The sequence below is a fragment of the Bdellovibrio sp. HAGR004 genome (assembly GCF_055397015.1).
This window is the reverse complement of the sequence record NZ_AP029176.1, coordinates 1,018,862-1,930,263: the sequence shown is the minus strand read 5'-3', so window position 1 is coordinate 1,930,263 and position 911,402 is coordinate 1,018,862. Positions and strand designations below refer to the sequence as shown.

Sequence of the window (911,402 nt, the reverse complement as noted above, 5' to 3'; positions counted from 1 at the left end):
AACTCAGATTGTGGAATCTATATCCGCCGAATCTGCGGATTTGATAATTCATGTTGGCGACTATCACTACCGTGAGACCTGCAAAAATCCGCAAAAGTGTGCGCCGCTGGCAGATACTGTCGGCTATACCTGGAATGCCTGGAAAGCCGACTGGTTTGATCCCGCCAAGGCCTTGCTGGGAACTCCTGCCATCTATGTCCGCGGGAACCACGAAAACTGCAACCGAGCCTGGGAGCACTGGCAAAAATACTTAAGTTCTGACTCGCAATTAGAGGCTTGTCGCATTCAAGACAAAACGCAGTTTGTGGAGTTGCCGGGCCTGTTGATTGTCAATGGAGACTTGAGTTGGCTTAGTGATGACCCCAGTAAACCCGATTCAAAACAGCCAGCGCAAATCAAAGCCTATCTGGAAAAGCTAAAGCAGGAGATTCAGAGTCGCAATAAGCCAAACACCGAAGTCTGGGTCCTGTTCCATCCGCCCACCTATGGTGTTGTTCCCTACAAAGAAAAAGTCGAAAACACCGAGGCCGCTGAAAGCACCAGCGAAAAAATCGTGTGGGCCACAGGAACTCCCCGGCTTTTGGAAGCGGTTCAGGCCACGGGCTTTGATGATGTGGTGGATGTCTATCTGTCAGGTCATATCCATAACGCCCAACTAGCCCAAGGGAATCATCCTCTGCAAGTTGTGGTAGGACAGTCAGGAACGCTGCTGGAGCCTGTTGGCGACTATGCGAAAAGCCCTCTTGAGTCCATTCATGGTTCCAAGGTTTTTATTCCTACTTCGCACAAGCGTCAGTTTGGATACATGACCCTTGAATTCAAATCAGGAGAAAAAGCAAAGACTCTGCTTTTCAAGGATCCCCTCGGAAAGCCAGAGTCTCGCTGCCTTATTGAAGATAAAAAGGCGATTTGTGAAAACCTAAAAGATCTTTGAGCAACTCATTGCCTGCGGTTTGGTGTTCATCATCTGTTTCATGAACGCAAAACCTTCGTTGCTGTAGCGTTTTTCTAAGCTCTGATTGTTCGTATCTTTAGCATCTCTCCATGAGGCAAAATCAATGCCGGTTTTGTCTTTAATCTCATTGAGAAATTTAAAGTACTCTTCACCTGATTTAAAGGCGCCTTCACGATACTCAATGACTTCATCAGGAAAAATGATCAAAGGTGCCAGTAGTTCGATTTCAGTGCCATACATCGATGCGATATTTGGGATCATACGCCGTGTGTCCATCTTGACGACCAGCATTCCGCCGTAAGGCACGCTGACAGTTCTACCTTTCACTTCCTTGGTTATATCCTGACCCATAAAGTTCATCGCTACGCCGGGATCATAGGTGAAGGAGATAAAACTCGAAGCTTTTGGATCACGGGCATGAGCCGTCATTTGATCCACAATTTTCACACTGTGAAAGACCTCTCCATTACCCTTAAAGCCAATGTCGCCATTTTTTTCGCGATTGGTTGTCAAAGAGCGCAGGCGACGTGAGTAGTTACCCTGGTTTTTAGTCAGGACTGTTGACATAAAGCCATAGATCTCACCTTTGCCGGTCTGGCGTCTTTGAATCTTATCTGTGTCATATTTCAGTCCACGGAAAGCAACGGTGGTTTTGCTGTGATCTGGATTTTCAATGGCCTCCAGCCAAAGCTTCCAAGCATTGACTTCCACGGGCTCCATTACGGCCCAAGGGAGATAAGCTTCAAGCATCTGACGCACGCCTTTTCGATCGTTCTTCATGATCAGATCATCAAGCTTCTCTTGCATGCTTTCCAGCTGATCCAGAGCTTTGGTTTCTGTTTTCCATTGATCCAGAGTTTTTTGCTGTTTTCGCGCAAATTTAATTGCTTCCTTGTTCAGCTCTTCAATTTGCTGCAGAAGCTCTCCCCGCACCTCATTAACAACCTCATAGCTCAGATTCATATCAGCAGCCAAAGCGTTGGTCAGTCTCACATTCTCCAGCATCCGGGCCTGCAAGGACACCCAACGAGCCTTCGCTGTGGGACTACCTTGACGAACATTATTCAGGAGCTCAGCAATAGCGTGCGGAGACTCAATTTCCGCCATGACTTTAGCACTTACGTCTCCATAAAATACATTGTGCTGAAGACTGCCCATATAGCCTGACGTAGACTTCATCGCTGCAAGGATAGCAAGATCCTTGACCAGCAATTTGGGATTATTCAGAGCAGTTTCGTCGTAGCGTAAACGCAAGATTAGACCTTTTTCTGTGTACTCCGGAACAATCTCGGTGTGCGTAGGAGTATTTACCAAGGCAACTTTTTCTTTTTCCATCTGAAATCCGCGACGCAAACCCTGATAGCTGAATAAATCTGAATGGGCATTGCTGTTCAGTGAGGCCTCAATAAAGTTCTTCTCTACGGCGAAAGCCTCCGAGCCCGCAGTCGCTGCGGAGCCAAAGTTATAGGCCGCAAAGGATGCTGGCGCGGCCAAGTTGAGAGACAGAATCGTCAGAATACAGGGAACAGATTTTCTTACAAAAGAACTGCTTCGCATCTCATACCTCCGGCAGACTCAACAATTTCGCGGAATCGAACGCCGCCATTTTTATCGATTTCCTTCTTCAAACCCAAATTCTTCAAAACAGTTTTCTCATAGTGAGATGCCAGCACCCGACTGGTTTTCGAGTTGAAGAAGACCGCGTGGCGGGTCTTTTCCGCATCAAAATTAACCATCTCAATCTGAACCTCTTTGCCCAGGCTATTGTGAATTTTTGCAAGCTCGGCAGCATAAATCTTATTAGCCTCAACTGAGGTCGTGTTTCCGACCATCAATTGCAATTTCAATGCCTTCTTCGGATTCCAGGTTCCATTAAGAAATTCCTCGCCGCCGACCACCGCAAAACTCACGCGACCGATCTTTTTTGAGATGAGTTCCAGAGCTCCGGAGAATTTCTCTAGCTTATCCATCAAGAGCTGTCGATCAAATGCTGGCTCAGCCTTGATCAAAGCCTCCAGCTCCGCTGTGCTGTTGAGACCCATACGAATGGCAAGTTGTGTAAGCTGCAGCTTGGAGGTGACATCTCTTGAAGGGCGAAGGCTGTCAATTTTATGATACATAGTCTGGACTGCGCGTTCGGAAGAGATCATGCTCAAGTTTGAAACTGGAGCTTTGATGCCGTTATTAATAAACAGGCTTTCCAAGAGCTTCAACTGTCCATTTTTGCGTTTTCCAGAGTCAGCAGCAGCCACTGCCAAGGTCTCATGCACAGACCCGACGATATCGGACACCAACAAGTAAGGCTGGAAGCTCACTTTGGGGCCCAGGTTTTCTTTCAGATAACCTGTTTCCAGCTCCACAACATCAATCTTGCCGCTCCACTTTTTGAACCATTTTTGCGTCTCATCAAAGGGGGATGTTACCTGCCCCAGAGTCTGACCAGTTTTAACAAAGTCAGTTCCATAAGAGGGCTTTTCCAGCTCAAGCAATTTACCATCCTGCGTATAGGTATGTGACGGAGCCACAACATCCCCGACCTTAAGACCTTTATCGATAATTCCACCGGCAGTTCCAATATAGACAACTTTGTCATGGCCGGAATTTTTGATAGCGCGAGCGACAGGGACGACCTCGTCTCCCCACATATTGGAAATAAATCTCCAGCGCACAATACGTCCGTCTTTGGTCTCCAAAAGGACGTCGGAGATATCATGGCTCGGCTGTTCTGAGTTGTAGATTTCATAGTTCGCAGCAAGAGGGTTTGCGATCTTTTCAAACTCTGTTTTTACCACGGCAGCTTTTGAGGTCACAGAGAAGTAGGAGCCGCTTTCCACCACTTTTTGTGACAGCTTTTGAATCTGACTCTTGTCAGGACCAGCAGCTTGCTTGATATCAGGCTGGATTTGCGCCATAGAACCCGCCATGGCAATAACGTTGGCAATGGCAGACTTCTGTCCAATCACCACCATGTCGGCCTTAGGAAGCGTTTTAAACAACTCCAGAAGGCTTTGCTCCTGCTTTCTATGAACAGCATTGGCATTGCCGTAGACTCGAACAAAATCGCTCTTCAAAGCCACCTTGTCCTCATATTTCAGGATTCTTAACTGCGCGATGAGATGCTTGACCCGGTCATCGCCTGAAATACGGGTGAAAGCATAAGAATACTCCTGCGTGCGAGCATCAAAAACCAGATAGATTTTATTATAGTTGGCAGAGCGTGTTTTCACTTCCGCGACAACTTCACGCTGTTCCTGAGAAACGCGCTGACGGAAGTCGCGCTCTGTCCCCAAATGAAATTCCACATTTTTACCAGTCACAGCCGCATCCCAGAACAGGGCGCGGGTGGTTTTTTCTGAAATATAGCGTTCTGCATCCAGTAGAATCGTTTTGCCATCCACATTCGGAATGGAGCGCTTGTTGTATTGAACAGGTTCAGACTTAAGGTCCGAAACAGAAGCTTCACGCTTTAAAGTGATGGGATCGACCTTAAAGCCTTCCATCAACTTTTTGCGGAAGAAGTTATAATTCCACTCAATATCCTTGAGAGTCAGGTTGGAGAATTCAGGGAATTTCTTTTTCAGAGTTGTCAAAATCAACTCATTCCATTTATCTGGATTATTGAGGTCCTGATTTTGGAACTTCTCACGAGCATAGTCTTCAGGCTCAATACGGCGAATGGCTTCAGCGGCCGCCTTTTGTTCGTGATCCATGAGGTAGTCTGCAAGGCCATCTGAATAGAAGTCCAGACGGTCCACTGCCAACAGATAGTCCAGTTGATTCAACTGAGCCCTGTGTTGCGCTGTCATTTCTGCACGAACGGGAATTCCCATTCCGCCGGTAGAAATTAAGAATGCCAGAACCAGAGTATATATTTTACGCATAGAAGACTCCTCACAGAACCATCATGCAAACTCTATGTGCCGGCCTAAGTATTTAATTAAATTGATTTTCTCAGAATGAGATCAAGGAGTACCACCAGAATTGTCACTCAGCTGTCAAGCGGGGAGACGTCTCAAATTGAAACATCCCCTCCCCGTCTTGCGTGGGAACTATTCAAAGGTCCATTCTTTAAAGCCTGCAGCCAGCGCTGCAGGCAGATCCTTGCGATCTATTTCATAAACATTGGCATTGCCTGTAGGGCTGCCGCAAAGTTGGATTCTCATCATGCCATCATTTTGGTTGGTGGCGGAATAAACCTTAATCTCTTTGAGATCTTTTTGCATGTCAGCCACGGCAACAGCTTTACCCTGACCACACTGTAAAGATCCGTCGTACTTGTAGACTTTCACCCGGTCGGTTGTGCTGTGTTTCTCCACGATCACCTCGTTCTGCGAAGGGGCTGTAGCTTTTTTTTGCACGCGACAATTGCCATGAGTACAGGCAGTTACAAGAGCCAGAAATGGGAGTAGAAGCAGGAACTTTTTCATATCTTATCCCTAAAAGTAAGGGGTTTTAATCCAACCAGCATCCACTGCATAAAGATTGGCTTCTCCAGAAATAAAATAAATCCGGCCCGCTTTTTCATCCACTTGAGGAGCCGAAAGTATTCCGCGACCAGGCTCAAAGGACCCGAGTTGCTTTCCAGAATTCAGATCCAGAAAACGCAGAGACCCCTGAGACTCTCCAAAAACTGCGGCCCCTTTATAGGTCTTGATCTGGGTAGCAATGCCCTCTTTCAGCTTGTAGGACCAAATCTTCTCACCATTGCTCTTATTCAGTGCCCAGACTTCGCCCTGAGTGGTTGGATACAACATCTTGTCGCCAATGATAGTCACGGCGCTGTAGCCGCCGCCATCCACACGCCACAGGGTTTCCCCTTTGTCCGTAGAAATGCAATATAGCTTGTCGTCATAACCTGCGACATAGATCTGGTTTCCATCCACGACAGGCGTTGCATCGATATCACGGAAGCGTTTATTGCGATTGAGTTGAGTCTCCCACAAGGTTGATCCTGTTTTTGCATTCAATGCCACCAGGGAACCATCAGAGAAACCTACATAGAGGTGACCGTTATGAAGAGCTGCCTGACTGCCACCACGAATGGAAAATACGGAGGTGTCCTGCCTAGAGTGCAACCACAACTGTCTTCCTGTCACCGCATCCAGGGCGTAAAAAACACTATTACCCGCTAGGAAATAGACAATCCCTTCATCCAAAAGCGGAGCGGCCAGGTTTTCGGATTTCGTCTCAAAGGTCCATTGCACTTTGCCGGTGCTAGCCTCAATAGAATAAAAATTCCCGTCACTGGCACCAACAAAAAGACGATCACGAATCAAAGTGGCACTGGGTTCAGCGCCATTTGCAATCGGGAGTCTCCAGCGTTCCTGACCATTTTTCCGATCATAGGCAACCAGACCATCCAAACCATTTCCCTGAATCACCAAATCTCCAGCCAAAACTGGAGTCATACGGTTGATTTTCCGAAAACCCAGATTGTCCTTCTCCGTCGTACGGCGAACCCAAGCGGCTTTCACTTGATACTCGCGCTGATTGCTATTCAAAGAACTCCACTTATCCAAACCAGAATTCAGTGTGGAGCAACCAAGAGTCGACAAAAACAGGGACAAAAGCAGGATGATCTTCATGGATTCCCCGAATTAAAGATTCTTTTTAGCCTTCAAAAGACGCAGATACTTTTCAGCCTCTTTAGAAGCTGCAAAATCAGTGTTATTTACATCTTCTTTTTTGCTGACCTCAGTGTAGAGCTCTTCCGCCTTTGCCACATCATTCAAGGATTCAAAGCAAAGACCCATACGAAGCTTGGCTTCATCATGAGCAAATGCCAGAGACTTGGAGCTGGCCAGTGCCTGCCATTTTTCAATCGCAGCTTTGCAGTCACCCTTATTTGCCAAAACATTTCCAAACTGCATCAGAACCAAAGCAGTCAGAACATCGTCTTTAGCAAGGCCCGCTTCAATCTTAGTCAAAGCGGCCGCCGCCTCTTCGTTTTTCTTATAGGTCAAGTAAATGTCACTCAAATGCAAAGCCGCCATTTGGGCTGCTTTGGTCTTTGGCGCATCAACAATCAGAGCCTCAAAAGAGCTTACGATTGTACCGTAGTCTTTATCCATGTCGCCCGTGGCTTTTTTAGAGGCATCCACAGCGGGAGCTGCTTTATCTTTGGTTTGCGCTTTCATTTGTTCAGCACGGGAGGCTTCATCAAAAGCACGTTTCTTTTCAGTGTAGGCCTTCTCAAGAAGGAAATACTTTTCCTGCTGAGTCAGTTCTTTCTTTTCTGAAAAATAGCTCATCAAAGAAGCGCCTGCGCCGATCACTACAAAAGCGGCAATCGCCGTGATCACCATTTTTGAATGTGCTGTGGTCCATACGAACCCCTGTCTCAAGGTTTGAGTAACCTGATCCGGGGACTTCAAATCGTCTTTAGAAATCTTTGTGCTCAAGATAATTCCTCGCTGTTAACCAGAAGACCGTCGGGGGCTTCTAAAAGTAATTCTAAGTACTTACGAGAAAAGATTGTTCTTTGGTCCAGGGGTGATGTCAAGTAATTCACTCGGCGCATAAAAAAAGCCCGCCGCAGTGTCGAGGACAGATTGTCCCCGATTTTGCGGTGGGCTTAGCTTCACTCGGGAGAATTTAAAATCTCCGAAGATTGAAAATCTTAGCGGTTGTTCACTTCACGAAGAGTTGTGAACGCACGAGAAGATTTGCCAGGGTGACGCTGCTTCAGGCGACCAATGGTATTGATACGCTCTTCAGCCAAACGATCAGCCGCAGTGTGGGTGCCGATATTGTCGCGCTTGGCGATCTCATAAACCTTAAGCATATTGTCATAAACACGCTTGGTCTTCTCGAAGGCTCGCTCTGGAGAGTAACCCTCAAGCTCAACAAACACGTTCATTAGGCCACCAGCGTTGATCACATAGTCCGGAGCATACAAAATGCCCAGCTCTTTCAACTGATCTCCATGACGTGCTTCTGCCAGAACATTGTTTGCTCCGCCGGCGATCACCTTGGTTTTCAACTTAGTGATGGATTGATCATTAACAATAGCACCCAAAGCGCAAGGAGCCAGGATGTCGCACTCTGTAAAGAGGATTTCGTCTGGACTGACGGACTTGGCCTTGTATTTTTCAGCCACGTTTTTAGTGCGAACAGTATCAATATCAGCAACTGTAATGACAGCGCCTTCATCAGAAAGATACTTCACAAGATTAGAGCCCACATTTCCAAGACCCTGAACCGCAACATGAAGCCCCTTCAAAGAGTCTGTGCCGAATCTTTCTTTTGCTGAAGCCTTGATGCCCATCAAAACACCGTGTGCAGTGTAAGGAGATGGATCACCAGAACCACCGAAGTCCTTAGGGATACCGGTCACCCAAGGAGTTTCCATGTAGATGTGTTCCATGTCCTGAACAGAAGTTCCCACGTCCTCAGCAGTGATATATTTGCCATTCAATGAGTTTACGAACTGACCGAAAGCTCTGAATAAGCCCTCAGATTTCTGCGTTTTTGGGTCGCCAATGATAACAGCTTTACCGCCACCCAGGTTCAAGCCCGCTGCTGCGGCCTTATAAGTCATACCTTTGGACAAACGAAGAACGTCAACCAGAGCCTCGTCTTCATTTTTATAATTCCACATACGGGTGCCGCCCAGTGCAGGCCCCAAAGCTGTGTTGTGAATAGCGATAATCGCCTTCAAACCAACATGAGGGTCGTTACAGAACACAACCTGCTCATGATCACCATGCTTAGAGATAATCTCAAAAGTTCCCAATGTAGGCTCCTTCATTTATTTTGATTGCCGGGAGATCATGGGTCCAATTGAGTAAAAAGACTAGCTTTAATGCGGGGTATAAGGTGAGGCCTCCGCATTTTCAATCAGAGGCCTATATGCTCAATAAAACTACATTTTTTCAGGAGCTGGCATTCCCAGAACATTCAAACCGTTCTTCAGCACCAGACCTACGGCTTCACTCAAAGCCAGACGCGCTTCGCGAACCGCCTCGTCTTTTTCCGTCCCAATCGGACACTCGTGATAAAAGACGTTAAAGCTCTTGGCCAACTCATACAGATAAGTGCAAATAGCCGCGGGCTTGAAATTCTCGGCCGCCTGGGCCACCGCACTGTTGAAACCTGCCACAGACTGCATCAACTGACGTTCTGAAGCGTGAGACAGGCGACTCCAATCCACTTTAGCTCCAGCCGTACGCGGGAACTTTCGGCCCAAGCTGGAAATACGAGCATAGGAGTACTGCACAAATGGACCGGACTCACCATCCAGCTTCAGCCATTCGTTCATATCAAAGACGATCTTTTTGTTGGTATCAATGCGAAGCATTCCATAGAAGATCGCCCCTTTGGCCACCTGACCTGCGATTTTCTCGATGTCCTCTTCGCTCCATTCACCTTTGTAACGACTTAAGTACGTGGTCTTTACATGGTTTTCCATATTATGAACAAGCGCGGTCAAAGGCACGATATTGCCTTTGCGGGAACTCATTGCGCCGTCTGGAAGCTCGACATAGTTGTACTGAAGGTGGAAGCAGTTTTTTGCTTGCTCAAAGCCCAGCAATTCCAAAACACGGAAGACCTGCTTGAAGTGCAAAGCCTGGCGCATATCCACGATATAAACGCTCTTTTCGATATGCACATCTTCAAACTTGTGCTTCGCCAAAAGCAAGTCCTTGGTGGCGTAAAGCCCCGTGCCATCCGACTTCAAAAGCATGCAGAAACCCAGGTTTTCTTCCTCTAGGTTTTTACCTATGGCCCCTTGGGACATCTCAAGTTTGCCTTGGGCGTAGAGCTCTTTCACCCATTGCGCAGAAGGTGTGTCCATCTCAGACTCAAAATACCATTCATCAAATTTTACATCGGCCCAGTCATAGACCTTCTTCATCAGGGCAATGGACCATTCGCGTGTCTCCAGCCACAGGTCATAATAAGGACCGGATTTGCCTTCCAATTGGTGCAGGATCGCCGTTAGCTCCTGACGATTGATTTCCTCCTGCGGAGTTCCGTTTTGATCTTCCAAAAGCAGATTGGCCTTGGAATACATACTGCCCAACCATTCACCTTTTCCTGTTTCCGGAACCGGCTCTTGATTGTGCTTTTTCATGTACCAAAGACATTTGGCCACGTGCGTACCCATGTCGCCCGGGAAAGTCGAAGACACGATTTCACGGCCGCTATAACGAAGCATTCGGACAATGGCATCCCCCAGACACAGATTTCTCATGTGACCCACGTGAAGCTCCTTGTGGGTGTTGGGTTGGGAATACTCGATCATGGTTTTCGGGGCTTTTTCAACCAGTTGCTTCTTAAAGAACGCCCCATTCAGGATCGTTGCTAAAACCTGCTCCCCGTGTGTTTGTTCATTGAAGCGAATATTAATATAAGGACCGGCCGCCACGGCCGTCAGGGCCCCTTGTGATTCCTGTACACCGGCTGCTCCCATCAATTCAGCCGCCACGGCCGCTGCCACCTGCGGGGGAGCCGCTTTAAGATTTTTAGCCAGGATAAAACAGCCAAAGGCCAGGTCGCCAAGCTCTGATTTTGGAGGATTCACCAAAGACTTATAAATGTCGTCTTCAAGAGCGGAAACATCTGTATTTGGATAAGCGCGACCAATCGCGGATTTTAATAGATTTGTCGCAAGCAATCGAATGGAGTCGTGTTTAATCATAGACCTTTCCAGAAGAAAAAGACGCCCGCCCAGGCGAGTGAAACAAGAAGGACAACTATACTGGTATTTCTGTGAAATTTCAGGTCTTTTTTCAAGACTTGAAGCTCCGTTTGTAGGCGATCGCGCTCCAGAAACACACCTTGAAGATCTGCTGACAGCTTTTCGATCTCTTCTTTGCGGGTTTGGCGCTCCAAATCCAACTGCTGAAGTGCCTGCTGATGCAGCACTTGGGGGCTCGATCCTAAGAAGTAATTCGGCGTCAGTCCCGGGATCTTTTCCCGCAGGGTCAAATACCATTGCAAAGCCCGCCAAATATGTGGGGGAGCTTCATCCCCCTGCTTCACCCAGCGAGTCCAGCTGGATGGATCGACCAAAAGAAGTTGCGCCATCTTGCGCTGAGAAAGTCCCAAATCAGCGCGAATTTTCTCCAAATCCCCGATCTGATTCTGGATGACTTGAACCTGGGCCTCGTAATGCATGCGCAAAGACGTCTTTGAACGAGGGCCTATTTCATCCTCGATAAAGCTCTCGTTTAAAGTGGCTTTTTGCAGCGGGTCCTCGACCAGACCCTGGAGATCCTTTTCCATTTAAACCCCTCTGGACTGTTGCATTTCACAATATTTATATTGCTTTACACAATAAAAGACGTTGTATAATACAGATATAATTCCAGATTTGATTTTGGATGGTCAAGCTAAGTTATTGAAACCACGAAAGAATCCTTAAAGGCATAGCCCAGCATACCCTTTTTCAAAACAGACTAAAGCTTATAGCCATAATCTTTAGTGCTATGTTATTGTTTTTACTAATGTTTATTTGGGTGAATATTCGGGCGATTCGTTATGTTGCGTGGCGTTATGCGAAACCCAGACTGGACTAAACAAAATATTTATACATATCATCATCTTGAATGCGCAGCGTTATGAATACCCCTTGTCAAAGGCCCTCATCATTTTGAATGATGAATCATGGCTTCGGCACCTCGGTATCAACTCAACAAAAACAAATATCTTCTCGCACCCGAATCAGAACGTTTGCGAAAGATTCTCACAGATTTTCAAGACAAGGATCCCCGCAACTGTTTGATGATCTGGACGGCTTTGCGAACCGGAGCCCGGGCTCAGGAAGTCTTAAACATTCAAAGGTCGGATCTAAACCCCTACGATGAAAGCATCTTTATCCGGGGTTTAAAGAACTCCAATGACCGGGAAATTCCAGTTCATTCAGCCTTTTTCGAAAGACTTCATCGCTTCGCCGAACAGCAAGGCGGAACCTCGGTTTTTCCGATTTCATACAATCGATTGTTTCAGATCTGGGAATTATATCGCCCTGTCCCAAAGAAGTTTCATTCTTTAAGACATACTTTTGCGATCGAACTTTATCAGAAGACGAAAGATTTAAGACTAGTCCAGGTGGCGTTGGGACATCGAAACATCGCCAACACCATGGTTTATGCGGACTACGTTTATTCTCAGCAGGAGCTGCGGAAACTTATTCTATAGTTACTCTTCGATGCTGCGAATTTCGTTCGCCAAACGATCGAATTGCTTTTCTTCCGATGCGCGGTGATTGGATTTTTCTTTTTTAAAGGCCAGCAAGTCTTTTCTGGTGGGCGCATTATAAGAAGTGCCGGAATTTTCCACAACAACAATGCGCTCACGCATTTTCTCCTGAGCTGCCACCTTGTCGCGAGTCGCTTCCAGATTGCTCTGAACATTATGATGAAGCTCACTTTGCGCTTTGGTGTTTTCACTGATCAAAGCGTTAAAGTCCGAGATCTTTGCAAAACTGATTGCTGGGATCAGGGTCATAACTGCGATAAGTGCTTGCTTCTTCATACTAACTCCTTGCTGGATGCTTCTAGTTAAAGCAAAGCTGATGCCATCCGGTGCACGCTTAAATTGCTTTAGACGACAAACTCCCGACAAAGTCGCTTACAACTGTCTAAGAAGTAGTTATCAATTCTTGTAATGAAACAGAATTAGCCCTATGGTGAAAAGTATATTTATAGGTGTCTCAGAATGATAAAAGCCCTTTTTCCCACCTTCGTTTACTATGCCCCCGTGGCCGGAACATCCGCCAAGGGAGTCACTAAATTAAATAAAGAACTAAAAGCGGAGTCCTTAAAGATTGCTGAAATCGACAAGGAAGGTCAGCTCTGGTCTCAAAAGAACTATAAAGGCGGCTACACTTCTTACGGATCCATGAGCCAGCTTCATCAGTTTTCCTCCACATTTGGTGATTTGCAAAAAATGCTGGATAAGCATGTTCGCAAGTTCGCAAAGCATCTTGAAATGGACATCAACCCTCGTGAATTGCAGATGACCTCTTGTTGGGTGAATATCATGCCAACCCATGTGATTCACACCATGCACATTCATCCACTTTCCGTGATCAGCGGGACATATTACGTGCAAACCCCCAAGAATTGCTCTGCGCTGAAGTTTGAAGATCCTCGTATGGAATCCTTCATGGCTTCACCGCCGCGCAAACACGACGCTAAAGTTCACAATCAGCGCTATTACTCCTTGGCCCCACAAGAAGGCCATGTCGTGCTGTTTGAATCCTGGACCCGACACGAAGTTCCTCAGAACGCGGCCGACAAAGAGCGCATCAGCATCAGTTTTAATTACGACTGGGTGTAGCGATGCCAGAAGCTGCCGGAATCCAGATAGAAAACCTGCATAAGGAATTCGCCGGAAAAAAGGTGATTGAGAATCTAAACCTCAACATCGAAGCGGGTTCATTTGTTTCTATCGTGGGCCCTTCGGGTTGTGGAAAATCAACTCTATTAAGATTGATTGCGGGGCTTGAAACACCTTCTGCCGGAACGCTCAAAAAGGCTTCTGAAAAAGAACTCCATTTCAGCTTTGTTTTTCAGGATCCCAATCTGCTGAGCTGGAGAACTGTATACGAAAATGTGCGCCTGCCTTTTGAACTGAACGTTCATCTTAAAAATGTTCCCGGCAGCGAACAGCACAGACGCATCATGGAGTCCCTTAAAAAGGTGCATCTGGACGAGTCCCAAAATCTCTTCCCGCACCAGCTCTCGGGCGGGATGAAGATGCGTGTCTCACTGGCGCGGGCCCTGGTGAACTCTCCACGCCTGCTTTTAATGGACGAACCTTTTGCCGCTCTGGACGAAAGCACGCGCTTTGAAATGCAGCGTGAACTGCATTCCCTTTGGATGAAGGAGCGAATGACGGTGATCTTCGTGACACACTCTTTATTTGAATCCACCTTCTTATCCGAAAGAATCATCATGCTTAAAGGGGCCGGGGCCCCTGTGGTTTTGGATCAAAAGCTGACTCTGCCAACCAACAGAGAAGAGAACCTGCGCACCACAGAAGCCTTCAATAAGATTGTCGAAGGTCTTTCAGAAAGGCTGCGTGCATGAAGCGCTCTTTGCCTGCATTGATCAGTTTTATCATCCTCACCCTTGGTCTTGAGTTGATTGTGCGTGGCGGGTGGGTGAGTGAGACCCTGCTTCCCTCCCCTTCCATGGTTTTGCAAAGTCTGGCTGAAATGCGCAGTGATTTTATCGTGGCCTTTAAGGAAACGCTTTTGAATGTTCTGGCCGGATTGTTTTTAAGTATCTTCATCGGAAGCCTGGTGGCTTTTGTTTTCTCTTTGTCGGACCTTTTAAAACGGGCAATATTACCTTTTGCCATCTTCTTTCAGACCGTACCGATCATCGCCATTGCGCCTTTGCTGGTCATCTACTTTGGCTTTGGTTCGCCGACAGTGATTGCCTCTAGTTTTATTGTCTCCATCTTTCCCATCATCGCCAACACCCTGATGGGACTTGAAAGCGCCAGTCAATCCCAACGCGACCTTTTTCGCATCTATAAAGCAACTCCACTGCAAACGCTGTGGAAGTTAAAGTTGCCCCATGCTTACAGCTATATCTATTCGGGCTTTAAAATTTCTGCGGGACTCTCGATCATTGGGGCCATCGCCGGGGAATTTGTCGCGGGCGGCGGCCTGGGCGCCATGATTGATTCCGCCCGCACACAGCAGCGGGTGGATATCGTTTTTGGCGCACTGTTGCTGCTCTCACTTATGGGGTTGCTCTTTGTGGGCACCATGGCTTTAATCAACCGGATCATCTTAAACAAACGCCCCTTGGCCACTCGGTCTCAGGAATAGGAGATGCTAATGAAATCTTGGATCGCTCTTGGAGCTCTTTTATTTTCTTTTGCAGTTCAGGCTGCCGACACTCCGGTGGAAATTGCTTTAAACTGGAAGGCCGAACCTGAATTTGGAGGCTTCTATGCGGCTTCGCTGCAGGGTTTATACAAAGCCCAAGGTCTGGATGTGAAGATTTTAGAAGGAGGCTCTGGCACGCCGACAGTGCAAATGCTGGCGAATGGTAAAGTGGATTTTGCCATTGTCAGTGCGGATGAGCTGATCATTTCTCAAGATCGCAATAAGCTGAACAAAGTCAAAGCCCTGTTTGCGGTCTATCAAGTTTCTCCTTACATCGTGATGACTCATGCAGATAGAAACTTTAAGACCCTCAAGGATGTCTTTATCAGCGAGGGCTTTTTATCCATGCAGTCCGGCCTTCCCTACTTTCAGTATCTGGTGCAAAAGTTTGGCAAACCTAAAGTTCGTGTGGTCCCGTACACGGGGGGCGTTGCTAATTTCCTCAACGACAAGACCTTCTCTCAGCAGGGTTTCATCACCACCGAACCACTGACGGCAGAAAAAGCGGGCGCGAAAGTGAAGTCCTTCCTGATTGCGGATGAAGGATTTAACCCTTATTTGGTTGTGCTTGCCACAACCGAGCAGGTCTTGAAAAACAAACCCGACCTGGTCAAGAAAGTGGTCGAGGGAACGCGCGCCGGGTGGATGGCTTATCAAAAAGATCCTAAATCAACCAACGAGCACATGGCGAAACTGAATAAGGCCTTTGATCTGGAGACCTTCAACAAGGCCGCCGAGATTCAAAAGCCTCTGATTGAACCTGCAGGAATCCCCCTGGGGAGTATGAGCGATGAGCGCTGGGAGACCCTGACTCAGCAACTTAAAAAACTCAAACTGATCAAGACCACGCCCAAGGCTGCGGATCTTTATATTAAATAAACATAGGGGGCATGGATAAAATGCTCATGCAGCATTTCCTTGAGATCCTCCACCTTCCAATATTCAGGATTGGCGCTGGATAAAAACATCGCAATGGCATCGGCATTTTCATACCACAGACGATTGTTCTCGGTGATTGCATCAGAGTCGTTGTTTTTTACGGCCGTTAAGAGATTTGAGGCGATCAGAATGTGATCAGTTAAAAGACGGGTCAACTCGGTTCCAGCCGCCTCACCATAATAAGGTTTTATCGCATTACCAATATCCACTTGATTTTGTAAAAGCCTTTGGGTGGTCACACTCAAGTTTGGCAGCTCATGCACCGCTGAAATAATAAACAACCGGGTCCAGGTCGCATGATCTTCCCAGAGCTTGCGCAGATCTTCGCGCAGCTTCACCGGATCGCTCTTCACTTCATGCCCATCCACAGAGATCGCAGGCCCGACCGGCGTTTTCGTCAAAGTGTATGAAGGACCAAGAGCCCACCCCGTTGTGGATGTGAACATCGCGGATATAACCATGCCTTTTACCAGAGTTTTCATTCTATCAAATACCACAAATGCCTCCTTGCTTATGGGTATTCAAACTCTAATTCTTTGAGGCTGGTTATCAATTCGAAGGTTCCCTTTGTGGTGAGTTACAGTTTCCGTTCCACCAAAGGCGTTATTTGCCATTCTGATGTTGACGTGCCCACTGGGCAAACACGACGTTGGCCCCCACCACAGCCAACAAAGAAAGATACACTAAATATTTAAAATCCTCTGTGTTTGGCAGAAGGCTTCCCATTGCAAAAAGGATCAGCGTCGCCAACGTCGTCGTCAGGGAACTCAAAGAATTCAACTCTCCCCGCTGATCCTCTGGTATCAACCTTTGCCTCAACTCAAACTCACCATTGGAGAATCCATAAAGCCCCACACGCGAAAGCAAAATACATCCTAGGAAAACATAGACCGACGCTGGCGTGTTCAGAACAAAAGCCCCCAACCCGACAGCCAAGGTCACCCCTTGAAAGGCCAGATGGCATCTGGAACTGAAAATCAACCCGGTCCTTGCCGCCAAATACGGGAAGGTCAGCGTTGAGATCAGCCCAAACACGGCTCCCAGACCGCGAAACAGGCCAATTTCCACCTCCGGCAAACCCATCTGGTCTTTCAGATATCCCGCCAACAAAACTCCGTGCGGACTCAGTACCGAAAGCCACAGCAGAGCATAGCTCAGAATCAGCCAAAATATCGGATTTCCCAGGGACTCTTTGAGGTTAAAGTGAAATTGTTCCTTCCAGCTCTGAAGGTCTCGGACTTTTCTATTTTGAAGACCGGATTTTTGAATCACATTCCTAAGAAGAAAATATTCCGGGGCAAACGACAAAAGGTTCCAAATTGCGATCAAAACCAGTCCCGCCAAATGCAGATAAGAAGACTGAACTGCAAACAGGATCCCAGCAAGAATGGGCGCCCCGACTTCAGTTCCCAGATCAATTCGGCGCAACCAGCTATTGAAGTGGGTCAGCCTGTCGTGCGGAATCAGAGACGGAGCCAGATCATTTCCCACAGAGATATCCGTAATCAGAGACCCCAGCGAAGCCAGTATTCCGAAGAACGCCAGGGCCGCGAATAATAATGCCACCCCCAAGGGCTCTGGGCCGTATGCATGAACCGCGTTATCTAAGACAAAGAAACAGATCACGCCGCCCAGAACTGCAAAAAACTGAATCCACACCCCGGCTTTAACAACATGTCCGCGCTGCTGGGAATCCATCCACTTTCCCGACCAGGGGGTCAGAAGAAAAGTCCCAACCTTTATGATCAGATAATACAGAGCCGCAATCTGAAGTTTTCCTGGAAACACATGCAGCAATGCAAACGGCACCACAAAATCCCAGGCCTGATCTCCAGAGCGGGTCAACAATCTTCCCAGCAACAGCTGAGTTTCAATTTTCAACAGTCTATCCATGCCTCTTGACATCCTATCCCCCGGGAGGGGATACTAGTGACATGTCACATAAAAAGCAACACGCAAGTCATGAGGATGTTTCAAAAAGACTGAAGCGCGCCAAAGGGCATCTTGAGACCGTCATCAAGATGATCCAAGACGAACGCGAATGCGTGGATGTGGCCCGTCAGCTGCACGCCGTGGCCAAAGCCATCTCGGCCGCCAAGAGCGTTTATATTCACGATCACATCGAGCACTGCCTGGATGGAAACCATAAGGATCTGGATTTGGATGAGATCAAAGAGATCACCAAATATATTTAAGCATCAACCTCTCACCTAAGAGAGGTTGATGCCGAATTCAGCTACAAGGATCTTTCTGCGCCCAAATCTCGCGGAGCTTGTTTGCGTTGGCGTGCCCACTGACGTTCAACCTTGCCAACAAAGTTACGAACTGCTTCTGCAACCTCCTCAGGCTGCTCGATGACCAGCGCATATCCCGCATGATGAATAACTCGGTATTCCGCACCCGTAATGCCTTTAGCCAAGCGACGATAGGCTTCCAGGCTGGCTGGCGCATCTTCATCTCCGGCCAATATCAATGTGGCACAACGAATCTTACCGAGATCTTTGGTAAGATCATTTCCATGGAAGATCTGTGTTGCGGCATCTATTTCCTCGGGCTTCATATGTCGGACATGACTGATCCACTTTTCCCGGCGACTGACCTGCACGGGATCTTTGGTGGCTTTAAAGGTGGCACCAAACCACATGTCTGCAAAATCCTTCACATTGGCTTTCATACCTTCTTTCTTTGCTTTCGCGACGAAGCCGTCCATCTGTCGGATGGTTTCATCACTGTCGGCTTCAGCAGTGGCCCCCATCAAGGTGCAGCTTTTCAAAAGATCTGAACGATGGATAGCCAGTTGCAGCCCCACATAAGCCCCAAGACAATTTCCTACAAAGTGACAGGGTCCCACATTGAGCTGCTCTATAAAGGCAGCCACATCTTTGGCGCTGTTTTCCAGATTGTTCATGGTTGGACCGGCGCTTCGCCCCAGACCCCGATGGTCATAACAGATGACTCTATAGTCATCCTCCAGAATTCGGGTCAGGGGTTCAAAAACTGTGGTGTCCGTGTAAAGCAGCGGACTCAGCACGATGCAGGGGGCATTTTTGGGGCCATGTTCTTCATAGTAATACTCATGACCGTTGACTCTTAAGGTTGCCATAAGACCCCCTTTCAGGTTGCAGCCTAAGACTACTCCCATTTATGACCACCACAAGGTCTGCTGGACGAAAACAGTCCTTGACCAAGCGCCCCAAATTAACTAAAACCTCCTGTTCCCTGCCCCTTACTTTCCCGTGGCAGAACCGAGGAGTTTCTATGAAAATCAAATTAACTGAGGTGCCTGAAGAAGGCCGATCCTACGTCTGGACAAGCAAAACAGGCGAAGCCAATGCGGTTCTGGCGGACATCGTGGGCAAGAATCCCTATGAAGCTGAGTTTTTCATTAAACCGCTCAACTCCAAGGATTACGAGCTGACGGGTCGTATTGTGACAAAATCTCCGGAAATCTGCTCTCGCTGCGGAATTGACATTGATTATCCGGTCAATGAGAAGTTCCACGAGATCCTGATCCCCAAACAAGGCCAACCCCGCAATGGAAAGTATTCCAAGGTCAACCACGTCAGCGACCTGCCTGATGGTGGCCCCGAGTTTTCTGAGTACGAAAACATGGTGTTTGATATGGGTGAATTCCTGCACGAAGTGGTCGCTCTTGCTGCGCCTTTTAATCCAGCATGTCCGGAAACCATCGATGGAAAGCCCTCAGATTGCAGAATTCCTGAGGAAGGTCAGCTCTTTAGCTACGACGAGGAAATGCCTGTCGAAAAGCCCCAGAGCCCTTTTGCTGCCTTAAAGAACTTAAAACTTAATTAAATTGTTGATTTTTATCATTCTTTGGTTAAATTAACGTGCTTCAATTAGAACTGATTCAATAACGAGGTTTGAAATGCCAACTCCTAAGAAAAAAACATCCCGCTCTAAGCGTGACATGCGCCGCTCTCACGATGGTCTTACTGCTCCAGCAGTAGCTGTTGAAAAAAAGACTGGTGAGCTAGTTCGTCCTCACCGTGCATCCAAAGGTGCTGATGGCGCTTTGTACTACAAAGGCAAACAAATCAGCGCAGCGAAGTAATTTCGCTCTATAACAGAATAGGTTGACTCCATGGCAGGAATGTATCGATCTCGAGTTTCAGGGATAGGCTCCTATCTACCAGAAAAGATCCTTTCAAATACGGATCTGGAAAAGATGGTAGAAACCAACGACCAGTGGATCGTTGAAAGAACCGGGATCGAACGCCGCCATATTGCTTCCGAAGATCAGGCAACCTCTGATCTTTGTGTCATCGCCGCGAAACGCGCGCTTGAAGATGCTAATCTGAAAATCGAAGACATCGATATGATTTTGGTGGGCACCGTCACTGGTGACCACCAGATGCCGTCGACGGCGTGCTTTGTTCAGGCTAAGCTGGGGGCAAAAAATATCATGGCGGTGGATCTTAACGCTGCTTGCTCTGGCTTCCTTTACGGCGTCAGCATTGCCGATCAATTTATCCGCACAGGAATGTATAAAAATATTCTGGTGATCGGAGCCGAAGTCCTTTCCCGCTACATGAACTATAAAGACCGTGAAACTTGCATTCTTTTCGGAGATGGTGCGGGAGCATGGGTTCTGTCTCGTGCCGCTGAAGGGGACAAAAATGTCATCGAAAGCACTCACCTGCATGCCGATGGCAACCTGGCGGATCTTTTGATTCTTCCTGCGGGCGGAAGCAAGATCCCTCAATCTCACGAAGCGATCGACAAAGGTCTTCACTTCATGACCATGAAGGGCCGCGAAATCTTTAAGAACGCGGTTCGCACCATGGCATTGTGCTGCCAGGAAGCCCTGGAGCACAACAAGGTGAGTCCGGACCAAGTGGACTGGATTATTCCTCACCAAGCCAACAAGCGCATTATTGAAGCTGTGGCTGATCAATTTAAATTCCCAATGGAACGCGTGATTGTTTATCTTCAGGAAACTGGAAACACATCTGCCGCATCCATCCCTCTTGCATTTGACTGGGCCGTTAAAAACGGAAAAGTCAAAAGAGGCCAGACGATTCTGCTGACCGCATTCGGTGCAGGTCTCACATCCGGCAGTATTCTTTTGAGGTACTAAAACATGTTTACATTTGTATTCCCTGGACAAGGAAGCCAGCAACCTGGCATGGGCCGTTTTTTGTTTGAAAACTTCAAGATCGCTCAGGAAACCTTCGAAGAAGGCTCTGAGGCTCTGAAAATCGACATGAAAAAACTGTGCTTTGAAGGCTCTGAAGCAGACCTGGCACTGACTGAAAACACTCAACCCGCATTACTCTTGGTTTCCACAGCAACTCAAAGAGTCTTAACGAAAGAGTTCGGCATCAAAGCCGTGGCGGCTGCGGGCCATTCTATCGGTGAATACGCTGCTTTGGTGGCGGCGGGTGTGACTCGTTTTGATGAATCCATGCGTGCGGTAAAAACCCGTGGGCAGGCAATGCAGTCCGCTGTTCCGGTGGGTAAAGGCGGCATGGTCGCTGTTCTGGGTCTTGAGCCGGATCAGGTGGAAACTCTTTGCAACTACGTTGTGAAAAACTCTGGCACGGGCCCATTGTCTGCGGCGAATTTCAATTCCCCAGGGCAAATTGTTATTTCTGGTTCTCAGAATGCGATCAACTGGCTTAAAGACAACTTCAAGCCGGAAGTGATTTTTGCGGAAGCTCCAAAAAGAGCGAAGTTGATTCCTTTGTCTGTGTCAGCTCCATTCCACTGCGAAATGATGAAACCCGCCGAAGACAAAATGCGTGAGGTTCTGACCGCGATGGAATTCAAAACAGCCGCATTCCCTATCATTCAAAACTTCCACGCCAAAGCTGAAGTGGAAGGCCCTGTGCTTCGTGAAAATCTGATTCGTCAGGTTTCTGCACCCGTGCGCTGGACTCAAAGCATGGAAGTTCTAAAAGGCATGGGACACGCACAAATTATCGAGTGCGGTGCCGGCAAAGTATTGCAGGGACTGCTTAAGAAGATTGATGCGGATTTCTTCAAAGTCATGACAACAACTTCAATGGAAGATGTGAAAATTATTGAAGATTCGCTGAAAGCTACGAGTCATTAAATTTTCTTGAGATTTACTCAGAGTTCGGCCAAAGTGTGCTGAAAACAACACAGGGTACTGCTTAAAAGGATTTTGCACATGAGCGGAAAATCGCTTCAAGGAAAGAAAATTGTTGTGACTGGCGGCAGCCGTGGAATCGGCGCTGCGATTGTAAAACTTCTGGCGGAAGAAGGCGCACAAGTTGCCTTCACCTATTCCTCTCGCGAAGAGTCCGCACAACAGGTGGCTCACTCCCTTCCTGGAGAAGGTCACTTCTACATCAAAATGGATATTGCCAACGAAGAGTCCGTGAACTCCGCGGTTGAACATATTCTGGAAAAATGGACCGATGTCGACGGCGTTGTGAACAATGCCGGCATCACAAAAGATCAGCTCTTGCTGCGCATGAAGGCTGAAGACTTCGACTCTGTTATCAACACGAACCTTCGCGGAACGTTCCTGGTGACAAAGGCTTTCACCAAACCCATGATGAAAGCGCGCAAAGGTTCCATCGTAAACATCACATCCATCATCGGTGAAACCGGAAACGCCGGCCAAGCCAACTATGCCGCTTCCAAAGCAGGAACGATTGCTTTTGCGAAGTCCGTGGCATTGGAACTGGCATCCCGCAACGTGCGCGTGAACAACGTCGCACCAGGCTTTATCGGCACAGAAATGACAGAAGTTCTTTCTGAAGACGTGAAAGCGAAAATGATGGAAAAGATTCCTCTGGCAAAAATTGGCGAAGGCAGTGACGTGGCTCAGGCCGTTCGCTTCTTGCTCAGCGATGAATCCAAATACATCACCGGTCACACCCTGGATGTGAACGGTGGTATGCATATGAACTAAATTCGCGAGATTATTCGCGAACAAAATCATCTCGCCTACAAGCGACATGATAGAGTTAATGCACTAGACTAGACTTGTAATATAAGTAATATTGAACGCACTATTAGGAGGCACAAATGGCTATTCATCCAAAGGTTAAAGATATCATCGTAGAACAACTTGGCGTAGATCCAGATAAAGTTAAAGCGGAAGCTTCTTTCATCGACGATCTGGGCGCTGACAGCTTGGATATCGTTGAACTTGTGATGGCAATGGAAGAAGAATTCGATCTTGAGATCCCTGACGAAGACGCTGAAAAGCTTAAGACAGTTCAAGACGTAGCTTCTTACCTTGAGAAAAAAGGAAAAGCTTAATTCATTATGAACTCCCGATTTGAACGTCCATCCAAACCACAAAGAAGAGTTGTCGTCACCGGAGTGGGCGCAGTCACTCCCCTTGGTAACACCATTGAGGAGAGCTGGTCAGCCGCGAAACGTGGGCAATCTGGTATCGCTAAGATCACCAAATTCGACACGACAGGCTTCGATGTGACTTTTGCCGGCGAAGTAAAGGGTTTTAATACAGACCAATACATCGAGAAAAAAGAGCAAAAGAAAATGGACGAGTTCATTCACTACTCGATCGCAGCTTCCAAAATGGCCGTGGAGATGGCCAAGCTGGAGTTGACGGAAGAAGTGAAAAATCAAACGGGAGTGATTATTGGTGTCGGTATCGGTGGTCTTGCGAACATCGAAGAAACCGCCATCAAAATGAAGGAAAGAGGACCGGGCCGTATCAGTCCGTTCTTCATCCCTTCTGTGATCACGAACCTGGCCGCTGGTCAGGTGACGATCGCAATGGGCCTAAAAGGTCCTAACTACTCTGTGACTTCTGCCTGCGCTTCAGGCGTTCACTCTATCGGAGATGCTGTTCGCTATATTCGCGACGGCGTGACGGATGTGATGCTTGCGGGCGGCGCAGAAAGCACAATCTGTGGACTGGCTGTCGGAGGCTTTGCCTCCATGAGAGCCCTTTCCACACGCAACGACGCTCCTGAAAAAGCCAGCCGTCCTTGGGATAAAGACCGCGACGGATTTGTTTTGGCTGAAGGTGCAGCGGTACTTTGCATTGAATCCCTTGAGCACGCCGTAAAACGTGGCGCCAATATTCTTTGCGAAATCACAGGCTACGGGGTTTCCTCCGATGCTTACCACATGACGTCTCCAGCTCCGGAAGGCGCTGGCGGTTATGCGGCGATGTCGATGGCTTTGAAAGACTCTGATCTGAAAGCTGAAGAAATCAGCTACATCAATGCTCACGGGACAAGCACACCAGTAGGTGACGGCCTTGAAACAGCGGCGATCAAACGCCTGCTGGGTGATCATGCGAAGAAGGTCTGGGTTTCCAGCACCAAATCCATGATGGGCCACGCGTTGGGTGCAGCCGGTGCGATTGAATCTGCCTTCTGCGTAATGGCAATTCGTGATCAGATGGCTCCGCCAACAATCAACTTGGAAAATCCAAGTGAAGACTGTGATTTGGATTATGTTCCTCACGAAGCACGTAAGGGCAAAATCAATCACGTCATCAACAACAGTTTTGGTTTCGGTGGAACCAATGCTTCCATGATCTTCTCGAAATACGAAGGGTAAAAACATGCTTGTCTATGTTGGCTGCGATCACGCTGGGTTGGATTTAAAACTTAAAGTGATGGCAGCTCTTCCGGACATTCAATGGAAAGATGTTGGCACGCACAGTGCTGACTCTGTGGATTACCCCGACTATGCCGATCAAGTCAGTCGTGAAATTGTTAAAGTAGATCTTGAGAATAAGAAGAATAACATCGTGGATTCACAAAAAGGTCCTGCTTTGGGTCTTTTGATCTGCGGATCTGGCCAAGGCATGGCTATTCGTGCGAATAAGTATTCCAACATTCGCGCGGCTCTGTGCTGGAACGACGACATTGCTCGACTTTCCAGGGAACATAATAACGCCAACATTCTGTGCCTGAGCGCCCGATTTTCTTCCCCGGATGATGCTGTGAAAATGATCAAAACGTTCCTTTCCACTTCCTTTGCAGGGGGACGTCACCAACAGCGTGTGGACAAGCTTGCAACCGACACTGGTTGTTGAGACTTTTAAAATTCATCTATTCGAGTCATAATTTTAGAGATTGATTTACCCTTCTTTCAGTTCTTGAAGGATATCCGTTACGTGAGCCTATGAGCTCAAGGAGTCTTTATGCATTCTACATCCCTGTCTTTGGCCCAAGTCGATCCGGAAGTTTTGGCCGCAATCAACAAAGAATCTGAACGCCAGCAATTTGGTTTGGAAATGATTGCTTCTGAAAACTACACCTCCAAGGCCGTGATGGAAACTCAAGGCTCCATTCTGACTAACAAGTACGCTGAAGGTTATCCGGGCAAGCGTTATTACGGTGGCTGCGTGAACGTGGACACGGTGGAAACTCTGGCTATTGAAAGAGCCAAAAAACTTTTCGGCGTTCAATATGCCAACGTTCAACCGCACTCAGGCTCTCAAGCTAATATGGGTGTTTATCTGGCGGCTTGTAAATCCGGCGACACCATTCTGGGCATGGATCTTTCCCATGGCGGGCATTTGACCCATGGATCTCCAGTGAACTTCAGTGGTTTATTGTTTAAAGCAGCCTCTTACAAGCTGGACCCAGAAACAGGTCGTATCAACTATGACACCATCCGTGCCACAGCAAAAGAAGTTCAGCCCAAATTGATCATCGCGGGGTACAGCGCTTATCCGCGCACTTTGGATTTTGCTAAATTTAAAGAAATTGCCGATGAAGTCGGCGCCCAACTGCTGGTGGACATGGCCCACTTCGCAGGCTTGGTGGCTACAGGCCACCACCCATCCCCGGTTCCTTATGCAGACTACATCACAACGACAACACACAAAACTTTGCGCGGACCTCGTGGGGGCATGATCCTGACGAATTCTGAAGAAAAAGCCAAGCTCATGAACTCTCGCATATTCCCAGGGATCCAAGGCGGTCCATTAGAGCACGTGATTGCCGGCAAAGCCGTGGCATTCGGAGAGGCTCTAAAACCGGAATTCAAAAAATATTCTGAGCAGGTTATCAACAATGCTCAAGTGCTGGCTGAAGCTTTGCTTTCAGAAGGTTTCCAATTGGTCACCGGCGGAACAGACAATCATCTGATTTTGATTGATCTGAGTGATCGTGAAATCACTGGCAAGATTGCAGAAAATTCTTTGGATGAAGCGGGCATCACTGTGAACAAAAACACGGTGCCAAACGAAAAGAGATCTCCATTTGTCACAAGTGGTGTTCGTATCGGGACTCCGGCCCTGACCACAAGAGGTATGGGCACTTCCGAGATGAAGCAGATCGCGAAGTGGATTTCTCAAGTACTGAATAACGCTGACAATGCGGATCTAAAAAACCGCATCCATGAAGAAGTAAAACAGCTTTGTAAGCAGTTCCCTATCTACTAGAAATCCCTCTGCAGATCCGGAACATATATGTGTCACCACTGCTCCCTGCCACATATATGTTCCAGACCATCGTCTTCGCTTAATAAGTCAGCATCTTCCTGAAAAAACAGCCCTTTTCAGCGCGCCAAAACTAGTCATTGGTCAAAAAAATCTTTGGAACCAAGGACTTATCAAGTATACTCAAAGAATGACACCAGGATGGAAGCAACTAGTTAAATATGCAGGATGCATGGTTACGGCGGGAGCATTAGGCTCTTGCTCGACCTTTCACACACCCCTATCGCGCGAGTACTTTGCACCAAACAGCACCAACCATCGCGCCACAGCCTCTGACCACAGTCCTATGATTGAACCGCAGTCCCTGACCTTTGATTGGCCCGTGGACCGCGCGCGCATGACCCGTGGATTTTTACCTAATAAACGTCGTCCGCATTTGGGAATCGATCTCGCGGCTCCGAAAGGCACTCCTATCTTGGCGGCGCAAGCAGGAACAGTGATCTATGCCGGTCGTGAATTCCGTGGATACGGCAAAATGGTTCTGATCGAGTCAGGCAATGGTTGGGCGACGCTTTATGCTCACTTTGACAAGATTCTGGTGGCTGAAGGCCAAAAGGTCCGCCAAGGTGAAGTTGTTGGCGCCATGGGCCGCACAGGGCGTGCTACAGGTGTTCATTTGCACTTTGAAATCCGCAAAGAGCGTGGTCCGATTGATCCACTTCCTTTGTTGCCACAAGTTGCCACAGCAAAACTGTAAAAGCCGATTAACAATAAGCTCTTAAGACCGCGACAGGCGGTCTTTTTTTGCGTTCGGAAATAAAAAAGGCAACCCAGAGGCTGCCTTTTTCTTCGTTCGTAATTTCTAACTATTAATTAGAATACGTTCAAAGTCGTAGAAAGACCTACGTTTGTCAATTCTGGCTTCAGGTTCTCTGGAGCGAACTGCATGTTTGGATACAAGTAGATGTCACGAGTAACCGCAATACCCAAACCAACAGACTGAGTGTACATGCTAGTCTCGAAAGTACCGGCATCATCAGATCTCATGTGGCTGTAAGTGAAAGGACGGAATACTGTACGGAAAGAGAATGTGTCGTTGAACGCATACTCTACGAATGGATAGAAACCGATACCATAGTCAGAACGTCTGTCATCGTTACCGATAACGTCGAAGCTCTGAGCAGAGTCACTGTACAAGCTGTAGTAAGCAGATGTAGAGAAACCTGGCTGCCAGTTAGAACCCGCGATATCGAAGATAACAACGTGGCTCAAGCTCAAGTCACCAACGGATTTGATAACGTCAGTGTAGAATTCTTTCGTCGCGTGGCTGTAACCAACAGAGAAAGAGTTCTGAGTGCCACCGATACGCTGAGTGTTACCCCAAGTGATGGATGGAGTGGAGATGTCAGAAGCACCACCGTCTTTAGCCATTTTCAACATGTCTTCGCCACGGCTCTGGAATGGAGTCAAGATAGACACACCAGTAGACAAGCTCACACGGTTGTTTGGATTTACACGGTAAGAAACACCGATATCACCAGAAATGTTTGTTCTGCCGTCAAGAGCTGCTTCACCAGAATAGTTCGGGCGAACTTTTCCGAAAGGCTCTACCAAGTTACCACCGTTAAAAGTCAGGTCAGCGCTCATGGACCATTTGGATTTAGAACCGGATTCAGCACGCATTTTCGCGTTTGTGATCTCCTGGTCCAAGTCTTTTACTTGTTCGTCTTTAGCCTGAACATCAGACACTTTTACTGTGCTTGTGTTTGAGCTTTGTTCTTCTGCTTGTGCCACAGAAGTCATGGAAGCTGCCAAAATCAGTGACATCAAAATTTGTGTTTTCACTGTTTTTATCCCTTTCGATAATGGTTAATTATGTTTCTTAATTTATTTCCGTCTTTCGACTCAAAATCTTCTTCAACTAATTCGGCCCCCGGGATATCACCTGGTGCCGAAAAGGGCCAAAATGGTCCCAAATTGGAGCCACGTAGCCTATAGAGCAAGTAAGGTGCCACGACTTTGGTCATGCTGCAATAGCATTTCTTGACGGATATCTAAAAAAACTGTCTACCAAACTCGATTTAATTCGATTTGAGCTAAAAATACCCATAATTGGGTGGTGTCAGCGTGATTCATTAAACTTTCACCCTATTCTAATGACACATAGCCCTGAAGTTTCTCCAGGGGCAGATTGCCCCTGCAAACCTACAAGTTGCCGAAAACATCTCGCATTTCAATAATCTTCTAAGGGGGTTTTATGGCTGAACCTGCGGAGCTGGATCGCGAAAGAGCTTTTCTTCATGAGATCGGAGTTTCGCTCAACGGAGCTCTCTTTATAATAGATCGCCTGATTGAAGAACTCAAAGAAGAGGAAGGACGACTGGAAACAGATTCTGAAATTGAACGGTTGTTCAGCAACCTTGCCAGCTCCCTGGTAAAAATCGATTATCAAATCAAGGCCCGACACACTCTGCTTTCCGAACTTTTGAACGAACAGATACAAATAGAAAAAAGGAAGAGATCCATGCAAACCCCTTCCTCTCGTGTTCCATAATTTAATTCAAACAATGTACTTACTGAATGACACCCGATCCGCTGTTGGCGCCGTACTGATTCAAATAACCAACCATACCACGCGCATCTTGTGCATCTGAGCCCATGAAGGGAAGCTCCTGCCCCGGAGCCAACCACTGGTAAAGATCGGTGTGAGCTGCACTGCTGCGCTCAAAGTAAATCCGGACACCTTCCTGAATCACTAGGCGACCATTGCTGTAAACTTTCATCGAAGCATAATAGGGATTGCAATTCGTATCACCACACATCGCCTCGTAACTGATGTTATATCCATCCACCGTCACGCTTCCGTTAACGGTTTCAGTGCCATAGTGATGACTGGTTACCGGGAACTCCGTGTTATTGATCAGGATCGTCGCCATCACGACGCGCGGGCCGGGTTGACCTTCCGGAGTCCAATAGCGTTTTACACCCACGATGTCGGCTTCAAGTCCCTGCGCGGCGGCTTGCTCCGCCGCTTGCTGAGTTTTCACGCCATCCACAACTGTGGCTCCCATACGGTTCTTTGCATAGCGAGCTGCAAACTCGGAATCTTTCTTCGCACACGCCGTCAGCGCCAAAGATCCCATCAACAAAATGGCAAAAAAGAAGTTGGATTTTTGCATAGTCAGCTCCTTGCTTGTCTTTTTAAAATGCAAGGAGCTGACCACTTCAGGTCTTTGCTAAGCCATTGTTACCTGTGACGAATCTCATCCTGAAACGCGTCTCACTTCAAAACACATCCCGGGCGGGTAACAGTTTTAGCCAGGCTTTGCGCACTCATTAGACAAATAAAAAAGGCACCCTCTCTGCGAGGATGCCTTCATTTTTTTCTTCTGATTCTTCGGTCTTATTTCTTCGCCACAAGCTTCAAAGTAAGTTCGAATTCGTCGTTGATGATTTTGTCACCAGCAAGTTCTTTGAAGAAGTTGCCAGAGCCGTATTTCAAACCCCATTTGGTGCGGTCGATTTTCACAACGGCTTCACCGGTTGCAACACCCTTATCAACTGTCACTTTTGCCGGGAACTCGATAGGATGAGTCGCGCCGATCATCGTGAGATCACCTTTTACAATCACTTCACCTTTAGTTTTGGATGGCGCTACAGAAGTGATTTTGAAAGTGGATGTTGGGAACTTTCCTGCATTGAAGAAATCTTCCGTGGACAAGTGACCCACAAGTTTTTTGTTGTAACCTGGATCCTTCACGTCGGAATTTGTGATCGTCGTCATATCAACAACCACGCTCCCCGCAGTCAGTTGACCTTTATCAACAGTCACTTCACCTTCTTTAACAGAGATGCCACCCACGTGCGCATCGCCCATTTTCTTTGTACCCTTCCAAGCCACTGTGCTTGCTTTGGTATCAATTTTGTAAACTTCTGCTGCTTGCACTTGAACCGCGGCCACCATCATCAGAGCCGCAAAAACAGTCTTAAACATTGCAATTTTCTCCTTCGCAATTCCCGTTGTTTAACATCACTGTCAACCATCAAAACTTTCCCGCAAAATGTAACAGAGATCAACACAGAAAAGAAGATTAACACCAAGATCCGGAACTCAAGACTCTGATCGACGAAGTTGAAAATGAATTGAAAATATAAAACCCGCAGAATATTTAGACGTGCTAGGTATTAAGCTCTGCACAAATAAAGAAGGGAGTCGATCGGACTCCCTTTTACGAGGCAGGTTTCCCTTCAGTGGGATCAGTAATCTGAGAAAGACTACTGTGACCTCGTTCATTCTTAGTATCTCGCTTCTGTATTTTTCTACAAGTCCAGAAAAAGTCTTGTAAACGCCCGGCGTCCGGCTTATTCTTCCCTTAAAAGAGGAAAAGACTCATGACATCTCTGGGGCTGGTTCTTTCTGGTGGCGGAGCGCGCGGCGCCTTTCAAGTGGGCGTATTAAATGCCATCGCCGATATCTGTCGACAAGAGGGCATTACCAACCCTTTTCAGCTCTACACCGGCATCAGTGCCGGCGCGATCAATGCGGCCTTCCTGACAACCCAATCGAATGATCAATTTGATGAAAGCACCCGGCAACTGACTGAACTCTGGCGCCAAATATCCTCTGAGCAGATCTTTATCACGGACCCAGTGTCCCTCTCTAAGGGCGGGCTCAACTGGCTTTTGGCATTGTCTCTGGGGGGCCTGAGAAATTCCTCTCCTCATCGTTCGCTGCTGGAAACCACACCATTGCGAAAACTCATTTCTGATAACTGTAATTTTGAGAATATTCAAAAAAACATCGAAAGAAAGAAATTTCGGGCTGTCAGCGTGTCGGCTCTGGACTACTTCACGACCTCGACGGTCAGCTTCGTTCAAAGCCAGGAACAAGTGCCCCTTTGGCGACGTGTTCGCAAAGTGGGAATCAACAGCTCGCTCACCACCGAGCATATTCTAGCTTCGGCCGCCATTCCGCTGCTGTTTCCCCCGGTCACCGTCAATGGACGTTTTTTTGGGGACGGTAGCATACGCAATCATTCCCCTTGTGCACCTGCGATTTACCTGGGGGCTGATAAGCTACTGGCCATTGGTGTTCGCAAGAAACAGGATGTCTGTTATGCCTCACAGAAGGTCAACACGTCAGAGCCCCCCTCTGTTGCGCGGGTTTTAAGTGTTATGCTTAATGCCGTGATGATGGATGGTCTGGAAGTGGACATCGAACGACTGGAGCGTATCAACACCAATCTGGCTAAACTGACAGAAAAAGAGCTGGGATTGATCTCTGTGCGAAAGATTGAACATCTGTGGATCTCACCTTCACGTGATCTATCAGAAGTGGCTTCAGACAAAACCCAGTCCTTGCCTCCGATGATTCGCTATCTTTTGCGTGGTCTGGGAACTTTGCAGGAAGCCAGTGAAATTGCCAGCTTTCTTCTGTTTGAAAAATCCTATTCAGAACGACTTCTGGAAATTGGCTATGAGGACGGGCTGAGGGAAAAAGAGCAGATTCTTCGTCTGCTCTTAGAGTCTTAAATTTCGACCTGAATACCCACTTCGATCACCTGATTTGGCGGAATACGGAAGAAGGCTGTCGGCCGTTGAGCATTTTTGGACATAATCGCAAACAAGCGCTCACGCCAATGTGCCATACCACCTTCTCCCGGACGGTTTGGACCTTTTTCCGCGATGATAGTTTCACGTCCCAAAACAAAAGTTGTTTCGTTGACGTTGAAGTTGATATCCCGCTGACGACAGGCTTCCAGGATGTGCTTCATCTTCGGAATTTCCATAAATCCATAATTTGCGATGATGCGATAGATATTTGGAATCACCTCTTGAATCGAGATCCGATCCCGCTTGGAAACAAAAGGAACCTCTTTTGTCTGAATCGTCAGAATTGCCACACGCTGGTGCAAGACTTTGTTGTGCTTTAGATTATGTAACAACGGCGCAGGCACCCCCCAAGGGTCCCCCGCCATATAAATTGCCGTCCCCGGTGCTCGCAAAGGAGGTTCACGCAACAACTTCTGACAGAAGTCCTCGATCGGCATGGAGCGCTCTTTCAAACGACGGAACAGGATCTGACGTCCCTTCTGCCAGGTCGTCATCAAAAGATAGATCACAGCACCAATCAACAGTGGCACCCAGCCCCCATGCGGAATCTTATGCAGATTCGCACCAAAGAAAGCCAAGTCCATCACCAGGAAAGTTCCAAAGATTGCAGAGGCTTTCAGAAGACTCCACTTCCATTTTTGACGAGCCACTTCGAAGGCCAAAATAGTAGTGATAGTGGTCGCGCCGGTGACAGCAATACCGTAAGCCGCCGCCAGATTGCTGGAGGTTTTAAACGTCAGGACCAGCCAGATCACACCGATGAACAAAGACCAGTTCACAATCGGAACATAGATCTGACCGATCTCCTGACTGGAGGTGTGAATGATGTTCACACGCGGACAGAAGCCCAATTGAATGGCCTGACGAGTGATTGAGAACACCCCTGTAATCAACGCCTGAGACGCGATCACTGTCGCCATTGTGGAAAGCATGACCATCGGAAGCAGCGCCCACTTCGGAGCCAGCATATAGAAGGGATTAGAAACAGCCTCCGGATTATTCAGCAGCAACGCCCCTTGTCCGAAGTAGTTCAATACCAGCGCAGGCAAAGCCACAAAGAACCATGCCAGACGAATGGGTCTTTTCCCAAAGTGCCCCATATCCGCGTACAAAGCTTCGCCTCCAGTCACAACCAGGAAGACTGAGCCCAGCACCAGGAAGCCGGCGGTGCCGTTATTGATCATGAATTCAATTCCGTGATGCGGAAGAAGCGCCTCGAAGATGTGCAGATTTTCTGCCATACCACGAATGCCCAGCAATCCCAGGACTGTAAACCACACCAAAAGGATGGGACCAAAGATGACACCAATTCGCGCAGTGCCATACTTCTGCATCAGGAACAGGGCATTCATCACAAAAACTGTCAGAGGAATAATGTAGGGGCTAAACTGTGGCGCCACCAAAGTGAGACCTTCCATGGCCGACAGAACCGAGATTGCAGGGGTGATCATGCCATCACCATAAAGAAGAGCCGCCCCAAACAAACCAATAATCGTCATCACCCATCGGCGGCGGGAGATGTCTTTGGCGTGCTGACTGCGCACGGCCAGTGCCATCAGGGAAAGAATTCCTCCTTCCCCTTTGTTGTCTGCTCTCATGACGAAAGCCATGTATTTGATACAGATCGCAAGAACCAGCGTCCAGAAGATCAAAGACAAAATACCGATGACGTTTTCCGGAGTCGGCGAAAGGCCGTATTCTCCGAAGCACTCTCGCATGGCATAAAGTGGACTTGTTCCAATGTCTCCAAAGACCACCCCAAGGGCTCCTAAAGAGAGCATTAAAATATTGGCATTTTTATTTTGATGACCTGGATTTTCGATAGAAAAGACCCCGTCTAAAATTGAAGAACTGGCGCTTAGTCTAGAGAAGAAGACCCCAGTTGTCAGCACCCCCCATGAAAATATGACGCGGGCACGCTCAATTACAGGTTCTTCAGTTGCCTTTAAATTAAGCTATTTGTCATCATTAAGGGATATGGTACGGAATGCTCTTTTTCGATCGAAATGGTTTCTGGCAGCCCTCTTAATCCTTGGATTGATCTATTTTGAGGGCCGCGTGCAGAATCGCTTGGTGGACAACCGTCAACCTACGTCGACTTCTTTTTCTCAATAACCGAGTTCGCATCCAGCCCGTACGCTTTCAAGGCTTGAGCGAATTTCTGGAATCCTTGCGCTTGCTTGACCAGCAATGACTTCATAAATTCATCCGTCAGCTGCCCTTCGGCATTGATGATCTTAAAGACATTCATCATGAAGACACGCTCAGGGAAAACGAAGGCATTGCGATATCCGAAAACCCCTTGCAAATGCTCGACCGGGCGAAGAGCTCCGAACAGCCCCCCTAGACCCACGAAGCAAACTGGACGATATTCAAAAGACTCCGGAAACTTCAAGTGATCAATGAAGTATTTCAAGATGCCCGGCATAGAGCCGTTGTACTCAGGACACACAACAATCAGACCATCAGAAGCCAGGACTTTTTCCAGATAAGGATTCAGCGCTTCGGTCGGTTTGCCATACTGAACATCATCATGCAGATGCTGCTTAATTTCGTGCAAGTCGATAATCTCAACATCCTCATTCAAATCCTTATAGATAGACTGGATGATCTTAGACACTTTCAGTGTATTTGAATCCGGACGGTCTGTTCCGGCGATGATATATTTCATGAGTAATTCTCCTAGACAAAGTCATATACCTTTCGCTGTAATAAAACACAAGACTGAAGCTGAGGAGCACCACCATGAATCCGAAAATCTGGTTTATTCTGACTGAAGGACAGGTCACCGGCCCCTTCGATCACGCAGAGATCGAGTCCCACCTGAGCACTGCACCAGAAGCCCAGATTTGGGGACGAGGGCAGTCAGAATGGATGACACCTTCGAAGTGGCGCCAATCACTTAAAGAACAAAGCCAGATCACCACGGCTTCGAATGAACCCCCAGGTCTTTGGAAAATCCGCATCGAAGGCAAAGAACAGCCGCCCATGAAGTATCCGGATCTGATCGCGACTCTTAAAAAACTTCGCGATTATTCTGCGGTGGACATCTGCACAGACAACTCCAAAGTCTGGAAAGAGATCTATTCCATCCCACGTATTGTTGACGATCTGGGAATCAGTCGGCGCTCTCATCCGCGGGTTCCTATGATTGGCACCCTGGCGTGTGAAAGCCCTAAGGGGGAATTCAGTTGTCGGGTTATCTCCATCAGTGAAGGGGGGCTGGGGGTCAACGACGCCCAGAACCTGCAAATCGGCGAACGCTTTAAGGGCACTCTGACCAGCCCCAATCTTTTTGTGACAATCAACACCACCTGTGAAGTTGTCTATGTTGGCAATGACGGATACGCCGGCCTGCGCTTTGTGGGACTACCGGAAGAATTTAAAAGTTCCATCATCGAATATGTTCGAAAGTTTGCCACCGTCTAAGTCCCCTGCAATCTAACATCAGTCCTGACGTGGCGATTTAAGGTCAAATGTGATGTGCTATGAAGAATGCCATCTCTTGCCTTTTATCTTTCCTTAATACTTCTGCTGTCAGCGACCACCTCCTTTGCGGCTCGCAAGACCGAGTGGAGCCTGCATCTGGACAGCAGGATCGAGGCCGTCTATTTCCCGCAATCCTACGGAGAAGACACCAACGATGATCTTTACCGACTGGAACTGAACCCGATCTATCGCTGGAAATATCTGGACTCGGTCCGCTTCACATTCAAACCTCTTTTTATCGCCAACCCCAACAACAAATCCACCGAGGAACAGACCTTCTTTGATCCCGGCGAAACCTTCGTTCGTTATCAGCGCGAAAACTTATCCCTGCAAGCCGGCTACAATATCTTTTCCTGGGGCGTGACGGATGGTTACAACCCTCTGGACATTCTTAATCCCAGACAGTACTTCGACCCCCTGCACAGTCGCAAGCTGGGGCTTTTGTCGCTGGTTTATTCTCAGACCCTGGGAAGCTGGGACTATGAAGTGGTTTTCATTCCGCTGAATCAAGGCTCTCTTTTACCGGGCGATAACAGCCGCTGGCTGCCACGTCAGATCTTCCTGCCACAAACCGCAGACAATGACCTGATCCTTTTGCTGCCGGAAAATCTTCGCTATCACTCGCGCGCACGCAAGAACCTGGGAACCTCAGCTGAAAACAACTATGCGTTTCGCCTGCAACGTCGGGGCGAGTTCATTGATTTTTCACTCAGCGCCTATGAAGGCGCCGCAGGCTTCCCACTGATTGTCCCGGAAGTCACAGGCGCTATCGTGCAGGTGTCACCAAAAACAGTCATCCGTGTGGACCCGGACGTGACTTTGAACAGCTATAACTATCGCATTCGCCAGGGCGGAATCTCTTTTGTCAGCAATCAGATGAATTTTTTGTTTAAAGCAGTCGGCAGCTATACTGAAACTCTGGAAGACAACCCCAACCTGCAAAAATGGACCAATGAAAATATCCTGGGTCTGGAAAGAACTTTTACTTTCGGTGACAGCGGCATGCTGATTGCGATCCTCCAGTATTCCTTTTTGAACACCGAAAAAAAGAACGATTCAAATCTGTCTGTCTCTGAAATCTTCCGCAGTGCCTATATGGCGGGCGGGCGCCTGAGCTGGAAAGAAGTCTGGAGCGCCAACTTCCTGGGACTTTACGACAGCATTCACGGAAGCACTTATCAGGAATACAGCCTGAGTCGCCGTTTCCTGGACGCGTGGGTTCTTAGCGGCACAGCAAGCTTTATCCAAGGCTCTGACGATACACCTTTGGGAGTGTATGGCAAGAACAGCTCGTATTCAATTTCACTGAGCCGCTCTTTTTAAGGCGTCAGCTGCAACACCAGATCTGAAGAATCTGTCGTCAGCAGTTTTTTTACGTTTAACCCCAGGCCTTCAGCGACAGGAATTTTTGGGATCGTCATACGAACCGTCTGTCCCCACAAACCACCGACGATCCGATCTCGGATTGTTGAAGTCGAAAATCTGGTTGAAGGACGGTATCTTGCCACATAAGAATCATCAAACGACGCCACCATCCCCAGACTCGGATTCACAAACTTCGCCTGGGCTACACCCTCACTCACCTTCACATCTATCAAAGACGTAAAGGGCAAAGAGAAATTCATGAACGGAACATACTTTCCGGATTTAGGAGCCTGCATGCGGGCATACAGTTGATTCTTCACCTGATATTGCAGACGCTGCCCCGAGATGCTCACATCTTTATTTGAATAAACATCAAACTGAAACTTCGCAGACTTGGAAAAATTCATCAAGGCCGGCCACACGAAGAACTGCACAAAGCGCGAATTCATCACCGTGGAAAAACCGGGCAACTGACTGGAGTTCACCTGATGCAGCCAGGTGTTGGCACGGTAGGCCTGAGCCAGGACTGTTTTAATAAAATCTTTCGGAAGACGCAAAGACGCCATTTCCGAAGCTGTCTTTTCTGACGGTCCACTAAGTTTCAAAACTGTGCGTGGAGTCTCTGCCGCCCGGGCAAAGGTGATTTCAAGAACACCTTTGGCGCGCAAACCGTCTTCCCCCAGATCCGTGAATTCCTGAACCTTCATTGTCACATCAATATCAGGTCGGGCCACAACCAGCTTGCGGGGCGACGAGAAATCCAGCACGACATTCTGCAAATAGTCCTGCACATATTTCTTCAGCAGATCCCTCTGAGGCTCAACAAAACGGACTGAATCATTAGCTATCTTATCGACTTCGACTCTTAAGATGGAATCAAATCCCTGAGCGCCCTGACACAGGAATTCACTACTGTACTCCCAACTTCCGGGGCTCCAGGACAGATCCACTGCGTTCACCGAAGCACCTGCCTGCGTTCCGGACACCTGAGGTGAAAGATTAATTTCAAACTTACCCTGATTCTTTCTTAAATTCAGCACAATGTCTTTGCAGGAAGCCTGAACCCGGAACCGGCCAATGACACCACCCACATTTCTTTCGATGACATGATCCACTGAGATCTCAGCAATATATAACTGCGCAGAAAGATCCCTGGAGGTCAGAGTCAGTGTACTCTGTCCCGAGCCCAGGGCGGGCTTTTGCAACTGGGTTTTCATTTGTAATGAAAGACCTTTTATATCCACTGGAATATCCTGACTGAAAATATGCTGATCAGGAAATTGCCATTTCGCCTGAAACTTTTCAGTCATGAGGCTTTTCCACTTTTCTTCAATCAAACTTTGTTGAAACTGTCTAGGTAGTTTCAACTCAAACTCTGATTCCACAACTGCAGCGGAAAATGCGGGTATAGTAGTAAAGAATGTGAGTAGCGCGACCGATAGTTTTCTTGTCATCATAGAACTTCGTTTCCTCATCTCGACTGACATCATGTTCTTAAGTTACGGCTACAACAGAAAAATCTAAAGGAACTTTTACCAGCAGAATCGAAAGAAGACAGTCCAATGAAGAATATGAAAATCGCCAAACTATTTTCCAAATTTTCCGTCAAAACTCTCTGCATTTCCACTCTTCTTTTTGTTTTTCTGGTCACCATCCTTGGTCTGTTCGCACTTCCCCGTTTACAAACGCAGTACAGTTTAAAACAATTTCTTCCCAAGGATAATCCCCTGCTGGAAAGAGATGATCACACCAAACAACTCTTCCAACTGTCTGATTCACAGCCTTTCATTATCACAGCTCGAATCACGGCCGATTCCGAAACATGGTTTAATAAGGAAAAGATCCGCAGTCTGGAGGCTCTGACCAATCTTCTGGTCAATTTTCCTGGCGTGAAAAACACGCTCAGCCTGGCAACAGTACAAGGGGCTATCAGCAACAACGACGGTCTTAGTGTCGGCCCCCTGCTGAAGAATCTACCTGAAAATCAGTGGCGCCAGGAAACTCTTAAAAATCCCCTGATCTCACCCACCTTGATTTCACAGGACGCCAGAACAGCCTCGGTGATAGTCAACATCAAACCTCTGCACACGCAGGAACTGCTGGCTCTGCGCCAGAATCTGGAGGTCACCGCCGCGGCGGCAGTCCCCTTTGCCCATGTTGAGATCGGCGGCACACCCGCCGTGCAGACTGATGTCGGGGTTTTACTCCAGACAGAACTTCGTAACTTTGTGGTTCTGGGCTTTCTGTCCTGCTTTCTGGTTTTGGGCCTGATCTTTGCCAACTGGTCACCGCTGATTATATCTTTCATCGTCATAGTTTGCGCCAATATCATTGTCCTTGCGGTGATGGCGCTGGCCGGCTATCCATTTTCGGTTCTATCCACCACGATACCGATTCTGACCACTGTGGATGTGGTCTCTTTGATCATTCACACCCTGCTTAGGTACTCAGAAGAACAAAAAAATCAGCCGCAACTCAGTCATCAGGAACGCGTCGTCTATACCTTCAGGGTATTGCTCGAGCCTAACTTTTTCGCCTCCACCACCACTATGATCGGCTTCCTCAGTCTGCTAGCCACAAAAGTTCCCCTGATCCGGGATTACGGACTGACCGCTGCGGGTGCGATTGCGATCGGATGGATCGTCACAACACTGACCTTGTTCCCCTTGCTTTATTTCCTTCCCGGACCGCAGGCCCGCGACTGGGCCTGGGCCAAAGCGCGTTGGGGCCTGTATCTTTTCCGCCGCTCCGGTATCTGGGCATTTTTAATTATTCTGGTGTGCTCCGCACTGGCAATCAAAGGACAAAGCCTGTCCTGGTCCGCCCGTCTGTTTGATGATCTTCCCAAGAATCATCAGGTGCGACTTTCCACCGAAACGATTGATCGTGAACTGGGGGGCATGATTCCCTTGGATATTGAAATCAAGGGTCCTGCAGATTCGTGGAACGACCCCGCTCTGCTGGCCAAGATGGACCAGCTTCTAGAGGACATCCGTCAAACACAAGGTGTGGGCAGTGCCGTCGGCTTGCCTGATCTGGTGGCTGCAGCCAACATTCACCACACACGTCTGCCAGCAAGCAGATCGCAAACGGCGGAGATCTTCTTCCTGTACTCGCTGTCCAGCGACAGTCCATTAAAAAACTTCCTGAATACGGACTCATCCAACACCCGAATCTCGGTAAGAACCTTTGACTTGCCTTCAAATCAACTTCAATCGCTTGTGCAGACAATCAAGGAAAAGGCCACCACCACCTTCCCCCAGATGCAGGTTGAGGTCACAGGCATGGGATCCACAATTCACCACTTGAACAACGATCTTTCCAGACAACTGATCTTTGGCTTCTGGCATTCGATGCTGGCGATTGCTGTCGTTCTTATTTTTGTCTTTCGCTCGGTGCGCTGGGCCTTGGTGGCCTGCATTCCGAATCTGGTTCCTCCAGCCGCCCTCTTGGGCTTTTTGGCGATCTCTGAAACGCCTATCAAACCCAGCATCGCGATCATCTTTTCAATCGCTCTGGGGCTGGCATTTAACAACACTGTTTATTTGCTGGAACGTCTGCGCGCCCTTCAGAAGAACTCCAAAAGCAAAGAGCTGGAAATTGAAAAGACCCTGTGGCGCGAGGGCAACCCTTGTCTGATTTCAACACTGGTCCTTCTGGCTGGTTTTTCAGTCTTCCTGGCATCTTATTTTGCCATGAACCGAATCTTTGGCTTCTACATGCTATTGTCAATGCTCGCAGGACTTGTGGGCGATTTGATTCTTCTTCCGACAATGCTGAAAAGTTGCCCTTGGCTCTTGACCCCGGTACCTTGGAAAAAGGAGAAAACCATGGCAACAGTCGCAATGATCTTCTTTGCCCTCATGATCACACTGACTCCGACGCGCACACAGGCCCAGATGCCCACCATAGAAAAAGTCGGCGAATCCATGAGCCAACGCCTGCGTTCGCGTGATGAACAGTTTTTGGTGAAAATGAAAATCATCGAAGCAGATGGGTCCAGCAAAGATCGTGAAATGAAGATCTGGCGCTTGAGTCCGGCAAAAAAAGAACACTACCTGCTGGTGCGCATGCAAAAGCCCCAGGACCTGAAAGGCACCGCCCTGCTGGCGACCCTGAAAGGTGAACAAGAGGATAAGTGGATCTATTTGCCTTCAACCAAACAAACACGCCGACTGACAGGTGAATCCGGTCAGGGTGGCATCCTGGGGTCCGAACTCAGCACCGAGGATTTTGATTTCAATCGCGACCAAAGCGCCCAAAGTGCTGTAAAAAAGGAACTCGACATCAAAGGAAAGAAATATCTTTTGATCGAGTCTGACGTCGCCAGCACATCCAGCAACTATTCAAAAATTGTCAGCTATGTTTCCGCCACGGACTTTGTCCCGGTGAAAGTGGAATGTTTCGACAAACAGGGAAAATTATTAAAGGTCCTGGATTTTACAGGATACAAAAATGTCGGCGGAACAAAAATGCGGGCTTCCAAAATCAGCATCAAGAACGTGCAAAACAAACGCGGCACCGTCATCATGCTTTCTCAAGTAAAGCTGGATCAGGGACTGACTGCCGCTCGTTTTACCCCCAAAGCCTTGTCCGAAGACTAAGTCGGCTTTTTGATGTAGTCCTCAAACAAGTTATCCACCTGCTCGGGCGGAAGCTGAAAGGCCACCGCACCGAGTTCTTTCAAATAGACCTCCAAAAGCTGCCTTTCCTGCAGATCCGGAAACTCATTTTTCATGGCTTTCAATAAGAGCGCCTCCGCCTCATGAATCATTTTTCCGAAGCGGGTCCCGGCATTTTTCTCCAGATAATAAAGAACAAACAGATAAGGCATGTTCTTGACGTCTCTTAATATCGCACGCAAGCGGTCGCGAATGCCGACCGACTTTGTACGTTCGATATTAAAGACGTGGGAAATAACGAACTTGTAGGCCTCTTCCAGCACCACTTCCTTTTCTTTACCAAAATAGTAGTAAATCAAGGACCGGGTGACATTGGATTCTCGGGAAATGTCCGACAGAGTCCATGCCAGATGCCCCTTGGCGACCTCCATTTTCAGGATCGCATTACAAACAGCGAAATAGATTTCTTCCTTCGATTGAGTTGCCATTTGGTAATTTTGACAAAAAAGACCAAAACCTGTCAATGGAAGCCCTCACATTCGACAGATTTAGCCCATTCCTGTCAACGCGAGGAAGCGACAAGCGCCTTAAACCGAAATAAATTGCCCCCATTCCAAAGAAGGAGTTTTTTATGTTCGCAGTAAATCATGTTGTTCAGTCTCTGGGCCAAAAGTATCTGAAGACCTACGGTCAAAGAATGACCGTCACACATCAAGACCTTCTCACCAAGCAAGAGAAGAATTTCGCCAGCCTGAAACGGGGACTTGTCGGCACCCGCCTTTATAAAGATCTGCGCCTATCCCACATCCAATCCTATGAAGAGTTCGTAAACCATGTCCCTGTATATAATTATGACGAATACGCCCCTTATGTTGACATGATCGCGGCGGGCCACAATGACATTCTTTTCAAAGACAAGGTTGAATACTTTGGCCTGTCCTCTGGGACGTCCGGTAAAGACTCCAAACGCGTTCCTTATAATGAACGCATGATCCGCATGTTTGTAAAATCCCAGAAGCGTGTGGCCAGCAAACTGAGCACGCTGGAACCTGAAATCAACTTCTTGAAAGTCGGCCGTTTGACTTTCGGTTCTGATCCTTATCTGTATTCTCAAAACGGCTTCAAATTTGGTTACATTTCCGGGATGCTGAGCACCCGCGTTCCAAAGGCTTTGGCCAAGAACACCTTCCCTTGCCGGGAGGTTCTGGCTATTTCCAACTGGGACAAAAAGATTGAAATGCTGGTTTCCGAATCCATCCAGCAGGACATTCAGGTGGTGAGCGGAATCCCAACTTATATTATCAGCATCTTCGAGGCGGTTTTACAGAAGACCGGTAAAAAGACAATCCGTGAGATCTGGCCGAATTTGAAGGTCTTTGTCTATGCTGCGACTCCGATCAAACAATACAAGGAACGTATCGACCGCCTGGTGGGACACGAACTGAACTACTACGGTCTTTATGCCGCGACCGAAGCGGCCATCGGTCTGCCTTATGAAAAATATCAAAATGGCCGCCAACGATATTTCCTGAATCCGGATCTGCTTTATTCCTTCACTCCGGTGGAAGGCGCAAAAAAGAATCTGGGTTTGCATGAAATTGAAATGGGTGTTCCTTATTACATCAATATCGGGACTCCCAACGGCATGATCCACTATTCCATGAAAGACGTGATCAGTTTTGAACGTCACAATGACGATCTGGTGTTTGAATTTGTCGGCCGCAAAAGCACTGGAATGAATCTGGCAGCTGAAAAAGTCAGCGATGACGAGATCCTGGACTGTTATCTAAACACAAAAAATGCCACTAACGTGGATCTCAGACACTTCTTCCTGTCCCCGCAGATGAAAGATGGCAAGGCCTCTTACCTTTGGACTTTGTTTGTTCCTGCCAAAACCGAGGTGAATCCGGAAGTTCTGGCACAGGCTTTGGACGAGGAAATGAAAAAACAAAACGGCGATTATCATGATTGCCGCGAAGTGGGGGTTTTGGGTCCGGCCCAAGTTCACCTGATGAGTGCGGATTACCTGCAGAAATATTTCGAAAAGAACCGTGGCCGTGGCCAGTTCAAAATGAAAACCACGTTTGAAACGGCCGAAGAATACCTGAACTTTATGAGCCTTCATTTGGAACAAGCCGGGGCTGTTCAATGATTCTTTGGATGATCATCGTCGGATTCCTTTCTGCCTTCGCCCTGGGACCTGCCAGCTTCAGCATTATTCGCAGTCTGGTGTCCCGTCGCCAGTGGCCGTGGTCCTCGATCGCGGGATTTCTGGTGGGCGATCTGATCTATATCGTTCTGGCGATGGCTTTGTTGCAAAGCCCGTTGCTGCATGAAATCTGGCTGAAGAATCTGCTGACAGCTCTGACGGCAGGGGTTTTGCTGCTGTACTCAGTAAAAGTACTGACAAGCAAAACACCCCCCCAAAATCTGGAAGTTCCAGCTCAGGGGTTCAGTAAAAGTCTGTTACTGACTTTAAGCAATTTTCATCTGGTCTTAATCTATGCCGGTCTGTTCGTGCAACTGGCGGAACAAAAGACAGCGGCACTGTGGATGGGTGTCGGCGTCTATGTTCTGACCTTTGTTTTCAGCTTCCTGGGACTTTTGTGGGGACTGAAACAGCTTCACGGTCCCTTAAAGAAACTCCTGCGTAAAATTGAAATTGTCGCAGCCTGCGGTTTCCTGGGATTTTCAATTTATCTTTCGTTGGAGATTTTATGAAAAAGATCGCTCTTCTTCTGGCCTTTTCCCTGCCGACGGGTGCCTTTGCTGATTGTGTTTTAAAGAATCAACTTAAAGGTCAAAAGCATTTTATCTGTCAGGCTCCGGGAACAAGCAAGTCTGTGCATGTTCTGGATTTACAGGGTGGCTTTGCAGAAACCGCTTACTATCACGGGTATTTCCTGAGAAAAGAAATCGAATCCGGAGTCCTTAAGGGCGTCCAGGTCCGAACCGAACGGGCTTTTTCGGATCTGGATAACTCCAGCCGAGAAAAGATCGAATTGATCCGAAAGTGTGTCATCAACAATTACCGCGCCAGCGTTTCTAATGAATTTAAAGACGGCTTAAAGAATCTGCACCGTGGTCTTCAGGCTGCCGGAAGCCCCGTGGACTGGAAACATTTTGAAGAAAGCAATTACATGGTGGAGTTTTCCATCTTTGCTGATTCCATGCAACGCCAGCTCGACACAAACCCGCGCAAAGGCTCCTTAAAAGTCTTTGCCTCCTGCGCGCCCTATTTTATTGGCAACACCCTGGCTAAGCCGTTCAAAAAGCTGGCGCAGGGTCTTCGTGCCCTCAAAATGGGTTGCACAGGGATCAGTGCATCTGCGAACAGCTCCAGGGATGGAGCTCTTATTCATGGTCGCAACTTCGACACCGGACTGTTGGGTTTCTATGAGCCCGAACAGGTCATTGTGATCAATCGCCAGAAAAACGGAATGACATCCGTGGGCATTGGTTCTGCCGGACTTCATTACGCTGGCGGTATCAGTGGCTTTAATAACTATGGTCTTTCAGTCAGTCTGCACGAACTGCAGACTGAAGGCACTCGCATCAGTTATGAAAGTGGCTCTTCCGATATTGCACCTTACCTTCTGCACTCAGTCCTCATGAAAGCCCGCACTTTGAATGAAGCTATTGCGATGATTCAAACACGCAAAGGCTTCGGCGCCTGGACTTTCTTCATTTCGGATTCCAAGACTGATGAGTCTGCCTCTATTGAGCTGAGCGGTGACACGGTTGTGGTGGCTCGCCGGACTCAAAAGAAATTCCTGGGGCAAAGCAACCACTTCCTGGGAGGCAAAACCAGCGAAGAGGGCTATGAATACAGCCTGAATAAAACCCTGGAAACCCGTGCCCGCCTGTCTCATGTGGAGCGCACGATGACGGAAGATTTCGGTCACATTGATGCCCAGTGGGTTATCAACCGTCTCAGTGGTCACACCGACGAACTGGTGGGTCCGCGCAGCTTCGGACGCACCACCACCAAACTCTACACCGCGGCCACCCACGTGATGCTTCCCGGTCGTCAGGAATGGTGGATGAGTGTCGCTGAAACTTATCCCACCAATCGGTCCCATTTTGTTGGCTTCCGACTTCTGGGTCCGGATCAAAAAGATCCCGTGCAGATTCTGGGAACCACGAAGGCTTGGGAAGATGCGAAAAAAACTGCCTGGTATGACTCTATGAAATATTATGTTCAAGCTTACTTAAGCAACGAACAGGATCACAAAACCATTGTAGGGCTTGATCGCACGCTGGGACTTTTAGAAGCAGCTTCTTTGACGGCGGCCCAGGATGATGTCTATGAATTCCCGTATGAGTTCATGTGGGCAAGGATTAAAGTCTTGCGCGCAGCTAAAAATATTATGGCCGGACAACGCGAACTCGCCTTCCAGGATCTCTCTGACGCGCAGGAAAAGCTTTCTGAGATCGCAGAGCGCTTAGGGAACGGCCTGCATCCTTACGAGTCCTTCCAGTTGGATCTGTGGAGATTCCGAGCTGAAACTCTAAAACCTCAAGTTCGTCAGTCACGCGCAGCACAGCAGCTTTATCGCAGTCAGGCACGCACGCTGCTGAATTCCTTAATACAAAAATATCCGCGCCAAAGTGAACTCTACGATTTGCAGTGGAGCTTGGGTGAAGAGATGCAGCTTTATGTTGTTCTTGACGCCGAGATCCGCTTGGGAACTGTTGAGTAACCTAGGGCTGGGCGAGGGCGGCTTCGGTCAGGACCCGATCGAGGCTGCCGTCTTTTTTCATGACCTCGATGGTTTTGGAAAAGATCTCTGCCAACTTCCGACCTTCGCCATTGTCATGAAACGCATAATAAACATTCTGCTCTGACAAGGGCTGCGTTTTATCAAAATCAATACCGCGCTCACCACTGAGCTGCAGAGCCCTGAGGCCGGATCTTTCCTCGACCACAAAAGCATCAATCTGCCCCTGCCCCAGTTTGCGCATATTCTGGATATCATCCGCCGCATATTCAAATTTGATTTTCTTATTGGCGATCAATTCTTTTCCATAGGGATAGCGGAACGTCAGACCGACCTTTTTCCCCTCTAAATCCTTCATGCTGCGCAGAGGGGACACCTTGCGAAAGAAGGCATAGTCCACCTTGCGATAAAACGGCGTGGATTTAGCCGAAGCTTTGGGCACATACACATCCAAAGCCGGAAAAAATCCATCCACTTTCGCATTACTGAACGCCAACAGGGTTTTTCCGGTGGGAAGAACCAGGATGTCGACGGTCCGGTTGTTGCGTTTGGCGATTTCGCGAGTGAGAGAAATGAACAACCCTTTGTCAGGATTTTCCACCATCAAAGGAATTGCAAAAGTGGCCAAGACGATGGGTTTTGCCAAAGCCACGACAGGACAAAAAATAAAAAGTGTCGTCACGTTCCGAAGTAAGGACATAATTAAGTAAAGATTTATTGATGACTTTTAGCAAGGGGTTTCCCCGTTCCTATCGTTACAAATTTTAGAGGTTTCTCAAGCCCAACGTGGAATTGCGTTTACCTTGGAAACCTTCCCGCAGAATCACTTCAAAATTCTGCTGTTTAAGGGCTCTTTTTAAAGTCCCCTTGCAGGCATAGGTTGAAACCACACATCGCTCAAAAGTCCCTGTTTTCAGGATGTAATTCAAAAACTCTTCTTCCCACAAATGCGGAGACGTCTTCGAACTAAAAGCATCATAAAGAATGCAGTGGTATTTTGATGGCAGAATAACATCGGCATTCAAGGAGGTCTGGATGTCCGAAAGGTTTTTAAAATGTTTCTTCAAGAAAAACTTAAGCTTTCCGGGCGATAGTTCAGTTTCGCGAATCACATGTTCCAGCACCCGATCGTAGGTTGCCCTGACTTCTGGATGAAGACTCTGGTCCTGATCATGAAGCCACTGATAAAAAAACTCGCGCAGCTCCGGCACGCTTTCATAACTGGTGATCAACCCGATATCCTCGGGTTCTTTTCCCGCCAAAAGAGCTTCCCGGGCGATGACCAATTCAATGTATCCCAAACCCAAACCGACAATCAAAAAGTGAGGATTTGAAATCTTTCGCACGACCTGTGCGATGGGCTCGCCATAGATCATCAGAGTTTCTGCACAAGCGCCGCCAGAGTGGTGCATGGATTCACCCCGGTCCTTACTGGCATCCACAGACTGAAGCAGACGCAAACTCGGGCTTGCGTCACCCGTTATTTCAATTTCAAACCCAATATCGACCCATGACTTCATTTGATTGACTTCCCGCAGAAGAAAACTGTACAAGTGCCTATGGAAAAAGGCTGGTTAGGGCTTCCCTATCATACTATCAGTGAGCACTACAATAAACTCTTTGGAGAAAAGGTTTATAAGGTGCCGGTGTCCGTCGTGGACGACTGTCCGAACCGACGGGGCTTAAAGGGCATGCAAACCTGCGTCTTTTGTGACGTCTGGGGCTCTGCCGCGAATGCCGAAAGCCTTTCAATGGAGCTTCGTGAGCAAATCGAAAAATACCATGGCCATATCAGCAGAAAATATAACGCCAAAGCGTTCCTGATCTATTTCCAGGCTTACACAAACACTTTCACCAAAGTCTCGGCCCTTCGTCATAATTTTGATGTGGCACTGTCATACCCTTGGGTGAAGGGTTTCACTGTGGGCACCCGCCCGGACTGTCTTTCCAAATCAGTTTTGGATTTATGGCAGGAGTATCACGAAAAATCCTTTGTGGCGGTGGAACTGGGTGTACAGAGCTTCTTCAACGACCAACTGGAATTCATGCGCCGCGGGCATTCTGCGGAAGATTCTATTGCCGCCATTCATAAGATTGCAGAAAGCACGAAAGTGGATCTGGGAATTCACTTGATCTTCGGAAGCCCGACAGAGACCGACGAAAAGATTATTGAGACTGCAAAGATCTGCAACGATCTGCCGATCACAAACGTGAAGCTGCACAACCTGCACGTTCTAAAAAACACTCCCCTGGAGGAGATGTACCGCAAGGGCGAGTTCAGTCCGATCGACAAGGACACCTACACTCGCCGTGTGGAACTGTTCCTGCAGCACCTTTCCCCACGTTTGGCATTGCACCGTCTGGCGGCTTATTCTTCTCGTTGGGATGAACTGGTCGCGCCTGATTGGACGAAGAACAAGATGGGCACTCATCAGCACATCATTGACGTCCTTCGCGCTCACGGTGCTTATCAGTCTCAGAATTTCCAGCCGGCGAACGAATCCGAAATCCTTTTGCAAAAGCGTTTGTTCGAAAAATCGCAAAGATCAGACGCAGTCCATGCTTAGTTTCCGCGCAATTTAAGATTCTGTAAGATCAGTACAGGTAAATTTCAGCTTTATTGGCCCAAAACATGGGTTTTAAACCTCGACCAAAGTTTTACGACGTAGAATTACATCCTCTTGCTAGTTTTGAGTGCAGACAGATCGAGTCAAGGGGAAGTGTTTTTCTGCTTATTTGATGGGCAACGTCACAGAAAAATCGGCGTTATTTTTAAAAATGTGCTTGAAACCTTCCCGAAAGAATTACAAGATCGGAATTGAGATGGATACCCGGCATATGGATATGTCACCAATTAGAGACCACTAGATCTAGTGGCAAGCCGAAAGGCAGCTAAGGGGGATTTAAGGGAAACAGCTAAGGATTAGCAACTTCGTTCTCACTAAATTACCACACAACTTTATATATGCACTAACCAGACCTAAGTCTTTACGAGGGGTGAAGATTTTGGGGCGGGATTTTTTTGCCCAAACGGAACTGGGCAGAGGGGATACAGCCATGTTGGAAACAACAGCTCACATCATGAGAGTTAAAAAGCGCGATGGCACACTGGAGCCAGTGGACGTAACGAAAATCGTTGAGCGCGTAACCAAGAACTGCCAGGGGTTGACTCAGGTAGATCCTTTGCGTGTTGCCACTAAGGCCATCAGCGGTCTTTATGACGGCGCCTCTACAAAAGAGCTTGATAATCTTTGTATCCAGACAGCTTCTTTGCTGATCGGTGAAGATCCAGAGTATTCCCGTCTGGCAGCTCGCCTTCTTTCCACTTATATTGACGAAGAAGTTCGTTCTCAGAAGATTCAATCTTTCGCAGACTCTGTAAGCTTTGGCTTCCAGGCAGGTCTTCTGGCTGAGAGCACTTTCAAATTCGTTGAAGCCAACAAAGCAGCTCTTTGCGCGGCGATTGAACCTTACAGAACAGACCGTTTCGAATACTTTGGTCTAAGAACTGTTTACGATCGTTATCTATTGAAAAACCCAACAACTCGTCAGGTGTTTGAGACTCCTCAATACTTCTTCATGCGTGTTGCCTGCGGTCTGGCTCAATCTGTGGAAGAAGCCATCGAATTCTATCGTTTGATTTCCTCTCACGATTACATGCCGTCCACCCCGACTTTGTTCAACTCCGGAACTATGCGTCCACAGATGTCTTCTTGTTATCTTTTGGATTCTCCAAGCGATGACTTGTCTGCCATCTACCAAAAATACACGGACATCGCCCTTCTGTCCAAATTCGCCGGCGGTATCGGTGTGGCTTACTCCCGCGTTCGTTCCCGTGGTTCTTTGATCAAAGGAACAAACGGTCACTCTAACGGTATCATCCCTTGGCTGAAAACAATGGATTCCTCCGTTGCGGCGGTCAATCAGGGTGGTAAACGTAAAGGGGCAGCCTGCGTTTATCTTGAAACTTGGCACGGTGACATCGAGGAGTTCCTTGAACTTCGCGACAACACGGGTGACGAAGCAAAACGTGCGCACAACCTGAACTTGGCAAACTGGGTTCCAGACTTGTTCATGAAGCGCGTTGAAGCTGATGCGATGTGGTCTTTGTTCGACCCGAAAGTGGTTCCTCATTTCGTGGACACTTACGGTGAAGAGTTTGAAAAGGCTTACGCAGAAGCGGAAGAAAAGAAACTTTACATCAAACAAATCAAAGCTCGCGACCTTTACAGCCGTATGATGAAAACATTGGCTCAGACTGGTAACGGCTGGATGACTTTCAAAGACCACGCGAATCTGAAAGCCAACCAGACTGGCGAAGCTGGAAATGTGATCCACCTTTCCAACCTGTGCACAGAGATCCTTGAAGTGACCTCTGACAAAGAAACTGCGGTGTGCAACCTGGGTTCTGTGAACCTGGCTCGCCACGTGGAAAACGGTCAGTTCAACTTCGAAAAACTGGCTCGTTCTGTTCGCACGGCTGTGAAATACCTGGACCGCGTAGTTGACATCAACTTCTACCCTATTCAGACGGCTCAGGACTCCAACCACAAATGGCGTCCTGTGGGCTTGGGCGTGATGGGTCTTCAGGATGCATTCTTCCTGATGAAACTTCCGTTCGATTCTGCTGCCGCCCGTGATCTTTCTGCAAAAATTCAGGAAGAGATCTACTACAATGCGCTGGTCACTTCCTGCGAATTGTCTGAAAAACATGGTCCTCACGGTGCTTTTGAGCAGACCAAAGCCGCTAAAGGCTTGTTGCAATACGACCTTTGGGGTGTGACACCTTCTCAACCAGAACGTTTTGAGAAGTTGAAAGAGAAAATCAAGAAGCACGGCTTGAGAAACTCTTTGATGATTGCGATTGCGCCAACTGCAACAATCGCGTCTATCGTGGGTTGCTACGAAGCGATCGAACCACAGGTTTCCAACTTGTTCAAACGTGAGACTCTTTCCGGAGAGTTCATGCAGATCAACAAGTACCTTGTGAGTGACTTGAAAGCGATGGGCATCTGGAACGAAGACGTTCGCAACGAAATCAAGTTGCAAGACGGCTCCATTCAGGACGTGGCGATGATTCCTCCACAAATCAAGGAATTGTACCGCACTGTTTGGGAAATCCCGATGAAGTCTTTGGTTGATATGGCTGCCGATCGTGGCGCTTACATCGACCAGGCTCAATCCTTGAACTTGTTCCAGGAAAGCCCGACCATCGGAAAACTTTCCTCCATGTACATGTATGCATGGAAAAAAGGTGTGAAGACGACTTATTACCTTCGCTCTCGTCCTGCGACCAAAATCGCAAAAACGACAGTGAAAGCTTCCAGCAACTCTGCAAATCCAAATGCTTCTGAAAGCATGATGGATGCAGCTCCTGCTCAAGAAACTAAGAAGTCTTACTCTGACGCAGAAGTGATCGCATGCTCCCTGGAAAATCCAGAAGCCTGCGAAGCTTGTCAGTAGTCGCGGCTCACCCGCGGAGAGAGGTCCGCACCCGCGGACCTCTGAACCAGCAGCATTAGCTGCGGAGTGCTGACTGGGGTAAAACCCCAGCAGCTGAACTGGCGGCGGTAGCCGCGGAGTGCTGACTGAGGCAAAGCCCCAGCAGCTGAACCAGCGCTTTAAGCGTGTAGTACTTTTTGGAGATTTTTATGATTCTAGATCCTGGCTTTAATCTGACTTTGCGCCCAATGAAATACCCTGTTTTCTACGAAATGTACAAAAACGGGATCAAAAACACCTGGACTGTAGATGAAGTTGATTTCTCTACAGACCTTGTGGACTTGCACTCTAAAATGACCGAATCAGAAAAACATCTGATCCGTCGTTTGGTGGCTTTCTTCGCAACGGGTGACTCTATCGTGGGGAACAACCTGGTATTGAACCTTTACAAGCACGTGAACTCTCCAGAGGGTCGCATGTACTTGTCCCGTCAGCTTTATGAAGAAGCCTTGCACGTTCAGTTCTATCTGACACTTTTGGACAACTACATTCCAAATCCAGATGAACGCGCTGAGGCTTTCGCCGCTGTTGAAAACATCCCGTCCATCAAAAAGAAAGCGGACTTCTGCTACAAATGGATTGATTCCATCAACGAGCTGAATGAGCTAAACACGATCGAAGATCGTCGCCGCTTCCTGATGAACCTGATCTGCTTCGCAACTTGCGTGGAAGGTTTGTTCTTCTATGCAGCGTTTGCTTACGTTTACTTCCTGCGCTCCAAAGGTCTTTTGGCCGGTTTGGCGTCTGGTACCAACTGGGTCTTCCGTGATGAGTCCATGCACATGGCTTTTGCGATCGAAGTTGTTAAAACAGCTCGCAAAGAAGAACCAGAATTGTTCAACCAGCAAATGGAAGACATGGTTGTGCAAATGCTTGAAGACGCCATCGAGTGCGAGATGGAATTTGCTCACGACGTACTAAACCTGGGTGTTGCAGGATTGTCTGCGAAAGACATGAGACAATATCTTGAGTACTGCGCTGATCAACGCCTTGAAAGCTTGAACATTGCTCCACGCTACAACGTGAAAAATCCGTTCATCTTCATGGAACTTCAGGACATGCAAGAACTAGCCAACTTCTTCGAAAGACGCGTTTCCGCCTACCAAACAGGCGTATCCGGCGCCGTTGCCTTCGACGAAGCGTTCTAAGCGGCTCTGTCGTGACCGACTCCGCCGAGGAAGCTGGACTCCGGCTCCGCCGAGGAGGCTGGACTTCGGCTCCGCCGAGGAGGCTGGAGCACCGGCAGGTGCGCAAGCTGGACTGCTTTAAGGAACATTTTTGAAAAGCAACATTCTTTGGATCTTATTTTTTCTAATCTGCATGGGGGTGGGATTTCTACACGGAGTCCTGCCCCAAGGCATTTCTAGATCCTATTTTGTCAGTCCAATTAAAGTTCAGGTTTTGACCACTGATGAAATTCTTTTTCCCGAAAGTCTGCGCCAGGAATTGGAAGAGGAACTGCATGTTCGCTTCTCAGTGACTGTCACTCGCGACTGGGAATCCATGCTGGCGAATGTGGTGGCCAGCCCTTCTGCTGATTTGATTTTCCTGCCTTCTTACTGGGCCAACACCCTGGCACATCAGAACCTTCTGGCCAATACGGCAGGAAATCGTGGTGAGCTTTTACAGCGAGTGGCTTCGGATTTTGTGAAAAGTAAAAAGCCTGAAGATTTTTACTTTTTGCCTTTTTACTGGATCAAAACCGGCATCGATACGCCGCTGGACGAAACATTCCTGGACTTCCTGAAAAACAAAAAGGAAAGTTTTCTTTTCTTGCTGGCGGACGAGGATTTGTTGTTAAAACATTTCCAGGTCTGGAAGGAGCAGGGACTCTGGGATCAGGTTTCACAAAAAAGAATCCTGACTTTACAGCTCGATCAACTTTCAAAAACCAGTGATGAAGGAGCTGTCGAAACTCCTTTGAATCGTGAGTTCAAAGAAAGCTCCCATCCCTACTTGAGTGCGCTTTTGATCTGGGGAGCCGCCATTCCGGTCAACTCCACACAAAAAGAACTGGCTTTGGAAATTCTCGAAACCTTGACCTCCACAGAGCATCAGGAAAAAAGTCTGTTGAAGACTCCGTTTAATTCGACTTTCTCCAATGTGACAGCCACAGAGATACCGTTACACCGTCGCGCCGATTTTATCCGCGACCTGCAGTTAAAAGACACTCTGATTCTTGAATCCAAGGATCAGGAAGCCCCTCTTAAACTAAAAAACGACTTTAACTTCACCCTTTAGGGTTTCATTAAAGTCGTTGTCTGTTCTTTCACTGATAAGATTCTATTACTTGCTAAGATTGAATTGTGGGGCTCCACGGGCCTCATTAATAACCACGTTCCCGTCCGCATCGCGGGCCTGCAAATAAAGTCGCAAAGCGTGAACGGCCGGAGAGGCCAGTGACGTGATATTGACCAGAATGTTGAATCTTCCATTGCGACAGGTCCCGTAGCCAGAATTCAGTGGCGTGTTCGAATTCAGATCTGTCACCGGCAATGGCGTACTGCCATTTAGAACTATGATGGAGTGTGAGGGATAGGTGGACACGTAACATTCACCTGTGACTTCGGCCTTGGTGTCCGTGCTGGTCATGTTAATATTGGGATTATACATCTGCAGCATCAGTTCTTCAGACTTGGGTTCTTTATTGACGGTGTGAGCGCTGGAGTCGTCTTTTCGGTCTGTTAATAGAGAATCCCCCTGGATCGGCTGACAAGCCGTCACGAGCAGACAAAGACCCGAAAGTCCTGCTAAATACCGCACTGAAGATCTCATAAATCCCCCACTCAAAAAGGATACCTATCTTCATCGGCAAACTAAACCATTGGCATAACCCCTATCTCACATAGAGACAGTCTCCAGCAATTTTTTCTAATTTACCCGTCCTAAAATGAGACTAAAAGGTACCTGCTCACTTTTGCAGAAGCGACAAGTCATGCATTTTCCTTTTAGCATTTAATTCGAAAACACGATTCTAGGTGCCCGGCGTTCGGCTTTTAATGCGCAGCTTCTGCAAAAGTGAGCAGGTACCTTTTTCCAGCAGTTGTGGATCCAGAAACAGGAAGTAGGTTGAAACCATGACTGTCGCAAATGGCATCAGCCCCATAAAGATCCCAATGCCCGCATGGAAGGACAAACCCACCAACAGACACAAGTAACGGGTGCGGTGCCAGACCACCATCGCCGGGAAATAGATTTCAAACAAGATGGTCACATAACCAATGACAGGAATAACCCAAGGGAAGTGCCGCAGGAATGAGAAATCCATCGTGGTCATTTGCGGATTGGCGAGCACACTCCATAAAGCGGTGCCGTCCCACCAACTGCCACCTTTGAGTTTTTCCCAGCCCGTGTAAGCATAAATTACGCTGATCTGAACCTGCATCATGCGGATCATCGCAGAACTCAGCACATCCGACTGCCGGAATTGGGTTTTCTGCAAAATCACGTTCTTAATACTCAACCGTTCGCAGGACTGCGTGAAAGACATATAGAACAGGAACAGCGCCCCGATGATATCCGCACCAAAATTCACCGCGTAGTTTCTTTGCAGGAAGCCTGCATTGATGATCCAGGTGATCCACATCAACCAACGGCCACCGATGCCCAAGGTCAACAAAGCCAGGCAAATCACCAGCACCAAGTTCATGGCAAAGTTCATGGAGTCTGGCCAGAACATCCACATGAACAGCGGACGCCCTAACTCTGGCATCACTTCCAAAGCGCGAACGCGGGGAATCCAACTGGAGTCCGTGTAAAACTCCAGATTGTAGAACCGCGTGATATTCATATAAAGCAGGGTTCCGCACAGCATGACCCGCATATAGGCCAATCCCAGCAGATTTTGCGGGGCAAACCAGAACTGATCCCACTGAGCCCAGAGTTTTTTGATCATAAGCTCTCCTCGTCCATCCCGCCCTGGCAGGACACGGACTCACGCACGGACTGCACTTCTTTGGAGAGATCCTTCACACTTTCATCCTGAAAACGAACGGCCTGATCCAAGAACGGAATGGTCTCGATCACATGTTCCATATCAATAGAAGCTGCGCCCGGGTACTGACGGCACAGCCAAGGCCCCATCAAAAGGCGCAGTCTTTTCGCATCCAAAACCATATAGCGCATCAAAGCCCACTCACGCTTGTGGGTGATATTGGGAATATTGCGTTTGTCGTTTTGAATAGGGAAAAAACCCTCGACAGGTTCACGCTCTTCCTGAGAAGTCTCGCCTTCCAGGTTTTCAGATTCAGGGTAATAAACGGTGTATTTGAGATACATCGGGTGCGCGGGTTCCGGAGAAAAGAAGTTCCAGCCCGCGTTCAAACCGACGGTGTTGGCATAAGGGGTCACCACATTCGCGGTGACCCGCCCAAAGTAGGCTCCTACATTGGGCATGACCAACATCACAAAGATATTATAGACAATCCACAAGCTCAAAAGAGCTTTAAACAGAAGCTTCACCTTCTTCATCAATATCGTCCGCCTCACCTAAGAAAGGCAACTCCTCGTCTTCGTCAGAAGATTCGTCATCAGAGTCAGCGAACAATTGGTCGTCTGAAGCCTCATCCTGATCTTCATCATTATCAAATGCTACGACAGCCTCTTCCAGGTCGGAATCATCCTCACCGGTGGATTCCATACCTTCTTCAAGAGCCTCCATAGCTGTCTCTTCAGATCCTTCTGCAGAGACCTCTTCGCCACCTTCACCGTCTTCCATCGAAGCTTTCGGTTTCTTGGTGAATGCCGCGGCCTTCTTTTCGGCAGCCAAAGCTACCAGAGTCGTACCTGCTGCCAAAGCCTCGTCGTACTTCGTCAGCCAGTTTTGATCACGAGTGGACACAGGTTCTCCGAATGCCAAAGCATCACGGATGTTTTGCGCACGTTCCTGATCACGTTTTTCCGCCTGACGGCGTTTTTCTTCCTCGAAGAAGTTGCTGGTTGTCGCAATATCTTCAAGTTGTTCTTGAATCTTCATCAATTCTTCTTCCCCTTGAGAATAAGAACCGACAAAGGTCTCGGACATGGAATCCGTGATCATTGCCAAAGTTGGTTTTTCTTCAGCCTGCTGTTCGTCGATACCTTCAGGCAGCAACTCGTCGATCTGAGACAAAGTCGGAAGCTCTTTCAAGCTTCTTAGGCCGAAGATTTCAAGGAACTTCTTAGTAGTTCCGTATTGCATAGGACGACCCGGCAATTCGGATTTACCTTCAAAGCAAACCAGATTTTTTTCCATCAAAGCGCGCAGCAAGTGTCCGGACTCAACGCCACGGATTTCATCAACTTCTGCTTTAACTGTTGGCTGCTTGTAAGCCACGATAGAAAGAACTTCCAAAGCCGGCCCCGAAAGCTTGAATTGACGAGCTTTCAAAGTGCGCTTCAGGAATTCCATATTGTCGATTTTAGTGCGCAGCTGGTAACCACCCGGAACTTCTTCCAAAGTCACCCCACGACGGCCGCCGGCGTATTCCACCGCCAGTTGATCCAGGGCGCGGCGGATTTTGTCTCCGCGGATGTTGGTACCCTTGAAAAGCAATTTTAAGGACGCCAGACTGACCGGACGATCAGACGCAAACAGAACGCTTTCCACGATGCTTTCCAGGCGCTCTTCTTCAACGAACTCGACTTCTTCAATTTCAGCGGAATCAAAGCCGTCAAGCTCAGTGCCATCCACGGAAACTTCGTCATCAGAAGCCGCTTCCATTTCAGCGACTTCGTCTTCACTGACTTCAGGAAGGAAACCTTCAGTTTCTTCTTCCTCTTGCAGGAACAAAGAGGCTTCGGTATCCACGTCTCCGGCAGAAAGTTCATCAGAGGAGTCCTCAGCGTCGGACATTTCCTCGGCTTCAGCATCCACCATTTCAGAATCTTCGGAGTGATTTACTTCATCATTCAACAATTCGTCTTTTTCTTCAGACATGGTCCCCTCTTACACTTCCGTCACGTCATCTTTAAATAATTCATTTTCTGCAGCCAAGATTTCGTCGTCCGTGGCGATATCGTCAGCACCAGCGCCTTCAACCAGCTCTGTGCCTTCTGCAAGACCAGCACCCAATTCCATTTGGATCTGACTGTTTTCTTCCAGCAGATCTTCGGCATCTGTCAGGATAAACTCTTCGTCAGCTTCGATTTTCTTTGAATCTTCCATCATTTTGGCCGCCACCTGATCAGCACCCATGGAGTCGTATTCTTCCACACGGCTCAGGACGTCTGTTTCAATCGGCTTTTTCGTATCCACCCAGATGTCAGAATAGGCCTCGGACTGATAAAGACCGACAAAGCCCATTTTACCCAACTCCAACAAAGACAGGAACGTGATCAAAGCCTGACGAGCGCGATCTTCTGTCGCCGTCACAAGCTCCATCAATGTGGTCTTCTGACCCACGATCAGACGGTCTTTGATTTCCAGAACACGGCTGGAGATGGACTGAGCTTTCGCCGCCACCTGGTGCACTTTCTTTTTCACGGAACGAAGCATTTTGCGGTAGCTGGCGATCAAAGAGAACAAGGCGTTGTCCTCCAGGACAATTTCTTCTTCCTTTTCATCCAGGGATTCACGCATACCGCGCAGCCACACGTCACGACCCACCAACGGGCGCTCATAAAGAAGCTTCGCGGCCTCCTGGTACTTTTGATACTCAAGAAGCTTTTGCACCAGCTCTTTACGTGGGTCTTCGGTTTCAACAATTTCGCCGTTTTCATCATACTGAGGCAAAAGCATGCGGGACTTGATCTGAATCAGGGTCGCAGCCATCGCCACGAACTCGCCTGCCACTTCCAAATCCAGTTCTTTCATCAATTTGATGTAATCAAGGTATTGCTTGGTGATCTCATGGACTTTGATGTCCATGATGTCCATTTCCTCTTTACGGATAAGGTAAAGAAGCAGCCCTAGAGGTCCCTCGAATTTAGGCAACTGTACTGTAATACTCATGAAAGATGGTCCCCTCTACCAATTTCATTTTGAGAACGTTCTGCATTCGTTCCACAAGCCAAGCGGCGACAATTCAATCAAGCCGCTTGTGTTAATTCAACAACTTTTTAGATACCCACTCCGCCCATCGCAAGACCGATCAGGCGCTCAGAGCTCCAAATAACCGGGCCCACCAAAAAGCGCAGGACACCCGTTAAAACCAGCACCATCAGCACCATGCTGGTGATGTGCTCGTTTTGCTCCAGCTTATAATTCAAACTGGCTGGCAGGAAACGCGCCAGCACCTTGCCACCATCCAAAGGATGCACCGGCAACAGGTTGAAGAAAGCCAGGAACATATTAGTCACAATAAACGTCTGCAGGATGGTCACCGCCCCTTTGGCATACATGCCGAACGAGTAGTACTTCGCGACCAATGCGATGACAAAAGCCCCCACACACGCCAACAGGATGTTAGACAGTGGTCCCGCCAAAGCGATCCAGAACATATCCACCCGGGGGTTCTTCAGATTGCGGGAATTCACCGGCACCGGCTTTGCCCACCCAAAGAAGATCGGCGAAGAGAAGATGATCGCCGCCAAAGGCAGGATAAAGGTTCCGATCATGTCCATATGCGCCAAAGGATTCATCGTCAGACGACCCATTTGTTCAGCCGTGTTATCACCACGCAGACGCGCCACCCATCCGTGTGCAAACTCGTGGAAGCACAACGCAAAGAGGAAAGGAATAAAGTAAACGCCGATCTTGGCACCAATTTCCATCAAATCCATAGACCCTCACGCTAAAACACACCTAGACCCTTGTCTAGTGTAGCGAAACAGTTGCACATTTAAAGTGCAATCAGTCTAACACAGCTCGTTAAAATTATCCCTCTTGTCCTCTCAAAATCTTGAAATCATCCCCCAAAACAGATACGGTCATCCCCGCTTTTCATACACGTTTTAACAAGAACTAAAGCCACTGCCTTGGGGCCCTACCTCAGTCTGACTGACCCAAGTTCCACAGCAGTAGGTCCCAACGGGACCACGTCCGCGAGGACTGTCCGAAGGGGCAGCCTGAGGTAGGGCCCCAAGGCAGTGGCTTTCGATCGAAGGGAAATTCAATGTCTGATGTTCTAAATGCTCGCCCCGCTCTTACGACACTTTCTGAAGACGAAGTGGCTTTCCGTGATGCGGTAAGATCTTTCGCGGAATCTGAAATCAAACCTCACGTCACTCACATGGACGAAAAAGCGGCCATGAACCCAGAAATCCTGACGAAACTTTTCGAAATGGGTTTGATGGGTATCGAGACTCCTGAAAAATGGGGCGGCGCTGGTTCCACCTTCTTCATGGCCTGCCTGGCGGTTGAAGAAATCGGTCGCGTCGACGGTTCTGTTTCCGTTCTTGTGGACGTACAAAACACTCTGACAACCAATGCCTTCCTGAAATGGGGCACTGAGGCTCAGAAAGAAAAATACCTTAGCCAAATGGCGACCAAATCCGTGGGCGCTTATGCCCTGTCTGAATCCTCTTCCGGCTCTGACGCCTTCGCCTTGAAATTGAAAGCCGAAGACAAAGGTGACAAATGGGTCCTGAATGGTTCCAAATTGTGGATCACCAACGGTAACGAGGCCAATATCTTTATCGTGTTCGCGAACATGGCTCCAGAAAAGGGCTACAAAGGCATCACGGCGTTCATCGTTGAGCGCGGCTTCAAAGGCTTCACCGTAGGCAAAAAAGAAGACAAGTTGGGTATCCGCGCTTCTTCCACTTGCGAATTGTTGTTCGAAAACTGCGAAGTTCCAAAAGAAAACGTTTTGGGCGAAGTCGGCAAAGGCTACAAGATCGCGATTGAAACACTGAACGAAGGCCGTATCGGTATCGGTGCGCAAATGATCGGTATCGCTCAAGGTGCCTACGAAGCGGCTTTGGGTTACGTTAAGGGCCGCGAGCAGTTCGGTAAGCCGATTGCTCACTTCCAAGGTGTTCAGTTCCAGTTGGCAGAAATGCGCACGGAGCTGGAAGCAGCTCGTTTGATGGTTTACAATGCCGCTCGTTTGAAAGACGCGGGCCAGGACTTCATCGAGGCAGCAGCAATGGCGAAGCTTTACTCTTCCCGCGCGGCAGAGAAAATCACTTCCAAAGCCATCGACTTGTTCGGCGGTAACGGCTTCACAAAAGAATATCCGGTTGAGAAATTCTGGCGTGACGCTAAGATCGGTCAGATCTACGAAGGAACAACAAACATGCAATTGCAAACGATTGCAAAAATGGAATTGGATAAATAGTTTTTATCTCTATCAGGTTCCGAAAAAAGCTGGCGAGGCAAAACCTCCCAGCTTTTTTTTATTTTTTGTTGCAAGGCTGCAACCTTAAAAACATCTCTGATTGTCTTACCAAATTCAAATTTGCAAAAGCTTAAACCACCAGCCTAGAATCGCACAAAAATTATGTTCCAGGAGATGGTTTATGAAGTTTCTGATTTTCGCTCCCGCCTTGTTAATGATCGCCCTTTCATCGCAAGCCGCCAGCGTTTCCGGTCACGCCAACAACCGGCCGATTTCACTCAGTCTGCAAGAGGATCAGACCATCACCAAACTTTCCGGTCACGCAGACGGACAACCGCTGTCGTTGGAAATTCTTAAATCCGAAAACGGAAGTGTGATTTCGGGATACGCCTATGGGCAGCGGATGTCTCTGAGCCTCTCTGTCACCCCTGAAGGGCAGACAATCAAGGGATTCGCCCGAGGCACCCCGGTCAAACTGGTCATCACCAAAGAAAGCGACATCATTCGGGTCGTCGGGCATGCCAACAACAGCCCCGTCTCACTGACCGTTGAAGGCTCTGCCTCTTTGGCAACAGCGCAAATCAACACTTTGTTGCGCCTGCCACTGCCATGGGTTCCCTAGGTTATTGACAAACCATTTGCGCCTGAATCTGGGTCACAATTTCGCTTTTTCCGCGCAAAAGTTTTAAAGGCACTTTCTTTAAGTCTTTGTAGGCTGCTTTATTAAATTCAGGTTTTTTTGAAAACTCACCGTAAGAGTGCGAGTCCACTTCCAGCACGAAGTCCCCAACTCGCATTCCCGCCCTCTGCGCCGGCGATTTCTTATCAACAGTGGTGACCTGGTACTTCAACTGCCCATTTATCGAAACCGGTTCGACGGCAAAGCCCAGCCTGGGAAGGCACCCGGGGGGACCGGCTTGTTTATGCTCCTGCACGCGGCTCTTGAGGGTCTCCAGACCTGTGATCCATGCCTTGGTGGACTCTTCAATAGCCTTGCGAAGAGCCTCTGATCCGACCAATCCACGCTGGCGCATCCAATAAATATCCTGTGGCCGCTCACCATAATTCTGCGCATAAACTGTCAGGTAGTAATCGCCAACTTTTTCATTCTGCTCTGAGCGTAGTGAATAAAACTTTCCATCCATGAGAACCTGCACACTTCTTTGCGAGGAGGTCGGGATTTGCTCCGCGGGAGCATCCCCTTTTTCTGTTTCTGGCGGGAGTGGGCCGACGTTTTCAAACGGAAATGCAGTCGCAAAACTGACCTCGGAATAGCTCATGCGAATGAAAACATGGGCGTCAACTTTGCCGGGAACCAGTTTAAATCCCAACGCCTGCAACTGGCTTTCGGTCTCTTTTTTAAGTTCTAACAGAAGATTCTTTTGCGTCAGTTCTTGGGACTTGTTTTCCAGCTCCACAAAGACATTCCAACCCGAAACACCTCTGCCCTCCGCCCAGCGGCCCCCACTGGGAATGGAACCTTCCATACGGGGAGCTTCCTGATTTTCAGGCTTTACCGAGGCAGAACGACAGGACGTCAATGACAATAACAACGTCAGCACTAGAATAAGCTTTAACATAACCCCTCTTAAGAACTTTATTCTGAGCAGAGGGACTTTTCTGCGGCAAGAAGTTTGCAACAAAAAGCCCCTTATCAGGACGTTTTCCCGCTTCAATTCACAGCCCCGCTACGCTAAGATCAAAAACATGAAAATCATCCTTGCACTTCTTCTGGCATTCCCTTCGATGACCTTTGCCTCTGACAAAGTCTTCCGCCTGCACTTGGCGACAGAGCCCGGCAGCCTGGACCCGAACAAACAAAAAACTTCAGCGTCCAGCTACTTATTGGGAAATCTTTATCGCAATGTTTTCACTTTTGATGACAAGGCCGGACTGGTTCCAGACCTTGGCAGTTCATGCTCCCGCGACAAAAAACAGGTTCTGACCTGTAAACTGAAGAAGGATCTGCGATGGAGCGACAACTCGACTTTGACTGCCGAGGACTTCCTGCGCACTTACAAAAAGATTCTGGATTCAAAAACGGCGGCTCCCCGTGCGGATTTACTTTTTAAAATTAAAAATGCCCGGGACATTTACCTCGGTAAAGCCAAAATGACTTCTTTGGGGATCACGACCCCTGACGCCCTCACTTTGCGCTTTGAATTCCAGGAAGCCGATCCGGATTTCGAGTACAATCTGGCAAGCTTCCTTCTGGCACCGACCAAGAGCGATCTTTCCGCATACTCCGGTCCCTACAAACTGGCAGAATGGAAAAAAGGACAAAAGATCATTCTTCTCCCCAACAACAGCTATCACGGAGGTCATGCTTCACGCCCTCAGGTAGAGTTTCTGTTCATTGAGGAAGACACCGTGGCCCTGCAGCTTTATGAAAAGAATGAACTGCAGTTCCTGCGCCGCTTACCAACTCTGTTTATCCCCAGCCATAAGAAGCGCCCGGATTTTCATTGGATTCCGGTCACACGCCTGGATTATGTAGGGTTTGGGCCTGAGCTGAAAGATCGAGAGGATCTGCGCAGAGCCTTTATTTATTCTTTAAACTACGTGGAACTGCAGAAGATCTTTTCGTCTGAAGGGCGTCCCGGCTGTGTGGGCGTTCCGGATTCCTGGTTCCCGGAAAAAGCCCCCTGTTATGATTTTGACCTGAAGAAAGTGACAAAGGGTCTTTCCAACAGCACTTATACTTTCATGTTTTCCAGCCTTGGCGGCGAAGATCACAAGCGGGCCACGGAATGGATGCAGAATCAGTGGATAAAGAATGCGGGGCTTAAAACCCATCTTGAAGCCAAAGAGAACAAAGTTTATCTGCAGATCCTGCAGAAATCTCCACCAGCTTTGTTCCGCAAAGGAGTCTCTCCAGACCGCCCGACCTGCCTGGCCGCACTGGAAACATTTGCCCCGGAAAGCCCGGAAAATTACTTCCGCCTCAAGGACCCTGAATACGATCGCATTTTGTCCTCACTTGCACAGGCACGAAAAAGTGCTGAGCAGAAAAAATGGTGCCAAGCCGGAATGGACTTCCTGATGCAGCGGCACCTGTGGATCCCTTTGGGTGGAATTCATTTCTCGATGCTGGCAAAGCCGGAATTTACCGGCTGGAAAATCAATCAAATGAATCAGCTGGACTTGTCGAACCTGCACTAAAGACCCTATGATAAACATCTATGAATGAAGCAACTCAGTCCGTCGATATCCACAAAGACCAGATTATATTCAGCGAAGGTGATGAGGGTGACTGTGCCTATATTATCGAAAAAGGTCGGGTTCTTATTTATCTGACCAAGGACAAAGAGGAAATCCCTCTGACGATCCTGGGTGAAGGCGAAATCTTTGGTGAAATGGCTTTGATCGACAACCAGAATCGCTCTGCTTCCGTGAGGGCGCTGGAGGACGTGCGCCTGGCGATCGTCACCAAACAGCAGGTTTTAGAGCGCGTTTCCACAGCAGACAAAGTTGTCCAATTGCTGATGCGAGTCCTGCTAAAGCGTCTGCGCCGCAAAAACATGGGCGGTCCGGCACGACTGTCCGAAGTTGAAATCGACAATTCCGGAGCTGGCACCGATGGCACCCAAAGTGCCTTGGATCAGATCAAACTTGAAAATCAGATTTTCCAGGCCTTTCAGAACAGGGAGTTTGAACTGTTCTATCAGCCCATCGTAAACCTAAAGACCAAAACCATCACAGGCTGTGAAGCTCTTTTGCGCTGGAATTCCCCGCAGCACGGTTTGGTGTCGCCTAATTTGTTCATTGATATCATCGAAAATTCGTCCATGGTGATCCCGATTGGCCACTGGATCATCAATCAGGCCCTGAAGGATCTGCGCACCATTCAGGATCAGTTGCGCTTAAATAAAAAAGAGAAGATGTCTGACGATTTCATGATGAGTATTAATATCTCCGGTCGCCAGTTCACACATTCTGACTTTGTGAACAATCTGGAAGATTTACGAGAAAAGCATGATCTGCAAACTCAGAATATCAAACTTGAGATGACTGAAAGAATCATGATGGATGGAGCCATTGCCCTGGACGCCCTGAACCAGTGCCGCAGCCTGGGATATGCCATTTCCATTGATGACTTCGGGACCGGATTCTCGGGTCTGCAATACCTGACTCAGATGCCGATCAGCTTCCTGAAAATCGACCGATCGTTTGTGATGAAAATTTTAAGCGATCCAAAATCCAAAGCCGTGGTGAGTTCCATCATCCACTTGGCACACGCCATGGATATCGAGGTCATCGCTGAAGGTATCGAGCACCACGAAGAAGCTCTGGTTCTGGAAACTTTGGGGGCTCGCTATGGTCAGGGATATTTGTTCTCTAAACCTGTGGATCTGGGCCGCTTCCTGAAATTGATCTAATTCCTCTGACTTTACCAATCCAATTCCATAGATAGCCAAGCTTTGCTTGGCTATCTTTTTATTGTCTCAAACTGAGATCTTCCAGATCTGAGAATATTTCCTAAAGTCCATTAGACCTTCGCCGATAAGTCTTATGTCTTAAGACAATTAACCAGCTTAAGATTACATCTGGAGGTCACTCGATGGCTGACAAAAATTTTTCAAAACAGATTCCAAACAATGTTGTTTCTCTTGAATCCGCTCGCTGCTGCGGTGAAGGCTGCAAAAAGAAATCCGAAAAAGCAGGTTTCTGCGCTGAGCACTTTGACTGGTTTAAAGCCGGTCTGATCACCAAAGAGGGCGCCAAGGCGCCGGACTTCGACAAGAAGTACTATCACTACACGGCGGCCAAAAAAGTGGCTTAAAGCCGTTCCTATTTCGAATTCTTCCGTGAAGCCGGGTTTCCCACCCGGCTTTTTTTTATTCGACGACAGGCAACAAAACAGCCTCAGAGCTTAAAACAAGATTTAAGGGATTTGAATAAGAAAGGCGCCGAAGATCATCAGGCCGACAAAGAAGAACTTTATTCCAATAGAAAACGCTTCGCGCAAGGACATAACTTCTCATCGGCCCTCTCCTTTGCTACCATAAGTCCAGTTCAAAAAACGGGAGTCAGCACATTGAAAAAAGCCGCCCTTATCACCGGAGCCAGCAGTGGCATCGGAGCCGCCACCGCCATCGAATTTTCCAAAAACGGATACTTTGTCTATCTGATGGGACGCAATAAGGAACGCCTTCAGGACGTGGCCTTGAAATGCCGTAGCGGGGCTTCGATTGTGTCCTGCGATCTTGCCGACGAGGCCGCTTTGAACAAACGCCTGGGCGAGGTTCTGGGGGCAAAAATCCACCGCGTTGAATGCATCGTGAACAGCGCGGGAGTTTATGAGGCTCACTCCACTGAAGAAGGCAGTGATGAAATCTGGCGACGACAGTTTGAAGTGAACATGCTGGGACCTTTGCGCATTGTGCGCGCCTTCTTCCCCTACTTCAAAGAACAAGGTGGTGGCAGCATCGTGAATATTTCCTCAACGCTGGGCCTGCGCCCGCAAGGACCGACCTCCTCTTACTCGGCCGTGAAAGCGGCTTTGATCAACTGGACACAAAGTCTGGCGGCGGAGGGGGGACCGCACAAGATCCGCGCCAACTGCGTCTGCCCCGGGATCGTGGACACACCCATTCACAGCTTCCACGGCCTGCCGGTAGAAAAGAAAAACGAAGTCGTGGAAAAGATGAAATCCCTGCAGCCACTGGGCCGCATTGGCCAACCCGAAGATGTCGCCAAAGCCGCCTACTTCCTGGGATCTGATCAGTCCGCCTGGACCACCGGAGCGGTCCTTGCCGTGGATGGCGGAATCAATCTGTGATTTTAACTTTAAAAAGCCCCTTCAGCTCGGCGCACTTTTATTATCAGCCCCAATGGGATGACAAAACCAATCGTGCGGAATTTGGTCGCTGCTTCACACAATATGGGCATGGACACAATTACACTCTGGAAGTGGGCTTTAAAGTGGCGGAAACCCAGTGGGAACAGGAAAAAAGCCATTTACAGGATATTTTATCCCAACTCACCGGCCAACTGGATCATGAGCACTTGAACTTTGTGATCCCAGAGTTTAAAAACACCATCCCAACCACCGAAAATATTGCTTTGTATTTTCTGAATAAACTTAAAGAGCAGGTCAAAGTCGAAAGCCTTTCTTACCTTCGCCTTTATGAAATGGATACGATCTGGACGGAGATCCGCTTATGAGTGACGACAATAAAGTGCGCCTTTCCAAACTGATGGCTGAACGCGGGATTTGCTCACGTCGAGAGGCGGATGACTATATCTCTCGCGGTCTGGTGCGCGTGAATGGCGAAATCATCAGCCAGTTGGGAACCAAGGTGGATCCTGATGTCAGTATCACTCTGGAAGCTCAGGCTTTAAAGCAGCAAAAGCGACTGGCGACGATTCTTTTAAACAAACCTGTCGGCTATGTCTCGGCCCAGCCCGAGCCGCCTTATCAACCGGCCATCAAGCTGATCACGCCACAAAATCAGTTTGGCAATTCGAAGATGCGTTTAAAAGAAGAACATTTCAAGGGTCTGGCTGTGGCCGGGCGCCTGGATATTGATTCACAAGGGCTGCTGCTTTTCACGCAGGATGGTCGTATCGCCAAACGCATTATTGGTGAAGAGTCCAAACTGGAAAAAGAATACATCGTGCGTGTGGAAGGAAAGCTTCCACCGGATAAATTAAAACTTTTAAATTACGGCCTTTCCCTGGATGGAAAAAAACTAAAGCCCGCCAAGGTGGAATGGCTGAACGAAGATCAGCTGCGCTTTGTTCTGCAAGAGGGTAAAAAACGTCAGATTCGCCGCATGTGTGAACTGGTGGGCCTGAAAGTCACGGGCCTGAAGCGAGTGCGCATCGGCAACATCCGTTTGGGGAAACTGCCCGAGGGTCAGTGGCGCTTCCTGGAGGACGATGAAAGCCTGGATTAAATTCTTAGGGCTGCTTCTGCCGCTGTCTTTAGCCCCCTCTGCCCAACTTCAAGCCAATCAAGGAGAGGCCTTTACCGTCTCTATCGAAAACGATACGCGCCGCCTGGGAGGACCGAACTCGGACAATGGCTACACCAATGGCTTTCGTTTCTCCTACCTTTATGCGGAAGACACCGTGCCTTCCTGGGTGCCTTTTTTAACCAACTGGACACCAGAGCTTCAGGAGGAGTTTAAAAACTCCACCACCAACTTTGGTATTTCGCTTAATCAGAAAATCTACACACCAGAAGACATCAAGGAAACAAAACTGATCACAGATGACCGTCCCTATGCGGGTTGGCTTTATGTCGGCTTGACTGCGAACTATAAAACTGAAATCCGCAGTCACACCCTGGAACTGGATCTGGGGGTTGTTGGTCCGGACTCTCTGGGCGAAGAATTTCAGAATAACTTTCACGACCTTATTGACGTGGACCGCGCCTATGGCTGGAAGAACCAATTAAACACAGAACCCACGGTGCAACTTTCGTACTTTCAAAAAACCCGCTTCGTCGATTATCTGGATAAAGATGCCGGACGCATGTTTGATATCATCCCGTACATGGGGGCGTCCCTGGGAAATGTGCTGATCGCCGGCCACGTGGGTGTGATTGGCCGCCTGGGTATCAACCTGCCAAATGACTTCGGCCCCACCCGTCCCTCCGCTTCAGACGGCGACATGATTAAAGATCCCCGCGAAAGCAAAACCCAGCTCCCCTGGAGAGTTTATGGCTTTGCTGCGGCCCGAGGAAATGTCGTCGGCAGGGATATCTTTCTGGATGGAAACACCTTGGGTGGCAGCCACAGTGTCACCCGCAAAACGCTGACAGCCACAACAGAGGTCGGCTATGGTGTGCAGTATTACAACCTGAGTTTTATCTGGCGCTTTGTCACCACTTCGCCCGAGTTTGAAGAACGTGAAAACTTCCACAGCTTCGCGTCCCTCACTCTTTCCTATTATCAAGATTTAGACTGACAAGCTCTTAGGCTTTGCGAGCCAGGAAATCCAGACGTAGATCCTCGAAGTATTTGATTTCCTCTTCAGAAAACCCCGCCTTGGTGCGCAGAACACGATTGATCGGTTCGACCCGCTTCGGTAAACGCACACGCAGTGAAGCCATGCGCTCTTTGAAGTCCACCGCCGCGTCGATCTTGTTTTCCCGGCAGATTTCGCGATACCAGACGGAACCGAAATTCACATGCCCGATTTCCTCAAAGTTGATCTGCTTCACAATCTTTTGGATGGTATCTTTTCCGGCAGTTCCTTCCAGGCGGCGGATCAAAGTATCCCCCGCGTCCAGTCCGCTGCCTTCCAGATAACGATGTACAATCAGAATTCGATCCAACAAAGTGTCTTCAGAACTGACCGCCCGCCACAAAGCAGAATGCACAGGCCAATCCCCCCACTTGTACCCCAGAGCCTCAATCCCCTCCAGACACATGCGTAAATGCTGGGCTTCGCTGACCGTGACGGCGACAAGCTCCTCTTTAAAGCCTTGGGGCGCTTCCGGAAACTCCACCAGGGTACGAACCCCCAGCTCCATAGCCTGAAGTTCAATGCTGGCCAGATCGTGTAGCATACGGGCCTGTCCCTCGGGGGTCGCAAAACCCTTTTTGGGAGGGTGCTCTTTGGGGTGCAGCAACAAAACGTCGCGGGCCGGGTCCTCGGGCATATCCGTCCACGGCTGCTTCAATTTAAAAGCCGCCTCACATGCTTGTTCGATCGTATCTATTTTTTCCCAGACATCGGGGATGGAAAAACTGAACATAACCCCTTTTACATCCCGCTCCCATTCTTGCCAAATATATACTGATTTGCTGCAATATATTTCCCAAGGCGAAGAAGGAGACATATGGGTAAATCATGGAAAAACGCCGGTAAGGTTGAGAAAGCTCAACAAAAAGGCCAAATATTCACCAAACTTGCGCGCGAGATCGCAGTTGCTGCAAAAGCTGGTGGCCCTGATCCCAATGCCAATGCCCGCCTTCGCATGGCGATTGATGCCGCTAAAAAAGTTTCCTGCCCGAACGACACGATTGAACGCGCGATCAAAAAAGGTGCGGGTCTTTTGGACGATGGCAAGGTGATCGAAGAGCTGACTTATGAAGGCTACGGCCCTCATGGTGTGGGTGTTATCGTGGAATGCCAAACCGACAACAAACACAGAACAGCTCCGGACATGCGCCATGCTTTTAAATCTCACGAAGGCAACATGGGTGAAACAGGTTCCGTGGCATGGATGTTTGACCGCGTGGGTCTGATTGAAGGCACCAAAGACGGGTCCTTCGATCCAGATGAAGAGGCGATCGAAGCTGGCGCCAATGAGGTTTATGCGGACGAAGGAACTTATGAGTTCTTCACTTCCGCGGACGACCTGGACGCTGTTCGTGAAGCATTGATGAAGCGCGGTTGGAAGATCACCAAAGGTGAATTGTCCTACAAAGCCAAGAACATCACCGAACTGACGGACGAACAAAGAAAAGACGTTGAGGAGTTCCTGAACTACCTTGACGACATGGACGACACTCACCGCGTTCACGCGACAATCTAAAAAATATTTTAATTTAATACGCCTTAAGAAAGAGGAGACCATGGGTCTCCTCTTTTGCTTTAAGCCCAGTGCCAGGACACATCGTCTGGGATTTCTGCATATGTGCTATAATAAACAAAAGCTCCCGTTTCAAAAAGAGGTCCTTCAACACAAAGGAGGCCATTATGAGACACAAAGCTTTATGGCTTCTGGCCGCTTTGCTAATAATCCCGCATCTCACTGAGGGTGCGCCTTTTCAGGCCGAAACCAAAGACACGACAGGCAGCAGCTCCATCACCTTAGAAGAGCTTCAGCGAAAGCCAGCCACTTCGCAGAAAGATTCTCCTTTACTTCCCTGCGCCGGTGAGGCTGCAAGGGATAAACTGTCAGACATGGCCAGATTGCAAAGCACCGATAAAAGTTGTCCGGAAGAAGGCGCAATCAAACGTCATCCTTTGGCTCCCTCCAATGTCCCGGATCCCGGAAGACCTTTGCGCTTCCAGTAGGTGCCCAGAAAAACAAAAACCCACAGTTGGAGCTGTGGGTTTTTGTTTATTTCAGATTCTTTTTAAATTACTGCTGCAAAGCTTTTACGATGTACGAGATGTTGGTCACATCCTCACCACGGCAGCCCTCATCAGAGCAACGGTTGCTGACCGTGCATTTGTTTTCGCGGTCATAGACAAAGTCCTGCGCCCCACGAACCAGGATTCCGACAACTTCATTGGTTCTGGCATTAAAAACGGCAGAACCCGAGTTGCCACCGTAGGTGTCCAGATTGGCCTGGAAGTAAGCCCCATTCTGAGAACGCACTTTGGCGCCATCAGCAATCTTCGTTGGCAATCCGGACGGATGACCCACAACGTAGATATCATCACCGGCTTCAACAGGTGTTGTTTGTAAAGTCAAAACACGGTGACCACGCACCGGCCGATCCAAACGAACCAAAGCATAATCCTGTTCACGAGTGTATTCGCGCGCCACGATCTCTTTGCAGGAATAAACATCTTCCTCAGCCACAGACAAAGGGGCTCTTCTTTCATCAATCATGCGATAACCAAACACGAAAGCATATTTCGCACAATCCGAGCTGCTGATGCAGTGACCGGCCGTCGCGATCAGATCTTCCCCCACAAGGGAACCCGAACAGTTGGCCGCCGCCGGCTGATCAAAGAAGGGCTCTGAAGAACACAGATTCATCTGTTTTCCGTAAATTTTTGCGTGAATTTTAATTTTGCCTTCAGCGCCTGGGACCAAAGAACTTTTAGGAATCAAAGCCACCGTCGAATCCGCGATTTCACGGATGTCAGAACGTTGAACCTGGTAAACATCGACTCGATTATCTTCACCGTAAATGACTTTGGGAGTGATATTGACAAATCCAACTGAAAACGTTGCTGCAACAGCGACAGAAAGCGCCGCGACGAATGAATTCCTTTTCACGATTTCCCCTCTGAACGACCCTCATGGTCATCCACCTCTTTTAGTCTGTGTAAAAATACAGGGAAAAACAAACTATTTTTTTGTTTTTAACAAATAATCGAAGGCCGTCGCATAGAGTTTGATTTGCTTTAGCATCGAATGAAGACCGTTGGCGCGACTCGGGGATAGGTTTCCTTCAAACCCCAAAGCTTTTAAAAATTCCGGCGGCGTCGCTAAAACTTCTGCCGGCGTCACTCCGGAATAAACACTCAGAACCAGTCCGACCAAACCCTTCACGATCAAAGCGTCACTGTCCCCTTGCAGAACCATCTGCCCCTGATCGTTCAAGCTGGCAGACAGCCAGACCTGAGACTGGCACCCCTTCACCATGTTCTGCTCGATCTTCAAAGACTCGGGCATTTCCGGCAGGCTTTTTCCCAACTCGATGATTTTCTTATAACGATCCTCCCACTGAGAAAGAGCGGAGAAATCGGCAATCACTTTGTTTTGTTTTTCTTGAATGGTCATCTTTATTTATTCACTTTTCAGTTTCGGCAAAATGGTGAAAAGCTCTTCTTCCAAAGACTGCCCTTGTTCACCGATCAATTCGTGGAAAGCCTTTTTATCCAAGTTCGCCACGATCTCAAAGCTCTTTTTATAAAAGCCCTCTTGATCATCATAATACCCGTTCCAAAGCTCGCGAGACGTTTTTTCTGGCAGGACCCAGGACTTTTTTTCGGCCGCTGTGCCGTCAAAACGGTTGTGATAATCAAGTAAAGTCATAACTTGTCTTGGGGAGAAATCCAGCATCGCCAGGGCCTCTTCCAGCAGGGCCAGCTCGACATACCAGAGATAATTGCTGAACTTTTCCCAGAATTTCAAACCCATCTTACCATAAGAGCTTTTGCAGAAGAAGGTCGTGCAGACCACCCCGCGATTGCGCCAGACGTTGCAGTTTTGTGTTTGTTTATTGTAGTACGGGCACAGCCAGTCTTCGCGCTGACCGAAGTCACCCTCTTCACGGTTGTTGAACTCGACCTGGTACTTGACCGGCGCCACCATCCCGATGGGCAGGGCATATTCGCGACGGGCGATCTTATCCCGCAGAATGCGATGAGCCTCGGTCGCCGATTCATCCAAAAAGGTCGCTCCGACCAGATAGTTGGCCAAAAAAGGATGGAAGGTGCAGCACTTCAGATCCTCGCGATAGTGAATCTTGGCCTTGTTGCGCGGGCGAGCCATGGCACAGGTGTCACAGGTGGCTTTCTTCTCTTCCGGAGAAAACTGCAGGATCTCTCGCGGAAGTATGTTTTCATATATGCGGGGAAGCTGATATTTCAATAACATGTTTTATGCCTTAAGGACGGATCTTGCAGCGCTCAACCACACGCTTTTTTAGATCTTTCAAGGGCGCAAAACGAACAACATCCGCATCCCATCTCCAGACAAAGTCACGGCAGTTCACAAAGTAAGGGAATGCCACCACGCCTTCGGCTGTGTAGTTTTTTTGAATCATAATTTCCGGCATCAAAGCGTCCATCAGAAGATCCACAGACGATGTCTTCAGAATACCGGCCTTTTCCAGCTCGACAGCCACCTCAATCGGTGTCACAAAGCCGACCTGACCTGACTGCAGGCGTGTGTTCAGAATCATAAAGCTTGTGTTGGAATAAACCACGCGGATGAACTGGTGAAAGCGGATTCCTTTGTTGGCATACTCCTGGGAAATCTGCTGATAGACCTCAGCATCCTGCTCGCCGTTGTCACCCAGGAAGATGACGGTGTCAGGACGAACCCGGTTCATGATGTCTCTTAAGGAATAAAGCTTATGAACGTCGGAATCGTAATTGGTGCGATTGATGTACTGACCTTCAGGGAATCCGCCATTGACCAGGAATTTGCGGTGGGTGCGGCCCATCAGCCAGTTCGGCGCACGGGATAGATACACGATATCCAGATCGGGCTGATCCTGATCGATCAACTGATAAAGTTCACTCATGCCCAGAAAGCGGCTCTGGGAATCAAAGGCAAAACGTGCGGCCTCAGACAGATCCTTCACATGCGCAAGTTTGATGGTGTCGTCGATATCACTGACTAAAAGAGTTTTGGCCTCAGCCGAAATGCCAAGAAGAAGCAGGACAAAAGCGATCCATGTTTTCATTGTTTCAACCTCCCTCAAAGCAGGAGGTTTTATAACATATTAGGCCCTTGGCATAGGGCCTTTTCAGGAAACCCTGTATTAAACACCCTGAGCGTCGAATTTCATGACAAATCGCTCGGGCGTAGCGTCGATCTGGAAGACGCCATCGCCATCTTTGTAGGACAGGCGGCCATTTTGCGTGTGGAACTGGTCAAACAGGGCGCGGGCCTGATCACCGCGGGCATCAAAGTACGCCTTCCCAGGAGCAATGCGAGCCAGGGCGGATTGATGGATGTAGATCGAGCACTGATAATTGTTTTCACCTTTGCGGGCACAGATGAAGTTCAAAACCTTCTGTGGAGCTTCCAGCACCTTTCCCCGGCCAATCATGGAGTCTTGCTCAGGACGATTCATGGTTTCAAAAAGAATCTGCGGCGAGCTGTCATTGGAGCCATCGTACATGACCGAGGCGATATTCACGATAAACTGCATCCCGACAAACTGGCCTCGAGTCCCTGCAAAGGAGGTGGAAACCGAAAGCATCATCAAAGCAAAAAGAAGAATTCTCACAGACACGTCCTTGTTGTTGTTTTTTGAGTTCTTCTCAAAGCTTAAGCAGTGTCTAAAAGTTTATCAACCGCATTCCCCTTCATGTCACCTGTCGAAATCCTGCATACCCCTTTGAGACGCCCCATCTTGAGACTTATTTCACGTGTATTTTCAATATCTTACAGTACCAAAAACCACCCTCGCCCCGGCACCCCCTGGCCTGCTGCTTGCTCTATGTAAAAGTAACGAAACAAACCTGATTACAGGGGGACTTATGAAGACAATCATCACTATCGCAATCCTGGCTTTCTCTTGCTCTTCCTTTGCTTGGAGCAGCCGTGATGCCGCTTCTAAAGAGTACACCTTCAAATACAAGCTGGCGGGGCAAAGCCTGGAGCTTAAAAAATCCGCAGGCAGCTACGAGGAAGCCTATGAACAGGCCGCCCAACAGTGTTTCAGCTTCTACAAAGGCGCTGGCAAAGTTTCCGAAGACCGCGGCTTGGATATCATCGACGTCTGCGCGAACCCACGTTCTTAGTTACGACCAAAGACGCAGCGCTTCTGCAAAAGGCAGCTGGCGTCTTGCCGTGGCCCCGGAGGTCGCTTATATTAAACGAGCAATCTAAGGAGCGGTTTTATAATGGGAATTCTTAAATCCATCGGTCAATTTCTAGTTGGTAAAGATCCAGACATCTTTGATGAAAAGGGTCAGGTCTCTCACAAACTTCCAAAGAAAACTTGGGAGATGTGGCACAACCGCACGAAGACTCACCCTGAATACAATTGGCGTAACCACACCGGCATTACCGGTGCGGCAAAAAAGAAGAGCAACTAAACCTCTTTGCCATAAAAACAAAAAAACCCAGCCTGCGAAGCTGGGTTTTTTGTTTTTATCCCGCCATTCTTTTTGATTCTTCTCCGCGCACCAACAAATTCAACATCTCCACCAGTCGGCGCAACTCTTTGCTTTGCGCATTGAGATCCTCTGCCGCGGCTGATGTTTCTTCGGCGGCAGCTGCATTGGCCTGCGTGGCTGAATCCAATGGGTGGTGGCGGTGGATATCTGCGCCAAACCTTGTGCCTGCTCGCGCGAGGTCACCGCGATTTCTGAATTCACGGCAGCCAGCTTTTCAATCGCATCAAAGACCTGCCCCATCACTTTATGACTGCTGCTGGCCAGTCGCGCCCCCTGTCCGGTCTTTACCGCACTTTGTGAAATCAACTGGGCAATTTCGCGCGCCGAGGTGGCACTGCGCTGGGAAAGACCCCGAACCGCCTCAGCGACCACGGCAAATCCACGCCCTTGCTATCCGGCCCGAGCCGCTTCCACGGCGGCATTTAAAGCCAGAAGATTTGTCTGAAAGGCGATATCGTCGATGATTCCCACGATCTCCTGAATCTGCCGGGAGCTGACTTCGATGTCCGCGATAGATTTCAAAAGTTCCTGAAGCTGAGACGCTCCTTCCTTAGAGAATCGCATGGCCATGGCACTGAGATCCCGCGCCATTTCGGCGCGATCAGAGGTCAGCGTGACCTGACTGTTGATCTCCTCCAAAGAGGCCACTGTTTCTTCCAAGGACGCGGCTTCCTCAACTGTGGCACTGGATAGCGCCTGACTGGACTTTGACATCTCTGCAGCAGCTGCCTCGACATGCGATCCGGACTCATCCAATGTCGCCGAGAGTTCGGCAAAGTTTTTATTTAATTTGCGACTCAACAGACCCCCGAAAATCAAACTGCCCGCGGCAAAAAGACCCGCAAACAGCCACATCGTGAACAGTACTTTTTCACGCATGATTTCGGCCTCTGCGATGGATTTCATATTAGCCTCTTTGAGCACCGTCCCCATACGCAAGAGGATCTCGGTCAGCTCGTTGGCTTTTTCAACGGTCCCGGCCATTTCCTTTATCAGCACACTGTCTTCGACAGAGCCCACGCGGGACAGGATCGAACGGTAGTCCTTCTGCAAGACTCCCCACACCCGCACAAAGTCTTTCAGATTCTTTTGATTCTCAGCCACAAGACCGATGGCCTGCAGTCCCTGTATAGTCTGATCCATCTCAAGAAATCTTTTTTCCAGGGCCTGGGTTGTGACCTTTTGTTGATCTCCGGCATGAGCTGAGATTTCCTGCCACAGGAGTCTGGCAATGGCGTTGGAGTGAATCCGCGCATCCCCGATCATCTGCGTGATGGGAATTCTTTTTGCGCTCAATCCTGTGATGACCTCATCCAAATTTTGAATTCCCCTTAAGGCCACCACCGAGGTCAGAATCAAACCCGCTACGGGAACTGCTGATAACAACAACAGTCTGCCATTGAGACTTTTCAGAAACTTCATAACTCACCTCTTGTAATGTCCCATCTATCGGTGAGTCTGATTTATTACTTTTTAGAAATACACAAGGTTCATGACGGCGATCAGGCTGAGCGGAATCTATCCTGAAGAGCGCTCACGATTTGCTCAGGACTCCCTTGCGCTTTGACGACAAAGATATCATCCACCTGCCGTCCCCACGTATGCACCCGGGCTGACTTGATACTGATCCCCAGATCACTCAAGGCCCGGGCCGCAGAAGCCAACAGTCCCGACTGATCGGCCGCTTTGAAACTCACGACCCATTCTTTTTCATCCGCACTGACCAGTTGAATGGAATCAAATTTTACCATTGGAGCAGGCTTGCTTTGCATCGAACTGTTTTCAAGTATCTTGATCAAAGAGGCCACGGGCCGCGAACTGCTGACCTGGAACCAGTCATAAACCCCCACCTTCGGCAAAGTTTGAATGGACGCATGACGAATCCCCAATCCCAGGGAATAAAGCTGCCCGACATAGTCACTGAGCAGTCCCTGACGATCTTCTTTGTTGTGGAAGCGAATCCACAGATCCCCTTTTCGTGTCTTGAGCACCAGGGGTTTTAATGAAGTGTCGCTGCTTTCGGCTTTTTTCAGATCTGTGACCAGCTCTTTTAAAGAAACACTTTCAAGCAACTGCACACCCAGCTCTTCCACCACCTGAGCATCCACCTGCAACTTCTTGCTTTTCTTTAAAGCCGCAAAGTCGAAATAATTTTGCGCACGCTTTGATTGAAGACTTAACACTAAGTCCTTTAAAAGTTTGGCTTTCCATTCATTCCAAGCCTCGGGATTGGTGGCGCGAATATCAATGGCTGTAAATAAAGCCAGACGCAAAAGACGGGAACCCCCGACTCCCTTTTCACGCAGTTCTTGCCAGACCTTGGGGTCCTTTGGATCTTTACGGAAGGCCGCCTGAGAAAGCTCCAGGTGATTTTGCACCATCCACTTCACCTCAGCAGTGAAGGCTTTGCCAAATCCGTAGGTTTTAAAGTCGCGCTCCGTGAGCGTCACCCCCAGATCGGAATGATGCTCCGGGCTTTCCATGCCCTTGGCTAAATCGTGATACAAACAGGACCAACTCAAGATACGCCAGTCTTCGATCGTAAGATCTTTTGCAATAAACTTTAACGGCCCCAGACCTGAGGGCTTTTTATACACGCGCTTGACCTCGCGACAGGCCTGCATGATGTGGGAATCCGCGGTGAAGCGATGGTACTGATCGTGTTGAACATAGCCCACCAACCGTCTGATTTCAGGCACCAGTTTATCGATCAACCGCGAACGAAACACACTGACCAACAGCTCATCCGACGCTTTCACATTCAGAATCTTATCAAGCACCTGCCCCCGGGGTTTCGCCGCTGATTTGACGACGGAATCCGGCAGCAATAAATCCAGATTCTCGCGGACCTTTTTCTGAACCAAAACGCGGGAACTCTTATGTAACGCAGTTAAAAAATCCTCGAACTTTCTAAAGGTCTGACTTTCAATTTTTTTCAGATCTTTTTCCGAGGCCTCAGCAACCTCCACAATCCAGTCCGAATAGAAATGCACGCGGGACAATCCACGCTGCAAATCCCGCATAAAATCCTTATGCGACTTAAAGCCCATCCACTGAGCCATATCAAACTGTGCCGCTCCGGAAAGAACATCCCCATATCCATCCAGATGAAGCTTCTGGCGCAAACTTAGGAAATAACTTCGATAATACTGAAGCACATTCAGGGCATGACCGGGGTTGGTGAACTTTTCCGCGAACAATTCATAGATTTGCAGACCCTGCTCCAGATCGCGCAGGCCTCCTGGACCAAACTTGATATTCGGCTCCAGATAGTTGGTGATGGAATCATAGCGCTTTTCGCGGTTCTGACGCTCTTCTTTTACGGCCCGCAAAAGTCCCCGGCGGTATTGGTTTTTCTTGCTCCAAATGCGCTTTTGCTGTTCGAAAAGTTTTTGAGCCGCTTCGGGCGTCCAGGGGCGTGCTTTCAGCAGAGCCAGAATATCAAAGGCCTCGACATTCTCAGTCCAGTCCGCAGGATTGTGTGGCATGCGATAGCGCAGTTTGAGTCCTTGTTCCTGCAAGGCATCCACCAAAGAGCGCACCTTGCCCTCATCACCGCAGAACAAAACATCGATGTCAGATTTGGGGCAGAGTTCACCCCGCGCCCAGGAGCCGATAATAATAGGATGGCAGTCTTTCCACTCAGGCCGGGTTTTGAAAAGCTCTTCCAGCCGATCCCCCAACCACGAAGACAGGTTCTCGGACGAAAAACAAAACACCTGACGAACATCTCCGTCAGGTGTCATCAGCGGAGGCACCAAAACCTCCTGAGCTTGATTCCATTGTTCTGAATTCAAAAAAGACTTCTGCGCCATAAAAATATGGTAAACGAAGCCCCACCGAAAACAAACCTTAAGTTACCAATCTGATCAATGCGCCCGATCCATCTGCAGTATTCAATCGGGCTATAAAGGCTTCAGACAAGGCGGGAGGAAGGTAAGCGCGGAGGCCTACTCAATGTAGGCCGCACAAGCGTCCGCCCGACCAACGCAGGATCAAGCCTTTATAGACTGATTGGAGACTAGTTCTTTCCATTTGGCGATTTGGTTCATGGCCTCTAGCGGACTCATCTGCATCAGAGGATACTTTTCCACCTCATCCAAAAGGTTTTTCAGACTTTCAGAGATCTGAGAAGCCCCGGCAAGATCCATATCCATGGCTGGCACTTCGACTTCCGCAGACAAAGAGTCCAACAATGAAAGCTGGCTGGAGGCCTGCACCCGCTTGGACTCAATGTCTCTCAACAAACTTTTTGCGCGACGAGTGACCGTTGCTGGCAAGCCCGCCAACTCGGCCACCTGAACCCCGTAGGACTTCAGAGCCGGGCCTTTCACCAAAGTGTGCAGGAAGCGGATTTCACCGTTTCGCTCGGCCACCGTCATGTGGGCATTGGTGATCTGACCAAAACTTTGATCCAAAGAGGTCAGCTCATGATAGTGAGTGGCAAAGAACGTCAGAGCTTTCACCTCACTCAGCAAATGCTCCAATATCGATTGCGCCAGACACATTCCATCAAACGTACTGGTTCCGCGCCCCACTTCATCCAGAATCACCAAGGAATCCTTGGTGGCATTCTTTAGCATCGCGGATGTTTCAGTCATCTCGACCATGAACGTGGATAGCCCCTCGGACAACTGATCACTCGCCCCGATACGGGTGAAGATCGCATCAAAGATTGGCAATTGAGCCTCATCACAAGGAACGAAAGAACCCATTTGAGCCAAGATGGCAATCAAAGCCACCTGACGCATCAACGTGGATTTACCGGCCATATTCGGGCCCGTCAGCAGCAAGCAAGAGTGCTGGCGAAGCTCAATGTCGTTGGCCACAAAGTTTTTCTTCACAGTTTGTTCAACCACCGGATGGCGGCTGGCCTTCATTTTCAAAGACCCATCGGCAGAGAAACTTGGACGAACATACTTTTCTTCAAGACTTAACCAGGCCAGACTTGAAACCACATCCACTTCGCTGCACTCATGCGCCAATCCCAGCAAAGCCGGACACTGGGACAAGATCTCTTTGCGAAGAGCTTCGAAGAATTCAAATTCTAGGTCCGCTCGTTTCGTGTTGGCGCTGAGAACTTTTCTTTCAAGTTCAATCAGCTCTTCCGTGCAATACCGCTCGGCATTGGTCAGGGTCTGCTTGCGCTGATAGTTCGCCGGAACTTTGTCTTTGTGAGAGTTGGTGATCTCGATGTAATAACCAAAGACGTTGTTGTAGCGAATCTTCAGGCTGGAGATTCCGGTTTTTTCTTTTTCTTCCGCTTCCATGCGCGAAACCATGGCCTGCGCATTGGTGGATAGTTCAATCAACTCATCCAGCTCTGTGGATACACCATTACGGATCAAATAACCTTGTTTGGTTGTCAGTGGCGGATCTTCAACCAAAGTGCGCTCAATTTTATAAGCCAGTTCGCGCAAGGCCTCAAAATTCGCAGTCCCGCCCGTGGCGTGAACCAAAACCTCCAAAGAACTGATACCGGCATGCACGCTTCCCGCCAAAGCCAATAGATCACGGCCGTTGCACTGAGGTTGAGAGATTTTACCCAAACGGCGCTCGATATCGCCCATCTGTCCCAGAATCTGGCGCACCCGCTTTAATTCCAGAACATGACTTCGCCAGAATTCAACGTTTGTCAGACGCTGCTCGATCGCATTTTGATCGCGCAACGGGAAGCTCAACCACTGACGAAGCAAGCGGCTGCCCGCAGATGTCTGAGTGCGGTTGATGGCATGGAACAAACTGCCCAGGCCTTCGCCCTTATAAGTAGAGAAGATTTCCAAATGACGTTGTGTTGTGGCGGTCAATTCCAGACGGTGCTCAAGATCACGCAATTCAAACGGCGACAAGGTCGCCAGCGAATCGTCGCCGGACATGTTGCTGACATAAGAAACCAGACGCGCGGCAGACATGGGCGCTTCATTTTTCAGAAGCGGATGAAGAACATCAGCAATGTCTTCATGATGACTGATCAGAATTCCATCCAGACCCGTCAGCAGGGACTCATCTTCTTTGCTGATAACAATCTCCGCCACAGGAAGAATCTGCAAAAAGCGCAAAAGCTCTGCCGTTTTTTTGGAACGGAAGAAGAAAGCCTCGCCCGTCGTTGTGTCCAGGAAACTCAAAGACTCAGCATCAAGACTGGCCAGATAGTGCGGCTTGGTTCCGTCCAAGGTGTCTGAATCGTAAACCATTCCCGGCGTCAGAACGCGGGTTACACCGCGCTTAACAATTCCTTTGGCTGTTTTCGGATCTTCCAGCTGATCACAGATGGCAACTTTAAAACCGTGCGCCAAAAGCTTGTTGATGGGCCCCGCGATAGAGTGGTGCGGGACTCCGCACATCGGAGTTTCATCCTGGGATTTTTTATTTCTTTGAGTCAGCGCGATTCCCAAAACCGGTGCGGCTTTGACAGCGTCGTCAAAGAACATTTCAAAGAAATCCCCCATGCGGAAAAGAAGGATTTTATCTTGGTGGACAGACTTGATGTCCCAGAACTGTTTCATGAGCGGAGTAAGATTCGACATAGGCCAAAAAAATTAACGAAACCTCGGCCCTATTTCACCCTAAAACCTCCATTGACGCACTCCCCCAAAAAGTACCTGCTCACTTTTGCAGAAGCGCTGCTCCAAAATTCGATTTTAACCCTCTCTGAGTCAGGGATTTATTGACGTTTCTGTGCTGCCTAAGAGTTGCACAACACCGGGATATGCCTAGAAAAGGGGGACTTTCCCTTGGAAAAGGGCACCTGCATTTTCCTCTGTACCCGGACGAAATTCTTTTTGAGTCACCCGATCAAACTTTGAGATGGGTCAACGAGGCTCCCAACTCTTATGATACAGAGGTTATAGCGCAAAGCTTACGCAAGGGAGTCTTCGATGTTGCGACTGATCGGCGGACAGGACGTCCGAGAGAGTTACTCCTAAATCCATATTAAAAAAGCGCCGCGAGAAGTGTCGCGACGCTTCTGCAAAAGTGAGCAGGTACCTTTTATTCCAAGGCTTTCATTAGCTTGGTGTAGATTCCGTCGAAGCCGCCGTTGCTCATGATCAGAATCACGTCGCCCTTGTGGGCTTTGGACTTCAAGGCGGCCACAATATCATCGGCCGTATCAAAGTCAGCGGCTGTCACCTGGGACTTCTTTAAATCATCCACCAGCTCGTGACTGGAGAAACGATTTTCCTCGTCGATCTTGCTTTGATCAAAGGCTTTGGCCAGCAACACTTCATGCGACCCCTTAAAGGCTTCGACATAGTCTTTCTGGAAGACCTTACGACGAGACGTCGCACTTCTGGGTTCAAACACCGAGAACACCTTGCGCCCCGGATACTTCTTCTGAATACCCTTCACCGTCTCACGCACCGCTGTTGGATGGTGGGCGAAGTCTTCGATCACTAAAATTCCGTTCGGTTCGCCCAGAATTTCCTGACGGCGCTTGACGCCCTCGAAAGATTCCAGCGCAATTTGAATGCGGTTTTCCGAGAACCCCAGCATCTTGGACATCGCCACCACCGCCGTCGCATTCAGAACGTTGTAATCGCCCGTGATCTGCATGGCATAAGGGCCCAGGATTTCACCTTTGTGATGAACTTCAAAGCCCAGACCATTGGCATTCTGGAACATGATCTTCGCACGGAAGTCCGCCTCGGCGCCAAAACCGTAAGTGAAAGAATTTTTGCATTTCGCCAGCTTACGAAGCTCCATCACGTTGGCATCTTCAGAACAAGCCAGCAACGTGCCTTCGGCAGGAATCAGATTCATCAAGCGAGCAAAGGATTTCTTCACATCATCCAGGTCTTTATAGATATCCGCATGATCGAATTCCACCGAAGTCAGAATCACATGCTTTGGACGATAGTGAATGAATTTGGGAACCTTATCGAAGAAGGCCGTGTCGTATTCGTCCCCCTCAATAATGAAATAATTGCCTTCCGGATTTTTAAAGGACTGAGAGAAGTTTTTCGGAATTCCACCAATCAAAAAGCCCGGTTTCACTCCGGCATTTTCCGCCACCCAGGCCATCATCGAAGTCGTCGTGGTTTTCCCGTGAGTCCCCGAGATCACGACACTTTCGCGATTTTCAATGATAAATTCGCCCATGGCCTTAGGGAGTGACGTGTACGGAATACCGAGCTTCATCAGCTCCTGGGCCTCTTCATTGCTGGCGGAAATCACGTTACCCACGATCACAAAATCCGGCTTCGGGTGTAGGTTTTCGGCCTTATAACCCTTCATGATGTTGATCCCCAGATTTTCCAGTTGTGTGGACATCGGAGGATACGGATTGGAATCACTGCCGGTGATTTTAAAACCGCGGTCTTTCAAAAGACCGGCCATCGATGCCATCGCGGTTCCGCAAATGCCCATCAAGTGAATGTGACTGCCTGGTTTAATATTCATTTTAAAGTCCACTTCTTCTGTAGTTTTCAACAATCCAATTATGGATATCCGGACGAAGTTTGCCAAAGGCTTTGTTGTCGGCCCCATAAAGAACGCGATTTGAAAGGATACACACACTCAAATCCATCTTCGGATCATACCAGACCGAGGTCCCGGTAAAGCCCGTATGACCAATCGAATCCAGCGAAAAATACGTCCCGCAGCTGGCCGAACCTGGTGTCGGCATCATATACCCCATCGCCCAGTCGCCTTGTCCTTCCGGAAGCGCGCGTTTGGCAAAAAGCTGAGCCGTCTTCTGACGGATGGAATAACGGGCAATCCCCAACAAGTGTGATCGCAGGTGCAACGAGAACCAACCCACATCATCGATGCTTCCGAACAAGCCCGCATGGGTAGAAACACCCCCCAGGGCCCAGGCATTCAAATCATGGACTTCACCCTGCACCAGTTTACGCCGCACCGGACATTCCTCAGTCGGAGCATACAAGGAAAGTTTGTTGGTCACTTGATTGTCCGGATGGAACTCCAGCGTCGTTCCAAGATAGAATTTATTTTTAATGTCCGTCCAGACATCATCCAGGGACTTATCATAGATTTTTTCAATGATATAACCCAGCACCAGGAAACCTACATCCGAATAAATGGCCGTTTCCTGTTTTTCAATTTTCAAACCCTGCAGGATCGACTGCAGTTGTTCGCGGCGCTTTTCCCGCGAAAGCGACGTGTTGATTTCCTGATACAGCGGAAGCCACCATGGCAAACCTGAACTGTGAGTCAGAAGCTCGGTGATTTTCGTATCTTTATGTTGAAACCACGGCAAGAGATCGCTGACTTTGGTTTCAAAATTCCATTTGCCGCTTTCAAATGCCTGCAACATCGCCTGCGTGGTAAAAATCACCTTGGTCAGGCTGGCCAGATCGTAATAGGCATAGGTGTTACCCACGGCCACATCACAGATAATACGTCCTCCCTGATAGGCTCTTACCATCACTCCCGGAGTCGTATCACGGATGCGCTCTTCCAACTGCGAGATCAGATTTCTTTCCAAAACAGAATATTTCATTACGGACGTCCTCCGGTTTCAATCTGTAACAAGACCCGACCACTATTGACGGTCAATTCACAGGATGTGTTAAAAGGAACGGGTCGCTGCACTGGGGCATGTCCCGCCTCAAGGCCCTTGAAAAGAGGAATCTCCAGATCCTCGGCCCAACGTTTAAAGACTTTATTCGTTTTATCCTCGCCAGTTCCCCCGGGTTCTTCGCCACCGAAGAAGTCCCCCAGAATCAGCCCCTGGCATTTTTTAAAGATTCCCGCCTGACGGAACTGCTCAAACATACGATCCACGCGGTAACCACGCTCGCCGATGTCCTCGACAAAAAGAAGCTTCTTGTCGGCATTAATCTGCCATGGTGTTCCCAAAGTGGACTGCAACACCGTCAGATTCCCCCCGGTGATACGGGATTTGATCGTTTTAGCTTCGCGTGCCGCCTGATTCAGGGGCTTAAGTTTCTTAAACTCAATTTTTTTGGTTTTTCCAAAAAGCACATCATGAATTTCTTTTTCATGTTTGGCAGACACCAGGTTGCGCCCCAAACGATCCAAAAGTGGCGCATGCAACGTGGACCAGCCCCATTCCTGAGTCACAAATGTGTGTAAAGAGGAAATATCACTGATCCCAATTAACAACTTGGGAGTCTTTGGTTTTTTGAGCTTCGCCAGATAGGGTAACAAACGATTGCTGCCATAACCGCCCCGCAAACACCAGATCACCTGGGAATCCCTGGACTCAATCGCAGCCTTCAGAAAACTCCAGCGCACCTCATCTTCATGCGCATGCAGAAAATGCGGCTTGATGATGCCTTTGGGAATTCGCGGCTGAAGCTTCCACTTTAACAAAAAATCCCGGGCACCTTCGACCTCATGAGGCTTTGACGGATAGCCCGGAGCGACCACATCAATGACATCATTTTCATTTAAAAACTTCCAACTGCCTGTCATCCGCTACACCCGTTTGATAATATCTTTGATGGCTTTTTTATGTTTTTTTCCTGTGAAAATCTCGTCGATTTCTTTCGGCTTCAGCAGCTTACTGATCTGATCATCCACCAAAAGTTTGTCTTTTAAGTGCTCTCCATAAGCCAGGGAGTGACACAGACGCTGCACCAACGCATAGGCCTCTTCACGGATCATCCCCTTTTGAATCAGGGCCAGCAAAACATGAGAACTGAAAATCTGACCTTGAGAACTTTCAATATTGTCCATCATGCGCTTCTTATTCACATCCAGACCATCCAAAAGAATTGTCATACGATGACACGCATAATCCGCGACGATGAAAGCATCCGGGAAGACAACACGCTCAACTGAAGAATGGCTGATATCGCGTTCATGCCACAGGGCCACGTTTTCCAGGCCAGCGATCGCGTATCCACGAAGCAGGCGGGAAAGACCCGTGATATTTTCCGCACTGATAGGATTCTTCTTGTGCGGCATTGCGGAAGATCCCTTTTGCCCCTTGGTGAAACCTTCCGTCACCTCTCCCACATCACTGCGCTGCAAGTGGCGAAGCTCCACGGCTAGGCGCTCCAGTCCCGTGCCAAAGATCGCCAAAGCTGAAAGCATCTCGGCGTGCCGGTCGCGGGGAATCACCTGCGTGGCAATGGTTTCTGTTTTTAACTTCAACTTTTTTGCCACCAGATTTTCAATTTTCGGCGCCTGACTGGAGTACGTACCCACAGCTCCACTGAGCTTGCAGATCATCATATTATCCAAAGCCGCTTTCACTCGCTTTTTATTGCGCTGAGTTTCCGCCAGGAAGCCGGCCATCTTAAATCCGAAAGTGGTGGGCTCTGCGAACATGCCATGCGTGCGCCCTGCACACAAAGTTTCAGCATGACGGTTCACCAGGGTCTTCAGGGATTTTTCCAAAGCCTCTATGGATTTCATCAGCACCACACCGGCTTCACGAACCTGCAGACTGAAGGCTGTATCCAACACATCCGAAGAGGTCAGGCCATAATGGATGAACTTCCCCTGAGGACCGACATTTTCAGCCAGATTGGAAACAAAAGCGATCACGTCGTGTTTGGTTTCACGTTCGATTTCAGAAATTCTTTTAACATTGAAGCGGGCCTTTTGTGCAATCGTCTTAGCCGCCCCTTTGGGAATAATACCCAATTGCGCCTGCACTTGCGCCACAGCGATTTCGACTTCCATCATCTTGCCGAATTTGTGATCAGAATCCCAAAGAAGGCCCATCTCAGGGCGAGTGTATCTTTCAATCACGAGTTCTGTTCCTTTCGCTTCTTTTCCTTTTGTTCCTTGAGCAGCTTTTCTTTCCACCAGCTCACGATACGGCCTTGGATGGCCTCATGATTGTCAAAATAAGAGCCCCAGTGATAGTTCGGCCACACTTCCGGTCCATCCAAATGCAAATTCCCATAAGAACTGCGACCCCGTCGTGCTTTCTGCTTTTCGCCGAAAACCGGGAACCGAGAAGCCCCCAACTGGGCATAGGTGTAATAGTATTCCTGCGGGAAGCTCAGGATCTGAGGATCAGTCAAAGTCATACGCTCTTTAAGATGGCTCTTCATGCGTTCACTGCGAACGGTCAGATAGTCTTTGTTGAACCTTTGCACAGTGGGGATTCGCATCCAGACATCAAATTGTTCTGGCAGCGTGGTTCTTTGCAACACCATCATATTTTCATGAGTCCACGGAGAGTCCACATCACCAATCATCACAGTATGCAAAGGCAGACGATCCCGCTCAAAGCACGCCTGCAGACCCACTCGGTAACGCACCCAGCACCATTCAGGCTCCAAGGCTCCTTCCGGGAAGAAGTATTTGCCCAGGCGTTCATTCAAAAAATAACTTTCTTCGCTGGTCAGCATCCACACAATTTGCTCTAAACGGAACAAACCTTGTTTTTCGCCGGAAAGCTCCAGACCCGTGATGGACTTACCACCACCGAATGAAACGTCCATGATCTGGTGCGGGCGGATGACATCCACCCCTTTGCTGGTCAGCCAGCTTAAGGATTTTTCCAAACCGTTGCGAGTCGCATGACGAACCAGGAAAGAGGAGGTCAACGGTGTCAGTACCCCCAGACGGGCCCCCTTGGCGTTAGAGGTGTAAGTTGTCCCCGACCACTGATGCGCCAGATGCAGAATCCAGCTTGAATCAAAGTCAAGAGCATCAATGTTCTTGTAAAGATACTTTGCCGCCTTTTCGCCCGCGCCCCCGATCAGATGCTCCTTCACAGCCGGCGCCAAAGTGGACTGGTCAATTTTATACTTTGTAACCGGCCCCTTAAACTCAAAAGGGCCGTCCTTCAGCCACAGAGTAAATCCATTTGGAACTTCATCAAACGGATCGTCGGAATACATTCTTTCGGACTGGGATTCTGAAATGCGCTCGTTGCGGAAGAAACCAAAAGGCCCTTCCACATCTTCTGAAGGCCACACACCCAGTTTGCTGGATACATCAACAAGAGTTGTTTTAATTCCCTCTTTCGCCAGAGCCGCAGCCAACCAATGACCCCGACCAAAAGCTGAAATAAGGATAACGGGACTGCCAAGTTCCATCGCCGCAAATGTCTCCTGTTTTTGAAGTGAAATTGAATCCTAAAGGCTCTTAATGATTAGAAAATCACGAATTGATAAAGTCAAAGGTGCGCACCGCATCCAAAGTACCTCCGGGGCTTTTTCTTGTGATTTCCCGATGGCGGACCTACAATACGCTCATCAGGAGGAACTCATGCGTCTTTTAACTCTCCTTGGCCTCATTTTCTGCTCTCACCTTTCATGGGCAAACGAGTCCGCCGTTGCGACAAACTTCTTCGATCTTTCTGCTAATTCTTTAAGCGGAAAGAAAATCAACTTTTCCACTTACCGAGGCAAAGTCGTCCTCGTTGTGAATACGGCATCTCAATGCGGCTTTACGCCGCAGCTTAGAGAACTGGAAGAAATGTACAAAAAATACGCAAGCCGCGGTTTTATTGTTCTGGCCTTCCCCTCCAATGACTTCAAACAAGAAAAAGGCACCAACGAAGAAGTGCAAAGCTTTGCTGAAAAAGAGTTTGGCGTGACCTTCCCTTTCTTTGATAAAGCCCCCGTCACCGGCAAAGACAAGCAGCCCGTGTACCAGTTCCTGACCACGCAGAAGCCGGGACTTCTATTCAAGGACGTCGCCTGGAACTTTGAAAAGTTTCTGATCAACCGCAAAGGACAGGTCATTGAAAGATGGAGTTCCATCACTAAGCCTTCCTCTGAAAGTATCACCAAGGCGGTTGAAAAAGCGCTGAATGAGCCCTTATAGATGTCTCACCCTGAGACAAACTGCGATATCTGGACTTCGTTTTGATACTTTACTTTGAAGTTTTCCCCGTTTTGATTCGATAATATCAAGAGGGGGAACTTGTGAAAACCACAGCTCGATTACGTACATACAGCCTTCTTGCAATTCTTTTTTCCATGGCCGTGGCCATGCCCCAAAAGTCCCTGGCTCAGTCTGATCAAAAAACATACTTGCTTTCTCAGGTTGATGTGGATGAAGCCTATGATCCGTTTACCGATTACAGTGAATTTGAAGAAGAGTCTGACGAAGAGGCGGACATCAACTTCTTCCGCAACGGACGATTCTTTACTATCGGTCTTGCTGGCGGTATGCGTGGTTTTACCGGCAACTTCGCTGATGCCTATTCAGCGGCGCCCACTTTCGGTATCTTTCTGACTTATTTCTTTGATCTTCGTCTGGCGATGTCCCTGGGATTCCAAACTGGCGATCATGCCGTGAAATTCAAGGTCCTGGGCAAGACCGACCCTTACGAAGGCAATGTTTCCATCACAGCGGTTAATTTTGACTTGAAGTACTACATGAACACCCAGAATGTGACGCGTGGTCTGGCCGATCTAAATCCCTACATCCTGGGCGGTCTGGGTCAGTTTTATCGCACCTATACCATCGCGGGTCTTGATGGCTTCAGCCGAGACTCCACCATGGGTTTTGATATCGGCGCGGGATTGGAGATCCCCTTGATGCGCAAGAAAGCCTATCTGGGTCTGCAAGGAGCTTATCACTACGTGAACTTCAGTGATGAAAATAAAAACTATGTCGATGGCACCGAAAAACTGGAAAAGAATCTGGCCGGGGACTTCTATAACTTCCTGGTTATTCTAGGGATGAATTTCTAGATTCCAGCGTGCTACAAATAAAAAAGGGACCTTCAAGGTCCCTTTTTTAGTTCCGGATTCACAAAGCAAAGACACCGACAACCTGAAGCAACAACCCCAGCACAATCACGATAGGCCCCGCCCACTGCAAAATAAACAACCAGTGAGGATACATGGAGTAGCTGACAAACTTGTCCTTATCGACAAAGCCCAGCTCTTTTTCCTTGTCTGAAATACCCTTATTAAAGGCAATCAGGATTCCCAAGGCAACCACCGGCAACAGCCAGTTGATCAACAGTGAATCCAGATTTTCAATTAACGAGCGCCCGCCTACACGAACGTCTTTAAAGACTGAACTCGACAAAGCCGGAAGCACCGTCAACAGCAAGGCGATCGCCCCGGAATACCAGGTCGCTTTACCGCGCTCCATCTTCTTCTGCGCATCCACCCAGTTTGAAACTACAACCTCCAAAAGGCCGATACTTGCATTCAAGGCCGCCATATACAGACACACGAAGAAGGCCAGTCCGAATAAGACCCCTCCAGGAATACCCAAAAGATACTTCGGCAGAACCTCAAACATCAAAGCCGGATCTGTCAGCGGAACATTGGATGCCTGGAACGCCACCGGGAAAATCATCACCACCGCAATCATAGAGATGATCGTATCCACGATCGTCACCCGAAAGCCTGCGGTCGGAACGTGATCTTCCTCACGCATATAAGAACCGAAAGTCACCATGGTCCCAAAGCCCACAGACAAGGTGAAGAACACATGTCCCAAAGCATGATTCAAAGAGGACCAGGTCAACTTGGAAAAATCAGGATAAAAAAGGAAGCGCAAAACTTCCGGAGTCGACGGCAGCGAAAAAGACCGCATTACCAGAATCACAACCAAAGCCACAAAGAGGGGCATCGTATAGCCGATCCATCGCTCCAGCCCCTGCTGAACCCCTTTAACGACCACCACAACCGTAATCAGAATGTGGGCACTGGCCAGCATCAACTGCAACCAGCCATTGGACATCAGGGCTGCCAGATTGGTTTTATCGACGACCTGATCCGAAGTGGAAAACAATGAAATCAAAAACTGAGTCAGAAAATGCAAAACCCAGCCGCTGATCACGGAATAATAAGACAGAACGACGATACTGACTAACACGGCCAGACGCCCGACCCAACGTAAAGAGCGCACGCCGGATTTCTGTCCCATCTGCTGGGTCGCCACGATCACAGAACGACGTGTGCCTTTTCCCAGCATCAGCTCGGCAATCAGAAGCGGAGCTCCAATTGCCAGGGCCATAAAACCATAAAGCAAAATAAAAGCACCGCCCCCGTTTTCCCCCACGACGTAAGGGAAACGCCAAAGATTCCCCAGACCGCAGGCAGAACCCACGGCCAGAAGGTAAAATCCATAGCGTGTTTTCCAGGAGCCGCGTTTACTGGCCATTATTCCCCGCCACCACTGCCGCCACGGCGTGATTTCATACAGAAGATACGAATCGGCATACCATGCAGATCCCAGCGTTCCTTGATGTTTTTAATCAAGAAGCGACGATAAGAATTTGTCACCCCGTCAGGATGATTGGCAAAGGCAATAAAGGCCGGCGGTCTTTGATACGTCTGAGTCAGATAATAGAACTTCACGTTCGTGGTGCCCCAAACCGGAGCCGGCGCCTTACGAATCGTTTCAAAGAAGAAGTCATTCAGCTCAGCCGTTGGAATACGCATGGTCATCTGATCAGCCACACGCTCGATCATCTCGAACATTTCCTCCAGACCATACTGGGTCTTGGCGCTGGTGAAGACAACATTCACATCGGTAAAGAAGTGGAACACACGCTCGACTTGTTCGCGGAAGGTCTTGCGATACTCCGGAATCTCTTTACCACCCAAGTCAGACTTATTTGCCACCAGGATCACACCTTTGTGATCTTCCAAAATAGACTGCATGATGCGCGCATCCTGATCCGTCGGTCCAATTGTTCCATCGACAACCAGCAGGATCAAATCCGCTCGGCGAATGGCTTCCTGGGATTTAAAGGCAGAAATGATCTCCAGATCCTCTTCACGCTTGGCAGATCGGCGCAAACCGGCCGTATCCACCAAAGTGTACTTTTTGCCGTTGTAGATGAACGGAGAATCCACAGAATCAATTGTTGTACCCGCAACATCGGACACGATCATGCGATTCACACCCAGGATCGCGTTGCACAAAGAGCTCTTACCCACGTTGGGCTTACCAACGATGGCGATATTGATGCCCTCTTTCACCGTCCCCGGATTTTCAGGGATCTGCTTGGTGATCCATTCCAGAACATCTGCGACACCGCGACGCTGTTCGAAAGATGCAGAAATGATATCCACGCCAAACTCATAGAAGTCAGCTTTTGCCATATCCGCTTCGGCATCGCGATCCACCTTATTGATCACCAACAAGAAGGGCTTCCCAGTCTGCTTGGCCACACGGATGATGTCACGATCCTCCGGCACCAGGCCCGCACGACCATCCATCACCGCCACAATCAGATCCACGGAATGCAGGAATTCGGTCACTTGTTCTTTGATCAGTTTAGAGAAAATATCACCAGCTTCGGTGATACCTCCCGTATCGATCAGGTCAAACTGCTTGCCCCAGATATCCACCGGTTCAATGATGATATCGCGGGTCACACCCGCCTGGTTCTTCACCACGGCTTTGCGCGTGTCAGTGATAATGTTAAACAGTGTGGATTTACCCACATTCGGGCGACCGATGATCGCCACTTTGGGTGCAAACTCAGTCCTTTGATTCAACGACATAGCCCAGCTCCTTCATCATGCGTTTATTGGAGAACCATTCAGGCTTACTCGCCACATTCAGGTCCAGGAAGATTTTCTCTCCCATCAGTTTTTCAATTTCTTTGCGTGCTTCCATGCCGATTTGTTTGATCATGGCAGCGCCCTTGCCGATCACCATTGCTTTGTGGCTTTCTTTTCCGACAACGATCTCTGCAAAGATCTTCGGCACTGGCTTGGCATCTTCCTCGAACTTCACAATACGAACTGCGATCGAGTAAGGAACCTCATGGTGAAGAGCATCGAAACATCTTTCACGGATGATTTCTGACGCCATTTCACGCACATTTTCATTGGTGTAAAGTTCGGTATCATAAAGTGGTGCCGGAGATTCCGGCAACAACTCCATGAACTCAATCAGAAGTGCTTCCCGCTCTTCCTGATCATCCTTGGAATCTTTCACAGATACAGAGAAGGCTTTACCTCCGGCATCCTCGACCATCTTGCGAAGAATCATCACGCGGTGAGCTTTTTCCTCAATATCTGTTTTTGTGATGACGGCAACCCAGGGTTTACCGCTTTTGGAAACCATTTCGATCACTTTTTCTGCGTCCTCGGGGCGCTCTTCATCCACAGACAAAACCGCCAGCAAGGCATCAGAGCTTCCAATAACGTCTTTGGCTTCCTGAGCCAGGAATCCATTGAGTCCCTCGTCCGCACGGATCAATCCCGGCGCATCGACGAAGATGATCTGACCTTTGTCAGTACTCCAGATACCCAGAATACGACGGCGTGTGGTTTGGGGCTTTGCAGAGACGATGGAAACTTTCTCGTCCACCAGGAAGTTCATCAGCGTGCTCTTCCCTGCGTTCGGTTGTCCAATCAGACCTAAAAATCCGGCTTTGTAACTCATTCTAATTCGTCTCCTTGTATTTCATCTCAAGAGCGTTCTTTGCCGCCATTTGCTCGGCGTTTTTCTTACTGCGACCCCGCCCTTGAGCCCAGATATCTTCTTTAACTTTCACACACACCAGGAACTCGCGGTCATGCGGAGGTCCTTCCTCAGCCAAAACCTCGTACCTTGGCGTTTCTTTCGAGGACTTCTGCACCAGTTCCTGCAAGCGGGTTTTATAATCCCGCTCGAAGTCCTCATGTCGACACACCCGATCCGCCAACGGAACAAACTCCTGGCGGATGAAAGTGCGCGCCACCGTGAAACCACCGTCCAGGTACAACGCCCCGACAATGGCTTCAAAGGAGGAAGCAATCAGACGCGGCTTTTGTGCACCACCCGTCTGCGCTTCACCTTTTCCAAGCTGCATCAGCTTGTTGAGCCCGAGCTCCAATGCCAACTCAGAAAGAACTTCTTCATTGACGATGCTGGCTCTTTTCTTCGACAGCCCCCCTTCGGTGTCTGTCGGGAACTTTTCATAAAGAAATTCACCCACAACTAGATCCAAAACCGCGTCACCCAAAAACTCGAGTTTTTCATTGTGCTCAACACAGTTACGCAGTTCATTGGCAAAACTCTTGTGCGTCAGGGCGCGCTCCAGCAGTGCCTGGTTCTGAAACTGATATCCCAGACGCTCTTCCAAAGACTTTCGGAATTGATCGTTCATGTCAGAACCTCGCCCACCAGATGACCTTCCATGTGTTGTTTGTTGGAATGATCATACCCTGTGATCTTAACCTCAATTTCCTGTCCCGCCCAGTGATCCAGGAAACTCTCGGCTCCCGTGATATCCACCGGCCAATAGTCATGGCTCAGACCCTGGCCGCCTTTGGCAGCATTCTTCAGAACCAGAACTTTTTTGGTTGTGCCCACCTGAAGCTGAGCCTGCTCGGAATAACGAGCAATACTCAAGTCACGCAGACGCGCAGCCCGCTCGGCACGAACATGCGGATACACTGACACATCCATCGCCGCAGCCCGCGTGCCCTGACGTTCACTGTAAGGGAAAACATGCAGCTTGGTCCATGGCAGATCCTTCAGGCAGTCATAAGTGTCTTGAAACTGCTCATCTGTTTCAGTCGGGAACCCGGTGATCACGTCCATCCCGACAAAACTGCCGGGAACACGGTCTGCAATCGCGCGCAGAGATTTTTGCACGTCGGCTTGGGTGTACTTGCGCTTCATATGGAACAAAACATCCGTATTGGCACTTTGAATGCTCATATGGAAGTGCGGACACAATCGGGAATCCTGATACAGATCCAAAAGACGCTCGGAAACCTCCACCGGCTCAAGACTTGCCAAACGGAACCGAGGCACCTTTGTCTTTGCCAGAAGATTTTCGATCAGGTCTTCCATCACGTAGGTCTTGCCACCGACCTTGTCTTCGTAATCACCAATGTGAACACCGGTCAAAACGACCTCGCGGGAACCCTGCGCATAGAGATCATTAATACGATTCACCAGATCCGCCACCGGGATCGAGCGACTCTTGCCACGAGCATACGGAATTATACAATAAGTGCAGAAACTGTTGCAGCCGTCCTGAATCTTCAGGAACGTGCGCGTGTGTTCTTTTTCAATACCACCGCCGGCTTCCAGGTCCTCTTTTTTGAAGATGTTGGATTTAAACACCCTCTCAGTCAGCTCCCCACGGAAGTGTTTGCTCAGAAGATCCGGCAAAGACCCTTTGTGAGAGTTCGCTACAATCAGATCCGCCCCCGGCAAGCTGGAGAAAGACCCGGTGTCGACCTGGGCCGCACATCCCGTGACCACCACTGTGCAAAATGGATCTTTTACCTTCAAACGACGGATATAGCGGACAGCCTCTTTCGTGGCCTCTGCGGTCACAGCACAGGTGTTCAAAACATGAATACGGGCGTTTTTTTCACCGGACACCACCGGGGCAAAACCACTGGCATTCAGATTCTTCTGAATCAGTCCCGCATCATATGTATTCACCTTACAGCCGAAGGTATGGACCTGATACTTCATAGAGTGATCCATCCGCCCCCCACCAACTGCTTGTCACGATAAAACACCGCCGCCTGGCCGGGAGTCACCGCTCTTTGTGGTTCAGAGAATTTTAACTTAAAGCCCGTGGCGGTCTTATGAATTTTCGCTTCAGACCCTTTGTGCTGATAGCGGATTTTCACATTCATGACTTCGCCATCCTGAATTTCATCCAGAAGCTTCGGATCCACAACATCCACTTCGTCGGCGAAAAGATATTTTTCATCGCCCACCCAGACCGTGTTGTCTGTAGCATCAATTTTAATAACAAAAAGCTTTTCATGGTGATCCATGCCCAAGCCTTTGCTTTGACCGTAGGTAAAGTTATGAATTCCGTTGTGAGGCGCCATCACCTCACCCGTCGGGTAACGCTTCAAAAGGCCTTTTTTGGAAGCCAGAATTTCCGGTTTCACCTGACCTTTGATAAAGTTCTGATAGCCTTGTCCACCCACAAAGCAGATCCCCTGAGAATCTTTTTTACGTGCCGTCACCAGACCACGGCTTTCAGAATAAGCGCGCACTTCCGGCTTCTTCATATCGCCAACAGGGAACAACAGTTTCGGCACCAGCTCCGGATCAATCGTGAACAGGAAGTAGGTCTGATCTTTCCAGTCATCCGTCGAAGTGTGAATGGATGACTTCCCATTTTCATCAGTCACAATCTTGGCGTAGTGACCTGTGGCGATGTAATCGCACTCCAGCTCTTTCATCTTTTTAACAAGATGGTCGAATTTCAAATAGGTGTTGCAGTTCACACACGGAAGCGGTGTCTGACCTTCCAGATAGGCTTTCAAGAAAGGATCAATCACAGCGGCGCGGAATTTCGCTTCGCAGTTGATCACATAAAACGGAATCCCCAGGCGGTCTGCCACAGAGCGGGCGTCGTCCACATCAATACTGGAGCAGCACGTGCCATTGCCTTCTTCGATATCGCAAGTGGAATAGTCCCAGACTTGCATTGTTGCCCCAATAACCTCATACCCCTGTTCGACCAAGAGCGCAGCCGCGGCGGAACTGTCCACGCCTCCGCTCATAGCAACAAGGACTCTCCCTTTAGACATGACAAGAATCTCCTTCGTCGTCGTTCAGTGATCGCAAGCGATCCACCACTGTTTTCAATGTATCTACAAATAAATCCACTTCGCTCAAAGTGCTTTCCCAACCTAGGCTGACACGCAAACTGTTCTGCGCTTCACCACGACTCAGCCCCATGGCCAACAAGACCGGGCTGGGTTCAGGGTTTCCAGATGAACAAGCCGCCCCTGTGGATACGGCAAAGCCTTTGATATCCAAAGACATCAGCATCGTTTCGCCATCAGCCCCTTTCAAAATCAGGGAGCTGGTGTTCGGCAGACGTGGACTTTCCACGGCGGTGATTGTCACATCAGAGATCTCAGCCAGAATACGAGTCTCCATATGATCGCGCAGAGCTGCGATGGCGCGGGCTTTTTCCTCAATCAGGGAAACGCGTTTGGCAACAACACCCAGGCATCCAATCCCCAGAGTGTTTTCTGTACCGCCACGACGGTGTCTTTCCTGACCGCCCCCGTGAATCAGAGAACTCACGTTAGAGCCTTTTTTAGAATACAGAACCCCGGTGCCTTTTACGGAATAAAACTTATGACCCGAGAAAGAGGCAAAATCCACATTCAGCTCATGCAGATTCACAGGAACTTTGCCGAAAGCCTGCACTGCATCCGTATGGAAGAGAGCGCCTTTTTTGTGCGCCATCTCGGCCATCTGCTTGATCGGGAACAAGGTGCCTGTTTCGTTGTTGGCAAACATGACCGACACCAATGCGGTTTCTTCGCTGAGGTGCTCTTCATAGAATTTCAAATCAATCTGCCCCTGACGGTTCACGGGAATAAAATCCACGCGCGCACCAAGAGCTTTCAGATGCTCCATGGTCTTCATCACACTGGGATGTTCCACGGCGGAGCACATGAAGTGTGTGCGACCACGCTGTTCAGGCGTCAGAAACTGAGCTGTCTGGTGGTAGTCAAACAGACCTTTTAAAACGGTGTTGTTGGCTTCACTGCCGCCAGAGGTAAAAATGATCTCCAAAGGATGAGCCCCGACGGCATCAGCCATGGCTTTGCGCGCGTCACGCAGAATATTTTTCGGCTGACGACCGCTCCAGTGGATAGAGCTTGGATTCCCCCAGGCCTGCGCAAGTTCTGGCAAAGCAGCCAGAACTTCTGCACACACGGGGGTCGTGGCATTGTGATCGAAATAGTGAAGGACTTTGGTTGATATCATAAGCGCACGGAACCTATCATAGTTCTTAAGTATTGAAAACTTCTAAGATAATTTGCCAATTCCGGGTGTCCAGCGCGTTAACATTTCAGGAAAATTCTACACCCCAAAATACCCCTTCCCCGGGGGTCAACTGGACTAGACCTCAGTTTTTACTCAGGTTTTCGTAAAGAATTCCGATAAACACAGTGATGAGTCATCACCTATGGTTTGAACATTTTAAAGAGCAACTTCAAGGACTTACCGAAGCCTTTGAACAAAGCGGAACGCATTTGAGCCTTCTGGCCTACGCCATTAAGGAACAACGCCTCAGCTCAGAAGCCTATCTTCAATGGGCCATGACTCACCATAGACTTCCTTTGCTTCAGTCACGATTTTTTACAGAAACTCCCGTGTCCCAGGAAATGTTCGCGAAGTGGGCGACCCATTATCCGTGGTCTGCGGAGTGTCTGCCTGTGGCGGAGTGGGATGGATCCCTCATCGTAGCATGTCTTCAGCCGCCGCAGGATTTTCCTTCTTTCCCGTCCAGCATCCTGGTGCTGGCAACTTATGAAAATCTGGAACAGGTCTGGACACAACTGCATCCGGAAAGACAAGCGACCCCTGCTGCCGACGCAGCCCCGGAAGGCATTGATCTTTCCTTAAGCACACCGAAAAAACAAAGCTCTGACAGTTTCTCGTTTGATGATCTGGGCGTGGCCTCTGAAGGATCTTCTCCGAATTTTGAACCTTTGTCCTCTGATGAACTTTCTGTCGAAGGTGCTCCGGAAGAAAAACTTGACGGTCTTTTCGATGGCCCGACCGTGATTCGTCTGGAGGCTCTCAGCCCAGCCCCGGCAGGGACACCTGCAGCGGAGGCTTCAACTTCTGCCAAAATCGAATTGACACCGGAAATCCCCGAAACCGAGCAAAAAACAACAATCATGCCTTTGCCAGCAGCCTCCACGACTCCTGTCGTTGAGGAGGTTCCGGCTGTAGTGTCGCAGCCCGTTGTCGCGCAAGCACCGGAAAGCTCTGCTCCTAAAAAAGCAACACCTCCACCGCCGCCAAAATCCGAACTGCCTCCTCCATTTGAGGACAGCTTCAGTAATCGCCCTGTTGCCATCACACCTCGTCCGGCGGGAGTGGCTAAACCCACGATCAATCCCGTGGCCACAGGTCACTTTGCCCTGGATAAAATCAAAAAGAAAAATGCTGCGGCTTTGAATGAAAAAGTCAAACTGGTCTTAAGCGAGATGAAGGCTCATTTTGAAAAATCCATGATTCTGACTTTGGATGAGCAGGAAACGCAGATGATTGCCTTTGCCTGGGATGAAAACTTCAAAGGCATGAAAGACACTTCCATGCGCTTCCCGCTGCAGGTGCCCAGCATCTTCAGCATTGTGGCTTCCACGCAAAAGCCTTACCACGGATACATCTCCCTGAATGAAACCAACGAAAAGTTCTTTGAAGGCTGGAATCAGGGCCGTATCCCCGATCATGTCACCATCACACCGATCATTATCAATGAAAAACTGGTGGGCATGCTGATGGGATTTGCGGAAAAATCAGCCTACAACAAGGTCTCTCTGAATTTAGCGGAAAAACTTTCAACCGACTTCACCAAGGGTCTTCAGGCGGCATAATTTATGATGCTTCTTTTGCATCTTCTCTTGAACGTCACACTTGCAAACTCCAACTCCTGCAGCCAACACAATCCCATGAGCCCCGATGTTCCAGCCTGCCCAACCACTGGCAGCAAGTTGTTATCGGAAAATTATCCCATCATGGCCGCCACGGTTTCTGACGACGCTGGCGGTTCCCGCTATGTGAAAGAATACGTCACCAAGGTTTTAAAAGCCCAGCCCTCCAAATCCCCGCAGTTCTTTCTGCACGTCACAGATCAAACCTGGCATGAGGTGGTGCGCGAAATAAAAAAGCAGGCCCCTGACGAAGCCACAGCCCAGCGTTGGATTGCTGGCTTAAGCCGGGTGCAAACCCGCCACCGCTGGAACTGGCAACAGGACTACTTTGAAAGCTTCTTCGACAGCAACACCGGAAAGCCTGTGCTGCGCGAAGTACAGGGATATGGCCGCCACGGCAATGCCTTTAAGGATCTGGTCAAACAATCCAGTGCGGATTGCTCCATCAACGCTGGCAAACAACTGAGCAACGACCAATACAAATCAGGACACAGCGGCGGCAATATTGAAGCCGTCAACGGCCTGTGCCTTGTTGGATCCGACCACTTTGAAGGTGATGAATGGGACAAGTACGCAAAAGTCACCTGCGAAAATCCGGCGACTGCTGTAAAAACACCTTCTGATTTCCTCAATGTCGGCCACACTGATGAGTTCTTTAAAACACTCAAAGACCCCACCCAGAAGGCCCCTTGTGATTTCAGTCTGGCCTTTGCCAGTCCGAAAAAAGCTCTTGAGATTTTGAAGAAAAATCCTCAGGGACGCGCCTTTGATTTTTCACATCTAAGCCCGGATGAAATCATGGTGCGCCTGAGACAAGCGCCTTACAACCGCATCTGCAGTGAGTTTTCCTACATCAAAGAAATGAAAAGTCGTGGCAACAGACCCGGCAACGGCAAAGAAAAACGTGTTCGCGGAGTTTCCCAGTTCCTGTTTAACATCATCCTTCCCCCTGTCTCCGCAGGAAACTTCGTGGCGTCCCTGAAAGACCCGGAGTCTTTACGCATGGAAGAGTATCTGGAGCAGATAAACGAAGACGGCATTTCAGACCCCCCACTGGATCGCGGTCGCGACCGACGACAAGAACGCATCGATCGCCTGAACCGGCAGCGTGCCCTGCTTCGCCAAGCCGGAATTCTGAAGTCTCAGAGCGATTCTTCCATCCTGAAAGACTGTTACAACATGACGAACAAAGACTTGGCGGACATGTTTGAAGACGACTATGAGATGAAAGAATTTAACGAATCTGTGGAAGAGGCGACTCAAAAATTCAAAAAGGAACTGCTGGCAAAAGTAAAAAAATCCTATCCACAATGCAATCCCAAGACGGTGGAATTGCCGGACCTGTTCCTAGGTGACATGAACTACGACTCGGAGAAACCCACCTATGCCATAGGGACCGCGGACTCGGTTTTCCCGAATCCCACCAATGGCGAGATCGTGGAAAGTACTTTCATTTTGCCAGAGCCCGTCAATCCCGCTTTTAAAGCGGAAATTGATAAGTCCATAAAAGATCTGGGTCTGAAAACTGACTACATCGACACGCATTTTGCCCACACACTCAACGGAAATCTGCACTGTTCAAGCCATGCCATGCGCTATTGCCGACCTCAAGGAGGCCAGAAATGATTCGTCTTATCCTCATGATCAGCCTGGCCCTTGTGGGAGTTTCAGGAGCCCAGGCTCAATCCAAAAAACTGATGTACTCCTGCGAGCTTCAGGACATGTGGCTGCAAGGGCAAAAGCTTTCCGCCGGCATTGACATTCAGGATCTGGATCATGCCAGTCTGAAAATTCAGTCTTCGACCGAAACGGTGACCTGTCCCCTTGAAATTGAAAGCGTTCAGGATGCCTCTCGCGGACGCATTGCCAAGGTCATCTTCCTGATGACTCCGGAATCCTGCTCTCCTCCCGAAAAGTCCTTTAATCGCAATCTGCGCCGTCGCATCGAGCTTCATATTGATGCCCAGCCCGGCGGCAAAGGTGATGCCCAGCTTTCCTGGCGTCATCGTGGAAATCGTTCCCAATGCAAAGAGGTTGTGAACAATCTGAAATCCCATGGCATCGGTAATAAATTTCATCCCGCCTCAGCAGGCACCAATAAAACCACCGCCGGAACACGATAAACGCTTTTAAATCCAGTACGGCGGGAAATTAATACGCTCTCTCAGCCCCCGCCTTGAAATCCTCTGAAAAACCGGTTACTTCCTTGGGTCATGAAATACCTGTCCTATGTTTTCATAGTCCTTCTGTTTCCTTCCCTTCTTTTTGCCCAAGGCACACGCATTAAAGTGATCAGCGTCCATGATGGAGACACTCTGACGGCTGTGGGCGCAGAGGACCCAACCCTGCGCTACAAGGTTCGCCTGATGGGCGTGGATACTCCGGAAGTTGATTTCATGAAAGAGACTCAAGGCGAAGTGGCTTTGGCCGCCCGGGACTTTCTGAGGTCTTTGATTCCTGCTGACGGCATCATCACTTTAAGCGACGACAGCCAGGTCGATAAGCACGGCCGGATCCTGGGGCGACTTCTTGTTGGCAATCAAGATCTGAATATGGAAATGCTAAAAAACGGCTGGGGTATGATTTATTTTATTTACCCCTTTGAAAAGCGCATCGTCAGCGACTACAGCCGCGCCTCTAAAGAGGCCTATGACAACCGCCGCGGCGTTTTCTCAAACGACTATCGCCAGACGCAAGAGCCCTACCAGTTCCGCATGAAGGTGCAAAAACAAGTTGGCAGAAACCCCGTGGGCGATTTGGAATTAAAAAAGATCCTGCCACCTGAAGACATCAACAAAATTCCCGTCTGGAAAAGAGTCTTCTTCCCTAACTACGAAATGGCCTATCAGAACGGTTACAACTAAACCAGGCGAGTGGTGATTTTTCTTTCGGTGTCAGATAATTTTTCGAAGACGACTTCGATCCTTTGCCAGTTCAAAGGCAAATAATCGAAGTCCAGTCGATTGGCCCACTCAATGACAATGAGTGAATTCTTTTGCGCAAATAAATCCCAAAAACCCGAACTTTCCAGATCATCATCGTCTTTCAGTCGATAAAGATCCAGATGATCCATGGCTTTGCCCTCGGCATTCTCATAGCGCAGATGAATGGCAAAGGACGGTGACTGAACATCTCGCATTCCCAAAACAGAAGCCATCATCTGCACGGAGGTGGTTTTGCCAGCCCCCACATCACCACTCATCAGCAAAATGCAGCGATCATTTAAATGAGGCAGGAACTCTTGCCAAAAGGCTTTAAGTTCCTCCAGATTCTTCACAATTCTTTGGGAATTCAAAATAGTGGACATGTTACTTTAAGATTTTCCTCATCTTACGAACAGATTCTTCCATGCCATACTCCAACGCATAACACACCAAAGAATGTCCAATATTTACTTCCTGAAGATGCGGCAACTTATTGATAAGCTTGGAGTGTTCGTAATCCAAACCATGCCCCGCATGAACATTCATCCCCAGATAATGAGCCCACTCGGCCGCCTCGCACAAACGCTTCCATTCCGCGTTCTTTTTGGCTCCTTTGAGTGCCACCCATTTACCCGTGTGGAACTCAACAGCATCCGCACCAGCCTCATAGGAAGCCTCAACCTGCTCGATGGAAGGCTCAATAAACATGGAAATTTCAATACCGATACGCTGAAGCTTTTCAACCATCGGAAGCATTTTTTTAAGGCCTCTTTTCACATCCAGACCACCTTCCGTGGTCAGTTCCGCCCTTTTTTCAGGAACAAAGCACACCCAGTCCGGACGATACTTTTTTGCAAAGGAGACCATCTGTGAAGTCGCTGCCATTTCCAGATTCAATGGCACCGGGCACTGCTTTGACAGGAGCTTTAAATCCTCTAACTGGATATGGCGACGGTCTTCGCGCAGATGAATGGTGATCTGCTCTGCACCGCCCTTCACGGACTTTTTAACCATATCCAAAAGGTTTGGATACGCTGTTGTTCCACCACGCACCTGACGAAGGGTTGCCACGTGATCCACATTCACACCAAGACGAATTTTATTTTTCATATTTTCTTCAGGGTGATCCGGCAGGATCACCCCCCTTTTAATTAAGACAGTTCTTTTTCCAGGAACGAGGCAATTTCTTCTGCAAACTGAGTGATCTGGGTCTTATCAGAGCCTTCCACCAGAACGCGAATCACCGGCTCTGTCCCGGAGAATCGCACAAACACACGACCTGTCCCCGCCAGCTTCTTTTCAATGGCGTGAATCATGTCATTGTATCCGGCAAGTTCATTCAGCTCCGCACGGCGTTTTACGCGGCAATTGATCAGTATTTGCGGCACATCTTCAAAGACGTGATTCAAGTCACTCATCTTTTTCCCTGTTTGCTTCATCACTGCCAGCACACTCAAAGCCGCGATACAGCCATCCCCTGTGGTCGTATGATCCAGGAAAATAATGTGCCCGGATTGCTCGCCTCCCAGGTTGTAACCGTTCTTGCGCATCTCTTCGACAACGTACTTGTCACCCACGCCTGTTTTCACAAGCTTGATACCGGCCTCATTCATACGCTTCTCAAGACCGAAGTTGGACATTTGTGTCGCCACCAGAGTGTCCCCCTTAAGAAGCCCGCGCTCTTTCATATGAAGCGCACAGATTGCCAAAATACGGTCTCCGTTAACGATCTCACCCTTTTCATCCACCATGATCACGCGATCCGCGTCACCATCAAGGCTGATACCAACATCCGCACGGTACTGCAAAACAGCTTCCGCCAACTTTTGCGGGTACAAGGCACCGACCTTGTCGTTGATATTCACGCCATTAGGATCATCACCTAGCTGAATCACTTCAGCTCCCAATTCCTGGAACACGGAGGGAGCCACTTTATAAGAAGCTCCGTTAGCCGTATCCAGAACAATACGCATCCCATCCAGAGTGTACTCCAGAGGGAAAGTGCCCTTCACATAAACAATATAGCGTCCCTGAGAGTCTTCGATGCGACGTGTACGACCGATCTCTTTGCTTGGAGGCAGATGCGGCGTCAGATCCTCTTCCAACACCAGACGTTCGATCTCGCGCTCCATGTCTTCAGAGATTTTAAAGCCGTCAGAACCAAACACCTTAATCCCATTGTCGTGGAACGGATTGTGAGAAGCCGAAATCACAATACCTGCCGCCGCACGCATGGTGCGAGTCAGATACCCAATCCCCGGTGTTGGCAGAGGTCCCACCAACTGAACGAAAATACCCATGGAATTCAACCCAGAAGCCAAGGCTTGTTCAATCATGTAACCGGACAGGCGCGTGTCTTTTCCGATAACAACTTTACGAACGGCGCCGGGAGTGTGCTCCACTTCCTTGCGCAGCAGATAGCCGATCGCCTGACCGATCTTTACAACCATATCCGGCGTCATGGGCCACTGATTTGCAGTGCCACGAATACCGTCTGTTCCAAACAATCTTGATTTTTTTTCCACTTTATTGGCCTTTTTGTTCGTCACGAGGCTTTTCCTTTATAGACAATACTTCAGCTTGAATTTGATTGGGTCGGACTCCCAAGATGCGAACCCCCAGAGGAACTTCGATCTTACTTAGCGGAATATCCACATTCACCACCCCTTCGCCACGCTGGGAAATATCCAGAGTGATATTTTGCGAAAGAGAGCTTTCCAAAAATTTCTTTAACGAAGATCTCGGTCCAGAAACCTTCACCTTGATATGATCCGTCGTCTGAGCCACTACATGAGTGCCCGGCGCGGTCACCAGATCCACATCAATATTTTTACTTAAAACAAAATCCCGGCGCCCCAAAATAGTCAGCCACAAAATCAGGGAAATGAAGAGCGCGACGACTTTATAACTGAAATTTTCAGTAATCACATTCGACCAGCGGCGTCTCATGAAACCTCCCCCTGCTGAGAGAAAGCTTTGTACTTTAGTCCGAAGGTTTCATACAGGGCTTTACGGATATCACCGAGTTCGACGTTAGGACTTAAATGGCCCCCTTGAACAATACCGATGGATTTATTTTCTTCAGAAACAACAAAGACCAGAGCATCCGTTTCCTCGGTCAAACCGATGGCGGCTCGGTGTCGAGTTCCCAGATTTTTATCCAAAGCCGGATTTTTACTGAGCGGAAGGAAACAACCGGCGGAATGAATTTTACCATTACGAATTAACACAGCCCCATCATGCATCGGACTTTCCGGATGGAAGATGGAGGCCAACAACTCGGCCGAGACTTTGGATTCCATCTCAGTTCCGAATTCAATATGGTAATCGATCACGATCTCACGTTCGACCACCACCAGCGCTCCGAAACCTTTTTGCGCCGTCAGAATGATGCCTTTGGCAATTTCTTCGATCACTTGCGTTTCCTGAATCGTGGAAGCGTCACTGAAGAACGGATTACTGCCGATATGAGCCAGGGCACGACGAATCTCGCCCTGGAACAGAACCACCACGATCACAAACAAATTAGAGAAGAACTTTTCCAGAATCCAGTTGAAGGTGAAAAGTTCCAGCCAAATACTGAGGATATAGCCGATGGCCAAAACCCCCAGACCCGAAAGCATCTGGATGGTACCAGTCCGTTTGATCAGGACCAGGATACGATAAACCACCATCCACACCAAAAGCATGTCAATAGCATCCTGCACCCGCAGGTGCTGGACGATAAAGACAAGATTGTCGATGAATTGCTGCAACATCAAGATGCCTTTATAACTGGTTGTCGTTAAAAACACCTGCCGACTAAAAACGTCGGCAGGTTCAATGTTCAGATATTTTTTAGATCGTTACCGGTCCGGTATTGCCTACCGGGTCGCCGGAAGATCCTTTCTTTTCCGCGGCACTCATGATCGCGGCATTGGTGTCTTTTTTGGTGTTGCGGTATTTTTCGATTTCCGCAACTGCCGCACCGTTCACCAGCATGTCCACCTCGTGGCCGTCGATGGTTTCGTACTCAAGCAAGGCCTGAGTCAAACGCTCCAGCGCGTCCTGATGGTCACGCAGAATCTGGATAGAGATGTCGTAGCCAGTCTTGATGATCTTTTCAACTTCCGCATCGATCTGCTCGGCCTTCGCTTCAGAATATTCTTTCTGCTTGTTGCCGTAGTTCATGCCCATGAAGACCGGGTTGTCGCGAGTTTCGTAAGCCAAAGGCCCCAATTTGCTCATACCCCATTCGCACACCATGCGGCGAGCGATCTCTGTGGCACGCTCGATGTCGTTACCAGCACCTGTCGTAATATCTTTAAAGATCAACTCTTCCGCCGCACGACCGCCAAACAAGAAGGCAATCATGTTTTCAGCTTTGGACTTGGACAAAGACACACTTTCTTTTTCAGGCAAGGTCTGGGTCACACCCAACGCCATACCGCGAGGGATGATCGTCACCTTGTGGATCGGATCCAAACCGCTGAGTTTTTTACCAACCAGCGTGTGTCCCGCCTCATGGTATGCCGTGACCTTTTTATCTTCATCAGAGATCACCATCGAGCGTCTTTCCGCACCCATAGTGACCTTGTCTTTGGCTTTTTCAAAGTCTTCCATGTCCAGATACTTTTTGTCAGAACGAGCCGCCACAAGGGCTGCTTCATTCACAAGGTTCTCCAGATCCGCACCCGAGAAGCCTGGCGTCCCACGTGCAATTTTAGACGCATCCACATCAGGACCCAATGGAGTCTTACGCATGTGTACGGCAAGAATTTGCTCACGACCTTTCAGGTCTGGCTTATTGACGATCACACGGCGGTCGAAACGACCTGGACGAAGAAGTGCAGGATCCAGAACGTCCGGACGATTGGTCGCAGCGATCATGATCACACCTTCAGAGGATTCAAAACCATCCATCTCAACCAGCAACTGATTCAGAGTTTGCTCACGCTCATCGTGACCACCACCCATACCAGCACCACGATGACGTCCAACCGCATCGATCTCATCAATAAAGATCAAACATGGAGCATTCTTTTTACCCTGTTCGAACAAATCACGAACACGGCTGGCACCGACACCGACGAACATTTCAACGAAGTCAGAACCGGAAATTGTGAAGAATGGAACGCCCGCTTCACCCGCAACGGCGCGAGCCAGCAAGGTTTTACCAGTTCCCGGAGAACCTACCAGCAAAACCCCTTTCGGGATACGGCCGCCCAGTTTGGTGTATTTTTTTGGATCTTTCAGGAAGCTTACGATCTCTTGCAGATCCTCTTTGGCTTCATCCACACCTGCAACCTCTTTGAAGGTCACGCGGTTTTTATGCTCCGTCAGAAGGCGCGCGCGAGACTTGCCAAATGACATAGCCTTACCGCCCCCGACTTGGATCTGGCGCATGATGAACAAGAACATCGCCACAATCAGAATCAATGGCAACCAGTTCACAATCAAAGACTGGAAGAAGCCGCCACTGTCTGCACGCTCGTAGTTCGGAGTGATCCCGTGCTGTTGCAGGAATTTGTATCCTTCATCTTGCGTGTTACCGATGATGGCAAAGTGGGTTCCGTTATACTTCTTTTCAAAGTCAGGCTTCATCTCGCCGATAATTTCACTGGTATCCTGACGGAAAGTGACAGTCGCCACTTCACCGGCTTTTACGGCCTCAGTAAATTTGGAGAAATTGAAGTCAGCAATCGCTTTTTGATGCTTGCTCTCATAGGCTTGGAATAAAAACACAGCCATGATGATCAGGAAGAACCATAGAGCCAGCGTTTTCTGGGTTGATCGCATTTCAGTTCCTTTCAGTCGAAGGTCTAATTACCCCTCAAGGGTAGCATGATTACCATCTCAAAAAAAGAAACTTTAGAGTGAGAATTCAGTCCTCTCAAATCAGGACTGGACCTTGATTTGCTCTGCGTTAACTTCCCATTGGCAACCTGCGACTTTAAATGTGATCACTTTTTGCGACTTGTCCAGGCGCTTTTGAATTTCTTCGAGGTGAGACTGGGAAAAATCTTTTTTCCCCAGCGAGTACAGGTACTGAGCCAGCAGCCTTTTTTGCTCAAAAAGACTCAATGTGAGGTAAAACGCCCTCTGCAACCCCTGTGACTTATAAGCCTCATTTTGGCTCAAAAGATCTCCCCACGGGCGGTTTTCAATCTCCTGCGCAATGGTCTCTAAAGACCTCGCCAAAGCCGCAGTCGAGCCTCTGGAGCGTTTTTCAAGCGCTTTCAGCCAATCCTCCCGCACCCAGTTACGCAAGGGGTCCAGGGACTCATTACTTGGGTCTTCAAAGCTTCGCAGCTTCTCTTCGCGCAGGTACTTTTTCAGTTCTCGCTTTGAAATCTCCAAAAAAGGCCGGAACAATCCATCACGCAAAACATGCATCGCGGTAAACCCCTGTGCCCCTGTCCCACGAATCAGTCGCATCAGTCGGGTTTCCAAAAGATCGTCCCGATGATGTCCAGCCGCAACAATCTCAAATCCCTGCTCTTTCTTCAGGCGCTCCAAAGCCTCATAACGCAGGTCACGATACTCGGCTTCCGATTTAGCCAGCTGTGAAGCCTTTAAAGGATAAAAGTCCACTGCCAGTTTTTTGCACAACTTTTCACAGAAAACCTGGGCCTCTTTGCGATACTCCTGATTGGAATCCTCGCCATGATGGAAATAACAAACCCCCAGAAGTTCCTTTTTATGAACCTTGGTCAGAGTTCGCAACAGCGCCACCGAATCCGTGCCGCCGGACACTGCCACCAGAATCTTTTTGTCCTTCAGACCGTGCAGCTTGATCAACTTCCAAACATGATGATCCAGATCCTGTTTTGCTCTTGTCAGCTTCACCTAAACTCCCGCGACAGCGACTGTCTTGATATTCACAAACTCCAAGATTCCGAAATGCCCCAGCTCCCGACCATAGCCGGATTCTTTCACTCCGCCAAAGGGAATGCGCGCATCGGATTTCACATAATCATTCACCACGACAAATCCGGCCTGCAACTCTTTTTCAATGAGCTCTTTTCCTTTTTGAATGTTTCTGGTGAAGACTCCCCCACCCAAACCAAACGGAGACGAATTGGCAATTTCCAAGGCTGTCTTTTCGTCTTTGGCTATAAAGACTGAAGCCACGGGGCCAAAGACTTCCTCTTGGTGAACGTCCGGGTTGTCCTTTTCAAAAACCACCACTGTTGCAGGATAGAATGCCCCCGGCCCCTGCGGAGCAGACCCACCAAGCACCACCTTCCCGCCCCAGGCTTTTAATTTTTCCACCTGATTCACAATGGTTTTTTGAAACTTCACCGAAGCCAAAGGAGCAAGCTCTGCCGCCTTCATTTCATTTGTAAAGTGATGTAGAAAATCTTTGGCCACCTTTTCATGCACAATAAAGCGTTTGCCGGCCACACAGCTTTGTCCACAGTTCACCAGGCGCGCCTTTGCACAGGTCTTAGCCGCCATCTCGACATCGGCATCCTCCAAAACCAGATAGGCATCACTGCCACCAAGCTCCAAGACAATCTTTTTCAGATTCTTGGCCGCCTCCATCGCCACAGCCTTTCCTCCCTGACTGCTTCCCGTAAAGGTCACACCGTGCACAGCGGGATGTGCAATCACCTGAGCTGCAACCTCATGATTCACCTGCAAGTTGCGCAAAAGTTTATAGTCCGCCGTCAGGTCGTTAAAGATCTTACCAATCAGCTCGGCCGTTCCCGCGGTTAAATCCGCATGTTTAAGAAGAATCACATTGCCTGCCATCAAAGCCGGCGCCGCAAATCTTAACACCTGCCACAGTGGAAAATTCCAGGGCATCACACTAAAGACCACCCCCAAGGGCTGAAAGCTGACCTCTGCATGAGCGTAGGGCGAAGACACCGCCACTTGATTCTTAAGCATGCCTTGAGCTTCTTTGGCATAGTACTCACAAGTCACAGCGCATTTTTCAACTTCTGCTTTCCCCTCAGAGATTAATTTACCCATCTCTTGGTTCATGACTTGAGCCAAATCTGTCTTATGGGTACGCAAAGCCGTCGCCAGTTTGTGCAAAACTTCCGCGCGGTCCTTAAAAGAGACCTTACGCCAAATTTGAAAGTCTTTGGCCGTCTGCTCGATTTGCTTTTCTGCCTCGGCCCACGAAAGATGCTGATAGGATTTAAGGATATCCCCAGTTGCAGGGTTCACGGTTTGAAAACTGCTCATGACAACCTCCGAAAGATTTAAGGTTGCCACATTTGCAGGACTCACGCCTCTCTCGGCGCGTCGGATGAGATTTTACAAGGTGAAAAAGACTTCCTGGAAGGACATGATAAGGCCTCCGAGGAAAGCCATGGTCATCGTTCCCCATGCCAAGGACTTATAGAATTTGCCAAGCTGCATGGCGCCTCGAGCATAGGCTCTTTCCGTGGCCAGAGCGGGAATAGGCATTAGCACCGTTCTGATAAACTGGTGACAGCAAGCGCAGAATAAAGTCACAGAGATAAGGCTGAGAAGAAGTTGTTCCATACCAAACTCTTCGGCAGGACAGTGTCTCAACTTGAGATCTACTTAGGTCCAGCTTTAAGTGCTAGGCTTTTTCCTCTGAAGAGTCAGCATTGTCTTTTTTGATAATATCAATTTCAGCTGTGATCTTGAACTTGTGCGTTTCTGCAAACTTAGAAGCTTCTTTTACGAAATCAATTTTCTGAATGATTCCAAGAATTTCTTTTGTCACTCTTTGAGTAACTTCTTCCTTGGATTTGTTGGCTCCCTGAATCAGTAAATTCAAGGCCTCTTTGGGAAGTTTTAACTCGGACACATACGCGCGCAAGCTTTCTTCGGTCATAAAAGCCGCACTGACGCCTGCGGTGAAGACCTTCTTCACCGTATCACCCAGAAGACCTTTGAGGTCCCCGGACTGATCTTTGTCGTCTTTTTTGCTTCCATCAGTTGCCATAAAGTTGTTTCACCCGCTTGTGATAGCTGCTGATCATGTTCGGCAAATTCACGCTGACCAAGGCATTGGCGATCGGACCGGGAACAAACATGCTGAACGTGGCTTCCACAGAATAAGTCGCTCTTGTTTTACCAGCTTCATCTTCCAGCTTCCAGGAACCCACAGAGGTTTTAAACACATCACCTGAAGCAAATTCCCACGTGATGCCTTTGGGAGCTGTTTCTGTCATCCATAGAGAATACTTGAAACTTTTAATAACAGCCACATTGTATTCCACCAGCTTGCGATTGCCCTCCGTCTTAAGCACGGTGCATTTTTTAACTTCTGGCAGGAACTCGTGATACTTTTCGTAGTCAGAGATAATTTTAAAGAATTGTTCGACTGTACAATTAAAAACTTCTGTTGTGGATGCTTTTGCCATAGGCCTTTAGTGTGACTATTTGTTTACAGCGAGTCAACGCAGGCCTAGACCATAGAATGATTATGTTACATATGCTTAGAAGTTATCAAAGTACTGCCGAGTCATCTACTTTTTCTTAAAAAGAGCTTCTGCAGCAGCTCGCAGCGCGGCTTTTTTATCTTCAGCCGAATTGGCCCCTTTGCGAGGCGTGAAGTAGTCACAGAAGTTGGCACGGTCTTTTTCACGCACCACGTCCGCCTGAGTCTCACGGCATTCGTTGTAAACCTTGGGATCGTAGTGCTCACAGTTTTTACAAACATGCACATCCGAACGACATTGCGGGCACTCATCACGGCGGCCGACGTTCCCTTGGAACGTCAGCTCTTTGTTGCAATTAAAACAATGCAATGTTGTTGCCATATCTACTTGCTCGGCTTGCGATGCAGATCATGGAACGCTTCAATGGTTCGAATGGTCCCTGTCTGAGAACGCATCACCACAGAGTGGCTTTTCGCCTTTCCGTCAGGAAGGAAGCGAACACCCTTCAAGAACGGTCCGTCCGTCACGCCAGTAGCGACAAACATCACAGAGCCCGAGGCCAATTCATCCACTGTGAACTTCTTATCCAGATCCTTGATACCCATGCGAGTCGCGCGCGCACGCTCCTCGTCGTTTCTGAATTTCAGACGACCCTGGAAGTCGCCCCCCAGACACTGCATTGCGGCCGCGGAAATAACACCTTCTGGCGCTCCACCAATGCCCATCAAAAGATCAATGCCAGAATCCGGCCATGCAGCACCGACAGCGGCTGACACATCCCCATCCCCGATCAAGTGAATGCGTGCGCCGGTTCGGCGAACTTCCGCAATCAAAGCCTCATGACGTGGGCGGTTCAAAATCACGACAGTCAGATCATTCACCGCTTTATCCAAAGCCTTGGCCACAGCATGAATATTTTCCGTCGCGGATTTATCGATGTCGATGGAACCTTTGGCCGCCGGACCGCAGGCGATTTTGTCCATGTAGGTGTCCGGAGCATGCAGGAACTTACCTCTTTCCGCCACGGCGATCACGGAGATGGAGCCCACTCCACCTGTTGCACAAATAGTCGTACCTTCCAGTGGATCCAAAGCGATATCCAATGCCGGAGCATCGCCACCCGAGGTGTCACCGACTTTTTCACCGATATAAAGCATCGGCGCTTCGTCACGCTCACCTTCCCCGATCACCACAGTGCCATCCATGCGGATGATGTCGAAAGCTTTTCTCATCGCATCCACGGCGGCGGCATCAGCGGGTTTTTCTTCACCGCGGCCCACCCAGCGAGCGGAAGCCAGAGCGGCTGCTTCGGTTACACGTACGAATTCTAAAGCCAGGTTTCTGTCCATGGTTCTTTCTCCAGTTCGTTATTCACAATGGCTTTCATATCTGCCGGAAGTCTTAATAGTTTTAAATCCAACCCCAGTGGGACGTGGATGGTTTTTGCGACCGAACACACCTCGCCACCACGTCCACGCAAACGATACTGGAACACCAGTCGATTGCCTTCGGTGCGGGCCTGAACCTCAATCTCCAGATCATCGCCGAAGAATGTGGGTTTCACATGTTTTACCTGCGTCTCATAAACTGCAAAATGACTGGCGGACCCGGGCTTTTGATAATCCAGCAAACCTTTGGAATGTGCCCAGGCAACCCGGGCTTCTTCATAAAATCTCAGGTAATTGCTGTGGTGAACAATCCCCATCAGGTCTGTTTCGTAAAACTGCACTTTGTGACGATGAATAAACATTGATTATTTCTAGTCTAAATTGCTACCTTAAGTCTAGCAATTCTACGGAATGGAGAGCTTGTGGCCGTTACAGAGTTTCAGAAGAATCTTGCAACCAGAATCACTCTGAGCCGAGTGTTTTTTGTGCCTGTTATTGTGGCACTGATGTGGCCGAACACGCTGCCCTGGAATATTGCCGCTGCCTGCTGCTTCATTCTAGCCTCCATCACGGACTACTATGACGGCTACTATGCCCGCAAGTACAATGCCGTCAGCAATTTCGGGAAGTTCATGGACCCGATCGCTGACAAAATCCTGGTCACTAGCGTTTTGGCCATGCTTTTGGCCCAAGGCAAAATCGACGCCTGGATGGTCATCATAATCCTAGCCCGGGACAACTTTATCGGGGGGATCCGCTCCGTTGCCGCGGCAGATCAAATTATCATTGCCGCCAAACCGGCTGGCAAGTGGAAGACCGCCATGCAGATGGTCGCCATTCCTATTGTAATTATTGGAAATATGGACCCGATCGTGCCCTATTTGGACAAAATCGGCTACGGAGTCTTGTGGGTCAGCGTCATTTTGAGTATAACCAGCGGTATTGAATACTATTTAGGTTATCTTAAGAGTCGCAAGACCGACTGAGCGAAAACACGTATGTTAATGCAATACACCCCCAGCAACTGGTTCTTTATCTTCCTGGCGCTGCTATTATGCAGCTTCGTGAAGCTTTCGTCTGGGAAACCGCAAAGTCCAATCCAATACGCCAGCGCCTCTATCATCTCTGCTCTTCGTTAAAACTGAACCAATTGCTGACCAGTATTTAGCTCCAGACTCACAATAGCCTCTAAAGCCCCCAACTGCGCATTGATGACCCCCGCACGGGACCTAAATAACTCGGCCTCCGCATCCAGAACATCTGTATTCGTCCGCACACCAACGCGCTGTCCTTGACGGGCCAGACGGACACTTTCTTCAGACCTTTGCACGTCACTGATTCGCGCCTCATAAACAGCACAATGGTAAAGATATCTTTTGCGCCAGAAATCAAAATCACGTTGAGCTTTCAATTCAGCCAGGCGCACGGATTTGCCTGCCTGATATCTCTGTTCAACACTTTGTTTGGATCTTGAAATCGATGCTCCATCAAAGATGTTCCAACTCAGCGTCACCCCAACCTGATACGCCTCCCTGAAGCTCTCATAGTCATCAAATCGATCGTTGCGATTGTTGTAGTACTGATACTGCCCCACCAGGGCAACACGTGGCACCCAGTACCGTTCTGTCGCCGCCTCCTGGTAGGCAAAGCTTTCCGCCTTACGACGAAGTGAGCGCAGATCCTTGCGCTCGGTCAGATCGGCCTTTTTGAGTTTTGCCACCAGTTCTGGTGTCAGTATCGGCAGCGTCCCCTCCACGTCTGTTAAATCCTGCTCTCTCCCCAAGGCCTCACTCAAACGCCCCCGACTTAGCTCGACATTGTCCAGAGCATTTAAGAGCTCCGATTGCACCTCACTCACCTGCACTTCAACCCGCAGCACATCGTAGTTGGTGGATGAACCGACCTTCGCAAAAAGACGGACATTTTTTAAGTGATCCTGCAAAGCCCGCACACTTTTCTCTGCCACGTTTTTCAATTCTTTCGCGGCCACCGCCTTAAAGAAAAGCAGCGTAACTTCTCGTTGCAACTGAAACCGGACCCATTCAAGCTCGTCTTTGGCAGCTTCCATGAAGGCATTGGCCCCGAGATACCTGTTCGTGCTTGAAAAGCCATCAAAGATGGACCACTGAGCCGTTAAAGAGGCACTTGTCGTGGGGACGATTTGAGGAATGGAAAAAGAGGAGTTTGCGATGTCCACATCAATCAATGCATATTTTTTATCAAACAAATAACTGGCCTGAGCAGACAAGGTGGGAAAAAAGCCGGAAAAGGATTCATTCTTTCTCCAACCGGCTTCATGATATTGCGATTCAGATCTTTGCAGTTTGGGTGATTGCGCAAGAGCCTCATTCAACGCCTCTGACAGACGAAGACTTTCAGCCTGCACGCGACCGGATAAAATCAAAGACAAGCTGAAAACAAGCACACTTTGGAAGTGGATTAGATTCATAGAACATCCCATTTTTAATCAGCTCAGAACCCGTAATATCCTTCAAACATTGGATAATCGCTGCCGTGCAAACTTCGCTCTCTTTTAATTGCGGCTTCAACAATCGGAATGAGGTTTTTATGCTTCTTGTTTAATCTAAAATAAAGTGGCACCGTGACTGAAAAATCCTTCACTTGCTCCAAACTTATAAATCTTTTGTTTGTTTTTTTAAAATCCGAAAAAACGGCATCGCTCATAATGACGTAATCGCATCGTTTATGAAGAAGCATATCCAATGCCGCATCTAAAGTATTTACACCGATAGTCCTGAGCTTGTTTTGTGCAATAAAATCTTCAATGCCTTTGACGTTCAAAGGAAGCACACCTTGAAGAGAAGATATATTCTTCTTATCTATGACCTCATTCTGTCTATGCACCAAGATGTAACGAACTAAAATGAACGGAAATGAAGTCTCCACAAGATTACTGTAACCGTCCGAAGAAAGTTTGATTCGAGCCAACTCCCCATCCATATCCCCCTTATCTGCTAGAAAGCTGCCTCTTTCGATCGGAAGAGACGTATAGATGACCTCGATATTGTCCCGGGCTAATGCATTTTTGATAAAGCGCATGATTTCTTTATAAGGTGTAGAATCGAGATGTGTATCCGAGGCAGAAATTTTCAAGACGGTACGAGAGTCCGCCTTGACACTAAGGCTTAAACCTAAAATGACTGCTGCCAGGATATTAAGTGTGGATTGGAGAAACCCAGGAATCATCATGCTTAAACCTACACAACAGTGCAAAGTCCTTCAATCGATTCTCAGCAATCATGTCAATGTTTTCAGATTACAAAACAGGTGGGTTGCGTTCGCATCCAAAAGCGCAGACGAACGCGAATGTGATCTGTCAAGAACTCGAACAATTTACTTGAGTTTCTCTTCTATCGCCGCCAGTCGACGCTTCAGCTCCTCGTTCTCTTTCTGCAGGACCAAGACTTTACTTTCAAGAGTGTGGATCTGATCCTTGTTCATCTCGCACTTGCCATTCACCTCGCGGACCGCCTCGATCAACGGCGCCACAAGCTTTGAGTACGCCACCGACTTAAAGCCTTTGGAATCTGTTTTAACCGCCTCCGGGAAGACTTTTTCAATATCCTGCGCAATCACACCGACATCATGTCCCTGCTCGAAGTTCCAGTCAGGATATTCATCCTGACGCCAGTCAAAAGACACACCTTTTAGGTTCAGAATTTTTTCAAGGGCCCGTTCAATGGGGACTATGTTCCTTTTTAGACGCTCATCTGAAGCGTTCACGTAAGCCCCAACCCCGGCCACTGTTCCATTGGCGTGAAACTTATAGCTTGGGTTGATGCCGACCCCCACATTGCCTCCAAGGATCGTATGACTGACGTTGGGACTGCCAGCAACCCGATATGAGTGCAGAATCGTTGCTCCGGCGGAATAAGCGTCGTTCATGTTACGAAGAGCGACATTGCCGTTTTCGTCAGAATAGAATTCGGTCCAACGCATGTTTGCTGGCGCGTTGGGGTTGTACAACTCAAATGCCGACATCTGTCCCGTGGCTGAAGTGGCGCGAATTCTTCCCACCGAATCAAGTTGCGCATTAGGGGTCTTGGTTCCAACTCCAAAACCACCGCAGACAACCCAAGAAGCTCCAAAACTGGAAAGATGCGAACAGTCATTATAGTTGCCAGAGGCATCCGAGTTCTGCACCGTGATCGTGGCAAGTCGATTCCCCGCACTGCCCCAACCCGGTCTGAAGACGTAGCTTGCATGTGTGCCTGCTGTCGGCACACCACTGAAGTACATTCCGCCACTGTTGAAAATAGTGGCACTGCTGCCATTGTCAACGCGGATATTCCCGCTGACATGAAGGGACTGTGCTGGGGAGGCTGTTCCCACTCCCACATTCCCCGCGGCGGTCACAGTCATTCGTGCGACACCGGCAGTTTCCAATGACAAATTGTGAGAGCTGTTTGTGCCAAGCACCGCTGTTCCTGCCACCGTGTTACCACCAATAACAAAGGCATCGGTGATTCCATAACCAGCCACAGTGGTCGGATTGGTTCCAGCGGTCACCCGCCCTTTTGCATCCACCGTCACTGACTTATAGGTTCCTGCCGTCACTCCACTCCCCGCCAAAGTCATCGCGGTGGAACCCGCTGCGGAAGTCACATCCCCAGTGAAGGCCGGCATCCGCGCCGCCGCAAGAGTGCCGCTAGTGATTTTTGAGGCATCCAGCGCAGGAATATCCGCAGCCAATAAAGCAGCTCCACCCGTCACCCGCCCCTTGGTATCCACTGTGACCTTGGGATAAGTTCCCGCCGCCACTCCCGTGGTTGTCAAAGAGGGATTGGGATAGGTTCCGGCAAGATCCCCTCCGGCACTTCCACCTGGTACAACCCCTGAGATGGTAATATTCGAGGCTGCCGTCAGGCGCCCCTGCGCATCCACGGTGAAGCCGGGAACCTGAGTCGATGATCCATAACTACCAGCCACAACCGTCGTGTTCGCCAGTTGAATCGTTCCCGAACCTGTGATCGTCCCGCCGGACAACCCCGTGCCGGTGGCCACACTTGTCACGGTCCCACCGGATCCCGCTGCTGAAGCCAGCACTTCCCAAACACTGCCCGTGTCGCGATAAATACGTTTGCTGTCACTGGCAACATACAACCGACCCGCAACGGCCGCCGCAGGCTTTGCCGCATCAGTGCCTGATTGCAAGCTGGGTGTCCCTCCCAGGTTTGTCACCGCATTGGTAATTCCATATCCAGCCAGACTCGTTGGCAAACCCGATGTGATCTGACTCCAGGACAATCCCAGATTCTGACATTGAAAACTTCCCGCCACTGAATTCCAGTACGGAGCCTGGTTCACCGAACAATTAGCCGAGCCCACTGCGCTGTTAAACGCCGACTGTGTCAAATAGGAACTCAATGTCGTCGCAAGACCACTCACATCACTTGTGGCGATGGCCGAAGGGGTCCACTGCGCCCCATTGTATTTTAAGAAATTCCCCGCCACCGGGGCACTGTTTGAAACCGCAACCCCTTGTAAAGCGCTGACCGCTGGAGCCGGATAGGTTCCCGACAGATCCCCGCCAGCAGAACCCTTCGGCACACGAGAATCCGACAAACGAGCATCATCACCGGCAGCCACGGTTCCGGCCACGGTCCCAACTTTTAAAGTCAGCGCGGGAGTTGAAGTTCCATTTGAGATCGTCAGATACGTGTTCGTGGAACTGACTTGCGTGACCGTTCCACCATTGGCCCCACTAATTCCTTCGCAAATAAAATCGGATCCATCCCAAGAAAGAAAAGTCCCCGATGAACAAATCGGAAGGATATTTTTAAGCACAAATTCTGATGCACTATGAGCCCCCAGCTTCGCCGCACTGCTAGCATATGCCGCATAGGGAATAGAGCGAATCAACGAATCCGGTGAAATCGTCTTCCAACCTTCACCGTCGTGAAACTTTACACGCAAGCGCCGCCCTTCATTAAAGGCCGGACTGTAGCTGGCACCACCATCACACACAAAGGTCGCAGAATTATTAAAGCTGTCCAGAATATTGAATCCGGCATCTGCAGGATACTGCTTCGCCCCCGACCCAATGGCCACATCAAAAACCCCTCCGGAGTTCACCATATTGATGCCGTTAACTTGCTCACGATAGAGCACACAAAGTCCATCGGGGCTTGTGACTTCAAAGTTAAAGCTGACGTTGAAAAATTCAAGGGGCTGGCCAGAACTTTTTAAAATGCGCCCCTGGTAAGTCAAAAACTGAGGAGCCCCGTGTGCCAGAGATGACACAAGCAAACCCAACCCGACAATGACCCGACACGTTCCAAAAAAGTTCATATCTATAAGATCGGGAGGCCTATGAACTCACTAAAACCATGAAATATGAAAAACGAGTCGCATTCACGAATGAAATTACCTAGCCGCAATGGTTTCTTAATGAAGCCAATTCGTTTTGAGATCACAAGGTGCCTAAGCGTCACCCGAGAGCAGAGATATGACAAAATGCCCCCGACAGCTGGAAAAATAACAAAATAAGACCGAAGATGAAAAGTATCTTCAACGACTCTCTTGAGAGGATTCAACATGCCCCCCGCACACATTCGTTTCTTGGAAATGGCCGTCAACCTTGCTGCCGAGAATTTGCAAGAACACCACGGCCGCCCTTTTGGTGCAGTTCTAGTCAAGGACGGTGAAGTGATCGCCACCGGAGTTAACGAAATTCTAAGCACTCAAGATCCCACGGCCCACGCGGAACTTTCTGCGATTCGCGCGGCCAGTCAGGTGCTTCAATCACCGCGTCTTGATGGTTGCGTGATTTATGCCAGCGGCCAGCCCTGCCCTATGTGTCTAAGCGCAATGCATTTGACAGGCATCAAAGAAGTGTACTTCGTACTTTCAAATGCAGATGCCGAACCTTATGGACTGTCCACGGCAAAGATCTATGAAGAAATGCAAAAACCTCTGGGTTTGCAGAACATCAACGTACAACAACATTCAATCACTGGCGCTCGCGAACGCCTTTATGAAGGCTGGAAGCGACAGACTAAGAAATAGGAATCTCTTTAACCTTATCCTTGCGGCGAACATACAGAACTTTATCCACTTCTGCCACGACCTCATTTTGTTCATCAAAGAGCTGCACCACAAATACAGGTTCGACCTTATAGGATGCGGCTGCCTGCTCTACAATCGACTTCAGTTCGTCCTCCGTCACGGAGAAGCGCGCGCGAATGCGTCCTTTGCCGGGCTTTTTAAAACGAATCGTCGCAGACTTGTCCCACACAATGTAGTCACGTCCCAGCTTCTGAATAAGAATCAGCATGATAAAGGGATCGGTCATCGAATACATGGATCCGCCAAAATGAGTCCCCACGTAATTGGCATTCCAAAAACGCAACTTCATTTCAACATCGATATAGTCAAAATTGGGCGCCACCTTTTTCACACGAACACCAGCCCCTATAAACGGAGGCCAGAAACTCATAAATCTGATTACCCAAGGACGCATCATTTTAAAATTCTCCCACCAGAGAATTTTATTGAAAGCCTGCAAATATTGTCAGCCATTTTATTGAAAATTAGGACCGGCTTAAAAAGCTCTTAACTGCAGCAGTCGATAACTTAGCAACACAAACATTATAATACCAGAACCCACCAGATAGACCTGCCGATCAAAATTACCCAGAAGGAACAACGACGCTGCCAGCGCCATCACTGGCAGCACAGGGTAACCATACCAGGACCACGGAATATAAAAGGCCCTTTTTCGTTGCGGCTCTTTGCGCCGAAAATAGATCACAGCACTATTGACGATAACAAAAACCACAATCGTCACAAACGAGGACACGCTTGCAAGGACCTCGATCTTTTCCAAAAGAAGAAATACCAGCGACACAAAAAAGATGAAAACAGAAGACAACCAGGGACTTTGCCTGCGGGGCAGAATCATCGAAAATACCCGGGGAAGATCTCGTTCACGCGCCATTCCCAATGCAATTCTGCTGGCCGCCAGTAAAGAAATCATCACCGTATTGGCCGTCGCAAATAAGGCCACACCCCCCAGAGTTCCGGCGGCTTTGACTGAATATGGACGCAAAGCCTCACTGAAGACAGCATCAGAAAAACTCAACGCCGACACATCCATCAATGCCAAAGCAGACAGACTGACCAGAACATAAAGAACCGTGGTCAGGGCCAAACTTCCCAATATGGCCTGTGGGATAATCTTTTCTGGATTCTTGGTTTCTTCAGCCAGATTCACAATACTTTCAAACCCCAGATAGGCAAAGAATATCAGCGAGGCCCCCGAAGCCACCCCCCAGGACAGCGGTGCCTTCAGCGCCTCACCAAAATCCGGCTGATGGGTTCCATAATATATAAAAACCAAAAGTCCTGAGATCTCAACCAGGGTGAAGGCAATATTCAGCCAGCCCGACAGACGGACCCCCCAGATATTAATCAGCGTAAAAACCGCAAGCACCCCTATGGCACAGATGATTTTAGGAACACCCCAAAACACCCCCATATAGGCGGAAAAGGAAAGCGCCACCGTGCTGGCCGAAGAAATAGCGGCAAACACCATCAGACAGCCGCACAGAAATGACAACACTTTATGTTGAGGCAGGATCTCCCGAAGATACACATACTCAGCCCCCGCTTTCGGAAACAAAGTGGATAATTCAGCGTACGATAAAGCCGTTAAGAGCGCAGCCACGGCTGCCAGCACCACGCTGAACCACAACCCCTGCTGTGCAACTCCCGCGGCCTTGCCAATAAGTGAATAAACCCCCGCCCCCAGTATCATCCCGGTGGAATAAAACGTCAGCATCAGAAGTCCCAATGACTTCCGCACCTAGTACCCCTCCTCGATTTCCTGCTTTACACTCATAACGATTCGATCTTTGGCATAGATATATTCTGCAGGATATGCAACCCCACCGTCAGTCCGCAGAGAGGCCAGAATCCGCGCATAAAGCTCTGCCGCATGCAACCCCTGATCCGCGACGTTTTTGAATTTCGCCCTCACACTGGAACTTCGTCGGCTTATATTGTAATAAATAAGATCCATCCGCCGCTCGACCTCTATAGCCACGCAAGACAGATCCACGGGAACACCACACTTGCGATCCGCGGGAACGAAGTCTGTGACCTCTTCGGTTAGATCTTCAATCCGCCCCAAATGATGAGCCGCCAAATTTTCCAGACGAGTCGACACATATAAAATCTTGTTGGCGTAGTGCTCTTCACGCTGTTTTTTGTTTTTAAGATAAGTGTGCGTCTGCGCCGCCGCATTGGCATAGGCTTTATAGGCCACCTTGTGACCCGTAAGATCCGAAACAAGCAAAACCTTATCCGCCTCGGTGATTTGACCTGTGTTCAATAGCCGATCCACCAAAGCCAACACCTTTTGTTGTGCCTGATCCATTGCAAGATCAGCCTCCCGAGGAGTCGCGGCAATTAATTGAAGGGACATAAACAGGACACCGACGGCAATGGTAAAGCGAACCATAGTCACCTCCTGGACACAGTACAATTCATAGCGAGGCTTGGGCCAAACGAAGAATCCCGATCGTGCTATCTTTCATGGTCCAGTTCGGGCTTGTTAAATACCTGCATTTTGTTTCACAATAAAAGTTATGAAAAGACTACTGATGATTTCCGCCCTGACTTTATTTGCCGGCTGCTCCAGTCAGCCCAAGATCACGACAGAAGAAGCCGAAGCCCGTCTTCCCAAGGCGTCTCCACCACCTGGAGGCGGAACCAAGACCTATGGAGGAACTCCGGCTCCCAATGCCATTGAGCTGACACCCGCGAAAGACGCCCCGACCGTGGTCGAAGGAAAGAGCTGCGACACTCCGCTGGGTACGATTCCCGATGGTGGCAAAGCCACTGGATACCTTCAGGCCGTCGTCCCCGCCGATGATATCTGCATCTCGGATACGATCACTTGTAAAGATGGAGTTTGGTCAGGACAGGCTGTTCACCCCACCTGCAAAAAAGAAAAGTCCAAATAAAAAAGGCGCCCATGAGGCGCCTTTTTTACTTTAAAGACTCAATTCAGAAAATGCGTGGGTGGTTTCGTCGTAATACCAAAGTTGTCCACTTTCCAAATCAAAGTAAACTCCCAGAAGCTGCAGACCACGATTCTGCACAGCCTCTTCAACAAAGGGGAACGTGCGAAGATTCTGCAAAGATGTCACGATGGATTCCTTTTCACACTCTTTACACAAAGTATCCACATCGGCGTGAGGAGCACGACTTAGAACCTTTTCGCGTGCATCACTGGCAATGGTCATCCATTGCGCCACAAAGCCGTCTTTTTTCACATTTTCAGTTTGGAACAGGGATCGGATGCCCCCGCACTGACGATGCCCCAGAACCACAATGTTTTCGACTTTCAGGTTCACCACGGCAAACTCGATTGCCGAACTCACCCCGTGAAAACCAACCGAGGATTCAAAAGGCGGCACCAGATTGGCGACGTTACGAATGCAGAAAATTTCCCCAGGCGAGGATGAAAATAAAATAGCAGGGTCAACACGGGAGTCACTGCAGGCGATCATCAATGTCTTGGGACTTTGCCCCGTGGCCAAACGACTAAAGACGGAGGACTCTTCGTTAAAAAAGCGGTCGTGAAATCGGCGGAAGCCGGCATACATCTTGAGGATTTCTTTTTTCACTGGCGATCCTAGCGTTGAAGGTAGTTTTTTATTTCTGTACCACCGGAGGAGGATCATGAAAAGGACAAATAAACGTCAGAGAAAGGAAAAATGAAAAAAAGGGGGCATTAGCCCCTGCTTAGCGTCACCTATTCGAGATGAGCCAAACAGGACAGCAGAGTGGAGTTTTGCGCCTCAATATCTGCAGAATCACCGAACAATTTAACCTTTAGGGATGAAAGAAATTCCATCATAGAAGCCTCCTTTTTCTGTTATTGCTTCATGAACACACAATAACAGAATCCCCCCGCCGGGAGTGAGGCCATTTATGGAAAACAGATATGCACCAAATGCATACTTAAGGTCTTAATATGTCTAAAATATAGACACCCTCAGAACCTAAAAATCCTGCAACCCCAGAATCTCCTTGCAAGATTCCATATGCCGCTCAATCTCAGCCAAGGATTTTTCCAACTTCAACATTTCACGCTCGTCCACTTCAGCTTCCATCGCGGCCAGGACAATGGGATGTTTTTTCAACCACTGCCCCTGCTTGGAAGCATAGTTTTCCGGCACCCCAGAGCGAAGAGCGGCCATGCGCGCATTGCTGTCCTTGAGATACTCAACAATGAACTTCAGAGTCTCCAAAGTCAGAAGCTTGCGGTGTGCTTTAAGTCTTGATGAAAAGCCAACTTGCCTGATTCTCATGATCAGCTTTCACGCGGGCGAACTTCGATCATCTCAACATCAAAGATCAAATTGGAATGAGGCCCGATGTGCGGTCCCTTCTGGCGATCACCATACGCCAGGTGCGCGGGCACAAACAAAGTGCGCTTACCGCCTTCTCTCATCCCCATCAAACCAATATCCCAGCCTTTGATGACCCGCCCCGAGCCGATGACAAATTGAAAAGGCCTGCCATGATCATAAGAGGAATCAAACTTGGTTCCGTCCTCAAGCCGACCTTCATAGTTACAAATCACCAGCGCGCCTTTAACAACCTCAACGCCGGTTCCAACAACAGTGTCCGTAATTATCAGTTCATTCTTGTCCATGAACGGAAGCCTACAGTGCAGACACGATCCAGTCAAAAGAAGTCAGAGTTTGGGCGCCGGAACTTCATAATGAAGCTCCACAAAGGGGCTGCGATCCAAGACAGCTTTCAGTTTCATTGGAGGATGCATGGTCCGAGGAAGAAGCGGGGCTCCGCCGGATAGGGTCACCGGTGCAATATTAACAACAATCTCGTTCAAATATCCCTGATCGTAGAACTGCCCCACCAACTCCCCACCTCCCACAAGCCAGATGTTTTTCCCGTTGGCCACCGCTTTCATCTCTTCATAGACGGGCCTTACATCACCTTTTACAAAACGCACGTCGGCCTCAGGAAATAGAGGCAAATGACGGGTTGTAAAAACCCAGGAGGGGATTTTATACGGCCAGGCTTCGGGTTTTTCTTTCTTCAACAGATGATCGTACAACCACATATAAGTGGTGGAACCCATGGCGATGGCACCGACATCACGAATAAAGGATTCAAAATCCGGAGCCCCGGCGCCCCCGTCAAATTGAAAAAGCCACTCCAAAGAGTTGTTCTGATCAGCAATAAATCCGTTTAAACTGGAGGCACCATAGTAGACAGTTTTCATACACTAACTCCCCCCGTAGGCTTGCAGTTCTTTTTCCACAACATTCACCAGAAGTTCATCGTAAAAACGCATCACATTTCGATCCGAGCCACAACCATTGTACATAAAGCTGAAGTTAAAAATCCGCCCGTCAGAGCCCTTCACTCGCCCCACCATGGTGATGACATTTTTCATGTATCCGGTTTTGGCCTTCACCCACTCGATACTTTTGGAGGCAAGCCCCCGCTTCTTCAGCGTTCCATCAACCCCGGATATTGGCAACGAATCCATAAACACGGGTCTGAGTTTTTCATCCGAAACCACACTGGACAGGATTTTTAACATATTCCGCGAAGAAGTACGATTGCCATGATTTAATCCCGCCGGGTTCAGGAAGGTGAAACTGCCTTTGGGGAAATTCATCGCTTGCAGCTGTTGATTGATGATCTCGACACCTTCCGAAACAGAGGCCCTGCGACGATGCTTGATTGCTATCTGTGTGGCGAGCATCTCTGCCACCACGTTGTTGGATTCCTTATTCAAGTCGGCCAACAACTCCGCAATGGTTCTGCCTGAATGAGATGCCACCGTGACAGCGTCCGCTGGGGCCTGCCCCAGCTTTACCTGACCAGTGATCTGAATACCTTTTTGCTTCAAATAATATTTCAACGCATGCCCGGACCACTTTGCAGGACTGGAAACATTCTTTTCAAACTCATACTCAGTGTATCCACGTCCCAGCGTTCCTTTGACGAACAGAACCTCCTGCCCCGAAGACAGTTTTCTTCTTTCTGCAATCACGCCATTGGCAGACCCTTTGACTGTTTTGATATGCCCCACAATTTTAATGTAGTCGTTGGCAGGAATCATTTGCAGCTTTGCATTCTTGCCAAGCGCTCCCGGCCGCACGACGATTTTAAATGAATTCCAATGAAAACTCATCGCCCCGATGCGTGCATCGTGAAGGGCATCGACCCGGTCATAGTCGCGACTGTCATAGCGAACCTGATCAAACAAGGATTCATCCACAACCAGATCGCCTTGGATTTTTCTGATTTTCTTCTGTTGGATTTTAGCTGCCAGATCCATCATCCCGGCGACTCCAAAGGAAGGATCGCCTCCCCCCACCAGGTAAAGATCCCCTTTATACAGAGCCCCCCGAACCGCCCCCGCCAGCTTCACCGTGGTTTCAAAACGCTCTTTTGCGCCAAAGTTGCCTAAGACGCCCACTGAGGTGATGAGTTTTGAAACGGAGGCCAGACTCATGCGCTGATCTGAATTTATATCGACCAAGGTCTTGGGCGCTTTATCAGCGGTGACAATCAATGCTGACAAATCAGAAAGAGAGATCTGGTACTTCTGGGCGGAGCGAGCGACTTCGGCGCTGTAGTCCGACGCCCAAGCAAGTGAACCCAGTTGCAACGCACAGAAAAAAGAAACAATGCTTTGCCGGAACATACTTTAAGGATACGCACACTTGTGATTTCGCACAACCCTCGTTTGCCGGTTTTTTCGTGAGTATCTTTCGTTTCATCCACAGTCAGCTTGTGAACTCTTTATCGAAGGATTCCTGACGAGGTCATCGCATCAACTCTATCGATATACATCAGTTTTAACGTGAATAAATCTCCGGCACTAAGTCCGCGATCATCCGAGTGGCGAGAAACGCAGTAGCTCATCACTGAGTTCGGGTCGTACTCGGTATAGCCAAAGCCCCATTTCAAGCCCTCTTGCTTTTCACCACCGATGCTGCATGTGGAGTGGGGATGGTCATGTTCGTGATACAATCCGGCGATATGACCGAATTCATGGATCACAGTGGATTTCCGCAGGCCTCCGACAAAGAAGTGAATGTTGCCCGCTACATTTGGAAAATCCTTAGAAACACGGAAGAGCTGATATCCAATCGTAGCACTGCCCCGAGTGCCCTCCAGCCATCTCAAAACATTTTTGGGGCGGAAGTTAATGATGACGTTATCTTTCTCGCCGGGCACACAATCTTGAAAACCCACAAAGTAAATACCCGTGCGCGCTGGGGTGAACTCATCCTCAACCCAACGGCGCACTTGGGCTTTATCCTCGGCTTTCCATCTACTTCTGCTGTAACTGTCCCTGGAGTTTTCAACAGGGTTCGCGAAACAGACTTTCACGGCATCAGGAGTCCAACGACGCCACGTAACCATGCCAGCCGAGGCCTCATGCCCTACAGAGAATAGAATTAGAAATAGGAGCAATACTTTTGTTTTCAATCACACCTGCCCGATCTAGTCCATTGGTGTGATGCAAGCGATTCGCCAGACTCAAATGAAATATATTTGCCAATAAAGCGAGCTCCGACTCACTCCTTAGACTATGGGTTACAAATATCGTCAGGGATGGGTTTTAACGTCGCATGTTCGCAAGATGTTCGGAAACATTTACCACCCCCAACACTGGAAATCCCGTCGGGGACGGGGCTTAATCACCCACACTGAAATTCATATTCATTTGCGGGCCCGGCGTGGTGGACTTTGAATTGCCCGTCTTTTCGAGATTGGTATTTTTAAACTTCACATCACTGAGGCAGGTCTCATACCCGGCTTCACCCTGTTTGATTGTGCGACCGGTGACATCGGTGCAGCTGGATGAAAAAGTGACTTTAGAATTTGATTTCTGAGAAACCTCTGCAGGCATTCCTTCCATTTCCATAGCTTGGAAACCCTCAGGAACAGGAACTTTCACGGCGGCCTCTTCAGCCAAACTGAAAAAAGGCAAACCCAACACTGCTGCTAATAGCAAAAATTTCTTCATGCCATGACCTCCACACCTATGAAGCAATCATAACCTGAAGAGGACCTCAGCGCCCGTAAAATTTTCGACGCATATCCTTGGTGATCTCTGAGATCTTCTGATTCAGGGCCGTTTCGAACAACTCTTCGGCCGAGATTCCATAAAGATGGCCAATCTTTTTAAAAGACTCCACCGGAGGCATGGATACATTTCGCTCCCAATTTGAAATAAACTGAGGCGTTGAGTACCCGAAATGTTCTGCAACCGCAGCCTGGGAAAGATTCGCAGCGAGGCGCTTGGCTTTTAGAATTCGTCCAAATGTCTTTTTCTCACGCATGCCTTATTCAAACTAGATTTCTTGACACGATCAAGAAATCTTAACGTGCAGGTCCAGGATTCCCCGCACAAAAGCAGTGCGAAAAATCTATCCAATGTTCATTCAGATTCGTTCTCCCCCAGAAGAGAAAGCTGCTGCGGATTGTAGGATTTTAGTGCTTCTCTCTCCTCAAACTCAAACTCCACCACTTCCCTGCTATTACGTAAAAACTCCACAGTCTGCTTCGGCGACAACTGCGCTTCCATCCAAGGATCCCAAGCATCTTCACGCAAAAACAAAGGACATCGATCATGCCCCGCCTCCAGAATGTCGGCCGGCGGTTCTGCAGTGAGAATCGCGAAGGATTCGAAAGTTTTTCCTGTGGCCTCATCTGTCCAGGAATCCCAGATGCCAGCGGCCGTCAAAGGCTGGCGGCTCTTTGCAAAAATACCGATGTTGTGTCCAGCAAATCGCCCGGTTTGAACGGATTCAATAAAGAACGACATCGGCACCAGACAATGATGGGATCGAAAAGGCTCCCGCCAAGAAGGTTTGTTAAGGACCTCTTCAAGGCGAGCGTTGTAAGTTGCAAACTTTGGCCTTCGCGTTTTCGACCAGGAAGGTATAAGGGAGTAGTTCATCAGCCGAGCCTCACGCCCGGATGGCGTTAAGACCACGACCGGAGCCGGCCGATGGGGGTAGATGATTTCTTTTGGGAGCACAAAAATCTCAGGCAACGCAATTCGATAAGTCCGTTCAAATAAATTGAACTCCTCCAAAGCACCATATCTTGCGCACATTCTCTGCGTTCCTTTCATACTTGTGATTTAAGAAATATTTGACACCTCACGAGACCAGATTCCCAGGGGCAAATAAGCGATCAACGCCACCTCAAATAGGTTGGATCTGGGCATCCCAAAAAATCCTTTTATGACCGCCCGCGAAAACAGTTCTAAGTTGTGAAAAAATAGTTCAAGATTGATCTTCCATTCGATGCGCGGGTGGTGGAATTGGTAGACACGCAGGTCTCAGAAGCCTGTGGGAGCAATCCTGTGGGGGTTCAAGTCCCCCCTCGCGCACCAAATGTCAAGTTCTGCGAACCAAGATTCCTTTTAAAATTAAGTACTGCCCCCAAGGGGGAATCCGAACGGCTGAAGCCAACCCCTTTCAGGGCCAGCTCACGCTCAAAATGTTCATCGTCCACGATCCAATGGATCTTTACCGTTTCTGTTCCGACTTCCACTTTGTGGATGAACTTCTTAATCATCTGCCGCAGTTCATTCGGCTCGATTTCCTTCGTCACGAGTTTTCGGTAGTGGGTTGAGAACTCCTCAAACTTACTCAAATCCACCACACGATCTAAGCTTGTTCTGCCTGTTGACCTCAATGTTTGAAGCTCGCTTTCGTGATTTGCTTTGATGTCTTCAAGGCGTTCCATTTGCTTGTAGATCGGAGCTGCCGACACGGACTTCGGAAGTTCCGATAATCTTTCTGCAAGCCCATCAAGCTGACTACTCAATCCATAAATTTTAGCCTTAAGCCGTTCTTCATCCTTGCGATGGGGATTCTCGGCGTGTTTCTCACGAACACGATTCAAGATGTCCTTCATAAAATCAGGTCTTAAGATCAAGTCTTTGAACTTTTCCATCACAAGAGGCTCAAGCTTCTTTGCAGGTACTCGGTGCGGTTCACACTTAAATAGCTTCTTCGATAAGGTTGAATCTCTTTTTGTTGCCCAAGCGTGTTCGTAATAGGCCACCTTGCCATTTCTGCCTGTTGCAGATTTCCCAGGCATAAAGCTTGAGCAGGTCTGGCAATGGGTGATTCCCGATAAAAGATACGGTCTACGGTTTTCTTTTGTCGGCTTAAAGCGTCCCTTGTTCTTTTCTAGGACTTTTCCAACCCGGTGAAACATTCCTTCGTCAACAATGCCAGGCCAGACGGCTTTTGCTTCTTTCGTTTCTCCTCGATGTGTATAGACCTTTATGCCGATATAGACTTTGTTCCGCAGTAGAGCTTGCAGATTATCAACCGTGAAATGCCCAACACGTTTAAAACTGCCGCCGCCTTCACGCTGCTTCTTGATTCGGTAGCCGTTGTCATTAAGCCAAATCGCAGCACGCGAGAGTGAACCTTCCCTAAGAAACGTCGCAAAAGCGACTCGCACGATCTCGGCCATTGCCTCATCAATTTCAAGATATCCTGGCCTCTCTGGAATCGTTTTATACCCAAGCGGTACACAGCCACCGTTATAAAGACCTCGAGCCGCACGAGCTGCAATGTTGGCCTCAACTCGCTCGCTGGTTTGCCTTCGTTCAAACTGAGCAAGATTCATCAGTTGCAAGATCACCATCTCACCTGCGGCCGTTGTGGTGTCGAAGTCTTCTCTAAGACTCGTGAACCCGCAGTCATGAAGCTTCATCAAATCCCACATTTCAATAAAGTCTCTGGTGTTGCGCGAGAGTCTTGAAAGCTCAGTCACCATCACAAGGTCAATTTCTTGTGCCCTGACTGCGCGAAGTAATTCTTGAAGCTTTGGGCGTCTCATATCCTTGGCTGAAATCCCGGCGTCAACAAAAACACCCTTAATTTCGCCAAAGTTTCCAAGACTGTTCTTGTATGTAACAGCCTGACGCAAGCGATCTTCCTGGTTACGAATAGAGCCCTCAGGGTTCTCGGCCTGTTCTTCCGTTGAAACCCTGATATAGAGCGCGATTTTGAAATTCTGATTTTTCGTTCCGTAACTAGCCATCGGTTCCTGTCCTTTGCTTGCGGCCATTATCCGCAGGTTTGGTTTCAGGAGCTTCAGACTGATTCTCTAAGAGCTGGCAGAAGTAACGATAAACCAACTCTGCCACCTCATCAAGCCTTTGACTGTATTCCTCAACTGACACTCGCATGGGGACGATCTCGACATCTTTAACATCCCATGTCTTTTTCATTTACTGACCTTCGTTTTGACCTCTGGTTCCTTTTCCCCTCAATTCCTAAATTCAATAATAATCATCAATAAACCTTAAGAACTTCCAGCCCTCCACCTAACTCACTTTTGCCGCCGTAAGCACTGGCCACCCTTCATCGTTGAGGGAGGGTGGCCAGTGGTGGAGGCGGCACTTCCACTTAACCCACTTTGGCGGGAAGTTCCCTCTGGCTCTCAGCACTTAGCTTTGTTTGGATTTCTTCTTTTTTATCTTGAAGGCTGCTCACCCCAAAACCAACTGGGTGAGCAGGTTCAAATAGCTTTTCTAACTCAATCGTTTGATCAAAATATCTCACCGTGGATGCCTTGGTGTTTTCCAAAACATCGTCCACCAAGGACCATAAAAACCATGGGCCATATTTGCCATTGTACTTGGTCCAAAGAGTTTCTAGGTGTTTGCCTAGAGACTCTGAAGAAACAAGATACCAAACTGCCTTGAGATTTCGTTTCTCAGCGTAGGATCTAAAAATATCACGGTAGCGATCTTTATTTTTATGATGCAGCTCAAGTTCGATTGCGATGGACTCCATAATGCCTTGATAGCTCACGCCCATGATGCCATCTGGTACGGACTGACTTTTGATTCTCTGAAGACCATATTTTTTCGCCATAGCAGATCTGATCTCGTGTTCTGGAATCCACGAGCGCGCTATTCCAGCATCCTCAAGCAAAAGTCTTAGCTCAGTGAGTTTGACGTCGTGACCAAGCGACAATCTGTGAAAGTGTCTTTTGGGATTCAAATAGCCAATGGCCTCAGCTCCTTTTGCTGTGAGAGCCCAGGCGTTCTCGTAGTTCGTAAGCCCCTCAATGCGTTCGATGAATTTTGCCTTCTCAAGTTTTCGGAGTCTCCGAAGTACCGTTGTCTTAGCGATGCCTTTAAAAACGGTTTTACTCAGTTGTGAAGTCGTTAAAATCGCGCACCTAGAGATGGTGGCAAAAATCTCTAGGTCTCTTTTGGTGAGAAGCATAGACCTCCCATCACCTTACAAAAAGTCATCTAAGGCAGCGTTTGCGGCAGCACTTGCAGACCGCTCACGCTTTTCTTTGATGACTTCTAACTTTCGTATTTCCTCAAATCGGAGTTTTTCAGCGTTCTCAAACTCAATTTGTTTTTGGCTTTGCAGCTTTGTCTCGAGCTCTTCTTGGATCTGTGGCTCTTGTTCTGCGACATCAAACGGAAGTGTCTTGCTCTCACGGGTTCTTGATTCAGGCCGAAGAAATGAAAGCGCCAGGCTCCCTAAGAGAAAAACAGCCACGCAAATCACAGACGCTAGAAATCCATAGACAATCAAGTTATGAATCCCACTCACAAGACGCCAAATCGGTGCTTGAAGCCTATTGCTACCGTTAAACAGCATGCCGTAATAGATGAGCTGGCTTCCGACCAAGAAAACCAAACAGCCGCCCACCATGCGACTTCCGAAGGTCATCATGCCTCCGCTTTATGAAATTGAATTTCCTCAAAAGAAAAGTCTGAAAAAGCCAATGCGCCCGAAAAACTGGCCTCTCATAATACGGTAAAACGACACGAGTTCCTTAAATTGCGCACGTCATCTCAAAATTAACGGCAAGACACAGGCATTTTTAGGTTCCATTACGGCCGAAATTAACGAGCGAAAATATTTTTATTTGTCTGAAATCCTTAAGAAAACTCTGATGCGAATGAGCATGACAAACTAATTTGTGTTGCATATATGTAACATCGCATGAAAACAAAAACTCGCAGGACATTGCAGCAAATCATTAAGCCCGATGAAATCGCACACGAAGCCTACGCTGTCCTGGTGCAAAAGCATGTTGCTTCGCGAAGGCTCTCAAAAGAGTTTCTATTAGATCGATTGCAAGAGCGGGCCGTTTACACGGAGTTTCTAAAGCTTTGTATGGAGTACGACTATAAGGGCGATCTCCAAAGTCTCAGAGAGGGCCTCGCCGTCGTCATCAAAGCCATAGGCCCCGGCAAAGTCGCAAAGGCGACAGGTCTTAACCGCGTGACTCTCTATCGAATGCTAGGAGAAGACGGGAACCCGAGTCTCAATAACCTAACGGCTCTCTTACGAGCGTTGAACTTAAGCCTCTGGATCGTAGATAAAGAGTTTTACGGTTTGCGGGAGCAAGTGCGGCGTCGGTCGGGACGCCCGTTCAAAGGCAAATAAGAGGCTCCTGAGTCTTTTGAAGCGCTCAATGGTATCCAGAATACGCGCCAAATGTTCCGCAGCTGATGCATCAGGGGCATTTCCTTATTGACCGCCGATCTAGAGCTGGGATATGTAGTTAGGAATTTTATTTGCATCCCCTTCTGCGAGACACTATGACTTCCGAGATCCCCGCATCCATCCAAAAACAAGTCGATGAAGCTGCTTCAATTATTCGGAAGCATCTCGGACGACACCTGATAGCTACTTATCTATATGGATCTGCTCTTGATGGAGGCCTGAAACCTGAGAGCGATATCGACCTATTCGTTGTCGTCAATAACTCGCTGTCAGAATCTAATCGCAAGCAGCTCATGACTGAAATGCTGTCAGTTTCTTCATATCCTGCTGCACATGGCATTCGACCTATTGAAGTCACGGTCGTCGATGCTCGAACTCTTAAACCTTGGGTTTACCCACCAAAACGGGAGCTTCAACTCGGAGAATGGCTCCGTAAGGACATCGAATCTGGCTCATTCGAATCTCCAAAAGCTGATCCGGACCTGGCGATCCTGATCACCAAGATTAGAAAGTCCAGCATCGCTCTTCACGGCCCATCTGCGATGGAAATCTTCGACGAGGTTCCGGAGGCGGACCTCAAAAAGGCTTTGCTAAGTACCCTCCAGCAATGGCAGTCAGTAAACGAGCTCCGGGGGGATGAGCGAACCATCGCCTTGGCGATCGCTCGCATTTGGTTTACGGCCTTGACCGGGACCATTACTTCGAAGGACAAGGCCGCAGAATGGCTCATTCCGCAGGTGCCGATACATCATGCCAAGCTCCTCACTGAAGCCCGCAATGGATATCTAGGAATAGCGCCTGATCGTCTCGCCGAGAAGCACCAGGAATTACTCAACTTTGTCACGTATGCTCAAAGCAAACTCGAAAAAACTCTAAGCGGCGATACGGCGAAGCGGCTCTAATTTATATTGCCGATCAGTACGAGAGCATGAGCCTTAAAACTTCAAACGTCGATATTCTCAAACTTTTCCCATCAAAATCATCCGAATAATGACACTTGTCAGTGAAGCAAAGGCCGCTCGGATGAGCGGCCTTTTGCATTTGCAGTTTGCGTCTTTTGAAGCGCTTTTCAGATTTTAGGCTGCGGTTGATGTTGTGTCGGACACTGCCACGTTTGGTGTCTGCTGCAGGGCTGACTCCTCGTGGAAAACTGCCGTCATCGTCGGCTTCTGTGCCTCCTTCTTTTTTAGCCATTCCTTCTTTTGTGCATGAACGCTGCCGTGGCTGCATTTCGCAATCCGGCCAATTTCTCGGTAAGAAAGACCCGCGTCCAGCAGTGATTCGATCAACGTTGAGTTGCGTTTGCGCTCCCTGCCGATCCGCTTGCCCTTAGCTTTCGCATTGGCAAGACCATTTCGCACCCTCTCGGCGATAAGATCCCGTTCGAGCTGGGCGATAGCGCTCAAAATCACAAATACGACATGGCCTAGGCTGGTGTTAAGATCAATTTTCTCCGTCAACGAAATGAAGTTCGCACTGTGTTTCTTAAAGACTTCCAGTGCTTTCAACATATGTGAAACTGACCTAGCGAATCTGGAAAATGCAAAGACAACCACAGTTTCAATTTCACCGTTTTCGACAGCTTTCATAAGGCGGTCTAAACCTGGTCGAGATGCCTTGGTTCCGCTTTGATTCTCATCGGCAAAGAGTTCGTAGTTCTCGATCTTGTTTTGCTCACAAAAGACTCTCAAAGCGCGGATTTGTGACTCTAAGCCAGTTTTTTGATCTGCCGTCGAAACTCGGGCGTAGAGGGCCGTTCGGCGTTTAATAGGGTTATCCGTTGTTTTCATGAGTGCTCCTTAAAAGCCCACCAAGGGCAGGCTTAGCTTTAGAAAGTGCAACTCAACTGGACAATTCAGTATGACGTAACCAAGCTGAAACTATCGTCTAGAACAAAAACGAACTCGACGTCGTTCAGCCGTTGAAAGACCGGCTATACGAAAATCACATCGTCGCAGCTCCTGAAAGTAATTCTGGATTGCCACGGTCGTTTTTCCGTATTTCTCGGCCAGTTGTTTTCGGGAATATCCTTCGATCCATCGCAGTCGCGCCAGCTCTGCGAGATCAAGTCTTGGCTCCCGCCACTGGATTGGGTAAGTTTCTACCCTAACCAGTGGTTCTCCTATCCTCGGATGGCGGGCACCACTAAAAAAGCCGCCAACAGCGGCTTTTTTTGTTTTGACTGACGGGTCCTTTCTAAGGCCCCCAAAGACCACCCCACACGAGAAAACTTTACCAAAGCCCCCTAGGACAAGTTTTTACTACGGACCCACGGTGCTCTGCACTTCAAGGAACTTCGCCGATTCTTAGGAACTCCCCCAAAAACCCGTCATCTCGCATTTAATGGCCCCTCGACAGACTTCTGAGCCCTGCTTGTATATCTTTCTTAAGTGCCTAGATTCATGGAAGGTTCCAAAATCGGAATATCGCGGAAGGACCCGGAACAAAATGCAAACTGATCCGGCCTCCCCTAGATGACTTCGTGAAAATCAGATATATAAAAGCCACTCATTAGGGAGCATCGATATGACCAAGAAGCACCACTATAGAGACTATATCCTGAAGGAACTTGAACGCCGTCAGCGCAAGAATCCGTCCTATTCCCTTCGCGCCTTTTCCAGAGACCTGGAAGTGCCCTGTTCGCGCTTGTCAGAGATTCTAAATGGAAAGGTCGGCCTGTCTGAAAGCCGCGCCGTAAATTTGGCATCAAAGCTGAACCTGTCCCCTTCGGAGCAGGAATTTTTCGTGGATCTGGCTTTATCAGAACATGCGCGCAGTGCTGTTCTGCGCGACCTAGCGGCCCAGCGAGTGAAAGCCCGCGAGGAAGCTTTCGGAAAAATTGGGGAAGAGCAATTTGCGGTAATTTCTGACTGGTATCACACTGCGATCACTCAAATTCTTCTGCTTAAAGACTTTGATCCATCCATCGAAAATATCGCTCGCCGCCTGGGACTGACACAGGATACAGTCGAAAAAGCACTGGAACGCCTGGATACACTGAAGCTTGTCATGAAAACTCCTGAAGGCCGATGGGTAGCAGACGACAGCAAATACTCTTCCAGCTATGGCGGATCCTCAGAAGCTGCTCGCAATTACTTCCTGCAGATGCAAAACAAAGCGGTCGAAGCCATGAGTGCTGAAAACAAACGCCGCTGGGACATGGGTTGCACCATGGTGCCCACCAATCGTGACAAAGCCAAAGAAGTAGCACAAAAAATCCGCCAGTTCCGACTGGAGCTGATGCAGGATCTGCAAAGCTGCGAAGACAAAGATTCCTTGTTCGCACTTTCAACGAGCTTCTTTGAAATGACCGACCTGCCTGCGCATTAACCCCCAGGGCGAGGGCTTTGCCCCGCGCCCTCGAGTTAACTTTTCTGATCCGCAGGAAAAATCACCGTCACCTTGCCTCCCCAGGCCTTGCGTGAAGAAAACTCCAGACGGCCCTGATGAAGGCGCACAAACTGATTCACCAAAAACAGGCCCAGACCATAACCTTCCGCCGAAGTGGTTTGACCTGATGGCTTGCTGCCGGCATGACTTAGAATCTTCTGCATTCTTTCCGCATCAAAGCCGGGCCCCTGATCGATAACACTCAGATGAACCTCGCCGTTTTGAACCTCTGAATTGACTTCAATCACCGAGGACCTGGGGGAATGTTTGATGGAATTACTAATGATATTTCTTAAAATCGCCTCGAACATTTTTAAATCCACATGAACCACGGTTTCATCGCGCAGAGAATTGCCGGCGACCGTAAGATCTTTTTCGTTCAGGGCTGGCTTCACCTGCCCTATGGCGGACTTTACCAAATCCGAAATCTTTGTCGGTTCTTTGCAGATTTCATAAAAGTCCCCCTTTGTGGCGGTCCAAAGAAGAATATTACGCACCAAATCCATTGAGGATCTGGCAGTTTCAGCCAGCAAATCCCAATCCTGTTCGCGACGGTGGGCCACCAACAAAGACATACCCGACAAATTTCCCAACAGGTCATGGGACAACAGGGACATCAGGCGCTGATTAACCTGGGTTGTGACTTTTAAATCTGTGACCTCATTAAAGACGATCAGATGCCCGGGCCCCGCAGGAAGAACCTCCCCTAAGGGCTGACAGGTCACTTCAAAATATCTGCCCTTAGCTGTGGCGGCACTTTCATCCGTTCGCAGCTCCAGCGAAACATCCACGGGCTTCTGGTTCAAGGGAGGAATGCCCTTCATCAAAGACGCGGGCAAAACCTCTTCCAGCAGAGCCCCGACACTGGCTATGGACAGATCAAAAAGTTCGGCAGCACGGGTGTTGAACAATGCCACCCGCTGTTCGGAGTCCACCAGCAACACTGGGATTGGCAAAGCCTCAAACAGACGATGACTGCGCTGAGACAAACGTTTTACAACCTGTTGCCGTCGCAGAATATAGTAAAAGGCAAAAGCAGACACAATCTGAGTCAAGATGGGCATCCCCAAGAATCTAAAACGCGGCAAAAACAAAAGACCCGACACTGTCCAATCCCACGTAGTTTGACCGGTTTCAAGGGGGGCAAATCCCACGTAAGTGGACCGGCTTTGGGGGAAGTAAATCCCACCTAATTTGACCGGGCAATTGCTTACGTTTTCAGCACATTTTCTCCATCTGATCCCATGCGCTAAGCTGCTGGTTTAACAACCAGACTACAGCAAGGAATACGCATGCGGAAACTCAGAAAAAAGGACTTGGAGAAAATCACAGTGGACCGAAAAATCGTCGAAGGCCTTCGCGAAGGACACTCACTCACCGCACTGACTAAATCAACTGGTAAAGGCAAAGGTTACGTCATAAAAATCCGCGACCAGGCGATAGAGCATGGCTATGTAGCCGTCGCAAACCCAGAGAAGAAAATCTACTGCAAAACCTCAAAAGAAATCCCACCTTACCCAGAGGCGCTGTTTCCGCTGCGCGATGGTCGCAGCGAGAAGGCCATTGAAACGGATGCCATCTTAGATCCCAAGCGCGAATGGATCAAGGAGCGCATTGAACTTGGCTGGAGTCCGCAAAGTATTTTTGAAGAGCTTCCGCTCTCTGTCCCGCGATCTAACTTCTACCGCTACATTCACCGCCACAAACTTATGCGATCCGCACCTGCGCGCAATGTGATGGAGCTTGTTCACTCACCGGGGGAATGTCTGCAGGTGGACTGGGGAAAGCTCTTTGACGTCGTCGATCCTGTCACAAAAAAGAAAAAAACAATTTGGATTTTCGTTGGCGTTCTTGGGCATTCTCGTTACGAGATGGCCCGAGTTGTAGAGAAACTCGACTTTGAAACAACTGCCGAAGTTTTAATAAGCATGTTTGAGGAACTTGGCGGAGTCCCTCGTAAAGTGACTTCTGATAATCCCAAAGTCTTTGTTCATGAGGCATCAAAGCACGAGCCGACGTTGAACCCGGCCTTTGAAAGACTGGCCTCGCACTACGGGTTCGTTGTCGAGGCATTGCCGCCTTATTCTCCAGAGAAAAAAGGCAAAGTGGAGCGAATGGTTCCAATGAAGCGTCGCCTTTTTGAATCCTACGATAAGTCCCAATATTCACTGAGCGGCGCACAGTCACACATGAATAAAAAGATGAGTATCGCCAATGAGAGAAAGCACGGGACTCACCTACAAAAACCTTTGGATGTGTTTCTTAACGATGAAGCCTCGTTGTTAAAGCCTCTTCCTTTATTACGCTACGAAGTGGAAACCATCACTCGCTCAACAGTGAGGTCTGATGGTTATGTTCGCTTTGCAAACAAGTACTACCGAGTAGACACAAGACTCAAAGGCGAAATAGCTTTGGTGATTGGTAATTCAGTTCAAGTAAGTATCTACTGCAACGGTCGACTGTTAGAAGTTTACGAGCGCATCCAAGATAAATTCACAAGTAAAGCCTGTAAAGATCATTACAAGGAGTCTTGGGAGAAGACTCTTCAAGATCATGGTCACTATCTGAAGCAAGCAAAAATTATCGGCGTCAATGTTGAGCGCTTTGTAGGAATTATTTTGGCTCGAGGCGAAGGTTTTGTTGATACACGCAGCGTATGGGGTCTTCTGACGCTGAACAAGAAGTACAGCAATGCCGACATCGACAAGGCCTGCCTTTCAGCGCTGGAGTTATCACAGGTAAATTTAAAAACAGTTCATCAACTATTGAATATTATGGCAAAGCCAAAACCCAAAGCTCCTCGTCATGAGGAGGTTTTATCCGCGCAGACGGTGGGAGGTAAGTTTGCGCGCGACATGAGTGAGTATAAAAACCATTTACGTCTGGTTCATAGCAACCAGGCCCACTGAAAGGAAAGACAGTTATGACAATAGATGTGATACGCGATCAGTTAAAGCAGTTACGAATGCCCGCGGCATCCGCAGAGATCGAGGGTTTAGTTCAAAAAGGAAAACGCAGCCAGGATCTTAAGTGGCTCAGTGAGCTTCTATCCACGGAATTAGATGCAAGGGCAGATAACGCCGTAGAAAAAAGGATTAAGAAAGCGGAGTTCCCAGAGCGAAGAAGCTTTGAGCAGTTCAATTGGGATTTCAATAAAAAACTCCCGCGCGAAAAAATCGAGGATCTGAAAGATTTAAAGTTTATCGAGAACAACGAAATTGCATTGTTTTTGGGAAGTCCCGGCACGGGCAAGAGTCATCTTGCGATTGCTCTTGGGATGAGCGCTGCGCAGGCTGGTCACAGTGTTTTTTGTACGAGTGTAAAAAGACTTGGGACAAAGATCCGTAAAGCGCGCGAGAACAATAAGCTCGATGTTTTATTCAAACAAATTCTAACATCAAAGCTATGGATCTTGGATGACTGGGGCGTCGTAACAATGCCACGAGACGTGAGTGAGGAGATCTTCGATTTATTTGATCGACGCAAGCACAATTCGGCTATGATCTTAACCAGCAACCGCGACGTTGAAGAATGGCCACAAGTTTTTACCGATCCGATCCTGGCAAGTGCTGCCATCGACAGGATGTTCGAGAATGCCCATATTTGCATTTTTGAAGGCCCCAGTCACCGCATGAAGGGACGAATAACTTTCAACGATATTGACAGCGAGTAGAAAGACCAATAAACCCTCAAAAATCAGGTGGTCAAAGTATCTGAAACGAACCCGGTCAAACTAAGTGAAACGGAACACCGACACATCAGCCACAATATACAAAGACAGCGAAAACAACATCAGACGAGAATAGAGAGCTTTATTTCTTCCAGCCTGACGGACCCCGCGACTGCAGATAGAAATCACAAAGCCCAAGAGAACATAGGAATACAACACATGAAGCTGCCCCAGCCATCCCAGCCTCCAGCGAATTGCCGCAATACCAAAGGATTCAAACGGCTGCACATCGGTCATGACCAACCGATGACCTTGTGGAATCAAACACGCAGCGATGATCAGCAAAGGAATAACAAAGAACCAGCCAATGCCTCTTGTTGAGGGAGCCTTCTGAGGCTCGCGGAAAAGTTCTTTGGCAAACCAAAGCCACAGCGCTGGCAACGGAGTGATAAAGACAAACCGCAGGCGGGCAAAAACTTCTTTGGTTTCAACAGTGACACTGAAGACCATCAGAAGGTTCATGATCAACCAGCCGATGTACATAGCCATGATGGCCATATAGATCTTCACCGCAATATTCTGACGATACTCCAAGCAGGCCCCGGCAAAGAACACACACAGCATGGCCCCAAAAAAATAAGCCATCATCAGAATCTGGGCATTAAAAGCAGAATTTTCCAAATTAACTCCAAAGAAGCTAATTTTCCGAACCCTAATCACGATAGTCAATCAACGGAGATTTGTAGAGTTTTGAAAAGAAAAAACCCCTATGATTTCTCACAGGGGTTTTGATTTTTTGCTTCAATATTTTCTTGGTAGAAAATTTGGAGCGGGAGACGGGGCTCAAACCCGCGACCTTCGCCTTGGCAAGGCGACGCTCTATCAACTGAGCTACTCCCGCAGTATCGTTTCGAGAGAACCAAAATTACAGTTGCCTCACCCTATTGTCAACGGGTAAAAATCAAAAAAATGAAGACTTTATTGTACGGACGCATCAAAAAATGGGTGATTTTTGCTCTTATAGGCTGTTCTGCTTATTTTGCAGGCTATATTTGGGGGCAAAGCCAAAAACAAAAGCCTCCGACTCCAATTCCGGTTCTGACAAACCCTCAATAATGCCTACCCAATCGTCATCTAGGTTAACTGATTAAAACATGACTCGCCCCCGAAAAGGCCCCATGAACTAACTTTAGTTTAAGGAGACCGCATGAAAGCGTTTTGGGAAATCATCTTTTGCCTGTTTGCCACAAACTCGGCTCATGCCGCCTTGTTTTCACAACTCCAGGGAGCCTACCAGGTTCTGGGTTGCGAGAATCTGGGGGCCACACCGCACACTTCGGTTTGCCAATTTGCTCAAGTCACCCTCCGCAGTGAAGCCTTCTTCACCACGATCACCTTTATGGACGACGGATCGCAAGAGCACAACACCCTAACCCTGACCCTTCCCGGCAGCTTGAAAGATCAACCAACGGCCCGCTATTGCGAAAAAGGCGACTTCTTTGGGTTCTATAGCAACGAGGGCCGACTGGGGGGCCAGGTGGTGATCCTGCGACGACTTAAAAATGGTCTTTACCACCTCTCTGTCCATCTGCGCTCGGATCTTACGAAAACTCTGGACGTGATTGAGGTCGACCTGGACAAGCTCCCCTAAGACAGCGTGGTCTTAAAGCGATTCCAACTGACTGTGATCGCTAACAGAGCCATGGCAGACAAAATCAGAATATTAAAAACGATCAGACGCCCATCTCCCCCTTTAAGCATTATGTTGCGCAAAAGTTCGATAAAATAAGTCAGCGGATTGATGTAAGAAAACACCCGCAAGACCCACGGCATATTTTCAACAGGAAACACCATCCCCGACAGTAGCACTGAAGGAAACAGATATAAAAATCCCCCCATCATTGACTGCTGCTGAGTTCGGGCAATGGTTGATATAAACAATCCAATCCCCACTGTGCAGCAAACAAAGACAAAGGCCGACAAAAGCAACAACCACAAACTGCCGCGCAAAGGCATTCCAAACAGCACCATCGCCACACCGACAATCAAGGGCAAATTGCTCATCCCCAGCAGAACAAAAGGAACTGTTTTTCCCAGAATTACTTCCTCGGGCTTTACCGGAGCCGAGATCAAAGTCTCAAAGGTTCCCAATTCTTTTTCACGAGTGATCGACATACTGGTTAATAAAATCGTGATCAGACACACCAGCATACTCATCACCCCAGGAACCAAAAATAACGATGTACGCATGGCGGGATTGTATAAAACCCGCACATCAAAACGCAAAGGTGGGTTGAATTCATAAAGGGATCTGACGATGCCGGAAAAGTATCTTTCAATCCCCTGCGCCCGTGTGACATTGGTCGCATTGATAAGAAGTTGAAGCTCCCCCTGACCCCGTCCGACAGGGGCATCCAATCCCCCTGCGGGCGCCACCATGACGGCATCCGCTTCATCGTTTTGAATCTGCAAAAAAGGATCGATCGATGTCGTTGTTGCCGGAACAAACCAGCCCGATGCCAGAGCTTTACGATGAATCTGATGCAGGCTTGTATCACCCGGAGCCCCCACCACACTTAAGCGGATATTCTTGGCCTCGGTGGAAAGCGCCACACCGAAGATCGTCAGCTGCACACAGGGAGCCAGAAAAAGTAATATCCGCATCCGCGGATCGCGCAAAGTCTGGCGAAATTCCTTACGCACAAAACCCCACAGTGTTCTCATGGTTCCACGTCCTTTTTAAACTTCCGGGTCGCCAGGCCAATCATCAGGAAGAACAAAAAACACATCGCCAGAAAACTGGGCAGGACACTTTGCAGACTGGCCCCTTTTAAAAACAGATCCCGGCTTAAAGAAATAAACCAGCGCGCCGGCAATAACATGGTCAGATAATAAAAAAACCGCGGCATGTGCTCGACCGGAAAAATAAATCCCGACAGAAGGATCGTCGGCAGAAGACCAGAAAGCATCGCCATCTGCATACTGAGCTGCTGCTTGCGCGTCACAACAGAAATCAACAACCCCTGCGCCAGATAGGTCGAAAGAAAGATCAAACACGAAACTAGATACACCACAAAATTCCCTCGAAAGGGCACCGCAAAAACAATCTGCGACATCAGAAACACAAAAAACACCGCCACAAGCCCCATCACCGAGTACGGCAATAGTTTACCCAGAATGATTTCCACGGGCCGCACCGGGGTTGACAGCAAAAGCTCCATCGAGCCGTTTTCCCATTCCCGGGCCACCGTCAGCGCCGTTAGTAGAATCGACAGGATAGCAATGATGGCCGCGGCAAGTCCGGGAACCACGAACCACCGGCTGTTGAGTTCGGAGTTAAAAAGAAAGCGCGAGCGAATCACAATAGGCTCACGAAAAGGCCCCAACTTATCCGTCAGAACTTTTTGCTGTATCCCCCCAAGATAGCCCAAAATTGAACCCGCAGAAGAATTGTCGGTACCATCAATCAGGATTTGCACAGAACTTTCCGATCCAGGCCTCAAATCTTCGACATATCGCGGGGGGATCAACAAGGCGGCATGCGCCCTCCCCTCATCCAAAGCCTGCAGCGCTTCGGCGGGACTGTGCACGGGAAGTAACTGAAAATACGACGAACTGGCAAAGCTCCTCTGCAGTTGCCGTGAGCCCTGTGATTTACTGCTATCAAAGACAGCCAACGAGATGTGGTTCATATTAAATTCAATCGCATAGCCAAAAAAGATCACCATAATCACCGGCATACCCAGGGCCAGCGCCAAAGTGAACGGATCGCGGATAATATGGAACACCTCTTTTTTTGCAATCGCCTGCACGGAACGAAGTCTCATCTTCCCTCCACCTGCTCAATAAAGACGTCCTCCAAACTGATCTGATCCGGATCTTTGTCAGGAAAGCTGTTTCTTTTTAGCGCTGCCGGAGAATCCAGAGCAATCAACTCTCCAGAGCGCATCAGGGCAATACGCCCACACTGTTCAGCTTCATCCATGTAGTGAGTTGTCACAAAAACCGTTTTACCTTCACTGGCCAGACTGTCGATCAACTTCCAAAACCGCTGACGAAAAGCCGGACTGACTCCCGCCGTGGGTTCATCCAGAAAAACGATCTCAGGATCGTGCAGCACTGCCGCCACCAGACTGACCTGCTGTTTAATACCCCCCGGCAGATCCCGCACCAACGTGCCTTCCGAAGATCTAAAACGAATCATGTCCAGAAGTTTTTCTTTTTGCCGTTGAAACAAGTTGGGGTCCATCTTGCGCAAGGACGATGTGAAATCCAGATTCTCCTTCACGGTCAAGTCATCATACAAAGTGAATTTTTGCGACATATAGCCGACCTTTTTCTTCACTTCAAAGGACTCGGTGAGCACATCCAACCCACACACAAAAGCCTGCCCCGCACTGGGCAGAAGAAGACCGCACAACACCCGGATTGTGGTTGTCTTCCCCGCCCCATTGGCCCCTAAAAAGCCAAAGACCTCCCCTTTTTTCACAGAGAAAGAAAGCCCACTGACGGCATAGAAGTCACCAAACTGAACCGACAGATCGCGAACCTCAACGGCCTTCATGGAATGTCCTCCAAAGCATCGTACTGCAGAAAGATCTGATCAAAACTTTTGCAACTTTCTTGCTTCAACAACGAATGAGGCTCGCCCTCCAGCAAAGTTTTACCATTAAACAGCAGATGCACCTTTTGACACTTGAGGGCCTCATCCATGTAAGAGGTTGTTACTAAAATCAGCAACCCCTCGGACCTCTGCAATTCATACAAAAGCTGCCAGAAATCCCGACGACTGAGTGGATCCACGCCATTGGTCGGCTCATCCAAAAGCAGGACCTTGGGTGATGCCAGTAAAGAGCAGATCAATCCCAGCTTTTTATACATGCCTCCGGAAAGCTGCGAAGCCAGGCGATCTGTGAATTCTTCCAGACGCGCCATTTGCAACAAGGCCTTGCGGCGCTGATCATAGGCGCGGTCTGAAATCTGATACAAAGTGCGAAAGAATTCCAGATGCTCATGAATACTCAGCTCCGGGTACAGGCTTTGTGTCTGAGGCATGTAAGCGATGCTCTGGCGAAGCTCTGCCAGGGGAATCTCTGTCCCCTGAAGCAAATACTGAAGGCGGCCCCTGTCTGCGCGCAACAACCCAATCAGATGTCGAAGCAAGGTGGTTTTGCCAGCACCCTCCGGACCAATAATACCGTGAATCAGCCCTGGCTCGAAAGACATATCCACCCCGTGCAAAGCTTGGGTCCGTCGAAGTTTTTTGTACAGCCCTGAGACCTGCAGGGAAACGCCTGAGGCTGTCATCGGTCTTTTTGCCATTCCAAAGTCATTCCAGGCTTCAGAATGCCGTCTGGATTATTGAAGCGAACTTTAACAGCATAGACCAGACGTGTTCGCTCCCGGCGGGTTTGTACGTTCTTAGGCGTGAATTCGGCTTCGGGATTAACGTAGGTGACTGTGCCGGGGAATTTTTTGTTATTCATTTCCGGAAGTGTTGCTTCAATTTTTTGCTCCAGCTTCAAAGAGGCGATTTCATCGTGAGGAAGATAGAAGTAAGAATAGACTTCCTCCAGATCACCGATGGTCAAAAGCTTTGATCCAGGCCCCACCATTTCACCGGGCTCAAAGTAAGTGGTTAGCACCGTTCCTTTTAACGGTGTCACCACCGCGCACCAACCCTTGCGGGTTTCAATATCGTCTTTCTTGTTCTTTATTTGGTCGTAACTTTCCTGCGCGATACTGCCGCTGCGATAAAGTTGTACTGCCCGATCAAAGTTTCGCTTCGCCAGGTCGTACCCCAGCTTGATCTCCTCGCAAGTCAGCCGAACCAGCATCTGATCCTTTTGTACGGTCTGACCTTCTTTCACCAAAAAGGCCTCGATCACAGATGAAACCCTAGCTGGAATGTCCACCTTGGTGACTTCCACCGTTCCGGCATAAGAAAAAGAACTTTTAAAAAGAAAGACTTTAGCCAGATAGGCCAGAAGCAAAACCACCAGAATAACAATCAGAGGCAGAATCTTCTTTTTGGACATCCCTCAAGCCTAGCCCCAAGGATGATAAAGGCAAATTTGATACGATGAGGCTTGAAGAAAAACAAAAAGCCGGGATCTCCCGGCTTTTTGCAGAATTGCTTATGATATTTCCCGGCAATTAATTGCCCGGAGCAAACCAGCAGCGTGGACGCGCACCCACAGCATCACGTGGAGTGTAGCAAGAACCTGCTTTGTAGTCAGAGTTGCTCAGCTTTTCACTTTCTTTAGCAACACACAAGCTGCCCGCGAAGTAAGTGTCCAAACGGCACTGAGTCGCAGGATGTCTGTCATCTGTGCGAGTCACTTCTTTTTTATCTGGAGTGCCAAATGTTGGTGGGGTTGTTTCTTTACGCAAAGCCTGGAAAAGGTTTGCGACAGACTGACCCGCCAAGGAAGTTCTCAAGCAGATCAGACGATCTTGCTCTTCCGGGAACTGAGCCGTACATGCCGCCTCAGCCACTGGATCCAACTCAAGGTCCTTCAGGATCGCGGCATTGTCGTCTTCAGCAAAGAAGCGACGAAGACATTTCAAGCCTGCGAAATAGTCAGAGCCACCTTCATTTGTCGCCCATGCGCCACCGAACCAGCTTTGCATTTTTGGTGCACCACCATTGTGATGACCGTACTCATGACAAATAACCAAGGCGAAACCTTCAATCGTTGTCGCCGGGTGACGAGCCAAACCACCGTACATGTTCACAACTTGCGTATTGCCTGATCTTTGGGCAGACGCATTCACAGTTCCGTCATTCCAAAGACGGTTGATTTTCAAACGATCACCCATTGCTTCCACGTCTTTAGCGTAAAGCCTTTCCATACGATCGATGACCTGGTTAAATTGTTGTTCTGTGATACCGCCCACAGTGAATAGACCCACTGGGATGTTCAGATTGTTTTCTGGTACAAAGCCAGAGCACAGTTCACTTACTTCCTTGGTAGCTGTTTGGTTCGTGAAGCCTACAGTTGCAACCAATGCAACAACGGCTAACGCACGACGTAGTGTCGTATTTGTCATGACTTTCCCCTCCTTGAGTCTAGACGTATGAAAAATCGTATCAACATGATGCGGACAAACTCAAATATTTTAAATATGTTATGATGCACCACACCTTGGTCGAGATTTAACATTACAACCCTCATCTTTGATTAAAGATCCGCAATTCATGTGTCGAAAAGAAAGAATCAATAGTTCTTCCATGATTGAAGGAGCCGATTCATGAATTCCATTACGACCTGGTTCCGCGGCTTACGCGGACGTCTGCTATTCTCTGCCACTCTTCCGGTTGTCGCCTTTGCGATTCTTACGGGGATTGCATGGAAGTCGATGAACAATCTTGGCGGTATGTTGACTGACGCTTACACCAATGTCATCCCAAACATGGATGCGCTTGGACAGATCGGGATGCAACGCGCACGCATTGGATACTTTATCTGGGCAGCCTTGGCCAACGATGAAGATCCCAAGTCACGCGAGAACTTCATCAAAAGAGCGCGCGGCGCTTTCGATGAATTCAAAAAGTTTGAAGCTGTATACTCCAGCAACAGCTTCACTCCAGAAGCCGAAAAGAACTACGCCAAGACAAAAGAGATCCAGAGCAAGTTCTATGCATTGACAGATCAGATGATCTATCTGCTGGAGGCAAACACTACTGGAGCCAACAAACAAGTTCATAAGGCTATGAATGGTGGCGAATGGCATATCATGGCCATCACCTATCAGGACATGATTGCTGCCAACATGAAAATTTACCGCGAGGTTTCGGCGGCCAATGATAAGCTTCAACAAGAATCTCGTGCGCACGAAGTCCAGCTTTTGTGGCTGATTTCTGCATTCTGTTCTTTCCTGGTGTTTGGTATTCTTATGTGGATTGCCTACCGCGTTTCCAACACTGTGGGTTCTATCGCCACGGGTCTTTCCGAGGCGGGCCAGCAGGTTTCCAGCGCGATCACACAGTTGACAGCGGCAGGCCAGACTCTGTCTCAATCCTCCACAGAAGCTGCTGCTTCTTTGGAAGAAACCGTGGCGTCTCTTGAAGAGATGTCCTCTATGGTTCAAATGAACTCTGATAATGCCAAACAAGCGGCGGCCCTGTCCCAGTCTTCCAAAGACGCCGCCGAACAAGGTCAGTCTGAAATTCAGCTTTTGATCACTTCCATGAACGACATTTCCCAATCTTCCAAGAAGATCGAGGAAATCATCAGCGTCATCGACGATATCGCCTTCCAGACCAACCTGCTGGCTCTGAATGCAGCCGTTGAGGCTGCCCGGGCCGGCGAACAAGGCAAAGGCTTTGCCGTGGTCGCTGAGGCCGTTCGCGCCCTAGCTCAACGCTCCGCATCCGCAGCCAAGGACATCAACACGCTTATCAAAGACAGCGTGGAAAAAGTCGATCGAGGTTCTCAGATCGCAGACCGCTCGGGCGATGTCCTGAACACAATTGTGAACTCGGTTAAAAAGGTCTCTGACCTGAACAATGAAATCGCAGCGGCCAGCTCCGAGCAGACCACCGGAATTCAGCAGATCTCCAAAGCCATGAATCAGTTAGACCAGGGCTCTCAGGCCAATGCGGCCTCCTCTGAAGAAATCGCGGCTTCTTCTGAAGAAATCAGCGCTCAAGCCCTTCAGATGCAATCCATGGTGGTCAACTTGAACGAGGTTATTGCTGGAGCCCATGCCCACAGTGAACCTCCCAAAGTCACACCGAAAAGCCAAAAATCCACCCCAACAGTGACCCCGAAAGCGGCCGCCCCTAAAAAAGTGATACCTTTCCCGAAACAGCCGGCTAAAGCCGCAGCTCCAAAAGTGGAAAAAAAGCCACAGAGCAGCACCGTTATCCCGTTCGATGAAGACGAAGGACGCGGTAAAGTCGGAACCACTGACGGCTTTTAAAGATTTGCTCCCACAACGGCCTTCAGCTAGTATGTGGGAGCATGAAAATACCCTTTAATATCCCACCTCGAAGTTCCAACGAGGAAAACTATATTTCTCAAGCCATCGCCGCGAAAAAACTCAGCGGCGAAGGTCAGTTCAACAAAAAGTGCGCTGAGTGGCTGAATAAAAACATCCCAACTCTGATGACGGTGATCACTCCCTCCTGCACTTCCGCCCTTGAAATGGCGATGGTGTTGGCGGACCTTTCTCCGGGAGATGAAGTCATCCTGCCCTCTTTCACATTCACCTCCACGGCCAATGTCGTTGCCCTGTATGGCGCCACACCCGTGTTTGTTGATGTCGATCCCCAGACAATGAATATTGATGTTGATGCCATTGAAAAAGCGATCACGCCGAAAACCAAGGTGATCATGCCCGTTCACTATGCTGGCGTGGGTTGCGAGATGGATCGCATCATGGATCTGGCAAACAAACACAATATCTGGGTTGTGGAAGACGCGGCTCAGGGAATCTTTGCTTCTTACAAAGGCAAGAACCTGGGAGCCTGGGGACACATGGCAGCCTTCAGCTTCCATGAAACCAAAAATATCGTCTGCGGTGAAGGGGGAGCTTTAACCATCAACGATCCCCGTCTGTTGGCACGTGCAGAGATCGTGCGTGACAAAGGAACCAACCGTCAGCAGTTCTTAAATGGCCAAGTTGATAAGTACACCTGGCAGGACAAAGGATCATCCTACCTGCTATCAGAGCTGGCCGCAGCATTCTTGTATGCACAACTTGAGGACGGCGAAAAGATCACAAAAAAACGCCTGACGATCTGGAATAAGTACTATCAAAACCTCGCTGACCTGGAAAAAGCCGGAAAACTTCAGCGCATGACGGTCCCGGGTGAAGCCCACCCCAATGCGCACATTTTCTATATGTTGCTCCCAACCGCACAAATCCGTCAGGATCTGTGGTCTTACCTGAAAGAACGCGGCATTCAGTCCACATTCCACTATGTGCCACTGCACTCGGCTCCGGCAGGATTGAAGTATGGCCGCGTAGCGGGTTCCCTTGCTGTGACTGAGGATCAGGCTGCACGCCTTTTGCGCCTGCCGATGTACGCTGATCTGTCTGCGGAAGACGCACAGACCGTTTTGGACGAAGTTCATAATTTCTTTAAGGAGACCCGATGAAAGGCATTATCCTTGCCGGCGGAGCTGGCTCTCGTCTTTACCCAATGACCCGGGTGATGACCAAGCAGCTTCAATCAGTTTACGACAAACCCATGATTTATTATCCCCTGAGTATTCTGATGCTGGGGGGGATCAAGGACATTCTGCTGATCACTACTCCGGACGATCAGCCGTTGTTCAAGCGTTTGTTGGGCGACGGCTCCCAATTCGGGATCAAGCTTTCTTACAAAATCCAGGAAAAGCCCAACGGGCTTCCTGAAGCTTTCGTACTGGGTGAAGATTTCATCGGCAATGATGATGTCTGCCTGATGTTGGGGGACAATCTGTTCTATGGCGATCTGACCTTCTTCCGGGATGCGATTCAGGCACAGAAGAATAAAACCAATGGTCTGAATGGCCGTGTGTTTGCTTACTACGTTGCCGATCCATCGGCCTATGGCGTGGTTGAATTCGACAAGAACACCAAGAAAGTGAAGTCCATTGAGGAAAAACCCAAGGTTCCCAAATCCCATTATGCGATTCCGGGACTTTATCTTTTCGACAACACGGTTGCCAAACGCGCCAAGGCCTTAAAACCCTCCCCGCGTGGCGAGACCGAGATCGTCGATCTGATTTTGGCTTACCACAACGAAGGCACCCTGGGTGTTGAAATGATGTACCGGGGCCTGGCATGGCTGGACACAGGCACACCTCGCTCATTGCTGGATGCGGCCTCATTTATCGGCGCCATCGAAGAACGTCAGGGCATGAAAGTGGCCTGCCTGGAAGAAGTCGCTTACCGCATGAAATTCATCACTCTTGAGCAGCTTCAGTCCATAATGGCGGAGCTGCCAAAGTGCTCTTACCGCAGCTATCTTGAAAAAATTATCTCTGAGGAACTATGAGAAAGACTGTCATGCTGACCGGTTGTGCCGGTTTTATTGGATCTAACTTTGTAAAAACCGTAGCCTGCCGCGAGGCTATCAAGGCGGAATACGACTTTGTAATCGTGGATGCATTGACCTATGCCGGCCGCCTTTCCAATATCGAGGCAGAACTGCAAAACCACAACAACCTGACCTTCGTTCAAGCAGACATTCGTGACACACAAAAAATGCACGACCTGTTCACAAAGTACAATTTCACCGGGGTTTTAAATTTTGCAGCGGAATCCCATGTGGATCGCTCGATCGAAAATCCGAACATCTTTGTTGAAACTAATGTTCTGGGAACTTTGAATCTCTTAAAAGAAAGTCTGGCGGCTTTTGAAAAGAATCCGAACTTCCGCTATCTTCAGGTTTCCACGGACGAAGTCTACGGCACACTGACCATGGAAGATCCGGCCTTTACCGAAGAAACACCGATTGCCCCTAACAGCCCGTACAGCGCGTCGAAAGCCAGTGCGGACCTGATGTGCCGGGCCTTCTTTGAAACCTACAAACTGCCGGTGGTGATCACTCGTTGTTCCAACAACTATGGCCCCTTGCAAGTTGAGGAAAAATTCATCCCTTTGATGATCAAGCGTGCCTTGGCGAATGAAAAGCTGCCCATCTATGGCACGGGCATGAACATTCGCGACTGGATCTATGTGGATGACCACAACGAAGGCGTGTGGCTGGCCTTCACCAAAGGAAAATCCGGCGAAGTGTACAATCTGGGTGGAAACTCTGAAAGACAGAACCTGGATGTTGCCAAGATGATCCTAAAGCATCTGGGTAAGCCTGAATCTTTGCTCAGCTTCGTCACGGACCGTAAAGGACACGACTTCCGCTATGCGATTAACTACTCCAAGGCCCAGCGCGAACTGAATTGGAATCCCACAGTGCGCTTTGAGGAAGAAGGACTGGCAAAAACAATTGAGTACTTCAAAAATCTATGGGCGAAATAAAAGTCCTGCACTGTATCCAGTCCCTTTCCTGGGGGGGACTGGAAATCTATACAGCCGAGCTGATTCAAAAGCTTGCCGAAGCAGGCGTTGATCAGCGCGTGTTCTGCTCAGCCCACTCTCGCGTGGCCGAGGAGCTTCGTCATACCAACGTGGAACTGATCACCTTCCCGGAGAAAAAGCTTTCCAAACTGAAAGCGGCCGCGCTGATTCGAAAAATCTGCCGTGAACACAAGATCACACATCTGCACTCGCACACCCGCATAGACATGTGGTCCTGTGTGCTGTCGCGCTGGGCTTCATCGCATCCGAAGCATATCTACAACCTGTACATGAACGCTCTTCCCAAAAAAGATCTGGTTCATCGCTGGCTTTTTTCCAACGTCGATGCTTTGTGCAGTTCCTCTGAATGGGTTCTGAGTGAGGCGCGCAAGAACTTCCCTATTGATCCGAAAAAACTGCGCCTGATGCGCTACGGACGCAAGACTGAGGACTATCACACAAATCCCGAACAACGGGAACAACTGCGTCTGAAAATGGGGCTTGGTAAAAGTGATCTGGTCTTTGGAACACTTTGCCGCATTGATGCCGGCAAAGGCGTGCGCGAACTGGTGGAGGCCCTGGATTATCTCAGTGATGAAGAAATCAAAAAGATTCACATGGTGATCGTGGGTGATCCGACAATTCTGGGGCGCACATCAGAAGGTCATCTGACTTATGAAACCCAGTCTATCGAGCTGGCGGACTGGATCACAAAAAAAGCCTCAGAGCCCCGCTTAAAAGGACACCTGCATCGCGTGCCCTTTCAAAAAAATTTCATCCCTTACATTGATATTCTGGATGTTTTTATCCTGGCCTCTTACAACGAGACCTATTCACTGAGCGTTCTGGATTCCATGCTGATGGAAAAACCTGTCATTGGAACAGATGCCGGAGGCACGACGGAACAAGTCGGTCAAAATGAGCGTGGTTTTCTGACAGCCCCCCGCAACGCCAAAAGTCTCAGCGAGGCCTTGCGATATTACATCCAGAACCCGGATCAGGTACCCCTGCAAGGCGCCAAGGCCCGTCAGTGGACCCTGGCGCAACATTCGTGGCAACAAACCCTTACCAAAACCCTGGCCTTGTATGATGAGCTGGGAAGGAATTAGTCGTGGCTAAAGTCTATGATTGTTTTTCGTTCTTCAATGAACTGGATCTTTTGGAAATTCGCTTGAATGAACTTAATGACGTTGTTGATGTTTTCGTTTTAGTCGAAGCCACCCGCACCTTTCAGAACAAACCTAAGGACTTGATCTTTGAAAAAAACAAAGAGCGTTTTGCCAGGTTTTTGCCGAAAATCCGCCATGTCGTCGTGGATAAATACCCGACCTTTTTCACCCGCTTTCGCCGCACCAAAACCTGGGATTTTGAGCGCAATCAAAGGGACTTTGTCAGTAAGGGTCTGACGGACTGCCAGCCGGACGATTTGATCTTGCTGTCTGACGTGGATGAAATTCCACGCAAAGAAGCTATTGAAAAAGCCAAGTCGTTGCCTTACCTAAAGGTCTTCCGGCAGAAGATGTTCTATTACTATGTAAATTGTTTTGTGTACGACTATAACGAACCCATCGAATACTGTGCAGAGGGCTATATGCCATGGCATGGAAGCATTGCGGTTCATTATAAGGATTTCACAAACTTCGAAGATCTGCGCACATCACGCAATCAGAAGAAAACCAAGCGCAGCTTCATCGAAAACGGTGGCTGGCACTATAGTTGGCTGGGCGGAGTGGATCGAGTTCTGCAAAAGCTGGACGCTTATTCCCACCAGGAGCACAACACCGAAGCCAACAGATCCCCGGAAAGAATTCGCGAATTGATTTCTTCCGGCGGTGATTTGTTCGGAACAGGCATTAAAACAAAAATCGTCGATCCTCTGGCGGACTGCCCGGACTATCTGCGCACTCACCTGCAGAACTATCCGGACTTTGTCCTAAAATAAGACGGAAAACCTAGGGGACTCCCAGAGCGCGGAGTCCTTGCACCACGGCCACAACGATCAAGTAAGCGCCGACGTTAAAGACCACCAACTGCATGATCGCAAACTTCCACGATCCCGATTCGCGGATCTGCACGCCCACTGTGGACATACACTGCAAAGCAATCAGGAAGAAGATCATCAAACCTATCACAGAGCTGACAGTGAAGATCTTTTCTCCGGCCGCATTGGTGGCCGTGCTCATTTGTGTCAGCAGGGCCTGTTGTTGAGTGTCCTCGTCTGTGTCCGTGATATTGAAAGTCACCGCCATGGACGAAACAAACACTTCACGGGCGGCAAAGGCTGAGATCAATCCCACACCCACACGCCAGTCCACACCCATAGGGGCCACCACAGGCTCGATGAACTTACCCATCTGACCCACATAGCTGTCTTCCAGCTTTTGATGAGCATCTTCTGTTTGGTAATTCGGGAAAGTTGTTCCCACCCAGATGATCACAGCGAAAGTAAAAATGATCGGCCCGGCACGTTTCACATAGGAAAGAGTTCGGGTCCATGCCTGACGAAGAAGAACACGCACCTTCGGACGGCGATAAATCGGAAGCTCCATCATAAAGAATGAAGGCTCTTTACGTGGGATGAATCTACTGACCACTCCAGCGGCAATCGCCCCCACAATGATGGATCCCAGGTAAAGTATCGCCATCGCAAGTCCGGCATAAAGAGTGGACTGTCCATGGAACAAAAACGCGATACACAAGGCATACACCGGCAAACGCGCCGAACAACTCATCAACGGGATCACAAAGGCCGTAATCAGGCGATCTTTGGTCGACGGGATGTTTCGGGTCGCAATAATCGCAGGCACCGCACAGGCAAACCCTGACAGCAACGGCACGAAAGAACGACCACTCATTCCCAACGCTGAAAACGGACGATCAATCAAAGTGGCCGCTCGCGCCAGATAGCCGGTGCTTTCCAGAAGGCCGATAGCAATAAACAAGATGAAAATCTGAGGTACAAAAACCAGAAAGGCTGCAAAACTTGCCACCACGCCGTTAGCCAGGAAGTCCGCCCACAAAGTGCCAGGCCCCAGTGCCGCGACCTGTTCACCCATGGTTGTAAACCAGCCATCAATGGCATCCATAAACGGTGCTGCCAGCCAGAAGACACTGGCAAACAAACCACCCATGATCAGAATGAAGAACGCAAATCCAAAAACCGGATGCAACAAGAAGCGATCCAGCTTTTCCGTCGTGGCCACAATACGATTCAAACGCTCTTGCGCATGATCAGTTTTATGTCGCAAAGCCTCTTGCGCAATACGCTCGCATTCCTTCAGTTTCTGTTCTTGCAGCTCAAAGCCCCAAGGAACCGGGCGCGACGGAGTTTGCGAGGAACCCAGCTTCTGAGCGGCCGCCACAATTTCACGAAGACCGCCAGCCAGCAGACCATCAAAAGCCATCACAGGACAGCCGAAGGTTTGACTTAGATAATCGAAATCGATCTCAACCCCTTCACGACGAAGCAGATCCGACATGGTGATCACCACCATCATCGGGAAGCCGGTTTCTTTCAGTTGCATCACCAGTTGCAGGTGGCGGGAAATTTGTGTTCCATCCACCACGACAATGATGCCATCGATTTTTTTCACTTTCGGATTTTCATAGATTGAACGCAACGTCACCCATTCATCGGCGGACTTCGGGTGCAGACTGTAGGTCCCCGGCGTATCCATCGCCAGCAGGCCCTCACCCAGATGAGGCGCCAGATGGCCGATGGAAAATTCCACTGTTGCCCCCGGATAGTTCACCGTCTTAAAGCGTGAGCCTGTCAACCAGTTGTACAGGGTTGTCTTACCGGAATTCGGCGCGCCCACCAGAGCTATGCATTTTTCTTGAACTGCTACTTCAACATCACTTGAGCGCATGCGGCTTCCTCACTTCTCAGGGCCAGAAAGCTGGTGTTAAAACGAATCAATAAAGGACCCCCAAATGGGGCTTTACCCAAAACCGTGATCAGGGAGCCCACTCGAAGCCCCATTTCATGCAAACGCTCACGCAAGACGTCCTCACCGGTAAATCCAGTGATCTCAACTCGTTGCCCGGTTTTGATCGCAGTATCGTGTAACTTCATACTTTCCTCTGTCTGTGTACCTCTTTGTTAAGAGCTTGCCGACCTAAAGGGAAGTCCTTTAACCCGCCCCTGGGGCGTTGAAAACTAAATGAAAATGATTCCGAGCTCCACTCGGACGCCCTATCTTAGTCCGGTTTTTAGGACCTTTGGTTAAGTTCCAGCCTTCAAAGCCGATCCGAAGTCTATATGGATTTTAGTATTAAGACTTCAATCGGTATTAGCAGCTTGATCCTTCTAACCCACCTTCCTGCAGCGGCTTCGCAGTTGTTTTATTCCCCTGCGCTGTGCTCCCCTGAAAACCTTACCATCTTTGTGACAAACACATCCTCAGAACCGCAGCGAGTCTGGACTCAGGTGAGATTCAACCACGAACTTGATGAACTTCATCACGATCTGGACCCCAAGTCTCAGATCAAAATTCGCGGCACGGAGTTCCTGCCTGAAACTAAGGGCTTTTCCATCAAAGCCTGGGATAAAAATGTTGTTCAAGTCAGCAGCACTTGTGCGGATTCCTTCAGCACTCCCTTGAATGATACGACCTCGCCTGAAGTGACTCACTGGCTGCCGTCTTCTGTGCAAACCGTAAAGCTTCATATTATGAACCTTTACTTGAAGTCCAACTCGGTGCAATTGAAGGCCTTCAACCGCCTGGGGGCTGAGATCGGAACCCGTGAAATTCAACTGAAGAACTATTATGATACAGAGACCTTCAAGTGGTCCCTGGGACAAGAGATTGCCCGTATCGAAATTCAAGGCCAGGAGCGTCTGCACTCCGTTCTAAGTTACGACGCCGGTACTTCTGAGAAGGTCAGTCCTGCGCTGGCGATGCAGCCAGTGCGCCTGTCCGTAGACCTTTCAAAAACCTATTTCCTGGTGTCCACCCGAGATGCCCGTCCTGAGGAAGCCTTCGTTATTGCCTTGGATAAACCTGAATTAATCGCCACCGCCCGGGAGCAGATTCGCAATCCCGCCTTGGAAAAAATCGTGGTGGCGGGCATTGAGTTGGGCCATGGTGGTTTTAACCGGGCCTTCTTATCGCGCGACAAATCGCCTTATTCATGGTCTGTGAATCGCGTGGATGCGTTTGCGGACTTTGCACATATCGACTGCGATGGCAGTCCCGAACTGACAGAAGAACGCCTGATGCAAAAGCTCAACGAAGGCGGTCGTATCTGTTTCTGGCGCTATCGTGTGGTGAAAGAAATTTCAGCTGAAGAGGTTTCTTCAGGGAAACTTAAGCCTTAGCAGGAGCTACGGTGGAAGCCCCCTGCCCGCGGGTTTCCTCCACGTAAACTCGCACGCTTTTAACCCCGTACTTCTTAAATTCCAAATAGAATTCCTCGGCCAGCAGGCTGGAAAGTTGTTCCACGCTGGTGTTGGTGACAGGCAACAACGTCACTTCATTTAAAGGGAAAACATAGAAACGGTCACGGAAGGTGACCTCCAAAGACCGGTCCGTCTTTTTAAACTTCATGTCTTTTTGTTTTTCCGGCAACAGTACAATTTCGTCCCACTGATCCAGACGGGCCTTGATGTATTTCTTAAAGACATTGAAATCCAAAAAATAACCATCAGCATGCAATTCAGCCTCAGACGGTGTTTTGATGTCCACTTTGACTTGATAGTTATGACCATGCAGACGCTCGGCGTGCGTTTCGTCAAAGATCAGAAAGTGCGCGGCGGAAAACTTAAAATTTTGCTTCGCCAAATGCAATGTGGTCGTGGACATAATCACCTCGGAATGACTATAGTAGTAGCATGAAATTCGAACTCAAGCAGCATTTTCAAATTGAATCCGCCCGATTCCTGCCTCACCTTCCGGCAAGTCATCCGTGTTCTCGCATGCATGGACATAGCTTTAAGCTGATCCTGACATTGGTGGGCGATTTGGACCCGCAAATTGGCTGGGTGATTGATTATAATGACATTCAGGCCGCGATGAAGCCTCTTTTAGAGCAGATTGACCATCGCGTTTTGAACGAAGTTCCGGGCCTTGAAAATCCCACGTCCGAGCTCTTGGCAAAATGGCTTTATGACAAAGCCATTTTGGTGCTGCCAACTTTGACGAAAGTCACTGTGGCAGAAACACCCCTGACAGAGTGTTCCTACCCGGCTTAGTTTCTTATGAAATCAGGCTGGCGTTCACGCGAACGGCCGGCCCCAGATTCAGATTCTTTTCATACTTCTGACGGAACGCCGGTGGATACAACATCACCACCGTGGATCCCATGCGGAACATACCCAGTTCCGAGCCTTTATGAACCGGAATTTCCGGAGAATACTGTTTATGCTGGAAGATGTGCGGGCCTTTTTGATTGCCACGGATGGTCTCATCAAAACTCAAAACGATGTGCCCCACGTTGGTGGCCCCCACAAAGACAACACCCACCGGCCCCAGATCCGTTTGAATCTCGACCAGAACACGTTCGTTCACAGAGAACAAGTTCGGCACATTGGTGGTGCTCCACTCGTTCACCGGCCATAGCTCGCCTGGCATATAGCGAACATCGGTGATTTGCCCATCCACCGGGGAATGCACGCGGTGATAGTCTGTCGGGCAAAGATAGTAGGTCATAAAGAAGCCACCGGCCCATTTTTTTGAGCAGTCCGGATCTTGCGTGAACTCACTGAGTTTGTAGGTAAGCCCTTTTGCCTGAATCAGAGTGCCATCATCAATAGGCGCCGCTTGGGTGATTTTACTGTCGGCCGGGTGCACCGCCCAGGAAGACCCCACAGGTCGGATGCCCGCCTTCAAACGACGGACAAAGAACTCCCCAATGGAAGGATACTCGTAATAAGGCTTTTCCGCCTCGTTCAGGTCGATGTTGTACATCCACGCAAAGCCGCGGATGGACAGGCGAGCCCACAAAGAAGGCCCCTGCCAGTGCATGAAATAACCGATCCAGCGGCTGAGGCGACGTTTTGGAAGAATTCTTGTAATTGCTGACATAGAAATCTTTATATCTAAGACGGACCCCTTTGTCACCAAAAGGACTTTCAAGTATGATAGTTCTCAAAACACACCCCCTTTTGGTCCTTAACAGGGACCCGGAGTCCAAAGCAGCATGTCCAAGATTTTCCAGAATCTCGAAATTCCTATTGATCAAGACCTTGATGAAAAGCTCCAGTGGCTGATGCCAGAACACGGCCCCTATCGAATTCTGCGCCAAAGCGTCGATGCGCGTCGCTCACACTCCCCGCACTTTGTTTATACGATTGAAGTTGCGGAAAAAGGTGAAACCCTGTCTTTGCCCGAATTTAAAATGGAGCGCATTGAAAATCCCAAGGAAAAACCTTTGATTGTGGGCACCGGCCCGGCGGGTTTATTTGCAGCTTTGCGCTTTGTGGAACGTGGCGTGCCTTGTGTGTTGTTTGAGCGAGGTTCTGACAGTGGCGAGCGCATCAAAGGCATTAACCAGTACTGGCGCTACGGCAAGCTGGATCCACGCAACAACGTCTGCTTCGGCGAAGGTGGCGCTGGACTTTATTCTGATGGAAAATTGATCACCCGTATCAAGTCCCCGCATATTCCTTATGTCATGAACCGTTTGGTTCAGTTCGGGGCTCCTGAAGAAATTCAATGGCTGTCAAATCCTCACGTCGGATCTGACCGAATTCGTCGTGTGATCCCAAAACTGCGCGAGTTCCTGCGCGCCAATGGTTGCGAAATTCATTTTAACACCCAGGTCACTGAAGTCTTGCTGGAAGGAAAACAGGTCGTGGGTGTGCGCACAGAGCACGGAACTGAATTCCGCTCACCTCATGTGGTTATGGCTACAGGGCACTCGGCCGAAGATATGATCAATCACTTGCGCGACATCGGCGTCAAACTTGATGGCAAGTCATTTGCCATGGGTCTTCGTGTGGAGCATTCTCAGGCGGCGATCAATAAGATTCAGTATCGTCAGTTTTCAGAACACCCGAAACTGGGTGCTGCCAACTATAAGCTGGCCCATCACGACAACAAGTCTGGCATTGGGGTTTACTCTTTCTGCATGTGCCCGGGCGGCTATGTTCTGTCTTCAGGCACCGAAGCTGATGGGATCGTCTGCAATGGAATGAGCAATTACAACCGCAACTCGCCTTTTGCCAATGCCGCGATTGTGGTCAGTATTGATCACGACAAAAATTTCGGCGACGACGTCTTTGGTGGCATGAAAATGCGTCGCGAGCTGGAAACCCGCGCTTATCAGGCGGTTGTGAAGGCCGGAGGCACACGCGAACTTCCTGCACAGAATCTTTTGGACTTCCTGTATGGAACCAACAGCAAGACTGGCCCACGTCCTTTGCGTGCGGGTTCATCCCCGTCGGGAGCCTTGAATGTCCGTCTGGACGAACTTCTTCCTAAAAACATGCGCGATCGTCTGCGCGAAGGTTTTGAAAAATTCCAAAGCAGCATGAAGGGCTTCTTGGTAGAGGACGCGCAAGTCTATGGCGTCGAGTCCCGCACAAGCTGCCCGGTTCGTGTCACCCGCGACGATGAAACTCTGGAAAGTGTTTCCCACAAAGGACTGTACCCCGCAGGTGAAGGTGCCGGCTACGCCGGAGGAATCACTTCCGCCGCCTGCGACGGAGTCCGCATAGCCGAAAAAATCATCGCCCAACTCTAGGAAAAGGTGCCTGGTTGTTTTTTCTGGCTACAGCGCAGCAGTACTATATATATTCAATAAAAAGCCCACAGCCCTCAAACTGTGGGCTCTTTTTTTCGAACACTCCTACTGATGCATTGTAGCCAGAAAAACCGGGTGGGCCCTTCTGCGGAGGTGTGCCCGGCAGTCACCTTTTGTCTTGGCGTGGTGCTTGCAAATACCCTCTTCGTCGAAAATGAAGGGGGATTCATGACACTCAAACCACTAATCGGAGCCATTGTGACTCTGATGATCGGAGCTTCGGCGTCTGCGGCTCCGCAAGAAACCAAGCAAACCGTACTGACCCGTACCACTCAATCCGGAAACATTATCAGAGGCGAACTTTCTGCCAACGTGTACAAACAAGAGCCCTATCAGGCCAACTACACCGAGCAAGTTCCTTATCAGGCTGAAGAAACTTACTACGTCGATGTTCCCTATCAAGCCCAAGAAACCTACACAGTTGATGTTCCTTACCAAACCACCGAAACCTACTACGAAAACGTTCCTTACACGGAACGCGTGTCCTACACCGACTATGAAGAATACTGGGATACGGAATATCAATGCCGCAACGTCACCAAGTATCGTCAGGAATGTTCCAACGAACGTCTTTGCGAACCCGGTGGCCGCACCTGCCAACCCATCACCGAATGTGGCACCAATGCTCGCGGTGAACGCATCTGCAAAACGCGCAACGAGTGCACCGAAGGGCCTCGCGTCTGCCGTGATGTTCCAAGCTGCCGTCAGGTTCCCTACACCGACCGCGAATGCAGCCACGAACGTGTTCGCAAAACTCGTCCTGTAACCCGCTACCGCGAAGAAACCCACTATAGACAAGAACTGCGCACACGCACCGTGACCAAATATCGTCAGGAAACCAGAACTCGCACAGTGACCAAGTATCGCTCTGAGGCCCGCACTCGCACAGTCACAAAGTACCGTGAAGAAACACGTTGCTGCGTAACAAAATATCGTGAGGTGTTCGACCATCAGTACACTCAACCAGTGTCCGTGATCTTCCCGCAAGAGGCAGCTTTGCTGGCTGATGAGTCTGAGAAAATCAAACTTGTTCTGAATGGCACAGAAGCCAAACCGGAAGTTCAAGTGACTGTACAGTCTGAGATCTTCACTTATGTTGTGGCTGAATCCAGACAAGAAGGCCGGGAGAAAGTCTTCGTGATGAAAACAACTCCGAAGTGGAATGATGCCAACGCAGGCACCGCAACTGTTTCTGGCCTGAAACTTCAGTTCAATAAAGGGCAAGGTCAGATTACTTTCAAAGAAACAATCGGTTCTGCGCGAATGACTTCTGTTTATACAGTAGTCATTCGTGATCAACAAAGCCAGGCCGTGGTCTTTGAACAGCGTGCGGAAAACACGGCGGCCAAGATCGTGACCATTGCGACTCCGGGCCTGGCTCGTGAAGGTCAATACAGCATCCTGCTACGTGTAGAACGCCATGGTTTCAATGTGGCCTCCGGCGCCTTGAACTTTGAGCAAACGGCCGTCTATGAAAAGAAAGACCTAGACCAGGACGAAATTCAGAACCTGAAAAATGCGTCTCAGGTGCAGATCCTGCGCATTGAAGGCTCCGGGGCTGAGCGTGTGGTGATCATCCGCGATCAGACTCCAGCAATGGAAGAAGTTCAGTCCCAGTACAAACTGGTTGTTTGGAAAAAACTGACCAATGGCAAAATTGAATGGTTGGGAGAGAAAAACTTCACTCGTGAAGCCATCACTTTGGCGGGTGACGAGCTGGGGATCGCCCTCAAAGCGATCAACCTGAACCCGTCATCTTCCACAAAACTGTACATGGACCTTGTGGTTCGTCGTGACAGTGCCCAATACCTGGGTGGTCAGAAAGTTCAATTTATCGTGAATAAAACCTTCTAACGGTCCTGAAGGTTACGGCCCCGTTCCTCCACCTATAGGAGCGGGGCCGTTTTTATTTTTGAAACACTACTATGAGACTTCTCCTCGCAGCGGGAAACCCTCCCCAAAGTCTCCCCAAGAAGCATAAAAACAAAGGGAGCCCGACTCACCATCAGACTCCCCATCTCTCCTCAAAACACCTAACGCACTATTGCCAGAAAAAACAACCAGGCACCTTTTACTAGAGGTTGCGGCGGTATTGGCCGCCCACTTCATACAACGCCTGGGTCATTTGATACAAGCTGCAATGTCTTGCCGCTGTCATCAATGCCGCGAAGATGTTGCCCCCATTCAAGACTGTGTTCTTGAGGTTCTGCAGTTCTTTTTCGCCTTCGGTAGCATGGCTGTTCTGGAACTTGTGAACATTGTCCAACTGGGCGTTCTTTTCTTCGTAAGAAGCACGTGCCAGTTCAATCTTCGGTGGCACATAGTCTGCTGCCATCGTTTTTGGATCGATGAACGTGTTCACACCGATGATCGGCAAAGTGCCGTCATGCTTCAGTCTTTCATAGTACAAAGACTCTTCCTGGATTTTAGAACGCTGGTACTGAGTTTCCATCGCACCCAAAACGCCGCCACGCTCATTGATCTTCTTGAATTCATTCAAGACCGCTTCTTCAACCAAGTCGGTCAGCTCATCAATGAAGAAGGAACCCTGCATTGGGTTTTCATTCATCGTCATGCCGAACTCGCGGTTGATGATCAACTGAATCGCCATCGCACGACGAACGGATTCTTCCGTCGGCGTGGTGATAGCCTCATCGTAAGCATTGGTATGCAAGCTGTTGCAATTGTCATAAAGAGCAATCAAAGCCTGCAGTGTTGTTCTGATATCGTTAAAGTCAATTTCCTGAGCATGCAAAGAACGCCCGGAAGTCTGGATGTGGTATTTTAACTTCTGAGAGCGATCATTGCCCTTATAAAGATCACGCATCGCCACGGCCCAAATACGGCGGGCCACACGTCCCAGAACAGAATACTCCGGATCCAGACCATTACTGAAGAAGAACGAAAGATTCGGAGCAAAGTCGTCCACTTTCAAGCCACGCGCCAAATAGTATTCAACAAAGGTGAAACCATTGGAAAGTGTAAAGGCCAACTGAGAGATCGGATTCGCACCGGCCTCGGCAATATGGTAGCCCGAAATACTGACAGAGTAGAAGTTACGGATTTTACTCTTAACAAAGTATTCCTGGATATCACCCATCATCTTCAGGGCAAAGTTGATAGAGAAGATGCAAGTGTTCTGACCCTGGTCTTCCTTCAAGATGTCAGCCTGAACTGTACCGCGCACCTGTTGCAGCGTCCATGTCGCCAGATCATTCCATTCTTCCTGAGAAAGTTTGCGACCCAGTTCTTTTTCTTTCTTTTCCACCTGCTGATCAATCGCGGTGTTGAAATAGAAGGCCAGAATCATCGGAGCAGGACCATTGATGGTCATGCTCACAGATGTATTTGGATTGATCAGATCAAAGCCTGCATAAAGCTTTTTCATGTCATCCAATGTACAGATGCTGACACCGGACTCTCCCACTTTACCAAAGATATCCGGACGCTGATCAGGGTCCTGACCGTACAAAGTCACAGAGTCAAACGCCGTGGAAAGGCGATGAGCCGTTTCACCCTTGGTCAGATAGTGGAAACGACGATTGGTTCTTTCCGGCGTGCCTTCTCCGGCAAACATACGCTTGGGATCTTCGTCCGCACGCTTCAGCTGGAACACACCTGCCGTGTACGGGAACTCACCAGGAACGTTTTCCAGTTTCAAATAACGGAAACGATCGCCCCAGTCTTTAAACTTAGGCACCACCACACGACGGATTTTTGTTCCCGACAAGGATTCGCGCACCAAGGGCTGACGAATTTCTTTGTCACGAACCTTGAACACCAGCTCGTCGCCGGAATAGGTTTCGATCAGACCTTCATAGTTTTTAAGCTGATCGATTTCTTCCTGGGTGAACTCGGCTGACAACTCTGCCTCGACCTTTTTCACCGTCTCTGGTTCTGTCCCCAAAAGCGGAGCCACTTTTTGCAAGCCGCCCAATTGGGACGCTTTTTCGGCCAAAGTTTCCGTGCGTTTTTTGTATTTGTGAATTGTGGAGGTGATTTCCGCCAGATAGTTCTGGCGATCTGCCGGAATAATCACATGTTCTTCCGCAGACAGGATGTTTTCCTTGTACTTGCTGTCGATCACCCACTGACCGGGTTGTTTTTCATTTAAGATATCAGCCAGTCTAAAGAACAACTTGTTCACGCCGCCATCATTGAACTGAGACGCCTGAGTCAGGAACACCGGCACCTGAACTTTTTCATCAAAGATTTTTCGCGAGCGTTTGTATTGTTTCGTCACATCACGAAGAGCATCCAAAGCCCCACGACGGTCGGCCTTGTTCACCGCCACCAGGTCAGCAAAGTCAATCATGTCGATTTTTTCAAGCTGAGACTGCGCACCGAAGTCCGACGTCATCACATACATAGACATGTCGCTGACTTCCGTAATCGCCATATTGCCCTGACCGATACCGGAGGTTTCCGCGATGATAAAATCAAAATCCAACTGACGGATGAACTTTAAGATATCCGGCAAAGAGGAGGCTATTTCACGCCCCGAACCACGGGAAGCAACAGAGCGCATGTAAACGTGGTTGCGGGACAAAGAGTTCATACGAATACGGTCGCCCAACAGGGAACCACCGGTTTTGCGCTTGGACGGATCCACGCACACCACGGCAATCTTCTTGTCTGGATAAGCGTTCAGATAACGCTGAACCATTTCATCAATCAAAGAGGACTTCCCCGCCCCACCCGTTCCGGTGATCCCCAAAACCAGCGGCTGGCGGTCTTTGGCTTTAAAAGACTCCAGACCGAAATTACTCAAGGAAGAATCCTTGTGACCATTTTCGATCGCCGTCAAAGCCACACCCAATTCCACAGAAGGAATGGAGTCGCCTTTGAAGATATTCTTTTTGGTTTTAAATTCTTTTTGTTTTGCCAGAATGTCGAAGTCACAACCTTCCACGATCATCTGGATCATGCCTTCCAGACCCAAACGACGTCCGTCGTCCGGGTGGAAGATTTGAGCAATGCCGTAAGCCTCAAGCTCTTTCTTTTCGTCATGGACGATCACACCGCCGCCACCGCCGAAAATACGAACGTAACCGGCCCCGGCTTCATCCAGAAGGTCCTTCATGTACTTGAAGTACTCCATGTGGCCCCCTTGATAGGAGCTGATGCAGACGCCCTGAGCGCCTTCCTGCAAAACAGCCTTGACGACGTCACTCACTGAGCGATTGTGCCCCAGGTGAATGACCTCCGCGCCCATGTCCTGAAGGATTCTGCGCATGATGTTGATACTAGCGTCGTGGCCGTCAAACAAAGCGGCGGCAGTTACGATACGGATCGGATTCTTCGGTGTGTATGCCATGTGTCTTATCGACCTTTAAATTCAGCTTTACGTTTCTCAATGAAGGCGCTTGTGCCTTCTTTCACATCTTCAGAAGAGAAGAGCTCAGCAAAGATTCTTGCTTCGTTCTTTTGCGCCTCTTCCACGTCCATGTCCCAGGCCTGATTGATAGAGAACTTCGCAGAACCCACGGCAATCGGCGCCTTTGACAAAATCGCTTCGACCGTTTTCATCACGGTGTTCATCAGCTCTGCCTGTGGAACAACTTTGTTCACCAGACCCAAGGCTTGAGCTTCCGCCGCCGTGATCATGCCGCCTGTATAGGTCAGCTCACGGGCGCGACGTTGACCGATGGCACGAGCCATGCGCACAGTCCCGCCAAAGCCCGGGATCAATCCCAGGGAAACTTCCGGCAAACCAAACTTGGCATTTTCAGAAGCATAGATAAAATCACACCCCAAAGCCAGTTCACAGCCGCCCCCCAGGGCAAAGCCATTCACTGCCGCAATAACAGGGATTTTCAATAACGTCAGTTCATGGAAGATGCTTTGACCGCGTTCAGCGAAAGTCAGCGCTTTTTCTTCATCCAGCGCATTGATTTCTTTGATATCCGCACCAGCCACGAACGCTTTTTCACCGCTACCTGTGATGATCAGCGCGCGCGCATCGGAATAGTCCATCTCACCGATTTGACGAAGGGCTTCACCCATTTCATTCAAAACCGTGGAGTTCAAGGCGTTCAAAGCTTCCGGGCGATGAATCGTCAGAAGCCAGACAGCGTTGCTTTTTTGTTCAAGTTTAATTGTGCTAAAAGAGAAATCCATTATCAGTCCTTGCTAAAAATTACTTCGCAGAATAGTCGTAGAAGCCACGACCTGATTTGCGACCCAACCAACCCGCTTCAACGTATTTCACCAATAGCGGGCATGGACGGTATTTGGAATCACCCAGACCTTCATGCAACACGTTCATGATCGCAAGACAAGTGTCCAAACCGATAAAGTCTGCCAAAGTCAATGGACCCATTGGCTGATTGGTTCCCAACTTCATCGCGTTGTCGATCGCCTCAACAGTAGCAATACCTTCATGAAGTGTGTAAACAGCTTCGTTGATCATTGGCATCAGGATGCGGTTGACGATAAAGCCTGGCATGTCTTTCACGGACTCAACAAAAACTTTGTCCATTTTTTCCGCCAGAGCTTTCACTGTCTTGAAGGTTTCATCAGAAGTTTGCAAGCCACGAATGCCTTCCACCAGCTTCATCAAAGGCACTGGATTCATAAAGTGCATACCTGCCACTTTTGTTGGACGTTTGGTCACGCCTGCAATTTTTGTGATGGAGATGGAGGATGTGTTAGACACCAAAAGCGCTTCTGGTTTTACGATCGCATCCAGATCTTTGAAGATTTTAAGCTTCAAATCGACGTTTTCAGTCGCGGCTTCGATCACGATATCGCAATCCTTTAGACCAGCAGTTTCCTGGACAGTTTTAATACGTCCCAAAAGAGTTGTTTTATCAGCTTCGGTCATGGCGTTTTTCTTAATCAGGCGATCACAGCTGCCAGAGATCGTGGCCATGCCTTTTTCCAAAGCCGCCCCACTGACATCCATCATCACGACATTGAAACCGAACTGAGCCGCCACCTGAGCAATCCCATTACCCATTTGACCCGCACCAACAACACCAATAGATTTAATCTCCATAAAAACCTCACTCTGCGTTATAAAAACAAAAACCAACCCCGAATTCGTACTTCACTTTGGTCCTGACGTCAAAAGTTCTCACTTCTGGTCTTGAGAGGACGTCCTTCGCCCCCTCACAATAGAGAAATGCGTTCAGTCTTAAGCCTGTCCCTGTCGATCATTTTTGCCTCCTCCAGCACTTTTGCGGCTTTAGCCACCGACGCTACGTCGGCCGTCTCTTTTTACCGCAACAAAAACAGCGCCTTTCCCTCTGGCCAGGTGAGTCGAAGCTCTCTGGAAAAAGCCCTGATTCGTTCGGAGATGGACGCTTCTTTCAAGGTCGCCTGGGATCACAAAGAATACACCATGACGGGGGATCGCATTCTGCGCGATATCCAGGTCGCCCGCTTTGTCGACACGCGCTACCCGATCAACCTGCTAAGCCTGAATCGCAGTGATGCCTCGATCGTCAAAGGGGTGCCTGGAAAGTACACACTGGAAGTTCTGGAGTGTGATGACTACTGGGCGCGAGTGCGCGATAAGAAAACCAACTCGGAAGGCTGGGTGGCATTGCAGCACCTGACTTCACGCCATGACGATGCCGGTGTTTATGTCAATCTGATCGACACCTACATTCGGGCACAACCTTCCAGCGACAGCAAAGTGCTGACCACCCTGCCCCGTCTGCAACGAGTGACTCCGCTGCTGACCAACGATGGTTTCCTGCGCATTCGCTATAAAAATCACATCGGGTATGTCGATATCACCCATTTTGTGAACCGCGCGGATTTTGCCACTTTGGCTTACCATCCTAAGAAAAACTGGATCACGGTGGCCTTTCGCAATAACAACAAAATCCTGACCAAAAAAGGTGAAAACGTTCCCATGAGCGAAATCCTGGGCTACGTCACAAGCCCTGTGCGTGGAGTCGTTGTGCGCCCGGATTCTGCATCCTACGGCCCGCCTCTGCGCGCCCGTGTGGAGATTCAAAAACCGGAAGCTCATATCTGGGGAGTCAGTCGCATCGACGGTCACGGCGAAGTCTGGTGGAAAAAAACTGACCTGCTTTTGCCAGAGGTAAAACAAGAATCTGCCTCCAACATTCTGACCGAAACGCTTTTGAAAAGAGAAATCTATTCCATCGCCTTTGAAAGCAAAACCTCTGTTCGGGGACTGGTTTCTTCAGAAGGCGTCTACCGCACGGACGACGGCCTGACCTGGACCGCCATCCCGCAATTTGGAAAGCAAAATTATCCCGTCAGCATCCACCCTAGCGGCGTATGGTTCGTCGGGTCCTTCAAAAGCACCAATCAGGGAAAAAGCTTTGAACCCTTCATCCGCTGGGACAAACTGGCGCAAGCCATTGAGTCAGCGTATCACCGCAACCCCAAGATTCTGCGTCTGACCCAGATTGAGTCCTTGCCTAACTCACAAATTCAGATTCATGTGGATACCGGAAGTGCGCGCGTGAAACTGCGCAGCTCGTTGGAAGGCAACACCTGGAATGTCGTTCGCAACTAAGCTCTTCAGCAGAGCTTAGTTCCACGCCCCCGCACACTTGTTCTTCACAAGCCTCTTAGAAATTATCCACGGCGAAGTACGGTTCCATGACTTTTCGAACCTTTTCCTGCAACAGCGGACGCTGATCCAAAGTGTATCCTTCCGGACTGATGGGAGGCAAAACCTCCAAAGTGATTGTGCGACTCCATACGCCCCAGTTCGGAAGGAAAGAGCCTTTGGGCATAATCGCCGCCGCCCCTTTGACAATGACTGGAACGATGGGGGCTTTCGCGTTAATGGCAAAGATAAACGGACCCGATTTAAAGGAGCCCAGCGTCTCGGTCTCTTGGCGTGTGCCTTCTGGTGCCAAAGCAAAGCGTTCGCCCGCACGAATGCGCGCTTCCGCCGCCTGATAAACTTTAAAGACCTCGTCCCGGCGATTGCGCGCAATAGGCAGGATGCCCGCTCGTCTCATCCCGGCACCAAAAACAGGAATCTTGAACAGCTCAATTTTAGCACCAAAACGGAAGCTTCCCAACCAGCCATTCATCGCAAAAATATCAAAAAAACTGGTGTGATTAAAGACGTACAAAAATCCACCTTCCGGGCGATTTTCTAGGCCTTTCACGACCACTTTCACACCAAACATGCGACAGCAGTTGCGAGTCCAAAATTCCACAATGTGATCTTCAATCTTGCGATTATTAAACAGGATATTGACGATCACCATGGCCCCTGCGCACAACACCGTGTGAATAGGCAACAACACCACGCCGATCAATGAACGAGGATAAGACAACAGCTTTAAAAACATAATCAGCTCGGGTCCGGGAAAAGACGTTTACGGGCCGCCGTACGCTGACGCTCTTTATAGGCCTGATGTTCTGAAGGCCCGGACAAGATGCGCTCGTGAGCGGCGTGATCCATGATCTGCACCTCAAACGGATAGAAGAAGCTAAAGGCCTCTTTGCCACCCTGTGGTTTGATATGAATCAGTTTACGGGAAATAAATTTAATAAAACGGTAGTCCTCGCCCGAGAAGAAATTTTCTTTGCGCAAGAACTTCACGTTGTCGCCTTCCTCCTGAAGTTTCTGATCAAAGGCCTCTTGAATGCTTTTTTCATCCAGAGTGTCCAATCGATGGGAAAGATCATCACAAACCTTCATGAAAAGACTGACGGGATACAGATTGTTGGAGCTCTGATCCGGCATGATGTGCGGGAAGCTGATCACATCTTCCTTCACCAGAAAACGCACGACCTGGAAGGTATCAAACAAATTACGGGTCACAAAACGGACCCCGAGCTTATCAAAGATCTTCATCGCCAAAGCATCCGGCTTGGCCAGAAGTTTGATCACCGTACTGGAAGAGGTTTTAAAAGGCTTTACTTCAAAACCCAAAAGCTCAATCGGATCCAGGTGGTCCCCCGGACTCTTCAGGAAAGTGCGATGCGTGTTGCCGTCATGCAGAATACAATCCTGAAACGGCGTCAGAATCTGGGACTGAATTTCCTCGGCAAAAGAACTGAACAGATCATTTTCAGCGTGCACAAAAACGTGCATGCAGCGAATGATCGCGCAGGCCCAGCGTTGCAGGGTTTGTTCTTCCGGGTTCTGAGAGCTGGCATAGATTAACAGTTGGCGAATATCACCCAGCTGTTTACGGTCGCGAAAGACCTCCGGAAGCTCGGCCTCCTGAAAACCCAACTTTTCCAACATCAACACCAGGGCGCGGCGATGGTAGTACCAAAGCTTTTCCTCATCGGTTTGTTGGTTCAAATCAAAGCCATAGCTTAACAAAAAGGAACTGGCAGCCTCGAGAGAATGAATATTCAGCCTTGGAATATCAATGGCTGAATGTCCTCCGACAACGGAGTCCAGTATAGATGAGTCGAAAATGAAACGTTGAGGCATCCCCCTATCTTAAACTCGACAGGGGGCGAGGCAAGACGCGCCGCTTATTGCGTAATCAAAGAGCAAGAGTACAGGCGGAAGGAACCCAGAGTCCCGCTGGCTGGAGAGTAACCGCTCACCGCCGTATAGTTCTGATAGTACACAGTACCCTGCGCGATGCTGTTGTCATAAGAACCTTGGAAAATGATCTCACCATAACCGTCTCTGAACTTGACCTGGAATTGACGCGTATTGCGATCAATCATGCCTTCAGAGGCTGCGTTGAACTGAACCACATAAGGTTCAATCACCTGACCGTTGTAAACCTGTTTGGCGTAAGAATCGAAGATCTTGATTGTCACATTCGAGCTGCCCGCCACAATGTTCCCTGTGCTGTCGAAGCGGAAGGTCGCAAAAAGATCTATTCCTGTTTTGTCGTAGATGTTACCGCTGATGGAACCTAGATTTTGCGGATCCAAAGTCGCGGAAACAAAGCTTTTCACTTGCTGTTCAAAAGTGGAAGCAGCGTAAGGGTCAAAGATCTTACCTGCGGTGCTGGTGTTGCAGGAGCCATTAGGCGCAGTCGTCGTACCACCTTGTGATACTCCGCCTGTGGCTGCTCCGCGACCTGCTACTCGGATGGCGCTTCCGTCTTTCTTGGCACAGGCACTGAGAGAAAGAACCGCCAAAAGCAGCACACCCAGCATTTTGTTTTTAAAGAAAGAGTTAGTCATAATCGCCTCCTGCCTATCACTAAGGCAAGAGCCGGGCCAGGCGTGCCCGGCTTAAATTTGAGATGGCGCCGCAGCTTCGTTTCACGCTGAAACGAATAACACCCCTGGGCCACTTCTGGGAATCAGTCGCCTAAACTTTAAACAACAAAGGCATGGTTCATGGAACCATGCCTTCAATGAATCTCAAATTGAAACAGTTCAACTACTGCACGGCTTTTAAAGCCGTCAGCACAGCGATTTCCGATTTCAACCACGCTGCCGCCCCGGAATCCACCAAGCCCGCCTGCAACAAGCGCAAAGCCAGCGTGGAGGGGTCCGCTTCCGTGACGATATTTAAGGATGGATCAATGTCCGCCAGAAGCTCATTGATCTTGTTTTCCTGCTCCGCCTTGGCCTGAGCCACCTTCAAAGTCATATTAAATCGCAGACCCTTTGAAGATAAGAGTTTGGCAAAGACCGCTTTTTCTTCTCCGTTGAGGTAATAATAAGGCAAGACCACCTGTTGAGCCAAACCGGCCCCCACGCGCACTGACACCGTCCCCGTTGTCGCAGAAACCAGATCCAGATAAAGCTGCGCCAAGGACTCCACATCGGACTCAGTCAGAACATTCTCTGCCAACAACGATGTCATCAGAACTTCTTTGCCGGATTCATCTTCCACTTTCTCATTCAAACGAGGCAAAATGGCAGCCGCCGCACTGAGCAGAACTTTTTCGTTAGGCGTCTTTAAGGATTCCATAAAGCGCACGATCTTGCGCTGTTGCTCCTGGGTCAAAGTATACTCACGCCCCGCCAGAGTCTTACCAGAGGCCAGATAAGAACTGTTCTTCAGCGCCGCAATCTGGCGATCCAACCAGTCTATATTGATCTGCCCCTCTTCGTTGCGCAGAAGACCGTTCAACAGGGCCGCATAACCACCGGCGGCCTGCAAGGACCGCTGACGATCCGCCTTGAAGGTCTGATCCATGCCAAAGCGCGCGTAAATAACCTGACCGTTTTTTACTCCCGTCAAGGAAGCAAAAGACGCTGCCGGCGCCCCATTTTTTGTGCTGTCGAACAAAGCCTGAGCAACAAACGACATGTCTATGTTCGCCTTGGACCATTTCACCGTATCTTTTAAAACCGCATCCAGATCATTGACAACATCAGGCTGATCACCCGGTAGCAGGCGTCCCATGATTGACGCAAACAGGACATTCACCAAACCATCCCGTTCATCAAGGCCATCAAGATACTTTCGCTGCAAAGGATTGCTCCCGGCATCAAATCGTTCACACCCGTAAATTTGCAATCCTTGAGAATTGGCAACTGCAATGTCGTCATCTGTACAATAGCGCGAGATCTTTTCATCCAAAGCCGCATCATCTTCAGCATAAGCCCAATCCATGGCCATCTTATCATAAGCCAAAGGGGCATGTTTCAAACGTCCTGACATCAGGACATCATCAATGCCACTGACATAGTCCATGATACTTGTCGTGGTCTCAAGCCCCTGGTGAGCCAGATCCTTCAGATAGGTTTTTGCTGCTTCATAGATCTCTGAAGTGGACACTTTCGCCGAAGAAGAACCCGCAAAGTTATGACGAAGACCCAAAGCATGACCCAGTTCGTGGGCTACGGTCGAACGCACACTGTCTTGGGCCAGACGCAGACGTTGAGAATCACTGGCTTCGCGAGCCAGCTTGTTGAGAGCCAGTAGGGATTGCGAAAGGTCACAGGCCACGGCCCCTGCCGCAACCACGGGAATATCACCATTCAGCTTCACCAGATCCGCAGACCCCACACGCGTGAAGACGGACGGCATAAAGACCTGAGCGCGCAGAAGCTCGCCGGTCAAAGGATCCGATTGACCGATGGCGTAGGCCGCACCGGAATCCAGCCAAGGGATCCAGCGCAACATGATCGTGCGGTCTTTCGGTGCGGAATGGGCGGGCACTTTGGTTTCCACCTGGATCACATCCCGGCCAAACACTTTATTCCAGTACAGCGCCCCTTCAATCACCGCCTGCTCGTAATCAGCAGGAACGGCATCAGAAATACGCACAACAATGGGGCCCTTTTGTGAAGACAGGTCCCACTTGGTGATCAAGTTTGTCATCTCTTTGCTGTAACCAGGTTTTGCCACCTTCGTCACAAAGAAACCTACGCGACGGGATTTGTCGTATTCTTTCTTTTTAAAGTTGTCGCCCAGATCATAGGTGCGAATCTGAATATTCATGTTGATGGTTTCTTCGCGTGCTTCCCCGTTTAAGCTCTTATCAGAGTTCATGCGCATCACATCGCTGCGCACCTTGGAAAGCTGGGTGAGTTCGATGTTCTTTTCATCGTACTTGATGCCCGTCACGAAGGAATCAATCACCGGCAAAGAGCTTAAAGAACTTTCAGTCAGGTCCACATTGCCACGAGGGGCATCCACATCATAAGAACGCTGAAGGACAAAGGTTTTTAATCCTTGCCCCCAATCAAAGGTCACAGAACTTTCGTCTTCCGTGATCACATCAAAGCTCTGGATCAAGTTCACAGTGCGGATTTCTTCATAGATGCTGTTATAGTTTTCACCAATCAGCGCAATTTTTTTGCCGGACTTCTCAAAACTGACAACCAGCGGCTTCAGGTCATACCACTGAGGTGTCGAGCCTGAAGTGATACCGGAGGCGATCAAAAGAAAGACCTTCCCCAAAGCGTCTTTTTGGATTTTGATGCAAGAGGCTTTATCGCAAAGATCCTGCACGGTCGGTTGACTGAAGGACTGCATCACATTCGTGGGAGCCTGCTTTTCACGGATGATCTCTTTTTCGGTTTTCGTACAAGCGGAAATCGCCAAAGTAGAAATCAAGGCGCTGACAACCATGATGTGCTTATTAAATGTCATGAAGGACCCTCCCGCGAACATACAATTTGAGTGCTTTTATGCCAAACTCTTGCCAAGATCAAAAGGCATCTGAAAAAAAGAAAATTTGCAATGTTCATAACTTAGACAACGAGGACCCATCATGAACGCCACTGCTGAAAAGAACTTCTTCGGTCATCCGCGAGGACTTTTTACACTGTTTTTCACAGAAATGTGGGAAAGATTCTCATACTACGGGATGCGCGTTCTTCTAGTGCTTTATATGACTCAATACCTTTTCATTCAGGCTCAGGAAGGCAAAACTATTTGGGGGTATGAAACAATCAAAGCCATCCATGAGTACTTCTTCGGCACACTATCCCATCAGGCTCTGTCCTCGCAGATCTATGGCCTTTACACAGGCTTTGTTTATTTTACACCCTTCTTTGGGGGAATTATCGCCGACCGCTTCATCGGCCAGCGCCGCTCTGTCTATATCGGCGGCTTTCTGATGGCCATTGGCCACTTCCTGATGGCGGTGGAAAGCCTGTTTTTCCCAGCCCTGCTGTTCCTGATTGTGGGTAACGGCTTCTTCAAACCCAACATCTCCACGCAAGTTGGTGGCTTATATGCCCAAGGTGATACCCGCCGCGATGGCGCCTACACGATCTTCTATATGGGGATCAATCTGGGAGCGATTCTTTCCCCTTTGATCTGCGGCACTTTGGGGCAAAAAGTGGGATGGCACTGGGGCTTTGGCGCTGCCGGGGTGGGAATGCTGCTGTCTCTGGCCATTTATCACCTGGGTGGAAAGCACCTGCCTGAGACAGAACACAAAGTCTCCATCAAAGAAGTAGAGGCCGCATCTCACGAACCCCTGACCAAAGAGGAATGGACTCGCACCTGGGCCCTGACCTTCCTGTGCATGGTGACGATCTTCTTCTGGGGAGTTTACGAGCAACAGGGTAACACATTGCAATTGTGGTCCGACCAAAATACAGACTGGGTGTTCTTCGGCTGGGAAATCCCGTCGACCTGGTATCAGTCCTTCAATCCGATCGTGATCGTCCTTTTTGCTCCACTGCTGGATCGTGTCTGGGCATGGCAAGCCCGCCACAAAAACGCCCCTTCCACAGTCACCAAGATGGCCCTGGGATGCGCCATTGGTGCTCTGGCCTTGGGAGTGATGTACATCGCGGCTCAAGTGGTGGGAACAGGACAAGGATCTGTGTTATGGCTGTTCGGTTCCACCTTCCTGCTGACGATGGCAGAACTGTATATTTCTCCAATTGGGCTTTCCTTGGTGACCAAGGTCTCCCCGGCTAAAATCGTGTCCATGATGATGGGAGTCTGGTTCCTGTCGTCGTTCTTCGGAAACTATGTCGCAGGCTACATCGGGATGTACTACGAACAGATGGGGAAAGATCACTTTTTCCTGCTTCTGGCGGGCTTGAGCCTGGTTCCTGCGATCTTGTTCTTCCTCTGTCACAAATTCCTGACCCAAGCTTTGGGGAAAGAAGTCTAGATTTGTATTTACACAAAGCCGCTTGAAGTCCTCACCCGACGTCGGAAAATGAAAGGGAGGACTTCAGGAGGTTTTATGGAATATAAAGTCATCTGCCCCTATTGCAGAGAGAAGTTCTGGATGACCATCTATCGCGAGGACGGCGAAGATCAGGAGTTCATTTACGACTGTGAGGTGTGCTGTCACCCCATCGCCCTGCACGCTTACTGGGACCAGTCTCAGTTTCGATTCAAACTCAATGTCGGTCGCGGCAGTGGGTATGACGAAATGCCCATATAAAAAAACCGGACTCCATTACTGGAGCCCGGCCCTCACAGATCTCTTCTTTTCTAAAATCTATTTATAGAACTTGCTGTTGGCTTTGGCCATGTTTGTCAGCGGAGTCGCCGGCTTCAAACGAGCCGCCTTGCGACTGGAAGCATACATTGCCAACTGATCAGCCACATACTGACTTCCGATGCTATCAGCGTATTTCAGCAGTCCCCCACGGAATGGTGGGAAGCCCGTACCCATGATCATCGCCAGGTCCACTTCATGCGGAGTTTCAACGATGCGATCCTCGATCAAAGCCAAAGAACACTCGTTGACCATGGCAAACACACCGCGCTCGATGCACTCTTTAGAGTCATAAGGATTGGTCGGCTGACCCAGGCCCAGAGCTGCATAAACAGTCTGATCAACTGCACCACGCTTTCCGTCTTCAGTGTATGTATAGAAACCTTTGCCGTTCTTGCGACCCAGGCGACCGGAGTTCCCCAGAGCTTCCATGCAAGGCGCAAGTTCAATGCGTTCGCCGAAAGCTTTTTTGAAGATTTTCAGAACCTTCAAGCACACATCCAATCCCACTTCGTCCATCAATTCAAATGGACCCATCGGCATACCGAATTCTTTCACATAAACCTTGTCCACGAATTCAATGCTCATGCCTTCTTGAAGCAGGAACGCCGCTTCACCCATGTACGGCAGAAGCAGGCGATTCACCAGGAAGCCCGGGCCGTCTTTTACAACGACTGGCATTTTACCCATTTTTTTGGACAGCTCGTAGATTGTCGCAATGGTTTCATCAGATGTTTTTTCCCCACGAATGACTTCAATCAAAGGCATCTTATTCACCGGATTGAAGAAGTGCATCCCGGCGAAGTATTCAGGACGCGGATGACCTTTGGCCATCTCTGTCACAGACAAGGAGCTGGTGTTGGTCGCAATGATCGCGTCAGGGCGCATTTGACCTGCACACTCACCGATGACTTTTTGTTTGATACCCATGTCTTCAACGATGGCTTCCACCACCACATCCAGATTCTTGAAGCCGGAATAATCCGTCGTCACAGACACCATGTCCATTTTTTGCTGGAACTGATACTTGTCGATGGATTTTCTTTTCACCAGCTTCATCCAAAGATCGCTGGCGTGTTTAAGACCTTTCCCCAAAGCATCGGTGTTTAAATCCTTCATGCGAACCTGGATGCCCTTGTCGGCCGCCACGTAGGCGATACCGCCCCCCATGGTGCCCGCCCCCAAAACACCCAAACCTTTCACTTCTCGAGGTTTCACATCGACACCCGGAACACCGTTTTGCTTTTTCACCATCTCGGTCAAATAGAAAACGTGGATCAGATTTTTAGAAATATCAGTCACGCCCAACTTACAGAAACCTTCACGTTCAATGCGCAAAGCCGCTTCACGATCAGACATGCCGTAAGTTTTTTGAATCACTTCCAAGGCCTGAAGTGGCGCTGGGTAGTGGCCTTTGGTTGCCTTCAAAACACCTTCACGGGCTTTTTTAAAGACAATTCCACGCCCCAAGGCACTTTCCAGAATGCTGTTCACAGCTCCCTTGGGCTGGTACTTTTTACGACGCTTTTTCCCGCCATCGGCAATAATTTCTTTCGCCCATTTCAAAGAGAAGGACTCCAGCAAATTGGCGTGAACCATCTTGTCAACCAGGCCGATTTTCAAAGCCTTCTTGGCATTCACAGACTTCCCGGCCAGGATGATATCCAATGCCGCCTGCAAACCAATCACGCGAGGCATGCGCACGCAGCCACCGAAACCAGGCAAGATGCCCAATTGAATTTCCGGCAAGCCAATCTTCGTGGAAGAATCCTCAGAAGCAATACGATAGTCACAAGCCAAAATGAACTCACAACCACCACCCATGCAGGCACCATTCACAGCCGCAATCGTCGGCATGGGCAGGTCTTCCACCATGCTGATAACTTCCTGCCCACCTTTTACAGCAGCTTCGAATTCCTCAGCCTTGGTCATACTTTTGATTTCTTCGATATCCGCACCCGCAATAAAAATCTTAGGCTTATTGGATTTAAAAATAACCGCCTTGTATGAGGACTTCTTCAACTCCTCAACAACTTCCTTAAGGCGCATCATCACGGGCGTGGAGAACTTATTAACTTTCTCCCCGACCAGATCAAACTCAACAACAGCAACCTCACCCTGAGGAACAATTTTAATACTTTCCTGAATCGACATTCTGAAAACTCCTAAGTTGCAAATCTAAAAACATTCTAAATCTAAAACACCAACCATCAGTCCTTGTGAACTTTGCGAAAGAAGCTCTCCCGAAGCCCTTGGGACAGAGCCTGGATCTGTGCTCAGAGGCAAGTTCCGCAGCAGCTCATCCCAAAGGGAAGGCGTCCGCGAGGACTGTCCGAAGCCTATGAGCGCAGAGCCGGGCTCTGTCCCAAGGGCTTCGGCCCCGAGAGCTTCTTTTAGCCCTCGTTCTCAAGGATCATGGATCCGCCTTGACCACCACCGATACACAAAGTCGCCAGACCAAACTGCGTATTTCGGCGTTTCATTTCTTTGGCCAAAGTCAGAACAATACGAGTTCCCGTCGCGCCCACGGGGTGACCAAGTGCAATCGCTCCACCGTTGACATTTAGAATCTCATCACGGATTTCCCCGACTTTGGAAGACAATCCCAGTTTTTCCTGAGCAAATTTGTCAGAATCAAATGCCTTTTGGCAGGACAGAACTTGTGCGGCGAAGGCTTCATTCAGCTCCACCAGGCCGATATCCTTCATCGTCAATCCCGCACGTTTCAACGCCACAGGTGAAGAGTACACCGGGCCCAAGCCCATGCGTTCTGGCTCCAGTCCGGCAAATCCATAAGAGCGGATGGTTGCCAGCGGTTTATAACCCAAAGCTTCGGCCTTTTCACGGGACATCAAAAGCACCATCGCCGCCCCGTCAGTGATCGGGCAGGAATTTCCGGCTGTGATGGAGCCTGTCGCCTTATCGAAGAATGGTTTCAATTTCGCCAAAGCCTCAAGCGTCTGACTTTCACGAGGCCCGATATCCTCAGAGATTACTTCTTTATATTCAGGAGCCAGATATACCGGAGCAATCTCTTCACGCATGCGGCCCTCTTTCATGGCTTTGGACGCCAGCAAGTGAGAACGCAGAGCAAACTTGTCTTGAGTTTCTCTGGAAAGACCCCATTCTTTCGCCAGAATTTCGGCTGTCTGGCCCATGTTGATACCGACAAAAGGATCTGTCAGACCCATCATCACAGAGATCACCGGGAAGTATTCATCTTTCATGTTTCCAGAAAGCAAAGCCTTGATCTGTTTCATGTCGGCTTTAAACAGGGACCACAACAGTGGCAAAGCCTGCTTCGGACCTTTTGCCGCAAACAACTTTTCAAAAATCTCCTGAAACTTCTTCGGAGGAAGCGTTGGCATCTGAGACATGTTTTCAGTACCACCGGCAACAATCACATCCATGGTGCCTGATTTGATTTTTTCATAGCCGTTGGAAATGGATTCCAACGCAGAAGCACAGTTGCGGTGCACAGTGTAAGCGGACGTCTTCAAAGGGATGCCGGCATTCAACGCCACCACGCGAGAGATATTGACTGCATCGGCAGGATTTCCCGTGTTGCCAATAATCACTTCATCCACAAGATTCACATCCAGATTTGTATTTGCGATCACTTGTTTCAGTGCAACTTTACCCAGCTCTGCCGGGTGGACCTTCTTAAGTTTTGTTCCCGCTTTTGCGAAAGGTGTACGTAGACCTTCTACAAGAACAACATCACGTGGTGATTTCATCAACTGACTCCTTAGTTGTATAACCCATTAAAATGATATGTCTTTTCGGCAGTTCCACCAAATAGTAAAAGGGCCCCATCTGGGTCGGAGCCCGAAGCAAGACTCTGCAGACTGTTGGTCTAGGCACAGGAAAGGCGCGTCCCTGCGGGCTTTTCGGTCAGAACTAGAAGTTCTGCTCTAAAAGCGAGCACTTTTCGCTCTGATAGATTTTTTTTACGAACAAGGCTCGCTGCGCCAATCAGCCCATTCATTGACCCACCTAGCCCCCCTCGGTAGAGTAAAGGCACTTGTAACTGGACTCCCCCTAACCCATTGAAATGGGTCGCAAAATCCTTCTCTGCGGGAGCCTGGCAACTGTCCCGAAAAACGGGCAAGAAAAAGGAGCATCCTTGGAAACGAAAAACGATATCAAAACCGGCACGACGAACTTCGATCAAGAAGCTTTGGCCTATCACCAGAAGGGCAAACCGGGAAAAATTGAGGTGATCTCCTCCAAGCCCTGCGCGACGGAAAAAGATCTTTCTTTGGCGTATTCCCCGGGCGTGGCCGCTCCCTGCAAGGCTATCGCAAAAGATCCTTCCAAAGTTTATGATTACACCTCAAAAGGCAATCTGGTGGCGGTGATCTCCAACGGGACTGCGGTTCTGGGCCTTGGCAACATCGGCCCTGCTGCCGGAAAACCGGTGATGGAAGGCAAGGGCATCTTGTTCAAACAATTTGCCGGCATTGATGTTTTCGATATCGAAGTGGCTGCAACAGATGTGGATGTCTTCTGTAATGCCGTTCGTGTTTTAGAACCCACTTTCGGTGGCATCAATCTGGAAGACATCAAGGCCCCTGAGTGCTTTGAAATCGAAGAGCGCCTGAAAAAAGAAATGAACATCCCCGTCTTCCACGACGATCAGCACGGAACCGCGATTGTTTCCGGGGCAGCGCTGTTGAATGCCTGCGCGATTACAAATCGCAAAATGGAAGATATTCGTATCGTCGTAAATGGGGCCGGTGCTTCTGCGAATTCTTGCGCGCGCATTTTCATCGCCTTGGGCGCACGTCGTGAAAACATCATCATGTGCGACTCTCAAGGGGTGATCTACAAAGGCCGCACGGCAGGCATGAACAAGTACAAGGAGTTCTTCGCAGCGGAAACTGAAGTGCGCACACTTTCTGAGGCCTTGCGCGGTGCTGACGTGTTTGTCGGCCTTTCTGTGGCAGGTGCACTCACTCCGGAAATGCTGAAGGATATGGCCAAAGATCCTATCATCTTTGCCATGGCCAACCCAGAGCCGGAAATCACTCCAGACAAAGCCCGCGCAGCCCGTCCGGATGCCATTATCGCCACGGGCCGTTCGGACTATCCGAACCAGGTGAACAATGTTCTGGGCTTCCCGTCCATTTTCCGTGGGGCTTTGGATACGCGCTCCACCCAAATCAATGAAGAGATGAAGCTCGCCGCAGTTCATGCTTTGGCAAAACTGGCGCGCGAAGATGTGCCGGACAAAGTTTCTGCCACTTACGGCGGCAAAAGCTTTAAGTTCGGTCGCGACTATCTGATCCCAAAACCGTTCGATACACGTGTGCTTTTGCGTGTAGCTCCGGAAGTGGCGAAAGCGGCGATGAAATCCGGCGTGGCGACGCGTGCAATTGAAGACTGGGATTCTTACCTTGAAACTTTGGAGGCTTTGCAAGGTCCAAGCAAGGTTTTCATCCGCTCTGCGATCAACCGCGTGCACCAGAATTCTGATGCCAACGGCGGCGAACTGCCACGCATCGTCTTCCCGGAAGGCACCAGCACCAAAGTTTTAAAGGCGCTGGCCACTTTGGTTGAAGAACGAATCTGTCAGCCGATCCTTTTGGGCTATCCTGACCGCGTAAAAGAAAAAATCAACGCTTTGGATATTCCGCTGCTGAAAGATGTGACGATCATCCACCCGTCTGCCTATCCGAAGTATTATTCTTACGTAGAGAAGCTTTATTCTTTAAGACAACGTAAAGGTGTCAACCTCAGTGAAGCCGAACGTCTGATGGCGGACCCTAATCACTTTGCAGCCATGATGGTTCGCATGGGCGATGCTGACGGCATGGTCAGCGGGGCTTCCATCAACTATGCAGATGCGGTTCGTCCCATCCTGCAATCCATCGGCACTTACAAAGACGGTGTTCCGGCGGGCTTGAACTTTGTTCTTTTGGAAGACAAGTTCCTGGTTCTGGCAGACACGACCGTGAACTTCAACCCGTCAGCTGAACAGTGTGCGCAGATTGCCCTACAGGCTGCACGCATTGTGGAATACTTCGGCATCCAGCCGCGGGTTGCGATGTTGAGCTACTCTAACTTTAGCGGCGCTGACGGCACACCTAAGAAAATGAAACGTGCGGCGGAACTTGTGCGTGAAATCCGCCCTGACCTAATGGTTGAAGGCGACATGCAAGCCGACACAGCCGTGAACCCTGAGATCATGGAAAGACTGTTCCCGTTCTCTGGCCTTAAAGGTGGCGCGAACGTGCTGGTGTTCCCGAATCTGGAATCAGCTAACATTACTTACAAACTGATCCAGCAGGTTGGAAAAGTGGAAGTGATCGGACCTTTCCTGACGGGCATTCGCAGATCCGCCAACGTTCTGCAAAGAACGACGACCGTGGATGGCATCGTGAACTCTGTGGTCTTCACCGCATTGGAAGCGCAGTTCATCAAGGAAGTTCTGAAGAACCGTGAAAAGAAATAGTCAGACCGGCTCTGCATCAGAGCTCGCCAGACTTTTTCTGAAGTTGGGGGCCACCTCTTTTGGCGGCCCCGCAGCTCATATTTCTATGATGGAAGAAGAGTTCGTTCACCGCAGGCAGTGGCTCTCGCGTGAGGACTTTTTAAAACTGCTGGCGCTGGCCAATCTGATCCCCGGTCCGAACTCTACCGAGCTTGCCATTCATATCGGCTATCGCCGTGATGGCTGGAGGGGATTCTGGATTGCCGGTGTCTGTTTTATTCTGCCCGCCTTCTTGATTGTTCTGACCTTGGCGTACTTTTACAGTCTTTATGCAAAACTCCCTGAAACAGAATCCTTCCTACTGGGAGCCAAGGCGGTCATCCTGGCCATCATCCTTCAGGCTCTGGGACGATTTGCCCTGAACCTTTTTGACAAAAGAACCTACCGCGAACTTCTTCACTTTAAAGATTTAAAAACAAGAGCCTCCCTTTTTATGGCGTCCGCCGTGGGCTTGACCGTGGCAATGCACCAGCGCGGCACTTCTGAAATTCCGCTACTTTTTGTCGGGGGCGCGCTGGCGTGGCTGATTCTTTCTCCGGAAAAACGGCTGTGGAATCTGGCTCCACTTTTTTGGGTGTTCTTTAAAATCGGATCCGTTCTTTTTGGCAGCGGCTATGTCCTGCTCAGCTTTTTGCAAACAGAACTTTTAGAAAAGCGCGGCTGGATCACACAAACCCAACTGCTGGATGCCGTGGCCGTCGGCCAATTCACGCCGGGTCCGGTCTTCACCACAGCCACCTTCATAGGCTACCTGGTGCAAGGCCTTTGGGGCGCCGTTGTTGCCACTTTGGGCATTTTCCTTCCGGCCTTTGGATTCGTGGCTCTTAGCATCGTTCTGCATCGTCGTCTGGAAAGTTCCGACTGGCTTCAACGTTTTTTAAAAGGCGTGGTGGCCGTGTCCGTGGGGCTTCTGATTTCGGTCTTTATTTCCCTGGCTGCGGGGACACTCACCGGATTTTTCAGCTGGACCTTATTCTTGCTAAGTCTGCTTTTGCTGGCTCGGCGCCTTCCCAGTGCGGCTCTGATTCTTGGGGGCGGCCTGCTTTCGTTGTTAGTACAAAATTTAACTTTGTGAGCCTGTGCGACCGTGCTAAAATTAAGACCAAGGGAGGGTTTTCCTGATTGAATAATCAAGCCCATGTAAAAGACCAGGATAGAGCCATCGTCATTGGTGTCGGTCTGAAGACCGAACCCCTTACTGAAATCAAAGAAAATCTGCTGGAACTTGAAGAGCTGGTTTCTGCCGCAGGCGGAGAAATCGTAGGATCTCTTATTCAAGTTCTGCCGCAGTGGAATCCCGCGACCCTGATCGGAACCGGCAAGGTCGAGGAAGTGGCCGAAATGGTTCGCGACAGTGGTGCCACCATTGTGGTGATGGACCATCAGCTTTCCGGGGTTCAACAGCGAAATCTTCAGCAGATCGTCAAAGCCCGCGTGATTGACCGCAATCAGCTGATCTTGGATATCTTTGCTCAGCGTGCGCAGACTTTTGAAGGAAAACTTCAAGTGGAACTTGCACAGCTGCTGGATCAAATGCCCCGCAACGTCGGCGCCTGGTTGGACTCCCTGTCTCGTCAAGGGGGCGGTATCGGAACTCGTGGGCCCGGGGAAACAGCCCTGGAAAACGACCGTCGTCGCATCCGGGAACGCGTGGCACTTATTAAGAAAAAACTTGAAAGTGTGCGCCAAAACCGCGCGCAACACAGGCAATCTCGTCGTCGTCACGAGATCCCGTCCTTTGCGCTGATCGGCTACACCAACTCCGGAAAAAGCTCTTTGCTCAACCGTTTGACCGGTGCCCAAGTGATGACCAAAAATCAGGTCTTCGCCACCCTGGACCCGACAACACGTAAGATCTTTTTGCCCGATGGCCCGCCCGCCGTCGTCACCGACACAGTGGGATTCATCCGCAAACTGCCGACACAGCTGATTGAAGCCTTTAAAGCAACACTTGAAGAGTCCTCTGAGGCCGATGTTTTACTGCATGTCGTGGATTTGTCTTCTCCCAATATGGAACGACAAATTGAAGTGGTTGAAGAGCTGATTAAGGAATTCAACTGGCAGGACAAAAAGATTATTCACGTCTTTAACAAAAGTGATATCGCACCTTTGGAAAGACAATTTAGAGTCAAAGCCTATCCCCGCGTGTTTGTCAGCGCGCTGACCGGACAAGGCATGGAACAGTTGAAAAAACTAATGGCGCAGATCGTGAGCGAGATGCAACAGGATGTTCAGCTTTATTTCCCAAGATCAGAAGAATACAAAATCTTCGATCTGGGACGCGAAGCCCAGATCCTGCGCAAGGAAACTGCCACCGAAGGAACGGTCTGCTACACGCAACTCACACCTTCACTGCTGAATCGCTGGAAAGAGTATCTGGTGAAGTAGCTCACAGACTATTAAGGATCACTTCCTTTTAAATCCCAGGATGAAGGTCCTGGGATTTTTTTATTTTTAACTTATTTTTTCCACAATTGGTCCGATAAGCCCTGAAGTGAGACACTGGGCCCTTCTTATTATCTTCAGCATTTTTAGCGGAGCAGCGACGGGGCTGGCCAACACGCCCATTTGCGTGAATGACAAGGGTGATACACGCGGACTGACGAACCAGGACATCAACCGCGCCCTGCTCAGCTCTAAAGATGCCCTTTATGCGGCTTTTCAGGCCGAACGAAAAAATCCTGCATGTGAACCGACGGGCTCATCGGGAACAAAAGCGGTCAAAGGCACTCTCACCAGTCTGGCAAGCACCTTGTCCCGCACTTCAGTTCCCCAGATAAAGAAAACCTGCATCGAGGCTTCTCTGCAACGCGAACCCGGCAACAATGGCTATAGCTGCCTGAATGGTCAGCCCAAGAAGTTTTCCAACTCCGGAAGTTCCGCACCGTGCCTGAACCGCACCACAGTGGACTTCCTGCATTTTGCGATTAACAAAGCCACGGCCTGCATCTCGGACGGAAGAATGCCGATTGATCCGCGCATTATTCTGAAAAAGATCAACAATGAAACCGCCTTTAACTTTTACATCGCCTATCCTGGTGGCGTTGGTATCGGGCAACTGGTTTCAGATCCCGTCAAGGACATCGCCGGATACACAAAAAACGGTCAATTCATCAAAGGCAATGCCTCCTATATTTTAGAAGATCTGATGAATAGCTCTCATCCCGCCTGTGCTGCCTTCAAAAGCATTCTTCAGAAAGACCTGCAAACGCCTCCAGCTCACGGTGGCGCCACCAAAAACTACTGCACGTGGGTTTCTCCGGACAAGGGATTGGCGCGCAGCCTGATCTATGGCCTGGGCTATTATGTGCATGTGCGCGACAAAGTGATCAAACCGGCCCTGGAAAAACGCGCCAGCAAACTGGCCAACAACGCCGAGGTGCTGAACTACCTCACACTGCACGCCTACGGACCCGATGGACCTAGCGGCGCCAAGTCCCTCATACGCCAGCTTCGCATCAACAACAGCACTCCTCCCGGCGAAGCTCGCGCCAAGATCGAAGGGGCCAGCGACTATCTGAAGTCCACCGAAAAGAAAATGGAAGAACTTTTGGATTTTCTGCAACCTGAACAAAAAGAAAAACACAGCAAGAGTGCCATCAAGGGGGACACATGCGTGCAATAACCCTGACCTGCGCTCTGCTCTTTATCCAACCCACTTGGGCTGGACTTAAAGTGCGGGCTGATTTCACCAGGGAATCCCAAATTTTGATCAGCAAAGCCGAAAAAGAGCCCGACAAAAACAAGCGTGCGCTTTTGTTGGGAAAACTAAAAGCGTCGCTTGAAAAGACTCTGGATCAATACGAAAAACAAAGTCCTCTGGGGGGCAGTGAGCATGAAAAAGAAGTCTCCCGCTTCCTATACACCCTGGACCCGGCATTTGACCTTGTGACTGAAAAAAAGAAGGACGCCATTCGCTGCGAACAGGCGGCCCAAGCCGTGCGCTCAAGCAACAGTCTGGGAAAAGAGGACGGCGCTGAACTGACGACTGACGCCAAAGAAGCTCTTCGCTGGATCGAAGTTCTTTGTAAATAGGTTGCCGCCCCCTGCCCGCTTTACATTCTTTTAAGATGTGACTGAAGGGCGTGCAGAAGAGTCTTTGAATCAATGGGCTTGGTCAAATGGTCAGCAAATCCCGCTGCAAAAGTGCGCTCTTTGTCTTCCTTCATCGCGTGGGCAGTCAAAGCGATGATCGGCCCCTGAAAACCCAATCTGCGAAGCTCTGATAACGTGCCATACCCGTCCAATCCCGGCATCTGAATATCCAGCAGAACAAGATCATAATGCTGCTTTAATGACTGCTGAAGGGCTTCTTCGCCACTTTCAGCCTCATAGACTTCAAGCCCCGAATGACTCAGGATTCTTTTAATGAGTTCCCGATTGTCCGGCGAATCATCGACAGCCAGCACCTTGAAGCCTGCAAAAGGACTTTGCTTTATGACGGACGAAGTCTCGACAATGTCCCTGCGGGCGACAGCATTTGCATCTTCACCTTGAAAAGTAAATTCAAAGACACTGCCCTTTTGAGGTTCACAGCGAACGATCCTGACGTCACCCCCAAGGGCATGTGCCAGATTTCTGGATAGTGCAAGCCCCAGACCGGTGCCACCAAAACGACGGGTCGAGGTGATGTCCGCCTGCGTGAACGGCTGGAACAATCGATCCGCCTGTTCTTGCGTCATGCCAATACCAGTATCCTCTATGACAAAGACAACCTTCTTGCGTGTTGCATTCACGGATTCAACACGCCCCAAAATTTTTACAGAACCTTCCGAGGTGAATTTAATCGCATTGCCTATCAGGTTCACCAACACTTGACGGATTCGGACCGCGTCGGAAACAACAACCAAATCCGCAATCTCGGCCAGATCGAAATTCAGGTAAATATTTTTTCTGGAGGCATGATCCAAGAACATGGTCAGGACTTCCTGAACCAACTTCTTAAGCCTTACCGGAGCCATGTCGATTTCAAACTTACCAGCCTCAATCTTGGATAAATCCAGAATATCATCGATGATCCGAGTCAACGACAAACCATTACGATGAATGATCTCGCTATACTTTTCTCTTTCTTCCGGCTCCAGATCCTGAGTTCCGATGATTTCCGAGAACCCAAGGATCACGCCCAAAGGAGTGCGAATTTCGTGGGACATATTCGCCAGAAAGGCTGACTTTGCATGATTCGCATTTTCAGCAGCAACCTTGGCAGACTGCAGAGCACGTTCTGCCATCACCCGATCGGTGACATTATTAATAGCCAGGACAAGGCCCTCAATTTGATCGTTCACATCGTAAATGGGCTGAAAGACAAAATCGACAAAGATCGAAATCTCTTCACCGTCAGCACGACGATCATGAATTTCAAAATTCTGTGCTTCAAAGATTTTTCCCGTCTGATAGGTTTCATCAAGTCGTGCCAGAACCTGGAGTTCTTCCATCTTGGGAAATAAATCCTTGATCCTTTGCCCTTGGACATCACGCCCGCCCAGGAACAGCTCGCGGTAAAGATGATTCGTCATCGTAAAACGATGCTCAGGCCCCTCCACAACAGCCATGGCAATCGGAGCTTTTTCCAAAATAGAACGCAACTTCCTGCGTTCCGCCCGAACCTCTTGATTGGAACGAGCTAAAATTTCGTCGGCTGCACGATTTCGCAGCACCGATGTTGTCGTATCCAGAATCGTGCAAAGCATTCCCGAAATTTTTCCTTCAGAATTAAACAGCGGGGAATTGCCGTAGGTATAATAGTTTCCCTGGGGTTTACCGTCGACTTCGATATCAAACTGCACATCGGATTCTAAGACATTCCCTCCGGCCTCGACCTGTCTGACGATGGCATGCACCTGATCCCAAACCTCGGGCCACACGTCATGAAGTGCCGCCCCCAAAGCGTGTGGATGGCGATGTTTTAAAATGGGGATATAGGCGTCATTGTAAAACACACGGCGCTGAGGTCCCCATGTGCAGTACATCCCAACAGGACAACTAAAAAGAATGCGCAAGGAATTGATAAGGCCGGCATCCCACTTTTCAATGGGCCCCAGCTCAGTCTGAGACCAGTTAAAGCCTAACGTCGCCTGCACCATTGGACTGGTGCTGGCAAGCTTCCCGAATGGATTGGCTTGATTCTCTGGCGTCACAGCCTATTTTGCTTTGTTTTGCAGTCGGACTTCGCGACGTTTTTTTGCCTGCTCAAAGCGACGTCTGTCGTCGTCAGTTTCCAGAATCAAAGCTGGAACCGCCGTGGGTTTTCCCATCGAACCTAAAGCCACAAAAGTCAGGTAGGCGGAAGCTGTGTGGAAAGTCTCTCCTGTCTTGGGGTTCTCTGCATCCACCCTGACCCCGACCTCCATGGAAGTGCGGGACGTGTAGTTCACACTGGCCTTCAAATTCACCACCCATCCCTTATAGACAGGCGCCACGAAGTCCAGTCGGTCAATACTGGCTGTGACAGTTTCCTTATTACAGTGTCTTTGCGAGCAGATAGCGGCACAGATGTCGATCCAGGACATGATCGTTCCGCCGAAGACGCTTCCCAGAGAGTTGGTATGGGAAGGAAGAACCAATTGGGTCATGACCACTTGAGATTGGGATACAGGTTTTGCGTCAGCCAAGGTGCAGCCCCTTTCTAAAAAAACAAAGCGCAGGTCTGTGTCTCCACATCCTGCGCCTTAGAGTCAATCTAATCAATAAAGATTAGATGCCGCCCATACCAATATCGGAATTACCGCCACGGTTCAAACCGCCACCTGGTAGAGTCGTAGTACCTGCAACTGTCGCAGATCCAGCTGGGATCGTTTGAGTTGCGTTGTTGTTGAATGCAGTCGCGGCAGCTGCACTTTGGTTGTTGTTTTCAGCGCGAATTTCGCTTTCAACAAAGCCAAGGTGAGGCAAGCACCATACGATCAACTGTGCACGAGACTTCACATTCATTTTTTTGTAGATGTTTGTGAGGTGAAATTTAACTGTTTTCTCAGTTACAAAAAGCTGGTTCGCAACTTCCTTGTTGGACAAGCCTTTAGACACAAGTTCAGCAACTTCTGCCTCTCTATTTGAAAGACCTTTTTGAATCAGGACATCTCTGAGCATCCTTGCTCCCTCCCGCTAGTTGTTTTTAGTTTTTAAATCCGTCTAAACCTTCAACGCCACCCAGGACTCATGTCCAAAAGTAGCCTCGACCACCTGTAATAAAGTCTGACAACAAAAACTGAAAATCGCAATAGCTTTGGACTCTAGTTTTAAAAAACTAGACCGATAAGCATGAGGATTTTACATAGTTTACAACCTTCAGGAGATATTATGTTTCCCACAAATACAAAGTTTTTGGTCGTTGATGACTTCGCAACTATGCGAAAAATCATTAAAAAAGTGCTAAATGAGCTGGGCTACACCAATGTTGAGGAGGCTGACGACGGTAAAACCGCCCTGCCGATGATCCAGGCCGCTCATGATGCAGGACAGCCTTACGGCTTCATTATTTCGGACTGGAATATGCCAGGAATGCAGGGCATCGACCTTTTGAAAGCCTGTAAAGCCGACCCCCGCACTAAGTCTGTGCCTTTCATGCTGGTGACAGCAGAGTCTGAACAAAAGCACATTCTTGAGGCTGCCAAAGCCGGTGTGTCGGACTATGTCGTAAAGCCTTTCAACTCAGCGACTTTGAAAGCCAAAATGGAGCGCGTTTGGGCTAAACACAACCCTTCAACCCAGGCCAAAGCTTCCTAAGCCTTTGCCCAGGAGAATTCAATGTCTGCTGCACCAAAAGTAGAGGCTCTCAATCCCCTGTTCGATAAACGTCTGATCAACGCTTTTGTTGATGGCGTTATCAAAACCCTTAAGACCATGGCGCAGACAGACGCTTCGCCAGGCAAACCCTTCATTGAGCCTCAATTTGTGCTCAAAGGGGAAATTGCCGGCATGGTCGGTATGGTGGCACCCCCACTGAAAGGCACTTTGCTGATTTCCTATGGCAAAGACAGCATCTTCCACATTCTGGAAAATATGCTGGGTGAAAAGTACACCGCCATCAATGGCGATGTTTCCGATGCCGTGGGTGAGATGACCAATATGATCTATGGTTCCGCTAAAACTACGCTGAACCAACTGGGTTATAATTTTGAAATGGCCATTCCGACTGTCATCTCCGGTGATTTCAAAATCACCCACGCTGACAAAGGCGCGACCCTGGTGATCCCTTTTAACCTGACTAACGGCTCCACATTCTACGTCGAGATTTCGGTACAACAATGAGTTCCACTTCAGGCAAGACGGTTGATGTTCTCATCGGGAGTCCCCGTGACTCCTTCTGGGAAACCATCACCGCCACCCTGAAGGGCTACTATCCCTACCAGCTCAAGCACTTCCGTTCCATCGACGAAGCCCTGGACCACGACAGCTCTGACGGCTTTTCTCCTATCCTGGCTCTGATTGACGGACAGGATGGAACCAACCTGACCAGCGAATGGATTCAATCCACCAAAATGAATTTTCCGGACTGCCCGGTGATCGTTTTGCATTCTTCGCTGGCTCCGCTGGATTTCGAGGTTCTGAAGAAAAACGGTGCGGATCAGATCATGCACATCAACTTCGATCGCGAATTCATTTCGGACATGGTTCTACAACTGGCCCCCATCAATATGGAAGGCGATCAAATCCCGATCACGGCCCTGATGCCCGTGGATTTGCGTGACATGGATGCCGACACTCAGATCAACTTTGATGTCTATGTCCATCTCCCCGCCAACCATCGCTCGGTCCTGATGCGAAGAGCTGGGGATGTCGTGGATCAAAAGCATCTAGACAAGTTCAAAAACCTGCGCCAGCAGATGTACATCAAGAAAACCCAGATGAACCAGTTCTTTGAGTACGCACGCACAGTGATGAGCATGCGTAATGTTCCGTTTCCAATTTCAATGACCGAAAAGTTCCATCGTTCGAAAAAGGTGATCTATCAGATCATGGCACAATTCCTGAGCGGATCTGCCACGGATTATTCAGAAGGCAAAGAAATTCTGGAGAAATGCAAATCCATCGTGGCAGACTTTGAGCTGACCAAGGACCTGAGCGTGCATGAAATTTTCGATGAAATCTCCCGCTTCTCAGGTAACAACCGCACACTCTATCACGATTGCATCTGCCTGTCCGCTTATGCGGCCTACTTTGCCCAGCTTCTGGGGTGGCCAGCGGAAAAACGTGAATCTGCCGCCATTGCAGGACTTCTGCACAACATTGGACTGTCCAAACTTCCTGCCAGCGTCGGCTGCAAGCCGCTGAGCCAATACAGCGACGAAGAAATGGCCGAATATCATCTATATCCCGAGCGCTCAGTCAACATGGTGAAAGCCAAGAAAGTACCTTTGCCTTTGGAAATTGCCGAAGCCATTGGCCAGCATCGTGAAAGCACCAATGGCCAGGGTTTCCCTAAAAAACTTCAAGGGGGCGACATTTCAGAATTGGGTAAACTTTTGGGCTTTGCCTATCGTTTCCATGAGATGACGGCTCTGCAGGAAAATCACAAAGCCAAAACAGCCAACCAAGCCATTGCCGACCTTCGCGATGCTGCCATGAGTGGCAGTGGCGAAGTGGATCTGCTATTGACAACATCCCTGTTCAAAAAGTGGAAACCCGCGGCCTGACCCTGCGTGTTGCAAAGACTATTCGAAGCTGACGTCGACGTAGTCCTGCAGATCAAACACCTCGCGCAGGTCCGCCTGACCTTCCGACCATTTGATGGATTTCAGAACCATTTCCGCTGACACCATCCCCTCATAGACATAGAGCAGAACCACCAAGGTGCCCAGGATCCAGCGGATCTGAGCTTTTCGGGGACGAGGAGTCCCCTGCACCACCCGCGTTTCCGCCACCCAGTCACACAGATGCGTGCGATCATAACGGAAAAAGGCCACCGCATAAACCGCTGCGGAAAAGAAGAAACTCAATCGCCCCACCAGGGGACGCAACAGACACTGGGACCAATGCAGCTTCTCGGTGTAGTTTTGCGAAGGCACAACTTTCAATCCCATCAGCCACTTCCCCGGCGTGGCCTGCATCAGAATCAGAAAGACACATTCATAAACTGCAGGGATCAAATAAAGCACCAACAACTGATTCAAGCTGACCAGCACCTCATCATCCGAAAAAAAGAGCCTGAAAAACACACCAACAAACGGCAGATAAAATGGCAAGACCACCAGTTGATCTACACTGTAGGCAAAAAGCCTTCTCCAAGTGCTGGGAACATATGCCTCTGTCATCATACTTCTTTCTTTAAATACGTCTTTAACCACTGCAAGGCCTCATCACGGCTTTGCAGCGATCTTTCCAACTGCAGTTCAAAGGCCCGCTCCAGACAGTCGCCAATCGCCTTGCCGGTCAACAAACCCTTTACATCCTCACCGTTTAAAAACGGCCGAGGCAGCTGCCTTTGCCACAAGTCCCACTGAGCAAAAAGCTCTTGTATCTGAGCCACATGCTGGGACTCCAAGAGTAGAACTCGCAACGCAAACACCACTCCGTCGCGGGTCATCTTTTGCAGTTTTTTACCCATATTCAGGTTTAAAAGGGCGAGGGCATCCTGCCACACACCCCAAGAATCTTCGATACATCGTCTTTCGCGACTGGACAGTCTCAGTAGGTCCAGAGCCTGCTCCATTTCCACTGAATCAGCTTTGCGCACAAAGAGCGCCAGGGATTGCCAGGACTCTTGAACCAAAGAGCATGACCACCAGGAATTATCGCGCACCCGGAACGCAAACAGTTCCCGCATCAATCCGGTTTGCACCATGACTTCCAGCCCCCGTTGCGCGGCCTGGGTTTTCAAAAGTTTATTCATTTCGTCGCGGATCCGCTCGCCACTGACCTTCCGAACCAGGGCCGCCATGCGAGTCATCGCCTGAGTGGTTTTATCTTCGATTACAAAATTTAATTGCGCGGCAAAGCGCGCGGCCCGCAACAAGCGAAGGTGATCTTCTAAAAAACGCCCTTCAGCATCTCCCACGGTTCGCAAAATACCCGCCTTCAGGTCCGCCTGCCCGCCGACATAGTCCAAGACCTGATCCGTTGAAAGGTCATACATCAGGGCATTCACAGTAAAGTCCCGTCTTTGGGCATCGTCCATCGGTGTAGAGAAAACAACGGACTCGGGTCGTCGCCCATCCAGATAGGCACCGTCGTTGCGGAAGGTTGCCACCTCAATGTCGGCCCCCTCCACCAGAACCCGCATCACGCCAAAACTTTTTCCCACATTGACGGTCTTTTTGAACAAAGCTTCAATCTGCTCTGGTGTGGCATCCGTGGCCACATCCAAATCATTGGCCTGAATCCCCAGAAGCGCGTCGCGCACACAGCCCCCGGCCAAAAAGGCCTTGTAGCCATGGGCCTGCAGAGTGTGGTAGATTGACTCCACAGCGGACCAATGAGGGTGCGAATGAATTAGTTCCTGAACTGATTTCACCCTGACAGTGTAGAAAAAGACCGGCCCGAAAGAAAGAGTTTGTTCTTGTGACGCCACAGGAGATGAAAAGTCTGATAGATGGAACTTTAGCCGAATTGGGGTTTTCCCATTTCGGTCTGACGCCATTGAGCAGACCCCTGAGCTTTGAATTTTACAAAGAATGGCTGCAGGAAGGACTGCATGGGGACATGACCTATCTGGCAGAGCACGCCCCCATCAAAGAAAACCCCCAAAGCAAATGGCCCCGGGCGCAAAGCGCCCTGGTGTTTGCCATGAGTTACTTCCCCCACCCCGAGAAAAAAGCGGAATTCCCTTTAAAACAGGCCCGAGTCAGCCTGTACGCGCAGGGTATGGACTATCATTTCTGGTTCAAGGATCGCATGAAGCAACTGTGTGCGAAACTGCAGGACCAGTTTCCCGAGGAAGAATTTCTGGCCTTCACCGACAGCAGTCCGGTGCTGGAGAGGGATCTTGCCAAACGCGCCGGACTGGGGTGGGTGGGAAAAAACACCTGCCTGATTCATCCCAAAAAAGGCAGCTTGTTTTTTATTGGCGAAATCTACACATCCCTGAAGTTGCAAACAGAGATCGAGCCATTACCGGACTTCTGTGGCACCTGTACACGCTGCCTGGATATCTGTCCCACCGGAGCCCTGCTTGAGCCGCGCAAGATGGATGCACGCAAATGCATCTCCTATCTGACTATTGAATCACGCCAGGTGCCACCGGAAGATCTGCGTGAATCCATTGGCGACTGGTTCTTTGGATGCGATCTGTGTCAGACCGTCTGCCCGTGGAACCAAAAAGTTTTCAAAGGCCAGCTGTCGATAGAAAAATCACTTTCCCTTTCACACAGCGAAGAACATCTTCTGATTGAAGATCTGCGCTATATTTTAAGCGCCTCGGGCAAGAAAATAGGCAAAGACTTTCTGGGAACTCCGCTGGCCCGGGCAGGTTCGTTCGGACTTAAGCGCAATGCCCTGTTGGTGTGTGCCAACCGCGGCCTGAAAGAACTTCGACCCGAGGTGGAAGCTCTTCTGAGGCATGAAAAATTAGGTGAGCTGGCTCAATGGACCTTGAGCCGAATTTCAAATTAGAGACCGAGTTTTTTCAATAGATCATCGATTTCGGATTGATTCATTTTGGCCGGGGCTACTCCGGTCCCCACGCTGGCGCTGACAGATTCACCAAACTGACTGGAAACCCAGCGCAGACGTTCGATGAAGGCCTGAGGGATGGTTTCACGCAACAATCGACCTTCCTGATGAATACGCCCTAACAGGGTTTCCAAAGTCTCTGTGGCATCCAACAAAAGCGCCACGCAGATATCGAAAAATTGCTCATTTTCCTGAATCTGTGATGCCTTGTATCCCACCGCTTTGCAGATACCGGCGTAGTCCGCAATCATATGCAATGCATGATCTGGAGGCGCCATCAAGGCCAGACTCTTGGCCCCACCCATGATACGATCGACATTGTTGCCATAGTCTGCCAGCCTCTGTACCTGAGAAAAATCACCTTCAATACTTTCGAGAAGCTCGATAAGCTCTTCAATCAAGGACTTTGACTCGGACACAAAATCTTCTACAATTTCTTTATCAATCGCCATTCCATTAACGATAACAATCGAAGGATACCCAGGCAATGGATTATGTTTCTATTCGTGTGAGCACCCTGCGTGGTGATCAAAAAATCGACTTCAATGCCTACGTGAAGATCAACGACAAGATGATCCTCTACCTTCGTCGTGGAGACAGTTTTGAAGGGGAACGCTTAAAGCGCCTGAAAGATAAAAAACTGCGCAAGATGTACATCCTGACCGACGAGGAAAACAACTATCGCAGCTATCTGCAAAGAAATATTGAAACTGCCTATGACGGCACAGGCAACAAGGATATTCAAACCCGTGCAGACATCATTCAGGGGTCCCAACAAAGCAACGCCGAAGAGGTCTTTGAAAATCCGGACAACGTGGCTACCTACAATGACGCCAAAGACGCCGCCGGCAAATACGTCAACTTCCTGCTGACAAATGCTCAGGCCATGTCGGCAGTCATGAACATCGAGAACACGGATAAGACGATCTCTCACCACGGGGTCACCGTGGCAACCCTTTCGATTGCTCTGGCGCAAAAACTGGGTATCACAGATCCCAAGAAGACCCAGCTTTTAACCTTGGGAGCCTTGCTGCATGACTATGGCCACCACGCCTCCCCACTGAACTTAAATCAGCCTCTGACTCAGATGAGTGCTGCGGATACCGCTCTTTGGAAAAAACATCCGGAAGAGGGTGCACAAAAAGTTCAGGACAAAAAACACTTTGATCAGACCGTGATCAACATCATCGGCCAGCATGAGGAGACAATCAATGGTTCCGGCCCCAAGGGTCTGCGTGAAAAAGAGATGGATCCGCTGGCTGTGCTGGTGTCGTCCGCGAACGCTCTGGATCGTCTGATCACCTTTGAGGGTGTTGCCAAGAATGAGGCCGCTAAAAAGTTGATGATCGAGCACGTTGGAAAGCACCCTCTGAATCATTTGCAACATCTGAATGACATTCTCAAAGGGCTGTGATTTTTTACCAGAAAAAGGTTTTCACCAGGGCTTAACAGGAGTAAGGGTTAAACATGACCTTTACTTCCCTGCGCCAGAACTGGCTTAATATCGTCAGCAAGTTTGAGTATCAGGACACCTTACGCCTGGTTCCATTTTTGATTGCAAGCTTAATCGCCGCCCTGACTTCTGTGCTTTATTCACAGGCCTTTTTCTGGAGCGAAGAGGTGGCCCTCAAGGTTGTTGAAAACCTGCACTGGAGTGCTTCACTTGTCTTAACGGTCTCTCTGATTTATCTGAGCTGGTATTTGCCCTATCGATTTTCCAAACAAGCCGGTGGCAGTGGAATTCCACAAATGCTGATTGCCAATGAACTGGACCCGGCATCTGACAAGACTTTGATTCGCTCTTTGATCGGCCTTCGCACAATTTTTATGAAAATCATCGCTTCCATCGCCTGTGTTCTGGGAGGAGGCGCCGTCGGACAGGAAGGCCCCACACTTCAGATTGCCTCGGGCCTTTTTTATCGCATTGGCGAAAAGTCAACCCGGTGGATCCAACAAGTTTCCATGCGCTCCTTCATCCTGGCAGGGGGCGCTTCGGGGCTTGCCGCCGCATTCAACACCCCCCTGGGCGGTATCGCCTACGCACTGGAAGAACTCAGTAAAGATTACTTCAATAACTTCAAAACTTACGTCATCTGGTCCGTCATAACGACGGGGCTTTTGGTTCAGACCTTCCAGGGAAGTTATCTGTATCTGGGATTCCCAAGTATTGAATCCATCAGTTGGGAAACTTACCTTTGGGTTATTATCACCTCGGCACTGACCGGAATTGCCGGTGCCAGCTTTGGTTCGGTTCTTTTTTCCATTCATAAGAAAAGAAAATCCCTGACTTCGTTTATCAAACTCAGCGTGCTAAATGTGAGTTGTGGCGTTACTTTCTGGCTTTGCATCGTTTTCATCAGTCACCATTCTATCGGTGGTGGTAAGACCTTGATTTTGGACCTGCTGTTCCGTGATTCTTCTGCAGAGGCAAAAGATGTCCTGGTACGATTGGCGGGGCCGCTCTTGATGGCTCTGGCCGGAGCTGCTGGTGGTCTGTTTGCCCCCTCACTATCGATTGGCGCCGTAATGGGCTCTTTCATGGCACAAGTGGCCTGGCCTCACAATCATCATCTCCTGATTCTGACCTGCATGATTTCATTCTTGTCCGGTTTTATGCAAACACCCTTCACTGCGTTTATTCTGATCTTTGAAATGACCGACCGCCACTCAGCCCTGTTCCCGATGATGCTCAGTGCAGCCATCGCAGTGGGCGCCTCTCGCATGTTCCACAAGCACTCCTTCTATGATCTGGTCAAAGAAGACTTCCTTCATGATCGCCAAAAAAAAGAGCCTCAATAAGAGGCTCTTTGCTCTGTCCATCCATGCATCGCTTCCACTAAAACACAAATCCTACGGTTAGCATTGGGAACAACTCATCTTGCTTCAGCTTTTCCATTCCCGGAGCAGTTTCATTCTTCTTGTATTCGATTGAACGATAGGTCAATTCCACGCCGACAATCAGCGCACCAGTGACATTCGTCAGATAGCCAAGATCCCCCTGGATCCCAGTGCCCTCTTTGTTGTCGCCCAGTTCAGCACTGGCCAGATAATGTCCCTTCACGTAAAAGCCGCTGGATCCCACATAACCCAGGGAAGCCCCCATTGCGTGCCCCTCTGTGGTGTCACTATCTTCCTGCAAATTTCTGATTGTATAAATGGCGCCCAGATAAACACCGTTGCCACCTAAATATCCCAACTTGATATCATAGATGCTCGACTTGGCTTCACTTTTGGTGCCCGGAGTGATCTCGGCTGTCGTGTTGTACATAAATGCATTTGCCGTCAGCATCACACCACTGGAGGTCGCCGCTTGAGACACCCCTGAAAACAGACTGACTGCCACTACCAGTGTCAAAATCAACTTACTCATTCAGACTCCTTCCTAGAGTTTAAGGAACGTCTTTGAGTATACCGTCAGCCACCAGGGATAAAAACTTTTTTTCCATTTCTTCAGATGATAGTGCGGGCGCGGCCTTCAGGCTTAAAGAGGCCATTTCAAGAAGTTGCTTTTTTGAATACTTCCTATCTTCTTGTAATAAGTCGATGAAAAGAGCATCCACCAGGTCCAGTGGTCTTTCTCCCACAGTGGCCGTCGCAGAATTATAGATGAAGGCGTACATACCTTTGTCTCGCTTCAGGATCTGATTTTCGCGGGACAAAGTCACTATCTGCAGGCTGGGGTTTAAGGCAACAATGCCGGGCTCTGAAAGACTTTCGCCATCAAAGGGCTGAATCTCGATCCACGCCTGCACCCACTCCCAGTGAGCGGTCTCCAGAATCTCTGACTGCCCTGGAAACTTCTGACGAAGAAAACCGACAAAGTAACGCCAGTGATCCTGAAGCAGCCAACTGCTCCAGTCCATGTTTTGCAGATACTCATCACGCAAGCGATCCGCCGCCAGCCCCAAGTGCCCCCGAGTTTTTGGAAAAAGCAAAGCAAATAGACGCCATTGCTCGGCCGTGAACTCAAACGCCTGCCCCGATTCCACCTTGAAGGGACGCAGCCATTCCAGCGTTCGCAAAAGTTCGGCATCATAGATGGCTCGCACCTGATCGGGAATCTGCGGCTCATGGGTTTGCACCACCAGCTTTTTTGATTCTTTAAGGGTTTCCAGTTGATGACGGCGTAAAGCCCCGACTCCGACAATTTCCACATCGCGCAGGACAACCACCTCTTGCGAAGGCAGCTCCCCATTCCAGGGGAAAAACAAGTGACAGATTTGATTCTCATTGGTCATTTATATTTCAATCCTAGAAGCACACATGGCCAACGAGCAAGAAATGTTGAGTTTTACTCGGTTGTTTCCCTATAAATGCCACACATATAAGCAACTGACTCGTTGAGTCAAAAAAGGTCGTCGAAATACTATTGACCGGGTTATTCTCCCATGAAAAAAGGTGGGGCATGAGAATTCTGCTTTTCGTCCTCATTCTGATTTCAGGATCTGTTGGCTTTTCTGCGCGCCCTCTTTCGGGCACGATTGAGCGCGATATTACAGGCACTTACCTGAGAGCCGATTCTGCTTGCGTTCGTTATCTTGTCGAATCCGAATCTCAAGATACGGAAGCCAACATTCGCCGCCTTTCCACGGGTGACACTGTGACAGCTTCCGGTGTTCTGGATCCAAACAGCTGCGTGGCGTACATCGAAAGCGTGGATTATGTTGGCTTGAAGAAGATGCTGGGCTACTGGCACAGCTCTGATGGTTTGCTGACTGTGCGTGACTTTAATTCTTTGAGCTTCTATCCGATCAGCGTAAAAGACTTCCAAAAAGGACAGGACTACGCAATCATCGACCCGATCACGTATCGTTACAGCGTCACTCCCTCCACGGGGAAAGACTGGGTTGTCTTCCTGTCTGACGCAACGTCCACCACCTTTGCCACTATCCGCTTTAATAAATCCCGTGCTACGATGAAAATCTATGATTCCGAAACGGGCAACGTGACTCGGACTCTTCACCTAAGTAAGTGGGGCGAATTGAAATAATGAGCTGGTTACATTCCATCGACAAACATCTTCTTTTCACCAAAAACGATAAAGAGGATCCGCGTCTCGGTGAATGCGTCCAGCTCCTTACTAAAGGCGACCTAAGCAAACTTCCTGAATACAATTTTGATTTTGCTATCATCGGTTTTCCTGACGATGAAGGCATCGGCCTGAATGGTGGCCGCGTCGGCGCTCAGGTGGCTCCGCGTGAAATCCGCACATACCTTTATAAAATGACCCCGCATTTACAAAGCACCCGTCTGCCACAGATCCTGGATTTGGGGGACTTGATCGACAAAGAAAAATCTTTGGCCGAACGTCACGAACGTGCGCGCGAAACCACGCGAACTCTGGCTCAAACTGGCAAGCGTTGGATTTCCCTGGGTGGGGGGCACGACTATGGCTATTGCGATGGCGCAGGCTTCTTGGACGTTTTTAAGGACGAGGCCGTTCTGATCAACTTTGATGCTCATATGGATGTGCGCCCAACCGATAAAGGTTTTAATTCCGGCACTCCTTTCCACCGCGTGCTTTCCGAGTTCCAAGGTCATGTGGACTTCGCAGAGGTCGGCATCCAAAATCAATGCAACAGCAAAGCTCATATCCAATGGGCCAAAAATCACGGCGCCGAGGTTTTCACTTTGGATGACGTGAACGAGCGCGGTTTGCTGGATGTTTTGCAGGGTTATCTTAAAGGCAAAGAGAAAAAGAAAATCTTCCTGAGCATCGACATTGATGCCTTTACCTCCAGCGAAGCCCCGGGATGCAGCCAGTCCTGGACCACCGGGCTTTTCACAAAAGAGTTTTTAAAAAGCTATCTTTGGATGATTGAAAACTTTGATGTGCGCGGGATCGGTATTTACGAAGTTTCCCCTCCTCTGGATCAGGACAATCGCACCAGCAAGCTGGCGGCGTTACTTGCACACAATTTTATTTTTGCAAATCTAAAGAAGAGCTAGATCATGAAACGCGGTTTTGGCAGCGACAACCACGCAGGCATTCATCCTCGCATTCTGGAATCATTGCTTGCTGCCAACACTGAACACGCCCCGGCCTATGGCACTGACGAATGGACCGAAGCCGCCGTGGCGGAGTTCAAAAAACAATTTGGTCCGGATGCTCAGGTGTTCTTTGTCTTTAATGGCACGGCCGCCAACGTGACAGCACTGCGGGCTTTGGCGAAGCCTCATCAATCGGTTTTCTGCTCTGATGTCGCTCACATCCACGTGGACGAATGTGGTGCCCCGGAATACATGGTCGGCTGTAAACTACTGCCCTTGTCTTCAGTGAATGGAAAGCTTCAGGTGGAGACTCTGGAAAAAGCCTTCATTCGCCGCGGAGATCAGCACTACTCCCAGACCCAAGTGCTAAGTCTGACCCAACCAACTGAATTGGGCACCACCTATTCTGTGCAAGAACTGAAAGATCTGATTCAATGGGCGAAGGCTCGCAAGCTGTATGTGCATATTGATGGCGCCCGCCTTTCCAATGCCGCTTTTTTCCTGAAGAAGACTTTCAAGGAAATCACCACGGACCTCGGCGTGGACATTGTCTCGTTCGGGGGCACCAAGAACGGACTGATGATGGGCGAAGCTGTTGTGATCCTGAATAAGGATTTGGCAGCGGATTTTAAGTACATTCGCAAACAGTCGGCGCAACTGCCTTCGAAGACTCGCTTCATCGCCTGTCAGTTTGAAGCCTACTTCAAAAACAATCTGTGGCAGGAGATCGCGGCACATTCTTATGAAATGGCCTTGTATCTTTACGAGTCCTGCAGGAACATTCCTGGCGTCAGCGTGCGGGAGTTCCCGCAAAGCAACGCTGTCTTTGCGACGATACCCAGCCACTGGGTGAAGAAGCTTCGTGAACATTATTTTTTCTATGTCTGGGATGAAAACACTTTTGAATGCCGCTGGATGACCTCATGGGACACCCAAAAGCAGGACATCGACGGTTTCGTCCAGTTACTTAAGGAGCTTTCCCAATGAAATACCCACCGGTGCACTATCATTCCTATCTTGGTCTGGATCCTTTGCTGAATTCCCAGCATCCCAAAAGTGTGGAGTACGGAAAGCCAGCCCACGACGAATTGCTTTTCATCATCGTTCATCAGACATATGAGCTATGGTTTAAACAGATTCTTTTTGAATTGAACTCGGTTCTTTCGACATTCCAAAAGCCGGTGGTGGCGGAAGCTGAAATGGGTATGGCCAGTGCGCGCCTGGAACGTATTGTGAGCATATTGAAACTGATCATCGGTCAGATTGATGTGCTGGAAACCATGACTCCACTGGATTTCCTGGATTTCCGTGACATGCTTTATCCTGCTTCCGGGTTCCAAAGCTACCAATGGCGTTTGATTGAAACAAAGCTGGGTCTGCGCATGACAGATCGCCTGGCTTACAACCAGTCCCCGTTCTATAAATCCTTAAGCGAATCCCAGCAGACCGAGATGTTGGAAGTCCTGAATCAGCCGTCCTTGCATGATTGCGTGGAAAAGTGGCTGGAACGAACACCGTTCCTGCAGGGTGAAAACTTCAACTTCTGGGAATCCTACAAAGAAGCTGTGAACAAAATGTTCCAGGATGACATCAATACCGTGAATAAGAATCCGCAGCTGACAGAGGACATCAAAAAGAAAACCGTGGAAGGTTTGGAACAAACCCTCAAAAGCTTCGACGCCCTGTTTGACGAAAAAGCTTTTGAAAAGCTGCGCGCCGAAGGACAGTTCCGCCTCAGTCACAAGGCCATGCATGCAGCCCTGTTAATTCAACTGCACCGCGATCAACCGATCTTGCAAACACCATTTAGAATCATCCGCGCGCTTCTGGATATCGATGAAACGATGACAACCTGGCGCTATCGCCACGCTTTGATGGCAATGCGAATGCTGGGTCAGAAGATCGGCACCGGTGGCTCCAGCGGTCACAAATACCTGGCCGATGCCACGGCCAAACACAAGATCTTCGGCGATTTCTTCAACCTGACCACGTTCCTGATCCCAAGATCGCAGGTCCCACCTCTGCCGAAATCCATCGCCGACCGCATGAGCTTCCATTATTAAAAGGTGCCTGGTTGTTTTTTCTGGCTACAGCGCAGCAGTAAAAGATAAAAACTAAAAAGCCCACAGGCACAAGCACTGTGGGCTTTTTTTATAACCAGAACGCCACCTGATGCGACGTAGCCAGAAAAAACAACCAGGCACCTTTTACTGCCGGGAGCTGACCTCTTTTAGTAAGAGATCCCTCAAATCTTCGGCTGCCATCTTCTGCCGAACCGATTCTCCTCGGCGCTGCACGCTGATCTTACCTTCTTCGACTTCTCGATCACCGATGACCACGACATAACAGGCCTTGCTTTGCCACGCTTCGGCCAACTTTCTTTGCAGCGATTCCACCCGCCCATCGACTCGCACCCGCAAGAAAGCATTATGTAACACGCTTCGCACATCTTCGGCCGCGGCCACATGTCTGTCTGCCAAGGGGACAATCACCACTTGTTCAGGCGAAAGCCACAACGGAAGCGCTCCTTGATAGAGTTCCACCAGTAAGGCCACCATGCGTTCGTGCGAACCAAGTGGCGCCCGGTGCAAAATCAAGGGCCGCTCTTTTTCACCGGACTCATTGATGAAGGATAAATCAAAGCGCTCAGCACTGATAAAATCCAATTGAACAGTGGAGGCACTTTCCTCTTTCCCGAGCACTGACTCAATTTGAATATCGATTTTCGGTCCATAGAAGGCCGCCTCGCCAGACTCCTCTTCAAACGCCAGTCCGCTTTCCAGCAGGACTTCACGCAAAACATTTTCCGCCCAGTCCCACTTTTCCGGCATCGAAACATATTTATCCCCGCTGCGATCCCATTTCGACAAACGCAGACGGTATTTTTTAATGCCTAAAATCTCATAAGCCTTTTGATACATTTGCAGGACTTTCAGGATTTCCTCCTTCACCTGGGACTCACGCACATATAGATGAGCATCGTTCTGACAAAGCCCGCGCACGCGCATTAGACCAGACAGTGCGCCCGACCCCTCATAGCGATAGACCTGCCCATATTCAGCCAACCGCAACGGCAAATCACGATAACTGCGCAGTTTGGCCGAAAAGATTCTATGATGATGGGGACAGCACATCGGGCGCAGTCGATATCTAACACTCTCAAGATCAATGGCGGGGTACATGGATTCTTCATAATAAGGCAGATGGCCCGACTGGAAATACAGATCCTCTTTGGCGATGTGGGGACTGACGACGCGCTCGTAACCCGCCAGAAACTCCAGTTCTCGCATGAGCTTTTCAAGCTCATCACGAATCACCACCCCCGCAGGCAACCACAAGGGCAACCCCGCACCAATGGCCTCATCCACCTGGAAGTAATTCAGCTCATGGTTTAACTCTCGATGATCTTTTTGGACAAGGCTCACTCCGGCCTGTCCATTTTTAACGGAAGACATAATAAAACAACTCCTCTGCCAGCACTTTAGGCAGACGTAAAAAATTTATGAAAATGACATTGGTTTTTTCGAAGCGCGCCCACACAGGGCCGCAAAATAGAGCTTGAACCCCTACGGGGTGGTGATGGTGAGAGCTAGAATAAGGTTCGCCGATTGGCTAAAATTCATAAAATCAGGCTAACACAAAGCATCCATATCCGACCAATTAGTAATTTTTAGAGCTGCCATAAAAATTTAACAGGTGCCTGATGACTTTTACGCCCACGCCGCGTTAGAAAAAGTCACCAGGCACCTTTTTTCTTTTCTCCGACCTTGCCAAATTCCGCCAAGGACTCACATTCAATAGGTATTTTTACCTTTTGAAGGAGTTAGTATGGCCAAGCAGGTGCAAAATTTTAACGCAGAAATTAAACAACTTCTGGATATCGTGATCCACTCTTTGTACTCCCACAAAGAGATCTTCCTCCGTGAACTTCTGTCCAACGCGTCTGATGCGATCGACAAACTCAAGTTCAACTCCCTGACTCACCCCTCCCTTCTGCCTGAAAACTGGCAACCACACATTCGTCTAGAGCCCAACAGTGAAACCAAGACCTTGAAAATCATCGATAACGGAATCGGGATGACTCAGGAAGAAGTTGTTGAGTTTATCGGAACCATCGCTCGCTCTGGAGCCAAAGCCTTCATGCAAATGAATGCCGAGATGAAGACCAAGCCGGAACTGATCGGTCAGTTCGGTGTAGGCTTCTATTCCGCCTTCATGGTCGCAGACCGCGTGACCTTGCACACACAAAAGGCGGGCTCTAACGACGGCACCGTGTGGGAATCCCAAGGAGATGGCACCTACACTTTAGACAACGTTCCTCGTCCCGAAGGCACAGGCACGACCATCACCCTGCACATGAAAGCTTTCAAGGAAGAAGACGAAGTTCAGGATTTCACAGACAAGTGGGTTCTAAAATCCCTGGTGAAGAAGTATTCCGACTTCATCGCACATCCGATCAAAATGCAGGGTGAAAAGGAAGACGAGACACTCAACTCACAAAAAGCCATCTGGTTGAAGTCACCGTCTGAAGTGACCAAAGAGGAATACAAGGACTTCTACCAGCATCTGACTCAAGACTGGAACGAACCTCTGCGCACCGTTCACTACAAAGCTGAAGGCACGATGGAGTTTAATGCCTTGCTTTACATTCCGGGCAAAAAACCATGGAACTACAACATGCGTGACATGGAATACGGCTTGAGCCTTTACATCAAACGCGTGTTCATTATGGCCGATTGCAAAGATCTTCTGCCGCCATACCTGCGCTTTGTAAAAGGCCTTGTGGACAGCAGTGATTTGTCACTGAACGTGTCCCGTGAGCTTTTGCAACAAGACCGCCAAGTCACACAGATTCGCAAAAATGTGACGACTAAGGCGCTGGCCACGTTGAAGGACCTTTTGACAAAAGAACGTAGTGCCTATGAAGACTTCTGGACCGAGTTCGGCGCCACTTTGAAAGAAGGCATCCCTTCCGATCCGGCAAATAAAGAAAAACTTCAGGATCTGGTGCTGTTCCATTCAACGTCCTCTGACAAGATGACAACGATGGATGAATATGTTGCGCGCATGAAGGAAAATCAGAAGGATATTTACTATATCACGGGTGATTCCCTGTCTCAGGTGTCCAACAGCCCTTACCTTGAAAAGCTGAAGGAAAAAGGTTTTGAGGTTCTTCTGCTGGTAGACCCTGTGGATGAATGGGTTGTTGATGCCATGAGCGAATTCAAAGGCAAAAAACTGCAATCCATTATGCGCGAAGGCCTGGACCTGGACACGGCGGAAGAAAAACAAAAGAAAGAAGAAGAAAAGAAACAGGCCGAGGTCACCTTGAAGCCAGTCTTGGAGTCCATGAAAAAGACTTTAGAGAACAACGTCAAGGACGTGGTTCTTTCTGAGCGCCTGACCAATACACCGGCCTGCCTTGTGGCATCTTCTTCTGACCCATCTGCACACATGCAAAAGCTGATGTCACAGATGGGTAAAGAGTATGCTGGTCAAAACATCAAACGCATTATGGAGATCAATCCGAATCACCCGGTCTTTGAAAAAATGTTGAAGGCCTCTCCTGATCAACAAACAAAGTGGGCCGAGATTTTGTATGCACAGGCTTTGCTAACAGAAGGCTCCAACCTTCCTGATCCGGTGAAGTTCTCGCAACAAATTGCCGAGCTGATGGTTCAGGCCGCTGACAGCACCAAACACTAAACGCCCAAAAGCTCCCCAAAGAATCAGGGGAGCTTTTTTTTCGCCCAGCGAACCCAACTCAAGGGGATATCGATCTTCATTTCGGATCTGTAATTTCCACCAAAGAAAGATTAAGAGACGGCAAAGGAGGTGGGGCCTTTGTATAGAAGAAGCTTAAAGGCGATTAACTTTCCTTAACACCTTCCGATCTTTTGCTAATGCTGAGATATTTTTATTACTTCACATTATTTTGCGCACTTTTCACAGCGTCGAAAGACTGTGAAGCGAATCAGGCCGGAATTTTTCCAAGCACAAGACTCAGCGCCTATCAAAGCAACTACTCTGGCGAACCGGGCAAGTCCTTTGCTGAAACAGCCACCGGCCTGGGAGCGGGCCTCACCGTGTTTATGGATGGAAAACGCCTGATTCCCTACTTTGGCTTCAAGGTTGGAAGTATGGCGGGAACCCAAACGTTTCTCGATGGAACGACAGAAGTTTCCAGTTCCTTTAAGTACTACAACTCCACGGCGGAAGCCGGCCTTCAAGTGTTCGTGATTGAACGAAAAAAAAGAGGCTTCAACACCTATTTTTCTGCTGGCGGAGTGCTGGGATACAATTTTGTAGCCCTTGGAAAGACGGTGGAACTTGAGAACATTCACCGCAGCGATCAGTCATTCTCGGTCGGTTATGCTGCCGGAATCGGCTCTGAGTGGATTTTAACCAGCGCCAACAACAACAAATGGAACTTCAATGCCGAAGTTCTCTATAAAAGCGAGAGTGCAACTCTGTTTAAGTCCAAATACGATCTTAGCTGTATGGTTTTTTCGATCGGCCTTGGCTGGTAGCCCTGCTCGCTTTTTCTGACGTCTAGAGTTCTTTCAAAAACTGAAGAATCTCCGCCGCGTGTCCTTGGGCTTTGATCTTGCGGAACTCTCCGACAAGTTTTTGATCTTCATCAATCACAAAGGTGCTGCGCTCAATACCCATCACTTTTTTGCCGTACATGTTCTTTTCTTTGATCACATCAAAGAGCTTGCATAGCTCTTCGTCTTCGTCTGAGAGAAGTTCAAACTTAAAATCGTACTTGCAGATAAACTTATCATGCGACTTCAGGCTGTCGCGGGAAACACCAAAGACCACGGTGTTTTGCTTTTTAAACTGCGGCAGCAGTTCGTTAAACTCAATCCCTTCTGTTGTGCATCCCGGTGTGCTGTCCTTTGGGTAGAAGTAAAGAACAACCTTTTTCCCTTTCAGACTGGACAGACTTAAGGTCTCTCCGCTGGAAGATGGAATTTTAAAATTTGGAACTTTCTTACCCATTTCAACTTTAGCGGCCATGTGGAGCTCCTTCTACTGGTTCTATTTGCTGAGGTATTGGTTGCGGGATCGGCTCCGGAACAAGCATTGAGGGGTCACTTTCAACCTCAGGCTGGGGCTCCTGCGGCAATCCCTCTTGCGGTGGTGCTTCACCTTCCGGCCACCCATCGGCGCCGGGCTCGTCAGGAGTGATCTCTCCCCCCTGCCCTTGCTGTTGCTGTCCTCTTTGCAACATCACATCCGGATCAATCCCGCCCGGCAGGTCCCGTGGTGGTGGCATTCCCAAACTAGGAGTGCCGCTGACCGGCTCCAGCGGCTGATTCACTCCGGGAACGGCAACGGGGCCTGTCGGCGCAATCGCGCCCGGAGCCCCCGGTTTTGTCGGAGTCCCCGCTGGTGTCGGTGTCACCGCAACAGGTGGCGCTTCTGGCGCATACAGCTCTGTTTCCAGAACCGTGATCTTACCCTCCATCGGGACATCTGCTTCGATCTTGCGAATGTCCGTGAGATTTTCATACACTTTCCCGCGCAGCTTGATCAAATTCTTTCCGGACTTCTGATAGTCATACACGTCCAGACGGATCATTTGTTCTTTGCTGCGATCCTGCGCCCAGTCTTTACAGTTTAAGCTTTCCAGTTTATCCCGACCGCGCAGTGAACAGTGAATCTGCTTATTCAGGATGCTCGCACCCAATCCAAGAACCTCCTGCAAATTTTCGGGATAGAAAATCAGATTCAATTCACCATCTTTGGGGACATCAAAGCTGGCAAGACGTTTGGCCTCAGTTTTTTCACTGCACTTTTCAAAAATCTCGCCTTTCTGCGGATAACCGGCCAGCCCCAGAACATCGCGCTTCACCAGATACCGATCGCACCGGAACAAAGACTTGTTCGTCAGCTTGATATTTTGGGAGGCCAACAACGCTCTTTGGGCCTTTCCAAAGGGTGACTTTCCGATGGGAGGACGTGCTGCGGTCAAAACCCACCATGCTTCACGATGAATTCCGTCCGCTTCGGAAAGATAGCGCACCATCCATTCCAAACTTTTATCTTTATTTGCAGCCTCATCTGCCTTCGGAGTGAGCACTTTAACCACTTTCTGCGGTGTTACCACAGGCGTTTCCTCTTCCTTCCCGAAACAGGAAGTCAGCAGAGACAGAGCGATTCCGAAGATGATGAGGCGGCGAAGTTTCATACCACCAGTTTTGCAAATAGGCCCTGTGAAAACAAGAATTTACTTTACCTCATTCGAATCTTTACTCTAAACTTTCAGAGAATCAAATTGATGCAACTTTAGCAGGAGGTCTCCATGGAAAGAATTTGGCTCAAGAACTACCCCAAAGGTGTTGCGCACGAGGTGGATCTGACACGTTACAACTCCTTGGTGGATGTTTATGAAGAGGCCATCCGCAAGTTCAATTCCAAAAAAGCCTTTACCAGCATGGGAGTCAGTCTCACCTTCTCAGATCTGGACAAGAAAGTGGATCAGTTCGCTTCCTTCCTGCAAAACGAACTGAAACTTAAAAAAGGCGACCGCATCGCTATCCAGATGCCAAATTTACTGCAGTTCCCGATTGTTGCTTTCGCGGCTTTGCGCTCAGGCTTGACCATCGTGAACACCAATCCGCTCTACACAGCCAAAGAAATGCGCCACCAATTCAAGGACTCTGGCGCCAAGGCCATTGTGATTTTGGCCAACTACGCCCACCTTCTGCAAGAGATCATCAAGGAAACTGACATCGAAAGCGTTGTCATCACTGAGATCGCGGATCTGTTCCCGACTCCGAAAAGAATTTTGGTAAACTCGGTAGTTCGTTATATTAAAAAAATGGTTCCACCGTACCATATTCCACAAGCCTACTCTTTCCGTCAGGCCATGGAACTGGGTGCGATGAAACCTTCTTCCAAAATTCCGACCACTTTGGAAGACATCGCCTTCCTGCAGTACACAGGTGGCACGACAGGCGTGGCCAAAGGTGCCATGCTGACGCACAGAAATGTTGCGGCGAATATGCTGCAAATCTGTGACTGGATGACTCCGAAACTGCGCGAAGGAGAAGAGGTCGCGATTGCCGCCCTTCCGATGTATCACATCTTCGCCCTGACTCTGAACTGTCTGGGTCTTTTGCGCTACGGAAGCGAAAATGTTCTGATCACCAACCCCCGCGACATCCCTGGGTTCATCAAAGAGCTTAAGAAAACTCCGTTCACGGTGATGGCGGGCGTGAACACTTTGTTCAATGCTTTGATGAACAACCCGGAATTTACAACCATTGATTTCAGCCGCGTGAAAGTCAGCGTAGCTGGTGCGATGACTTTACAAAAATCTGTCGCTGAAAAGTGGATGGAGCTGACCAAATCCGTGATTGTGGAAGGTTACGGTCTGACAGAAGCCTCCCCCGTGGTGTGCTGCAACCCTATCGACGGAACAGACCGCGTAGGAACCATTGGCCTGCCATTCCCAAGCACGGACATCATGCTGGTTGACGACGACGGTAAAGAAGTTGCTTTGGGCGAGCCGGGCGAACTGGTGTGCCGTGGACCTCAAGTGATGGCCGGTTACTGGAATCGTCCTGATGAAACAGCTCAAGTTCTGAACAACGGCTGGTTGAAAACCGGCGACATCGCAGTGGCAGATGCCGACGGCTTCTTTAAGATCGTGGATCGCAAAAAAGACATGATTCTGGTTTCAGGCTTCAACGTTTATCCAAACGAGGTGGAAGAAGCCATTGCTTCCCATCCAGGAGTTCTGGAAGTGGCGGCCATCGGTGTTCCTGACGAACATTCCGGCGAAATCGTAAAGGCGGTTGTCGTGAAAAAAGATCAAAACCTGACAGCAGAAGATGTGATTGCTCACGCCCGCAAGAGCTTGACGAACTACAAAGTGCCTCGTCTGGTGGAATTCCGTGCGGAATTGCCGAAAACAAATGTCGGTAAAATCCTGCGCCGTGCTTTGCGCGACAATCCCAAGTAATTCAACTCAACAGTTTAGAAAAACAAAACCCTGATAAGAACACTTATCAGGGTTTTTTATTTTCTTAGAAACTAAAAGCTTACGCTTTTTTATTCCAGGAAGCACACCAGCCTTGGCCGTAAACAAGTTTACCAGCGAAGATAGTGCAGGTGCCGACTTCTTTGCCGTTACGAACTTCTTTTTTAGCGTAGAAGCCGCAACCCATGCAGTCGTTACCTTTGGCTTCTGGAGCTTTTTTAAAGTCCTCAACGTACTTTACCGCTTTTGCCACGGAATCATTTGGGTCCACCATCGGCATACCACCTGCCGCTGCACCGCCCGCTGCCGGAGCGCCACCACGTTTTTTCTGAGCTTCAGCCGTGGAAGAGAAAACAGCAGACAAAGCCGCTGGTGCAACCACAGCAACGCCAGTGATCTTTGCAAGAGTTGAGAAGAAACCGCGACGGTTCATTTTAGATTCGATCATAGATGCCTCCATCATTTAGTTTTCAACTAAACACTACTATCTTTCACTTGGTTTTCAATTGAAAAACGCGAAAAAGTATGCGATGGCGCATATTTCCTTTAGCTAACCTACTAAAATCGCAGCAGAATGAGGCACTGCCTGCCACAAAAAGCTGCATTGACTGAAGTTCAAAATACTACTTTAGGCGGGTCGCCTCGTGCTTATGACATAGGCACGCACGGCGATTAAGGACATGGGCTGTGATCAGTAAAAAGCTGCCGACGATGGTAACCACATCGTGCTCCATCACCTCCACCCATTCATGGGGAAGGACCGACGCTGCTGCCACCATCGAAAGCCCCAAGACACCCAAGGCAAAGACCCGCGCCTGCTTGTGGTGTTTATAACCCGACCAGAAGGCAAAAAGTCCCACCGGCAGAATCACCACCGCCATGGTCAAATGAACCCACTCAGAATGGAAAAACTCCCCGAATACGGGAAGCAACAGCACCAGCAGCGGCGTCGCCAGACAGTGAATGGCACACAAGGAAGACAGGAAGATGCCGATACGGTCCCAGTTCTCTGTTTTTTCTGCAAACTCCTCATGCTGAGTGTGATCCACCTCGCAGCAGGAATCTTGTTGAGCTGAGGGTTGGGTAAGAATTTGTTCGTCCACGCAAGACCGCCTTTGGTGTCACTGTTTTCCCCTAAATGCAAATCACTGTCAACTAGAATAGCCCCCCTTGCGTTTGTACCGGGAAAAGAAGATAAGGGGTCATGACGTCCTTTGTACCTCCAATTTATGAGCTTGGCCCTGATTTTTACGACGAAGTGCCACCTGCCCAATTTCCGCAAGCTATTTTGCGCTATCGCAATCAAAGCGCCGCAGAATCCGTGGGTTTAGGTCACCTGACGGCTGAACAATGGCAAACACACTTCTGGAAGTTTGAAAGTCTGCCTCAGAACATCAAGGCCCCTTTGGCTTTGCGCTATCATGGCCACCAATTTCGCAGTTACAACCCGGACCTGGGGGATGGGCGAGGTTTTCTGTTTGCCCAATTCCAGGCCGGAAACCGTCTTTTGGATTTGGGCACCAAAGGCAGCGGGCGCACTCCCTATTCCCGAGGTGGAGATGGCCGATTGACTCTCAAGGGAGCCTTCCGGGAGATTCTGGCGACCGAACTTTTGGAATCCTATGGGGTCAACACCAGCAAAACTTTTTCAGTCTTTGAAACCGGCGAAAGCCTGCAACGACATGACGAACCTTCCCCGACCCGCGCCGGAGTTTTAGTTCGACTCAGCCACAGTCACGTCCGTTTTGGAACTTTTCAACGACTGGCTTTTTTAAATCAGGCCGAGAACATCAAAAAGTTACTGAACTATTGTGTGAAGCATTTTTATCCTTCACTGGGTGGATTTGCTGACACAGAACAAGCCGCAGCTTTTCTGCGCGAAGTATCCTATGCTTCAGCAAAGACCGTCGCCGCCTGGATGATGGCGGGATTCGTTCATGGAGTTCTCAACACCGACAACATGAACATCACCGGCGAAAGTTTTGACTACGGACCCTATCGCTTCCTGCCAGTTTATGATCCGGCGTTCACTGCCGCCTACTTTGATCAGACCGGGCTTTACTGTTTTGGACGTCAGCCCACAGCCGTTCTGTGGAACCTGCATCAACTTGGGGCCGCCCTCAAGGTGGCCTTCCCGGATCTGCCCGTCGAAGAAATTCTTGAGGATTATGGAGATGCCTTCAACTTTGAGTTTCAAAGAAGACTTTTACTGCGCCTAAATCTGCACAACCCTTTAGAAGAAGGTGCCGCAATTTACGATCTGAACGCGGAACTGGTCACTCACCTTTTTCAGTTCCTGGATCAGGAAAAAGGTCTGTTTGAACAAACACTTTATGATCTGCACTCGGGCGCAATCGCAGAACGCCTGGAACGCTCGCCGCAAAAAGAGCTTTACCAGAAAGAAACCTTCAAGAAGCTACAGGATTCCCTGTCTTACTTCGAAGTGGCCGATGCCACCAAAGCGCAACACCCCTACCTGCAAACAGGTCATGCGTGCTCATTGATTATTGATGAATTGGAAGCGCTGTGGAAGCCCATCGCCGAACGCGACGACTGGGCTCCCTTTGAACGGAAGCTTCAACAGATCCGAAGCTTCCGGGGTCTTTACGGCTGATAACCGGCGATACGGGCCAGTTTCGCACGGAACCAGGCCTTGAAGTCTTCAACGAAACCAAACGCCGCTGGCACGATCAAAAGTGTCAGCAAAGTCGAACTGATCAAACCGCCGATGATGGCCACCCCCATGGAGGTTCTCATCGCAGAGGCTTCATTCAGACCAATCGCGATGGGGACCATCCCGGCAATCAACGCCAGGGAGGTCATCAGAATCGGACGCAGACGCGTGCGGCAGGCTTTGATAATCGCCTCATTACGCTCCATCCCCTCGTGAATCAGATGATTCGTGTAATCCACTAACAAGATCGAGTTCTTCGCCACGACACCTAATAACAGCACAATCCCGATCAGCGAGAAGATATCAATGGTCTTACCGAAGATCAGTAATGCCAGGAATGCACCCGTCATCGCCAGTGGCAATGCCAGCAAGATCGTGAATGGAGTGATAAAGCTTTCATACAAGCTCGCCAGAACCAGATAGATGAAGATCACACCAAGGAAAATCGCCAAGAGCATATTTTCAATCAGCTCTTTAAAGTCATCGGCTTGCCCCTGGAAGCTGAAATCAACCCCTGGTGGCGGCTTGATTTCATTCTTGATGACTTTTTCAATTTCAGCCGAAATCGTGCCCAAGGCTCCACCTTTGGCAAGGTTCCCGGAAATCTGAATGTAACGGCCTTTGTTCTGACGGTTAATCTGTGAGAATCCAGAGGCGTTTTCACCTTGTGCCACTCGAGAAAGTGGAATCATGTTGTAGTTCGCATTAGGAACAAAGGTCGATGCAAACTGCGTGCGCAGATCACGGTACATTTCCTCAAAACGCACACGGATTTTATAGTCGATCCCGTTTTCACGATAAATCGCCTGTTCGTTCCCTTCCGTGCGATTACGAAGTTCCGCTCCGGCCGTCACCGTGGAAACACCCAGCTTTTCGGACTTGGCACGATCAAAGACAACATGAAACTCCGGCTTACCAGAACGGAAGTTGGTATCCACATCCACCAAACCCGGGATCTTTTTAAAACGCTCAACCAATTTGACCGCGTATTCGTTCAACTGATTCAGATCCTCCCCTTGAATATTCACATTCAAAGGTTTTTGCCCAGAGTTCACGGCATCAATGTCCCCCAGGGACACCGTCGCCTCTGCGGCAAAATGCGGAAGTTTCTTACGCAGGGACTCTTTGTAGTCCGTGGTGTTCATGCTTCTGTTTTTTCTTTCTACCAGACGGATGAAGATGGAACTTTTGTTGGATTCGTTATTCGTGTTCCCCACAATGGTCATAACCATGTCCACAGCCGGGTCTTTTTCAAATAGCGCTTCCACTTTCTCGGTGAAAGCACTGGTTGCCATCAAAGACGATCCCACCGGCAACTCGATGTTCACCATGAACTCCCCGTTATCCGGCGATGGCAGGAAGGTTGCTGGGATGAAGGCCAAAGTCCCCATGGACATCACAAAGACAACAGCTCCACCGGCAAGCACTTTCTTCGGGTTCCCCAAAGTGTACTTAAGCCCCTTTTCATACCAGTTTTCAAGCCACGTCTGGAAGCGGTCAAAGCCCGCCAGCATACGCCCAATGATACCATCACCTTTGACGTGCTCATTCGGGTGAGCCATATAAGCAGACAGCATCGGTGCCACCGTGAAAGCATCAAACAACGAAATCAGCATCGTAAAGACAACCGTCAAGCCAAACTGCTTGAAGAATTGACCGACAATCCCCTGCAAGAAAGAGATCGGACCAAACACCGCAATAACAACCAGAGTCGTGGCAATGACGGCCATGGCCACCTCTTTGGTTCCCTCCAGTGCGGCATCCTTCGGTTTTTTACCCATTTCCAGATGACGGAAAATATTTTCCCGCACCACGATCGCATCATCGATCAAAAGACCCACAGCCAAAGACAACGCCAACAAAGTCATAAGATTGATGGTGAAACCCATCGCATACATGATGACAAAACCACCCAAAAGGGAGTTCGGCAGTGCCATCGCCGTGATAAAGGTCGAACGCGCAGACCCCAGGAAGAAGAACACCACGATCACACACAGGATAATACCGATGATGATGGATTCTTTCACGTCATAGACGTTCAGCTGGATCGGGCGAGACGTATCACGCACCATCGTCACCGCACCCTTCATGCCTTTTTCCTTCAGCATGGCATTGACCTTTTCGATGTTCTTCTTAACAGCCTCGGCAACGGCCACCGTATTGGCACCCCGCTGTTTATAAACATTCATCAACAGGGCCCGCTCTCCGCGGATGCGCCCCATGGTCTTCTGGTCTTCCAGACTTTTCACCACCCGGCCCACATCCTTGACCAGAATCGCCTTGTCAGATCCGACGAAGTTGACATTCACTTCTTCGATCTGCTTCAAAGATTCAAATTCACCATTTGTGCGCAAGGTTGTTTCATCCTTGTCGTTTTCAATCTTCCCAATTGGAATGTCCTTGGAGGTGTCAATCACACGCTGAGACACCTGCAGCATCGAAATTTTACGATCCTGCAGTTTGTTCTTATCCACAAGAACATGGATTTCCTGCTTGCGGCCCCCAAAGATGTCGACCTGCCCCACGTCCTTGATGCGCTCAAAGCGGGGTTTGATAACTTCGTTGGCCAGATCATAGGCTGCCCCCTCGGGAAGATCCGAAGTCACCGCCAGGGTTACAATGGGCTGATCGGCCGGGTCAAAACGACGAATCACCGGTTCATAAATATCCGCCGGCAAATCCCGGCGGATATTCCCAATACGATTACGGACCTCTTGTTCGACTTCTTTGATGTCTGTTCCCAGCTGGAACTCGACAACAATGATGGCCACGCCATCCAAGTTGTTTGAGGTCAAAGTTTTCAGACCGGATATACTGCCGACTTCATCTTCAATCAGTTTTGAAACCTGCTTTTCCAGATCCAATGGCGAAGCACCAGGATAGGTCACCTGCACAAACAAAACCGGGAAGGTCACATCCGGGAACATATCCACAGGCATCTTGCGCAAAGAAAATGCCCCCAGAATCAACATCAGGATCACGATACAGGAGATAAAAATCGGTCTTCGAATCGACAGACTCGGTAAATTCATAAATTAGTTCCCCTCGCCACTGCCAGATTCATCGACGGCGATGAACAAACGGGCCTGGGCCTCCATTTTTCTTTGTTCGGACTTCAGCTTGGTCAAATTCAGTTCCGCATCGGCGGCATCTTCTTCGGCATTGATCACGTTGGCTGTGATGGAACGGCCTTTGTTGAAAAGGTCCGTTTGCGCCTTGGCGGCATCTGCCTGCAGTCGTGCAATCTGTGTGGCCGCATCAATGCGTTTATTCATCTCAGAATAGCGGCGGTTGATTTCAACCCACGCGCTTTCACTGTCCAGCATTTTTCTTTCGCTTTGCAACTTTGCAGCCAGCGCATCTTTACGTGCGGCAGATTGAGCCGCATTTTTCACGTCCGTATCAAACAGATAAATCAGATTCAAACCGACCTTCCAGGTTGGCAGTTCCGTGTCTGTCCACTTGGAGGCCGCATCGCCGACAGTCTTCCCCACCTGAAAGTTGTTGGTGTTATAAGCCCCCGACAAAACCAGATCCGGACGATAGCCGTCTTCAGTTTCTTTGGCGACCAGGGACATGGCCTTGGAATTTAGTGAGGCCAGATACGCATCCAGCGCCACCACACGTGCACCTTTGCCGTCCACCATGGAGCTCAAAGTCCGCGCCTGGGAAATATTCCCCGTGATCTCTGGGATGGGTTCAGAATCCCCCAGTTCCATAAAGTCGCGGATTCTTCTTTTTGCTGCCGCCATATCATCTTCTGCGGAAATCAGCTGCAACTGACGAGCTGACACCAGAGCCTGCGCAGAAAGCAGGTCGGCCCGGTCACTGATACCATCGTTCACACGACGACGTGTCCAGGACTCAATCCGGCGGGCTCTCTCCAAAGAGGCTCGACCGATACGCAGGTTTTCATTCTGATAAACATAGTCCCAGTACGCCGCTTCCGCGTCGATCAGAAGCAGTTTCTTCTGAAGATCGTACTTCCCGACCTCGGCGGCCGTCACAGCATCCTGACGCTCCCAACGAAGGCTGGTGGCATTGCCAAAAGAGTCTTTCCACAACGACTGCTCCAACCCCACACCCAGGCTGCCATAAGCAAAACGTGAAAAGGCGGGATTCAGCAAAGTTCCTTCATTTTCGACCTCACTGGCACTTGCCGTGATACTGACGTCGGTCCCGGTAGAAAAGCGCTTCATCAAGCCCAACTTAAGATCTTTTGCCGTGGTTTGAGTTCCCCCCAACTGCGCAAACTGCCCTAAGGGACTTTTGTCATTCAGATATCCCACCCCGGCTGTCAGCACGGGCACCAGTTCAATGTCTCCGGAAGTCTTGCGGTCTTCTGCCGCTTCCTTAGAGACATCCAGAGCCTGGACGGATTTGTTTTTTTCGATAACGACTTTCAGATATTCGCGAAGATCAATAGAAAAGACCTGCGGATGCCACGCCAGCACCAAGAGGCCTAAAAGGGCACACTTTTTCATGTCCAAAATCCCTTCCGAAATGGAAATATGACAATCAAAAAGTAATTTAGCGGTTTATTCAAGGCAACGGATTATTCAAAGGCAACGGGGGTGCATAAATAAAGAAAGGCCCAAGGATTTCCCTTGAGCCTTGCGAACACTTCTTTCGTCGTTCGGGTGACTATTTGGATTCGGAGGATTCCTGACAATCAGCGCAGCCACCTTTTTTCATGCCACACTCTTTGCCAGAGCACTCAGACTTCTCAGACTTCTCAGCCTTCGCACCACCACAGCCACAATTTTCATGCTTGTGCGCCTTGTGGGAACAAGCTGCCAAACCAAATACCAAAACAGATGTAAGTAAAAGCATTTTCATTCTATGCACTCCTCTTTATGCTGAGTCTTCAGCTTAGCGACACCCCCTGTATTTCCGCAAGAAAACCCCGGAACACCCCCCTTGAACTAGCCCCATCGGACCTGCGCAGAGTGCCAACCTGCGGCTTCATGCTATATTTTTTCTGCAGTGAGAAATCCAAAAACCATTAAAATTGCGCAAAGTTAGAGCATTTAAACGTCCCATTAGGAACTTAATGCGCAGCATGCAAGTCGAACCAAATCCTGACGAATTGTTTTGTTGAAACTGCCTTCGATCTGGGGCTTAATGAGTCCAATTCGCGGAGGGGGAACCGAGAATGAAACGCTTTAAAGGGAACACAGTGAGCTTGCTTGCGGTCATTTTTTTGATCGCATTCGTCGCATCACCGACCTTAGCTGCCACCACCGCCCCGGCTCCGAGCAATGAGTTCTTCACTGTTGATGAAGACAACCTCGAAACAGACACCACCCGCCGCAACGAATACTCCTTTATGGAATACTCCCCAGAACTGGGCCCGTCTCAGTTTATTCAAGGGGTTAAAAAGCTGGTCGTGAATCTGCTGAAGTGGACTTTGCATGCCGAAGCGCCACCAACTCCAGAAGAAAAATACATGCGCAAGTTGCACTTCGGTCGCTGGATCAATGATCCAACGGACGACACGTGTATGAATACCCGAGCTAAAGTGCTGGTGCGTGACTCTAATACCGACGTCACTTACCGCGGCAACAAGCAGTGCGTAGTTGAGTCCGGCCTCTGGAACGACCCTTATGCTGGCAAAGAAGTTGTTTCAGCCCGCGAAATCCAGATTGACCACATGGTTCCTTTGAAAAATGCGTACATGTCCGGCGCTTGGCAGTGGGACTATAAGACCCGTTGCTTGTATGCAAACTACATGGGCTACAAGAATCACCTGATCTCTTCCGATGCCAGCCAGAATATGTCCAAGGGCGACCGTGCTCCAGACCGTTATTTGCCGGCCAATCTTTCTTACCGCTGTCAGTACGTGCGTGACTGGCTGGCTGTAAAGCTGATCTGGAAATTGAACATGACCATGGATGAAGTGCAGGCCATTCACGAGGTCGTGAATAACTATGGCTGCAAAGTTTCTGACTTCCGTTTCACGAAATCTGAACTTGAGAAACAGCGTGAATACATCAACGCCAATCTTGATTTCTGCATGATCAACAAGAGATGACCTTCGACATCCTCTTTGAAGACGACTACTTTTTAGCCACTGCCAAACCTGCGGGCCTTCCCTCACAACCCACTGTCGACAAAAGCCGTCCGGATTTTTTTACAGCTCTGAAGCAGCAGTTGCAACAGGAGCGAGGCAAAGACTTCTATTTAGCCCTTCATCACCGTTTGGATCGGGACACCTCGGGTGTAATGATCTTTGCCAAGACCAAGGAAGCCAACGAGCCCCTGGCGAACCTCTTCAAGTTTCACCGCATTCAAAAAACTTATCTGTGCCTGACCAAACGGACGCAAAAAGCGACCGATGCCTGGGAAGTCGAAAACCATCTGGCTGAAATGCGCGATGCAAAGCTAAAAAAAATGAAGATGGTGCGCGTGAACTCCGGCGGCGACAAGGCCCATACCCTGTTCAAAAAATTGGAAGTCTTTCCGACGGCCCTTTTGGTGCAAGCTCAACCCCTGACCGGACGCATGCACCAGATCCGGGTGCATCTTGCCGACCGGGGCATGGGCATTTTCGGTGATGATATTTATCCAGCACCGCAAGAACCCAAAGCACCGCGACTGATGCTGCATGCTCACTCTTTGGAGTTCGTGCATCCGTTCACTCACGAACAAGTGCGTATAGAATGTGCAGTTCCTGAAGACATGCTTCAGTTCATGAAGACGTTGACGTTTGCTGCCAAAAATGATTGAGTTGATCTTCGCGTGCCCCGGTGGCGAAACTGGTAGACGCACAGGACTTAAAATCCTGGGCTTCGTTTAAACGGGCGTGCCGGTTCAATTCCGGCCCGGGGCACCACTTCCTCTTCTTTTGCTTCGGACAGTCCTCGCTCTTGTTGTTTTACGTTTCATTTTGTTGGTTTAGCGGTTCGATGGTTTTCTTTTGCCTTCGTCTTCACTACAAAGGCCTGCGGAACTCGCAAAAGAAGAGGAATTGGTGCCACGCATTGGGGAATCTCGCGCAAGAGAGAAGGAATGGCGCTCATGGTTAGTACTGGCAGGGCTTAGCGGATTCTTTAATCCAAATATCATCTTCGGCCACAATTTTGATTGTGTCGCCATCGCTATAAGGCCATCGTGAAACTTTGAATGTATCTTTAATAATAGCTCCCAGAATCAACTGATCCGTTTGAATCTCATTTACTGAGCATCCGCTGCAGCTGCTTTTTGTATTGCCCAAGAAAGAAGTATATCGATTGATTTCGTAGGAAAGTGCTCCAGAGCAATAGATACTCAACTGTGATCCCGATGCTGAACGCCACTCACCAACTAAATTCCGCGATTCAAGCGAATTACTTCAATTTTAGAAATTGAGTCACTCTTAAGACAATAAGAAAGTACTCCCTCCGATCACTAAAGGAATAACACGAGTCTTAAACCGAATAGGTTCGAATTGGATTCACGCTCCAATCGGACGAACCAACGAGTTTAGCGAATCCAACAGATTCTTCATTGCCATTGAAAAGCAGAATGCTAACCTAACAACAATGCCTCTGATAAAAAAACTTACTAGTAGAACAGTTTTCCTTTTTGATGGTTTGGGTGCCCTGTTAAGTTTGATCTTAACCGGGATTTTTCTTCCATTTTTTTCTGAGCAAATCGGGCTGCCTCGTCCTGTTTTGTATATCCTGGCCTCTTTCCCTTTGGTTTATGCGATCTTCTCTTTGGGCTGCTACTATCTCGCCAAAGAAACAGCCCGTTGGATGTTGAAAACTATCATCTCGGCCAACATTGGCTACAGTCTTATTTCCGGAATTATTCTTCTTACCTATGCCGATATTACAATTTGGGGACAGGCCCTCTTGGTTGCCGAAATATTGGTGATTCTTGCTGTCGTCGGCATTGAATTGAAGGTTCTGGCGCGTGCCGGAGCCACAGAAATTTAGGACTGCACGACCAGGAACTGTGCGCATTTAAAAATGCCCCTCGCTTAGCGCCCCCCAAAGCTGCTGAATTTTTTTCAGAGACACTTTAATTCAACTGATTTCTCTCGCTCTGACGATGGACTTTTTGCCTCTGTCTTTGAGCGGTGTTAAGACCCTGCCTCAGGTCAGGGGGATCACATATGAGGCTTTATATTTCTGCATTTTTGGTACTTTGGAGTCTCAACTCCGGGGCGATGCCGGAGCTTCCCTGGTGGGCAGCCAGCGCCGACGAGGTTCTACAGGCCCCCTGCAAATCCCAACGTGCACCGACAGTCGAATTTATGGAAACCTCTTTAAGGAAAATGCCTGGGCCCACCCAATCCAAAACTCTGCATGGCATTTCTTTTAAAAATGAAAACAGCTCCCTGCTGCAGCTTTTCTCCGACCTGCACACTTTTGACTTAAGCCTTCGCGGCAAGCCCGAACTGCGTTTTTCCAGTTCTTGCAATCAAGTTCTCTGCGCCATGAAAGAGATCTATGGGGAAAAAGAAGGCGTGCAGTTGCTGTTCTTGTTGAAGCAGTTTGGGTTCAACGGGTCTCATTTGCGCACTACGAAGGCTTCGGCGTGGTACGCCAGTGAGCTTGATGAGATTTTGCAGGCACTGCAGGATTACCCCCTGCATCTTTACCCGGTGGCCTACAACAAGCGCCTGGTTCACTTCACGCGCGGCCAGCGCTATAGTTTTGGTGAAAATATCATTGCCAATGCCAGCATGGAAATTTTTGATCGCTGGAACGAGCTTCCCTTTGCTGAGCGCCAGCAGACCCTCCTCCATGAACTCGGACACACCCTGGCCTACCGCCAAAGACTGGATACTTCCGCAGACTGGCTCCGCATCGCGGGGTGGAAGGAAGTGCAAAAGAGCTATGAGGGACGCAGCTATAAAGACTATGTCCTGGAAAAGCCCGAAAAGGCCGTTTCTGAATATGGCACACTCAATCCATCTGAGGACTTTGCCGAATCCGTGGTCGCCTATCGTTTTAAAGGCCGCGACCTTCTGAACCAGCAGCCGGAAAAGTATCAGTACTTAAAAACCAAGATCTTTGCCAATCAGGAATTTTTGTCGGAAGATCAATGCCAAGCCGCCGTGCAACTTCCCTAGGAGCTCCGATGAAAGACAGCATTGAAATGTCCGTGAAACTTAAAGCCAGCGCCGGGTGGATCTGGAATGCATTGACCGACCGGGGCGAGCTGGCAAACTGGTGGAGCGAGGACGTTGTCCTAGAACCCAAAATCGGCGGTTCATTCAAAGAGCCTTGGGAGGATGACACCGGAAAACGCCAATTGGCTTCCGGCAAAGTGATCGCACTCAAAAAAGAGCAGTTCATCGTCTTTACCTGGAAAGAGAAGACATGGCCCAAGGACGCCGTCACAGAGTGTTCCCTGAAGATTGAAGATACAGGGAAAGAAAGAATCCTCACTTTGACTCATACAGGCTGGGAAACGCTGCCAGAAGCGCTTAAAAAGAACGCCATGAAGGATTTTAAACTGGGTTGGAGCTACCACCTCAAGGAGCTGAAATCCTATCTGGACGACTAGCGCCCTTGAAAGGATTTCCAAACACAATCTTGACTGGCAAATACCCGAGCCGATCGGTATATCAGGCGCAGAACCTTAACAAGGATTTGATATGAAGACTTTGGTGTTTGCTCTTACAGCCCTTTTGTCCTCCACAAGCTTTGCCGGCCGCTCCTGCACTGGCAAAATCGAAGATTATTTCCGTGCACAAGGATATCAAACTCGCCAGGCCGAATTTCAAAAGGCACTGGAAAATGGCGACAAAGTTTACTACGTTCGTACAAACCTGCAAGGCGGCGATGCCGCTCACGAAGTTCTAGTGGATTTCCACTGCAATATTCTTGATGTCCGTGAGCTTTGGTCAGAGTAAGTTTTCCTGAGGCAGGGGTAACATCCACTCCTGCTTCATGTCCTCGCTAAAGGCTTCGAAGCTTCGGGGGTCCCGCCCCAGAAGCTTCGGCAGACCCGGCACCACTTCGGCAACCGCACCTTCGCGCGTGGCCCGGTGCAAACTCAAAAGGGCCTGCTTCACCCATTCGGCTTCCCCGCTCTTTTGCATAAGTCGCAGCCACGCCTCTTCGGTGACGGGCACGTAGGCCAGTCTTCTCTTGGAGTAGTGAGCTATCAAAGACACCGCTTCTGCATTGGAAAGCGCTCTTGCACCCGTTAAATTAATGATTTTTCTATTATAGCCCCAGGGATCACGCAGAATATTTGCGGCGGCTTCCGCCACATCCCGGGCATCGACAAAACTGGTGCGCCCCTCGCCTTGAGGCAGATAGAGAATTCCCTGCATCAGGGCCTCATGGTGCATCTTTAAAAAACACTGCATAAAGATGTTGGGTCGCAGAATAGCGTGGCGGAGGCCACTATCAAGCAACACCTCGTCAGCCTCCCCTTGAATCCGCTGATACAGGTACTTGGAAACCGAGGACGCTCCAAACCCTGACATTTTCAGAATGAACTGCACCCCCGACGCACGGGCTGCGGCCACGACATTCCGAGCCTGCTCAAGCATATTGTCACAAAGGGGCTGGATAAAAACCAGAACATCCACATTTCTCAGCGCTTGCTCTAAAAGATAACGATTCTCAAGGGGAAACTGCATCCCCCGAACCCCGGACGGCAGGCGCTCCAAGGACCGACTGACCGCCACGGCGTCCACGCTCTGACGAGCAAGGACCCTTACCAACTCGCTACCAATGGTACCCGTGGCCCCCGTGACCATTATTTGTAGTTCCATAAGCGCCTCCAATTTCTATTATGCCAAGTCCCAGAGCCCCTCAGATGTGTTTCTTAGCAAGAGTCCGCTTGACTCCCCCACCCTTTGAGGCTCTAAATACTTAAGTGAATTTTTTTGCCGAGAACCTGAAGGTCTTTAAAAAAGTTTTCTTGCCCCTGTTCGCCCTGGTTGCCCTGTCGAACAACATCGATCAATACCTAAATCTGAAGATGGAAAATGCCCTGCGCAATCCCTTGGGAGTCCAAACCGAGGTCATTTACTATGGTTTTCTTTCCATCCTCAGCAGCATTTTCTTTCCGGTTCTGCTGGTGAGTGTGGCGCTGTTTGCCTTTGCAAACCTGGAGAACCTGCAAAAAAGCCTGCATGACTTCTGGGGACGCTATCTAAATCAAATGTATATTGAAACCTTAAGATCCTGGGGCAAGACCCTCCTGTGGTCTTTGGCGCTGATCCTTCCGGGGGTCTGGAAGTACATTCAATACACGATGGTCCCGTTCGTGGTAACCTCTTCGAAGGAGTACGACGAAGGCCGCCTGGACGCCTTAAAGGGTTCTGCGACCATCGTACGCCGTCATTGGTTTAAAATAATCGCGATCCTGATTCTGTTTCACCTTTTGATTCCGGGCATGCTGACAACTTTGTTTGATGCCTATCGCCTGATCTGGAAAACTCCAGTACAAAGCCTGATTTTATCGGCGCTGGACACCTATCTGCTTTTGTTATCGACTCATATCTTGTTCAATATTTTTAGAAGTGAGGTAAAGCGACATGACGCTCATGTTTAACTGGAAAGACATCAAAAACAGAGGCAAGGGACTTACTTTCGATGACGTTCTGATCGTTCCGGCACGATCCGACGTCAGATCACGTCGTGATCCGCGTCTGACTTCAAAAATCACCAAGAACTTCTCGATTGAAACACCGATTGTCAGCGCCAACATGGACATGGTCACTGAATACGACATGGCCTTTGCCATGAACCAATTGGGAGGCCTGGGTATTCTTCACCGCTTCCTTTCCATCGAAGAACAAGCCGCACAAGCCCGCCGCCTGAAAGAAAATGGCGTCAAGGTCATTTCCGGAAGTGTCGGTGTAGGAGAGGAATTTAAAACCCGCGCCAAAGCCCTGGTCGATGCCGGCGTGAACATTATCACAATCGACATTGCTCACGGCCACTCGGTGCAGATGATGGAAACCATGAAGTGGTTGAAAGACCAATACCCGCAAGTGGATCTGATCGCGGGGAATATGGCGACTCCGGATGCGGCACGTGACCTGATCGAAGCCGGTGCGGATGCCATCAAGGTGGGCATTGGCCCGGGATCCATGTGCACCACTCGTATCATCACCGGCTGTGGCGTTCCTCAACTGACGGCCATTGCCTTGTGCGCCGAGGTCGGTGATTCCTACGGAGTTCCCGTGATCGCTGATGGCGGCATTCGAACCTCAGGTGATATGGTGAAAGCCTTTGCAGCAGGCGCCAGCACTGTGATGTTGGGAAGCATGCTTTCTGGCACCATTGAAACTCCGGGTGAAATCAAAAACGGCAAAAAGCAGTACCGTGGCATGGCGTCTCGTTCCGCTCAAGACTCCTGGCGCGGAGGTGTTCCAGAGGGTATGGCCCCGGAAGGCGAATCCACTCAAGTCAGTGTTAAGGGACACGTGAAAGATGTGATCCTGGAAGTCACCGGTGGGATTCGCAGCGGCATGAGCTACATCAACGCCACGAGCATTGCTGAAATTAAAGACAAAGCCCTCTTTATGGAAATGTCTTCCAATGGTATTTCTGAATCTCGTGCACATGGAGTGAAAAACTAAGAAGATGGCGGATCAGGATTCTCGACCCATAGGTGTCTTTGACTCAGGAATTGGCGGATTGACGGTTCTTAAAGAACTGGCACTGCAATTCCCGCATGAGAGCTTTCTCTACGTCGGAGACACGGCTCGCCTGCCCTATGGGTCTAAATCCCCTCAAACAATCCGCAAGTATTCAGAGCAGATCATCCAGTTCCTGGAAAAACAAAACGTCAAAGCCATCGTCATTGCCTGCAACACGGCCTCCAGCCAGGTTTCAGAAAAAGAGATCGATGGCATTCCCATTTACAATGTGATTGAACCCGGCTCTCAACGCGCACTGGAGCTTTCCAGTGGCAAACGCATCGGTGTTCTGGCCACCCGGGCCACCGTCAACAGTCAGGCCTACACAAACAAGATTCATGCTCTGGATCCTTCCGCACAGGTCTTTGACCAGGCCTGCCCGTTATTTGTTCCTCTGGCAGAAGAAGGCTGGGATTCCGATCCAGTGACGAACCTGATTGTCTTCCGTTATCTGACCCCGCTGATGCAGCAGCATATCGACACCCTGATCCTGGGCTGCACGCATTATCCGATTTTGAAAAACTCCATTGCTCGGGTGACTGGAAGTTCAATTGAACTGGTGGATTCTGGCGAAGCGATTGCCCGTTGGTTGTCCCGCGATATGCAAAGTGGACGCTTGGGTAAAAATCAAAGCAGCGAAACCCGCCAGATCAATATCATGACCACGGATTCCTCGGCGCACTTCACAGAAATGGCGCAAAGAATTTTGAAGCCCGCCAAAGCGGACTCATTTGCTGTTGTTGACGTCTAATTAGCTAGTACGCTGCAGAAGTTCATGCGACAGCGTACTAGATACAAACTTCCAGAGGAAGTTCCTGAAGATTATAAACGCTGGCCATGGAATATCCGTAAGCACCCGAATCCATCACCGCCAGGAAATCACCTTCTTTCACAGTGGTCAAAGAGCGATCTTTTGCAAAGAAATCCGAAGATTCGCAAATGGGGCCGACCACGTCCACAACCATCGCCGAAGTTCCTTTGCGTAGGGGTTCAATGCGATGGCTGGCTTCATACAACGACGGACGAATCAGATGATTCATCCCCGCGTCCACGATCACAAATGTCTTTGCTGAAGTTTCTTTAATATACTGAACCTGAGTGATCAGCACCCCACAATGCGCCACCAACCAGCGCCCCGGCTCTGACTGCAACTCACAGTTCAAGTCGTCCAAAGTCTCCAGCGTGATTTTAGCATATTGTTGCAGCAGGGATTCTTCCAACTCCAGATCCACGCGATCATAGAAAATACCCAAGCCCCCACCGAAATCAAATTTCTTGAGTTCCGGAAAATCCTTTTGCAGATCCAAATAGACTTTCTTAAGTTTTTGCAGAGCTTCCTCATAGCCGGAAAACTCGAGCATCTGAGAGCCCAGATGCAGACTGACACCCACCAAAGAAATAGAATCAGAATAACTTTTCAAACAGGAAGTCAGCGCCGGGATCAACGACAACTCCATCCCGAATTTATTATCCTTTAGGCCGGTAGCAATATAGGGGTGCGTCTTAATATCCACATCGGGATTTAAGCGCAACGCCACCTGCGCATTTTTACCCATCTCACGCGCCAGTGTCCCAATGCGCTCAAGCTCCGGCAGGCTTTCAACATTAATCTGATAAATGCCCAACTTCAGGGCCTCACTGATTTCAAACTTTGTCTTACCAACACCGCTATAAACAATATCCTGAGGCTGAAAACCGCATTCCAAAGCTCGCTTGATTTCACCCAAGGAAACCACATCCGCCCCCGCCCCCAGGGACTTTAGCTTACTCAGCACTCCGGGATTGGAGTTGGCTTTCATCGCATAGAACAGACGCACACCTTTTAGAGCCCTCGTCATGGCTTCAAATCTCTGAGCTATAAAATCCAGGTCATAGACATAGATAGGCCGCATATAATTTGCCACCAGAGGACTTAAGGGCTTTTTCATAGGGCCTAGGCAGAGTTCGTTATTGATATATTCCAAGTGAAACCTCGTTGGTTTCGTTATGATGACTGATTCACCAAAGTTTGTCATGAAAACTTGTGTTCTCTCGCGTAACAGAAGAATCGTTTTGACGTTACCAGCAATGAGGATGTTAAGATGGTGGGCCAAAAGGACAGGCTCGTTATGAAAACTTCCATTTTTACTTATACCTCCAAAGGCCTCCCCGTACCGGCTTATCACTTTGAAAACAACGGCCCCGAAGTTCTAATTCTGGGCGGAGTTCATGGTGACGAAGTTGAAGGGGTTATTGCCGCGCAAGAACTTTTGAAGCATTTTATGCAAGCCTTCCCGTATAAGCTGAATATGACTCTGGTCCCTCAGTTCAATCTAGAAGGTGTCATCTTCAAAACCAGAGGCAATGGCAACGGCGTGGATCTGAACCGAAACCTGCCTACAAAAGACTGGTCCCCTGAAGTGAAGACTCCGCGCTATCATCCAGGGCCTTTTGCAGGAAGCGAAAATGAAAACCACGGTCTGATGACTTATCTGGACCAGAAAAAGCCAATCTATGTTCTATCCCTGCACTCCTGGCATCCGGTTTTAAATGTGAATGGCGACTGCCGCAAGGTGGCCGAAGTTTTGGCCAAACTCACGGGTTACAAAATTGATGACGATATCGGTTATCCCACACCGGGCTGCCTGGGAACTTATGCGGGTCTTGAAAGAAACTGCCCGACACTGACTTATGAAATTGAGCGCGGACTGGCCGCTGAAAAAATCATCGAAATCCATGTTCCGGCCATCTTGGAATCCCTGAAAGTATTGGAATAGTTTTTAAATAGAAAGAGAGATCTCATGCAACAAGAAGTCACCCAGATTTTTGCTGACGTTCAAGGCGGAAAAAGCGTTGATCAACTGAGCACTCAGGAGCTCAAGGCCGTCTTTGAAACAATTGAGGGCCTGGACGCCGGTCGCCTGCGCGTAAGTCAAAAACAAGATGGTCAATGGATCACCAACGAATGGATCAAAAAAGCCATCCTGCTTTATTTCCGCATCCAAAAGATGGAAGCCATGTCAGCCGGGGATCTTGCTTTCTTCGATAAAATTCCAACAAAACAATGGAGCGAAGAAGATGGCGTGCGTGTCGTTCCTCCGGCCGTGGCCCGCAAAGGATGTTTCATCGAAAAAGGGGCCATCTTGATGCCTTCTTACGTGAACATCGGTGCCTATGTCGGCTCCGGCACCATGGTGGACACTTGGGCCACCGTTGGCTCTTGCGCGCAGATCGGTAAAAATGTGCATCTTTCCGGCGGTGTGGGCATTGGCGGGGTTTTGGAACCCATCCAGGCCTCTCCAGTGATCGTTGAAGACAACGCCTTCATCGGCAGCCGCTGCATCGTGGTCGAAGGGGCCGTGATCGAAGAAGGGGCTGTATTGGGCGCCGGAGTCACCATCACTGCCAGCACAAAGATCATTGATGTCACGGGTTCCGCCCCGGTGGAATACAAAGGACGCGTTCCTGCCAACTCGGTGGTCATCCCAGGGACACAGATGAAGGAATTTGCCGCCGGAAACTACGGTGTTCCTTGCGCACTGATCATCGGTAAGCGCAAAGCCAGCACCGATCTGAAGACATCCTTGACTGATGCTCTACGCGATCATCAGGTCAGCGTTTAATTTTTTTTCAACTTATCTCATTCGCAAAGCATCGGACGGCTGCACTTCTGCAGCCGTTCTTGCAGGAATATAAGATCCCCACCATGCAATCAGGGCACTGACGATCAAAACACCAAAGACCAGCCAGAAATCCACCAACGCGGGAATCGACGAGTCATAATAAATATCTGAAGGCAAAAACTTGATGGGATTGTATTGGATATACAGACTGATACCTGTTCCCAACACTGTACCGGTGACAACGCCAATCGAAGCCAGGAAAAAGCCGATTTGTGTAAAGGTCATCACCGTCTGACGTGCAGAGAATCCTATCGCACGCAAAATCGCAATATCGCGCTTTTTCTGCGACAACAACAAGGCCAGGACGCTCATGATGGAACTTGCCGCGATCATTCCCGCCAGCCCCAGGAAGATACCGATGGTCAGTTTTTCCAGTTTCAAAGCATACAACAAGGCCGAATTGCGATCCATCCAGGTCTCAACACTGACGCCCTCAAACTTCGCCAGATCATCGCGAACAGACAGGACATCTTTTTCATTCGCAAGCCAGACTTCAATACCGCTCTTGCGCATACCTTCGGTGGTCAGCGCATTCAAAGCCTCACCACGTTGATAATAAATATACTGACTGTCCAAGTCCGGCAGACTGGTGGTCACAATTCGTTTGATACGAACGCGCTCAAACTTGGGGGTTTCCCCTGGAGGCAACAGCAATCCCGAAGGTGACACCACCGTCAGGAAATCCCCCTCAAAAACACCCAATGACTGCGCCAGATCCACCCCGACGACAACCTCACCTTTGCCAGGAACATCCTCGGGATCCCAGAAATAAGCCGGAGAACTACGGTCCTCATTTTTGCGATCTACCTTTTGCAGCTGTTCAATAAAGTGTTCAAGACTTTCGCGGGTCACCCCACGGGCGATTCCACCCCTGAACTGTCCATCCTGGCTGCGAATGATGACGTCCATAGACTCATAGACGTAGGCTCGATTCGCAGGATTTTCCTTCAAACGCTGAAACACCGGATGACTTTCAAGACCCTGTGAAGTCCCCACCCCGGCGACCTGAATATAGAGATGAGGCTCCAGCCCCAGAATGCGCTGGCGAATGCTGCCGTTCATACCATTCATGACAAACAGAACAACCAAAAACGCGGTCACGCTGATACAAATGCCCACCATGGAAAGCCAGGCAATTCGGCGCACCAGCGCCCCGGCTCTTTTGGAAAAAATAAAATGACGGAATAAGTGCCCAACCAGCATCCTAGAATCATAAGGCGGTCAGGAAGCTGCGCACAAGCTCGTTAGTGAGTTTTTCCGTTGGTTTTAAACATGGCGGCAAGCTTTTCGCCGACATAATTATTCACAATGCGCTCATAGACCCCGGAATCACGCATCTTCTTGAGTTCGCGATCAAAGTCATTGCGCATTTTTTGATCACGAAATACCACATAGGACTTATTCGGCTCTTCAAAGATTGGAAAGACCTCAATATCTTCCAACACCCCCACCTGGGGAACCATGGTTTTTCTGAACCAGGCAAAGATCGAACGATCCATGATCAACACATCAATCTTCTCGTTCCAAAAGGCTTTATACTGCTCGTCCTGCTTGGCAAACTCCACATACATATTTGGCAAAATGCCCGATGCCCGTGGAGAAAAATGCCGCGAAAAATCTTTCCCCAAATCCTTCCATGCGTTGACCCAAGCCCCCACACGGAGCCCCTGCAGATCCTTCACTGACTTGACTGGAAGTTTTCTGGCTTTAAAACTCATCGCCACATTGTTATAGATCACAAACGCCTGGGAATAATAACGAGATCCATCACTACCTAAGGGAACACCGACAACAACATCGAAGCTGTTTCCGTGTTTCGCCTCCGCCTCGATGCGATAAGGGGAAATGGACTGAGGCTTCATTTGATAGCCCATGCGGCTTAAGACCTCCCGAGCCAGATCGACTTCGATTCCTCGCAACTGCTCGTTTTCTAAAAACGCATAGGGCGGTCGGGCTTTGCCAAAAGCCACTGCCAGCGTTTTTTCACTTTTGGCCCATACAGAAGAGCCCACACACAAAACTGCGATCATTTGAGCCAATAAACGCATCGTTTGCATGATTCACCATTCCCCTGCTCTGACGAGCACAGGTCTTATCGTGCAAACTTCTTTATTGCTGAAGAGTAATTAAATTAATTTGATAATTCATATTTGCGCCCCAGATCGGGACGCATGGCTATTTCTGACTCGCTGGAACGCGAGCATCTTCTTCTTCCCTAACTTCCTTCACACTACTGCGCATGAAGAAACTTTTTTGCATGGCTTTCAAAACCACCACTGTCTCATTTAAGGCCTGCACCAAACGCACACTGGCACCTGGCAATTCACCCTCAACCTCTTTCACGGCTGGTCCCAGGGCACGCGTCATGACTGCCAGGTTCTGGGTCATCACCGCAAGGTCTTTGGCCATGGCAGGATTAGCTTCGTTCAACTCCGGCAAAATTTTATTGATCTCCCGAGTCGTCACAGCAAGATTACCCACCAGCTTTTGCACCCCATCATCGTGAGTTGCCTGCTTGGAAAGCTTAATTACTTCCATGGACATCGTATTAAGATTCTTCACCAATGGATCCATACGGTCGATCACACGAACCAGGCTCTCGGCACGGCTCTTGTCGGCAAACGCATCCACCAGAACCTGCACGCTTTCCAGGATACCACCCAACTTGCTCAAGTAAGAATTCAGATGTTTTCCGCTCATCAACGTCATCAGATCCACTGTCTCCATGGACTTAATGGCACTCTGATCAGGGATCACGTCGTACTCTTCCCCGCCAACGGTCAACTCCAAAACTCTCTCTCCGATGATGAAGGGACGGATCAACTGCACCGTGCTGTTTTCACGCACACGATTTTGGAATTTTCCCAGAACATAGAAGCTCACACGAATGCGGTTGTCACTTTCAAGCTCGACAGTTTCAACCTCACCGGCACGAAGACCGGCCATCTGCACCAGCGTTCCTTGGTGGATTCCGTCGGCATTTTCAAAAGTCGTCGTATAGCGCACCTTGGGTTCAAACCACCCCTGCTTGATCGCGGCACTCACCCCTGTCAGGATCACCCCGCAGATGGCCAGCATCACGAACAGACCTGCCACTCTTTCAAACTTGTTGAATTTTACTTTCATAGATGAACAACTCTTTTCTCCGGATCCACCGCCTGGAAGTACAATTGTCCTTCATCCAGATGAATGATCTGATAGTTGAAAAGATTCATGAACTTTTCATCGTAAGAACTGATGAAGACATGCTTCAGCAGGCCCTCCTTGCGCAAACGATGAACATGATCGGCAAAAATATAAACACTGTCCTGCCCCAGCCCGACACTGGGATCATCCAGCAACAACATTTCCGGTTGCATGACCACGGCCCGCATCAGGCATGTCAGTTTACGAATACGCCCCGGCACGTGCGCCGGTCTTTCGTGGGCAAATTTTTCGATTCCGAATTCCTTGATCATCGCTTCCACACGAGCTTTAGATTCTTCCGGCGTCAAAATCTTATGATACAACAGGGGGAGCATCAGATTATCATACAGGGTGCGGTTGTTAATCAGACCACCATAGTCAAAGGAGTAGCCAATCTTCAGACGGTATGGCAGGAATTCTTCAAAAGACATGTCCACCACATTTTCACCGTTGATCAGATACTTCCCGGATTGTGGGATCTGCAAGCCTGCAAGAATCTGCAGCAGCGAACTTTTACCAGCCCCCTCTTCGGCCTTCACCCACAAAATTTCATTCATGGGAAAATCGAATTCCACATTCTGGACGATAGGTTCCTGTCCTTCATGAGTAAAAGACACGCCTTCAAATTTAAGACTTTCGATTTTCATCAGACCACCCCTAAACTGCGAAGTTGATTTAGATAAAACAATGCTGTGACCATAAGATTAAAGACGACCACAAAGATGATACTGTTCACCACCGCCTGAGTCGTCACCTGCGGAACCTCATGGGGACTGCGCTTCACGGACAAGCCCTGATAGCAGCACACCACAAAGATAATCATTCCGCTGAATCCATTTTTTAGAAGGAAAATAAGCACGTCTTCCTTGGCAAAAGCACGCATCAAAGAATCCGTGTAAAAGGCCATAGGCAGATCCTGAATAAAGCGCGTCACCAGGAAACCGCCGATCAAGGCGATGAAATTAAAATAAAAAGCCAGCCCCAGAACGCTGATCACTCCACCCAAAACCCGCGGGAAAACAATGAAACTCAGCGGGTTGATGCCCATACTCTCCAAGGCTTCGATTTCGCGATTGGCGCGCATGTTCCCGACTTCCGAGGCCACAGCTGTTCCTGAACGCGCAATCACCACCAGCGCCACCAACAGGGGCCCTGCCTCACGCACGATCATCACGATCAGGAAATTCCCGATCATCTGGGTCCCACCCAGCATGGAAAGATTGGAAACGGATTGCAAAAGAATGATGGATCCTGTTCCCAGCGCCAGGACTGAAACCAGCGGTAATGCCTGCCAGCCAGTGAAATAAATCTGCGCGGAAATGACCCCCACGATCTGCCGGAAGCCTTGAGCGCGGTCCATGATTGTGGCGCGAAGAGAAAGATAGACCATCAGGAGAACACGCGCCGTGTACTCCAGATTCTTTGTTACAGATCTTCCTAGCGAGTCAATATGCGCCAGTAAAGAAGTCATGATCCACCCTCGATTTCCTAGGGACTTTATCGGATCAAAACAGGAAAAGGATATTAAGTCGAAGGTCTGGTTTTAGTAGGCCCAGAGAGAGTAAAAGAAGGATTTCAGGGCCTCAAACCCCGACTCCCAGACAGAAGACTCAAGACGTCCCCCGATAATGGCGTGTTTTTCGATGTATATGTTCTCCGGAAAGGTCGCCCGGAAAGTCTGATAAGAACGATACATGTGCAGGCGTGAGGTCACCAGAAGAATATCCCGGCACTTCAAAGCCTCGACGATGGGAAGACTTTGTTGAGCATTTCCATAGGTGGTCTCTGACCGACGGTCCAGAACCACATCATTTTCACTCAAACTTCCATAAAAGGGCCACACCGGCATGATCTCGCGCAAACGCGCATTGGAATACACACCCGAGATGACCAGCTTCTTGACGTTCTGATTAGCCAGAAGATCAAACCCCTCCCGCACCCTGCCTGCACCGCCAGTCAATACGACGGCACAGTCTGCGGTGGGGGTCTTGGTCCATGACTGAATTTTCTCACCCTGCACTTTGTGATACTCATCCACAAAGCGATAGAGCACCACTGCACTTAGCAGCAGCAGTGCCCAGAAAGAGCGGGATTTCAACAAGGACTTAGCGATGCGCAATGACTTCAATCTCCACGTTCACGCCCTTAGGCAAAGCTGCCACAGCAACAGTGGAACGCGCTGGTGGAGCTTCTGTGAAAGCTTTGGCATAAGTCTCGTTCACAACCGCAAAGTCCGCCATATTGGTCAGGAAAATTGTGCTTTTCACGATATTGCTGTACTTCATTCCAGCTGCAGCCAATACCGCCTCGATATTTTTTAGAACCATTTCAGTTTGGGTTTTGATATCGCCGGTGAACACTTCACCCGTCTTTGGATCAATCGAGATTTGACCGGAACAGAACAAAAAATCACCCATCTGAACAGCCTGAGAATAAGGACCCACGGCCTTCGGTGCATTGTCTGTGTGAATTACTTTTTTCATGAATCTCTCCTTAAGAGTTTATTAGAAATAGAAAATGATTCCCGCGCTGAATGGACTGTCAGCGATAGTTCTGAAGCGTACGTTGTCCATTGAAACAACACCCACACCCCCTTCGAAGGTGAAGGCCAACGAATCCAAACCTGTAAAGAAGAACTCGCCGCCAAACAAGGCATTAAGTTCAAAGCCGGACTGTTTATCCCCGTTGGTTTCCTCATTCAACACACCAACAGAACCACCCATATAGAAGTTCATGTTATCTTCTTTGAAGACCACACGGCGAATACCCGCGTTGAAGGCAAATTTTGAGTAGTCCTTCTGCGTGTCAACACCAAGACCTCCCGCCAAAGCCATGTCCGGCGCGAAGTAATAAGTTGCCGCCAGCTGCGGCAGGTTCAAAGCCGAATGAGTTTTCACACCCACCCCCAAACGGTTGGTCAACTCTTTCGCCTGACCTTGAACGGTGAATCCTACTGTCATCAAGCACAAAGCCAACGCCATTTTTTTAAGCACTTTTCTCTCCTCTGTTTTGGGATATTTAGCCTTTTTATTAAAGGCAAAACTGGGAACCGGGGCAAAGGATTTTACTTCTTACAACGGGTGTCAATTCCTTGTGTCCTTGCGACTTTCGTGGGAAACGGAGCACATGAAACTCATTTTCTGCATTCTTATATCTTTCTTGGTTCTTTCTGAGGCTCATGCCGTCGTCTATGGCGATCATTGGGTGGCTTTAAGTCCGGAAGAAAAGGAAATGCTCGAAATCGCCATCGAAGAAGCCGCTCTTCCCAGCTACTGTCCCCGCCTTGGTGAATTTGCCGCCAAATCCCGCTGGGAACGCCCGGCTCTCGAGGCGGAGGCCGACTTGATTCTGGTTGATAAAAAACGTCGATTGATTCATCTCATGCAACAGGAACAGATTCTGGCCACTTATTCTACGGCTCTTGGCGGCAGCCCCGTGGGCCACAAAAAGAAAGAAGGCGACGAAAAGACGCCCGAAGGTCGCTATATCTTCGAAGTGAAAAATCTAAAAAGTGAGTATCATTTAAGCCTGGGCATCAACTATCCCAACCGTAAAGACAAGGCCGACGCTTTAAAGAATGGGATCAAAGATCCTGGTGACAGCATCATGATCCACGGCCTTCCCAATAGTTGGATTAAACGCAAACTGATCCGCCACCCCCGCGATTGGACGAAGGGGTGCATGGCCGTCACCAATTCTGAGATTGAAGAAATCTTTGCCCGCATGCCCTTGGGCGGAATGATTGAAATCTGTCCATGAATAACGCCCGTCAGATGAGTGAATCCGCAATCGCCGCCAAAAAGTCAGAGGAAAAAGCATCCGTCTTTTGACTCTCCCGCTCCCAGACTTTTTCTTTCAGAAAGCGGAACCCCACACCGGTCTCTTGCATAGTCGTTAAAACAGCCTGATCAATTTTTTCGGCAAACATCACTATCTGCGCTTCCACCGGCACTTTGTCAGCAGGGACCTGGTTTGGGAACCCCTTGCCATCAAAGCGCTCATGTGTGCAGACCATCGCGGCCTTGATTGCCTCGCTGATCGGCACTCCTTTGCCAAGACATCGATTCAAAGAAAGCACTGGGTGATATCCAAAGGATTGTGGCAACTCGGAGCTATCCCCCTGCTTGCCGCCGTCTCCCAAGAGGTACCGACGCACAAGACTTTCCTCGACATCAAGCAGCCCGACATCCGTCAATAGACCCGACATCAGGGCCACCCGCGGATTCCCCTGTCCACTGCGCTTGGAAATAAGTGCGGCATACGCCGCAATCCACGGCGCCCGCCACAAACGATAGAAGTCACCACTCAGGGACTCCCGGAACAGATCCCAAAGATCCTCCTGACCTTCGAAGGTTTTCAGCAGCTCCTCCCCAGCGGACTGCAGCGATTCATAAGCGGCAACAAAAGACTCCTGGGACGAGGATTTAAAATCAAAAAGCAAAATTTCATTCAGTTGCAAAGAGGCCTGATAAAGCGCCAAAAACTGAGCCCGGGCCCGCATTCTCATGCCTTTACCAGAAGTGTCATAGTAGCTTGCAATGTATTGAGAATACCGCTCACTGTCCTTCTGCAGGATGAAAACCCCGTCTGCAGCAGAGACTCTCTGATAACGGTCATCAGATAAGACAGAATTTGAATGAGTCACAGCCACATAGCGCTGATTCAAGGGCTGCCGGATGAATACCGGAAAACTCAGGGTTGTCATCGGGAATAGATCACTGATTTTTATATCGAAATACTGAGCCCGACAACGTTGTAGACACAGGTATTCGAACTTCATCGTTTGAAAATATTCCGCCTGCGACAGCGGTGTTATGCGGGTGTTCGCCGTGCCCTCCAGATTTTCCCGTGATAAGGACGGCGCCATCACCGTCACCAAACGAGAGCGCGGGAACGCATGCAAAACCTGATCAACCCGGACTGCAAAATCCTGCAAAGATTCCTGATCCTCCTGACTCAGAAGAATCAACTGCGCACGCATCAGGTCCAGCGTGGCCCCTTTGCTAAGGTCTGAAAAATCCATGTGCTGAAATGTCAGGAAGTAGCGCGACACAATGTGCTTGGCGCGATTCAGAATCCTTTCATTTCCAGAAAGAATCAGAAGCTCCAGCTTTTGTCTGAACATAGGAGGTGGCATTTTAGTGTCTAACATCGCGTCTTTAAAAGCTTAATGAGTAATCTTCCACCTGCCAACAAAACTTTTACGGGTTGACAATTTCACCCCTCCAACGAATCCTATCTGGACCATATCGAGAAAGGATCATTCATGAAGCACCTTATCGCAGGACTTGCCACCGTTCTTTTGTCCTTAAATGCCTCGGCCGCCCTTCTGACTTCCGAAGGCAGTGGTGAGAAAATCGAAAAAGTCACTCTTTCCAGTTCAGCAACGGCTCAGGTTGAAAACGAAGCCGTAAAATTAACTTCCGTCGGGGCCGGACTTCGCGCGAAGAAAGTTGTTTTCGTCAATGTGAAGGTGTACGTCGGTCAGTTGTTCGTGAGCACCCCGGAGAGTTTCAAAAAGACTGACTCAGAAGCCCTGACATCCCTGAAAGATCAAAAGGCTGTAGCCATCCAGCTTCACTTCTTGCGCGATGTGGATGCGGACAATGTGCAAAAATCCTTCAAGGAAGCCTTGAAGGCCAACAACGTCAGCCTTGACGATGCCGCAGTAAAACAATTCCTGGACTCTGTCTCCAAAGGTGGCGAGGCGAAAGACGGCAAAGCACTGACAATCTTGGGTGCAAAACTGAAAGACGGTTCTGAATCTGTGTTCTACGAAACTACTTCAGGAAATGTTTCTGAAATCAAAGGACCTGCTGGTTTCATCGAAAAGGTCTTTGCGATCTGGTTGGGGAAACCATCCGACGATGGCGTTGCGAGCTTGAAAAAATCCATCCTGAAAAAGTAGTCACACCGGGGGCAGGTTTCGGCCTGCCCCTGCAGAATAAAGTACCCCGAATGACTTGGCCCCTCTGTCGCCATTCAATCTGAAGCTCCCTCCTGGACAATAGAAATTGTATTTTGAAATAGAGGGCCTAAACAGGTGCTCTTACCCCTGATGAATGTGAAAATAAGAAGAATTGGAGCGGAACATGAAAGTCTTCCTTTTTGCGGCCTCCCTGCGCAAGGGATCCTACAATAAAAAACTGATTCGAATCGCCGCCGAACATCTTCGCACATTACCCTTCTGCGAGGTGGACTTGTGCGAATTTAACGACTTCCCCATGCCGATGTACGATGGCGACCTTGAGTCCTCCCAGGGAATTCCCGAGGGCGTGCAAAAACTGGCGCAGAAAATCCAATCAGCCGACGCCATTGTCATCTCCAGCCCGGAATACAATGGTAGCATTCCCGGAACGCTTAAAAATGCGTTGGACTGGGTTTCCCGTATCAAACCACTTCCGATCGCCAAAAAGCAGATCCTGCTGATTGGGGCCTCGCCAGGGTCTTTAGGGGGCATTCGCGGGAACATCCACGCAAGAACCCCCTTCCACATCCTTGGAACTTACCTGTACCCAGAATACTTTGGCTTGGCGAAGGCGGATTCCGCGTATGATGAGAAAGATCAACTCATTGATGCAAAACAAGATGAGCGCTTAAAAAACTTACTTCTGGATTTCATTCACTATGCTGCGCGCAAGGAAACCCCATTTGAAGCCTTAAGTGAATTTGTTGAAGAAAGACTGCAAAAGCCAAAATGAAGGCAGCACCTTCATTTTCGAGCAAATAATTTTTAGGGCACAACTCCCGAAAAGAACCGCAAGATGTGGCGTAGCACTCGATGCGACACGAGGTGTTCCAAAAAAGAAAAGGAGAGGATCAACCTCTCCTTTGAACAACAGCCAGCAATAGTTTTAAATATTTTGAAATTCTCAGCCCGCATTGCGAGGTGGGTCGACGTGAACCGTCGGCACGACCGCTGCGGGTATGGCCTTCATACTCGGAGCTTCCACTTTTGCAACCTGCTCTTCTGCTTTTTTGCCATCACCCAGATTCAGCATAACAACTCCCAAAATAATCAGGGAGGTCGCCAATACTTTCTGAAGCGGAAGAGGCTCGTTGAAAATAACCAAGCCCAGGAACGCCATTAGCGCCGTTCCCACGCCTGCCCAGATGGCATAGACGTTACTTACTGGAAGATACTTTAAGGCTACAGTGAGGCTTATAAAGCAGATTCCATGACATGCTACTGTGAGCACGGATGGGAGCACCTTTGTAAACCCCTCTGAGTACTTCATCGTGATCGTTCCAAAAACCTCAAAGATAATTGCTGCTGCAAGATACACGTATGCCATAAGACACCCTGTCGCATCTCGACCCTTTCTTTTGTCTATTCAATTTTTGTTTCCCCGTGCTCGGGTGAATCCCCGAGAGATCTTTTTTTGAACCAGTCGACAAAAAAGACTTAAAAAGCGAACAGGAAAAGATTCCTGTATTTGATATAACTAGAATACCACAGCTCTTTAAAAAAAGCTCTCATGACTCGACCTCAATGAGATTAAACAGTCTTTTCGACAACTTAGACATGAGACACAGCGAATATTTTTAGCCCATATTTTGTTTGATTACACATATTTATGTTTATTTGTTTTCCCATTTTGAAACAAAAATGGGCCTACAAAAGCCCAACTCAACGTCTCCGATTGAAGTGAAAATAAAAGAAAAGGCGCTGGCAGAGTCATCAGCGGTGTCAGTCATCATCCCAGCCGGTACTATTCAGCAATCCATTTTTGCGTCTGATTGAGGCGATAAAGCTCAAATAGGTAGATTATTAAGCACGCAGCAGAGTCCTCAATGTGGGGGCCTTGAGGAATTCACCATATCGATAGGGCAGATTCTGAAATCGAGTTGAGTTTCAGGCAAAAAAAAACCCGGCTTACTTTCGTAAGTCGGGTTCGAGTAAAAAAGAGCTGGCATCGTGCTACTCTCCCACATGGTCGCCCATGCAATACCATCGCCGCAAGAGGACTTAACTTCTGAGTTCGGAATGGGATCAGGTGTGGCCCCTCTGCTATAAACACCAGCAAAGCGTTTATTAAGTCAAAGTGGTTAGCTTCTTACACTAACCTTTCTGTTCTTTGCAACTTGCTTCCAACACAAATGGAGAAGTTACTTCTTTTAGTTACAATCGAATGATTGATTTAATTGATTTTTAGCGATTAACGGTTAGTCCCATCAATCACTCTCTTACTTATTCAGAGAGCTAGTCTCTCGTTCCTTTAAAAGGAAGTCTTTGAGACGAAATCTTCGTCAAGCCGAAGCCTGAGAAGAAAAAATTTAAAAAAGCCTCACGACCTATTAGTACTGATCAGCTCAATGTGTTACCACACTTACACCTTCAGCCTATCAACCTCGTAGTCTCCAAGGAGTCTTTAGGGGGCCGAAGCCCCAGTGAGATCTAATCTTGTAGTTTGCTTCCCGCTTAGATGCTTTCAGCGGTTATCAATTCCGAACATAGCTACTCTGCATTGCCGCTGGCGCGACAACAGAAACACCAGAGGTTCGTCCATCCCGGTCCTCTCGTACTAAGGACAGGTCTACTCAAATCTCATACGCCCACAGAAGATAAGGACCAAACTGTCTCACGACGTTCTGAACCCAGCTCGCGTACCACTTTAATTAGCGAACAGCTAAACCCTTGGGACCTGCTCCAGCCCCAGGATGTGATGAGCCGACATCGAGGTGCCAAACTCCATCGTCGATATGGACTCTTGGATGGAATAAGCCTGTTATCCCCGGAGTACCTTTTATCCGTTGAGCGATGGCCCTTCCACGCGGGACCACCGGATCACTTTGGCCTGCTTTCGCACCTGCTCGACTTGTAGGTCTCGCAGTCAAGCCCCCTTATGCCAATGCACTCGACGCCTGGTTTCCAATCAGGCTGAGGGGACCATCGCGCGCCTCCGTTACTTTTTGGGAGGCGACCGCCCCAGTCAAACTGCCCACCAGACAGTGTCCCTCTGCTCGTAAAGAGCAGCAGGTTAGATTTCAAAGGTGCCAAGGGTGGTATTTCAAGGTTGACTCCACAATGGCTAGCGCCACTGCTTCAAAGTCTCCCACCTATCCTACACATGCCAACTCTAAAATCACTGCCAAGCTACAGTAAAGGTTCACGGGGTCTTTCCGTCTTTCTGCGGGTACTCGGCATTTTCACCGAGAATTCAATTTCGCGAGGCATTTGGTCGAGACACCGGAGAAGTCGTTACGCCATTCGTGCAGGTCGGAACTTACCCGACAAGGAATTTCGCTACCTTAGGACCGTTATAGTTACGGCCGCCGTTTACTGGGGCTTCGATTCTCTGCTTCGCTTGCGCTAACAAATCCTCTTAACCTTCCAGCACCGGGCAGGCGTCAGTATGTATACTTCGTCTTGAGACTTTGCACATACCTGTGTTTTTGATAAACAGTCGCTACTCCCATTTCTCTGCGACCCGAAAAAGCTTGGGGAGTAAATCCTTACACTCTCGCGGGCACACCTTTTCCCGAAGTTACGGTGTTAAGTTGCCGAGTTCCTTGACCAAAATTCACCCCATCGCCTTAGGATATTCACCCCACTCACCTGAGTCGGTTTACGGTACGAGCTAATAAAACTAAACTTACGAAACTTTTCTTGGATGCATGGCTTTTCACACTTCCGGGACAAGTCCCTCGCATTCACACCTCAGAGTTACGACCAGCGGATTTGCCTACTGATCCTCCTACATGCTTACACCTCAATCCAATAAGAGGCTGTGATATCCTACACCGTCATTCCTTAAGCGCGATTTATTAGGTAACGGAATATTAACCGTTTTGCCATCGACTACGCCATTTGGCCTCGTCTTAGGGCTCGACTAACCCTGGGAAGATTATCTTTACCCAGGAATCCTTGAGTTTTCGGCGCCCGGGTTTTTCACCCGAGTTCAACGCTACTTATGTCAGCATGATCACTTCTAGTTCGTCCAACTGTCCTACCGGTCAATCTTCATCCTACACTAGAACGCTCCCCTACCACTAAAATATAAAATATCTTAATCCAAAGCTTCGGTAACACGCTTAGCCCCGTTGTATCTTCCGCGCAGAGTCACTAGACTAGTGAGCTATTACGCTTTCTTTAAAGGATTGCTGCTTCTAAGCCAACCTCCTAGTTGTCAAAGTAACTCCACAACGTTCTCCACTGAGCGTGCATTTAGGGACCTTAGCTGTTGGTCTGGGCTCTTTCCCTCTCGACTCATGACCTTATCACCCTGAGTCTGCCTGCCAGGGAACATATCTATGGCATTCGGAGTTTATTTGGGTTTGGTAATCCGGTAAAGACCCCTAGCCCATTCAGTGCTCTACCTCCATGATATTTTTTACCTGACGCTATACCTAAATATATTTCGGGGAGAACCAGCTATCACCCAGTTTGATTGGCCTTTCACCCCTAATCACAGATCATCAAAAGAGTTTTCAACCTCAACTTGTTCGGTCCTCCACGAGGTGTTACCCTCGCTTCAACCTGTCCATGATTAGATCACCGGGTTTCGGGTCTATGCCTGCATACTAAATCGCCCTATTCAGACTCGCTTTCGCTACGGCTCCACCTGCAACGGCTTAACCTCGCATGCAAACATAACTCGCTGACTCATTATGCAAAAGGTACGCTATCGCCCACTTAAGGGGCTCTAACTGCTTGTAGACTTACGGTTTCAGGTTCTATTTCACTCCCCTCTCGGGGTTCTTTTCACCTTTCCCTCACGGTACTTGTTCACTATCGGTCACTAAGGAATATTTAGCCTTATGAGGTGGTCCTCACAGATTCCCACAGGATTTCACGTGTCCTGTGGTACTCGGGATGCCGCTAGGGCCTTCGAAGTTTTCGAGTACGGGGCTATCACCCTATCTTGCCAGACTTTCCAGACTGTTACTCTAACTTCTCCGGTCCCACATCGCGGTCCCACGACCCCTCCTTCAAATTAATGAAGAAGGTTTAGGCTGTTCCCCGTTCGCTCGCCACTACTGGGGGAATCTCGGAATTGATTTCTCTTCCTGAGGGTACTGAGATGTTTCACTTCCCCTCGTTCGCTTCAAACAACTATGTATTCATTGAGTGATACCATAAATGGTGGGTTTCCCCATTCGGAAATCTCCGGATCAAAGTGTGTGTGCCACTCCCCGAAGCTTATCGCAGCTTACCACGTCCTTCATCGCTTCTTAGTGCCAAAGGCATCCACCGTAAGCCCTTTGTAGCTTAAAAAAATGGAACTAACCTCGCTAAAAATCAACTAAATCAATCTATTCAATTGTCAAAGAACAAAAACTTGTTCACGTAAAACTCTAACTTACACCGCATTCAACCGTCAGTAGAACTTGGTGGGCCTGGGAAGACTCGAACTTCCGACCCCACGCTTATCAAGCGTGTGCTCTAACCAACTGAGCTACAGGCCCGTTAGGCTTCACTCTCTCAAAACTAAACAGCTAGATAGATTTTTGGGACTCACTTACTCGGGAAGAGTAAGTTGACCTAAGATTGGGTCATTTTAACTTATCAAGAACAAGTCTTGATGAAGATTGACCGGATAATCCTTAGAAAGGAGGTGATCCAGCCGCAGGTTCCCCTACGGCTACCTTGTTACGACTTCACCCCAATCATCGACCATACCTTGGGCGCCTGCCTCCTTGCGGTTAGCGCAGCGACTTCTGGTACAGCCGACTTTCATGGTGTGACGGGCGGTGTGTACAAGGCCCGGGAACGTATTCACCGCGGCATTCTGATCCGCGATTACTAGCGATTCCAACTTCATGATCTCGAGTTGCAGAGATCAATCTGAACTTAGATAGCTTTTAAGCGATTTGCTCTACCTCGCGGCTTAGCTTCGCTCTGTGACTACCATTGTAGCACGTGTGTAGCCCTAGGCATAAGGGCCATGAGGACTTGACGTCATCCCCACCTTCCTCCGGTTTAACACCGGCAGTCCATCTAGAGTGCCCAACTGAATGCTGGCAACTAAATGCAGGGGTTGCGCTCGTTGCGGGACTTAACCCAACATCTCACGACACGAGCTGACGACAGCCATGCAGCACCTGTGTACCGACCCTTGCGGGCGACGACATTTCTGCCAATCTTCCAGTACATGTCAAGCCTAGGTAAGGTTCTTCGCGTTGCATCGAATTAAACCACATGCTCCACCGCTTGTGCGGGCCCCCGTCAATTTCTTTGAGTTTTAATCTTGCGACCGTACTCCCCAGGCGGGATACTTAACGCGTTAGCTTCGTCACTGAAGGGGTCAATACCTCCAACAACAAGTATCCATCGTTTACGGCGTGGACTACCAGGGTATCTAATCCTGTTTGATCCCCACGCTTTCGGATCTCAGTGTCAGTGTTCGGCCAGTTACCCGCCTTCGCCTCCGGTATTCCTGTTGATATCTACGTATTTCACCACTACACCAACAATTCTAGTAACCTCTCCGACACTCAAGCTTCGCAGTATCAAATGCACTTCTGGGGTTGAGCCCCAGGCTTTCACACCTGACTTACAAAGCCACCTACATCCGCTTTACGCCCAATGATTCCGAACAACGCTAGGATCCCTCGTCTTACCGCGGCTGCTGGCACGAAGTTAGCCGATCCTTTCTTACAGGGTACATTCATTGTGTTATTCCCCTGCGACAGAGCTTTACGACCCGAAGGCCTTCATCACTCACGCGGCGTCGCTGCATCAGAGTTTCCTCCATTGTGCAATATTCCCTACTGCTGCCTCCCGTAGGAGTCTGGACCGTGTCTCAGTTCCAGTGTGACTGATCATCCTCTCAGACCAGTTAAAGATCGTCGCCTTGGTGAGCCATTACCTCACCAACTAGCTAATCTTACGCGGACTCATCTTAGAGCGAAAAACCTTTGACCCCTTGAGCCGCAGCTCTTGTGGTCTTATGCGGTATTAGCTAATCTTTCGACTAGTTATCCCCCACTCTAAGGCAGATTATCCACGCGTTACTCACCCGTGCGCCACTAGGTATTGCTACCCCGTTCGACTTGCATGTATTAGGCACGCCGCCAGCGTTTGTTCTGAGCCAGAATCAAACTCTCCAGTTTAAATTCTGTTAGAAGCAAACAGCTAGCTTTTACGCTATTGTTTGTTCGAATATTTTTTGAAATTGTGAATACTAATTACTCAGTATTCAAAGAGCCCAAAAATCTATTTTATCTAGCTATTCAGTTTTCAAAGAGCGAATTTCTTACTCGTCGTTAATGTTTTGTAGCGACGAGGTGAGTGTTTTATCGAAGACCGAAGTCCTTGTCAACACCCTTTCAAACATTTTTTCGAAAATTTTCAAAAAGAACTTTTTCGAAAAAATATTTAAATCTCAAACCACCCAAACAAGCAAATCAGTTAATTGAATACAAATCAATTAATCGAGCGGCTGTATGTGTTTGCTTTCAAACAGAAGCGGCGATGAGGTCTCGATTTATAGGCCTATTCGGACCATCTTGCAAGAATTATTTGTGCAAATAATAACAGCAAAACGCACTATTTTTGCCCACTTACCGTGCAAAACAGCGTTTTTGCTCAAAAAAACAGCAAAATCACCCACCCCAAAAGTATATTTCATATTTAGATTTTAAAGAGCCTTCCTCATTTCTATATAAAAACCACCCGTTCGAAGCCCTTTTTCGTGCTTTTACCAGCATCTTCTCCATTTCCCCCACCCTTTCCCCGCCTGCCGAAAACTCAAGGGATCTATGACTACCCCCCCTCCCACCCCTTCTCACTGGAGAATCAGGCCATTGCTCATGCAGCAGCAACCATAAGTTTGAACTCTGCTTCAAGGAAAGAAATTATGCACATCGTGAGTTATCAAAGCACGATCAAGTTCGTGCAAGACGATTGATACCCTTTCAAATAAGACGCTTGTCAGAATACAACTCAGAATAAACTTCCCCTCATGGAAACTATTCAAAGAAGGTCAAAGTTTAGCGCCAAGAAAACAGACTGAAAATAGTCTAACCTGCCAGATCCTCTGAGGGCCGCAGCGGTGTTGCATCTGAAGTCGTTCGGCAACAAGAACTACAGCTCTTTTTCGTTTTGTCTTTATGCCCGCTCCAATTTTGGTTATCCCCACGTCACAAAACCTTTTGGAGGAAATATGCGTATTCTATTGTATCTTGCTCTTATTATGACTGCGGCTATCAGCCAGGCCCAAACCGTTAAACTGGATGCTCCTGAGCTTTTGAAATATCGTTGTGAAAAACAGGCAAATCGTTCTGAGCTTTTGGTTCCGAACGTACAACTGGTCATTAAAAAAGCCATCACGACTCAAGTTATCTTGCGTCTGGTGGAAGCGGACTGCATCAATGGAAAGATCGTTCCTGCGGCATCTAACACATTCTATAAGCCAAGCCTGAGGGACCTAAATGGTGAAAACGCCATCACCGCACAACCTAGAATGGTGCGCATTGATTCCTATACTTACCAAGGGACTTTGGAATTCTACAACGATCAGCTTTATTTCAGGGAGCGCCAGTTCCTTTTGAATGTTCCCGTGGATGACGGCTCTTACACCGTGATTGTGATCATGACGGAAGAGGGAAAAGCGCAAGTTTATCCGAACTAAGTCTTTTCACCTAAAGATCACTCGGCCTACGGGTGATCTTTAGAATAACGGAAAGGCCCGGCGAATCAGATGGCCTTTTTCATCCAGCTCAACAGCTCCTTGAACGGCCTGTCTTTCTTCGCCGTAGTGCCAGACATCCAGCAAAGTTCCCTCTCGCAGACTGCCGTCGGGCCAGAATGAAATACCGCCAGAGGTATTGGCCACCCGCACGCTTTGCCCCTGCAAATTGATTTGCATAGAGCCTTTGACAGGCATGGACTCAACAGTTCCATCTTCATAGAATGAAATCCGGGAAAGAGAGGCCGACGTCCCCTCGCCCTGCAAGGTGACTTCCTGGCCGAATACACTCACAGAAACAGGCTCTAAAGAATCAATAGAGAAATGAGCGAGGCTTCCGTTTTCATAAAAACCGATCCAACGGTTTTTCAGACTGACAGATTGCCAGAATCCTCCCACCCCCAGAGCGCCTCTTAAAGTGCCGTTATCGTGATAAGTGGCCTGCCTTAAATTCACGGCCCAACCGTAGTAGTCCGTCACGCCAAAGCCTACTTGCTTTACCAGTTTCAGAAGCTGCAGGCTGTTGTAGGTCGAAATTTCCGATGAGCTTAGGATCTGATTGAAATAGCGCACCCGCGGAGAAGAAGACTGCCCATTTTCGATTCCCTCGCGATAAATCAACTCGTGCAAAACCAAACCGGCCTTATCCTGTTCGGACAGACGATTCCACAAACGCAGATCCACCAGATAGCGCTTATCCCCCGGCATAATCAAATCTTCCGGGCGCTGAATGGCGATCTGGCGGATTTCACATTCTACCGGAATAATCACGGCGCCGGAATCACGGATCGGCAGGAACTTTCCTTCAGAGAACCACTGCGTTTCTTCCGCAAAGCTCGCAAACCATTGCATATACTGAGCGGCACGCGTGGGGTTCACGGCCTTAAGACGATCCAGGGCAAAAAGCACCTTTTCCTGATAAGTGGCTCCCGGTCCCAAGTTCACAGAAATCTGTCGTTGTTGCTGGCCTTCGTAATAGTCCAAAAGCTGAACCTTTTCAGAGGAGGCACATTCCAGAACATTTCCACCATTACCGACCCAATCACCACCGGCAAAAGTCAGAGAAGAAAAAAGAATAAGGCTTAAGACAGACAACATGCCAGACTCCTATTCGTGCTTGTTTAAGATGGGGAAGCACTGCAAAGCCACGCGATAAAGATCCCCACCCTGAGATTGCTCATCAAGCTCAAAGACTTCATCACGGAATTTCAGAACTAATTTTTTTAACTTCTTAAAACGCTTTTCATCCAAAGCCACCGTCACAAAGGAATAATCCCGCTCTTCAACAGGAATCAACGGCAGTCTTTCTTTGGCCATATCCAATGTATTCAAATGCGCCTTTTGCAAAGACTTGGAGGAAATATCATGCGAAGAGTACAGACTTTGATGCTGGCGTTTCCAAGCGCCTTCTTTCGGACGCTCGATCACATCCAGTTCTTCCAGATTCTGAAGACAAACCTCCACACGTGCCTTCGCGATCCCGGTCTTCTGCGCAATCCAAGTGGCGGAGCTTTCAAAATCGGGCAAGCGGAAAACGGCCAAAATGACAAAGTACTCCCGCTCGTCAAAAAGAATCGCGTATTTGCTTGCATCCAGTTTATAGGCCGAGGTCGCAGGTGGCTTATTAACGCCCAGACTTAAAAGAAACTCTTCCTGTTCATCGGGAGCCAGTTCCAGCTTCAACATCACGCTGGCAGCATCCTGCAAAGGAACCATGCGCTTGCCCTTCATAATGGCCGAAAGCGTCCCCGGATTCATTGATAAAAACTTGGCAAAGGACCTAAGGGAATACCGTCTATTCTTGGCTCTTTTGACCTCGAACAGCTCATGGAGCTTTTTGGCAAAATACGGAAGTTCCTGAATTTCTGTCATAAATAGAAGCGAAGGATTATAGACCCACCGAGGCATGATCAAGCAAATTATGTTTTTATTCGGCCTTGAGTGTTGCGCCTTAGATATTTTGCAACATCACGCCTCTGAATATTGCAGGGCTATAATTTAATTCGCATAACAAAGAAGTTCTCGGGATTTTTTTGATGGACTATCCCCGCCTCTCCCGAGAACATAATACCCCTAGGAGAAAGCAAGATGGCATTTTTCAAAAAAATTCTAATTCTATTTTCTACTTTAGCAACTGTGGGTTGCGTCACGACCTCTCCCAATGAAGAGTCCACCTTTGGCTTTCTGGGGAACAACAAGGAAATTTCATTGGGTGCTCAAACTGTTCTGGGGCACGCCATCGGTATAGCCAATCTTCAAAGTGTCCAAACTTCTTTAGGACCCGCTTATGTTTTTCAAGAGGGTCAAGCTGGCAATCTTGTCCGGGGGGTCTGCTATCGAGGGGCCGACAAAACTCTTCTGGCGTTTGAATCCGGCGAGGCTGGCGGTCCCGAAGGAATCGTCACCGCCATCCGCTTGATCCGGGCTGGAACTCCGTACAAATACAGCCGTCACTGCTCCCCTTCCAAAGAGGTTCTGCGCTCAACGGCTTTTGCGGATAAAACCAGCTTGATGATGAGTCGTGATCGTCTGGAGAAGAAACTGGGGTCTCCGGACAAGTCGGCCAAGGATCTTCTTTCCTACAAGTACGTCAGCACTCGCAAATACGGAACTCAGAAAGAAGACACGGTTTCATTTGTAAATATCAAGCTGACCAAGCAAGTGCCCCGGGAAATCAGCGTTTCCCGAGCCATCGAAATTTACTAGAACAATTTGGATTCAATAGAAAGATACAGGAAGACACCGCGCTCGTGCTCCACCGCCGAAGGGCCTAGCCCCAATAGCGCGCCGATGCCCGGCACCACTTCTGTATCTTCTGTTACTTGGAAAGCAGAACGAATACCAGAGACGATATAGTAAGTTGTCTCGGAACCCTTTTGATCCTGACCGGTCACAACTTCGTTGTTATTCACAACAAACTCGCAAAGCAAATTGGTTTTGGGAGTCACATTGTAAACCACGCTCGTGCCGAAGTTATAACCAAAGATCGAAGCGGTCTGCCCCAGATCGTTCTTGGCATCCGGAGTGAAAGTAAATCCCGCATTCCAGTGATTTGTCCAACGGTCATTGATGTTAATAGAGACGGACTGGTTGAATTGGACACCGACCACGCCGTTACCAAAGCCTTTTTTATAGTCCCCTGTCGGCGCGATCAAAGACAGTCTGGGAGCTATGGCAATTAAATCCGTGTTCAAAAGTTGATAGCGATAGTTCAACAGCACATCACCAATCTGAGTTTGATCATCTCCGGCAGCATCATGAGTTTTCATCACCGGAATCACATATGAAAACTGATGCGTTTGACCGCCCATCGGGATTTCGTTGGTGAATGAATAGCCCCACTCATGCACGGGGTCCATGTACTGATACGTCTGAATAAACTGCACAACTCCCGGATCTTGATTGTAGGCCTCTTCAATCAGGAAGGAGTTATCTTTCACGGCTTCCTCTGCAAAACTGGAAGCTCCAATCAACAACAAACCGGCTGCAAGCATGACTGACTTCATTCAATTTACCTCTTTCACAAGAAAACTCTGACAGGCAATCAGCTTGGGTTCAACTGAATTTTACCAAACCTGTTTTCGCGCGCGCTCGGAAAGGAAGTCGATGAACAGCCGCACCTGTGGAGCAATTACTTTACGGTTCGTGAATACAATATGAAGTCCCAGCTCCGGCAGGCTCCAGTCCGGCAACACCTGAATCAGCGCCTTCTTCTTTAGTTCTTCCTGCACCAGATGACGAGGCAGCATGGTGATCCCCAGCCCTTCCTTTGCGGCCTCTAAAAGAACCAAAGTTTCATTTGAGCTAAAAGGACTGTTGAATGTCAGCTCTTCCTGACGATCGTCTTTACGCATGATCAGGCGGGTGCTTTTAAAGTGATCATGAGCCACTAAGATGTGCTTACGCAGTTCTTCAATTTTTTTTGGAGTTCCGTTTTTCTTGAGATACTCTGGAGCCGCCACCAGACAGGAATGACAGATTCCCAGTTGTTTGGAAACAATGCCCGGATCCAGATTGTTGGTGATGCGAATTGCAAAATCCACTTTGGATTCAATCAGGTTCACCTGGCGATCTGTCACCACCAGATCAATAGACACCTGCGGATACTTTTCCAGAAACGGCGCAAAGAGTTCTTTGTATTGAGCTGTGGCGAACGACACGCTGGACGCAACCCGAATGGCACCGCTGGGTTTACTGGCGGTCGATCGAGAACGGACCTCGATATCGAAGGCAATGTCCTGGATCTGCTGGCACTTCGCAAGATAGGCTTCTCCACTGGGAGTCAGGGCCACATTGCGGGTGGATCTTTGCAAAAGTCCGATGCCGACCCAATCCTCCAGCACACTGATATAGCGGCTGACCATCGGGCGCGACATATTGAGATTGTCCGCAGCCTTGGTGAAGCTTCCGGTCTTGGCGACCTCTATAAACACATTTATTGCCGTTAATCTGTCCATTGTTTCATTATATGAAACATACTATTGCTATTAAAGCTATTTATCAGATCGAAATAAGAAACTATACTGATAGCGATTTAAAACACTAGAAAAGGAGTTTTTATGATTCTCGTTACAGGTGCCACTGGCCAATTGGGTCAACTCGTCATTCAGTCCTTACTTAAAAAAGTCCCGGCAAATCAGATCGTGGCTGCGGTTCGCAACCCTGCCAAAGCTGAAAATCTAAAATCATTGGGCATTCAAATTCGCAAAGCCGACTACAATGATGCGTCCTCTTGGCCGACGGCTTTTGAAGGCATCACCAAGCTGCTTCTTATTTCGGGCAGCGAAGTCGGGACTCGCGTACAGCAACATAAAAACGTGATCGATGCAGCGAAAAAATATGGCAAGCTGGAACTGCTGGCCTATACCAGTATTCTACATGCTGACACGTCCTCTTTGATTCTGGCGCAGGAACATAAGGAAACTGAAAAGCTTATCAAAGACAGCCGCATTCGTTATTCCCTGCTTCGTAACGGCTGGTACACCGAGAACTATGTCGGAACTGTAAAATCTGCCGTCGAGCATGGTGCTGTGTTTGGCTCTACCAAGGAAGGACGTATTTCCTCAGCCTCTCGCGAAGACTATGCCGAAGCCGCAGCACAAGTGCTGACGATGAAAGATCCTCAACCTGTTTATGAACTGGCCGGGGATACAAGTTATTCACTGAGTGAGCTTGCTACAGAGATCTCTAAAAAATCCGGCAAAGAAGTGAAATATAACGATCTGCCAGAGAATGATTACAAAGCTGTTTTGGTGAAAGTCGGATTGCCTGAGGGCTTTGCGGGCGTTCTGGCGCAATCCGATGCTGCCGCCGCTCAAGGGGGCCTTTTCGATGAGTCTCATCAGCTCAGCCAACTTATCGGAAGAAAAACCACGCCGATGGTCACGACTTTGGCGGCATTTCTTAAATAGCCTTCAACACCTAATGGCAAGAGGGGAATTTCCTCCCCTCTTGGGGCTTCAATCGCTAAGCTCAACTCATGCTGTATCAAACTCCCCTTTTAAAAATTCATTCTTTGTCTGAAATCACTGGCTGCGATATTTACGGTAAGGCCGAATTCCTGAATGTCGGCGGAAGCGTGAAGGATCGCGCGGCCCACGGAATTATTGAACAGGCTGAACGCGATGGATTGTTAAAACCAGGTGGCACCATTGTCGAAGGGACCGCTGGGAATACCGGAATTGGTCTTGCCATTTTAGCCGCGCAACGTGGATATAAATGCGTGATCGTCATGCCGAACAACCAGGCGGCAGAGAAATATCAAACACTGAGCGCGCTGGGGGTTGAGCTGATCACGGTGGCCCCCTGCCCGTTTGCGGATCAAAATCACTTTTATCATACGGCTCGTCGTATCGCTGAAGAACGTGGGGCTTTTTGGGCGAATCAGTTTGAAAACACGGCGAACTTTCAAAGCCACTATAAGACCACCGGTCCTGAAATTTGGAACCAGACCGAAGGTAAAGTGAATGCCTTTGCAGCAGCAGCCGGAACTGGCGGAACCATCGCAGGAGTTTCTCGATTCTTGAAAGAGAAAAATCCCAATATCCACATTCGACTGGTGGACCCGATGGGATCGGGCTTGTATTCGTATCTGACGACGGGAGAAATTAAATCCACTGGTTCTTCGATCACCGAGGGAATCGGCATTATGCGCCTGACTGCGAACTTCAAAGAAGCTCAAATCGACGATGCGGTTCAGGTGAATGATGGAGAGATGATTTCGATGCTTTATCATCTGGCCCAGCATGATGGACTTCTGGTTGGAACCTCTGCCGCCCTGAATGTCTATGCCGCTTACAAGTATGCTTTGGCCAACAAAGGTAAAAATCTGGTTATTGCGACAGTGCTTTGTGACTCGGCTCTTCGCTATACCTCTAAGATTTTCAACGACACTTTCTTAAAGGAAAAGAATCTGATTCCTCAGAAAATAGAGTCTATCTGAGATCCTGTTTAGTATTAACGGGCTATTGCGTACTAGCGACCTTCGGAAGTTAGTGACTTTTGCTGCCAAAAGAAGGATTATGTTACGACTTAGCGTACAAAAGGACTTCCATTGGCGACAAAGAAAATTCCCAAGAAATATCAACCGAAAGGTTTTGAAATCCTGCATGAGGATCTGGATATTATTGTCGGCAATAAAGCTCCGGGTATTCTGACGGTCGCTGCCAAGTGGGAGCGGGAAAACACTGTTCACAATCTTTTGAACCAGTTCGTGCGTAAGGGAAATCCGCGATCCAATAAATGCGTCTATGTGATTCACCGTCTGGATCAGGCCACCTCTGGAGTCTTGGTTTTCGCCAAATCTGAAAAGGCCCAGCAGTTTATAAAAGACAACTGGAAAGACAATGTGAAAACCTATTACGCCATTGTCCATGGTGTGATGAAAAAGAAATCCGGAGTCATTCAAAGTTATCTGAGTGAAGATGAAGACTATGTGGTGCACTCAAGTTCGGACTCCAGCGAAGGCAAGCTTGCGATCACTGAGTACGAAGTGCTGAAGGAGACGGACAAGTTTTCTCTTCTGAAAATCAATCTTTTGACGGGAAAGAAAAACCAGATCCGTGTTCACCTCTCAGAAGAAGGGCATCCCATTGTAGGTGATCCCAAATATGGCCAGGGGAACACTTCGTATAAGAATCTCTGTTTACATTCTGCGGAATTGGAATTAACTCATCCTCACAGCAAGACACGCTTAAAATTTAAAGCAGCTGTACCAGCTTGTTCCGTTTCACTTAGTTTGACCGGGTTCGTTTCAGATACTTTGACCACCTGATTTTTGAGGGTTTATTGGTCTTTCTACTCGCTGTCAATATCGTTGAAAGTTATTCGTCCCTTCATGCGGTGACTGGGGCCTTCAAAAATGCAAATATGGGCATTCTCGAACATCCTGTCGATGGCAGCACTTGCCAGGATCGGATCGGTAAAAACTTGTGGCCATTCTTCAACGTCGCGGTTGCTGGTTAAGATCATAGCCGAATTGTGCTTGCGTCGATCAAATAAATCGAAGATCTCCTCACTCACGTCTCGTGGCATTGTTACGACGCCCCAGTCATCCAAGATCCATAGCTTTGATGTTAGAATTTGTTTGAATAAAACATCGAGCTTATTGTTCTCGCGCGCTTTACGGATCTTTGTCCCAAGTCTTTTTACACTCGTACAAAAAACACTGTGACCAGCCTGCGCAGCGCTCATCCCAAGAGCAATCGCAAGATGACTCTTGCCCGTGCCGGGACTTCCCAAAAACAATGCAATTTCGTTGTTCTCGATAAACTTTAAATCTTTCAGATCCTCGATTTTTTCGCGCGGGAGTTTTTTATTGAAATCCCAATTGAACTGCTCAAAGCTTCTTCGCTCTGGGAACTCCGCTTTCTTAATCCTTTTTTCTACGGCGTTATCTGCCCTTGCATCTAATTCCGTGGATAGAAGCTCACTGAGCCACTTAAGATCCTGGCTGCGTTTTCCTTTTTGAACTAAACCCTCGATCTCTGCGGATGCCGCGGGCATTCGTAACTGCTTTAACTGATCGCGTATCACATCTATTGTCATAACTGTCTTTCCTTTCAGTGGGCCTGGTTGCTATGAACCAGACGTAAATGGTTTTTATACTCACTCATGTCGCGCGCAAACTTACCTCCCACCGTCTGCGCGGATAAAACCTCCTCATGACGAGGAGCTTTGGGTTTTGGCTTTGCCATAATATTCAATAGTTGATGAACTGTTTTTAAATTTACCTGTGATAACTCCAGCGCTGAAAGGCAGGCCTTGTCGATGTCGGCATTGCTGTACTTCTTGTTCAGCGTCAGAAGACCCCATACGCTGCGTGTATCAACAAAACCTTCGCCTCGAGCCAAAATAATTCCTACAAAGCGCTCAACATTGACGCCGATAATTTTTGCTTGCTTCAGATAGTGACCATGATCTTGAAGAGTCTTCTCCCAAGACTCCTTGTAATGATCTTTACAGGCTTTACTTGTGAATTTATCTTGGATGCGCTCGTAAACTTCTAACAGTCGACCGTTGCAGTAGATACTTACTTGAACTGAATTACCAATCACCAAAGCTATTTCGCCTTTGAGTCTTGTGTCTACTCGGTAGTACTTGTTTGCAAAGCGAACATAACCATCAGACCTCACTGTTGAGCGAGTGATGGTTTCCACTTCGTAGCGTAATAAAGGAAGAGGCTTTAACAACGAGGCTTCATCGTTAAGAAACACATCCAAAGGTTTTTGTAGGTGAGTCCCGTGCTTTCTCTCATTGGCGATACTCATCTTTTTATTCATGTGTGACTGTGCGCCGCTCAGTGAATATTGGGACTTATCGTAGGATTCAAAAAGGCGACGCTTCATTGGAACCATTCGCTCCACTTTGCCTTTTTTCTCTGGAGAATAAGGCGGCAATGCCTCGACAACGAACCCGTAGTGCGAGGCCAGTCTTTCAAAGGCCGGGTTCAACGTCGGCTCGTGCTTTGATGCCTCATGAACAAAGACTTTGGGATTATCAGAAGTCACTTTACGAGGGACTCCGCCAAGTTCCTCAAACATGCTTATTAAAACTTCGGCAGTTGTTTCAAAGTCGAGTTTCTCTACAACTCGGGCCATCTCGTAACGAGAATGCCCAAGAACGCCAACGAAAATCCAAATTGTTTTTTTCTTTTTTGTGACAGGATCGACGACGTCAAAGAGCTTTCCCCAGTCCACCTGCAGACATTCCCCCGGTGAGTGAACAAGCTCCATCACATTGCGCGCAGGTGCGGATCGCATAAGTTTGTGGCGGTGAATGTAGCGGTAGAAGTTAGATCGCGGGACAGAGAGCGGAAGCTCTTCAAAAATACTTTGCGGACTCCAGCCAAGTTCAATGCGCTCCTTGATCCATTCGCGCTTGGGATCTAAGATGGCATCCGTTTCAATGGCCTTCTCGCTGCGACCATCGCGCAGCGGAAACAGCGCCTCTGGGTAAGGTGGGATTTCTTTTGAGGTTTTGCAGTAGATTTTCTTCTCTGGGTTTGCGACGGCTACATAGCCATGCTCTATCGCCTGGTCGCGGATTTTTATGACGTAACCTTTGCCTTTACCAGTTGATTTAGTCAGTGCGGTGAGTGAGTGTCCTTCGCGAAGGCCTTCGACGATTTTTCGGTCCACTGTGATTTTCTCCAAGTCCTTTTTTCTGAGTTTCCGCATGCGTATTCCTTGCTGTAGTCTGGTTGTTAAACCAGCAGCTTAGCGCATGGGATCAGATGGAGAAAATGTGCTGAAAACGTAAGCAATTGCCCGGTCAAATTAGGTGGGATTTACTTCCCCCAAAGCCGGTCCACTTACGTGGGATTTGCCCCCCTTGAAACCGGTCAAACTACGTGGGATTGGACATACCAGCTCATTTTAAATCTTTAATCAGTTACGACTACTGATGGAATTCTCGCAAATCTGTCCCGGCCTGAGACGAGTCTTCACTCGTACGTGGAACACTAATCGCCCTTTTAACGGATAAAAATCTGTAAAAAAAACCGTGATGTTCCGATAAGTCTTCATATGGTTAATGACGGTGATTCTATCCGGAACGTAACATGGCTTCTGCGCAAAGCATTTCTAGCTTTTGCCCTGCCTTTTTATCTGGGGCTGTCGGCTTGTACAATGCAAGTGGAACTGTCCGAGTCAGACTCATCCCTTCCTATTTTTACTGCCAAGCCTGTTACATTTACTTCTGATACGAATGCTGTTTTTGAATTCAAGGCCAACTCCTCAGCGCCGATTGCTTACAGATGCTCTTTGGATGAACAGGAGTGGTATGACTGCACCAGTCCTCAGGTTTTTTCCAGCCTAAGCTCGGGCCTGCATACTTTCAAAGTTCTGGCGACGGACACTAAAACCAATACTTCTCGCCAATCCGTGACAACTTGGACTGTGGATACAGACATTCCTGTTCTTACCGTCACCCAGACGCCGACATCTTTAAACAATTCCACTTCGGCGACGTTTAATTTCGAAGCCACAGATGCCACTTCCCAGATTGCGGGTTATCAATGTCAACACACCACGCTGGCTCAACCGACGGCACCGTTTACCAGCTGTGCCGCATTGGTTCCACTCGTGAGCCTTTCCGAAGATACACACACATACAAAATTAGAGCTGTGGACACGGCTGGAAATACCTCTGCCGAATACAGCTATACTTGGGTGGTGGACTTAACCGCGCCCACGGTGCAGTTGACAGCCAAACCCTCCGCTGCAACCACGGATACCACGGCCACCTTCAGCTTCACTCATACAGAAACTGGGGGCGCGGCCTTCGATTCTTACCAATGCAAATTGGACTCTGGAAGTTTTGCAGATTGCAGCAGTGCCATTTCCTTCAGTTCTCTTTCGCAAGGACCTCACAACTTCACTATTAAAGCCTCTGACACCGTCGGGAATGTTAGCATTCCGCTAGTTTATAACTGGATTGTGGATTCCGGCGTGGTGACTCTGGCTTCATTCACGATTGCCAATGGTGCCGCGACAATTGGTTTTGCTTATACGACGACTCAACTTGCCGCCTCTTCTTCTTTTGCGGCGATCACGGGAATGAGATTTTCAGAGCTGGCTAATTTTGCTGACGCGACCTGGGTGCCTTATGCTGCTGCAGGAACCGTTACCCTGAAGAATCCTGGCGGCACTAAGACCATTTATGCTCAAGTGCGCAATGCTGCGGGAACGGTCAGCAACAGTCTTTCAACAACAGTGACTTTGGATCTGGGAAATCCTCCATTGGTGTATCTGACTTCTCCGGTCGGTGGGCAAACTTATGCTCCGGCCAGTCCTGTGACTATTGCCTGGTCCTGCTCTCCGGGCGCGGGGCCTATTCAGTTGGCGACAAATCCGATCAAGTCTTTGCAATACACTGTCGATGATGGCGTGAGCTTCCATTTGATTGCCGAAAATCTTCCCAACAATCTCAGTGCGACCACGGGAAACTATTCGTGGGTGATGCCCGCAACGACTCCGACCGGGCAGACTGTTTCGTCGACCACTCCCCTGAAAATTCTGGTGACTTGTACATCTGAGGCTGGAGTTGTTACCAGTGCGATTTCCAATGCCGTGAACTCCAAGTGGTCAGTGCTGATTGGCGAGCCTGGGAATTTGAACAACGGTGTTCATATCAATGCTGCAGATTTAACCGCAAACACAGCCACGGGTCAGTATGGCATGTTCGCAGATTCACAGAATCGTTTGTACTTCACTAAATTTAACAGCATTTCGACCGTCAATCCTGAAACCGGATTGGTGTCCACCTGGATGGGGGACCCGTATTCGCAGACATGTGACTTCGCCAATGGAAAGTTCAACAGTCCGAGCATTCTCGACATTGATGAGTCCGATCAGATGTTGGTGTTTAGCCATATCTGTTCGGCGATGGCGCGCATCCGTATTTCTGATAAAACCATTCTTTGGAGCAAGCAGCTTCCGACACTGAAATACAACAGCGCCGTGCTGAATAAGGAACAAACGGCAGCCCTTCGTTATGTGAAAACAGGGCATTTGATTTATTTCTCGGACGAAGCCTTTTGGATGATTGATATCAACTCTGCGGGGAAAAATCCTGTTCTTCTTCTGGGAACTCCGGGACTTTGTGGCACTTTGGGAGCCGTGGATACGATGGCGGATGCCTCCCCGATTCCTTGCCCGACTTCGGATCTTTATTTGACACTGATGCGACCTGATTTGCAAAAGATCTGGATTCAGGTCAATGGTAAAACTATCGAGCTGCAACACCAGGGTGCTTATGGCAAATACAAAATCGCCAAAGACGCTATGACGGATAATTCGTGGGGCTCATTCTTTAATCGCTGCACACAGGTGGCCTCGCAGTCGGATAAAATCTACTGCCTGAGAACTCAGTATGAGGGCAACAAGCTTGCTTACTTTGATCTTTCCAGCGAAACATGGTCTGTGAGTTTCAACTTGGACAAGCACTATAAAAACATGTCCACTATCTATTATCTGGGGGCGGCCAAGGATTTTATTTATGCCTTCTCGTCCACCACCAACGAGCTGTTCAAAGTTGTGGATGATCAAGGGACCTTTGGGAATTCCTTGGTGGCGGGACAGCCTTTCTTCACTTTTGGTAACGGCACAGATCCTTCTAAAACTGCTTTCACACAGATTTCCAGCTTTAGCTACGAGCCCACCACCCAGTATCTTTATATTCGCGGTCCGCGCCACTTAAGACGTCTGCATGTGGATACGTCGACTCCGGGATCAGAAGCCATTGATAAGATTGCGACGGGTTTCCATGGCACTGCCGGAAACAGCTCGGCCTATGCCTCACTGACGGTGTCTTCGACGGGTATTGCGGCCTTCTCGCAGATTGCAGGGACTCCGGCCAATTTGTGGAGTTCATACAATATGACCACTTGGGATAGCAACACTTTGGAATACAGCCTTACTGTTGGACCTTATTACTACCAGGCCACTCCGGCCGCTTCGGACTACCCGGCTTCTAATGTGGGTTCATTCAATGCCTCTGGGACAAGTTACAATCTGCGTGCGACCCGCAAGCTGGGAACCTTCCTACCGAATGGGAAGCTCTATTTCTATGGATCTTCGGGGTTGTTGGATGAGACTGATCTGTGGATTTTTGAATCCGACAGTTCCACCGGAAAAATCAAGCCTGTGGCCGGAGGCACGGGGCCTGCGAACTATGTCGGCACAGATCATGGTCAGGCTTCGTGGGGCGCTTACTTGAGTGACATCTATGGCATGCAAGCCAATGCCGATGGAGATCTGCTGGTCTTTGATGGCTGGCGACTGCGTAAGATCACGGTGGCTACGGAAGCTGCGGATCCTAAGATTTATGATCTGGTGAACTTCCTGACTTTACCGGGCAAGCCGAACATCACCAAGTGGACTCACGCTGTGCATGACAAGACCACGGGATGGAGCTACTTTGTGACCGCCAACAGTACGACCTTAGGTCAAACAGCTCAGGTGTGGGCGGCTCATCCCAATCAAGGCTTCGTGGAGATTTCCACGCAAGGTTGGGTGCTTCCTTCTGAGCTTCTCACCTATCGATCGATTAATTTGGAAGTGACTCCTCTCGGGTTGTTGTTGCTGGATACGAGTAAAAAGCGGGTCTTGCGGACGGAACTGTTGGCTACGCCGCTATAGCTGACTCTCGGTTGCGACTGATCAAGCGGGTATATCCGAAGCCGGAGGCACTTCCTCATCCCCCTCGACCAGACTCGATAAAGCCTTTACCAAATCATGTATTCCCACCGCCTGGTGACTCATCTGATCAGAAAAAGCCGAGACCTCTTCTGCGGCCGAGGCATTTTGTTGGGTGGCCGAATCAAGCTCATTAATGGCTTTGCTGATTTGACTGAGCCCCATCGCCTGCTCTTCGCTGGCATGAGCAATCTCCGTATTTATCTGCGAGACATTTCCGATAGTCGCAAGAATCTTAGTCAGGACTCCGCCGCTGGAGTCGGCTCTTGCTGTTCCTTCCCCCACCTTTACGGCACTGTCTTGAATAAGCCCGGCGACATCTTTAGCGGCGACAGCACTTCTTTGCGCCAGAGAGCGAACAGCCTCCGCGACAACCGCAAAGCCTTTCCCCTGCTCTCCGGCACGAGCGGCTTCCACCGCCGCATTGAGAGCCAGAAGGTTTGTCTGAAATGCGATATCATCAATGACGTTAATGATCTCTTCGATTCGTTTGGAGCTTTGCGCGATTTCACTCATTGCCGCCATCAATAGTTCAATCTCCGTCTTTCCACTCTCAGCCACCCGTCGTCCTTCTTTGGACAATTCCGCAGCATGCTTGGCTCGCTGAGAGTTCTGGGTGACAATACTATTTAGTTCTTCCATCGAAGCCACCACTTCTTCCAACGAGCTGGCGGATTCCACGGCGCCGCTGGCGACTTGCTGACTGGCCGATGTCAACTGCTGACTTCCAGATGAAATGGTTTCAGCCGACTCTGCCAAACTGCCCACCGTCTGTTGCAATGCCTTGGTAAGACTGCGAATCATGATCACAGCAAGAATCACAACCGCAACCAAAAGCACCATGATAACCGCTAAAGTAAACCCAAAAGAGCGGAGCATCTGCGTATGCAGCGTCTGAATTTGACTATCAACCTGATGAACCTCAAATTTCACAATGCTTCCCAGTGAGTTCAAGGCCTTGGTTATCATTTGGTAAAACTTCTGAGGGTCTTCATTATAGTTCCCTTCTGTCGCTTTATTTACAACCTTGGCATAAAGTTCCTGCACTAAACCCCACTCTGCAGACTGCTTAAAGGCATGCAGTTGCTCCTTGGCCTTTGGGGAAATCATCATGGCTGGTGAGTCGAGATTGACATGAATCCCTGAGCGCAAGCTTTCTAACTGTGAAACTTGCTGAGCGGAAAGAGATCGATTGGAGGATAGAACATTCAACATACCGGCACGCAGCCGTCCTCCGTATTCCTTACCCATCTCTAACATCGCCAAACTAAGAAGACTCATTTCCATACCATTCAGAGTTTCATCTGAAGCAACCAGAATATCCGTCTGAATAAGTTGAGCAATCAGGTTCGTGATTTGCCGGGTCGCCTCTGGTGGCTCTATCGACTTTGAGCGCACTTGGTCTCTGAACTTCGCGAGATCCATTTGAACGTCTGCAAAAATGCGGGCTGCTGTGCTTTCAACTTGAACCTTCTGAAGTTGGCTGGCGACAGCATTCCACTTGTCGAGAACACGTTGATGCTGCTCTTCCAACTGAGACACCGTGATTTTTCCGCCCAGATAAAGCGCCGTTTGCGCCCGCTCAATCTGAATCTCGTGAATAAGGTCTGAATTGACCTCGATAAATTTTCCATTTTCAACCAACTCGTTGGCCTGCCTGAGAATGCGCCAATCCCCCAAAAGATATAAAGCTCCGTAAATGCAAGAGGTCACTAACGGCAACCCCACCAAACCAATAATTTTCCACTTCAAACTTAAGCGCATACAACCTCTGGCAGAGTAGATCTGCTCCGATAAATGCGTAGACCCGAGAGCTTCTATTCACCGATGCTAGGATCCCCCTATTTTTGACACAATCTTAACAGCGACAAATTCGTACCTTGGTCTCACTACAATAGAGGGAAAGGATGATGGGGATCATGTGGAGATTTTTATTCTGAGTTGTGCAAGCAGAGTGTAGCTATAGGTCCAAGAAGAAGTTGTTCCCAAAAAGCGGAAAAAGCAGAGTTTTCAGTATTACGTAGCTCATTTTAGCTTCGGGAACTCCCGCAGGTCCCATTAGCTACGCTGGCGCTTTAGAGAACTACAGAAAAAATACAGACTGGTGGATCATCTTTGATTCCTTCGACCTTCCATATTCTATTGGCTCGGCCCTATGGATTTCTGGGAGAACTGGATTGACTGTCGATACAGTCACAGAAGCTCTTGAAGGCCTTATTGTCCTGGGACTGCTAAAGCGGACCAATAAGGGCTTCGAGAAGGCTAAAGAGACCTTGGTTTTGCCAGATTCCAATCAGTCAAAAGCAAAACGCATGGAAGACCACGCGTTAATATCCCGACAGGTACTAAATCACCTCAATGAAACCGCACGTGGCGCATTAAGATTTGCATCATTCGCGTCAAACATTCAGATTGTTGCTGAAATGTACGAGAAAATTAACCAAGCTATTTTTGAAGCAGATGAGAAGTCGAAAGCGCTCTCCAGAGATCAAATTGACAATATCTATCTTGCAAGCTTCACAGCCGTTACCGCAACCCAGTCCCACGATGGGAAAGGAGCAACAAATGCTTAAACTAACAACACTGATCTTCTCTACTTTATTTGCTTCAGCTACCTTTGCTAGCACCCACGGCGGCGGCGTTCTTATGAAAAACTTCTCTGCTCGTCCAAGCTATGACCTCTTCGGCGGCACTGGTGGTGGTGGAGTTTTGAAAACCCTGAAATCGTATTCCACATGGGACAGAAAGATGGGCTTGTGAAGTTTGCTTACGGCCATCTTGAAGGCAACCAATGGCAAGTTCAGAAAGTTCAAATATCTGAACTGGATTTGATCCCAAACGCTAATGTTGTCGAGGCACTTAAACAATCGCTACAAGATAACAACTGGGCCCAGATCAAGTAATCCCTTGAAAAAGGCTGATCGTAAAGTCATTAATGAAATCAAAGAGACGTTAATAGAGATTCCACTCACCAAAAACCCTCGCCAACGCAGCCAAGGTTAATCTATGGACAGAGTATTCCCCAAAGCTCCTACAATTAAACCCGAAGTCTTATCCCAGCTTCTTCACTCCGTAACTAATCTGTACCGCCTTGCCCCTTGGAAATGGATGACCGATGAAGAACTTTTCGGAGTCGAGATACCCGAGACTAAAGAAATCTATTTCGTTTGCATAATGGGCAATGCCCAGCAGACGTATGGGATCTGCATTTATCGTGGATTTGACGGGTTCAGATTTTATAACCGTCTGTTAAGTCAGATTGATGACTTTGATGATCCTGAGTTCCGACTTCGTCAACATTCACTCCTTGTTGAGTTTACTGAAAAGAAAGTCATGCAGCCTGAGGACCTGACAGTATTTGAAAGCTGCAAGTACAAACCTGCATCTAACAAAGCCTGGCCATTCATCCGAAGCATTAAGCCCGGATGCCCGCCTTGGTTCATCAACGAAAATGAAGCCGCTGGTCTTGTCACAGCCATCGAAGTCATTCCTCAGATGCTTGAAAACGTCATGGATGATCCTGACTTTGCCTTCGGAGAGTCAGGTCAGACGGTTCCAGTTTTTGTTAAGAAAGCGCGTGGATGGAAAATCGAATGGATGGGGCCTAGGAAACTCGGGAACCGCGAAGGCTTTGATCCTGAGGGTGATTCCGCGCGAATCAATGAACTACTTCTAAAGAAGGTACAACAAAAAAATCTTGAGATCGTAAACTCTGTTTGGGAGGTCACTCAGTTCTATTTACCATCCCCTGTCGCCGCAAACGATCGGCCTTTCTATCCAAAGATGCTTGCCATTGTGGAACGAGGAACCGGGTTTGCCGTCGGCGTTGAGATGATTTCGCCAGAACAAGATCCAATGCTTGCGATGAAAGATCTGCTTATGCAAAAGATGTTAGAGCATGAATATATTCCGGCGGGCATCACCATGGACGACTATTGGCTTAAGATGAATCTGGATCCCATGGCGATTAAGTTGGATGTTATGACGTTTGTTTCGGAGCTGGAGAGTATGCCGGAGTTTAAGGAGCATATTTTTGGCAAAAGTGGTGCTCTGTAACCAAACTCTCAGTTTCTGAGAAAAATTCAGGTCCCACCTTGACAATGCAATTGCCCGTCCCATATTTGCCTTAATTTCAGCCATAGGGAGGGGCTCCATGGCAAAGTACGATAGAAATAGTGGTAAAACTTGGACTGCATCAGAGGTAAAACAAGTAAAAGAATTGGCGAAGCAAAATACGCCAACACGCGTGATTGGATTAAAGATTGGACGAACAGAAGATGCTGTTCGCACCAGAGCATCGCAAGAGGGAATATCCCTTAAGCCTACAAATCAAAGCCCATACAATCGACGTAAGTAATGCTAGAGAGCACACCAGAAGGCGAAAAGCCAAATAAAGACGACATCAGAAAAGAACTCGAAGACTCTTTATCGACAGGCAATGGGCCCAAAATTGCCAGATTTGCTCTTGCTGTTCTTAGCGGAGCTGAGGTTCCCCCAATAAACTAGGAAGCTTGATAATTGAGTCTCTCCGTGTCAAAAGAACAAAGGAGAGCTTATGAAGAAGCGATTTACCGAAGAACAAATCATCAAAGCCCTGAAGCGCTGGGAAGCCGGCGAAAAGCCCAAGGACCTGTGCCGCGAACTCAGCGTTCACGAGCAGACTCTGTACAACTGGAAATCAAAATTTGGCGGAATGGAAGTTTCCGAAGCCAAAAGACTCAAGGAACTTGAGCAGGAAAACCTGCGACTGAAGAAACTCGTGGCCGACCTATCTCTCGACAATCAAATTCTGAAAGAAGTGAATTCAAAAAAGTGGTAGGGCCCAAAGCCAAGCGAACTGCTGCAACGATCGTTGTCGATCAGTTCAAGGTTTCAAAGGCGCGAGCCTGCCGTGTTTTGGGCCTGAATCGATCCACGCTGGACTATGAGTGCACACAGCAGGACGATTCTGCACTAAGAGAACGTATGCTTGAGTTAGCTGCAAAACATCGACGCTACGGCTCACCACGATTGCACTGGTTTCTTCGTAAAGAAGGCCTCGTTAAGAATCACAAGCGCACAGAGCGAATCTATGGGCTCTTGGGATTGCAACTTAAGAATCGTAAGAAAAAGAAGATGGGATCTGTCTTGAGATTCCCGCGACCCAAGGCCGCTGCACCCAACGAGGTTTGGTCAATGGACTTTGTTAGCGACAGAATTGAATCGGGACGACGGATTCGCTGCTTTACCCTGGTGGATGACTTCACCAAGGAAAGTCCTGGCATCCTCGTTGAGCACTCGATTTCGGGAAGTCGCATCACTAGGTATCTAGATAGCCTTGGAGTTTTACCCAAGCGTCTTCGCTGCGACAATGGCCCAGAGTTTCAGTCGAAGGCGTTGCTTGAATGGGCATACCTTCGTGGAGTTGAAGTTGAATTTATTGAGCCAGGAAAGCCCATACAGAATGCGTTTATTGAATCATTCAATGGCCGCTTCCGGGACGAGTGCTTGAACGACCATGCCTTCATGAGTATTGATCATGCACGCTTCATCATCGAGAGATGGAGAAAAGAATACAACGAAGAACGTCCACACAGCGGAATTGGAATGAAAACACCAAAACAATTTGCATTGGAAATGCAGGCTATGCTACCCGCATAACACGTCGAGACTCAAAAATCCCTCTTCCAGATAAAGGGGGAACCTCACTTGTGACTCTAAAATCGTTCAAATTGACCAACTGTTTTACCTCCGATTCAGGACGGATAAAATTCAATTTCTCCGTTGCTCCTGACACATCAACACCCGCCAAGCGAATGTATCTGGTCATGACCTTTTCGTCGGTCCATCCACAAATCTTCTTCACCACTGGTGACGTAATCCCTGCGTTCAGCAGATGAGTCGCAAAGCAAGCTCGCAGAGCATGGAAGTTCACGGACGTGATGCCAATGCCTTCACAAAACTCGCGAAGTATTCTTGCCGCCTCTCCCCGTCTCCATTGATTGATTCGTGGAAGCACATGTTGATCCGTCGCGGTCGCACGAAGCTTTACTAAAAGCGCCTCGCACTCGCTGTTGATTGGAACCTTCCTCCAGTAGCCCGCTTTCGTGGACTTAACTAGCTTCATTCTTCCATTGTAGGATTTTGAAACTGTTAAGAGTCTATTTTCCATGTCAACATCGTTCCACTCCAAAGCCATTAACTCCCCGGACCTCATTCCGGTACAAAGAGCCATTGCCCAAACTGGATACCACTCATGGTCCATCCCCCTTGCCACATCCAAGAGCTTTTGAATCTCCACCAAAGATAAAATCTGCGGTGGCTTTTCATTGACCATACGGCCAAGCTCAATTCCTACGGAAGGTGAATGGTGAACTCCTCGGATGATTCCTTCTTCGATTCCCCACTTAAACACGACACTGACCGCCGATTTAACTGTCTTAAGGCGACCTTTAGAATAGCCATCATTCTGCATTACCAAAAGCGCATTGCGAATATCAGCTGGAGAAATCTCCTGGCAGGTTTTATCCAAAAGCTTTTCGGTGAACTTTCGTAAAGCTGCCACATTATCCCAAATTGTCGTTGCCTGTAGTTTTCGGGAACCAAGAATTCCTTTTTTATGGGCGAGTTCCCATTTTTCAATTGCCTCGCCCCAAGTGATTCCAGAACCTTCGCGTCTAGCCAGCTCCGCCGAACATTCAATAAGTAGCTCTCGCTCAATAGTTTGAGCTTCTCTCATTGTCTTAATTCGGTTTCGCATTTTCTGAACGCGCAGTTCAGGAACGAGTTTACTTCTGATATTTACTGATACTTCATAGTAGGTTTTGCCATCTAGTTCTTTTGCTCTTATCGCCATCTTATCCTCCGTTTATCTGGATTGGAGGCTTCAATAAGACCGTCGATTTCTTCACGGCTAAAGTAATTGCGTCCGCAATACTTCCTTGGCTTTAATTGTCCCCGGTGCGCCATCACACGGACCGCACCTGGGGTGATTCCTAGATACAAACCAACTTCATCAGTTCTAAGCCATCTTTTAATTATCAAAGATCTAAGTTTAAACTCGGCATCGTCTCGCTGAATTTCCAGTGGAAGTGCCAAAGCTTGGTCTAATATATTCATACATCTCTCCTTGGGTTCGGGCAACTTATGAACCCAATTTTTGGTAATTCACCCTGCGAGTCAAAGATGCAAATCAAAGAGGGTGGTTTTAGTTGTGACGGACTGAAACTTCCCCCTTGAGAAGCTTGCCGATAAATTGATCCATAGTAATTTTGCCGTTGGTCTTCTGGTACTCCTCATGAGCAATATGAAGACGATCTTTTTCACTGAACGTCTGATTCTGCAAATTCTGGATATGATCCGAATTAATTAGTGATAGACCTAGACTAATAACTTCTGAGTCTCTAACTTTACGGCCGAATGTCTTTTTGTTGGCTTTGTCCTTTAAAGACTGAAGAAGCTTTGCAGCGTCAGCGTCGAGCTTCTTCAGAACATATTTACGCTTTAGCTGGGATGCCTTTTTCTCGGATATTTTTTCAGCTGTTTTTTGTTCTTCCATTTTTACCTCCATTAATTTAGTGGGTATTCCGAGTTTTTTGTGGGTAGCCCGGCGCGCACGAATTGAATTCGCTTAATTTATGAGCTTCGATTTTCGGATGAGAAATCCATCCGATTCACACCAGTTGTTCGAGCAGCTTCTCGGTCTTGTGCCGCCGTGGTCAGTCACTAACGTCAACCTTGATACCGTAAATCGTCTCGTCGAGGTTGATGTCGAGTGGTCGAAAGGCCACGAGCCGGAGTGCCCCGAGTGCGGGCGATCGTGTTCGATCAAAGATCACCGCGAGGAGCGCAGGTGGCGGCATTTGGACACGATGCAATTTCAAACGATCATTCGCTCACGTGTACCAAGATCAGATTGCAAGGAGCATGGGGCGAAGACAATCAACGTCCCATGGGCTGGTCCGAACTCTCGCTTCACTCTGCTTTTTGAGAGGCTCGCGATTGACGTCATGATTGCCGCCAAGAGCCTCAAAGAGGCGGCAAGGCTTTTAGGGCTTTCGTGGGACCAGGTCCATCACATCCAAAAGCGCGCGGTCGAACGCGGTCTTGAGCGTCGCAAGCTTGATGAGATCAAACACGTCGGTATCGATGAGAAAAGTTTTTTGAAAGGTCACAAGTACGCCTCACTGATGACCGACATCGGTGGTGCACGCGTTCTAGATGTCGTCGAAGGCAGAACACTTGAGGCCACAGACTCACTCTGGCAGAAGCTTCCAGAGGAGACGAGATCCGGCATCGATGCTGTTGCGATGGATATGTGGGACGCCTTCATCACGTCAACAAAGACGAATGCGCCCCAAGCCGACATCGTGCACGACAAGTTCCACATCTCAAAATACTTGGGCGATGCGGTCGACAAAGTGAGGCGCCAAGAGCATCGGGCGTTTATGAAAGACGATGTCGAGACACTCAAAGGTGCGAAATATCTGTTTCTGAAAAACCCCGAGAACATGAGCGATGCCGAGACCTCTCGGTTCAACGAGCTTCGCATGGATAAACTTAAATCAGGGCGAGCGTGGTCGATGAAGGAGATGTTCTCGGAGTTTTGGAGCTACACGTATCAAGCTTCGGCGAGAAAGTTCTTCGACCGATGGTATTGGTGGGCGACGCACTCCAGGCTTAAACCGATGAGCGACGTCGCCAAGCTCATGCGCCGGCATCTCGACAACATCTTGACCTACTTACGCCACCACATCACCAACGCGATGATGGAGGGGTTCAACTCGAAGATCCAATCCATCAAAGCCAATGCTCGTGGCTTCAGAAACTTTGCCAACTACCGAATCGCGATCTTGTTCTACTGCGGAAAACTTGAACTCTACCCGGCGTAAGGGCACAAGAACCTCGGAAGAACCAATTTAGTTAATTGATTTTGCTTGATCCAAAATTAGTATCTTCAAATTAAAAGGACCTTTGATCTCTGAGAACTCCGGGACCTTCTTTAGTTTTTCACGAAATCTATCGGCAGTGCTTAAAGCGCCACTAGAAAGCCCTTTCTTCACTGCTGTATCAACAGATGAATCCTCAACTACTTGGCCAAAGACGTTCGTTTTCCTTGGAACCAATCCATCGAAGTAACCTGCTGTGAAACTCGCAATGAAGTCGCCTGTGAAATAATCTGCTTCGCGAGAGTGATACTCGCCACCTAGTCCAGGTTGACCGTTGCTTGCAACTCCGACACCTTTTAGTGAGAAGATGTGATCCCCCTGGACGACACGATTGAAGTTAATAAATATTCTTCGACTATTGGGCTCTAGATAAGATTCACCAATAAATCTAAGCCCGCGGGTAGATCCCGATTGCGATTGAGCCACCACTGGTGCCTTTTCATCTGGGAAGGCAATCACTGAATGATCTACATAAAGATCAAAACTATCGCCAACCTTCAGCACTCTAAAGACTCCAACTGATCCTTTAATTGGAACAACCAATTCCGACGCGGTTGATTGCCTTGCCAAATTGGCCAGATACTCAGACGGAAGGTTGCTCTTCACTAACTGAGGCTTTCGACTCACCCCTCGTCCTTTATTTGAAGTTTGTGCAGGGACCGGAGAAGGTTTACTTTCTCCAACTATTGGAGCAACAAAGACCTCTTCGCCGGGAAGCTCCGCTGCGAACCCCAAAGATACTAGAAAAAAATAGATCATTTTGAACTCCCTTTATCGACAAGAACGGGGCTTTTCAGAATGACGCGTCCTTTTGTTTGCATATTTTGAGATACTTCATTTGGCTTGCTGCCCACCATCGACGGTCGACCAAATACATTTCGTATATCCACTAGGTCTTGATGCTGACTCTTTGAAGGAATCACATCGAAAACAAAAACGTTTCTTTCTGGCTCGCACTTGGCAATCATGTTTGTTGGAAGTGATGAGTTGAGCTTTAAATTCAGAAAGAGGGTCTTTTTATCACTTGGGGAAATCTGGGCCTTTAAGTCTTCACCACGACCCACGAAAACCTCCACTAGAGCACACGGGAATAACACTAGAGAGCCCAATCCCGGCGCCAGGTAAATTCTCATGACTTGGCTACGATCAAATCTTGTGGACTGAATGCGCTCAACTTGTGCCAGTGATTGTACGACGAACAATAAGTTAGTTACGAATAGGAGCTTCTTCATAAGAATCCACCTCCAAACCGTATGGGTTATCCTGAGTCCGCGAAACTGTTTTAAGTTTTATGGAGACTCCGATAAGATGATCTTGCTCGTTCATACGTGATCGTTCCTTTACCAGAACCAAACCGTGATAAACGCCAGAATCATCAAGGGTCATCTTTTGAATCTGACCACTGATACGGATGCTATCGCGCTCCACTTTGTTTTTAAGATCTAATATTTCAGCTCTTTTAGTCTTCCAAAGATCTTCACTCATCATTGTGGTTGTTAAACCGATTCGTTTCATAAAGTTCTCAGAATCAAAGTTGTAAACGTTGAAAAGGAACTTTTGGATAAACGTCACAGCTTCAGTTTTATAGATAGGATCTGCTTGGTCTGTGACTATTCGAGTTCCATTGCCATCAATTCCGATAATCATCGGGCGACTCGATTTAGATAAAACTCTTAAGTTCACTGCAACCGAGATCAGACAAAGTACTGATGTAGCGATAAACAAAATAAATTGCGAATTACGCTTGAAGATTTCGCGACTGTGGATTTTCATGTCGTTTTAGTCCTTTCTTTTCAAATTGATGACGAGCCTTGCGAAGACGATCTGCTTTGCTTCCACCGGTCCAGCCTTGTTCTGTGAAGTTTTTATTATTGCTCGCGCGACTTCTTTCAAAATAAGATGATTTTGAGGACCTATTCATCGGAAGGACCGAGGATGCCCCGCCGAGAGCGGCGCCCCCTGTCCACTTAGCTATTGTGATGGCACCGCTTGCAGCCTGACTAATCGCTCTGCCTGCCGGACTTTTGACCGCGAGACTTGCAAAACTAACTGGTGCGAGTCCTTTAAAAAGTGTGATTAAGAGTTCGAGGCATTTCGCTCCGAATGCATCAGTTTGCGCATTGACCAGACTTGCATGAACCTGATCAAATCCATACCAAATGATGGGCCATGAACTGCCGACGATAAGAAGCCCCATAAAGATTTCAAGCCCAAGTCCCACACCAAGAAGCGCACTTAGCAAAAATACAATCGGCGCCATTGAGCACATCAAAAGCATGAAAAACACATGGAGATAATAAACAACCCAATACAGTCCGGCGAGAATCACCTCGATAATCCGATCCAAGCTAAAAGGAATGGAACTGAGTTCCCATCCAGGAGCGCCCCCGGTGAAAGATACCATCGAATCGAATTTCGGAAGATACGCTTCAGGAATAGAAAATAGAACTTCCACGATAAGAGGAAATGCAGCAACCAGAGCAAAGTAGATCAAGGCTCCCTTTAGCGCGGTAAATGCCTTTGATCCATCTCCCATGATATTCGAAAAAACCACCTTCCCCAGGAACAACGGTAAAATGAAAACCGTGGTAGTGCGCGCGACCGAATCAAACACCTTCACGCAAATATTATGTAACTCGCTAAAGTTTTCCATTTACGGTCTCACTTTTACGAATACGGCGTTGCCGATCAGAAAACTCCGCCCATTGACGTGAATCTTCACTTTCCTTTTCTAATTGGCGAAGCCTCGCATCTTCATTCTGCAAAATGAGAGTCTGCTGGTTTCTTTGCACTTCATTCAAAGCTACATTGGTCTCAGTTGTGTTGAGGGCGATTGCGCCTTCATTCCCGAGAATGGCGATGCGCCCGATCAGACGCTTAAATCTGCGAATATAATCAGTCGTGCTGCGGATATTGGATTCGAGACGTCTGGACGACCAATCAGGTCCATTTAAGACTGATTGTGTACTTCGACTGACATAGCGAAGGTTTGCACTTTCCTTACGGACTGCTTCAGACCTTCTCTGAATATCTTTTGCTCCGGTTTTAATGTCTTCATCAGGAGCCAATTCTTGCGACAATTCAGATACAGCATCTGCATAGGCGGCAACTTCAGTGGCCTTCTTAGCTTGCTCTCCAAGAAAATCTAAGAATGCAAAACTCGTTGACGAAAATAAGAATACAATCACAAAGAAAGGCATCTTACGATCTCCTCAAGACGAAGACTGGGACAAGCCTTTCTAAGCTCCTGGTATTTTCGTCTGTCTTCATCTTTCGATGTATAAGACCAATATTCCTCTGCACTCAGCCTGATTTTGACCACTCTTTCGCCATGGAAGTCTTTAAATAGAGCCTCTGAGAACTCCCCTTGTTGACGACGCAGTGATTTGATTTTTTCAACGCTCTCTGAAGTCAGTTGGGTTCTAGCAATAAACGATTCCTCATCGCCATCTAAGGAAAAGAAAATCTTATTAGGTGAGTTATCAAGAATCCCAGTGTCACCATCAACGACGACGTGAGCGGATTTCTGCGCAACTGTGATAAATCCGTGTCCTTCCTTGCGAACGTTAGCAATAGAGAGATTGAAGAATGAAAAACACTTTTTAATAAAGAATGGCGTCTCATCCGCAATGAAGACGATCCGCTTTTTACGTTCTGATGTTTTAAGCATTTCAAGATTGAACTGCGCCATAACTGCGGCGAGTCCCCCTTGAGCATAATCTGGGTCAAGAGCCTGGCTAATTTTTGAAAAATTGAAATACAATAACTTGGAATCCATCCAGTCATTAACGACCTTATGATTAGAAGTGGCAAACGCATTGCCATATACCCCCGAACCGACCCAACGACTGAACAACTCTCTCCTCGGCAGTTCCTGCATTTGGCTGACAAAGTCTTGCAATGAGTAATCACTCCTGTCGCTCTCTGCATACAGACTAATAAATCTCTCCAAATCTGACTTCATGGTCTTCGATAGTTTGGTTTCCCCTTCTTCAAGAATGAGAACCTCCAGAAAACCAGCCATAATCTGAATAGCTTCTTTTGTCGGCCCTAGTTCTTTGATCACATCAAATGGATTGATACCTGTTGGTTCATTCAATAGGAGTGTTTTCTCAATACCGCCAAGCATTTCAGTCTCGCGGGAATGACTGCCTCCAACGTCAATTTTTATGACTTTGATACTAGGGTCATAAATCAAAGCGCGATTCAGAGCATTGGTTAGCACCGATTTGCCGGTCCCAGGTCTCCCAAAAATGCACCAAGAAAAAGACTCGTAAGTTGGATCAAAGACATCGAGATAGGTCAGTGACTCATCCTTTCGGTGAAGTGCCAGCGATTTCTTACTGATCCTCATCTGCGACAATGAATCCCCACGACTGATTAGGGGCATATAAGTTACAAGCACTGAGTCCTTTTCTAAAATGCTGAAATGCGGACTCGTGCCCGGATAAAAGCTTTTGAAACTTTCCAAAGCTCCAACGCTTTCAATATAGATTTCGCCCAATGGTTCTAGTCTTCGCTTAAGCTCTTCGCGATCTGCGCGTAAATAGTCTTCAGAATTACGAGCTACCAAACATTGCCATTCGAATCTAAAGAGCTTCGAACCATTTAGACTAATATCTTCTAAGTCAGATTGAGCTTCTTCATACTTCCGAGCCTCTTGCAAATCGTTGCCGACAGAATTCTGTTTTGATCGTCTACGCAGAAACGTTTCCGCTGTGCTTTGGGGAACTGCCTCTATCGTGCAACAAATTGTGTAAGGCAGAGCAAGGCCGTCTTTAATGTGTGAAAGAGTCGAAAGATCCATCCCAAAGGCAGACTGTTTCACTAGCCTCAAAACACTAACAGCCTCACTGCCAAGATCTAAGGTCTGAAACGAATGATCCACTTCATCGCCGATCTTTGGCAGGATAGACTCAATTTCGATTTGAGAAAGCGATCTAACCTGAACGCCATGTGATTTCAGAATTTGGAAATCCGTCAAAACCGAGCTTTCGGTCGGCCCCTTTTTCTTAAACAATAGTGAGAGGTCCGTTTTTGCCGGTTTCTCTAAAAACACATAGGCACGATTTTGAATAAAACCAATGGATCTTAAAGCTTCACTGCGCGAGTGCTCGTTCTTAGAATCCACAGTGTATTCGGATTTTAAGTAAACTCGAAGAATTCGGCCTTCAGGTAAATCTCGCAAAATACTTTGCAGCATAGCCTCGGATTTATCCAAGCCATAGACCTCCTCATCAAAGAGATCCACCTCAAAGCCCGCAATCAATGCGCCATTATCCAGAGTATGAATCGTCAGATCTTTAAGATGACTTGTTTCGACGATTTTTTGAAACATGATTTACTCCATTCGTTAATACGTACTTGAGAGCGTCGCGCAGAATTTTGCGACGAAATCTGAGGCGAACCGGGATCAACATCACCAAAACGGAAATCGTTAGCATCAAAGCCCACAACATCGACTTAACTCCAAGAGCTTTACTGACCAGCAAAAGAGCCAACAAAAGAATCCCAGCGCCCGAAATATCGTTATAGGAAAGCCCCAAGAAATAAGATTCATCATTGAGGACTCGTGAGGTCTTGCGCTCTCTCATCGAAACACCTCTTTCAGCATGTCAATGATCGCCGGTCCTCCGAATGTCGCTGCCGCACCAATCACACCACTCATAAGAACCATTCGACCGAGATTTGCCATTCCAATGGACATAGCTATGCCACCCAAGACAATGCCGATGACCGCCGTCACTTGTCCGACTGAGATAACAATGCTTTGTCCTCTTTGCGCAGCCTCCTCAAGACGAGAGGCGACTGCCGGATGACTTAGAAAAATTATTAGTGTTGAGCAGGCGAGGTAATAAAAGTACTTAAGGCGTTTCATATTTGCTCCTCTTCTATTTGCTTACTGGGGGAATGATTTCGAACATCTCAACTTGGCGATACCAAGTGTTAGACTGATTCGGATCTTGCACCCATTGATCTAGCTTGTATCGCTTCCACTGCCCGGGTTCGACCAACCCAGAAACTTCTTTTGGAATAGGAGACGAAAACAGCGAGTTCCCCTGCTGGACTAGTTGGGGTTGCAACTGTTTTTGGAAGTGATCGAGTTTCGTTTTTAGTTGCTGATTTTCCATTTGCAGCTCTTCATCTTTTGAAACATTCATATATGTACTCACGGCTCCAGCAATGGCCGCCCCTGCCCCCGCATACATGGCAGTGTAGGTCATGCGATAATCACTTTTAGTTTGAGCAATTAGAGCACCCGCTGCCGCACCAAATGCCATATCCCGTAAAACTTTGTTTCTGGTCGAAGTCGCACATCCAACAGTCATGCTCAGAGCGGAGAGCCAAAGGCTCACCACTGCTAAAAACTTTAAAGCTTTGATTATTTTGCCTGGCATTTTCCTTCTCCTTGACCGATGGAGATACAAAGAGATTCCACATTTCCATCAAGCGCATTGGCGCCATCTATTCCTTTATCGCCAGTCTTACCTTCAGGACCGGGGCTGGAGCCTGAGCATTCTGAAGAACTTGGATCACCACCAGGGCCACCTAATCCCCCCAACTGACCCGGACCACCTTTACCTGGAACTCCCGCAAGTCCGCCTGTTTGAAATGGCTCAACTACGAATTCAGTTTTTTCTTGTATCTCAACTAACAAAGCACCTGAGTTTCCGCCTCGTCCTGCTCTACTGCCATCACGTCCTTTAACACCAGCTGCACCAGCGCCACCGTTATCTGGATTACGCGTACACCAGCATTTCAGAGGCCCGCCAATTCCGATGCCTCCCACGCTAGCTCGCGCACAATCATGGGCACCACCGCGTCCAGCACCGCCCGTTGCCGCTCGAATATCCCAGGGCTTTCCATCAAGGCCGTCGCCACCATTTTGACCGCGCAAATTTACGCGCAAGTGGCCCACGGCTACTTTTGCTTTAATGTCTACGACTCCTCCGGAAATACCATCAGTCTCGAGAGGAGCTTTTGCCCCAGCCAGAAACGAATAGATCTCTACATTGTCGGAATAAAACTTGTCTGCTTTTACTGTGAGCTTAAAACCATTCGTCTGAATTTTAGATTCGTTACTGAAAAATACTCTAGAAGCGTCGATGCTTAAATCCTGTTTAAGCTCTGTCGATGCCTCAATGGAATAGTCCCGAGGAGTAAGTCCCACATACTCACCGATCAATACTGGCTTTTCGCCATCGTATGAAAAAACACGGAAATTATATTTTGGGTTCTTCCGAGGTTCTTGTGCCCTTACGCCGGGTAGAGTTCAAGTTTTCCGCAGTAGAACAAGATCGCGATTCGGTAGTTGGCAAAGTTTCTGAAGCCACGAGCATTGGCTTTGATGGATTGGATCTTCGAGTTGAACCCCTCCATCATCGCGTTGGTGATGTGGTGGCGTAAGTAGGTCAAGATGTTGTCGAGATGCCGGCGCATGAGCTTGGCGACGTCGCTCATCGGTTTAAGCCTGGAGTGCGTCGCCCACCAATACCATCGGTCGAAGAACTTTCTCGCCGAAGCTTGATACGTGTAGCTCCAAAACTCCGAGAACATCTCCTTCATCGACCACGCTCGCCCTGATTTAAGTTTATCCATGCGAAGCTCGTTGAACCGAGAGGTCTCGGCATCGCTCATGTTCTCGGGGTTTTTCAGAAACAGATATTTCGCACCTTTGAGTGTCTCGACATCGTCTTTCATAAACGCCCGATGCTCTTGGCGCCTCACTTTGTCGACCGCATCGCCCAAGTATTTTGAGATGTGGAACTTGTCGTGCACGATGTCGGCTTGGGGCGCATTCGTCTTTGTTGACGTGATGAAGGCGTCCCACATATCCATCGCAACAGCATCGATGCCGGATCTCGTCTCCTCTGGAAGCTTCTGCCAGAGTGAGTCTGTGGCCTCAAGTGTTCTGCCTTCGACGACATCTAGAACGCGTGCACCACCGATGTCGGTCATCAGTGAGGCGTACTTGTGACCTTTCAAAAAACTTTTCTCATCGATACCGACGTGTTTGATCTCATCAAGCTTGCGACGCTCAAGACCGCGTTCGACCGCGCGCTTTTGGATGTGATGGACCTGGTCCCACGAAAGCCCTAAAAGCCTTGCCGCCTCTTTGAGGCTCTTGGCGGCAATCATGACGTCAATCGCGAGCCTCTCAAAAAGCAGAGTGAAGCGAGAGTTCGGACCAGCCCATGGGACGTTGATTGTCTTCGCCCCATGCTCCTTGCAATCTGATCTTGGTACACGTGAGCGAATGATCGTTTGAAATTGCATCGTGTCCAAATGCCGCCACCTGCGCTCCTCGCGGTGATCTTTGATCGAACACGATCGCCCGCACTCGGGGCACTCCGGCTCGTGGCCTTTCGACCACTCGACATCAACCTCGACGAGACGATTTACGGTATCAAGGTTGACGTTAGTGACTGACCACGGCGGCACAAGACCGAGAAGCTGCTCGAACAACTGGTGTGAATCGGATGGATTTCTCATCCGAAAATCGAAGCTCATAAATTAAGCGAATTCAATTCGTGCGCGCCGGGCTACCCACAAAAAACTCGGAATACCCATATTTTGTATTGTCCTTGATGGGATGCGTGTACTGACGAACAGAGTCTGTTTCAAAAATTCGTTTTCCAGAATCCTCGATAACAACTTTTGTTACTTCAGTAGGCCATGACACCATAATTTGGTACTGGTGCGGGATATCTAGCTCCTGCAAACTGAACTTGGCATCTCCATTGCCTTGGCTGCGCGTCGATTTTTCAACCACCGGCGCAGTCTGCATAGTGGCTTCTTTTTGAATGTCCCCGCAGCCAACTTGGCTCGCGATAATGGTAGCGGCCAGGATTTTAAGTCCTGAGATTTTAGTTTTGGGCAAAGCACGGCCCTTGGCGATTGCAAATAGCATCGTCCCCTCCTCGTAGTGGGTATTTTGGTTTGTTTACGAACCCATCCCTTGAAGAGAGACTGCAAAGCGTGCTAAGAACCGCCTTAGCCATTCACGTGGCGCCTTGCCTGTCCTTGTCTTCCATTGCCGTGGAAGCCTTCAAGGATGGGCTTTTTCTTTTCTGGAGTCTGAAATACCCAGCGTTAAAATCTTTGTAAATATATTTTTCAAAATAATTACAGATAGTTACGCTATACGTATTCATGAAATTCTATGTTTGCTTATAGAATTATATGTTTTTAACTTGAAACTTATGTGCTTAAAAAGTAATCAAACGAACAAATTATGAGAAAAACGCTCAGCCTTGCAGAAAAGATCGCCCTGCTTGCAAAGCACTCTGGCGTAAGCCAAGCTGCAATTGCCGATGAAGTAGGAGTTCCCGCAAGCCACGTGAATCACTTTTTCCGTGGCAAGGGCGACGTGCGCTCTGAACTCTTTATCGAAATCTTGAAAACTCTGAATATCGACGTTGAAGCAATCATTAACAAAGAAGTTGCTCGCCTCAACAATTTGGATCTTGAAGAAAAGAAGAGTGCGGGAGATACCTTCGAAAGATTGGTTAAATCTTTCGATAAGACAGAGCGCGAAGCCATCGTTGAATATATTGATGGCTTCGCAGTTGCTCACCTTGGCGCTAAGGCCAAGAAGCAAACTAAAATTTTGAGAGAGTTAATTTAACTGGGGGATACTTTGGAGATTCAAACGCAAGTCATAACAAATGACGAAGCTCTAAAGCTCAAGTTCAGGAAGGACTACAAGTTCCTTCGCTTTTACCTCCTACCCTTTTTGTCGGACTTTTCAGCAGATGTTCGCTGGATGGCAGAAAAGGTTGGAGTTAATGTTGAACAAGCTTTTGAATATCAGGACCTACTCATCGAGTCAGGCTATTGGGCACGTTTGCCCAACGGGGGCCTTTCTGCGAAAGAAAATTACGCAAAATTCAAGGCGTATTTTGACGAATTCTTAAATACAGCAGAATTCATGACCCTCAACGCGAATATCAGCACACGAATTACTGACAACGGTCAATGCTGGTACGAGACATTTACTATTGCGACAACAAAAGAGCTTGAAACGGAATTCATTGGGAAATTGGACTCTCTTTTGAAAGAATTCAGATCTAAGTCAGAACAAGTAACTGGCGACATCATGATTTCTTGGTCTCAGATTTACACTCATGCCCTGAATGGCACGAATGCCAACAAGGAGGTACAACAATGAAATTCACTTTAATTATCCTTACTGTCTTGGCTCCGTTCTTCGCACACGCTGGTGGCGGAGGTGGACTTCGTCCAGGTATGGAAGCAATGACGATGCAAAATCCAGAATATGTTTTCAATCTAGGCGAAAATAACGGCGTGGTACAATTTGCCCATGGGCAATACCAAGGCACGAAATGGAATGTCGAAAAGCTTTCATTGGCCGTCAACGAATTACAACTTGATCCATCTGCTCTTTCTGCGCTTAAATCGTCGAAAGAATTGAAAACTTGGGTTGAAATCAAATAGGTATTTGTGACTAAAGTAAACCAGAACGAACTAATCAATCAAATCAAAGAAACGTTGAAGGATGAATACCATCCTTCGCGTCTTTTTTTGTTTGGCTCGCGTGCCAATGGAACTGCTAGAGCTGACAGTGATTATGATTTTGTGATGGTTGTGCCTAACGCTAAGAAGTCCTCAATTGACGAGATGAGTAAGGCTAGAGAACTTATCTATAAAAAACATAATGTTCCTGCTGACATCTTTATTTACTCTGAGAAAGAGTTCGAAGACTGGAAGGATGAGTTCAGTTCAATTCCTGAAACTGCGTTAAACACGGGGAAAGAAATAGAACTATGACGGTAACAACACCTAAGATAGTTCAGCAGTGGTTTAAGTATGCTCGCAACGATCTGAATATGGCAAAAGCCTCTTTAGAGCTGTCATCTAGCTATAAAAACATTTCCGCTTTTCATTCCCAGCAATGTGCTGAAAAAGCCGTTAAAGGCTACCTTGCCTTTAAAAAGATCAGATTTCATAAAACTCACAACATGACTGAACTACTTGATCTGGTTAACTCTGTAGATGCCAAATTAGCCAAAAATATTTCAAAGGCTAAAACGCTGACAATCTATGCGGTGATTTACCGATATCCAGATGCTGAGCGGAAGCCGATGACTGTCGCTAAAGCCAAGGCTGCATTTAAGATCGCTGACCACGTTCTTAATATGTGTATTGAGGCACTGAAAGCCTAGGTTGATTGACCTGACCGGGCAAAACTAGTTAGGTCAGCTCTGGGCTATCCGGGTCAAACTCCCCGATAATGAGTCCTTATGTTGCACTCCTCGCCCCGATAGGGGCTAACCGAGAGCTGGTAAGGAGCTTGGCCGCTTCCTTGATGCTCTTGGCGGCGATCATGACGTCGATCGCCAAACGCTCGAAGAGAAGCGTAAATCGAGCGTTCGGTCCCGCCCACGGCACGTTGATCGTCTTCACGCCGTGCTCGGGGCATGCGCTCCTGGGGATGCGCGACTTGATGATCGTCTGGAATTGCATCGTATCCAGATGGCGCCAGCGGCGTTCCTCGCGGTGGTCCTTGATCGAGCAAGAGCGACTGCACTCCGCGCACTCCACTTGATGCCCGGAAGGCCATTGGACTTCGATCTCCACGCGCCTCCCTGCCATGTTGAGATCGACATCGACGACCGCCCACGGCGGGATAAGACCAAGCAAGAGACTGTAATGCTGCTGTAAATCGGATGAAGCTTTCATAGTAAACTTGAAAGCCGAAAAGTCGGGCAACCTCAACTCATGCGCCCTGCGCTACCCACAAAAAACCCGGAATACCCTCTATTTCTATAGATCCCCAAAGAATCTCAATTCCCAGTCGCTAATTCAGCTCCCAGGGAGTTCCTTATTAGTTGTGCTTGATATCATTTGGATTAAACCAGCATCGTGGACGTAAACAATTTGCATCGTTGGATAGATGTCTCAAGGGGCGTTTAGTGCTTGCGCAAAGGGCCCCTTGTCGATAGGTGTCTAGACGACATTGCGTCGAAGGGTAAGCAGTGTGAAGGGTTTCATCGGGGGCCTCTGGGGCTTGCTTGATGATAGAAACCCGTTCAGCTTGTCTATCGTGATAGTAGTGAACAAGTTCGGCGAAATTGATGCCAGCAGACATGATCCACTGACAGCGCCTGGGATTGTTCTTTTGAGCACAAAAAGAAGTCGTCTCTTGGGGGTATTCAATTACTAACAGATCGGGATTGCGGCTTGCAAAGTGGTCATAGACTTTAGGTAAGCATTGGGTGGCGGAGAACCAATCAGACTGTCCCTCGCTGCTGGACCAGTCGCCGTTGATCTTATCCAGAATCCGCGCTTTTGGTCGCCCACCAAGATAGTGTCCAAACTCATGGCATAGAGTTAGAGCAATGACTTGGAAGCTGGCCCCTTCGGCCCGGACCAGTCCTCCCCAAAGCATTATCGAAAAGACACCGTCATAGTAATTCGATCCAGCGCCAATAGGACTCATGTTCCAGTCAAACAGCCATTCGAATTCAGCCTTGTAGTGCGTTCGGCCGATGACTGCCTTGTACTCCTGAGTTAAAAAATCCATTAACTCCCTAGTGGCATCATGCTTTGTTTGGTCTTGAGATAGCGGAGGAAACTGATAGATGGGCGCTCTTGTGTAGTCAAAGCTATATGCCCTTACCGGCATCGGAACAATAACGAGGCCTGCGATAGTCAGAAGCGCAAGCCTGATAATGAACATCAAGATTTGTTTGGTCATTTAAATCATTCCCACAAGCTTTGGTAGTACAGATTGAATTTCTCAGGATTTTGCTTCAAAGAGCTCTGAGACAGGCAAGTCAAATTTGCCGCAGAATCCGCACTTATGACCAGCCCCTGATAGGTATACTTTCTTCCCCAGAAGTCGGGTTTATCATTGAGGCCCTCGGACTCAAGATCCACGTCGAAGCGCAGCCCCTTAACCTTTCCAGATACTTTTTCTGGATAGAGATGCAACGTGCTTTTAGAAATTGAAGTCTGGAGGGGATGAGAGCTACTAGAGGACAGCAATCCCAAAAAACCGTTGCCTATGCTCTTAACATCCAATTCATTGAATTGATTCTGTTTGATGTAGTATGTTACCTCGCCCTGGGTGTCTTTGCACTCCAGCGAGAGAAGTTCTCTTCGGCCCTCGTCCTGATATTTCAGCTCAGGCAGTTCTGCAAGAGAACGATCGGCTACTTTAATTCTATTTCCATATTTCTCAGAGGGACTCAGCTTCAACAGAACTTTGGATAGCTCAACCATCCAGCCGGCACTTTGACCTTGTCCTTTGAACTGAATTCCCTTGTCGTTCTCTAGCACCGTGTGCTCTTTATTTATATTTAGACAGCAAGGGCCGGGCACGGTGAATGTGGCTCCTAAATTAGTGCCTTTAAACGTACTGAAAAAGTCACTGATGCGCAGATCTCCATGCAGACCTTTCACTTCCAAAATCGAATAGGACTCCCCAGAAAACTTTAAGCCAGCGGTGAGACCAACACCAAGTTCGCTAAACTCAACCGGAAGATGAAGGATTGTTTTATTATTGCGTTGAAGAATCAATCGCCCCTCCACCTCTTTATTTACTGTCAATAGAACGCCCGCTTTTGAGGGAGTTTTGAACACAACACGACCGGTATAGGTGTCATTGGCCGAGGCCTCATAGGATGGGAGAAGAAAGGCGCAACCCAGGAGGATCGTAGCAATGTGTATTTTTATTTCGTTGAGTGCTTTCATAGCCATCCTATCTTTTAGGTTGGCCAGGAGTATCATCGATTTGCTCTTTATTTTCCACTGTAGAGATTTAGACAAAGTGACGATATTGGGCAGTTTTGATGTTGGTGGGTCGTCGTTGTCTCAAAACGCTATATTTTTGTTATCGAGAATGGTCCACATGGATTTCCGCGAAACCAAGAATAATAAAAGAGGGTTTTTCCTGTCTTCTAATGTAAAATTTTTCAATGTTGAGAGGAGCTGCAATGAAGTCAATAGCAACCATTGGCCGGGGGGGCGTGATATTAATATGCACTGTCGTCATGGCTCTGCTTTTTCAAAATTGTAGTAGTTCCTTCTCTACAGGCCAAACCTTGGTGTCGTCTTCTGATGACTCTCAAGAGACTGGAGGGGGATCCGAGCAAACTCCCCTTGGTTCGGATTCAGATTCTCTTAGAGTAGTTGGAAAATCTTCCGCCAGCGCGGGCGTGGACTGCTCACTTTCTGATGCTTCCTTAGAATACGAAATTAAAAACGCTTCGAGTAACATTCTTCTTTGTCAAGAGTTTGCGCTAACGACTCCCTCACGATACGGCGAATCCTACTCCTGCGATTCTGCGGAAAAATTCTCATTTCCTGGAAGTTCTTGGAACTATGATAGTGCCAAACAAATTTGGACATATAAAGTAGGCCTGAGGAACAGTTCAGTCTATGTTCCGGGATCTTACAAGTTGGTTGTTAAAGACTCAGGGGGAGTAGATCACGGATCTATGGCGATACACATTGTCAGACCCGGCAGGGAAAATTGTCATGCAGGCGACGTAGGGGTTCCATCAAATCCTCCACCTCCTCCTGTTGCTTCCCCCGCCCCTCAGCCGGATCCATTGGGAAGTTCTTGTGTTTCAAAAGGCCATCTTATCTGTGTAAATACGAACGTACCCAATAAAGTCTTTGTGAAAACCACCTACACTCCAAATCCAGAGACCGTTTATGCTTTCAGGTTTGCGACCCCAGCAAGTGGACAAAAGGTGGGTTCGGGAGTAGGAACTCGAGTCTCAAGCTCTCCGATGACGAAAATGGTGGTCATTTCTGAGGTTCCGGGGGACGTGAGTGTGGCCAATAAACCTTCGGGGTGTGTCTCCTCTTCAATTGAAGTCTCTACGGTGCGGTACGCTGTTAACTATCCCGAGGCAAATCCTTCTGTCTATTGCAGGCTTGCACCAGGGAAGATCTACTACTTCAACGTGGTGTCGAAAACACCGAACTCAGATAAGTTAACCTGCACATCCAGATCAAATTGTGGTTTTTCTTTCACTATTAAGTAGCTGGTCGGCATTGTTGCGGAATGGAAATATTAAAAGGGCGGTTGTTTGCAAGGCCTTGGAAACTTCGCTTCAATAAGCGACCACGTCACTAAAGCTCAGAGCAGCTCGGGAAGACTTGTGGCCCACTCCAAACGCCGTTCAGGCATGTTTTGATTGCAGGAGTACAGGGGACCTCTTTGGGTGAGGTCGGTTGAAGGTAACCGCTGATTACGCTGCCGTGAGGAAAGCCGTCGCAGCTTTTTGTCAAGTTCTGGCGTGCGTCCTCATCGTGGCAGGAAAGAGCAAGAGGTGACGCCTTTTTTGCGGAGTCAACTTGTGTTGGTTTTAGGGCGCAACCGAAAAGAGCCAAAGAAGACAAAATTAAAAGGAAAAATGGAATTAAAATAAGGCCCCCGGATTTTTAAGTAGGACCGAGATAGCTTGTTGAGGAACAAATGTCAAGAAGAGAGTTTGCCGAAATTGAGGGCAAGGTTCTACATGGCCTTGCCCTCGCATGAGGTCTTTCGTTTGAAAAGAAGGTCGGAATTCTGTTAATTATTGAGTTCTGCGCTAGTCTTGATCGAGATGATTTGAGGCTCTCCGTTTATTGTCCCCACCAAAATCTGACTAGGCTCCCTTCTGGAAACATACATCAACTTTTCCAAATTTACTTCACACTCAGCAGTGGATGCGTATGTGCGAGAATAGTCCCCAATCTGCAGAGTTCGGCCGCCAATACTTTTGCTGCAAATGACGAAATTTAAAGGTGTCGTCGAATAGATACTTTTTCCAGATTCACTTAGAACATGTATGTACTTTCTTAATTTGCCGAAGGTCCCTGTGCCTTGAAGTAGCTTCATATCTGTAGCCATTGAGATCAATCTATTTTCGTTTTCCAATTCTCTCTGGCTCTGCTCGGACCTGCGGATAAGGGTTTGATTTAGCCGATCAATATTCTGCTCTCCCTGGCCTTCGACCTTTGCTTCTGCCATGCAGCATGCAGTAACATAGGCGTCATCAAAAGCTCCGATGAGTCCAAGTTTCAGGCCACTTTGAATTGAAGTTGGTTTGTGTTTGTACAGAAAAAGCTGGGATTTGCCGTCTTATCTATAGTCTATAGTGGGGGGGGCCTGTGGAAAGAGGCCCGGGGAGGACTGTGCCTTAAAGATTCCCTACGCAGCCCTTCAAGACCCGCTGTTGTTCATTTAGTTTTCAGAGTGACAAAGATAGGCCGGCTAGCGAATTTCCCTAAGTCTAAGACATATAAAAGAGGGTTTCCTGAAACCCAATGTCTATGCTCCCAAGGGAACTACGCTCAAACTCCCCGATAATGAGTCCTTATGTTGCACTCCTCGCCCCGATAGGGGCTAACCGAGAGCTGGTAAGCGTCGCTACGCTCCGATGATTAGGCTGGTTCTGTCGCTACCCCCCGGCCGTCATGAACCGAAATAGGTGGCCGCCTTAACCGAAATACGCAGCTTACGTTTAAACAGAAACACACTGACGATTTTGAAAATCTTTTTCGGGTGGAATTTCGGCTTCACTATGCTGACAAAAATGAAGAGCTGACCGATATCCTCAAAAAAGAAATCAATGAAGAAAAGCTCAAAGAAATTTTATTCGGTCTGGTTCAAAAACAGATTCGGTTTCCATCTCAACTTAAAAAACTTATCGCAGGAGGACTATATGAAAAATAACTCAATCAATCTCGGTTTCAATGCCGAACAATGGCAAAGCCACATGAGGACGGCTTTTGAATTTTCTGGCAAAGCAAAAACTGAACTTTCAGCATTTCTAAAATCAGACATCGCAAATGCTATTCATAGCATTTTTTCATCTGATTCTTCGGTCGTTAAGAATCTTAAATCCGTCGGGAGGGAGTCATGAAGTTCATTCGCATGTCAGATATTGACTATGTTGAGCCACCCTATACCGAAATCCTTAGGAATGATTCGGACCATCGGCATACAGGTTGTGCTTCTATCGCTATACTCAACAGCCTTCATTTTTTGGGACTCTTGGAAGGAAAGAAACGAAGTGAGGTTTTGCTGGAACTCAAAGACACTCTTCAAGAAAATCCCGATGACCTGATTGTCAGTCGGGACCATCTCAAATCGTTTTTCAATACAACGGACGTCTTTAACGATGTTCAGTCGGCACTTTTCTTTACGAAGGACATCGCCCTGGCTGACTTCGTTGAAACCCTATCGTGGGGTGCTATGGCTTTCGTTGTCGTCGCCACAGCCAAAGGCACTCCAACAAGCCCCCTTCATTGCTCGGTCATCTATATAAAGGAAGGAAGGCTTTTAATTGATGGCTGGGAAGCTGACCTTGAAACTCTGGCTCGGATTCTGTTTCAAAAAGAAAAGAATTTTGGTTTTTATCTATGGAGGGACGATGGATAGGCACTATTTTTTGTCTCAATATGAGACACATTGCTTGGAACGAACCTTTGATGAGCTGATTTTAATGTATCCTCTTGTTTCCCCAGCACAAATCAGGGCTGACATGGTTGAAATTCGTGAAAACTGCCCCGAAGCAGAAAATATGGACTGATTCTCGCATTATAGGTATTTCGTAAGTTCATTGACGGTTAAATTCTTGCTCGTGGTTAGTGAGAGCCGTTTTTGAGCCTAAATTTAAAAATGTGTTTAATAACTAAACAAGGAGAAACCCTATGAAAAAGATGATGATTACTATTGGAGCTTTATTGATTTCCGCTTCTGCCTTCGCAGGTAATGGAATTTTAGATGGCAAGTCATACTGCCGAACGATTGTATCTGATGGTAGCTTTGGACAACCCGCAGGTGAAAGACAGCATTGTGTAAGTTTTGATTCTGGTGTCGCAATGGATAATGCTAATACATCATTTGGCAATCCGCCTGAGTATTCAGCTTACTCAGTAAAAGGCAGAATCGTTTCTTTCGGAACTTCTAAATATGTTCTTTCCAAAGATTTGTCTGATATAGTTACTATTTCAGGCTCTGCTGTTGAAGGAACCGTTCTTACTCTTCAAAAATAAGTTTTAAAATAGCTTAATTTAAAGAGCTGACTCAAAAGGTCAGCTTTTTTTATTTTACGAACCTTTTTTCTCTTCTCGCTTCTTTCGCTCTTCATCAAGATTTGCCACTTCGGGAACATGACTTCGCCCGATGTCTGCTAATGTTTCGGTCGTTCCTTCAAGTTCGCTTCCAGCCAATCCCACATAAAACATCGTGGTTTTTATATCTTGATGTGAAACGATTTCCATTACGTCAATGGCACTCATTCCTCTACGAAGCATCGTGGTTATAAAAAATCCACGAAGCCCATGGAATTTTGTTTGAGTGATTCTGACCTTCCCCCTAAGACCTAGCCAGTTTTGAGTTCGCTATTTACCTGCTTTGTTGATCCTTTACTTTTTGCATACTCTGAAGGTGTAAGACCGTTAAGACTCGAATGCGGTCTGTAGGTCTCGTACTCCGTTTTCCACTTCTGCGTCAGAACCCTTGCCAAGTCCAAATTGTCGAATAGATTTCTATCCAAACATTCTGCTCTGAACTTGCCGTTCAAAGATTCAATATATCCGTTCTGCTGGGGTTTTCCTGGTTCAATAAAGTGCAATCGGACCCCATTTAACGTTGCCCACCGCTGCAGGCTCCTAGAGCGAAACTCAGGACCATTATCGACCACCAGCGTTTGTGGCTTTCGGCCAAACATTCTCAGGCGTTCTAACGTCGCTGCCACATCAACACCTTTAAAGCTACTTCGGACCACTAGGTCCGGCATCTCACGCGTACAGTGGTCAACCATCGTTAGGAACTTAAGTTGTTGATTGTTTGCTGCGCGATCATGGACAAAGTCCATCGACCACACTGAATCTGCCTCCTCGGCCTGCGGGAGTGCCAGTCGTAAGTGACGAAGTTTTTTACGCTTCTTTTTTATCCGCAATGATAGTTTTTCCTCTCTGTAAATCCGCTCAGTTCTCTTTTTGTTGATCGGGGCCTCATTCTCCCTGCGGACCAGGTAGTGCAGCATTGGATGACCGTAAGCGGGATGCTGGGCCGCTAGCTCCTTCATGCGCACTCGAAGATCCGCATTGCGATCAGGCTTCTGCTGATACCACCAGGTGTATCGATTGATTTCAAATATCTTGCAGGCCCGCCGTGCCGTAATTCCATGGCTCTCAATCGCTGCGCGCGCAAGAACCTTTCGCTCAGAGGGCCTTCCTACTTTTTTCCCAGAGCCTCTTTCAGAATCAAGTTGTCCAAGGACAGATTTGCAATAAGCTTCTTCATTCGGGCATTTTCTAGTTCAAGCTCCTTGAGGCGTTTGGCCTCGGTCGTGCTCATAGAGCCGTACTTCTTTTGCCACTTATAGAACGTTGCATCTGACACCTTGTGCTGGCGGCAAAGATCTTCCACTGACTTCCCCGCATTTCTCTGACCCAAGATTTCAATAATCTGCTCTTCTGTGAACTTACTCTTTTTCATCGAAAAACCTTCTTCTGCCCGTTTTTTGGGCGTTTATATCAGGCTTTTACGAACTTTCAAGTGGCTTGGTTTATTGGGGGAAGGTCAGCTCAATCTAAGGGAGTTCCCTGCTTCGCGATCATTGGAAGCAGTAATATGACTAGAAACGCATTCGGTAGCCCAACCCTCACACCAGACTTTAATTATGAGGCTGATGTCATTATTTGGGATTCTGCGAACTCTATCGTCGACAAATACTTTAGCCAATCATTCTCAGATGAAAGAATAACTGATGCAAATATGTCCAATCAGATATCATTAATTTACAGATCTGAAGACAATTTCGGGCGCACCGAGCTGGATCGCCTACTAGAAATACAAGACACATTAGCAGACTATCTCGGAGATATGCGCATTTTAGAATAATGGTTCTTCATGACTAATTTTTATCTTTTTTTCGCTTCTTTGTTACCCGGTAGAAAGAGCCACATGATTTCGAACACCATTTTGTATTAGATCTACCAATAAAGAAATTTTGACAGCTTTTCAAATGGCATCGCTTTAAATTTACAAATCCATTTATAGTTAATTGCTGGGCAAATGCATAGGCTGCCATTTTTTTAGCGTCAATTTCTTCTTCTGTATCAACAACAAAGTTCCAGTGAGGCAGAGGTTGCCCGCGGCTTGGAATAGCAGGATTTAAAAAATGAAAAAAACGAAGTCCTTGGGTTTCGCCTCTTAGGTCTTGTAACATCTGAGTGGTGTTCTGTCCGAGCAGGGGTGACACAGTCTCGAGAGGAGAATTTAAGTCAAAGACTCTGTTGAAGATGTCATTGCCTGTTCCCAGTGTTTTCTTCTCAGTTCTTGAGCTTTATGTCTAGCTCTTTCTCTGCGCTTCAATAGTTCATACCGTCCTTGATGATGAACTGAATTTGGAGCAAAGCCTCCGTTCCCTTGGTTTGGTCGGTTGAAGTTATAATCGTTAATGGCTTTGCCGATAAGATCTCTTGCTTCCGTTTCATCAGCATACTGCTCTTGAAGATTTATTTCTTCGCGCTTCAATGTTCCAATCACTCTTTCAGTTCTGGCGTTGCCAGTGGGTCTACCGATGCCGCTTAGCCACAACTTCAATCCTTGGACCTCGATGTTAGTTTTTGTATAGGCTGCAATATTGGCACTGCCATGGTCTGCGACAACAAAGGGCTTGAGGTGACCACTCGGAAGTAAGTCAATTTTCTCGATGGCAACGGCTTCGGTGACGACAGTAACAACTTGGATCTGGGTGATCTGATGGTAAAGACCCCAAGATAAAATCTTTCTTGAATACCAGTCTAGAAGAACCAGACAAAACATAAATTTCCCCTTCACAGTTACCCAGGTCCAATCCATACCCCACAGTAAATTCTTCTGCCAGGGCTCGTGCAAAAGCATATCTGCTGGTGGTACTACTGGCCTTGGCTTTTCTGGTACAAAGGGGTGATTTAACCCGTGTGACTTCATGATCTCCGCTACTTTGGTTTTTCCGACGAAAGCCTTCGCGGTTTTTTCAAGATAATAAGCGATTCGTCGGCAATGCCAATCGGGGCGCCTCTTCGCGAGAGCAATCACTCGCTTTTCTTCAAGAGGTGTGATCTTATTTTTGCCACCGCCCCCGCCATGATTTTCTTTGGCGGGATCTTGTTTCCAACGGTAATAGGCTCTTGGATTTAGTTGCAGGTATTTGCAAACAGCAAGGAGCGACTCGCTCTTGCGAGCCTTATCGATAAACTCCACCAGAGCCTCGCGGTGCGCCTTGGTCAGGTGGCGATTGTAAAGGGGGCCCTCTAGTCCTAATAGCCGCTTTTTTTTAAGGCCTGCAACTCTATGGCTGTCTCTAGAAGGGCTTCCTTGAGGCGTTCGGTTTCGGCTTGAAGCTTTTCCACTACTGGATCTGCTTTTTGTTTTGGACCGCGCTTTAGGTCTTTGAGACCCGCAATACCGGCCTGTAGAAACTTTTGCTTCCATCGAGACATCTGCGCCGGTGCTATATTTTCTCGCCGACACACGACGCCTTGTCCGACTCGTTCTGCTTCCAAAACCAGTTCCGCCATTTTTTCTGGCGATCTTCTTGCGCGCTTTTTCTTTTCTTTGATCTGACTCATTGTGACTCCCTTTTATCATGGTTTGCTCTCCTTTGAGAACAGGGGTCACCTTCCAGATTTCAGCTATTTACGCTGAAATCGACACATTTTTTTGACTTAAATTGCCCTTTTGACTGTGTCGAACGAGCTCGGACAGCACATGCGCAATGCGGGCATTCGTCTGATTTATCCTAACTTGTTTGGAAAAATTCCTGATTTAAAGGATGGTATTTTACTTGAGGTAGGTTTTGACCAAACTACACCAAATGAGGCGATTACAATTTCCAGCTGGGTTATGGATAAAGCTATTGAGGTTAATCTGGATGTAGTTAATAACCTGGCTGTGGGTGTAAAATGCTATGTTCCTGAATATACGTTTGTTGAAAAACTTCAGACGATTTCAACGAAATATCGTCAGCAGCAAGACAACGGGCAGATGCCAATTAACTTTATGAGGCACTATTACGATGTCTTTCAATTATTGAAATTGGAGCGCGTGCAGCAGTTTATCGGTAGTGAAAAGTATGTCGCTCATAAAGAGCTTCGTTTTCGGGCTGCTGACGAAAAGAATTTAACAAAGAATGACGCTTTCATTATTTCAAATGCTGAAACTCAAAAACTTTATCAGCAGTCCTTTGAGAAAACGAAAGGCTTGTACTATAAAGGCCAACCGAAGTTCAGTGACATCTTAGAATCATTTAAGTCTTTTTTGTCAAAGATGTAAGAAGAACGTCTCCTTCTAGTCAGTTTAACGTCGTTTAGGTCTTCTGCTCTTATATTGAAAGCGTTGCGATGGCGGAGACATTTGCCGTTCTAACCAACGTAAATTATCAAGACTCACTCTTGGATAAACCACTAATTCTTTTCGAGCAACTGGTGGCGGAGTAGGCTGATACTGAATTCGTTTCGCAGCCTCTATTATTTCAGGATTTTCGTGAGCGAACATGTTGGTGTATAGAAATGCCATCAGGTCTGAGAACGTGTTTCCGTTGAGAGATTCAGTGTGAAGAAGTATAAAATTGTGCCGTGAATATTCCAGTACGTAGAAGTTACCCTTAGAGCTTTTTGGCAATAGACACCAAAGAGGTAGGTCCTGACCAAAATCAAAAAATACGGGGACACTACATTCAGACCATTCTTTTAAAAGTGGGGATTCGTCAATAAATGAATGAAGTTTGAGAAGTGGAGAATTCTGGTTTATCGGCATAGCATATTTCAAAAACAGATCAAATTGTGCTTTGTCTTTTTGACGTTTTAATCCATCAACAACCCACACCAACTTATCACTATAAAAGTTATTTCGAGACTGGCGCTCTTCTGGTTTTAAAAATGAATGCTGAAATTCAAGAATATAGCCATGCTTTGTTTTTACATCTGCGATATGCCACTCGCCGGAGGCATCATCTTTATGACGAATTTCCTGATTTTCCTTTGGAAAGTTATTTTTCCAGGATCTGTGCCATTCCGTTTCGTTTTCCCACCAATGATCACACTCGCAATCAACTTTGTGGCGCCAGTGGTTTATTCTTTTGATTCCACATACCGGGATCATTGGTTGCCCGCAACCAGTGCAAACTCCAACTAATCCCTTTTCAGCTTCTTTCTTTTCAGTATTTACCAATGCAAATTTCATTAATCTAACCTCATTGCTTTTTAACTTTCTTGTATGCTGATCCAAATTGTTGTAACAGGATGTTTATATAAATCGTGTTACACTTTCAAGATGGTGATTTTATGAAAAAACCGTTACAACCTAGAAATGAGTTTGCTGAGGCGTTCAACAACAGTTTTGCTCGATATCAGGGGCATATTCAAATCCTCACTGGTTACGACGAAAAGTTTGGATTTATTTATAGAAATACAGGTGATCTAAGCTATTTACTTGAAACTGTAAATCAAGCTTTAGTAAATCGAGATTCCAAAGATGCATCGTTTGCTCATCAATTTGGTCTCTCGTTAGTAAATTGGCTGGAAAGATTTTTAAAAAAAGGATTTACCACTGTGCTGTCCGAGCTCGTTCGACACAGTCAAAAGGGCAATTTAAGTCAAAAAAATGTGTCGATTTCAGCGTAAATAGCTGAAATCTGGAAGGTGACCCCTGTTCTCAAAGGAGAGCAAACCATGATAAAAGGGAGTCACAATGAGTCAGATCAAAGAAAAGAAAAAGCGCGCAAGAAGATCGCCAGAAAAAATGGCGGAACTGGTTTTGGAAGCAGAACGAGTCGGACAAGGCGTCGTGTGTCGGCGAGAAAATATAGCACCGGCGCAGATGTCTCGATGGAAGCAAAAGTTTCTACAGGCCGGTATTGCGGGTCTCAAAGACCTAAAGCGCGGTCCAAAACAAAAAGCAGATCCAGTAGTGGAAAAGCTTCAAGCCGAAACCGAACGCCTCAAGGAAGCCCTTCTAGAGACAGCCATAGAGTTGCAGGCCTTAAAAAAAAGCGGCTATTAGGACTAGAGGGCCCCCTTTACAATCGCCACCTGACCAAGGCGCACCGCGAGGCTCTGGTGGAGTTTATCGATAAGGCTCGCAAGAGCGAGTCGCTCCTTGCTGTTTGCAAATACCTGCAACTAAATCCAAGAGCCTATTACCGTTGGAAACAAGATCCCGCCAAAGAAAATCATGGCGGGGGCGGTGGCAAAAATAAGATCACACCTCTTGAAGAAAAGCGAGTGATTGCTCTCGCGAAGAGGCGCCCCGATTGGCATTGCCGACGAATCGCTTATTATCTTGAAAAAACCGCGAAGGCTTTCGTCGGAAAAACCAAAGTAGCGGAGATCATGAAGTCACACGGGTTAAATCACCCCTTTGTACCAGAAAAGCCAAGGCCAGTAGTACCACCAGCAGATATGCTTTTGCACGAGCCCTGGCAGAAGAATTTACTGTGGGGTATGGATTGGACCTGGGTAACTGTGAAGGGGAAATTTATGTTTTGTCTGGTTCTTCTAGACTGGTATTCAAGAAAGATTTTATCTTGGGGTCTTTACCATCAGATCACCCAGATCCAAGTTGTTACTGTCGTCACCGAAGCCGTTGCCATCGAGAAAATTGACTTACTTCCGAGTGGTCACCTCAAGCCCTTTGTTGTCGCAGACCATGGCAGTGCCAATATTGCAGCCTATACAAAAACTAACATCGAGGTCCAAGGATTGAAGTTGTGGCTAAGCGGCATCGGTAGACCCACTGGCAACGCCAGAACTGAAAGAGTGATTGGAACATTGAAGCGCGAAGAAATAAATCTTCAAGAGCAGTATGCTGATGAAACGGAAGCAAGAGATCTTATCGGCAAAGCCATTAACGATTATAACTTCAACCGACCAAACCAAGGGAACGGAGGCTTTGCTCCAAATTCAGTTCATCATCAAGGACGGTATGAACTATTGAAGCGCAGAGAAAGAGCTAGACATAAAGCTCAAGAACTGAGAAGAAAACACTGGGAACAGGCAATGACATCTTCAACAGAGTCTTTGACTTAAATTCTCCTCTCGAGACTGTGTCACCCCTGCTCGGACAGAACAGCGGTGCAACCCAACACACTGGCTTCGTTGATGCCCTTTCAATTTGAAAATAACAAGATTCCAACCTCAGTCGATATCACGGACAGAAATTTTTTAGGTACTGCTGCAGACTTGATGAAGACTTACTTTAAAATAAGCAACAATGAACATTTGGTTTGGGCATTGCGAATTGGAAAATCAAAAGATAAAAATAACTATGTTCGTTCAAGCCGATTTAAACTCGAAGACGTCATTAAAAAATAATGGCCGATTCATTTCAAATGCCATCATATTCAGAACTGAGCGGATTCTAAAGTTTGCTTAAACTGGGCAAAAATGCGACCAGCGGGTCCTCCCCCCATAATTCTTCGATCAAAAACCATAACAATTGGCATTGTCAAACGAACCTGTACTTCATTTCCTACGACAAAGGGCCTTTTTTTAACGACACCAAAAGAAAATGTAATGGGCCACGGCCATGTTGTCATGACTAAGTCGGCTCCTGCTTTTGAAGGAGAGTTAACCCAACAAGCACAACCTCGATGCCTTGCCCATAGAAATGGAAACCAATAAGGCGCGTTGATTATCATTAAACTAAAGGGTCGCGGAACATATTTCAAAACACGCATAAACATGCGGTATCTTAAATTGTTTGATTCATCACAAGAGGCCAATTGGCGAAGCTCTTCGGTAATTTCAACGAGTGATTTTTCTAGCGTTTTTTCAATGGGCGTTGCAAACGCCTGTCCGGGAAGATAAGGCAGACTCTTTTCAACAGCGACACTAATATCGACTGAGCGGAACTGATAGAGTCCTTTAAAAAAAGGAGGACCCAAAATAGCCCGATTTGCTTCTGGATTTTTTTGCATCGTTGAAGCCGCAGCTTTGATGACCAATGCCGTAAATGATGGCGCGGCAGTTTCATTAATTTTGGCTTTTTCCCTGAGTGACTCGAGTAAAGTCGCATCAATTTCAGATACCATCGTGACCATATAGGACGGGTTAAGAACATGATTCATAACCCATGAACTCTTTTCCGCCCGCCCAACAGATAGCTTATCAATTTCCATAGAGGATAGGAAGAACAAAGTCCGAATTAGTTCATCCTAAAATTTAGTTTATCTTTGGTTGTTGTTAAAATTGTGTGATTTGAATTGACCTTTGGCAACGATTTTCAGTGATTTGTAACTCTGACGACGAGTTTTTGATTTCTCGATGGTACTTTTCAAGATTTTGAGCGAACAAGTCCATCGCAGCTTTGATTCTCAATCTGCGGACTAACAAAAAAGCGGGACAGTAAAGTTACTAGGGATAAAAAATTAATTAACTCTTATTTATAAATCTTGTTGATGCCTTAGTTCGTACCTTAAAATCGAATAAAATATCCTTAATGGTTTTGCCTGACAAAGGCTTCTGATTTTCATAGGAGTTTTTTAAATTGGAAGAATCCCTTGCATCGAAAATCTTATCTTATCTTTTCTATGATCAATCGGTTCAAAAGCCAGTCTCAAAATACTTCATCTTAATATAGGGAGCTGAACCCTTTGGAATGGGACGACCTATATGGCTCTGCCTAAATTGGTAGGGCCATTTTTGCGTTCAGAGCCTTGCAAACAAGTGTTTGACGGCATTACTTAAGAAAGGAAAATTTGCCGCGAACTGAATCGAAAGTTTTTCCTTTGTCAGTGAAGGTTGACCTTCCCCCTAAGACCTAGCCAGTTTTGAGTTCGCTATTTACCTGCTTTGTTGATCCTTTACTTTTTGCATACTCTGAAGGTGTAAGACCGTTAAGACTCGAATGCGGTCTGTAGGTCTCGTACTCCGTTTTCCACTTCTGCGTCAGAACCCTTGCCAAGTCCAAATTGTCGAATAGATTTCTATCCAAACATTCTGCTCTGAACTTGCCGTTCAAAGATTCAATATATCCGTTCTGCTGGGGTTTTCCTGGTTCAATAAAGTGCAATCGGACCCCATTTAACGTTGCCCACCGCTGCAGGCTCCTAGAGCGAAACTCAGGACCATTATCGACCACCAGCGTTTGTGGCTTTCGGCCAAACATTCTCAGGCGTTCTAACGTCGCTGCCACATCAACACCTTTAAAGCTACTTCGGACCACTAGGTCCGGCATCTCACGCGTACAGTGGTCAACCATCGTTAGGAACTTAAGTTGTTGATTGTTTGCTGCGCGATCATGGACAAAGTCCATCGACCACACTGAATCTGCCTCCTCGGCCTGCGGGAGTGCCAGTCGTAAGTGACGAAGTTTTTTACGCTTCTTTTTTATCCGCAATGATAGTTTTTCCTCTCTGTAAATCCGCTCAGTTCTCTTTTTGTTGATCGGGGCCTCATTCTCCCTGCGGACCAGGTAGTGCAGCATTGGATGACCGTAAGCGGGATGCTGGGCCGCTAGCTCCTTCATGCGCACTCGAAGATCCGCATTGCGATCAGGCTTCTGCTGATACCACCAGGTGTATCGATTGATTTCAAATATCTTGCAGGCCCGCCGTGCCGTAATTCCATGGCTCTCAATCGCTGCGCGCGCAAGAACCTTTCGCTCAGAGGGCCTTCCTACTTTTTTCCCAGAGCCTCTTTCAGAATCAAGTTGTCCAAGGACAGATTTGCAATAAGCTTCTTCATTCGGGCATTTTCTAGTTCAAGCTCCTTGAGGCGTTTGGCCTCGGTCGTGCTCATAGAGCCGTACTTCTTTTGCCACTTATAGAACGTTGCATCTGACACCTTGTGCTGGCGGCAAAGATCTTCCACTGACTTCCCCGCATTTCTCTGACCCAAGATTTCAATAATCTGCTCTTCTGTGAACTTACTCTTTTTCATCGAAAAACCTTCTTCTGCCCGTTTTTTGGGCGTTTATATCAGGCTTTTACGAACTTTCAAGTGGCTTGGTTTATTGGGGGAAGGTCAAGGTCTCCGACATGCACGCCGCTTCCTCTACGATTTTGTAACCTGACGAAGTAACTTTTTTCTTTTCGTCTTCAATAGCTTTTCGGCACTCGTCTACTTTCGCTTTCACATTTTCGATTGAGGTGCTGGTGTAGTCGAATTCGTAAGAAGGAATGCCTTTATATCCGGCCGAAGCCGTAGACCCAAAAATTATAAGCGTTAACAAAACAAGTGTGTCTCTCATCGTCGACTCCTTCTTAAAATCTAAACGTCTGATGAATATTTCATAAAACCTGAAGGCTGACTAGCAAACTAATGTCACCTTGTCGATTTTTGGTCATTTGCAGCGAGCCTTTTGTCAAAAACGAATATATCCGTTTTTGCAATGTTTGGGGCCAATGAACCTAAAATCAACAAGGATAATTTAAATGATCGCGTCCACGGGGCACCAACGGCATCCAGTAGCTATTTTGTTGGGAACTTAACGGGTCCTCAACCATCGCAGTTTAAAAGGATTGTAGGCCGTTTTGCCGCAACCCCCCAAAGCTTTGGTTACCATTCGTTGACTGGCTATAAAAGTGCTACCAGTATTTACATAAATAAACGAGGAGTTTTCAATGAAATCATTTTTTTCAATTGCAGTTTTAATTTTACTAATTAGTAATTTTTCTTTAGCCGATATTTATGTGTCGAACTCATCTAATAAGAAATTTTTTTCTTTAGAGCACTTTGAAACAACCCTACAATTAGGAATGAAACATGGGAGAAATGGCTTAGTAATCACGGGACACACATTAGATCTAAATGCACCCCATCCAGACCAAAATCTATTCATTTCAACTCAATTGGCTAGTGCATCCAGTATTGATCTTCTAAATTTAAGTCTAATGCTAAAACAGAATAGAATAAATTTATCTTGTTATTTAGAAAAAGGTAAGACCAATGGTGACTGCATAGCAGTTTTAATTGACGTAAAATAACCTCTTCCTAAGTGAAATTTAAAAAACTACGAAATCTCCGCAAAACAGAGCGGGCGGAGATTTTTTCCGCCCCGAGCGTCTATAAAAATGCAGAAATCAAATTTCCGGGGGCAAAACTGCTTCCGTTGCAATAGGTTCTGATTTTTTAAGCTCCATTAAATTGGTAGCAGTCGCAGGTAAAACAAGCATGCTGTTGGATTTAACTATTTTTTTCGTCCTAACGTGCGCATTAATTTCTCTGCGATTCAGTCGCCGTGGGTAGTGAACTTTTTAGTTTCAACGCCGTTTTGGATTTTAATTCGATAACAAAGATGAATTTTATCAGCCGTAGGATTGTAACGGCAGCCGATGTAAGACCAAATAACGATACGCCCACCAAGGCAGACGTTTCTACGGGCGAGAAGAGGGAATACCATTGCTATCATTGCATTGATGGTAAACGCCTTCACAAACAGAGTAAGATTAAACAAGTAAATATATCGTAAAATCAAATCTGGCGGAAAATGAAGGAGCTGGTAAAGGGGATCCAACTCCAGGATAAAGTGGTCGACTCGATAATGGAGCACTTAGTTGCTGCAAATAAAAGCCATAGGGGCAAACAGGGGAGCTTAAGCAAAATACATTAGGCCGACTAACAGAGCTATCAAAGAAAGAGGATGATCTGTTTAGAGGATAGGAAGAACAAAGTCCGAATTAGTTCATCCTAAAATTTAGTTTATCTTTGGTTGTTGTTAAAATTGTGTGATTTGAATTGACCTTTGGCAACGATTTTCAGTGATTTGTAACTCTGACGACGAGTTTTTGATTTCTCGATGGTACTTTTCAAGATTTTGAGCGAACAAGTCCATCGCAGCTTTGATTCTCAATCTGCGGACTGATTAAAATTGTCGAAGTTCATATCGAAGTGTTGTTGAGCGAAGTCGTCTTCGAAATGATCTTTAACTTTTGGCGGCCCTCTGGCTGGCTTTAGCGGCGGCGGTTTTGTGTCAAGTCCCATGTGTTCCAGGATTTTTCGAATCACTTTGGGATCTTCGATAGCAGCAATGATTTTCATCCTGCCTCCGCATTTGGAGCAAGTTTCGACTTCAATGCCAAAGACCCTTGCCAGCAATCTTGCCCAGGGAATGTTTTTCTTCTTTTGCTCCAGTATATTAGAGTCAATAATTTCTGGTTCTTGACCTGTGACTTTGAGTTCCGGAGGCTTTGGAACAATTTGTTTTCGATGTTTATAATGGGGCGCCAATACGCCGTGAAAACGGGTCAAATGAACTCTTGGCCGTGGAACTAGTGCCACGAGCCGCTCCATCAATTCCATTGGTGTAAGCTTCATGGCAGTAGTCCCATCATCCCAGGGCTTTTTGAACTTGTAGATCACGTCACCCTGATCGTTGGTGGAAAGTCGTTCTTCAGCTATAGCAGGCCTTGCGATATATCGGCATACTTTTTCGAGTCGATCCCGCTCATGGGCTTTGGTGGCAACTCCTGCGTGGAGGCTAAAGCCTGAGTTCTTGGCGACAAGTCCACGGGTAGCAGTGTGGTCATTGTCGGTGACAGACTTCAGCACCATTGCTTTCTTACCCTTACTTTTGCCAGTGGCAAATCTGTAGGTCACTGATGTTGCTTGAAGCTTAGAGAGCGTGTCTTCGTCGGGAATTGGGATTTGGAAGCCGCCATCATCGTCATCGCGGATGATGATTTTTTGCCGCTCCAGGTATTTTGTTAATTTGTTGATAATTTTCGTTAAGACACCCTCGATCTCTTTAACTGTCGGTGGACTTGCCACCCAGAAGTCGACGGGTTCGTTTTTGTCGTTCAGCTCATAGGAAAGCTTGAGCAGCATGATTTTGAGCTTTATCTGGCCGTGAACGATGTAGATCACACAAGAACCAAAGCTGCTCACCCGCAAACAAATGGTATTTGTGAGAGGTTCCACAAGACAATACTCAATGAATTTTATCAATAGCTTTTAGAAAAAAAATCTATAAAAGTATTGAACAACTTCAAGAAGATTTAGATCTGTGGCTAAAGGAATACAACAAAAGGAGGACGCATCAAGGAAAAAATTGCAATGGTAAAAGGACCTGCGAATAAAAGAAAGTGACAAGGTTATCAAGGCTCTTAAGAAACTTCTTATAGAGGAGTACCCAAAATCTCGAGTTGGATCACAGAAGCGAAAAGCCATAGTCTATTTGCAAAAGTGTTGGCCGGGTTTTGAAATGTTTTTAACGGATATCAAAATACCACTATCAAATAAAGAAGCCGAGCGAACAATACGTCATGCATTCGTTGGTCGAAAAAATTATTATGGATCTGGTTCGCACTCAGGGGCTGAAACAGCGGACACACTTTTTACTAGTATTGAATCATGCAAAAAAAATGATATTGATCTGACCTGCCCGGCTTAAATCGGTCCAAGTTCTGTGATAAGATCTGGGCCAAGAAAGGACCCAATCATGGCACGAAAGAGATTTACACCTGAGGAAATCATCCAGAAGTTGCGAACTGCAGAAATTGAGCAAAGCAAAGGGGCAACCCAAGAAGAGGCAGCCCGAAAGATTGGCGTGACGGCAGTCACCCTATCGAGATGGAAGGCTGAGTTTGGTGGTATGCGCGTTGACCAGGCAAAGCGTCTAAAAGAACTCGAACAAGAAAATGCGCGCCTAAAAAAGATCGTCGCCGATCAAGCACTTGATAATTTAATATTGAAGGAAGTTTCTAAGGGAAACTTCTAAGCCCGGCGAAGCGCAAGGATGCGGTTCGGATGGCAGTACGGGAGCTGAAAATCAGTGAACGTCGGGCATGCAGAGTCATCGGACAAATCAGATCTACACAACGATATGAACCAAAGCCGAATCACGAGCAAGAAAAGCTAGAGGCGCGAGTCATCGAGCTTGCCTCTGAATATGGCAGATATGGTTATCGTCAAGTAACTGATTTACTGCAAATGGAAGGTTGGTCGGTGGGCAAAGATAGAGTCTATTCAATATGGCAACGAGAAGGCCTCAAGGTTCCTCAAAAGCAGCCAAAGCGCTCGAGGCTCTGGCTTGTCGATGGATCTTGCATCCGTCTGCGGCCAGAGTTTAAGAACCATGTTTGGTCCTATGATTTTGTTTCTGAGCAGACGTACGATGGCAGAAAGTTTAAAATCCTGAATATCATCGACGAACATACTCGCGAATGCCTAGCTTCGTATGTGGCGAGACGAATCAGATCTCAGGACGTGATCTTGATTCTTGCTGATCTGTTCTTGAGGCACGGAATCCCCAAGCACATTCGGTCGGACAACGGGCCGGAGTTCATTGCAAAAAAACTTGTTACATGGATTAAAAGCCTTGAGGTTCAGCCATTGTTCATTCAGCCTGGAAGTCCATGGGAAAATGGTTATTGCGAATCATTCAACGGCAAGATGCGATACGAACTTCTGGATGGGGAAATCTTTTATTCTCTATTGGAGGCAAAGATCATAATCGAGCGTTGGAGAGTTCACTACAACACGATCAGACCCCACAGCAGCCTAGGTGGGCGACCTCCAGCTCCGCAAACTTTTCAACCAACACTCAAACTACTTGCGAAGGATTTATTAACACAGTAGGTGGTAGCAAAACTCCCGGCTGGTCAGATCCACGTCAGTATATCAAGATGGCTCTTCGATGGAGCGCTAAAGGTGATGAAAATATAAGAACTCCACTTGCGCGGACCAAAAATACGAAAACGCTTCAGTTGACCTTGGCCCCTTCTTTGGAGCGTTTGAAACCTCACGTTTGAGAAACCTCTCTTAATCTTTCTTCGTACTGTTTGGCAAACATTTCTGGAGTTTTATTTTTCAACGCTGAGTTGGGTCGTTCCGTGTTGTACTCGATTCTCCATGCTTCGATGACCTCCTTGGCGTGATAAATGGATTCAAACCAATTCAGGTTCAGACACTCGCCTCTGAACTTGTCATTGAACGACTCGATGAATGCATTCTGGATCGGTTTTCCTGGCTGAATAAACTTCAATTCCACTCCGTTTTGGTATGCCCACACATCCATCGCTTTTGACGTGAACTCGGTTCCGTTATCCACGATGATTGACTTTGGGCATTTACCTTGTGCTTTGAGAATACTTAGAACTTCAGCAACACGATCACCAGGGATTGAAAAATCAACATGAATCGCAACAGCCTCATGAGTGAAAAGATCCTTAATGTTGAGGGTTCTAAATCTTCGTCCTGTTGCTAATGAGTCAGAGACAAAGTCCATGGCCCAAATTTGGTTCGGTCCCGTTGGCGCAACGAACAGTAGTCGCTTTCCTGAACGCTTCTTCTTTCCCGATCTTCGATTCATCTGAAGTCCCAACTCTCGGTAGATCCTAGCAATGCGCTTGTGGTTGTCCTTAAAGCCCATACGATCACGCAAGATAAATGAAATCCGTGGCCTGCCATAACGGACCTTGGCTTGCGCAATCTCAAGCATTTTGGCTTTCAGTGCGTCGTCATTACGATGTCGTTGTTGCTTGTAGAATAGTGTGGATTGTTGAAGCCCCAAGACTTTGCAGAGTGATCGTTTGCTGATTTTCAATTTGTCTTTGATAGCTTCAAACACCTTGCGCTTTTGCTTGGGGCTTACCACTTTCCCTTGATAATCTCTTGGGCGGCCTCGAGTTCCACGGCCTGCTTTGCAACCACACGTTGCAAGCGCACGATGGTAGCCTCTAGCTCCTTAAGTCTACGAATCTCAGAGCCCTGCATGCTGCCGTATTTTTTTCTCCGTAACCCCTGCGTAATACGCGTCTTCCGTCCGATCCACCGTCCTGTCATGCTCGGGGCATGAGCGAAACCAATAAAATCATCGAAGAAATCAAGCAGATCAAAGAACAATACCAAGCCGAGGTTGGTAGCGAACGTAAAGCCTGGCCCAATGCCATCAAAGATCGAGTTAGCAAGCTGTACGCCCTTGGTATGAACGGCAAGGCCATATCTGTGGCCATTGATATATCATACTACTCGATTCTGGAATGGCGGCCAGAGGGACTTCCGGATAGCCGCGGCCGCAAGGCCGCCAGTCATTTTCATAGCCTGCCGGTGGTCAAAAAAACTAAAATTGGGACCGTCACAATACCAACTTTATCACCGGATCATAAAGTTGAGATGGTCACAGTCACAACTCCAGATGGATACCTAATCTGCCTCCCAGAACACAAGGCTGTATCCTTTCTAAGTCAGCTTCGGGAAATGTGATGTTTGTTGACCGAAAAGGACTCCGAGTTTTTGTGTACCGCGACGAGATTGATATGCGTTGTGGATTTGAGCGATTGCACTCTCTGTGTGTACATCAAATGAATGCCATTATGGATCAAGGGCACATTTACCTGTTTTTTGGAAAGAACAGGAAGCGGGTTAAAATACTGGTTTATGACGGCAGTGGCCTGGTGCTGATTGCAAAGAGGATTGAACGAGGTCGGTTCATGTCATTATCTGAGCTCCTCGGTCGGTACGAGATTTCGCAGGACGAGCTTAAGTTGATTCTTCATGGCAGTGTTGTACGCAAACCCGTCGTTGACAGATCATTGTCGCCACAAAGTCCAGTGACGCAAAGGGAGTCTGTTGAACTCCCGAAAGGACTCAGCCAAAGTCATCCATAGATGGCACAAGATGATCTCAAGAAAATAAAGAAAATCCTCAAAGAGGAAAGCCCAGAGCTGGTTGCGCAGCTGATGGCGAATCTTATTGAGCATAATCGCAAGCTTGAAGCTCGGATTGAGGCCATCGAAAAGCAGCGGTTTGAGAAAGAGCAGTCGGCATTTGCAATGGAGGAGCAAGTAAAGCTTCTTCGTCGCAGTCTTTTCGGTAAATCCTCTGAGAAGCGCGCCGAGGCTACAGACCGTCCCCGCGATAGAAGCCAAACCGAAGCACTTCTATTTAGTCAGGCAGCTTTCCCGGCGGAAGTATCCCGAGAAGATCAAAAGAAGAATAAATGGGCCAACCTGCCAGAATTAGAAATTGCTCACCACCTTAACGACGACGAACTCAACGAAGAAGCCAAATCACGTGGCATTGAAAACCCACAGCCTGCGATGTGGAAAAATACTGGCCTGTACGACGAATCCTTCCGTATTCAGATAATCGAACGCTCTTACGTCAAAGAAGTTCATAAAAAGTACAAATATAAGCTTGATCCCAAATTTAACTCGGATCCGGACAAAGAAGTCATCATCACCGCCAATGGCCCCTCCAGCCTATTGCCTGGCATGAACTATTCGACTGACTTTGTGGTCAGTGTCGTGGCTGATAAGTATATCAGTCACATGCCTTTGGAACGGCAAACCCGAGAGATAGAGTCCCTTGGTCTTAAAGGGATCAAGAACAGTACATTGTCACGCCTTAGCGGGCTTGCAGCAGCAAGCCTTGAACCTGTTCAGACGGAAATCTTGAGCGAGCTAAAATCAAGCGATCTAGCACTTCACTTGGATGAAACCCCATGGGGTATCCAAAATAAGAACGAAAAAGACGGATACATGTGGATCGTGAGCAATCGCTACGGCAGTCACTATTTGTTCAAACCAACTCGTTCTGGGCAAGTCGTGCAAGAGTTTTTAAGTGGCTATACTGGTCCCGTGGTTACCGATGGTTATGGCGGTTACAACGTACTTGAAGAAGCTGGCATTCCTCAGGCATTTTGCTGGGCGCATGCGCGCCGAGAATTTATAAAAATTGAAGACCATGATCCCACCGTAAAACCAATACTGGATGACATTGACAGGTTGTTTGAGATTGAGCGAGGGGCCACGTCGTTTGAAGAACTTCTGCGTTTGCGAAATGAGAAAAGTCGCGCCGTCGCCGAAGATCTTCACCAAAAACTTTTAGAAGAGCACCCCAAGTCCCGTCCGGGAAGCCAGAAGCGCAAGGCCATTGAGTATCTTACCAAGAGATGGAATGGGTTTACGTTATTCTTGAGGGATCAGCGTATCCCGCTGTCCAACAATGAAGCTGAACGCACCATCCGTCATGCCGTAGTGGGGCGCAAGAACTATTACGGATCTGGAAATCATGCTGGCGCGGAAACTGCTGCTACGTTATTCACAATTATCGAATCCTGCAAAAAGAACGACCTCGATCCGAGAACGTACCTTTCAATGGCGCTACACATGGTGGCCGAAGGAAAAATCCCACCAACACCCCTGGCACACGCACGAGCCATCCGTCAATAGCGCGTATTACGCAGGGTTTACTTTTCTCCAAGCGTAGAACGTATGGGCTGCGATGCCATGCTTGCGGCAAAGATCTTGGGTTGATGCCCCGGCCTGGCCTTCGGCCAAAATCTTGGTGATCTGTTCTTCTGAAAATCTGGATTTGCGCATTTGCGCCCCCTTCATGCACGTCTTTTACGCGCTTTGTTGGGAGGAATCAAGTGCTCCAGTTTTTGGGGCCAAGGTCACAGTCAATAGTGTGAATTACGCAGGGGTTACAGTATTATTGCAACCTCAAAAAGAAATGATCGACATTTTATGAGTTATGCCGTAACCACTGCATAAAACGCGTCTAGGAACTGAAATCAATATCCAGCATGCTGCGATTCATGAAAACACAGCGTGCGAACCAACTAATAGAAGAAATCCAAGAGCTGACTCGGCAATATCATTCCGAAGTGAGCTCCGTCAGAAAACCTTGGCCGAAATCCATAAAGTCCAGAATCCAAGAATTATTTGCCCTGGATGTACCAGTTAAAGCAACAGCCCAACAAATCGACATCCCCTATGCAACTATTATGTCGTGGCGATTGAAGCCCAAGAAAAATATTAAATCTGACTTTCATGCATTAACAGTCCAACCAGGTCCAACTGTCACAGTTGGACCTTCATTAGAAGAAAAAACTAATCTGGGTCTAACTGTGACGGTTAGAACTCCAGAAGGATATATTTTAGAGATACCAGAATCTATTGCCGTAAAAACCATCCTTGAACTTCAGCGAGGTAAATCATGTTTTTAGACCGCAAGGGGCTTCGGGCATTTGTATATCGCGAAAGTATCGACATGCGGTGTGGTTTTGAAAGATTACATTCTTTATGTGTCCATCAAATGCAGGCGATTATGGATCAGGGACATGTGTATTTGTTCTTCGGGAAAAACCGTAAGCGCATCAAAGCTATTTTCTATGATGGGACAGGGCTGGTACTGATTTCAAAACGTATGGAAAAAGGGAACTTTATGTCTTTGGCCGAACTATTGGGGCGATCGGAGGTCAGTTTGTCAGAATTAAAGCTGATTTTCCACGGAAGTGTGATCAGAACACCTATTGTTGACCGCTCTATGGCAGCTTTAGCGCCACAAATCCCAGTGACGCAAAGGGAAGCTGTTGATCTTCCGCAAGGGTTTTTACAAACTCCCGGCTGATGGATGAAAGAACTCGAAAAATTATTGAAAGCGAAAAAGATCCCCGCATATTGCAGGCACTTCTGTCGCAAGCTCTCGAGTTCATTGCACAGCAAAAACTATTAGTTGCCAAACTTCAAGAGGAGCAAGCGCTTAGCCTGCAGTCTAAATTCAACCTAGATGAGCGTATAAAGCTGCTCCGTAGAAGTATTTTTGGTAAATCCACTGAAAAACGAGCTGAAGCCACAGATCGTCCTCGTGACAAAAGCCAAACCGAGGCTATGTTATTCAGCCAAGCGGCGTTCCCTGCTGAAGTGTCACGTGAAGAGCAAAAGAAAAATAAATGGTCAGGTTTACCTAGCTGCGAAGTTGCGCACCATCTTTCAGATGACGAACTTAATGAAGAAGCAAAACTTCGTGGTATCGACAATCCACATCCATCAATGTGGAAAAATACGGGTCTTTATGATGAATCTTTTCAAATACAAATCATTGAAAGATCCTATGTCAAAGAAATCCACAAGAAGTATAAATATAAACTGGATCCAAAGTTCATTCCAGACTCAGATAAAGAAGTTATTATCACTGCCAATGGCCCTTCGGGCCTATTGCCAGGAATGAACTATTCAACTGACTTTGTTATCAGTGTTGTGGCTGATAAATATATCAGCCACATGCCCTTAGAAAGACAGACCCGAGAAATGGAATCGCTGGGTTTAAAAGGGATCCAAAATAGTACTCTCTCAAGATTGTCTGGACTTGCAGCTGCTAGTCTTGAACCTGTACAAGCTGAAATTCTCAAAGAATTGAAATCAAGCGATCTTGCCTTACACCTGGATGAAACCCCTTGGAAAATCCAAGATAAGACTGAAAAAGATGGCTACATGTGGGTGGTAAGCAATCGTTACGGTAGTCATTATTGTTTTAAGCCCACCAGATCAGGACAAGTTGTTAAGGATTTTTTGAGTGGATACAGTGGACCTGTCGTTACTGATGGTTATGTTGGATACAACATACTAGCGAAATTAGAAATTCCCCAAGCATTCTGTTGGGCACATGCACGCAGAGAATTTATAAAAATTGAAGACCACGATCCAACAGTAAAACCAATCTTAGATGATATTGATCGATTATTTGAAATTGAAAGAGAGGCTTCCTCTTTTGAAGACCTTTTGCGGCTACGAAAAGAGAAAAGTCAGTTGATTACCGAGGGTCTTCATAAAAATCTCATAGGAGAGTACTCAAATTCACGCCCTGGCAGTCAGAAAAGAAAGGCTATAGAGTATCTCACAGAAAGGTGGGCCGGATTTATGTTGTTCTTAAATGATAACCGTATTCCTCTTTCAAACAATGAGGCCGAACGTACGATCCGTCATGCTGTAGTCGGAAGAAAGAATTATTACGGATCTGGAAATCACGCTGGCGCAGATACCGCCGCCACACTTTTCACTGTAATTGAATCTTGTAAAAAGAATGACCTTGATCCGCGAAGTTATTTGTCGATGGCTCTGCATTTAGTCGCTGCGGGAAAAGCTCCGCCCACGCCATTGGCACATGCTCGGGCTCTTCGTCAATAGCGCGTATTACGCAGGGTTCACGTTATGCCTCTAAAAAACTACAAAATTGCGGAATTTAGGTGAGTAGTTACTAGTTTTGATTAAAAATAAAAGCATCTCTTTTAAAAAAAAGCAACCTATGATTCGGCCTAATTAATAAATATCATTCACATTCATTTTTTAGAATTTGTAATTATATTTGCAACACGAAGAGCATTTGCAGCTATGGTGAGTGCTGGATTGGTGCCACTGCTTGTTGGAAAGAATGATGCATCTACGACATATAAATTTTCTAAATCGTGTGCTTTGTTGTTAGCATCCAAAACACTCGTGGTTGGATCATTCCCGAAACGGCAGGTTCCACATGAGTGACCAAGCATTTCATTTTTATGAGCGAATTTAATCAATTTTGGGTTTAGTGCTGAAAGTTTATTAAGTAATATTTTGCGAAAATTTGTTATCCGCTTTCGTTCCGAATTATGAATATTATAATTAATAACAAGTTGATCGCTTTCATCTATAAAAATTTTGTTGTTTAGATACGGCCAATCCTCAAGGGTGGCTGCAAAAATCATAGCACCTGAAAACATATTTTCAACAATAGGTAATGTAATAGATTTAGTCAGATTAAGAGTTTTTGATATAAACTTTTTCCCCTGAAGTCTGTTCTTTAAAGACAAATCCTCTAATATAGCATTTGAAGAAGGCGGTCGCCCAAACGTCTGAATATTTCCGTACTTGACACCTTCATGAATATAAAAATCATTCAATCCAATTTCTTTCTGCTTTCCAGAATTTCCTAATGCAGGATTTATTCTTAAAACATAGAGATCAATTAGATGCCTCATTAGATTTTTCCCAACTAGTTTAGATTTATTTGCAAGTCCTTCAGGATAATGAGGTGATTTTGACTTTAATAACAGTTTCGCTGAGTTTATAGCACCAGCTGCTAATATAAATCTATTAGCTCGAATCACATATCTTTTTCCCATATAATTTATTAGGGCTGAATAGACAGTCTTATCATCAGATTCAAGTTTGACAACTTCACAATCATGTAACAACTGCGCTTGATGTTTACTTAAGGCTGGCTCTATAAATACTTTCCATGCATTATTTTTACAATTCTTTGCGCACAAATAGCCCTGACAAGTTTCACATTCATCCACATTTTCATAACCCTTTGGTAAAATATAGGGATTGAGTCCATCTTTTTTTAACTGTAATACTATATTCTCAGCCGCATGACTAAGCTTAGGAGGAGATTGATAATTGAAAAATTGATTTTTTTTATAATAATCAACACTACCTTTCACTTTAAAAAAACCTTCACATTTTTCGTAATATGGCAAAAGATCATCATATTCAATTGGCCATTCATCAGGAGCGGAACTTTCACTGTTATCGCCATGAAACAATGAAGGTTTAAAATCCTCTGGAAAAAATCGTTCCAGAACCATACCATAAATACTTGTAGAGCCACCAACTCCCATTCCCAACATGGGAAATAGATGCTGCTTATGTCTTGATGAAATATCAAGAATGGATTCAAAGGAGCGCCCTGTTTTTCTACAGAGAACTTCTCTTTTTATTGCTGTCGTTGATTCGTTATAAAATGTTTCAGTAAAAGCTCCAGTAATTATTTTACCATCATTTGGTTCAAGTCGGGATCCTTTTTCGCAAAATAAAACACTTTGACCCTGTTGAGCTAAACTATATCCAATGGCCGCTCCACCCATACCTGTTCCAATAATAAGATTATCCCATACTTTTGATTTTATCTCGTCAAAATTAAAATTCATAATTATCCCTTTGGGTATTTTAATAATTGATTTCTATATGCAGCTATATTTTTTTGAAGTTTGTGATTTTTTATCTCCATCTATATAATCCACTAAGTTGCGATACAAACACCAAATATAAAATCCCCTTTTTTTCGTGTAACCAAAGGTCTGTGCATAATAAATTTCTGACTGATAAGCTCTTCTTGAAAAGATTTCGTGGTAAATCTGTTTTGGGTCGGATGTGCGAAAAATAATTTAGGATACCATCTTTGCAACCATTGTTGAGTAACTTCTTCAAAAAAGAATTTACCATCTTTTTTTAATACGCGATGAATTTCACTAAGTGCCTTTTGCCATTCTACAACATGATGAAGTGCCGCAAAATTCACAACCGCATCAAATGAATGGTCGTTAAATTCTAGTGCTAAAACGTCTCCCTCTATGATTTGCAATCGATCAGAAGAAATATCAGATAGATTTTTGTATGCCCTCTTAATTGACTGTGAATCTAAATCAATAGTCACGATTTTTTTAGGTTTAAAAATATCTAATATAATTCTTGTGCTATGTCCTTCACCGCAGCCGATTTCCAAAACATTCATGCCCTCTAGAGATCCACCTAGTTCATATAGAATTGGTGCCTCTATGTGCCTCAAGATCAATCTTCGAACTAAATTATTCATAACAATTTTTTCAAAACGATTCATTTTCATATTTTATAATCCTTTTCTGAGAATTATTGCAGGCTCATAGGCACAAGGGAAAAAGAATCCAAAAAAGGCAAAGAAAATCAATCTAGGACTTAATAAAATCTTTTTTTTTGATTCAGGTTTAAATGCTAAGTCTATCTCGTATCCAAGTGACTTATTAAATTCGTCAAGAAATCGGTAATTAACAAAAGGAATAAGAGTGTCCATATAGGATCGTTTGAATGATTTTATTAACGTAAAGCTGATGAGCTCCCTTCCTAATTTCTCTAAGGAAGTTGGGGTCATTAAGATACGATGAAATGGTTGATGTAGCTTCATAGAGTACTTAGCGATTTCATTAAATTCAATATCACTTGAATCAGCAGTTCCAAAATATAGAATACCATTTTGAAGTAATAAATTTGCACAATCACTCATAAACTTTCTGGGATTTTCAACATGCTCAATGACGTCATTTGCAATAATACAATCAAATTTTTCATTAAAAATTAATTTTGAAAACTTTTTAACATAGGGATCATATCCTGTGACTGAAGTATATCCCTTTTTCTTAAGGTATGAGACAAATATTCCATTACCACACCCCATATCAAGTATTCTATGATTCTGTTTTAATCCCGCTTTTTGGAGTCTTTTAAGCAAATTTGAAAATCGAAATGTAGCAAAGAAATCTAGGGTTTGATAACTGTTAACTGGGTAATCTTGATATATATCAGCAAAGTCTACCTGATTTAGGCTATGAACAGTTAAACAATTGGTACATTTCCAAAGTTTGAACTTATTTATTAAAAATCGAGTTGTATTTCCCGGCGCATATACATGGCTTAAATGATCTTGAGTATCATGAATAAAACCACAAACAACACAATTTTTTAATTCGATTTCTTTATCACTAACTGTCGCTATCTTACTTACACTACCCATAAAGTTCCCACCTCTAAATGTTATGAGGATAGGCAGTATAAAGCCCGAATTGTTAAACCCCAGCATCTAGTTCTCCTCGGTTAATGTTAAAATTGTGTGATTAGACTGGGTCTTTGGCAACTAATTTCACTGATTTTTAAAAATTGTGACATGTCTTTGATTTATTGAGGGTGTTTTTCAGGATTTTGAATACACGAATCCATTGCAGCTAAACTTTTTAGTCTGCTGATTGATTAAAATTGTCGAAGTTCATTTCGAAGTGCTGCTGAGCAAAGTCTTCTTCAAAATGATGCTGAACTTTTGGTGGCCCCCTGGCTGGATGCAGTGGTGGTGGCTTGGTTGCCAGGCCCATGTGTTCAAGGATTTTTCGAATCACTTTGGGATCTTCGATGGCTGCGATGATTTTCATTTTGCCGCCGCATTTGATGCAAGTCTCAACGTCGATGTTAAACACCCTTGCAAGTAACCGTGCCCAGGGAATGTTCTTCTTTTTTAGTTCCAGTTGCTTTGGATCGATGATGTCATGTTCTTGGCCGATTACTTTTAGTTCCGGTGGTTTTGGAACGATTTGTTTTCGGTGTTTGTAATGGGGACCCAGCACTCCATGATAACGAGTCAGATGAACTCTTGGCCTTGGAACCAGTGCCACAAGGCGCTCCATCAGTTCCATCGGTGTTAACTTCAGCGCCGTAGTTCCATCATCCCATGGTTTTTTGAATCGATAAATCACGTTGCCACAATCATCCGTTGATAAGCGCTCCTCACTCACAGCAGGACGCGCAATGTATCTGCAAATCTTTTCTAACTTATCCCGTTCATGGGCTTTAGTAGCAACCCCTGCATGCAGTGAAAACCCTGAGTTCTTCGCGACAAGGCCCTTTGTCGCCGAGTGATCAGTATCGGTCACGGACTTCAGCACGATCGCTTTTTTGCCTTTGCTTTTGCCTGTGGCAAATCTGTAGGTCACAGATCCTGCTTGTAGTTTAGAGAGTGTGTCTTCATCTGGAATCGGGATTTGGAATCCACCGTCGTTGTCATCTTTGATAATGATTTTTTGTCGTTCCAAGTATTTGGTAATTTTTTGAATAATTTTTGTAAGTACCTCTTCGATCTCTTTAATTGTCGGTGAACTTGCTACCCAGAAGTCGATGGGTTCGTTTTTATCACTCAGTTCATAGCAGCCATCGACAAACAGTTGATGGAAGTGGATGTTTAGGTTCAGACTTCCGCCGAATCGCTGGATCAGTGTGACTGCACCTGATTTGGAGTTCTTATTAATCAGGCCGCAGCATAGATTGACATTTGTTTAAAATTATCATTTTATTTAAAGAATGAAAAATGATTACAGAAAATTAGATCAAAAGTCTCAAGAAAAGATTCGAATTCAGGCCATAAAATTAATCCTGCCGGATTTCACCGGAACTGACCACCCAAATTTCACAGGTTTGACCACCCCGATTTCATGAGGTCTGACCAGGTCAATTGCATCATTTGACCACCCCCATTAACGCGGATCGTTGGGCTTTTTAAGAAGCTTCAGATACACCTTTGGACTTCCCAAAGGAGGTATCGGTGGCCAAAAAGAAGGGTCCCAAAATGATCGAGGATTTGGTACGGCGACGAGCCAATGGTGATGGGTTTCAGACCATCGCAATAGATTTAAGCATTGCCAGGAACACCGTCAAAAGCCGCCTTAAAGATGCCGGGGCATACGAGGTTGGTGATGCCCAGAGGCTATTGTTGGAGGGATTTAGCTCAACCACCGTGCAGATATTTTCTCCACACTGGAGTTCGCAGGTCGTATGGGAAGAGGCCCTTAAGGAAATTGAGGGTGGCACGCCGATTAAAGAGTTCTGGGAAAATAATTTAGGCGCCAACCCCGCAGCAGATCTTCGCAATGTTCCCTATGAGACATTTTGGCGGGAGTTCCGCCGCCGTCATCCCAACATCAACGTCCACTACCATAAAAATCATGAGCCGGGACTCCGTACGGAAATTGATTATAAGGGCGATACCCATGGTCTGGGGTATATCGACAAAGCAACCGGGGAATTCATAGCCTGCCGATTGTTTGGCCAGGTTCTCTGCAATAGTCGTTTATTTTTCCCTTATGCCACCATTAATGAAAAACAATCCTCTTGGCTTGCGGGCATCCGCGAGGGGTTCAAATACTTCGGTGGGGTTACTCAGGTATTGGTGGTGGATAACACCCGGTGTGCTGTGAATGCGGCGGACTGGTTTGATCCGGACATCAACCAAGAGTTTTACAACTTCTGTAACCACTATGGCACAACAGTGGTGGCTGCGCGGCCTAAACGACCAACCGACAAAAACCTTATTGAAGTTCACCTCGGGGTCTTCTGGCGGTGGGTCCGTCGTCGCCTGCGACAGCAACAGTTTTTTTCTATAGGAGAACTAAACCGCTATCTCTTGGAATGTGCCGATGAATTCAATGAACGCTACCAACGAAAATATGGTTCTTCGCGAAGGGAAAGATTTGAACAACAGGAAAAATCCACTCTAAAACCCTTACCTGTCAGGACCTATGAAGCTGGCGAGTGGAAGAAGGCCAAGCTTCACGAAGACTGTCACATACAGCACAAGTACAATTACTACTCAGCCCCTTACCAGCAGCGTGGCAAAGATCTCGATGTTCGCGTCACCTTGACTCATGTTGAAATATTTTATCAGCAAGAGCGTATCGCCATCCATCAGCGCCGACCGGACCACCAGCGAGGTAACTACTGTACCGACAAATCCCACTTACCAGAGAAATTCCAAGCCATGGAAGAGATGAGTGTTGCCCGCCAAATCAGAGATGCTGCCAGGATTGGCCCAAGCACTGGCAAGATTATCAACACACTTCTAACTGATGTGTCACACCCCCTGATGTTCCTTCGCCGTACGATGGGAATCTTGCGCCTTAAGGGCCGCTATGGTGCCGAAAAGCTGGAAAGGTCTTGTGAGATTCTCATAACACACGGACGAACTAAACCAACGGTCAAAGATGTCGAGCGAATGCTGAAAAGCCCCAATCTCGGCAATAAACCCAAAGCAGTGCCAATAGAAAGAAAACCAAATCCTCATCTGCGCGGGCAAATGAGTTTTACAACAGAAGGAGCTAATAACTATGAGTCAACCACTCAACATGACAGATCAATATCTGACGGAACTGTCTCTTAAGGGTATCCGTGAGACACTGAGTCTTCGGATTAAAGAGGCCCTTGATGCGGATCTTGATTATGAAGGATTTATGAACCTGATTCTTTTTGATGAAATCCAATATCGCAAAAATCTTCGTAGGCAGCGACTCCTAAAGGCTGCGGGATTCAGATCCCAAGCAAGTCTTGAGGGGATCAATTATTCGAAAGTCCGCAACTTCGATAAGAAGACTATCCAAGAGCTGGCCACCATGCGCTTTATTGACGACGGCATTAACGTCCTCATTTTTGGTGCCACAGGGGTCGGGAAAACGTACCTAGCAACGGCCATCGGTAATCATGTCTGCCGCAACAGCAGGTCCGTTGTGTTTTTGAAGATGAACTTGTTGTTAGAGAAAATTGCATTGGCTAGAGCCGAGGGAACTTATTTGAACTTCCTGAAAAGAATCCATTCCGCAGACTTGTTGATTGTTGATGATTTCGGAATTAAAGCGCTGACGGAACAACAGTTCCAGGATTTCTACGATGTCCTTGATGAACGGGAAAATGGCAAGTCCACAATCGTGACGACACAGCTTCCTTCAGAAAACTGGAACGAAGTAATTCAAGACCCTTTGGTTTGCGAAGCCATTTCGGACAGACTCACCGCACGAGCCTTTAAGATTCTAGTAAAGGGTCCCAGCAAAAGAGGCGATGCCGCTAAAGGATTGACAGATCATTCGGAACATGAAAATTAACCAGCGTCCCTACGGTCCGCCAACCACCTCAAGGGGTGGTCAAACTTCGTGAAATTCAGGTGGTCAAATCGGTGAAATCGAACAATCCGCAAGGGAGCATCACAAATTAGTGTTGCCATTTTTTTAGAAGTTAAGAAGCAAGTTGTTTCAAAATGGTGGCGCACTTATCAAAAGCAAGGCTTATCTGGTTTAAAAATGAAATCACGAGCTAATATTACTGATAAATCTAAGGTAAATGCCGATCAAGCTAAAGCTGTGAGAAAAATCATTTTAGATAAGACACCAGATCAGTTAAACTTTGGATTTATGCTTTGGACCCGAGAAGCCGTCAGACAAGTTTTAAAAAGAAACTACAATATCGAAATAGGATTATCAGCCGTTGGTCGTTTATTAAAGAAAATGGGATTAACCCCACAAAAGCCAATGAAAAAAGCTTATGAGCAATCAAGTGCCGCTGTTCGTAAGTGGTTAAAAGAAGAGTATCCAAAAATCCAGGAACGAGCAAAGGCCACTAGAAGCGAGATCCAGTGGGGCGATGAGATGGGAATCAGATCCGATGATCAAATAGGAAGGACTTATGGACGTCGTGGTCACACGCCTGTTGTCAAGGTCACGGGAAAACGATTTAGAACTAATATGATCTCATCAATTACCAATCGTGGAAAGCTCAGGTTTATGGTTTTTAAAGAACGATTTACGGCTTCAGTATTTATTGATTTTTTAAGACGATTAATTAAGGGGATAAAGAATAAGATTTTTTTAATTGTTGATGGACATCCAGTTCATAAAAGTAAAGCTGTAAAGACATGGATACAAGAAAATGGGAATAAAATTGAAATATTTTTGTTACCAGCATTGTTCTGTCCGAGCAGGGGTGACACAGTCTCGAGAGGAGAATTTAAGTCAAAGACTCTGTTGAAGATGTCATTGCCTGTTCCCAGTGTTTTCTTCTCAGTTCTTGAGCTTTATGTCTAGCTCTTTCTCTGCGCTTCAATAGTTCATACCGTCCTTGATGATGAACTGAATTTGGAGCAAAGCCTCCGTTCCCTTGGTTTGGTCGGTTGAAGTTATAATCGTTAATGGCTTTGCCGATAAGATCTCTTGCTTCCGTTTCATCAGCATACTGCTCTTGAAGATTTATTTCTTCGCGCTTCAATGTTCCAATCACTCTTTCAGTTCTGGCGTTGCCAGTGGGTCTACCGATGCCGCTTAGCCACAACTTCAATCCTTGGACCTCGATGTTAGTTTTTGTATAGGCTGCAATATTGGCACTGCCATGGTCTGCGACAACAAAGGGCTTGAGGTGACCACTCGGAAGTAAGTCAATTTTCTCGATGGCAACGGCTTCGGTGACGACAGTAACAACTTGGATCTGGGTGATCTGATGGTAAAGACCCCAAGATAAAATCTTTCTTGAATACCAGTCTAGAAGAACCAGACAAAACATAAATTTCCCCTTCACAGTTACCCAGGTCCAATCCATACCCCACAGTAAATTCTTCTGCCAGGGCTCGTGCAAAAGCATATCTGCTGGTGGTACTACTGGCCTTGGCTTTTCTGGTACAAAGGGGTGATTTAACCCGTGTGACTTCATGATCTCCGCTACTTTGGTTTTTCCGACGAAAGCCTTCGCGGTTTTTTCAAGATAATAAGCGATTCGTCGGCAATGCCAATCGGGGCGCCTCTTCGCGAGAGCAATCACTCGCTTTTCTTCAAGAGGTGTGATCTTATTTTTGCCACCGCCCCCGCCATGATTTTCTTTGGCGGGATCTTGTTTCCAACGGTAATAGGCTCTTGGATTTAGTTGCAGGTATTTGCAAACAGCAAGGAGCGACTCGCTCTTGCGAGCCTTATCGATAAACTCCACCAGAGCCTCGCGGTGCGCCTTGGTCAGGTGGCGATTGTAAAGGGGGCCCTCTAGTCCTAATAGCCGCTTTTTTTTAAGGCCTGCAACTCTATGGCTGTCTCTAGAAGGGCTTCCTTGAGGCGTTCGGTTTCGGCTTGAAGCTTTTCCACTACTGGATCTGCTTTTTGTTTTGGACCGCGCTTTAGGTCTTTGAGACCCGCAATACCGGCCTGTAGAAACTTTTGCTTCCATCGAGACATCTGCGCCGGTGCTATATTTTCTCGCCGACACACGACGCCTTGTCCGACTCGTTCTGCTTCCAAAACCAGTTCCGCCATTTTTTCTGGCGATCTTCTTGCGCGCTTTTTCTTTTCTTTGATCTGACTCATTGTGACTCCCTTTTATCATGGTTTGCTCTCCTTTGAGAACAGGGGTCACCTTCCAGATTTCAGCTATTTACGCTGAAATCGACACATTTTTTTGACTTAAATTGCCCTTTTGACTGTGTCGAACGAGCTCGGACAGCACAGTGGTAAATCCTTTTTTTAAAAATCTTTCCAGCCAATTTACTAACGAGAGACCAAATTGATGAGCAAACGATGCATCTTTGGAATCTCGATTTACTAAAGCTTGATTTACAGTTTCAAGTAAATAGCTTAGATCACCTGTATTTCTATAAATAAATCCAAACTTTTCGTCGTAACCAGTGAGGATTTGAATATGCCCCTGATATCGAGCAAAACTGTTGTTGAACGCCTCAGCAAACTCATTTCTAGGTTGTAACGGTTTTTTCATAAAATCACCATCTTGAAAGTGTAACACGATTTATATAAACATCCTGTTACAACAATTTGGATCAGCATACAAGAAAGTTAAAAAGCAATGAGGTTAGATTAATGAAATTTGCATTGGTAAATACTGAAAAGAAAGAAGCTGAAAAGGGATTAGTTGGAGTTTGCACTGGTTGCGGGCAACCAATGATCCCGGTATGTGGAATCAAAAGAATAAACCACTGGCGCCACAAAGTTGATTGCGAGTGTGATCATTGGTGGGAAAACGAAACGGAATGGCACAGATCCTGGAAAAATAACTTTCCAAAGGAAAATCAGGAAATTCGTCATAAAGATGATGCCTCCGGCGAGTGGCATATCGCAGATGTAAAAACAAAGCATGGCTATATTCTTGAATTTCAGCGTAAGCGCCCCATGACGCCTTTTTGCCGGACCTCTTAAAAGCACATAGTCTGAACTTCACAAGGAGGTTCAGTATGAGATCAATATCCAAACATTCCGACAAAGAGATATTCTGGCGGGACCAGGTACGATCATTCGCCAGGTTTCACGGATCGCAGGCGGCGTTCTGCAGACACCACGGGCTCTCAGTCAGTACATTCCAGTATTGGTACCGCAAGTTTCATCAAACAGATCGCGAAGTACAGATCATCGAGCCATCGCCATTTATTGAGGTTCAAGTTGAGTCCCCCCCTTCAAAGCACAATATGCCCGATGCAAAGTGGGTTGCAGAGCTGATCCTGCATCTTCAGGAGGGCTTGCGATGAAATCCCCGAAAGAGTTTAAAGGAGTCTTTCTTCACAGAGATCCCGTGGATATGAGGAAAGCCATCAACGGCCTCAGCGTTATAGTGCAAGAAGCTGGTATGGGGGATCTAATGGGGCCTTATCTATTTGTCTTTTGCGGTAAGCGCCGGGACGTGATGAAGGTTCTTTATTTTGACAGATCCGGATTCGCGCTTTGGCAAAAGCGATTGGAAAAGGACAAGTTTCCGTGGCCCAAGAAATCCTCTGTGGAAAACGTGCAGTTATCCACAGAACAATTTACTTGGCTACTTGAGGGCTACGATGTCTGGAAGATGAAGCCGCACGCGGAGTTAAAATTTGAAAAAGTTTGTTGAGAGCTTTAGCTGAATGCTTGATACTCGCAAAAGGCATGTCAAAGTCGGAAACACTTTCTACACCAGAACAAGAAATGGCTCTGCGAATTGCAGATCTGGAAAAGCTTTTAAAGCAAGAGCGTGAAAAGAATAAAAACTTTGAGAGTCAGGTCAGTTGGTTGACGGAGCAACTTAAAGCTTTAAAGCGCAATCAATTCGGAGCAAAGTCCGAGCGCTGGGAATCCCAAGAACAGTTAAAGTTTAATGAAGCCGAAGTGGAATCTCAAAGTCCTACCCCCGACAAAGAAGACTACACAGTTGAAGTGCGAGGGCATACCAAGAAGATTCGGGGGCATAGAAAGCCCCTGCCGGAGAATCTGCCCCGCGAGATTGTAAAAGTCGAACTTCCAGAGTCCGAACAAATCACGGAGCAAGGTGAAAGGCTCAAAGTCATTGGCTGGGAGATCTCTGAGAAACTTAGGTACGAGCCGGCCAGGATCAGCGTGCTTGAGTATCACCGGGCCAAATACGGTGTTGGCAGTGGTGATTACGAAAAGACCGCGCCGCCGGTTCCTTCAGTGATCCCAAAAGGCATTGCTACACCAGAGTTATTGGCCGCTATCGTTGTAGGTAAGTATAGCGACGGCTTGCCACTTTATCGTTTAGAAGAGATTTTCGCCCGTCAGGACGTGGAGTTGAGCCGTACAACAATGGCTAGATGGATGGTGCAAGTAGCTCAAGCCCTGATGCCAATCAGAAACGTCTTATCCGACCGGATGTTGAGTGCACACGCCATTTCCTGCGATGAGACGAGTGTTCAGGTGTTAAAAGAAAATGGCCGTTCTGTCGAGAGCAAATCGTGGATGATTGTGCGGGCAACTCCGTGTGAGAAAAGCAAGATCGTATTGTTTGATTACAGCCCTTCTCGTAGCGGCGAAGTGATGAAGAGCCTCTTTGCGGGCTACGAGGGGCGCCTATTGTGTGATGGTCTTGATGTGTACAACGGTCTTGAAAGTGAAACATTGGTTCGCTTCGGCTGCCATATGCACGCGCGCCGCCGGTTTGAACAAGCGGTCAAAGATGGTGCTAAATCCGGAAAAACCATGGCGGCTCAAGTGATGGACATCTACAAAAAGCTTTATGACTTCGAAGAAAAAATACGAGATCACGCACCCGAAGAAAAAGTCAAAGCGAGATTGAGAGATCAAAAACCTCTGCTTGAGGAAATTAAGCAAATCGCGGAATCCAATATCGCAAAGGTTCCAGACAAGAGCAAGCTGGGACAGGCTTTCAAGTACTACTTGAATGAGCATACGTATCTGACGAGGTACTTAGACGATGGGTTGATGGAGCCAGACAATGGGTTCGCTGAGCGCGCCATCCGCAAGTTTGCTATCGGCAGAAACAATTGGCTTTTTAGCGACACGCCCGATGGCGCGGAGGCCAGCAGTATTCTTTACAGTCTCGTGGTGACAGCAAAGCTCAATGGCGTCAATGCTTACAAGGCCCTCTGTAAAATCTTGACTGATGTTCCTCTGGCCAAAACCGTGGAAGATTATGAACGTCTCGCCGACGCCATCTTAACATCCGAGGCACCGGTTTAACAAAAAGGCGTCATGGGGCGCTTACATTTCAGCATTCATTTTTAAAACCAGAAGAGCGCCAGTCTCGAAATAACTTTTATAGTGATAAGTTGGTGTGGGTTGTTGATGGATTAAAACGTCAAAAAGACAAAGCACAATTTGATCTGTTTTTGAAATATGCTATGCCGATAAACCAGAATTCTCCACTTCTCAAACTTCATTCATTTATTGACGAATCCCCACTTTTAAAAGAATGGTCTGAATGTAGTGTCCCCGTATTTTTTGATTTTGGTCAGGACCTACCTCTTTGGTGTCTATTGCCAAAAAGCTCTAAGGGTAACTTCTACGTACTGGAATATTCACGGCACAATTTTATACTTCTTCACACTGAATCTCTCAACGGAAACACGTTCTCAGACCTGATGGCATTTCTATACACCAACATGTTCGCTCACGAAAATCCTGAAATAATAGAGGCTGCGAAACGAATTCAGTATCAGCCTACTCCGCCACCAGTTGCTCGAAAAGAATTAGTGGTTTATCCAAGAGTGAGTCTTGATAATTTACGTTGGTTAGAACGGCAAATGTCTCCGCCATCGCAACGCTTTCAATATAAGAGCAGAAGACCTAAACGACGTTAAACTGACTAGAAGGAGACGTTCTTCTTACATCTTTGACAAAAAAGACTTAAATGATTCTAAGATGTCACTGAACTTCGGTTGGCCTTTATAGTACAAGCCTTTCGTTTTCTCAAAGGACTGCTGATAAAGTTTTTGAGTTTCAGCATTTGAAATAATGAAAGCGTCATTCTTTGTTAAATTCTTTTCGTCAGCAGCCCGAAAACGAAGCTCTTTATGAGCGACATACTTTTCACTACCGATAAACTGCTGCACGCGCTCCAATTTCAATAATTGAAAGACATCGTAATAGTGCCTCATAAAGTTAATTGGCATCTGCCCGTTGTCTTGCTGCTGACGATATTTCGTTGAAATCGTCTGAAGTTTTTCAACAAACGTATATTCAGGAACATAGCATTTTACACCCACAGCCAGGTTATTAACTACATCCAGATTAACCTCAATAGCTTTATCCATAACCCAGCTGGAAATTGTAATCGCCTCATTTGGTGTAGTTTGGTCAAAACCTACCTCAAGTAAAATACCATCCTTTAAATCAGGAATTTTTCCAAACAAGTTAGGATAAATCAGACGAATGCCCGCATTGCGCATGTGCTGTCCGAGCTCGTTCGACACAGTCAAAAGGGCAATTTAAGTCAAAAAAATGTGTCGATTTCAGCGTAAATAGCTGAAATCTGGAAGGTGACCCCTGTTCTCAAAGGAGAGCAAACCATGATAAAAGGGAGTCACAATGAGTCAGATCAAAGAAAAGAAAAAGCGCGCAAGAAGATCGCCAGAAAAAATGGCGGAACTGGTTTTGGAAGCAGAACGAGTCGGACAAGGCGTCGTGTGTCGGCGAGAAAATATAGCACCGGCGCAGATGTCTCGATGGAAGCAAAAGTTTCTACAGGCCGGTATTGCGGGTCTCAAAGACCTAAAGCGCGGTCCAAAACAAAAAGCAGATCCAGTAGTGGAAAAGCTTCAAGCCGAAACCGAACGCCTCAAGGAAGCCCTTCTAGAGACAGCCATAGAGTTGCAGGCCTTAAAAAAAAGCGGCTATTAGGACTAGAGGGCCCCCTTTACAATCGCCACCTGACCAAGGCGCACCGCGAGGCTCTGGTGGAGTTTATCGATAAGGCTCGCAAGAGCGAGTCGCTCCTTGCTGTTTGCAAATACCTGCAACTAAATCCAAGAGCCTATTACCGTTGGAAACAAGATCCCGCCAAAGAAAATCATGGCGGGGGCGGTGGCAAAAATAAGATCACACCTCTTGAAGAAAAGCGAGTGATTGCTCTCGCGAAGAGGCGCCCCGATTGGCATTGCCGACGAATCGCTTATTATCTTGAAAAAACCGCGAAGGCTTTCGTCGGAAAAACCAAAGTAGCGGAGATCATGAAGTCACACGGGTTAAATCACCCCTTTGTACCAGAAAAGCCAAGGCCAGTAGTACCACCAGCAGATATGCTTTTGCACGAGCCCTGGCAGAAGAATTTACTGTGGGGTATGGATTGGACCTGGGTAACTGTGAAGGGGAAATTTATGTTTTGTCTGGTTCTTCTAGACTGGTATTCAAGAAAGATTTTATCTTGGGGTCTTTACCATCAGATCACCCAGATCCAAGTTGTTACTGTCGTCACCGAAGCCGTTGCCATCGAGAAAATTGACTTACTTCCGAGTGGTCACCTCAAGCCCTTTGTTGTCGCAGACCATGGCAGTGCCAATATTGCAGCCTATACAAAAACTAACATCGAGGTCCAAGGATTGAAGTTGTGGCTAAGCGGCATCGGTAGACCCACTGGCAACGCCAGAACTGAAAGAGTGATTGGAACATTGAAGCGCGAAGAAATAAATCTTCAAGAGCAGTATGCTGATGAAACGGAAGCAAGAGATCTTATCGGCAAAGCCATTAACGATTATAACTTCAACCGACCAAACCAAGGGAACGGAGGCTTTGCTCCAAATTCAGTTCATCATCAAGGACGGTATGAACTATTGAAGCGCAGAGAAAGAGCTAGACATAAAGCTCAAGAACTGAGAAGAAAACACTGGGAACAGGCAATGACATCTTCAACAGAGTCTTTGACTTAAATTCTCCTCTCGAGACTGTGTCACCCCTGCTCGGACAGAACACGCATAAGCTTGGTATCATCAAATGCCGTGTCTCTCTGAACCGATTGAAATCCGTCAATTTTCAATTTATCTACAAGAGCCTCAAAATATTTTCTTCGAGCTTCGATTTGAGCATCACTCTTCTGGTTTTTACCAACTGGCAAATCTAGATCTTTTGGTGGATGAATATAAATATCAATGTCTTCTGAAAAACGATCAATACACTTCCATCCTTTAGAAAGAGAAGTACCACCTTTTAACTCATACTCAAAACCAAGCTGATTCATCCCCCATAAGGCGTGCATAATCCAGTAATCTTTTTGGTTCTTCCGAGGTTCTTGTGCCCTTACGCCGGGTAGAGTTCAAGTTTTCCGCAGTAGAACAAGATCGCGATTCGGTAGTTGGCAAAGTTTCTGAAGCCACGAGCATTGGCTTTGATGGATTGGATCTTCGAGTTGAACCCCTCCATCATCGCGTTGGTGATGTGGTGGCGTAAGTAGGTCAAGATGTTGTCGAGATGCCGGCGCATGAGCTTGGCGACGTCGCTCATCGGTTTAAGCCTGGAGTGCGTCGCCCACCAATACCATCGGTCGAAGAACTTTCTCGCCGAAGCTTGATACGTGTAGCTCCAAAACTCCGAGAACATCTCCTTCATCGACCACGCTCGCCCTGATTTAAGTTTATCCATGCGAAGCTCGTTGAACCGAGAGGTCTCGGCATCGCTCATGTTCTCGGGGTTTTTCAGAAACAGATATTTCGCACCTTTGAGTGTCTCGACATCGTCTTTCATAAACGCCCGATGCTCTTGGCGCCTCACTTTGTCGACCGCATCGCCCAAGTATTTTGAGATGTGGAACTTGTCGTGCACGATGTCGGCTTGGGGCGCATTCGTCTTTGTTGACGTGATGAAGGCGTCCCACATATCCATCGCAACAGCATCGATGCCGGATCTCGTCTCCTCTGGAAGCTTCTGCCAGAGTGAGTCTGTGGCCTCAAGTGTTCTGCCTTCGACGACATCTAGAACGCGTGCACCACCGATGTCGGTCATCAGTGAGGCGTACTTGTGACCTTTCAAAAAACTTTTCTCATCGATACCGACGTGTTTGATCTCATCAAGCTTGCGACGCTCAAGACCGCGTTCGACCGCGCGCTTTTGGATGTGATGGACCTGGTCCCACGAAAGCCCTAAAAGCCTTGCCGCCTCTTTGAGGCTCTTGGCGGCAATCATGACGTCAATCGCGAGCCTCTCAAAAAGCAGAGTGAAGCGAGAGTTCGGACCAGCCCATGGGACGTTGATTGTCTTCGCCCCATGCTCCTTGCAATCTGATCTTGGTACACGTGAGCGAATGATCGTTTGAAATTGCATCGTGTCCAAATGCCGCCACCTGCGCTCCTCGCGGTGATCTTTGATCGAACACGATCGCCCGCACTCGGGGCACTCCGGCTCGTGGCCTTTCGACCACTCGACATCAACCTCGACGAGACGATTTACGGTATCAAGGTTGACGTTAGTGACTGACCACGGCGGCACAAGACCGAGAAGCTGCTCGAACAACTGGTGTGAATCGGATGGATTTCTCATCCGAAAATCGAAGCTCATAAATTAAGCGAATTCAATTCGTGCGCGCCGGGCTACCCACAAAAAACTCGGAATACCCATCTTTTTCAATCAATCGTGGGTCGATTTTATGCTCACCACCGACAACTTCAATTAGCGTCTTAAAATCTTCTCTTTCGTGAATGAATTTACTCATGGCTATAAACCTCATCTAAAAACTTTTTTGTACGAGGTCTTCCATATTCTTTCGCTAGAGAGAGAACCCTTTTTGTATCAAAGTTTTCTTTATTCTTTTTTAAATTTTCAAAAACTGAAACTTCATCTTCTGCTAATTCTTTTAAATTATTAAGCATATCAACAAGAAGATACTCTTTTGACAATTGGTGTGGAAATTTCGGCACTCGTTTAAAAAAGAATTTTTTTCCACCAAGCTCAAATTCACCAAAGCGCTTATAATTATAAACCACGTTGTGCCCGTACAATTGGGTCAGTCCAAGGCCCAATTGGTTATAATTATTAAATGAGTTAACTAAAAACCTATCGTCCTTTAGAAAAGTCTTCACAAGAGATTGCTCATCCGGTGGAACCGCTCCAAATGCCGAGGCTTTGGGTCTTAAATAAAGGCCACCCGACACCTTAACTACTTCGTTTTTCTTTACTAAGCGATCAAGATAACGATCTACTGCTGTAGTATAGCGAGCAAGATCAGATCTTCTGTAAACCTGCCCTTGCTTCATCTTATTTAATAAAAGTTCTTCTTTAGCCACTCTCATACCCCTAATATATCATATATCGGCAGAATTGTAAGAATATTTAGTAAAATTTCATGCATAATTGTCATATCTATTTAATTTTATTAGATTTTGTTCAATGTATTGAACTGACACATGATATCCAGCCATAAGTAATATGTGCTTAAAGACTGTCCTGTCCACGCAGGGGTGACACAGTCTAGAGGGAAGAGTTTAAGTCAAAGACTCTGCTGAAGATGAAGCGTTCTGTTCCCAGTGTTTTCTTCTCAGTTCTTGAGCTTTCTGTCTAGCTCTTTCTCTGCGCTTCATAAGTTCATATCGTCCTTGATGATGAACTGAGTTTGGAGCAAAACCACCGTTACCTTGATTGGGTCGATTGAAGGTAAGCGCCCCATGACGCCTTTTTGTTAAACCGGTGCCTCGGATGTTAAGATGGCGTCGGCGAGACGTTCATAATCTTCCACGGTTTTGGCCAGAGGAACATCAGTCAAGATTTTACAGAGGGCCTTGTAAGCATTGACGCCATTGAGCTTTGCTGTCACCACGAGACTGTAAAGAATACTGCTGGCCTCCGCGCCATCGGGCGTGTCGCTAAAAAGCCAATTGTTTCTGCCGATAGCAAACTTGCGGATGGCGCGCTCAGCGAACCCATTGTCTGGCTCCATCAACCCATCGTCTAAGTACCTCGTCAGATACGTATGCTCATTCAAGTAGTACTTGAAAGCCTGTCCCAGCTTGCTCTTGTCTGGAACCTTTGCGATATTGGATTCCGCGATTTGCTTAATTTCCTCAAGCAGAGGTTTTTGATCTCTCAATCTCGCTTTGACTTTTTCTTCGGGTGCGTGATCTCGTATTTTTTCTTCGAAGTCATAAAGCTTTTTGTAGATGTCCATCACTTGAGCCGCCATGGTTTTTCCGGATTTAGCACCATCTTTGACCGCTTGTTCAAACCGGCGGCGCGCGTGCATATGGCAGCCGAAGCGAACCAATGTTTCACTTTCAAGACCGTTGTACACATCAAGACCATCACACAATAGGCGCCCCTCGTAGCCCGCAAAGAGGCTCTTCATCACTTCGCCGCTACGAGAAGGGCTGTAATCAAACAATACGATCTTGCTTTTCTCACACGGAGTTGCCCGCACAATCATCCACGATTTGCTCTCGACAGAACGGCCATTTTCTTTTAACACCTGAACACTCGTCTCATCGCAGGAAATGGCGTGTGCACTCAACATCCGGTCGGATAAGACGTTTCTGATTGGCATCAGGGCTTGAGCTACTTGCACCATCCATCTAGCCATTGTTGTACGGCTCAACTCCACGTCCTGACGGGCGAAAATCTCTTCTAAACGATAAAGTGGCAAGCCGTCGCTATACTTACCTACAACGATAGCGGCCAATAACTCTGGTGTAGCAATGCCTTTTGGGATCACTGAAGGAACCGGCGGCGCGGTCTTTTCGTAATCACCACTGCCAACACCGTATTTGGCCCGGTGATACTCAAGCACGCTGATCCTGGCCGGCTCGTACCTAAGTTTCTCAGAGATCTCCCAGCCAATGACTTTGAGCCTTTCACCTTGCTCCGTGATTTGTTCGGACTCTGGAAGTTCGACTTTTACAATCTCGCGGGGCAGATTCTCCGGCAGGGGCTTTCTATGCCCCCGAATCTTCTTGGTATGCCCTCGCACTTCAACTGTGTAGTCTTCTTTGTCGGGGGTAGGACTTTGAGATTCCACTTCGGCTTCATTAAACTTTAACTGTTCTTGGGATTCCCAGCGCTCGGACTTTGCTCCGAATTGATTGCGCTTTAAAGCTTTAAGTTGCTCCGTCAACCAACTGACCTGACTCTCAAAGTTTTTATTCTTTTCACGCTCTTGCTTTAAAAGCTTTTCCAGATCTGCAATTCGCAGAGCCATTTCTTGTTCTGGTGTAGAAAGTGTTTCCGACTTTGACATGCCTTTTGCGAGTATCAAGCATTCAGCTAAAGCTCTCAACAAACTTTTTCAAATTTTAACTCCGCGTGCGGCTTCATCTTCCAGACATCGTAGCCCTCAAGTAGCCAAGTAAATTGTTCTGTGGATAACTGCACGTTTTCCACAGAGGATTTCTTGGGCCACGGAAACTTGTCCTTTTCCAATCGCTTTTGCCAAAGCGCGAATCCGGATCTGTCAAAATAAAGAACCTTCATCACGTCCCGGCGCTTACCGCAAAAGACAAATAGATAAGGCCCCATTAGATCCCCCATACCAGCTTCTTGCACTATAACGCTGAGGCCGTTGATGGCTTTCCTCATATCCACGGGATCTCTGTGAAGAAAGACTCCTTTAAACTCTTTCGGGGATTTCATCGCAAGCCCTCCTGAAGATGCAGGATCAGCTCTGCAACCCACTTTGCATCGGGCATATTGTGCTTTGAAGGGGGGGACTCAACTTGAACCTCAATAAATGGCGATGGCTCGATGATCTGTACTTCGCGATCTGTTTGATGAAACTTGCGGTACCAATACTGGAATGTACTGACTGAGAGCCCGTGGTGTCTGCAGAACGCCGCCTGCGATCCGTGAAACCTGGCGAATGATCGTACCTGGTCCCGCCAGAATATCTCTTTGTCGGAATGTTTGGATATTGATCTCATACTGAACCTCCTTGTGAAGTTCAGACTATGTGCTTTTAAGAGGTCCGGCAAAAAGGCGTCATGGGGCGCTTACGATTGAAGTTGTAATCGTAGATCGCCTTGCCAATGAGATCTCTTGCTTCAGTCTCATTCGCATATTGCTCTTGAAGATTTATTTCTTCTCTCTTCAAAGTTCCAATAACTCTCTCAGTTCTCGCGTTGCCAGTGGGCCTGCCAACGCCACTCAGCCACAACTTTAAACCTTGAATCTCGATGTTGGTTTTTGTATAAGCTGCGATGTTTGCACTGCCGTGATCAGCGACAACGAAGGGTTTGAGTTGGTCCTTCGGGAGAAAATCAATTCTTTCAGTGGCCACAGCTTCTGTGACGACAGTTACGACTTGATGCTGGGTTATTTGGTGATAGAGTCCCCACGACAAAATCTTGCGTGAGTACCAATCAAGCAGGACCAGGCAGAACATGAATTTGCCGTTAACTGTGACCCACGTCCAGTCCATTCCCCAAAGCAAATTCTTTTTCCATGGCTCGTGTAACAGCATGTCCTCTGGTGGGATGACTGGCTTTGGCTTTTCACGAATGAAGGGATGACTAAGCCCATGGTCTTTCATGATCTCGGCGACTTTGGTTTTCCCTATGAAAACCCTGGCTGTCTTCTCAAGGTGATAAGCGATTCTGCGGCAATGCCACTCAGGATATTTCTTGGCAAGAGCCACCACGCTCTTTTCTTCTAGCGGAGTGATTTTATTTTTTCCACCACCACCGCCATGATGATCTTTCGAGGGGTCTTGTTTCCAGCGATAGTAGGCTCTTGGATTTAATTGCAGGTACTTGCAAACGACCGCAAGCGGCTCCTGCTTGCGAGCCTCGTCGATGAACTCCACCAAAGCCTCTCGTTGCGCCTTGGTGAGGTGTCGGTTGTAAAGGGGACCCTCTAACCCTAGTAGCCGCTTTTTTTTAAGGCTTGCAACTCTATGGACGTTTCTAGAAGGGCTTCTTTGAGACGCTCTGTCTCCGCTTTGAGTTTTTCTACTGCTGGATCTGCTTTTTGTTTTGGACCGCGCTTGAGGTCTTTGAGACTTGCGATTCCGCCTTGCAGAAACTTTTGTTTCCACCGCGACAACTGCGCCGGTGCAATTCCTTCGCGACGACAAACGACGCTTGCACCCACTCGCTCTGCTTCCAATACCAGCTCTGCCATTTTTTCTGGCGATCTTCTTGTTCTCTTTTTCTTTTCGACCTGACTCATGATGACTCCCTTTTAACATGGTTTGTTCTCCTTTGAGAACAGGGGTCACCTTCCAGATTTCAGCTACTTAAGCCGAAATCGACACATTTTTTTGACTTAAATTACCCTCGAGACCGTGTCGCACGAGCCCGGACAGCACAAGACCTTTACTCGAGATCTAAAACAACAGAATCTATATAAATAGATATTAATTTATTATACCACTCAATGAGGTTTAAAATGATTTTGAAATACAACTCTTTTGTCGGCCAGTGGGTTGACGTTAAGAAAAAAGAAAAAGACAAAAACGGCGAAAATGTTATCTGGAAAGGAAATTTAGAATCAGTTTCTGATAACGGATGCACTCTTTGGAATGGACAATCCAGCGCAGGAGGATTCTCCAAGTCTAAGACATATAAAAGAGGGTTTCCTGAAACCCAATGTCTATGCTCCCAAGGGAACTACGCTCAAACTCCCCGATAATGAGTCCTTATGTTGCACTCCTCGCCCCGATAGGGGCTAACCGAGAGCTGGTAAACTCGCTTTACTTTCCTAGTAAGTCATTGTCAGCGACATATCACATTCGAATTTTAGATACAGGACTTATTGCTTTCTATAATAATGATAGAAAGGATCTTCAGTACTATATCTCATCCGGATTTTCGTTAAGGTATCACTTCAATTAAAAAGAGTTCTATTATTTCAAGAGTCGTGGCCCATAGGTGAGCCAAACATAGAAAGCAATCGAGTTAAAGAAAGGTTAGGAACTATAAACCGGCATTTTTCCCCTACCAGCCCCCCAGGAGGTTCGGCCCGAAGGGCCTCCTGATGGAGTTTCGACTGCAAATCTTATGATTCAATGATGCCGGGGGCTCCGGGAGCTCTCGCTAGTGAACTACGAACTACGAGCCATCTGATATGAACCACACAACACAAACACCTTCTAATTAATTGTATAAACAGGCCTGACATGTAGGGCCCCATAAGGCCTAAGGCATAGAGGTCCCACTTTTTCTAGAAAGAGGGTCCCCTCTGTCACGGTTCTAACCATTATCTACACAAATTGTCGCCTTCCCTAAATGAGACAACCAGGCTGCTCTATATCGATTTTGAGCTGGCATTTGATATGCACTCTCTTTCTTTGTGAATCAAGAGAACAAAAAAGGAGTTTTTATGAAAATTTTAACTTTATTGACCATTGCACTCTCAGCTAATTTTGCTTTTGCTCAAATTAAAAATGAGAATGAAATCTATGAAAGAGCACTTGAGCAGCGCTACGGAAATGAAATTTCTGGCTATAATGACGAGATCAGAAGACTTGATGCCAAAATTGCTGACTTACGAGCCTATCAAAGAACCCTTCCCGCAGACAGAGCCTCAGTACACAAAAATCTTTCCGCTCAGATATTAGATCTACAAACTCAAAAGCGGGATGCAGAGGAAGGCAAAAGAAGGTTGCGCGCAGACACTGTACATCACTTAAGAACAAATCCAGCAGCATATAATGAAGCCTATAGAGAGGCGGCAGCGAAGAACAATCCATCTCGCTCAGATTTGAAGGGTATTGAAAAAATGGAGCTTAGAAGGCCAGAGTTTACGTCGCGGGAAATCAGAGAAATCAATGAGAACCCTAATAATCGAGATTTCATTGCTCATCGCCGGGATGGATCTTTCACCAAATTTACTTTAGATAGCAACGATAAAAAACGTCTTGTACACGCATTTGCTGATAAATCTTTTTATAGTGAGATAAACAACAGAAACACATCACTCGAAGAAGCCTATCAGAAAATGAAAGTGATGAGTTTTGGAGAAAAATTTCCCACTTATGAGCAATTTAGACATGATGTAGGGCAACTCAATAACCTTTCAAGACAACTCGACAACGCGAGCGATGTATCCCAGGTCAAAAAAATTCTTAACGATTTCGAAAGAATCAATAAACCATATACACTCACATTAGCGAACTTTATGAAGCTGGAAGCGAAGGGCTATAGCATTGGAAAATGGTATGGAGAAATGAAAAGCGTACCAGGTGGCTGGCGACGCGACGATGGTTATTTTTTGAAAAACCCTCAGGGAGATCAAGTTCTGTTTACCAATTCAGGTAAACTTGAGGGCATTATTAAAAAGGGATCTCGATTGCCTCGAGGAAATGTCAAGGTTGCTTTAGCTGCATTCCTCTCTGCTGCTGCTTTGTCTGCCCAGGCCGAATCGTTTGAATTGGGCAATGAATATGATTCCGAAGCTGAGACAGAGCAAGCTCCAATAAACTTCAACGACCGATCCTGGGCTCAAGAAGCCCCAGCACGCGGAGTACGATAGTGCTTAAAGGCTCAATTTGTGAAAATATGTTCTGCCTTTGGCATTTATAATCCTGATCTGCGCGCAAAAAATAAATCGCAAAGAAACGGCACCGGAATTATTTCCAGTGCCGTTTTTGGAATATAACCGGGAGCCTCAAAATGTTGCTCAAAATCCTCTTAGAACTGACCATTTCAACATCCTTCGCTTTTTCACTTTATCCTGAGGCGTTGCCTTTACGGACTCCCCCTGTAGATGCCTATCCATCCAGAACGGCACTCACACATTTGGCGGAAAGAATTTGTAGCGGTCTAAAAAATGATATTAGCTACATGCAAAACGGACTGCCGTTAGATATTTCATCAGCTCTAAACAGACAAACCTCTAACTTAAAAATCGAAGGGTTAGGAACTATAAACCGTGTTTTTCCTCTACCAGCCCCCCAGGGGGTTCGGCCCGAAGGGCCTCCTGATTGGGCTTGGGCTGCAAATCTTATGATTCAATGAACGCTGGGGGCTCCGGGAACTCTCGCTAGACCTCACTGTTGAGCGAGTGATGGTTTCCACTTCGTAGCGTAATAAAGGAAGAGGCTTTAACAACGAGGCTTCATCGTTAAGAAACACATCCAAAGGTTTTTGTAGGTGAGTCCCGTGCTTTCTCTCATTGGCGATACTCATCTTTTTATTCATGTGTGACTGTGCGCCGCTCAGTGAATATTGGGACTTATCGTAGGATTCAAAAAGGCGACGCTTCATTGGAACCATTCGCTCCACTTTGCCTTTTTTCTCTGGAGAATAAGGCGGCAATGCCTCGACAACGAACCCGTAGTGCGAGGCCAGTCTTTCAAAGGCCGGGTTCAACGTCGGCTCGTGCTTTGATGCCTCATGAACAAAGACTTTGGGATTATCAGAAGTCACTTTACGAGGGACTCCGCCAAGTTCCTCAAACATGCTTATTAAAACTTCGGCAGTTGTTTCAAAGTCGAGTTTCTCTACAACTCGGGCCATCTCGTAACGAGAATGCCCAAGAACGCCAACGAAAATCCAAATTGTTTTTTTCTTTTTTGTGACAGGATCGACGACGTCAAAGAGCTTTCCCCAGTCCACCTGCAGACATTCCCCCGGTGAGTGAACAAGCTCCATCACATTGCGCGCAGGTGCGGATCGCATAAGTTTGTGGCGGTGAATGTAGCGGTAGAAGTTAGATCGCGGGACAGAGAGCGGAAGCTCTTCAAAAATACTTTGCGGACTCCAGCCAAGTTCAATGCGCTCCTTGATCCATTCGCGCTTGGGATCTAAGATGGCATCCGTTTCAATGGCCTTCTCGCTGCGACCATCGCGCAGCGGAAACAGCGCCTCTGGGTAAGGTGGGATTTCTTTTGAGGTTTTGCAGTAGATTTTCTTCTCTGGGTTTGCGACGGCTACATAGCCATGCTCTATCGCCTGGTCGCGGATTTTTATGACGTAACCTTTGCCTTTACCAGTTGATTTAGTCAGTGCGGTGAGTGAGTGTCCTTCGCGAAGGCCTTCGACGATTTTTCGGTCCACTGTGATTTTCTCCAAGTCCTTTTTTCTGAGTTTCCGCATGCGTATTCCTTGCTGTAGTCTGGTTGTTAAACCAGCAGCTTAGCGCATGGGATCAGATGGAGAAAATGTGCTGAAAACGTAAGCAATTGCCCGGTCAAATTAGGTGGGATTTACTTCCCCCAAAGCCGGTCCACTTACGTGGGATTTGCCCCCCTTGAAACCGGTCAAACTACGTGGGATTGGACAAATCAGGTAAAAGCCAAAAATGAATGCCGGCTCGCTTGTTGGTTTTATTTATTTATTGATTGATTGATTGATTGACAGTTGGGCGATGACTAGCTGAAAGAAAGAAAGAAAGAAAAAAAGAAAAAAAGAAAAAAAGAAAAAATAACAGACAGAATAATCGAGACTCAAACACTTCCCTTGCAGCAAAGGGAGAAATTTCAGAAAAAGCCAGATTGATAGAAGATTTCAATCATTGATGTGTTATACCCAGGGCTCCCTAAGCTGACTACCTCTGACTGAAAAGAAAACTCATTGCAAATTCGCAAGAATCACATCCGATGCGGCAATTGAATTTTTCACAGCAAAAGAAATCAGACCCGCAGGATTCGATCTGCACCGGAATAGATGGGACCTATGCGCAGGGTCCCCCGAGATACCCACCTCTGACTGAAAAGAAAACTCATTGCAAATTCGCAAGAATCACATCCGATGCAGCAGTTGAATTTTCACTGCAAAAGAAATCAGACCTGCCTGCTTCGATCTGCACCGGAGTAATGTGAGCAATAAGTGGTCTGCGGTGAAATTTTCGTGATTGATATGGCTTAGTGAGACAGTGTAGCCAATTATTTTTTCTCATTCTTAGACTCAAATTCTTCCGGAGTCAAATACCCAAGAGAAGAATGCACCCTCTTCTTGTTGTACACTTCCTCCAGGAAGTCAGGGACATTTTCCAAAACGTCCAAGATCGTCTTGTAACTGTAAAGGTCAACTTGCTCAACTTTCAATGTCCTCATAAAGCTTTCAGCGAAGGCGTTGTCGTAGGGATTGCCCTTTGCTGAACAGGAAATCTTGTATCCAGTGGTTTCAAGGAAGCTCGTGTATTTTTCGCAAAGATACTGAACACCGCGATCTGAATGGTGAATGACGTTGGTAGGGCTGTCCCGCTTTTTTGTTAATCGGACTTTTGACGCGGATATTTAAGGGATGATTTAATCTCGATATTGCGTCAAAAGGAGTTGAAGTAAATGGAACAAGATCAGGGTAAAGCACGTCGGCACTACACGCCAGACCAGAAATTCAAAATCGTAAAAGAGCAGATGACGACAAAGACCTCTGTGTCGGAGATTTGCAAGAAGTATGATATCAGTCCCGCCGGGTTTTATCGCTGGCAGGAACAGTTTTTAAAAGCTGCTCTGAATGGGTTTAAAAAGCCTGACTCTGGCCCCACTAAGGCGGAGCTTCGTAAGATCGAGGAACTTGAAAAGAAGAACTTACGCCAACAAGCCATTATTGCCGACATCGCCGGTGAAGTTATTGAATTAAAAAAAAGTCTTGGGGAATCGGGCCTTCTGTAGAGATTCCGAGGCATTTAAGATCCGTTGCGGCCGCTGACATTTCTAATTTTCAGCAGCGAACGGATCTTTCTTTAGAAATTATTTTAGAATTATTTGGTATAAAAAAATCCACCTATTACGACTGGCAAAAGCTGCCGAATGTCGTTTCAGAAAAAAAGCCTGTCCTAAGTGCCGCAAGCGTTCGTCCTGATGAGGTGGCGGCAGTGTTAGCGTATCGAGATCTACATCCGGATATTGGCTACCGCAAGTTCACCTGGCAAATGGTCGACGAAAATGTGGCCTTTTTATCAGAGAGTAAAGTGTACGATATTTTATCTGAACACAATCGACTTCAAGGCTGGAACCGAGTCGAAAATAGCGGCACTGAAAAAGAATACCGCCACAAGCCCAAGCATGTTCACTATCACTGGCACACGGACATCGCATACGTCAAAGTTGGTGGAGTTTTTTATTTTTTAATTATGATGCTTGATGGGTACTCAAGATACTTGCTCGACTGGGAATTAATGACTGACATGCTGGGTGGTTCAGTTGAAGGCTTTGTTCAGCGAGTGAAAGACAAGTACCCCCATGCCAAGCCAAGGCTGATCAACGACAATGGCAGCCAATTTATCAGTCACGATTTTAAAAGACTTTTACAGAAGCTCGAGATCCAGCAGGTATTTACGCGCAGAAATCATCCTCAGACCAACGGAAAGATCGAAAGGCTCAACGGCACGGTCAAACAAGAAGCTCTTCGCCCAGGGCAGCCTAGCGACTTTGCAGAGGCCTGGGAAATACTGAACAAGTACAGCTACGAATACAATCACCAGCGGCTGCATGCGGGAATCAACTTTTTACGCCCAGCAGATATGTTTTTTGGTCGCGGTGGTCTGGTATTAAATGAACGCCGTGAAAAAATTGAAAATGCCAGAGCAGATCGAAAGTCAAAAAATCGGGAAGAAAAAATGAAAACTCTACACTAAATTATTGCGTCAAACTTCCGGAAAGAAAAAAGCTAGACAGGGCGGCCGCGCTGCTCATGCGCCATCTTGAGGGCGGCAAGAGTTAGGTTGCCATCAATACTTTTGGATAAAGACCAGCCAATAACTTTGCGTGAGTACCGGTCAATAATTACTGCCAAATACACAAATCCATTTTCGATGCGAATATAGGTGATGTCTGCGACCCAAACTTGGTTCTTTCTTTTGACCTGAACACCTTTCAATAGGTTTGGATAAACTTTGAAGCCATGATTTGAGTTGGTCGTGTGGACGTATCGTTTTTTGACCCGGATCTGAAGTTTGAACTTTTTAAGGACATTTCTCAGACGGTATTCGCTCACTTCGACATTCTGCCGACGCAGGTACTCCATCAAAGTTCGATAACCAGACTTTGGAAAATCAATCCGAATATTCTCGATATAGCCTCGAAGATCTGCATCAAACTCCTCTTGCTGCGAACGGGATACCTTTGGGTCGTGATAGTAAGATGACATCGACAGACCCACTACTTCCGCGGCTTTCTTTTTTGATTTGAGAGCCTTATGATTTCTGTCAATCCACTCGCACTTTTCACGGACACTGAGGGTGTCTGCTGCCGGAGTTTTTTTAAAAGGTCATTAATCAGAATTTGCTCCGCGAGCTTCTTCTGGTATTCAACGATTTCGGCCTCAAGATCCTGAATTCGTTTTGCTTGGTCGTAAGAATATCCCTGTTCCTGAAGTTCTTCGACTTGTTGACCTTTGGCCTTCTCATCAAGCTCCGTTCGTCAGCGATAGATTCGCCCAACATCGTGAGCGAATCCATTTTCAATCGCCAATTCCTTCGCGGACTTCTTTCCTGCCAAGTATTCTTGCACTACTGATCTTTTGACCTCATCCGGCCAGATTCTGCGCTTCTTTGCCACTGCTGATTCTCCTGATTCCATCTTATCGGAATCTTGTTATGAATCAGCTACTCTGTCTCAAATTGATAGCCTTATCGACTCCAGTATTTTCACCGCAGACCAAAGCCCTCGTTTGCCACAGCGCCAACTCCGCTTATGTACAGGAAACATACTGACCCTAGATAGATCCGGTCTCATGACGTTTCCTCTCTAAAAAATTATCTGCAGTGGAAAACTTAAAAAAGACCCCATATTAGTCTAGCTTTTTTTCTCTTATCGTTCAAATTGGCATCCCAACTTTTGTTCCATTTTTTTTATATGACTATCAACATTTCCCGGCACCGCAGAAAATTGCAACTGTTCAAGAGACCACAATGAATGCTCGATGTCTTTTTCTCTTTGCTTTAAAAGCTCTGCGCCGCCGTTTTGCTCGATGTCGGCAACAACATCTTTATCTCTTAACAAAACGAGGAACCGAACATTCTCACGGATCGCTTCAATATTTGGCTTGAGATATTTTTTTGTATCTTCTAAAATGTAATCATCTGAAAATTCAACTTCGTTTTTTATTGCGGTCCCCAATTTCACTTTGCATTTCGCTTCCTGAGTGCTTAGTCCTTGATATTTGAAAATCATCCCATCAGCTTGTTTTTTCAAGTCATTTAGAAGCCTCTCATTTACATCTCGATTCTGTGTTGCTTGCTTGAATAAAACCTCCCCTTTCTGCAGACTATCCTCATAAGATAGCGCATAACCAGCCGCACTGAACACAGTTGTCGCAGAAAATAGCATTCCACAAAAAAATGAAAATTTACTCATAACGTGTCTCCATTCAAATGAACTTAATTTTACAAAATCACCCTGACTAGCATTTTACAAAAGCCATACCAGACCAAAAGCGAAAGGAGGACCACTTAAGGAGCAATTACTGTCTGGATATAAAGCAAAATGCCGTAATTTGTCGCCCCCCACACCCTCTCCGGTTTTAAGCGGGGTTTGGCCATCTGTAGAAGAATTGGTCAGTATTAATAGACCGGTTATTGAGGTATCCGCATCTTTGAAGGATCTTCCTCATATAACTCGTTTCATTGGTATATCCATATCCCATTCTTCGAAGAACTTTGATTTTGTTATTGAGACCTTCAATGACGGCCGTAGTTAGTCTTGAAGTGATATACCCTTCAATATTTTTCCTATATTTTCTAAGAGTACTGGCAAACTTTAGAAAAGGTTCGTATCGGGTGTTTCGGCATAGTTGGTACCACCTAGTTAAAACTTTGCGGAAGGCCGTAACATTTTTTTGATCAAGTGCTTTGTGAAAATATTCTACCATCAACATTGAACATTGAATTTCCTTATTCGCTAGTCTGAGTTTATCGATAAGCTTTAGTTCTGATTGTGATAGATCGGCATCACGAGCCATCAGAATAAATCGACGATGAGGCTCTAGCATCCCTTGCTGGAAAATATCCTTTCTGCTACGTGCTTTTTTGAATTCAGATTTTCTGACTTTATCAAAGGCCTCATTAATTTTTTGTGCTAAGTGAAAGCGATCTATCACAACATCAGCATTGGGACATTGAGCTTTGATTGCATTAATATATGGATCATGCATAAGTCTAAGACATATAAAAGAGGGTTTCCTGAAACCCAATGTCTATGCTCCCAAGGGAACTACGCTCAAACTCCCCGATAATGAGTCCTTATGTTGCACTCCTCGCCCCGATAGGGGCTAACCGAGAGCTGGTAACGTGGTTCTGGGGTTCGGTGGTGACTTTGCTGCATTCGTTCTTTGATCGCCTGGCGGCCCCGATACGTAATCCGCTGAAGATCGAAGATCGAGTGGCCTTCATTGCTGAAAAAGCAAATGCAGAGCCGCGGATGGTTCGCGAACTGAAAGAACTCTTTGTGGCCCCGGCTGCCAGCAATCCCTTTTTATTGGCAAGAGAGCTGTGGCTGGATCGTGCGTTTATTATTTTTGTCGCGTTCTATCTGATCTTTCAGCTGATGGTGGTTGTTCGCTCAATCTATGAAATCTCCTTCTTCTGGGCTTTCATTCCGTTGTTTCTGCTTCTGCCATTCTTCTTGTTTTATAGTAAGTCAGTTACATCTTTGGTGTCTGGGTACAAAGAGCCCGACGACCGTGTGCTGGCAATGACCAGTGCAATCACCAAGGTGAATCGAATAGTTTATGGACACACACACCACACCCGGCATGAGATCATCGGTTCGGTCGAACACTTAAATAGTGGCTGCTGGTCCCCCGCATTCCTGGATGTTGAATGTACAAAGCCATTGGATCAAAAAACTTTTGTATGGATATCCCCAGGTGAAAGTGGGACAAGGCAGGCAGAGCTTTTCAAGTTCGTCGATGGAAAGTCAGAGCTCTTATTGAACCCGGGCCGCTCTGTAAATTAGTGCGGCGCAAGAAGATTTCATATTGTCAATCCCAGGACCCTATGCAAACCTTTTATTGTTCGTTTAAACATGGATGGAGAGGTATATCATGGCAGAAGTACTTGTAGTTACAAGCAAAGTAAAAAAACTTATCAAAGAAAAAGGTCAAATGAACACATCTGCTGAGACTATCGACGTACTCAGTAAGGCAATTGAGCAACTTTGCCTAAAAGGTGTTGAAAGCGCAAAAGCTGACGGTCGTAAGACTGTTATGGCGCGTGACATCGTTATTGACCACCTTTAATTCGGTCAAAAGCCTTTGCAAGGCGCTTATAAAACCCACGGCTTGTAACCGTGGGTTTTTGTTTTTTGGTGCTTAGATCATTTTCTGCAAGTCGTCCCAAGAGATGATTTTTACGCCCAGAGTTTGAGCTTTTTCAACTTTAGAGCCGGGATCATCACCCACCACCAAGTAGTTCAGCTTAGAGGAAACAGAGCTGAGAATCTTTCCGCCATTCTTTTCAATCAGGTCTTTGGCATCATCCCGCTTCACGGGCAACGTTCCAGTGATCAGGAAGCTCATTCCGGACAAAGCCCCCTCTTGAGAGCGCAGGGGTTCTGCGATCTTCACTCCCAACTTGATCATGGCATGGACATCATCCACCAAACGTTGATTGGAGGTCCAATCACGAATGGACTTTGCCACTTTAGGGCCGATCTCTGGCACCAGAAGCAGCTCTTCCTCACTGGCGCCAAGGAACTTTTCAATAGTCAGGAAGTGATCGGCCAGATGTTTTCCGGTCTGCTCTCCGACGAAACGAATTCCCAGGGCAAAGATGAATCGTGCCAGTGTTGGATGTTTGCTGGCTTCGATGGATTTGATGATGTTCTCTGCGGACTTATCGCCCTGGCGATCCAAAGACAGGATGTTTTCTTTGGACAGGCGATAGAAGTCTGAAAAGCTGGAAAGCAGTTTATTATCGACCAGAGTCTCAATCAAACGGTCACCGACTTTGTCGATATTCATCGCACGTCGAGCCACAAAGTGTTTCAGTGATTCTTTGACCATGGCGATACAAAGTGGATTCACACAGCGGGTAACGACCTCACCCTCGGCCTTCACCGCCTTGGAGCCGCAGGCAGGACAATTTTCAGGAATCAAGAACAGCGTGCTTCCCTTGGGGCGTTTGTCCTTCACAACCTCGACAACTTCAGGGATGACATCCCCGGCACGTTGGATAACCACCGTGTCCCCGATGTGAATATCTTTACGGGTGATCTCGTCTTGATTGTGTAAGGTGGCGTTGGTGATGGTGACGCCGCCGACTTTGACGGGCTTCATGATCGCCACGGGGGTCAGCGCCCCTGTGCGACCAACTTGCACCACGATATTTTCAATGGTCGTCAAAGCCTGTTCAGGTTTAAACTTGGCGGCCGTGGCCCATCGAGGGCTGCGTGCGACAAGTCCCAAGTCCTCTTGCAATCTCAGAGAGTTGACCTTGATAACGACGCCATCGATATCAAAAGGCAGAGTGGGCCGAACCTTCTCGATGTGGTGATAGTACTCGACCACCTCTTCAGGTCCTTTTGCAACCCGCAGAAGGTCTTCCTTGTATTTCAGAGTTGTCGGTATGCCGTGTGCAGCGAAGTACTCTTGGATCTCTTTTTGTGTTTCAAAAGCAACCCCATCGGTGGCTCCCAGGGCATATCCAAAGAACCGCAAAGGACGGGAGGCTGCAATTTTTGAGTCCAATTGACGAACTGTTCCCGCGGCGGCGTTGCGAGGATTGGCAAACGTCTGCTGGCCATTCTCCTGCTGCATTTCATTGAGCTTGGCAAAGTCCTGCTTGAACATCAGAACCTCTCCGCGAACCTCAAAAAGAGCCGGCGGATCTTTATGACGTAATTTTAATGGAATACTTTTGATGGTTTTGATGTTCTGGGTGACGTCTTCGCCCACGGAACCATCACCGCGTGTGATCGCCCTGACGAAGTGACCATTTTCATAGATCAGCTCCATGGACAGTCCATCGAATTTCAGTTCGCAGAGGTATTCTATGGGCTCGTCGGTATTGAGAAATTTTTTTATGCGTTCATCAAAATCAAAGATGTCCTCGGGGGAATAACTATTCGCCAAAGAAAGCATGGGCAGACGATGCGGGGCTTTTTCAAACCCCTCTAAAATGCTTCCACCCACTCGTTGAGAGGGAGAATCCGCCAGGTCCAGACCTTTCTCTGTTTTCTCAAGCTCTAACAGCTCGGAAAAGAGTTTGTCGTATTCAAAATCCGTAATGGTGGGCTTATCAAGAACATGATAGCTATGGTCGTGTTCGGAGATGATCTTCTTAAGCTCTTCGTGGCGTTTCTTGGACATGCCCTCTTTGTACCATGATTGAAGGTCCAGTCACCAAGAAATTGCACGTCCCAAGAGTGACGTGTGTTGCCGTTTAAGATAGCTTGTATGTGCCATCTCAAGGAGTTTTTCAAATGATCGATAAAGAAACCATTGAGCATATTGCCAAACTGGCCCGACTTCATGTGACTGAACAGGAGGCGCTGGAATACAGCACCCAGCTGGCGAAAGCCCTAGGGCATTTTGAAAAGATATCCAAGGTCAACACGGCCGGTGTTGAGCCCCTGATTACACCCACAGAAATTGAATCCTATTGGCGGGAAGACGTCGTAAAACAGGACTTCTCTGCTGAAGAGATGACAAACAACGCGCCAGCAAAATCAGGAAACCTTTTCCAGGTGCCACCGGTAGTTTAAGGAACGTTATGGATTTAACTTTTGCCACCCTGTCCGAAATTGCCGAGGCTGTGAAGAGCAAACAGATCAGCGCCAAAGAAGTCACAACGCACTTTCAAAGTCGCATCGATTCGCTGAATGGAAAACTCAACGCCTTCACCTCGCTGAATGAAAATGCATTGAAAGAAGCCGAACTTCTTGATGCGCGCATCGCCAAAGGTGAAGATGCGGGCGTTCTTGCGGGAGTTCCTTTTGGTATCAAAGAAATGTTTTGCACCAAAGGACTTAAGACGACAGCGGGTTCTAAGATGCTGGAAAACTTTGTGCCGCCATATGATGCCACGGCGGTGGCTCGGTTAAAAACTGCTGGTGCCGTTGTTCTGGGAAAATTGAATCAGGATGAGTTTGCCATGGGGTCCTCCAATGAAACGTCTTTTCATGGAGCTGTCAGAAATCCATGGGATCTGGAAAGAGTTCCGGGAGGATCATCGGGTGGTTCTGCGGCGGCACAGGCGGCGCGCTTAGTGGCGGGCACACTAGGCACTGACACCGGTGGATCGATTCGCCAACCCGCCAGCTTTTGCGGCATTGTGGGTGTGAAGCCCACTTATGGCCGTGTCAGTCGTTATGGCATCATCGCCTATGCGTCTTCATTGGACCAGGCCGGCCCCATGGTCAGCACGGTCAAAGATGCGGCCCTGACTCTTGAAGTGATTTCAGGTTTTGATGCGCAGGATGGCACCACTTCTCAGAAAGCCGTACCCGCCTGGAGTCACAACCTCAATGCCAATATGAAGGGCTTAAAGGTCGGGCTGGTCAAAGAATATTTATCCGCCCAGGGTCTGGAAAGTCTAAGACATATAAAAGAGGGTTTCCTGAAACCCAATGTCTATGCTCCCAAGGGAACTACGCTCAAACTCCCCGATAATGAGTCCTTATGTTGCACTCCTCGCCCCGATAGGGGCTAACCGAGAGCTGGTAAAAATAAGGCGCTCGATGTGATTGATAGTGGGCTGAAAAAAAAGGCTTATCAGCCTCAAGTTTATACAATGTACGCCTCCCTGCTGGATGCGAAGTCAGACTATTTGGGTGCGGCACGAGTCCTGGAAGAAGGCCTTGCCAAATTTTCGAAGAATGCCACTTTGCTTTTTCAACACGCCTTGATGCTGGATCGACTTGGAAAGAAAGATGTGATGATCGCACAAATGAAAGCGCTCCTGACTCTCGAGCCAAATCACGTTCAAAGTTTGAGCTATCTGGCATTTACGTTGGCAGAATTGAATCAGAATCTGCCTGAGGCCGAAAAACTTGCTCGACGGGCTTTAGAGCTTGAACCCGCAGATGGCTATGTGCTGGACACTTTAGGCTGGGTGCTCTTCAAACAGAAAAAGTTTGCGGAATCCATCAAGGTTCTAGAAAAAGCCCATGAATATCAATCTTCAGCCAGCATCATCGCAGAACACTTGGCCGATGCCTATTCGATGCAATCAATGAAGGAAGAGGCAAAGGCAATGTACCTTAAAGCCGCCACACTAGCTGGCGATGTCTCCAAAGCAAATGTTATCCATGACAAACTTCAGAGGCTGGCGTCGCCATGAAGAATTCCAGACCGAATTTAATCTGCAACCCGTCGAAGTACACAGGACTGCAGGCCGTAGTTGAAAGTCTTCGGAGTCCGGATTCCATAGACTGAAAAACGGTAGTCAAAGATTCGTACTAGGCTCAAAGTACTACCCTGAGCTCTTTTTATCTGAAACATCTCTAAAATATGCTTGGTCCCCCAAGGTGAATGCCTCGGACCGACAGCTCCCCCGGCTTCACGGAAAACCTCATAGCTCGAGTGCTGGAACAGACTGTCGTCAATCACAGTTTTATATTCAGCCGGACCGTCGACTCTTCCTCCATGCTGGTCCGGAGGGGCCTCTAGATTGATGACTAATGGCTGCTGGGGTCGAGATAGATTTGTGACCGTGACTGCAAAACCTCGTCCTGAACTCAATACACTGACCTTATAGGAAAGCTGATCAAAGGCTCCGACCCGAAATTCATCGGAAACTTTTTGGCTGCGAGGATACAGCCATACTGGGACGACTAAAGGATTCCCTTCATCACCTGCAATATTTTCTGCGGTCTCTGCACTCCAACGAAAGGACAGGGGTGCCAGAGATGATTTTACAAGTGCATGTACGGCCAAGGGGGCTTCTGCGCAGGTGTTTCCCTGATAGTAGGTTTCGCACTTGCAAGTGCCGACCTGTGTATACTCGCCATCAATTTTCAAATCTGACGCCACAGAAAATAGCGGCATTGTGACCAACAACAATATCGTGGATATGCGCTTCATTGGAACCTCCTAAGATCGAAGAGCGTATATCAGGATTCTTGTGATGCGTCAACTTTATAGACTCATGTTGGTAAGAGGCTCTCAAGAGCTTGCGGACTATGATGTGACGACCCTGCAAATATAAATTTTTCACTCTGTGACGCGAATTTGGACAGAGCATCGTGCTCGTCAGGCCAATGTATTCTCCAATATCACCATATTGATTTTTGCAAATCTGACCGGGATGGTCAGATTTGCCCAGCAGGACTTTTGCTTTTACTTCTGTTTCCTTGTGATTTGCAGGAACATCTCTCTGCCTCCTGAGGTGCTATGATGGTCTCTGACTTCTTGATGAACCGCTCGGGAATATTATTTTTTTTCGAGCATGGAGTTGGAGTTCCTGACCTTTATAAGAATAGCGAAGTAACAGCTGTCCTTCTTTTGTCCGATTGGTAGTTACGGTTCGTCTATCAGACTTGCCCAAGCAGATAGATGCTGGACGAACCTCTTTTTGAGTAAATAATTTTTAACCACTTATTGAGTTTGGTTAGTCTAAGAAATTTGGTGGAGCCGATCGGGATCGAACCGACGACCTCAACACTGCCAGCGTTGCGCTCTCCCAGCTGAGCTACGGCCCCACATTCTAACGACAAAAATGTATTGTAGACATAAAACTCTTCGATTGAAAAGTCAAAAGTTCCTCTTTATTCGACCTTCAATAGCCTGCCCAAGTCAAAATTCTCCGATCCGCCATCGCGGTAATTGAATTTACCGAACCTTAGCCCGCAACAGATCCTGAATATGCAAAATACCAACGGGCTTGCGTGGCTGAATGGAGTCCTTATCCAAAACAAAAACCATTTGAATCTGAAACTGCTCCATTACAAAAAGTGCCTTTTCAGCCAGCTCATTTGCATCGATAGTGCGGGGGCTTGTCGTCATCAGATCTTTGGCAGACCCCGTCAATGGGTCATTTGATTTTTCCAACCGGCGGCGAATATCTCCATCTGTGATAACTCCAACCAGGTCCCCTTTTTCATCCACAATGCCCGCGGCTCCGCGAACATCTTTGTGGGTCATGATTGAAAATACTTGTCGTACGGGGGTCTCAAGTCCCACTGTTGGCAAGGCGTCCCCACTATGCATTACATCTCGAACCCGGGTCAAAAGACGATAACCAAGGCTTCCCCCTGGATGAAACTCTGCAAAGTCCTCCGAACTAAAACCCTTCTCGGCCATCACCGCCATCGCCACAGCGTCACCCATCGCCAAAGTTGCCGTGCTACTGGCTGTTGGAGCTAACCCCAACGGGCAAGCCTCCTCGGAGACATGGACACTCAGCGTGACCTGCGCGGCTTTGGCCAAAGAGGAGTCCGGTTTACCGGTGATAGCCACAAGAGGAATGCCTTTGCGCGAAACAAAACGCAAGATTCCAGCAAACTCCGGGGATTCTCCACCATAGGAAATTGCTATAACGAGGTCATTGTTTTCAACCAGGCCCATATCCCCATGGGAACTTTCCGCGGGATGTAAAAATACCGCGGGCGTGCCTGTTGAGGAAAAAGTACTGGCTAGCTTGCGGGCAATCTGTCCTGACTTGCCCATTCCCGTCAGGACGATTTTGCCGTCACACTCCTTGATCATCTGGACCACTTTTTCAAAGGAACTATCGATTCGGTCTTTCAGGCCCAGAATCGCCTGAGCTTCCACTTCCAATACCTTAAGACCTTGCTGAATCACTTTGGACATAGTACCAAAAACCTTTCTACTTCTTCTTCAGACTTGCCTTGACGAATTGTGTGAAGAGAGGATGCGGTGCCAGGGGTTTGGACTTAAATTCCGGATGGAATTGCACGCCAATAAACCACGGGTGATCCGGAAGCTCCACGATCTCCACAAGATCACGCTCCCTACAGATACCCGAAGCCACCATCCCATTCTTTTCAAACAGCGCCTTAAAGTCTAAGACATATAAAAGAGGGTTTCCTGAAACCCAATGTCTATGCTCCCAAGGGAACTACGCTCAAACTCCCCGATAATGAGTCCTTATGTTGCACTCCTCGCCCCGATAGGGGCTAACCGAGAGCTGGTAACTGGTAAAATAAACAGGGTTTTTCGTCGCTTTCGGTAATTAGGCAATAGCACCCCACTCCTGGTCAGATTAATTCACCAAGTTGGATCGCGTTGATCTATTTCATCGATGAAAAAGTCATCAGAACAAGGCGGACCACGAGATTCTATGACCTCTAACGGTCGAAACGAACTTAATTCCCCAAGACTTTCTAAGATCTTTTTTGCAGCGGCTTTATCCTTAATAACAGCAATCTGCTCTAACCTGCCGGAACACCTTGGGCAGACTGTCACGTCAATTTTGAAAGTACGCTTCAACATCTCTGCCCAACGAAGACGCTCTTTTTTTACTTTTTCAACCTTCGCAAAATTATTCACAAGATAAGATTCGTTTGTTCCCTTTTTCTGCGATGGTCGTTTGACGATCAAATCCCGATCTTTAAAGTTCGGAGCAAAACAACCATGATACCTCACCATATTCATGCGTGGCGGGGGAATCAACGCCACCAATCTTGCAATAAAATCTAAATGCGAAAAACTAACGTGTGTTGTGCCATCACGCCAAGGGGATTTCATTTTGTAAACCAGCTGATTAGGAAATCCTTCCGACAGCCTTTCTGTTGCAATAGGCCCACGAGCCATATATCGAATCAGCTGTTCAAGCCTTTTGCGATCTTGCGCTGGAACACTCACACTGGCATTTAAGCTAAATCCGTCGATCTTCGCGGAATAAGGATCCTGACCTTCGGGATCCACTTCTATTTTTTTAACTCCAAATCTTTTGAGCCCCGTCCCTGCTCGATCACCGAACGCAGCTTTTTGTGTGATGGAAATCGACTGCATCTCGCCCAACGATTCCTCGTCAAAAAAAGTTTGAAAATCTTCTGCCAGCCCCATTTTCTCGATGGCGTTTAAAACCTTCTTGCGGATTTTTATGGCGACGGAACAAAGTTCCACAAAACTCGGCTCTGCCAACCGATGGAACCGATATCCGCCTGACGTTTTATAAAACACTCCGTCAGGGATCACTGTGTGAAAGTGAATGTTTAAATTTAGCGCTGAACCAAATCTTTGAATAAAAGTCACAGCCCCACTCCGGGGCTCTTTAAAACCTGCAGCTTTGGCGCGTTTCCTTTGAAACGATTGAATTTCATTAATATAAATTTTCAAGGCCTTATTCATCAGACTTTGATTTCGAGCTATCAGTAATCGCATTTTAAATGGAAAAGAGAAAACCCACTGCCTGGTGGGAACTTCCGGGATCACGGCATCAACTAGATGAGCCGCCTCATCATTCATCCGCCGCGCACAGCAACTGGGGCAAAAACCCCTGCGCTTACAAGAAAAAGGAACAATGCCGGAGTACCGGCATGCATAACAATAAGTTCTAACGAATCCGTTTTCTGGAATTCCACACTCCAGAAAGTCATCGAACTCATCACGTATAAAATGAGGTAAGGTTTTGCCGACTTTTCTTTGTTCGTTTACGAAAATCGGCCAATGGGTTTCGATGGTCCGATACAATAGATTTTGCTCCGGCCTGTGGCGCCGATAGGATTTGATTTTTAAACTATTGAGAGCCGCCACCATGGGCGAAATTCAAAGCAAATTTATTGCCGACACAAAAAGTACACGGTTAAGTATTCAACGACTTCACCTAATTACTGAAAAACCACCATATAAACGGTTGAAAATATTAATTTTCATGATTCACCGCCACTAGGTACGCTCTAGATTCTGGATACTTTTTCACTGATATACACTTCCCAACTTTTAGGGATTTAATTGTATTGGGGTGAATCACAAACTCCTCCACTTCCCTAAGCGACTTATTCCCCGTCGGAACATCCAGCCAAAGCATCTTTGAAGACTGCACCGTCTCCTTCCAAGCTTTGCGGGTTCCTGCCATCGCAGAGATCATCTCCGCACTCTCCGGACGCTTCTGAAGAAAGGCATACAAGGTTGATGTATTCCCCATCAGGCGGCCTGCAAACTCAGGGCTAATTCGCAACAAATCACATATCTCTTGGTGCGCAACCATCACCGACATTTTCGAACTTCTCGCACGATCCAGGAAACCAATGAAGTCTTCCTGAGCTAAATCTGCAAACTCATCAATAATCACTGTGAACGGACGACGTTGCTCTTTCGGAACTTCGGCATCAACCTTTGCCGAAACCATTTTTAAATCTTGCAGGATAAATCGACCTACCGACTTCGCCGTCTCTCCATACCTGCGGGAATCCAAAAACACAAAAGCGATCTTTCCATTGGATACAGTATCGTACAAATTAATACCTGGATCTTCCGAAGTGATCATATCTCCAAAATCAGAAAGAACCAGCGACTCGATCTGAGTTCGCAACCCCTGAAGTGATTTATAGTTATCCTGCGAATTGAGAAAATTGTAACAATCTTCCAATGCAGCCTTAGCCCGACGCTCGCACTCAGGCACCTTCAATGACAGACTTTCCAAAAATTCAGAGCTACTTGCCGCCTCCAAAACGGTTCCCAAATGAAATCTGAAAGACTGCTTATCGCGCAGATAACAAAGACCAATCAATACCTTTAAAAGAAAACTGGCGGACTGATTTTTATAAAATTCCTCAGACCAATTTAGCGACAGCATGATTTTATCTCGCAGCTGCGTTGGCGTTCCGTCATCAATCAAATTATAAGGAATAGACAACTTCTGATCCGACAAAGAGAAAATCTGAAGATCCTCAATTCGGTCGTTGTCGGCAACAAACTTTGAAAACTTCATGATCATCTCGATGTCACCTTTCAGATCAATGAACAGCAACCCCTTCCCCTGCTGAATTCGCTGTTTGATGATATGAGAAAGCAAAACTGTCTTGCCATACCCTGATGCTCCAACAATATGAACGTGGTGATTGAGCTGACCTTCTGTCAGTTCCTCCTTGCGCCACAAGGAACCACTGACCTTGCCAATGACAACGCGATCAGCAGAAGAAGGCTTAAGATTGCCACCACCACCGGACACCAAATCTTGAACGGCATTAAGCTTCTTCATGCTTAACCTCATCATTTCTAAAGAAGAAATCTTCAACGGTCACGACTTCAAAAAGTTCCCCATAGATCCGGGTCTCTTTAAGCAAAAACTTTGCGACAGTATCTTTCGCACAAACAAACTGAACCCGATCAAAAACCTTGTGTTGCATATTGGTCGAACGCATAAGTTGAACATATTTTTTGATTTTGTCTTGATAACGACTTTTCGCCTTCACAGCGATTTCAAGTTCAAAGGCAACGCGCACACTAGCCGAAGTGACATAGATCGCATCGGGAATATATTGAACGGTCAGACCACCAGCTAATTCTGTCGAAGACTTTAGTTTACGATCTGAAATCCAAGAATTTACCTTTCTCAAGGACTCAAGATACAAACGCGCACGTAAAACGCCACGGTCATGCAAGAAGGTCCGTTGATCAAATCCCCCACTCGGTTTACTCACAAACTTCTCGGGGTTAAATTGCGACAACGCATAGTATGCTTTGAAGGTGGTAACGTAGTATCTCGTGCTTTCAGAAAAGGATCGCATCGACTTCAAAAAGTTTGCCTTTTCAAGTTGGCAAAGTCGCTTCCTCGCCCACTCCGAACTTTTCGCCGATTCATTCGTTAAGGTTATCTTAAAAAACTTCTCAAACACTTCCTCAACACCTGCGAATTTCATATCCATGATAAATTCTAAAATTTCAAAATCCCTCTCAGTTAACACAATATTCTTTGCTGAGGTTCGTTTTTCTGTGATCTCTGGGAATATCCCACTCATTGCTAATTGCACTCATTCCTCCCTAAAAAGTTTAAATCTGCCCGCCCTGTTGATAGCCAATCTTTGGCTATTGGTTTTGCCTGCCTTGTGAGCTCCGCTGCTGACCACCTGATCTCGTAGAGAGCGGGTGGTCAGCAGGAATAAGGAGCGAGCAAGACAGGCTAAACCAAGTCACATCGCTGACTTACAGGGCGGGCCTTGTAACGCGGGCAACTTGGTCTTGGGATGTGCTTAGGGATGAGTGGTTTGTATCAAAAAAATCGTATAGCCAACGTATAGCCAGATATAGCCAAACAGGGTAATTCCCCGTAATTCGCTGTAACGGTACACGCGCGAAGAGACCCGTAACTTATTGAAACCACTTGATTTGAATTTTCAGCTATTTATGATTTTTGGGAGGCCTTTAACAATTTCCTAGGAAAGGAAATTGGGGTGAGTAACGGGGCTTGAACCCGCGACACTCGGAATCACAATCCGATGCTCTACCAACTGAGCTATACCCACCACAAAGGAAGATCTTTTATAGGGCCTTGCCGAACAAAGTGCAAGCAAGAAAATGACCCAGAATCGAGGATTTTAAAAAGTCCTAATAATCACAAGGACCTACGACAACCTGCGCCTTACAAAGACTGCCGCCTTTTTCGGCATCTAGAACCGTTTCTTCGGCCCACTCCCCATTGGCGTTGCAGCGATGACGCACGCAAGACACCCCTGGCACGGTCACCAAACAAGCTTTTTTCTCTTTCTTAGGATTATTCAGGCAGGTCCATGAACACTCATTGAAGCGTCCCGCCGGTCCTTGGCAGATGGCCCCTTCTTTTGCGTCTAAAGCCCTGGCTTTGGCCACGCGCTGTTTTTCAAGCTTCTCTTTTTTCTGGCGTAACTTTTCAGCTTCGCTGGCTTTGGCCAACTCTTTCAGATCCAGCGCCGTCACGGCCGTGAGGCGTCCACGTGGGATCTTTTTTCCTTTAAGCAGGATATCGTAGGCAATTTCCCCACCTTCAAGAACACCTTGGAAACTGACTTGCTGACCGCCTTGGACTTGGACACTGTCCTCTCCGTTCAGCGCAGAAAACTCCATGGAGCCTTCAAACATCTTCACGCCAGCCAAGGCCCTAGATGGATCCACACTTAAAACATAATCCCCCGGCGGGGCAATGAACTCAAAAAGATCCGAACGCAAGGCTATATTATAAGCCGCCTTGTCCTTTAAGCTCTGCTGCCAGCGCAACTGCCCGGTCTTCAGAATAACCACCGGCGCCTCACCACTTTCCCAGGAAATCACCGGGATCGTCAGTTCCCCCGCCCCCAGCAAAGTGATCGTTCGCTTTTCATCAAGTTGTACCTTAACTTCCCCATCCAATGAGGTCTCAAGAACGGCTTTTTCCCTAAGAGCCACGGGTTTTCGCAAGGACAGGCGCTTGCCGTCCTTCCCGGTCAACCACACCGCACCACGCACCTGACTGACTGCCGGATACTTAGGAGCTGCGGCCGGAGCTTTCAGTGCAAAACCCAAAGACATCAAAACATAAAAAAGAACTTTAACTGTTGGAATTTTTCTGAACACGCTCGGCCTCCCACATCTTGGCGAACTTCAGGAAGATGGAATAAGAGGCTCCGACCGCGATAATAAAACCCGGGAGTCCATCCATGAATCCGCGTTTCACGATATAAGTTTCAATGAATTTCGAAAAAGGCTTCGTGAAGAACTTGAAGTAGGAAAACTTCTTCCCCGACGCCATTAACTGCTTAGCCCCCAAGGTCGAATAACGATCATTGGTCACCACCTGATCGCTCAGGCTGTCAAACACCCAGTGATGCAGATCGCGCTTCACCTTGAGCTTTCTTTTGACTTCAACTTTTTCATGAACATCAGCGGCATTCCACTGAGACTGGGACTTGTTAAACAAGCGCAACTGATAATCGGGATACCACCCGCCGTGAGTGATCCATCGTCCCAAATGATAGGACTTGCGCGGAAACAGATACCCGGCCTCACGGTCCAAACTGGCAAACTTCTGGCAAAGCTCTTCGGCCAGTTCGGGACTCAAGGCTTCATCGGCGTCCAAAGATAAAACCCAGTCATGTTTTGCCTGAGCCGTGGCGAAGGCCTTCTGAGGGCCGAAACCCTTCCATTTTTCCTGAAAAACCCGGGCGCCGCATTTTTGAGCAATCTCAACGGTGCGATCCGTCGAAAAGCTGTCTACCACCACCACATCATCAACAAACGGCGCAGAACGAATGCAGCGCTCAATGTGCGCCTCTTCGTTCAAAGTAATGATCACAAGAGAAATCGGCAATTTTATCACCTAATCAGAGTCTCTTTGGATCAAAGTCTTGTCAAACGATTCGCGACTCGCTACGATTTTTTGAATCGAAAGGTTTTTATCCATGAAATTTGCTAAATACTTCGTTTTTGCTCTGTTTTTATCTTCGCAAGCGCAGGCGTACTTGAGCATTGCTGAATCCGCGGAGGTTCTGGCTCCGGGCAAGTACCAACTGGGTGCTGAACCTCAAATCCTGACCAACAAGGGCGGCGGAGCAAACTTCAACGTCTTCCTGGACACCTCTATCAACGAATCCACCAGTGCCCGTATCAGCATGGGGGCTGGCGCCGTGGACTTTAACGCCTTTGCCAGCCTGAAGTGGATTCCGATTCCTGACGTCGACAATCAACCGGCCATGGGCTTTCGCGTAGGCGCGGGCCTGGCTCGCGATGAAGACGAAAATCTTCTGCAACTGCAAGTCGCACCTTTGGTTTCCAAACGCGTGGACACGGATTACGGCCTGACTGTGCCTTATGTGTCAGTCCCCTTCACGTTCCTGAACACCAAAGAAGAAAACATCGTTGCCAGCAATATCGCCATCGGAACTGAGTTCCATTATGTCGACTGGAATGAAGTCAACCTGGGCGCTGAATTGGGTGTGGACTTAAATAAGTCTTATTCCTATATTTCTGTGTTCGTCACCTTCCCATTTGAAAGTCACAAAGGATTCGGTAAGTAAATATGTTGTCATGGTTCTTTAAGGACGATACCGGTACCGCTGCAGATCTTTATGTAGATCTGGGAACAGCCAATACATTGATTGCAGCGCGTGGAAAAGGGATCATCCTGAATGAGCCCTCACTGATTGCATATCAACAGACAAGCCCGGGCAAAAAACGTGTGATTGCTGTGGGATCTGACACCAAAGAAAAGTTGGCAAACAATCCCGGCAACATCTTTGCACAGAAACCGATTCGTGACGGAGTCATCGCTGACTTTGAAACTTCCGAAGTCATGCTGAAGCACTTCCTAAGCCAACCGGGTGTGAAAAGCGCTTTTTCCCGCCCGCGCGTGGTGGTGTCCCTGCCTTATGGTGTAACAGAAGTGGAAAAACGCGCCGTCATTGATTCGTGCAAAGCTGCTGGCGCCAAAGAGGTCTTCCTGATTGACGAGCCTATGGCCGCCGCGATCGGCTCAGGACTGAACGTCAAATCCGCCGAAGGCAATATGATCATCGATATTGGCGGAGGAACTACAGAAGTGGCCGTGATTGCTTTGGCAGATATCGTCTATTGCGAAGCTGTCCGCGTGGGCGGTCACCGTTTGGATGATGCGATCATTGACTACTTTAAAAAATACAAAAAGCTCAATATCTCTGAGTCCACAGCCGAATACCTGAAGATCACCATCGGCACCGCCGTTCCTAAAAAAGACATCCGCAGCGTGACCATCACGGGCCGCGATGCCGACACGGGCATGAACCGAACCATGGAAGTCAGCTCAGAAGACGTGGGCCTGGCAATGAACGGTTGCATTCAGGAGGTTATCAACGCCATTCACAAGGCTTTGGAACACACTCCCCCAGAGCTGGTGTCAGATATCATCGAAAGAGGCATCACCCTGGCTGGTGGGGGCGCTTTGATTCGTGACTTTGATCTGCGCATCCAAAATGAAGTTCGCTTGCAGGTTCGCGTGGCGGAAAATCCGCTGACAGCAATTGCCAAGGGCGGCGAAGCAGTCCTGAGCGACCCAGAACTGCTGGATAAAATTCAACTGGAAGTTTAATAACTCACAGGGGTCGTTTTCGGCCCCTTTTTCATATCGTCACGCAACAACTGCAAAAGACGGAAGGCCGCAGGCCCCTGCTGCCCTGAGCCGATTTTCTGACCTTCATATTCAACCACCGGAAGAACATCCAAAGTCGTTCCGATCATCATCGCCTCGGCGGCGGACAGAAGATCCTGCTCACTCAGATCCTTTTCCTGAATCGAATTAAGCACTCCTTCACCCACAAGGCTTTCCGCCAGTTCAAACGTTCGCATCATCGTTGTGCCCTTTAAAATCTGACGAAGCTTCGGACGAAGCAGATTTTTATCTTTATCAATCAGCACAATGTTTTCCGTGCTGCCTTCCGTGATGAAGCCCTGCCCGTCAATACCAATGGTGAAGTCAATCTTGCGATCCACACTTTCTTTTTTCATCAGAACATTGGGGAGATAGTTACAAGTCTTGATTCTAGCCATCCAAGGGTCTTTCGGGGCGATATGACTGCGCCCCACTTTTACACCCTTCAGATACTTTTCATCAGAAAATGGAGTGAAAGAAGTCACTATCAGATACATTTGCGAACTGATCGAATCATACGGGTTTGTGGTAAAATAACCCGGACCTCGGGAGATATAGAGCCTTAGCACCGCAAAGCGCGCGCCGGAAACTTTTGTGGTCTCCAAAATAATTTCCTTCATCTCGGGCAAAGAATGCGGCAGGGACAGACCAATCTGACCCGCCGAGGACTCTAGGCGCTCCAGATGTTCCTGCAGAAGGAAAACCTGCCCATCAACGACCTTGATTGCTTCAAAAACCCCATCCCCGCGATGAACCAGGTGATCGTCCACCGGGACCATCATCAAACCAGGATCTTTCACAATCCCACCCAGCCAAGAACTGTACATCGCAAGATACGTGCCCTGAGCAGCATACTGGCGCTGCAAAAGATGCTTTTGAACTTCAGAGGGAGAAAGTACCGGCAATGTCATAAGATCCTCGCTTTCGAGATGATTTTCCCATTCTATTTTCTTGGCGACGACGACGGTAGTTTTTTTGTTTTTAATTTGACCTAACTCAAGGGAGGTCCTGACAATAAGATCTTACGGAGGACTTCAATGCAAAACCATCTTCTAATTCCCCTTTTGGTTCTGAACCTGACAGCATGTGCGTCGTTCACTCGCGACCGCGCTCCGAATCAAGAAACCAAAGTTTACCTGAAAGATGCCCAAGGCAATGTGAAAGAGGCCCCTTCCCAGGCAACCAGCACAGGAGGCGCAAAAGAAATGACGCCAGTTCAGGTTGGTGACGATGCCGAAGCACAAGCCCATGCATCCGAAGTGAAAGAGGCTGTTGCCGCTGCTGCTCAACATATTCACGAAACCCATGGAAAGACACCTCGCGAGGCGGGTCCGGTTCCGGCTGAAAAATCCCTGGGTTGGCTGAAGAACGGAAACACTCGCTTTGTAAAAGGAATGTTCCGTAACGATGGTGCCTCAGCCAAAGACCGCCGTCGTGTTGCCACTTTGCAGCGACCTCACGCTGCAATCTTTACCTGCAGTGATTCTCGAGTTTCCCCCGAAATCATTTTCGACCAGAAATTAGGGGAAATTTACGTGATTCGCACGGGCGAGCTGATCTTGGATAAAAACGTCCAGGAAAGCCTTGAGTATTCTGTAGGCACACTGGGCACCAATCTGGTGGTTTTGATGGGTTCAGACTCTTGCGGCGACATGGTGGCAGCCGAGGGCCTGAACAATGATCTGCTAGAACGCTCTGCAATCCTGCGTGACGCTGTGGCCTCGGGTGAGGTAAAGATTGTGAAGGCTGTCTATAGCCTTGAAGCTGGAAATGTGGAGTTTCGATAAATGAACGACAAACGTAAGATTCTGATCACCTGTGCTCTTCCCTACGCGAACGGATACATCCATCTGGGTCACCTGGTGGAATATCTTCAGGCCGACTTCTGGGCCCGTTTTCAGAACATGAGAGGTCATGAGTGTGTGTTCATCTGCGCCGATGACACCCACGGAACCCCGATCATGGTCAAAGCCCGCGAAATGAAGATCACTCCAGAAGCTTTGATCGCTCAGAGCTACAAAGAGCACACTCAGGATTTTGCGGACTTCCAGGTTCAGTTCTCACACTTCGGCTCCACGAATTCTGAAGAAAACCGCCTTCTTTGCGAGTATTTCTACAAAAAAATGCAGGAAGGCAACCACACCCGCACGCAGCTGATTCAGCAGCTGTACTGCAATCACGACAAGATGTTCCTGCCAGATCGCTTCGTGAAGGGCACTTGCCCTAAATGTGGCGCCAAAGAGCAGTATGGAGATTCCTGTGATGTGTGTGGATCGACTTACTCTCCAAGCGACCTGAAGGAAGTGCATTGCTCCATGTGCGGCAATGCTCCGGTGCTTAAAGACTCTGAAAGCATTTTCTTTAAGCTGAACGACTTTAAAGCTTACCTTGAAGAATGGATCCCAAAACACTGCTCTAGCGAGATCTCTAAAAAGATGCTGGAGTGGTTCAATGAAGACCTGAAGGATTTGGATATTTCACGTGATGAGCCATACTTCGGCTTTGCGATTCCGGGCACGAACAACAAGAAGTTCTTCTATGTGTGGGTGGATGCTCCGATGGGATACATGTCCACAACCGAGCAATGGGCGAAAAATCAAGGCAAGACCCTGAAAGACATCTGGCAGGACCCGAGTCGTGAGATCTATCACTTCATCGGCAAGGACATTGCCCGCTTCCACACAATCTTCTGGCCGGCCTTCTTGAAAGCTGCGGAATTCCGTTCACCGAATCAGGTCTTTGTGCATGGTCACTTGATGGTCAATGGCGAAAAGATGTCCAAGTCCAAAGGAACATTTATTGCCGCAAGAACATACCTGAATCATCTGAACCCGGAATATCTGCGCTATTACTATTCCACAAAACTGAACAGTTCTGTGGATGATATCGATTTGAATCTGGAAGACTTCACGGGCCGCGTGAATTCCGAGCTTGTGGGTAAAATCACGAATCTGGGATCCCGTGGTGGCCAGATGCTGAAAAAGAAAATGGACGGCGTGATGAGTGAGCCGGACGTTGAAGGCAAAAAGCTGATCGAGCATGCGCAAAAAACGGCGGAAAGCATTGCGGCCCATTATGAAGCCCGTGATTTCGCCAAAGCGCTGACTGAGATCCGCGGTTTGGCGGATGATGCCAATAAGTACTTCGACGAAAAGGCTCCGTGGAAAACCATCGATACCGATCCGGCAGGAACCAAACAGGTCATCACAACGACTTTGAATATGTTCCGTCTGCTTGCGATTTATCTGAAGCCGGTTCTGCCATACTACAGCGACAAAGTGGCAAAACTTTTGAATGAATCCTCTTACCAGTGGTCTGACCTAAATAAAGTTCTGACCAACTGCCCGATCAATGACTACGAACACTTGGCAACTCGAATTGAGGCCGACAAAGTCAAAGCCATGATTGAAGAAGGCAAGAAGATCAACGAAGAGCTTCAGGCTGCAAAAAAAGCCGCCTCGACAGCGGCTCCGAAAGCAGCTGCCCCGGCGGCATCTTCGGCGACGGGAGCTGAAGGTCGCCCGGCAGAAATCGAATTTGCTGATTTCGACAAAGTCGATCTGCGCATTGGCCAGGTGATCGAAGCGGAAGAGATCAAAGAAGCCGACAAGCTTCTTAGACTTAAAGTGGATATCGGCGAAGGTCAGATTCGCCAGATTATTTCCGGCATCAAAGCTGCTTACAAACCAGAACAACTGGTGGGGCGCAAAGTTTTGGTGTGCGTAAACTTGAAACCTCGTAAAATGAAGTTTGGCATGTCTGAAGGCATGATCCTGGCGGCGGGAACTGGTGGCAGCGATTTATTCGTTCTGTCAGCAGATGATGGCGCACAGGTTGGCCAGAGAGTAAAATAATGAGCCTTTCAGCTCAGGATAAAAAATCCCTCGAAGAAATTCATCAGCTTTTCTTAAAGCTGGAAAAGTCCTCGGGGGATTTTTCTTTTGTGGCAGCCACACTTCAGGATCTGAAAAGTAAAATCGCCAATCTGGCTTCATCCGACAATCCCGATGTGACGAGACTGGCTTCGCTAGAAAAGCATCTGGTTGGCAGCATGACGCTAAAACATTTTGTCAGCTATGCCATCCCTTTCGAGCGACTGCTACACAAGAATCTTCAGGACGATGAGTTTCTCGTCATTGAAAATGACAAGACGGATTTTGCCCAGGAAAAGCTTCCTTTGGTGTTTGTGTTGGATAATATTCGTTCGGCCTTCAACGTGGGCTCTATTTTCAGAACCGCCGAATGCCTGAGCGCGGAAAAAATCTATCTTTGCGGTTACACTCCCCTTCCCACCCAATGGAAAGTGGAAAAGACCGCCATGGGCACTCAAGAATATTTGATCTGGGAAGAAGCCCCGAAGCTTTTGGAATGCCTGGAAGAGCTTAAAGACGAAGGCTATCGCATTGTCGCGCTGGAAACTGCTGCCAGTGCCACCGACCTTTATGAAAAATTTGATTCTGAACCAACAGCTTTTGTTTTAGGTAATGAAAGATTCGGTCTGGATCCTGAAGTTTTAAAAGTGATTGATGAAGTTCGTATAATCCCCCTGCGCGGCCGCAAGAACTCCCTGAATGTGGGCGTGACGGCAGCCGTTGCCGGTTTTGAATGGATGAGACAATGGCGCCTAAAATAGAAATAAATCCCATTGGCACCTTTCACAGTCCCCAAGTGCACCCTTATGAAGCGGGCCGCCAGCCTGATGAGTTTCATTCGGCGGGCTATATTGAGCTGCAAGCCGGTCACAACTTTGAACAGGCCCTCACGGGGCTGGAAGGCTGTGAACGCATCTGGGTGGTGTTTTTGTTTCATCATAACGATCACTGGAACCCGATGGTGCTGCCTCCACGGGGCAGTCAGAAAAAGCTGGGTGTCTTTGCCACCAGATCCCCTTACCGCCCCAATCCCATTGGCATTAGCTGCGTAAAGGTCAAATACATCGACAAGTTGAAAATCTATGTGGAGGGTGCGGATCTTTTGGACGGCAGTCCGATTTTGGATATCAAACCTTATGTGGCCTATGCCGATTCTTTTCCGGGAGTCGAACCGGAATGGCTGAAGAACGCCGAGAAGTTTGTGGTGGATTTTTCTGTTGAGACCCAGCAGGAACTTCAATGGCTGGAACTTCAGGGCTTGCAACAACTTCGCGGCTTCCTGCAACATCAACTGGAATTTGAACCGGACAATTCCCGCAAAAAACGTGTGAAGACTGAAGCTAAAGGTTTCGTGATCGCCTATCGCACCTGGCGGGCGTATTTTGAAATTCAAGAACATCATGTCAGCGTGATGAAGATCTTTTCGGGCTATTCAGAACATGACCTGGCCGTGTCCGAAGACACCTATAAGGACAAAGACCTGCACCGGGAATTTATGAAGCTTTTTCCGTCGAATCAATAGGGTCTTTGCTAGCGGCAGCTTCCCAGATCTGAGTTTTCACGTAGCGATACAGCGGATAAAATCCAAAGCCCCGCGCCACGCTTCCCAAGATAAAGACCGCATAGTAGCTGGTGACCTTTTCACCGAAGATCCACAGCACTTTGCCGCCAATATAGGTCCCCAGAATGATCGCCAGAGAATTTAAAAGATTGTAAACCGTCAGCATTGGAACTTTCTCTTCCTGCTTCAGATCCTTAAAGAAAATCAAAGACAGCCCCACTTCCACAAAGGCCCAGGCCATGCCACTGATCAATTGCAGGAAGAAGATAAAATAGGGCTCTGCACTGATGGCCCACATCGCTGGCAACGGCACAATGGCTCCAGCACCGAAGATCAATAGATTAAACCCCGAAGCATTGTGACGAAGGCGATCAATCAAAGTCAGCGTCAGAATTTTTCCGACAAACAAAACCCCAATCGCGGTCATATAGGCCCCATAGTCCATCTTGACCTGAGCCAGCATATAAGGAGTCACAAAGGGCGACGAAACAAAAACGGCCGCTTGAAAAGGAGCCAGATAAAAGAAGAACTGTCTTTTGCTGGAGTTTGCCCAGAACACTTTCCACGAAGCACGAAAACCAATCTTAGGTTCTTTGTTCCAATTCGGATCGAAGTACTGTGATGAAAGAATAAATGACGACAAAAGACGACAACCAAAGGCAAACACAAAGAGCATCGTAAACACGGACGAGAACGGACCGATCTCCACTTTGTTGTGAAGGGCGACTCCCCCGCCGATAAGTCCCAACAGAATACCGATCTGAGAAACGCGGGCCCTTTTAGCAAAATAGCGACTGCCCTCTTCCACTTGCACCAAGCGGCCCATCCAGTAATTCCAGGCCGGTCCGGCGGCAAACCCAGAGCCCCAATACAAAGAGAGAATCAAAAACAGCATCCAGAAATTCGGAGCTTTGGTCGCAGAGAAGTAAATCAACGGCAGGAAGGTCAAAGCCTGCAATGTCGCCGAAGCCACCACCCAGTTTTTATGTGAACGCATGCGCTGCAGTCCGCGCGGAGTGATCAACTGCAAGAAGGCCCCACTAACGATGGGTAAGGTCGACAGAATCCCGGCAAAGATTTCACCCATGCCGATAGATAAAGAATAAGCTGGCAAGTACGTCTCGCCAGCTCCAATCATCAGTGAACATAAGAAGGCATCAAAAAGACTGAGCCTTAAGCTTTTCTCGCGCATGAGTGACTTTAATGGCCCCTTCTCATTTTTTTGCCTGTTTCCATCTCGGCTTTGCAGGCTTCAGAGAGTTTGTCTTTATTTTCGTGCATGCACTTCACAATACGCCCCTTGCCCGCTTTCACATCACCACAGAACTTTTCAACATCATCATGACAGGCTTCTTTGACACCTTTCATGTGTGTTTTCATTTTTTCGTGCTGCGCTTTGCACTCGGCAGAAAGTTTGTCTTTATTCTCGCGCATGCACTTCATCACACGCCCCTGGCCAGGTTCGACATTTCCGCACAGAGTTTCACGATCTTTCGCACAGGCATTGGAAGTGGCTTCTTCTGCGTGTGACATCCATCCAAAACAAAGCATCACTGTAACAACAATCCATTTTCCCATTAAGGACCCCCATTTTCTAAATGGTACCAGCACCGGGAAATCAGAGACAAAGAGCTTGAGGTCCTATGGCCCTTTCTACGAGGTCTGGACCTAAGTGGGATCAGACGAAATGAATCGCCCCCATGGCCAGGGTCGCAAAGAAGCTCGCAACAATTAGACACCACAGGTAGCTAAAAAGGATAAAAACACCGTCTTTTTCCATGTGCCCGATTGCGCACAGGATGATACCAACAGCAGGCACGGTGTTAGAAAAAGGAATTGGCAGGGGTAAAGACAGCAAAACGGCGTTACCGATAAATACGATCAGATTCCCTAGGCGAAACACCCAGAAATCATGCAGCACCGTCAGGCGCTCTTTCACTATGCGAGAAACATAGGTCCATATTTTTTCCGCCACCTCAGAAACCCGGATCACCACATCTGCAGAGATCTTCAGATGCTCAAACCTTCTCGGCAGCCACGGGGCCTTCCGGCGAAACAGAAAAATCGCCACTAAAGAAATTAGAATCCCCAAAGGAGTCGAAAGTCCAGGAATGGGAATCGGCTGCATAAACGGCAGACACAGGAAAAGAACCAGCACCGCGTGCCCCTCTTCGCCCAGCAAATCGAAAACTCTTCGCAAAGTGAGGTCGCCTTTAGAGGCTTCTTCCTGCAAAAGATCCATGGCGGAAATAAATCGACTTTTCAAACTTGCCATCCCTCACCTAAGCTCTTATCACTAGGTTTTCATTATTACTTAAAAGGACCCACATGGACTGGAAGATTTTTGCGAGCACCTTTATCACGATATTCTTGGCTGAAATGGGAGACAAGACCCAATTTGCGGCTCTTGCCGCGTCTTCACAAACCAAGTCCACCATGACCGTTATGGTCGCCGTGGTCTTGGCCTTGGGTCTTGCCGGGGCTTTAGGTGTGATTTTTGGGAAGTTCTTGGGAACTATGTTAAGTCCCCAAATTATGAAATATGTCTCTGGAAGTTTGTTTATTCTAGTCGGGATCTGGGTTTTGGCAGCAAAAGCCTAGTACCCACAATATTGGACTCGATCCGTATCGAGTCCAACATCTGATTTTGAAATTCTAAATCGCACCGTCTTACCAATCAGCTCTGGCGAGTTCACACTTTGTTTGAAGTTCACTTCCAGATATTTGCGACCATTTTCCTCAATCACTTTCCCAGCCCCCAAGCCCGGCAAACTGACAGCCCCGGTCGTAGGATCCAGAGTCACTTTAGAGTGAATTCTTTTATCAAATGTCACACCCGACCAATCAAACTCCCTGTAGCGGATATCAAAACTTAGATCCTGATGCAGATAGAGCTCCTGCTGTCCTATCAAAACCGCTGAAGGATCTGTCCAAAGCTTAATGCCCGCTGATTGCAGACGAATAAACTCCAGATCCCCTTGAGAACAGTCACCCGTGGTTTGATAAAACATGTCGTGTGGGATGGTTTTAAGTTCCTGTGCGGGGCCAATGTAACTGCCAATGCCACCGCAGGATGAAAGTGCAAAAACAAATAAACTTCCGGAAAGTACAGGGATGAGTTTGTGCATATAAACACGTTATAAAACTCATCTGAGTCTCTGTCACATTAATGAGGCAAGAATAGCCCCAAGTCCTGTTAGGCAAAAGAAAACCCCACAGTTTTTGGCTGTGGGGTTTTAATATTATTCAGAGGTAAGTCCAGCTACAGCGCCTGAGGGCGCTTGCGCCTCCTCGGCAGAGCCGGAGTCCAGCTACAGCGCCCAGAGGGCGCCTGCGCTTCCTGCGCTGGAGCGCGCGATTAACCGCCGATTGTAGCGATCAATTGAGCGATCAACAAAGATACGACGGACATAACTTTGATAAGGATCGCAACGCCAGGACCGGAAGTGTCTTTGAACGGGTCACCGACAGTGTCACCAACAACCGCTGCTTTGTGAGCATCGGAACCTTTTGGATGACCTGGAAGGCCGCCTTTTTCGATGTATTTCTTAGCGTTATCCCATGCACCGCCCGCGTTCGCCATGAACAAGGACATAGTTGCACCGACAGCCAAGCCACCGGCAAGAAGACCTGCCAAAGCTTGAGGGCCCAAGATGAAGCCGACTGCCACAGGAGCAAGGATCGCGATCATACCTGGCAAGATCATTTCGAACAATGCAGCTTGAGTTGCAATGTCCACGATCTTAGCTGGTTGTGGTTCCGCTTTACCTTCACGAAGACCTGGGATTTCTTTGAATTGACGAGCGATCTCTTGAACGATCTTCTGAGCCGCTTTACCAACCGCTGTCATTGTCGTTGCACCCACCAGGAATGGAAGGATCGCACCCAACAAGATACCGATCAGAACGCCGGAAGAAGTCAGATCCAAGGACATTTTAGCAAGACCTGCGTTCTCACGAACGTGGTTTACTTCCATGTTGAACGCAGAGAATAGCGCCACAACTGTCAGGATCGCAGAACCGATCGCGAAACCTTTACCGATAGCTGCAGTTGTATTACCAACAGCATCCAATTCGTCAGTGATCGCACGAACGTCTTTGCCCAGACCGGACATTTCAGAGATACCACCCGCGTTGTCAGCGATAGGACCGTAAGCATCCACAGTCATAACAACTGCAGTACCTGCCAACATACCCACTGCCGCCATTGCGATACCGTACAGACCCAAAGCCTGGTCAGCAACGTAAGCCGCAACAACAACGATCAACATTGGGATCGCTGTGGATTCCATACCCACTGCCAAACCACGGATCACACCAGTACCCGCACCAGTCAAAGCTGCTTCAGCAACCAAACGGATTGGACGAGCCGCTGTGTAGTACTCAGTGATCAAACCGATCAAAGCACCACCGAACGCACCCGCAGCCAAAGCCACAGTCACACCCTGATTGATGCCGAACATCGGAAGGATGATGTAAGAAGCAATCGTCAAAAGAATTGGCGGGAAGATCAAAGCATTACGCAATACAGTTGCAGGCTTGCCGTTTTTGAACGCGCGAGCTGCGAAGATTACGATGATAGAGATCAAAAGACCCAAAGTGGACAACAAGATCGGCAATGCAACACCGGCAATACGCACAGTCTCAGCATCCGCACCTGTCATCAAAGCAGACAGACCTTCTGCAGGGATTGTCAAAGCAATCGCCATAGCAGATACGATCGCAGCAACCATGGACTCATAGATGTCTGCGCCCATACCAGCCACGTCACCGACGTTGTCACCAACGTTGTCGGCAATTACACCAGGATTACGAGGGTCGTCTTCAGGAATGTTTTCTACAACTTTACCAGCGATGTCGGCACCCACGTCCGCCGCCTTAGTGTAGATACCACCACCGATACGCGCAAATAGAGCGATAGAGGAAGCACCAACCGCGAAGGAGTGAAGGATTGTGCCCAGGTCTTTAGAACCCTGGAAACCAACATACAAACCGCCCAAACCGATCAAACCAAGACCCGCAACGGAAAGACCCATCACGGCGCCACCATCAAGCGCGACTAGCAATGCTGCTGCTTTAGAGCCGCCTGCTGCTGCCTGAGAGGTACGAACGTTGGCATAAGTAGCCGCCTTCATACCGAAGAAGCCCGCAAGCAAAGACAAGAATGCACCCAGGATGAAAGATCCCGCTGCGATTCCGCCCAAGGCGAACCAAAGAGCCAAGCCTACGACGATTGCGTAGACGAAAAGGACCTTGTACTCACGCACAAGGAACGCCATAGAACCTTCGCGCACGTAGGACGCGATACGATTCATTGTCTCATTGCCCGCTGGTTGTGCCTTCACGCGAAGGTACAGAGCCAAAGCAACGATCAAACCAACGACCCCTGCAATTGCAGGAGAGATCAGTAAAGATTCACTAAACATGTTGCACTCCGTTTATGATTTCTCGTTTTAATTACGAAGGCTTAGAGTTACCTGATCTCATTACACCGAGTCAATCTAGGAGGGGCCCGTACTAAAATGAATTCGCGCCGCATTAGGAACATTTATGCCCATTGTTTAGGCAAAATTCACCATTCAGAACCCACCCCACTAAAAAAGGTACGCCGTACCCTTTAGTAATGCATTGCACTCCAAAAAGGTACGGCGTACCTTCAGGGCAGATGAATGAGCTGAGTGATGAGGAACTGTTAATTAAGCTGTCCGAAGGGGAACGCAAAGCCCTGGACATCCTCTATTTAAGACACTCGGGTCGAGTTCTGAGCTACGCCCTTAAACGTCGCCTGCCACAGGAACGCGCCGAGGACCTGCTTCAGATCGTCTTCTTGCAGCTTTACCGCAAAAAACACCTCTATGATCCCAAACACTCGGCCCTGGCCTGGCTTTATGTGATCACCCGAAGTGAGCTAAAAGACTATAGAAATCGCGAAATTAAAGATTTCCTCGAATGGGAAGAATCCCTGTCACAAACTGAAGCCCCGACTCCTAATATAGAGGACAGCCAGGAGGCGGCGGTCTTGCTGAAGGATCTTAAACCCCGCGAACAGGAAGTCATGAAACTCCGTTATCTGGACGAGATGGAGTATGATGAAATTGCGGCTTTGCTGAAAGAATCAGAAAGCAATATCCGTCAGATTGTTTCACGCAGTCTGAAGTTTCTGCGAGGCCATAAGGCGAAAGGAGTATCCAAGTGACAGACTTAAAAAAAGACTTTCAGTCGTTTGCCGAAGATAGCTCCCCTGCTGGATCCTCTTTTGTTTTAAATAAAATCAACTCCACTTTGGCGCAGGAACTGCCCTCGGCCTGGAAAGTTGCCACCAAACTGGGCTTTGCCCACGCCGTGGGAACGGCTCTGACCATGGCTTCGTGTTCACAGTTTGGCCTGACACTCTTTAATACCGGTCACGACCTGATGCACACCTTTATGGATGTCAGCCCCTTGTTCTGCCATTCCATGTGTGGCGCATACTATCTGGCTGTGACCTTCTTACTTGCCCGCTTCTTCTTAAACCGCGAAGAATGGCTGGTGCTTCTGCGCACGCGCGTGCTCAGCATCGCCAGCGTGGCTTTAGTTTCTTTAGGAGTCTTTTCAGCCATCAGCCATGAGGTCACTTGGGAAAGTGCGGTCTTGTGGTTGTTCGGTGCGTCTTTGGGCGCAGAACTGATGACCGTCAGCAAACGCAGCTTTAAGGCTTTTCTAAAAAGTATCTAAGCCCTAGCCTCTTCTCCGGAGGCCTTGGGATTGATTCCTCGCTTTTATCCCCAGAAATCTTAGACAGCATTGAAATATCTGCCTGTCTAAAATCCTGACAGTCGCCATTCGGCACCAATTCGTTGTATAAATGCGAAGATTTTTATCGAGGTGGTTATGAGCTTACGAACAACTTCTATCTTTGCACTATGTTTATTTTTAGGCGCTTGTGCATTTAAGAAGGACGGCGCAAAAGAGCCAAGTTCTCCCACTTCCAACTCAGATGTGATTGAAACTGTCGAAAAGGTTTCCTTCACTGGTGAGCTAAATGAATCCAATGTTAAGATTAATTTTATTGAGGATGAAGAGCCTGGTCTTTATCGTTTAGAAATCACGTGGCCAGAGGAAGTTCCGGCGATGAAGGTGAGCGTTGGCAACACTCCCTATCAAATTTTAAAATCAGGCAATCGCTTCACAATGCCCATTGGATATAGCACAAAAACCAATATTCACCTTGTGGCACTCAATGCTCTTGGCGGCGAAAGCTCTACTTTTACAGCCGAGGCAACATCACCCAAGGATATCCTTATCTCAAATGAAGAATATCTAGATCAGGACTCCGTCATTTCTGCCAATCGCATCTACTTGCTTGAAAATGGGCGCATTATCACAAACGGATACGATCTATCTCTAAATGCAAATAAAATTTATGTAACCTCTCCAAGCTTAGAGTCAAAGTCGAGAATGCATTTCCGAGATGCTCACATTCTAACAACAACGCCGAAAAACGTTGCCACTAGTATAGAGTTCCTCAAAGGATCACATATCAAAATCAAAGCCCAAAAAGCCGTCGGTCACCTGCGTGTGGCGATGGTTGGCTTCAATGGTATCGATGGCAAACCCGGCTCCAATGGCACGGCTGGAACTGTTGGCAAAAAAGGCCGCGATGGCGACATCAAGGACTTCAGCGAGTATTGTGTAAACGACGACGGCCGCCCTTGCCTTGGCTCCTCACAAATATCCTGTACGGCTAACCCAACCAACGGGGAAGCTGGTTCCCCCGGATCTCAGGGACAAGATGGCGAATCCGGAAGCGCCGGTGGCAACAGTGGCATCCTGACTGCCATCATCGACGATCATACCCAGTTCAAACTTGAAGTCGCGCAACGTCGCGGCCTTGGCGGACGCGGGGGAGCTGGCGGCAAAGGCGGACAAGGCGGTCCAGGCGGAGCTCCAGGCGATAATCCCTTAAAAAAATGTAAAAGCGCGGCAGTCGGCCCCCGCGGAACCAACGGCGCAGACGGAAAGCCCGGCCCAGACGGCAAAGCGGGCCTACTTGACGATGTCATCACCAATGTCAGCAATTTTTCACGCTACGAAATAGACTAGATATAACGCGCTGTAGACCCTAAAAAGATCCGGGAACTTTCAGAGTGATTTCCAAAGGAAAGTGATCGGAACTCAACACTGTATGGTGGACTTTGGCTTTGACGACTTCAAAGCCGCGCACGAAAACGTGATCCAGCTTTAAGATCCGACCATCATCATCCAGATCCAGATGCTCCAGCCCCAGATCACGGAAGATGCTTTTCATGATCATATAGCGTTTGAAATTCCAGGTATTAAAATCCCCAGCCAGAACAATCGGCCCGTCAAACTGGGAAATCCGCGAAGCGATTTCATACAGTGATGCCGTGAAGGCGTTTAAGGTCACAAAGTTTAAAACATGTGTGCAGACGAAAAGGGCCTTCTTATCCCCGAACTGATATTCACTGAACAGGGTTAGCTTCGGCGTCAGCCAGAAAAGCTCCCGCGTCTTGGCGCGGATAAAATCCACGGACTGCGGAGTCAAACGTGAGCCGATCGCCACCCCGGTACTGGAAAGGTCTTTCTTATAGTGAAAGCTTTGCGCCAGATGCCACTCGTATGAGGAAAAATCATTCCTCCAGATCTGTGGCATTTTCTGATCCAACAAGGCTTCCTGCAAAAAGATAAAATCCTTGTTCTGCCCCAGTCGTTTGAAATCACTTTCAAACAAAGCGGCGCGCTGCCCTTTATAGACGTTCCAGACGAAGATATCAAACTGCGAAGGCGCCGCTGGAAGACTCACTCCCTCGCCGATCTTCAACAGAACTTTTTCTTTCGCAGGAACTACAAAGGGCACCATCTCGTTTACTTCACCTTGCTTAAATAGGCTTCATCCACTGTTGCTACCTGCAAACTTTGCGCTTCCTGGCGTTCTTGTTCAGCCAGAAGCGTCGACAGGTAGCGTTCACTGTAACTTGGAATAATCACAACAATGTTTTTACCACGATTTTCTTCTTTGGCCGCCTGACGAAGACCCGCCGCAATCGCTGCGCCGGAAGAAATTCCCACCGGAATGCCTTCGGCCTTAATCACCTCGCGAGCTGTCTTGATGGACTCCTCGGACGACACTTGCTCGACCCCGTCCACGACAGAGCGGTCCATCACACTGGGCACAAATCCCGCCCCCAGGCCTTGAATTTTATGTGGGCCGGGTTTACCGCCGGAAAGCACCGGGCTTTCCACGGGTTCAACCGCAATCATTTTCACACTTGGTTTTTTGGACTTTAAGAAAGTCCCCACACCGGTGATGGTGCCCGAGGTGCCGACTCCACTGATAACCATATCCACCTTGCCATCCGTGTCGTTCCAAATTTCCGGACCGGTGGTTTCTTTATGAATCGACGGATTGGCGGGATTATCAAACTGCCCGGCCGTCCACGAGTTCGGAGTCTTTTCTAAAAGCTCCATGGCCTTGGCAATGGCCCCTTTCATCCCCAACGGTCCAGGAGTCAGAACGATCTTGGCTCCCAAGAGCAACAGCAAGGTGCGACGCTCTTGCGACATGGTTTCTGGCATGGTCAACGTCAGATCATACCCTTTGGCCGCCGCCACAAAAGCCAACGCAATCCCCGTGTTGCCACTGGTGGGCTCGATGATTTTCATTCCGGGTTTGAGCTTTCCACTGCGTTCGGCGTCTTCAATCATGGCAAGGCCAATACGGTCTTTCACAGAGCCCAACGGATTAAAAAATTCGAGCTTCAGCAAAAGTTTTCCAGGCAAACCCTTTCCGATTCTTTGCATTTCAATCAAGGGGGTTTGACCTACGGTTTTTGTGATATCAGAATATACTTTCATATGTTGCCTGTCTTGGATATGGAGATAACGACCTATCTTTTAATGATACTCCCAACGGCCGGGCTGACAAAGTTGAAGTTTGTAAAAGTTTGTTTTCATTTCGTTAATACGGGGGGCCCCTATGGCAACTGAACCTTTCTCCAGCTCTGTGACCAGCTATTGTTTCCGTTTGAGACCCGGACAGGACCTTAAAAAAGAGCTTATTTATTATTGCCAACTGCATCACCTGCACGCGGCCTGCGTGGTCAGTTGTGTAGGAAGCCTTAACAAGGCCCACCTTCGCTTGTCTAACGGCAAGGATGTCGTCGAATTCCAAGGTCCGTTTGAAATCGTCTCTTTAAGCGGAACCGTCAACAGCACCGCAGCCCACCTGCATATTTCCATCAGCGATTTTGAGGGCAAAGTCCTTGGGGGGCATCTGATGGATGGATCTGAAATCTACACCACAGCCGAGATCGTGCTGCTGGAAAATCGCGATCTGACCTTCCAGAGAGAAAACGACGGCCACACCGGATATAAAGAGCTGCTGATTCAGAAGCGAGGCTAGCCTCGATAGGACAAAATTCTCATTTTGAGAGCGCAACACCTTTAGTATTGCAATTGTATATACATGTATATACAATTGCCTTATATGTTTATTTTTGAAATCACAGATGCTTTCAATGCTGCCAAACTTAAGTTCGCCGTTGTCGGAGGATACGCCCTAGCACTCCATGGCCTGGTTCGAGCCACAATGGACGTTGATTTTGTGTTAAGCCTCACAAAAGAAGACTTCGAGCTAGCAGAAAAAACTTTGCAAAAAGTAGGACTTCAATCCCGCATCCCTGTCAGAGCCCAAGATCTGATTAGTATGCGACAAGAATACATCGAAAATCGCAACCTGATTGCTTGGTCCTTTGTGGACTATAAGGACCCTTCTCGGCAGGTGGACATTCTGATCACAAAAGACCTTAAAACAATGGAAATAGAAAAAGTATCTGTCGGTGGACGCAAAATTCCTGTCGCCAGCCTTCACGAACTTCTTAAGATGAAAACTGAATCCGGGCGCCCCCAGGATCTGATCGACATAGAAAATATAAAGGCCAAATTGCGTGAAAAAGGTTAAAACCTCATCAAAAGAAAAGTCGCAGACGATTTCTCCCGAATCAGCCCTAAGATTCCTTGAGGACATGCGAGTAATGTCTTCTCAAATCGATGAACCCACAGTGGCTATCAGTCTGCGGGTTCCGGAAAATATTTTAAGAAGTATAAAGTTAAAAGCTAAAGCAGATGGCAAGAAATACCAATCTCTTATGATCGAGTATCTTCGTAAAGGGCTCTTGGAAAATTAGCTTTTTTTGTTAAAGCTCTAGACACCCGTCCTCAGCTTGAAACATTCAGGCATTTTTGCTGGAATTCTTTTTGGGCTTCAGGATAATAAGTCCCAGCGGAGGACTTCATGAAGAAGTACATGACAGCATCGATGCTTGCTCTATCACTGATGATGACCCACAACGCACAAGCCGACAGCGCCCTGGGTGTGGTGCTCGGCGACCCGACGGGCTTTTCAGGACGAACAAGCCTGGACGGGCAACACTCCCTCGAAGGGGCCCTGGCGTATTCGACCGGACATCATTCCGGACTGCATGTGCACGGGACATATTTATGGGATCGTGCTCGCGTGTTTTCTGTCGAACGCAGCGGCCCGATTGAAATGTACTATGGCTTAGGACTGCGTTTGATTTCCATTAACAGTGGGAAGCATGATGGTGAAATTGCTATTGGCCCGCGCGCTCCACTGGGATTGGTGTACAAGATCAACAATCCCAATCTTGAGTTCTTTGGCGAGCTGTCCTTGGCCTTAGATGTTGTGCCCGACACGGATGTGGATTTGGACGCAGGCATTGGCATACGAATTCGCTTCTGACACATCACCCACATTCAGGACCGCCACCAAAGTCGCAATTGAAAAGCAGAATATTCCTCTTGGATTGACCGAGTTTATGTAGTCATCAAAACTTGGAAGTAAACAAATCAAGGAGGATTTATACTATGAAAAAATACGGCATCGGCGTATTGACGGCCCTTTTGCTCCCGGCCTGCGCCACAGTTAAAAGCATGGACGAGGTGACAGCTATTCAGACCAAGCATCAGGAAGAAGCTTACAAAGAAGCCAAAGACGCCAGCTTCAAAACCCACAACGGAAAGTTCAGCAAGGTCTATAATGGAAAGATCAAACGCATCGGCATCCTGACCACTTCTTTAGCATGGGACGACAAAGGCTGGAGAGAAGCCAGCCTTAAAGAGCGCACCTACTTCATGGGCCCTTCTGCAGCTCTTGCAGACTATCGCACGGTTTCTGATGCCGTCTTGAATGAAATCAAAACACAACTTGAAAAGCAAGGTTACGAGGTCCTGACTCCTGCGCAGTTGGCTGAAGCATCACCCACCTACAAAGCCCTGCCCGACCTTACTGCCGTTCAGGCTTTCAGCCCAACTTATGGTCAAGAATTCCAGGGCGTTCACGCTACCGGTTCAAAATACATCGACCGTCTTGCGCGCGAAGGAAAGATCCTGTCCCAGATCCAAAACGAAAGCAAAGTGGATGCTTTTATTGACTTCGGCTATAACGAACACAACAAGACTGCCACCGAAGCTCGATACAAAGATCTTGATCTGCTAGGATCTGGCGGCCAGGGAACGATTTACTTCAATATCTGTGTTTCGAATGAAAAAGCAAAAGAGCACGGTATTAGCTTCGGTCTTTTTGGAAGTCCGAATCACTGCGGCTCGGCCCAGGTTGAAATCGTCGCGGGCAGATATCTTCCTTCAACAAACTACGAAAAGTCAGAGCATTTTGCTGAGGCGAAAAAAGTGGGTTTTGAAGGCATGAAGGCTACCTACACTTCTGCAGCCAGAGGACTGATTGAAGCGTTGGATGAGGAGTTTTTGAAGTAGATCTCATTGTGGAGGCTCCGAAGGGGCCTCTTTTTTTGGGGACAGTTTTAGACTGCCCCCTATTGCGCCCGACACGGATGTGGATTTGGACGCAGAAATGAACATCAGGATTCGCATCCAACAAAGAATCCCGACTCGTGGCAGCAAAAATACATATAAACATGCTATTTTTTATTGCGACTTAATTCGGGGGCCAATAGATTGCTCGGATGCAATACAATCATCCGATAGTAATTCAAGGTGGCATGGGGATCGCGGTTTCTGACTGGCGTTTGGCAAAAACAGTTTCTCAAACAGGTCAGTTGGGCGTGGTTTCCGGGACGGCGATTAATTCCGTGTTGGTGCGCCGCCTGCAAGATGGTGACCTTGAAGGACATTGTCGCCGCGCTCTGAAGGCCTTCCCTTCTCAAAGCATCGCGCAAAAGATTCTGGATACTTACTTTATCGAAGGCGGACGTACAGCTCTTCAGCCCTACAAGCGTCCCCCGATGTTTTCTGTTGAATCCCCGAAGTTTCTTCTTCAATTGACCGTCGCAGCCTGCTTCGTGGAAGTGTGGCTGGCGCGTGAAGGCCACAACGGCGTTGTGGGGTTGAACCTTCTGGAAAAAGTGGTTCTACCAAATCTAGCGTGCCTTTATGGCGGACTGCTAGCGGGCGTTGACTACGTTATCATGGGGGCTGGGATTCCTCGCGAAATCCCAGGGGCGTTGGATTTACTAAGTCAAAACCAAAAAGCGGGATTGAAAGTCCCCGTGGCTGGTGCTGCCGAAGACACCATGACTTATTTCGATCCTCAAGAGGTCATGGAAGATACGGTGCTGGCTCCGTTGAAGCGTCCGTACTTCTTCCCGATTGTTTCGTCAGCGATCCTGGCTGCGAACTTAAAGAAAAAATCCACAGGCCGCGTGGATGGATTTATCGTCGAAGGTCCTTTGGCTGGTGGGCACAATGCGCCTCCACGTGGACCGATGAAATTAAACGACAAGGGCGAGCCTATTTATGGCGAACGCGATGAAGTGTGTTTGAAAGAAATGGCGGCGCTGGAGCTTCCGTTCTGGATGGCAGGTTATTATGCAACTCCGGAAAAACTGCAGGAAGTTCGTGCGATGGGAGCTCACGGGGTTCAAGTCGGAACTCTGTTTGCTTTCTCGGAAGAATCCGGAGTGAAGCAGGAGCTTAAACACAATGCGCTTAAAACTATTTTAATTGAAAAAGCCCCTGAGGGCGGCTGGATCTTTACCGATCCAAGATCTTCACCAACAGGCTTCCCGTTTAAGGCGGCTCGTCTGCCGGGAACTATTTCTGAGGAATCCATTTACGCCAGCCGCAAACGCATTTGCGACTTAGGTTACCTTCGTCATGCGTATCAGAAAGAAGACGGCAGTATTGGGCAGCGCTGTCCGGCTGAGGTGAATGACTATGTCAAAAAAGGTGGCTTGCTTGAAGATACTGTCGGACGCAAATGTCTTTGCAATGCCTTGATGGCAGATGTGGGCATGGCGCAGATTCAAGCCGGTGGTCAGGAAGAAATCTCCTTGCTGACAGCCGGGGATGACTTAAACAACGTGGCGCGTATGCTGAAAGATGGAAAGACATCCTACAGCGCACGTGAGGTTGTAAGTTATTTGTTGGATCTTGAAGGTCGCACTGAAACATCAGTACAGGCACATCCGACAATATAAAAAGATCTGATTCTAAGTATCAGATCTCACGTTGCGATAACGAAGCTCTTTGGGTCTCTCGTTGTCTATTATTGAAATCAACGTGACCTCACGATCATTATGGTTAACGACCCATCTTACAGAGTATCGACCACTGTAGATGGGTTTTCCTCGAACACCCGATTTTTCATGAACTATCCCCTGATCAGGGAAAAGTGTGAGGTCTTTAATTAGCCCTATCACTTCAATTTCAAATTCTTCAGATTTTTCAATCGCGAATTCAACATCATAATTTGCATCAATATTCGACTCAATAATGTAATCAACTATGAGTGCAAAATCCTCATTAAACAAATCGGTTAGAATCTCGATATACGGAGGAACTTTCAACCAACGTCCTTTTTATATTTAGCTCTTGCTGATGCCTTCGCCTTACTCATTGTTTCAGAAAGACTCTTACCAACGTCAACTCCACGAACAACTCGTCCTTCTGAAGCAGCCAATAAACCTTTATGAATACCTCGCAGCTCAGCCAACTCAAGCATTATACTTTCATAGGTTTCAGCATTCAAAACCACCACTGACTTTCCACCTGGGCGATTCACCTTCACAACTTCAGTATCTGCCACATCAAGCCACTCTTTCAAATTAGCTCTAAATTCGGTTCCACCAGTAGACTCCATAGATCCTCCATGGATTTAATGTACATTAATTGTACATTTCCATCAACATCCCCCGAAAATAAGGGCTATAGATGTGTAAATTATATGTAAGTAGATGGCGGGTCAACAGTGAACTCGCTCGAAAGAGCCTCTATGCCGGATTCGACATAGCCGAGCATCTACTCAGCTTTTCTTATTTTCCCAAACTAAGAATCAACACCTAAAGAACTTCTCAAAAGAGCACAAAGATTCTTTGAATAAACTCGCAATAAGATTACAAGTCGCTCACACCCCTCATTTAAAAACATGAGGGCACCGATAGCTTGACGTCTTTAACCTTCAATTCTTTGAAGTTGACCTTCCCCCAATAAACCAAGCCACTTGAAAGTTCGTAAAAGCCTGATATAAACGCCCAAAAAACGGGCAGAAGAAGGTTTTTCGATGAAAAAGAGTAAGTTCACAGAAGAGCAGATTATTGAAATCTTGGGTCAGAGAAATGCGGGGAAGTCAGTGGAAGATCTTTGCCGCCAGCACAAGGTGTCAGATGCAACGTTCTATAAGTGGCAAAAGAAGTACGGCTCTATGAGCACGACCGAGGCCAAACGCCTCAAGGAGCTTGAACTAGAAAATGCCCGAATGAAGAAGCTTATTGCAAATCTGTCCTTGGACAACTTGATTCTGAAAGAGGCTCTGGGAAAAAAGTAGGAAGGCCCTCTGAGCGAAAGGTTCTTGCGCGCGCAGCGATTGAGAGCCATGGAATTACGGCACGGCGGGCCTGCAAGATATTTGAAATCAATCGATACACCTGGTGGTATCAGCAGAAGCCTGATCGCAATGCGGATCTTCGAGTGCGCATGAAGGAGCTAGCGGCCCAGCATCCCGCTTACGGTCATCCAATGCTGCACTACCTGGTCCGCAGGGAGAATGAGGCCCCGATCAACAAAAAGAGAACTGAGCGGATTTACAGAGAGGAAAAACTATCATTGCGGATAAAAAAGAAGCGTAAAAAACTTCGTCACTTACGACTGGCACTCCCGCAGGCCGAGGAGGCAGATTCAGTGTGGTCGATGGACTTTGTCCATGATCGCGCAGCAAACAATCAACAACTTAAGTTCCTAACGATGGTTGACCACTGTACGCGTGAGATGCCGGACCTAGTGGTCCGAAGTAGCTTTAAAGGTGTTGATGTGGCAGCGACGTTAGAACGCCTGAGAATGTTTGGCCGAAAGCCACAAACGCTGGTGGTCGATAATGGTCCTGAGTTTCGCTCTAGGAGCCTGCAGCGGTGGGCAACGTTAAATGGGGTCCGATTGCACTTTATTGAACCAGGAAAACCCCAGCAGAACGGATATATTGAATCTTTGAACGGCAAGTTCAGAGCAGAATGTTTGGATAGAAATCTATTCGACAATTTGGACTTGGCAAGGGTTCTGACGCAGAAGTGGAAAACGGAGTACGAGACCTACAGACCGCATTCGAGTCTTAACGGTCTTACACCTTCAGAGTATGCAAAAAGTAAAGGATCAACAAAGCAGGTAAATAGCGAACTCAAAACTGGCTAGGTCTTAGGGGGAAGGTCAGAAGTAAATACGAAGGAGCTTTTTAGTGACGTGTTCGAATAAAATTATCATGACGTTGGCGGGACTTATTCTAGCAGGCTGCTCTTCTGGGGGCGGTGGTTCTGATGATGGATCCACGACGGCGGTTTTGGCAACAAAACCATCGACAGTGGTGACATCCCTTTCCAATAAGATCTCTGAGGTGGGTGCCAACATGGACAGTGCTCTGAACGGAGCTTCCATGGCCAGCATCAAAACCATGAGCACCGTTGATACCAAGTGCGGAGTTCATGGCGAGCCGCTGTTTCAGCCTTTGAAAACCAATCAGACTGATTGCGACGCAACGATGTCCGGGTACTGGGATTCAGAAGCATCTGAATGTAAGATGTCTTCTTCCGACGCCGCTTATACTGGCATGAAGTTCTTCTGCTTTATCGCGAAGGACACGGGCTCACCGGACAGTTTACAAGGGGCCTTCGGTCTATTTGGGAACATCAGCTGTTCACTTGAAAAGCAAGGTGTTCAGTGGGATGGAGTTCAGCGCACTATCGAAATGACGTTGTCCGAAAGTAACGGCTGCTTCCAACCAGGACAGCTTTCAGATGGTCCATGCAACGGGCAATCCAGTTGCACCATGACTGTGGATGTGACGGCCAGCACGCTTTCTGGACAGTACTATGACACCTCATTGGATCTTGAGATTGGCACCATGTACTATCGTGCCAAAGTGAAAGTATCTGATGGCATCACAGAACTGGCAGTTTCTAACAACGGTCAGGGTGTGGTCGACAATGAAGACGTTTATTCTGTGAAACTTGATGAAACCAACAAACGTTTTGCCTATGATGTCCAATCCCACGTAGTTTGACCGGTTTCAAGGGGGGCAAATCCCACGTAAGTGGACCGGCTTTGGGGGAAGTAAATCCCACCTAATTTGACCGGGCAATTGCTTACGTTTTCAGCACATTTTCTCCATCTGATCCCATGCGCTAAGCTGCTGGTTTAACAACCAGACTACAGCAAGGAATACGCATGCGGAAACTCAGAAAAAAGGACTTGGAGAAAATCACAGTGGACCGAAAAATCGTCGAAGGCCTTCGCGAAGGACACTCACTCACCGCACTGACTAAATCAACTGGTAAAGGCAAAGGTTACGTCATAAAAATCCGCGACCAGGCGATAGAGCATGGCTATGTAGCCGTCGCAAACCCAGAGAAGAAAATCTACTGCAAAACCTCAAAAGAAATCCCACCTTACCCAGAGGCGCTGTTTCCGCTGCGCGATGGTCGCAGCGAGAAGGCCATTGAAACGGATGCCATCTTAGATCCCAAGCGCGAATGGATCAAGGAGCGCATTGAACTTGGCTGGAGTCCGCAAAGTATTTTTGAAGAGCTTCCGCTCTCTGTCCCGCGATCTAACTTCTACCGCTACATTCACCGCCACAAACTTATGCGATCCGCACCTGCGCGCAATGTGATGGAGCTTGTTCACTCACCGGGGGAATGTCTGCAGGTGGACTGGGGAAAGCTCTTTGACGTCGTCGATCCTGTCACAAAAAAGAAAAAAACAATTTGGATTTTCGTTGGCGTTCTTGGGCATTCTCGTTACGAGATGGCCCGAGTTGTAGAGAAACTCGACTTTGAAACAACTGCCGAAGTTTTAATAAGCATGTTTGAGGAACTTGGCGGAGTCCCTCGTAAAGTGACTTCTGATAATCCCAAAGTCTTTGTTCATGAGGCATCAAAGCACGAGCCGACGTTGAACCCGGCCTTTGAAAGACTGGCCTCGCACTACGGGTTCGTTGTCGAGGCATTGCCGCCTTATTCTCCAGAGAAAAAAGGCAAAGTGGAGCGAATGGTTCCAATGAAGCGTCGCCTTTTTGAATCCTACGATAAGTCCCAATATTCACTGAGCGGCGCACAGTCACACATGAATAAAAAGATGAGTATCGCCAATGAGAGAAAGCACGGGACTCACCTACAAAAACCTTTGGATGTGTTTCTTAACGATGAAGCCTCGTTGTTAAAGCCTCTTCCTTTATTACGCTACGAAGTGGAAACCATCACTCGCTCAACAGTGAGGTCTGATGGTTATGTTCGCTTTGCAAACAAGTACTACCGAGTAGACACAAGACTCAAAGGCGAAATAGCTTTGGTGATTGGTAATTCAGTTCAAGTAAGTATCTACTGCAACGGTCGACTGTTAGAAGTTTACGAGCGCATCCAAGATAAATTCACAAGTAAAGCCTGTAAAGATCATTACAAGGAGTCTTGGGAGAAGACTCTTCAAGATCATGGTCACTATCTGAAGCAAGCAAAAATTATCGGCGTCAATGTTGAGCGCTTTGTAGGAATTATTTTGGCTCGAGGCGAAGGTTTTGTTGATACACGCAGCGTATGGGGTCTTCTGACGCTGAACAAGAAGTACAGCAATGCCGACATCGACAAGGCCTGCCTTTCAGCGCTGGAGTTATCACAGGTAAATTTAAAAACAGTTCATCAACTATTGAATATTATGGCAAAGCCAAAACCCAAAGCTCCTCGTCATGAGGAGGTTTTATCCGCGCAGACGGTGGGAGGTAAGTTTGCGCGCGACATGAGTGAGTATAAAAACCATTTACGTCTGGTTCATAGCAACCAGGCCCACTGAAAGGAAAGACAGTTATGACAATAGATGTGATACGCGATCAGTTAAAGCAGTTACGAATGCCCGCGGCATCCGCAGAGATCGAGGGTTTAGTTCAAAAAGGAAAACGCAGCCAGGATCTTAAGTGGCTCAGTGAGCTTCTATCCACGGAATTAGATGCAAGGGCAGATAACGCCGTAGAAAAAAGGATTAAGAAAGCGGAGTTCCCAGAGCGAAGAAGCTTTGAGCAGTTCAATTGGGATTTCAATAAAAAACTCCCGCGCGAAAAAATCGAGGATCTGAAAGATTTAAAGTTTATCGAGAACAACGAAATTGCATTGTTTTTGGGAAGTCCCGGCACGGGCAAGAGTCATCTTGCGATTGCTCTTGGGATGAGCGCTGCGCAGGCTGGTCACAGTGTTTTTTGTACGAGTGTAAAAAGACTTGGGACAAAGATCCGTAAAGCGCGCGAGAACAATAAGCTCGATGTTTTATTCAAACAAATTCTAACATCAAAGCTATGGATCTTGGATGACTGGGGCGTCGTAACAATGCCACGAGACGTGAGTGAGGAGATCTTCGATTTATTTGATCGACGCAAGCACAATTCGGCTATGATCTTAACCAGCAACCGCGACGTTGAAGAATGGCCACAAGTTTTTACCGATCCGATCCTGGCAAGTGCTGCCATCGACAGGATGTTCGAGAATGCCCATATTTGCATTTTTGAAGGCCCCAGTCACCGCATGAAGGGACGAATAACTTTCAACGATATTGACAGCGAGTAGAAAGACCAATAAACCCTCAAAAATCAGGTGGTCAAAGTATCTGAAACGAACCCGGTCAAACTAAGTGAAACGGAACACCTATGAAGGACGCTTTGACCGTATCGATGCCGACGGCTGCGGCGGAGGTTCCTGCGGTTGGAGCCGACACTATCGTGTTCTGCTGGATCTGCTCGATGGAACCAGCGAGATCATTCCAGAGGGCATTGAAGGCGTAATTTCTGATATTTATGACAATAGCGGGACCTATTACTCCAGCATGAGCACGATCAAAGGCTCCATGACCACGGGATCAGGACTGACGGGAATTCAATACAGCGCCTCGAACGCCAGCCTTGCCCATGTGGTTGACGCCAATAACCTTACCCAAAACACTATCAGCTGCTTTGCCTTGGATGCAGACCCCGCGGCGGGCGCCTGCGCTGGCAATGCCGGGATCACCAAGGGCACTGGCACTTTGGCTTTCTTCCTGCCGGGATCCACGTTTAAGTCAGAGACAACAGCTGCGGATAAGTATCTGGATGGCGATGTTTGGTTTGCAAATCTTGCCGGTTTGAACTTCACTTCGGTGAGTTTGGCGCCGGAGCAGTAGTACGTTTTAATGACGGGGCCCTTCCATGGCCCCGTACAATTTATGTGCCACTCAAGCGGACTCATGCCAACTCATAAACCCGATCAATCAGATATAAAGGAATTGCCACTAACTCAAATACTGCTGGAGAATCCATCCCCACAACACTTGCCTCAACGAGCTCACTCCCATATGGCAACAAGCTGATTCGCAATGCACGAGGCAATTTTCTTCGTTCTGCCATAAATAAGATTAAAGATTTCATCTTCCCAGAAACATCTGATTTAACTTCCACAGGCAGAGTCACTCCTTGCTTGGATATAACAAAATCCACTTCCGCCTTCTGCTTCTTTTTATCTCGAAGCCAGTAGTAAAGCTCTGACGATTCGAATCCATCTATTTTATAAAACAAGTGCTGCGCCACAAACTGTTCAGCTAAAGCACCTTTCGCCAAAAAGTCTTGCCCCATATCAGCCGAAAAGCTTTCCCAGCTTACGCCTTGTAAACATCCAGCCAAACCAACGTCCAAAAAATACGTTTTAAAGACTGATTCGTCAGCGCCGGCGGACAATGGAACCCCTGATGCATTGGTATGAATTACTGGTATTATGACACGAGCTTGTACCAGCAGTTGCAGTGCTGCTTTTAAATCACGAGATTTTTCCTCTCGATCTATTTCGCTAAACTTAACCTTTTCTCCAAGATGCCCGGGCACAAAGTTAAAAACTCTTCTAACTCTATCAACCTGGCTATGCTTTGCGTATTTGGAAAAATCATCCTGATAGGTCTGCAGAATGGATCTCTGAACCCTGCGAACCTCAATAAAACTATTCGTTAGTGCGTACTCCTTTACAGCCTCGGGCATGCCCCCAACAAAAAGGTATTCCCTATAGCGCTTGATCAGTCGAAAGTGAACCGCCTCTAGTAATGAATTCGGTGCTTTATTGATATAGTCCAGCAGTATGTTGTCTCCCAGAGCCTCTAAAAACTCTGAGAATTTCATCGGACCAAGAAAATAGTATTCCACCCGCCCCACAGGTATTGATACTGATTCTTGAGTTAAAGCAAACTCCAATAAAGATCCAGCAGCTATGACAGGCAGCCAAGGTCGTTCCTCATAGAAGTATCGCAGTACAGATAAAAGTTTGGGTTGATCTTGAATTTCATCCAAAAACAGCAATACACCAGGCTCAATCCTCTGATTGCACACAACTTCGATCTCTTGCATGATCGCAGTAAGTTCAATGCCATCAATATGCAATGACTTTAGCTGGTACTTCTCGAGATTAAGCTCAACCAGTTTTAAGCCTTTGATCTGAGCAAACTGCCGTACCAAGGTCGACTTACCCACTTGACGAGCCCCCCGCAACACCAGCGGTTTTCTGTTTTTTCTGTCTATCCAAGCACTTAAGTCAGTTATCGCAAATCTATTCATGTATCTATATTACCTATTTTGGTCAAAAATAGCTATTGTTTTATATTATTTTTGGTCAAATTTATGGGTTTTATTGGCCATTCGAATGACAACATGTGTATCAGTGCGAAGCTGTTTGAGTGGGAGGAGGAATATATGCACTATGCTCTGGATCAGAAAGCTTCTTTGTCTTGGATGCAGACCCTGCGGCGGGCGACTGCGCAGGCAATGCCGGAATCACCAAGGGCGCTGGCACTTTGGCGTTCTTCCTACCGGGATCCACATTTAAGTCCAAGACAACAGCTGCGGACAAGTATTTGGATGGCGATGATTTGCAAATCTTGCCGGGCTGAACTTCACTTCGGTGAGCTTGACCCCGGAGCAGTAGTTTAGCTGTCATTGCATTGGAGTGAGGCTCGTGATAAGCCCCACTTTGTCCTAAAGATCTCTATAGAGATTCAACCGACTTTGGATCTCTGCCCTTAAGTCCTTTTGAATATGTTTGAATCTATCGTCGACAGAAATCTCCGCCCACAGGGCCTCAACCTGCTGTTGCACCAAGGACACCATAGAAGTCATTGTCCTCACGAAGATATCTTTTCTCTTTGCAAAACCCAGTTCTTCCGCAAGCATCTCGAAGTTCTTCTTCTTCATCTTTACGGGACTACGTTGGCCACCGATTGAAAAAGCGAAATCAGAGGACATGTTTTTATAAATACTTGTGCTTAGCAGGTCATACATCGGAGCTAAGCGAGTTTCACCATCAACGTACAAGAACGACAAATTTTTCGAATGAGAGTCGTTATTTCCAATCAATAGATTGAAGGCCAACCAGCTCAGGGCGGTCTCTAAATCGTTGACCTTATCATCAGAAATACTTTCTATCGCCTTATAGTTTTGAGCAAAGTCCGGACCGCCATCTTCCTCATACTTTTCCGCTGATGGATAACCTTGGGCCTGACACAAATCAAACTGGTGCAGTCTTTCAACCTGCCCTTTATCTATTTTACGGTCATAACGCTCGACCAAGAATAACAAATGCTCCTTACCCACCAACTTAACTGCTGGAACATTCAGTTTGCACAGTTGGGCAAGTCGCATACAAAGGTATTCATTTTGTACCGAATTTAACACGCCTGGAATTCGTGATGGGGGCTTCAAAATATGAGTCGTTGGTCTAGAATCAGTAGGAAGAAAAATCTCATCCCCCTGAACAATCACAGGGATCTTATCCTGCGCCCCAGCCAATGAAAATCTTCCTTTGTGCTTAACAAGACTATGCACATACAAGCTGTCTTTATTTTCGATGACTTGATCAATCTCATCAAAAGAGATCTTTTCCAGATCACCTTTTTCTGCAACATCCGGAGGAACCTCAAAAGGAGTAATTTCAAGCGCACCAGCACAATCAAGCCCATAGTTTTCCAAAAGTTGATAGGGATCTTCGAAGCTCTTTTTAAGAATCTGTTCAAATGTTTTTAGAGTCTCCCCTTCAGGAAGAAGGTTATCAAAATACGACTTGGTAAGGCGATTGTTGAACTGCTCTTCTTGCAAAGGCAAGGCTGGAGATAGCGCGAACCTTTCCTTACTCTCAAGCCAGGTCACCGTGTAAGTAAACCCTAGCGTGTCATCTTCTTTCTTTTGCAGAACTCCGACATGCAGCTTCTTATAAAAGACATTCAAGGGCTTTTTCATTTTCTCTTTACCTTGATGTAGATCTCGATATTGCAAAGCTTTAGTATTTTAAGAAGTGTTGAAAGCTTAATGTCTGACTTTTGATTCTCGAAATTCAAAACAGCATAGCGAGAAAGATCCGCGTACTGACCAAGCTTTTCGCTTGTAATTCCCTGCTCTTTACGTACCTTTCGAACTTCATCCGCGAGTTGAGATGAGCTCGTAATACGCATATATTCCATCTGACCTCCATAAAGTTGCCTGTAGTAAACATTTTATGGCATTTAATGACAAAGTCCATCAAAAGTGGTCTAGAGGCAACTTTTTTAAATGATTAGCCACACCTTCAGCTAAAGATTAGGCGTAGGCCCTACTGCTGTCAGAGTGTGTAAGAGCTCCAGACGCTTAATCCGCATATTCCAGTGGGTCTTTGCCCCACAGATCGACCACCAAAGAACTGCATTTTAAGTCGAACCATTCATTGAACATCTTTAGCGTCCGTTTTTTTGGCCAAAGTTTTTCGTCCATGATCCAACCTGATAACTGAAGTTCGAATAAGAGTTCCCACGAGTGCTCTATATATGTCTCGAAATCGGCATCATCCAGCATTTCTGGAATCAAGTAGCTCGTCGCATCTGCATTCAGCTCTTCAACGGTAGGAGGCGATTCTTTCTCCATGTCCGTTCGATCTGGTAAGGTTTTTGTCCATTCAATATAAGGCTGTTTTAGGTTTATTATCAGAACGGATCTGTTGATGGATGGAAAGTCTATCATTAAAATTCTCCTAAAGAGCGTTCCCACTCGTAAGCGGTTCTACAAATCAGCTCAAGATTATCCCGCTTCGGTGTCCAGTTAAAGGCTTTGCGAACTTTGGAAGAGTCCGCCACCAACGTAGCCGCGTCCCCAGCCCGTCTGGGCTGTTCTTCGACCTTGAAGTCCACCCCGCTGACTTTTTTTACCGTGTTGATCACTTCGCGGACCGAGAATCCATGACCGTAACCGCAGTTGAAGATCTCGGATTTCCCGCCTTCGTTTAGGTACTGCAATGCAAGCACATGCAAGTCTGCCAGGTCTTCCACGTGGATGTAGTCGCGAACACCAGTGCCGTCGGGGGTTGGGTAATCAGTTCCAAAGATGCCAACAGAGGCGCGTTTGCCGCAGGCGGCTTGACTGGCTACTTTGATCAAATGAGTAGCATTGGCGGTGCGTTGACCGTTACGCCCATCTTCAGCTGCACCTGCGACATTGAAGTAACGAAGGCAGACGGAGCGGATGCCGTACGGTTTTTCGCAGTCACGGAGGATCTGTTCGCTCATGAGTTTTGAGGAGCCGTAGGGGTTGAGAGGTGCTGTGGGGGATTTTTCAGTGATAAGGCCATCGGTAGTGGCATCGCCATACACAGCCGCTGTTGAGGAAAACACAATCTTTTGGACCTTGTTTGCCGCACAAGCCTGCACCAAAGACAGGACACCCATCGTGTTGTTTTCATAGTATTCCATCGGCTTTTCAATGGATTCCGGGACGATGAGTTTAGCTGCGAAGTGAACAACAGCTTCAACGGAGTATTTGTTAATAACTTCAGCCAGAGTCGAGCTATTGCGGACATCTCCTTGAATAAACTCTATCCCCGCAGGAATCGCCTCGCGAAAGCCCGTAGTGATGTTATCTAGGATAACAACTTGATGCCCAGCCTTCAAAAGAGCCTGTGCCGTGTGTGAACCGATGTATCCGGCACCGCCGGTGACTAGAACTTTCATAACCAACCTTTTAGACGGGCGATAATACCTCCTTGGGAGGTAACTCGTCGACAATGACGTATGACGCGCCCCGATTAAGCCAATCAAAAAGAAAAAAAAACAGGACTTAGCTCGTTAAGAATTGCTATCGTTCTCTCCAAGTTCTTCGGAGAAGATTTATGGTTTTGGTTTTTGGAAAAAATGGTCAGGTCGCGACAGCCCTATCGCATCACCTCACGGAAACGCCGTTTCTTGGAAGCGACACGGCAAATTTCCTGGAGCCTTTATCCGTGCTAAAGAGCCTTGAGCTCATCAAGCCCAAGATCGTCATCAACGCTAGTGCGTATACTGCAGTAGACAAAGCCGAGTCCGAAAGAGACGCAGCCATGCAGATTAACGGAACCACTCCAGGCCTAATTGCAAATTGGTGCAAAGAAAATGATGCTTACTTGATTCACTACTCAACTGACTATGTGTTCCAAGGCGATGGAGATCATTCCTGGACTGAAGACTCTCCAACAAATCCGATCAATTGGTATGGTACCACAAAGCTTCAGGGTGAAAATGCTATCCGAGAATCTGGGTGTAAAGCATATATCTTCAGAATTTCATGGGTATATAGCCCTTGGGGCAACAACTTCCCGAAAACCATCCTTAGACTGGCAAAAGAGCGCGAGAATCTAAATATCGTAAATGACCAATGGGGCGCACCGACGGACGCTAGAGACGTCGCAAAAGTCACAGCCAATCTTGTTAAGAATCTAACAAAAAACAATGTGTCCGCGGCACCGGGACTTTACCATCTGCGCTTTGAAGATTTTCAAACCTGGTACGACTTTGCGGTAAGAATTATTGAACAAGCTCGGGCAAAGGGCGAAGGTTTAACTCTTAAATCGCTAAATCCGATCAGTAGCGAGCAGTTCCCCACCCCTGCGAAGCGTCCAAAAAATTCACGTTTGGACACCAAGCACCCCAAAAACTTATTCACCTAAACAAGATTGCTCCTTGACAGAATCCATTGCAGCGTTAAGTATTTTCCTTTTTAGAAAACGGGAAATTTATCATGAAGATTTTAGTTACAGGCGCCGCCGGGTTTATTGGCAGCGCCTTTGTTAGACATGCTATTAAGAAGTCCGATCAAGTCGTTATCATTGATAAACTGACTTACGCCGGACACATGGAAAATCTTGAAGGCCTGATTGATGGCACAAACGTCGTTTTCGAGCAAGGTGATATCGCTGACGACAACTTTATTGCATCAGTCTTCAAGAAATATGAATTAGACTGTGTAGCTAACTTTGCAGCAGAGTCTCACGTCGACAACTCCATCCACTCTCCAAGAGAATTCATCGAAACAAACATCATCGGCACGTTCACCCTGCTCGATAACAGTCGCAAATATTGGATGAACCTTTCAGAGGAAAAAAAGAAAAGCTTTAGATACCTGCAAGTATCTACGGATGAAGTTTACGGAACGCTAGGCGATTCTGGAAAATTCCACGAAGAGCTGCCATACCAGCCAAACTCCCCTTACTCTGCATCCAAAGCGAGTGCTGATCACCTAGTGCGAGCTTGGCATCACACTTATGGCTTGCCAACAATTACCACCAATTGCTCTAACAACTATGGCCCTCGCCAATACCCTGAAAAGCTAATTCCGGTTATGATCACCAAAGCCCTTCAGGAAGAAAAGCTTCCAGTCTATGGCAATGGAGGCAATGTTCGCGACTGGATTCATGTGGAAGATCATGCCTCTGGCGTATACCTTGCCCTAACAAGAGGCATCCCAGGGGAAACTTATTGCTTCGGTGGAAATTCAGAAAGACGTAACCTGGACGTAGTTAACGCAATATGCGCACAGCTGGATAAGATATCCCCTCGAGCCAATGGAAAAAGCTACAGCGATCTGATTTCTTTCGTACAAGATCGCGCGGGTCACGACTGGAGATATGCCATTGATGATAGCAAAGCTCAGGCAAAACTTGGATTCGAACGCCAATACCAAAGCTTTGAAGATGGTCTAGCAGCAACAATTGACTGGTATCTAAAGAACACACAGTGGTGCAAACAAGTTCTTAGCAAGAAAGAGGCGCAATAATGAAGGGTATTATCCTTGCGGGCGGCAATGGCACCCGTCTTTTCCCAACTACAAAATGCGTATCAAAACAGCTTTTGCCTGTATACGATAAGCCGACCATCTATTACCCCCTCTCCACCCTAATGCTGGGGGGAATAAAAGATATTCTGATCATCAGCACACCACGCGATATTCCTCTGATCAAAGACCTCTTGGGTGATGGCTCGAATTTTGGTATTCAGCTTCAGTATGCAGTTCAAGAAAAACCTGAAGGGATTTCCCAGGCTTTCCTAATTGGCGAGCATTTCATCAATAACAGTCCAACTTGCCTAATCCTGGGTGACAATCTTTTCTACGGACACAGTATGCCTCAGCAACTATCGAACGCCGCGAAAATTCAAAAAGGTGCCCGAGTTTTTGCTTATCACGTCCATGACCCAGAAAGGTATGGCGTTGTCGAATTTAACTCTGAAGGAAAGGCTCTTAGCATTGAAGAAAAGCCCAAACAGCCGAAATCAAATTGGGCTGTCACTGGACTTTACTTCTACGATGGAACAGTAGTTGAGAAAGCAAAGAGCCTAAAGCCATCCGCACGAGGAGAGCTAGAGATTACAGACCTGAATCGAATGTATCTGGAGGAAGAGTCTTTGTCTGTTGAGAGACTTGGGCGAGGGGTTGCTTGGTTAGATACGGGAACGCCGGAATCCTTGGTTACGTCTTCTATGTTTGTTCAAACTATCGAAGAAAGACAGGGGTTGAAGATTGCTTGTTTGGAGGAAATTGCGTTGATTAAGGGGTTTTACAGCAAGGACGCACTTTCTAAGGTAATTGAAACTTACCCTAAATCTGCTTACAAAGATTACCTAACCAAGGTTGTTGAAGGGAAACTAATGTAATGGAGACTATTGAATTTCCCATTAAGGGCTTAATACTTATTAAGTTAAAGACTTTTCATGACGATCGCGGTTTTTTTACAGAAAGATTCAATTTAAAAAAGTTCAATGACTTAGGCTTACCTACGGAATTTGTTCAAGACAACTTTTCCCGTTCGAAGTACGGTGCTTTGCGCGGCCTCCATTATCAAACAGATCCCGCACAGGGAAAACTTGTTACTTGCCTAGCTGGTGAGATTTTTGACGTTGCTGTAGATATTCGCAAGGATTCTCCAACCTATGGGCAACACGTTTCAGTTACTCTTCGCGGAGATGAACCAAGCTGGCTCTGGATTCCGGAAGGGTTTGCGCATGGATTTTGTGTGACATCAAAAGATGGGGCGGATGTACTGTACAAAGTGAACCAACCATGGAATCAAGGGAGCGAAGGTTGTTTCGCTTGGAACTCACCAAAGCTTAACATTCAATGGCCGATATTGCCGCAATTAGTTAGCTCAAAAGACGCAGACGGTTTAATATTTTCATAGAAGATTGAAATAGAAAATATAGAGGATTTCCCAATGAAACTACAACCTAACTTTGACCTAACTCGGATTACCTCACTATCACAACAGTATCGCAAGGCACTGCCATTTAACTACTGTGTTATAGATAATTTTTTCTCTTACGACTTTGCTAAATCTCTGGAAAATGAGTTCCCGGACTATGAGAATCCCAAGTGGCATGTCTATAAAAATCAGATTGAAGATAAAAAAACTTTGAATAACTGGAATGACTTTGGAATAGAAACTTACAAAGCATTTGGATATTTATGCAGTCCTGATTTTACAGATGCTCTTTCCCAAATGAGCGGAGTAAAGCTATACAGCGACATGGGACTACATGGAGGGGGGTGGCATATACACGCAAGTGGCGGAAATCTAAACCCTCACTTAGACTACTCACTGCACCCTAAAATGAAGCTGCAGAGAAAGATGAACATCATTATTTACCTAAGCGAACCCCTAAAAAAAGAACATGGTGGTCAGTTAAGTTTATATTCTCACGACAATGCAACATCAAGACACGGCAACTTAATTGAGGAAATTGATCCCATTTTTAATCGAGCAGTTATATTTGATACTACACAAAACTCATGGCATGGCATGTCGCAACGCCTCACCTCACCCCAAGGCATTTACAGAAAAAGTCTTGCTGTATACTACTTATGTGATCCTCCAGAAAACGTTGATACTCGCGATCGAGCTTTATTCGCACCAAGATCTGAACAATTAAACGATGAAGAAGTTCTTGAGTTGATCAAAAAAAGAGCCAACTCCTCCACGGCATCAACTGTATATCGCAAATAGGACCAAAAAGACGAAAATTAAAACTTTAATCAATTATCAATACATACTGGAGTCATAAGTTTTTTAAACTCCACTGACTCACGGATTTCAGTTGCAAACTCTATTTTAAGAGGATTATTTTCAACTAGATCTTTTTTAACAAAGGGAAAATATCCGCTCTGAAACAACGGTTTAGAAAATATATGCGTGGGGTTATGTGGCAAAAATAAAAAACTATATCCCCACTTAACTGCCAAAGCACGCCGATGCTTTATATCTACTAAATTGGTCTCTAAATCAAGATAACTAGTAACGGCATTTATTTTCAAACCCATTTCTCTTGCCAAGTTTGAAAACCCAATTTCCATATTACGTATAAGAGCATCTCGACAGCGATAATACACAGGACATAATAAAAACTTATCTAAAAATCCGCTCTTAAGAGCATCGTTCTTAAAAAACAGGAAAAAGGATTGAAGATGATATCCACTTTGGTACGAGTCCGTCAGACCTATCATATCTAACTCACGGCCCCTAAGTGCAGAAAATATATTATCCATACTTGAAAATGGTCCGATAATACTGTCATTAAAAATTATAACTTCTTCATATCTAGAGAATTCATATCCCCATTGTTGGTGAATATGCGCAAAATCTACCCACGATCCAAAATCGGACCCCAAGTTTTCCCGCTCTAAAAACATATCGCAGCCAAGAAACTCTTGAATTACTTTCTGAGATTTACCACTAAAAACAGGATTTATAACAATGACATAAAAGCCGTTCGACTTAATTTCATTAATATATGAAATTAGATATCTAGGCACTTTACCAATTGTTGGCTGAAACACCGCCATAATTGCAATTCTTTTTACATTTTCAGGGACTTTCTCCAGCATCATTTCTGGATAAAAACTATGCCCTCTCTTAGGAACTCTTTGCGCACGACCAAAATCCGAAATGAATCTCAGAACCTGAGTAACCCATGCGCGAACCTTCGGTTGCAACACTCTGGGAATAAAAGCATAGAATAATTTTCTAAATATGTTTTTCATCATGAATAATTTAAATTAAAGGAATATCTATCTCAATGATTAACGTCTGAATAATAAAGAAACTCTCTTCTTTATCTTCCTAAAAGGACTCAATATTTTCCAAAAGAACGACATCTTAATATTTGAAAGCTCAATAGACAGGCGTTCATTTTCCATCTGTAAATTTCTAAAATTGAATTCCATCATTGTATTAATATCATTTGTCTGACGAAGTTGCTCTATTTCCCTTACTCTCATCGGATCAAGAACCCCAGTCATTTTTACATAATCCCTTGATTTAAAGAAATCTCTAACATTTGAATCTGGTTCATTAATGCAATCAAAAAGAACATGCAGTGCAAACTGCGTACTATAATGCTGGGGAGACATATCAAGTATCGCTCTCGCCAACGAATACTTCATATTTCCTCCGCTTTCTTCAAGATACTTGCTTGCCTCTGGAAACACCTTCAACAGATCTTCGACTTTTTTAAATCCAAGAAAATTAAACAGCAACAAATATGTCTCAAAGCATGTTCTAGAGCGCGAATCAGGTCGATTTCCGCTAGTATTGGCCTCGTTATTTTGAATTCTGAATCTAATTAGCTTTTCGGGAAGTATGTGTATTTCGTATTGGAGACACAAACGAATCCACATGTCAAAATCACCCAACTGCCCTAAGCCATAACGATACAAGCCACAGTCGCTATAACACTGCTTCCGGATCATCACGCTAGGGTGACAGAGAGCATTTCCTATATCAAAAAAACGACGTAACCACTGATGTCGCGTCCTATTTTCTTGGTTAAAAATGCTATAGTAAAAGTGTTCTTTGTCTTGAAATTCGCCGCCATCTTCATTGATAATGAACGCGTTCGTGAACACGGCTCCGACATCAGGATTTGCCCGTAAAAAATCAATTTGTTTTTCTAATTTATCCAACTCCCAAATATCATCAGAGTGGTGAATTGCAATAAAATCACCTTGTGCGACCTCTAAAATTGCCTTGTTGATATTATGTATTCCACGCATTTGCTCGCTGTTTCTAAATGCTCTAATTCGTGGATCTTGATACCTGCTGATAATATCCCAGGAGTTATCTGTGGAAGCATCATCCCAAATAATCAATTCAAAATCTTTATAGGTCTGGTTCAGGGTACTTTCAATGGCTTCACTTAAAAAGTCCGCATGATTAAACGAAGTTAGAATCACAGATATGCTAAACACCAGTCACCTCAAGCTATCGGTGGACAATTTTTATACTGAAATATATCTAAAGCATCTCTAGCAACTTCTTCAAAGCGAAGTACATCCTCTTTACTCAAGATATCCAAATACCTTCCAACACTGCTACGTTCAATAGGCATTAAGGTCTTCTGCTTCCACTCCAAGGTCTCCACAGGCTCTAACTTCTGCGACCTATTGGCTAAATAAAAGGATGCCATCTCATTCTGAAATTCAATTCCTAAGAAGTCACATATATTGTGCAACTCTTCGTCAGTTTTATTAACTAGATCCTCATACCTAATCGTCAAAAAAACTGAACTACATTTTTTCAGATCTCGTTCAATCTTCAATACATTATTTCGCCACTGACTTGCTATCTCTTCTATCTTTTGCGGCAACTGAGGAGCATACTGACTTTTATAAGTGCGTCGCCCCATATCAAGATACGAACAAGCAACATCTCTACCATCACGAACAATATGTATGTATTTAGCGCCCGGATACAGTCTGTTTAATTCTTCAATGTGATTTAAATAAAAATTATTCTTATCTCCCCAATAGAGGACCTCTTTAGCTATTTTTTTAGCATACGAATGATATATACAACTCGACAACTCAGAATAAGAAGAAGGCTTATTCTTTGCAATTTGGGTAATAACGTCGCTCTTATTGAGCCCCCAGGTCTCAAATTTTTTCGTTCCGAATAGGTCGTTAACATAACTAAGAACAGCAGAGGAACTATTACTATCAAAAGAGTTCCAATCTCCATATTTATTGCTTAGCCAAACTAAAAAACCGGCTTCCGGCGGAACTACAACATCTCTATGAGATGTTAAAAGCAACCTCAACAAAGTAGTACCTGACCTGGGATTCCCCAAAATAAATATAGGTGAGATCATCTTATCTATCATTTCTTGAGCACCCTTCTCAAAATCTCAGAAATTTCCACGACGCACTCGTATGTTAGTCCAACAAATAGTGGCAACGACAATACACGCATAGCAATTCCTTCCGACACTGGACAAGACTTGCTTTTCCCATTCAACAAAAAATTTAGGGTATTAAGAGATGGATAAAAATAGCGCCTTGCAAAAATATCTTTACTCTGCAAGGCTGCTCGCACTGCCATCATTGCGTCGTTAGACTCAAAAACAACGGGATAATAAGCATAGTTATACTCCAATCCTTCTGAAGCTTTCGGTCTTTGTATATTCAGACCTTCCAAACATTCATCATACCACTCTGAACATGCTCGACGGCTCGCAATGATTGCGTCTACATGCGGCAGAACAGACAACCCCATAGACGCATGCAACTCGGATATTTTTGCATTAATGCCCAGGTCAATATAATTATCTTCTCCGATATGACCAAACTTACTCATTAAAAATAGCCGCTCGGCAATGTCTGGATTTTGGGAAACAATGGCGCCACCTTCGCCTGTATGAAACAGCTTTGTCGCATGAAAACTTAGTGTGCTACAATCACCATAGTTAAGAATTGAGTTACCATTTAATCGAACACCAAAAGCATGAGCAGCATCGTAAATAACTTTTAAGTTATACTTCTCCGCTATTTGTTGGATACGCTCCACATCACATGGATATCCATAGACATGGGTTGCCAAAATTGCTGAGGTCTTTTCAGTAATTGCTTCTTCAATTAAATTAGGATCGATACAAAAAGAATTCGGGTTAATATCGACAAAAATTGGAGTAAGCCCTTCCCACAAAATAGAGTTTGTAGTCGCCACGTAGCTATACGGGGTTGTTATGACTTCCCCTTCAAGACTTAATGCCTTGATAGCCACTTGCAGCGCCAGAGTTCCATTTCCCACAAGCTGAAGGTGCGGCACTCCTAATTTCTTCAAAAGCCGCTCTTCGAGTTCTTTGGTCATCGCACCATTGTTGGTCAATTGCCCTGAATGCCAAATATCTTGCAAATACCTAACGTAAACATCAATTTCCGGAAGAAATGTTTTAGTAACTGGAATCATTATTTATACACCACATAAAGGACACTTGAAGCCTTTAAACCTAACTTGTTAAATAGCTTCCTTCCAAAAAAATCCTTACCCAAAAGTTCGACCCTAAACCCTTGCGCTCTAATTCGCTCAAGATAGCCAAAACGATTGTAAAGACGAACATGATCATTCTGACCAAAGCGTCTCCACCGCTCCTCCTCATCCTTAACCGTCGGATCTTCAATAGTACGAGGTAAATCGGTTATAATTGGCGCCATAAGTATTCCCCCTCCGCCAACTTTAGTAATTCGGTACAACTCTTGGATTGCTGCTGCATCATCATCAACATGTTCCAAAACATGGCTGCATATAAAAAAATCGTAACTATTTTCGCCAAAAGGCAACTTCATCAAATCTACTCGATGAGAGACGTCTTCCATCATCAAGTCAGCTGTTTCATATCTTCCGTACAAAGCTGTCTTCTTTAAGAAAGTAGACAACCCAGCTTCAGGTGCAAAATGAATAAGTGCCTTCCTACTGCAATCTCCATCTTGGCTCTGTTTTGCTCGCAGCCAATATGCATAAAGCCTCTCTCGATCTGAGGCCCCACACTGCTTGCACGAATAGGTTTCAAGAGCAGTCATCTCGCCTTTGCCATAGTGTACATATCCAAACTTTTCTGCATTTTGTCTATAAAAGTCGGGCAAAGGATTAAGACCTTTATTCTTCGACTGACATAATGGGCCGTAGGTTCTGACAAAGAGAGATTCAATTAATTCTTTCAATTTAGAACTCAAGCTAGTCATAATATTTGCACCTGAATCGAGTTATGAACATATGCTCTTGTCCAAATCCGTGCCGCTGCACGTCTGTTCATTTTGAAAACAATTGCATCATCTACTACATCTAAAAACTCTGCTGTTTGATCCACTACAACCGGCGTAGTCAACTGAACTTGAATACTATGGGTGCCTTCATGCAAAGGCAAAGTTGTTTTATACGTAACGATGTAATTTCCATTAGGTTCACAATGCAGCAGCTTCTCACCGATGAGCCTCATTCCCGCGCCTAATATAAGATTTTTTTTATCGTCTTGAATGTAGTAGTTGGCCGATATCTGAGTATCGCAGAAAGACTCGAAGTAAATTTTTATCTGAACCTCCTGATTGAAATCTGCTGCTACAACTGGCTGCCCATCGGTATCAAGCATCTCCACAAAGGTGATTTTCGCGCTCCCGGTGCCATATCGAAAAAGGGCAACCCTTCGCTCGAACTCTACTGATCTTTTAAACTCTACCAACGTATTTTTAGAACCTTCACATTCCCTTGGCTTCATTATTGCATTACCATTAGGTTCAGCTAGCATTGCATTCTGGTGGTTCATCTCCTCTCGCATTACTCGTATATAGAGCTCGGCAATATCTGAAGCTTTTGAAAAACCTTTTACTTCTCCACACTCAAGATAGAGCGCCCGCGAACATAAGCTTTTTATACTTCCAATATCATGACTTACAAAAAGGACTGTTGCTCCCTTTTCCTGGATTCGAGTAAGAGCTGTCATACACTTTGCCTGAAAAGCCATGTCGCCAACTGCCAGTGCCTCATCAACAATCATAATATCAGGCTGGGAAACTATATTTACAGCAAAGGCCAAGCGAACATACATCCCACTAGAATATGTTTTCACTGGTTGATCTATAAAGTCACCGATATCGGCAAAAGAAACTATCTCATCAAATTTCTCATTAACTTCATCTCGACTTAAACCCAATAAGGCACAGCTTAAAAAAACATTCTCCCGCCCCGTAAACTCAGGATTAAATCCAGAACCCAGCTCCAACAAGGCTGCGATGCGCCCATTAGTTTGAACACTACCGCCAGTAGGACTGAGCGTTCCACAAATCAACTGCAATAATGTTGATTTGCCAGATCCGTTTCTTCCCACAATCCCAACGGTTTCACCTTTCTTTACCTCGAAAGAAACGTCCTTCAATGCCCAGAACTCACGATAGTACTGACGAGGACTTCTGCCAAAAACACGTCGAAGTCGTGGAAGCAAAAACTGCTTAAGACGATCCCGCGGGGTTTCATATATCTCAAAACACTTGCTAAGACCTTGGACTTTAATTGCCACATCCTCAGAGGACATCCGCAAACCCCTTCCTCGTTTTCTGAAACCAAGCAAAACCCGCCCAAGCCACTACTCCGGCCAAAAGTGTATAAGCGACCAAAGGCCACATATTCGGAACCTTGCCCCAATATAAAACATCCCGAGTACCTTCAATGACCAATATCAACGGATTAAAATATAAAAATATCTTAGCCTTCTCAGGCATCGCCGACGCAGGATAAAAAATAGGACTCAAAAACATTAGAACCGTAATGACAACCCCAATAATTTGACCGACATCCCTAAGAAATACCCCCAAGGAAGAAAGAACCCAACTTAAACCCATGATTAGTAAAACAAGTGGCAATAATACCAGTGGCAGCAGAAACACCGTTAAATGAGGAATCCCAACAAAAAGCACATACCCCACAAACCAAACACATAAACTAATTATAAAATGATAGAATGACGAAAGTATTCCCACAATCGGCAGTACTTCTAACGGGTAAATAACCTTCTTTACGTAATTTGGATTACTCAAAACCAAATTGGGCGCCCGAGCAATGCACTCTGCAAAAAAATTAAATACTATCAGTCCCGAAAATAAGACCAATGCAAACTCGGCCTTAGACTCACTACCCCCACCCCAGCGAGCATTAAAGACTTCACTAAATACGAAGGTATATACAGCCAACATAAAAAGGGGATTGAAGAAAGACCATAGCAGCCCTAAAACGGAACCTCGATACCGCCCCAGAATTTCTCTTTTTACAGATGCCCGAATTAATTCACGATTTTTCCACAAGCTGGCAATCAAAACCCGTGGACTGACTGAGAAATTTTGCATCCAACAAAGATAACTTTGCGATATTCATTGTCAATCTTTTCCAACGATACGGAAATCACATCCTACAGAAGAACTTTTACGCCCACCAACAGTAACACGGCAGCTAAAGACCTCTTCAACCAAACACTGGACAACTTTGACGCCAGGAGACTTCCTAAGATGACCGCAGGCAATGAACCCACCAATAAGGCAAAGAGCATTTTTCCATCAACCATTCCCGCAAAAAGGTACCCCGCCCCCGCGACCATCGCTAATGGAATCGCATGTACAAGATCTGTAGCGACCAAACGATGTGGGTTCATTCTTAAGGGGTACAGATACATTAGAGCAACACTTCCCAGCGCGCCAGCACCCACTGAAGTTAGTGCCACAAGAAGCCCAAGCACGCCCCCCGCAACAACCGTCAAACCTGGCTGTAACTTTTTAAATTGCTCCGGCTCACGCAATCTAAAGTTGCTTCCAAAGGACATCAAGAGAGGCGAAAACCAAAGCCCTAATGCCGTAATGAGAATGGCCGCCCCAATAGCCTGGGCCAACCAATCCATCCGAGCAATTTTTCCGCCATAACTTACAAGAATTGCTATTGCGATTGCTACAGGAAGACTTCCCATCCACAATCTTTTGGCCACTTGCCAATCAATATTTTCTCGGTTTCGATAGTGAATTCGAACACCAACTACTTTTGTTATCACCGCGAACCACAAATCCGTTGCGATGGCAGTTACTGGCGATACGCCAAAAACCAACAATAGGATCGGCGTCATAAGCGCTCCTCCACCTACTCCTGTCAATCCCACAACAAATCCCGTAAGGGCTCCCGCGACTGAATACGAAACATCAAACATTCAAAAAACCTTTACGCATAGCTACAAAGTGAGGATTCAGAACACTCTCTTTCCCATAGCTCAAAGGGCGCCCGGCCAAATCCACCACGACACCGCCGGCCCCCTCGAGCACAGCCTGCGCAGCAGCCGTGTCCCATTCGCTCGTTGGCGAAAGACGCGGATATATATCCGCCTTCCCTTGGGCGATCCGACAGATCTTTAGCGAACTTCCCGCCTGAATAAGCTCCACAGGGCCTAAACTATCTATATATGCTTTTGTTTCAGCATTTAGATGACTCCTGCTTGCGACAACGCGGCAAACCCCACCATCTCCAGCCATCACAGATATCGACTTCATGCTCATTACATCTTTTCCGAAGAATGCGCCTAACTCTGGACCTCCCCAATACAGCTCACTCAAAGCCGGGGCATACACCACCCCCAAGCAAGGCCGCCCATTCTCAATAAGAGCGATATTAAGCGTAAACTCTCCGCTACGACTCAAAAACTCTTTCGTCCCATCCAAAGGATCGATCAACCAAAACAAATCTTTATTCTGGATTTCCGCCCACGAGCGATCATCCTCCTCCGACGCTAAGGGGCAACCAGGCAATACATCCTGAAGCCCCTCTTTTAGCGCGCGATGCGCAATAAGATCAGCCTCTGTCACCGGGCTACCATCTAACTTACGCTGACCAGAGATTTCATCTTCACTATATATTTCAAGAATCTTGCCCCCAGTCCGCACGGCCAGAGGCAGTAGCCGCATAGCGATATTTTTTAGCTCAATATGTCGCATTTTGACACTTCCTACGTTTTGAAATTAAATAAACACTACAAAACACCAATTCGTCATTGGAAAAAATAAAATGCAGCATATTGCGACAAACAAAGATAATACACTATATGGTCTCGATGCCGGAAAAGTATGGGACACCGAACTTGCTCATACGCATCTCGAGAGCTTAGGCGAATCCGACTCAAAGCGCACAACAGAGCGAAGACTCCATAAGTTAGAAATTCTGCCGCCTTCACTGACGGAAGATACTCTGCAAGACGAATATCAGCATCCAGCTTATAAGCTAATTTTAAAATGGGCTCTAGAGCAGGCACGAAAGCAGCGACGCAGGGTTTTGTTTGCCCAACTTCACTCGCTTCCCACAGGCTGCCCATGCCTTCACGCAAATGACGCCAGAGGGGCGCGATTCTGGGTTCCCATCAAGGAAGCATCGCTTGAGTGCCTTAATGAGGCGCTTACGGCGCTACAACACCATATCGACAAACCCCTTGCAATTTTCCCACATGGAGAACTCACCTCGCTAAGCCGATACCTACCAAATACATCACTTACCCAAGTCTATCCACAGATTTACCCGACTCCTTTGCCAAAAGAGCTTCGCATCAACACTTTAGGAACACGAGAATCCACACTCTCACAACACCTCAAGAAGCTCGAAGCCGAGAGCATTCATATTATTCGTGAGGCTATTGCTGAAGCGCAGAATCCCGCAATGCTATACTCCATCGGCAAAGATAGCGGCGTCATGCTCCACTTAGCACGAAAAGCCTTTTATCCGTCCAAACCGCCATTCCCCCTGCTTCACGTCGACACTCGATGGAAATTCCAAGAAATGTATGCGTTCCGCGATTTTATGGCCCGCGAGAGCGGGATGGATTTGCTGGTATACACCAATCCGGACGCCATCGAAAAAAACATCAATCCCTATGACCATGGATCATCTCTACACACTGACATCACAAAAACGGCGGGGCTAAAACAAGCCCTTGATTACTATAAATTTGATGTCGTTTTTGGAGGCGCCCGTCGCGACGAGGAAAAATCACGCGCTAAGGAGCGGGTTTTCTCATTTCGAACTGCAACACACCGCTGGGATCCAAAAAACCAACGCCCTGAATTGTGGAATCTATACAATACTCGAAAAGGCCCAGGAGAAAGTATCCGCGTTTTTCCTCTTTCAAATTGGACAGAGCTAGATATCTGGCAATATATTTACCAAGAAAACATCCCGGTCGTTCCACTGTACTTCTCCAAACTGCGTCCCGTGGTAGTTCGCCCGGAAATGATCATGCTTGTTGATGATGATCGCTGCAGACTTAATCCCAATGAAGATATTGAACTTCGCAAAATTCGTTTTAGAACCTTGGGCTGCTACCCACTGACCGGAGCTGTAGAGTCCAGCGCAGAAACCATCGAAGACATACTGCTGGAAATAATTCAGGCACGACAGTCCGAAAGACAGGGACGAAAGATCGACACTGATAGCGCAGGCTCCATGGAAAAGAAAAAACAAGAGGGTTACTTTTAATGGAAACTATGACTCTTAACGACTGGCTTACCCAGCAAAGCAAACAAGATCTGCTGCGATTTATAACATGCGGAAGCGTCGACGATGGCAAAAGCACCCTCATAGGAAGACTCTTGTGGGAATCAAAACAGATTTTTGATGATCAGCTTGCTGCGCTAGAATCCGACTCAAAACGACATGGAACACAAGGAGCCGAGATTGATTTTGCCCTTTTGGTCGACGGCCTTACCGCCGAAAGAGAACAAGGAATCACGATTGACGTTGCGTACCGATTCTTCTCAACCCCTAAGCGCAAGTTCATTGTCGCAGATACTCCTGGGCATGAGCAATACACACGTAACATGATTACTGGCGCCTCGACTGCTGATGTTGCTATCATACTTATCGACGCAACCCTTGGGCTGCAAAACCAAACACGGCGACACGCTCGCATTGCCTCCCTTATGGGAATTCGGCAGATTGTTTTAGCGATCAACAAGATGGACTTACGTCATTATGATCGACAGGTTTATGACTCAATCGAAGGTCAATTTCTTGAATTCGCAAAAGAATTGGGTTTTGATGGCATAACGGCAATTCCCCTATCAGCACTGAAGGGTGATAACATTACCACCCGCTCCAGCCAGACATCTTGGTACAGCGGCCCCACTTTGATGGGCTATCTGGAGACAGTTAAAATCAATCAGACGCAAAGCCAACACCTGAGCTTTCCCGTTCAATGGGTCAACAGACCCAACGCAGACTTTAGAGGATTCAGTGGAACCATTGCATCTGGCCAGCTAGCTACCGGGGACAAGCTTCGAGTTGCAGCCTCCGGACAAGTCGCCGAGGTAATCCGCATTGTAACTGCAGATGGCGATATCCCCCAAGCAAACCATGGCCAAGCCGTAACAGTTGTACTAAATAAAGAAATCGACATTTCCAGAGGGGACATTCTAACAAAAGCGGATTCACCGATCGAAATGACTGATCAGTTTGAAGCAACCCTTATCTGGATGCACGAACAGACGGGCCTCACTGGCCGAACTTATGATCTTAAGCTTGCTACGCAGTGGACAAGCGCTTCAATAACAGCAATCAAACACCGCATTGATATCCAAACTGGAGCCGCCCAGGCATGTAAAACCCTCGGTCTTAATGATATTTCTGTTTGTAACCTAGCTTTGAGCAAACCCATTGGTTTTGACACATACAAAGACAATAAAGCACTCGGTAGCTTTATTCTTGTGGATCGATTCAACCAGGCCACCGTAGCTGCAGGCATCATTAATCACACATTGAGACGCGCACAGAATGTTCACCATCAGCCGCTAAGTATTAAAAAATTGGATCGCGAACGACTTAACGGACACAAAGGAAAAGTCATCTGGTTTACCGGGCTATCTGGCTCCGGAAAATCCACACTCGCTAACGCCCTTGAAAAAGAGCTTCATCTCCAAGGGCGGCGTACATATATTTTAGATGGCGACAACATACGCCAGGGCCTCAATAAGGATCTCGGCTTTACTGATGCGGACCGAGTTGAAAATATTCGGCGAGTAGCAGAGGTTGCAAAACTGATGATGGATGCGGGACTAGTTGTAATGACTGCCTTCATCAGTCCATTCCGCGCAGAGAGGGAAATGGCTCGCGACCTCATTGGCGAAGAAAACTTTATCGAGGTTTATGTGAATACTCCTCTTAGCACCTGCGAACAACGTGATCCCAAAGGTTTATATAAAAAAGCCCGCTCCGGACAACTGCCCAATATGACGGGAATAGACAGCCCTTATGAAGCCCCAGAACATCCTCAATTGATAATTAACACCGAGAACAACCTAGATATAAATTCCATCCTAAAAGTTATTTCTGAGCACCTCTAAAACGGTGCTCGCAACGGAGTATATATGAATAAAAATATCAAAATCCGCTATAACACAGAAAAAGATAAAACCGATGCTTCTCTTCCTGCTTGGAGAGTTTTAATTGATGGCGTTGAGCACTTAGCTGAATCAATTCAAGTAGACGTCCCCTGCTGGACAACTAAAGATGAAGTCCAACCGGGCCTTCTCAAATGGCATATTTCATGTGAGGGTGAGGTTGTCTGGAGTGAAAAGAAATGCTTAGTCCAAAGACACTCTGCGGCTATTTAAAACAAAGATAAACAGAATCAGTGAACGAGGGATCTCACCGAGATCCCTCTCTTGCACTATCTTCGCTCTTAATATCCGATCTTTAGGCTTTTACCAAATGCCCTAAAAATTTCTCGAAGTTTTGTATGCTTCGCAGACTCGCCAATCAGGATTTTTATAAAAATCTTCGACAGCACCCACCAATGACCGAGGAACCACTGCGGCGCCATCCAAAAGTAGCTCTTCGTCAACCATATGGAGTTCCTAAAGATATAAAAATACCTCGTGGGAGAATAATTCATCGGCCAAAACACAAATGGCCCAAGCCTAACAGCTACGGGGGCTCCGAGCCTATGATCCGTCTTAACAGAATTTACAACTAGCAGCTTATAGCCCGACTTTTTGACTCTAAAACAATACTCCTGATCAATACAGTCGATAAAGAGTTCATCTAAAAAAAATCCGACTTTTGAAAACACATCTTTTCTATGAAGCGTTCCAGATGTAATAGCAACCAGCCCCTCTTCAGCTGGCCCCTTCTCTCCACGAGCACCATGGTCCCTTGGCGCAAGCAACATTACTTTCTCGAAATCAGCATAAGCATCAGCAGCTCTTACCAAATCAATAAAAAAATTATCTGGGATCAAGGTGTCATGATCAAAGGTCGCGATCCACTCAATAGGGTAATCTAAAACTTTGCGCACGCCCTGATTTAATGCTGTGGCAACACCCAAGTTGGATTCATTATAAATAATCTTCAAATTAGAAAAATCTTGTGTCAACTTAAGGAACTTTTCCGAATGAGCAGAATCAGAAGCATTGTCCACAACAAAGACTATGCCAGCCTGCCGACAAATAGCGGCAACATTCGTGTAGAAATCATCCGGTGGATTATAACTTGTGATAACCGCACCAAACTTCTCAGAGCTGGAAGCCTTATGAAAGTTATTCGACATTTGCAAACACCCGACTCAAAAGATGATTCTGATAAAAATCTTTTTTCACCTGGTAAGAGTATTTGTTCTGAAAAAGGCTCTGCACACTCTCGTAAAAAGTGCCATTTATACTCTTCTCTAAACCTGATATTGCCTGGACAAATGCATCCGCACTATCACAGCAATATATACCCTCTACGCCTTTCCATTCGATACCAACAAGAGACTCTGGAGTCGCCAAAATCCGTTTGCCAAACCTCATCGCATCGAGAACCTTGGTTTTCATTCCACCTTGCACGAAAATCGGACTAACAACTGCGGTCGCATTTACATAAAAGGGACTTAGATCCTCAACCGAACCAAAAATATCAACTTTTTCAGCTCTGGGAAATTCCACTTGATCCATGCCCTGTCCAACAATAACCAGTCGATAAGATAGTGCAGGCATAACCTTCTCAACAAACCACTTAATACCTTGCAGATTTGGACCAAACTTCGATCCGCAAAACAGAAGATACGGTTCACTAATGGGTACATTAGGATAACTGCCTGAAACGTCCACAGTGCTAAGACTAATAGGGACTATATGGTCGGCCCTTCGCCTAAAATGTTGGTTTAAAATCTGGCTGTCTGTCTCCGTAAGACAAATTAGCCTATTGGAATGCTTCACAGCTTCCATCTCGTTATACTTCGCTGCATAAGCCAAAATACGCCTGACCACCCATGGCGCCTGGACGCTTGTCATCTGATAAACAGACTCTATGTTATGAAAATGTGTGAAAACTGCAGTCTTAGGACTTTTCTTTCGAATTGTGCGTGCAAGTCGACCATAAAGCGAATGATCAATAAAGACCATTTCGTATTGCTTCTGTGCAAGCAGTTTTTTAACTCGTCGCTCTGTCCACGGATACATAGAGCCTGCAAACCGCAACATTCCGAAAAAGATTCTTAGCACTTTTTCAAAGGGACTCACCTCTTTCGGCCTAACAGAAAACGTTTCCACATCAGCCAATGCAGACAATATCTCGTAGTTACTTCGTGTTACGACAGCACCACCGTCCTGAAAACTCATGCACTGAGGATCTCTGCCGCAGATAAATAAAATCGCCTTACGTCCGACGCTTCTTGCATCAGTATGATTCTTCTGTTCTTCCATAGCGCCCGAGAACTCCATCAAAAATGGCCTTAAAAACAATTTTGTTTATCTTATATCCACTATTCCCACGGATTGCTCTTTTTCCAGCAATCACAGCTCTGGTTAAAACATGGTATATACAAAATAAATAGTAACCTATCAGAGGGAACCACTTTTTCGCCAACAATATACGGTTTCTAGTGATGTAATAGTACGCAGTAGGGCTGCCTAATCCACCCGAACTTGCAGAAACCTTGTGAAAAGCCGTTACCCTTGAAGTTACAAGGCACTTGTGCCCCAACCTCTTAGCATTCAGGCAAAGATCGACATCCTCGCAGTAAAGAAAATATCTCTCATCAAAAACATATCCATTTTTTGCCAACATGCTTCGTACAAATTCGCCTGGCAAGAACAAAGCACTGCCCTCAATGTAACCTGTGTCCCAGATATCCCTCTTAAAATTAATAGGTAACATATCAAAGCCATATAAAATCTGAGGCCAGCGCTTACCGGCAAAAAGAGTCTGCTCTCTATTTTCAAAGCTTTTAACAATAGGACCAACCAAAGCATCATCATTCGCGATAGAAATATGCTTTAGCTCTCGAATACCCTGAATAGATATTTCTGCATCGTTATTCAGTAGAAAGTATGAACTCACATTAAAATGCGATGCAATTTCTATCGCTCGATTCATCCCGCCAGCAAAGCCTGAGTTCTCAGAGAGCCCCGCCAGGACGACGACTGACTTATTTTGAAGACAATAAGAGCGACTGATGATCCCGCCATTTTTGCCGAAGGCGGTGCTCTCTTCTAGTTTAGGAAAGCGATCTAAAGCTTGTGCTAAAAACTCAAACGATCCGTCATCGGAACCATTATCAACTACTACCACCAAATGCGCCAATTCACAGTCCGATATCAGGCCTTCAAGACAACGCAAGGTCTCCTGCGGCTGCTTCCAGTTAAGTATAAGTATCGCGGACTCGAATATATTCACTGCGAAAGCTTAATGTACCATGTTCATACACGCATTCTATAATGCGACGCATATATCGTTTAAACAATTAATGCTTTTTAGAGACAAAATTATGACTATGCCATTTAAATACTCTAGAGGTCCTGACCTTCCCCCAATAAACCAAGCCACTTGAAAGTTCGTAAAAGCCTGATATAAACGCCCAAAAAACGGGCAGAAGAAGGTTTTTCGATGAAAAAGAGTAAGTTCACAGAAGAGCAGATTATTGAAATCTTGGGTCAGAGAAATGCGGGGAAGTCAGTGGAAGATCTTTGCCGCCAGCACAAGGTGTCAGATGCAACGTTCTATAAGTGGCAAAAGAAGTACGGCTCTATGAGCACGACCGAGGCCAAACGCCTCAAGGAGCTTGAACTAGAAAATGCCCGAATGAAGAAGCTTATTGCAAATCTGTCCTTGGACAACTTGATTCTGAAAGAGGCTCTGGGAAAAAAGTAGGAAGGCCCTCTGAGCGAAAGGTTCTTGCGCGCGCAGCGATTGAGAGCCATGGAATTACGGCACGGCGGGCCTGCAAGATATTTGAAATCAATCGATACACCTGGTGGTATCAGCAGAAGCCTGATCGCAATGCGGATCTTCGAGTGCGCATGAAGGAGCTAGCGGCCCAGCATCCCGCTTACGGTCATCCAATGCTGCACTACCTGGTCCGCAGGGAGAATGAGGCCCCGATCAACAAAAAGAGAACTGAGCGGATTTACAGAGAGGAAAAACTATCATTGCGGATAAAAAAGAAGCGTAAAAAACTTCGTCACTTACGACTGGCACTCCCGCAGGCCGAGGAGGCAGATTCAGTGTGGTCGATGGACTTTGTCCATGATCGCGCAGCAAACAATCAACAACTTAAGTTCCTAACGATGGTTGACCACTGTACGCGTGAGATGCCGGACCTAGTGGTCCGAAGTAGCTTTAAAGGTGTTGATGTGGCAGCGACGTTAGAACGCCTGAGAATGTTTGGCCGAAAGCCACAAACGCTGGTGGTCGATAATGGTCCTGAGTTTCGCTCTAGGAGCCTGCAGCGGTGGGCAACGTTAAATGGGGTCCGATTGCACTTTATTGAACCAGGAAAACCCCAGCAGAACGGATATATTGAATCTTTGAACGGCAAGTTCAGAGCAGAATGTTTGGATAGAAATCTATTCGACAATTTGGACTTGGCAAGGGTTCTGACGCAGAAGTGGAAAACGGAGTACGAGACCTACAGACCGCATTCGAGTCTTAACGGTCTTACACCTTCAGAGTATGCAAAAAGTAAAGGATCAACAAAGCAGGTAAATAGCGAACTCAAAACTGGCTAGGTCTTAGGGGGAAGGTCAGTCCAAACGTGCATCTTGTTCGACACCAGATATTGCCACTCATTGTAGTCTCCTATTTATTCTATTTGGGGCTTTGCAGTTATTTCACCTTTCGTCCAGATTGGGACTTCCTTTCCTACCATCTGCCGCACGCTTTGCAGTTATTCAATCTGACAACTTTTAAGAATGGCCCCTTTCTTGCCGCCATAAACGCCGGGATGCCACCCTTAGCACATTGGGCACAGGGGCTTCTGATTTATGTGACAGGTAGATTTAGCGCGGCCAATTTTATTAACTTTATGGCCTTCATTGTGCTGCTGATTTACGGCTGGAAGAGGCTGAATTTCCAAAAAGAGCGCTTGCTGCTTTTTATCATGCTAACCTTAAGTATTCCTCTGGTTCATATACATGTGACCTCAGGCTATATTGATTTTTGGTCTAACGCTGCGCTTGCGATTGCAGCCCTAGAAACTCTGCTCCTATGTGCTAAATCCAGCCCAAACATATCCCCGAAGCCAACCCTATTCGTAGTAAGCATGTCGATGGCCTTCTTTTCAAAATTTCAAATGTGGCCCCTTTGCCTCGTCATGTCCTTTCTTTATTGGCTGCTCTATTGTAGGAATGCCAACTTCTCTTTGGCAAAAAAAACGGCGTTAAGCTTAACTTTAATTTTTATTCTCGGATCTTGGCCTCTGAGAAATTTGTTAGTTTTTAATAATCCGATGTATCCATTGGCTATTCCAGGACTTACCAAGGTCTTTCCAAACTATAAGTTAGACACCGGACGAATCGAAGGACAAATGCCGCGGAATCTGCTCACTGTTCCACAGCCACTACGTTTTGTTGTTTCTGTCTTTGAGCTGTCGCGACTTAGCTCAGGCAGCTCTATGCCCTGGAACTTAGATCAGTATGCGGAAGGTGGAGAAAAGAATTTACATCACCGCTTAGGCGGCTGGGGCCTTATTACAATGGTAGTTTTAAGCACTCTGGTTTGGCTTTTTTTGCGACGTGAACGCACTGTAGGATTGGTGCTGATAAGCCTTGTTGGCTTAACCAGTTTGACTCCACAGTCACACGAACTTCGGTACTGGCTTTATATCCCTTTAGTACTGGCTTTTCTATCAACACTGAGCTTTTTTGATATGAAGTCAAAACTAGCCAGAACGATATTATTTTCACTGATCTTTGTTAACTTTATATTCGTCACAAGCAAGGTTAGACCCAGATTAAACTTTGCCCCTGCGACTGCATATGTTCCTGAAGAGGCAAAAGTGTTCTGGGAAAATGCGTTGGTCCAAGAAGAGTACAAGTTGTGTAAACTCCCCAATACTATTTTCTTTTCAGGTCCACGGTTTAATGATTTTATTGTAACTGATTGCCATTAAAGATGACATTGTTGGAGACTAAAATGTCAACCCATTCCATTGCTGTTGTAATTCCGAGCTATAAAGTCAAAAGTCACATATTGTCCGTACTAAAAAATATTGGACCAGAAATAGATAAGATTTATGTGGTTGACGACTGCTGTCCTGAAAATAGTGGTGCGCATGTCGCTACACATAGCAAAGACCAGAGAGTTGTTGTCTTAAGAAATGAACAAAATTTAGGTGTGGGCGGTGCCGTTGTGAGAGGCTACCTACAAGCCGCAAATGATGGAATGACCATTGTTGTGAAAGTCGATGGTGATGGACAAATGGATCCTCTGCTTATCCCCGACTTTATTGCACCAATTATCCGGGGTGAAGCTGACTACACAAAAGGCAATAGGTTCTATGACCTCAAACATATTCACAAAATGCCCACCATACGCATTGTAGGCAATGCGATCCTTTCTTTTATGGGTAAGATTTCAACCGGCTATTGGGATATTTTCGACCCCACAAATGGATTCACTGCAATTCATATTGATGCCGTGAAACGAGTGTCCCTGGAAAAGGTAAGTCGTAGATTCTTTTTTGAGACCGATCTGCTATTTCGGTTGTATTTAACTCGCGCGGTGGTTCTTGATATCCCGATGAATGCCGTTTACGGCGACGAAAAAAGCAACTTAAAGATATCGAAGGTCATTATTGAGTTTCTTTTTAAACACATGCGTAACTTTTTAAAAAGAGTTGGATATTCTTACTATCTCAGAGGAATGTCACTTGCTTCCCTTGAGTGTTCGATTTCACCGATTTGACCACCTGAATTTCACGAAGTTTGACCACCCCTTGAGGTGGTTGGCGGACCGTAGGGACGCTGGTTAATTTTCATGTTCCGAATGATCTGTCAATCCTTTAGCGGCATCGCCTCTTTTGCTGGGACCCTTTACTAGAATCTTAAAGGCTCGTGCGGTGAGTCTGTCCGAAATGGCTTCGCAAACCAAAGGGTCTTGAATTACTTCGTTCCAGTTTTCTGAAGGAAGCTGTGTCGTCACGATTGTGGACTTGCCATTTTCCCGTTCATCAAGGACATCGTAGAAATCCTGGAACTGTTGTTCCGTCAGCGCTTTAATTCCGAAATCATCAACAATCAACAAGTCTGCGGAATGGATTCTTTTCAGGAAGTTCAAATAAGTTCCCTCGGCTCTAGCCAATGCAATTTTCTCTAACAACAAGTTCATCTTCAAAAACACAACGGACCTGCTGTTGCGGCAGACATGATTACCGATGGCCGTTGCTAGGTACGTTTTCCCGACCCCTGTGGCACCAAAAATGAGGACGTTAATGCCGTCGTCAATAAAGCGCATGGTGGCCAGCTCTTGGATAGTCTTCTTATCGAAGTTGCGGACTTTCGAATAATTGATCCCCTCAAGACTTGCTTGGGATCTGAATCCCGCAGCCTTTAGGAGTCGCTGCCTACGAAGATTTTTGCGATATTGGATTTCATCAAAAAGAATCAGGTTCATAAATCCTTCATAATCAAGATCCGCATCAAGGGCCTCTTTAATCCGAAGACTCAGTGTCTCACGGATACCCTTAAGAGACAGTTCCGTCAGATATTGATCTGTCATGTTGAGTGGTTGACTCATAGTTATTAGCTCCTTCTGTTGTAAAACTCATTTGCCCGCGCAGATGAGGATTTGGTTTTCTTTCTATTGGCACTGCTTTGGGTTTATTGCCGAGATTGGGGCTTTTCAGCATTCGCTCGACATCTTTGACCGTTGGTTTAGTTCGTCCGTGTGTTATGAGAATCTCACAAGACCTTTCCAGCTTTTCGGCACCATAGCGGCCCTTAAGGCGCAAGATTCCCATCGTACGGCGAAGGAACATCAGGGGGTGTGACACATCAGTTAGAAGTGTGTTGATAATCTTGCCAGTGCTTGGGCCAATCCTGGCAGCATCTCTGATTTGGCGGGCAACACTCATCTCTTCCATGGCTTGGAATTTCTCTGGTAAGTGGGATTTGTCGGTACAGTAGTTACCTCGCTGGTGGTCCGGTCGGCGCTGATGGATGGCGATACGCTCTTGCTGATAAAATATTTCAACATGAGTCAAGGTGACGCGAACATCGAGATCTTTGCCACGCTGCTGGTAAGGGGCTGAGTAGTAATTGTACTTGTGCTGTATGTGACAGTCTTCGTGAAGCTTGGCCTTCTTCCACTCGCCAGCTTCATAGGTCCTGACAGGTAAGGGTTTTAGAGTGGATTTTTCCTGTTGTTCAAATCTTTCCCTTCGCGAAGAACCATATTTTCGTTGGTAGCGTTCATTGAATTCATCGGCACATTCCAAGAGATAGCGGTTTAGTTCTCCTATAGAAAAAAACTGTTGCTGTCGCAGGCGACGACGGACCCACCGCCAGAAGACCCCGAGGTGAACTTCAATAAGGTTTTTGTCGGTTGGTCGTTTAGGCCGCGCAGCCACCACTGTTGTGCCATAGTGGTTACAGAAGTTGTAAAACTCTTGGTTGATGTCCGGATCAAACCAGTCCGCCGCATTCACAGCACACCGGGTGTTATCCACCACCAATACCTGAGTAACCCCACCGAAGTATTTGAACCCCTCGCGGATGCCCGCAAGCCAAGAGGATTGTTTTTCATTAATGGTGGCATAAGGGAAAAATAAACGACTATTGCAGAGAACCTGGCCAAACAATCGGCAGGCTATGAATTCCCCGGTTGCTTTGTCGATATACCCCAGACCATGGGTATCGCCCTTATAATCAATTTCCGTACGGAGTCCCGGCTCATGATTTTTATGGTAGTGGACGTTGATGTTGGGATGACGGCGGCGGAACTCCCGCCAAAATGTCTCATAGGGAACATTGCGAAGATCTGCTGCGGGGTTGGCGCCTAAATTATTTTCCCAGAACTCTTTAATCGGCGTGCCACCCTCAATTTCCTTAAGGGCCTCTTCCCATACGACCTGCGAACTCCAGTGTGGAGAAAATATCTGCACGGTGGTTGAGCTAAATCCCTCCAACAATAGCCTCTGGGCATCACCAACCTCGTATGCCCCGGCATCTTTAAGGCGGCTTTTGACGGTGTTCCTGGCAATGCTTAAATCTATTGCGATGGTCTGAAACCCATCACCATTGGCTCGTCGCCGTACCAAATCCTCGATCATTTTGGGACCCTTCTTTTTGGCCACCGATACCTCCTTTGGGAAGTCCAAAGGTGTATCTGAAGCTTCTTAAAAAGCCCAACGATCCGCGTTAATGGGGGTGGTCAAATGATGCAATTGACCTGGTCAGACCTCATGAAATCGGGGTGGTCAAACCTGTGAAATTTGGGTGGTCAGTTCCGGTGAAATCCGGCACTTGAGCTTCCTATCGGGCTATCTCTATTACTATTTGGATTATTTTTTGGCGCCAACCATTGGATTCTGTCATACAAGACAGGTGCGCTTTCATCCGCAGGAACGGTAATGCTTTCTGCAATGCCAATAATAAGTGGTCTACAGTTTATTCTTGCTTTTTTCGCTGCCGACATATCCAGTATCCCCAAACGGCCGATACAGGGACGCCATCGCATTCAATCAAAGTTCAACTCTCTGAAAGCTTAAGTTCACCGGAGCTCATTATGTTTAAAGAAGTCTGTATCGTCTGTTCTACAAAAATGAAGCCAGGCCTAACCTCATGGCACAAAGTATGCCCTTGTTGCGATTATGAGTCTGCCGACCTAACTCCAAACATAAACACATCAGTCGCTCACGCAAGCATCGATGAAGGAGGGCGAGAATCTGCGCTATTTACACTCAGAAAGTCGAATTTTTCAATTCTTGCAAAGGCTCTAGCAAAACTTAAGCCTTCACAATCCACATTGTTGGACGTCGGGTGTGCACACGGATGGTTCCTGGAGGCAACAAAACCACATTTCTTAGTATCGGGTATTGAACCGGACTCAGCAATCGCCAATTATGCATGCTCAAAAAAATTGCCCGTTTTGGAGGGGTACTTTCCGGATGCCCTTTCTCTTCCTCAAAAGTTCGATGTAATATCTTTTAATGATGTCCTCGAACATCTTCCCAACCTAAACGACACAATGAATGCCTGTAGAGCACATTTGAATAAGAATGGTCTGCTACTAGTAAACTTACCAGATACTGATGGCATCTTTTATCGTATTTCAAAAGCATTGTTCCACCTCGGAATCCAAGGTCCATTTTTTCGTATGTGGCAAAAAGATCTTCCATCGCCACACCTCCACTATTTTAACCAAAAGAACCTTAGAAAATTTTTAACAATGAATGGTTTTGATGTTTTGGAATCTGGCCATCTGCCATCCTTGACAGCTAGTGGCCTCTGGAGTCGCATAAACTACACATCAAATGGCAGTTATTTGGGGAAGCTTATTACTTTACTGTCAGTCTTGATTATTTTACCTTGGCTGCGTTTCTTACCTAAAGATATTCATTTTCAGATCGCGCAAATCAAGTGACTGCCACGCCGCACCAACAGCACTTTCATCAAGACATAGCATGTCTTTCTCGTTAACGTAGAATTTTTAGGACTCAGAGAATGAGAATCAAGGAATCCAGCTCTACAGCCATAGAACTTAGGTCAGGTGACCAGCTTACCCCTCCCTTGGTATCTATAATCACCCCTGCGTACAATTCTGAAAAATATATTTCCTCAGTCATAGATAGCGTCTTGGCACAAACATACTCCAACTGGGAGCTTTTGATTATCGTTGATGCTAAGTCAAAGGACCGCACATCTGAGATCGCAACCAAGGCTAGCCAGCAAGATTCACGCATCAAAGTTGTACTAGATCCAGAATGTAATTCTCTCAGCGCCAATCGCAACAAAGGCCTGGATTTGGCACAAGGACTTTATATCGCCTTTTTAGACTCTGATGATCGCTGGCTTCCCTCTAAACTGAGCACTCAGGTCCAGGAAATGCAAAATGGCCAATTGCAAATCTCCTATCACAGCTTTGCAGTTATCGATGAAGAAGGGCACACCTGTGGGCCAAATAGACAAGCAAAGTATGACGTTAGCTATCACGACCTCTTAAAGAATAATTGCATCGGTTGCCTAACTGTTATGGCGCACCGAGACTTTATAAAGAACAAAAGAATGCACGAAGTCCGCCATGAGGATTTACACTTCTGGCTTCAGTTACTTGAAGACGGAGGAACGGCAAAGCCCATTCAGATACCACTAGCAGAGTATCGAATTCGTAAAAACTCCGTCTCTGAAAATAAAATTCAATGTGCAATATGGAGATGGCAATTATATAGGAAACTCAATCTTCCCTTTTATAAGAGGGCCTACTACATGACTCTCTATATATTTTTTGCAGTCTACAAAAGAATATAAGAATTAATCCCGTAGAACTTTCCGATAGAAGATGCCTCGAATTAGTTGCCCGGCAAGCCTAATCGGAACTCTCACCAACAAGTTTCTCATCAACTCAAAGTTAGAAAGAAATCCGAGCTTCGCAAAATTGCGCTGCGCGGCGAGCTCGCTTCGCAAATAACGAAATCCGCCCCTACGCAAAATCATGCCATTACCAGTCCTAGCATAAACTAAAACTTCCTGTATATTAGCCCCAACAGCTCCTGCCAGAAGCATTCTCACCCACAAGGCATAGTCCTCATACAAAAAATCATTCTGATAGTAACCCGCTTTTACGACTGCACTTTTACGGTACATAACCGTCATATGATTAAAAGGGTTTCTTAACTTAGCAAAGGACCAAATATCCTCTGATTTTTCAGGCACAACTCGAATACCTGTAGTTTGACGTTCATCAGCTTCGAATTCGGCGATCCAACTCCCAACGATGTCCAAATCAGGGTGATCCTCAATGTATTTTATCTGCTTTGCGAATCTACTCGAAACACAAACATCATCACTATCAAATCTCGCAACCCAGTCAAAAGAACAGGACTCCAACCCCCTATTTAAGGCAGGCCCTAATCCAACATTCTTTTCCAATCGAACGATCTTTAACGGAAGGATAGCCTCAAACTTACGAATGATGTCTTCATGGGATGACAAAACAGGACCATCAAGAACTAGGACCACCTCTGTGGGCAATACTGAATTTTGGTGCACGCTCTCTAATGCACGATCAAATGCGGCGGGATCATCCTTTACATATACAGCCATCAACAAACTGAAGTTCATTTGGATCCTTATCGTTAAACCAAATACCGTTATTTAAACACTATCTATAGCAAAATTCCTTTTTCTGTCCAAATATGCAATGATAAATTCTGACACAGAAAGTGAAAATATCATGCCTCAAATCGAAGATAATGAACCCTGGCACATCAGAATAGGCCATACTCCGATCTGGTACTACCTACGCTCTAGCTTCGTTGCCGCTCCCGCAAGCTCTCCATTACAAAAACCTAGTTTTCGAATTTGGGACCTCATGCTTTCACCACTTCTCACAATTTGGTTTCTATTGTGGAAACAGTGGCAAGTCGAGAGCGTTGTATTTTCCATGAACAGACCAGATTGTGTCGACTTTTATCGCTTCATCAAAAAACAGCAGTCGACGGTTCTGTTTTTGAATTGTGAGTCTGCCGATGACAAATTAAAGGATTACTACGCGACCTGTGACTTTTGGAACGCTATGAGATTGAGCTTTAGGATTGTAGCAAGACTTCAAAAAAAGAGAATCCGTCAATACACTTCGCAATTGCAGGAGTCAGGATACAAGATCTCCAAAAGGCAACATAATCTAATCGCTTCTTGCATCGGAGATTACTATTTCAATCGTTTATTGGGAAAAATTCTCTCAAAAAACCTAAGGGTCTATTACGTTGGTGCGGTCATCCCCCAAACTGAAAAATTTGAGAATCTTCTGCAAAGCTATGAAATACAACACGGGGTCATTCACTCTAAGCATTACAACTATAATAATGTTCCAAACGTTAGAAATGGCCTAATAGTTTATCATCAGCAGTATCTGAATATATTGAAGGAAATCGGGTATAGCGGACCGCTAGAAGCAATTCCCTTCAAGAGCATCCACTCACTGAGAAATGAGGATATTCGCTTGGATGTGGTTTTATATACCCAACCATCCTTCTGGCCCAGCCCAATAGTAAAAAGACTATTTCAAGAGCTAACTTCCAGAGGCATACAAACGAAGATAAAAAAGCATCCTCGAGACTACGAAAGTTACGATCTTGACGAGTCAGCATTTATAAATGCCGTAACCCCCAATCAAGTTTTATTACCAGTAGTCTATAACAGTACTATTGTTGAGAATTACCTTATTCACAAGAAAGACATCGCCGTTTTTGACCCCAACAAAACCCTTAACTTAAAAACTGATTCCTGCTTTCAATCTTATGTTCGTTTTCAAGAGGGGTCTCAAATATTTTACAGCACTGATCCAGAGAATCTTGTGGAAATAGTGGAAACCTATATATCAAACAATAAAAGGGAGTAATCTTTACTCCCCCAACAGCTCAAACTTTAAAGGGGTTCCTCGTTTGATATCTCTAGAGGCTTTTGAAGATAAAACCTTATCTAGATATTTCGGCGCCAAACCAAGACCTGGTCGAATGACCTTAGTATTTTCTGAAGTAAACGTCTCACCTTTTTTAATATCTTTGGTGGCATAGATGGAACGTCTAAATACCAAAGACTTCTGTTCGTTGCCCGTTGGTGCATAGTTCACAACGCCCAAGGCTTGTGCTGCTCTTTCAGTTTCAACGACAAGAGAAGCTAATTCCGCTGGTTCAAGTGAGAATGTGGAATCCACACCACCATCCGCACGATTTAATGTGAAGTGCTTCTCAATGACAGTAGCCCCCAGAGCCACACTTGCAACCGACACTCCGACACCCATGGTGTGATCAGACAAACCGACCTGACAACCAAACATTTCTCGCATATGGGGAATAGTCAAGATGTTGCTATCCTTCGGGGTCGCCGGATAGGTACTTGTACATTTCAACAAAATCAAATCTTTACAGCCTGCAGATTTCACACAATCGACCATGTCCTGCAAATCTGACAAAGTGGCCATTCCAGTTGAAATAATCAGAGGCTTGCCTTTAGAAGCAATCTTTCTAATTAAAGGAAGATGTGTATTTTCAAATGAGGCCACCTTAAAGCAAGGCACTCCCAAGTCATCCAAGAAGTCCACAGCAGTATCGTCAAAGGGCGTACTGAAACACAACATCCCATGTTCTTTACATCTATCAAATATTGGTTTGTGCCACTCCCAGGGAGTATACGCCTGCTTGTAAAGATCATATAGGGAGCTACCCTTCCAGAGACTCTTTTCATCAGAAATAAAGAACTCGTCAGTCTTAATATCAAGGGTCATCGTATCAGCTGTATATGTTTGCAGTTTTAGAGCATGTGCTCCGGCCTTCGCCGCAGCATCCACTATCTCTAAAGCCCGATCCAAACTCTGATTATGATTGCCAGACATCTCCGCAATAATAAAAGGGGTCTGTCCAGGGCCAACTTCACGATTTCCGATTTTAATTGTCTGATTAAAAAACTTCATCGCCCAAGCCTACCATGCTAACCTAGGGAAATGAATATACTTTTTCGATGCGATGCCAGCACTCAGATCGGACTGGGTCACCTTATGCGGTGCCAGACTCTTGCGCAATCTTTCGAAAGCGAGGGACACAAGTGTTTCTTCGTTTGCAAAGAGTATCCCGAACAACTTCACAGGATGGCCTCGCCACGATTTGAAACTTCCGTAATACCCAGTGATTTCGGACAAATAGATGATGCCTTGGCCTGTAAGGATATATGCAGGAAGAAGAATATTACCCTGGTGGTCGTGGATAACTACGGACTAGATTCCCAATGGGAATCTCTGATTAAAGAGACCGCCCCGATCTTATGCATAGACGACTTAGCCAATCGGAATCATGACTGCCGCATTCTCATTGACTCTAACTTTTACCATAATGCCAGCACTCGCTACCAAGGTCTTGTCCCATCAGACTGCAAACAATTGCTTGGCCCAAGATATGCCCTTATCAGGGACGAGTTCTACAATTCCAAAAAGGTCTCCATTCCGGATGCCCCTCAAGCCTTACAAGTTTTTTGCTTCTTTGGTGGCACTGATCCTACCGGCGAAACCTTACGCCTCTTGGAGGAGCTAAACTCCGGAAAACCCATCGAAGGACTGCACTTTCAGATTGTCTTTACAAAAGCTAACAGTAAATACGCCGAGGTTAGATCGTTTTCAGACAACAACCTTTATACCCTTCAGCTATCACCTACTTCAATTGCTGAGCTAATGTCAGAATGTCACCTTTATCTAGGCAGCGGGGGGACTATCACTTGGGAAAGAATGTGCCTCGGATTAACAGGTATTGTAATATCCGTTGCAGACAATCAAGTCAGATCTGCTGAGGATCTCGCAGCAGAAAAACTTCTCTACTATGCAGGCAGATCCCAAGATATTCAGTACTCGAATATTGTTGAAGAGCTGCTAAAGCTAACATCCAACAGAGACAAGATTAGAATGATGTCATCTCATTGCCAAAGCGTTGTGGGGAAAATCCGGGCCCACGAGATTCTAAACATTCTTAGAGAATAAAAGAATGTCTCCCTCTTGACGAGTTCTTACGAAGCCGACCTTTTCCGCAATCCTTATGGACGCTACATTGGAGGATTTTATTCGCGCTATTACCTGGCTCCCATGAATCAGCTGAACTCCAGTCTTTAAAAGAAGACTGCCAAGTCCTCGCCCCCTCTGCTCTGGCGCTAAGGTCCATGACATTTCGACACAGGTTTCACCGAAATCAAATCTAACGGTACCTACGGGAATACCCTCAGATTCCGCTATATAGATCTTTCGACTCTCGCTCTGCAAAGACTTTTCAAGCCATGCTAAATGCCCATGCCATGGAACCTCATCCTGCTGTATGGACTGCATTCGTGTCAGATGGTCGTTTCGCCATGAAAACAGCAACTGCGCATCTTGCATAGTGGCTTCACGTAAAATCATTAAACCTTCTTCTGCTCAATATGCTGATTAATTTTTTTCAACTCAGGATGTGCCATTAAAACATCTTTTATTCCGTTATAGTCGACAGCCGCACAGCCATAATCTTCTATTAGTCGGGTCATCAGTTTAAAGTCATCAACCTCGTCTACTGTCAGCCTCCATGAGCTAAGATCTATATCCGACACAAAATCTAAAATCCTGATTCTACCGCTGATATTTTGGTTAATATATGGAGTGACATGCTCACGCTGTGATTGCTCTATTGCCTTCTGGTTCGCGTCCTGCAGGTCCTCAAATGAGAAAATCTCAAAGTCAAAGCCTCTGGGGAATGTCCTTTTCAGGCAATTCGACAAATAGGTGTGCGGGCTACCTGTCTTTTCAAACTGAACTAATGCTTTTGCAATCATTCGCCCATCAATTAGCGGACAATCCGAAGTGACACGAACGACAGTATCGAAATGTGCTTTCGCAGCGGCACCATAGAATCGACCTAGGACATCAAATTCATCCCCACGAAAGCAGGATACTCCCAAACTTTCGCAAAGATTAACAATAGGGTCGTCCTCCCGATTCACTGTCGTAGCGACAACTACAGGGACACCCGCCCACGATAGCCTATCAAGGTGATACCGAAGCAAGGGCACACCTTTGACCTCCTTGAGAACTTTCCCAGGAAGCCTGGTACTTGTCATTCGGGCTTGGGTGATAATGCCAACCTTCCTAGCCATGGAAAGCCTTGACCTTTTCTATAGTATACTCAAGATCCTCGTTAGTAATCCCATGGAACATAGGAAGACTTAGCGCACATTCATAATACTTTTCTGCAAACTGAAGAGTCTGTTCTCCATACAAGTTCTTATAATAAGGCATTGTATGAATTGGAATATAGTGCACCTGACAATAGATGTTTTGTGCCTTCAAAAAATTATAGAGCTCTAAACGTCTTGGAGTCTGAATTGTGAAAAGGTGGTAGGCATTTTTAATACCTTTATCATCGTGCTGCATCTTCAATGGTAGATCTTTTAGGGCATCACGATACACCTGTGCAACTTGTCGTCGTCTTTGCAGATTTCCGGCCATTCGCTGAAGTTGACTAACCCCTAATGCACAAAGTACGTCTGAAATCCTGTAGTTGAAGCCTAATTCTTGCATCTCATAATACCAAGGACCATCGAATTTAGTCATCTTCTCGGGCGATCGAACAATCCCGTGGGTGCGCAGAACTCTTAACTTTTCATACAATTTTGGATCGCGAGTACAGATCATACCTCCTTCACCAGTTGCCAAATGCTTCACTGGATGAAAAGAGAACACCGATATATCTGCGTAAACTCCATTTCCAGAGAACTGCCATTCCCCTTTGGAGTCCAAAAATTCCGCACCTAAGGCGTGGCAGGCATCCTCAATAATCCAAAGTCCGTGCTGATCAGCTAGAGCTCTTAAAGCTTCGAAGTTTACTGGGTATCCAGCGAAATCCACGGCGACAATGCCACGATATGTCCCTCTAGGGGAAGCCTCCAGCTTTGCCTTGAGCAGTTCATAATTGATACAAAAGTTTTCTGGATCAATATCAACAAACTCGACATCGCCACCACAGTACCGGATGCAATTGGCTGATGCCACAAACGAATTAGCTGTACAAAGAACCTTGTCCCCTGGGCCGACACCCAAAGCCATTGCCGCCAAATGCAATGCTGCCGTTCCATTAGTTACAGCGACTGAAAAAGGACACCCAATATATTCAGAGAAACTTTTTTCAAAAGTATCAACCATCGGTCCTTGTGTCAGAAAGTCCGATTTCAAAACCTGTACGACGGACTCTATATCCTCCGGAAGAATAGTCTGACGTCCATAAGGAATAACCGCTTTATGTGACATGAACTACACCTCGAAATTCGGATCTACGTGCTTCTTGATAAGCACTCGAAGATCTTCAACTGTGATCCACTCGTTATTTTCTCCGGAATTATACTTAAAGCCCATCGGAACCTTTTTCGCAGAGAAAGCCTTAACCCATTCGGCTTCATTCCAAATAGGCGTTGCTGGCACAATCACATAATACTTGCCGCAGTCGTAGGTATTTAAAGAATCCGTCTCCGTAATCATCTCTTCATGCAGCTTTTCGCCGGGGCGAATACCAACAACGTCGATCTTACAACCTGGTGCCACTGCTTCGGCAACGGTTGTGATCTTATAGGACGGGATCTTAGGCACATAGAGTTCGCCACCCCATGCATGCTCAACCGCATGCATCACCATATCAACACCCTCTTGCAGAGTGATATTGAATCGAGTCATCTCCATGTGGGTGATTGGCAAAACTCCGTCTTTACGTTTTGACAGGAAGAACGGTACAACAGAGCCCCGCGAGCCCAAAACGTTCCCATAACGAACCACGGAGAACTTAAGATCACGCTTTCCCTTGAAGTTGTTGGCTGCAATAAACAACTTATCGGAGCAGAGCTTCGTGGCACCATAAAGATTAATCGGGGCCGCAGCTTTGTCGGTGGAAAGAGCAACGACTTGCTTTACACCGCAATCCATTGCCGCATTTACAATGTTCTCTGCACCAATAACATTGGTTTTGATGCATTCGATAGGATTGTATTCCGCAATTGGAACCTGCTTTAATGCAGCGGCATGGATGATAATATCAATCCCCTCACATGCTCTTCTAACTCGTTCAGCATCACGAACGTCGCCGATAAAATATCTAATTTGCGGATACTTGGAGGGAGAGAAAACTTGAGACATCTCAAATTGCTTCAGCTCGTCTCTAGAGAACACGACCAGCCTTTTAACTTCTGGATACTTCAAAAGAACATGCTGTATAAATTGTTTTCCGAACGACCCCGTTCCACCGGTCACCAAAATGCTTTTTCCATCCAACATCTTTTCATCCTAACTTCTAAAAACACTTACAATCTTAACCAAACAACACCGAGCGCTCTCAAGCCCCGCCACAACCCCGATAGGAACGGCAATTTGCAAGAGAAGTGCATCCAACATTTTGACTTCGGATACCCAAGACAGAGCCCCCACATACGATAGGAATATTACCGCATATTTAAATAGGATCCACTTATAGCGCCTAGTCATAGAATCATACTGAGCACTTATCGAAAGTATCGTGTGCGCGAGTATAATCCCAGCCCCAACCCAAAGAAATTTAATTGCGTCAATATAGCTACTTCCGAACACTTTCAAAAGTATTTCTTTAGGGAAAATTATAATTATCAAACCACATAATGCCGCTACTAAAACTGACAAACTAGAAACTTTCAAGAATCTCTTGATAAACTTCTCATGACTTTCACGCAGGGTGTGCGCAAGCACAGTATAATTCGCGGCCAAGACCACAGCACCAACCGCCGTTGCCGGCTCTACTAATTTAAGTACCAACTGAAAATTTCCAAAAACCTGTGGGGACATTTTCTCCGCCACCATCGCTGGGACTATCCGCATCTGAATTCCACCGAGAATAAGTACACCACTCAACCAGGCGCCATCTCGCACAAGATGTAAGTACTTTCTCAGATCAAACATATACCGCAAGGAGAAGCCGAGATTTTTTTGCAATTTAAGCTGATAAAGACTGACTAGAACTCCCTGTATCGCTGAGCTACTGACCAAAATTCCCATCGGCATACTTAACAATGCAAATAATGTTCTAACTATATTGAAAGAACCTACAACCATCATTTGCGCCTTTTGGGTTAACTCGTTCCTTAGGCGGTAATCTGCGACAATCTGAACATATTCATAGGCGCGAGAAAGAAAGCGAACATTGGCCAACAACAAGAGCCACCAGAACCTGCTATCCTCCAGAGAAAGCGCACAGACGACAATGCCTAGGGATGAAAGCCCCCAGACACCAAAAGACTGGAAATACCAGATAGAGGACACCATCTGCTCATCTTCTGGATGCGCAACCAAATGGTTTCTGATGTGATTCGGATGCAGGAGATTTATCACCTCCAATATACCAAGATACGTCAAAATAAGCTGATAATATCCAAAATCACTGGGACTATATTTCGCTGCGATGATCGACGTTGCAACAAAAGAGGTCAGATAGCGAACTCCGATATTCGCTTTCCCCCAAAGAGTGTTTACTATGATCGATCTACGAGCATCTTTAACTTCCAAAAACTACCCCTTTAAATCAGAGCAATTGTTGGATTTAGCTCTCATATATAGCAGGAGAGCCCACATAAAGATCAATACCATCCGCACCTTGGCATGCTCGAAGTTAGACTCAGTCAACCCACCAAAAGCAAAGCCAATCAAAGCGCCAAAGATCCCAATTGCAACAGCCTTTTCGTAAACAGAAGTCCAGGTTGATTTAAAGATCTTCCAGGCTTGCCCTACAAAATAGAAATAAATGAATAGGTAACAAATCAACCCAACAATCCCCGTCCCCGCCAGCATATGCAGGAACTGATTGTGCGCATGCCCTGTAAACTGATCTTCCGGCAGACCTTGCATTGCATAGTATTTGCCAAGCAGGTCATAATTCTGGCCATAACCCGCGCCAAACCAAGGGTGATCTTTGAAAATCATCCAATTGGTCTTCCAAAGAATTATGCGCTCGCTGTCATAGTTATTCTGATAGTTGAAGGCAAACATGATGCGATCATGGAACTTCGGCCAGAACATGAAAAGCCCACCGACAAAGACGATGGCCATCCCCAAGACCGCTAATGCCAAACGCCAGCTCAAGGCAATCGCTATAACCAACACACCCGCAAACAGCGCTATCCACACCCCACGAGTCATGGTCAAGACCAAGGTGATACCCATCACAGCCAATGACAGGAACCACGCATAGAATTCCTTACGATTGTTGGCCAAAAGCTGCTGCCAGCGATATAGGAAAACCCCTGAAAGAACCAAAAAGACGAGACTGTAGGAGTGGGCCGTGGTCATTGGGTTGTTCAAGATCCCACCAACGCGATCTTCCCCCTTCACGGCAGAAACCACCCACGACAAAATAGAAACGAAAACACCAACGCCAAGGACGACCTTTAAAGTCTTTTCAAGGTCTAACTTCACATACTGATAAGCCGAAACCATCAGATACAAAATTAAAATCCAACGCATTTCCCCCAAGCGCTTCCAAAGAGGTCCGTCAAAGTGACCATTCAGAACAAATCCCAAAGCAATCACGCCTACCCAAAAAATCCAAAAAGCTTCCAGATTCATTTTACTGAATAGCTTCCATCCTTCTGGACCCTTTTTGCGAATCGCTTGAACCAACAAAGTCAGAACCGTCAATGTCACAAAGATGTCCATACCGGACTGGGTGGTCAATGTTCCGATCAAGGATAACAACAACAGATAAATCATTCGGAAAATCTAGCACTTACCCCCCACAAGGGTCATGAGGGAAGAAGCTTGCGGCGCGGCGCGCAAGCTTGAGAAAGGGTAGATAACTCGACAATCCAAGATCAAATCCTCACGGATACCCTCCCCACCACGTCTAAAGCAAACTTCCCTTTTGGGAAGCTGTGATAAAAAAGCTGCGCCAGTACGCTATAGCAAAACTCCTCCGCCAGGATGGCCCAACGGCTCGAAGTCACCGAGTCTAGAGTGAGCGAAATCCTACATTATCACATTGAGCGATTCACCATAGACAAGCTGTTGGAGCTGCTGGCTAAGATTCGGCCCGAAGTGAAAATACGGGTCGCTTAGCGCGTCCGACTATTTTCACGGCACACGTGAAAATAGTCTTGACCATTTTCACGTCATACGCAAAAATGGTCAAGACAGGAGAGGGATATGCAACGCTATCTTTACGATGATATCAAGTCTTTGGCCCTATCCAGAAACAAGATGGCCTTTATTTCTGGACCTCGCCAGGTTGGGAAAACGACGCTGGCCAAAAACTATTCACAGGAATACGATCAGGCCCTTTATAAAAATTGGGATGAAAGTCAATTTCGACGTCTTTGGACCAAGTCTCCTAATGACATCAAGAACGAGTTTGATCTCGAAAAATTAAAACAAAAAAGGCTTGTTATCTTCGACGAAATTCACAAATCCAAAGGATGGAAGCAAAAACTTAAAGGTCTTTTCGACGAGATCGGCAATGACCTAAACATCATTGTCACGGGAAGCGCACGCCTGAATATCTTCAAGAAAGGCGGCGATTCACTTATGGGGCGATATCTGAACTTTCGCCTTCATCCCCTTTCATATGGCGAAGTCACCGTCTCAAGACCCACTACCCCTGAAACTTGGAAAGCAAACCTCTTTATAAAGCCTAAAAAAGACCTACCGCAAGAGCCTCTTGAAAGGCTTCTGGCTTTAAGTGGGTTTCCTGAACCTTTTTTTTCCGGCTCAGAAAAAATCCTGAGAATTTGGAGACAAAGCCGTAACGAAAAAATTATTCGTGAGGATCTTCGCGACCTCAGTCGCCTACCAGAGCTTAGCCAGGTGGAAATGCTTGCAAGCTTATTGCCAGAAAAGGTTGGCAGCACTCTAAGCATCCAAAGCCTGCGTGAAGATCTCGAAGTCGCCCACGGCACAGTAAGTCGGTGGCTAAAATATCTTAACGAACTTTTTTATTTTTTCGAAATCAAGCCCTGGAGCAAATCAGTTCCCCGTTCTTTAAAAAAAGAGGGCAAAATCTACCTTTATGATTGGACCGATGTCTGCGATGCCGGGCCTCGGTTTGAAAACATGGTTGCTTGCCATCTCCTGAAAGCTTGTCACTATTGGACTGATACTGGAGAGGGACATTTCGAGCTTTATTATTTACGTAACAAGGATAAGCAGGAGATTGACTTCCTTATTGTTAAAGACAAAAAGCCCTGGCTATGTATCGAAGCCAAAATTAAGGACACGCAAATAAACAAAAACGAAGTTCAAAAATTTCTGACTCATCTTAAATGTCCCTTTATTCAGGTGGTCAGGCAGAATTCCGTCTGGCGCGCCGAAAATAATATGCTTGTTACCAGCGCAACTTATGCTCTGAGCGAGCTTCCATGACTTCAGTGCGCCAGACTACCGCCCCCGCCCGAACAGAACCACACGAATTGTTTTTAGGAAGATCACCAAGTCCATCAACAGATTGTAGTGCTTGGCATAATAAAGCTCGTACTGCAGCTTCTCGCGCGAGTCATCGACGCTGGCCCCATAAGGATATAGCACCTGCGCCCATCCAGTAAGCCCCGGCTGCATCATGTGGCGCAAATTATAGAACGGAATTTCTTTTGCCAACATTTCATTGAACTCGGGACGCTCTGGACGGGGTCCCACAAAGCTCATGTCCCCTTTAAGGACATTCCAAAGTTGGGGCAGTTCATCAAGGCGGGTCAAACGGATGAACTTACCTACGCGGGTGACACGGGCATCATTCTTCTGCGCCCACTTCGCCCCGTCTTTTTCGGCATCCGAGCGCATGGATCTGAACTTATAGATAGAAAACAACTGCCCGTCTTTGCCCGTGCGGATTTGTTTGTAAATAATCGGCCCTGGGCTTTCAAGCTTCACAAGAAGAGCTGTTAAAAGCATGAACGGCAGTGCAGGAACAAAGATCACAATGGAAAGAATAATATCAAAGATGCGCTTTACCCGAAGCGCCACCGGGTGACTGATCGACTCGAAACCTTCAGAAGAAATAAACCATTCCGGATCCAGGAAATAAACAGGCACCTTCAGCCAGTGCTTTTCATAAAAGCGTCCCAAGTCCATCACTCCGTGACCGGAAAACTTTGCTTTCATCAATAGCTGCAAAACATCCACACCCACTTGGGAAGATCGCACACCCACAACCACACCGGACCACAGCTTATTAAGCTTTGCATCCAAATCTGCGACAGAGGCCGTGATGGGATTAAAGAATTCAATATTTCCTTGAAAACCCAGTCTGTGACGGTCGCCTTCAAAAAAGACTTTATCTTTTTCATCGATTAGAACCAGCCAACTGAATTTACTGCGAACGGAATCCAACATCCCCAGAACCATCGTTCGATAGAACATCGATCCCACAAAGAATCCAAGGATTGTTCCCAACAAGACGCCACGACCAAACAAACCTGCTCGATCAATCGAGAACAAGTAGTTCACAAGAACGATGATCACAGCCGAAGTCAGCATGGCAGCGAACTGACGGAAGATCACAGCAAACTTTGATAGCCCCTGATCTAAATCGTAACCACCGAAAATGTACAAAGTTAAAACTGTTACAAGTCCTAAGAACAGCAGCTGTGGTTGGAATAAAATGTCTTCAACATTGGCCCCCAAACGAAGATGACTGATGACAATTGCGATCACCGCAAAGAACAGGACATCAATGGCCAAAAGACTCCACTTGTACTTGCTATCCAAAAAAGGACCGAACGACTTCATAAAAGATCAAGCTTCTCAATAAGTTAACTTTAAAGAGAAAACCTAGCATTTCATCTAGACCTCGTCATGAGGGAAGCACCGATGGTGCCATGCGCTAACGCTCTAAGGAACACGACTAAACTGAATGAGCGTCCAAGTACGAAAAACTTCCTTGCGCACAGCTTCACAAATATAAGGGGCCGTCTTTTGGTGATACCACCAAAGCATGCGCTTTCTTTTGTCATCTTTCGGTTTTCTTTTCCGCATTACTTTATTGGGCATGCTTTTGCGTGCCTTTGTGGCCTTTTACCTGAATATCTGGCAGTTCACGGAGCTTTCTAAAATCTCGGAAACCTTCGGGGCCTTTTTGTATGGCTGGCATTTTGACTTGGCTATTGGTTCGGTCATTTATCTTTTACTGTATTGGTTGATTCTGCTGTTTAAGCTTTCACCCAAAGCCACGAAACGCTGGAACTTCCTGTTCCTTTGGATCTATATCGTCTTTATCGTGACAGACAGTCTTTATGCCCGCGAAACCGGCCGCCATCTGTCTTACGAGGTCTATTCCCTGTTCACCGTTGAAGGCTCGATGCTGAATCTTTTCGGCCGTTATTGGCTGGCCGTCCTGGTGTCCTTGCTTTCAACTTCGTTCTTGAATCTGTGGCTGGCCCCAACCTACAAACCACAAAATGGTATCACCGGTCGCCTTTTTGCCATGCTGATGGTGGCGGTGATCGCCGTGGTGGGGTTCCGTGGATTTGAAGGCATTCCACAAGATGTGTCCTGGGCCTATCGCGCTGGCGGCGGCCCCCAGGGCGCCGTGGTTGCTCTGAACGGAGCTTATGGCATTGTCTGGGCGGCGCTGGGAGGCAAAAAAAGCAGCAAGGAATTCATTCATTCGTCCGACCATCTTAACACTGCGGAAATATATAAAAACTGGCGCACCAAGCGGGGCATTGCAGAGCCGATCGGGAAATTTGATGGCAATGTCATCATCGTCTTCCTTGAAAGCTGGTGGGGCACAGACGTTGGCAAGATCGACGCAGACGGCATCGAAGTCCTTCCCTTCTTCAACAAACTTCGCAAAGAATCTTTAAGCACGGAACTGTTCCTGGCTGGTGGCCATCGCACCACCGAAGGGCTTTTTGCCTCTTTGTGCAGCCTTCCCAATCCTTTGGGAAAAAGCATTATGTTTTCAGAAATCGAAAGCAAGGATTTCACCTGCCTGCCTCGCCTGCTGACAGAAAAAGGTTATAGCTCGGCCTTCTTCCAAGGATCGGATCAATTCACCAGTGGGACGGCTTTGCTGGTTTTAAAAAGCGGCTTCCAGTCTTCTTACGGAAAACGGGAAATCCCCAACGTCGAATCGCTGGAACAAAACGCCTGGGGTGTTTTCGATGAAAGTCTTTACAACTTCGTCGATAGCAAGATGAATGAATTGCCAGAACCCATGCTGATTGGTGTGAACACGAACTCCACCCATGATGACCGCTTACCTGCCAAGGCCGATCGCCATCGCTATAAGACCCCGCACTATTGGGCCGATCATGAATTGCAGGGCTTTTATGAAAAGCTTAAAAAAAGAAAATGGAAAAAGGACTGGGTGTTGGTGCTGGTCGCTGACCACACCACCTATGGCGGAGCCAGCATCTTTGAACACTACGCCATCCCGTTTTTGATCAAGTATCATTCAATCGACAAAAACAAAAAAAGCCCGGTCGAACACAAACTTTTGCCAGGAGCCTATTCACAACCTGACATCGCTGCGACATTGGCAGATCTGACCGGCACCAAGGCACCGGAATTTATCGGACGATCTTTACTGCGCCCAAAAGACTTCAGTTCTGGCGCAAGCATCTTCCATCTGGGGCAATCTGCATGGTTTGATGGCGACTGGAGTGTTGTTTTCAACATCCGCATCCCGGGTGAAAAGAAATGTTTTAACTGGAAAAACGACATGAGCTTTGCCCATCCTCACCCCTGTCCGCCTGAAGGCGAAAGGATGTATGAAGAGGGCCTCAGCTATATCAAGGAGTCGCAGGAAGAGCTATTCCGGTAGCGGCACGCCCCCTTGCGACGCGGCGCTTCTGCGAAAGTAAGCAGGTACCTTTTCGGAGGGGGCTTTCGTATAATTTGGTATGCCTATGCAAATCGCTGATCTTGAAACAGCATTACAGACCTTTCTAAAAAAGCACCCGAACGTGTCTGTTCTCGGCTATTTTGGCTCCTACGCCAAAGGCCATCCTCGTCCTGATAGCGATGTTGACATCTGCCTTGCCGAAGATCGCCCAATAAACGCCGAAAAGAAGATCGAGTACATCAACGAACTGACTCTTCTATTAAAGAAAGAAGTTGATCTGTTGGATCTGAATACGGCCAATGGAGTGATCTTGAAAGAGTCCCTGCATACAGCAAAATGGGTGCACAAGGAAACGGCCGTTTTTGCCCAAATTATGAAAAGAATGCTTTTTGACCAAGCCGATTTCCAGCCCTACTATCAGCGCATCTTAAAAGCAAAAAGAGAGAGGTTTCTAAAATCATGACCATAGAAGTCCTCCATCAAAAAATTGAATCCCTGAGAAACTGTATCGAACGAATCGAAAGCAAAAAGCCTTTTGCCGCGGATGACCTTCGTAAAGATTTTGATCTTCAGGATATTATTTCTATCAACCTTGAAAGAGCTGTACAGGTTTGTGTGGATTTAGCTTCGCACCTTCTGGCCGAAAGTGGCGGACGTACACCTACTACGATGGCTGAATCCTTCGTACTTCTCGCGGAGGAGAAAAAGATCTCGACGGAGGTTGCACAGGCCTTAGTAAAGTCCGTCGGTCTTCGCAACCTTTTGGTACACGAATACTCAAAAATCGATTGGGATATCGTCGCCAAAGTTGCCAACGACCACTTGGATACCTTCAGAAATTTCGCAAAGGAAATACTGCAACCTTAAAACTAGAGATCGGCCGTTGTTCTTAGTTACTACTCCGGTTGCTAAAGTTGGGCATGCTCCCGACATGAGATATAAGGAACAACAATATCCAACTTTATGGGTTTTGAACTACATTTAGATCAAAGATCTTTTGCTTCGTAACGTTCGAAGAAATGGTACCGACTTTACCGTTCAAACCGTCAGACCCATTTGCTCCGTCCGCACCTTTAGCTCCTTTTTTGCCGGCACTTGGAACTTGAGCACAGACTCCGTATGTTTTGCCTGGAGCGCCCCCATTACCACCTTCGTGACCTGGAGCTCCCAAACCGCCTTTACCACCCTTACCCACTTGTGTTCCCACCTCTAGTGAGAATTCGCTGAAGTCCTCAACGGTTACAAGCAGATTTCCCGTGTCGCCACCCGGTTGCCCATTCTCACCACTGCTACCCGGAGCACCAGGTGCACCGTCTTGTCCGTTGCCTGCTGCGCGCACACAAATAGGTTGCGCGGGGCTATCTGGGGTCTTTGGAATTCGTCTGGTTACTTCATCTGAGCCATTGGCACCGTCAAGATTGGGATTTCTTTGACGGGAAATTCTTGCTTGTCTTTCAAGTTCTTCCCCGCTTTTTCCATCACGGCCGTTGAAACCAATCAAGGCAACACTCAGCGTGCCCACGGCTTTTTTGGCCGCGATTGTGATGCTTGAGTTATATATTTCGAAGAGATCGCTTCCTATGTTTTGGGCGCTCTGTGTGCGGATTTTGGCGTAAGACGGAAACAAATTGAAGGCCTTATTAGGTGCATCTTCTACAAACAACTTGTTTACAGAAATATTTAGATGCCGCCCGTTGGTGATAATTGCTCCTCCAGACAAAAGGTAAAGTCTGTTGGCATCTAAGTTAGTATTTTCAGTTAAATAATAAGGGTCTGACACAATAATATCTAGGGGAGCTTTGCTAGTAACAGCATATACCGAAATCGGCGAACCGAATGAGTCCATTGATGTAATTTCAATGGCTGATTCTGTCCCCTGCCCCACAGTCGTTTTAAACGAACTTGCCTCAGCTACAATCGACTTTTTTCCATTTATAACAACTGCTACCTTCGGGATGTCCGAAGGCCACGTGATAGTCATTTCGTAAGAACCCATTTCAGCTTCATGGAAAGACACCTGAACATTCTCATCCGTAAGTTGTCCGTTAGATGCGTTCTTAGCTTGCTCTGACTTAATTTGTTCCACAACGTCAACCGCTGGTGGGGCTTTAGCAGCCCCTTTTGATTTTTCCCCGTCGTCCTTCTTAAACGCACAGGCTGACAGCGCTAGAAAACTACAAAGAACTAAGGATGTATAAAATCTCATAAAGCGTCCTTTATAACCAAAAAAGAGATTAGACCGCATAGTTATAACGGAAGACCTGAAAACCATAAACTGTCAGGATTTTATACAGGTAGAAACTTCACGAATGCCTAAATTTAGAAGCAGGCCATGGTATTTACCAATCCCTGCTTTCCATAAGACAAAATAAGGCTATCTTGAGTGACCAAGGTGTATCGGTTTTTACGAGCTGTTGCGACGATGAGGCGATCTGCCGGGTCGCCGTGAAAACCTCCGGGTGTCCAATCCCACGTAGTTTGACCGGTTTCAAGGGGGGCAAATCCCACGTAAGTGGACCGGCTTTGGGGGAAGTAAATCCCACCTAATTTGACCGGGCAATTGCTTACGTTTTCAGCACATTTTCTCCATCTGATCCCATGCGCTAAGCTGCTGGTTTAACAACCAGACTACAGCAAGGAATACGCATGCGGAAACTCAGAAAAAAGGACTTGGAGAAAATCACAGTGGACCGAAAAATCGTCGAAGGCCTTCGCGAAGGACACTCACTCACCGCACTGACTAAATCAACTGGTAAAGGCAAAGGTTACGTCATAAAAATCCGCGACCAGGCGATAGAGCATGGCTATGTAGCCGTCGCAAACCCAGAGAAGAAAATCTACTGCAAAACCTCAAAAGAAATCCCACCTTACCCAGAGGCGCTGTTTCCGCTGCGCGATGGTCGCAGCGAGAAGGCCATTGAAACGGATGCCATCTTAGATCCCAAGCGCGAATGGATCAAGGAGCGCATTGAACTTGGCTGGAGTCCGCAAAGTATTTTTGAAGAGCTTCCGCTCTCTGTCCCGCGATCTAACTTCTACCGCTACATTCACCGCCACAAACTTATGCGATCCGCACCTGCGCGCAATGTGATGGAGCTTGTTCACTCACCGGGGGAATGTCTGCAGGTGGACTGGGGAAAGCTCTTTGACGTCGTCGATCCTGTCACAAAAAAGAAAAAAACAATTTGGATTTTCGTTGGCGTTCTTGGGCATTCTCGTTACGAGATGGCCCGAGTTGTAGAGAAACTCGACTTTGAAACAACTGCCGAAGTTTTAATAAGCATGTTTGAGGAACTTGGCGGAGTCCCTCGTAAAGTGACTTCTGATAATCCCAAAGTCTTTGTTCATGAGGCATCAAAGCACGAGCCGACGTTGAACCCGGCCTTTGAAAGACTGGCCTCGCACTACGGGTTCGTTGTCGAGGCATTGCCGCCTTATTCTCCAGAGAAAAAAGGCAAAGTGGAGCGAATGGTTCCAATGAAGCGTCGCCTTTTTGAATCCTACGATAAGTCCCAATATTCACTGAGCGGCGCACAGTCACACATGAATAAAAAGATGAGTATCGCCAATGAGAGAAAGCACGGGACTCACCTACAAAAACCTTTGGATGTGTTTCTTAACGATGAAGCCTCGTTGTTAAAGCCTCTTCCTTTATTACGCTACGAAGTGGAAACCATCACTCGCTCAACAGTGAGGTCTGATGGTTATGTTCGCTTTGCAAACAAGTACTACCGAGTAGACACAAGACTCAAAGGCGAAATAGCTTTGGTGATTGGTAATTCAGTTCAAGTAAGTATCTACTGCAACGGTCGACTGTTAGAAGTTTACGAGCGCATCCAAGATAAATTCACAAGTAAAGCCTGTAAAGATCATTACAAGGAGTCTTGGGAGAAGACTCTTCAAGATCATGGTCACTATCTGAAGCAAGCAAAAATTATCGGCGTCAATGTTGAGCGCTTTGTAGGAATTATTTTGGCTCGAGGCGAAGGTTTTGTTGATACACGCAGCGTATGGGGTCTTCTGACGCTGAACAAGAAGTACAGCAATGCCGACATCGACAAGGCCTGCCTTTCAGCGCTGGAGTTATCACAGGTAAATTTAAAAACAGTTCATCAACTATTGAATATTATGGCAAAGCCAAAACCCAAAGCTCCTCGTCATGAGGAGGTTTTATCCGCGCAGACGGTGGGAGGTAAGTTTGCGCGCGACATGAGTGAGTATAAAAACCATTTACGTCTGGTTCATAGCAACCAGGCCCACTGAAAGGAAAGACAGTTATGACAATAGATGTGATACGCGATCAGTTAAAGCAGTTACGAATGCCCGCGGCATCCGCAGAGATCGAGGGTTTAGTTCAAAAAGGAAAACGCAGCCAGGATCTTAAGTGGCTCAGTGAGCTTCTATCCACGGAATTAGATGCAAGGGCAGATAACGCCGTAGAAAAAAGGATTAAGAAAGCGGAGTTCCCAGAGCGAAGAAGCTTTGAGCAGTTCAATTGGGATTTCAATAAAAAACTCCCGCGCGAAAAAATCGAGGATCTGAAAGATTTAAAGTTTATCGAGAACAACGAAATTGCATTGTTTTTGGGAAGTCCCGGCACGGGCAAGAGTCATCTTGCGATTGCTCTTGGGATGAGCGCTGCGCAGGCTGGTCACAGTGTTTTTTGTACGAGTGTAAAAAGACTTGGGACAAAGATCCGTAAAGCGCGCGAGAACAATAAGCTCGATGTTTTATTCAAACAAATTCTAACATCAAAGCTATGGATCTTGGATGACTGGGGCGTCGTAACAATGCCACGAGACGTGAGTGAGGAGATCTTCGATTTATTTGATCGACGCAAGCACAATTCGGCTATGATCTTAACCAGCAACCGCGACGTTGAAGAATGGCCACAAGTTTTTACCGATCCGATCCTGGCAAGTGCTGCCATCGACAGGATGTTCGAGAATGCCCATATTTGCATTTTTGAAGGCCCCAGTCACCGCATGAAGGGACGAATAACTTTCAACGATATTGACAGCGAGTAGAAAGACCAATAAACCCTCAAAAATCAGGTGGTCAAAGTATCTGAAACGAACCCGGTCAAACTAAGTGAAACGGAACACCTCCGGGAAGCCGACTTGATTCGACTGCTATATCAACGGAAAGCGGCACAACCTCAATTTGCATATTTGCAACAGCTTGCTCAAGCCAATCCTGACAAGGTTGCGTCAACGCCAAACGCCCTTTAGCCTCAAGCATCGCCACTTCCCAAAGAGAAATGGCAGAGACTGCCAACTGATGCTCACGAAACGCCTTCTCAATCGCTTTTCTCGAGGCAGATTTAGCCATTTTTTCATGCCCTAGGCACACCCAAATCCAAGCATGCGTATCTAACAGGATAGAACTATTTTTCATCCGCATCCCATTTTTCATTCAGAGAACCCACGATATCGCCTTTGATCTCTCCGGTGCCTGCTAAAATGCCAAAGGGACTATCCAGCTCAGAAACATCCGCGTCGGCATCAGCAGGAACGAGCTTCGCAACTGGTTTACCATGCTTGGTAATAGTCACTGCCTGACCGTACTTCTTCACACGGTCCATCAGCATAAGGCATTCTGCTTTAAATTTTCCTGCGGGATATTTTTGAGTCAAAATAGCCTCCAAATAACTATGGTCATTATAACATGGTCATATTTAATTGAAAAGCATCAAGGAATTCTTAATTGCTTCGTGATATCATATATTTAAATTTTACCATTAACCAGAGCGCCAGAAGGTACGCCGTACCTTCTGACAAAGCATCGTTTCTGCAAAACTGGGGTGGTCCCCCCTGTGGAGGGTGCCCCAGCAGGTACCTTTTATTTGAGGCCGAGTAGGAAGTCGAAGTCCTCTTTACTGAGGGCTCCTCCGGCACCGGCAAGGTCCGTGGTGGCTTCGGCTTCAGAGAACAAGCTTTGGAACTTGCGGTTTTTGCGTTCCTTTAGAAGCTCCATTTTTTCTTCCAGTGATTCGTGCATGATGTATCTGAACACCTGCACGGCCTTTCGCTGCCCCAGACGGTGCGCCCGGTCTGTGGCTTGATTTTCCACCGACGGATTCCACCAAGGCTCTAAGTGGAAGACATAGCTGGCTTTGGTCAAATTCAGACCCACACCGCCTGTTTTCAGTGTCATCACAAGTACGGCCCCACCCGGAGTTTCGTTAAAATCCTTTAAAATCTTCTGCCGTTGCTTGGTCGGAATAGCCCCATGCAAGACAAACACCGGAATGCCCACCGCCCGCAAAAGCTTTTCGGTTCTTTCAAGCGTTTGCAGGAACTGAGTGAAGACCAGCGCACTTTCGCCGGACTCGATAATCTCCTGCAGGGAATCCATCAGGGCCTCTAATTTTGGCGGAGTTTTATCGTACTTCACTTCCGGCAAAGCCCCTGGATCAGAACACGCCTGACGAAGGCGCAACAAGGCCGTAAGCATCTGAAGCTGAGACTGATTTTCGCCCACCTCTTTGATTGAGGATTGAATGCGCTCGTTGTACGCGATCGCAATGTCGCGATAGATTTTTTTCTGTTTTTCTTCAAAGGCAATACTGACTTTGGTTTCCTGTTTTTCAGGAAGCTGATTCAGAATTTCTTTCTTGGATCGACGAAGGATTAGTGGTTTGGTTTTAAGTTTTAGATCCTCCACGTCTTCTAACAGAACCACATCTGTGTTCACAAACTGACGGCGGAAGTCATCGTACTTCCCAAGACTTCCCGGGACCACCAGATCCAGCAAAGAATAGAACTCGCCATAGTGGTTTTCCAGCGGAGTCCCCGTCAAACACAGCTTAAAGCGTGCATTGAGCATACGTGCGGAACTTGTGCGTTTAGCAGAGATATTTTTAAGATTCTGAGCTTCGTCGAAGATCAGAACATTCCAATTGTACTGACTTAGGAATTCGCCGTTTTCCATCAACAGACCATAGGTCGTCACAACGACCAAGGGCTCTTTGGCCTCCAGGCGTTTTCCAATACGATCATGGTCTTTGCTGGTGAAGATTTCAAACGGCAGGCCTGGCGTGAATTTCGCCACTTCACTTTCCCAGTTATAGACCAGGCTTGACGGCACAACGATCAAGACCTGTCCCAGTTGACTCTGCGTTCTTAGATATTCCAAGAAACAAAGCGCTTGCAAGGTCTTCCCCAGACCCATGTCGTCGGCAAGCAAAGCCCCCATGCGAAGGGTGTACAAATCCAAAAGCCACTGGAAGCCTTCGTGTTGATAGGTCTTCAGATCCGCTTTGACCGTGTCAGGCACCTTCACCAGGTCTGTGCGTGGTCCCAGGTGATCATAGAAGTTACAAATCTTTTTCCATTCTTCATCGCCACGGAATTTATAACCTGATGCGCGCAAAGCCAAAAGCTCCAAAGCCTGATGCTTGGGCAATTGATAGTACTTGTCAGTCCACGGCTTTTTGCCGGATTCCCGTTTGCCTTTTTGCAGCTTGTTCCAGAATCCTTCCAATCGGCGCAAAGACGGAATCTCAGTCCGAGGAACCAGATAGAATCGGCCGTTATATTCAATAACGCCACCGCCACCCAGGCTTTTGAGTTGTTTCGAATCGATCTCCTGCCCCTGCAGGAAGAAGCGCGGATTGAGCTCAAACCAATTCAACATGCCTTCATCAAGCTTGCTGACGATCTGGAAATCCACGACAAATTCGTCTTTGGCCAGTTCTTCCAGACGCTGACCGCGCACATACAGACGAATCCCATGATCCATCAAAGGCTGCAGAAGTCCCAGCGACTGTGTGGGGGTGACATCTTCCTTCCCCCAGCTTGGCATAAAGAAATGTCCTTTTTCCAGCATCGGATCTTCTTCCAGCTTCCCGTCCCAGATTTTAGTTAAAATCCCGGTGCGCGCCCGCTTAAACGCAGATCCTTGCGTGGAAAGCGCCATGTATTTTAGTATCTCATAAACAACGCGGAACTCACGTTCAACAGAGCCAGAGAAAAGATACTCCCCTTTGGGACTGTAGACGGCCTCCCGTTCAGCCAGCATTTTTAGGATCTTTGCAACGTAGTCCTCAAACACACTCAGAGTGCTTTTGGAGCACAACTCGTCCAGAGGTTGGGTTTTGTTTAAACTAACACCGTCCCCGGTCACAATCAGCGAGTGGATTTTTGAAGACACCACTTTCAACAGATTCTGCGGACTGCAGGTCGTGCCATCCGTAAGTTGCTTGTCGAAATGAAGGCTTAATGTTTCAAGTGTCAGATACTGCAAGGCTCCCAGATGCTTTAAAAGCTTCAGGTCCCATTCACGTTTCTTGAAGCTGGTTGATGCCAGGGTCTTGACTTCACTTTGCAGAAGAAACCCAAGCCCCTCCTGCAGCGTGCGCAGAATCAGAATAACAGGCGTGCTAAAGCCATTCTGAGAAACACTTTGGGTTTCAGAAAGATGGAATACTTTTTCAATAGTAAAGCCGGCATCATCTTGATGGTGCAGATTTAAAACACTTCCATTGGCACCCACATCGTGACTGCCTCCTTCAACCTTCACCGGAAGGGCCCGACTGCGCAGGAACTTCATGAAAGACGCCGTCTCGCTTTTTCCTTCCACATTCAAGTGCGAAAAATGCAATGGCTTTTCCGTACCCAGTTTGCGTGAATAGAACTGCTCGACAGCTTCGAATTCTTTTTTCCAGCCGAAGGCCACCAGATGGCCCAGCCCAAAATCGATGGCAAAGTTATCAAAGAACGCATAACGTTCTTGAGGTTTCTTGGCGCGCAAAACAGCCGAGGTGCGAACTTCTTCTTCCCCGCTGAACTCGACCTGCCATTGAAAGGCGTGTTCTGCTTCGACAGAAATGTTTTTTATCTGCAAAGCCTTCCCCAGGTCTTTCAGATCCTGCACGAAAAACTTCAGATCCCCTTTGTTCACACGGCGGATGATGCGATTTAAAAGCTCTTGCATGACCGCTTCAATATCCAGCAAATCACGACTAAAGAAACGGTGCGGATCACTGGGAAGCAGAGGCCACAAAACTTCAAAACTTTCTTTACGCGCAGGGGCTGGCAGCAGGTCTCGGGGCACAATCGCACGATAGGCGTGGCGCAGGATATCCTTACTGCTTACAGCCACTCCGTCGCTAAAATTATAACGAAGAATCCCGGCAAGCTGGTGCTGATTCTTACTGTCAGCCCAGTACACGGTTTCTTTTTGTGGGTTGCCTCGGAAGGCCTGCGGCAGTCCCCACACAGCTCCGGTTGAACCATCCTCACTGTCAGCTACGTGCGACAACTCGTAAGGCATCGAAACTTCCGGCAGGAAGTCCTCTAACGGCAGCGCTTCGTCCAGAGAAAGAGGCTCTGTCACCAGCGACAATGATTCCAGCTTCAAATCCAACGGGAGACCTTTGGCATCGCCTTCTCCGCGTTCGGTTTTTTTCGTCTCTGTCAGATCCCAGAAGTCTTCGCAGAAGTTACTGACTTGAAAACTATGATTGCGCAGGAATCCGCGATCCACAGACAAGGCCCACCAGATCAGTATCAAAGCGGCCCATGCGTGCTGACAGATATCGTCGGCATCCTTGCGGCTTTGTGCGCACTGGGCACAGTGGAAGGTCAGCTCTCCACCCTCACCATCTTCGGTGACGCTGACATAGGACTTTTTAAGGGAACTTTCTTCAGCAAAGACAAAGTGGATCTCCAGACCTCCGTCATCGGCTTTTTGTATGCGATGACTGTCCAGGGCAAAGGACTTCAGTATCTTAAAAGCCTTTTCGGCAACGGGCATTTGTTCAAGGGTCGCAAGATCCTTGGGGCTGACTAAATGAGAAATTTTTTGCAGTGTTAATCCGAAAAAGGCCATCCCTACAACTTAGCAGAAGTCGCAGAAGAATAAAATTCTTTATACCACTGAATGGTTTCTTTTAGAGTGTTTTGCAGGTTTCGCTGTGGTTCCCAGCCTAGATCCTGCTTTGCCAGATGCGAATTTAGCTCACCGTGACGGGACGGTGTGGATTTTATCTCTTCATTCAAAGAAAGTTGTGCCTTTGCACCCCATTCTTCTGCTAAAATGCGCGCCACTTCGCCGACGGCGTGAACTTCAGAAGGTCCAAAATTATAGCTAGCCGCAAGCTTTGGACCTTTTTCAATCAAACCTTCCGCCAATGCCAAAAGACCCTCGACCTGATCCTGAACGGCGATCCACGGACGCAGGGATTGAGGATTTCTTAGCGTAAAGGCCTCGCCTGCGACAAACGCTTTTACAGCCTGAGGAATCAGGGCCTGCTCAGTGAAATCCCCGCCCCCTATGGCTGATCCCATACGGGCTGTGGCGATGGCGATTTTATGTTTGTTGTATTTTTCCGGCGCAAAAAAAGTCTGACGATAAGACATCGCAATTAATTCGGAACAAAGTTTTGCCGTGGGCAGGATCGCAGATGCCGCAACACGGTCTTCTTCCGTGTAAGCGTCCTGAGAAGTTTTGCGTGCATAGACCTTGTCAGAACTAACAACCACGACAGCACGAACCGAGGCTGTTTCACGCATCAGCTCCATCAGCGTTGCCGTGCCCAGAGCCGCCTTACTGAGGGTTTCCAGGGCCCGGGCTTGCGCTTCCTGCAAAAGACCGGATTCGCCTAAATGAATGACAACATCCGCCTGCGCAAAAGACAGAGCCTCGCGCAGAACGGCTTCATCGCGCAAATCCCCAAAAGTCATGGAGATCTTCTGTCCCAGATTTTCCAGATCAAAAAGATTCGTTTCGGTTGCCGGGGCCTCACCAAAACCAAAAACCTGCGCGTTCTTTGCAAGCAAGGCTTTCACCACCCAAGTCCCTAAAAATCCTGTTGGCTGGGTGACGAAAACGCGTTTATTGCTCCAAAAGCTTTTTGTAGTGGTCATGCAATAGTTTTAACGGCTAATAGCCTTTCAATCACTCACTTTTTGGCCGATTTTCAGACAACGCTTTGACCTTCCCCGCCCCAGACGCCTTTTAAACACGTACCCAGGTTGCAAGCCCCCCCCTGAAAGAGGAAAAAATGGACAAAACCATCAATATAGGTAATAATAAACCAATATGAAGGCCCGACTGCTTTTCTACCACAAAGCTTGGGTTCAGGGCCGATTTGTGATCGAAATGACAATTCATGATGTCGGTCGGTCCAAGAAATATCCTCAAGGGATTAAGTACGGGTTGATTTGTAAAGATATCACGAGCGGACACTTTGTTTTATTCGATAATCACCACCCAAAGGGCCCGCACTATCACATAGGAACGCAAGAGTTTACCTATGTCTTTTCAACTGAGGACCAGCTCATTGAGGACTTCAAACAGAACGTACTGTACGAATTGGGAGTTAAACTATGAAAACACTTATCGTCTCAATCAAAAGCCCGAGCGAAGCCCTGAATGATTTCAAGGCAGCCTTGAGCGCTGCCCGCAAGCATAAGCTGAAACAAGACCATTTTGAAATCTCATTCGACAACAAAAAAGACTTTGACCGCTTCGCAAAGAATATTGCTCTTCTGTCGACGATCATCATCCACAAGCCCAAATCTGTCTATGAACTGGCAAAGATCGCGAAAATGGATGTCTCCAACCTTAACAAGATCATTCTTTTCTTGGAAGAAGTTGGAGCAATTAAAATACGCGAGTCCACACAAAATGGGCGCAAAATAAAAACTCCTCTTGTGGAGTACAAGCAAATTCAAATAGACTTAAGCGCCGCCTAGAAGGTTTTGCTCAACGCCCTGATTGCGATGGTCCGGGTGAACCCAGTGCGCCAGCACTTTTCCTTCATAGCTCCAGAAAAAGCCGATGGGATCTGTATCGAAAATAGCGACCTTCAACTGACCTTTACCTTCAGTAGCCTTCATTTTCAGCAGAGTTTGCGCCAGGGATTCCTTATTAATGGCCCCTGAAGATGCCGAAGGCGTGCAAAACTCTTCGTAAAGACGAGCCAGAAGTGAAAGCTCCACCAGGCTAAACATACTATCGCGAACCAGATATTTTTCAGTTTGAAGTGATGACATCCCTAAAGCCTAACGACTCGCCCTACCCAATGCAATCCCAAGAAGGACGCCCCAGACGCAGTGTAGCCAGAAAACTGGACCACCGCACGGAGGGCCGCCAACAGGCGCCTGTTATTCGGTGGCGGCGATGAATTTGGGTTTGGGCCTTGAGTGAGTCGCTTCTTCCATGAAATGCGCCATGACTTCAGCGAGCATCAAACTGACGTGGCCCCCAGAGTTTTCTATTTCAGGAATATCGGCAATATAAAAACGATTTTTCGAGCGCACGATATAGGGCACCAGTTCGCGGGTGCGGGAGTTTCTGGACTCTGCCAACGTTACGAACTTTGAAACATCCGCTGGCAGAAGCTCAACTTGTTCATAAACGCGGTTGTCGCGACTTTTTTTGAAGGTCCCACCTTCATAGACGATCTCGTCAAAAAAACCACGCGCATCGGGCCTTGCCGAGCGAAGGAAGCGCAATCCAAGGTCTGTCTCTAAACGTGGACCCATTTGCCAGATATTGTAACCGAACCAAGCAACGCTCCCCCTGGCATTCATAAAGTCTTCAACGAATACCCGGGGAACGCGATGGTCAAAATGAGTTCCGATATAAATATTTTTATCACACAGCCCGATCATCCCCCGCTGGTACAGATCAATGGGAGCCTTGTGGATTAGCACCCCTTCATAAGGCGACAACAGACGCTGCAGAGCGACTGCGAACGCGCGGCCGGACTGCACCTGAGCTTCCCCTTCTGGATCAAAGAAAATCTGCAGACAAGAGCCTTGTTGCTTTGGGGTCATTTCTTTAAAGGCCATCGCCCCAAGAACACCCACCGCCGCTAAAGCGAAGAGAATTTTTCTGCCTCGGCTTAACATGATTCACCTGCTTGAAAAGGGATGAAATCACGCTATCCAAGCTTCTTTTAAAACTCGAGTTAAGATCATGTAAGTAAGTTTTCGACAGATAGTTCGACCCCCGCAACGAAATCGCATTGTAAACTGACAAAGACCTCGCTATGCTAATTTTCTATGAACAAGTTTTTGGCTTCAGTCTTGATTCTCAGCGCTCCCCTGTTCGCCAACGCCTTTGAATTGGCGCAGGGCCTGACTCCGCCGGGGCAGCAGCGCACGATCTTCAGTTACAGCGGCACTTTTTATGATAAGGCCGAGTTCCCCCAGGAACGCGCCAACATGTCTTATCAGTCACTTAATTCGTTGGTGCCTGTCTATAAGACGGATTCCGAGTCTTTCAGTGTTTCTTTTTCCGGCGATCAGCTTAAAGTCGATCCTTCGCAGAATGGTTATTCAGAGCTTTACGATATCAAATTCGGGGCAAGCTACACCCAACTGCTCAGCGAAAAACGCATGTGGTCTGTGATGATGAATTATGGTTCTGCCAGCGACAAACCATTCTATGACCCCACCGTTTCAACTCTGGGTCTGACAGCAATGTACTCTTACCCCAGCGACGAAAAAAGCAGCTGGCTGCTGCTGGCGAACTATTCTAACAACCGTCCGATCCTGAACAACATCCCACTTCCGGGCTTTGCCTGGTTCTATTTCCCCTCGAAAGAATTCCGCCTGGTTCTGGGGGCGCCATTTGCCTCTCTGAACTGGCAGTTCGCCGACAAATGGGGCGTCAACTTCTTCACCCTGGTTCCGTGGATCATCAAGGGCTCTGTGTACTATAAATTGAATGACTACGCACAAGCTTATACGGGTTTGGATTTTTCTCAGGTGACCTATCTGCCCTATGGCCGCGAAAACCGCGCCGACAGATTGTTCGTAAACCCTGCGTAATACGCGCTATTGACGGATGGCTCGTGCGTGTGCCAGGGGTGTTGGTGGGATTTTTCCTTCGGCCACCATGTGTAGCGCCATTGAAAGGTACGTTCTCGGATCGAGGTCGTTCTTTTTGCAGGATTCGATAATTGTGAATAACGTAGCAGCAGTTTCCGCGCCAGCATGATTTCCAGATCCGTAATAGTTCTTGCGCCCCACTACGGCATGACGGATGGTGCGTTCAGCTTCATTGTTGGACAGCGGGATACGCTGATCCCTCAAGAATAACGTAAACCCATTCCATCTCTTGGTAAGATACTCAATGGCCTTGCGCTTCTGGCTTCCCGGACGGGACTTGGGGTGCTCTTCTAAAAGTTTTTGGTGAAGATCTTCGGCGACGGCGCGACTTTTCTCATTTCGCAAACGCAGAAGTTCTTCAAACGACGTGGCCCCTCGCTCAATCTCAAACAACCTGTCAATGTCATCCAGTATTGGTTTTACGGTGGGATCATGGTCTTCAATTTTTATAAATTCTCGGCGCGCATGCGCCCAGCAAAATGCCTGAGGAATGCCAGCTTCTTCAAGTACGTTGTAACCGCCATAACCATCGGTAACCACGGGACCAGTATAGCCACTTAAAAACTCTTGCACGACTTGCCCAGAACGAGTTGGTTTGAACAAATAGTGACTGCCGTAGCGATTGCTCACGATCCACATGTATCCGTCTTTTTCGTTCTTATTTTGGATACCCCATGGGGTTTCATCCAAGTGAAGTGCTAGATCGCTTGATTTTAGCTCGCTCAAGATTTCCGTCTGAACAGGTTCAAGGCTTGCTGCTGCAAGCCCGCTAAGGCGTGACAATGTACTGTTCTTGATCCCTTTAAGACCAAGGGACTCTATCTCTCGGGTTTGCCGTTCCAAAGGCATGTGACTGATATACTTATCAGCCACGACACTGACCACAAAGTCAGTCGAATAGTTCATGCCAGGCAATAGGCTGGAGGGGCCATTGGCGGTGATGATGACTTCTTTGTCCGGATCCGAGTTAAATTTGGGATCAAGCTTATATTTGTACTTTTTATGAACTTCTTTGACGTAAGAGCGTTCGATTATCTGAATACGGAAGGATTCGTCGTACAGGCCAGTATTTTTCCACATCGCAGGCTGTGGGTTTTCAATGCCACGTGATTTGGCTTCTTCGTTGAGTTCGTCGTCGTTAAGGTGGTGAGCAATTTCTAATTCTGGCAGGTTGGCCCATTTATTCTTCTTTTGATCTTCTCGGGATACTTCCGCCGGGAAAGCTGCCTGACTAAATAGAAGTGCTTCGGTTTGGCTTCTATCGCGGGGACGGTCTGTAGCCTCGGCGCGCTTCTCAGAGGATTTACCGAAAAGACTGCGACGAAGAAGCTTTACTTGCTCCTCCATTGCAAATGCCGACTGCTCTTTCTCAAACCGCTGCTTTTCGATGGCCTCAATCCGAGCTTCAAGCTTGCGATTATGCTCAATAAGATTCGCCATCAGCTGCGCAACCAGCTCTGGGCTTTCCTCTTTGAGGATTTTCTTTATTTTCTTGAGATCATCTTGTGCCATCTATGGATGACTTTGGCTGAGTCCTTTCGGGAGTTCAACAGACTCCCTTTGCGTCACTGGACTTTGTGGCGACAATGATCTGTCAACGACGGGTTTGCGTACAACACTGCCATGAAGAATCAACTTAAGCTCGTCCTGCGAAATCTCGTACCGACCGAGGAGCTCAGATAATGACATGAACCGACCTCGTTCAATCCTCTTTGCAATCAGCACCAGGCCACTGCCGTCATAAACCAGTATTTTAACCCGCTTCCTGTTCTTTCCAAAAAACAGGTAAATGTGCCCTTGATCCATAATGGCATTCATTTGATGTACACACAGAGAGTGCAATCGCTCAAATCCACAACGCATATCAATCTCGTCGCGGTACACAAAAACTCGGAGTCCTTTTCGGTCAACAAACATCACATTTCCCGAAGCTGACTTAGAAAGGATACAGCCTTGTGTTCTGGGAGGCAGATTAGGTATCCATCTGGAGTTGTGACTGTGACCATCTCAACTTTATGATCCGGTGATAAAGTTGGTATTGTGACGGTCCCAATTTTAGTTTTTTTGACCACCGGCAGGCTATGAAAATGACTGGCGGCCTTGCGGCCGCGGCTATCCGGAAGTCCCTCTGGCCGCCATTCCAGAATCGAGTAGTATGATATATCAATGGCCACAGATATGGCCTTGCCGTTCATACCAAGGGCGTACAGCTTGCTAACTCGATCTTTGATGGCATTGGGCCAGGCTTTACGTTCGCTACCAACCTCGGCTTGGTATTGTTCTTTGATCTGCTTGATTTCTTCGATGATTTTATTGGTTTCGCTCATGCCCCGAGCATGACAGGACGGTGGATCGGACGGAAGACGCGTATTACGCAGGGGTTACGATTGTTCTATGATGAAAAGAAATTCTTCGTGGGTATCAAATCCCCACTATCAAAATCCATGTTCGCAGACTTAGAAATGGGCCATTCGTTCGACCGTCAATTCTTCCAAGCCGAAAACTACGAGATCAACCCCAAGAACAAGGTCGACATCGGCAACGCCTACTACGCCAAACTAAGCCTTAGATACATCATCTTCTAAAGCGATCAGATGCGCCAACGACGCACTGTAGCCAGAAAAAACAACCAGGCACCTTTTAGGAAAACCGTTCAAAAAGGTGCAGATGCAAGGCGGAGGGGTTCCTCTGAAGCGGAGGCGTGCTTCCTGCACGTCGGAGCGAAAGAGGTCCCCCGACAACGCAGTCAGATGCGCCTTTTTCAACGGTTTTACCCGAAGCGGCCGGTGATGTAGTTTTCGGTTCTTTGGTCTTTCGGGTTGGTGAAGATTTGGTCGCTGGCTCCGAATTCGATCAGATCGCCCAAATACATGAAGGCGGTGAAATCGGACACGCGGGCTGCCTGGTGCAAACTGTGGGTGACAATAGCGATGGTCACGTCTTTGCGCAGTTCCTGAATCAACTCTTCGATGTGACGAGTGGAGATCGGATCTAAGGCTGATGTTGGTTCATCCAAGAGCAGGATCTCGGGCTCTGTCGCCAAGGCGCGCGCGATACACAGGCGCTGCTGTTGACCGCCGGACAAGGCCGTTGCGGAAGAGTGCAAACGGTCTTTGACCTCGTTCCACAGACTGGCTTGCTGCAGGGACTTTTCGACTTGTTCTTCGATGAAGCTTTTCTTTTTAACCCCGCGAACCGTCAGGCCGTAGGCGACATTGTCGTAGATGCTCTTAGGGAACGGATTGGGTTTTTGGAAAACCATCCCGATACGCATGCGCACTTCCATCGGATCGATTTCTTTACCCAGAATGTTTCTTTGATCTGGATACAGCAGGATCTCACCATTGTACTGGGCATTGGCATACAGATCGTGCATGCGGTTGAAACAACGAAGCAGCGTGGTCTTCCCGCAGCCTGATGGACCGATCAATGCCGTCACGCGGTTTTCATAGATTGGCAACGTGATGCCATTAAGCACCTTTTTATCGCCGTAAGAAAAAATCAAATTCTTTACTTCAGCCCGCAAATTCATCTGCTGCATAAACTACCACTTCATCTTTTTACGGAAACGGGAGCGCAGATAGATCGCCCCACCGTTCATAATCAAAGTCATCACAAGCAAAACCACCCCTGTGGCCGCCGCGTTCACATGGAACTCGGGCTGCGGGCGTGACAACCAGTTAAACATCTGAATCGGCATCACGGTGAATGGATCCATGAGCCACTTAAAGTTCACATAAGGGAACTGCCCGTCAATCGGAGGCGTTGGCAAAAACGCAATAAACGTTAGCGCCCCAATGGTGATCAAGGGTGCCGTTTCCCCGATTGCACGCGACAGGGAAATAATCACTCCGGTCAAAATCCCGCCGGAAGAATATGGCAGAATATGATAGCGCACCGTCTGCCACTTGCTGGCCCCCATGGCGTAACTGGCTTCGCGAATGGTGTTAGGGATCGCGCGAATAGCTTCCCGCGTGGTCACAATGATAATAGGCAAAACCAAAAGCCCCAGGGTCAAGCCAGCGGTCAGAATGCTCTGCCCCAATTTTAGCTTATACACGAACAAGCCCAACGCCATCAGACCGTAGGTGATCGATGGGATTCCGGCCAGGTTGATGATATTGAGCTCAATGATTTGAGACACCCAGTTTTTCTTAGCGTACTCTTCCAGATAAACCCCGGCAGCCACCCCCAGCGGGATGGCACAGAACGCGGTGGTGATCATGATACAGAAAGACCCCACCCAGGCTGACAAGATCCCCGCTTTTTCAGCAAAGCGTGAGGGGAAGTTTACAAAAAACTCAGCATTAATGCGTGGAACACCGGTGATCGCCAGATCGACGATTAAAGCCAGCAACGTCACCAAAGCAAAAAGCAACGCCAAAAGCCCCATCATAGCAAACACAAAGTCCCACAACTGACGGCGCTTGATATTGGCTAAAAGATCCTGACGGGATTCCACTATTCTTTCTCCTGGAACTTTTTGCGCAGCCAAAGGCCAACGATATTAAAGCACAAAGTCAGCACCAAAAGGCTTAACCCTGCCACATAGATGGATTGGTAACCAATGGAACCGTGAGGCAAGTCCCCCAGACTGACTTGAACGATAAAGGCGGTGATCGTCGCCGCAGGCTCTGTCGGGTTCAGGGTCAGATTCGGCTGCATACCCGCGGCAATGGCAACAACCATCGTTTCACCCAAAGCGCGCGAGATCCCCAAAACATAGGCCGAAGTGATTCCCGAAAAGGCCGCAGGGATCACCACCCGGAAGGCTGTCTGCATACGAGACGCCCCCACGGCAAAAGAGGCCTCACGCAAATGATTCGGCACTGAGCGCATGGCATCTTCGCTGAGACTGCTGACGTAAGGCACGATCATCACTCCGATGACGATCCCGGCACTGAGCACGTTAAAGCCACTTAAAGTCGGAATGATTTTTTGCAAAAGAGGTGTCACAAACAGCAATGCGAAATAGCCGTAGACCACTGTCGGCACGGCCGCTAAAAGCTCTAACATAGGCTTTAGAACTTCACGCCAGCTGGGGCGAACGTATTCACTTAAAAAAGCTGCCGCGACTGTCCCCAGGGGAATCGCCACGGTCAGCGCAATCACCGTGGAAAGCAAAGTTCCACTCAGCAAAGGCAAAATACCGTATCGGGCGTTTTCAAAAAGAGGTGTCCACTGCGTATCGGTCAGGAATTCTTTTAAAGTCACATGCTCGAAGAACGGCAGACTTTCCACCACCAGAATCCCCACGATTCCGATGGTCACCAAAACCGAAGAGGCCGCCGCCAGAAACAAAACTGTTTCAATGGCACGTTCCCGTAGACGACGCATCCGCCGAACCGGATGGTCAGCGGATGTGAATTCAGAAAGTTTTCTAAGTTGGCTTTTACCCACGATGGTTAAACTACAACGAACCTTCGCGCTTCATCAACTCTTCAATTTTAAGACCCACTTCAGAGTGCCCCCCGAAGACAGTTCCCACCTTGTTCTTTTTCACGTGCTCTTTCACGCTTTCATAGGCTTTTGCAGGAAGCGGAACATATTTAACCTGGGGCACGATCTCAAAGGAGTTGTTCAGATAGAAGTTAACGAATTCCTTGATCTCAGGCTTTGCCATGGATTTTTCACTGACATAGATAAAGATTGGACGAGACAGTGGGAAGTAGGTGCCATTTTCAACGGTTTCACGACCTGGAAGCACCGCTTCGTTTTTCTTAGGAGCCTTATCGCCCCCCACAATAGCAACGACCTTCAGCTTCGAGCGGTTTTCTTCGTAATAAGCCAAAGGAACATAGCCAAGTGCATAAAGATCGTTGGAAACCCCGGTCACCAGGGTGTTGTCATCTTCGCTGGCCGTATAGTCACCACGAGAGGACTTGGACTTCCCGACGATCGCTTCTGTGAAGTAGTCAAAAGTTCCAGAGTCTGAACCGGCGCCGTAAAGTTTAAGGTTTTGTTTCGGCCACGCTGGGTTGACGTCACTCCATTTGGTGATCTTTCCTTGGGCCGCTGGCTCCCACATCTTTTTCAACTCAGCCACGGTCATGGACTTGATCCAGGTGTTTTTAGGATTCACCACCACCGCTGTTGCATCGTAAGCAATCGGAAGCTCTAGGAACTTGATACCAGCCTTGCGGCAGGCTTCCATTTCGGAGGTTTGAATAGGACGGGAGGCATCTTGAATGTCGATCTCGCCACGGCAGAATTTTTTGAAACCACCACCCGTTCCGGAGATCCCCACGGTCACACGCACTTTCCCACGCTGAGCTGTTTGAAACTCTTCAGCCATTGCTTCTGTGATTGGGAACACCGTTGAAGAACCGTCGATCTTAATAACAGGAACCTGGGCAGAAGCCACGGACGCACCGATAACAAAGAACAAAGACGCAACCAAGTTGGTAAACATAGAAATCTCCTATGGATTTATAGGCCAAAGTCTAGCACCGTGTCGGAAGACTGTAATGTTAAGGTTTTATTATGATTTTAGCCGTTTCGCGTTACAAGAATCTTGGATTAGACTGAAACCTATTTATGAAAATAGCCGACCTTTTGAATGATAAGAACACCCTCCTTGAAAAGATCAATCAAACGATCCCCAACAGCGTTTACATATTCGATCTGAACGAGGTCAATATGGTGTGGTTCAATGACCGGGTGAAGGACCTCTATGGCTACACCCTGGCAGAGATCCGGGCTCAGGGCACAGAATACTACGCCCGGTCTATGCACCCGGATGATGTCCCGGTCCTGAATGCCGCCATCGAAAGATCCCGAACTCTGAAGGAGGGCGAGGTCATTTCCATCGAATATCGCTTCAAGGACAGCCAGGGCCAATACCACTGGATCAACGATCGCATCACCCCCTTTTCACGCGATGAACGGGGCCAGGTCAACAGCGTGCTGGGGATCGCCACGGATGTGAACGACCGCAAAACGTACGAAGAGAACCTGAAAAAGACCATCGAAAAACTGAACCTGTCCCTGTCTGCCGCCAACATGGGAACCTGGGAATGGGACATCGAACAAAACCACCTGCATTGGGACAGTAAAATGTATTCCATGCACGATGTTCCTGAAAATTCTGAATTAGATCCCATGACCGAGGTTTGGAAGCGCGGATTCCGTGAAGACATGGAAAACGTCAACCGCAAGGTTCACGAGGCTGTCGCCAATCACCAGGACTTCTATGTCACCTATCGCGTGACCTATGAAAACAAAGAGGTCCACCATATCGAATGCTATGGCAAATTCATGACCTCCTCGGGAACTCCGCGCATGTACGGTGTGGCCTGGGATTCCACTGAAGAAATTCAAACTGAAATGCAGATGGCTGAAGCCAAGGCCAAGATGATTTCCTCGACAAAAATGGCGGCCTTGGGTGAAATGTCCGGAGGCATTGCCCATGAGATCAACAATCCGCTGACGGTGATTCAGGCCCGCGCCTTCCAACTTCAGCAGATGGTCGATTCTGGGAAGATGGACCCGGTCAAAATCAAACAGGCCTCAGAAAGTATCAGTCGCACCGCCGACAAGATCGCCCGCATCATCAAGTCCCTGCGTTCGTTTGCCCGCGAAGGGACTTATGACCCCTTCGAAGTCGTGCCAGTCAAACAGATCATCGATGAAACTTTAGAATTCTGCCGCACACGTTTTTACAACCATGGTGTGGAAGTCGAGGTGCTTCCCATCGACCCTGATCTGGAAGTGGAATGCCGTCTGATTCAAATTGAACAGGTCTTACTGAACCTTTTGAATAATTCCTTCGATGCCATTGCCAATCTAAAAGACAAGTGGATCCGAATTCAGGTGGAGGAAACCGAGGATCATGTTGAAATCCTAGTGATTGATTCCGGCAACGGCATCCCCGACATCATCGCAGACCAAATCATGCTGCCTTTTTTCACCACGAAAGAAGTTGGCAAAGGGACAGGTCTGGGGTTGAGCATATCTGCGGGAATTATAAAAAGTCACAACGGCGACCTGCACCTGCAGCCCGATACTCCGAACACGACTTTTGTGATTAAACTGCCACGCTGGCAGGAGGAAGACTCGCTCGACTACTGACAGCGAGAACACACACCGAAGAAATCAAGCCGGTGCGCCACTTGTTTGTAGCCCATGGCCTCAACCATCTTGATGTGTTGATCCAGATCGCAGATGTGAAGTGGCTCAACCCGCTGACACTGGCGGCAGATGACGTGGTGATGATGATGACCTGATTCCAAGGTCAGCTCAAAGCGCGCCACCCCATCGCCGAATTCCAGGCGCGACACTAAATTGGCCTCTTCAAATTTTTTCAGAATGCGATAGATCGTCACCAGATCCATACCATCGGACTTGTCGTCAATTTTTTTGAAGATCTCATCGGCCGAAATCGGTTCAGGATGATGAAGCAGGATTTTCAGCAGCTGACTGCGCTGCTGGGTGAGCTTCATCCCCGCCTTACGAACCCGCTCATTGAGCGAGTCGATATCGATGTTCTTTCTTTCGTGGCCGCACTTCGTCATAACTCAAGGAAATACACCACTTTGCCCCCAAAATCCACAGATTTAGCGGCGACGGTCCTCCAGTGCATTTAAACCGTAATAGGTGTAACTGAGGGCTGAAATGATAGGCACAAAGAAGAAGGCCAGCGGGATATATGAGAGCAGTCCTAACAAAAGCCCCATGCCGTAAAGTCCGGCAGATTCCTCATTTTCAATACGTCTGCGCTCTTCTTTCGAAGCGTAGTCCTGGAGCACATCGTACAGAAATACTTTTTTATTAAGCCACGCTGTCAGAAGCACAGGCACCAGAATCTGGCATCCGGGCACAAACCACAACGGCAGCGTCATCACAAAGCCCACTGCAAATATCGCCGTCGCCTTCAGCGTGTTCCAAACACTGCCCACGACACTGCCACCCCGGCGCTTTTCGAGGTGTTTGTATTCACCATCACCCACCCACTTCAGCACAACAGGCATCACAAAAATAGAAACGATCAACACACTTAAAACATAGGCCAGCGGCAAAAAGACCAAAATCAGAAAAAGAACCGCCATCCAAAATGCCAGCTCGGTAAAACCGGTCACACTTTGAATCCATTGAAAGCCCCACAGATGCGAAATCAGATGCGCCAACCCTTCGGTCCACGTCGACCAAAATACCAAAAACAGGATCAACAGCCCCAGTACCGTCACCACCGGAGGCCCCATGATCAGTAAAAACATGCGAATTTTCAAAAGTGCCTCAAAGGACTGACGAAGAGCGCGAAAAATGTTGTTCATATTCAGATTTTTTCCCTTTCCGTCGTGTGTGGCAAGTGCTTCAATAGAGCCACTATGCAGAAAATCATTCATCTCTTCCGTCACGGGCTGACCGACTGGAATCATCAGCGCCGCTTGCAGGGACACACTGACATCCCCCTGAATTCCGAAGGCCAGAATCAAGCTCTGGCTCTGCAGGATTTCTTTCAGCACAACCCTGTGGATCTTTTCGTCAGCAGCGATCTGAGCCGCGCCCGCCAGACAGCCGAGATTGCCAACACACAGCTGGCGCACCCGTTGTTTATTTCGTCTCATTTCCGCGAAGTCTTTTTGGGGGACATTGAAGGCTGGACCCGTGAAGAGGTGGCCGAAAAGTTCGGAGCTCCCGCCTGGGAAAACTGGCTGGCCATTCAGAATCATGATGGCGATTTTCGTTTCCCTGGCGCCGAATCATCCAATCAAGCCATCCAACGCTTTGCTGCCGGCCTGACTGAACTGTGCAAACAAAAGGACTTCAAGGCCGCTGGCCTTTGCACTCACGGTCTGATCATGCGTCGGTTCCTTCATTCATTGCGACCGGATTTGATCGAGGCCCTGCCCACTCCGAACTGCGTGGTTTACACAGTGAAGTGGGACCCCTCGGCAGAAAAGTTTATTTTCTAATGCAGATCATAGCGAGTCAGATCCAGATAACCGAAATTGACTGGATCTGTCTGGCGCATATAGCGACCTAGATCGTCATAGACGCGCCAGAATTTATCATTGCCCCGACGAACACCATAACGTCGCACCAACCCCTGATAGTCCTTTGCATTCCTGATATTTCGGGTCTGCAGTACAAAGGCTGGAAGTTCGTTTTCCTTCACCTCAAAGATCATATTAGGATAAGAACCCCAGAATCCTTCACGGATGGTCAGGGTGTCATTCTCAGGATCCATGCGCAAAGATTCACCCAGAATCCACGAGATATTTTCGTGCTCTTTATTGTGAATGATCGAAAACACTTTCTGATTGCCTCCGACCCCGTTGACTTTTAAGAGAGCCAGATCCGGGAAGTATCGGGCAAACGGGCTTTCCTTGTGCGCCTTCACGGCCGCGATCTTTCGCAGCTCTACATCAATACCTTCCACCTTCCACAAAGGTTTCATGCTGTCGGGAACTTCCAGACTTTTCCAGTTCACAAAATCAAAAGGCCCACGAACTTTTTCGTTCATGTGGAAGAACAAAACTTTTTCCACAAACTGTTTCTTGGTTTTATTGTCCTCGTTAAATTTGACCCCGGTCGGTTCGGCGGAACCCACCGTCGGGAAGATGTAAGACATTTTCACCTGGGCCAACAACCCACGATACCATGCCCTGCGATAAGAAAGACGTTCCTCCGCAGGCAGGAAGGCCAGGAACAGCTCTTCCGCCTCCATACGAATCATGTCCATGTAAACACGGGTCAACAGTTGGTGGCTGATATTTCCGAACACGTCAAAATTGACAACCAGATTATACACCAAGCGTTCCATCAGTGGATAATCCATGACGAACACTGTTTTTGACAAATCCCCCACGGCCCCGGTTTTCACCACCGCATTGTCGTCGTGACGGAAAATCGTCAAAGCCGCGTTTGGATTGACACCATCCCCGTTCCAGATATCTTTCAGTGAATAACCATCAGGACGAAGCTTTTGCACCTCGGCCGTGCGAAGTTTGCGATAGGCTTCCCGGTGGTCCACCAGTGTCTTGTAAAACACTGCTGTTTCCTTCACGTCCACATCGCTGCCCCAGACTCCGGGAAGCATCAAAAGCTTTGCGGCTTTGTCTTCGTAGTCCTTGGAAAGAACCATGTTATCAGAGTTCGGATCCAGGAAGAAGGCATAGAACTGCTCTTGAATCGAATTCACGGCCATACTGCCATTGCACACCGGGCCCTTGATAAAGGTGCTGACATGATACTGAGAATCGTCCAGCAGGAACTGATAGCGGGCTTTAACCGGAATATCCTTAAAGGCGATAAACGGATTTTCAGCAACTCCGGGCTCATAACTTGGCAACGTCGTCACAGACCACTTTTCCTTCAGGAAAATCTCTTTGAAGCGCGCCATCTTCTTGGCGCTCAATTCATAGGGAATGTGGGTTTTCAGAACCAAACTGCCGGGGAACTTACGCAGGCAGTACCAGAACTTACCGTCCCCTGGCGAATCATTAGGTCGGCGTGTGGCGATTTCATCAATACCCTTGGAACAACGAGTGCGAGAACGAACCAGCCGGAAGAACTCATCGTTCTTTTCCGGGAAATAGAGATGCGCCAGGAACAGATGTTCATACAGATAGCGGCTGACCAGACGCTGACGGTCGTTTTCTTCATTTAAGAAGGATTCCCAGTCCGCAACCACCCGACGAACCTGGGGCGAAGGCTTTTCCTGCTGTTCCAAGCTATTTTTGTCCGGGCCTGGAGTCCCATGTTCAACCCACGTTTTCAAAGTCTTCAGCTCTTCATGACTTAATGCCGGTAAGCCATAGGGCATTCCAAGTTCTGGGGTGTTTTTGGCAATAGCCGGGAAATCATTCATGGATTGAGCGCAGACCTGAGAATCCGCGACCTGCTTTTTAATAGCTTTTCCCGGCGCCGCATTCCGCAACTGAATCATTTGGAAAAACAGATTCTGTTCAGGGTCTTTGCTGGTGCTGACGTCATAAAAGCCGCGTTCCTTCCACTGGCTGCCATGGGCATCAATCCAAAGACGTGAGGGGGTGACACTTTTAAGTCGTGTGCCATCATAGACATTGAGTTTATTGGCCCCTCGCTGGAAGCCCTCATAATTTTGCAGGTTTAATTGGCAGGGAGCATTAAAACAGCTATGGCAAGCCAGACAGCGATTGTCAAAAATCGGCTGGATTTTACGGCTATAAAAGTCCTCTGTTATAACCTGGGACGATTCCGCCCCCGCAGTGAGAGAAATCACTGAAATAAAACAAAAGACAACGACTTTAATAAATTGCATATTCCGGGACTCCCTGTGTATTCTGCAACTATAAGGCCCTTTCTGGGCCAAAGGAAAGACAAAGTAGAGGTCGTTTATGCAAAAAATTCCGTTCCAAGTCGTGCAAAATTCCATCGATAAAATCTGCAGCATCACGGAAGAAAGTGACCTCGAAAAAGCATCTGAGCATTTGTTTGAAGTACAGCCGGACCTTGGGGGCTTCTTTATGGAGTTCATCGAGGATATGAGCGAAGGCGCCCAGGACCTGGGCTTCATGATGGCTCTGATCCTGAATCGTTCCTTTGAAGAACAGTATCAGTCTCTTCGCGCCATGACCGAAGACGAAGTGGTTCAAAAGTTCGAGAAAAACGAAGCTGAATTTGAAAAGTATCTGCAGATCAACGATGACATGATCGCAGACCTTCAGGAAAAAGCTGCTGCCGGTGGTCAACCGGAGATCTTGAACTACATCATTGAAGAACTGTTCATGTCCCCGGAGCTGGAGCCATCACTGGACGCCAACGAACAGGTTCACTTGTTCATCATCTGTAAGTTCTTCGTGGATTGCCTGAACGATCTGGCAAACGAAAGCACGCCGGAAATGATCCGCCACTAAAAAAACAAAAGGCGTCTCACAAGAGACGCCTTTTTTATTTAGATTCTTGCAGACACCTGCGAGCTCTTCACCGGAACCGTCATTCCCATCATGCCACGACAGTGCTCCGCGCACTTGACACAAATATCAGCACACTTCGCCACGATGTGATCTTCTGGGAACTTCCCACACTCGGCAGCGGCTCTAATGCAGGCCTCGTAACAAAGCTCTGCCCCCTGACTTGCAAAGTCGACCTCTGCAATCTGCATACGTGCGTGCAAATCACAGGTGTCAGCGCAAAGCTGTAAAAGCAGTGCCAGATCGGTCTGGGCAAACTTTATCCCCTGCTCCTGCACATGATTTAAGGTTTCTAGGCAACAGCGATACGTGGTGAAACAAAAATTAATGCTTTTTGCCGTATCACTATCCTGCAACGGATTCATTCTCATGGAGGCCCCCTATGATCGTGGTGATTTCTTCTGTGACGAACTCTTCTGTGACTCGCGACTTTCAGATTCCTCTTCGCGGTGATCCGCAGAGTGATCCATCTGTTTATTTCGACTGCGCTGATGCTGGGCCTTTAAATCCCCATCAAAGCGCTTGCTTGTTTGACTGAAACCTTTGTTTTTATGATGACCAGACATTTCCAGCCTCCTTTGTTCAAAAGTTCACAAACTCAGAATATCAAAGCTTGCTCACGCAGGCTCTGCACAACAGAGAAATCCTCTCTGGATCTGATAAAAATCAGCAACTCGAACTCAAGGCCCCTGTGACCTGACAAGACAAAATCAGACATGTCCCCGTTTCCTTCGGACAACCTCAAAGTTGTCCGGCATTCTTACGTGGACGAACATTATTCGTTGAAACTTTTCCGGCGGTGACACATTCAAAGATCATCAAACAAACCATAAAAGGAGAAAACCATATGAAAAATGTATTTGCTTTGATCAGCCTGATGTTCTTGTCTAGTGCCTCTTTCGCACACACCGCAGAGACTTCCTGGGAAGTTTTAATGCAGGATAGAACACTCAAAGTCGACGCACCCGTTGTCTTTATGGGCCACGCCGTTGATTACACCTTCGTATGTATTGACGGGAGTATGCTGAGAACCAAAAAACCGGTTGCGCAAAGAGAAACCATCTACATTGGCAAGAACCGCTCCAAAGAAGTTATTACTGGTTATAAATACCTTTACACACCGATCAACTACACTCGCACCATTTCTGAGTGCACTTACATCGGCAAAAACCGTGAAGTCTGCAAGGACAAAGTTGTTTCCGGCACATACCCGACTACTGTGAATGTGAAGGTTTCCAAACTGGTCAGCCCTCGCAATGACACTTACAAGTTCCTGTTCAACAAGTCTTTGACGGTTCCGTCTTGCTTCTAAAAAATTTGAAAAATCCCGGGGCTTGCGGCGCAGGCCTCGGGTATTTTCTTCCTTACAGTCCTGAAACTTGCCAATGCTGCCCGGGCGTCATACCTCGTCTGAAATACCAAAACAAAGGCATATCATGTCAGCTGCGTCCACACTTCAAGATCAGGTCAGTCAGGATATTGGATTGTTCCTTCGGCGCCACAAAGACCCGCGCAAAGGTTTGTCCTTGCTCGCAGCCAGATCCCAGATCCACACCAAGACCCTCAGACGGCTGATAGACAAAGAACACAATCCTGGCTATCAAACGCTTTACAAGCTTTACGCTTGCCTGATTGGGACTCCGGATTTTGATCAGATTCTGCAGACGGCCCCCAAGCTGGTGCAGGAAAAACTAAAGCGCACAGATCCACAAATCAAATCGTCTCCGCTTTTTAAGTACACCGTCAGCACTGAGCAAGAATTACTGAAAGATCCCTGTTTTTCAGAGCTCTATGTTCTGGCTGAAACCCGCCCCTTTGATCACGCCTATGTGCGCAGCCGTTTCGGCGAGTACGGCGTGCAGGTTCTTCACAAAATGCTTCAGATGAATGTCGTAAGGCTTTTAGAAAACGGCCGCTACGGCCTGGGAATGAATCGATCCACCTTTTCTGCACAGACGATCAAAACTGTGGGGCTGCGCCTGACGGAACGCTATAGCAAACCCTCGCGTACCGATGAAAACCATGCCAATTATATGAACCTTTTCTTTGAGTCGATTTCAGAGAACACTTATCGCAGATGGCTTGAGATCGACAACCAGGCATTCAAAGAAAAAATCCGTCTGCTGGAAGATCCCGCCTCGCGCGGACCGATCCCCGCATTTATGTTTAATATTATCGACACCCTTCAGGAGTCCTGAAAAATGAAACTGGTTGTATGCGGCCTTGTTCTTTTAATAACCCTGTCGTCCCTGCCTTCCTTCGCTCGAGGAGGCGGCAGCGCCGGTGGCAATGGGGATTCTTCCCCACGCAAGGCTCCCCGTTTTAAATGGGGGTGAGAGGCTAGCAACTCAGATCTTCGATTTGAGCAAGTAATTCTGACCTTTGTTTTTCGAAGATTCGATCCTCGGCCTTGATTGCCGGGACGCTTAAATCTTTTAAAAACTACCAAGCGCCTCAAGTCTTTTCATCCAGTCTCTTTGAGTGAGGCCTCTTGTGTGGGACAACTTTGTAAGAGGATGCGCTAATTCACTTATCTTATTGATAATTTCTTTTGATTTTTTTGAGTTAAAAATATCCCAGTAAATATCTTTTTTCCCATTAAAAACTAGGGCCGCATCTGGATCTTCTTGCTTGCCCAAATAAGCTGCGATCTCTAAGTAGTCAAAATCTCTTTCCTGAAGCAATTCTTTGATTTCTTCGGCCTCGGCATCACTAATATTCAGTAATGGCCGCATACGATTTAAAAACTCCACTCGATCGGCAAGCTCCCATACGGTGCGCTGTGTTGTTTCAAGTTCAAAGTTCATTGATAAAATCTCCCTAAAATTTTTACTAATGGAGGCTTCCAAGGATGGACTGCTCTGATCTCATCATTGATTCCATAGGTCTGCAAGACGTTGTACTGCAGTCTTTCAAAACTGACAAATCAACTCTAACATGTGAATTATGGGTGCAGCAAAAAAAAGATACTTGTGTTTGTGAGAGCTGTGGATTTTCTTTAAAAAATGTCAAAGACTACAGAATACGCAAACTAAAAGCTCCCCCTCTGGGGGCTTATAAAGAAGTGATAGTTCACTATCGTAGATTACGCGCTGTTTGCGACATGTGTTCAGGGCAACTTCGAATGTCTCCTATGAAGGGAGTTCACCCTCAATTCTCAAACATGACTTTGGCTATGGCTGAGGTTGCTGGTCTTCTCATGGAAGAGCTTACCTGCGAAGCTACAAGTCGCTATTTCCGCACGAATTCCAAAACCATGTGGGATCTGGATCAGTGGAGAATGAGGCACATGAAGAAATTCTACAAACTCCCTGATGATCTCAACGTCAGTCACATGAGTGCCGACGAAGTACACTTTAGAACTATAGTAAATACTCAAAGGAATAGCCCCTTTTCTGAGCGCTGGACCACTCAATATATAACCAGCCTTGTCTGCTCTAAGCTCTCAAAAGTCATTGCAACAGCTGGCGGACGAGATGCTATGGCTCTAGCAAATTGCCTCAAGACTTTATCTAAGAAAACTCGGGACCAAATTATATATTTTGCCTTAGATATGAATGCTGGATATTTCAGAGCTGTTTCCAAGCTATGTCCTAATGCAGAGATTGCTGTGGATAGATTTCATTTAGTTCAGAACCTTAATGAAACATTTAATACTCTCCGCAAAGACGAGTTTAGACTGGCAAAAAAAAGAAATGACAGCTTTCAAGCCGGGATGCTCGAAGGGGGGCGCAGATTTATCCTCATGGAACGCAATCCCAACTTGTCCATCGAAGAACAAAACCTTCTTGGGAAATTAAAAATGCTCAATACAAACATCAATGCGGGAATGTTGATCGTTGATTATTTCCATAAAGTTCTGGATGAAAAAACACTTCCAAACTTCCGAAAATCTCTGGCGCAATGGTACTACTTGGTTCGAGAATCAGGTATCAAAGTGTTCAAACAATTTGCTCAGAAGATTCGAAAATACAGGCTTAATATTCAGGCATATATTAAATCTAACCTGACCACTGCCATCTCAGAGGGCATCAATAATAAAATCAAAGTTCTAAAGAGAATGGGGTATGGATACAGCAACCAAGAATCTTTTGAACTCAAAATATTGCAACGCTGTGGGCTTCTTAACTCGTCTCATATTGATACGACTGGATGGCATTGGCATATCCCCCACCCCCAGTAAAAACGGAGAGGCCTGGTCTCTACCCGACCCTTTTAGGCTCCCTGTCTACAATCTGGACACTGAAAGTATGTTACTTTTCAGTTTAGCCATCGGCACGCTTTGCATGTTTAGGCTGATCGGATAAGTGTCATTGCTTGAAATAAAAAAGGAGTCTCCATGAAAACGATCTTTGCAACCCTGGCGCTGCTCAGTGCCTCCGTCAGTTTTGCCTCTCAGAGCGAAACTTCGCAAAGAGCCACGGAAGTTTTGCTCAATCAGGCGGCCACGACGTCGGTAAAAGTTCAGGGTGACTCTGGGAGTGTGGAAAAGAAGCTTTCTACGGTCCTAGCCGAAGCCCTGATTTCCAGTGATGGCTCGGCGTCTCTGACATCCACTTACTGCACAGGCAACAGCTATGACGGCACCGATGAATGCACTCTTTCCATCACCAGCAAAAATGCCGATGGGAAAATTCAGGTAATCAAAGTGTCTTTTGAAACATTCAGAGATAAAAAAGGACTGCCGGACGCTTTGGTGACGGCTCCTTACGTGTTTGTTTCCAAATAATCCACGCATCTTGACAGGGCCTCTAAAAGACTCATCTTTGTTGCCGGAGGTCCTCTATGCAATCCACCCCATCCTTGGCGGAAACCACCACGTTTTCTGTGGTTCGCCGTACCTGGCTTAGCCGCCGCCCCCGCTTTCGCGCCAGTCTGATTGCCGCTTGGTCCGTCTTTATTCTTATCGTCACGGCTGTGGCTTACTGGAAGGATATTGGTGGGGTCTCGTCTTTGATGGCTGCATCGAACGAAGGGGTCTTGCAAAAGCATGAATACTGGCGCCTTTGGTCGGCGCTTTTTGCTCACGCGGACCTAGGACATTTAGCCTCGAACGCTTTGGGAATCTTCGTTCTGGGATATCTGCTGACAGGTTACTTTAGTTTGTGGTTATTCCCCATCGCCGCTTTAGCTGTGGGAGGCCTTGCGAATCTGCTGACATTGCTCAGCTATGAGCCACAAACCCGCCTGATTGGAATCTCCGGCGTGGTGTACTGGATGGGTGGCGCCTGGTTGGTGCTCTACCTGCTATTGGACCAGCAGCGCAGCCTGACCCAAAGGATTCTGCGGGTGATGGGCGTGGCTCTGGGGATCTTTATGCCCGCCTCGGCCTTTGATCCGACTATCAGTTACCTGTGCCATTTTTATGGATTTATTCTGGGATTACTTAGTGGCGGAATTTATTACGCCGTTAACCGGAAGACGTTCCTGAAAGCTCTTATTATTGAGCAGGTTGTTGAGGAATCCCCCTCCGAAGACAATCCCCCCGAAGCGGTTCCCCCATCGTTTTAGGGCAAAAAAAAGAGGCTCCCCGACAAGGGAGCCTCTTTGAGTATCTAAGCTATAAAAGCCCGACAATTACCAGTTGAAGCTGGATTCGTCGTAACCCCAGTTAGCAAGAGCTTTTTTGTACATGCCCTTCATGAACTTTTGAGCCTGGTGAGGTTTCAAACCCAAAGCCGCAGCAGATCTGTTTGTTAGATCTTGCATACCTGCTTTGTCACCCAGGGAAAGATCTTTAGCAGCAGCCAAAGCGTCAGAGAACTGAACACCGAAGACAGCTTTGAAAGTCTTGTCCATGTCTTTTTCAGAAGTAGTGCCACGCTCTGCAGCCGCTACCGCCCAAGAGTTCAACGCAGAAGCAACTGCAACTGCTTTGTCTTGCTTGAAGCCGTATTCTTTCATCAAACGATCAGAAGCCATTTTAACAAGCTCTTTGTTTGCATCAGAGTTCAAAGCAGCAAAGTTTGTGTCTGAAGCAGAAGAAGCAGTTTTATCGTTGATCGCTTGACCGTAGTTAGCTTCACCGGAGTTTGCATTGTACAATACGCCGTTTTTACCCAACCAGTAAGTTCCGTTGGAGATATCTTCCCAGTAGAAACCCGTTGTGCCGACACCGATAGTTGTACCACCGATATAACCAGCAAATTCACTTACGTTAGCATAGTACTGGAAACGACCCAAATCGTCGTACACAGCTGCCTGACCGTTGGAATCGAATTTTACATACCAAAGATCGTCAGAACCGTAGCCACCTCTGTTGTAGTGTGGGTCGTCAGTAACTTTGATACGCTGACCGTTGGACTTCAAGAAAGTACAACCAGGAGAAGCCTCCTGAGTCTGGCACACATCACCGTACACAGTTTCGTATGGGTAGTAGATCACTTGGCCGCCGCCGCCACCACCGCCGCCACCGCCACCGCAGGCAGCAAAGCCAGTAACAACAACTGTCGCTAGAATTCCACGCAAAACATTTTTCATGATGGTTTCCCCCTTATAGGTTTTTTAAATTGCGATCCTTAAAAATCGTCTTTTGTTTAATATGTCAAGTTAACCCGTAGCAATTTATCGCCACAATAGTAGTCGAACGAGTGTGCTCCCTTGGCTCCATCGAACACCGGCGTTTCCAAAGGACGACAGCCTGTTCCTGACTTCAATCTCAAGCGAGCTGGTGACACCAGTTCAACCGCAGATCCATCCCTTGCAAAAACCGGTACCAACATTCTGACACCACGGCTGAGGCCTGAGCCCTCCGTTGTAAATAGTGCAGGGATCTTCGTTGTCGCATCGCGCGCATCCCGCAAAGTCAGCGGATAGTACGAATTAGACATAAATAGGTCAGGGAAGAACGTGTAACGCTCATAACTGCGGCTGATCACGCGTTGCGTATTCAGGTCATGATACTGAATTTCAGAGTTTGTCAGAACGAACGCACCCTTGCGCTGAAGCCCTGAATAAACCGCACGAACCCACAAAGCGGAGTCAAATTGGGACCGCTCGGCCTTCAACTGCTGATCCAACAGTTCCCAATTTTTATTATCGAACACCGACAAACGCTGCTGACGATCCAGGCCTTCACTGAACCAGAAGCTGCCAGCAAACTCATCTTTCTGATAGTCCAAAGAGTGAACTTTATCGACACGCGTATCTAAAATGTTTCTGTACGTGTTCTGGTTGGCGAAAAGATCCAGCTCCATAAAGTTTTCAACCCGCCCGTCAATAATTTCAGCGATGGCGAAGTTATACAGGTAAGAAGGTTTGGCCTCGGTGCCCTGGTTCTTCGCTAAAAGAACAGGAACACGGCCTGCCACCACCTGATCACGACGTGGCTCGATCACATCAATGATCTTGTAGCCATTGTGCTCTTCCAGAGCTTTTAGCTCGTTCTTTTCATTGATATAATAGAAACGCGTCTGCGATCTTTCGATATTATCCGGATTTTCCCAGCGATCTTTCAGGCTGCGCTTCTTGGCTGGGTCTTTACCCGCGCCCACCCACGCCGGACGTTTGGTGCCGCCCACTTTTTGCCAGTACATCGCAAACGGAATCTGCGCCACTTCGCTGGAGTATTTGAAACTATCAAGAAGCTTCATGGACTTATCAAAGAAGAAGAAGCTCATAGGCGAAGGCCCCGGCTCGGTCGCTTCGCTGCGATCTTCAAACACGCCCAAAGCGTATTCACTTTGTCCGTCATTATTCAGATCCAGACGAACCAGAATCTGGGCACGCAATTTTTCTTCAGCTTCCATACGGATTTTTGTGCCACCCACAACATTGTAGGTATCAGAGCCGTTGTTCGCGGCCACCCACAGTTGCCAGTTTTTCTCATCTCCAGCTTGCACGAAGTAATGTCGCTCTTCAGGATGGTTATCCAGATTCTCATCGATCGGCAGGAAGGAGGTGCGGGTTCTTGGCATTCCCGACAGCTTGAAGGCGTTTACATCCGTACCCACGGCGTCTGAATTGATCGGAACAATGATTTCGCTTTCCAGAACATAGCGACGGGCTTCCTGACCAGAAACACTTACGTCCACGGTCAAATCCAGCTCACTGGGAATACGGGACTTGGATGGATCGCTGTGATCCACAATACTCATCATCACCACAAACTTACGCACTTCCCCCTGCTTCCAGACACCAGGGTAAGGTGCAGACTCTTTCACGGCCGTGATCCACGGACGAGCGGCATCAGCATGAGGCTTCAGGAATTGGGCATTCATCTTCACTTTGCCGATTTCCACGTCCTGCCATTTATTGACGAAGGACACCTCGTAGCTCAGGTCTTTGCTTTTACGATCCCACAGGATTTCGGTTTTTTCCTTATCCGCAGGAATGATCAGCGGCTGGGCTGGCACTTTCAGGGAACGTTCTACGTCCATATTACCGGCAACAGCAAATTTGCGATAAATTTCCCTTTCCGGGCTTAACGTTTGTCCATTCTGATGAGACCCGCCTTCCATCAAAGAAAGGTTGTTTTTCACAGGACGGGACCCAAGGACCAAACGAGCGTATACATCTTGAGCCGGAACTCCGCGCGCTAAAAGTTCAGCCACAGCGGCCGCAACGTAAGGCGAAGCCTGAGATGTTCCAGAAAGGAATTCGTAACCCAACGTCGAACGGAAACGCACCGGACGTTTGCTTTCAGGATAGGTGCTCAAGATGTTCACACCCGGCGCCACGATATCCACGCCGGAGCCGAAGTTAGAGAAATGCGCAAACGCGCCGTCCGGACCGGAGGCGCCCACGCAAATCACGTTGGGATAGGCACAAGGGCGCAACAGCGCACGAGTGGAGTCATTTCCCGCCGCCGCGACAATGATCACACCACGGGCTTGGGCTTCAACAATGACTTTTCTCATAAAGTCAGAGTCTGCGGCTTGCGGCCAGCCCATAGAGAAGTTAATCACCTGCGCACCGGAGCGCATCGCATAGATCACACCACGAGCGACCATGTCGCCAAGACTTTCCTTGATGTGAGTGCGACCCTCTTCCAGTGGAGAGTCATAAATCGATAGCGGCTTCATAGGTTCGCTCGGTTGCACACCGATCACCTGCACCGGCAAAATCGAGACGTTTTCGCTTAAACCGCGCACACCGATATTGTTATCCACTTCCGCCGCCACGATACCCGCCACGTGCGTTCCGTGACCTTGGTCGTCGCCAAAGTCAGGACGGCCCATGATGCCTGCGGCATTCACGCCCCCCAGTAAACTCCAGCCCTGACAGTCCAGCGGATAACCGTTCTTGTCCTGATCCACTTCCGGATTATTCAAATCCATCCATTTCTTTTCACAAGTCACGCGATCAGAATCCTTCACGCAGGCTTCAAACTTCGCCAAAGCCCGGCATTCTGATTCATTGCGATGAATGACATTTTTCAAGTCCGGGTGAGTCTTTTGAATACCGGTATCCAGTACCGCCACGATCACCTTTTTAGATGCCTTGACGGGAACTGGCAGACGCACATCCTCCTGAGGACGCGCCGGGATCTTATATGTGTGCAAGGGATCCAAATCGATCATCTGTGGAACACCCTGATTGTTCAGGCCCCACTGCATCGAAGAAAATGGATCGGCCGCCTGCACCTGCTGAGCCACACTGAAAGAGATTAAGGCCAGAATCACGTGTCTCATCGGAAGCTCCCCAGCGTCTTGTCCAACTCGATTGGAGAAATACGGGTCTTCGTCGCAAACATCTGGATCAGACCGTTGGCATATTCGATATGCTGCTTCGGATCCCCTAATGTGTTGGAGAAGTATTCAATGTCCCCGTCCTCATCACCCATACGGAAACCGTTGATGCGAACGAAGTAGATGTAATTTTCTTTACCCAGGAACTTCAGCAACTGTGGCAATGGAATTTGTTCTTCCAGGATGTAAATCACATTGGTCATCCACTGCGTCTGGGCTTTTTTATCCTTTGGATAAGCCGCTGACAGCTTCATCAGACGTTCCAGCCAAGGCAGCATGCAGTCAAAGTAACTGCCATTCACCCAGGTGCCGGTGTAATTCATGGACTTTTCTTTTTTGTGACGATCTTGTTCTGCCTGACATTCGTCGATGAATTTGCGTTCCCCGGCTTTGAAGTCGCCATTCCCAAGGACTGTCAGCATGTCCTTGTAAATTTCTTTATCATGAGGACGAGCCTCACGGCCCAGCTTTTCACTGATCTTCTGGAAGAAGCGACCGATGAACTTGGCTTTCGGCACGCTCTTACCGTCCTGATCCGGTGCCAGTACCAGATCCCGAATCTTGTCCAGACCCGCAGGAAGAATAGAAAGATTCGCTGTGATACGATAGAAGTCCACGGCCGTCACATTGGCAAAGGCTTCAGGCTCAATCAGGCGATAAGACGCCACAGGTGAATTCTTCAGTTCACCCTGAACTTCATCAATAAGTTTCAGGAACTTCTTGCGGTTTAAATGCCAGCCACCCCAGACGTGTTGAACCACGCCCACAGAAGGGTACTGCTTTCCGGTGGTGGTCAGGTCCGCTTCGGTGTTGACGGTTCTCCAGTAGGCTTTGCCAAAGGGGGTGTTCGCCGGATTCGGATCATCACTGCGCGCCAGATCCACGCGGCCTTTAGGCGCCCACTTGTTGAGCAAACCTTCCACCCAGTCAAAGGCAAAGCCCAAAAGATCGCGCCCCTTCAATTCCCCGCGCTTATTGGAGAACAAGGTCACCTCTTCGTCTTTTGGATTCAACTCCGGCGCTTCTTCGCTGCGGGGGTAGCGGATTTTCAACAAATGATCTTCGTTGAAGGAATTCACACGCATCGCGAAGAACTTGGATCGCACCTCGCGCGTTTTTAGATTGTGATCGATTTCAAACTTACGATGCTGGAATTTTGCGTACAACAATTCCGGATCATTGCTCTTGAACAGAGCACGCAAAGCCGGCTTCAGGTTGTCACGAGTTCTTTTGAAGTCCTGCACGAACTTCGCATCCGAATTTTCAGAATCAATGTATTCAGCGTACTCGGGATTGTAATCAATCACGAAGGCATCCGTATTCAGATCCGCCCATGTAGTGTTGGAACGAACACGCAGAATATTAATGAAATAGTTTACGTCCAGAGTCATTCCCAAAGCCTTGCTGGTCTGAGAACGCACATAAACCTGCACACCTTCTTTGGTGCGCATGAAGCTTGTCTGGCGCAGGATCGCACGGTTGGCGTCCACCCCGACGGCCACGGTATTGAGGAAATTCAACGGGGAAATCCCCATCAGAACATCCAAAGAAGACGAGGTCTGAGCATAAGCAGACAACGCCACGGAATCCGTGATGGTGAAGACTTCACCTTCACGCAGATCGGCCAGGAAGGCATCCAACGGCTGACGAGTCGGCGCATCGGGAGTCGCACCTTTAATAGGGTCTTTTTCATCCAGGACACTGGAAAGTTTCGTCATGAATCGCGGGATCAACATGTCCTTCCAGGAAACCTTGGTGCCTTCCTGAATGGACGTCAAAGGACGCACGTGGGTATAGTCACGCATCACCATGATGTTGGCGCCTGCCATTGGTGTGACTTTAGGAACCCCATCCAGAGTCATAAAGTAACCCAAACGACCGGCAACACTGACGTTATCCACCAATTGAATTGGCGCGGAACTTCCGAAGTAAGTCCCTGTTGTCACGTGCCGAGTGGCTCCGAAGTTGAAACCACCCACCGGACCGCCCCAAGCTTCGACCTTTTGATATAAAGGCTCGTAAGGGCGCTGACGGATGTGTTCGATCACTCGTTGGGTCATTTCGTCACGGCGGCTTTGATACAAATCACCGACAGACAAAAGATCCAGCTTTTCATTGATATGATTTAGAACCGTGCTGATCGCCGCGGATTTGGCGCGGATACCCATGTAACGTTCCAAATCCCCATCCTGGAATGGCGATTGACGATCCCCGTGGGCAAAACGCTGCGGATAGCCCGGAACGAACTCCTGAGTCACCTTCCCGTCTTTAACCAGACCAGAGTGTGATGTGATATTCAGATCCGGCTTCGGCCAGCCGGAAACATTCTTAAGATTAAACAGCTCCAAGGCATTGTGAGCACGGTGAATCAGTTTTGCCAGTATCAGGTCTTCAAGTTCCTGCGGATAAGCCCCGGCACGCACGATCTCGACAAAGTCATTGTATCGTAGTTCCGACAGACGACGCACCAACCAGCGCACATCCTCATAACTTGCGGCAGAGAAGGATTCCGCCGACGGGTGATTGATGATCACGTGACCGGAAAGAACAGCCCCGAATTTCGCCGAGAAACGATTCACACTTTCTGGCAAGTCCACCAAAGCAAATGGCAGAATCAACGCACGATAGGCGCGATAGCGGGAATAACGCTGCACCGCTGGCAATTGATTAGGATTGTTTGGATCTGGAGCATAACCCCATTGGATATCAAAGTACTCTGCCACGGCTGGCTCCAGCATCGCGTCGGCAAAGACCACAGAATGGTTTTGGGTGTTGTCTTCTGTCACCCAGCCACGACTGTCAAAGTCAGAAATCATGGATTCCTGGGCATTTTTCAGGAAGGATTTCTTTTCTTCCTCAGACTTAAAGAATACACGCAGGTTGCGGTAATACTTTGGAGACGGAACATAGTAGCCGAGTTTTCTGAGCAGGGCTGCACGCATCAAAGTTGTGTGGGTCAGACGGCTTAAGCTTAAACGATAGAACAGGTTTGGGTTTTCATTGGACTGAACACGAGACATGTAGGTGAAAGGCAAGGCTGCTTCTTCAGACAGGAACTGCACTCCTCTTGCAGAGGTCGGATAGCTGCCCGGCACGTCTTCAACGCCCGGATAGACACGGTTTTGCCACATCTTGTTTTCAGCGGGATTCAGAACGCTCAGGTCCTGCCCCTGATTCGCCAAAGCTGCAGCCTGACCGACATCCAAAGCGGCACCCGTCTGACTGATAAGGTCCATGGCGGGCTTCTTTACCGAGTTCAACGGCAATGAAACGCTCTCGGCACTGGCGATCGAAAGAGCCATCAGGCATAACGCACAGACTATGACTATTCTGAGGGACATGGCGTATCCTTTTTTGTGGTGTCAAAGAGACCTTAAAAAGATCCCCGTCACCGGTTGAGCAAATACCGCGCCAGAAAACGGCAGCCGTTTTGAAACAATTACCCGTTCAATTGGACCTGAGCGACAAAGACCGCAGGGGGGCTGCGGTCTTTGTGAAGCATTTATAGCCTCGCTCAGTTTTTTATCACTAATCGACCCACACCAGCTTCGTGGTCATGCGCTTGAAGGTCGCGCTGTCCACCCAGTAGGAACCCGTGTCTTTGTCACAGATAACCCCTGGCTTATAGTTGCAGCTTGTGCCCCAGGAGTTGCGCACCAGGTAGTGACACTTGTTATTGATCACTTTGCGCCCGACAACAGAGGACGCATGCCAGCCGCCGAAGATACCACCAACTGCGGTGATGTGTTTGGCGTTGTATTCAAAACCCACCACCTTGTTCGCATTCAGCTGTCGATTGAGCTTCGCGATCAAAGTTTGTTCTGGGTCGTAGTTGTCAGAGGGGTGCTTGTCAGAAGAGTTGCTCTGTTTGCTGGTGTCCCCGCCCGTGCGGACTTTAAGATTGCCTGGCACCTTCACCTTGGCAGCACCACAACCCGCATCCATCAACTTAAACAACACATCCTCGAGGCGAGAATCCTTGGTGTTGATCACATAGCGTTTTACATCGATTACACTGAGCTTACCGAAGAAGTAATCAAACAGATAGTCCACGCGCTTTTGGCACATCTCATCGTTGCAGTCGTTTTCACGAACTTTCTCCATGTAGCGAACCAGATCACCCGTGCCTGCCATCGACACATATCGAGGGACCAATTCAAACGTGAAGTTTCCGTTCTGAGGCAGCGCCTGCGTGCTGCACGCATAGCCATTTTTTTTGATATCCTTTAAAGCTCCGGCGATGAAGCCGCCTTCTGCAACCGCCGTATCCCCATTCAGAATACTGCGAAAGAAGCGGCCCGCGCCGGTGATACGGCTTGTATAGTTTGATGACGTGTAAATGGCAGACAGTGGAGTCCCCATCTTCTGGCTCAGAATATCATTGGCAGCATAGCCATAGCACCACCCGATATTTCCCTGATCCGAAGGAGTCATGAAATACTTCTTCATCTGCGGGGCCATGTACTCACGCACATCTTTCGGAGAACAGGCCGCCAGATCTTCCGCGTCTGTCGATGTGGCATAACCTTTTTCCGGCATAAAAACCAATGCCGAGGCAAAGGTGAGCAAAAACAGGAGGGCTGCTTTTATAAGTCTCATTCGACGTCCTTTCTATTATGACGTCGAAAGCTAGAGCAATTCACAATCCAGCGTGTAGGGGTGTTTAAATCCTGCTCAGCTGTCAAAGACCTGAACAGGTGACCTTAAATGGTAACCCTTTAAAACGAAAAACGGAGACCTGAGGCCTCCGTTTTTTGGTCTGTTCTTACTGATGATCCCTGAGGCTTAGAAGTTAATCCCCAAGCCCACGGTGCCATAGAACGTGTTGAGTTCCGCCTTTTGATTCAAAGACGAATCTTTAAAGCCGTAGCGTTTCATACCGAAGCCCGCCTCTCCGAAGTAGCGCTCTGACCACAGAACCTTACCATGGAAATTCAGGGACATGGGCGCATTCAGGGTCACCTTTGAGTCCATGGAGCTCATATAGTAAATGAACTCCATATCCACCCATTTAGGATAACGCATGAATGGCAACAGATTAAAGAAGTCATCAAACACCTTCGGCATGGAGCGCGCCCAGAAGGCCCCCACTCCCAACATCGGTGCTTTCAACTTATCAAACGTCACGTTCTGATAGGACAACATACCCCCAACGGACTCATCACGTCCCCAAAGACCTGGAGTCGCGCGGTATTTTAAATCCAACGTCATCACACTGAGCGGAGCCGTATTCCCGGCCGTATCCACTTTCAGTTGATTAAAGGACTGGAAGTACTTGGCACTGACACCCCAGCGCTGACGGGACAGCCAGTAATTGGTCCAACCAAACAGATCCTCGAACCATTGATTGTAGGCCACTTCCCCCATGATGATAAATTCACTCTTGGCCTGAACACCCGTGAAGCGTCCGGACACCTCACGCGGATAGCCCTTGTAGATTTCATAGTAGGACTTGTACGTCTTGCCATCCATTTCCACAGTCAGATAAGAACGGTTGATCTGACCTCGTTCTGTCGCCCGGAAGTTCCATACAAAGGAGGCCGGATCCTGCGGGTTTTCCTGGGCAGAATTCTGCTCACTGGCGATCTGCGCGACGGGTTGCTTGCGGCCTTCCAGCTTGATTCCATCAATATAGGTTCCCGTGGGTGCCCGCTTGCTCAAATAAACGCGAGACTGCGCCCGAGGGATTTCAGACAGTTCAAATCTTTGCTTGAACACGCCCCCGCCCTGACCTGGCAGATAAATTTTTGGATCGTCTTTTTTAATAGCCGCCGCCCAGAATTTACGAGGATCCCCGATCGTCGCCTCAAACCCCAAAAGCTTGGTCAATGAACTGTACTGGTCCGGATTCAGAATCACAGAGCGGCCGAGCGGTCTTGTATCATACCCGACGATACGCAAGACCCCGGGCTTTTTGGTGTCAGAGATATCCATCAGCTCCAGTTTGTTCGGCAACGTCACGAACTCATAAGACTCACCCGTTCCCAGTTCTGCGAAGAACGAACTGGGCATGTCCGCCGCCACGGGCACAGAGTTCTTCAGTGCCGCCTCTTCGTTATTCACCAGCACACGCGGAGTCACCGCATCAGAGCGAACCTTCCCCATGATCACATTCTTACCGGAGGATTTTGTTCCATAACGTTGAGAGCACATTTTCGTGGAGTTACGGCCATCTGTTTGAGTGACACAGAAACGGAATGATTCTTTCTGACCCCAGAATGGAGCTTTCGCGCTTTCCACATCAACAATCGCAAACTGAGATCCAAAGATTCCAGATCGCGCCACGTCTTTGGCGGCAACCCCTTTTTCAACCAGAGCTTTTCTCCAGGCATCCAGCTGCTTCTGCCATTTTGTGCGATCTTCCTGCGTGAAGGAGTAGCTCCACAAAACAGTTCCCGTGCGGGAAATCATCTCCAGGGTGCCGTGGCTCATCAATTTTTCGGGCCATGCCATCACCAAAGTCACTTTACCCGCTTCACTTCCGCTGAGCACCTGAGACAGTTGTGAATGCGTCTTACCCAGTGGCAGTAAGGCAAAGAAGAAGTTTTTTTCATTGAACTGCAGATTTCCCAACTTCAGGATCTTTCCACCCGTCAGGTCGTACTCCAACTCCAGCGGAGGCAAAATCACACCATTGTCTATCTGATCGAAGTAAAGAGGCTTATTAAAATCCCGGGTCGCCGCTGTTTTTAGCAAGGAGCGTTGAGGGGCTGGCACTTCTTCCGTGGAGTCCCCACTTTCAGAGGCTTCCACCGCCGGCGTGGTTGGAGCACTTGGTTGAGGTGTTTCCTCAGACGTCTGTGCGTGTACAAAGGACGCAAATGCCAATAAAACGATCAAAACCAGATGCTGCGCACTATTCACGGTTGTACCTCTCTGCTGAGCTTTAATTTTATTGAATACGAGGTTTTGTAACAAGCTAAAACATTGGACTGTCTGGCTTTTTCAGACTATTAAATCCTCTTTGCAATATGAAGGAGCCCTATGTCTGCCGCTCGTACGATCTACCACATGAGAGTCACAGAGATCATCGACCACACCCCTACAGTGCGGGAATTGGTCCTCAAAACTGAGACTCCCAATGAATTCAACTTCAAAGCCGGCCAATTCGTGATGCTTCACGTCCCTCAAGGGGAAGCAAAACCAGCGCTGCGTGCATATTCCATCGCTTCTGACGACCGCACTAAAGACGGCTTCCGTCTTCTGTTCAAGTTCGTTGAAAACGGACTTGCCTCGACTTTTGTTTGGCAACTCAAAGGCGGAGAACTCCTAAACTTCACCGGCCCGTTCGGAAAAGTCTTCTTCCAGGAGCCTCCGACAGAGCAAATTGTTTTCCTGAACACGGGCACAGGGCTATCCCAACACATCTGCTACCTGCTTTCAAAAAAAGAGCAGTATCCAAACCTGCGCTACCGCATGCTGTTTGGCGTGCGCACAGAGAAGGACATGTACTATCAAAAAGAAATGGCGGCTCTGGAAAAAGAACTGCCTGATTTCAAATTTGAATTTGTTCTGAGCCGTCCCCAGGACGACTGGAAGGGCAAAAAAGGTTACGTGCAGAACTTTATCTCTGAATTTGATTACAAGAACATCCCCACCACGTTCTACCTTTGCGGTAACGGCGGCATGATCAAGGAAGTGAAACATCAGCTTCTGGAAATTGATGGTTTTGATAAAACCAAAATCTGGGCAGAGGCCTTTGACTAAAAACCGTGCGGCCTTAGAACTGATCTTTGCCGGAGTCCTTTGGGGCTTCGGCTTCGTCGCCACAGTGTGGGCGCTGGAGGCCTTCACTCCTGTTGAGACTCTTTTCCTGCGCTTTGTTATTGCCGGGATTGTCGGAGAACTTCTTTACCTGATTGCCAAAGGCCCCAACTTTGTCAGCCTGCGCGAGGAGCTGACCCGCGCCCTGCCCGCTGGACTGCTGTTGGGCGGAATGCTTCTTTTGCAGACCATAGGTTTAAAATACACCACCGCCACCAAGAGCGGTTTTCTAACTGCCCTGTATGTTATTTTAGTGCCTCTGTTTAATGCCTGGTTCTTTAAAACCGCCAGTTCCTGGCGTCAGTACGCTTTGACCTTCTTGGCATTAGTGGGCACTTTCATCCTGGTGGGCGGAAAGATCGACAACATCAACACCGGGGATCTGTGGACTTTGGCGTGTGCGGTGTTTGCGACATTTCATATCATCTATATCGGGCGCATATCCCACCGCGTGGGCAATGCCTTTCGCTTTAATAACTTCCAGTCCCTGTGGTGCCTGTTGGCGCTGACGCCGTTGTTGTTGTCACAGGAACAAATGTTTGTAGGCACACCAACAGCCAAACCTTGGCTGGGAGTTTTGTGCCTGGGACTGGGCTCCAGCATCATTGCTTTTTATTTGCAAATTCGAACTCAGAAAATTCTGTCCGACTCTACCGCCAGCATGATCTTCCTGCTGGAATCCCCGTTTGCGGCGATGTTTGGTTTTTTGATCCTGAACGAACGCCTGTCACCACTGCAGATCTCGGGCGCCGTTCTGATCATGGCCGCCTCTGTCCTGCAAATTCTGTGGGACCCGTCCAAGAAAGAAACCTAGGAGCGAGGACAGGCCCCGACAACGCAGTCAGTGGGGGCCTTTTTCAACAACCGCCTAGTGAGAGGCTTCGATGTTGCCTTTTTTCAGGGACCACAAGAACGACGTCAGGATAATAATCCCACCGCTCAGGCCTGTGAACCATTCGGGAATGTGCAGGAACGGATCTGCCAACATGATCATGGAAAGCAAACCGATGGCATAGAAGGCCCCGTGCTCCAGGAAGGCAAACTTGGTCAGTGCCTCTTTTTCCACGAACATGATCGTCAAACTACGCACGAAGAAGGCTCCGATACTAAGACCAATCATAATGATGAACAAATTGTGCGTGATCGCAAAGGCTCCCACCACGCCGTCGAAACTGAATGACGCATCCAGAACTTCCAGATACAGGAACATCCCGGCACTGGCCTTGTGCACGTCGTGCATTTGCTCATCAGAGGCCTCCAACCAGGAACCAATACCATCCACGATCACGTAAGTGATCAGACCGGCCATCCCCGCCATCAGGAACGGCAAGGCTTCTTCTTTGGGCAGGAAGTTCGTGATCAAAATAAGAATAATCAAACTTAAGCAGACTTCGATGGCTTCAACTTTGCTGCCAATATAACGAGTCGGCTTTTCAATAAACGGAATCCAGTGCAAATCCTTGCTGCCGTCATAGAAGTACTTTAGCGCCACCATCAACAGGAAGCTTCCTCCGAAGGCTGCCACCTGCAAGTGAGCATCGAGCATCATTTTGGCGTAATCATCCGGCTTCGTCGCCGCGATCACCAAGGCTTCCCACGGATTTACATCCGCCATGAAGGTCACAATCAATAATGGGAAGACCAGGCGCATCCCAAAGACCGCGATAAGCATCCCCCAAGTCAGGAAACGATGACGCCAGACCGGAGTCATTTCCTTTAGAACAACAGCGTTCACAATCGCATTATCGAAAGACAATGAGATTTCAAGAATCGCCAGAATGGAGGCAATAAAAAGAGCCTGAAGACCGGCTGTCACCGTACCACCGTAGTAGTGACCCACGAAGTAAGACGCAATCAGACCGATGAAGGTAAAGACAAAGGAACCTGTAAAGTATTTCATTCTGACAGATTTCCCCGATTCCGCCCTAAGAATCAAGGGCGGTCGTTGAAGACATGGCTTGTCAAAAATGAACTCGGTTTATTTCAAGAGAGGCTTCAGGAATTTGCCTGTTTCACTGGCAGGGACCTTAGCCACTTGTTCTGGAGTTCCCGTGGCAACGATATAGCCGCCGCCTTTTCCTCCATCCGGGCCCAGGTCGATCACATGGTCCGAGGTCTTCACCACTTCCATATTGTGTTCAATAACCAGCACGGTGTTCCCCTGGTCCGCAAGTTCTTGAATCAGCTCCACCAATTTGCGAACGTCATCAAAGTGCAAACCCGTGGTGGGCTCATCTAAAATGTACAGCGTCTTACCCGTGCCGCGACGGGAAAGCTCTTTGGAAAGCTTCACACGCTGAGCCTCACCCCCGGAAAGAGTGGTCGAACTCTGACCCAAAGTCATATAGTCCAGCCCCACCCGATGCAAAGTTTCAAGCTTGCGATAGATCTGCGTGTGGTTGCGGAAGAACTCCAAAGCCTCGCCCACGCTCATTTCCAGGACATCGGCGATGGATTTATTTTTGTATTTTACGTTCAAAGTCTCGCGGTTGTATCTGCGCCCCTGACAAGTATCGCAGGTCACAAACACATCACTAAGAAAGTGCATCTCCATACGGATCTGTCCGTGTCCCATGCAGGTTTCACAGCGTCCGCCTTTGACGTTAAAGCTGAAACGTCCCGGTTCGTAACCGCGCAGTTTTGAATCCGGCAAGTTTGCAAACAGATCACGAATCATCGGGAACAGCCCCACATAAGTTGCTGGAGTCGACCGCGGCGTTCGCCCGATGGGTTTTTGATTGATATCAATGACCTTGTCGATGTACTCAAGACCCTGAATCTTTTTATAAGGAGATGGCTGTGCCAGCGCCTTATAAAAGTGCTGCGCCAAAATCTTGTATAGAGTGTCGATGATCAGGGTGCTTTTTCCTGACCCGGACACCCCCGTCACTGTGGTGAAGGTCCCCAGAGGAATTTCCAGGTCCACATCGTGCAAATTGTTTCCACTGGCCCCCAAAAGCTTCAGGGTGTGACCGTTCCCCTTGCGACGTTCTTTGGGGACAGGAATGCGGATCTCGCCACTGAGGTATTTCCCTGTTAATGAATTCGGGTTGGCCGCCAGTTCATCCGGCGTCCCTTGGGCCATTTTTTCTCCGCCCAAAATCCCCGCACGTGGCCCCAGGTCCACAACAAAGTCGGCGTAGCGAATGGTGTCTTCGTCATGCTCGACCAACAAAATGGTGTTCCCACGATCCTTCAGCTCACCGATAATATCCAGCAGTCTGTGATGATCCCGCGGATGCAGCCCGATGCTGGGCTCATCCATGACATACAGACAGCCGATCAAGGCCGAACCCACTTGCGTGGCCAGACGAATACGCTGGGCTTCGCCCCCCGACAGTGTGCGCGAAGGACGGCTGAGGGACAGATATCCTGTGCCGACTCGAATCAGATAATCCAGGCGTGCCAGGATTTGTTTCACGATCTTTTCCGCGATCAACTGGTCTTTGGTTTTCCATTCCAGTTTCGCGATCCAGTCCCGAAGCTCTACCGCACCCAAATCAGACAATTCAGCAATGGTTTTTCCGCCCAGACGGATATTCAGGGCTTCCGGCTTCAAACGACTGCCGTGACAATCCGGGCAGTCGTTCAAAACCATTTCTTCGCCTTCTTCATCGTCTTCGTCCGAAGTTTTTTTACCTTTGTATTTGTAAACGACTTTGTCGAGTTTTTTACCACCGACTTCACCGTCAGAGAATTGCTCCTCTTCTTCCAGATCTATCGTCCCCAGTCCGTTGCATGTCGGGCAGGCCCCACGTGGGTTGTTGAAACTGAAAAGTCTTGGTTCGATCTCCGGGAAGCTGAAGCCGCACTCGGGACATGCCGAATGCAAAGAATAAGACACACGATCCCCGTCCAGAGTTTCAATGATCACGCGGCCATTGGCCATGGAAAGTGCGGTGTTGATGCTTTCAGAAAGACGCAGCTTCAGGCTGTCTTTCAGAATCAACTGATCAATCACCAGATCAATATCGTGGGTTTTGGTCTTGGCAAGCTTGGTGGCCTTATCAAGATCAATCATCTTGCCGTCGACTTTGGCTTTGACAAAACCTTTCTTCGCCCAGCGTTGGAATTCAGCTAAGAACTCCCCTTTTTTTCCCGACGCCATCGGAGCCAGGACATAAAACTTAGTCCCCTGGCTTTTTTTGAACACCTCTTCGATGATCTGCTGCGGGGTTTGACTGCTTACTGGAATATGGTGGGTCGGACATTCCGGAACACCCAGCTTCGCATACAACAGGCGCAGGTAATCGTAGATCTCAGTCACCGTGCCCACGGTGGATCGAGGATTGGTACCGACAGATTTCTGATCGATCGCAATTGCCGGAGAAAGCCCCGTGATGGAATCCACTTCCGGTTTTTTTAGCTGTTCAAGGAAGTTTCGCGCATAGGCCGAAAGACTTTCTACATAACGTCTTTGTCCTTCAGCATAGACCGTATCAAATGCCAGCGAGGACTTCCCACTGCCACTTAATCCCGTAAACACGGTGATCTTGTTGCGCGGGATAGTGACACTCACGTCTTTGAGATTATGCTCTTTTGCGCCCTTAACTATGATTCCATCTTCAGCATGCGACATAACCCCAAAGTCTAAGCCCGAGCCTTCCAGAAGGAAAGCCGAGAAAAGGTGCCTGGTTGTTTTTTCTGGCTACGGCGCAGCAGTCCGTAGGAAAACACAAAGAACTCACAATAACTTGCACGACGGGCTTTTTAATTAACGAAGGACTTCCCCTGATGCATTGTAGCCAGAAAAAACAACCAGGCACCTTTTAGAGGCCGAAGCCGCATTTGGATTTTAGGTAAGTGTCAAAATCGGAGTCTGAGAAGTATTTGAAATGGGCGGCGGAGGATTGACGCTGGTCCGGCCACAGGTCTTTGGTGGGAACCTTGCATGTGCGCCCTTGTTTGCTGATCGTGGCTGTTCCGTTTTTCTGCAAACGAGGTTCATCCCCGCGAGCATCCACCCGCACAACAACACCTGAACCACGATAGGTCACTTTCGGAGGGTCAAGTTTCGTGCCCCCCTTGGTGATCGGACCATCTTCGCTCATCACTCCACCAATCACTTCACGAGTCTGCGCATTGAAAGTCACGGTCTCACCCGTCGGCAACGTCACGATTTGTCTGTTCCCTTCCACACGGATGTGCGGAAGCGTCTTGCGCGGAAACACCATCATGTAGGTTTCCTGAATATGGCTCAGGGTCGAATTCGGGGAATCACTGATATAAAACCCCAGATCCTGCCGGGCTCCCCCCTCGTATTCAAAGGTCCAAATTCGATCACGGTTTTCCGCTTTGCTGGGCACAATGCGATTGGGGCCCCGATTGAAGAGCTTAAATTTGCTTTCCGCCGGATCCCCCTGACTTGTGCAGGAATCATATGTGCCCACCGTCCGACACGTCACTGGGCGAACTCCATAAGGATTCACCGTGCGCGTGGGAGGGCGCAACGTCGGCGCATCAGCCGAAGATCGGCCTGCAAACTGACTGACTTTGGGAACAACCGCCTCTGATTGTTTGACATCACGGGAATAGAGCTTTGAAACTTCACAATCTCGGCAAGGACCACCGGGTTGCGCCTGTTCTTTGACGACCTTATTACCTTTTTCGATCTGACGAGCCACTTCGGCAGCAGTGTCTTTATTCTCTTTTTCCTGCGCACCGGCCGGAACCCTTAAAGCTTCCGTCTTGCGAGTTGTGCGCACACGATCGGCTTTTTCCACTTCTTTGGTGGTCTTGTCCTGAGCTTCAGCCTGTTCGCCTTCATAAAGCTTCATGCCGGGATTGGAAGGGTTGTAATAGACCCAGGCCTTTTCGCCTTTTTGTTTGCCGTCTAGCACTTCCACATTCAGCCCGTACTTACCGGAGCTGAACCTTTTTACTTCCTGAATTTTAGCTTTCGTCCCCGGAGGCAAAACAAAACGCACGTTGCGCGTGGACTTCAGAAAGTTGGCTGAATAACGAGCATTAAAGTAGCCCTCAAGCTCAACAAGCCCGCCACTGCTAATACCCAAAAAAAGAGGTGCGAGGATAATGACTCCCCACCTTTTTAAAGCCAACTTCATATAAGTCCTATCGGTCGTTCCAAAACAAGACTTAAGAAAACTGACCGTGACCGTTAATATTTTAATTCCAAAATGGCTTTTGCGGATCGAATCAAATATTCGAACGTTTCATCACTCGACTGATCGAGCTGGAATCCCCCATTGGATTCCAGGTCGATAAAGCCATTGAGCAGACAGCGAATAATGCGAACCTTATGTATGATCTCCTCCAGACTTCGGTCTGGAGTTTTGAGATCACTGGCCTCAGTCGCCAGTTGGACGATTTTATAGGCCTTCTGCAGCAACTCCTTGTTCTGAGAAGCAATGCCAAACTGAACACATTCGAACTTGAACGGATTCTCTTTCGAGAACGCCCGGTACGTTTCAAAAAAAACCCTGAGCTTCTGCTCCTGTGGGACTGACACCAAGGATTCTGCCAAAACCTCGGCAAATTCAATGGTGGCCTTCATGGAGAGTTCATTGCGCAAACCTTCGAGTCCGGAGAAATAATGATAAATAGAGGGGGACTTGACCCCGACCTTCTTTGCAATTCCAGCAATGCTCAACTCATGCCAGTGCGCCTTGGCCATGGTCTTTTCTATTTTAGCCAAAATATAGTCTTTATCGATCTGGTCTTTCTTTTTAGGCCTGCCCATACGCTCTTTGTATCACATCAAGATTCCCTCACCCTCGCTCAACCTGCTCTCGCAAAAGGATCAGGCTGGATGGTGGAGGTCGATCCGATCGCCTATTTCTTTAAAGGTTATTCCGTGCATGTAAGCAAAGAACTGGGACAGACAGGCCTGGTTCTGGATCTTGGCGTATTTGCCATGGATGTGCCGGATGATGTTGAAGCAAATAAAGACTTTGATACCAAGTTCGATGGATATGGATTTAAGTTGAATTATACCGGAGACCAGCCGGATGGATTCTTCGCAGGCATCTCTGGCGGGATCAACAATCTTTATGCTACAGAAAAAGTGTCACACGAGGAACAACAAGAATCCGTCGGCTCTGTTGGAATTCAAGCTGGATATCGCTTTGGCAATGAAGGCTTTTATATTCAACCGTGGATCGGGATCAACTACCTGCTAAACGACGTGACCTTTAAGATAAACAACAAAGAGTACGACCAAGAGCGCGTGCAATTCTTCCCAACGGTCCATTTGGGATATCAATTCTAAATATAAAACAAACCCTCGGATCCGACCTTGTGTCGGATCCGCCTTATCAGTTTACAGGTTCTTTGCCTGACAAGCAGGACACACCCCATACAGCTCAAGAATATGATGAGTCAGTTTGAAGCCAAATTGATTAGCAACTTTTTCCTGAAGACCTTCGATCGCTTTGTTTTCAAATTCGCAGATCTTACCGCACTTCACGCAAGTCAAATGATCGTGGTGACCTTTCGGGGTCAGCTCATAGCGCGCCGGCAAGCCGCCCATACGAACTTCCGTCACGAAAGACCCTTCTGTCAGCGTGCGCAGGAAGCGGTACACAGTGGCAAAACCAATATCTGGATGTTCTTTGTTGAGTTTTTCGTAAAGCTCTTGAGCTGTGACGTGGCGACGCCCTTCATGCAGAGCTTTTAAAATCGCCATACGCTGGCTGGTAACCTTGAGGTTCAAGGCGCGAATGATGCGCTTCAGCTCCCCCTCGTCGAACTCCTCAGAGTGAACAATGATGTCGTCGTCGTGTTGGCGCGGAAGGAATGGAACAGAATCTTTACCCATAATATGGTCACCTCAGGCCCCTAGTTATAGGGGAGCCCTTCAGATAAGTCCACATAATCAAGAATCATTATCAATTGATTTGCGCTAACCTTGCTTTTTCTGTGGAAACTAAAAACTACGTAATTTCAAACCCTTAGAAATGTGAGAAACCGCATTATGTGGGTGCAGGCTTTCCACATGGCTGAATTCAGCCACATAGTCCAAGATCGCAGGCTTCCCGTCCAAGGCATCCTTCACCCGACGAGCCGCGTCCTCACAGAACATCAGGTTCTGGCCGTTACGAAGAGCAAACTCCTGCTCGTCTTCACGCTTCACGGCCCCTTGCACTGCCGTTTGCAAAGCCTCCTCCACCACGTCGATCAAGTCACCGTAATGGAAGTCCGGACCGACTTCAGCCTTCACGCGGGCAAAACTGCGCTGAGCATGTGGAGTCGCCACAATCCCCTGCGGAGTTCCCAACCACGCATGCACAATATCGAAATCCAAAGTCTGATCATTGGAAAACTGCTGTTTGAAACCATCCTGAATCAACTGACGCGACAAAGCCGCCGAAGCCGGGCAAGTGCTGGAATAAGTCACGATCACTTCCGCAAAGTAGCTGATTTTACCGTCTTCATTGAACGCTGACAGAACCACCGGATAAGAGCGCCAAGCCTGGTTATTACTTTTTAAAGCCTTACGCACCAAGGGAGCCTCGAACTGCACCTGAACCAGCGCCCGCGTGGAAAGATCCTCGTGAGTGCGCAGAAACTCGGACGTCACCTGCCCCAGAAGGCCCAGAGTCAAATCAGACTTGGTCATCATTTCCTGGGACAACAAATACAATCGCGACATGTGAATGCCACGGGAAGGTTTTTTGTCCAGACTGACTTTGGCGTCGACTCGTGCCGGAATACGATACTGGCCATCGGCCTGTTTCAGGATCACCGGAAGCTCAATAGCCCCCATCCCCACCCAGTCAATCGGGGCAAATCGTTCAGCATGAGTTTCTTTGGCTACGTCAGGAAGAGTTTGTTTCGTCATAAGCTTATATCCAATTCACCCCCTTCTTAGCGCAATTTCCTGCAAATGGCTCTGAATTTTGCCATTCACGAAGCTTTTTCAACCAGATGCGCCGCAAGAGTGAGGTTAAAGTGATGCCGCTGCCAGCAAGAACGGATATATTGAGCCCTATGCCAAAAAAGCAACTGATCCTCGCAAGTACATCGAAATACCGCCAAGAACTTCTTTCTCGTTTGGCTTACGCTTACACGGCCCAGGCCCCTCTGATCGACGAAGATAAAGAAAAAGACCCGGCCCTGGCACCGCAGGCTCTGGCAGAAAAACTGGCGGATCTGAAAGCCGCCAGCCTGCAAAGGCACGACGCGGTTGTGATTGGCGGAGACCAACTGGTGTCCTTCGAAGGCCGCATTATCGGCAAGGCCCACACCGCTGAGAAGGCCGTTGAACAACTGATGAGCATGCAGGGAAAAACTCATGAATTAATCACCGCCATCTGCATTTACGACGGTGACAAAAAGATTCCCTACACGGACATCACGCGCATGCACATGAAGAAAATGTCCCGCGAGCAGATTGAAAAGTATGTCAGCCTGGACAATCCCATTGACTGCGCCGGAAGTTATAAAATTGAAAAACACGGAATCATGCTGTTTGATAAAATCGAAAGCCAGGATTTCACTGCCATTCAAGGATTGCCCTTGATCGCCCTGAACAAAATATTAGAGAATCTAGATCTATGAATGAAACACAGAAAAAACTTTTTGAAGCCGCCTGCCAAGTTCAACGTAAAGCTCACGCCCCCTACTCTGGCGCACTGATCGGGGCCTCCGTCCTGATGGGCGATGGCCAGATTTTCACAGGCTGCAATGTGGAAAATGCGTCCTACGGCGGGACGGTCTGTGCCGAGCGTGTGGCCATCTTCAAAGCGGTCAGCGAAGGCGCACAAAAACTGATCAAGGAAATTTTGGTTGTCAGTGATGCAGAAAAGCCCTGGCCACCTTGCGGATTCTGCCGCCAGGTGATTGCAGAGTTTGCCAATGAACACACAATTATTCATACCGCAAATCTTCAAGGTAAGGTGAAATCATTCCAGTTCCCGGAGATTTTCCCGGAAGCTTTCACACCAAAACATCTTGATTAGGGACGCAAAAGGGGAAAAGACATGCCACTGCTTTGGGTGATATTTCTTTTTTCCTTATCTGCTGAGGCCCAAAAAGTTCGCTTTGCCTCGGACCCTTATCCGCCCTTTATCTATGAGGAAAATGGGGTCCCGAAAGGGACTGCCCTGCCTCTGCTGGCGAAAATGCTTGCCATCAAAGAATCGGATCTGGACGTTAAAATCATCCCCTGGAAGCGGGCCCTCAAAGAAGCAGAGAACGGGGCCGTGGATATTATCGGCCCGATGCAAGTGGACCCGAAAAAAACCTATCTGACTTACACAAAACAAGTGATCAAAACAGAAGAAGCTCTGTGGACACTGGCCAGCAACCAGTATTTATCACAGCTGCGCTGGGAAACACCTCAGGACTTGCGCTACTACAGTATCGGTTATGTTCTGGGTTACGAATACGGGGAACCTCTGGGAAGCTACCTGAAGGCCCCCAAAAGCCGCAAAGTGGAGGTGCAAAGTGTCGCCCAGGGATTGCGTAAGCTGTACACCGGAGAGATTCAGCTGTTCGTCTGCAACACGGACGTCCTGGCCTTCTATGCTCAACAGGAAGGCATCCCGCTGAAATCCTTCAAGCGTGTGGGTCGGCCGATCATCGAAGACTTCGGTGTTTTCGGTATTTCAAAAAAATCCCGGTTAAACAAGGACGTGCAAAAGATCAATGCGCGCGTCCCTTCACCTTGATTTAGCGGAAGTTTACAAAGTAACGATAAAACTCTCCGGACTTCCCCTGAAGCTGACTTTGCAGCTCCTTCAACAGCTGCACGTAAGGACGGAATTCAGGCTCCTCCTGCTGCGCAAGCAGACGCTCTGCTTTTGCCAGATTCTGCAAAGTATAGGATTTGCGAAGCTCCAATCCTAATTCGTTCGTGGAAGAACGATTCGGGTCTACAGAGAATTGCACACGCACACCATAGTGATCCGAAAGCGGTTCGCGCTGGGTCCCGCGCATGTTCACTTCACCGGATTCCACGCGCAAGGTCGTGGAGGATTCACCGATATTGGAGTAAAAGATATAGTCAAAAACCTGATCCGTCAGCATCCAGCCCCGTGGATTCCCTGCACAATAAGTACAGTAACCCTTCTTGGGATAGCCGCCCATGGCGTCTTCCATCGCATCGCGAGTGCCTAACGTTGCCAGCACCAAGGCCCGCTCCAGACTGCCAACATTGGCATTAAAATCACCTGACAGAAGCATTTTCATATCCTGATGCTGCAAGCGCCACTTCAAAATATCCAAGACCTGTGTCACCCGCACGGCCGGAGACGACGGATGCAAGTGCGTGTTGATGAAATAAAAGTCCTCATCAATCCCAAAGAACCCGGCCTTCACCACATGAAAAGCCTTGCGCACATTTAAAGCCTCGCGCACGGAATCCAGAACACCGCCTTCGTTGTTCACATCAAATGCCTGCGTTTGTGTACCCTTAATATCCCCCATAACCAGGGACATCACACCAATGCGAGAGTCGCGGTTCGGGGCACTGATGCTGTATTGTCTTTTTAGATTTCTTTCGATCAGATTGATCTGCGGCTCGTTCCAGACTTCCTGCAAATGAACCACCTCACACTTGGGGATGGCCTGTAGTAAGCCGGTCATGCGCTCGGTGCGGCCTTCAATATCCTTGGCATAGATAGGGCCGTAGGCATTGAAGTTCTGCAAACAAAAGCGCGGTGGACGAGGGTCCGGAGCCCAGTAGCTTTCCGCAAAGGCCTGAACGGACATCACCAAGGCGCTTCCCAGAATCCATGCTTTCAGTTTCATACAAACCTCGTTTGGTAGACTTCAATTAAAGGAATCCACATATTTCAAAGCAAACCCAGTGCCCACCCAAAAAACACCAGGGCCCGGATAAGCCCCTAAGAGCGTCTAAAAGATCGACACCGAGCCTTGCATTGTCATTGGTGATCTGAACTGACCGAGCACCACTGCGATCCAAGGCCGTATTACAAAGTCAAAAGAATGTCCTGAGAACAAAGATGAATGCGAATGTCCTCCAACAGACATCCCGAGGACAGTGTCGTCCCCTTAAAGGGCTTTAGCTTTTCCAGAAGCTCTGACAAACCCGATGTGTTTTGCAGCGACTTCATGATCTTGAAGCCTTCATGCGGCAGATCCGCATCACAAGAGGACGGACGAAGCCAGGTTAAACTCACTCTCAGAAGCTCAAAATTCCCCGTCAAAGGCAACATCTCCAGATAGTGAGAATAGGCCCATCGAATCCCGGCAGGATCCTCATCCTGACTCCAGGACAAACTCCAGCCACGCTCTTCCCGCAGCATCAGACTGCACAACTGGGCCCCTTGAGAGGTCGCTTTGCCTGAAAGTTCTGACCGGATTGCCTGCATCAAACCATGCAAATCGGAACAGGAATTCTGCTCGGCCCGAGCTTTCACCTCGGCCAACCAGCTATCGACGTGCATCAGGTTCACACTCATCCCCGACAAGGGATCAAGCTGTCCATCCTGGCGCGAAAACCCTGCCGCCAGATGAAATAAGAAACCCCGTCGAGAGGACGGGGTTTCTTGCAAGACAATTCGAATGGGAATCTCTCTTACGAATTGCAGCATTTAGTTCAACTGCAACGCCTGAGTGTTCATAGTCACATGAGACTTGGAACGGAACTGATTGATCCAGGCCTCAAACATGCCGTCGCCACGGCGTTTTTGAAGCATTTCAACAGACATTGGTTCAAGGGCCGTCTTCACTTCTTCCATTTTTGATTCTTTCAACTTCAATACATATTTCGCATTGCCGTCACGAACCAAGCGCTTCAAAAGAGGCTGAGCTTTTGTCAGCTCAAAAACCGCTTCCGTTGCCACAGAACTTGTGATCTTTGGGAATGTCTCGGAATCCAAGGAAACAAGACCTGTTTCCTCCCACGTCGCCTTCAGTTCTTTCAACTGCGCGTTAACTGCGGCTTCGTCACCCTTTACCAAAGCTTCATCCAAAGCCTTAATGGCGGCTTCCGCTTTTTCTTTGGTCATCGCTTTGCTGGCAGCTTCGGAATCAATCTTCACAAAAGTGACATTGATTTTGGAACCGCGGATGTCCTGAAGCTTCTTCAACTCCACAGACGTTGGCTGTGTCACCAGCTCAAACAAAGAACGCACGCGCACATTGGCAATATCCTTGCGCACTTTGCTCTCAAAGTTGCCTGGAGTGGAACGTGTGGACTCCAAGTAACGGGAATAGAATTCTCTCTGGAACTGACCATTTTGCTGGAAGAAAGGGATGTCCTTCACGATAAAGTCACGAACTTCTGCATCTGTCGCCAGAATGCCGTTCTTTTCAGCAGCTTGAGACACCAGTTCCATGCGAACCAGGTTTTCCAAAGCTTGCTGGCGCAAAAGTTGACGCTGAGAGCTAAAGTCCATCTGACTTCCAAACAGGTTTTGGTAATACTGTTGGATACGGTTTTCTTCATTTTGGAAGTCCGCCACAGAGATCAACGTGTTATTCACACGCGCAACGGAACCAATTCCCGCACCCATTTGGCCGGGCATGCCGAAGAAGACAAAAACCATAATGATAGCTCCGAAAACCACCATCGCCGTGATGCTCTTTGTGGAGAGTTTTCTCTTCAACTTATCTGCCATACTGTCGCTCATAACTTCATCCTTCCTGAAACGAACTTCAAAAACGCCGATTCATTACCCAACTATTTTTATTTTTTTTCAAGGGGAAATTGTTGAATTCCCTGAAGCTTTTGACTAGCGTTGGAAATATTAGACAGGGACGCACTAAAAAACCGTCCCCATCCATATTGCAACAAAGAGGAACCGGTTTTGAATTTCTTCAACTTTGATCTCAAGAAACTTGTGATGATAGGGATTGTTTTGGCATTGCCGCTTATTTCTATCAACATGCAGCAGCGTCCGCAGGAATCCAACTGGTTGGCCAAGCCCTTCAGCCTTCTTGGAAGTGCAGTGTCAGAGACCTTCTACGGCTTTAGTTCCGGCGTCAAAGGCACCACGGCCATGTATCTGGATCTGATCAACATTAAAAAGCACAGCGAGCAATTGACCAGCACCAACAACGAGCTGCAGGCCCGTCTGGAGAAAATGAACGAGCTTTTGATCGAAAACGACCGCCTGCGCGGACTTTTGGCATTCAAAGAACAAACCAAGATGTCCCTGATCGCAGCACAAGTGATTGGACGTGATCTGGTGATCGACCACAACACCATCACCATCAACAAGGGAACTAAGGACGGATTGAAGGCCGGTCAGGCCGTCATCACCACCGGCGGCGTTCTGGGTTATATCTTTAAGCCAGACACTTTCACCTCCCATGTCATGCTGATCACTGACCGCTATGCGGTTGTTGACGGGATTGTACAAAGAACCCGCGCCCACGGGATTGTCGAAGGCAAAAGCCAGTACAGTAGCACCCTGCAATTGAAATACGTGGAAAGAACTGAAGATGTACAGGAAGGCGACCTGGTTGTCACCGGAGGTCTGGACAACATCTTCCCTAAAGGTTTCCCCGTGGCTGTGGTTGAATCCGTCGAAAAGAAGACTTTTAGTGTCTCCTTGAAAGTGGATCTGCGCCCGGTTGTGGACCCTTACAAAGTGGAAGAGGTCTTTATTATTTCTCAAGGAAACAACGAGGACTTTGGCGATAAGTATGCGCCTAAATCCGCCGAAGGCACCGAATCCGGTGCCTCTGCAGAAACCGTGGCCTCGCCCACGCCAGCCCCCACCGCTCCAGCGGCCAGCCCTGCTCCCGTGGCCACACCTAAACCTCAGGAGAAGAGACAGTGAAAATCCGCTGGAACGTCCTTCTGAATTTTTTGGTTTTCTTTGCCGTGCTGATGCTGTTGGCCGGCTTTCAGACCACATTTTGGTTTCAGCTTTTCGGGAATGTCCCTTCCCCTCTGCTGTGGCTGAATCTGATTGTATATGTGATCCTTTATCGTAAACCATTCCCGGCGATCTTCACGATTTACGCCATGGGCTTCATTTTGCTCACATTTACGGCCATGCCGTTGAAGATGATGTGGATCAGTCTCATCATTCTCTTTACCTTGGTCTATGGAATCAAAACACGCGTCTTTTGGTCCGGCTCAGGATATTATACGATTATGTGTGCCTTCTCTGCCGTGGCTTATCACCTGATTTATTTCTTTACTTCGATGGTGATAGAGAAGAACCCTGCAAGCTTTGAGATTGTAGACCGACTGGTACAAATTGTTCTGACTCCTTCTTTCGCGTTCCCGATGTACTGGCTGCTGGCCAAGATCGACAAGATCACACAGGACGAATTAATGCATGAGCCCGGAGGATTGGAACTATGAGTACCTACGTCAGTAATCCGGACGAGGCAAAAGAGTATCAGAGCCGGTATAAGATCTTTTATATCGCTATCGGTTTTGCCCTGACCATTTTCACAATGCGCCTGTGGTATCTGCAGATTATTTCTGGAAATGAGCTGCGCGAGTTCTCTGAGAAAAACCGTATCAAACAAAACAAAATCACCGCTCCCCGCGGACTGATGCTGGATCGTGACGGCAAAGTGCTGGTGGAAAATCTGCCGGGCTTTGAGGCCATCTTGTCGCCTCAGTATATTGAGAACCTGGATGAGCTGGCAAAAACCGTCGGCCCGGTTTTGAGCATGGAACCTGAAAAAGTCGTTTTGAAGGTTCAAAAAAGCCGCCGCCAGAACGGTCCGTTTGCGCAAATTCGTCTGAAAGAAAATCTCAGCCGCGAAGAGGTCTTCCGTCTGAAGCGCATGCGCCTGGACACCCCGGGGCTGGAGATTCGTGAATCCATCGTGCGTTTCTATCCTTTGCGTGAAAACGGAGCCCAGCTCTTTGGTTATGTGGGAGAGATCTCCAAACGCCAGTTGCCAATTCTGAATGAGCAATACAAAGGTGTACTGAAGTTTGATCAGGGCGACATTATCGGGAAAAGCGGACTGGAAGAAACTCTGGAAAAAGACATCCGGGGATCTGACGGCGTCAGCTTTATTCAGGTCGATGCCCACGGTCGTGAGGCTGTGACTCAAACTCCGAATATTTACGGCGAGCAGATCAAAGACATGATCCCGGTTCACGGGAACAATGCCATTCTGACGATTGACCGTGATATCCAGGAAGCGGCCTTTAAGTCGTTCATGAACTTAAATCGTATCGGTGCCGTCGTGGCCATGAAAACCAATGGAGAGATCCTGGCCTGGGTCAGCACTCCATCCTTTGATCCCAATGAGTTCTCAACCGGTATCTCCGCCCAGACGTGGTCCAAACTGATCAACGACCCGTTCAAACCTTTGCGTAATAAAGTTATCCAGGATCACAACGCTCCGGGATCGACGTTCAAACCTTTGGTGGCGGTTCCAGCACTGCAGGAAAAAGTGATCACCCCGACCACGATTGTTTCCGCACCGGGTGTGTTTTACTTTGGCCGTCGTCCTTACCATGACCACTTAAAAGGCGGTCACGGCAACATCACAATCTTTGAAGCTCTGGAAAGATCTTCGAACGTGTTTTTCTATAAGATGGGTATCGCGCTGGGTGTTGATAAGATGTTCGACTACATCAGTCTATTGGGTATCGGACAGAAAACCGGCATTGAGCTTTCCCGTGAAGTGTCCGGCACCATGCCGAATTCAGCATGGAAGAAGGCCACTGTTGGTGAAGAATGGCAACCCGGGGAAAACCTTTCCACGGCGATTGGTCAGGGCTTTGTGAACGTCACCCCACTTTCCATGGCGATTGCTTACAATGCTATCGGCACAGAAGGAAAGGTGGTTAAACCCTTCCTGCTCAGAAAAATCATAGATCAGGACGGGAAAGTTCTGCGTGAAAACTTCCCGCAGGTGGTTCGTGATCTGCAACAGACCCAACCCAATGGTGTGCACATTTCGCCAGAGACCTTTAAGACCGTCAAAGAAGGCCTCAGACGCGTGGCCAACGGTGATCGCGGAACAGCAAAGCACTGGAAAGTTCCTGGCGTGCAGATGGCGGGTAAAACCGGTACGGCCCAGGTCATGGGCTTCTCGGCCGACCAGATCTATGCAAAATGCGAAGGGCGTCCGATCCATATGCGTCACCACGGCTGGTACATTGCGTTTGCACCGGCAGACAACCCGGAAATTACCATTGCGGCTTTGGCGGAGCACTCCTGTCACGGAAGCACCGGGGCCGCACCGATTGTTCGCGATATTGTTCAGGCCTATTTCCAAAAATATCACCCTGAGGTGATCGAAGCGGCATTAAAAGCCAAGGGCGGCAAACGAGCACAGGCTCCGGTGGCTGCGCCAGAAACTGTTGAAGGAGAATAAGAGTGTTTACCTCTTTGCATGTAGAAGAAAGAACTCTCTTCAAAAAGTTAGATATCAACCTGATCATCGTCATTCTGGCTTTGAACGTGATTGGCCTGATCAATCTTTGGAGCGCCACCCACGGTCCGACGACTCAGGATGTGGCTTCGCTGTTTATTTCACAAATCATGTGGCTGATCGTCGGCTGGACGGTCTTCCTGGTCGTGACTATCGTTGATTATTCCGTCGTGATGCGAATTGCCGCCATCGCCTACTTCCTGAATCTGGGGGCCATTCTTTACGTGACCTTCTTCGGTAAGGTTGCTTTGGGGGCGCAACGCTGGATTGATCTGGGATTCTTCCGCTACCAACCGTCAGAAACCATGAAACTGGCATTGATTATGGTTATGGCCAAAATCCTTTCCACCCGTTCGACCTTTGGCAGCGGTATGGGATTAAAAGAATTGGCCCTGCCATTGATTGCCCTGCTGATCCCTTTTGGTTTGGTCGTTGAACAGCCCGACTTGGGGACGGCGATGATGCTGGCAGCCATCGGTGGATCCATGATGATTTTTGCGAAGATCCGAAAATCCATCCTGGCCACAATCATCGCTTTGGGCATTATTGCCATTCCGATTGCCTGGAAGTTTGTTCTGCACGATTATCAGAAGAACCGCGTGTTGACGTTCCTGTCCCCGACCAGCGATCCGCGCGGAACCGGATATAACAGCATCCAATCCAAGATTGCCGTGGGTTCGGGCCGCTTCTTCGGAAAAGGCTTTATGAAAGGGACTCAGTCCCAACTGGAATTCCTGCCTGAGCGTCACACCGACTTTATTTATTCTGTACTGAGCGAAGAGCACGGCTTTGTCGGCTCGATCGCGGTGATTGGTTTGTTCTGCTTCTTGTTCATCACCGGAATCCGCATTGCCTCCAATGCCCGGGATAAATTCGGAGCTCTTCTGACCGTCGGAGTTCTGTGTTACATCTTCTGGCATATGTTTGTGAACATCGGAATGGTTATCGGTTTACTTCCCATCGTGGGGGTTCCGCTGCCACTGCTGTCCTATGGGGGATCTAGCATGCTGACCACCATGGCCGGGCTGGGTCTGATATCGAGCGTGGCGTACCGCCGCTATCTGTTCTAGAATCGTTTTTAGATGCAAATCATCAAGCGCTGAGCCGACAACTCAGCGCTTTTTTTATTTCCTCAATCAAGCCTTTTTATCCTTGGTTTCATCGCAATTTGCGGTGTCTTATCCCGATTGTCTCAGAGCGGGAATTCATCCCATATCGACTAACCACTGATCAGACAGTGTTCATACTTTGATTGACACCCCCCGTTGCCATTTCAAATTCATCGCACCTGACACCTGATTCATTCCAAGACTTGATTCATTCCATGCACTTAGCTTTTCGGCACGACCCTTGAACTATTCCTCTGTAACAGGAGGACGCGGATATGAAAACGAAACATCTCAAAATCGGAATCGCCTTTGTCACCGCTTCGCTCACGTCGGTTCTATTTAACAACTTCTCTTTCTCCAGCTGGCACCATGAAGTGCCTGCTATAGAAAGCGTGAACGAAGCCTCCCGCATCGCTCACGCCAAAGAGCTTCTGGGTCGCGATTATACTGGCAGCGACGCTCAGGCACTGGAAGGCCAACAGGCGTTAAATGAAGCCATCTATCAAAAGGTTCAAAGCCAGCTTCCACCAAAATTCAAATACCAGGCCCGCGCCATTGCCCGCACGGTGATTGCCGAAAGTGCCAAATATAAATTGGACCCGGTGTTCGTCCTGGCTGTAATTAAAACGGAAAGTAAATTCAATCCACTGGTAGTCGGCCGCCACGGTGAGATCGGTCTGATGCAGATCAAGCCCGATACGGCTGAATGGATCGCTAAAAAATTTGATCTTCCCTGGAATGGCAAAAAGACATTGCAAAGCCCTGGAGCCAACATCAAGATTGGTCTGGCGTACATGAACTATCTGCGTGGCAAGTTCAACAACAAGGCCATGAAGTATGTCAGCGCCTATAACATGGGACCCACGAATGTGCGCCGTCTTCTGGCAAAGAACGTCAAGCCTGCGGAATACAATTCTCGCGTCATGAAAAACTATGGTGAACTGTATGCGAAGATGAACAGCTCTGAAACAACTCACCAGCGCATCGCCGCGTTCTAAAAAATCGATAAATGTTGATCCATGCACAGCCCTCAGGAGCTCCCTGGGGGCTGTGTCCTTCGCGGCTGTTCAGATGTTTGACAGACGCCCAAGCTCGTCCCTTTTGCAGGAATTTATACATCATAGATGGGCTAATCTCGCTTTAAACCACCCGTCAGATTGGAATAAGTTTCGCAAAGCAGTCTAGCATAAGGAGATCGCAAGCTTTTTGGGGGATAGTTCCCAGAAAAACTTTCGAACAAAACACTTTATGAAAAAGAAAATAGCAGCACTACTTTCATTGTTGATGTTGGGAAGCATCGCGCATGCGGCCCCTTACTATACCGGCGTTGGCTGTAACGAGACTGGCGACCGCTGTATCTTCGGAAAACCCTCCAAACGCGTGCTGCAGTGGTCGCGCAAGGGCACAACTCAGGAGCTGGGCGAACGCTGCGAGAAGTTCATAGAAAGCATCGATGCCCGCAAGAAGGACATCGCCTCCAAACGCGCTTTTGAATTGGAATACAAAAAATTCACCTACAGCTGGTCCAGCGAGATCGACAACAACGGTCGCGCCAAAATCATCTGCAGCGTTGAACTGCACTCCGAGCTTGAGAACGTAAAAATCATCGGCCAAAAAGTGAAAAGTCTTTTCTGGGTTTGTGAAAACAAAGACGATGCTGGTATCTGCAAGAACTACGAAAGTGATTGCGAAAGGATCCGCCAAGAGGCCCTGAAAGGCGAAAATGTACTGGATGCCACCATCTACCGTGGCGGCTCTTTGCTCCAGGGCAATATCTGCGATATCTACACAGCGACAGTAAAATAGATCCCCCAACCTCTGATGTTGGAATCTAAAAAGCCCTTCCCGAAGAATCTGCCTCCGCTTGGGGGACAGATCAGAAAAGAAGGGCTTTTTTTTATTTTTAAAAATCCATTTACGCCGCCGAACGAGCCCGGCTGCGCCCGTAAGCCACACATTCATCCAACATCTGAATATAATATGTCAGGGACTGGCGCAGATTGCTTAAAACCAGCTGTTGCTGATCCGGCGGCAGATGATTGATCTTCTCCATAGCCTCTTCCACGTGACCAATATCCTCCTCTGCATGGACCCGCAGAAAATGGGCCGCTTTAGGTCCGAAACTGGCTTCCACTTTCTTCCCAATCTCACCGCCAAAGCGTGCGGCCAGCGCCTCCAAAGCCAGGATGTAACCAAAGAACGCCATCGGTGAAGAGTGCTCAATATGATAGTACTGGGTTTGATACATCGCCGAGGCCGCTGACATCTCGGGCCAATCAGACATCTTACTGCCCAAACCCTTCATATCATTCACCAGAAGCTTCTCATGGCCTTTTTCCTCAGCGGTGTGAGCCAGGAAGCGCACATGATATTCCTGTGCTTCCAAGGGCGTGCGGGCCGCTGACAGAGCCAGCAAGCGCGTGGAGTGACTGACAAAGTAGTAAGTCTGCGCCACCCAGGCCGAATAACAGGCCCGGTCGCTCCACGGGAAGTTATCGATTTTATTTTTGCACTCTTGCATCAGGGAATTGAGCTCATCGGAAACATTCAATTTCATAACAGGCCTCTTCCGCAGCGATTAAGCCGCTTTTTTGTTGGACTTGATTTCTTGATTCAGGAAAGGAATGTGGCAGTTCTTCTCCGCCCACAGTTGATCGGTCAGGGCAGCCATTTTGGGATCAGCCAAAGGAGTCACTCGCCCCTTCTGGGTCATCAGCACTTCGCACTCGTAGTTCATCTTGCGAACATATCCAAAAAACTCTGTCCCACTTTTGCCGGATTTGCGGCGGACATTCAGATCTTTTCGACCTGTTCCGACCAGGCAATCCCAGGGCGAGGCATCCATCACCCGACTTCCCAGTGCAATAATTATCTCGGACCAGTTCACATCCGAGTTGCGGGAACGGTATTCCGGCAGCACCGTCAGGTACTCCATGCTCATCAGAGTGTTGATCCCACGCGCACGGAACTGCGCCAGGATCAGGTCGTTGTACGCCTTCATATAGTGATGATCCAGATGCGCCCTGGAGCGCAGATCAAACACACTGTACAGATGAAAACCCACAACCCGATCGTCGCGATCCCCGTCCGTAATACACACTATGATATCGTTGCGATGAAAGTCGTCCGCATTCAGCGGCTCGTTCACAGATCCCAAAACCTCACTGTAGACGGCACACCAAGCCTCATAGATCTTATTGCTCAGCTGTGCCGTTTCAGAGTTTAACTCTCTGGGATTAAACAAATGGTATTTGAAATTCCCCATGCACTTCTCCTTGCATGGGGTGTTCTTTCGGAATCTCTGTAGTTAACTTGATGGTGTTTACCAAACCAGTACGTTTGAATTTGAGAAGTTGAAATTATTTTGAGTTTTCAGTTTTGTAACATTTCGACTTTTTCGAGAACAATCACCGCTGCCACCTTTTTATTTCGATACAGTGGACTCATTCGGCGAATTTCCATCGTCTGAGACAAGCGGTCTGCTGAGCGGATCTCACGCAAGACGTGCTTGGGAATGTCCGGTGCAAAGGTTTCCTGAACTTCGCCACTAAAGACTTTCCCCGCCTCTTGAATAATGCGCGTGGTGATCTCTTCATCCCTTGCAAACAACGCCCACCACTCATTGGTGTGCAGTTCTTCCAATGTGTAAGAGCAGAAATCAAAGAATGCAAAATTTCTGAAAAGCTGAATGTGGTCTGTGGAATATATCTCCACAATGTCTTCATCCGTTATGTGGCTGAACAAATCTGCACGGGGAACAAGCCCCAGTCGACGGAACGCACGCCAGGTGAAAGACAAGCTGTCATTGATGCGATAGCCTTCGGCCAATTGAGAATGGCAAAGCTCCTGGTAAAAACGCAATGTCTCGACAACTTGTTTTTTACCTGCCGTAGGCAAGTTGGAAAAGTAAGGCAACCCCGGCAAATATGGGACGATAGCCTTCCCCTCTGTCGCCAACATACGACAGATATCCTCAGAGATTGTTTTGAACTCTTGGCTCAAAATTTCATCAAGATTGCCATCTAACAAAGAATCTAACTGCATCACGTCCTCAATTGCCTCAAAAAGATACAGCGAAATCATATTAAAGGTACTAACTAATGTCCAATTCAAAGAAATTTTTGCCCGCTGAGAACGCAATCCTTACAAACTTCTCATGTTACTAAACAAGAACATAAGAAATAAAAAAAGAGACCTCAGGTGAGGTCTCTTTGCAAAATTTCATCTCTTGCTTGAAGTAACGAACTAAACGTTCTTGTTCAAGAACTCAAGGATGGCGTCTTTAGGGTGGTTGCCTACCAATTGCCCTACTTCGCTGCCACCTTTGAACAACAACATCGCAGGAATACCGCGGATGCCGTATTTGCCAGGAACACTTGGATTTTCATCCACGTTCACTTTTACAATCTTTACTTTCGCACCCAACTCTTGAGCCACTTCTTCCAACTTTGGAGCCAAGGCACGGCAAGGTCCACACCACTCAGCCCAGAAATCAACAAGGACCGGCGTTGTAGAGTTAAGAACTTCAGCGTCAAAAGATGTATCGGTAACTGCCTTTGTAAATGTGCCCATGAATGGCCTCCATTATCTAAACTAAATGTGATCCCGAAAACTCTATCGTCAAGGCCGACGAGGATCAATTACTTTTTAAAGAGGGCTTTTGTGAATTCCTGTCTTAACCTATCAATTTCACTAATATTTTCCCTATCCCAAGACTCTTCCAATGTCTTCTGGCGACGACGCGCTTCAACTCGTGACACCGTGCTTTTCGGAGCGACCTTCACATCTTCAACCATTTTTGCATATTTATTGATCTTCTCTGACAGACCACTTTCAGCTTTCTTCAGACTTTCCAGCGCCCTCACGCTGACTTCTGCCAGGCTTTCTTCGACTTCCGAAGACGGGTTTGATAAAACCTCATCCACCACTTGAGGTGTTGTTTCCTCTACTCTTTCCACCTCGGGCACACCGCCCCCGAACAGTTCTCGTTCGAAGGCCTTCATATCCACATCAGGAAAAGCACTTTCGGAAGATTCGGCAACAGACCGTTCAGAGTCCGCCGCCTGCATCCGATCACCAAAGCGGAAGGCGATCTTTTCGCCCTGCTCTTCGCTACTTAATGCCCCTTCTTCAGAATCCTCATGAACTCTTTCAGTGCGCAAAGAAGCACTGTCGGCAGACTCTTCCGGGGTTGTGCCTTTGACATAGATTGCTTCCCCTTCCGGGGAGTACTTACCAGAAACAGTCGTGGCTGACTTCTGCGGGCTTTCCACATGCATCGCCTTGTTCAGACGATCCAACAATAAGGCTTCATCATGCCCCAACATGCGCCCGATCACCTGCACCAGGCGTAAGGGCGGAACCGGGGACTCCAAAACCATGTCCACACGGATCTTGATCAGATCCTGTGGGTTCGGCTTGAAGTTCGCAGGGAAGATCAGAAGGGACTTCCCCTGCCAGCGGGCCATTTCTTTGAGGCGCTTACCAACCCCCAAAGAGCTGACCTTGGCGCCCTTACCGGCACCAACAACAAGATCCGGATTGAATGCCAGCATTTGTTCTGCCACGGAATATTCGCTGGTAAGACCTATCACGTCGAATCCCACTTTTTTTAAAGTGCCTTCAACCGACATCAGGTCCGCATAATCCTCATAAACCAAAAGAATCTTGTTCATGTCCCTATTGTCAGATAAGGATTCTAAAGGGTCAATAAGGCTTCTTCTGGACAATGGACGCGATGACGTCGTCCTTGGGGCAGTCTAGAATAGGGACAACACGGAGACCACTTTTGAGCATCTTTAACGGAAAAAAAGCCGCGCAGTACATCTTCTTTGAAATGCTTCCTAGTTTTATTTTGGGGCTTTTGGTATTTATATCAATCATCCTCATGTTTCAGGTGTTGCGTCTGACCGAGTTTGCGCTGGTGCATGGCGTGGCCCTGAAAACCATTGCCGAGATCATTGGCTATGTCGTCATCTCGATGCTGCCAATCCTATTCCCCATGGCCTTGCTGTTTTCGGTGCTTTTAACTTATGGCCGTCTTAGTCAGGACTCTGAAATAGTCGCCATGAAAGCCAGCGGTCTTCCCATGGGCACCTTGCTTCTTCCTGCTCTGATACTGGCAACTTTAGTGGGCATTATCTCGGCCCAAATGTCCTTTAACATCGCCCCTTGGGGAAATCGTCAGTTCGAGGTGCTGTACTCTCGCTTGGCCAACACCAAAGCGGCGGCCGTGATTAAAGAGGGCACCTTTTCAGAGGGGTTCTTTGACATGGTCATCTATGCCAACGAGGTGAACACCGACAAGGGCCTGTTGAAGAAAGTCTTCATCTACGACGAAAAAAGTGGCGACGTCCCGCTGACTATTATCGCCAAGGCAGGAGAGATCGTTCCTGATCCCGAACGCCCGGGACATGAAATCCTGCTGCGCCTGAATCAGGGCGAAATTCACCGTCAGGCCCAAACCCACACCAAAATCAGCTTTGACAACTATGACGTGCGCTTTTCAGAACCTTTGAATCTGGAAGAAAAAGCCAAATCCCCGCCCTCTTTGACTCTGCAGGAGGTTCGCAATCGCCTGAAGGAAAACATCGAGGACCAAGAGCTGCTGCGCACTCTGCAAACTGAATATCACAAGCGCTGGGCGATCTCTGTTCTGTGCATTGTCTTTGCGATGATAGGTGTAGGCCTGGGCACCACGACAAATCGTCGAGCCGCCAAAGCCGGTGGCATGATCATGTGTATTGGTATCATCATCTTCTATTGGATTTTGTATGTCGCCGCCGAAGGGGCCGCTCGCAGCGGCACACTGCCAGCGGCATTGGCGATTTGGACACCGAATGTGATCTTTGCAATTTTAGGTGCGGAAACTTTAAGAAGAAATTGGAACTAAGCTAGAACAAGGTGTGCCGACTAAAAATAGAGCGATGCAGTAGCATCCTTACTACCACGGTCGTCCCTGACCACATCGCCCCTCCCTTAACTCAAATGGTAGGGGCAATATGCAGAGCTTGCAAAAGGTTTTTTCACAAGCTTTCATTTTTTTCCCAAGCATTTTCATAACTTATGATACCCACTACAGGTAGTGCGATGATTCTATAATGCTGCTACCCCTACTGGGGACATTTGTGCCTCATTATTTTCTGCGCCGAAAAACATGAGTAAATCTTGAGCATCGCGGACCATCTGCGCACCGTCCAACAACAAATCCAAACCGCCCAAAAAGTGCGGATCCAAAGGATGCCCTGGAACAACCCACACCGGTCTCCCCAACTGCAGCGCTTGGGACGCAGTGATCAGAGTTCCACTTCGTCGTCTGGCCTCTACCAACAAGCTTGCCTGTCCTAGGGCGGCAATCAGGCGATTGCGATGATGGAAGAGATGCTTGTGCATTCTTTGCTGATGGTCATATTCACTTAAGAAGCAGCCACCCTGCTCTGTCACAAGAGACATCCACTCGCGTAAAGACGACGGATAAATTTCACCCAATCCTGACGGCAGCACAATGACCGTGGTGCATCCTTTGCGCAGGGCCACACTGTGAGCCTTTTGATCCACTCCCCGCGCCCCACCACTGACTATGCAAGGCTTCACCTGGTCACAAAATGCTGCCAGTTCTTTTTCCATCCACAACAAGGAATCCGCCGCAGGCTCCCGGCTCCCCACGACGGAAAGAGTCCTTTCATTCAGCCATGCCGGGGCGCCGATATAACTCAAAGTTAACGGCGGATCCGACATGCGATAACACATAGAGGGATACAGCACTTCACCATAAACCACGAACTGCACCCCCTGCATCTGAAGCTTCAAGGTTTCTTCGCAATGTCTTTTAAATAAGGAATGATTCTTCAGCAGAGCTTCATGCAACTCGGGCCATCGATCGCGAACTGCCACCATCACTTCGGGGGCCTGCAAACGCCCCTCCCGCGCCAGCATCTGATACATCAGGTGGATTTCATCCCGGGCCACAGCATAGGCCGGATGGTTCTTAATAATCTGTGATAAAGAATAAAGATCGTTCATACACAAAGGGCCCTGCAATCTGCAGAGCCCTTTGTGATGTCCTTAAAAGTCCAAATCAGAATCTTCAGATCCGGTCTCCGGCGCCGGTGTGGCCTCCGGAGTGTCTGCTGGCATTTCATCAAATTCTTTTTCAAAGTCCGAATCCACTTTGGCCGGAGCTTCAACCACCGGAGTGGAATTCATCGCCTGGGTGACAGGCCTTCCAACATAATCCCCGACAACCACATTGTCAGAGGCTTTCACCACATATCCGGTGGCAAAGTTCGGAGACACACGCACAATCTTCACCGTTCCGATCACCCGATCATTCATGACGGCCTGGCTCTTCTTGTTACGCACACGTTCGTCGGCAAAAATCGCCAAAGACTGACCTTCCTGCAGACCCTGCCCCGAACCGCCATCCAAGAACACCAATGTGTTGTTACCAAAGATATTGCGCTTACGATCAAACTGACCACCGATAATTTTAGCTCCCACCCCCGAGGTCAAATCCGAAGAAGACGGGTCGATCATCGGCAGGCGTCCGGGCGTCAACAACGCCCCGACTTCGATCGGCTGCAGGGATTTTTTCACGATCGCACGATAGATGTTTTGCTGATCATTTACTTTTTCAAGAATCTCGATCTGCCCTTGCAGTTCCACCATTTGACCTTCGCGGTTTTTCACCTGCGGGTCAGCCACTTTCGTCAGATTTTTCTGCGCGACAAATTCCTTGCTACTGGCGTCGTCCAACTGCACATAGATGAACTGGTACTCACCGGCGGTTTTCATGTCCATTTCCGTCGAAGTCACACGCCCCACTCCCGCAATCGGAGCGTCTGTCATGTAGTACTCCAAATATTCCGGCGCTGTCGGGAATTGGTTCTTGGGAAGCTCCACCTGAAGCTCCACCTTGGCATCCTTCAAAACTCCCATGCGGTACTGCGGAAGACTGTCCGGAAGACTTTTCAGCAGAGGCGCTCTTTTCTTAGGGCGCGGAATGCTGGCTCCGGCCGCAGACTTACTGACATCCGTGACGGCCGCCGGAGCCGTGACATCCTTCGCCACCGCGCCTGCGTCTGCAAGATCCAGCGTCGGCGCTTCATCGGCCGTCCCCGGGAAGAATTGAATGTTCATCAACGGGTCGATCTCATGCGGATTGGCGATGGCGCCGTTGTTCAAAGACCAAATTTTAGGCCAGAAGTTCGGATCACCAAAGAAGGTGGTGGAAATTCCCCACAGCGTGTCGCCCTTTTGAACCTGGTAAATTTCAGATTCACGGGCCCCCACAGCTTTTTCCCAAAGCTCAACAGACGTCGGCTGCTCATTGTAGCTCTTGTAAATACGATGGAATTCCGCCTCACGCGAGTAATCCGGCTCAGACCCAACAGAGGTCGCTTCAAGACTCGGAACCGGGGCTGGAGAGGACTCGACAGTGGCCGCTGGCGGTGGTGCCACCTCGGCCGGAGTCCCCGGAGACACTTCTTCAAAACTATCTTCAGGCGCCGCCACTTCGGGGGCTGGAGGCGCAGGAGCGGCCGCACCGTCCTCGGGAATTTCCTGGAACTCAGGCACAGTGGGTTCCACTGCTTCTTTTTGCTGACTTTCCAGAACGTCCAAAGGATCTGACTCCCAGGTTGCATCCGGGGGATTGTCCTGAGCTTTCGCCACAAGCGCCGTCAGGATCAGTGCCATCATTAAAGAGAACTTCTTGTTCATCACTCTTGCATCCTTGCCGTGAGAATTACTTCAGAACTTTCAGCTCAGCGTCCGCGCGGAACGATTCTGGGCTGCCCGGGTATTTCGCGCGCACTTCTGCCAGCGCCTTGCGTGCAAATTCCGGCAGATTCATTTTCTTGTAGGTCATAGCCTTGGCATACTTGGCCGCCGCGACTTTGTTACTTCGAGGATACTGCTTTTCAATCTGAGAGAAGTACTTGATCGCCTGGGCATAGTTGGCGTTATCCACGGCCATACGCCCTGCTAAGAACAGAGCATTGTCAGCATAGGCACTTTGAGGGAATCGACTAAGAAGGCTTTGCAAACGGCTTTTTAAAGCGATTTCATCATTGCCGTCATAAGCGCTTACCATTTCAGCATACAGAGTGATGTCACTTTCTTTCGAAAGGTCTTTCCCTGTCAGCTCCACCAGAAGAGCTTCCTGAGCCAAGTCGCGATTTTTTGTCTTGGAGCTTGCATCCACCGTCTTTGCTGTGGACACCAAAGGCAGGCTTAAAAGGACCGTTGCTGCTAATAGTCTAAGTTGCTTCATCTCTCGACACCTCTTGATCTTTTCTTAGTATGACACGCCTTGAGAAGTGCAAACAAGCAGGAGTTATCCACATAAAATGTTGAGTTATTGTAATCCTAGACCTTAGACCTATTTATTTTCAAGGGTTTCAGCGATTTGCTTGAAACGTAAGCACAGCATAAGTATATGTTTTTATTAAAATAAACCACATTAATGCTGTGTAATTATGCGTTTGAATTTCAGATCTTAAAATCCGGCCTCCGAAGACGCACGGACCCAATGACAGACTATTTTAGAAATCCAGCGCGTTATGAAATTTGCTAAGTGCCTGGAACCATGATCATTCTTGCCACCCTTGCTTTTTGCTTAAGCATCGCTTGTCCACCCACTTTGCTGATTAACACGTCACATCTGTCGCAGAGTTTTCAACAAAAGTGTGTTCGACTTCTGCCGAAGAATTCACTGGAACAGCAATCGCTTTCTTCACTTCTATGTGGAGAAAAAATCACAGACCCTGAATTGCAAAAAAATTTGCAGCGAACTTCACTGATTCACATCTTTGTTATTTCCGGATCTCACCTGATTTTGCTTGATGAACTCTTAGGCACTCTGCGAATTCCACTCTTTGTAAGATTCATCTTTCTGGCGCTGTATTCTCTTGCGGTGGGTTGGCAGGCGCCCGCCGTGCGCGCCCTGCTGGGGCTTTTCACGCGCAGTTTTTTACAACATCGCCGCTGGTGTTTTCCGGCGGATTTGACGGTCTTGATCACAGGACTTCTGGCGCTGATTTTATTTCCGGACTGGTGGAATTCTTTGTCGCTCGTGATGAGCTGGTGCGCGGCCCTGGCGTTGTGCTGGCCTTCTTTACTGCGGGTTCGCACAGGAGTGGGGCGGGTTTTTCTGTCGCAAATTTGCATCTTCCTGTTTATGTGCGCCCCTTTGTGGGGGCTGGGAAGCCTTCATCCTTTAAGTTTGGTGTACAACCTGATTCTGGCCCCGGTGGTTTCTTATCTGCTGCTGCCCCTGGCTTTTTTGGCCACGCTGATTCCAGCACTGGTGGGGACCTTTGATCATCTCATGTTGTTTTTCAAAGATTCCCTGGCAATCCTCGCAGAGCCCATCCTCCTGAATAAAGGAACCCTGCCCCGGATTGAAATTTTGTGGTTGTGGATTTTATTCTGGCACGTCTTCATGCATTTTCTGCGTTTGCGCCTCTGGCAAGGGCGGGACTCCCGGTGAGCCTTTTGATATTTATTCTGATCACTCTCAGCGCCACACCTGTGCAGGACTTTTTCACGCGGCCCTACTTCGTGATTTGGAATGTCGGACAAGGTCAGTGGCTGACGCAAATCACGCCGGAACGCTGCCAGCACTTTGACATGGGTGGTGAATTCTTCCCCTGGAAAAGGCTGCGACAGATTTGCGGCAACAAAGATAACGAGATCCATTTATCGCACTGGGATTGGGATCACATCGGCGCTCTTGCCAAACCCGCTTTGGACCGGACACTGCCCCGGCGCTGCCTGGCATTGCCCCCTGTCGGGAAGACATCCAAATACAAAAAATCTTTACTTGCAGACATCAGCCCCTGCCTTTCCCCTGCTTCGGAACTAAGAATCTGGACGTCCTCAACGCAAGAAAAAGACAGCAATGCTCGCAGCCATGTTCTGCTGCACCAAAATATTCTGATCCCTGGCGACTCCCCCCAGCGGCAAGAAGCCCTGTGGAGCCAGCGTCCCTGGGTGCGCAAATCCCGGGTTTTAATCCTGGGTCACCATGGCAGTCGCACCAGCACCTCGGAGAGGCTCCTCGCAAGCCTCCCGAACGTACGCCTGGCCATCGGCTCGGCCCGCTGGGCCCGCTACAAGCACCCACACCCTCAGGTCCTTAAACGCCTCCGCCAGCATCGTCTGCCTTTTCTGCGCACCGAGGACTGGGGGCATATCTGGATTGAGGGGGACGAATCCCAGACTGCCGCAGGAAAATAAAAAACCCGCATCTTTGTGAGATGCGGGTTTGATCTTCTTTTAAAAAGAATTGGCCGGAATTAAGCTTTGTAAGGCTTGTATTCCATGTGCAGGTCGCGAGCTACCGGCTCGTAAACCACGTGGCCACCGTAAGTGTTCAGACCTTTCAACAAAGCTGGGGATTTTGCCACAGCGTCTTCAACGCCCATAGCAGCAATCATAGAGCCGTATTTCAAAGTCACGTTGGTCAGTGCATAAGTGGAAGTTCTAGGAACAACACCTGGCATGTTTGGAACACAATAGTGAATCACGCCGTCAACTTCATAAGTTGGGTTCGTGTGAGAAGTCGGACGGCACGTTTCGATACAACCACCTTGGTCAACCGCAACGTCCACAACCACGGAGCCTTTGGACATGCTGGAAACCATTTCTTTGGAAACCAAAGTTGGCGCCTTGTGACCCGTGATCAGAACGCCACCGATAACAAGGTCAGATTCTTTTACGGAATCTTCGATGTTTTTTGCGTTAGAGAACAAAGTCATGCAACGGCCTTGGAAGATATCATCCAAATACTCAAGACGTGCTGTGTTCACATCAAGAATAGTTACGGAAGCGCCCAAGCCCACAGCCATTTTCGCCGCGTTCGTACCAACAACACCACCACCGATGATGGTTACTTTGGCAGGTTTAACACCAGTAACACCACCCATCAGGATGCCTTTACCGCCGTGATTTTTTTGCAAGTAGAAAGCACCGATTTGAGTCGCCATACGACCGGCAACTTCAGACATTGGAGTCAACAATGGCAAAGAGCCGTTGTCCAACTGGATGGTTTCGTAAGCAATCGCCTTTACTTTGCGCTCGCAAAGAACTTTCGTCAGCTTCGCTTCAGCAGCCAAGTGAAGATAAGTGTAAAGGATCTGATTTTCTCTCATCAGTTCGTATTCGTCAGGAAGTGGTTCCTTCACCTTTTGGATCATGTCCGCTTTTGCGTACACTTCTTTTTTGGTGTCGATGATTTTTGCGCCCGCTTTTTCGTACTGCTCGTTGGTGATGCCAGAGCCCACGCCCGCATCTTTTTCAACGATCACCGTGTGACCTTCAGTCACGTACTGGCGAACACCTGCTTCAGTCAAACCAACACGGTTTTCTGAAATTTTAATCTCCTTAGGAACACCGATAATCATGATCTTCTCCTGTCAGGCACAAAACGCACCCTCAATATTTGATTTTTCCGGTTGTGAAACCCAGCAAATATGCCAGATCGGTAATAAAAAGCAAGTTGGGCCGCGAAAGGTGCCTGGTTGTTTTTTCTAGCTACGCCGCAGCAGAACCTTTAATTCTAACCCTGAGGTTGGGACCGGAGAGCTCGTGGGGCTGATGCGTTGTAGCCAGAAAAAACAACCAGGCACCTTTTCGGGACGTTTTTTGGCGCTGATTTTGAGGGAACGGGAAGTTTCTACTGTCTAAAATCCTGACAGGGGAAATTCAGCCGGAAATCGTTTACTCTCCTCCGGATTTTAATTAGCTGGAGAAAAATATGAAATTTGTTGGACGTCTATCTCTCATGCTCCTTCTGTCTTCCGGAGCCTACGCCCAGAACAACGCCGCAGCAACTCAGTGGCGTATCACTCAGCCCGCCTGGACAGAAGCTCACGAGCAGCAGTTCGGCCAGTTCGTCGCCCGTCTTGGAGACGCAGTTGAGCGTCGCGAGTGCGGCAAGGTCGACACCTGCCTTAAAAGCACTGCGAACCTTTATTATGGCACCGACCCCGCAGGATTGAAGTACTACTCCGACTGTGCGGATCTTCCCTATTATCTGCGCGGCTATTTTGCATGGAAAAACGGTCTGCCGTTCTCTGTTTCTGCGGAGATCAAACCCAGTCCGTTGAATACCGAAAAAGTCAAAGACGTGCGCTACACTCCGCAAGGAAATATGGTGACCAAGCGCTATGACGTTCTGACCAAGAACGGCGTCTTCAAAAACACCTACCCCAATGCGCTGGAAATTCTGAACAACATCGTTCCAGGCCTGACTTTCTCGGCCTCTTTGCGTATGGCTGGCAACGAAGATACGGATCTGTTCACGGACTTCTACCCGACTCGCCTCAACCGCCAGGCCATCCGCCCGGGCACGGTGATTTATGATCCCAACGGACACGTCGCGATTATTTATAAAATCTCGGACGATGGTCGCATCTTCTATATCGACGCCCATCCGGACAACTCTTTAACGATGGGGATGTTCACTCCAAAATTCGTGCGCAGCAACCCCAATCAAGGCGCGGGCTTTAAAAACTTCCGCCCTCTGACTTTGGTTGACGCCAAAGTGGATTCCTCGGGTGCCTATGCCGGTGGAAAAATCGTGGCAGCCCGCAACTCTGAATTGCCATTGTATGGCCAGGAACAGTTCTATGGAACTCATCCTGATTCTGCCGGCTGGAGCAAGGGGAAATTCATCTTTAACGGTCAACAGGTGAATTTCTATGACTACGTTCGCCTGGCCCTGACCGATGGTGAAGCACATATTGATCCCCTAAAAGACATGGCTCAACTGACAGATGACATCTGCGTCAGCTTAAAAGACCGCGTGGATGCCGTGGATGCGGCCCGCACCTCGGGCGTTTCTGCCAAGGCCCACCCGGAAAGACTGCCACTGAATATCTTCGGCACCGAAGGCGAATGGGAAAACTATGCCACCCCTTCACGCGACGCGCGCTTGAAAGTGGCCTTCATGGATTTGCTGGCTTCGACAAAAGCCAATATTGAGCGCTATAAAAAACGGGACCGTTCTATCCGCTATAACGGTGGCAACCTGGCCCAGGATCTGTTCAACGTTTATGCGCAAAAAGCTCAGGCTTGTCAGTTCTCTTACACAACTTCCAACGGACGCACTGTGATGTTGAATCTGGAAGCCGCCCGCCAAAGACTGTTTGCCATGAGCTTTGACCCGTATCACTGCATCGAACTTCGCTGGGGCGCACGAATCCCGCAGGAACTGGCTTCCTGTCAGGACGATGCGAACAAACGTCAATGGTACGAACGCGAACAGTGGTTGCGCAATCAGTGGGAGCGCCGCTATGACGCGCGCATGGACTATTCTCTGAGCGAGCTCACAGGTCCTATTCCTGGAGTCGGCCTTGCAACTCCACCGGACATCGATATCGTTGGTTACTTGAAATCCCAAAGATAAAAAAAACCGGCTCTGAAAACAGAGCCGGTTTTTTTAACAACTCATTAAAAATTTCAAGCGCGCAATGAACCACTGTACGACTGCACTCAACGGCGATATAACCATCGCCATGATTCTCAGTATGGTTTTTGCTCTTCAACTTCAATGTGGTGTTCAACAAATGGGTGACTCTGTTCTGAGTTACGGAACCCTGATTTACACCTCTCAGGAATCCTCCACCCCAGCCCTGGCCTATTTTGAACAAAAGGGGCCGGCGTTTGCCAATCATCCCTTCTGTCTCTTTCTGCAGGACAAAATGAACACCCAACAGACATTTCAGATTCGTCTGGATGAAACTGGCAAAAGAATCCTAGGAGTTCGTTAGAACCTTGATCCGTCAGAAGGTTCGGGTGGTCGTGGCCCCGCAGCGATTATAGCCTGAGATCGTCAGACTGCGCGAAGCCCAATCCGACGGCCAGGAGCTGGTACTCAGACAGTCCACAGAGGTTCCACCAAAGTTACACTCCAACGAACCCACTCCCGCCCCGTTGTCAAAGACGATGAGGGCATCGGCAGCCTCTTTGGTTTTATCGAAAATGAAGGTTGGAACATAACCTCCACGGACATCACACATCTCTGAAACCATATCACTGGAATAGTGCTGACCATAGGCTGACGCATCAATCTTAAGTCCCAGTCCGGTCTTGTCGGCGTAGCTGTTTGAGGCGATATTTAAAATGTACAGGCGCATGTTTTTCGCCGAGGCGTAAGATGACTTTACCGTCAGCGACACATACAAATAACCATCGACCTCCGTGAACAGGCCATAGTACGAAGCCAACGCATAATCGTCCGACGGCACAATCCAAAGATAGTCAGCAGCATTGCTCATGTACGAAGGCTTGGTAAGTTTAAGCGTGATACTTTGACCAGGAATCAGTGTCACAGGTGTGCCAGCGTTGGGATAGGTCAGGATACTTGTGCTCGTGCTGGAATTATCTGTGTTGGCCGTAGTCCCGTCTGACGACGTCGAAGCCGAATCCGTCGAGCTGGGTGCACAGTTTTGAAAGGTCAATGTACAAATTGTCAGGACAGCAAAGACCATCACACTGCCCCAGATCTTCTTTTGATTCTGCATACATCCCCCCCCGGAAACACAGTCCTCATACAGTACCATCATTCTTAACGGCAAATGTTGAGAAAAAATGGAATAAGGCCTGTCTGTCTCATTTCAAAACACTTTGACTAAACACAGCCAAAACTTGCCACAACGAAGTTCAGACCAGGCTTCAGGGGCTCGCGGTATTTATGATTTTTGGTTCTTCCGAGGTTCTTGTGCCCTTACGCCGGGTAGAGTTCAAGTTTTCCGCAGTAGAACAAGATCGCGATTCGGTAGTTGGCAAAGTTTCTGAAGCCACGAGCATTGGCTTTGATGGATTGGATCTTCGAGTTGAACCCCTCCATCATCGCGTTGGTGATGTGGTGGCGTAAGTAGGTCAAGATGTTGTCGAGATGCCGGCGCATGAGCTTGGCGACGTCGCTCATCGGTTTAAGCCTGGAGTGCGTCGCCCACCAATACCATCGGTCGAAGAACTTTCTCGCCGAAGCTTGATACGTGTAGCTCCAAAACTCCGAGAACATCTCCTTCATCGACCACGCTCGCCCTGATTTAAGTTTATCCATGCGAAGCTCGTTGAACCGAGAGGTCTCGGCATCGCTCATGTTCTCGGGGTTTTTCAGAAACAGATATTTCGCACCTTTGAGTGTCTCGACATCGTCTTTCATAAACGCCCGATGCTCTTGGCGCCTCACTTTGTCGACCGCATCGCCCAAGTATTTTGAGATGTGGAACTTGTCGTGCACGATGTCGGCTTGGGGCGCATTCGTCTTTGTTGACGTGATGAAGGCGTCCCACATATCCATCGCAACAGCATCGATGCCGGATCTCGTCTCCTCTGGAAGCTTCTGCCAGAGTGAGTCTGTGGCCTCAAGTGTTCTGCCTTCGACGACATCTAGAACGCGTGCACCACCGATGTCGGTCATCAGTGAGGCGTACTTGTGACCTTTCAAAAAACTTTTCTCATCGATACCGACGTGTTTGATCTCATCAAGCTTGCGACGCTCAAGACCGCGTTCGACCGCGCGCTTTTGGATGTGATGGACCTGGTCCCACGAAAGCCCTAAAAGCCTTGCCGCCTCTTTGAGGCTCTTGGCGGCAATCATGACGTCAATCGCGAGCCTCTCAAAAAGCAGAGTGAAGCGAGAGTTCGGACCAGCCCATGGGACGTTGATTGTCTTCGCCCCATGCTCCTTGCAATCTGATCTTGGTACACGTGAGCGAATGATCGTTTGAAATTGCATCGTGTCCAAATGCCGCCACCTGCGCTCCTCGCGGTGATCTTTGATCGAACACGATCGCCCGCACTCGGGGCACTCCGGCTCGTGGCCTTTCGACCACTCGACATCAACCTCGACGAGACGATTTACGGTATCAAGGTTGACGTTAGTGACTGACCACGGCGGCACAAGACCGAGAAGCTGCTCGAACAACTGGTGTGAATCGGATGGATTTCTCATCCGAAAATCGAAGCTCATAAATTAAGCGAATTCAATTCGTGCGCGCCGGGCTACCCACAAAAAACTCGGAATACCCTGATTTTTTAAAACGAAATCTTTTCTCTCTTCATCCGTGGCGGCATAACAATAGTCCACAAAGGTGTCCAAAACACTTTCGGTTTCCGCATCCAGGATGGCAAAAGCTCTTTGATTTGTGTTGGGATCCTGATAGTAGACCTCTAGGTAATTGCCCACTTTGCGGATGGAACTGACCTTGGCGATAGGAATGGGGTGCGACTTGAGATTTTCAGTAAGTTTTGTCTCGACAACACTTCCACCTGCCGAACCACCGGTGGACTCAAGGACCCTGTCTGCTTCCGGAGATGTCTTATTCACAAAATAAATCTTCTGCTGTTCATTCCGGACCAGAGTCAAAATTTCATAGGCCGCCGCATCCGTGAAAACAGTCTGACAACTTCCGCTAATGTCACAACTGCCAAACCACTGCGGCTGACCGAAGACCCAGGGTTCAAAATAGTACATACGGTCCTGAACAATCCCGTGATATTGATTGCTGGAATAGCTTAATGTGCTTAATCCCGACCCCAGCCGATAAGACTTCAGGGTTGAGTTCACATTCAAAATGAGAGAACCATCCATCACCCCTTCAGTGAACACCGTCCCTGTCCCGGCCAAAACCCGAACCGGCAGAAGTTGATCTGCCTTAGTCACGTCCACGATCACAAGATTGACGTCCTGAGTGATGGAATCAAAAAGAAACACCGTCAATAAATTGTCCATATCCATGCGAACATTACCGACATTCGCTGCCGCTATCGCCGTAAGATCCCCCCCGCTCAGGGGCAATTTTGTGTAGGCATCGTCAAGGTAAACAAAAAGATCCACCAATTTGCTGTCAGACGGATCTGCCAAAGCGATCTTGCGAACCTCAATCAGATCCACAGCACTGCCCGGGAAGACAGGAGAATTAATTTGATAACGATAGTTGCTGTCATCCAAGTATCCCAGTCTCGGTAAGAGCGGGGCCACTTCCCCACTGGCTTTGTCGATCTGATAAGCGACAGGTTCATAAGCCGCATCCAAACAATGAAGATTTATAAAGGATTTGTGAGGGAAGACAGTGCATGATTCCAGTCCTGCGGGAAGATCCGCGACGTATTGATTGGCCTCCGCTTTGGCCGAAACAAACCAAAGCACCTTGTCCGGCCAAGCCCCCGGGGATGCCGGGGACTTCACCACTACGGCATAACCATTCCCCGGAGAACTGGGATCTGCCGCAAAGAAGTCAATGTAACCTGGAATGCTGGCGACATAGTCAAATTGTGACTGATCTTTACTGATATAGATTTCGGAAATATCGCTGTTATCCGCTTTGGCTCTGAAATCGATGGAAAGAACTTCCGTGAAGACGTCCTCTTCGGGCCTCAGGCTGTTCTGCGAACTGCCTTCACGCATATTTAAGTCCAACGTACACGCTGAAAGCAAAGAAAAACACAGGAAAAGAGCCGAAAGATTCAGTTTCATACGATAAACTATCGGCACTTTTGACGGGAGCTTAACTATAAAGGGCCTCGCATAAGACCCTCTCCTGGTAAATTGTTTGCTTGAATACAAGGAACAACGAGTTTATCTCAGACTGGCACAGTCCATCCGGTGTAGCGCTGAACTTCCTCTGAAATATCAGCCCCCAATTCGACGTGACGATAACTGTTCGGAGAATCCCAGATCTTGCGTACAAGCTTGTTCATCACATCGTGACCGGCTTTATACAGCACAACATGCCCCATCAAAGGCATTTCCAGCGTCACCAGATCCCCCAACGCATCCAGAGCCTTATGGCGCACAAATTCATCCGCCCAACGAAGTCCATCCGGATTCACAACAGTTTCACCATCCAACACCACGCAGTTATCCAGACTGCCACCTTTGGCAAGACCGCGGGCTTTTAATGCCTCCACGTCCTTCATAAATCCAAAGGTGCGCGCATTGGCGACATCACGCCCAAAGGATTGTTCGTTGATGTCCAGATCAATCGTCTGTTTGCCAATTGTTGGATTCGGGAAATCAATGGTCACAGTCAAACGCAGGCCGTGATAGGGAACCACATAGGCATGCTTATCACCTTCGCTAAAGTAAATCGGCTCTGTAATATAACAATACTTGCGCGGCTGATCCTGCTCCACAATCCCCACGGCCAGTAAGGCCTCCAGGAAAACCTTGGCACTGCCATCCCCAATGGGAATTTCGGGCCCGTCCAGTTCGATGAACAAGTTATCAATGCGAAGTGCAGAGAGAGCGGATACACAGTGTTCAATAGTCGCCACGGAAAACTCAGGACCACCGATCGTTGTCTGGTGCGAAGTCGCCTGAACATTGCGAGCAGTGACTTTCAAAGAAGGACTGCCGGGCAAATCGGTGCGAATAAAGTAAACGCCCGTGTCAGCAGGAGCCGGTCGGAAAGTCAGCGTGCAGGGATCGCCGGAGTGAATCCCGATCCCCTGAACAACGGTCTTTTTACGAATTGTTTTCTGTAAGAACATCTTGCCTAGACTGTACCGTAACTGTCAGACCTTCGCAATGCGGATTTGCCCGACGGTATCCCCACGCCAGTTGGTGATGACCGGCATTGTGTGTTTCGAGAGAGCCTTAAATTCATCTTCCGAAAGTCCGCCCAGCTTCAATAACAGCGACGCTGTCGCCACCTGAGCGGCACGACCGGCCCCATCAGCAGCCTTCACAGCAAACGCCACCTTCTTTTCTGGCAGAACTCCACAAAAGACCCCTTCTGCTCCACCCTTAATCACGGCACGCCCCTGTGACTTTTCAATCACAACTGTGGCAAAATTGTCACTGCCGGAAATATAAAACGGGTGTGTCTTTACGGCGTGTAGAATTCGCGCTGCGGCCGCTCTTCGCGCCGGAGCTTCCTTGGGATTTATGAACGTGGACATTCCCACCGCCATGGCTTGCAAAGGCACAGCATAAGTCGGGATACCGCACCCATCCACTCCATAGGGAACCTTACTGTGATCCACCCTCATGGTTTCGGTCAGGACTTTGCGCAGGCGTTTCTGCGCATTGTGATCGTACTTCTCATAACCCGTGGGATCCTCTCCCAAGTGCAAACATGTCGAAATTATGCCTGAATGTTTTCCGGCACAGTTGTTACAAAAAACTGTGGGTTTGTGGTTGTGACGAATCATCTCGTGGGCACTCTCCTCGTGATAAGGCAGATGCGGGCCACAGACGAATTGAGATTCCTTCAAACCGGCTTTCTCCGCCCATTGAGCCAAGGCCGCTAAATGCTCTTTTTCTCCCCGATGAGATGAACAAGCCAACGCAATATGTTTGTCTTCCAGGTTGAATTTGTCAGCCGCACCGGATTCGATCAGCGGCAAAGCCTGCAGCATCTTGATCGCACTGCGAGGCATGGTTAAAAACTGGGGATGACCCCAATACTGAATGACACTGCCGACTTCATTCACGACCACAATCATCACCTGATGCAGGCTTTCCACAACAGGACCACGCAGCACTTCAATGACCAACGGCTGTTTTGATGCCATAGAGTTTCTCCCCAAAAAAGCAGCTCAGGATTCTCAAAACAACACAACTCCCAGAGAGAATACTGCAACACATCGCCTGAATGTCATAGGCGAACCGCGAATTATTCTATCAGGATACCCGGGCCCCCAAAATAAAAACTTCTTAAAGGCTCAAAATACGACAAACAACAAAGCCGACGATACGCCGGCTTTGAGTCTTCATTAGGCAAGGCCCATGAGATTAAAAGATTTTTCGAGAAATTACGTCACCGATTATTTGTCTGCTAAAACGGAGCTTTTTGCGAATTCTGTGATCACGCGTCCACGCTGAGTCTTCTGAATGAAGCCTTCCTGAATCAGGAACGGCTCATAGACTTCTTCCAATGTGTCACGCTCTTCACTTAAAGCTGCGGCAATCGTGTCGATTCCGACCGGACCACCGGCGTACTTATCCTGAATCAAGCTAAGAATACGGCGATCCATCAGGTCTAGACCGTACTGGTCCACTCCTAATTGATTAAGCGCATAGACCGCAATGTCTTTGGTGATAACGCCATTGCCTTTGACCTGGGCATAGTCACGCACACGCTTCAAAAGACGATTGGCCACACGCGGGGTGCCGCGAGAACGCCTTGCCACCTCGTCGGCACCAGCTTCGTCGATCTCCACCTTCAGGATTTCTGCTGAACGCATCAGAATCTGGCGAAGAGCATCCTTATCATAGAACTGCAGGCGCTCAACAATCCCAAAGCGATCGCGGAATGGCGGATTCAAAAGCCCCGCACGGGTCGTCGCCCCCACCAAAGTGAACGGCGCCAGTGTGAACTTCATCGAACGCGCTCCCAGGCCTTCGCCGGTGACGATGTCGATGTAGTAGTCTTCCATTGCGGTGTAAAGATACTCTTCCACATGACGGCTTAGACGATGAATTTCATCAATAAACAAAACCGAGTGCGGCTTCAACGACGTCAGAATCGCCGCCAAGTCACCCTTTTTGTCGATCGCCGGAGCCGAAGTCATTTTGATTTCAGCCCCCATGTCATTGGCGATGATCTTGGACAAGGTGGTTTTACCCAGTCCCGGAGGCCCCGCCAGCAACACGTGATCCAGAGACTCGCCACGATGTTTGGCCGCCGCCACGAAAACTTTCAACTTTTCCTTTACGTCATCCTGACCCGGGAAGTCCTCAAAACGCTGCGGGCGCAACTCATTTTCCCAGGACTTTTCACCCTCGACCGGATCCCCTTCCAGAATGCGACTCATGACAAGCCTCCTGACAAGGTCTGAAGTCCTTTACGGACACCGTCTTCAACGCTGATATCCGCTGGCAAAGTGGAAACAAACTGATCCACCACCTGGGATTTATAGCCCAGATTCAAAAGCGCGGAGGTGATCTGCGTGTGGCCTTGGGATTTTTTCTTCGCAGGGCTTGCCCCCTCTTCGATGGACACCAACTTGCCTTTGAGAGTAAGAATAATTTGCTCTGCCGTCTTTTTGCCGACTTTAGGCAAACCGGACAGGGCCTTGGCATTTCCAGCCTCGATCATTTCCTGAATCTGGGCCGGGCGTCCCCCGGAAAGAATGCTCAGGGCCATTTTGGGGCCGACGCCATTTACTTTCAACAAAGACAGGAAAAGATTTTTTTCCTCTTTGTCGTGAAAACCGAACAACTGCAACGCATCTTCACGAACATGGGTGTGAACCCATACGATGATGTCGTTCCCCAGAAGATCCTGCAAATCCCCCAGCGTGTGCGCCGACGCCAGAATTTCGTACCCCACCCCTTGCACATCAATCAAAGCGGAGTCATTCATCACTTCAATAATTTTACCGCGCAGATATCCAATCATAAACTCACCGCTCTTTGCATAATCGCTTTTTTCTTTATCTCAAAGGCATGGTAACAGGCCATGGCCAGGGCGTCGGAGGCGTCAATGCGGCTGATGGTTTTTAAGCTCAGCATGACTTTCAAAATTGCCTGAACGTCCTCTTTGGAGGCTCCGCCATTTCCGGTGACACCTTTTTTCACGGACCGTGTGGCATATTCCTGAACTTCCGCCCCGCCCAGTCCGGCTTCATACATGATGACCCCGCGGGCATGCCCCAACTTAAAGGCACTGTCGGCGTTTTTGCCCAGAAAGATTTTTTCGATGACCACCTGCTGGGGTTTGTACTTTTCCATGACCTCGCGGAAGGCGGACCCCAGCTCTTTCATGCGCAGCGGAAACGCTTCATCAGCGTCCATCACAATCACACCGTGATTGACGTGCTCAATCTTTCCGTTGTGAACACGGACAACACCAAAACCTGTAATGCGAGAACCGGGATCGACCCCAAGAATGATCAAAGAATTTTCCTTTTTTATATTTCCACTATGGCGTCGTAGATATTGCTTAGTCAATAAATCTGCTTTAGTATCAGTCTATGCCCAAAATTGAAGCAAGCACCATCGAAAAGTACCAGAGTCTCCTTGAGAAAGATCCGAATTCTCAGGTTTTTGCACCTCTGGCCGAAGCTTATCGCGAGATGGGAATGCTGCAAGAAGCGCGTAAAACGGTGACTTTGGGCGTTCAACGCCATCCGCTATTTGTCGGCGGCCTGGTCACTTACGCCAAAGTGATGCGCGACTTGGGCGAACTGGGAAAAGCTCTTGAGGCCTTGAAAAAAGCCACTTCCCTGTCGGCCGAAAATATTTTGGCGCACCAACTGACGGCGGAAGTTCATCTGGCTCAGAAAAATCCGAAAGAGGCTTTAAAAGCCTTTAAAATGGTGCTTTTCCTGAATCCGAACTCAAAAAGCGCCCAAAAAGCCGTCCAGAAACTGGAATCCCTGACGGCGGATGAGTATGATGAAGACGTCTTTTCGATGACAAAACTTCCGGAAGTGAAATTGCAAGCGGCTCCGGTTTCATCCGAGCGCCCGCCTGACTTTGCCCCGGAAGAGGTGGTGATCCGCCCCACTCCGGTGACCACCAACAAGGCCTTGGAGCGCATGCTTTCTTTGATCGACGCCTTTATTGTGCGCAATGACTTGGAAAAAGCCCATGCTCTTCTGAAAGACACCCGTCTGGAGTTTGGCGACCACCCGGAAATCCAACGCCGTATGAACACCCTTCAGGTTCGCTATAACGACTCTGATGAGGCCATTCCGCTAAAACCACTTCTGCCACGCGAACAGCTGATCCGCGAAAAGAAGCTGGAAGTCCTTGAGATGATGCTTCGCAAAATCGAAGACTACCGCGCCCAAGGTTGACCGCCTACGTCCCTATAAGTCATGATGCCTTTCTGATCAGCCATAAAGATAAAAGGCTGATCAAAAAGGTCCCAATGCAAGGCGGAGTAGTCCCTCGCAGCGCAGACGTGCTTAATGCACGTCGGAGCGAGAAGGCCGCCCGACAACGCAGTCAGTGGGGCCTTTTTCATCAGCCGTGAGGAAGGATTTATCATGTACGAAACGTCGGACTTTAGAAAAGGTCTTAAAATCATGCTCGAGGGGAAACCCTATGTGATCGTGGATTTCCAACACGTAAAACCAGGTAAAGGGAATCAGTTCACCCGCACCAAACTAAGAAACATGCTGACTGGCCAAAACTTGGAATCCACCTTCAAGTCCGGTGAGAAGTTTGAAGTTCCTAACGTGGAAAACAAAGAGATGTCTTTCCTTTACAAAGACGACACGGGTTACAACTTCATGTCTCAAGAGACCTTCGAACAGATCGCCATGTCTGAAGAAGACCTGGGTGATGCGAAGTACTATCTGACAGAAAACCTGAAAGTGGTTATCTTGTTCTATAACGAGAAAGCTGTTGCTTGTGATGTGCCAAAAGCCGTGAACCTGACTGTGGCTCAAACGGACCCAGGCATCAAAGGGGACCGCGTTACGGGCGCTACCAAGCCTGCCACTATGGAAACGGGCCTTGTTGTTGGCGTGCCTTTGCACATCAGTGAAGGCGATGTTCTTCGTATTGACACCTCCACAGGTGAATACGTCGAGCGCGTCAGCCAAAAATAAGTAACGCTCAGTATTAGGTCTCCGCAACCACTCAATTTTATCGCAAAATAAACGAGTTAAGCTGCGGAGGCTTTTTTTGTCCACTTATGTTGAATTAGAAATCCAAAGTCTTCTCAGACACGCTGATGATCTCAGCGCAGTTGCCACACAACTTATCGGCAATATCGAGTCCTCGCCGGACCTTCTTACTCTGGACAATATCAACGCCCTTTCTCGCTTCCTGCTTCAGTCACGCCATGAACATCTTTTGATTGAGTTCGTTCTTCGTCACATTGAAAACGAATCCTTCCCAATTCCATGGCCCTATTTTCTTGAAGCGCTAAGTGCTTTCTCTGACGAGCTGAATGAAAAGGCTGTGCGCGCTTTGCAGGACGGAATCGAAGAGGACCAGGCTCAAAGCGAAGCCTCACGCTCGTTGGCTCTGCGCCAGACTTTGCAGACTTTGGGCGAATGGCGCAGCAATCGCAAATATAAAATCCACAAAGACTATCTGAACAACAAACGTTCTTTGCTGGAGCAACTGATCACCCTGCGCACACAGCAACTGTATGAGCAGGAAAAGTCCCTGCTGCAGCGTCTGCAAAAACTTTATCCTGGAGACAGCGATATTCGCCGCGAGGTGAATGAACACAAACAGCGTTATGCTTTGGAGATTCTGTCGCGCCGAACACCACGTTCACGCAAAGTCAGTATCAACACCGAAGAATATTCCCCCCGGGAACCCGAAGTTGAACAGGCCCTGCAGGCACTGATGCAAAGTATGCACGAGCACGCCGAGAAGTATCCGGAGATGGCTTTTGATTTTGCCGTGGCCGCTTATATGCTGGACAGCTTCGAGGATGCACTGTCTTTGCTTTCTTTCAGCGAGGAAACTGAATCCCTGATCTGGTTCCGGCTTGAGATCCTGTTAAAGTGCCGCCGCTTCGTGGAACTGCTGACCGATCTTGCCAAAGTAGAAATACTGTTTGCGCATGATCCGGAAACTTTCTTTGCCACTGCTTATCTGCGTGCGCAGGCGCTGTGGGGCCTGGGACAAAAACACACGGCGATAGAAGTTCTTGAAGGACTTCTGGCCGCCCGTCCACACTATCGCGCCGCCAGCGCGCTTCTTAGTATCTGGAGTGGCCAGTGAAACGTGTCTTTTGGATTCTTATCACTCCGCTGGCTGTGATTCTGGTGCTCTGGGCTCTGATGGCCCAGGTATTGGCTCCGAAGATTGAAGCCTGGACGCTGGAAAAAATCCAAAGTTATTCCGCCGCCAATCTGCCGGTGAAAATCCGTGCCGAGAAACTTTCTTTGCGGTTCCTGCGTCCCTCCGCCGCCCTGGAAGGCGTGACTATTGAAGGACAAGGCGAACTGGCCGAGGTTCTTCCCAGTATCAGGATCGAAAGTGTTCGCACTTTTGTGGACATGTTCCATCTGCTGGGTGGGCGACTGACGTTGTCGGCAGTGGTCGTGGACTCTCCTCAGGCGCAAATCAATCTGGATCCGTTGCTTAAAAAGGACTCCCCCTCCAAAGAGCTGCCGATGGATCAGATCTTTGCCGTGTTAGAGCAACTGCCACTGCAGCGAATTTTCCTGCAGAACATTCAAACCCAGGTCACCTCCAAACAGCTTAAGCTGAATGCGACCGTACAAAGTGGCGATCTGCTTCTGACCAATATGGGAAAGAACCTGACGGCCAAGGCCAACTTGCCAGAACTGCAGGTGAAGCTGACTGGTTTTGGGGACTTTGCCGGCTCACTGGATACTCACCTCTATTTGACCCGTCAGTCTTTGAAGATCATTCAACTGGGCGTCCGACTGGGGCAGTCTGAAGTGTTGGCCCGCGGCGAGCTGACCAACTTTGCCCGTATTGCCATCAAACCTTCCGGCGTGATGGATCTGAGCGGAAAAATCAACCTGAGCGATATCTATACCGAAATGAAGCGTCTGCGCCCGGACATCAAGCTGCCGGCGATCGGTGGTGAACTGATCACGGAAGTAGACACCAAGTTCAACGGCTTTGACGACATCCGCGCCAAAGCCGAAATCAACACCCGCTCTGTCACGCTGGAAAAGCTGGAACTGGGTGACGCCCGTATTCAGGGTGAATACCACAATGGAGTCATTGGACTTTCAGAGATGGAAGTGCACCACCCGGCGGGTGAAGCCACTCTGACAAAATCGCAGTTACAGCTGGATGGCAATTACGGATTTAAGTCTTTGGTGACGGTTCACAGCCTGGATCTTTATAAACTTTTCCAGAATCTGGATCTGGCGAACATTCCCGTCGGTCTGGAGCTGGAAGGTCAGCTTCCCTGCGAAGGACAGATCCGCCCCACTTTTCAGGTGACCTGCTCTAACGCTTCCCTCAAGGGGAAAAACCTTTGGGTGAAGACTGACATCAAACCCAAAACCCCAGACCTGGTGAACATTGATGCGATGTCTGCCAAAGGCCAGGTTCAGGTGACTTTGGATCAGGTTTCTTACGCGGCCTCCGTGACCATGGGTGACAGCGCCGGAAGTTCTGATGGTGTGATTGATTTCCACAAAGGTTTTAAGATCAACTTTAAAACCGACAAGCTGGATCTTAAAAATGTGCGCAATCTGGCCAACTTAAAATTGGTGGGCACAACCAGCATCGAAGGATCCACCTCCGGGGACTCCAATGCTGCCGTCTTCAATATGAAGCTCAATGCACGCAACTTCGTGTTTGAGGATTTCATGCTGGGAAATCTTTTGACCCGTCTGCGCTACAGCAAAGGCATCTTATTCTTCGAAGACATCGCCGGCGCACTGAATCGCACGCAATATTTGGGCGAGCTGGATGTCAACCTGAACAATGAGACTTTGGAAGGTGACTTCAGTATTCCCACGGCGGAACTCGGCGATGTGGCCACGATCTTTGAAAAGATCTACCGATTCCCTCTGCCCGTCTCTGGGGCTGGCGCTGCCAAAGCCCGTGTTGATGGACCTTTGAACTTCTGGAAGCTGAATTACAAACTGGAGTCCGCCTTCAAGGATGTCACCATCGGACCTGAGGGGTTCAATCAGCTGCTGTTCAATGCCTCAGCCAAAGACGGAAACATCAATGCTGACAAAGTGATCCTGCAAAAGGCCAACTCCACTTTGACTCTGCAAGGTGGCATCAGCTCAGATCGCATCATGAATCTTTATGCTGATGGAAAAAACTGGCATCTGGAAGAATCTGACCTTATCAGCAAGATCAACTCCAACATCACCGGCAATGTGAATTTTGCTGCCGAGATGAAAGATTCCGTCAACAACCCGCAGGTTCTGCTAAAAGGTGCGATCACTGACACTCTTTTTGAGGACCAGGAAATTCCCAACTCGAACTTTATTGTCAGGGTCAACCGCAACAGTTTGGGCGGACAATTCACTTTCTTTGGGGACAAGGTCCGAGCGGACTTCCAGATCCCCATGGAAAAAGGAAGATCGCCGCTGGTTTTGAAAGTAAATACCAACAAATGGAATTATTCGACAGTTCTGGGGTTGATCGGCGGCGCAAATCTGGCCAGCGAATATGACTCCACCCTGACATCAATGGTGGACCTGCGCTCAGAGCAAGGCGACATCCTTAAGGCCAGCGGTAAGATTCACATTGAAACCTTCAATCTGAAGCGCGGTCCTTTGAATTTCACCAACAATGGGCCCATTGACATCACGGCCGACAACGGTCTGGTCAACATCCGCAACTTCACACTGTCAGGTCCCAATCACTTGCTGCAGATTCGGGGCTCTAATTTTTCCGCTGAACGGCTGAATCTGGGTGTGGCCGGTCACACCGACCTTCGCCTGCTGCAAATCTTCACTCCGTTCCTTGAGGATATGGGTGGATTGCTGCACATTTCAGCCAATGTTTCCGGCACCTTGATGAAGCCGGAAATTCTGGGCAATGCCAACGCCCAGAATACTTTCATTAAGATCAAAGGCTTCCCGCATCCCTTTGAACGCCTTTCCACGGAAGTCGTCTTTTCGCAGAACCGCATTCTGATCAATGCCATCAAAGGCCAGATCGCGGGCGGCACCCTGACCGGGGATGGCGGCATCATGATCAACGGGATCAAGGATATCCCCACCACCATTCGCGCCCGTCTGGATGGCGTGACCTTCAACGTCCCGGACAAGGTCCGAAGCAGTGGTAATGCCGATGTGCTTTTGTCAGGCCGATGGTTCCCGTTCACCCTTTCGGGTACCTTCCATGTTTCCAGCGCTCTGGTTGAAAAAGAGTTCACCGAAGACGCCGGAACCGTGGCGGGGGTTCGCCAAAGTCAGTATCTGCCAAAGCTGCTGCGTGACGGACAATTTGAACCCATTTTGCTGGATCTGCAGATTCTGTTAAATCGAAATATCGTGGTAAAAAATTCTTTGATCGATGGTTCGGTCACAGGACAGCTGCAGGTCAAAGGGGCTCCGACCAATCCGGTGCTTCTGGGTAAAATCAGCATGGAACGCAAATCCAAGATCATCTTCAAAGACAAGGTTTTTGATATTCAAAGCGGCGTGATTGACTTCAATGATCCTGATGAAATCAATCCGAATCTTTATATCTCGGCCATGTCACGCATCAATGAATACGACATCACGCTGCTGGCGCAAGGACCGTCAAAAAATCTGACCATTCACCTCAACAGTGTCCCACCACTGTCAGAGCAGGATATTATTTCCCTGATTGCCCTGGGGGTCACCTCCTCGGCCATGGATCAAAACCTGCAATCCCGTCAACAGGCCGAACAACTGGGCGTGGAAATCGGGGGCGCGGTCCTGGCAAAACCTATCAACAAACAACTTGAAAGCACGCTAGGTCTGAATCTGGCTGTGACGTCCCAGTATGATTCCACCCGCAATATCAGTGTTCCAAAAATCACCTTAAGCCGTCGCCTGTCAGATAAAATGAAGGTGTCCGGCAGTCGTCCCGTGGGCGACACACAATCCTATGACATCAAGCTGGAATATCTTCTGAACAGCAACGTCACGGCCATCGGTTCATTTGAAAGTCGCGGATCGACAGAGGAAAGCACGAATGTTCAGTCCACTCAACAAGAGTCCCAAAGTATTTTCGGCTTGGATCTAGAGTTTAAGCGGGAGTTTAAATGATATCTTCACGCCTAAGATCCCCTGCCGTGTTTTTACTAGCGACGCTGACTCTGGGCTGGAGTCCGTCGGTCTGGGCTTTAAAAAAGCCTTTGAACATATCCAACCTGCCCCAGGATCTTCAAGAGGATCTGACCAGAAGATTTCCGCAACTGGGCAAAGAGCGCCTGACCCAGGATCAGGTGGACGATATCATACGCCAGTTGCAGCTGAAGCCACAGATCAAACGCGTGCGTGTTCTGGATGATGGCAACAGTTCTCCCCTGCGCCTGGAATATGAGCTGACCCGCCGGGTGGCCAGCGTGAAAATCGTGGGCAATAAGAACTTCTCCACATCGGAAGCAGAAAATCTTTTTGGGGTTAAATCCGGAGACGTCTTTGATCAGCAGACGCTGATTGAAGGAGGCGAAAAACTGCGTCAGGCCTATCGTGATCTGGGCTATTACAATGCCGTGATTGACATCGAAATGCCGCCTGAAACTGCCGACACGGTGGGCGTGCTTGTGCGGGTGAATGAAAACAAACGCTCTTTGGTGCGAAATATTATTCTGATCAGCCCCAACGAGGAGCTGAACAAGAAGGTCATGAAGGAAATCGACGGTTCCCTGAATGATCCTTACACAGATGCGACCCTGGCACAGATTCAGAAAGCGGCACGCGAGTACCTGACTGAAAACCGCTACATCCGGGCGGATCTGGTGGGCCCCACCACGGAATTCAGCGAAGATGACAGCGAAGTCGTGCTGACTTATCGTTTGGAGAAAACCGAAAAATACAACTTCGACTATCAAGGGGTTCGTTTCCTGGCGATCCGGGAAATCGAAAATGCCCTGGATCTGGATAATTATTATTCCGCCAGCCCCTCTGTGGGCACCGAGCTGGGGCAGAAGATTCGCGCTTATTATCTGGCCAGGGGTTATGCCCGGGCCGAAGTCAAAGTGGACGAAGCTGAAGCACGTAAGTTCCAGAGGAAAGTGACCTTCCATATTGAAGAAGGCCCCCGGGTCAAAATTCAGAAATACAATCTGACCGGGCGCTTTAATCGCAAAGACAAATACTACATCAACTTTATTGAAGCCCACAGCTCTCGCACAGTGGAAAGCGGTTACTACAATAAAGAGGACATCGACACCGGCTTGAAAAATCTGATTCTGGAACTGCAAAACAACGGCTATCTGCAGGCCAAGATCCTGTCCACGCGCACCCAGTACAACAAAGAGCGCGACGCCGTCACCATCCACATCAATCTGGATGAGGGCCCTTTGACGATTGTGGAGTCCGTGACCTTTGAAGGAAACTCGTCCTTCGGGGACGAGGAGCTGCTGCAGGCCACCCGACTGCGCGCAGGTCCCTTGCGCCTGACGCAGATCGAGGACTCTATCGCCCGCCTGAAGAACTTCTATAAAGAGCGCGGCTATATCGAAATGCTGCTGCTGAATGAACGCGGCGATGTGGTGACTTATGATGAAACCAACACCAAAGCCAATCTCAACTTCAAGATCTTCGAAGGTCCTCAGGTTCGTGTGGCGTCGATCATCCTGGAAGGCAACACCTTCACCTCGGACTATGTTATTCACAAGGAACTGGAGTTTAAAAACGGCGACCTTTTAACCCCATCAAACCTGGAAGAGTCCGTCGCGCGCTTGCAAAGAACCGGCTTCTTTGGCTCGGTCGAAATCCGCACACTGGAGGAAAAAACCAACGTTGCCAACCGCACGGTTTTGGTCAAGGTCAGTGAACGCGATCCGGGCGTCTTTACGTTGGGCGCCGGAGCAACCAACGAACGAACTTTGACCCTGCGTGGATACACGGGCGTGGCCTACCGAAATCTGTGGGGCACTGGGCGCGGGGTTTCACTGCGTCTTGAAGGAAACTATAACGTCGCAGATATCAAGTATCGGGAAAGCCGCGTGGTCTTGGGTTACCTGGAGCCTTACTTGTTTGATTCCCGTGTGCGGGGACGTGTCAATGTCACTCGCTCCAGCACGGTGACAGATTTCGATATCAAACAGGTCTCTGACGTTCGTTCGACCACTTATTCTTTAGAAAAGGATTTCACCTCACGGATTCTGGGAATCTGGGATCTGTGGTCTTTGGCCACCATCCGTGACTTCGGTTTGGATGATTCCTATCCATACGACACAGTTGAACAAAACATCGCAACAACCGGCCCCCAACTGGATCTGGACTTCCGTGACAATCCGTTTAATCCGAGCAAAGGGACCTTCACCCGTTGGAATGCGGAATATGCGAGTCCTTCAATCGGTTCCAGCCCGACAATTGAATACTGGCGTACCACTTTAAGCTTCACGCACTATTGGACGGTCGGTCACCTTTCCAAGCAGCCGGTTGTCTGGGCCAATCAAGGGCGTGCCGGGTATATGAAAAACTTAAGTCCTGGGGGCGGTGTACCTTGGGATAAAAAGGGCTTCACTTTGGGAGGCCAAGCCACCGTGCGTGGCTATGAGGCCGGAACTCAGGAAGTCTTCCCGAACCGTCAGGATCTGGGGCTGACTGAAAGCGATCCGACGTACTATCTGACTTCGGATTCAACCATGTATCTGATTAAATCAGAGCTGCGCTTCCCGCTTTATGAAAGCTTGGGGGGAGCCGTTTTCTATGATGGTGGGTCTGTGAAAATTGAGGATTTAAAATTTTCAGATCCTTACCGGGACTCTGCCGGATTCGGAATCCGATATAACACGCCGGTGGGTCCTTTGAGCCTGGAATGGGCCTGGAAACTGGATGCGCGCCCGGGGGAAGAACCTTGGCGCTTCCACCTGTCTATCGGGACATTCTAAAGAGCCCAGGTGCAATCGGCCATGGCAAAGATTCCCTGAACCTGGCCGTTTTTACGTAAGGGCTCTAGCTCCAGGTTTTTCATTTCCACCTGCAAGCGTTCCAAGGACAGACGTTCTTTCAGAATGTGAGGCTCTAGCACCGCCAAAGGAGCCTCACACTGCCCTGCCAGCACAGCGTTGGCCTTCTTTAAGATCCGCAAGATCATCGCCTCTTCACGATCATACAGATGAACCCACTGACGGCAGTACAAGTCTTCGATGGTGTAGCTGGTGAACTCAAAGAAATTCAGTGATCTAAAGAACTGGGTGTGCTTGTCAGAGTAGAATTCAACCATCTTGTTAGGTTCCGCCCGCAAGCGCCCCATTGTCTGGGGAAAAATGCTATAACCATAATAGTCCAAAGCCGTTTCCACAAAAAAAGGCATGTCCTTTAAGCGGCGCCCCCGGGAATACACACGCTCACAAATCTCCAGGTACTGACGAAGCAGTTCGATGGTTGTGCCTCGCTGAAACTCATTCAACTGCAAGAAAAACGGCAAAGAGTCCTGATGGTAAGGGCGCACGGCCCAACCCTCTTGCTCAATAAACGCACATAATTCCTCTGCATATTTTTTAAAACTATCGACCGCAGACGGGGTCTTGGGACTCATAATGCACCGCAAACTTGCTATAAAACAATATATTATTTACATTTTTGACATAAAAAGAGCTCCAAAATGGAGCCCCTTTACTTGTGCCCTTGAATGATCTCGACTTAGCGAGCCTTGCTGCTTGCAAATTTGCGACGCAAATCCTGAGTCACCTCATGAATCGTTGCATTCAAAGTCACTTCGAACAAGTCATCAGCAGAGACTTTATAAAGCTCTCCCAACTTTTTCAAAGCGTTGATTGGCGGGTGAGAAACACCTCTTTCCCAGTTTGAAATAAACTGTGGAGTGGAGTATCCTAATTTGTCAGCCACGTCTCTTTGAGAAAGACCTGCAGATACACGTTTTTGCTTCAAGAAATCAGCTAGCATATTTTTTTGTCTCATGCGTTTCCACCTAACGATGATTTATTTATACATAACAAAGCGTTTGTGACAAGCCTTTGCTTTCAAAAATATCTCATCAATATAAATACATTATAGCTTATTTGATCTAAAGTACTTCCTGTTTTTTTGCAATTTCTAATCTTTTCTGTGTTTGAGATATGAGCATTTTATTGTTTTCTTACAGATAAGATATGAGAGGATGTGAGAATGCCAAACATTAGCAACTCCGCTTGGTCAGAAAACTTTCACATTACCAGTCTTTTGGTTAATCCCATGGGACGCTTGGGTCTTTATGGATTACTGAATCTTCTGCAGGAAACCGCTTGGATGCATGCGGAAAGTTTAGGCTTTGGCATGCAGGACATGGAAAAAGACGGCCTGTTCTGGGTGCTCACCCGTCAGACACTGCAGATGAAACAGTGGCCCCGCTTCGGTGAAAATCTTCAAGTGCAAACCTGGCTGCGCCCGCCGGAAGGCGCCTTTGTCAGCCGTGAATTCGTGGTGCTGAACCAACAAGGCCAGGAAATCGGCCTGTGTTCCACGAGTTGGCTGGCACTGGATCGCCAGAGCAAAAAAATTCTTCCTGCACAGAATCTGCGTCCCTGGGAAAGCCTGACCCATCCACGTGCCACGGGATTGACGCCTGAGAAAATTCCAGTGCAGGGAACTTATGAAAAAATCGCCAAGTACCGCGTGCGAAACTCCGACCTGGACATCAATCAGCATGTGAACAACACCAAATACGCGCAGTGGATTCTGGATGCCGTCCCCTATGACCTGCACCGAAAACTTCAACTGAATAGTTACTCGGTCAATTTTCTGGCCGAAACCCATTTGGGTGACGAGGTCGAAATTCACCGCAGCTGTCAGGCACCGAAACCGGAAACTTCAGACGCCGGAGTCACCAGCTATCAGGGGTTGCGTGTCGGCGACAACAAAGTCCTCTTCACCGCCCTGCTGGGATGGGAGAAAAAAGTATGAAACCTTTAAAGCCTTTCAGCAAAACCGCCCTGACCGAAAGTATTTCTGTCCACGGGAATATCTCCTCACTGGCTGACAACCGCCTGCTGGTCAAATTCAAAATCTCCGGCAACCTGGCCCTGATCCTGTGGCCCAAAGCGACGCCTCAGATCCACCGGGAAGACGGCCTTTGGAAGCACACCTGTTTGGAGGCTTTTCTGGGAACGGGGTCCTCTCCGCGCTCGCCTTATCTGGAGGTCAACTGTGCTCCTAATGGCAACTGGAATGCTTACTCTTTTAGCAGCTACCGCGAGGGTATGCAGCCGGCAGCGGAAACCCGTGTGCGCCTTCAACACCATGAGCCGGAACAGCATGAAGCTCTGTTTGAAATCGAAATTGACAGCCAAAAGCCCTTTGACTTCACCTGCCTGGGCCTGACGGCGGTGATTGAGTTTACGGATGGCTCGCTGAGCTACTGGTCCCTGTCCCATCCGGGCTCAGATCCTGACTTCCACAACAAGGACGGCTGGACGGCGCTTTCGACGCATTGAGCGAAGCGGTCCACTGAGCGTGGCGGTTTCTTGACCCTTTCTGGAGCCCAAGATAGCTTGGGCTGTTTCAATTTTCTAAATCCAGAAAGGACTTTCTCATGAAGAAACACACCGTTCGCGTTTACCCATCCAAAGAAAAATTGGATCGCAAAGATCAACTTGCTTGGAAGATTGCTGAAATCGCTTCTGACAATGCCCCTATCAAAGCTGACGTTGTTGACATGGTCATCAACCGTATCATCGACAACGCCTCTGTAGCGATTGCTGCTGCCAACCGTCGTCCGGTGGCTTCTGCTCGCGCCATGGCGATTGCGCATCCTCGCGCCCACGGTGCAACTGTTTTCGGTATGCCAAATGATCAGAAATTTGACTGTGAATGGGCCACTTGGGCGAACGGCACTGCTGTTCGTGAATTGGACTACCATGACACTTACCTGGCTGCTGACTATTCCCACCCTGCTGACAACATCCCTGCTATCTTGGCAGTGGCACAGCAAATGGGCAAAAATGGTAAAGACCTTCTGAAAGGTATCGTGACTGGTTACGAAGTTCACGTGGACCTGGTTAAAGCGATCTGCCTTCACAAACACAAAAAAGATCATATCGCTCACTTGTGCCCGGCAACAGCCGCAGGCATCGGAACTTTGTTGTCTTTGCCAACTGAAACCATCTATCAAGCGGTTCAACAAGCGGTTCACGTGTCCTTCACGACTCGTCAGTCCCGCAAAGGTGAAATCTCTTCTTGGAAGGCCTATGCACCTGCTCACGCTGGTAAACTGGCTGTAGAAGCTGTGGACCGCGTTATGCGTGGCGAAGGCGCTCCATCTCCGATCTACGAAGGTGAAGACTCTGTTATCGCTTACATGCTTGATGGCAAAGATGGTAAATACGAAGTTCCACTTCCAGAAGTGGGCGAAGAAAAACGCGCGATCCTTGAGACTTACACAAAAGAGCACTCTGCAGAGTATCAGTCTCAAGCCTTGATCGACTTGGCTCGCAAAATGAAGCCAATGATCAAAAACTTCGACGACATCCAGTCTATCGTGATCCACACGTCTCACCACACTCACTACGTGATTGGTACTGGCGCAAACGATCCACAAAAAATGGATCCAAATGCATCCCGCGAGACTTTGGATCACTCCATCATGTACATCTTCGCCGTGGCGTTGCAGGACGGAACTTGGCACCACGTGAACTCTTACGCTCCAGAGCGCGCTCAGCGTCCGGACACTGTGGCTTTGTGGCACAAAATCTCCACTGTTGAAGACAAACAATGGACTGCTTGGTACCACGAAACAGATCCAGACAAAAAACGCTTCGGTGGCCGCGTAGAAATCACAATGAAAGACGGTTCCAAAATCGTTGATGAGCTTGGCGTAGCTGATGCTCACCCAGCGGGCGCTCGTCCGTTCAAACGTGCGGACTACATCCGCAAGTTCGACATTCTGACTGAAGGTATCATCACCAAAGCAGAACGCGATCGTTTCATCGGCCTGGTTGAAAATCTGGAAAACCTGACTGCAGAACAAGTTCAGCAGTTGAACGTTCAGATCCCAATCGAAAAGCTTGTGAACAACAAACGCGACAACAAAGGGATCTTCTAGCGAAGAACTTGGAGCGGACACGGGAAGCCAAGGGCTCCTGCCCTTGGCCCTACGGGCTGACGCGCAAAAATAGCATCCTGCTATTTTTGTCCTGCCTCGCTGGGGCCGGGCGTTCGCCCGGTTCGCGCTTCCTGCGCCCCCAGAGGTCCCTCCAAGTACAGCTTCCCACTCCCTTCAAGCTCATCGCTCTATAAGTTCATTTTGTTGACGCTTATACTTGAGCACTACTTGAAATGGACTGTGATAGGATGAACTGCTGAACCGGCGCTGCCGGACATTGAGAGATAGGCACTCTAAAAACTTTGTGTGTTTAGCTCTGAATCGAATAAAACATAAATGGATACACGATACCCGAGAGCTGCTTGGGGATGGGGAGGGGGCTTAGCCTTAAGCTCTTCACCAAGTTCCGCAGCAGCTCATCCCGAAGGGATGGCGTCCGCGAGGACTGTTCGCAGGGGAAGGGCTTAAGGCTAAGCCCCCTCCCCGTCCCCAAGCGGGTCGTGAGGAAGGATGAGGTTTGTATGTTGTTTCCTGAAATTACTCCTGCGCAGAAACGTAAGAATTTTAGAGAGGCTTTGAAGTCTGGCAAGCTTTTGCAGATGCCGGGGTCTTGGTCTCCGTTGGTTTCCATGGCGATTGAGAAAGCGGGCTTTGATGGGGTTTATATCTCTGGGTCTGTGCTTTCCAATGATCTGGGTTATCCTGATATTGGTCTGACTTCTTTGACTGAGGTGGCTCAGCGTGGTCGTCAGATTGCCCGCACGACAAAACTTCCGACCATTATTGATATCGACACGGGTTTTGGTGAACCGATGTCGGCGACTCGCACGGTTCAGGAAATGATTGAGATGGGTCTGGCGGGTTGCCACATTGAGGATCAAATCAATCCGAAGCGCTGTGGTCACCTGGATGGTAAAGGTCTTGTGACTCGTGATGAAGCGTCCCGCAAAGTGGCGGCGGCGGCTCGTGGTAAAGCGCTGGATGAAAACTTCCTTCTGATCGCTCGTACGGATGCCCGTGCTGTTGAAGGCTTGGATAAAGCCATTGACCGTGCGAAAGCTTACATTGATGCCGGTGCGGATTGTATCTTCACCGAGGCCTTGGAAAATGAAAAAGAATTTGAAACTTTCCGCAAGGCTGTGAATGTTCCGCTTTTGGCGAATATGACTGAGTTCGGTAAGGGCCGTTTGTACACTTACGAAGAGCTGTCCAACCTTGGCTACAACATCGTGATCTATCCTGTGACGACGTTCCGTCTGGCAATGGGTGCGACCGTGGCGGGCTTGAATGAAATCAAAGCCAAAGGCACTCAAGAAGGTCTTTTGGACAAAATGCAAACTCGCAAAGAACTGTATGCACTTTCTCGTTACGACGAGTACAACTCTTTCGACACCAGCATCTTCAACTTCACGCTGAAGTAAGAATGAAAAAGGGAGGCTCAAGCCTCCCTTTTTTTTGACCGTTCCCACTGTTTCTTTCAAACAGTGTATTTAAGAACTCCTCGCAATCTGTAATAAACTTGTCCTTTGACTCAGAGACGCGGACACCGTCGCCTAATTTCTAAAGACGCAAATTCCGACCAGAGTCTTATTTGTTTTTACGCCGAGGTCGGATGCGCAAAACTCCTCTAAGATGACTCAATGAAGAAAGAGTTCTCCTTACAGACCAAAATTTCCCTTCCTATTCTGACTATCACATTCATTGCTCTGGGACTTCTGACTTATTTTTCAGCCTCTCAAAGTTTTCAAAGTGCACGCAGCGACGCTGAATTTAAAGTCAGTAAATCTGCCGAGTCCTTCGCCAATGCCTTTAAAGCCGAGCTGGATGCAAGCCTTATGGTCGCCCAGCAGCTCGAGGCCTATCTGGAGACTCTTCGCCAACAAAAATCCAAACAGCGCTCCGAAGTCAACGCGGTCTTAAAGGCCATGCTGGAACAAGCCCCTTCTGTCTTTGGGGTGTGGGCCACTTTTGAACCCAATGCCTTCGATGGACAAGACGCACACTATCTGGGACAGCCCGGATACGAAAAGGTGGGCGGATTGAATTCCGTCGTTCACGGCAACTAGGCGGCGCTCAGCACCTTGACAGTGGCATTCATCACTTCAGATTTCTCACTGATGTTGGCGGCCGCTGTCACTATTTCACCGGCTTCAGAGGCGTTTTTCTGGATCACCTGATCCAATTGATTAATCGACACGTTGATTTGTTCAATTCCGGTGGACTGCTGCTGACTGGCGTCCGCAATTTCCTGATTCAACGCCGCGACTTTTTCAATGCTGGCGGACATTTGCTTTAGAACTTCACCATTTTCCCGCACCATGACGGTGCCCTGCTTGACCTGCGCCACGGATGCGGAGATCAAGTGATTAATATCTTTTGCAGCCGAAGCCGACCGCTGCGCCAGTGATCGCACAGCCTCTGCCACCACCGCAAAGCCCTTGCCATGCTCTCCGGCACGAGCCGCCTCGACCGAGGCATTCAAGGCCAGCAGGTTGGTCTGAAATGCGATGTCATCGATGATGTTGATGATCTCTTCGATTTTTTGTGACGACGACTCAATCGCCGTCATGGTTTGGACAAGCTCCAGAATTTTTGCCTCTCCGGTCTTGGCCAGCTTCGCGGATTCACCGGAAAGCAAGGCCGCATTTTGTGCATGGCCGGTGTTCAAACGCACCATTGAGGTGATCTCTTCCAACGACGCCACCGTTTCCTCGATGGAGGCCGCTGCCCGGGTCGAGGCTTCCGCCAGTAGACTCCCAGTCGTGTTTAAGTGCTCAAGATCCTCGGAAATACCATGAGAAGACTCGGTCAGCCCTGAAGACAGGGTGGAAATTTTCCGCTCGGATCTTTTCGCCCCCAGATACACCACGGACATCAGCAAAAGAAGACCCAGCAAAGAAAAACCCAGCTGCTTCCATAAGGACGAGTATGCAGCCGCCAGGATCGTTTTTTCTGGCGTGCGAATCACCAGCGTCCAGCTTTGCTCAAGATTATAGATGGGCACCGGCACCACCAAAACCACTTCTTTGCCGCGGGGACTGTCGACTTCCAAACTGCCAGACTCATGACGTTGGATCAAAGACTGAAGATCCGCATCGGCCTGATACGTCTGCATCACTTCCGCCTGTTCTGGACCTGCCACCACCATCATCTTATCCGAAAGCAAAAACGATTGAGAGTCGGCAAAGGGACGTACTTCTGTCACCAGTTTTTTGATATTATCCAGACTGATATCAATTCCCACAAGTCCCTTGGCTTCGCCCTGCTGCACGATAGTGTAGACAGCCGAGGTCATGACCAGCTCTTTGCCGTTGACGGTGTCCTTGTAGGGTTCCACCAGCATACTTTGTTTTCTTTGAATCGGCTGGAAGTACCAGTCCCCCAGATCCGGCGTTTCTTCATTCAGCAACGTCTTGTAGACGATCTTGTCACCCTGACGGACCCACCACGGATACACCCGTCCGGTCTTTTCATGCATCGGTGAGTTCATGTACTGGGCATCTTTGCCATCGTAGGCATCGGGCTCCCAAGCAGACCAGGTTGCCAGATACTGAGGATCGCTGCTTAAAACCTCACGCAAGGTCATATAGGCCTTGTTGCGATCCTGAAGATGATTCTGCACATCCATGGCCAAACTGCGCCCCACAACCTCGGCCTGCGCAAAAGATTTATCCAAATAGGTTTTGATCTGCTGAGAGTACTTCCGCCCCATCTCCAAAGTCAGAGCGTGCGCACTTTCTTTTGCATCCTTGAACGAATCCTGAACGGACAGTGCTGCAATACCTCCCAAAACCAAAGCTCCAACCACGGCAATGGGCAGGGTCAATTGTTGAGTGAATGAAAGTCTTTTGAATCCGCGAAACAACATGCTACAACTCCTGGGCTGTCTGAACCCTGAAAGATTCGGAACAAACCCGCGAGAGACAAAGAGGACCTATGTCCAGATCCTCTCTGAACGCTCTCTGAAGTTTGCGACTCCTCCCCCGATAAGGTGAGTTTTTTAGTGCCCACCGGCTGTGAGTTTCAGTCCAATGATGGATATCAACAAAAGACCTAGGAAGAACAGACGAGCTGGCGTGGCCGCCTCATTGAACAACATGATTCCCAGAACCGCAGCGCCAAGAGCACCGATACCAACCCACACCCCATACGCAGTCCCGATAGGAAGAACCGTCGCCGCACGAGACAGTAAAAACATACTGCCTGCCAAAGCAAGCAAAGTTAAAAGACTGGGTGTAAGCTTTGTGAAACCTTCGGTGTATTTAAGGCCGATGGCCCAACCGACTTCAAGAAGACCTGCGATTGCCAAAATAATCCATGCTACTGTGTTAGACATACCAACACTCCTTTCGTTAGAAAAAAGCGTCGTCTTGTCCTGACCGGGTACGTCGCACATCGTCCGGGCACATCAGTTGCGAAAACTGAAATACGGTAATATTTAATCGCAAAACACGGAAAAAGTAAAGACGCCGTTTAAGTCTTTCCCTCTAAATTGCCTTACTAAGTCCAGAGATCGCGCCAATTCCCCCACTGGACAAGCCCGATACCCTATACTCTTTCTTGACCCGTCGTCGACGGCAGACTAGGTTGGGCCCATGCAAAAACTTAAAGTATTTCTCTCTGACAGTTTGAATCCGCATTTGAATCTGGCAACAGAAGAATGGATCTTTCACAACCTGGATCCTTCCCAGCAGATCCTGTTTTTGTGGCGCAATGAAGAAACCGTTGTCATCGGGCGCAATCAAAATCCCTGGTCCGAATGCAACCTGGCGAAAATGAAAGAGGACAAGGTTCATCTGGCTCGCCGCACGACCGGCGGCGGAGCCGTTTTCCATGACCTGGGCAATACCAACTTCACTTTCCTTTCACCGAAAGAATCCTATAAGCGCGAAAACAATGTGCAGGTTATTTTCAACGCGCTTAAAAAGTTTGGCATTGAGGGGGAAGCCTCCGGTCGCAATGACCTGCTGATCCCGTTCCACGATGGACCGCGCAAATTCAGCGGCAGCGCTTATCGAGAAAAAAAGGACCGTGCCTTCCACCACGGCACTTTGCTGATGCATACGGATTTGGCGCGATTGGGGAACTATCTGACTCCGAACCCCAAGAAGCTTCAAGCCAAAGGCAAAGAATCCGTCCGGGCCCGCGTGGCGAATCTGAATGAGGTTTCAGCCTCTATCAACCACGACAATCTTGTCGGCCCGATGATCGAGGCCTTTGAAGGCTTCTATGGCGCCAAGGCTGAGATTGAGTCTTTGACCATGCAAAGTTTGCAGCAGATTCCTGAATTGAAAAGTCAGTACGACCAGCTGAGTTCGTGGGAGTGGCTGTACGGCAACACCCTGGAATTCAGCCATAAGATGGACGACTATCTGTCATTGGGCTTCTTTGATGTGCACTTCAAAGTGGAAGACGGACAGATCAAGGATTTGAAGTTCTATACGGATTGCCTGTATCCCACCGTGATTGAAGAGATCACCGAGGCTTTGCGCAACAAACCGTACAAGGGCGAAACTGTCCACGCCGAGATGTCCGCTATCATCAAGGCCCATCCAGATCTTCAAACAGGCTTAAGTGAACTGCGCGACTGGATTTGCAAAAACATCGAAATCTAAACCGCTAAACAAACAGATCCTGGCGGAGAGACCGTCAGGATCTTGTCCTTGATCGGGTTTATTACAACCTCTCTGATTCCATTTTTTATTTCACAGAAACTGTCTAAAGCTCCTGCAGAAAATACGACTTAGACCTGAGTCCATTTTACATACACCCAATCCACATTAATTCGACTTAATGTTTTCGACCTTTGTTACGATACAAACTGTATGAAAACAAAAGCCACCGCCTCCATCCAATTCCTTGCGGCCTTTTTTCTCGTTTCTGGCTTAGCCGCATGTATGCCCCAAAACTCTGATGTTCTCAGCACGGTTCCACCCGGCTCTGATTCAGATTCTGAAAGTTCGTTCACTGATCCGGGCAGCAAGGATCCCTCCTCGCCGACTCCCCCCACCACGCCCCCCGAACAAGGCGGCACTATCGAGGACAGTGCAAGGTCTTTAAAGATCCATGCCTTTGCGGATATGAACATCGACACCAGTGGCACCTATGCCAGCAGCACTATTTCGATTGTAAAATCCATGATCGCACGCCAGCCGGCGGCCATTTTGGGTGTGGGTGATTATATCGACGGCGAAAAAAAGACCTTGTCCGACAGCACCTACGTGAATATGTGGAACTCGTTTTCAAAAAAGGTTCTCTCCCTGATGCGCACCGCGGGTCTGCCGTTTTTACCGACACCGGGAAATCATGATGCCTACTACAGCCAGGAACGAAAAATCTATGACAGTTTCTGGAGCGAAAACAAACCCAACGTGGAATATGTCGATGATGACAATTTTCCATTTTATTATTCCTTCATCAAAGAGGATGTCTTCTTTGTCTCTTTGGATGATGCGAACTACTCAAAACTTTCCAACCGCACGGCTCAGTTGAACTGGCTCAAGGCACAACTGTCTTCGGCCCGCGCCCAAGGAGCTCGCGCTCGCGTGGTCTATGGACACATCCCGCTTTATTCGATCGTCAGCAGCAAGGCCAACAGCTCGACGGTTTATGAAAACGGCGTCCTGTCTCAAGAACGCCGCACAGCGGGATCTTTTACTCTGGAGTCCATTCTTTTAAGCAATAAAGTGGATCTGGTGATCTTTGGACATTCTCACGGATTTTATTCCGGGCATTACACCTATGCTGATGGAAAAAAACTTCAAGTGGTGTCCATGCCGTGTGCCGGAAGCGCTCCCCGATACCTCGTCGGAACAAACATTAGAACTCCGCAAGGTTACGTCGAACTTGTTTTCTCTGAAACAAATCAGCTTTCCATTCGTTACTACAACTCCTCAGGGACACTGCAAAGTCTTAGTTCGCTTCCTGCCTCTCTGACTTTGGATGCCAAAAATGGAGTGAGGTACGTTCGCTGAAAAACCTTGCAATAAAATAACTTGGTTTTCGACATACCGGGAAATAGTCTCCGTCCCCATTATACGGAGACTATCCCATGTTTGCCTCACTCATGTCCCTTGTTCTTTTCAGTTCCAATGCCCACGGCTATCTGGACCCGCAATTTGATAAACATGCAATCAGAACTTATAATATCGAGGTGCCCGGCAAAGCCCTGCGCGAAAAATGTTATCTACTGCAAAGATTCCCCGGCTTGGAAAACAAAATCAACAAAGACGAAGACAGCCTGTGCGCAATGAATCTTTATGCCTCGTATGGCGATCATCCCAAACTGAAGACCTTCTACAGCTGTCCGAAAGTGAACAGCACCTCCGTGGCGGTGGAATACTATGAAGTCCCTGCCAGAATGACAGAGGCACAGTTCCAGAAAACCATCTGCCCTCTTTCGCGCTCTGAAAAAAAGAAAATGAAAGCCCGTCTGGGATATCCGGACAAAGAGGCGAAATTCAAGTTTGCGGCTCCCGGAGTTTCCGTAGGAAGTATTCTGGGATACTCTCGTCTGGCTCAGCTGTTTAAGTCTGTGGAGGTTCCGGCCAGCGTTCTGCGCACGGTGGATCTGGACACGGTGTTAAATCACGCCTTGGCCGGTCGTTATCTGGGACTGCAAATGGGTAACACATATCTGAATCAATACTGGTACGATCAGATCGGCCATCTGGTACGCGCCAAGCACGGCAATGTGTCCCAGTTGCCGGATGTCTATACCAAGCCGCCCCACGGTCTGGGCATTGTACCGGCTTCGTTCTATAAAGATGGCAAGCGCCGTGGTTTATCGACCAACGGCACTGCCTACTGGTCAACTCGCATCCTGACTGAAGACAAGCGTCAGGTCTTTGGCGTGCTGGCGGAAAATCCGGGCAACGAAGAATTATATGCCGAAGCCTTTGGCCTGAAACAGGACAAAACCCGCATTGATCAGTTCCGCAATAGCAGCGTTTTCTGGCCGCTGCTGAAGGACCCGCGACCGATTTCGCAAATCCTAGGCAGCACCGAGCTGGCCAAAGCCGGTCAGAAAATGCTGGGCATGCAGGAGACATCTGACATGCTGGTGATGGACTTCCTGCTGGACCAGGCTGACCGTATCGGCAATATCCACTACAAGCGTCGCCACTTCTTTAAAACAGCACAGGGAAAAGTGGATGATATTTCCGACAAAAAATACCGCGAACTTCTAGCCAAAGCGCCCCCCCAGCTGACGCCGGCTGAAGCTGAAATGTTGAGCGCGATCAAAGAAACCGGAGTTTCCTTGAAAGTGATGCTTTTGAAAGACAACGATGGCGGTTTTGATATGAACACGGCAAAGAAATATCACCTGATTGCCGACACCAAGAAGGCCTCTGCCACCTATGACAGCTGGAAAGGAAATCCCGATCTGTACCTGAATGCCACCATGGTGGTGCGACATTTCAGCCCGATGGTTTATAAGGGCGTCATCCAGTTGCACAATCAGGTCTTCGGCAATCCAGAATCCCAAGTCGCCATGGAGACCTTCTTCCGCAACTCTTTGCAGTTCACCGCCGCGGAATACACGATATTCAAGAACAACCTGTTAAGTCTGTACCGGGCGCTTTATGACAACTGCAAAAAAGGAAATCTGCATCTGGATTTGGATCTGAAGAACTATTTTTCAGCAAATCCACAGCCGATCCTGACGACGACTCCGGGTGTGTGTGAAGGGCAGTTTTAAGTTAGAAACGGGATCAGGGCGATCACTGCCGGAACAATTTGCACCAGGGCCGCCCGCCACAAGCGACGTGACGACAGAATCAATACCAGGCCCGCCGCGATAATAGAGACCAGACCATAGATCACCAGCGTGGTGCCTGCGGCGCGAGTGATCTCCCCTGTTCGCAAATGCAGGCCGAGCAAAATCGCCACAGCCAGGAACAGATTGTAGAACCCTTGATTGAAGGCCATCAGTTTAGTGGTGGCAGCTTCGGCTTCCGTGACACCGAAAGTCTTATTGGTTCTTTTACGCCCCCAAAGCAGGCTTTCCAGAGTAAAAATGTACACATGAATAAGTGCCGGAACGAGGGCGAATGATAATTCCATCGTTAAAGTGTGCTCAAACCTAGGGGGATCCGTCAATCCCGCCGCTGCGCAAAGCAGAGTCCGTGCACCAACTCTTGACCGCCTTCTGGGGCCGCGCTAGCTTTGGTCGTTAATCATTAGCAATATAACGCACCGATTCCTGAATGTATTAGGAACCGCCTGCGCGGATTTCGCCGGAGGAAAAATGGCTGAGTATATCAATCCAGATTATGTTCCAGAACCAGAGAAGATGAACGTTAAGAAAGGTCTTGATGGCGTTGTGATGGATACGTCTTCCGTATCCAAAGTAAACCCTCACACCAACTCTTTGATCTACCGTGGTTACCCGGTTCAGGATCTGGCAGAAAACTGCTCTTTCGAAGAAGTGGCTTTCTTGATGTATAATGGTGAGCTGCCAAACGCTGCTCAGCTTGCGGATTTCACCAAGAAAGAACGCAGCTACCGTGAAATCTCCACCACTTTGTTGAACGTGATCAAAGCGCTCCCACAAAAGTGTCACCCAATGGATTCCATCCGCACGGCTGTGTCCTTCCTGGGTGCTGAAGACGCTCGTATCTGGGATTCAACTCCTGCGACAAACATGGACAAAGCCATGATGTTGCTTGCGAAAATCCCAACGATGGTGGCAGCGGACTACCGCTTCAAAAAAGGTTTGGATTTCATCCCACCTAAGTCTGATCTTTCCATCGCTGAAAACTTCTTCCACATGTGCTTCGGTAAAGTTCCACAAAAAGAAGTTGTTAAGGCATTCGACGTTTCTTTGATCCTTTACGCCGAACACAGCTTCAACGCGTCCACGTTCACTGCGCGTGTTGTAACTTCCACTCAGTCTGACATCTACTCTGCAACTGTTGCAGGCATTGGTGCACTGAAAGGACCTTTGCACGGTGGTGCGAACGAAATGGTTATGCACATGATGAAAGAAATCGCTGACCCAGCAAAAGCAGAACAGTGGATGCTGGATGCATTGGCACAGAAGAAAAAAGTCATGGGCTTCGGTCACCGCGTTTACCGCTCCGGCGACTCTCGCGTTCCAACCATGAAGAAGTATGCGCAAATCATGGCTGACGTGACTGGCGAACAAAAGTGGATGCAGATGTATGCAGCCCTTGAAAAAGTCATGGTTGAGAAGAAGAAAATCTATCCTAACTTGGACTTCCCAGCAGGTCCTGCTTACTACATGATGGGCTTTGAGATCGACTTCTTCACTCCGATCTTTGTGATGGCTCGTACGACGGGCTGGTCTGCTCACATCATGGAACAAGCTGCTGACAACCGCATCATCCGTCCTCTTTCTGAGTACGTGGGTGCAGAACAGCGCAAAGTGACTCCATTGAGCGAGCGCAAATAGTTTTTAACCAAAAGTTAAAACGAAAAAAAGGGAGCCTCTTGGCTCCCTTTTTTTTTACGCACAGTTTTTGCAAAAGTAAGCAGGTACCTTAGTTGAAGGCAATCATTTTGGCGTCAAAGTGCAGACGCTCCTGATTGTATTCCGCCAGAATTTTTTCCGCCCGAGCGGCCAGCTCTCTGTCCTGAGCCGATGCGTACTCCAAAACTGTGCGCGTGGTATTCACCGCCAGTACGTAATCGCTCTTACGCATCAGATTCTGGAAATCAAACTCGTAAAGTTTTTTGAATTTGTTGCCGGACGAACGACGCATCTTCATCAGATTGGTCACAGAGCTTAAGTGCCCCAGAACACGCTGCGAGTACTCGACTTTGACAAGATCAAGGTCAATGCCCTTTTTCCAACGCTCCAAGCGCCCCATCGAGGCCACTTCCAAATAGCGCACGATTTGCTGATCCAACGCCTCTGCTGAGGTGTTGGCGCGCTTCAGTCCCAAACGCACCGCTTGCTGTCGTTTTTCCTGCGCCATTCTTTGAACAGATGCGCCCTTTGTCGGCTGTCTCAGTCTGAGATTCATTCGCTCAAGTGAAGCTAATGAAAGCTCAGCTGTAAAAACAGTCAGGGTCACAAAGAAAGCCGTCAGTATTCTGCCTAAGAGGATCGTTTTACTTGTCATGCCTCAGAATCAATACAAGCTCCGTGCCGTGGATTATTTTGAGACAAAAGGGTTGCCAAAACAGACCCGGATGCATGAAATAAAAACCCGGTTTCCAATTTCCAACCTCCACCAGGGAGACTTCATGACAAGACTTGTGTTGTTGCTGGCATTACTGGTCACAGCCTGCGCACAAAATCCAAAAAATCGCGACACTGGTGTCACCCAGATAGCCCCTGTGGCAACGACCTATGTTTCCGCTCTGCCCTCCCGGGGGATTGATTATTCTGCGACCCTGCGCCGTATTGCCTTTAGTTCCTGCGCCAATCAGGACGAACCTCAGCCGCTTTGGAAAACCATCAGCGCCACAGAGCCTGATCTGTTTCTTTTTGCCGGCGACAATGTTTACGCCAGCAGCCCGTACCAACAGCCCATCGCCGAACAGTACCGCAAACTGGATTTGATCCCGGAATACCGCACCGTGCGCGAAAAGGTGCCCTTCATGGCCACCTGGGATGACCACGACTTTGGAATGCGCGACGGTGGAAATGAATGGACTGGCAAGGATGCCGCTCGCAAGGACTTCGTGAACTATTGGACTTACACCCGCAACAGCATGCCCCTTGAGCAGCGCGGAGTTTACCACAGCAAAATCATCGGCCCCAAAAAGCACCTGGTTCAAGTCATAATGCTCGACACCCGCTACTATCGCAGTCCCCTGAAAGAAAAAGCCGGCTTTGAAGGAAAGGCCATGCACTACGAACCCAGTCTTGATGGCACTGTGCTGGGTGAAAACCAGTGGGCGTGGCTGGAAGCCCAGCTCAAGCGTCCTGCACAAGTCCGCCTGATCGTCAGCAGTATTCAGGTCATTGCTGAAGATCCGCCGTTTGAAAAATGGAGCAACTTCCCCAAAGAACGTCAGCGCCTTTTTGATTTAATCAAAAAAACCAAGGCGAAAAATGTCGTCATTTTCAGTGGGGATCGTCACATGGCCTCTATTTCCAAGCTGGAACTTCCCGGCTATGGGCCTTTGTACGACATCACAGGTAGCTCCATCAATCGCGCTAACAACTATCGGGACGCCGACCGGCACTACATCGGCCCCGTGTACAACAAAGAAAACTTTGGCTTGGCCGAAATCGACTGGAAGCGCAAGTCAATGAAAGTGGACATTCGCAATATGCAAAATGAGGTTGTGAATACGGTCACAATAAAGTTGAAGTAAATTTATTCATCCGTTAGATGCCAGTTCACAGAACCATGCTCTTCACGCGAACTGCCAAAGAGCGTGCGGGCCCAAAGAACAATTTCTTCGACGGCCGTTTCCAGGTGAGCTTCATCCACGACGATGCTGGGAATATCCAATCGGGCAATTCGATTGCGACTGTCATCTGTGGGACTTTCAACGAAGACCAGACCCTTTAATATATCAGTCCGGAGACTGGCCTCGGCCAGAAACTCAGCACCCACGCTGACACCCACACCGAAAATTCGGTTCTTATCAACCTCGCCATAATCTTCCAAAAAGTGCAAAGCTGCCAGGATATCCTGCAGCCGCTTAAAGGGCGATTCCCAGGGCTGCGGAGCCGTTTCGTCATCTCCGAAATAGTTATGATCCATGACCAGGGTGACAAACCCCTGATGACTGACTTGCCGAGCCAGATAATCCACCACCTGAGCTGTGGCTCCGGTCATGGCCCCCTCAAAAAGGCAGGCGGCCAGAACATCCTCATTGGATTCAGGAAGATAAAGAGTTCCCTCAAGAAGACGTCCCTGCGATGCAAAGTTGACTGTGAGTTTCATAAAGAACCTCCGCGGCTTTTTCCATTTAAGCACTCTCCGCAGAGCTTCTCTAAGCGTCCGGCGCAGCTGTGCAACAATACAAGGTTCTCAAAAGCCCCTCTGCATTCCGGCACACGCTCAACGTCTGGTAAGAAGTTAATCCAAACTGATCAGATTCAAATTGATCATAAAATTCCTGGCAATGCGATAAGCCCGGTGTTTGGCTTCATCTGCCTTCAGCCCCACAAAATATTCATCCACCGTCGCCACAAACAAACGCAGCCACTGTTCGAAATGTCCGGGCTGTAAATTCAGTTTCATGTGCGGAGGAAAGGGTCGGCCCCGATAGGAGTCCTCCCCCAAAAGAAGATCGGCCCAGAAATTATACAGCTTGGGCAGATGTTCATCCCAGTCAACTTGCGCCACATCCGTAAAGATCGGCCCGATATACCCATCAGCCCGCACCTTGGCGTAAAAGCTGTCCACTAAAATTCGGATGTCATCACGAGACTCAAGGGGTTTGCGTTTTATTTCCATGCTGGACCTTTCTTTTACCCATAAGGTTACCACAAAATTCCCGGCCGCCCGACCGCTCACTTAAAAATCAAGATATCGGTAAAACATCCAGATCTTTAGAGCGAATACGTCGCAGTTCTTCCGGAATCGACTTCAAAATCGCCTCACCCAGGGCTTCGATCAATTCGCTCTTGTAGTGTTCGCGACGGTACACCAACCCTATTTCACGAGCCGGAATGGGGCGCTCAAACTGCACAATCTGACTGCGATCCCCGACTTGTTCTGTTGCCAGATAAGGCAGCAACGTGTAGCCGCCGTATAGATCCACCAGATTCTTCAGGGTCTCCAGACTGCCGCTTTCAAACTTGTAGCGTCTTCCTGCGCCTTTATTCTTTTTGACCGAACACAAGTCCAAAACCTGATTACGCAGACAGTGGCCCTCTTCCAGCAGCCAGATGTCCTCCATGCTCAGACTTTGATATTTGATTTTCTTCTGGTGGGCATATTCATGATCTTTTTCACACAGCACATAGAACGGTTCATAGTACAGCGGATATTCGAACATCTTGGCCACCTGAGTGGGGGTCGCCAAAATTCCCACGTCGATCTCATCATCATCCAGAGCTTTTAAAATCTGCTCCGTTTGCAGTTCCTTGATATTCAGTTCGACCTCTGGGAAAAGCTCTTCGCACATCGGCAAAAGTCGAGGCAACAGATAGGGTGCGACCGTAGGTATGACACCAATAGACAAAGAACCTTGCTTAGCCCCTTTGGTTTCCTGCTGAATAATGCTGCCGATTTTCTTGGCCTCAAACAGAACTGTCTGCATTTGAGAAATCAGTTTCTTACCCATTTGAGTCAAAAGGATCGGCTTTTTGGAGCGATCGAAGATCACAATCCCCAGATCCTCCTCCAGCTTCTGTATTTGCATGCTAAGCGTAGGTTGAGTCACAAAGCAGGCCTGAGCCGCCTTGGCAAAATGTCCGTACTTATGGACAGCCATGACGTATTCAAGCTGCGTCAGAGAAAAGTTCACTTTTGGGCCCATACAGCCTCCTGGAAGGCATTATGCCGCAATAGACAAAATCTATCAATAGATACTTATAATCGATTTCACTAAAAGAGGTTGATCCCTTATTCTCAAAGACGAAAGATGTCTGCTAGCAATTAACAATGCTGGTGGACCTATAACTTGGCCATTGGCCCGAATACAAACCACTTTTATTCAAGGAGAATAAATGCAAACTCTGATCAACACGCAAGTGCCAGAATTTAAAGTTCAAGCTTATCACAACAACGACTTTAAGACTGTGACTCACAACGATCTTAAAGGTAAATGGTCTATCTTCTTCTTCTACCCTGCGGACTTCACATTTGTTTGCCCGACTGAGTTGGGTGACATGGCTGACAAATACGCTGACTTCCAAAAATTGGGCGTGGAAGTTTACAGTGTTTCCACAGACACTCACTTCACTCACAAAGCTTGGCATGATGCTTCTGACACAATCAAAAAGATCAAGTACCCAATGCTTGCGGACCCTACCTTCCAATTGACTCGCGCTTTCGGCGTGCACATTGAAGAAGAAGGTCTTGCTTACCGCGGTACTTTCCTGGTGAACCCTGCTGGTAAAATCGTACTTGCAGAAGTTCAGGACAACGGTATCGGCCGTAACGCTGATGAGTTGTTCCGTAAAGTTCAAGCGGCTCAATACATCGCTGCAAACCCAGGCGAAGTATGCCCAGCTAAATGGACTCCAGGCAAATCCACATTGAAACCAGGCTTGGACCTAGTAGGTAAAATCTAAGATTTTACCCAGAAGCGAGTCCCCGCGAAAGCGGGGACAAGCCCACCCCGAACCGCAAAACAGAAATTAGCTGAAAGCATCAAATGCAAGGCGGGAGAAGGAAGGCGTACTCCTCGTACGCTGACGCCGACCAACGCAGTCAGTTGGTGCTTTCAGGTAATTTCCCCCGAACGGAGGCCAATATGTTAGATCAAGGTCTAAAAGAACAACTTCAGTCCGTCTTCGCCAACCTGGAAAACACTGTCGAACTGGTTTATGAAAACAGCTCCCACGAAGACAACAAAGAACTTGTTGAGATGCTTCAGGATGTCGCCAGCACTTCGGATAAAATTGTTGTGCGCAAAAACGAATCCGGCAACTCCCCGGCTCCTCTGTTCCATATCGAGTACAAAGGAAAACCGACAGGCATTTCTTTTAAGGGCATTCCAGGTGGTCATGAATTCACCACCTTGATTCTGGCAATTCTCAACACCGACGGCAAAGGCAAACCGCTGGACAGCGTGATTGCGGCTCGCGCAAAACGTCTGAAAAAGAACATCACCATTCAGTCTTACATCTCTTTGACCTGTGAAAACTGTCCGGACGTGGTTCAGGCGATCAATCAGATCGCGCTGGCTCACGGAAGCATCAAGCACGAGATCATTGATGGAGGCTATGTTCAGGACGACATCCAGAAGCTGGGCATCCAGGGGGTCCCAAGTCTGGTGGCCAACTCCAAGATGTTCCACTCCGGCCGAATTCAGTTGCTGGATCTGATCACGAAACTGGAAGCCACCTTCGGCGTGGACGACAGTGCCGCTCCGGCAGAGCCTGTGAACGCCAACCTGGGACACTTTGACGTTCTGGTTGTCGGCGGAGGTCCTGCGGGGGCTTCTGCAGCGATCTACACGGTTCGCAAAGGTTTGAGCACTGCGATGATCACGGAAAAAATCGGCGGTCAGGTTCAGGAAACAAAAGGCATTGAAAATCTGATCTCTGTGACTTACACGGAGGGGCCGCAACTGGCTGCCCAACTGAATCAACACATTGCCAGCTACCCTATTAAGGTATTTGAAAACCGTCGTGTGAAGAAAATTCTGACCGAGGGCAAAACAAAAACGATCGAGCTGGAAAGTGGCGAACACATGACCGCAGATTCTGTCATCATCACCACCGGCGCCAAATGGCGTGAACTGGGTGTGGAAGGTGAAAAAGAATATCTGGGCCGTGGCGTGGCTTACTGCCCTCACTGTGACGGTCCTTTTTATAAGGATAAAAAAGTCGCGGTTATCGGCGGCGGCAACTCGGGCGTTGAGGCGGCGATTGACTTGGCGGGTATCGTTCGTGAAGTCGTGGTCTTTGAATACAATGAACAACTGAAAGCCGATAAGATTCTAGTGGACAAACTAAAGTCCCTGCCCAACGCTTCGATCATCACCAATGCCAAGACTGAAAAAGTCATTGGCGACGGTCAAAAAGTTCAGCAGATCCAGTACCTGGATCGTGGCTTGAATAAAACTGAAAAAATGGATCTCGATGGTATCTTTGTACAGATCGGTCTGGTTCCCAACAGTCAGTTCCTGAAAGACACAGTGGAGCTGACGAAGTTTGGTGAAATCATCGTCGATGAAAAAGGTCGCACCTCAGCCAAGGGCATCTACGCTGCTGGTGACGTGACAACGACGCCCTACAAGCAGATCGTCATTGCCATGGGTGAAGGAGCCAAAGCCGCTCTGGCAGCCTTTGAAGACCGCATGTATCACTCTTGATACAAAAGGGCCCCTCCGGGCCCTTTTTTTCTATTCTGCGTAATAAATCCCCCCCACTTGACTCCGATAGAGGCTGACCTACGATAAGACTCCAAAACAGGAGTCCATTTAATGAAGACAGTCTTTAATGTGCCTTTTTTTACTGCCCTGATTTTCGCCCTGAGTGGCTGCCAGTCTTTAAGCAAGAAAGATACTGTGAACGCCGACTACATACCACGTGAAGTTCTTTTCGGAAATCCGGACATCACCGGTATTAAAATCAGTCCGGATGGAAAATATGTGGCCTATCTTTCAACGCACAAAGGTGTTCTGAACATCTGGGTTCAGGAATTTGGAAAGCCGCAAACCGCGAAGCCCGTCACTCACGACACCAAACGCGGGATCTTTCGCTACAACTGGACATACACTCCGGGCACTTTGATCTTCAGTCAGGACGTGGCGGGCGATGAAAATTATGGCCTGTACACTTTGAATGTGGCCAATGGCGAAATTAACGAAATCACCAAGCCTGGAAAAACAACCTCCCAGATTGCTGAAACCAGCCATCTTCGACCTAACGAAGTCGTGATTATTTCAAACGAACGTGATCCAAAGTTTTTTGACTACAAGATCCTGAACCTGGCTTCCAAGGCGACCACGGATCTTTTTACCAACACAGAAAACTTCGCTGGTATTCTGTTTGATAAAAACTTCCGCCCGATTCTGGCCAGCAAATCCAACAAGGACGGCTCCTCCACACTTTTCCTCTGGGACCAAAAAAACAAAAAATTCACAAAGAAAAGTGTGATTCCGTTTGAAGACAGCATGACCTCTTCAGCCGTGGACACATCCCATGACGGCAGCAAGGTTTATCTGGTCGACAGCCGCAAGCGTGACAAGGCTGCATTGGTCGAGTGGGATCTGAAATCTGATAAAACAAAAGTGCTTGCTTCGGACGAACGTTCTGATATTCAGAACCTGCAGATGCATCCGCAGACAGGAAAGCTTTTGTGGGCGTCATCTTATTACCTGAAACGAGACATTCAGTTCTTCGACAAAGAATTCCAACGGCATTTTGAAAACATTGAGAAAAAACTCAACACAGAAATTTCTGTGACCTCCATGAGCTTGGATGGAAATCACTGGGTGATCTTCGCCGATTCCACGGACAAACCTGTGGCGTTCTATTTTTATGATGTCACAACCCAGGCCTTAAGCGAACCCCTGTATCACACCAAGTCCCTAATTCCATACGCCGATCGCATGAGTCCGATGGAGGCCGTCGAAATCCCGTCTCGTGACGGATTTCAACTGGTGTCCTATCTGACCCAGGCCCGCAAACCTGCGGGAAAATCTCTGATCCTGTTTGTTCACGGCGGACCTTGGGGCCGCGATGATTACGGTTACAATCCTTACCATCAATGGCTTGCGGATCGTGGCTACAATGTCCTAAGCGTCAATTTCCGTGCATCGACTGGTTTCGGGAAAAAGTTCCTGAACGCTGGCGACAAACAATGGGGTCGCAAAATGCATGACGATCTGATTGATGCCGTAAACTGGGCCGTTAAGAATGGCTACGCTGATCCAAGCCAGGTCGCTATTATGGGAGGGTCTTATGGTGGGTACGCAGCCTTGGCGGGCGTGACCTTCACGCCGGACACCTTTGCCGCAGCCGTGGATATCGTGGGCCCTTCCAACTTGGAAACATTGCTAAATACGGTGCCCCCCTACTGGGAAAGCTTCCGTGCGAATTTGTACAAACGCGTAGGGGACCCTACCACCGTCGCAGGCAAAAAGCTTTTAAAAGAACGCTCTCCTCTGACTCATGTGGATAAGATCAAAAAGCCACTTTTGATTCTTCAAGGAGCTAATGATCCGCGTGTGAAAAAGAACGAAGCAGATCAAATCTATAACGCTATGGTGTCGAAAAAGATCCCTGTGGAATACGTGCTCTTCCCGGATGAAGGCCATGGTTTTGCCAAAGCGGCGAACAACATGGCGGCGAATGCCATCACGGAAGAGTTCCTGCAGAAATATCTGAAAGGGCGCCTGGAGCCGATCGAGACTCACGTTAAGGCCTCTTCCGCCCAGTTCATCACAACGCCTCAATAAAGAGCCAAAAGCAAAAGCCCCGGGTGACCGGGGCTTTTTTTATAGTTCGCACAGTTCGATGGAATGGCCATCCGGGTCCAAGACAATGGCCTTCTTGCCGTCGGGCATATCTGTCGGGTCCAAAATACACATGGCTCCGGGAACTTTCACAAGCTCCTGCACGGTCTTTTCCAGGTCCGTGATCTTAAAGCCCAGCTGCAGGCTCGGAATCTGAGACCTCTGCGGGTTTTGGATATTGTACAGGGAAAATTCCACGCCATTGTGAACGGCTCTGTGGACTTCACTCCCCTTATCAACTTTTGACGCTGTAAATTGAAAGCCGATAATTCGATAAAAACCCAACATGCCCTGTAGCTGCGTGGTGTTTATTGTGATAGAAGTGAAAAGTAAACTCATCTGCCCATTATCCGAATCGAGGCCTTATGAAACAAGAGAAAATTTATCTGAAAGACTATAAAGCCCCCGCCTTTGCGGTGGATTCTGTAAACCTCGACTTCAATCTAAATGAGGACTTTTGTCGAGTTGTGGCAAAGAGCCAGGTTCGCAGAACCGAAGCTGGCGCTGCGCTCCGCTTAAATGGCGAGGAATTGAAGCTGGTCAGTATCAAAATCAACGACCAAGCGCTTAGCAAAGACCAATATCAAATCACGGCAGAAGAGCTGATTGTTCCGTCAGTTCCCGACAGCTTCAGCTTGGAAATTGAAACAGAACTGCAACCGCAAAACAACACATCTCTGGAAGGGCTTTACAAGTCCAATGGGATTTTCTGCACTCAGTGCGAGGCTCAGGGCTTCCGCAAGATCACCTTCTTCTTTGACCGCCCGGATGTGATGACTTCCTATTCTGTCACCATCGAAGCGGACAAACAAAAGTACCCGGTTCTGCTGTCCAACGGAGATCGCATCAAAATTGAAGACCTGGGTAACGGCCGCCACAAAGCCTTCTGGAAAGATCCGCACAAAAAGCCGTGCTATCTTTTTGCCTTGGTGGCAGGCGACCTTGGGGTTATCCGCGACACCTTCACCACTGTGAATGGTCGTAAGGTGAACCTGGAAGTCTATGCCGCTCATGGCAAACAAGAGCGCTGCTGGCACGCGATGGATTCCCTGAAGAAATCAATGAAGTGGGACGAAGAGGTCTTTGGCCTTGAGTATGATCTGAATGACTACATGATTGTGGCCATTGACGATTTCAATGCAGGCGCCATGGAAAACAAGGGACTGAACATCTTCAACTCTCGCCTGGTTTTGGCAGATTCCAACTCGGCAACTGATGTGGATTTCCACAGCATTGAATCTGTTGTGGCTCACGAATACTTCCACAACTGGACTGGCAACCGCGTGACTTTACGTGACTGGTTCCAGTTGTCTTTGAAAGAAGGTTTGACGGTCTTCCGTGATCAGGAATTCTCTGCTGATATGACCGATCGTGGTGTGCAGCGTATTGAGGACGTCGATGCCTTGCGTGCCGGTCAGTTTGCCGAAGACGCGGGCCCGAATGCCCACCCGGTTCGCCCGGAATCCTGCATGGCCGTGGATAACTTCTTCACCATGACAATTTACGAAAAAGGATCTGAAGTCATCCGCATGATGCAGACTATTGTGGGTCGCAAAGGATTCCGCAAGGGCATGGATGAATACTTCCGTCGTCATGACGGTCAGGCTGTCACCATCGAGGACTTTGCTTCGGCCATCGCGACTCCCAACGGCAAGGACTTCACTCAGTTCCGTCGCTGGTATCATCAGGCGGGAACTCCTGTAGTCACAATTCAGGAAAGTTTTGATGCTGACAAAGGTGAGCTGACTGTGACGCTGGAACAAAGCTGCCCAGCCACTCCAGGCCAGCCGCACAAAGACCCATTCCATATTCCATTGATGATGGGACTTTTGGACAAATCCGGCAATGAACTGACACTGAGCTGCGATAAGATCACAGTGAACAGTGATGGTAAAAGCCTGATTGAACTTAAAGAGCAAAAAGAAGTTTACACTTTCAAAGGTCTGAAAGACCGCCCGGTTCTTTCAGTGCTGCGTGAATTCTCGGCGCCGGTAAACCTGAAATGGGAAGCCTCTGAGGAAGATTTGTACTTCCTGATGGAAAAGGACACAGACTCTTTCAATCGCCGTGAAATGGCTCAGAAGATCTCTTTGCGCTTGCTGCGCAACTTGATCGGACAAGCCCGCAACAAGCAGACTTTGGCCGTGGACCCACGCTTTGTAAAAGCCGTCAGTGCCACGATTGCCGATGAATCCATGGATCCGTCCTTCAAAGCCAAGATGTTGCAGCTGCCAAGCTACGCCGTCTTGGCACAGGAAGAATCCGTTCTGGATGCCGAGGCCTTCTATCAGGCCCGCACAGCTCTTCGCCAGGCTATCGCCAAAGAAAACCGCGGCGCTTTGCTGAACATCTATCGCAAGTTCCATAATGTGGAACCGAAAAGCCGTGACACCAAGGTCTTTGGCCATCGCTCTTTGAAAAATCAGGCCCTGGCTTACTTGGCAGAACTGCATGACCCGGAAATCATGGAAGCTGTGAATAAACAGTACTGGGAAGCACAGAACATGACGGACCGTATGACCGCCATGATGATTCTGGCAGACTCCGAATCTGCTCACCGTGAAAAAGCTCTTCAGCACTTCTATGAAGACTGGAAAGATGATTCCGTGGTTCTGAATAAATGGTTTACCGCACAGGCGACAACCAACCGCAAGCAGGTTCTGGAAGACGTCAAAGCTTTGACGAAGCATCCGGCGTTCAACATCACAAATCCGAACAACGTCTATTCATTGCTGCGTGCCTTTGGTGCGAATCTGGTTCGTTTCCATGACCCTAACACCAACGCTTACGAGTTCTATGCTGACAAGATCCTTGAGATCGACACCAAGAACCCGCAAGTGGCCGCCCGCCTTTGTGCAGCCTTCAACTTTGTTCAGAAGCTGGAGCCTGCCATGAAAGAAAAAGCCCTGACTCAAATCAAACGCATGGTCGCAGTGGAGTCCTTGTCCAAGAACTCCCGAGAACTGCTACAATCAGCCCTGTCCTAAAAAACAAAAAGGGAGGCTACAGCCTCCCTTTTTTTCGCAACGCTTCCGCAAAAGTAAGTACCTTAGAATTTGGTGCGGCAGTGCTGCAGGAACTCTTCACGCGTTTCCATGCGGGTTTTAAAGTGACCACGCAAATCCGCTGTCGAGGTCGTGCTGGAGGTGTCTTCAATGCCTCTCATCATCACACAATAGTGCTTGGCATTGATATGAACCGCCACATGCTCCGTTCCCAGGATGTACTGCAAACAGTCCACGATCTGCTTGGTCAGGCGTTCCTGAACCTGAGGACGTCTTGAAAAATACTGTACAATGCGGTTGATCTTGGAAAGACCAATGACTTTTTTATTGGGGATATAAGCCACAGTGGCAAAGCCATCAATGGGCAAAAAATGGTGTTCGCAGAAAGACAAACAGCCGATATTTTGAACCACGATCATCTGATCATAGTTCATCTTGTTTTCGATCACTGTCATTTTCGGGAACTTTTTCGGATCCAACCCACCGAAGACTTCATTCACGTACATTTTCGCCACTCGGCGTGGCGTTTCACGCAAACTGTCATCCTCCAGATCCAATCCCAGGGTCTGCATGATATCAGTGAATTTCTCCGTGATCCGATCGATCTTTTCCTCATTGGTCAGACCGTTATGCACCATGGGAGTCGGACGCACGTTTTCCAGAATTTGTTTCACAGTCGGAGATCCGTCAGACAGCAAAGCGTCCTCTTTATTCTTGGCTGCTTTCTTGGATGTCTTCTTTGTTGTTTTCGCCATGCGACCACCTTGTTGGAAAAGCCCACTTATGCCCTAAAAATAGCAGAGACGAAAGAGGATTCTATGTTTTTTGCAGATTTTGACTGGAAAGCCACTGACGAAGCAGCTCTTTTTCGCTGGAATTCAGGTCTGCGAAATGAACGCGCAGGATTCCGCCCTGCAAGTCAATCACCTTGGCGGCACACTGAATATCATTGATCTCGGAAAGCTGAACAGAGACCGTCTGTCCCTTTTGGTAAGACACCCCCTCCGGGACCGCGATGCGGGCGCCGGTATAGGACAGATCCACAGTCTGCGCTTCCACACGCCCCTCTAGGAGCACAGAGGTGGCCACCACGTAACGGTCGCCCGTGGGTGCAAACCAATTCTGACGGCGATCCAGATAAGGATAACGGAAGAACGAAAACACAGTCCCGACAATAAACACAACAATAAGGCAATCCAACAGTCGTGCTGAGCTGATGATGGGGTCTACCGTATTAAACTCCTGAATCAGATGATAAGAGGTGTTCACGACAAAGGCCGCACACAGAACAACCCCGAGAATCCATGAGGATTTGTGACGAATCATCAGCGTCACTCCCGCACCGAAAACGAAAATCCAGCTGAGCCAATTCAGAATAGACACGCCAGATCTTTGCATCATCAATGCATCCAACATCGGCGTCAGGATCAGCACCGCCGCAGCCATTTCAACCGTCCGAGGACGTTGTAGTGTGGTTGTTTTTGTTTCCATGGAAAACTTATCGGCCAGTATCCGTTCCAGATATAGATTTTTATTGATTATCTCGCTTCCTCACTTAGAATTTCTCATTGTGAGACACATTAAATATCTTCTGCCCGCCTTCATCTTTGCAGCGATTCTTAAAACCGAAACAGCTTCGGCCTACCCCGACTTTATCGGCTATTCGTACTCCTCCTGTATCACCTGCCATTACAATGGTCTGGGTGGCGGAGCCCTGAATGATTACGGCCGCGCCCTGTTTGCTGGCGAAATCACCTCACGTGCGGTCTTCCCTAAAACGATGGATGACGAAGAAATCTCAATGAAGTCCGGATTCTTGGGAAGTAAGCCACTTCCCTGGTGGTTCCGTCCCGGCCTGAAGTACCGTGGCTTGTGGCTGAAAACCTCGCCAGGCTCCAAGGACACTATCGAGAAGTTCTATAACATGCAAAACGACGTGAACCTGAACTTCTTCCTTGATAAAAAACAAACCTACGCCCTGATCACCACCGTCGGCTATACAGGTCAGGAGGCATACTATGGAAAAACCAACACATGGTTCATGCGCGAATACTATCTTCGCTGGAAACAAAGCAACAACCTGTGGATCTATCTGGGGCAAATGGACAAAGCCTTCGGTATCCGCAACGTGGACCATTCGGCGGTGAACCGCAAAGTCATCACTTTGGGACAGTTTGACCAGTCGCAGGGTGCTATTGCTCACTTCACCTATCCCGACTGGGATATTGCCCTGAATGCCTTCTTCGGAAACGCAGCCCAGGAAGACAATGCAAAGCAAAAAGGCTATTCCGTCGCCGGCGAATATCAGGTTTATGAAAAATTCAAAGTCGGTGGTTCTTTCCTTATGTCCGAAAGTGACCTGGAAAAATGGAAGCTTGCGGCCTTTACAACTCGCATGGGCCTTTCTAAAGGATCTGCGATCATGGCCGAGGTTGGCTTAAAAGAACGCACACCGCAGATCGGCACAACAGACCCCGAACTGGGCACCTATGCGCTGGTACAAACGCTGGTGAGCCTGGAACGTGGATACAATCTTCTCTCTGTTATTGAGCACTCAAAAAGAAGCATCACCGAGTCCTCCGACGAAAGCATGAAGTGGTCTGTCGGAGCTTTGATGTTCCCTCTGCCCCGCACGGAATTGCGCGTGATGGGCGTTAACAACAAGACTTATCCATCTTCTGGTGGCGCGGAAGATCAGTGGTCCTTGCAAGGGCAAGTGCACGTTTCATACTAGGAGCAATCATGAAAAAAACACTTCTTCCCCTTCTTCTTACACTGGGCCTGCTGACTCAAACTGCTTTTGCCCAGGAGGAATCTGACGACACCGTTGGTGAAACAACCGCAACTGAGACCGCAGCAAAAAAACCATCCCGTGTCCGAGCCCAGCAAAGCTGGGGACTGAGTCTTTCGACTCTTCAATGGAATGAAACCTTGCGCGTGCAAGACGGAATCAACATGAGTCGACAGCCCGCCAACTACAACGCCATCACCGTCACTCTGATGAAAGAGATCACTTACTACCGCTGGGGCTGGAGCATGGGCGCTTTTATCGGATCAGGTCGCGCCAACGGTGGTATTGCTGGCGAAGGCTATCTGCAGGACAAGGTTGCCTTCACCACCTATGGAGTTTCTCCACGGGGATTCTATCGCTTCTCCGGACGCATCAATGCCGGGCTCACCTTGATGGGCATGTACAAAAATATTGACTGGCCAAGTGAAACATCCACGCAAATTGTCGATGCCGGACGCAGTCTTTATGTCGGCGGACTTTTAGATCTGAATATTAGACTATTTAGAAAGTGGGACTTTTATTCTGGCGTTGGCCCCCTGACAGAGGGGACCACGCTTTGGAAAATCGGCGCGAACTACCGCTTTTAGGATTTAACCGGCACAGCCACATTCAAAGTGATTTCGTCTTCAACGCCAACACCCATGTAGTTGATGTCCTTGATGCCGAAATCGCTTAGTTTCAATTTAAACGTGGCCTTCAGCACCTTGCCTTCAATCTTGTAAGATCCCGCGATATCTTTTTCCACACCACGGATTTTAATCTTACCCGTTCCTTTACCACCCTTACCCGTGGCGGAGATCAAAACCGCTTCAGGATACTTGCTGGTCTCCAGATACTTTTGTGTGTGCTTGTCCCGGACTTCCACGCCTGTTTTCAGGTTTTTCAGATTCACCACGATATTTTGCGCAGAAACCTCGTCCCCTTTAACAGTCGCCTCACCCTTAACATCGGACGTCTTGCCTTTAAAATCCCCCATCGGATTCAAGACAACATCCACGACCACACTTTGTGCCACCGCTGCAGTTGAAATCCCCATTGTGACAATCAACGCTGTCAAAAACTTCATATGTAACCCCTCCACCCTTACTGGTGATTGTTGTATCAACGTACTTAGTTGTTATTAATTTTCAATGCTGTTAATCCAGTCGGCAACGGCCTGAACTTCGGCCGCCGTCAACGTGTTATCCGTCGGCATATTGGCCGGACCGGAACCGGTCGTGGCACCCTTTAAGCGATAGTACAAGCGAGATCCCGCCAGATTTTTCGCCCGCACCCAGTTGTTGGCCAAAGCTTTAGTCTCGGTCATGTTCTTCAAATTCGAACTGTGTGTATGGCAGGTCACGCACTTCGCATCCAGAAGGGCTTTTACCGGCGCGAACTTTGGATTTTCGGTGGTCGTATCATCCTTGCCTTCGTTCGCAAGACTTGGATCATAGATCACATTCTCAATCAAATTATTGGTCGCGATATAACGGGACATCACATTGAGTTCGCTCTTGGTCAGGACCGCAGCATCATCCGTATGTCCGCCATAGACGACATACTCATAAACCTGACCACCCGAAGGTGCGACTTCAACACTCTTGGCCGTGTAGGAAAAATCATCCGGAGTGCCCACTTTTTGAATGGTTCCCGTCTGCACCACACCATTAATCAAGAGCGAGATTTCAGTGGTCTTAGTCCCGAATCCGGCGGCAATCACCATTTTGTCACCCGACGATGGCAAATTGGTTTCAATAAACGCATAATTTGAAGCATTGACCGCCGCATGAGTCGCACGCACTTTGCCATCAGCAATAGAGATAAAGGCATCTTCCTGGTTGACTCCTGAGGTCACCGAGATGATTTTGCCGGTCGCTGAACGGTCGACCGCCACAACGACAGAAATCTGGTTGGCCATAAAAAGAGACTTATTTACAAACGAGGGGTTTCCTGGCTTTGACCAGAATGACAACTCTTCGGCATTCAGAAGCTTCGGCAGCGCTTTCTGGTCCAACGCCGTCTGCGAATCAAATAGCCCCTGCTCGTACAAAACCTGGTCCTGCAACGCAAAGTCACTGCAGTTCTGAAAACCCAGAACCATTGCCAAAACGGCAACAACAGCAAATGTCTTCTTGAATCCCCCAAGTTTCATTCGTACGCTCCCCACGACTACTTATCGGACACACAGACTATATCAAAAGCCGTTTTGTCTGTTTTTCCCCTTTCACAGCAAAACGGCTCATTTTAAGACACACCACTTTACTGCGGTGTATTCGTATCAACCCACTTATCGACGATCGCGCGCATGGATGAAGACATCACACCACTGCGTGGCATCGGATTTCCGGCATCGTTAACACGTCTTTTAATCGCTGCTGCCTTGGACTTGGCTTGATTGTAGTTGCTTAAGTCCAGACCTCCGTCTGCAGAGGTCCCAGAGTGACAGCTCAAGCACTGGGTTTTAAACACATTCACTTTGCTGTCCGTGCCCACCAACATGCTGTAGGTGACCACAGCCGGGGTTTCATCCACCGGCACAACGACATTGGATCCGATTCCACAAGTCGCGGTTGATTCAGCCTTTTCAATGGAGGTGAATTGCAAGGCAAATTTATCTGTCGTCTTAGCCGAAGACACAACCAGCAACTGGGCGTTCCCCACTGGAGCCAGATTCAAAGCAGTCCCCGGACAAACAACCGCATTGATACTGCGGTAAACAGTTGCTGAATCGAAAAGCACATTGTTGACATAGAAGAACACCCCACGCACACGATACTTCGCCGTGCCGGAAGTGATGGAAATCGTTGGATTGCGCACGGCATATCCGACTTCAGTCCCGTTCACTTTTGCCACTTGAGCGTCTAATGAGATCTTCAGAGGGAACAACGCCGCTTTGGCCGGCATGTCCGCCGCTGTACTCATGTTCCATTCCAATTTGCTCCAGACGGATGAATCCGCCTTGCTGTTCACGATCGCGGCATTGGCCTTGTAATTGGTGACAACAGACTTGTCTTCACCATCCACGCCCTTACAACTCAGGAAAGCGGACTGGGCCGTTTCCCACTCGCTCTTCAAACTGGAAATTGTGCCGTTGTGAGTAGCACCTGTGTACGGCGGATTGTGTGTTTCGCTGATCGCATTCAGGGAAACCAGCTGATAGCCTTTGTCTTTAAAGACCTGATAGGACATCAACGAATTCTTGGAGGCAAAGGCCGGTGCCTCGTGCTCACCATTGTGACAGCCGGCACAGTTTTGCTTCAAGAATTGATAATAGCCTGAACCGAACTTGGCAAACAGCTGATCCTCACAAAGATCTCCTGTGCTGACATCGCCGTCGGTCTCTTCCTCCTCACCGGGAGTCACGTCGCCCCCAGCACTGGAACTACCCTGGCTGACCAGCTTCACTGACTGAGCATCGATCTCGAAACCTTCTCCCAGGCTCTGAGCGCAGTTTTGAAAACTCACCACAAGGATGAGTCCCCCGATTAAGGCGCCTGATATCTTCAAGGCTTGAAGTTTCTTCATTCGCTTCCCCTTAAGCTACGTGAAGTTTAACAACTTTTTCAACGTCATCGGCCTGCAGTGTGGCCGGTGCAAGTTGCTTGAACATCCCCATTTTATAATTCAGATTCAGATAGTTCGCCAGAATCGCAGCAGCCACATAGTCCGGGCGCGAGCCCACCAACGTGGTGTTGTCCACACTTTGATCGGCCAGATAGTGACCGATCTGTGTCCCACTTGAAGTGACCTTGCCTCTTGGATCGAAGGCGATAATGAACTGCAAAGAAGACGTGTAATCACTGGACCAGATTGTGGTGGCACTGTCAGAAATTTCTGACACGCAAGCCCCGTCCGTTGTCACCATCAGGAACAACGGCTTTTGCATCTGACTTGCCAGTTCCAGCATACGACCAATCTGAACCCCGGCATCGAAATCCTTCTGGTCCGCCGCTGTTCTGACACCTGGAGCATGATAGTCGTACCCGCCCAGTGTGATCCGGCCGTGCGCGATATTGCCATTCAAAGCATTGTAAACCACACCCGCAGTCACAGCGGTGGCATTGTTGGCAGCGGTGCCTGTGTTGATACTATAAACTCTTTGCACCATCGCATCTTTGCGCGGATCAACACCACTGGCGCCACCGGCTTTGATGATGTCGGCAGACTTAATACCCGCCTCTTGCAAAGCCAGTTTCAGACCATCATCTTTGGAATTCAGACGCGCGATCTGGGACTGGGTCATCTTACCAATAAATGAACTTAAAGTTCTTTTTTGAGCCGCGTTCAAAAGCCCGTTATCAGCCAAAGTGCTGGAATAGTTCAAAGCACCGAACATGTTGTCCAGACTTGCAAGCTCCAGCATGGTGTTGGGCGACGTAAACACAGGGCGAAGGTTCTCAGCACCAGCCCCCTGATGCACGCCGGGTAGAACTTTTCCAATCAGACCGGCGCGTTCCAACGGACCGGACAAATCATAAAAAGGCCGAAGCGCCGCCTGACCTGCGGTGTCGTTCGCGGTGTCTGTACACAAGGCCACCAAACGGGTTTTACCCAAAGTCGCTGCCGAGGCCACAGACTGAATGCCTTTATGTAAACGGGAACTGGAGGCAAAGTCAGCCCCCATCACTTTTTCAGTCGCAAAACCGGCTCTTCCCAAACCCAGCTTGCTATAAGAGCTTAAAAGACTTCCACCTTTATCTTTTACAACGAAGTTCCCATGCAAAGCAGCTCCACCACTCAAACTTAAAGTTATAAAGGGCATCATTGGCGCTACCGATTCATCGGCCTGTGCACGGCTGGTCATACCCAGAATGGAAGTTACTGCTCCTGGCACCGCCACGCGGGCCGCAAAGGACAGAACACCTGTTTCCAGCAGTTCCCTGCGGGAAAGCTTCAGGCTGGAGATATCTGTTTTTTCATCCAGTACTTTTTTTAGTTTATCGTTTTTCATCTTTCCCCCACTGTCCCCAAAAACTTACAGAAGATATGAATCCGGAACGGCCAGCATTCCCGTACAGATGAACACGGCGAGCTTGTCAGATTCGGCCGCCTTGCTCATCGCAGATGAATCCAGCGTGCTGAAATATTCATCCACCGCCTGTGTGATCAAAGTCAGTTCCTCTTTCGATGGCTGACGCATCCAGAAGCGGTCAATCAGGGAAATGTAAGTGTTGATGGCACCCAGCTTCCCATAACTTGAAGGTCCCTTGGTAAAATCAATATACTTAAACAGATCCTTCGTCCCCTTCTTTTCCTTGATCACAGCTTGCTGGCAAACCACCCCTGCCAGCGACGTGATCGCAATGATTGAAGGGGAATTCACCTGACTCAGATCGTTCTGAGACACCAGCAAATTCCGACGATAGTTGATCTCATCATTCACGGTTTTCATGTTGATATCCGTGCGGGAAAGCCCCAGCAGTGACATCATGGATTCCAGGGTTTGCTTTGCATCCACCGGAGCCCCGTCGATATCTGTTTGCGCTTTTGAATTGCTGGAGCTGCCATTAGGAGCTTCCTCGCCACCGCCATTCGAAGTCACCTCTTCAAGACTTGCAAAGTCCACCTGTTTGGCGCAGTTCTGGAAAGACGCCGCCACAAACAGAAAGGAGAATGTCACACCAATCACAGCACCAATTTTATTTCTTGCTTTCATGGCTTATTCCCCTTTCACCACGCCGCAAACTGGATCCAGCGCGACTTCCGCGTACAGATTCTTGAGGTTGTAACCAACGGCCTCAAAACGATCCCCCAAGCGCACCAGCGTGGAGTATTGAGTGGCTTCCAACTTCTTCAAACAAACGCTTTCATACACACGTTTAGCCATGCACTGGCTGAAACGACGGGAATCAGAAAGCATACGACCAAAATCCTTAACGCCGGAACCGCCTGCAGAGGCAGGACCGCGCCAGCCAAAGAAGGAGGACTTACTGCCCAAAGTGGCATTGTTCACAAAGTTATCGCTGTTCACCACGAACCCATAGGGATAGCTGCCTTTGTTCATTTTCACAGCCACACCCGTGGCGGAATCAAAGTTGTTACGAGGGAACTGGCGCAACTGTCCCTTAGCCTGCAAGTAGGGCGTCGCCAAATTGATAGGCGCAGGGCGCCCCTTATTGATCAACTTCCCCAGAAGGCGGGCTTTTTCGGCGTCAGCCACACGAGCTGCCGTCAACTTGGCATTGTAAAAAGCATAGATCAAAGACTGATCTTTCTTGACGTCCAAATTACAAAGCAGGAAACCATCTTCCCGAGTTTGTGCCGTGCCCGCGGTCGTTCCCAGTTTATTCAGACATGTTGCTGTATATTCAGCCACATAATCTGCCGCACGATAGTTGGTTTTAATTGTTGCCAACAATGTCTGATTGGCGGCAACCGCGCGATATTCTGCCATCAGTGCATTAGCGACCGCTGGGTCGCGGATGGTATCCAAGGTTTTACGTGTTGTCTCTGTCGCAACAGCCACGGTATTCCCACGGCTCACCAAATAGTCCACACGTGCTTTGAACCATCTCGAGTTTTCCTGGCTGTTTGCCAGTTCCGGAACAATCTCATTCAGTGTTGGCGTGACATAGTCTGCATAGTACTTGTTATAGTCAGCCAGAATGCCCTGTTGAATGTAGAAGTCGCCGTTCATCTGGGAATATGTTCCTGTCGCACCCCCATGGGTGAAATTCACATACTCCATTTTCGCGAAAGCGCCGCGCATACCATCCATTACTGAATGGCAGCTTTTGCAGCTGGTAAGATACTTGTTATGATCCCCCGCCGGGAAACGCTCGACATCGCGTCCGACGTATTGATCAGAGGCGCTGGAGTCCGCCGCTTCAGCCATGGAAACACAAAGGAACTGTTTCAAAGAAAATTCCACCGCACGGCGATTGGTACCACCACTCAGATTTCTTTCCGCAAAAGTGCGTGTGGTGAAAATACCAGCAGGCTCTGGATGGGTGCCCAAAGTCACCACCTGCCCACCCTGGAAATTTGCCTGAGTAAGAGCTGTATCCCAGAAATTCTTCACCAGCTTCTGACTGCTGTTTTTAACCAGCACACTTTTGTTGGTCATATCCAAATAAGTGGATTCAACAGGTGTATAGTTGTTCTGATTGATGAAGCGGGTTCGTTCATCGGTGTCATTTGCGACGCCACGAACCTCATAAGAATAGTTTGCTGTCAAAACATCCCGAAAATCCGCGTTATCACGAACAACCCCGACAATTAAAGCCGAGAAGTCGTTGAACGGAACTTTGACGGATTCATCTTTATTAGAAAGACGGAGTGAAAGATTCTTTACCTGGACATTCAAAAAATCCGGAGTTGTCGTGATGTAATTGGCTGCCGCACGATCGTTGTTCTGAGAAATGTACTCAACAACTTTCTTCAGCTCAGGCTTAGTGGAAGACACCTTAACGCCAGTCATTCTTTCGTAGAGTCTTTTGGCCTTTAACATGTCTTTATCAGCTGCGTTCGCATTTGCCACAGACAACGCCGACGCAACTACAACCAGATATTTGTAGCCCCTCATACTCAATTCCCCCTGAGTGTTTACATTATCGTCTAATTCAGAAAAAATTGTGATGGCAGCGTGAAAGAATTTTCGCACGATGGTCCAGTCAATAGCTTCGACAGCACATCATCATGAGACACTTTTTCAGGTACATTACCTGTAAGTGTTTGATCCGTGGTCGACACTGTATTCAAAGTGAGACACCCACCCTGCCCATGAGGTGGGGAAAAAGTGTTCGGCCTTAATCTGACATGACATTTTACGCGGGAATTTTGTTTCACTTCGAGAAAAATACCGCTGGCTTCCAAGCATGCCCCGCCAATTTTTGAGGGTTCTTCAGCAAATTCCAACCTTTGAAATTTCAAGTCAAATGATCTTGCCTTTAGTTCCAATCGTAATTGTCGATAAGATCAATATGAGATTCTTGATTGCAGCACTATTGATGACATCTTTGGTTTCACCAGCTTGGGCACTTAAAACAGTCGTTGTTAAGAATGACCGGGCCTTGATTGATCTTGAAGGCGAAGACCTGCAGATCGGCGACAAGGTTGGCGCCCGTGACAGTGCTGGTAAAGCGCGTGCACTGCTGGAAATCAAACAAATCAAAAACGGCAAGGCCGTTGCCGCCATTCTTAAAGGCAAAATGAGTCAGGAATATTCGCTCAGTAAAATTGGCGGAACCAAATCAGCCGCATCTCCCACGACGACCAAGGCTTCCGGTGCAAAACCTTCCCACAGCAAATCAGCGTGGGGTGTAACAGCAGGATATGCCATGAACAGCATACAAGCAAAACCTTCAGCTACGACCTCCGTATCAATGTCTGGAAGCAGCTTTAATCTTTCTGGGTTCTACCAAACTGAAATGAGCCCTAACTTGAACGTACGCATTTTGGGAGGGTACGAGACCCTCGTTGCCGAAGGGAAAGCACAAACCCCAATGTGCAATGACTCTGTAGACTGCAAGGTGGATATCGGATATCTTGGTATTGAGGCCATAGGCCAATATACCTTTCTAAGAACATCAAAACTTAATGCTTGGGCTGGAGCTGGACTATCCTTTCTTTTCGGGATCAACAAAACCAGCAATGTTTTTAAAGCAAATACGAATCAAACTATTATAGCTGCTCTTGGGGTAGACTATAAGATTAGCCAAAAATATTTTATCCCCCTGCAGTTAGACTATGCTTATTATCCAGACAACAATGTTTCCGCTGCAAACCAAATAATTCTTCGTGCGGGTTGGGGTATCAACTTCTAATTTACCTGCGCACTGCCTGGAATCAATACGATTCGCTTCCTGATCAACTACAGTGCTTTTGTCTAGCTTTTTTCTTTCCGGAAGTTTGACGCAATAATTTAGTGTAGAGTTTTCATTTTTTCTTCCCGATTTTTTGACTTTCGATCTGCTCTGGCATTTTCAATTTTTTCACGGCGTTCATTTAATACCAGACCACCGCGACCAAAAAACATATCTGCTGGGCGTAAAAAGTTGATTCCCGCATGCAGCCGCTGGTGATTGTATTCGTAGCTGTACTTGTTCAGTATTTCCCAGGCCTCTGCAAAGTCGCTAGGCTGCCCTGGGCGAAGAGCTTCTTGTTTGACCGTGCCGTTGAGCCTTTCGATCTTTCCGTTGGTCTGAGGATGATTTCTGCGCGTAAATACCTGCTGGATCTCGAGCTTCTGTAAAAGTCTTTTAAAATCGTGACTGATAAATTGGCTGCCATTGTCGTTGATCAGCCTTGGCTTGGCATGGGGGTACTTGTCTTTCACTCGCTGAACAAAGCCTTCAACTGAACCACCCAGCATGTCAGTCATTAATTCCCAGTCGAGCAAGTATCTTGAGTACCCATCAAGCATCATAATTAAAAAATAAAAAACTCCACCAACTTTGACGTATGCGATGTCCGTGTGCCAGTGATAGTGAACATGCTTGGGCTTGTGGCGGTATTCTTTTTCAGTGCCGCTATTTTCGACTCGGTTCCAGCCTTGAAGTCGATTGTGTTCAGATAAAATATCGTACACTTTACTCTCTGATAAAAAGGCCACATTTTCGTCGACCATTTGCCAGGTGAACTTGCGGTAGCCAATATCCGGATGTAGATCTCGATACGCTAACACTGCCGCCACCTCATCAGGACGAACGCTTGCGGCACTTAGGACAGGCTTTTTTTCTGAAACGACATTCGGCAGCTTTTGCCAGTCGTAATAGGTGGATTTTTTTATACCAAATAATTCTAAAATAATTTCTAAAGAAAGATCCGTTCGCTGCTGAAAATTAGAAATGTCAGCGGCCGCAACGGATCTTAAATGCCTCGGAATCTCTACAGAAGGCCCGATTCCCCAAGACTTTTTTTTAATTCAATAACTTCACCGGCGATGTCGGCAATAATGGCTTGTTGGCGTAAGTTCTTCTTTTCAAGTTCCTCGATCTTACGAAGCTCCGCCTTAGTGGGGCCAGAGTCAGGCTTTTTAAACCCATTCAGAGCAGCTTTTAAAAACTGTTCCTGCCAGCGATAAAACCCGGCGGGACTGATATCATACTTCTTGCAAATCTCCGACACAGAGGTCTTTGTCGTCATCTGCTCTTTTACGATTTTGAATTTCTGGTCTGGCGTGTAGTGCCGACGTGCTTTACCCTGATCTTGTTCCATTTACTTCAACTCCTTTTGACGCAATATCGAGATTAAATCATCCCTTAAATATCCGCGTCAAAAGTCCGATTAACAAAAAAGCGGGACACTTTTACCCAATAAAAAAGGCGGCTTCCCAGCCGCCTTTTTTCATTTCAACCATTGTTGAATTATCTTACTTGATGGACATCAGGAGTTCTGCTGTTTCCTTAATCCAAGGAACATAGGCATCCACTCTCGTAAAGATAGACATGATGAAGCAATCAGGCGTCAATGGAATAGGAAGAGAATCCCCACGGCTGACCACACCCATCAAATAGAGCTGGCCGTTTTTCTCGATGTACGCCGGACCACCGGAATCACCACTGCAAACGCCCTTTTTCAAAGACTGATCCAACATGATTTCAGTGCTGCCGTAAAGAGGCTTCTTCACCTTCAGACTTGTTGTGCGCAAAGTGCCTGCTCCTCTTTTTACACCCCAAGACCAATTCAAGCCGTAACCAGCAACCACTACACGTGAACCTTTTTGCAGTTCATTGAATTCCTTGTAGAGAGGAGCTGGCGCATATCCGGCAGGTACATCACCTTCAAAGCGCACCAACGCGATGTCCGCTGTGTCTTCGGTACGATCTGGGTTGTAAAGCTTGTGTTGCACTGCTTTGATGGCTTTGCGAGATTTGGCCTTATCAAGACCTTTCATTTCCTGACCGAAGAAAACAATCAAATCATTGGAGTTTGGATCCACACAGTGAGCCGCCGTCAACACCAGTTGCGGAGCGATCAAAGTCCCGGTGCATAGAGCTCCGACTTTCGAATCATAAAGCCCTACCGTCGAGCGTGCCACGATACTGCCAGCAGAAACAACATCTCCGCCAATCACACCATTCTGAGCTTCCGTGGCTTGTACTTGAGCAGAGTTCTGCTGACCGCAAGCCGCCAACATAGCTGTTGCCATCATAGTCATCGTTATCTTTTTGAGCATGTATTACCCCTTGTGATTTTTTCGATGGCCTTTTCTATCAAAGCTTGAGGAAAAAGGGGGAACTAAGACCACACCCTGATCTTTTTTCCAGAACCTTCCCTATTTACATTGGCCGCCATAAAAGGTCCCCTGTATCAATTTTAGACACCTGTCTAAGCTTCAGAGGCCATATAAAAGGTCTGGCACCGTCTCATAAATGGAATCGCATTTGCATCTTGGGGCAACGGACCATGGCCCCTAAAAATGAGGACTACAAAAATGCCAAATCGGTTGCCCACATCCAAGATGCTGATCCCGCTTTTGCTGACCCTACAGGCGATGACTGCCCATGCTGTCACCGACGCCAATCCGCAGATCGCCAATAAGCATCTGTTGAAAAATGCAGTCCGTGTTCAGGTCACTCAACGCGGGATGAAATACTTCGACAACCGCCTGAGTGAAATTCTGGGGAATCTGGGCGTGAAGCTGGATGAGGGCTATTTCCCGGCAATGACTTATACTTTTGAAAAGCCCCTGAAGCCTGAAGACATCATGGCGTCCAATCCGGAAATGGTGAAAATGTACAACCAGGTGCGTGGTCTTCTGACCCAGTGGCTGGTGGGATTCTCAATGAACGATCACCAGCCGCAAATTGAAATCGGAGAATCCGGTTATATCGCGCAGTTTTCCCGCTTTGGTCTGGTGACGGATGAACGCCTGATGGATTCCCTGGGAAAACGTGACGGTGCGATACTGGCCATTGAATTGGAAGTGAAAAAAATGACCCTGGCCACAAAGTCCGTGGTCGCCTGGGACACACAAAACGAATTCCTTGGTAAGATCGGTTTTGAAGATGTTTCTTTGGAGGCTGGTGACAAGGAAATCCCTTTGCGCATCCGCATTCCTTTCTACATCCGCATGAATGCCTATGGAACACTGGATTTCGAGGCTTTGGAAATTGACAACAACTTTGATAAAACGTCGTTGGCTTTGCAGTATAAAAAACTACTGGTTCCGACCTTTGCCATCGAGGTGAACGGCAAAAAGTTCTATTTGAACAATGCTGAAATCGAAAAGCTTTTTGCCGCTCAGGCTCCGATGATTCTGGAGAAAGTCCGCGAAAACATCGGTGAATTTGCACGCAAACAGCTGCCGGAAATGCTAAACCAAAAAGCCAAAGAGTTCCTAAAAGGTCCCTTGGAACAAGTTCAGGACATGGCAGCTCCTGGCCAGGAACCCACCGACACTCGTCCGGCTTTCAAGTGGGGCTTGCAGCTCCAAAATCTGAATCTTAAGAAGTCCCTGAACATTGATCTGACCACCTACGTGGAAGATCCGGTCAACAGCCGCAGCGCTCCGGTAGCGGGGCACGCTTCCCGCGGGGCTCCCTCATTCGGCGCCGTGGCTCAGGAAAATTATGACATTGGCCTGAGTGTGGACCGATCCCTGATCAATCGCGTTCTGCAACTGGCATTTGAGCGCAGAAACTTCGAACAGATCAAACAATCCGATGGTTCCGTTTTGAAACTGGTGGCGACACCGTTGATTGACTATGTAAAAACTCCAGCTGGTGTGGCTTTGAAGCCTACTGAAACCTTCGTCAAATTAAGAGTTTCAGTCGAAATTAAGCCCGGTTCGATGTTCCTAAAAAACATCATCGTGGTGGACTTCGATATCATTGCAAAATTGCGCCAGTTAGAGGATAAGAGCGGCATGCAACTGCTGTTGCACTCGATCGATACAGATTCCATGTATCTGGATGACAAGTACATCTCTATGGCGGGCAAGCTCTTCAAAGGCAAAGTCCGTGACGGTGTCAAAGACGAGTTGAAAAAACGCAGTGCAAACTGGAGAAAAACAGAAGAGTCCCTGCCTGGTGGCTTGCCTCTTCCTCCACAGATTTTAGGAATTAAACTGGATATTAATCGCGTCATGATGGATCCAAACGGTCACTTAGTGATGTATCTGGATTACGCGAAAACAGGAGCGAAATAACATGCGATCCCTCAAACTTATCATCATCAATGCTTTGACTCTGATTATCGGTCTGGGCCTCATGAGCGGTTCAGTCTCTCAAAGAAGTGCCGAGGCTGCGCGCTTTGAGTCCATCCCTGCTCTACAGGTCAACCGCCTGGGCAACTACCGCGGGCAGTATCTGACGGTGCTTTATGCCGTCGGCTCACGTCCGTTTATCTCTACGGATTCCTCTCAGATTTCCATCTCTCAGGTGAAGGAAGCCCGCACGGTTTACATCTCTGCCGACACAATGAGCCTGCCTTCTGTTCAGGTTGAAAAAGAAGGTTTCCGTCCTTCGTACAATATCGTGGTGTTTGTGGTGTCACCTCAGGCCAACTATAGCTGGGTGAACGCGGACGGATCCATCCCTCAAGGCATGACTGCAACCAACAATCGCATGAGTTCTTTGATCAATGCGATCAACAAAACAGATGTGGACAGCTTCATCTCTTCGCAAGGCAATGCAGGTGTCCTGCAGGTGAATCTGGTTAAATAACCCGATTTCCGCCGCACGTTCCGGAAAAAGAAAAAGGCGTCATCTTCATGACGCCTTTTTTATTTTCTATCGCAGGATATCGACAGCAGCTCTTTGACCGGACTCCAAAGCCCCCTGCAAGGTTCCGGCAAAACGTAAACTGGTGTGCTCTCCGGCAAAGTGAAGATGACCAGCCAACTCGGGTTCCGCTGCGGCTCCGCGATACTTCATGTACTGGCCCGGCTTAAACACGGCCATAGAGCCCAACGACCATTTGCGCTGGCGCCAGTTGATCATCTGCTGGACCCCACTGAGTCTGGCGGGAACTTCCCCATAGAAACGCTCCAGATCCTTACGCGCTTCATCGGTTGCCGCCGCACCGGCCCTCAAACCGGAACTGCCACCTCGTTGCCAGGTCAGCAGACCCTGTGTGCCCGGCTGGGAGCGTCCAGAGTCCCAGATTTTTTCCGAAAGGAAATCCCCGGTGAAGTTGCCCAGATTTCCAGGCGTTGACGCCACTGGATTTCGCCAGAACGGGGTTGCAAAGCCCACCACCCCTTTGCTGTGAGTGGCGTATTCCTGATGACGAATGACGTCTTTCTTCAATTCAGAAAGTTCCAAATCCATCAGGCCTTTGACTTCACGCAACTTTGAAAAAGGCAGCGTGCAAATAACATTGCGAGCCCGGAAGACTTCTTTTCCCCGAGGTCCCTGGAATGTGAGTTTGAAGATCTCCTTTTCATACTCCACTTCCACCAAAGCCATGTTCATTTTCATTATATGGTCCGGAATGACACCGCCGGCCCGATCCGCCAGAACCTGCATCAAAGACGACAGGCCCCCTTCCATGCGATACAGGGTTGAGGAACTCAGCAGTGAACTGCCCTCGGCATCAAGCGTGGAAAGAAAGTGCAATGCAGACTGATCCTTGGCATCCACTCCGAAGCGATTCACGGCTTGCACCTCGATCAGATCACTCAACACCGGATCCAGCTCGCTGGACCATGAATTCAACAGATCCTTCAGTGACAGGCTGTCATAGTAAGCCGAGCGTTCAAACTGAAGCGCATTTTTATAACTCAGCACCACATCCTGGTCGCGGTACAAATCCAAGCGCACACGCCGCAGGGGATTTTGCAGCGTCTTCAGGCGCGGAATAAGATCTTTCACACGATACTGGCGCCCCTGAAAGGAAAACAAGTGGGCTTCGGTTCCCGCTGGAGTGCGGATTTCCCTCAGTGGCAGATTCAGTTCTTTGGCCAGCGCAATCACGGTGGCGTGGGAACCATCAACGAACTCGGCCCCCAGCTCGGCCACCGGGCCTTCTTCGGGAAACACGGACACCGACTGAACACGTCCTCCGACACGTGAGGAGGCCTCAAAGATCCGGAACGGAACTTTGCGTTTCTTCAGTTCGAAGGCGGCTGACAAACCTGCCGCGCCGGCCCCTAAAATCACAACCTCATCGCGTAAGTCCCGGGTGTCCCCCATAAAGAGGCGCTCAGTGGTGGCACAAGCCCCTAAAGCCATTGCGCCGGACCCCAAGGCCGAGATTTTCAAAAACTCACGACGGGTAAAAGAACTTTTTGCCATTGCTCCCCTCACCTGAATAGAATGGCAACACTTTGGAACAGAATCAAATCAATCTCATAAATCTGGATAGAATGTTGGAGTCTCTGGCCCAGGATAACTGGGCCACAGCAAACGACATTTTTCCCTCTGAATTCTGCATGGCGCTCGCCCAAGAGTGTCATCGCCTGCACCACGAAGGAGAGCTGACCAAAGCCTCCATCGGGCATGCAGGCAGCAAAACGATCAACGCCGAAATCCGCGGCGACTTCACTCTGTGGCTGGAGGAAAACACCGCCTCGGAGCTGCAACAAAGCTTCCTCGATCAGATGGAGCTTTTAAAATCGAAACTCAATCAGTTTTTTTATTTAGGTCTCAAAAGATTTGAATCTCACTTTGCACTGTATCCTCCGGGCGGAGGTTATGATAAGCATATTGACAACCATCGTGGTTCGGGTGCGAGAAGAATAACCTTTGTTCTTTATCTTAACCCAGACTGGAAAAAGGGCGATGGTGGCGAACTCAGCTTGTATGAGCCTGACGACGAAAATCAGCTTATCACACAGATTGAACCTCGCCTTGGCACCTTTGTTTTATTCCGCAGCGAACTTTTCCCGCACCAAGTGGAGAAAAGTCATTCACACCGGCTCAGTTTGACCGGATGGTTTAGGAACGATGCATCATGAAGTCTCTTTTTACTGAAGTTGTTTTCACCCGTCTGCATGCGCGAATCACCGTTTTGGTGTGCTCGCTGATTGCCGCGGTGCTGGGCTTGCTGGGGCCTTTTTTCCAAAAAGAGTTCATCGATCAGCTGACCGGCGTTGAAAGCCGACTTCACTTTATCCAGTTTGATCACACATTAACTTACATCATCGGCGCTTTTTTCTGTGTTCTGCTGGCCCAAGCCTTCACTCAACTGACAAACTTCCTGAGCGTGCGCGAAGCGCTTTATATGCAAAAGGTCTTCGCCAAAAGACTTTATGACAAAACCCTGCACCTGCAGGTCGACACAATGAGCGGCCGCCCCGTGGGTGAAATCGTTTCTTTGTATGCCACGGACGTTCAGGGCGCCACCGTTTTTCTGGATCAGACTTTGCCCGCGGGCGCCTCTATGCTGTTCCCTTTGATTCTTTCACCCTTCGCAATTTCTTTGCTTTTTGATGTTCCGCTTTGGCCGACCATCTTGCTGATGCTGGCGATTTCCTGCCTGAACACATTCCTGGCCTTCCGACAGTCCAAGTTCTTTTTTAACTTCAAACAACTGGCGGCAGAGCGTATCGGCCTGGTGAACGAATGGATCCAGAACATCCGCACCATTCGTATCCTGAGCTGGACCCAACACTTTGAAAAAAACATCTTCGCCAAGCGTATCGTGGAAACACGCAACCGCGTTTCCATGGTCACCAACGGTCAGGTGATGAACTCCATTTCAACATCCATCACTTTCTTCCTGAATGCGGTGGCGTTGGCGACTTTGGTGTTCTACTCCAATCATCAATTAACCAGTGGCGAGCTTCTGGCCCTGCTATGGATTGTCGGAGTTTTTCTGACCCGACCGTTCCGGCAAATGCCCTGGTTCTTTACGTTCGCATTTGATTCCTGGACCTCCCTGCGCCGCCTGGAAGACTATTTTTCGACCCAGAACAACACAACTGAAGACCGTTCAGCAAGCACTCCACTTCCGCAAGGACAGGAAGAATATGCTTTGCAGGTGCGCGGCTTGAACCTGACTGTGTCCCAACGCCGCATTCTTCGCAATGTCTCCTTGGATATCAAGAACGGAGAGTTTGTGGCGGTTGTTGGCGAGGTTGGCGCCGGAAAATCCATGCTGCTTCTATCATTGCTGAAAGAAACCGGGGCCCGTTTTGACTTCTATCATCTGGCAGGAAAGGACGCACAAAAAATTTCCGTCGACGAAGTGCGATCTCACTTTGCCTATGTCCCACAGGAAGGTTTTATCATGAACGCCACCTTGCGCGAAAACGTGGCCTTCATCTATGACATTGAGGCCGAGCGCGACCCAATGGTGGAAGAGTCTCTGCGTCTGGCGCAATTTGATCTGAACACCGAACGGGTGGAAAAAGGTTTGAATACCGAGATCGGCGAGCGGGGCGTGAATCTTTCAGGAGGCCAAAGACAACGTGTCGGTCTGGCCCGCGTTCACTATCACGAAGCTCCCATCATGCTGCTGGATGACTGTCTAAGTGCCGTGGATGTCGACACCGAACAAAAACTTTTTGAGCAGTTGTTATTAGGTGCCTGGGCAGACCGCACGCGCCTTCTGGTCACTCACCGACTGAGTGCCTTAAACCGTGTGGATCGCATTTTGTTCATGGAAGAAGGACAGATCATTGATTCTGGCACGTTTGAAGAACTTCTGGCACGCAATGAAAAGTTCCGAGCCTACACCACGAGTGTCGCCAAAGAGGCCGCAGACAAAAAAGCGGAGGTGACACATGTCTAATGCACCGATCAACCCCAAATATCTTTCTGATGGCGACACCAAAAAAGGCGGCGGATACAACAAGACCATCTACGCCACACTGAAGTACGCCTACCAGCCGTTCCTGGTCCGCATCATCGTTTGTCTGTGCCTGGGAATTGTCGGGCGCGGGCTGCTGCTGGCCAATACCAATATCATCGGTTACTGGGTGGACACGATCACCGGGAAAGAAAACATTCTGACTGGAATGACTTCCGGTCAGATCATTGCCCTGCTGACAGGCATGGCCTTGACGGGCTTCGTGCTGACCTTATCCTTCCGGGTCAGCTTTTCGCGGTTGTCAGCCCAGGCTATTTCCTCGTTCTATGACGAAGTGACGTTACGCACTTCTCGCCTGCCGATGAGTTTTTTCGACAACACTCCTGCAGGCCGCATTATCACCCGCTTTTCCAGCGATTACGGCAACGTCTTCCGTCTTTTCGGCGGCCCCTTGGCCGAGTTCATTTCAATTATTTTCGATCTGATGATGATGGTGGCACTGATCACTTTGGCCAATCCTGTGTATCTGGTCTTCGTGGTCTTTATCGCCATCATGAACTATCTGGTCTATAAGCTGAATCAGGAGAAATTGCGCACGGCTCGCCGGGAGCTATCTGCCAGTCGCTCACCCAGCATTGCGCACTTTGCTGAAACCACACAGGGTGCCAGCACCATTCGTTCCTTCCGCCGGCAAAAATCCTTTAGTGAACGCTTCGAGCGTCTGGATCGATATTTCCTGACGCAAAAATTGAACACCACAAAAAGTCTTCTGAGCTTTTCATTGCAAATGAACAGCCTGACAGCCTTCCTTCTGCTTATCACCGGCGTATCCGCCTACTTCATGGTGGAAAAGGGTTGGGCCACTGTGGGGTCCGTCGGGGTGGCCTTTGCCTTTATTGCACTTTCCGGCAACACCGTTCAGATGTTCTTTGAATGGTTGACGCAATTTGAAGAAGCCATGATCGGCGTCGAACGATTGGATCAGTACATGCGCATGGATATCGAGCGCGGCTCGCTGCTGCCCTCATCCGCCACCTTTGCCACAGGACATCCGACCTACTCTCCCTCCGTTGAAAAGTATCTGGCAAACCGTCGTCTGACCGAAGACCGCAATGCGTCTGTTCAGGTGCAGGACGTGTGGTTCCGCTATCGCGAAGACCTGCCATGGGTTCTGAAGGGTGTTCACTTTGAAGTGCACGCAGGAGAGCGCCTGGGTATTGTGGGACGCACCGGGTCCGGCAAATCCAGTTTAATTCAGGCACTGTTTTATCTTTACCCGATCGACAAAGGACAGATTTCCATCAACAATCACCTTCCCAAGCTTTCAGAGCAGGTCTCCGGCGTGGATCTGAACCTGTATCGAAAGTCCATGGCGTTTATCGCGCAGGAACCGATCCTTTTCCAGGGAACCCTGCGCTTTAATCTGGACATCGACGGTCAAATTTCCGAGGAAAAACTTCTTTCTGTTTTGGAGCAAGTCGGTTTACGAGACTGGGTCTTAAGTCAACCCGGAGGACTGGATATGCGCATTGAAGAGCGCGGCAAAAATCTGTCCCTGGGCGAACGCCAGCTTCTATGTATGGCCCGCTGTCTTTTGCAACAGGCCCCGATAGTGATCATGGACGAGGCGACCAGTTCCGTGGACCCGCAGTCCGAAGAAATCATGGTTCGCGCCACGGAAGAGTTCTTCTCTGACAGAACACAGATTATTATCGCGCACCGCCTGTCGACTCTGGCTAAATGTGATCGAATTTTATGGTTACAGAATGGGGAAATTGTCGCCCTGGGGCCGACAGCGGAAGTCCTTCCTCGCTTCAAAAACACCGAATTAGTCTAGGCCCAAACTATCGCGTTCTTCCAAGGCGTGCGATCCGCACGCCTACGACGCCGCAACGCCAAGTCTGAGGGTTTTGAAACGGCTTCTAAAGAATAAGTTTGCTCCAGCCGATGTTAGAGGGTATTTGATCGGGACAGCGATATCCGTTTTTCAACCAGGTGGGGCCCATGGACAACAACGAAAACCACAGCCATGAAGACGTCCAAGAACAAGACACTGTGATGTCTCTTTCGGACAGTTGGTCCGCCCTTAGTCCTGGCGAACGTCGTGAGAAATTCAAAGAACTGCCTCGCACCGAGGCGGAAGAACTTTTCCTCAGTCTAAAGACCCACGACCAGGCCGAATTGATCGAGGAAGCAACGCACCTCGAAAAAAGGTCCTGGATTCGCCTGCTCGCACCCGATGACGTAGCCGACTTGATTCAGGAAATGGGACATGACAGCCGCGAGGACATTCTGTCTTTGCTGGACCCGCAAACCAAGCGTGAGGTCACTGCCCTGCTCGCATATGCTGAAGACGCCGCCGGGGGCTTGATGAGCTCCCGCTTTGTGCGCCTGCGCCCGGATATGAGCGTGGATGAGGCCATCAGCTACATTCGCATTCAAGCCAAGACCCACGTTGAAACGATTTACTATGCTTACGTTCTGGATTCAGAGCAGAAACTTCTGGGTGTGGTTTCTTTCCGCGAATTGTTCCAGTCCTCGCCGGAAAAGAAGATTGCCGAGATCATGCACACTGACGTGTTGAAGGTTCCAGTTGAGATGGACCAGGAACAAATCGGTCGTATTTTCTCTCAACAGGAGCTGATGGCGGTCCCGGTTGTCGATGAAAACGGCATCATGAAAGGTATCGTCACCTTCGATGACGTGGCGACAGCCATTCAGGAAGAAGCGACCGAAGATATCCACAAAATCGGGGGTGTTGAATCCCTGGATGCACCGTATTTGAAAATCTCCATGCTGGAGATGTTAAAAAAGCGCGGTGGCTGGCTGATGATTCTTTTCCTTGGGGAAATGTTTACAGCGACTGCAATGGCCTTCTTCGAGGACGAACTGTCCAAGGCCGTGGTTCTTTCCATGTTCATTCCGCTGATTATCAGCTCAGGTGGTAACTCGGGCTCTCAGGCGTCCACTTTGATTATTCGTGCCATCGCTCTGCGCGAGGTGCGTCTGCGCGACTGGTGGCGCGTTTTAGGTCGTGAAATCCTCACCGGGGCCTGCCTGGGTCTGGTGCTGGGAATGATCGGCTTTATTCGTATCATGTTGTGGCCGAACCGCGAAAGTCTGTATACGGTTCACTACATGCAAGTGGGCATGACTGTCGCCGCGAGCGTGGTGGGGGTTGTGTTGTGGGGAACCATTTCCGGCTCGATGTTGCCTTTTGTTCTGAAGAAGGTGGGCTTTGACCCCGCTTCGGCTTCGGCTCCGGCCGTTGCGACACTGGTGGACGTTACGGGTCTTGTGATTTACTTCACGGTGGCTTCGTTCTTCCTCAGTGGCATTCTGCTGTAGGTTTCTGATATGAAGAAAAATGCGACCGTGCAAAATTATCTGAAGCACATCTCTTTTCTATTCGCGCTTCCGACTTCGAAGAAATTCGATGCGGTGACCCTGGAAGAATATCCTTTCGATGCTCAACTGCTCAAGGCCAGCAGTCTGTACCAGCGAAGTCGCCAGCTGTATCTATCTCTGGATGGAAAATACAGCGCGAAGGTCTGCTCCACCATGCGCTCCTTAAGTGCTCAGGATCTGTTTAAAGACTCTATCGAATACAGCCCCATCTTAAGTGAAATACTCTGGTTCAAAGATCATGCGGCCGAGGTTGCTGATCCCGAGGCGGCCGTCAAGTCCCTGATGGCTTACAGCGAGATCTCGGTGTTTCACGAACAAAATCACCGTATCTTGTGGCGTCTGCTGCCGCCGGCTCCGAAAAAACAGAGGGACTTCTGTCGTTATTTGAACTTTGCAGAAAGCCTGGTGGTCACTTTGGATCTGGCCCTGGGAGATGAGCTGGGCACAAAAGTTTCAAATTCATTTGAACAGGTTCGTGCCATCTATCGCCCTGGCGGTGTGGATAAATGGTCTCAGCTTCCGCCACAAGAATACCGGCAGTACCTGTATGCCCTGCTGACTGCAACGTACTTACTTTTGGAAATGGTTCACACCGAAGACATCGAATCTGCGGTGAATTATATCCTGCCTGGAAATAAACCCCTGGTGAAGGCGGCGACGAAAAGAGCGCTGGAACTAAGTGATCTTTTCATTCACAACACCAATCAACAGTGGCAGACGCTTTTCTGGAAGCAGGCCCAGACTCGACTGTCCGGGCTGCACAAAGCCTCCAAAGAGGCCGTCTGGCATCTGCCCGAGGACCCTCTGGATCTGCAAGACGAGTTCCTGCTGGCCGAACGCGTGTTTAAGTTCTTTGGCCTTTAAACGCAGAAAATCCTATTCTTTGACTACTTAACTTCATCGTAAGAAATCAGGTGGCACCCTTTGGCAGCCACTGTGATCAGATAGAAGACATCCCAGCTTTCACCCTCATCATTGCCGCCGCTGACGACCACTTTATAGTCAATGGAATTGTCGCCGTTATTCACTGTGAAGGATTCAAGCGAACTGTCCCACTCATGCCCCTGGATGCCGGAAGTATTTGCGGAATAAACGCCTTGGGCAAAACCCTCTGCGAACATCTGGCATTTGGCAACATCCTTTGCGGTCACCGCCGCAAAACCCGTTGAGGTCACTAACATCATAATCAATCCGGAAACGATCGCTTTCATGGGCCTCCCCTTTTTTTTGTTTTAAAGTGGCCTTGTCTTACCAAGCACGATCTATCCCTTCCAAGGGTCCGCTTTGGATTGTAATTATTCTGTTCCGGAGAATACCGTAAAAATAGAAACGGCCGCGAGTTCTTGTCTCACGGCCGTTTTTTTTAGAACTTCTTTAATTTACTACTGTCAGGACTTCATCATCCCGGCGGTCCAATCGCGGATCATGGCCAAAGTGCCCTGTCGCGCATTGGCGAACTGAACACCGTAGGCTTTGTTTGCCTCGCACCAGACGACCTGACCCTGCACCTCGATGACCTCGTGACCATCCGGGCTTTGAATTCGCATGGTAACCAGTCCGCCTTTTTCCAAAGCCTGGTCGGTGTTGAAGGACAATCCTCCTTCGGAAATCGTATTCACCGCGCCGACCAACTCACGGTCACCGACCTGAACACGGATCTCAGAACTCATCTTAAAGCGTTCATACTTCCTGCGCGACTTCGGATCTCGGGCGCGCAGAACCTGCCAAAGGATCAGCGGAATCAGCAACAGACCCACCACCACTCCGGCAGTACCGCCCCCTGAAGAGCCACCACCAGACCCGCTGCCAGGACCCTGTTTAATCACGCTTTGAACCAGACCACATCCACCAGCGGCAGAGGCTGCCTCGGCTGCTGGTGAACGATCTGCCGACTTATAAACAGGCTGAGAAGCCGCCGCCGTCGCCATATTTTGTGCAGCACTCATCAAAGTCACCGCATCGACGCGCGCCTTAGAGGACACCACGCCATTCAAACTGTTCACCTGATCCGCAGAGCTCATCACAAGTTGCTTGATTTGATAACCGGACAAACTAGGGGCCTCACGCATCGCCAACGCCGCCATGCCTGCCACCAAAGGCGCTGCCATACTGGTTCCGGACATTTTCATGGTGGCGTTACCAGGAACGGTACTTTCGATGTATTCTCCCGGACTGCCAATATGCACTGAATAGCTGCCATAGTTCGAGAAGCCCGAACGATCATCCCAGCGACTTGTCGAAGCTACCGCGATGTTACTGGGAACATCGTAGCTGGCAGGGTACATCGGGCTGGTGTCATTGTTGCTGCCATAGTTACCGGCAGCGGAAACCACCAGCACATGTCGTTCATAAGCGTAGGCAATCGCATCCTGTAAGGAATGGCTGTAACCAGACCCACCCCAGGAGTTATTGATCACGCGTGCACCATTGTTCACAGCATAGTAGATGGCGCGTATCGCATTGGCCGTCGAGCCGGCACCGCCTTTGGCCAGAAACTTCAGCGGCATGACTTCAATTTTTGATTCATCCAAGGGACGCGCAAAAATGTTCAATCCTGCGCCGACGACAACTCCGGCGACGTGAGTGCCGTGATCGTCATCATCATAGAAATTAGCTGTGTTGCTGATGAAGTTCCAGCCATTGATGTCGTCGACATAGCCATTCTGGTCATCATCCACGCCCGGACGTCCATTGGCTTCTATTTCATTGCGCCAAAGGGCCCCGGTTCCCCCCTCACTGACGGGCTTAAACACGTCGTGATTTTTATCCAGGCCTGTATCGACAACGGCCACGATGATCTTGCCTGTGGCAGAAAGAGGCTTTTGATAAGCCCAGGATTCAGACACACGCGTGTCTGCAGAGGATTGAGAATAAATCGTCGGATTGCTCGACGCATACCCCGAGGCGACGGCGTCTTCATAGGAAAGACGCTCTACCGGCCCGTTAGGCTCGACTTCACTCTTTTTCAGAATATAGTTCGGTTCAATGTACTCGACATCCGGATCGTTTCTGAGCTCTTCAACATCCGCAGCCACCTTCATGGAAACCTGAAAGATGCCCAAACCCGGAAACGTGGATTTCAGATTGGCCTTCCCCTGCAACTTGGACTGCGCCAAGGCCGGCCCCCCCGAAGAAGCCTTAAACTTGATGAGATATTCGCCAGGAACAGCCTCAGGAGCGTCCTGAGCCCCCGCGGTCCACCCCACCAAAGTCACCGTCAGAAATAAAGATCTTAGAATCGGCTTCACCGGTTCTCCTTTTTCATTTCAGAGAACTCTTCGGCCAGAAGTCGAGGTGGATTTAGACAAATTATTTTTTATTATTCGTCTCACCGTGAGACAGCGTCAGAACTTGCTGCGTTTCGACTTAGCTGATATCTATTTGTTGCCGATAGGCATTAAAGAACAGGACATCTAGGTATGAAACAACTCCAGAAGATCTTCTTGCAGGGCCTCGTTACATTTTTGCCAATTGCGCTGACGATCTATATTATTTATGCCGGCGTCGCAATTGTGGACAGCTTCCTTGGGGATGCCCTTCGCCAGATCCTTCCGGTTTATATCCCCGGCCTAGGCTTCCTGATCACGATCGTCCTGATTCTGCTTTTGGGGTTGATGCTGAACAATCTTCTGGCTGGCGGTATCTTCCAAAAGCTGGAACAAAAACTGACCAAAGTTCCTTTTATTAAAGCCATCTACAGTCCTCTGCGAGATCTGATGAATCTTTTCTCCAAAGGCGGCGGTCCGGGCGGACTGCAAAAAGTTGTACTGGTGGACTTGAGCGAAGGTGGAACCACCATTCGCGCCATGGGGCTTGTGACTCGCGAGAACTTCAAAGACGTGCCTGCGATTGAACAAAACGCCGGTGATCGTATCGCCGTTTATATTCCCATGAGTTATGGTTTGGGGGGATTCACCCTGATGGTGCCCCGTTCGCGCATCACTCCGTTGGATATGCCAATTGAAAAAGCGATGAGTCTTGCCATCACCGGCTGGGTGAAGGCTGATAAAAACGAAGGCGAGAAGAAATAATGTCTGACTCCATTGAAAACACCCTGAGCAAAGCCCGTAGAATCAACCAGGATGTCAGCCGTTATGGTGTGTTTGCGGAAATCGGTGCGGGTCAAGAAGTTGCCCGTCACTTTTTCCAAGCTGGCAAGGCGTCTCAGACTATTGCAAAAACAATCTCCGCTTACGACATGATTGTCAGTGATGACATCTATGGCCGCGAAAAAAACGGCCGTTATGTCTGCGAGCCTCGCTTAAATAAGATGCTGACGCACGAGTATGATCTTCTGGTGGATCGTTTAAGCCCCACCCGAGGCCCGCAATCCCGTTTCTTTGCCATTGCCAACACTGTGGCGACAGCGTCTTCAGGCAGCAACAAGCAGTCCCACGGCTGGATGGGTGTGCGCTTTCAGACCGAACCCGGCGGCCCTTCCAATGACATCATCCTGCATGTACGCATGCTGGATCGTCATCGCCTGCAACAACAAGAGGCTTTAGGCATTTTGGGCGTCAATCTTTTGAACTGTGCTTTTTACCATCTGCTCGAAACTGAAGAGTTTATTACGCATCTGGTGGAGGGCCTTAAAGACGATCAAATCGTGATCGATGTGATCAAGTTCCACGGCCCGGATGTGGAGCATTTTGATATGCGCCTGATGAATCTGGAGCTGGTTCGCAGAGGTCTGGCTGAGGCGATCTTATTCTCTCCACAAAATGAGATTCTCAATATCTCGGACGCGGTTTATGGCAAATCCCTGCTGATTCAGCGCGGAACCTTCCGCCCGGTCACAGTGACCCACTTGGATGTTTTGCAAAAAGGTTTGCAGCAGATCAAGGGCGATGTGTTGAAATCAGAAGGTAAGGATCTGGAAGTTCTGCCTTTGATGGAACTGACCATGCACAATCTGACTGCCGATGGGCATGTGAACGAAAAAGATTTCCTGGCCAGGGTGGAAACCTTAACCAGTCAGGGTCTGCATGTTCTGATTTCCAACTTCTTCCTGTTCTATGGACTCAAGCGCTTTATCCGTCGCTATAATCCGCACTTCATGGCTTTGGTTGTGGGTGCCAGCCACCTGAACAAGCTTTTCACCGAAGAGCACTACCGCGATCTGCAAGGCGGCCTACTGGAAGGTTTAGGAAAACTACTGGAGCAAAAAACCAAACTGTACATCTATCCGCACAAGACACCAAACTTATGTCTGACGACGAAGAGCTTCTTCCCTGCCCCGCACTTGCGCCATGTTTACGCTCACTTCATCGAAAATCAGCAGATCGTCGATATTTCCGGCTGCGATGAAACCGGAGAGTATTTGCATTCTATCGATGTGATGAAGATGATTGAAAAGGGTGACCCACAATGGGAGCGACTCGTGCCCCCGGGCGTTCAGGATTTGATCAAGTCTCAGAAGTTATTTGGCTTAAAGTAATTATGGCTGGGTGGCCCCTAGTGAATCCACCCTAACAACAGGGCACCCAAGGTGGCGCCACCCACCAGCACCCACAGTATCACGCCTTGCAAGAAGGGCTTGATCCCCACACTCTTCACCGTTTCCCGCGTCAGGCTGGCGCCGATCAGGAATAAGGTCACAACCAACAGACGTTTGGAAACGGCGTTCACCACCTCACCGGCAGGTTTTAAAACCGGAATCCAGGTCACGATGGCTGCGGCAACCAGGAAGCCTAAAATGAACCAAGGGCGTTTCGCCTTGGCCTTTTCCCCCGTGGCATTGGTTTTCTTTGAGTAGACATAACCAATAACAAACGCCACCGGAACAATCCATAAAGCCCGCGCCAGTTTCACCGTCGTTCCCACCTGCAACGCTTCAGCCCCATACTGCATGGAAGCTCCGACCACAGAGCTGGTGTCATGAATCGCCAGCGCACTCCACAGACCGAACTGATGCTCCGTCAAGCCGAAGAAATGCCCCAAAGGCGGAAAGACAAACAAGGCCACGGCATTCAACAAAAAGACGGTCCCCAAAGCCACCGACACTTCATGATGTTTGGCACGAATCACCGGCGAAACAGCAGCAATCGCACTGCCCCCGCAGATCGCAGTTCCTACAGAGATCAAAACAGACGTGTCCTGTTCAGTCTTCAAAAGACGCCCCAGCAAGATCCCCAGACACAAAGACAACGAAATTCCCACGACGGTGTAACCTACCCCCTGCAGCCCCACACGCCCAATCACGTGCAAGTCCATCCCGGCCCCCATGCCCATCACGGCAAGGCCCAACAAAGAGTGAGTGATTTTACGGGTGTGATCCAGATAAGGATTTCCAAAAGCCAAAGCAACCAAGACCCCCGCAAAAAGGGCCACACCGGAAGACACAAATGGAGCCAAACTAACAAGAGCGACCAACGGAATCAGGATTCTCGCCAACATATTCAACCTCGCGAGTCCCTACTATGAAGTCGTTTTAGGATCCATACAAATAAAAAGGCACGCTCAAAATCAGAGCGTGCCTTAAAATAAGAAATAATAAAGTGCCCTTAGAAAGTGTCGCAGCGAACGACACCAACACAGTAGGAGGCATGCACACTGTCACCACACTGCTTACGAGCATTGTACTCTGCTTCGATCAAAGACTTCCCCTCGCCTTTGAAGGTTTTTTGATACCCGGTATCAGTCAACATACAAATAGCACCTGCAATCGGGCGCTCCTGGCGTGGGTCCGAACACTTCACAGCCGCTTGACAGTAGCTGGGATGAACCGACTTCCCACAGGCTTCGCGAGCCGCAGCCTCTGCCTCTATTTTTATGCGGCCTTTACCCAGGAACACTTTGTTATAGCCAGTATCGGTAATCAGGCAGGCTACCTCCTGCGCAGGCTCCGGGAATGGAGGAGGACGTTGGCCATATTCCAAGTTAGCCAGGCGTTGATTGATTTGAGAAAGATTGGCTTCAAGCTGATAAACCCGGGTTTCCAACACACGGATACGCTCTTGAGAGTTGCGATCCTGAGCGCCAGCATTATGCGCAAAGAAAAAACAAGTTGCGGATAGAAGAAGTACCAAAGAATTTCTTATAGCTGACATCATGAAAACCCCCGTTTTTTGTACCTTCTTCACCCCATCAAAGAAGGTACAAAAATCCAAAGCAATTTTAAGGCCAACCCTTTCGGTGTCAGTGTGACGCCAAAAAAAAAGCTCCCCGAGGGGAGCTTGCAGAGAAATTCTATTTGGAGGCTCGAGCGTTCAGGAACTCGATCAAGCACTGCACCGGCTGACCGTTACCGCCGCTGGCAAGCAAGGCCCCTTGGGCTTTGTCCGTCCACGCATAAACATCCAGATGCGCCCATTTTTTTCCGCGCACGAATTTTTGCAGGAACAAGGCCGCCGTGATCGCACCACCGAAGCCGCCGCCGGAGTTTTTGCAGTCCGCAAATGGCGAAGACAGATCACCCCAGTACTTTTCAAACAATGGCATACGCCAGTTTAAATCACCCGAACGCTGTCCGGCCTTGGTCAAAGCCGTCGCCAACTCATCGTCGTTAGAGAACAACCCGGCAATCTCAGCTCCCAAACCCACCTTGATGGCTCCGGTCAATGTTGCCACGTCAATCACGATCTCAGCTTCATCAGCGGCTTTCTGCGTGCAGGCCACATCCAAAACATCGGCCAGAACCAAGCGACCTTCCGCATCGGTGTTGTCGATTTCAACCTTCATCCCATTGCGAGCCGTGATGACATCACTTGGACGGAAGGACTTTCCATCCACCGCGTTTTCTGCCAAAGCCAGATAGAAATCCAGCGGACCTGGATAGTTACTTTCAGCCGCCCATTGAGCCAGGGCGATCACACTGGCCGCCCCACCCATGTCCTTTTTCATCAAGCGCATTGCGGAAGAAGGCTTGATATCCAAGCCGCCGGTGTCAAAGGTGATCCCTTTACCGACAAAGGCCACCGGCTTCAGTGAAGACTTCTTGGTTGGGCGGTACTTCAAGTGAACCATGCAAGGCCCGTGTTCAGCCCCCAGACCGACCGCCACGTGCAGTCCCATTTTTTCCTGAACCAGTTTTTTGGTGTCCCAGACTGTGATTTTGGTATTTTTCGGGAAGCCCAAACGCTTGGTCGCCATTTCCGCAAAAGATTTAGGATTTAGATCATTCGGAGGCAGATTCACCATGTGACGGGCCACATTGACAGCACGGGCACGCAGCATCGCATCCTTAACGACGGCTTTATCCCAGGCACCCAAAGATTTTTTCAAGGCCACCTTTGGCAGGTCTGCCAACTGTTTACCGTCAACAAATTGGCGGAAGCTGTAGGCCGCCATATCCATTCCCGTCAAGGCCCCTAAATCCTGAACCCCTTCGGTTCCATGGAATTCGATTTGTACTGCCTTGATCTGCTGAGCTTTAAATTGCGCCACCAAAGAACCGAACTGATCACGCGCCCAAGTATAAACCGCTTCATCAATCAGGCCATCATGTCCAACAGTCGCTTTTTTGCGCGGGCGCAGAATCCACACCGGCCCCTGCGCGCCAACGAAAGAAACGACTTCCTTTTCACTTTGTTTTAAGGCCTTGGACTGCCACTCCAAGGAATGGGTCCCGATCAGCGAAGAAAACTTCGCAGTGTCATCCACCCCTAAGAAATAAACGTATCCGGTGATTTCATTTTTTACTTTAAGTTCTTTTCCGAAGTCGAAAGTTTCAATCCAAGAATGGAATTGAAGTTTGCCGGATGACTTTGCTGCTGGAGCCGCTTTTTTTGCCACTATCTGCCTCACTTTTATTTTTATGCGAAAGAAACCCCTCGGTTTCTGCCAGCATACGAAGCGATGCGGCAGAGTATGTTTTGAGGTGGCTTCTAGGGCGGTATGTTCCGTAAAATCATAATATGACGTGGACCGAGACCACAAACCTAAAATTTTGCTTACTCAATGCAGAGAACCTGTTTTTGATGTTTGATGGAACTCCGTCCAAGGACGTCTTGAATCTGAAAGAAACTCAGTGGCAACGCCTGTCCACTTCCGTTTATGAAAACAAACCCCTGAAAAAGACCCTGGAAATTGCAAAGGCCCTTAAAGACATCAATGCCGACATTGTTATGCTGTGCGAAGTGGGTGGTTTGGAGTCTTTGAATAACTTCAACCTTCTCTTTATGGATGATACGTATTCACCTTGTCTTATTGAGGGAAACTCTGAACGCAATATCGACGTCGGCTTTTTGATTCGCAAAGGTCTGCCCTTTTACTTTGACCTTCAGTCCAATAAAAATCGTCTGATCAACTATCTTTACCCCCATGAAAGAGACAGCCTGAATGCAGGTTATCCGGTCAAGGGTGGCAAGATCACCACAAGCCACAAGTTTTCCCGGGACGTTGTCGAGTTGAAACTTTTCAAAAAGGATCAGGACAAACCCTTCCTGATCATCCTGCTGACTCATTTAAAATCCCGCCTGGATCCCGAGCGCATTGATCCCAATGGATTTGAAAGACGCCAAGCCGAACTAAAGACCCTGCTGGATATTTATGAAGAACTGGGAACCACCCATCCCCAGGTTCCTGTCATGGTGGCTGGAGACTTCAATGGCAATGCAAGCTCTCAGGGCACGGATGAAGAGTTCAAACATATCTACAGCCGCACACAATTGCGAGATATCTTGGAAGTTGCAGGTTTGCCCCCCGAAGAACGGGCCACCTTTTATCAGGTCCGCAGCGGCTCTCGAGCCGATGGGCGCCAGATTGACTTCGTCTTTGCGCCGCCATCATTACAGAGCCATGTCAAACCGGGCTCCTGCAAGGTGTACCGTTATAAGGATGAGTTCGGAATGGAACATGACATCCCACGAAACATGGATGCCAAGCTGAATCTTCCCTCCGATCATTATCCCTTGGTTTTCGAACTGACGGGGCTTCCACTTCGCTAATGGATACGCCGTACCTTTTTGCAACACGCCGCACTCCAAAAAAGATACGCACCATCTGTTGCTCTTGCCGGAAATCAGGGAAAGATTTATCCTGAGTTTCGTATGAGCATGCAAAAAACATCCGTCCCAGATTTTCAAATCTCGGCAAAAGTCGTCTATGTCCCTTCAGAATCCAAACCTGAAAAGGGTTATCACTTTTTTGCATACAAAATTTCCATCACAAATATTGGATCCTCACCTGCCCAACTGATGAGCCGTCACTGGATCATCACTGATGCTGCTGGAAACAAAGAGGAAGTCCGCGGCCCCGGCGTTGTCGGATTACAACCCAAGATCCATCCCGGGCAGACTTTCGAATACGACAGCGCCTGCCCACTGAACACCTCCACCGGCAGTATGGTTGGACGCTATTTCTTCGTGGCCGAAAACGGCGAAAGCTTCAGCGTGGAAATCCCTGAATTCTATCTTGTGGCACCTTTGGCGCTGCATTAATTTCCCCATAATCCCCTTATTTGTTCGGAACAATTTCGAGGTCCAGTTTTATCCTTTTCACTGGAATTGAAAATTAAAGCTGTGCTAAACCCTGTGCCAGTTTGCGGGAGGCTATCATGGCATGGTTTAAAAACTTGCGAGAACTCTTGGGTCTGGAAAAGCCGGAAATGTGCCTTTGCATGGTGATCTCAGAACAAGAAGGTGCCGAGATCTGGGTTGAAGACCAAAAGACCCGCTACGTGACCCCAAAGCTTGTCGCCATCAAAAAAGACCATCCCGTCAAGATCACCGTTAAAATGGTTGGTCATGAACCCCACACATCCGTGGTGCGCAGTTCGCACAATTTGACCTATTTCTATTGCAACTTAAAACGCATCCCTCTTAGACTTGTCAGCAATGAAGTCTATAGATCTGCCTCTTTATAAAAAAACCGCACGCCTGATCCTGCGCCCTTTGGAAGAAACTGACTACGAAAACTGGGTGCAGGCCTATTCCAGCATGAAGCCGCCGCAAAACGAATGGGATGAAACCAACTGGGCCGAGAGCGAACTGACCAAAAAGAAATTCAAAGAACTTCTGAAGCAAGAAAAGCAGCAAAGAAATGCTGATCATTTTTACTCTTTCGGAGTTTTTCTGAAAGACGATGGGCTTCTGATCGGCAACGTCAGCCTGATGGATATTTCCCGTGCCGTTTTCCAAAATGCCTACCTTGGCTATCGCATTTTTAATCCCTACTGGGGCTATGGTTTTGCTCAAGAAGCAAGTCACGGGGCACTGGATATCGCGTTTAGAAAGTTAAAACTTCACCGGGTGGAAGCTGGCATTGCCCCCTCTAACAAAAAATCCATCAAGGTCGCCAAAGCTTTGAAAATGCGCAAAGAAGGTCTTAGCAAGCGCCGCCTGCTGGTGAATAAAAAGTGGATGGATATGGAGATCTGGGCACTGACTAAAGAAGAATTTTAAGTCGCTAATCCCGCTTCCCGCGCAATCGAGCAAGGATGCGGGTGCGATTTCGTTCACTCAAAACAGTCTCACCAGACAACGCCCGCGACAGAACACTGGGGGCCACCCCAAAAAAAGTCGCCAGCGCCCGTAATGAATAGCGTGGATTTTTGGCGCGTCGACGCACAAGCTCTTCCCGGATATGCAACACTATTTCATCACTCATGCATAAAACTATGGCAAAGCTGAATTCAAGCCAAAGATGGCAATATTTATCTTGCTGACGAATCCACGGGCTTTAAGATCCTCAATGAGGCTTCCAAGAAATATCTCAAGTTGAACAAACCCTCAACGATCAAGAGCCTGAGTGCGCTTTCCACAACGGCCACTCGGGCGTATCTGGCGGACAGTTTCTTTGGCCTGATGGTCCTGGATAACACCAAACCCACACAGCCTGAGTATCTCACACGCATAGAATTGTATTCCATCGTGGCCAATCCCATTGAAGACGGTAACACCCTGTTTGTGGCCGACCAGTTTTTCCTAAAAGCATACAACATGACTGATCCCAAAAATCCGGTGGCTTTATCTCAAGTCTCGCGCATGGGGGACAGCAGATACCTGAACGACATCGTCAAATCCGGAAGTATCATTTATGCCATCGAATCAAATTCTCATCTCAGCCTTTACGACGCTTCCAATCCGGCGAATCTGACACCTGTGTCAACAACGGCCTATGCCGACATCAGAAGTCTTCATATCAGCGGCACCAAACTCTTAGCCGCAAGCCTCGGCACAGGTCTTAGGATTTTTGACATCAGCACACCGGCCAGTCCGACGCTGTTGGGAACTTACAACCCCCCCGGGACAGCTTATCATGCCATCCAAGATGGCAGCTTCGCCTACCTGGCTGACGGAGCCGCAGGCCTTCAGATTGTCGACCTGACTGATCCTGCCGCACCGGTGCTGACGGGCACCTACAACACCCCGGGAACTGCGCAACAAGTTGCAAAAAAAAGACAACTATGTGTTCGTAGCAGATGCTGCCCACGTGGAAATCGTAGACGTCGCCAATCCATCAGCGCCTGTCTTTCGATATATCAGACATCGAAAACATTCATCAATAAGGCTGAGGTTATCTATTGTGGCCGATATTACCGAGAACTTTTGGGTTTGCTGGAGATGTTCCCCTCTTTTTCACGAGGTTTGATTAATTTTTTTTAGCACTCTTTAGAAGCTCTTTCTTTTTCCCGATAACTAGACGTACAAGGAGCCCCGGGACTTAAATATGAATATCAAAAATCAGAGTGGTTTCAGTTTGATACAAGTACTTTTGTCGCTGGCAATTTTGGGAATTGCCGTCAGCGGCTTCATGACTCTGATAGCGAATAACTATAAACATGAAACAAACCTCAACACTTTACTTGAGGCCCGTGAACTTTCTGGTGAGCTGGTGGAGCTGAGCAAGTCCGCAAACTGCGGCATTGCCGACCTTGAAAACCCCATTCCCGTTAACTCAGACACCTGGGTGAACAATAAATTAATTGCCTTGAACAAAGGCATTTCCGGTCGCTTCCTGGAACTTAAAAACGGAGACTCTTACGGACGCTTTAAAATTGAAAGCATCAGTATTGCCCCCTACTATGACCGCAAAAACCGCAGTGATAAATACGTGGCCTTGGAAGGGGCGAATGCCACTGACTTTGCCAACAGCCGAATCATAAAAGGCTCATTGCGCCTGGATGCCACGGCACAAAACACACCGAAGTCTCCAATACGGGCTGCTGCCTTCTTCTATCTGGATAGTTCACGCAACAATATCATTGGCTGCACGGCCAGCCTTGAAAATACCGACCTTGCAGCAATTTGCTCCAGCTTTGGCGGTGCCTGGACCGAGTCCGAAGCCAAATGTCAACTTCCCTGCCCTCCGGGGCTGGATGAACAAAATGGTCTTTGTGTTGCCAAGAGTGTTGATGCCGACGGCGAAGATGTCTTCTGTCACGTTAACGAAAAATGCAATGTTGCAAATAAGTACATTCTAGGAATTTAAGAAGGAGAACCCCATGAAGCGCTCGATCGTGCTATTATTCATGCTTACTCCCCTGTCAGCGCAATCCGAGACCCTGACAGATGGAAGACCCAAAGACTGTTCTTATTCGGCATCCGTCAATGGTGCTGCTCGAACCCTCAGTGTCAGCTGCAATGACTTTGACCTGAATTACAAAAAAACTACGGCGGCGCCTGTGTCTTTAAAGACGGCAGCTGGCAATACGGAAATCTCAATTACGACTCTAAAGCCGGCAAACACAAATTCGTTGCCCGCCGAGTCTGCGATATCGGCGTAACGGTAGTACCCCCAGCCGATACGCTCAATATCAAATCACCTCGCATTGGCGATTATGTTGAAGGTAAAACCAACATCGTCAGTCTGACGAAAAAGGTCTACACGTCCCACTTGCAATCATCTCCGCTGAAAGCCAGCGAGTCCCCGCTTCTTTGCTATCGCAAGGAAAGTCGTGGTGTTTCTATGAATGCGGTGGCCTGCGCCCGCGAACCCAATGACCCCAATTACTGTGAATTCACTGTCACGCCGAACAAGTCCTATAAAGGCAACTGGTGGATGCAGTATCGCGGCAAGAACAAAACCAGTCCTGTAATCTGTCTGGGAGGAATCAAATCCACCGACACAGACACAGCTGCCAATTCCTATTCTGAGGACCAATTGCTAGTTAAGGTTTCAAGTAAGAGCAAAACCGAGCTTCTCAAGAATCTGCCCCAGCCCGCTCTTGGCAAGGGCAATCTTTTGGACTTTAAGATTGCCTCTTGCACAATCAACGACAAAAAACCTGTGCGCGTCGCCTGTCTGAATCAAGAGACAGCTGGTTTTGACCTGTGGGAGGATAACGCCGATCACGTCAGATCACAGCTAATGAAAGCCGGCAGCAGCAGCAAAGGTCTGCCGTCCAAAGAATTCAAAATCAGCAATCTGGAAAAAGACTTACGTATGTCAGCGAAACTCAAGACCATGACCCAGGAGCGCATTGCCGCCCTGGAAGCAGAGTTGAGCCAAACCAAACAAACTGTCGCTGACCTGAAGTTGGAACTGTCAGAAGAGGTTGAACAAAAAATTGCAGATCTGCGTGAAGCTAACGGTGAAAAGGTTCCTGTACGATCTACACCTGATATCCAAGCCGGTTATTGCAGCATCGACTGGAGTCCGGCAAAAGGCTTCGTGGATGGAAAAGTGCAGACCTTCAACGACAATGAACGCCTGAAAGGCGCTTATGTTTACTACAAGAAGTCCGGTTCCAAAACCCTGGACAAGGTCTATTGCGACAGTGTTGAAACAGTTCAAGAGACCGAGATTCAGGCACGCAAATAGATGTCCTGGAATTGTTAATGGCGAGGCCGGTGAAGAACCGCCTCGCTTTCGCATTTCACTACTTTGACGACTTCATCAAGTACTCCGCAACAGCCTGAAAGGCCGGCAATGTCGTCCCATCGTTAGCTGCGTTTGCGGCGACGGGGTGTGAGCCAAATCGTGCAATCACCAGCTCAGCTTTGGGATCTATATACAGAGCCTGCCCGTGAACTCCGCGCGCCATATAAGCTCCATGTGAATTATGGGTCACCCACCACATGCTTCGATAGGACCAACCCTGCAGATGATCATAGCCGGCTTTTTTAAACTTATCGCGATCCCCACCAGAAGCAATATTGGAAACGACTTTGGCTGGAAGCACTTGCTGACCCCACAACATCCCCTTGTTCCGCATCACTTCCCCGAAGCGCGCCAGGTCTCTTAATCCCAGATTCAATCCCCCACCGGCAAAAGGAGTTCCGATTGAATCCACCGTCATATAAGCATCCTGCTCTGGTCGGAGCGGTTTCCAGATCTTCTCGGAAATAAGCTCGGCCACGTTTTTACCACTGGCTCGGGCCAGGACCCATCCCAAGGCATCGGTGTTGGCTGTTTTATAGTGAAACTCGGCTCCGTTAACACCCTCGGGCTTCACCGTCTCCAAGAATTCATAATAGGTTCTTGGCCCTTGATAGTCCGCCCCTTTGGGCAGCGGATTTCCGGCTTTGGCATGCTGCCAGACTTCTGCCTTCGGGTCCGCGTAGTCTTCGCTGAAACGAATGGCCGTTGTCATATCCATCAAGTCCCGAACCCTGGCCTCTTTAAATCCAGAGCCTTTAAGCTCTGGCACGTAGGTGATAACAGGCTTCTCCGGATCAAGCACACCTTCAGCCGCCAGGATTTCTGCCACAGTCCCGACAAAGGACTTCGTCATGGACATGGCGGCATGCTGTCCTTCAACTGTCAAACTGCCCAGATACTTTTCATAAACAACAGTCCCTTTGTGCAAAATCAGGATGCCATCAGTGTAGTTTTTCAAAAGGCTCTTTTCCCATCATCGGGGAACGTTTGCGGCGCAACTTTAGCAAACCCTAAGGATGGAAAAATAAACACTATCAAGGCAAATATCGAACGACTCATATCATCCCCCCTGTAAGACACTAGTTAACCCGGTCCCAGAAAGAAGATAAAGACTTGCCGTCAAATAGGATAAATAACAGATTTACGGACTGCGCATCAGGCGGTTCCAGGAACCATCCGCTGTGCGCTGATAGATGTAGCGTTCATGCAAGCGACCGCCCAGACCGAACCAGAATTCAATTTCAGTGGGAATCACACGCCAGCCGCCCCAATGTGGTGGGCGTGGCACAACCTGACCGTCGAATTGCTTTTCGTACTCCAGGACCCGTCGCGACAACCAGTCAAGATCAGGGATTTCTTCGCTTTGGTGAGAAGCCCAGGCACCAATCTGACTAAGGCGCGCGCGTGTCGCAAAATAAGCATCGCTTTCAGCTGCAGTGATTTTTTCGGCTTTGCCAGTGATGCGGATTTGTTGCCAGATAGCTGGCCAGTGGAAGTTGAGGCACACCATCGGATGGGCCTCGATATCGCGTCCCTTATGGGAATTGTAGTTCCCGTAAAAAACAAAGCCCCCCTTGCTCACCTCTTTAAGATAGACGATGCGCACGGAGGGCACACCCTTTCCATCCACGGTGGCCACCGACATCGCGTTGGCTTCCGGGATTTGCTTAGCGACCGCCTCTTTCATCAGGCGGTCGAAATGCTCAAAAGGGTCTTTGCTGAAGTCGAACATTATTTCTTCTTCTTAGTGTCTTGTTTAACGATGTCGATCAACTCAACCTCGAACACAAGAACAGAGTTTGGTGGGATGCCTGGACGACCAGATGGACCGTAAGCCAACTCAGGTGGGATGAAAAGTTTAGCTTTGCCGCCAACTTTCATCAACTGAAGAGCTTCTGTCCAGCCTGGGATCACGCCACCCACTGGGAATTCAGCAGGTTGACCACGATCGTAAGAAGAATCGAACTGCTCACCGTTTGTCAAAGTTCCTTTGTAGTGAACTTTAACTACGTCTTCTTTTTTAGGAGAAGCGCCAGTGCCTTCTTTTTCAACGATGTATTGCAAACCGGAAGCCGTTGTTTTCACGCCCGCTGCAGATTTGTTTTTTTCCAGGAAGTCTTTACCAGCTTTAGCATTGCCTTCAGCTTGTTCCTGTTGTTTTTTCATCGCCATCTCTTGAAGCTTCATCATCGCAGCTTGCATGTCTTCTTTAGACATTTCGTTTTTGCCTGCTGCTGCATCTTTCAAAGCCATCGCCAATGCATCTGCATCGAAATCGATGTTTTGTTGTTTCAAGTTACCACCGATTTGCTGACCGATAGCGTAGCTCGCTTTTTTCATGTCAGTATCAAGCTTCACTTTCTTTTGGCATGCTGTTGTGAAGGCCATAGCCGCAACAACAAGACCACCAAGGACCAATTTATTCATGCTGTCTCCTCTTAAGGGGTTTGTTTTAAATACTAAAGGCTATATCTTGCGCCCGTTTCTTTTATTTTCAAATAGATAACGCGCAGAGAAAAGAAAGCTCCCGCCAGGCTCAGAAGCGGCCGATCGCGGTCACTTCTGACCAAGGGCAAGGATGTAATTTTCAGCGTCAGCGGCAGTTCCCTTAAACAGAACCTTCACCTGACGACGATCCAAAGATCCCAAATAAAGAGGGTCGTAGTAATACAGCAGCAACTTTTCTATCCACACTTTGTTACTGGAAAGATCCTGATGGTTCAGATAATCCTGCTGAGCCTTATCCAAATCCGCCATCACCTCCTGATGCCTTAGACCACCCAACTTCCGATGGATGGCCATGGTCGAGCGACGGTACTTATCAAACACCTGCAACGCTTCACCTCGAAGGATGTCTTCCTCCTCCTGACAGCGTGGCAGTGACTGGACACTCAATCCAATCGCCGTTTTATGGATATAGTCATCGAAAACATTCTCAACCCGCACGGACATGGGTTCATCAATCCACACCACCGAGGACGCGCGAAGTCGAATAAAGAACGTCGCTGGCTGATAGATACGCCCGATCAGGCGACTTTCATCCTCCACCAGAGGTTTGATTCCCCCGTTAATTTTGTCCTCAAGAAGCATCAGTTCCCGAGCCAGCTGATTTTCATAGTCAATTTGGGTGGGCTGCTCTGCCTCCATAGCCCCGAAGGCGGAACCTCGGTGGCGAGCCAAGTGCTCCAGATCCAGGACCGGGTACCGCTTCCGCAGACGATGCAACAGATGGGTCTTTCCACTGCCCGTCGGCCCCGACAGCGCAATCATTTCGTGACGAACAGAAAACTCATCAATTTGTTTGATCAAAAAATTTCGCGCAGCCTTATAGCCTCCGGCTATCAAGGGGACTGAAACCCCGGCATCCTGCAACCATTGCCGTGCAATCTGCGAACGCTTGCCACCACGAAAACAATAAAGAACCGCATCGGGATGTTTTTCAAAAAAATCCTTCCAGCCCTTCACGCGCTCTTCTTTAATGGCGCCTGAAACCAACGCATGCCCCAGACGGACAGCCGCATCCTGACCTTCGCGCTTGTAGGTGGTTCCCACACTAGCCCGCTCCTCATCGTTCATGATGGGCAAGTTCACGGCACCAGGCAGGCTGCCCTGCTGAAACTCAACAGGAGCCCGCACATCCACCAGCGGAATGTTCCGGAAAAAAAGTTCTTTGAGTTGATCGGGCTTGATAGTCTTAAGGCTCAAAAATCACCGCTTTATCTTGCAGGGGTAAAACCTCTCCAATGATCTCAGCAGATTTAAACTTGGCACGCAAGGCCTGAACCATCTCCCCACTTACAGCCGCAGAAACAGACAGCAGCAGGCCGCCGCTGGTCTGAGGGTCGTGAGTCAAAAGTTTGTGAAGGTCATCGACCTGCATAAAGCTCACATCTTTTTCAGTGTACTGGGCGTTGGATCGGTGCGCCTTGGTCAGGAAACCTTTTTCCAAAAAGGACAACGCCTTCTGAAAACGAGGCAGCTTCCCTAAAGAAATACGCAGGCTGACTTTGCTGGCCTTCGCCAGTTGCATCGAATGTCCGGACAAACCAAAGCCCGTGATATCCGTTGCGGCGTGAACTTCCTTTTGCAAAGCCGGAGTCATAAAATCCACCGCATTATTGACTGTGGCCATACTGACCAAAGCCTCCATGATATCTTCTTCCGTGGCTTCCTGACGTTTCAAACCAGCCGTCAAAGTCCCGGTTCCCAAAGATTTGGTCAGGATAAGATGATCCCCGGGACGAGCCCCGGCGTTGGACCATACAAACTGAGGGTTCACAAACCCCGTCACGGCAAGACCGAATTTTAAAGTGTCATCATCAATGGAATGCCCGCCCACAAAATTGGCGTCAGCTTCGGCAATCTTATCACTCGCCCCCTGCATGACTTCAACGATGACCTCAGAAGGCATCGTCGCAATCGGGAACGCCAGAATTCCCATCGCTGTTTTGGGCTTCCCGCCCATGGCGTAAACATCACTCAGCGCATTGGCTGCCGCAATTTCACCAAACAGTTTCGGGGTGTCGACAATAGGAGTGAAAAAATCAAGAGTTTGAACGAGAGCGACCTCATCGTTCACTTTATAAATCGCCGCATCATCAAACAGCCCCCCGTCCACCATCAAGGCCGGATGAGCCGCAGGGAACTTCACCTGCTGCAAAATGCTTCTTAACTCGGAGGCGGCCACCTTCGCGGCACAACCTCCCTTTTGCACAGTCTGAGTCAGGGCGATTTTAGAAGAGCTCATGACTGCTTGTGAGAGTCTTTTTTCTCTTCAGTTTGAGTCTGCTCATTCATCGGCTTTTGCTGATTCTGAGTGATCTGCTGTTTCACTTCACGCTCTTCGTTCGGGTCCTCGCTCAGGCCTTTTTTGAAGCCGCGAATGGATTCACCCAAAGAACGTCCCAAATTGGGAAGTTTGCTTGGCCCAAAAAGAAGCAAAGCGATGCCGCCGATAAGAAGAATTTCAGTCCAACCCAAATTCATAAGGTCTCCTCGTTAGATCCCACAAACCCTAGCATAAGGCCTATTGCGCGGCAACAAAAGGACGTGCATTATATTGAAAAGGGGAAATACAATGCTGAGTTTCATCATGATTCTGTTTCTCACGGGTGATGCGCAGGCCCAAAGCAAGAAAATGAACACCTCTATCTATGAGCAAGAGGCCGAACCCGAAAAGTCGGAAAGCTTTTCCGCCAAAGTTCGCGTCGTGCGTGAAATTTCCGAAGAAGTCGAAGTCTTTTTCGAAGGCGACAAAGCCAAGGGCGCCTATGTCGTCCCCCGCTCTTTGCCGCAATATGGCGCAACCTTGAAACTCCTGGAAAAGTCGCGAAAACCCGGCGGCCCGGCGGTCTCAGTCACTGCCGACGGCGATAAACGCATTAAGTCTGTTGAGGCCGTTCAGGGCGACAAAGGGGGCGGATTCCAGGTCCCCGAAGATCCGAACCAGAAATGGGATTTCGGTAAAATTCCAGATTGATCCTGAGCCCGGGAAGTGAGACTTTCACTTCCTCAATGAAAAACGTACGGGCACAGTGGTTCAATCAGTCGTGGCTTTATCTTAAACGCATTCTGATCGTGAATGTGGTTTTCCTTTTTATTGGATTCCTGTGGCGCTGGGCCTTCATGCTGACCTTCGGGGATTCCCGTGAGTTGGCCCCGCTTTCAGGAGATGTCTTTAAAGCCTTCGTCCTGGGAGCTCGCTTTGATGGAACCGTTCTTTTTTACATCAACGCCATTCCCCTGCTCCTGCTTTTGCTTTTCAGCCTCTGTTCCTTCTGGAAGGGCTTTGCTGGGATTCTGAATCCCCTGTTTTCCCGATTTTCCCGATTTCTGATCCCGTACTACACGGTGATGCTTTTCATCGTGATGTTTTTCTCGGCTGTGGATTTTGGCTTCTACAGTTTCTATCAGGACCGCATTAACGTCCTGATCTTTGGTTATTTCGAAGACGACACGTGGGCTTTGACAAAAACCATGTGGAGCAACTATCCGGTGGTTTGGATCTTCCTGGGCTTGTTCCTTTTCACCTATCTTCTCTGGAAGGGACTCAAGGTCAATTTCACCCAAGGAAAAGAATGGTGGCCCGCGGGCGTCCAGAAAATTTCTTATCCGATTTTTGTCCTGTTTTTCTTTGTGCTGTTTGTCCTTAATGGCATTGGGGCGCGGGGCTCTTTGGCGCTGTTCCCTTTAAGCGAAATGGACACGGGCATTTCCAAGAGTATCTTTGTCAATCACCTCAGCTTTAATGGGGTGCGTGCCCTGACCCGTGCCATTGAACTGAAGTCGCAGCAAAACTCCAAATGGGACAGCAATCTTCGTCATTACGGGTATGGTGAAAACTATCGCAAAGCTTTTGCCGATTTCTATCAGATTTCTGAAGAACAGGTTCCGACAGATCCCCTGCAACTGATGAAGAAAACAACACCGAAGAACGCGTGGGCTGAAAAAACTCGTCCCCATGTCGTGCTCTTGGTCATGGAGTCCATGGGGGCCTACTGGTTTAACTACAATCAACCCGACTTCAATCTCCTGGGGGATTTTGAAAAACATCTTCAGCAGGACACCTATCTGACCCATTTTTTGTCCAGCACCAATGCCACCATTGGCAGCTTAAGCTGTCTCATGATCGGCTCCCCCCAAAGACCCATCAGTGAATTCCTGACAGAAAGCAGCTATCTGCAGGTGCCTTTCCGCTCCAGTCCCGCACGAGTGTTTAAAAGTGCTGGCTACAAGGCTCGTTTCCTTTACGGAGGCAATCCAGGCTGGCGTGAGGTGAATAAATTCGCCTTCCAACAGGGCTTTGACGCCGTCGATGGCGAAAATGAAATCGCCGAAGGTCTTGGCGAAATCAAAGAAAAACACGATTGGGGTATCTACGATGAAGACCTTTTCAATTATGTGTTGAAGACTCTGTCCGACGCCAAAGAACCGCAGTTCTTGCTGACCATGACCACAACCAACCATCCGCCTTATCAACTGCCCAGCACTTATCAGGCTCCACCCCTGAACGCTCCGACAGAGCTGAAGAATCGTTTGATTGGCGATGCCGCACTGGCGGAAAAACGTTTTAAGACCTATCGATACTCTTCGGACAAACTGGCCGAGTTCATGACCAAACTCAAGAACTCACCGCTAAAAGACAAAGTGATCGTCGCCATTACCGGAGACCACACCTTCTGGATCGTGAACTTTACCGAACAGGAACTTCTGCAAAAAGGTTCTGTGCCGTTCTATCTGTATCTGCCAGACGCCATCCGTAAAAAGTTGGACCCGGAAGCCTTCGGTTCTCAATCAGACATCCCCCCCACCCTGTACAATCTGGCTTTGTCCGAAACACCGTACTATTCTTTGGGGCGTGATCTTTTTGACAAGACCGGGGATTTTGCCGTCAACAACTCCGGCCTGATTGTGGATCGGAGCGGCGGTGTATTGACTTCCGGCAAAGCTGAAAATGACCAGCCATTGGATTGGGAGGGCTCTTACGAGCGCCTTGTTCGCGGTGAAAATACAGAGCACAAAAAGCAATTGGCCGTGAAATACAAATCATTGATGAGTATTTTGGATTACTATTTCATGAAGGAAAAACAAGATCAGAAAGGACCCGTAGACCATGCGGATTCTAGTCGTTGAAGATCAAGTAAAGATGGCGAACTTCCTGAAGCAGGGCCTTAATGAGGTCGGCTATGCTGTTGATCTTGCCGAAAGCGGATCTGCGGCGGAATCATATCTGGCCCAGGGGGATTACGATCTGGTGATTCTGGATGTGATGCTGCCCGATCAAAGTGGTATCGATACGGCCCGCCACATCCGTCGCGACGGGTTTGAAGGACCCATTCTGATGCTGACGGCCCTTTCCACCACCAAAGACAAAGTTCACGGTCTTGACGCCGGGGCAGATGACTATTTGACGAAGCCCTATTCCTTTGACGAACTTCATGCCCGGGTGCGCGCACTTTTACGTCGTAAAACGCCTTCCAACGGTGGGGCTTCCAACGTACTGAAATATGCCGATCTGGAATTGGACCTGATTCAACGCAAAGCTCGCAGGGCCTCTCAGGACATCTCGTTAACCTCCAAAGAGTTCGCACTGCTGGAATATTTCATGAGAAATCCAGAGCGGCCCCTGGGGCGCGTTTCCATCGCTGAACATGTCTGGGACATTCACTTTGATTCTGAAAGCAATGTGATTGATGTCTACATCAATCTGCTGCGCAAAAAAATCGATGCTCCATTCCCAAAACGTCTGATCCACACGGTGGTGGGAACTGGCTATGTTCTTAAAGAAAATTCGTAATTTTCTTTCCAGCTTCAGCATCCGCCTGCGCCTGTCGCTGATCTTTGTTCTGATCTTCGGGACAACGACGGTGTTCTTTAATATGTTCCTGTTCCAAATGATGATCGACAACCTTCAGCAGGACTTTGACGATGCTTTGTTCAACTACTGCGTGGATGTTTCTGACGGGATCGAAATTGGCATCAAGGGGGACTTAAGCTTTCCCCCTTTGCGCCTGGATCATGGTAAAATCCTGCCCTTCCCTTTGGGTACGGCGCTGATCCAGGTCCGCCACAGTTCCGGTGCCGTCCTGGCCCGCGTGGGGAACTTCGGTGAATTCAACCCACCCTACAAGAAGGATTTTGAACGCATCTGGAAGGGCGAAGAAGCCACCTATCGCACGATTGAACACATCCGCAACATCCCATCTGCCGAAGCGGATTCCTATCGCCTGATCTCTTTCCCCTTGGACAATGCCGCCAAACCTCAGTTGTTGCTTCAGATCGCCGTCCCCATGACGTTGCTGGAAACCCAGATCCAAAAACGACTGACGCTGATGCAACTGGGTATTCCCATGGTCCTGATTGTGGCCACCTTAGGCGGACTGTTTCTTTCGGCGCGTGCGTTGAAGCCTGTGAACAATATTATTCAGATCACCAAAGAGATCAAAGCCAGCGAGCTTTCTAAACGAGTCCCCGTGCCGCATGCTAACGATGAAATCAAACAGCTCTCCTTGACGTTGAATGAAATGCTGGATCGTATTCAACAGGCCTTTATGAGCCAGGAGCGTTTCGTGGCCGATGCGTCTCATCAGCTTCTGACCCCTTTAACAATCATGCGGGGTGAGTTAGAACTGTTGCAAAAAGCCGAACATCGTGACGTGGATCAGTTTATTAAAAGCGCTTTGCAGGAAGTGGACAGTCTGTCCAGTATCGTTCGGGAAATGCTTCTACTGGCACGCGTGGATGCCGGGATTGGAGCCATGAATCTGCAGGATTTGAACTTTGATGAGCTGGTCTTTGAAGCGTTGGCTCGTTGTGAAAAGCTGGCCCAATCCAAAGACATCAAACTGAAGGTCACAATCAACAACGAACCTGGCGACGACCACCGTCTGATTCGCGGCGACAATGATCTGCTGGAAAATCTTATTGTGAATATCGTGGAAAATGCCATCAAGTACTCTCCCAATAATGAGGTGGTCTCTATCACTCTGAATCACGGATCAGGACACTCGGCCTTGATTGTTGAAGACAACGGTCCGGGTATTCCTGAAGAACAACTGCCGCTGATTTTTGAACGCTTCTCGCGCGGTTCGAACATGGAGCCAAAAGTTAAGGGCTTTGGTCTGGGTTTAGCGATCGCACAAAAAATCGCCATCCTTCACAGCGCTAAGCTAAGTGCTGAAAATCACTTGGGGTCCGGTGCGAAATTCACTTTTGAAATTAAAAACATTTAATTTGTTTTTAATTAGGGTTTTAACCTCGTTTGTTAGGCTTTCCGTGTTCCGTAATTGAAGCTAACAAAGAACCATTAGGAGGTTACTATGAAATTCGCTTCTATCTTGATGTCTATCGCTTTTGCTGGTGTTGTTGCTCACGCTAACGAAACAGCTCCTGCTGCTACAACGACTGCTCCAGCTGCTCCTGCTGCTGAAACTGCAAAAGTTGAGAAAAAAGCTGCTAAGAAAAAGCACGCTAAAGAAGCTGCTCCTGCAGCGGCTGCAGCTCCTGCTGCACCTGCAACAGCTCCTGCTGGTCACTAATTCCTGCTTCACAGCAAGAATGTGATAAAGGGAACCTTCGGGTTCCCTTTTTTATTTAGGTCCACTATTTCACCCAAAGCTCCACTCGGGGCACTCCCACACCAACACCTGCAACATCTTCAGAAGCTGGCAACCCCGGAGGCGTCGCGCCCCAATTGACTGTTTTTGCACCCACACTATAAAACCAGTTTATATGATTTACAGATCCATCAGCTAGAGTGTCAGCACCACCATTGTACTCCAACCCACCCCAGAAGTTACTGGTGGACTCAATAGCCACGGCCGTATAGCCGGCAACAGGCGATGTTGTGAAGTTACTGGTCTGTGTCCACCAGTTGCGTTTCGTGGAGGTTCCTGGCCAGTTGATTCTTAGCTCCAGCTTTCCGCCACGATAGAATCCGGCCAAACGATTCAGAATAGAATATTTTTTTGCCAAAGGCGTGCCCGAATTGGCATTCAAGGCTTCAGCATCACTGGCAAACACACCCGCTACGGAATAGTCATGATACAGGATCCGTGTCCAGCCACCACCGTCTGTGGTCATGTCACAGTAAACGGGAATCTTCGTCCCGGTGTTACCAGGATCAATCGTATAAAGACCATTTCCAATAGAAGCCCCCGCATCCAAAATGGCTTTGCAGGAATTGTAGTTCGTCACAGTGTCATCTTCTTTGATCCACAAGTTGACTTCACTCACTCCAACGTTACTGCCCAGGACTGGACTTGCCATGGGTATCCCCGCCGGGGTTCCATAGGCGACCGTGGAACCGATGGCGTACCACCAGTCCGAACGCTGCGCTGATCCGTCCAACAAGGCTTGATTCGAATTCGCCGGTCCATGAGTTCCATTACCAAGCTCCAACCCATTCCAGTAGTCTGAGTGCAGATTCACTGCAATTGGAACAACCCCGGCAGTGACGACGTCACTGGTGGGATTTGTGGTTTGTAACCAGATGTTTTTTTGCGTGTATCCTGGCCAAGTCTGGCGGAAGCGGTATTTTCCATTCGCCACAAAATCACCAATCTTGTTAATGACTGAATAAAGATTCCCCGTTGGAGCGGCCGTATTCTTGCTAAGTGCATCGGCCGTGTTTGCGAAATACCCTCCAGCGATATTATGACGGAAGATACGCGTCCACCCGCCTCCGTCGGTAGTCATGTCACAAGAAACCTGATACTGGGTATTGCCTCCCACGCCATCCGAATCAATTGTATAAACTCCGTCTGCGGGACTTCCCAGAGTGTCTTTGATCTCTTTGCAGGATTTGGGGTAGCACTGAGTGGCGACGATAAAAGCCGGCTTACTGGCAGCAGTGAAAGCATTCCACTCGGTGCTGGTTTTCGTGGGTACAAATAAGTCACTGGAGGCATGATTGTTTTGAATATAGTAACAGGACCCTTCTGCGCCATAGGGCAGATACAGGCGCAAAGAGCCACTAAAGGGAATACGATACCCTTCGCTGAGAGTGTTGATTCCCAGAAGGAATGGCACCGTAACAATCATCATGGCTATACGCAGTTTCATATTCAATCACGTCCCATTCTAACGAAGATAGAACTTAAAGCTACAAGCATTCCCCTTGCCACTGTAACAGACTTCCGTGGCTTTGTAGGCAGGAACGATCCCTTCATTCCCCGAGTTAAAGGCGATATTAAAAGCGTCGGAACTGTTGTAGTGGTCATTGGCAGTCTGCCCTGAGCATCCGGCCGTGCGACTGGTATGGCGAAGATTGCCGGTGCATTTGGCAGTATTATAGTCCCAGTTTCCTCCGGCCAGATCAATGATCGGCGCACCACCGTTGTACGACGGTGAAACAAACATCGCATCAGTTGTGTTGACGGCTATCGAGAAAGCTTCCGCATTGATTGAAGCTTGCTGGACCAATGTGTGTTTGCCAGCATTGGTCAGACCGTAGGTATTCACAAAGAAATCATTCGGAGTCGTGCCGGTCACAGCACCATTGGAATAAGCCACCAGTGTCCATCCCCCACCTGAAGTGGTCATGTCACAATAGACTTCATAAGGAGCTGTCGCCCCGGCTCCATCAATATCGATGGTGTAAATGCCATCCCCTTTGGAAGCCCCGGCGGCCAGAATGGCTTTACAAGAATTATAGATTGTGTGCGTGTTGTCCTCGCGAATCCACAGATTCACTTCAGGAACACCGTGACTGGCACCCAGCACATCTGACGCCGGCAGACCCGGTGGCGTCGATCCCCAAACAACATAGGCACCCACAGCATAATACCAGTTGGCGTGATTGACCGAGCCATCTAAAAACGAAGATGTCGAGGCCGGACCATGCGCCCCGTTAGACAGTTCCAGCCCACCCCAATAGTTCGAATACCCTTGCACGAACTCGGTCGTGTAGCCCGCGACATTCACATCCGCCGTGGGATTGGTTGTTTGAAACCAGATGTTTTTTAGCGCCTCACCCGGCCAGGTCAGCCGAAAGTGATATCGATTGCCTGAGGTCTTAAAATTATCAATCCGATTTAAGATCGAATGAAGATCGGCCGTGGGATCTGAAGCATTCTTCGTCAATGCATCTGCAGCATTGGCAAAATAGCCTCCCGCAATGTTATGTCTGAACAATCGGGTCCAGCCTCCGCCATCGGTAGTCATGTCACAATAGACGGGAAATGGAGAACTGCCTGTGGGATCCACGTAATAGACACCATCCCCTTCAGAGCCATTGTTATTCAAAATGTCCAAACACGAGGTGCAGCTTCCCAAGGTCACACCGGCGGGCAGGTTTGAACGGAAAGCCGTCCATTCAGCCGCAGCTTTGGTGGGCACGAAGAAGTCTTTGGTAGCATTGGCATTGATGACCTTCTTGCAGACATTGTGCGCGTTGATGGCTTTGGTCGTCGAACGATTGACCCGATGACCCGTGTCCTGGGTGTTCAGCGCCAAAAGCAAGGGCGCTGTTGCAAGTATGAGGAAAATCTTCCGTCCATGTCTCACAGGTTTATTTCCCCTTCAAAAGGGCCTGTTCCAGACGCTCCAAGCGCTGTTTCAAATCCTGGTTTTCTTTCTCAAGCTGCTGCATGCGAACCTCAGAGTATTGCTGAACACTGGCCAGTCCGCGAGACACCGTGGCAATCTGGCTTTGACAAAGTTCTTTGTCCGCCAGGCGCTCGGCATGTTCCTGCTTAAGAGCTTCAACCAAAATGGCCGTGATATTGCCGTACTGAACTGATTTATAGCCCGACACTTTGTCTGTCTTCACCAGATCCGGATACACAGCTTCGACTTCCTGTGCGATGAAACCGACGGTTTTTTCTTCGTTGTTCTTCCAAACGAAGTTCACCCCACGAAGTTTCAGAAGTTTTTCCAGGGCCTGAGGCAGGGTCACCACGTCTTTTTTCAGACGAGCGTCTGAGGTGTAAAGATAGGACGCGGCCTTGATATTGCCAGTGACTTCTAAAGCCTCGCTGGGTGCCGCATTGCCAATACCCACTTTTCCATCATAAGTGACCACCATGCGATCAACACTGTTGTGCTTAATTTCTAACAAGTTTGAAATGTTGCCGGTCTTGCCATTCAAAACCAACAACCGACCCCCGAAGTTTCCATTTCCGATAGTCAGCATTGGCACTGTTGAGTTGGAATTTGTATCCATCGTGATTCGTCCCGCCCAGTCCACCGACATAATATCGGTCCCATCAGCTTTGGAGACTTTAAATGGAGCCTCTGACACCTTCTGACGAACGTGCAGAGTAGAGCCTGGGGCATTTGTCCCAACACCCAAGTAACCTGTGGCAGAGATTCTGACTTTTTCGACATTATTGGTATCAAAGATGATGGCTCCGTTGACACCGTTGCTGACGAACAGGTCATTGGATCCGCCGCTGCTATACCCCAGCGTTCCCATCCAACTGCCGTTGCGAAGCATATCTATCGAAGGGATTCCGGAGGCAACACTATCCAATTTTAGAGAAGCCACCGTCGTCGCATCTGCTTTGATCGTCAACATCCCGTCAGTCGTCGGGCTTTGACCAATGCCAATCCGGCCCGCGCTATCCACTGTCATTCTTGCGGCGCCATTCGTTTCCAAAATCAACGAGTTGGCGGAGTTGGTCCCCAAGGTGGCGTCCGCACCAAAGTTGTTTCCACCATTCACAAAGACATCCGTAAGTCCATACCCTGCAGCCGTTGTGGGATTTGTTCCCGCCGTCACACGACCATAGGCATCCGTCGTAACCGAACGATAAGTTCCTGCCGTGCCGACAGTTGGCAGATCTGCCGAGGCAATCGCACGGAACGCCGGAGCGCCCGCACCACCCGACGCCGGTCCCGCAAAGAATGAGTTCTGCGCCTGGTTGGCAAAGTTAGCCGCGGTCACAGAGATCGACTGACACAGGAACGTGTCGGTCGCGGCATTATAATACATCGTCTGAGAAGCTGAGCACGCCGTGCTGGCAAACACACCACCAAAAGGGGTGATCGTTGAACGCAAATCCCCCAGTTGCAGGAAGGACGGTGCATATTGGGTCGTGCCGTTATAGCGAAGCACCTGCCCTGCTGCCGTAGGCGCTGTGGCACTGACCGCCGTTCCTTGAACTTTGGTCACCGTGAACGCGCCCGCATTGGTCATGCTTACATCACCTGAAGGCGCCACAGCTGTGGCCACACTGGATGCATTACCCACACGGATATTGCCCGGAGCCAATGTCGCAGAAAGTTTATTATTGAAAGTCGTCCAGTCCGCAGAGGACAGATAGCCGTTCTGAGTCCCGTTAGCCACCTGAATGCCGATGTTCGGCGCGCTGGCTGTTCCGGAATTCACAATCGGAGACGTCACGGCCACACCGGAGGTCACCGCCGGAGTTGTCCATGATAAGTTACCACTGGCATCCGTCGTCAGAACTTGATTGGCACCGCCCACGGCTGCCGGGAACTTCAGAACATAAGAAGTCGTCACGGTCGTCGGAGCCTGCAAGGTCACCGTGTTAGAACCTGAATCACGCAACACCACAGATCCCGCGCTTATAGCGCCGGCGGCAAAATTACCGGAAACATCCCGTTTCACGATCGTGCTGGCCGTATTCAAATTTGTCGCGGCATTTGCTGCCAGTGTTGCCGTATTCACATTGGCCGCCGAAGAACCACCCACGGAATTCACCGTTGCACTGACAGCTCCGTTGCCAGATGCGGTCACATCCCCGGTTAAAGAGGTGATCGTCCCACCTGCACCTGCCGAAGAAGCAATCGCCACCCAGGCCCCTGAGTTGTATTGATAAATAATCTTTGTGTCCGAAGCAAAATAGATCGCCCCTGCTGCCGGAGAGGCCGGTTTTGCCGCATCCGTGCCGGACTGAATACTTGGTGAACCTCCGGCATTGGAAACCAATGCGTCCGTGATTCCATAACCCGAAAGCGTTGTGGGTTTACCGGAAGTGATTTTTGACCAATCCAAATTAGGAATGTCACCTGCCGCAAGTCCCGTCGCTGCCGTCACACGTCCTTTGGTGTCGTAAGTGATCTTAGTGCCCGTACCACCAGCACCAATTGCTGCCAACGTAGGACTTGGATAAGTGCCACTCAAATCCCCACCAGCGGCTCCGGAGGGAGCACGGGAATTTGTTAAACGAGTGTCATTGCCCAAGACCACTTCCGCGGCCGCGGCATCACCAGCCGCCGGAGCATTTTTCACCGCCGCAGTTCCCAGCCCCAAGTTGGTTCGTGCCGTTGCTGCTGTCGCGGTCAATTCGCTTAGATTATTTGCGGGATTTAGCGGTGTAAAGCCCAGAGCATTTTGTTTTCCGTTAAAGACAATCCAGTCACTGGCTGACAAATAACCGTCAGTGGAGTTATCCGCTTTGGTAATAGAAATCTGCGGTGTCGTTCCACCATTGGTGACAGACAAAGGTGCGGTGGCAGAAACATTCGTCACCGTACCACCGGCATTGCTGTCATTGGAGGCAACCCATTTCCCCGAGGCGTTGAACTTCAACACCTGACCTGTGGTTGGCGCTGCTGTGAAGTCCAGATCATAGCCTTTGATTTTTTCAACCACCGTGGCACCTTGTGTGCCCGTGACATCCCCCGCAAGGCTTCCTGTGAAGTTGGCTGAAACAGAAGCTGACCCCACCGCCAACGAGGTTTGATTGGCACAAGTCCAGCCTGTGCCGGCATTCCAGACCATCACCTGGCCCGCAGAACAATAGAACGGCTCCAGTGTATCACCCGTCGCAGAATCGGTTTTCACAAGACGGTTGATGCCCGGATTAGCAAAAAGTTTTGCCGTTGAAATCGCCTGATCCGCAATCTTCACTGTAGTCACTGCATTGTCAGCCAAGCCCGGATTGGGATATGTGCCGGACAAAGCACCACCAGCGGTTCCTGACGGAGTCCGGGCATTCGTAAATCGCGCATCATCTCCGGCCGCAACAGTGCCTGACGTTGTGCCGACATTCAAAGTGATCATAGGATTCACGGTGTCGGCTGAGACCGTCAAATACGGGTTGCTTCCCGCGGAGGCAGTCACAGTTTTGACGGTGCCGCCGCTGGCTCCCGCCACGGCCGCACAACCAAATTCCTTGTTGATCGCATCCCAGGTCAGGAAGCTGCCTGAGTCACAACTCAAGTTTCCGTTCACTTCGGTTTTCATGACAAAGTCAGAAGCGACATTGGAGCCCAACTTCGCCGCAGAAGCCGCGAAGCCAGAAAAAGGAACGGTGCGAATCTCACTGTCAGGTGAAATCGTGTTCCACTGAGCTCCATCATAAAAACGTACACGCAGGAAGCGACCATCGGTCAGGCCTGGGTTGTAAGGTGAATTCCCATCACACACCAAAGGCAAAGCATTGTTGAACGCATCTAAAATGGTGAAACTCGGATTGCTTCCGCCCGGATAGTTGTGCGCACTTCCGATTTTCACATCGAAGACACCGCCGGAATTCACCATGTTGACGTTATTGAGCTGCTCTCGATACAAAACGCAGGTCTTGTTCGGAGCTAGCACCGTAAACTCGAACGCGACGGCCGCATATTCCAGCGGTTGCCCGTTACTTTTGACGATACGGCCTTGATAGGTTAAGGCTGCAGGTGCCGCGTGGGCTGCCTCGAAGCCGAAAATGATAAGGAGTGCAGTAAACGTTCCTTTTAGTCCCATGTACTAAGTATCGGAACATTTTAATGGTTTTTTAATTACACTCCCCAAATAGAGGAAAATAAATCGTGTAATATTACTGGGATCTCACTTATCCGTCTCAACTTGAGACTTCAAAAGTACCATGCAGGGATTTAGGTCCTGCATGGCCTTCTGATTTACACAAGACTTTCTTCAATTTCCTCTTTGGAAAACTCGGTGGGTCGGCGAATGGACTTCACCTCCCCAGCCAGAATTTCCACGATTTGGTCACAGTCCTCGATCGTTCCCAGACGATGGGCAATGATCAACATCGTCACCCCGGCAAAAGAGGATCTTATCACCTTCTGCAGCAGCGCATCGGTTTGCACATCGACGCTGGCTGTGGCCTCATCCATCACAATCACTCGGGCCTTGGTCAAAAGAGCCCGGGCCAGACACAGCAGTTGGCGTTGCCCCTGGCTCAGATTTAAACCACCCTCTGAAACTTCGGAAGCCAGTCCCTTGGGCAAGCTGGAAACATATCCCCACATCGAGGCATGTTTCAAAGCGCCGATGACTTCCTCATCCGTGTACTCGTTATAACGATCCAAGTTGTTGCGGATCGTACCCATAAACAACGTCGGATCCTGCGGAATGATGGCCAGACTTCGCCGCAACTTTTCCAACGGCACGCTGGCAATATCCACTCCGTCAATCGCTATAAGCCCTTCCTCTGCTTCAATGAAGCGGAACAACGACTGGAAGAAGGTGCTTTTTCCCGAGCCCGTGCGACCGATAATACCCACGCGACTTCCCGCTTCGACCTTGAAAGTGATGCCTTTCAAAACCAACGGCAGATGGGACGCGTAGCGCACTTTCAGATTCTGGACCACGATTTCTCCACGCTCTGGCCAGGTCGGACGCAAAGGTTCTGACGGAGCTTTCAGCACGGACTGCTCCGCCGGAAGATTTGAGAAATACTTCAAACGCTCAATAGAAGTCATGCGCGACTCAATGTCTGCAAACACACGCACTCCCCAATTCAGGAAGCCCCAGAAGGACAGTGAATACAATGTCACCAGACCTGCGGTTCCCGCATCCATCACGCCAGCATACGCTGACAAGCTAACACCGACAGCGGTGCTCATCGAGATCACTCCGCCAATTAATGGAATGCGCGAAGAAAACCAGCGATTGATCAGATAGTGTGCATGGAACATACGATTGCTGTGCCCCAGCTTCGCATAAAAATTATCCATGAACCATGGAGCCTTGTTGAAGCTGCGAATCACCACCAGACCTTGCAGACTTTCCTTGAAATGCGCATATCGGGGTGATCTTGCCACACTGTCAAAACGCTTCACTTCGCGCGCCGGGCGACGATAGTCCTTTTGCAGCACATAGTACAAAACCATCACTGGCAAAATCACCACGATCATCAACGGCATCAAAGTCAGTATCAGGGCCATCGACACAATCACCTGCAAAGCACAATGCACGGCGGAATCAAAACTCCATTGCAGATAGACGTCCACAGATTCCACATCGCGGGAAAAGCGCTGAATGATTCGTCCCACCGGCGTTGAATCAAAGAACCGAACTGGCGATGATAAAACGCTTTTTAACATCTTATCGTGCATGTTCTTCCCGGCGCGAATCCCCCGATCCAGCCAGAACAAGTGATTCATCAACGAGCCCACCAGAACAGCGATTCCGATCAGACCATAAATTCCAATGGCCGTCAGGGCCACCCATTGCGTCTGATGATCGGAATAATAAGACAGCCAGGCCTTTTGCGCCAAGGGCAACAACGTGGCGGCCACAGCTCCTGCCAGCAACAATCCCAAAATCAACGGTTTGGTGTACTTTCCATCCCCACCCAGTGAACTGATGTAATCCCAATACACAGACCCTTTGACGGCACCAACCTCTCGATCCTCGTCTTCCGTGACACGCACATTCTTGCTTTCCACCGCCTCTTGCAAACTGGAAATATCCTGGGCCACCTCGCTGGCACTGACGGATTCACCTTCGCCTTGAGCTTTCCCATGCTCTTTATAAAACTCTGCAAAAGCCGGAAGCTTTAAAAGCTCTTCATACGTGCCCTGCCCCTGAATCTGTCCATTCTGAATAAAGATCACTTGATCAAAATTAGACAGGAACTCCAGGCGATGGGTGACCACAACACGGGTTGTGTCTTTCCAAGCACCAAAAATCAGGCGTTCACACAAAAGCTTTTCCGTTTCCGCATCCACGGCAGACAATGGATCGTCCAAAAGAACAACCTGCGGCTTGCGTAAAAAAGCCCGCGCCAAAGCCACACGCTGCTTTTGTCCCCCAGACAGGTTGACACCTTTTTCACCGATCTCCGTGCGCAAGCCCCCCGACCATTCTTTCAGGTCACGGCTAAGGCAACTGTTATGCAGTGCCCGGCGCAAGTCTTCCTTGGAAACCTCTTCACCAAACTGCAGGTTTTCCAGCAATGAGCTGTTGATGATGTAGGCTTCCTGCGGAACATAGGCCATACGTGGGCGCCCGGGCATTTCCGGAGTGAAACTCACCTGACCCTCGCGAGGATGAAGCTCGCCCAAAAGACTCATCAGCAAAGAACTTTTCCCGGCCCCAACCGGTCCCACAATAGCCAGAGAGCTTCCCGCCGAAACCTGCAAGTTTAAATTCGTCAAGACATCCTGGCTGCTGCCGTCATATCGCAAGCTGACATTTTGCAACTTTACACCAACACAAGTCCCTGCATCGGCTCTTTCTTCCGTGGAGATTTCCACTTCGTCTTCCTGAAGGTAGTCCAAAATACGACGGGCTCCCACCATCGCGTTCGTGGCACGGGAAATCAAACGAGAAAGATCCCCGAAAGGTCCCTCCAACAAGCCAAACAAGGAAATACAGGTGAAGATGATCGCCGCATCCAGTTTTTCCCCGCGCCAGGAATGAACCGCCAAGGCGACAAACAGAACCAAGGTCGAAACGGCCAGATACCCCAGACTGGAAACGACTTCCGCCTTCGCCAGACGACGACGGCTGTTCAGTTCTTTCTCACGAACCTCGGTGACTTCCTTGGAAACACTTTTTTCCCAGGCAAAATACTTCACCACGCGGATGGCATTCATCGCCTGAGTCATCAGCGTCACCCGGTGATCGCGATGGGCCATCATTTCCTCATCCAAGCGCGTGAACTTTTTGGCCACATAATTGGTCAAAGGGGCCAGTGTGAAAAGCACCATCAGCGCCGCCAAAGCGGACCAGCCAATATAATAGAAGAGCATGATCACCACGCCCACAATCAAGAAGACCGCAGAAACAAAGTCCCCCAGAACCATGGCAAAATCTGAAGCGTTTTCAGAGTCAGTGCTCATATGGTTGACGATATCGCCCACCTGATTTTTCTGCCGCGCTTTCTGACTCAGCTTCAGACTGTGACGGAACAGCTTTTCATTCAGGATGTTGGTGATCACCTGATATGCCTTTAAGCCGTTGAAGAAATAGTGCTGCATGAAAAGTCCGGACAGGAAACCACAGAATCCAAGCAAAAACCCATAGATCAGCGCCGTCGGCAAAGTCTCTTGCGTCACACCTGCGGAGATAACACTGATAAAACGGTTCACCAAAACAGGTGATAGCAAGGCAAGAACAGAACTTGCCAGATACCACACATAAGATGGCCAGGTGTACTTGCGCAGAGCCCGGATCAAGGAAAACAGCAGCGCCCGGGGGCTAGACCACTTAATTTCATCCAGGTTGATCTGACCGTGCTGCGGGTGCAGATCGGCTGGCAAAGCCATCAGATCATTTTCATCAATATGCTTGGCTTTGGCCAGTTTCACCAAGGGTGTCACCTCGGCAAACAACAAACGTCGGAACAAATTCATAAAAGAATCCATAACTGCCATTTTGGGGCTGTAAAAACAAAAAATTAAATTTTCAGAAGAATAAGACGCCTAATGTGGGAGTCTTAGAACTGTGACAGAAGAAGGCTGTGCAATGCGATCAACTTCATCGAATCGTTGATAAAATTAATCATCATAATGTGCCTCCTTCCCTTTGAGAGATGATTCAGCGTAACCCAAAAAAAAGGGGCTTGTCTAGCCCCCGCAAAAAATAATTTAAAAAGAATCTTATAATAGAGCCCGAAGTACCGTTTTGACAGGCCTTTTACAGCAACCACAGACAACTGATCGCAACAGCCGTCGGGATCACTGCGGCGATCAGTAGATTCAATGGTTTGATCCCGCCGGGAAACTTGTGACTTAAGATCGAATACCCTGCCGCATTCGGAGCGTTGGCGATAATCGTCAAACCACCGCCTGCGATGGCACCGGCCACCAGCGCATATTTGCTGGCATCGCTCAAGCCCTCCACTTGAGATCCCAAATAAGTCAAAGCGGCATTGTCCGTGATCGCAGTCAAACCCACCGCACCTTTGAACAACAACAAATCACTCATGCTGCCCAGAAGCGGCGCTAACCACCATTTCTGGAAGGCCCCAAACTGGATGATCCCCCCTAAGAACATGGCAACAAGCAAACTTTCTTTTAAGCGCAAAGTGTCCTGATATCGTTGCGTGACTGCGGCCACCCCCAAGAACAGCAAGAAGATTCCCATAAAGGCATTTTGGTAATGAGCCGTCACCACGATCCCCGTCAGGAATAACAAATGCACAATAGTGACCGGACCTGGAATGGCGGCTTGCGCGCCTGCAAGTCGGGTTTCAACCTCGCGCAAAGGAATACAACCTTCTTTAAGTTCTTTACGGAAGATCGCCAGCAGCAAACAGGTGTTGATCGCAACAGCGATCGCACTTTTCCAGCCGAAGTGAGAAAAGACAAAGGCAAAATCCCAATTCCACTTGCCAGCCACCATCAAAATAGGAGGTGCCGCGAAGGGAGTCAAAGCCCCACCGATGGAGATATTCACGAACAACACCGCGATCAGGGCATAAATCAGTTTGTTTGATTCCTTCTGCAGCATCGAATTAATCATAAAGGCCGTCACCGTCATCGCGGCAGGCTCTGTGATAAAACTGCCGCTGAGAGGCCCCAGAATCAGCACCACAAAGATATCAGTCAATACCGCAGGAGTACGGAAAACCTTTTGAATGAGTGAACTGACAACCAAAATCCCTTTACGTCCGGCCGCCAACACGGGTCTTGTCGAACAGACAACCATGATGGCAAAAATAAAGAACGGCTCGATAAAGTTCAGGCCCGTCTGATAAGCCATGGCCTTTTCCCAGCCTTCGATGCCGATGAAAATAGCCATAAAGAGCGCCGCCCAGATCGCAAACACCGCCTCAATTTCACCTAGTAGGTGCAAGACATTGCTCCATAAAGAATCTTTGGGAAAATGATGGGACCAGGCCAGAATCCGCCCCACCATAAAGGTGTGAATAACGGCCAGGCCAAACAGAATTGTTCCGAGAAGTTCAACTGTAGTGTATGTCATAAAGACATACTAAACAGACTCAAAAAGCCCTGCCAACCAGAACCGGAAAACTCGATGCTGATTTTGCATCGAGTCCACGCAAGAACTGCGGCACCGTTATTTCTTGACGCAGGCCCCTTTGAGACAGACTTGTCCAGCCGAACACAAAATTTCCTTTTCAAGCACTTCACCTTTTTGGCAGGCGAATTCCAGAAGTTTTTGCGAATCCAGGCACCGGTCAAACTCTTTGATAACCTGGGAATAACAGCTGTCACCAAGACAATTGTCATCTCCCAGAGAATATATAATCTTCCCCGCCGTTTCAGGAATCAAGCCCTTGTCGGAATCCTCGCATACTTTCGCGAAGGACACTGAAGACACACACAGAATTGCACAGGCTAAAATTTTTCTCATGGAGCCACCTCACAGCGGAAGGCTTTGGTCAAAGAAGCGTTGGTTTTCCATTCACGGTCCTTTTTCGGAGGACCACACTGCACGGAAAGCTCCAGCACCACGGCACATTCGGCCTTGCTGAGCTTTTCAGTTTTCATACGAATAACTGAGGCATACGAGCAGGGCGATTTGCATTTATGATCCTCCAGAAAACTGCCGAATTCGTTTTTGCCCATCAGAGTTTCCTGAGCAAAGGTGCTGGCTTTTTCCTGACAGGCTTTTTCATCCCCGACCAGACGAAACGCTTTTTGGAAGAACTTGTCCGTTTGTCTGACCCCGAACTTGGACGCTTCTGTCGCGGAGACCTGAAGAACCGAATACACAGCAGGACACGCCGGATCCGCCACCGTACCCGTAGGTTCGGTTTTGATTTCCACCACCGGAGAGTTCACTTTAGAGCAACCGCCCGGACATCCCCCGGATTCTTTCAAAAATGCCTGCTGAATGGTATTGAGCTTTTCAAAAAGTCCCTTCATTTTGCCGGATGCACTGAGCAGACCATAAGTGATCTCCGGCACCTTTTCAGCCTTTGCCGGGGTCTTGATCTGACAGTGAGTTTCATTCTTCTTGTCGAGCTCCTGACAAAGACTTTTTAGATCCTGCACCACAGACTTCGCCCCAGGCCTGCAGGAATCTGCCGCCTGCCCTGTCGTTGCGCTCAAAACCAAAACCGTAAAAAGAAGAGCTGTTTTCATAGGGAACTTATCGGCACGACAGCCCCGAAATTAAGCCGAAACAGGACCTATCTCCAGTCCTTTTTTTATTACACGGTCATTACATCATCTCAGAGCAAAACTATTGGCACATTTCCAGATTGTCTGTCATGAATTGGCGCTGCCCCGCCAGTTCCGTGGCACTATAAACGAACTGATCCACGTCACAGTGGTTTTCCTGAACCAGCTCCAGCACCCGATCTTTTTCCGGCGGCGTCAGCCCCAGAGACCAGATCATCTTCACCTTCAGCCATTGCGCCAGATACTGACAGCGATACGCCGGATTGGGCGGCATGTAGCCTTCAGGGGTTTTATCGCTTTTCGAAGCATTTTCTTTTCCAAAGACCGCCAACAGGTGAAAGTCATTCCCCAGGAAGTTGCCATACAGGCAGCGTTTGGTTCTGCTCCACTTATAGGCGCCGCTCAGATAGGCGTTTTTCAAAGGCACAAAGTGATCAATCTGGATATCACTGGCCCGCGTATACGAGCGATCCCCATAAGGGTCCTGCCACTTTCCTGCCGACACTGAACAACCATTAGAGGAAAAGTCCACAGGACTTTCAGAGTCTCGAATCAGCACTTTGGCCCGCGTGTTGTAACAAAACTCATCCCGGCGATCATTCAACCATCCCCCAAAGTGCTTGGCGCGATTGTAGGGCTCGGTGACATCACCATAACTTTCATTGTGGTGTTCAAACTGCAACAGAGAATACAGACGGGTACGAAGTTCAGAGAAAAACTGTTCAGATTCAGAAAAGAAGTCTTGGGCAGTGGTCAGAGGATCAGAAAACGACGCGGAGGATTTTTGCGGCGGCTCCCCTTCTTTGACGGTGTAATAGTCATCAAATCGGGGGTTGGCGAGATAATTTTCAGCCAGGGCCTGAGATTTTCCGAAAGTGGCCACCAACATCATCACAAGAAGCAATTTCTTCATGAAGTCTCCAAATCCTTTTAGAGCATCGTTGTTTACTTATTAGAAAAAGAAATTCGCTTATTTGCAAAGAATAAATCGCGGGCCGGAAAACTAAAACAGAAAACAAACAAAAAAGCCGCAAGAGCCGCCTTGTGTGCCTGTCACCAGACCGAGAAGTTAAAGTACATGCTTTGAGGGAAGGCCTGAGTTCGCACTTCACCGTTGCTCAGAACAGCCTTGATGATGCCACACCTTTCGGGTTCCTTATCAAAATTGCAGACCTTCAGTTCGTTCTTAAACTGCTGTAAATCGACCAGGGTCTCTTTGTCCGGTTGATAGGCCCAAGACTCAAACACTGGAACCCCCTCGTGGATTCCAACTTGTTTTTCCGCCCGATGGCAGGAACTGCAATTGGTTCCCGAGCCAAAGCGCACATTGCTGTAGGGCTTGCTTTTGGCGATTGGCTGTATCACCGGAAATTCTATTTCCGCCTTGATCGACGTTGTCGTCGAGGTCTGATAACTCAGCTCCAGATAATCACGCCCCCGCCCTTCTGGAACGACGGACATATAAAGCTTTTCATTTAAAACAAAAATGCGCGGACTGCGGTTTCCTGCGGCCGGCTGACCACTCATCTGACTGTTGGTCAGGGCCACATTCAGGGGGCGCTCCAGGCTCTCTAAAAAGCAGCGGATCGTGACGGGTTTGGGCAGCGAATTCACCAATACAACGACGTCTTCAATCGTGGCCGGGCGCCCGGAAACACCGGGAGGAGCTGCACAGTGAACGGAAGACTGGGAAGACGCCGTCGCGGCCGAGTCCGACACCGCAATGGTATCGAAACTCGCCCCCGGCGAGCATCCTACGCTCCACCCGGAAATCAGCAACAACGACAGAAAAACAGCACCATGAGTCTTGGTCGTGTTCATGCCCTATAGAGTAGCAACAACCGGCATCTACAACAAAGGTGGATATTTCCTTTTTTCTTTGAAGTCCGCCAAATTCGCCCCTAAATCGAAATTCACAAAGACTGTCTTAACTTAGGACAAAAAACGCCGGAATCGCGGCGTGCAAAGAGCAATTTGTTAGACTTCCACGCAGGGATTGCCTACAACAGGGATTATGTTACGTGCCGGTCGGTTCCGTCATCGTCTGCTGGATGATGGGTTTTTGAAAAATCAAAGTGCTTTGGCTCATCAGTGTTTGCAACCTTTTCTGGAGCTATGGCGTACGAAAGCCCTTTCAGATGCGGAAATGGCGGCGGCTTACATCGCTGTTTTTGCCTTCTTGCGCCGACCTGTGGATTTTTTGGGAGGCCCCCACAATCAGCCACTGGCAACTCTTTCTGAAAAGCCCTCCTTCCAGGCTTCGGACTTCTTGCGCTGCCTTGTGGGTGAACTTCCTGAATCGCTTCGTCAGGTAAAATCCTTGCGCCGTTTTGCTCACAATGGGGATTTTCTAACTTACTTCTGCGCACAAAGCTGGCGATCCATTCCTCTGTCAGTGCCCCAATCCCTGATGGCTTGGCAGGCTGGGCGTTATCCTTTACTGCTTTGTTCCTACGTGCCGACGCCTTTTGAAGTTCTGTCGTTACAAACTCAAGGCCAGCGCTGTGTTTCGATGCTACAAACGCTTGATGAAATGCAGAGCTTTGTTGAGGAAGGCCGGGACGTTTTAGGATTTATTGTGCACGACCTGATTCATGCCGATCACTTCTTTGCCGATCCCGTGAAGGCGGCAGCGCAGATTCACTTCAGCCAGCATTTGGCGGTGATTTATGCTCTGCCGAAAATTCAAGAAATGTTAAAGACTGATGAGGTTTTCAAATCCGAGTTTGAGTATTTAATGTCGGATATGAACTCTTTTCCTCTGCACCTGCTTAAAACCCTGAAAGCCATCCTTTTAGGCTATTTCAAACGCCGTGAAGGCTTAGATATGAAAAGCCCCCTGCCCCACACAACCGAGCTTGAGTTTCAGGATCTGTATGAGGCCAGTCTCAAGCCTTGGAAGTTCCCCATAGAGGCATTAAACGCGGCCCAGCGTCTCAATACACCCCTATTCGAAAGTCCTAAAGACGAACAGTTGCTACACGACGCGCTCTCAATAAACTTTCATGACGGCCCGACAATTATCTGCTAAGCTGGGGGTCTATGTCCTTAAAAAAAGACTGCGGTCATGCGCCTGTAAATCCCGATTCCTGCAAAAACTGCGAAACGCGTTTTGACAGCTTGCTGTGCTCGTCTCCAGACGTGCTTCTGCTGATGGAAAAAGCCCGCGTTACCTGCCGCTTTAAAAGCGGTCAGGTGATCTTTTACTCTGGAAACGACCCCCTGGGTATTTTCACAATTCAAAAAGGACTGGTGAAATTGGAAGTCACTTCTCCGGCAGGGGCGGCTCACACGCTGCGCTTGATCGGTCCTGGTGGCACCTTGGGCTATCGCTCCCTGTTTGCCAATGAGCCTTACCATGCCTCCGCCGTGGCGGTGGAGGACTGCGAACTTTGCTTCGTCCCGAAGGCTGAAATCATGAACATCTTCAAGTCTCATCCGGAGCTGGCAATGAAACTGCTTTCGCACATCTCAAAAGATCTGCGTATGGCAGAAGAAAAATGGATGGGGCAAATGGACAAAGGAGCCTCAGAAAGAATTGCCGAGGCCTTGTTGTTCCTGCAAGAACACTTCGTTCATCAAAGTTGGACTCGTCGCGAAATCGCTCAATGGGCAGGAACAACTCCTGAAACGGTGATCCGCACCCTGTCGCAATTTGAAAAAGACGGCCTCATTGATCAGACCGACGGACGCAACATCCGCATTCTTTCCAAAGACAAACTGCGCGAACGCGCGGAAGTCGAATAAGCGGCTTTCGCCGCTTATCGCAAATATCTTCCCCTAGACATCGTAGAGCATCTTATGAGCCTGTCGGCTCAGCTCTTCACGCACTTCCGGCGCCGCAATCGCGATCAAGGCGTCGGCTCTTTCTTTCAGCGTTTTGCCAAATAAAGGGGCCACCCCGTATTCGGTCACGACACAATGAACGTGCGCGCGCGTGGTCGTCACACCCGCCCCCGGCTTCAAGGTCGGAACAATCTTGGAAACACCCTTCTTCGAACTGGCACGCAAGGCGATGATCGGTTTTCCTCCCGGTGACAGGGCTGCGCCTCTCATGAAGTCCATTTGGCCACCAATGCCTGAATAAATGCGGCTGCCAATGGAGTCGGCACAGATCTGTCCGGTAAGATCCACTTCGATCGCGCTGTTAATGGCGATCATCTTTGGGTTCTGACGAATGACGTGTGTATCATTCGTGTAGCTGGCATCCATCATCATGACGTCAGGATTGTCGTCGATAAAGTCATAGACTTTGCGTGAGCCGATCACAAAGCTTGAAACCACTTTGCCCGTCAGACGCGGCTTTAAACGATTGGTGATGGCCCCGGCTTTATAAAGGTCAATCAACCCGTCTGAAAACATCTCGGTGTGAATCCCCAGATCGCGATGCCCGTGCAAGGCCCGCAAGGTTGCATCCGGAATCGCACCGATTCCCATTTGCAGGGTGGCACCATCTTCAATCAGACTTGCGACATTGCGCCCGATTTGCATTTCCACATCACCAGGATCTGCTGCGGAGGCGATGTAAAGCTCCTCATCCACAGGGATCGCAAAATCGATTTTGTTAAATTCAAACTGGGATTCACCAAAGGTGCGCGGCATGCGCGGGTTGACCTGTGCAATGATTTTTTTGGCTGTGCGCACTGCCGCGATGGAAACATCCACAGACGGCCCCAGACTGCACATGCCATGACGATCTGGCGGAGACACCTGAATCAAAGCCACATCCAACGGAACAATCCCACGATAGAACAACTGAGGAACTTCACTTAAGAAAATTGGGACAAAACTGGAGTTGATATTTGCGCGGGCTTTGCGAAGATTGGCGCCATTGAAGAAACTGTGAACTTCAAAGTTCTGCTCATACTCTGGCAGTGCGTAGGAACAGTCGCCTTCTGTATGAATGGCATATATTTTCACGTTCTTAACTTCAGGAGCCCGGCGCACCAGCGCCTTGACCAATTGTTGCGGCGTTGCCGCTGCGGTGTGAATAAATACATGGTGGCCCGACTGAACTTCTTTTAAGGCTTCGTCTGCGGATACAAACTTAGGCACGACTTCCTCCGAATCAATTAGTTTGCATCCTATCCGTTTAGGTGGGTACATCAAGCTTTAACATGACGTCCGCCCCATTTCCTGCTAAATTGGTACTGAGGTGAATATGAAAAAGAATCCCGTGGATGGCTGCCCCATCTGCTCCACCCAGGAAGAGAAAGTCACAGAGCAGATTCTGAGTTTCATTCAGAAGAAAACCTATCCCAAAAATACGGTCATCTTTGAACAGGAAGAAGAGGCCAAGGGTCTTTATCTGATTGTCAAAGGCACGGTGAAAATCTCTAAAATTTCATCCAACGGTAAAGAAGTGGTCTTGGGACTTCTGGGGCCCGGCAAAACTTTTGGTGAAGGCAGCCTGCTGGGACAATCCAAACAAGCTGACACAGCTTCCGCCTCTGAAGCCTGCGAAATCTTCTACCTTCCCAAAAAGGACCTGCAGGATATCCTCGCGAAAAATCCTTTATTGTATCAATCGGTGGTGTCTTCTCTGGTGCGTTGGATGACCAATCTGAATCAGGTCATCGAAAATATCAGTACACCCTCGGCCCAGGATCGGGTTTTGAATTATCTGGAGCGCCTGCAATCCGAACAGCAAACGCCCGTGGTTCATCTGGAAGGCAAGAAGCACGAAGTGGCCCTGATGCTGGGACTGCGTCCAGAAACCTTTTCGCGCACTTTGGCAGAACTTGAGCAGCAGGACATCATTAAGATGAATCACAAACAGATTCAGATCCTGAAATCCGTGCGATAACACTGGACCACTACGGCTAGTGACCCTGATCATGATTTTGGCGGATTTGTAGTGTTCAATTAAAAGTTCTCGTGAATCCTTTTATCAGGAGCGAGACATGAACATCTACAAGTACGACATCGTTTTCCAGGAAGTTCCTCATCATATTTCTTTGGCCCTTTATGTCTGTGGCTGCCCGCTCAAATGTCCGGGCTGCCATTCTCCCGAATTGTGGACCGAAAAAACCGGCACCCCGCTGACCACCCCCCTCTTACAATCTTTGATCGAAAAATATCGTCATCGTATTTCCTGTCTGCTGTTTCTGGGCGGTGAATGGCATGAGTCCGAGTTGTGCGAATTTCTGCAACTGGGGCGCAGTCATCACCTTAAAACCGCGCTGTACACGGGACTGGAAAAAGTCCCCCAGCGATTGGAGCAACATCTGGATTACCTGAAAACCGGTCCATGGATTCAGGCCCGGGGCGGACTGTCCTCCCCGACAACCAATCAGGTCTTTAGGGATCTGAACACTGGAAAAGTTCTTAACCACCTCTTTCAACACAACACAAAGGAGACCTCCCTATGATCCGACTTACACCGGAACAGATTCAGAAAAAGATCGAATTCGTCCAACAATATAAAGCCGCGCCGAATGCTGCCGAAGGCTCGAAGCTGGATGCCAATGCCAATGTGACGTTGAAAAATATTGCGACACTGGAAGCAGAGATCAACAAGGACATCAATATCCAGATCAACCGCACACTGGTGCAAAACAAGATCGAAGAACTTTTCGGTCCGAACCTGGCGCAAGAGTATGTCCGCCAAATCGAAAGCCATGAAATCTATGTTCACGACGAAACATCGCTAAAACCTTATTGCGCCTCTATCTCCATGTACCCGTTGCTGTTGCAAGGCTTGAAAGATCTGGGCGGTGAATCCCAGGCCCCCCAACATCTGGAAAGCTTCTGTGGCTGTTTTGTGAATCTGGTCTTTGCCATTTCCGCGCAGTTCGCCGGAGCTGTGGCCACAGTCGAATGGTTGATGTATTTTGATCACTTTGCCCGCAAGGATTACGGCGACAACTATCTGCAAACTCACACTCGCATCATCAACAATCACTTGCAACATGTTGTGTATGCCCTGAACCAGCCTGCGGCCGCGCGTGGCTATCAATCGGTGTTCTGGAATATTTCGGCTTATGACGAATACTATTTCAAATCTCTTTTTGGTGACTTTGTCTTCCCGAACGGAGATCTGCCACAATGGGACAGTGTCAAAAAATTACAAGCGCACTTTATGTCCTGGTTTAATGAAGAACGAAAAAAAGCGATTCTGACATTCCCTGTGGTCACCGCAGCGATGTTGATTGATGAGAACGGCCCCCGCGACAATGATTTTGCCGGAATGTGCGCCCGCGAACTCAGCGAGGGCAACAGCTTCTTCATGTATATGAGCGACTCCGCCGACAGTCTGGCCAGTTGCTGCCGCCTGCGCAACGAAATCTCGGACAACACGTTCAGCTATTCATTGGGTGCCGGAGGTGTGGCGACAGGGTCCATCAACGTTATCACCATAAATATGAACCGCCTGGTGCAGCGAAAACTGGATCTGTTGACCACGGTTGAAAAAGTTCAAAAATATCAGGTCGCTTATCGCCAATTGATGCAGGAATATTTTGAAGCCGGATTGCTCAGTGCCTATACGGCAGGGTTTATCTCGTTGGATAAACAATTCCTGACCATCGGGATAAACGGAATGGTGGAAGCGGCGGAATACTCAGGCCTGAGCATTGCCAATGAGGCCCCTTACAAGGACTTCGTGCGGGAAAAACTGAAAATCATCTATGACGCCAACAAAAGAGCCCGTCAGAAATTTGGCTATATGTTCAACACCGAGTTTGTTCCGGCTGAAAACCTGGGGGTGAAAAACGCCCAGTGGGACCGCAAGGATGGATTGTATGTCCCGCGCGACTGTTACAACTCTTATTTCTATATTGTCGAAAATGACGAAGTGAATTCATTGGACAAAATGGATCTGCATGGCAAGGAAATGATGCAATATCTGGATGGAGGTTCCGCCCTGCATTTGAATTTGGAAGAAAAGCTGACCGCCGACGGTTTTCTGAAACTGATTCGTGCCGCGGCCCTTTCCGGATGCAATTACTGGTGCGTGAATATCAAGATCACCATCTGCAATGAATGCGAACATATCGACAAAAGGACTTTGTACAAATGCAGCAGTTGTGGCAGCCCCGATGTGGACCATGCAACCCGTGTGATCGGATACCTGAAACGCATTTCTGCGTTCAGCAAGTCCCGTCAGATCGAGGCGGCCAAACGCTTCTATCACCCTACGACTTCACACGGATCATCTTCGGCAGGAAAATCCAGCCCCAGATCAACAGCCCCAGAATCCATGTATAAGACGCATAGACCAAATGAGACTGATAGATATGAGGAGCAAATCCCGCTGACAACCTAGTTAAACCGGCAAACCCCATCAACAAGGCTCCAAGGAACAACCCCTTGGAGCTTTTTTCCAGTTCCATGTTGTGCTTACCATGAGACAAAGTCACCCGGGTTGCGATCATAAAGGTCATAAGCCCCAGACCCGACACCAGGATCACATGCAGCAAATGGATTCGGAAATCCGGAACGACCACGGTCGCCCATTGTCCCAGTAACATCATCCAGGCGGAACCCCATAAAAACCAACTTTGAAAAGCTTTGCGCTGGGGTTTGCGGTGAATCTTCCAGAAGAAAAACACGATAAAGCTCATCACCAAAGCGCGCAGAACAAAACCTGCTCGCGCGTGAATCAGAACCTCCACAACGAAACTGCCCAAGAACAGCACCGCCAATAAAGAGAACAATCCAATGCGAGCCCGAACCGTCTTGCCCGCCTCGGTCGGCAACGGAGCCCATCCCAATAAAGCTGGCACCAGTCGACTGCCCACACCCATCACCAGACACAGCACATAAGCCTGCAGCAGGAAGGTACGTGCCAAGGAATACAGATTTCCGGGAACATCCAGCGACTGTCCTAACAACAAAACGACACTGCCAAACAATCCCACGGCCAATCCCACTCCGACAAACAGGAAAGAGTCCGGAGGATTGCTTTGACGATTAAAAAAACGACGGAACATATAGACCATCAAAAAAACAAACAGTGCCGTGACAACGGCGTAGAAGTAGACCTTGCTCTGTGGCAGCAAACTGGCAAAAAGGGACAGAATCAGAACCATGGAAAGATTTTGCTCCCACGGGGCCGGTTCAAAACTGGATGTGAACTTCGGGGCTGCGGTCATCAAAAAGCCTGCGACAAAACACAGGAAAAATCCACCAGACATGATTTCAGGATGATGCAGTCCCGGATAAGAAACCAGATTCCAGGGGAAAAGAATCCACAGCAAAACGCCCCAGACTCCCATCACCCAGCCCGCTGGAAAGAAATAACGATAAGCATCCATTGAAGTCGTACTCATATTAGCCTCACTTCGCCCTTTGCAGGGTCCCTAATGAACCTAACATGTGTCAATGAAGGCTGCCTTGACTCGAATCAAGAAAAAGGGGCTCTCAGCCCCCTTTTTAGCCTCCGGCCAGCCAAAGACCGACAACGGCGGCCCCACACATACCCATCGTGGCTGCAAAAATCCCGATACAGGCTCCGGAAACCATAACGGTTCCAATCACCCCACTGACAACCACATGTTTCACTGTCTCCATAAACTCCTCACTTTCATGAGGAAAGATTACGGCGTGGCTTCAAGGCAAAACATGATTCACATCAAGTCATCGCTGATTGCAAAAGCCAATCCGCGTTTTCACTGATCCCGGTCATGCCCCCAGAACCATCACGTTCAGCTCGACGGTCAGCTGCTGGGTTGTTTCGGCCAGTCCGCCGATTTCTCCACTGGTGGCAGCAATCTCTTCCGCAGAAGCCGCATTGCTTTGCGAAGCCTGATCCAGTTGGTTCATCGCCTTTCCAATCTGCTGAATGCCCGCACTTTTTTCGGCAGAGGCCGCGGCAATCTCATTATTTAAATCCGCCACTTTTTTCACGGACTCAACAATACTCCCCAGAACGACACCGCTGTTGGCGGCAATACGACTGCCTCTTTCGATCTGTTCTACGGAGGTGCTGATCAATGTGGCGATGTCCTTAGCGGCGACCGCACTTCGCTGCGCCAGACTGCGCACGGCTTCGGCCACAACGGCAAAGCCTTTCCCCTGCTCACCCGCTCGCGCCGCCTCAACCGCCGCGTTCAATGCCAGAAGATTCGTCTGGAAGGCGATATCGTCGATGACGGAAATGATCTCTTCAATTTTCTTGGACGACTGTGAAATTTCATTCATGGACTGAATCAATCCACGAATCTCACTTTCGCCGGCCTCGGCGGCACTGCGCGAAGAAGCCGAAACCGCAGCCGCCTGCCGGGCATTATCTGAATTCACCTGCACCATCGAGGTGAGCTCTTCCAACGAAGCCACTGTTTCCTCTAATGAAGCCGCGGCTTCTGTGGAAGACTGGGACAGCGTGGTTCCAGCCTCGCTCAGTTGCACAACTGAAGAAGTCACATTGCCGCTGGCGCCAGACAATCTAGTGGCAATGGCTGAGATCCCGTTCGCCATGCGTGAGGAGATCAACAGGATGATTCCAATCACCGTCAAACTGGCGGTCGTGTTAATAACACCCGTCCACCAAAAGACACTGCTTTGCACGCGTTCGGATTCTTTACTTTCCTCATCAGCACGTTTTTCATAGCTTTTGGAGATTTCAAGATTGTTGCGACCGATCTCGTTGCCAATCTTCCAGATATCCCCCAAAAGAAGGGCCCGCGCCTGGGTCAGATCCTCGGGGTTACCACGTTCGACCAGTTCGACAACTTTTTCCAGCATAGCCAGATAGTGATCTTTATTCTGCTCAATGTACTGGCGACCTTGCTGTTCTGCCGAAGTGCGAACCGGGAACTTTGAATAGATTGCAAAGTTTGTCTTCCATTCAGCGATGGACTCGCGGGCGATTTCCAGACGCTGCTTTTTCAACGCCGGGTCGTCAGCCACCGTCAAAGCCACAAATATGTTATAGCCATATCGATTGCGGGCGATGATCAGATGATTGAGTGCTTTGGCTGCAGGAATGATTTCATCATGAGCTGCATCCAACAATCCCCCCACCCGGTTGATCCCATTGAAGGCCACACCGGATGAAATCACAAAACCGATCACCGGCAAAATAGCCACCGCCAACAGACGTCCACGAATTCCCTTAAACCAAGAAGCAAAACGCACCCAAAACCTCCCATGTGGCGACTTACATCGGCCCCTTTTTGAGAGATCTTTAGTTGATACTTAGTACTCACCCGGCTGGAAAATCACAACCACACCCCACGCATGTTCGACAGAGGGAATCGTTGCCTCGACGTTCAGCTCAATATTCTGGTCCCAGCGCCAGTTCACTCCGGCTTTTAGTAGCTGATCCCGGTGCAATTGTTTTTCAAGGATCACGTCCAGTTCCCCTGCCGCCACCCAGCGAACACCTGCTATAAAATCCGCAGAAAAATCGTGTTCCCCTGCGAGCTCTGAAGACACTCGTCCGTAAGGGGTCCAGCGTGCAGTCACATCCCCGGACATTTCCCCGCACAACTGCCACACCCCTTCGCTGATATCATGTGAATAACCCGGCACAAACGCCACCTGAATAAGCTCCCCCGCCCAGGCAGATACATTTCCGACGGCCGCGCGGAGATGGGCCTCTTCCCCAGACCGCACTTCTGTTAGATTGAAAGAAGGATTTAACTTCGGTGAAAATCCATAGCCCAGTAAGGTCCCACGGGAAACCTCATCTGCTTCCCGCTGTTGTTGTAACTCCATTTGAATATTATTTTCTGGATAAACCCCTGCCAGCCCCAAAGCCATGGTTCGCAAAGAAAAAATAGTTGAAAGAAGAAATAAAAAACGCTTCATCACCAGGTCCTTTTTTTGTTTGGGTCCTGCAATAAAGCGATCACAAAAATGAAACAACGGATTCAGCAAAAAAAATCACGCCTGAAAACAGAATGAAAGCGCCACCTGACGGGGATCATCTAACGTCGCAACTTCGCCAAAGTTTGAATCAAACTTTCTGGCAGCTTCGCTGGTTCTGACAAAATCTCGTAGGAATAAAACATCTGCGGAAAATAATGTTTCGCCGCTTTTTCGATGGCAAAGGCTTTCGTACTGATCTGCAGGGTCTCAGCCTCCAGACAGGCTTTGCGCATGTCTTCAATGCCGTAACGTCCTTCGTAACCATCATAGTCCGTGGGTTTTCCATCCGTCAGAAGCAATAGCACCTTCTGCCGGGCAGAGCACTTCTGAAGCAACTGTGTCGCATGACGAATCGCCGGCCCCAGGCGTGTGTACCCGCGCGGCACGACATTCGGAACACGGGAAAAATATCGGTCCCATTTTTCATCCTGTTTCTTCAGGAACTCAAATGCACAGTGGTGTCGTGTTTCCGAATAGGTCCCCGCAACGATGGTGTTTTCATCAGGGTTTGTTTGCAACAAGCCCCACAGGCCCACAGATTCCAGTTCAATATCCAAAACCCGATGATTGGCCACATAGGAATCCGTGGAAAGACTGAAATCCAGCAGGATCAGTATCTGCATGTCACGCTGTCGCAGAAACTGACTTTGATAAAGATGCCCGCTGGCTGAAACCTTATTTCGCACGTCGCTGAGATGGCGAACATACGCATCCAAATCCACTTCGGGGCCGTCCAGCTGTCCGCCCCGCCACTTCCTTTGATTGCGAACCTCGTCCAATTGTCGTCGACTGCGCTCAATCAACGAACTCTGCTGCTGCAGAAGCTGTTCTCGCAGAGATCCTTCCGAACCCGGCTCTGGAGTAGTGACTTTAAGTCGGCAAAAGTCCGGCAGAAGTTGTTTGCGCTTAAAGTGCCATTCGGGATAATAAAAGAATTCCCCTGCCTTGGATAACGTGTGCGTGGCATTGTCACGCCCCGGTCCTTGGGCAAAATCGGATTTAAAGAAGGAAGCCGCCTCTTCTCCGGATCGGGTCACATGACGGGGCTGAATCTCCTTGAGTGCCTCACTGTGTTCCTGCAGTTGATCCGATCCGTCGGCCACCCGACTTCCCCCCTGATATTCATCCACCGTTTCCATTTTTTCAAAAGAATGAGTCACTGGGTTGTGTTCCTCTTTGTCCAGATCCACTTCTTCTTTTTCAAAGTGCGTCTGCATGGAAAGCTCTGATTCCTGCCGGGACATCTTGGCCGGCGGGGAGCTGTCCGGAAGCACCGAGGTTGGGCCCGCCACAGAACTCAACCCGCCCCACAAAAGCCAAAGGTCTTCAGGAAACGGTTCATTGCGTTTTAATCGTGCCGGATCCAATCCGGCTGCTGCGACTGTTTCGACCGATGAAAGCAGTTGAATCATCTGCCGCCCCGGCGCGTTCGCAGGGGCTTTCAATCTTTGCAAAAAATCCTGAAGCAAACTTTGATGAAAGTCAGGAAAGGATGGATACATCTTTGAGATCTGCGAATGAAGAAGGGCTTTATGGCGCACAAAATGCAAAGCCCGGGCATAAGCATTTCTGCCCAACTCGGGCCAGTGAATTTTAAGCTTCTGCGAAGCCGCCAGATACAGGGCCTGATGCAAATACAGGTCACGGTTGCGTTCCTTCACAGGAAAGAAATGGATGGACTCGGGCAGATACACCACCCGCCCCATCACGCCGGACTGGCGGGCCGCGTGAATTTCGATGGTGTCATCAAAGAAGGGCTGTAAAACCAAAGCCAGTGCCTTGTCGCAATCCTGCAAGTGATAGCGACAGGACTCCAGCTCATTTTCCTGGCGACGTTTCTTCCAGCGAACCGCCGCCTCATAAATCTTCTCTGTGATATCCATACTACAAACTCAAATAGATAAGATCCTTCAATCCTTCCTGCACCTGATGGTCGTCAGAAAGGCACTGTCCAACTCCGAAAAGGCAAGCCTGCCGCAAAGGCAACCCGGACTTGAACAGACGTGCAGCATGAACCAGCAGTCTGGTTGATACGGTCTCTTTCAACTCAAGGTGTCTTTGCCCGCGGATCTTATTACCCACTTCAACCAGACGCTGACAGGTTTTCAGATCAACTTCGGTCACCCGGTGCAGAATCTCAGTCTCCACTTCTGCTTGCGGGTAAGACAGACTTATTGTGACAAATCTTTGACGGGTTGAGGGTTTTAATTCCTTAAAACCTCGCTGATAACCCGGATTAAAGCTGGCCACACACATAAATCCCGGCGGTGCCGTCAGTTCTTCATTGGTGCGGTCCACGTAAAGTTCCCGGCGATGATCGGTCAAAGGATGTAACGCCACGATCACATCTTCGCGGGCCTCGGCCACTTCATCCAGATACAAGATGGCGCCTTCGCGCACCGCCCGTGTGACCGGTCCATCCTGCCATACAGTTTCCGCCCCTTTAATCAGGAAGCGCCCCAGAAGATCCGCACTGCTGGTGTCCTCGTTGCAGGCGACTTTGACCAAAGGGCGACCCAGCTTTTCTGCCATGTGTGCCACCAACTGGCTCTTTCCACACCCCGTGGGTCCTTTGATTAACAAGGGCAACTGCTGTTCAAAGCACTTGGTGAAAATGTCAACTTCGCTGGCGACTTCCCGGTAATAGGTTTTCATTGAACCTCGCCAACTGGTTTTCCGAAGCGGATAAAGTTCCAGACATAGGCCACAATTCCCACAGAGAACAACGAAGCGGCCAGTACCAGCCCCAGGAAGTGCACCTCGACCTCTTTTTGCACGGCCAGGAAATCCATTCCCATTTTTCTTTCCAGATAGACCTGCGCAATCCCTGCAACACCGAAAGCCAGAGTCATCGCGGTCATGCCAATATTGGATGTCCAAAACGCAAATACGTTCATACGTGAGTCCTGCAAATTACGTCCGGTCAGTTTTGGCATCGCATAGGCAATCAACGCCAGAACCAGACACGCATAAGCACCCCAGAACGCCATATGTCCGTGCATAGCCGTCACCAAGGTTCCGTGTGTGTACATGTTCACCTGAGGCAGAGTGTGGGCAAATCCAAGGAACCCCGCCCCGACAAAAGATAAAATTGCAGTCGCCATGGTCCATGCCATTGCCATCTTATTATCCGGAGTTTTTCCACCCTTTCGAGCCATTGCCACGGCATAGATCGCAAACCCCAGGAAAGCCAACGGCTCCAGTGCACCGAAGAGCCCACCCACCAACAGCCAGTAGCGAGGAGTTCCAATGTAGTAGTAATGGTGACCTGTACCCAGAATTCCCGACAGGAAGGTAAATCCGACAATGATGTAGAGCCATTTTTCAATGATCTCACGATCCACGCCGGTCATTTTAATCAGCAGGAAGGACATGATCGCACCCATGATAAGCTCCCACACACCTTCCACCCACAGATGCACCACCCACCAACGCCAGTAGGAATCCACTGTCTGATGATCGGTGTTGATCATGCCCGGCAGATACAGCAAAGCCGCCATCAAAAGCCCCAGGAACAGCACGATGCTGGTTGTGGTATAACGACGCCCCTTCCAGATGGTGCCACCGATCAGGAAAATAAACAGCAAAACGTCCACGACCACCAGGTAATCCAGTGGTCGCGGGATTTCCAGGAACTTACGTCCCTCCCACCAGTTCATGTGAAAACCGGCAATGGCGACGACACCAACGGCAACCAAAGCCCCCAACTGCACATAAGCCAGTTTGGGGAAAATCAATTCACGTTCGGTTTCCTCGGGGACGATGTAATAAGCCGCCCCCATAAATCCGGTCAGAAGCCACACAACCAGAAGATTGGTGTGCGTGGCCCGGGCCGCATTGAAGGGTATGATGTCATGCAAGCCATCATACCCCATGTGCGCAAAGCCCATGATAAATCCATAAACAAGCTGCAAGGAAAACAGCAGCATACAAGTGGCAAAGAACCAGTAAGAAATTTTCTGTGTTTGATACTTCATGTTGTCCTCATTTTATCTGCGAAAGATACGCAACCAGTTCCTGGATCTGTTCATCCGTCAAAGGAAGCTTTGGCATTTTTGAATCACTTTTCAAAACAAAGGGGTCTTTCAACCAGCTTGTCAGGTATTCGCTGTCACGACGGGCTCCGATTCCATCCAACGCCGGTCCCACTGTGCCGCCGGAACCTTGCAATGTGTGACAGGCCACGCAGACCTGACCATAAACCGCCGGCTGAGTCATAGCCAAATGCACAGACTCCGCTTTCACGGGCTGAGCCAAATCCGGTTTCGGCGGGAACCCATTCAGATCCATCGTGCCCACCCATCTGAGAAAGGCCGTAAGATCATTGATTTCATCTTCGGTGAAGTGATAGTTCGTCATCTTTCGATCTTTGGGATACATGGCCTGTGGATCGCGCAACATGGACTTGATAAAGATCTCGCCCCGGCGTTCCCACACCTTTGTCAGTTCCGGAGCGTAATAAGCCCCCTCCCCTAAAATGGTGTGACAGCCCATGCAGTTGTTACGATCAAAAAGATGTTTTCCCCGCACCACTTCGGGGGTCATTTCAGCCTGATTGGTTTGTTTAGGAATACGTCGGAAGGTATCAATGGTCAGCAACACAAAGGCCGCTGAACAGAGCACCGTTCCGATCACGAAAAAGTTTTTTGCCTGTGATTTTGTTAACATGATGCTCCCGACTTGTAGTCTTTCGAAGTAGTTAACATCCAAAAAACGAACCTTCTTTGATCCAAATCAAGAATCACCTGTAAAAAACACCTTTTTTTGATCCCGATCATATCTGGCACAAATTTAGGCGGGCATTCTATTCCCGAGGGCCTTATGTCGAACATAGTCAATATACTCAAAAAACAGGACTTCCTTCGCCGCTTCAGCGAGAAGGATTTACGTGAAATATCACCCTATTTCGAACTTGTGCACACGATGACCCGCCAGGTGCTTTTTGAAAAGGGGCAACCCATTGAACACATCTATCTGGTTCTGTATGGGTCCTTCAAAATCCAGGAAACCATGGATCGGGATACGGTGAAGATCTTCAACTTTCTTAGCCGGGATGAATTCCTCGGGGTGGCCATGGCGGGGCTTCCGAACCCGCGTTACCCGACTTCTGCGATCTCCAACGAAGAGTCCACCTTACTTAAAATTCCCGTGGGCTTTTTCTTTGATACACTGATGCAAATTCCCGAGCTGCGCCGACGAGTCAATCGCCAGATCTCAGAACGATTCTTGGAATTTCAAAATGACGTTTGCAAGTCCCACAAGTTGGCCCCCTTGCGCATCGCGGATTTTTTATTGCGACTGCTGGACCGTCAGGGACCGGACCAGAGCTATTTGCAAATTCCCCTGACCCGGGCTGATATTGCCGATCGTATCGGCAGTCAAAGTGAAACAGTGATACGAATATTAAGTCAATGGACCAAAAATGGTTGGATCCGAACTGAAGGCCGTCACATCGAAATTCTGGATCGACAAGCTCTTACGGAGGTGCAAGGTGAAAGACCTTCTAAAAAAATTGCGCGAGGAACATCAGCAAATACTGAAAATGTTTGATGATAAAGTCGACATTCTGGAAATTGTTCAGTTCGTGGAGGAGGTTCATCACCCCCTGGAGGAACAAAGTCTGTTTCCAGCCGTGGCGGACAATATCCTTCTGTGCCAGGGCGGCCCGCTGTGCACTTATTTCCGTGGTATGGAACTGGATCTGAATCCACAAAAAGGGCCCCGGGACTATCTTTGCGGGCTTTACATGCGCGGATTTCCCCGTCCCTGCGCCTATGCCAGCTTTCCCTGGCTGACCCCACAAAACCCTCTCAGCCTGCCCATGGACGAACACGTGCTGGGCCACGAGATTGCCGAGGCCTTAAAGCTGCTTTCTTATCCAAAGTATCAGGCTGAATTTCCTCAGGCATTCGACCGCCTCAGTCGTGATTACGAAAAACTTCTACGCCAGCATATCGCCAAGGAAGATCAGTGTCTGTTTATTCTGTGTGAAAGTATTGCGGCATAAGACTCACAAACAAAAAAAGAGAGAACAGGTGTTCTCTCTTTTTTCGTCGTTTATTCACAGAAACCGCAACAGCCTTCTTTTTTCTTTTTGGTCAGGCGCAGTTTCCACACATCAGGGCCTTTTTCCAAATACTCGTCCACGAACTGATTTGGACGGGATTCACCAAACTGACGCAGCAGAGGCACAGGATCATGATTGTTTACGATAACAATGCTATCCCCACCTTCCAAGCTGTCAAAACTTTCGAAGATAAAGGAATGACGGTGCATGGGATCAATTTTCTGGGCTTCAATAACGAACTCTTTCATGAAAAGTTCCTCCTTGTTGTTGAATCCACTTTAAGAAAAAAAATCCTCTTTAGCCTTGATCCAGATCAAGGGATGAACTTTATCAGATCCTTGGGATCCGCACTGGCACCCACCTGACGACCGCGAGGCACACCTTCTTTATCCAGCACTGTAATAATGAACGAGTGGTCATAGTCCCCGCCTTCAACCTTGCTGTACTTGATCCCCAGAACACTGGCGATCTCACGAGGGGCCTTGTCATTCTTTGCAGTCAAAAGACTCCACTGCCCGCTAAGTTGTTTTTTCTTGGCATAGGCTTTGAGAACTTCAGGAGTGTCTTTTTCCGGATCAAAGCTGACCAGCACAAAACGAACCTGTTTTTTGCCGTTTTCTGCCAGCTTCTTTTCAATCTGCTGCATCTGCGCCAGAATCAATGGGCAAGTGTAAGCACAACTTGTATAGGCCATGGAAATCACCACAGCCTGACCACGCATGCTTTCCAGCTTCACCTTTTTGCCGTTTTCGTCCAGCAGTTCTGAATTCAGATTATAAATGGATTCATCGTTCAGGGCGGCGGGCGCTTCTTTGGCTGCCGGAGCCTGGTGATGGTGATGCTGATCAGAGGCCACAGCCTTGGCAGCTAAAGCCAGACTTGCCACTAACATCACGAACGAGGAAATTTTTGACGCGTTCATAGTTACTCCTTATCTCTTGCGCAGCGGAAGCCCAGGTTCTGAACTGTGTACTTGGCCTGCAAGCTGCTGCGAAAAGCAAATCTCATAAAGGCCGCATAATCGGCCGGATCCGCGGCCGCCGAAGCTCCGGCTCCACAGAACAAATTCTTATCCAGTCCACCATCGGCCCGGGACTCACCAGTTACCAGTGAAGTGTTGAAATCCTCCACCCATTCCCAGATCAGACCGTGCAGATCGTAAACTCCCAGATTATTGGGACTGTTCTTTTTGACGTTCCTTAAGGGCCACTCCGCGCCACGTCCATACCACTCCAAAATCAGATCCTTGATCTCTGTGCGGTTTTTAAACGGGCTCAGAGCCACGTATTCCCACTCATTGGTCGATGGAAGGCGTTGGCCTTTCCATGCGCAATACTCCCGCGCCGCAAACCAACTGACCCGAACAACCGGAGAGGAAGCTAACGATTTATCACCGTAACTTTGATCCCCACTCCAGTATTCAAGATAGCTGCCATCGGCAAAAAGTTTTTTAACCTGGGACTTGCTCCACTGTGGATTCTTACGCACAAACTCCAGATATTCAGAGTTTGTCACCGGATGAGCGTCGATATAAAAAGAGGTCACCTTCAGACTGTTCTTATTCAGTTTTGCCGGCATCTTGAAATCTCCGGCAGGAATAAGAATCTCTTGAGCAGCCCCTATCGAGTGACAGAAAAGGACGGCGGCCAGAATAAGCGCTTTTAAGAATCCGTCCATTTCATATCCCCTTTCGTGTTACTTCTTACCAGCGTCGCGAACCGCTTTGACTTCAGCCGGAGTCACAACTTTTTTCGAGTTGCCCCACATGCTGTAGACATAAGTCAGCACGTTTGCCGCATCTTCATCGGACAGGATCTGGGCAGGCATCACAGAGTTATACTCTTTGCCATTGACCTTCACCGGACCTTCCAGACCATGGATCACTGCGGAGATGGACTTTTCCTTGTTATTCAGGAAGTCCGATTTCGCCAGTGGAGGGAACGCGCCCGGCAAACCTTGTCCATTGCTTTGGTGGCAGGCGAAGCAGGAGGATTCATAGATACGTTTACCGCCCGCGATTCGTTCTTCCAAAGTTCTTGCCGGAATCTGCTTCGGAGCATCCGCACCCATTTCCTGGATCACACCACCTTCTGGCAGATAGATCCCGTCTTTAGTTTTTCCGGAATAGATCTCGTGATCCTCTTTGCCTTCCACTTTCAGCATACCGATGGCGCCTTTATTGAAGGCACGGAAGATCGAGTGGTCCACCAGAATGAAAGTTCCAGTAGTGTCTAACTTAAACTCGACGATGGCAGAACCACCGGCCGGAATCAAAGTAGTCTGAACGTTTTCGTTCACCAACTTGCCGCCTTCAACGTAAACCTTGTCGAAGATCTCACCAATCACGTGGAATGAAGACACCAGGTTCGGACCGCCGTTACCCACAAACAGACGAACCTTTTCGCCAGTTTTTGCTTTCATGGCATTGTCGCCCACCAAAGCGCCCACGTTACCGTTGAAGACCACGTAATCGGCTTTTTCTTCCACCGCTTTAGTCATGCTGAACGGTTGCAGACCCGGAGCCCCGTATTTACCTTTAGTGTAGAACTCACTTTGCATAACGTAGAATTCACGGTCCACTTTAGGCAGACCTTCTTTTGGCTCCACCAAAATCAAACCATACATCCCGTTGGCGATGTGCATTCCCACTGGCGCAGTTGCACAGTGATAGACATACAGACCTGCATTCAGTGCTTTAAAACTGAATGTAGAACTATGTCCCGGCGCAGTGAAGGAACCTTCAGCACCACCACCTTGACCAGTCACAGCATGAAGGTCAATATTGTGTGGCAGTTTGCTTGAAGGATGGTTGTGCAGATGGAATTCCACCTGATCCCCTTCACGAATACGGATGAACTTACCTGGAACTTTGCCTCCAAATGTCCAGAAAGTGTAATCCACACCGTCAGCCAAACGCATTTTCACTTCTTTAGTTTCCAGGTTCACAATCACTTTAGTGGCATGTTTACGAGTGATTGGTGGTGGTACTTCCGGCGCGTCAGTCAAAACGGCAACTTCTTCACCTTTAATAGTTTGAGCCATCACACCAGATGGCAGCCACGCGATTGTCGCTAGTAGCATTAGTTTCTTATAATTCCAGTCTTTCATCTTTTTTCTCCTTGATGAATGCTTTCGCATCTACATCCTCGACAACTTTCAACACGAAATACATGACGGCCATCAATAGCCTGTAGAATTATGCGCTTTCTTACGTGACTTAGTCCATCAATAATTGTTTATTTTAATTAAAACCTAACAAACTTGATCTGAATCAAAGACGGTTCCCAAAAAGACTTTACAGTGGGAAGATTATTGAAATGGAATTTACCCTCGGATTCCCCCACAGACCGGCTTTTTTCCAGGGGTTGCAACTTTTTATGGCACCCAAAGGCCTTGGCAAAAGTCTTTATCAGTGGTTTTTTATGGGGACATGATGCCGATCATATTCAATCCTCAGGGAACTGGGCATATTTCCAGTATAAACGGAGCGGTTATGGACTCTAAAGCCTTACAAGTATGCGCCTATTGCGGCACCTCGACTCAAGAGGCCCCTTATTGCTGCAACGCCTGTGAGATGCTGGATCAACATGTTCGCCCCCTGCCGATTCTGAACGAGCAGGAAAATGCATACGGGTATCTGGATAAAGACGAGTTCCGTCGATTGTATCTGCATCCCCAACAAGAGGACTTCAACTACCTGTTCTTCGCCGAGGGCCTGCATTGCTCCTCTTGCGTGCATCTCTTGGAAAAACTGCCTCAGTTCTATGAAGGCATCTCCCAAGCACGAGTGAACTTCGGTCAATCCACCGTGGCCATCCAGCTGGCTCCTGATGCCTCGCTGGCCCAAGCCGCCCACGTCATCGCTGAACTGGGATACAAACCCACACCTTTGGCGGCCCAGGACAACCTGGCGGAACGTTATAAAAAAGAAAACCGCACCTTCCTGATGCGAATTGCGGTGGCCGGCTTCTGCGCAGGCAACACTATGCTTTTTGTCATCCCGGTCTATGCAGGTCTGGCGGGCACCTGGGCCACAGTCTTTAACTGGATCAGCTTTGCCCTGTTCCTGCCGATTCTGTTTTTCTCTGCCGTCCCCTTTTATCGTGGCGCCTGGAACTCTTTGAAGTATAAAGTGGTCAACGTCGATCTGCCGATTGCGATCGCCATGCTGTCCGGCTTTGCCCTTTCCACCTACAACCTGATTCGTGATGACGGTGCGATCTATTTTGACAGCACCGCCAGCTTCATGTTCTTCATTCTGTCAGCGCGCTATCTGCTTAAACGGGTTCAGCAGAATTACCTGTCCCCGTCACGCATGAAGTCCTTCTTCCAGACTGAAAAGTATTCGCGCTTGAATGGCGACGTTACGGAAACCATCCCGTGGAGCTCGGTGCAAACGGGTGACATTCTGAAAATTCAACAGAATCAAACTTTGCCTGCGGACTGCGAACTGCTTTCAGACCAGGCCACTTTGGACATGTCCCTGTTTAATGGCGAATCCCTGCCAAAAGTCTTTTCTTCGGGCATGATTCTGTTTGCCGGCACACGCTGCCTGGATCAAAACATCTTCGTGCGCGTAGAGCGCTCCTTCGCACAAAGCAAGCTGGGACTTTTGTTTGCGCAACTGGATCAGGGCGCTCTGCAAAAAAGCCAATTCATCGCCCTCACGGACAAACTGGCACAAAAACTGATAATGGTGGTCTTCTCCGTCGCGATTCTGTTCTTCCTGATCTATATGAACATTAACGCCACCGAGGCCTTCAACCGTTCTCTGGCCCTGATTGTTCTGGCCTGCCCTTGCGCTTTGGCATTTGGTTCACCACTCACCTTCGGCCTGGCATTGAAGAAAGCGCAAAGAAATGGTGTGCTGCTAAAAGATGCCACCACGCTGGAGCGCATACTGAAAGTGAAAAATATCTTCTTTGATAAAACCGGCACACTGACTGAAGGCAGCCTGAGTCTTTCCCACTCAGAGCCCGCAGTAATTTCTGCCCGCACTCAAGGTATCATCCTGAGTCTGGAGGCCGCCTCTTATCACCCCATCGCCTTTGCCTTGCGCCAGGCCTGGCCTTCGGCGCTTCGCCCAGACAACGTGGAATACACCCAGGAAATTCTGGGCCATGGTGTGCGCGGTCGTATTGATGGCAAAAACTACGAAATCCGCCACCTTTCTGAAAGCACTCATGAAGATGAAACAGCCATTGAAGTTTTGGAAGATGGCAAAAGCCTGTGTCGTCTTTATTTCCTGGATGCTTTGCGCGAGGACTCACCGGGTGCTGTCGACCGTCTGAAAAAGCAAGGCTATCAGTGCCACCTTCTTTCCGGAGACAAAAAGTCCCGCGTTCAACAGGCAGCTTTGGCCTGCGGCATTTCTCGTGACAATGCCTACGGCGAGCTGTTCCCCGAGGACAAGAAAGAAATTTTATCTCGCTATCAAGACACCTGCATGATCGGCGACGGCGCCAACGATTCTCTGAGCCTCCAGGCCGCAGATGTCGGCATCGCCGTGAAAGGCAGTGTGGATCTCAGCCTGAACAGTGCCGATGTGTACTTCTCTCGTGGCGGACTGCGTCCCTTGTTTGACCTTTTCGATCTGGCCCATCAGACTCGACAGGTGCTGATCCGCAATCTCTCGATCTCCTTGATTTATAACTCTATCGGCGGGGTTCTGGCTTTGGCTGGATTCATCAATCCGATGATGGCGGCGATTCTGATGCCGATCAGCTCGATCATTATCATTCTGTCGTCCTTGTGGGGGTTGCGATGAATATCATCCTGCTTATGATCCCGATGGCCTTGCTTTTGGGGGTTGGCTTTGTCTCGGCCTTCCTCTGGGCCACCTCCAAAGGTCAATTTGACGACCTTGAGACACCTGCACACCGAATTTTAAGCGAAGAAAACGAAAGGAAAAAATCGTGAACACAACTGGGAATCTCATCGAAAAAATTTATTACGATGACGATATCGTCAAAAAATTCACCCTCGCCACAATGATCTGGGCGGCTGCGGCCTTCCTGTTTGGTCTGGTGGCGGCGCTACAACTGGCTTACTGGCCGCTCAATGCGAATCTGGAATGGATTACCTTTGGACGACTTCGTCCGCTGCATACCAATGCGGCGATCTTTGCCTTTGCGGGGAATGCCATCTTCGCCGGGATCTATCATTCATCCCAGCGCCTGCTGAAAACCCGCATGTTCTCGGATCTTTTGTCACGCATCCACTTCTGGGGCTGGCAGTTGATCATCGTGGCGGCAGCCATCACCTTGCCTCTGGGTTATTCCCAATCCAAGGAATACGCAGAGCTGGAGTGGCCGATTGATATCGCCATCACCGTGATCTGGGTTGTCTTTGCTGTGAACTTCTTCGGAACTATCCGCCAACGTCGTGAAAAACACATGTATGTGGCGATCTGGTTCTATATCTCCACGATCATCACTGTCGCGACACTGCACATTGTGAACTCCATCGAGATTCCGGTGACCTTGTTCCAGTCCTACCCTGTGTACGCGGGTATTCAGGATGCCTTGGTTCAATGGTGGTACGGTCACAATGCCGTAGCGTTCTTCCTGACAACTCCGTTCCTGGGTCTGATGTACTACTATGTCCCTAAAGCGGCGAACCGTCCGGTCTATTCTTACCGTTTGAGTATCGTGCACTTCTGGGCCTTGGTGTTTATCTATATCTGGGCGGGTCCGCACCACTTGCTTTACACCTCCCTGCCTGAATGGGCGCAGACACTGGGAATGATCTTCTCTGTGATGCTATGGGCTCCGTCTTGGGGTGGTATGATCAACGGTCTTTTGACTTTGAAAGGATCTTGGCACTTGCTAAGAACCGAGCCTCTGATCAAGTTCTTCGTGGCGGCATTGACCTTCTACGGTATGTCCACATTCGAAGGACCTCTTCTGTCCATCAAATCCGTTTCTGCTTTGGGTCACTACACAGACTGGATCGTTGGCCACGTTCACTCCGGCGCACTTGGCTGGAACGGGATGCTGTCCTTCGGTATGATCTACTATCTGGTTCCCCGCTTGTGGAGAACTGAACTTTATTCCAAAAAACTTTTGGAAAACCACTTCTGGTTGGCTTTGACAGGTGTGCTTCTTTACTACATCTCCATGGTAGTCGCGGGAATCACTCAAGGTTTGATGTGGCTGGCGGTCGATAAAGAAGGTGCCTTGGCGTACCCTGACTTTATCGAAACGGTGGTTCGTATCGTGCCTTTGTACTGGGTGCGTGCTTTGGGTGGATTGCTGTTCCTGATCGGTTTCATCATGATGTGCTACAACATCTTTAAAACCGTTAAGATGGCGCCAAAAAATCAAGAAGACACTTCTGCCGAAGTTCAGCGCACTGGCTTTGATGAAGTGACTAAAGAAACTCACCGCAAACTTGAAGGTATGGGTTTCACTTTCTCTGTCTTGGCTTTCCTGGCAATCGCTGTGGGATCTGTGATCGAGATTTACCCGACTTTGTCACTGCACAAATATGTGAATCCGAATAATATCACAGATCCGTACACTCCGCTGGAGCTGGCAGGCCGTGATATCTACGTGAAGGAAGGCTGTTATGTCTGCCACTCGCAACAAATCCGCCCTATCGCGGCTGAAGTGATGCGCTATGGACCGGCATCCACAGTGGAAGAATCCATGTACGACCGTCCTTTCCAATGGGGCTCCAAGCGTACAGGTCCGGATCTTTCCCGTTTGGGTAAGAAGTATCCAAATCTGTGGCACTATAGCCATATGATGGATCCTCGCGCAGTGACTCCGAAGAGCATCATGCCGAACTATCCTTGGCTGGCGGAAAAGAAAACCGACTTCCTGGTTCTGCGCAAGAAATTGTCCGTCATGAAAAAACTGGATGTTCCTTACGACGAAGATGTGATTGCCAATGCGGATATTCACGCTCAGAAACAAGCGCAGCAAATTGCTGCAGACCTAGAAGCGAATGGCGCTCCGAAGGGTCTTGCTGATAAAGAGATCGTGGCCCTGATCGCCTACCTTCAGTCGCTGGGACAGAAAGGGAAAGTACAATGAAACAGGAAGCTTTGAAGTATTTCACGGACACGCATTTAACGGCGATGGGTCTCTTGATCTTCTTCCTGTTCTTTGTCGGAGTCCTGTTCTGGGTTTACCGCAAATCGAGCAAGGAAATTTACTCTCATATGGAACAAATTCCACTGAAGGATGGAGAATAAAATGAGCAGCGACAACAAGGACAAATTCCACGAATATGACGGGATTATCGAACACGATAATCCCATGCCAACCTGGTGGCTGTGGACGTTCTTCCTCACCATCATCTTTGCCTTCATCTACTTCATACACTATGAACTGGGTGGCGGACCGACTTTGCAGGACGAACTGAAAGTGGCCATGCAAGAGATCGAAAAGACTCAAGCGACCGCAACGGCAACGGCACCGATGGAAACTGAGGAGTCATTGCAGGCGGCTTTTGAAAAGGACGGTATGGTGGCTTTGGGGGCTCAGCAGTATGTGGCTAAATGTGCCTCTTGCCACGGTCCGGAGCTTCAAGGCTTGATCGGTCCGAATCTGACAGATAAGTATTGGTTACACGGAAAAGCAACACGCATGGATATCGTCAAAGTTATTCGTGACGGGGTTCCTGAAAAAGGCATGCCGCCTTGGGGTCCTGTGATGAAAAAAGATGAAATCTATGCCGTGAGTGCATTTATTCTATCCAAGAAAGGCAGCAATCCTCCAGGTGCAAAAGAACCTCAAGGAGAGGCTGTAGAGTGATTTTATGGCAGGTCTGGATCCAAGCAAGCTGACAAGTGTTGACGTACATGGTGATCGCATCAATATCATCCCCGCAGAAGTGCGGGGGTTTTACCGCAAACACCGGACTTGGACCCAGATCATTCTGCTGATCATTTTCCTCATCTTGCCCTGGACGACAATGAATGGGCACCAGACTATTCTGATCGACATCCCCAACCGTGAATTTGCGCTGTTTGGAATTCTGTTTAAATCCCACGATGCTCCGTTATTGTTTTTCATTCTGGGCACTCTGACCCTGGGCCTGGCCTTTGTCACTTCCATCTGGGGACGCGTGTGGTGCGGCTGGGCCTGCCCACAAACTGTTTTTATTGATGCCGTCTATCGCCGTATTGAACAATGGGTTGAAGGAAGTTATATCCAACGCCGTCAACTGCGCGATGGTCCGATGACACTGACCAAATTCCGCAAAGTGGGACTGAAGTGGTTCCTGTTCTTTGTGGTTTCCTCTTTTATTGCCCACAGCTTTATCGCTTACTTTGTCGGGGCCAAAGATTTACTGGCCATGACTCAAGGCTCTCCTTCAGAGCACATGACCTACTTCATTCTGGTTCTTTTCTTCACTGCTGTGATCCTGTTTGATTTTGGCTGGTTCCGTGAACAATTCTGCGTGATCATGTGCCCTTACGGACGCATTCAATCCGTCCTGCTGGATTCAAAATCCCTGGCCGTGGTTTATGATGTCAAACGCGGCGAACCACGCAAAGGCACCGCCGCAGCCGGAGAAAAAGTCGGCGACTGCGTTGCCTGCAATCGCTGTGTTCAGGTTTGTCCGACCGGAATAGACATTCGCAACGGTCTGCAAATGGAGTGCATTGCCTGCACGGCCTGCGTGGATGCCTGCGATGAGATCATGGAAAAAGTGAAAAAACCCAAAGGTCTGATTCGCTATGACACTTTGGATGGCAGTAAGATTTCTTTGAAAAAGCCAAGATCCATTCTTTATATTATTGCGATACTTGGACTGGTGGGCGGCTTAAGTTATGCCATTTCAACCCGTGAGCCGGTGCATATTGCCGTCCTCAGAGGCGCGGGACTTCCCTACTCATACGTTAAAAACGTGGATGGCCACGAAGCCCTGTTAAATCAATTCCGCCTGCATATCCAGAATCAGGGATCATTGCGTGCGCGCTACGTTCTGACTTTGCCACAGGAACTCTTGGACAAAGGCATCACCCTGCAAGTGGCTGAAAATCCCATCAACTTGGCCCCCGGAGAAGCCCGAGAGTGGTACTTCTTTGTCAGAATTCCCCCTGAAGTGATGCCTGGCAGCGGTCAAATCAAAACCGAAGTTCTGGTGCAAGATGAGCTCGCTCTTGATGGATTCAAAACAAAACGGGAACTGATCTTAGTGGGGCCGAAAGCCCAATGACCTCCTCGTTGATTTTGGCCCTGGGCATTCTTTCTTCAAGTTTCTTCGGCAGCTGGCACTGCGCTGGTATGTGCGGTCCGGTGGCCACCCTGATGAGTGCCCGCCACAGCCTTTGGAGTTATCATCTGGGCCGCTTGATTTCGTATGTTTTGCTGGGGATTTTAGCTGGCAGTCTGGGGCAGTTTTTTCTCAATAGTGACTTCATTCTCTTACGTTGGATTTCGGCCATCCTTTTGGCTTTGGTCCTGATCCTGTCCGGACTGAACCTGGTGGCTCCCGCCTCCATTCGCCAAAAACTGTCCTCCTGGAAAGGCGCCCACTCAATTCTGGGGGTCATCAAACGTCTGCAAGCGTTCCATATTGGTAAGTCCGGCTTTGTTGTGGGACTTCTGACCGCCCTGCTCCCCTGCGGCTGGCTTTACACCTACGTCACTGCGGCCATCGCCACCCAAAGTCCTTGGGCGGGGGCTTTAACTTTGGCTTTGTTCTGGCTGGGGGGACTTCCCGCCTTGAGTGCTGTTCCGATGATGGTCAGAAAGGGCATTCAAAGTGCCGGACTGAAACAACAGCGAATCGCCGGTCTGGTTTTAATCACAGCTGGACTGTACTCGCTGGCAAGCTTTATGTTTTTGCATTGAAACTAAATCCGCTTTAACTCAAAATGTGGGTTATGACAAAATCCACACACATCACGATTCTTTCTCTTCTTCTATCCACAACAACTGCTTTTGCTCAAGGCACTGAAAGTGTCCCTGCGGAAAAGCCTACACCGATTTCAGCAGAAGCCCCCGTCCCGGAAGCCACGCCTGACGTTGCCCGCGAAAGTGGATGGCCTCGCAGCCTGTGGGGTGTCTATGGCGGCCTGGGGATCCCGCATGTGCTGTCCGGCGGTATCGAATATCTGGATCAGTCACAAATGTGGTCCGTGGCGCTTGAAATTGGCGGCGGAGGATTTAAACCCAAAGACGAAGAAAACGACAAGGAAGAGTTCAGCATTGGCAACCTGGAGGTCGCCGGACGCTATCACCCGACTGCGGGCTCTTTCTATCTGGCGGCGGCTCTGGGCTCACAAGGAGTTACAGCGAAAAAGACTTTGACTGTCGGTGCGGAAAAAGCCGAGCCGGAAGTAAAAATCTCCAGCACCTATGTTTCCCCGAAAGTGGGATGGTTCTGGCAATTCAATTCTGGCTTGAACTTCGGTGTTGAGCTGGGCGCTCAGATTCCCCTTTCGAACAAAACTGAAATTCAAGATGGCACCACAAACACCACGGTGTTAAATGATCCTGAATACATCAAAGCCCGCCAAGACGCCGAGGATCTGGCCGACAAAGTGGGTAAGATGGTTCTGCCTCACGCCATGGTCCGCCTCGGTTACGCCTTCTAATCTCCAAGTCTCCAATTTCCATTTTCCATTGTCGGGGGACACGAGGCTAGCCTCGCCCTCGATGGTGTTCCAGCTTCCAATCCCTGTTAAGTTGCACCAAAACAAACACCTCCTTCTGTTTTCCTTGTCTGCTTTCACTGCACAGGATTAGCGTTGAAATACGATAAACAATAATATTTTCGTTTTTGCGACGAAGGAGGAGTTTATGGTTTCCCGGACTCAGAAGATTATCGCATCTTTGGCACTGGCGGGTGTAGTCGCAGGCTGCGCAAGCACACCACCCAATGTCCAATCCATTTCATCCACGGCCAACCCCACCACTGAAATTGAAAAAACCGAAATGATGCTGAACGAGGCTCGCAGCAAGCAGGTGGATGTCTTGTCACCGGAAAACTTCACGGACGCCTCCAAAGCGTTGCAGAAAGCCAAAGACAAAAAAGAAAAGAACAAATCCAATGAAGACGTTCTGGAGCAGGTGTCTTACTCCCGAGCTTGGCTGGAACAGGCCAATGCCAAAGCTGAAATTGCAAAAATGTCCGTGGGCAGCGATATCACAGATGCCCGTGAAGGAGCAATGAAAGCCGGAGCTCCGAAGTTCTTCCCGAAAGAATGGGACAAGAACGGCAAGGAACTGGAAAAGATCACTCACGCAGTTGAAAGAGGAAATCTAAAACCTTCCGACAAACGTGGCGAGGACATCGTCCGACGTTATCGAGAACTGGAGCGTATGTCTGTGAGCAAGGCCTACCTGGGCACTGCCAAAGACAACCTGGACACGGCCAAAAAAGATGGCGCGGATAAAAATGCACCAAAAAGCTTCAGCATGGCCTCTATGAAATATGACAACGCGGAAAAAATGATTCAGGCCGACCCGCGCAACACCAATGCGATCGCCCGCGCCGCCCAAGACGCCACCCGTGAATCGCAACATCTGCTGGAAGTCACTCGCAAAGTGAATGCGGGAAATTCAGAGGATCTTGTTCTGATGGCTGAGCGCCAGCAACGACAAATTTCCAATTTGCGCAGTGAGTACTCTTCCACGGAACAGGAACTGCAGCAGGTCCAAAGCGAAGCTGAACGCCGTCGTATGGAGCTGGAAAAACAACAAGCCCTGTTGGACCGAGCCCAGGCCTTGCGTCGCCAATTAAAACCGAATGAAGCCGAAGTCTTTACGGAAAATGGAAAGTTGATGGTGCGCTTAAAAGGGCTGCAGTTCCCATCAGCTCAATCTTCTCTGGGCCCCAAAAATCAGGCCTTGTTGAATAAAGTCGAAGCGGCTTTGGCGGGCGTTGCGCCATCGAAGGTGATCATCGAAGGCCACACCGACAATGTCGGCAGTGCCGAAACTAACCAGTCCCTGTCTGAAAAACGTGCCCAGGCCGTGGAAAACTATCTGGTGTCTAAAGGAGCTATCGCGGCAGATAAAGTCGAGGCTGTGGGACGCGGCTTTGAGGAACCCATCAGTGACAACAACACCAAACAAGGACGCGCCCAAAACCGTCGTATCGACATGGTGATTGAAACCGAATAAGGAGGTGCCCCATGGCATCAGACCTCAACGGCCCCCGCTGGCGGGAACTCAAACGAGAGCTCATGCAAAGATGGCGTGAGCTCTCAGAGCATGACCTGGAAAAAACCAAAGGCAACGCGCAGTCCATTGTCGACCTGCTGGAACGCAAGGTTGGCATGGCTATCGAAGAAGCCAGCGAACGATTTGCCGAAATCGCCTCGCACTATCATCTGTACGATGAGCCTGAGGAAAAACCAGTCAAACCCGAAAAAGAAAAGCCGGAAAGGGTGATGGAACTCAAACCCAAAAATCCCAATCCGAAAGATCGAAAACCCAAAGACGACTATCTAGGCTGAGAGAGTCCCTGCTCACTCACCAAGGCTTGATTCAGGGGATTTGGATCCTTTGAATCAAGCCCCCTTGACCAGGAATATGCTTGCAAGCTCCTGACCGCAACGGCAAGCTTGTAACATGACGCTGACTCAACTTGAATATATTCTCGCCGTTGCCGACACTGGAAGCTTCAGCCAGGCGGCACGCCAATGCTTTGTCACTCAACCCACCCTGAGCATGCAAATTCAGAAACTGGAAGATGAGCTGGGTGTGATTCTCTTTGACCGAACCAAACAACCCATTCATGCCACTTCAGTGGGCGAAGAAGTGATCCGACAGGCCCGACTGGTTGTCAAAGGTTCTCAGCACATCAAGGAAATCGTCGATGACGCCAAGGGATCCTTACGTGGAGAACTGCGCATCGGAATCATCCCCACGCTGGCACCGTATCTGCTGCCCCTGTTCCTGAAGCGAGTGAAAGAGACCCACAGCGAACTTCATTTAACCTTTGAAGAACTGCAGACCGAAGTGATGATCGAAAAGATCCGCAATCACAGCCTGGATCTGGGCATTCTGGTCACACCGATTGATGACCTGAATATCGCCAGTCATGTTCTGTTTTATGAGCCCTTCAATGTGTACTTTTCCAAAGGACATGCACTGCTGGCCCGCAAAACTGTCGACGAGAAGGATCTGTCTTCGGACGATGTGCTTCTGCTGAATGAAGGCCATTGTTTCCGCGAACAAAGTCTGTCCTTATGCCGGAATAAAAAAATAGCTCCCCCCGCCGACCGCAATTTCACCTTTGAAAGCGGCAGTCTGGAGACACTGAAAAAACTGGTGGATCAGGGCGAAAGCTTCACCCTGCTGCCGTGGCTGGCCGCGATGGATGTCCAGGACAAAAAACGCCTGCGACCTTTTTCCGATCCTGTGCCCACCCGCGAAGTCAGTTTGATTCACGGCCCCCACTTTCAAAGAAAAGCTTTGCTAAAGGCCCTAATTGAAAACATAAAGAAAAACCTGCCCGAAGGTGTCTCCGTCAACAAGACCAAAAACCTTCTTAAGGTGGACAATCCTCTGGGCTATCTCAAATAGTTTTCATCTATGTCTATAGACAGCCCATAGTTTCTGTCTATAGATGCCATAGAAAAAGAGAACTGTTCAAATACCCTCTGCAAACCTATCCTGTTATCAGGCAAGAGTAACTCGCAAGGAGGATATTATGAGATCACAATCATCACATTCCATCGGTGAAAATAAATCCGTCAGCAGCCTCAAAGCAGTTGAGGCAAGCACTGACTCTGTTGTTGAGACTTTGAAAAAGTCGCTTGCAGAAGAGTATTTGCTGCAGTTAAAGACTCAGAACTTCCACTGGAACGTGGAAGGCCCCCTGTTCTTCTCTTTGCACAAACTGTTTGAAGAACAATATGGCCAGCTGGCTGAATTCGTGGATCGCACCGCCGAAGTCCTGCGCGCCTTAAAAACCAAAGCTCCTGGCAGCTTCAAAGAATTTAAAGAACTTTCCTCTATTCAAGAAGCTCCGGACCGACTGAACGCCAACCAAATGATCGAGACACTCAGTCAGGATCACACCAATATGGCGATCGCGTTAAAGGCACGTCTGGAAACAGCGGAAGATGCGGAAGAAACCAGTGCGGTGACTTTGTACGAGGATCTTATCGGATTCCACGAAAAAGCCGCTTGGATGATTCGCAGCCACAGATCTTAATCGACGAATGAACCATCAAAGAGGTTGAAAATGGGCAGTGCATTGATGGGTTTACTTGCAGGAGGAATCACAGGGCTTTCAACAATGTTGGGGGCCCTGCCCATCCTCAAGGAAAAAAGCAATGGCTGGAATCCCTGGCGCAGTCTGAATCTGGATTTTGCCATCGGGATGATGCTGGCTGCTGCCGCCTTTAACCTGATCGGGCCGGCCTATTCCAGTTCCCACAGTGCCTTCGGGGTGTCTCTTGCCCTGGCGCTCGGTGTGGCTTCCATTTATGGACTCAGTCATCTGATCCATCATGTGTCGCCCTCCGCATGGTCCGCTCATCGAAGAGCCTGGCTCTTTGTAACAGCCATGATGCTGCACAATCTCCCTGAAGGTTTGGCTTCGGGAGCTGCGCTGAGCGCTGATTCTATATCGCAGGCCAACGGCTGGACTGTGGTGGGTGCCATTGTCTTTCAGAACTTTCCCGAAGGACTGGCCACTGCCGCCGCCTTTCTTTCCATCGGCATGTCCCGCAAAGTGTCTTTCTTCGGCGCTGTCCTGACCGGAGTGATGGAAATTCTGGGAGGCACACTGGGTGGAGTTTTCACCTCTATCACGTCATCTTCCCTTCCCTACATTCTGGCCTTCGCCGGAGGTGCCATGATCAGTGTGACTCTGGAAGAGATTTTCGCAAAAATGAAAGAGACACAAATGCGATATCTTATTCAAAAACACTTTGTGGCAGGAGCCCTGTCCGTCATTGTTATGAATTGGATCGTGAATTAGCCGGGTTTGTCTCAATACGAATCGCCGCCCCTAAAAATAAAGTTATTATCATGATGGCCGTCATCACTGCCTCCACCTTCCACTCTTATCCTGAAAGTACTACTGGAGGTTGTACGTGAAGCTCATCAGTAAGATCCTAGGAATTGTCAGTTTGGCAGCAGCTCTGGCGGTGGTCACCGCCACCCAAGTCTCTCGACATGAAGTGCATGATCAGGGGGAAAAGAATCTCATCGACAAAAGTCGCGCGATTCTGGACCAACTGGAAGGAACACGGGACTATGTGGCCGCACAGGGTGGGCTTCCGGAATATATAGAAAGCATCCGCAACAAATATCCCGACGGCAACGTACCTAAAGATATCAAACAAAACATCCTGCGCCGGGTTCCGATCTTTTCCTCTATCAAAGTGGGCCAGGATCAGGCCGAACGCAGCGGCTATAAGTTCCGGGTCTTCTCTCCAGAACCCCGTCGCGACACCAATATGGCCAGTGCCACAGAAATGGAAATCTACAATCGCTTCCTGAAAGACCCCACCCTGAAAGAGATCGTCGACACTCAGGAATCCTCTGTGGTTGTCTATCGCCCCGTGCGTCTGTCCGAACAACAAGGATGCCTTCTTTGCCATGGAAATCCCAGTCAAAGCCCTTTTGGCAACGGCAACGATATCCTAGGCCATAAAATGGAAAACTGGGCCGATGGCCGCCTGCATGGGGTGTTTGCCATCACCAGCAGCATGGCCAACACAGATGCAGTCAGCGCGGCCTCCACAAACAAAATTCTGCTGTTCTCCGCTGCAGGGCTGCTGATCAGCATCTTTATCGCATGGCTCATTCTGAAAAAACCGCTTTCACACCTGCATCAGGCCGTGGACTCCATTAAGTCCTCCAGCTCCCATCTGTCTGCGACCAGCACGGAAATCTCTGATGCCTCTCAGAACTTAAGCTCTGCCTCCACTCAAGCGGCGGCCGCTCTGGAGGAAACTTCCGCCTCTATCGAAGAGCTCAGCAGCATGGTGAAATTTAACACCGACCACGCCCAGAGTGCAAAAGACCTGTCCCTGTCGACGATGAAGGCCGCCGAAATCGGAGAAGAACAGATCCGCACCCTGATTCAGTCGATGAAAGAGGTTTCTGCCACCGCCAAAAAGGTGGAGGAGATCACCGGGGTTATTGACGACATCGCTTTCCAAACCAATCTTTTGGCTCTAAATGCCTCTGTGGAAGCCGCCCGTGCCGGAGAAAATGGGCGCGGCTTCGCAGTGGTTGCCGACGCTGTCCGCCAGCTGGCGCAAAAGTCAGCGACTTCCGCCAAAGAAATTTCATCCTTGATCTCGCAGAGTGTTCAACAAGTGGAACAAAGCTACGATTTCGCGGTAAAAAGTGGCGAGTCACTGGAAACCATCGTGCGTGAAGCACAAAAAGTTTCAGCACTGAATACCGAAATCGCCACCGCCAGCATTGAACAGACCACCGGCATTGCGCAGATCTCTCAGGCCTTGCAAGACCTGGATAAAGTGACACAGAATAACGCGGCTTCCTCTGAAGAAACGGCCGCAGCTTCTGTGGAGTTGTCGAATCAGTCACATCACCTGGATCAGTTGGTGGGCGCCGTCGAAGCTGTGCTGAAAGGCTCTGCCAAAGCCGGATAAGTTTAAGGAGTTTTCTAGACAGACCCGGGATGTCACGTTAGGCTTAAACGCATGACGTTGACATCCTTTCAAACAGTTGCACTTGCCGCGTTGGTCGTTTATTTCGGCCGCTATCTTAAAAGCAGGATTTCTTTCATCGAAAAGTACAACCTGCCCTCTCCGGTGATTGGTGGTTTTGTTGTCGCCATCGTCATTTCGCTTCTGAAAAGTCAGGGACTTTTTGAAATCCAGTTCAACAAAGCTTTCGAAGAAAGTCTGATGATTGCCTTCTTTGCTTCGGTCGGCTATTCCGCCTCGTTGCGTTTATTAAAAGAAGGCGGCCGCGCCGTTATATTCTTCCTGCTTCTGACCATCTGCGGACTGGTGTTACAAATCGCCGCTGGTATTGGCGCGGCTCAGTTGATGGGCCTGCATCCGTTGATGGGTGTACTGACGGGAGCCGTGTCTTTAACTGGTGGGCCGGGCACCGCCCTGGCATTCGGTCCCTCCTTTGAAGCCGCCGGTGTGGAGGGTGCTTCAGCGATCGGCCTTACGACTGCCATGGGGGGCATCGTGTTAGGAGGACTTGTCGGAACCCCTCTGGCCACTTATCTCATTAACAAGCGACGTTTGAAGGAGGCTCCACTTGCGGCTTCTCAACAGCACGAGGACTCTCACTTCCTTCGCTCCTTCCCTGGCCGTGATCTTTTGCTGCATATTCTGGCTCTGGTCCTGATCATGGGAATCGGAACCACTTTAAGCTCCTGGATCAGTTCGTTGAAAATAACGCTGCCCATTTACATTGGTTCGATGATCATTGCGGCCGTTGTTCGCAACATTGAAGACGTGAAGCCCGTGTTTAAGATCAAGCCTGAATGGATTGAAGAAATAGGCAATGTTGCCTTAACTCTGTTCATCGCCATGGCCATCATGTCTTTGCGTCTGGAAGAACTGCGCAACGCTGCCTTGCCAATCATTGTCTTTCTGGTCATGCAGGCCGTGCTGGTTGCTGTGACGGCTATCGGCCCCGCATTCTGGGTGGCTGGTAAGGACTATGAGGCCTCTGTGATGAGTGCTGGCTACGTCGGCTTTATGATGGGAACGACAGCCAATGCCATGGCCAATATGTCGTCCTTGGCACAAAGATACGGCCCGGCCCCGAAAGCCTTTTTGGTCATACCTTTGGTTGGCTCTTGCTTTATTGATTTCTTTAACGCCGCATTAGTGACGTTCTGTTTGAATCTTTTCGGCGGATAAACCGCCGAAAAAAACCTTCTAGCGCGGAATGAAGTTAAGCTCCACGATACGTCCTGTTTGATCGAAGAGGACGTCATTCTTTTGCAAAGCGACCAGGTCCTGCCCCACTTCATCAATGCGAACCCAACTTCCCGAAGCATCGGAAAAATGTCGGCCAATAAAGGCACGTCGAGGCTCTCCGGACGGATAAAATTCGATGAGCCCACCGATCTTGGAGGATCGCAGATGGTAATCAGGATGGTTTAGTTCAAACTGAAAGGACATTGCACTGGTCATACGACCTTCAATATCGTAGTTCACTTCGTAAGCAGTGATCTGACCATAGGATTCCCGACTGTAAATAACAAAGTCCACACTTGAACAACGTGGACGAACTCGCTGAATCACACCATTGGCATAGAAGTTTATCTCTGCCGGAGGCCCTTTGGCCTCTGGTCCACACACAAACGGAGCTATTTTACCCTGCGGTGCTGGCACCTCTACCTGTCGTGCCAGAACGGCTCTTTTGACAACTTCCGAGTCGTAGAATTCCACGGTGTAGTCACCTTCTTCCCCCAGACCACCACCGTGCAAAATAACCTGGTAACCTTGAATGTCTATGGCCTGCAGACCGGAACGCTGAATCAGATCCACGTACCTCTTCAGGGTGACATTTCGCATGTTCGTCGAATGCAGATAGCCGTTCAACAGGCGCACACCGTTGGAAGACTGAAAACCATTTTCCGGCAACAGACCTTCACGATAGATGATCTCATGCAAAGCCAACGCTGCACGCTGGGTGTTGTTCATTCCATCCCAAACATCTTTATTGATGTAATAGCGGTGACCCGCAATACTCGGGCGTTTGTACTGAACGGCCCCCTGCACCAGTCGGCAGCCCTTCGGCAAAGCCCCCCAGCCACGATCCGGAACATCAGTAAACTCAGCCCCGGAAATCATGCGCGTTTCCTGCTCGAAAGTTTTTGCGTAGGACCGGTACAATCGCGCACGAGTCGGATTGATTTCCTCCAGCCTGTTGATCATCTTGGCCAATACGTCCTGATAGGAATACGCCTCAATCAAATCCAACTTGAAAGTCTGAACCTCACGGGCTTCGTATAGATCCAAAACCTCGTAGCGTTCCCATGGATTGTTTTGCGGACAATCAATAACACTGCCCCCGTTACCTTTTTCATCCCCACCAAAGTGAGCCTGCGCCAGGCCCCCCCAAGATAAAATCAATGCTGCGATAAAACACGAAAGTCTTAACATAAAGGGCTCTTCTCTCTTTCCTGAACCGTCAGGGGGAAGAATTGAATATTCAAGTTGTAAACCTCTGTCATTTCACCTTCTTCAACAAGCATGGACAGTTTACGACGGAATTTTTTAATCAGGCTTTTGGCTTCAGCAAATTTTTCCGGATTGATTGCCATCGTGATGGATGTAAAGTCACGCACATCCGGAGGTGTGCTCTGCAAAACCTCCATGGCTTTGGTCATGTCCGAAAGATGCGCCTTCACCAGGGCTTGGCTTGGAATATCTTCCGTCGTTGCCAAACTTGCCACAGACCGGGCAATGGAATTTCCTTTGCGCTTGATGAACGCCAGCTCCATCAGCAGCTCCAAACTTTTTTCCACTCGCTCCACAGGCAAAGCCAGGCGCTCGGCAATCCACTCCGGTTCTGAACGGAAGGTCTTCATGCGAATCATGTTCAAGATGGCATAGTGCTCCCAGCTGGAAAGCATCTCCATCTCTTTTTCCATCAAAACTTTCTGAGCGGCAAATTTACGCGAACGCGTAGAAATCAACGAATAAACCTCATTGCGTTCTTCTGTCCCCATTTCCAAACCCAAAACAATCTTGTTGGCATAGAACTCACTCAAAGGACGTTTCCCGTGCATCAACTCATTCAAACAACCGGGCGAAATGCCCACTTTTTTAGCTAAAGAACGAAACGAGAAACGAGGGTTCTTTTTTTGAATTTCCTCAAGTTTGGTTTTTAACAGGGCACCGAATTTATTAGACATTATCCCCTCAAAATGAAATGAGGGAATTTTTACATTTAATGACGAAGTTGCAAGATTAAAATAACAGAAGCGTTCCCTCTTTGCGTCACAAAGGAACGCCTGCGACTAGATCACTAGTTCAATGATCGCTCGAAAGCCGTGATTCCCACTCATCGCACCAATGATATTTCTTAGTGAGGTGATGTTTTTTCCTTGGGCACCGATAAGCTTGCCACGCACTTCAACCGGAACCACCACTCGATAGATCGTCGTTTTGTCGCCCTCTGTAAAATCCACTTCCACCTGGTTGTAGCAAGATGTCATCTCTTCAATTATGCTCTGTAGAACCTTTGCCAGACGCTTCCGAATATCCTTCACTGTGCCCACATCCTCCGCCACATGCTCCTCCATAAACATCATTGTGTGGGGCTTCATAAAGGAAGGGCAATCCCTTGGGTCCCATTTAGACTCCAAAGTGTTCCACCAAGATTCTAGAATCTGCCCGTCATCTCAACAAAGCTCCGATGAATATGCTGAAGACTTAATCACACAACACTCTGTGTCGAATCCTCCCCCTCCAGCAAGTCCCTGCCATTCACCAAAAAGACCCCAGAAACTCTTTTCTCCATCTCTATTTACAGATTCAATAAGCTATGAACTCCACTCCTTCTTGGAACAAACTGGGCTCCGTCGAAGTGCTTAAACAAAAAGAACTTCAGCAACTCGAAATTCACCGCACCAAAATTGCCTTGATCTACAAGAATGAACTTTTCACGGCCATCTCGGGTGTATGCAACCACGCGGGGGGCCCCTTGGGCGAAGGTTGCCTCGAGGGGGATTACGTTGTGTGCCCCTGGCACTATTACAAATTCCACTATCGAACCGGTGAAGGGGAACCCGGATTCGAGGCCGACCGAGTCCCCAGCTATCCCCTGAAGATCGTAGATGAGGAACTTTGGATTGATCTTGCCAATGCAAATCCACGCCAAAAACTGCCTCACGCTCCGCATCCCTTGACACGAAAGCCCGAGCGTCACGACGGACCGTTGCGGGTGGTTGGCATCTCAACAACCGTGATGGACTCTGCCCATCCACGTATTTCCACCTCGGAGCTTTTGCTGCTGGAAACATTAAAATATGCACAGGACAAAGGTTACGAAACCCATTTGCAGAAAGTTCGCGATTTGAAGTTTCGCCACTGCGAGGGGTTTTATTCCAAAAGCGCGCATGCCTGCACCTGGCCCTGCTCACTAACTCAACTGGATGAAACCGACCAGCTTGATCGCATTTATGAAGACCTGATTCACTGGGCTGACATTATGATTTTGGCCACCCCGATTCGCTGGGGCTCGGCCAGTTCGTTGTATTACAAAATGGCCGAACGCTTTAATTGTATTCAAAACCAAATCACAACCCACAACAATCAGCTCATACACAACAAAGTCGCCGGTTTCATCATCACGGGGGGCCAGGACAATGTGCAGTCTGTCGCCGGTCACCTGATGGGATTTTTTTCGGAGTTGGGGTTTCACCTGCCTCCGTTTCCGTTCATTGCCCACTCACTGGGGTGGAGCTCTGAAAACATGGAGCACAATGTCCGTTACGTTCAGCACAGCCATGCACTGGCTGAAGCCTCCAAAGAGCTGCTGGATCGCTGTGCAAGTTTGTCCTGCGCTCTGCTAGCAAACAACGAACTCCCCCTGCAGCATCGCGCAGGGCGCAAGGCTTTCAACGCGAAAAAACACCGCGACGTCTAAAAAATAAATACAGGCACTGTCGATTTTATCGACAGCACTTTCTTAACCGATGGCCATCTGAACCGCCCCCACCCTGGAATCGGACTTGCAGCTTTTGACTGCGCATGAAAAATAACGCTTTTCTATTCCTTGCATTGACGTTTTTACTGTCCCTGACAACCCCGGGATGGGCCCAGGCCTGCCAGTGCATCGCCGACCCCTTCAGCAAAAAGTATCAGCTTTATGAAAAGACCTGGTATGGCACCAAACGCAAGTGGACTTGCGTTTATACCTGTCAGGATTCCCAGCAAAACCGCAGTGAAATTATCGGCACTCATTCGGACTGGTACATGAGCGACAAGGGGCTTGAGGGCATTTGTGAGGGGCTTCATTATGTAAACACTTACAGCGCCTTCAGAATGGATTTTGTCTGGGTTTTCGAAGAAGCCCGCTGGTTTGACGCCAGCCAGTCCAAGGCCCCAGAACTTGTGAAGTGGAGCAAAGAGCGCTGTCGCTAAGTCGCTCGGAAGAAGTCATAAAAAACAAAAACCCCGAGGCAATGCCCGGGGTTTTTTAGTTTTTAGCTTTTTGCAGCAGAATTACTGAGCAGTTTCAGTGATCCATTTGTATGCGTTGCTCACTTTAGCGTAAACGCCATAGTAGTTCGCACGAGCACAACCCTGCCCCCAGCTCACGACACCAACCAGGTATGTTTGGTTGTTTTCATCCTGAGCCACAAGAGGACCACCAGAGTCACCTTGGCAGGAGTCTTTACCACCGGACTCATAACCCGCGCAAATCATGCTGTCTTTGATTTCGTTCTTATAAGACTTGTTGCAAGCCTCAGTGGAAACCAATGGAACGCTGACTTTTTGCAGCAAAGTTGGCAAAGAGTAAGAACCTTCACGAGTCGTACCCCAACCAGCCACTGTCGTCATGATCTGGGAACCGTCTTCTGGAAGAGTGATTTCAGATGGATTCAAAGCCACTGGAGCGTAGGAAGAATCCTGAGAAAGCTCGATCAAGGCAAAATCATTTTCCATTGTACGGCTGTTGTAACCAGGGTGAGCGATGATTCTCTTAGGAGCAATAGACTCCGCATTCACCGCATTTGTGCGATCATGAAGACCGATTACAACTTTTTTCACAGTGCCACCGCGAACGCAGTGAGCCGCCGTCAAAACCCAGTTCTTCTTGATCAGAGATCCACCGCAGAAGTGACTGCTGCTCTGTAGAGACACGATGTAAGGAAACTCACCGATGGACGCCTCAACGCCACCAACGATTTTACCTTCTACAGGACCAGACTTCGCAAATACCGGAGCAGACATCATCATGAGGCCTGCAATTACAAGATGGTTCATTTTCATTTTTTTCCCCTCTGAACGCGAATCCTTCGCGATCTGATATCAATCGTTGTCTGTTTTCCTGCAATGCTCAAAGAGTAGGTCGCGTTCCAGATTGGAACTGGCCCTCTTTTAGACCTTTGCAGAGGGGAAAAATTTGCCCGCGAAGATATTCCCCTCGACTTAAAACTCGTGACTGTTGTGCTCTCACGCTGACTGAGAGTCAAACCACTGGAATCAGCCTGATTTTAAGGGCCACCCCTGACTTCGGTGCAAAGTCCTCCACCGCCAGCGCCGTGTCATTGAGGTCATTGCGGTTGGCCCCGCAAATTCTATTGAAATGGGGTTCCTTTTATGAGAACCCATTTAGATGGCTGATTCAAAAATTCGCAACGAAATTCATGTCTTTATCAACGGTGTCGAACATAGCATCGGTGGTGAAAAAGCATTCCTTCCTCTTGCCCAGTATCTGCGAAACCACTCCCTACCGGGAACCAAAGTGGTCTGCGCCGAGGGGGACTGCGGAGCCTGTACGGTTTTGGTTTCCAAACTCAAAGCAACCCAGGCCGAAAATCCAGAGTGGTCAGATTTTCAAACCATCAATTCCTGTATCGCCCCGATGTACCTGTTTGACCTGACCTCGCTGGTCACTGTGGAAGGTCTGTCAGACCAGGACGAGCTGAATGAAGTGCAGGACAAAATGCGCACGTTCCACGGCGGTCAATGCGGTTACTGCACGCCGGGCATGGTGTGCGCGCTTTCATCGCTGGCCGAAAGCAGCCACTGCCATGGCAAAAGCATTTCAGAAAAAAAAGCCCGCAACCATCTGACCGGCAATCTGTGCCGTTGCACGGGTTATGAGCCTATTCTGCAAGCGGCGACGCATGTGGATTTATCCAAGTGGAAGCCCCTCAAGGAAAGATATCTCACCACACAACAGACAAAGACCTTCGCTCCCCTGCTGAAGGATTCCTTGCACATCGAAGCGGGTCAGCGCCGTTTCCATGCTCCCTTCAGTCTTGCTGTGGCGGTGGATCAGAAAAATCAATCCCCCGAAACTCGCTTGGTGGCCGGGGCCACGGACCTGGGCGTTCTTCATAACAAAGGAAAGTCCTTCCTTGATAACGTGATGAGCCTGCATAAGATTGCCGAAACTGAAAAAATTGAATCCCGAGCCGACGGCGTTTGGGTGGGCGCGCGTGTGACTTTGACTCAGCTTGAAAATTATGTGGAAAGCACCCTGCCCGAACTGTCCCGTTTACTGCGCATCTTTGCTTCGCCTCAGATCAAGAATCAGGGCACCTTGGTGGGGAATGTGATGAATGGATCTCCGATTGGGGACAGCATCCCGGCTTTGCTGGCCTTGGATGCCAAAGTTCATCTGCAGTCTGTGGATGGTCTGCGTGAAGTTCCTTTAAGCCAGTTTTACAAGGCCTATAAGGTCTTTGATGTAAGACCCAACGAAATTGCCACAGGAATTCTGATCCCGGTTCCGGGACCGGAGTGGAAGCATCGCTTTTTCAAAGTATCCCTGCGCAAAGATCTCGACATATCTGCCGTGACCTTTGCGGCGAGTTTAAAAATGGATGGTGTTAAAATTACCGAGGCACGTTTTGCCATGGGTGGTGTCGGCCCCACCGTGGTGCGCCTGCCAGAACTTGAGAAGTCCGCCCAGGGGCGGAATTTCGACGAAGCTCTTTTTGCCGATCTGGGGAAGCAGGTTCGTTCTTTGATCAAGCCCATTTCTGATCTGCGTGCGTCGGACGAATACTGTCTGAAAGTTGCCGAGAATCTATTTAAAAAATGCCACTTAGAACTTGAGCAGGAAATCCCATGTCCGTAGGTCAAAACATCCCCCACGATTCATCCCGAGGCCACGTCACCGGCGAAAGTGTTTTTATTGACGACCGCCCTTTGATGGCGGGCGAAGTGCAAGTGATGCCGATCGGAGTTCCTGCTGCGGCGGGAATTCTTAAATCCATTGATGTCTCTGAGGCCCTCAAGGCTCCAGGTGTGCTGGCGGCTTTCACTGCCAAAGATCTTCACCACAATTCCTGGGGTACGATTGTCCCGGAACAACCCATTCTGGTGGCTGATAAGATTGGATACTATGACGAACCGGCGGTCCTGCTGGTGGGAACAGACATGGAGTCCTTGCTTCGCGCCAAAAAATTCGTGCGCTTTGAGGTGGAAAAAGCTCCGGCCATCTTTACGATTGATGACGCCATCGCCAAGCAAAGTTTCATCTATAAAGCCAATGCCTTCAAGGTCGGCGACGTGGAGGCCGCTCTGGGTCAATCTGCGCACCGTCTTAAGGGGGCTTTTGAATGTGGCGGTCAGGAACACTTCTATCTGGAATCCCAGGCCTGTATCGCCTATCCCCTGGAAGACGGACAGATGGAAGTCCACGCCAGTTCCCAGCATCCGACCGAAACTCAGCACGTCGTGGCCGAAGCCTTGGGTTTAAGCCTGCATGAAGTTGTCTGTGTCGTAAAACGCATGGGCGGTGGCTTTGGTGGAAAAGAAAGTCAGGCCGCCCCGTTTGCGGCCATGGCAGCTTTGGTGGCGCAAAAAATGAAACGCCCGGCAAGACTGTGTCTGTCCAAAGACGACGACATGATGATGACCGGAAAACGCCATCCCTTTAAAAACTACTATGAAGTGGGCTTTGATGATGATGGCAGAATTTTGGCACTGAAAGCCCATCTGTATGCAGATGGTGGCGCCTATGCCGATCTTTCCAGTTCAATTTTGGATCGCGCCATGTTCCATGTAGATGGGGCCTACTATTTACCAAATGCCTTTATCGAAGGTTCGGTGGTGCGCACGAACTTATATTCCAACACCGCCTTCCGCGGTTTCGGGGGCCCGCAAGGAACGATGACGATCGAAAGCATCATCGAAGACATCGCTCTTTACCTGAAAAAAGATGCCTTGCAGATTCGTGAACTAAATTGTTATCAGAAAGATGTCAGAAATGTGACCCACTATGGGCAACACTTGGGGCACAACCCCCTGCCGGAGCTTTTTGCAGAGCTTAAAAAATCATCGGACTACGTAAAGCGCCGACAGGACATTGACGCCTTCAATGCCAGCAGCAAGACACATGTCAAAGGACTGTCGATGACTGCGACCAAATTTGGAATCGCCTTCACGGCGCGCTTCCTGAATCAGGGTAATGCATCCGTCAACGTCCACAAAGACGGCACCGTGCAAGTCTCCACCGGCGCCACGGAAATGGGTCAGGGTGTGAACACCAAGATCCAGCAGGTGGTGGCGCATGCCTTTGGGATTCCTTCTCACGATGTCAAAGTGATGGCGACTTCGACAGAGAAAAACCATAACACCTCTCCGACAGCGGCCTCCAGTGGATCGGATATCAACTGTGCCGCGGCAATGAAGGCCGCTTTGGGAATTCAAAAGCGTCTGGCGTGGCTTTTCCAGAACATTCTGGCGGGGACTCCGATGAATGACATCGCCGAATGTCCGGCTTTGGATGAAACCCAGCTGCGCTTTGAAGAATTCCAATTTGAAGGCGGAAAGCTGACACATCTTCCGTCGGGTAAATCCATTTCCTGGCAGGACGTCGTCAAACAAGCCTACTTCAACCGTATGTCTCTGGGGGAATACGCTCACTTTAAAACCGAAGGTTTGGGTTTTGATAAAAAAACCAGCCAGGGAACACCCTTTAAGTATTTCACCAATGGTGTGGCCGTCAGCGAAGTGCAAGTCGATCTTTTGACGGGCGAATACAAAGTCTTGCGTTCTGATATCCTGATGGATCTTGGTCGCCCCATCAATCCAGGGATTGACCGTGGTCAGGTCACCGGAGCCTTCGTGCAAGGCATGGGCTGGGTGACGTCCGAAAAACTTTTCCACAACAAAGACGGAAAACTTCTCAGTCATTCTCCAACCACCTACAAGATCCCGAATGTCCAGGACACACCAAGGATCTTTAATGTTGAATTTATTGAAAACCATGAAAATCGCGAAAACGTTCATCGTTCCAAAGCCGTGGGGGAACCTCCGTTCCTTTTGGGCATTAGCGTTTGGACGGCACTTAAAGATGCTGCCAATGCCAAAAGCAAAGGTTTGATTTCAACACTGAAGTCCCCGGCCACCCCCGAGGACATGCTGATGGAGCTTTCCCGTCATGAGTAGACTGAACTTTGAAGACTATCTTTCAGCCGTCAAAACCCTGCAAGAGGCAGGAAAGACTTTTGTCAGTGTGACACTGGTGAACCAACAAGGATCTTCCCCCCAGGAAGTGGGCGCACGCGCCCTGATTTCCGCTCAAGGGCTGGAGTTTGGAACTGTCGGTGGAGGCAAAGTCGAAAAACGCGCCATTGAAGAGGCGCAAAAAATGATTCAGGCCCAAACGCCACACCTTTATGCCGACTGGAATCTGCAAAAAGATATCGGCATGACCTGCGGGGGCGTGGTCAGTTTCTTCTTTGAGCTGCATGAACAAAACCATCCGTTTCATATCTATGTCTTTGGTGCAGGCCACATCGCCCAGGAATTTGTGCGTATGCTGACTTTGCTGGACTGCCGCATCACCTGCGTCGATCCCCGACAGGAATGGATTGATCGACTGCCAAAGTCCTCAAAGCTTAAAACCGTTTGCACTGAAGATATGAAGGGCCTGGTGGCTTCCATCCCCGACAAGGCCTATGTCACTTTAATGACGATGGGACATGGAACAGATCTGCCTGTACTGATTGAAGTGATGAAACAAAGGGATCGCTTCACTTACGTCGGCAATGTCGGAAGCGACCAAAAAGCCCGCCGCCTAAGACAGGATCTTTTGGATGCAGGACTGCCCCAGGAATCCTTGACCCGCTTCTTCTGCCCTATGGGTGAAAACTTTGGCACCAACTCGCCGGTTGAAATTGCCTTTAGTATCGTGGCGCAAATCCTTAAAACAAGGGACCAAAACAATGAGCCTGCATAGTAAAAAAACACAAAAGATTCCCTCGCAAGAAATGCCCCAGCGTCTGGCGCAAGCCCGCGGGGATGGCGAACTGGATCTGCTGATCACCAACGTCCACTTGCTGGATGTGATCACCGGTGAAACCTACCCCACCTGCATCGCCGTGGGCGGTCAGTACATCGTGGGTGTTGGACTTGAATATCAGGACCAAAAAGCGGCACGCATTTTCGACGCCCAAGGGGCCTTTGTCACACCAGGCTTTATCGATGGTCACTTGCATATTGAATCTTCCATGATGTCGCCTTTTGAGTTTGAAAAAGCCACCTTGCCTTTGGGTACCACCACCGCCATTTGTGACCCCCATGAAATCACCAATGTTCTTGGTGGAAAAGGCTTTAGCTGGTTTTTGCGTTCATCAGAACTGATGCATCAGAATCTGTTTGTACAAATGTCATCCTGTGTGCAGGCGCTTCCGGGTTTTGAAACCACGGGCAGTGATTTCCCTTTGGAAGAAATGAAAAGCTTCAAAGACCACCCGTCCGTGCTGGGGCTGGCCGAAATGATGAATTTCCCCGGTGTGATTTATGCCGACAAGGACGTTCACGCCAAGATTGAGGCCTTTGACGATCTCAACATGGACGGACATGCTCCCCTGCTGCGTGGAAAACCACTCAATGCGTACCTGCTAGCCGGGATCCAGAACTGCCACGAAACGGTCACCCTGGAAGAGGGTCGCGAAAAACTGCAAAAAGGCATGGGCCTTATCATCCGCGAAGGCAGTGTTGCGAAGAACTTAAAAACTTTGGCGCCTTTGGTGAATGATTTTTCATCGCCCCAATGCCTGCTCTGCACCGATGATCGCAATCCCTTTGAAATCGCACACGAAGGTCATATCAACTATTTGATCAAAGAACTGATCAACAAACATGGCGTGGCTGTTCACGTGGCTTATCGTCTGGCAACTTATTCCGCGGCAAAACACTTTGGCCTTAAAAGACTGGGACTGGTGGCTCCGGGCAAGAAGGCCGATCTGGTCTTTTTGAAGGACCTTAAACAAGTGGACATCCAGGATGTGATGATCGGCGGGCAGTTTGTTTCGGAACTGCATCTGGAAAAGTCTTTGCAGGAAAAACTTCAAGCCTCCCAACCCCCTTTGGAAAACACCATGAAGCGGGCCCCTTTGACGGAAAAAGATCTGACCGTGAATCTGCTTCCAGGTGTTTACAATGTGATTGAGATCGTGCCTCACGAGATCATCACTCAGCATCTGACTTTGAAGTTCGACGGACAGAAATTTGAAAAAGAGGACGTTCTTTTCATGGCCAATATCGAACGCTATGGCAAAGGCCTTCCTCCCGCTTTGGGTCTGGTCAAGGGTTTGGGACTTAAACAGGGGGCTTTAGCAAGCTCTGTGGCCCACGATTCACACAATATTATGGTCATTGGCACCAACGCCAAAGACATGACGGTGGCGGTGAACACGTTGATTGAAAAAGGGGGTGGCTTTGTCGTCGTCGATCAGGGAAAAGTCCAGGCCCTGGTGGAACTGCCGATCGCAGGTCTTTTAAGCTTGCAAAGTGCGGAAGAAATCAAAGATGGCATTGCCACTCTGAAGAAAGCCTTCCGCAGTCTGGGGGTCACTCTGGATGAGCCTTTTATTCAAATGGCGTTCCTGGCCCTGCCCGTGATTCCAACCCTGAAACTCACGGACCGCGGCCTGGTGGATGTGACGAAGTTCAGCTTCATCCCGTTAGAGGCTTAGAATAAAAAGTGCTACTCTTGGTTTTCCTCGATGTTGCGCATGTGATCGGCGAGCCGAAGTAAGGAATGCAGAAGCTCGCTGCGCAGGGGCTCTGCAATTTGCAGCTCATCAAAAGCCTGCACCATGCACAACATCCACTGATCCCGTTCGGACTTGCCAATTTTAAAAGGAAAGTGGCGCATGCGCAGTCGCGGATGCCCATAGCGTTCCATAAAGAGATTCGGTCCGCCCAACCACCCCGACAAAAACATAAAGAGCTTTTCTTCAGAGCCTCGCAGGTTTTCCGGATGCATCTGGCGAATGCCCTGCACCTCTGGAAGTGTGTCCATGATCTCGTAAAATCTCTGGGTTAGTCGGCGCAGGACCGGCTCCCCACCTAGCAGTTCGTAGGGCTTTTTTTCTTCAGACATTACAAAAAAGTACTCTTGAATCCCAAAGAAAAGCAATCAACTTTCCCTCTGTCTCAGAATAAGCCATGAATATTTCAAGAATCGTTCAAGACCCTTTTCGGCCTTCAGTAGGACCCATAAAAATCCGATTAATTCTCCATATCTACGAGGTTCATTGACATGAAAAGACACTTTCACCAGTACGTTATCTCTTTGCTTTGTCTGTTGGCTTTAGGCTGTGATCGCCTGACCGTGGATAGCAGTAAAATATCTTTGCAAGTTCCCAGAAGTCTTTCTGGCAAAATGAACTCGGCCTCCTCCACCCTGATGCTGAAGCATCTTGCCGTTCAAGTCACAGCTCCGGATATGAGTCAGCCTATCACCCTGCTCCAAGATGCGGGTGGTTCCTCTTCATTGGGCTCAGAAATCACCTTGGAAATTCCGTCCGGTTCTGATCGTCTGGTGCAGGTACTGGCGGCCTACTCTCCGGCAGGCTCTGATGGGGGCGCGATCTTGTACTACGGAGATGTCAGCAAATCTCTGGCAGGTACAACAGAAACTTTGGATGTGCCGCTGCAAAAACTTGGCAGCGAAAGCACGGTCGAAGGTCGCCTGAAAGGACGCTATCTTTCTTCCGCCAATGCTGGCCCCAGCGGAGAGCTCAAACTCTTTTACCGCCCCCCTGGAAAACCCGCACTGCTAGTTGATAGAAAAATGATGTTTGGTGGGTGGTTTGAAATGGTCGCCTTCAGTGACATCCCCATGGACTATATGCTGCCTGACGGCACTTATATGGGACAACAATGGACCACGAACACTCTTGTCACTGGCCCTCATCTGGTCAAAGTCGCAGAACCCTTGTCTTTCCGCGAGCAGTGGACCAGTGTCGGAACTTCGACGTGGATCCAGCAATTGCCTGAAAATAAGTTCTTTGGCTTCTTTGCCAACAACCCGACTTATCTTTCCAACAAAACCGTGTGCGTTCAATCCGCTCTCAGCAACGGTGGATCTTTGTACTCGAACTCTCATTTTGTCAGTGCAAACCGCAATCATCCAATGCCTATCAAACATTTCGCCACAGGCTCAACCCCCACAGCCACACCGCAGGCCCTTGCATTTATTGGCGGACGGGCCTTCAGCGATTGTGCGTCGTTACCCCCTGCCGAAGAATTTATTTCCTATCTTAAATTCAACGGCAATTCCTGGGATAACCGGATCTATAACATTGGTGAAAGCAGCGGGATCGTGGGTCTTCAAACCATGTTCAACCGCCCTGAGGAAAACCCTCTGTACCGCTCAACCTCTAAGTTCGGCGTCAACTCTTCAGGAGTCTACCTAGAAACACGTCCCCTTCCTGGAGCCCTGGAGGGAATCAACGGCCTTCAGGTCTATAGAAAAGTCACGACGGCCATGCCTATGCCAGGCACTGAATACGATGAGCGCTGCGAGAGTGAGCGTCTTTCCAGCCGTGGCTGGAGTCTGTACAAATCCCTGCCGCTGCCAGCATTGGACAATGGTGCACTGAAGATACAGGTAGACTCATTAGGCTTGGCCGCGCAGACTGAATATCAGCATATTATTTGCCTCAGTCGTGATGGTCATCCCCATGGGAAACCCAATCACATCTGGGTAAACAATACCAGTCCATCACCTCCTCAAACACTGAATTTGAACTTAATCCCTTCCACGGGATTTCCCTTCAACCTTTGGCCGGTGGTGGGTGAATGCCTTGCTGTCCAAGTCAACCTGTCCGGTTCAAATTTCGCCGTGAACCCGTACCCTTCTTTGGGCTATACAGTGACAGCAAAAGATTACTCTGATGCAGCGGCGGCTATCTTGTACAGCACCAAGGATTGCAGTGGATCGCCGGTATCAACTCTGTCCAAGACATTTACAGCTCAGCTTATCGAGTCCACATTCTATATAAAGTCAGCGTCCTACGGTAACTTCAGTCTTTCGCTGACAAATACTGTTGGACTGACCAATCCAACTCCTTTTACAGTCAACATTGTCACCCCCACAAGCACTCCAACCGGTGTCTCATTGTCACTGGACACCACCAACACCACGGGAAGCTTCCCTCCGTTGATGGCGGTCTTCCCTCAAGGTTGTCATCCCGTGGCCGCCTTTTTCCACGAAGGAGGCAATCCGGTTAACAATACGGGTACAGCAACCTTCTCTTGGATTGAGCCCGATGGGGTCACATCCTACACACCCCCTAGTGACATCAAAATCGTCAATAACTGCGTGTCCCGAACCCCCCAAGCCTCCATCAACGTCGTCAATGGCGTCGGACGATTCGCGGTGTTGGCTGGCCCCAGTCTGCTAAACAATGTCTCTTTAAAAATCGACGGCTTTGGAACTTCAGGGATAGCCAATCTAAATATAACACCGCTGGCGCATCATCTTTCTTTGACCCTGCCCTCGGGTTCCAGCACCACCCCACAGGTTTATCAATGCCAGGCCGTCCAGGTTGAGGTTCGTGATTCTTCAAACAATCCGGTCATCATCCCAGCAAACAAAAAACTTAGCTTTCACATTCACTCCCGTCCTGAGATCATGGCTCAGTCTGTCGATGTATCATTCTATTCCGACAGCAACTGTACATCTCAGCAGTGGGCGCACGAAGTGGCGGCAGGCACCTCCTCCAAACTGATCTACATGAAAGCCAATAGCCTCGGGGCATTCTTTGTTGGCTACTCCTCTTCGTACACTCAGACTATGGGTTCTTCTCCGGCAAGTGAAATCCGTCTCAATCCAACTCCGGCCCCGCTGTCTGTCGATCTTGGAGGCTACAGCACCATTCCGAACACTGTTTCACACGGATTTAACATCATTGGCGGGACAGCGCCCTACACGGCCACTGTGACCCAAGGATCCGGAACCGTGAATGTCATTCAGCCTTATGCTCCGAACTGGCAGCTGTCGGTGATACCATCAGCAACGGGTCCTTTAACGATTGTGGTTCAGGATAGTGCCGGACAAAGCACGACTGTGAATCTAACTGTGTATTAGACATTTAAGCAAGCACCATGAAGACAGAAAAAATCAGCATCTTGATCGGCATCATCATCTCGGCGTTTTTTGCGTGGTTCAGTGATTACTATTTTAAGTACTCACGAACCCCCGCAATCCAGCGTCCTTACAGTCCTTTGTTGGAAAGCACCGAAGTTCTGGATTTGCGTATCAACGATTTTAAATACAAGCTGCGCCCCTCGGTTCAAAGTCAGGCGCCAGTCGCTTTGATCGCCATTGACGACGCCTCTGTGCGTGAAATAGGCCGCTGGCCCTGGAGCCGCGAAATGATCGCGGAGATGACTGACAAAGTCCTGCAACATGGCGCGAAGTCGGTTTCTTTTGATGTGATCTTTGCGGAACCTGAAACTGCCAACCCTGCAGCGGATACAGCCTTTGCCAGGGTTATTGAAAAAAATCCTGACAAAATCGTCCTTGGAACTTTCAGCGAAAACCTGATCGATTTCCAACCCCATCAGGATCTTTGTGTGGCTGAAGCGTTCCTGGCCACAGGGGGCGATCAACTGGTGAAAATCAATCCCAGCTTCTCCATCGATGAAGAAACCCATGCAATTGATGATCTGAACTGGGCACCTCTTTTTAAAACCTTCTTTGACAGTATTCAGGAACGCGAAGAAGAAGAGCTTCTTAAAAGCCTGGGAAAATCCTCGCGCGAAGAGCTCTCCACTTTCCAAAAGAACAACTTGAAAGCCCGACAGTCCATGGCACTGTTTGACTATTGCCATTCTTGGTTGACTAAAGACGATATTTTCCTCAAAGGTGAAAATCGGGCCCAGGTGGTTCTGTTATATGCAGAGGTTACCAAAGACTCCCCTGAGCTAAAGAATCTCAGCTTTGACAATCTGCTGGCACGCATACGCAGTTCGTACAAAACCCATCCCATCCCGCAGTATGGTGAGTGGACTCCCAACATCCTTGAGCTGCAGACCCCGGCCACTTACACCGCCAGCTTTATTGCGCAACTGGATTCCGACGGCTACGTGCGCCGTTATCCCCTGTTCTTCCGTTCGGGCCACAAGCTTGGAACCAGCTTCATTCCTTCCATGGCCTTACAAAGTTTTTTGCTTTCCGGACCCTACCGAGCCGAACTGAAAATGAACACCGGTAAAAAAGGCGAAAAATCCCTGGAGTCCTTCAATATCTACGACACCTCAAAGGATCCGGAAGTCAAAATCAGCAGCTACCCTGTCGATGGTTCCGGCCAGCTGCTGATCAATTTCTATGGCCGCCAGATGTCTTTGCCCTACGTTTCTGCCAAAGAGCTTTTCAACGACAGCCCGACCGTCAAGGTCACCACCAGTGTCCTGAATCAAAAATCCAAACAACTGGTTTATGAAACCAAGGAATACGACAAAAAAGAATTCTTCAAAGATCGCAGCCTGATTGTCGGGGCCACGGCCGTGGGTCTGTACGATCTGCGCAACACCCCTTTGGAAGCTAACTATCCCGGCCCTGAACTTCATCTGACCATGCTGGCGAATCTGTTCGATAAAAACTTTTTAAAACCCTGGAATGCCGAATCCGCCGTGATGCCGTGGATTCTTTTGATCGGCGGCACCGTGCTCGCCACGGCGTGGGCCTTAATGGGGCCTTTGGCCTCTATTGCGGGCTTTGTTCTGATCTTTGCACTGTTGGCAGGTCTGGATCTGTGGCTCTTCATGCACAAACAAATCCTGCTGCATTCATTCCTGATCTATATCAGCGCTCTGACAGGTTTTGCCGCCATTCAGTTGTTTAAGTACTTCACCGAGGAAAAAAAGAAGAAAGAACTAAAATCCACCTTCTCGAAATATGTTTCTCCGGCCGTGGTCGACGAACTTTTAAAGGACGCTGCCAATCTTAAACTGGGTGGGCGAAGAGAGCGTATGACCGCCTTCTTCTCAGACGTGCGCGGATTTACCACGATTTCAGAAAAACTTCCTCCGGAAGAACTTTCCCGCGTTCTGAATCTGTATTTGACTCCAATGACCGAGATTGTGTTTAAAAACCAGGGGACTCTGGACAAATACATGGGGGATGCGATCATGGCCTTCTTCGGAGCGCCGGTGAAGGACGCTCAGCACGCCGCCCATGCGTGTCGTTGCGCCTTGCAAAGCCTGGATAAACTCAAAGAACTGCAAAAGGAATTCTCTGACAAAGGGCTTCCTTATATCGATATCGGAATCGGCATCAACACCGGCGAAATGAGCGTCGGCAACATGGGTTCTAATATCGTTCAGAACTATACCGTCATGGGCGACTCGGTGAATCTGGCTTCGCGTCTGGAAGGGATCAACAAAGAATACGGCACCAGAATCGTGATCAGTGAATTTACTTACGCCGATATTCAGGGGCAGTTTACCGCCCGGGAAATTGATCGGGTGCGGGTCAAAGGAAAGCTGGAGCCCGTTCGTATCCTTGAACTGATCTGCGAAGGAAAAGCTTCCGGCACACAAGCGGAAATGCTGACGTTGTTCGAACAAGGTTACAAAGCCTATCATGAAAGACGCTTTGCAGAGGCCCAGGAGTTCTTCAAAAAAGGCCTGGAAATCTCCAACGGGCAAGAACCGGTGTGCGAGCTCTATATTGAAAGGTGCCAGGACTATATCGACTCCCCACCCCCGGAAGGATGGGACGGAGTCTATGTCATGAAGACCAAATAGAATTATTTCCCTAGAATGCTGTGGGTGAATGTGAACAGACTGGTGACAACGAACTTGTTGTAATCGTAAGAGTCTTCATCCGAATCGCCCACATTGTACTGCACACTCATCAACCAGTTCACGTTGCGCTTAAGATCCTTATTGAAAGCCGCGGTGACAATGGGGTTTGAATCGATACGTGTGGTCACCGCCTCATCATAGTTCTGACTGGAGTATTCGGCACGCAAACTGGCGTTGCTTTTCCACCATGCTGCAAAAGCGTAGGTCAGCCCCACAGACGAGCGTTTATAACGGTAATTGCGGCCTTCGGCCTGATTGATCAGATAACCCGCATCCAGGGTCAAAGACTTCTCCCCTTTTAGATCCAAAATCCACGTCGGCAACAAGGTCAGACCATAGCGCAGACCACTTTGGTCATCGTCGCCCACGGAAGAGTCCAGCAAGGTCTCTTCTTTGGATGCTTCCAGACGCACGGCCATCAACATATCACTTTGCACTGGCGCCGCCAGCGTGGTGTTCACCCCCAGGGATCGAATCACCTCTGAGCGAGTGCCGCCCGTGGGGCTCATGTAGATGCTGCGATAAGTGGGAACAAGTTCCCAGTTCAAAGAGCGTTTTGAGAATTCAAATTCCTTGTGAAACGGAAGACTCAGATCCAACTGCAACGGGTCCGCCGTTTGTAAAACCGCATCACCCTGAAAGCTGGTGTTGGTGCTGTAGTAATCAGAAATTCCGATCTGGGTTCCAAAATCCGATGTCGGGGTTCGCTTCCAGATGGCCAAAGCACTGGCGCCATAATTCAAACGCAAGGCCTTCACATCCGTGGTCACGTTATTTTCAGCCACATTCAAAACGTTGCCGTCATATACAGCGCCAATGAATCCGGTGAAGCGATACTTTTCTTTCTTGCTCTCATAAAACGCCTGCATCTTGTCAATTTGATTCAGAAGCTCTTCCGCCGAACGATCCAAGCGAGGGTCCTTGGAGTTATCCAGCACATACTCCATGCTCGAGCGGGCCTCGGGGAACTTCTGCTGCTGCATCTCGATATTCCCCGCAAAGAAGGATGCCATCGGACTTAAGGTCGCATCATTCTCCGAGCGGATCTCGACAAACTGTTTGCGTGCTTTTTCGTAATCCCGAAGCTTCAGATGATTGAGGGCAACATAGTAGTCCTTCTCCAAAGACAGTTCTGATGGAACATCCGCCATGGACAACGTTGCCAGCGACTTATTGTAGTTTTCAATTTTATACAGGGTCACACCATAGCGGTAGTAGTAAGAATCCTCTTCCGGATCCATGTCCACGGCCTGTGCATACTTGCGTTCAGCCCCGGCATAGTCTTGTTTGGCGTAAAGTTTGTCAGCTTCTTTGACCATATTTGTGGCTGCGGCTTTCTTGCGATTTTTTTCTGCCAGCGACAAAGCCGCCTGTTGTTCCAGCAACTGGGCTCTTTGTCTGGCCTGTTCTTCTTCCAAGGCCAATTGTGTTTTTTCCATCTGGCGCTTTTCCTCACGCTCTTGGCGCTCCAAGCGGCGTACCGCCTGCGGAGAAAGCACTTTAGCCACCGGCGCCGCTGCCACTGGCTTGGCTTTTTGCTTTTGTTCCTGCACGGCTACGAACTTCGCCAGTTCATCAGCGGACTTAAACAGCACAATACGCTGAACGGTCTGACCGGGAATAGCATAGGCATAAAAAGGTGGCTGGCCGGGATCTGAAAATTCCAGAATGCGCGGACGATTGTCCCCGATAAAGAACTGAATGATGAAAAAACCGCTCCAGGGGCCGTTCGCGCCACCACGTCGGTGCAACATCACCTGAGCGACCTTGCCGGATTCACTGTCCCGCACACGCAGAGGACGTGAATCGCCTTGTACGGAATTATCCTGAAGTTCCAATTCCAAGGACTGTGTCTGAGAAATTTTTGCATCCAGCGCATAGGCTGAATTCACAATAAAAACACCCGCAATACCCAAAGCTGCAAATTTCATAGATGTGTCTTCTTCTTAATTAGATTATTGAGGAGTCGGACGGATGATAACCTTGGTTTTCCCACCGGAGCGCAAAACATCCTTCACCGCCGTATCCGTGGTTGGAGCGCGCACCGTGGTGTTGGGTGGAGCTGTCGCGGTCCCCGCCACCGGTTTGATTTCTTTTGCCATGCCCAAATCCATATCTTTGCTGTCAATCATGGACGTGGTCGGCGCAGCTTCTGGTCCGACAGTTGCAGGAGCCTCGGAAGCAATTTCCCGACTGGCTCCGGACTCAGTAGCAGGAACCGCCGGAGGAATATTTGTCGCCAGCGAGTCATTTTCAATCTGCTTGATTTCTTCTTTAGGTAGGGCCTTTGGAGCTTCCGGCGCGCTGGCGTTCGGAGCCGTCGTGGTCATCTGGCCTTTTTTAACAATCACGGGTTGCCCCATCGGACGCCCCTGGGGATTCACAGCCATCACCGCCACAGATCCTTTGAAGGTGACGATTGAGGTCATGCTGGTTTTTGGATCAAACCCCGTCTGAAACTGAGTTCCACGCACCCCAGCCACCGCTGTTGGAGTTTTGACCTGGAATTTGTTTTTTTCACCATCATAGTTCTGCTCAACGTTGGCGCGCAGTTTACCCGCACCGAGTTTGATTTCGACGTTCTTTTTACCTGTGGCCGGATCATTCTGATAAGTGGCAATTTCAATGGTCGTGTCAGGATTCAGATTTAGGACGTTGCGATCGGACATGACAATCTTGGCGCGAGAGTCTGCAGCCGTGATCACTTTTTCACCTTCATAGACTTTGGCACCGACTTTGGCCGCCGCTTCCGCTTTACCCGGAGACTGGATCTGCACGCCCCCTTTGACGACCATAAAGACACCATACATTTTTTCTGCGGCAGAGACCTGCACCGCAAGTCCCAAGACAAATAAACCCACCACCGTATTTAAAGACGCAGCCTTTACGTTCATATCCATCCCTGCTGTTAAATATGATTTCATTTTAGATGAGAAATTCTTGGATTAAAAAAATACTTTGTCAGTTGTCTCTCTTTTGGACCGAGGTCTCAGGCCTCGACTGGACCTTTCTCTAATCATGTCACAACTGACATCTTTTTGCGCTATTTCGGTACAACATCTCGAGCTTAAGAATTATTCAAGCTCCCCTGATCATTTAGAAGACTTATCAAAAAGCCGACAAGTAAAACATGAAAAATTATTCCGTTCTTCCGATGTTGGGGCTTCTTGTCGGGCTCTCAGGATGTGATCGTCTGTCTTTGCAGGATTCCTCCAAAGTGCGCATTCAATTTCCCTCCGCACAATCGTTAGCCTCAAAAGCTGAAGCCTTTGCCACCTCTGGCGGTACGACACCGGACGGTCGACCGATCCCCACTGGATTTACGGGTTCTGCTCCAATCAACTGCTATCTTGTCACTGTCACTGGGCCGGAAGAGGCTCTTCGCAGAAACACCTGCGCACGCGACGACAATTCAGCACCGGCGCGCAACGTAGGTCCCTGGACCGGCGGAGTTCCTGCTGGTGGTGAACTGACCATGGAAGTTCCTTCCGGGGACAGCCGCGAGTTCCTGGTGATCGGCTTTTATGCTCCTGACGGACAATGCAAAGACTTTAAATCCGCGGGCTTCGGTGACGGACTGTCACGTCCTTATGTTTTGGGATCCAAGGCAGGGATGAAACTTCGTGCCGGAGAAACCACCGTCGTCGATATTCCCATCACTTATGATTCAGAAAAATGGTTTGATAGCTGCCGGGGTCCTGATTTCCCGGAGGACGGCCCTTCAAATCCAGGCGCAAGCATTCCTACACGCATTACCAGCAGCAAAGACTGGTTCCCGGCCAACACCTATGTTCTGGGAGCTTGCACTAGCGTGGGTGTCTTTCTTTCTGACGATCAAAATAGACATGGTGTTCTTCCCACAGACACTCAGTTCTCTTTATCCCTGAATGGGACCCAAGTTGGCATTTACCAAAGCTACGACGAATGTCACCAGATGCTGGGCACCAGTCCGACTTCCACGATTGCTGCCGGTCAAAACTTTAAAGACGTTGTCTTCCGTGCCCCCGACACTCCAGGCCCTCTGGAAATCAGCATCACCAATGTCTCCTCTGCTGTGGTCTTGCAGACTCAAACAAAAACCTATCAAATTGTCGATTCCGGCCTGAAAGGGGTTGAGCTTCAAGGGGCTCGGTCTATTTTGCCGGATCTCTGTTATCCATTTAAATTAACTCGTCGCTACATTGATGCAGGCAACAGCCCCGATAATGCCATGAGTCCCGGTGTCGTGACTCTCGCCCCCGGAGCGGGTCTTTCTGTTTACAGCACTTCCGATTGTTCGGGAGCTGCGCAAACGTCCATCACGATCCCTTCCTATACCTCTTCAACAGCGGTGTGGGTGAAAAGCACGGGGACTGCGGGGCAAAATAGCATCACTTTGTCAGGTGCGAGCTTCGTTTCGCTGACTCAAAATATCTATCGTGGCGGCGGCACCAACACACCTTCGAAACTGGAATTGCGGGGGCACAGCGACGGACCAACTCGTGATTTCTGCTACAACTCCCCTTTCGAAGCCATTCTGGTGAATGATCAGCACACTGCCGTGCTGGCTCCATCCCCATTAGAAATCCAGTTTACCTCCTCCTCTGCCGAATACTTCTCAGACAGCGCCTGCTCTTACCCCGTCAGCTCCGTCAGCTTGGCTGCGGGTCAATATTCAGTGCCATTCTTTCTTAAAGCACGCACACCTCAGGCTCTGACCCTGGGGGTAAGTTCCAGCCTGACTCAAGCCGGAAGCTATACGATCAATGTTCGTGGCCCCTTTGCCAATGGCTCAGAAAACGTATTTGTCTCTGGGTTTAACGGCGTTTGTGCCAAGTCCATGATGGGATCCTTCTGCTGGGGGAACCCTAGCGGAGGACGATTAGGATATCCCGTCAGCACTCAACAAAACATCCCTAAACATATTGCCCCCGCGGGCACCGACTGGAGCTATGTTAAGATGGGCTATGATTTCTCCTGCGGCATGTCCCATGCTGGCGAAGTCAAATGCTGGGGGATGAACACCAAAGGTCAGCTCGGTGACGGCACAACCTCCCTTCACGATCTGCCAGCGCCGGTCACCGGCGGCGACTACTTTATCAACCTGTCGGTCGCTAACAGCTCAGCCTGCGCCATCACCACGATGGGCGTCTTAAAGTGCTGGGGTGATAATATCTCAGGGAATCTTGGTGACGGGACCACGGTCTTCAAGACCAGCCCCATCACAATCGACGCGGGTGTGACCTATAATCAGATTTCAGCAGGATCGAGCCACACTTGTGGAATCACTAATACCGGACAACTCAAATGCTGGGGCACGAACACCTATGGCAAGCTTGGCACCGGCAATGTCACCAACTACAACACACCAACCGCGATTGATGTGGGAACAACCTATTCCATAGTGTCCGTCGGAAGTATGCACACCTGTGCCGTCACCACCAGTGGCGTTCTGAAGTGCTGGGGTGGCGCCGACTTTGGCGCCCTTGGTAACGGTGTGACCTCTGGAAGCGTCACAACCCCGACGGTGATCGACAGTGGGACTTCCTATTCCCAGATTTCAGCCGGAGAACAAATGACCTGCGGTGTAACCACCATGGGAACAATCAAATGCTGGGGGCTAAACACCAACGGTCGCTTGGGAGTGGGAACTCTGACCTCGGCCGTCAGCCTTCCAACACAGGTGAATATGCCTGCAGAAGCTTTGCCCGCCTCGGTCATTTCCACCGGATCAGGAACCACATGTGCAATTTCCAATGGTGGAAAGCTCTGGTGTTGGGGTGAGGGCCAGGAAGGTGAACTGGGGGTGAATAACCCGATAGACTCCTCTACGCCACAGCCGCTGATTTACTAAGTCATTCGGGATCTTTCTAAAATAAGTGGGTCGGCTGTGGATAAGTCCCTTTAAACGGGATACGCCATCCAGGCTCAGCCGGCTTCTTGCCCGCCAGTAGGCGGGCGCAGGCATCCTGCCTGCCGGAGATCCCTTTTTAAAGGCACTTACCCACAGCCTACGCGCTAAAATAAAAAAGCCCCTGCTTTCTGTGCATTTGTCTGTTTTGATTTTGTTACTACGCAATATCAATACGACAACACAAAGAGCCGAGGCTTCAGATGTACATTCCTCATTGTTTCAGATCCTTTCAAGGATTTTCTGTTAAAGACATCAAAGAATTTCGTTTCCGACAACACATGGAGCTAATTTTAGAGTCTGAAACCTCGCGGAAACGACTTTGCAATGTCTGTGGAGAAGAACTTGGGGCCATGCATGATCGATACTGGGTTTCTGCGAAACATCTTAGAGCATTCGGGTGGACTGTCTCTGTAGGATTTTTTCGAGAAAAACGAGAGTGCCATAACTGTAAAAAAGTTCGCAGTGAGTGGATTGACTTTCTTTGCCCCACAAGCCCACATATCACGATGGAACTAGCTTGGTGGATCAGTCGCCTTTCTGAGGTTACAACGGTCTTACAAGTCTCAAAACTTGAATCTGTCGATAAAATGGCCTGCTATAAAGTCGACAAACATATTTTACAGAGGCTGCTGCAGGGATACTCCATTCCCGAAGTCACTCATATCTCTGTTGACGAAGTTTACGCTCGCGGTACTGCCCAACTCAAAGAGGGGGAAGGTCGAGATGATCTGTTTTTAACTGTGATAATTGATCACCGAACTCACAAAGTAATCTGGGTCAGTACTTCCAGACGCAAAGAAGCTCTGGACACCTTCTTTGAAATGATCGGCCCAGAGGCCTGTCAACGCATCAAAGTCGTCACCTGCGATCAACATCGTGGCTATGCTGAGAGTGTCCGGCAGTACTGCCCAACTGCAGATATTGTTTGGGATCGTTTTCACTTAGTTCAGTCTTTCAACGAGACTCTGAACCAAGAGCGAAGAGAGGTCTGGACTAAAACACAAAAGATCTCCGACCACGGCTATCTCAGCGGAAAGTATAAATACCTTTACATCACCAAAGCGAATAACAGATCAACGCATGATAGGGAGCTCATTATGAAGGTCATGGGAGAAAATAGAATTGTTGGGCAGCTTGAGATGATCAAAGAGCGCTTTCACAGGATGTTCGATATTTGTGGAACTCCAGATGATGCCATGAATGAACTTACTTTGTGCTATGAGTGGAGCGAAATGATTGGAGCAAAGTATTTAGCTAAGTACTTTTGGAGCCTTCTAGATAGACCCGAATTTACGGCGTACTTTGTTCATCGTCTAACTTCTGGGGTGTCGGAGGGCATAAATCGAGCTATAAAAACCTTAAAATGGGTGGCATATGGCTACAAAGACATGAGCTACTTTGCTTTAAAAATCATGCAAAAGTGCGGGTACTTGAACTCTAAATACGCATTAAGTTGGCTTTATAACCAACCGGCTTAACCCACAAAAAGAAGAAAGACCGAGTCATTCGTTTACAGTTTTGACAGTCCTGCAAAGACTGCAAACCCCTTACGCCCCTGTTGAAAAATACAGCTAAAATACCGAAACTGCGAAGGTTCAACAGGGGTTTTGTCATGATTCAAAGACCACATATCATAGGTGTTGCCGGTGGCAGCGGTTCCGGAAAAACCTATTTCGCCAAAGAACTGCAACAGATGCTGGGCGAAGCCAACTGCACGATTCTGTATCAGGACAATTACTACATCGACCAATCGGCGAAATTTGACGGGGACGGAGGCTCGGTGAACTTTGATCATCCCGAGGCGCTGGACTTCACCCTGCTGGCGCAGGGGCTGCGTCTGCTGAAATCCGGCATTGCCGTGAATGTTCCAATTTATGACTTTGTCACCCACTCACGAAAAAAAGAAACCCTGCTTGGTCAGCCCAAAAAAGTGATCATCGTCGATGGAATCTTAATCCTGCATTCCCACGAAGTCCGCGCCGAACTGGACGAGGCCATCTTTTTTGACACCCCGGAAACCTTGCGCTTTGAACGCCGCCTGAATCGCGATGTGCATGAACGCGGTCGCACACCTGAGGGGGTTCATAAGCAGTTTGAACTTCAGGTTCGCCCCATGCATAACATGTTCGTGGAGCCCTCTAAAGAACACGCTCACCTGATTGTCAAAGACCTCGGGGACTACAGCCAGACTCTGGAGCAAGTGTGCTCCCGTATTAAACAAAGATATCTGCTCTAGCCCCCCCGACCTTCGCAACGTTCCCAACACAACGGAAAACAAAATGAGCCGCTCCATGGTTTTCCTTCTTGCTCTGAAGGACTTCTATCTGAAAAGATAAAAGTCAGATTACTTCAAAGGATCAGCATCATGCGCATGACGACGGCTCTTCTTTCTCTGTTGTTTCCCCTTTCGGCGATGGCCAATGTTCTGGGGGATATGCAAACTTTCTCTCCAAATACTGATGGTCTGGACTTTATCTCTGTCCACTCGGCCCGCCCGCTGCCGCAGGGCTATTTTGTTTTCAGCAACTATCTGAATTTTGCCAAAGATCACCTGCTGGTTTATAAAACCCTTAATGCGCAAGACCGCATTGATTATGAAGATTCATTGTTCGAGTATGATTTCGGCGTGGCTTACGGATTTTCTGAAAACCTGCAGTTCAGTTTGCAGATGCCTGTGCTGCTCAGTCACTCCACCAAGGAACAAGACGGGGTTCGGGTCAACCTGACTGAAGGCATTCACAGCTTCCGTCCCGGATTCAAGTGGTCCTCCGCATCGGGCAAAGACACACACTGGGCACTTTTGGGGTCCGTGGATTTCCCGTTCCTGGAAAACAGCCCCTACACGGGGACAGACTCACTTCCCATCTTTAACCTTGAAGGCGCCTACAGTTGGTCCAAAGCCACCCGCATTCAATCCGTCAACGTTGGAGCCCGCATCAGAAATCCCACAGACACGCCAGCTGATGCGCACATGTTCCCTTTGAAAAGCCAACTGACGGTGTCCTATGGAATATCTGACAAGTTTTCCTCGACCGCCCGCTGGGTGTTCGAAGCGTTCTCCAGTTATCCGCTGGACAAAGAGCCTTACAAAGATGCCGTGGACGCCTCTTCATTGGACCTATTGCTGGGGCTTAAACACCGCTGGTATAAGAATCTGAATTTTGACTGGGGCGCCACGGTTGAACCTGGAGTCAAAACCCTGTCCCCGGCCTATCGTGTCTTTGCTGGTTTGGTCTACTACTGGAAGCCTGGCGCAAACAGCACTCCGTCCGGAGAAAAAACCGTCGAAAAAGCATTTGTGATTGTACCTGATGACAAAGTCGTCAACACCTTTGAATGGATTCAATACTATGCCGAAGGTGATGTGCAGATCGAAAGCTGCCAGGTCGTGGAAGGACCGGGAAGTCTGAACAGTGCCTGCGAGTTTACTTCAGATCAACCGGGCTTCAGCCGTCTTGAGTTCCGCGATAGCTTCGGCCGTACTGTCACCCGCACTGTCACCATCCGCGAAACCACAGTTCGCAGTCCGCTGCGCTTCACGCAAAAAAGCTATGAGGTCTACACAGGTTCCTCCGTGCAGGTGGAGGCTGAAGGTGGCGAGGCGCCTTATCGCTTCAGCCTTCTTCGCGGTCAAGGCTCCATGGAGGAAACAGGTTTCTATGAAGCTCCCCTACGCAAACAGACCGTCCAGATTCAGGTCACCGATCACCAAGGACGGACCGCCAAGTCCACCATCAAAGTGATTGAGCCTCCCAAAGAGGACAAAGCCATTGATTTATCCAATCTGGAATTTGTCTCGGGCAAGGCACAATTGACGGATGCCTCCTTGGCTCAATTACGTAAAAATCTGCAGAACCTGCGACAGGTTCAGATTAAGAAATTGATTGTAGAGGGGCACACGGACTCCGTTGGAAGTGATGATTACAACCAACGACTCAGCCGCAAACGTGCTGAAGCTGTTAAGGATATTCTGAGCAAAGAGCTCAGCTTGGACAGAAAAGACATCGAGGCCATCGGGTACGGGGAATCTCGCCCCATTGCATCGAACGACAGCGCCACCGGTCGCCAAAGAAATCGTCGTGTGGTCTTGAAAGTCTATTACAACAAATAAAAGGCATTGTCTTAAAATGATTGTGTAAAGCCGGTGGACCTCCACCGGCTTTTTTTATAAAATAACGGCATCAGGAGGTCTGCCGTGAGAACAAAAAAATCAGACGCTTCCAAGGTTGCAAGCACGCTTTATGACCTGGTCACAGCCGCCCCCTCGTCGCAACTCTCCCCCGCTTCGGACCCTTATAAAGCCTCCCAAGACATTATCAAGATGGCCGCGTGGAAGTCCGCAGGAGTTTCCGGAGCCCTGGCCATCCCCCCAGGCCCGTTGGGCATGCTGACCATTCTTCCGGATTTACTGGCGATCTGGCGTATTCAAGCACAGATGGTGGCGGATATCGCCGCCGTTCACGGCAAGTCCGGTTATCTGACCCGCGAAGCTCTGCTGTTTTGTCTTTTTAAACACGGTGCCAGTCAGCTTTTGCGTGACGTAGTAGTCCGGGTGGGTGAACGCTATGTCTTACGCCGAACCAGTTTACGAACGATCGAACGCGTCTGTGAGCGCCTTGGTTTACGGGTGACTCAGCGGATGCTGGGAGCCAGCATTTCCAGATGGATTCCCATTGCGGGGGCTGTTGCCGTCGGCTGGTACACGCGCTATGATACAAAACAAGTCGGTCAATCAGCCCTGGATCTTTTCTCCCGGGAAATTGCCACCGATGCTACAGAAATAAAGGATGTCGGCGAAGAACCGACAGAAAGGAATCTTCCTTGAAAAAAATCCTCTGCACCTTGCCCTTGATTCTTTCATCTCTCTTCGGTTGCGCAACCACAGACACGGAAGCGGAGGTTTCTGCAATGACCCAGGAATCCACCCCTGCTGCATTTAAGGATATTCGCTGGGAACTTGTCGAACTGATGGGACATCCAGTGAAATACGCCTCTGCGGATGCGCAAAAAGTCTATGTTCAATTCAATAGTGGTGACAGTCGCGTGAATGGCAACGATGGATGCAATGCCTTTACTGGCGCCTTTGAGGCCAAGGACGGTCAGCGTCTTTTTATTTCGAAACTGGCTTCCACGAAAAAGTTCTGTTTGCAAATGCCAACAGAAGATAACTTCGTCGAGATCCTACAAAGTATCGACAATTATTCTCTCAGCGAAGGGATGCTGGTATTAACCAAAGCGCGTATGGCCCCGATGGCTCGCTTTAAGGCAGTGGAACTTTGAGTCTTTGCCTCAAACCGCTACTTATTCTTCTGCCGGTCTTTTTAGGTTGCGAAACGGTGCTGGCCAAATGGAAAAGTCAGCCTATGCAAGACATCGTCTATCAAGGCATGACCGAAGACTTCGTGCCTTTTAACTATCTTGAAAACAATAAGATTCAAGGTTACTCCACCGACGTGGTGCGCGAGGCATTCAAACGAGCCGGATTAAAAACGGAACTCACCCTGTGGCCCTGGGCGCGGGCCTACAGCGCAGCTCTCCAAAAGAGGAAGCACTATGTCTTTTCCACCTCCCGCTCTGAGGAACGCGAAAAACTTTTTAAATGGGTGGGGCCCATCGCAAAAGATTCCGTTTATCTGGCGGCACTGAGCACTTCGAATTTCAAACCTGCCGAGGACTATCGCAGTTTTAAAAAGTATTCCGTCGGCGGTCAGTTTGATGACTACCCGATTCAGGTTCTGCAGAAAGAGGGCTTCAAAGTCAGCATCTATCGCAGTGAAGATGAGCGCATGGAGACCTTTAAAAAAGGCCGCATCGACCTGGACATCGTCACTGACGGCAGCCAGAAAACCTATGAAAAACGCTGGAACATCAAATACAAAAGACTGGCATTCATGTACGCGACGGACTATTGGATGGCGTTTCATATCAGCACCCCCGAGGTGGTGATTCAGTCTTTAAACAAAGCTCTGGAAGACATGAAGAAAGACGGCACACTCCAGAAGATTGCCGACAAATATCTTTAGAAGGTGCCCCCTGGACCTTCCAGAAATGAGAAGACCTCTGAACCTCCTTCCCAAAGCTCAACGGCTGTCCAGATTTCAGGGTTTCCCATAGAATTCCACAAAAGATTTAGGGTCTGCCTTTAAACTGTGATTCAGCACATAACGGAGATCATGGAATGAGGCAGACACTGTTGAATCTTAAGAATCAACTGATCAAAGCTTACGAATTCATCAAGGAACTGGATCAAATCCCCATGCGCAACTTCCACGGAGATTTCTACGAAGAAAAATCCAAGACCCCCAAGGCGCACCGCCAGAACAAGGTCAAAGTGGAAGATCTACGTCCCCCGTCCGCGAAAGACTAGACCGTTGTTTCTATGCATGCTGCGAAGGAGCCCGCTTGTTCTTAGAATAAGAACATAAAGGAGGCCCTATGAAAGCACTCGCAGCCTTTTTCCTCACAACTCTCTTGGCTCTGCCCGGGTATGCCAATGACAGAATTAATATATCTCCGACTGACATTGACTATCTGAGCCTGGAATATGGTGAAGTCCCTATTAATCAAACAGCTCTGGCGGAAATTGGGATCAACGCCCCGCCAGATCGGAACTTAAACATCAACGAACTTCTGATTTTCGGTGATATGTTTGCCGCCACCACCAACTGCGGTGCCACCGTCGAAGCCGGGAAGTACTGTTTGATCGACATTTACTTTGCCCCGACAGCTACAGGTGACCACTACGGTGAAATGTCCATCAAGACCAGCGAAGGCAACATTCTTCTAAGACTCTACGGAACCGGTATCTAGTTTTACCATCTTAAGGTGAGGCGTATTGCCTCACCTTCTCTGAGGTCAGACTGTACTTTACTTGGACACCCGACCACGATCCTGTGATTCTTCCTGACTTTATACAGTTGGATCCTTTTCAATTCTCGCGCATCTCGTTTATGTAAAAAATGGGAGTTCAGTAAAAAAGGAGACCCACCATGTTTACAGCACGGCTTTCTGCGACCCTGGCTTTCCTTCTGCCCACGTTGGTTTGCAATGGGGCTTTTTCTGAGGAAGTCCGCTCCCCACTTCACCTTCAGGCAGCTGCAGACTACAACACCTTGTTAAACCAGATGGACCTGCGCAGTCTTCGTGAGGCCAGTATGAATGCCTGGCGCCACGGGGTGAATCCAAAGTCCTATTGGACTGATGCGATGGAGTCGCTGCTCAATTCCGGCAACACCACCCGACTTCGCCCCTTGGCGAACCAAGCTTTTCTGCGCCTGTTAAAAGAGGTCCACCTGGGTAGCGTCAACCCCCAAAGTGCCGGCCGCGACATCAAATTCATACAGAAAGACTTTCTGACCCCCAAACAACTGCAAGTCGTTATTTTGACTGCAGCTGAAGACCCCAGTCGTCTGCTGGACCTTATATCTCCCCAGAATGCGCCGTATCTGGCGGTCAAGTCAGCTCTGGAAAAGGTATATCCCTCCTGCTTGAGCGGACAGTGGCAGCCCATCACTCCGATCAACACAACCTTAAGACTTTTTTCCCAGCATCCCGTGATCAGGGAAATCAAACAACGGCTGGCTCTTCTTGGATATAAGTTTAAACTGCTGGATGACCGCTTTGACGGTGATCTTCTCAATGCCGTCACGGATATTCAATGGAATATGCGAATCAATCCCGACGGGGCTATTTCTCCAAATGGCAAAGTCTGGGCTTTCCTTACCGTGTCTTGTATGGACCGAGTCCGCCAATTGCAGGTCGACATGGAAAAGATGCGGTGGTTCCCTCAGTACTTTGAAAACCGCTATATCTTTGTGAATCTGGCGATGTCCTATTTCATCCTGATGGATCAATCCACCCAGTGGCCGCGAATTATGAGCTTCCGCACTGTCAATGGTCGCCCCAGCCGCAAGTCACCAACGATGAGAGACGAAATTGTCAAAGTCATTATCAACCCGTATTGGGTGGTGCCACCGACAATTTTCTATGAAGACAAAGTCAATGATCTGGCCAATCTTAACAGCGAACAGATCCGCGAATACTTCAACTCGCACCACTATGAAGCCTGGTCCAAAGACTTCCGTCGCCGCATGGACCCGACAGAAATCGACTGGAAGGGCATCGCCGCAGGACGCGTAGAGCCTGATGTGAATATTCGCCAGCTTCCTCATTTGGGGAATGCCTTGGGTGTTTTAAAGTTTGATCTGACAAACTCGTTTGCCATTTACCTGCATGACACCAATCAAAGGGAACTCTTTGATACCCCCAGTCGACAACTCAGCTCAGGCTGCATTCGTCTGGAAAAACCTTTGGACTTAGCCGAGTTTCTGCTGGAAGACACGCCATGGGATCGCAAACTCATTGCTGCCATGATGGCCCGCCCAGGAGAAATCGTCACCAAATCCACCGAGATCGCCGTTCCCAGCTACAAGAAAACAATTGTGTACACTGCTTATCTGACTTCGATGATGAGCTCAGACGGAGTTGTACGATTTGTGACAGATTTGTACGGACAAAACAAAAACATCGAAGGTTCTCTGCGCGGTCTGTTCAAAGGTGAATAATCTGTAAATTGAATAGGTTCAACAAAGGAAGTACGAAATTAGAATGCAATTATTCGAAAGGAGTTCGAACATGTATTTACGTTTTGCTGTTCTCGCCTTGCTCGTTCATGGACAAATAGCTTTCGCGGCACCGGAGCCGCCCAAGTCAGAATTGCCCAAACCACCTGCACCTCCCAACCGCCCGACAGAGCCTCCGCAATCCCCTCTCTATGAAGGCGTCGGTCGCATTGATCAGATCACCCGCGATCGCGGTGGGGATCTGTATCGGTTGGATTTGATCAAGTCTTTGCCCTTGGTGCGCCTGGAGGCCAAATCCAAATTAGGCCGTATGAAAATTTACTCTGTCGCTCTGGTCACGGATAAGAATGAAAAGGTGCAAGTCCGTCAGTTCGTTGGTGTCAATCTGGATGAAACGCAAGCCCCGATGAGTTCAGAGATGTTCCAAACCGCCGCTAACATCACGGGCATCGAGGTTCTGGCCGAAGCCATGGGAGGAGAAGCCGCCTTGGAAATCAAAGCCTTCTCGACCAAAGAAGCCCCAAGGCTAACCTTAGGCAATCGCATCCCGTCGTTCTCGTGCAAACGAAACATCGACGCCCTTTTGAAGGACAAACTGGACCCGGTGCAACTGTGGGTGAAACGTGCTGAATCCAGTGCCCCCGGATCCGTTCAGGAAAAGTTTGCAGGCAATCAGCTTAAAGAGCAGGTCAAAGACTTTGTTGCCACCATGAACACCGCTGGCAGCTATACGTCCCATGCTTACCTGATCACACTGATGAACTTCTTTGCGGATCAGTACAATGCCGTTCGTTCAGGGGGTGTTTCAGAGCCCGCTTATAAGGATCTGCTGACGGCCACGTATGATGTGCTGGTGATTGCAATTCAAAACGAACTTCCATGCCGCCGCTATCCAAGCGACGTCCTGCTAAGCGTGTCGATGGACTTTAACAAAAAGCTCAAAGCCATGCCTGCCGATGGAAAAGCTCGTCCATTATTCACCACAATCATGAACAAAGTCCGTGATTTTGCGTCCGAGCAATATCGCAAGGAAATTATCGCTGCGAACCTTAATTTCCGCGATGCCGACACAGAGGGATCCAAGTACTTCAAAATGTACCTGGCCGCCCCTGACGGGGATTTCCTGAAAGACACCAGCAAAAGCATGAGTGCCTATGCCTTTGTCGCTGCCGAACAGGCCTTGAAACGCGAAGTCAAAATGATGGACATCGAACAAAGATTCCAGTTGATCGTCGAATACCAAGGAAAAATGAACAGCGGAACGGAGATTCCACAAGCCGTCGCAGCCCGATATCTGAATATCCTGGCTGAAGAAACCTACGGGTTCCCTTTGTTCCACTAAATAAATGGGCCGGGGGAACCCGGCCCTGTCTGACTCACCTCAAAATACTTTAGCCATCACCATTCCTAATGCTAGACTCCAGAGAAACCATCAATCAAGGGGATCTGATGTCTGCTGGTGACTGGAAAGAAATGTATCTGGCTGCGCAAAATGGAAATATCGAGCTGGTACGCTATCATATCGAACACGATGTGAATCCGAACTATCAACATCCCGAAATTTTAGCCACACCACTGGTGGCGGCGATTGCGGCTGGGCACACGAACATTGCCCTGTATCTTCTGGAACACAAGGCCGACCCGTTTTTGAAGTCTTTCTTTGATGACATGAACTGCATCGAAGCTGCCAGACGCTATGATAACAAAGCCATTATCGCCTATTTGGAAAAACGTGGCATTTCCGCACGCAAGTCCTGGAAAGACCTTGTGCCGAAATGGCTGGCGCAAAAGATCCGGTAAAAAAAGGCGTGATCCCAGGATCACGCCTTAAGCTTTGCATCTTTTATTTTGGCATCATACTTCTTAAGAAGGAGCTGTGTTCAGACAGGATAACCAGATACTTCATCATTGTTTCCTGGGGATAATTGGCCGGGTCGTTGTATTTGGCCTGGAATTCCACGATCAGCTGATAGGTTCTTTCATTGTCCAGTTCCTTGACCTCTTTCATCAGGGCTTGTTCCGCCAACGCATAGGCGTTCGCACTCATTTCCTGATAAGTTCCTTTCAGCATGCTCTCAGGCTTGCTGGCGGCAAACTGCTTATAGAACTTATATCCTTCATTGTCGGCCTGACGGAACGTCAGATTTTTGGTCGCCAGCTCTTTGCGATACTGGGTCGGGATGAATTTCCCCAATTTTCCGATCATCATCTCATAGATCTTACGAGCCCGGCTGTCAGGTTTGCTGGCTTCCTGCTTTTTCTGGAAATCCACGGTGATTTCAATCAACGCCTCGCTGGACACCACACGGCAGGTCTGCTGGCTTTGGAAAGAGGCCAAAAAGACTTCAAAGGTCTCTGTCGCCATGGATTTATAGCCCTGCTCTGCGGCACTGCCGACTCGGCTGGAGTTATGGCGTTCAGTGAAGAAGTTTAACAGCGTCAAAGTGTATTCCGTAGAAGCCACAGAGTTTTTAGACTCTTTCAAGGTGGTGATAAAGTCGTTCACATATTTGGTGAACTCTTTGCTTGCATACTTTTCCTGCCAAGAATCTGGCGCACTGGATTCGGCTCGACCTGCCCAAACTTGAACCACATCTAGCTTTTCTTTCAAAATCGCGTCAAACTTTTTGCTGCAAGAAAAATCATCCCGCAATGACAACTGCGGCGCTTCGAGACTGGAAACAGCGGTTAATTCGAGCGAAGCACTGCCTCCCATGGCCTCTGCCTGAATTTCGATCATCGCAATCCCCGCAGTGGAGCTTAAAACTTCCGAAGCCAGAGGTTGATCCGCTTCAGCCAAGCTCACGTTCGTAAAGCTCTTAATAACGATGCGCTCTTGCTTGTCAGTCATCATCGTCACGCCTAAAATCTTCACCTTCCCCGCCTTGGATTTAATGCGCAAAGACGTTAAAGGCAGTGGTTTGGCCAGCTCCAGACGGTACAAAGCCCCACCCGTTTTACGGGTGATATCCGCCACCCTTCCCACGCCTTCAAAGGCGGCATAAGGATTCAGTACGCTGCGCTCGGCACCACTGGTGTAAGGACTCAGTTCAGCCTGGGCCAACAAAGGCGCCTGAAGGACCAAAATAGAAGCTAAAATTCGTTGAGACCATGGACGTTGCATCTTCATTCCTTTCCGTTAGGTTCAATTATACTTTTGTCTGAACTGTGATTCTGAATCGTGAACCCGGAAAATCTCGAACAAAGAATGACGTAGCTGCTTAAAATCACAAGAACAGCCTGTTAACCCGCAACCGCCCCGGTTGGAGAACAAACAAGAAGACATTTTTTAGTTTGCCACCAAGTTATGAAGCCTATGTAATGAATGCGATACAACCGGAGGGCCCATGGCTGGAAAATTCTTCTTATTCTTAATCACTTCTCTTTCATTGCAGGCTCAAGCCGAAGTCAAACCCTACATGGATCAGATGCTTCAGGAAATCTATACGCTAAAACCTTTTATTGTTTCCGCAGACGACTATCGTGACCCTAAGAATGCACCCGTGATTCAAAAATCCCTGGAAAACATGGTGAGCTTAAGTGAAAAGATCTCTCACGAAGGTAAAATCAAAAATTCCGGCTTCGCCATTTCAGGCCGGGCGATGAATCAACAGCTCAAAGAAGCCGAGATCGTTTATCGAGTGGGTAACAAAGACTACTCTTTATGGATGCTTCGCTCTACGCTGAGTGTGTGCATGTCCTGTCATACACAGCTTCCCAGCTCTTCCACCAAATTTGATTTTTCTGATAAAAACCGTTTCTTGAGCAAGCCATTTGATGAAGCAGAGTTCCTGTTTATTGTGCGAAACTTTGACAAGGCGCTGCCGATATATTCTGAAGTTCTTGCTGGTTTCCCCAAAAATGATCCTTCGGTTGAACATGCTGAACAAGCCCTTTCCAGAAAAGTGTACTACTTCACCCGTGTCAAAAGGGACCTTCCGGGCTTGATCCAAAGTCTGCAAAAAGATCTGGGTAACAAAGAGCTGCCAGAGTTCCTTAAAAACCGCATGCAGGATCTGGTAAAATCCGCAGAAAAAATCAAATCCCTGCCCTATCCGGAGTTTAACGACAAACAAAGTAATGAACTGCGCAAGTTCGCTCAGACGAATCTAAAAAAAGAACTTTCAGGTGATTTTGAGATGAACACAGACCGGGAGCTGGCTTATCTGCGAGTTTCCAGTGTTCTGTACAAGTATCTTGAGCAGTATCCCAACACCCCGCTGAAGCCCGAAATTCTTTACTGGCTGTCCTTCTGTGAAAGACGATACGAAGAAGAAGCCCTTTACTCCATGCCCGAGCTGTATCTGAAACAATGTGTCCTGGAACACCCTGAATCCAAGATCGCTCCGGCCTGCCTGACCGAGTATCAGGACCTGATTCAGATGGCCTTCACAGGCTCTTCGGGAACTCACATCCCCAAGGAAGTCCAAAGAGAAATTGAAAGTATGAAAGAGCTGATCAAAAAAATGACAGCTAAAAAAAGTCGCCCTTAATCAAGGACCCCTCAAGGTCTTTTGAATACTTGAATAAATCCCATGACAATTCAGGCACTTAGACCTGACGTCATGGGATTTAAGGCGGTCTCACACTGCCAGCGCCGTCAGCCCGCTTTTACCCGGCGAAATTCCCCTTGTGCCCAGCCCCCGCCTTCGTTAAAAACACCGCATGGAAAAACAAGATTTGAAACGTCCCGAGCTGTTACTTCCCGTAGGTACCAAAGAGATGGCCATGGCTGCCATTCACAATGGTGCTGATGCCATCTTCATGGGAGTCCCCGGCTTCAACGCCCGCGGCCGCAGCTATGACTTTCAGATCGAAGAGGTCAAAGAGATCATCGACACCTGCCACCTGTATGGCGTGAAAGTGAATCTGGCCTTCAACATTCTGGTCTTCCAAAACGAACTGCACAAGGCCGTCGAAGTCCTTGAAAAAATTCTTCCGCTGAAGCCCGACGCCTTTATCATCCAGGACCTGGGCTTGGTGCGCCTGGTTCGTCAAATGGCCCCTCACCAGCGCGTGCATGCCTCAACCCAAATGAGCATCAGCAATGCCGAAGCCATTCAGTGGCTGGACGACCTGGGCATTCAGCGCTTTGTTCTGGCACGTGAAAATTCGCTGAAAGAAATCCACGCCATCAAACAAAACACCTCAAAAGAAATCGAAGTTTTCGTTCATGGGGCTTTGTGTGTCAGCTACTCGGGGCAATGCTTTACTTCTGAAGGCATCGGTGGACGATCTGCCAACCGTGGTCAATGTGCGCAAAGCTGCCGCTTTAACTACGAAATGTACGTTGACGGTGAAAAGCGTGATCTGGGTGGCAAGTCCTTCCTGGTGTCCCCGCAAGATCTTTGCGGTATCAACGAAGTTCCAAGTCTTTTGGAAGCAGGTGTGGACTGCTTTAAAATCGAAGGCCGCCTAAAAACGCCAGAATATGTGGCCACTGCCGCCCGCAGTTTCGATGCCGCCATCACTTCCGCACAACGCGACCAGGCTCTGGCTAATCCTATCTTGTTGAAAAAACAAATGGCCACGGCATTTTCCCGTGGCTTTTACAGCGGCTGGTTCCATGGAGTGAATCACCAGGAACTGGTGGAAGGCACCTTCAGTGCGCACCGTGGGTTTGAATTCGGAAAAGTTCTGCGTGTGAACGGGAATTCCCTGGAAGTGGAAATCACGGACGACAAGGTCGCCCAGGGCTTAAAAGCGGACTTCATTCAAGCCGGTGACGGAATTCTTTGGGTTTACAAAGACCGTAACGGACAAAGCGCGGAAAAAGGCGGATTCGTCTTTGCCGTCAAAACTTTGTCCCCGCGCCGTTTTGCGCTGGAGTTTTCACGGGACATCGTCATGGACAATCTGTTTGTGGGCGCTCGTGTGTTTTATAACCACGATAAAGACCTTAAGCGTGACGTGGCCCTGAGTGTTGAAGACAAGGAAAGAAAAAAGCGCGTTCCAGTTTCGATCCGCGCAGAAGCTTCTTTGGGTCAGCCATTGAAAGTACAATACTCTGACGGCAAAAACACCGTGACAGGCTATTCTGAAAACATCTGCGAAGCTGCCAAAAACAAGGGGCTGAATTCCCTGGATTTGCGCGAAGAGCTGTTTGCCCTGATGGGAAGTCCCTTCCGAGGTGATAATTTTGCCTGCGAACTGGATGAAACCACACCGCTGTTTATTCCCAACAAACAAGTCAAAGAACTTCGCCAAAAGCTGGTCAAAGAATTGACGGATCTGCGCATTAAAAACGGCGCTGATGCGGAAGTCACTCCGCAGGAGCAGGTTCTTAGCTGGATTGACGCCAATAAAGTGGCGGCCAAAGCCAAGCCAGGATTGAAGCTAAATCTTCTTCTGCGCGACAAAGAACAAGTCGAAGACGTGGCTAAAGCCATCGCCGCAGGTGAAATTGAAACCTCCGGTATCAATCTGGTGATCCTGGACTTTGAATTCGGTTTGGATTTCGAACCCAGCTTGAAAGTCCTGCGCGATCAAGGCATGAAAGTCGCCATTGCCACCACACGTATTCTAAAACCCAATGAACACCGCAATGTGAAGCATCTGCTCAACCTGAATCCCGATGCCATCTTGGCGCGCAACCTGGGGGCTGTGCAATACTTGCAGGCCAACTCCTACACTGGTCAGATTCTGGGCGATTTCAGCCTGAACGTGACCAATCACCTGACGGCTCAGTACCTTCTGGAAAAGGGTCTTTCCAGCGTGTGCCTGGGCTATGACCTGAATCACGTGCAGGTGGAAGAACTGATTCAGGCCGGACAAGCCGAGCGTTTTGAAGTCACCGCTTACCAGTACATGCCAAGCTTCCATATGGAACACTGTGTGTTTGCCGCCTTCCTTTCCAAAGGGACCAGCTTCAAAGACTGTGGCAAACCCTGTGAAAAACATCAGGTCAAACTGAAGGACCAGTTCGGCAACTGGCATCAGATCAAGCCCGATCAAGAGTGCCGCAACACCATGTACAACGGAACGTCACAGTCGGCGGCTCGTTACATCAAGGACTGGGAATCCCATGGGCTGGGATATGTGCGCTATGAAGCTTTGAAAGAGCGCGGGACCGAGCTGATTTCAAAGATCCAAGGGCACTTGGACTTTATCAGTGGCAAGAAGGATCTGGATTCATTGATCAAGGATCTGGGGAACGTGGAAAGTTACGGCCTGTCTGAAAGCCACTTCCAACGCGAAAAAGAATATCAAAGTCGTAAAAAGTAAACTTCGCAAAAAAGCCCCTCCACATGATCTGTACCCCAAATTTCGGACAGGAAAATAAAAGACCCTGTCCCATTTTTGGGGTATTTTCGTATAAAAAGGAAGCAGATCATGGGCTCACTGTCCGAAAGAGATCGCCGAGATCTTGAGAAGAATCCGAATGTTCTAAAGGTAACGCAGTCCAATGTTGCCTATACCCCCGAATTTAAGGTTAGGGCCTTAAGGCTTCGGGAAGAGGGACAAACTCCTAGTCAAATTTTTAAAGATGCTGGTATTAACCTATCCTTATTTGGTGTGGATTATGCCAAGAAGTGCCTTCAGCGTTGGGAAAAGATGTCTACCCAAGAAGGTGGATTAAAGAAAGACCGCCGAGGTTCTAAGTCTACAGGTCGACCCAAGGGAAAAAAGCTTAAATCAGCAGAAGATGAAATCGCTTATCTTCGCGCGGAGAACGACTTCCTAAAAAAGCTCCGCGCCTTGGAGGCAAAATACGCAAACAAGAAAAGTTCGCGTTGATTAGCAAGGCGGTCAATCATCGGCCTGATCTATGTCTCAGCAGGCTGTGCGCTCAGGCTCAAGTCAGTACCAGTGGCTATTACTACTGGTTTGCCCAAAGAGCATCTCCCCAGGTCATCACAACAGACGCGGAATGGGTGCAAATCATTTTTGCGTATAGAAGGGGTAAAGCCGGCGCTAGGACAATAAAGATGCTTTTGCAACGCCACTTCTGGATCAACATGAACCTGAAGAAAATTAGACGGTTAATGAAGAAGTACGGCCTTCAGGCGACTATCCGACGTAAGAATAAGTACAAGCAAGGCTGGGCATCAGGTGAGGAACACCGGGTAAGTCCGAACATCCTAAGCAGGCAATTTAATGTTGAAAAGAAAGACACAGTTTATTCAACAGACATTACCTACTTAGACTATGGCAAAGGAAACAGGGCTTATCTGTCAGCCGTAAAAGACTTGGCAGTGAAAGATATCGTCCACTATACGGTTTCTCCTGGAGCTGGACTACACGTTGCGATTCGAGGCCTGGAAGACCTATTCAGCCGAAAGCCAGAGAGTTTGATCATGCATTCGGACCAAGGGTGTCACTATACATCCAAGACGTATCGAGATCTTTTGTCTAAGTGGGGTGTCACCCAGTCCATGTCCAGAAAAGGCAACTGCCTGGACAATGCGCCTATAGAAAGTTTTTTTGGTCATTTAAAAGATGAAGTGGATCTTCAAAGTTGCCATACGTTTGAGGAATTGGTAGCAGAGATAGACCGTTATATTAACTACTACAATAACGAACGTCCCCAATGGGGCTTAAAAGGAAAAACCCCGGCAGAATGCCGAGGTTTCACTTAGAGGGCCCTTTTATTTAACTGTCCACTTTTTGGGGTACAGATCAACAGGGGCTTTTTTTATTTTGTGGGAAACTGAGCTTTTAGGTATTTCTCATACTCTCTTAAGATGGAATTCATGACGCCCTTAAGAAGTTCCTCGAAGGCAGGGTCATTGGGCCGATGCGGCTGCATAGCCACGAAGCTCTGGATAATCTGCTCTTCGCGCTCGGGGCTAAAAAACGGCAAGCCCTGCTCTTGCTTAATCTTCCATACCGCCATGGTCAGTTCACGACGGCGCAACAGCAGCGCATGAAGCTCTTTATGAACCTGATCAATTTCCTGACGAAGACTGGCGATGCTATCCACTTATGAACCTCTTTAAATCAAACCCAAAAATCAACTAATCCAGACGGAACAGGGCAAACTTCAAGTAACGAAGCTCTTCCATCGCCATGGGATAGGGATGATCCACCGGCTGCCCGCCTTGATATACCAGTGTGCCCTTCTTGCGCGCACGCGAAAAGGCCTCTTTGCATATTTCCATAAAATCCCGGGTCGAGATATGACTGGAACAGGAGCTGGCCGCAAATAACCCCTCGGGGTTGACCAGCTTGATCGAATTGCTAAAGACCTTCGTGTAAGCAGCCTTGGCTTGTTCGACGGATTTTTCATTCGGAGCAAAGCTGGGCGGATCAGTGATCACCAGATCGTATTTTTTCTTTTCGGCATTCTGCTTTTCCAGATACTCAAAGGCATCGGTGGCGATATCATGGTGAACTGTTGTCAGACCATTGATTTCAAAGTTTCTGGCGACCGCCTGGATGGCCACCTTGGCAATATCCACACTGGTCACTTCTTTGGCGCCACCTTTGGCAGCAAAAATGGAAAATCCGCCTGTATAACTGAACAGATTTAAAACGGTTTTACCTTTGGCAAAGTTCTGGATCATCTTGCGGTTGTCACGCTGATCCAAGAAGAACCCCGTCTTGGCGGCATCACGGATGTTAGAGGCAAACAGAACTCCATTTTCAAGGAACTGCACCTCGGGCGCCAATGTGCCCACGATGTTTGTGCCTTTTTCATCAGCGTCGTTACGGCGCTTCAGGTACACACACTTTACCTGAGGGAAATCCGCCTGAATCTTTTCTGCAATTGCACTGGCGTTCCAGGTTTTTTCCATGATGGCGTGATCGTGTTTGATCACAGCCGTGTCGTTATAAACATCAACCACCAGCCCAGGGAAACCATCCCCCTCCCCATTGATCAGGCGGAAGGAGTTGGTGACAGAAAGATCGAAGGTCTTACGGATTTCCACGGCCTTGCGCCACTGGCTTTCAAAGTAAAGCTCCAGGGTGCGTTTCATGTTGTTGCGGCGGAAGATCGGCTCTTCAGCCAACACCAGCACGCGGAAACGCAACTGCGTATCACCCTGCCAGATCCCCAAAGCCAATGGCTCGCCTTTGTAGTTGAGAATATGAATGCCCGACTTGATGGACCGACGTTCTTCAAAGCAGTTGGCGAAAATCCAGCGATGGCCCTGTTTTAGGTGTTTGGTGACATCCCGCTTAAGCTCGATGGTCAAAATGGGATCTTCAAATGTAACAGGGACTGCGTTCATGAGGGGCTTCTCCAGAGTGGACTTTTTATGATAAATCCTAGGTAATCACAAGGGGTTATGCGGTTCATTCCGTCGCGCGGGTCAAATTTACAAACCCTCGTCGGGGGCTTATGTTTTTGGGGTGCTTTATTTGACTCTGACGGCGATCTCAACGACTCTGCCGGGCATGAAGACGATGTTGGACAAAAAATTTTGGCGCAATTTTTCCCGGAATATCTGGGAGAAAAAAGCGCTGGTTCTAAGAAACGTCAAATCCGGCCTTCTGGAAATAACCGACGCCGAAGTTTTTGATTTGCTTGTCTTGTATGCAGATCGCTGCCGCAAACTAAACGATCCGACGGGTTTTAAGTTTTTCATCGATGGTTTTAAAGCAGAGGAAGAAGACGTCCTGCAAGTTCTGCCTGAAAAACAGGACAAATCCCTTTTAGGCTACCATGCGCGCATGAAAGCGCTGTTTCCGGACTACTGCCTGGTCTGTGATGAGCTTTTGCAGGTGAATCACAAAAAGCAACATCTGCTGACAGAATTTACCGACGAGCTGTATCGTCACGTCGGGTTCCCGAATCGCTTTTCGGAAATGGGTTTGTATTTGGGGAATTACCGCAAAACTCCATTTGGAGTGCATGTGGATTCCTGCGGGGTCTTTAGCTTCCCAGTTGCGGGGGTTAAACGGTTCCGACTGTGGGAACCACAGTATGTGAAAAAGAATCCTTCCTTGGATCGTGCGTTTAAGTATGAAAAACACAAAAAAGCATCCGAACTTTTAGAGGCCCGCCCCGGTGACATGACCTATTGGCCTTCTTCGGCCTGGCATATTGCGGAATCGGATGGATCCTTCAGTGCCACCTGGAGCCTGGGGGTTTGGGTGGATCAGCCACACAAGGAAATGATCTCTGATTCTTTAAAAGGTCTGCTGGCACAAAAAAGCGGCGCTGCCGGTAACAAGGTGGCAACTCAGTTTAAGAAACTGCACAGCGATTCCGGCGAAGTGAGCGAACTTCCCAAAGCCTACCTTCAGACCATCGAACTTTTGCAGAGATTAAGTGTCGAAGAACTGCAAGAGACCTTCTTAAAGTCCTGGATGCAGCATATTTCATCGCAAGGGTTTAAGACCGTCCCAAGTGCACCTGTGGAGATTTCTGCAAAGTCCAAGATCCGTTTGCGCAGTAAAAATTCTTTGATTCTGTGGCAGCACAGCTTGACGTCCAAAGGCGTGGTTTACTTCAGTTTTGGTGGGGTGACTGTCGCCGGTAAAAAGTCAGGTGGGCTGTTTAAGCTGGTGAGGGATCTAAACCATGGGAACCCTTGCATGGTGAGTCAATACTTCACTCGATCCAGGTCAGATCTCCGAGCGCTCCAAACGCTGGCCGATGCGGGGGCCTTGTCCATTGAAAAGGACAAAGGATTGAACCGGCAATAAGTCGGGTCTCCATCCTCCAGGTCGTGTTTATTTTTTCGTCTTTTGTTGTCCCTAACAGGTTGTGTTCAAATCAAACTATTAGAGGCAAGAAATGAAAAGACCAACACCCAATCAAAATGAAAGCCCCTTTGGCTTTGATGAACTGTTTTTCAGCACCACCAACAATCGTGGCGTGATCACTTTCGGCAATGATGTTTTTGTTCGCGTCAGCGGGTATACTCGAGAAACTCTGAACGGAGCTCCTCACAGCATCATTCGCCACCCCGATATGCCTCGCGCTGTCTTTAAGCTTCTTTGGGATACACTGCTTGCGGGCCGCCCCATCGCCGCGTATGTAAAAAACCTGTCGGCCAATGGCAGCTATTACTGGGTTTATGCATTCGTGTTCCCCATCAAGGATGGATATCTTTCTATCCGCATGAAACCCTCTTCGCCCATTTTTAGTGTCGTCAAAGAACTTTATACAGCCACCTTGGCGATTGAAGAAAAAGAAGGCATGGAGGGCTCGGTTCCCTTCCTACTTGATCAGGTACAGAAGGCTGGATTCCGGGACTACACTGACTTTATGATTCAAGCGGCCTTTGCTGAAATCAATGCCCTGCCTGACCGGGACGTGGAAAGAAAGTCTGGCAGCGTGGGTGTTATTGCCGACATTTCTAATATCAGCTCCAAAACCTCCAAGGACCTGAAGAACTGCTTTAAAAGAGTTCAGGATTTTCAGAATATCAATAAGTCCTTGGTCACCACCATGGAACATCTGACCAGTGGATTCACGCAGCTGAAGTTCAATGCTTTAAACATGACGGTTGCTGCTGCCAAATTCGGAGAGGTGGCCTCTTCTCTGGGTGTTGTGGCCAAAGAGTTCTCTGATCTTTCCGAACAAATCAGAACCCATCTGTCCGGACTGGAACACTTCGAACAAAATCTGACTGAAACAATCCAGAAATGCACTCTTAAAATTGTTTCGATGGACGTGCAGATGATGATGGTGGATTTCTTTATCAAAGAATCCATTCAAAAAAGTCAGCACTCCGAAAATGCTTTTTCAGATATGCTGATTGTCCGAGACAACTTTGCCAGCCTTTTCCGTGGCAATTCGCACGAACTGACCGTTGAAATTAAGGCCCTGGCCGAACAACTGTCGAAAATCTCTTCACAACTTGCGGACGTAAAAAGATTTACAACAGGTCTGGAAGTCATCCGGCAAATCGGAGCCGTAGAATCTGCCCGTGTGAACGAAGTTAAAGTTACCTTCGTTCATTATCTGGAAGAAATGCTGCGATTCATTAATCTGCTGCAGTCTTCAAACAGCTCCATTCAAAAAGCAGCCCAGGAGCTCAATTCCCACTGCGATGCTATTGACCATAAGGTGTCCTCCGTCGCAGGTCACGTGGACACTCTGTTTGAAAAGGCCGCAAGCCTTTCTCCGCAGACCAAAGAACTGGCTATTTAAAAAGGCGCGCCCGCAGAAATTGCGCGCGCCTCTGACAACAAAGCGTTCACCCTGCCTACGTTCCCAGTTGAAACCTTTCAAATCGTTCCAACTCTTGCTCGATCAATTGCTTATTCACCTTGGTTTTGTGTTTTCCCAGCCAGCTCCATTGTTGAATCAGAAGTTTTTGCTTCTGCCTGTCAGTTTTTAAGTCCAAAACCGCAACAGCCTGATCACCGATGATCACCGGCAATGCGAAGTAACCGTATCTGCGTTTTTCTTTCGGCACATAGGCTTCGAAGCGATGGTCATAGTCAAAGAACATGTGAAAACGCTTTCTTTGTATGACCAGTGGATCAAATGGCGACAGGATGTGTGTCAGACTGTTGACGTTTTCTAGCGGGGATTCCAGCAGTTCTGGCTTGACCCAAAAGTGCACTCTTTCAAGACCTTTGACTTCCACAGGGATCAAAGTGCCCTGGCGCACGCGTGCTTCGATGGCCTTTAAGATTTCATTTTTAGGCGCCGCCTTTTCCATATAGGCTGCGGAATCCAGACTGATCACGCCTTGGGATCTTAAGGCCCGTTCCAGTTTGTATTCAGTGACTTCTTTGGGCGAGGCGGCTTTGGGTCTTTTCTCCCATTCAAAATGACGATCCGTCAGTTCATATTTTTTTAGCATACCCAAGCGCTCTGCGATGACCAGCTCCCCCCCATTGAAAGCGCATTGAAGGAACTTCTTTGATGGCTTCTTGCTTGCCCAAGGGTGCTTCTTTTCCTCTAAGACATCGTCGGTCACATCGCGGATCGAAATAGCCCCCTGCTTTTTGACTGTAGTTAGCATCTTTTTGACATCAGCTTCGGTGACAGAGGAATACCATTGTGATGGATTTTTCTGTCGGCGCTTCATGTCGTTAATGAAGTATTTAAAATCATCCGTGGCAACATAGGCCAAGGCATGGGTCCAATATTCAAAGACCGTCTTATCTTTACTTTGCGCTTTTTGCAGATGGGATCGCTTGTAGTCAGGAATTCTGGAATACAGAATATGATGGTGCGATCGTTCAATCACGTTGATAGTGTCGATCTGAACATAGCCCAGATGTTGAATGGCCTTCACCGTGGCTTTGGGACCGCTGCCAAAGGGCTTGGGCTGATCAAGCCCTTGGGATTTCAACCAGAGTGTTCGAACAAGTGTCTTTGCAACCTTCTGCTTCACTTTTGCTGCCTTTACTGATTCCAAGCCATGATATAGCAGAAATCTCAAGGTGGCTATGCCTTAAAGACAGCGGATCCACGTTCTATTTTTCCTTTACAAAAGCCAAGGATTGGTGAAAGTTCGAGGCCAAGACAAAACTTTAAGGTTAGGAACAAACATGACCACGGAAGAAAAGAAAGTACGATCAAAAACTCTGTGGGTTTTAGGTCTGACATTTATTTTACCGGCGCTGATTGCATTGATCGCCATCTATTACGTGATCTACAACGACATTCAATAGATCACGTGCTTCTGAGGACAACATAAATCCCATACTCTGCCCAGGTCGACTGGTCAGGACTGATCACCCAATGCAAAAATCTTATTTCAACTGACAATGGACCTATCACGAATACGGCATCCTCGACCTGTATTAGAGTTCTATTGCATAAGCCACCCATTATGTTGAAGAGCAGCGATCCGCAGCCGCAGTCTTACTGTAAAATGGAGAAAAAGCGTTCTATCGCGGAAAGGAATTTATGATGGACTTAAAGATTCAATTCGTGGGGTTTCCGGAATCAGACGCGGTCACCTCAGCGATTCAGGATCACGCTGACACTCTTGAAGAAACCTGCCCTCAACTGCTTTCCTGTCACGTGGTCGTCGAACGTCCGCCGCGCAAACAACATCAAGGGGGTATCTATCACATCAAAATTCGTATGACAGTTCCAGGAAACATCCTCGTAGTGGACCGAGAACGTGGTCTGAATCATGCCCACGAAGATGTTTATGTGGCTATTCGAGATGCTTTCCTTTCGGCCCGCCGCCGTGTCGATGAATATATGCGAATGATGGGAGGCTACGTCAAAACCAAAAACAATTCCAATCACGCCAAGGTCCTTAGAATCTCTCCGGACCTAGAGTACGGTTTTTTACTTACGGAGGATAATCGCGAAATCTACTTCCACAGAAACTCGGTTGTCACCGGCAACTTTGACGAGCTGATGCCTGGGCAGGAAGTGCGTTTTGCCGAAGACATGGGGGAAAAGGGCCCCAAAGCCACCAGTGTCCATGTGCTGGGAGCGAACGGTCACCGAGGGACCTTCAAGCCTCTAGAGGACACCTCTGAGGCCCGAACCTGATTTTCTCGGATAACACCCGTTGCAGCATAAAGTCTGTAGCCGCCATGTGGCGGCGCCATCTTCAGAAAAGATTCAGATGACGGCACCCGTGGTGCAAACGAAAGTCGCAGATGGTTGGCAGATGAGTTTTATGATGCCGTCAAAGTATTCTATGCAAGACCTGCCTCGCCCCAAAGATCCGCGTGTGAAGCTCATGTCGGTTCCTGCTAAACTATTCGCGATTCTTCGGTACTCTGGGACTTGGTCGGAAGAAAAAAATCAGGAGAAAGCCGATGAATTGCTGAAGTGGCTGACTAAAAATGGAACTTACCAACAGGTCTCTGAACCGGTGTTTGCTGGCTATGACCCACCGTGGACACTTCCTTTTTTACGAAGGAATGAAGTAATGATCGAAGTCCGCACACACAACAAGACTGATGAGACCAAATAAACACTGAGGAATGAATGCTGACTCCCTCTTTTTAAGAGTGGGTCAGTTCTAATGGCCTTAACTAAGGCACCCCTTCGTCGGCTCTAACAGCCCCAACGCATACAAGTAACGACCCGGAAATTTGCCGCAATCTGTATAGTCCTTTTTCACTTTCTGCGGGAAGCACCTCGCATTCACATATTTTTTCAGTTCGACATTAAGACTTCAGCCCAAATCTGCCGTTGCGTTTAGTACCACAATATAACTCTGGAGATGAACCCCATGAGAAATTACTTTATGCCTGCTGGAGCGGCCCTGTCCCTGACGCTCCTTTTGAACGTTTCTCATAGCCTTGCACAGAATAACACCGCCTTCCGCCCTGGCCTTAAAGCAATGACGGCTGAGGAGAGCAAAAAACTTCACACAAAGAAGGTCAAGAAGGTACGCCCCAACCGTCTGGGACTGGAACGCATTAACAAAGAGCGTAGTCACCGCGGTGAGCCTCCCATTTCTGCGGATCTTTCCCTGCCTGAATTCGAAACGGAAGAGACCCTGGGAGCTGCCTCCTCTGACGGAGTCTACAGCACTGCACTGGGAAGTGCGCCGGCTCAGGTCGACAACTCGGCGTTAGCCTCCTTCCCACCGATCGCCAATCAAGGTGGCTTAGGTTCCTGTGTTGCCTTTGCTTCGACCTACTACATGATGAGCCACGAAGTGTGTCTGACCTTGGGTTGTAATAACAAAAACTATGGCCAGCGCATCTACTCTCCGAAATGGACTTACAATCTTATTAACGGCGGCAGCGACAACGGCTCTAATTTCTCAGCCGCTCTGTCTGTTCTGGAAAAGCATGGGGCCGCTTTGAACTCGGAGTTCCCCTATGACACGGACTATCGCGCCTGGAGTATGAACCCTCAGCATTGGAAGAATGCCATCAACTCGCGCATGCGTCCGTCGAGCTATATGGTGGTCAATACCGACGCCGGCATGGCGTCACTAAAACAGATGCTTGCCAACGGTCACGTCGTGATCACCGGAACTTATGCAAACAGCTGGGTCTATAAGAAGGTTCAAGCTAATCCCAACGTGGGATCGAATCCTTTTGTGGGCCAGATCATCGTGACTCACCTGAATGGCACTGTCGCGGGTCATGCGATTACAATTGTTGGGTATGACGACACAATCTGGACTGACATCAACGGGAATGGCCTTGTGGAAAGCCAAGAACTTGGCGCATTCAAGATTGCAAACTCCTTCGGAACAACCTGGGGCAATCAAGGCTTCGGCTGGGCTTCTTATGATGCCTTCCGTGCGACTTCGACAGTTCCAAACTTCGCCCCAGCTGGCCGAGTGCAACTGACGCAAGTCGGAACCGTTGAATTTACAACCTACACAGCCTACACCCCGAAACTTCTAGCCGAAGTCAGCATGTCCCACGCCCTGCGTTCGCAAGTGTCCTTGCAGTTTGGATCTTCGACAAATACAACGACCAAACCTGCAGCCTACTGGACACCGTTTGCTTTTGTTAACAACGGTGGCAACTGGGCGTTTGACGGAACGTCTTTAGAAAAACAAGGCTCTTTCTACTTTGATATTTCCTCTTTGGCGGGGTCTGATATCAACAATCAGTACTTCTATCTGATTGAAAAGGACTCGACCGTGGGAAGTCCTTTGAGCACGTTGCGCTTCAACATCGTAAACCCGGCCCAGGGAAACACCCTGCTTTCGGCGGCAGGAGTTCCCTCTTACGTTGATGCGAACACATCCACTCTGAGAGCTGGCAATGCCCCGGTAGCCCCACCCGCCGACACCTTGGCTCCCACAGTCCCGGGGAATGTCAAAGCGACTCTGACTTATCTTCGTGGCGGAAAATCCGCCCGAGTCGATCTGACCTGGCAAGCCTCCACGGACAACGTGGCTGTGCAAAAATATGTGATCTATCGCAACGGTGTGAAGCTGGGGGAAACCACGAACTTGAGCTACCGCAATAGTAATATTACCCGAGGCGTGCAATACACCTATCAAGTGGTTGCCGTGGATTCGAGCGGCAATGCTTCAGCTATGTCGACAGGTGCGGTTATCAAGTGGCCGTAAAGTGATGGACAGCTGTTGGTGACTTTATACGGAGAAAATGGAACATCGCGACGGAAGCTCTGAGGCTCTTTAGCAACGGGCATTGGAGCTTCCGTCGACCCAAAGCCCGAGGAGCAGTTGGCAGTCTAAGATTTACATACCCCCCAGGTTAAGCTAAAAGACGATATCGACTGCAGAGGTTCACATGCAAAAAGACACGAAAACTCTCGAAAAACCGGGCTGGCTGAAGGTTCGCGCATCCACCGGGGAAACCTATGAAAATCTCAAGGGAATGATGTCGGAACTAAAGCTTGCAACAGTTTGCCAGTCTGCCCGTTGCCCCAATATTGGGGAATGCTGGAATGGTGGCACTGCGACGATCATGATCATGGGCGATGTCTGCACGCGAGGCTGCCGTTTCTGCAACGTAAAAACGGGAAATCCCAAAAAGGTGCTTGATCCTCTTGAGCCCCAAAAAGTCGCAGAATCTATCGCCAAAATGAACCTCGAATATGTCGTCATCACCACCGTCGACCGAGATGACCTTCCCGATCAAGGGGCTGAGCACTTCGTCAAAACCCTTCATGAGGTCAAAAAAGGCTCCCCGAATCTTATTATCGAGATTCTAGCCGGTGACTTCCGCGGCGACACGGAATTGATTTACAAGCTCACCGATGCCAAACCCGATGTCTATGCCCACAACGTGGAAACAGTTGAAAGACTCACCCCAAAAGTAAGAGATCCCCGAGCCGGCTATCGTCAAAGTTTGCAGGTTCTAAAATCCGTTAAGGATCGTGATCCTTCACGCTATACGAAGACCTCTTTGATGCTGGGGCTTGGTGAAACCGACGAAGAAATTTTGCAAACACTCAAGGACCTTCGAGAGATCGACTGCGATGTGGTCACCTTCGGTCAATACCTCCAACCGACTCCGCGCCACTTAAAAGTGATGGAATATGTCACCCCCGAAAAATTTGACGAGTGGAAACGGATCTCTGAGGACATGGGATTCCTTTACGTAGCCTCCGGCCCCCTGGTTCGCAGTTCTTACCGTGCGGGTGAATTCTTCATGAAAAGCCTTGTCGAAAGAGGATTGAGATAAATCATGGATCTGATTTTCGAAGACTGGGGACTGATTCCTTATGAGCTTGCTCTGACCAAGCAACTGGAGCTGGTTGAAACTTTGCACAAACAAGAGCTCCCCGGGTATTTGATCTTTTGCCAACATCCACCTGTTGTCACCTTAGGAAGAGCCACCCAACCCGGCGATGTGTTTGCTTGGAAAGGCAATACGGTGGAAGTTTCGCGAGGGGGCCGAGCCACCTATCACGGACCCAACCAGCTTGTTGTCTATCCGATCTTAAATCTCACTCGTCCACGCAAGGGCCGATCTTCTCATGAGATCGCAGGATACTTAAGAACGCTCGAATCCGCCATCGCCCAAGTTATCAGCGGCTACGGTGTCGCCAATGTTGTCGGTCGGTCGCTGCAAAAAAATCCTCTGACACAGGTTGAAAATAACGAAACCGGTGTCTGGATTGGCACACAGAAAATTGCATCCTTGGGAATTGGTGTCAGAAAATGGATCACCTTCCACGGAGCCGCCATCAATCTTATTGAAGACCCTGAAGCCTTCCAAGGGATGAACCCCTGCGGCCTTAAAAGCAATGTAATGACTAGTTTAGAAAAAGAAACTGGGAAGTCCATCGATATAGATGAGTTTAAAAAACGCCTTAGATCGCATCTTGCGGAAGTTCTTTAATTTATTAATCTCAAGAGCCCCCCGCCCTGCCCTGGTAACTTCAGAAAAGCTGAACTATAGCACTTGCCAAAAGCCTCCTTCTTCTTGTCAAACACCGCAGGCCTATTAAACGACAGACTAACTCCTTCCGATGCTGGATACGTTCTGCTTTTAAGCAATATGAATTTCATGACCGTTTTTAGTTTCTTTGTTGGCGGCAATTAGGTGAAAATTTGAAGTCAGCAGGGGTAAAAATATGAAGACCGAAGGATTAAGACAGAATATTTCTGACAATCTCGTAAAAGGGGCTATTGTTCTTCTTCCATTCATTCTGAGTTTCTACTTCCTTTACTGGCTTGCAGATTTTTTTGATAAGGTTTTTTCAGGGATATTGGTACCAATGGGAATCACCTTGCCTTTCGGCGTTGGCATCGGTGGCGGTCTGGTTTTAATCTATGTGTTGGGAAGAACTTCGGATTTTTTTGTCGCGAAGTTTATCAAGGAGTGGTTGGAAAGAACTATCATCAGAATTCCGGTTTTGGGGGCAATCTACGTCTCTATTCGCGACTTGACTGATTTCTTCAAAAAAGCAGAAGCAAGCCCCCACGGAAAAGCCGTCATTGTAAAATTCGACAATCCTGAATTTAGAATTGCTGGATTCTTAACCAGAACAGATTTGAATACATTGCCGACGAATGAACCCATGGAGGACTTGGTGGCCGTGTACATACCCCTGGCGTACATGGTGGGGGGAGGCTTCACGGTGTTTGTCAATAAGGACAAGATCCAGGATCTGAACATGTCTTTTGATAAGGCAATGCAGGCCAACTTAAGTGCGTGGATCCTCAAATGATTAGCGTTGAGTTGACTGACGCACGATCTTTTCAAAAGCAATAACGGGAAACACAAGAGCTCCGACCGCAATTGATTTCAACCAGCCTTCAACAGGCAAAGGACCTGAGTGGAAAAACTTGTTCATAAATGGCAGATGAACAAAGGCAATTTGTAGCAGAATCAAACTGCCGATACCAAGAAAGGCCGTTGGGTTCGAGAAAACTCCGATCTTGAACAGCGTGCTCTTAAGGGAACGGCATTGCAGAAAATAGAATATCTGGAAGAAAATAACAGTGTTAACAGCCATGGTTTGCGCTTTGCGAACGACATCTTCGAAATCATGTCCGAGCTCCCGAGCGACATTCAATTCATAGCGAAATAGCGCAAGGGCACCTAAAGCCATAATCAGTGCGACAATCAAAGTTCGCCACAAAACAAACTTTCCTAAAACTTTCTCTTTTGGGGGCCGAGGTGGTCGCGACATGATATCAGGCTCTTTAGCTTCAAAGGCAAGAGGCAGTGAGAGGGCTACGGAGGCCACAAGGTTGATCCACAGAATTTGAACAGGCAGGATCGGCATTAACAGATGACCCTGTTCCATTGGGAAAAACGCAACTGCAATAAGAATGATAAACGCCTGACCTAAATTGGTCGGCAGTACGAACGCAAGTGACTTGATTAGGTTGTCATAGATCCTTCTGCCCTCTTCGACTGCTGTTCTAATTGTTGTGAAATTGTCGTCCAGCAAAACAAGATCGGCCGCCTCTTTTGAGACAGACGTTCCCGTAATTCCCATGGCAATGCCAATATCAGATTGTTTCAGTGCCGGAGCATCATTCACTCCATCGCCGGTCATCGCTGTCACATTTCCAGTTCGCTGCAGAGCTTTAACAAGTCGAAGCTTGTGCTCAGGGGCAACCCGAGCAAATACATTCATATGGGCGACCACACCATCAAGTTCCTCATCCCGCATTTTCTCAATCTGGGAACCAGTCAAGGCGGGCTTCCCGGTAGAGATATTTAGTTCCCGCGCGATTGCTTCCGCGGTCTCTGGATGATCCCCTGTAATCATCTTCACGACAATGCCGGCTCTATGACAATCAGCAATGGCCTGGATAACCTCTTCCCGTGGTGGGTCAATCATAGCTTGAAGACCAAGAAGCTCAAAACCACCATGGCAATCTGCCTCTGTAAGTTCATGTCCTTGAAAGGTTTTTCGCGCAAATGCCAGCACCCGCATCCCCTGGGCCGCATAGGAAGAAATTCGGCTACGAGCCTCGTTGACAACGACCTCTTCAGAGGACACAGCTCTTAAGATGACCTCTGGCGCCCCCTTGAGAAAGAGAACCCCTTGGTTGCCATCTTGATGGAGAGTTGCCATGTATTGCCTCTCTGATTCGAAGGGAATAGAGTCCAGCCGAGGATGATCGGACTTTATTGCTGCCACGACGCCATTGGCCTTTTCGAAGGCCACGATTAATGACGCTTCTGTAGGATCCCCTTGTACTTTCCGATTCTCACCCTCATTGACAACTTCTGAATCGTTACACAGAACGCCCGCCTTCAGAAGGTCCTGTATAGCATCACCTGGCTCATTCAAGATAATGCCGTCGAGGAGAATCTTTCCGTCATTAGTGTATCCAACACCAGTGACACGGTAATCTGCCTGCGGTGTCCAAAGAGCCTGAACCGTCATTTCGTTTTTGGTCAATGTTCCTGTTTTGTCCGAACAAATAACTGTGGTCGACCCGAGAGTTTCAACGGCAGGAAGCTTACGGATAACTGCTTTTCGCAAAGCCATCCTGCGAACACCAATGGCCAGCGCAATTGTTATAATAGCAGGAAGCCCTTCTGGAATCGCAGCAACAGCTAATGTAATCGACGCAAGGACGGCTTCAACGATAGGAAACCCACGCCAAAGACTGATGACAAGCAAAACAACTGCCACGATCAAAATAGCTATCGTCAGGATCTTACCGATTGAGTCTAAGGATCGAGTCAGTGGAGTTTCAACTTTTGTTGCACTCTTCAGCAACTTGGCTATTCGTCCAAGCTCCGTTCGATCTCCAGTGCCGGTGACAACACCCGTCCCTTGACCAAAAGAAACTAGAGTTCCGCTAAAAGCCATGTTCAGCCGATCGCCAACGACCTTGTCTTTTTCGACTGGACTGATGATTTTCTCAGTTGGAACCGACTCACCAGTAAGGGCCGCTTCTTCGATCCTAAGCGTTTTTACCTCGAGCAGCCTCATGTCAGCTGCAACTTTGTCTCCACTGTACAAATGCACAATATCACCTGGGACCAGGTCCGTTGAGTCGATCTCTAGCCGTTGCTTGTCACGGATGACTCGGACTTTGTTTGGAATCATAGCTGAAAGGGCCTGGACGGCTTTCCCGGCGCGGAATTCCTGAAAGAAGCCAATGAAGGCATTTATCACCACGACGAAAAGCACAATGGTTCCGTCTGTCGACTTTCCCATGAGAAATGCAAGAGCAGAAGAAGACAGAAGAATGTATATTAAGGGGTTGTGAATCTGACGAAAGAATATTTTGAGCACACCTTCGCCTTCCGCCTGGGGAAGGATGTTCTTACCATATTTGGATTGGCGCTTTTGAACCTCTTCTTGGGAAAGACCCTCAACTTGACTGGAGAGAAGCTTTAAGACTTCGTCTCCAGTCATTGCATAGACATATTGAGATTGATCACGCTGATCCATTTTAGACGTCCCCTTTATATCAAAGGATGATGGGTCCCAAAAGAGAAGTCATGAAGGAATCTACTGTCAAAAGACGCCACTTGCTGAGCACCTTGCCCAGTTCATCAATAGGGTCTAATTTAAGAACTGAGGCTGTGAATTTTGAACCTGAGAGGCGTTCGTGGCGACAAATGGAAATATGGATTACTTAAAACAGTTCGAACGAATCGTGACTGGGATCCTGATCGTCTTGATGAGCATTGTTGTTTGCCTCACCGTTATTGATCTCATCTGGCTGCTCATCAAAGACATCATCACACCGCCCATCATACTTTTAGATGTGAACGAGCTCTTAGATATATTTTCGATGTTTCTTTTGGTCTTGATAGGAATCGAACTTGTTGAAACGCTGAAGCTGTATCTTCATCAAAGCTCGGCGCGCGCCGAAGTTGTTATTCTTGTTACATTGATTGCATTATCGAGGAAGGTTATCACACTCGACTTTAAAGAAACTCCTGCTCTTACGCTGGTCGGGATTGCGGCTCTTATTGTCGCACTTGGCGCCGCATATTACATCATCAAGAAGTCACGTCCCCCTGAATCAACCTAATCAATTTATACTAGCGCACGAGCCAAAGATTTCTTTGGCCTGTTCCAGCTGGGCATATCCCAGCTCCAAAAGATCACCTTTCTTCTGCACAAGATAAACCTTAGCCCAGAGTTTTTTTGCTCTTTTATCGACCTGCCACGCATGAATGACAATCTGATCCTTGATCACCACAAGAAGACTTCTTTGGTTCTCCGTCTTTCCATCCATTGAAAAAAACTGCACCGTTTGGTCCTGAAGACTTCCTGACAGACTCTGACTCGTTGGGTGCCGTTGAAGTATTCCTGCACAAGAAACAGAAGACATCTCGTCCAAATTATCATCTTTAAAAAACAGCGCCAACCGTATGACGTTAAGGCTACCCCCTCGTTGATAGGCTCCAATAAAATTTCCGGACAGGAACCGCAAGGAAGGCACTGAATCAAAGTGCTTTATCGCGGCCAAGGACTTGATCTTCTGAAGCGACTTTGGAGTGCGCCCCAGGGGGGAGTCCTGATTCGTGATGGTGACTTTATAAGGCGAAAATAGGACATCTCGATCGAGGTTCTGAGGCGCTTTGGGAGCGTGCACTTGAGTTTCCTCTGCAGCGTCATTCTTGGGAGCTGCCGTCGCCACCACTGGGGGCACATTATCTGAAGATGAATGATGTGGCTTCGGCAAGGCGGCTTGAGCTTGCCTTTCTATTTGAACCTTGGCTGGCAGAAGTCTCACGGAACCCCCTCTTTCTGAATGAGATGGGGGCACGGTTCCGCGAGAGTGAGTGACCAGAACTACAGCAATTCCAACTAAGGTGATTAATAATTTGTTCATACCGTATTGTTATTTTCATCGTTTATGCCACAACAACGGATCCGCAACTCGAATATATTGGACTTCAAGTGCGAAAAACGGACTTGCATCCTAGAATTTAGAAAGGGTTCTGAGATCCGGGATGGCTTTCCAATCCGGGCCACCAGAGCCGACCTCTCCTCCCAGGGGGTAATCCTGAAACCTCTCATGGACGAATAGGCCCTCCCTCTATGACTGTTGCTCCCCTTTACCAAAAGTGATAGTCCTTTTGCTCAAAGGAAAGACTTATGGAAACGGAACTTTCGGCGTTTCAGGATATTCGTAATGCCACAGCTTCAGAAATTAAGTTGATGGGAGGCAAAGCGGCAACCCTGGCTCACCTGCTTCAAAAGGGCTTCCCGGTTCCCCCTGGGTCTGTTGTTTTTCACGAACCCCAGGGCGCAGATGATTTTGCTCCCCTTTTGAGGTGGTGGAAGGAAATGGGTTCATATCCTGTGGCCGCACGAAGCTCTGCCTCTGGTGAAGACAGCGGTGATTTTAGTTATGCTGGCCAGTTTGTGACTCTCTTGCACCTGCAAACGGCTGAAGAACTGCAATCAGCTGTGAAAACCTGCTTTCAGGCCGTTCATCGCACCGCCAGCAAAGCCTATGCTTCCCACTTTGAACAGCCACAAATCCCCATGCACGTTCTTGTGCAGCGTATGATTGATTCGCAGTATTCGGGAGTCTTCTTTTCCGTGGACCCTCGCAATCCCGAAGGCTCATGGCTGGTCGAGGTCGTTGAAGGTCAGGGCGAGCAGCTTGTTTCCGGTCAGGTCACCCCTTACCGCTTTGATGACAAGGGTCCTTCCGCTTTGCCAAAAAATTGGCGGTCTGAGTACTTACAAACCATCGCTCAATGGGGCCTGAAGGTTGAAAAGGAATTTGGCTATAAGGTGGACATGGAATGGGCCATCGATCAGGAAGGGCACTTTTGGATTCTGCAATCCCGCCCGATCACCGCTATGGCGGCCCCATCCAACAATCGCAAGATATTAGATCAAGAGTGGCAAAGACTTTCCAAACAGCACTCTTTGGACACCACTTGGGATGGGCACACCTTTGCCGAATGGACAGGTCTTCCGACCGAGCTGACTTTCGATCTTTGGCAGCGAACTTTCGCTGAAAACCAAGCCTACGACTTGGCTCTGAAATCCATCGGTTACGAGGGGCTTGGCAATAGGTCCGAAAAATTCAGCCTGCTCGATCGGGTTTACGGTCGGGCTTATCTGAACCTGAATTCTCTAGAGCCGGTCTATTTTGGCAAGTCGCCTTACAAGTTAGTTCCACATCCTCGCCCGCATCTTGAGTTCGCCTGGAGTAAACTGTCTTTGCCAATCCTGGCTCGCGCTCCCTATGGTATTTTCAAAATGGTCACTGTCGCTTGGAATATTCAAACCGGACGCCGCGAACTAGCTAAAAAAGTCCTGGCTTCAACCAGATCCATTTCGCAAGCAAATCAGGATGCCTTTTCTCTCAAGGCGGAATGTCAGGCGGAATCGCTAGAGTCCCAGCAGCAGAAGCTAAAATCTCTCTGTGACTTATTTTCATCCACGGCGATGCAGGGGACCTTTTTACTGACTCTGCTGATTGAATCTACCACGCAAGGTCTTATGGCCCTTATTGCAAAGGACCTGGGCAAGGAAGAGGCTGAAAGTTCTTTGCAGCTTTTGACTGGCACCAGTCTGCAAACCCTGGCCAGCGAAATGAATCAGGAATTAAAGGCCGTTGCGGACTGCGACGACAAATGGAATTCATTCTTGTCACGCTATGGTCACCGTGGCGTGGGGGAACTGGAGCTTTCCCATCCGCGTTGGATTGAAACCCAGCGTCCTCAATACAAGCCTAGCGTCAACAAAGCGCCTGCCCCAAAAACCAATGCTCTTCTTGACGAGGTCTTGCAGAAGATCTCTAGCCTCAGAAGACCGGTGTTCAAACAAGAGTTCCAAGAGCTTCAAAAGCTTTTGCAGATCCGCGAAGAAAACAAAATGGAAGTCATGAAGCCCTATGCCCAGATTCGCTGGCTGGCCTTGGCCATTGCTGCAAAGATGAATCTGGGGAATGACATCTTCTGGCTCAATCTGAATGAGATCCTTTCTTTGCAGCCAGACCAAGACATTTCAGAGCTTCAAGCACTGATCCAAAAAAGAAAGCAGCTTACCAAGGCACTGAAAGCTGTGGATTTGCCGATGACCTTCTCTTTGGGAGAACTCAAAAAAGTTCTGACCGAGGATGCCAGCGCCAGTTCGTCAGCTCCTCTGGTCAAAGACGTTTCCTTGTCCTCGGGCATTGCCTCTGGTGTCGTCCATATTGTGAATAACCCCGAAGACGAGGATTTGGATTCTTGGCCGGATAACTATGTCCTGGTCGCCGAAGCCACCGATCCGGGCTGGACGCCCCTATTTGAACGGGCGAAAGGCATTATCGTTGCGCGTGGTGGGGTGTTATCTCACTGTGCTATTGTCGCACGTGAAATGGGTCTTCCTGCGGTTGGGGAAGTTCGTGGAGCAAGTCATTTATTTAAAGAAGGTGAACGTGTTTGGATTGATGGAAATCACGGGACAATTAGACGAAGCAACTAAATTAGCCATTATTCCAACGGTCGTACTTCCGTTCACAATCATTGGAATGATCTTAACCAGCGTGGCAACTTGGATTGCGGCCCTTTTCGGTTTTGAACTGAAGGCCGAAGGGCCCAAAAGACTTTTTGAAGTTTTGATGAAACCAAAAGTTCTGGCTTTCGCTCTGGTGTCGAATTTGATTGTCTATGGTGCCATCAAAGGGGTTCAGCATCTGTCCAACGGGCCTTACCCGCTTTGGTGGGTTGAACTGCAAAACGCATCGCCGCAGCCTTCCGATCGAAATTATGAAACCACAAATTCCCTCGCGACGACGGTATCTGCCTCTTCAGCTTCAAACGATCTGGAAGTGGTTTGGGAATTGCCTTTAAAGAGTGTCGTTTTCGGTTTGCCTTTGGTGGCCGGGGACTCGTTATTTGCAGGATTAGAAAAAGGCCGCCTGATTGAGGTCGATCTAAAAACCGGCCAGCTCTTGCGAAAATTCGAGATTGGCCAGCCAGTCATGGCCTCTCCTGTGATTGCCAATAACAAGATCTATGTTGGCGAAGGAATCCACCTGACCTATAACGCCCGTATCTATTCCTTCGATCTTAAATCCGGAGAATTCACCGGAGCCTTCCAAACAGCCGGGCATATTGAAAGAGCCGCCGTTTACACCAAAACCCAGAATCAATCCTTGTTGGTCTTCCCTGCGGGCAAGGACGGACTTTACGCTATTAATCCCGAAACAATGCAAAAAGTCTGGCAAGCTCCGTTTGGGCATTTTGACACGTTCCCCGCCGTGGATGGTGAAAAGGCTTATATCGGCTCGGGTCTGGAGGCGGGATTTGAAGAAGCTCCCACCAAGGCCTTCGCGATCAATTTGCAGACCGGAAAAGTTGTCTGGGAAAAACCCTTACCCACCTCCGTTTGGGGGATTCCGGTTCTTTGGAACAACGTCGTCTGCCTTCCTACCGGGGACGTTTATAAGAACTTAAAATTTGGCCAACTGTCCTGTTACGAAAAAGCCAGTGGCAAGGATTATTTCATATTCAACACCACGGGGTCTTTGATCAGCCAACCGGTTGTGCGCGGCGATCATTTGGTTGTTTCAGACATTTACGGGAAAATTTATCAATTCAATTTAAAGACTCGCCAACTTGAATGGACCATCCAAGTGCCAACCAAGGGTCTCAGCTATGCTTCCGTTTCGATTGATTCCCAGGATCGAATCCTGCTTCCTGGGGAAGAGGGGCTGTATGTGTATTCCAGAGAAAACCAGGCCCTGCTATCCGTCTGGAAGCCTGAAGGCCAATGGCCAGGGACTTTCAACAATGTCGTAGCTTATAAGGATTTGATGATTCTGGCTGACCAGGCAGGCGTGCTCAGAGCGCTGCGGTTTAAGGACTAAAAACAAAAAAGAAGCGGTTCCGCAATACCCTGCCCACAGTGAGATAGCGAGGGCGAAGAGCTTTTGAAAATGACTGCTCAATCAATTTTAAAACATCTCATAAATTTACATGAGAAAATTAAATGAATTTAGCTAGGAGGTTCGCTCTAAAAACTCATATAGGAGAGGGACCATGAAATACGGCAGTTGCAATCCCACCAACAAGCGCGACAGGAGCCGGGGCCATCGGTAAATGTTATGGATGATACGTATACTAACGGCTACTCAAGAAACGAAGGCCAGAAGACTTGAGTGGAACGCCCTCTTGTGCCATTGGGACCGGCACCCATAGAACCATGTACAAGTCTAAGACCCGAGAAAGTTTCGGGCATAAGCATGGCTCGCAAGACGATTCAATTCTAGTTATCCTGGAGATAGCTACAGGTAAACTATATAATAGAAGTCCGGTGTGTTAGAAAGAATATAGAACTTTTGGACAAAGTTCTTCCACAATCCCCTTTGCAGGGACCAGATGCGTTCAATGCCGTATTCACGCTGCAAAACTTCTTCCACTTGCTGGAACACAGCTTCTGGATTTAGCGATACGACCACCATATCCGTGTCGGAATACGCATCTTCGGTTCCTGTGGCGCGCGAGCCCCCAAGCCAAGCCGCATCGGCCTCGGCTGTGGAGATTAATGCCAATTTTAACTTTTTTACCAACTGATCTCGTTGAAATAACGTACTCATACCCTATCTTCGGCGAAGATTTATGATCGCACCAGAACTGAGTGCCAAGTACTGCTAATTGCAACCACGGGTTCAATGCGCACCCTTAAGGGCAGCGCTGACACCAATGGGGCCAACCGATACGAAACGTTTTAACAAACGACTCAAACTCCTCGTTAGAGGCACTGAGCCCTTCTTCACAAACTTCCAGTACAATCTCAGTGGCGCGACCAGGCCGTTGCTCTTCATTTTTCCAAGTCCATCCAGACATCAGGGTATTTGACAAGTACCCAAGCTGCTCCAAAAACAACCCGTATGAGTCCGGATACATTTCGAAAACACGCTTTACTCGTGAAAAGCGACCAATAGGAATTTGCGCAACTGCGTCTTTTCCACCGTGATCCACGGGTAGAACTAAGCTAGCCCTCTTAGATATTGATTTAGGGGTTAAGAGGTCCTCGGTCGTTATATCCAAATCGCACAACTTCAAGAAAGCGCGTGCCGCTGAAGGGGTGACAAATCCCTTGCTCTCACGCCGTTTCTCCCGTTCATAGCTAACGTCGTCAATGAGCTGCTCTTCTGAAGAGAAAACGTCAAAAATATCATCCCCAACGTCTTGAACAAAAATATCCGAACATCGTCCAAGAACGCGGTATAAGAACGTGTGGTTTTCAGAATCAAGCGCAGCTATAAGCGAAATAAAGTTATCCCAAGCTTGCTCTTTCTTTCCAAAAATAATGAAACTATCTATTTCATATGTCAGCTTTGACTCAATAATCTTTTCGACATGGGGATCATCCTCACAACACCCAGCCAACCAGTCCGCATCGACGACCCACGCTATTTCACAAAAAGCCATCACAAGAAAATCTTCATCCATCTCAAGGACTTTCTTCGCGGCTTTTTCAAAACCGATCTCACACAGGACTTCCAACCACACAGCAAAGCGCTCTGAATCGAAGGTTTCATCCGCTCCCGCCTTACTTTGCCTCCATAGGTCTGTATCGAAAATCTGCTCAATTTGTTGAATGGTAGCAAAAGCGACAATTTCTCCGGCATCTTCTAATCCAACGTCATGAATCCACTGCAAAAGCAAATCAGGGGATGCTTCACGAACCTTTTCCGGAAAGTACGGATCATTTAAAATCGCTTTAATAGTAGAAGCAGTCTGTGCCTTCACCTTTGCCATAACTTCGCCCCCTAAGATTCTTCAAATAAAGCTTTCATCCCATTCAGGTGATAGGCCCTTAATAGAGCTACACTTTTCAAAATTTCCCCTGACGTAGAGTGGTGTTTCAATAATTCAACAGAGCTATCGACGAACGATCTGTAAATGATCTTCAAAAGAACTTTTTTCTGTTTGTTCAGAGTCGCGCTAGGATAGATCTTGGCAAAATACGCTTGCGCGGATGCTACGAGTAACTGACAGACCTCAGATCGAAAATTTACAAAGAACTGCTCAGGCTCTTCACTGAGAAGTACGAGCAGGACTTTTCTGTTTTCAATCGTATAGTTTAACATCTCGTTCACGCAGTTTACATAGGCAGTCGAGGGATTCTGTATATCAGTGCTAGATGCCAATTCAATAGTGCGCTTAAGATGATGTTTAAAAGAATCTCCAACCTTATCCAATATGGTGTTTTGGACAAGTGAATTTTTATCTGAGAAATATCGATATACATTCCCCGTAGAGATACCCGCGTGTTCCGCGATTCTGGCAATTGAAGTTTTGGAAACACCATTTTCCAGAAAAAGGTCTATCGCTGATTCAAGAATTTGTTCGCGAGTTTCCTCTTTTTTTATTTGCATCACAGCACCTCAATAATGAATATAATATTCATTATTGGAAAAGTCAAACGTCAGACATTGCCAAATAGCTTCTGGTGGAGTTCATTGAATTCAACGCTGCAGTCTCGCAGAACAAGGTTCACGTATTTAGGTGATCACCAACGCATTCCCCAATAATTCTAGTTAGTTAAAACAACAACACCCGTGTCGCTTGAAAAATCTTTTTTGAATTCGAAGTTTTTAACTTGAAACTTATGTGCTTAAAAAGCAATCAAACGAACAAATTATGAGAAAAACGCTCAGCCTTGCAGAAAAGATCGCACTGCTGGCAAAGCACTCTGGCGTAAGCCAAGCTGCAATTGCCGATGAAGTAGGAGTTCCCGCAAGCCACGTGAATCACTTTTTCAGTGGCAAGGGTGACGTGCGCTCTGAACTCTTCATCGAGATCCTGAAAACTCTGAATATCGACGTTGAAGCAATAATTAACAAAGAAGTTGCTCGACTCAACAATTTGGATCTTGAAGAAAAGAAGAGCGCGGGAGACACCTTCGAAAGATTGGTAAAATCTTTCGATAAGAATGAGCGCGAGGCCATCGTTGAATATATTGATGGTTTCGCAGTTGCTCATCTTGGCACAAAGGCCAAGAAGCAAACTAAAATTTTGAGAGAGTTAATTTAACTGGGGGATACTTTGGAGACTCAAACGCAAGTCATCACAAGTGACGACGCTCTAAAGCTCAAGTTCAGGAAGGACTACAAGTTCCTTCGCTTTTACCTCCTACCCTTTTTGTCAGACTTCTCAGCGGACGTTCGCTGGATGGCAGAAAAGGTCGGTGTAAACGTAGAACAAGCTTTTGAATATCAGGACCTGCTTATCGAGTCAGGCTATTGGGTACGTTTACCCAACGGCGGCCTTTCTGCAAAAGAGAACTACGCTAAGTTCAAGGCGAACTTCGACGAGTTCTTGAATACCGCGGAGTTCATGACTCTTAATGCAAACATCAGCACCCGCATTACCGACAATGGTCAATGCTGGTATGAGACATTTACTATTGCGACCACAAAAGAGCTTGAAACGGAATTCATCGGAAAACTAGACTCTCTCTTGAAAGATTTCAGATCCAAGTCAGAACAAGTTCCTGGCGACATCATGATCTCTTGGTCTCAGATCTACACTCACGCCCTGAATGGCACGAACGCCAACAAGGAGGTTCAACAATGAAATTCACTTTAATTATCCTTACAGTATTGGCACCGTTCTTCGCGCACGCTGGCGGCGGTGGTGGACTTCGTCCTGGAATGCAGCCCATGATGATGTCAAACCCCGGTCTTTTTGAGCTTGGTGGTACTGGTGGTGGCGGAGTTGTGAAATCCCCTGAAATCGTATTCCACATGGGACAGAAAAATGGCCTTGTGAAGTTTGCTTACGGCCATCTTGAAGGCAACCAGTGGCAAGTTCAAAAAGTTCAAATATCTGAACTAGATTTGATTCCAAACGCTAATGTTGTCGAAGCACTTAAGCAATCACAACAAGATAACAACTGGGCCCAGATCAAGTAATCCCTTGAAAAAGGCTGATCGCAAAGTCATCAATGAAATCAAAGAGACGCTGAAGGAAGCTTACAATCCTTTGCGTCTCTTTCTGTTTGGATCTCGCGCAAATGGCACGGCAACAAAAGACAGCGACTACGATTTTGTGATGGTAGTGCCAAATCCTAAAAAATCTACTTTACATGAAATGAACAAAGCACGCTCTTTGGTATTTAAAAAGCATCTTATTTCTGCTGATATTTTTATTTATTCTGAAAAAGAATTCGACGATTGGAAAGACGAATTCAGTTCAATCCCGGAAACTGCTTTAAACACAGGCATAGAGATTCCACTCACCAAAAACCCTCGCCAACGCAGCCAAGGTTAATCTATGGACCGAGTATTCCCCAAAGCTCCTACAATTAAACCCGAAGTCTTATCCCAGCTTCTTCAATCCGTAACTAATCTGTACCGCCTTGCCCCTTGGAAATGGATGACCGACGAAGAGCTTTTCGGCGTCGAGATATCGGAGACTAAAGAGATCTATTTCGTTTGCATAATGGGCAATGCCCAGCAGACGTATGGGATCTGCATTTATCGTGGATTTGACGGATTCAGATTTTACAACCGACTGTTAAGCCAGATTGACGACTTTGATGATCCTGAGTTCCGACTTCGTCAAAACTCGCTCCTTATTGAGTTTACTGAAAAGAAGTTCATGCAACCTGAGGACATGGCAGTTTTTGAAAGCTGCAAGTACAAACCTGCTTCTAGTAAAGCCTGGCCATTCATCCGAAGCATTAAACCCGGGTGCCCGCCCTGGTTCATCGACGAAAAGGAAGCCGCTGGTCTTGTCACGGCGATCGAGGTCATTCCTCAGATGCTTGAAAATGTAATGGATGATCCTGACTTTGTTTTTGGAGAGTCAGGCCAAACGGTTCCTGTTTTCGTTAAGAAAGCGCGAGGATGGAAAATCGAATGGATGGGACCAAGAAAACTCGGGAACCGCGAAGGCTTCGATCCTGAGGGTGATTCCGCGCGAATCAATGAGTTACTGCTAAAGAAGGTGCAGCAAAAGAATCTTGAGATCGTAAAATCTGTTTGGGAAGTCGCTCAGTTCTATTTGCCGTCCCCTGTCGCCGCAAACGACCGGCCTTTCTATCCAAAGATGCTTGCCATCGTAGAACGAGGAACCGGGTTTGCCGTCGGCGTTGAGATGATTTCGCCAGAACAAGATCCGATGCTTGCAATGAAGGATCTGCTTATGCAAAAGATGTTGGAGCATGGGTATATTCCGGCGGGCATCACTATGGACGATTATTGGCTTAAGATGAATCTGGATTTGCTGGCGATGAAGTTGGATATTATGACTTTTGTGTCGGAGCTGGAGAATATGCCGGAGTTTAAGGAGCATATATTCCGCAAGAGTTCGGACCTTTAAGCGTACGACACGCGGCATTACGCCCCAGAGCACATAAACAATTCGTGATTTTCTTGCTGAATCAAGGCGTCAAAAACAAACATTCCACAAAGTTAATGCTAAACTCTCCGCAAATGCCTTTCCACAAAGGCGATGGAGGTTAGTTTGAAAATTGCCAAAAGAGAATTCCGCTAAGGACAACCTATGACAAATGCCATAAAAAGCGCCACCCCAAGAATTTTTATCTCTTACAGTTGGAGTTCTCAAGAGCATCAGGAGCGAGTCATTGAATTGGCAAGCAGATTGAGAGCCGACGGTGTGGACGTACTCCTTGATGTTTGGGACTTCAAAGAGGGGCAAGATAAACACACATTCATGGAAAAGATGGTTTTGGATGCAACTGTATCCAAGGTATTAGTACTCGTCGACCGACAGTACGCCGACAAAGCAGATTCAAAAACCGGTGGAGTCGGTACCGAAACACAGATTATTTCGTCAGAACTATATGCAAAAGTCGAACAAACCAAATTTATCCCAATTGTATTAGAGCATGATGAAAATGGGCCTATTCTGCCAGTATTCCTGAAGTCTAGAAAGTATATCGACTTCAGCCCCCTTAGTACTATTGACCATTATCAATATCTGGTGAGACTTCTCTTCAACAAGCCTCTTAATGAGAAACCCCCACTTGGAAAACCGCCTCAATATCTAGAGACCAACTTGCAACCAAAAACGCGCTTTTTATCCGAAACACATTCTTTAAAGAAAGTCGTATCATCGAATTCAGCGGGTAGCATCACTGCAACATCAAAAAGTATTTATCGCGACCTAGCCAAAGAGATCATCAGTGCAGAGATTTTAACATTTCAGAAAGAAAATCATGATGAAGAAGTCCTCGATAGCATTCATGATCTAAAGGTCGTACAAAATTCTTTCCTTGAAACCACGTCCCAACTGATCGACTTCGATCCAAATGCGGCATTAGTTTCTATTCGTGAATATTTTGAACCCCTACTGAAGGCTTACCAACCCACATCGAACCCATACAAAACATACCAAACAGACAATATCGCATTCATCGCTCAAGAATCCCTATTAATACTAGGATCCTTGTTAATAAAAACAGAGGCCTTCTCTACGTTTGGAAACCTCACGAGAACTTACCTCCTGTCATCTAAGAACTCGCAAATTAAGAATGTTTTGATCACAGATATCTACAAAAACCTACCATCACTAGAGCAGCTCCGTAATCAACGCCTTAACCTTAATCGAATCAGTGTAACTGCGGACATACTGAAAGAGCGAGCTGATAGCAGTCTTATTTCATTTGAGGATATGATTTCGACAGATTTGGTACTTTTTTTGAGAGCACTCTTTAAAGGAGACCATTGGGTGCCAAGAACAATCGTCTACAAGAGTGACTACGATTCAACAGAGCTATTCATTCGTGCTGAATCCAGTTCATATCTTAAAGGGGTTCTTTCCGCATTTGATATGTATTCAACAGAAGAATTCAAGAAAACATTCGAAGAGGCCAAAGAGAACTATCGACTATCAAACTACCGTATTTCGTCCAACTCTTGGCCGGTGAATTTTAAAAATTTGATTAATTATGAAAAGCTAGGGACGCTAAAGTAGCTATATAAAATATGCCGACATCACGAGACCTTCTTATTCATAAATTATTGTTCCCTGAAACTCATGAAAAAATGGAGTCAATTAAACGAGACTCAAAACGCTTCGTCCACTACACCAATGCTGAAGCTGCATCTCAAATTATCAAAAATGGAAGGTTTTGGCTGAGAGATGCGACTTGCATGAACGACACTAGAGAGGTTCAGCATGGGGTCGAATGTTTGATTCGATCGTACAATGGCCCTGAAGGACAAGCTTTTCAGAACGCATGCGAAACAATCCATCCAGGATCACCGCAATTGATAGCAAATATCTTCAACAAAATTATCCCAAATGCGCGCTCAGGGACCTACATTGCATGTTTTTCCGAGCACGAAGACACAGAAGACACAATAGGACGCCTATCTATGTGGCGCGCCTATGGTAGTGCAACTGCAAGTGTAGCCCTAGTTTTAAAGAACGAGCCCTTTTTCAATGAAGAAAGCATAACCGGAGCATACACTAGCAATGTTTCATACATCGATGAGGTGAACTTTGAAAAACAAATTGCGGATCGTACTAAAACACTTCTCAACAATTCTTCATCATTCAAGAGCCTAACCCTTCAAGAGTTTGCGGTGTCGATCGTCAATATGTTCTATTTTGCTGTCTTCTCTTCTAAACATCCAGGATTTCAAGAAGAACGCGAGTGGCGTGTTATTTACAGTCCCTCACTAAAAATATCAGAACATATTCTAGAAACTACAGAATCAGTACGAGGAGTCCCGCAGGTTGTTCAGCATTTGGAACTTAAAAAATACAATGACAATCTAGACTTATCGATTCCAAAGATACTAGATAGAGTGATAATTGGCCCTACCCAATACCCGGAAGCACAAAAGCGCGCATTCGTAAAACTACTTGAGTCAGTAGGCACTGAGAACGCCGCCGAAAAAGTGTACGTCACGTCCATTCCACTTCGGACGTAGTTTGGATCCAACTACCCTGATCCCCACCAAAGTGCTTATTTCTTGAACAAGAAAGCCATCTGGACTTTTTACGCACAACACCTAAACCACCTTAACATCTTAAAACCACTAAAGAATCATTGCTGAAAATGATCGTTTTTTTTATGATCCCTGCATAAACAAAAATTGGAAATATTTAGAATATGCTTACAGGTGAATTACGCAATAAAGTCGATAAACTATGGGATTCTTTCTGGTCAGGTGGGATCTCTAACCCACTTCAAGTTCTAGAGCAAATCACTTACCTGCTTTTCATCAAAAGATTGGACGATCTCCATACACTTGAAGAAAACAAAGCTAATCGACTAAAAAAGCCAATTGAAAATAGAGTCTTCCCTGAGGGCAAAGACTCTAAGAAGCGCAGCTATGATGATCTCCGCTGGTCTCGCTTCAAGAATTTCGGCCCTGAAGAAATGTACAATGTGGTCAACGATCACGTCTTTCCGTTCTTAAGAACGCTTGGCGGTGATGGTTCTACCTATTCACACCACATGAAGGACGCTAGGTTTGCAATTCCAACGCCAGCTCTTTTGTCCAAAGTAATTGACCTGATCGACGATATCCCTATGGAAGATCGAGATACCAAAGGGGACCTCTACGAGTATATGCTCGGCAAGATCGCAAGTGCTGGCCAAAATGGTCAATTCCGCACTCCACGACACATCATCAATCTAATGGTGAACATGATGGCACCGACTCCAAAGGACACCATTTGCGACCCTGCAAGCGGTTCCTGCGGTTTTTTGGTTGGAGCAAGTGAATACCTACGAGAACATCGTCCTGAAATTCTGAGAGATGCAAAGCTTAAAAAGCATTTCCACGAAGGTATGTTTCACGGATACGACTTTGACAACACCATGCTTCGTATCGGCAGCATGAACATGCTGCTTCACGGTGTTGAAAACCCGGATGTACGATATAAAGACTCTTTGGCTGAAGACCATGCTGGAGATATTGAAAAATACAGCCTTATTCTTGCAAACCCACCGTTTGCTGGATCTTTGGACGAAGACAACATCGCCAAAGATATTCTTCAAATCGTTAAAACAAAAAAGACCGAACTTTTGTTCTTGGCTCTTTTCCTAAGACTTATGAAGACCGGCGGCAGAGCCGCAGTTATTGTCCCAGATGGAGTTCTGTTTGGATCAAGCAAAGCTCATAAAGAGCTTCGTAAAATGCTGGTAGAAGATCATAAACTTGACGCCGTAGTATCTCTACCTGGCGGAGTCTTTAAACCTTACGCAGGCGTATCGACTGCAATCCTGTTCTTCACAAAAACAAATTCCGGCGGAACTGACCATGTCTGGTTCTACGATGTCCAGGCTGATGGCTGGAGTCTTGATGATAAGCGTACAGCATTGCTATCCGAAGGTAAACTTGGCGCAACACCGGTAACTCCTCTTTCAAAGGAAGATCACGAGAAAAACAATCTTCCAGACGTACTAACAAGATGGTCGAAGCGTGAAAAAGAAGAACTCAAGCGTAAGCGCACCGACCAATCATTCTGTGTTTCAAAAGCTGATCTTGTCGCGCAGGGATACGATCTCAGCATTAATCGCTACAAAGAAGTCGTCCATGAAGAGGTTAAACACCGCCCTCCATTAGAAATTATCGCCGACCTCCACAAACTAGAAGCCGAAATCCAGATAGGCCTCAAAGAACTTGAAGGTATGCTCAAATGAAAGCAAGACTAGCTGCCTCCGAAGAGTTGATGGCGACACGCCTAGGATCAGTTGACCCGTCCAAATTTCCGGACGAGGTCTTCGACCTATATAGCATCCCCGCCTACGATTCAGGAGAACCGGAAGTTGCACTAGGAAGATCAATTGGATCAACTAAACAGATTGTCCAACCGGGCGACATCCTATTATCTAAGATCGTGCCTCATATTCGCAGAGTTTGGGTAGTAGGCGAATCGCGCGGTCGTCGAATCATTGCTTCAGGAGAATGGATAGTCTTTAGAAGTAATTTGATTATTGCGCGGTATTTACGTCACGTACTATTAGGCAACACTTTTCATGCACAATTTATGAATACCGTTTCTGGGGTCGGAGGATCCTTACTACGTGCACGCCCAGCATTCGTCGCAAAAATTCAGATTCCGATCCCCTCTAAAGACGAGCAAAAGCGAATTGCTGATATCCTAGACAAAGCCGATGCTTTGCGGGCAAAGCGTCGTGAAGCCATCTCCCTAATTAACTCCCTCACCCAATCCATCTTTCTAGAAATGTTTGGCAATCCCGCTACAAACTCAAAAGGTTGGAATTTAGCTCCTATCGGAAGCTTTTTAGAATCTGCCAACTACGGTTCAAGTCAAAAGGCAGGAGACACTGGGAAGTGGCCAATTTTGCGAATGAATAACCTGACATATTCAGGAGAAATGGATTTCTCGAACCTGAAATATCTTGATTTAGTAGAGAAAGATGTCCCGAAATATACAGTAAAAAAGGGGGACATTCTCTTCAATAGAACAAACAGCGCCGAACTTGTTGGAAAGACGGCTGTATACAACGAAGAAAGTCCCATGGCATTTGCTGGATATCTTGTCCGTCTCAGATGTACAGAAGATAATCATCCAGAATATATTTCCGCCCTACTAAACTCGGAATGGGGAAAGAGCACGCTTCGCGGAATGTGTAAAAGCATTATAGGTATGGCGAATATTAATGCGACTGAAATTCAAAAGCTTGTTGTCCCTAAACCACCCGGGGATCTGCAAAAGAAATTCGGCGAGAAAATCTCTATACTAAAAACGCATAAAGGTCCTCAAAATATTTCAATGAGAGAACTTGATGAATTATTTGCATCTATTCAAAAAAAAGTCTTTTCCGGAGAACTGTGAAGATCCACTCAAAGTTGTAAAATACGGCACAAAGCCAATCTTTTTTTTCGCTGGGCACATGCGCCAACACAGCGAGAGCAAGAAGATTGGCTATCGCCGGGGAAACGCTAAACTAAGCTAACCCACATCAGGCTTGCGCGCGATTACGGATGTGTTCGATGATACTCACCAGCTCCCCCGCCCTCTCGCCAAAAAGCCCATCAGGCCCCGTTGGGCTAATGTCTGTAAAAGGTGACTCATAAAGCCTATCTGCTTCCATGGCCCCATCGGTGGTAAGATGATTGATAATCTCTTCAATAAAAAGATTCTGATTCGGAGTAAGATTTCTATCACTTAGAAAGCGATTAAACTCCATCTTTGCAGCGTCACGCTCAAGCCCCACAAGAGACCGTACAAACAGGCCAAGACCAGATGCTTCCTCTTTAGCCTTAGTCAGCGCCTCCGCGTCCCCTAAACCGCTCAAGATCGCTTCCAGATGTTGAATATCCGCAGGAGCCAGAGGACGATTCGTACGAAGCTTAATCAATGCAAGATCATTCTGATTCTGAAGAAGAAAGGCCTTAGCCTTCTCTCGAAACTTTTCAAGACCCATCGAACTTGAGAACTGCGGAAGCTCCACCTCAGCACCCTCTCCAATTTCATCTTCAATAGATGTATAAACTGGGTTGCGCGCCGTCTTTTCTATATGAATGACAAGACCCCTTAATTTCTTCCTGACATTTTCAAGCATCTCAAGAGTGACTCCATCCCACCAAGCATTATCCAATACTTCCCCAATGACTTCCATTTGCTGTGCGATCAAAGGAATACTACTTTTTTCAGCTAAAAGCTCCGCAGTCTCTTTAACCTTTTCTGCAAGCTTATTAAAACTTGGCTGCCCCCTTAATAGAGCGAGCTGTAACCGGAGCATAAGGTAGTCAAATCGTTTTGCATCCTCTGATTCTGGATCAAGTTCGCTTGGAAGACCGGCAATAGACAAGATAGCCGCATAGTCCTCATCGGATAGATTCGACCAGATTTCCTGAATCCGGTACTTTTCAACGATCTTTCTTTTGGTTCGTACAATAAAGTTATCGGTATTCATTGCGGAGACTTCGTTTCTTAAGACTTCCGCAATTTCAGACTTCAATTCTGGCGTCGAGTGATTTTTTTCAAGGTGCTGAATTAGAGCAACACGGGAGTCGAAAATCTTATGCTTCAAAGACTTCCCCAGGGCTCCTTGAGAAGTTTCAGGATTTTGACTGAAAAACTCTAAGTTCTGACAGAAATCGAAAATATAGAAAAACTCCTTATGCTGACCCGGACCAAATAGATCCTCGCAGGTACGAGTGCCACGTCCTACCATTTGCCAGAACTTGGTTCGCGAGCGAACAACTTTGAAGAAAACAAGATTCACAATTTCAGGGACGTCAATCCCCGTATCCAACATATCTACTGATATCGCAATTTGAGGCCATTTTGACTTTATCGAAAAAGTGTCAATTAGGCTCTGTGCGTACTCCGTCTTATTGGTGATGATCCTTGCGAACTCACCCTTGAGATTCGGATAGTTAGTATTGTTCTGTCCGAGCAGGGGTGACACAGTCTCGAGAGGAGAATTTAAGTCAAAGACTCTGTTGAAGATGTCATTGCCTGTTCCCAGTGTTTTCTTCTCAGTTCTTGAGCTTTATGTCTAGCTCTTTCTCTGCGCTTCAATAGTTCATACCGTCCTTGATGATGAACTGAATTTGGAGCAAAGCCTCCGTTCCCTTGGTTTGGTCGGTTGAAGTTATAATCGTTAATGGCTTTGCCGATAAGATCTCTTGCTTCCGTTTCATCAGCATACTGCTCTTGAAGATTTATTTCTTCGCGCTTCAATGTTCCAATCACTCTTTCAGTTCTGGCGTTGCCAGTGGGTCTACCGATGCCGCTTAGCCACAACTTCAATCCTTGGACCTCGATGTTAGTTTTTGTATAGGCTGCAATATTGGCACTGCCATGGTCTGCGACAACAAAGGGCTTGAGGTGACCACTCGGAAGTAAGTCAATTTTCTCGATGGCAACGGCTTCGGTGACGACAGTAACAACTTGGATCTGGGTGATCTGATGGTAAAGACCCCAAGATAAAATCTTTCTTGAATACCAGTCTAGAAGAACCAGACAAAACATAAATTTCCCCTTCACAGTTACCCAGGTCCAATCCATACCCCACAGTAAATTCTTCTGCCAGGGCTCGTGCAAAAGCATATCTGCTGGTGGTACTACTGGCCTTGGCTTTTCTGGTACAAAGGGGTGATTTAACCCGTGTGACTTCATGATCTCCGCTACTTTGGTTTTTCCGACGAAAGCCTTCGCGGTTTTTTCAAGATAATAAGCGATTCGTCGGCAATGCCAATCGGGGCGCCTCTTCGCGAGAGCAATCACTCGCTTTTCTTCAAGAGGTGTGATCTTATTTTTGCCACCGCCCCCGCCATGATTTTCTTTGGCGGGATCTTGTTTCCAACGGTAATAGGCTCTTGGATTTAGTTGCAGGTATTTGCAAACAGCAAGGAGCGACTCGCTCTTGCGAGCCTTATCGATAAACTCCACCAGAGCCTCGCGGTGCGCCTTGGTCAGGTGGCGATTGTAAAGGGGGCCCTCTAGTCCTAATAGCCGCTTTTTTTTAAGGCCTGCAACTCTATGGCTGTCTCTAGAAGGGCTTCCTTGAGGCGTTCGGTTTCGGCTTGAAGCTTTTCCACTACTGGATCTGCTTTTTGTTTTGGACCGCGCTTTAGGTCTTTGAGACCCGCAATACCGGCCTGTAGAAACTTTTGCTTCCATCGAGACATCTGCGCCGGTGCTATATTTTCTCGCCGACACACGACGCCTTGTCCGACTCGTTCTGCTTCCAAAACCAGTTCCGCCATTTTTTCTGGCGATCTTCTTGCGCGCTTTTTCTTTTCTTTGATCTGACTCATTGTGACTCCCTTTTATCATGGTTTGCTCTCCTTTGAGAACAGGGGTCACCTTCCAGATTTCAGCTATTTACGCTGAAATCGACACATTTTTTTGACTTAAATTGCCCTTTTGACTGTGTCGAACGAGCTCGGACAGCACAGTATTGAAGCGCTCCTCAATAAACTCCGCATGAGCTTGGTTCTTCGCGAATATAATGGTCTTACCAAGAACATCTCCGCCCTGTACCTTCTGCCCGCGAGTCATCAGATGCTCTAGAACCTTGTCCACTGTATCCGTGTTAAAGAGCCAGGTATTAACATCCTGACCATCAACGGCTTCAGGGACATCACCGGTCTCTTCGTCCCACTCTTGCTCATCCCAGTGTTCCTTTTCTTCCTCAGAAAGCTCTTCGTACTTAATACCTTCACGTTGAAACTTAAGAGGAACCGAAATCGAAACCGACTTTACGAGATATTTATCCTTAACAGCTTCTGCAAGGTCATACGCATCTGTTGGAACACCATCATCCAAATCGAAGAGTTCATAAGTATTACGATCAATTTCGTCCCTAGGCGTCGCAGTCAGTCCTACAAGAAGAGAATCGAAATAATCAAAAATCATTCTATATTTTTGAAAGATAGACCTGTGGGCCTCATCAATTACAATAAGATCAAAATGCCCAACGCCAAAACGACGCTGTCCATCTTTAGATTCGTCAATAAGTCCCATCATCGTCTGATAGGTTGAAAAGTAAATTCGCCCATCAACTGAAGAGTCCTCGCCGTTTTTTTTGAGGAGATTCACGACGTTTGCGTTAGGAAGATGCTTTCCGTAGTTTTTATGTGCCTGATTGACCAACGCCGTTCTGTCGGCCAAGAAAAGAATGCGCTTTGCCCAGTTTGCATTTATCAGAAGATCACTAAGGCCGATAACAGTTCTGGTTTTTCCTGAACCTGTAGCCATGACCAAAAGGGCCTTACGCTCTCTTTCTTTATCAAATGATTCACAGACCTTTTTAATAGCGCGCTCTTGATAGAATCGCCCTGCGATATCAGAGTTTACCTTGATACCAGAAAGTTGACGTCGACTTTGACGTCTTTGAATTAACAGCTGCAATTCATCTTTTTTATAGAATCCCTGAACTTCCCTCGGCGGATAATTATGATTATCCCACATCCAATGAGTGTATCCGTTGGTGTAATAGATTACGGGGCGTTGTCCATACTCTTTTTCCAAGCAGTCGGCATAAAGTGAAGCCTGCTGCTGTCCGACTCTCGGATCTCTCTTGGTCTTTTTAGCTTCAACGACCGCCAAAGGCTTTCCATCATCGCCCCACAATACGTAGTCAACATATCCGACACCCTTGTCGTTGGGCATGCCTTGGACTTCATACTCACGATCACGCTTTTGTGCTAAAGTCCAACCGGCTTCTTTCAGTAGCAAATCAATAAAGTAGTCTCGAGTTTCCTCTTCAGAGTAATCATGGTCGTCTTGAACCTTCGTGTTATTCTTCTTGATCTCAGCGATCTCTTCTCGAAGTTTGCGAATTTCTTCACTGAGAGTAACATTGCTGGCTAATTGTGCTTTAAGGCTTTCATCTTTGGTCGAAAGTTCGGACTGAAGTTTAAAAAGTTGCTCTGCCGTTTGTTTCTGAACTACGGAAACATTCGGAACGAGCATCAAATCGAATTGAAGGCTCCCTTTAGCAGGATTCACCTTAGCATAATTGTACGAAAGCCAATAAGTGACATGGAAAAGTTCTTTCACCGCAACTAGAGCATCATTGCCCTGAACAGGTTTTGAACTATGAACAGCATGATTTCCCAAGCGAGTGATAATCCTTGCCTTATCAAAGATCGCGGCACCAACAAGCGTTTTGAATGTAGGTTCGTGAATAAGTGCACTGAGGTTTTCTTGATATGGAAATTTTAAGGACTTTTCCGAGCGATAAAGCCACGCCACAACTAGCTCGAGTGTTCTTCGGCTGTAAAAACACGCTGTCCTTGGATCGCTATTGATTGCGCCTTCTGCCTTAACAGCAGATTCATGAATCAATGCCCATTCAGTCTTTAAGAATGCAAAATTACTCACGATGTCCTCAAAAGTTGTCGTTACTTAAACTTATCGGAATTTAGATCTAGACCTTAAGAAGACTATCGCCAAAAAACTTATGTTTCATGATCTGTTTTGAGACTACGACTTTATTACATAGAAAGTTCAGAATTTCTGTAAAAACGCCGTTCTATTTAGGCGAATACACTCCACATGTCGATTGGATCTACTATATGACAAGAAAAAAGAACCAACGGAAAACAAAATCAGTCTTAGAAATGACCCACACTGAGGCAGCAGACTTCTTCTTAAAAGGAGAGAGTTACTGTGCTGTGGATCTTCCGAACTACTTCAGCTTTGAATCTCTCTTACAGAACGTAAAAGAAAAAATGAATGGCAAAACCTTTAATGAATTGAATGCTGGAAAGCCCATCGACCACGATGACGTAAACTACACATTACTTGGAAACAAAGATGGAAAGTTCTCTTGGCGCCCCTTTGAACTAATAAATCCGATTCTCTACACATCCCTGGTAAATTTGATAACAAATGAAAAAAACTGGAAGCTTCTTCTCCAACTGTTCCGTTTCACTTAGTTTGACCGGGTTCGTTTCAGATACTTTGACCACCTGATTTTTGAGGGTTTATTGGTCTTTCTACTCGCTGTCAATATCGTTGAAAGTTATTCGTCCCTTCATGCGGTGACTGGGGCCTTCAAAAATGCAAATATGGGCATTCTCGAACATCCTGTCGATGGCAGCACTTGCCAGGATCGGATCGGTAAAAACTTGTGGCCATTCTTCAACGTCGCGGTTGCTGGTTAAGATCATAGCCGAATTGTGCTTGCGTCGATCAAATAAATCGAAGATCTCCTCACTCACGTCTCGTGGCATTGTTACGACGCCCCAGTCATCCAAGATCCATAGCTTTGATGTTAGAATTTGTTTGAATAAAACATCGAGCTTATTGTTCTCGCGCGCTTTACGGATCTTTGTCCCAAGTCTTTTTACACTCGTACAAAAAACACTGTGACCAGCCTGCGCAGCGCTCATCCCAAGAGCAATCGCAAGATGACTCTTGCCCGTGCCGGGACTTCCCAAAAACAATGCAATTTCGTTGTTCTCGATAAACTTTAAATCTTTCAGATCCTCGATTTTTTCGCGCGGGAGTTTTTTATTGAAATCCCAATTGAACTGCTCAAAGCTTCTTCGCTCTGGGAACTCCGCTTTCTTAATCCTTTTTTCTACGGCGTTATCTGCCCTTGCATCTAATTCCGTGGATAGAAGCTCACTGAGCCACTTAAGATCCTGGCTGCGTTTTCCTTTTTGAACTAAACCCTCGATCTCTGCGGATGCCGCGGGCATTCGTAACTGCTTTAACTGATCGCGTATCACATCTATTGTCATAACTGTCTTTCCTTTCAGTGGGCCTGGTTGCTATGAACCAGACGTAAATGGTTTTTATACTCACTCATGTCGCGCGCAAACTTACCTCCCACCGTCTGCGCGGATAAAACCTCCTCATGACGAGGAGCTTTGGGTTTTGGCTTTGCCATAATATTCAATAGTTGATGAACTGTTTTTAAATTTACCTGTGATAACTCCAGCGCTGAAAGGCAGGCCTTGTCGATGTCGGCATTGCTGTACTTCTTGTTCAGCGTCAGAAGACCCCATACGCTGCGTGTATCAACAAAACCTTCGCCTCGAGCCAAAATAATTCCTACAAAGCGCTCAACATTGACGCCGATAATTTTTGCTTGCTTCAGATAGTGACCATGATCTTGAAGAGTCTTCTCCCAAGACTCCTTGTAATGATCTTTACAGGCTTTACTTGTGAATTTATCTTGGATGCGCTCGTAAACTTCTAACAGTCGACCGTTGCAGTAGATACTTACTTGAACTGAATTACCAATCACCAAAGCTATTTCGCCTTTGAGTCTTGTGTCTACTCGGTAGTACTTGTTTGCAAAGCGAACATAACCATCAGACCTCACTGTTGAGCGAGTGATGGTTTCCACTTCGTAGCGTAATAAAGGAAGAGGCTTTAACAACGAGGCTTCATCGTTAAGAAACACATCCAAAGGTTTTTGTAGGTGAGTCCCGTGCTTTCTCTCATTGGCGATACTCATCTTTTTATTCATGTGTGACTGTGCGCCGCTCAGTGAATATTGGGACTTATCGTAGGATTCAAAAAGGCGACGCTTCATTGGAACCATTCGCTCCACTTTGCCTTTTTTCTCTGGAGAATAAGGCGGCAATGCCTCGACAACGAACCCGTAGTGCGAGGCCAGTCTTTCAAAGGCCGGGTTCAACGTCGGCTCGTGCTTTGATGCCTCATGAACAAAGACTTTGGGATTATCAGAAGTCACTTTACGAGGGACTCCGCCAAGTTCCTCAAACATGCTTATTAAAACTTCGGCAGTTGTTTCAAAGTCGAGTTTCTCTACAACTCGGGCCATCTCGTAACGAGAATGCCCAAGAACGCCAACGAAAATCCAAATTGTTTTTTTCTTTTTTGTGACAGGATCGACGACGTCAAAGAGCTTTCCCCAGTCCACCTGCAGACATTCCCCCGGTGAGTGAACAAGCTCCATCACATTGCGCGCAGGTGCGGATCGCATAAGTTTGTGGCGGTGAATGTAGCGGTAGAAGTTAGATCGCGGGACAGAGAGCGGAAGCTCTTCAAAAATACTTTGCGGACTCCAGCCAAGTTCAATGCGCTCCTTGATCCATTCGCGCTTGGGATCTAAGATGGCATCCGTTTCAATGGCCTTCTCGCTGCGACCATCGCGCAGCGGAAACAGCGCCTCTGGGTAAGGTGGGATTTCTTTTGAGGTTTTGCAGTAGATTTTCTTCTCTGGGTTTGCGACGGCTACATAGCCATGCTCTATCGCCTGGTCGCGGATTTTTATGACGTAACCTTTGCCTTTACCAGTTGATTTAGTCAGTGCGGTGAGTGAGTGTCCTTCGCGAAGGCCTTCGACGATTTTTCGGTCCACTGTGATTTTCTCCAAGTCCTTTTTTCTGAGTTTCCGCATGCGTATTCCTTGCTGTAGTCTGGTTGTTAAACCAGCAGCTTAGCGCATGGGATCAGATGGAGAAAATGTGCTGAAAACGTAAGCAATTGCCCGGTCAAATTAGGTGGGATTTACTTCCCCCAAAGCCGGTCCACTTACGTGGGATTTGCCCCCCTTGAAACCGGTCAAACTACGTGGGATTGGACAACATAGCTAACTGTTACGGATCAATTTACACGCATTCAATCCCATGGGCCCTGCACACAAAACAACATGCGAAGGAAAATCGCCAATCTAATGGACTTCTAGGTAACTCAATTGATATGCATCTTCGCAGCATGAGCTATGGCCAAACCAATGGCATTCCCCAAGGGAGTGTTCTTATGGATTTCGTCGCGGAAATTCTCCTAGGCGCTGTTGATAAAGATCTTTCCTCCCGCTTAAAAAAAGAAGGGGTTTCGAAGTTTCGAATTTTGAGATATCGTGACGACTATCGTATATTTGTTCACAATCAGACAGATGGCATGCTAATTCTAAAGAATCTGAGCGAAGTGTTGGCTGACTATGGATTAAAGCTGAACTCATCAAAAACAATTCGATCGAATAGCGTCATCAGAGATTCAATTAAGCAGGACAAACTTTTTTACCTAATACATCTATCCAGCAACCAGAATATAACTAAACATCTACTCTTGATTCACAATCTCTCAGAGAGATATCCAGACTCCGGGTCACTGATTAAAGCTCTTGGCGTCTTCTACAAAAAAATCGAATCTAAATCCCTCAATAATCAAAAACTAGATGTTTTAGCGAGCATCATTGTCGACATCATGTATAGCAATCCAAAATCGATTCCTCATTGCACCGCAATACTTAGCCTACTTTTAAACTCTTATCCCAAGATTTCCAACAAAAAACGTGTGATAAAGAAAATAAAAGTAAAGTTTAATTCGATTCCCAATACAGGTCTCCTGCAATTGTGGCTCCAAAGAATTACATTGCCAGTCGATAGAAAATTAAAATATTCAGAGCCACTATGCAATATAGTTATCAATGAAGATATAGAGATATGGAACAACACGTGGATTATCAATTCAAAGCTCAAGAGTGCTTTAAAAAAATCGGAGATTGTTATTGAAGATAAAGTTAATTCACTTAACCCCAAAGTTTCCTACGACGAGGTCAGTCTCTTTGACTACTAGAACGAACATAATTTAACTTTTACACACAGCAAGGCCCTCCTAAAGCAGGGCCTTGAGTTCCGAAATGACGTAATATCTGTCTTCAACCATGACGAGACTATTCATACTCTGCTCCTCCTCCAACCACTCAGACATAGCAAGTGCCCAAGAAATAGGGTCCATCTCTTTCATCACAGACACAGCATCAAACGACATCCAGCCAACATGGACCTCTTCGGAATAGCAGGAACGCATTGAATCTTCGAATGCTTCTTCGATATCCACCGGCGTTAGTTCTTCGCGCAGAATCGCAGCAATTGCCCAATCAAGACCATAATCACACCCGTGCCCCGGCAGGAGCCTCATAAGATCATCGGAATGACATGATTTACAAACTCCGGCCGGAGCTCGCTGATAGCAAGAGTAGCAGAATGGGATTGTACGCTTAAGCGCAAGATTTCTAAGTTGTTGTTGAAGTTCTGAGTTCATATTGCCTCCTGTTTTGTTATTTTCCCTCTTTCGAGGTTCCTTCACCGAAGGCTCGGGAACCTTGAAAAGGGAAAAGCGAGCGCAGGCAGTGGCCCCCCCGCCCCGACTCAGACGGAGCGGCAGAGCGAATGACAGGTGCTGCAAGCGCCTGGCGTGAAGCCTGCAAAGCGAAGACTGTGTACGGCGGCGATTAAGGGGCCGCAACGGAGTGAGCGGCATAAAAATAGGAGCGCGGACTCAGACTTTGCTAATACAAATTCAATCCAAAATTAGCAAAAGACATTCCAGCGAGTTCAAGCACGTAGCTAGCTGTGGAAGATAGAAATGTCCAACATTCGAATAATTCGCCGGACAATTTTTAGAATATTTATGAATTTACTCAGAGAAGTGCTCTTTAATGACAGACAACCAATACTCCGCCAACATCACCATCGCCAAAGTATCCAACTCACAGTATTTAAGGAGAGCCCTACGTATAGCTTCGCGCTCTTCAGCAGACATCTGAGTGAATTGAGTTCGACAGTAGGCCATCATCGCAGCGCCACCGTTTCGGATTTGATCCTCGTCAGAAATCAAAGAGTCGATTTTCTGCAAGTCTTCCACAGAGAACAGCGAAGGCAACTCTTTATAAGGATCACAAACGCCGTCAGCCCCCAACTTCTTGATCCACACATGGTCCGTAAAGTTTAAGGAAGGCATCTCACTGGTGCCGTAAACCGGCTTTGAGTACTTTTCACGCAAGAACTCTGACTCTGCCAAAATGGCAGGCAAAACATATTTTAATGAATTGGAGCCGCCCATCAACGGGCTCAAGTAGCACTCCTTAACGACCTCCAAAAGGTCCACCATACAGCGGTGGCCATTCCAGAGATAATCATCTTTTTTATCTGAGGCTTTCTTCTTAGTGAGTGTCTGAATAAAGCGTATCAGCTCATCCCGGTCTGACTCGTCAGACTGTTGCAGCAAAAAGACGATACGATTTAAAACACTATTTTCGTGATTTGAGTAACGAAACACAGTGCCATTGTCCGTTTCGAGCTGTCTCTTCAACTCTCTTACGAAATCAAAGCTTGGAAAGCTTCCGGGAGTTAAATCAATAAACTGCCCAACATGGGATACGCGTCCATTGGCATCTAAAATATGGTGGGAAAATTGGAATGCGACTTCCGAATACGGTGCAAACCCCTTTTTAAATGGGATCGCTGGAGCGCAGGTTTCGAAGTCAATAAAATGCAAAGGCCACTTCCAGGTGCCAATCTCAGCCTTCAGAGCTGCGAGATCAAACCAAGGTTCTAGATTCCCCTCTCTATGTTTTTCAATTTGAAGTAGCTGCCTTGCTGAGTTTTTCGTCGGCTTCTTTCCTAGGTCACTTTCATCAAGCTGATCTAATAGATACTTTCGACTTTCGAATGCTTTGTCAGTACCTCGAAAGTTCCAAAGATCAAACGCCATCTTTTTTGATGAAGCAGACTCAATATTTGCGACCTCTGTCCAACATTCATCAAAACCGGACTTCAACCCCTCGTGTTTTCCTCTGAACTCACACCCCTTACATTGGCTGGCAACCAGAGTTTGAACGGGATATCGCACGTTATTTAAATATACTTCGGCTAACTTTTGGGAGCGAGAAGCCAGATCCCCCATGATATGAAATTCAGAAGTTTCTCTGCCCTCAATCACTGCATCAACAATCTCCGTAACATCAACTTCCTTCAAGAGCTGGTGCCCCCTAAATCCGGCTGGAATATCCTTTGTGAGCACCACCTCTTTCGAGCTGCCGGACTTTTTCACAAGAAATAGCTGATGTAAGCCGTCGTCGCTGGCCGATGCTGCCTTATCGAGAAGCATCATGCTGGCACTTACGGTAAGCTCCGGGTAGTTCAAACGAGCAACATACACTTGAAACGCGAGATCGTAGATATATGGAATCCAATTCGCATATAACTTAGGAGCGCCTGGTTTTGATTTTTGCTGCGACAGAAATGCATCGTTGTCATCAGATTCAAAGCTTTTGGATTTTACTTCGATAATGCGCAGACTCGATCCTGCCTTGATGGAGATATCAGCGCGAACATAAAAGTTGTCTTTTAAGAAAGCCGCCTCGAAAAGTATGGCGTGGTCTTCAGTAAGAAGTTTCTGCGTATTTTCAGCGGCAGCAGAATAGTCGCGATCTTTGATTTCAATGCCACCGGGATATTTTAATTGAGCCAATGCTCCGACCTGATATCCACCTTGAGCTAAACTCTCTAGGAAAGGATCCTCTTCTTTGCCGTTGAAATATTCCGCGGGCTTCTTGTGATAAAAAAGCTTTCTGGGGCACTCTAGGCCGACTTTAAAGATGGATTTGGTTAGATAACGTCTCACACACTCCTATTCGGAAATAAAGCTTAATCAATTTACAATTTTTTTAATGCGCAGGACTTAGGACGTGTGGGGCAGTACCAAATTGCGAATGTCCACTAAACAAAATTACATAAACAAATTTACAAACATTCCGAAGAGATGTCCTGAAAACAAGAGACCCAAAAAGCAAGCTTATGGTCGACTTATGCGTCAGAAAAGTATGGCGCGATTATGCATAACCTTGCCAAGTCTTTGATGTGTTAAAAACCACCATTGTTATCGAGTTTTTGGTAATAAAAAAAAGGAAATACAGATTTATGCTTGAAATAAAATTTATACGAGGACGAATTCAAGAAAAGCGAGCGGCATCGGGATCTTCTCTAACTGATGAGTCCCTCATTGTTGCAATGCAATTAGAAAATCAATTTGGCCTTGCTCATACTGACGCAACAGACCAATCATCTCAAAGCGGAGAAGACAATGGCATTGATGGTTGGCATTATTGTCAAAACAAAAAGCTACATATATTCCAATCGAAATTAACCGAGGACCATAATCAGATAAGAAAGGGGCTCAACGACCTTTTACGTGCTGCTGACTGGCTATTCTTAGTGCTTTCAAAGAATCAATTAGAAAAGAAACCATCCAACAATGCTCTTCACAATCTTGCGCAAATTTGCCCAAGTATTAGTGGAAAGATAGCAGTAGTACGTTTTGTTTTATTATCACCCTACGAAGAAGAATCTCAGCTAGAAAAAGGATTGGCTGGAGTTAAGCTCGAAGAATTCAAGCAAACCCTATCAACACATGAGCTGAATCGACTTTATAACATTGAATTTTCAATTGAGCCTTATCTTCTAAAGTCAAATAAGATACCGAGACCACCCAAAAAGTATCCGGTTAAACAATTTGAGGAGTCTACTCTATCTTATAAATCTGGATCCTTAAGGATTGTCTATTTGCCACTTGAACAACTTGTAGAGTTATACAAACAAAGAGGTCCAGAATTATTCCACAAAAATATTAGACTAACAGTGTGGGATGCAAAAAAGAACTCTTCGAAACGTGTTGCACACCCAATGAAAGAAACACTAAAAGCAATTGTAACTGGAAAAGAGCAGCCAGAGGTTTTCGCATTTTATCACAGCGGCGTCACGTTATTTGCAGACAAAGCTGAATTCACAGACGGCTCGGTACTGTTGGAAAATCCAAGCATAATCAATGGCTGCCAGACAACTACCATTGCCACGAGCTTTCTAGAAGATATAAATGTAAAGCGAAACAAGTCTTACGAAGAGAATCTAAAGCGATTCAAACAAATCAACGTCATCGCAAAAATCATAACTGGGGTAGGATCCGACGATCTCCGAGAGATCACCAACAACAACAACCGTCAAAATCCAATTGAAGGATGGCAGCTATACTCAAATGATCCTATTCACATTAAGCTAGAAAGTGCACTTCGTGAGTCAAAGATTTTTTATGGTCGTCAAGCTGGTCTATATAAAGAACAGATGAAAAATGTAGATGTTTTTCAATACTATGGCCAAAATAGCAAAACCGAACTCTCGCCAAAAATTCTTGGTCAGGTGCAGGCGATTTATCATCGCCATTACAATCTTGCGGCAAAACCTGATACAATTTTTGAGACCAAAGAAGCACATGATCTTATCTTCAGTGAGGATATTTTAAACCAAGTTGATCAATTTGTTTTCAGAGTAAACTCAAATAGAAGTATTCGCAAAGCGATCAAAGATCATTTAGAATCTCTTGAGATTGGAACCAGAGATTCGTACGATGCATTATTAGGAAACAACCGCCGCCTGTACTATGCTATCGAACATCTATTAATTAAAAGAGCTGAAAAGGAGATGAATGACAACCTTATGCAAAAAACTAAAGTTGTATTATTCAAATCCGCGGCTCCAACTGACCTTGGCCCCAAAAACTGGAGCACTTGATTCCTCCCAACAAAGCGCGTAAAAGACGTGCATGAAGGGGGCGCAAATGCGCAAATCCAGATTTTCAGAAGAACAGATCACCAAGATTTTGGCCGAAGGCCAGGCCGGGGCATCAACCCAAGATCTTTGCCGCAAGCATGGCATCGCAGCCCATACGTTCTACGCTTGGAGAAAAAAATACGGCAGCATGCAGGGCTCTGAGATTCGTAGACTTAAGGAGCTAGAGGCTACCATCGTGCGCTTGCAACGTGTGGTTGCAAAGCAGGCCGTGGAACTCGAGGCCGCCCAAGAGATTATCAAGGGAAAGTGGTAAGCCCCAAGCAAAAGCGCAAGGTGTTTGAAGCTATCAAAGACAAATTGAAAATCAGCAAACGATCACTCTGCAAAGTCTTGGGGCTTCAACAATCCACACTATTCTACAAGCAACAACGACATCGTAATGACGACGCACTGAAAGCCAAAATGCTTGAGATTGCGCAAGCCAAGGTCCGTTATGGCAGGCCACGGATTTCATTTATCTTGCGTGATCGTATGGGCTTTAAGGACAACCACAAGCGCATTGCTAGGATCTACCGAGAGTTGGGACTTCAGATGAATCGAAGATCGGGAAAGAAGAAGCGTTCAGGAAAGCGACTACTGTTCGTTGCGCCAACGGGACCGAACCAAATTTGGGCCATGGACTTTGTCTCTGACTCATTAGCAACAGGACGAAGATTTAGAACCCTCAACATTAAGGATCTTTTCACTCATGAGGCTGTTGCGATTCATGTTGATTTTTCAATCCCTGGTGATCGTGTTGCTGAAGTTCTAAGTATTCTCAAAGCACAAGGTAAATGCCCAAAGTCAATCATCGTGGATAACGGAACCGAGTTCACGTCAAAAGCGATGGATGTGTGGGCATACCAAAACGGAGTGGAATTGAAGTTTATTCAGCCAGGAAAACCGATCCAGAATGCATTCATCGAGTCGTTCAATGACAAGTTCAGAGGCGAGTGTCTGAACCTGAATTGGTTTGAATCCATTTATCACGCCAAGGAGGTCATCGAAGCATGGAGAATCGAGTACAACACGGAACGACCCAACTCAGCGTTGAAAAATAAAACTCCAGAAATGTTTGCCAAACAGTACGAAGAAAGATTAAGAGAGGTTTCTCAAACGTGAGGTTTCAAACGCTCCAAAGAAGGGGCCAAGGTCACAACCGTTACTGCATTCTATATCACAATAGTGTCTTCGGTACTAAAGTTTGCAAAAACATGGCACAAGGAGAATATCGAAGGAAAACGCGACGAAGTAACAAGTAATTTATTAAATGAATTTGTAAACGAAGGATATGCTCGCTGGAGAATTCCCAGATAAATGGGGCACTCATCCAACATAAGGTTAACGTTTTTCATATCCAAAAAACACCCCTTCAATTGGGATGTTTTTGGATGTGCTTAATAATTTGAAATTCCAGAATTCTTATTGACCTCTATCCGTTAGAAACGAATGAGAAATCCAAATTGGAAGCGACTTCAATCGGAGACAGTTCCTTTGCCGCAACAAATTCTTTCGTCAGAGTTGTGCTCATAGCATATTGGCTTTTTTCACTCTCAAGAATTCTATTAAAGACCATCATCCGAAAAGCCTTTTCTTGATCCGGAGTCAGCCCTGTATATTCCTTCCCCTTATCTTCCCAAGAAAAAAGGCTCAAAGATTTCACAGGTATCTTTTTTGAAACGTCGCCGTACGACATCTTAGATAAAGTTCTCAAAAATTTAAGCTAATTTCCAGTCAGTCGGTTCTGACTTCGCAAAAGAGCTTTAGCCGTTAAAAGCTTTAACTCATTCATATCGATATCCGGAAACTCTTCGCCATTGGCGATCTTCAGGTTAACATCCTTAAGGATGTACATCGAAGCCAAAGCCTGTAAATATGTAGGTCTCTAACATTAACGACATTTACTTTCTCCCATTACCCTTCCAGAACCAAGTGATGCTGGCCAAATTTTTCTTTGAGACCAGAGCGTCTTTTACAGCAGATAATTCCAAATTAAAAAATAGCTTTCAGCGTTTCGATCTGCGCAACTCTTTTACCCGAATCAAGTTTACTCAAATTCATCAACTTCCATTTAATTGCCGGCAAATCTTGAGCGCGTGACTCTCTAAAAAGACTCCAGTCAGGTTTTGCTTCGAAAAATGACAGCAAGAATTTCTTATCACTTGCGGTGAGGCTGGCATTGATTCGCTCAATCAATGCCTCGCGGGTCTTCACAAAGTCCGAGTAATTAAAACTGATGTTCGTCATACCTTTGAAATCTTCATTAAATAGCGCAGTTTGATCCTGCAAAGTTGGCTTTAATAGCTCGTTAGGGGGACGTTTGTGGCACATCAAATAGACTAGAAAACCCGTCATGATATCATCTGATATTCCTTCGTTCTCAAACAACAATTTGACGTCAAATAAATCTCGCGGATGCTGACGATCAAGGGCCGCAGCAATTTTGCCACCATAAAGGTCTGGCAAACTTGAAATTTGGATATCAAATTCCTTATCAAATTCATCAGTGACCTTTTGATTCAAAGACATTGCTTTGAATGGGTAAAGAACTCCACGGAGAACGGGATTTGCTTCGATCTTTACCTGAACGCCATCACGATTCACAAATAGTTTAATATCTGTTGGCTGTGATTGGCGAGAGCTAGAGGTTACCTTAGCGCCAATTTGTTTTTCTAGGTCTGCCTTTATTCTTAGCAAGGCGTCTTCTGTCTTTTGCAGGGCTTCGTCGCGTGACTCATCACCTAGATAAGTCAAATCTGCGTCAACACTGAGGCGTGGAAAATCTCGGACAAATAAATTTATGGCAGTTCCACCCTTAAGCGCAAAGCAAGACTCTTTTGCAATGTACGGTAGTACATCAAGCAAAAGTACAACTTGTGGATAGAATTTAGAGTTCTTCATAAGATTCATATTTCGGTACAGTTATATTATATTTTTTATCCAAAACGCCATTTTCAAAGACAACTCTTTTGCCGCTGCCAAGATCAATCTTTTCAAGATTCAACTTTTTGAACCAAGGATGATTTTGCTTTTCGGCAAAGTGCAGAAACAACCTCTTCACTTTCAAAGAAGTGCAGTTCTCTAAAAGATGCTGAACAACGCTTGGTCTAAGTGAGATCATGTTTTCCATTATCTCCTTGGCCTCGGTGTAGGAGGCTGATTTTGGAAGTTCATCTATGTATTCCAAATAGGCTCTCTCTTGGCTCGAAACTATTATCGTCGCCTTATCTGCTTCAATGGTAAGGAATCCATTGGATTTTTCACCAAACGACAGATTTGAGTTAAAGAGATTTTTGACTTTAAAATCCAAATTCACGTTCCAGTTATGTTTCTTCATCCAAGCAGGTAGTGCTTCTTTTTTATTCGACAGCAAAACGACATTGGTCTCTTTCATTTTCAAATACTGAGCAACTCCGGTGAATTCTATGGCGGATTTTCCACCTACGTGAACTTCAGACTTGAGTTGCCTTTGCAAGCACTCAAGCGCTGAGGCCCAAGTGACCTCATCGCCAGCTTTTTTGAAAGCACCGGTGCCTATGGCCTCGATCCAATTGTTGGATTTGTACTTCTGGATCAAGTTAGCGCCATATCCTTCAGCATTGAGCCACACGGAACTTTTGATCTTTCCATCTGGCCAGTTTCGTAGCAATTGGTTTAATTTAGACTTTTTTACTATACCCATGGTATATTTATATCGATTAACGCAAACAAAAACAAGAAGTTAGTTTAGCAAAGTATGCAAAGATACACCCTGGGTATATATTTAATTCTCATCTCAAACTGAGACGCCTTAGATTTCCACCATGTCTAGTTAAAATAAAGGGTTGAGTGGCTCAACCATTCTGTGATTTCAACGAGTTACGACGCAAATTGGACTCATGAAAATGAGAAGCAGCCAAGACCAAGCTACACCGAAGCAAAAACTGACTTGCTTGGCTCCAAAGGGCCTCATTGTATATATATTCATCGTATGTAGAACGAATATTCGTTCATGATCATTTTGATACAATAGTCTTCGATATAAACAGCAATGAATTGGCATAGCTAGTGTATCTAGCAAGAGGTGTGACTTGGCCCCAAAGAATCGGGGTTCACTCCACTTTTCTGAAAGGACACATAATGTCTACAGCATCTATAACAATAATGACCCTAACCCTGCTTCTAGCCCCTATTTTCATCGCAATTACCAGCTTACAGTTTTTCCATTTAATTCCTTTCAAAAAAGATATTTGGAAAGATAAGAATCAAAAGTACGCCACAATAACACTATCCGTTCTCACACTTCTTCTATCAACACTTCTATTTCCCACTAAGAATATTGGTCATGCTGTGGCAACGACAACCTTCTGTCTTATAGGAAGTCATATATATTTGTATTTAACTAATAGAGTTTTGAATCTATTAAAAATTCCAAACGACTTCCCTGTATTCACGCTAGCTCTAATGTGGATCTTTACTTTGGCGTTTGACTATGTTTATGCATGACCCCGCACAATTGACGGAGGAATCAATGACAAACTCAAACAGAGAAACAAAGGCCAAAGAACTTCTTTTAAGGTGGATAATTGAAGAGAGCATTTCAGATAAAAGTGCACCAGAAATAGAAGAAAAATTGAGGAGTCACCTATTCGACATACTACTAGCCGCAACAACTCTATCCATCTTTTGCGCCTACAACTTATATAAACTTATTTCAAAAATGCTTGATGGAACAGGCCATTATGCATTGAACATTGTTTTATGCTGTCCAATCCCACGTAGTTTGACCGGTTTCAAGGGGGGCAAATCCCACGTAAGTGGACCGGCTTTGGGGGAAGTAAATCCCACCTAATTTGACCGGGCAATTGCTTACGTTTTCAGCACATTTTCTCCATCTGATCCCATGCGCTAAGCTGCTGGTTTAACAACCAGACTACAGCAAGGAATACGCATGCGGAAACTCAGAAAAAAGGACTTGGAGAAAATCACAGTGGACCGAAAAATCGTCGAAGGCCTTCGCGAAGGACACTCACTCACCGCACTGACTAAATCAACTGGTAAAGGCAAAGGTTACGTCATAAAAATCCGCGACCAGGCGATAGAGCATGGCTATGTAGCCGTCGCAAACCCAGAGAAGAAAATCTACTGCAAAACCTCAAAAGAAATCCCACCTTACCCAGAGGCGCTGTTTCCGCTGCGCGATGGTCGCAGCGAGAAGGCCATTGAAACGGATGCCATCTTAGATCCCAAGCGCGAATGGATCAAGGAGCGCATTGAACTTGGCTGGAGTCCGCAAAGTATTTTTGAAGAGCTTCCGCTCTCTGTCCCGCGATCTAACTTCTACCGCTACATTCACCGCCACAAACTTATGCGATCCGCACCTGCGCGCAATGTGATGGAGCTTGTTCACTCACCGGGGGAATGTCTGCAGGTGGACTGGGGAAAGCTCTTTGACGTCGTCGATCCTGTCACAAAAAAGAAAAAAACAATTTGGATTTTCGTTGGCGTTCTTGGGCATTCTCGTTACGAGATGGCCCGAGTTGTAGAGAAACTCGACTTTGAAACAACTGCCGAAGTTTTAATAAGCATGTTTGAGGAACTTGGCGGAGTCCCTCGTAAAGTGACTTCTGATAATCCCAAAGTCTTTGTTCATGAGGCATCAAAGCACGAGCCGACGTTGAACCCGGCCTTTGAAAGACTGGCCTCGCACTACGGGTTCGTTGTCGAGGCATTGCCGCCTTATTCTCCAGAGAAAAAAGGCAAAGTGGAGCGAATGGTTCCAATGAAGCGTCGCCTTTTTGAATCCTACGATAAGTCCCAATATTCACTGAGCGGCGCACAGTCACACATGAATAAAAAGATGAGTATCGCCAATGAGAGAAAGCACGGGACTCACCTACAAAAACCTTTGGATGTGTTTCTTAACGATGAAGCCTCGTTGTTAAAGCCTCTTCCTTTATTACGCTACGAAGTGGAAACCATCACTCGCTCAACAGTGAGGTCTGATGGTTATGTTCGCTTTGCAAACAAGTACTACCGAGTAGACACAAGACTCAAAGGCGAAATAGCTTTGGTGATTGGTAATTCAGTTCAAGTAAGTATCTACTGCAACGGTCGACTGTTAGAAGTTTACGAGCGCATCCAAGATAAATTCACAAGTAAAGCCTGTAAAGATCATTACAAGGAGTCTTGGGAGAAGACTCTTCAAGATCATGGTCACTATCTGAAGCAAGCAAAAATTATCGGCGTCAATGTTGAGCGCTTTGTAGGAATTATTTTGGCTCGAGGCGAAGGTTTTGTTGATACACGCAGCGTATGGGGTCTTCTGACGCTGAACAAGAAGTACAGCAATGCCGACATCGACAAGGCCTGCCTTTCAGCGCTGGAGTTATCACAGGTAAATTTAAAAACAGTTCATCAACTATTGAATATTATGGCAAAGCCAAAACCCAAAGCTCCTCGTCATGAGGAGGTTTTATCCGCGCAGACGGTGGGAGGTAAGTTTGCGCGCGACATGAGTGAGTATAAAAACCATTTACGTCTGGTTCATAGCAACCAGGCCCACTGAAAGGAAAGACAGTTATGACAATAGATGTGATACGCGATCAGTTAAAGCAGTTACGAATGCCCGCGGCATCCGCAGAGATCGAGGGTTTAGTTCAAAAAGGAAAACGCAGCCAGGATCTTAAGTGGCTCAGTGAGCTTCTATCCACGGAATTAGATGCAAGGGCAGATAACGCCGTAGAAAAAAGGATTAAGAAAGCGGAGTTCCCAGAGCGAAGAAGCTTTGAGCAGTTCAATTGGGATTTCAATAAAAAACTCCCGCGCGAAAAAATCGAGGATCTGAAAGATTTAAAGTTTATCGAGAACAACGAAATTGCATTGTTTTTGGGAAGTCCCGGCACGGGCAAGAGTCATCTTGCGATTGCTCTTGGGATGAGCGCTGCGCAGGCTGGTCACAGTGTTTTTTGTACGAGTGTAAAAAGACTTGGGACAAAGATCCGTAAAGCGCGCGAGAACAATAAGCTCGATGTTTTATTCAAACAAATTCTAACATCAAAGCTATGGATCTTGGATGACTGGGGCGTCGTAACAATGCCACGAGACGTGAGTGAGGAGATCTTCGATTTATTTGATCGACGCAAGCACAATTCGGCTATGATCTTAACCAGCAACCGCGACGTTGAAGAATGGCCACAAGTTTTTACCGATCCGATCCTGGCAAGTGCTGCCATCGACAGGATGTTCGAGAATGCCCATATTTGCATTTTTGAAGGCCCCAGTCACCGCATGAAGGGACGAATAACTTTCAACGATATTGACAGCGAGTAGAAAGACCAATAAACCCTCAAAAATCAGGTGGTCAAAGTATCTGAAACGAACCCGGTCAAACTAAGTGAAACGGAACATTTATGCATTTTCTTTGCTTTACATATTTTTGGAGTTATACGAAGAATATATTTTCTCACCTACTTTGTTGAAACATATATCCCAAAAAACAAAGGGCTTTTAGTCGCCCTAAGCTTCACAGCTCATGTTTCAATTCCAGCGATGATCTGTTTATACATTAATTCAGAGGGATTTACTCTCTGAATGAGGTCCCCCTCTATTTTTGATACGCCACTCCTATGAACTTACCTCCACCAAGTACGCCCGCGCCTCATGATACTTCTTCACACAGACGCACTTCCCAACCCGTAATGATTTGATCACGTTCGGGTGAATCACAAAGTTAAAACACTCCTCAAAAGCAGATTTAACTCACCTTTCACTTTCTGGAACTCTGAGCGACAACTCTTCCAAAAATTCAGGGCAAGTTGTCGCCTCTAAAACAGTTCCCAGATGAAATCTAAAAGATTGATGGTCGCGCAGATAACATAAACCAATGACGAGCTTTAAAAGAAAGCTCATCATTGGTTTATGTAAAACTCTTCTGATCAGTTCAGTGCGAGCATGATTTTATCGCGCAGTTGCGTGGGCGTTCCGTCTTCGATCAGATTATATGGAATAGATAACTTTTGATCTGATAGGTAGAATATCTGAAGATCCTCGATACGATCACTAGCAGCGACGAACTTTGAAAACTTCATGATCGTTTCGATGTCACCCTTAAGATCAATAAATAGCAGTCCCTTCCCCTGCTCGATTCGTTGTTTGATGATATGAGAAATAAAAACCATCATTCCGTAACCAGAAGCCCCGACAACGTGAACATGGTGATTCAGCTGCCCTTCGGTTAACTCTTCCTTGCGCCACAAAGAACCGCTGACCTTACCAAGGACAACTCTGTCGCCAGCAACAGATTGTTTTCTTGGAGTCCTGCTAGGGCGATGAACCGCTGGTTCGAGATTAGTCCGAAGACCGCCGTTCGCGGCCAGATCGAAAAAATAAAAAAGCCACCTCAATGGGTGGCTTCTTTATTTTTAAAATTGGTAGTGAGAGGCGGACTTGAACCGCCGACCTACGGATTATGATTCCGTTGCTCTAACCAGCTGAGCTACCCCACCACACAGTAACACACCCGACAAGGACGAAGCCTTACTGGAAGTGCGTGAAGCAAGATTTTTAGTTGTGAACGCGCAGGAAGTCAATAATGGGCTTTGCGTTAAATTAGATTCCTTAAATTTTACCCAATTCCTCGCCTTAGGTCTTGACCCTGTGGCTTTTCCGCAATGCAATTACAGGTCATGACAGATTCTTCGGACTCCAACGAAGGGGACCGAGCCAGCAGCGCGAGAAAGAAACCTGTCACTAGTACCGCTGCTCTAGAAAAGAAACTGAAATAAGGGCCCCTAAAGCCCACCACGGAGGGATACAACATGAAAAAACTAGTGATGGCCATGGCCGTCCCGGCACTTCTTGCGGGTTGTTCGGACCACAAAGGCACTCAAAAAAATGAAACTAATGGCTTTGCCGGCCTGTTCTGGCAGCAATCCACCAACATCATCTCTATCCGCACTTTTGACGACAAACCCATCAAAGGCGCACAAATCCTGATCGGTGACGCCCTGAACTCCCCGTTTGCTGGCAACTTCCTGACCACGGACGCCAACGGCCAAGTTGAAATCCCCGCGGCTTGGAACACGGGCCTTCCGGTGACAGTTCAAGCCCCAGGCTTCCTGCGCAGCACTTATATGAATCAAGAGCCGGGCGCACTGACGATCAAACTTCGCGCTCAAGCGACTAAGACTCAGTATGAAGTCAAAGGCGTGACTTCCGGTCTTCCGATTCAAAACAAAGATGGCTATGTCGATTTCGGTTTGGTGATGCCGGCGTTCTCTAAAATGGATCTTCTGGCTTTTGATATTAATAATGTTATCAGCCCGCAGTTTGACCGTATCTCTGCCATGGGTCAGGACATCGACATCCCGGCAAATATCTCTGTACCAGATCAAAGCGAAAAGTACGGCCTCTTCACTATCAACCTGGATAAACCGACCTACCGTATTTACTACGGAAACAGCGGTGTGAACCGCGTCTTTGCAGCTCGCGGACGATTCCCGTTTAAATCCACCGTGGACGCTCTTCGTGGCGGGGCGGAGTTCTATGAGCTGATCAATTCGTTCTCTATCAACGGCGGCGCCGTTCGTGACATCGAAGTTAAATCCGGCAGCACGCGCTTGGATATGCCGACCCGTGAGCTGAACTTCAACGAGAAAAAAGACGTCGGAGCCCCTGGCTTCCGCTCTGATGAAACCTTCATCGCCGTCGGCGTCGCCAACCAATCCGGCTACCTGATCCCGACGGATGTGAAGTCCATTCAAAACGGCAAGAAAATGGGCCTGAACGTCCTGCCAGGATCTCAAGCCATGGTTTTGGGTGTGCTTAAGAAAACAGCAGACCTTAAGTCCGGCGGCGACCGCATGAGCGCGACCCTGCTTCCGTTTGCGGCGGGCACGACGCCTCAGATGCTGCCTCTGATCCCGGATCCGACTTTGCAAGCCGGCGAGCTTTTGATGCCAAAGTTTAACACAATTGATGGTGTCAGCCCGATTGCGACCTATTCTGTTCTTTCCAAGGAAGAGGAAGTGGTTCAAGGCTCTGCGAAGGTGAAAATCCTGAACCCACAATGGGAAGTATACTCTCAAAACTGGGCTGAGCGCGTGAAACTGCCCGTATGGCCGAACGATTCCGCGATCACCGGCAAAAAACGTTGGGAAGTGAACTTCGTGGGCAGCCAAACTACTTCACAAGCGGCCCTGGGGCCTGCTATGATCGAAGCTGCAACACATGTCACACACAGTTCCGTCTCTTTCTAGAAAAATCCTTCTTGGACTTGTGATTATCACAGGCTGCTCCTTATTTGGGTGCAGCCTGTTTGATAAAAAGCCTTCCGCCCACCAACGTATGGGCCAAATCAACAAACAAAAAGTCTTCTTTGCTCCTTACGACAACGTCTGGAGAGCCGCCCACGCGGTCCTGAAGTACCCCATCGCCCAAGAAAACCAAGACACGGGTGTGATTGAAACTGAATACATCAAAGGCATCGATGGCTGGCAACCACCAGGCCAGACCGAACGCCCATCCGGCGGCATCCGTTATAAACTGACCCTGATCTTTGCCCGCGGCAAAACCGAGGGGCGTGAATCCACGCGCGTGACCATTGAAAAGCGCATGGAAATTTTAAAAGACTTCTTCTCTGAACCCGAAACCCTGGAAACCGACGGTCTGGAAGAAAAGATCATCTTCTATCGCATCGAGCGTGAGCTGATTATCAACGAAGCCCTTAAAAAAGCCGGGTTCTAATACAACGAACCCATTTTTTTTGTTTTTAGCCATCGCCAACTCCTGCTACCATTCTTCTCTATGAAGAACTCCACTTTAAAAAAACTGTTCATCTTTACCAGCGTCCTGCTTCTTCACCCTCTCTTGAGTCCAGACTCTGTGGCTCATGCAAAAAGAAGAACTCCACCCAAAGCTTATAGTTTCATTGCTGAAGGCGGAAAAGCTTCCCAAGGTGAATGTGACGGCGAACGCAAGATCCCGCGCCTGAAACGCCTTAAAGAATTTGCCAACGCGAGCTCATACATGGGATCGGAACTGCAAAAACCCGAGATCAAAGGAAAGATCGACGGTGAAATGTGGAAGCACTTCTTCCGGGTAAAAGCTTCCTGCAACACCGTTCTGGCAAAAACGCCTTCCTCTGTGAACGAAACCCTGACAAGTGCTAAACCCGAACTTCCAGATGAGGAAGAGATCGAAGACGCCGACGCGCCAGAGCAAACTGACGGGCCAGCGGAAACTCCAGCCGAGAGCAGCCCGGATTCTGAATAAGCTCACAAAACTAAAAAAGCCGGGTTCCCCCGGCTTTTTTTTCTTAGTTGTTTTTCTTGATATAGTCTTTCCAAAGATCAACCAGTGCGGTCTGCTTCATCGGTTTGTCGTTCAGACGAACTCCGGTCAGGCGTTCAAGCCCTCGCACGGCGGGCATATGAACCCGGGCGTCTTTATCCGTTAGCAGACTGGCAAACGACGACATTTCACGATCCATCGGTTTTTTCGCCAAAGCTTCGACGATCTGATGACGGATCCACAGGCTTTGACGGTTCTTGAAGTTATAATCCTGATTTAGCTCTTCCCATAAAAGCTCTCGATCCAAAGACCCGCTTTTTTCTAAAGTCTCGACCGCCGCCGAACGGACCACCAGGGCCTTGTCTTTGATTAGCTTTTTGGCAAGTTTTTCGGCCTCAGAGGGGTTTACTTCAGACAGCGCAATCAGGGCTGCATTGCGCATGAACCACTGACTGTTCGCCCCCGCCTTTACCAAGTCCGGAGTCGCCTTCGCGCCACGAGCTTCGGCAGCGGCCATCAAGGCCCGCCAGCGAAGCCCCATCGGTTGAGCGTCACTGAAGGCTAACGAGATAAAATTTTGATAGTATTTTTCGCCCTGAACCTGGACCACCATGCGGCGGTTTTCACCAGGAAGTTTCAACAACTCCAAGGCTGAAGTTAAAGTGCTGGATGAAGGTTTAGTCCCTGCCGCCAAAGCACTTGAAGAAAGTCCCGCAAACAAAACAGAGGCCAAAAGAAACTTGTTCATAGCTTTTAACTCTTTTTGGAAACGAAGTTTTCAAACTCACTCATCAACTGATTAGTTTCATCCCCGGCCTTCGCAGCTGCATCGCTGCCGTCCCCGGCTTTTTCAGCAGCCTTGTCCAAGGCTCTTTGCCCTTCCACGGCCGCTGCAAATTCTTTCATCAAATCATCATCAATCAGATCCGAGCCACCTTCTGCTGGGGCTGCTTCCACCGCCACCTCGGCAACAGGTTCTTCAACCGCTGGCGTTGGGGCTGGCGTTGGAGCCGGTTCTGCTGCCGCCGGTGTCGCGGCTGGCGCTGCGGCTCCTCCGGCTTTTAAGGCTTCCAACTGTTTTTTCAGCTCTTCATTTTCATCGCGATAGCGGGATAGATCCGCAATGTCTTCGCTGATGATTTCATATTCAGCCAAACGAGCTTCCAGATCGCGAAGCTTGCCGTTAAGTTCTTCTTTTTCCGCGGAAGACATCCCGCCTTCACTCGAACCACCGCCACCACCGGCTTGGGCTGCCGCCTTGGCTTCTTGCAATTGCGCCTGAAGCTCGGCAATTTTTTGATGTCCTTCTGTCAGCGACAATCGCAGCTGCGCCACTTCTGCTGCAGATTCTTTGGCCCCTTCGATGGCGGCTTTGACTTCAGAAGCATCCACTGCAGACTCTGCCGCGGCTGCCACCTTGGGCCCGCGGACCGGAGCGGGAGATTCATCCATCTCCACATCCACACCAAAATCTTCTGACGCAGCAGCACTGCGTGGGGACTTTCCGGACGCCTGTTGATTTTCTAAAATCTTCTGCAGAGTTTTTTCCAGTTGCGCGGCATCCAAAGAGCCGCTCCCCAGCTCGCCGCCGCCTTGGTCTTTTTTGGCAAAGAAGGCGCGATAGGCCAGAAACAATGAAATAAGAACAATGAGTGCGACGAGGCCCTCAATGATGGCGGTATTGTGCTGGTCCCAGAAGGAGAGAAATTTTTCAACTGTCACAATTCAAATTCTCACCTATCCCAGAGGTCTCGTCAACGCTGGACCTTCGAAGGTATCTAATGATAGCTTTGAAGGCATTCCGAGGTGATACATGTCTCAGCCACGTCCCTACGATCTGATCATTCAAGGCGGCACCTGCCTGCTGCCTCACCCGTCTGAAACTGGCCTGATAGAGCAGCAGGCCGACATCGCCATCCGAGATGGACGCATCGAAAAGATCCGAGAAACCATCAACGAACCCACCCTGAAGATCATCAAAGCTCACGGACTGCACGTCCTGCCCGGGGTGATCGACAGCCAAGTTCACTTCCGCGAACCTGGACTGGTTCATAAAGAAGATCTAGAAACCGGCACCCGCGCCGCCATCTTGGGTGGAGTTACGAGTATTTTCGAAATGCCGAACACCAACCCCTCGACCACCACCAAAGAGGCCTTCGAAGACAAACTCAACCGCGCCAAAAACCGCTGCCACGCCAACTATGCCTTCTTTATCGGGGGAGCTCACGACAATGTCGACAAAATCGCCGAGCTGGAGCTTCTGCCCCACTGTTCGGGGATTAAGATCTTTATGGGAAGCTCGACCGGGAACCTGCTGGTCGAGGACGATGAAACGTTAGAAAAAATCCTGTTGCAGGGCCATCGCCGCATCATCTTCCACAGCGAAGATGAAATGCGCCTGCGAGAAAGACGTCATATTGCCGTGGATATGGCTGATCCTCACTACCACCCGGTCTGGAGAGATGTGGAAACCGCCGTGAACTCCACAACCCGCTTGCTGCGTTTGGCTCGTAAAACCGGACGTAAGATTCACGTTCTGCACGTGTCCACGGGCGAAGAGATGGACCTGCTGAAAGATGCCAAAGACATCGCCACGGTGGAGGTTCTGCCACAGCATCTGACGTTATATGCCCCCGACTGTTACGACAAACTGGGCACCTATGCCCAACAAAACCCACCGATCCGCGAAAAGCGCCATTTGGATCGTATTTGGAAAGCCCTGCAAGACGGCACCGTGGATGTGATCGGGTCCGATCATGCCCCCCACACACGTGAAGAAAAAGACAAACCCTACCCACAAAGCCCTTCGGGTGTTCCGGGCGTGCAAACCTTGGTGCCGATCATGCTGAATCATGTGCATGAGGGCCGCTTAAGTTTGCGCAAGTTCACTGAGCTTGTGACAGAAAACCCTTGCCGTGTCTTTGGAGTTAAAAACAAAGGTCGCCTGCGCCAAGGATATGACGCTGACATCACGATCGTGGATCTGAAAAAAGAAATGACCATTGATAACTCCTGGATTGCCAGCCGCTGCGGGTGGACTCCGTTCCATGGCATGAAGGTGACCGGATGGCCGACTCACACCATCGTTAGTGGAAAGCTTGTGATGGAAAGCGATCAGGTCGTTTTGCCGTCACAAGGTCAGCCGGTGGATTTTCTGGATAAAACCCCATGAACCCGACCCCTAAAAAAACGGCCGCCGGTCTGTTCTTCGGCGGTCTGCTTCCGGTTATCGCCTTTACTTTCATCGAAGAATACTACGGAATCATCCCGGGTCTGATTGCGGGGATGATTTTTGGTGTGGGCGAAATCATCTGGGAACTTTATCGCCACAAGAAAGTGCAAAAGATCACCTGGATCGGCAACGGGATGCTGTTGGCTTTGGGTGGAATTTCGCTGATTTCATCTGAAGGCATATGGTTTAAGCTGCAACCCGCTTTGATGGAAGGGGCTTTTGCCCTGGTGCTGTGGGGTTCGTTGATTTTAAAAAAGCCCTTACTGGTCTATCTTGCAGAACAACAGGGGCAAAAGTTTCCGGAAGAAATCAAGTCCCGGATGAACGGACTCACCTTGCGCGTGGGGGTCTTTTTTGCCATTCATGCGGTGCTGGCAACGTGGGCGGCCTATGATTGGACCACCACCAACTGGGCCCTGCTAAAAGGTGTGGGCCTGACCGTCAGTTTTATCCTGTATCTTGTCATTGAGGCTTTGCTGTTACGAAGGGCCATTCTAAAACAAAGATAGGATGAAAAAGCTTCTTCTTTTAATCACAGTTTTGATGTCCCTGGGATGCAGTCGCCTGGATATGGTGGTCCGCTGGGCTGACCTCACAGCCACTTCGCGCGTCGATAAGTACTTTGATCTGAGCAGCGACCAAGAAAAAGAGCTTAAAAAAGATCTGCAAAAAGACATCACCCGTTTGCGTAAGGAACTTCTGCCTGAAGTTGCCAAATCCTTACGGGAACTGGAACCTGAAATCAAAAATGGCCACATGAACCCGGCCCTGCTGGCGAAAAACTTTATGCTGGTGCAGGATTATTTCAAAAAAGGTGCGGGATACTTTAAAGCTACAGCCAGCAAGATCACAGCTCAGTTAAAAAGACCTCAGTTTGATCATTTCGCTGAAAAAGTTCGCGCCGACATCGAAGAATCCAGAAAAGACAACGACACTCCGGAAAAAGCCCAGCGCACGGCCTTTAAGCGCTATCGCCGCTCGGTGGAATTCTGGATTGGTGGGATATCAGCCAAACAACAAGAAGAGTTAGAAGATTTTTTAAAGCGCCACCCCTACCCTTGGGATCTGCAACACAAAAGCCGCGAATACAGCTTGAAGCAATTTATCGATTCAAGCCAGAACCCGGAAAGTTTACAAAAATTTGTGGCCGATTATTACACCGACTATGAAACCAGTCGACTGCCTGAATTCACCGAAGCCTTAAACGCCCACAAACACGCTTTTCAAATTTTTCTGGCTGAAAAGTTTTGGAAGGGCCTAAGTCCCGAACAAAAAGAAAACCTGCAAGAAAATCTGATCGCCCGCGCCGAGGATCTGGAACAGATCGCTCAACGCCCTTGATAATCAGCAGACTTCTTTTCCTTCATTGCCTCCAAAGCCCGGAAGTGATCTTCCGTGCGTTGAGTAATCCCCTGATAAGCCGCGGATAGATCCAAAATGGTCGACAGATCATTCAAGTAAGCCATCTTCATCGCCTTCTTGGTCATCTGCACCGCCACCGGAGGATTTGCTGCAATTCGGGAAGCCAGTTTGTCTGCTTCGGCTTCCAAGGCTGCTTCTTCCACCAGATAGTTCAGAAGTCCCCATTTCAAAGCCTCTTCGCCAGACACCAGGTCCCCGGTTAAAGACATCTGCATGGCTTTACTAAAGCCGATCACTCGCTGCAGGAAGAACGTGCCTCCGTCGCCCGGAACAAGTCCCAACTTCACGAAGGTTTCGCCAAATTTGGATTTGGCAGAACCAATGCGCAAATCACACATCATGGCCAGATCACAGCCCGCCCCGATCGCTGGCCCATTGACCATTGCAATGACTGGAGTCGAAAGTTCTTCAATGCATTTAGGAATCTGTTGAATACCGTGAATATAGCGCATGCGAAGCTCATTGCTTTCACCAGCAAACATGCCGGTCTTATTTTGCATGGCCTTCACATCCCCGCCAGCACAGAACGAAGCCCCTTCGCCCTTAAGTACAATCACCCGAACTTCGGGATCGAAATCCGCAAACTTCAAAACCCGAGTCAAAGAATCCACCATCTCCAGCGAAATAGCGTTGCTCTGCTCTGGATTATTCAAAGTCACCCAAAGCGTATGATTTTTAAGAGAAACCGAAAGATGCGCAAAAGCCTGAGAATAAAAAGACACAACGCCCCCTCTCTCGAACCTACCCAAGCAGTCTAGGGGATGTCAAATGCAAGGCTGAAGAAGGAGGCGTACCACTGGTACGTCGACGACGCCCAACGCAGCAGTTGGCATTCCATAGGCTGCTCCCCCTTAGAACGAAAAAAGGCTCCCGAAGGAGCCTTTTTTTGTTCGTCAACTACTGACAGAACGGTAGATCTGGTTTGATTTGGCAGATGATCTGACAAATCGCTGGATCACCCAGTGGGCATTCGCCCGGCTCGCCAGGAGATGGCAAACCACCACCATCATCTGGAGGATTTGGGTTAGAACCACCAGAAGAAGCACCTACGTGCATGTTCAAAGTGGAAGCCGTTTTACCAGAAGCATCAGTCACCGTGATAACAGTGGAACCGTTTGCCACAGCAGTCATTGTACCGTTGTCAGATACAGTAGCTACAGATGGGTTGCTGGAAGTGAATTTGAATGGAGCTTTACCATTCAATACAGAAAGCGCCAAAGTCTCAGAATTTTTGATTGTCGCCGCAGATGGAACAACAACCATTTTCTTGGACATAACAGCTTCAACAGCTTCGTAAGCATCAACGCGGCAGTTACATGCAGTTTCGATGGAAACTTTAGCACCTGTCGTCTGAAGGATTGCGCGGATTTGCGCACCAGTCAAAGAAGGATCTTGAGCTTTCATCAAAGCCACCAAACCAGACACTAGCGGAGTCGCCATGGATGTACCGGATAGGTTGCCGTATTTACCTTTTGGCAAAGTACTCATGATGTTTTCACCAGGAGCAGCTACGTGTACTGTCGCAGTACCATAGTTGGACCAAGATGGTTTTGCATCAGAAGGACCAGAAGCCGCAACTGTGATAGAGTTAGGATAACCGTTGTTCGCTGGGAACATTTCAGTTTTATCGTTGTTTTTACCATCGTTCGCAGCCGCTGCGATGAAGATAACACCTTTATCATCTGCACGTTTCACAGCCTCAAGAAGCGGAGCTGCTTGATTGCGAGGAACCGCCGCACCCCAAGATGCAGAGATGATGTGAGCGCCTTTTTCGATAGCGTAGTCGATAGACTTGATCGCGTTGTTCAAGTCACCAGAACCGTCAGCGCCCAAGAAGCGCAGTGGCATCATGGAAACTTCTGGAGAAAGACCTACGATACCACCGTCGATCAAACCCGTCGCCCCTACCGCACCCGCACAGTGTGTACCGTGACCTGGGTTTTGGAAGCCAGTGATATCCATTGGATCTGCATCGTTGTCACGGAAGTCATAACCCGTGATCATGTTTGGAGCCAAAGCTGGGTGAGTGTAATCCACGCCCGTATCGATAACCGCTACGATAACGTTTTTGCTACCTTTGTTACCTGCGCGCTGCCAAGCTTTCTCAGCTTGAACTTTCGCGATAGACCATTGTTCTTTCAAAGCTGCTGCATCAACAGGCGCTTCGAAAGCTCTGATTTTGAAGTTAGGCACGATGTACTCAACTCCTGGCTGACCCAAAAGAGAAGCCAAAGCCTGAGCTTCGTGTTTTTTCGCGATATCTACAAGAACCAAGCTTGCCGTGTCGTTGTGATCCATCATCTGGATCGTGGACACTTTAGATGTCGACATTGTATTTAGCATGTTGAAAGCGCGTGTGTTCGTATATTTCACCAGGTATTCGCCTGCGAACGCCTGAGAACCAAACAAAACCGCACCAACTAGTAATGCACGTTTCATATTAAACCCCCTCCGTGGTAAAAAAAATCATATTCACCTTTCTTCTGCGTTGAATACAAAAATCTTAAACAAATCTTAAAATCTTTTGACACAACCCATCGAATATTGAACCCACACCGCTTCTTTTCAATGATGTGGGCGACTGTTTTTATGCAGCGAAAGAGAGTTTCAGCATGAGTTATCTCCACGCCATCATCCTTGGCATTGTCGAAGGTATCACCGAGTTTTTGCCGATTTCCTCCACCGGACATATGATTATTGCCAGCTCCATGATGGGGATTGAAGACAGCACTTTCACCAAAGCCTTCGAGGTCATCATTCAATTTGGCGCCATCATGTCCGTGCTGGTTTTGTACTGGAAACGCTTCCTTCCCCAATGGGGATTCTATAAAAAGTTGTTCGTGGCCTTTCTGCCGACTGTGACCATCGGCTTCTTGGTCAAAGATGTTGTAGAACATCTATTGGGCAGCGTGCACGTCGTGGCCTGGTCGCTGATTATCGGTGGAGTGATCCTGGTGTGGTCCGATAAGATCTTTGCTCATCTGACAATGATGGGGCGAAAAACCGATGATCTGACATACAAGGATTCGGTCAAACTGGGGCTGTTTCAAGCCATCGCCATGATCCCGGGCGTATCACGGTCCGCAGCCACTATCATGGGTGGATTGACACTTGGCATGAACAAAAAAGAGGCAGCGGAATTTTCATTTTTTTTAGCGGTCCCCACAATGGCCGCAGCCACCTTTTACAAGTTGTTGAAAATCTATAAGACGATCGAACCAGAACAAATCAATGTTCTGCTGGTGGGTTGCGTGGTGGCGTTTTTCGTGGCGATGCTTGCGATCAAGTTCTTTATCGGTATAGTGTCTCGCTATGGTTTCCGGGGCTTTGGTTACTATCGAATCGTCTTGGGCGTCGTTTTACTTGTACTACTATATACAGGACACAATCTGCAGGTGATGTAATATGAAAGAACTGTCCAGCATGGAAAGATTTTTATTTGAAGACTCTCAATGGTTTTCAACTGAAATGAGTGAATTCCTAAAATCAACCGTCTTTATTATGCCAACCTGGAAGTGGGCATTCTTGGGAATCGCTTTTGCTGCAGGGATTTTTGTTCTGCGCCCTCTTTTCTACTTCATTCTAAAAGAACTAAAAAAGCACAATCCAATCGTCAAAAAGTATCCAAAAAGCTTCTGGGGTTACTATTTACAATCCAATACCGATCGCCCCTTGGCCTGGATACTGGTTATTCTGTTGTGGTTCGCGGCCGGCGACGCCGCCGATCTTTCAGGAAAATTTGCCAAATACTATGACCACTTTCTTCGCGGTCTGATTGCGATCTTTATCATTCGCTTGATCTGCTATCTGGTCGACGCTGCCTGCTCGGTTCTGGCCGACTACACTTCCAAAACCCCCAGCACCTTCGACGATCAAATCGTGCCCTTTGCATCCAAAGCGGCAAAGATCTTTGTCGTGGTCATGGGTTTCCTGATTGTTCTGCAAAGCTTTGGTCTGAATGTCATGTCACTGTTGGCCGGTCTAGGGCTTGGGGGATTGGCTTTGGCCTTGGCGGCCCAGGATACGGCCGCGAATCTTTTTGGCTCCATTACAATTCTATTTGACCGTCCATTCCAGGTCGGAGACTGGGTCAAAATCAAGGACATGGAGGGCACCGTTGAAGAAATTGGCTTCCGCTCGACTCGTGTTCGCACATTCTATAATTCTTTGATTACTATTCCGAACGCGATGATGGCTAAAGAAACTGTGGATAATATGGGTGTTCGTCCAGCCCGCAGGGTCCGCCAAGTCCTGGGTCTTACCTATGAAACCCCGCCAGAAAAGATCGAGGAATTCTGCGACCGTGTTCGTTATTACATCAAATCCGACGAAAAGGTGATTTCCGACACCGTCACTGTTCATTTCAATAATTATAATGCCTCGTCCCTGGATGTTCTCGTCAACTTCCACCTGAAGGTGTACACTGGACCTGAAGAGCTGGCTCATCAACAAAAAATCTTTATTGAGATTCTGAAGATTGCCGCCGATATGAAGGTCGATTTTGCGTACCCAACGCAGACCGTGTATCAAACGAACCTTACACCCAAATAGGACCCTAGCCCGATGCCAGTAAAGTTGGATTTCGTTATTCTGAAAGAGCAAAACGTTGCCAAAATCAGCTTGGGCGGTTTGCTTGAAAATGACGAAAAGTCTTTCGCGTCCTTGCAGATCCCGGAACATCTGGATCTGCACCTGCATCTGGATCAATTGCGTGGGATTAACTCATTGGGTGTACGGACTTTCATCAACTGGGCCTCGCCACTGAAGAATGCAAAGATTTTAATCTACGATGCGCCCAAATGTTTTATTGATCAGGTCAATATGGTCGATGGCTTTTTACCCAAACAAGCCCGCGTGCGCAGTTTCTCTGTCCCCTATTATTCAGAATCCACCGGGGAAGAAACTCCCGTTCAGTTCTCGATCGGGATTAACTTCTATCTGTACGAAGGCCAGTGGAAGTTTTCCTTCCCTGAAGTCCACGACAGCAACGGACAATTGATGTCCGTGGATATCCAACCGGAACGCTACTTCCGCTTTCTTGAGAAAATGAAATAAAAAAGCCCGCGATTAGCGGGCTTACTTTTTTTTGCAGATTCAGAATCTACTTTTTCTTCTTATTGGACTTACTGGACAAGCCGGCTTCCATACGAATCTTGATGGCCTCAAGCTTCATCTGCTCAGCCTCAGCATCCGCTTTGACAGTAGCCACCTTGATGCGGGATTCTTCAGCCGTGTTTTTTACTGAATCCAATTTGCTCTCAAGCTTCTCGCGTTCTTTCTTGGCCTTCTCAGCCTCTTCCGTCAAACGCTTCAGCTCGCCTTCTGAGCGGGCGATCTCGGCTTCGTATTCAGCAATGGCCTTCTTGGCCCGGGCGATTTCCAGATTCGCTGTCGCCTGCTCTTTACGAAGATTGTTGCGATTACCTTCCAGTTCCTGTCGGGCTTTGGCCGCAGACTGCTTCAACTTCTCTTCCTGAGATTTAGTCTCTGCCACTTTCTTGCGTTCCACTTCGGCGTCTTCCTTGGCTTTCTTGGACGCTTCCAATGAAGCCTTCAGTTCACCTTCGACTTTTTCAATCATGGCTTTGGACTGTTCATCCTGCGCCTTCAAACGCGACATCTCGGCTTCAGCACGCGCTCGGTCCGCCTCCGCACGGGCGATTTCCTGTTTGGCCTTGGCTTCACGGGCTTTGGCTTCTGCCACCGCTTTTTGCGTTAACAGCTTGGCCTTGGAAAGATTCTGTTCGGCCTTCATCGTCTCGGCTTTGGCAACTTCAGCTTCTTGAGAAGCCTTCATTCCTTCTTCCGTCGCTTTGCTTGCCAGCTTTTCTTGTTCCTTCGCCTCGTCGCCTAACTCTTTGGCTTTGCCTTCAGCTTGCTTGCGTTTGCCTTGAGCTTCATCACGCACCTGCTGGGCTTTTTGAGTCTTTTCCTGTGCGGCCTTGATGCGGGCCTGAGCCGCGGCTTGTTCTTTTTCGGCGGCTTTTTGAGCCCGCTCATGCTCTGCCGCTTCGGCTTTTAGTTTGGCTGATTCGCGCTCGGCTTCGGCCTGCTCTTTCTTGGCATCATTTTCCAAAGAGCGAGCTTTATTAATCGCCGCCTGAGATTCCGCGCGCACTTTGTCGCGGCGTTTGCGATCTTCTTCCGCGCGTTTCTTTGCTTCGTTCGCTTCGGCCTTCGCAGCCTCGGCATCTGCAGTGGCTTCTTCAGCTTCAATCTGCGAACTGTCCACCTGCGCTTTGGCCGTCAGTGGCATGGTTGAGGTCATCAGAGCTGCCAAGAGAAGAATCCCAAGGGGTTTTAACTGCATTGAATGTCTCCTTCGATGTTTCAATCGATGTTCAATAGCACTTAGGATAATGGGATTTTGGGCAAAAAAAAAGCGACCAGGATTTGGGGGGGAGGGGTCCTGGCCGCCATGGGGGGTTGCCTTGTACTAAAGCAACCGCGATGCCATGCCTACTACTTCGTCAGATCCGATTAAACTCACAGAGCGCTCAAATCCTATGTCGAGGTTTTTGACAGAAAACGACAATTGTCGGACGGAAGTTTCATATAAACGTGTCTTTGTGGGAGGCTCTGCCTCGACGTTCGCCCCTTCCAGATCACCCATTTTTTTTAGTCAGATTGTCTCAAAGTGAGTAGACGCAGGTCCGGATTTTATAGGAAACCGCACTGGATCTCTTATCCGTGCGATCCCCAAGCTCATCTCATTGCCCCACAGTAAAACAACAACCCTATGTTTTGAAAGGATAACAAAACACGTGAAGCACTTACGAATGAGTCTAAACATCGTCCTGGCAGCATCCCTTATGACAATCGTGTCCTGCTCCGACAGCAAGAAGTCAAATCCTGGTTCCACAGAGCCGGACCTGACTGGTTACTGGAAAGGCCAATGCCAGGCGGCACCTATGCTGTTGGCTATCGGCAGTAGCTATGATTACTTCCAGCTTAATGAAGACGGATCTCAAAACCTTTTCCGCGTAAACTACGAAAGTTACGATTGTAGCGGCGATGTGTTCAGTATTAATAGCCTTGGTACAAACACTGTTGAAATTGGCAATATTGTGTCTCAGTCCCCGTGGACCGTAGAATTCAACTCCACAAGATGCAATACCACAACATACTTAACTGCCAAGCTTGAATCAGAAGAACTCTATATCGCCGAAGGCGAATGCGGCAGCGAACCTGAAACACGCTGCACTGAATTCGATGGAGCTCCCGCTTACTCCCGCATGGCAGAAGAAGATATTCCAACCGTTCCAGTGAACGCCTCCCCTTCCTTCTGTATTCAGTAAGAAGCTTTGGAGCCTGCATCTTCGCAGGCTCCTTTCCTTGACCCATGGCTAGGTTCGGGCCGATTCGGGCTCTGGACTCGACACACCCTCGACTTCCTTCTTATTCTGATTTTATGAATCTTCCGTTTCTGAAACAAAGCCTTGGGGCTTTGCTTATTCTCTGTACGTCCTCTGCAGCCAATGCCTTGCATGTCATGCTCGATCCCGGTCATGGGGGTGTGGATACGGGAGCCGTTTACAGTGGCGCCAAAGAAGCGGATCTGGTTCTTAAAGTCGCACAGAAGCTGCAAGTGCTTCTGGAAAACGATGACCAGTTCACGGTCAGCATGACTCGCACCAACGATCGCAACCTTGGACTTCCCGAACGTGTGAAACTGGCCGAAAGCTCCAAAGTCGATCTGTTCGTCAGCCTGCACGCCAATGCCGCTGCCGATCAGCGCGCCAAAGGGGTTGAGTTTTTCTTCCAGAACAATTTACCTCCGGATGAGGATGCTCTGTTCCTGGCCAGTCAGGAAAATCAAATGGTCCTGAATCGCCGTGAACTGCAGGAGATTTCCGGTGGTGATGAACTTTCCAAAAAAGGCGATGTGGCCGCTATTGTCGAGGACTTACAACGTCAAAGCCGCATGAACAGCAGCCTGCGTCTGACGCAAACACTGACCCAGGTGTGGGAGCGCGATTCTTCGGCGGCCCAAGCCACGATCAAACAAGCCCCCTTCTATGTGATCTCAAAAACCACCATGCCCTCAGTTTTGATTGAGATAGGATTCCTCACAAATCCCAAAGAGGTCAAAAAGCTGGTCAGCGCGAATTATCAAAGCGACCTTGCTCAAAAAATCTACAACGCCCTCCAGTCCTATAAAGAAAAGATGGACAACCACAACGCAAAAACCCTAAATTAGACAAGTCTTACCACCCCCAATTTAAGACTGTTCAAAGGGTTGCGCCGCAATGCAAAGCCGCCGCACGACAACGCGTCGGACGGATCATTTTCGACAGTCGCAGGAGTTTTTATGCGCGCTGATGGCCGCTTATTTGATCAACTACGAAATATCAAAATCACACCAAATGTGTCTGAATACGCTGAAGGTTCGGCGCTGGTGGAATTTGGTCGCACCAAAGTTCTTTGCACCGCCACTTATGAAGCCAAAGCGCCCTCTTGGTTGGTGGGCACGGGGGCTGGCTGGGTGACGGCTGAATATGGCATGCTTCCCCGCTCCACCCACACACGTATCAAGCGTGAAAAGTCCATGACGGGCGGACGCACTCAGGAAATTTCTCGCCTGATCGGCCGTTCACTGCGTGCCGCGGTGGATTTGAAACAAATGGGTGAAAAACAGATCATCGTGGATTGTGATGTTCTGAACGCCGATGGTGGCACTCGCACTGCCTCAGTAACCGGTGGCTTTGTTGCATTGGCACTGGCGCTTAAAAAACTGCATGCTGTCAGCGAAATCAAATCCATGCCTTTGACAAACTATGTGTCTGCCATCAGCGTGGGCCTGCATGAGAACAATATTCTGCTGGACCTGAACTATGACGAAGATTCTGCGATCGGCACCGACATGAACTTTGTTATGACGGACAAAGGCCAATTCGTTGAGGTTCAGGGAACTGCTGAACATGTGCCCTTCACTCGCGATCAGTTGTTCAAAATGATGGACGTCGCGGAAAAAGGCTGCCGTGAACTTTTCATTCACCAAGCTGCGGTGATGGGTGAAATCTATAAAATTGCTGGGGTTTAAAAAATGGAATTGTGGATTGCGACCGGAAACAAAGGAAAACTGGCTGAATACAAACAACTGCTGCGTGAACTTCCAGACTTAAAAGTCTTTTCACAAGGCGACATTCCATCCTTCACTCCCCGTCCAGAAGACGGAAAAACTTTCGAAGACAACGCCCGCATCAAAGCCAAAACTTTGCGTGCGGTGAAAAACAATGTTTGGGTGCTGGGGGAAGATGCCGGACTTGTGGTTGAGGGGCTCAATGGTCTGCCCGGAATTCATTCCGCTCGCTATGCCGGACCGAAGGCTTCTGACAGCGAGAACGTGGCCAAGCTTTTGAAGATGATCACTTTAAAACCGATGCCCAACAAAAACGCGAAGTTCGTCTGCACTACAGTGGTTTACACACCAACCGGGGAAGAATGGGTCTTCACCGGCGAAATGAAGGGCACGATAGCCTCTAAACCAGCCGGCCTGCACGGTTTTGGTTATGATCCGGTGTTTATCCCGGAAGGCCAAACACAGACGCTGGCAGAGCTGGGTACAGGCTACAAGAGCCTGCTTTCCCACCGGGCGATGGCACTCAAAGCTTTCCTTGAAAAACTACAGACTGTGAATCCGTAAATGAAAAGCCCCCATAATCTGACTGACTATGGGGGCTTTTTTTTGCGAACTTCTATTTAATTTTTAAAAACTACTCGCCACCCATCGAAAGAGTGCATGAAAGTGGGCTATTAGCCAAAATAACTCGTCCACCTTTGATGATGGTGATGGTGCCTTTTTTCAGATCCAACTGAAAGGTGCGTTCTGCGATGTCACTGTACGCTTCAACGTAAATCCAATTTTGCATGCGCTTGTCACTCCCGGAAACGCTGAATTGAATCTCGTCGGTTCCAAACTTCAAATCAGAATCTCCTGATCTGTCTTCAAAGTGACGCATAAAAGGATGAAGCTTGCCGTCGCGACCTATTCTGTTATCGATTTTAAGACGCTGGCCAACGTTTTTATACTCGTAACTGCAGCTGAGCTCTGTCACAGCCTGGGCCACTGTGGAAAATGTGGAAATAGCAAGGATTGCCGTCGCAATAGCGGACTTCATTTTCATAAGATTCTCCTTAGTTAATTTGGCTTAAGCCAATTTTTTAATGGTCTTGTGACAAAGTGAGTTCTTGCAGCATTCGCGCCCCCATGCCTCCGCCCGGCCCAGCTGCACTTAAAATGCAGGACAAGGACATTTGTGTATGCAATGACTCATACTGAGCTGTGGCTTAAGTGTATGCCACAGCTCAACTTTTCTTCACGTGTGACATTCTAGGGCAGCCACTGAGCTGGGTGCGGGGCGTGAGAGACTTTCAGGACCATTGTCTTTGTCATGGAGTAATACAGAACACATCCGCGAGTCTTTCATTGGAGATATCTTCATTTTAACGCAAAAAATCTTCAGCTGTTCTCGTTGGTGGCCGATAGATTCTTCATGGGAATCTTGGAGCGTTCTTTACTCATCATTTGTCTCATTTTGAGTCAAACCGCGTGTAATATTCAGGCGACGCTCACTGATATTTCCCCTACTATAATCTCAGGAAAAATCATTCTTCCCGAAAGTCAGTTTTCCACGGGCATCCTAAAGACCCTAGGTTCATACATTGGTCTTGGATGCCCCGCAAACGTCACGCTCTATCGCGGCGACAATCCCGCAGCTCTACAGACAGTTTCTGTTTCAAGCGATGGAACCTATGCGTTCACCATCAGCGAGGCGGACCGCGACAGTTTAAAAAATGGAAGTCTCCAGTACAAAGCTGTGATGAGCAATTGTGACTCTAGCTTCAGTCGCCCCTTGACGGGCATGGAGAATCAAAACATTTCGCTCGGAAGCGAACTCACCGAACAAGCTCTGGCCGTAGCGGCCTTCCAGGGGATCTCCAAAAGCAGTATTGACAAGACTGCACTCGGAAACTTCGTCGCACGCCTGCAAATGATTGAAAGTGAATACGGCCTGCCATCTCTAGAGGGCACCTACCTTGAAATCAAAAACTCCCCAGCCCTTTCTGCCGAGTTTTTGAAGGTCTATGGCTTTAACGTTGAAAAAGTCGAAGACATCACTCCTGAGATCAAAAAAATGACGGTGTCCTCAAGCTTCGGCGAGGGGCAAACGCTGACCCCGATTGTAGAAACTCAGCACTGGTCTTCAAACTACCTGACAATCTACAAGTGGGAACTGGATGGTCAAGTGGTCTCCCATTCCAGCACTCCCTCCTTCAGTAAGGTCTTTTCGGCCAACTCCCAGGGTTCGCGCAGCGTGAAGATCACCCTGGGGCGTGACGATGGCACCGGGAAGATCGACACGACAAAACCAATTTGGACTCGCACTTTTAACGTCCAAGTTGACAACACAATTCCACCAACCTCCCCGACCTTCACCAAAGCCACGCCGACAGGGGCGTTTATCAACTCTGCAAATGTCGTCCTAAATCTCAATACAGGCGCCTCTTTAATCAACTGCGAGTCGTTTTCGTCTCTAGCGCTGACGGAAAATGCTGCCATTGCACCGACCAATGAATCTGCTTACAACATCACCTGCAACGCCTCGGGTACTCAAACCCTCAACTATACTCTGGCTTCCGAAGATGGTCCGATCACCCTGAAGCTGTGGGCCCTGGATGCCAGCAAAACGATCTCCACCGTTCCAACCCAAGTGACCTTCACGCTGGATCGACAAGCTCCGGCGGTCTCTCTGGCTGCATTAAGCTCGGCCAACCTGCAGGGAAATTCTTTGGTGGATCTTACATATTCCGCCACCGATTCTTATGGAATCGCCTCGCTCACCTTGCAAATTGCCGAAGACGGCAACACCTTCACGGATGTCGCAACACTTGCTTCTTCAGCAACCTCTTATCAATGGCGGGTTCCAACTCTGGACGCCAGCGGAGTCAAAATCCGACTGGTTGCCATCGACAATGCCGGCAATAGCAATACCTCAACAAGTGCAGCCTTTAATATCTCTAGCACGGCTCCAAACCCTCCCGTACTTTCCTTAAATACCGTGACTCCATCTCAATCCACCAGCGTTTCTTTAACCAACCAAAACTGCAATAAGGCTGCGTCTCAGATCATTTTCACAGACTCCACTCTGCAGCCTGGCCTTGGTGACAGCCGTTGGCAGACTTGCACCGCGGGAGGCACCTACACCTACACAATCCCCGCAACCCAAGGCGTTCATAACATCTATGGTTGGCTGCGAGATCTGGCCGGGAATATTTCGTCCTATTCTTTAGTGGAGTTCACCCATGACACTGTTGTGCCCGTCGTGGCACTGACCTCGCTGAACAGCGGCCTTTACAAAGGTGGATCGACCCAAACCTTTTCTTGGACAGCCAGCGATGCGGGAGGACTGAGCAATACTCCTATTGCATTGGAATACTCTACCAATAACGGCATCTCTTGGAACTCCATCGCTTCAGGTCTCAGCAACTCAGGCGTATATCTCTGGACAGTTCCAAGTGTCGACTCCAATACGGTCAAAGTTCGTGTCACGGCCACTGACAAAGTCGGCTTGACGGCCTCATCTGTCTCGTCGGGAAGCCTGACTGTGGACTCCACTGCTCCAACAGTTTCCCTGACTAATCTGCCAGTTACCATTCAAGGTGCCACCCCTTTCAATCTGCAATTTTCAGCCAGTGATACCAACAATATTTCTTCACTCACTTTGCAGTTTGCCCAGGATGGAACAACTTTTACGGACATCGCCACACCCGCCGCCGGAAGCACCAGCTATCTTTGGTCCCCGCCCGCGGTAAATACCGCTGGATCAAAAGTAAGACTTATTGCCATGGATATGGCCGGGAACTCTTCCACGATCACTTCTGCCGCATTTGGTATCGACAGCACTGCCCCGACTCTTTCACTGACCTCGTTTAACAGTGGCAGCTTTAAAGGAAGCTCGGTTCAAACAATCACCTGGAATGCCTCAGATGACGTCGGCCTCAATAGCGGCTCTATCAGCATTGACTATTCCAGCGACAACGGCTTGACCTGGAATTCCATTGCAAACACTCTTGATAATGCAGCCAACGACACTTGTGTGGTGCCCGGTGGCAGCAGTGGCTGTTACACTTGGACTTTACCCCTGATAAATTCAAACCAAGTCCGGATTCGCGCCAAGGCCACCGACAGTTCAGGCAACAGTAAGACAGTGGCCTCCTTGGCCGCGCTGATCATTGACTCCGCCGCGCCGACAATTTCACTGAATAACTTTAATTTTGGGATATTCAAAGCTGGCAGCACAGAGCCTATCGCCTGGAGCTCTTCAGACAACTTTGCACTTGCCGGAAGCCCTGTGGCTATTGAATACAGTTCCAACAACGGCAGCACCTGGACAACATTGTCCCCTGGCACAATCAACGGCTCCAGCGGTGGCTGTAGCATTCCTGGTGGAAGCAGCGGTTGCTATAGCTGGACTCTGCCGTCCCTGGACTCCACAACCATGCTGGTTCGCCTGACTGCTTACGATGCCGTTGGCAACTTCAGTCAGACCCTCTCCACATTGGCCTTCACAGTGGACAACACAGTTCCATCGGTCACTCTGACTTCGATGAACTCCGGATCATATCAAGGCGGCTCCGTTCAAAGTATCAACTGGAATGCTTCTGACAATATTTCTTTGGCGGGTTCCCCTGTCAGTATTGATTACACCGCGGATGGCGGCACCACTTGGAACAGCATTGCCACAGCTCAGCCGGCCTCTGGGAGCTATGCCTGGACAATCCCCAGCTCGATCAACTCCTCTCAAGTCAAGATTCGCATTTCTGCCATCGACTCTGCAGGCTGGAGCAACTCTGCCATCTCCAGCTCCAACCTGACTGTGGACTCTACAGCTCCTGGCTCCCTTGTGCTTACTCGCACCAGTAGTGCTTATAGCAATACAAACTCAATCTCCATGAACATTACCGGATGCACCGGCGATGCCGTTAAAATGCTTTTCTCTGAAAGCGCCTCTGTGCCACTGGCAAGCGATCCTAACTGGACCGCCTGCGCCTCCAGCAAGGTCTTTACTACCAGCACCGGGGATGGCCTGAAGTCTGTCTATGCTTTTGCTATGGATGCCGTCGGGAACATCAGCGCCGTAAGTTCACCAGCCACCTTCACACTGGATACTGTGGCACCGGCAATAAGTTTCAGTTCTGGAGCCATTTTCCAAGGCAACAGTTCAGCCACTTTCTCTTGGCTGCTCACCGATCAAAACACATCCAGTTCCCAGAACTTTGTCGTTGAACTGGCCTCTGACGGCAGTAACTATATTGCTCAGCCCGCAGTAGCAGCCGCCAATGGCCCTCTTAGCAACAGACCTTTCAACACCAGCCTCAGCCTGCCCGACGTTTCCCACGCAGGCGCTAAAGTGCGAGTCTCTTTCACTGACCTTGCCGGAAACTCCGCAAATGCGGTCTGGACATTCAAGATTGATAACTCCAAGCCCACCATCAGCAGTTTTAACCTGAACAATGGAGCCGCCAACACCTCGAACAATAACGTTCAAATCAGTCTCAATGCCGCGGACTCTTTCAGCAAAGTGAATCGTGTGTGCTTCCTAAGCTCCAGCATAGGCACTCCGGCCACCCCTGCCAGCAACGCCGCCTGTTGGACAACTCTGGCAACGGGGTTGCAATCGCAAACAGTCTCAATCACTCCTGCGGATGGAATCTACTATCTTTTGGGTTTCACAAAACAGTCTTACTCTGTCTATGTTTGGGTCATGGACGAAGCTGGCAACATCTCTGCCAACAGTGGCAGCGATGGCGTCGATAAAAAATCTATTTACTTCGATCCAGGCACGCCCCCTGTGGTTAAGGACGTCATCGCCGCAAATGTCGATGTTCCGTCGTCTCCACCACTGAAGTCACAGCTAAAAACCAGCGTCAGTCAGCAAACTGTCTATATCCGTTGGAATGCCTCTGATCTTGAAGGGCTTGCAGCCAATCCAATTTCACTGTCGTATACGACCGACGAAGTGAACTTTGTCGATATCCCTGGCGCCCAAAATCTTCCAAATGCCGTCAATGGAGGATGTACCAACCAAGACGCGTCCACCGGGTGCTACACCTGGACGAATGCACCAACTTCGGGATACTTTTCGATTCGTGTGACGGCGAAAGACACTTTGGGACTGAAAACCTTTGCACGCTCCTCAGGTCTCAATGACGACAATCTGCAGATTATTGCGGGGAATATTGGCTCAGGACTGAAAGGCAGTGCCATGGGGTACACCTTCAGAACCGGCAGCCAAACCTCGGGCTACACCCTGGATTCAGGGGGGCTGATTTTTGCCGATGACGGACGTGTCTTTGTTCGGGATCTAGTCGACGGACTGTTGTGGATCAATCCGGCCACAGGGGTCATTGACAAATTTATTCCAACGACTGGAACATCCAGTGGCGATGGGGGCCCGGCCACCTCTGCAACTCTGAAATACCCCGAAGCCCTAAGACTTGATTACAACAATGGACTGCTGATCTGGGACTCTGATCGCATTCGTCGCGTGGATCTTAACACCAATATCATCACCACCATTGTTGGCGGCGGAGCAAGCACTGATCCGGCAGGGACACAAGTCGACTGGAATCAGATTAAGCTTGCGGCCTATGATGAAGCCACCGCTGGCTGGACCGTGCTTCCCAACGGTGACATGTACTTCCGCGCCTCCAGCAGTGGAAATGGGGTCTTCCAACACTATGTTGCAGCCACTCAAAAAGTGGAGCGTATCCAGACTCAAGGGCCAGGCTTTGACACCAATGCCAGCGCGCCATGGACCCCTCAGGGTGGTTACACTCGCTATCCCAGAGCTATTCACGTAAAATTCAACCCAACAACTTCAGCCGTCGAACACATGCTGGCCATGATTTACTATCTGGTGCTGGGGAACGATCAACAAAGTTACGCCCGCTTGGATTTCCTGAATGGAAGCCACAGTCAAACTTACTCCACGATGGCCCCTTATGACATTGCCTTCCCTTACCACCCATGGTTGATGACCGGGATGGATGGTAAATTCTATGTGGTGACGCACGACCGCAGTGCCCTTTATTCATGGGATCCAGACACAAACTCGCTCACATTGCTATTAGGCACCACCAGCGGCTCAAGGGCCATCTGTCCCGATGGAACGCCCAAAACCAGCTGTGCGCTTATGCTCAACGATGTCTTCATTTCAAAAACCGGACAGATCTTCTTTATGGAAAAAGGTTTGATCCGCACCATAGATAGTGACAACAAAATCCTGACCGTGTTTGGTCAGGGCCTCACCTCTGGTGATGGCGATCGCTCCACCAATGCTCGTATCAGTTCAATTATGGACCTTGAGTTTGGTAAAAACATTGGCGGTGCCCGCGATCGGTTCTATATCATCGACTGGGGTAACTACTCGATTCGTGAATTCCAACTGGGTGGCAGCATCCGATATATCGGCTATGGCGGACTTTATAACTTCGCCTCCGATCCTGCCACTGGCGATATTTTCTGGGGCAATTCAGGCGGGCTTTATCGCCTTGATTACAGCACTCTTGCTTCGAATCTGGTTGCCGGTGGCGGAGGTACTGCCTTCACGACCGCAGCGGATGGAACTAATGGCGCCAGTATCAGCTTCACCGCCGGGGCCAGCATTGCCTACAACGGCCAGGTTCTGGCCTGGGATGGAAAAGATGTGTTACAGCATAAATCCCGTTGGAACTCGGGGACCGTTGATGCCATGTTGAAAATCTATGACAGCAGCAGCTCTTACAAACAGTATCATGTTGCCGGCGTGACCGGAACCAATGGGCCTTTCCCAACAACGACAACCCCTGCCGCTACGGCCTACCTTCCCTCCTATGGGGGACTCTCTGGCGCCTACCCTTCCACCGCAAACAGTTGGCTGCTGACTCCGTTTAGCTCCACCATCTATTCGGTCACCCGAGGCGGAGACATTTCTCCCTATAAGAACTTCCCTAGAAGTATGACTGGCTTTGCTTGGGACAATAAGGTCCACGATGCCACTCGTGAACGATTCTTCTATTGCAACAACAACAAGCTTTACCAATACGATATGAAAACTGACTCAGAATCACAGTTAAGCTGGTCCCAGCCAGGCCTGTCATGTGTAGGCTCAGCTCGTCGACTTCTCTATCATCCCGAGCGCAACTCGGTCATATTCGCGGTGTATTCTTCCGGATTCTATGGTGTGGCAGAATACTTCCTGCCAGACTGACCTCTTTTGCACCAGGGACTTGCATAATTTCCAGATATAGAGAATACTTTAGAAACACCCAAACAAAGGAGGGCTGATGATTGTTCTATCTTCTATCAAATTTGCTGGCTCTCCTGCGGCTGTTTAATTCAATTTAAATTTCAAATTCGCCCCACGAGAGCTCCTTTTTTTATTTTTAACTAAATGGAGTCATCCGTGAATTTTAATCACAGCATCCTCGAATGGGGATGGAATGTATTTTTCCAGACACAACTGGAAATGCGCCCGCTTGCCAACGATGAAGTGGTCGCACGAATTATCAACCAAGAACGCGAAATGTACCGGGTGGTTTATTTTACCGCTGATGGCGCTGAAAAAGCCCAAGCCCAACTGACCGGCAAGTTTCGCTATGAACACGAAGACATCAACCTGGAATACCCCGGCGTGGGCGACTGGGTGATTTGCAAACTGCATTCAGACGGAACGCAAGCCCTGATTCATGAAGTGCTGGAAAGAAAATCCTGCTTCTATCGCAAAGAACCCGGCAGCGGCGCGCGAGCGCAGGTGGTGGCCGCCAACGTGGACACGATCTTTGTGACCATGTCGGCGAATCAGGATTTTAACTTAAAGCGCCTGGATCGCTACATGAGCCTTGCATGGGAAAGCAATGCCTCCCCTGTCATTGTTCTGACGAAGGCGGATCTTTGTGACGACATCGCCAGCCTGCTTCGGGCGGTCGAGTCCCAGCATATGGGCGTCCCCGTTCACGCCGTCAGCGCCCTGCAACCGGAAACAGTGCTCGGGTTGAATCCCTATTCGGCGCCGGGGAAAAGCTTGGTGCTCTTGGGCTCTTCTGGTGTTGGCAAGTCCACCTTGGGAAATGTGCTGCTGGAAAAAGAGCAGCTCAAAACTCAGGGCATCCGGGAAAGCGACGACAAGGGAAAGCACACCACGACATCGCGATCCTTGTACCAGCTTCCCTCGGGAGCCTTACTGATGGACACCCCGGGTATGCGCGAGTTGGGGCTTTTGGACCACCGCGAGGGCTTTGATAGTCAGTTCGAGGATATTGTCGATCTGGCCACCCAGTGTCGGTTTTCTGACTGCCAACATAGAACTGAACCGGGCTGCGCCATCCTGCGGGCTTTGCAAAATGGGGAACTTTCCACAGAAAGATGGGAAAGTTTTCAAAATTTGGATCGAGAACTGCGTTATTTTCAGCGCAAATCCGATCCGGAAATCGCCCGGGAAGAGCGTCAAAAGTGGAAAAAAATTTCCCAGGATCTGCGCGTGCGCTTGAAGCATAAATCCAGAGGAGAAATATAGAGAAAGGGGCCCTAAAAAGGCCCCTTTTGGGTAGACAAAATCAGGACCCCTTGCTAGCTTCCTTTAAACGCATCCCTACTCTGACAGCGTCAGAGTGCACAACGTCAACTCAGGAGACTACGAGTGATGAAGGGCCTAAAAATCTTTACTGCCAATGCCAATCCCATATTAGCCAAAAAAGTAGCCGAAGCCGCCGGAGTTGAGCTCGGGTACTGTGAAGTCAGCAGTTTTGCTGATGGCGAAATCCAGGTCGAGATACATGAGAGCGTCCGCGGGCAACACGTGTTTGTTGTCCAAAGCACCTGCCCTCCTGTAAATCAAAACTACATGGAGCTGTTTGTGATGCTCGATGCCCTTCGCCGGGCGTCTGCCGCCTCCATTACGGCCGTCATTCCCTATTACGGTTATGCCCGCCAGGACCGTAAAGTGGCTCCCCGCGCGCCCATCTCTGCCAAATTGATGGCGGACTTGCTGACGACCGCCGGAGCCGACCGGGTGGTGTCCGTGGACCTGCACGCTGCCCAAATCCAAGGATTCTTCAATGTCCCGGTGGATCACTTGTTTGCAATTCCGACTTTGGCTCGCGCTTGGCGTGAGGCCTATGGCCAGGGCTCCGACTTTGTTGCGGTGAGTCCAGACGCCGGAGGGGTCGAAAGAACCCGGGCCTTTGCCAAAAGAATTGAGTCCTCGATGGCGATTATCGATAAACGCCGATCCGGACCTAATGAGGCCAAAGCGTTGCATTTAATCGGGGATGTGGCTGGTAAAACGGCCGTGATCGTGGACGATATGATCGATACGGCGGGAACTCTTACACAAGCAGTTGACAGCCTCTACAAGAATGGGGCAAAACGTGTGTTCGCCGTTGCAACGCACCCCGTTTTATCGGGTCCCGCGATCAATCGTTTAAAAGAAAGCCAGATCGAAAAAGTCTGGGTGACTGACACGGTTCCGCTAACTGACGCGGCGAAAAACTGCGGAAAAATTGAAGTGGTTTCTGTAGCTCCGGTTCTGGCCGAAGCAATCAAGCGTATCCACGGCAACGACTCTGTCAGTTCGCTTTTTGACTGAACGGCCTCAGCCGACAGAGCTGAAGCTCCGAAAGGTGCGAAAGCTGAAGTAGAAACTTAAACCACCATTTTGGTGGATATTATTAACTTCCTCTATTGGACTAGAAGGATAAAAAATGAAAACAAGAATCGACCTTACAGTTGAACCTCGTCAAACTGGTAAACACACAAGCCGTGGCCTGCGCGTGAGCCGCAACGTTCCTGCTGTTATCTACGGAGCTGTAACTCCAACGAACGTTTCCGTTGGTGAAAAAGAAATCGTTAAGTACAACACTCGCGCTTACGAGAATGCTCTTTTCAACTTGAAATCCACTGACAAAACAGCAAACGGTATCGTTGTTTTGATCAAATCCGTAGACGTGCACCCACTAACTCGCCGTCCTCAGCACGTTGACTTCTTCGCTTTGGATCTTAAAAAAGCTGTTCGCGTTAACGTTGAAGTTCGTCTTGAAGGTAAACCAATCGGTCTTTCTGAAGGCGGTTTGTTGAACGTTGTTCTTCGTTCCGTTGAGGTTGAGTGCTTGCCAACTGAAATCCCTGAATTCTTCACTGCTGACGTTTCTAACTTGGCAGTTGGTGATGCTCTTCACGTTTCCGACATCAAAGTTTCTGGCTCCGTGAAAATGATCACTGGTGCTGAGCAAACTGTTGCAGTTGTTAACGCTCAAGAAGAAGAAGCTGCTGCTCCTGCTGCCGCTGCGGCTCCTGCTGCTGCTGCTCCAGCTGCTGCTGCAAAAGCACCTGCTGCGAAAAAATAATTCGCACGCACGAATTGATAGTTCAAAAAGGCAGCTCACCCGAGCTGCCTTTTGTTTTTGAAAGGCTTGAACAATGTGGTTGATTGTTGGACTTGGAAATCCCGGCGGAGAATATAAACTGACTCGTCACAATATCGGCTTTATGGCCATCGACTATTTGATGGAAGGCCTGGGCAACCCCGCCATTAAAAATCAATTCAAGGCCGAAATTGCGCAGACCAAAATCAAAGATCACCCGGTCATACTTTGCAAACCGCAAACCTACATGAATCTTTCCGGCGAATCCGTGCAGCCTTTGATGGGCTTCTATAAAATCCCTCAAGAACGCCTGATTGTAATTCATGACGACATTGACCAGCCCTTCAATCAGATGAAGATTCACAAGAACCGTGGCCATGGTGGCCACAACGGCATTAAGAGCATCTCGGGTCTGTTGGGGTCCATGGACTATACCCGCCTGAAGTTGGGCGTCGGTCGTCCCGAGAATCCTCATATTCCCGTGGCCGACTATGTGCTGGGCAAATTTACCAAAGAAGAGTTCGCGCAAATGCCGGATTTCCTGAATAAAGCCGGTGATGCGATTGAAAGTATCATTCTGGACGGAATTCAAAAAGCTTCGACAAAATTCAACACTTAGGCTAGATTGACTGCGTTTGTTTAATACTGTTTTCCAAGGGGTTTTTAATGGCACTTCAGGTTGGTATCGTAGGATTACCGAATGTTGGCAAAAGTACTTTGTTCAACGCTCTTACTTCCGCAAAGGCTGAGGCCGCTAACTATCCGTTCTGTACAATTGATCCAAACGTGGGCGTTGTGACGGTTCCCGATCCACGCATGGATAAAATCACCGAATTCATCAAGCCACAGAAGGTGGTTCCGACAACGATGGAATTCGTGGATATCGCTGGTATCGTTAAAGGAGCTTCCCAGGGTGAAGGTTTGGGAAATCAGTTCCTTTCTCACATCCGTCAAACTGATGCCATCGTTCACGTGGTTCGTTGTTTTGACGACCCAAATATCATTCACGTGGCAGGATCCGTAGATCCAATCCGTGACATCGAGATCATCAACACCGAACTTCTTTTGGCGGACCTGGATTCCGTGGAAAAGCGTTTGCAGCGCACGGAAAAACAAGCCAAGAATTCCACCGACAAGAAATTGAAACTGGAAGTGGAAGTTGCAAAAAAAATCAAAGAGGCATTGGGTAAAGGCCTTCCGGCTCGTTCCGTTGCCTTGGACGATATGGAAATGGGTGCTTTGCGCGAAATGCATCTGCTGACGGCAAAACCAGTTCTTTACGCAATGAACGTAAACGACACGGACTTCGCCGCCGGTGGCAACGACTGGACAAAAGCTGTTGAAGCTCGCGCCGCTGAGGAAAACAACAAAACCATTCTGATCTGTTCTGCGATGGAAGCAGAGATTGCTTTGTTGCCACCAGAAGAACGTAAGGACTTCCTGGATGCTTTGGGCGCGGAAGAGCCAGGCTTGAACCGCTTGATCCGTGAAGCTTATAAACTTTTGGGTCTGCAAACATACTTCACTGCAGGTGTGACTGAAGTTCGCGCTTGGACCATTCGTGCCAACACGAAAGCTCCTCAGGCTGCGGGTGTGATTCACTCGGACTTCGAACGCGGTTTCATTAAAGCTGAAACTTACCACTGTGAAGACTTGTTCAACTATAAGTCCGAACAAGCCATCAAGGATGCCGGCAAATACCGCATCGAAGGTAAAGAGTACGTGGTGAAAGACGGCGACGTCTTGTTCTTCAAATTCAACGTTTAATTTTTCCGAGAGGAAGAGGAAAGGGAGCTCCCAGCTCCCTTTTGTTTTTTTATGAATGAACTTCTGAAGCTTTCCGCTGTTGAACTGAATAAAAAAATTGTTTCCAAACAAGTCTCTCCCACCGAAGTGCTTGAAGCGCACATCGCCCGCATTGAACAGGTCAATCCTGCTTTGAATGCCATGGTGGAAGACGACTTTGTTCGCGCCAGAAAATTGGCGCATGAACAAACAGAACAATTGGCCAAAGACAATACCAACCTGCCGGTGTTCTTTGGTGTGCCCTTCACCGTCAAAGAAATGTTCGCCTATGCCGGCATGAAACGCACGGGCGGCAGTATCCATCGCAAAAACGAAGTGATGGACTGGGATGCGACCGTGGTGGCGCGTATGAAAAAAGCGGGCGCCATTCCCATGGGAACCACCAATGTCCCTGAACTGGGCTTCTGGTTTGAATGTTACAATCCGGTCTATGGCCGCACCAACAACCCTTACGACCTGGGCCGCACTTGCGGTGGCAGCAGTGGTGGTGAAGGAGCCTTGCTGGGCGCGGGTGCCACCCCCTTGGGCTTGGGAAGTGATATTGGCGGCAGCATTCGTATGCCGGCCTCTTTCTGTGGTGTCTTCGGCCACAAGCCTTCACGCTATCTATTGCCTCTGACAGGACATTTCCCTTTTGTGGAAGATGACTTCCGCACCACTTTGTTGGGGGAAAAGTATCCATTCACATCCATGGGACCGATGACTCGTAAAGCAGTGGATCTTTATCCCATGCTGAAAGTTTTAATGGGTTCTGATGATATCGATCAACAGACCGTCAAAACCCCGTCACTGGGCGGATTGACAGAGGAATGGGCCGGAAGAAAGATCCTGATCTGTCCAACACCCAATTTCCACCGTGCGCGCGGGACGGATGACGATATGGCACAAGCTGTGCGTAATTGTGGAAAGTTGTTTAAAGAGCTGGGTGCTGAGGTGGAAGAACTGGATCCACGCTTCTTTGTTCGCGCGGTGGAGCTTTGGTTTGCAGCCCTGAAAAACTCCAAGACTCGCAATCTGTATGAGACTTTGATGGGACCCACCCAACATCTGTCCATCGGAAAAGAAATTCTGAAGCTGACATTTGGCAAAGGCGACTACACCCTGCCAAATCTTTTGGTGTCGCTGGCAGAAATTTTTGACACCAGCAAAAAAGACTTTGCCGAAGAAATGCAAGCTCTGGCAAAGATGCGCGCTGAACTGGATGCCAAACTGGGCGACGAAGGTCTTTTGATCCTTCCCCCACATCCGCGCGTGGCTCCGAAACATCGTGCGCCTTTGTGGTCACCGTTTGATTTTATCTACACAGCGATCTTTGTGACTTTGGGACATCCCGCAACGTCAGTGCCGATGGGATTGAATGAAGACGGCCTGCCACTGGGTGTGCAGGTGGTGGCCCCTTACATGAAGGACCATCTGGCTTTGTCTTGTGCGGAATTCCTGGAAACAACCTTCGGCGGCTGGCAGCCTCCCAAAGGTCTTTAGAATTTAGGCCGACGCAGATAATCCAGGATGATGTGGAAGCTCCACACCGTCAGGAACAACACCAGGCTGGGGAACAAAATCAGATGCGGGAAGCTGGAAAGAGTCTTCCACCCTTCTCGCACCAAGATACCCCAGCTTGTGTACGGCGGATGAATCCCCAACCCGATAAAACTCATAAAACTTTCATACAAGATGTTGGTCGGAATCTGCATCGCCACCAGAATCAACAATGTGCCCAGCATATTCGGCAGTATGTGCTTGATAAAAATATGACTGCGACTGCCACCCAACGCAATGGCGGCTTCCACAAAAGGCTTGCGCTTGATTTCCAGAACCATCCCGCGGGTGACCCGGGCAAGGCTCATCCAATGAGTCGCCGCAATACTGACACACAGACTGATCAAGGAACGGTACAAAGGATCTTCAAAGGGCAAAAGCAACTGCAGACTTAAACACAATACTGACACCAGAATGAAGCTGGGGATGGCCATCAGGATGTCACAAAAGCGCATAAGCGTGCGGTCCACAAGACCTTCCGACCAACCGGCCACACCGCCATAACAAAGCCCCACAACAAAGGCCATGAGCGACCCCAAAAGTCCCACCACCAGTGAAATTCGCCCCCCCAAAAGCACGCGTGCAAAAAGATCACGCCCCAGACTGTCCGTCCCGAACAGATGCTCTTTCCCCGCCGGCAGTAAAATGGTTTCGACATTTTGCTCCAGTCCGGAGGTCGCCAGCAACCAGGGCCCAAAGATCGTCGCAAACAGAAGAATTCCCAAAAACACCACGGCCAAAGCGAACAAGATTTTTCTCATGCCTGCTCCTTTAAGCGTGGATCTGCCAGACGCAAAAGCACATCAATCAACGAATTCACCACGATCAACAGACTGCCATAGAAAAGCGTCAGACCCACGATCAAGGTGTAATCGCGGTCGTTCAAGGCACTGATGAACTCGGTTCCCAATCCCGGCACGGCAAAAAGAACTTCAACCAGGAACGAACCCGACAGCAATGAAACAATCAAAGGCCCCACGTAACTCAGAAACGGAACCAGCGAGTTCTTTAAAACGTGCCGAATCAAAATCGCCCACACCCCAATGCCTTTGGCTTTGGCTGTGCGCACGTAATCCATCTGGAAATTTTCATTCAGCGAGTTTTTCAAAAGACGAATCAAAGAGGCCAGCGGGCGCAAACTCAACGTCAGAACCGGCAGCACATAGTGAATCGGAGAAGCCAAAAAGGCCACTGGCAAAAGGTTCCAGTAAAAACCGAAAAGATATATTAACAATGGACCCCAGAACAGGCTGGGCAGTGACAAAAACGCAATCACCATCTGATCCACCATGGTTTCAATCCAGGTTTCACGGAAACGCACGGCCGCCACCGTCACAATGAAGGCTCCGGACAAGATGCACAATAAAGCAATGCCGTTTAAGGCCAGCGTGTTGCGCACCCCTTGCGCGATGATCTCTGCCACTGTGCGATCGGGCTTTGCCATGGAAATTCCCAGATCGCCCTGCCCCACCGCCAACAGATAAGAACCCACTTGCCCCAGCGCGGACTGCTGAACTCCCCAGTGCTCGGACAGCTTTTCCTTGACCACAGGGTTCAGCGCGGTGTCTTCGTCAAAGGGACCACCTGGAAGGGCTTTAAGCAAAAAAAATGTTAGCGTCGCCAGGACCACCAGCGACGCTAACATTTCAAATAACTTTTTTAAGACAAAACGAAATCCCGTATCGCTCAAATGTCATCCCAGTTTTCTTTTCCTGCCAGCTCGGCGGTGAACTTCACCGGCACCGCACCCGCCAGATAAGGGAAAAGATCTTTTTTGTTGCCGTACAGTTGTGAATAAATGTGCGCATTGGAAACCACACGTTTCACATAGTTGCGAGTTTCCAGGAACGGAATGTGCTCAATGAACTCATCCGTTTCCAGATTACCGAAGCTGGAAAGCCAGTTTTTCACACGGTGAGGACCGGCATTGTAACCCGCCGCCACCAGTGGGATCGTATTTTCAAAGCGATCCATCAGGCGTTTCAAATAACGCGAGCCGATCTTCACGGATGTTTCCGGCTGCAACAGCATTGGGGCTTTGAATTCTTTTTCGTTCAAAAGCATCGCCACTTTGTGTCCCGTGAACGGCATCACCTGCATCAGGCCCAGGGCCCCCACCGGAGAAATCGCGTCGCGACGATAATGAGTTTCCGCGCGCATGATCCCCCATACAAGCTCTTCCGGCACAGAGAATTTCTTGGTGTATTTTTCCACATGCTCGGAATAGGCGCGAGGATAAGCAAACTCCCAAAGATAACGGATTCCTTCGACGCCATGAGCGGCGCGCTGACCGCCAAAGTTGATCTGTGCGATATACGAAGATCGGTTGTAGTGACCGGCCGTATTGTATTCGCTCATCAACGTGCGCAGGTACTCGCGGTTGGATGTCTTGCGTTCAATGTCATAAAGATCCCAACGCGCCCATTCGTTTTCACCCAGAATCATCATATCGCGAGCCCGTTCAAAGCGCTTCATCAGCGCCGGGTTCGAGAACGTCGCCACTTTTTCACCACTGGCATCCGGAACTTCATCCGCAGATTCCACCGAATCAGCCACTTCCACGGACTTCAAATCCGGGTTGTCCACCGCTTCGGCTTCTTCCTCTTCCCCTTTTTCATCGTCCGCAGAATACTGGGTCAGGATCAGATTTTCTTCTGATTCACTTTCATCTCCACGATAGCTTTCTTGCGAAAATGGCATCAGGAATTCGCCGGCCGAGAAACGGGAAATCACACGCGGCTGGGTCGGAAGGCTGGATTCTGCCAAACGAGGAACTTTGATCTCCTCCATCTTCTTCAGACGGGCTTGGGCCGCGATCGCATAGTACCCCAGCAAAGAATCCTTCGCCAAAGCCGACATCATGGCACGGGCCTGTTCCACTTTCCCCTGGCGATACAAGCTCATCGCCATCCAGTAAGTCACGCGATCTTCAGGGAAGGACTTCCAGGCCTTTTTGTTTCTTTTTTTCGCCGCATTCAATTCACCCAGAGCCTTATAAGCCCCCTGGTAATCACCTTTGAGATACTTCAGCCACGCCAAATGCCATTGAGCATCGCGATTCAAGCCGGATTTTGGATACGCCTTCATGAACTCCTGAAAGCGACGAGCTGCCCCGTCATAGTCCTGGAACTGATAACTGAGGAAAGCGGACTGATAAAGCGCCTGACGACCGGTCTTGGACTTCGGGCTCATCTTGTAGGCAGAATAGTAAGATCCCACCGCCAGTTGCACTTCCCCTGCTCGTGCGGCGGCGGAGGCAAAAAGAATCAGGAAATCAAAGTTTCTTTTATTGGCTTCATAGTAGGGCTTTAACAGTTCAACAGCTTTAACCACTTCCCCTTCCTGCAGATAGAACTGGGCCTGCAGTTTGTCGGAAAGATATTTGTCCGACTTGGGAAGTTTGCTTTTCATGATATTGATTTCAGCCTGAGCTTTCTGATCCTGTCCGGCCCACAACAAATAACGAACGCGGGTGCGGAAGTCTTCCGGTGTGGCTTTGCAATCTGTGGGTTTGCCTTGGAATTCATTGCTGGCCAGGTCCACACTCCAGTCAGCGACTTTCGGATAGGCCGGATGACGCTCGTAAAGCTTCACCAGCCACTTGCACATATTGCCGTGACGATTCAGACCTTTTTCCGCAATGGCAAGGTTGTAAATGACATCCGGGTAGTCCTCGGTGTTGCGTGTGCGTTTTTCCAACTTCATGAACTGCACGCGGGCTTGTTTGAAGTTCTTTTTTTCCAAGGCAATCTGACCCATCAGATTGGACGTTTCAATGGACATCTTCACATTTGGGGAAAGCTCCAGAACTTTCTTCAGCTCCCCTTCTGCTTCGTCCCACTTGGATGTTTTCATGTAGGACTGCCCCAGATAGAAGCGCACGTATTCTTCCAAAGAGGTCTTGTCTTTCAGAAGAGCTTGAAATGCAGGAATGGCTTCTTCATATTTGGCGGCACGAAATTGTTCCAGCGCCTTTTTAAAGGGCTCCAGATCGTTCTTGGTTGTTTGAGCTCCCGCCAAAGGACCCATCAGAAGAGAAAAAACAATGCATTTCAGGAAGACCTTCATGTCCACCACTCCGATACAAAAAGTTGTACAGTTCCAATAAAAAGAAGCCCCTACCCAAATCGTTTTTCAGGTGCTTCTGTCATTTAATAATGATACCGAATATCCATGGCAAAATCGAAAACTAAAACGATCTATACCTGTCAAAATTGTGGGGCCCAAAGACCTAGGTGGGAAGGAAAATGCTCTGACTGCGGCGCGTGGAATTCCTACGTCGAAGAGCTGCAGATGCCCGAGGTCAAAACTCGAGGATGGTCCACTGGCTCTCCGGAGAGGGATGCCGCAGCCTCCAAGCCGGTCACCCTGGACCAAAGACTTGAAGAAGTGAAGTTGGATCGTTTCGACACGGGTTTTGAAGAGCTCAATCGTGTCTTGGGGGGCGGTCTTGCCAAAGGCAGCTTCGTTCTTCTGGGGGGCTCGCCAGGTATTGGTAAATCCACCCTTTTGCTGCAAATGGCTGGTGGTTTAGCCAAAAACAAACACAAGGTTCTCTACATCTCTGGAGAGGAAAGCGTTTCGCAGACCGGATCTCGGGCGCATCGTTTGGACATTCGTTCTCCGCTGATTGAAATCGGTTGTGAAAGCAACCTTCAGGCCGTCATGGAAATGGCGCGCTTTAAAAAGCCCGATGTTCTGGTGGTGGACTCGATCCAAACCATGTTCCTGCCTGATTTGCAGGCAGCCCCCGGCTCAGTTTCCCAGGTGCGCGAGTGCGCCGGTCATTTGATGGGACTAGCCAAACAAGAAGGCATCACTGTCATCCTGATTGGTCACGTCACCAAAGACGGCAGCATTGCCGGCCCGAAGGTGCTTGAGCACATGGTCGACTGTGTGCTGTCCTTCGACGGTGATGTCTCTTACAACTTCCGCCTGCTGCGGGCTTTGAAAAACCGTTTTGGTGCGGCTCATGAACTGGGTGTGTTCCAGATGAACTCGCGCGGCTTGGAAGAAGTCTCAAACCCATCAGAACTGTTTTTGGAAGAGCGCGGAGATCAACTGATCGGATCGGCCGTGTTCGCGTCGATGGAAGGAACAAGACCACTGCTCTGTGAAGTGCAGGCGCTGACCCTTTCCAGTCCCATGGCCATGCCTCGCCGAACGGCGCTGGGAATTGATATCAATCGTCTGCATTTGCTGACGGCCGTTTTGGATCGCCACTTGGATATTCGCCTGGCCCACAGTGATATCTTTATCAACGTGGTGGGTGGCTTGAAGCTGGTGGAGCCTGCTTCAGATCTGGCGGTGGCTGCCGCCATACTTTCCACAGAAGGCCGCAGAGATCTGGATGCAAAAACCTGCTTCTTTGGTGAAATCGGTTTAACTGGCGAAGTCCGTGGGGTTTCTTTTGTCGAACAAAGAATCCGCGAAGCTGACAAGCTGGGCTTTATGCACTTTGTGATCCCGTTTTCCAACAAACGCCATTTGGAGGAAGTGAAGCTTTCCAAGGAAAAGAAAATTTCATTTGTCAAAAATGTGCATGATCTGAATAGAATAATTAAATAGAACATTCACACATCGAGAGGATTCTGACATGGACGATCAGAGCGCTATTGTAAAAGAAAGCTATCAACCTGGCGACTATATCTTCTTTGAGGGCGATATCGAAAATCACTTCTATATCGTCGAATCCGGTGTGGTGAACATCTTCACCAAAGACCAGATGGGAAAACGCATTCACATCTGTGACATCACCGATGGAGAATCCTTTGGTGAATTTGCATTGATTTCAAAAATGCCCCGTTCAGCTTCAGCACAGGCCACTACCGACGTTGTACTGGTGAAAGTCTCGGAAGAAGGCTACAAGCAACTTCTGGCCGAACTTCCCACCTGGGCTGAGTGCATGCTGAAGTCCTTTACCGACCGCCTGCAAAATATGACAGAAAAAATACGAGAAATGGAGCAGTTCAAACGTCGCAGTCCTTAAAACCACTCTCTTGTTCAGGGTGTTTTTTGGTGCCCTCCTCACTTTCCTGAGCGCATTGTAATCCTCAATCACATAGTTATTTGCGAAATGACCATGTATGCTGAGAACAAATGATCGCCAAATTTAGATATTATATTTTCCTTTGCTCGCTGCCCGTGGTTTTTCTGTTTTCGCCCATGACCGCTGAGGCTCAACACCTGGACACAATAAAATGGACCGGCCCCACCACAGGGCCTCAAGCCCAGGAATCACACACTGTTCATTTTATTGCCTCGGACTTAAAAAATGGCGGCGTGAGTGCCGTCAGCGAAAGTTTTCTTTCCGCCGTTCGTGTCCTGAGATGGCAAGCGCAGATTTTTGACGGCAAAGGCAGCTCGGAACTTCTGCGCCAGCAGCTGCGCCACTCGATCTCGCAGAAAGTGGACGGCATTGTTCTTGGGGGCTTCGATGCCGAGGATCACCCCGAAGAGATCAAACAAGCCCAGGCCGCGGGAATTCGTATTCTGGGGTGGCATGCCTCTGCCAAACCCGGCCCATCCAAGTTTCTTTTCACCAACATTACGACAGATCCTTTGATCGTGGCTGAAAGATCCGCCCGCTTGGCCAAGAAGTTCGGTCCGCGTAAAGCCGGTGTGGTTTTAATCACCGACAGTCGCTTCACCATCGCACTGGCGAAAACTGAAAGAATGAAACACATTCTGGAAGATTCAAAGGACATCAAGGTCTTAACAACCCTGGATATGCCGATTTCACAAGCTGACCGCGAAGTTCCCAAAACCGTTGAAACCCTGCAAAGACAATACGGAAAAAAATGGACTCATACACTGGCAATCAATGATGTCTACTTTGATCACATGAACTTTCCGCTGAAAAAAGTCGGAAGAAAAGATATCGTGAATATCTCTGCCGGTGATGGCTCCATCACCGCCTTAACTCGCATCAAGTCCCGACTGTCCCAACAGGTGGCGACCATTGCGGAACCCTTACGTGCTCAGGGATGGCAGCTGGCTGATGAGTTCAACCGAGCCTTTGCAGGCCTGACTCCCAGCGGTTATGTCAGTGAACCAATTGAGGTGACAGCGGATTCTTTGAAAGCCCACTCTTTGAAAGAGCTCGAAGGCAGGATCCCTTTTGAAGAATCCTATACGAAGATTTGGTATCCTGGAGGCCACTAAGGCCTCCAGTTTTTTTTGGAACTAGTATCGAACAGGATAAATGGAAGGTGCACCGTAGCTGGATGATACACGCACATCCAGGTCCGCATACCCACCCATGGATTCAGCGCGGATATCAATCGCCACGATTCTTTCTCCGGCCATCAGATATTCTGACGTCAAACCAGAGTAGAACGTGCCTGTGTAGCTCAAACGGTTCAACTGCACACGACGACCGCTTTGAGTGATCGCATAAGTTTCATGCAATTGCACTCCGGCACGGTAAACGCTGACGCGAACATAGTCCACATAAGCTGCATAGTTGAACTGCACACGCAACCACTCGCCACCGCCGCGACGACTCACGCCATAGAACTGCACGCTGGATTCACCATAGTGATTGCCTGGAGGCGGATAGGGATTGTGCGGAGGATAAGGATTTGGATACGGCTCTGGACGAGGGTTTGGATGCGGATATGGATCAGGACGCGGATTCGGTCTGACCGGTGGACGTGGTTCTGGACGAGGGCGAATACCGCCATGGCGATCATCGCGACGGCCATGATCATAACGATCGTCATCATGGTAACGATCCGGCCCACGGTGATCTTCGCGTCGATCGTCGTTGCCACGATCCGGGCGAATTTGCGCAGAAACCAATGGACTTTGCAGCATGAAAGCTGCGGCCAAAAGAGTAGACATCAATGGTAGTTTCATAAAGGCTCCTTTTTAATCAAACACAACAATCTTTCCAAGATTCGTGCCGGACAAAATGACACCAAATGAAACTGACAACTTCTATCGCCCGTCTTTTTTGGGATATTTTAAGAACAGTTCCCGCTGCAGATCCATCATCAGACTCAATAAACGCGTTTCCAGCATCTGATTGACGTTTAGAAACTGTAAACCCGCAGTTTGGAAGGTCTCACCCTCTTGCTCCCGCTTCTGGGCAAAACGCACCTCCACCTCAAACTCCATGGCCCGACGACTTCCAAGACGCAGAGCGCCCTTGATGCGGTCCCCCACTTTCAGATCCGGTGAGGTCCCTTTGAAATCTATTTTCAGACCTCCGGCGCTGACATCTTTCACCCTGGTTTCAACAAAGTAAACCCGATTGCCGTGATTCAGAATGCTGAAAATGGCCTCGTACTTTGCCGGCAAATCAATACGGGCATTGGCTCTGCGTTGCAGCTGGAACAGGTCCACATCGGTCTTAAGCACCGCCCACCCAACACTGAAGGACAAGTCCGTCTGGAAAAAGTAGCGCTCGCTTTTGAAGGGAAAGTTCACCACCACTTTCTGAGGGGTGGTAACCCCTTTGGAGTCCGCCGTGTGATGACACAACAAAGTTTCATCCTTATCCACCTGCACAGCGATCAAATGAAAGACCTCCTCGTTCACCGAGCCTTTCATCGAAAGTTGAAGCTTGTCATCGGCAATCTCGCGAAACAGAAGCTTCTTTTCGGACACCGCCACTTTCTTAAAGATTGTCTGCGCTCCGGGGCCGTTCATGCACTACACTCTTTCCAAAGCTTCGGCCCACTTTTTAAGACGATCTTTGCGCGCCTTCGTGGCCATCTGCACTTTGAATTCCTTTTCCACTTTCCAGACCCGTTTGATTTCTTTTAGGTCCTTCCAAACACCAGCGCCCAATCCTGCCATAAAGGCCGCCCCCAAAGCCGTGGTTTCCAAGTTTTTGGGACGAACAACGTTGGCCCCACAATAGTCCGCTTGCAGCTGCATCAAAAGATCATTGGCAGCAGCACCGCCATCCACCCGAACCCCACGCAGTTTTTTACCCAGATCCCTTTGCATGGTATTTAGGATATCCACATTCTGCAAAGCCATGGCTTCCAAAGTCGCGCGCGCGATATGAGCTTTGGTGCTTCCACGAGTCAATCCACAGATCACCCCACGAGCCTCCGGCTTCCAGTGAGGCGCTCCCAAACCGGTCAGTGCCGGAATGAATTCCACCCCTTCGGTGGTTTGTACGGTCTTGGCCAAAGTCTCCACCTCAGATGACTGCTGAATCAATCCCAGTCCGTCGCGCAACCACTGAACTGCGGCCCCACAGACGAATGCGCCTCCTTCAAGGGCGTAGGTCATTTCCTGATTTTTCAGTTTCCATGCGATTGTCGTCAGAAGTTTGTTCTTGGACTTCACCGCTTTTTTTCCGGTGTTCAAAAGTAAAAAGCTGCCTGTACCGAAGGTGCATTTGGAATCCCCAACATCAAAACAAGTCTGCCCAAACAAGGCCGCCTGCTGATCCCCAACAATACCCGTCACAGGAATTCCATCGGGCATAAAACCCAAACCATGAGTGACACCAAATTCCGCATTGGACGGACAGATTTCCGGCAAAATGGCCTCAGGCACACCGAAAAGTTTTAATAGATCCTGATCCCACCACCCCGTGTGGATGTTCATCAGCATCGTGCGTGAGGCATTGCTCACATCCGTCTTATGCGACTGGCCTGCAGTCAACTTCCACAGAAGGAAAGTGTCTACGGTGCCGACCAAGGCACGACCTTCACGGGCCTTCTTCGCCGCATTGGGGACATTCTTTAGCAGCCACTGAATTTTGGTCGCCGAAAAATACGGATCCAAAACCAGTCCGGTTTTGGCAGTGATCATTTTTTCTTTTTTGTTTTTCTTCAGCTTTTCGCAAATCTGCTGCGTCCGGCGACACTGCCACACAATGGCGTTGTGCAGGGCCTTGCCCGTTTCCGAATCCCAAAGCATCACTGTTTCACGCTGATTGGTGATGCCAATGGCACGGATCTGTGACCCTTTGATCCCTGCCTTTTCCAATGCCAAACGCATGGATCGTTGCGTGGAATACCAAATATCCTCGGGATCATGCTCCACCCAACCGGGCTTGGGGAAAATCTGTTTAAAGGCCTCACGCGCCTCGGCGACAAGACCTCCGGCTTGATTGATGATGCAGGTTCTTGAGCTGGTTGTCCCTTGGTCAATGGCCATGATAAAAGAAGACATAAACATTCTCCAATCGATGTAATAATAATGAAGAATTTCCTGAAGAAACCCAACGAAAAAATTTTTGGTTTGCGCTCTCTGGATCGCGATACTTTGATTTTTCGTGTTCTGCCGCGCTTTCTTCTGGAAATCATGCGCAAATACTTCCGCCTGGAAGTGGTAGGCGTTGAGAACATTCCCCGCCGAGGCGCGGTGGTGCTGGCACCAAATCACTCCGGCTATTCTGGCTTTGATGCCATCTTGCTGGGACATATTGTCCAACAGGAAGCCAAGCGTGTGCCGCGCGTTCTGACTCACCATTTTTGGTTTTTAACTGAGACCACGGCCATTCCCGCCAACAAAATGGGTTTTACCGAAGCGACCTATGAAAACGGCGTCAATGCCCTGAAAAAAGGAAACGCTATTGTTCTGTTCCCAGAAGGTGAACAGGGAAACTTCAAACCCACGTCTGAACGCTATCAGCTGCAGGAATTCAAACGCGGCTTTGTGCGCATGGCTCTGGAAGCCCAATGCCCCATCGTTCCCGTGGTGGTTTTGGGGGCCGAGGAAACCCACATCAATCTGAAGAAATTGAAGTTCACGAAATTCCTGAAGGGCACCGTCATTCCACTGCCTTTGAATGTCATTCCCCTGCCCGCCAAATGGCGCATTCGCTTTTTAGAGCCGATCCATCTGCCCTATAAACCGGAAGCCATCAATGATTCGGAATTGATGAACGAGATTGCTCAGGATATTCAGGAAAAAATGCAGACGGCGATTGAAGAAGAACTGCAAAAACGCGGGCACGCGTTCCTTTAGTTTCTATTTTCCATCAGGAAGATCTTCCGCGATGACTTCTAAAATATTATGCCATTTCGCGACCAGGATGCCGGGGTCATCAGCATTGCGGCTCACCAGTCGACTGACCAGGATGGCGGCAAGACTCACGGCTAGGACGAGGAGGAGCACATACTCCACCACGATTTGACCTCGTTTATTCATATTTTAAATTATATCACACTTCCGCAGGAGAGGTAGTGCGCACCACAGGGGCTGGACGCCAGTTTTCCATTGTGAGACGCAAAGTCTCAACCAAAAGGTCGAGGTTTTCATCTTCAATAGGACCGCGCAGGCCGATCACCACATCATCGTGCCATTTTTCAACTTCCAAAGGACCTATGTGTTTGGCGGCGTCTTCAAAAGACAGCAGGAAGCTGTCTTCCGTCGGATAGATCATCACCAGGATGTTGGCTCCGGAAGCCTTGGAAACTTCCTTGGCCTTTGCCATTTCGGCTGTAAGTTTCTGCTGAATCAAAAAATAGATCTTCAGTGCCAGCGCTTCATGAAACTGGGCGAAGTAAATGCGAACGGGACCATCAAAGATGGCACTATTAAAAGCAGGATTAAAATACTTCGACTGCATTAACGTGGTGTATGATGACCTCATGTTGTAGCTCCCCCCTCCACAGACACAACCCAAGACTAGGAAGAAAACCCTTCCTAATTCAAAGGAAATTTTAAGAATCTTAAATTTTCTGACGCGTCAGATTAAATTTAAGACTCAAAAACCTTCTTTCCTCTCGAGAAAACAACCTTCTCCGCGTGCTCTCCCACACTGTAGAACAGGCACGACCACTCCTGATCGATGCCTACAATGTCAGCAGATTTGCCCACTTCGATGGATCCCACCTCTTTGTGCAGATTTAAAGCATGAGCTGCACCGACGGTGTAGGCTGCAATGACTTCCGGCAGACTCATCTTCATTTCCAAGCGAGCCAAGAGGCCGACAAGATTCAGATCCTGCGTCGGCGATGTACCCGGATTAAAATCTGTGGCCAGAGCCACGCGCACCCCCGCATCGATCATCGCTCGGGCCGGAGGATATTTTGTCTTTGTGTAAAGATCGGCCGTAGGCAACAAAACTCCGGTCACTTCCGATTTTGCCAGATTGCGGATTTCTTTTTCCTCGATTTGCAGCAGATGATCGCCAGAAAGGGCCCCCAGACGTACCGCCACCTCACTGCCGCCACTTAAAGACATTTGGTCGGCGTGGATCAGGACATCAAAGCCCAGTTCCTGCGCACGACGCAGATATCTTTCAGAGGCCTCCGCCGGAAAGAAGCCCTTTTCAATAAAGACATCCACCCGACGAGCCAATTTCTTTTTGGCGACAACAGGAAGAACCTTTTCCGCCAGGAAGGTCAGATATTCTTCGTAAGACTTGTATTCCGGCGGCAAAGCATGCGCCCCCAGGAATGTACTGACAGTGCGTGGGCCTTTGAGCTCTTGGATCGCCTGAAGAACCTTGATTTCATCTTTCAGATTCAAAGCATAACCGGATTTCACTTCCAGCGTGGTCACCCCCTGAGCCAGAAAGTGATTCACCCGCTTCTGCCCGGTCGCCACCAGATCCTTTAAAGTCGAAGACCGCGTTTTTCGCATCGTCGACAAAATGCCGCCTCCTTTGGCGGCAATCTCCTGGTAGCTGACACCTTGATTGCGCATTTCAAACTCTGCGGCGCGATCTCCGGCAAAAACCAGATGTGTGTGACACTCCACGAACCCAGGCAAAACCGTTTTGCCCTTCATGTCCAGTTCGCGCATTCCTTTTTTCTTGGCCCATTCCTTGGAAAGTTTTTTATGGGGGCCCACCCACAGGATTTTGTCTTTATCCATGACAACCGAAGCCTGGTTCATAATACCCAGATCTTCTTCTTTGATGTGACGGCCATTTTTGGCTGAAGCGCCCTGCAAGGTCAGTAATGTCGAAATATTTTTAAGCAGAATACCCATGCACCTATTCAAGCACATGGGTCCCGAGGATCAAGCTAAAATCTTGGCCCTACATAATCTTGATACTATGACTGCGCGCGCCCTCTGTTTTAGGCAGCGTAATATGCAGTACACCGTCCTCGAAGTGAGCTTCGATCTTTTCGGAGTTCACCTGGGTGGGCAACGTGAAGGATCTTAGGAACTTGCCATAGGATCTTTCAGTATAGCGCCCTTCCCCTTGGCTCTGGCGGGTGCGCTCTCCAGAAATCGTCAGTACATTATCTGACAGATCCAACTTGATTTCATTCTTCTTCATGCCCGGCAAATCAGCCGTCACAAGATAAGCATTGTCCTTTTCCTCAACATCCACGGCAGGCGAGAAGTCCATCCCTGAACGCGCCAGACTTGAACCAAAACCCCGGTCAAAGTCGTTAATAAAATCCTCGAACTGACTAATTAGGTCTGAAGTGGCCCCCAACCGGCGCTGACTGCTCCAGGGCGCCAAAGAACGCATAGGCATAACATCCTCCTTGTAATCACTTGCCCGAATTATGGCGCGCTCTGCACTCAGGTCAATGTTGCCGAAATTAACCTGTCAAAAATTAAAAAGCCGGAGTGTCTTCACACACTCCGGCTTCGGATTTTTTTGCTAATTAAAACTGGACTACTTCATTTTTGGAGAGAACCACAAGTCGATCACGCGGCCTTCCTTCTTTTTGCCTTTTTCTTTGAAGACGAAGGTGCTCTTCTCGCGGATTTCCGCGCGGTCTGCCACGGAGCTTACCGCAGAAGCATCGTATTTCAAAGACACTGACTCAATACGTGACTTCAAAGGAACCAGTTCGCCTTTTTGTACTTTGCCGTCACCGTTTTTATCAAACCACAACAGCAGTTTTGCAAAGTCTTTGTCCTTTTTATCAATCACGTCATCTTTGTTCGAATCAAATTCGCGCAAAGCCTCAAAACCGTTTTTATATTTGTCCCCCTGATTACCGAACAACTCATCTTCGGTGGTGATCAGACCATCGCCATTGCGATCCACTGCAATGAATGCCCCTGGCGCACCAGCTTCAGGCCACATTGTTTTGCCCGTTGGATTCAGCGGGAAGTCCACAGCCGCAGAGAACTGAGGAAGTCTGTCATCAAAGAAGACCATCAGTGGCGAGAAATACCCGCCGCAATAACCGTTTTCACCCGGGAAGAAGGCTGAGACACTGTACTGTCGGCCATCTTTTGAACCACTGGTATAGACTGTGGCAGAAAGCGGGCCGTTGTAACCCATGTATTCCTGCTTCTGGCGCGCATCGAAAACCTGTTCGAAGGTGATGGCTTCCAGCTTGGCTTCAAAGTCATCAGAGATATTCCCTTGCTCGTCAACCATCGTGTTAAAGTTGATCGGCAACACAATCCGCACGTTGTTCCCGGCATAACTGGCCTTGACGGTGTCGTGCTTGATGACGGCCACGTTGGTTTCACCAGCCTTCATTACGATATTGGCCGGATAAAGCACCTCGTAGGTCTTCATCGCACCTTTGACATTCATAGTAATTTTGATTTTAACCTGAGACGCAGGTGAAATCGGATTTGAAACGTGACGAAGATTTGTCCCGAAGCACGTGTTGGCCACGTTGATGGTCACACCGTCGGAAGAGGCCCGTGTCGCCTGGCCGGATAAAACGACCCCTTGAAACCCTGCCGAACCGCCTGCACCGGAGTTCACTGCTGCCGGTTGCTGTTCGGTCTGAGCATATGCCGTACCCGATGCCACTAGCACAGCGGCGGCGCAAAGCCCTTTACGCATAAACATACAAGCCCCCTTTTATTCCCCATCAAGACTCAAAGCTACTTCTTCTCAGGACGCACGATCTTGAAGTAAATCAAGGCATCCTTTGCGTCCTTGCGAGAGAACTCAACTTTTTGCACGTCATATGCAAACAGCTGACCTTGGTTAAATCCTTGCAGCCCATAAACCGAGCGCCACAAGTTGATTTGCTTCCCGCTTTGATCCTTGGCTAGATAATACTTGATTATGTTGACAACTTTCAAGCGGACAAGAGGAGCAGCTCCTCCCATTGGCGGTATATCCCTTAAGAACTTATCTTCGTTTGTAATCGTCTCATTAGGATACATCGGATTACTCATGTCGATCAGATTTCCCAAGTTCAGGCGCACCAACGTGCTGGCCCCGGAATTGGGCACCACACCCAAAAAGATCGGAGAGCGCGCCGGCTTGCTGTAGTCCGGCCCCGATGAGGTCATCTCTCTCACCGTTGTCGGTGTATCCAGCATCACCACATTTCCACCCACCCAGATCTTGTCGTTGGCGAAGGTGACTTCATTGTTTTTATTCAAAGAGACAAAGTTCAAAGAGGCCGCCTGCCTTGGATCCGCCGGCGGATTCCCCACTTCATAAGCTGAAGCTGGAGTATAAAGGATCGTTCCGCCCTTTCGTTCCGCCGTCGTAATAAAGATCACTTCGTGGCGGCGCCCCGCCTCCAATGTCAGCTTTCGTTCAGAGTTATCGACGGCCGTCTCGCTCGCATCGGAAACGTAGTCAAAGAACCGGCGACCGTAATCATCCAGCACATTCAAATTGTTAAATGAAGGTTCGGAGTTCTTCAGATCCCGCAGAATCATACGCTCGGCCAGAATACTGTCGACCTTGTCTTCAATTTCGTTGGTGATCTCGGTTTTGGTTTTTGCCGTGAAGACGAAGAACGAGGCCGCCACCATGCCCATGATTCCCATCAGGGCCACACCAACGATCATTTCTGCTAAAGTAAAACCGCGTTGATTCTTCATCATTGTGCATTCACCACAAACTGATAGTCCACCGAGCCATAGTTAGCCGGAGTGAGCTTGGCCGCCTTGCCATTTTTATCCGTACCATCCGCCCAATCTTTGTGGGTCAGACGAACTGTTACCAGATACAAACCTTTCATCCCCGGGTAGGCCTGAATGGTAAAACCATAGCGGCCGGGACATCCGGGACATTCCTTGGCCGTGGACATCATTCCATTCCCCCAGGCCATGGGCAGCTTGTCCTTCGCCAGCGCTGCTTCACGTTCTTTGTCCGAGGTGAAGTAGTTGATCTGATACATGCGCACATTAGGCCGGATGTTTTCAATGACGTCGTTGATCTGCTTATAGACCGAGTTCTTAACTCCACTGTCTGTGGCCACCTTCTTCATACTCAGAATTCCTGAGATAAAGAATGACCCCACCAGAGTCAGCATGGCCAACCCTAACAAGACCTCCAGAATCGAAATACCTTGCTGGTTTCGGATGAGGGATTTCATATGCCGGACTCCCGCGAAATTTCCAGAACATAGAAGCGCACCAGACGGTTCTTACACACTGTCGAGTTGCTGTTCTTAATAAAACCACAATCCGGATCCACTGCCGTCCAACGGAATGGATCGGCCTTGGCGCGCAAGGAGATAGAGTTGCACTTATACAGATTGGAAACGTCCGTGATACTTGGGTACGGATGCCATACCGGATAACGATTGATCACTGAGCAATCAACACTGTTATTACCTTTTAATACACCCGCCTTACGAAGTTCATAAGTCGCCATGGCGTGATAGATGGTACTCCAGCGAATACCACTGCGATAAGCGGAATCATCTATGGACATTCCTTGCGTCAGAATGAAGCTGCCGACGATTCTAAGCGGCTTATCGCGGGCTTCGATCACCAGTCTTTCGCAGTTCATGAAACCGGATACAAAGTTCGCATCGGATTTGATATAGCAGGTCTTAGCCAACGACACGACCTGGAAGGCTGCGGTGCTGCCACCACTTGGCTCCCAACGGGCGTTGTTCTTGTCAAAGATAAAGTCCTTGGCTTCGCCCAGTTTCGCCGTGAAAGACCACGATTGACGGGCCGATGAAGCAAATGACTGGGACCAGTCCGAGCCTCCGAAGGCGGAAGAGTTTTTACCCAAGGCTTCACAGGCATTGTCCAGATTCACATAAGGGTCGATATCCTCTGGATAGCCGCTCTTGTCACGACCAGCGGAATCGCGCAGGCGAGAACCCACCTTGAAGTCAGCACCCTCAGGCTCGAAGACCAGCCATCCTTTGTTATTTCCGGCAGCCCAGTTCTTTCTTAAGTTACGTCCATCATAGTAACCAACATCGTAAGCGATCAACTCAAGAGAGACCGGCAAACGCTCACCCATGGAGTTGACCAGCATGGAAGCATTATCAAAGCTGACATCCAAATCCTGGAAAGAAGAGTTGGAGTTATTGTTCTTAGGGTCATCCCCTGGCTTCAGAGGTTTTTTAAGTGTCAGATGAATTTTGGGCTGGATGTCCATGCTAGCACGAACCTTACGAAGCTGCTCACGCGTACCGCTGAGCTTACGCTCGTTTGCATCCAGCTCAGCTTCCATACGTTCTTTATATTGTTTTGCCTGAGCCAGATCATTGCGGGCACTGGAAAGACTGTAACGCGCACTTGACAGGCGATCCTTGTCGACGGGATTACGACGCTCCTCACGCTCGACATCATTTTCAGCATCGTTGACATCACGAATTGCTCGCTCCACAGCACGGGCTGCTTGATTCAGTCGAGCCTGACTGCTGCTCACGTCAGACTCTAGCTGACTGACCTGACGCTCCAGACTTTTTTCCAGAGGTCGAAGATCGATCTTCGGTTCCAAAGTCACAGACCCTTCAGCCGGAATCTCCCCGGTCAGATACATATTACCGAACTTGATGTTATATCTTGTCGCGGCCAGTTTTTCCTGACTTAAAGAGAATCCTTTCAAAAGATCACGGAAGCCCCACCAGTTGTCCGGCGAATTTGGCTTTTCAACGTCTTTGTTCTGAACTGTGAACATATTCCCGTCTGTCAAAGCCAGGCGGTAATTGTATTTGCTGCCTTTTTGACCCAGCAACTGACCCGTCAATTGACTGTTATCGGTATTGGCTAGTTCGTATTTGATCTTTTCGTGGCGCAGACATTGTGCCATCAAACTGGCATTCACGGTCTCTCCGACGGCAAAACCAGAAAGATAGTCCAAGCCCAGATCACGTGCGCCATCCACTTCCACACCTTTCTGGAAGCCACCGAACTGACGAATCTGACCCCAGAACTGGTCATCCTGCTGACCGGCGTAACGCGGTTTAAATTCCTGATTATTGCGCATCACAGGTCCGTCACCCAGAACCACTTTATCCTTGAAGGTCACCGGCGTATAAACAGTGTCCCCGCCAGTCAGATCCGCCCCGGAATTCGGCGCCATCGGCAAATGAATGGATCCGTTTACAAAGACCGGACTTTCAAAGATCAAACCTGGATACTTGATATTGGCAAGGCGTGAGCCGGTTTGTTTGATAACAGCATCACCCTTCTTCAAACCCGAAGCCGTGGTAACTGTTTTATCCAGATAAAGGTCACCCGCCACCATCATGGCAAAGCTTCCAACCTCACGAGGATAAACCCCGACATACGAAGTTGTTTTCAAGGAGCTTGAGCCCACTTCGATCACCTTGCCGGAGCGATCCAACAAGCTCACATCAATACGCAAATACACTTCCCGACCGTACTCTGGGATGGACGCGCGAACATCTCTTGAAATAGAGACATCAATCGCAGCCACGGTGTAACCCTTCAGATCCGCCACGATCTTATAAACCGGATGCAAGGCAGAGAAGGACTCAATATTGATTCGTTGGTGAATTTTTGAAACAGGGACTTTTTCCGGATTGGCGATGCCGATCACTCGCAAGAAGTCGACGGTCTCTTTTTTCATTAGAATACGCTCAACCGAGCGCGGGTGACTGAGCAGCTCGACCGCTGTTGCCGGCACACTCTTGCCGCAACTTTCCTGCATCCAGGATTCAGAAAAACACCAGCGCTGTCGAATACCGAACAGAGTATAATCCACCATGGAGTGCAGAGCCAGACGCGCCGTAATGATCGAGGCCGTTTTAGTGACCTGAGTTCTGTGCTTAACAACTGTCGGCGACAGGAAGTAGATCATAACACCGACAACGCCCACGGCCACCAACGCCTGGACGAATGCGCTTCCCCTGTTATTAAAGACAGAACGTGACTTACGGACTGATTTCACGGTGATTTCTCCTGTCTCTTGTATCGACATAAATCGTATCAAACTTAAGAAAAGACAGGGCAAAGGAGGTCCCCCGCACGGGATTTGTTTCACATCGAAACAACTTATGTATCAAATTCGAATGACAAAAAAGAAAGGCTCCTTAAGGAGCCTTCATCGCAATGCTTATTTTGCTTTGCCTTGGTTGGCAACGGCCTCGATAGCCGCTTTCACTTCATCGGGGTCCCCGATGAATTCCTTCTTCAGGACCTTCAAATCAGCATCCAGCTCATACATCATGGGAATACCGGTTGGCATATTTACGCCCATGATTTCCTCAGGGGTCATACCTTCCAAATGCTGCATCAAGGCACGCAAACTGTTACCGTGAGCCACGATCAGGACATTTTTGCCTGATTTTACAGCAGGTGCGATTGTGCCGTTCCACAGCGGCAAGAAACGAGCAACGGTGTCCTTCAAAGACTCATTGCTAGGCAAAAGTTTAGCATCCACATCCTTGTAACGAGGGTCATGCGTGGGATGACGAGGGTCTGTCACCTCCATCGGAGGTGGCGGAGTGTCGTAACTGCGGCGCCAAATCTTCACTTGCTCCTCACCATGACGAGCTGCGGTCTCTGCCTTATTCAGACCTTGAAGTGCTCCGTAGTGTCTTTCATTCAAACGCCAGTCCTTGTGGACAGGAAGCCACACTTGGTCAACCTCATCCAGCACGAAATTCAGAGTTTTAATCGCTCTTTTGAGCATGCTTGTATAGGCCACATCAAAATTGAAGCCTTTTTCACGAAGAGCTTTGCCACCCTTTAGAGCTTCCGCTCGACCTTTCTCGGAAAGATCAACGTCCTGCCAGCCTGTGAATCGATTTTCTTGGTTCCAAACACTTTCACCGTGTCGAATAAGTACCAACTTATACACGTTTAAACTCCTTCATTTTGGATAGAAAAAGAGCTATCATGACAAGGCTTTAAATAACATCAAAAGCTTGGCGTTTTGCTGCGCATTAAGACGTGTCAAATCCCCAACTTTTTGAAAAATTAGCGAGCGCTAGCGGACGGTGAAACAAGTTATATCAAGACCTCTGGATTCGAGATAATTTGTTTAACCGCCCGCTCAACCCATGTGAAGTTTGAGGTTATATCGTGAGCAACAGTGGCATCAATAGTGCGAATCTTGAATACATCGAACAACTCTACTCTGATTTCAAAGCGAATCCGGATTCACTCGCAGTAGAATGGAAAAGCTTCTTTGAAGGTGTTGAGTTTGCCCAAGGGGGCAAGTTCGGCATGTCCGATAAAGAGCTGGCCGTCTTCCAACTCATCCAGGCTTATCGCGCTGACGGACACACCGAAGCCAACCTGAATCCGCTGTATGCTCCGCAAGCAGGAGAACTTCTTTCCCTGAAGCGCTTTGGCCTGACGGAAAAAGATCTGACGGCAAAATTCCAGATTGGCTCTGTGATTGGTAAAGCCAACGCCACTCTCAGCGACATCATCGCACATCTGAAGGCCACTTACTGCGGAACACTTTCCCTACAGGCTGCGGATGCTTCTCCAAAAGAAGTTCAATGGCTGACTCAGCAATTCGAAAACAATCCGGCAAAACTTTCTTTGGACGAAAAGAAAAACGCTCTGGCGGCTTTGACCAAAGCGGAAACTTTGGAAAAGTTCGTTCACACCCGTTACGTGGGAACAAAGCGCTTCTCTGTGGAAGGGGCTGATTCCATTTTGCCGATGATGGACACATTGGTGAACAAAGGCACGGCTCATCAGGTTCAGGAAGTTTTCGTGGGCATGGCCCACCGTGGTCGCGTCAACATCCTGGTGAACTTCTTCGGAAAGCCTGAAGAATATGTCTTCGGCGACTTCAACGGTCCGCTGGAACTGGCCGAGCCCATTGAAGACTTCGACAACGACGTGAAGTACCACTTGGGTTATGTCACTGAAAAGAAAACCGCGACCGGTTCTTGCAAAGTCACTCTGGCCTACAACCCTTCTCACCTGGAAACCGTGAACGCGGTGGCTTTGGGGATGGCGCGTGCGGCTCAAGACCAAATCGGCACTACAGGCAAAAAGAATGTTGTTCCAGTTCTAATCCACGGGGATGCGGCGTTTGCCGGTCAGGGGATCGTTCAGGAAACTCTGCAAATGGCTGGAGTTCACTCTCACTCCACTGGCGGCACGATCCACATCATCATCGACAATCAGGTGGGCTTCACCACCAGCGGCAAGGACACTCGCTCCACACGTTATTCTTCTGATGCAGCGAAAATGACCTTCACCCCTGTTCTGCATGTGAATGGTGACGATGTTGAAAGCGCCGTGCGCGCCATGGACATCGCCCTTCGCTATCGCCAGGAATTCGGCAAAGACGTTGTGATCAATCTGCTGTGTTACCGTAAATTCGGCCACAACGAAGGGGACGAACCTGCGTTCACTCAACCGCAGATGTATGAGATCATCAAAACCCACGCAACAGTTCGCGAGCTATTTGCGAAGAAACTGGCTGCGGAAGGAAGTGTGGATCAGAAAACTTCTGACGACATGTACAACCAGGCGATGGATCGCTTGCAGACTATTTTCGAAGATACCAAAAAGAATCCGCCGAAACTTAAGAACTTCAAGTTCGAAGGCAACTGGAAAGGTCTGCGCAAGGCCAAGGATTCTGATTTCGAAAAATCCGCCGACACCACTTTCGATCTGGGCAAGCTAAAACAAATCGGCGAGAAAATCGGCAGTCACCCTGCTGACTTCACTCCACATCCAAAACTGATCAAACTTCTGGAAGCGCGTAAAGCGATGGGCGCTGGCAAAGAAAACATCGACTGGGGCATGGGTGAACTTTTGGCCTACGGTTCTTTGCTGTCAGAGGGCACTAATGTTCGTTTGACTGGTGAAGACTGCGTGCGTGGCACGTTCACTCACCGTCATGCAGGCATGTACGACTTTAAAACCGGCAAAGCTTACTTCCCGCTGGCGGATCTGAATCCGAAGGCGAAACTGCTGGTGGCGGAAAGTATTCTGTCTGAGTACGGCGTGATGGGTTACGAGTACGGTTATTCCGTTCAGGATCCCAAATCCCTGGTGATGTGGGAAGCTCAGTTCGGTGACTTCGTCAACGGCGCGCAAATCGTGATCGACCAATACCTGTCTGCGGGTGAATCCAAGTGGCAACAGATGAGCGGCCTGGTACTTCTTCTGCCTCACGGCTATGAAGGTCAGGGTCCCGAGCACTCCTCGGCCCGTCTTGAGCGCTTCTTGCAACTTTGTGCTCAGAACAACATGCAAGTTGTAAATCTGACAACACCGGCTCAGATCTATCATGCTCTTCGCCGCCAGGTGCGCAGAGACTTCCGCAAACCTTTGGTTGTGATGTCACCAAAGTCTTTGCTTCGTCACCCGCGTGCCGTTTCCACGATCGACGAACTGGCCAAGGGTCGCTTCCAGGAAGTGATTGCTGACACTATTGATAAGTCCAAAGTGGACACCGTGGTGTTTGTTTCCGGTAAGCTTTACTACGAGCTTTTGGAAGAAAGAGAAAAGTCCAAGAAAGAAAATGTCGCTTTGGTTCGTCTGGAGCAGATCTATCCATTCCCTGCCACTCAGGTGACGGAAGTTCTGAAGTCCTACCCTAAAGCAAAAACTTTGGTATGGGCGCAGGAAGAACCAAAAAACATGGGTGCCTTCCAGAACGTGTACTTCAAGTTTGTTGATGTTGTCTCCAAAGCCGGCCTGAAGCTGGGCTTTGAATACGTGGGCCGTCCGGAAAGATCCTCTCCGGCGACAGGTTCTGTCTACAGACACCGCATTGAACAAGCTGAGATCGTCAAAGCCGTTTTCAGTAAATAGTCGGCTGGGCCGACAAAGCTGGCGCGACTCGGCTAGGCCGACAGAGCTGGCGCGACTCGGCTGGGCCGACAGAGCTGGCGCGACTCGGCTGGGCCGACAGAGCTGGCGCGACGGCAGTCGCAGAAGCTGAAGTAGAAAATAATTTGATTTTTAGAAAGATTAAAAAAAGGACGTTGCCATGAAACAAGAGATTAAAGTTCCCGCGGTTGGGGAATCCATCACAGAAGCAACCATCGGCAGTTGGACTAAAAAATCCGGCGACTTTGTAAAACGCAATGAAGTGCTTATGCTTCTTGAGACTGACAAAGCCAGCGTGGAAGTTGTTGCAGAAAATGACGGTGTATTGACTATCAATCCAGGCTGTGAGGCTGGTGCGGTTGTTCAAATCGGCGCAACAGTTGCAACTCTTGATACGGACGCAAAACCGGCAGCGGGCGCAGCAGCTCCTGCGGCTGAAACTCCGAAAGCTGCTCCAGCTTCCGCACCTGCCGGTGCTGCAGCTCTGCCGGCTGCCGCCGCCTCTGCGCACCTGTCCCCGGCTGTTAACAGAATCGTAAATGAAAAGGGTCTTGATCCTTCTGCGATCCAAGGCACAGGCAAAGACGGCCGCCTGACGAAAGGGGACGTTCTTGAGGCTCAGCCGGGCGCAAAACCTGCCGCTCCGAAAGCTGCTCCAGCTTCCGCGCCGGCCGGCGCTCCAGCACTGCCCGCTGCCGCGTCGAAACAAGGCGACAAAAAACTTGTTCCAATGACGACTATCCGCAAACGTATCGCGGAAAAACTGAAAGAAGCGCAAAACACAGCAGCTCTATTGACCACTTTCAACGAAGTGGACATGGGCAAAGTGATGGAGCTTCGCTCTAAATACAAAGACAAATTCAAAGAAAAATACGGTGTGAATCTGGGCTTTAACGGCTTCTTCGTGAAAGCGGTTGTCGAAGCACTGAAAGACTTCCCTGCAGTGAATGCATGGATCAACGGCACAGACATCGAGTATCACAACTACTACAATATCGGTATTGCCGTTTCCACAGAGAAAGGTCTGATGGTTCCGAACATTAAAGACGCGGATACTTTGTCATTGGCTGGTATTGAACTGGCTATTCGCGATCTGGCAGCAAAAGGTCGTGACGGCAAAATCACTCCTAACGATCTGGGCGGCGGCACCTTCTCCATCACGAATGGGGGCGTGTTCGGCTCCTTGCTTTCAACTCCGATCCTGAACTTCCCGCAGTCAGCTATCTTGGGCCTTCACAAAATCCAGGATCGTCCTATGGCGATCAACGGTAAAGTGGAAATCCGCCCGATGATGTATCTGGCTTTGACTTACGATCACCGTATCATCGATGGCAAAGAGGCTGTGAGCTTCCTTGTGAAAATTAAAGAACTTGTCGAAGATCCTGAAAGATTGCTTCTAGAGGTATAATCATGGCAGACACTCAATTTGACCTAATTATTATTGGTTCCGGTCCCGGCGGTTACGTAGGGGCGATTCGTGCAGCTCAGCTGGGTCTTAAAACGGCCGTGATCGAAAAAGATAAAACCTACGGCGGCACTTGCTTAAACGTAGGTTGCATCCCGTCCAAAGCGCTTCTTGAAAGCTCTGAACACTATCAGGCGGCTCAGCATGATCTAGCGGCTCACGGTGTGAAAGTATCCAAAGTCGATTTGGATCTTCCAACCATGCAGGCTCGCAAAGGCAAAGTTGTAAAACAAAACACCGAAGGCATCGCCTTCTTGTTCAAAAAGAACAAGATCACTCCTTTCAACGGCCTGGGTAAAATCGTGGCCCCGGGGAAAGTGGAAGTAAAAGGTGCTGACGGCAACACGCAGATTCTTACGACCAAAAATATCGTGATCGCAACTGGATCTGTCCCCGTGGAGCTGCCGTTCTTGAAGTACGATGAAAAACGTATCGTCTCCAACACAGGTGCTCTGGCGTTGGATCAGGTTCCAAAGACCATGATCGTTGTCGGTGGTGGTGTCATCGGCTTGGAGCTGGGCTCTGTATGGCAGCGTCTGGGTGCTAAAGTCACCGTGATCGAGTATGCCAACCGTCTGGGCGGCACGATGGATCAGGACTGTATGAATGTGCTTAAAAAGTCCCTGGAAAAAGAAGGTATGACTTTCCTTCTATCCACCAAAGTGACCGGTTCTAAAGTGGGCAATGATGGCGTTGAAGTGACTTATGAGTCTTTGACTGATGGGAAATCTTCATCCATGAAAGCGGATGTTGTGCTTGTTTCTACAGGCCGCAAACCATTCACGGCGGGTGTGGGCTGCGAAGAAATGGGCATCCAAAAGGATCCTCAAGGCCGCATCATCGTCGATAAACACTATCAAACCAACGTTCCTGGCATCTATGCCATCGGTGACGTTATTGCCGGTCCTATGCTTGCGCACAAAGCGGAAGAAGAAGGCGTGGCATTGGCAGAAATCCTGGCTGGTGGTGCGGGTCACGTGAACTACGAAACGGTTCCAGGTGTGATCTATACTCACCCGGAAATTGCTTCTGTCGGTATCACTGAAGAATTCGCCAAAGAAAAAGGTCTTGAAATCAACGTGGGTAAATTCCCGTTCATGGCCAACGGCCGTGCGCGCGCGAAAGGTTACACAGAAGGTTTCGTAAAAATCATCGCGGATAAGAAGACAGACAAGATCCTGGGTGCTCACATGGTGGGTCCAAGCGTGTCTGAACTGATCCACGAAGTGATCGTCTGCATGGAGTTCGGCGGCAGCAGTGAAGATCTGGCCAGATCCTTCCACGCCCACCCGACTTTGTCTGAAGTTGTGCGCGAAGCAGCCCTTGCAGTTGAAAAACGCCAAAGACAGATGTAGCCTCGGGCCCTGCCTGGCAGAGCTGGAACGGCGGCAGCCGCGTAAGCTGAAGCAGCAAAAAACAAAACCCACAGTCCCCGACTGTGGGTTTTTCATTTCAATACCCTAAGAACTTCTCCTACTGGCACAAAGAACTAAGAACCTTCCATGCTGGCTGAACCGCAGGCTCTTGCGGCACTTCCTCCGCAGTGGGTTCATACTGGTTGATCAAATCACTTTCGTATTTGGCACAGTCTTTCTTCTTGAAATTCTTTTCAGATGGCAAAGATTCCAAAACAGAAACCATCAGATCCATATGGGCCTCGTCTTGAGCTCCTTGTGGCACGCTGTTGTCGCGTAGGCTTTTAATCTGTCCCACCACACGGTTCATTGCGCGAAAACGATCCCGGTTGTTTTTGGCCTTGCCGACTTCTTTTTCCAGAAGTTCAGCCAAGGTATCGACTTGTTGGCGCACACTGCGGTTGCTGTAGATCGGAATCTCTTTGCCTCCAGCCCCGTAAGAAACTGAAGTGGCCCCCAGACATAGACTGCCTAAGACTGCCCAATTTAAGATACCCGATTTCATAACGACCTCCAGACCCTTTATCTTACGTTCTGGAGTTTTTTTCAATCACGACCCTATTGGTAATCCAAATACTGCTGATTTTTTAATTATGATTCATGAGAAAGCACACATGGCGAAAATATAAAGCCTGGCCCCAAAGGCCCACCAACGCAGTCAGTGGGGCCTTTTTCACCTGCCAGTTTATGAGCAGATGCCTTCGATGATTTCGTAGGACCTTTTCAACGCAGGGTGCGTCGGACGATGCTCCGCATAGGGTTCAAAGTCGATCATCACACGTGCTTTGTATTCAGGACACTTTTCAACTGAAAATTCCCTGTCCGTTGCCACATGCTCTAAAGACGCCGTCGAATAGTCCAAATAGACTTCCTTGTCGACAGATTGAAGCGAGTTTTGTTTACGAACTTCTTCGATCGTCGAAAGAGTCTGCTTTAGGATCTCCACTTTTGCACTGGCTGGCATACGGGAATGAACCTGTCTGTTAAGAACGTTGAGCTGCCCATCCACACTGCGAACCACATCGGCCACCTTCATGGTCGGCGCTTCACCGCCACCAGCAAAGGGAGCACGCACCTGGAAGGTGAACGCGGAGGTCAGCAAAGCAACTGAAATTGATCCTAGAACTGTAAGTATTGGTCTGCTGTACATACTTTAACTCCCATCTCTTTTTCCAACTGCTTATGTTTTGCGGCGACGAAACTCAAATACCCTGGAGCCCCGCCCGCATTTGGATTTGTGATGATCGCATAGGCGTGTGCGATTCTCATGTACTCTGGCAAAGTCAGTTCATCCGACTTGGCAAATACGGCCTTCAATAGAGGATGGCGGTACTTGTCGTATTTTACTTTCAATTCATTGATCTTCTTCTGCTTGTCATCTTCCGACATTTTGGCATTGCCGTTGATGGCTTTGATTTCTTTTTGCACATGAGGACGAAGATCTTTGTACATCTTCTGAGCTTTCACCACGTCCACGCCCAATTCCCGCAGCACCTCAAGCGAAGTCAGAGCTTTGTCAAACTCTGCCGCATCTTCCGAACCCAGACCGCGCCAGAACGTCGGCAGATTCGTCACGATCGCCCATTTCCCGGTGCTGATGTTCTGGAAGTCGATGTCTTCGTTTTTGATATACTTCTTCTTTTCTTCTCGTTGTTTGATGTAGTTATCCAGATAGATTTTTCCGCTCTGAATACCGGCATTGAAACCCAAAGAAACCAGAATCTGCTTGATCACATTCAGATTGGCATGAGTAGCCCCCAAAGCGCGCAGGCGCTCGACATAGTTACCCTTACCCATGTAACCATTCAGCTCTTCGCCTTCTCTGTAAATGCGGCCATTGATAATGTCATTACCCGCGGAATAGCTTAGACCCGTGGCATTTTTCAGCATACTGCGATAGAAAATCCCAGTGAAAAGAACATTGCGAAGTGGGCTGGACGGAACCGTCATGACCACACAACGATTGGAAGAAGACCACGGGGTGTAGCAATCGGCACCTTCAGACTCCCCCACCAGACAAAGCTTTTTGCCTGCAGGAACTTCCAGAGCGTAAGCGCTCTTTTCGGCCACAATTCTTTTGCAGGATTCTTTGTTGGATTTGGCAATTTCTTTCATATACCAGTCCAAGGTGGATGGCTGTTTGGCATCCATATTATAACGGACGAAAACCTCTTTAAGAGCGCTGACCGTCAACTGTCCCACACCCGCGTCGAAACCGCCGCCCAAGGTGTTCACGTGCAGACCACTTTCGTTGTAAAGCTTCGGCAGAAGCTCCTTCACTGGAATATTCAGACAATCCCCGACATCCACCAGAGCGTTGTAAACACTGTTCACATAGGGCTCTGTCGTACAAGGGGGTTGGAACCCAAGGCCGTCAGCACCTTTGGTCGGAGAAGCCAGCAGCTCTCCTTTAGCTCCGCGACACATCGAAATAGCACCTGATTTGGAGTTTAAAGGAATGAAGTTTTGCATGATAAAGGAGACACATTCCTTCGGTGGGTTGCTGTTCCCCAATTGCGCCCGACTGCGGTTGCCCGCGTAGACTGCCGACATTTTTTTAAGGTCATTGGCAAAATAGTTTCGCTCCGGTCCACACTGCTCTGCCGTCTCAAAGGCACCTTTGGATGCAAAGTCGGCAGTTCCCGCCGTTTCCGGATTTGAGTTTAACGACGCCTGATACCAGCCAAAACCGGCAAAGGCCACGAAACAACAGAATGTGGAAAACCAGAAAGAAGTATTTGAACGTCGCACTAGCTTCTCCTATCAAGTGGAATATCAACTTCTTATCTGTTTAATTGAATCAAAACTGAATGAACTAAGGTCCAGGAAACACAGCTAAAAGGTGTAGGTCAAAGCCAGCACAGTATTGGCTCCGCCCAGAAAATAGAAAACTGAGCTTATCTCTTTATTTTCTTCCTGAGTCGCTCCATAGATATTGGCTGCCGCCAGCAGTGCATGAGTGGCCACACGAATCCATTTGGCCTTGCGTTTTTCTTCCTGTTGCTTGTACAGGAATCTTTGCAGGACCTCATTGCGCTCAGCTAGACTTAAGGACGAGCCCTCGATGGCATAATAAAAAGAATCCAGCTCATTCCCCGTCCAATAATAAGTGGCTCCAAGTCCGATCGCCGCCAGCCCCAAATTGGAGGTAATGGCAAAGATCGTGCGGCTGAAGACTTCTTCTGACTGTTGATACGCGATTGTTCCGCCTATCGCAGCCACCGCCCCGGAAATCATATAAGCCACACCCGTGCGTTCATCTTCCTGCTGCTGATGCAGCACATACTGACGAAACTCCGTCCATTGGACAGCACCAGTATAGGCCGTCTCGCGCTTCATTGCCCACGACGGATGAGAAAGCAGAACTGTCATCATCAGCAGCAAAAGCCTCACAGACTCACCCCGAACTGAACGAAGACGCTTTTATTCTGTCTTTCACTCCAATAGGAAAGCCCCGTGGAAAAGCTTTTATAAGTCGCCAGAAATCCTGCCGACTGATCATACTGCGACCCACTGACCACCACCTGCAGAAGACCCAGTTGATAAGTGATCGCGGCACGAACAGCATCCTGAAAATTTTTGGTTTCATTGTGAATTTGAACCTGCATACCGACTTCCAGCAAGCCCAGCGGCACAGTGGGTTTTAGCGAAGCCCCCAACAGCCCCTGCGGTCGGATGGGATACTGTTCTGATTTCTTGGAGCTGACACCCCACTGCGAAAGCATGGCAGAAATCTGCGGCTCCCAAACGGCGTCTTCCCAGGCATACAAAATTCCCGGTTCCACATACAAAATGTCCTGATTGTGAATTTCAAAAAGCTTTTCATTATCACCGGCCATGGCTTCGGCGATGGAAAACGAATTTCCAATGTACTTGATATGTGTGTAGCGCAACTGCAAGCCGGCATAAAAATTTCCGGAAGTGAAACTGGCCAACTGAGCTTTGAGACTTTGTTCTTCCGAAGCGATCAGATCCACCATAGGAAGAGCCGCATTTTCAAACTGATACACATACACAAGGCGATATGGCTCAATCGAAACACCCCAAGTCGGCCGCTGAAAAGAAGCCTCAATAGAAATCTCGCCATCCACCATCTCGCGCCGGGAAAAGATTTTTGCAACGCCCTGCTCATCGCTTTTGCCGTTAAGAAGCTCTTCGGCCTCGCGCAGGTATTCCATATTACTTCCCAGCATCAGATCCGCATCAAAGCGCGGAGCTTTGTCCTTAGCAACAAAAGCCGGATTGCAGGGAAGCCCCCGGCGGAAGCTGTCCATCGAATAACAAACACTTCCCAGAGATCTGACTAGGAAGCGGCTGCCTCCATCCCGTAAGACCGGAGAGTAAGTCTCCCCCAGAGCTGGCAGGGCGGACATCGCTGCAAACAACACAAGAAGTCTCAGAAGCATATTTTCTCCTGAGGCCACGGCACCTTCTGGGCCTCGGCTTTGAAGGTCATAAGGTCTGATTCATATTTGGCATATTCACTCTTCTGATCCGGAAAGGCCCGTTGAAGATCCTGCAAAACCAGGATCAGCGTGTCTGTCAGTTCAATCATCCACTGGAAGTAAGGTTGCAACTGATCCGAACACAGACTGTGCTTGTGAACCCGACTCCAGGATTGAAGCCCCTGTTCAACGACAGATTTTAACAGCACCACGCGAAGGACTGCTGAATAAAGGCGTGCTCCCGAGTTTGCTTCATGCTCCAGCACCGCCACGGCGGCAGAAATATCGTGGCGTCCCTCTTCTGAAAGCAGCGGCACCTTTTTCCAGTGCTGCGAATACTTTGACAACGATCTCACCAGACTTTGTGTTTGATGATCCAATGAAAGACCCTCCAGAGGCGCAATCTCGGTTTGAAAGTTCCGCAATACCACAAATGTATAGATCTTCTCGATGCGAATCCCCGCCCGCCCGGCATAGGCTGACGCCAGGGCCATCTTCACATGGGGATGAGAATCTTCCTGCAAGAACTTCTTAAAGTAGCCAATCGCCTCGTCATAGCGCCCCTGATCGATCAGTTTGTGACCGGCAGACAGACGACTTTCGCGAGTCACAGGTTGCTCTTTTGTCTGACACGACAGAAGAGCAGAAACGGACGCAAAAAGTATGAGATGAATGATTGTTCGCATAGATAACGCAGCATACTAATGTCGCTAAGCGCAAAATTCGAGATGACACATAAGGCAGTATAATAATTCCATTGATCCTTACTCCACAGCAATATACCCCTGCCCCGGTGTAACACTTCAGGGAGGCTACATGCGTAATTTCGCTTTTGCTGTAATGATGCTCTTCGCAATGTCCGCTCAGGCGGCGGTTTGGACCGAAGTCAACGAATGGTCCCCGGCCTATGAGGACCGCTTCGCGGAATGGGTGCGCGCGGAATGGCGTACGGACTTCTTCTCTCGCAAATCGTTGAAAAATGGTCAGAGTAATCCTTATTATGGCCTTCGCGTCGATTGTGCCGACACTGTTTATTCCATGCGCATCGTGTTTGCTTACGAAAACCGTCTGCCGTTCGTAGCCCAAGACCCGACAGCCTCTGGCAAAACGATTTCCAATAAAATGAGCCGCTGGGATGGTCAAAGCGAAATCAACCGCGTTCGCAACTTCCTGTTGTTCATCTACAACACCATGAGCACTCGCTCACTTCCAAACGACACTTACCCTGTTGCGATCAGCCGTGACACCATCCGTTCCGGTGGTTTGATGGCGACGACAAAAAAGAATCACCACTCTTGGACAATCAAAGAGATCCTGCCTATTGGGGTCCCTTATTTGGTTTACAATTCTGTTGTGGGCGCGAATTCGGGCTTTGGTTTGCAAGAACGTCAGTCCTGGCCCAATCCTGAATGGGTATTTGAGGGTGACTACTCCGCTTCCAGCGGAGCGGGCTTCCGCTACTGGAGACCAGCTTCTGCTTTGAACAAACCTGTTTGGCAGACTCCGGGCTACAGCGATGAACAGTTTAAAATTCCATTGAACAAATGGGTTCGCTACGTACAAAACCGTCTGGCTTTGCGCCAGGAAACGGACGATCAATTGATTGCTCGTTTGATGAAAACCACCTGTGAGGGCTTCACGGGCCGCGTGACCTCTATCAACGAAGGCATCGACTATCTGAAGCGCAACTCCAAGTGCATGGATTATGCAACTTACGACACTTACTCCACACCAAACCGTGACCGTCGTATTTTTGACGACTTCATGTCCTTGCGTCGTGCGTACCGCGAAATTCTGCAAATCAATGGCGGCAATCAGCTCAGCGCAGGAACAAAAGCTCAATTGGATAAGATCTTCCCGGCCATCAACCTGTCTGTGGCGCAAGAAGCTGCAAAAATGGCGGCACAAACTGTGACAGCTTCTTCTGTCTGCGCGACGGCGTACCTTCCTGGCCGCACCATGGATCTGGCCGAGTTCAAGCGCCGCTTGTTCCTGGGCCTGATTTCCAACAACCCGCACGACGGCGGCGAATACCGCTGGGGTGAGGTTCGTGGACCTTCGCAGCGTGCAAGAACCTGCCAGTCATGGGACCATTGGGCTCCGGACTTAAACCAGGAATAATAAGGAACTATGAGATCGACAAAACTCAGCACTTGGCTTCTGTGGGCACTGGCACTTTTCCTTTTGGGGATTGCAACGGACTATTATTTCCTGCACATCCTTTTCCACCAAAAGCAGCAGGAAGCTATGCAAGTTATGGAAGATCAGGGAGCAGCGATCCCATCGAATGCAACTCCTCAAACCACAGGATCCGATGAAAGTTTTCTAGGGGAAAAGGGTGACTCCGCTACCCCAGCTGATTCCGGCAAAGACAACTTTCTGAAGTCTTTGCAAGAGTGCGCTCCGGAAGTGGCTGCCCAGGCGGTTGCGACCCCTGAAGCTCTGATGGAATATCTGCAGAAAAGCGTGGGCATCGAAAAAGAGGAAATTTCTTTGGAAAACTATCATCTGACTTTGCCAGATGGATCCCTACGCCGTGTGCATTTGATCACGGCTGACAATACCAACGCCAAAGACCGTGTCGAGATCCGCTTCTTCAAACTGGATGCTGAAGGCTATCCGGAACGTCTGCCCCTGAAAGGCGATGAGACCTTGGAGTCCCTGCTGGCTCTGGGCCAAGTCACCCGTCATGAAGTGAAGTCTGAACTTTTCTTGCGTGATAAGACTTCTGTTGCTTTGGAAAAACACGATAACAAAGTCTTTGAGTTCCAATACAACAATCATGGCAAGATCCTTTCTTGCCGTTTCAAAGAATGTCAGTGTCAGTAGGGCCCACCCAAGGTCCAGGACCTTATTAAGAATCCGTCACGGTATTTCAATCCACAAGCCCTCTGTTAAGATTAAACACAGAGGGTTTTATCATGACAAAAAGCGGTTCATTTTTGCATAGCCGAAGCTTGTGGGTCTACTACACCCTCTTCTTTTCAGGGTCCTTAGTCCTTGTCTATCAAGCACTTGGTTGGGAAGTGATTGGCGATTCCGTCAATTTTCTTTGTCTGCTATTTTTCATGAATGGCTTCCTGGCCCGACGTTTTACCCACATTATCGAAAACTCTTTGCTGATGACTTTGGGATATATACTGCCCTTGTTGATCCGAAATTGCCTGAAGCTCTCTTACACAGAGGCCCCTTCGATAAAAGACTTCCTGCAGTTGGCACTGGTTTCCACTTCAACCACTTTCGCTCTGGGTTTGGCCTTTTCCTTTGTCGGAATGATGTTCTTCCACTTCGCTCATAAAATAAAAAAAGTCAGTCGCAGTCGCGTGACGACCAGTACGCTTTCGTCGGATGATTAAAGCCTCTGGCTCTTCAGCTCTGCCGGCGGGGCCGGTTAATCCCCGGTGCTTCCCATGATGGCCTGTTCGAAGCGATTTTGTTCGGCCATCACCATCAACGACAGTTCTCTTTTTAAGTTGTTAAAATCTGGATCTGCGGGATTGCGCGGGCGAGGAATATCCACCTGCACATCTTTCTTTACGGTGCCCGGGCGATAACTCATCACCACAATACGGTCCGCCAGATATATGGCCTCTTCAATACTGTGAGTGACAAAGACCACGGTTTTTTTAAGATCACTCCATATCTTTAACAGCTCATCCTGCAAACTTCGGCGGGTTAAAGCATCCAGAGCGCCAAAGGGTTCATCCATCAACATGATCGGAGGATCCAGTGCCAGCACGCGCGCAATCGCAACCCGCTGTCTCATACCACCTGAGAGGTCTTTGGGAAAACGGCGGCGGAAGTCTGTCAGCTTCAATGTCTTTAAAAGTTGCTGTAGTTTTTCTTCGATCTTCGCCGGATCTGCTTTTTTGATTCTAAGACCGAAGGTGATATTCTCCTCCACCGTCATCCATGGAAACAAGGCGTACTCCTGAAAAACCATGCCCCGATCCGGGCCTGGCTCAAAGACCTCCTGCCCTCCGACCACGACACTGCCTTCGGATGGCAGGGAAAACCCCGCTATCGCATTGAGCAACGTGCTCTTGCCACACCCCGATGGCCCCAACAGACAGACGAACTGCCCTTCGGGGATACTGAAGTCAATGTCCTTCAGCGCGACCACGTCCTGCTCTGATCCTTTAAAGACTTTTGAAACATGTTTGATTTGAATCTGTGCCTGATCTGCCATTATTCCAAACCTCGATGCCATCGCAGCAGATAGTTGTTCAAAGGACTGACCACGGTATCAATGGCAAGCCCCAGAAGACCGATAGAAAACATCCCGGCAATGATCTTGTCTGACCAGAAATATTCCCGGGCCTCCAAAATGCGATACCCCAAACCGTTGTTCACAGCGATCATTTCAGCCACGATCATACAGATAAAGCCCGTTCCAATACCAATACGCACACCACTTAAGATATAAGGCATCGCAGCTGGTACGATGATCTTGCGGAACATTAAAAAAGACCCCGCTCCCAGATTCTTTCCGGCTCGGATATAGATGCTGTCCACGGCTCGAACTCCGACAATCGTATTCATCAAGACGGGAAAAAAAGCGCCCAATGCAATCAGAAACACGGCGGGAGGATTGCCCAAACCGAACCACAGAATGGCCAGCGGAATATAAGCAATCGGAGGGATCGGACGAAGCACCTGGATTAAGGGATTCATATAGTCATAGATGTGCTTACTGGCTCCCATCAAAAGCCCCAGCGGCAGCGCAAGCCCCGCACCGATAACAAATCCCATCAGCACACGATAGAAGCTTTCCCACATGTCCCGTACCAGTTCCCCGGAAAAATACCAGGCAAACTTCGACCCTTGTGACGGATCATATTCCTCCAAAGGCATCAAATACTGATACCACTTGATAAGAACAGCCGAGGGCGCCGGAAGAACCTGAGGGTTCACCCATCCTGCGCGCACCACCGCCTCCCACACCAGGATGACAATGGCCGGCACCCACACACCCTTAAGCTGAGAAAGGAGGCTTTTCTCGGCCGCCATCTATTTGACTCCCAACGCGGTCTTGGCCTCGGTCAAAAGATCCAGCTTCACCCAGTCCGAGGCTTTAGGTGGTTTTTGCATACGCCCGACACCGTACTTCTGCATAAAATCTGTGGTGATCTGAATATGCTCAATCGTCAGATCATAAGTGTAAGGCGAGTTGCCAATGGCATCTTTGAAATCCTGAGAGGTGATCTGATTTTTGAACATCTTTGATATCACGTACTTCTCGGCCACTTCCGGCTTTTCGATGAACAACTTTGTCACTTCAACAAAGCACTTCATAAAACGTTGCGCCACCGGGCGTTGGGTGTTGTACATTTTTTCGGTCATAACCAAAGTGCGAATCGGTTCGCCCATAGGGGTGTCGTAGGGTTTCAACAGCTCCACCCCGAAGCCTTTATTGATCGCCTGGGACGCCTGAGGTTCGCTCTGAGCCATGGCATCGATGTTCTTGGCCTGCAGTGCCTGATTCAAATCTGCGAAGGCCATGTAGACGATCTGCACGTCTTTACCCTTTTGATCAGACCAGGTCAGATTGTTCTTGGCTAGTTCCGCCAAGAGCAGCAGTTCCTGGGCACCCCCTCGGGCGACGCCGACCTTTCGACCTTTGAAATCTTTGACGGACTTAATGGGCAGATCCGGACGAATCACAATGCGCGCGCCGCCTTCTGCAAAACCTGCCACGGCGAAAATGGGAACACCCCCAGCTCGACCTGCAATGGCGGCATCGGCTGCACTGGCCGCCACGTCAATTTCTCCGGCGATGATCGCGGGCATAATATCAATGCCCTTGGCAAATACCCGTTCTGTGACTTTCAGATTGTACTTTCCGCAATACTCACTCATGTAGCTGATCGCCCCATAGTGAGCAAACTTAAGATTCCCGACACGCACCAAATCAGGTGCCTGGGCTTGAGCATGAAAATGAAACAGTGAGATCAGAAGAATCCATCCCGTAAGCTTGACCACTTTCATAAAAGGTCCTCCTCCAGCGAAAAGAAATCTTTATGAAAGCATCGTCAAACTATTGGCAGATGATGGCAAGACGAAGACAGGTGTTTGTGTTGTTACACAGGCGCAGTCGTCAACCGGGCAAAAAAAAAGCCTCTCGACACAACATCGAGAGGCTCTGTAATGACTTCGAAATTAGATCCAAAGACTGCGAACGCCACGCTCTTTGGCCACTTGTTCCGCCAGCTCGTAACCCGCATCCAAGTGTCTGAAGACACCCATTGCCGGATCGGCTGTCAATACGCGCTCTAAGCGACGTGCGGCTTTTTCCGTTCCGTCCGCTACGATCACCTGACCTGCGTGCTGGCTGTAACCCATACCCACGCCACCACCGTGATGCAAGCTGACCCAAGTCGCTCCGCACGCCGTGTTCACAAGGGCATTCAACAAGGCCCAGTCGCTGACAGCGTCGGAGCCGTCTTTCATCGCCTCGGTTTCACGATTAGGTGAAGCCACAGAGCCGCAGTCCAAATGGTCTCGACCGATCACGATTGGCGCTTTCACTTTGCCTTCAGCGACAAGCTTGTTGAATAGCAAGCCCGCTTTGGCACGCTCGCCATATTCTAGCCAGCAAATACGCGCTGGCAAACCTTGGAAGGCAATGCGCTCTTCAGCCATATCCAACCAACGCAGAAGATCTTTTTTGTGCGGGAACAATTCGCGAAGCGCATCGTCTGTCACTTTAATATCATTAGGATCACCAGACAAAGCCACCCAACGGAATGGACCCGAGCCTTTGCAGAACAAAGGACGAATGAACGCTGGAACAAACCCTGGGTAATCAAAGGCATTTTCAACACCGGCTTCCTGAGCACGCGCACGCAGATTGTTACCATAGTCAAACGTCACAGCACCGCGATCCTTCATGATCAACATGCCACGAACGTGTTTGGCCATGGAATCGTAAGCGGCCTTCAAATAGGCCTTTTGATCTTTTTCACGGAAGGTTTTTGCTGTTTCAACAGTATAACCCTCTGGGATGTAGCCCACCAATGGATCGTGCGCCGAAGTTTGATCCGTCAAAAGATCTGGCGTGAAGTTTTTCTCGATCAATTGATGGATGACAGTTGCCATATTGCCTTGCAAGGCGATGGATTTCGCCTCACCAGCTGCCGTGTATTTTTTGATGCGCGCCAAAGCATCATCAAGATCCGTGGCCACTTCGTCCACGTACTTGGTTTCAAGACGTTTTTGGATGCGAGTGGGGTCAATCTCTACTGCCAGAACACAAGCACCAGCAAAAACACCCGCCAAAGGCTGTGCGCCACCCATGCCACCCAGGCCCGCAGTCAGGATCACACGACCCGTCAGGTTGCCATTGAAATGCTGGCGACCAGCTTCAACGAAAGATTCGTATGTGCCCTGAATGATCCCTTGGGTCCCGATGTAAATCCATGAACCCGCTGTCATCTGGCCGTACATCATCAGACCCTTTTTATCGAGTTCGTTGAAGTGTTCCCATGTCGCCCACTTTGGTACCAAGTTAGAGTTCGCCAAAAGAACGCGTGGAGCGTCTTCGTGAGTTTTCAAAATACCAATTGGCTTACCGGATTGCACCAGCAGGGTTTCGTCGTTTTCAAGCTCTTTCAACGCTTCCAAAATCTTATCGAAAGATTCCCAGTTACGAGCCGCTTTACCGATACCACCATAGACCACCAGATTTTCAGGATGCTCCGCGATCACCGGATCCAGATTGTTTTGAATCATACGGTAAGCAGCTTCCTGCAACCATCCCTTACAAACCAACTTATTCCCTGTAGGGGCTTTCACAACACGAGACATAAATCCTCCAAAAGGTACCTGCCGGGTCACCCTCCCCAAGGAGGGCCCGCCCCGGTTTTACCGAAGCAGTGCGACAGGTTTCAATGAGTTAATAAATTACCATTCCAGTTCGCCGACAGTTTGTTCGACGACTTTCATAAGTTCTCCGGACACCATCATGGCTTTAATCGATTCGACGTCTTTAGAGAAGATGCGGTCTTCTTTTGCAAACGGAACCGTTTTGCGAATGTGCTCATGCACAGCTTTCACGGCTGCGGCTGGTTTCAAAGGCGCCAACAAATCCAAGGCCTGACAGGCTGACAGAAGCTCCATTGCAATAACGTTTTCGGCGTTTCTCAAAATCTGCGCGAATTTTCTTGCCGCGATCGTCCCCATGGAAACGTGATCTTCTTTTTCCGCAGAAGTCGGAATCGAGTCCACGCTCGCCGGGTGCGCCAGAACTTTGTTTTCACTGACCAAAGACGCCGCTGCCACCTGCACGATCATATGACCGGAGTTCAAGCCCCCGTTTGGAGTCAGGAATGGCGGGAGTTCGCTCATCTGAGTGGAGATCATTTTGGAAATACGGCACTCGCTGATGCTGGCTTGGGAAGAAAGTGCGATCCCCGCAAAGTCCATCGCGTGCGCCACTGGCATGCCATGGAAGTTACCACAGGATAGAACTTTATTCGCATCCGCAAACACCAGAGGATTATCGGTGGAAGAGTTCGCCTCAGTTTCAAGAACCTTGACCGCATATCTCAATGCATCTTTCGCAGCCCCATGAACCGCTGGCATACAACGCAAAGAATACGCATCCTGCACGCGTGGATCGTTCACGGCGTGACTTTCTGCGATCGGGCTGGTTTCGCCCATAAGTTTAATCAAATTGCGACCCGTCTTGCCTTCACCGGCATGAGGACGGCTGGCTTGAATCAAAGGATCAAATGGCTTTCGGGAACCACGCAGGCCTTCCAAAGTCATTGCTCCGGCCAGATCCGCCAACCACAACAGGCGACGGTTTTCCCACAAAGACAACAGGCCAATGGACGTCATCACCTGACAGCCATTGATCATGGAAAGACCTTCTTTCGCTTTCAGCTCCAGCGGAGTGATGCCTTTTTGCTTCAACAACTCAGTCACATGAACGGGTTTGCCGTCGGCACCCCAGGCCTCACCTTCGCCGATAATGGTCAACGCCAAGTGAGACAGTGGAGCCAAGTCACCACTGGCACCCACAGAACCCTGGGAAGGCACCACCGGAATGATATCGTTGTTCAGGAACTCAAGAATTTTTTCGACAACCAGGGGACGAATACCGCTGTGACCTTTTGCCAGGGCATTGGCACGAAGAACCATCATGGCGCGCGTTTCGGTTTTCGTGAACGGCGCCCCAATCCCCATGGAATGAGAACGGATCAGATTTCTTTGCAGTTGTTCAATTTCAGCGTCTGAAATACGAACAGAAGAGAAGGCGCCGAAACCGGTGTTCACGCCATACATCACTTCGCCACTGGAAATACGACCTTCGATATAGTCACGGGACTTTTGCATGTTGGCTCTTCCTGACGCGGAAAGCTCTGCCTTGATCGAAGGGTTGTGGGCAATCTGATATAGGTTTTCAAGTGTGATATTCTCACCAGTAATCTGCATAGTAGGCCTCTCCTAAAGAAGCCCGCATCCTAGCGCAAAACCCCCACCCCAATCAAAGAAAGGTGCCTGGTTGTTTTTTCTGGCTATGGCGCATCAAAGACCCCAATAACGCGCTATTGCCAGAAAAAACAACCAGGCACCTTTTAACGACCAGGCACCTTTTAACGGAAAAAGCCATTCTGGGGTTAGCAGAATGGCTTTCTGATGTTTCTTGATTTATTTGGAAATTAGAACTCTAGAGGCAAAGATACGGAGAATACGTAGCTTTCGTTTTGAGCGTCTGTTGTCAAAGCAATCGGACCATCCCATTTGTCCCAAGTGTCTTTGATGTACTCAAGATTCAAGGAAACAAACGGCAGACCTGTGAAGCCCAGACCGACTTTCACGTTTTTACCTTCAAACTTGTAGTCGCCAACCTTGATGTCGTTCGTAAGACCAACACCCACCCATGCACGCAACAGAATCGGGAAATCAATTCCCACGACACCAGACAAAGTGGATCGCTTTGCATCTTCTTTTGCCCCAACATCAGGATCTGTTTCACCACTTCCCATTGTGTAGTCCGCACCTACCCACAACATCAACGGCGTTTTGTAAGCCAGGCGCAAGCCCAATTGAGACCCCGTCAGCTTCCCGTCTGGATCCGTGGCCTTACCCATTTCATAACCCACATACGGTTCAATCAAAATGTCTGCTTTGGAAATGCTCCCAAATCCAAGAACTGCAACCAACACTACTAAGAGCTTTTTCATAAAGTCTTCTCCTTTTGTAACCCAAAAATATTTTGGACTCCCCTAAAATTCTGAGAGGAGTCCGTTCAAGGGTCAATGACACAAAGACCGAAACAGTCCCCTCTGGCCCTTAAGCTGGCCGGACCTTCACACAGGAGTTCTTATGTACAAGGACGACAAAGAATATTATGAATCCCTGCCCCGCAAACGCATTGGTGTCGCCGCTCTGATATTCTACAAAAGAATGTTGCTGATCATACAGCCTGGATATAGTTCCAGTTGGATTCTACCTGGGGGCACAGTGGAATATGAGGAGTCCCCACTAGAAGCTCTCATTCGAGAAGTGCAAGACGAGCTAAAGCTCAAGATCGTACCAAAAAATCTGATCGCTGTGGATTATGTCGCCAACACCGACGTCAAAGGAGAATATCTTCAACTGCTCTTTTCAACCGAAGACTTAACCGAAGAACAAGCCCAGTCCATCGAAGCTAAATTCTATGACGTTAAAAACTATCGCTTCATGGATTTCGATGAAGCCCTGCCATTGCTGGCACCCAACATCGCCAGACGTCTGCAAAGTCTGCAAGATCACCCCAATGAAATCCTCTACCTAGAAAACGGCAGACAAAACCCCATCGCCCTGATGAATCTTTAAAAGGTGCCTGGTTGTTTTTTCTGGCTACTGCGCAGCAGACAACAAAACTTACTTAACCAAAGCCAGACAAACGCGCGCCCCAAAGCCAACTAAACACCCCCAGCACGACGACTGATGCGTTGTAGCCAGAAAAAACAACCAGGCACCTTTTAAGCGTTTTTAAGAGTAGTGATGGCGGAGCGGTAGTCTTTGCCGAAGACATAGCTGCCAGCGACGAAGACGTCAGCTTCGTGGCAGATCTTCGCGGTGTCGGCGTTGATGCCGCCGTCCACTTCGATCAGACAATTCAAGTTTTTAGATGAGATCTCTTCACGCAGACGCGTGATCTTAGCAACTTGATCGTGCATGAAGGATTGACCTCCAAAGCCCGGCTCAACCGTCATAACTAAAACCAAATCACACAACGGAAGCAGCGATAAAACTTGCTCCACCGGAGTGCGCGGTCTTAAGGTGATGCCCGCTTTGGCACCCAACTCGCGGATCTTGCGCAAAGTTCCTGCGGCATCTTTGGTGGATTCCACATGAATGGTCAGGTAATCACTGCCCGCTTTGATGAAGTCCTCCACATAGCGTTCCGGCTCTTCGATCATCAGATGCACATCCAATGGCAGTGAGGACACCTTTTTCAAAGACTTCACCACAGGAATGCCAATCGTGATGTTCGGAACAAAACGCCCGTCCATCACATCGACATGCACCCAGTCCGCCCCAGCCTCTGTAATGGCTTTGATCTCTTTTTCAAGATTGGCAAAGTCCGCTGACAAAATAGAGGGCGCAACCAGTTTAGACACCGAGCATATCTCCAACTTTTAGAGGATGACCTTTGAGGAAGTCCTGAGCCAGCATGCGGTTGCGGGATTCAGGCTGAAGTTCATAGATTTTCAAAATCCCATCACCGGTCGCAACCGAGAAGTGATCCTCATTCACAGAGGTCACCGTTCCCGGCGCCACTGTGGTAATACCAGAAACCGGCTTCACCTTATGAAGTTTTAGCTTTTTTCCCTGCAACAAAGTGTAAGTGCCCGGCCCATAAACAAAGCCACGGACCTTGCCATCAATCGCCTTAGCCGAAGTCGCCCAGTCAATCTGGGATTCCTGCTTTTCAATTTTTTTGGCCAACGTCACTTGGGATTCATCCTGCGGAACCGGCGCCAGATTCCCGCGCACATAATCCATCAGTTCCACCTGCAGAAGTTCCGCTCCCAGACGAGCCAGTTCATCATGCAGCTCCAGAGCATTCATTTCAGGAGTGATCTTCACACGGCGAATGCCAATGATGTCACCGGCGTCAAGCTTACGCACCATCTTCTGCAAGGTGACTCCGGATTCGACGTCACCCGCTTCAATCGCACGCTGAATCGGTGCGGCCCCACGCCAACGTGGCAAAACAGAGCCATGCACATTCACACAACCAAAACGGAAAGAGTCCAAAAACTCTTGCGTCAGGATCTGACCGAAAGCCACGACAACCGCGACTTCAGCCCCCCAGGTTTTGATTTCTTGAAGCATCAAGGGATTGGCTTTTAAAGACTCCGGCGCCAGGACTTTCAAACCGTGGGCTTGCGCCAGGGCTTTGACCGGGCTGGGAGTCAGTTGCAACTTACGACCGGCGGGACGATCCGGCTGGGTCACAACACCTACGACCTCAAAGTGCTCATCCGACAGAAGAGCTTTCAACGAGGTCACGGCAAATTCAGGCGTCCCTAGAAAACAGACACGGACCTTGCTCACACTTCACACTTTTCTTCGTCAATTGCTGCTTCAGCCTGCGCGTCCTCGGACGCTTCGGCACTGCCGGCTTTCGCCGACTTAACCGGGTAGCCGTACTTTTTGATTTGGTTTTTGATTTTATTGCCCTTCACGAAGCTCAAATGGTCGATGAACAAAGTTCCTTCCAAATGATCCATTTCGTGCTGCATACAGATCGCAAGCAAACCGTCAGTTTTGACGATAAATTCTTTGCCGTTCACATCAAACGCTTTCATTTCGATGTAGTCAAAGCGCTGAACTGTTTCGTAGTAACCAGGGATGGACAGGCAACCTTCGTCAAAAGTGGTTTTACCTTCGCCTTTAACAATCTCAGGATTGATCAAAACCAACGGCTGTTTCACGGCCGCTTCAAGTTCGGTCATTTCTTCGTATTTGTAACGGCGGCCCTTTTCGTCTTTAGGGCGCGTATCGATCACCACCATACGAACCAGCTCCCCCACTTGCGGGGCGGCCAGGCCGATACCATTGGCGTGATACATAGTTTCAATCATATCCTCTGCCAGTTTGGCGATTTCAGGGCCAAAGGTTTCTACCGGCTGCGAAACTTCTCGCAACTTAGGGTCAGGGAATGTGAGGATTTTCATGATCATGGGAACCTCCGGGAGACCCCCATTATATCAGCGTTTGAGCTTTTTGAGAAGAACGAAGGCCACGCCCAACATAACTATGTTGGGGGTCCAAGCGGCTGCGACCGGAGGGAGCGTCCCGTGCTGCCCCAGGGTGATCCCGGACGAATAAAACACGTAATAGGCAAAGACCAGGGCCAGACAGATCCCGACATTCAACATGGTCCCGCCCGAACGAGCCCGCCCCACGCTGAAAGGCAAGCCCAGCAGACACATGACCAGGCCCGCAAAGGCAAAGCTGATCTTGGAGTGATAATCGACCTCATAGGCCACCGTATCCAATCCAGCGTCCCGGTTTTTATCAATAAAGCGTTCCAGTTCCTTCTGGGACATCATATCCGCTGTCTGACCGGCGCTTTGCAGATCTTTGGAGTCCTCGGCCATCACGATACTTTTGGTTTTAAAGGGACTGGTCAGTGGGAAGCTTGAGTCCTTGCTAAAGATGGTGACTGTCCCCTTCTCCAGCAACCACTGGGCCCCTTGAATCTTCACCTGAGCTGCCGTGATCATTTGCACCAAATCCCATTCATCGCTGAAGAAATACATGGTCAAACCCTGGGCTCCGTCCCCTTTGGCATTCAATGTCTTAATATTGAAAATAGAGTTCTTGGAGCGGTACCAGATACGGTCTGTTTTAATCGTGGAAAAACGATGCGGCTCTTTTTTCAGATCGTAATACAAAATGTAGTTCTTTTGCTTGGTCGCGCGCGGAAGCACCCGGTCCGACACCGCATACCCCAACGCCGAAATCGCCGCCACTAGCGCCAACATGGGCAAAGTGATACGAATCAAGCTCATCCCGCTGGCAAATAACGCAACGAGTTCATTGGCTTTATTCAAGCTGCTCAACGTCAGAATAACGCCCAACAAACAGGCAACCGGAAGCAACTGGTGCACAATGCCGGGGAAGGAATATATGTAATAATTAACCAGAGCCGAGGGCGCCACGTCCTTGTAATTCACCATCGTGCTCATCGCATCCACAGCCGTAAAAAGCGTCAGAAACACCAAAAGGCCACCGACGAAGTAGCCTAGAAAAAGCCCTGCTGTGTATCGATCAATTCTGTTCACGTCTGATCCTCTTAAACCTATCTGCTTCAGCATACGCGTCTGTCAACACTCCGACTTCATCGGAGTCGCCGGCGCTCCAGCTCTGCCGGCGAAGCCGAACAACGCCGATAACCCTTGACTGGAGGCGGAAATCCTATTTTACTTTGCTTATGGCTTTACGCGTCTTGCTTGCAGATGAGAGTTCCACAATCAAAAAAGTAATGCAACTGGCATTGTCTGACTTCGGGGTTGAAGTTAAATCGGTCCCCGTGGGTCTTGATGTGTTGCAAGTGGCTAAGACCTTCAAGCCTGACATAGTTTTCGCCGACGTCCTTTTGACCAAAAGATCCGGATATGAGGTCTGCGCTGATCTGAAAAATGATTCCGAAACTGCTCACCTTCCTGTCGTATTGATGTGGAGCGGTTTTATGGAGATCGACGAGGCCAAGGCAGTGGAATGTCAAGCGGACCGTCGCCTGGAAAAGCCGTTTGATGCGGATCATTTGCGCACGATTGTTTCGGACCTGGTTCAAAAAACCAAATCCAACCCTGTCAGCAGTTTTTTGACGTTCCCGGAAATGCCGGAATTTGAGGAAACTCCTGCTGAAGCCGAAGCATCTGCCCAAGAACACTCAGACTATGCCATGCCAGAGGAAAAATCCGAAGGCTTCCTGAATATTCCTGAAATTGATGCAGATGAGGCCAACCTTCTGGAGGTTTCCGGCGAGGAGTTTTCGGCCGTTCCGTTGACGTCCCCTAAAGGCGAAGACGAACACGACGAAGGCGGCTGGGCGCATCAGGATCTGACCAAATTCAAAATCCAAATCCCGGAAGTTGAAAGTGCTGATTTTGCCTCTAAATTCGTGATCCCTCAGGATGACGAACTTTCCGGTGCCCACATTGAAATGGATGGCGACTTCGAAGAGATCAGCTTTGTGAAGCCTTCTGCGGAAGTGACAAAAACCAAGGCTCCAACGGCGGAATCCTTCATTTCCAACGTGGAAAAATCCGTCAAAGATCAAATGATGGAAACCCTTAAAAAAGGTGCAACAAAAGTCACCTCCACAGGGGCGGCTCCGTCACCTGCTTCTAATGCTAAGCCCAATACACAATCCAAGGTGGACTTAGACCCCAATATGATGGAAAAGATTATCCGTGAGGAAGCTCGCGAAGTGATCGAATCCATTTGCTGGAAAGTCCTTCCCGAGATCGCTGAGCGCATCGTGCGCGAAGAAATCAAAAAGATCCTCCGCGAAACTGAAAAGTCTATCTAAAGCGGTCAGTCGCAGATCATACAGCTGACCGCCACTTGTGAGGTCACGCTTATGACATTGCTGGAGCTCATCCGCGCAGCCATTAAAGAAGACATGCCAAATGGCGATGTCACCACAGAATCCCTAGCCTTAAAGCCCCGTATGGGACGCGCTCGTTTAAAAGCGAAGGAAGACATCGTTCTTTCCGGCGCCATGGCCTTTGAACAATCCATGCAGTCCCTGGAGCCCACCTGCCGTATCAAATGGCACTTCGAAGAAGGTGATGAAATCCTGAAGAACCAAATCATCTGCACCATCGAAGGTGATCTGGTGCAAATCCTGAAAGCTGAACGTGTGGCCCTGAACTTCCTGGGACACCTGTCCGGTATTGCCACCCACACTCGCCGTTTTGTTAAAAAGATCGAAGGCACCAAAACCAAGATCCTGGACACTCGTAAAACCACACCTGCTTTCCGGGATCTGGAAAAGCGTGCTGTTGTTCACGGCGGCGGCGTGAATCACCGCATGAACCTCAGCACAGCCATCCTGATCAAAGACAACCATATCTCGGTCATGGGCGGCATCACCAATGCCATTAATCGCGTGCGCGAACACAGCAATCTTCCCATTGAAGTGGAAGCTGCGAATCTGGACGGTGTCAAAGAGGCCGTTTCCATGAAGGTGCAAAGAATCCTTCTGGACAACATGGACAACGACACTTTGAAAAAAGCTTTAGAGATCATCCCTACTGAAATCGAAACCGAAGCCAGCGGTAACATGAACCTGGACCGCGTGGCTTCTGTGGCTGCTTTGGGCGTAAACTACATCTCCGTGGGCGCGCTGACTCACTCTGCGCCGTGCGCAGACGTCAGCCTGGTCTTCCAGTGGGAGGACTAATGACGGACACTCCTGTTTCTGATATCCGTATTGGCTATGTGACCTCCCAATGGGCCGAGAGCAATCATCTGTACGTTTCCTATCAAAAGGAAATGCCCAGCACGAATGCTCTGGCCAAGGAAGAAGCCTTCGCAGAAAACCTGATGGAAGAGTCTTTGTGTCTTTATGTGACGGACCACCAAACAGCGGGTCGCGGTCGCGGTAAAAACACGTGGGTGGATTCTCGCCCAGGCAGTGCACTGCTAAGCTCATGGACTTATCTTCTGGGTACTAAGCCTCAACCGACAACATCCTGCTTGGTTGGCCTGGCGGTCTATCGCGCCTGCTCGACGACCTGGCCCTTTCTGCCTTGGAACCTAAAAGCTCCGAATGACATCTATATTGGCGCAAAAAAAGTAGCGGGCATCCTTCTGGAAAATGTCGCTCAAGGTGATGAAGTTCGCTTGATCATCGGTCTGGGCCTGAATGTGACAGCGTCCCCTGAAGAAGTTGAAACATCCACAAGCATTATCGAATCCTTGCCGATGGGCGCTCCGCTGCTGGGCCAGGACTATATGGGCTTCCTGGATCGTCTGTTGTTTGAGTTGACAGATGCTGTTTCACATTCCGATGAAGAGCTGAGCTCGACAGATCAACTGTCTTTGCTGGCAGCTCTGAACCAGCATCCTTTGTTAAAAGAAAAATACACGGGAATGAAAGCCGATGGCAGTTTGCTAATTGGTGAAAAAGAAATCAACTGGTCCACACTGTAGGTGCTGATATGGCTTTGACGTTCACTCCATTTCCAGATCTGGGTAATAGCTGTCCTGATTTCACGTTGCCAGCCGTGGATGGGAAGACCTATTCGCTGGCCGACTTCGCCAAGGGTCATCCTTTGGTGGTGATGTTCATCTGCAACCACTGTCCCTACGTGCAGGCCATTGAAGATCGCCTGATCCAGCTGGGCACAGACTTAAAAAAACAAGGCGTCTCTGTCGTCGCCATCTGCTCTAACGATGAAGTCAGCCATCCGGAAGATTCTTTTGCAAACCTGAAAAAGCGTGCTGAAGAAAAGGGTTACCCTTTCGTATATCTGCATGACAAAACTCAGGACATTGCCAAGAAGTTCGGTGCTGTTTGCACTCCGGACTACTTTGTCTATGACAAGAATCACAAGCTGGCGTATCGCGGCCGCCTGGATGACTCATGGAAAGACGCCAGCAAAGTCACCAAGCGCGAGCTTTATGATGCGGTTCAGACATTGCTAAAAGACGAAAAAGTTTCTGAAGATCAAACGGCCTCTATGGGCTGCTCTATCAAGTGGGTTTAAGAAGATGAAATATGTATTGGTGTTTATTGCTGTAGCGATGATTTCCTTCGGTTTGTTCCTGGCAAACTACCTGGGTGCTTTCCGTGGTGTTGAAATCTCCGAAGTGACTCAAGGACCGTTTAAGATTGTCTATGTTGAGCACGTTGGCCCTTATCACAAAGTGAACAAACAACTGGAGCGCATTGAAAAGTACATGCAGTCCCAGGGCATCACCTGCGGTCGTACATTTGGTGAATACCTGGACAACCCTCGCGAAGTGGAAGAAGCACGCCTGCGCTCCAAAGTGGGCTGCATCCTTGAGGGCGAGCCACCAAAACTGACCGAAGGTTTGCAGCTGGGTGAAATCCCTCAGCGTAAATATGTGATGGCTGTCTTCACCGGATCCCCGGGCATCGGGCCTTTGAAAGTGTATCCGAAAGTGAATGACTTTATGTTGAAAGCCGGCCTGAAGCAGACAGACGCTGTGATTGAAATCTACGAGATTCACTCCATCACAGAGAAAAATGCCATGACCACCACTTACCTGTTCCCTGTACAGTAAATCAGCTCGAGTGCGTGCCGTTAAAGACTCACGCACTCGATCCTAAAAATTAATTGATTTCGTATTCAGCCGTGACTTCCACACGAACTTTGATTTGACCGGAAGACAGCTCTGTCGGAGCCGCCTCGGCTGCCATAGCTTTCAGTCCAAAGTTTCTGAACACCGGTTGCGGTGGGTTGATTCCTGAAGTCCCGTGACTGATCTTGGATACGCCCTTAATTTTAACACCGGCCGCTTTGGCGATTTCATCAGCTTTGGTGCGGGTCATACGAACAGCATCTCCCAAGGCCGCTGTTTCATCCTGAGGACGTTTGTCAGAGTCCCAAGCCAAAGAGTTCACATTCACGCCGGAATCCGTGGTCTTTTTCTCGGCCACCAGGGCATCCAGGAAATTTCCCGCATCCTCGACCTTACGCAAGGTCACAGACAGACTTTGCACCACGCGGAAGCCGACCAACTTATTCTGACGGGTCTTTTGATCGTATTCATATTCCGGGCTCAAAGAATAGTTGTCTGTCTGGATGTCCTCTTTTTTGACCTTGAAATCATCCAATGCCTTTTTAACTTGCTTAAATTGATTGGCCGCCAACTGCTGCGCTTGCTTCGCAGTACTTGCCTTGCTCCATACCTCGACGTTCATATGAACCAGGTTTGGATCCAGTCCTTTTTCCGCCGAACCGCTGACCACGATAAAACGATCTTCGGCGTGAGCAATCATTCCGGTCATCAATGCCGCCGCCAAAAGGCCGGCTCCTAAAACTTTCTTCATGCAATACCCCTTTCCATGGGTGCTATCCCTCAAAGCATAAATCAGACTTTGTAGAAGGCAAAGGGCTAGAATCTTAGTGCAGTATCCCAACCAGACGCAGCGATTCTTATATTGCACTCTGACAGAAATTATCCCGATAATAAGGTCTCAATAATTAAGGAGTTCCCCCCATGAAAAAGATGATTCTGATTGGTACTGCCGTAGCAATGATGCTGACTGGTTGTGCGACAACGAAAGAAAACCCTAACACAGCAAAAGGTGCTGGTATTGGTGCTGCGATTGGCGCCGTAGCCGGAGCTGTGATCGGTCACCAGACTGGTAAACGCAACGAGGGCGCCCTGATTGGTGCGGCTTTGGGTGCTGGTATCGGTGGTGTTGTGGGCAACCGTTTGGACAAACAACAAAAGGAACTGGCAAAGATCGCTGAAACAAAAAGAACCGAACAAGGTTTGATCACGAAACTTAAAAGTGACATCTTGTTTGACACTGGCAAAGCCGATTTGAAGCCCGCAGCAAAAGAAAACATCAATCAACTGGCTGCCATCATGAAGAAGTATCCAGAGAACGTTCTGACCGTTAAAGGTTATACTGACGACACGGGCTCTGCGATGGTGAACAACCCACTTTCTGAAATGCGTGCTAAATCCGTAAGTGCGCAATTGATCGCAGCTGGCGTGCCTGCGCAAACAGTGACGTCTGTGGGTATGGGCGCTGCAAACCCAGTGGACCCGGCTAAGACCAAAGAAGCTCGTGCTAAAAACCGTCGCGTGGAAATCGAAATCACCGTCGACGAATCCAAAGTTCCCAAGTCCTAATTCAAAGGACCGGAAAAAGAAAAAGGGTGAGACTTCCATCTCACCCTTTTTTATTTGTCTTTTAAATGGTCTTATTTCTTCAAAAGGCTTTTCGCCAGATCCATAAAGCGCGCCTCAGTCACTTCCGGCGGCCAAGGGATGATCGGGAAATCAAACGGCTCATCTTCAGAAATACTCCAGGACTTCAGATCCTTGGTGATCAAGTCACGAACTTCCGTTGCCAGCAAACGACGGTCGATCTGTTTCACCACTTTCGGCAGCGGGTATTCCAGATTAAAGCGCTTGGAAATCGCCCAGTGAATGCGGGATTCAATAATTTCAAAATCAGGAAGCAGAGCTTTCACCGGAGATACGAGGTCACCGATATAAGCTTCGGTCGCATCATGAAAAAGCATGTGCAGGGCAATTTCCTTCGTCGGAGACACTTCCGCACCGATGCAGGAATGCTGGCCCACGCTATAGAAGAATCTTGTATGACCGTTGAAGCGAGCCTGACGAGCCAAAGCGCACGCAATGTCTTCAATCATAACCGCATCCGGCTCGGGCTTCAGAATACTGAAGCGGTTTCCAGACAGGGTCACAACCCAAGACTTCTCGATAATTTCTTCGCGATTCAACTTTTCTGGCAGCAGGGGCATTTCAAAATTCATGGATGGTGCTTACCTTATGGCGCCAGCAGTTGCATGACTTTTCTCGTGACCAAAAGCGTTAGATGTAGAAATTGCCGGAACAATAAAAGGACGAAACACCTCTTCTTACACGCCCTTAACTTGAGGAAACCCCTGCTCTTGCCACAAAGTGCCGCCATCTCTTTGCGCAAAGAAGAAAACATTTAAACCCCTTTTAGGAGAACCTAGAAATGAAACAGTTCCTATCCCTTGTTATTGGCCTTCTGACCGCAGCCCCCGCCTTTGCAGGCGTCAATGCTTCCTCTTCCTGGGAAGAGATCATGCGCGATAGATACGCGATTGTGAAAGCCCCTACCGTTTATATGGGCCGCTCTATCGACTACACGTTCGTGTGTCAGGATGGTGACCGTCTGCGCACCCTGAAGCCGGTGGACACCACTGTCAGCCGCACTCGTGGGGACCGCGAAGAAATCATCGTGATTGACCGTGATTACCTGTCCACTCCGATCAACTATCGCCATGAGGTGGACAACTGTGACTGGCGTGGAGAGCGTCGTATCTGCAAGACTGAAATCGTGACGGGCTCTTACCCTTTGACCGTGAATATTCCGGTTTACCGCCGTATTTCCAACAGAAACGTCGAACGTTACGAACTGCTGTTTAGAAAATCTTACACAGTGCCAACGTGCCAAAACGTGACTGTCGATTAAGGACTCTCATTTCCCTTTCAACAAGAGGGGTTCCATGAACTCCTCTTGTGTCTTTCCGAGGCCGATTTTATTAAGACGCCATGCAAAGACGTGACTTCCTTAAAACAGGTATTTCTCTAGCAGCGATCTCTTCACTTCCCGCTTCCGGCCTGGCCAAGGGTTCGGAATGGATGAACGCCAATATGCCGGATGACTGGCCAGTTGCGCGCCTTAAAGACTCTGAAAACAACAGCATCGATTTCAACGGCGACGACATCAATCGCCCGCACGATGCATTCTGGAATATCGACGGCTATATCGCGAAAAAAGGCGGCGAGCCCTCCAGCATCTCTGAAGATTTGGATTTGGATGTGGTTGTTGTCGGTGGCGGGGTTGCCGGTCTTTCCACGGCTTATTATCTGCGTGACAAAAAAATCGCGGTGCTTGAAATGGACTTCCGCCTGGGTGGTAATTCCAAGGGTGAGGCCTATAAAAATGCAATGTATTCCACGGGTGCTGCTTACTTCGTTGAACCTGAAAAGGAAGCACCGCTAGGTCACCTACTGACAGAGCTGGGCGTTTGGGATCATGCTCGTCGTGAGTCTTCGGACCACACCACAGTTCTTTACAACAATAAATTCACGTCTCCATTCTGGAAAGGGGCGACCGACAAAGCCGCTTCCGAGCAGTTCAAAAAAATCTTCACTCGTCTGGCTGAAATCGGTGCTGAAGCTGATTTTGACTATAACGGGGAACTGGCCCGCACCGTCGATCATCTGAATTTCGAGCAATGGCTGAAAAAAGAGTTCGGCGATGTGCACCCTCACCTGCTGGAATACTTCCAGCTTTACGGCTGGAGTTCATTCTGTGGTTCCACCGATGAATTGTCTGCGTATCAGTATCTGGGCTTTATCTGTGCTGAAACTGGCAGTTTGATGGCTTACCCGGGTGGTAATGCCTATGTGGTTCACAAGATGGCTCAGGCCATCCGCAAGTCCGCAGGCACGAAGTCCCTGCGTGCCGGTGCGATCGTTTTGCGTGTGACAACGGAAGGTGATTCCGCAGTTGTGCTATATGAAGATGCGATGGGGAATCTGAAAAAGATCCGCGCTAAAAAAGTCGTTATGGCCTGCCAAAAATTTGTCGCAAGACGAATCATCCCTGAAATGCCCAAAGAACAGTTCGATGCCATTGGCCAGTTGATGTACCGTGCATACTTGGTTGGTAACATCATCACGAAAAAACCATTCCAGAGCCCAAGCTATGAGCTGTACTGCCTGCGTGGACAAGTTCCACCGTCCCCTACAGCGATGAGACGTGGCGACCGCAGCTTCACCGACATCTGCTTTGGCACCTGGGCCCAGCAGGAACAAGTCGATCACAGTGTTCTGACTTTGTATCATGGTATTCCGTACGATGGGGCTCGCCAGTTCCTGTTCAATCCGGCGTCTCACGACAAGTACAAAACACGCTATTTGACCGACGTTGAACCGGTTTTGAAAACGATGAATCTGACTTTGGATGATGTGCATGGCATTCGTTTGACTCGTTGGGGTCATTCTTTGCCGCTGGCGCAGGCGGGATTGATCAAAAAAGGGATTCCGCAAAAGGCCTCCACGCATATCAACAATGTGATTCATTTCGCCAATCAGGACAACTGGGCGAATCCGTGCTTTGAAACGGCCCACCATTGTGCCTTGGAAGCCGTTCACGCCATTCTGAATGACTGATTTGCCGCAGGGATCTGATCGCAAGCTGCAATCAGATCCTTGTGTACAGTCCCCGGCAAAACACGTAAGCTCATTTTATGAGTAATCAAAATTATGTATTTTTGATGGATTGCGTGGACTTCTCGGAAGCGCAAGTGATTCGCTCCTTTCTTATGGCTCAAGGTCTGCACCCCCGTGTGAAAGATGAGCAAACTCGCGGAGTCGCCCCTCATTTTGAAAACCTTCTGGGCAAGCTGACCCTGGAAATCCCCGAACATGAATATATGGAAGCTTCTCAGCTTTTGGAAAGTCGCGAACAACCTCGCATTCAAATTGTCACCGTTCAGGAAGTCGATACTGAAGCCCTTGCCAAGAAAGCTTTGTGGAATGCCATCTTGGGTTGTGTTTTCGTGCCCCTGCTCTGTAATTTCTATTCCATGGTTTTGGGCTATCGCGTTCTTAGACAGGAACGTCCCTTGGGACGTGTCAGCCGCAACAGACTTCTGCTGGCTATCTTGTTCAACTCGATTGCGTTCTATGGCTGGCTGTATTTTGGTCCAAAACTGTTTCCGATTCATTTCTAGTTTCTGACCTTTTTCGGACTTCTGTTTTTGCACACCAGACGCTTGTGTCATTGTTGGGAATCCCCCGGCTAGGGTTACTCTTAAGGTATGAACACAGCAGTCTCACTCCTCTTTACAGCCATACTTTTTGGTTCTTCCGCCTTTGCAGCGCCATCCCTGACCATCATCGGCCAGGACTACGAACCCTTCTATTTTAAATCCGGTACTTCGGGGGTTCAAGGCGCCTGCTATGAGATCATCCAACGCCTTTGCCAGATGGAGCAGATTCACTGCAAGTTTAAGATCGCTCCATTGCGAAAGTTTTTATCCATGCTTCGCGATGGCAAAGCGGATATTGGCTGCCCGATTTCAGCTTCGCCCCAGCGGGAAACCGTTTTCTTTATGACGCCTGTTTTTTCCACCAAGTATTCCTTCTTCGGGCCTGAAAACTACGTCAAAAAAATCAAAGGGTATCCCGACTTAAAAGGCATGAAGGTGGGAGTTTTCAGTCCCTCGATGACAGAGGTCAGTCTGCAAAAGATCCATGAATTTTCGGACAAAGGATTTCTTATCGAACCCGAAGCCACGGTCTTTGTGTCCTTGCGAAAACTGGAAAACAAAGCTTACCCTTTGGCCTACTTAAACCGCGATGTCGCCGCGACCTGGATTCAACGCACGCGCAGCCAATTGCTGGAGGTTCCGGAACTGGGGGAATCCGTCAGCTACTATATGGCGTTTTCCAAAAAGCGCTTCGATCAGACGCAGTTTTCTCGCCTGGAGGGACATCTGCTGGAAATGCGCAAGAATCGCTTTATGGACAGCATCGCGGAAAAATACAAACTTCACTTGTTCCAGGGAAGCGCGCGCAACCCCTGATGTCCTAATCCGAGACAGATTGCCATGTTGATTTTCTTTACATGTCAGAGTTTACAACTGTCGTCCTTTTCAGAGGCTCTTTGAGCCCCGAACGGATCATCAGCTCTCTCACCTTGTCTTTGAAGCTCTTTTTGAGTTTTTACAACGAAACATCATGACTAGAAGATCGACTATTCTCATTTCCGACCGGAAACAGATAGAACACTCTAACATCCCGAATCCACTGATTTTGTTTACGTTCCCCGACCAGATTCCGAAAAAGAAAAGAGCTTGGTTTAAACCTTGCAACAACAGCTTGTGAGTCCATGGGTGGGGAGCAACATGAAATCAAAAATAATCCGATCAGGCTTTACGCTGGCTTTTCTCTTTACCACTGTCACAGTTTATCAAAACTGTGCCCCACAAAATGTAAGCTTTGAAGTATCTTCTGAAGAAATGGCCAGTCAGGTCCGCGGCTTGGGTGACACTTCCTTTACTTTGAATGACGGAAATCCTTTTACCTCCAACAGCACAGTGCAAGTTAAAATCAAGGCGCCTGAAGCCACTCATATCTATCTGACGGATGATTCCAGTTGCAGCTCTGGCGGCACCTGGCAGGAAGTTTCCGCAAGCAAATCCTGGGACCTGAAAAGTTTGAATGCCCTGAACTTTGTCTATGCGAAGTTCAAGAAGAAGACCCGCCTGTCTGAAACAGAGTCCGGCTGTTACTCGGCCTCCATCACTCACGATGATATTGCTCCGGTGGTGATTTTGAATCAAAGACCTGACAGTCTTAGTGGTCTTTCTGAGGCCCGCTTTTCCATGCGTATCAATGATGACTTAAGCGGTTTGGATTATTACGAATGCCAAGTTGTAGGCGCCGGTAAATTCTCTTCCTGTGACAGCGTCAAAGACCTGACTTCCCTGACCGACGGACAGAAGCGCTTTCAAGTGCGCGCAGTGGACCGTGCGGGAAATCGTTCGGATCTTGTGGAGCATTCCTGGGTTGTTGATACAACGGCGCCTTCTGTCAGCATCACATCCAAACCTGCTGCCAACGCGGCTTCCAGCCACGCCGTCTTTGAGTTCACTGCAGATGATGGCCAAGGCACTGGCATTGCGCAAACCCGCTGTTCTTTGGATGGCGCGGCTTTGAAGGCTTGCACTTCTCCGACTTCTTATTCCGGTCTGTTGGAAGGGACTCACACTTTCACAGTTCAGGCTATTGACCAGGTTGGCAACATGTCGGCTCCTTTGACTTACACTTGGAAAAGTCAGGCTTCCAGCACCAATGACTTTTCCATTCTGGGTCTGACTGGGGGCCAGGACACCATCAAAGACAAATATCTTGGATCTGTTTTGCAACCTACCGTACACTGGTCGGCATCTCCAGGAGCCAACGGTTATCGCGTGGCTATTTTGAACGCCTCAGGTTCTACCGTAGTGTGTGCGGAAGCCGCAAGCTCCAGCACTTCTTACGCTTTCACTGCTTCTCAATGTACTTTGGTGAACGGCACAGCTTACAAAGCGCGTGTGGCGGCTTATACTGCGGCGGGCGCAATCAAAGTGGCTCCGCTTTATGATTTCTCTGTGGATGTCACCGCGCCAGTTATTACTGTTTCTGCGCCGACGATGTCGGAAGATCAAAAACAAGCGACCTTCTCGCCGTTTTCTATCAAGGACACTTTGTCTGGGGTTAAGTCTTCAAGCTGTGTTCGTAAAATGGGGACGGCTTCAGAGACTATCAACAACTGTCATTCCCAGACTTCTTTGGTCTTTAAAAATCTTCTTCCGGGGGATCATACACTGACCGTAACGGCCACTGATGCCGCTGGAAACGTGGCGACCAAAGCCATCGCCTTTGTTGCCAAGAAAATCGTCTGCGATCCGTTCTCGACCAGTGCGATTGCCTGCCGTCAGGGTTGGAAGGGCAGCATCTATTACTATGCGGGCGAAGGTGGCGGCTGGACTCAGTTGAAAGACTATTTTGAAAAAGGCACCGATGCGAACGTGATTCTTTATATGTCACAGATCTTCGTTCCAACTCGCACTTTCTCGAATGGCTTCCCGACAACTGACGGTGATCTGGTGAAAAAGAAAGCCTCTGACGGTGGCAGCAAATTGGTGGAGTGGTTCGCGCTGCGCATGAACACGATCATGAAGCTGAAATCCACAGACACTGCCGGGTACTATCAGTTTGCCCTGCTTTCTGATGACGGTTCGAAGCTTTACATTGCTGACAGCAAGACGTCGTCGTTCAAGCAAGTCATCGACAATGACCTGAATCATTCCACCAAGATGGCTTGTTCCACAACTGCGATCTATATGGATGCCAGCTCGAAAAAACCAGCCCTTCTGGAATACTATCAGGGACCGCGCACAGCCATTGCGTTGAGTCTGGTGTACCGCAAGGTTTCCAGTGCGACTCCGGCCACGGCGGCTCCGTGCGGAGAAGTCACTCAGGACTTCTATGGCTTTATGGATAACAATACCGGCAACTATGCTGGCAGTAAATATGAAGAGGCCATGAAGCAAGGCTGGAAACCGATGACGGCCGATAACTTCCTGCTGGACGAAACGATTCCTTAATTATTTAAGACTTAAAAAAGAAAAAGCCCTGGCGTTGTGGCACCAGGGCTTTTTTGTTTTGAACTATTCAGGATCTAATTAAAGACCGCGGATCAGGTTCAACGCACTTCCCGCACGGAACCATTTCAACTGTTCTGCGTTGTAAGTGTGTTTCAACTCGATGGATTCAGTAGAACCATCTTTGTGTTTGATGTTCATTTTCACATGTTTGCCTGGAGCAAGATCTTTCAGATCCACCAATGAAACATGATCTTCTTCCTGGATTTTGTCGTAGTCTTTTGGATTTACGAACGTCAAAGCCAGAACACCTTGTTTTTTCAAGTTGGTTTCGTGGATACGAGCAAAAGACTTCGTGATCACAGCTGTGCAACCCAAGAATCTTGGAGACATCGCCGCGTGCTCACGGGAAGAGCCTTCACCATAGTTTTCATCCCCGATGATCACCCAGCCTTTGTTTGCTTTTTGGTAAGCACGAGCCACCTGAGCAAATTCTGCTGTTTCACCAGTCAGAAGGTTTTTACCTTTACCGATTTCACCTGTGAACGCGTTATCCGCACCCAACAACATGTTGTTAGAAATGTTGTCCAAGTGACCACGGTAGTTCAACCACTTACCACCCGGAGAGATATGATCTGTCGTACATTTGCCCTTTGCTTTCGCAAGAACCAAATTATCAACGAAGTCCTTACCGTCCCACTTCGTGAACGGAGAAAGAAGTTGCAAACGCTCGGACGTCGGGCTCACTGCTACTTGAGCCTGAGCACCTGCTGGTTTTTGGTAACCTTCAGTGTCCGGGATGAAGCCTTGAGCCGGAAGTTCTGGAGCTACTGGAGCTTGCAACTTCACTTTGCCTTTTGGCCCTTCTAGTTCGTCAGTCGCCGGGTTGAAGTCCAAACGACCTGCAAGACCCAAAGCCATCACGATTTCCGGAGAACCGATGAATGCCAAAGTTTCTGGATTCGCGTCGTTACGTGCACGGAAGTTACGGTTGAAGGAAGTCACGATGGTGTTCTTCTCTCCAGTTTTAACGTCGTCGCGCTTCCACTGACCGATGCAAGGACCGCAAGCGTTCGCAAGAACAGTTGCACCCACTTCGTTGAAGGTCGCCATTTGACCATCACGTTCGATGGTTTTCTGGATCTGAGTGGAACCTGGAGAAACCAGGAACGGTTGATTCATTTTCACACCAACATCCATAGCTTGTTTCGCCACGAATGCCGCACGACCGATATCTTCGTAAGAAGAGTTCGTGCAAGAACCGATCAACGCAGAAGAAATCTTGATTGTGTAACCTTTTTCAGCCGCTTCTTTTTTCAAAGCAGAGATTGGGCGAGCGATGTCCGGAGAGTGAGGACCCACCAGGTGTGGTTCCAAAGCAGACAAATCGATCTCGTAAACTTCGTCGAAGTACTTGCCTGGGTTTGCCACAACGTCAGCATCCGCAGCCAAAAGTTCCTTGTGAGCATCAGCCACTTTGGAAAGCTCTTCGCGGCCGGTGGATTTCAAGTAAGCCGCCATGCGGTCATCGTATGGGAACACAGAGCAAGTCGCGCCCAGTTCCGCACCCATGTTTGTGATAGTTGCTTTACCTGTGCAAGAAATTGAAGTTGTACCTTCACCGAAGTACTCAACGATCTTATCAGTACCACCTTTAACAGTCAGCATTCCGCAAAGCTTCAAGATCACGTCTTTAGCAGACGCCCAGCCAGTCAGCTTGCCTTTCAGGTGAACACCGATCAGCTTAGGATTTTTAACTTCCCAAGGAAGACCGACCATCACGTCAGAAGCGTCAGAACCACCAACGCCCACAGCACACATACCCAAACCACCCGCATTCGGAGTGTGGGAGTCTGTACCGATCATCAAACCACCTGGGAACGCGTAGTTTTCAAGGATGACTTGGTGAATGATACCAGCGCCTGGTTTCCAGAAGCCGATGTTGTAACGGGAAGAAGTTGTTGCCAAGAAGTCGAAAACTTCTTTGTTGGACATGTTGGACGCTGTCATATCAGCGTCTTTACCTTTGTACGCCTGGATCAAGTGATCACAGTGCACAGTGGAAGGCACAGCTGCTTCATCTTTACCAGCAAGCATGAATTGCAACAAAGCCATTTGCGCTGTCGCATCTTGCATTGCCACACGGTCTGGTCTCAAAAGCAGGAAGCTTTCACCACGAACCAATTCTTGATTTTGTGGGTCGTCCAAGTGACCGAACAAAATTTTCTCCGCCAAAGTCAAAGGGCGGTTCAAGCGATTGCGAACAACAGCCAATCTTTCAGCTGTCTTCTTGTAAACGTTCTGCACCATTTCTGGCGTAGTTTCGATTTTCGAAGCCATTGTAATTGCCTTTCTTTGAAGAACGCCCCATCCTAATGAAAATCAGTTGAAATCTCAACGAATCCAGCACGTTGCGCGAGGCATAATGGACTTAAGGCTTTTTAAGAATATAGTCATCCTCACAGGCGCGGGAATCTCGGCAGAAAGCGGGATTCGCACGTTCCGGGACCAAAATGGCCTGTGGGAAGACCATCGCATCGAGGACGTCGCCACACCTGAAGCTTTTGCTCGAAATCCAGCCCTGGTCCAGCGCTTTTACAACATGAGACGGGCTCAACTGAGAGACCCCGCCCTGCACCCAAACGCCGCCCACTCCGCCCTGGTGGAGCTGGAGAATATTTGGGAAGGAAACTTCCTTTTGGTCACCCAGAACGTCGACAACCTTCACCGCCGGGCCGGGTCTAAAAACCTGCTGCACATGCACGGCCGGCTGGACCAGGTTTTCTGCCTTCACTGTGATGAGCACTTTGAATGGCTTCTGGATCTGGCTGTGGATGAACCCTGCCCTCATTGTGGGCGCCGCGGCGGAGTCCGCCCCGACATCGTGTGGTTTGGGGAAATGCCCCACCACATGGAGGAAATCTATGAGGCGTTGGATAAGGCCGACTACTTTGTTTCGATTGGAACAAGTGGGAACGTCTATCCGGCCGCCGGGTTCGTGCGACTGGCCTGGAAAGCGAAGAAAATAGAAATCAATCTCAAGGACACCGAGATTTCCCCCGCATTCGACCAGCACTTTATAGGGCCGGCCTCCACAGAGGTTCCAAGATTTATTTCAGAATTCCTCGAAGAAGGCGGCCGCTAGAACTCAGGCCTCCGACACCGCTCTTAGTATCCCGGGGCGCCAGCTTCGTTTTCGCTGCCCTTCAGGTGTGGCTGTTCACGATGGAAAAGCTCAAGATAGTCCTGATAGCCTTCGTGTTTTAGGTCTTTGACGGGAACAAAACGCAACGCAAATGGATTCATCCAATAATCCCCTTGAGCGCGGATCAAGATGGGCTCCCCCGTTTTGCCATCGACGAAAAGACCTTCGATCTCTTCACCACCAATGTCGTTGAGATGCCGAAAGGGAGAATAATCCGGTGTCATAGGAACCTCCTTAGCGCGAGTCTTTATTTTCAGCCCTGTCGCGGACCCTGTCCATTTGCCACTAAGCAAAATATATCTAATTTGTTCTTGGCATTCAGCTTCTGTTCGATAGTCTAGATACATGATTCAACTTTTATTTGCTCTGACACAATTGGCGTTCGCGGCTCCGCAACAGGCTGTGACTTATTATGACCGCCCCTGCTACAGCGATGATGGAGATGTTCTCACAACTCATCTTCAGGTACAGGACGGCAAATGGGTCCTAACTCATATTGCTTATGAGGAAGATGCCTGCAAGCAGTCCTATCTGGCTTTTGAGATTCAGTACGGCGTGCGCATTGATGGCGGCAATGTGGATCTGACGGTGACCGAGTCCTCTTACACTCCTCTGACCGAGGAAGTGGCTGAAGCGCTGAACATGGTTCGCTACTGTGAATACACGGACTGGAGACGCAACGAAAAGAAAGTGGTTTCTGGTTACCTGTGTGATGAGTACAAAGCCCCCAACGTGGGCGATAAGACTTACTCTATCTTTAAAACCGAACCAAAAGACGGACAGGAGCTTTTCTATCTTGGAACTGCTTCGCAAGAAAGCAGTGGGAAGTCCCCGTTCCAGCGTCACAAAAAATTTGAGCGCCTGCCGTTTTACAGACGCTAAAAACAAGAAAAGCGCTCCCAAGGAGCGCTTTTCTTATGTCGGTTCAACAACCTAACGTTTCACTCTCTTCTTATTTTCAAAGATGTAGGGATAGAAGAGATTGACCACTTTCCCGTTTCGCTGACTCTGTAGCTTTTCGAATTTTGTCTGACGAATTGACGTTTCAATACAATCATTCAAAGCTGTCGAAGCTGGGCGAACGCGGTTTTCCTTGAACTCGAACTGCGTCACCGTGCCTTCTGAATCAAAACTGAAATCCACCACTACTTTTCCGGTCGGAATGGGTTGATTCTGTGCCGTGGCTTCGGCGACCGTTTGATCATAGCACTTTTTAAACCCGGCCATTGCCAGATCCTTGTTCGTCTGCGGAGTACTTTCCAATGAAACCTCTCCCTTTCCTGGGGCTGTCAATGTCAGCATTTCTGCCGGAGCAGAATCCTGCGCCGGCACAGAAGTCAGCTCGACCGGAGGTGTTGGGGATTGTGCTTGCAAAGTCAGCGCGGTCAGTGATGTCAATAAAAGGGCTTTCATAGTTATTTCTCCTCTACGGCCGAAACCACCGAGCCAAGAACTTTCTTAGCCTGGTCCGCCTGGGTCTTCATGGTCTCTTTTTCTTTCATTTTGCCCAGCATTTCTTCCGGAGCAAAACTCAGGGTTTGGAAGAACTCAAAACTTTTGGTGATGGCATCACCGTGATCACGACGAACACTTGGCGGAATCATTTCCAACAGACGTTCAATTTCCTGCGCAGCCCCCCCCGATCCAGAGATCTCTCCCAGAACAGTGTAGAAGGTGTTAGTCATTTCAACACCGACCTTTCGGTGGTCATTCTTGGCCAACGCCGCATCCACAACCTTAAAGCGCTTTTGCACAAGCTCTTTCAAGCTGCGACGGCGACGACCCCAGCCGAATTCACGCTGGGCTTTAACCAACAACAACGCGGACGCCACAGAGTACAGCACAGCCCAGAACCACGGGCGATAAAGAACACTGGCTTCCGCCGCTGGTTGCCATTGCATCAATGGATCCGGCAGGCGGTTTTCAACCACTTTGGCCTGCTGTGGTTTGGTCGTATCCGCCATGCGCGAAGAGGATCCCACAGGGGCATTCGGGTTGTTGGACACTTGTAAATTGATCGGATCGGTGGCGCGTGTGTAGTATTTTTTGCTCTGCGGATCAAACATGCTGACACTCAAACCAGGAATGCTCACCGGGCCTTCCTGACGGGGGATGACCAGCACTTCAAATTCTTTGTAGCTTCGACCGTTTTTGAAGAACTTGGATTCGGATTTACTGTCGTACTGTTCAAGCCCTGCTGGCAGATTCAACGCCGGCAAATCAATCATCTTGGCATTGCCGGCCCCTTCAAAGCGAATCTTCAAACTAAAGGGCTGGTTGACCAGGACATTGTTGTTCTCAACAGAGGCATGGAATTCAAACTGCCCTACCGCCCCGGTAAAGTCTGCCGGACGCCCTTCCAATGGCAAAGGCTTCACTTTGATGGGAACACGTGCGGAGCTTTTGGTGTACTCGTAAGGCTTGCCGTAAAATCCAAAGCCCTGTGCCGGCAGTCTGACACGGGACTTGATTTTGTATTCGTCAATAGTGGCTGTCCCAGGCTTGATCGGAAACAGCGCGTGTGAGGCTAAAAGCGCCTTCTTCCACGGAACACCATTGACGACTTCTTCCATAAACTGGATGGATGGAACTTCCTCGATGATCTCTTTCCAGAAGCCCTTCAGACTTGGGAACTTCAGACGATCCAAGGTTTCCATCTGGCCGCGAGTGTAGATGTACCAATTAACTGTGACCTGCTCGCCTTCAAAAACCTCGGTCTTGTCAACTTCAACGGAAATGAAGAAAGCCTCGTTTGGATTGGTCGGCAAACTGCGGAAGGCCGCATCCGGCAAATTAGAAGCACTGGGGTAACCATTGTACTGATCCTCTTGTGCCGGTCCCTGGAAGCCGCGCATGCGATTGCGCAAGAGCTGATCGAAGATTTCCTGCTCGGCACGATCCATCTCTTCAAACGGATCGTCAAATCCCGGCAAAGTGGGACGCTTCGGTGGTTTGGGGACACGACCTTGAGATTCATTTCCCACCTTAATGACCACGGGCTGAGTGCGATGAACCTTCCCGCCAACAACAACCTCAAAAGACCCCACACTTAAAGTGCCGGTCTTTTTGGGAGCCATTTGATAGTGAAACTCGCGGCGACGCTGCGTTTGAAACTGCATGCCTGATGGAGTTTCAACCAGCTTTTGTGCTACGGCGTTGGACGTCCAGTTGTTCAAAAGATCAAAACCTTCCAAATCGGGCAAACGCGGATCTTGAATATCCACATCTTCCGAACTCACCACCACGACACTGAGGGTGAACGTATCCCCCAGGCCCATTTCATTGCGATCCACCGTCGAAGTGACCGTCGTCCCGGCGGCCTGGGCCAACAGCCCAAAGAAAATAAAACTAAGAAAGAACAGGAAATTACCAGTCTTTATCACGAGGCTGCTCCTTCACATCTTTGCGATTGTACTCGGCACGGATCTTTTCTTCCTGCTGCTTAAGTTCGCCCAGGATTTTCTTCACATCAGCTTCAGACAGTTCTTTGCCGTTGAACGGACGAGGTTTGTATTTCTGAGACTGCTGCTTCTGTTGACCCTCTTGAGGTTCTTTTTCCTGATCCTTTTGATCCTTCTGATCTTTGCCTTCTTGATTCTGTTGATTCTGATTCTGCTGCTGATCACCCTGCTGAGGCTGGTTCTGCTGTCCCTCGCCCCCGCTTTGACCTTTTTGCTGCTGGATCAAAAGTTCGATATTAGTTTTGACTTCATTCGAAGATGGAATGATTTCCAAGGCTTTCTGATAAGCCGCCAAAGCCTCATCCACCTGCTTGGCCTTGCCTAAGAGCTGCGCCTGATTAAAGCGCGCCATGAACACCAACGGGAAGTTCTTATCCAGCAAAGCCAGCTTTTCTGCTTCCTTGTAGGACTGCAAAGCCTTCTCGGCCTGCTGCTGCCCCTCAAAACTCAAACCCAAATTCAAATGCAACTGCCCAATAAACGGATCATACCGCAATGCCTGCAGATACTTCTCCATCGCCGCCGGATAAGTCTGACCAGTGATGGCCTTATTCGCCTCCCGGTTCAACTCCAACGTCTTCAAATGAGGCCTGCCCGGCCCACAGCCGGAAGCCAAAAGCGAAAGCGACACAACACACAAAGCTTGGCCTATGGTTTTTGCTCGAAGCAAGTTCCACAGCGAGCCACCGGCCATCATATTAACCCCCTGCCCCTGTCGAGCGAGGATCAAACGGCCAGGAAGGCCGTTTGAAGCATTGTCCGAAGGAGCTCGGGCAGGAGCCCGAGACACTGTTCGAAGATTCGAGTAAAAACCACAGGCCAAGCGCTTCATGCTGGGGGTACCTCGTAGCGGCCTTTCCAGAATCGGAAAGAGGTGCGGCGCTCACCCAAGAACAACTCGAGCAGCGCAATGATAACTCCGATCATCAAAATAGTCTGGAAGCGTTCTTCATACTGAACGGCCATGGTGGTGTCGAACTGAGCTTTTTCAAGTTTACTGATGTCTTCAACCAAAAGCTTGGTTTGTTCCCCGCCGAAGGTGGCAAAATAGAAACTTCCTTGACCCGCCTCGGCCAGGGCACGCAACGCGTCCCCCTTCACCGTCGTCAGAATTGTCTGACCTTGGCGGTCCTTCTTATAACCCTTCAAAAAGCCCATGCCATCACGAACCGGGATCGCACCACCCTTTTCTGTCCCGTAGGCCAGCGAGAAAATGCGAATGCCCTCTTGGGCCATTTTCTTTGCTTCATCCAAAGCCCCTTGCTCATGATCTTCCCCGTCCGAGGCAATCAGGATCACACGGGTGACTTTCACAGTGTCATCAGTGGTGACACCGCCACGCTCAAAAGCTTCCTTGGAGATTTTCAACGCCTCTGTGAAGTTAGTTCCTTGGGAAGACACCGAACTTGGCTCCAAGGATTCCAGATACATTTTGATCGCACCAGGGTCATTAGTCAGGGGTGACAACAGTGCGGCTGATCCGGCGAAGGCTACAATACCGACCTTGTTTCCCGGCATCAAATCCACCAGACGGCTCAGCTCGGCTTTGGCCTGCGCCAAACGAGACGGTTTTACATCCTCGGCCATCATACTTTCTGAAACGTCCACGGCAAAAATGATCTCGACCCCTTCGCTTTTGACTTCCTGCTGGGACTCTCCCATTTGCGGGCGAGCCAGGGCGAGCACAAAACAAAGAACAGCCAGGACCTGTAGCGCTGTTTTGATGGAGCGTTTTTTTCGCGATACGGAGCTGGATAAGAACGGATACAACCTGGAGCCAATCGCCGTTTCCATTTGCTTACGGGAACGACGGTCAAAGAAGATCCCGATCAGAATAGTCACGGGGATCAGCCACAAGTAGTTAAAGGCGGCTATGTTTTCAAAGCGAAACATTACGGCACCCTCCTTAACCAGGAACGACCCAACAACAGGCCCGCCAGATACAAAATCAATCCGGCAATCAAAAACGGCGGGAATTCTTCGGTGTAGTTGGTGTATTTGTTCACATCGATCTTGGTTTTCTCCAAACGGTCGATGTCGTTAAAGACATTGCGAAGGGCCCCTTCGTTGGTGGCGCGATAGTATTTACCGCCCGTATCAGAAGCCATGCGATTTAAAAGTTCTTCGTTCACAGTGCTTTCAAAGGGCTGATAGGTTTTCACCTTTTGACCGAAAATATCACGGCCATAAACCGGGATGCGTGTCGGACCGTCTTTACCAATGCCGATGGAATAAACCTTAATACCGTAACCCTTGGCGATCTCAAGACCTGTTTCCGGGTCAATGGTCCCTGAGTTGTTTTCCCCGTCTGTCATAAAGATCATCACGCGGCTGCGCGCTTGGGAATCCTTCAAACGACCCGCAGCATTGGCCATGGCAACACCCAAAGCCGTACCATCTTTGATCTTTGCACTGGAGGCACTGGAAATATCCGCCACCCTTTGCAGGATCATCTGATAATCCAATGTCGGTGGAACCATCGTAAAGGATTCACCGGCAAAAACCACCAGACCGATGCGATCAGAGGTGCGGCCTTCGATGAACTTCCCGATGGTTTCTTTGGCGGCTTCCAGACGATTCAGCGGCTTCATGTCTTCGATCAACATACTGTCGGACACGTCCAGACAGATGACGATATCAATACCTTCCACATTCTTGCGAACCTTGGTGTTCATCGTCTGTGGACGGGCCAGCGCCACAATGACCAGAATCAAACCCAGTGCCTTCAAGATATTTGGAAGATGCATCAGACGTGTACGCAAAGTCGGCGCAACTGACTTTAGCAGTTCAACCGAGCCAAACTGCAGCGTCGGTGTCTTTTTTTTGCGCTGCCAGAAGATCCACACCAGCACTAAAACAAGGGGAACAAGGAACCAAAAGGCCCATAAGGAATGGTAAGTCATGATGACAACCTTTCCATCTTTTCAGCCAGAATGCGCGCCTGGGTTGCCAGATTCAGCACATCGGTACTGGACAGATTTTTGCGGTCTTTAAAAGCCAATTGGTATTCACGCAGAACTTTTTTAAGGTCCTCAGAAAGCTCCGCATAAACTTTGCCATGGTATTTTTTTAAATCCTTGATCACCAGACGCTCGCTCCATTCCAGCGCCGGAACACGGAACTGACGGGTCAGGAATAATTTAAAACTTTTATGGGTTTCAACCAGAACTTCATCAATCTGAGCTGAATCAGCATCCTGACCAAAGAACACAGGGTTGGTTCTTTGCAGACGTCGGAACTGCTGATGAAATTCGGCCAAGGGACTGAGAGCTGAATCATGCTCACGCAAGCGATCAAGCATATTGCGTCTTTGCACCACTCGATAGACTTTGGAAATTGCGATCAATATCAGCAAGCCGATAAACCCGGCTAACAAAGCCCAATACAGCATCGGCACCCCAATACTGGCGGGTCCGATCGGACCGAAGGGTTCTTGCTTGACCGGAGCTTCGCCGGGCTGTTGCGGTGGCAGCACGGATTGCACCCCATAGTGAATGGGACCTAAGCTGAGGGTTTGAACACCATCAGAAATTTGTAGATCTTCAAATTGGATGTTGCCAGCTGTATAAGCTGTGGCCTTGATATCGGCCTGGGTTGGCGACCGGAACTCAAACCCCAAAAAATGAATTTGATACTTCTGTTCTGGTTTTAGAACAAAATGAAGCTTTTCCTGTTGCAGATTTTTAGGGAAATCCCCGTCACAGACCAGCAAAAACTCGCGCCCGACTGTGAGCTCGTTGTCTTTAAGTCCCTCAACACTGGGAATTTCTGCCTTACACTGAATCGCCGCCATTATTTTCTCTTCTTAAAGAAGGCCACCAAAGGATTCACGTAATCCTCGCTGGACTTCACATCCACCCGCTCCACCTGTGCCAGGCGAAGCATCTTATCCCGCTGATCTTTACGTTTGTTCACGGCTTCTTCGTACTGTTCACGGAAACCTTGAGAAGACGTATCCACCGTGACGATTTCACCGGTTTCGGCATCCTGCACTTCGATGACACCCATCGCAGGCAAAGAGTATTCCGCCGCGTCGTTCACCACACAGGCCACAACGTCGTGTTTTCTTCCCAACAAACGCAAGGACTGTTCAAAGCCCTGATCCATAAAATCGCTAAAGACAAAGACCGTCGCACGTTTTTTCAAAACCCCCTGCAGGTATGAAAACCCGGCAGAAAGCTTGGTGCGATGGCTTTTGGGTTTATAGTAAAACAAATCACGCAAAAGACGATGCACGTGGCCTCGGCCTTTTTTCGGTGGTACAAAGTGTTCCACCTGATCGCTGAACAGCAACAAACCAATCTGGTCGTTGTTCTTCACTGCAGAAAACGCCAACAAGGCTGCCATATGAGTCATCACTTCACCCTTAAAATAAGGGCCCGTTCCGAAATCACTGGAACCACTGACGTCCACGGCCAGAATCAGAGTCAGCTCGCGCTCTTCTTCAAAGGTTTTGATGTACGGTTTTCCCGTGCGCGCGGTCAGCGGCCAGGAGATCGAACGCACATCATCGCCCGGAACGTATTCCCGGAAATCCGCAAAGGTCATACCCTGGCCTTTGAATGCCGTGTGGTACTCACCCGCAAAGAGATTGTTCACAAGCTTCCTTGTGTTGATCTCCAGCAGTTTGACCTTTTTTAAGACCTCAGGAGGCAGGCTCACTAGGGCACCTCTACCTGACTCAGGATTTCTTTGATGATGTCATCGGTTTTGATATTTTCCGCTTCCGCTTCATAAGTCAGAATCAGACGGTGGCGCAGAACGTGGTAGGCAATGGCCTTCACGTCTTCGGCTGTCACATAACCGCGACCACGCAGGAACGCGTGAGCTTTCGCTGCACGATACAAGCTGATCGTCGCACGCGGAGATCCGCCGACGTTGATCAGATTGGCGATACGGCTCAGGCCATATTCCCCCGGTTTACGGGAGGCCATGATCAGTTCCACGATGTAGTTTTTAATTTTGTTATCCACGTAGATCTGATCCGCACGCTCGGAAGCTCGCAGCAGGTCTTCTTTGGAAATCACAGAGTTCACGACCGGTTTTTCGTTCGTGCCCATGCGGTTTAGGATCTCAAGCTCTTCGCCTTTACCCGGATAAACGACGTTGATCTTGAACATGAAACGGTCCATCTGCGCCTCTGGCAGTGGATACGTTCCCTCTTGCTCTAGTGGATTTTGTGTCGCCAAAACCAGGAAAGGGGCCGCCAGCTTGTAGGATTCCTCCCCGATAGTGACCTGCTTTTCGGCCATGGCTTCCAGCAACGCGGACTGCACCTTTGCAGGGGCACGATTGATCTCATCGGCCAGCACGATATTGGTAAAGATCGGTCCTTTACGTGGAGCGAACTCACCTGATTTTGGATTGAAAATCATCGTCCCGATCAAATCCGTCGGCAGAAGATCCGGCGTGAACTGAATACGTTGGAAATCCAGGGAAATGGATTTAGAAACGGTGGCAATGGTCAGCGTCTTTGCCAAGCCTGGCACACCTTCCAGCAGGATATGCCCGCCGGTCAGAAGGCCCATCATGATGCCTTCCACCATTTCTTTTTGCCCTACGACAACTTTGTTGATTTCCGCCATCATCTTATCAATGAATTGGCTTTCCTGCTTGATTGCGGCATTTAGGGCCATGATATCGACTTCACTCACGTTCTTGCCTCCCGGAGAATAGAACTAATCTATTTCACAATTATCCCAAAGACTTCGCAAGTTTAGAGTTGCCATGTCAGGAAAAACTATTTTGAGGGCTGGCATAACGCCGCGTCCTCCCCGCTTGCCAACCTGGGATTTAAGTGGGACAAATTTTATATGATTAACAACAATACAAAAGTCTGGATTTTCATTCTTTCAAGCTCCCTGGCCCTGCTTATCTTGGGCTACCAATTGGGGGAACGTCTGGGCCTGTTGATGGGCTTTTTGTTGGCAGTTCTTTTGAATCTTTTCGTCTTCATTTACGGCGAAAGTCGTGTGCTAGCCAAGCTCAATGCCCAAAGAATCAAAGGTCAGGACTCTTGGGGTTTGATCGACAAGGTCGAACGCCTTTCGGCCCAACTGTCCATGCCGGCTCCAGCGGTTTACGTAACGCCACACACTTCCGTGAACGCATTCTGCGTGGGACATTCCTGGAAGCGTGGTTCCTTGGGATTCACTGTGGGGCTATTAAATAAGCTCAACGACGAGGAACTGGAGGCTGTCGTGGCCCACCAGATCTGCCATATCCGTCGTCTGGATACTTTTGCTTTTAGCGTTAGCAGCACCTTAGCTAATTCCGTCGTGGGGCTGGGGCAATTCCTGGACAACCTTCTGCCTTACAACCTGCAGTTCTTTATGCCCTTACTGTCCCCGCTGGGCTGGCTGATTATAAAAATCGTAGTGGTTGAAAAATCATTCTTTGAAAACGATCTGATGGCCTCCGAATTATTGGAAAACAGAAACAAGCTGGGCGAAGTTTTATGGCGCATGGAGGGTCTGGCACAAACCCAGCCGTTGGAAATCCCGGCCTGCACCAGCCACCTGTTCATGGTGAACCCCGAGGGCTTTAAACAAAAGAATTTGTTCTTAAAATCCCATCCGGCCATCGAAGTCAGACTGCAGAAACTGATGGGCTATTACCCCATCTAAACTTGACAGAATAAACAGAAAACTCAGATTAGAAAAAGGACCTGAACTATGACTGAAAAATTAGAAGCTTCTTTCTCGGTTTTGATTATGTCTGTGGCCTCTTCCGCCGTGATGGCCATGGGTCTTGCCCCGAACCCTGCCAATGGTGAAGTGAGCAAAGATAAAAATATGGCTCGCTTTAACATCGACCTTTTGGTGGTCTTGCAACAAAAGACCAAGGGGAATTTGACTAGCGACGAAGCTAAATTTTTGGAAAACTTAATCAGTGATCTGCAAATGAAATTTGTGTCTATGTAAGGAGAATTTTTCTATGAAGACACTTCTCGTTCTTTTCCTGTCCGTTGCCCTGACTGCGCAAGCTCAAACTGGAACGAAAGAGCTTCCTAAAGATCCGCCGAAAATGAAGCTCAACGATCCACTTCCCGGCAATTTGTTTGTGGAATTGGCCAAGGCCATCAACCCGGCCGTTGTGAATATTTCCACCACTGCACTACCCAAAAACTCCCCACGCATGCGTGATCCGATGCTGGATATGCTGGAACAGCTTTATGGCTTCCGTATGCAGCAGCCTCAGCAGCAACAACGCCCTCAGCAGATGGGCCTGGGAACCGGGTTCATCATTCGTGAAGACGGATTGATTATCACTAACAATCACGTGATAGCGGGTGCGGATATTATCAATGTCCAACTCAGTGAAAAATCCACCGATGTTTATGAAGCCACTCTGGTCGGCAGCGACGAACGAACTGATATCGCTTTGATCAAGATCACACCGAAGGGAAAACTTCCGGTGGCGGTTCTGGGCTCCTCCAGCTCCGTTGAAGTGGGTGAATGGGTGGCCGCCTTCGGGAATCCGTTCGGTCACGGTCACTCGATGACCAAAGGGATTATCTCTTCAAAAGGCCGCGACATCACCGAGATCAATAAGATTCCCCTGCTGCAAACAGATGCCAGCATCAATCCGGGGAACTCTGGTGGTCCGCTGGTGAACACCAAAGGTCAGGTGATCGGTGTGAACTCGGCGATTGATGCCCGCGCTCAAGGAATTGGTTTTGCGATTCCTATTGATGAAGTCAAAGCGATCCTTCCGGTACTTGAAAGCAAGGGCCGCATTGCTCGCGGATTCCTGGGCACAAGCTTGGGTGACTTGGATCCGGAAGCTGCCGAGTATCTGGGACTGGGCGATGTTCGTGGCGCCGTGATCACAGGGATTGCACCGGGCAGTCCTGCGATGAAGGCCGGTTTAAAAATGTATGACATCGTGACTGAGTTTAACGGCAAGACCATTCGTTCGACTTTGGATCTTATGGATGCCGTGGCCGATGCTCCGATTGGCAAACCTGTTAAGACCAAGCTGATCCGCAACAACAAAGAACTGACCTTGAATGTAACGACGGCTGAACGTGTGGAAGAAAAACGTGTAGCTCGCAAGGCTGGCGCGAAAACCTATGCGGGTCAGAAAGCTCCGTTTAATTTGGGCTTCTCGGTGATTGATCCAACCCCGGAACTGCGCCAGGAGTGGGGCCTGCCAGACGACATGAAGCAACCGGTTGTCATTGAGACCGAACGCTTCTCTGTCGCCAGCAAAGGCGGCCTTCGTGTGGGTGATGTGATTCTGGATGTTAATAAGCAACCGGTAGACAACTCTAAAGACGTTTTAAAATCCTTGAAAAAGGGCAAGAACACCCTACGCATTGCCCGCAATGCCCGTATCCAAATTATTAATATTGAATAGATTTGAGCATATAAAATTTAATTAAGAGCACTGCTTCAAAGCCCATCTTCGGATGGGCTTTTTTATTTTGCTGCTATATAAGTAAGCACCGCCTCGTTTTGGGGCGTTCGCGGGACAAAATGGCGAAATATAAAAAAATCCTCGACCTAGGTCTTTAGTTTTTCAAAGTCTCACCGAGAAGAAATACGGGACCATAGTTTGGCTCCAAGATTGCGACAAAAGAGCTGCTTCGGCGGTTCAAGATGAGCAACGGATATTGCAACAAGAACGGCAACAAGAAAGGGACTGTATGAAAGTCACCGAGGTGAAAGTTTTCCCCGTCAATGAGGACCGGCTGAAGGCCTATGTCTCGATCACTCTCGATAATTGCTTCGTGGTGAGGGATTTAAAGGTTATTCAGGGAACCAGCGGCTTGTTTGTGGCCATGCCCAGCAAGAAGCGCAAAGACGGCCAGTTCCGCGATATCGCCCACCCCCTGAATCAGGAGACCCGGGCGATGATTGAAGACCTCATTTTTGAGGCTTATGAAAAAGAACTCAAATCCATGGGTGAGACCCTTGTCAGTCTAAAACGCCAGAAAGCTCCTGGGAGCGATTACGGCAACGACGACTACTAGGTCTGAAGTTCCCTGCTCACACGCCAACGGGCCATTTTATGTGGAGATGACCCGGGACGGCGGCTTCAAACACCGATGGAAACGTTAAGCCCGTCAGATCCCTGACGGGCTTTTTTATTGGCAATCCCCATCAATCTTCTGACGCAAGAAGTCTTTTCTTGATTTTAGGCCGCAAAATCCGTAGTTTGGGTTTTCGCAAATGCACCTTGTTGGGGTATCGACAAGTTGGTAAGTCAACAGATTTTGATTCTGTCATTCGCAGGTTCGAGTCCTGCTACCCCATCCATCTAACCCATCTCGCAAATTTACAAACGGCAAAGTCAAATCCGATCCGGCAGCCCTTGAGGTTCCCCCAATAATCTAGGAAGCTTGATAAATGAGTCTCTTCGTGTCAAAAGAACAAAGGAGAGCCTATGAAGAAGCGATTTACCGAAGAACAAATCATTAAAGCCCTGAAGCGCTGGGAAGCCGGCGAAAAGCCGAAGGACCTTTGCCGCGAGCTTAGTGTCCACGAACAGACCCTGTACAACTGGAAGTCTAAGTTTGGCGGAATGGAAATTTCTGAAGCCAAAAGGCTGAAGGAACTCGAGCAAGAGAACAATCGTCTAAAGCGTCTTGTGGCTGATCAAGCACTCGATATTCAAATTCTGAAAGAAGTGAATTCAAAAAAGTGGTAGGGCCCAAAGCTAAGAGAGCTGCTGCGACCAAAGTTGTCGAGGAGTTTTCAGTGTCTAAGGCGAGAGCCTGCCGTGTTTTGGGCCTAAACAGGTCTACCCTCGACTACGAAGGTAAGGTTCAAGATGATACGGCCTTACGGGAGCGTATGCTTGCGCTAGCGGCGAAGCATCGCCGCTATGGCTCTCCAAGACTTCATTGGTATCTTCGTAGAGAGGGCCTGGTAAAAAATCACAAGCGCACAGAACGGATCTACGCGCTGCTTGGGTTACAACTTAAGAACCGCAAGAAAAAGAAGATGGGATCCGTGTTGAGGTTCCCACGACCGAAAGCCACTGCGCCGAACGAAGTATGGTCGATGGATTTTGTATGTTCGATTTCACCGATTTGACCACCTGAATTTCACGAAGTTTGACCACCCCTTGAGGTGGTTGGCGGACCGTAGGGACGCTGGTTAATTTTCATGTTCCGAATGATCTGTCAATCCTTTAGCGGCATCGCCTCTTTTGCTGGGACCCTTTACTAGAATCTTAAAGGCTCGTGCGGTGAGTCTGTCCGAAATGGCTTCGCAAACCAAAGGGTCTTGAATTACTTCGTTCCAGTTTTCTGAAGGAAGCTGTGTCGTCACGATTGTGGACTTGCCATTTTCCCGTTCATCAAGGACATCGTAGAAATCCTGGAACTGTTGTTCCGTCAGCGCTTTAATTCCGAAATCATCAACAATCAACAAGTCTGCGGAATGGATTCTTTTCAGGAAGTTCAAATAAGTTCCCTCGGCTCTAGCCAATGCAATTTTCTCTAACAACAAGTTCATCTTCAAAAACACAACGGACCTGCTGTTGCGGCAGACATGATTACCGATGGCCGTTGCTAGGTACGTTTTCCCGACCCCTGTGGCACCAAAAATGAGGACGTTAATGCCGTCGTCAATAAAGCGCATGGTGGCCAGCTCTTGGATAGTCTTCTTATCGAAGTTGCGGACTTTCGAATAATTGATCCCCTCAAGACTTGCTTGGGATCTGAATCCCGCAGCCTTTAGGAGTCGCTGCCTACGAAGATTTTTGCGATATTGGATTTCATCAAAAAGAATCAGGTTCATAAATCCTTCATAATCAAGATCCGCATCAAGGGCCTCTTTAATCCGAAGACTCAGTGTCTCACGGATACCCTTAAGAGACAGTTCCGTCAGATATTGATCTGTCATGTTGAGTGGTTGACTCATAGTTATTAGCTCCTTCTGTTGTAAAACTCATTTGCCCGCGCAGATGAGGATTTGGTTTTCTTTCTATTGGCACTGCTTTGGGTTTATTGCCGAGATTGGGGCTTTTCAGCATTCGCTCGACATCTTTGACCGTTGGTTTAGTTCGTCCGTGTGTTATGAGAATCTCACAAGACCTTTCCAGCTTTTCGGCACCATAGCGGCCCTTAAGGCGCAAGATTCCCATCGTACGGCGAAGGAACATCAGGGGGTGTGACACATCAGTTAGAAGTGTGTTGATAATCTTGCCAGTGCTTGGGCCAATCCTGGCAGCATCTCTGATTTGGCGGGCAACACTCATCTCTTCCATGGCTTGGAATTTCTCTGGTAAGTGGGATTTGTCGGTACAGTAGTTACCTCGCTGGTGGTCCGGTCGGCGCTGATGGATGGCGATACGCTCTTGCTGATAAAATATTTCAACATGAGTCAAGGTGACGCGAACATCGAGATCTTTGCCACGCTGCTGGTAAGGGGCTGAGTAGTAATTGTACTTGTGCTGTATGTGACAGTCTTCGTGAAGCTTGGCCTTCTTCCACTCGCCAGCTTCATAGGTCCTGACAGGTAAGGGTTTTAGAGTGGATTTTTCCTGTTGTTCAAATCTTTCCCTTCGCGAAGAACCATATTTTCGTTGGTAGCGTTCATTGAATTCATCGGCACATTCCAAGAGATAGCGGTTTAGTTCTCCTATAGAAAAAAACTGTTGCTGTCGCAGGCGACGACGGACCCACCGCCAGAAGACCCCGAGGTGAACTTCAATAAGGTTTTTGTCGGTTGGTCGTTTAGGCCGCGCAGCCACCACTGTTGTGCCATAGTGGTTACAGAAGTTGTAAAACTCTTGGTTGATGTCCGGATCAAACCAGTCCGCCGCATTCACAGCACACCGGGTGTTATCCACCACCAATACCTGAGTAACCCCACCGAAGTATTTGAACCCCTCGCGGATGCCCGCAAGCCAAGAGGATTGTTTTTCATTAATGGTGGCATAAGGGAAAAATAAACGACTATTGCAGAGAACCTGGCCAAACAATCGGCAGGCTATGAATTCCCCGGTTGCTTTGTCGATATACCCCAGACCATGGGTATCGCCCTTATAATCAATTTCCGTACGGAGTCCCGGCTCATGATTTTTATGGTAGTGGACGTTGATGTTGGGATGACGGCGGCGGAACTCCCGCCAAAATGTCTCATAGGGAACATTGCGAAGATCTGCTGCGGGGTTGGCGCCTAAATTATTTTCCCAGAACTCTTTAATCGGCGTGCCACCCTCAATTTCCTTAAGGGCCTCTTCCCATACGACCTGCGAACTCCAGTGTGGAGAAAATATCTGCACGGTGGTTGAGCTAAATCCCTCCAACAATAGCCTCTGGGCATCACCAACCTCGTATGCCCCGGCATCTTTAAGGCGGCTTTTGACGGTGTTCCTGGCAATGCTTAAATCTATTGCGATGGTCTGAAACCCATCACCATTGGCTCGTCGCCGTACCAAATCCTCGATCATTTTGGGACCCTTCTTTTTGGCCACCGATACCTCCTTTGGGAAGTCCAAAGGTGTATCTGAAGCTTCTTAAAAAGCCCAACGATCCGCGTTAATGGGGGTGGTCAAATGATGCAATTGACCTGGTCAGACCTCATGAAATCGGGGTGGTCAAACCTGTGAAATTTGGGTGGTCAGTTCCGGTGAAATCCGGCATGTAAGTGATCGAATTGAATCTGGCCGACGGATACGTTGCTTTAATCTAGTGGATGACTTTACCAAGGAGTGTCCAGGAATTCTCGTTGAGTACTCGATTTCAGGGAGTAGAATTACTCGTTTCTTAGATGGCCTTGGAGTTTTACCGAAACGTCTTCGTTGCGACAATGGGCCCGAATTCCAGTCGAAGGCATTGCTTGAGTGGGCGTACCTGCGCGGTGTTGAGGTTGAATTCATTGAACCAGGAAAGCCAATTCAAAATGCTTTCATCGAATCTTTCAACGGCCGTTTCAGAGATGAGTGTTTGAATGATCACGCATTCATGAGTCTTGATCATGCTCGCTTCATCATTGAGAAATGGAGAAAAGAATACAATGAAGAGCGACCACACAGTGGAATTGGAATGAAAACACCAAAACAATTTGCACGGGAAATGCAGGCTATGTTACCAGCCTAACACATCGAGACTCAAATATCCCTCTTCCTGATAAAGGGGGAACCTCAATTCAACGGCAAGATGAGGTATGAACTTTTGGACGGAGAAATATTCTACTCGTTGCTCGAGGCTAAGATCATTATTGAGCGTTGGCGAGTCCATTATAACACCAAGAGACCACACAGTAGTTTGGGTGGAAAACCGCCAGCCCCGGAAACTTTTCAGCCAACGCTCAAATTACTTGCGCAGGATTTATTAACACAGTAAGTGGTAGCAAAACTCCCGGCTGGTCAGGGTGCCTTGGCGGCCTCATGGCATTTGCGTTCAAGTAAGTAAACCTTATCATTCACGTGCACATTCTCTTTCGAGCCCAAGGCCACCTTGATAACACCACTTTTGGCAGACTCAGAATCATACTTCACTACAGATCCAGCACAACCACCTACTATTGTCGAAATAGCCAACAAAAATCCAACTCTATTTTTCATAAAATCTCTCCAATTTTCTATTAGTCGTTAATTTTTAGAAGTCTTAAGGCGTTTAAAATTACGATCAACGTGGCTCCCGTGTCAGCCGCGATTGCCATCCACATGCTCGAATAACCCAACAATGCTAAAATCAAAAATATCGCTTTAAGAGCCAGAGCAAATCCAATGTTAAATCGGATAATGCCCAGGGTACGTTTTCCCTGAATGATAGCAACAGAGAGCTGCCGAAGATCATCCTTCATCAAAGCGACATCAGCAGTCTCAATCGCAGCATCTGTTCCAATAGCCCCCATTGCGATTCCAATTGAAGCCTGCGCAAGAGCCGGCGCATCGTTTACTCCATCACCGACCATTCCCACGTACTTGTACTCAGAAACCAATTCCTTGATTTTGTTCACCTTACCATCAGGCAAGAGCTCGCCAAACACCCTATCAATGCCTACTTGTTTTGAAATTGCTGATACCGTTCTGTTATTGTCGCCGCTAAGCATGACAACCGTTTTACAGCCAGCCTTGTGAATATCTTGAATGGCTAATTTGGCCTCTTCGCGAATTTTATCACCGATTCCAAATACACCAAGAACTTCGCCGATACAGTTATCGTGTGGCTTATGTCCGACAACAACCACTGACATTGCTTGCTCCTCCAGAGACTGAAGATATTTTTCTAAGTCAGACGAACAAACTCCCAACTCATGAGTGAAGCGATGGTTTCCCAGAAAATACTCATGTCCCTCAACTGTCGCAAAGATGCCACGTCCCTGCTCCGTTTGACTTTGCTCTACAGCTACAACTGAAACCCCATTTTTTTCTGCATAACGAACCACCGCTTGAGCCAGTGGATGGTTTGAAAGCTTCTCAATGGATGCGGCAATTTTGATGATTTCTCTTTCCGGAAGATCATTCCATTTTTTCATAACTAGGACCTGAGGAACTCCCTCAGTAATTGTCCCAGTCTTATCGACAGCAAGTGCTTTCAATCTACCCAAGGTTTCTAAAAAAATGCCACCTTTTACAAGGACGCCCCTACGAGCCATTGCCGTGAGTCCCGACACAATAGAAACAGGAGTAGAAATCACTAGCGCACACGGGCAGGCTATTACAAGAAGAACTAAGGCCTTATATATCCAGTCTTCCCAACGCCCACCAAAGAACAAAGGTGGAACAAAGCAAATCAAAAGACCTAGAACAAATACGGCTGGCGTATAGATCTTGGCAAACTGATCAACGAATCTTTGAGAGGGAGCTTTCGATTTTTGCGCCTCTTCTACCATTTTTATAATCTGTGAGACCTTAGAGTCGCTTAAAATTTTCGTTACTTGAATTTCTACCGAACCAGAAAGATTCACTGTTCCTGCGAAAACGCTATCCCCCACATTTTTTTTAACCGGAGTAGACTCTCCGGTTAAGGGAGCTTGGTTAACTTCTGTTTTTCCAGTGACAACGTTCCCGTCTGTTGGGAAAAGATCTCCCGCACGCACGACGACCGTATCGCCCACCTTAACAGTGTCGACTGCAACGTTAATTAGTTCTCCATTTACAGTTTTCAGCAACGCTACTTTGGGGCTTACATTTATTACATCTTGAATAGCTTTGCGTGCTCGCACCACACTAAAGGCTTCCAAGAGCTCAGAAAATGCGAACAAGAAAACAACCATCGCAGCTTCTGTGTAGTCCCCAAGATAAACCGCGCCAGCCACAGCCACCGTCATCAGGACATTCATATCTAAATGTCCATGCCGAATTGCCCGAAGGCCCTTGGGAAAAACCAAAAGGCCACCACAAATAATGGAAATCGAACAAAGAGCTATACTTAACAACCCCTGCTCTTTCATGAGGAAATTAATCACAATTGCTGAAAACACCAAAATCCCAGAGGATACAACTAGGGCGACACGTTGCCGAGAAATCGCCTTAGTGTTTTTATTTGGATCAACTACCTTAACTCCTGATTTATTAATAAGTCTGCGAATCTCATTTTTATCAAGATCCGGCGAGTACCAAACTTGAACCGTAGAAGACATTAATTTGGCTTCTACCCTAAAAACTCTGTCTATCTTTAATGCGCTCTGGATAGCTGCGATCTCATCAGCGCAATCCATCCCACTTACTTTAAATGTAGATTCGACAGCCCCTGACGGCAAATTCACACCCGATTCGCCAGTTACTGAATCAGAACCCATATCACCGGAACTACAACATTCTTTACCCATATGAATCTCCTAGTGAGCTACTCTGCCAATAAATTTTTTCTCGAAGATGGAATAGAGCGTTGGTAAAACAATTAAGGTTAAGATTGTCGAGGAAACAATCCCACCGATCACAACAGAGGCGAGAGGTCGTTGAACTTCAGCACCTATTCCTGTTGAGAGCATCATAGGTAAGAAACCAAAGATCGCTACTAATGCCGTCATCAAAACAGGTCTCAATCGGATTAAGGTCCCGGTCATAACTAGGTTTTTCCCAGTCTTGCCCTGATTCTTAAGCTGATTAAAGTAGTTAACTAATACCACACCATTTAGCACAGCAATCCCAGATAAAGCGATAAATCCAACTCCAGCAGAAATACTGAAAGGCAAACCATTAGCAATTAATCCCACTACGCCTCCGACGAGCGCAAATGGAATACATGAGAAAATTAACATTGTTTGACCGACACTTCTGAATGCAGCGTAGATCATTAACAATACCAAAATAAGCGCAATTGGAGTCAGCACTAATAGTCTACTTCTAGCCTCTTGAAGATTCTTAAAGTTTCCGCCCCATTGAATGTAGTACCCTTGCGGTAGTTTGACTTTCTCTTCAACAACTTGCTGTGCTTCATTGACGAAGCTTTCTGTGTCGCGACCGCGTAAATTTATAAGTACGGCAGACCGGCGATTTGAATCTTCTCGATTGATAGACCCAAATGTCTCAGAGAATTTAGAAGTTGCCAAATTTGAAAGAGGAGTAGTTGTATTCGTCCCCAACCCTACTGGCAAATTTCTAATAGTCTTTAGATTCGAACGTTCGTCGTCGCTCAAGCGAACAACGATTGGAAACTTCCTTTCATTCTCATAAAGGAATCCACTCTCCTGCCCACCTAGCGCAATTGACACAGTACTTAGAACATCAGATGTATTGGCACCATATCGCCTAATAGCCTCTTCATTGGGTTCAATTCTAAGTACTGGACTTGTTCCAGCTAGATCAACTTCGACGTCACCTGCTCCAGGTACTTTCGAGACAATCCCCTGAACCTCTTTTGCTAAATTCATGTTGGTTTGCAAGTCGGGGCCAAAGATTTTCACAGAAACATCGGCCCTTGTGCCTTCAAGCAATTCGTTGAAACGCATTTGAATCGGCTGGGATGCCAGATAGTTTTGACCTGGAAGTTCCTTTTCAAGTCGCGCTACTAAAGCATTCACCAATGTCTCATAAGTATGGCGCTTGCCATTATTGGACTTCGGCCAGTCAGATTTATCTTTGAGCATAATATATGTATCAGAGATGTTAACTCCCATGGGATCGGTCGCCACTTCACTGGTTCCGATACGGGAAAAAACATTATCAACTTCCGGAAAATCTTTAATAATCTGATCGGCCTTCTGCTGAAAGGCAATCGACTGATCAAGACTCAAGTTAACTGGACGAATCATATGGAATGCAAAGGAGCCTTCGCTAAGTTGAGGGAGAAACTCTGCGCCTCGAGTTGCAAACAATACTCCACCAACAATCACAGCTATAACTGCAGTCGTAAGGGTGGCGACCCGATGTTTAAATGATAACTCGAACAATGGCTGATAAGCCTTGCGAATCCATTCCATGAATTTAGGTTCTTTGTCTTCGGCATTCCCTTTTAGGATCAGGGATGCCAACGCTGGAGCCGTAGTGAAAGACAAAACCAACGCAGACGCTACTGCAATTGCAAACGTGGCAGCCATAGGCGCAAACATTTTTCCTTCAACACCGGTCAAAGCAAAAATAGGAAGGAATACGACAACGACGATCAACTCACCGAATCCAGCCGCAACACGGACTTCAACGGCTGCCTCGTATACAGCAGCTTGGACCTCATCTCTAGTCAGTTTACGGCCATACTCTTTACTTCTTTCATGAACATAACGAACACAGTTATCAATAAGAATGACGGTTCCATCTACGATGATCCCGAAATCCAGAGCGCCAAGGCTCATCAAATTTCCAGAAATTCCTAGAGGCTTCATTATTAGAAATGTAGCCAAAAGCGATAATGGAATTGTAACGGCCGTGATAACTGCTGCCCTGATATTTCCAATCAACAAAAACAATACAACAATTACAAGAGTGGCACCCATCATCAAATTGTGTTCAACCGTGCCCAGAGTCGCGTTTACTAAATCCGACCTGTTGTAAACGGTCACCATATCAATGTCAGAAGGAAGTGTCTTTCTGATCTCATCGACCTTGTCCTTAACTCTGGTAGCAACAGTTCTGCTGTTCTCTCCAAGAAGCATCATGACTGTGCCCAAAACAGTCTCACGACCATTGTGAGTCGCAGCTCCAGTTCTTAGTTCCTTTCCAAGTTTAACATTGGCAATATCTCCGATGCGAATGATACGAAAAGAGTCGAGTTGCTTAACTGGCACTTTTTCAATATCCTTGGCCGACTTAAATAGACCAACTCCTTGGACTAAGAATTGTTCTGCGGTTTGTGCAATATAACCACCGCCAACGTTTTTATTTACTTTCTCAAGAGATTCCACAATGTCTTCAAAATGAATTCCATAAGAAGCCATCTTTTTGATGTTTGGCTGTACGTGATATTGCTTCTCGTACCCTCCGGTCGTATTGATTTCTGCAACACCTTCAACAGTCAAGAGTCTCGGTTTAATAAACCAGTCTTGAAGCGCCTTAATCTCCATAAGCTGTTTCAGACGCTCTTCTGGATTTTTTGCAGGTTTTTTAAAATCCAACGTGTACTGAAATATCTCTCCAAGACCTGTCGAAATCGGGCCAAGTCTCGCTTCAGCGCCTTTGGGAAGCTCTGGCAATACGCCTTGCAATCTTTCCGTAACCATTTGACGTGCACGATAGACGTCAACTGCGTCTTTAAAAACTACAGTTACTTGAGACAAGCCAAATCTAGTGATTGACCGAACCTCAAGAACACCTGCAATTCCTCTCATTGAAGACTCAACAGGAAAGGTAATGGCCCTCTCAATTTCCTCGGGCGCTAAGCCTTCAATCGTTGTATTAATCTGCACCTGGTTGTTAGTAATATCAGGAACGGCATCAATAGGAAGATGCTGAAATGAATAGAAACCTGCGAACGCCAGTATTCCCGTGAACAATAAAACTAGCGTGCGATTGTATACTGAAAAATGAATTATTTTATTAATCATGACTTTAAACCTTAATGGCTATGCCCTTCGGGGGCTCCGCCAGTTGCAACAATTTCAGCAGTTCTAAGAAATGCGACACCTTGAGTGACAACCTCGTCACCTGGCTTTAGCTCTGAAGTTTTAATCTTCAGCTCTTTTTCGCTCTTCGACACAATTGAAAAATCAATCCTTTTATAAAAGCCATTGCGCACTCGATAAATATTAATCTCTTCGCCCGAATAAAGAACGGCCGAGGTTGGAATACTCCAAGGTTCAACATTTTTTAATTTAATTGTCCGTAGTTCGAAATTCTTTATAGCTTCTGGAGATAATTTAAATCCATCTGCTGCACTAAATATGGTGATCCCTTTATCAGGTCCTATGCTTGAGTTTTCTTCCTCATGCTCGCCACCTTCATGCTCATGACCCTCATGGCGTTCACCATCTTTTTCCTCATGATCCTTTTTTTCATCGGAGTGGTCGTGATCGTCTTCACCCTTTTCCTCATGATGATCTCCGACCTCTTTATGAACCTCTTGGTTCTGATGTTTTTCCTTATTCTCTTTAGCTAAAGACAAGGCACCACCTAACAAAAATAAGATAATTAGAGCAAAACTTTTCATATATCTAACCCCGCGACATCGCCATCAATCACTTGAATGTCCAAATAAGACTCAACAGCTCTCATTTCTCGCTCATTTCGAGTTTTTTCAAAATCCACCAGGGATCGATGAGCCTCAATCACAAGAGAGCTTGGAACGAGTCCTCTTAAAAATAAGCCTTCTACTTTTTTGTGCTTAGTCTCAAGCGTATGCCCATTCGGCGTTTCCTCCAGTGCGACCACTGATTTTCTATAAGACTTATTTAAAGAAGCTCGCTCTGATTCCAACTTCTGAACGGCAAGGTCTCGCTTTTGCTCCGCCGCTTGTACTGAGATGCTTGCAGCGGCTCGTCCTGCGCCATTTACGTTTAGCAAAGGCAACGGCAAGCTAAGATTTACGCCCCATTGCTGAAAATCTCGACCACTCTCACGCGAAAATTTCGCAGAGGGACCTAAATTCATCGTTGGCCATGACTCACTTTGGGCCTTGCTCAACTCACCCTTCGCAACCTGAATGTCAGCCTCATATAACGATACTAACGGCGAATTCTTTATGTCGGGATTGTCAGCTCTGGCAGTCGGCCACTTTTCAATCCGAGGAGGGAGAGCTTTTTTAACGCTTTCCAATCCCAGTCCAATAGTAACCTTGAAAAAAGCCTCTAAAGATGAGAGCTCTTCTTCAAACTCCATACGCTTAAAGCTGTACTCACCTTTTGCGATCTTAAAGACCGTCAAGGTTACTTCTTGTTCTGGTGAAAGAGTTGGACGAGATTCATACTGTTTCACTAACTTTGTGAAGGTCTGGAGAGATTCATCGACAAGATCTAGCTCTCCTTCAATTTGTCGCAATCGAATTAATTTAAGGAAGACTGCTTTCCTAATTTCTGCTTTAGCCCGAAATAGCTCGAGCTCTGATTTGGAAGCTTCCGCGCCTGCAATTGCTTTACGGGCAGATCTTTTACCACCCAATTCAATAGGAAATGCTAAGGAGACATCTGTCTCATTTCGCTTCTCTGAATCAACTTCACCTGTCAATGACACTACCGAAAGCTCCGGGTTTTGAAATTGTGCCGCAACATCGGTCAGGGCAGTTTTTTCCTTCACTGAAAGTGAAGCTCTTACTACGTCAGGAGATCTACTTTCCGCGCACGCAATAATTTGTTTGTAATTCACCATAGGACCACACTCGGCACCCGATTTGCTCCATGCTGCCGCAGGAATCAAAACCAGTGCGATGGCCAGTCTCGAACATGTAGACATAAACACACCTTAAATTTTTATTTGGATTTTATTAAGTGAAGAAAAACTATTTAGATAGTTCGAGGCGGCTGAAATGGCCCCTCGAGAACGCGCTCAAGAGCACTTTGAGTCTCTGAGTCTATTGGCTCGTGTAATTTAATCTCAAACGAGAAAAGAACTGTCGCTGGAAATACCAGCTTTGCACAGTGACCCAAATGGCAAAACCCATTTGCGCAAGGATCGCTTGCATCTTCAGAACTGCATGGCGTTTTATCATTATGAATCTGATTGAACGAGGCACTGACCTGATCACTATTTCTTAAGTCATCAGCATGAAAAAATACCGAGCTTCCAACTAACACAGCTAGAAGGCAGAATACCAAAGCTCCTAAAAAGACTCTCGCATACTTTCGGTTCACGACTCAGACCTTAGACCTCTCGAAAAGCACTTTCAAGTGTTTTATTTGTAATCTTACATTATGCATGACGACAGGTCGACAGAACTTACTAAATATCAACCGCAATGCAGGTAGATTGCATTTGCGATGGGCGACTTTGGACTTTCGAAGAGGTAGTTACCCGACGAGCTCTTGGTTTCAGAAATAGGCCACTTGTTCAATCCCGGAGGTGACTGAACTTCCTCAATCTGCGCATGATTATTCTCTGCGATCATACTTTGTTTCCCTTCGCCCACATAAAGAAAACCACATTCGCAAACAATACAGCTGCAAGGGAAGCAAATACTAAATATTTAAAATCTTCAGTACTAGATAGCAAGCTACTGGCAGCGAATAACACTAAAGTTGCCAATGTCGTAGTCAAATAGCTTAGTGAGTTCAACTCACCACGCTTCCTCTCAGGGATCAGTCTTTGTCGAAGCTCAAACTCACCGTTGGAAAATCCATAGAGGCCAATGCGGGACAAAAGAATGCAAGTTAGAAAAATATAAACACTGCCAGATACTTCCACAACGAAAGCAGATATTCCCACAGTCAAAATAAACCCCTGAAATGCGAGATGTAATTTTGAACTTTCAATAAGGCCCATTTTTTTGACGAGGTATGGAAACGTAACAGTTGAGATAAGACCAAAAACAGCTCCAAGACCACGGAAAAGACCAATTTCTGCCTCTGGCATTTTCATCCTATCTTTCAGATATCCGGCTAGTAGTACGCCATGAGGACTCAATACTGAAAGCCAAAGCAGTGCGTAACTTGTCCAATCCCACGTAGTTTGACCGGTTTCAAGGGGGGCAAATCCCACGTAAGTGGACCGGCTTTGGGGGAAGTAAATCCCACCTAATTTGACCGGGCAATTGCTTACGTTTTCAGCACATTTTCTCCATCTGATCCCATGCGCTAAGCTGCTGGTTTAACAACCAGACTACAGCAAGGAATACGCATGCGGAAACTCAGAAAAAAGGACTTGGAGAAAATCACAGTGGACCGAAAAATCGTCGAAGGCCTTCGCGAAGGACACTCACTCACCGCACTGACTAAATCAACTGGTAAAGGCAAAGGTTACGTCATAAAAATCCGCGACCAGGCGATAGAGCATGGCTATGTAGCCGTCGCAAACCCAGAGAAGAAAATCTACTGCAAAACCTCAAAAGAAATCCCACCTTACCCAGAGGCGCTGTTTCCGCTGCGCGATGGTCGCAGCGAGAAGGCCATTGAAACGGATGCCATCTTAGATCCCAAGCGCGAATGGATCAAGGAGCGCATTGAACTTGGCTGGAGTCCGCAAAGTATTTTTGAAGAGCTTCCGCTCTCTGTCCCGCGATCTAACTTCTACCGCTACATTCACCGCCACAAACTTATGCGATCCGCACCTGCGCGCAATGTGATGGAGCTTGTTCACTCACCGGGGGAATGTCTGCAGGTGGACTGGGGAAAGCTCTTTGACGTCGTCGATCCTGTCACAAAAAAGAAAAAAACAATTTGGATTTTCGTTGGCGTTCTTGGGCATTCTCGTTACGAGATGGCCCGAGTTGTAGAGAAACTCGACTTTGAAACAACTGCCGAAGTTTTAATAAGCATGTTTGAGGAACTTGGCGGAGTCCCTCGTAAAGTGACTTCTGATAATCCCAAAGTCTTTGTTCATGAGGCATCAAAGCACGAGCCGACGTTGAACCCGGCCTTTGAAAGACTGGCCTCGCACTACGGGTTCGTTGTCGAGGCATTGCCGCCTTATTCTCCAGAGAAAAAAGGCAAAGTGGAGCGAATGGTTCCAATGAAGCGTCGCCTTTTTGAATCCTACGATAAGTCCCAATATTCACTGAGCGGCGCACAGTCACACATGAATAAAAAGATGAGTATCGCCAATGAGAGAAAGCACGGGACTCACCTACAAAAACCTTTGGATGTGTTTCTTAACGATGAAGCCTCGTTGTTAAAGCCTCTTCCTTTATTACGCTACGAAGTGGAAACCATCACTCGCTCAACAGTGAGGTCTGATGGTTATGTTCGCTTTGCAAACAAGTACTACCGAGTAGACACAAGACTCAAAGGCGAAATAGCTTTGGTGATTGGTAATTCAGTTCAAGTAAGTATCTACTGCAACGGTCGACTGTTAGAAGTTTACGAGCGCATCCAAGATAAATTCACAAGTAAAGCCTGTAAAGATCATTACAAGGAGTCTTGGGAGAAGACTCTTCAAGATCATGGTCACTATCTGAAGCAAGCAAAAATTATCGGCGTCAATGTTGAGCGCTTTGTAGGAATTATTTTGGCTCGAGGCGAAGGTTTTGTTGATACACGCAGCGTATGGGGTCTTCTGACGCTGAACAAGAAGTACAGCAATGCCGACATCGACAAGGCCTGCCTTTCAGCGCTGGAGTTATCACAGGTAAATTTAAAAACAGTTCATCAACTATTGAATATTATGGCAAAGCCAAAACCCAAAGCTCCTCGTCATGAGGAGGTTTTATCCGCGCAGACGGTGGGAGGTAAGTTTGCGCGCGACATGAGTGAGTATAAAAACCATTTACGTCTGGTTCATAGCAACCAGGCCCACTGAAAGGAAAGACAGTTATGACAATAGATGTGATACGCGATCAGTTAAAGCAGTTACGAATGCCCGCGGCATCCGCAGAGATCGAGGGTTTAGTTCAAAAAGGAAAACGCAGCCAGGATCTTAAGTGGCTCAGTGAGCTTCTATCCACGGAATTAGATGCAAGGGCAGATAACGCCGTAGAAAAAAGGATTAAGAAAGCGGAGTTCCCAGAGCGAAGAAGCTTTGAGCAGTTCAATTGGGATTTCAATAAAAAACTCCCGCGCGAAAAAATCGAGGATCTGAAAGATTTAAAGTTTATCGAGAACAACGAAATTGCATTGTTTTTGGGAAGTCCCGGCACGGGCAAGAGTCATCTTGCGATTGCTCTTGGGATGAGCGCTGCGCAGGCTGGTCACAGTGTTTTTTGTACGAGTGTAAAAAGACTTGGGACAAAGATCCGTAAAGCGCGCGAGAACAATAAGCTCGATGTTTTATTCAAACAAATTCTAACATCAAAGCTATGGATCTTGGATGACTGGGGCGTCGTAACAATGCCACGAGACGTGAGTGAGGAGATCTTCGATTTATTTGATCGACGCAAGCACAATTCGGCTATGATCTTAACCAGCAACCGCGACGTTGAAGAATGGCCACAAGTTTTTACCGATCCGATCCTGGCAAGTGCTGCCATCGACAGGATGTTCGAGAATGCCCATATTTGCATTTTTGAAGGCCCCAGTCACCGCATGAAGGGACGAATAACTTTCAACGATATTGACAGCGAGTAGAAAGACCAATAAACCCTCAAAAATCAGGTGGTCAAAGTATCTGAAACGAACCCGGTCAAACTAAGTGAAACGGAACACGTAACTAAAGATCAACCAAAAAATAGGCCTAGAAATAGCCTCTTTAAAACTAAAATGGAAAAGGTCTTTCCAGCGTTTAGCTGTACCAGTTTCTTTAATATGAAGACCCGATTCCTGTATCACATTTAGAAGAAGCAAATACTCTGGAACAAACGAAACTAAGTTCCATAAAGCTACGATTACAAGACCCAACAAATGAATATTTGGAGATTCGAGAGCGAATAAAATACCTGCAACTATTGGGGCTCCGACCTCTGTTCCTAGATCTATTCGACGCAACCAACTGTTAAACTGAGTCAACCGATCGGCAGGTATCATGGCAGGAGCTAAATCATTTCCGACAGATATATCCGTAATAAGGGAACCCAATGAAGCCAAAACGCCAAAAAAGGAAAGGAATGCGAAAAGAGCTACTACAACTGCACCTTCTAGGAAAATGGTCTTGTTATGAACTGAACGATCCAGAAGATAAAAACAAACAATACCACCTAAAACTGCAAAAAATTGGACACACACTCCTATTTTAACAACTTTACGACGTTGATTTGAATCGATCCACTTACCTACCCAAGTTGTTAGGAGGAATATGCCGATCTTGATGATCAAATAATAGAATGCTGCTATCTGCAATTTACCCGGGAAAACATGAAGCAACGCGAATGGCACAACGAAGTCCCAAGCCTGATCTCCTGAACGGGTCAGTAGTCGTCCCAACAGTAACTGTGTTTCAATTTTAAATATCTGCCCCATACCTCTTGACATCCTATCCCCCAGGGGGGGATATATAGGGATATGTCACACAAAAAGCAACACGCAGGTCATGAGGACGTCTCCAAAAGATTAAAAAGAGCAAAAGGACACCTCGAAACAGTTATTGCGATGATTGAAGAGGAACGAGAATGCGTTGATGTTGCTAGACAAATTCATGCCGTGGCTAAAGCAATTTCAGCGGCAAAAAGTGTTTACATTCACGAACATATTGAACATTGTCTGGATGGGAACCACAAAGATATAGATTTAGACGAGATCAAAGAGATAACTAAGTATATTTAACCAATGGAATGAATTCCTTTTCTTTACTAAGCAATTGGATCAGTTGGACGACAGAGTTCCCTTGAGCCCCGCATCATTTACGACCTCAGCAATGAGCGAGATTATATTTACACATCGTTATGTCTCAAATTCGCTCCAGATTTGTCAAAACTTGACATGTGCATTTAAATGCACATATTGTTAAGCATGACAGCAACCCAAAAAAAACAAAATGCTTTAAAAGATCTCGTAGAAGTCTTTGATTCTCAATTCTTCAAAGCATTGGCCGAGCCTGTTCGCATAGAAATCCTGAAGTTTCTTTTGATCAATGGAAAATCTGACGTCGCAACAGTTGCAAAATGTATCAAGAAGGATCGCTCAGTCCTCTCGCGACACCTCCACAACTTGGTGGAAACTGGCCTCCTTAAGCACGAAAAAATTTCGCGCAATTCTTTTTTTGAAATTGATGCCGATGGCTTCCGGACGAAAGTGTATGCTCTTTTCCAAAAAGTAGATCGCGCAATTAAAGACTGTTGTCCGTAAAAATTTATCCAGATGCGTGCATATATATGCACGCATAAGAGGAGTTCCCATGAATCACACACTTATGATTGCAAGCTCTTGGGTACTATTAGTATTCCTTTTGCTATCAGCATTCGATGGAATCTACTATCACCTTTGGAAGTTTCGACTGCAAGAACGTACAGATTCGAAGTTCGAGCACATAACCCATACTCTTAGAGCTGTGCTATTTGTACCCACCGTCGTTCTTGTATATTGGGTTGGACTGCAAAGTTACATTCTATGGATTGCCCTAGTCATACTCGCTTTTGATCTAATAACTGAAGTACTCGATGTTCTGAATGAGAACAAAAGTAGGGCGACCTTGGGTGGCTTGCCATCAAATGAATATCTCGTACATATCACCCTCACAACATTAAGGGTGGCGGCTTTGACTTTGGCATTCGCAGCTTTGCCGAATGAGGCATGGCATCTGAACGCAACAATATACGCAGAGGTTCCTGATCTTTCAAAACTAATCGTAATGCGAGTACTTCCGGGCGCGGTTATAGTCGCTGCCCTGCACATTTACCTCATATTTGATCCAATGCTCATCACTCGAGCGGAAGCACATTTAAGAAATAAATGCTGTGCCCCAAAACATGGCTGACCTTCCATTATTTCGTTCTGACCGATGTTTTTATTAATCTTGACTCCGTACCATAGTACGGAGTTTAAGCTTCATATATGAAACAATACACTATTGGCAAATTAGCAGCCGAAGCCTCAGTAGGAGTAGAAACAATTCGATTCTACGAACGCAAAGGCCTTATTAAAAAACCTTCAGGTAAAACCGGCTTTAGACAGTACCCAACCGAGGATGTGCAGCGCATTCGATTTATCAAACGCGCGCAAGAGCTCGGGTTTACCCTTAAAGAAGTTCAAGACCTTCTACACATAAATACCAATCCCAAAGCAACCTGTGGCGACGTACAAATTTTAGCCGAGCTGAAGCTTCAAGAAGTCGAAGAAAAAATAAAAGACTTAGAAAAAATTAGAACTGCGCTGAAAAAAATCGACCGCGCATGCGCAAAGAGCAAAGAAGCCGTGGCTTGCTGTCGCATTACCGATTGTTTTGAGGGAAAATGCTGATGAACCCCAAAAGACTTTCCTTTCTAGATCGCTTTTTAACTCTTTGGATTTTTCTCGCAATGTTCGTGGGAATTGCACTCGGATACTTCGTACCTGGAGTTGTTCCAACACTAAATCAAATGAGCATCGGAACGACGTCGATTCCAATAGCAATTGGCTTGATCCTTATGATGTTGACCTTCCCCCAATAAACCAAGCCACTTGAAAGTTCGTAAAAGCCTGATATAAACGCCCAAAAAACGGGCAGAAGAAGGTTTTTCGATGAAAAAGAGTAAGTTCACAGAAGAGCAGATTATTGAAATCTTGGGTCAGAGAAATGCGGGGAAGTCAGTGGAAGATCTTTGCCGCCAGCACAAGGTGTCAGATGCAACGTTCTATAAGTGGCAAAAGAAGTACGGCTCTATGAGCACGACCGAGGCCAAACGCCTCAAGGAGCTTGAACTAGAAAATGCCCGAATGAAGAAGCTTATTGCAAATCTGTCCTTGGACAACTTGATTCTGAAAGAGGCTCTGGGAAAAAAGTAGGAAGGCCCTCTGAGCGAAAGGTTCTTGCGCGCGCAGCGATTGAGAGCCATGGAATTACGGCACGGCGGGCCTGCAAGATATTTGAAATCAATCGATACACCTGGTGGTATCAGCAGAAGCCTGATCGCAATGCGGATCTTCGAGTGCGCATGAAGGAGCTAGCGGCCCAGCATCCCGCTTACGGTCATCCAATGCTGCACTACCTGGTCCGCAGGGAGAATGAGGCCCCGATCAACAAAAAGAGAACTGAGCGGATTTACAGAGAGGAAAAACTATCATTGCGGATAAAAAAGAAGCGTAAAAAACTTCGTCACTTACGACTGGCACTCCCGCAGGCCGAGGAGGCAGATTCAGTGTGGTCGATGGACTTTGTCCATGATCGCGCAGCAAACAATCAACAACTTAAGTTCCTAACGATGGTTGACCACTGTACGCGTGAGATGCCGGACCTAGTGGTCCGAAGTAGCTTTAAAGGTGTTGATGTGGCAGCGACGTTAGAACGCCTGAGAATGTTTGGCCGAAAGCCACAAACGCTGGTGGTCGATAATGGTCCTGAGTTTCGCTCTAGGAGCCTGCAGCGGTGGGCAACGTTAAATGGGGTCCGATTGCACTTTATTGAACCAGGAAAACCCCAGCAGAACGGATATATTGAATCTTTGAACGGCAAGTTCAGAGCAGAATGTTTGGATAGAAATCTATTCGACAATTTGGACTTGGCAAGGGTTCTGACGCAGAAGTGGAAAACGGAGTACGAGACCTACAGACCGCATTCGAGTCTTAACGGTCTTACACCTTCAGAGTATGCAAAAAGTAAAGGATCAACAAAGCAGGTAAATAGCGAACTCAAAACTGGCTAGGTCTTAGGGGGAAGGTCACACCCAATAAGGAAGAGAAGAAAGATGAACTCAGTGATTTGAAGATAATTGATATAGATCGCTTGATGAATCGTGGCATTACAACTACAGATCCACGCAACAGAGACCATAAAATCAACCCAATACCATCCAATTTTGGAAACTAAGCGAGGCCCCCATGAGCACAAAAAGAGAACCAGTTCTAAACTTTTCCATTCACATTGCGATTCTTGTTCCAATTATCATTCTTATTGGGTACGGATTTTTAAAACGAGTGCCTTTGCCTGCGGACTTTGTTCTGATAGCCATGACTTCAACTTCGTTCTATCATGATGCAAAAAAGGACCCAAAAAATCGAAAGACCTATTTCGGGATCTCCTTGATTTCCGCGATAGTCTCCTTGTGGTTCTTGATAGACTATCTACAAAATTTTAAAAATTCTTGAACTCAGTCAGACATCCAGGGTTTGTTTTTTCCCTGGGTGCTGCATACATGCCAAAGCACATCTTGCATGCCTTCTTGACTGGCACGAACCTTATGAAAACAGGGAGGCCACCGTGGAAGAAAAAGAACCTTATATCGACTATACTGCTGAAATGGAAAAAGTGGATCACCTGATCAAAGGTTTCCCGGTCACCATGATGACCTTCCTTAGTGACAACAATAAGCTGTGCAGCTTCCCGTTAGTGACTCAAGATTTGGACTTTGACGGAAGCCTGTGGTTTTTGATCTCGAAAAACTCGCCTAAGTATCAAGAACTGCAAAAACATGGTGACGTCAATCTGACGTACTCTGACAAACACAAATGTGTCTCTATCAACGGCACAGTCGAGTTCACCGAAGATCGTGACCTGGTTCGTGAATTATGGCAAAAGCCCCACGAAGCCTGGTTCCCTCAAGGCCCTCGGGATCCGAACATTCAACTTATGAAAGTCCATGTCCAGACGGTGGAATACTGGGAAAGTTACACCTCCCCTATCTACAAAATGATTGAGTTTGTGAGGACCGCCCTTGGACAACCCCACAGAGAAAGCCATAGCTCTTTTGATTTGAAGCACTGATGATTTGAAAAAGTTAAAGATCCGTGAAATCACCATGTCATTTTCACGGACCTATCTTTTCCGACCGAGAATTGTGTATTCCATTTTTGACCTTCACGGTTTAACACATCTCTGATCCAGGTGCTTTCCGCCAGTGTCGCCCTGGACAACTGAAACTGCTTTAGATGCAGTGGCACCAGGCGAAGACTCACAAGTTTTCCGCTCAGAATATCGACCTTGGGGAAAAACATTACGGGCCATTCGCCATGATACTCTTCAAAACCACGGATCCCTTCATAGTCGTTTAAAAAATCACCACATCCGTAAATGATCAGTTTTTCCCGATAGACTTCAAGACCCTTGATGTGATGGGAAGAATGACCATGAACCACATCCACACCGACATCAACCAACGACCTCGCAAAGGCGGAACACTCTTCATCAACCTCGTAGCCCCAGTTGTCTCCCCAGTGGATCGAGGCTATGACAAGGTCCCGCTCTTTTCTGTGACTGCGGATCTGCTGCCCAAGCCATTGAACTGTCGCCGCCGAAAAGTCTTTGATGAAGTTCACCCCGACCTTGTTTTTGCCGGCAGCCCAACTTGGTGGCACACCGCTGGATTCAGTGGCCATAGAAAAAACCAGAACCCGTCCCCGCGAAGGCAGATCGACAACGGCTGGAGCGATGGCCTCCTCCCTTGTCCGCCCAGCCCCCGCTGTCTTTACTCCGCGTCCGTGCAAAGTCTGTAGGGTCTGAATAAGTCCCTCTTCTCCCCAATCCAAAATGTGATTGTTTGCCAGAACGCATATATCAATTTGCGCCGCCGTCAGAACATCCGAATTTTCAGGATGCATCCGATAGTTGATACCCTTATCAGCCCAGTGGTTGCTCGTTGTGATACTGGTTTCCAGATTTACGATGCGCACCTGGGGATCTTCTTTACTTAACTCAGACAAGGCTTCACCCCAGATGTACGAACTGTCGACTTTGCGGGGAATGGGTCCATTCCTGGCCTCAGCCAGCTTCACGTAATCAATCGCGTTCTTTATGTAGCGTTCATGCAGGACAGGGTCGCTGGGGTAAGCCAGGATCTGATCCAGACCTCGGCCGACCATCACATCTCCGCATAAAAACATAGTGAGAACATCTGCAGACGTCATTAAAGTATAAATCCTATAAACCTTAAAGGGAGTCAGCCATGGACAGAGGCAGACCGCAATTAAACAAAAATGAACACGAAGTCGTGATCAATTACAAAGATGTCCGTCTTAACGGAATTCTCTCGACCCCGAGCAACCCCGTTGGATTGATCATTTTTGCGCACGGGAGTGGCAGCAGCCGCTGGAGTCCGCGCAATAATTTTGTCGCCCGAGAACTGCAAAAAGTAGGACTCGCCACTTTGCTGACGGATTTACTGACTCCGGAAGAAGAAAACGACAGAGCCAACGTCTTTGATATATCAACTCTGGCGCAACGCCTTACCATCGTAAAAAAATGGGCGCAAAGCCAAGCGGCCACTCGAAACCTTGCCATCGGTTACTTTGGCGCAAGCACGGGGGCAGGAGCGGCCCTGGTTGCCGCAGCCCAGGACCCTGACGAGATATTTGCAGTTGTTTCCAGAGGGGGACGCCCGGATCTGGCGGCAGAAGCTTTGGACAATGTTCAAGCCCCCACACTGTTGATTATTGGTGGCGACGACACCTATGTCATAGAACTCAATCAAATCGCCTATGATAAGCTGATGTGCAAAAAAGAAATGAAGATCATTCCGGGCGCTACACATTTGTTTGAAGAGCCTGGCACCCTGGAAAAAGTTGCCATCTTGGCCTCGGACTGGTTCACGAAGAACTTAAAATACAAGGAGTCTGCAAGACCTCAGTCCCTCGACAACTACTGATCTCACAAACTCCGGTTCACGAAGGAGCTCTTTGACAGGGCTCCTCAAGCTCAAAGAGAGGCTTCGGGTGCTCTTTCTTTTGGTCCCGTCTTCAGCAAGGCGACGACGTCTTCGTCCGTCACTTCGCTAAAATCAACAAAGAACTGGCTCACCGCAAAGAAACCATCAGGTTCTTCTTCCACAATAAATTCATCAACCATGCTGCGAATGGTGGCGGCGGTCGATCTTGCCACAACGCCGGCTGCAAAGATCAAACGCTTGGGTTTCTGCTCCCGAACCTCCTGAATCGCGCCAATCGCGGTGGCGCCTGTTGCAATGCCATCGTCCACGATGATCACAATTCGGTCATTGCAATTTAGGTCAGGCAGGTTGAACATGCTTTTTCTTCGCTGCAAAGTTTCTATCTGTTTCTTTGATTCTCGCTCAATATACGAATCAGAGACTTCATAGGCATCCAACATCGGAAGACGAAAGATTTTTCCGGATAAGCCCACAGATCCAATGGCAAGCTCTCTCTGATAAGGTGCCGGTATTTTATGAATCAGGACGGCGCCCAGTTCTCCGTTTAAGCCTTCGGCAATAATCTTCGCCATCGGCATCGCACCTCGGGGAATCCCTAACACCAGGGGATTTTGCCCTTTAAATTTCAGCAGTCTTTTTAGCAGCAAGCGGGCTGCATCCTCGCGACTTTCTAACATATTCGGCCTCGTTAGCTTTAGTTACCGCCTTATTGGCATTTTTATTGTGGCAGTGTTGCGTGAGGATTGCCCAGAAGTCCTTTGACAAATAGATCTGCACTTCGTTGCGCCGGAAGTGGATTTGACTACCCTAAAGCCCACGGCACCATTTAGAGATCAGATGGATATTGACTCGCTGGACTTCGTTCGCTTTGTCATTCATCTTCATCAAATTTTGAATGTTGAAATCATGGAAATCGACTATCCCAAATTGACGTCGATCCAAAGTTGCTGCGAGTACATCAAGGCCAAGGTGACAGAGAACCCGCCAAGCCCCACTGCAAACTAAAAGGTTGCCCTTTCGCCTTGCTGGACCAGAAAAATCTCCGCCTCTGTCTCAGAATGAGATTGATACTTAAAGAAGTCGCGGCTAAATCCGATAAGAAATTCATGTTTAGCCGCATGTACGTTCTTTTAACGGCTGTCATGACTATTATGCTGCTTGCTTCTGCATGCAGCATCAACACCTCGTTCTTCAATCAGAAAGACCTTATTCCCCGAAGCATCACCATTTATGATCATGGTGTTCCAAAAAATTACAACACCGGAGACTTGCAGCTTCTTACCAACGACACAGCTTTAAGACTTGAAGGCGGCACCAAACCCAATGCCACCATTACGGTCTATATCTCTCCGGGGGATCCTCTTTGTCTGAATCCGCCTTCACCGGAAAATGTTCTGGGCGCGCATTCTCCGCAATCGGTTGAGTTTCGCGTGGATCTGACGACTCTTCCCGAAGGAACTCACACCCTGTGTATTTACGGCGAATACGGCCAGGACACAAAGGCTTCAAGCCGTCTGGGCGAGGTGACCATTAAGCGCACCGTGCAGGCCTTTGCAAATCAACGAGTTCTTCCCGACACCAGAGGCAATGAAAGACGTCCGTCCTTTATTGGGGACAGTGAAGCCCTGGCCCGCATGGAACTTTACGCAGGCGCAGGGTGCACGGGTCCTGTTCTGGACTATTCCCAAGCGGCAGCCAACGGAGCATTTACTTTGCGTTTGCCTCCGACGAATCCTCTATTGTTGGATGGCTTGGTCAGTTATTCAGTCCTGGCTACAGACGTGTTGGGAAATACGCGATGTTCAACCGCGTACTCTTATCTGTTGGACACCGTCGTTGACACCACAACGATTTTGGCGCTGACCCCCAGCAGTCCCTCGAATATCAACACGCCCCTACTGACCGGCAGCACGGAGCGCAATTCACATATTGCCCTTTATGATTCTGATGACTGCACAGAACCCGCCCTGGGTTCATCAACATCAGACAGTGGTGGTGCTTTTTCAGTAGGACTGGACAATCCTTTAAGTCTTGAAAAAGAATACTATCTGACTCTTCGAGTTACGGACGACCTGGGCAACACCGAATGTTTCACCAGTTTGAAGAAAAATTTTATTTACGACATCACGCCACCCGCATTAAGTCTTCTTGCTCCTCTTGCAGGAACTGACCATCAGAACACATTTGCGCTTGAGGTTTCCTGCGAGGCTGGCTCCTATGTCGAAGTCTTTGGCGACGTCTCAATTCCCATAACTGAAACATGTGCAGTGGGAACCCTTCAGTTACTTCCGTCTTTGGGAGGCGCCGACGGCAGCAAGACCATTCAGGTCAGAGCTACAGATGCGGCGGGGAACTCAAGCACAGCAAGTTTAAATTTGAACAAGGATAATGTACCACCGCCTCTTCCAAGTGTAACGCGAATCTCTGCCAGCCCCACGATGATCGGGACGGTGGATATGACGGTTTCCAGCTGTGCGGACATTAAAGACGTACTGATCAAAGAAAGCTCCTCCCTTCCCAGTGGAAGTGAACCCGAATGGAGCAGCTGCACATCCGCAGCGGGAGCCACACACTATGACTTAAGTGTTTCAGGAGCCCAAGGCACACGCAATTTGCGAGTCTTTGTGAGAGATCGCGCCGGAAACATACAGCCATCTTTTGCCACAGTCCTTGTGGATTACGATACTCTGCCCCCTGAAATTCACCTGGATCCCATTCCGCCCTTCCTGGGAACGAACTCGTATTATGAATTCCGCTGGTCCTTGACCGAGGGAAATGTCCCTGCCGGAGCTAACTTTACGATCCAGTACAGCCAAACCGGGGGTACAACCTGGACCAATCTGGCAACCACTCCAGTCGGCAGAACTGGTGCCGTGAATGGAAAGATCTATAAACACAATCAGTTCCTGCCGGCCACCGCAGGTCCCACGATTTTCAAAGTCAGTCTGACTGACATGACCAATCAAACCGGCAGTGACAGCCAGTCTGCCATTCTGCTTTATGATATAACGCCACCGGTGATCACGGTTTCTTCCTTTACTATTCTGGATTCGCCGGGCCCTGTGACCACTTACAATCCCTTTGTACGGGTCAGCTTTGAAGCCTCCGACAATCAGACCCCGGTCACTCAATTTTGTTTGAAAAACTCTTCGTCTTCACCCGCGTTGTCCGATCCATGCTGGGTGGCCTTCAACGCACCTGGGATTGATGTTCCGATTGACGTTAATGTGAAGCTGACAAACTATGACCATCTTGTCGACTGGATCACGGGCACCTACATTGTGCATCTTTGGGTGCGCGATCAGGCCGGGAATGTGTCGGTCAATGCGGGACCTGTGAATAACGGCACAGACCGGATTTCTGTAACTTACACTCCGATTCCACAGCCAACACTGGCGGAACTTCTGGTTGCGAAAACTCCGAACCCGACCACGCAGCCATCACCGTGGGAGCTGGTCACGACCCCTGGAACGACTTTGTACCTGAAATGGAAACAACGAGTTTTCACCGGAACTGCCAACGTCAGTTTGTGGTACACCATCGACGGGACCCAGTACACTTTGATCGAAAAAGATCTGTCCCCCGGTGTGGGTTTAAGTTGCACCGCCAGTGGCAGCGAAGACGTGTGTCAGTACACCTGGAATTCACCTGTGCCTGTCAATACGCCCTATAAAATTCAAGTTCGGCTGGCGGATGGCATTGAGCAGACGGTTATCAAAAACACGGTCTACATCAGCAATCCCAACTTCCGCGCGATTGCCGGGAATACAGATCCAGGAACCCACGGCTCTGCGAAAAACGCAGCCTTCCGAGGCCTTTTCCCTGACAGTGGTTCTTTTGTCGTTTCACGCAACGGAGTTCTTTTCTTCCGCGATATTGCCCGAGGACTTTTGATGGTTGAGCCTGGTAACGGAGTGCAAAAGCTGGTGCTGCGCAAAACAGAAACGAGCACCGGGGATGGGGGGCTGCTCAGCGAGGCCACCACTCAGGGTATTTTGAAAATCGCCATCGACTTCCAGGATCGTATTCTGCTTTTCGAACCTGATCGCATTCGTCGTATCGATACAAGAACCAGCCCCATGACAATCGAATCCATCATCGGAGCCTTTGATGATGGAAGAGTCGGCACGAACAGCGCTGACTTTGTGGCCGATCCGCACGACGTTAAGATTCAACTCAGCTCCACGTACCGAATGGCCGGATTGGGAAGTCCGTATCTGATATTCCTGGTCCTGCCTAACGGTGACATTTACTTCCAGACGGAAAAAACCTTTGAAACACGTGCCAACGGAGCCCGCATAAGAGTCTATCGTGGCAGTGCTATTGAACCTTATGTAGACACCCTACGGGTCGGTGGTACAGGCGACTATGGCGATGCCGGCACAGACATCGGTGCCTGGCAACTGGCGAACATGAATTTTGTCTTTGATCCCTTCTCGAATGTTGTGTCGAAGGCTTTGGTTCGCCTGAATCATCCTATCCCCAGTTGCAGCAACTTCCACTATGCGAATGTCAACCCTACAACCCTTCAGTCCCTGGGCAGTGGGCATCCCAACGTTCCTTATGAAGTCTGCACCCCCGGCTACATGATTCAGGGAATGAATGGTCAGATCTATGCTTTGAATCGTAACAATCCATGGAGTTTCCATATTTCAAAGTTCAACGGCTCTGGATGGACTCAAATCATCGGCACTGGAGCTCGCAGCAGCTGTGGGGATGGAACCCTGGCCCTGTCCTGCCCGGTGATTGCCAACGACATGTTTGTTTCTCAGACAGGACAGATTTACTTCATGGATGATGGGTTGATTCGAATTCTGGGTTCGGACGGAAGAATTTATACTCTCTATGGGTACAATCTCAGTTCGGGCGACGGTGGCGACGCCATGGAAGCCCGACTTAACGATGTGATTTCTTTGGACCATGGCACTACGGACAAAGTTATTGTGCTCGATGCTCAAGGGGGGCGCTTCAGAGAAATCGACTTCAAAGGGTCTCCGGGAATTAAAACCATTGCCGGGAATGGATCCGATGCACCGGGCTCGAACACGCCTCTGGGTGTGGCGGCCCATCTCAACCCTATTGGAATGTTCTGGTCAACACCGGGACGTTTTGCGACGGATCCCACCAATGGGAACGTCTATTGGACATGCGATCGTTACAACCTGTGCCGACTCAACAGAGCCTCCAACGTATGGGAAAGTGTCCTGGCTCCGATGTCCGGGGCCTGGGCTTGGGAAACAGCCACCCCGCTGCACTACAGTGACGTCAATGGAATGACGGGTTATCCTCCGACCCCGATGGCCATCAACGGCACCAGTCTTTTAGTCGGCTTCGTATCTTGGAACGGCACCGACACCTATCGCTCCGCCCTTCGCGAGTTTTCCCTGAGCACCGGAAGCTCCAAACATATTGCCGGTAACGGTTCTGCCACCACCGGAGCCACCTGCCCGAATGGGGCGGCCTCGGGTTGTGCCTTGAACACTTCCTTCTTCGGATTTGGTACTGGTGCCTTCAGCCCCACCTTCCATTCCAACGTGGCAGGCACCAATTACTGGATCTATCTGGCCAATAAACTTAAGACCGTGCACAAAGTCGGTGGTGGCCTGGCAACAAAACTTTTTGATTTAAATGAAAATGCCACTTCGATCTTTTATCGGGGATCTTACTTCTATTACTGCTCGGCCCCTGAAAACGGACCTTCCCTGCTCTACAGAAAAGAAGCCACCGCCCCTTACACGGAGGTGGAACTTCCACTGCCACATGGCTCCACATGCTACGGAAATAAGATTATCTTCAAAAACGGATCTGCCGGAGAACCCGATCGTCTGGTCTTCCCGATCAAGCAAAACGGAATATCCGGCGTCGCCGAGTTCCTGGATCCAGAGAACTTTGCACCTTAAGGATCCAAGGCCAGCCCATCGCCTGCGATCCTCTAGGTCACCACGAATTCAAAGACTTTTTCCGTCTTCACTGAATTCAGGATCATGCAATTTTCTGATGTGCGCTCCAGAATTCTTTTGGCGTTCTCAACTTGTGTGCATCCTTCAAGCTGTACTTTTAGAACACAGCGGGCCATCCAAGGGCGGCCACTTTCGTTTCTATCCACAACAAGCTCTGTGGCCACTTGCAGCTTCGAATACGCCAGCCTTGATTTTTCGGCAAACACCTTAAAGGTGGCAATAAAGCAGTTTTGCAAGGCCATGGCATAAAGATCCTCGGGACTGAAACCGTCCCCGGGACCTTCGAATTCAGGAGGAATCGACATACGGATCCCCGCAGACTGAGTTTGCGCTTTGCTTTCCCAAGAGGTCTGAATGCCCTCGGCACTTTCCGCACTCACTTTGAAAGACATTGGATATTTAATCATACGAAAGTCTCCTTATCCTCTTGATACCGGCTCTTAGTTCATGGTAGTGTGAACCAAATGAAAAATCAAATATCCCGAAAAGAAGACAAAAAATCAACCTCTCAAGCTGAGATCGACAAATTGCGAGCTCTTTCAGAATCTGTCGGTGATTTTATACGCTACTGGGGATTTCGCCGCATTCATGGCCAGATTTGGACTCAAGTGTTTTTGTCAAAGACCAGTCTTAGCGGAGCGGAGCTGACACAACGTCTTGGAGTCTCGAAGGCCCTGGTCAGCCCTGCTCTGGCTGAATTAGAAGACTATGGTCTTATCCTGATGACGGAAGACGGAAAAAAAACGAAAAGATATTCCGCCGCCCCAGACGTCATTCCGGTGATTAAGAAAATCCTAAAAGAGCGTGAAACAAAAATCATCGAAGAAGCCAAAGACCAGTTTGAGGCTCTTAGCAAGATCCACCAAAAAAGAAGCCCCCAGGATTCAATCCTTGAAGAAGACCGCCTGCAAGAGCTGGGGCAGATGATCACCCTGGCACAGTTCGCACTGAATTTTATTATCGGCCAAAGCGATGAAGATTCTCTGGCTTGCTGGACGCAGGAAGCTTTGAAGGCTCAGGAAGAATAAAAGGGACGGACCCGGTGAATTCACTTTATGATGCCGTTATCATCGGCGCGGGAATGGCGGGACTGACCTTGGCGTCCCGTCTCAAATCTCTGAACAAGACTTTCGTTATTTTGGAAAAATCCGCCGGCGTCGGTGGGCGCCTGGCCACGCGACGGGGCGAAGATTGTGCTTTCGATCACGGGGCTCAGTTTATTCGAGTCAAAACAAAGGACCCCATGGCGTGGCCTGATCTTCCTCAAATTCAGGAAATTGGCAAAGTCTGGTTTAACTCTGAGGCGATGGACCACATCGCTTTCCCCAAAGGCATGACCCAGTTGCCAAAGGCCCTGACCTTCCCCGAGCAATTGCGGCTGAAAGAAAAAGTCATCCGAATCCAAAAACAGAATCAAGCGTGTTGTGTGGAAACGGACAACGGGCAAACTTACGAGTGCAAAGAGCTTTATATCACCAGTCCTCTTCCGCAGTCTCTGGCACTTCTGCAGGACTCGGAGATCCCTTATCCTGCGGAGTTGAATGACATTCAGTACGCCTCCGCCCTGGTGGGTTTGTTTCGCGTGCAGTCTTCTGACAAAAATATTCTTCAGATCCGACACCTCAAGGAAGTGACAAAAGAAATTTATTCCGTCAGCAACCAACTTTCAAAACAAGTCAGCCAGAACCTGGCCTTCACCGTTGTGATGCAACCCGAATGGAGCCGACAACGTTTTGATCAGGAAGACACCATGTCGCTTCAGGAAATTTCAACCTCTTTTGCAGAAATCCTGAATCAGATGGCGCCCTCGGACTCCTTCACTCTTGTAAACTCGCAGTTGAAAAAATGGCGCTACAGTCATCCTCTGGCAGTCTTTGAATCGCCCTTTGTGTCCTTAAGCACCGGTCCAAGAATTGTCCTTCTGGGCGATGCTTTTGGAGGCGGCAGCATCCAAGGTGCGATCCGTTCTGCCTACGCTGTTCCATTCCTTACCTAAGACTAAGCCGCACGCAAAGTGGTATTTTTCACTTGCGCAACCGCTTTCACTGCCGACGGTGTCTCTTCGGCAGGGCTCTTTCCCTGCGCAGCGCAGCCGGCAACCACTTTGCTCAGAACCCGCACGTTCCCCATCAAAGATACGGCTTCAGCTGATAGTTGTTCTGCTGCCGCTGCGGCTTCTTCCGAGGCCGCGGCATTCTGCTGAGTGATCTGATCCAACTGATTCATCGCTTTGCCTATTTGTGCGATCCCCTGGGATTGCTCTTCGCTGGCTGTGGCGATTTCCATGTTAATGTCCGCAACTTTCTTCACAGAGTTCACGATATCAGACAGGACCTCTCCGCCCTGATTAGCTTGACGGCTGCTGGCTTCGATCTTTTTGACACTGTCATCAATTAAAGAGGCAATGTTTTTCGCAGAATCTGCACTTCGCTGAGCCAGATTGCGCACAGCCTCTGCCACCACGGCGAAACCTTTCCCTTGCTCTCCGGCACGAGCCGCCTCCACTGCCGCATTCAATGCTAGAAGATTTGTCTGGAAGGCAATGTCATCAATGACAGACGTGATCTCTGCAATTTTCTTTGAGTCGGAGGAGATACTCTGAATGGATTCAATCAGCGTTGTGATCTCTTTTTCACCTTTGATTGCTGTTTCGCGGGTTGAAGAGGCCAGGGACGCCGCCTGCTTCGCATTTTCGGTGTTAACACGTACCATGGCAGTTAACTCTTCCATTGTCGCCACGGTTTCCTCCAAAGAAGAGGCCTGCTGGAGTGCCGCTTGGGACAAGGACTGAGAAGAATGTGCAATATGTCCCGCAGCATCTGTCACATGATTAGCACCTTCAGCAAGGTCACCTGAAACAGTGGAAATGGATTTAGACAGCGAGAAGGCAAACAAGACACTGATAGAAATACCCGCAACCACGCCAAGTGTGATGATGATCGCCATGCTTGCATCAGTTTTTGTTGTTGTGGAACGGGCCTCTTTCACATACTGCCCGCCAGTGGCTCTTTGGAAAGCCACCAGATTGGTCATGGCATCATCATAGACTTTGGCCGCCTTAGGACAGTCATAAAGGAATATTTCAAGCATCTTGGCATGATCTTCGGGCTTGCCTGAGCGGGAGTATTCAATGACTTTAGCACCCAGGACTTTGAAGGACTCCCAGGCCGCATCCACCTTTTCATAAAGCTCCCGTTCACCTTTTTTGAAGTTCACGCGCAGATATTGTTGTTTGTGCACTTCATATTCGGCAATGTAGGATTCAACATTTTTGATAAAATCGGCCTCTTGTTCTTTGGACAACCCCGGCAGGCCCAAACTGCGCAAACCGATTCTGACACCGCGAAAACTCATGTACATCTGATCGGCAGACTCGATATTGGGAAGGACTCCGTCGGTGACTTTTTCATAGCTGCCTGCAACTTCACGCATTCCATAGAACGCAAATCCACCCACCGCCACTGGAATAGCGGACATGAAAGCCCCAAGAAGCAAAAGTCTGGCTTTTAAACTAAAATTCGACCCCATTTGGCTCTCCTTTAAAAAGTGATACTAACAATAAAACCTAAATCCAAAATTCTATGTGGCAGAATGCAACAGCAGCTCCATCTGAGCCACCGCCGAATGCAGACTGCCCCCGATCAGAGAAATGCGTTTGGATTCGGGACGCTCTTGCTTTCTCAGTTCTGCAAGACAAGGTCCCCCGACAACAACGCACTTCATTTTTTCCAGCTCAGTCCAATTCTTTTCAATATTCCAGGCCTCGATCGCTGACAGACAAACAATGTCTGGCTCAATACCTTCATAGGCATGCAGCAGGTCTTCCATAGGCAGATTTACACCAAGATAATAGACCTGCCAGCCTTTCAACATCAGATAAGCCGCAAGAACAATCAGTCCACCCTCATGCAATTCACCCGACGGAGTCGTCAACAGCACTTTGGGTTGATTCACACCCATCTTGTTGGTCTTAAAGTAATTCAACAGACGAGTGCGCAGGAAGTTCCAACTGAAATGCTCTTGCGCGATATTAATGCGCGAGTTTTCCCAATCATCCCCCACCTGCATAAGAAGCTGCGGATACACCATTTCCAGAAGATCGGTTTCACTTAAACGCATACCCAGGCGGGAAAGGTATTGTTCCGCAAGATCCATATCGTATTTATAAAGAGCCTTTAGCACCTGATGGATGCCTTCATTCAAAGACTCCACCATGACAGCGGAAGGGGCTGCTGCGGCACTGGCAACAATGGGTGCCCCTTCCCCGCGCAACACGGTTTCGATGGCCTCAAGAATTTTGATTCCACCTTTACAAAGACTTACCACTTCACGTATCTTTTTGACTTCGTTTACATCGTAAAGACGATGTCCCCCCTCAGAACGCTGAGGCTTGGGAAACCCATAACGTTTTTCCCAGTTACGTAAAGTCGCCTGGGACAGCCCTGTGAGCTGGTTGACTTGATCGATATCGAGAAGTGCATCTGAAATAACCATACTAATCACCTTATCGGATGTTTTGATTAGTTCATGATACCTTCGATGAAGTTTTTTTTAATCAAAAAATGTGATATCTAATCGCCTTGTCGAAAGTTTTTCTCACTTCGAGACAAACGTCCAGGTTCACCACTCACCGTGCTTCAGGAACAGCTCGAAGTCCCGAATCATTCTCGCGGCCTGAGCTCCGTCAAAAAGACGATGATCAAAGGTTACTCCCAGATGCATGATTTCACGTATTTCAATGCGATCATCGACCACGACAGCTTCCTTACTGACTTGTCCGATGGAAACCAAAAGTCCCGCGCGAGTCAGTGGCACCAGTGGCACCAGGGCCTTTTTTATTCCTAGAGATCCCACGTTGGTCACAATCACCGAACCAAATGGATCTTTAGGCAGACGAAGAAATGAGAGATTTAAATTCAAATCGTGACTCAAAAAAGCAAATGCCCTAAAAAAGACTCGAGTCCATGAATGCGGAAGGCGATGAATCAACTTTAAAGCAAAACCCAAATGAGGATCTTCGCGGCGTCGGATTTGCGCGGCATCTTTTGACAACTGCTCTTCAATACTTGCAAGACTCAACTCGTCGACCTTGCGCAAAGTCGCAAAGGACAGGTCATGCTTCCCGTGTTCAAAAATATTCACCATGACTGAAATGTTGATGTCGCGCCGACGATACAACCTTCCAAAGCGCATAATATAATTAAGCTCCTGGTGCTTCTTCATGACCTCACCAAGCCCCTTGATGACCAACGACATCGGGGATGAGGTCAGCCGCAGGTCGGTGACATCCACCTCAAGAAAGCCGTATACCGAAGGATCCCCTCCGGGCCCCCACAGGGACAGCGCCACTTTTCTGAAAATCGAAATGTCGCTGACTTTCGTGAAGCTCATAAAGTTCCTAACAGAACGGCCGCTCGCACCGTCCATAGAATGGTGCGAGTCCAGTTGTCACGCACCAGTTTGTCTATTTCATCCAAGTCTCGCCCACGGGACAACTTTGAATGAGAAGGTACACTCAAGGCAAAAGTGACAATCCAAATGACTGCGACAGCAGACAGATTCAACAGCCACCCCATGTGAAGCTGGCGCGCCAAAACCAGTGCTGACAAAAGTTCAAGAATCATTGCAGGTCCCACGATCCCGCCCATCACGGCCGTGTGCCTTGCATGAAATCTGACAAAGTCGCTTTCAGAAATCACTGAGAATGCCGGATAATGAGTGAGCTGAATGACCCAGATCACACCAGTCAGATAGAAGCAACACGCCAGATGCAGAGTTTTCCAGTCCAGATATTCCAAGCGGGCCTCCCCGGCGGCTACTTCCAACCTTTGGTGATGCCGTCCACTGATTGTCTGGAGCATTTAAATCGCATGACTTTAAATCCCCTTAATTTTTCATTCTTCAGATGCCCTTGCTGAAACACACGCCGACGCCAACGATCGAAGGCGGATCTTTCCAAATTCGATCGCATGAAGTGAGCAAATTCATTGGGCGAAAGTCCGAACTGCTTCGCGATGGCATCGAAGGTGCTTCGATCCTCCCATCCCATGCGCACCAATCTGGATCTGTCTTCGGGGGAAAATCCGGCAAACTTTTCTTTGAGTGATTTTGATATTCCCACGAACCCCCCAGCGACAGGACGCCTAAGATTTTTTTCCTTTATATTCCGGTTTCAATTCACAATATGGACTGTTCGAGCAATCCCGCTTAGGCAAAAGAGGGCGCACCTTCGCAAAACAGAAGTATCCCGCCTGCAACACTTTCTTGACTGGAGCCCAAGACGCCCAGGGCACCACTTTTTTCATCTTGTCCAAGCGGGACCAAATCTGCAGAAAAGAATCAACGCCAACGTAGACTCTGCCCTTGGAATCCCGCACATGCAGACTTTGGTGAACTTTATATGGATCCAAACCTTCAGCCTGAGCATTAAAGCCTGCCGCCGTGATGTCCACAAAAGAGATCCGATGAGCTCCCCTCATGGTCCGGTAATGCTCAATTTCCCGTGAACACAACTGACAGAGGCCATCATAAAACACGGTAATTTCAACTTGAGACGTGTCTTTTGTCGTTTGCATCTTGATCTCCAATTTGGTTCATAGTAGTATGAACCAAATTGGAAGTCAATAATTACCAGCCCTCAACTTCAGGAGAGTTTGCCATGGGGTCCCTATTTAGCAGCCGATTTAAACGGACATTGGAACTAACCAAAATGGCAACCAAGATTGGTATTAAGGAGCTGACTTCCGGGGACATCCAGTCACGCATTGAGCAGGCTAAAATCCTTACCGAAAGCCTTGGGAACCTGCGTGGGGCCGCCATGAAGGCCGGACAGCTTTTAAGTCTTGATCTGGATGACTACTTTCCTCCAGAAGCCATCCAGATCCTGTCACAACTGCAACACCAGGTCTGGGAAAGTCCCGATCTGGATCTGGCTGCCACCCTAAGAAAAGAACTTTCCCCCGCCCAACTTCAGCGATTGCAAGACATACAGTTCAAACCCTTTGCCGCCGCCAGCATGGGGCAGGTCTATCGTGCCAAGGTCGATGGTAAGCCTGTGGTCGTTAAGGCTCAGTATCCGGACTTGGAAAAATCCATTACAAATGACATCAGAGCACTTCAGAAAATTATATCGGCCTTCTGCCTTCTCACCGGCAGAAACATGAATCTGGACTATTTATTCACCGAAATTGAAGAGGTTTTGTTGCAAGAGGTGAATTATCTCAATGAAGCTGAAGCCTTGGAAAAATTCAACGATCTCTTTTCAAGCCACAACTGGCGCTATGCCAAGGTCACAACTCCCCGGCCCCTGTCAGACCTTAGCACACAAAAGATTTTGTGCCTGACATTCGAATCCGGACTGACTTTGAAAGAATGGATGGACACCGCACCAGCCAAAGCCAAACGTGAAATCGTCGCCAAGACACTGCTGGAGCTTTACATCATGGAATTCTTTGTCTGGGGCTTTGTTCAAACTGACCCCAACCCTGGTAACTTCCTGATTCGTGAGAATCCACATCCGGAAATTATCGCCTTGGACTTTGGCGCTTCGAAGTATTACCCGCAGGATTTTCGCAATAAATATGTTGAGCTCCTAAGCTCTATCCACAGCTCAAGTCCTGAGGCTATCCTGGACAATGCCATCAGCTTTGGTCTATTGGATGCTCGGGAAAGCCGAGAATCAAAGCTTATCTTTGTTGAACTTATGAAGCTGGGCATGAGTCCGTTCTTCAATGACACACCCGGGAAAAAGTTCAACTTTAAAAATGATGACTTTTTAAAAGACAACTCCCGTCTGTCAAGGCAACTGATTCAGAGTCTCAAATTCTCACCACCTCCGCACAAACTGATTTTTCTGCACCGGAAATTAGGAGGAGTATTCGCAATTCTAAGAAAACTCGAGGTCGAACTCGATTTACACGAGTATTGGGAGCGAATAACAACCTCAATGCCACTTTCTAAATCCTAAAATCTATGTACTATAGAGCTTTGCAAATGCTCCTGTCCGATAAACCAACAAAAATCGCAACTCAACTGAAAGGCTTTCGATGAAAATTCCTTCACTACTATTTTCAGGTGTTTTGATCTTAGGACTGCACGCTCACTCCGCTTCGGGCGACAAAGAACTTATCAACACAGCCAAGGCGCTATTTGGGATCATTCCCGCGAAAGCTCCGGCTCCGGACAAAATCTCTGCTGAACAAATTGAATTGGGAAGAAAGATCTTTTTTGACTATCGCCTGTCCAAGGACGGCAGCACCACGTGTGTGCGCTGTCACCAACCCCAGTACTTCAGCACCGATCGCCTGGCTCAGTCCGCAGGTTTTAACAACAACAAAGGCGCGCGCAACGCTCAATCCATTTTGAACCTGAAATATCAGGACATCGTTCACTGGCGCAACGATCGCACCAGTATCGAAGATCAGGCTTTGCGTTCGTTCACAACACCGCTCAGCTACGGAAATTCCTCCACTGAAGAGGCTTTGAAAAGATTTGAGCTGGCCGGATACACACCCTTGTTCCAAAAAGCGTTTCCGAAATCAGAAAAACCTCTGACTTTAGAAAACGCCGCTTCAGCTTTAGGCAGCTATCAAAGATCACTGACCACACGGGCTCCGTTTGATCGATTCATGGAAGGAGATGTGAAGGCTATCTCCACACAAGCACGCCAAGGTCTGCAGGAATTTATCACAGTCGGCTGTGCTTCTTGCCACAACGGAACCGCCGTGGGTGGTCGCACGATGCAAAAATTTGGTGTCTTCCAGAATTACTGGAATGTGACCAAATCCAAGAACCCGGACAAAGGGCGACAAGACGTCACCAAGAAAGATGAAGATCTTTACGTGTTCAAAGTCCCATCACTGCGTAATATCACTGAAACAGCCCCCTACTTCCACGATGCTTCTGCCAAGGATTTAGAAACGGCTATTCGCTGGATGGGAAAATTGCAGCTAAACAAAGATCTCTCAGATAATCAGGTCGTTTTGATTAAAGCCTTTTTAGAAAGCCTGACGGGCGAGCTTCCTAAGAACTTCCGCGAAGCTCCGACTTTACCTCCCGAGCCTTATGCGGGTCTGGAACCTCTTTAGTTTCCTTTGCGGCACCACAAGGTGCCGCTTTTTTTGCCCTAGCCCTGCTTCTTTGCACCTTCTCCACAAAAAACTGCCCTTCCTTTCTTGAGCCAATATATTTGTCTGCAACAGACTTTTTTAAAAAGAAGAAAGGGCAATGACTATGAAAACAACCATGAAACTTGTTTCAACCGCCACGATTCTGGCTATGACCCTGACAGCATCTTTTGCTTTTGCCCGGGACACGATGCCACCCAAAGCTCCAACAGTGAACTGGAGCAACCTGCAACGAGAAAACATGGCAAAAATGCATGAAGACATGGCGAAATGTCTTCGCACGTCTAAATCCCCTTCGGAGTGCCAGGCAGACATGCGAATGGCCTGCAAAAACATGGGTGAAAATGCATGCCCTATGATGGGCAAAAAAGGTCACCATATGATGATGTACGAAGAGTAGTCGCCGCAAAAGGACTGGTGAGTCTATCCTCCTTTTTTGGGGAACCAGGGAACAAAGGCCGAGGTCTCAGCTTGATAGCGGCGATAGGCCTCGCCCCGCTTTTGCAAAGCCTGTGCTTCCGACGGGGGAATTCCGGTCAATTTGAGCAAAATAAACAATATAGTTAATGGAGCATAGATTGTGTACAAAGCCCCATCCGTTCCCAGAGCGGTCACATAGAATCCCCACCACACAAGACTCTCAAAGAAATAGTTCGGATGGCGCGAATACCTCCAAAGCCCCACATTGCACACCTTGGCGTGGTTGTCGGGATTGGATTTGAATTTCTGAGCCTGGGCATCAGCGATCCCTTCCCCCAACAGAGCAAGCAGACTTAATGCCAACCCTACCACTTCCCACAAGGACAAGACTTCCGTTGTATTCCGAAGTGGTTCTAAAAACACCAGACTTAGCACAACAACACTGACACCCTGGTACTGGAAGAACAGAAAAAATCGAGACCTCAAGTGAGCCCCATAATCCTGGCGCAAGGTTTGATAGCGCGAATCTTCCTTGGGATGATGTAGATAAATCCTTCGGGCAAGGAAGTAGGACAGCCGCAGACTCCACAACCCCACAATCGATAAAATCAGAAGCTTTCGGACCCACCAGCCCTCAGTCATAAAAGAATAAAAACAGCTCACCAGAAAGAACGACAAGGACCATACGACGTCCACAATCCCATAGTTGTCCCATCGGCGTCCCAAAGCCCAGGTGACCGTCATCACCAGGAACATGATAAACAGCGCTGCCAGAATCTGAATCCAAAAATTGTCCATCTAATTCCCCTAGCGTGGTCTGTTTTTAAAAAGGTAATGAGAGACTCCCCATTCACGCCCCTCATCAAATCCGAAGAGCTCTGAGCACGACATAAAAAAGACACGCCAGCGTTCAAACCATCTGTCGCTTTCCGCCGAACCATAGACCTCGCGGAAGATCCGCATGATGGCATCCCGGTTCTGATCCATGTTCTGCAACCAAGCTTCAGAAGTTTTTTGATAGTGTGTCCCGCGCCAACTCCATTGCTGCTCCAAAAGAAGGTCTTTTTGGAAATAGGTCAGCAAATGATGACTTGGCATCTGTCCGCCGGTAAAGAAGTACCGTCCCATCCAATTGTCATCACCTTCGGTTTCAAAAGGATATGAATAGCGACTATGGGTGAAGATATGTACGAAGAACTTACCCTCAGGCTTTAACCACTGACTGATTTTTTCAAACAGCTTTTCATAGTTTCGGACATGTTCCAACATCTCAACACTGATGACCCGATCAAAACCGCCAAGCCAGTTGTCCGGAGCCTGGAATGTACTGATATCCCCAGTAAGGATGGTCACATTGTACAGCCCCCGTTTTTGGGCCTGATCCATGATATATTGACGTTGTGAGTTTGAATTGGAGATCCCCACAATCTGCGCATTCGGAAACTGTGCCGCCAGATTTAATGAGACAGATCCCCAGCCACAACCGAGATCAAGAATTCTCATACCATCTTGGACCTCGGCCCGCTGAAAGGTGACCTGCAACGCGGCCTCTTCGGACTGATCCAGACTGTGGCATCCTTCAGGCCAATAACCAGAGCTGTACTTCTTATTTTTACCCAGCACAAGCTCATAAAACTCTGCCGGCAACTCGTAATGCTGCTGGTTCGCCTTCTCGGTGGCAAAAGCGATCGCGGACTTTTTTAGTTCGCCGACGTAAGTGGAATTGCGCTCTTGCTCAAGCTCTCGGTCTGCGACCTCCAAACTTTTCAGACGCTGGCGACACAGCTGACGAATCCCGGCTCGGACCATCCGCTCGGGAATCCATCCTCGTTCCATCCAGTCAATAAATACTCCCAGTGCCATGGTGGATCTCCTTATTTTTGCATCAGATAATGACCGACATTGATACGCTCGGCCCGGAAGGCCCCTTCGCAATAACTTAGATACAGATTCCACAGGCGCATAAACCTGTCATCAAACCCCAGACTGCGCACATCCCCTTCGGCCGCCTGAAAGTTCTGTTGCCACTTCACCAGGGTGTCGGCGTAGGAAACTCCAAACTCAAAGGGCTTTTCATCCTTCAGATCAAATCTTCCGGCATAGTCCGCGAACACTTTCGGTGCCAGCAACATTCCTCCTGGAAAGACATAGTTCTGAATAAAGTCCGTTTTTCGACGGTACTGATCAAAATACTGATCCTGCATTGTGATGGACTGGACCAGGGCAGCCCCCTTGTCTTTCAGACACCCACTGACTTTTCCAAAGAAATCGGGCCAGTACTTCTCACCCACAGCTTCGACCATTTCAATCGAGACAATTTTATCGTAACGCCCTTCGATCTCGCGATAATCCTGCTGACGAAGATCGATGTGATTTCCCAGGCCCGATCTGGCAATAAGGTCACGATTGTATCTTGCCTGTGATGGCGAGTTCATCACTGCCGTCACCCGACAGCCGGTTCTTTCAATCGCCCTAGAGAAAAAGCCACCCCAGCCACAACCGATCTCAAGAACATGATCCCCAGGTCGTATATCAAGCACATCGATAATTCGATCGTACTTCTTCATCTGGGCTTCCCGCAGATCCTGTGTCGGATCAGCGAAGAGACCCGCCGAATAGGTCATACTGGGATCCAGCCAAAGACTATAGAAACTGTTCCCCAGATCGTAATGGGCCATGATGTTTTTCTTGGCACCTTGTTTGGTGTTCGGATTCATCAAGTGACGAAGACGGGCCAACAAAGTCCCATACCAGGTTCCGTGCAGAAGACGATTCACGGAATCTTCGTTCATACACGCCCACTGCACCAGAGCAGAGACATCGTCGACGACAAGATCCCCACGAATGATCGCCTCAGCCAGTCCCAGATCCCCTTTGTCGACAAGTTCATCAAAAACTTTCCAGGTTTTGGCGTGAACGGAAATCTGAGGATCTCCTGATCCGAACGAATCCACTGTTCCATCCGGGAAGGTCAGATGAAGTGTCGCACCTTTGGAGTTTCCCAGAAGCTTGATCAAAATTTTTGTTTTAAACGTCATCTTGCTCACGTGATCTCCTTGCGCGGCGGTTCCGGCTTTTTATAAAAACTCACTCGCTTCATCCAAAGCCTCAGGGCCTGCCAATGTATCCGAACTACCACCAGTGGCGTCATCCAGCCGTAGCTCCAAAACAACTTCCAGGGGGACTGCTTTTCAAATTCCGTCACGGCCCCTTCAATCCAAGATGAAAATCGAAGGTTTTCATCCGCATCGTAATAAAAGATCTCAACCCGGGAACGGTTGCTATCAAACTGAAAGCGAAATTTATAGAAGCCATCCACGGGGAAAAAAGGGCTGACATGAAAAACCTTTTCAGATCGATAAAACTGCGCCTCTTCTATACCCTGCGCCGGACAGATCCAGTAAAAGTGCCGTTCGCCGAAGGTGTTGTTCACCTCACACAAGACGGCCTCAAGATGCCCCTTCCGACGGCAAAACCAGAAACTGACCGGATTAAAGACATATCCCAACATTCTGGGGAATGTCTGCAGAACAACCTCTTCAGGTTCGTACTGGCATTTTTCCTTTAAAAAGCGAAATACCGAATCCTTCAAGGACTCCTTGTGGCCCTGAAGATAGTCCTGCGAGTGCAAGGACAAAAGCCCGAAGGTTTTACGCTTCAGAAGCTGCAGACTGGCGTCCTCTTCAAGCAGCGGAAAAAGCAAAGCAAAGGTGGGATAGCGAAAGCTGTGTCGCACCTGATGGCTTCGACTGTGATAGACATGGCCTTTAAGAATTTGCAGGGACATCATGAGACCTCCCAGGGAGGCTTAACCCCCATCAGTTCACCCACGCGGACAGCACTGAGCAGTCCATCCTCGTGAAAACCATATCGGGTCCACGCCCCGGCAAAATAAACTCCTCCCCGGCCCTGAATCTGCGACAACGCCTTCTGAGCCTCAATGGCCTTTTGGTCAAACTGAGGATGATGATAAGTGAACTCCTGAAGAACTTCCTGAACCGGAGAGCGCGGATTGAGAGTGACAAAGTAATCCTTGTCCGTCCCCAATGGCTGAAGTTTGTTGATAAAATAGGTCAAAGAAACATTCTCGTGGTTCTGACCTTCCGGGGATCCCAGAACATTCCAGGACGACCAACACTTTCTTCTGGTCGGCATAAACGACGCATCCGTGTGCAGATAGGTTTTATTTGCACTTGTCTTCACAGCCTCTAAGACTTGATGTTCAAGAGGGGACACATTTTCCAGAATTTGTCGTGTAATGGGGGCATGGGTCGCCAGGACAACTCGGTCAAACTCCAGACACTCTCCGCGAACCTTTACCAAAACTTTTCCTGCGCGTCGCTCGACACCGGTCACTGGAGAGTTTAAATGCACGAACGGAATTCGCGCCGCCACCTTTTTGACATATTCCACGGAGCCCCCTTTGACGGTTCTCCAAACAGGTCGATTGCTAATTTGCAAAAGGCGATGATTAATAAAAAACGTCAAAAAGCTTTCGGCAGGAAAATGCTCCATGCCGCGCTCCGGGGTGGACCAAATCGCTGCTCCGATTGGAAGAAGGTAGTCGCGCTTGAATTCTTCACTATAGGATCGAGTGTGCATCAGTTGTCCAAGAGTCCACCCGTTCTTTTGCGCCAGGCTTCTGTTAGTCTCGGCTTCACGGTGAAATCGCGTGATATCATACAGCATTCTAAGAAAACCCGGGCGAACGATATTACTTCTTTGAGCAAAAACAGTGTCCAGACTTGTTCCTGCCCACTCCAACCCCTTATGAGGAGCTTTAATCGCCAGAGACATGTCAGAGGCGGCAGTCTCTACCTGAAGCTCCTTGAAGAAACTTTTCAGATGAGGATAGGTCAGTTCATTGTAGACGAGAAATCCGGTGTCGACTGGAATATCAGAACTGCCGTCTTTGACATACACAGTGTTGGCATGCCCTCCCAGGCGACTGTCAGATTCGAAGAGATGAACCTCATCCGTCTGACTCATAATCCAAGCTGCCCCCAAACCACTGATCCCGGAACCGATGACCGCTGTCTTCATTTGACACCTCACACATGCCATATGACTTACTTTTACCCTATTGTATAGATTTTTCTATACATTTTAAAGAGACCATGGATAAAATAGGTCAATGGCTAAGAAGGATTCTTTTTCGATACGACAGGTGATTGAACTCACAGGGCTTTCCGAATTTACTTTGCGCGGCTGGGAAACGCGTTATAAAGCCTTTAAACCCAAGCGCAGCTCCACGGGGCGAAGAATTTATTCGCTTGAAGATATTCAGAAAGCTCGTCTTTTGCAGGCCCTCCTGGATAAAGGTTATAAGATTGGCAACATCGCCAAACTGGAACTGACTGATTTGGAGAAAATTCTTCCTCAGCAGGAAGCCGCCACAGCAACCCCGACTCCTCCGGACCGACTGCGAACCTTTATCAACGAACTCTTGGATTTAGCCCACCTTTTTAAATGGGACGATATCTCCGATCGACTCCAGAAAAAGCGCCGCAGCCTGAAGCCAGACGCATTTGTGACGACCGTCCTGACTCCCTTGGCAGGACAAATGGGGTCGCTGGTTGCGGCAAACCAACTATCCGTGGGACAGGAGCACATCCTGTCTGCCTTTATCAAAGAGCAACTGATACTGGTTCAAACCGACAGCAAAAAAAAGAAGTCCAAGTCCCGTATTGTCATGACCACTCCTGACGGCGATCTGCACGATATGGGCATCGCCTTTGCTTCCTGCCTTAGCAGACTTGAAGGACTTCAAACTTTGTTCCTTGGCCCCAGCACCCCCAAAAAGGATCTTAGCGAAACCTGCCTGCGCTATCAGGCCACCCACCTGCTTCTTTCCAGCACTGTGTCTGAAAAAGAGGGCGCCAAAGAAAGTCTTTTTAGCTACATCAACTTCCTTGATCGAAACTTGCCTGCGGAAATTGAATTCCTTTTGGCTGGGCGAAATACAAATCAAATGGAGTTAAAGCTAAAACGGAAGGTCACGGGTTTTTTATCCATGCAACAGTTCCAGGATTACCTCAAAGAGCTGCCCTAGTTCGCTCCCCAGACCTGGGGAACTTTCTGAATTTTGGACGTGTCATAACCCATAGACTTCACCTTGTTGATGAGGCCTGAATAGACGGCCTCATCCAAATGAGGCTTGCGAGCCATAATCCAAAGGTAATTGCGACTGGGAACACCGATCACGGTGTAGGAATAGTCCGGCGCCAAATCCACAACGAGATAGGAAAACTTCAACGGCCACCACGGCTGAACTCGCCACTCTGCATTTGTCTTCTTGTCATAGATCCAAGCTTTCTGCGGATACTTCTTCAGCGGCCCGGACGGCGTCTTTGCATTAAAACGGAAAGAGACATCAATTCGATCCTCTTTGGCATTCCAAGCATAGGTTTCGATGGCATTATTCGCCCCCTTTTCGACAAACGTGGGGATATTGGCGATCACATACCAGTCCCCCATAAATCTGGGGATATCAACATAAGATACTGTTGGCAGCGGATCTTGCGAAGACATTGTCCCACACCCTCCAAGCATCAACAAAACTGTGATCGCCGTTAAAAGTTTCATAAATCAATACTGATCGTAAATAAGATCATCCAGCTTGAAGCCACGTTGCTTGAGTCGTTCTAACATCTGCGCCAACACCTGGGCATCCATCGGCGCTTTTCGCGACAGAATAAACAAAGACTTCTTCTTCGGACCACTGACCACAGCCCATTGATAATCGGGGTCAAGGTCCACGATCCAGTAATCGCCACGGGCAAAAAAGTTAAATCGCACCTTGAGCTTGGCCGGAACAGCCGGATCCACCACTTTTGCTTCGCCTGAAATATCACTCACCGCCCCGTTTTCTTTATAACAGGTGTTTTTAACGGAAACTGACAAGGGGCTCAGGACACCGTACTCTGCCGTCGAACGGACGCAGTTGCGCTGAAAGAAGTTGGGAGAGTGGGCAATTTCATACCAGAGGCCCGCATAACGATTCAAATCCACCGCAGGGACAACCTCGGGATCTGATGGATCTTCCGCATGGGTGAGCGGAGCAAAAGTCAAAACTAGCAACGACAAGAGCGAAATAACTGTTTTCATACAAGTTCCTTCTCTGTTTTGAGCCCACCATCTATTGTATAGAAAAAACTATACATATTCAAGAGAAAGTAAACACTTGTGTTTTCCAACACTTGAGACTGCTCCTGGGCCAAAAAAGAGATAAACTGACACTTTTCACTTCTTGGTCTTATTGAGCATCTCCAGAAGGAAAGTGTTTTCCCGTTTCTTATCCGCTTTGATGGGTTTGGACGTCTTTTTTCGCGGCTCATCGGCGGGGGCTTTTGATCTGGGCATTCCTGAAAACTTCACGGGAGTTCCCAGAAGCGGATTTCTTTTGGTGATTTCACGAACAAACTGCCGGACCTCCTCTTCAAAGTTTTCTGACTCTGCCGGGATGTACAACCAGTCCCGGTTGGCCGGATGATTTTCCAGGAACGAGAACTTCAGGAAAAAAGCACTCTGCTTACGGTACTCAACCGGCAGAATACAGCCATTCCAAAGCTGAAAAGGATACAAGACCCCTTTATGCTCGTGGGTGCTGGCCGAATCCTCCACCAAAATCATGACAAGCTTCATATCAAGATAATAGGCCATTCCCCCATGTTGCGAGGCGGACTGCACGTCTGCGGGCAGTAGCTCCTCGATCCAAAGAAGTTCATTCAGCGCGTTCTTCATTCTGACACTTTACCACCACCTGGCGCTTGCGGCGCTTAAAATTCTTGTCTTTTATTAGAAATCAAAGTCTTTTATTTTGACCTTTCTTGCGCCAAATCTTACAAAAAGGGTCAATTTTTGCTCTTTTTAATAGACCGGAGCGCCATGAAAGCCGAAGAAGCCAAAATCAAGGACAGCCTTAAGAAGCTCATGAAGGAACAGGGTCTTCAGTACAGTGATCTTGCAAAAAAACTGCGTGTCTCCACTGCCACCGTCAAAAGACGACTTAACAAGGGGGAGCTGAGCCTGTCAGAACTCAGCGAAATCGCCACCAGCCTGGGCACTTCTTTTTACGAGTTAATCGAGATCAGCAAGCACAACACACCCAAGCCTTACCTGTTCAGCGAAGAACAGGAAAAGCTTTTTGCCAGCGATCTCAGCTATCTGCTGCTGTTCCGATCCATTGTCATGGGACTTAACTTTGCCCAGTTAAAAACCAGCTTGAACTTAAAAGAGACCGAACTTCGTAAAAGATTGCGCCAACTGGAAAACGTGGAGCTCATCAAACTAATGCCGCGGGATCGAATCTACCAGATGGCCCGCTTCCCGTTTCAATGGCGCGAAGACGGTCTGCTGCAGAAAGCCTACTATCAGCAGAATCTGCGCTCCATTTTCAGCTTCATCACAAAGAGCTACAAGTCATCGACCTATGACGAAAGCACTGGCTGCATCTGCAAGCCTTTTGAACTTCTGCTTTCAACCGAACAGAAGAAATCTTTTGCAAGAGACCTTATGGAAGTCCTGGCCCGGTATCAGAAGCTTTCACAGCTGGAGCTTAATACCAAAAGCGCCAAAGGGGTCACGGTCTCGGGAATCATTCACGCGGATGAGTTTTCAATCTGGCAAGTCGATCGCCTGGGCATCCCGCTGTAAGCAGCCAGTCTGAAAAGCTCGATATTGAATGCGCGGATGAAAGTGCCTTGAATTTTTGCCCGTTAAAGGCACAATAGGCCCATGGACAATCGCAATGATCTGACTCCCACAGTTTTTCTTCCCGGCTTCTTGTGCGATGAACGTGTTTGGAGTGATACCCTGGCGCGTTTGAACTTGCCGGGGGCTATGCTTGCCGTGCATTTCAAGGACTGCAAGGACCTTCAGGAGATGCTCAATCTTGTACACGATCTGCCCTACCACCAATTTCATCTGGTGGGTTTTTCGATGGGCGGATACGTTGCGAAGCTTTTTGCCACCCAACACCCGGATCGAGTGCAGAGTTTAAGCCTAGTGGCCACCAATGTAGGTCCTTTAAGTGAGCGCGAAAGACAATGGCGCCTGAGCATGAAGGAGTTTCTTGGCAAATACCAATATCGTGGCATGAACGAAAAAGAACTATCGCGTTTTCTGCACCCCAAGTCGTTGACCGACGCCCACATCACCCGAACCATTGTGGATATGAGCGCAGGCTACACATCAGAGATGTATTTAAATCAGATGATGGCCACCCTGGACCGAAAAGATCTGACTTCGGAACTGCGCCAGCTGTCCTGCCCCATTCTGCTTGTGGGCGGACGAGAGGATCGCGTGGTCCCCTTAAAACAACTGGAAGCTCTGCAACAGCAAATTCCCAAAGCCCAACTTGATGTCATAGAGGAATGCGGTCACTACATTCCCCTGGAAAAACCCGCCGAGATGGCGCAGATCCTTTCTCAGTTCTTTTCGGGCCACCCCTGAACACATCCACTCAATAGCCTAGGGCCTGCAAATGATTCGGAACTTTTCCCAGTTCCCAATCTGAGTTGCATCTGTGTGAATGGTGTCTGTGATCCGACCTCCACCACCGACGGCTGTAAGGTAGTTGCCACTGATTGTCTGAATTGCGTATACGCCATTCCCCAATGAAATCAGTTTGAATTTTTCCCACGCTTGCAAGAGGGTCGCATCCGAGTGAATGACATCCGTGATGCGACCGCCACCCCCAACAGCCGTAAGATAGTAGCCTTTGACCGTCTTGATTCCATAATTGATAAAAGAGCTGCCATCACAGGAATCAACGAGTGTGAAGCGTTCCCAGGACCCCACCCGAGTGGCGTCAGTATGAATAACATCTGTCACACGTCCACCGCCACCGACAGCCGTGACATAGTTTCCAGTATAGGTTTTTATCACACAGGAAAGCGGAGCATTGCAGGCCGACGCCGGAGCCGCCGCCATTCCCACAAACAAGAGCACAGAAAGAGCCAATGCTGATTTCATTTGGAATCTCCTTGGGTCTTTAAAGACCTCCACAGCCCCAGCTGATACCACGATGAAAACAAATTCAATCTTTGCCCAGCGAAAATGTCGAGATAATGCCCCGGCCAGTCCAGTCCGGTGTCAGGACACCTTGAGACTAAAACTCAGCCTTGCTTATCCGCAACTTCCAGTGTTATCTAGGGGCTGGCGAGGTCCATCATTAGGCAAAAAAATCGTTTCAACAAAGTGAACATTGAAATCAGCAACATCTGCAACCTCCAGTGCAGTTTCTGTCCTCCGGTGGAACGCGAGAAGAAAATGATGGCCCCTGAGGTCTTTCGTTCGGTGATCGAACAAGTGGCCCCGATGACGGATCAGGTGACATTGCACCTGATGGGTGATCCCCTGGTCCACCCGCGGCTGCCGGAATTCATCGATATCTGCAAAGAAAACCAAGTTCCCATTTTCTTTGTGACCAACGGGGTTTTGTTAACAGAGCTTAAAGAAGACATCCTTCTTGATAAGATCATTCGCCAGATCAATTTTTCTCTGCACAGCTTTCATGACAACTACGGCGACAAAGACCCAAGCGTTTATCTGAAAAAAATCTTCAGGTTCACGGAAAGGGCTTTTGTTGAAAGACCCGACCTTTACATCAACTACCGCCTTTGGAATCTGGATGAGCCCCTGGGCGTCGGCCTGCAAAATCGGTCCATGTTGGATCGGGTTTGCCAGTTTTTTGACTTCACTTTCAACGAGAATATCGATATTCGGCGACAAAAAAGTGTGCGCATCAAGAACCGCCTGCATTTGCACTTTGATACCGAATTCACCTGGCCATCCCTTGATCTGCCGGTTTTGGGACAACGGGGCACCTGCTACGGGCTGACCAGCCATTTTGGAGTTTTGGCCGACGGGACCGTGGTGCCATGCTGTCTGGACAAGGAAGGAAAAATCCCCCTGGGCCGAGTGCAAGATCAGCCGATTGAGTCCATCTTAAACAGTGAACGATCGCAAAGAATTTTGGCCGGTTTTAAAAGCAACAAGCTGACCGAGGAGCTGTGCCAGCGCTGCAATTACATCACTCGCTTCGGATAACGGGGCCGTGCCTTCCAACACCAACAGCCTTCCCGGGGTGGATTCATGACACATTCCACCATTCCACTTATTTTCACTAGTACTCATGCGTAAACTTTTGTAAATTTACGCACATGAACAGGTCAAACACAGTTAACATCCTTGTACTTATCCTCTTTGGTATCGTGATTGGCCTGGGTTGTTATTCATTTATCTACGCCAAGGGTTATTCCTACATGTCGGATGACCCCAAGGCCTGTGTGAACTGCCATATCATGCAGGACAATCTGAATTCGTGGCAAAAGTCCGCCCATCATCATGTTGCCAAATGCAACGACTGTCATTTGCCTCACAACATCATCGGTAAATACGCCGTCAAAGCCTTGAACGGCTGGGCGCATTCGTCGGCCTTCACGCTGCAGAACTTTCATGAGCCTATTCTGATTAAGGAACACAGCCTGCAGGTGGTGAAAAACTCCTGCCTGTCCTGCCATCAACCTATGGTGCAAGCCATGGATCGATCCAATACAAATCATAATGAAGATGCCAACTGCCTGCACTGCCATCGCGGCGTCGGCCACGCAAGATAAGGAGTTCGACTATGAACAAAAATAAATGGATGTTTCTGGCCGTTGGTGGCGCTGCTATTGCCACCGTCCTTGTCACCGCACTCCTGGTAAATATCTTTGAAAGAAAATCCGAAGGGAAGAATCCTTTCTACCGTGTGGTTGAAATCAACGACGAAATTGACGATCCGGCTGTCTGGGGCAAAAACTTCCCTCATCAGTATGACTCTTACATGAAAACCGCAGACATGACTCACACCAAATATGGTGGCTCTGAGGCCTTCCCACACATCCCGACAGATAAAGATCCCCGGGACAAGGTTTCCACGCAAAAGCTGGACGAGGATCCTCGCCTGAAAATCATGTGGGCGGGATACGCGTTTGCAACAGACTTCCGCGAGGAACGTGGTCACGCCTATATGCTGATCGATCAGATGTTCACAGAACGTCAAAACGTGACGAAACAACCCGGCACTTGCCTGAACTGTCACGCATCCCTGTACACGCTTTATAAAAAACTGGGCCAGGGCGACATCACCAAGGGTTTTGAGGAAATGAACAAGATCCCCTACAAAGACATCGTTCATTCCGTCAAACACCCCGTATCCTGCATCGATTGTCATGACCCTTCCACGATGGCTTTGCGTGTGACCCGCCCGGCTTTCATGGAAGGCATCAAGGCCGTCAAAGCCAAAGAAGGCATCAAGGAATATGACGTGAACAAAATGGCCTCTCGTCAGGAGATGCGCACATTCGTCTGCGGCCAGTGTCACGTTGAGTACTACTTTAAAGGTCCGGACAAGCGCCTGGTGTATCCGTGGGCCAAAGGCTTAAAGGCTGACCAAATCATGGAATACTACAAAGAAGATGGTCATAAGGACTGGGTCCATGCCATGACCGGCGCGGAAGTTCTCAAAGCCCAGCATCCTGAGTTTGAAATGTTCAATCAGGGCACTCATGCGCGTGCGGGTGTTGCCTGCGTGGATTGCCATATGCCTTATAAACGTGTCGGCGCCATGAAAATCACGGACCATCATGTGCAAAGCCCACTGTTGAACATCAACAAAGCCTGCCAGACTTGCCACAACGTTCCCGAAAACGAGCTGAAGTCCCGGGTGGAAACCATTCAAGATCGTCACATTCAACTGCGCAATGTGGCCTTTGATGCACTGGTGGACTTTATCAACGACCTGAAGGAATTCAAAGATGTGGATCTGAAGAAAACTCCGAACGCCACACTGGCCAAAGCCCGCGCCCTGCAGAAGGAAGCCCAATTCCTGTTTGATTTCGTTGAAGCCGAAAACTCTTCAGGCTTCCACGCACCTCAGGAATCCGCACGCATCCTGGGACTTTCCATCGAGAAAGTACGCGAGGGACAAAAGCTTGTGGCTGAACTTCGCAGAAGCAAAGTGGCTGGAAATTAGGTTCTGGTGTTTCGATCTGTCCTTAAGTTCTTCGCTTCACTTCAACTGGCAGTGGTCATCATTGCCATGCTGGCGGTCCTGATATCCGTGGGCACCCTTGTGGAGGCCCGTTACGACGCCTGGACCGCCAAGAATCTGGTGTACAACTCAGTCTGGATGTATCTTACTCTGGGGTTGCTGACACTCAGCCTGGTTGCGGTCATGGTGGATCGCTGGCCCTGGAAGCCCCACCACGCGGCTTTTATTTTTGCTCACGTCGGTATCATCATTATTCTCTATGGATCTGTACTGACTCAGTTCTTTGGAATTGATGGCACCATTCGCCTGCCCCGGTCGGGAGAACCCGTCAGGGAAGTCACCCTGCAAGACACCGAGTTGATAGTCTATCGTTCGCGCAATGGGGACAGCTATGAGCAGGTCTTCCGCGAAGATGTTAATTTTCTGAAAAAACCCATAACCCCCCAGCATCCATATCTTATTAAAGCAAAGGGACTCAGCTTTGAGCTGTTGGAATCCATCGATTATGGGCAAGCGCAAATCAAAGTCGAGGAATCACCAAACTTACAAAGTGGTGCCGCCATCCGCTATCAACTTTCCAATGCCAATGTCAGCGAAGTGGACTGGCTGATCCAACGCAATCTTTTTGAACGGGCCGAAAAACAAGTGGGCCCTGTCCTGATCACCATGGGCGGCCTTTGGGAGCGAACACCTGAAATCAATGAAATTCGACTTTTCCAAAAGCAGGATACAACCCTGCACTATGCGCTGTACAACAGGGAAAGCTCCAATCCTTTTAAGAAAGGGCAGCTGCAAGAAGGACAAACCCTTGCGACTGGCTGGATGGGGCTGGAACTGAAGGCACTTCGCTATTTCCCCAAAGCTCAGCAAAAATACGAAGTCAAAGCGCTAGAGCGCCCGACTCCCAACACCCGCCCTGCGGTTCGAGTCCGGCATAACGGACAGGAAAGTTATCTGATCCTGAATGACTATGTGAAAGTCTTTACAGACGAATGGGTGTACTTGGTCGCATACACAAATAAGCGCGTACCCTTGGGGTTTGATATCTCTTTGGCCAACTTTAAAAAATCCGATTATCCCGGCACCATGCGAGCCATGGCCTATCAAAGCGAAGTTCACTATGGCGAAAATGAAAAAGCCCTGATTGATCTGTACCCCAAAAAGTGGACAGATAAATAAAAGGGTCCTCTAAGTGAAACCTCGGCATTCTGCCGGGGTTTTTCCTTTTAAGCCCCATTGGGGACGTTCGTTATTGTAGTAGTTAATATAACGGTCTATCTCTGCTACCAATTCCTCAAACGTATGGCAACTTTGAAGATCCACTTCATCTTTTAAATGACCAAAAAAACTTTCTATAGGCGCATTGTCCAGGCAGTTGCCTTTTCTGGACATGGACTGGGTGACACCCCACTTAGACAAAAGATCTCGATACGTCTTGGATGTATAGTGACACCCTTGGTCCGAATGCATGATCAAACTCTCTGGCTTTCGGCTGAATAGGTCTTCCAGGCCTCGAATCGCAACGTGTAGTCCAGCTCCAGGAGAAACCGTATAGTGGACGATATCTTTCACTGCCAAGTCTTTTACGGCTGACAGATAAGCCCTGTTTCCTTTGCCATAGTCTAAGTAGGTAATGTCTGTTGAATAAACTGTGTCTTTCTTTTCAACATTAAATTGCCTGCTTAGGATGTTCGGACTTACCCGGTGTTCCTCACCTGATGCCCAGCCTTGCTTGTACTTATTCTTACGTCGGATAGTCGCCTGAAGGCCGTACTTCTTCATTAACCGTCTAATTTTCTTCAGGTTCATGTTGATCCAGAAGTGGCGTTGCAAAAGCATCTTTATTGTCCTAGCGCCGGCTTTACCCCTTCTATACGCAAAAATGATTTGCACCCATTCCGCGTCTGTTGTGATGACCTGGGGAGATGCTCTTTGGGCAAACCAGTAGTAATAGCCACTGGTACTGACTTGAGCCTGAGCGCACAGCCTGCTGAGACATAGATCAGGCCGATGATTGACCGCCTTGCTAATCAACGCGAACTTTTCTTGTTTGCGTATTTTGCCTCCAAGGCGCGGAGCTTTTTTAGGAAGTCGTTCTCCGCGCGAAGATAAGCGATTTCATCTTCTGCTGATTTAAGCTTTTTTCCCTTGGGTCGACCTGTAGACTTAGAACCTCGGCGGTCTTTCTTTAATCCACCTTCTTGGGTAGACATCTTTTCCCAACGCTGAAGGCACTTCTTGGCATAATCCACACCAAATAAGGATAGGTTAATACCAGCATCTTTAAAAATTTGACTAGGAGTTTGTCCCTCTTCCCGAAGCCTTAAGGCCCTAACCTTAAATTCGGGGGTATAGGCAACATTGGACTGCGTTACCTTTAGAACATTCGGATTCTTCTCAAGATCTCGGCGATCTCTTTCGGACAGTGAGCCCATGATCTGCTTCCTTTTTATACGAAAATACCCCAAAAATGGGACAGGGTCTTTTATTTTCCTGTCCGAAATTTGGGGTACAGATCAGATTTCCATGAATGAGCCTTTAAAATATAAATCCTTTTATCTGTACCAGGCCAGCTTTGAGGATTCCCCCACCGGCCAGGCGCGGGCCTCGATCTTGTCAGTGAATCATGATCCGGGACGAATCTGGAAGTATTCAGGATCATTGATTATGTGCCTGGGGGTCGTTCTTCTATTCTATTTCAGAAAAAAAAGACCTGCCCCTCAATAATATTACCCGGGTGATATTGACTTTTTATTTTACCCGGGTAATATCCTTCCTTGAAGGAAGGTCCTTTTATGAAGTTCACAGGTTATCAGAAATTTGTCATCGCCCTGCTCGCATTTCTGCAGTTCACAATTATTTTGGACTTCATGATCTTGTCCCCCTTGGGGGCCTTATTGATGCCAGCCCTTAAGATCACGGCAGCGCAGTTCGGAACGGTGGTGTCGGCTTACGCCATAAGTGCCGCGGCCTCCAGCATGTTCACCGCAGGTTTTGCCGATCGCTTTGATCGCAAGAAGTTACTTTTGTTTTTCTATGTCGGATTCACTCTGGGCACCTTGTTCTGCGCCCTGGCCCCGAACTACACGCTGCTGCTGACAGCCCGAATTGTCACAGGTATCTTTGGCGGCGTCATCGGCTCTATTTCATTTGCCATCATGACTGATATCTTTCCGCTGGAGCAACGTGGACGAGTCATGGGTTTTATGCAAACGGCATTTGCCGCAAGCCAAGTCCTTGGCCTGCCGATCGGACTTTATCTTTCCAATCTTTGGGGTTGGCATGCCCCCTTCCTGATGATCGTTGCTATCAGCGGGATCGCAGGTGTTTTTATCTGGCGATATCTACAACCCATCACCGGTCATTTGACTTTGCAGGTGGATAAGAAGGCTTATCTGCATCTGTGGCACACCCTGACGGACCGACAATATGCCCTGCCCTTTTTGGCAACGGCCCTGCTGTCCATCGGAGGCTTTATGATCATGCCTTTTGCCAGCGCTTTCACCGTCAACAACCTAGGGATCGGTATGGAAAAGCTCCCGATGATTTACATGATCACAGGCCTTGCTTCCATCTTGATTGGGCCCTTGATTGGAAAACTCAGTGACACCTACGGGGGCATGAAGGTCTTCTTCTTTGGTACGATCGTCAGCTCTGTCATGGTGATGATTTACACTCACCTGGGAACCACTCCGCTATGGTTGGTGATCATCGTGAATGTTGCCATGTTCGTGGGCATTTTTTCTCGCATGATCCCGTCGCAGACGTTGATGTCGGCCATTCCTTCTCCGGCCAATCGGGGATCTTTTATGTCCGTCAGCTCATCGCTGCAGCAACTGGCAGGCGGTTTGGGAGCCATTATTGCCGGCGCCATCGTGGTACAGGAAAGCTCCGGCATGATCCGGCACTTTGAAGTGATCGGCTACATCATGGTGGTTCTGGGACTGCTGATTCTTGCAATGATGTTCTTTATCAATCGAGCCGTTGAAAAACTCAAATCCGCAGCAAGGGAGTCCCCGTGACACCACAACCCAACCGGCCCTGCACGGCCTTTGCCAACCATAAAATCATCGCCACAGGAGATATTCAGGAAGTGGCCTTAAAAGTGAAAAGCTTCCTGAATGATCACAAGGCACAGATTCTGATCTTTGACGATGTCACCAGCGCCCAGATCGAGCTGGATCTGCGTGGCACGGCGGAAGCTGTTGCCCGACGCCTGGAAAAAATGCTGGAGCCGCAGGAAAAAAAGGCGGGACCGGGACGTCCGAAATTGGGCGTGGTTTCCAAAGAAGTCACGTTACTGCCTCATCACTGGGAGTGGTTGGCCCTACAGCCCGGCGGCGCATCAGTGACTTTGCGTAAACTCATTGAAGAAGCAAAAAAGAAAAACGCCTCTAAGGATCTCATCCGACAAGCTCAGGAATCCACTTACAAATTCATGCAGGCGATGGCCGGAGACCTGCCTGACTATGAAGAGGCTCTGCGAGCCCTTTACGCCGGCGATGAAAAAAGTTTTGAAAAGAGAATCGCCGCCTGGCCCGCTGATATCAAAAAACACACGTCAAAACTTGCAAAGAACGCATTTTAAAATTGTGAAAGGTGTGGGTACGTTGAAACCCCGACGATGCTCGGAGAGACCTTCAGTATTATTTTCCTTCAGGTCTTTCTTTGCAGTATTTGTTCTGAATGAAAATTTAAGCTTTGAAACGATGAGTGATAAGACCGTGCGTTGGATCGTACGGGGACACCCCGACGGTGACGCGGTCGCCGACGACAACCTTGATCTTAAATTTTTTCATTTTCCCGCACAGGCGCGCTCTGATGTCGACACCATTTTCGAGCGTTATGAAGTACACTCCACCACCGGAAAGATCCGATACTTTCCCATCAATCATAACCAAATCATCTTTAGCCATGGTCCTCCCTGAAAATGACAAGGCCGGCATGACACCGGCCTTGAATTAGACGCTGTCTGGAAAACTAGTAAGAACGACGGTTGCTGGAACCCCAGCTGTTGTTGTTACGACGGAAGCCGCCGCCACCACCGCCACCGGAACGTGGCTCTTGAGGTTTGGCTTCAGAGATATTCATCGCGCGACCTTCACAGTCCATCCCGTTAAGTTTTTCAATAACAGATTGGGCTTCGCTGTCTGAGGACATCTCAACAAAAGCAAAGCCTTTGCTGCGACCAGTATCGCGATCTGTGATGATATTCACAGAATCAACTGTTCCAACTTCAGAAAACATCTCTGTCAAACGATCAGAGCTAACCGAAAAAGATAAATTGCCTACGTATAATTTTTTTCCCATTTTGTGCCTCCTTAAAAAGCTTGGGGCCATTCGCAGAAGACAAAAGGGCATCTAATGAACTGTGTGAACGACTATGTACATGCAGTAGAACACATCGAGGACTAGATAGATATAGCTAAAACCGTTAATTGAACTTTATATTAAAAAGACCGCTCAGATCCAACACAGAGCTTTTGACGACCATTCAAGACAAGTCTTTAGACCTTTGACACATCATAAGTGAGACGGACACGTTGCGTTTGCACGCATCAAGTTCATGTCCGCTTCACAGAGGACTCCACATTCAGTCTGATGTCTTCATCAACTGGCTGAGGCTATTTTCCGGCCAGGCACGCAGCGATCGCGCGTTTAAATTCACTAGAGCCTGTCACAGAGGTTCCCGAGTTGGTGTAGCGAGCACCGACTTTGACCATATAATCGGCTCTGCAACCACCATGGGTGTTGATTCCGACAACTTCATTGGTCTTTTCATTGATCACTGGAGCCCCCCAGCTGCCATAAGAGGTGTCAGCATCGTGTTCAATGATTTCAGGAATCAGGAAGATACCGGCCTTAACCAGTTTCCCGCGGGACACCTGCTGTGCAAAGTGCATGGTTTCTGGATATTGACTGGCAGGCATATTCCCCTGACGGATATCGTAGATGTCATTCAATGCGTAAGCGTATTGAACGACACGAATAGGGTCCCCGTTCTGAGATTTTTTTTCAGCCAGGCGATAGAAGCCCTGAACATCACCCGCATTCTTTTGCGTAACTTTGTTTGGAAGCAAACGTAAAACAGCCCATTGACTGCCAATCCCACCACGCTTAAACACGGTCGCACTTTTGTCCACGTAATAAACATCTTCAGAAGATGACATCTGAGAAATCCCGGCAACCGAAGCTGGAACATTAAACTCCACCAAATCACGATTCTGAGCGCACTCACCAATCGTGATGACACAGTTTGGACCCACCAGTGTCGCTCCACACCCAGACGTTGCACCTTCTTTGACCAGCCTCCCGACTTTGGGATCAAAGGAAGGAACTCGGTCATCAGTTTTTCCGCAGATTTCCGCCTGCGCCACGTTGGCAGTCAGCCACAATCCAAGAACCACATTCAGAACTTTCATTTTCAAAAACCTCCGTAAAAAAATTTGTAGCAACATTATTTTTCACGAAGATTTTGTCTAGAATAAAACTGACCCTGCAACGATAAGACGCAGGTTTGATCGAATATAAAAATCGAACATTCAAAGTTAAGGATGCAACTCAGAGTCCTGATCTCTGTCTCTCTCATGCGGGGCCCGATAGGTGCTTTTTCGCCAGCTTTGTCCGGCAGAGCGGATCTCTTGTTTTATCTTTTTCACCGAAACACCCATGCCGATAAAGCTCAGTCCCACCAGGATCAGATCCACTCCCACAAAAGTTCCAATTGTCCAGAAGGCCGATGCTGGAAAAGTCAGAAGAACTATACTGCCCAGAAGGAATGACGTCGCTCCACTGATGGCCATCCAGCCCCACCCCGGCGTGCGTTCACTTAACGAACCAATCAACTTTGTCAGGCCCGATGCAAGCAGAAGAAAACTGACAAGCAAAGTCAGCCCCAACGTGTTTTCAATCGGGTTACGCACTATCAGGAACGAACACGCCAGCGACAGAATACCCAATCCCAGGTGAGGCCACAGTTCTCCATCTTTGCGCCCTTGGACCCCATAGGTGATTTCAAAAACGCCGGCAACACCCAAAACAGCACCCAGGAATACCACCGAGGCCAAGGTCGAAACGGAGGCAAAGATCACCGCCGCAATACCCAGAAGAAGCATAACTGTTCCCAAAAAAATCATCCGATTTGATGGATTCATGAAGACCTCCTGCTGTCGAATTTGTTGATGCCCTTACTATATCAATCTGCTCCCGACTGGTAAGTGAGTAACTTGACAGAGTTTTGCTCTGTCACAGATCAGGGTCCAGGGCGGCCGATGTCTTCTCATCAAAAAACGATCATGTCCGAAAATAGCCACTTTTTTGCAAAAACAGAGATATACTGCCCCCATGAAGAAGAGCGACATCTACTATGAAGCCATGAAAGCCCGGGATCCACGTTTTGACGGCAAGTTCTTTGTCGGTGTCAAAACCACCGGGATCTATTGTCGCCCTATTTGTCCAGCCAAACCAAAAAAAGAAAATGTGGAATTCTTCCAGTCCCATCTGGAAGCGGAAAAAGCTGGCTATCGTCCCTGCCTGCGCTGTCGACCGGAAAGTGCCCCCCAATCACCGGCATGGGTGGGAAAGTCCGCGGTCGTGCAAAGAGCCGTCAAAGTTCTAAATTCCCAGGAAAGCATCGAATTCAATGAAGATGCCTTCGCCGCTTTGTTCGGAGTCAGTGCCAGACACCTGCGCCGTCTTTTTATTGAAGAGATTGGCAAAACCCCCAAACAATTGTCCTTTGAAAACCGTCTGAATCTGGCAAGACAACTGATCGTGGAAACCTCGCTTCCCATCACGGAGGTCGCTTTCGCCGCAGGCTTTGATTCCATCCGCCGCTTCAATGATGCCTTCAAGGATCGTTTCAAAAAGTCCCCGCGCGAGGTGCGACGGCAAAAAAGTGCCCCCCCGGGAGCCCTGCGAATCAGCCTGCCTTACCGGCCGCCATTTGATTTCGATGGCTTGATGAACTCTTATCAAAATCACCGGATGGGTTCACTGGAGTGGTTCACAGACAACAAAATGCTGCGGGTGATTTCCATCGGCGGAAAGGTGGGAACGGTTACAATCTCCAATCAGCCGGAAAAATCTGCTTTGCTTGTAGAAATCAATTCCCCTGACACTTCGGTGATTCACACGATCATATCACGTGTGCGCAATCAGTTTGATCTGGATTCAGACCCCGTGATTGTTGCCAACTGTCTGGAAGCCGACACTGACATCAAAAAAATGCTGAAATCCTATCCCGGCATTCGCCTGCCTTCGGGATGGGACCCCTTCGAGGTGGCGATTTCAGCCATCCTTGGACAACTAGTCAGTATCGAAAGGGGCCGCGCCTTGGTCGCTGATCTGATTGATCTTGCCGGAAAGGATTCAGGCCTGGTGCTGAACAACACCCGTATCAAACTCTTCCCCACAGCAGAAGATATTCTGTCCTGTGATCTGCGTTCCCTGAAAACCACCGGGGCCCGCAAACAGACTTTGCTGGATTTTTCCAAAGCTCTGGTTGAAAAGAAGATCTCTTTGCAACCGACCCAGGACGTGGATCATTTTCTGAAAAGCATCCAAAAGATTCGTGGCATAGGTCCGTGGACCGCACAGTATATGGCTTTAAAAGTTCTGCGCCACACGGACACGTTTCCTGCGACAGATCTGATTCTGGCACGCGCCCTGGAAAAACATCGAAAAATAAAACTGGATCAGTTCAGTCCCTGGAAAGGCTATCTTGCAGCCTTGTTCTGGAGAAACTACACCCACAAGCTGACAAAACGTTCTTCCCGAAAGAAAGGATCAGGCCATGGAAAAAGCCCAACTTAAAATTAAAACTCTGCTGGGAGATCTGTATCTGGTGGCCTCCTCTGAAGGCCTGCACAGTGTCTTCTGGGAAAAATCCGCGGTTCCCCTGCTGAAAGACCCCAACAGTGCGGCGGGTATGGTGTTGATGCAGACTCAAAATCAACTTGAAGAGTATCTTGCCGGAACCCGAAAAGAATTTGACCTCCCACTAGCCCCCGAGGGCACGGAGTTTCAAAAGAAAGTCTGGAAAGAGCTGCGACGAATTCCCTTTGGGAAAACTCGGTCGTACAAACAACTGGCCACGGCACTGGGAAGCCCCCGGGCCAGTCGTGCCGTTGGAACAGCCAACGGGAAGAATCCACTTTGCCTTGTAATTCCCTGCCATCGCGTGATTAATACCGATGGCGGGCTTGGCGGTTATTCAGGCGGATTAAAAATCAAACAGCGGCTGCTGAATTTGGAGCAAGAAGTCCTTAAAGCAAAATGACCCAATCTTTCACAACACTTTGGAAATGAGGTTTTCGCTTCAGTGATTCCAGGAACGGATAATCAACCAGATCCTGCAAAGGAGTCTGCACTCCTGCCAGTCGCAGATGAAAACTGGTGGTCTGATAGCGGAAGCGCTCGCTTAAATTGAATGCCACCCGGGCCAGGGCTCGCAGGGTCTTCACCTGCTTGGCATCAAGTCCCTCTAGGCCGGAGAGTTCCAACATCAGCAGCAAATCCTTATCAGTAATGCTTTCCCGCAGGAAGTTGGACTGCAAATAAGCCAGCATCATAAAGCTGCTGACCTCCATCACCCCTATTTCCTCCAAGGCTCTTTTAAGATGGGTGCGGCTTTCAAATTCGCACACATAAGAGTTCATTTCATACAGCATGCGATGAACGGCATCAGAGGCCTCGGCGACGCCTAACAGCTCGCAGGTGTTGGCGCAGGATTCCTCAATTAGCATTCGCATCACGTAGTCACGCTGCGAATCCAGGGAAGTTCCCGGCCTCGGCCCGACTCCCCAATGACGGGTCGTCAAAGTACGGATCACAGCATGACTGGCTTCATGAAAAACATAGTTCTTTTTCAGGTTGCCTTCCAGATCCTCCCAGGTCAGGGATTCCAACTGTGTTTTTGCAAGCTGGGCAAAAACCCCAACATTATCAACGTAGGGTAGCACCTTGGTCTGCAGAAGGCTTTCCAGTTGCAAAAGCGGAAACACTTCGTAGAATTCATTGCGTTCTTTGCTGAAGGAAAAACCAAAGTTTTCTGCAGCCTTGCGAATGGATCGATAAAAGCGATTGTGTTGAATCAGGTAGCCATCACCGAAACTTTCCGGCAATCCGTGACTTGCGAATTTTTGATGCTGCTCCAGCAGCCGGCTGATTTTCATAGGGGCATTCTGCCCCAGGACACGGTCCCCGGTCAAACGAGCTTTGGGAAGATCAGATGAACCCTGGT

Annotated in this window: 885 protein-coding genes, 8 tRNA genes, 3 rRNA genes, 11 pseudogenes and 1 riboswitch (2 of these 908 running past the window's edge); of the genes and pseudogenes, 436 read left to right on the top strand and 471 right to left on the bottom strand. The window is 48.4% G+C overall.

The features are described from left to right. Nucleotides 1-934: the 3' portion of a metallophosphoesterase family protein gene (locus ACZ5ZV_RS09725; protein ID WP_464121247.1), read on the top strand. It extends 233 nt beyond the left edge of the window; 934 of the gene's 1,167 nt are visible here — the last part of the coding sequence; its start codon lies off the left edge, out of view; the stop codon is at nucleotides 932-934. Here the strand turns inward: ACZ5ZV_RS09725 and ACZ5ZV_RS09720 are convergent. The 8 genes from ACZ5ZV_RS09720 to ACZ5ZV_RS09685 form a co-directional block, all read right to left on the bottom strand. Continuing rightward, complete coding sequence (locus tag ACZ5ZV_RS09720) at nucleotides 920-2,512, bottom strand: hypothetical protein (protein ID WP_464121246.1); 1,593 nt, start codon at nucleotides 2,510-2,512, stop codon at nucleotides 920-922. The two genes, ACZ5ZV_RS09725 and ACZ5ZV_RS09720, sit on opposite strands and share 15 nt — an antisense overlap. Continuing rightward, nucleotides 2,491-4,836, bottom strand: a complete 2,346-nt coding sequence (locus ACZ5ZV_RS09715; protein ID WP_464121245.1) for a hypothetical protein — start codon at nucleotides 4,834-4,836, stop codon at nucleotides 2,491-2,493. Before ACZ5ZV_RS09715 ends, ACZ5ZV_RS09720 begins: the two co-directional genes overlap by 22 nt. Nucleotides 4,837-5,004: 168 nt before the next feature. Further along, nucleotides 5,005-5,382: a hypothetical protein gene (locus ACZ5ZV_RS09710; protein ID WP_464121244.1), complete on the bottom strand. Its 378-nt coding sequence runs from the start codon at nucleotides 5,380-5,382 to the stop codon at nucleotides 5,005-5,007. Nucleotides 5,383-5,391: 9 nt separating this feature from the next. Next, entirely contained in the window at nucleotides 5,392-6,540 is a 1,149-nt protein-coding gene (locus ACZ5ZV_RS09705; RefSeq protein WP_464121243.1) for an outer membrane protein assembly factor BamB family protein, read from the bottom strand. A 12-nt stretch (nucleotides 6,541-6,552) separates the two neighbouring features. Further along, a complete protein-coding gene (locus ACZ5ZV_RS09700; RefSeq protein ID WP_464121242.1) occupies nucleotides 6,553-7,356 on the bottom strand; it encodes a tetratricopeptide repeat protein in 804 nt (267 codons plus the stop codon). 218 nt (nucleotides 7,357-7,574) lie between these two features. Next, a complete protein-coding gene (locus ACZ5ZV_RS09695; RefSeq protein WP_464121241.1) occupies nucleotides 7,575-8,705 on the bottom strand; it encodes a Glu/Leu/Phe/Val family dehydrogenase in 1,131 nt (376 codons plus the stop codon). Nucleotides 8,706-8,819: 114 nt separating this feature from the next. Beyond that, nucleotides 8,820-10,598 (bottom strand): arginine--tRNA ligase, encoded by a 1,779-nt coding sequence (gene argS, locus ACZ5ZV_RS09690; protein ID WP_464121240.1) that lies wholly within the window; start codon nucleotides 10,596-10,598, stop codon nucleotides 8,820-8,822. Continuing rightward, complete coding sequence (locus ACZ5ZV_RS09685; protein ID WP_464121239.1) at nucleotides 10,595-11,185, bottom strand: hypothetical protein; 591 nt, start codon at nucleotides 11,183-11,185, stop codon at nucleotides 10,595-10,597. Before ACZ5ZV_RS09685 ends, argS begins: the two co-directional genes overlap by 4 nt. Before the next feature lie 381 nt (nucleotides 11,186-11,566). Between ACZ5ZV_RS09685 and ACZ5ZV_RS09680 the strand changes: the two genes are divergently transcribed. Beyond that, entirely contained in the window at nucleotides 11,567-12,100 is a 534-nt protein-coding gene (locus tag ACZ5ZV_RS09680; protein ID WP_262552077.1) for a tyrosine-type recombinase/integrase, read from the top strand. Here the strand turns inward: ACZ5ZV_RS09680 and ACZ5ZV_RS09675 are convergent, their stop codons facing one another. Next, complete coding sequence (locus ACZ5ZV_RS09675) at nucleotides 12,101-12,436, bottom strand: hypothetical protein (RefSeq protein WP_464121238.1); 336 nt, start codon at nucleotides 12,434-12,436, stop codon at nucleotides 12,101-12,103. Between the two features lie 183 nt (nucleotides 12,437-12,619). Between ACZ5ZV_RS09675 and ACZ5ZV_RS09670 the strand changes: the two genes are divergently transcribed. The 4 genes from ACZ5ZV_RS09670 to ACZ5ZV_RS09655 are packed head-to-tail and all read left to right on the top strand — an operon-like array spanning nucleotide 12,620 to nucleotide 15,686. After that, a complete protein-coding gene (locus ACZ5ZV_RS09670; RefSeq protein WP_464121237.1) occupies nucleotides 12,620-13,243 on the top strand; it encodes a 2OG-Fe(II) oxygenase family protein in 624 nt (207 codons plus the stop codon). 2 nt (nucleotides 13,244-13,245) lie between these two features. Further along, nucleotides 13,246-13,995 (top strand): ABC transporter ATP-binding protein, encoded by a 750-nt coding sequence (locus ACZ5ZV_RS09665; protein WP_464121236.1) that lies wholly within the window; start codon nucleotides 13,246-13,248, stop codon nucleotides 13,993-13,995. Further along, a complete protein-coding gene (locus tag ACZ5ZV_RS09660) occupies nucleotides 13,992-14,747 on the top strand; it encodes an ABC transporter permease (protein WP_464121235.1) in 756 nt (251 codons plus the stop codon). The genes ACZ5ZV_RS09665 and ACZ5ZV_RS09660 overlap by 4 nt, the downstream gene beginning before the upstream one ends. A 9-nt stretch (nucleotides 14,748-14,756) precedes the next feature. Further along, nucleotides 14,757-15,686 carry an ABC transporter substrate-binding protein gene (locus ACZ5ZV_RS09655; RefSeq protein ID WP_464121234.1) on the top strand — a complete coding sequence of 310 codons (930 nt, stop codon included), beginning with the start codon at nucleotides 14,757-14,759 and terminating at the stop codon, nucleotides 15,684-15,686. Here the strand turns inward: ACZ5ZV_RS09655 and ACZ5ZV_RS09650 are convergent. Together ACZ5ZV_RS09650 and ACZ5ZV_RS09645 are read right to left on the bottom strand one after the other, a co-directional pair. Continuing rightward, nucleotides 15,674-16,243 (bottom strand): hypothetical protein, encoded by a 570-nt coding sequence (locus ACZ5ZV_RS09650; protein WP_464121233.1) that lies wholly within the window; start codon nucleotides 16,241-16,243, stop codon nucleotides 15,674-15,676. The two genes, ACZ5ZV_RS09655 and ACZ5ZV_RS09650, sit on opposite strands and share 13 nt — an antisense overlap. Nucleotides 16,244-16,349: 106 nt before the next feature. Beyond that, entirely contained in the window at nucleotides 16,350-17,639 is a 1,290-nt protein-coding gene (locus tag ACZ5ZV_RS09645) for an MFS transporter (RefSeq protein WP_464121232.1), read from the bottom strand. 41 nt (nucleotides 17,640-17,680) lie between these two features. Between ACZ5ZV_RS09645 and ACZ5ZV_RS09640 the strand changes: the two genes are divergently transcribed. Then, nucleotides 17,681-17,941: a metal-sensing transcriptional repressor gene (locus ACZ5ZV_RS09640; protein WP_464121231.1), complete on the top strand. Its 261-nt coding sequence runs from the start codon at nucleotides 17,681-17,683 to the stop codon at nucleotides 17,939-17,941. Nucleotides 17,942-17,982: 41 nt separating this feature from the next. Here ACZ5ZV_RS09640 and ACZ5ZV_RS09635 read toward each other — a convergent pair whose 3' ends face one another. Then, on the bottom strand, nucleotides 17,983-18,849 hold the full coding sequence (locus ACZ5ZV_RS09635) for an alpha/beta fold hydrolase (RefSeq protein WP_464121230.1): 867 nt from the start codon (nucleotides 18,847-18,849) through the stop codon (nucleotides 17,983-17,985). Between the two features lie 155 nt (nucleotides 18,850-19,004). Between ACZ5ZV_RS09635 and ACZ5ZV_RS09630 the strand changes: the two genes are divergently transcribed. The 10 genes from ACZ5ZV_RS09630 (at nucleotide 19,005) to ACZ5ZV_RS09585 (ending at nucleotide 26,872) form a co-directional block, all read left to right on the top strand. Then, nucleotides 19,005-19,559: a YceD family protein gene (locus ACZ5ZV_RS09630; RefSeq protein ID WP_464121229.1), complete on the top strand. Its 555-nt coding sequence runs from the start codon at nucleotides 19,005-19,007 to the stop codon at nucleotides 19,557-19,559. A gap of 73 nt (nucleotides 19,560-19,632) precedes the next feature. Next, nucleotides 19,633-19,818 carry a 50S ribosomal protein L32 gene (gene rpmF / locus ACZ5ZV_RS09625; protein ID WP_061835820.1) on the top strand — a complete coding sequence of 62 codons (186 nt, stop codon included), beginning with the start codon at nucleotides 19,633-19,635 and terminating at the stop codon, nucleotides 19,816-19,818. A 30-nt stretch (nucleotides 19,819-19,848) separates the two neighbouring features. Continuing rightward, nucleotides 19,849-20,844 (top strand): beta-ketoacyl-ACP synthase III, encoded by a 996-nt coding sequence (locus tag ACZ5ZV_RS09620; RefSeq protein ID WP_464121227.1) that lies wholly within the window; start codon nucleotides 19,849-19,851, stop codon nucleotides 20,842-20,844. A gap of 3 nt (nucleotides 20,845-20,847) precedes the next feature. Then, on the top strand, nucleotides 20,848-21,822 hold the full coding sequence (gene fabD, locus ACZ5ZV_RS09615; protein ID WP_464121226.1) for an ACP S-malonyltransferase: 975 nt from the start codon (nucleotides 20,848-20,850) through the stop codon (nucleotides 21,820-21,822). A gap of 78 nt (nucleotides 21,823-21,900) precedes the next feature. Beyond that, entirely contained in the window at nucleotides 21,901-22,650 is a 750-nt protein-coding gene (gene fabG / locus ACZ5ZV_RS09610; RefSeq protein ID WP_464121225.1) for a 3-oxoacyl-[acyl-carrier-protein] reductase, read from the top strand. A gap of 116 nt (nucleotides 22,651-22,766) precedes the next feature. Continuing rightward, the gene (gene acpP / locus ACZ5ZV_RS09605) at nucleotides 22,767-23,003 is read left to right on the top strand and encodes an acyl carrier protein (RefSeq protein WP_011164461.1); all 237 of its coding nucleotides are present in this window, start codon (nucleotides 22,767-22,769) and stop codon (nucleotides 23,001-23,003) included. A gap of 6 nt (nucleotides 23,004-23,009) precedes the next feature. After that, nucleotides 23,010-24,281 carry a beta-ketoacyl-ACP synthase II gene (fabF, locus tag ACZ5ZV_RS09600; RefSeq protein WP_464121223.1) on the top strand — a complete coding sequence of 424 codons (1,272 nt, stop codon included), beginning with the start codon at nucleotides 23,010-23,012 and terminating at the stop codon, nucleotides 24,279-24,281. 4 nt (nucleotides 24,282-24,285) lie between these two features. Next, complete coding sequence (locus ACZ5ZV_RS09595; RefSeq protein ID WP_464121222.1) at nucleotides 24,286-24,762, top strand: RpiB/LacA/LacB family sugar-phosphate isomerase; 477 nt, start codon at nucleotides 24,286-24,288, stop codon at nucleotides 24,760-24,762. Between the two features lie 108 nt (nucleotides 24,763-24,870). Then, a complete protein-coding gene (gene glyA / locus ACZ5ZV_RS09590) occupies nucleotides 24,871-26,118 on the top strand; it encodes a serine hydroxymethyltransferase (RefSeq protein ID WP_464121221.1) in 1,248 nt (415 codons plus the stop codon). Nucleotides 26,119-26,347: 229 nt separating this feature from the next. Further along, complete coding sequence (locus ACZ5ZV_RS09585; protein ID WP_464121220.1) at nucleotides 26,348-26,872, top strand: M23 family metallopeptidase; 525 nt, start codon at nucleotides 26,348-26,350, stop codon at nucleotides 26,870-26,872. Between the two features lie 116 nt (nucleotides 26,873-26,988). Here ACZ5ZV_RS09585 and ACZ5ZV_RS09580 read toward each other — a convergent pair whose 3' ends face one another. Then, the gene (locus ACZ5ZV_RS09580) at nucleotides 26,989-27,960 is read right to left on the bottom strand and encodes a hypothetical protein (RefSeq protein ID WP_464121219.1); all 972 of its coding nucleotides are present in this window, start codon (nucleotides 27,958-27,960) and stop codon (nucleotides 26,989-26,991) included. A gap of 412 nt (nucleotides 27,961-28,372) precedes the next feature. On the opposite strand from ACZ5ZV_RS09580, the gene ACZ5ZV_RS09575 reads away from it, so the two are divergent. Then, nucleotides 28,373-28,669 (top strand): hypothetical protein, encoded by a 297-nt coding sequence (locus tag ACZ5ZV_RS09575; RefSeq protein ID WP_464121218.1) that lies wholly within the window; start codon nucleotides 28,373-28,375, stop codon nucleotides 28,667-28,669. A 19-nt stretch (nucleotides 28,670-28,688) separates the two neighbouring features. Here the strand turns inward: ACZ5ZV_RS09575 and ACZ5ZV_RS09570 are convergent, their stop codons facing one another. After that, entirely contained in the window at nucleotides 28,689-29,294 is a 606-nt protein-coding gene (locus ACZ5ZV_RS09570) for a hypothetical protein (protein WP_464121217.1), read from the bottom strand. 224 nt (nucleotides 29,295-29,518) lie between these two features. After that, entirely contained in the window at nucleotides 29,519-30,109 is a 591-nt protein-coding gene (locus ACZ5ZV_RS09565; protein ID WP_464121216.1) for a YceI family protein, read from the bottom strand. Between the two features lie 398 nt (nucleotides 30,110-30,507). Here ACZ5ZV_RS09565 and ACZ5ZV_RS09560 point away from each other — a divergent pair, with 398 nt between their 5' ends. Further along, nucleotides 30,508-31,647: a patatin-like phospholipase family protein gene (locus ACZ5ZV_RS09560; protein ID WP_464121215.1), complete on the top strand. Its 1,140-nt coding sequence runs from the start codon at nucleotides 30,508-30,510 to the stop codon at nucleotides 31,645-31,647. On the opposite strand, the gene ACZ5ZV_RS09555 is transcribed toward ACZ5ZV_RS09560, so the two are convergent. Together ACZ5ZV_RS09555 and ACZ5ZV_RS09550 are read right to left on the bottom strand one after the other, a co-directional pair. After that, nucleotides 31,644-33,509, bottom strand: coding sequence for a potassium transporter Kup (locus ACZ5ZV_RS09555; protein ID WP_464121214.1), 1,866 nt, complete (start codon nucleotides 33,507-33,509; stop codon nucleotides 31,644-31,646). The two genes, ACZ5ZV_RS09560 and ACZ5ZV_RS09555, sit on opposite strands and share 4 nt — an antisense overlap. Before the next feature lie 308 nt (nucleotides 33,510-33,817). Then, nucleotides 33,818-34,399, bottom strand: coding sequence for an NADPH-dependent FMN reductase (locus ACZ5ZV_RS09550; protein ID WP_464121213.1), 582 nt, complete (start codon nucleotides 34,397-34,399; stop codon nucleotides 33,818-33,820). 74 nt (nucleotides 34,400-34,473) lie between these two features. Between ACZ5ZV_RS09550 and ACZ5ZV_RS09545 the strand changes: the two genes are divergently transcribed. Together ACZ5ZV_RS09545 and ACZ5ZV_RS09540 are read left to right on the top strand one after the other, a co-directional pair. Further along, nucleotides 34,474-35,157, top strand: coding sequence for a PilZ domain-containing protein (locus ACZ5ZV_RS09545; RefSeq protein WP_464121212.1), 684 nt, complete (start codon nucleotides 34,474-34,476; stop codon nucleotides 35,155-35,157). Between the two features lie 66 nt (nucleotides 35,158-35,223). Then, nucleotides 35,224-36,540 carry a hypothetical protein gene (locus tag ACZ5ZV_RS09540; protein WP_464121211.1) on the top strand — a complete coding sequence of 439 codons (1,317 nt, stop codon included), beginning with the start codon at nucleotides 35,224-35,226 and terminating at the stop codon, nucleotides 36,538-36,540. Here ACZ5ZV_RS09540 and ACZ5ZV_RS09535 read toward each other — a convergent pair. Continuing rightward, complete coding sequence (locus tag ACZ5ZV_RS09535; RefSeq protein ID WP_464121210.1) at nucleotides 36,537-37,949, bottom strand: hypothetical protein; 1,413 nt, start codon at nucleotides 37,947-37,949, stop codon at nucleotides 36,537-36,539. The genes ACZ5ZV_RS09540 and ACZ5ZV_RS09535 overlap by 4 nt on opposite strands. A 195-nt stretch (nucleotides 37,950-38,144) precedes the next feature. Here ACZ5ZV_RS09535 and ACZ5ZV_RS09530 point away from each other — a divergent pair, with 195 nt between their 5' ends. After that, nucleotides 38,145-41,186 (top strand): outer membrane lipoprotein-sorting protein, encoded by a 3,042-nt coding sequence (locus ACZ5ZV_RS09530; protein WP_464121209.1) that lies wholly within the window; start codon nucleotides 38,145-38,147, stop codon nucleotides 41,184-41,186. Here ACZ5ZV_RS09530 and ACZ5ZV_RS09525 read toward each other — a convergent pair. Continuing rightward, entirely contained in the window at nucleotides 41,183-41,692 is a 510-nt protein-coding gene (locus ACZ5ZV_RS09525; RefSeq protein WP_464121208.1) for a TetR/AcrR family transcriptional regulator, read from the bottom strand. The genes ACZ5ZV_RS09530 and ACZ5ZV_RS09525 overlap by 4 nt on opposite strands. A 143-nt stretch (nucleotides 41,693-41,835) precedes the next feature. Between ACZ5ZV_RS09525 and ACZ5ZV_RS09520 the strand changes: the two genes are divergently transcribed. The 3 genes from ACZ5ZV_RS09520 to ACZ5ZV_RS09510 are packed head-to-tail and all read left to right on the top strand — an operon-like array spanning nucleotide 41,836 to nucleotide 45,907. Then, nucleotides 41,836-43,356, top strand: a complete 1,521-nt coding sequence (locus ACZ5ZV_RS09520) for a GH3 family acyl-acid amido synthetase (RefSeq protein ID WP_464121207.1) — start codon at nucleotides 41,836-41,838, stop codon at nucleotides 43,354-43,356. Beyond that, a complete protein-coding gene (locus ACZ5ZV_RS09515; protein ID WP_464121206.1) occupies nucleotides 43,353-43,925 on the top strand; it encodes a LysE family transporter in 573 nt (190 codons plus the stop codon). The genes ACZ5ZV_RS09520 and ACZ5ZV_RS09515 overlap by 4 nt, the downstream gene beginning before the upstream one ends. Next, nucleotides 43,922-45,907, top strand: coding sequence for a C45 family autoproteolytic acyltransferase/hydolase (locus ACZ5ZV_RS09510; protein WP_464121205.1), 1,986 nt, complete (start codon nucleotides 43,922-43,924; stop codon nucleotides 45,905-45,907). The genes ACZ5ZV_RS09515 and ACZ5ZV_RS09510 overlap by 4 nt, the downstream gene beginning before the upstream one ends. Before the next feature lies 1 nt (nucleotide 45,908). On the opposite strand, the gene ACZ5ZV_RS09505 is transcribed toward ACZ5ZV_RS09510, so the two are convergent. Together ACZ5ZV_RS09505 and ACZ5ZV_RS09500 are read right to left on the bottom strand one after the other, a co-directional pair. Then, nucleotides 45,909-46,625: a substrate-binding periplasmic protein gene (locus ACZ5ZV_RS09505; protein WP_464121204.1), complete on the bottom strand. Its 717-nt coding sequence runs from the start codon at nucleotides 46,623-46,625 to the stop codon at nucleotides 45,909-45,911. Between the two features lie 64 nt (nucleotides 46,626-46,689). Continuing rightward, a complete protein-coding gene (locus tag ACZ5ZV_RS09500) occupies nucleotides 46,690-47,445 on the bottom strand; it encodes an MnmC family methyltransferase (protein ID WP_464121203.1) in 756 nt (251 codons plus the stop codon). A gap of 39 nt (nucleotides 47,446-47,484) precedes the next feature. On the opposite strand from ACZ5ZV_RS09500, the gene mnmL reads away from it, so the two are divergent. The 4 genes from mnmL (at nucleotide 47,485) to ACZ5ZV_RS09480 (ending at nucleotide 53,668) form a co-directional block, all read left to right on the top strand. Then, entirely contained in the window at nucleotides 47,485-48,492 is a 1,008-nt protein-coding gene (gene mnmL / locus ACZ5ZV_RS09495) for a tRNA modification radical SAM protein MnmL/YtqA (protein ID WP_464121202.1), read from the top strand. Between the two features lie 490 nt (nucleotides 48,493-48,982). Next, nucleotides 48,983-51,388 (top strand): ribonucleoside-diphosphate reductase subunit alpha, encoded by a 2,406-nt coding sequence (locus ACZ5ZV_RS09490; protein WP_464121200.1) that lies wholly within the window; start codon nucleotides 48,983-48,985, stop codon nucleotides 51,386-51,388. Nucleotides 51,389-51,576: 188 nt separating this feature from the next. After that, complete coding sequence (locus tag ACZ5ZV_RS09485; protein ID WP_088565253.1) at nucleotides 51,577-52,575, top strand: ribonucleotide-diphosphate reductase subunit beta; 999 nt, start codon at nucleotides 51,577-51,579, stop codon at nucleotides 52,573-52,575. 130 nt (nucleotides 52,576-52,705) lie between these two features. Further along, nucleotides 52,706-53,668: a hypothetical protein gene (locus tag ACZ5ZV_RS09480; protein WP_464121197.1), complete on the top strand. Its 963-nt coding sequence runs from the start codon at nucleotides 52,706-52,708 to the stop codon at nucleotides 53,666-53,668. Between the two features lie 45 nt (nucleotides 53,669-53,713). Here the strand turns inward: ACZ5ZV_RS09480 and ACZ5ZV_RS09475 are convergent, their stop codons facing one another. The 6 genes from ACZ5ZV_RS09475 to ACZ5ZV_RS09450 form a co-directional block, all read right to left on the bottom strand. After that, a complete protein-coding gene (locus tag ACZ5ZV_RS09475; RefSeq protein ID WP_464121195.1) occupies nucleotides 53,714-54,202 on the bottom strand; it encodes a hypothetical protein in 489 nt (162 codons plus the stop codon). A 199-nt stretch (nucleotides 54,203-54,401) separates the two neighbouring features. Next, nucleotides 54,402-55,322, bottom strand: a complete 921-nt coding sequence (locus ACZ5ZV_RS09470) for an HTTM domain-containing protein (protein ID WP_464121193.1) — start codon at nucleotides 55,320-55,322, stop codon at nucleotides 54,402-54,404. After that, on the bottom strand, nucleotides 55,319-55,897 hold the full coding sequence (locus ACZ5ZV_RS09465) for a hypothetical protein (RefSeq protein ID WP_464121191.1): 579 nt from the start codon (nucleotides 55,895-55,897) through the stop codon (nucleotides 55,319-55,321). The genes ACZ5ZV_RS09470 and ACZ5ZV_RS09465 overlap by 4 nt, the downstream gene beginning before the upstream one ends. Then, nucleotides 55,872-57,344, bottom strand: a complete 1,473-nt coding sequence (gene scpB / locus ACZ5ZV_RS09460; RefSeq protein WP_464121189.1) for an SMC-Scp complex subunit ScpB — start codon at nucleotides 57,342-57,344, stop codon at nucleotides 55,872-55,874. The genes ACZ5ZV_RS09465 and scpB overlap by 26 nt, the downstream gene beginning before the upstream one ends. 9 nt (nucleotides 57,345-57,353) lie before the next feature. Then, nucleotides 57,354-58,358, bottom strand: coding sequence for a segregation and condensation protein A (locus ACZ5ZV_RS09455; RefSeq protein WP_464121186.1), 1,005 nt, complete (start codon nucleotides 58,356-58,358; stop codon nucleotides 57,354-57,356). 107 nt (nucleotides 58,359-58,465) lie between these two features. Continuing rightward, on the bottom strand, nucleotides 58,466-59,128 hold the full coding sequence (locus tag ACZ5ZV_RS09450) for a site-2 protease family protein (protein WP_464121184.1): 663 nt from the start codon (nucleotides 59,126-59,128) through the stop codon (nucleotides 58,466-58,468). Between the two features lie 332 nt (nucleotides 59,129-59,460). Here ACZ5ZV_RS09450 and ACZ5ZV_RS09445 point away from each other — a divergent pair, with 332 nt between their 5' ends. Next, nucleotides 59,461-60,627: an acyl-CoA dehydrogenase gene (locus ACZ5ZV_RS09445; protein WP_464121182.1), complete on the top strand. Its 1,167-nt coding sequence runs from the start codon at nucleotides 59,461-59,463 to the stop codon at nucleotides 60,625-60,627. Between the two features lie 181 nt (nucleotides 60,628-60,808). Beyond that, nucleotides 60,809-61,249: a hypothetical protein gene (locus tag ACZ5ZV_RS09440; protein ID WP_464121180.1), complete on the top strand. Its 441-nt coding sequence runs from the start codon at nucleotides 60,809-60,811 to the stop codon at nucleotides 61,247-61,249. Nucleotide 61,250: 1 nt separating this feature from the next. Here the strand turns inward: ACZ5ZV_RS09440 and ACZ5ZV_RS09435 are convergent, their stop codons facing one another. Then, complete coding sequence (locus tag ACZ5ZV_RS09435) at nucleotides 61,251-62,207, bottom strand: PDZ domain-containing protein (protein WP_464121178.1); 957 nt, start codon at nucleotides 62,205-62,207, stop codon at nucleotides 61,251-61,253. 127 nt (nucleotides 62,208-62,334) lie between these two features. Here ACZ5ZV_RS09435 and ACZ5ZV_RS09430 point away from each other — a divergent pair, with 127 nt between their 5' ends. From ACZ5ZV_RS09430 to ACZ5ZV_RS09400, 7 genes are all read left to right on the top strand, one after another. After that, on the top strand, nucleotides 62,335-63,789 hold the full coding sequence (locus ACZ5ZV_RS09430; RefSeq protein WP_464121176.1) for a peptide ABC transporter substrate-binding protein: 1,455 nt from the start codon (nucleotides 62,335-62,337) through the stop codon (nucleotides 63,787-63,789). Between the two features lie 20 nt (nucleotides 63,790-63,809). Further along, nucleotides 63,810-65,006 (top strand): EAL domain-containing protein, encoded by a 1,197-nt coding sequence (locus ACZ5ZV_RS09425; RefSeq protein WP_464121174.1) that lies wholly within the window; start codon nucleotides 63,810-63,812, stop codon nucleotides 65,004-65,006. Between the two features lie 182 nt (nucleotides 65,007-65,188). Next, nucleotides 65,189-65,410 carry a hypothetical protein gene (locus ACZ5ZV_RS09420; RefSeq protein WP_464121172.1) on the top strand — a complete coding sequence of 74 codons (222 nt, stop codon included), beginning with the start codon at nucleotides 65,189-65,191 and terminating at the stop codon, nucleotides 65,408-65,410. A 111-nt stretch (nucleotides 65,411-65,521) separates the two neighbouring features. Further along, a complete protein-coding gene (locus ACZ5ZV_RS09415; protein WP_464121170.1) occupies nucleotides 65,522-66,409 on the top strand; it encodes an SDR family NAD(P)-dependent oxidoreductase in 888 nt (295 codons plus the stop codon). Further along, nucleotides 66,406-66,795, top strand: a complete 390-nt coding sequence (locus ACZ5ZV_RS09410; protein WP_464121168.1) for a 6-carboxytetrahydropterin synthase — start codon at nucleotides 66,406-66,408, stop codon at nucleotides 66,793-66,795. Before ACZ5ZV_RS09415 ends, ACZ5ZV_RS09410 begins: the two co-directional genes overlap by 4 nt. After that, the gene (locus tag ACZ5ZV_RS09405) at nucleotides 66,792-67,529 is read left to right on the top strand and encodes a pseudouridine synthase (RefSeq protein ID WP_464121166.1); all 738 of its coding nucleotides are present in this window, start codon (nucleotides 66,792-66,794) and stop codon (nucleotides 67,527-67,529) included. Before ACZ5ZV_RS09410 ends, ACZ5ZV_RS09405 begins: the two co-directional genes overlap by 4 nt. Beyond that, complete coding sequence (locus ACZ5ZV_RS09400) at nucleotides 67,513-68,544, top strand: lipid A deacylase LpxR family protein (protein ID WP_464121164.1); 1,032 nt, start codon at nucleotides 67,513-67,515, stop codon at nucleotides 68,542-68,544. Before ACZ5ZV_RS09405 ends, ACZ5ZV_RS09400 begins: the two co-directional genes overlap by 17 nt. Nucleotides 68,545-68,551: 7 nt before the next feature. Here ACZ5ZV_RS09400 and ACZ5ZV_RS09395 read toward each other — a convergent pair whose 3' ends face one another. Beyond that, a complete protein-coding gene (locus tag ACZ5ZV_RS09395; RefSeq protein ID WP_464121162.1) occupies nucleotides 68,552-69,337 on the bottom strand; it encodes a DUF455 family protein in 786 nt (261 codons plus the stop codon). Between the two features lie 84 nt (nucleotides 69,338-69,421). Here ACZ5ZV_RS09395 and ACZ5ZV_RS09390 point away from each other — a divergent pair, with 84 nt between their 5' ends. Further along, nucleotides 69,422-70,120 (top strand): YebC/PmpR family DNA-binding transcriptional regulator, encoded by a 699-nt coding sequence (locus tag ACZ5ZV_RS09390; RefSeq protein ID WP_464121160.1) that lies wholly within the window; start codon nucleotides 69,422-69,424, stop codon nucleotides 70,118-70,120. A 164-nt stretch (nucleotides 70,121-70,284) separates the two neighbouring features. Next, a complete protein-coding gene (locus tag ACZ5ZV_RS09385) occupies nucleotides 70,285-70,605 on the top strand; it encodes a hypothetical protein (RefSeq protein ID WP_464121158.1) in 321 nt (106 codons plus the stop codon). 67 nt (nucleotides 70,606-70,672) lie between these two features. Here ACZ5ZV_RS09385 and ACZ5ZV_RS09380 read toward each other — a convergent pair whose 3' ends face one another. The 5 genes from ACZ5ZV_RS09380 to ACZ5ZV_RS09360 form a co-directional block, all read right to left on the bottom strand. Further along, on the bottom strand, nucleotides 70,673-71,542 hold the full coding sequence (locus ACZ5ZV_RS09380) for a trypsin-like serine peptidase (RefSeq protein ID WP_464121157.1): 870 nt from the start codon (nucleotides 71,540-71,542) through the stop codon (nucleotides 70,673-70,675). Between the two features lie 72 nt (nucleotides 71,543-71,614). Continuing rightward, nucleotides 71,615-72,049: a SufE family protein gene (locus ACZ5ZV_RS09375; RefSeq protein ID WP_464121156.1), complete on the bottom strand. Its 435-nt coding sequence runs from the start codon at nucleotides 72,047-72,049 to the stop codon at nucleotides 71,615-71,617. A gap of 6 nt (nucleotides 72,050-72,055) precedes the next feature. Further along, on the bottom strand, nucleotides 72,056-72,868 hold the full coding sequence (locus tag ACZ5ZV_RS09370; RefSeq protein WP_464121155.1) for a hypothetical protein: 813 nt from the start codon (nucleotides 72,866-72,868) through the stop codon (nucleotides 72,056-72,058). 10 nt (nucleotides 72,869-72,878) lie between these two features. Then, nucleotides 72,879-73,682, bottom strand: a complete 804-nt coding sequence (locus ACZ5ZV_RS09365; RefSeq protein WP_464121154.1) for a phosphatase domain-containing protein — start codon at nucleotides 73,680-73,682, stop codon at nucleotides 72,879-72,881. Between the two features lie 78 nt (nucleotides 73,683-73,760). Further along, on the bottom strand, nucleotides 73,761-74,231 hold the full coding sequence (locus tag ACZ5ZV_RS09360) for a hypothetical protein (RefSeq protein ID WP_464121153.1): 471 nt from the start codon (nucleotides 74,229-74,231) through the stop codon (nucleotides 73,761-73,763). Between the two features lie 253 nt (nucleotides 74,232-74,484). Between ACZ5ZV_RS09360 and ACZ5ZV_RS09355 the strand changes: the two genes are divergently transcribed. Together ACZ5ZV_RS09355 and ACZ5ZV_RS09350 are read left to right on the top strand one after the other, a co-directional pair. After that, nucleotides 74,485-74,748 (top strand): hypothetical protein, encoded by a 264-nt coding sequence (locus tag ACZ5ZV_RS09355; RefSeq protein WP_464121152.1) that lies wholly within the window; start codon nucleotides 74,485-74,487, stop codon nucleotides 74,746-74,748. Nucleotides 74,749-74,850: 102 nt separating this feature from the next. Next, nucleotides 74,851-75,045, top strand: coding sequence for a hypothetical protein (locus ACZ5ZV_RS09350; RefSeq protein WP_464121151.1), 195 nt, complete (start codon nucleotides 74,851-74,853; stop codon nucleotides 75,043-75,045). A gap of 99 nt (nucleotides 75,046-75,144) precedes the next feature. Here the strand turns inward: ACZ5ZV_RS09350 and ACZ5ZV_RS09345 are convergent. The 8 genes and pseudogenes from ACZ5ZV_RS09345 to ACZ5ZV_RS09310 all read right to left on the bottom strand — a co-directional run bounded on the left by ACZ5ZV_RS09345 (nucleotide 75,145) and on the right by ACZ5ZV_RS09310 (nucleotide 88,115). Next, a pseudogene (locus ACZ5ZV_RS09345) lies at nucleotides 75,145-76,269 on the bottom strand (methyl-accepting chemotaxis protein). 359 nt (nucleotides 76,270-76,628) lie between these two features. Beyond that, complete coding sequence (locus tag ACZ5ZV_RS09340) at nucleotides 76,629-78,923, bottom strand: [protein-PII] uridylyltransferase family protein (RefSeq protein WP_464121150.1); 2,295 nt, start codon at nucleotides 78,921-78,923, stop codon at nucleotides 76,629-76,631. 198 nt (nucleotides 78,924-79,121) lie between these two features. Further along, the gene (gene mutS / locus ACZ5ZV_RS09335; protein ID WP_464121149.1) at nucleotides 79,122-81,632 is read right to left on the bottom strand and encodes a DNA mismatch repair protein MutS; all 2,511 of its coding nucleotides are present in this window, start codon (nucleotides 81,630-81,632) and stop codon (nucleotides 79,122-79,124) included. A gap of 484 nt (nucleotides 81,633-82,116) precedes the next feature. Next, complete coding sequence (gene mpl, locus ACZ5ZV_RS09330; RefSeq protein ID WP_464121148.1) at nucleotides 82,117-83,526, bottom strand: UDP-N-acetylmuramate:L-alanyl-gamma-D-glutamyl-meso-diaminopimelate ligase; 1,410 nt, start codon at nucleotides 83,524-83,526, stop codon at nucleotides 82,117-82,119. 1 nt (nucleotide 83,527) lies between these two features. Next, the gene (locus ACZ5ZV_RS09325; protein WP_464121147.1) at nucleotides 83,528-84,589 is read right to left on the bottom strand and encodes a serine hydrolase domain-containing protein; all 1,062 of its coding nucleotides are present in this window, start codon (nucleotides 84,587-84,589) and stop codon (nucleotides 83,528-83,530) included. Continuing rightward, nucleotides 84,589-85,527 (bottom strand): S66 peptidase family protein, encoded by a 939-nt coding sequence (locus ACZ5ZV_RS09320; RefSeq protein WP_464121146.1) that lies wholly within the window; start codon nucleotides 85,525-85,527, stop codon nucleotides 84,589-84,591. The genes ACZ5ZV_RS09325 and ACZ5ZV_RS09320 overlap by 1 nt, the downstream gene beginning before the upstream one ends. A 3-nt stretch (nucleotides 85,528-85,530) precedes the next feature. Then, on the bottom strand, nucleotides 85,531-86,814 hold the full coding sequence (gene purB, locus ACZ5ZV_RS09315; protein ID WP_464121145.1) for an adenylosuccinate lyase: 1,284 nt from the start codon (nucleotides 86,812-86,814) through the stop codon (nucleotides 85,531-85,533). Next, the gene (locus ACZ5ZV_RS09310; RefSeq protein ID WP_464121144.1) at nucleotides 86,811-88,115 is read right to left on the bottom strand and encodes a hypothetical protein; all 1,305 of its coding nucleotides are present in this window, start codon (nucleotides 88,113-88,115) and stop codon (nucleotides 86,811-86,813) included. The genes purB and ACZ5ZV_RS09310 overlap by 4 nt, the downstream gene beginning before the upstream one ends. 172 nt (nucleotides 88,116-88,287) lie before the next feature. Here ACZ5ZV_RS09310 and ACZ5ZV_RS09305 point away from each other — a divergent pair, with 172 nt between their 5' ends. Both ACZ5ZV_RS09305 and ACZ5ZV_RS09300 read left to right on the top strand, forming a co-directional pair. Then, nucleotides 88,288-88,848 carry a glutathione peroxidase gene (locus ACZ5ZV_RS09305; RefSeq protein WP_464121143.1) on the top strand — a complete coding sequence of 187 codons (561 nt, stop codon included), beginning with the start codon at nucleotides 88,288-88,290 and terminating at the stop codon, nucleotides 88,846-88,848. Between the two features lie 101 nt (nucleotides 88,849-88,949). Next, nucleotides 88,950-89,723 (top strand): outer membrane beta-barrel protein, encoded by a 774-nt coding sequence (locus ACZ5ZV_RS09300; protein ID WP_464121142.1) that lies wholly within the window; start codon nucleotides 88,950-88,952, stop codon nucleotides 89,721-89,723. 58 nt (nucleotides 89,724-89,781) lie between these two features. On the opposite strand, the gene ACZ5ZV_RS09295 is transcribed toward ACZ5ZV_RS09300, so the two are convergent. Genes ACZ5ZV_RS09295 through ACZ5ZV_RS09265 form a run of 7 tightly spaced genes read right to left on the bottom strand, consistent with a single transcriptional unit; the run spans nucleotide 89,782 to nucleotide 97,704 of the window. Further along, nucleotides 89,782-91,152: a sodium-dependent transporter gene (locus ACZ5ZV_RS09295; RefSeq protein WP_464121141.1), complete on the bottom strand. Its 1,371-nt coding sequence runs from the start codon at nucleotides 91,150-91,152 to the stop codon at nucleotides 89,782-89,784. Continuing rightward, on the bottom strand, nucleotides 91,152-92,504 hold the full coding sequence (gene der, locus ACZ5ZV_RS09290; RefSeq protein WP_464121140.1) for a ribosome biogenesis GTPase Der: 1,353 nt from the start codon (nucleotides 92,502-92,504) through the stop codon (nucleotides 91,152-91,154). The genes ACZ5ZV_RS09295 and der overlap by 1 nt, the downstream gene beginning before the upstream one ends. Then, nucleotides 92,482-93,393 carry a GTPase Era gene (gene era, locus ACZ5ZV_RS09285; RefSeq protein WP_464121139.1) on the bottom strand — a complete coding sequence of 304 codons (912 nt, stop codon included), beginning with the start codon at nucleotides 93,391-93,393 and terminating at the stop codon, nucleotides 92,482-92,484. Before era ends, der begins: the two co-directional genes overlap by 23 nt. A 1-nt stretch (nucleotide 93,394) precedes the next feature. Further along, nucleotides 93,395-94,099, bottom strand: a complete 705-nt coding sequence (gene rnc, locus ACZ5ZV_RS09280; RefSeq protein ID WP_464121138.1) for a ribonuclease III — start codon at nucleotides 94,097-94,099, stop codon at nucleotides 93,395-93,397. Next, complete coding sequence (gene mtaB, locus ACZ5ZV_RS09275; RefSeq protein ID WP_464121137.1) at nucleotides 94,096-95,439, bottom strand: tRNA (N(6)-L-threonylcarbamoyladenosine(37)-C(2))-methylthiotransferase MtaB; 1,344 nt, start codon at nucleotides 95,437-95,439, stop codon at nucleotides 94,096-94,098. The genes rnc and mtaB overlap by 4 nt, the downstream gene beginning before the upstream one ends. Beyond that, nucleotides 95,424-96,506 (bottom strand): tRNA 2-thiouridine(34) synthase MnmA, encoded by a 1,083-nt coding sequence (gene mnmA, locus ACZ5ZV_RS09270; RefSeq protein ID WP_464121136.1) that lies wholly within the window; start codon nucleotides 96,504-96,506, stop codon nucleotides 95,424-95,426. Before mnmA ends, mtaB begins: the two co-directional genes overlap by 16 nt. After that, entirely contained in the window at nucleotides 96,499-97,704 is a 1,206-nt protein-coding gene (locus ACZ5ZV_RS09265) for a cysteine desulfurase family protein (RefSeq protein ID WP_464121135.1), read from the bottom strand. Before ACZ5ZV_RS09265 ends, mnmA begins: the two co-directional genes overlap by 8 nt. 188 nt (nucleotides 97,705-97,892) lie before the next feature. Between ACZ5ZV_RS09265 and ACZ5ZV_RS09260 the strand changes: the two genes are divergently transcribed. The 4 genes from ACZ5ZV_RS09260 (at nucleotide 97,893) to ACZ5ZV_RS09245 (ending at nucleotide 102,247) form a co-directional block, all read left to right on the top strand. Then, nucleotides 97,893-99,326 (top strand): hypothetical protein, encoded by a 1,434-nt coding sequence (locus ACZ5ZV_RS09260; protein WP_464121134.1) that lies wholly within the window; start codon nucleotides 97,893-97,895, stop codon nucleotides 99,324-99,326. Between the two features lie 3 nt (nucleotides 99,327-99,329). Continuing rightward, nucleotides 99,330-101,009 carry a protein-arginine deiminase family protein gene (locus tag ACZ5ZV_RS09255; protein ID WP_464121133.1) on the top strand — a complete coding sequence of 560 codons (1,680 nt, stop codon included), beginning with the start codon at nucleotides 99,330-99,332 and terminating at the stop codon, nucleotides 101,007-101,009. Beyond that, nucleotides 101,006-101,506 carry a hypothetical protein gene (locus ACZ5ZV_RS09250; RefSeq protein WP_464121132.1) on the top strand — a complete coding sequence of 167 codons (501 nt, stop codon included), beginning with the start codon at nucleotides 101,006-101,008 and terminating at the stop codon, nucleotides 101,504-101,506. Before ACZ5ZV_RS09255 ends, ACZ5ZV_RS09250 begins: the two co-directional genes overlap by 4 nt. A gap of 90 nt (nucleotides 101,507-101,596) precedes the next feature. Then, nucleotides 101,597-102,247: a thermonuclease family protein gene (locus tag ACZ5ZV_RS09245; RefSeq protein ID WP_464121131.1), complete on the top strand. Its 651-nt coding sequence runs from the start codon at nucleotides 101,597-101,599 to the stop codon at nucleotides 102,245-102,247. On the opposite strand, the gene tsaE is transcribed toward ACZ5ZV_RS09245, so the two are convergent. The 14 genes from tsaE to ACZ5ZV_RS09175 all read right to left on the bottom strand — a co-directional run bounded on the left by tsaE (nucleotide 102,244) and on the right by ACZ5ZV_RS09175 (nucleotide 113,407). Beyond that, nucleotides 102,244-102,690: a tRNA (adenosine(37)-N6)-threonylcarbamoyltransferase complex ATPase subunit type 1 TsaE gene (tsaE, locus tag ACZ5ZV_RS09240; protein ID WP_464121130.1), complete on the bottom strand. Its 447-nt coding sequence runs from the start codon at nucleotides 102,688-102,690 to the stop codon at nucleotides 102,244-102,246. The genes ACZ5ZV_RS09245 and tsaE overlap by 4 nt on opposite strands. 1 nt (nucleotide 102,691) lies before the next feature. Beyond that, complete coding sequence (locus ACZ5ZV_RS09235) at nucleotides 102,692-103,417, bottom strand: pyridoxine 5'-phosphate synthase (RefSeq protein ID WP_464121129.1); 726 nt, start codon at nucleotides 103,415-103,417, stop codon at nucleotides 102,692-102,694. Between the two features lie 41 nt (nucleotides 103,418-103,458). Next, nucleotides 103,459-104,832: a phosphoglucosamine mutase gene (glmM, locus tag ACZ5ZV_RS09230; protein WP_464121406.1), complete on the bottom strand. Its 1,374-nt coding sequence runs from the start codon at nucleotides 104,830-104,832 to the stop codon at nucleotides 103,459-103,461. Nucleotide 104,833: 1 nt separating this feature from the next. Further along, complete coding sequence (locus ACZ5ZV_RS09225) at nucleotides 104,834-105,256, bottom strand: CdaR family protein (RefSeq protein ID WP_464121128.1); 423 nt, start codon at nucleotides 105,254-105,256, stop codon at nucleotides 104,834-104,836. Continuing rightward, nucleotides 105,253-106,065 (bottom strand): diadenylate cyclase CdaA, encoded by an 813-nt coding sequence (gene cdaA, locus ACZ5ZV_RS09220; protein ID WP_464121405.1) that lies wholly within the window; start codon nucleotides 106,063-106,065, stop codon nucleotides 105,253-105,255. Before cdaA ends, ACZ5ZV_RS09225 begins: the two co-directional genes overlap by 4 nt. Before the next feature lie 79 nt (nucleotides 106,066-106,144). Continuing rightward, nucleotides 106,145-108,085, bottom strand: a complete 1,941-nt coding sequence (ftsH, locus tag ACZ5ZV_RS09215) for an ATP-dependent zinc metalloprotease FtsH (RefSeq protein WP_464121127.1) — start codon at nucleotides 108,083-108,085, stop codon at nucleotides 106,145-106,147. A gap of 99 nt (nucleotides 108,086-108,184) precedes the next feature. Further along, nucleotides 108,185-109,135: a tRNA lysidine(34) synthetase TilS gene (gene tilS / locus ACZ5ZV_RS09210; protein ID WP_464121126.1), complete on the bottom strand. Its 951-nt coding sequence runs from the start codon at nucleotides 109,133-109,135 to the stop codon at nucleotides 108,185-108,187. Then, nucleotides 109,136-110,485 carry an NAD-dependent succinate-semialdehyde dehydrogenase gene (locus tag ACZ5ZV_RS09205; RefSeq protein ID WP_464121125.1) on the bottom strand — a complete coding sequence of 450 codons (1,350 nt, stop codon included), beginning with the start codon at nucleotides 110,483-110,485 and terminating at the stop codon, nucleotides 109,136-109,138. 72 nt (nucleotides 110,486-110,557) lie between these two features. Further along, nucleotides 110,558-110,788 carry a hypothetical protein gene (locus ACZ5ZV_RS09200; RefSeq protein WP_464121124.1) on the bottom strand — a complete coding sequence of 77 codons (231 nt, stop codon included), beginning with the start codon at nucleotides 110,786-110,788 and terminating at the stop codon, nucleotides 110,558-110,560. Between the two features lie 61 nt (nucleotides 110,789-110,849). Then, the gene (locus ACZ5ZV_RS09195) at nucleotides 110,850-111,218 is read right to left on the bottom strand and encodes a hypothetical protein (RefSeq protein WP_464121123.1); all 369 of its coding nucleotides are present in this window, start codon (nucleotides 111,216-111,218) and stop codon (nucleotides 110,850-110,852) included. Continuing rightward, a complete protein-coding gene (locus ACZ5ZV_RS09190) occupies nucleotides 111,208-111,639 on the bottom strand; it encodes a type II toxin-antitoxin system RatA family toxin (protein ID WP_464121122.1) in 432 nt (143 codons plus the stop codon). Before ACZ5ZV_RS09190 ends, ACZ5ZV_RS09195 begins: the two co-directional genes overlap by 11 nt. 105 nt (nucleotides 111,640-111,744) lie before the next feature. Next, nucleotides 111,745-112,038, bottom strand: a complete 294-nt coding sequence (locus ACZ5ZV_RS09185; RefSeq protein WP_374001819.1) for a hypothetical protein — start codon at nucleotides 112,036-112,038, stop codon at nucleotides 111,745-111,747. Between the two features lie 2 nt (nucleotides 112,039-112,040). Beyond that, nucleotides 112,041-113,006, bottom strand: a complete 966-nt coding sequence (gene glpX / locus ACZ5ZV_RS09180) for a class II fructose-bisphosphatase (protein WP_464121121.1) — start codon at nucleotides 113,004-113,006, stop codon at nucleotides 112,041-112,043. Then, the gene (locus ACZ5ZV_RS09175) at nucleotides 112,985-113,407 is read right to left on the bottom strand and encodes an acyl-CoA thioesterase (protein WP_464121120.1); all 423 of its coding nucleotides are present in this window, start codon (nucleotides 113,405-113,407) and stop codon (nucleotides 112,985-112,987) included. Before ACZ5ZV_RS09175 ends, glpX begins: the two co-directional genes overlap by 22 nt. Before the next feature lie 60 nt (nucleotides 113,408-113,467). Between ACZ5ZV_RS09175 and pgsA the strand changes: the two genes are divergently transcribed. Both pgsA and ACZ5ZV_RS09165 read left to right on the top strand, forming a co-directional pair. Further along, complete coding sequence (gene pgsA / locus ACZ5ZV_RS09170) at nucleotides 113,468-114,031, top strand: CDP-diacylglycerol--glycerol-3-phosphate 3-phosphatidyltransferase (protein ID WP_464121119.1); 564 nt, start codon at nucleotides 113,468-113,470, stop codon at nucleotides 114,029-114,031. A 12-nt stretch (nucleotides 114,032-114,043) separates the two neighbouring features. Then, the gene (locus tag ACZ5ZV_RS09165; protein ID WP_262552195.1) at nucleotides 114,044-114,184 is read left to right on the top strand and encodes a hypothetical protein; all 141 of its coding nucleotides are present in this window, start codon (nucleotides 114,044-114,046) and stop codon (nucleotides 114,182-114,184) included. Here ACZ5ZV_RS09165 and ACZ5ZV_RS09160 read toward each other — a convergent pair. From ACZ5ZV_RS09160 to ACZ5ZV_RS09150, 3 genes are all read right to left on the bottom strand, one after another. Further along, on the bottom strand, nucleotides 114,181-115,494 hold the full coding sequence (locus tag ACZ5ZV_RS09160; RefSeq protein WP_464121118.1) for a TolC family protein: 1,314 nt from the start codon (nucleotides 115,492-115,494) through the stop codon (nucleotides 114,181-114,183). The two genes, ACZ5ZV_RS09165 and ACZ5ZV_RS09160, sit on opposite strands and share 4 nt — an antisense overlap. A 23-nt stretch (nucleotides 115,495-115,517) precedes the next feature. Then, a complete protein-coding gene (locus ACZ5ZV_RS09155) occupies nucleotides 115,518-116,255 on the bottom strand; it encodes a type 2 periplasmic-binding domain-containing protein (protein WP_464121117.1) in 738 nt (245 codons plus the stop codon). Nucleotides 116,256-116,399: 144 nt separating this feature from the next. After that, nucleotides 116,400-119,309, bottom strand: coding sequence for a tail fiber domain-containing protein (locus tag ACZ5ZV_RS09150; protein WP_464121115.1), 2,910 nt, complete (start codon nucleotides 119,307-119,309; stop codon nucleotides 116,400-116,402). 294 nt (nucleotides 119,310-119,603) lie between these two features. Here ACZ5ZV_RS09150 and ACZ5ZV_RS09145 point away from each other — a divergent pair, with 294 nt between their 5' ends. Further along, nucleotides 119,604-120,074 (top strand): nucleoside deaminase, encoded by a 471-nt coding sequence (locus ACZ5ZV_RS09145; protein WP_464121113.1) that lies wholly within the window; start codon nucleotides 119,604-119,606, stop codon nucleotides 120,072-120,074. On the opposite strand, the gene ACZ5ZV_RS09140 is transcribed toward ACZ5ZV_RS09145, so the two are convergent. The 3 genes from ACZ5ZV_RS09140 to ACZ5ZV_RS09130 all read right to left on the bottom strand — a co-directional run bounded on the left by ACZ5ZV_RS09140 (nucleotide 120,064) and on the right by ACZ5ZV_RS09130 (nucleotide 122,529). Next, a complete protein-coding gene (locus ACZ5ZV_RS09140; protein ID WP_464121111.1) occupies nucleotides 120,064-120,531 on the bottom strand; it encodes a DUF4442 domain-containing protein in 468 nt (155 codons plus the stop codon). The genes ACZ5ZV_RS09145 and ACZ5ZV_RS09140 overlap by 11 nt on opposite strands. A gap of 78 nt (nucleotides 120,532-120,609) precedes the next feature. Then, nucleotides 120,610-121,872, bottom strand: coding sequence for an APC family permease (locus ACZ5ZV_RS09135; RefSeq protein WP_464121109.1), 1,263 nt, complete (start codon nucleotides 121,870-121,872; stop codon nucleotides 120,610-120,612). Then, nucleotides 121,873-122,529, bottom strand: coding sequence for a hypothetical protein (locus tag ACZ5ZV_RS09130; RefSeq protein WP_464121107.1), 657 nt, complete (start codon nucleotides 122,527-122,529; stop codon nucleotides 121,873-121,875). It lies immediately after the preceding gene. A gap of 127 nt (nucleotides 122,530-122,656) precedes the next feature. On the opposite strand from ACZ5ZV_RS09130, the gene ACZ5ZV_RS09125 reads away from it, so the two are divergent. Then, complete coding sequence (locus ACZ5ZV_RS09125; protein WP_464121105.1) at nucleotides 122,657-123,034, top strand: hypothetical protein; 378 nt, start codon at nucleotides 122,657-122,659, stop codon at nucleotides 123,032-123,034. A 30-nt stretch (nucleotides 123,035-123,064) separates the two neighbouring features. Here the strand turns inward: ACZ5ZV_RS09125 and ACZ5ZV_RS09120 are convergent, their stop codons facing one another. From ACZ5ZV_RS09120 to ACZ5ZV_RS09080, 9 genes are all read right to left on the bottom strand, one after another. Next, on the bottom strand, nucleotides 123,065-123,700 hold the full coding sequence (locus ACZ5ZV_RS09120) for a carbonic anhydrase (protein WP_464121103.1): 636 nt from the start codon (nucleotides 123,698-123,700) through the stop codon (nucleotides 123,065-123,067). Nucleotides 123,701-124,078: 378 nt separating this feature from the next. Then, complete coding sequence (locus tag ACZ5ZV_RS09115; protein ID WP_464121101.1) at nucleotides 124,079-124,387, bottom strand: terminase small subunit; 309 nt, start codon at nucleotides 124,385-124,387, stop codon at nucleotides 124,079-124,081. 2 nt (nucleotides 124,388-124,389) lie between these two features. Continuing rightward, a complete protein-coding gene (locus tag ACZ5ZV_RS09110; protein WP_464121099.1) occupies nucleotides 124,390-124,734 on the bottom strand; it encodes an FKBP-type peptidyl-prolyl cis-trans isomerase in 345 nt (114 codons plus the stop codon). A gap of 42 nt (nucleotides 124,735-124,776) precedes the next feature. Continuing rightward, nucleotides 124,777-125,328: a dihydrofolate reductase family protein gene (locus tag ACZ5ZV_RS09105; RefSeq protein WP_464121097.1), complete on the bottom strand. Its 552-nt coding sequence runs from the start codon at nucleotides 125,326-125,328 to the stop codon at nucleotides 124,777-124,779. Nucleotides 125,329-125,331: 3 nt separating this feature from the next. Then, on the bottom strand, nucleotides 125,332-126,765 hold the full coding sequence (gene dacB, locus ACZ5ZV_RS09100) for a D-alanyl-D-alanine carboxypeptidase/D-alanyl-D-alanine endopeptidase (RefSeq protein ID WP_464121095.1): 1,434 nt from the start codon (nucleotides 126,763-126,765) through the stop codon (nucleotides 125,332-125,334). 98 nt (nucleotides 126,766-126,863) lie between these two features. Continuing rightward, nucleotides 126,864-127,490: a zinc metalloprotease gene (locus ACZ5ZV_RS09095; RefSeq protein ID WP_464121093.1), complete on the bottom strand. Its 627-nt coding sequence runs from the start codon at nucleotides 127,488-127,490 to the stop codon at nucleotides 126,864-126,866. Nucleotides 127,491-127,764: 274 nt separating this feature from the next. Continuing rightward, nucleotides 127,765-128,097, bottom strand: coding sequence for a hypothetical protein (locus tag ACZ5ZV_RS09090; protein WP_464121091.1), 333 nt, complete (start codon nucleotides 128,095-128,097; stop codon nucleotides 127,765-127,767). 46 nt (nucleotides 128,098-128,143) lie between these two features. Beyond that, complete coding sequence (locus ACZ5ZV_RS09085; RefSeq protein ID WP_464121089.1) at nucleotides 128,144-128,413, bottom strand: helix-turn-helix domain-containing protein; 270 nt, start codon at nucleotides 128,411-128,413, stop codon at nucleotides 128,144-128,146. Between the two features lie 98 nt (nucleotides 128,414-128,511). Beyond that, nucleotides 128,512-129,192 (bottom strand): SOS response-associated peptidase, encoded by a 681-nt coding sequence (locus tag ACZ5ZV_RS09080; protein ID WP_464121087.1) that lies wholly within the window; start codon nucleotides 129,190-129,192, stop codon nucleotides 128,512-128,514. Nucleotides 129,193-129,387: 195 nt separating this feature from the next. Here ACZ5ZV_RS09080 and ACZ5ZV_RS09075 point away from each other — a divergent pair. Beyond that, nucleotides 129,388-129,474 (top strand) — tRNA-Leu (locus tag ACZ5ZV_RS09075). Here the strand turns inward: ACZ5ZV_RS09075 and ACZ5ZV_RS09070 are convergent. From ACZ5ZV_RS09070 to ACZ5ZV_RS09055, 4 genes are all read right to left on the bottom strand, one after another. After that, on the bottom strand, nucleotides 129,453-131,144 hold the full coding sequence (locus ACZ5ZV_RS09070) for a recombinase family protein (protein WP_464121085.1): 1,692 nt from the start codon (nucleotides 131,142-131,144) through the stop codon (nucleotides 129,453-129,455). The genes ACZ5ZV_RS09075 and ACZ5ZV_RS09070 overlap by 22 nt on opposite strands. Next, a complete protein-coding gene (locus tag ACZ5ZV_RS09065; protein ID WP_464121083.1) occupies nucleotides 131,137-131,334 on the bottom strand; it encodes a hypothetical protein in 198 nt (65 codons plus the stop codon). Before ACZ5ZV_RS09065 ends, ACZ5ZV_RS09070 begins: the two co-directional genes overlap by 8 nt. Nucleotides 131,335-131,512: 178 nt before the next feature. Continuing rightward, nucleotides 131,513-132,340 (bottom strand): hypothetical protein, encoded by an 828-nt coding sequence (locus tag ACZ5ZV_RS09060; protein ID WP_464121081.1) that lies wholly within the window; start codon nucleotides 132,338-132,340, stop codon nucleotides 131,513-131,515. 15 nt (nucleotides 132,341-132,355) lie between these two features. Further along, the gene (locus ACZ5ZV_RS09055) at nucleotides 132,356-132,805 is read right to left on the bottom strand and encodes a hypothetical protein (protein WP_464121079.1); all 450 of its coding nucleotides are present in this window, start codon (nucleotides 132,803-132,805) and stop codon (nucleotides 132,356-132,358) included. Nucleotides 132,806-133,078: 273 nt separating this feature from the next. Between ACZ5ZV_RS09055 and ACZ5ZV_RS09050 the strand changes: the two genes are divergently transcribed. Continuing rightward, complete coding sequence (locus ACZ5ZV_RS09050) at nucleotides 133,079-133,525, top strand: helix-turn-helix domain-containing transcriptional regulator (protein ID WP_464121077.1); 447 nt, start codon at nucleotides 133,079-133,081, stop codon at nucleotides 133,523-133,525. Nucleotides 133,526-133,680: 155 nt separating this feature from the next. After that, a complete protein-coding gene (locus ACZ5ZV_RS09045; RefSeq protein ID WP_464121075.1) occupies nucleotides 133,681-134,487 on the top strand; it encodes an aminoglycoside adenylyltransferase family protein in 807 nt (268 codons plus the stop codon). A 174-nt stretch (nucleotides 134,488-134,661) separates the two neighbouring features. Here the strand turns inward: ACZ5ZV_RS09045 and ACZ5ZV_RS09040 are convergent, their stop codons facing one another. Continuing rightward, nucleotides 134,662-135,375 (bottom strand): recombinase family protein, encoded by a 714-nt coding sequence (locus tag ACZ5ZV_RS09040; protein WP_464121073.1) that lies wholly within the window; start codon nucleotides 135,373-135,375, stop codon nucleotides 134,662-134,664. 736 nt (nucleotides 135,376-136,111) lie between these two features. Here ACZ5ZV_RS09040 and ACZ5ZV_RS09035 point away from each other — a divergent pair. Beyond that, entirely contained in the window at nucleotides 136,112-136,915 is an 804-nt protein-coding gene (locus ACZ5ZV_RS09035) for a TIGR02147 family protein (protein ID WP_464121071.1), read from the top strand. A 35-nt stretch (nucleotides 136,916-136,950) separates the two neighbouring features. Here ACZ5ZV_RS09035 and ACZ5ZV_RS09030 read toward each other — a convergent pair whose 3' ends face one another. Continuing rightward, nucleotides 136,951-138,030: an ATP-binding protein gene (locus tag ACZ5ZV_RS09030; RefSeq protein ID WP_464121069.1), complete on the bottom strand. Its 1,080-nt coding sequence runs from the start codon at nucleotides 138,028-138,030 to the stop codon at nucleotides 136,951-136,953. Nucleotides 138,031-138,267: 237 nt separating this feature from the next. Between ACZ5ZV_RS09030 and istA (ACZ5ZV_RS09025) the strand changes: the two genes are divergently transcribed. Together istA (ACZ5ZV_RS09025) and istB (ACZ5ZV_RS09020) are read left to right on the top strand one after the other, a co-directional pair. Beyond that, entirely contained in the window at nucleotides 138,268-139,884 is a 1,617-nt protein-coding gene (gene istA, locus ACZ5ZV_RS09025) for an IS21 family transposase (RefSeq protein ID WP_464117241.1), read from the top strand. 14 nt (nucleotides 139,885-139,898) lie between these two features. After that, nucleotides 139,899-140,648: an IS21-like element helper ATPase IstB gene (istB, locus tag ACZ5ZV_RS09020; protein WP_464117240.1), complete on the top strand. Its 750-nt coding sequence runs from the start codon at nucleotides 139,899-139,901 to the stop codon at nucleotides 140,646-140,648. Between the two features lie 60 nt (nucleotides 140,649-140,708). Here istB (ACZ5ZV_RS09020) and ACZ5ZV_RS09015 read toward each other — a convergent pair whose 3' ends face one another. Together ACZ5ZV_RS09015 and ACZ5ZV_RS09010 are read right to left on the bottom strand one after the other, a co-directional pair. After that, complete coding sequence (locus ACZ5ZV_RS09015; RefSeq protein ID WP_464121067.1) at nucleotides 140,709-141,326, bottom strand: histidine kinase N-terminal 7TM domain-containing protein; 618 nt, start codon at nucleotides 141,324-141,326, stop codon at nucleotides 140,709-140,711. Nucleotides 141,327-141,470: 144 nt separating this feature from the next. Next, nucleotides 141,471-141,546: transfer RNA gene (locus tag ACZ5ZV_RS09010), tRNA-Gly, on the bottom strand. A 306-nt stretch (nucleotides 141,547-141,852) separates the two neighbouring features. Here ACZ5ZV_RS09010 and ACZ5ZV_RS09005 point away from each other — a divergent pair. Next, nucleotides 141,853-142,296, top strand: a complete 444-nt coding sequence (locus ACZ5ZV_RS09005; RefSeq protein WP_464121066.1) for a hypothetical protein — start codon at nucleotides 141,853-141,855, stop codon at nucleotides 142,294-142,296. On the opposite strand, the gene ACZ5ZV_RS09000 is transcribed toward ACZ5ZV_RS09005, so the two are convergent. The 6 genes from ACZ5ZV_RS09000 to ACZ5ZV_RS08975 form a co-directional block, all read right to left on the bottom strand. Further along, nucleotides 142,293-143,369, bottom strand: a complete 1,077-nt coding sequence (locus ACZ5ZV_RS09000; RefSeq protein WP_464121065.1) for an ABC transporter permease — start codon at nucleotides 143,367-143,369, stop codon at nucleotides 142,293-142,295. The two genes, ACZ5ZV_RS09005 and ACZ5ZV_RS09000, sit on opposite strands and share 4 nt — an antisense overlap. Next, on the bottom strand, nucleotides 143,366-144,472 hold the full coding sequence (locus ACZ5ZV_RS08995; protein WP_464121064.1) for an ABC transporter permease: 1,107 nt from the start codon (nucleotides 144,470-144,472) through the stop codon (nucleotides 143,366-143,368). The genes ACZ5ZV_RS09000 and ACZ5ZV_RS08995 overlap by 4 nt, the downstream gene beginning before the upstream one ends. Further along, on the bottom strand, nucleotides 144,469-145,209 hold the full coding sequence (locus ACZ5ZV_RS08990; RefSeq protein WP_464121063.1) for an ABC transporter ATP-binding protein: 741 nt from the start codon (nucleotides 145,207-145,209) through the stop codon (nucleotides 144,469-144,471). The genes ACZ5ZV_RS08995 and ACZ5ZV_RS08990 overlap by 4 nt, the downstream gene beginning before the upstream one ends. Continuing rightward, nucleotides 145,206-145,967: an ABC transporter ATP-binding protein gene (locus ACZ5ZV_RS08985; protein WP_464121062.1), complete on the bottom strand. Its 762-nt coding sequence runs from the start codon at nucleotides 145,965-145,967 to the stop codon at nucleotides 145,206-145,208. Before ACZ5ZV_RS08985 ends, ACZ5ZV_RS08990 begins: the two co-directional genes overlap by 4 nt. Continuing rightward, nucleotides 145,949-146,683 carry an efflux RND transporter periplasmic adaptor subunit gene (locus ACZ5ZV_RS08980; RefSeq protein WP_464121061.1) on the bottom strand — a complete coding sequence of 245 codons (735 nt, stop codon included), beginning with the start codon at nucleotides 146,681-146,683 and terminating at the stop codon, nucleotides 145,949-145,951. Before ACZ5ZV_RS08980 ends, ACZ5ZV_RS08985 begins: the two co-directional genes overlap by 19 nt. Before the next feature lie 118 nt (nucleotides 146,684-146,801). Further along, nucleotides 146,802-147,698: a hypothetical protein gene (locus ACZ5ZV_RS08975; RefSeq protein WP_464121060.1), complete on the bottom strand. Its 897-nt coding sequence runs from the start codon at nucleotides 147,696-147,698 to the stop codon at nucleotides 146,802-146,804. Between the two features lie 201 nt (nucleotides 147,699-147,899). On the opposite strand from ACZ5ZV_RS08975, the gene ACZ5ZV_RS08970 reads away from it, so the two are divergent. The 6 genes from ACZ5ZV_RS08970 to ACZ5ZV_RS08945 are packed head-to-tail and all read left to right on the top strand — an operon-like array spanning nucleotide 147,900 to nucleotide 154,602. Then, the gene (locus tag ACZ5ZV_RS08970) at nucleotides 147,900-149,573 is read left to right on the top strand and encodes a methyl-accepting chemotaxis protein (RefSeq protein WP_464121059.1); all 1,674 of its coding nucleotides are present in this window, start codon (nucleotides 147,900-147,902) and stop codon (nucleotides 149,571-149,573) included. Nucleotides 149,574-149,614: 41 nt separating this feature from the next. Then, nucleotides 149,615-150,754 (top strand): dTDP-4-amino-4,6-dideoxygalactose transaminase, encoded by a 1,140-nt coding sequence (gene rffA / locus ACZ5ZV_RS08965; protein WP_464121058.1) that lies wholly within the window; start codon nucleotides 149,615-149,617, stop codon nucleotides 150,752-150,754. Continuing rightward, nucleotides 150,751-151,638, top strand: a complete 888-nt coding sequence (gene rfbA, locus ACZ5ZV_RS08960; protein ID WP_464121057.1) for a glucose-1-phosphate thymidylyltransferase RfbA — start codon at nucleotides 150,751-150,753, stop codon at nucleotides 151,636-151,638. Before rffA ends, rfbA (ACZ5ZV_RS08960) begins: the two co-directional genes overlap by 4 nt. Beyond that, nucleotides 151,635-152,621: a dTDP-glucose 4,6-dehydratase gene (rfbB, locus tag ACZ5ZV_RS08955; RefSeq protein WP_464121056.1), complete on the top strand. Its 987-nt coding sequence runs from the start codon at nucleotides 151,635-151,637 to the stop codon at nucleotides 152,619-152,621. Before rfbA (ACZ5ZV_RS08960) ends, rfbB (ACZ5ZV_RS08955) begins: the two co-directional genes overlap by 4 nt. After that, the gene (locus ACZ5ZV_RS08950; protein ID WP_464121055.1) at nucleotides 152,609-153,769 is read left to right on the top strand and encodes a glycosyltransferase family 4 protein; all 1,161 of its coding nucleotides are present in this window, start codon (nucleotides 152,609-152,611) and stop codon (nucleotides 153,767-153,769) included. The genes rfbB (ACZ5ZV_RS08955) and ACZ5ZV_RS08950 overlap by 13 nt, the downstream gene beginning before the upstream one ends. A gap of 2 nt (nucleotides 153,770-153,771) precedes the next feature. Beyond that, on the top strand, nucleotides 153,772-154,602 hold the full coding sequence (locus ACZ5ZV_RS08945; RefSeq protein ID WP_464121054.1) for a glycosyltransferase family 17 protein: 831 nt from the start codon (nucleotides 153,772-153,774) through the stop codon (nucleotides 154,600-154,602). 10 nt (nucleotides 154,603-154,612) lie between these two features. Here ACZ5ZV_RS08945 and feoB read toward each other — a convergent pair whose 3' ends face one another. Together feoB and ACZ5ZV_RS08935 are read right to left on the bottom strand one after the other, a co-directional pair. Beyond that, nucleotides 154,613-156,529, bottom strand: a complete 1,917-nt coding sequence (feoB, locus tag ACZ5ZV_RS08940) for a ferrous iron transporter B (RefSeq protein WP_464121053.1) — start codon at nucleotides 156,527-156,529, stop codon at nucleotides 154,613-154,615. Then, a complete protein-coding gene (locus ACZ5ZV_RS08935) occupies nucleotides 156,505-156,735 on the bottom strand; it encodes a FeoA family protein (protein WP_464121052.1) in 231 nt (76 codons plus the stop codon). The genes feoB and ACZ5ZV_RS08935 overlap by 25 nt, the downstream gene beginning before the upstream one ends. A 186-nt stretch (nucleotides 156,736-156,921) precedes the next feature. On the opposite strand from ACZ5ZV_RS08935, the gene ACZ5ZV_RS08930 reads away from it, so the two are divergent. Further along, nucleotides 156,922-157,980 carry a BP74-related protein gene (locus ACZ5ZV_RS08930; protein WP_464121051.1) on the top strand — a complete coding sequence of 353 codons (1,059 nt, stop codon included), beginning with the start codon at nucleotides 156,922-156,924 and terminating at the stop codon, nucleotides 157,978-157,980. Here ACZ5ZV_RS08930 and ACZ5ZV_RS08925 read toward each other — a convergent pair. Continuing rightward, the gene (locus ACZ5ZV_RS08925) at nucleotides 157,970-158,464 is read right to left on the bottom strand and encodes a 6-pyruvoyl trahydropterin synthase family protein (RefSeq protein WP_464121050.1); all 495 of its coding nucleotides are present in this window, start codon (nucleotides 158,462-158,464) and stop codon (nucleotides 157,970-157,972) included. The two genes, ACZ5ZV_RS08930 and ACZ5ZV_RS08925, sit on opposite strands and share 11 nt — an antisense overlap. Nucleotides 158,465-158,493: 29 nt before the next feature. Between ACZ5ZV_RS08925 and queD the strand changes: the two genes are divergently transcribed. Next, entirely contained in the window at nucleotides 158,494-158,853 is a 360-nt protein-coding gene (gene queD, locus ACZ5ZV_RS08920) for a 6-carboxytetrahydropterin synthase QueD (protein ID WP_464121049.1), read from the top strand. A 4-nt stretch (nucleotides 158,854-158,857) separates the two neighbouring features. Here queD and asd read toward each other — a convergent pair whose 3' ends face one another. Beyond that, the gene (asd, locus tag ACZ5ZV_RS08915) at nucleotides 158,858-159,685 is read right to left on the bottom strand and encodes an archaetidylserine decarboxylase (protein ID WP_464121048.1); all 828 of its coding nucleotides are present in this window, start codon (nucleotides 159,683-159,685) and stop codon (nucleotides 158,858-158,860) included. Between the two features lie 115 nt (nucleotides 159,686-159,800). Here asd and ACZ5ZV_RS08910 point away from each other — a divergent pair, with 115 nt between their 5' ends. After that, nucleotides 159,801-161,345: an NAD(P)/FAD-dependent oxidoreductase gene (locus ACZ5ZV_RS08910; protein ID WP_464121047.1), complete on the top strand. Its 1,545-nt coding sequence runs from the start codon at nucleotides 159,801-159,803 to the stop codon at nucleotides 161,343-161,345. A gap of 228 nt (nucleotides 161,346-161,573) precedes the next feature. Continuing rightward, complete coding sequence (locus ACZ5ZV_RS08905; RefSeq protein ID WP_464121046.1) at nucleotides 161,574-163,259, top strand: hypothetical protein; 1,686 nt, start codon at nucleotides 161,574-161,576, stop codon at nucleotides 163,257-163,259. 220 nt (nucleotides 163,260-163,479) lie between these two features. Here the strand turns inward: ACZ5ZV_RS08905 and icmF are convergent, their stop codons facing one another. The 3 genes from icmF to ACZ5ZV_RS08890 are packed head-to-tail and all read right to left on the bottom strand — an operon-like array spanning nucleotide 163,480 to nucleotide 168,405. Next, the gene (gene icmF, locus ACZ5ZV_RS08900; protein ID WP_464121045.1) at nucleotides 163,480-166,722 is read right to left on the bottom strand and encodes a fused isobutyryl-CoA mutase/GTPase IcmF; all 3,243 of its coding nucleotides are present in this window, start codon (nucleotides 166,720-166,722) and stop codon (nucleotides 163,480-163,482) included. Nucleotides 166,723-166,727: 5 nt separating this feature from the next. After that, nucleotides 166,728-167,525: an enoyl-CoA hydratase/isomerase family protein gene (locus ACZ5ZV_RS08895; protein WP_464121044.1), complete on the bottom strand. Its 798-nt coding sequence runs from the start codon at nucleotides 167,523-167,525 to the stop codon at nucleotides 166,728-166,730. A gap of 19 nt (nucleotides 167,526-167,544) precedes the next feature. Beyond that, nucleotides 167,545-168,405 (bottom strand): 3-hydroxybutyryl-CoA dehydrogenase, encoded by an 861-nt coding sequence (locus ACZ5ZV_RS08890; RefSeq protein ID WP_464121043.1) that lies wholly within the window; start codon nucleotides 168,403-168,405, stop codon nucleotides 167,545-167,547. A 126-nt stretch (nucleotides 168,406-168,531) separates the two neighbouring features. On the opposite strand from ACZ5ZV_RS08890, the gene ACZ5ZV_RS08885 reads away from it, so the two are divergent. After that, entirely contained in the window at nucleotides 168,532-169,905 is a 1,374-nt protein-coding gene (locus ACZ5ZV_RS08885) for an SH3 domain-containing protein (protein ID WP_464121042.1), read from the top strand. A 55-nt stretch (nucleotides 169,906-169,960) separates the two neighbouring features. Here the strand turns inward: ACZ5ZV_RS08885 and ACZ5ZV_RS08880 are convergent, their stop codons facing one another. The 4 genes from ACZ5ZV_RS08880 to ACZ5ZV_RS08865 form a co-directional block, all read right to left on the bottom strand. Further along, nucleotides 169,961-170,698, bottom strand: coding sequence for a lysophospholipid acyltransferase family protein (locus ACZ5ZV_RS08880; RefSeq protein ID WP_464121041.1), 738 nt, complete (start codon nucleotides 170,696-170,698; stop codon nucleotides 169,961-169,963). Between the two features lie 2 nt (nucleotides 170,699-170,700). Further along, the gene (locus ACZ5ZV_RS08875) at nucleotides 170,701-171,798 is read right to left on the bottom strand and encodes a TIGR04552 family protein (protein ID WP_464121040.1); all 1,098 of its coding nucleotides are present in this window, start codon (nucleotides 171,796-171,798) and stop codon (nucleotides 170,701-170,703) included. Between the two features lie 44 nt (nucleotides 171,799-171,842). Further along, a complete protein-coding gene (locus tag ACZ5ZV_RS08870) occupies nucleotides 171,843-172,511 on the bottom strand; it encodes a hypothetical protein (protein WP_464121039.1) in 669 nt (222 codons plus the stop codon). A 202-nt stretch (nucleotides 172,512-172,713) separates the two neighbouring features. Beyond that, on the bottom strand, nucleotides 172,714-175,383 hold the full coding sequence (locus ACZ5ZV_RS08865) for a zinc-dependent metalloprotease (RefSeq protein ID WP_464121038.1): 2,670 nt from the start codon (nucleotides 175,381-175,383) through the stop codon (nucleotides 172,714-172,716). Between the two features lie 121 nt (nucleotides 175,384-175,504). Here ACZ5ZV_RS08865 and ACZ5ZV_RS08860 point away from each other — a divergent pair, with 121 nt between their 5' ends. Both ACZ5ZV_RS08860 and ACZ5ZV_RS08855 read left to right on the top strand, forming a co-directional pair. Beyond that, nucleotides 175,505-176,866: a peptide MFS transporter gene (locus ACZ5ZV_RS08860; RefSeq protein ID WP_464121037.1), complete on the top strand. Its 1,362-nt coding sequence runs from the start codon at nucleotides 175,505-175,507 to the stop codon at nucleotides 176,864-176,866. 75 nt (nucleotides 176,867-176,941) lie between these two features. Further along, entirely contained in the window at nucleotides 176,942-177,145 is a 204-nt protein-coding gene (locus tag ACZ5ZV_RS08855; RefSeq protein WP_464121036.1) for a CPXCG motif-containing cysteine-rich protein, read from the top strand. A gap of 57 nt (nucleotides 177,146-177,202) precedes the next feature. On the opposite strand, the gene ACZ5ZV_RS08850 is transcribed toward ACZ5ZV_RS08855, so the two are convergent. Continuing rightward, nucleotides 177,203-179,356 carry a 3-hydroxyacyl-CoA dehydrogenase NAD-binding domain-containing protein gene (locus tag ACZ5ZV_RS08850; protein ID WP_464121035.1) on the bottom strand — a complete coding sequence of 718 codons (2,154 nt, stop codon included), beginning with the start codon at nucleotides 179,354-179,356 and terminating at the stop codon, nucleotides 177,203-177,205. Between the two features lie 239 nt (nucleotides 179,357-179,595). Beyond that, nucleotides 179,596-180,939: a thiolase family protein gene (locus tag ACZ5ZV_RS08845; protein ID WP_464121034.1), complete on the bottom strand. Its 1,344-nt coding sequence runs from the start codon at nucleotides 180,937-180,939 to the stop codon at nucleotides 179,596-179,598. A gap of 389 nt (nucleotides 180,940-181,328) precedes the next feature. On the opposite strand from ACZ5ZV_RS08845, the gene ACZ5ZV_RS08840 reads away from it, so the two are divergent. The 5 genes from ACZ5ZV_RS08840 (at nucleotide 181,329) to ACZ5ZV_RS08820 (ending at nucleotide 187,733) form a co-directional block, all read left to right on the top strand. Continuing rightward, nucleotides 181,329-183,659, top strand: coding sequence for an NADP-dependent malic enzyme (locus tag ACZ5ZV_RS08840; RefSeq protein ID WP_464121033.1), 2,331 nt, complete (start codon nucleotides 181,329-181,331; stop codon nucleotides 183,657-183,659). Further along, entirely contained in the window at nucleotides 183,646-184,773 is a 1,128-nt protein-coding gene (chrA, locus tag ACZ5ZV_RS08835; protein WP_464121032.1) for a chromate efflux transporter, read from the top strand. Before ACZ5ZV_RS08840 ends, chrA begins: the two co-directional genes overlap by 14 nt. Before the next feature lie 47 nt (nucleotides 184,774-184,820). Next, nucleotides 184,821-186,086, top strand: coding sequence for a GTPase HflX (gene hflX, locus ACZ5ZV_RS08830; RefSeq protein ID WP_464121031.1), 1,266 nt, complete (start codon nucleotides 184,821-184,823; stop codon nucleotides 186,084-186,086). 106 nt (nucleotides 186,087-186,192) lie between these two features. Beyond that, complete coding sequence (locus ACZ5ZV_RS08825) at nucleotides 186,193-187,323, top strand: hypothetical protein (protein ID WP_464121030.1); 1,131 nt, start codon at nucleotides 186,193-186,195, stop codon at nucleotides 187,321-187,323. Then, nucleotides 187,311-187,733, top strand: coding sequence for a hypothetical protein (locus ACZ5ZV_RS08820; protein ID WP_464121029.1), 423 nt, complete (start codon nucleotides 187,311-187,313; stop codon nucleotides 187,731-187,733). The genes ACZ5ZV_RS08825 and ACZ5ZV_RS08820 overlap by 13 nt, the downstream gene beginning before the upstream one ends. 20 nt (nucleotides 187,734-187,753) lie before the next feature. Here ACZ5ZV_RS08820 and ACZ5ZV_RS08815 read toward each other — a convergent pair whose 3' ends face one another. The 3 genes from ACZ5ZV_RS08815 to ACZ5ZV_RS08805 all read right to left on the bottom strand — a co-directional run bounded on the left by ACZ5ZV_RS08815 (nucleotide 187,754) and on the right by ACZ5ZV_RS08805 (nucleotide 190,787). Further along, nucleotides 187,754-189,838 carry a response regulator gene (locus ACZ5ZV_RS08815; protein ID WP_464121028.1) on the bottom strand — a complete coding sequence of 695 codons (2,085 nt, stop codon included), beginning with the start codon at nucleotides 189,836-189,838 and terminating at the stop codon, nucleotides 187,754-187,756. A gap of 3 nt (nucleotides 189,839-189,841) precedes the next feature. Beyond that, nucleotides 189,842-190,273, bottom strand: coding sequence for an acyl-CoA thioesterase (locus ACZ5ZV_RS08810; protein ID WP_464121404.1), 432 nt, complete (start codon nucleotides 190,271-190,273; stop codon nucleotides 189,842-189,844). 121 nt (nucleotides 190,274-190,394) lie between these two features. After that, nucleotides 190,395-190,787 carry a helix-turn-helix domain-containing protein gene (locus tag ACZ5ZV_RS08805; protein WP_464121027.1) on the bottom strand — a complete coding sequence of 131 codons (393 nt, stop codon included), beginning with the start codon at nucleotides 190,785-190,787 and terminating at the stop codon, nucleotides 190,395-190,397. 210 nt (nucleotides 190,788-190,997) lie between these two features. Here ACZ5ZV_RS08805 and ACZ5ZV_RS08800 point away from each other — a divergent pair, with 210 nt between their 5' ends. The 3 genes from ACZ5ZV_RS08800 to ACZ5ZV_RS08790 are packed head-to-tail and all read left to right on the top strand — an operon-like array spanning nucleotide 190,998 to nucleotide 193,333. Continuing rightward, nucleotides 190,998-191,423, top strand: coding sequence for a response regulator (locus ACZ5ZV_RS08800; RefSeq protein ID WP_464121026.1), 426 nt, complete (start codon nucleotides 190,998-191,000; stop codon nucleotides 191,421-191,423). A 21-nt stretch (nucleotides 191,424-191,444) separates the two neighbouring features. Then, complete coding sequence (locus ACZ5ZV_RS08795; RefSeq protein ID WP_464121025.1) at nucleotides 191,445-191,948, top strand: chemotaxis protein CheX; 504 nt, start codon at nucleotides 191,445-191,447, stop codon at nucleotides 191,946-191,948. Then, the gene (locus ACZ5ZV_RS08790) at nucleotides 191,945-193,333 is read left to right on the top strand and encodes an HD-GYP domain-containing protein (protein ID WP_464121024.1); all 1,389 of its coding nucleotides are present in this window, start codon (nucleotides 191,945-191,947) and stop codon (nucleotides 193,331-193,333) included. Before ACZ5ZV_RS08795 ends, ACZ5ZV_RS08790 begins: the two co-directional genes overlap by 4 nt. Nucleotides 193,334-193,351: 18 nt before the next feature. Here ACZ5ZV_RS08790 and ACZ5ZV_RS08785 read toward each other — a convergent pair whose 3' ends face one another. Next, entirely contained in the window at nucleotides 193,352-193,954 is a 603-nt protein-coding gene (locus ACZ5ZV_RS08785) for an RDD family protein (protein ID WP_464121023.1), read from the bottom strand. After that, nucleotides 193,951-195,102, bottom strand: coding sequence for a CCA tRNA nucleotidyltransferase (locus ACZ5ZV_RS08780; RefSeq protein WP_464121022.1), 1,152 nt, complete (start codon nucleotides 195,100-195,102; stop codon nucleotides 193,951-193,953). Before ACZ5ZV_RS08780 ends, ACZ5ZV_RS08785 begins: the two co-directional genes overlap by 4 nt. A 110-nt stretch (nucleotides 195,103-195,212) precedes the next feature. Here ACZ5ZV_RS08780 and queG point away from each other — a divergent pair, with 110 nt between their 5' ends. After that, nucleotides 195,213-196,247 carry a tRNA epoxyqueuosine(34) reductase QueG gene (queG, locus tag ACZ5ZV_RS08775; protein WP_464121021.1) on the top strand — a complete coding sequence of 345 codons (1,035 nt, stop codon included), beginning with the start codon at nucleotides 195,213-195,215 and terminating at the stop codon, nucleotides 196,245-196,247. Here queG and ACZ5ZV_RS08770 read toward each other — a convergent pair. Then, nucleotides 196,244-196,726: a hypothetical protein gene (locus tag ACZ5ZV_RS08770; RefSeq protein ID WP_464121020.1), complete on the bottom strand. Its 483-nt coding sequence runs from the start codon at nucleotides 196,724-196,726 to the stop codon at nucleotides 196,244-196,246. The two genes, queG and ACZ5ZV_RS08770, sit on opposite strands and share 4 nt — an antisense overlap. Before the next feature lie 68 nt (nucleotides 196,727-196,794). Here ACZ5ZV_RS08770 and ACZ5ZV_RS08765 point away from each other — a divergent pair, with 68 nt between their 5' ends. Then, on the top strand, nucleotides 196,795-197,721 hold the full coding sequence (locus ACZ5ZV_RS08765; protein WP_464121019.1) for an HD-GYP domain-containing protein: 927 nt from the start codon (nucleotides 196,795-196,797) through the stop codon (nucleotides 197,719-197,721). 53 nt (nucleotides 197,722-197,774) lie between these two features. Beyond that, nucleotides 197,775-199,106, top strand: a complete 1,332-nt coding sequence (locus ACZ5ZV_RS08760) for a chloride channel protein (RefSeq protein ID WP_464121018.1) — start codon at nucleotides 197,775-197,777, stop codon at nucleotides 199,104-199,106. 37 nt (nucleotides 199,107-199,143) lie between these two features. Here ACZ5ZV_RS08760 and ACZ5ZV_RS08755 read toward each other — a convergent pair whose 3' ends face one another. Together ACZ5ZV_RS08755 and ACZ5ZV_RS08750 are read right to left on the bottom strand one after the other, a co-directional pair. Beyond that, on the bottom strand, nucleotides 199,144-199,677 hold the full coding sequence (locus ACZ5ZV_RS08755; protein ID WP_464121017.1) for a hypothetical protein: 534 nt from the start codon (nucleotides 199,675-199,677) through the stop codon (nucleotides 199,144-199,146). Nucleotides 199,678-199,696: 19 nt separating this feature from the next. Beyond that, nucleotides 199,697-200,545 carry a hypothetical protein gene (locus ACZ5ZV_RS08750; RefSeq protein ID WP_464121016.1) on the bottom strand — a complete coding sequence of 283 codons (849 nt, stop codon included), beginning with the start codon at nucleotides 200,543-200,545 and terminating at the stop codon, nucleotides 199,697-199,699. Between the two features lie 167 nt (nucleotides 200,546-200,712). Here ACZ5ZV_RS08750 and ACZ5ZV_RS08745 point away from each other — a divergent pair, with 167 nt between their 5' ends. The 4 genes from ACZ5ZV_RS08745 to ACZ5ZV_RS08730 are packed head-to-tail and all read left to right on the top strand — an operon-like array spanning nucleotide 200,713 to nucleotide 204,361. After that, nucleotides 200,713-201,297, top strand: coding sequence for a hypothetical protein (locus ACZ5ZV_RS08745; protein WP_464121015.1), 585 nt, complete (start codon nucleotides 200,713-200,715; stop codon nucleotides 201,295-201,297). Then, a complete protein-coding gene (locus ACZ5ZV_RS08740; RefSeq protein ID WP_464121014.1) occupies nucleotides 201,297-202,256 on the top strand; it encodes a formimidoylglutamase in 960 nt (319 codons plus the stop codon). Before ACZ5ZV_RS08745 ends, ACZ5ZV_RS08740 begins: the two co-directional genes overlap by 1 nt. 3 nt (nucleotides 202,257-202,259) lie before the next feature. Continuing rightward, nucleotides 202,260-203,285: a threonine aldolase family protein gene (locus ACZ5ZV_RS08735; protein WP_464121013.1), complete on the top strand. Its 1,026-nt coding sequence runs from the start codon at nucleotides 202,260-202,262 to the stop codon at nucleotides 203,283-203,285. Further along, nucleotides 203,282-204,361 (top strand): tryptophan 2,3-dioxygenase family protein, encoded by a 1,080-nt coding sequence (locus tag ACZ5ZV_RS08730; protein WP_464121012.1) that lies wholly within the window; start codon nucleotides 203,282-203,284, stop codon nucleotides 204,359-204,361. The genes ACZ5ZV_RS08735 and ACZ5ZV_RS08730 overlap by 4 nt, the downstream gene beginning before the upstream one ends. Nucleotides 204,362-204,505: 144 nt before the next feature. Here ACZ5ZV_RS08730 and thrS read toward each other — a convergent pair whose 3' ends face one another. Continuing rightward, a complete protein-coding gene (gene thrS, locus ACZ5ZV_RS08725) occupies nucleotides 204,506-205,753 on the bottom strand; it encodes a threonine--tRNA ligase (RefSeq protein ID WP_464121011.1) in 1,248 nt (415 codons plus the stop codon). A gap of 373 nt (nucleotides 205,754-206,126) precedes the next feature. Between thrS and htpG the strand changes: the two genes are divergently transcribed. Then, entirely contained in the window at nucleotides 206,127-208,004 is a 1,878-nt protein-coding gene (gene htpG, locus ACZ5ZV_RS08720) for a molecular chaperone HtpG (protein WP_464121010.1), read from the top strand. Nucleotides 208,005-208,201: 197 nt separating this feature from the next. Continuing rightward, nucleotides 208,202-208,828 (top strand): hypothetical protein, encoded by a 627-nt coding sequence (locus tag ACZ5ZV_RS08715; RefSeq protein WP_464121009.1) that lies wholly within the window; start codon nucleotides 208,202-208,204, stop codon nucleotides 208,826-208,828. Between the two features lie 22 nt (nucleotides 208,829-208,850). Here ACZ5ZV_RS08715 and ACZ5ZV_RS08710 read toward each other — a convergent pair whose 3' ends face one another. Continuing rightward, nucleotides 208,851-209,321 (bottom strand): peroxiredoxin, encoded by a 471-nt coding sequence (locus tag ACZ5ZV_RS08710; RefSeq protein ID WP_464121008.1) that lies wholly within the window; start codon nucleotides 209,319-209,321, stop codon nucleotides 208,851-208,853. Further along, nucleotides 209,311-210,495 (bottom strand): hypothetical protein, encoded by a 1,185-nt coding sequence (locus ACZ5ZV_RS08705; RefSeq protein ID WP_464121006.1) that lies wholly within the window; start codon nucleotides 210,493-210,495, stop codon nucleotides 209,311-209,313. The genes ACZ5ZV_RS08710 and ACZ5ZV_RS08705 overlap by 11 nt, the downstream gene beginning before the upstream one ends. Before the next feature lie 114 nt (nucleotides 210,496-210,609). Here ACZ5ZV_RS08705 and ACZ5ZV_RS08700 point away from each other — a divergent pair, with 114 nt between their 5' ends. After that, a complete protein-coding gene (locus ACZ5ZV_RS08700; RefSeq protein ID WP_464121005.1) occupies nucleotides 210,610-212,274 on the top strand; it encodes an AMP-binding protein in 1,665 nt (554 codons plus the stop codon). A 79-nt stretch (nucleotides 212,275-212,353) separates the two neighbouring features. Here ACZ5ZV_RS08700 and ACZ5ZV_RS08695 read toward each other — a convergent pair whose 3' ends face one another. Both ACZ5ZV_RS08695 and ACZ5ZV_RS08690 read right to left on the bottom strand, forming a co-directional pair. Then, nucleotides 212,354-212,740 carry a high-potential iron-sulfur protein gene (locus ACZ5ZV_RS08695; protein ID WP_464121004.1) on the bottom strand — a complete coding sequence of 129 codons (387 nt, stop codon included), beginning with the start codon at nucleotides 212,738-212,740 and terminating at the stop codon, nucleotides 212,354-212,356. Nucleotides 212,741-212,915: 175 nt separating this feature from the next. Further along, entirely contained in the window at nucleotides 212,916-213,395 is a 480-nt protein-coding gene (locus tag ACZ5ZV_RS08690; protein ID WP_464121003.1) for a MerC domain-containing protein, read from the bottom strand. 101 nt (nucleotides 213,396-213,496) lie between these two features. Here ACZ5ZV_RS08690 and ACZ5ZV_RS08685 point away from each other — a divergent pair, with 101 nt between their 5' ends. After that, nucleotides 213,497-214,906 (top strand): protein adenylyltransferase SelO family protein, encoded by a 1,410-nt coding sequence (locus ACZ5ZV_RS08685; protein WP_464121002.1) that lies wholly within the window; start codon nucleotides 213,497-213,499, stop codon nucleotides 214,904-214,906. Here the strand turns inward: ACZ5ZV_RS08685 and ACZ5ZV_RS08680 are convergent. The 3 genes from ACZ5ZV_RS08680 to ACZ5ZV_RS08670 all read right to left on the bottom strand — a co-directional run bounded on the left by ACZ5ZV_RS08680 (nucleotide 214,897) and on the right by ACZ5ZV_RS08670 (nucleotide 219,805). Further along, on the bottom strand, nucleotides 214,897-217,998 hold the full coding sequence (locus tag ACZ5ZV_RS08680; protein WP_464121001.1) for an efflux RND transporter permease subunit: 3,102 nt from the start codon (nucleotides 217,996-217,998) through the stop codon (nucleotides 214,897-214,899). The two genes, ACZ5ZV_RS08685 and ACZ5ZV_RS08680, sit on opposite strands and share 10 nt — an antisense overlap. A gap of 3 nt (nucleotides 217,999-218,001) precedes the next feature. Further along, on the bottom strand, nucleotides 218,002-219,450 hold the full coding sequence (locus tag ACZ5ZV_RS08675) for a TolC family protein (RefSeq protein WP_464121000.1): 1,449 nt from the start codon (nucleotides 219,448-219,450) through the stop codon (nucleotides 218,002-218,004). Nucleotides 219,451-219,610: 160 nt separating this feature from the next. After that, complete coding sequence (locus ACZ5ZV_RS08670; RefSeq protein WP_464120999.1) at nucleotides 219,611-219,805, bottom strand: hypothetical protein; 195 nt, start codon at nucleotides 219,803-219,805, stop codon at nucleotides 219,611-219,613. 316 nt (nucleotides 219,806-220,121) lie between these two features. On the opposite strand from ACZ5ZV_RS08670, the gene ACZ5ZV_RS08665 reads away from it, so the two are divergent. The 7 genes from ACZ5ZV_RS08665 (at nucleotide 220,122) to ACZ5ZV_RS08635 (ending at nucleotide 224,816) form a co-directional block, all read left to right on the top strand. Beyond that, nucleotides 220,122-221,000, top strand: coding sequence for an HNH endonuclease family protein (locus tag ACZ5ZV_RS08665; RefSeq protein ID WP_464120998.1), 879 nt, complete (start codon nucleotides 220,122-220,124; stop codon nucleotides 220,998-221,000). Further along, complete coding sequence (locus ACZ5ZV_RS08660; RefSeq protein ID WP_464120997.1) at nucleotides 220,997-221,695, top strand: RluA family pseudouridine synthase; 699 nt, start codon at nucleotides 220,997-220,999, stop codon at nucleotides 221,693-221,695. Before ACZ5ZV_RS08665 ends, ACZ5ZV_RS08660 begins: the two co-directional genes overlap by 4 nt. Before the next feature lie 14 nt (nucleotides 221,696-221,709). Then, nucleotides 221,710-221,801 (top strand) — tRNA-Leu (locus ACZ5ZV_RS08655). A 688-nt stretch (nucleotides 221,802-222,489) separates the two neighbouring features. Continuing rightward, a complete protein-coding gene (locus tag ACZ5ZV_RS08650) occupies nucleotides 222,490-222,888 on the top strand; it encodes a hypothetical protein (RefSeq protein ID WP_464120996.1) in 399 nt (132 codons plus the stop codon). A 179-nt stretch (nucleotides 222,889-223,067) separates the two neighbouring features. Beyond that, nucleotides 223,068-224,030 (top strand): hypothetical protein, encoded by a 963-nt coding sequence (locus tag ACZ5ZV_RS08645; RefSeq protein ID WP_464120995.1) that lies wholly within the window; start codon nucleotides 223,068-223,070, stop codon nucleotides 224,028-224,030. Between the two features lie 8 nt (nucleotides 224,031-224,038). Continuing rightward, complete coding sequence (locus ACZ5ZV_RS08640; protein ID WP_464120994.1) at nucleotides 224,039-224,467, top strand: SRPBCC family protein; 429 nt, start codon at nucleotides 224,039-224,041, stop codon at nucleotides 224,465-224,467. Between the two features lie 91 nt (nucleotides 224,468-224,558). Then, entirely contained in the window at nucleotides 224,559-224,816 is a 258-nt protein-coding gene (locus tag ACZ5ZV_RS08635; RefSeq protein WP_464120993.1) for a hypothetical protein, read from the top strand. On the opposite strand, the gene ACZ5ZV_RS08630 is transcribed toward ACZ5ZV_RS08635, so the two are convergent. After that, entirely contained in the window at nucleotides 224,808-225,689 is an 882-nt protein-coding gene (locus ACZ5ZV_RS08630) for an SDR family oxidoreductase (protein WP_464120992.1), read from the bottom strand. The two genes, ACZ5ZV_RS08635 and ACZ5ZV_RS08630, sit on opposite strands and share 9 nt — an antisense overlap. A gap of 104 nt (nucleotides 225,690-225,793) precedes the next feature. Here ACZ5ZV_RS08630 and ACZ5ZV_RS08625 point away from each other — a divergent pair, with 104 nt between their 5' ends. From ACZ5ZV_RS08625 to murI, 3 genes are read left to right on the top strand one after another with little or no spacing between them, the layout of a single operon-like run. Then, nucleotides 225,794-226,474, top strand: a complete 681-nt coding sequence (locus ACZ5ZV_RS08625) for a hypothetical protein (protein ID WP_464120991.1) — start codon at nucleotides 225,794-225,796, stop codon at nucleotides 226,472-226,474. Next, nucleotides 226,458-227,507, top strand: coding sequence for a guanosine monophosphate reductase (locus tag ACZ5ZV_RS08620; protein ID WP_464120990.1), 1,050 nt, complete (start codon nucleotides 226,458-226,460; stop codon nucleotides 227,505-227,507). Before ACZ5ZV_RS08625 ends, ACZ5ZV_RS08620 begins: the two co-directional genes overlap by 17 nt. Nucleotides 227,508-227,511: 4 nt before the next feature. After that, nucleotides 227,512-228,318, top strand: coding sequence for a glutamate racemase (gene murI, locus ACZ5ZV_RS08615; protein ID WP_464120989.1), 807 nt, complete (start codon nucleotides 227,512-227,514; stop codon nucleotides 228,316-228,318). 37 nt (nucleotides 228,319-228,355) lie between these two features. Here murI and lysA read toward each other — a convergent pair whose 3' ends face one another. Next, nucleotides 228,356-229,531 carry a diaminopimelate decarboxylase gene (gene lysA, locus ACZ5ZV_RS08610; RefSeq protein ID WP_464120988.1) on the bottom strand — a complete coding sequence of 392 codons (1,176 nt, stop codon included), beginning with the start codon at nucleotides 229,529-229,531 and terminating at the stop codon, nucleotides 228,356-228,358. 144 nt (nucleotides 229,532-229,675) lie between these two features. Here lysA and ACZ5ZV_RS08605 point away from each other — a divergent pair, with 144 nt between their 5' ends. Continuing rightward, on the top strand, nucleotides 229,676-230,323 hold the full coding sequence (locus tag ACZ5ZV_RS08605; RefSeq protein WP_464120987.1) for a M14 family zinc carboxypeptidase: 648 nt from the start codon (nucleotides 229,676-229,678) through the stop codon (nucleotides 230,321-230,323). A 24-nt stretch (nucleotides 230,324-230,347) separates the two neighbouring features. Next, the gene (locus ACZ5ZV_RS08600; RefSeq protein ID WP_464120986.1) at nucleotides 230,348-231,169 is read left to right on the top strand and encodes a 2,3,4,5-tetrahydropyridine-2,6-dicarboxylate N-succinyltransferase; all 822 of its coding nucleotides are present in this window, start codon (nucleotides 230,348-230,350) and stop codon (nucleotides 231,167-231,169) included. Between the two features lie 12 nt (nucleotides 231,170-231,181). On the opposite strand, the gene ACZ5ZV_RS08595 is transcribed toward ACZ5ZV_RS08600, so the two are convergent. The 8 genes from ACZ5ZV_RS08595 to ACZ5ZV_RS08560 form a co-directional block, all read right to left on the bottom strand. Next, complete coding sequence (locus tag ACZ5ZV_RS08595) at nucleotides 231,182-232,432, bottom strand: FtsX-like permease family protein (protein ID WP_464120985.1); 1,251 nt, start codon at nucleotides 232,430-232,432, stop codon at nucleotides 231,182-231,184. Nucleotides 232,433-232,473: 41 nt separating this feature from the next. Continuing rightward, the gene (locus tag ACZ5ZV_RS08590) at nucleotides 232,474-233,286 is read right to left on the bottom strand and encodes a substrate-binding periplasmic protein (RefSeq protein ID WP_464120984.1); all 813 of its coding nucleotides are present in this window, start codon (nucleotides 233,284-233,286) and stop codon (nucleotides 232,474-232,476) included. 118 nt (nucleotides 233,287-233,404) lie between these two features. Further along, a complete protein-coding gene (locus tag ACZ5ZV_RS08585; protein ID WP_464120983.1) occupies nucleotides 233,405-234,355 on the bottom strand; it encodes an MlaD family protein in 951 nt (316 codons plus the stop codon). Continuing rightward, nucleotides 234,352-235,062 carry a cell division ATP-binding protein FtsE gene (locus tag ACZ5ZV_RS08580; protein ID WP_464120982.1) on the bottom strand — a complete coding sequence of 237 codons (711 nt, stop codon included), beginning with the start codon at nucleotides 235,060-235,062 and terminating at the stop codon, nucleotides 234,352-234,354. The genes ACZ5ZV_RS08585 and ACZ5ZV_RS08580 overlap by 4 nt, the downstream gene beginning before the upstream one ends. Further along, complete coding sequence (locus ACZ5ZV_RS08575) at nucleotides 235,062-235,886, bottom strand: MlaE family ABC transporter permease (protein ID WP_464120981.1); 825 nt, start codon at nucleotides 235,884-235,886, stop codon at nucleotides 235,062-235,064. The genes ACZ5ZV_RS08580 and ACZ5ZV_RS08575 overlap by 1 nt, the downstream gene beginning before the upstream one ends. A gap of 72 nt (nucleotides 235,887-235,958) precedes the next feature. Then, on the bottom strand, nucleotides 235,959-236,543 hold the full coding sequence (locus ACZ5ZV_RS08570) for a YdcF family protein (RefSeq protein WP_464120980.1): 585 nt from the start codon (nucleotides 236,541-236,543) through the stop codon (nucleotides 235,959-235,961). Next, on the bottom strand, nucleotides 236,521-236,898 hold the full coding sequence (locus ACZ5ZV_RS08565) for a RidA family protein (RefSeq protein ID WP_464120978.1): 378 nt from the start codon (nucleotides 236,896-236,898) through the stop codon (nucleotides 236,521-236,523). The genes ACZ5ZV_RS08570 and ACZ5ZV_RS08565 overlap by 23 nt, the downstream gene beginning before the upstream one ends. Nucleotides 236,899-236,919: 21 nt before the next feature. Then, the gene (locus ACZ5ZV_RS08560) at nucleotides 236,920-237,408 is read right to left on the bottom strand and encodes an organic solvent tolerance protein (protein ID WP_374001767.1); all 489 of its coding nucleotides are present in this window, start codon (nucleotides 237,406-237,408) and stop codon (nucleotides 236,920-236,922) included. A gap of 133 nt (nucleotides 237,409-237,541) precedes the next feature. Here ACZ5ZV_RS08560 and ACZ5ZV_RS08555 point away from each other — a divergent pair, with 133 nt between their 5' ends. Next, a complete protein-coding gene (locus tag ACZ5ZV_RS08555; RefSeq protein ID WP_464120977.1) occupies nucleotides 237,542-238,174 on the top strand; it encodes a L,D-transpeptidase family protein in 633 nt (210 codons plus the stop codon). A 10-nt stretch (nucleotides 238,175-238,184) separates the two neighbouring features. Here the strand turns inward: ACZ5ZV_RS08555 and ACZ5ZV_RS08550 are convergent, their stop codons facing one another. Continuing rightward, nucleotides 238,185-239,567: an HD domain-containing phosphohydrolase gene (locus ACZ5ZV_RS08550; RefSeq protein WP_464120976.1), complete on the bottom strand. Its 1,383-nt coding sequence runs from the start codon at nucleotides 239,565-239,567 to the stop codon at nucleotides 238,185-238,187. A 114-nt stretch (nucleotides 239,568-239,681) separates the two neighbouring features. Between ACZ5ZV_RS08550 and ACZ5ZV_RS08545 the strand changes: the two genes are divergently transcribed. Next, on the top strand, nucleotides 239,682-240,323 hold the full coding sequence (locus ACZ5ZV_RS08545; protein WP_464120975.1) for a chalcone isomerase family protein: 642 nt from the start codon (nucleotides 239,682-239,684) through the stop codon (nucleotides 240,321-240,323). Between the two features lie 184 nt (nucleotides 240,324-240,507). Continuing rightward, entirely contained in the window at nucleotides 240,508-241,116 is a 609-nt protein-coding gene (locus ACZ5ZV_RS08540; protein ID WP_464120974.1) for an NADPH-dependent FMN reductase, read from the top strand. A gap of 171 nt (nucleotides 241,117-241,287) precedes the next feature. Here the strand turns inward: ACZ5ZV_RS08540 and ACZ5ZV_RS08535 are convergent, their stop codons facing one another. From ACZ5ZV_RS08535 to ACZ5ZV_RS08515, 5 genes are all read right to left on the bottom strand, one after another. Continuing rightward, nucleotides 241,288-241,710 (bottom strand): DMT family transporter, encoded by a 423-nt coding sequence (locus ACZ5ZV_RS08535; RefSeq protein WP_464120973.1) that lies wholly within the window; start codon nucleotides 241,708-241,710, stop codon nucleotides 241,288-241,290. Between the two features lie 613 nt (nucleotides 241,711-242,323). Continuing rightward, nucleotides 242,324-242,440 (bottom strand): 5S ribosomal RNA (rrf, locus tag ACZ5ZV_RS08530). A gap of 252 nt (nucleotides 242,441-242,692) precedes the next feature. Continuing rightward, nucleotides 242,693-245,633 (bottom strand): 23S ribosomal RNA (locus tag ACZ5ZV_RS08525). A gap of 114 nt (nucleotides 245,634-245,747) precedes the next feature. Then, nucleotides 245,748-245,824, bottom strand: a tRNA-Ile gene (locus ACZ5ZV_RS08520). 142 nt (nucleotides 245,825-245,966) lie between these two features. Beyond that, a 16S ribosomal RNA gene (locus ACZ5ZV_RS08515) occupies nucleotides 245,967-247,471 on the bottom strand. Together the 16S, 23S and 5S rRNA genes with 1 tRNA gene alongside form the textbook arrangement of a ribosomal RNA operon. A 1,052-nt stretch (nucleotides 247,472-248,523) precedes the next feature. On the opposite strand from ACZ5ZV_RS08515, the gene ACZ5ZV_RS08510 reads away from it, so the two are divergent. After that, complete coding sequence (locus ACZ5ZV_RS08510; protein WP_464120972.1) at nucleotides 248,524-248,991, top strand: hypothetical protein; 468 nt, start codon at nucleotides 248,524-248,526, stop codon at nucleotides 248,989-248,991. A gap of 39 nt (nucleotides 248,992-249,030) precedes the next feature. On the opposite strand, the gene ACZ5ZV_RS08505 is transcribed toward ACZ5ZV_RS08510, so the two are convergent. Both ACZ5ZV_RS08505 and ACZ5ZV_RS08500 read right to left on the bottom strand, forming a co-directional pair. After that, entirely contained in the window at nucleotides 249,031-250,146 is a 1,116-nt protein-coding gene (locus ACZ5ZV_RS08505; protein WP_464120971.1) for a hypothetical protein, read from the bottom strand. 9 nt (nucleotides 250,147-250,155) lie between these two features. After that, entirely contained in the window at nucleotides 250,156-250,920 is a 765-nt protein-coding gene (locus ACZ5ZV_RS08500) for a DUF4423 domain-containing protein (protein ID WP_464120970.1), read from the bottom strand. 216 nt (nucleotides 250,921-251,136) lie between these two features. On the opposite strand from ACZ5ZV_RS08500, the gene ACZ5ZV_RS08495 reads away from it, so the two are divergent. Further along, nucleotides 251,137-251,754, top strand: a complete 618-nt coding sequence (locus tag ACZ5ZV_RS08495) for a hypothetical protein (RefSeq protein ID WP_374001760.1) — start codon at nucleotides 251,137-251,139, stop codon at nucleotides 251,752-251,754. Here the strand turns inward: ACZ5ZV_RS08495 and ACZ5ZV_RS08490 are convergent. Together ACZ5ZV_RS08490 and ACZ5ZV_RS08485 are read right to left on the bottom strand one after the other, a co-directional pair. After that, nucleotides 251,751-252,554, bottom strand: a complete 804-nt coding sequence (locus ACZ5ZV_RS08490) for a transporter (RefSeq protein ID WP_464120969.1) — start codon at nucleotides 252,552-252,554, stop codon at nucleotides 251,751-251,753. The genes ACZ5ZV_RS08495 and ACZ5ZV_RS08490 overlap by 4 nt on opposite strands. Nucleotides 252,555-252,614: 60 nt before the next feature. Further along, nucleotides 252,615-253,505, bottom strand: coding sequence for a LysR family transcriptional regulator (locus tag ACZ5ZV_RS08485; protein WP_374001758.1), 891 nt, complete (start codon nucleotides 253,503-253,505; stop codon nucleotides 252,615-252,617). A gap of 102 nt (nucleotides 253,506-253,607) precedes the next feature. Between ACZ5ZV_RS08485 and ACZ5ZV_RS08480 the strand changes: the two genes are divergently transcribed. The 3 genes from ACZ5ZV_RS08480 (at nucleotide 253,608) to ACZ5ZV_RS08470 (ending at nucleotide 256,321) form a co-directional block, all read left to right on the top strand. Next, on the top strand, nucleotides 253,608-254,459 hold the full coding sequence (locus ACZ5ZV_RS08480) for an SDR family oxidoreductase (RefSeq protein WP_464120967.1): 852 nt from the start codon (nucleotides 253,608-253,610) through the stop codon (nucleotides 254,457-254,459). Nucleotides 254,460-254,527: 68 nt separating this feature from the next. After that, nucleotides 254,528-255,490: a cysteine synthase A gene (locus tag ACZ5ZV_RS08475; protein ID WP_464120966.1), complete on the top strand. Its 963-nt coding sequence runs from the start codon at nucleotides 254,528-254,530 to the stop codon at nucleotides 255,488-255,490. 111 nt (nucleotides 255,491-255,601) lie between these two features. Further along, on the top strand, nucleotides 255,602-256,321 hold the full coding sequence (locus ACZ5ZV_RS08470) for an RluA family pseudouridine synthase (protein WP_464120965.1): 720 nt from the start codon (nucleotides 255,602-255,604) through the stop codon (nucleotides 256,319-256,321). Between the two features lie 23 nt (nucleotides 256,322-256,344). On the opposite strand, the gene istB (ACZ5ZV_RS08465) is transcribed toward ACZ5ZV_RS08470, so the two are convergent. Together istB (ACZ5ZV_RS08465) and istA (ACZ5ZV_RS08460) are read right to left on the bottom strand one after the other, a co-directional pair. After that, nucleotides 256,345-257,094 carry an IS21-like element helper ATPase IstB gene (gene istB, locus ACZ5ZV_RS08465; protein ID WP_464117240.1) on the bottom strand — a complete coding sequence of 250 codons (750 nt, stop codon included), beginning with the start codon at nucleotides 257,092-257,094 and terminating at the stop codon, nucleotides 256,345-256,347. Between the two features lie 14 nt (nucleotides 257,095-257,108). Next, nucleotides 257,109-258,725, bottom strand: coding sequence for an IS21 family transposase (gene istA, locus ACZ5ZV_RS08460; protein WP_464117241.1), 1,617 nt, complete (start codon nucleotides 258,723-258,725; stop codon nucleotides 257,109-257,111). A 348-nt stretch (nucleotides 258,726-259,073) separates the two neighbouring features. Between istA (ACZ5ZV_RS08460) and ACZ5ZV_RS08455 the strand changes: the two genes are divergently transcribed. After that, nucleotides 259,074-262,688: a hemagglutinin gene (locus ACZ5ZV_RS08455; RefSeq protein WP_464120964.1), complete on the top strand. Its 3,615-nt coding sequence runs from the start codon at nucleotides 259,074-259,076 to the stop codon at nucleotides 262,686-262,688. 21 nt (nucleotides 262,689-262,709) lie between these two features. Here ACZ5ZV_RS08455 and ACZ5ZV_RS08450 read toward each other — a convergent pair whose 3' ends face one another. After that, a complete protein-coding gene (locus tag ACZ5ZV_RS08450; protein ID WP_464120962.1) occupies nucleotides 262,710-264,509 on the bottom strand; it encodes a methyl-accepting chemotaxis protein in 1,800 nt (599 codons plus the stop codon). 413 nt (nucleotides 264,510-264,922) lie between these two features. Here ACZ5ZV_RS08450 and ACZ5ZV_RS08445 point away from each other — a divergent pair, with 413 nt between their 5' ends. From ACZ5ZV_RS08445 to ACZ5ZV_RS08425, 5 genes are all read left to right on the top strand, one after another. Then, complete coding sequence (locus tag ACZ5ZV_RS08445; RefSeq protein WP_464120960.1) at nucleotides 264,923-265,318, top strand: hypothetical protein; 396 nt, start codon at nucleotides 264,923-264,925, stop codon at nucleotides 265,316-265,318. Further along, nucleotides 265,311-265,505, top strand: coding sequence for a hypothetical protein (locus tag ACZ5ZV_RS08440; protein ID WP_464120959.1), 195 nt, complete (start codon nucleotides 265,311-265,313; stop codon nucleotides 265,503-265,505). The genes ACZ5ZV_RS08445 and ACZ5ZV_RS08440 overlap by 8 nt, the downstream gene beginning before the upstream one ends. Before the next feature lie 246 nt (nucleotides 265,506-265,751). Then, nucleotides 265,752-266,801 (top strand): DUF7309 domain-containing protein, encoded by a 1,050-nt coding sequence (locus ACZ5ZV_RS08435; RefSeq protein WP_464120958.1) that lies wholly within the window; start codon nucleotides 265,752-265,754, stop codon nucleotides 266,799-266,801. A 97-nt stretch (nucleotides 266,802-266,898) separates the two neighbouring features. Beyond that, nucleotides 266,899-267,102, top strand: coding sequence for a hypothetical protein (locus ACZ5ZV_RS08430; RefSeq protein WP_464120957.1), 204 nt, complete (start codon nucleotides 266,899-266,901; stop codon nucleotides 267,100-267,102). A gap of 198 nt (nucleotides 267,103-267,300) precedes the next feature. After that, nucleotides 267,301-268,385 (top strand): IS3 family transposase gene (locus tag ACZ5ZV_RS08425; protein WP_464120956.1). Its coding sequence is split into 2 segments (ribosomal slippage): nucleotides 267,301-267,541 and nucleotides 267,541-268,385, totalling 1,086 coding nucleotides; the frame shifts between segments, so codons are not numbered across the junction. Here the strand turns inward: ACZ5ZV_RS08425 and ACZ5ZV_RS08420 are convergent. From ACZ5ZV_RS08420 to ACZ5ZV_RS08410, 3 genes are all read right to left on the bottom strand, one after another. After that, nucleotides 268,369-269,580, bottom strand: coding sequence for a tyrosine-type recombinase/integrase (locus tag ACZ5ZV_RS08420; protein WP_464120955.1), 1,212 nt, complete (start codon nucleotides 269,578-269,580; stop codon nucleotides 268,369-268,371). The genes ACZ5ZV_RS08425 and ACZ5ZV_RS08420 overlap by 17 nt on opposite strands. Continuing rightward, complete coding sequence (locus ACZ5ZV_RS08415) at nucleotides 269,571-269,843, bottom strand: helix-turn-helix domain-containing protein (protein WP_464120953.1); 273 nt, start codon at nucleotides 269,841-269,843, stop codon at nucleotides 269,571-269,573. The genes ACZ5ZV_RS08420 and ACZ5ZV_RS08415 overlap by 10 nt, the downstream gene beginning before the upstream one ends. A gap of 88 nt (nucleotides 269,844-269,931) precedes the next feature. Continuing rightward, on the bottom strand, nucleotides 269,932-270,282 hold the full coding sequence (locus tag ACZ5ZV_RS08410) for a hypothetical protein (protein WP_464120952.1): 351 nt from the start codon (nucleotides 270,280-270,282) through the stop codon (nucleotides 269,932-269,934). A gap of 97 nt (nucleotides 270,283-270,379) precedes the next feature. Here ACZ5ZV_RS08410 and ACZ5ZV_RS08405 point away from each other — a divergent pair, with 97 nt between their 5' ends. Next, entirely contained in the window at nucleotides 270,380-271,615 is a 1,236-nt protein-coding gene (locus tag ACZ5ZV_RS08405) for an ISL3 family transposase (protein ID WP_464117565.1), read from the top strand. 27 nt (nucleotides 271,616-271,642) lie between these two features. On the opposite strand, the gene ACZ5ZV_RS08400 is transcribed toward ACZ5ZV_RS08405, so the two are convergent. The 12 genes from ACZ5ZV_RS08400 to ACZ5ZV_RS08345 all read right to left on the bottom strand — a co-directional run bounded on the left by ACZ5ZV_RS08400 (nucleotide 271,643) and on the right by ACZ5ZV_RS08345 (nucleotide 280,583). Continuing rightward, on the bottom strand, nucleotides 271,643-272,431 hold the full coding sequence (locus ACZ5ZV_RS08400) for a hypothetical protein (protein WP_464120951.1): 789 nt from the start codon (nucleotides 272,429-272,431) through the stop codon (nucleotides 271,643-271,645). Then, nucleotides 272,428-272,736, bottom strand: a complete 309-nt coding sequence (locus tag ACZ5ZV_RS08395; RefSeq protein WP_464120949.1) for a hypothetical protein — start codon at nucleotides 272,734-272,736, stop codon at nucleotides 272,428-272,430. Before ACZ5ZV_RS08395 ends, ACZ5ZV_RS08400 begins: the two co-directional genes overlap by 4 nt. Before the next feature lie 142 nt (nucleotides 272,737-272,878). Next, nucleotides 272,879-273,319 carry a hypothetical protein gene (locus ACZ5ZV_RS08390; RefSeq protein ID WP_464120948.1) on the bottom strand — a complete coding sequence of 147 codons (441 nt, stop codon included), beginning with the start codon at nucleotides 273,317-273,319 and terminating at the stop codon, nucleotides 272,879-272,881. Between the two features lie 91 nt (nucleotides 273,320-273,410). Beyond that, complete coding sequence (locus ACZ5ZV_RS08385; RefSeq protein ID WP_464120947.1) at nucleotides 273,411-274,325, bottom strand: hypothetical protein; 915 nt, start codon at nucleotides 274,323-274,325, stop codon at nucleotides 273,411-273,413. Beyond that, a complete protein-coding gene (locus ACZ5ZV_RS08380; RefSeq protein ID WP_464120946.1) occupies nucleotides 274,312-274,872 on the bottom strand; it encodes a hypothetical protein in 561 nt (186 codons plus the stop codon). The genes ACZ5ZV_RS08385 and ACZ5ZV_RS08380 overlap by 14 nt, the downstream gene beginning before the upstream one ends. Further along, the gene (locus tag ACZ5ZV_RS08375; protein WP_464120945.1) at nucleotides 274,857-277,010 is read right to left on the bottom strand and encodes a TraG/VirB4 family ATPase; all 2,154 of its coding nucleotides are present in this window, start codon (nucleotides 277,008-277,010) and stop codon (nucleotides 274,857-274,859) included. The genes ACZ5ZV_RS08380 and ACZ5ZV_RS08375 overlap by 16 nt, the downstream gene beginning before the upstream one ends. Then, on the bottom strand, nucleotides 276,976-277,266 hold the full coding sequence (locus ACZ5ZV_RS08370; RefSeq protein WP_347359711.1) for a hypothetical protein: 291 nt from the start codon (nucleotides 277,264-277,266) through the stop codon (nucleotides 276,976-276,978). The genes ACZ5ZV_RS08375 and ACZ5ZV_RS08370 overlap by 35 nt, the downstream gene beginning before the upstream one ends. Further along, nucleotides 277,263-277,550, bottom strand: coding sequence for a TrbC/VirB2 family protein (locus ACZ5ZV_RS08365; RefSeq protein WP_347359710.1), 288 nt, complete (start codon nucleotides 277,548-277,550; stop codon nucleotides 277,263-277,265). Before ACZ5ZV_RS08365 ends, ACZ5ZV_RS08370 begins: the two co-directional genes overlap by 4 nt. A 13-nt stretch (nucleotides 277,551-277,563) precedes the next feature. Next, entirely contained in the window at nucleotides 277,564-278,070 is a 507-nt protein-coding gene (locus ACZ5ZV_RS08360; RefSeq protein WP_347359709.1) for a hypothetical protein, read from the bottom strand. Then, nucleotides 278,055-278,858, bottom strand: a complete 804-nt coding sequence (locus tag ACZ5ZV_RS08355) for a hypothetical protein (protein WP_464120942.1) — start codon at nucleotides 278,856-278,858, stop codon at nucleotides 278,055-278,057. Before ACZ5ZV_RS08355 ends, ACZ5ZV_RS08360 begins: the two co-directional genes overlap by 16 nt. Before the next feature lie 71 nt (nucleotides 278,859-278,929). Next, nucleotides 278,930-280,165 (bottom strand): ISL3 family transposase, encoded by a 1,236-nt coding sequence (locus tag ACZ5ZV_RS08350; protein WP_464117565.1) that lies wholly within the window; start codon nucleotides 280,163-280,165, stop codon nucleotides 278,930-278,932. Nucleotides 280,166-280,196: 31 nt separating this feature from the next. Beyond that, a complete protein-coding gene (locus ACZ5ZV_RS08345; RefSeq protein ID WP_464120941.1) occupies nucleotides 280,197-280,583 on the bottom strand; it encodes a hypothetical protein in 387 nt (128 codons plus the stop codon). A 324-nt stretch (nucleotides 280,584-280,907) separates the two neighbouring features. On the opposite strand from ACZ5ZV_RS08345, the gene ACZ5ZV_RS08340 reads away from it, so the two are divergent. Genes ACZ5ZV_RS08340 through ACZ5ZV_RS08320 form a run of 5 tightly spaced genes read left to right on the top strand, consistent with a single transcriptional unit; the run spans nucleotide 280,908 to nucleotide 282,858 of the window. After that, entirely contained in the window at nucleotides 280,908-281,300 is a 393-nt protein-coding gene (locus ACZ5ZV_RS08340; RefSeq protein WP_347359707.1) for a helix-turn-helix domain-containing protein, read from the top strand. A gap of 12 nt (nucleotides 281,301-281,312) precedes the next feature. Beyond that, nucleotides 281,313-281,843, top strand: a complete 531-nt coding sequence (locus tag ACZ5ZV_RS08335; RefSeq protein ID WP_464120938.1) for a hypothetical protein — start codon at nucleotides 281,313-281,315, stop codon at nucleotides 281,841-281,843. After that, nucleotides 281,840-282,130, top strand: coding sequence for a hypothetical protein (locus ACZ5ZV_RS08330; protein ID WP_347359705.1), 291 nt, complete (start codon nucleotides 281,840-281,842; stop codon nucleotides 282,128-282,130). Before ACZ5ZV_RS08335 ends, ACZ5ZV_RS08330 begins: the two co-directional genes overlap by 4 nt. A 6-nt stretch (nucleotides 282,131-282,136) precedes the next feature. Further along, nucleotides 282,137-282,463 (top strand): nucleotidyltransferase domain-containing protein, encoded by a 327-nt coding sequence (locus ACZ5ZV_RS08325; RefSeq protein WP_464120935.1) that lies wholly within the window; start codon nucleotides 282,137-282,139, stop codon nucleotides 282,461-282,463. Continuing rightward, the gene (locus ACZ5ZV_RS08320) at nucleotides 282,460-282,858 is read left to right on the top strand and encodes a HEPN domain-containing protein (protein WP_464120933.1); all 399 of its coding nucleotides are present in this window, start codon (nucleotides 282,460-282,462) and stop codon (nucleotides 282,856-282,858) included. The genes ACZ5ZV_RS08325 and ACZ5ZV_RS08320 overlap by 4 nt, the downstream gene beginning before the upstream one ends. A 76-nt stretch (nucleotides 282,859-282,934) precedes the next feature. Here ACZ5ZV_RS08320 and ACZ5ZV_RS08315 read toward each other — a convergent pair whose 3' ends face one another. From ACZ5ZV_RS08315 to ACZ5ZV_RS08300, 4 genes are all read right to left on the bottom strand, one after another. Next, a complete protein-coding gene (locus tag ACZ5ZV_RS08315; protein WP_464120931.1) occupies nucleotides 282,935-283,375 on the bottom strand; it encodes a transposase family protein in 441 nt (146 codons plus the stop codon). 145 nt (nucleotides 283,376-283,520) lie between these two features. Then, nucleotides 283,521-284,393 (bottom strand): hypothetical protein, encoded by an 873-nt coding sequence (locus ACZ5ZV_RS08310; protein WP_464120929.1) that lies wholly within the window; start codon nucleotides 284,391-284,393, stop codon nucleotides 283,521-283,523. 5 nt (nucleotides 284,394-284,398) lie between these two features. Next, the gene (locus ACZ5ZV_RS08305) at nucleotides 284,399-285,466 is read right to left on the bottom strand and encodes a hypothetical protein (protein WP_464120927.1); all 1,068 of its coding nucleotides are present in this window, start codon (nucleotides 285,464-285,466) and stop codon (nucleotides 284,399-284,401) included. A gap of 1,756 nt (nucleotides 285,467-287,222) precedes the next feature. Continuing rightward, on the bottom strand, nucleotides 287,223-287,531 hold the full coding sequence (locus tag ACZ5ZV_RS08300; protein WP_464120925.1) for a hypothetical protein: 309 nt from the start codon (nucleotides 287,529-287,531) through the stop codon (nucleotides 287,223-287,225). Between the two features lie 666 nt (nucleotides 287,532-288,197). On the opposite strand from ACZ5ZV_RS08300, the gene ACZ5ZV_RS08295 reads away from it, so the two are divergent. From ACZ5ZV_RS08295 to ACZ5ZV_RS08280, 4 genes are all read left to right on the top strand, one after another. Beyond that, nucleotides 288,198-288,368, top strand: coding sequence for a hypothetical protein (locus tag ACZ5ZV_RS08295; protein WP_464120923.1), 171 nt, complete (start codon nucleotides 288,198-288,200; stop codon nucleotides 288,366-288,368). Next, nucleotides 288,358-288,558, top strand: a complete 201-nt coding sequence (locus ACZ5ZV_RS08290; protein WP_464120921.1) for a hypothetical protein — start codon at nucleotides 288,358-288,360, stop codon at nucleotides 288,556-288,558. The genes ACZ5ZV_RS08295 and ACZ5ZV_RS08290 overlap by 11 nt, the downstream gene beginning before the upstream one ends. Further along, entirely contained in the window at nucleotides 288,555-289,076 is a 522-nt protein-coding gene (locus ACZ5ZV_RS08285; RefSeq protein WP_464120919.1) for a hypothetical protein, read from the top strand. The genes ACZ5ZV_RS08290 and ACZ5ZV_RS08285 overlap by 4 nt, the downstream gene beginning before the upstream one ends. 272 nt (nucleotides 289,077-289,348) lie before the next feature. Next, nucleotides 289,349-289,693, top strand: a complete 345-nt coding sequence (locus ACZ5ZV_RS08280) for a hypothetical protein (protein WP_464120917.1) — start codon at nucleotides 289,349-289,351, stop codon at nucleotides 289,691-289,693. 54 nt (nucleotides 289,694-289,747) lie between these two features. On the opposite strand, the gene ACZ5ZV_RS08275 is transcribed toward ACZ5ZV_RS08280, so the two are convergent. Genes ACZ5ZV_RS08275 through tnpA (ACZ5ZV_RS08265) form a run of 3 tightly spaced genes read right to left on the bottom strand, consistent with a single transcriptional unit; the run spans nucleotide 289,748 to nucleotide 291,143 of the window. Continuing rightward, the gene (locus ACZ5ZV_RS08275; RefSeq protein WP_464121403.1) at nucleotides 289,748-290,002 is read right to left on the bottom strand and encodes a tyrosine-type recombinase/integrase; all 255 of its coding nucleotides are present in this window, start codon (nucleotides 290,000-290,002) and stop codon (nucleotides 289,748-289,750) included. 20 nt (nucleotides 290,003-290,022) lie between these two features. Next, on the bottom strand, nucleotides 290,023-290,841 hold the full coding sequence (locus tag ACZ5ZV_RS08270) for an IS3 family transposase (protein ID WP_464121378.1): 819 nt from the start codon (nucleotides 290,839-290,841) through the stop codon (nucleotides 290,023-290,025). A gap of 38 nt (nucleotides 290,842-290,879) precedes the next feature. Next, a complete protein-coding gene (gene tnpA / locus ACZ5ZV_RS08265; protein ID WP_464119616.1) occupies nucleotides 290,880-291,143 on the bottom strand; it encodes an IS66 family insertion sequence element accessory protein TnpA in 264 nt (87 codons plus the stop codon). A 135-nt stretch (nucleotides 291,144-291,278) separates the two neighbouring features. On the opposite strand from tnpA (ACZ5ZV_RS08265), the gene ACZ5ZV_RS08260 reads away from it, so the two are divergent. Further along, on the top strand, nucleotides 291,279-291,548 hold the full coding sequence (locus tag ACZ5ZV_RS08260; RefSeq protein WP_464120915.1) for a hypothetical protein: 270 nt from the start codon (nucleotides 291,279-291,281) through the stop codon (nucleotides 291,546-291,548). A gap of 13 nt (nucleotides 291,549-291,561) precedes the next feature. Here ACZ5ZV_RS08260 and ACZ5ZV_RS08255 read toward each other — a convergent pair whose 3' ends face one another. The 3 genes from ACZ5ZV_RS08255 to ACZ5ZV_RS08245 are packed head-to-tail and all read right to left on the bottom strand — an operon-like array spanning nucleotide 291,562 to nucleotide 293,263. Further along, the gene (locus tag ACZ5ZV_RS08255; protein WP_464120913.1) at nucleotides 291,562-291,876 is read right to left on the bottom strand and encodes a hypothetical protein; all 315 of its coding nucleotides are present in this window, start codon (nucleotides 291,874-291,876) and stop codon (nucleotides 291,562-291,564) included. Nucleotides 291,877-291,926: 50 nt separating this feature from the next. Beyond that, nucleotides 291,927-292,895: a transposase gene (locus ACZ5ZV_RS08250; RefSeq protein ID WP_464117937.1), complete on the bottom strand. Its 969-nt coding sequence runs from the start codon at nucleotides 292,893-292,895 to the stop codon at nucleotides 291,927-291,929. 56 nt (nucleotides 292,896-292,951) lie between these two features. Continuing rightward, entirely contained in the window at nucleotides 292,952-293,263 is a 312-nt protein-coding gene (locus tag ACZ5ZV_RS08245; RefSeq protein WP_464117936.1) for a helix-turn-helix domain-containing protein, read from the bottom strand. A 139-nt stretch (nucleotides 293,264-293,402) separates the two neighbouring features. Here ACZ5ZV_RS08245 and ACZ5ZV_RS08240 point away from each other — a divergent pair, with 139 nt between their 5' ends. Continuing rightward, nucleotides 293,403-293,966 (top strand): nucleotidyl transferase AbiEii/AbiGii toxin family protein, encoded by a 564-nt coding sequence (locus ACZ5ZV_RS08240; RefSeq protein WP_464120894.1) that lies wholly within the window; start codon nucleotides 293,403-293,405, stop codon nucleotides 293,964-293,966. A gap of 24 nt (nucleotides 293,967-293,990) precedes the next feature. Here ACZ5ZV_RS08240 and ACZ5ZV_RS08235 read toward each other — a convergent pair whose 3' ends face one another. Next, a complete protein-coding gene (locus ACZ5ZV_RS08235) occupies nucleotides 293,991-294,875 on the bottom strand; it encodes a competence protein CoiA (RefSeq protein ID WP_464120911.1) in 885 nt (294 codons plus the stop codon). A gap of 101 nt (nucleotides 294,876-294,976) precedes the next feature. Here ACZ5ZV_RS08235 and ACZ5ZV_RS08230 point away from each other — a divergent pair, with 101 nt between their 5' ends. From ACZ5ZV_RS08230 to ACZ5ZV_RS08220, 3 genes are all read left to right on the top strand, one after another. Continuing rightward, complete coding sequence (locus tag ACZ5ZV_RS08230) at nucleotides 294,977-295,315, top strand: hypothetical protein (protein WP_464120898.1); 339 nt, start codon at nucleotides 294,977-294,979, stop codon at nucleotides 295,313-295,315. A gap of 67 nt (nucleotides 295,316-295,382) precedes the next feature. Then, on the top strand, nucleotides 295,383-295,694 hold the full coding sequence (locus ACZ5ZV_RS08225) for a helix-turn-helix domain-containing protein (RefSeq protein ID WP_464117936.1): 312 nt from the start codon (nucleotides 295,383-295,385) through the stop codon (nucleotides 295,692-295,694). 56 nt (nucleotides 295,695-295,750) lie between these two features. Then, nucleotides 295,751-296,719 (top strand): transposase, encoded by a 969-nt coding sequence (locus ACZ5ZV_RS08220; protein WP_464117937.1) that lies wholly within the window; start codon nucleotides 295,751-295,753, stop codon nucleotides 296,717-296,719. Nucleotides 296,720-297,033: 314 nt separating this feature from the next. Here the strand turns inward: ACZ5ZV_RS08220 and ACZ5ZV_RS08215 are convergent, their stop codons facing one another. The 4 genes from ACZ5ZV_RS08215 to ACZ5ZV_RS08200 all read right to left on the bottom strand — a co-directional run bounded on the left by ACZ5ZV_RS08215 (nucleotide 297,034) and on the right by ACZ5ZV_RS08200 (nucleotide 299,882). Further along, complete coding sequence (locus tag ACZ5ZV_RS08215) at nucleotides 297,034-297,759, bottom strand: 2-oxo acid dehydrogenase subunit E2 (RefSeq protein ID WP_464120910.1); 726 nt, start codon at nucleotides 297,757-297,759, stop codon at nucleotides 297,034-297,036. A gap of 692 nt (nucleotides 297,760-298,451) precedes the next feature. Beyond that, on the bottom strand, nucleotides 298,452-299,270 hold the full coding sequence (locus ACZ5ZV_RS08210; RefSeq protein ID WP_464121378.1) for an IS3 family transposase: 819 nt from the start codon (nucleotides 299,268-299,270) through the stop codon (nucleotides 298,452-298,454). A gap of 38 nt (nucleotides 299,271-299,308) precedes the next feature. After that, nucleotides 299,309-299,572 (bottom strand): IS66 family insertion sequence element accessory protein TnpA, encoded by a 264-nt coding sequence (tnpA, locus tag ACZ5ZV_RS08205; protein ID WP_464119616.1) that lies wholly within the window; start codon nucleotides 299,570-299,572, stop codon nucleotides 299,309-299,311. Nucleotides 299,573-299,642: 70 nt separating this feature from the next. Beyond that, nucleotides 299,643-299,882, bottom strand: coding sequence for a hypothetical protein (locus ACZ5ZV_RS08200; protein WP_464120909.1), 240 nt, complete (start codon nucleotides 299,880-299,882; stop codon nucleotides 299,643-299,645). A 373-nt stretch (nucleotides 299,883-300,255) separates the two neighbouring features. On the opposite strand from ACZ5ZV_RS08200, the gene ACZ5ZV_RS08195 reads away from it, so the two are divergent. Continuing rightward, complete coding sequence (locus ACZ5ZV_RS08195; protein WP_464120907.1) at nucleotides 300,256-300,618, top strand: hypothetical protein; 363 nt, start codon at nucleotides 300,256-300,258, stop codon at nucleotides 300,616-300,618. Nucleotides 300,619-301,480: 862 nt separating this feature from the next. Here ACZ5ZV_RS08195 and ACZ5ZV_RS08190 read toward each other — a convergent pair. After that, nucleotides 301,481-302,185 (bottom strand): transposase, encoded by a 705-nt coding sequence (locus ACZ5ZV_RS08190; protein WP_464121402.1) that lies wholly within the window; start codon nucleotides 302,183-302,185, stop codon nucleotides 301,481-301,483. A gap of 255 nt (nucleotides 302,186-302,440) precedes the next feature. Between ACZ5ZV_RS08190 and ACZ5ZV_RS08185 the strand changes: the two are divergent. From ACZ5ZV_RS08185 to ACZ5ZV_RS08175, 3 genes and pseudogenes are all read left to right on the top strand, one after another. Next, nucleotides 302,441-302,709: pseudogene (locus ACZ5ZV_RS08185) on the top strand (integrase core domain-containing protein); the annotation flags it as partial. Beyond that, nucleotides 302,700-303,023: an IS66 family transposase gene (locus ACZ5ZV_RS08180; protein WP_464121401.1), complete on the top strand. Its 324-nt coding sequence runs from the start codon at nucleotides 302,700-302,702 to the stop codon at nucleotides 303,021-303,023. The pseudogene ACZ5ZV_RS08185 and the gene ACZ5ZV_RS08180, both read left to right, overlap by 10 nt. Before the next feature lie 48 nt (nucleotides 303,024-303,071). Next, a protein-coding gene (locus ACZ5ZV_RS08175) for an IS3 family transposase (protein ID WP_464120906.1) occupies nucleotides 303,072-304,210 on the top strand; the annotation gives its coding sequence in 2 pieces (ribosomal slippage) (nucleotides 303,072-303,336 and nucleotides 303,336-304,210; 1,140 coding nt in all). Between the two features lie 163 nt (nucleotides 304,211-304,373). Here ACZ5ZV_RS08175 and ACZ5ZV_RS08170 read toward each other — a convergent pair. Next, entirely contained in the window at nucleotides 304,374-305,201 is an 828-nt protein-coding gene (locus ACZ5ZV_RS08170) for an IS3 family transposase (protein ID WP_464120544.1), read from the bottom strand. Between the two features lie 20 nt (nucleotides 305,202-305,221). Then, nucleotides 305,222-305,347, bottom strand: a complete 126-nt coding sequence (locus ACZ5ZV_RS08165; RefSeq protein WP_464120905.1) for a hypothetical protein — start codon at nucleotides 305,345-305,347, stop codon at nucleotides 305,222-305,224. A gap of 78 nt (nucleotides 305,348-305,425) precedes the next feature. Here ACZ5ZV_RS08165 and ACZ5ZV_RS08160 point away from each other — a divergent pair, with 78 nt between their 5' ends. The 3 genes from ACZ5ZV_RS08160 to tnpC (ACZ5ZV_RS08150) are packed head-to-tail and all read left to right on the top strand — an operon-like array spanning nucleotide 305,426 to nucleotide 307,806. After that, on the top strand, nucleotides 305,426-305,836 hold the full coding sequence (locus ACZ5ZV_RS08160) for a hypothetical protein (protein WP_464118810.1): 411 nt from the start codon (nucleotides 305,426-305,428) through the stop codon (nucleotides 305,834-305,836). Then, nucleotides 305,836-306,240 carry an IS66 family insertion sequence element accessory protein TnpB gene (gene tnpB, locus ACZ5ZV_RS08155; RefSeq protein ID WP_464118791.1) on the top strand — a complete coding sequence of 135 codons (405 nt, stop codon included), beginning with the start codon at nucleotides 305,836-305,838 and terminating at the stop codon, nucleotides 306,238-306,240. The genes ACZ5ZV_RS08160 and tnpB (ACZ5ZV_RS08155) overlap by 1 nt, the downstream gene beginning before the upstream one ends. Further along, nucleotides 306,241-307,806 carry an IS66 family transposase gene (gene tnpC, locus ACZ5ZV_RS08150; RefSeq protein WP_464118790.1) on the top strand — a complete coding sequence of 522 codons (1,566 nt, stop codon included), beginning with the start codon at nucleotides 306,241-306,243 and terminating at the stop codon, nucleotides 307,804-307,806. Nucleotides 307,807-307,830: 24 nt separating this feature from the next. Here tnpC (ACZ5ZV_RS08150) and ACZ5ZV_RS08145 read toward each other — a convergent pair. Next, a pseudogene (locus ACZ5ZV_RS08145) lies at nucleotides 307,831-307,956 on the bottom strand (transposase); the annotation flags it as partial. Nucleotides 307,957-308,174: 218 nt separating this feature from the next. On the opposite strand from ACZ5ZV_RS08145, the gene ACZ5ZV_RS08140 reads away from it, so the two are divergent. From ACZ5ZV_RS08140 to tnpC (ACZ5ZV_RS08130), 3 genes are read left to right on the top strand one after another with little or no spacing between them, the layout of a single operon-like run. After that, complete coding sequence (locus ACZ5ZV_RS08140) at nucleotides 308,175-308,585, top strand: hypothetical protein (protein WP_464118793.1); 411 nt, start codon at nucleotides 308,175-308,177, stop codon at nucleotides 308,583-308,585. Then, nucleotides 308,576-308,989 carry an IS66 family insertion sequence element accessory protein TnpB gene (gene tnpB / locus ACZ5ZV_RS08135; RefSeq protein ID WP_464118794.1) on the top strand — a complete coding sequence of 138 codons (414 nt, stop codon included), beginning with the start codon at nucleotides 308,576-308,578 and terminating at the stop codon, nucleotides 308,987-308,989. The genes ACZ5ZV_RS08140 and tnpB (ACZ5ZV_RS08135) overlap by 10 nt, the downstream gene beginning before the upstream one ends. Continuing rightward, nucleotides 308,989-310,545, top strand: a complete 1,557-nt coding sequence (tnpC, locus tag ACZ5ZV_RS08130) for an IS66 family transposase (RefSeq protein WP_464118795.1) — start codon at nucleotides 308,989-308,991, stop codon at nucleotides 310,543-310,545. Before tnpB (ACZ5ZV_RS08135) ends, tnpC (ACZ5ZV_RS08130) begins: the two co-directional genes overlap by 1 nt. Before the next feature lie 152 nt (nucleotides 310,546-310,697). Here the strand turns inward: tnpC (ACZ5ZV_RS08130) and ACZ5ZV_RS08125 are convergent, their stop codons facing one another. From ACZ5ZV_RS08125 to ACZ5ZV_RS08110, 4 genes are all read right to left on the bottom strand, one after another. Further along, entirely contained in the window at nucleotides 310,698-312,326 is a 1,629-nt protein-coding gene (locus ACZ5ZV_RS08125; protein ID WP_464120903.1) for a GMC oxidoreductase, read from the bottom strand. A gap of 92 nt (nucleotides 312,327-312,418) precedes the next feature. After that, nucleotides 312,419-313,021: a class I SAM-dependent methyltransferase gene (locus ACZ5ZV_RS08120; protein WP_464120902.1), complete on the bottom strand. Its 603-nt coding sequence runs from the start codon at nucleotides 313,019-313,021 to the stop codon at nucleotides 312,419-312,421. Nucleotides 313,022-313,024: 3 nt separating this feature from the next. After that, complete coding sequence (locus tag ACZ5ZV_RS08115) at nucleotides 313,025-313,942, bottom strand: class I SAM-dependent methyltransferase (protein ID WP_464120900.1); 918 nt, start codon at nucleotides 313,940-313,942, stop codon at nucleotides 313,025-313,027. A gap of 217 nt (nucleotides 313,943-314,159) precedes the next feature. Further along, entirely contained in the window at nucleotides 314,160-315,188 is a 1,029-nt protein-coding gene (locus ACZ5ZV_RS08110; RefSeq protein WP_464121400.1) for a transposase, read from the bottom strand. A gap of 326 nt (nucleotides 315,189-315,514) precedes the next feature. Between ACZ5ZV_RS08110 and istA (ACZ5ZV_RS08105) the strand changes: the two genes are divergently transcribed. The 3 genes from istA (ACZ5ZV_RS08105) (at nucleotide 315,515) to ACZ5ZV_RS08095 (ending at nucleotide 318,815) form a co-directional block, all read left to right on the top strand. Continuing rightward, a complete protein-coding gene (istA, locus tag ACZ5ZV_RS08105; protein WP_464119800.1) occupies nucleotides 315,515-317,125 on the top strand; it encodes an IS21 family transposase in 1,611 nt (536 codons plus the stop codon). Continuing rightward, the gene (gene istB / locus ACZ5ZV_RS08100) at nucleotides 317,073-317,840 is read left to right on the top strand and encodes an IS21-like element helper ATPase IstB (protein WP_464119802.1); all 768 of its coding nucleotides are present in this window, start codon (nucleotides 317,073-317,075) and stop codon (nucleotides 317,838-317,840) included. The genes istA (ACZ5ZV_RS08105) and istB (ACZ5ZV_RS08100) overlap by 53 nt, the downstream gene beginning before the upstream one ends. Before the next feature lie 84 nt (nucleotides 317,841-317,924). Further along, the gene (locus ACZ5ZV_RS08095; RefSeq protein WP_464121399.1) at nucleotides 317,925-318,815 is read left to right on the top strand and encodes an IS630 family transposase; all 891 of its coding nucleotides are present in this window, start codon (nucleotides 317,925-317,927) and stop codon (nucleotides 318,813-318,815) included. Here the strand turns inward: ACZ5ZV_RS08095 and ACZ5ZV_RS08090 are convergent. From ACZ5ZV_RS08090 to ACZ5ZV_RS08080, 3 genes are all read right to left on the bottom strand, one after another. After that, entirely contained in the window at nucleotides 318,739-319,707 is a 969-nt protein-coding gene (locus ACZ5ZV_RS08090) for a transposase (RefSeq protein ID WP_464117937.1), read from the bottom strand. The genes ACZ5ZV_RS08095 and ACZ5ZV_RS08090 overlap by 77 nt on opposite strands. 56 nt (nucleotides 319,708-319,763) lie before the next feature. Then, nucleotides 319,764-320,075, bottom strand: a complete 312-nt coding sequence (locus ACZ5ZV_RS08085) for a helix-turn-helix domain-containing protein (RefSeq protein WP_464117936.1) — start codon at nucleotides 320,073-320,075, stop codon at nucleotides 319,764-319,766. A 67-nt stretch (nucleotides 320,076-320,142) separates the two neighbouring features. Next, nucleotides 320,143-320,481: a hypothetical protein gene (locus ACZ5ZV_RS08080; protein ID WP_464120898.1), complete on the bottom strand. Its 339-nt coding sequence runs from the start codon at nucleotides 320,479-320,481 to the stop codon at nucleotides 320,143-320,145. A gap of 101 nt (nucleotides 320,482-320,582) precedes the next feature. On the opposite strand from ACZ5ZV_RS08080, the gene ACZ5ZV_RS08075 reads away from it, so the two are divergent. Genes ACZ5ZV_RS08075 through tnpC (ACZ5ZV_RS08060) form a run of 4 tightly spaced genes read left to right on the top strand, consistent with a single transcriptional unit; the run spans nucleotide 320,583 to nucleotide 323,180 of the window. Further along, nucleotides 320,583-320,918, top strand: coding sequence for a competence protein CoiA family protein (locus tag ACZ5ZV_RS08075; RefSeq protein ID WP_464120896.1), 336 nt, complete (start codon nucleotides 320,583-320,585; stop codon nucleotides 320,916-320,918). A 35-nt stretch (nucleotides 320,919-320,953) separates the two neighbouring features. Next, on the top strand, nucleotides 320,954-321,244 hold the full coding sequence (gene tnpA / locus ACZ5ZV_RS08070; protein WP_464118800.1) for an IS66 family insertion sequence element accessory protein TnpA: 291 nt from the start codon (nucleotides 320,954-320,956) through the stop codon (nucleotides 321,242-321,244). Further along, on the top strand, nucleotides 321,241-321,597 hold the full coding sequence (tnpB, locus tag ACZ5ZV_RS08065) for an IS66 family insertion sequence element accessory protein TnpB (RefSeq protein WP_464118799.1): 357 nt from the start codon (nucleotides 321,241-321,243) through the stop codon (nucleotides 321,595-321,597). The genes tnpA (ACZ5ZV_RS08070) and tnpB (ACZ5ZV_RS08065) overlap by 4 nt, the downstream gene beginning before the upstream one ends. 35 nt (nucleotides 321,598-321,632) lie before the next feature. Continuing rightward, complete coding sequence (gene tnpC / locus ACZ5ZV_RS08060; RefSeq protein WP_464118798.1) at nucleotides 321,633-323,180, top strand: IS66 family transposase; 1,548 nt, start codon at nucleotides 321,633-321,635, stop codon at nucleotides 323,178-323,180. 644 nt (nucleotides 323,181-323,824) lie between these two features. Here the strand turns inward: tnpC (ACZ5ZV_RS08060) and ACZ5ZV_RS08055 are convergent. After that, complete coding sequence (locus ACZ5ZV_RS08055) at nucleotides 323,825-324,388, bottom strand: nucleotidyl transferase AbiEii/AbiGii toxin family protein (protein ID WP_464120894.1); 564 nt, start codon at nucleotides 324,386-324,388, stop codon at nucleotides 323,825-323,827. Nucleotides 324,389-324,527: 139 nt separating this feature from the next. Here ACZ5ZV_RS08055 and ACZ5ZV_RS08050 point away from each other — a divergent pair, with 139 nt between their 5' ends. Both ACZ5ZV_RS08050 and ACZ5ZV_RS08045 read left to right on the top strand, forming a co-directional pair. Next, nucleotides 324,528-324,839, top strand: a complete 312-nt coding sequence (locus tag ACZ5ZV_RS08050) for a helix-turn-helix domain-containing protein (protein ID WP_464117936.1) — start codon at nucleotides 324,528-324,530, stop codon at nucleotides 324,837-324,839. A gap of 56 nt (nucleotides 324,840-324,895) precedes the next feature. After that, nucleotides 324,896-325,864 (top strand): transposase, encoded by a 969-nt coding sequence (locus ACZ5ZV_RS08045; protein WP_464117937.1) that lies wholly within the window; start codon nucleotides 324,896-324,898, stop codon nucleotides 325,862-325,864. 20 nt (nucleotides 325,865-325,884) lie between these two features. Here the strand turns inward: ACZ5ZV_RS08045 and ACZ5ZV_RS08040 are convergent, their stop codons facing one another. The 9 genes from ACZ5ZV_RS08040 to ACZ5ZV_RS08000 form a co-directional block, all read right to left on the bottom strand. Then, nucleotides 325,885-326,172, bottom strand: coding sequence for a nucleotidyl transferase AbiEii/AbiGii toxin family protein (locus ACZ5ZV_RS08040; RefSeq protein ID WP_464120893.1), 288 nt, complete (start codon nucleotides 326,170-326,172; stop codon nucleotides 325,885-325,887). A 59-nt stretch (nucleotides 326,173-326,231) separates the two neighbouring features. Then, the gene (locus ACZ5ZV_RS08035) at nucleotides 326,232-327,467 is read right to left on the bottom strand and encodes an ISL3 family transposase (RefSeq protein WP_464117565.1); all 1,236 of its coding nucleotides are present in this window, start codon (nucleotides 327,465-327,467) and stop codon (nucleotides 326,232-326,234) included. Between the two features lie 31 nt (nucleotides 327,468-327,498). Then, the gene (locus ACZ5ZV_RS08030; protein ID WP_464120891.1) at nucleotides 327,499-327,639 is read right to left on the bottom strand and encodes a hypothetical protein; all 141 of its coding nucleotides are present in this window, start codon (nucleotides 327,637-327,639) and stop codon (nucleotides 327,499-327,501) included. Next, nucleotides 327,632-328,210, bottom strand: coding sequence for a DUF6088 family protein (locus tag ACZ5ZV_RS08025; RefSeq protein ID WP_464120890.1), 579 nt, complete (start codon nucleotides 328,208-328,210; stop codon nucleotides 327,632-327,634). The genes ACZ5ZV_RS08030 and ACZ5ZV_RS08025 overlap by 8 nt, the downstream gene beginning before the upstream one ends. Before the next feature lie 392 nt (nucleotides 328,211-328,602). Next, entirely contained in the window at nucleotides 328,603-330,150 is a 1,548-nt protein-coding gene (gene tnpC / locus ACZ5ZV_RS08020) for an IS66 family transposase (protein WP_464118798.1), read from the bottom strand. Between the two features lie 35 nt (nucleotides 330,151-330,185). Further along, entirely contained in the window at nucleotides 330,186-330,542 is a 357-nt protein-coding gene (gene tnpB / locus ACZ5ZV_RS08015) for an IS66 family insertion sequence element accessory protein TnpB (protein ID WP_464118799.1), read from the bottom strand. Continuing rightward, the gene (gene tnpA / locus ACZ5ZV_RS08010; RefSeq protein WP_464118800.1) at nucleotides 330,539-330,829 is read right to left on the bottom strand and encodes an IS66 family insertion sequence element accessory protein TnpA; all 291 of its coding nucleotides are present in this window, start codon (nucleotides 330,827-330,829) and stop codon (nucleotides 330,539-330,541) included. The genes tnpB (ACZ5ZV_RS08015) and tnpA (ACZ5ZV_RS08010) overlap by 4 nt, the downstream gene beginning before the upstream one ends. Before the next feature lie 35 nt (nucleotides 330,830-330,864). Further along, nucleotides 330,865-331,710, bottom strand: coding sequence for a DDE-type integrase/transposase/recombinase (locus tag ACZ5ZV_RS08005; protein ID WP_464120889.1), 846 nt, complete (start codon nucleotides 331,708-331,710; stop codon nucleotides 330,865-330,867). Between the two features lie 56 nt (nucleotides 331,711-331,766). After that, nucleotides 331,767-332,075 (bottom strand): transposase, encoded by a 309-nt coding sequence (locus ACZ5ZV_RS08000; RefSeq protein WP_464120888.1) that lies wholly within the window; start codon nucleotides 332,073-332,075, stop codon nucleotides 331,767-331,769. Between the two features lie 219 nt (nucleotides 332,076-332,294). Between ACZ5ZV_RS08000 and ACZ5ZV_RS07995 the strand changes: the two genes are divergently transcribed. Both ACZ5ZV_RS07995 and ACZ5ZV_RS07990 read left to right on the top strand, forming a co-directional pair. Next, complete coding sequence (locus tag ACZ5ZV_RS07995) at nucleotides 332,295-332,537, top strand: hypothetical protein (protein ID WP_464120887.1); 243 nt, start codon at nucleotides 332,295-332,297, stop codon at nucleotides 332,535-332,537. Between the two features lie 690 nt (nucleotides 332,538-333,227). Beyond that, nucleotides 333,228-334,379, top strand: a complete 1,152-nt coding sequence (locus ACZ5ZV_RS07990) for a hypothetical protein (RefSeq protein ID WP_464120886.1) — start codon at nucleotides 333,228-333,230, stop codon at nucleotides 334,377-334,379. 410 nt (nucleotides 334,380-334,789) lie between these two features. On the opposite strand, the gene istA (ACZ5ZV_RS07985) is transcribed toward ACZ5ZV_RS07990, so the two are convergent. Together istA (ACZ5ZV_RS07985) and ACZ5ZV_RS07980 are read right to left on the bottom strand one after the other, a co-directional pair. Then, nucleotides 334,790-335,944: an IS21 family transposase gene (istA, locus tag ACZ5ZV_RS07985; RefSeq protein WP_464120885.1), complete on the bottom strand. Its 1,155-nt coding sequence runs from the start codon at nucleotides 335,942-335,944 to the stop codon at nucleotides 334,790-334,792. Between the two features lie 788 nt (nucleotides 335,945-336,732). Beyond that, a complete protein-coding gene (locus ACZ5ZV_RS07980; protein ID WP_464121398.1) occupies nucleotides 336,733-336,957 on the bottom strand; it encodes an integrase core domain-containing protein in 225 nt (74 codons plus the stop codon). Between the two features lie 177 nt (nucleotides 336,958-337,134). Here ACZ5ZV_RS07980 and ACZ5ZV_RS07975 point away from each other — a divergent pair, with 177 nt between their 5' ends. Next, nucleotides 337,135-337,464: a transposase gene (locus ACZ5ZV_RS07975; protein ID WP_034953877.1), complete on the top strand. Its 330-nt coding sequence runs from the start codon at nucleotides 337,135-337,137 to the stop codon at nucleotides 337,462-337,464. A gap of 203 nt (nucleotides 337,465-337,667) precedes the next feature. Then, entirely contained in the window at nucleotides 337,668-338,429 is a 762-nt protein-coding gene (locus tag ACZ5ZV_RS07970) for a transposase (protein ID WP_464117477.1), read from the top strand. Between the two features lie 32 nt (nucleotides 338,430-338,461). Here ACZ5ZV_RS07970 and ACZ5ZV_RS07965 read toward each other — a convergent pair whose 3' ends face one another. The 4 genes from ACZ5ZV_RS07965 to ACZ5ZV_RS07950 form a co-directional block, all read right to left on the bottom strand. Continuing rightward, the gene (locus tag ACZ5ZV_RS07965) at nucleotides 338,462-338,941 is read right to left on the bottom strand and encodes a DDE-type integrase/transposase/recombinase (protein WP_464120884.1); all 480 of its coding nucleotides are present in this window, start codon (nucleotides 338,939-338,941) and stop codon (nucleotides 338,462-338,464) included. Between the two features lie 272 nt (nucleotides 338,942-339,213). Next, on the bottom strand, nucleotides 339,214-339,351 hold the full coding sequence (locus ACZ5ZV_RS07960; RefSeq protein ID WP_464120883.1) for a transposase: 138 nt from the start codon (nucleotides 339,349-339,351) through the stop codon (nucleotides 339,214-339,216). A 252-nt stretch (nucleotides 339,352-339,603) separates the two neighbouring features. Beyond that, nucleotides 339,604-340,149, bottom strand: a complete 546-nt coding sequence (locus tag ACZ5ZV_RS07955; RefSeq protein ID WP_464120882.1) for a hypothetical protein — start codon at nucleotides 340,147-340,149, stop codon at nucleotides 339,604-339,606. A gap of 166 nt (nucleotides 340,150-340,315) precedes the next feature. Then, on the bottom strand, nucleotides 340,316-340,945 hold the full coding sequence (locus ACZ5ZV_RS07950) for an ISL3 family transposase (protein ID WP_464120880.1): 630 nt from the start codon (nucleotides 340,943-340,945) through the stop codon (nucleotides 340,316-340,318). A gap of 155 nt (nucleotides 340,946-341,100) precedes the next feature. Between ACZ5ZV_RS07950 and ACZ5ZV_RS07945 the strand changes: the two genes are divergently transcribed. Next, nucleotides 341,101-341,748, top strand: coding sequence for a hypothetical protein (locus ACZ5ZV_RS07945; RefSeq protein ID WP_464120879.1), 648 nt, complete (start codon nucleotides 341,101-341,103; stop codon nucleotides 341,746-341,748). A gap of 88 nt (nucleotides 341,749-341,836) precedes the next feature. Next, entirely contained in the window at nucleotides 341,837-342,031 is a 195-nt protein-coding gene (locus ACZ5ZV_RS07940; RefSeq protein ID WP_011162677.1) for a histone-like protein, read from the top strand. 72 nt (nucleotides 342,032-342,103) lie between these two features. On the opposite strand, the gene ligA is transcribed toward ACZ5ZV_RS07940, so the two are convergent. Continuing rightward, nucleotides 342,104-344,101, bottom strand: coding sequence for an NAD-dependent DNA ligase LigA (gene ligA / locus ACZ5ZV_RS07935; RefSeq protein WP_464119217.1), 1,998 nt, complete (start codon nucleotides 344,099-344,101; stop codon nucleotides 342,104-342,106). Nucleotides 344,102-344,214: 113 nt separating this feature from the next. Here ligA and gatC point away from each other — a divergent pair, with 113 nt between their 5' ends. From gatC to ACZ5ZV_RS07920, 3 genes and pseudogenes are all read left to right on the top strand, one after another. Next, nucleotides 344,215-344,496 carry an Asp-tRNA(Asn)/Glu-tRNA(Gln) amidotransferase subunit GatC gene (gene gatC / locus ACZ5ZV_RS07930; protein ID WP_464119218.1) on the top strand — a complete coding sequence of 94 codons (282 nt, stop codon included), beginning with the start codon at nucleotides 344,215-344,217 and terminating at the stop codon, nucleotides 344,494-344,496. A gap of 8 nt (nucleotides 344,497-344,504) precedes the next feature. Next, a pseudogene (locus ACZ5ZV_RS07925) lies at nucleotides 344,505-345,326 on the top strand (amidase); the annotation flags it as partial. Between the two features lie 147 nt (nucleotides 345,327-345,473). Then, a complete protein-coding gene (locus ACZ5ZV_RS07920; protein WP_464120878.1) occupies nucleotides 345,474-346,073 on the top strand; it encodes a tetratricopeptide repeat protein in 600 nt (199 codons plus the stop codon). Nucleotides 346,074-346,090: 17 nt separating this feature from the next. Here ACZ5ZV_RS07920 and ACZ5ZV_RS07915 read toward each other — a convergent pair whose 3' ends face one another. The 10 genes and pseudogenes from ACZ5ZV_RS07915 to ACZ5ZV_RS07870 all read right to left on the bottom strand — a co-directional run bounded on the left by ACZ5ZV_RS07915 (nucleotide 346,091) and on the right by ACZ5ZV_RS07870 (nucleotide 354,959). Continuing rightward, nucleotides 346,091-346,816 carry a hypothetical protein gene (locus ACZ5ZV_RS07915; protein ID WP_464120876.1) on the bottom strand — a complete coding sequence of 242 codons (726 nt, stop codon included), beginning with the start codon at nucleotides 346,814-346,816 and terminating at the stop codon, nucleotides 346,091-346,093. A gap of 541 nt (nucleotides 346,817-347,357) precedes the next feature. Next, nucleotides 347,358-347,433, bottom strand: a tRNA-Ala gene (locus tag ACZ5ZV_RS07910). A 130-nt stretch (nucleotides 347,434-347,563) separates the two neighbouring features. After that, a complete protein-coding gene (locus ACZ5ZV_RS07905; protein WP_464120875.1) occupies nucleotides 347,564-348,544 on the bottom strand; it encodes a KpsF/GutQ family sugar-phosphate isomerase in 981 nt (326 codons plus the stop codon). Nucleotides 348,545-348,560: 16 nt separating this feature from the next. Then, nucleotides 348,561-348,800 (bottom strand): annotated as a pseudogene (locus ACZ5ZV_RS07900) (glutamine amidotransferase-related protein); the annotation flags it as partial. Between the two features lie 161 nt (nucleotides 348,801-348,961). Continuing rightward, nucleotides 348,962-350,455, bottom strand: coding sequence for a transposase (locus ACZ5ZV_RS07895; protein WP_347359486.1), 1,494 nt, complete (start codon nucleotides 350,453-350,455; stop codon nucleotides 348,962-348,964). 106 nt (nucleotides 350,456-350,561) lie between these two features. Next, a complete protein-coding gene (locus ACZ5ZV_RS07890; protein ID WP_464120873.1) occupies nucleotides 350,562-351,899 on the bottom strand; it encodes a type IV secretory system conjugative DNA transfer family protein in 1,338 nt (445 codons plus the stop codon). Continuing rightward, nucleotides 351,886-352,671, bottom strand: coding sequence for a hypothetical protein (locus tag ACZ5ZV_RS07885; RefSeq protein WP_347359484.1), 786 nt, complete (start codon nucleotides 352,669-352,671; stop codon nucleotides 351,886-351,888). Before ACZ5ZV_RS07885 ends, ACZ5ZV_RS07890 begins: the two co-directional genes overlap by 14 nt. A gap of 416 nt (nucleotides 352,672-353,087) precedes the next feature. Further along, a tRNA-His gene (locus ACZ5ZV_RS07880) sits at nucleotides 353,088-353,163 on the bottom strand. A gap of 82 nt (nucleotides 353,164-353,245) precedes the next feature. Beyond that, nucleotides 353,246-354,226, bottom strand: a complete 981-nt coding sequence (locus tag ACZ5ZV_RS07875) for a hypothetical protein (protein WP_464120871.1) — start codon at nucleotides 354,224-354,226, stop codon at nucleotides 353,246-353,248. Then, nucleotides 354,201-354,959, bottom strand: a complete 759-nt coding sequence (locus ACZ5ZV_RS07870) for a glycosyltransferase family 2 protein (RefSeq protein ID WP_464120870.1) — start codon at nucleotides 354,957-354,959, stop codon at nucleotides 354,201-354,203. The genes ACZ5ZV_RS07875 and ACZ5ZV_RS07870 overlap by 26 nt, the downstream gene beginning before the upstream one ends. 91 nt (nucleotides 354,960-355,050) lie before the next feature. On the opposite strand from ACZ5ZV_RS07870, the gene ACZ5ZV_RS07865 reads away from it, so the two are divergent. Further along, a complete protein-coding gene (locus ACZ5ZV_RS07865; RefSeq protein WP_464120869.1) occupies nucleotides 355,051-355,665 on the top strand; it encodes a hypothetical protein in 615 nt (204 codons plus the stop codon). Nucleotides 355,666-355,667: 2 nt separating this feature from the next. After that, nucleotides 355,668-356,711: a rod shape-determining protein MreB gene (mreB, locus tag ACZ5ZV_RS07860; protein ID WP_464120868.1), complete on the top strand. Its 1,044-nt coding sequence runs from the start codon at nucleotides 355,668-355,670 to the stop codon at nucleotides 356,709-356,711. Here the strand turns inward: mreB and ACZ5ZV_RS07855 are convergent. Then, the gene (locus tag ACZ5ZV_RS07855; protein WP_464120867.1) at nucleotides 356,708-357,682 is read right to left on the bottom strand and encodes an aminotransferase class IV; all 975 of its coding nucleotides are present in this window, start codon (nucleotides 357,680-357,682) and stop codon (nucleotides 356,708-356,710) included. The genes mreB and ACZ5ZV_RS07855 overlap by 4 nt on opposite strands. A 126-nt stretch (nucleotides 357,683-357,808) precedes the next feature. Between ACZ5ZV_RS07855 and ACZ5ZV_RS07850 the strand changes: the two genes are divergently transcribed. Genes ACZ5ZV_RS07850 through tsaA form a run of 4 tightly spaced genes read left to right on the top strand, consistent with a single transcriptional unit; the run spans nucleotide 357,809 to nucleotide 362,165 of the window. Continuing rightward, nucleotides 357,809-358,558: a carbonic anhydrase gene (locus ACZ5ZV_RS07850; RefSeq protein ID WP_464120866.1), complete on the top strand. Its 750-nt coding sequence runs from the start codon at nucleotides 357,809-357,811 to the stop codon at nucleotides 358,556-358,558. Then, nucleotides 358,559-360,625 carry a methionine--tRNA ligase gene (metG, locus tag ACZ5ZV_RS07845; protein ID WP_464120864.1) on the top strand — a complete coding sequence of 689 codons (2,067 nt, stop codon included), beginning with the start codon at nucleotides 358,559-358,561 and terminating at the stop codon, nucleotides 360,623-360,625. Then, the gene (locus tag ACZ5ZV_RS07840; protein ID WP_464120863.1) at nucleotides 360,625-361,404 is read left to right on the top strand and encodes an RNA methyltransferase; all 780 of its coding nucleotides are present in this window, start codon (nucleotides 360,625-360,627) and stop codon (nucleotides 361,402-361,404) included. The genes metG and ACZ5ZV_RS07840 overlap by 1 nt, the downstream gene beginning before the upstream one ends. Then, nucleotides 361,389-362,165 carry a tRNA (N6-threonylcarbamoyladenosine(37)-N6)-methyltransferase TrmO gene (tsaA, locus tag ACZ5ZV_RS07835; protein WP_464120862.1) on the top strand — a complete coding sequence of 259 codons (777 nt, stop codon included), beginning with the start codon at nucleotides 361,389-361,391 and terminating at the stop codon, nucleotides 362,163-362,165. The genes ACZ5ZV_RS07840 and tsaA overlap by 16 nt, the downstream gene beginning before the upstream one ends. On the opposite strand, the gene ACZ5ZV_RS07830 is transcribed toward tsaA, so the two are convergent. From ACZ5ZV_RS07830 to ACZ5ZV_RS07820, 3 genes are all read right to left on the bottom strand, one after another. Beyond that, nucleotides 362,137-363,396: an MFS transporter gene (locus ACZ5ZV_RS07830; protein WP_464120860.1), complete on the bottom strand. Its 1,260-nt coding sequence runs from the start codon at nucleotides 363,394-363,396 to the stop codon at nucleotides 362,137-362,139. The genes tsaA and ACZ5ZV_RS07830 overlap by 29 nt on opposite strands. 8 nt (nucleotides 363,397-363,404) lie before the next feature. Further along, nucleotides 363,405-363,782: a cysteine rich repeat-containing protein gene (locus ACZ5ZV_RS07825; RefSeq protein WP_464120859.1), complete on the bottom strand. Its 378-nt coding sequence runs from the start codon at nucleotides 363,780-363,782 to the stop codon at nucleotides 363,405-363,407. A 100-nt stretch (nucleotides 363,783-363,882) separates the two neighbouring features. After that, complete coding sequence (locus tag ACZ5ZV_RS07820) at nucleotides 363,883-364,479, bottom strand: exopolysaccharide biosynthesis protein (RefSeq protein ID WP_464120858.1); 597 nt, start codon at nucleotides 364,477-364,479, stop codon at nucleotides 363,883-363,885. A 53-nt stretch (nucleotides 364,480-364,532) separates the two neighbouring features. On the opposite strand from ACZ5ZV_RS07820, the gene ACZ5ZV_RS07815 reads away from it, so the two are divergent. Continuing rightward, nucleotides 364,533-364,805 carry a TMEM165/GDT1 family protein gene (locus tag ACZ5ZV_RS07815; protein ID WP_262552360.1) on the top strand — a complete coding sequence of 91 codons (273 nt, stop codon included), beginning with the start codon at nucleotides 364,533-364,535 and terminating at the stop codon, nucleotides 364,803-364,805. On the opposite strand, the gene ACZ5ZV_RS07810 is transcribed toward ACZ5ZV_RS07815, so the two are convergent. Continuing rightward, nucleotides 364,802-365,332 (bottom strand): hypothetical protein, encoded by a 531-nt coding sequence (locus ACZ5ZV_RS07810; protein WP_464120857.1) that lies wholly within the window; start codon nucleotides 365,330-365,332, stop codon nucleotides 364,802-364,804. The genes ACZ5ZV_RS07815 and ACZ5ZV_RS07810 overlap by 4 nt on opposite strands. A 230-nt stretch (nucleotides 365,333-365,562) precedes the next feature. Further along, the gene (locus ACZ5ZV_RS07805) at nucleotides 365,563-367,629 is read right to left on the bottom strand and encodes a sodium-translocating pyrophosphatase (RefSeq protein ID WP_464120856.1); all 2,067 of its coding nucleotides are present in this window, start codon (nucleotides 367,627-367,629) and stop codon (nucleotides 365,563-365,565) included. A 239-nt stretch (nucleotides 367,630-367,868) separates the two neighbouring features. Between ACZ5ZV_RS07805 and ACZ5ZV_RS07800 the strand changes: the two genes are divergently transcribed. The 3 genes from ACZ5ZV_RS07800 (at nucleotide 367,869) to ACZ5ZV_RS07790 (ending at nucleotide 370,285) form a co-directional block, all read left to right on the top strand. Further along, entirely contained in the window at nucleotides 367,869-368,399 is a 531-nt protein-coding gene (locus tag ACZ5ZV_RS07800; RefSeq protein WP_464120855.1) for an RNA polymerase sigma factor, read from the top strand. Further along, nucleotides 368,396-368,917: a hypothetical protein gene (locus ACZ5ZV_RS07795; RefSeq protein WP_464120854.1), complete on the top strand. Its 522-nt coding sequence runs from the start codon at nucleotides 368,396-368,398 to the stop codon at nucleotides 368,915-368,917. Before ACZ5ZV_RS07800 ends, ACZ5ZV_RS07795 begins: the two co-directional genes overlap by 4 nt. A gap of 156 nt (nucleotides 368,918-369,073) precedes the next feature. Beyond that, nucleotides 369,074-370,285, top strand: a complete 1,212-nt coding sequence (locus ACZ5ZV_RS07790) for a hypothetical protein (RefSeq protein ID WP_464120853.1) — start codon at nucleotides 369,074-369,076, stop codon at nucleotides 370,283-370,285. Between the two features lie 19 nt (nucleotides 370,286-370,304). Here ACZ5ZV_RS07790 and ACZ5ZV_RS07785 read toward each other — a convergent pair whose 3' ends face one another. Beyond that, nucleotides 370,305-371,063: an endonuclease/exonuclease/phosphatase family protein gene (locus tag ACZ5ZV_RS07785; RefSeq protein ID WP_464120852.1), complete on the bottom strand. Its 759-nt coding sequence runs from the start codon at nucleotides 371,061-371,063 to the stop codon at nucleotides 370,305-370,307. A 5-nt stretch (nucleotides 371,064-371,068) separates the two neighbouring features. Next, on the bottom strand, nucleotides 371,069-372,058 hold the full coding sequence (gene cysK / locus ACZ5ZV_RS07780) for a cysteine synthase A (RefSeq protein ID WP_464120851.1): 990 nt from the start codon (nucleotides 372,056-372,058) through the stop codon (nucleotides 371,069-371,071). 121 nt (nucleotides 372,059-372,179) lie between these two features. Here cysK and ACZ5ZV_RS07775 point away from each other — a divergent pair, with 121 nt between their 5' ends. The 6 genes from ACZ5ZV_RS07775 (at nucleotide 372,180) to ACZ5ZV_RS07750 (ending at nucleotide 376,677) form a co-directional block, all read left to right on the top strand. After that, complete coding sequence (locus ACZ5ZV_RS07775; RefSeq protein WP_464120850.1) at nucleotides 372,180-372,605, top strand: PPC domain-containing DNA-binding protein; 426 nt, start codon at nucleotides 372,180-372,182, stop codon at nucleotides 372,603-372,605. Nucleotides 372,606-372,689: 84 nt separating this feature from the next. Next, entirely contained in the window at nucleotides 372,690-373,163 is a 474-nt protein-coding gene (locus ACZ5ZV_RS07770; RefSeq protein WP_464120849.1) for a nucleotidyl transferase AbiEii/AbiGii toxin family protein, read from the top strand. A 64-nt stretch (nucleotides 373,164-373,227) separates the two neighbouring features. Next, entirely contained in the window at nucleotides 373,228-373,389 is a 162-nt protein-coding gene (locus ACZ5ZV_RS07765; protein ID WP_464121397.1) for a CopG family antitoxin, read from the top strand. A 119-nt stretch (nucleotides 373,390-373,508) separates the two neighbouring features. Next, complete coding sequence (locus ACZ5ZV_RS07760) at nucleotides 373,509-373,964, top strand: hypothetical protein (protein ID WP_464120848.1); 456 nt, start codon at nucleotides 373,509-373,511, stop codon at nucleotides 373,962-373,964. Between the two features lie 125 nt (nucleotides 373,965-374,089). After that, nucleotides 374,090-374,995: a hypothetical protein gene (locus ACZ5ZV_RS07755; protein WP_464120847.1), complete on the top strand. Its 906-nt coding sequence runs from the start codon at nucleotides 374,090-374,092 to the stop codon at nucleotides 374,993-374,995. Nucleotides 374,996-375,204: 209 nt separating this feature from the next. Further along, complete coding sequence (locus ACZ5ZV_RS07750; protein WP_464120845.1) at nucleotides 375,205-376,677, top strand: nitronate monooxygenase; 1,473 nt, start codon at nucleotides 375,205-375,207, stop codon at nucleotides 376,675-376,677. A 12-nt stretch (nucleotides 376,678-376,689) separates the two neighbouring features. Here the strand turns inward: ACZ5ZV_RS07750 and ACZ5ZV_RS07745 are convergent, their stop codons facing one another. Together ACZ5ZV_RS07745 and ACZ5ZV_RS07740 are read right to left on the bottom strand one after the other, a co-directional pair. Further along, nucleotides 376,690-377,046, bottom strand: a complete 357-nt coding sequence (locus ACZ5ZV_RS07745) for a hypothetical protein (RefSeq protein WP_464120844.1) — start codon at nucleotides 377,044-377,046, stop codon at nucleotides 376,690-376,692. Next, complete coding sequence (locus tag ACZ5ZV_RS07740; RefSeq protein WP_464120843.1) at nucleotides 377,043-377,339, bottom strand: type II toxin-antitoxin system Phd/YefM family antitoxin; 297 nt, start codon at nucleotides 377,337-377,339, stop codon at nucleotides 377,043-377,045. The genes ACZ5ZV_RS07745 and ACZ5ZV_RS07740 overlap by 4 nt, the downstream gene beginning before the upstream one ends. Nucleotides 377,340-377,759: 420 nt before the next feature. Between ACZ5ZV_RS07740 and tnpA (ACZ5ZV_RS07735) the strand changes: the two genes are divergently transcribed. The 6 genes from tnpA (ACZ5ZV_RS07735) (at nucleotide 377,760) to ACZ5ZV_RS07710 (ending at nucleotide 382,879) form a co-directional block, all read left to right on the top strand. Beyond that, on the top strand, nucleotides 377,760-378,023 hold the full coding sequence (gene tnpA, locus ACZ5ZV_RS07735; RefSeq protein ID WP_464119616.1) for an IS66 family insertion sequence element accessory protein TnpA: 264 nt from the start codon (nucleotides 377,760-377,762) through the stop codon (nucleotides 378,021-378,023). Between the two features lie 38 nt (nucleotides 378,024-378,061). Then, nucleotides 378,062-378,880, top strand: coding sequence for an IS3 family transposase (locus ACZ5ZV_RS07730; protein ID WP_464121378.1), 819 nt, complete (start codon nucleotides 378,062-378,064; stop codon nucleotides 378,878-378,880). A gap of 43 nt (nucleotides 378,881-378,923) precedes the next feature. After that, entirely contained in the window at nucleotides 378,924-379,745 is an 822-nt protein-coding gene (locus ACZ5ZV_RS07725; RefSeq protein WP_464120841.1) for a hypothetical protein, read from the top strand. 164 nt (nucleotides 379,746-379,909) lie between these two features. Next, nucleotides 379,910-381,526 (top strand): IS21 family transposase, encoded by a 1,617-nt coding sequence (gene istA / locus ACZ5ZV_RS07720; RefSeq protein ID WP_464117241.1) that lies wholly within the window; start codon nucleotides 379,910-379,912, stop codon nucleotides 381,524-381,526. 14 nt (nucleotides 381,527-381,540) lie between these two features. Next, nucleotides 381,541-382,290, top strand: coding sequence for an IS21-like element helper ATPase IstB (istB, locus tag ACZ5ZV_RS07715; RefSeq protein ID WP_464117240.1), 750 nt, complete (start codon nucleotides 381,541-381,543; stop codon nucleotides 382,288-382,290). Between the two features lie 64 nt (nucleotides 382,291-382,354). Continuing rightward, nucleotides 382,355-382,879, top strand: a complete 525-nt coding sequence (locus ACZ5ZV_RS07710) for a hypothetical protein (protein ID WP_464120839.1) — start codon at nucleotides 382,355-382,357, stop codon at nucleotides 382,877-382,879. A 61-nt stretch (nucleotides 382,880-382,940) separates the two neighbouring features. Here the strand turns inward: ACZ5ZV_RS07710 and ACZ5ZV_RS07705 are convergent, their stop codons facing one another. Continuing rightward, a complete protein-coding gene (locus ACZ5ZV_RS07705) occupies nucleotides 382,941-384,293 on the bottom strand; it encodes an ATP-binding protein (protein ID WP_464120837.1) in 1,353 nt (450 codons plus the stop codon). Between the two features lie 170 nt (nucleotides 384,294-384,463). On the opposite strand from ACZ5ZV_RS07705, the gene ACZ5ZV_RS07700 reads away from it, so the two are divergent. After that, nucleotides 384,464-384,625 carry a hypothetical protein gene (locus ACZ5ZV_RS07700; protein ID WP_464120836.1) on the top strand — a complete coding sequence of 54 codons (162 nt, stop codon included), beginning with the start codon at nucleotides 384,464-384,466 and terminating at the stop codon, nucleotides 384,623-384,625. 85 nt (nucleotides 384,626-384,710) lie between these two features. Here the strand turns inward: ACZ5ZV_RS07700 and ACZ5ZV_RS07695 are convergent, their stop codons facing one another. The 4 genes from ACZ5ZV_RS07695 to galE form a co-directional block, all read right to left on the bottom strand. Beyond that, the gene (locus ACZ5ZV_RS07695) at nucleotides 384,711-385,967 is read right to left on the bottom strand and encodes a HipA domain-containing protein (protein ID WP_464120834.1); all 1,257 of its coding nucleotides are present in this window, start codon (nucleotides 385,965-385,967) and stop codon (nucleotides 384,711-384,713) included. Further along, the gene (locus ACZ5ZV_RS07690) at nucleotides 385,964-386,188 is read right to left on the bottom strand and encodes a helix-turn-helix domain-containing protein (protein ID WP_464120833.1); all 225 of its coding nucleotides are present in this window, start codon (nucleotides 386,186-386,188) and stop codon (nucleotides 385,964-385,966) included. Before ACZ5ZV_RS07690 ends, ACZ5ZV_RS07695 begins: the two co-directional genes overlap by 4 nt. 163 nt (nucleotides 386,189-386,351) lie before the next feature. Then, nucleotides 386,352-386,720 carry a hypothetical protein gene (locus tag ACZ5ZV_RS07685; RefSeq protein WP_464120832.1) on the bottom strand — a complete coding sequence of 123 codons (369 nt, stop codon included), beginning with the start codon at nucleotides 386,718-386,720 and terminating at the stop codon, nucleotides 386,352-386,354. Beyond that, complete coding sequence (gene galE / locus ACZ5ZV_RS07680; RefSeq protein WP_464120831.1) at nucleotides 386,720-387,703, bottom strand: UDP-glucose 4-epimerase GalE; 984 nt, start codon at nucleotides 387,701-387,703, stop codon at nucleotides 386,720-386,722. Before galE ends, ACZ5ZV_RS07685 begins: the two co-directional genes overlap by 1 nt. A 164-nt stretch (nucleotides 387,704-387,867) precedes the next feature. Here galE and rfbD point away from each other — a divergent pair, with 164 nt between their 5' ends. From rfbD to ACZ5ZV_RS07655, 5 genes are all read left to right on the top strand, one after another. Then, the gene (rfbD, locus tag ACZ5ZV_RS07675; protein WP_464120830.1) at nucleotides 387,868-388,674 is read left to right on the top strand and encodes a dTDP-4-dehydrorhamnose reductase; all 807 of its coding nucleotides are present in this window, start codon (nucleotides 387,868-387,870) and stop codon (nucleotides 388,672-388,674) included. Nucleotides 388,675-388,745: 71 nt separating this feature from the next. Next, nucleotides 388,746-389,780, top strand: coding sequence for a dTDP-glucose 4,6-dehydratase (gene rfbB, locus ACZ5ZV_RS07670; RefSeq protein ID WP_464120829.1), 1,035 nt, complete (start codon nucleotides 388,746-388,748; stop codon nucleotides 389,778-389,780). After that, entirely contained in the window at nucleotides 389,780-390,655 is an 876-nt protein-coding gene (gene rfbA, locus ACZ5ZV_RS07665; protein WP_464120828.1) for a glucose-1-phosphate thymidylyltransferase RfbA, read from the top strand. Before rfbB (ACZ5ZV_RS07670) ends, rfbA (ACZ5ZV_RS07665) begins: the two co-directional genes overlap by 1 nt. Next, a complete protein-coding gene (gene rfbC, locus ACZ5ZV_RS07660; protein WP_464120827.1) occupies nucleotides 390,655-391,179 on the top strand; it encodes a dTDP-4-dehydrorhamnose 3,5-epimerase in 525 nt (174 codons plus the stop codon). Before rfbA (ACZ5ZV_RS07665) ends, rfbC begins: the two co-directional genes overlap by 1 nt. Before the next feature lie 33 nt (nucleotides 391,180-391,212). After that, on the top strand, nucleotides 391,213-392,001 hold the full coding sequence (locus tag ACZ5ZV_RS07655; protein WP_464120826.1) for a 2OG-Fe(II) oxygenase: 789 nt from the start codon (nucleotides 391,213-391,215) through the stop codon (nucleotides 391,999-392,001). A 29-nt stretch (nucleotides 392,002-392,030) separates the two neighbouring features. Here ACZ5ZV_RS07655 and ACZ5ZV_RS07650 read toward each other — a convergent pair whose 3' ends face one another. From ACZ5ZV_RS07650 to cysQ, 9 genes are all read right to left on the bottom strand, one after another. Further along, nucleotides 392,031-393,038 (bottom strand): rhamnan synthesis F family protein, encoded by a 1,008-nt coding sequence (locus tag ACZ5ZV_RS07650; protein WP_464120825.1) that lies wholly within the window; start codon nucleotides 393,036-393,038, stop codon nucleotides 392,031-392,033. 36 nt (nucleotides 393,039-393,074) lie between these two features. Next, nucleotides 393,075-394,241, bottom strand: coding sequence for a glycosyltransferase (locus tag ACZ5ZV_RS07645; RefSeq protein WP_464120824.1), 1,167 nt, complete (start codon nucleotides 394,239-394,241; stop codon nucleotides 393,075-393,077). A gap of 8 nt (nucleotides 394,242-394,249) precedes the next feature. Then, entirely contained in the window at nucleotides 394,250-395,152 is a 903-nt protein-coding gene (locus ACZ5ZV_RS07640; RefSeq protein ID WP_464120823.1) for a sulfotransferase family protein, read from the bottom strand. Beyond that, a complete protein-coding gene (locus ACZ5ZV_RS07635; protein WP_464120822.1) occupies nucleotides 395,149-396,237 on the bottom strand; it encodes a DegT/DnrJ/EryC1/StrS family aminotransferase in 1,089 nt (362 codons plus the stop codon). The genes ACZ5ZV_RS07640 and ACZ5ZV_RS07635 overlap by 4 nt, the downstream gene beginning before the upstream one ends. Next, complete coding sequence (locus ACZ5ZV_RS07630) at nucleotides 396,237-396,989, bottom strand: class I SAM-dependent methyltransferase (protein ID WP_464120821.1); 753 nt, start codon at nucleotides 396,987-396,989, stop codon at nucleotides 396,237-396,239. The genes ACZ5ZV_RS07635 and ACZ5ZV_RS07630 overlap by 1 nt, the downstream gene beginning before the upstream one ends. Nucleotides 396,990-397,006: 17 nt before the next feature. Continuing rightward, nucleotides 397,007-398,353, bottom strand: a complete 1,347-nt coding sequence (locus ACZ5ZV_RS07625) for an ABC transporter ATP-binding protein (RefSeq protein WP_464120820.1) — start codon at nucleotides 398,351-398,353, stop codon at nucleotides 397,007-397,009. Then, nucleotides 398,343-399,161 (bottom strand): ABC transporter permease, encoded by an 819-nt coding sequence (locus tag ACZ5ZV_RS07620; protein ID WP_464120819.1) that lies wholly within the window; start codon nucleotides 399,159-399,161, stop codon nucleotides 398,343-398,345. The genes ACZ5ZV_RS07625 and ACZ5ZV_RS07620 overlap by 11 nt, the downstream gene beginning before the upstream one ends. 62 nt (nucleotides 399,162-399,223) lie before the next feature. Continuing rightward, nucleotides 399,224-400,006: a sulfite exporter TauE/SafE family protein gene (locus ACZ5ZV_RS07615; RefSeq protein WP_464120818.1), complete on the bottom strand. Its 783-nt coding sequence runs from the start codon at nucleotides 400,004-400,006 to the stop codon at nucleotides 399,224-399,226. Beyond that, nucleotides 399,999-400,784: a 3'(2'),5'-bisphosphate nucleotidase CysQ gene (cysQ, locus tag ACZ5ZV_RS07610; protein WP_464120817.1), complete on the bottom strand. Its 786-nt coding sequence runs from the start codon at nucleotides 400,782-400,784 to the stop codon at nucleotides 399,999-400,001. The genes ACZ5ZV_RS07615 and cysQ overlap by 8 nt, the downstream gene beginning before the upstream one ends. A gap of 70 nt (nucleotides 400,785-400,854) precedes the next feature. Between cysQ and cysD the strand changes: the two genes are divergently transcribed. The 3 genes from cysD to ACZ5ZV_RS07595 are packed head-to-tail and all read left to right on the top strand — an operon-like array spanning nucleotide 400,855 to nucleotide 404,444. Beyond that, nucleotides 400,855-402,312: a sulfate adenylyltransferase subunit CysD gene (gene cysD / locus ACZ5ZV_RS07605; protein WP_464120816.1), complete on the top strand. Its 1,458-nt coding sequence runs from the start codon at nucleotides 400,855-400,857 to the stop codon at nucleotides 402,310-402,312. Beyond that, nucleotides 402,312-404,174 carry a sulfate adenylyltransferase subunit CysN gene (gene cysN / locus ACZ5ZV_RS07600; protein ID WP_464120815.1) on the top strand — a complete coding sequence of 621 codons (1,863 nt, stop codon included), beginning with the start codon at nucleotides 402,312-402,314 and terminating at the stop codon, nucleotides 404,172-404,174. The genes cysD and cysN overlap by 1 nt, the downstream gene beginning before the upstream one ends. Nucleotides 404,175-404,198: 24 nt before the next feature. Continuing rightward, nucleotides 404,199-404,444 (top strand): hypothetical protein, encoded by a 246-nt coding sequence (locus ACZ5ZV_RS07595; protein ID WP_464120814.1) that lies wholly within the window; start codon nucleotides 404,199-404,201, stop codon nucleotides 404,442-404,444. Nucleotides 404,445-404,512: 68 nt separating this feature from the next. Here ACZ5ZV_RS07595 and ACZ5ZV_RS07590 read toward each other — a convergent pair whose 3' ends face one another. The 3 genes from ACZ5ZV_RS07590 to ACZ5ZV_RS07580 are packed head-to-tail and all read right to left on the bottom strand — an operon-like array spanning nucleotide 404,513 to nucleotide 407,394. Next, complete coding sequence (locus ACZ5ZV_RS07590; RefSeq protein WP_464120813.1) at nucleotides 404,513-405,379, bottom strand: glycosyltransferase; 867 nt, start codon at nucleotides 405,377-405,379, stop codon at nucleotides 404,513-404,515. Then, on the bottom strand, nucleotides 405,369-406,514 hold the full coding sequence (locus tag ACZ5ZV_RS07585; RefSeq protein ID WP_464120812.1) for a glycosyltransferase: 1,146 nt from the start codon (nucleotides 406,512-406,514) through the stop codon (nucleotides 405,369-405,371). Before ACZ5ZV_RS07585 ends, ACZ5ZV_RS07590 begins: the two co-directional genes overlap by 11 nt. Next, nucleotides 406,489-407,394 (bottom strand): glycosyltransferase family 2 protein, encoded by a 906-nt coding sequence (locus ACZ5ZV_RS07580; protein WP_464120811.1) that lies wholly within the window; start codon nucleotides 407,392-407,394, stop codon nucleotides 406,489-406,491. Before ACZ5ZV_RS07580 ends, ACZ5ZV_RS07585 begins: the two co-directional genes overlap by 26 nt. A 303-nt stretch (nucleotides 407,395-407,697) precedes the next feature. On the opposite strand from ACZ5ZV_RS07580, the gene tnpA (ACZ5ZV_RS07575) reads away from it, so the two are divergent. From tnpA (ACZ5ZV_RS07575) to ACZ5ZV_RS07560, 4 genes and pseudogenes are all read left to right on the top strand, one after another. Next, nucleotides 407,698-407,961, top strand: coding sequence for an IS66 family insertion sequence element accessory protein TnpA (gene tnpA, locus ACZ5ZV_RS07575; protein ID WP_464119616.1), 264 nt, complete (start codon nucleotides 407,698-407,700; stop codon nucleotides 407,959-407,961). A gap of 38 nt (nucleotides 407,962-407,999) precedes the next feature. Then, a complete protein-coding gene (locus ACZ5ZV_RS07570; RefSeq protein ID WP_464121378.1) occupies nucleotides 408,000-408,818 on the top strand; it encodes an IS3 family transposase in 819 nt (272 codons plus the stop codon). Nucleotides 408,819-408,868: 50 nt separating this feature from the next. Further along, complete coding sequence (locus ACZ5ZV_RS07565; RefSeq protein WP_464120810.1) at nucleotides 408,869-410,200, top strand: hypothetical protein; 1,332 nt, start codon at nucleotides 408,869-408,871, stop codon at nucleotides 410,198-410,200. Between the two features lie 23 nt (nucleotides 410,201-410,223). Then, nucleotides 410,224-410,973: pseudogene (locus ACZ5ZV_RS07560) on the top strand (glycosyltransferase family 2 protein); the annotation flags it as partial. An 84-nt stretch (nucleotides 410,974-411,057) separates the two neighbouring features. On the opposite strand, the gene istB (ACZ5ZV_RS07555) reads toward ACZ5ZV_RS07560, so the two are convergent. Both istB (ACZ5ZV_RS07555) and istA (ACZ5ZV_RS07550) read right to left on the bottom strand, forming a co-directional pair. Next, on the bottom strand, nucleotides 411,058-411,825 hold the full coding sequence (gene istB / locus ACZ5ZV_RS07555) for an IS21-like element helper ATPase IstB (RefSeq protein ID WP_464119802.1): 768 nt from the start codon (nucleotides 411,823-411,825) through the stop codon (nucleotides 411,058-411,060). Next, on the bottom strand, nucleotides 411,773-413,383 hold the full coding sequence (gene istA / locus ACZ5ZV_RS07550) for an IS21 family transposase (protein ID WP_464119800.1): 1,611 nt from the start codon (nucleotides 413,381-413,383) through the stop codon (nucleotides 411,773-411,775). Before istA (ACZ5ZV_RS07550) ends, istB (ACZ5ZV_RS07555) begins: the two co-directional genes overlap by 53 nt. Nucleotides 413,384-413,814: 431 nt before the next feature. On the opposite strand from istA (ACZ5ZV_RS07550), the gene ACZ5ZV_RS07545 reads away from it, so the two are divergent. Both ACZ5ZV_RS07545 and ACZ5ZV_RS07540 read left to right on the top strand, forming a co-directional pair. Beyond that, complete coding sequence (locus ACZ5ZV_RS07545; protein ID WP_464120809.1) at nucleotides 413,815-414,672, top strand: class I SAM-dependent methyltransferase; 858 nt, start codon at nucleotides 413,815-413,817, stop codon at nucleotides 414,670-414,672. 80 nt (nucleotides 414,673-414,752) lie between these two features. Further along, nucleotides 414,753-415,556, top strand: a complete 804-nt coding sequence (locus ACZ5ZV_RS07540; protein ID WP_464120808.1) for a glycosyltransferase family 2 protein — start codon at nucleotides 414,753-414,755, stop codon at nucleotides 415,554-415,556. A 3-nt stretch (nucleotides 415,557-415,559) separates the two neighbouring features. Here the strand turns inward: ACZ5ZV_RS07540 and ACZ5ZV_RS07535 are convergent, their stop codons facing one another. Further along, entirely contained in the window at nucleotides 415,560-416,369 is an 810-nt protein-coding gene (locus tag ACZ5ZV_RS07535) for a glycosyltransferase (RefSeq protein ID WP_464120807.1), read from the bottom strand. A gap of 112 nt (nucleotides 416,370-416,481) precedes the next feature. Here ACZ5ZV_RS07535 and ACZ5ZV_RS07530 point away from each other — a divergent pair, with 112 nt between their 5' ends. Next, nucleotides 416,482-417,648, top strand: coding sequence for a hypothetical protein (locus tag ACZ5ZV_RS07530; RefSeq protein WP_464120806.1), 1,167 nt, complete (start codon nucleotides 416,482-416,484; stop codon nucleotides 417,646-417,648). A gap of 3 nt (nucleotides 417,649-417,651) precedes the next feature. Here the strand turns inward: ACZ5ZV_RS07530 and pseI are convergent, their stop codons facing one another. Continuing rightward, the gene (pseI, locus tag ACZ5ZV_RS07525) at nucleotides 417,652-418,719 is read right to left on the bottom strand and encodes a pseudaminic acid synthase (RefSeq protein ID WP_464120805.1); all 1,068 of its coding nucleotides are present in this window, start codon (nucleotides 418,717-418,719) and stop codon (nucleotides 417,652-417,654) included. A gap of 30 nt (nucleotides 418,720-418,749) precedes the next feature. Between pseI and pseG the strand changes: the two genes are divergently transcribed. Continuing rightward, entirely contained in the window at nucleotides 418,750-419,772 is a 1,023-nt protein-coding gene (pseG, locus tag ACZ5ZV_RS07520; protein WP_464120804.1) for a UDP-2,4-diacetamido-2,4,6-trideoxy-beta-L-altropyranose hydrolase, read from the top strand. Here pseG and ACZ5ZV_RS07515 read toward each other — a convergent pair. From ACZ5ZV_RS07515 to ACZ5ZV_RS07490, 6 genes are read right to left on the bottom strand one after another with little or no spacing between them, the layout of a single operon-like run. Next, nucleotides 419,752-420,183, bottom strand: a complete 432-nt coding sequence (locus ACZ5ZV_RS07515) for a GNAT family N-acetyltransferase (protein ID WP_464120803.1) — start codon at nucleotides 420,181-420,183, stop codon at nucleotides 419,752-419,754. The two genes, pseG and ACZ5ZV_RS07515, sit on opposite strands and share 21 nt — an antisense overlap. Then, the gene (locus ACZ5ZV_RS07510) at nucleotides 420,183-420,911 is read right to left on the bottom strand and encodes a cytidylyltransferase domain-containing protein (protein ID WP_464120802.1); all 729 of its coding nucleotides are present in this window, start codon (nucleotides 420,909-420,911) and stop codon (nucleotides 420,183-420,185) included. The genes ACZ5ZV_RS07515 and ACZ5ZV_RS07510 overlap by 1 nt, the downstream gene beginning before the upstream one ends. Next, nucleotides 420,904-422,061 (bottom strand): UDP-4-amino-4,6-dideoxy-N-acetyl-beta-L-altrosamine transaminase, encoded by a 1,158-nt coding sequence (gene pseC, locus ACZ5ZV_RS07505; protein WP_464120801.1) that lies wholly within the window; start codon nucleotides 422,059-422,061, stop codon nucleotides 420,904-420,906. Before pseC ends, ACZ5ZV_RS07510 begins: the two co-directional genes overlap by 8 nt. A gap of 3 nt (nucleotides 422,062-422,064) precedes the next feature. After that, nucleotides 422,065-423,075 carry a UDP-N-acetylglucosamine 4,6-dehydratase (inverting) gene (gene pseB, locus ACZ5ZV_RS07500; RefSeq protein ID WP_464120800.1) on the bottom strand — a complete coding sequence of 337 codons (1,011 nt, stop codon included), beginning with the start codon at nucleotides 423,073-423,075 and terminating at the stop codon, nucleotides 422,065-422,067. A gap of 9 nt (nucleotides 423,076-423,084) precedes the next feature. Continuing rightward, nucleotides 423,085-424,332 (bottom strand): lipopolysaccharide biosynthesis protein, encoded by a 1,248-nt coding sequence (locus tag ACZ5ZV_RS07495; protein WP_464120799.1) that lies wholly within the window; start codon nucleotides 424,330-424,332, stop codon nucleotides 423,085-423,087. Nucleotides 424,333-424,335: 3 nt separating this feature from the next. Then, nucleotides 424,336-425,532 (bottom strand): O-antigen ligase family protein, encoded by a 1,197-nt coding sequence (locus tag ACZ5ZV_RS07490; RefSeq protein ID WP_464120798.1) that lies wholly within the window; start codon nucleotides 425,530-425,532, stop codon nucleotides 424,336-424,338. A 210-nt stretch (nucleotides 425,533-425,742) separates the two neighbouring features. Here ACZ5ZV_RS07490 and ACZ5ZV_RS07485 point away from each other — a divergent pair, with 210 nt between their 5' ends. Next, on the top strand, nucleotides 425,743-425,877 hold the full coding sequence (locus tag ACZ5ZV_RS07485) for an XRE family transcriptional regulator (RefSeq protein ID WP_464120797.1): 135 nt from the start codon (nucleotides 425,743-425,745) through the stop codon (nucleotides 425,875-425,877). Nucleotides 425,878-425,964: 87 nt separating this feature from the next. Next, complete coding sequence (locus tag ACZ5ZV_RS07480; protein WP_464120796.1) at nucleotides 425,965-427,176, top strand: ATP-binding protein; 1,212 nt, start codon at nucleotides 425,965-425,967, stop codon at nucleotides 427,174-427,176. A 15-nt stretch (nucleotides 427,177-427,191) separates the two neighbouring features. On the opposite strand, the gene ACZ5ZV_RS07475 is transcribed toward ACZ5ZV_RS07480, so the two are convergent. Further along, on the bottom strand, nucleotides 427,192-428,538 hold the full coding sequence (locus ACZ5ZV_RS07475) for an exopolysaccharide biosynthesis polyprenyl glycosylphosphotransferase (protein WP_464120795.1): 1,347 nt from the start codon (nucleotides 428,536-428,538) through the stop codon (nucleotides 427,192-427,194). A gap of 205 nt (nucleotides 428,539-428,743) precedes the next feature. Here ACZ5ZV_RS07475 and ACZ5ZV_RS07470 point away from each other — a divergent pair, with 205 nt between their 5' ends. The 3 genes from ACZ5ZV_RS07470 to hepT all read left to right on the top strand — a co-directional run bounded on the left by ACZ5ZV_RS07470 (nucleotide 428,744) and on the right by hepT (nucleotide 431,464). Continuing rightward, nucleotides 428,744-430,576, top strand: a complete 1,833-nt coding sequence (locus ACZ5ZV_RS07470; RefSeq protein WP_464120794.1) for an LTA synthase family protein — start codon at nucleotides 428,744-428,746, stop codon at nucleotides 430,574-430,576. Nucleotides 430,577-430,655: 79 nt separating this feature from the next. Continuing rightward, entirely contained in the window at nucleotides 430,656-431,060 is a 405-nt protein-coding gene (gene mntA / locus ACZ5ZV_RS07465; protein ID WP_464120793.1) for a type VII toxin-antitoxin system MntA family adenylyltransferase antitoxin, read from the top strand. After that, the gene (gene hepT / locus ACZ5ZV_RS07460) at nucleotides 431,057-431,464 is read left to right on the top strand and encodes a type VII toxin-antitoxin system HepT family RNase toxin (protein WP_464120792.1); all 408 of its coding nucleotides are present in this window, start codon (nucleotides 431,057-431,059) and stop codon (nucleotides 431,462-431,464) included. Before mntA ends, hepT begins: the two co-directional genes overlap by 4 nt. Nucleotides 431,465-431,558: 94 nt before the next feature. Here hepT and ACZ5ZV_RS07455 read toward each other — a convergent pair whose 3' ends face one another. Next, nucleotides 431,559-432,803, bottom strand: a complete 1,245-nt coding sequence (locus tag ACZ5ZV_RS07455) for a hypothetical protein (RefSeq protein WP_464120791.1) — start codon at nucleotides 432,801-432,803, stop codon at nucleotides 431,559-431,561. A gap of 440 nt (nucleotides 432,804-433,243) precedes the next feature. On the opposite strand from ACZ5ZV_RS07455, the gene istA (ACZ5ZV_RS07450) reads away from it, so the two are divergent. Continuing rightward, complete coding sequence (gene istA, locus ACZ5ZV_RS07450) at nucleotides 433,244-434,860, top strand: IS21 family transposase (protein WP_464117241.1); 1,617 nt, start codon at nucleotides 433,244-433,246, stop codon at nucleotides 434,858-434,860. A gap of 14 nt (nucleotides 434,861-434,874) precedes the next feature. Next, entirely contained in the window at nucleotides 434,875-435,624 is a 750-nt protein-coding gene (gene istB / locus ACZ5ZV_RS07445) for an IS21-like element helper ATPase IstB (RefSeq protein WP_464117240.1), read from the top strand. 55 nt (nucleotides 435,625-435,679) lie between these two features. On the opposite strand, the gene ACZ5ZV_RS07440 is transcribed toward istB (ACZ5ZV_RS07445), so the two are convergent. From ACZ5ZV_RS07440 to ACZ5ZV_RS07425, 4 genes are all read right to left on the bottom strand, one after another. Continuing rightward, nucleotides 435,680-435,994 (bottom strand): type II toxin-antitoxin system VapC family toxin, encoded by a 315-nt coding sequence (locus ACZ5ZV_RS07440; RefSeq protein ID WP_464120790.1) that lies wholly within the window; start codon nucleotides 435,992-435,994, stop codon nucleotides 435,680-435,682. Next, nucleotides 435,984-436,232 (bottom strand): type II toxin-antitoxin system Phd/YefM family antitoxin, encoded by a 249-nt coding sequence (locus ACZ5ZV_RS07435; protein ID WP_464120789.1) that lies wholly within the window; start codon nucleotides 436,230-436,232, stop codon nucleotides 435,984-435,986. Before ACZ5ZV_RS07435 ends, ACZ5ZV_RS07440 begins: the two co-directional genes overlap by 11 nt. A 206-nt stretch (nucleotides 436,233-436,438) precedes the next feature. After that, a complete protein-coding gene (locus ACZ5ZV_RS07430; protein WP_464120788.1) occupies nucleotides 436,439-440,431 on the bottom strand; it encodes a DEAD/DEAH box helicase in 3,993 nt (1,330 codons plus the stop codon). 2 nt (nucleotides 440,432-440,433) lie between these two features. Next, nucleotides 440,434-441,468, bottom strand: a complete 1,035-nt coding sequence (locus tag ACZ5ZV_RS07425; RefSeq protein ID WP_464120787.1) for an NAD-dependent epimerase/dehydratase family protein — start codon at nucleotides 441,466-441,468, stop codon at nucleotides 440,434-440,436. A 462-nt stretch (nucleotides 441,469-441,930) separates the two neighbouring features. Between ACZ5ZV_RS07425 and ACZ5ZV_RS07420 the strand changes: the two genes are divergently transcribed. Continuing rightward, on the top strand, nucleotides 441,931-442,299 hold the full coding sequence (locus ACZ5ZV_RS07420) for an HVO_A0114 family putative DNA-binding protein (RefSeq protein ID WP_464120786.1): 369 nt from the start codon (nucleotides 441,931-441,933) through the stop codon (nucleotides 442,297-442,299). Here ACZ5ZV_RS07420 and ACZ5ZV_RS07415 read toward each other — a convergent pair. After that, entirely contained in the window at nucleotides 442,285-442,599 is a 315-nt protein-coding gene (locus ACZ5ZV_RS07415) for a hypothetical protein (protein ID WP_464120785.1), read from the bottom strand. The genes ACZ5ZV_RS07420 and ACZ5ZV_RS07415 overlap by 15 nt on opposite strands. 111 nt (nucleotides 442,600-442,710) lie before the next feature. Further along, the gene (locus ACZ5ZV_RS07410; RefSeq protein ID WP_464120784.1) at nucleotides 442,711-443,460 is read right to left on the bottom strand and encodes a hypothetical protein; all 750 of its coding nucleotides are present in this window, start codon (nucleotides 443,458-443,460) and stop codon (nucleotides 442,711-442,713) included. A 153-nt stretch (nucleotides 443,461-443,613) separates the two neighbouring features. On the opposite strand from ACZ5ZV_RS07410, the gene ACZ5ZV_RS07405 reads away from it, so the two are divergent. Further along, nucleotides 443,614-444,384, top strand: a complete 771-nt coding sequence (locus ACZ5ZV_RS07405) for a hypothetical protein (RefSeq protein WP_464120783.1) — start codon at nucleotides 443,614-443,616, stop codon at nucleotides 444,382-444,384. A gap of 6 nt (nucleotides 444,385-444,390) precedes the next feature. On the opposite strand, the gene tnpC (ACZ5ZV_RS07400) is transcribed toward ACZ5ZV_RS07405, so the two are convergent. The 3 genes from tnpC (ACZ5ZV_RS07400) to ACZ5ZV_RS07390 are packed head-to-tail and all read right to left on the bottom strand — an operon-like array spanning nucleotide 444,391 to nucleotide 446,771. Further along, nucleotides 444,391-445,956 (bottom strand): IS66 family transposase, encoded by a 1,566-nt coding sequence (gene tnpC / locus ACZ5ZV_RS07400; RefSeq protein WP_464118790.1) that lies wholly within the window; start codon nucleotides 445,954-445,956, stop codon nucleotides 444,391-444,393. Further along, on the bottom strand, nucleotides 445,957-446,361 hold the full coding sequence (gene tnpB, locus ACZ5ZV_RS07395; RefSeq protein WP_464118791.1) for an IS66 family insertion sequence element accessory protein TnpB: 405 nt from the start codon (nucleotides 446,359-446,361) through the stop codon (nucleotides 445,957-445,959). Beyond that, nucleotides 446,361-446,771, bottom strand: coding sequence for a hypothetical protein (locus ACZ5ZV_RS07390; RefSeq protein WP_464118810.1), 411 nt, complete (start codon nucleotides 446,769-446,771; stop codon nucleotides 446,361-446,363). Before ACZ5ZV_RS07390 ends, tnpB (ACZ5ZV_RS07395) begins: the two co-directional genes overlap by 1 nt. Nucleotides 446,772-446,831: 60 nt before the next feature. Between ACZ5ZV_RS07390 and ACZ5ZV_RS07385 the strand changes: the two genes are divergently transcribed. Further along, nucleotides 446,832-447,029 (top strand): hypothetical protein, encoded by a 198-nt coding sequence (locus ACZ5ZV_RS07385; protein WP_464120782.1) that lies wholly within the window; start codon nucleotides 446,832-446,834, stop codon nucleotides 447,027-447,029. Nucleotides 447,030-447,214: 185 nt separating this feature from the next. On the opposite strand, the gene pstB is transcribed toward ACZ5ZV_RS07385, so the two are convergent. The 4 genes from pstB to ACZ5ZV_RS07365 form a co-directional block, all read right to left on the bottom strand. Then, the gene (pstB, locus tag ACZ5ZV_RS07380) at nucleotides 447,215-447,985 is read right to left on the bottom strand and encodes a phosphate ABC transporter ATP-binding protein PstB (RefSeq protein ID WP_464120781.1); all 771 of its coding nucleotides are present in this window, start codon (nucleotides 447,983-447,985) and stop codon (nucleotides 447,215-447,217) included. A 3-nt stretch (nucleotides 447,986-447,988) separates the two neighbouring features. Continuing rightward, entirely contained in the window at nucleotides 447,989-448,906 is a 918-nt protein-coding gene (pstA, locus tag ACZ5ZV_RS07375; protein WP_464120780.1) for a phosphate ABC transporter permease PstA, read from the bottom strand. Further along, on the bottom strand, nucleotides 448,906-449,781 hold the full coding sequence (pstC, locus tag ACZ5ZV_RS07370; RefSeq protein ID WP_464120779.1) for a phosphate ABC transporter permease subunit PstC: 876 nt from the start codon (nucleotides 449,779-449,781) through the stop codon (nucleotides 448,906-448,908). The genes pstA and pstC overlap by 1 nt, the downstream gene beginning before the upstream one ends. A gap of 73 nt (nucleotides 449,782-449,854) precedes the next feature. Next, nucleotides 449,855-450,856 (bottom strand): PstS family phosphate ABC transporter substrate-binding protein, encoded by a 1,002-nt coding sequence (locus ACZ5ZV_RS07365; protein WP_464120778.1) that lies wholly within the window; start codon nucleotides 450,854-450,856, stop codon nucleotides 449,855-449,857. 125 nt (nucleotides 450,857-450,981) lie between these two features. On the opposite strand from ACZ5ZV_RS07365, the gene ACZ5ZV_RS07360 reads away from it, so the two are divergent. Next, the gene (locus tag ACZ5ZV_RS07360; protein WP_464120777.1) at nucleotides 450,982-452,514 is read left to right on the top strand and encodes a sensor histidine kinase; all 1,533 of its coding nucleotides are present in this window, start codon (nucleotides 450,982-450,984) and stop codon (nucleotides 452,512-452,514) included. Here ACZ5ZV_RS07360 and ACZ5ZV_RS07355 read toward each other — a convergent pair. After that, complete coding sequence (locus ACZ5ZV_RS07355) at nucleotides 452,508-452,957, bottom strand: Fur family transcriptional regulator (protein WP_347359090.1); 450 nt, start codon at nucleotides 452,955-452,957, stop codon at nucleotides 452,508-452,510. The genes ACZ5ZV_RS07360 and ACZ5ZV_RS07355 overlap by 7 nt on opposite strands. A 42-nt stretch (nucleotides 452,958-452,999) precedes the next feature. Beyond that, nucleotides 453,000-453,716: an EI24 domain-containing protein gene (locus tag ACZ5ZV_RS07350; RefSeq protein WP_464120776.1), complete on the bottom strand. Its 717-nt coding sequence runs from the start codon at nucleotides 453,714-453,716 to the stop codon at nucleotides 453,000-453,002. Nucleotides 453,717-453,770: 54 nt separating this feature from the next. Between ACZ5ZV_RS07350 and ACZ5ZV_RS07345 the strand changes: the two genes are divergently transcribed. After that, on the top strand, nucleotides 453,771-454,358 hold the full coding sequence (locus ACZ5ZV_RS07345; RefSeq protein ID WP_464120775.1) for a histidine phosphatase family protein: 588 nt from the start codon (nucleotides 453,771-453,773) through the stop codon (nucleotides 454,356-454,358). On the opposite strand, the gene ACZ5ZV_RS07340 is transcribed toward ACZ5ZV_RS07345, so the two are convergent. Further along, entirely contained in the window at nucleotides 454,355-456,688 is a 2,334-nt protein-coding gene (locus ACZ5ZV_RS07340; protein ID WP_464120774.1) for a fatty acid cis/trans isomerase, read from the bottom strand. The two genes, ACZ5ZV_RS07345 and ACZ5ZV_RS07340, sit on opposite strands and share 4 nt — an antisense overlap. Nucleotides 456,689-456,764: 76 nt before the next feature. On the opposite strand from ACZ5ZV_RS07340, the gene ACZ5ZV_RS07335 reads away from it, so the two are divergent. Beyond that, entirely contained in the window at nucleotides 456,765-457,283 is a 519-nt protein-coding gene (locus tag ACZ5ZV_RS07335; RefSeq protein ID WP_464120773.1) for a hypothetical protein, read from the top strand. Nucleotides 457,284-457,321: 38 nt separating this feature from the next. On the opposite strand, the gene ACZ5ZV_RS07330 is transcribed toward ACZ5ZV_RS07335, so the two are convergent. Together ACZ5ZV_RS07330 and ACZ5ZV_RS07325 are read right to left on the bottom strand one after the other, a co-directional pair. Then, nucleotides 457,322-457,711 carry a four-helix bundle copper-binding protein gene (locus tag ACZ5ZV_RS07330; protein WP_464120772.1) on the bottom strand — a complete coding sequence of 130 codons (390 nt, stop codon included), beginning with the start codon at nucleotides 457,709-457,711 and terminating at the stop codon, nucleotides 457,322-457,324. Nucleotides 457,712-457,720: 9 nt separating this feature from the next. Next, nucleotides 457,721-457,906 carry a hypothetical protein gene (locus ACZ5ZV_RS07325; RefSeq protein ID WP_464120771.1) on the bottom strand — a complete coding sequence of 62 codons (186 nt, stop codon included), beginning with the start codon at nucleotides 457,904-457,906 and terminating at the stop codon, nucleotides 457,721-457,723. A gap of 281 nt (nucleotides 457,907-458,187) precedes the next feature. Here ACZ5ZV_RS07325 and ACZ5ZV_RS07320 point away from each other — a divergent pair, with 281 nt between their 5' ends. Together ACZ5ZV_RS07320 and ACZ5ZV_RS07315 are read left to right on the top strand one after the other, a co-directional pair. Continuing rightward, nucleotides 458,188-458,652, top strand: coding sequence for a hypothetical protein (locus ACZ5ZV_RS07320; protein ID WP_464120770.1), 465 nt, complete (start codon nucleotides 458,188-458,190; stop codon nucleotides 458,650-458,652). Between the two features lie 124 nt (nucleotides 458,653-458,776). Beyond that, nucleotides 458,777-459,538, top strand: coding sequence for a hypothetical protein (locus tag ACZ5ZV_RS07315; RefSeq protein WP_464120769.1), 762 nt, complete (start codon nucleotides 458,777-458,779; stop codon nucleotides 459,536-459,538). 237 nt (nucleotides 459,539-459,775) lie between these two features. On the opposite strand, the gene ACZ5ZV_RS07310 is transcribed toward ACZ5ZV_RS07315, so the two are convergent. Then, on the bottom strand, nucleotides 459,776-460,147 hold the full coding sequence (locus ACZ5ZV_RS07310; RefSeq protein ID WP_464117095.1) for a hypothetical protein: 372 nt from the start codon (nucleotides 460,145-460,147) through the stop codon (nucleotides 459,776-459,778). 44 nt (nucleotides 460,148-460,191) lie between these two features. Here ACZ5ZV_RS07310 and ACZ5ZV_RS07305 point away from each other — a divergent pair, with 44 nt between their 5' ends. The 3 genes from ACZ5ZV_RS07305 (at nucleotide 460,192) to ACZ5ZV_RS07295 (ending at nucleotide 462,851) form a co-directional block, all read left to right on the top strand. Continuing rightward, on the top strand, nucleotides 460,192-461,523 hold the full coding sequence (locus ACZ5ZV_RS07305; RefSeq protein ID WP_464117094.1) for an ISL3 family transposase: 1,332 nt from the start codon (nucleotides 460,192-460,194) through the stop codon (nucleotides 461,521-461,523). Nucleotides 461,524-461,679: 156 nt separating this feature from the next. Beyond that, nucleotides 461,680-462,069: a hypothetical protein gene (locus tag ACZ5ZV_RS07300; protein ID WP_464120768.1), complete on the top strand. Its 390-nt coding sequence runs from the start codon at nucleotides 461,680-461,682 to the stop codon at nucleotides 462,067-462,069. Between the two features lie 56 nt (nucleotides 462,070-462,125). Beyond that, nucleotides 462,126-462,851 (top strand): rhomboid family intramembrane serine protease, encoded by a 726-nt coding sequence (locus tag ACZ5ZV_RS07295; protein WP_464120767.1) that lies wholly within the window; start codon nucleotides 462,126-462,128, stop codon nucleotides 462,849-462,851. 66 nt (nucleotides 462,852-462,917) lie between these two features. Here the strand turns inward: ACZ5ZV_RS07295 and ACZ5ZV_RS07290 are convergent, their stop codons facing one another. From ACZ5ZV_RS07290 to ACZ5ZV_RS07270, 5 genes are all read right to left on the bottom strand, one after another. Next, nucleotides 462,918-463,820, bottom strand: a complete 903-nt coding sequence (locus tag ACZ5ZV_RS07290) for a hypothetical protein (RefSeq protein WP_464120766.1) — start codon at nucleotides 463,818-463,820, stop codon at nucleotides 462,918-462,920. 56 nt (nucleotides 463,821-463,876) lie between these two features. Then, nucleotides 463,877-466,972, bottom strand: a complete 3,096-nt coding sequence (locus ACZ5ZV_RS07285; protein WP_464120765.1) for a S8 family serine peptidase — start codon at nucleotides 466,970-466,972, stop codon at nucleotides 463,877-463,879. Next, nucleotides 466,969-470,370 carry a hypothetical protein gene (locus tag ACZ5ZV_RS07280; RefSeq protein ID WP_464120764.1) on the bottom strand — a complete coding sequence of 1,134 codons (3,402 nt, stop codon included), beginning with the start codon at nucleotides 470,368-470,370 and terminating at the stop codon, nucleotides 466,969-466,971. Before ACZ5ZV_RS07280 ends, ACZ5ZV_RS07285 begins: the two co-directional genes overlap by 4 nt. Nucleotides 470,371-470,557: 187 nt before the next feature. Continuing rightward, nucleotides 470,558-471,628, bottom strand: coding sequence for a hypothetical protein (locus tag ACZ5ZV_RS07275; protein WP_464120763.1), 1,071 nt, complete (start codon nucleotides 471,626-471,628; stop codon nucleotides 470,558-470,560). 186 nt (nucleotides 471,629-471,814) lie between these two features. Next, nucleotides 471,815-473,893 (bottom strand): hypothetical protein, encoded by a 2,079-nt coding sequence (locus tag ACZ5ZV_RS07270; protein WP_464120762.1) that lies wholly within the window; start codon nucleotides 473,891-473,893, stop codon nucleotides 471,815-471,817. A gap of 120 nt (nucleotides 473,894-474,013) precedes the next feature. Between ACZ5ZV_RS07270 and ACZ5ZV_RS07265 the strand changes: the two genes are divergently transcribed. Further along, nucleotides 474,014-474,736, top strand: a complete 723-nt coding sequence (locus ACZ5ZV_RS07265; RefSeq protein ID WP_464120761.1) for an FAD-binding oxidoreductase — start codon at nucleotides 474,014-474,016, stop codon at nucleotides 474,734-474,736. After that, nucleotides 474,729-475,607: a DMT family transporter gene (locus ACZ5ZV_RS07260; RefSeq protein WP_464120760.1), complete on the top strand. Its 879-nt coding sequence runs from the start codon at nucleotides 474,729-474,731 to the stop codon at nucleotides 475,605-475,607. The genes ACZ5ZV_RS07265 and ACZ5ZV_RS07260 overlap by 8 nt, the downstream gene beginning before the upstream one ends. 54 nt (nucleotides 475,608-475,661) lie before the next feature. Here ACZ5ZV_RS07260 and ACZ5ZV_RS07255 read toward each other — a convergent pair whose 3' ends face one another. The 4 genes from ACZ5ZV_RS07255 to ACZ5ZV_RS07240 form a co-directional block, all read right to left on the bottom strand. Next, on the bottom strand, nucleotides 475,662-476,693 hold the full coding sequence (locus tag ACZ5ZV_RS07255; RefSeq protein ID WP_464120759.1) for a DUF475 domain-containing protein: 1,032 nt from the start codon (nucleotides 476,691-476,693) through the stop codon (nucleotides 475,662-475,664). Between the two features lie 78 nt (nucleotides 476,694-476,771). Continuing rightward, the gene (gene uvrA, locus ACZ5ZV_RS07250) at nucleotides 476,772-479,372 is read right to left on the bottom strand and encodes an excinuclease ABC subunit UvrA (RefSeq protein WP_464120758.1); all 2,601 of its coding nucleotides are present in this window, start codon (nucleotides 479,370-479,372) and stop codon (nucleotides 476,772-476,774) included. 190 nt (nucleotides 479,373-479,562) lie between these two features. Continuing rightward, entirely contained in the window at nucleotides 479,563-480,858 is a 1,296-nt protein-coding gene (locus ACZ5ZV_RS07245; RefSeq protein WP_464120757.1) for a hypothetical protein, read from the bottom strand. A gap of 53 nt (nucleotides 480,859-480,911) precedes the next feature. Next, nucleotides 480,912-481,493, bottom strand: a complete 582-nt coding sequence (locus tag ACZ5ZV_RS07240; protein ID WP_464120756.1) for a TetR/AcrR family transcriptional regulator — start codon at nucleotides 481,491-481,493, stop codon at nucleotides 480,912-480,914. 69 nt (nucleotides 481,494-481,562) lie between these two features. Between ACZ5ZV_RS07240 and ACZ5ZV_RS07235 the strand changes: the two genes are divergently transcribed. After that, a complete protein-coding gene (locus ACZ5ZV_RS07235; RefSeq protein ID WP_464120755.1) occupies nucleotides 481,563-482,021 on the top strand; it encodes a hypothetical protein in 459 nt (152 codons plus the stop codon). Between the two features lie 51 nt (nucleotides 482,022-482,072). Here the strand turns inward: ACZ5ZV_RS07235 and ACZ5ZV_RS07230 are convergent, their stop codons facing one another. Then, nucleotides 482,073-482,570 (bottom strand): Fur family transcriptional regulator, encoded by a 498-nt coding sequence (locus ACZ5ZV_RS07230; protein ID WP_464120754.1) that lies wholly within the window; start codon nucleotides 482,568-482,570, stop codon nucleotides 482,073-482,075. A 108-nt stretch (nucleotides 482,571-482,678) separates the two neighbouring features. After that, a complete protein-coding gene (gene folE2 / locus ACZ5ZV_RS07225; protein ID WP_464120753.1) occupies nucleotides 482,679-483,593 on the bottom strand; it encodes a GTP cyclohydrolase FolE2 in 915 nt (304 codons plus the stop codon). A gap of 149 nt (nucleotides 483,594-483,742) precedes the next feature. Between folE2 and ACZ5ZV_RS07220 the strand changes: the two genes are divergently transcribed. The 3 genes from ACZ5ZV_RS07220 to ACZ5ZV_RS07210 are packed head-to-tail and all read left to right on the top strand — an operon-like array spanning nucleotide 483,743 to nucleotide 485,424. Next, the gene (locus tag ACZ5ZV_RS07220; protein ID WP_464120752.1) at nucleotides 483,743-484,312 is read left to right on the top strand and encodes a Maf family protein; all 570 of its coding nucleotides are present in this window, start codon (nucleotides 483,743-483,745) and stop codon (nucleotides 484,310-484,312) included. After that, on the top strand, nucleotides 484,309-484,713 hold the full coding sequence (locus tag ACZ5ZV_RS07215; RefSeq protein ID WP_464120751.1) for a cytidine deaminase: 405 nt from the start codon (nucleotides 484,309-484,311) through the stop codon (nucleotides 484,711-484,713). The genes ACZ5ZV_RS07220 and ACZ5ZV_RS07215 overlap by 4 nt, the downstream gene beginning before the upstream one ends. 21 nt (nucleotides 484,714-484,734) lie before the next feature. After that, nucleotides 484,735-485,424: a substrate-binding periplasmic protein gene (locus ACZ5ZV_RS07210; protein ID WP_464120750.1), complete on the top strand. Its 690-nt coding sequence runs from the start codon at nucleotides 484,735-484,737 to the stop codon at nucleotides 485,422-485,424. Between the two features lies 1 nt (nucleotide 485,425). Here ACZ5ZV_RS07210 and ACZ5ZV_RS07205 read toward each other — a convergent pair whose 3' ends face one another. The 3 genes from ACZ5ZV_RS07205 to ACZ5ZV_RS07195 all read right to left on the bottom strand — a co-directional run bounded on the left by ACZ5ZV_RS07205 (nucleotide 485,426) and on the right by ACZ5ZV_RS07195 (nucleotide 488,352). After that, nucleotides 485,426-486,505 carry an endonuclease/exonuclease/phosphatase family protein gene (locus ACZ5ZV_RS07205; protein WP_464120749.1) on the bottom strand — a complete coding sequence of 360 codons (1,080 nt, stop codon included), beginning with the start codon at nucleotides 486,503-486,505 and terminating at the stop codon, nucleotides 485,426-485,428. A gap of 182 nt (nucleotides 486,506-486,687) precedes the next feature. Next, on the bottom strand, nucleotides 486,688-487,311 hold the full coding sequence (locus ACZ5ZV_RS07200; protein ID WP_464120748.1) for a hypothetical protein: 624 nt from the start codon (nucleotides 487,309-487,311) through the stop codon (nucleotides 486,688-486,690). Then, nucleotides 487,312-488,352, bottom strand: a complete 1,041-nt coding sequence (locus ACZ5ZV_RS07195) for a SurA N-terminal domain-containing protein (protein WP_464120747.1) — start codon at nucleotides 488,350-488,352, stop codon at nucleotides 487,312-487,314. A 177-nt stretch (nucleotides 488,353-488,529) separates the two neighbouring features. Here ACZ5ZV_RS07195 and mreC point away from each other — a divergent pair, with 177 nt between their 5' ends. The 6 genes from mreC (at nucleotide 488,530) to ACZ5ZV_RS07165 (ending at nucleotide 494,997) form a co-directional block, all read left to right on the top strand. After that, nucleotides 488,530-489,507: a rod shape-determining protein MreC gene (mreC, locus tag ACZ5ZV_RS07190; RefSeq protein WP_464120746.1), complete on the top strand. Its 978-nt coding sequence runs from the start codon at nucleotides 488,530-488,532 to the stop codon at nucleotides 489,505-489,507. Continuing rightward, nucleotides 489,504-490,040, top strand: coding sequence for a hypothetical protein (locus tag ACZ5ZV_RS07185; protein WP_464120745.1), 537 nt, complete (start codon nucleotides 489,504-489,506; stop codon nucleotides 490,038-490,040). Before mreC ends, ACZ5ZV_RS07185 begins: the two co-directional genes overlap by 4 nt. Then, a complete protein-coding gene (gene mrdA / locus ACZ5ZV_RS07180; protein WP_464120744.1) occupies nucleotides 490,037-492,025 on the top strand; it encodes a penicillin-binding protein 2 in 1,989 nt (662 codons plus the stop codon). Before ACZ5ZV_RS07185 ends, mrdA begins: the two co-directional genes overlap by 4 nt. A gap of 2 nt (nucleotides 492,026-492,027) precedes the next feature. Beyond that, on the top strand, nucleotides 492,028-493,152 hold the full coding sequence (rodA, locus tag ACZ5ZV_RS07175; protein WP_464120743.1) for a rod shape-determining protein RodA: 1,125 nt from the start codon (nucleotides 492,028-492,030) through the stop codon (nucleotides 493,150-493,152). A gap of 314 nt (nucleotides 493,153-493,466) precedes the next feature. Further along, a complete protein-coding gene (locus ACZ5ZV_RS07170; RefSeq protein ID WP_464120742.1) occupies nucleotides 493,467-494,189 on the top strand; it encodes a lytic transglycosylase domain-containing protein in 723 nt (240 codons plus the stop codon). 250 nt (nucleotides 494,190-494,439) lie between these two features. Further along, nucleotides 494,440-494,997: a hypothetical protein gene (locus ACZ5ZV_RS07165; protein ID WP_464120741.1), complete on the top strand. Its 558-nt coding sequence runs from the start codon at nucleotides 494,440-494,442 to the stop codon at nucleotides 494,995-494,997. Nucleotides 494,998-495,106: 109 nt separating this feature from the next. On the opposite strand, the gene ACZ5ZV_RS07160 is transcribed toward ACZ5ZV_RS07165, so the two are convergent. The 5 genes from ACZ5ZV_RS07160 to ACZ5ZV_RS07140 all read right to left on the bottom strand — a co-directional run bounded on the left by ACZ5ZV_RS07160 (nucleotide 495,107) and on the right by ACZ5ZV_RS07140 (nucleotide 498,866). Continuing rightward, nucleotides 495,107-495,748: an iron-containing redox enzyme family protein gene (locus ACZ5ZV_RS07160; protein ID WP_464120740.1), complete on the bottom strand. Its 642-nt coding sequence runs from the start codon at nucleotides 495,746-495,748 to the stop codon at nucleotides 495,107-495,109. A gap of 21 nt (nucleotides 495,749-495,769) precedes the next feature. Further along, a complete protein-coding gene (locus tag ACZ5ZV_RS07155; RefSeq protein WP_464120739.1) occupies nucleotides 495,770-496,456 on the bottom strand; it encodes a hypothetical protein in 687 nt (228 codons plus the stop codon). Nucleotides 496,457-496,563: 107 nt separating this feature from the next. Beyond that, entirely contained in the window at nucleotides 496,564-497,235 is a 672-nt protein-coding gene (locus ACZ5ZV_RS07150) for a hypothetical protein (protein ID WP_464120738.1), read from the bottom strand. A 201-nt stretch (nucleotides 497,236-497,436) separates the two neighbouring features. Then, nucleotides 497,437-497,763 carry a thioredoxin gene (gene trxA, locus ACZ5ZV_RS07145; RefSeq protein WP_464120737.1) on the bottom strand — a complete coding sequence of 109 codons (327 nt, stop codon included), beginning with the start codon at nucleotides 497,761-497,763 and terminating at the stop codon, nucleotides 497,437-497,439. Between the two features lie 68 nt (nucleotides 497,764-497,831). Continuing rightward, complete coding sequence (locus ACZ5ZV_RS07140) at nucleotides 497,832-498,866, bottom strand: RNA methyltransferase (RefSeq protein WP_464120736.1); 1,035 nt, start codon at nucleotides 498,864-498,866, stop codon at nucleotides 497,832-497,834. 113 nt (nucleotides 498,867-498,979) lie between these two features. On the opposite strand from ACZ5ZV_RS07140, the gene lptF reads away from it, so the two are divergent. Then, the gene (lptF, locus tag ACZ5ZV_RS07135; protein ID WP_464120735.1) at nucleotides 498,980-500,083 is read left to right on the top strand and encodes an LPS export ABC transporter permease LptF; all 1,104 of its coding nucleotides are present in this window, start codon (nucleotides 498,980-498,982) and stop codon (nucleotides 500,081-500,083) included. 203 nt (nucleotides 500,084-500,286) lie between these two features. On the opposite strand, the gene ACZ5ZV_RS07130 is transcribed toward lptF, so the two are convergent. The 3 genes from ACZ5ZV_RS07130 to ACZ5ZV_RS07120 are packed head-to-tail and all read right to left on the bottom strand — an operon-like array spanning nucleotide 500,287 to nucleotide 503,464. After that, entirely contained in the window at nucleotides 500,287-501,213 is a 927-nt protein-coding gene (locus tag ACZ5ZV_RS07130) for a DNA-processing protein DprA (RefSeq protein WP_464120734.1), read from the bottom strand. 42 nt (nucleotides 501,214-501,255) lie between these two features. Next, a complete protein-coding gene (locus ACZ5ZV_RS07125) occupies nucleotides 501,256-502,911 on the bottom strand; it encodes a LysM peptidoglycan-binding domain-containing protein (RefSeq protein ID WP_464120733.1) in 1,656 nt (551 codons plus the stop codon). Nucleotides 502,912-502,936: 25 nt separating this feature from the next. Further along, complete coding sequence (locus tag ACZ5ZV_RS07120) at nucleotides 502,937-503,464, bottom strand: tetratricopeptide repeat protein (RefSeq protein ID WP_464120732.1); 528 nt, start codon at nucleotides 503,462-503,464, stop codon at nucleotides 502,937-502,939. Between the two features lie 315 nt (nucleotides 503,465-503,779). On the opposite strand from ACZ5ZV_RS07120, the gene ACZ5ZV_RS07115 reads away from it, so the two are divergent. After that, nucleotides 503,780-504,682, top strand: coding sequence for a ComEC/Rec2 family competence protein (locus ACZ5ZV_RS07115; RefSeq protein ID WP_464120731.1), 903 nt, complete (start codon nucleotides 503,780-503,782; stop codon nucleotides 504,680-504,682). Further along, the gene (locus ACZ5ZV_RS07110; protein WP_464120730.1) at nucleotides 504,679-505,431 is read left to right on the top strand and encodes a ComEC/Rec2 family competence protein; all 753 of its coding nucleotides are present in this window, start codon (nucleotides 504,679-504,681) and stop codon (nucleotides 505,429-505,431) included. The genes ACZ5ZV_RS07115 and ACZ5ZV_RS07110 overlap by 4 nt, the downstream gene beginning before the upstream one ends. Before the next feature lie 59 nt (nucleotides 505,432-505,490). On the opposite strand, the gene ald is transcribed toward ACZ5ZV_RS07110, so the two are convergent. Beyond that, nucleotides 505,491-506,597, bottom strand: coding sequence for an alanine dehydrogenase (ald, locus tag ACZ5ZV_RS07105; RefSeq protein WP_464120729.1), 1,107 nt, complete (start codon nucleotides 506,595-506,597; stop codon nucleotides 505,491-505,493). 353 nt (nucleotides 506,598-506,950) lie between these two features. Here ald and ACZ5ZV_RS07100 point away from each other — a divergent pair, with 353 nt between their 5' ends. After that, entirely contained in the window at nucleotides 506,951-508,603 is a 1,653-nt protein-coding gene (locus tag ACZ5ZV_RS07100) for a hypothetical protein (protein ID WP_464120728.1), read from the top strand. A gap of 121 nt (nucleotides 508,604-508,724) precedes the next feature. Continuing rightward, nucleotides 508,725-508,967, top strand: a complete 243-nt coding sequence (locus ACZ5ZV_RS07095) for a hypothetical protein (RefSeq protein WP_464120727.1) — start codon at nucleotides 508,725-508,727, stop codon at nucleotides 508,965-508,967. A gap of 12 nt (nucleotides 508,968-508,979) precedes the next feature. On the opposite strand, the gene ACZ5ZV_RS07090 is transcribed toward ACZ5ZV_RS07095, so the two are convergent. From ACZ5ZV_RS07090 to ruvC, 8 genes are all read right to left on the bottom strand, one after another. Next, on the bottom strand, nucleotides 508,980-509,720 hold the full coding sequence (locus ACZ5ZV_RS07090; protein ID WP_464120726.1) for a hypothetical protein: 741 nt from the start codon (nucleotides 509,718-509,720) through the stop codon (nucleotides 508,980-508,982). Between the two features lie 203 nt (nucleotides 509,721-509,923). Then, nucleotides 509,924-511,159, bottom strand: a complete 1,236-nt coding sequence (locus tag ACZ5ZV_RS07085; protein ID WP_464117565.1) for an ISL3 family transposase — start codon at nucleotides 511,157-511,159, stop codon at nucleotides 509,924-509,926. A 21-nt stretch (nucleotides 511,160-511,180) separates the two neighbouring features. Beyond that, nucleotides 511,181-512,683 carry a hypothetical protein gene (locus tag ACZ5ZV_RS07080; RefSeq protein WP_464120725.1) on the bottom strand — a complete coding sequence of 501 codons (1,503 nt, stop codon included), beginning with the start codon at nucleotides 512,681-512,683 and terminating at the stop codon, nucleotides 511,181-511,183. Between the two features lie 107 nt (nucleotides 512,684-512,790). Next, a complete protein-coding gene (gene lpxC / locus ACZ5ZV_RS07075) occupies nucleotides 512,791-513,699 on the bottom strand; it encodes a UDP-3-O-acyl-N-acetylglucosamine deacetylase (RefSeq protein ID WP_464120724.1) in 909 nt (302 codons plus the stop codon). 24 nt (nucleotides 513,700-513,723) lie between these two features. Next, nucleotides 513,724-514,725, bottom strand: a complete 1,002-nt coding sequence (locus ACZ5ZV_RS07070; protein WP_464120723.1) for an asparaginase — start codon at nucleotides 514,723-514,725, stop codon at nucleotides 513,724-513,726. 252 nt (nucleotides 514,726-514,977) lie between these two features. Beyond that, the gene (gene ruvB, locus ACZ5ZV_RS07065; RefSeq protein ID WP_464120722.1) at nucleotides 514,978-515,967 is read right to left on the bottom strand and encodes a Holliday junction branch migration DNA helicase RuvB; all 990 of its coding nucleotides are present in this window, start codon (nucleotides 515,965-515,967) and stop codon (nucleotides 514,978-514,980) included. Beyond that, complete coding sequence (gene ruvA, locus ACZ5ZV_RS07060) at nucleotides 515,964-516,554, bottom strand: Holliday junction branch migration protein RuvA (RefSeq protein WP_464120721.1); 591 nt, start codon at nucleotides 516,552-516,554, stop codon at nucleotides 515,964-515,966. Before ruvA ends, ruvB begins: the two co-directional genes overlap by 4 nt. Next, nucleotides 516,551-517,051 carry a crossover junction endodeoxyribonuclease RuvC gene (gene ruvC, locus ACZ5ZV_RS07055; RefSeq protein WP_464120720.1) on the bottom strand — a complete coding sequence of 167 codons (501 nt, stop codon included), beginning with the start codon at nucleotides 517,049-517,051 and terminating at the stop codon, nucleotides 516,551-516,553. The genes ruvA and ruvC overlap by 4 nt, the downstream gene beginning before the upstream one ends. Nucleotides 517,052-517,128: 77 nt before the next feature. On the opposite strand from ruvC, the gene ACZ5ZV_RS07050 reads away from it, so the two are divergent. The 5 genes from ACZ5ZV_RS07050 (at nucleotide 517,129) to ACZ5ZV_RS07030 (ending at nucleotide 526,613) form a co-directional block, all read left to right on the top strand. Further along, complete coding sequence (locus ACZ5ZV_RS07050; RefSeq protein ID WP_464120719.1) at nucleotides 517,129-517,956, top strand: tetratricopeptide repeat protein; 828 nt, start codon at nucleotides 517,129-517,131, stop codon at nucleotides 517,954-517,956. Between the two features lie 192 nt (nucleotides 517,957-518,148). Further along, complete coding sequence (gene efp / locus ACZ5ZV_RS07045) at nucleotides 518,149-518,715, top strand: elongation factor P (RefSeq protein ID WP_464120718.1); 567 nt, start codon at nucleotides 518,149-518,151, stop codon at nucleotides 518,713-518,715. Nucleotides 518,716-518,791: 76 nt separating this feature from the next. Next, on the top strand, nucleotides 518,792-519,847 hold the full coding sequence (locus ACZ5ZV_RS07040) for a hypothetical protein (protein WP_464120717.1): 1,056 nt from the start codon (nucleotides 518,792-518,794) through the stop codon (nucleotides 519,845-519,847). Then, nucleotides 519,844-523,815, top strand: a complete 3,972-nt coding sequence (locus ACZ5ZV_RS07035; protein WP_464120716.1) for a translocation/assembly module TamB domain-containing protein — start codon at nucleotides 519,844-519,846, stop codon at nucleotides 523,813-523,815. Before ACZ5ZV_RS07040 ends, ACZ5ZV_RS07035 begins: the two co-directional genes overlap by 4 nt. Beyond that, a complete protein-coding gene (locus ACZ5ZV_RS07030; protein ID WP_464120715.1) occupies nucleotides 523,812-526,613 on the top strand; it encodes a POTRA domain-containing protein in 2,802 nt (933 codons plus the stop codon). Before ACZ5ZV_RS07035 ends, ACZ5ZV_RS07030 begins: the two co-directional genes overlap by 4 nt. On the opposite strand, the gene ACZ5ZV_RS07025 is transcribed toward ACZ5ZV_RS07030, so the two are convergent. Both ACZ5ZV_RS07025 and ACZ5ZV_RS07020 read right to left on the bottom strand, forming a co-directional pair. Further along, nucleotides 526,610-527,263: a hypothetical protein gene (locus ACZ5ZV_RS07025; RefSeq protein ID WP_464120714.1), complete on the bottom strand. Its 654-nt coding sequence runs from the start codon at nucleotides 527,261-527,263 to the stop codon at nucleotides 526,610-526,612. The genes ACZ5ZV_RS07030 and ACZ5ZV_RS07025 overlap by 4 nt on opposite strands. Before the next feature lie 104 nt (nucleotides 527,264-527,367). Next, nucleotides 527,368-527,646, bottom strand: a complete 279-nt coding sequence (locus ACZ5ZV_RS07020) for a helix-turn-helix domain-containing protein (RefSeq protein WP_262551616.1) — start codon at nucleotides 527,644-527,646, stop codon at nucleotides 527,368-527,370. Nucleotides 527,647-527,853: 207 nt separating this feature from the next. Here ACZ5ZV_RS07020 and ACZ5ZV_RS07015 point away from each other — a divergent pair, with 207 nt between their 5' ends. The 5 genes from ACZ5ZV_RS07015 to ACZ5ZV_RS06995 all read left to right on the top strand — a co-directional run bounded on the left by ACZ5ZV_RS07015 (nucleotide 527,854) and on the right by ACZ5ZV_RS06995 (nucleotide 532,830). Continuing rightward, the gene (locus ACZ5ZV_RS07015; protein ID WP_464120713.1) at nucleotides 527,854-528,627 is read left to right on the top strand and encodes an acyl-[acyl-carrier-protein] thioesterase; all 774 of its coding nucleotides are present in this window, start codon (nucleotides 527,854-527,856) and stop codon (nucleotides 528,625-528,627) included. Next, nucleotides 528,624-529,157 (top strand): DOMON-like domain-containing protein, encoded by a 534-nt coding sequence (locus ACZ5ZV_RS07010; protein WP_464120712.1) that lies wholly within the window; start codon nucleotides 528,624-528,626, stop codon nucleotides 529,155-529,157. The genes ACZ5ZV_RS07015 and ACZ5ZV_RS07010 overlap by 4 nt, the downstream gene beginning before the upstream one ends. A 98-nt stretch (nucleotides 529,158-529,255) precedes the next feature. After that, the gene (locus ACZ5ZV_RS07005; RefSeq protein WP_464120711.1) at nucleotides 529,256-530,764 is read left to right on the top strand and encodes an MmgE/PrpD family protein; all 1,509 of its coding nucleotides are present in this window, start codon (nucleotides 529,256-529,258) and stop codon (nucleotides 530,762-530,764) included. Between the two features lie 521 nt (nucleotides 530,765-531,285). Further along, entirely contained in the window at nucleotides 531,286-532,185 is a 900-nt protein-coding gene (gene prpB, locus ACZ5ZV_RS07000; protein WP_464120710.1) for a methylisocitrate lyase, read from the top strand. Nucleotides 532,186-532,404: 219 nt separating this feature from the next. After that, complete coding sequence (locus tag ACZ5ZV_RS06995; RefSeq protein ID WP_464120709.1) at nucleotides 532,405-532,830, top strand: PDC sensor domain-containing protein; 426 nt, start codon at nucleotides 532,405-532,407, stop codon at nucleotides 532,828-532,830. On the opposite strand, the gene ACZ5ZV_RS06990 is transcribed toward ACZ5ZV_RS06995, so the two are convergent. Both ACZ5ZV_RS06990 and sugE read right to left on the bottom strand, forming a co-directional pair. Beyond that, complete coding sequence (locus ACZ5ZV_RS06990; RefSeq protein WP_464120708.1) at nucleotides 532,827-534,632, bottom strand: methyl-accepting chemotaxis protein; 1,806 nt, start codon at nucleotides 534,630-534,632, stop codon at nucleotides 532,827-532,829. The two genes, ACZ5ZV_RS06995 and ACZ5ZV_RS06990, sit on opposite strands and share 4 nt — an antisense overlap. A 132-nt stretch (nucleotides 534,633-534,764) precedes the next feature. Further along, complete coding sequence (gene sugE / locus ACZ5ZV_RS06985; protein ID WP_464120707.1) at nucleotides 534,765-535,100, bottom strand: quaternary ammonium compound efflux SMR transporter SugE; 336 nt, start codon at nucleotides 535,098-535,100, stop codon at nucleotides 534,765-534,767. Nucleotides 535,101-535,123: 23 nt separating this feature from the next. After that, nucleotides 535,124-535,186: riboswitch (guanidine-III (ykkC-III) riboswitch) on the bottom strand. A 173-nt stretch (nucleotides 535,187-535,359) separates the two neighbouring features. Here sugE and ACZ5ZV_RS06980 point away from each other — a divergent pair. The 3 genes from ACZ5ZV_RS06980 (at nucleotide 535,360) to ACZ5ZV_RS06970 (ending at nucleotide 539,465) form a co-directional block, all read left to right on the top strand. Then, a complete protein-coding gene (locus ACZ5ZV_RS06980; protein ID WP_464120706.1) occupies nucleotides 535,360-536,379 on the top strand; it encodes a lipoate--protein ligase in 1,020 nt (339 codons plus the stop codon). 210 nt (nucleotides 536,380-536,589) lie between these two features. Continuing rightward, the gene (locus ACZ5ZV_RS06975; RefSeq protein WP_464120705.1) at nucleotides 536,590-537,738 is read left to right on the top strand and encodes a metallophosphoesterase family protein; all 1,149 of its coding nucleotides are present in this window, start codon (nucleotides 536,590-536,592) and stop codon (nucleotides 537,736-537,738) included. A 77-nt stretch (nucleotides 537,739-537,815) separates the two neighbouring features. Then, complete coding sequence (locus ACZ5ZV_RS06970; RefSeq protein WP_464120704.1) at nucleotides 537,816-539,465, top strand: hypothetical protein; 1,650 nt, start codon at nucleotides 537,816-537,818, stop codon at nucleotides 539,463-539,465. Here the strand turns inward: ACZ5ZV_RS06970 and ACZ5ZV_RS06965 are convergent. After that, nucleotides 539,462-539,830: a DUF1304 domain-containing protein gene (locus tag ACZ5ZV_RS06965; RefSeq protein WP_464120703.1), complete on the bottom strand. Its 369-nt coding sequence runs from the start codon at nucleotides 539,828-539,830 to the stop codon at nucleotides 539,462-539,464. The two genes, ACZ5ZV_RS06970 and ACZ5ZV_RS06965, sit on opposite strands and share 4 nt — an antisense overlap. A 184-nt stretch (nucleotides 539,831-540,014) precedes the next feature. Between ACZ5ZV_RS06965 and ACZ5ZV_RS06960 the strand changes: the two genes are divergently transcribed. Beyond that, complete coding sequence (locus tag ACZ5ZV_RS06960) at nucleotides 540,015-541,181, top strand: bifunctional 2-methylcitrate synthase/citrate synthase (protein ID WP_464120702.1); 1,167 nt, start codon at nucleotides 540,015-540,017, stop codon at nucleotides 541,179-541,181. Between the two features lie 88 nt (nucleotides 541,182-541,269). Here the strand turns inward: ACZ5ZV_RS06960 and ACZ5ZV_RS06955 are convergent, their stop codons facing one another. Then, nucleotides 541,270-541,854 (bottom strand): hypothetical protein, encoded by a 585-nt coding sequence (locus tag ACZ5ZV_RS06955; RefSeq protein WP_464120701.1) that lies wholly within the window; start codon nucleotides 541,852-541,854, stop codon nucleotides 541,270-541,272. A 124-nt stretch (nucleotides 541,855-541,978) separates the two neighbouring features. Here ACZ5ZV_RS06955 and ACZ5ZV_RS06950 point away from each other — a divergent pair, with 124 nt between their 5' ends. Beyond that, nucleotides 541,979-543,058 (top strand): alkaline phosphatase D family protein, encoded by a 1,080-nt coding sequence (locus ACZ5ZV_RS06950; protein WP_464120700.1) that lies wholly within the window; start codon nucleotides 541,979-541,981, stop codon nucleotides 543,056-543,058. Between the two features lie 2 nt (nucleotides 543,059-543,060). Here the strand turns inward: ACZ5ZV_RS06950 and ACZ5ZV_RS06945 are convergent, their stop codons facing one another. The 3 genes from ACZ5ZV_RS06945 to ACZ5ZV_RS06935 form a co-directional block, all read right to left on the bottom strand. After that, nucleotides 543,061-543,636 carry an alpha/beta hydrolase family protein gene (locus ACZ5ZV_RS06945; protein ID WP_464120699.1) on the bottom strand — a complete coding sequence of 192 codons (576 nt, stop codon included), beginning with the start codon at nucleotides 543,634-543,636 and terminating at the stop codon, nucleotides 543,061-543,063. A 135-nt stretch (nucleotides 543,637-543,771) separates the two neighbouring features. Next, entirely contained in the window at nucleotides 543,772-544,152 is a 381-nt protein-coding gene (locus ACZ5ZV_RS06940; RefSeq protein WP_464120698.1) for a group III truncated hemoglobin, read from the bottom strand. 67 nt (nucleotides 544,153-544,219) lie between these two features. Beyond that, the gene (locus tag ACZ5ZV_RS06935) at nucleotides 544,220-545,179 is read right to left on the bottom strand and encodes a LysR substrate-binding domain-containing protein (protein ID WP_464120697.1); all 960 of its coding nucleotides are present in this window, start codon (nucleotides 545,177-545,179) and stop codon (nucleotides 544,220-544,222) included. A 190-nt stretch (nucleotides 545,180-545,369) separates the two neighbouring features. On the opposite strand from ACZ5ZV_RS06935, the gene ahpC reads away from it, so the two are divergent. The 3 genes from ahpC to ACZ5ZV_RS06920 all read left to right on the top strand — a co-directional run bounded on the left by ahpC (nucleotide 545,370) and on the right by ACZ5ZV_RS06920 (nucleotide 549,775). Beyond that, nucleotides 545,370-545,936, top strand: a complete 567-nt coding sequence (ahpC, locus tag ACZ5ZV_RS06930; protein WP_464120696.1) for an alkyl hydroperoxide reductase subunit C — start codon at nucleotides 545,370-545,372, stop codon at nucleotides 545,934-545,936. A gap of 182 nt (nucleotides 545,937-546,118) precedes the next feature. Continuing rightward, on the top strand, nucleotides 546,119-547,684 hold the full coding sequence (ahpF, locus tag ACZ5ZV_RS06925) for an alkyl hydroperoxide reductase subunit F (RefSeq protein WP_464120695.1): 1,566 nt from the start codon (nucleotides 546,119-546,121) through the stop codon (nucleotides 547,682-547,684). Nucleotides 547,685-547,795: 111 nt separating this feature from the next. Then, the gene (locus ACZ5ZV_RS06920; RefSeq protein ID WP_464120694.1) at nucleotides 547,796-549,775 is read left to right on the top strand and encodes a S9 family peptidase; all 1,980 of its coding nucleotides are present in this window, start codon (nucleotides 547,796-547,798) and stop codon (nucleotides 549,773-549,775) included. A 39-nt stretch (nucleotides 549,776-549,814) separates the two neighbouring features. Here the strand turns inward: ACZ5ZV_RS06920 and ACZ5ZV_RS06915 are convergent, their stop codons facing one another. Continuing rightward, the gene (locus ACZ5ZV_RS06915) at nucleotides 549,815-550,171 is read right to left on the bottom strand and encodes a VOC family protein (RefSeq protein ID WP_041577782.1); all 357 of its coding nucleotides are present in this window, start codon (nucleotides 550,169-550,171) and stop codon (nucleotides 549,815-549,817) included. Between the two features lie 26 nt (nucleotides 550,172-550,197). On the opposite strand from ACZ5ZV_RS06915, the gene pepN reads away from it, so the two are divergent. Further along, nucleotides 550,198-552,819 (top strand): aminopeptidase N, encoded by a 2,622-nt coding sequence (gene pepN / locus ACZ5ZV_RS06910; RefSeq protein ID WP_464120693.1) that lies wholly within the window; start codon nucleotides 550,198-550,200, stop codon nucleotides 552,817-552,819. Nucleotides 552,820-552,881: 62 nt separating this feature from the next. Here the strand turns inward: pepN and folE are convergent, their stop codons facing one another. Further along, a complete protein-coding gene (folE, locus tag ACZ5ZV_RS06905) occupies nucleotides 552,882-553,592 on the bottom strand; it encodes a GTP cyclohydrolase I FolE (RefSeq protein WP_464120692.1) in 711 nt (236 codons plus the stop codon). Nucleotides 553,593-553,653: 61 nt separating this feature from the next. Further along, complete coding sequence (locus tag ACZ5ZV_RS06900) at nucleotides 553,654-554,328, bottom strand: PilZ domain-containing protein (protein ID WP_464120691.1); 675 nt, start codon at nucleotides 554,326-554,328, stop codon at nucleotides 553,654-553,656. Nucleotides 554,329-554,407: 79 nt separating this feature from the next. Here ACZ5ZV_RS06900 and ACZ5ZV_RS06895 point away from each other — a divergent pair, with 79 nt between their 5' ends. Together ACZ5ZV_RS06895 and ACZ5ZV_RS06890 are read left to right on the top strand one after the other, a co-directional pair. Further along, nucleotides 554,408-555,571 carry a hypothetical protein gene (locus tag ACZ5ZV_RS06895; RefSeq protein ID WP_464120690.1) on the top strand — a complete coding sequence of 388 codons (1,164 nt, stop codon included), beginning with the start codon at nucleotides 554,408-554,410 and terminating at the stop codon, nucleotides 555,569-555,571. 8 nt (nucleotides 555,572-555,579) lie between these two features. Further along, nucleotides 555,580-556,215 carry a hypothetical protein gene (locus ACZ5ZV_RS06890; protein ID WP_464120689.1) on the top strand — a complete coding sequence of 212 codons (636 nt, stop codon included), beginning with the start codon at nucleotides 555,580-555,582 and terminating at the stop codon, nucleotides 556,213-556,215. On the opposite strand, the gene ACZ5ZV_RS06885 is transcribed toward ACZ5ZV_RS06890, so the two are convergent. The 6 genes from ACZ5ZV_RS06885 to ACZ5ZV_RS06860 form a co-directional block, all read right to left on the bottom strand. After that, nucleotides 556,212-556,694 carry a YceI family protein gene (locus ACZ5ZV_RS06885; protein WP_464120688.1) on the bottom strand — a complete coding sequence of 161 codons (483 nt, stop codon included), beginning with the start codon at nucleotides 556,692-556,694 and terminating at the stop codon, nucleotides 556,212-556,214. The genes ACZ5ZV_RS06890 and ACZ5ZV_RS06885 overlap by 4 nt on opposite strands. Before the next feature lie 54 nt (nucleotides 556,695-556,748). Then, nucleotides 556,749-557,762, bottom strand: coding sequence for a c-type cytochrome (locus ACZ5ZV_RS06880; protein WP_464120687.1), 1,014 nt, complete (start codon nucleotides 557,760-557,762; stop codon nucleotides 556,749-556,751). Between the two features lie 107 nt (nucleotides 557,763-557,869). Then, on the bottom strand, nucleotides 557,870-559,135 hold the full coding sequence (locus ACZ5ZV_RS06875; RefSeq protein WP_464120686.1) for a hypothetical protein: 1,266 nt from the start codon (nucleotides 559,133-559,135) through the stop codon (nucleotides 557,870-557,872). 10 nt (nucleotides 559,136-559,145) lie between these two features. Then, the gene (locus ACZ5ZV_RS06870; RefSeq protein ID WP_464120685.1) at nucleotides 559,146-560,561 is read right to left on the bottom strand and encodes a hypothetical protein; all 1,416 of its coding nucleotides are present in this window, start codon (nucleotides 560,559-560,561) and stop codon (nucleotides 559,146-559,148) included. 24 nt (nucleotides 560,562-560,585) lie between these two features. Continuing rightward, nucleotides 560,586-561,266, bottom strand: coding sequence for a hypothetical protein (locus ACZ5ZV_RS06865; protein ID WP_464120684.1), 681 nt, complete (start codon nucleotides 561,264-561,266; stop codon nucleotides 560,586-560,588). Between the two features lie 3 nt (nucleotides 561,267-561,269). Further along, nucleotides 561,270-563,135 (bottom strand): hypothetical protein, encoded by a 1,866-nt coding sequence (locus tag ACZ5ZV_RS06860; RefSeq protein ID WP_464120683.1) that lies wholly within the window; start codon nucleotides 563,133-563,135, stop codon nucleotides 561,270-561,272. A gap of 292 nt (nucleotides 563,136-563,427) precedes the next feature. Between ACZ5ZV_RS06860 and ACZ5ZV_RS06855 the strand changes: the two genes are divergently transcribed. Next, on the top strand, nucleotides 563,428-564,375 hold the full coding sequence (locus ACZ5ZV_RS06855; RefSeq protein ID WP_464120682.1) for a hypothetical protein: 948 nt from the start codon (nucleotides 563,428-563,430) through the stop codon (nucleotides 564,373-564,375). Between the two features lie 98 nt (nucleotides 564,376-564,473). Here the strand turns inward: ACZ5ZV_RS06855 and ACZ5ZV_RS06850 are convergent, their stop codons facing one another. The 3 genes from ACZ5ZV_RS06850 to ACZ5ZV_RS06840 all read right to left on the bottom strand — a co-directional run bounded on the left by ACZ5ZV_RS06850 (nucleotide 564,474) and on the right by ACZ5ZV_RS06840 (nucleotide 566,729). Continuing rightward, the gene (locus ACZ5ZV_RS06850) at nucleotides 564,474-565,235 is read right to left on the bottom strand and encodes a transposase (RefSeq protein WP_464117477.1); all 762 of its coding nucleotides are present in this window, start codon (nucleotides 565,233-565,235) and stop codon (nucleotides 564,474-564,476) included. Nucleotides 565,236-565,438: 203 nt separating this feature from the next. Next, nucleotides 565,439-565,768: a transposase gene (locus ACZ5ZV_RS06845; RefSeq protein WP_034953877.1), complete on the bottom strand. Its 330-nt coding sequence runs from the start codon at nucleotides 565,766-565,768 to the stop codon at nucleotides 565,439-565,441. Between the two features lie 154 nt (nucleotides 565,769-565,922). Beyond that, a complete protein-coding gene (locus ACZ5ZV_RS06840) occupies nucleotides 565,923-566,729 on the bottom strand; it encodes a S1 family peptidase (protein ID WP_464120681.1) in 807 nt (268 codons plus the stop codon). A gap of 258 nt (nucleotides 566,730-566,987) precedes the next feature. Between ACZ5ZV_RS06840 and ACZ5ZV_RS06835 the strand changes: the two genes are divergently transcribed. Beyond that, entirely contained in the window at nucleotides 566,988-568,703 is a 1,716-nt protein-coding gene (locus ACZ5ZV_RS06835; protein ID WP_464120680.1) for a DUF2785 domain-containing protein, read from the top strand. 1 nt (nucleotide 568,704) lies between these two features. Next, nucleotides 568,705-569,220 carry a hypothetical protein gene (locus ACZ5ZV_RS06830; RefSeq protein WP_464120679.1) on the top strand — a complete coding sequence of 172 codons (516 nt, stop codon included), beginning with the start codon at nucleotides 568,705-568,707 and terminating at the stop codon, nucleotides 569,218-569,220. Nucleotides 569,221-569,286: 66 nt separating this feature from the next. Here the strand turns inward: ACZ5ZV_RS06830 and ACZ5ZV_RS06825 are convergent, their stop codons facing one another. Further along, the gene (locus tag ACZ5ZV_RS06825; RefSeq protein ID WP_464120678.1) at nucleotides 569,287-570,792 is read right to left on the bottom strand and encodes an FAD-dependent oxidoreductase; all 1,506 of its coding nucleotides are present in this window, start codon (nucleotides 570,790-570,792) and stop codon (nucleotides 569,287-569,289) included. Nucleotides 570,793-570,866: 74 nt separating this feature from the next. Here ACZ5ZV_RS06825 and ACZ5ZV_RS06820 point away from each other — a divergent pair, with 74 nt between their 5' ends. From ACZ5ZV_RS06820 to ACZ5ZV_RS06800, 5 genes are all read left to right on the top strand, one after another. After that, nucleotides 570,867-571,454, top strand: a complete 588-nt coding sequence (locus ACZ5ZV_RS06820) for a 2OG-Fe(II) oxygenase (protein ID WP_464120677.1) — start codon at nucleotides 570,867-570,869, stop codon at nucleotides 571,452-571,454. Next, complete coding sequence (locus tag ACZ5ZV_RS06815) at nucleotides 571,451-573,232, top strand: ABC transporter ATP-binding protein (RefSeq protein ID WP_464120676.1); 1,782 nt, start codon at nucleotides 571,451-571,453, stop codon at nucleotides 573,230-573,232. The genes ACZ5ZV_RS06820 and ACZ5ZV_RS06815 overlap by 4 nt, the downstream gene beginning before the upstream one ends. Next, on the top strand, nucleotides 573,225-575,087 hold the full coding sequence (locus ACZ5ZV_RS06810) for an ABC transporter ATP-binding protein (protein ID WP_464120675.1): 1,863 nt from the start codon (nucleotides 573,225-573,227) through the stop codon (nucleotides 575,085-575,087). The genes ACZ5ZV_RS06815 and ACZ5ZV_RS06810 overlap by 8 nt, the downstream gene beginning before the upstream one ends. Nucleotides 575,088-575,254: 167 nt before the next feature. Continuing rightward, complete coding sequence (gene mgtE / locus ACZ5ZV_RS06805; RefSeq protein ID WP_464120674.1) at nucleotides 575,255-576,598, top strand: magnesium transporter; 1,344 nt, start codon at nucleotides 575,255-575,257, stop codon at nucleotides 576,596-576,598. Nucleotides 576,599-576,607: 9 nt separating this feature from the next. Next, a complete protein-coding gene (locus ACZ5ZV_RS06800) occupies nucleotides 576,608-577,522 on the top strand; it encodes a hypothetical protein (RefSeq protein WP_464120673.1) in 915 nt (304 codons plus the stop codon). Between the two features lie 23 nt (nucleotides 577,523-577,545). On the opposite strand, the gene ACZ5ZV_RS06795 is transcribed toward ACZ5ZV_RS06800, so the two are convergent. Together ACZ5ZV_RS06795 and ACZ5ZV_RS06790 are read right to left on the bottom strand one after the other, a co-directional pair. Beyond that, nucleotides 577,546-577,869, bottom strand: coding sequence for a hypothetical protein (locus ACZ5ZV_RS06795; RefSeq protein ID WP_464120672.1), 324 nt, complete (start codon nucleotides 577,867-577,869; stop codon nucleotides 577,546-577,548). Nucleotides 577,870-578,046: 177 nt separating this feature from the next. Beyond that, nucleotides 578,047-579,906, bottom strand: coding sequence for a S8 family serine peptidase (locus ACZ5ZV_RS06790; RefSeq protein ID WP_464120671.1), 1,860 nt, complete (start codon nucleotides 579,904-579,906; stop codon nucleotides 578,047-578,049). A 171-nt stretch (nucleotides 579,907-580,077) separates the two neighbouring features. On the opposite strand from ACZ5ZV_RS06790, the gene ACZ5ZV_RS06785 reads away from it, so the two are divergent. Together ACZ5ZV_RS06785 and ACZ5ZV_RS06780 are read left to right on the top strand one after the other, a co-directional pair. Next, nucleotides 580,078-580,689, top strand: a complete 612-nt coding sequence (locus ACZ5ZV_RS06785; RefSeq protein ID WP_464120670.1) for a DUF502 domain-containing protein — start codon at nucleotides 580,078-580,080, stop codon at nucleotides 580,687-580,689. Further along, nucleotides 580,689-582,095, top strand: coding sequence for a hypothetical protein (locus ACZ5ZV_RS06780; protein ID WP_464120669.1), 1,407 nt, complete (start codon nucleotides 580,689-580,691; stop codon nucleotides 582,093-582,095). The genes ACZ5ZV_RS06785 and ACZ5ZV_RS06780 overlap by 1 nt, the downstream gene beginning before the upstream one ends. A gap of 17 nt (nucleotides 582,096-582,112) precedes the next feature. Here ACZ5ZV_RS06780 and ACZ5ZV_RS06775 read toward each other — a convergent pair whose 3' ends face one another. From ACZ5ZV_RS06775 to ACZ5ZV_RS06765, 3 genes are all read right to left on the bottom strand, one after another. Further along, a complete protein-coding gene (locus ACZ5ZV_RS06775; RefSeq protein WP_464120668.1) occupies nucleotides 582,113-583,054 on the bottom strand; it encodes a YeiH family protein in 942 nt (313 codons plus the stop codon). Nucleotides 583,055-583,161: 107 nt separating this feature from the next. Then, nucleotides 583,162-583,710 (bottom strand): hypothetical protein, encoded by a 549-nt coding sequence (locus ACZ5ZV_RS06770; RefSeq protein WP_464120667.1) that lies wholly within the window; start codon nucleotides 583,708-583,710, stop codon nucleotides 583,162-583,164. A 136-nt stretch (nucleotides 583,711-583,846) separates the two neighbouring features. Further along, nucleotides 583,847-585,391, bottom strand: a complete 1,545-nt coding sequence (locus ACZ5ZV_RS06765; RefSeq protein WP_464120666.1) for a M17 family metallopeptidase — start codon at nucleotides 585,389-585,391, stop codon at nucleotides 583,847-583,849. 185 nt (nucleotides 585,392-585,576) lie between these two features. Here ACZ5ZV_RS06765 and ACZ5ZV_RS06760 point away from each other — a divergent pair, with 185 nt between their 5' ends. From ACZ5ZV_RS06760 to ACZ5ZV_RS06745, 4 genes are all read left to right on the top strand, one after another. Beyond that, nucleotides 585,577-586,545 (top strand): endonuclease/exonuclease/phosphatase family protein, encoded by a 969-nt coding sequence (locus ACZ5ZV_RS06760; protein WP_464121396.1) that lies wholly within the window; start codon nucleotides 585,577-585,579, stop codon nucleotides 586,543-586,545. 102 nt (nucleotides 586,546-586,647) lie between these two features. After that, nucleotides 586,648-587,037, top strand: a complete 390-nt coding sequence (apaG, locus tag ACZ5ZV_RS06755) for a Co2+/Mg2+ efflux protein ApaG (RefSeq protein ID WP_464120665.1) — start codon at nucleotides 586,648-586,650, stop codon at nucleotides 587,035-587,037. Nucleotides 587,038-587,153: 116 nt separating this feature from the next. Beyond that, nucleotides 587,154-587,462: a hypothetical protein gene (locus ACZ5ZV_RS06750; RefSeq protein ID WP_464120664.1), complete on the top strand. Its 309-nt coding sequence runs from the start codon at nucleotides 587,154-587,156 to the stop codon at nucleotides 587,460-587,462. Then, nucleotides 587,434-588,000 carry a GNAT family N-acetyltransferase gene (locus ACZ5ZV_RS06745; RefSeq protein WP_464120663.1) on the top strand — a complete coding sequence of 189 codons (567 nt, stop codon included), beginning with the start codon at nucleotides 587,434-587,436 and terminating at the stop codon, nucleotides 587,998-588,000. The genes ACZ5ZV_RS06750 and ACZ5ZV_RS06745 overlap by 29 nt, the downstream gene beginning before the upstream one ends. Before the next feature lie 4 nt (nucleotides 588,001-588,004). On the opposite strand, the gene ACZ5ZV_RS06740 is transcribed toward ACZ5ZV_RS06745, so the two are convergent. Next, complete coding sequence (locus tag ACZ5ZV_RS06740) at nucleotides 588,005-588,205, bottom strand: hypothetical protein (RefSeq protein ID WP_464120662.1); 201 nt, start codon at nucleotides 588,203-588,205, stop codon at nucleotides 588,005-588,007. Nucleotides 588,206-588,315: 110 nt separating this feature from the next. Here ACZ5ZV_RS06740 and ACZ5ZV_RS06735 point away from each other — a divergent pair, with 110 nt between their 5' ends. The 4 genes from ACZ5ZV_RS06735 (at nucleotide 588,316) to ACZ5ZV_RS06720 (ending at nucleotide 591,361) form a co-directional block, all read left to right on the top strand. Next, nucleotides 588,316-589,203: an LVIVD repeat-containing protein gene (locus tag ACZ5ZV_RS06735; protein WP_464120661.1), complete on the top strand. Its 888-nt coding sequence runs from the start codon at nucleotides 588,316-588,318 to the stop codon at nucleotides 589,201-589,203. Nucleotides 589,204-589,267: 64 nt separating this feature from the next. Further along, complete coding sequence (locus tag ACZ5ZV_RS06730) at nucleotides 589,268-590,029, top strand: type IV pilus modification PilV family protein (protein WP_464120660.1); 762 nt, start codon at nucleotides 589,268-589,270, stop codon at nucleotides 590,027-590,029. A 13-nt stretch (nucleotides 590,030-590,042) separates the two neighbouring features. Further along, a complete protein-coding gene (locus ACZ5ZV_RS06725; RefSeq protein WP_464120659.1) occupies nucleotides 590,043-590,324 on the top strand; it encodes a hypothetical protein in 282 nt (93 codons plus the stop codon). A 110-nt stretch (nucleotides 590,325-590,434) separates the two neighbouring features. Next, nucleotides 590,435-591,361, top strand: a complete 927-nt coding sequence (locus ACZ5ZV_RS06720; protein ID WP_464120658.1) for a hypothetical protein — start codon at nucleotides 590,435-590,437, stop codon at nucleotides 591,359-591,361. Between the two features lie 58 nt (nucleotides 591,362-591,419). Here the strand turns inward: ACZ5ZV_RS06720 and ACZ5ZV_RS06715 are convergent. The 6 genes and pseudogenes from ACZ5ZV_RS06715 to ACZ5ZV_RS06690 form a co-directional block, all read right to left on the bottom strand. After that, nucleotides 591,420-592,394, bottom strand: a pseudogene (locus ACZ5ZV_RS06715) (serine hydrolase domain-containing protein); the annotation flags it as partial. A gap of 168 nt (nucleotides 592,395-592,562) precedes the next feature. Further along, complete coding sequence (gene pdxH / locus ACZ5ZV_RS06710; protein WP_464120657.1) at nucleotides 592,563-593,153, bottom strand: pyridoxamine 5'-phosphate oxidase; 591 nt, start codon at nucleotides 593,151-593,153, stop codon at nucleotides 592,563-592,565. Then, nucleotides 593,153-593,848, bottom strand: a complete 696-nt coding sequence (locus ACZ5ZV_RS06705) for an FKBP-type peptidyl-prolyl cis-trans isomerase (RefSeq protein WP_011164968.1) — start codon at nucleotides 593,846-593,848, stop codon at nucleotides 593,153-593,155. Before ACZ5ZV_RS06705 ends, pdxH begins: the two co-directional genes overlap by 1 nt. Before the next feature lie 129 nt (nucleotides 593,849-593,977). After that, nucleotides 593,978-595,126 carry a tRNA 2-selenouridine(34) synthase MnmH gene (gene mnmH / locus ACZ5ZV_RS06700; protein ID WP_464120656.1) on the bottom strand — a complete coding sequence of 383 codons (1,149 nt, stop codon included), beginning with the start codon at nucleotides 595,124-595,126 and terminating at the stop codon, nucleotides 593,978-593,980. Next, nucleotides 595,116-596,168 carry a selenide, water dikinase SelD gene (selD, locus tag ACZ5ZV_RS06695; protein ID WP_464120655.1) on the bottom strand — a complete coding sequence of 351 codons (1,053 nt, stop codon included), beginning with the start codon at nucleotides 596,166-596,168 and terminating at the stop codon, nucleotides 595,116-595,118. Before selD ends, mnmH begins: the two co-directional genes overlap by 11 nt. Next, the gene (locus ACZ5ZV_RS06690; protein WP_464120654.1) at nucleotides 596,165-596,407 is read right to left on the bottom strand and encodes a twin-arginine translocase TatA/TatE family subunit; all 243 of its coding nucleotides are present in this window, start codon (nucleotides 596,405-596,407) and stop codon (nucleotides 596,165-596,167) included. Before ACZ5ZV_RS06690 ends, selD begins: the two co-directional genes overlap by 4 nt. A 91-nt stretch (nucleotides 596,408-596,498) precedes the next feature. Here ACZ5ZV_RS06690 and ACZ5ZV_RS06685 point away from each other — a divergent pair, with 91 nt between their 5' ends. From ACZ5ZV_RS06685 to ACZ5ZV_RS06665, 5 genes are all read left to right on the top strand, one after another. Further along, a complete protein-coding gene (locus tag ACZ5ZV_RS06685) occupies nucleotides 596,499-596,900 on the top strand; it encodes a hypothetical protein (protein ID WP_464120653.1) in 402 nt (133 codons plus the stop codon). A gap of 35 nt (nucleotides 596,901-596,935) precedes the next feature. Beyond that, nucleotides 596,936-599,053 (top strand): LTA synthase family protein, encoded by a 2,118-nt coding sequence (locus ACZ5ZV_RS06680; RefSeq protein WP_464120652.1) that lies wholly within the window; start codon nucleotides 596,936-596,938, stop codon nucleotides 599,051-599,053. After that, nucleotides 599,034-599,717: a response regulator transcription factor gene (locus ACZ5ZV_RS06675; RefSeq protein WP_464120651.1), complete on the top strand. Its 684-nt coding sequence runs from the start codon at nucleotides 599,034-599,036 to the stop codon at nucleotides 599,715-599,717. The genes ACZ5ZV_RS06680 and ACZ5ZV_RS06675 overlap by 20 nt, the downstream gene beginning before the upstream one ends. Further along, nucleotides 599,695-601,152 (top strand): sensor histidine kinase, encoded by a 1,458-nt coding sequence (locus ACZ5ZV_RS06670; protein ID WP_464120650.1) that lies wholly within the window; start codon nucleotides 599,695-599,697, stop codon nucleotides 601,150-601,152. The genes ACZ5ZV_RS06675 and ACZ5ZV_RS06670 overlap by 23 nt, the downstream gene beginning before the upstream one ends. 87 nt (nucleotides 601,153-601,239) lie before the next feature. Continuing rightward, on the top strand, nucleotides 601,240-601,458 hold the full coding sequence (locus ACZ5ZV_RS06665) for a hypothetical protein (RefSeq protein ID WP_464120649.1): 219 nt from the start codon (nucleotides 601,240-601,242) through the stop codon (nucleotides 601,456-601,458). Between the two features lie 64 nt (nucleotides 601,459-601,522). Here the strand turns inward: ACZ5ZV_RS06665 and ACZ5ZV_RS06660 are convergent, their stop codons facing one another. From ACZ5ZV_RS06660 to ACZ5ZV_RS06620, 9 genes are all read right to left on the bottom strand, one after another. Continuing rightward, nucleotides 601,523-602,983 (bottom strand): fibrinogen-like YCDxxxxGGGW domain-containing protein, encoded by a 1,461-nt coding sequence (locus ACZ5ZV_RS06660; RefSeq protein ID WP_464120648.1) that lies wholly within the window; start codon nucleotides 602,981-602,983, stop codon nucleotides 601,523-601,525. Nucleotides 602,984-603,001: 18 nt separating this feature from the next. After that, nucleotides 603,002-604,426, bottom strand: coding sequence for a fibrinogen-like YCDxxxxGGGW domain-containing protein (locus ACZ5ZV_RS06655; protein WP_464120647.1), 1,425 nt, complete (start codon nucleotides 604,424-604,426; stop codon nucleotides 603,002-603,004). A 4-nt stretch (nucleotides 604,427-604,430) separates the two neighbouring features. Beyond that, the gene (locus tag ACZ5ZV_RS06650) at nucleotides 604,431-608,579 is read right to left on the bottom strand and encodes a tail fiber domain-containing protein (protein WP_464120646.1); all 4,149 of its coding nucleotides are present in this window, start codon (nucleotides 608,577-608,579) and stop codon (nucleotides 604,431-604,433) included. A 155-nt stretch (nucleotides 608,580-608,734) separates the two neighbouring features. Then, nucleotides 608,735-612,421, bottom strand: coding sequence for an ABC transporter transmembrane domain-containing protein (locus tag ACZ5ZV_RS06645; RefSeq protein WP_464120645.1), 3,687 nt, complete (start codon nucleotides 612,419-612,421; stop codon nucleotides 608,735-608,737). 283 nt (nucleotides 612,422-612,704) lie between these two features. Further along, on the bottom strand, nucleotides 612,705-613,994 hold the full coding sequence (locus ACZ5ZV_RS06640; RefSeq protein ID WP_464120644.1) for a putative Na+/H+ antiporter: 1,290 nt from the start codon (nucleotides 613,992-613,994) through the stop codon (nucleotides 612,705-612,707). 96 nt (nucleotides 613,995-614,090) lie between these two features. Further along, entirely contained in the window at nucleotides 614,091-614,387 is a 297-nt protein-coding gene (locus ACZ5ZV_RS06635; protein ID WP_464120643.1) for a hypothetical protein, read from the bottom strand. Then, nucleotides 614,384-615,121, bottom strand: a complete 738-nt coding sequence (locus ACZ5ZV_RS06630) for a hypothetical protein (RefSeq protein WP_464120642.1) — start codon at nucleotides 615,119-615,121, stop codon at nucleotides 614,384-614,386. Before ACZ5ZV_RS06630 ends, ACZ5ZV_RS06635 begins: the two co-directional genes overlap by 4 nt. Nucleotides 615,122-615,221: 100 nt before the next feature. After that, nucleotides 615,222-616,073, bottom strand: a complete 852-nt coding sequence (locus tag ACZ5ZV_RS06625) for an HNH endonuclease family protein (protein ID WP_464120641.1) — start codon at nucleotides 616,071-616,073, stop codon at nucleotides 615,222-615,224. A 140-nt stretch (nucleotides 616,074-616,213) separates the two neighbouring features. Then, nucleotides 616,214-616,981: a hypothetical protein gene (locus ACZ5ZV_RS06620; RefSeq protein WP_464120640.1), complete on the bottom strand. Its 768-nt coding sequence runs from the start codon at nucleotides 616,979-616,981 to the stop codon at nucleotides 616,214-616,216. A gap of 193 nt (nucleotides 616,982-617,174) precedes the next feature. Between ACZ5ZV_RS06620 and ACZ5ZV_RS06615 the strand changes: the two genes are divergently transcribed. Together ACZ5ZV_RS06615 and ACZ5ZV_RS06610 are read left to right on the top strand one after the other, a co-directional pair. Then, nucleotides 617,175-618,191, top strand: coding sequence for a hypothetical protein (locus tag ACZ5ZV_RS06615; RefSeq protein WP_464120639.1), 1,017 nt, complete (start codon nucleotides 617,175-617,177; stop codon nucleotides 618,189-618,191). Nucleotides 618,192-618,202: 11 nt separating this feature from the next. Beyond that, nucleotides 618,203-618,907, top strand: coding sequence for a Crp/Fnr family transcriptional regulator (locus tag ACZ5ZV_RS06610; RefSeq protein ID WP_464120638.1), 705 nt, complete (start codon nucleotides 618,203-618,205; stop codon nucleotides 618,905-618,907). Between the two features lie 33 nt (nucleotides 618,908-618,940). Here ACZ5ZV_RS06610 and ACZ5ZV_RS06605 read toward each other — a convergent pair whose 3' ends face one another. After that, nucleotides 618,941-620,215, bottom strand: a complete 1,275-nt coding sequence (locus ACZ5ZV_RS06605; protein WP_464120637.1) for an acetyl-CoA hydrolase/transferase family protein — start codon at nucleotides 620,213-620,215, stop codon at nucleotides 618,941-618,943. Between the two features lie 106 nt (nucleotides 620,216-620,321). Here ACZ5ZV_RS06605 and ACZ5ZV_RS06600 point away from each other — a divergent pair, with 106 nt between their 5' ends. The 3 genes from ACZ5ZV_RS06600 to nrdD all read left to right on the top strand — a co-directional run bounded on the left by ACZ5ZV_RS06600 (nucleotide 620,322) and on the right by nrdD (nucleotide 623,426). Further along, nucleotides 620,322-620,966 carry a Crp/Fnr family transcriptional regulator gene (locus ACZ5ZV_RS06600; RefSeq protein WP_464120636.1) on the top strand — a complete coding sequence of 215 codons (645 nt, stop codon included), beginning with the start codon at nucleotides 620,322-620,324 and terminating at the stop codon, nucleotides 620,964-620,966. Nucleotides 620,967-621,063: 97 nt separating this feature from the next. Further along, entirely contained in the window at nucleotides 621,064-621,531 is a 468-nt protein-coding gene (gene nrdG / locus ACZ5ZV_RS06595; protein WP_464120635.1) for an anaerobic ribonucleoside-triphosphate reductase activating protein, read from the top strand. After that, entirely contained in the window at nucleotides 621,528-623,426 is a 1,899-nt protein-coding gene (nrdD, locus tag ACZ5ZV_RS06590; RefSeq protein ID WP_464120634.1) for an anaerobic ribonucleoside-triphosphate reductase, read from the top strand. The genes nrdG and nrdD overlap by 4 nt, the downstream gene beginning before the upstream one ends. Here the strand turns inward: nrdD and ACZ5ZV_RS06585 are convergent. From ACZ5ZV_RS06585 to ACZ5ZV_RS06550, 8 genes and pseudogenes are all read right to left on the bottom strand, one after another. Further along, nucleotides 623,368-624,378, bottom strand: a pseudogene (locus ACZ5ZV_RS06585) (NnrS family protein); the annotation flags it as partial. The gene nrdD and the pseudogene ACZ5ZV_RS06585 overlap by 59 nt on opposite strands. A gap of 157 nt (nucleotides 624,379-624,535) precedes the next feature. Then, nucleotides 624,536-624,673 (bottom strand): hypothetical protein, encoded by a 138-nt coding sequence (locus tag ACZ5ZV_RS06580; RefSeq protein ID WP_464120633.1) that lies wholly within the window; start codon nucleotides 624,671-624,673, stop codon nucleotides 624,536-624,538. A gap of 111 nt (nucleotides 624,674-624,784) precedes the next feature. Further along, on the bottom strand, nucleotides 624,785-626,239 hold the full coding sequence (locus tag ACZ5ZV_RS06575) for a HAMP domain-containing methyl-accepting chemotaxis protein (RefSeq protein WP_464120632.1): 1,455 nt from the start codon (nucleotides 626,237-626,239) through the stop codon (nucleotides 624,785-624,787). A 60-nt stretch (nucleotides 626,240-626,299) separates the two neighbouring features. Then, entirely contained in the window at nucleotides 626,300-626,914 is a 615-nt protein-coding gene (locus ACZ5ZV_RS06570; protein ID WP_464120631.1) for a hypothetical protein, read from the bottom strand. Between the two features lie 119 nt (nucleotides 626,915-627,033). Then, nucleotides 627,034-628,857, bottom strand: a complete 1,824-nt coding sequence (locus ACZ5ZV_RS06565) for a nitric oxide reductase activation protein NorD (RefSeq protein WP_464120630.1) — start codon at nucleotides 628,855-628,857, stop codon at nucleotides 627,034-627,036. 1 nt (nucleotide 628,858) lies between these two features. Further along, complete coding sequence (locus tag ACZ5ZV_RS06560) at nucleotides 628,859-629,629, bottom strand: AAA family ATPase (protein ID WP_464120629.1); 771 nt, start codon at nucleotides 629,627-629,629, stop codon at nucleotides 628,859-628,861. After that, nucleotides 629,626-630,951 (bottom strand): cbb3-type cytochrome c oxidase subunit I, encoded by a 1,326-nt coding sequence (locus ACZ5ZV_RS06555; RefSeq protein ID WP_464120628.1) that lies wholly within the window; start codon nucleotides 630,949-630,951, stop codon nucleotides 629,626-629,628. The genes ACZ5ZV_RS06560 and ACZ5ZV_RS06555 overlap by 4 nt, the downstream gene beginning before the upstream one ends. Before the next feature lie 7 nt (nucleotides 630,952-630,958). Beyond that, nucleotides 630,959-631,642, bottom strand: coding sequence for a c-type cytochrome (locus ACZ5ZV_RS06550; RefSeq protein ID WP_464120627.1), 684 nt, complete (start codon nucleotides 631,640-631,642; stop codon nucleotides 630,959-630,961). A 153-nt stretch (nucleotides 631,643-631,795) separates the two neighbouring features. On the opposite strand from ACZ5ZV_RS06550, the gene ACZ5ZV_RS06545 reads away from it, so the two are divergent. Together ACZ5ZV_RS06545 and ACZ5ZV_RS06540 are read left to right on the top strand one after the other, a co-directional pair. After that, complete coding sequence (locus tag ACZ5ZV_RS06545; protein ID WP_464120626.1) at nucleotides 631,796-632,524, top strand: Crp/Fnr family transcriptional regulator; 729 nt, start codon at nucleotides 631,796-631,798, stop codon at nucleotides 632,522-632,524. Beyond that, nucleotides 632,517-632,981 carry a hypothetical protein gene (locus ACZ5ZV_RS06540; RefSeq protein WP_464120625.1) on the top strand — a complete coding sequence of 155 codons (465 nt, stop codon included), beginning with the start codon at nucleotides 632,517-632,519 and terminating at the stop codon, nucleotides 632,979-632,981. Before ACZ5ZV_RS06545 ends, ACZ5ZV_RS06540 begins: the two co-directional genes overlap by 8 nt. A 50-nt stretch (nucleotides 632,982-633,031) precedes the next feature. On the opposite strand, the gene ACZ5ZV_RS06535 is transcribed toward ACZ5ZV_RS06540, so the two are convergent. From ACZ5ZV_RS06535 to nirK, 4 genes are all read right to left on the bottom strand, one after another. Next, nucleotides 633,032-633,289 carry a DUF2249 domain-containing protein gene (locus ACZ5ZV_RS06535; protein WP_464120624.1) on the bottom strand — a complete coding sequence of 86 codons (258 nt, stop codon included), beginning with the start codon at nucleotides 633,287-633,289 and terminating at the stop codon, nucleotides 633,032-633,034. A 65-nt stretch (nucleotides 633,290-633,354) separates the two neighbouring features. Further along, the gene (locus ACZ5ZV_RS06530) at nucleotides 633,355-633,963 is read right to left on the bottom strand and encodes an SCO family protein (protein WP_464120623.1); all 609 of its coding nucleotides are present in this window, start codon (nucleotides 633,961-633,963) and stop codon (nucleotides 633,355-633,357) included. 2 nt (nucleotides 633,964-633,965) lie between these two features. Next, nucleotides 633,966-634,718 (bottom strand): formylglycine-generating enzyme family protein, encoded by a 753-nt coding sequence (locus ACZ5ZV_RS06525; RefSeq protein WP_464120622.1) that lies wholly within the window; start codon nucleotides 634,716-634,718, stop codon nucleotides 633,966-633,968. Nucleotides 634,719-634,736: 18 nt separating this feature from the next. Continuing rightward, nucleotides 634,737-636,149: a copper-containing nitrite reductase gene (gene nirK / locus ACZ5ZV_RS06520; RefSeq protein ID WP_464120621.1), complete on the bottom strand. Its 1,413-nt coding sequence runs from the start codon at nucleotides 636,147-636,149 to the stop codon at nucleotides 634,737-634,739. A gap of 385 nt (nucleotides 636,150-636,534) precedes the next feature. Here nirK and ACZ5ZV_RS06515 point away from each other — a divergent pair, with 385 nt between their 5' ends. From ACZ5ZV_RS06515 to gltS, 15 genes are all read left to right on the top strand, one after another. Further along, nucleotides 636,535-638,808 (top strand): heavy metal translocating P-type ATPase, encoded by a 2,274-nt coding sequence (locus ACZ5ZV_RS06515; RefSeq protein ID WP_464120620.1) that lies wholly within the window; start codon nucleotides 636,535-636,537, stop codon nucleotides 638,806-638,808. Next, a complete protein-coding gene (ccoS, locus tag ACZ5ZV_RS06510) occupies nucleotides 638,805-638,960 on the top strand; it encodes a cbb3-type cytochrome oxidase assembly protein CcoS (RefSeq protein ID WP_347358686.1) in 156 nt (51 codons plus the stop codon). The genes ACZ5ZV_RS06515 and ccoS overlap by 4 nt, the downstream gene beginning before the upstream one ends. Next, nucleotides 638,957-641,080: a cytochrome-c oxidase, cbb3-type subunit I gene (gene ccoN, locus ACZ5ZV_RS06505; RefSeq protein ID WP_464120619.1), complete on the top strand. Its 2,124-nt coding sequence runs from the start codon at nucleotides 638,957-638,959 to the stop codon at nucleotides 641,078-641,080. Before ccoS ends, ccoN begins: the two co-directional genes overlap by 4 nt. Continuing rightward, the gene (locus ACZ5ZV_RS06500) at nucleotides 641,077-641,241 is read left to right on the top strand and encodes a CcoQ/FixQ family Cbb3-type cytochrome c oxidase assembly chaperone (RefSeq protein ID WP_347358684.1); all 165 of its coding nucleotides are present in this window, start codon (nucleotides 641,077-641,079) and stop codon (nucleotides 641,239-641,241) included. The genes ccoN and ACZ5ZV_RS06500 overlap by 4 nt, the downstream gene beginning before the upstream one ends. A gap of 1 nt (nucleotide 641,242) precedes the next feature. Then, entirely contained in the window at nucleotides 641,243-641,803 is a 561-nt protein-coding gene (locus tag ACZ5ZV_RS06495) for a cbb3-type cytochrome c oxidase N-terminal domain-containing protein (RefSeq protein ID WP_464120618.1), read from the top strand. A 4-nt stretch (nucleotides 641,804-641,807) separates the two neighbouring features. Continuing rightward, entirely contained in the window at nucleotides 641,808-643,214 is a 1,407-nt protein-coding gene (gene ccoG / locus ACZ5ZV_RS06490; protein ID WP_464120617.1) for a cytochrome c oxidase accessory protein CcoG, read from the top strand. Beyond that, nucleotides 643,211-643,852 carry a sulfite exporter TauE/SafE family protein gene (locus ACZ5ZV_RS06485; RefSeq protein WP_464120616.1) on the top strand — a complete coding sequence of 214 codons (642 nt, stop codon included), beginning with the start codon at nucleotides 643,211-643,213 and terminating at the stop codon, nucleotides 643,850-643,852. The genes ccoG and ACZ5ZV_RS06485 overlap by 4 nt, the downstream gene beginning before the upstream one ends. Nucleotides 643,853-643,884: 32 nt before the next feature. Beyond that, nucleotides 643,885-644,598, top strand: coding sequence for a hypothetical protein (locus ACZ5ZV_RS06480; protein WP_464120615.1), 714 nt, complete (start codon nucleotides 643,885-643,887; stop codon nucleotides 644,596-644,598). A gap of 205 nt (nucleotides 644,599-644,803) precedes the next feature. Further along, nucleotides 644,804-646,129 (top strand): OmpA family protein, encoded by a 1,326-nt coding sequence (locus tag ACZ5ZV_RS06475; RefSeq protein ID WP_464120614.1) that lies wholly within the window; start codon nucleotides 644,804-644,806, stop codon nucleotides 646,127-646,129. An 11-nt stretch (nucleotides 646,130-646,140) separates the two neighbouring features. Then, entirely contained in the window at nucleotides 646,141-646,464 is a 324-nt protein-coding gene (locus ACZ5ZV_RS06470) for a transcriptional regulator (RefSeq protein WP_464120613.1), read from the top strand. Nucleotides 646,465-646,579: 115 nt separating this feature from the next. Then, entirely contained in the window at nucleotides 646,580-647,536 is a 957-nt protein-coding gene (locus ACZ5ZV_RS06465; RefSeq protein WP_464120612.1) for a hydrogen peroxide-inducible genes activator, read from the top strand. Between the two features lie 127 nt (nucleotides 647,537-647,663). Continuing rightward, nucleotides 647,664-648,170 carry a Dps family protein gene (locus tag ACZ5ZV_RS06460; RefSeq protein WP_464120611.1) on the top strand — a complete coding sequence of 169 codons (507 nt, stop codon included), beginning with the start codon at nucleotides 647,664-647,666 and terminating at the stop codon, nucleotides 648,168-648,170. Between the two features lie 30 nt (nucleotides 648,171-648,200). Continuing rightward, a complete protein-coding gene (locus tag ACZ5ZV_RS06455; RefSeq protein ID WP_464120610.1) occupies nucleotides 648,201-648,941 on the top strand; it encodes a ZIP family metal transporter in 741 nt (246 codons plus the stop codon). Between the two features lie 115 nt (nucleotides 648,942-649,056). Then, nucleotides 649,057-650,589, top strand: a complete 1,533-nt coding sequence (locus ACZ5ZV_RS06450; protein WP_464120609.1) for a methyl-accepting chemotaxis protein — start codon at nucleotides 649,057-649,059, stop codon at nucleotides 650,587-650,589. A 51-nt stretch (nucleotides 650,590-650,640) separates the two neighbouring features. Beyond that, complete coding sequence (gene gltS / locus ACZ5ZV_RS06445) at nucleotides 650,641-651,825, top strand: sodium/glutamate symporter (protein WP_464120608.1); 1,185 nt, start codon at nucleotides 650,641-650,643, stop codon at nucleotides 651,823-651,825. Between the two features lie 18 nt (nucleotides 651,826-651,843). Here gltS and ACZ5ZV_RS06440 read toward each other — a convergent pair whose 3' ends face one another. From ACZ5ZV_RS06440 to ACZ5ZV_RS06430, 3 genes are all read right to left on the bottom strand, one after another. Further along, on the bottom strand, nucleotides 651,844-653,076 hold the full coding sequence (locus ACZ5ZV_RS06440) for a hypothetical protein (protein WP_464120607.1): 1,233 nt from the start codon (nucleotides 653,074-653,076) through the stop codon (nucleotides 651,844-651,846). After that, nucleotides 653,070-653,831, bottom strand: a complete 762-nt coding sequence (locus ACZ5ZV_RS06435) for a DUF4423 domain-containing protein (protein ID WP_464120606.1) — start codon at nucleotides 653,829-653,831, stop codon at nucleotides 653,070-653,072. The genes ACZ5ZV_RS06440 and ACZ5ZV_RS06435 overlap by 7 nt, the downstream gene beginning before the upstream one ends. A gap of 105 nt (nucleotides 653,832-653,936) precedes the next feature. Continuing rightward, entirely contained in the window at nucleotides 653,937-654,245 is a 309-nt protein-coding gene (locus ACZ5ZV_RS06430) for a KH domain-containing protein (RefSeq protein ID WP_464120605.1), read from the bottom strand. A 218-nt stretch (nucleotides 654,246-654,463) separates the two neighbouring features. On the opposite strand from ACZ5ZV_RS06430, the gene ACZ5ZV_RS06425 reads away from it, so the two are divergent. Together ACZ5ZV_RS06425 and ACZ5ZV_RS06420 are read left to right on the top strand one after the other, a co-directional pair. Further along, nucleotides 654,464-655,567 (top strand): Rieske 2Fe-2S domain-containing protein, encoded by a 1,104-nt coding sequence (locus ACZ5ZV_RS06425; RefSeq protein WP_464120604.1) that lies wholly within the window; start codon nucleotides 654,464-654,466, stop codon nucleotides 655,565-655,567. 104 nt (nucleotides 655,568-655,671) lie between these two features. Further along, complete coding sequence (locus ACZ5ZV_RS06420; protein WP_464120603.1) at nucleotides 655,672-656,064, top strand: hypothetical protein; 393 nt, start codon at nucleotides 655,672-655,674, stop codon at nucleotides 656,062-656,064. Nucleotides 656,065-656,145: 81 nt separating this feature from the next. Here the strand turns inward: ACZ5ZV_RS06420 and ACZ5ZV_RS06415 are convergent, their stop codons facing one another. Beyond that, the gene (locus ACZ5ZV_RS06415; RefSeq protein WP_464120602.1) at nucleotides 656,146-656,916 is read right to left on the bottom strand and encodes a S1 family serine peptidase; all 771 of its coding nucleotides are present in this window, start codon (nucleotides 656,914-656,916) and stop codon (nucleotides 656,146-656,148) included. Between the two features lie 346 nt (nucleotides 656,917-657,262). Between ACZ5ZV_RS06415 and ACZ5ZV_RS06410 the strand changes: the two genes are divergently transcribed. Genes ACZ5ZV_RS06410 through adeD form a run of 4 tightly spaced genes read left to right on the top strand, consistent with a single transcriptional unit; the run spans nucleotide 657,263 to nucleotide 663,587 of the window. Continuing rightward, on the top strand, nucleotides 657,263-658,735 hold the full coding sequence (locus ACZ5ZV_RS06410) for a xanthine dehydrogenase small subunit (protein ID WP_464120601.1): 1,473 nt from the start codon (nucleotides 657,263-657,265) through the stop codon (nucleotides 658,733-658,735). After that, complete coding sequence (gene xdhB / locus ACZ5ZV_RS06405; RefSeq protein ID WP_464120600.1) at nucleotides 658,726-661,053, top strand: xanthine dehydrogenase molybdopterin binding subunit; 2,328 nt, start codon at nucleotides 658,726-658,728, stop codon at nucleotides 661,051-661,053. Before ACZ5ZV_RS06410 ends, xdhB begins: the two co-directional genes overlap by 10 nt. Then, on the top strand, nucleotides 661,046-661,846 hold the full coding sequence (locus ACZ5ZV_RS06400; RefSeq protein WP_464120599.1) for an XdhC family protein: 801 nt from the start codon (nucleotides 661,046-661,048) through the stop codon (nucleotides 661,844-661,846). The genes xdhB and ACZ5ZV_RS06400 overlap by 8 nt, the downstream gene beginning before the upstream one ends. Further along, nucleotides 661,833-663,587, top strand: a complete 1,755-nt coding sequence (gene adeD / locus ACZ5ZV_RS06395) for an adenine deaminase (protein ID WP_464120598.1) — start codon at nucleotides 661,833-661,835, stop codon at nucleotides 663,585-663,587. The genes ACZ5ZV_RS06400 and adeD overlap by 14 nt, the downstream gene beginning before the upstream one ends. Nucleotides 663,588-663,598: 11 nt before the next feature. Here adeD and ACZ5ZV_RS06390 read toward each other — a convergent pair whose 3' ends face one another. Beyond that, the gene (locus tag ACZ5ZV_RS06390) at nucleotides 663,599-663,997 is read right to left on the bottom strand and encodes a group II truncated hemoglobin (RefSeq protein WP_464120597.1); all 399 of its coding nucleotides are present in this window, start codon (nucleotides 663,995-663,997) and stop codon (nucleotides 663,599-663,601) included. 159 nt (nucleotides 663,998-664,156) lie between these two features. Here ACZ5ZV_RS06390 and ACZ5ZV_RS06385 point away from each other — a divergent pair, with 159 nt between their 5' ends. Further along, a complete protein-coding gene (locus ACZ5ZV_RS06385) occupies nucleotides 664,157-666,991 on the top strand; it encodes a hypothetical protein (protein ID WP_464120596.1) in 2,835 nt (944 codons plus the stop codon). A gap of 17 nt (nucleotides 666,992-667,008) precedes the next feature. Next, nucleotides 667,009-669,654, top strand: a complete 2,646-nt coding sequence (locus ACZ5ZV_RS06380) for a CHASE2 domain-containing protein (RefSeq protein WP_464120595.1) — start codon at nucleotides 667,009-667,011, stop codon at nucleotides 669,652-669,654. 2 nt (nucleotides 669,655-669,656) lie between these two features. On the opposite strand, the gene ACZ5ZV_RS06375 is transcribed toward ACZ5ZV_RS06380, so the two are convergent. Next, entirely contained in the window at nucleotides 669,657-671,645 is a 1,989-nt protein-coding gene (locus ACZ5ZV_RS06375) for a tetratricopeptide repeat protein (RefSeq protein WP_464120594.1), read from the bottom strand. 24 nt (nucleotides 671,646-671,669) lie between these two features. Beyond that, nucleotides 671,670-672,608 (bottom strand): FecR family protein, encoded by a 939-nt coding sequence (locus ACZ5ZV_RS06370; RefSeq protein ID WP_464120593.1) that lies wholly within the window; start codon nucleotides 672,606-672,608, stop codon nucleotides 671,670-671,672. A gap of 236 nt (nucleotides 672,609-672,844) precedes the next feature. On the opposite strand from ACZ5ZV_RS06370, the gene ACZ5ZV_RS06365 reads away from it, so the two are divergent. The 12 genes from ACZ5ZV_RS06365 to ACZ5ZV_RS06310 all read left to right on the top strand — a co-directional run bounded on the left by ACZ5ZV_RS06365 (nucleotide 672,845) and on the right by ACZ5ZV_RS06310 (nucleotide 685,989). Beyond that, on the top strand, nucleotides 672,845-675,547 hold the full coding sequence (locus ACZ5ZV_RS06365) for an RCC1 domain-containing protein (RefSeq protein ID WP_464120592.1): 2,703 nt from the start codon (nucleotides 672,845-672,847) through the stop codon (nucleotides 675,545-675,547). A 260-nt stretch (nucleotides 675,548-675,807) separates the two neighbouring features. After that, nucleotides 675,808-677,085 (top strand): ISL3 family transposase, encoded by a 1,278-nt coding sequence (locus tag ACZ5ZV_RS06360; protein ID WP_464118183.1) that lies wholly within the window; start codon nucleotides 675,808-675,810, stop codon nucleotides 677,083-677,085. Nucleotides 677,086-677,222: 137 nt separating this feature from the next. Further along, nucleotides 677,223-677,843 carry a uridine kinase gene (gene udk / locus ACZ5ZV_RS06355; RefSeq protein WP_464121395.1) on the top strand — a complete coding sequence of 207 codons (621 nt, stop codon included), beginning with the start codon at nucleotides 677,223-677,225 and terminating at the stop codon, nucleotides 677,841-677,843. Between the two features lie 129 nt (nucleotides 677,844-677,972). After that, complete coding sequence (locus tag ACZ5ZV_RS06350) at nucleotides 677,973-679,718, top strand: OmpA family protein (protein WP_464120591.1); 1,746 nt, start codon at nucleotides 677,973-677,975, stop codon at nucleotides 679,716-679,718. Between the two features lie 84 nt (nucleotides 679,719-679,802). Further along, complete coding sequence (locus ACZ5ZV_RS06345) at nucleotides 679,803-680,432, top strand: hypothetical protein (RefSeq protein WP_464120590.1); 630 nt, start codon at nucleotides 679,803-679,805, stop codon at nucleotides 680,430-680,432. Beyond that, nucleotides 680,429-680,887 (top strand): META domain-containing protein, encoded by a 459-nt coding sequence (locus ACZ5ZV_RS06340; protein WP_464120589.1) that lies wholly within the window; start codon nucleotides 680,429-680,431, stop codon nucleotides 680,885-680,887. Before ACZ5ZV_RS06345 ends, ACZ5ZV_RS06340 begins: the two co-directional genes overlap by 4 nt. 83 nt (nucleotides 680,888-680,970) lie before the next feature. Continuing rightward, nucleotides 680,971-681,630, top strand: coding sequence for a substrate-binding periplasmic protein (locus ACZ5ZV_RS06335; RefSeq protein ID WP_464120588.1), 660 nt, complete (start codon nucleotides 680,971-680,973; stop codon nucleotides 681,628-681,630). Nucleotides 681,631-681,785: 155 nt separating this feature from the next. Continuing rightward, nucleotides 681,786-681,974, top strand: a complete 189-nt coding sequence (locus ACZ5ZV_RS06330) for a hypothetical protein (RefSeq protein ID WP_464120587.1) — start codon at nucleotides 681,786-681,788, stop codon at nucleotides 681,972-681,974. Nucleotides 681,975-682,042: 68 nt separating this feature from the next. Further along, nucleotides 682,043-682,417, top strand: coding sequence for a hypothetical protein (locus tag ACZ5ZV_RS06325; protein ID WP_464120586.1), 375 nt, complete (start codon nucleotides 682,043-682,045; stop codon nucleotides 682,415-682,417). Between the two features lie 179 nt (nucleotides 682,418-682,596). Continuing rightward, complete coding sequence (locus ACZ5ZV_RS06320; RefSeq protein ID WP_464120585.1) at nucleotides 682,597-684,171, top strand: L,D-transpeptidase family protein; 1,575 nt, start codon at nucleotides 682,597-682,599, stop codon at nucleotides 684,169-684,171. Between the two features lie 70 nt (nucleotides 684,172-684,241). Further along, nucleotides 684,242-685,531 carry a beta-sandwich domain-containing protein gene (locus ACZ5ZV_RS06315; RefSeq protein ID WP_464120584.1) on the top strand — a complete coding sequence of 430 codons (1,290 nt, stop codon included), beginning with the start codon at nucleotides 684,242-684,244 and terminating at the stop codon, nucleotides 685,529-685,531. A 68-nt stretch (nucleotides 685,532-685,599) separates the two neighbouring features. Next, nucleotides 685,600-685,989 carry an ankyrin repeat domain-containing protein gene (locus ACZ5ZV_RS06310; protein WP_464120583.1) on the top strand — a complete coding sequence of 130 codons (390 nt, stop codon included), beginning with the start codon at nucleotides 685,600-685,602 and terminating at the stop codon, nucleotides 685,987-685,989. A gap of 43 nt (nucleotides 685,990-686,032) precedes the next feature. On the opposite strand, the gene ACZ5ZV_RS06305 is transcribed toward ACZ5ZV_RS06310, so the two are convergent. Then, on the bottom strand, nucleotides 686,033-687,313 hold the full coding sequence (locus ACZ5ZV_RS06305) for a beta-sandwich domain-containing protein (RefSeq protein WP_464120582.1): 1,281 nt from the start codon (nucleotides 687,311-687,313) through the stop codon (nucleotides 686,033-686,035). A gap of 223 nt (nucleotides 687,314-687,536) precedes the next feature. On the opposite strand from ACZ5ZV_RS06305, the gene ACZ5ZV_RS06300 reads away from it, so the two are divergent. From ACZ5ZV_RS06300 to ACZ5ZV_RS06285, 4 genes are all read left to right on the top strand, one after another. Continuing rightward, nucleotides 687,537-688,682 carry a hypothetical protein gene (locus tag ACZ5ZV_RS06300; protein WP_464120581.1) on the top strand — a complete coding sequence of 382 codons (1,146 nt, stop codon included), beginning with the start codon at nucleotides 687,537-687,539 and terminating at the stop codon, nucleotides 688,680-688,682. Between the two features lie 172 nt (nucleotides 688,683-688,854). Then, entirely contained in the window at nucleotides 688,855-691,413 is a 2,559-nt protein-coding gene (locus ACZ5ZV_RS06295) for a peptidase U32 family protein (protein ID WP_464120580.1), read from the top strand. Between the two features lie 108 nt (nucleotides 691,414-691,521). Next, a complete protein-coding gene (locus ACZ5ZV_RS06290) occupies nucleotides 691,522-691,926 on the top strand; it encodes a transposase (RefSeq protein ID WP_464117089.1) in 405 nt (134 codons plus the stop codon). Then, complete coding sequence (locus ACZ5ZV_RS06285; protein WP_464117088.1) at nucleotides 691,923-692,768, top strand: IS3 family transposase; 846 nt, start codon at nucleotides 691,923-691,925, stop codon at nucleotides 692,766-692,768. The genes ACZ5ZV_RS06290 and ACZ5ZV_RS06285 overlap by 4 nt, the downstream gene beginning before the upstream one ends. Before the next feature lie 56 nt (nucleotides 692,769-692,824). Here the strand turns inward: ACZ5ZV_RS06285 and ACZ5ZV_RS06280 are convergent, their stop codons facing one another. Further along, nucleotides 692,825-693,112, bottom strand: coding sequence for a chorismate mutase (locus ACZ5ZV_RS06280; RefSeq protein WP_464120579.1), 288 nt, complete (start codon nucleotides 693,110-693,112; stop codon nucleotides 692,825-692,827). A 34-nt stretch (nucleotides 693,113-693,146) separates the two neighbouring features. Continuing rightward, on the bottom strand, nucleotides 693,147-694,364 hold the full coding sequence (locus ACZ5ZV_RS06275) for a class I SAM-dependent rRNA methyltransferase (protein WP_464120578.1): 1,218 nt from the start codon (nucleotides 694,362-694,364) through the stop codon (nucleotides 693,147-693,149). A gap of 121 nt (nucleotides 694,365-694,485) precedes the next feature. On the opposite strand from ACZ5ZV_RS06275, the gene ACZ5ZV_RS06270 reads away from it, so the two are divergent. Beyond that, the gene (locus tag ACZ5ZV_RS06270) at nucleotides 694,486-695,784 is read left to right on the top strand and encodes a JmjC domain-containing protein (RefSeq protein ID WP_464120577.1); all 1,299 of its coding nucleotides are present in this window, start codon (nucleotides 694,486-694,488) and stop codon (nucleotides 695,782-695,784) included. Nucleotides 695,785-695,875: 91 nt separating this feature from the next. Beyond that, nucleotides 695,876-697,237 carry a PAS domain-containing protein gene (locus ACZ5ZV_RS06265; protein ID WP_464120576.1) on the top strand — a complete coding sequence of 454 codons (1,362 nt, stop codon included), beginning with the start codon at nucleotides 695,876-695,878 and terminating at the stop codon, nucleotides 697,235-697,237. A gap of 55 nt (nucleotides 697,238-697,292) precedes the next feature. On the opposite strand, the gene ACZ5ZV_RS06260 is transcribed toward ACZ5ZV_RS06265, so the two are convergent. Next, the gene (locus ACZ5ZV_RS06260; protein ID WP_464120575.1) at nucleotides 697,293-698,435 is read right to left on the bottom strand and encodes a winged helix-turn-helix domain-containing protein; all 1,143 of its coding nucleotides are present in this window, start codon (nucleotides 698,433-698,435) and stop codon (nucleotides 697,293-697,295) included. A gap of 157 nt (nucleotides 698,436-698,592) precedes the next feature. Between ACZ5ZV_RS06260 and ACZ5ZV_RS06255 the strand changes: the two genes are divergently transcribed. The 7 genes from ACZ5ZV_RS06255 (at nucleotide 698,593) to ACZ5ZV_RS06225 (ending at nucleotide 704,632) form a co-directional block, all read left to right on the top strand. Beyond that, a complete protein-coding gene (locus tag ACZ5ZV_RS06255; RefSeq protein WP_464120574.1) occupies nucleotides 698,593-698,715 on the top strand; it encodes a hypothetical protein in 123 nt (40 codons plus the stop codon). Nucleotides 698,716-698,953: 238 nt separating this feature from the next. After that, nucleotides 698,954-699,556, top strand: coding sequence for a cold shock domain-containing protein (locus tag ACZ5ZV_RS06250; RefSeq protein WP_464120573.1), 603 nt, complete (start codon nucleotides 698,954-698,956; stop codon nucleotides 699,554-699,556). 46 nt (nucleotides 699,557-699,602) lie between these two features. Then, nucleotides 699,603-699,986 (top strand): SOUL family heme-binding protein, encoded by a 384-nt coding sequence (locus ACZ5ZV_RS06245; protein ID WP_464121393.1) that lies wholly within the window; start codon nucleotides 699,603-699,605, stop codon nucleotides 699,984-699,986. Between the two features lie 261 nt (nucleotides 699,987-700,247). Then, nucleotides 700,248-702,059, top strand: a complete 1,812-nt coding sequence (locus tag ACZ5ZV_RS06240) for a C1 family peptidase (protein WP_464120572.1) — start codon at nucleotides 700,248-700,250, stop codon at nucleotides 702,057-702,059. A 184-nt stretch (nucleotides 702,060-702,243) separates the two neighbouring features. Next, entirely contained in the window at nucleotides 702,244-703,140 is an 897-nt protein-coding gene (gene lipA / locus ACZ5ZV_RS06235) for a lipoyl synthase (RefSeq protein ID WP_464120571.1), read from the top strand. A 3-nt stretch (nucleotides 703,141-703,143) separates the two neighbouring features. Continuing rightward, entirely contained in the window at nucleotides 703,144-703,800 is a 657-nt protein-coding gene (gene lipB / locus ACZ5ZV_RS06230; protein WP_464120570.1) for a lipoyl(octanoyl) transferase LipB, read from the top strand. Between the two features lie 235 nt (nucleotides 703,801-704,035). Beyond that, complete coding sequence (locus ACZ5ZV_RS06225) at nucleotides 704,036-704,632, top strand: DUF502 domain-containing protein (RefSeq protein ID WP_464120569.1); 597 nt, start codon at nucleotides 704,036-704,038, stop codon at nucleotides 704,630-704,632. Here the strand turns inward: ACZ5ZV_RS06225 and ACZ5ZV_RS06220 are convergent, their stop codons facing one another. Beyond that, nucleotides 704,633-707,329, bottom strand: a complete 2,697-nt coding sequence (locus tag ACZ5ZV_RS06220; protein WP_464120568.1) for a cation-translocating P-type ATPase — start codon at nucleotides 707,327-707,329, stop codon at nucleotides 704,633-704,635. It lies immediately after the preceding gene. 160 nt (nucleotides 707,330-707,489) lie between these two features. Here ACZ5ZV_RS06220 and ACZ5ZV_RS06215 point away from each other — a divergent pair, with 160 nt between their 5' ends. Beyond that, a complete protein-coding gene (locus tag ACZ5ZV_RS06215) occupies nucleotides 707,490-707,918 on the top strand; it encodes a phosphate-starvation-inducible PsiE family protein (protein ID WP_464120567.1) in 429 nt (142 codons plus the stop codon). On the opposite strand, the gene ACZ5ZV_RS06210 is transcribed toward ACZ5ZV_RS06215, so the two are convergent. Next, nucleotides 707,919-708,626, bottom strand: coding sequence for a hypothetical protein (locus ACZ5ZV_RS06210; protein ID WP_464120566.1), 708 nt, complete (start codon nucleotides 708,624-708,626; stop codon nucleotides 707,919-707,921). A gap of 365 nt (nucleotides 708,627-708,991) precedes the next feature. Here ACZ5ZV_RS06210 and ACZ5ZV_RS06205 point away from each other — a divergent pair, with 365 nt between their 5' ends. After that, complete coding sequence (locus tag ACZ5ZV_RS06205; protein WP_464120565.1) at nucleotides 708,992-711,325, top strand: PEP/pyruvate-binding domain-containing protein; 2,334 nt, start codon at nucleotides 708,992-708,994, stop codon at nucleotides 711,323-711,325. Then, complete coding sequence (locus tag ACZ5ZV_RS06200; protein ID WP_464120564.1) at nucleotides 711,246-712,712, top strand: outer membrane protein assembly factor BamB family protein; 1,467 nt, start codon at nucleotides 711,246-711,248, stop codon at nucleotides 712,710-712,712. Before ACZ5ZV_RS06205 ends, ACZ5ZV_RS06200 begins: the two co-directional genes overlap by 80 nt. A 417-nt stretch (nucleotides 712,713-713,129) precedes the next feature. Here ACZ5ZV_RS06200 and ACZ5ZV_RS06195 read toward each other — a convergent pair whose 3' ends face one another. The 3 genes from ACZ5ZV_RS06195 to ACZ5ZV_RS06185 all read right to left on the bottom strand — a co-directional run bounded on the left by ACZ5ZV_RS06195 (nucleotide 713,130) and on the right by ACZ5ZV_RS06185 (nucleotide 715,229). Further along, complete coding sequence (locus tag ACZ5ZV_RS06195; protein WP_464120563.1) at nucleotides 713,130-713,441, bottom strand: nucleotidyltransferase domain-containing protein; 312 nt, start codon at nucleotides 713,439-713,441, stop codon at nucleotides 713,130-713,132. Between the two features lie 85 nt (nucleotides 713,442-713,526). Further along, entirely contained in the window at nucleotides 713,527-714,609 is a 1,083-nt protein-coding gene (locus ACZ5ZV_RS06190) for a DUF6178 family protein (RefSeq protein ID WP_464120562.1), read from the bottom strand. Nucleotides 714,610-714,620: 11 nt separating this feature from the next. Then, complete coding sequence (locus tag ACZ5ZV_RS06185; protein WP_464120561.1) at nucleotides 714,621-715,229, bottom strand: TetR/AcrR family transcriptional regulator; 609 nt, start codon at nucleotides 715,227-715,229, stop codon at nucleotides 714,621-714,623. A gap of 235 nt (nucleotides 715,230-715,464) precedes the next feature. Between ACZ5ZV_RS06185 and ACZ5ZV_RS06180 the strand changes: the two genes are divergently transcribed. From ACZ5ZV_RS06180 to ACZ5ZV_RS06140, 9 genes are all read left to right on the top strand, one after another. Further along, nucleotides 715,465-715,887: a helix-turn-helix domain-containing protein gene (locus ACZ5ZV_RS06180; RefSeq protein WP_464120560.1), complete on the top strand. Its 423-nt coding sequence runs from the start codon at nucleotides 715,465-715,467 to the stop codon at nucleotides 715,885-715,887. Between the two features lie 12 nt (nucleotides 715,888-715,899). After that, nucleotides 715,900-716,430: a hypothetical protein gene (locus tag ACZ5ZV_RS06175; RefSeq protein WP_464120559.1), complete on the top strand. Its 531-nt coding sequence runs from the start codon at nucleotides 715,900-715,902 to the stop codon at nucleotides 716,428-716,430. Beyond that, entirely contained in the window at nucleotides 716,427-716,768 is a 342-nt protein-coding gene (locus tag ACZ5ZV_RS06170; protein WP_464120558.1) for a hypothetical protein, read from the top strand. Before ACZ5ZV_RS06175 ends, ACZ5ZV_RS06170 begins: the two co-directional genes overlap by 4 nt. A 4-nt stretch (nucleotides 716,769-716,772) precedes the next feature. Continuing rightward, complete coding sequence (locus ACZ5ZV_RS06165) at nucleotides 716,773-717,126, top strand: nucleotidyltransferase domain-containing protein (protein ID WP_464120557.1); 354 nt, start codon at nucleotides 716,773-716,775, stop codon at nucleotides 717,124-717,126. A gap of 3 nt (nucleotides 717,127-717,129) precedes the next feature. After that, entirely contained in the window at nucleotides 717,130-718,179 is a 1,050-nt protein-coding gene (locus ACZ5ZV_RS06160; RefSeq protein WP_464120556.1) for a DUF7309 domain-containing protein, read from the top strand. A gap of 183 nt (nucleotides 718,180-718,362) precedes the next feature. Beyond that, nucleotides 718,363-719,796, top strand: a complete 1,434-nt coding sequence (locus tag ACZ5ZV_RS06155) for a toll/interleukin-1 receptor domain-containing protein (protein ID WP_464120555.1) — start codon at nucleotides 718,363-718,365, stop codon at nucleotides 719,794-719,796. Nucleotides 719,797-719,807: 11 nt separating this feature from the next. Further along, nucleotides 719,808-720,761: a DUF2971 domain-containing protein gene (locus ACZ5ZV_RS06150; protein WP_464120554.1), complete on the top strand. Its 954-nt coding sequence runs from the start codon at nucleotides 719,808-719,810 to the stop codon at nucleotides 720,759-720,761. A 182-nt stretch (nucleotides 720,762-720,943) separates the two neighbouring features. After that, nucleotides 720,944-722,482 carry a type I restriction-modification system subunit M gene (locus ACZ5ZV_RS06145; protein WP_464120553.1) on the top strand — a complete coding sequence of 513 codons (1,539 nt, stop codon included), beginning with the start codon at nucleotides 720,944-720,946 and terminating at the stop codon, nucleotides 722,480-722,482. Next, nucleotides 722,479-723,642, top strand: coding sequence for a restriction endonuclease subunit S (locus ACZ5ZV_RS06140; protein ID WP_464120552.1), 1,164 nt, complete (start codon nucleotides 722,479-722,481; stop codon nucleotides 723,640-723,642). Before ACZ5ZV_RS06145 ends, ACZ5ZV_RS06140 begins: the two co-directional genes overlap by 4 nt. A 127-nt stretch (nucleotides 723,643-723,769) precedes the next feature. On the opposite strand, the gene ACZ5ZV_RS06135 is transcribed toward ACZ5ZV_RS06140, so the two are convergent. The 4 genes and pseudogenes from ACZ5ZV_RS06135 to ACZ5ZV_RS06120 form a co-directional block, all read right to left on the bottom strand. Next, on the bottom strand, nucleotides 723,770-725,071 hold the full coding sequence (locus ACZ5ZV_RS06135; RefSeq protein WP_464120551.1) for a type I restriction-modification enzyme R subunit C-terminal domain-containing protein: 1,302 nt from the start codon (nucleotides 725,069-725,071) through the stop codon (nucleotides 723,770-723,772). Nucleotides 725,072-725,241: 170 nt separating this feature from the next. Next, the gene (locus tag ACZ5ZV_RS06130) at nucleotides 725,242-726,210 is read right to left on the bottom strand and encodes a transposase (protein WP_464117937.1); all 969 of its coding nucleotides are present in this window, start codon (nucleotides 726,208-726,210) and stop codon (nucleotides 725,242-725,244) included. 56 nt (nucleotides 726,211-726,266) lie between these two features. Continuing rightward, nucleotides 726,267-726,578, bottom strand: a complete 312-nt coding sequence (locus ACZ5ZV_RS06125; RefSeq protein ID WP_464117936.1) for a helix-turn-helix domain-containing protein — start codon at nucleotides 726,576-726,578, stop codon at nucleotides 726,267-726,269. Nucleotides 726,579-726,720: 142 nt separating this feature from the next. Then, nucleotides 726,721-728,649, bottom strand: a pseudogene (locus ACZ5ZV_RS06120) (DEAD/DEAH box helicase family protein); the annotation flags it as partial. A 194-nt stretch (nucleotides 728,650-728,843) separates the two neighbouring features. On the opposite strand from ACZ5ZV_RS06120, the gene ACZ5ZV_RS06115 reads away from it, so the two are divergent. After that, on the top strand, nucleotides 728,844-729,206 hold the full coding sequence (locus tag ACZ5ZV_RS06115) for a hypothetical protein (protein ID WP_464120550.1): 363 nt from the start codon (nucleotides 728,844-728,846) through the stop codon (nucleotides 729,204-729,206). A 60-nt stretch (nucleotides 729,207-729,266) separates the two neighbouring features. Here the strand turns inward: ACZ5ZV_RS06115 and istB (ACZ5ZV_RS06110) are convergent, their stop codons facing one another. After that, on the bottom strand, nucleotides 729,267-730,016 hold the full coding sequence (gene istB, locus ACZ5ZV_RS06110; protein ID WP_464117240.1) for an IS21-like element helper ATPase IstB: 750 nt from the start codon (nucleotides 730,014-730,016) through the stop codon (nucleotides 729,267-729,269). A gap of 14 nt (nucleotides 730,017-730,030) precedes the next feature. Then, complete coding sequence (gene istA / locus ACZ5ZV_RS06105; RefSeq protein WP_464117241.1) at nucleotides 730,031-731,647, bottom strand: IS21 family transposase; 1,617 nt, start codon at nucleotides 731,645-731,647, stop codon at nucleotides 730,031-730,033. A gap of 173 nt (nucleotides 731,648-731,820) precedes the next feature. Between istA (ACZ5ZV_RS06105) and ACZ5ZV_RS06100 the strand changes: the two genes are divergently transcribed. Then, nucleotides 731,821-732,828, top strand: coding sequence for an RNA-directed DNA polymerase (locus ACZ5ZV_RS06100; RefSeq protein WP_464120549.1), 1,008 nt, complete (start codon nucleotides 731,821-731,823; stop codon nucleotides 732,826-732,828). A 39-nt stretch (nucleotides 732,829-732,867) separates the two neighbouring features. Here ACZ5ZV_RS06100 and ACZ5ZV_RS06095 read toward each other — a convergent pair whose 3' ends face one another. Both ACZ5ZV_RS06095 and ACZ5ZV_RS06090 read right to left on the bottom strand, forming a co-directional pair. Then, entirely contained in the window at nucleotides 732,868-733,296 is a 429-nt protein-coding gene (locus ACZ5ZV_RS06095; protein WP_464120548.1) for a hypothetical protein, read from the bottom strand. Nucleotides 733,297-733,671: 375 nt separating this feature from the next. Then, nucleotides 733,672-735,660 carry a DUF2779 domain-containing protein gene (locus ACZ5ZV_RS06090; protein ID WP_464120547.1) on the bottom strand — a complete coding sequence of 663 codons (1,989 nt, stop codon included), beginning with the start codon at nucleotides 735,658-735,660 and terminating at the stop codon, nucleotides 733,672-733,674. A gap of 296 nt (nucleotides 735,661-735,956) precedes the next feature. Here ACZ5ZV_RS06090 and ACZ5ZV_RS06085 point away from each other — a divergent pair, with 296 nt between their 5' ends. The 3 genes from ACZ5ZV_RS06085 to ACZ5ZV_RS06075 are packed head-to-tail and all read left to right on the top strand — an operon-like array spanning nucleotide 735,957 to nucleotide 738,761. Next, entirely contained in the window at nucleotides 735,957-737,600 is a 1,644-nt protein-coding gene (locus ACZ5ZV_RS06085) for an AIPR family protein (RefSeq protein WP_464120546.1), read from the top strand. Between the two features lie 46 nt (nucleotides 737,601-737,646). Further along, nucleotides 737,647-737,913 (top strand): IS66 family insertion sequence element accessory protein TnpA, encoded by a 267-nt coding sequence (gene tnpA / locus ACZ5ZV_RS06080; RefSeq protein WP_464120545.1) that lies wholly within the window; start codon nucleotides 737,647-737,649, stop codon nucleotides 737,911-737,913. Between the two features lie 20 nt (nucleotides 737,914-737,933). After that, the gene (locus ACZ5ZV_RS06075) at nucleotides 737,934-738,761 is read left to right on the top strand and encodes an IS3 family transposase (protein WP_464120544.1); all 828 of its coding nucleotides are present in this window, start codon (nucleotides 737,934-737,936) and stop codon (nucleotides 738,759-738,761) included. A 310-nt stretch (nucleotides 738,762-739,071) separates the two neighbouring features. Here the strand turns inward: ACZ5ZV_RS06075 and ACZ5ZV_RS06070 are convergent, their stop codons facing one another. The 4 genes from ACZ5ZV_RS06070 to ACZ5ZV_RS06055 all read right to left on the bottom strand — a co-directional run bounded on the left by ACZ5ZV_RS06070 (nucleotide 739,072) and on the right by ACZ5ZV_RS06055 (nucleotide 741,321). Beyond that, on the bottom strand, nucleotides 739,072-739,302 hold the full coding sequence (locus tag ACZ5ZV_RS06070; protein WP_464120543.1) for a hypothetical protein: 231 nt from the start codon (nucleotides 739,300-739,302) through the stop codon (nucleotides 739,072-739,074). Between the two features lie 60 nt (nucleotides 739,303-739,362). Beyond that, nucleotides 739,363-739,494 carry a hypothetical protein gene (locus ACZ5ZV_RS06065; protein ID WP_464120542.1) on the bottom strand — a complete coding sequence of 44 codons (132 nt, stop codon included), beginning with the start codon at nucleotides 739,492-739,494 and terminating at the stop codon, nucleotides 739,363-739,365. 137 nt (nucleotides 739,495-739,631) lie between these two features. Continuing rightward, nucleotides 739,632-740,540 carry a nucleotidyl transferase AbiEii/AbiGii toxin family protein gene (locus ACZ5ZV_RS06060; RefSeq protein ID WP_464120541.1) on the bottom strand — a complete coding sequence of 303 codons (909 nt, stop codon included), beginning with the start codon at nucleotides 740,538-740,540 and terminating at the stop codon, nucleotides 739,632-739,634. Next, nucleotides 740,527-741,321 (bottom strand): type IV toxin-antitoxin system AbiEi family antitoxin domain-containing protein, encoded by a 795-nt coding sequence (locus ACZ5ZV_RS06055; protein WP_464120540.1) that lies wholly within the window; start codon nucleotides 741,319-741,321, stop codon nucleotides 740,527-740,529. The genes ACZ5ZV_RS06060 and ACZ5ZV_RS06055 overlap by 14 nt, the downstream gene beginning before the upstream one ends. Nucleotides 741,322-742,149: 828 nt before the next feature. Here ACZ5ZV_RS06055 and ACZ5ZV_RS06050 point away from each other — a divergent pair. From ACZ5ZV_RS06050 to istB (ACZ5ZV_RS06040), 3 genes are all read left to right on the top strand, one after another. After that, nucleotides 742,150-742,470 (top strand): hypothetical protein, encoded by a 321-nt coding sequence (locus tag ACZ5ZV_RS06050; RefSeq protein ID WP_464120539.1) that lies wholly within the window; start codon nucleotides 742,150-742,152, stop codon nucleotides 742,468-742,470. A gap of 99 nt (nucleotides 742,471-742,569) precedes the next feature. After that, nucleotides 742,570-744,186 carry an IS21 family transposase gene (gene istA, locus ACZ5ZV_RS06045; RefSeq protein WP_464117241.1) on the top strand — a complete coding sequence of 539 codons (1,617 nt, stop codon included), beginning with the start codon at nucleotides 742,570-742,572 and terminating at the stop codon, nucleotides 744,184-744,186. A gap of 14 nt (nucleotides 744,187-744,200) precedes the next feature. Continuing rightward, complete coding sequence (istB, locus tag ACZ5ZV_RS06040) at nucleotides 744,201-744,950, top strand: IS21-like element helper ATPase IstB (protein ID WP_464117240.1); 750 nt, start codon at nucleotides 744,201-744,203, stop codon at nucleotides 744,948-744,950. A 605-nt stretch (nucleotides 744,951-745,555) separates the two neighbouring features. Here istB (ACZ5ZV_RS06040) and ACZ5ZV_RS06035 read toward each other — a convergent pair. Together ACZ5ZV_RS06035 and ACZ5ZV_RS06030 are read right to left on the bottom strand one after the other, a co-directional pair. Beyond that, nucleotides 745,556-746,023: a hypothetical protein gene (locus ACZ5ZV_RS06035; protein ID WP_464120538.1), complete on the bottom strand. Its 468-nt coding sequence runs from the start codon at nucleotides 746,021-746,023 to the stop codon at nucleotides 745,556-745,558. Nucleotides 746,024-746,048: 25 nt separating this feature from the next. Beyond that, nucleotides 746,049-746,125 (bottom strand) — tRNA-Met (locus tag ACZ5ZV_RS06030). Between the two features lie 312 nt (nucleotides 746,126-746,437). Here ACZ5ZV_RS06030 and ACZ5ZV_RS06025 point away from each other — a divergent pair. The 3 genes from ACZ5ZV_RS06025 to ACZ5ZV_RS06015 are packed head-to-tail and all read left to right on the top strand — an operon-like array spanning nucleotide 746,438 to nucleotide 748,892. Next, entirely contained in the window at nucleotides 746,438-747,877 is a 1,440-nt protein-coding gene (locus ACZ5ZV_RS06025; RefSeq protein WP_464120537.1) for a hypothetical protein, read from the top strand. After that, nucleotides 747,849-748,364, top strand: a complete 516-nt coding sequence (locus tag ACZ5ZV_RS06020; protein ID WP_464120536.1) for a hypothetical protein — start codon at nucleotides 747,849-747,851, stop codon at nucleotides 748,362-748,364. Before ACZ5ZV_RS06025 ends, ACZ5ZV_RS06020 begins: the two co-directional genes overlap by 29 nt. Nucleotides 748,365-748,424: 60 nt before the next feature. Continuing rightward, nucleotides 748,425-748,892: a hypothetical protein gene (locus ACZ5ZV_RS06015; protein WP_464120535.1), complete on the top strand. Its 468-nt coding sequence runs from the start codon at nucleotides 748,425-748,427 to the stop codon at nucleotides 748,890-748,892. Nucleotides 748,893-748,935: 43 nt separating this feature from the next. Here the strand turns inward: ACZ5ZV_RS06015 and ACZ5ZV_RS06010 are convergent, their stop codons facing one another. Next, the gene (locus tag ACZ5ZV_RS06010; RefSeq protein WP_464120534.1) at nucleotides 748,936-749,658 is read right to left on the bottom strand and encodes a HEAT repeat domain-containing protein; all 723 of its coding nucleotides are present in this window, start codon (nucleotides 749,656-749,658) and stop codon (nucleotides 748,936-748,938) included. A 5-nt stretch (nucleotides 749,659-749,663) separates the two neighbouring features. After that, nucleotides 749,664-750,632, bottom strand: coding sequence for a hypothetical protein (locus ACZ5ZV_RS06005; protein ID WP_464120533.1), 969 nt, complete (start codon nucleotides 750,630-750,632; stop codon nucleotides 749,664-749,666). 91 nt (nucleotides 750,633-750,723) lie between these two features. On the opposite strand from ACZ5ZV_RS06005, the gene ACZ5ZV_RS06000 reads away from it, so the two are divergent. The 3 genes from ACZ5ZV_RS06000 to ACZ5ZV_RS05990 are packed head-to-tail and all read left to right on the top strand — an operon-like array spanning nucleotide 750,724 to nucleotide 753,483. Continuing rightward, nucleotides 750,724-752,082 (top strand): dihydroorotase, encoded by a 1,359-nt coding sequence (locus tag ACZ5ZV_RS06000; RefSeq protein WP_464120532.1) that lies wholly within the window; start codon nucleotides 750,724-750,726, stop codon nucleotides 752,080-752,082. Further along, complete coding sequence (locus ACZ5ZV_RS05995; protein ID WP_464120531.1) at nucleotides 752,079-752,651, top strand: inner membrane-spanning protein YciB; 573 nt, start codon at nucleotides 752,079-752,081, stop codon at nucleotides 752,649-752,651. Before ACZ5ZV_RS06000 ends, ACZ5ZV_RS05995 begins: the two co-directional genes overlap by 4 nt. A gap of 1 nt (nucleotide 752,652) precedes the next feature. Then, on the top strand, nucleotides 752,653-753,483 hold the full coding sequence (locus tag ACZ5ZV_RS05990) for a DUF6279 family lipoprotein (RefSeq protein WP_464120530.1): 831 nt from the start codon (nucleotides 752,653-752,655) through the stop codon (nucleotides 753,481-753,483). Here the strand turns inward: ACZ5ZV_RS05990 and ACZ5ZV_RS05985 are convergent. Together ACZ5ZV_RS05985 and ACZ5ZV_RS05980 are read right to left on the bottom strand one after the other, a co-directional pair. Beyond that, complete coding sequence (locus ACZ5ZV_RS05985) at nucleotides 753,471-754,286, bottom strand: enoyl-CoA hydratase-related protein (RefSeq protein WP_464120529.1); 816 nt, start codon at nucleotides 754,284-754,286, stop codon at nucleotides 753,471-753,473. The genes ACZ5ZV_RS05990 and ACZ5ZV_RS05985 overlap by 13 nt on opposite strands. A 175-nt stretch (nucleotides 754,287-754,461) precedes the next feature. Continuing rightward, entirely contained in the window at nucleotides 754,462-756,003 is a 1,542-nt protein-coding gene (locus ACZ5ZV_RS05980) for a S8 family serine peptidase (protein ID WP_464120528.1), read from the bottom strand. 173 nt (nucleotides 756,004-756,176) lie between these two features. Between ACZ5ZV_RS05980 and ACZ5ZV_RS05975 the strand changes: the two genes are divergently transcribed. Genes ACZ5ZV_RS05975 through ACZ5ZV_RS05965 form a run of 3 tightly spaced genes read left to right on the top strand, consistent with a single transcriptional unit; the run spans nucleotide 756,177 to nucleotide 758,619 of the window. Beyond that, nucleotides 756,177-756,968 (top strand): undecaprenyl-diphosphate phosphatase, encoded by a 792-nt coding sequence (locus ACZ5ZV_RS05975; protein WP_464120527.1) that lies wholly within the window; start codon nucleotides 756,177-756,179, stop codon nucleotides 756,966-756,968. A gap of 1 nt (nucleotide 756,969) precedes the next feature. Further along, nucleotides 756,970-758,115 (top strand): mechanosensitive ion channel family protein, encoded by a 1,146-nt coding sequence (locus ACZ5ZV_RS05970; RefSeq protein WP_464120526.1) that lies wholly within the window; start codon nucleotides 756,970-756,972, stop codon nucleotides 758,113-758,115. A gap of 12 nt (nucleotides 758,116-758,127) precedes the next feature. Next, a complete protein-coding gene (locus tag ACZ5ZV_RS05965) occupies nucleotides 758,128-758,619 on the top strand; it encodes a hypothetical protein (protein WP_347359615.1) in 492 nt (163 codons plus the stop codon). 46 nt (nucleotides 758,620-758,665) lie between these two features. Here the strand turns inward: ACZ5ZV_RS05965 and ACZ5ZV_RS05960 are convergent, their stop codons facing one another. Next, nucleotides 758,666-759,874, bottom strand: coding sequence for a hypothetical protein (locus tag ACZ5ZV_RS05960; protein WP_347359614.1), 1,209 nt, complete (start codon nucleotides 759,872-759,874; stop codon nucleotides 758,666-758,668). A gap of 469 nt (nucleotides 759,875-760,343) precedes the next feature. On the opposite strand from ACZ5ZV_RS05960, the gene ACZ5ZV_RS05955 reads away from it, so the two are divergent. The 4 genes from ACZ5ZV_RS05955 to rdgB all read left to right on the top strand — a co-directional run bounded on the left by ACZ5ZV_RS05955 (nucleotide 760,344) and on the right by rdgB (nucleotide 763,210). Next, nucleotides 760,344-760,862: a hypothetical protein gene (locus ACZ5ZV_RS05955; protein WP_464120525.1), complete on the top strand. Its 519-nt coding sequence runs from the start codon at nucleotides 760,344-760,346 to the stop codon at nucleotides 760,860-760,862. Nucleotides 760,863-760,975: 113 nt separating this feature from the next. After that, nucleotides 760,976-761,764 (top strand): N-acetylmuramoyl-L-alanine amidase family protein, encoded by a 789-nt coding sequence (locus ACZ5ZV_RS05950; RefSeq protein ID WP_464120524.1) that lies wholly within the window; start codon nucleotides 760,976-760,978, stop codon nucleotides 761,762-761,764. 111 nt (nucleotides 761,765-761,875) lie between these two features. Next, nucleotides 761,876-762,607 carry a ribonuclease PH gene (rph, locus tag ACZ5ZV_RS05945; protein ID WP_464120523.1) on the top strand — a complete coding sequence of 244 codons (732 nt, stop codon included), beginning with the start codon at nucleotides 761,876-761,878 and terminating at the stop codon, nucleotides 762,605-762,607. A gap of 3 nt (nucleotides 762,608-762,610) precedes the next feature. Next, on the top strand, nucleotides 762,611-763,210 hold the full coding sequence (gene rdgB, locus ACZ5ZV_RS05940) for an RdgB/HAM1 family non-canonical purine NTP pyrophosphatase (RefSeq protein WP_374000337.1): 600 nt from the start codon (nucleotides 762,611-762,613) through the stop codon (nucleotides 763,208-763,210). Nucleotides 763,211-763,280: 70 nt separating this feature from the next. Here rdgB and ACZ5ZV_RS05935 read toward each other — a convergent pair whose 3' ends face one another. Beyond that, on the bottom strand, nucleotides 763,281-763,691 hold the full coding sequence (locus ACZ5ZV_RS05935; protein ID WP_464120522.1) for a hypothetical protein: 411 nt from the start codon (nucleotides 763,689-763,691) through the stop codon (nucleotides 763,281-763,283). A gap of 411 nt (nucleotides 763,692-764,102) precedes the next feature. On the opposite strand from ACZ5ZV_RS05935, the gene ACZ5ZV_RS05930 reads away from it, so the two are divergent. From ACZ5ZV_RS05930 to ACZ5ZV_RS05900, 7 genes are all read left to right on the top strand, one after another. Beyond that, entirely contained in the window at nucleotides 764,103-770,819 is a 6,717-nt protein-coding gene (locus tag ACZ5ZV_RS05930) for a hypothetical protein (RefSeq protein WP_464120521.1), read from the top strand. Nucleotides 770,820-771,014: 195 nt separating this feature from the next. Then, entirely contained in the window at nucleotides 771,015-772,124 is a 1,110-nt protein-coding gene (gene rsgA / locus ACZ5ZV_RS05925; protein WP_464120520.1) for a ribosome small subunit-dependent GTPase A, read from the top strand. A gap of 126 nt (nucleotides 772,125-772,250) precedes the next feature. Further along, entirely contained in the window at nucleotides 772,251-773,195 is a 945-nt protein-coding gene (locus tag ACZ5ZV_RS05920) for a ribose-phosphate diphosphokinase (protein WP_464120519.1), read from the top strand. A gap of 115 nt (nucleotides 773,196-773,310) precedes the next feature. Next, nucleotides 773,311-773,952 (top strand): 50S ribosomal protein L25, encoded by a 642-nt coding sequence (locus tag ACZ5ZV_RS05915; protein ID WP_464120518.1) that lies wholly within the window; start codon nucleotides 773,311-773,313, stop codon nucleotides 773,950-773,952. A 73-nt stretch (nucleotides 773,953-774,025) separates the two neighbouring features. Next, entirely contained in the window at nucleotides 774,026-774,589 is a 564-nt protein-coding gene (pth, locus tag ACZ5ZV_RS05910) for an aminoacyl-tRNA hydrolase (RefSeq protein WP_464120517.1), read from the top strand. Nucleotides 774,590-774,636: 47 nt separating this feature from the next. Continuing rightward, nucleotides 774,637-775,737 carry a redox-regulated ATPase YchF gene (gene ychF / locus ACZ5ZV_RS05905; RefSeq protein WP_464120516.1) on the top strand — a complete coding sequence of 367 codons (1,101 nt, stop codon included), beginning with the start codon at nucleotides 774,637-774,639 and terminating at the stop codon, nucleotides 775,735-775,737. Nucleotides 775,738-775,788: 51 nt separating this feature from the next. Beyond that, nucleotides 775,789-777,258, top strand: coding sequence for an amidase (locus tag ACZ5ZV_RS05900; protein ID WP_464120515.1), 1,470 nt, complete (start codon nucleotides 775,789-775,791; stop codon nucleotides 777,256-777,258). Here the strand turns inward: ACZ5ZV_RS05900 and ACZ5ZV_RS05895 are convergent. Genes ACZ5ZV_RS05895 through ACZ5ZV_RS05885 form a run of 3 tightly spaced genes read right to left on the bottom strand, consistent with a single transcriptional unit; the run spans nucleotide 777,255 to nucleotide 781,383 of the window. Next, complete coding sequence (locus tag ACZ5ZV_RS05895; RefSeq protein WP_464120514.1) at nucleotides 777,255-778,076, bottom strand: ABC transporter permease; 822 nt, start codon at nucleotides 778,074-778,076, stop codon at nucleotides 777,255-777,257. The two genes, ACZ5ZV_RS05900 and ACZ5ZV_RS05895, sit on opposite strands and share 4 nt — an antisense overlap. Further along, the gene (locus tag ACZ5ZV_RS05890; protein ID WP_464120513.1) at nucleotides 778,073-778,960 is read right to left on the bottom strand and encodes an ABC transporter permease; all 888 of its coding nucleotides are present in this window, start codon (nucleotides 778,958-778,960) and stop codon (nucleotides 778,073-778,075) included. The genes ACZ5ZV_RS05895 and ACZ5ZV_RS05890 overlap by 4 nt, the downstream gene beginning before the upstream one ends. Before the next feature lie 41 nt (nucleotides 778,961-779,001). Beyond that, the gene (locus ACZ5ZV_RS05885; RefSeq protein WP_464120512.1) at nucleotides 779,002-781,383 is read right to left on the bottom strand and encodes a transglycosylase SLT domain-containing protein; all 2,382 of its coding nucleotides are present in this window, start codon (nucleotides 781,381-781,383) and stop codon (nucleotides 779,002-779,004) included. A gap of 105 nt (nucleotides 781,384-781,488) precedes the next feature. Here ACZ5ZV_RS05885 and radA point away from each other — a divergent pair, with 105 nt between their 5' ends. From radA to ACZ5ZV_RS05870, 3 genes are all read left to right on the top strand, one after another. Then, nucleotides 781,489-782,883, top strand: a complete 1,395-nt coding sequence (gene radA, locus ACZ5ZV_RS05880) for a DNA repair protein RadA (protein ID WP_464120511.1) — start codon at nucleotides 781,489-781,491, stop codon at nucleotides 782,881-782,883. Between the two features lie 28 nt (nucleotides 782,884-782,911). Further along, nucleotides 782,912-783,304 (top strand): Crp/Fnr family transcriptional regulator, encoded by a 393-nt coding sequence (locus ACZ5ZV_RS05875; protein WP_464120510.1) that lies wholly within the window; start codon nucleotides 782,912-782,914, stop codon nucleotides 783,302-783,304. 110 nt (nucleotides 783,305-783,414) lie between these two features. After that, on the top strand, nucleotides 783,415-784,479 hold the full coding sequence (locus ACZ5ZV_RS05870) for a substrate-binding domain-containing protein (protein WP_464120509.1): 1,065 nt from the start codon (nucleotides 783,415-783,417) through the stop codon (nucleotides 784,477-784,479). Nucleotides 784,480-784,500: 21 nt separating this feature from the next. Here ACZ5ZV_RS05870 and ACZ5ZV_RS05865 read toward each other — a convergent pair whose 3' ends face one another. The 3 genes from ACZ5ZV_RS05865 to glpK all read right to left on the bottom strand — a co-directional run bounded on the left by ACZ5ZV_RS05865 (nucleotide 784,501) and on the right by glpK (nucleotide 787,461). Further along, the gene (locus ACZ5ZV_RS05865) at nucleotides 784,501-785,175 is read right to left on the bottom strand and encodes a beta-sandwich domain-containing protein (RefSeq protein WP_464120508.1); all 675 of its coding nucleotides are present in this window, start codon (nucleotides 785,173-785,175) and stop codon (nucleotides 784,501-784,503) included. An 81-nt stretch (nucleotides 785,176-785,256) separates the two neighbouring features. Beyond that, complete coding sequence (locus ACZ5ZV_RS05860; protein WP_464120507.1) at nucleotides 785,257-785,970, bottom strand: flagellar brake protein; 714 nt, start codon at nucleotides 785,968-785,970, stop codon at nucleotides 785,257-785,259. 3 nt (nucleotides 785,971-785,973) lie between these two features. Further along, entirely contained in the window at nucleotides 785,974-787,461 is a 1,488-nt protein-coding gene (gene glpK / locus ACZ5ZV_RS05855; protein ID WP_464120506.1) for a glycerol kinase GlpK, read from the bottom strand. A gap of 21 nt (nucleotides 787,462-787,482) precedes the next feature. Here glpK and ACZ5ZV_RS05850 point away from each other — a divergent pair, with 21 nt between their 5' ends. Continuing rightward, nucleotides 787,483-788,253 (top strand): lysophospholipid acyltransferase family protein, encoded by a 771-nt coding sequence (locus tag ACZ5ZV_RS05850; RefSeq protein WP_464120505.1) that lies wholly within the window; start codon nucleotides 787,483-787,485, stop codon nucleotides 788,251-788,253. A 3-nt stretch (nucleotides 788,254-788,256) separates the two neighbouring features. Here the strand turns inward: ACZ5ZV_RS05850 and ACZ5ZV_RS05845 are convergent, their stop codons facing one another. From ACZ5ZV_RS05845 to gpmA, 9 genes are all read right to left on the bottom strand, one after another. After that, entirely contained in the window at nucleotides 788,257-788,436 is a 180-nt protein-coding gene (locus ACZ5ZV_RS05845; protein ID WP_464120504.1) for a hypothetical protein, read from the bottom strand. Nucleotides 788,437-788,449: 13 nt separating this feature from the next. Further along, nucleotides 788,450-788,881 carry a hypothetical protein gene (locus tag ACZ5ZV_RS05840; RefSeq protein WP_464120503.1) on the bottom strand — a complete coding sequence of 144 codons (432 nt, stop codon included), beginning with the start codon at nucleotides 788,879-788,881 and terminating at the stop codon, nucleotides 788,450-788,452. A gap of 107 nt (nucleotides 788,882-788,988) precedes the next feature. Next, nucleotides 788,989-790,227 (bottom strand): imidazolonepropionase, encoded by a 1,239-nt coding sequence (hutI, locus tag ACZ5ZV_RS05835; protein WP_464120502.1) that lies wholly within the window; start codon nucleotides 790,225-790,227, stop codon nucleotides 788,989-788,991. A gap of 49 nt (nucleotides 790,228-790,276) precedes the next feature. After that, nucleotides 790,277-790,726 carry an Hsp20/alpha crystallin family protein gene (locus ACZ5ZV_RS05830; protein WP_464120501.1) on the bottom strand — a complete coding sequence of 150 codons (450 nt, stop codon included), beginning with the start codon at nucleotides 790,724-790,726 and terminating at the stop codon, nucleotides 790,277-790,279. Between the two features lie 144 nt (nucleotides 790,727-790,870). Beyond that, a complete protein-coding gene (locus ACZ5ZV_RS05825; RefSeq protein ID WP_464120500.1) occupies nucleotides 790,871-792,013 on the bottom strand; it encodes an EF-hand domain-containing protein in 1,143 nt (380 codons plus the stop codon). 35 nt (nucleotides 792,014-792,048) lie between these two features. After that, nucleotides 792,049-793,011, bottom strand: a complete 963-nt coding sequence (locus ACZ5ZV_RS05820; protein WP_464120499.1) for a pilus assembly FimT family protein — start codon at nucleotides 793,009-793,011, stop codon at nucleotides 792,049-792,051. Continuing rightward, nucleotides 793,008-793,505 (bottom strand): type II secretion system protein, encoded by a 498-nt coding sequence (locus tag ACZ5ZV_RS05815; RefSeq protein ID WP_464120498.1) that lies wholly within the window; start codon nucleotides 793,503-793,505, stop codon nucleotides 793,008-793,010. Before ACZ5ZV_RS05815 ends, ACZ5ZV_RS05820 begins: the two co-directional genes overlap by 4 nt. Next, on the bottom strand, nucleotides 793,502-796,291 hold the full coding sequence (locus ACZ5ZV_RS05810; protein WP_464120497.1) for a zinc ribbon domain-containing protein: 2,790 nt from the start codon (nucleotides 796,289-796,291) through the stop codon (nucleotides 793,502-793,504). The genes ACZ5ZV_RS05815 and ACZ5ZV_RS05810 overlap by 4 nt, the downstream gene beginning before the upstream one ends. 165 nt (nucleotides 796,292-796,456) lie before the next feature. After that, nucleotides 796,457-797,203, bottom strand: a complete 747-nt coding sequence (gene gpmA, locus ACZ5ZV_RS05805; RefSeq protein ID WP_464120496.1) for a 2,3-diphosphoglycerate-dependent phosphoglycerate mutase — start codon at nucleotides 797,201-797,203, stop codon at nucleotides 796,457-796,459. A 224-nt stretch (nucleotides 797,204-797,427) separates the two neighbouring features. Between gpmA and ACZ5ZV_RS05800 the strand changes: the two genes are divergently transcribed. The 3 genes from ACZ5ZV_RS05800 to lpdA all read left to right on the top strand — a co-directional run bounded on the left by ACZ5ZV_RS05800 (nucleotide 797,428) and on the right by lpdA (nucleotide 802,971). Continuing rightward, on the top strand, nucleotides 797,428-800,133 hold the full coding sequence (locus ACZ5ZV_RS05800) for a 2-oxoglutarate dehydrogenase E1 component (protein WP_464120495.1): 2,706 nt from the start codon (nucleotides 797,428-797,430) through the stop codon (nucleotides 800,131-800,133). A 178-nt stretch (nucleotides 800,134-800,311) separates the two neighbouring features. Beyond that, a complete protein-coding gene (odhB, locus tag ACZ5ZV_RS05795) occupies nucleotides 800,312-801,559 on the top strand; it encodes a 2-oxoglutarate dehydrogenase complex dihydrolipoyllysine-residue succinyltransferase (protein WP_464120494.1) in 1,248 nt (415 codons plus the stop codon). 2 nt (nucleotides 801,560-801,561) lie between these two features. Further along, the gene (lpdA, locus tag ACZ5ZV_RS05790; RefSeq protein ID WP_464120493.1) at nucleotides 801,562-802,971 is read left to right on the top strand and encodes a dihydrolipoyl dehydrogenase; all 1,410 of its coding nucleotides are present in this window, start codon (nucleotides 801,562-801,564) and stop codon (nucleotides 802,969-802,971) included. Between the two features lie 118 nt (nucleotides 802,972-803,089). On the opposite strand, the gene ACZ5ZV_RS05785 is transcribed toward lpdA, so the two are convergent. The 6 genes from ACZ5ZV_RS05785 to ACZ5ZV_RS05760 all read right to left on the bottom strand — a co-directional run bounded on the left by ACZ5ZV_RS05785 (nucleotide 803,090) and on the right by ACZ5ZV_RS05760 (nucleotide 808,162). After that, the gene (locus tag ACZ5ZV_RS05785; RefSeq protein WP_464120492.1) at nucleotides 803,090-803,536 is read right to left on the bottom strand and encodes a hypothetical protein; all 447 of its coding nucleotides are present in this window, start codon (nucleotides 803,534-803,536) and stop codon (nucleotides 803,090-803,092) included. 180 nt (nucleotides 803,537-803,716) lie between these two features. Continuing rightward, entirely contained in the window at nucleotides 803,717-804,181 is a 465-nt protein-coding gene (locus ACZ5ZV_RS05780; RefSeq protein WP_464120491.1) for a hypothetical protein, read from the bottom strand. Further along, the gene (locus ACZ5ZV_RS05775; protein WP_464120490.1) at nucleotides 804,151-805,782 is read right to left on the bottom strand and encodes a hypothetical protein; all 1,632 of its coding nucleotides are present in this window, start codon (nucleotides 805,780-805,782) and stop codon (nucleotides 804,151-804,153) included. The genes ACZ5ZV_RS05780 and ACZ5ZV_RS05775 overlap by 31 nt, the downstream gene beginning before the upstream one ends. 84 nt (nucleotides 805,783-805,866) lie before the next feature. Next, entirely contained in the window at nucleotides 805,867-806,424 is a 558-nt protein-coding gene (locus ACZ5ZV_RS05770) for a hypothetical protein (protein WP_464120489.1), read from the bottom strand. Continuing rightward, nucleotides 806,421-807,437 (bottom strand): hypothetical protein, encoded by a 1,017-nt coding sequence (locus ACZ5ZV_RS05765; protein WP_464120488.1) that lies wholly within the window; start codon nucleotides 807,435-807,437, stop codon nucleotides 806,421-806,423. The genes ACZ5ZV_RS05770 and ACZ5ZV_RS05765 overlap by 4 nt, the downstream gene beginning before the upstream one ends. Then, entirely contained in the window at nucleotides 807,428-808,162 is a 735-nt protein-coding gene (locus ACZ5ZV_RS05760) for a hypothetical protein (RefSeq protein WP_464120487.1), read from the bottom strand. The genes ACZ5ZV_RS05765 and ACZ5ZV_RS05760 overlap by 10 nt, the downstream gene beginning before the upstream one ends. 130 nt (nucleotides 808,163-808,292) lie before the next feature. Between ACZ5ZV_RS05760 and ACZ5ZV_RS05755 the strand changes: the two genes are divergently transcribed. From ACZ5ZV_RS05755 to ACZ5ZV_RS05745, 3 genes are all read left to right on the top strand, one after another. Continuing rightward, nucleotides 808,293-809,597, top strand: coding sequence for a hypothetical protein (locus ACZ5ZV_RS05755; protein WP_464120486.1), 1,305 nt, complete (start codon nucleotides 808,293-808,295; stop codon nucleotides 809,595-809,597). A 9-nt stretch (nucleotides 809,598-809,606) separates the two neighbouring features. Then, the gene (locus ACZ5ZV_RS05750; RefSeq protein ID WP_464120485.1) at nucleotides 809,607-810,305 is read left to right on the top strand and encodes a hypothetical protein; all 699 of its coding nucleotides are present in this window, start codon (nucleotides 809,607-809,609) and stop codon (nucleotides 810,303-810,305) included. A 92-nt stretch (nucleotides 810,306-810,397) separates the two neighbouring features. Further along, nucleotides 810,398-810,832 carry a hypothetical protein gene (locus ACZ5ZV_RS05745; RefSeq protein WP_464120484.1) on the top strand — a complete coding sequence of 145 codons (435 nt, stop codon included), beginning with the start codon at nucleotides 810,398-810,400 and terminating at the stop codon, nucleotides 810,830-810,832. A gap of 35 nt (nucleotides 810,833-810,867) precedes the next feature. On the opposite strand, the gene ACZ5ZV_RS05740 is transcribed toward ACZ5ZV_RS05745, so the two are convergent. The 6 genes from ACZ5ZV_RS05740 to ACZ5ZV_RS05715 form a co-directional block, all read right to left on the bottom strand. Next, nucleotides 810,868-811,665: an ABC transporter ATP-binding protein gene (locus tag ACZ5ZV_RS05740; protein WP_464120483.1), complete on the bottom strand. Its 798-nt coding sequence runs from the start codon at nucleotides 811,663-811,665 to the stop codon at nucleotides 810,868-810,870. Beyond that, nucleotides 811,665-812,486: an ABC transporter permease gene (locus tag ACZ5ZV_RS05735; protein ID WP_464120482.1), complete on the bottom strand. Its 822-nt coding sequence runs from the start codon at nucleotides 812,484-812,486 to the stop codon at nucleotides 811,665-811,667. Before ACZ5ZV_RS05735 ends, ACZ5ZV_RS05740 begins: the two co-directional genes overlap by 1 nt. Beyond that, nucleotides 812,487-813,464: an ABC transporter substrate-binding protein gene (locus ACZ5ZV_RS05730; RefSeq protein WP_464120481.1), complete on the bottom strand. Its 978-nt coding sequence runs from the start codon at nucleotides 813,462-813,464 to the stop codon at nucleotides 812,487-812,489. A 171-nt stretch (nucleotides 813,465-813,635) separates the two neighbouring features. Beyond that, on the bottom strand, nucleotides 813,636-815,282 hold the full coding sequence (hutU, locus tag ACZ5ZV_RS05725) for a urocanate hydratase (RefSeq protein ID WP_464120480.1): 1,647 nt from the start codon (nucleotides 815,280-815,282) through the stop codon (nucleotides 813,636-813,638). A 96-nt stretch (nucleotides 815,283-815,378) separates the two neighbouring features. Next, the gene (hutH, locus tag ACZ5ZV_RS05720) at nucleotides 815,379-816,914 is read right to left on the bottom strand and encodes a histidine ammonia-lyase (RefSeq protein WP_464120479.1); all 1,536 of its coding nucleotides are present in this window, start codon (nucleotides 816,912-816,914) and stop codon (nucleotides 815,379-815,381) included. 227 nt (nucleotides 816,915-817,141) lie between these two features. After that, nucleotides 817,142-817,666, bottom strand: a complete 525-nt coding sequence (locus ACZ5ZV_RS05715; protein ID WP_464120478.1) for an outer membrane beta-barrel protein — start codon at nucleotides 817,664-817,666, stop codon at nucleotides 817,142-817,144. A gap of 142 nt (nucleotides 817,667-817,808) precedes the next feature. Between ACZ5ZV_RS05715 and ACZ5ZV_RS05710 the strand changes: the two genes are divergently transcribed. Beyond that, nucleotides 817,809-818,300, top strand: coding sequence for an NUDIX domain-containing protein (locus ACZ5ZV_RS05710; protein ID WP_464120477.1), 492 nt, complete (start codon nucleotides 817,809-817,811; stop codon nucleotides 818,298-818,300). A 149-nt stretch (nucleotides 818,301-818,449) separates the two neighbouring features. Here ACZ5ZV_RS05710 and rpe read toward each other — a convergent pair whose 3' ends face one another. Genes rpe through lptG form a run of 4 tightly spaced genes read right to left on the bottom strand, consistent with a single transcriptional unit; the run spans nucleotide 818,450 to nucleotide 821,767 of the window. After that, complete coding sequence (rpe, locus tag ACZ5ZV_RS05705; RefSeq protein WP_464121392.1) at nucleotides 818,450-819,082, bottom strand: ribulose-phosphate 3-epimerase; 633 nt, start codon at nucleotides 819,080-819,082, stop codon at nucleotides 818,450-818,452. A gap of 1 nt (nucleotide 819,083) precedes the next feature. Then, nucleotides 819,084-820,031: a methionyl-tRNA formyltransferase gene (gene fmt / locus ACZ5ZV_RS05700; RefSeq protein WP_464120476.1), complete on the bottom strand. Its 948-nt coding sequence runs from the start codon at nucleotides 820,029-820,031 to the stop codon at nucleotides 819,084-819,086. Further along, entirely contained in the window at nucleotides 820,028-820,660 is a 633-nt protein-coding gene (gene def / locus ACZ5ZV_RS05695; protein ID WP_464120475.1) for a peptide deformylase, read from the bottom strand. The genes fmt and def overlap by 4 nt, the downstream gene beginning before the upstream one ends. A 27-nt stretch (nucleotides 820,661-820,687) precedes the next feature. Next, nucleotides 820,688-821,767 carry an LPS export ABC transporter permease LptG gene (lptG, locus tag ACZ5ZV_RS05690; RefSeq protein ID WP_464120474.1) on the bottom strand — a complete coding sequence of 360 codons (1,080 nt, stop codon included), beginning with the start codon at nucleotides 821,765-821,767 and terminating at the stop codon, nucleotides 820,688-820,690. 149 nt (nucleotides 821,768-821,916) lie between these two features. On the opposite strand from lptG, the gene ACZ5ZV_RS05685 reads away from it, so the two are divergent. From ACZ5ZV_RS05685 to ACZ5ZV_RS05665, 5 genes are read left to right on the top strand one after another with little or no spacing between them, the layout of a single operon-like run. Further along, on the top strand, nucleotides 821,917-823,020 hold the full coding sequence (locus ACZ5ZV_RS05685; protein WP_464120473.1) for a response regulator: 1,104 nt from the start codon (nucleotides 821,917-821,919) through the stop codon (nucleotides 823,018-823,020). A 51-nt stretch (nucleotides 823,021-823,071) separates the two neighbouring features. Then, nucleotides 823,072-823,896, top strand: coding sequence for a carboxylating nicotinate-nucleotide diphosphorylase (nadC, locus tag ACZ5ZV_RS05680; protein ID WP_464120472.1), 825 nt, complete (start codon nucleotides 823,072-823,074; stop codon nucleotides 823,894-823,896). Beyond that, on the top strand, nucleotides 823,896-824,648 hold the full coding sequence (locus tag ACZ5ZV_RS05675; RefSeq protein ID WP_464120471.1) for a biotin--[acetyl-CoA-carboxylase] ligase: 753 nt from the start codon (nucleotides 823,896-823,898) through the stop codon (nucleotides 824,646-824,648). Before nadC ends, ACZ5ZV_RS05675 begins: the two co-directional genes overlap by 1 nt. Nucleotides 824,649-824,656: 8 nt before the next feature. Continuing rightward, nucleotides 824,657-825,205, top strand: coding sequence for a thioredoxin family protein (locus ACZ5ZV_RS05670; RefSeq protein WP_464120470.1), 549 nt, complete (start codon nucleotides 824,657-824,659; stop codon nucleotides 825,203-825,205). A gap of 4 nt (nucleotides 825,206-825,209) precedes the next feature. After that, nucleotides 825,210-825,746 (top strand): AraC family transcriptional regulator, encoded by a 537-nt coding sequence (locus tag ACZ5ZV_RS05665; protein ID WP_464120469.1) that lies wholly within the window; start codon nucleotides 825,210-825,212, stop codon nucleotides 825,744-825,746. 49 nt (nucleotides 825,747-825,795) lie between these two features. Here the strand turns inward: ACZ5ZV_RS05665 and ACZ5ZV_RS05660 are convergent, their stop codons facing one another. Further along, nucleotides 825,796-826,515, bottom strand: a complete 720-nt coding sequence (locus ACZ5ZV_RS05660) for an SIMPL domain-containing protein (RefSeq protein WP_464120468.1) — start codon at nucleotides 826,513-826,515, stop codon at nucleotides 825,796-825,798. 170 nt (nucleotides 826,516-826,685) lie between these two features. Here ACZ5ZV_RS05660 and ACZ5ZV_RS05655 point away from each other — a divergent pair, with 170 nt between their 5' ends. Continuing rightward, nucleotides 826,686-827,330, top strand: a complete 645-nt coding sequence (locus ACZ5ZV_RS05655; protein WP_464120467.1) for a YiaD family glycine zipper/OmpA-like lipoprotein — start codon at nucleotides 826,686-826,688, stop codon at nucleotides 827,328-827,330. Nucleotides 827,331-827,401: 71 nt separating this feature from the next. Here the strand turns inward: ACZ5ZV_RS05655 and ACZ5ZV_RS05650 are convergent, their stop codons facing one another. Beyond that, nucleotides 827,402-827,980 carry an HD family phosphohydrolase gene (locus ACZ5ZV_RS05650; protein ID WP_464120466.1) on the bottom strand — a complete coding sequence of 193 codons (579 nt, stop codon included), beginning with the start codon at nucleotides 827,978-827,980 and terminating at the stop codon, nucleotides 827,402-827,404. Nucleotides 827,981-828,189: 209 nt separating this feature from the next. Here ACZ5ZV_RS05650 and ACZ5ZV_RS05645 point away from each other — a divergent pair, with 209 nt between their 5' ends. The 5 genes from ACZ5ZV_RS05645 to ACZ5ZV_RS05625 all read left to right on the top strand — a co-directional run bounded on the left by ACZ5ZV_RS05645 (nucleotide 828,190) and on the right by ACZ5ZV_RS05625 (nucleotide 834,364). After that, entirely contained in the window at nucleotides 828,190-828,669 is a 480-nt protein-coding gene (locus ACZ5ZV_RS05645; protein WP_464120465.1) for a hypothetical protein, read from the top strand. Nucleotides 828,670-828,749: 80 nt separating this feature from the next. Then, nucleotides 828,750-830,378: an FAD-dependent oxidoreductase gene (locus ACZ5ZV_RS05640; protein WP_464120464.1), complete on the top strand. Its 1,629-nt coding sequence runs from the start codon at nucleotides 828,750-828,752 to the stop codon at nucleotides 830,376-830,378. A gap of 77 nt (nucleotides 830,379-830,455) precedes the next feature. Continuing rightward, a complete protein-coding gene (locus ACZ5ZV_RS05635; protein ID WP_464120463.1) occupies nucleotides 830,456-830,941 on the top strand; it encodes a hypothetical protein in 486 nt (161 codons plus the stop codon). Nucleotides 830,942-831,028: 87 nt separating this feature from the next. Beyond that, nucleotides 831,029-831,796, top strand: a complete 768-nt coding sequence (locus ACZ5ZV_RS05630) for a substrate-binding periplasmic protein (protein ID WP_464120462.1) — start codon at nucleotides 831,029-831,031, stop codon at nucleotides 831,794-831,796. A gap of 321 nt (nucleotides 831,797-832,117) precedes the next feature. Beyond that, entirely contained in the window at nucleotides 832,118-834,364 is a 2,247-nt protein-coding gene (locus ACZ5ZV_RS05625) for a hypothetical protein (protein ID WP_464120461.1), read from the top strand. A 78-nt stretch (nucleotides 834,365-834,442) separates the two neighbouring features. Here ACZ5ZV_RS05625 and ACZ5ZV_RS05620 read toward each other — a convergent pair whose 3' ends face one another. Further along, nucleotides 834,443-836,701: an aconitate hydratase gene (locus ACZ5ZV_RS05620; RefSeq protein WP_464120460.1), complete on the bottom strand. Its 2,259-nt coding sequence runs from the start codon at nucleotides 836,699-836,701 to the stop codon at nucleotides 834,443-834,445. Nucleotides 836,702-836,786: 85 nt separating this feature from the next. Between ACZ5ZV_RS05620 and ACZ5ZV_RS05615 the strand changes: the two genes are divergently transcribed. Continuing rightward, nucleotides 836,787-837,506, top strand: coding sequence for an NAD-dependent deacylase (locus tag ACZ5ZV_RS05615; protein ID WP_464120459.1), 720 nt, complete (start codon nucleotides 836,787-836,789; stop codon nucleotides 837,504-837,506). A gap of 23 nt (nucleotides 837,507-837,529) precedes the next feature. Here ACZ5ZV_RS05615 and ACZ5ZV_RS05610 read toward each other — a convergent pair whose 3' ends face one another. Next, nucleotides 837,530-837,790 (bottom strand): peptide methionine sulfoxide reductase, encoded by a 261-nt coding sequence (locus ACZ5ZV_RS05610; RefSeq protein ID WP_262555654.1) that lies wholly within the window; start codon nucleotides 837,788-837,790, stop codon nucleotides 837,530-837,532. A gap of 121 nt (nucleotides 837,791-837,911) precedes the next feature. On the opposite strand from ACZ5ZV_RS05610, the gene ACZ5ZV_RS05605 reads away from it, so the two are divergent. Next, nucleotides 837,912-838,448, top strand: a complete 537-nt coding sequence (locus tag ACZ5ZV_RS05605; protein ID WP_464120457.1) for a hypothetical protein — start codon at nucleotides 837,912-837,914, stop codon at nucleotides 838,446-838,448. 51 nt (nucleotides 838,449-838,499) lie between these two features. Here the strand turns inward: ACZ5ZV_RS05605 and ACZ5ZV_RS05600 are convergent, their stop codons facing one another. The 8 genes from ACZ5ZV_RS05600 to ACZ5ZV_RS05565 all read right to left on the bottom strand — a co-directional run bounded on the left by ACZ5ZV_RS05600 (nucleotide 838,500) and on the right by ACZ5ZV_RS05565 (nucleotide 846,663). Continuing rightward, nucleotides 838,500-838,979 carry a hypothetical protein gene (locus tag ACZ5ZV_RS05600; RefSeq protein ID WP_464120456.1) on the bottom strand — a complete coding sequence of 160 codons (480 nt, stop codon included), beginning with the start codon at nucleotides 838,977-838,979 and terminating at the stop codon, nucleotides 838,500-838,502. A gap of 2 nt (nucleotides 838,980-838,981) precedes the next feature. Next, nucleotides 838,982-840,949, bottom strand: a complete 1,968-nt coding sequence (locus tag ACZ5ZV_RS05595; RefSeq protein WP_464120455.1) for a BatD family protein — start codon at nucleotides 840,947-840,949, stop codon at nucleotides 838,982-838,984. Then, nucleotides 840,933-841,724: a tetratricopeptide repeat protein gene (locus ACZ5ZV_RS05590; protein WP_464120454.1), complete on the bottom strand. Its 792-nt coding sequence runs from the start codon at nucleotides 841,722-841,724 to the stop codon at nucleotides 840,933-840,935. The genes ACZ5ZV_RS05595 and ACZ5ZV_RS05590 overlap by 17 nt, the downstream gene beginning before the upstream one ends. A gap of 131 nt (nucleotides 841,725-841,855) precedes the next feature. Then, the gene (locus ACZ5ZV_RS05585) at nucleotides 841,856-842,920 is read right to left on the bottom strand and encodes a vWA domain-containing protein (protein ID WP_464120452.1); all 1,065 of its coding nucleotides are present in this window, start codon (nucleotides 842,918-842,920) and stop codon (nucleotides 841,856-841,858) included. Continuing rightward, nucleotides 842,920-843,930, bottom strand: coding sequence for a vWA domain-containing protein (locus tag ACZ5ZV_RS05580; RefSeq protein ID WP_464120451.1), 1,011 nt, complete (start codon nucleotides 843,928-843,930; stop codon nucleotides 842,920-842,922). Before ACZ5ZV_RS05580 ends, ACZ5ZV_RS05585 begins: the two co-directional genes overlap by 1 nt. Next, a complete protein-coding gene (locus ACZ5ZV_RS05575; RefSeq protein ID WP_464120450.1) occupies nucleotides 843,927-844,820 on the bottom strand; it encodes a hypothetical protein in 894 nt (297 codons plus the stop codon). Before ACZ5ZV_RS05575 ends, ACZ5ZV_RS05580 begins: the two co-directional genes overlap by 4 nt. Continuing rightward, nucleotides 844,820-845,689 carry a DUF58 domain-containing protein gene (locus ACZ5ZV_RS05570; RefSeq protein ID WP_464120449.1) on the bottom strand — a complete coding sequence of 290 codons (870 nt, stop codon included), beginning with the start codon at nucleotides 845,687-845,689 and terminating at the stop codon, nucleotides 844,820-844,822. Before ACZ5ZV_RS05570 ends, ACZ5ZV_RS05575 begins: the two co-directional genes overlap by 1 nt. After that, a complete protein-coding gene (locus ACZ5ZV_RS05565) occupies nucleotides 845,689-846,663 on the bottom strand; it encodes an AAA family ATPase (RefSeq protein WP_464121391.1) in 975 nt (324 codons plus the stop codon). The genes ACZ5ZV_RS05570 and ACZ5ZV_RS05565 overlap by 1 nt, the downstream gene beginning before the upstream one ends. 177 nt (nucleotides 846,664-846,840) lie before the next feature. Between ACZ5ZV_RS05565 and ACZ5ZV_RS05560 the strand changes: the two genes are divergently transcribed. From ACZ5ZV_RS05560 to ACZ5ZV_RS05530, 7 genes are all read left to right on the top strand, one after another. Next, on the top strand, nucleotides 846,841-847,653 hold the full coding sequence (locus ACZ5ZV_RS05560; protein ID WP_464120447.1) for a M48 family metalloprotease: 813 nt from the start codon (nucleotides 846,841-846,843) through the stop codon (nucleotides 847,651-847,653). 48 nt (nucleotides 847,654-847,701) lie between these two features. After that, nucleotides 847,702-847,950 carry a DUF1844 domain-containing protein gene (locus ACZ5ZV_RS05555; protein ID WP_464120446.1) on the top strand — a complete coding sequence of 83 codons (249 nt, stop codon included), beginning with the start codon at nucleotides 847,702-847,704 and terminating at the stop codon, nucleotides 847,948-847,950. A 13-nt stretch (nucleotides 847,951-847,963) separates the two neighbouring features. Further along, nucleotides 847,964-849,388, top strand: coding sequence for a trypsin-like peptidase domain-containing protein (locus tag ACZ5ZV_RS05550; RefSeq protein ID WP_464120445.1), 1,425 nt, complete (start codon nucleotides 847,964-847,966; stop codon nucleotides 849,386-849,388). A gap of 289 nt (nucleotides 849,389-849,677) precedes the next feature. Further along, on the top strand, nucleotides 849,678-850,004 hold the full coding sequence (spoVG, locus tag ACZ5ZV_RS05545; RefSeq protein ID WP_011165187.1) for a septation regulator SpoVG: 327 nt from the start codon (nucleotides 849,678-849,680) through the stop codon (nucleotides 850,002-850,004). A gap of 210 nt (nucleotides 850,005-850,214) precedes the next feature. Next, nucleotides 850,215-850,290 (top strand) — tRNA-Gln (locus ACZ5ZV_RS05540). Between the two features lie 127 nt (nucleotides 850,291-850,417). Beyond that, nucleotides 850,418-850,681 (top strand): transposase, encoded by a 264-nt coding sequence (locus ACZ5ZV_RS05535; protein WP_464120444.1) that lies wholly within the window; start codon nucleotides 850,418-850,420, stop codon nucleotides 850,679-850,681. A 50-nt stretch (nucleotides 850,682-850,731) separates the two neighbouring features. Continuing rightward, the gene (locus tag ACZ5ZV_RS05530) at nucleotides 850,732-851,070 is read left to right on the top strand and encodes an IS3 family transposase (RefSeq protein ID WP_464120442.1); all 339 of its coding nucleotides are present in this window, start codon (nucleotides 850,732-850,734) and stop codon (nucleotides 851,068-851,070) included. A 63-nt stretch (nucleotides 851,071-851,133) separates the two neighbouring features. On the opposite strand, the gene istB (ACZ5ZV_RS05525) is transcribed toward ACZ5ZV_RS05530, so the two are convergent. Continuing rightward, nucleotides 851,134-851,901, bottom strand: a complete 768-nt coding sequence (istB, locus tag ACZ5ZV_RS05525) for an IS21-like element helper ATPase IstB (RefSeq protein ID WP_464119802.1) — start codon at nucleotides 851,899-851,901, stop codon at nucleotides 851,134-851,136. Next, nucleotides 851,849-853,459, bottom strand: a complete 1,611-nt coding sequence (gene istA, locus ACZ5ZV_RS05520; protein ID WP_464119800.1) for an IS21 family transposase — start codon at nucleotides 853,457-853,459, stop codon at nucleotides 851,849-851,851. Before istA (ACZ5ZV_RS05520) ends, istB (ACZ5ZV_RS05525) begins: the two co-directional genes overlap by 53 nt. Before the next feature lie 142 nt (nucleotides 853,460-853,601). Here istA (ACZ5ZV_RS05520) and ACZ5ZV_RS05515 point away from each other — a divergent pair, with 142 nt between their 5' ends. Continuing rightward, nucleotides 853,602-854,084, top strand: coding sequence for a transposase (locus tag ACZ5ZV_RS05515; protein ID WP_464120441.1), 483 nt, complete (start codon nucleotides 853,602-853,604; stop codon nucleotides 854,082-854,084). Nucleotides 854,085-854,132: 48 nt separating this feature from the next. After that, nucleotides 854,133-854,330 (top strand): annotated as a pseudogene (locus tag ACZ5ZV_RS05510) (integrase core domain-containing protein); the annotation flags it as partial. Nucleotides 854,331-854,353: 23 nt separating this feature from the next. On the opposite strand, the gene ACZ5ZV_RS05505 reads toward ACZ5ZV_RS05510, so the two are convergent. From ACZ5ZV_RS05505 to ACZ5ZV_RS05480, 6 genes are all read right to left on the bottom strand, one after another. Next, the gene (locus tag ACZ5ZV_RS05505; RefSeq protein WP_464120439.1) at nucleotides 854,354-854,551 is read right to left on the bottom strand and encodes a hypothetical protein; all 198 of its coding nucleotides are present in this window, start codon (nucleotides 854,549-854,551) and stop codon (nucleotides 854,354-854,356) included. Nucleotides 854,552-854,571: 20 nt separating this feature from the next. Next, a complete protein-coding gene (locus ACZ5ZV_RS05500; RefSeq protein ID WP_464120437.1) occupies nucleotides 854,572-856,764 on the bottom strand; it encodes a heavy metal translocating P-type ATPase in 2,193 nt (730 codons plus the stop codon). A gap of 9 nt (nucleotides 856,765-856,773) precedes the next feature. Continuing rightward, a complete protein-coding gene (locus tag ACZ5ZV_RS05495; protein ID WP_464120436.1) occupies nucleotides 856,774-859,914 on the bottom strand; it encodes an efflux RND transporter permease subunit in 3,141 nt (1,046 codons plus the stop codon). A gap of 11 nt (nucleotides 859,915-859,925) precedes the next feature. Then, nucleotides 859,926-860,516, bottom strand: a complete 591-nt coding sequence (locus ACZ5ZV_RS05490) for a hypothetical protein (protein WP_464120435.1) — start codon at nucleotides 860,514-860,516, stop codon at nucleotides 859,926-859,928. Beyond that, nucleotides 860,513-861,754 (bottom strand): TolC family protein, encoded by a 1,242-nt coding sequence (locus ACZ5ZV_RS05485; RefSeq protein ID WP_464120433.1) that lies wholly within the window; start codon nucleotides 861,752-861,754, stop codon nucleotides 860,513-860,515. The genes ACZ5ZV_RS05490 and ACZ5ZV_RS05485 overlap by 4 nt, the downstream gene beginning before the upstream one ends. A 648-nt stretch (nucleotides 861,755-862,402) precedes the next feature. Next, entirely contained in the window at nucleotides 862,403-862,996 is a 594-nt protein-coding gene (locus ACZ5ZV_RS05480; protein ID WP_464120431.1) for an MFS transporter, read from the bottom strand. Between the two features lie 138 nt (nucleotides 862,997-863,134). On the opposite strand from ACZ5ZV_RS05480, the gene istA (ACZ5ZV_RS05475) reads away from it, so the two are divergent. Then, complete coding sequence (gene istA, locus ACZ5ZV_RS05475) at nucleotides 863,135-864,751, top strand: IS21 family transposase (RefSeq protein WP_464117241.1); 1,617 nt, start codon at nucleotides 863,135-863,137, stop codon at nucleotides 864,749-864,751. A gap of 14 nt (nucleotides 864,752-864,765) precedes the next feature. Continuing rightward, nucleotides 864,766-865,515, top strand: a complete 750-nt coding sequence (gene istB, locus ACZ5ZV_RS05470) for an IS21-like element helper ATPase IstB (RefSeq protein WP_464117240.1) — start codon at nucleotides 864,766-864,768, stop codon at nucleotides 865,513-865,515. A 60-nt stretch (nucleotides 865,516-865,575) separates the two neighbouring features. Here istB (ACZ5ZV_RS05470) and ACZ5ZV_RS05465 read toward each other — a convergent pair whose 3' ends face one another. Continuing rightward, the gene (locus ACZ5ZV_RS05465; protein WP_464120430.1) at nucleotides 865,576-866,355 is read right to left on the bottom strand and encodes an MFS transporter; all 780 of its coding nucleotides are present in this window, start codon (nucleotides 866,353-866,355) and stop codon (nucleotides 865,576-865,578) included. 30 nt (nucleotides 866,356-866,385) lie between these two features. On the opposite strand from ACZ5ZV_RS05465, the gene ACZ5ZV_RS05460 reads away from it, so the two are divergent. The 8 genes and pseudogenes from ACZ5ZV_RS05460 to ACZ5ZV_RS05425 all read left to right on the top strand — a co-directional run bounded on the left by ACZ5ZV_RS05460 (nucleotide 866,386) and on the right by ACZ5ZV_RS05425 (nucleotide 870,718). Beyond that, nucleotides 866,386-866,646 carry a metal-sensing transcriptional repressor gene (locus tag ACZ5ZV_RS05460; RefSeq protein WP_464120429.1) on the top strand — a complete coding sequence of 87 codons (261 nt, stop codon included), beginning with the start codon at nucleotides 866,386-866,388 and terminating at the stop codon, nucleotides 866,644-866,646. Between the two features lie 300 nt (nucleotides 866,647-866,946). Next, the gene (locus tag ACZ5ZV_RS05455) at nucleotides 866,947-867,168 is read left to right on the top strand and encodes a hypothetical protein (protein WP_464120428.1); all 222 of its coding nucleotides are present in this window, start codon (nucleotides 866,947-866,949) and stop codon (nucleotides 867,166-867,168) included. Nucleotides 867,169-867,217: 49 nt separating this feature from the next. Next, a complete protein-coding gene (locus ACZ5ZV_RS05450; RefSeq protein ID WP_464120427.1) occupies nucleotides 867,218-867,796 on the top strand; it encodes a hypothetical protein in 579 nt (192 codons plus the stop codon). 77 nt (nucleotides 867,797-867,873) lie between these two features. Continuing rightward, the gene (locus ACZ5ZV_RS05445; RefSeq protein ID WP_464120426.1) at nucleotides 867,874-868,278 is read left to right on the top strand and encodes a MerR family transcriptional regulator; all 405 of its coding nucleotides are present in this window, start codon (nucleotides 867,874-867,876) and stop codon (nucleotides 868,276-868,278) included. After that, a pseudogene (locus ACZ5ZV_RS05440) lies at nucleotides 868,272-868,451 on the top strand (arsenical-resistance protein); the annotation flags it as partial. The gene ACZ5ZV_RS05445 and the pseudogene ACZ5ZV_RS05440, both read left to right, overlap by 7 nt. 88 nt (nucleotides 868,452-868,539) lie before the next feature. Further along, entirely contained in the window at nucleotides 868,540-868,803 is a 264-nt protein-coding gene (gene tnpA, locus ACZ5ZV_RS05435) for an IS66 family insertion sequence element accessory protein TnpA (protein ID WP_464119616.1), read from the top strand. Nucleotides 868,804-868,841: 38 nt separating this feature from the next. After that, nucleotides 868,842-869,660, top strand: coding sequence for an IS3 family transposase (locus tag ACZ5ZV_RS05430; protein WP_464121378.1), 819 nt, complete (start codon nucleotides 868,842-868,844; stop codon nucleotides 869,658-869,660). Nucleotides 869,661-870,214: 554 nt separating this feature from the next. Then, nucleotides 870,215-870,718 carry a pyridoxamine 5'-phosphate oxidase family protein gene (locus tag ACZ5ZV_RS05425; protein WP_464120425.1) on the top strand — a complete coding sequence of 168 codons (504 nt, stop codon included), beginning with the start codon at nucleotides 870,215-870,217 and terminating at the stop codon, nucleotides 870,716-870,718. Nucleotides 870,719-870,747: 29 nt separating this feature from the next. On the opposite strand, the gene ACZ5ZV_RS05420 is transcribed toward ACZ5ZV_RS05425, so the two are convergent. Beyond that, a complete protein-coding gene (locus ACZ5ZV_RS05420) occupies nucleotides 870,748-871,833 on the bottom strand; it encodes a CapA family protein (RefSeq protein ID WP_464120424.1) in 1,086 nt (361 codons plus the stop codon). Nucleotides 871,834-871,895: 62 nt separating this feature from the next. Between ACZ5ZV_RS05420 and ACZ5ZV_RS05415 the strand changes: the two genes are divergently transcribed. Then, on the top strand, nucleotides 871,896-872,594 hold the full coding sequence (locus tag ACZ5ZV_RS05415) for a dienelactone hydrolase family protein (RefSeq protein ID WP_464120423.1): 699 nt from the start codon (nucleotides 871,896-871,898) through the stop codon (nucleotides 872,592-872,594). Nucleotides 872,595-872,644: 50 nt separating this feature from the next. On the opposite strand, the gene ACZ5ZV_RS05410 is transcribed toward ACZ5ZV_RS05415, so the two are convergent. Beyond that, nucleotides 872,645-873,292, bottom strand: a complete 648-nt coding sequence (locus ACZ5ZV_RS05410) for a phosphoribosyltransferase (RefSeq protein WP_464120421.1) — start codon at nucleotides 873,290-873,292, stop codon at nucleotides 872,645-872,647. Between the two features lie 115 nt (nucleotides 873,293-873,407). Between ACZ5ZV_RS05410 and ACZ5ZV_RS05405 the strand changes: the two genes are divergently transcribed. Both ACZ5ZV_RS05405 and ACZ5ZV_RS05400 read left to right on the top strand, forming a co-directional pair. Continuing rightward, on the top strand, nucleotides 873,408-873,620 hold the full coding sequence (locus tag ACZ5ZV_RS05405) for an acyl carrier protein (RefSeq protein ID WP_464120420.1): 213 nt from the start codon (nucleotides 873,408-873,410) through the stop codon (nucleotides 873,618-873,620). Nucleotides 873,621-873,673: 53 nt separating this feature from the next. Beyond that, entirely contained in the window at nucleotides 873,674-878,515 is a 4,842-nt protein-coding gene (locus ACZ5ZV_RS05400) for a hypothetical protein (RefSeq protein WP_464120419.1), read from the top strand. Between the two features lie 32 nt (nucleotides 878,516-878,547). Here the strand turns inward: ACZ5ZV_RS05400 and ACZ5ZV_RS05395 are convergent, their stop codons facing one another. Further along, nucleotides 878,548-878,982 (bottom strand): OsmC family protein, encoded by a 435-nt coding sequence (locus tag ACZ5ZV_RS05395; RefSeq protein WP_464120417.1) that lies wholly within the window; start codon nucleotides 878,980-878,982, stop codon nucleotides 878,548-878,550. Between the two features lie 57 nt (nucleotides 878,983-879,039). Here ACZ5ZV_RS05395 and ACZ5ZV_RS05390 point away from each other — a divergent pair, with 57 nt between their 5' ends. Both ACZ5ZV_RS05390 and ACZ5ZV_RS05385 read left to right on the top strand, forming a co-directional pair. Next, a complete protein-coding gene (locus tag ACZ5ZV_RS05390; RefSeq protein ID WP_464120416.1) occupies nucleotides 879,040-879,603 on the top strand; it encodes a GbsR/MarR family transcriptional regulator in 564 nt (187 codons plus the stop codon). Nucleotides 879,604-879,617: 14 nt separating this feature from the next. Continuing rightward, nucleotides 879,618-880,571: an NAD(P)/FAD-dependent oxidoreductase gene (locus ACZ5ZV_RS05385; RefSeq protein WP_464120415.1), complete on the top strand. Its 954-nt coding sequence runs from the start codon at nucleotides 879,618-879,620 to the stop codon at nucleotides 880,569-880,571. Nucleotides 880,572-880,573: 2 nt separating this feature from the next. Here the strand turns inward: ACZ5ZV_RS05385 and ACZ5ZV_RS05380 are convergent, their stop codons facing one another. From ACZ5ZV_RS05380 to ACZ5ZV_RS05355, 6 genes are all read right to left on the bottom strand, one after another. Then, nucleotides 880,574-882,103: a methyl-accepting chemotaxis protein gene (locus ACZ5ZV_RS05380; RefSeq protein WP_464120414.1), complete on the bottom strand. Its 1,530-nt coding sequence runs from the start codon at nucleotides 882,101-882,103 to the stop codon at nucleotides 880,574-880,576. 51 nt (nucleotides 882,104-882,154) lie between these two features. Then, nucleotides 882,155-883,069: a MerR family transcriptional regulator gene (locus tag ACZ5ZV_RS05375; RefSeq protein ID WP_464120413.1), complete on the bottom strand. Its 915-nt coding sequence runs from the start codon at nucleotides 883,067-883,069 to the stop codon at nucleotides 882,155-882,157. Nucleotides 883,070-883,195: 126 nt separating this feature from the next. After that, a complete protein-coding gene (locus ACZ5ZV_RS05370) occupies nucleotides 883,196-883,966 on the bottom strand; it encodes a 2-oxo acid dehydrogenase subunit E2 (protein ID WP_464120412.1) in 771 nt (256 codons plus the stop codon). Next, nucleotides 883,963-884,373, bottom strand: coding sequence for a hypothetical protein (locus tag ACZ5ZV_RS05365; RefSeq protein WP_464120411.1), 411 nt, complete (start codon nucleotides 884,371-884,373; stop codon nucleotides 883,963-883,965). Before ACZ5ZV_RS05365 ends, ACZ5ZV_RS05370 begins: the two co-directional genes overlap by 4 nt. Nucleotides 884,374-884,390: 17 nt before the next feature. Beyond that, nucleotides 884,391-884,696 (bottom strand): TIGR03643 family protein, encoded by a 306-nt coding sequence (locus ACZ5ZV_RS05360; RefSeq protein WP_464120409.1) that lies wholly within the window; start codon nucleotides 884,694-884,696, stop codon nucleotides 884,391-884,393. A gap of 22 nt (nucleotides 884,697-884,718) precedes the next feature. Next, entirely contained in the window at nucleotides 884,719-885,150 is a 432-nt protein-coding gene (locus ACZ5ZV_RS05355) for a thiol-disulfide oxidoreductase DCC family protein (protein WP_464120407.1), read from the bottom strand. 134 nt (nucleotides 885,151-885,284) lie between these two features. On the opposite strand from ACZ5ZV_RS05355, the gene ACZ5ZV_RS05350 reads away from it, so the two are divergent. The 3 genes from ACZ5ZV_RS05350 to ACZ5ZV_RS05340 all read left to right on the top strand — a co-directional run bounded on the left by ACZ5ZV_RS05350 (nucleotide 885,285) and on the right by ACZ5ZV_RS05340 (nucleotide 888,100). Continuing rightward, nucleotides 885,285-886,541, top strand: a complete 1,257-nt coding sequence (locus ACZ5ZV_RS05350; protein ID WP_464120406.1) for an ABC1 kinase family protein — start codon at nucleotides 885,285-885,287, stop codon at nucleotides 886,539-886,541. Nucleotides 886,542-886,620: 79 nt separating this feature from the next. Next, nucleotides 886,621-887,661, top strand: a complete 1,041-nt coding sequence (locus ACZ5ZV_RS05345) for a cytochrome-c peroxidase (RefSeq protein ID WP_464120405.1) — start codon at nucleotides 886,621-886,623, stop codon at nucleotides 887,659-887,661. 139 nt (nucleotides 887,662-887,800) lie between these two features. Further along, complete coding sequence (locus ACZ5ZV_RS05340; RefSeq protein ID WP_464120404.1) at nucleotides 887,801-888,100, top strand: hypothetical protein; 300 nt, start codon at nucleotides 887,801-887,803, stop codon at nucleotides 888,098-888,100. Between the two features lie 23 nt (nucleotides 888,101-888,123). Here the strand turns inward: ACZ5ZV_RS05340 and ACZ5ZV_RS05335 are convergent, their stop codons facing one another. The 5 genes from ACZ5ZV_RS05335 to ACZ5ZV_RS05315 are packed head-to-tail and all read right to left on the bottom strand — an operon-like array spanning nucleotide 888,124 to nucleotide 893,163. After that, nucleotides 888,124-888,918 (bottom strand): DUF1295 domain-containing protein, encoded by a 795-nt coding sequence (locus ACZ5ZV_RS05335; protein ID WP_464120402.1) that lies wholly within the window; start codon nucleotides 888,916-888,918, stop codon nucleotides 888,124-888,126. A gap of 9 nt (nucleotides 888,919-888,927) precedes the next feature. Beyond that, nucleotides 888,928-889,983 carry an SAM-dependent methyltransferase gene (locus tag ACZ5ZV_RS05330; protein WP_464120400.1) on the bottom strand — a complete coding sequence of 352 codons (1,056 nt, stop codon included), beginning with the start codon at nucleotides 889,981-889,983 and terminating at the stop codon, nucleotides 888,928-888,930. A gap of 11 nt (nucleotides 889,984-889,994) precedes the next feature. Then, entirely contained in the window at nucleotides 889,995-891,158 is a 1,164-nt protein-coding gene (locus ACZ5ZV_RS05325) for a class I SAM-dependent methyltransferase (RefSeq protein ID WP_464121390.1), read from the bottom strand. A 5-nt stretch (nucleotides 891,159-891,163) separates the two neighbouring features. Then, nucleotides 891,164-891,910 carry a DUF1365 domain-containing protein gene (locus ACZ5ZV_RS05320; RefSeq protein ID WP_464120399.1) on the bottom strand — a complete coding sequence of 249 codons (747 nt, stop codon included), beginning with the start codon at nucleotides 891,908-891,910 and terminating at the stop codon, nucleotides 891,164-891,166. After that, a complete protein-coding gene (locus ACZ5ZV_RS05315; protein ID WP_464120397.1) occupies nucleotides 891,907-893,163 on the bottom strand; it encodes an NAD(P)/FAD-dependent oxidoreductase in 1,257 nt (418 codons plus the stop codon). Before ACZ5ZV_RS05315 ends, ACZ5ZV_RS05320 begins: the two co-directional genes overlap by 4 nt. A 91-nt stretch (nucleotides 893,164-893,254) precedes the next feature. Between ACZ5ZV_RS05315 and ACZ5ZV_RS05310 the strand changes: the two genes are divergently transcribed. Then, nucleotides 893,255-894,172: a MerR family transcriptional regulator gene (locus tag ACZ5ZV_RS05310; RefSeq protein WP_464120396.1), complete on the top strand. Its 918-nt coding sequence runs from the start codon at nucleotides 893,255-893,257 to the stop codon at nucleotides 894,170-894,172. Here ACZ5ZV_RS05310 and ACZ5ZV_RS05305 read toward each other — a convergent pair. From ACZ5ZV_RS05305 to ACZ5ZV_RS05295, 3 genes are all read right to left on the bottom strand, one after another. Next, nucleotides 894,169-894,705 carry a lipocalin family protein gene (locus tag ACZ5ZV_RS05305; protein ID WP_464120394.1) on the bottom strand — a complete coding sequence of 179 codons (537 nt, stop codon included), beginning with the start codon at nucleotides 894,703-894,705 and terminating at the stop codon, nucleotides 894,169-894,171. The two genes, ACZ5ZV_RS05310 and ACZ5ZV_RS05305, sit on opposite strands and share 4 nt — an antisense overlap. A gap of 3 nt (nucleotides 894,706-894,708) precedes the next feature. Then, nucleotides 894,709-895,227: a lipocalin family protein gene (locus ACZ5ZV_RS05300; protein WP_464120392.1), complete on the bottom strand. Its 519-nt coding sequence runs from the start codon at nucleotides 895,225-895,227 to the stop codon at nucleotides 894,709-894,711. A 135-nt stretch (nucleotides 895,228-895,362) separates the two neighbouring features. Further along, the gene (locus ACZ5ZV_RS05295) at nucleotides 895,363-895,863 is read right to left on the bottom strand and encodes a hypothetical protein (protein WP_464120390.1); all 501 of its coding nucleotides are present in this window, start codon (nucleotides 895,861-895,863) and stop codon (nucleotides 895,363-895,365) included. 144 nt (nucleotides 895,864-896,007) lie between these two features. On the opposite strand from ACZ5ZV_RS05295, the gene ACZ5ZV_RS05290 reads away from it, so the two are divergent. Next, nucleotides 896,008-896,775, top strand: coding sequence for a helix-turn-helix domain-containing protein (locus tag ACZ5ZV_RS05290; protein ID WP_464120389.1), 768 nt, complete (start codon nucleotides 896,008-896,010; stop codon nucleotides 896,773-896,775). Nucleotides 896,776-896,856: 81 nt separating this feature from the next. Beyond that, a complete protein-coding gene (locus ACZ5ZV_RS05285) occupies nucleotides 896,857-897,573 on the top strand; it encodes an alpha/beta fold hydrolase (RefSeq protein ID WP_464120388.1) in 717 nt (238 codons plus the stop codon). 18 nt (nucleotides 897,574-897,591) lie between these two features. Here the strand turns inward: ACZ5ZV_RS05285 and ACZ5ZV_RS05280 are convergent, their stop codons facing one another. After that, the gene (locus tag ACZ5ZV_RS05280) at nucleotides 897,592-898,095 is read right to left on the bottom strand and encodes a fascin domain-containing protein (protein ID WP_464120386.1); all 504 of its coding nucleotides are present in this window, start codon (nucleotides 898,093-898,095) and stop codon (nucleotides 897,592-897,594) included. A 225-nt stretch (nucleotides 898,096-898,320) separates the two neighbouring features. Between ACZ5ZV_RS05280 and ACZ5ZV_RS05275 the strand changes: the two genes are divergently transcribed. The 4 genes from ACZ5ZV_RS05275 to ACZ5ZV_RS05260 all read left to right on the top strand — a co-directional run bounded on the left by ACZ5ZV_RS05275 (nucleotide 898,321) and on the right by ACZ5ZV_RS05260 (nucleotide 902,338). Next, the gene (locus ACZ5ZV_RS05275) at nucleotides 898,321-899,172 is read left to right on the top strand and encodes a radical SAM/SPASM domain-containing protein (RefSeq protein WP_464120384.1); all 852 of its coding nucleotides are present in this window, start codon (nucleotides 898,321-898,323) and stop codon (nucleotides 899,170-899,172) included. 113 nt (nucleotides 899,173-899,285) lie between these two features. Further along, the gene (nrfH, locus tag ACZ5ZV_RS05270; protein WP_464120383.1) at nucleotides 899,286-899,741 is read left to right on the top strand and encodes a cytochrome c nitrite reductase small subunit; all 456 of its coding nucleotides are present in this window, start codon (nucleotides 899,286-899,288) and stop codon (nucleotides 899,739-899,741) included. Between the two features lie 11 nt (nucleotides 899,742-899,752). After that, nucleotides 899,753-901,141 carry an ammonia-forming cytochrome c nitrite reductase subunit c552 gene (locus tag ACZ5ZV_RS05265; RefSeq protein WP_464120381.1) on the top strand — a complete coding sequence of 463 codons (1,389 nt, stop codon included), beginning with the start codon at nucleotides 899,753-899,755 and terminating at the stop codon, nucleotides 901,139-901,141. A gap of 6 nt (nucleotides 901,142-901,147) precedes the next feature. Next, complete coding sequence (locus ACZ5ZV_RS05260; protein ID WP_464120380.1) at nucleotides 901,148-902,338, top strand: cytochrome c biogenesis protein ResB; 1,191 nt, start codon at nucleotides 901,148-901,150, stop codon at nucleotides 902,336-902,338. Nucleotides 902,339-902,347: 9 nt separating this feature from the next. Here the strand turns inward: ACZ5ZV_RS05260 and ACZ5ZV_RS05255 are convergent, their stop codons facing one another. Next, nucleotides 902,348-903,193, bottom strand: a complete 846-nt coding sequence (locus ACZ5ZV_RS05255; RefSeq protein WP_464117088.1) for an IS3 family transposase — start codon at nucleotides 903,191-903,193, stop codon at nucleotides 902,348-902,350. Continuing rightward, entirely contained in the window at nucleotides 903,190-903,594 is a 405-nt protein-coding gene (locus ACZ5ZV_RS05250; protein WP_464117089.1) for a transposase, read from the bottom strand. The genes ACZ5ZV_RS05255 and ACZ5ZV_RS05250 overlap by 4 nt, the downstream gene beginning before the upstream one ends. Here ACZ5ZV_RS05250 and ACZ5ZV_RS05245 point away from each other — a divergent pair. The 3 genes from ACZ5ZV_RS05245 (at nucleotide 903,593) to ACZ5ZV_RS05235 (ending at nucleotide 905,747) form a co-directional block, all read left to right on the top strand. Further along, nucleotides 903,593-903,886 carry a cytochrome c biogenesis ResB family protein gene (locus tag ACZ5ZV_RS05245; RefSeq protein ID WP_464120378.1) on the top strand — a complete coding sequence of 98 codons (294 nt, stop codon included), beginning with the start codon at nucleotides 903,593-903,595 and terminating at the stop codon, nucleotides 903,884-903,886. The genes ACZ5ZV_RS05250 and ACZ5ZV_RS05245 overlap by 2 nt on opposite strands. 68 nt (nucleotides 903,887-903,954) lie before the next feature. Further along, a complete protein-coding gene (locus ACZ5ZV_RS05240) occupies nucleotides 903,955-905,181 on the top strand; it encodes an MFS transporter (protein ID WP_464120376.1) in 1,227 nt (408 codons plus the stop codon). Beyond that, nucleotides 905,178-905,747: a DUF2239 family protein gene (locus ACZ5ZV_RS05235; protein WP_464120375.1), complete on the top strand. Its 570-nt coding sequence runs from the start codon at nucleotides 905,178-905,180 to the stop codon at nucleotides 905,745-905,747. The genes ACZ5ZV_RS05240 and ACZ5ZV_RS05235 overlap by 4 nt, the downstream gene beginning before the upstream one ends. Nucleotides 905,748-905,853: 106 nt before the next feature. On the opposite strand, the gene infA is transcribed toward ACZ5ZV_RS05235, so the two are convergent. The 4 genes from infA to ACZ5ZV_RS05215 all read right to left on the bottom strand — a co-directional run bounded on the left by infA (nucleotide 905,854) and on the right by ACZ5ZV_RS05215 (nucleotide 908,313). After that, nucleotides 905,854-906,075, bottom strand: a complete 222-nt coding sequence (gene infA / locus ACZ5ZV_RS05230; RefSeq protein WP_262555574.1) for a translation initiation factor IF-1 — start codon at nucleotides 906,073-906,075, stop codon at nucleotides 905,854-905,856. Between the two features lie 64 nt (nucleotides 906,076-906,139). Beyond that, a complete protein-coding gene (locus ACZ5ZV_RS05225) occupies nucleotides 906,140-906,469 on the bottom strand; it encodes an RNA recognition motif domain-containing protein (RefSeq protein ID WP_464120374.1) in 330 nt (109 codons plus the stop codon). A 314-nt stretch (nucleotides 906,470-906,783) separates the two neighbouring features. Beyond that, a complete protein-coding gene (locus tag ACZ5ZV_RS05220) occupies nucleotides 906,784-907,581 on the bottom strand; it encodes a trypsin-like serine peptidase (RefSeq protein WP_464120373.1) in 798 nt (265 codons plus the stop codon). Nucleotides 907,582-907,707: 126 nt separating this feature from the next. After that, nucleotides 907,708-908,313 carry an HdeD family acid-resistance protein gene (locus ACZ5ZV_RS05215; protein WP_464120372.1) on the bottom strand — a complete coding sequence of 202 codons (606 nt, stop codon included), beginning with the start codon at nucleotides 908,311-908,313 and terminating at the stop codon, nucleotides 907,708-907,710. Between the two features lie 190 nt (nucleotides 908,314-908,503). Here ACZ5ZV_RS05215 and ACZ5ZV_RS05210 point away from each other — a divergent pair, with 190 nt between their 5' ends. After that, nucleotides 908,504-909,973, top strand: coding sequence for an Ada metal-binding domain-containing protein (locus tag ACZ5ZV_RS05210; RefSeq protein WP_464120371.1), 1,470 nt, complete (start codon nucleotides 908,504-908,506; stop codon nucleotides 909,971-909,973). Next, complete coding sequence (locus tag ACZ5ZV_RS05205) at nucleotides 909,954-910,439, top strand: methylated-DNA--[protein]-cysteine S-methyltransferase (RefSeq protein WP_464120369.1); 486 nt, start codon at nucleotides 909,954-909,956, stop codon at nucleotides 910,437-910,439. Before ACZ5ZV_RS05210 ends, ACZ5ZV_RS05205 begins: the two co-directional genes overlap by 20 nt. On the opposite strand, the gene ACZ5ZV_RS05200 is transcribed toward ACZ5ZV_RS05205, so the two are convergent. Both ACZ5ZV_RS05200 and ACZ5ZV_RS05195 read right to left on the bottom strand, forming a co-directional pair. Continuing rightward, a complete protein-coding gene (locus ACZ5ZV_RS05200; protein WP_464120368.1) occupies nucleotides 910,426-911,334 on the bottom strand; it encodes a hypothetical protein in 909 nt (302 codons plus the stop codon). The genes ACZ5ZV_RS05205 and ACZ5ZV_RS05200 overlap by 14 nt on opposite strands. 32 nt (nucleotides 911,335-911,366) lie before the next feature. After that, nucleotides 911,367-911,402, bottom strand: the final stretch of a protein-coding gene (locus ACZ5ZV_RS05195) for a sensor histidine kinase (protein ID WP_464120367.1). 1,335 nt of this gene lie beyond the right edge of the window; only the last 36 of its 1,371 coding nucleotides appear in the window; its start codon lies beyond the right edge, outside the window; its stop codon occupies nucleotides 911,367-911,369.

Bases quoted from the DNA above. Each gene is read 5' to 3' on its own strand.
- ACZ5ZV_RS09720 (WP_464121246.1), bottom strand. From the start codon at position 2,512: ATGCGAAGCAGTTCTTTTGTAAGAAAATCTGTTCCCTGTATTCTGACG.
- ACZ5ZV_RS09715 (WP_464121245.1), bottom strand. From the start codon at position 4,836: ATGCGTAAAATATATACTCTGGTTCTGGCATTCTTAATTTCTACCGGC.
- ACZ5ZV_RS09710 (WP_464121244.1), bottom strand. From the start codon at position 5,382: ATGAAAAAGTTCCTGCTTCTACTCCCATTTCTGGCTCTTGTAACTGCC.
- ACZ5ZV_RS09705 (WP_464121243.1), bottom strand. From the start codon at position 6,540: ATGAAGATCATCCTGCTTTTGTCCCTGTTTTTGTCGACTCTTGGTTGC.
- ACZ5ZV_RS09695 (WP_464121241.1), bottom strand. From the start codon at position 8,705: ATGAAGGAGCCTACATTGGGAACTTTTGAGATTATCTCTAAGCATGGT.
- argS (WP_464121240.1), bottom strand. From the start codon at position 10,598: ATGATTAAACACGACTCCATTCGATTGCTTGCGACAAATCTATTAAAA.
- ACZ5ZV_RS09685 (WP_464121239.1), bottom strand. From the start codon at position 11,185: ATGGAAAAGGATCTCCAGGGTCTGGTCGAGGACCCGCTGCAAAAAGCC.
- ACZ5ZV_RS09680 (WP_262552077.1), top strand. From the start codon at position 11,567: ATGGCTTCGGCACCTCGGTATCAACTCAACAAAAACAAATATCTTCTC.
- ACZ5ZV_RS09675 (WP_464121238.1), bottom strand. From the start codon at position 12,436: ATGAAGAAGCAAGCACTTATCGCAGTTATGACCCTGATCCCAGCAATC.
- ACZ5ZV_RS09670 (WP_464121237.1), top strand. From the start codon at position 12,620: ATGATAAAAGCCCTTTTTCCCACCTTCGTTTACTATGCCCCCGTGGCC.
- ACZ5ZV_RS09665 (WP_464121236.1), top strand. From the start codon at position 13,246: ATGCCAGAAGCTGCCGGAATCCAGATAGAAAACCTGCATAAGGAATTC.
- ACZ5ZV_RS09660 (WP_464121235.1), top strand. From the start codon at position 13,992: ATGAAGCGCTCTTTGCCTGCATTGATCAGTTTTATCATCCTCACCCTT.
- ACZ5ZV_RS09655 (WP_464121234.1), top strand. From the start codon at position 14,757: ATGAAATCTTGGATCGCTCTTGGAGCTCTTTTATTTTCTTTTGCAGTT.
- ACZ5ZV_RS09645 (WP_464121232.1), bottom strand. From the start codon at position 17,639: ATGGATAGACTGTTGAAAATTGAAACTCAGCTGTTGCTGGGAAGATTG.
- ACZ5ZV_RS09640 (WP_464121231.1), top strand. From the start codon at position 17,681: ATGTCACATAAAAAGCAACACGCAAGTCATGAGGATGTTTCAAAAAGA.
- ACZ5ZV_RS09635 (WP_464121230.1), bottom strand. From the start codon at position 18,849: ATGGCAACCTTAAGAGTCAACGGTCATGAGTATTACTATGAAGAACAT.
- ACZ5ZV_RS09630 (WP_464121229.1), top strand. From the start codon at position 19,005: ATGAAAATCAAATTAACTGAGGTGCCTGAAGAAGGCCGATCCTACGTC.
- rpmF (WP_061835820.1), top strand. From the start codon at position 19,633: ATGCCAACTCCTAAGAAAAAAACATCCCGCTCTAAGCGTGACATGCGC.
- ACZ5ZV_RS09620 (WP_464121227.1), top strand. From the start codon at position 19,849: ATGGCAGGAATGTATCGATCTCGAGTTTCAGGGATAGGCTCCTATCTA.
- fabD (WP_464121226.1), top strand. From the start codon at position 20,848: ATGTTTACATTTGTATTCCCTGGACAAGGAAGCCAGCAACCTGGCATG.
- fabG (WP_464121225.1), top strand. From the start codon at position 21,901: ATGAGCGGAAAATCGCTTCAAGGAAAGAAAATTGTTGTGACTGGCGGC.
- acpP (WP_011164461.1), top strand. From the start codon at position 22,767: ATGGCTATTCATCCAAAGGTTAAAGATATCATCGTAGAACAACTTGGC.
- fabF (WP_464121223.1), top strand. From the start codon at position 23,010: ATGAACTCCCGATTTGAACGTCCATCCAAACCACAAAGAAGAGTTGTC.
- ACZ5ZV_RS09595 (WP_464121222.1), top strand. From the start codon at position 24,286: ATGCTTGTCTATGTTGGCTGCGATCACGCTGGGTTGGATTTAAAACTT.
- glyA (WP_464121221.1), top strand. From the start codon at position 24,871: ATGCATTCTACATCCCTGTCTTTGGCCCAAGTCGATCCGGAAGTTTTG.
- ACZ5ZV_RS09585 (WP_464121220.1), top strand. From the start codon at position 26,348: ATGGTTACGGCGGGAGCATTAGGCTCTTGCTCGACCTTTCACACACCC.
- ACZ5ZV_RS09575 (WP_464121218.1), top strand. From the start codon at position 28,373: ATGGCTGAACCTGCGGAGCTGGATCGCGAAAGAGCTTTTCTTCATGAG.
- ACZ5ZV_RS09570 (WP_464121217.1), bottom strand. From the start codon at position 29,294: ATGCAAAAATCCAACTTCTTTTTTGCCATTTTGTTGATGGGATCTTTG.
- ACZ5ZV_RS09565 (WP_464121216.1), bottom strand. From the start codon at position 30,109: ATGTTTAAGACTGTTTTTGCGGCTCTGATGATGGTGGCCGCGGTTCAA.
- ACZ5ZV_RS09560 (WP_464121215.1), top strand. From the start codon at position 30,508: ATGACATCTCTGGGGCTGGTTCTTTCTGGTGGCGGAGCGCGCGGCGCC.
- ACZ5ZV_RS09555 (WP_464121214.1), bottom strand. From the start codon at position 33,509: ATGCTCTCTTTAGGAGCCCTTGGGGTGGTCTTTGGAGACATTGGAACA.
- ACZ5ZV_RS09550 (WP_464121213.1), bottom strand. From the start codon at position 34,399: ATGAAATATATCATCGCCGGAACAGACCGTCCGGATTCAAATACACTG.
- ACZ5ZV_RS09545 (WP_464121212.1), top strand. From the start codon at position 34,474: ATGAATCCGAAAATCTGGTTTATTCTGACTGAAGGACAGGTCACCGGC.
- ACZ5ZV_RS09540 (WP_464121211.1), top strand. From the start codon at position 35,224: ATGCCATCTCTTGCCTTTTATCTTTCCTTAATACTTCTGCTGTCAGCG.
- ACZ5ZV_RS09530 (WP_464121209.1), top strand. From the start codon at position 38,145: ATGAAGAATATGAAAATCGCCAAACTATTTTCCAAATTTTCCGTCAAA.
- ACZ5ZV_RS09525 (WP_464121208.1), bottom strand. From the start codon at position 41,692: ATGGCAACTCAATCGAAGGAAGAAATCTATTTCGCTGTTTGTAATGCG.
- ACZ5ZV_RS09520 (WP_464121207.1), top strand. From the start codon at position 41,836: ATGTTCGCAGTAAATCATGTTGTTCAGTCTCTGGGCCAAAAGTATCTG.
- ACZ5ZV_RS09515 (WP_464121206.1), top strand. From the start codon at position 43,353: ATGATTCTTTGGATGATCATCGTCGGATTCCTTTCTGCCTTCGCCCTG.
- ACZ5ZV_RS09510 (WP_464121205.1), top strand. From the start codon at position 43,922: ATGAAAAAGATCGCTCTTCTTCTGGCCTTTTCCCTGCCGACGGGTGCC.
- ACZ5ZV_RS09505 (WP_464121204.1), bottom strand. From the start codon at position 46,625: ATGTCCTTACTTCGGAACGTGACGACACTTTTTATTTTTTGTCCTGTC.
- ACZ5ZV_RS09500 (WP_464121203.1), bottom strand. From the start codon at position 47,445: ATGAAGTCATGGGTCGATATTGGGTTTGAAATTGAAATAACGGGTGAC.
- mnmL (WP_464121202.1), top strand. From the start codon at position 47,485: ATGGAAAAAGGCTGGTTAGGGCTTCCCTATCATACTATCAGTGAGCAC.
- ACZ5ZV_RS09490 (WP_464121200.1), top strand. From the start codon at position 48,983: ATGTTGGAAACAACAGCTCACATCATGAGAGTTAAAAAGCGCGATGGC.
- ACZ5ZV_RS09485 (WP_088565253.1), top strand. From the start codon at position 51,577: ATGATTCTAGATCCTGGCTTTAATCTGACTTTGCGCCCAATGAAATAC.
- ACZ5ZV_RS09475 (WP_464121195.1), bottom strand. From the start codon at position 54,202: ATGAGATCTTCAGTGCGGTATTTAGCAGGACTTTCGGGTCTTTGTCTG.
- ACZ5ZV_RS09470 (WP_464121193.1), bottom strand. From the start codon at position 55,322: ATGATCAAAAAACTCTGGGCTCAGTGGGATCAGTTCTGGTTTGCCCCG.
- ACZ5ZV_RS09465 (WP_464121191.1), bottom strand. From the start codon at position 55,897: ATGAAGAAGGTGAAGCTTCTGTTTAAAGCTCTTTTGAGCTTGTGGATT.
- scpB (WP_464121189.1), bottom strand. From the start codon at position 57,344: ATGTCTGAAGAAAAAGACGAATTGTTGAATGATGAAGTAAATCACTCC.
- ACZ5ZV_RS09455 (WP_464121186.1), bottom strand. From the start codon at position 58,358: ATGAGTATTACAGTACAGTTGCCTAAATTCGAGGGACCTCTAGGGCTG.
- ACZ5ZV_RS09450 (WP_464121184.1), bottom strand. From the start codon at position 59,128: ATGGATTTGATGGAAATTGGTGCCAAGATCGGCGTTTACTTTATTCCT.
- ACZ5ZV_RS09445 (WP_464121182.1), top strand. From the start codon at position 59,461: ATGTCTGATGTTCTAAATGCTCGCCCCGCTCTTACGACACTTTCTGAA.
- ACZ5ZV_RS09440 (WP_464121180.1), top strand. From the start codon at position 60,809: ATGAAGTTTCTGATTTTCGCTCCCGCCTTGTTAATGATCGCCCTTTCA.
- ACZ5ZV_RS09435 (WP_464121178.1), bottom strand. From the start codon at position 62,207: ATGTTAAAGCTTATTCTAGTGCTGACGTTGTTATTGTCATTGACGTCC.
- ACZ5ZV_RS09430 (WP_464121176.1), top strand. From the start codon at position 62,335: ATGAAAATCATCCTTGCACTTCTTCTGGCATTCCCTTCGATGACCTTT.
- ACZ5ZV_RS09425 (WP_464121174.1), top strand. From the start codon at position 63,810: ATGAATGAAGCAACTCAGTCCGTCGATATCCACAAAGACCAGATTATA.
- ACZ5ZV_RS09420 (WP_464121172.1), top strand. From the start codon at position 65,189: ATGGCTGACAAAAATTTTTCAAAACAGATTCCAAACAATGTTGTTTCT.
- ACZ5ZV_RS09405 (WP_464121166.1), top strand. From the start codon at position 66,792: ATGAGTGACGACAATAAAGTGCGCCTTTCCAAACTGATGGCTGAACGC.
- ACZ5ZV_RS09400 (WP_464121164.1), top strand. From the start codon at position 67,513: ATGAAAGCCTGGATTAAATTCTTAGGGCTGCTTCTGCCGCTGTCTTTA.
- ACZ5ZV_RS09395 (WP_464121162.1), bottom strand. From the start codon at position 69,337: ATGTTCAGTTTTTCCATCCCCGATGTCTGGGAAAAAATAGATACGATC.
- ACZ5ZV_RS09390 (WP_464121160.1), top strand. From the start codon at position 69,422: ATGGGTAAATCATGGAAAAACGCCGGTAAGGTTGAGAAAGCTCAACAA.
- ACZ5ZV_RS09385 (WP_464121158.1), top strand. From the start codon at position 70,285: ATGAGACACAAAGCTTTATGGCTTCTGGCCGCTTTGCTAATAATCCCG.
- ACZ5ZV_RS09375 (WP_464121156.1), bottom strand. From the start codon at position 72,049: ATGACCATTCAAGAAAAACAAAACAAAGTGATTGCCGATTTCTCCGCT.
- ACZ5ZV_RS09370 (WP_464121155.1), bottom strand. From the start codon at position 72,868: ATGTTATTGAAATATCAGCTTCCCCGCATATATGAAAACATACTTCCG.
- ACZ5ZV_RS09365 (WP_464121154.1), bottom strand. From the start codon at position 73,682: ATGAAAACATGGATCGCTTTTGTCCTGCTTCTTCTTGGCATTTCGGCT.
- ACZ5ZV_RS09355 (WP_464121152.1), top strand. From the start codon at position 74,485: ATGAAGACAATCATCACTATCGCAATCCTGGCTTTCTCTTGCTCTTCC.
- ACZ5ZV_RS09350 (WP_464121151.1), top strand. From the start codon at position 74,851: ATGGGAATTCTTAAATCCATCGGTCAATTTCTAGTTGGTAAAGATCCA.
- mutS (WP_464121149.1), bottom strand. From the start codon at position 81,632: ATGAAACAGTTCTGGGACATCAAGTCTGTCCACCAAGATAAAATCCTT.
- mpl (WP_464121148.1), bottom strand. From the start codon at position 83,526: ATGAATATTAAACCAGGCAGTCACATTCACTTGATGGGCATTTGCGGA.
- ACZ5ZV_RS09325 (WP_464121147.1), bottom strand. From the start codon at position 84,589: ATGAAATATTCTGTTTTGGAAAGAAATCTGATCTCGCAGTTGGAAGAG.
- ACZ5ZV_RS09320 (WP_464121146.1), bottom strand. From the start codon at position 85,527: ATGACAGGCAGTTGGAAGTTTTTAAATGAAAATGATGTCATTGATGTG.
- ACZ5ZV_RS09310 (WP_464121144.1), bottom strand. From the start codon at position 88,115: ATGGAACTTGGCAGTCCCGTTATCCTTATTTCAGCTTTTGGTCGGGGT.
- ACZ5ZV_RS09305 (WP_464121143.1), top strand. From the start codon at position 88,288: ATGCGTCTTTTAACTCTCCTTGGCCTCATTTTCTGCTCTCACCTTTCA.
- ACZ5ZV_RS09295 (WP_464121141.1), bottom strand. From the start codon at position 91,152: ATGGCCAGTAAACGCGGCTCCTGGAAAACACGCTATGGATTTTACCTT.
- der (WP_464121140.1), bottom strand. From the start codon at position 92,504: ATGTCGTTGAATCAAAGGACTGAGTTTGCACCCAAAGTGGCGATCATC.
- era (WP_464121139.1), bottom strand. From the start codon at position 93,393: ATGAGTTACAAAGCCGGATTTTTAGGTCTGATTGGACAACCGAACGCA.
- rnc (WP_464121138.1), bottom strand. From the start codon at position 94,099: ATGAACGATCAATTCCGAAAGTCTTTGGAAGAGCGTCTGGGATATCAG.
- mtaB (WP_464121137.1), bottom strand. From the start codon at position 95,439: ATGGATCACTCTATGAAGTATCAGGTCCATACCTTCGGCTGTAAGGTG.
- mnmA (WP_464121136.1), bottom strand. From the start codon at position 96,506: ATGTCTAAAGGGAGAGTCCTTGTTGCTATGAGCGGAGGCGTGGACAGT.
- ACZ5ZV_RS09265 (WP_464121135.1), bottom strand. From the start codon at position 97,704: ATGATATCAACCAAAGTCCTTCACTATTTCGATCACAATGCCACGACC.
- ACZ5ZV_RS09260 (WP_464121134.1), top strand. From the start codon at position 97,893: ATGAGTCATCACCTATGGTTTGAACATTTTAAAGAGCAACTTCAAGGA.
- ACZ5ZV_RS09255 (WP_464121133.1), top strand. From the start codon at position 99,330: ATGATGCTTCTTTTGCATCTTCTCTTGAACGTCACACTTGCAAACTCC.
- ACZ5ZV_RS09250 (WP_464121132.1), top strand. From the start codon at position 101,006: ATGATTCGTCTTATCCTCATGATCAGCCTGGCCCTTGTGGGAGTTTCA.
- ACZ5ZV_RS09245 (WP_464121131.1), top strand. From the start codon at position 101,597: ATGAAATACCTGTCCTATGTTTTCATAGTCCTTCTGTTTCCTTCCCTT.
- tsaE (WP_464121130.1), bottom strand. From the start codon at position 102,690: ATGTCCACTATTTTGAATTCCCAAAGAATTGTGAAGAATCTGGAGGAA.
- ACZ5ZV_RS09235 (WP_464121129.1), bottom strand. From the start codon at position 103,417: ATGAAAAATAAAATTCGTCTTGGTGTGAATGTGGATCACGTGGCAACC.
- ACZ5ZV_RS09225 (WP_464121128.1), bottom strand. From the start codon at position 105,256: ATGAGACGCCGCTGGTCGAATGTGATTACTGAAAATTTCAGTTATAAA.
- cdaA (WP_464121405.1), bottom strand. From the start codon at position 106,065: ATGTTGCAGCAATTCATCGACAATCTTGTCTTTATCGTCCAGCACCTG.
- ftsH (WP_464121127.1), bottom strand. From the start codon at position 108,085: ATGCGATCAACCCAGAAAACGCTGGCTCTATGGTTCTTCCTGATCATC.
- ACZ5ZV_RS09205 (WP_464121125.1), bottom strand. From the start codon at position 110,485: ATGAGCAGTTTTCAAACCGTGAACCCTGCAACTGGGGATATCCTTAAA.
- ACZ5ZV_RS09200 (WP_464121124.1), bottom strand. From the start codon at position 110,788: ATGGAACAACTTCTTCTCAGCCTTATCTCTGTGACTTTATTCTGCGCT.
- ACZ5ZV_RS09195 (WP_464121123.1), bottom strand. From the start codon at position 111,218: ATGGCAACTGATGGAAGCAAAAAAGACGACAAAGATCAGTCCGGGGAC.
- ACZ5ZV_RS09190 (WP_464121122.1), bottom strand. From the start codon at position 111,639: ATGGCAAAAGCATCCACAACAGAAGTTTTTAATTGTACAGTCGAACAA.
- ACZ5ZV_RS09185 (WP_374001819.1), bottom strand. From the start codon at position 112,038: ATGGCAACAACATTGCATTGTTTTAATTGCAACAAAGAGCTGACGTTC.
- glpX (WP_464121121.1), bottom strand. From the start codon at position 113,006: ATGGACAGAAACCTGGCTTTAGAATTCGTACGTGTAACCGAAGCAGCC.
- ACZ5ZV_RS09175 (WP_464121120.1), bottom strand. From the start codon at position 113,407: ATGTTTATTCATCGTCACAAAGTGCAGTTTTACGAAACAGACCTGATG.
- ACZ5ZV_RS09165 (WP_262552195.1), top strand. From the start codon at position 114,044: ATGTTAATGCAATACACCCCCAGCAACTGGTTCTTTATCTTCCTGGCG.
- ACZ5ZV_RS09160 (WP_464121118.1), bottom strand. From the start codon at position 115,494: ATGAATCTAATCCACTTCCAAAGTGTGCTTGTTTTCAGCTTGTCTTTG.
- ACZ5ZV_RS09155 (WP_464121117.1), bottom strand. From the start codon at position 116,255: ATGATGATTCCTGGGTTTCTCCAATCCACACTTAATATCCTGGCAGCA.
- ACZ5ZV_RS09145 (WP_464121113.1), top strand. From the start codon at position 119,604: ATGCCCCCCGCACACATTCGTTTCTTGGAAATGGCCGTCAACCTTGCT.
- ACZ5ZV_RS09140 (WP_464121111.1), bottom strand. From the start codon at position 120,531: ATGATGCGTCCTTGGGTAATCAGATTTATGAGTTTCTGGCCTCCGTTT.
- ACZ5ZV_RS09130 (WP_464121107.1), bottom strand. From the start codon at position 122,529: ATGGTTCGCTTTACCATTGCCGTCGGTGTCCTGTTTATGTCCCTTCAA.
- ACZ5ZV_RS09125 (WP_464121105.1), top strand. From the start codon at position 122,657: ATGAAAAGACTACTGATGATTTCCGCCCTGACTTTATTTGCCGGCTGC.
- ACZ5ZV_RS09115 (WP_464121101.1), bottom strand. From the start codon at position 124,387: ATGAGAATCAGGCAAGTTGGCTTTTCATCAAGACTTAAAGCACACCGC.
- ACZ5ZV_RS09110 (WP_464121099.1), bottom strand. From the start codon at position 124,734: ATGGACAAGAATGAACTGATAATTACGGACACTGTTGTTGGAACCGGC.
- ACZ5ZV_RS09105 (WP_464121097.1), bottom strand. From the start codon at position 125,328: ATGAAAACTGTCTACTATGGTGCCTCCAGTTTAAACGGATTTATTGCT.
- dacB (WP_464121095.1), bottom strand. From the start codon at position 126,765: ATGTTCCGGCAAAGCATTGTTTCTTTTTTCTGTGCGTTGCAACTGGGT.
- ACZ5ZV_RS09095 (WP_464121093.1), bottom strand. From the start codon at position 127,490: ATGGTTACGTGGCGTCGTTGGACTCCTGATGCCGTGAAAGTCTGTTTC.
- ACZ5ZV_RS09090 (WP_464121091.1), bottom strand. From the start codon at position 128,097: ATGAAGAAATTTTTGCTATTAGCAGCAGTGTTGGGTTTGCCTTTTTTC.
- ACZ5ZV_RS09085 (WP_464121089.1), bottom strand. From the start codon at position 128,413: ATGCGTGAGAAAAAGACATTTGGACGAATTCTAAAAGCCAAGCGCCTC.
- ACZ5ZV_RS09080 (WP_464121087.1), bottom strand. From the start codon at position 129,192: ATGTGCGCAAGATATGGTGCTTTGGAGGAGTTCAATTTATTTGAACGG.
- ACZ5ZV_RS09070 (WP_464121085.1), bottom strand. From the start codon at position 131,144: ATGGCTAGTTACGGAACGAAAAATCAGAATTTCAAAATCGCGCTCTAT.
- ACZ5ZV_RS09065 (WP_464121083.1), bottom strand. From the start codon at position 131,334: ATGAAAAAGACATGGGATGTTAAAGATGTCGAGATCGTCCCCATGCGA.
- ACZ5ZV_RS09060 (WP_464121081.1), bottom strand. From the start codon at position 132,340: ATGCTTCTCACCAAAAGAGACCTAGAGATTTTTGCCACCATCTCTAGG.
- ACZ5ZV_RS09055 (WP_464121079.1), bottom strand. From the start codon at position 132,805: ATGATGACCTTCGGAAGTCGCATGGTGGGCGGCTGTTTGGTTTTCTTG.
- ACZ5ZV_RS09050 (WP_464121077.1), top strand. From the start codon at position 133,079: ATGAAAACAAAAACTCGCAGGACATTGCAGCAAATCATTAAGCCCGAT.
- ACZ5ZV_RS09045 (WP_464121075.1), top strand. From the start codon at position 133,681: ATGACTTCCGAGATCCCCGCATCCATCCAAAAACAAGTCGATGAAGCT.
- ACZ5ZV_RS09040 (WP_464121073.1), bottom strand. From the start codon at position 135,375: ATGAAAACAACGGATAACCCTATTAAACGCCGAACGGCCCTCTACGCC.
- ACZ5ZV_RS09035 (WP_464121071.1), top strand. From the start codon at position 136,112: ATGACCAAGAAGCACCACTATAGAGACTATATCCTGAAGGAACTTGAA.
- istA (WP_464117241.1), top strand. From the start codon at position 138,268: ATGCGGAAACTCAGAAAAAAGGACTTGGAGAAAATCACAGTGGACCGA.
- istB (WP_464117240.1), top strand. From the start codon at position 139,899: ATGACAATAGATGTGATACGCGATCAGTTAAAGCAGTTACGAATGCCC.
- ACZ5ZV_RS09005 (WP_464121066.1), top strand. From the start codon at position 141,853: ATGAAAGCGTTTTGGGAAATCATCTTTTGCCTGTTTGCCACAAACTCG.
- ACZ5ZV_RS09000 (WP_464121065.1), bottom strand. From the start codon at position 143,369: ATGAGAACACTGTGGGGTTTTGTGCGTAAGGAATTTCGCCAGACTTTG.
- ACZ5ZV_RS08995 (WP_464121064.1), bottom strand. From the start codon at position 144,472: ATGAGACTTCGTTCCGTGCAGGCGATTGCAAAAAAAGAGGTGTTCCAT.
- ACZ5ZV_RS08990 (WP_464121063.1), bottom strand. From the start codon at position 145,209: ATGAAGGCCGTTGAGGTTCGCGATCTGTCGGTTCAGTTTGGTGACTTC.
- ACZ5ZV_RS08985 (WP_464121062.1), bottom strand. From the start codon at position 145,967: ATGGCAAAAAGACCGATGACAGCCTCAGGCGTTTCCCTGCAGGTCTCA.
- ACZ5ZV_RS08980 (WP_464121061.1), bottom strand. From the start codon at position 146,683: ATGTCCAAAAAGAAGATTCTGCCTCTGATTGTTATTCTGGTGGTTTTG.
- ACZ5ZV_RS08975 (WP_464121060.1), bottom strand. From the start codon at position 147,698: ATGACAAATACGACACTACGTCGTGCGTTAGCCGTTGTTGCATTGGTT.
- ACZ5ZV_RS08970 (WP_464121059.1), top strand. From the start codon at position 147,900: ATGAATTCCATTACGACCTGGTTCCGCGGCTTACGCGGACGTCTGCTA.
- rffA (WP_464121058.1), top strand. From the start codon at position 149,615: ATGAAAATACCCTTTAATATCCCACCTCGAAGTTCCAACGAGGAAAAC.
- rfbA (WP_464121057.1), top strand. From the start codon at position 150,751: ATGAAAGGCATTATCCTTGCCGGCGGAGCTGGCTCTCGTCTTTACCCA.
- rfbB (WP_464121056.1), top strand. From the start codon at position 151,635: ATGAGAAAGACTGTCATGCTGACCGGTTGTGCCGGTTTTATTGGATCT.
- ACZ5ZV_RS08950 (WP_464121055.1), top strand. From the start codon at position 152,609: ATGGGCGAAATAAAAGTCCTGCACTGTATCCAGTCCCTTTCCTGGGGG.
- feoB (WP_464121053.1), bottom strand. From the start codon at position 156,529: ATGCGCTCAAGTGATGTTGAAGTAGCAGTTCAAGAAAAATGCATAGCT.
- ACZ5ZV_RS08935 (WP_464121052.1), bottom strand. From the start codon at position 156,735: ATGAAGTTACACGATACTGCGATCAAAACCGGGCAACGAGTTGAGATC.
- ACZ5ZV_RS08930 (WP_464121051.1), top strand. From the start codon at position 156,922: ATGGATTTTAGTATTAAGACTTCAATCGGTATTAGCAGCTTGATCCTT.
- ACZ5ZV_RS08925 (WP_464121050.1), bottom strand. From the start codon at position 158,464: ATGTCCACGACCACATTGCATTTGGCGAAGCAAAATTTTAAGTTTTCC.
- queD (WP_464121049.1), top strand. From the start codon at position 158,494: ATGAAATTCGAACTCAAGCAGCATTTTCAAATTGAATCCGCCCGATTC.
- asd (WP_464121048.1), bottom strand. From the start codon at position 159,685: ATGTCAGCAATTACAAGAATTCTTCCAAAACGTCGCCTCAGCCGCTGG.
- ACZ5ZV_RS08910 (WP_464121047.1), top strand. From the start codon at position 159,801: ATGTCCAAGATTTTCCAGAATCTCGAAATTCCTATTGATCAAGACCTT.
- ACZ5ZV_RS08905 (WP_464121046.1), top strand. From the start codon at position 161,574: ATGACACTCAAACCACTAATCGGAGCCATTGTGACTCTGATGATCGGA.
- icmF (WP_464121045.1), bottom strand. From the start codon at position 166,722: ATGGCATACACACCGAAGAATCCGATCCGTATCGTAACTGCCGCCGCT.
- ACZ5ZV_RS08895 (WP_464121044.1), bottom strand. From the start codon at position 167,525: ATGGATTTCTCTTTTAGCACAATTAAACTTGAACAAAAAAGCAACGCT.
- ACZ5ZV_RS08890 (WP_464121043.1), bottom strand. From the start codon at position 168,405: ATGGAGATTAAATCTATTGGTGTTGTTGGTGCGGGTCAAATGGGTAAT.
- ACZ5ZV_RS08885 (WP_464121042.1), top strand. From the start codon at position 168,532: ATGCGTTCAGTCTTAAGCCTGTCCCTGTCGATCATTTTTGCCTCCTCC.
- ACZ5ZV_RS08880 (WP_464121041.1), bottom strand. From the start codon at position 170,698: ATGTTTTTAAAGCTGTTGTCTTATCCTCGTTCATTGATCGGCGTGGTG.
- ACZ5ZV_RS08875 (WP_464121040.1), bottom strand. From the start codon at position 171,798: ATGCCTCAACGTTTCATTTTCGACTCATCTATACTGGACTCCGTTGTC.
- ACZ5ZV_RS08870 (WP_464121039.1), bottom strand. From the start codon at position 172,511: ATGACTAACTCTTTCTTTAAAAACAAAATGCTGGGTGTGCTGCTTTTG.
- ACZ5ZV_RS08865 (WP_464121038.1), bottom strand. From the start codon at position 175,383: ATGACATTTAATAAGCACATCATGGTTGTCAGCGCCTTGATTTCTACT.
- ACZ5ZV_RS08860 (WP_464121037.1), top strand. From the start codon at position 175,505: ATGAACGCCACTGCTGAAAAGAACTTCTTCGGTCATCCGCGAGGACTT.
- ACZ5ZV_RS08855 (WP_464121036.1), top strand. From the start codon at position 176,942: ATGGAATATAAAGTCATCTGCCCCTATTGCAGAGAGAAGTTCTGGATG.
- ACZ5ZV_RS08850 (WP_464121035.1), bottom strand. From the start codon at position 179,356: ATGTCGATTCAGGAAAGTATTAAAATTGTTCCTCAGGGTGAGGTTGCT.
- ACZ5ZV_RS08845 (WP_464121034.1), bottom strand. From the start codon at position 180,939: ATGAAATCACCACGTGATGTTGTTCTTGTAGAAGGTCTACGTACACCT.
- ACZ5ZV_RS08820 (WP_464121029.1), top strand. From the start codon at position 187,311: ATGCGTGCAATAACCCTGACCTGCGCTCTGCTCTTTATCCAACCCACT.
- ACZ5ZV_RS08810 (WP_464121404.1), bottom strand. From the start codon at position 190,273: ATGACCCAATTGGTTCTTCCTTCCCATACCAACTCTCTGGGAAGCGTC.
- ACZ5ZV_RS08805 (WP_464121027.1), bottom strand. From the start codon at position 190,787: ATGCTCAGAGATGTCCTGATTCAAAAAGGTCTTTCAAATAGAGAGGCA.
- ACZ5ZV_RS08800 (WP_464121026.1), top strand. From the start codon at position 190,998: ATGTTTCCCACAAATACAAAGTTTTTGGTCGTTGATGACTTCGCAACT.
- ACZ5ZV_RS08795 (WP_464121025.1), top strand. From the start codon at position 191,445: ATGTCTGCTGCACCAAAAGTAGAGGCTCTCAATCCCCTGTTCGATAAA.
- ACZ5ZV_RS08790 (WP_464121024.1), top strand. From the start codon at position 191,945: ATGAGTTCCACTTCAGGCAAGACGGTTGATGTTCTCATCGGGAGTCCC.
- ACZ5ZV_RS08785 (WP_464121023.1), bottom strand. From the start codon at position 193,954: ATGATGACAGAGGCATATGTTCCCAGCACTTGGAGAAGGCTTTTTGCC.
- queG (WP_464121021.1), top strand. From the start codon at position 195,213: ATGAAAAGTCTGATAGATGGAACTTTAGCCGAATTGGGGTTTTCCCAT.
- ACZ5ZV_RS08765 (WP_464121019.1), top strand. From the start codon at position 196,795: ATGGATTATGTTTCTATTCGTGTGAGCACCCTGCGTGGTGATCAAAAA.
- ACZ5ZV_RS08760 (WP_464121018.1), top strand. From the start codon at position 197,775: ATGACCTTTACTTCCCTGCGCCAGAACTGGCTTAATATCGTCAGCAAG.
- ACZ5ZV_RS08755 (WP_464121017.1), bottom strand. From the start codon at position 199,677: ATGAGTAAGTTGATTTTGACACTGGTAGTGGCAGTCAGTCTGTTTTCA.
- ACZ5ZV_RS08750 (WP_464121016.1), bottom strand. From the start codon at position 200,545: ATGACCAATGAGAATCAAATCTGTCACTTGTTTTTCCCCTGGAATGGG.
- ACZ5ZV_RS08745 (WP_464121015.1), top strand. From the start codon at position 200,713: ATGAGAATTCTGCTTTTCGTCCTCATTCTGATTTCAGGATCTGTTGGC.
- ACZ5ZV_RS08740 (WP_464121014.1), top strand. From the start codon at position 201,297: ATGAGCTGGTTACATTCCATCGACAAACATCTTCTTTTCACCAAAAAC.
- ACZ5ZV_RS08735 (WP_464121013.1), top strand. From the start codon at position 202,260: ATGAAACGCGGTTTTGGCAGCGACAACCACGCAGGCATTCATCCTCGC.
- ACZ5ZV_RS08730 (WP_464121012.1), top strand. From the start codon at position 203,282: ATGAAATACCCACCGGTGCACTATCATTCCTATCTTGGTCTGGATCCT.
- thrS (WP_464121011.1), bottom strand. From the start codon at position 205,753: ATGTCTTCCGTTAAAAATGGACAGGCCGGAGTGAGCCTTGTCCAAAAA.
- htpG (WP_464121010.1), top strand. From the start codon at position 206,127: ATGGCCAAGCAGGTGCAAAATTTTAACGCAGAAATTAAACAACTTCTG.
- ACZ5ZV_RS08715 (WP_464121009.1), top strand. From the start codon at position 208,202: ATGCTGAGATATTTTTATTACTTCACATTATTTTGCGCACTTTTCACA.
- ACZ5ZV_RS08710 (WP_464121008.1), bottom strand. From the start codon at position 209,321: ATGGCCGCTAAAGTTGAAATGGGTAAGAAAGTTCCAAATTTTAAAATT.
- ACZ5ZV_RS08705 (WP_464121006.1), bottom strand. From the start codon at position 210,495: ATGAAACTTCGCCGCCTCATCATCTTCGGAATCGCTCTGTCTCTGCTG.
- ACZ5ZV_RS08700 (WP_464121005.1), top strand. From the start codon at position 210,610: ATGGAAAGAATTTGGCTCAAGAACTACCCCAAAGGTGTTGCGCACGAG.
- ACZ5ZV_RS08695 (WP_464121004.1), bottom strand. From the start codon at position 212,740: ATGATCGAATCTAAAATGAACCGTCGCGGTTTCTTCTCAACTCTTGCA.
- ACZ5ZV_RS08685 (WP_464121002.1), top strand. From the start codon at position 213,497: ATGACGTCCTTTGTACCTCCAATTTATGAGCTTGGCCCTGATTTTTAC.
- ACZ5ZV_RS08680 (WP_464121001.1), bottom strand. From the start codon at position 217,998: ATGAATTTACCGAGTCTGTCGATTCGAAGACCGATTTTTATCTCCTGT.
- ACZ5ZV_RS08675 (WP_464121000.1), bottom strand. From the start codon at position 219,450: ATGAAAAAGTGTGCCCTTTTAGGCCTCTTGGTGCTGGCGTGGCATCCG.
- ACZ5ZV_RS08670 (WP_464120999.1), bottom strand. From the start codon at position 219,805: ATGAAAATGCTTTTACTTACATCTGTTTTGGTATTTGGTTTGGCAGCT.
- ACZ5ZV_RS08665 (WP_464120998.1), top strand. From the start codon at position 220,122: ATGAAACGCTTTAAAGGGAACACAGTGAGCTTGCTTGCGGTCATTTTT.
- ACZ5ZV_RS08660 (WP_464120997.1), top strand. From the start codon at position 220,997: ATGACCTTCGACATCCTCTTTGAAGACGACTACTTTTTAGCCACTGCC.
- ACZ5ZV_RS08650 (WP_464120996.1), top strand. From the start codon at position 222,490: ATGCCTCTGATAAAAAAACTTACTAGTAGAACAGTTTTCCTTTTTGAT.
- ACZ5ZV_RS08645 (WP_464120995.1), top strand. From the start codon at position 223,068: ATGAGGCTTTATATTTCTGCATTTTTGGTACTTTGGAGTCTCAACTCC.
- ACZ5ZV_RS08640 (WP_464120994.1), top strand. From the start codon at position 224,039: ATGAAAGACAGCATTGAAATGTCCGTGAAACTTAAAGCCAGCGCCGGG.
- ACZ5ZV_RS08635 (WP_464120993.1), top strand. From the start codon at position 224,559: ATGAAGACTTTGGTGTTTGCTCTTACAGCCCTTTTGTCCTCCACAAGC.
- ACZ5ZV_RS08630 (WP_464120992.1), bottom strand. From the start codon at position 225,689: ATGGAACTACAAATAATGGTCACGGGGGCCACGGGTACCATTGGTAGC.
- ACZ5ZV_RS08620 (WP_464120990.1), top strand. From the start codon at position 226,458: ATGACGCTCATGTTTAACTGGAAAGACATCAAAAACAGAGGCAAGGGA.
- murI (WP_464120989.1), top strand. From the start codon at position 227,512: ATGGCGGATCAGGATTCTCGACCCATAGGTGTCTTTGACTCAGGAATT.
- ACZ5ZV_RS08605 (WP_464120987.1), top strand. From the start codon at position 229,676: ATGAAAACTTCCATTTTTACTTATACCTCCAAAGGCCTCCCCGTACCG.
- ACZ5ZV_RS08600 (WP_464120986.1), top strand. From the start codon at position 230,348: ATGCAACAAGAAGTCACCCAGATTTTTGCTGACGTTCAAGGCGGAAAA.
- ACZ5ZV_RS08595 (WP_464120985.1), bottom strand. From the start codon at position 232,432: ATGCTGGTTGGGCACTTATTCCGTCATTTTATTTTTTCCAAAAGAGCC.
- ACZ5ZV_RS08590 (WP_464120984.1), bottom strand. From the start codon at position 233,286: ATGCAAACGATGCGTTTATTGGCTCAAATGATCGCAGTTTTGTGTGTG.
- ACZ5ZV_RS08585 (WP_464120983.1), bottom strand. From the start codon at position 234,355: ATGAAAGTAAAATTCAACAAGTTTGAAAGAGTGGCAGGTCTGTTCGTG.
- ACZ5ZV_RS08580 (WP_464120982.1), bottom strand. From the start codon at position 235,062: ATGAAAATCGAAAGTCTTAAATTTGAAGGCGTGTCTTTTACTCATGAA.
- ACZ5ZV_RS08575 (WP_464120981.1), bottom strand. From the start codon at position 235,886: ATGACTTCTTTACTGGCGCATATTGACTCGCTAGGAAGATCTGTAACA.
- ACZ5ZV_RS08565 (WP_464120978.1), bottom strand. From the start codon at position 236,898: ATGAAAAAAGTAATTCACACAGACAATGCACCGAAGGCCGTGGGTCCT.
- ACZ5ZV_RS08555 (WP_464120977.1), top strand. From the start codon at position 237,542: ATGAAACTCATTTTCTGCATTCTTATATCTTTCTTGGTTCTTTCTGAG.
- ACZ5ZV_RS08550 (WP_464120976.1), bottom strand. From the start codon at position 239,567: ATGTTAGACACTAAAATGCCACCTCCTATGTTCAGACAAAAGCTGGAG.
- ACZ5ZV_RS08545 (WP_464120975.1), top strand. From the start codon at position 239,682: ATGAAGCACCTTATCGCAGGACTTGCCACCGTTCTTTTGTCCTTAAAT.
- ACZ5ZV_RS08540 (WP_464120974.1), top strand. From the start codon at position 240,508: ATGAAAGTCTTCCTTTTTGCGGCCTCCCTGCGCAAGGGATCCTACAAT.
- ACZ5ZV_RS08535 (WP_464120973.1), bottom strand. From the start codon at position 241,710: ATGGCATACGTGTATCTTGCAGCAGCAATTATCTTTGAGGTTTTTGGA.
- ACZ5ZV_RS08510 (WP_464120972.1), top strand. From the start codon at position 248,524: ATGCGTATTCTATTGTATCTTGCTCTTATTATGACTGCGGCTATCAGC.
- ACZ5ZV_RS08505 (WP_464120971.1), bottom strand. From the start codon at position 250,146: ATGTTGTCTGTCTTAAGCCTTATTCTTTTTTCTTCTCTGACTTTTGCC.
- ACZ5ZV_RS08500 (WP_464120970.1), bottom strand. From the start codon at position 250,920: ATGACAGAAATTCAGGAACTTCCGTATTTTGCCAAAAAGCTCCATGAG.
- ACZ5ZV_RS08495 (WP_374001760.1), top strand. From the start codon at position 251,137: ATGGCATTTTTCAAAAAAATTCTAATTCTATTTTCTACTTTAGCAACT.
- ACZ5ZV_RS08490 (WP_464120969.1), bottom strand. From the start codon at position 252,554: ATGAAGTCAGTCATGCTTGCAGCCGGTTTGTTGTTGATTGGAGCTTCC.
- ACZ5ZV_RS08485 (WP_374001758.1), bottom strand. From the start codon at position 253,505: ATGGACAGATTAACGGCAATAAATGTGTTTATAGAGGTCGCCAAGACC.
- ACZ5ZV_RS08480 (WP_464120967.1), top strand. From the start codon at position 253,608: ATGATTCTCGTTACAGGTGCCACTGGCCAATTGGGTCAACTCGTCATT.
- ACZ5ZV_RS08475 (WP_464120966.1), top strand. From the start codon at position 254,528: ATGCTGTATCAAACTCCCCTTTTAAAAATTCATTCTTTGTCTGAAATC.
- istB (WP_464117240.1), bottom strand. From the start codon at position 257,094: ATGACAATAGATGTGATACGCGATCAGTTAAAGCAGTTACGAATGCCC.
- istA (WP_464117241.1), bottom strand. From the start codon at position 258,725: ATGCGGAAACTCAGAAAAAAGGACTTGGAGAAAATCACAGTGGACCGA.
- ACZ5ZV_RS08455 (WP_464120964.1), top strand. From the start codon at position 259,074: ATGGTTAATGACGGTGATTCTATCCGGAACGTAACATGGCTTCTGCGC.
- ACZ5ZV_RS08450 (WP_464120962.1), bottom strand. From the start codon at position 264,509: ATGCGCTTAAGTTTGAAGTGGAAAATTATTGGTTTGGTGGGGTTGCCG.
- ACZ5ZV_RS08440 (WP_464120959.1), top strand. From the start codon at position 265,311: ATGCTTAAACTAACAACACTGATCTTCTCTACTTTATTTGCTTCAGCT.
- ACZ5ZV_RS08435 (WP_464120958.1), top strand. From the start codon at position 265,752: ATGGACAGAGTATTCCCCAAAGCTCCTACAATTAAACCCGAAGTCTTA.
- ACZ5ZV_RS08430 (WP_464120957.1), top strand. From the start codon at position 266,899: ATGGCAAAGTACGATAGAAATAGTGGTAAAACTTGGACTGCATCAGAG.
- ACZ5ZV_RS08420 (WP_464120955.1), bottom strand. From the start codon at position 269,580: ATGGCGATAAGAGCAAAAGAACTAGATGGCAAAACCTACTATGAAGTA.
- ACZ5ZV_RS08415 (WP_464120953.1), bottom strand. From the start codon at position 269,843: ATGAATATATTAGACCAAGCTTTGGCACTTCCACTGGAAATTCAGCGA.
- ACZ5ZV_RS08410 (WP_464120952.1), bottom strand. From the start codon at position 270,282: ATGGAAGAACAAAAAACAGCTGAAAAAATATCCGAGAAAAAGGCATCC.
- ACZ5ZV_RS08405 (WP_464117565.1), top strand. From the start codon at position 270,380: ATGAGAAATCCATCCGATTCACACCAGTTGTTCGAGCAGCTTCTCGGT.
- ACZ5ZV_RS08400 (WP_464120951.1), bottom strand. From the start codon at position 272,431: ATGATCTATTTTTTTCTAGTATCTTTGGGGTTCGCAGCGGAGCTTCCC.
- ACZ5ZV_RS08390 (WP_464120948.1), bottom strand. From the start codon at position 273,319: ATGATTATCGGAATTGATGGCAATGGAACTCGAATAGTCACAGACCAA.
- ACZ5ZV_RS08385 (WP_464120947.1), bottom strand. From the start codon at position 274,325: ATGGAAAACTTTAGCGAGTTACATAATATTTGCGTGAAGGTGTTTGAT.
- ACZ5ZV_RS08380 (WP_464120946.1), bottom strand. From the start codon at position 274,872: ATGCCTTTCTTTGTGATTGTATTCTTATTTTCGTCAACGAGTTTTGCA.
- ACZ5ZV_RS08375 (WP_464120945.1), bottom strand. From the start codon at position 277,010: ATGTTTCAAAAAATCGTCGAAACAAGTCATCTTAAAGATCTGACGATT.
- ACZ5ZV_RS08370 (WP_347359711.1), bottom strand. From the start codon at position 277,266: ATGAGAGAGCGCAAGACCTCACGAGTCCTCAATGATGAATCTTATTTC.
- ACZ5ZV_RS08365 (WP_347359710.1), bottom strand. From the start codon at position 277,550: ATGAAACGCCTTAAGTACTTTTATTACCTCGCCTGCTCAACACTAATA.
- ACZ5ZV_RS08360 (WP_347359709.1), bottom strand. From the start codon at position 278,070: ATGCCAGGCAAAATAATCAAAGCTTTAAAGTTTTTAGCAGTGGTGAGC.
- ACZ5ZV_RS08350 (WP_464117565.1), bottom strand. From the start codon at position 280,165: ATGAGAAATCCATCCGATTCACACCAGTTGTTCGAGCAGCTTCTCGGT.
- ACZ5ZV_RS08345 (WP_464120941.1), bottom strand. From the start codon at position 280,583: ATGCTATTTGCAATCGCCAAGGGCCGTGCTTTGCCCAAAACTAAAATC.
- ACZ5ZV_RS08340 (WP_347359707.1), top strand. From the start codon at position 280,908: ATGAGAAAAACGCTCAGCCTTGCAGAAAAGATCGCCCTGCTTGCAAAG.
- ACZ5ZV_RS08330 (WP_347359705.1), top strand. From the start codon at position 281,840: ATGAAATTCACTTTAATTATCCTTACTGTCTTGGCTCCGTTCTTCGCA.
- ACZ5ZV_RS08320 (WP_464120933.1), top strand. From the start codon at position 282,460: ATGACGGTAACAACACCTAAGATAGTTCAGCAGTGGTTTAAGTATGCT.
- ACZ5ZV_RS08315 (WP_464120931.1), bottom strand. From the start codon at position 283,375: ATGAAAGCTTCATCCGATTTACAGCAGCATTACAGTCTCTTGCTTGGT.
- ACZ5ZV_RS08310 (WP_464120929.1), bottom strand. From the start codon at position 284,393: ATGACCAAACAAATCTTGATGTTCATTATCAGGCTTGCGCTTCTGACT.
- ACZ5ZV_RS08300 (WP_464120925.1), bottom strand. From the start codon at position 287,531: ATGAAGCTACTTCAAGGCACAGGGACCTTCGGCAAATTAAGAAAGTAC.
- ACZ5ZV_RS08290 (WP_464120921.1), top strand. From the start codon at position 288,358: ATGAAAAATAACTCAATCAATCTCGGTTTCAATGCCGAACAATGGCAA.
- ACZ5ZV_RS08285 (WP_464120919.1), top strand. From the start codon at position 288,555: ATGAAGTTCATTCGCATGTCAGATATTGACTATGTTGAGCCACCCTAT.
- ACZ5ZV_RS08280 (WP_464120917.1), top strand. From the start codon at position 289,349: ATGAAAAAGATGATGATTACTATTGGAGCTTTATTGATTTCCGCTTCT.
- tnpA (WP_464119616.1), bottom strand. From the start codon at position 291,143: ATGAAAAAGAGTAAGTTCACAGAAGAGCAGATTATTGAAATCTTGGGT.
- ACZ5ZV_RS08260 (WP_464120915.1), top strand. From the start codon at position 291,279: ATGACTAGAAACGCATTCGGTAGCCCAACCCTCACACCAGACTTTAAT.
- ACZ5ZV_RS08255 (WP_464120913.1), bottom strand. From the start codon at position 291,876: ATGTTACAAGACCTAAGAGGCGAAACCCAAGGACTTCGTTTTTTTCAT.
- ACZ5ZV_RS08245 (WP_464117936.1), bottom strand. From the start codon at position 293,263: ATGAGTCAGATCAAAGAAAAGAAAAAGCGCGCAAGAAGATCGCCAGAA.
- ACZ5ZV_RS08240 (WP_464120894.1), top strand. From the start codon at position 293,403: ATGCGCAATGCGGGCATTCGTCTGATTTATCCTAACTTGTTTGGAAAA.
- ACZ5ZV_RS08235 (WP_464120911.1), bottom strand. From the start codon at position 294,875: ATGAAATTTGCATTGGTAAATACTGAAAAGAAAGAAGCTGAAAAGGGA.
- ACZ5ZV_RS08230 (WP_464120898.1), top strand. From the start codon at position 294,977: ATGAAAAAACCGTTACAACCTAGAAATGAGTTTGCTGAGGCGTTCAAC.
- ACZ5ZV_RS08225 (WP_464117936.1), top strand. From the start codon at position 295,383: ATGAGTCAGATCAAAGAAAAGAAAAAGCGCGCAAGAAGATCGCCAGAA.
- ACZ5ZV_RS08215 (WP_464120910.1), bottom strand. From the start codon at position 297,759: ATGAATCATGTTCTTAACCCGTCCTATATGGTCACGATGGTATCTGAA.
- tnpA (WP_464119616.1), bottom strand. From the start codon at position 299,572: ATGAAAAAGAGTAAGTTCACAGAAGAGCAGATTATTGAAATCTTGGGT.
- ACZ5ZV_RS08200 (WP_464120909.1), bottom strand. From the start codon at position 299,882: ATGAGAGACACACTTGTTTTGTTAACGCTTATAATTTTTGGGTCTACG.
- ACZ5ZV_RS08195 (WP_464120907.1), top strand. From the start codon at position 300,256: ATGAAATCATTTTTTTCAATTGCAGTTTTAATTTTACTAATTAGTAAT.
- ACZ5ZV_RS08190 (WP_464121402.1), bottom strand. From the start codon at position 302,185: ATGGTGCTGAAGTCTGTCACCGACAATGACCACACTGCTACCCGTGGA.
- ACZ5ZV_RS08165 (WP_464120905.1), bottom strand. From the start codon at position 305,347: ATGCAGGGCTCTGAGATTCGTAGACTTAAGGAGCTAGAGGCTACCATC.
- ACZ5ZV_RS08160 (WP_464118810.1), top strand. From the start codon at position 305,426: ATGAGCGAAACCAATAAAATCATCGAAGAAATCAAGCAGATCAAAGAA.
- tnpB (WP_464118791.1), top strand. From the start codon at position 305,836: ATGTTTGTTGACCGAAAAGGACTCCGAGTTTTTGTGTACCGCGACGAG.
- tnpC (WP_464118790.1), top strand. From the start codon at position 306,241: ATGGCACAAGATGATCTCAAGAAAATAAAGAAAATCCTCAAAGAGGAA.
- ACZ5ZV_RS08140 (WP_464118793.1), top strand. From the start codon at position 308,175: ATGAAAACACAGCGTGCGAACCAACTAATAGAAGAAATCCAAGAGCTG.
- tnpB (WP_464118794.1), top strand. From the start codon at position 308,576: ATGTTTTTAGACCGCAAGGGGCTTCGGGCATTTGTATATCGCGAAAGT.
- tnpC (WP_464118795.1), top strand. From the start codon at position 308,989: ATGGATGAAAGAACTCGAAAAATTATTGAAAGCGAAAAAGATCCCCGC.
- ACZ5ZV_RS08125 (WP_464120903.1), bottom strand. From the start codon at position 312,326: ATGAATTTTAATTTTGACGAGATAAAATCAAAAGTATGGGATAATCTT.
- ACZ5ZV_RS08120 (WP_464120902.1), bottom strand. From the start codon at position 313,021: ATGAAAATGAATCGTTTTGAAAAAATTGTTATGAATAATTTAGTTCGA.
- ACZ5ZV_RS08115 (WP_464120900.1), bottom strand. From the start codon at position 313,942: ATGGGTAGTGTAAGTAAGATAGCGACAGTTAGTGATAAAGAAATCGAA.
- istB (WP_464119802.1), top strand. From the start codon at position 317,073: ATGAGTCAACCACTCAACATGACAGATCAATATCTGACGGAACTGTCT.
- ACZ5ZV_RS08085 (WP_464117936.1), bottom strand. From the start codon at position 320,075: ATGAGTCAGATCAAAGAAAAGAAAAAGCGCGCAAGAAGATCGCCAGAA.
- ACZ5ZV_RS08080 (WP_464120898.1), bottom strand. From the start codon at position 320,481: ATGAAAAAACCGTTACAACCTAGAAATGAGTTTGCTGAGGCGTTCAAC.
- ACZ5ZV_RS08075 (WP_464120896.1), top strand. From the start codon at position 320,583: ATGAAATTTGCATTGGTAAATACTGAAAAGAAAGAAGCTGAAAAGGGA.
- tnpA (WP_464118800.1), top strand. From the start codon at position 320,954: ATGAGATCAATATCCAAACATTCCGACAAAGAGATATTCTGGCGGGAC.
- tnpB (WP_464118799.1), top strand. From the start codon at position 321,241: ATGAAATCCCCGAAAGAGTTTAAAGGAGTCTTTCTTCACAGAGATCCC.
- tnpC (WP_464118798.1), top strand. From the start codon at position 321,633: ATGTCAAAGTCGGAAACACTTTCTACACCAGAACAAGAAATGGCTCTG.
- ACZ5ZV_RS08055 (WP_464120894.1), bottom strand. From the start codon at position 324,388: ATGCGCAATGCGGGCATTCGTCTGATTTATCCTAACTTGTTTGGAAAA.
- ACZ5ZV_RS08050 (WP_464117936.1), top strand. From the start codon at position 324,528: ATGAGTCAGATCAAAGAAAAGAAAAAGCGCGCAAGAAGATCGCCAGAA.
- ACZ5ZV_RS08040 (WP_464120893.1), bottom strand. From the start codon at position 326,172: ATGAATCAGCTTGGTTTTGAGTATGAGTTAAAAGGTGGTACTTCTCTT.
- ACZ5ZV_RS08035 (WP_464117565.1), bottom strand. From the start codon at position 327,467: ATGAGAAATCCATCCGATTCACACCAGTTGTTCGAGCAGCTTCTCGGT.
- ACZ5ZV_RS08030 (WP_464120891.1), bottom strand. From the start codon at position 327,639: ATGAGTAAATTCATTCACGAAAGAGAAGATTTTAAGACGCTAATTGAA.
- tnpC (WP_464118798.1), bottom strand. From the start codon at position 330,150: ATGTCAAAGTCGGAAACACTTTCTACACCAGAACAAGAAATGGCTCTG.
- tnpB (WP_464118799.1), bottom strand. From the start codon at position 330,542: ATGAAATCCCCGAAAGAGTTTAAAGGAGTCTTTCTTCACAGAGATCCC.
- tnpA (WP_464118800.1), bottom strand. From the start codon at position 330,829: ATGAGATCAATATCCAAACATTCCGACAAAGAGATATTCTGGCGGGAC.
- ACZ5ZV_RS08000 (WP_464120888.1), bottom strand. From the start codon at position 332,075: ATGAGTCAGGTCGAAAAGAAAAAGAGAACAAGAAGATCGCCAGAAAAA.
- ACZ5ZV_RS07995 (WP_464120887.1), top strand. From the start codon at position 332,295: ATGATTTTGAAATACAACTCTTTTGTCGGCCAGTGGGTTGACGTTAAG.
- ACZ5ZV_RS07990 (WP_464120886.1), top strand. From the start codon at position 333,228: ATGAAAATTTTAACTTTATTGACCATTGCACTCTCAGCTAATTTTGCT.
- istA (WP_464120885.1), bottom strand. From the start codon at position 335,944: ATGCGGAAACTCAGAAAAAAGGACTTGGAGAAAATCACAGTGGACCGA.
- ACZ5ZV_RS07975 (WP_034953877.1), top strand. From the start codon at position 337,135: ATGGAACAAGATCAGGGTAAAGCACGTCGGCACTACACGCCAGACCAG.
- ACZ5ZV_RS07965 (WP_464120884.1), bottom strand. From the start codon at position 338,941: ATGTCATCTTACTATCACGACCCAAAGGTATCCCGTTCGCAGCAAGAG.
- ACZ5ZV_RS07955 (WP_464120882.1), bottom strand. From the start codon at position 340,149: ATGAGTAAATTTTCATTTTTTTGTGGAATGCTATTTTCTGCGACAACT.
- ACZ5ZV_RS07950 (WP_464120880.1), bottom strand. From the start codon at position 340,945: ATGCATGATCCATATATTAATGCAATCAAAGCTCAATGTCCCAATGCT.
- ACZ5ZV_RS07940 (WP_011162677.1), top strand. From the start codon at position 341,837: ATGGCAGAAGTACTTGTAGTTACAAGCAAAGTAAAAAAACTTATCAAA.
- ligA (WP_464119217.1), bottom strand. From the start codon at position 344,101: ATGTCCAAGAAACGCCACGAAGAGCTTAAGAAGATCATCTCCGAACAC.
- gatC (WP_464119218.1), top strand. From the start codon at position 344,215: ATGATCGATAAAGAAACCATTGAGCATATTGCCAAACTGGCCCGACTT.
- ACZ5ZV_RS07915 (WP_464120876.1), bottom strand. From the start codon at position 346,816: ATGAAGCGCATATCCACGATATTGTTGTTGGTCACAATGCCGCTATTT.
- ACZ5ZV_RS07905 (WP_464120875.1), bottom strand. From the start codon at position 348,544: ATGTCCAAAGTGATTCAGCAAGGTCTTAAGGTATTGGAAGTGGAAGCT.
- ACZ5ZV_RS07895 (WP_347359486.1), bottom strand. From the start codon at position 350,455: ATGGTGGCGGCTCTCAATAGTTTAAAAATCAAATCCTATCGGCGCCAC.
- ACZ5ZV_RS07890 (WP_464120873.1), bottom strand. From the start codon at position 351,899: ATGAAGAAGCTTAATGCCGTTCAAGATTTGGTGTCCGGTGGTGGTGGC.
- ACZ5ZV_RS07865 (WP_464120869.1), top strand. From the start codon at position 355,051: ATGAAATTTGCTAAATACTTCGTTTTTGCTCTGTTTTTATCTTCGCAA.
- mreB (WP_464120868.1), top strand. From the start codon at position 355,668: ATGTTGTCATGGTTCTTTAAGGACGATACCGGTACCGCTGCAGATCTT.
- ACZ5ZV_RS07855 (WP_464120867.1), bottom strand. From the start codon at position 357,682: ATGACATTGCCGGTACTTTCTCCCTCTGAAGTTCAAAAGCATCTTTTG.
- ACZ5ZV_RS07850 (WP_464120866.1), top strand. From the start codon at position 357,809: ATGCAAAACCATCTTCTAATTCCCCTTTTGGTTCTGAACCTGACAGCA.
- metG (WP_464120864.1), top strand. From the start codon at position 358,559: ATGAACGACAAACGTAAGATTCTGATCACCTGTGCTCTTCCCTACGCG.
- ACZ5ZV_RS07840 (WP_464120863.1), top strand. From the start codon at position 360,625: ATGAGCCTTTCAGCTCAGGATAAAAAATCCCTCGAAGAAATTCATCAG.
- tsaA (WP_464120862.1), top strand. From the start codon at position 361,389: ATGGCGCCTAAAATAGAAATAAATCCCATTGGCACCTTTCACAGTCCC.
- ACZ5ZV_RS07830 (WP_464120860.1), bottom strand. From the start codon at position 363,396: ATGCGCGAGAAAAGCTTAAGGCTCAGTCTTTTTGATGCCTTCTTATGT.
- ACZ5ZV_RS07825 (WP_464120859.1), bottom strand. From the start codon at position 363,782: ATGGGAAAATGGATTGTTGTTACAGTGATGCTTTGTTTTGGATGGATG.
- ACZ5ZV_RS07820 (WP_464120858.1), bottom strand. From the start codon at position 364,479: ATGGCAAGTTTGAAAAGTCGATTTATTTCCGCCATGGATCTTTTGCAG.
- ACZ5ZV_RS07815 (WP_262552360.1), top strand. From the start codon at position 364,533: ATGGACTGGAAGATTTTTGCGAGCACCTTTATCACGATATTCTTGGCT.
- ACZ5ZV_RS07810 (WP_464120857.1), bottom strand. From the start codon at position 365,332: ATGCACAAACTCATCCCTGTACTTTCCGGAAGTTTATTTGTTTTTGCA.
- ACZ5ZV_RS07805 (WP_464120856.1), bottom strand. From the start codon at position 367,629: ATGTTTAGTGAATCTTTACTGATCTCTCCTGCAATTGCAGGGGTCGTT.
- ACZ5ZV_RS07800 (WP_464120855.1), top strand. From the start codon at position 367,869: ATGAATGAGCTGAGTGATGAGGAACTGTTAATTAAGCTGTCCGAAGGG.
- ACZ5ZV_RS07790 (WP_464120853.1), top strand. From the start codon at position 369,074: ATGAGCTTACGAACAACTTCTATCTTTGCACTATGTTTATTTTTAGGC.
- ACZ5ZV_RS07785 (WP_464120852.1), bottom strand. From the start codon at position 371,063: ATGGTGCCCTTTGTAGTTCCTGCGAAAGAAAAAGTTCTGTTGAAGATC.
- cysK (WP_464120851.1), bottom strand. From the start codon at position 372,058: ATGAAAGTATATTCTGATATCACAAAAACCGTAGGTCAAACCCCCTTG.
- ACZ5ZV_RS07775 (WP_464120850.1), top strand. From the start codon at position 372,180: ATGGCAACTGAACCTTTCTCCAGCTCTGTGACCAGCTATTGTTTCCGT.
- ACZ5ZV_RS07770 (WP_464120849.1), top strand. From the start codon at position 372,690: ATGTTTATTTTTGAAATCACAGATGCTTTCAATGCTGCCAAACTTAAG.
- ACZ5ZV_RS07765 (WP_464121397.1), top strand. From the start codon at position 373,228: ATGCGAGTAATGTCTTCTCAAATCGATGAACCCACAGTGGCTATCAGT.
- ACZ5ZV_RS07760 (WP_464120848.1), top strand. From the start codon at position 373,509: ATGACAGCATCGATGCTTGCTCTATCACTGATGATGACCCACAACGCA.
- ACZ5ZV_RS07755 (WP_464120847.1), top strand. From the start codon at position 374,090: ATGAAAAAATACGGCATCGGCGTATTGACGGCCCTTTTGCTCCCGGCC.
- ACZ5ZV_RS07750 (WP_464120845.1), top strand. From the start codon at position 375,205: ATGCAATACAATCATCCGATAGTAATTCAAGGTGGCATGGGGATCGCG.
- ACZ5ZV_RS07740 (WP_464120843.1), bottom strand. From the start codon at position 377,339: ATGGAGTCTACTGGTGGAACCGAATTTAGAGCTAATTTGAAAGAGTGG.
- tnpA (WP_464119616.1), top strand. From the start codon at position 377,760: ATGAAAAAGAGTAAGTTCACAGAAGAGCAGATTATTGAAATCTTGGGT.
- istA (WP_464117241.1), top strand. From the start codon at position 379,910: ATGCGGAAACTCAGAAAAAAGGACTTGGAGAAAATCACAGTGGACCGA.
- istB (WP_464117240.1), top strand. From the start codon at position 381,541: ATGACAATAGATGTGATACGCGATCAGTTAAAGCAGTTACGAATGCCC.
- ACZ5ZV_RS07705 (WP_464120837.1), bottom strand. From the start codon at position 384,293: ATGAATAGATTTGCGATAACTGACTTAAGTGCTTGGATAGACAGAAAA.
- ACZ5ZV_RS07695 (WP_464120834.1), bottom strand. From the start codon at position 385,967: ATGAAAAAGCCCTTGAATGTCTTTTATAAGAAGCTGCATGTCGGAGTT.
- ACZ5ZV_RS07690 (WP_464120833.1), bottom strand. From the start codon at position 386,188: ATGGAATATATGCGTATTACGAGCTCATCTCAACTCGCGGATGAAGTT.
- ACZ5ZV_RS07685 (WP_464120832.1), bottom strand. From the start codon at position 386,720: ATGATAGACTTTCCATCCATCAACAGATCCGTTCTGATAATAAACCTA.
- galE (WP_464120831.1), bottom strand. From the start codon at position 387,703: ATGAAAGTTCTAGTCACCGGCGGTGCCGGATACATCGGTTCACACACG.
- rfbB (WP_464120829.1), top strand. From the start codon at position 388,746: ATGAAGATTTTAGTTACAGGCGCCGCCGGGTTTATTGGCAGCGCCTTT.
- rfbA (WP_464120828.1), top strand. From the start codon at position 389,780: ATGAAGGGTATTATCCTTGCGGGCGGCAATGGCACCCGTCTTTTCCCA.
- rfbC (WP_464120827.1), top strand. From the start codon at position 390,655: ATGGAGACTATTGAATTTCCCATTAAGGGCTTAATACTTATTAAGTTA.
- ACZ5ZV_RS07655 (WP_464120826.1), top strand. From the start codon at position 391,213: ATGAAACTACAACCTAACTTTGACCTAACTCGGATTACCTCACTATCA.
- ACZ5ZV_RS07650 (WP_464120825.1), bottom strand. From the start codon at position 393,038: ATGATGAAAAACATATTTAGAAAATTATTCTATGCTTTTATTCCCAGA.
- ACZ5ZV_RS07640 (WP_464120823.1), bottom strand. From the start codon at position 395,152: ATGATAGATAAGATGATCTCACCTATATTTATTTTGGGGAATCCCAGG.
- ACZ5ZV_RS07635 (WP_464120822.1), bottom strand. From the start codon at position 396,237: ATGATTCCAGTTACTAAAACATTTCTTCCGGAAATTGATGTTTACGTT.
- ACZ5ZV_RS07625 (WP_464120820.1), bottom strand. From the start codon at position 398,353: ATGTCCTCTGAGGATGTGGCAATTAAAGTCCAAGGTCTTAGCAAGTGT.
- ACZ5ZV_RS07620 (WP_464120819.1), bottom strand. From the start codon at position 399,161: ATGCAAAATTTCTCAGTCAGTCCACGGGTTTTGATTGCCAGCTTGTGG.
- ACZ5ZV_RS07615 (WP_464120818.1), bottom strand. From the start codon at position 400,006: ATGTTTGATGTTTCGTATTCAGTCGCGGGAGCCCTTACGGGATTTGTT.
- cysQ (WP_464120817.1), bottom strand. From the start codon at position 400,784: ATGCGACATATTGAGCTAAAAAATATCGCTATGCGGCTACTGCCTCTG.
- cysD (WP_464120816.1), top strand. From the start codon at position 400,855: ATGCAGCATATTGCGACAAACAAAGATAATACACTATATGGTCTCGAT.
- cysN (WP_464120815.1), top strand. From the start codon at position 402,312: ATGGAAACTATGACTCTTAACGACTGGCTTACCCAGCAAAGCAAACAA.
- ACZ5ZV_RS07595 (WP_464120814.1), top strand. From the start codon at position 404,199: ATGAATAAAAATATCAAAATCCGCTATAACACAGAAAAAGATAAAACC.
- ACZ5ZV_RS07590 (WP_464120813.1), bottom strand. From the start codon at position 405,379: ATGTCGAATAACTTTCATAAGGCTTCCAGCTCTGAGAAGTTTGGTGCG.
- ACZ5ZV_RS07585 (WP_464120812.1), bottom strand. From the start codon at position 406,514: ATGGAAGAACAGAAGAATCATACTGATGCAAGAAGCGTCGGACGTAAG.
- tnpA (WP_464119616.1), top strand. From the start codon at position 407,698: ATGAAAAAGAGTAAGTTCACAGAAGAGCAGATTATTGAAATCTTGGGT.
- istB (WP_464119802.1), bottom strand. From the start codon at position 411,825: ATGAGTCAACCACTCAACATGACAGATCAATATCTGACGGAACTGTCT.
- ACZ5ZV_RS07545 (WP_464120809.1), top strand. From the start codon at position 413,815: ATGTTTAAAGAAGTCTGTATCGTCTGTTCTACAAAAATGAAGCCAGGC.
- ACZ5ZV_RS07540 (WP_464120808.1), top strand. From the start codon at position 414,753: ATGAGAATCAAGGAATCCAGCTCTACAGCCATAGAACTTAGGTCAGGT.
- ACZ5ZV_RS07535 (WP_464120807.1), bottom strand. From the start codon at position 416,369: ATGAACTTCAGTTTGTTGATGGCTGTATATGTAAAGGATGATCCCGCC.
- ACZ5ZV_RS07530 (WP_464120806.1), top strand. From the start codon at position 416,482: ATGCCTCAAATCGAAGATAATGAACCCTGGCACATCAGAATAGGCCAT.
- pseI (WP_464120805.1), bottom strand. From the start codon at position 418,719: ATGAAGTTTTTTAATCAGACAATTAAAATCGGAAATCGTGAAGTTGGC.
- pseG (WP_464120804.1), top strand. From the start codon at position 418,750: ATGAATATACTTTTTCGATGCGATGCCAGCACTCAGATCGGACTGGGT.
- ACZ5ZV_RS07515 (WP_464120803.1), bottom strand. From the start codon at position 420,183: ATGATTTTACGTGAAGCCACTATGCAAGATGCGCAGTTGCTGTTTTCA.
- ACZ5ZV_RS07510 (WP_464120802.1), bottom strand. From the start codon at position 420,911: ATGGCTAGGAAGGTTGGCATTATCACCCAAGCCCGAATGACAAGTACC.
- pseC (WP_464120801.1), bottom strand. From the start codon at position 422,061: ATGTCACATAAAGCGGTTATTCCTTATGGACGTCAGACTATTCTTCCG.
- pseB (WP_464120800.1), bottom strand. From the start codon at position 423,075: ATGTTGGATGGAAAAAGCATTTTGGTGACCGGTGGAACGGGGTCGTTC.
- ACZ5ZV_RS07490 (WP_464120798.1), bottom strand. From the start codon at position 425,532: ATGATTTATCTGTTGTTGTTATCCTTGATCGGAACATTGACCACCCAG.
- ACZ5ZV_RS07485 (WP_464120797.1), top strand. From the start codon at position 425,743: ATGGCCCAACGGCTCGAAGTCACCGAGTCTAGAGTGAGCGAAATCCTA.
- ACZ5ZV_RS07480 (WP_464120796.1), top strand. From the start codon at position 425,965: ATGCAACGCTATCTTTACGATGATATCAAGTCTTTGGCCCTATCCAGA.
- ACZ5ZV_RS07475 (WP_464120795.1), bottom strand. From the start codon at position 428,538: ATGAAGTCGTTCGGTCCTTTTTTGGATAGCAAGTACAAGTGGAGTCTT.
- ACZ5ZV_RS07470 (WP_464120794.1), top strand. From the start codon at position 428,744: ATGCGCTTTCTTTTGTCATCTTTCGGTTTTCTTTTCCGCATTACTTTA.
- mntA (WP_464120793.1), top strand. From the start codon at position 430,656: ATGCCTATGCAAATCGCTGATCTTGAAACAGCATTACAGACCTTTCTA.
- hepT (WP_464120792.1), top strand. From the start codon at position 431,057: ATGACCATAGAAGTCCTCCATCAAAAAATTGAATCCCTGAGAAACTGT.
- ACZ5ZV_RS07455 (WP_464120791.1), bottom strand. From the start codon at position 432,803: ATGAGATTTTATACATCCTTAGTTCTTTGTAGTTTTCTAGCGCTGTCA.
- istA (WP_464117241.1), top strand. From the start codon at position 433,244: ATGCGGAAACTCAGAAAAAAGGACTTGGAGAAAATCACAGTGGACCGA.
- istB (WP_464117240.1), top strand. From the start codon at position 434,875: ATGACAATAGATGTGATACGCGATCAGTTAAAGCAGTTACGAATGCCC.
- ACZ5ZV_RS07440 (WP_464120790.1), bottom strand. From the start codon at position 435,994: ATGAAAAATAGTTCTATCCTGTTAGATACGCATGCTTGGATTTGGGTG.
- ACZ5ZV_RS07430 (WP_464120788.1), bottom strand. From the start codon at position 440,431: ATGGCCTTTTTCGGATTAACACTGCAAAAAATTTCTCATTTAGTCAGC.
- ACZ5ZV_RS07425 (WP_464120787.1), bottom strand. From the start codon at position 441,468: ATGACCACTACAAAAAGCTTTTGGAGCAATAAACGCGTTTTCGTCACC.
- ACZ5ZV_RS07420 (WP_464120786.1), top strand. From the start codon at position 441,931: ATGAAAACACTTATCGTCTCAATCAAAAGCCCGAGCGAAGCCCTGAAT.
- ACZ5ZV_RS07415 (WP_464120785.1), bottom strand. From the start codon at position 442,599: ATGTCATCACTTCAAACTGAAAAATATCTGGTTCGCGATAGTATGTTT.
- ACZ5ZV_RS07410 (WP_464120784.1), bottom strand. From the start codon at position 443,460: ATGTTAAGCCGAGGCAGAAAAATTCTCTTCGCTTTAGCGGCGGTGGGT.
- ACZ5ZV_RS07405 (WP_464120783.1), top strand. From the start codon at position 443,614: ATGAACAAGTTTTTGGCTTCAGTCTTGATTCTCAGCGCTCCCCTGTTC.
- tnpC (WP_464118790.1), bottom strand. From the start codon at position 445,956: ATGGCACAAGATGATCTCAAGAAAATAAAGAAAATCCTCAAAGAGGAA.
- tnpB (WP_464118791.1), bottom strand. From the start codon at position 446,361: ATGTTTGTTGACCGAAAAGGACTCCGAGTTTTTGTGTACCGCGACGAG.
- ACZ5ZV_RS07390 (WP_464118810.1), bottom strand. From the start codon at position 446,771: ATGAGCGAAACCAATAAAATCATCGAAGAAATCAAGCAGATCAAAGAA.
- pstB (WP_464120781.1), bottom strand. From the start codon at position 447,985: ATGCAGCAGATGAATTTGCGGGCTGAAGTAAAGAATTTGATTTTTTCT.
- pstC (WP_464120779.1), bottom strand. From the start codon at position 449,781: ATGCGTCGTCTACGGGAACGTGCCATTGAAACAGTTTTGTTTCTGGCG.
- ACZ5ZV_RS07365 (WP_464120778.1), bottom strand. From the start codon at position 450,856: ATGTTTACCAACTTGGTTGCGTCTTTGTTCTTTGTTATCGGTGCGTCC.
- ACZ5ZV_RS07360 (WP_464120777.1), top strand. From the start codon at position 450,982: ATGAAAATAGCCGACCTTTTGAATGATAAGAACACCCTCCTTGAAAAG.
- ACZ5ZV_RS07355 (WP_347359090.1), bottom strand. From the start codon at position 452,957: ATGACGAAGTGCGGCCACGAAAGAAAGAACATCGATATCGACTCGCTC.
- ACZ5ZV_RS07350 (WP_464120776.1), bottom strand. From the start codon at position 453,716: ATGAACAACATTTTTCGCGCTCTTCGTCAGTCCTTTGAGGCACTTTTG.
- ACZ5ZV_RS07345 (WP_464120775.1), top strand. From the start codon at position 453,771: ATGCAGAAAATCATTCATCTCTTCCGTCACGGGCTGACCGACTGGAAT.
- ACZ5ZV_RS07340 (WP_464120774.1), bottom strand. From the start codon at position 456,688: ATGCAATTTATTAAAGTCGTTGTCTTTTGTTTTATTTCAGTGATTTCT.
- ACZ5ZV_RS07335 (WP_464120773.1), top strand. From the start codon at position 456,765: ATGCAAAAAATTCCGTTCCAAGTCGTGCAAAATTCCATCGATAAAATC.
- ACZ5ZV_RS07330 (WP_464120772.1), bottom strand. From the start codon at position 457,711: ATGAGAATGAATCCGTTGCAGGATAGTGATACGGCAAAAAGCATTAAT.
- ACZ5ZV_RS07325 (WP_464120771.1), bottom strand. From the start codon at position 457,906: ATGTCTGGTCATCATAAAAACAAAGGTTTCAGTCAAACAAGCAAGCGC.
- ACZ5ZV_RS07320 (WP_464120770.1), top strand. From the start codon at position 458,188: ATGAAAAATGTATTTGCTTTGATCAGCCTGATGTTCTTGTCTAGTGCC.
- ACZ5ZV_RS07315 (WP_464120769.1), top strand. From the start codon at position 458,777: ATGTCAGCTGCGTCCACACTTCAAGATCAGGTCAGTCAGGATATTGGA.
- ACZ5ZV_RS07310 (WP_464117095.1), bottom strand. From the start codon at position 460,147: ATGAACTTTGAACTTGAAACAACACAGCGCACCGTATGGGAGCTTGCC.
- ACZ5ZV_RS07305 (WP_464117094.1), top strand. From the start codon at position 460,192: ATGGACTGCTCTGATCTCATCATTGATTCCATAGGTCTGCAAGACGTT.
- ACZ5ZV_RS07300 (WP_464120768.1), top strand. From the start codon at position 461,680: ATGAAAACGATCTTTGCAACCCTGGCGCTGCTCAGTGCCTCCGTCAGT.
- ACZ5ZV_RS07295 (WP_464120767.1), top strand. From the start codon at position 462,126: ATGCAATCCACCCCATCCTTGGCGGAAACCACCACGTTTTCTGTGGTT.
- ACZ5ZV_RS07290 (WP_464120766.1), bottom strand. From the start codon at position 463,820: ATGAAAAATGTTTTGCGTGGAATTCTAGCGACAGTTGTTGTTACTGGC.
- ACZ5ZV_RS07285 (WP_464120765.1), bottom strand. From the start codon at position 466,972: ATGAGACACGTGATTCTGGCCTTAATCTCTTTCAGTGTGGCTCAGCAG.
- ACZ5ZV_RS07280 (WP_464120764.1), bottom strand. From the start codon at position 470,370: ATGTCCCTCAGAATAGTCATAGTCTGTGCGTTATGCCTGATGGCTCTT.
- ACZ5ZV_RS07275 (WP_464120763.1), bottom strand. From the start codon at position 471,628: ATGAGACTTATAAAAGCAGCCCTCCTGTTTTTGCTCACCTTTGCCTCG.
- ACZ5ZV_RS07265 (WP_464120761.1), top strand. From the start codon at position 474,014: ATGTCTGCCGCTCGTACGATCTACCACATGAGAGTCACAGAGATCATC.
- ACZ5ZV_RS07255 (WP_464120759.1), bottom strand. From the start codon at position 476,693: ATGAAATACTTTACAGGTTCCTTTGTCTTTACCTTCATCGGTCTGATT.
- uvrA (WP_464120758.1), bottom strand. From the start codon at position 479,372: ATGTCGCATGCTGAAGATGGAATCATAGTTAAGGGCGCAAAAGAGCAT.
- ACZ5ZV_RS07245 (WP_464120757.1), bottom strand. From the start codon at position 480,858: ATGAAGTTGGCTTTAAAAAGGTGGGGAGTCATTATCCTCGCACCTCTT.
- ACZ5ZV_RS07240 (WP_464120756.1), bottom strand. From the start codon at position 481,493: ATGGGCAGGCCTAAAAAGAAAGACCAGATCGATAAAGACTATATTTTG.
- ACZ5ZV_RS07235 (WP_464120755.1), top strand. From the start codon at position 481,563: ATGGTGGAGGTCGATCCGATCGCCTATTTCTTTAAAGGTTATTCCGTG.
- ACZ5ZV_RS07230 (WP_464120754.1), bottom strand. From the start codon at position 482,570: ATGGGTAAAGATTCTGTTCCATTCCTTCCGCGCCAACACGACGACGAC.
- folE2 (WP_464120753.1), bottom strand. From the start codon at position 483,593: ATGACGAAACAAACTCTTCCTGACGTAGCCAAAGAAACTCATGCTGAA.
- ACZ5ZV_RS07220 (WP_464120752.1), top strand. From the start codon at position 483,743: ATGCCAAAAAAGCAACTGATCCTCGCAAGTACATCGAAATACCGCCAA.
- ACZ5ZV_RS07215 (WP_464120751.1), top strand. From the start codon at position 484,309: ATGAATGAAACACAGAAAAAACTTTTTGAAGCCGCCTGCCAAGTTCAA.
- ACZ5ZV_RS07210 (WP_464120750.1), top strand. From the start codon at position 484,735: ATGCCACTGCTTTGGGTGATATTTCTTTTTTCCTTATCTGCTGAGGCC.
- ACZ5ZV_RS07205 (WP_464120749.1), bottom strand. From the start codon at position 486,505: ATGAAACTGAAAGCATGGATTCTGGGAAGCGCCTTGGTGATGTCCGTT.
- ACZ5ZV_RS07200 (WP_464120748.1), bottom strand. From the start codon at position 487,311: ATGCTGCAATTCGTAAGAGAGATTCCCATTCGAATTGTCTTGCAAGAA.
- ACZ5ZV_RS07195 (WP_464120747.1), bottom strand. From the start codon at position 488,352: ATGAGCGACAGTATGGCAGATAAGTTGAAGAGAAAACTCTCCACAAAG.
- mrdA (WP_464120744.1), top strand. From the start codon at position 490,037: ATGAGTACCTACGTCAGTAATCCGGACGAGGCAAAAGAGTATCAGAGC.
- ACZ5ZV_RS07170 (WP_464120742.1), top strand. From the start codon at position 493,467: ATGAAAACGAAACATCTCAAAATCGGAATCGCCTTTGTCACCGCTTCG.
- ACZ5ZV_RS07165 (WP_464120741.1), top strand. From the start codon at position 494,440: ATGAAAAAGAAAATAGCAGCACTACTTTCATTGTTGATGTTGGGAAGC.
- ACZ5ZV_RS07160 (WP_464120740.1), bottom strand. From the start codon at position 495,748: ATGAAATTGAATGTTTCCGATGAGCTCAATTCCCTGATGCAAGAGTGC.
- ACZ5ZV_RS07155 (WP_464120739.1), bottom strand. From the start codon at position 496,456: ATGGGGAATTTCAAATACCATTTGTTTAATCCCAGAGAGTTAAACTCT.
- ACZ5ZV_RS07150 (WP_464120738.1), bottom strand. From the start codon at position 497,235: ATGCAGTTAGATTCTTTGTTAGATGGCAATCTTGATGAAATTTTGAGC.
- trxA (WP_464120737.1), bottom strand. From the start codon at position 497,763: ATGGGCACATTTACAAAGGCAGTTACCGATACATCTTTTGACGCTGAA.
- ACZ5ZV_RS07140 (WP_464120736.1), bottom strand. From the start codon at position 498,866: ATGAACAAGATTCTTTTGGTTTATGAGGATTATGCGGACCTGATGTCG.
- ACZ5ZV_RS07130 (WP_464120734.1), bottom strand. From the start codon at position 501,213: ATGAACGATCTTTATTCTTTATCACAGATTATTAAGAACCATCCGGCC.
- ACZ5ZV_RS07125 (WP_464120733.1), bottom strand. From the start codon at position 502,911: ATGAACAAGAAGTTCTCTTTAATGATGGCACTGATCCTGACGGCGCTT.
- ACZ5ZV_RS07120 (WP_464120732.1), bottom strand. From the start codon at position 503,464: ATGAAGCAACTTAGACTATTAGCAGCAACGGTCCTTTTAAGCCTGCCT.
- ACZ5ZV_RS07115 (WP_464120731.1), top strand. From the start codon at position 503,780: ATGATCATTCTTGCCACCCTTGCTTTTTGCTTAAGCATCGCTTGTCCA.
- ald (WP_464120729.1), bottom strand. From the start codon at position 506,597: ATGATTATCGGTGTTCCTAAGGAGATTAAAATTTCAGAAAACCGTGTT.
- ACZ5ZV_RS07100 (WP_464120728.1), top strand. From the start codon at position 506,951: ATGAAATTTGTTGGACGTCTATCTCTCATGCTCCTTCTGTCTTCCGGA.
- ACZ5ZV_RS07095 (WP_464120727.1), top strand. From the start codon at position 508,725: ATGGTTTTTGCTCTTCAACTTCAATGTGGTGTTCAACAAATGGGTGAC.
- ACZ5ZV_RS07090 (WP_464120726.1), bottom strand. From the start codon at position 509,720: ATGCAGAATCAAAAGAAGATCTGGGGCAGTGTGATGGTCTTTGCTGTC.
- ACZ5ZV_RS07085 (WP_464117565.1), bottom strand. From the start codon at position 511,159: ATGAGAAATCCATCCGATTCACACCAGTTGTTCGAGCAGCTTCTCGGT.
- ACZ5ZV_RS07080 (WP_464120725.1), bottom strand. From the start codon at position 512,683: ATGAAACTGAATCTTTCGGCTCTTTTCCTGTGTTTTTCTTTGCTTTCA.
- lpxC (WP_464120724.1), bottom strand. From the start codon at position 513,699: ATGTTCTTACAGAAAACAATTCGTAAAAAGACCGTTGTTCAGGGGATC.
- ACZ5ZV_RS07070 (WP_464120723.1), bottom strand. From the start codon at position 514,725: ATGGCATCAAAACAGCCGTTGGTCATTGAAGTGCTGCGTGGTCCTGTT.
- ruvB (WP_464120722.1), bottom strand. From the start codon at position 515,967: ATGAGTCGCATTCTGGAAGGGGATCCGGTCGAGGGTGAAAAGTCCTGG.
- ruvA (WP_464120721.1), bottom strand. From the start codon at position 516,554: ATGATTGGATATCTGCGCGGTAAAATTATTGAAGTGATGAATGACTCC.
- ACZ5ZV_RS07050 (WP_464120719.1), top strand. From the start codon at position 517,129: ATGCCCAAAATTGAAGCAAGCACCATCGAAAAGTACCAGAGTCTCCTT.
- efp (WP_464120718.1), top strand. From the start codon at position 518,149: ATGTACGAAACGTCGGACTTTAGAAAAGGTCTTAAAATCATGCTCGAG.
- ACZ5ZV_RS07030 (WP_464120715.1), top strand. From the start codon at position 523,812: ATGATATCTTCACGCCTAAGATCCCCTGCCGTGTTTTTACTAGCGACG.
- ACZ5ZV_RS07025 (WP_464120714.1), bottom strand. From the start codon at position 527,263: ATGAGTCCCAAGACCCCGTCTGCGGTCGATAGTTTTAAAAAATATGCA.
- ACZ5ZV_RS07020 (WP_262551616.1), bottom strand. From the start codon at position 527,646: ATGAGACAAAAAAATATGCTAGCTGATTTCTTGAAGCAAAAACGTGTA.
- ACZ5ZV_RS07015 (WP_464120713.1), top strand. From the start codon at position 527,854: ATGCCAAACATTAGCAACTCCGCTTGGTCAGAAAACTTTCACATTACC.
- ACZ5ZV_RS07010 (WP_464120712.1), top strand. From the start codon at position 528,624: ATGAAACCTTTAAAGCCTTTCAGCAAAACCGCCCTGACCGAAAGTATT.
- ACZ5ZV_RS07005 (WP_464120711.1), top strand. From the start codon at position 529,256: ATGAAGAAACACACCGTTCGCGTTTACCCATCCAAAGAAAAATTGGAT.
- prpB (WP_464120710.1), top strand. From the start codon at position 531,286: ATGTTGTTTCCTGAAATTACTCCTGCGCAGAAACGTAAGAATTTTAGA.
- ACZ5ZV_RS06995 (WP_464120709.1), top strand. From the start codon at position 532,405: ATGAAGAAAGAGTTCTCCTTACAGACCAAAATTTCCCTTCCTATTCTG.
- ACZ5ZV_RS06990 (WP_464120708.1), bottom strand. From the start codon at position 534,632: ATGTTGTTTCGCGGATTCAAAAGACTTTCATTCACTCAACAATTGACC.
- sugE (WP_464120707.1), bottom strand. From the start codon at position 535,100: ATGTCTAACACAGTAGCATGGATTATTTTGGCAATCGCAGGTCTTCTT.
- ACZ5ZV_RS06980 (WP_464120706.1), top strand. From the start codon at position 535,360: ATGCAAAAACTTAAAGTATTTCTCTCTGACAGTTTGAATCCGCATTTG.
- ACZ5ZV_RS06975 (WP_464120705.1), top strand. From the start codon at position 536,590: ATGAAAACAAAAGCCACCGCCTCCATCCAATTCCTTGCGGCCTTTTTT.
- ACZ5ZV_RS06970 (WP_464120704.1), top strand. From the start codon at position 537,816: ATGTTTGCCTCACTCATGTCCCTTGTTCTTTTCAGTTCCAATGCCCAC.
- ACZ5ZV_RS06965 (WP_464120703.1), bottom strand. From the start codon at position 539,830: ATGGAATTATCATTCGCCCTCGTTCCGGCACTTATTCATGTGTACATT.
- ACZ5ZV_RS06960 (WP_464120702.1), top strand. From the start codon at position 540,015: ATGGCTGAGTATATCAATCCAGATTATGTTCCAGAACCAGAGAAGATG.
- ACZ5ZV_RS06955 (WP_464120701.1), bottom strand. From the start codon at position 541,854: ATGACAAGTAAAACGATCCTCTTAGGCAGAATACTGACGGCTTTCTTT.
- ACZ5ZV_RS06950 (WP_464120700.1), top strand. From the start codon at position 541,979: ATGACAAGACTTGTGTTGTTGCTGGCATTACTGGTCACAGCCTGCGCA.
- ACZ5ZV_RS06945 (WP_464120699.1), bottom strand. From the start codon at position 543,636: ATGAAACTCACAGTCAACTTTGCATCGCAGGGACGTCTTCTTGAGGGA.
- ACZ5ZV_RS06940 (WP_464120698.1), bottom strand. From the start codon at position 544,152: ATGGAAATAAAACGCAAACCCCTTGAGTCTCGTGATGACATCCGAATT.
- ACZ5ZV_RS06935 (WP_464120697.1), bottom strand. From the start codon at position 545,179: ATGGGCCCAAAAGTGAACTTTTCTCTGACGCAGCTTGAATACGTCATG.
- ahpC (WP_464120696.1), top strand. From the start codon at position 545,370: ATGCAAACTCTGATCAACACGCAAGTGCCAGAATTTAAAGTTCAAGCT.
- ahpF (WP_464120695.1), top strand. From the start codon at position 546,119: ATGTTAGATCAAGGTCTAAAAGAACAACTTCAGTCCGTCTTCGCCAAC.
- ACZ5ZV_RS06920 (WP_464120694.1), top strand. From the start codon at position 547,796: ATGAAGACAGTCTTTAATGTGCCTTTTTTTACTGCCCTGATTTTCGCC.
- ACZ5ZV_RS06915 (WP_041577782.1), bottom strand. From the start codon at position 550,171: ATGAGTTTACTTTTCACTTCTATCACAATAAACACCACGCAGCTACAG.
- pepN (WP_464120693.1), top strand. From the start codon at position 550,198: ATGAAACAAGAGAAAATTTATCTGAAAGACTATAAAGCCCCCGCCTTT.
- folE (WP_464120692.1), bottom strand. From the start codon at position 553,592: ATGGCGAAAACAACAAAGAAGACATCCAAGAAAGCAGCCAAGAATAAA.
- ACZ5ZV_RS06900 (WP_464120691.1), bottom strand. From the start codon at position 554,328: ATGGAAACAAAAACAACCACACTACAACGTCCTCGGACGGTTGAAATG.
- ACZ5ZV_RS06890 (WP_464120689.1), top strand. From the start codon at position 555,580: ATGAAAAAAACACTTCTTCCCCTTCTTCTTACACTGGGCCTGCTGACT.
- ACZ5ZV_RS06885 (WP_464120688.1), bottom strand. From the start codon at position 556,694: ATGAAGTTTTTGACAGCGTTGATTGTCACAATGGGGATTTCAACTGCA.
- ACZ5ZV_RS06880 (WP_464120687.1), bottom strand. From the start codon at position 557,762: ATGAAACTTGGGGGATTCAAGAAGACATTTGCTGTTGTTGCCGTTTTG.
- ACZ5ZV_RS06875 (WP_464120686.1), bottom strand. From the start codon at position 559,135: ATGAAGAAACTTCAAGCCTTGAAGATATCAGGCGCCTTAATCGGGGGA.
- ACZ5ZV_RS06870 (WP_464120685.1), bottom strand. From the start codon at position 560,561: ATGAAAAACGATAAACTAAAAAAAGTACTGGATGAAAAAACAGATATC.
- ACZ5ZV_RS06865 (WP_464120684.1), bottom strand. From the start codon at position 561,266: ATGAAAGCAAGAAATAAAATTGGTGCTGTGATTGGTGTGACATTCTCC.
- ACZ5ZV_RS06860 (WP_464120683.1), bottom strand. From the start codon at position 563,135: ATGAGGGGCTACAAATATCTGGTTGTAGTTGCGTCGGCGTTGTCTGTG.
- ACZ5ZV_RS06855 (WP_464120682.1), top strand. From the start codon at position 563,428: ATGCCCCGCCAATTTTTGAGGGTTCTTCAGCAAATTCCAACCTTTGAA.
- ACZ5ZV_RS06845 (WP_034953877.1), bottom strand. From the start codon at position 565,768: ATGGAACAAGATCAGGGTAAAGCACGTCGGCACTACACGCCAGACCAG.
- ACZ5ZV_RS06840 (WP_464120681.1), bottom strand. From the start codon at position 566,729: ATGCTCAAAAAGATAACGATGACTATGATGGCAACAGCTATGTTGGCG.
- ACZ5ZV_RS06835 (WP_464120680.1), top strand. From the start codon at position 566,988: ATGCCAAATCGGTTGCCCACATCCAAGATGCTGATCCCGCTTTTGCTG.
- ACZ5ZV_RS06830 (WP_464120679.1), top strand. From the start codon at position 568,705: ATGCGATCCCTCAAACTTATCATCATCAATGCTTTGACTCTGATTATC.
- ACZ5ZV_RS06825 (WP_464120678.1), bottom strand. From the start codon at position 570,792: ATGGCAAAAAGTTCTTTTACCCGTCGTGAGTTTTTGAAAATCTCGGCC.
- ACZ5ZV_RS06815 (WP_464120676.1), top strand. From the start codon at position 571,451: ATGAAGTCTCTTTTTACTGAAGTTGTTTTCACCCGTCTGCATGCGCGA.
- ACZ5ZV_RS06810 (WP_464120675.1), top strand. From the start codon at position 573,225: ATGTCTAATGCACCGATCAACCCCAAATATCTTTCTGATGGCGACACC.
- mgtE (WP_464120674.1), top strand. From the start codon at position 575,255: ATGGACAACAACGAAAACCACAGCCATGAAGACGTCCAAGAACAAGAC.
- ACZ5ZV_RS06800 (WP_464120673.1), top strand. From the start codon at position 576,608: ATGAAGAAAAATGCGACCGTGCAAAATTATCTGAAGCACATCTCTTTT.
- ACZ5ZV_RS06795 (WP_464120672.1), bottom strand. From the start codon at position 577,869: ATGAAAGCGATCGTTTCCGGATTGATTATGATGTTAGTGACCTCAACG.
- ACZ5ZV_RS06785 (WP_464120670.1), top strand. From the start codon at position 580,078: ATGAAACAACTCCAGAAGATCTTCTTGCAGGGCCTCGTTACATTTTTG.
- ACZ5ZV_RS06780 (WP_464120669.1), top strand. From the start codon at position 580,689: ATGTCTGACTCCATTGAAAACACCCTGAGCAAAGCCCGTAGAATCAAC.
- ACZ5ZV_RS06775 (WP_464120668.1), bottom strand. From the start codon at position 583,054: ATGTTGGCGAGAATCCTGATTCCGTTGGTCGCTCTTGTTAGTTTGGCT.
- ACZ5ZV_RS06770 (WP_464120667.1), bottom strand. From the start codon at position 583,710: ATGATGTCAGCTATAAGAAATTCTTTGGTACTTCTTCTATCCGCAACT.
- ACZ5ZV_RS06760 (WP_464121396.1), top strand. From the start codon at position 585,577: ATGTTTGATGGAACTCCGTCCAAGGACGTCTTGAATCTGAAAGAAACT.
- apaG (WP_464120665.1), top strand. From the start codon at position 586,648: ATGAGCATGCAAAAAACATCCGTCCCAGATTTTCAAATCTCGGCAAAA.
- ACZ5ZV_RS06750 (WP_464120664.1), top strand. From the start codon at position 587,154: ATGGCATGGTTTAAAAACTTGCGAGAACTCTTGGGTCTGGAAAAGCCG.
- ACZ5ZV_RS06745 (WP_464120663.1), top strand. From the start codon at position 587,434: ATGAAGTCTATAGATCTGCCTCTTTATAAAAAAACCGCACGCCTGATC.
- ACZ5ZV_RS06740 (WP_464120662.1), bottom strand. From the start codon at position 588,205: ATGAGTGATGAAATAGTGTTGCATATCCGGGAAGAGCTTGTGCGTCGA.
- ACZ5ZV_RS06730 (WP_464120660.1), top strand. From the start codon at position 589,268: ATGAATATCAAAAATCAGAGTGGTTTCAGTTTGATACAAGTACTTTTG.
- ACZ5ZV_RS06725 (WP_464120659.1), top strand. From the start codon at position 590,043: ATGAAGCGCTCGATCGTGCTATTATTCATGCTTACTCCCCTGTCAGCG.
- pdxH (WP_464120657.1), bottom strand. From the start codon at position 593,153: ATGTTCGACTTCAGCAAAGACCCTTTTGAGCATTTCGACCGCCTGATG.
- ACZ5ZV_RS06705 (WP_011164968.1), bottom strand. From the start codon at position 593,848: ATGAATAAATTGGTCCTTGGTGGTCTTGTTGTTGCGGCTATGGCCTTC.
- selD (WP_464120655.1), bottom strand. From the start codon at position 596,168: ATGAGCTCTTCTAAAATCGCCCTGACTCAGACTGTGCAAAAGGGAGGT.
- ACZ5ZV_RS06690 (WP_464120654.1), bottom strand. From the start codon at position 596,407: ATGAATTTGGGTTGGACTGAAATTCTTCTTATCGGCGGCATCGCTTTG.
- ACZ5ZV_RS06685 (WP_464120653.1), top strand. From the start codon at position 596,499: ATGCTGAGTTTCATCATGATTCTGTTTCTCACGGGTGATGCGCAGGCC.
- ACZ5ZV_RS06680 (WP_464120652.1), top strand. From the start codon at position 596,936: ATGAAAAACGTACGGGCACAGTGGTTCAATCAGTCGTGGCTTTATCTT.
- ACZ5ZV_RS06675 (WP_464120651.1), top strand. From the start codon at position 599,034: ATGCGGATTCTAGTCGTTGAAGATCAAGTAAAGATGGCGAACTTCCTG.
- ACZ5ZV_RS06670 (WP_464120650.1), top strand. From the start codon at position 599,695: ATGTTCTTAAAGAAAATTCGTAATTTTCTTTCCAGCTTCAGCATCCGC.
- ACZ5ZV_RS06665 (WP_464120649.1), top strand. From the start codon at position 601,240: ATGAAATTCGCTTCTATCTTGATGTCTATCGCTTTTGCTGGTGTTGTT.
- ACZ5ZV_RS06660 (WP_464120648.1), bottom strand. From the start codon at position 602,983: ATGAAACTGCGTATAGCCATGATGATTGTTACGGTGCCATTCCTTCTG.
- ACZ5ZV_RS06650 (WP_464120646.1), bottom strand. From the start codon at position 608,579: ATGGGACTAAAAGGAACGTTTACTGCACTCCTTATCATTTTCGGCTTC.
- ACZ5ZV_RS06645 (WP_464120645.1), bottom strand. From the start codon at position 612,421: ATGAATTTGTTCCGACGTTTGTTGTTTGCCGAGGTGACACCCTTGGTG.
- ACZ5ZV_RS06640 (WP_464120644.1), bottom strand. From the start codon at position 613,994: ATGACATACACTACAGTTGAACTTCTCGGAACAATTCTGTTTGGCCTG.
- ACZ5ZV_RS06635 (WP_464120643.1), bottom strand. From the start codon at position 614,387: ATGAGAAAAATTTTAGCCTGTGCAATTCTGTGTGTGTCTTCAGTGTCC.
- ACZ5ZV_RS06630 (WP_464120642.1), bottom strand. From the start codon at position 615,121: ATGAAAACAGCTCTTCTTTTTACGGTTTTGGTTTTGAGCGCAACGACA.
- ACZ5ZV_RS06625 (WP_464120641.1), bottom strand. From the start codon at position 616,073: ATGAAGAAATTGCTTCTTGTGATGATGTTGGTGGCCACTTTCGGAAAA.
- ACZ5ZV_RS06620 (WP_464120640.1), bottom strand. From the start codon at position 616,981: ATGAACACGACCAAGACTCATGGTGCTGTTTTTCTGTCGTTGTTGCTG.
- ACZ5ZV_RS06615 (WP_464120639.1), top strand. From the start codon at position 617,175: ATGTTACGTGCCGGTCGGTTCCGTCATCGTCTGCTGGATGATGGGTTT.
- ACZ5ZV_RS06610 (WP_464120638.1), top strand. From the start codon at position 618,203: ATGTCCTTAAAAAAAGACTGCGGTCATGCGCCTGTAAATCCCGATTCC.
- ACZ5ZV_RS06600 (WP_464120636.1), top strand. From the start codon at position 620,322: ATGAAAAAGAATCCCGTGGATGGCTGCCCCATCTGCTCCACCCAGGAA.
- nrdG (WP_464120635.1), top strand. From the start codon at position 621,064: ATGAACATCTACAAGTACGACATCGTTTTCCAGGAAGTTCCTCATCAT.
- nrdD (WP_464120634.1), top strand. From the start codon at position 621,528: ATGATCCGACTTACACCGGAACAGATTCAGAAAAAGATCGAATTCGTC.
- ACZ5ZV_RS06580 (WP_464120633.1), bottom strand. From the start codon at position 624,673: ATGGAGACAGTGAAACATGTGGTTGTCAGTGGGGTGATTGGAACCGTT.
- ACZ5ZV_RS06570 (WP_464120631.1), bottom strand. From the start codon at position 626,914: ATGAAGCGTTTTTTATTTCTTCTTTCAACTATTTTTTCTTTGCGAACC.
- ACZ5ZV_RS06565 (WP_464120630.1), bottom strand. From the start codon at position 628,857: ATGGATATCACAGAGAAGATTTATGAGGCGGCGGTTCGCTGGAAGAAA.
- ACZ5ZV_RS06560 (WP_464120629.1), bottom strand. From the start codon at position 629,629: ATGAAAACCTATTACCGGGAAGTCGCCAGCGAAGTTGACATTTTCACC.
- ACZ5ZV_RS06555 (WP_464120628.1), bottom strand. From the start codon at position 630,951: ATGAAGTATCAAACACAGAAAATTTCTTACTGGTTCTTTGCCACTTGT.
- ACZ5ZV_RS06550 (WP_464120627.1), bottom strand. From the start codon at position 631,642: ATGTTAACAAAATCACAGGCAAAAAACTTTTTCGTGATCGGAACGGTG.
- ACZ5ZV_RS06545 (WP_464120626.1), top strand. From the start codon at position 631,796: ATGTCGAACATAGTCAATATACTCAAAAAACAGGACTTCCTTCGCCGC.
- ACZ5ZV_RS06540 (WP_464120625.1), top strand. From the start codon at position 632,517: ATGTTTGATGATAAAGTCGACATTCTGGAAATTGTTCAGTTCGTGGAG.
- ACZ5ZV_RS06535 (WP_464120624.1), bottom strand. From the start codon at position 633,289: ATGAAAGAGTTCGTTATTGAAGCCCAGAAAATTGATCCCATGCACCGT.
- ACZ5ZV_RS06530 (WP_464120623.1), bottom strand. From the start codon at position 633,963: ATGAACGCGTCAAAAATTTCCTCGTTCGTGATGTTAGTGGCAAGTCTG.
- ACZ5ZV_RS06525 (WP_464120622.1), bottom strand. From the start codon at position 634,718: ATGGACGGATTCTTAAAAGCGCTTATTCTGGCCGCCGTCCTTTTCTGT.
- nirK (WP_464120621.1), bottom strand. From the start codon at position 636,149: ATGAAAGACTGGAATTATAAGAAACTAATGCTACTAGCGACAATCGCG.
- ACZ5ZV_RS06515 (WP_464120620.1), top strand. From the start codon at position 636,535: ATGGACTCTAAAGCCTTACAAGTATGCGCCTATTGCGGCACCTCGACT.
- ccoS (WP_347358686.1), top strand. From the start codon at position 638,805: ATGAATATCATCCTGCTTATGATCCCGATGGCCTTGCTTTTGGGGGTT.
- ACZ5ZV_RS06500 (WP_347358684.1), top strand. From the start codon at position 641,077: ATGAAACAGGAAGCTTTGAAGTATTTCACGGACACGCATTTAACGGCG.
- ACZ5ZV_RS06495 (WP_464120618.1), top strand. From the start codon at position 641,243: ATGAGCAGCGACAACAAGGACAAATTCCACGAATATGACGGGATTATC.
- ccoG (WP_464120617.1), top strand. From the start codon at position 641,808: ATGGCAGGTCTGGATCCAAGCAAGCTGACAAGTGTTGACGTACATGGT.
- ACZ5ZV_RS06485 (WP_464120616.1), top strand. From the start codon at position 643,211: ATGACCTCCTCGTTGATTTTGGCCCTGGGCATTCTTTCTTCAAGTTTC.
- ACZ5ZV_RS06480 (WP_464120615.1), top strand. From the start codon at position 643,885: ATGACAAAATCCACACACATCACGATTCTTTCTCTTCTTCTATCCACA.
- ACZ5ZV_RS06475 (WP_464120614.1), top strand. From the start codon at position 644,804: ATGGTTTCCCGGACTCAGAAGATTATCGCATCTTTGGCACTGGCGGGT.
- ACZ5ZV_RS06470 (WP_464120613.1), top strand. From the start codon at position 646,141: ATGGCATCAGACCTCAACGGCCCCCGCTGGCGGGAACTCAAACGAGAG.
- ACZ5ZV_RS06465 (WP_464120612.1), top strand. From the start codon at position 646,580: ATGACGCTGACTCAACTTGAATATATTCTCGCCGTTGCCGACACTGGA.
- ACZ5ZV_RS06460 (WP_464120611.1), top strand. From the start codon at position 647,664: ATGAGATCACAATCATCACATTCCATCGGTGAAAATAAATCCGTCAGC.
- ACZ5ZV_RS06455 (WP_464120610.1), top strand. From the start codon at position 648,201: ATGGGCAGTGCATTGATGGGTTTACTTGCAGGAGGAATCACAGGGCTT.
- gltS (WP_464120608.1), top strand. From the start codon at position 650,641: ATGACGTTGACATCCTTTCAAACAGTTGCACTTGCCGCGTTGGTCGTT.
- ACZ5ZV_RS06440 (WP_464120607.1), bottom strand. From the start codon at position 653,076: ATGTTAAGACTTTCGTGTTTTATCGCAGCATTGATTTTATCTTGGGGG.
- ACZ5ZV_RS06435 (WP_464120606.1), bottom strand. From the start codon at position 653,831: ATGTCTAATAAATTCGGTGCCCTGTTAAAAACCAAACTTGAGGAAATT.
- ACZ5ZV_RS06430 (WP_464120605.1), bottom strand. From the start codon at position 654,245: ATGAAGCCCCACACAATGATGTTTATGGAGGAGCATGTGGCGGAGGAT.
- ACZ5ZV_RS06425 (WP_464120604.1), top strand. From the start codon at position 654,464: ATGAACTCCACTCCTTCTTGGAACAAACTGGGCTCCGTCGAAGTGCTT.
- ACZ5ZV_RS06420 (WP_464120603.1), top strand. From the start codon at position 655,672: ATGAAAAATAACGCTTTTCTATTCCTTGCATTGACGTTTTTACTGTCC.
- ACZ5ZV_RS06415 (WP_464120602.1), bottom strand. From the start codon at position 656,916: ATGAAAATGAACCATCTTGTAATTGCAGGCCTCATGATGATGTCTGCT.
- ACZ5ZV_RS06410 (WP_464120601.1), top strand. From the start codon at position 657,263: ATGGCTGATTCAAAAATTCGCAACGAAATTCATGTCTTTATCAACGGT.
- xdhB (WP_464120600.1), top strand. From the start codon at position 658,726: ATGTCCGTAGGTCAAAACATCCCCCACGATTCATCCCGAGGCCACGTC.
- ACZ5ZV_RS06400 (WP_464120599.1), top strand. From the start codon at position 661,046: ATGAGTAGACTGAACTTTGAAGACTATCTTTCAGCCGTCAAAACCCTG.
- adeD (WP_464120598.1), top strand. From the start codon at position 661,833: ATGAGCCTGCATAGTAAAAAAACACAAAAGATTCCCTCGCAAGAAATG.
- ACZ5ZV_RS06390 (WP_464120597.1), bottom strand. From the start codon at position 663,997: ATGTCTGAAGAAAAAAAGCCCTACGAACTGCTAGGTGGGGAGCCGGTC.
- ACZ5ZV_RS06385 (WP_464120596.1), top strand. From the start codon at position 664,157: ATGAAAAGACACTTTCACCAGTACGTTATCTCTTTGCTTTGTCTGTTG.
- ACZ5ZV_RS06380 (WP_464120595.1), top strand. From the start codon at position 667,009: ATGAAGACAGAAAAAATCAGCATCTTGATCGGCATCATCATCTCGGCG.
- ACZ5ZV_RS06375 (WP_464120594.1), bottom strand. From the start codon at position 671,645: ATGAAATTTGCAGCTTTGGGTATTGCGGGTGTTTTTATTGTGAATTCA.
- ACZ5ZV_RS06370 (WP_464120593.1), bottom strand. From the start codon at position 672,608: ATGAACGTAAAGGCTGCGTCTTTAAATACGGTGGTGGGTTTATTTGTC.
- ACZ5ZV_RS06365 (WP_464120592.1), top strand. From the start codon at position 672,845: ATGAAAAATTATTCCGTTCTTCCGATGTTGGGGCTTCTTGTCGGGCTC.
- ACZ5ZV_RS06360 (WP_464118183.1), top strand. From the start codon at position 675,808: ATGTACATTCCTCATTGTTTCAGATCCTTTCAAGGATTTTCTGTTAAA.
- ACZ5ZV_RS06350 (WP_464120591.1), top strand. From the start codon at position 677,973: ATGCGCATGACGACGGCTCTTCTTTCTCTGTTGTTTCCCCTTTCGGCG.
- ACZ5ZV_RS06335 (WP_464120588.1), top strand. From the start codon at position 680,971: ATGCAAGACATCGTCTATCAAGGCATGACCGAAGACTTCGTGCCTTTT.
- ACZ5ZV_RS06330 (WP_464120587.1), top strand. From the start codon at position 681,786: ATGAGGCAGACACTGTTGAATCTTAAGAATCAACTGATCAAAGCTTAC.
- ACZ5ZV_RS06325 (WP_464120586.1), top strand. From the start codon at position 682,043: ATGAAAGCACTCGCAGCCTTTTTCCTCACAACTCTCTTGGCTCTGCCC.
- ACZ5ZV_RS06320 (WP_464120585.1), top strand. From the start codon at position 682,597: ATGTTTACAGCACGGCTTTCTGCGACCCTGGCTTTCCTTCTGCCCACG.
- ACZ5ZV_RS06315 (WP_464120584.1), top strand. From the start codon at position 684,242: ATGTATTTACGTTTTGCTGTTCTCGCCTTGCTCGTTCATGGACAAATA.
- ACZ5ZV_RS06310 (WP_464120583.1), top strand. From the start codon at position 685,600: ATGCTAGACTCCAGAGAAACCATCAATCAAGGGGATCTGATGTCTGCT.
- ACZ5ZV_RS06305 (WP_464120582.1), bottom strand. From the start codon at position 687,313: ATGCAACGTCCATGGTCTCAACGAATTTTAGCTTCTATTTTGGTCCTT.
- ACZ5ZV_RS06300 (WP_464120581.1), top strand. From the start codon at position 687,537: ATGGCTGGAAAATTCTTCTTATTCTTAATCACTTCTCTTTCATTGCAG.
- ACZ5ZV_RS06295 (WP_464120580.1), top strand. From the start codon at position 688,855: ATGGAAAAACAAGATTTGAAACGTCCCGAGCTGTTACTTCCCGTAGGT.
- ACZ5ZV_RS06290 (WP_464117089.1), top strand. From the start codon at position 691,522: ATGGGCTCACTGTCCGAAAGAGATCGCCGAGATCTTGAGAAGAATCCG.
- ACZ5ZV_RS06275 (WP_464120578.1), bottom strand. From the start codon at position 694,364: ATGAACGCAGTCCCTGTTACATTTGAAGATCCCATTTTGACCATCGAG.
- ACZ5ZV_RS06265 (WP_464120576.1), top strand. From the start codon at position 695,876: ATGAAAAGACCAACACCCAATCAAAATGAAAGCCCCTTTGGCTTTGAT.
- ACZ5ZV_RS06255 (WP_464120574.1), top strand. From the start codon at position 698,593: ATGACCACGGAAGAAAAGAAAGTACGATCAAAAACTCTGTGGGTTTTA.
- ACZ5ZV_RS06250 (WP_464120573.1), top strand. From the start codon at position 698,954: ATGATGGACTTAAAGATTCAATTCGTGGGGTTTCCGGAATCAGACGCG.
- ACZ5ZV_RS06240 (WP_464120572.1), top strand. From the start codon at position 700,248: ATGAGAAATTACTTTATGCCTGCTGGAGCGGCCCTGTCCCTGACGCTC.
- lipA (WP_464120571.1), top strand. From the start codon at position 702,244: ATGCAAAAAGACACGAAAACTCTCGAAAAACCGGGCTGGCTGAAGGTT.
- lipB (WP_464120570.1), top strand. From the start codon at position 703,144: ATGGATCTGATTTTCGAAGACTGGGGACTGATTCCTTATGAGCTTGCT.
- ACZ5ZV_RS06225 (WP_464120569.1), top strand. From the start codon at position 704,036: ATGAAGACCGAAGGATTAAGACAGAATATTTCTGACAATCTCGTAAAA.
- ACZ5ZV_RS06220 (WP_464120568.1), bottom strand. From the start codon at position 707,329: ATGGATCAGCGTGATCAATCTCAATATGTCTATGCAATGACTGGAGAC.
- ACZ5ZV_RS06205 (WP_464120565.1), top strand. From the start codon at position 708,992: ATGGAAACGGAACTTTCGGCGTTTCAGGATATTCGTAATGCCACAGCT.
- ACZ5ZV_RS06195 (WP_464120563.1), bottom strand. From the start codon at position 713,441: ATGAGTACGTTATTTCAACGAGATCAGTTGGTAAAAAAGTTAAAATTG.
- ACZ5ZV_RS06190 (WP_464120562.1), bottom strand. From the start codon at position 714,609: ATGGCAAAGGTGAAGGCACAGACTGCTTCTACTATTAAAGCGATTTTA.
- ACZ5ZV_RS06185 (WP_464120561.1), bottom strand. From the start codon at position 715,229: ATGCAAATAAAAAAAGAGGAAACTCGCGAACAAATTCTTGAATCAGCG.
- ACZ5ZV_RS06170 (WP_464120558.1), top strand. From the start codon at position 716,427: ATGAAATTCACTTTAATTATCCTTACAGTATTGGCACCGTTCTTCGCG.
- ACZ5ZV_RS06160 (WP_464120556.1), top strand. From the start codon at position 717,130: ATGGACCGAGTATTCCCCAAAGCTCCTACAATTAAACCCGAAGTCTTA.
- ACZ5ZV_RS06155 (WP_464120555.1), top strand. From the start codon at position 718,363: ATGACAAATGCCATAAAAAGCGCCACCCCAAGAATTTTTATCTCTTAC.
- ACZ5ZV_RS06150 (WP_464120554.1), top strand. From the start codon at position 719,808: ATGCCGACATCACGAGACCTTCTTATTCATAAATTATTGTTCCCTGAA.
- ACZ5ZV_RS06145 (WP_464120553.1), top strand. From the start codon at position 720,944: ATGCTTACAGGTGAATTACGCAATAAAGTCGATAAACTATGGGATTCT.
- ACZ5ZV_RS06140 (WP_464120552.1), top strand. From the start codon at position 722,479: ATGAAAGCAAGACTAGCTGCCTCCGAAGAGTTGATGGCGACACGCCTA.
- ACZ5ZV_RS06135 (WP_464120551.1), bottom strand. From the start codon at position 725,071: ATGTTGGATACGGGGATTGACGTCCCTGAAATTGTGAATCTTGTTTTC.
- ACZ5ZV_RS06125 (WP_464117936.1), bottom strand. From the start codon at position 726,578: ATGAGTCAGATCAAAGAAAAGAAAAAGCGCGCAAGAAGATCGCCAGAA.
- ACZ5ZV_RS06115 (WP_464120550.1), top strand. From the start codon at position 728,844: ATGACAAGAAAAAAGAACCAACGGAAAACAAAATCAGTCTTAGAAATG.
- istB (WP_464117240.1), bottom strand. From the start codon at position 730,016: ATGACAATAGATGTGATACGCGATCAGTTAAAGCAGTTACGAATGCCC.
- istA (WP_464117241.1), bottom strand. From the start codon at position 731,647: ATGCGGAAACTCAGAAAAAAGGACTTGGAGAAAATCACAGTGGACCGA.
- ACZ5ZV_RS06095 (WP_464120548.1), bottom strand. From the start codon at position 733,296: ATGAACTCAGAACTTCAACAACAACTTAGAAATCTTGCGCTTAAGCGT.
- ACZ5ZV_RS06085 (WP_464120546.1), top strand. From the start codon at position 735,957: ATGCTTGAAATAAAATTTATACGAGGACGAATTCAAGAAAAGCGAGCG.
- tnpA (WP_464120545.1), top strand. From the start codon at position 737,647: ATGCGCAAATCCAGATTTTCAGAAGAACAGATCACCAAGATTTTGGCC.
- ACZ5ZV_RS06065 (WP_464120542.1), bottom strand. From the start codon at position 739,494: ATGTACATCCTTAAGGATGTTAACCTGAAGATCGCCAATGGCGAAGAG.
- ACZ5ZV_RS06060 (WP_464120541.1), bottom strand. From the start codon at position 740,540: ATGAAGAACTCTAAATTCTATCCACAAGTTGTACTTTTGCTTGATGTA.
- ACZ5ZV_RS06055 (WP_464120540.1), bottom strand. From the start codon at position 741,321: ATGGGTATAGTAAAAAAGTCTAAATTAAACCAATTGCTACGAAACTGG.
- ACZ5ZV_RS06050 (WP_464120539.1), top strand. From the start codon at position 742,150: ATGACAAACTCAAACAGAGAAACAAAGGCCAAAGAACTTCTTTTAAGG.
- istA (WP_464117241.1), top strand. From the start codon at position 742,570: ATGCGGAAACTCAGAAAAAAGGACTTGGAGAAAATCACAGTGGACCGA.
- istB (WP_464117240.1), top strand. From the start codon at position 744,201: ATGACAATAGATGTGATACGCGATCAGTTAAAGCAGTTACGAATGCCC.
- ACZ5ZV_RS06025 (WP_464120537.1), top strand. From the start codon at position 746,438: ATGAAAAAACTAGTGATGGCCATGGCCGTCCCGGCACTTCTTGCGGGT.
- ACZ5ZV_RS06020 (WP_464120536.1), top strand. From the start codon at position 747,849: ATGTCACACACAGTTCCGTCTCTTTCTAGAAAAATCCTTCTTGGACTT.
- ACZ5ZV_RS06015 (WP_464120535.1), top strand. From the start codon at position 748,425: ATGAAGAACTCCACTTTAAAAAAACTGTTCATCTTTACCAGCGTCCTG.
- ACZ5ZV_RS06010 (WP_464120534.1), bottom strand. From the start codon at position 749,658: ATGAACAAGTTTCTTTTGGCCTCTGTTTTGTTTGCGGGACTTTCTTCA.
- ACZ5ZV_RS06000 (WP_464120532.1), top strand. From the start codon at position 750,724: ATGTCTCAGCCACGTCCCTACGATCTGATCATTCAAGGCGGCACCTGC.
- ACZ5ZV_RS05995 (WP_464120531.1), top strand. From the start codon at position 752,079: ATGAACCCGACCCCTAAAAAAACGGCCGCCGGTCTGTTCTTCGGCGGT.
- ACZ5ZV_RS05990 (WP_464120530.1), top strand. From the start codon at position 752,653: ATGAAAAAGCTTCTTCTTTTAATCACAGTTTTGATGTCCCTGGGATGC.
- ACZ5ZV_RS05980 (WP_464120528.1), bottom strand. From the start codon at position 756,003: ATGAAACGTGCATTACTAGTTGGTGCGGTTTTGTTTGGTTCTCAGGCG.
- ACZ5ZV_RS05975 (WP_464120527.1), top strand. From the start codon at position 756,177: ATGAGTTATCTCCACGCCATCATCCTTGGCATTGTCGAAGGTATCACC.
- ACZ5ZV_RS05970 (WP_464120526.1), top strand. From the start codon at position 756,970: ATGAAAGAACTGTCCAGCATGGAAAGATTTTTATTTGAAGACTCTCAA.
- ACZ5ZV_RS05965 (WP_347359615.1), top strand. From the start codon at position 758,128: ATGCCAGTAAAGTTGGATTTCGTTATTCTGAAAGAGCAAAACGTTGCC.
- ACZ5ZV_RS05960 (WP_347359614.1), bottom strand. From the start codon at position 759,874: ATGCAGTTAAAACCCCTTGGGATTCTTCTCTTGGCAGCTCTGATGACC.
- ACZ5ZV_RS05955 (WP_464120525.1), top strand. From the start codon at position 760,344: ATGAGTCTAAACATCGTCCTGGCAGCATCCCTTATGACAATCGTGTCC.
- ACZ5ZV_RS05950 (WP_464120524.1), top strand. From the start codon at position 760,976: ATGAATCTTCCGTTTCTGAAACAAAGCCTTGGGGCTTTGCTTATTCTC.
- rph (WP_464120523.1), top strand. From the start codon at position 761,876: ATGCGCGCTGATGGCCGCTTATTTGATCAACTACGAAATATCAAAATC.
- rdgB (WP_374000337.1), top strand. From the start codon at position 762,611: ATGGAATTGTGGATTGCGACCGGAAACAAAGGAAAACTGGCTGAATAC.
- ACZ5ZV_RS05935 (WP_464120522.1), bottom strand. From the start codon at position 763,691: ATGAAAATGAAGTCCGCTATTGCGACGGCAATCCTTGCTATTTCCACA.
- ACZ5ZV_RS05920 (WP_464120519.1), top strand. From the start codon at position 772,251: ATGAAGGGCCTAAAAATCTTTACTGCCAATGCCAATCCCATATTAGCC.
- ACZ5ZV_RS05915 (WP_464120518.1), top strand. From the start codon at position 773,311: ATGAAAACAAGAATCGACCTTACAGTTGAACCTCGTCAAACTGGTAAA.
- pth (WP_464120517.1), top strand. From the start codon at position 774,026: ATGTGGTTGATTGTTGGACTTGGAAATCCCGGCGGAGAATATAAACTG.
- ychF (WP_464120516.1), top strand. From the start codon at position 774,637: ATGGCACTTCAGGTTGGTATCGTAGGATTACCGAATGTTGGCAAAAGT.
- ACZ5ZV_RS05900 (WP_464120515.1), top strand. From the start codon at position 775,789: ATGAATGAACTTCTGAAGCTTTCCGCTGTTGAACTGAATAAAAAAATT.
- ACZ5ZV_RS05895 (WP_464120514.1), bottom strand. From the start codon at position 778,076: ATGAGAAAAATCTTGTTCGCTTTGGCCGTGGTGTTTTTGGGAATTCTT.
- ACZ5ZV_RS05890 (WP_464120513.1), bottom strand. From the start codon at position 778,960: ATGTTAGCGTCGCTGGTGGTCCTGGCGACGCTAACATTTTTTTTGCTT.
- ACZ5ZV_RS05885 (WP_464120512.1), bottom strand. From the start codon at position 781,383: ATGAAGGTCTTCCTGAAATGCATTGTTTTTTCTCTTCTGATGGGTCCT.
- radA (WP_464120511.1), top strand. From the start codon at position 781,489: ATGGCAAAATCGAAAACTAAAACGATCTATACCTGTCAAAATTGTGGG.
- ACZ5ZV_RS05875 (WP_464120510.1), top strand. From the start codon at position 782,912: ATGGACGATCAGAGCGCTATTGTAAAAGAAAGCTATCAACCTGGCGAC.
- ACZ5ZV_RS05870 (WP_464120509.1), top strand. From the start codon at position 783,415: ATGATCGCCAAATTTAGATATTATATTTTCCTTTGCTCGCTGCCCGTG.
- ACZ5ZV_RS05865 (WP_464120508.1), bottom strand. From the start codon at position 785,175: ATGAAACTACCATTGATGTCTACTCTTTTGGCCGCAGCTTTCATGCTG.
- ACZ5ZV_RS05860 (WP_464120507.1), bottom strand. From the start codon at position 785,970: ATGAACGGCCCCGGAGCGCAGACAATCTTTAAGAAAGTGGCGGTGTCC.
- glpK (WP_464120506.1), bottom strand. From the start codon at position 787,461: ATGTTTATGTCTTCTTTTATCATGGCCATTGACCAAGGGACAACCAGC.
- ACZ5ZV_RS05850 (WP_464120505.1), top strand. From the start codon at position 787,483: ATGAAGAATTTCCTGAAGAAACCCAACGAAAAAATTTTTGGTTTGCGC.
- ACZ5ZV_RS05845 (WP_464120504.1), bottom strand. From the start codon at position 788,436: ATGAATAAACGAGGTCAAATCGTGGTGGAGTATGTGCTCCTCCTCGTC.
- ACZ5ZV_RS05840 (WP_464120503.1), bottom strand. From the start codon at position 788,881: ATGAGGTCATCATACACCACGTTAATGCAGTCGAAGTATTTTAATCCT.
- hutI (WP_464120502.1), bottom strand. From the start codon at position 790,227: ATGGGTATTCTGCTTAAAAATATTTCGACATTACTGACCTTGCAGGGC.
- ACZ5ZV_RS05830 (WP_464120501.1), bottom strand. From the start codon at position 790,726: ATGCCTATGCGTTCTTTGGCGCCCTGGAGCAGTCAGCGCCGGTTGGGG.
- ACZ5ZV_RS05825 (WP_464120500.1), bottom strand. From the start codon at position 792,013: ATGTTTATGCGTAAAGGGCTTTGCGCCGCCGCTGTGCTAGTGGCATCG.
- ACZ5ZV_RS05820 (WP_464120499.1), bottom strand. From the start codon at position 793,011: ATGATGAAGAATCAACGCGGTTTTACTTTAGCAGAAATGATCGTTGGT.
- ACZ5ZV_RS05815 (WP_464120498.1), bottom strand. From the start codon at position 793,505: ATGAAATCCCTCATCCGAAACCAGCAAGGTATTTCGATTCTGGAGGTC.
- odhB (WP_464120494.1), top strand. From the start codon at position 800,312: ATGAAACAAGAGATTAAAGTTCCCGCGGTTGGGGAATCCATCACAGAA.
- lpdA (WP_464120493.1), top strand. From the start codon at position 801,562: ATGGCAGACACTCAATTTGACCTAATTATTATTGGTTCCGGTCCCGGC.
- ACZ5ZV_RS05785 (WP_464120492.1), bottom strand. From the start codon at position 803,536: ATGAAATCGGGTATCTTAAATTGGGCAGTCTTAGGCAGTCTATGTCTG.
- ACZ5ZV_RS05780 (WP_464120491.1), bottom strand. From the start codon at position 804,181: ATGTACAGCAGACCAATACTTACAGTTCTAGGATCAATTTCAGTTGCT.
- ACZ5ZV_RS05765 (WP_464120488.1), bottom strand. From the start codon at position 807,437: ATGCTTCTGAGACTTCTTGTGTTGTTTGCAGCGATGTCCGCCCTGCCA.
- ACZ5ZV_RS05760 (WP_464120487.1), bottom strand. From the start codon at position 808,162: ATGCGAACAATCATTCATCTCATACTTTTTGCGTCCGTTTCTGCTCTT.
- ACZ5ZV_RS05755 (WP_464120486.1), top strand. From the start codon at position 808,293: ATGCGTAATTTCGCTTTTGCTGTAATGATGCTCTTCGCAATGTCCGCT.
- ACZ5ZV_RS05750 (WP_464120485.1), top strand. From the start codon at position 809,607: ATGAGATCGACAAAACTCAGCACTTGGCTTCTGTGGGCACTGGCACTT.
- ACZ5ZV_RS05745 (WP_464120484.1), top strand. From the start codon at position 810,398: ATGACAAAAAGCGGTTCATTTTTGCATAGCCGAAGCTTGTGGGTCTAC.
- ACZ5ZV_RS05740 (WP_464120483.1), bottom strand. From the start codon at position 811,665: ATGGCAGATCAGGCACAGATTCAAATCAAACATGTTTCAAAAGTCTTT.
- ACZ5ZV_RS05735 (WP_464120482.1), bottom strand. From the start codon at position 812,486: ATGGCGGCCGAGAAAAGCCTCCTTTCTCAGCTTAAGGGTGTGTGGGTG.
- ACZ5ZV_RS05730 (WP_464120481.1), bottom strand. From the start codon at position 813,464: ATGAAAGTGGTCAAGCTTACGGGATGGATTCTTCTGATCTCACTGTTT.
- hutU (WP_464120480.1), bottom strand. From the start codon at position 815,282: ATGTCTCGTGTTGTGAAAGCCCCTACAGGGAATAAGTTGGTTTGTAAG.
- hutH (WP_464120479.1), bottom strand. From the start codon at position 816,914: ATGCAGATTACTGGTGAGAATATCACACTTGAAAACCTATATCAGATT.
- ACZ5ZV_RS05715 (WP_464120478.1), bottom strand. From the start codon at position 817,666: ATGAAAAAGCTCTTAGTAGTGTTGGTTGCAGTTCTTGGATTTGGGAGC.
- ACZ5ZV_RS05710 (WP_464120477.1), top strand. From the start codon at position 817,809: ATGTACAAGGACGACAAAGAATATTATGAATCCCTGCCCCGCAAACGC.
- def (WP_464120475.1), bottom strand. From the start codon at position 820,660: ATGATCATGAAAATCCTCACATTCCCTGACCCTAAGTTGCGAGAAGTT.
- ACZ5ZV_RS05685 (WP_464120473.1), top strand. From the start codon at position 821,917: ATGGCTTTACGCGTCTTGCTTGCAGATGAGAGTTCCACAATCAAAAAA.
- nadC (WP_464120472.1), top strand. From the start codon at position 823,072: ATGACATTGCTGGAGCTCATCCGCGCAGCCATTAAAGAAGACATGCCA.
- ACZ5ZV_RS05675 (WP_464120471.1), top strand. From the start codon at position 823,896: ATGACGGACACTCCTGTTTCTGATATCCGTATTGGCTATGTGACCTCC.
- ACZ5ZV_RS05670 (WP_464120470.1), top strand. From the start codon at position 824,657: ATGGCTTTGACGTTCACTCCATTTCCAGATCTGGGTAATAGCTGTCCT.
- ACZ5ZV_RS05665 (WP_464120469.1), top strand. From the start codon at position 825,210: ATGAAATATGTATTGGTGTTTATTGCTGTAGCGATGATTTCCTTCGGT.
- ACZ5ZV_RS05660 (WP_464120468.1), bottom strand. From the start codon at position 826,515: ATGAAGAAAGTTTTAGGAGCCGGCCTTTTGGCGGCGGCATTGATGACC.
- ACZ5ZV_RS05655 (WP_464120467.1), top strand. From the start codon at position 826,686: ATGAAAAAGATGATTCTGATTGGTACTGCCGTAGCAATGATGCTGACT.
- ACZ5ZV_RS05650 (WP_464120466.1), bottom strand. From the start codon at position 827,980: ATGAATTTTGAAATGCCCCTGCTGCCAGAAAAGTTGAATCGCGAAGAA.
- ACZ5ZV_RS05645 (WP_464120465.1), top strand. From the start codon at position 828,190: ATGAAACAGTTCCTATCCCTTGTTATTGGCCTTCTGACCGCAGCCCCC.
- ACZ5ZV_RS05640 (WP_464120464.1), top strand. From the start codon at position 828,750: ATGCAAAGACGTGACTTCCTTAAAACAGGTATTTCTCTAGCAGCGATC.
- ACZ5ZV_RS05635 (WP_464120463.1), top strand. From the start codon at position 830,456: ATGAGTAATCAAAATTATGTATTTTTGATGGATTGCGTGGACTTCTCG.
- ACZ5ZV_RS05630 (WP_464120462.1), top strand. From the start codon at position 831,029: ATGAACACAGCAGTCTCACTCCTCTTTACAGCCATACTTTTTGGTTCT.
- ACZ5ZV_RS05625 (WP_464120461.1), top strand. From the start codon at position 832,118: ATGAAATCAAAAATAATCCGATCAGGCTTTACGCTGGCTTTTCTCTTT.
- ACZ5ZV_RS05620 (WP_464120460.1), bottom strand. From the start codon at position 836,701: ATGGCTTCGAAAATCGAAACTACGCCAGAAATGGTGCAGAACGTTTAC.
- ACZ5ZV_RS05615 (WP_464120459.1), top strand. From the start codon at position 836,787: ATGGACTTAAGGCTTTTTAAGAATATAGTCATCCTCACAGGCGCGGGA.
- ACZ5ZV_RS05610 (WP_262555654.1), bottom strand. From the start codon at position 837,790: ATGACACCGGATTATTCTCCCTTTCGGCATCTCAACGACATTGGTGGT.
- ACZ5ZV_RS05605 (WP_464120457.1), top strand. From the start codon at position 837,912: ATGATTCAACTTTTATTTGCTCTGACACAATTGGCGTTCGCGGCTCCG.
- ACZ5ZV_RS05600 (WP_464120456.1), bottom strand. From the start codon at position 838,979: ATGAAAGCCCTTTTATTGACATCACTGACCGCGCTGACTTTGCAAGCA.
- ACZ5ZV_RS05590 (WP_464120454.1), bottom strand. From the start codon at position 841,724: ATGATGGCCGGTGGCTCGCTGTGGAACTTGCTTCGAGCAAAAACCATA.
- ACZ5ZV_RS05585 (WP_464120452.1), bottom strand. From the start codon at position 842,920: ATGTTTCGCTTTGAAAACATAGCCGCCTTTAACTACTTGTGGCTGATC.
- ACZ5ZV_RS05580 (WP_464120451.1), bottom strand. From the start codon at position 843,930: ATGACTTACCATTCCTTATGGGCCTTTTGGTTCCTTGTTCCCCTTGTT.
- ACZ5ZV_RS05575 (WP_464120450.1), bottom strand. From the start codon at position 844,820: ATGGCGGCGATTCAGTGTAAGGCAGAAATTCCCAGTGTTGAGGGACTT.
- ACZ5ZV_RS05565 (WP_464121391.1), bottom strand. From the start codon at position 846,663: ATGGCCCTAAATGCCGCAATCAAGCAGGAAAGCCAATTCATTGATAAG.
- ACZ5ZV_RS05560 (WP_464120447.1), top strand. From the start codon at position 846,841: ATGATTAACAACAATACAAAAGTCTGGATTTTCATTCTTTCAAGCTCC.
- ACZ5ZV_RS05555 (WP_464120446.1), top strand. From the start codon at position 847,702: ATGACTGAAAAATTAGAAGCTTCTTTCTCGGTTTTGATTATGTCTGTG.
- ACZ5ZV_RS05550 (WP_464120445.1), top strand. From the start codon at position 847,964: ATGAAGACACTTCTCGTTCTTTTCCTGTCCGTTGCCCTGACTGCGCAA.
- spoVG (WP_011165187.1), top strand. From the start codon at position 849,678: ATGAAAGTCACCGAGGTGAAAGTTTTCCCCGTCAATGAGGACCGGCTG.
- ACZ5ZV_RS05535 (WP_464120444.1), top strand. From the start codon at position 850,418: ATGAAGAAGCGATTTACCGAAGAACAAATCATTAAAGCCCTGAAGCGC.
- istB (WP_464119802.1), bottom strand. From the start codon at position 851,901: ATGAGTCAACCACTCAACATGACAGATCAATATCTGACGGAACTGTCT.
- ACZ5ZV_RS05505 (WP_464120439.1), bottom strand. From the start codon at position 854,551: ATGAAAAATAGAGTTGGATTTTTGTTGGCTATTTCGACAATAGTAGGT.
- ACZ5ZV_RS05500 (WP_464120437.1), bottom strand. From the start codon at position 856,764: ATGGGTAAAGAATGTTGTAGTTCCGGTGATATGGGTTCTGATTCAGTA.
- ACZ5ZV_RS05495 (WP_464120436.1), bottom strand. From the start codon at position 859,914: ATGATTAATAAAATAATTCATTTTTCAGTATACAATCGCACGCTAGTT.
- ACZ5ZV_RS05490 (WP_464120435.1), bottom strand. From the start codon at position 860,516: ATGAAAAGTTTTGCTCTAATTATCTTATTTTTGTTAGGTGGTGCCTTG.
- ACZ5ZV_RS05485 (WP_464120433.1), bottom strand. From the start codon at position 861,754: ATGTCTACATGTTCGAGACTGGCCATCGCACTGGTTTTGATTCCTGCG.
- istA (WP_464117241.1), top strand. From the start codon at position 863,135: ATGCGGAAACTCAGAAAAAAGGACTTGGAGAAAATCACAGTGGACCGA.
- istB (WP_464117240.1), top strand. From the start codon at position 864,766: ATGACAATAGATGTGATACGCGATCAGTTAAAGCAGTTACGAATGCCC.
- ACZ5ZV_RS05465 (WP_464120430.1), bottom strand. From the start codon at position 866,355: ATGTCAAGAGGTATGGGGCAGATATTTAAAATTGAAACACAGTTACTG.
- ACZ5ZV_RS05460 (WP_464120429.1), top strand. From the start codon at position 866,386: ATGTCACACAAAAAGCAACACGCAGGTCATGAGGACGTCTCCAAAAGA.
- ACZ5ZV_RS05450 (WP_464120427.1), top strand. From the start codon at position 867,218: ATGAATCACACACTTATGATTGCAAGCTCTTGGGTACTATTAGTATTC.
- ACZ5ZV_RS05445 (WP_464120426.1), top strand. From the start codon at position 867,874: ATGAAACAATACACTATTGGCAAATTAGCAGCCGAAGCCTCAGTAGGA.
- tnpA (WP_464119616.1), top strand. From the start codon at position 868,540: ATGAAAAAGAGTAAGTTCACAGAAGAGCAGATTATTGAAATCTTGGGT.
- ACZ5ZV_RS05420 (WP_464120424.1), bottom strand. From the start codon at position 871,833: ATGTTTTTATGCGGAGATGTGATGGTCGGCCGAGGTCTGGATCAGATC.
- ACZ5ZV_RS05415 (WP_464120423.1), top strand. From the start codon at position 871,896: ATGGACAGAGGCAGACCGCAATTAAACAAAAATGAACACGAAGTCGTG.
- ACZ5ZV_RS05410 (WP_464120421.1), bottom strand. From the start codon at position 873,292: ATGTTAGAAAGTCGCGAGGATGCAGCCCGCTTGCTGCTAAAAAGACTG.
- ACZ5ZV_RS05400 (WP_464120419.1), top strand. From the start codon at position 873,674: ATGAGATTGATACTTAAAGAAGTCGCGGCTAAATCCGATAAGAAATTC.
- ACZ5ZV_RS05395 (WP_464120417.1), bottom strand. From the start codon at position 878,982: ATGATTAAATATCCAATGTCTTTCAAAGTGAGTGCGGAAAGTGCCGAG.
- ACZ5ZV_RS05390 (WP_464120416.1), top strand. From the start codon at position 879,040: ATGAAAAATCAAATATCCCGAAAAGAAGACAAAAAATCAACCTCTCAA.
- ACZ5ZV_RS05380 (WP_464120414.1), bottom strand. From the start codon at position 882,103: ATGGGGTCGAATTTTAGTTTAAAAGCCAGACTTTTGCTTCTTGGGGCT.
- ACZ5ZV_RS05375 (WP_464120413.1), bottom strand. From the start codon at position 883,069: ATGGTTATTTCAGATGCACTTCTCGATATCGATCAAGTCAACCAGCTC.
- ACZ5ZV_RS05370 (WP_464120412.1), bottom strand. From the start codon at position 883,966: ATGAGCTTCACGAAAGTCAGCGACATTTCGATTTTCAGAAAAGTGGCG.
- ACZ5ZV_RS05355 (WP_464120407.1), bottom strand. From the start codon at position 885,150: ATGCAAACGACAAAAGACACGTCTCAAGTTGAAATTACCGTGTTTTAT.
- ACZ5ZV_RS05350 (WP_464120406.1), top strand. From the start codon at position 885,285: ATGGCAACCAAGATTGGTATTAAGGAGCTGACTTCCGGGGACATCCAG.
- ACZ5ZV_RS05345 (WP_464120405.1), top strand. From the start codon at position 886,621: ATGAAAATTCCTTCACTACTATTTTCAGGTGTTTTGATCTTAGGACTG.
- ACZ5ZV_RS05340 (WP_464120404.1), top strand. From the start codon at position 887,801: ATGACTATGAAAACAACCATGAAACTTGTTTCAACCGCCACGATTCTG.
- ACZ5ZV_RS05335 (WP_464120402.1), bottom strand. From the start codon at position 888,918: ATGGACAATTTTTGGATTCAGATTCTGGCAGCGCTGTTTATCATGTTC.
- ACZ5ZV_RS05330 (WP_464120400.1), bottom strand. From the start codon at position 889,983: ATGGCACTGGGAGTATTTATTGACTGGATGGAACGAGGATGGATTCCC.
- ACZ5ZV_RS05325 (WP_464121390.1), bottom strand. From the start codon at position 891,158: ATGACGTTTAAAACAAAAATTTTGATCAAGCTTCTGGGAAACTCCAAA.
- ACZ5ZV_RS05320 (WP_464120399.1), bottom strand. From the start codon at position 891,910: ATGATGTCCCTGCAAATTCTTAAAGGCCATGTCTATCACAGTCGAAGC.
- ACZ5ZV_RS05315 (WP_464120397.1), bottom strand. From the start codon at position 893,163: ATGAAGACAGCGGTCATCGGTTCCGGGATCAGTGGTTTGGGGGCAGCT.
- ACZ5ZV_RS05310 (WP_464120396.1), top strand. From the start codon at position 893,255: ATGGCTAAGAAGGATTCTTTTTCGATACGACAGGTGATTGAACTCACA.
- ACZ5ZV_RS05305 (WP_464120394.1), bottom strand. From the start codon at position 894,705: ATGAAACTTTTAACGGCGATCACAGTTTTGTTGATGCTTGGAGGGTGT.
- ACZ5ZV_RS05300 (WP_464120392.1), bottom strand. From the start codon at position 895,227: ATGAAAACAGTTATTTCGCTCTTGTCGTTGCTAGTTTTGACTTTTGCT.
- ACZ5ZV_RS05295 (WP_464120390.1), bottom strand. From the start codon at position 895,863: ATGAAGAACGCGCTGAATGAACTTCTTTGGATCGAGGAGCTACTGCCC.
- ACZ5ZV_RS05290 (WP_464120389.1), top strand. From the start codon at position 896,008: ATGAAAGCCGAAGAAGCCAAAATCAAGGACAGCCTTAAGAAGCTCATG.
- ACZ5ZV_RS05285 (WP_464120388.1), top strand. From the start codon at position 896,857: ATGGACAATCGCAATGATCTGACTCCCACAGTTTTTCTTCCCGGCTTC.
- ACZ5ZV_RS05280 (WP_464120386.1), bottom strand. From the start codon at position 898,095: ATGAAATCAGCATTGGCTCTTTCTGTGCTCTTGTTTGTGGGAATGGCG.
- nrfH (WP_464120383.1), top strand. From the start codon at position 899,286: ATGAACAGGTCAAACACAGTTAACATCCTTGTACTTATCCTCTTTGGT.
- ACZ5ZV_RS05265 (WP_464120381.1), top strand. From the start codon at position 899,753: ATGAACAAAAATAAATGGATGTTTCTGGCCGTTGGTGGCGCTGCTATT.
- ACZ5ZV_RS05245 (WP_464120378.1), top strand. From the start codon at position 903,593: ATGATCTGCTTCCTTTTTATACGAAAATACCCCAAAAATGGGACAGGG.
- ACZ5ZV_RS05250 (WP_464117089.1), bottom strand. From the start codon at position 903,594: ATGGGCTCACTGTCCGAAAGAGATCGCCGAGATCTTGAGAAGAATCCG.
- ACZ5ZV_RS05240 (WP_464120376.1), top strand. From the start codon at position 903,955: ATGAAGTTCACAGGTTATCAGAAATTTGTCATCGCCCTGCTCGCATTT.
- infA (WP_262555574.1), bottom strand. From the start codon at position 906,075: ATGGCTAAAGATGATTTGGTTATGATTGATGGGAAAGTATCGGATCTT.
- ACZ5ZV_RS05225 (WP_464120374.1), bottom strand. From the start codon at position 906,469: ATGGGAAAAAAATTATACGTAGGCAATTTATCTTTTTCGGTTAGCTCT.
- ACZ5ZV_RS05220 (WP_464120373.1), bottom strand. From the start codon at position 907,581: ATGAAAGTTCTGAATGTGGTTCTTGGATTGTGGCTGACTGCCAACGTG.
- ACZ5ZV_RS05215 (WP_464120372.1), bottom strand. From the start codon at position 908,313: ATGAATCCATCAAATCGGATGATTTTTTTGGGAACAGTTATGCTTCTT.
- ACZ5ZV_RS05210 (WP_464120371.1), top strand. From the start codon at position 908,504: ATGAAGAAGAGCGACATCTACTATGAAGCCATGAAAGCCCGGGATCCA.
- ACZ5ZV_RS05205 (WP_464120369.1), top strand. From the start codon at position 909,954: ATGGAAAAAGCCCAACTTAAAATTAAAACTCTGCTGGGAGATCTGTAT.
- ACZ5ZV_RS05200 (WP_464120368.1), bottom strand. From the start codon at position 911,334: ATGAAAATCAGCCGGCTGCTGGAGCAGCATCAAAAATTCGCAAGTCAC.